Raw genomic sequence first — 910558 nt, 5'->3', positions numbered from 1 at the left:
GAAGCCATCCTGAAATTGGCTCGGGAACATGAAGTCCCGATTTATGAAAATGCCGAACTGGTGAAATTACTGGCGCGCATGGAACTGGGCGACAGCATCCCCGAAGAGTTGTACCGCACCATCGCCGAGATTATTGCGTTTGCCTGGACGCTCAAAGGCAAGTTCCCGGCGGGGTATGACCCCAATGCCGAGCCGGTGGAGCGGGATGTGACGGCGCGCGGGGATGATTACTGACGTTTCAGGGATGCACACAGATCAAAAAATGTGGGAGCGGGCTTGCTCGCGAAAGCGGTGGGTTAGTCGGTACATGTATTGGCTGACACCCCGCTATCGCGGGCAAGCCCGCTCCTACATGGGAACTGCGCCAGACGCTGGCAGTGGGGACGACAAAAAACAAGTGTAGGAGCTGGCTTGCCTGCGATAACGGTGGACCAGTCGCTACTGCCTTGGCTGACACACCGCTATCGCGGGCAAGCCCGCTCCCACATGGGAATTGCGGTGGGCGCTGGCAGTGGGGACGACAAAAAACAAGTGTAGGAGCTGGCTTGCCAGCGATGGCGGTGTGTCAGTCGGTATATGTATTGACTGATCCACCGCTTTCGCGAGCAAGCCCGCTCCCACATTTGAATCGGTACAGGCTCAGCTTTTGTGCAATTTGCTCATCAACTGTGCCTCGGCCTGGGTCAGGCCGCAGGATTGGGTCAGTTCGTCCACCGTGGCGCCCATGCCCACCAGCTTGGCCGCCTGGGCAAAGGATAGGTTGGCCGGGTCGCGCTGTTCCAGCGCCGACAGCTTGTCGGGCAACGGTGCAACGATCGAGCGCAGTTCGTGCACGTCCTCCCCTACCCGCACCGCGCTTTGCTGGTAGTTGTCCACGCGCTTGGCCATCTCGCGCAGGCGCTGGTCGCGCACGGCGTCGCGCTCGGCCTGTTGCAGGGCCGATTCGCGTTGCTGGCGCATATGGCGCAACAACACCACCACGGTCCCGACCCACAGCAGGGCCAGGACGATTACCGCTACCTCAAGCATCAATCAGATGTTCTCCAGGTCCGACCACTCTTCTTCACTCATCATCTTGTCCAGCTCAACCAGAATCAGCAGCTCGCCGTTCTTGTTGCACACGCCCTGGATAAACTTGGCCGACTCCTCGTTGCCGACATTCGGCGCCGTCTCGACTTCCGACTGGCGCAGGTAAACCACCTCGGCCACGCTGTCGACCATGATCCCGACCACTTGCTTGTCGGCCTCGATGATGACGATCCGCGTGTTGTCGTTGACTTCAGTCGGCATCAGGCCAAAGCGCTGGCGGGTGTCGATCACGGTCACGACGTTGCCGCGCAGGTTGATGATGCCCAGCACGTAGCTCGGCGCACCCGGCACTGGCGCGATTTCGGTGTAGCGCAGCACTTCCTGCACGCGCATCACGTTGATGCCGTAGGACTCGTTGTCCAGTTTGAAGGTCACCCATTGCAGAATCGGATCATCCAAACCCTGTGCGGACGCTGACGACTTGTTCATACCCCTGACCCCTTCAAATACCGTTGATAACGGCGTGTGTTCTTCTTTGGCAGCACCGTGGCGCTGCGCCTCTTATCAAGTACGTTTGTTACCTGGCAGATCTTTTACCGCACCGCTGGCAATCAGCTCCGCCAATTCGGCGACATCCAGCAGCGCGCACATGTGTTCGATCACGGTGCCCGCCAGCCATGGCCGCTGGCCACGGTGGCTGCGCCATTTGATTTCGTTGGGGTCCAGGCGCAGCGAACGGCTGACTTGATGCACCGCCAGCCCCCATTCGTAGCCCTGCACCGAGATCACGTATTGCAGGCCCTGGCGAAAATCATCGCGATAGCGGTCGGGCATCACCCAGCGCGCGGTATCCAGCACCTTGAGGTTGCCGGCCTGGCTCGGCAGGATCCCGAGGAACCACTCCGGCTGGCCGAACAACGGCGTCAATTCCTGGCCCTCCAGGGAGTAGATCGACCCCAGGCACACCAGCGGCACCGCCAGCGTCAACCCGGCCACATCGAACAGCAGGCATTCGAACGACTCGGCCGCCCACGCTGGCCGGCCATCGGTTTCCACCGGTGGCGGGGTAATGCTCGGCGGTCGATGCACTTCGGCCACCGGCGGCACCAGCGCCAAGGGTGCAGGCGCTTGCACAACCGGGGCAACGACCGGCACCACCAACGCATCACGGGCCTGCTCTTCGAGGACCGCCAGTTGAAACTCGTCCAGGCCAGCCTCAGCCTCGACCACAGGCACCGCCAGCACTTCATCCAGCACCAGGATCGGCTCGGGCAGCAGCTCCTCGGTCGCATCCTGCAGCAGTGCATCCAGGTAGGACTGCAGCGCCAGTTGCGGCCGGGTCTTGATATCGACAGGACGACTCATCTGTATGCCCACGCGCACGCACCGTTGACCGTGTATTCAAAGGTTATCGGCCTGCCCGCACGCGGACTTGAATCAAAAGTCCGTGAGATCAGGCAAAACCCATCGCGGGCAAGCCACGCAACTAGAGAGTTGGTCATTTCATGCCACCTGCGCCACAAGTTGCTGGGCCAGCAGATGCTTGAGCAAGGCGCGGTACGCCAGCACGCCACGGCTCTTGCCATCGAATTGCGAGGGCGCGAGGCCGGCGCGGCTGGCGTCACGCAGGCGCGTGTCCACCGGGATATAGCCTTGCCAGATGGTTTCGGGGTAGGCATCGCGCAGTACGCGCAGGGTGCCGAGGGAGGCCTGGGTGCGACGGTCAAACAGGGTCGGCACGATGCTGAACGGCAACGCCTGTTTGCGCGAACGGTTGATCATGGTCAGGGTGCTGACCATGCGCTCCAGGCCCTTGACCGCCAGGTGCTCGGTTTGCACCGGGATCACCAGTTGCTGGCTGGCCGCCAGGGCATTGACCATCAGCACGCCGAGCAATGGCGGGCTGTCGATGATGGCGTAGTCGAAGTCCTGCCACAGTTGCGCCAGGCTCTTGGCGATCACCAGGCCCAGGCCACTTTGCCCCGGCGACTGGCGCTCGAGGGTGGCCAGGGCGGTGCTGGAGGGCAACAGGGAAATCTTCTCGTTGCTGGTGGGCAACAGCAGTTGCCCGGGCAAGCCTGTGGGGACGCTGCCCTTGTGCAGGAACAGGTCGAAGCAGCTGTGTTCCAGCGCATCCGGGTCGTAGCCGAAATAACTGGTCATCGAGCCGTGGGGATCCAGGTCGACAATGACCACGCGCTTGCCCGCCTCGGCCAGCAGGCCGGCTAAGGCGATGGAGGTGGTGGTCTTGCCGACCCCACCTTTTTGATTGGCAACTGCCCAGACTCTCATTCGGATTGTTCCTCCCGGCAGGCACTGGCTCGACCGAGAAATAGCACGAGGTTATAGAGCCGGTGACGGAGAATTGACGGCACTCCCGCGTTCCGGCGGCTTTACGGGCGTCGGTGCAGTTTGTGTGCCAGCCCGCTTCATTGCTGCATCAGGTTGTGCATTGGCCGCACCGGTGGCGGTCAGGCTGCGCCGCACATCGAGGTTGCGCGACACCACCAACACCACCCGCCGATTGCGCGCGCGGCCTTCGGCCGTCGCATTATTGGCCACCGGCTGGAATTCGCCATAGCCCACCGACGCCAGGCGCCCAGGGTTGACCCCCTGCATGGCCAGCATGCGCACGATGCTCGCCGAGCGCGCCGACGACAACTCCCAATTGGTGGGAAATTGCGCGGTATGGATCGGCTGGTCATCGGTAAAGCCTTCGACGTGGATCGGGTTGTCGAAGGGCTTCAAGATGGCCGCCACCTTGTCGATGATGCTGAAGGCAATATCGCTGGGCAGCGCGTCGGCACTGGCAAACAGCAGGCTGGAGTTGAGCTCGATCTCCACCCACAGCTCGTTGCCGCGAATAGTCATCTGGTTGGAGCTGATCAGGTCGCCAAACGCCGCGCTGATATCGTCGGCGATGCTCTTGAGCGGGTCGCTGCCGCCACTGATGCCGGCGTCGGTCTCGTCGCTGTCCTTGACCAACGGTTTGGCCGGGGTGGTGGTCTTGGGCCGCTCGTCGCCAATGGGGATTGGCTTGAGCGCCCGGTCCGAGTCGGTAAATACCCCTACCAGGGCTTCGGAGATGACCTTGTACTTGCCTTCGTTGATCGAGGAAATGGAGTACATCACCACGAAAAAGGCGAACAGCAAGGTGATGAAGTCGGCGTAGGACACCAGCCAGCGTTCATGGTTGACGTGCTCTTCAGGCTCGCGGCGGCGACGGCTCACAGGCAATACCCCCCATCAATCCATGAAGCCCTGAAGCTTCAATTCGATGGACCGCGGGTTCTCGCCCTCGGCAATCGACAGGATGCCTTCGAGCAGCATTTCCCGGTAACGGGACTGGCGCATGGCAATGGATTTGAGCTTGCTGGCAATCGGTAGCAGCAACAGGTTGGCACTGGCCACGCCATAGATGGTGGCGACGAACGCCACAGCGATGCCGCTGCCCAATTGCGAAGGGTCGGCCAGGTTGCCCATCACGTGGATCAAGCCCATGACCGCACCGATGATGCCGATGGTCGGCGCGTAGCCGCCCATGCTTTCAAAGACTTTGGCCGCGTTGATATCACGGCTTTCCTGGGTGTAGAAGTCCACTTCAAGGATGCTGCGGATGGCTTCCGGCTCCGCGCCGTCGACCAGCAGTTGCAGGCCTTTGCGCGCGTAGCTGTCGGGCTCGGCATCGGCCACGCCTTCAAGGCCCAGCAAGCCTTCCTTGCGCGCGGTAAGGCTCCAGTTGACCACGCGGTCGATGCCGCCGGCCAAATCCACGCGCGGCGGGAAAATGATCCACACCAGGATCTGCATCGCCCGCTTGAACGAGCTCAGGGGCGATTGCAACAGCGCCGCGCCGACGGTGCCGCCGATCACGATCAACGCTGCCGGGCCGTTGGCCAGGGCGCCAAGATGGCCGCCTTCCAGGTAGTTGCCGCCAATAATGGCGACAAACGCCAGAAGAATCCCAACCAGGCTCAACACATCCATCAGTGACAGGCCTCCACCAGATGCTTGCCGATGTCATCCAGGCTGTAGACCGCGTCGGCCAGGTCGGCCTTGACGATGGCCATGGGCATGCCATAGATCACGCAGCTGGCTTCATCCTGGGCCCAGATCGAGCTGCCGCCCTGCTTGAGCAGGCGTGCGCCTTCGCGACCGTCGGCGCCCATGCCGGTGAGGACCACCGCCAGAACTTTGTCGCCGTAGGACTTGGCCGCCGAACCGAAGGTGATATCCACGCACGGCTTGTAGTTCAGACGCTCGTCACCCGGCAGGATTTTCACCGCGCCGCGACCGTCGACCATCATTTGCTTGCCACCTGGGGCCAGCAACGCCAGGCCCGGACGCAGGATGTCGCCGTCTTCGGCTTCCTTGACGCTGATGCGACACAGCTTGTCCAGGCGCTCGGCAAAGGCCTTGGTGAATGCGGCGGGCATGTGCTGGATGAGCACGATGGGCGCGGGGAAGTTGGCCGGCAACTGGGTCAAGACCCGCTGCAAGGCCACCGGGCCGCCGGTGGAGGTCCCGATCGCCACCAGTTTGTAGGCCTTGCGCTTGGGCGCAGGCGACGCCGGACTCGGCGCCGCTGTGCGCGCCGGGGCCACGGCAGGCCGTGCCACCGGGGCTGGGGCCGGGCGCCCGAAACTGCTGCTGGTCGGTGCCGGCGCCGCTACCGGGGCGGGAGCCACCGGCGCGCGGAAGCTGCTGCGGTTGCTGCGCGAGATGCTGTGCACCTTCTCGCAGAGCATCTGCTTGACCTTTTCCGGGTTGCGCGAGATGTCTTCAAAATTCTTCGGCAGGAAGTCCACGGCGCCAGCGTCCAGCGCGTCGAGGGTCACCCGGGCGCCTTCGTGGGTCAGCGACGAGAACATCAAGACCGGGGTCGGGCAACGCTGCATGATGTGGCGCACGGCGGTGATGCCATCCATCATCGGCATCTCGTAGTCCATGGTGATCACGTCCGGCTTCAATGCCAGGGCCTGATCAATCGCCTCTTTGCCGTTGGTGGCCGTTCCGACCACCTGGATGTTGGAATCCGCTGAAAGAATTTCCGAGACGCGGCGGCGGAAGAAACCCGAATCGTCCACCACCAGAACCTTGACTACCATAACCACTCCGTTAGGCCGGGCGAGGGACAACCGCCCTGCCCGGGCCGAATCAAATACGCCGTGCGGCGTAACGCTTGAGCATGCTCGGAACATCGAGAATCAGCGCGATCCGACCGTCACCGGTAATGGTCGCACCCGACATGCCTGGCGTTCCTTGCAGCATCTTGCCCAATGGCTTGATGACCACTTCTTCCTGGCCAACCAGTTGATCGACGACAAAGCCGATACGCTGGGTGCCCACGGACAGGATCACCACGTGGCCTTCGCGCTGCTCTTCATGAGCGGCGGACGCCACCAGCCAACGCTTGAGGTAGAACAGCGGCAGGGCCTTGTCCCGCACAATCACCACTTCCTGACCATCGACCACATTGGTGCGCGACAGGTCGAGGTGGAAGATTTCGTTGACGTTGACCAGCGGGAAGGCGAACGCCTGGTTGCCCAGCATCACCATCAGGGTCGGCATGATCGCCAGGGTCAACGGCACCTTGATGACGATCTTCGAGCCCTGGCCCTTGGTCGAGTAGATATTGATCGAGCCGTTGAGCTGGCTGATCTTGGTCTTCACCACGTCCATGCCCACGCCACGGCCGGACACGTCGGAAATCTCGGTCTTGGTCGAGAAGCCCGGGGCAAAAATCAGGTTGTAGCACTCAGTGTCGGTGAGGCGGTCGGCGGCGTCCTTGTCCATGACGCCGCGCTTGACCGCGATACCGCGCAGGATATTGGAGTCCATGCCTTTGCCGTCATCGGTGATCGACAGCAGGATATGGTCGCCTTCCTGTTCGGCGGCCAGGATCACTTTGCCCAGGCGCGGCTTGCCGCTGGCTTCGCGCTCTTCGGGGGTTTCCACACCGTGGTCGACCGCGTTGCGCACCAAGTGGACCAGCGGGTCGGCCAGGGCCTCGACAAGGTTTTTGTCGAGGTCGGTTTCTTCGCCCACCAGTTCCAGGGCGATCTCTTTCTTCAACTGCCGGGCCAAGTCACGGACCAGGCGCGGGAAGCGCCCGAAAACCTTCTTGATCGGCTGCATGCGCGTCTTCATCACCGCGGTCTGCAGGTCGGCAGTGACCACGTCGAGGTTCGACACGGCCTTTTGCATGGCTTCGTCGCCGCTGTTCAGGCCCAGGCGCACCAGGCGGTTACGCACCAGCACCAGTTCGCCGACCATGTTCATGATGTCGTCCAGGCGCGCGGTATCGACCCGCACGGTGGTTTCGGCTTCACTGGCCGGGGCTTTCTCGGCAGCTGCCGGCGCGCGGGCTGGCGCCGGGGCGGCGGCACGGGCCGGAGCCGGTACAGCAGCCTTGGCGGCAGCGGGTGCCGGCTTGGCCACCGCTGCGGTGGCGGTGGCTGCGGCGCCAGGCGCTACTTCGGAGAACTTGCCCTTGCCGTGCAATTCGTCGAGCAGGGATTCAAATTCATGGTCGGTGATCAGGCCATCCGCCGCCGGTGCCGCAGCAGCAGGCGTGGCAGCGGCAGGTGCAACCGCCGCAGCGACTGCCGGCAGGGCATCGGCGGCAAACGAGCCTTTGCCGTGCAACTGATCCAGCAGTGCTTCAAATTCGTCGTCGGTAATGTCGGTGCTGGCCGCTGGCGCTGCCGGCTCCACAGGCGCCGGTGTGGCTGCCACGGCGTCCGGGGCGAACTGGCCCTTGCCGTGCAACTGGTCGAGCAATGACTCGAACTCGGCGTCGGTGATGTCTTCGCTGGTCGGCACCATGGCCGGCGCAGCCGCTGCCGGTGCTTGTGCCTCGGCCTTGACGGCATTGAGGGAGTCCAGCAGTTGTTCGAATTCGCTGTCGGTAACGTCGGGCTCAGCCACCGGCTCAGGCGCCGCCTCAACCACCGGGGCGGCAGATACAGCGGCAGGCTCTGCCAGGCGCGCCAGGGCGGCCAGCAGTTCAGGGGTGGCAGCCGTAATCGGTGCGCGTTCGCGCACTTCATTGAACATGCCGTTGACCGCGTCCAGGGCTTCGAGGATCACGTCCATCAATTCCGAATCAACGTGACGCTCACCCTTGCGCAGGATGTCGAACACGTTTTCGGCGATGTGGCAGCACTCCACCAGCTCATGGAGCTGGAGGAAGCCGGCGCCCCCTTTTACAGTGTGAAAACCGCGAAAAATTGCATTGAGCAGGTTCGCATCATCCGGTCGGCTTTCCAGCTCGACCAGTTGCTCGGACAACTGCTCTAGAATTTCGCCGGCCTCTACAAGGAAATCCTGAAGGATTTCTTCATCGGCGCCGAAGCTCATATTGCGTGCTCCTTAGAAGCCTAAACTGGACAGCAAATCGTCTACGTCATCTTGACCTGACATAACGTCTTCACGTTTATCGGCATGAATCTGCGGACCTTCACCCTTGGCGAGGTGTTTTTGTGGATCTTTTTCCGAGAGGATCGCTTCGCGGTCGTGTTCGATGCCGGCAAAACGGTCGACCTGACCGGCCATCAGCACCAGTTTGAGCAGGTTGCTTTCCACTTCGGTGACCAGCAGGGTCACGCGCTTGATCACCTGGCCGGTCAGGTCCTGGTAGTCCTGGGCCAGCAGGATGTCATTGAGGTTGCTGGAAACCGTGCGGTTTTCCTGCTCGCTGCGTGACAGGAAACCCTCGACCCGGCGCGCCAGCTCGCGAAATTCTTCAGCACCCACTTCGCGCCGCATGAAGCGACCCCAATCAGCGCTCAACGCCTTGGCCTCATTGGCCATGCCGTTCACCAGGGGTGTGGCGTTTTCCACCAGGTCCATGGTGCGATTGGCTGCCGCCTCAGTCAGCCTGACCACGTAGGACAGGCGTTCGGTGGCATCGGTGATCTGCGAGATTTCCTCGGCCTGGGGCATGTGCGGGTCGATCTGGAAATTGACGATCGCACTGTGCAACTCACGGGTGAGCTTGCCCACTTCCTGATACAGGCCGCGGTCGCGGGTCTGGTTGAGCTCATGGATCAACTGCACTGCGTCGCCGAACTGGCCTTTTTCCAGGCTTTCGACGAGTTGGTGAGCATGTTTTTTCAGGGTCGACTCAAAGTCGGCCTGCGATGATTCTTTATGCTCCATAGCTCCCCCGTGGCAGCATCAATGACCGATGCGTTCGAAGATTTTTTCAATCTTCTCTTTCAAGGCCAGTGCAGTGAATGGCTTGACCACGTAGCCGTTGACCCCGGCCTGGGCGGCTTCGATGATCTGTTCACGCTTGGCTTCAGCGGTCACCATCAGCACAGGCAGGCTGCGCAGCTTTTCATCAGCGCGCACGTGGCGCAGCAGATCGATACCGGTCATGCCAGGCATGTTCCAGTCGGTTACCAGAAAGTCGATGCTCCCGCTGTTGAGGATCGGAATCGCCGTAATGCCGTCATCCGCCTCGACCGTGTTAGTGAACCCAAGGTCACGCAACAGGTTTTTTATGATCCGCCGCATCGTTGAGAAGTCATCAACGATGAGGATTTTCATGTTCTTGTCCAATTCGACCTCCAAGCAGTCTTAAACGCGTCCAGCACCTGGGCGCGCCATATCATTCAACAGGCATTACACAAAAAGGACTGCTGGGGCACATCACGGGCCGCTCCCGCCAGGCTTGCGCCGTGGCGGTTATCGTTCGCACTGTCCCCACACTGCCTGTCAGCGCGCTCGCCACTCTCCCAAACGCCCCCGCAAGCGGGCCGCGCATTGGCTATGTAGCTGGCTGACCCGCGATTCGCTGACCCCCAGGACCTCACCGATTTCCTTGAGGTTCAGCTCTTCGTCGTAGTACAGCGCCAACACCAGCCGCTCACGTTCCGGCAGATTGGCAATCGCCTCTGCCAGGGCGCCCTGGAAGCGTTCATCTTCCAGGTCGCGTGAAGGCTCCTGGTGAGCGCTCGCGCCATCCTCGTGCAGCCCTTCATGTTCGCCGTCCTGCAGCAGGTCGTCGAAACTGAACAGGCGGCTGCCCAAGGTATCGTTCAAAATCCCGTAGTAATCGTCGAGACTCAATTGGAGTTCGGCCGCAACTTCGTGATCTTTAGCGTCGCGACCGGTTTTTGCTTCAATTGAGCGAATTGCGTCACTCACCATCCGGGTATTGCGGTGGACCGAACGCGGCGCCCAATCACCTTTACGCACTTCATCGAGCATCGCGCCACGGATACGGATACCCGCATACGTCTCGAAACTCGCACCCTTGCTCGCGTCGTACTTGGTCGACACTTCGAGCAGGCCGATCATCCCCGCCTGGATCAGGTCTTCGACCTGGACACTGGCGGGCAGGCGTGCCAGCAGGTGGTAGGCAATGCGCTTGACCAGGGGCGCATAGCGCTCGATCAATTCGCCCTGGCTGTCACGCGCTGATTTTTTGTAAAGGTTGTAGCCGCTGGCTGTCATAGCACCGGTCCCGCACTCGTCTGATGCACCAATCGCTCGACGAAAAACTCCAGATGCCCCCGGGGATTGGCGGGCAGTGGCCAGGTATCGACCTTCTGAGCAATTGCCTTGAACGCCAACGCGCATTTCGAACGAGGGAACGCTTCATAGACTGCACGCTGCTTTTGCACAGCCTTGCGCACACACTCGTCATAGGGAACTGCGCCGACGTATTGTAAGGCGACATCGAGGAAGCGATCCGTGACCTTGGTCAACTTGGCGAACAGGTTGCGCCCTTCTTGCGGGCTCTGGGCCATGTTGGCAAGCACGCGGAAGCGGTTCATGCCGTAGTCGCGGTTGAGCAGTTTGATCAGGGCGTAGGCGTCGGTGATCGAGGTGGGTTCGTCGCAGACCACCAGCAATACTTCTTGCGCGGCGCGCACGAAGCTGACCACGGACTCGCCGATCCCGGCGGCAGTGTCGATCACCAGCACGTCGAGGTTGTCGCCGATATCACTGAAGGCCTGGATCAGGCCGGCGTGCTGCGCCGGGCTCAGATGCACCATGCTCTGGGTGCCGGAGGCGGCCGGGACGATGCGAATCCCCCCAGGCCCCTGCAACAGCACGTCGCGCAGCTCACAGCGGCCTTCAATGACATCGGCCAGGGTATGTTTGGGCGTCAGTCCCAGCAGAACGTCAACGTTCGCCAGGCCCAGGTCGGCATCCAGCAGCATGACGCGGCGGCCAAGCTCTGCCAGGGCCAGGGACAAATTCACTGACACGTTAGTTTTCCCGACGCCACCTTTGCCGCCGGTCACCGCGATCACCTGTACGGGATGCATGCTGCCCATGTTCTTTCTTTACCTTGTCTTGCTTAGCCGCAGGCTACATAGGGTGGCCGCGGTAGCAGACCATCGATGTAGGTACATTGCACTGTGTTGCATGTTGCCGTTCAGCCGACCCGCTTGGCTGGGTTGTGATAGAGGTCGGCGAACATATCCGCCATCGCCTCTTCACTGGGTTCGTCCTGCATTTGCACACTGACCGCGCGGCTGACCAACTGATGACGGCGCGGCAGATGCAAGTCATCCGGGATCCGCGGCCCGTCGGTCAGGTAGGCGACCGGTAATTCATGGCTGATGGCAAGGCTCAACACTTCGCCCAGGCTTGCGGTTTCATCCAGCTTAGTCAGGATGCAACCGGCCAGCCCACAACGTTTGTAGCTGTGGTACGCAGCAGTCAGAACCTGTTTCTGGCTGGTTGTTGCAAGTACCAGGTAATTTTTCGACTTGATCCCGCGCCCGGCCAGGCTTTCCAGTTGCATGCGCAATGCCGGGTCGCTGGCTTGCAGGCCGGCGGTATCGATCAGCACCACGCGCTTGCGCAGCAGCGGGTCGAGGGCGTTGGCCAGGGACTGGCCCGGGTCGACGTGGGTCACCGGCACATTGAGGATCCGGCCCAGGGTCTTGAGCTGTTCCTGGGCACCGATGCGGTAGCTGTCCATGCTCACCAGCGCAATGTTATGGGCGCCGTACTTGAGGACATAACGGGCGGCCAGCTTGGCCAGGGTGGTGGTCTTGCCCATGCCGGCAGGGCCGACCATGGCAATCACGCCACCTTCTTCAAGGGGTTCGATTTCCGGGGTCTGGATCATCCGCGCCAGGTGCGCCAGCAACATGCGCCAGGCCTGGCGAGGCTCTTCTATGCCGGTGGTCAATTCCAGCAAGTCGCGCGACAACGGGCCGGACAGGCCAATGCGTTGCAGGCGGCGCCAGAGGTTGGCCTGTTGCGGCTTGCTGCCTTGCAACTGGTTCCAGGCCAGCGAGCCCAACTGCACTTCCAGCAATTCACGCAGGCCATTGAGCTCAAAACGCATCGAGTCGAACACGCGCTGGTCAACCGCAGCGGCCGGTGCTGGCGCGGCGGGACGTGGCGGCTCGACAAAAGTCGGTTCGACGAGTGGCTCGGCCGCCGTCAGCGGCAGGCCGGCAAACAATTGGCGATTGGTGGTCGCATCGCTGTCGCCACGCATGCTCAGCTCGGCCTGGGCCGAGACAATACGCGAGGCGGTCTTGCGCAACTCGTCTTCGAGTTCCATGTTCGGCACGCGCGGCGCCAAGGCCTGGGGTTTGTAATCCAGGGCAGCCGTCAGCTCGACACCGCCGGCAATGCGACGGTTACCGATAATAGCCGCGTCGGCGCCCAGTTCATCACGAACCAGCTTCATGGCCTGACGCATATCGGCGGCGAAAAAACGCTTTACTTGCATAACCCACTACCTCAGCCGTTGGGCCCTACTGTCGCGACGATAGTCACTTGCTTATTGTCAGGAATTTCCTGGTAAGCCAAAACGTGCAAATTCGGTACTGCCAGGCGTCCAAACCGCGACAACATCGCTCGGACGGGGCCTGCCACCAGCAGAATCACCGGTTGGCCCTGCATTTCCTGGCGCTGTGCGGCGTCAATCAACGAACGCTGCAGCTTTTCAGCCATGCTTGGCTCCAGCAGGACGCCCTCTTCCTGGCCCTGCCCTGCCTTCTGGATACTATTGAGCAATATTTGTTCCAACCTTGGTTCCAAGGTGATGACAGGCAGCTCAGAGTCAAGCCCTACAATGCTTTGGACGATGGCGCGCGACAAACCGACGCGCACCGCAGCCACCAGCGCGGCAGTATCTTGACTCTTGGCGGCATTGTTGGCGATAGCCTCGGCAATGCTGCGAATGTCCCGCACCGGCACCTGTTCGGCCAACAGCGCTTGCAGCACCTTGAGCAGTTGCGACAGCGACAACACCCCCGGCACCAGCTCTTCGGCCAGCTTTGGCGAGGCCTTGGCCAGCAATTGCATGAGTTGCTGGACTTCTTCGTGGCCAATCAACTCGTGGGAGTGCTTGTACAGAATCTGGTTGAGGTGGGTCGCCACCACCGTGCTGGCATCGACCACGGTGTAGCCCAGGGACTGCGCCTGGCTGCGCTGGCTGACTTCGATCCACACCGCGTCCAGGCCAAAAGCCGGATCTTTGGCGGTTATGCCGCTGAGGGTGCCGAAGACCTGGCCGGGGTTGATCGCCAGTTCGCGGTCGGGGTAGATCTCGGCTTCGGCCAGGGTCACGCCCATCAGCGTCAGGCGGTAGGCACTGGGGGCCAGGTCGAGGTTGTCGCGGATATGTACGGTGGGCATCAAAAAGCCCAGGTCCTGGGACAGCTTCTTGCGCACGCCCTTGATCCGCGCCAGCAACTGGCCGCCCTGGTTGCGGTCCACCAGGGGGATCAGGCGGTAGCCGACTTCCAGGCCGATCATGTCGATGGGGGTCACGTCATCCCAGCCCAACTCCTTGGTTTCCTGGGCGCGGGCCGGCGACGGCAGCAGGTCTTGCTGGCGCTCCACCTCTTTCAAGGCCTGGACCTTGATGGTGTTCTGCTTTTTCCAGAACAGGTACGCCCCGCCGGCGGCCAGCGCGGCCATGGTCAGGAACGAGAAATGCGGCATGCCCGGCACAATGCCCATGATCGCCATGATGCCGGCCGCCACGGCCAGGGCCTTGGGTGAGGCGAACATCTGGCGGTTGATCTGCTTGCCCATGTCTTCGGAGCCGGACGCACGGGTGACCATGATCGCCGCAGCTGTCGATAACAACAGTGATGGCAATTGCGCCACCAAACCGTCACCAATGGTCAACAGGGCGTAAACCTTGCCCGCATCGCCAAAGGTCATGCCGTGCTGGAAGATACCGACCGCCATGCCGCCGATCAGGTTGATAAACAGAATCAGCAGGCCGGCAATGGCGTCGCCGCGCACGAACTTGCTGGCACCGTCCATGGAGCCATAGAACTCGGCTTCCTGGGCCACTTCCGAGCGGCGGGCCTTGGCCTGGTTCTGGTCGATCAGGCCGGCGTTGAGGTCGGCGTCGATCGCCATTTGCTTGCCGGGCATGGCGTCGAGGGTAAAACGCGCGCTGACCTCGGAAATCCGCCCGGCGCCCTTGGTCACCACCACGAAGTTGATGATCATCAGGATCGCAAACACCACGATACCGACCACGTAGTTACCGCCGATCACCACCTCGCCGAAGGCCTGGATCACCTTGCCGGCGGCGGCGTGGCCGTCCTGGCCGTGCAGCATCACCACCCGCGTGGAGGCCACGTTAAGGGCCAGGCGCAGCAGCGTGGCAACCAGCAAAATGGTGGGGAAGACCGCAAAGTCCAAAGGCCGCAGCGCGTACACGCAAACCAGCAGCACGACGATAGACAGGGCAATGTTGAAGGTGAAGAACACGTCCAGCAGGAACGGCGGCATCGGCAACATCATCATTGCCAGCATGACCAACAGCAACAACGGCACACCCAGATTGCCTCGCGAGAGGTCCGTCAGAGTGCCACGGGCTGTGTTGAACATATTAGAGCGATCCACCGGTATTCCTCGTCACCTTGAAGCAAACTTTTGACGCCGAGAGGCGTCCTGAAGGCGGTATTGCAAGAAGCCTTCCAACTTTTGCTTCAGGGACGAGATCGTTCCCACGCAGGCGCGTGGGAACGATCATCAGAGTGGACGCACGTTTGATGCCTGCTTGCCTTTCGGACCCTCTACAACCTCATATTCCACCTTCTGGCCCTCCGCCAGCGACTTGAAGCCGTTGCTTTGAATGCTCGAGAAGTGCACAAACAGGTCCTCTCCTCCGGCGTCTTGCGTGATGAATCCAAAGCCCTTTGAATCGTTAAACCACTTCACCGTACCCGTTGCCATTGCCCTTCTCCCACATCAGTGCCTGTTCCCGGTCTATCAAAGCGCCCTGCACGGGGGCTGGCTACTGTCAAAGTTGACAGGTCGGAAGGGAGTTGGACGAACGGTAAACACCTGTTCCGACGCCATCGCGGGCCAGCCTGGCTCCCACATTGGAATGCGATCAAATGTGGGAGCCGGGCTTGCCCGCGATGACGTCGAAAGAGGCAGCAGAAGACTCAAGAATCGCGCCGCAAATCCGGCGGAATCGGCAAGTCCTTGAGCGGATCCGGGCGTTTGCCCTTGCCCGCGCGGTATTGGCGAATCTGGTAGACATAGGCCAGCACCTGGGCCACCGCCAGGTACAACCCGGCCGGGATCTCGTGATCGAGATCGGTGGAATAGAAGATCGAACGCGCCAGCGCCGGCGATTCCAACAGCAGGATGTCGTTGGCCTGGGCGATTTCGCGGATTTTCAAGGCAGTGAAGTCGCTACCCTTGGCCAGCAACAGCGGCGCGCCGCCCTTCTCGGCGTCGTATTTGAGCGCCACGGCGTAGTGGGTCGGGTTGGTGATGACCACATCGGCATCCGGCACCGAAGCCATCATCTTGCGCTGGGACATGTCGCGTTGCAGTTGCCGGATACGCTGCTTCACTTCCGGCCGACCTTCCTGGTCCTTGTGCTCGTCGCGCACTTCCTGCTTGGTCATCAGCAGTTTCTTGTGGCTTTCCCACAGCTGGATCGGCGCATCCACTGCGGCAATCAGGATCAGGCCGCAGGCCATCCACAATGCGCTCCAGCCCACCAACTGCACGCTGTGGATGATCGCCAGCTCCAGCGGTTCATGGGCGATGCGCAGCAAGTCGTCGATATCTGACTTCAACACCACCAGCGCCACGAACAGGATGATAAAAAATTTCGCCAGGGCCTTGAGCAGCTCTACCACAGCCTTGGCGGAGAACATGCGCTTGATCCCCGCACCGGGGTTCATCCGACTGAATTTAGGCGCCAGGCTGCCAGCCGCAAACAGCCAGCCACCCAGGGAAATCGGCCCGATGATCGCCGCCAGGAGCAAGGTGATCAGCACCGGCTGCGCGGCCAGGATCGCGATCTTCCCCGAGTGCAGCAGGTAGATGCCCATGGCGCGCGGGTCCAGCAGCACATCCCGGGGCAGGGAGAAGTTGTGCTTCATGATCTCCATCAAGTCCTGGGCCAGGCCGCCGCCGTAGATCAGCAGGCCACCGGCACCGGCGAGCATCACCGCCAGGGTGTTGAGCTCTTTGGAGCGGGCAATCTCGCCCTTTTCCCGGGAGTCCTTTTTACGTTTCTCCGTGGGGTCTTCTGTCTTGTCCTGACCACTCTCGCTTTCGGCCATGGCTTAGCGCGCCCGTGCCAGATCACGTAAGAACTGCAAGGCGTCACTGGCCAGCGGTTGATACTGATTGAGAATGTCGGCCAGGCCGATCCAGAAAATCCCCAGGCCCAACACCAGGGTCAGCGGGAAACCAATGGCGAAGATATTCAACTGCGGCGCGGCGCGGGTCATCACACCGAAGGCAATGTTGACCACCAGCAACGCGGTGATCGCCGGCAGTACCAGCAGCAACGCCGCGCCCAGCACCCAACTGAGGCGGCCGACCACTTCCCAGAAGTGATTGACGATCAGCCCCTCGCCCACCGGCAAGGTGGTGAAGCTCTCGGTGAGGATCTCAAACGCCACCAGATGGCCGTTCATGGCCAAAAACAGCAAGGTCACCAGCATGGTCAGGAACTGCCCGATCACCGCCACCGACACGCCGTTGGTGGGGTCGACCATGGACGCGAAGCCCATGCCCATCTGGATCGAGACGATTTGCCCGGCAATCACGAAGGCCTGGAAGAACAGGGTCAGGGAGAAGCCCATCAAGGCACCGATCAGGATCTGTTCGGCAATCAGCAGCAGCGCACTGAGGTCCAGGGCGTTGACCGGCGGCATCGCCGGCAGCGTCGGCACGATGACCACGGTAATCGCCACCGTGAAAAACAGGCGTACGCGCTTGGGCACCAGGGTCGTGCCGATCACCGGCATGGTCATCAGCAACGCGCCCACACGAAACAGCGGCAGGATGAACGCGGCCACCCAGGTGCTGATCTGGGTGTCGGTCAATGCCAGCAAGGACTGCATCAGGTCAGCCGATCAACTGCGGAATACTGCCGTACAGCTGCAGGATGTATTCCATGAAGGTCTGCACCAGCCAGGGGCCGGCCACGATCAGCGTGACCAGCATCACCAGCAAGCGCGGGAGGAAGCTCAGGGTCTGTTCGTTGATCTGCGTGGCAGCCTGGAACATCGCCACCAGCAAACCCACCAACAGGCTGGGCACCACCAGCACGGCGACCATCAGGGTGGTCAGCCACAATGCTTCACGAAACAGGTCGACGGCGACTTCCGGGGTCATGGCGCTATACCCCTCCGAAACTGCCGGCCAGGGTGCCGATAATCAACGCCCAACCGTCCACCAGGACAAACAGCATGATCTTGAACGGCAACGAAATGATCAGCGGCGACAGCATCATCATACCCATGGCCATCAGCACACTGGCCACCACCAGGTCGATGATCAGGAACGGGATAAAGATCATGAACCCGATCTGGAACGCGGTCTTGAGCTCCGAGGTGACGAACGCCGGCACCAGGATCGTCAGCGGCGCCTGGTCCGGGCTGGCGATATCGGTGCGCTTGGACAGGCGTACAAACAGTTCCAGGTCACTGGAACGGGTCTGCGACAGCATAAAATCCTTGATCGGGCCCTGGGCCTTTTCCACCGCATCCTGGGCGCTCATTTTCTCCGCCAGGTAGGGTTGCAGGGCTTGCTGGTTCACCTTGTCGAACACCGGCGCCATGATAAACAGCGTCAGAAACAGCGCCATGCCGGTAAGGATCTGGTTCGACGGGGTCTGCTGCAGGCCCAGGGCCTGGCGCAGAATCGAGAACACGATAATGATCCGGGTGAAGCTGGTCATCAGCATGACGAACGCCGGGATAAAGCTCAGCGCGGTCATGATCAGCAGGATCTGCAGACTGACCGAATACTCCTGGGCCCCGGCCGCGTTAGTGCCCAGGGTGATCGCCGGGATCGACAACGGGTCGGCGCCGAACGCCAGGGGCGCGGCCAGCAACAGCATGAGCGCCAATAGAACGCGCATTACTTCTTATCCTTCTGGTCCTTGCCCATCAGCTCCATCAGGCGCTGGGCGAACTCCGGTGTGGCGGCCTCGGTCTGGGCCACGCTCACCGGATGCTTGAGCACGTGCAACGGGGTAATCCGGCCAGGGGTGAGGCCTAGCAGGATCTGTTCCTCGCCCACCTGCACCAGCACCAGGCGATCACGCGGCCCCAGGGCCCGCGACCCCACCAGCTCGATGACCTGGGCATGGCCCGGGCCAATGCGCTGTACCCGGCGCAACAACCAGGCGAGGGCAAAGATCAACCCCACCACCAGCAACAGGCCGAGCACCAACTGAGTCAGTTGCCCAGTTACGCTGCCGCCGCCGGCCGGCGCGGCGACCTGGGCCACCGGTTCAGCCGCGAAGACGCCCAGCGGCAGCGCCCACAACAGTCCCAGCAAGCGGCGACTCATCTCAGCGCAGCTTCTTGATACGTTCGCTGGGGCTGATCACGTCAGTCAGGCGGATGCCGAACTTCTCGTTGACCACCACCACTTCGCCATGGGCGATCAGCGTGCCGTTGACCAGCACATCCAGCGGCTCGCCAGCCAGGCGATCAAGCTCGATCACCGAACCCTGGTTGAGTTGCAACAGGTTGCGGATGTTGATTTCGGTGCTGCCCACTTCCATGGAAATCGACACCGGGATATCGAGGATCACGTCCAGGTTGGGCCCATCGAGCGATACGGGCTCATGGTTCTTCGGCACGCTGCCAAACTCTTCCATGGGCAGGCGGTTACCCACCGGCGCAGTGGCGGCGTCGGCCGCCAGCAAGGCGTCGATATCGTCCTGGCCTGCATCGCCAGTCTCTTCCAGGGCAGCCGCCCATTCGTCAGCCAGGGCCTGGTCTTCGGCGGAAGTGTTTTCGTGTTCGGTAGCCATTACATGTCCTCGGCGCAGCAAAAATCATCAATTAGGGGATGCATCAGCGACGGTTGATCGGCTCAACCACTTGCAACGCCAGGTTCCCTTTGTGGGAGCCGAGCTTGACCTTGAACGACGGCACGCCATTGGCGCGCATGATCAATTCGTCCGGCAGTTCGACGGGAATCACATCCCCCGGCTGCATGTGCAAAATATCGCGCAGGCGCAACTGGCGGCGCGCCACGGTGGCACTCAGCGGCACATCGACATCCAGCAAGTCTTCGCGCAGGGCCTTGACCCAGCGTTCGTCCTGGTCGTCGAGGTCGGACTGGAAGCCGGCGTCGAGCATCTCGCGCACCGGCTCGATCATCGAGTACGGCATGGTCACGTGCAGGTCGCCGCCGCCGCCATCGAGTTCGATATGGAAGGTGGAGACCACAATGGCTTCGCTGGGCCCGACGATGTTGGCCATGGCCGGGTTCACTTCCGAGTTGATGTACTCGAAATTGACTTCCATGATCGCCTGCCAGGCTTCCTTCAAGTCGATAAAGGCCTGCTCCAGCACCATGCGCACGACGCGCAACTCGGTGGGGGTGAACTCGCGGCCTTCGATCTTGGCGTGACGGCCGTCGCCGCCGAAGAAGTTGTCCACCAGCTTGAACACCAACTTGGCGTCGAGGATGAACAAGGCGGTGCCGCGCAACGGCTTGATCTTGACCAGGTTCAGGCTGGTGGGCACGTACAGCGAATGCACGTACTCGCCAAACTTCATCACCTGCACGCCGCCCACCGCCACGTCCGCCGAGCGGCGCAGCATGTTGAACATGCTGATCCGGGTGTAGCGGGCAAAACGCTCGTTGATCATCTCCAGGGTCGGCATGCGTCCACGGACGATGCGATCCTGGCTGGTCAGGTCATAACTTTTGACGCTGCCGGGCTCGGCAGCCATTTCGGTCTGTACCAGACCATCGTCGACACCATGCAACAGGGCGTCGATTTCATCCTGGGACAGCAGGTCTTGCACGGCCATGTCGTGATCCTACTGCAATACGAAATTAGTGAAGAGCGCCTGCTCGACCACGACTTTGCCCAGTTCTTTCTGGGCCACTTCCTGCACGCTGGCCGTGACCTTCTGGCGCAGCATTTCCTGGCCCACGGGGGTGGCCAGGCTATCGAAACTCTGCCCGGAGAACAGCATCACCAGGTTGTTGCGGATCACCGGCATATGCACCTTGAGCGCATCGAGGTCCGCCTGGTTGCGCGCCAGCAGGGAAATACTCACCTGCAGGTAGCGCTGGCGACCGTTCTGGTTGTAGTTGGCGACAAAGGCCGGGAGCATCTGCTCGAAAATTGCCGGTTGCTTGACGTTGCTGGCAGTCTCGGCCGCAGGTACCGGCTTGCTCTGGGCACTGTGCATAAAGTACCAGGTAGCCCCCACCGACACGCCGATGGCCAGTAACAAGGCCACGACAATCAGCAGGATCATCTTGAGCTTGCCCTTGCCTGCTGCAGGTGCTGTTGCTGCGTCGTCACTCTTCGCCATGCCAATAATCCGTCACTATTCGGGGTTTCATAGATCCACGGGAAGGCAAGAGCAAGTGTTATGCCAGAGTTGTCTGCGGTGAGGGGGAACGCGTCAATGTAGGAGCTGGCTTGCCTGCGATAGCGGTGTATCAGGCGCGAACTATGTCGCTGACACACCGCTATCGCAGGCAAGCCAGCTCCCACATTTTGATCGGCGCCAGTTTCAGGTCAGGCGTAGTAGTCCACGGCGCTGGAGCCGATGACGGACTGGGCTATCGGTGCCGCCACTTCGGTGACTTCGCCAGCCAGGCCCGTATCATGCCCGTCGCTGTGTCCGCCACTGCCGCTGACACCCCGCGCCTGGTTCTGCTGTTGTTCCTGGCCCTGGCCCTGCCAGCCACGGGACTGGTCGGACACGTTCACGTCGACCTGGCCCATGCCCTGCTGGGCGAACATCTCCCGCAGGCGCCCGGACTGGCTTTCCAGGGCCTCGCGCACGGCGGCATGGCCGCTCATGAAGTTCACCTGGGCCTGCTGATCGGCCGTCATGTTCACGCGGATATCCAGGCGCCCCAGCTCGGCAGGCTGCAATTGGATATCGGCAGACTTGAGGTTGGCGCTGGACAGGTACATGACCCGGTTCACCACTTCCTCGGTCCAGCCGCCCTGGTGCATGGCCAGTGGCTGGTTATTCAGTGGCAAGGCGTTGGCGGTCTTGGGCGTGGCAGCCTGGGTCAGGGCGGCCAGGCGATTGGCGAAGTCATCGACGCGGGTGTCGCTGCTCGCGCCCTTCAAGTCCTTGAGGCCGTCTTCGAGCAGGCCGCTAAAGGCCTTTTCGCCACCCTGGTCGGTGCTGTCCTTGGCCGCCTGCTGGTCGACCATGGCCGCCAGGCCGTTGCTGAAGTTCTGCGCGGCGGTAGGTTCGGCCTGGGTTGGCAGGTTCTTTTGCGTAGCCTGGCTGCTGGCGGACACATGACCGCCCTGCTCCATCGCCAGGCGCACAGCCGGCAATGAGTCCAGCGGGTCGGCTTCCGGGTCGAAGGCAGGTGCAACTTCTTCAGTGACCGGCGGCGTGGTCAGCAGCGGCGTGGCGACTTCCTCCACCACGGCGGTCTGAACCGCTACCGGTGCGGGTGTCACGGCCGCGATCAAGGCCGGATCGACCACCCCATCGACCGCTAGCGGCTGGGCTTGCGCCAGGTCCTTGTCGGTATTTTTATCGTCATCGCTGCTGGCTGGCGCGTCCGCCTTGGCGGGCGGCGTGGCAGGCAAAGTCTTGCCGCTATCGGCAACGGCTGGAGTGCCAGCGGCAGGCTTGTCGTTGCCGACATCCTTCTTCGCGCTGGTGTCGGTCGGCTTGTCGCGGCTGGGCTTGGGCGCCATATCCACAGCCTTGGCGGGTGGCGCCTTGGACTCCTTGGCGAACACCTGTGCAAAGCCTGGCGCTTTGGCCCGCGCGTCCGCGGCCGTTGCCTGCGCATTGGCGGGGGAAGCCTGCGGCTTGACCGCGGGAGCGGCCTGCTGGAGCGAGTTGGGGGCTAGAGGCATAAGTCAGGTCTCCGCTGCGCAGGGTCGAGGGCGCAGGCAGAAGATAGAGAGCAAAAGTCGGGCCAGCTTTTCCAACCAGCCCCGCCAACCCTAGAAGCGCTGGCGCTCCGACTCGTACAGCGGCTTGACCAACGCGAACTCGTGATCAATCTGGTCGACCAGATTGCCCAGGTCGCTAATCTCATTCTTGGCCGACTCGACCTCCAGGCGCTGGCACAGGCGCGCCAGGCGCACCGCACCGAGGTTGCCGCTGCTGCCTTTGAAGCTGTGGGCTATGCGCCCCAGCGCCTTGGCGTCATCGCGGGCCTTGCGCAAGGCTTCGACACGTTTTTGCGAGTCATCGAGGAAGGTGTCGAGCAAATGGGGATAGTCGCCCTCCATCACTTCCTGCAAACCCACCAACACTTCACGGTCCATATGTTTGTGCGTCACTTGTTCGCTCCTTGATCAAGAATCGGCGGATTATGCCAGAGCCACCCAGCAAAACTCCACGCACACACTGCGCCCGCCATCCGCCCAGCGTACATTGCTGCTCAGTTGCCGTACCAGGCTCAGCCCGCGCCCGGACAGGCGGTCGACATCCAGCGGTCGCGCCAGGACTTTTTCCACATCAAAGCCCGGGCCGCTGTCTTCGATACGCAGGCTCAGGCTCCCGCCCGCCTCGGTCGGCACCACGTCCAGGTGCACACGCACGTAGCCACTGCTCAACTGGTCGAGCCGCTCGTTGCGCTGGCGATAATAGCGGGCAAAGCCTTGCACATCGCGCTTGAGCTGGGAGTCCAGGCCCAGCACACCATGTTCCAGGGCATTGGAGTACAGCTCGGCCATCACGCTGTACAGCGCCCCGCTCTGGCCGCGCAGGCCGTGGATTTCCAGGAGTAACTGCAACAGGTACGGCAACGGGTTGTAACGCTTGAGGGTCTCGGCCCGAAACTCGAAACTCACCGACCAGTCCAGCGGGCACGACTGCCCGCTGTCGGTGTACAGCAGGGTCGCCGGGTACAGGGGCTGCTCGGCCAGCAAACGGATCTCGACCATGCTGATATCGTCCCGCACCTGGCCACGGAACGCGGCCAGCGCCTGCTCGATCTCGACAAACAGGCGCTCGGGCTCGCGGTTGGCAGAAAACACCTGCTGCAAGCGCTCCACCCCAAACAATTGCTCGTTGGCATCAGCAGTATCGATCACGCCATCAGACAGCAGGAACACCCGGTCGCCCAAGGCCATCGGCCAGACCTCGGTGCGGTCATCAAAGGCCTCGGGGGCCAGCACGCCCAGCGGCAAATGCCGCGACACCAGCGGCGTTCGGCGCCCCGTGGCCACGTCATGCACATAGCCATCGGGCATGCCGCCGTTCCACACCTCCACCACCCGCCGCTGCACACTGAGGCACAGCAGCGTGGCGCAGCAGAACATGTCCACCGGCAGGATGCGCTTAAGCTTGGCGTTCATCTCCCGCAGGGTCTGCGCCAGGCCGTAGCCCTTGGCGGTCATGCCATAGAACACCTCGGCCAGGGGCATCGCGCCGACGGCGGCCGGCAAGCCATGGCCGGTGAAATCGCCCAGCAACACATGCATATCGCCCGACGGCGTGTAGGCCGCCAGCAGCAGGTCGCCATTGAACAGCGCATAGGGCGATTGCAGGTAACGGATGTTGCGCGCGGCATTCAGGCAGCCGGAGTGGGCGACCTTGTCGAACACCGCCTTGGCCACCCGCTGCTCATGCAGCAGGTAGTCATGGTGCCGGGCGATCTGGTCGCGCTGCTCAAGTACGGTGGCCTGCAACCGGCGCAGGCGGTCCATGGCATTGATCTTCGCCGCCAGGATGATCCGGTTGTAGGGTTTGGCCAGGAAGTCATCGCCGCCGGCATCCAGGCAGCGTGCCAGGGCTTCACTCTCACGCAGGGACGTGAGGAAGATGATCGGCACCAGCGCCTCGCCGGCCAACTGCTTGATCTGCCGGGCCGCCTCGAAGCCATCCATCACCGGCATCAAGGCATCCATCAACACCAACTGCGGGCGCTCGCGGGCAAATACCTGCACCGCTTGCGCGCCGTCACTGGCGGTGAGCACTTGATGGCCCTGGCCGCGCACGATGGTCGAGAGCAACAAAAGATCGGTAGCGCTGTCTTCAGCGATCAGCACGGTCAGGGTTTCGGGAGCCTGGGCGCTCAACTGATAGCAAACAGTTTGTCGAAGTTGGAGATCGCGAGGATCTTGCGCACGTCAGAGTTGCTGTTGATCACACGCACATCTGCCGCGTTACCCGCATGATCGCGCAGCAACAGGAGCATGCCCAGGGCCGAACTGTCGAGATAGGTGGCCTCTTTCAAGTCCACGATGTAGGTCTGGGGGACCTTGTAGAACCGCTCATAGGCATCACGAAAGGCCTGGTGACTGCCGAAATCGAACCGGCCCTTGATTGCGATCGTCAACTCCTTCCCATCCAGGGACACTTCTGACGCGACTGACATACGACTGCTTCCTTGTCGTGGGTAGGTGCAACAAGGTTTAGCAGGTGATCGCAGAGTGGGCAACAAACGCAATCAAATGGGCGGCGCGCTTGGGTGGTGCGGGCTTGGCCTGATGCTGATCAGTCAAGCGAACGCAATGCTCAACGCAGTGAAGATCAAATGTGTGTGGCTTGCCTGCGGTGGCGGTGGATCAGGTGCCAGAAGTAGTGACTGGACTGCCGCTATCGCGGGCAAGCCCGCTCCCACAGGGGATCTCACTGGGGAAGAGAATGTTGGCACCACCACAGATCAAGTGTGGGAGCGGGCTTGACTGACGGGCATCAGGGCAAGCCCTGGATAGCGGTTTATCAGAAACAAATGAGCGACTGACCCACCGCTAGCGCAGCATGAGCCTCTACACAACTCTTCGATGGTTCTTGGGTTGTATAGATACTCATAGCTATCGCAATTTTTGCCTGCCGGCGTGGCTAGTATTGATCCTGGCGTGGCAGGCGCTGGGACAGTTCATCGAGCAGCTTTTGCTCGCGCTTGTCCTCCAGCGCCCGTGCTTCGTCGATGTAGCGCTGCACCAGCTTGCGCAGGCCTTCGACCCGGGCGTAGGCCTGTTGCCAGCCTTCGCGGGCCTTGTCCAGGTTGTTCTGGTGCCAGGCCAGGCTCTGGCGCTGCTGGCCGACGGCGCTTTCCAGCTGGTTGAGAAAGTGCTGGTAGTTCATCAGCCACTGCCCGGAAACCCCCTTGCTGCCGCGATCGATCCACTGCTGCTGGTATTCGCCCCGAAAGCGCTCCAGGTCGCCCAGCTTGCTCTCGGCCAGGCGTACCTGGCCCTGGAAATGCCCCAGGCGCTGGGCGGCGGTGCGTTCGGCGCTTTCGGCCATCTCCACCACGGGAGCAAGGCGCGCGGCGCGACTGGTTGCCATGGCCGATTAACCGCCAGGCGCAGGCGCGAACACCGAGGCCAGGTGCGCTTCGCTTTCGGCCATGCTGATGTTGTCGTTCAGGCCCTGGCGCAGGTAGGTCACCAGTTGCGGCTGCAGGGCAATCGCCAGGTCGGTCTCGCGGTCGCCGCCGGCCACATAGGCGCCGACGCTGATCAGGTCGCGACTCTGCTGGTAGCGCGACCACAACTGCTTGAACTGCTGGGCGCGGGTCATATGCTCGGCGCTGACCACCGACGGCATGACCCGGCTGATGGAGGCCTCGATATCGATGGCCGGGTAATGCCCTTCCTCGGCCAGGCGCCGCGACAGCACGATGTGCCCGTCGAGCACGCCCCGCGCCGAGTCGGCAATCGGGTCCTGCTGGTCATCGCCTTCGGACAACACGGTGTAGAACGCCGTGATCGAGCCGCCACCGGCCTCGGCATTCCCCGCCCGCTCCACCAGCTTGGGCAGCTTGGCGAACACGGACGGCGGATAACCCTTGGTCGCCGGCGGCTCGCCAATGGCCAGGGCGATTTCCCGCTGGGCCTGGGCGAAACGCGTGAGCGAGTCCATCAGCAACAGGACATTCTTGCCCTTGTCGCGAAAATATTCGGCAATCCGCGTGCAGTACATGGCCGCGCGCAGACGCATCAGCGGCGCGTCGTCCGCCGGGGACGCCACCACCACCGAGCGCTTGAGGCCTTCTTCACCGAGGATATGCTCGATGAACTCCTTCACCTCACGGCCCCGCTCGCCGATCAACCCGACCACGATGATGTCGGCCTCGGTAAAGCGCGTCATCATGCCCAGCAGCACACTCTTGCCCACGCCGGTACCGGCGAACAGGCCCAGGCGCTGGCCGCGACCGACCGTCAATAAACCGTTGATACAGCGAATGCCCACGTCCAGCGGCTGGCTGATGGGGTTGCGCTTGAGCGGGTTGATGGTCGGGCCGTCCATCGGCACCCAGTCTTCGGCCTTCATCCCGCCCTTGCCGTCCAGCGCACGGCCGGCGCCGTCGAGTACCCGCCCGAGCATGCTCATGCCCATCGGCAGGCGCCCGGTATCGGCCAGCGGCACGACCCGCGCGCCCGGCGCGATGCCGGCGAGGCTGCCGACGGGCATCAGGAAAATCTTGTTGCCGGAAAAGCCCATGACTTCCGCTTCCACCTGTACCGGGTGGTAACTGTCATCGTTGATCACCAGGCAGCGGCTGCCCATGGCGGCGCGCAGGCCTTCGGCTTCGAGGGTCAGGCCGACCATGCGCAGCAGGCGGCCTTCAAGGATCGGCTGGCCGGGCAACTCGGTGGCTTCGATATAACCGCCCAGGCGCTTGGCGAAGCTGGTGCGGTCAAGGCGCATCAGGCGCGTCCAGGTCGGTGCTCAGGTCGGGCGCCGCTGGGTGCAGGGCCTGTTCATGCAACTGATCGAACAGCTTGGCCATGATCTGCGTGATGCGCGTCTCGACCGTAGCGTCGATCCGGCTGTGCTCGGTCTCGACCCGGCAACCACCGGGCTGCAACGCGGCATCCTCGACAATCCGCCAAGTTTCCTCATGGCGCTCGCGCAGGGCTTTGACCTGCTCGAAATCCTGCGGATTGATGTACAGCCGCACGTTGCCGACGCCCAGGGGCAGCAGCTTGAGGGCTTCGCGCATCACGCTTTCAATCTGGCTGGAGTCCAGCGCCAGTTCACGCTGGATAACCTGGCGAGTGATGTGTTCCACCAGGCCCACCATGGCTTTTTCCAACTGCGAGTCCTGCTCGGCAATCGGCGCAAACAGGCTGCCCATCAGGCGCTCCAGGCTGGCCAGTTTCACACTGAGGGCCGCGTCAGCTTCCTGGCGGACCTTGAGGGTGGTGCTGTGGAAACCTTCTTTCTCGCCAGTGGCAAAGCCTTCGTTGTAAGCCTCCTGGCGTATGCTTTCGAGCTCTTCGAGGGTCAGTGGCTGGACTTCGTCCAGGGGCACTTCTTCCATTTCCACCGGCACTTCTTCCACCGGCTCAGGCTCGGGCTCAGGCTTGTGCGGGTCGAAGCTGGGCAGCGACCAGACGTCGAACCCGCCGACGTCCCGGGCGCGAATCAGATCGCTGGGCGTCTCATCATTGTTCGACATGCGCTGGGCCTTAGATCATTTCTTCGCCGCCCTTCCCGCCGAGAACGATTTCTCCGGCTTCGGCCATACGGCGGGCAATGGTGAGGATTTCTTTCTGCGCGGTTTCCACGTCGCTGACGCGCACCGGGCCCTTGGCTTCGAGGTCGTCGCGCAACAGTTCGGAGGCACGCTTGGACATGTTCTTGAAGATCTTTTCCTTGACGCCCTCGTCCGAGCCCTTGAGGGCCAGCACCAGCACATCGGAGGACACTTCACGCAGCAACGCCTGGATGCCACGGTCGTCGACATCGGACAGGTTGTTGAACACAAACATCAGGTCTTCGATCTGCACCGACAGGGTGTCGTCGATCTCGCGGATCGAGTCCATCAACTGGCCTTCCACCGAGCTGTCGAGGAAGTTCATGATGTCGGCCGCGCGCTTGATACCACCCAGGGTGGTACGGGCCGCGTTGGAGTTGCCGGAGAACTGCTTCTCCAGGATCGTGTTCAGTTCTTTCAAGGCCGCCGGTTGCACGGTGTTCAACGACGAGACGCGCAGGATGATGTCCAGGCGCACCTTGTGGTCGAAATGGCCGAGTACTTCGCCGGCCTGGTCCGGGTCCAGGTAGGCCACGACAATCGCCTGGATCTGCGGGTGCTCGTAACGGATCACGTCCGCCACCGCCCGTGGCTCCATCCACTTGAGGCTGTCCAGGCCACTGGTGTTGCCGCCCAGCAGGATGCGGTCGATCAGGCCGTTGGCCTTGTCTTCGCCCAGGGCCGAGGTGAGCATCTTGCGGATATAGCTGTCGGAGCCGACGCCCAGGCTGGTCTGGTCGCCGACGATCTCGACGAACTCGCTCATCACCTGCTCGACTTGCTCACGGTGCACATTGCGCATCTGCGCCATGGCTACGCCGACCCGTTGCACTTCCTTGGGGCCCATATGGCGCAGCACTTGGGCCGCGTCGGTCTCACCCAGGGACAGCAACAGCACGGCGGCTTTGTCGACCCGGGTCAGCTTGGCAACAGAGGCTCGATTATCACTCATCTGCGTTGATCCACTCTTTCACGACCTGGGCCACACGACCCGGATCTTCTGCCACCAGACTTTTGATTGCATTCAACTGCGCGTCATACCCTTCGCTCGGGCTTGGCAGCAGAATGCTCTGCGGCCCGCCGAGGCTGACGCGGTCGTTGGCCAGTTCGCCATCCAGGCCGCCCATGCCACCCAACTCGACATCGCCGAACGGCGCCAACTGCTTCTTGCCGTGGCCGGTGATGTTGTTGAGCACAGGGCGCAGCACGCCAAACACCAGCACCAGGATGAACAACACCCCCAGCACTTGCTTGACGATGTCCCAGAACCAGGGTTGAGAGTAGAACGGAATATCGGCGATCACCTCGCCGCGCTCCAGGGAGAACGGCATGTTGATCACGCTGACGCTGTCGCCACGGCTGGCATCGAAGCCCACGGCGTCCTGCACCAGGCGGGTGAAGCGCGCCAATTCATCGGCGGTCCACGGCGCGCGGGTAGTTTCGCCGTTGGCGGCGTTGATCTTGACCTGGTCGTCCACCACCACCGACACCGACAGGCGGTTCAAGCGCCCTTGCTGTTGCTTGGTGTGGCTGATAGAGCGGTCCAGCTCGAAGTTCTTGGTGGACTGCTGACGCTTGTCGGCCGGGTATGGCGCGAGCATCGGCTGGCCGGTGGCCGGGTCCATGATTTGCTGGCCGTTGGCGTCCAGCAGTGGCTGGCCCGGCTGCACGGCACTGGCGGTCGCGGCGGCGCCACCGGTGGTTTGCGGGGCACTGGCCGGGGCTGGCGGCTGATTGCTCAGGGCGCCGGGTACACCTTGCGGCGGACCATTGGCGGCGGTGCGCTGCTCGCTGGTCGATTGCTCGCTGCGCAGGGCCGGCTGGTCAGGGTTGAACTGCTCGGAAGTCGACTCGACGGCGCTGAAGTCCACGTCGGCAGACACTTCAGCCTTGTAGCGGTCGTTGCCCAGCACCGGTTGCAGGATGTTGTGCACACGCTGGGTGAGCATGCTTTCCATGCGGCGGCTGTAGTCGAACTGCTTGCCGGCCATGGTCAGCGCGGAGTTTTCCGCCTGGTCGGAGAGCAGGTTGCCCTTCTGGTCAACCACGGTGATCTGCGACTTGCTCAACTCGGGCACGCTGGTCGCCACCAGATTGACGATGGCCAGGACCTGGCCCGGCTCCAGGGAGCGCCCGGCAAACAGCTCGACCAATACCGAGGCGCTGGGCTTGCGCTCGTCGCGCACGAATACCGAGCTTTTCGGGATGGCCAGGTGCACACGGGCACCCTTGACGTTATTCAGGCTGGCGATGGTGCGCGCCAGTTCGCCTTCCAGGCCGCGACGGTAGCGGGTGGCTTCCATGAACTGGCTGGTACCCAGGCCCTGGTCTTTATCGAGAATCTCAAAGCCGATGTTGCCATCGGTCGGCGCCACACCCGCGCCGGCCAGCTTCAGGCGGGCACGGGCGACGTCGTCGGCCTTGACCAGCAAGGCGCCGGAGTTGGGTTCGATGGTGTAGGCGATATCGGAGGCGGCCAGGGTTTCCATGACCTGCTTGGCATCCATCCCCGCCAGGCTGCCATAAAGCGGCCGGTAATCGGGCTGCTGGGACCACAACACCACGGCAAAACCAATCGCCACGCTGGCAGCCAGGCCGACCATCAGGCCCACCTGACGCAACATGGTCATTTCGGAGAGGTTTTCCAGGAACGACAGGCCAAACAGCGGCGGCTTGCCGTCTGTCTTGGCGGGTACGTTATCCACGACTGCTTCTGCCATGACTTAAATCTCGTCCTTAAACCGGCATCTGCATGATGTCTTGATAAGCCTGAACCAGCTTGTTACGCACCTGGGTCAGAGCCTGGAAGGAAACGCTGGCTTTTTGCGAAGCGATCATCACGTCGGTGAGATCCACGCCGCTCTTGCCGATTTCAAAGGCCGTCGACAATTGAGTGGACGCCTGCTGGGTGTCGCTGACTTTGTTGATGGCTTGGCCGAGCATGTCGGCAAAGCTGCTTTGGCCCAATTCCGGCACTTGCGCGACGGATTTCGGCTGGGACATGGCGTCCATTTGCATGGAACGCATATCCAACATCAACCGATTGAACTCAACACCTTGGCTCATGAACTTCTCTCTCCGACGACCCGCAATTTTTTGACACTACGCAGCGGTTAGTACGGGTAGTAGCAACAAGGGTGCCAGCTCCCTGGCAACTCGTAAGAAAAGCCAACAAACCTTGTCAGCCAATGTGTATCTCAGCTGGCGAAAAGGAACGCTTCCACATCCATCCCGGCATCGCGCATTTGCGCCAGCTTGTAGCGCAGGGTGCGCGGACTGATGCCCAGGCGCTCGGCCGCCTCTTTGCGCCGGCCACGCTCGGCGCGCAGGGTGTCGATGATCATCTGGAATTCACGGCGCCGCAGGTCGTCGCCAAGGCCACCGGCAGCCTCGGCCGGGGCGCTTTCCTGCGGGGCCGAGGCCAGGCTCGGCATCGGCGCAGAACCGGCGCCGACGGCCAGGCAGAAGTCCTGGGGCCGGATCAGGCCGCCCTGCTGCAAAATCAGCGCGCGCTGGATCGCGTTGTCCAGTTCGCGCACGTTGCCAGGCCATGGGTAACTGATCAGGCAGGCCTGGGCCTCGGCCGACAGGCGCGCCTGGGCGTGCTTCATTTTATTGACGTGCTTGCTCAGCAGGCGCTCGGCCAGTGGCACGATGTCGGCCGGGCGCTCACGCAGCGGGCGCCAGGCCAGCGGGAACACCGAAAGCCGGTAGAACAGATCTTCACGAAAGCGCCCCGCCGCCACTTCGCCGGCGAGGTCGCGGTTGGTGGTGGCGACCACGCGGATATCCAGCTGGATCGGCTTGCGCGCCCCCACCCGCTCCACTTCGCGCTCTTGCAGCACGCGCAGCAGCTTGGCTTGCAGGCCCAGGGGCATTTCGGAGATTTCGTCGAGCAGGATGGTGCCGCCATCGGCCTGCTCGAACTTGCCGGCCTGGGCGGCAATGGCGCCGGTGAACGAGCCTTTTTCATGGCCGAACAAGGTGGCTTCGAGCATGTTGTCGGGGATCGCCGCGCAGTTGATCGCGATAAACGGCTGGCTGGCCCGGTGGGATTGCTGGTGGATGTAGCGCGCCAACACTTCCTTGCCGGTACCCGACTCACCAGAGATCAGCACCGTGGAGTCACTGCGGGCGACCTTGGCCGCCAGCTCGAGCAATTGCGCACTGGCCGGCTCGAAGGCGATCGGGCCCTCGCCGTCTGCCGCGCCCACCACGCCAAGCGCATGGCGCGCCACCAGCTCGATCAGCGCCTTGGGCTCGAATGGCTTGACCAGGTAGTCCGCCGCGCCCTGGCGCATGGCATCGACCGCGCGCTCTACCGCGCCGTGGGCGGTCATCAACAGCACCGGCAGTTGCGGTTGGCGTGCGCGCAGCAGGCCGAGCAACTGGTGACCGTCCATGCCGGGCATGTTGACGTCGCTGACCACCAGGCTGAAGGACTCTTGCTCCACCGCCGCCAAGGCTTCCTCGGCCGAACCGACCGCCCGATAGTCATGGCCCGCCAACAGCAGCGTGTCAGCCAGTGCTTCACGCAGGGCGCGATCGTCTTCAACCAGTAAAACCTTGATAGCCATTTATCCTTACTCCGCGCTTGCCGCGCCTGAAAACAGCGGCAGCGTTATCAATGCACAGGTGCCGCGCCCCACACGGGAGCGCAACTGCAATTCTCCCTGATGAGCACGGGCCACTGCCTTGACCACGGTCAGCCCCAGGCCGGTCCCGTTGGTCTTGGTGGTAAAGAAAGGTTCGCCCAGGCGCTGCAGCACCGCCGGATCAATCCCGCTGCCGCTGTCGCTGATGCACAGGCGCAGGGTTTGCCCGCGGCTGTACAGGTGCACTTTGAGCCGCGCCCCCGGGCCGCTGGCCTGGCTGGCGTTCTCGATCAGATTGAGCAGCGCGCCTACCAGGGTGTCGCGGTTGCACAGCAACTCGCCCCAATGGCTGTCGCACTGCCAGCGCACCGACGCTTCCTGGACATGGGTGGCGGCGGCGGCTTGCAGCGCCTGCAGCAAGGCGGCGGGCGTGACGCGGTCGGTCAGCGGCAACTCGCCCCGGGCGAAGACCAGCATGTCGCGCACCTGGTGCTCCAACTCATGCAGGCGCTCCTTGAGCCGCCCGGCAAACCGCTGATGGGTGGCGGCTGGCAATTGCTCATCAGTCAAATGACTGGCGTAGATCAACGCGGCAGACAACGGCGTGCGAATCTGATGCGCCAGAGAAGCGACCATCCGCCCCAGGGACGACAGGCGTTCATGGCGCGCCAATTGGTCCTGCAGGTGCCGGGTTTCTGTCAGGTCGTTGAGCAGCACCAGTTGGCCGGGCTCGGCATCCAGGGAACGGGTGGCGATGGACAGGCGGCGCCCGTCCTTGAGGGAAATTTCGTGACCGTCGTCTTCACGGGGGGCAAAGCAGCGGGTGATGACATGGCGCCACAGCTCGCCTTCCAGCGGCAGGCCCAGCAGGTCGCAGGCTGCCGGGTTGGCTTCGCGCACGCGGCCCTGGTCGTCGATCACGATCACGCCACCGGGCAACAGGTCGAGGAGGTTTTGCAGGCGATTGGCCAGGCGCTCTTTCTCGGCCAGCTCTTGCATGCGCTGGGCGCTGACCACCGCCAACTCGCCCTTGAGCTCCGAAACCCGGGCTTCCAGCAGGCTGTAGGAGTCCGTCAACTGGCTGGACATCTGGCTGAACAGCGAAAACGCCTGCTCAAGCCCTTGCCGGCTGATCTGCTCTACGGACGGGACAAGTCCCTGGGTGTCAGGGACTGAAGAAAGGTGGGCGGCGTGGGGCATCGTGCTCTCTCGCTTGGCTGACCGTCAGTTAAACGGAACGTTGCGAGTGCTATAGCAATACCCGTGCCTAAAAAAATATCCTTATTTTTCAACAGGTTGAAAAACAGGCGTCAATCATCCGCCTGTTCATCACCTTCACGCCGACTCATACCGTACTTGCGCATCTTCTCCACCAGGGTGGTGCGGCGGATGCGCAGGCGCTCGGCGGCACGGGCAACGATGCCATTGGCGTCGTCCAGGGCCTGCTGGATCAACCCTTGTTCGAGGCTGCCGAGGTAGTCCTTCAGGTCCAGGCCTTCGGGCGGCAACATGGCGGTGGCGCCGAAGTCCGGGGTGTGGCCGTTGATCGCGACGCGTTCTTCGAGGTCGCTGCGCAGGCTGTCCACCAGCTGCTCGTCTTCATCGTCGACGTAGCGGAATTTCTTCGGCAACTCGACCACACCGATCACCCCGTACGGATGCATGATCGCCATGCGCTCCACCAGGTTGGCCAGCTCGCGCACGTTGCCCGGCCAGCCGTGGCGGCACAGGGACATGATCGCGGCAGAGTTGAAACGGATCGAGCCGCGCTTTTCGTGTTCCATGCGCGAGATCAGTTCGTTCATCAGCAACGGGATGTCTTCCACGCGCTCGCGCAGCGGGGCCATCTCGATGGGGAATACGTTGAGGCGGTAGTACAGGTCTTCGCGGAAGCTGCCGACCTCGATCATGCTTTCGAGGTTCTTGTGGGTGGCCGCGATGATGCGCACATCGACGCTCTGGGTCTTGTTGCTGCCCACACGCTCGAAAGTGCGCTCCTGCAATACGCGCAGCAGCTTGACCTGCATCGGCAGCGGCATATCGCCGATTTCGTCGAGGAACAGGGTGCCGCCGTTGGCCAGCTCAAAACGCCCGGCACGGCTGGTGATCGCCCCGGTGAAGGCGCCCTTCTCGTGGCCGAACAGTTCGCTTTCGAGCAGCTCCGCAGGGATCGCCCCACAGTTGACCGGCACGAAAGGTCCGTCGCGGCGCTTGGAGTGGTAATGCAGGTTACGCGCGACCACTTCCTTGCCGGTGCCGGACTCGCCGAGGATCAGCACGCTGGCATCGGTATCGGCCACTTGCTGCATCATCTGGCGCACGTGCTGGATCGCACGGCTGGTGCCGACGAGGCTGCGGAACAGGTTGGGTTCGCGGTGACGTCCACGCTCGCGGGCCTGGTCGTACATCTCGCGATAGACCTGGGCACGGTGCAGGGAGTCGAGCAATTTGCTGTAGCTGGGGGGCATTTCCAGGGTGGAAAGCACACGGCGGCGCTGGTCTTCCGGCAAATCCACGGAAGAAATATCGCCCATCAGCAACACCGGAAGGAACTCATCCCAGGTTGAGAGTGTCTTTAACAGGCCAGGAACTGCGCCAGGAGCGTTTACCGTCCCGATCAGCACACAGATGACTTCACGGCTCGACGACAAAGAGCTGACCGCCTGCTGCCAATCGTGGCTACCGCAGGGCAAATTTTCTTCGCCAAGAAAATTCAAAATCACCGCCAAGTCGCGGCGACGGACGCTATCGTCATCAATCAGCAGAATTTTCGTTTCACGCCACATGCAATAGCAACTTCCCTAGTAAAACTCTAATGCCCTCGAATCGGGGCAATCTAGATAGCTGTAGGCGTTTTCTGCGCTACGGATACCTGACGTCTGAAAATAGCACTAGTTAAGTCAAAATTATGCGAGCAGTCAAATTTATGACGCACTATGTTCGGATTAACTGAGCCAGATCAGCCGAACAGATGGTAAACCTTTGACGCATTTTTCGCTTGGTTGATCTGCGACATCTCTTCAAATATCGCCTGGCGCTCGCCGGTCGTCACTTCCAGCAACTGCTGGTAGACCGCTAACAGGCTTTCCAGCTTCTCCCGCAGCGCGTCCTCGTCCACCGGCGCTTCGCTGAGCACCTCGTCGATCCAGACACGGCAGCCCATGTCCAATTCGCTGATCGCATCCCAATTGCGCTCTGCCAGTGCGCCAACCAAAGCGTCGCGGGTTTCGTCAATCCGTTGCAGTGCGTGGCTCATGCTGTGTTCCTCAAGGCCGACGGCCTTATTGTGGCGCGATGGCATCCCAGCCTTGTTTCACGGTGATCATCAGGCGGGCAACTTCGTCGATAATTTCGGGATCGTTGCTGGAATTGGCTTGAACCAGACGTGTATTCATATATTCGTACAGACTGTCCAACTGCTGGATCGCGGCAGGATCGTCAGCCTTCTCTTCATCGAGCCCTTGACGCAACCCAGTGATGATGTCGATAGCCTTGGCAATCAGTACGCATTTTTGAGCCACGTCGCCACGGGCCATTGCCCCTTTGGCCTGAGCCATACGATCAAGGCCGCCCTCAAGCAGCATCTGGATCAGGCGGTGAGGGCTGGCCTCGGACACCTGAGCGTGGGAGTTAACCTTCTGATATTGGCGAAGGGCTTTCATCGGGTTCATGTTGCTACCTCGTTACACGCCATGGGCGAATAGGTTTGCTCTAACCAGTTTTTCGACCAGGACGTAAAAAACTTTAATCCAGCACTCGCCCCCCGAAGGAGCTGACGTACCCTTCTTGAGCACGTCAGCCAGCCCGGGATCAGCTTGATGATTTGGGATTATTCAGCGAGTTGAGAGTGGTCATGATGCTGGAGCTGCTGGCATTGATCTTGGCGATCATCGTGTCCATCGCCGTGTATTTGGACATGAGGCTCGTCTGCAAGCTCTCCATGCGCCGATCAAGGTCTGCCTGCTGGGTTGTCAGAGCCGTGAACTTGTTATTGAGATCCGTGACACGAGAGGCCAGCGTCCCAGTGGTACCGACGTAGGAATCGGTGACCTTGGTCATACGCGAAATCAAGCCATTGGTACCCGTGAAGAGCTTGGCAATATCAGCCGCCCCCTTAACCACTGCCTTATCCCACGACTTATCGTCCAGGCTTAACAAGCCGGTTTTCTGATCCGTGGTGATACCCATCTGGGAAAGACTGCTAATAGATCCCCCGCCCGAACCGTTGACCAATTCACTGCGCACGCTGGAAACAAGGTCGCGCATCGACGCATCACCGGTCAAGGCGCCAGCCGTGGTAGTCGCAGCATCGCCGGTGGCGGTAACCTTGGTCTGGGCATTGATACTCGTCATCAGGGCGTTGTACGCCGTGACAAAGGACTGCACCGAGGTCTTCAGCGTAGCCGTGTTGCTTTCAACGTTGATGGTGATTGGCTTGGTTTTGTCAGCCGCTACTAAGTCCAACGTCACACCACTGATAGCAGAAGTCACCTTGTTGCTCGTGGACTCCATGGCAATACCATCGATGGTGTACTTCGCGTTCTGCGCGACTGGCCCCTTGTCGTAACCAACTGCCAGGTCTGCGTTGCCACTCAATGTGATGTCGGTTCCAACGCCGGTATTGCTTGAGCCAATCACCAGGCGTGCGCCGTTGGAGTCACTCAACACGTTGGCACTGATACCTTGGGCAGACAGCTGGGTGTTGATCGACTCACGCACTTGTTGCAGGGTCGCGCCGCCTGGTATCAATACGTCGTAATTCTTGCCCGACTGAGTGATAGTCAGCGTCTGGTTTTCTTCAGTTGGGTTGGCTACTGCTGCCGCACCAGTGAATACCTTAGTGGTTGCCTTGGACGAAGTCGCCAAGTCATTTACCACAACCACGTATTTGCCACTGGAGGCTGCATCACCCAGTGTAACCTTGATGTTTTTATCTTCGGACGAGGTAGCCGCCAGCCCATTGAAGGCTGACACGTTGTTCAACTTGGCGATCGCCGCCCGATAGGCTTCCAGCGCACTCTTTACAGTGCCAACTGCCGACAACTGAGTTGTGGTAATTTTTTGCTGGTTGGTGATTTGGGATTGCTTTGGCGCTTTTTCCGCCCCCACCAACGCCTTGACGATAGCCTGCGTGTCGTAGCCCGAACCCGGGCCGGAAATCGTTGAACTAGCCATTTGCTTTTCTCCTTGTCCTGCGGCTGCCGCTTTATTGGCGGATGAACGCCCAGACAGCAATCAGAAACATGTTTCGTGCCAACTCAAGCCCGTGTATCAAACAACAGACTGCTGGCATCGCTCAGGTTCTGCGCCAGCTTCAGCGCGGTCTCCGATGGAATCTGGCGGATCACTTCGCCACTGTCGGTGGCGATCACCTTGACGACCACTTTACCGGTGGTGTCATCGATGGAAAAGTCCAGGTTACGCTGGGTAGCCTGCACAAACTCGCGAATATCGGTTACAGCTTTTTCTAATGCCACACGCTGCGGGGCCTCGGTGGAAGCCGAGTCATTCTCCGGCGCGGGCTTGACCGGCGTGACGGAAGCGCTAGGGGCCTGGGTTGTCCCAGCCGGGTAAGACGCGTTCAGCTTGATGCTCATGTCCATGTCATCACCTCAAAACTGAAAAAAACGAAAGGGCACGTAGACGCGCCCTTCCGTTAATCAACCGATACCGACTATTACTGAAGCAGCTTCAGAACAGCGGATGGCAGTTGGTTGGCCTGGGACAGGATCGCAGTCGAAGCCTGTTGCAGGGTTTGCTGCTTGGTCAGTTCAGCGGCTTCAGAAGCGAAGTCGGCGTCCTGTACACGGCTACGGGCAGCAGTGGAGTTTTCAGAGATGCTTTGCAGGTTGGCCACGGTGCTGTCGAAACGGTTTTGTACAGCACCCAGTTGCGAACGCTGGCTATCCACTTGCTGAATCGCGCCTTCCAGAGCCTGGATGGTTTGTTGAGCAGAGGTTGCGCTCAGAATGCTCAGGTCAGCAACAGTCGTGTCCATGGTGGTAGCTGCGGTCGGAGTTGCAGACGCTGCGGTCAGACCCAAGGTAGCCAAGCCAGTACCGGCGCTACCGTCAGCAACAGTGATGTCTTTGGTGGAGAACAGGTTCAGGGTGTTGTCAGCGTTTTTACTGGCAGTCACACCGGTACTGGCGCTGTTGATGGACGACACGATGTCAGCCATGGTCGAACCAGCAGTGAACTTCACTTCAGTACCGTTCAAGCTTACCGAAGTAGCGGTGCCCAGCTTGGCTTCAGTAGTACCGGCCGACAGACCCAACTTGGCCAGTGCGCCAGCACCACCATTTGTAGCTACGCCAGTACCGTTGCCCAGCTTGATAGCTTTGCCATCAGCGGAGCTCAGCAGCAAGCGGCCTTCCGAAGAAACAGTGGCGGTAACGCCAGTGCCAGGAACAATCGGCGGGCCAGCTACATCAGCGGCCGCAGTGTTGATCTTGCCAGCGATTGCAGCTAGGTCGTCACCAACAGCAAAGGCAACGTTTTTGCCATTGATATTAATCTCAGCTTTAGCGTCCAGCTTGCCAGGCACAGCCGGGGTAGTGGTAGTAGTACCTGCAACCGCAACTGGAGTAGTCATACCGCTGTTGGCAGTACCACCAGCTACAGTGATTGCCGCAGCAGAGGTCAGTTTCAGCTTGCCGGCATCGTCGCTTGCAACAACACCAATATCTGCGGTGTTGTTGATTGCAGTAATGGCTGCAGTCAACGTCATGCCAGCTGTCAGCGTTACCGCTTTAGAGTTGATGGTCAGTGTTTCACCACCAGCTGGGATGGTGCCCCACGCAGCGTTACCGGTAGAGGTGAACGGAGTAGTGGTAGTGACTGCTGGAGTACCACCTGGCAGCGTTACAGCATTAGCAGTAACGGAAGCCGATAGGGAGGTGGTTGCACCTTTTACATTTGCTTCGCTGTAAGTACCCTTCAGGCCCGCAGCGCTCAGGTCGCTCATACCAAACGAAATAGTCTGGTTGGCATCAGCACCGATCTGGAAGCCAACGTTCTGGAAGGAGCCATCCAGCAGTTTACGACCACCGAAAGTAGTGGTCTGAGCAATACGAGTCAGCTCACCGGATTTAGCCGTAAACTCTTGCTGCAAGGAAGCACGGTCAGCGTCGCTTTTATCACCGTTCGCGGACTGCAGAGCCAGTTCACGCAGACGTTGCAGAATGTTGGTGGATTCTTGCATCGCGCCTTCAGCGGTCTGGGCGATGGAAGTACCGTTGTTGGCGTTGGCGATGGCAACGGTCATGCCTTTGACTTGGGAAGTCAGACGGTTAGCGATCTGCATGCCAGCGGCGTCGTCTTTGGCGCTGTTGATTTTCAGGCCGGAAGACAGACGGGTCATCGAGGTGCCCAGGGCATCGCCGGCTTTGTTCAGGTTCCGCTGAACGGTCAACGATGTAATGTTGGTGTTTACTGATAAAGCCATGACGAAATCCTCGTGGGTTGGATACTGCGGCTTCCGGCCCTGGCAACCGCCGGGTGTGGCCTAGAGAACCTTCGTAATAGTTATCGTCGTGAATGCAGGTTGCTTGAGGATTTTTTTGAATTTTTTTACTAGCCCTGTGCCACCCCTTGTATTTCAAGGCCTTATAGATGGTCAAAATGCCAGCGATCACGGGTTACTGGCGCCAGAACACCGCCTCAATACGCGCATAAAAAAACGCCCATGATCTTTCGACCCTGGGCGTTTTTTATGCAGCCTATCAAAGCATCACGGCCGATAGATAATCGCCGAGCCCCACGACAGGCCAACGCCAAACCCACTCAGGGCCACGCGCTTCCACTCGGCGTCCATCACGTGCTTTTCCAGCAGCAGCGGAATGCTCGATGACACGGTGTTACCGGTCTCGACCATATCCTTGATGAATTTCTCCACCGGTGCATCTTCAAAACGGCGGGCCACGGCGTCGACAATCGCCGCACTGCCCTGGTGGATGCAGAACGCGTCGATGTCATCGGCCACAAGGTCCGACTCTTTGAGCAGCTCGTGCAAATGCGCCGGCACTTTGAGCAATGCGAAGTTGAAGACCTGGCGGCCATTCATGAAGAACACCCCATCGCTGACCTTCAAGTGCGGTGCGCCGGAGCCGTCGGTGCCGAACTTGGCCTTGCCCAGCTGCCAGGGAGCGTCTTCGCCCATCCAGGTAGCGGTGGCGGCGTCGCCAAACAGCATGGTGGTGTTGCGATCTTCCGGGTCGACGATCTTCGAGTACGGGTCGGCGGTCACCAGCAGGCCGTTTTTCAGGCCGGCGGCTTCCATGAAGCCTTTCATCGCGTAGATGCCGTAGACGTAGCCGGAGCAGCCCAGGGAAATATCGAAGGCCGCGACGTGGGTTGGCAGGCCCAGCTTGTCCTGGACGATGGCGGCGGTGTGCGGCAGCCCTTCTTCGTCGCCGTTCTGGGTCACGACGATCAGCGCGTCAATCGACTCACGCTTGAGCCCGGGGTTGTTGGCAAACAAGGCATTGACTGCCTCGACGCACAAATCCGAGGTTTCCTGTGCAGCATCCTTGCGCGGCAGGAACGCCGAGCCGATCTTGCCAATGATGAACTCTTCATCCTTGGCGAATTTTGCACCCTGGGCGTAGTTGTCCAGCCCTTCTGCCGGCACGTAGCTGGCGATGCTTTTTATGCCAATCATTGTGGCTTCCCAATACAAAATAGCTGGAGAACACCCCTGAAAACCCTTCAGGAGCGCTGACAATAAAGGGGATAACCCCGCAAAAACCCGCCGAAACTACCGAAGCCAAAGCCTGCAAAGCGGTCTGGCCTTTTCACACGATACAGTGAAGATGCGCTTTATGACTCATAGGTCACTCATTTTTGTGCGCTTTGTTCAAAAGCCTGCGCTAGAAACGACGACGGCCCACCGTGTTTCCACGGTGGGCCGTCGGGGATTGCTCAAGCGTTTACATCTTGCTGAACAGGCTCAGCTGAGAGATTTTCACAAAGGCCAACTGCGAGGCCTCCAACATTGCCTTCTGAAAAGCCAGATCAATCGAGGCTCCAGCCATATCGGTGTCACCAATGACTGCGATGGTCGACTTGTTGGCCAGAACCATGCTGGTGTTCTCCGTTTCCTGAATTGCCAGCGAGTTCATCCGCGCGCCAATGGAGCCGCGCACACTATCGATCTGAACCTGCGAAGCCTTGATATTGGTAATGGCCGCGTTGACCACATCGGTCACCATGGCCTGGGCCAGCGGGTTGCCGTCGGACGGGGTTTCCAGGGCCTGGCGCAACTGGCTGAGGGTATCCAGCGCGTTTTGCGTCTTGTGGGTATTGGAACCCACGGCGAACTGGTCACCGATGTCTGGCGCGCCGGTGAGGTCGAACTTCACGCCCGCAGCGGTGATGCTGTCTGGTGTCGCGGGCACCGGCGGTGGCCCCGGCTGCGCTGGCGTGCCAGGTACCACAGTGCCGTTGGAGACCGGCTTGCTGTCGGCGGTGATCGGCTGGGCGTACACCTCGTAAGCAGTGGCCGAGGTGAATTTGATCACCGCGCCCTTGTTCGGGAACGTGCTGCTGTAGTCAGCCTGGCTGGTGACCGTGCCACCCGCCAACTGCGCCGAGGACTGGTTGCTCGGCGTGCGCGAGACACTGAAGCTGTCCGGCTTGCTTTGCAGGGTGAATTCGCGGTCCTTGTAGATCGCGTCCGCTTCGGCGCCGGGCTTGGCGTCGCCCAGGTTCTGGCCGATATCAAACGTCACGCCGCGCACGGTGACCGACGCACTGCCTTCCTTGGTCGCATCGAACTTGCCGTTGCCCGGGGTTTGCGACGTGATGTCGTTACCCGCCGCATCCGACACGGTGTATTCGGTGCTACTGATAAAGGTCAGCTTGTACGGCTGGCCGCCAGTGAAGCTGCTGTCGTAGGTCGACGGCGAGGTCACGATGCCGCCCGAGACCAGCACCTTGCCATCGTTGACACTACCGATGGCCTGGGTGCGACCAGCATTCACCGTGCCTTCGAGGATCGACTTGCCGGTGTCGTTGACCACCATCGACAAAGTGTCCGAGACCTTCAGGCTCAGGGGCGTTTCGTCACCCTGGTAGCTGTAGGTGCCGTCGCTGTTACGGGCGTAGGGCGGCGTATCGCTCTTGCCGCCGGCAAACAGGTAATGACCGGACGAGTCCTTGCTGTTGAGCAGGCTCAGCACCTGCTTCTCGATTTCACCGATTTCGGCGGCCACGGTCTTGCGCTCGGCATCGCTGATACCGCCACCGCCCTTACCCGCCACTTTCAGCGACAGTTCACTGGCACGCTGCAGCGCAGTGTCGAGAGCGTCAAGCACGCTTTCCTCGCTGTTGAGCGAGTTCTTCATGCTGCCGATATTGCCGGCGTACTGCCCCAACATGTCCTGCTGCTGTTGCAGCAGTAGCAAACGCGCCGCTCCTACAGGATCATCCGCCGCAGTTTGAATACGCACGCCGGAGTCGATCTGCTGCTGCGTCTTGATGACGTTGGAGAAGTTGTTGGTGTAACGCGCAGTCGTGGTATTGAAATACTGTTCGGTCGAGATACGCATCGTCTCAAACTCCCTTAAAGACTGTTGATCAGCGTGCTGAAGGTTTCTTGCGCAGCTTTAATGATCTGCGACGACGCGGTGTAGTACTGCTGGAAACGGATCATGTCGCCGGCCTCCTCGTCCAGGTTGACCTGGGACACAGAGCTGCGATTAGAGGTGGCGGCCGCAAGCATGGCGCTGGTCGCGCTGTTGTCGACGTTGGCCTGGCTGGCCTTGCCGCCCACGGACGAGACCAACTGGCTGTACGCGGTACTCATGCTCACGCCGGCGTTGCCATCGGTGGCGCCCACGGTCTTGCGGGTTTGCAGGTCGAGCAATTGCAGGGCGTTGCGGTTGTCGAGCTTGCCGCTGCTGTTGAACGACACGGTGTAGCTATCATCCGGCTTGGGTTCGCCACGGATCACTGTGTTGACCCCGAACGTCTTCGCATTACCGGCGCCGTCGACGTAGGGCACATTGATCGTCAGCTTGTTGTCCTGGCCGGGCACGATGGTACCGGTGCCAATGGGCTGGCCCTGGGCATTATTGATCACATAGCTCTGGGTACCATCGGCGGCACGCTCGCCAAAGGTCATCTTGACCGGCATCGAGCTCTTGATTGCCGCTTCCAACTGCGCCGTGTCGGCACCGCCATGGATATCCAGGGGCAGCGTCAGGGTCGGCGGATCAAACACGCCAGTGCCGCTGTTGTTCTTGTTGCCCTCGGCCAGCAGCGGCGCAGAAAACGCCAGCTTGTTGGGGTCGGTCATCACCACCTTGAGGTCCATCGCGCCACCGGCGGTCGGGCTGACCTTGAACGTATCGCCAGCAGCCACCGGGCCCTTGCCATCCAGGGCCAGGGTGAAGCCGTCGATTTCCGGTGGCGTCTGGGTGATGTCGAAGGTGCCCATGGACTTACCGTCCGAACGCAGCACGGTGTAGTTCTTGTCGTCACTGAAGGTCACTTTGTAGTCAAAGGTGCTCAGTTTGCTGGTGTCTTTGATCGTGACGTTCAGGTTGCCGGAGTTCGCACTGTTGCTGGAGCCGCCCACACTGCGCTGGCCGATGGCAAACACACTGTTGATGTCATTGAACAGCGCGGCGCCGAACTGCCCGTTGGCGTCCAGGCCCTGCCCCAACTGGGTATTGACCGCTTCACCGACAACCATGGCGGTACGCCCCAGGTCGTTGATGGCCGGCATCAGCACGTCCTGGCGATACCGCAGCAAGCCGCCAATGGAGCCACCGCTGACCACCGAACTGACGTCCATCGGTTGCCCACCGGTGGTCAACACCACCGAGTACTGACTCTTGTCATCCTTGCTCGGCACTGCCGACAGCTTGTTCGACACGCCGTCCGCGACCAGGGTTTGCCCGGTGCCCAGGGAGACATTGAAGTGGCCGTCCGCCTCAGTGACCTTGACCCCCACCAGTTCGTTGAGCGAGCGCACCGCTTCGTTGCGCGCATCCAGCAGGTTCGCCGGCTCGCCGTTGCCCTGGCCCTTGGCCTGGGAAATCTGCTGGTTGAGGGCGGCAATCGAGGAGGTCAACTGGTTGACCTGGCCGGTGATGGTTTCCAGTTGGCTGTTGATGCCTTCTTTCTGTTTATTCAGTTCGGTCGCAATCGAGTTGAAGCGGTTGCCCAGGGTCTGGGCAATGGTCAAGACCAACTGGCGCGCGGAGTTGTCGCTAGGGTTTGCCGAGGACGTCTGCAACGCGGCGAAGAAACTGTTCAAGGCCGCACCGACCCCGGTGGACTTGTCGGACAGCAGCTTGTCCACCGAACCGATCTGGTCCAGGTAGGCCTTGGCGTCGAAGTTCAGCGATGTGGTGGTCTGCAACTGGGTGTCGAGGAACTGGTTATACACCCGGCGCACATCCGACAGCGTCGTGCCAGTGCCGACAAAGACCCCGCCGACCCCGGACATGCCATTGGCCGTCTGCATGGTCTGCTGACGCGAGTATCCAGGGGTCTTGGCGTTGGCAATGTTGTTACTCAAGGTCGCAAGCGATCCCTGAGCCGCATTGAGTCCTGACATCCCGATATTGAGCAAACCCATGGTTCAAACCTTATAAATGAGTGGATGCGCCAGCGGCAGCGTAGTTTTGGTAGCTGTTCATGGTTTTGGCGATCTGCGAAATCTTGCTGGCGTAGTCCGGATCCGTTGCATAACCGGCTTTTTGCAACTCGCGTACAAACTGTTCCGGGTTATCGGCCGACTTCAGAACTTCTTGATATCTATCATTGCTTTGCAACAGGGTCACGAGGTCGTGGAAGCTGTCCTGGTACGAGTCGTAGGAACGGAACTGCGCCGTTTCCTTGACCATCTCGCCATTGCGAAACTCGCTGGTGATCGCCCGCGCCTGGGCGCCCTGCCAGCTCTGCCCGGCCTTAATGCCAAACAGGTTGTGGCTGCTGCTGCCGTCTTGCTGGCGCATCACCGATTTGCCCCAACCGGTTTCCAGGGCGGCCTGGGCCACAAGGTAGCGTGGGTCGATGCCAATGCGCTCGGCTGCCTGCTTGGCCATGGGCAGCATGGTGGCGACAAATTCGTCTTGGGAAGTGAAGGCTTTTTTCGCCGGGGCCAGCGGTGGCTGGGCCACGGCGCGGCCGTAGACCTGCATGCGCGAATCGCGGGCGGCAAAGGTGCGCGCGGCACCGTTGATCACACCATCTTCGGCCGCGCTGTTGCGCAGTGGCGCCGCCTTGGCAGCAGCCGGCGCCTCGACACCCGGCACGATACCGGCCAGCAGGCGATCAGTGAGCTTGCTCGGCAAGGCGATGCGCCGCTGATTCATCAGGGCCATGTCATTGCGCAGCGTGCCTTCATCGGCCCGTGGCGCCACTTCGACCCGCGCCGCCCACAGCGCGCGCTGGCCATTGGAACGGCCCAGCGGGCCATCCGCCAGGGTGCCGGCGGCAATCGGCGTGGGGACGTCGACTTTCTTCTCGATCGCGTCCGGGCCCTGCAAGGTCGAGGCCTGCCCTTCCACCGGTTTGTTCTTTTGCATCTGGCGCAGCAAAACGTCCGCAAGGCCGATACCGCCGCCCTCGCGGGACAGCGAGACCGCCAGTTGCTGATCGTACATTTCCTGATACTGCTTGGCCGCCGGCGTGTTCAGCGGGTTGTCCTTGCCCAGGGCGTCGGTGGCCGAGCGCATGGATTTGAGCATCTCGTTGAGAAACAGCGACTCGAATTCCTGCGCCACTTTGCGCATGTTGCCGTCGCTGTTCTTGTCGCCAAACTTGAGCTGGTTAAGCCGGTTCAGGTCGGAGTAAGACCCCGAGTCTGCCGTGCTGGCGATACCGCTCTTGCGCATGTCCATGGCCATGACCTCAAATCACGATCAGGTCGGCTTGCAAGGCGCCGGCCTGTTTCAGGGCTTCGAGGATCGCCATCAAGTCGCCGGGCGCCGCACCCACCTGGTTCACCGCACGTACGATTTCATCCAGGGTGGTACCGGGGCCGAACTTGAACATCGGCTTGGCTTCTTGCTGGGCATTGACCCGCGAACGCGGGACCACAGCAGTCTGGCCACCGGACAGCGGCCCAGGCTGGCTGACAATCGGGTCTTCGGTGATGGTCACGGTCAGGCTGCCGTGGGTTACGGCTGCCGGCGACACCTTGACGTTCTGGCCGATCACGATAGTACCGGTGCGCGAGTTGATGATGACCTTGGCCACCGCCTGGCCCGGATCGACCTCAAGGTTTTCCAGGATCGACAGGTAGTCCACACGCTGGCTTGGGTCCAGCGGCGCAGTCACGCGGATCGAGCCGCCGTCGATGGCCTGGGCCACGCCAGGGCCGAGCATGTCGTTGATCTTGTCCACCACGCGCTTGGCGGTGGTGAAGTCTGAACGGTTGAGGTTCAGGGTCAGGCTGTTACCCTGGTTGAAACCACTGGGCACGGTGCGCTCCACCGTGGCACCGCCAGGAATCCGCCCGGCCGACGGCACGTTGACGGTGATCTTCGAGCCGTCGCGGCCTTCTGCATCAAACCCGCCCACCACCAGGTTGCCCTGGGCGATGGCATAGACGTTGCCGTCGATACCTTTGAGCGGCGTCATCAGCAAGGTGCCGCCGCGCAGGCTTTTGGAGTTACCGATGGACGATACGGTGATGTCCACCACCTGCCCCGGCTTGGAGAACGCCGGCAGATCGGCACTGATCGACACCGCCGCGACGTTTTTCAACTGCACGTTGCCCGACCCTGGCGGCACCTTGATCCCGAACTGCGAGAGCATGTTGTTGAAGGTCTGCAGGGTGAACGGGGTCTGGGTGGTCTGGTCACCCGTGCCGTTGAGCCCCACCACCAGGCCATAGCCGATCAACTGGTTGGTGCGCACCCCGGAAATACTGGCGATGTCCTTCAGGCGTTCGGCCTGGGCAGCAACGCTCAGGGAGAGCAACAACACCGCTGCCATCAGCTGTTTGAAATTCAAAGTGATCACCTAGAAAGGGAACAGCGGGCTAAGGAAGAAACGGTCGAACCAACCCGGCTGACTGGCGTCGGCAAACGAACCCGTACCCGAATAGGTAATGCGTGCATCGGCAATCCGTGTGGACGGCACGGTGTTGTCGGTGGCGATATCGTCCGCGCGCACCATGCCGGCGATGCGCACCAGTTCGTCACCGGTGTTGAGGGTCATCCACTTCTCGCCGCGCACGGCAATGATGCCGTTGGGCAGCACATCGGCCACGGTCACGGTGATCGAGCCCACCAGGCTGTTGCCCTGCCCGGCCTTGCTGCTGCCGTTGGTGGCACGGTCGCCGCTGTAGCCCACGTCCAGGCTCAAGTCACCGCTGCCCAGGGGGTTGTTGGTGTTCAAGCCACCGCCAAACAGCGAGGTCAGGCCGATGCCGGTCTTGCTGTTCTTGGCCACCTGGGAGTTGGCGTTCTTGCTCGCCGTGGTGCGCTCGTTCAGGGTGATGGTGATGATGTCGCCCACACGGAACGCCTTGCGGTCGCTGTACAGGTTCTGTTCGAAACCGGCCTGGTAGATCGAGCCATTGTTGGCGGCAGCTGGCAGCGGCGTGCGCGGCAACACCGGCGCGTAGTACGGGTCATTGGGTTTTGGCGTCGGGGCGACACAGCCCGCGAGCACGGCAATCCCACTCAATGCCAGAACAGAAACAAAGCGACTCATGACCCTTCCCTCACGGTGTTGCAGGCGCCTTATGAGCGCCCCATAGACTGGATTACAGATTCTGCGTAACGAACGAAAGCATCTGGTCGGCGGTGGAGATCACCTTGGAGTTCATCTCGTAGGCACGCTGGGTGGTGATCATGTTGACCATCTCTTCCACGGTGCTGACGTTGGAGGTTTCCAGGGTGCTTTGCAGGGTGGTGCCAAACCCGTTGAGGCCCGGGGTGCCGACTTGCGGCGCACCGCTGGCGGCGGTTTCCAGGAACAGGTTGTTACCGGTGGCTTGCAGGCCGGCCGGGTTAATGAAGTCGGCGGTTTGCAGGTTGCCGATCACTTGCGATGCCGGGTTGCCGGCAATGGTGACGGACACGGTGCCGTCGGCGCCGACCGTGAAGGTCTGGGCATCGTTGGGCACGACAATTGCCGGCTCCAGGGCAAAACCGTTGGCGGTCACGACCTGGCCGTTGGAGTCCAGGTGGAAAGTACCGTCACGGGTGTAGGACGTAGTGCCATCCGGTTGCAGGATCTGGAAGAAGCCACGGCCATTGATCGCCATGTCCAGCGGCTGCCCGGTCTGTTGCAGGTTGCCGGCGGTGAAGTTCTTCTGGGTGCCGACGATGGACACACCGGTACCCACTTGCAGGCCCGACGGCAATTCGCTGTCCTGGGTCGACTGTGCACCCGGCTGGCGCTTGATTTGATAGAGCAGGTCCTGGAACTCGGCGCGATCACGTTTAAAGCCCGTGGTCGAAACGTTCGCCAGGTTGTTGGAAATAACGGTCAGGTTGGTGTCCTGGGCGGACAGACCGGTTTTGGCAACCCATAGAGCCGGAAGCATGCTGTTCTCCTTCGTGCGCCTGTTTGTTGGCGCCGCGTTACAAAATTAGTAGTCAGTGGCGCTGCAATCAGCTCATCTGCATGACGCGAGTCATGGCCTGGTCGTCTTCTTTGGCGCTGTTCATCATTTTCACGTGCAATTCGAACTGCTTGGACAGGGCCAGCACCGCCGTCATTTCTTCGACGGCATTGACGTTGCTCGACTGCAGGAAGCCCGAGTTCACCTTGACGCTGGCATCGGCCACCGCCGGCTGGCCGTCCTTGGTGTGGATCGCGCCATCCAGGCCCTTGGTCATGTTGGCCAGGTCCGGCTTGACCAGCTTGATGCGGTCCACTTCAGCCATCACCCGCGGGCCTTCGCCCATGGCGCGGATGCTGATGGTGCCGTCTTCGCCGACTTCGACCTTCTGCTCGGGCGGCACCGAAATCGGCCCGCCATTGCCCATGATCGGCATACCGTTGCCGGCCCGCAGCACGCCCAGTGCGTCGATATTCATGCTGGCGGTACGCACGTAGGCTTCGCCGCCATCGGGGGTTTGCACGGCGATCCAGCCGTCACCGCCGACGGCAACGTCCAGGTCACGGCCGGTCTCGACCATCGAGCCAGGGGAAAAATCGGTGCCGGGGCGCTCGGTCAGGGCAAACGCCCGCGCCGGAAAGCTGTCACCAAACACCGGCATCGAGCGGGCCTGTTCCAGGTCACGCTGAAAACCGTTGGTGGAAATGTTCGCCAGGTTGTTGGCATGGGCCTTTTGCGCCAGTGCATTCTGGCTGGCGCCGGTCATTGCCACATAAAGGTACTTGTCCACGCTCATTCCTCTTACTGACGGACGTTTGCCGCCCACCGATGTACTGAGGAGTCTTTAGCAATTTGCGCACCAACTTTTTAAAAGTCAGGGAAAGGCAGGTGGGGCAAGGGGTTGGGGCGTATCAAGGATTATTGCAGGGGCAGGACGAGTCGGAAAAACGGCGGAGTTCTGCCGGTTGCGGCAAACACCGGTCTTGGCAGTGACACAGGTCCATTGTGGGGGCGGCGGTGCGACGATTCGACTTGCTCGCGAAGGCGGTGGATCAGTCGGTACCTGTATTGACTGATCCACCGCCTTCGCGAGCAAGCCCGCTCCCACATTTTTAATCCCGTTGCGTCAGGGGTTTATTTGTCGGCCTTGAGCACTGCGTAATCGCGCAATTTGTTGGCGATGGTGGTGTGGGACACGCCCAGGCGCTTACCCAGCAAGCGACTGCTGGGGTGCTCTGTATACAGGCTTTCCAACACCGCCTTTTCAAACCGCCCGACAATCTCTTCCAGGCCGCCCTCCAGGGAGAAATCGCCAAGCGGCTGGCGCACGCCGTAGTCCGGCAAGCGAATATGCTCAGCCTTGATCGTGCCGCCCTCGCACAACGACACCGCCTGGAACAGCACGTTTTCCAACTGCCGCACATTGCCCGGCCAATGGTAGTGACTGAGCCGCTCCATGGCCGCCGGAGCCAGCCTGGGCAGCGGGCAGCCGATCAGGCGGCTGGCCTGGTCGATAAAGTGCTCGACCAGCGGCGGCAGCCCGTCGAGGCATTCGCGCAGCGGCGGGATATGCAGCGACAACACATTGAGCCGGTGATACAGGTCCTGGCGAAACTCCCCTCGGGCACACAATTCCGACAAATCCACCTGGGTCGCGCAGATCACCCGCACATCCAGATAAACCTCTTCGTCACTGCCTACGCGCCGGAAGCAACCGTCCTGCAGAAAGCGCAGTAACTTCACCTGCAACCGCGCGCTCATTTCGCCCACGCCATCCAGAAACAACGTACCGCCCGCCGTCAACTCCAGCAGCCCCAGCTTGCCCTCCGCCCGCGCCCCTTCAAACGCACCAGGGCCGTAGCCGAACAGCTCGGTCTCGGCCATCGACTCCGGCAACCCCGCGCAATTGAGCGCCATCAACGGCGACTGCCCGCGCGGGCTGGCCAGATGACAGGCGCGCGCCAGCAGTTCCTTGCCGGTGCCGGTTTCGCCTTCTATTAATAGAGGGGCATCGAGGGGCGCCATGCGCCGGGCTTCACGCACCACCGCGGCCATGACTTTGGAGCTCTGGAAAATACTGTCAAAGCCCCGCAGCTCCTGCTTGCGCACATTGTAGATACGCTCGCCGACGCGGTCGGCGCGGTGCAAGGTCAGCACGGCACCGGCCATGGCTTCGCTGTCGTCATGCTCGGACGATTGCAGCGGGGCGATGTCTGCAAGAAACACGTCCCCCTTGACCTTGACCCGCAGGCCATTGATCCGCGACTTGCTCGCACGCACCAGCTCCGGCAGGTCGAAGTCCTCGGCGTAGCGCGACAAGGGAATGCCCGGTACTTCGTCCACGCGCACCCCGAGCAGCTGCGCCGCCGCGCGGTTGGCCGCGACAATCGAGCCGCCCATGTCGATGGACAGCACCGGGAATTCCAACGCCCCCAGCAAGGCGTTGAGTTCCATGTGCCGGCGCTCGCTGGGCATCAGCCCTACCCGTTTGACGCCAAACACCCCGGCAATCGCCTCGAACTGCGGGCGCAGGGCCTGGAATTGCATATTCACCAGATTCGGGCAGTACAGGTAGATGGCATTGCCATGTTCGCCGCCGACCTCGCCCTTGGCCACGTTGACGCCGTACTCCACCAGCAGGTTGAGGATGTCCCGCAGGATGCCAATGCGGTTCTGGCAATGCACTTTGATACGCATGTAAAGGCCCGGTTTGTTGTAGGAGGGCTGATCGGGCTGCGTCTTTTTGTCGCCGGACGCAGATAGTCGTCAAGATTATGTGACAGACAGTGACCTTTTCAAACCCGAAAATCCCAATGCCGGGTGCATAACCACCCAACCGTAACGAATACTTTACGAAAACCGGTGAATTTTCCTACAGCCTTAACCTAGTGGCAGGTGGAATCCACCGCCAGGCGGAGTATCAATAAGCCCATAGCAGGACATAACAAGAACGAATGCCTAGCAGGAGAGCCGTATGAAGCAGACGCACTACGTGGCCCGCGAGCCCGATGCGCAAGGTTTTATCCACTACCCGCCCGAAGAACATGCGGTGTGGAACACCCTGATCACTCGCCAATTGAAAGTGATCGAGGGTCGCGCCTGCCAGGAATACCTGGACGGCATCGACAAGCTCGGCCTGCCCCATGACCGTATTCCGCAACTCGCCGAAATCAACAAAGTGCTGGCCGAAACCACGGGCTGGCAAGTGGCGCGGGTCCCGGCGCTGATCCCCTTCCAGACCTTCTTTGAATTGCTCGCCAACAAGCAGTTTCCGGTGGCGACCTTTATTCGTACCCGCGAAGAGCTGGATTACCTGCAAGAGCCGGATATTTTCCACGAGATTTTCGGACACTGCCCGCTGCTGACCAACCCCTGGTTCGCCGAATTCACCCACACCTACGGCAAGCTCGGCCTCGCAGCCACCAAGGAGCAACGGGTGTACCTGGCGCGCCTGTACTGGATGACCATCGAGTTCGGCCTGGTGGACACCCCCGAAGGCCGGCGCATCTATGGTGGCGGCATCCTGTCGTCGCCCAAGGAGACGGTGTACTGCCTCTCGGATGAGCCCAAGCACCAAGCCTTCGACCCTCTGGAAGCCATGCGCACGCCCTATCGCATCGATATCCTGCAGCCGCTGTATTTCGCCCTGCCCAACCTCAAGCGCCTGTTCGAAGTGGCGCAGGAAGACATCATGGGCATGGTCGAGCGCGGCATGCAGCTGGGTCTGCACGCGCCGCTGTTCCCACCCAAGCCCAAGGCGGCTTGAACTGATGCTTTAAAGGCCAGGTGAGCCTGTTCCCTGGCCGCGCGTTGCTTTAGGGTGACGCGACTGGCAACCGAATTCCACATACTCGATTTCAGGAACACCTTTATGACCACCTTGAACCAAGCCCATTGCGAAGCCTGCCGCGCCGACGCCCCGCAAGTCAGCGACGAAGAACTGCCGGTGCTGATCAAGCAGATCCCAGACTGGAACATCGAAGTGCGCGACGGCGTGATGCAGCTGGAAAAAGTATTCCTGTTCAAGAACTTCAAATTCGCCCTGGCCTTTACCAACGCCATGGGCGAAATCTCCGAGGCTGAAGGCCATCACCCAGGCCTGCTGACCGAATGGGGCAAAGTCACCGTGACCTGGTGGAGCCACTCGATCAAGGGCCTGCACCGCAACGACTTCATCATGGCCGCGCGCACCGACGAAGTGGCCAAGGACGCCGAGGGCCGCAAGTGATGCATTTCGCCGCGATTGGCCGGGTGCCTGGTGATCCGATCCTGGGGCTGATGGAGTCCTATGCCAAGGACGCCAACCCGCAAAAATTCGACCTGGGCGTGGGCGTGTATAAGGATGCCCAGGGCCTGACCCCGATCCTGCAGGCGGTAAAACGCGCCGAGCAGCGCCTGGTCGAGCAGCAAACCACCAAGACTTACATCGGCGGGCATGGCGACCCGGCTTTCGGCCGCCTGATCAGCGAATTAGTGCTGGGCGCAGGCTCCGCGCTGCTCAAGGCACAACGCGCCGGCGCCACGCAAACCCCGGGTGGCACCGGCGCCCTGCGCCTGAGCGCCGACTTCATCGCCCACAGCCTGCCAGGCCGTGGCGTGTGGTTGAGCAACCCGACGTGGCCGATCCACGAAACCATCTTCGCCAAGGCCGGGCTCAAGGTCAGCCACTACCCCTATGTGGGCAGTGACAACCGCCTGGACGTGCCGGCCATGCTCGCCACCCTGGCCACCGTGCCCGAGGGCGACGTGGTGCTGCTGCACGCCTGCTGCCACAACCCCACCGGTTTCGACCTGTCCCAGGACGACTGGCGCCAGGTGCTGCAGATCGTGCGCGAGCGCCAGTTGCTGCCGCTGATCGACTTCGCCTACCAGGGCTTTGGCGATGGTCTGGAGCAGGACGCATGGGCGGTACGCCTGTTTGCCGATGAACTGCCTGAGGTGCTGATCACCAGCTCCTGCTCGAAGAATTTCGGCTTGTACAGCGACCGCGTCGGCGCGCTGATCGTGTGTGCCAACGATGCCGAGAAACTGTTGGATGTGCGCAGCCAACTGGCGTTTATCGCGCGCAACCTGTGGTCGACACCACCGGATCACGGGGCCGCCGTGGTCGCGACTATCCTCGGTGACAGTGCGCTCAAGCAGCTGTGGAGCAGCGAAGTCGAAGGCATGCGTTCGCGTATCGCGCAACTGCGTTCGGGCCTGGTCGAAGCGCTGGCGCCCCACGGGCTGTCTGAGCGCTTTGCCCATGTCGGCGTGCAGCGCGGGATGTTTTCCTACACCGGCCTGAGTGCCGAGCAGGTGAAACAGCTGCGGGAAAAACACAGCGTGTACATGGTCAGTTCCGGGCGCGCCAACGTGGCCGGGATTGATGAAACGCGGCTGGGGTTGCTGGCCGAGGCCATTGCAGACGTGTGCCGCAACTGACGAAACCGAATCAAATGTGGGAGCGGGCTTGCTCGCGAATGCGGTGGGTCAGTGATGGATATGTTGACTGATACACCGCATTCGCGAGCAAGCCCGCTCCCACATTTTTGACCGAGGCGATCTTCAGCCCGCAACCATCTCGGCCTTGACCTGCGCCTCCCTGGCCTGGGCATCCGCCAACCGATACAACTCGATATGCCCATCCCAGTGCTCGATCAATGCCGTGCACGACTCCACCCAATCCCCGCAATTGAGGTAGTCCACCTCGCCCACCTTGCGAATCTCCGCATGGTGGATATGCCCGCACACTACGCCGTGCAACTCGCGCTTGGTCACTTCGTGGGCGATGGCTTCCTCGAAATCGCTGATAAAGCTCACCGCTGTCTTCACCTTATGCTTGAGGTACGCCGACAGCGACCAGTAGCCATATCCATAACGCGCCCGCCAGTGGTTCAACCAGCGGTTGAGGGTCAGGGTGAATTCGTAGGCCGAATCGCCAAGAAACGCCAGCCAGCGGTGGTAGCGGGTGATCACGTCGAACTGGTCGCCGTGGATCACCAGCAAATGCCGGCCATCGGCGGTCACATGCACCGCTTCGTCCACCAGTTGGATATTGCCCAGGATCAGCTTTGAATAGCGGCGCAGGAACTCGTCGTGGTTGCCAGTGACGTAGATCACCTCGGTGCCGCGCTTGCTCATGGTCAGCAGGCGGCGGATCACGTTCGTATGGGCCTGGGGCCAATACATGCCGCCGCGCATTTTCCAGCCGTCGATGATATCGCCCACCAGGTACACCTTGTCGGCATGGTAGCCCTTGAGGAACTGCGACAGATGTTCCGCCTGGCAGTCCCGGGTGCCCAGGTGCACGTCGGAGATCCACAGGGTACGAACCCGTTGCTTGCGGCTGGGTTTGGCGATCTCGGCGCTGGTCATGGCATACCTCGAGGGTGTTTTCGCCAGCTTGCTCCCGGGCAATTAATAGCCCATGACAGTCTTGCGTCAGTCAGATGACAGCGCCCGCCGCCCGTCGGGCGGTGTAAACTGCCGGCCTGCCCGGGAGATTGCGATGAGACCGACCCTCACGCTGCGCCATTACACCCATGACCTGATTGCCCATAGCCATGACCACGCGCAACTGGTGTTCGGCCTGGCCGGCCGCCTGGATTTCGAGGTCGAAGGCATGGGCGGCGAGATTTGCCCACAAGGGGTGATGGTCCTGCCCTTCTCCACCCACCACAGCTGTGGCAGCCCCCGGGGCAGCCAATGCCTGGTGCTGGATGTGCCCGACGAACAGTGGATGGTGCAATCTTTGGGCGAGCACGCGGATGCCAGTCGCCGCCTGCTCGACCAACCGGCCCGGGTGACCCTGGATGCCCGCCAGGGCCAATTGGTCAACTGGCTGGCGAGCGGCGCCCTGGATGACCCACTGATCGCCCAGCAAGGCGCGGTGCTGTTATTGGCTACGCTCAATGGCCAGCCGCAGGCTCAAACCGGCGCGCGACGCCTGCCCTATGGCGCATTCAACGCCCATATCGACCAGCATGCGGCCTACCCGCTGCAGGTCGCGGATCTGGCGCGGCTGGCGGATATGTCCGTCGCCCGCCTGCACGCACGCTTTATCGCCGAATGCGGGCTGACCCCCATGGACTACATCCGCAACCGCCGCCTGCACATGGCCCGTGGCTTGCTGCGCGACAGCCACCTGCCGATTGGCGAGATCGCCGCGCGGGTTGGCTACGGTTCGCAAAGTGCGTTTGCCGCAGCGATGTTGCGCGCGTTCGGCAGCTCGCCCGGAGCCCTGCGCCGGCTCGACAACGGGCGCTAGTCCTGCGATAAAACCGGCGATTCCCACGACAGACACCCAGGCGCCAGGCGCTCTAGACTGGATGCCTGCCTGCCCACTGCTTTAAGGATTGTCATGACCCCGCGCACTGCCCTCGGCGCCCTGCACATCGGTGCACTGATGTTTGGCCTTACTGGCGTCTTCGGCAAACTCGCCGCCGCCTCGCCGAGCATTATTGTGTTTGGCCGTGCCGCTTTCGCGGTGCTGGCCCTGGTGCTGTTCGCGCGTTTTGCCAGCAGCACACCGTGGCAAAAACTCTACAGCGCTGACCTACGGCGCCTGCTGCTCAGCGGCCTGCTGCTGGCCGGGCACTGGGTGAGTTTCTTCATCGCGGTAAAAGTGGCGGGGGTGGCGATTGCGACGCTGGGGTTCGCCACGTTCCCGGCGTTCACGGTGGTCCTTGAAGGCCTGATCTTCCGCGAGCGGATCCGCGCCAATGAAATGGTACTGGTGGTGCTGGTCAGCGTCGGCCTGGTGCTGGTCACCCCGGACTTCGACCTGGCCAGCCAAGCCACCAGCGGCCTGGTCTGGGCCGTGGTCTCGGGCCTGCTGTTCTCGCTGCTCTCGTTGAACAACCGCGCCAGCGCCAGCATTCCCCCGGTGCAGGCAGCCCTGTGCCAAAACGTAGTGGTCGCCGTGTGCCTGCTGCCCGTCGCCGCTCCAGGCCTTGGCGAGGTACGTGCCCTGGACTGGTTGTGGATCGGTCTGCTGGGGGTGTTTTGTACCGGGCTGGCCCACAGTTTGTTTGTCGCCAGCCTCAAGGTGCTCAAGGCGCGCACCGCCGCGGTGGTGTTCGCCATGGAGCCGGTGTATGGCATCACCGTAGCCTGGCTGCTGTTCAGCGAAACCCCGACCCTGCGCATGTTGCTGGGCGGCGCGCTGATCATTGCCGCCATCGTCGTCTCGGGCTTGATGAGCCGCCCGGCCAAGGCCAAACAGCCGCCGGCCATGGCCTGATCTATACTTTTCCTATCCGCAACAGTCAGCTGTCGTTCAACGGATACAGACTCCTCGACGACAGCCGTGGTCCTTGAAGTTGCTGCATGCGAGTGGTCGCTCCCTTAATGCTATGCAGGAGTTTCACCATGGACATGTTCATCCCCCTGATCATTCAGATCATCAGTGGCGCAGTCGGCGGCAACATTGCCGGTCTGAGCAAGCAAGGCCTGGGCTCCGGGCTCAATACGGTGGTCGGTGGCGTCGGCGGCCTGGTGCTGGGGCAGATCGTCGCGGCGATCACTGGCATGCCAGCGGGTGGCGCGCTGGATGTTGCCGCCGTGGGCAGCAATATCGTCGGCGGCGGTGTCGGCGGCCTGGTGCTGACGTTTGTCGTCGGCTGGATCAAGAATAAAATGGCCGCCAAATAAACCACCCCACACTGCCGGCCATGCGCCGGCAGTGTCGCCTACGAAGTCCGGTCGTTGTGCCCCAGGTCCCGATCTGGGGCGATCTGGTCGCGCACCCGCTGCTTGAGCACCTTGGCCTCGGGGAAACCGCCATCGGCCTTGCGCTCCCAGATCTGTACGCCGTCGCAGGTGATGCGAAACGCCCCGCCGGTCGCCGGCTCCAGGGCGACTTTGCCGAGGTCGTCGGCAAAGGTGCTCAGCAGTTCCTGGGCCAGCCACGCGGCGCGCAGCAGCCACTGACATTGGGTGCAATAGGTGATGACAATCTCGGGCTTGGATGCGGACATAAAATGAAGAACTCCTGAGATGACGAGACAGGTGGATCGGATGGCTATAATACCGGCCTTTGCCGCCCAGCCCCGAGATTGATGATGCGCCGCCTGTTGTCCTGCCTGCTGCTGTGCCTGCTCCCTGTCCTTGCCCAAGCCGTTGAAACCCCACGCCCGAAAATCGGCCTGGTGCTTTCCGGCGGCGCCGCCCGTGGCCTGGCGCACATCGGCGTGCTCAAGGCCCTCGAAGAGCAAGGCATCCACATCGATGCGATTGCCGGCACCAGCATGGGCGCGGTGATTGGCGGGTTGTACGCGTCGGGCTACAAGATCGACGAACTGGAAAAACTGGCACTGAGCATCGACTGGCAATTAGCGCTGTCCGACGCCCCGCCCAGGGAAGACGTGCCGTTCCGGCGCAAGCAGGATGACCGGGACTTCCTGATCAAGCAGAAACTGAGCTTTCGCGACGACGGCAGCCTGGGCCTGCCCCTGGGCGTGATCCAAGGCCAGAACCTGGCGCTGCTGCTGGAGAGCATGTTCGCCCACAGCAGCAATACCCGCGACTTCGACAAGCTGCCGATTCCCTTTCGCGCGGTGGCCACCGACATCACCAGCGGCGAGAAAGTGGTGTTTCGCAAGGGCCATCTGCCTCAAGTGATTCGCGCCAGCATGTCGATCCCCGCAGTGTTCGCCCCGGTGGAACTGGACGGCCGGCTGCTGGTGGATGGCGGCATGACCGATAACATCCCCCTGGATGTGGCGCGGGAGATGGGAGTCGATATCGCCATCGTGGTGGATATCGGCACGCCGTTGCGCAACCGCAAGCAACTGGCGACGGTGGTGGATGTGCTCAACCAGTCCATCACCCTGATGACCCGCCGCAACTCCGAGGAACAACTCAAGGCCCTGCACCCAGGCGACGTGCTGATCCAGCCACCCTTGGCCGCATATGGCGTGACCGATTTTGGCCGCGCCAAGGACATGATCGACGCTGGCTACCGCGCCACCAGGGCCCTGGATACCCGCCTGGCACGCCTGCGCCCAACCGGGTCGGTGGACGCCGAACTGACCGCCGCCCGCACCCCAGGCCAGCGCAACCCGACGATTACCGCGATCAAGGTGGAGAACGACTCGAAAGTCGGCGACGACGTGATCCGCTACTACATCCGCCAACCCATTGGCGAGCCGCTGAACCTGGCCCGCCTGCAATCGGACATGGGCACCCTGTACGGCCTGGATTACTTCGAGCAGGTGCAATACCGCGTGGTGAAAAAAGGCCCGGACAACACCCTGGTCATCAGCGCGCGCGGCAAACGCAGCGGCACCGACTACCTGCGCCTGGGGCTCAACCTGTCCGATGACATGCGCGGCGACAGCGCGTTCAACCTCGGCGCCAGCTACCGTGTCAACGGCATCAACCGCCTTGGCGCCGAATGGCTCACCAGGGTGCAGATCGGCGATCGACAGGAGCTGTACAGTGAGTTCTACCAGCCGATGGATACCGGCTCACGTTACTTCGTCGCACCCTATATCAGCGCGCAGGCGCAGAACGTCGAACTGATCCTGGATAACGACCCGATCTCCGAATACCGTCTGGAGCGCTATGGGTTTGGCCTGAACGTTGGCCGGCAGATCGGCAACAGCGGCGAAATCCGCTTCGGCGTCGGCGAAGCCTGGGGCAAGGCCGATGTGCGCATCGGCGACCGCGACTTGCCCAGCGTGAGCTTCAACGAGGGTTTCTATGAACTGAAGTACTCCTTCGACTCCCTGGACAACGTGTACTTCCCCCATACCGGTGAAGATATTGGCCTGGCCTACCGCGAATTCGAACCGGGCCTGGGCTCCGACCAGCGCTACCGGCAATGGGAGTTCAAGCTGGACAAGGCCATGAGCCACGGCCCGGACACCCTGGTACTGGGCGGGCGCTACGGGCGCACCCTGGATGATTCCGACGTGGTGATTTCCAGCTTCCTGCTGGGCGGTGCGCGGCAGCTGTCAGGGTTCCGCCAGGATGCGATTTCCGGGCAGAACGTCAGCCTGATGCGCGCGGTCTACTACCGCCGCCTCACCCCACGCTCCTACTTGCCGTTGGACTTCCCGCTGTACCTGGGCGCCTCCCTGGAACGCGGGCGGGCGTGGAACAACGACAATGAGTTCGACAGTGGCTATATCAATGCCGCGAGCATCTTCCTCGGGTTTGATACACCGCTGGGGCCGTTGAACTTCAGCTATGGGTTTAATGATGACAATCAGAAGGCGGTGTATCTGAATCTTGGGCAGACGTTCTAACAACGACGCTTATCCGAGGTGGAGCAGGCTTGTGTGGGAGCGGGCTTGCTCGCGAAAGCAGTGGTTCAGTCACCGGATACATTGACTGACACACCTCTTTCGCGAGCAAGCCCGCTCCCACATTTTGATCAGCGGCGTAATCGGATCAGGTCTTTTCCAGGTTCGCCAGAATATGCCCATGCACACGCATGCACACACGCATCTCTTCTTCATCGACCCCCACAAACAGCTCCTGGCGCAAAGCCGTGGCAATGGTCTCGATTTGATCGATCAACGGCCTTGCTGGATCACACAACACAATGCGCTTGGCACGCCGGTCTTCCAGCACAGCCTGGCGTTGCACCAGGCCCTGGCTCTCCAGGCTGTCGAGCAGGCGCGCCAATGTAGGCCCTTCCACCCCGACACTCTGGGCCAGCTCACGCTGGGTCGGTGCTTCTTCAAAGCGGGCCAGATGCAGCAGCACCAGCCAGCGCGCCTGGGACAACCCCAGCCCAGCCAGGCGGCGATCCAGTTCGGCGCGCCAGCCACGGGACATTTGCGCCAACTGCATGCCAAAACGGTGTTGATCGGTTAACGGCATAAAAAACTCATGGATTAGACTGAAAATAAAGTGTGGCTAATTATTAGTCAGCTAAGCATGCCCCATGGCCGTAGGCAAGGCTTGCAATGTACTGATTCGTTACATTGTCGTAATTGACGCATCAAATCTCGAATTCCGACTGCAACGCGGCCCGTACACAGTACAAAACACCCTCCGGCACCCGCCCGGTGAACAGCGGCGCGATGTCGGACACCGGTGGCAACTCGCCCTCGCCGTCGAGAAACGCATCCTGGATTTCACCCAGCAAATCTTCCGGCAGATCCAGGGCCTGCTCCAGGGACAATTGCTGTTTGCCAATGGACTCGGCCAGCAAGGTGTAGACGTTTTTTTCCGAGCACTGCAACTGCCCGGCGATCTGGATCGGGGTCATGCCGGCGCGGGCCAGGCTGATCAATTCGTGGCGGATATCGGCGATTTCCTTGGGTGCCTCGGCCTGGCCACCAAGGACTTCCAGGAAGGCCTGGCCATAACGCTCAAGCTTGCGCGCGCCGACGCCACTGACCCGGGCCATTTCGGCCATGGTGGTCGGTTGCTCGCGCAACATTTCCAGCAACGTGGAGTCGGGGAAGATGACGTAGGGCGGCACGCTGTGCTCTTGCGCCAGCTTGCGGCGCAAGGCACGCAGGGCTTCCCACTGTTCGCGCTCTTCGCCCCGCACCAATTGGCTGGCCTGGCTGGTACTGCTGGATTTGGCAGTGGTCTGCGGCTTGAGGTCGCGGCGCAGCTCCAGGCTGACCTCGCCCTTGAGCAGTGGCCGGCAGCTATCGTTCAGGCGCAGGCCGCCGTAGCCTTCCAGGTCGATATCCACCAGGCCGCGTGCCACCATCTGGCGGAACAGCGAGCGCCATTCGCCTTCAGCCCGCGCCTTGCCTACGCCGTACACCGATAGGTGCTGATGGCCAAAGCTGCGGATTTTTTCGTTGTCCTTGCCCAGCAGTACATCCACCAGATGGCCGACGCCATAACGCTGGCCGGTCCGGAAGATCGCCGACAAGCCTTGGCGCGCCGGCTCGGTAGCATCCCAGGTCTGCACGCCGTCCACACAGTTGTCGCAATGCCCACAAGGCTGGGGCATGTCTTCGTCGAAATAGGCGAGCAAGGTCTGACGACGGCAGCGGGTTTCTTCGCACAGCGACAGCATGGCGTCGAGCTTGTGCTGCTCCAGGCGCTTGTGGCGCTCATCGCCTTCGGAGTTTTGCAGCATCTGCTTGAGCATCACCACATCCTGCAGGCCGTAGACCATCCAGGCATCCGCCGGCAGGCCATCGCGACCGGCACGCCCGGTTTCCTGGTAGTACGCCTCAAGGGACTTGGGCAGGTCCATATGGGCCACGAAGCGCACGTTGGATTTGTCGATGCCCATGCCAAACGCAATGGTCGCCACCATGATCAGGCCTTCCTCGTTAAGGAAGCGCTTCTGGTGATAGGCCCGCAACTCGTTGGGCAGGCCGGCATGGTAAGGCAGCGCGGGATAGCCCTGCTCACACAGGAACGCCGCCACTTCATCGACCTTCTTGCGCGACAGGCAGTAGACGATCCCGGCATCGCTGCGCCGCTCGGAGAGGAACGCCAGCAACTGCTTGCGTGGCTGTTCCTTGGGCACGATGCGGTAAAAGATGTTGGGACGGTCGAAGCTGGAGAGAAAACGCTCGGCGTTCTGCAGGTGCAGGCGCTCGACGATTTCCTCGCGGGTGCGCTTGTCGGCCGTGGCGGTCAGGGCGATGCGCGGCACATTGGGGAACAGTTCGGCCAGTTGCCCCAATTGCAGGTATTCACGGCGGAAATCGTGGCCCCACTGGGATACACAGTGGGCCTCGTCGATAGCGAACAGGGAGATTTCCAGGCTCTGCAGGAATGCCAGCATCCGCGGCTGGACCAGACGCTCGGGCGCCAGGTAGAGCATCTTCACTTCGCCACGGCGGATCCGCGCCGCCAGGTCGCGTTGCTGTTCGGCACTCAGGGTAGAGTTCAACGCGGCGGCGGCGACGCCCAACTCTTCCAGGGTGGCCACTTGATCGTCCATCAGCGCGATCAACGGCGAGACCACTACCGCCAGCCCTTCACGCAACAATGCCGGCACCTGGAAGCACAACGACTTGCCGCCACCGGTAGGCATCAGGACCAGCGCATCACCGCCGCTGGCCACGCGCTCAATGATCGCACCCTGGCGGCCACGAAAGCTGTCGTAGCCGAAGATGTCCTTGAGGACGCGTTGAGCCTGTTCAAGCATGAAAAACTCCAAATTCCACCGAAATCCCTCTGTACAGGCTGGCTGAAAAAGCGCGCCTGGCCGGGAAATAATCCGTAAGCGAACTTTTCCCGCAACCGCATCCGGCCTGCAGGGGCATCACAAAACGCGGCAGTATACCCGAGCGCTCCCCGGCAAAGGGCGCCACTGACGAATAGCGGCCCATCTGAAAACCCTGCAAATATGCCGTGCGACTGGCCTGCACGCTCAAGAAGGCCTAGAATTCAGCATCGTTTATTCCCAAGGTAGTCTTTCAATGTCCTTCGCTGAGCAACTAAACCGCCTGCAAGCCTTCCTCGATGCCGATGAGCTGCATGACGAGGCGCTGGACTACGTGGCCGCCCACGGCTACCTGACTGCGCTGTCGATCTGCTCCGAACCGGTGCCTGATCGTGAATGGATCGATGCCCTGTTCGCCGAAGAGCCGCACTACAAGGATGAGGCCCAGCGCACCGAGATCGAAGAAACCCTGCTCCAGCTCAAGGCCCACATCTCACGCCAATTGGCGTCCGATGAGGAGTTCGAGCTGCCCTGCGACCTCGACCTCGGCGAAGAGCCCGACGACTCCGACCTGCGCGGCTGGTGCATTGGCTTCATGGAAGGTGTGTTCCTGCGTGAAGCGGCCTGGTTCGAAACCGCCGAGGAAGAAGTCAGCGAAATGCTGCTGCCGATCATGGTCGGTTCCGGCCTGTTCGACGACCAGCCTGAGTTCGCCGATATCGCCAGCGACGCCAACCTGATGGACGACATGATCGTACAGATCCCGGAAGCACTGACTGCCCTGTACCTGCTGTGCAACGCCCCCGACGAAAAACCGGCGATCCTCAAGCCTCGCCACCACTGAGTACCCCGCCCGTGGCGCCCATGGGCAACCGCTCCCCGATTGTGCGCTACGTGCTGCTGGCCATTGGCTGGTTGAGCGTCGCACTCGGGGTGATAGGGATCTTCCTGCCGGTCTTGCCGACCACCCCCTTCCTGCTCCTGGCTGCCGGCTGCTTTGCCCGCAGCTCCCCGCGTTTCTATGACTGGCTGGTGAATCACCCGCGCCTTGGTCCGTGGATTCGCGACTACCTGGACGGCAACGGCATTCCATTAAAAGGCAAGGTGTACGCCATCGGCCTGATGTGGCTGAGCATCGGCCTGTCCTGCTACCTGGTGCCATTGCCCTGGGCACGCGGGTTCATGTTGACCAGTGCGGTGCTGGTGACGATCTACATCCTGCGTCAGAAGACCCTACCTCCACGTTCGTAGGAACCGTCCCTACACGACCTTCGTCGACACTGACTAACCCCGGCCATCATGCGAGACTGTCGCCCCGGGCCTGGAATGCCCGGGTGTTCTTATGTCCGGAGTACTCATGACGCTGTCCAGCGGGCTGATCGCCGCCGTTGCCCTGGCCTACATGGCCATTATGTTTGCCATCGCCTTCTACGGTGACCGCCGCCGCGCGCCGCTGCCGCCACGGGTGCGCGCGTGGGTGTATAGCCTGTCGCTGGCGGTGTACTGCACCAGTTGGACCTTCTTCGGCGCTGTGGGCCAGGCTGCTGAACAGCTGTGGGCATTTTTACCGATCTACCTGGGACCCGTCCTGCTCCTGGTGCTGGCGCCCTGGGTCCTGCAAAAGATGATTCTGATCAGCAAGCAGGAAAACATTACCTCCATCGCTGACTTTATCGCTGCGCGCTATGGCAAATCCCAGTCCCTGGCGGTGGTCGTGGCGCTGATCTGCCTGGTCGGCGTGCTGCCTTATATTGCCCTGCAACTCAAAGGCATCGTGCTGGGGGTCAACCTGCTGATTGGCGCCGGTGCCGATGCCACCGGCACGCGAGCCCAGGACACCGCCCTGATCGTGTCCCTGGTGCTGGCACTGTTCACCATCGTATTCGGTACCCGCAACCTCGACGCCACGGAGCACCACCGTGGCATGGTGCTGGCGATTGCCTTCGAATCCCTGGTCAAGCTGTTCGCGTTTCTCGCCGTCGGTGCGTTTGTTACCTACGGCCTGTACGACGGTTTCAACGATCTGTTCAGCCAGGCCATGCTCGCGCCGAGGCTGGAGGAGTACTGGAAAGAGACCGTCAACTGGCCGTCGATGGTGGTGCAGACCGGCGTGGCGATGATGGCGATCATCTGCCTGCCCCGCCAGTTCCACGTCACCGTGGTGGAGAACATCGAGCCCCAGGACCTGCGTCTGGCCAAGTGGGTGTTCCCCGCGTACCTGGTGCTGGCTGCGCTGTTTGTGGTGCCAATTGCCCTGGGCGGCAAAATGCTGCTGCCCGGCTCGGTGCTGCCGGACTCCTACGTGATCAGCCTGCCCCTGGCCGAAGCCCATCCGGCCCTGGCGCTGCTGGCGTTTATTGGCGGCGCTTCGGCGGCGACCGGCATGGTCATCGTCGCGAGTGTGGCGCTGTCGACCATGGTTTCCAACGATATGTTGCTGCCCTGGCTGCTGCGCCGCACCAACGCCGAGCGCCCGTTCGAAGTCTTCCGCCACTGGATGCTCTCGGTACGCCGGGTCAGCATCGTGATTATCCTGCTGCTGGCCTATGTCAGTTATCGCCTGCTCGGTTCCACCGCCAGCCTGGCGACCATCGGCCAGATCGCCTTTGCTGCGGTGACCCAACTGGCACCGGCGATGCTCGGCGCACTGTACTGGAAGCAAGCCAACCGACGCGGCGTGTTTGCCGGCCTGGCGGCAGGCACCTTCCTGTGGTTCTACACCCTGGTGTTGCCGATTGCCGCCCATAGCCTGGGCTGGTCGCTGAATATCTTCCCGGGCCTGGCCTGGCTGCACGGCAACCCGCTGGGGCTGCCTATCACGCCACTGACCCAGGGTGTGGTGCTGTCTTTGGCCGGTAACTTCACCCTGTTTGCCTGGGTCTCGGTGCTGTCGCGTACACGGGTGTCGGAGCATTGGCAGGCCGGGCGCTTTATCGGCCAGGAAACCAGCCAGCGCGCCAGCGCCCGCTCCATGCTGTCGGTGCAAATCAATGACCTGTTGAGCCTGGCCGCGCGGTTTGTTGGCGAGGAACGCGCGCAGCAGAGCTTCATCCGCTTCGCCTATCGCCAAGGCAAAGGCTTTAACCCCAACCAGAACGCCGACAACGACTGGATTGCCCACACCGAACGACTGCTGGCTGGCGTGCTCGGCGCCTCATCGACACGGGCGGTGGTGAAAGCGGCCATTGAAGGCCGCGAAATGCAGCTAGAGGACGTAGTTCGTATCGCAGACGAAGCGTCCGAAGTGCTGCAGTTCAACCGGGCGCTGTTGCAAGGCGCCATCGAGAACATCACCCAGGGCATCAGTGTGGTGGATCAGTCCCTCAAGCTGGTGGCCTGGAACCGTCGCTACCTGGAACTGTTCAACTATCCTGACGGCCTGATCAGCGTCGGCCGGCCGATTGCCGACATTATTCGCTACAACGCCGAGCGCGGGCTGTGCGGCCCGGGTGAGGCCGAAGTCCACGTGGCGCGGCGCCTGCACTGGATGCGCCAGGGCCGGGCACATACGTCGGAACGGCTGTTTCCCAACGGCCGGGTGATCGAGTTGATCGGCAACCCGATGCCGGGCGGTGGGTTTGTCATGAGTTTTACTGACATTACTGCGTTCCGCGAGGCCGAGCAGGCTCTGACCGAGGCCAATGAAGGCCTGGAACAGCGGGTCACCGAGCGCACTCATGAGCTGTCGCAACTGAATGTGGCCCTGACCGATGCCAAGGGTGTGGCCGAGTCGGCCAACCAGTCGAAAACCCGCTTCCTCGCCGCCGTCAGTCACGACCTGATGCAACCGTTGAACGCGGCGCGACTGTTCTCGGCCGCCCTCTCCCACCAGAGCGAAGGCTTATCCGGTGAGGCCCGGCAACTGGTGCAGCACTTGGACAGTTCGCTGCGCTCGGCCGAAGACCTGATCAGCGACTTGCTGGATATCTCCCGCCTGGAAAACGGCAAGATCAACCCTCAGCGCCAGCCGTTTGCCTTGAGTGAACTGTTCGACGCCCTGGGCGCGGAGTTCAAGGTGCTGGCCCAGGAGCAAGGCTTGAGTTTCCGCCTGCGCGGCAGCCGCTTGCGCATCGACAGTGATATCAAGCTGCTGCGGCGAATCCTGCAGAATTTCCTGACCAACGCTTTTCGCTATGCCCACGGCCCGGTACTGCTGGGTGTACGACGGCGTCGCGGCGAACTGCGCTTGGAGGTGTGGGATCGTGGCCCAGGCATCCCGCTGGATAAACAGAAAGTCATCTTCGAAGAGTTCAAGCGCCTGGACAGCCACCAGACCCGTGCCGAAAAGGGCCTGGGGCTTGGCCTGGCCATTGCCGACGGGCTGTGCCGCGTGCTCGGTCACCGCTTGCGCGTGCGCTCATGGCCAGGCAAAGGCAGCGTGTTCAGCGTCAGTGTGCCGCTGGCCAAGGCACAGACCAGCTTGCAGGTGCAGGCCACACCGGACAAGGGCCTGCCACTGAGCGGCGCCCAGGTGCTGTGCGTGGACAACGAAGACAGCATCCTGATTGGCATGCGCAGCCTGTTGAGTCGTTGGGGCTGCCAGGTCTGGACCGCACGCGACCAGGCGCAATGCGCGGCCTTGCTGGCCGAGGGCATGCGCCCGCAATTGGCATTGGTGGATTACCACCTGGACCACGGCGAGACCGGCACGGAGTTGATGGGCTGGCTGCGCGCGCAACTGGCGGAGCCGATTCCTGGGGTGGTGATCAGCGCCGATGGCCGTCCGGAGATGGTGGCCGAGGTACATGCAGCGGGGTTGGATTACCTGGCCAAGCCGGTAAAACCGGCGGCGTTGCGCGCACTGCTGAATCGGCATTTGCCGTTGTAACGTGCGGGTGCTGGCTTGCCGTAATGCCGTTCAGTTAAGTGAACGCAATGCTCACGACAGCGAAGATCCCCTGTGGCAGCGGGCTTGTCGGATCGCCGCGAAGACGTCGGCCCAGCAAACATTGATGTTGACTGGCCCACTGCTTTCGCGAGCAAGCCCGCTCCCACATAGAGTTCTGTGTTTAGTCAGGTAGCTGGGCGACGCCATCTTCGTCAGTCATCGCTTTTTCCAGCAGATCGGCAGGCAGGCCTTTACTGGCCCGCGCACCCAGCAGCTTGAGTTGCTCCACCCGGCTGACCAGATTGCCGCGACCATCTGTGAGCTTGTTGCGCGCAGCACTGTAAGCCTTATCCAACTGCTGTAATCGATTGCCGACTTCATCCAGGTCCTGGATAAACAGCACGAACTTGTCGTACAGCCAGCCGGCGCGTTCGGCGATTTCCCGGGCGTTCTGGCTTTGCCGCTCCTGCTTCCACAGGCTGTCGATCACCCGCAGGGTCGCCAGCAAGGTGGTCGGGCTGACGATCACGATATGGCGGTCGAAGGCCTCCTGGAACAGGTTCGGCTCGGCCTGCAAGGCGGCCGAAAACGCCGCCTCGATGGGTACGAACAACAACACAAAATCCAGGCTGTGCAGGCCTTCCAGGCGCTTATAGTCCTTGCCGGCCAAGCCTTTGACATGATTGCGCAACGACAGCACATGCTGCTTGAGGGCGGCCTGGCCGATCACCTCGTCATCGGCCGCCACGTACTGCTGATAGGCGGTCAGGCTGACCTTGGAGTCCACCACCACCTGCTTGTCGCCCGGCAACATGATTAGCACGTCCGGCTGGAAACGCTCGCCATCCGGGCCCTTGAGGCTGACCTGGGTCTGGTACTCACGGCCTTTCTCCAGGCCGGCATGTTCCAGCACGCGCTCCAGAATCAGTTCGCCCCAGTTGCCCTGGGTCTTCTGTCCCTTGAGGGCGCGGGTCAGGTTGGTGGCTTCGTCCGACAGGCGCAGGTTCAATTGCTGCAGGCGCTCCAGCTCCTTGCCCAGGGAAAAACGCTCGCGCGCTTCATTCTGATAGCTTTCTTCCACGCGCTTTTCGAACGACTGGATGCGTTCCTTCAACGGGTCAAGCAATTGCCCCAGACGCTGCTGGCTGGTTTCGGCAAACCGCTGCTCACGCTCATCGAAGATTTTCCCGGCCAGCTCGGCGAACTGCGCACGCAGTTCATCCCGCGAGCCTTGCAGGTCGTTGAGGCGTTGTTGATGGCTGTCCTGCTGCTCACGCAGTTCGGCGCGCAGGGAGGCCGACAAGGCATCCAGGCGGCGTAGCTCACCTTCCTTGGCGGAGCGCTCGATGTTCCAGGCGTGGGCCGCATCCCGCGCGTTATCGCGATCGATTTGCAGCAACTCGACTTCCCGGCGTACCGCTGCCAGATCCGCCTGCTTGGCCGCATTGGCCTGGCTCAGGTCGCTGATCTCGTCGCGGCTGGCGTCCAGTTGCGCGGCCAGGCCTTCCTGGGCCAGTTGCCCAGTGGCCAGGCGCTCTTCCAGCAGTTCCCAACCGGTGCGGCGTGCGTTCAGGCGGCGCTGGATCTGCCAGCACAGGACCGATAGAGGCAACGCCGCAGCGGCGAGGCCCAGTGCCACACTGGTCCAGTCAAAAGCCATAGCCATTCCTGCCATTACGGTAAAAGAGGAAGGTTAACCAAGCAGGCGCTTCGTGGACAGCTCAGTCTTTGAGCTGACCCAATTCACGCTGGGCGCCCACGTCGCCGGCACGGGCGGCCTGGCGCAGGAGGTCATGGCCGATGCGGCGGTCCCGGGCATTGCCGCACTCGCGACACATCAACAGGCCCAGGCGGCTCTGTGCCACGACCACACCTTCACGAGCCGGCTGCTTGAGCAAACGTCCGGCGAAATGCTTGATATTGGGGTTATCGCCGATGCGCGGGCTATCCAGCAGCCACAAGGCGACCTTCAAGGAGAAACGCTTGGGCGGGGTAACACTAGCAGGGTTGTCGGTAACAGAAGGTGATACTGAGCGAAACTTCATAAAGCACTGTAGGGCAGAACGGAAGGCGCGCCACTCTACTCCTTTTTTCGTACGGGTAAAGCTGAAAAAACCCTGCACGCCCGTTCTAGAGCAAGCGCTCGGGACAATCCACAGAAGCTGTGGATAACTCAGTGGACAACCGTGCTTTAACTCGCGCAAAGGCCCATGGAATGGGGGCCGCGCTTAAACTGACGATTTTTTCACCAATAAAAAAAAGCCAGGTTTTTCATTGACTTAAATTTTCGATGCAGGCATTCGTGGGCCAATCCGGCCGCGCACCATCCTGGTGACACACTGCGCAACCAATGTGCGCAACTACCTGCCTGGCGGTTATATCCCCACCCTCACACGGCGCAAAACGTTACGCCGGTGACACACTAGCCCGGACCGAGGCCTGGCCCCCAGTAAAGTATTTTGGCTAACACACTTGCTTTACCTGTTTCAAGCCATTACTATCTGCGGCGTTAGTACCAAGCTGAAAGTCAATTCTGGTCGAACAAATCCCCGCGATGTAGCTTCCCTAAAGAGAAGTTCTGTCAATCTTGATGGGATCGACCACCTCGATGGTTTCCAGGTATCACTTGCGACGACACTGCCTTTGAACAATGCAAAGGGTGTCGCGAAGTTTCCATACTCTGACCGAACCAACCTGCAAATTGATCAGGATCTTCACCCTGGGCCCAGAACCTTTGCCCCTGTTGTGTTGCCTGCCCTCCTAAGTACCTACCTGCCAGCCCAAGCGCGCCAAACTATTTAGCGCTTCAAACTGGCTGCTTTGTTCCAGTCGGGTTCTTCGCATGATCAATGGTGATCAGCGTCACTGGAACGTTTTAACGTTGCACGGATCTTATCCGTGTCATTTGTAGGAACACCAATAATATGTCCACTCAAATCCATACTCAGGATGCCATTCGCACCCTCACCAATGCTTTTGCCCCAATGAACTGCCTGATCATGGCCGCTCGCAAAGGCTGCTTCAGCTTCACCCTGGTCAACGAACACGGTATCGCTCGTCACAGCGAACGCCTGTACCCCGATCAATACTCCAGCGCAGAACCGCTGCAGGCCGTGATCGAGCGTACCCGTCAGGCTCTGGTTGCCTGATTGACCCGACGCTGAACATCGAAAACCCTGCCCGCAAGGCAGGGTTTTTTATTGCCCTCGATTCGGTTTTTCAGCAGTTCCTTTTAGGCCAAACAGATATAACGCTTATAACCACCGGCCGGAAATATTTTAAAAACAGTCCTTTACGTCGTGAATCTGACACTACACTTCAACTCAGGCGGCATGATCCGCCTCCGGCGAGCCTGAGATCCGATTCACCGCTGCCAAGCCCCCCTTCTCAGGCCTCGTCGACCACTTTCAAGGTTTCGAGGGTTTTATGGGCATTGCCGCCGGCGAATTGTGTCGTTATGTGATCCGACCCACGCTGATTTACCTCGGTCGCCACAGCCAGACAGCAGAAACCCTGCTGCTGGGAGTTGCCGCCAGCCAATCGGAACTGGGTTCTGCCTTGCACGACCGGCGCGGCCACGGCCTGTATCGCATCACCGAACCGCGTCACAGAGCCCTGTGGGACAACTACCTGGCCCTGGACCCCGAGCGTGCAAGCCTGGTGCGCGGCCTCGCCAGCCAGCATGCCTTCCTCAGCGGGCCGCAGCTGGAGCTGGCGGTCAACCTGCGTTACGCCACCGCCATCGCCTGGTCGCTGGTGGAACAACATCGCCCCGAGCTGCCCCAACCCGACGACCTGCTGGCCATGGCGCGTATCTGGAAAGAAATATTTCACCCCCAGGGTCGGCTGCGCGATTACACCCAGGCCTGGCAAACCTGTGTAAACCCAATGAATCAGGTCGCCTGCTGATCGGGCACTTTGCAAGATTCGGCAAAAAGCGGCAATTTTGGTCGGATTGTCCTACAAAACCGCTCTATCTCCTATATTACAGCCTATAGCGCTAAGTTAATTTTATTGATACTTTCCGCAGCGGTGATCACCACGGAGTTCTAATAATGAAAAAAGTAATGCTCAAGACCACACTTAGCCTCGCCGTTGCCATGGCCTCTTCCCAACTGTTCGCAAGCGGCTTTGCCCTCAACGAACAGAGTGTTAGCGGGATGGGTACCGGTTTCGCAGGCCGTTCTTCTTCTGCCGATGATGCAAGCACTGTTTATGGCAACCCTGCCGGTATGGCTCGCCTTGAAGGCCAGCAAGTCACAGGCGGTGTTGCAGCGATTGATGCCACGACCAATATCAGCCAGGTCAGCGGCAACACCAACACTTCCGGTAGCAACAAAGGCGATATGGTGCCTTTCACTGCCGTGCCGTTCGGCTTTTACACCAACAAACTCAACGAGCAGTGGGCAGTCGGTTTCGGCGTCTATGCACCGTTCGGCCTGGTCACTGACTACGAACGTGGCTTCCAGGGTCGCGGCTTTGGCAGCAAGAGCGAAGTGAAGGTCATTACCTTCCAGCCAACTGTCAGCTATGCCTTCAACGACCGGGTGTCCGTAGGTTTCGGTCCGACCTTCAACCGCATCGCCGGTACGCTGGAGTCGGATGTTTCGCTGCCGCAAGTGCCTAACGCCGTCAACAACATCAAGATCAAGGGTGACGATACCGCCCTGGGCTTTAACGTTGGCGTGCTGGTACAAGCCACCGACACCACTCGCGTGGGCCTGACCTACCACTCGAAAGTGAAGTACAAGCTCGAAGGCCACACCGAAGTGTCCCCAGGCACCGGCGTTCCAGGCCAGTTGCTGCGCGGCAACCGCTACGACGCTTCGCTGAAGATCGACACCCCTGAATCCTGGGACCTGTCGGTGACCCAGGACATGAGTGATGCCTGGAAGCTGTATGCCGGTGCGACCTGGACACGCTGGAGCCGCCTGAAAGACATCACCGTCAACAACGAAGGTGTCACTGCGGGCAACGGCGGCGGTGCAGCACCACAGCTGGTGGGCACCATCACGGAAGAACAGAACTGGCACGACACCTGGGCTTACGCAGTCGGTACCTCGTACCAGCTGACCAAGCAAGTGGTCCTGCGGACCGGCCTGACCTTCGACCAGTCGCCTACCAACAACACTAATCGTTCGCCACGTATCCCTACCGGCGACCGGACAATCTTCAGTGTTGGCCTGGGCTACGCGGTCATGGATAACATGACCATCGACCTGGCTTACTCGTACCTCCAGGAAGAAGACATCAAGGTCAACAGCCACAACAAGCTGGGCCAGACGTACAACGCCAAATATGAAAACAGCGCCAACGGTTTTGGCCTGGGCATGACGTACAAGTTCTGATCCAACGCTGCATAAAAAAGCCCCGCTCTCCTGCACAGGAGGCGGGGCTTTTTAGTGGCCGATAATCAGGGCTTGGATGCCAGCGCCTGCTCCACAGCCTCGATCAGCTCCGGGCTGTCCGGCTTGGTCAGGCTGGAGAAGCTGGCGATCACCTTGCCCCGGCGATCTACCACGTACTTGTAGAAATTCCATTTCGGCGCGTTGCTTTGTTCGGCCAGGACCTTGAACAGGTGTACCGCATCAGGGCCCCTGACCTTCTGTGGCTCGGTCATGGTGAAGGTCACGCCGTAATTCACGTAGCAGACCTTGGCCGTCTCCTCGCCCGTCTTGGCTTCCTGCTTGAAGTCATCGGAAGGCACGCCAATCACTTCCAGGCCATCGCCCTTGTAGCGCTGATACAACGCCTCCAGGCCCTTGAACTGCGGGGCGAACCCACAAAAGCTGGCGGTATTGACGATCACCAGGGGCTTGCCGGCAAAGCGCTGGCACAGATCGATGGATTCCTTGGCGCGCAACTTCGGCAATTGGCCTTCAAGCAACGTCGGGCAATCGGCGGCCATGGCGACACCACCAAAGGCCATCGTCAGGGCGGGTACTGCAAGCCAACGCATTAACATGTGGGGTGTCCTTGGACAAAGTCAGGCAAGCAACTTAACAGATCGACATACCCAGTTGCATCAACGCCAGCCCGCTGCGCTGCCAGCCCCACCAGGCCAGCAGCAACAACGTCAGCAGGCCGGCTGCGCCAACCCAGTACCCGATCGAGTTCATGCAACCCCCATCTGCGCTTGCAACCTGGCCACAGGTCGCTCACGCACAGGCCAGTTAAGGGCGGCCGCGACCAGGCTCAAGACGATCGCCACCTGCCAGATCAAATCGTAGCTACCGGTTCGATCATAGACCACGCCCCCCAGCCAGCCGCCGAGGAACGAGCCCAACTGATGGAACAGGAACACGATCCCACCCAGCATCGACAGGTTTCTTACGCCAAACAAGGTCGCCACGGTGCCGTTGGTCAGCGGCACGGTCGACAGCCACAAAAAGCCCATGGCCATGCCGAACAGGTAGGCACTCATTTGCGTCACCGGCGCCCACAGGAACAACACGACCACCACCGCCCGCAGCAGGTACAACGCGGTAAGCAAACGTGGCTTGGACATCCGCCCGCCGAGCCAGCCTGCGGTGTAGGTGCCGAAGATGTTGAACAGGCCGATCAGCGCCAGCACCGTGGTGCCGACGGTCGCCGGCAGATGCTGGTCCACCAGGTAGGCCGGCAAGTGCACACCGATAAACACCACCTGGAATCCGCAGACAAAAAAGCCAAAGGCCAGCAACCAGAACCCGGAATGGGAACAGGCTTCGTGCAGGGCCTCGCGCAGGGTTTGCTGGCCTGCCACCACCGGCAGCGGGCGGTCCTTGATCATCGTCACCAGCGGCACGATCAGCGCCACCAGCAGGCCCAGCACCAGCAAGGCGGCGGACCAGCCCAGCCAGCCAATCAGGCCCAGGGTGCCCGGCAACATGGCGAACTGGCCAAAAGACCCGGCGGCGCTGGCAATGCCCATGGCCATGCTGCGTTTTTCCGGGGCCACGGCACGCCCGACCACGCCGAGGATCACCGAGAACGAGGTACCGGACAGGCCGATCCCGATCAACAAGCCGGCACTCAACGACAGCGACCACGCCGAATCGGACAAGCCCATGAACACCAGGCCCAAGGCATACAGCACGCCACCGATCATCACCACTTTGGCCGCGCCAAAGCGGTCGGCCAGGGCCCCGGTAAACGGCTGCGCCAGGCCCCAGATCAGGTTCTGCAGGGCGATGGCAAAGGCAAAGGTTTCACGGCCCCAGCCGAACTCGGCGCTCATGGGCGCCAGGAACAGGCCAAAGCCATGTCGCACGCCCAGGGAAAGGGCCAGGATCAGCGCACTCCCGACAAGAATCCAGCCACTGGTACGCCACATCGAGGTCATTATTATTCTCCGCTACGGGTATATACCCGCTTGTATTCGAACAAGCCCGCTTTTAAGCGAGTTCATCCAGCAAGGCCAACAGGGTTTCGCGTTTTTGCACGCCTAACTTATCAATCAGTTTCTGCTGCGCCGCTTCCCAGGCCGGCAACGCGGCCGCCAGGCGCTGTTTGCCTTCCTCCGTGAGCACGACCAAACGGTTGCGCAGGTCATCGCCCTCCACCAACCGCACCAGGCCTTCACCCTCCAACACCCGCAGGTTACGCCCCAGGGTGCTGCGATCCAGGCCCATGGCATCGGCCAGGGTAGAAATACTCGGCTGGTTCAGGCGCTGCAGGTTACACAGCAAGGAATACTGGGCGACGTTGATCCCGAAGCCATCGAGGGCGCCGTCATAGTGCCTGCTGACGCCACGGGCGGCACGACGCAGGTTGGTGCATAAACATTGGGAGGCAAGCATGGAACGTGTATATACCCGCGATTAAGGAAATGCAAGAAAGTGTTACAGAGCCAGACCGATCAACACCGCTACCTCAAGCAGCTCCAGCAAGGCGCCGGCCGTATCACCGGTGGTGCCGCCCAGCCGATTGATCATCAGTTGCCGCAAGCCCACAAAGCAGATGGCCGCCAGCAACACCGCAATCCCGCCGCTGAAACCGCCGATCAACACACACGCCAGGCCACTGAGGATCAATACCTGCTGCCCGACAATCCGTGGCAAGTGGTCAGCCAGCGCCTGGCCCAGGCCCCCGGCGCGCACATAGCGGGTGGTGAGAAACAGTGCCAGCAGCGAGCTGCGACCGATCAACGGCGCGAGGATCAACGCAGCGCCATTGTGTTGCTCGATCAGCGCCACCAGCGCGGTGAATTTGAGCAGCAGCACCAAGCCCAGGGTCACCACCGCAATCGGGCCGCTGCGCGGGTCTTTCATGATGCTCAAGGTGCGTTCGCGGTCGCCAAAACCGCCCAGCCAGGCGTCAGCGCTGTCCGCCAGGCCATCCAGGTGCAGGCCACCACTGAGCAACACCCAGGCCGTCAGCAGCAGCGCCGCGTGCAACAGCAAAGGCGCGCCCATCAACAGCGTGTTCAAGCCCCACAGCAGCAGCCCGAACAACAGCCCCACCAGCGGATAAAACAGCAGCGAGCGCCCCAGCTCCTGGGGTTGCGGCATGCCCGGCAGGCGGATCGGCAAGCTGCTGAGAAACTGCAAGGCAATCCAGAACGGCAACATTCAGGCGCCCTCGCTCAACATGCCATCGGCTTCGACCCGCAGGCTGAACAGGCCGCCGTGGCCGACCTCGACATTCAGCAACTGTTCACGGGGCAAGCCACGGGCCTGGGCCAGCAGTAAACGCATGACACCACCATGGCTGACCAACAGCACCCGTTGTCCGGCATACAGCTGATGCAGACGTAGGAGGGCGCCGCGCACGCGCTGGGAAAACGCCTCGACAGGCTCGCCATCCGGCGGCGTAAAGCTATAGGGATCCGCCCAGAACAGGCCCAGCGCCTCGGCGTCGGTCTCCATCAACTGCGCCGCGCTCTGCCCTTCCCAAGCGCCGAAATGCAGCTCCTGTAGATCCTGTTCCAGGCTCACCGGCAGGTTCAGGCGTGCGCCCAACTCTTCAGCGAAACGCGCACAACGCTGCAGCGGCGAGCTGACCAGTCGATCCCACGGCCCGCGCGCCAGCACCGCCTCGCGCATCTGCGCCCAACCCTTGGCGGTCAGCGCATCATCCAGGCTGCCGCGCAAACCGCCGCCCAGTTCGGTTTCACCATGGCGCAGCAGGTCCAGGTGCAAGGTCATGCCGGGCGATCCGCCACGGCGGCTTCTGCGAACGTCGCCATCTGCCCGTGCAACGCACAGGCCAGGCGCAACAGGGGCACCGCCAGCGCCGCACCGCTGCCCTCGCCCAGGCGCAGGCCCAGTTCCAGCAGCGGCTGGGCTTCAAGGCTTTGCAACACATGGCGATGGCCCGGCTCGGCGCCCCGATGGCCGAACAACAGCCATGGCCGGCAAGACGGGTTCAGGCGCGTGGCGACCAGCGCCGCGACGGTGCAGATAAACCCGTCGACCAGCACCACCACCCCCGCCTGGGCGCAGGCCAGATAGGCCCCCACCAACCCCGCGATCTCCAGGCCACCGAGGTTGAACAGGGTCTGCAACGGGTCGCCCCGCTGCCCGGCATGCAACGCCAGGGCGCGCTCGATCACCGCCACTTTATGGCTTACGCCCTGGGCATTCAGGCCGGTGCCGGGGCCGGTCAGGTCGCTGACCTGGCAATCGAGCAAGGCGCAGGCCAGTGCACTGGCGGCAGTGGTGTTGCCGATGCCCATCTCGCCGCCAATAAACAGCTGCGCACCCGCGTTGATCGCCCGCTGCACGCTGTCACGCCCCGCCGCCAGGGCCAACTGACCCTGGGCCTCGGTCATGGCCGCGCCCAGCACAAAATTGGCCGTGCCCGGGGCGATATTCAGGTGGCGCACGCCCGGCAGGTCGAGCGCTGGCGTCACGGTGCCCAGGTCCACCACTTCCAGCTGTGCATCCAGTTGCCGTGCCAGCACGCTGATCGCCGCACCGCCGCTGACAAAGTTGTGCAGCATCTGCCCGGTGACTTCCTGGGGATAGGCCGAGACGCCTTCGGCGACCACACCGTGATCGCCAGCAAAGATCGCGATCCATACCTGCTCGACCGTTGGCTTGACCCGGCCTTGCAACCCGGCCAGTTGCACTGCCAGCGCCTCCAGTTGCCCCAGGGACCCGGCGGGCTTGGTCAGTTGCTGCTGGCGGGCCAGGGCTTGTTCATAAGCCGTGGCGTCCAGCGCCTTGCAGGGTTGCAGCCACCAGGATTGGCTCATAACGCAGTACCTTTCAAAGTCAGGGGCAGGCCCGCAACGGTCAGCACTACACGCTGACACCGCTCGGCCAAGGCTTGATGCAGCCAACCGGCTTCATCCACATAGCGGCGAGTCAATTCGCCCAGCGGCACGACACCCAGACCGGTCTCGTTGCTGACAAAAATGATTTCCCCCGGCAGTGACGCCAGGCAGTCCAGCAGGGATTCACGCTCGACGCCCAGGCGCTGTGGGTCGTCCAGCAGCAACAGGTTGGTGAGCCACAGGGTCAGGCAATCGACCAGCAGGCAACGGCCCGGGGCCGCGTTTTCACGCAGCACCCGCGCCAATTCCAGCGGTTCCTCGATCAGCCCCCAATGGCTGGGACGACGCTGGCGATGCAGGGCCACGCGCGCGTTCATTTCACCGTCCAGGGGCTGGCTGGTAGCGATATAGGTGACGGGCATGGCGCTGTCGCTGGCGAGTTGTTCGGCCAGGCGGCTTTTACCGGAGCGGGCGCCGCCGAGGATCAGTTGCAACATGGTCAAGCCCTCAAATGCCACATAACTGGCGCAGCAACCGAGTGTCCAGATGCTGCTCCACCAAATCCGCCAGGCGCTCGATATCGCGCTCGCGCAGGCCGTGGTAATCGACTTCCTGCACATCCTGCAAACCGGCCCAGCGCAGCAAGGCGCTGCATGCGGCGGGCGTCTCGAACAGGCCGTGCAGATAAGTGCCAAGGATCTGCCCATCATCGCTACAAGCACCGTCGCTGCGGCCATCATCCAGGCGTACCGCCGCCTGCTCCAGGGCAGGCCCTCGGGTCACGCCCGCATGGATCTCATAACCACTGACCGGCGCCTCTTCCAGCACCAGCCGGCCGCGCACATTGCGCAATTGTTTCTCGGCTTCCAGGGTGGTGCTGAACGCCAGCAGGCCCAGACCAGCGCTGGAACCCGCCGCGCCTTCCAGGCCCAGCGGATCGTGGACCTGCTCACCCAGCATTTGCAGGCCACCGCAGATGCCCAGGACTTTGCCGCCATAGCGCAAGTGCCGGGCAATCGCGCGGTCCCAGCCATTGGCGCGCAGATAGGCCAGGTCGCTGCGCACGCTTTTCGAGCCGGGCAGGATGATCAGGTCGGCGGCGGGGATTGCCTGGCCCGGCCCGACAAACTGCAGATCCACCTGGGGATGCAGGCGCAACGGGTCGAAGTCGGTGTGGTTGCTGATGCGCGGCAATACCGGCACCACCACCTTGAGCACCTGCGCCGCCTTGTCGATCTGGCGCTGGTCGATGCCATCCTCGGCTTCCAGGTGCAGGTCCATCACGTACGGCAGCACGCCCACCACCGGTTTGCCGGTGCGCGCCTCAAGCCAGTCGAGGCCCGGTTGCAGCAGGGCGATATCGCCACGGAAGCGGTTGATGATAAAGCCCTTGACCCGCGCCTGCTCCGACGGCGACAGCAACTCCAGCGTGCCCACCAGATGAGCAAACACCCCGCCGCGATTGATGTCGGCGATCAGCAGCACCGGGCAATCCACCGCTTCAGCAAACCCCATATTGGCAATGTCGTTGGCCCGCAGGTTGATCTCGGCCGGCGAGCCTGCGCCTTCGACCATCACCACCGGGTAGGCCGCGCTCAGGCGCGCATGGGAGGCCAGCACCGCCTGCATGGCGATGGCTTTGTAATCGTGATAGGCCACTGCATTCATGCTGGTCACGGCATGGCCATGGATGATCACCTGGGAGCCGGTGTCGCTATTGGGCTTGAGCAGCACCGGGTTCATGTCGGTGTGCGGCGCCAGGTTGGCGGCCTGGGCCTGCACGGCCTGGGCGCGGCCGATCTCGCCCCCTTCTGCCGTGACCGCACTGTTGAGCGCCATGTTCTGCGGCTTGAAGGGCACCACCGGCACGCCCTGGCGCACGACCCAGCGGCACAGCGCGGTCACCAGGGTGCTTTTGCCCGCGTCGGAGGTGGTGCCTTGCACCATCAGCGTGGTCATGAAGTTTGCTTCCAGGCAGTCAGGGCGTGTTCGAGGCGCAGCCAATCGGCGTCAGTCCCGGGCAGGCCAAAACGCAGGCTGCTGTCGTGGACAAACAGGCGCAGCAGGATGCCGCGCTGGGCCATGAACTCATGTAGCAGCTCGGCGCGGTCGGTGATCAGCCACTGGAACAGCGCGCAGCCGCCTTGTGGGCGCAGGCCATACTGCTCCAACAGGCGAAACAGGCGCTGGCTGGCGTCTTCGCAGCGCTGGCGCTGGTAGGTGTGGCCGGCACTGTCGCGCAGGCACACCTGGCCCAACTCCCGCGTCGGCCCGCTCACCGCCCACGGGCCGACCTGCTCGGCCAGCAGCTTGAGCAGCTTGCGCTCGGCCAATACAAAGCCCAGGCGCACCCCGGCCAGGCCGAAAAACTTGCCGAACGAGCGCAACACAATCAACCCCACTTGATTGGCCTGGCTCGCCAGGCTCAAGTGCGGGGTGTTGTCCATAAAGGCTTCATCCACCACCAACCAACCACCGCGCTGGGCCAGGCGTGCATGCCAATCCAGCAGGCGCTGGGGCGTAAGGCTCAGGCCAGTGGGGTTGTTGGGATTGACCACCACCAGCACGTCGAGGCTATCGAGGAAGAAGTCGACTTCCTGCTCCAGCACCTCGCGCACGATGTAACCGGCGCGGCGCCAGGCTTCGGCATGCTCGGCGTAGCACGGCGACAACACGCCGACCTTGCCCGCCCGGCGCAGGCGCGGCAGCAGCTGGATCGCCGCCTGGGAACCCGCCACCGGCAGCACCTGGGCTGCGCCGTAGTAGTCGCAGGCGGCCTGCTCCAGGCCGTCATCGGTCTCTGGCAGGCGGGCCCAGGCCCGCAACGGGATGGGCGGGATTGGCCAGGGCCACGGCGCGAGGCCACTGGACAGGTCCAGCCAGTCTTCCTGGGCGATGCCGTACTGCAACGCCGCCTTGCGCAGCCGTCCACCGTGTTCAAGCATAGAATTGCGCCCCCGCACACAGGATCAACACCCACAGCCACACGCCGCGCTGCACCAGTTGCCAGCCACGCTCGATGGAATCGGCATCGGCCGGCGGCCCTTCGCCAAGGGTCGGACGCTGGTGCAACTCGCCGTGATAAATCGCCGCCCCGCCCAACTCGACACCCAGGGCGCCCGCGCCCGCAGCCATCACCGGCCCGGCATTCGGGCTGTCCCAGGTCGGGCCCTGGCGGCGCCAGCATGTGAGCGCCAGGCGGGTCTTGCCGAGCACGGCGTAGGTCAACGCGACCAAGCGTGCCGGAATGTAATTGAGCACATCGTCAATCTTCGCCGCCGCCCAGCCAAAGCGCTCAAAGCGTTCGTTGCGATAGCCCCACATGGCATCCAGGGTATTGCTCAGGCGGTACAGCACCACGCCCGGCACCCCGGCCACGACAAACCAGAACAGTGCGGCGAACACCGCATCGCTGCCGTTTTCCAGCACCGACTCGGTGGCCGCGCGCGCCACTTCGGTGCTGTCCAATTCGCTGGTCTGACGGCTGACCAGGTAACTGACACGCGTGCGCGCCTCGTCCAGGTCCCCGCTGCGCAGGGCCTGGGCCACCGGTAGCACGTGCTCACCCAGGCTGCGCATGCCCAGGGCCAGGTACAACGCGAGGATCTCGATCACCCAGCCGAAGTAAGGCGCCCAGGACAAGGCAGTGGCCAGCAAGGTCAGCGGTATCACGGTGATAAACCACGCGGTCACGCCATGGCTGCGCCAGCCGCGCCCTGCGGAGTTGAAACGTTGCTCGATGCGCCCGGCAAAATTGCCGAACGCCACCAGCGGATGCCAGCGCCTGGGCTCACCCAGCAGCGCATCCAGCGCCACTGCGGCGACGCTCAGCAAGGCCACACTCATTGACTCACTCCCCAATAATTCTCATACAGCATGTCACTCAGCGGACGCGGTTCGGTCCAGCCCTCAAGTTGCAACATCGGTGCCGGGTAGAACTCCGTCACCGGGCCCAGGCACAGCACGGCCAGCGGCTTGGCGCCGGGCGGCAGGCCGAGCAGGTCGGCCAGGTCCTGGGGTTCGAACAGCGACACCCAGCCCATGCCCAGGCCTTCGGCGCGGGAGGCCAGCCATAGATTCTGGATCGCGCAGGACAGCGACGCCAGGTCCATTTCCGGCAAGGTCCGGCGCCCGAAAATATGCCGCTCGCGATCATCCATCAACGCCGCCACCAGCACCTCGGCGCAGTCGTGGATGCCTTCGACCTTGAGCTTCATGAAATCGTCCGAACGCTCGCCCAGGGCTTGCGCGGTGCGGATGCGTTCGACTTCCACCAACTGCTGGATCTGCCCGCGCAGGTTGCGGTCGCTGATGCGGATAAAGCGCCAGGGCTGCATCAGGCCGACGCTGGGGGCCTGGTGCGCGGCCTGCAGCAGGCGCTGCAGCAGCTCCGGGGCGACGGCGCCGCCGCTGAAGTGGCGCATGTCGCGACGTTCGGCGATGGCGCGGTAGATCGCGTCGCGCTCGGCCTGGGGGTAGGCGTGGTCGGTCATGGCCCTATCGCGGGCAAGCCCGCTCCCACATTTGAACCGTGGTCGCCTGCCATGCCGGCTTGCCGGTCTGGCGCAAACAACGCGGCCACCGCAGCCGGGTTCGACGGGAAGTAAAAGTGCACATAGGAGGCCGTCATCCGCCCCTGGCGATACACCGCCTCGGCGCCGCGCCCGCCGTTGGGGCTCAGGCCACGGGCAATCGGCTGCCACGGCGTGCTGGTCAGGGAATGATGATAGGTATGCCCGCGCAGCACGCCTTCCGGCAGCTCGACCGTTTGCAGGGCCAGGGCCGCCAGGCGTTTTTGCATGACCGCATCGCCTTGCAGCAGGCCCAGCAGTTCGGCGCGCGTGCCCTCGACATCGGTCAAGGAATCGAGCAGGTAGAGCATGCCCCCGCATTCAGCCAGCAACGGTTTGCCGGCAGCGTGATGGGCACGGATCGCCTGCAGCATCGCGCTATTTTGCGACAGCGCCTGATGATGCAGTTCCGGGTAGCCACCGGGCAGATAGAGGCTGTCGGCGTCGGGCAGCACGCGGTCATGGATCGGCGAGAAGAAGTGCAACTGCGCGCCCATCGCTCGCAGCAAATCCAGGCTGGCGCCGTAGGTGAAGGCAAAGGCTTCGTCACGGGCCACGGCAATCCGCACCCCGGCCAGCAGCGGCTGGGCTTCGATCAGCTCGGGCGCGGCGAATTCCACCGGCGGTGGCAGCGCTACCTCGCAACTGCTGGCCAGGGCGGCGGCGGCGGCATCCAGGCGCAGGTCCAGGTCATTCAGCTCGCTGGCCTGCACCAGGCCCAGGTGACGGCTGGGCAGCTCAATGCCGGTTTCCCGGGACAGTGCGCCGTACCAGCGCAGGCCTTCGGTCAAGCTGCCTTCGAGCAGTTGGGCGTGGCGCACGGTGCCGACACGGTTGGCCAGGACCCCGGCGAACGGCAGGTCTGCCTGGTAACGCGCCAGCCCCAGCGCCAGGGCGCCAAAGGTCTGGGCCATGGCGGTGCCATCGATCACTGCCAGTACCGGCACGCCAAAATGGCGCGCCAGGTCGGCGCTGGAAGGCGTGCCGTCGAACAGGCCCATCACGCCCTCGATCAGGATCAGGTCCGCCTCCCCCGCTGCTTCCCACAGCAGGCGGCGACTTTCCTGCTCGCCGACCATCCACATGTCCAATTGATAGACCGGCGCACCACTGGCGCGCTCATGGATCATCGGGTCGAGAAAGTCCGGGCCGCACTTGAACACCCGAACCTTGCGCCCCAGGTTGCGGTGCAAACGGGCCAGGGCGGCGGTGACGGTGGTCTTGCCCTGGCCTGACGCCGGCGCGGCGATCAGCACGGCAGGGCAATGGCGCGGCTGGTTCAAAGTTCGATGCCCTTCTGTGCCTTGATACCGGCCTGGAACGCATGCTTGAGCATGCCCATTTCGGTGACGGTGTCGGCCATTTCAATCAGTTCTGGCTTGGCGCCACGCCCGGTGACCAGCACATGCTGCATGGGTGGGCGAGCTTGCAGATCGCCAAGCACCTGGTCGAGGTCGAGATAGCCGTGCTTGAGCGCGATATTCAGCTCATCCAGCACCACCAGGCCGATGGACGGGTCCTGCAACATTTCCCGGGAGACTTTCCAGGCCGCTTCGGCAGCGGCGATATCACGCTGGCGGTCCTGGGTCTCCCAGGTAAAGCCCTCGCCCATCACATGGAAACGCACCTGCTCGGGGAAGCGGCGGAAGAACAGCTCTTCCCCGGTGCTGTTGCGGCCCTTGATGAACTGCACCACGCCGCATTGCAGATCGTGGCCCATGGCCCGGGCGAGCATGCCAAAGGCCGAGCTGCTCTTGCCTTTGCCGTTGCCGGTCAATACCAGCAGCAAACCGCATTCATTCGGTGAGTTGGCAATGCGCTCGTCAATCACCGCTTTTTTGCGCAGCATGCGCGCCAGGTGGCGTTCGTCACGATCAGGGGAATCAGTCATGGCAGCTCTCCGTTGGGGCTGGACAAAAACGGCGGGCAGGAAAAGACCACTTAAATGAAGCCAAGCATCGCCCACCGTGATGCTGTTGGATGGATCAGGCCGGTCTCCGGGCTCATGAGTGACGCCCTGTTGAGCAGGGCGAGCCGACGATGCGCCTTCCCATATCGCAGGCGATACAGTGGCAAAAGCAGCGTCTTGACTCATTTACCGTTGCGGGGGCAGCGCCGGGATCGTGGCCGCACTGTAGAAAAGTGCGCGCACTCACCGGCTTCCCTGTTTCACTCGGTCGACGGGTACGTCACAGAGCACCTGAAACAAGCGGCGAAGGTTAGTGGGTTGGGGGTACAGCGTCAATTAAAGCCGGCCATGCACTTGAACCATCGCCGCGCACCGTACCTCTATGACTACAGGCATTGAGGAGAAAAACATGCACAAGACCCGACTCGCCGTACTGATCATGGCCGCAGGCGCACTCGCCGCCTGCGGCGAAAGCTCAACCTTGCAAGTCTCCGATGGCACCGGGCCGTCGCCCAAGCTGCCGGAACCGAACAAAACCCTGATCCCCACCGTCAACATCGCCCCGGCCATTGGCTGGCCCGATGGCGCCAAGCCGACTGCGGCTGCGGGCACCCAGGTCGGCGCCTTCGCCGAAGGCCTGGACCACCCGCGCTGGTTGTATGTATTGCCCAACGGCGACGTGCTGGTGGCCGAGACCAACGCGCCGCCCAAACCGGATGACTCCAAGGGCATTCGCGGCTGGGTCATGGAAAAGGTCATGGGCCGTGCCGGGGCCGGCGTACCCAGCCCGAACCGCATCACCCTGCTGCGCGATGCCGACCATGATGGCGTGGCAGAAACCCGCACGGTGTTCCTGGAAAACCTCAACTCGCCGTTTGGCATGACCCTGGTGGGCAACGACCTGTACGTGGCCGACTCGGACAAGCTGCTGCGCTTTCCCTATCAACCGGGGGAAACCGCGATCAAGGCCCAGGGCACCAAGGTCATCGACCTGCCGGGCGGCCCGCTCAACCACCACTGGACGAAAAACGTGGTGGCCAGCAAGGACGGCAGCAAGTTGTATGTGAGCGTGGGTTCCAACAGCAACGTCGGTGAAAACGGCCTGGAAGCCGAACAGGGCCGCGCGGCGATCTGGGAAGTCGACCGGGCCAGCGCCAAGCAGCGGATTTTTGCTTCCGGGCTGCGCAACCCCAATGGCATGGCGTGGGAGCCACAAAGCGGCAAGCTATGGACGGCGGTCAACGAGCGCGATGAAATCGGCAGCGACCTGGTGCCGGACTACATCACCTCGGTCCAGGACGGTGGCTTTTACGGCTGGCCGTTCAGCTACTACGGCCAACATGTGGATGTACGGGTCACGCCGCAGGATCCGGACCTGGTGGCCAAGGCCATTGCCCCGGACTATGCCGTCGGGCCACACACCGCATCGTTGGGCCTGACCTTTGCTGAAGGCAACACGCTGCCGGCACAATTTGCCCATGGCGCGTTTATTGGCCAGCACGGCTCGTGGAATCGCAAGCCGCACAGTGGTTACAAGGTAATCTTTGTGCCATTTGCGGGGGGCAAGCCCAACGGCGCACCGGTGGATGTGCTGACCGGGTTCCTCAACAGTGATGAGAAAGCCATGGGCCGGCCGGTGGGCGTGGTGATCGACCAGCAAGGCGGCTTGTTGGTAGCCGATGATGTGGGGAATAAGGTGTGGCGGGTGTCAGCCGCTAAATAGCACCTGATGCCGGTTTGCCGACGATGAGGATCATTCTGGGCTCATCGCCGGCAAGGGGGTGCGGGGTTATTGCTGCTGCACCAGGATTACCGGGCTCGGCGCCACAAATACCCTGGCATGCATCTGCTCGTGCCCGCCGCCACGGCGCATGCCGCGAACCGGGCAGGCGTCGAGGTAATCCAGGCCCACCGCCAGTTTCAGATGCCGCTCCGGGCGAGCCAGTTGGTTGGTCACATCGAAGCTGTACCAGGCGTCATCCATCCAGGCTTCGGCCCAGGCATGGCTGGCCAGGTGCTCGCTGTCCTCGCTATACAAATACCCCGACACATACCGCGTGGCGATCCCCAGGCTGCGCGCGCAGGCCAGGAATGCATGGGCGTGATCCTGGCAAACCCCGGCACGCCCGGCGAACGCCTCGGCCGCACAGGTTTCCACTTGCGTGGCCCCCGGCACGTAGGCGATATGCTGGTTGAGGGCGTGCATCAGATCGATCAAGGCATTGCGATCCCGGCGTTTACCGCAGTGCTGCTGGGCAAAGGCGCGCAGGGCCTCGTCCGGCTCAGTCAGGCGCGTGCAACGCTGGAAAGGAAATGGCGACTGGCTGTCGTGCTCGGCCTCGCGCCACTCGTCAATGTCCACTTGGCCTCGGGCGCCGATGACGATCGATTCGTGGGGCTCATCCAGGGTCAGCACATGCAGGATATTGCCGAATGGGTCCAACTGGGCCCGCACCGGACGCGGCAGATCCAGCTGCCAACTGAGCACATGCTGACGCTCGCTGTCGTGAGGGGTCAGGCGCAGGTATTGGATGCTGGCACGCACCTGGTCTTCATAGCGGTAGGTAGTTTCGTGGCTGATGGAAAGTCTCATGCCGCCTCCAGGTAGGAATGATGAATAGCGTTACCCAACTGGCGTACCAGCGGGATGAAGTCGGTCAGCCAGGCGTGCAGGCCTTCTTCAAGGATTTCGTCAATGGCGGTAAAGCGCAGGCGCGCGTCCATTTCGGCGGCCAGGCGCTGGGCCGGGCGGCCGTTGATGCCAGGCAGACTGGCGAGGATCTGGTCGATTTCTTCGCTGCACGCGCGCAGGGAACGCGGCACATCGGCACGCAGCAGCAACAGTTCGGCCACCTGCCGGGCGCCGGGGGCATCACGATAGATCTCGGTGTAGGCCTCGAAGGACGACAAGGCCCGCAATAGCGCACTCCATTGGTAATAGGCGTGGGCGGTGCCATCAATCACCACGTCGGCCTGGTCGCCGGCCATCTCGTAGCGGGCGTCCAACAGGCGCAGGGTGTTGTCGGCCCTTTCGATAAAGGTACCCAGGCGAATAAAGCGAAAAGCGTCGTTGCGCATGATGGTGCCGTAGGTGGCGCCACGAAACAGGTGGGAACGTTCCTTGACCCATTCGCAGAAACGGCTCATGCCATAGCGGCTCAGGCCCTCCTGGGCGATGACGCGAATATCCAGCCAGGTGGCGTTGATGTTTTCCCACATGTCCGCAGTAATTCGCCCACGCACGGCATGGGCACTGGCGCGGGCGGCGCCCAGGCAACTGTAGATGCTCGCCGGGTTGGCGGCATCCAGGGCAAAGAAGTGCAACAAACGCTCGGCATGCAACTCGCCGTGACGCGCGTGATAGTCGTCCAGGGTGCCGGTGATCAGCAGGGGCATGGCCAGTTCGTGCAGGCCATCGCCGCGCCCATCCTGGGGCATCAGCGACAGCGAATAACTGACATCCAGCATGCGCGCGAGGTTTTCCGCGCGCTCCAGGTAGCGCGACATCCAATATAAATCCGAGGCAGTTCTGCTCAGCATGGTTTCATTCCTCGACCACCCAGGTGTCTTTAGTGCCGCCACCCTGGGATGAGTTGACCACCAACGAACCCTCCCGCAGCGCCACACGGGTCAGCCCGCCGGGCACCACACGGGTTTCCTTGCCGGACAGGACGAACGGCCGCAGGTCGATATGCCGAGGCGCTATACCGTTTTCGACAAAGGTCGGGCACGTCGACAGACACAGGGTCGGCTGGGCGATGTAGGCATGGGGCTTGGCCTTGATCCGCGCACGAAAGGCTTCGATCTCAGCAGCCGTGGCAGCCGGGCCGACCAACATGCCGTAGCCACCGGAGCCTTGGGTCTCCTTGACCACCAGCTGCGGTAGATTCGTCAGCACGTGAGACAGTTCGTCAGGCTTACGGCACTGGAACGTCGGAACATTCTTCAGGATCGGCTCTTCATCCAAGTAAAAACGGATCATGTCGGTGACGAAGGGATACACCGACTTGTCATCCGCCACCCCGGTGCCAATGGCATTGGCCAGCACCACATTGCCCGAGCGGTAGGCGGCCAGCAGGCCGGGCACACCAAGCATCGATTCCGGGTTGAAGGCCAGCGGGTCGAGGTAGGCATCGTCGAGGCGCCGGTAGATCACGTCCACAGCCTTGGGCCCGTCGGTGGTGCGCATGAATACGCGGTCGTCGCGCACAAACAGGTCAGCGCCTTCCACCAACTCCACACCCATTTCCCGGGCGAGGAACGCGTGCTCGAAGAACGCGCTGTTGAAGCGCCCCGGCGTCAGCACCACCACGCTGGGGTTATCCAGTGGGCTGGAGCTTTTCAGGGTATCGAGCAGCAGGTTGGGGTAATGATCGATCGGCGCGATGCGCTGGGCGGCGAACAGTTCGGGGAACAGGCGCATCATCATCTTGCGGTCTTCGAGCATATAGCTCACGCCGCTGGGGGTGCGCAGGTTGTCTTCCAGCACGTAGTACGTGCCGTCGCCATCCCGTACGAGGTCGACACCCGAGACGTGGGAATAAACATCGCGGTGCAGGTCCAAGCCCTGCATCGCCAACTGGTATTGCTCATTGGCCAGCACTTGCTCGGCAGGAATGATCCCGGCCTTGATAATTCGCTGGTCGTGATAAAGGTCGGCAAGGAACAGGTTCAATGCCTTGACCCGTTGAATGCAGCCTCGTTCGACAATTCGCCATTCGCTGGCGGGAATGCTGCGCGGGATGGTATCGAAGGGGATCAGGCGCTCGGTGCCCTGCTCGTCGCCGTACAGGGTGAAGGTGATACCCGCGCGGTGGAACAGCAAATCGGCTTCACGCCGACGCTGGGCCAGCAGCTCGGCAGGGGTTTGATCCAGCCAGCGGGCAAACTCGCGATAGTGAGGGCGGACCTGGCCAGCCTCATCGTACATTTCATCGTAATAAGTGCGGATCATGCCGAACTCCTTGTCACCCGGACGCAACGGACTGTCGCAAGGCCCGTGCCAGCGGCATAAACACTTAAGTATCAATTAGTTGGATATAGCCAAAGGCAGCACCGCACCGTCCTGGTGCAACAACCGCCCGGGCCTTGCCACTCGCGCTTCAAAGCGACGCAGGCATTGCCTATCACCAGCATAGCCAGAGTTGATTTCACTGCCCGGGAAAGCTTGCGGATAATCACGCTCATCCGCTGAACAGGATTCGTCCTACAGCATCACCTCGTCACCGCCGGTAACTTGCTTGTGCAAGTACCGACCGGTTCCCCTTCTTTCCGGTCTTCCCTTTTAGCCACCCTGCTCGGGTGGCTTTTTTTTGTGGAGGAATTTTCGCAATAAGTTCCAAGTACTTTGCCGCGCCACAAACAAAATCGGCCGACCCGAGGGTCAGCCGATACGCTGCTTTATTGATCATGTGTCTACATGGGTAACCCACGAACCTCGTGCTTCACGCCCCATCCCTCGATAATCCCGCCCAAGGGCTCGACTACCGCCTCAAAGTCCTGCTCGAAATCACCAATACCGTCGTAGGTGGCGAACATGACTTTGCTCAATTCCAAGAACCAGGCACCGTCATCCCGTGCACTGACCTGGGCATTGATCGACTCCCCACGAAACCGACCCGCAGCCCGGCGCGCACGTTCCTCATCCGGGAAAATGGCGTAGAACTCAATGGGGTGGAAGCGCGAGAAGTCAAAGCCGCCCTCTTTCATGCGGCGTAACACGTGGGTGCTGATGTCTTCTTGATAGGCTGTGCTCATGAAACGTCCTCCTAAACCGATGGATAGACTTTCCGTGCTTCCCAGAGCCTGCGCGCGAACGGCGCAGGTTGACGGCAATGACATCGCCGCAGGAAAACAAGCATGTAGCTGACAAGACCAGACCTTAGCGATTCATTCGCTGATCTCCCTTGCAGAGTAGCGCGAAGCTATCACCTCCACCAGCAGCGCTTTAAAGACGTACAGGGAATATTCAGGCGGCGGGAGAAATGTCGAGGATCTGGATACTGTTCTGGTCCTTCAAGCTCTTGACCGTCGGTTCGGCGATCCGGCCATCCAGGTCATTGAGGTCCAGCTTGGCGGGGATGGGCAGCAATTTGGCGCGAATCATCTGCGCCGCATCTTCGAGGCTGGGCTTTTGCGCACAGGCGAACAGCTCTACCGATTGCACGCCGTGATCGTCAACGAAGGTAACTTGCCAGTTTTGCATCAGTGCCTCCTCGATAAAGCCCATGGATGGGCTTACACATATCTGGACCTTGAGGGCACGGTGATCGTTCCACTCAAGGCAGGAGGCATATGATCGGTTGGGCTTACGGCTTCTCGGCCGCTGCCTTGAGGGCTTTCAAGGTGTTGAAAGGCGCTTCAACCACAAACTTGTTGGCCAGCCAGGAAGGCACGCTGCCACCTGGCTCGGTGTGAACCTGGTAGGTCACTTCGGTCTGGTCGGCGCCTTTGGGCACCAATTTCCAGAAGCCTTCGACCTGGGCCACGCGCACATAGCCTTTCTCTTCCGGCAGATAGGTCGGCACTTCCAGCAGTTTGCGGGTCACGCTGCCATCGGCGGCCTGGGTGGTGGTGATCTCCAGGATCGAGTCACGATCGGTCACCGGGAACGGGGCCTTGAACTGGGTGTAGGTCCAGCTCTTGTCGCCGTCCTTCTTGAGCAGCTTCTGCGACTTGCATTCGTGAATCCACTTACAGGCGCCGACGACATCGTCCTGTAGGGCCTGGATCTTGGCCAATGGCGCCTTGATCACGGTAACGCCGCGATACGCCTTGTATTTGGAGCCGGCCACTTCACTCAAGGCAACCTTGATACCTTCCTCATCCTTGGCAACCTGCCACTCTTCGGCCTGTGCAGTAGCTGCAAACAACACCGTAAAACCGCACAACACAGCCATTCGTTTCAGCGAACCCATTGTTGTATTCCTTATTGTTGAAGTTCTGACATTAAAGCCCACTAAGCCGCCGTCATCTGCTCCCACCAGCCGATCAACCTGATCGCTTCTTCCTGGCTACTACCACAGACCTCAAGATCCGCCGCAAAGGCACCGCACACCGCGGGCCGCTCAGGCTGGCCAAACAGTTGGCACAGCTGTTCGACCGACAGATGCAGGCAGCGTTCGCCCGCGGGTTTGCCATTGGGCATACCGGGCAGCGGCGAACTGATGGAAGGGGCGATACAACAGGCGCCACAGCCTTCACGGCATTTCATGACCAGCAGGTCCTCGACGACAAAGTGTTGATGGCCGGGCTAGAGTACGCCCTAAAACATTCGTTTTAAAATGGTCTAACAGAGGTTTTTCAAAGAAAACAAAAGTGACCGACCAGTCTGCGACAGAAGGTCAGTGGCTCAGGTCACTTTGGCGGGAAAGATTAATTCTTGAATTCAAAATCCAGGGCTGCGCCTTCTACATCGCGCCGCTCCTCATTGCGCATTTGCAACTGCATTTCGTTGCTCAGCAGGCGTCCGTTAATCTGGAATGCGCTGTTATCGACCGGTTTCTCGCCAAACATCGGCGGCAACAACGGCACGTTCTTGGGCTGCGGCATAGTGCCAAGGGGCTGCAGATGTCGGACCATTTCCTGGGGCAGGCTGAGGTCCAGTTTCGCCGGTGGTAGCTTGGTCTGGGCCACTTCACGGGCTGACTTGGACTTGCTGGCGATAGGTGCGCGCTTTTTTTCCTTGGCGGCCTTTTTAACTGGCGCGGCTTTTTTCGCCTGGACTGTTTTTTTCGCCGGCGCCGGCTTTTGTTCGGCAGCTGCCAGCACAACTGGCGCACTGGCAGGCGCTGCCACTACAGAAGTGGCGTTGCACAGGCTCGCCAGACAGATCAACAGCGCGGCAGGAAAAATAGAGGTCATATCGCCAACAGCATTAACGGCAGAAGGCCATATGCTCGCTTGTTGAGCGCGGCATGACAAGCGCGGTGATTAGCCAGCTACCGTTCAGGCCCCGTTTTGGCGCTTCAAAAACCGCCCGCTGCCTCCTGGCACAACTGGTTGGCCAGCATCCCCAGGGTCATCAAGGCGCGCTCGGCTTCACGATTCCAGGGTGTGCCGCAATTGAGCCGAATACAGTGGTTGAACTGTTCCGTATTGCTGAAGATCAGCCCCGGCGCAATGCTGATGCCCTGTTGCAGGGCGCGCACGTGCAGCTCCTGGGTATTGACCCGACCCGGCAGGCTGACCCACAGGATAAAACCGCCGGTCGGTCGGCTCATCTGCGTGCCCTCCGGGAAATACTGTTGCACCGCCAATTGGAAGGCGCTGAGGTTCTTGCGGTACTCCTGGCGAATGTAACGCAGGTGCCGGTCGTAGCCGCCATTCTCCAGGTACGCCGCCACGCCCATTTGCGTCACGCTGCACGCTGAGTGCGTGCTGAACATCTGCAGGCGCTGGAGCTCTTGCTGGTACTTGCCGGCAATCATCCAGCCGATACGCACGCCGGGGGACAGGGTCTTGGAGAAGCTGGAGCAGTAGATCACCCGGTCCAGGCGGTCATAGGCCTTGAGGGCCTTGGTGCGGCCCAGCTCGAACATCAATTCGCCGTAGATATCGTCTTCGACGATCTGGATATCGAAATCCGAGGCCAGGCGCAGCAACTGTTTCTGCCGTTCTTCCGGCATGGTGCCGCCCAGGGGATTGCTCAGGCGCGTGGTCAGCACCAGGGCCTTGATCGACCATTGGTTGGCCGCCAGTTGCAGGGCTTCCAGGCTCATACCGGTGGCGGGGTCGCTGGGGATTTCAATGACCTTGAGGCCGAGCAGATCCGCCAGTTGCAACAGGCCGTAATAGGTGGGGGACTCAGCGGCGATCAGGTCGCCGGGACGGGTCAGCACCCGCAGGGACATCTGCAATGCGTCAACACACCCGTGGGTGATCACCACCTCGGACGGGTCGACCACCACGCCGGCATCGCGCATGCGGATCGCGACCTGGCGTCGCAGCGGCTCAAAGCCTGGGCTGAACATATAGCTGAACGCCCGCGGGCTCTGGAAGCGCGTGACCTTGGCCAGTTGCTGGTGCAGTGCGCGCACCGGCAGGTAGTCGACACTGGGCACGGCGGCGCCGAGCGGGAACACCCCTTCGCGCCGGGACTCGACCAATACCTGTTGAATGATACTGCTGCGGGTGACCAGCCCCGGGCGCTCGACCCGCGCGATATCCGGCGTTGGTGCGGTCAGGGCCGGGGTCTGGTGCACGTAATACCCGGACTGCGGGCGCGCGCGGATCAACCCCTGGTCCTCGAGATTGGCGTAGGCCTGCAACACCGTGGCATGACTGACATTGAGCTGGGAGCTCATCTTGCGCACCGAAGGCACGCGCTCACCCGGCTGATAGACACCGCGCCGGATATCCTCAGCCAATTGCTGGGCGATACGTTGGTAAAGCAAGAGATTGGTCATGACGCAGCACTCGATTTCACGGGTATTTTATTTTTGTGTGAAACATACCGGCACAGTTTAGAAGTGTACGGGGACAGTTGCCACAATAGTCGAGGATGGGCGCCAGTGATAGAAAAAACTGTATGGGTTGAGAACGCAATTGCAGGCATGAAAAACCCGATCGAGGATCGGGTTGCGGGGCGAGACACACGGCATATTCCCTGGGGGAGCTGGCTTGCCAGCTCCCACAAGAACTGAGATTCAGCGCGCAGCGCCGAGCTGGCCCTTGTCGTCGGAAAAGACGATTTCCACACGCCGGTTCTGCGCACGCCCCCGTTCGGAAGCATTCACTTCCACCGGATACTGATCGCCATAACCTTCTACCTGGATGCGTTTGTCATCAATGCCCAGGTCAACCAGTACATCCGCCACGGCCTGCGCCCGGTCGCGGGACAGTTTGAGGTTTTCCTGCTCGCCGCCGGTACTGTCGGTGTAGCCCTCGATCCGCACTACCCGCTTGGGGTTCAGTTGCAGGAATTGCACGATCTTCAACACTGTACGGTTAGCCGAGTTTTTCAGTTCTGCCTGGCCGGTGTCGAACAGCACGTCGCCCAGGGTCATCACCAGGCCGCGATCGGTCTGGGTGGTGGTCAGGCTGGCGATTTGCTCTTCGAGCCACTTGCCCTGTTGCTGCACGCTCAACAACTTGGCCTCGCGCAGCGCCAATTGCAGGCGTTGGCGCTCCAGTTCGAGCTTGGCCGCACGCTCTTCGTTGAGCACCAACTCGGTATGCTCGCGGGCAATCGCGCTGTAGCGCTGGCTCAAGTAGGCGTAATGCACCACGTCGCCACCGCTGCCCCAGTAGCTGGACAGGCGGTCGGCGCGGGCCAGGGATTCACCGGCGCGGATCACGTCCTTGGGCGCGATGCGCAGCACGTTGGAGTCTTCCTTGACCTTCTGGAAGTCGCTGCCAGCCTGCTGCAACGCGATATCGCTATTGGGGTGGCTGGCACAGCCGGCGAGCACCACGCTGCTCAACAGCAGCCCACATGTCAGACGGATCATTGGGCATCTCCCAGCTGTTTGCGCAGGCGGGTGATACGGGTCTCGAGGACATTCAACTGTTCCTGACTCTTTTGCGTCAGCACCCGCGCCTCCGCCAGGCGGGCATCCAGTTCGGCCTGTTCAGCCTGCATGCGGGCATCCTTGTAGGATTGGTCAGCCATGTCGGCCTTGGCCTGGGCCAGCTTCGTCTCGGCGAGTTTCAACTCGGGCACGTCGTCAGCCACGGCCCCCACGGCGGCGGCTTGCTCCAAGGCTTGCTGGGTCAGGCGCATTTGCTCATTCGGCGCAGGATCTGCGGCACAGCCCGCCAGCGTTACTACGGCGAGGGCGGCGAAAAGAGGTCGAATAGTCACTAAAAATCCCTACTTTGTTGGGGTGCCGACGGGTTGCTGCAACTGCGTCTTCCAGCGTTCGATATTGCGCTGCAACGCGGCTTCCGTCAGACCGGACGCGGCCAATTCTGTCATCTTTTTGGCGAGCTGTCCGCGCAACCACGGATCATTGCAGGCCGAGTTGTGGGAAATCGCCAGGAACAGCCCCGGCTGGTCAATCGGCAGTTCCCGGGCCAGCAGGTCTTTGCTCATACCCAGGGTCTGGGCCATGGCCATACCGGAGTAACGTCCGGCCAGCACGTAGTCCACTTCGCCCAGCAGCAGTTTCTGCAAGGCCGGGGTCACGGTTGGCAGGCGTTCTAGGGTCAGGTGTTCGCTGGCAAAGGCTTCAAATTCAGGGGACAGGCGCGCCCGCTCCGAGACTGCGCCCTTGTGGCCATGCAGGTCGGCCGCGCTGGTATAGACCAGAGGCGAGTCAACGCGGGTCCACACCCGATAATCGGCCTGCATCAGCGCCGGGTGGATGTAGTCCAGGGTCTCCAGTTCGCTGACACTCAACGGCGCATCGACCAACATGTCCATGCGCCCACTGCGCACTTCTTCAAGGGCCAGGGAACGCTTGCCGCCGTATAGCAGGTCGATTTTCAGTCCCAGGTCCTTGGCCACTTGCTGCAACACATCGGCGTTGGCGCCGATCAGGTGGGTGGGGGCTTGCGGGTCGCGCCACAGATAGGGCGGCGCATCCGGGCTGCCGGTCACGACCAGGCGCTCGCATTTGCCGGCCGCGATAGACACGGTCGGCAGCAGTGACAGGCCCAGCAGTACAGTCCAGCGGCGCAGTTCCATGGCGTGGTTTCCCGATCAAATAGTTGCGTGCAAAAAAAAGCCCGGTCATAAGACCGGGCTCTTTATAAGTGAAGCGGCTGGTTTAGACCAGCTTCTCCAACTCAGGTACAGCTTCGAACAAGTCCGCAACCAGGCCGTAATCAGCCACCTGGAAGATCGGTGCTTCTTCGTCCTTGTTGATCGCAACGATCACTTTGGAGTCTTTCATACCGGCCAAGTGCTGGATCGCGCCGGAGATACCGACCGCGATGTACAGCTGTGGCGCAACAATTTTGCCGGTCTGGCCGACCTGCATGTCGTTGGGTACAAAACCTGCATCGACGGCCGCGCGGGAGGCGCCGACCGCAGCGCCCAGCTTGTCGGCCAGGGCATACAGGTGCTTGAAGTTGTCACCGTTCTGCATGCCACGCCCGCCGGAAACGACGATCTTGGCAGCGGTCAGCTCAGGACGATCCGACTTGGCCAGCTCTTCGCCAACAAAGCTGGAAGTGCCAGCGTTGTGGACAGCAGCCACCGCTTCAACGGCAGCCGAACCACCTTCAGCTGCAACCGGGTCGAAACCGGTGGCGCGCACGGTGATCACTTTGATGGCGGCGGTCGATTGCACGGTGGCAATGGCGTTACCGGCGTAGATCGGGCGCTTGAAGGTGTCGGCGCTTTCGACCGAAACGATCTCGGAGATCTGGTCAACGTCCAACTGCGCAGCAACGCGCGGCAGGATGTTTTTGCCGTTAGAGGTAGCGGCAGCCAGGATGTGGCTGTAGCCAGCGCCCAGTTCTGCAACCAGTGGCGCAACGTTTTCCGGCAACTGATGCTCGTAGGCAGCGTTGTCGGCGGCCAGTACTTTGCTCACGCCAGCAATTTTCGCGGCGGCTTCAGCCACGGCACCCACGTTCTGGCCGGCGACCAGGACGTGGATATCACCACCGATTTTCGCAGCAGCGGCAACGGTGTTCAGGGTGGCCGGGGCCAGCACCTTGTTATCGTGTTCGGCGATTACGAGGATAGTCATGATCAGATCACCTTCGCTTCGTTTTTCAGTTTCTCGACCAGTTCAGCCACCGACTTGACCTTGATACCCGCGCTGCGTGCAGCTGGCGCTTCGACTTTGACGGTCTTGTTGGTGGAGGCGGTGGAAACGCCCAAAGCATCCGGAGTCAGCACTTCAAGCGGCTTCTTCTTGGCTTTCATGATGTTTGGCAGGGACGCATAACGCGGCTCGTTCAAACGCAGGTCGGTGGTGACGATGGCCGGCAGTTTCAGCGAAACGGTCTGCGCGCCGCCATCGATCTCACGGGTCACGGCAACGCTGTCGCCAGACACTTCGACTTTCGAGGCGAAGGTGCCCTGGCCGTAACCGGTCAGTGCAGCCAGCATCTGGCCAGTCTGGTTGTTGTCGCTGTCGATGGCTTGTTTGCCGAGGATCACCAGCTGCGGCTGTTCCTTGTCGACAACGGCCTTGAGCAGCTTGGCAACGGCCAGCGAGGTCAGGTCTTCAGCGGATTCGACGAGAACGGCGCGATCGGCACCCAGCGCCAGGGCGGTACGCAGCTGCTCTTGAGCAGTGGTCGGACCGATGGAAACGACGACGATTTCAGTCGCAACACCTTTTTCTTTCAGGCGTACGGCTTCTTCCACGGCGATTTCGCAGAAGGGGTTCATCGACATTTTGACGTTAGCCAGATCGACGCCGGAATTGTCCGCCTTGACGCGAACTTTCACGTTGTAATCGACAACGCGTTTGACAGCTACAAGAACCTTCATGGATTCCTCGTTACTCTCCGGTGAAAAGGAAGCCGCCCGGATAAACCTGGCGGTAGATGCTCAACGGCGCACAAGGGCACCTCTAAAAACGCAGGCCGTCATGACAGGTGACGTTGCACGTACTCAATAATAAAGACCGTTCGTCAGCGGTGACTGACAAGTCATTCATCGTCGCAACGTGTAAACTGCGCGCCAGCATTACGTGCGCGTCAACCTGTAAGAGCATTGCCTTGTCTTTGGACGTGGCCTTGAAACCGGCAGTCCGCCTACGAGAAGCGCAAAACCGACCGTATATTGACCGGAACACCTTTTCCGGTCAATACAGCAAAATGGTCAGATATAAGCCGCGTTGCTTTGATTTACCTAGCTCGCGGGCAATTCAAACAAACGTTTGTATTGGACGCTGAGAGTGGTGTAGATATAATGCGCCACCTAGAGAGAAAGGTGGGTCGTCCCCTGCCCCTTTGTAAGAAATTGGCGCAGAAGACGACAGATAAAACACCGAACCTCCACCCATTAGAAAAAAAACTGTTGAGCCTTGAGTAGGAGATAGCCTGTGGAACGCGAATACATGGAATTCGACGTGGTCATCGTCGGCGCAGGGCCGTCGGGCCTGTCTGCCGCCTGCCGACTGAAGCAGAAGGCCGCCGAAGCCGGTAAGGAAATCAGCGTCTGCGTGGTCGAAAAAGGCTCCGAAGTCGGTGCACATATCCTGTCCGGTGCCGTGTTTGAACCACGCGCCCTGAATGAATTGTTCCCGGACTGGAAAGAACTGGGCGCCCCGCTCAACACCCCGGTGGTGCGCGACGACATCTATGTACTGCGCAGCAGCGACAGCTCCACCAAGGTTCCAGACTTCTTTGTGCCCAAGACCATGCACAACGAAGGCAACTACATCATCTCCCTGGGCAACTTGTGCCGCTGGCTGGCCCAGCAGGCAGAGAACCTGGGCGTGGAAATCTACCCGGGCTTCGCGGCCCAGGAAGTACTGTTCGACGAAAACGGCGTAGTGCGCGGGATCATCACCGGCGACCTCGGCGTCGACCGTGAAGGCCACCCAAAGGAAGGCCTGTACACCCCCGGCATGGAACTGCGCGGCAAGTACACACTGTTCGCCGAAGGCTGCCGTGGGCACTTGGGCAAGCAACTGATCCAGCGCTTCAACCTGGACAGCGACGCCGACGTGCAGCACTACGGCATCGGTCTCAAGGAAATCTGGGAAATCGACCCGGCCAAGCATCAACCAGGCCTGGTGGTCCACACCGCCGGCTGGCCGCTGGACATCATGAGCAACGAGAACACCGGTGGCTCGTTCCTCTATCACCTGGAAAACAACCAGGTGGTGGTAGGCCTGATCGTCGACCTGTCCTACAGCAACACCTTCCTGTCGCCGTTCGATGAGTTCCAGCGCCTCAAGCATCACCCGGTGCTGGCCCAGTACCTGGAAGGCGGCAAGCGCATCAGCTACGGCGCGCGCGCCCTGGCCAAGGGCGGCATCAACTCGCTGCCGAAGATGGTATTCAAGGGCGGCGCCCTGATCGGCTGCGACCTGGGCACCATGAACGTGGCCAAGATCAAGGGCAGCCACACCGCGATGAAGTCCGGCATGCTCGCTGCAGATGCGGTGGCTGATCGCCTGTTCGCCGAGTCCGAAGGCGGCGATGAACTGACCGCCTACGTCGACAGTTTCAAAGCCAGCTGGCTCTACGAAGAACTGTTTGCCACCCGTAACTTCGGCCCGGCGATGCACAAGTTCGGCCCGATCATCGGTGCCGGCTTCAACTGGTTCGACCAGAACATCCTCGGCGGCAAAATGCCGTTCACCCTGCACGACACCAAGCCGGACTACGCCTGCCTCAAGCTGGCCAAGGACAGCCAGAAGATCGATTACCCCAAGCCCGACGGCAAGCTGAGCTTCGACAAGCTGAGCTCGGTGTTCCTCTCCAGCACCAACCATGAAGAAGAGCAGCCGTGCCACCTGAAGCTCAAGGACCCGAGCATCCCCATCGGCACCAACCTGCCGCTCTACGATGAGCCCGCGCAACGCTACTGCCCGGCTGGCGTGTACGAAGTGATCACCCAGGAAGACGGTGAGAAACGCTTCCAGATCAACGCCCAGAACTGCGTGCACTGCAAGACCTGCGACATCAAGGACCCTTCGCAGAACATCACGTGGGTTACGCCGGAAGGCGCGGGTGGGCCGACTTACCCGAATATGTAAGCCATCTGCTTGAACATGAGGCTCTCCACTGGAGAGCCTTTTTTATGGCCGACACAAATCTAATGTGGGAGCGGGCTTGCTCGCGAAGGCGGTGTGTCAGTTAAGAATTATTAACCTGACACACCGCCTTCGCGAGCAAGCCCGCTCCCACGTTTGGATAGAGGTATCTCCGGGATTTATGCCGCTCGTTCTTCACCAGGGTTGCGCAGGAAGTAGCGCTTATATTCCCGACTGAACTGCGACGTACTCTGATACCCCACGTTATGCGCCGCCTGCGCTACCCCCATGCCTTGTGCCAGCAACAACTGCTGGGCCTTGAGCAGGCGCAAGCGCTTGAGGTACTGCACCGGCGACAACAAGGTGCAGCGCTTGAAGTGTTCATGGAATGTCGACGCACTCATATGCGCATAACCGGCCAGGGTCTCGATGTTCAAGGGTTCGGCGTAATGGGCATGCAGGTGATTCAATGAGGTGGCAATCCGCGAGAACTGCCCCTGCTGTTCCACCAGCGCCCGCAGTACATCGGCCTGTGGCCCACGCAAGGCGCTGAACAATAATTCCCGCACCCGTGCCGGCCCCATGATCCGGGCTTCAAGCGGATCGTGCAGACACTGCAACAGTCGCTCGACGCAACCACGCATCGCATCATCGAGCACCACCGAGCTCATCGACTCCAGGGTCTGCGCCGCCGGCGGCGGGCCGGCCTGCATGCCCATGGCCATCACCAATTCACCCAGCACCACCCGATCAATACCTACGGTAACGCCATACAGCGGGGCATCGGCGGCCATGGCAAACGTCTCGCACTCGAACGGCACCGGCATCGCCTGGATCAGGTAATGCCCGGCGCCGTATTCCAGGGTACGCGGCCCCAGGTAGGCGAGCTTGCTGCCCTGGGCCACGAACATCAGGCTCGGCTCATAGATCTGCGGCCCGCGCGCCACGTCGCAACTGGCGCGGAGCACCTTCACGCCCGCCAGATGGGTCGGGGAGAAACCGTCGCAGGGCGTAAGCCCCTCAATCAAGGAAACCAGCGCAGCGTTGGCATCGAGATGGCGGGTCAACAACATGGCAAAAAACTTCGCGAAAAAGGGATAGGAACATCATCGCAGGTCTGGCGGCCAATGAATCCAATCCACGGGCACTCCCGGACGAATAGGCATGAGACTCGGAGCATTTGCCATGTTCGCCCACAGGGTCCACGCGCAGAATTCGCCACCTCTCCCGCCCAAGCTTTTGCGAGGTTTTCACCATGTACACCGCCATCGGCTACGCCGCCCAGTCGGCCACCACTCCCCTCGCCCCCATGTCCTTCGAGCGTCGCAGCCCGCGCGCCGATGACGTGGCAATCGAAATCCTGTACTGCGGCGTCTGCCACTCCGACATCCACCAGGCGCGCAACGAATGGGGTATCGCCGTGTACCCATTGATGCCGGGCCACGAGATTGTCGGCAAGGTCACTGCTGTCGGCGCCAGCGTCACCGCCCATAAGGTTGGCGACCTGGTCGGCGTGGGCTGCATGGTGGATTCGTGCCGCCACTGCCAAGCGTGCAAATCAGACCTGGAGCAATACTGCCTCGAAGGCCCGACCATGACCTACGCCACCCCGGATCGCGTGGACGGCAGCAACACCATGGGCGGCTACTCCGACAGCATCGTGGTCAGCGAACACTTCGTGGTGAAGATTCCGGCCAAGCTCGACCTGGCCAGCGCCGCACCGCTCCTCTGCGCGGGCATCACCACCTACTCGCCGCTCAAGCACTACGGGGTCAAGGCCGGCGACAAAGTCGGGATTCTCGGCATGGGTGGCCTGGGCCATATGGGCATCAAGTTTGCCAAGGCCATGGGCGCCGAAGTCACGCTGTTCACCCGCTCGGCGAGCAAGGCCGAGGAAGGCCGTCGCCAAGGCGCTGATCATGTGATCGTGTCCACCGATGCCGAGCAGATGAAGGCCGCAGCCGGCAGTTTCGACTTCCTGCTGGACACCATCCCGGTGCAGCACGATCTGAACCCGTACCTCGATGTCCTGCGTTTTGATGGCGTGCATATCCTGGTGGGCCTGATCGAACCGGTCGATCCGCCGGTCAATGCCGCCAAGCTGGTCTTGGGTCGTAAAGTCCTGGCCGGCTCGCTGATCGGCGGCATTGCCGAAACCCAGGAAGTCCTGGATTTCTGCGCCGAGCACGGCATTACCTGCGACATCGAAATGCTCGATATCCGTCAGATCAACGAAGCCTTTGCGCGCATGATTGCCGGCGACGTGAAATACCGTTTCGTGATCGACATGGCCACCTTGAAGGCCTGATCAGGCCTTGGCCCCCAACTCCGCTGACAGCCGGGCCGCAACCTGTTTGACCACAGGAATCAGCTCGGCCATTTTTTCCAGCGGCATGTAGGGCACCGTACTGGCGATGCTGATGCCGGCGATAATCCGTCGGCTGGCATCGCGCACGGGTGCGGCCACGCAGCGGATCGACGGCTCGTTGTCTTCCAGGTCGAAGGCATAGCCGCCCGCCACATACTCTTTCATGCGCTGCTCGAACTGCTCCCAGGATTGCTCCGGGTGCTGCGGCCAGTGCAGGTTTTTCCCGCCTATCGGCAAGCTGGCCTGATACAGGCGCTGCCATTCTTCTGGCGTGTCATCGAGCAGCAAGGCCTTGCCGATCCCGGTGCGCGCCAGGGGCATGCGGTGACCGACGCGGGAACGCATTTCCGGGCCATTGCGCCCAGGATTCTTGTGCAGGTACAGCACCTCGTCGTACTCACGGATTGCCAGGTGGATGGTGTCGCCGGTCAGCGCCGACAGTTCATCCAGATAGGGTATCGCCAGCGTCACCAGCGGCAGTTCTTCCCGCGCCTGGAACCCCAACTCGATCAGCTTGGGCCCCAACAGGTAACCGACCTGCGGCACCACTCGCAGGTAACGCTCGTCCACCAGGCAACTGGCCAGGCGATGCGTGGTGCTGCGGGTGGTCCCGATGCGCCGGGCAATCTCCTTGAGATCCCGCGCACCCGCCGCCACCGCCTGCACCACGCCCAGGCCGCGCAGCAAGGTCTGGGTGCCGGTGGGCGCGGGGTCTTTGGCGGGGATCGCTGGGTTTTCCTGCATGTTTGGGCCTATCTAGAAATGCGAAAGCGGCGGCCATTATGGCAAATGCCGGGCCGCAAGACAGGGCCGATCTCAGCCTTGGGCAAACTCACGCAACGCTTCGCCTTCCATGCGGTAGCGCACCCATTCTTCCTGGGGTTGGGCGCCGATGGATTTGTAGAAGGCAATGGCCGGCTCGTTCCAGTCCAGAACGCTCCATTCGAAGCGCCCACAGCCATTGTCGTAGGCGATCTTTGCCAGGTGGCGCAGCAACTTCTTGCCCGCCCCGCCGCCGCGCTGTTCCGGGTTGATGTACAGGTCTTCCAGGTACAGGCAGTTGCTGCCCAGCCAGGTGGAATAGCTGAAGAAGAACACCGCGAACCCGATCGGCAAGCCGTCACGCAGGCAGATCAGGCCATGGGCGGTAGCGCCTTCGCTGAACAGGCTGCGCTCGATGTCCACCACGCCGGCGATCACTTCGTGGCGAGCTTTTTCGTATTCGGCCAGCTCGGTGATGAAGGTCAGGATCTGCGCAGCATCGCTGGGCACGGCGGGACGAATCTCGATGGTCATGAACAGGCCTGCGGCTAAAAATAAAGGACACATACTAAGGCCCTTTGATAACCGTTTGCAGGGTTTTATGCACGCAGTTACTCCATAACTGCAGCAATGTTGGCACCAGTAACTGCAGAACAAATGGTGCAATCGCGCGTGGTAAAAAGTCCGCCACAAATCCCACAGACGCCCAGGTTTTCCCATGCCCCCACCGCTCCCGTTGGCGGAAAACTCTGCATCGCCTTGCGCAATTGGCTGATTACGCTGGCGCGCCTGATCTGGCGCCGGGCTTCGAAACACAAAATCTTACAGGTGAGCTGACACCGTTCGTCGTGATCCAGGCACCAACAATATGAGCGGGCGGACCAACCTAAGGTAAGGACTTTATTCCTATGGAGGCTCCACCATGAATACTTCCAAAGTGACTGCCCTCGCCCTCGCCGGTTTGCTGTCTGCGGTTTCCCTGGGCAGCGTCGCCGCGTCCGACCCTTCTACCGGCAAGACCGACCCGATTGGCAGCCCGCCCAACCCTGCCACCCAAGAGAGCAAAGACTCCATGGGCACCGGCCTGGATACCAATGGCGGAGCCATCATCCAGAACGGTGCCGACCCCCGCACCCAAGGCAATGACGGCAACCGCCAGGGCCTGGGTACCGATGTGGAGAACGGCAAGATCGGCCCCGGCAAGAATGCCGCCCCAAGCGGCAACGATGACAACCTGCCCGGCGCGCCGAAACAACCTTGACCCCTTGGCCGACAGACGAACATTACCCCACCACTGACCCTGAAGAGGTATGCATGAACGTCGATAAAAACCTGGAGAAAGAAGTCCTCACCCGCCTGCTGCACGCGCACCCGAACGGTTTGGGTAAGGAGGTGCTGGATAACTACCGGGGCGAAAAAGTCGTGGCCAGCACCCTGGCCACCCTTCAGGACCGTGGACTCATCAAGGAAGGCCATGTGACCTGCAACGAGGCTGGCGAACATGCGCTGCACCTGCCGATCAAACTGACGGCCTCTGGCGTGGACGCCGCCCGCAAGCTGGAAAGCCAACCGTAGCGGCTGTCGAGCCCTGGCGAGGCTGCGTCGCCCCTCGCCAGGCATTACCTACAGCGTTGGGCGTTGCGCGGCCACCAGCAACATCATCGGCCGCTCCAGCTCCTCCGCCAACTCAGGCCGGGCCACAAGGCCCGCGGCACTCGGACCCCATTCTTCAATATGGCTCAGGCTCAAGCCTGCCTTGATCAACAGGTTGAGCAGAGTGCCCAGGGTACGGTGCTGCTTGATCACGCCCTTGGCCAGCCAGTCGGTGACCCGCGGTCCTTCCAATTGATAACTGTCCAGCAGCCAGCTTCTGCGGCCTTGCTCATCGACCTGCCAGCCCGGCTGGCGGGGTGCCATGAAGATCGGGTGCTCGATGGAAAAAACCAGCCGCCCTCCCGGTTTCAAGGCCCTATGAATGCGGGCAAACAGCCCGGGCAGGTCGGCGATGTAGTGAAAGGCCAACGAGCTGTAGGCCAAGTCGTAAGCAGCATCGGGTAGATCAAGTTGTTCGAGGTCGGCAATGGCATAAGTAATGGCCGAGGATGACGTCATTTCCTTCGCCCGCGCCAGCATCTTCTGTGAGACGTCCAGCCCCAGCACCTGTTCGGCGCCCTGCTCCTGGGCCCAGCGGCTGAACCAGCCATAACCACAGCCCAGGTCCACCACCTGCAAGCCCCGCATCGGCGGTAACAACGCCTGCAACGCGGGCCATTCCGGCGCGCCTGCCAACCCTTGCAGGGAGCGGCCCATTTGACTGTAGCCAGCGAAAAAAGCCGGGGTATCGTAGATATTCTGCGTCATGCCAGTATCAATCCCTGGGCTCCAGGCCTATCGGAAAGAACACCCCGCCACTCCAGATGCCCAGCCAACTCTCGCCTTCGATCTGGCGCGTCACCGCCAAGTCCACCAATTGGTAGAACACGTTGCGATGGACCAGTGCCTCAAGGTTATTGCGCACCAGCACGTAGGGCGAAGGTTCCTGGGTGTGGGGAGCGATCACCACCCGTAGCGGGTGCGCCGGGCCGGCTTCGATCAGGTCTTCGACATTGGAGGTAAACCGCAGGAGCTGGCTTTCGCCCTGCCCCTCGACCTCCAGCGACACCGCCACAAAAGGCGCGTCATCCACCTTGATCCCAACCTTTTCCACCGGTGTGATCAGAAAGTAATCATCGCCATCGCGGCGGATGATATTGGAGAACAGCTTGACCATCGGTTTGCGCCCGATGGGCGTGCCCAGGTAATACCAGGTGCCATCACGGGCGATACGCATGTCGATATCGCCACAGAAATCCGGGTTCCACAGGTGAACCGGTGCAGGTCCCTTGCCCTTGGGCAACTGTGCCAACAAATCATTGGCCTTGGCCGAACCCGTCATGCTGTTCTCCTTTGAATTACTGGTCGCTCATGCCCAGCAGGCTGCGGGCGTACTGGCGCAGCGGTGGGCCAAGCAAATCTTCGGGTTTGTTGTCGTGGAACGTCAGTAAACCGCCACGACTGCGGATCCGTGCAGTATCGATCAAATACTGGGTGCTGGTCTCGATCAACATGATCTGGATCACACCGCTGTCGACACCCAGCCGGTCGAGGGCTTCCTGGTCGGCCCACTCATCCGCGTTGCCGATGCGATCATCGGCCTTGGCGAACCGCGTATACAACAGGTAATGGGCGCCTACCTCGCGGGCTTCGGCCATGGCCTGCTCCAGGCCTTCCGGGGCGCGGGCGCGGCGGACCATGGGGAAGTATTCGATGAAACCGTTGAAGGCTTCTTCGGCCACCACATTGGGCCGCGGATAGGCACTGCCCGGCGGCGTGAACGCGCCCTGGGCGATAAACACAAAGGAATCGGGCTGAATGCGAACCGAGTTGGAACGGCGAGTATCGCTGTGGTCCAGCAAGCCGGCATCGCTCATCTGATAGCGAGTGCCTTCGGCCATATCGCTGACTGTCATGCAGCCACCCAGCGCGAACGACGCCAGCAACAAAACCAGACTACGCATCCTATCCTCCAGAGGCCGGTGACGGAAAACCGGCGAATGGGCACAAGATGCAGATTTTGCGCCAGCTTGCCTGGCTAGCCGCCAATGATCTTCATCACCGTCGCCCCGCCCGAAAACGCCACTTCCTGCTTATCGCCCAAGGCCTTGACCAGCAAGCCCTGTAACGCCGGCAGGGCCTGGTGGCGCGGCTTGTCCAACAGGTCGCCGACATAGTGCCGGTTGCTCGACGAAAGGCAGCCGTGCAGCCACCCCGTGGAAGACAGCCGCAGGCGCGAACAGGTTCGGCAAAACGGCACGCTTTCATTGGCGATCACGCCGAAGAAGCCCTGGCCGGGAATTTCATAACGCACGGCGGTAGCGTCCACGGGGGCGTCGGCCTGCAGATATTCGTGATGCTCGCCAATCAGGCTCAGCAGTTGTTGCAGGCTGACGAATTGCTGCAGGAAGGCGTTGGAGTCGCTGGCCAGATGGCCCATGCGCATCAACTCGATAAAACGCAGTTCATAACCGCGCGCCAGGCAATATTCCAGCAGCGGCATGACCTGGTCGAGGTTCTGCCCGCGCAGCGGCACCATATTGACCTTGATCTTGATCCCCGCTGCACGAGCCTGGTCCATGCCATCAAGGACGGTGGCCAGGTCGCCACCCCGGGCGATCCCGCGAAAGGCATCGGCATCCAGGGTGTCAAGGGACACATTGATACGGCGAATGCCGGCATCGACCAGCAATGGCAACTTGCGCGCCAGTAACTGGCCATTGGTGGTCAGGCTGATATCGCTCAAGCCCATCTGCCCGACGGCCCGCATGAACGTTTCGAGCTTGGGGCTGACCAGTGGCTCGCCGCCGGTAATGCGCAGGCGATCGATGCCCGCCGCCTCGATCAGGTAGGCCACGCCACGCGCCATGGCTTCGGCCGAGAGTTCGTCCTGCGCAGCCACCAGCCGCTTGCCGTTGGGCACGCAGTAGGTACAGGCGTAATTGCAGGCTGAGGTCAGGCTGATCCGCAAATTGCGAAAACGCCTGCCTTGACGATCAACGATCATGGATCACTCCGGCAGCGGATAATTCGGGCGCGCTAAAACCTGACTCATAAATCAGATTTTAGCAAGGTCCTTGCCTGAGTATATTCCTGGGTTACTACATAGGGCAGTAAATCAGCCGGCCATTGTCCGGGTGAATGCCTTATGTGGCAGGCGTCTCGGGGTTCGGCAGCTCGGTGCTGTGCTTGCGCTTGTTGCCCATGCGCACGCCGATGTCCATCAAGAACTGGAAGAAGCCTTCCTGATCTTCCAGCACGTTGCTCCAGAATGGCGAGTGGTACAGCGCCACCGCGCCATGCACCAGGGCCCAGGCGGCGCAGTAGTGAAAATAAGGCGGCACATCTTCCAGCTTGCCTTCGCTGATGCGGCCCTTGATCAGCAGGGTCAGGCGCTCGAAGTTCGAGGCACGGATCTTGTGCAACTCCTCGACCATTTCCGGCACCTGGTGGCCCTTGACCACTTTTTCTTCCAGGCGGTCGAACAGGCGGTAGCGCTGCGGGTCGCGCATGCGGAACTCAAAGTACGCCCGGGACAGCGCTTCCTTATCCTTGTCGACGTCGGCCGAGTGCAGCAACTCGTTCAAATCGCGCTCGTAGTCGAGCATCAGGCGCAAGTAGATCTCGGCCTTGGACTTGAAGTGTTTATAGATGGTGCCTTTGCCGATACCCACGGCATCCGCAATCATCTCGACGGTGACGCTGTCTTCACCCTGTTCGAGGAACAATTTGAGCGCGGTGTCGAGAATTTCCTGCTCACGGCGGCGAAACTCACGGACCTTACGGGGTTCTTTGTGCATAGAAAGAGGTCTGCAGAGGTCAGTATTGGAAGGGTTCGATGCCCCGATGACGGAACGTTTTACCCGGTGCGAGGGATTATCCCGACTGAACGGTCGTTGGGCAACGTCTATATGAACAACCCATACACTAAACTTACAGCGCGCCAACGAATCAGGCGATGCGGGTCAGAAATTAAACGTCGATTCGCGCAATGTATTGCCGCTCAATGAGAACTCAAGCGAAGCGCACGTATTCCAAATCTGTTTAAAAAACGATCAGATGCGGCTGGACTGCACGGGATACTGATCAATACTTCATCTGTCGGTGTGACATCTCCCCCAAGTGAAACACCGATATGGGTACCAACGGACCGCGTACCCTTGTTTACTCCTAATGGTCTTAACCCGGATTCACCCCCCAGAACCCGGGTTTTTTTTGCCTGCAATTCAGCGAACGTGCGCCAGGGGGAACAGACGCTTGAAGTTCTCGGTGGTCTGCTCGGCAAAACGCTCCACCGACTCGCCGCGTAACATCGCCAGGTAATCCGCCACATCCCGCACATATTCCGGCAGGTTCGGCTTGCCGCGATGAGGGATCGGCGCCAGGTATGGCGAGTCGGTCTCCACCAGCAGACGGTCGGCGGGCACCTGGCGCGCCACATCACGCAGGGCCTCGGCGTTGCGGAAGGTGACGATGCCCGACAGGGAAATATAGAACCCCAGGTCCAGGGCCGCCTTGGCCATCTCCCAGTCTTCGGTAAAACAGTGCAACACACCCGCCTGGGGTAGCGCCGCTTCGCGCAGCAGGGCCAGGGTGTCGGCGCGGGCGCCACGGGTATGCACGATCACAGGCTTGCCGGTCTGCTGCGCCGCTTGCAGGTGCAGGCGGAACGAAGCCTGCTGCAGGTCGGCGGCCTCCGGCTCGTAGTGGTAATCCAGGCCTGTCTCGCCGATGGCCACCACTCGCGGGTGATTGAGTTCGTCCAGCAGCCACTCCAGGGCCGGGGCTTCGCCAGGCTTGAGATCCAGAGGATGGATGCCCACCGAGCAATCTACATCGGCATAGCGCTCGGCCAGGGCCTTGACGTCGGCGGCGTTCTCGGCGCTGACACCGATACACAGGAAGTGCCCGACCCCACGCTGGCGCGCAGCCTCGAGGGCAGCATCCAGGGAGCCGTTGTGGGCGGCGAGGTCGAGGCGATCAAGGTGGCAATGGGAATCTACGAGCATAAGAAGTTACAACTTGCGTCACAGGAAGTGTCTGGCCGACGAAACATCCGTCGACCCCGAGAATATCAACGTCGGCCGAGCAACCCGACCCACTGCACCAGCAGGGCCTCAAGCAACAGCACGCGGTTCAGGTTGGCCTTGCCCAGGACTTTCTGGCGCTGGGCGAGGATCCAGTCCTGAATGTTCAACACCTTGTCCTGGGCACTCTTCTGCGCCAGGTATTGCACGACCTTGCGCATGTCCATCAAGCCCAGGCCGTTTTCGTCCTGGGTCAGTTGATAGCGCAGGATCAGACTGGACCAGTCGCAAAACCAGTCAAACAACAACAACAGCGGCACATCTTTCCAGCCTTCGGCCAGTTGCGTGGCGGACTGCTCTTGCTTGAGCAGCTTCTTCACCCCGTCGACCACCAGCGCGCGCTGCTCGCGCACGCCCTGGGCCTGCAAGCTGACCGCAGCCAGGGGCGAGCCGGCCGCCAGGGTCAGCAACTCGACCCGCTCCTGCTCGCTGCACTCGGGCAAGGCCTGGCCCAGCCACTGCAAGCTCATGGCCTCGCTCGGCAACGGGCAGGCCTGCTGCACGCAACGACTGCGGATAGTCGGCAGCAGGCGGCTGGATTGGTGGCTGACCAGCAGCAGCACCGTATCGCCGGAAGGTTCCTCAAGGCTCTTGAGCAAGGCGTTGGCGGCGTTGATGTTCATCGACTCCACCGGTTCGATCAGCACCACCTTGCGCCCGCCCATCTGCGCGGTCTGTACCACGAAGCTCACCAAGTCGCGCACCTGGTCGACCTTGATCGCCTTGTCGGCCTCCTCCGGTTCCAGCACGTAGTTGTCCGGATGGCTGCCGGCCTTGAGCAGCAGGCACGACTTGCAGTGCCCGCACGCCTCCAGCCCAGCCGGATTCTGGCACAGCAAGCGTGCCATCAAGCGCTCGGCCAGGGCGCGCTTGCCGATGCCTGCCGGCCCATGGAGCAAATAGGCATGGGCGTGCTGGGCACGCCCGGCCAATTGCTGCCACAGGCTGTCCTGCCACGGATAGGCTTCAGCCACGGTAAAGCTCCAACAGTTTGGGTAGCAGCGCATCGATGGCCTGCTGCACCTGCTCCAGCGGCTGCGCGGCATCCAGCAGGCAGTAGCGCGACGGCGCAGCTTGGGCACGCTGCAGGTAAGCCGCGCGTACCGCCTCGAAAAACCCCCGGCCTTCCAGCTCGAAACGGTCCAGGCGCCCACGGGCACTGGCCCGGGCCAGGCCGACGTCTACCGGCAGATCGAAAACCAGGGTCAAGTGCGGGCGCAGGTCACCCTGGACGAAGGTCTCCAGGGTCGCAATGCGTTCCAGGGACAGGCCGCGGCCAGCGCCCTGATAGGCGTAGGTGGAGTCGGTGAAGCGGTCGCAGATCACCACCGCGCCACGGGCCAGGGCCGGGCGGATCACCTCGGCCAGGTGCTGGGCACGTGCGGCAAACACCAGCAACAGCTCGGTGTCGGGGTTCATGACCTCGTCGCCAGTGGCCAGCAGCACCTCGCGGATTTTCTCCGCCAGGGGCGTGCCGCCAGGCTCGCGGGTCAGCAGCACCTCGATCCCTTCAGCCCGCAAGCTTTCGGCCAGGTATTCACGGTTGGTACTCTTGCCGGCGCCTTCCGGGCCTTCCAGGGTAATAAACAAGCCAGTCACAGGCAGTCCTTAGTCAGAGTCATTGCGGGCTTTGCGTGGGCGCAGCGTCGGGCGCGGCAGGCTCAACGGTCGCGGGTGCAGCCGGCGCAGGGCTGGAGCGATAATCGGCGCGACGCTTGAGTTGGTACTCGCGCACGGCGGCATTATGGGCATCCAGGCTGTCGGAAAAAACATGGCTGCCATCGCCTCGGGCCACGAAATACAGGCTGCTGCCCGGCACCGGATTCAACGCGGCATGGATCGCCTCGCGGCCGACCATGGCAATTGGCGTCGGCGGCAGGCCGCTGATCATGTAGGTGTTATAGGGCGTGGCTTCCTTGAGGTGCGCGCGCGTCAATTTGCCGTTATAGCGCTCGCCCATGCCGTAGATCACGGTGGGGTCGGTTTGCAGCAGCATGCCGATCTTCAGGCGCCGCACAAACACCCCGGCAATCTGCCCACGCTCCTCGGGCACACCGGTTTCCTTCTCGACCAGCGACGCCATGATCAGCGCCTGGTAGGGATCGGTATAGGGCGCGTCCGGGGCGCGTCGCTGCCATTCCTGGGCCAGCACCTCGTCCAGGCGGTTGTAGGCTTTCTTCAGGAACTCGACATCGGTCATGCCGCGCACAAAACGGTAGGTGTCGGGGAAGAACCGCCCTTCGGGGAACACCTCGGGATGGCCGATTTTTTCCATTACCTCGGAATCACTCAACCCCGCCAGGGTCTGCTCGATTTTTTCATGCTTGGCCAAGGCGCTGCGCACCTGGCGGAAGTTCCAGCCTTCCACCAGGGTCAGGCTGTATTGCACCACTTCGCCGCGCTGCCACAGGCCGATCAAGCCCTGGGCCGTCAGGCCTGGCGTCATGCGGTACTCGCCACTGTGCAGGGGCTGGCCATCAAGATTGAAGCGCCAGTAGAGACGCAGCCAGAAGGCATCCTCGAGCACACCGTCGTTTTCCAGGCGATTGAAAGTACCCGTAGGGGTCGCGCCAGCGGCTACATCCAGCAATTGCTCCTGGGACAGATTCAGCGGTTGCTTCAAGGCCGAGTCCAGCTTCCAGGCCGAAAAGCCCAGGAGCAAACCCGCCAGGACCAGGCCGATCTCCAGCAGCAATACAATTTTACGTCTCAAATCAAATACCCAATAGCGCGCGAACAATGCCTTGCAGTTTACGGGTGAGCGGCCCGGCCGACCAGCTCATTGGCCCACATCCAAGCACCGGCCAAATGCCATACACGCTGTTGCAGACGAACACTTCATCAGCCTGTTGCAGCTGCGCAAGGCTGATATCGGCAACCGTGGTGACAATGCCCAGCGCCTCGGCACTGGCCAGCAACTCGGCACGCATGACGCCGGCCACGCCACAGCGGCTCAGGTCGGCCGTCAGCAGTTGGCCGGCATGCACCAGGAACAGGTTGCTGAACACACCTTCGATGACGCGCCCGGACATATCCAGCATCAATCCTTCCGCGTGATCGACATCTTGCCACTCGGCGCGGGCCAGGACCTGTTCGAGACGATTGAGGTGCTTGAGACCTGCGAGCAAGGGTTGCTCGGACAAACGGGTGGCACAGGGAAACAGGCGTATGCCGGATGAACCATGAGCCTGGGGATAGGCGGCAGGCGGGCTGCCTTGCAGGATACGCCGCGCTGGGGCGCCTGCATTGATGCCATAACCGCGCAGGCTATCGCCACGGGTGAGGATCAACTTGAGAACGCCGTCACCGAGGGCTGCCGCGTAAGCCAGCACCTCGCTGCGGATCAGATCCGGGGTCACCGCAAGCGCCAGGCGCCTGCAGCCCTCGTCGAGGCGTTGCAGGTGACGATCCAGCAGCACGGGCTGCCCGGCCTTGACCGCGATGGTTTCAAACAAACCATCGCCGTAGGCCAGGCCGCGATCTTTCAGCGACACTGCGTCCGCTGGCTGACCGTCGACCCAGCAGTGCATCACTCGGCGAACCGGCGGAACACCAGGGAACCGTTGGTACCACCAAAACCGAACGAGTTGGACAGCACCACGTCGATCGGCATTTTCTGCGGCTCGTGAGGCACGAAGTTCAGGTCGCAGCCTTCATCCGGCTCATCAAGGTTGATGGTCGGCGGCGCGACCTGGTCCTTGATCGCCAGCACACTGAAAATCGCTTCAACCGCGCCAGCCGCACCCAGCAGGTGACCGGTCATGGACTTGGTGGAGCTGACCGCCAGCTTGTAGGCGTGCTCGCCGAACACCGACCTGATGGCCTGGGCTTCCGCCAGGTCGCCAGTTGGCGTCGAGGTGCCGTGGGCGTTGATGTACTGTACCTGGTCGACGTTGATCTTCGCATCGCGCAGGGCATTGCTGATGCAACGCGCAGCGCCCGCGCCATCGGCGGGTGGCGAGGTCATGTGGTACGCATCGCCACTCATGCCAAAACCGATCAGCTCGGCGTAGATCGTCGCGCCACGGGCCTTGGCATGCTCCAACTCTTCGAGGACCAGGGCACCGGCACCGTCGGACAGTACAAAGCCATCACGGCCCTTGTCCCACGGACGGCTGGCACGGGTCGGCTCGTCATTGCGCGTCGACAGCGCACGGGACGCGCCGAAGCCGCCCATGCCCAGGCCGCAGGCGGCCATTTCGGCACCACCTGCGATCATCACGTCAGCCTCGTCATAGGCGATATTGCGCGCCGCCATGCCGATGCAGTGAGTGCCCGTGGTGCACGCTGTGGAAATGGCGTAGTTAGGCCCCTGGGCACCCAGATGGATGGACAGGAAGCCGGAAATCATATTGATGATCGAGCCCGGGACGAAGAACGGTGAGATTCGACGAGGGCCGGAGTCGTGCAGCGTGCGGCTGGTTTCTTCGATATTGGTCAGACCGCCAATACCCGAACCCATGGCCACGCCGATGCGTTCACGGTTGGCATCGGTGACTTCCAGGCCAGCATTACGCACTGCCTGAAAACCGGCTGCCAGGCCGTATTGAATGAACAGGTCGAGTTTGCGGGATTCCTTGATCGAGAGATATTCCTCGACATTGAAGCCCTTTACCGAGCCGCCAAAACGGGTGGAATAGGCAGAAAGGTCCGTATGCTCAATCAGACCGATACCACTGTGGCCAGCCAGAATGCCCTGCCAACTGCTCGGCACATCCGTACCCAGTGGCGACAACATACCCATACCGGTGACTACGACGCGTCTACGCGACACAGCACTCTCCTTTTTCTAATGACGACACTTTGTTTCAAAGCTCATTTTTCATCAGAGCTAAAGAAAAAACCGCACGCCGTTATAGCAGTGCGGTTTTTCCATGACAGCAAGCGACGATTACAAACTATTACGCCTGGTGGCTAGTAACGTAGTCGATAGCAGCTTGAACAGTAGTGATTTTTTCAGCTTCTTCGTCCGGGATTTCGGTCTCGAATTCCTCTTCCAGAGCCATCACCAGCTCAACGGTGTCAAGGGAGTCGGCACCCAGGTCTTCAACGAAGGAAGAAGTGTTTTTCACTTCGTCTTCTTTAACGCCCAGTTGCTCGGCAACGATTTTCTTGACGCGCTCTTCGATGGTGCTCATACCTTGTTTTCACTCCTAATGGACAAATTCAGGCAGCTGGCCAGTGGGTAAGTGTATAGAAAGGCTTTTCAGCTTTTCAACTGAAAGCTTCACCCTCGTACCCTACCGACCACCTGTCTATAAATAGATTGCAGCTTTATAACGGATTTTAGACAGCTCGTATGACATTTTTTTGAAGCGATCCGTCACAATTTAACTCATGTACATCCCGCCGTTCACCGGGATTGTAGCCCCAGTCACGTATGCCGCACCGTCAGATGCCAGGAAAGAGACCACATTGGCGATCTCTTGGGCCTGGCCCAGACGGCCCAGCGGAATTTGCGTCAGCAACGCATCACGTTGCGCTTCAGGCAATTCGCGGGTCATATCGGTATCGATAAACCCTGGAGCCACCGAGTTGACCGTAATCGACCGCGAGCCGACTTCACGCGCCAGGGCACGGCTGAAACCTTCCAGGCCGGCCTTGGCAGAGGCGTAGTTTACTTGGCCTGCGTTGCCCATGGCACCCACTACGGAGCCAATATTGATAATTCGGCCCCAGCGCGCCTTGGTCATACCGCGCAAAACACCCTTGGACAGGCGAAACAGACTGTTCAGGTTGGTATCGACCACGTCGTACCACTCGTCGTCTTTCATGCGCATCATCAGGTTGTCGCGGGTAATTCCGGCGTTGTTCACCAGAATGGCCGGTGTTCCGAACTGTGCAGTGATCTGGGCCAAAACAGCAGCCACGGACTCATCACTGGTCACGTTGAGCTCCAGGCCGGTACCCTTCACGCCGTTTTCCTTGAGGGTCGCGGCGATACGCTCGGCGCCCGAGGCGGACGTGGCAGTTCCGATCACTACCGCGCCCTGACGGCCCAGTTCCAGGGCAATCGCCTGGCCAATGCCACGGCTTGCGCCGGTAACCAGTGCAACTTTACCTTGCAGACTCATGCAGGCTTCTCCTTAGTTCAGGCCAATGCGGCGCGGGCGGCGGCGAAGCCATCCGGGGTATTGAGGTTGGACGTCGACACGCCCTCGGCGCAGCGCTTGTTGAGGCCGGCCAGGACTTTACCCGGACCACACTCAACTAGTTGGGTAGCGCCCTTGGCGGCCAGGGTCTGGACTGATTCAACCCAGCGTACCGGCTTGTACAGTTGCTCCAGCAGGTCGCGCTTGAGGGTTTCCAGGTCCGGCGCCACGTCGGCGCTGACGTTTTGCACCAACGGGATCTGCGGTGCCTGCCAGTTGATGGCTGCGATGGACTCGGCAAAACGCTCGGCCGCCGGGCGCATCAACTCGCAATGGGACGGCACGCTGACCGGCAGTGGCAACGCACGCTTGGCGCCGCGGGCCTTGCAGCCTTCGATGGCACGCTCAACCGCAGCCTTGGCACCGGCGATCACCACCTGACCTGGGGAATTGAAATTCACCGCGCTGACCACTTCGCCCTGGGCCGCTTCGGCGCAGGCTTCGATCACCACGGCGTCGTCCAGGCCCAGGATCGCGGCCATGCCGCCCTGCCCGGCTGGAACCGCTTCTTGCATCAGTTGGCCACGGCGCTCTACCAGCTTGACCGCCTCAGCGAGGGTCAGGCTGCCTGCCGCGACCAGGGCGCTGTATTCGCCCAGGCTATGACCGGCAACAAAAGCCGGACGTGCGCCGCCTTCGGCCAGCCAAACGCGCCACAGCGCGACGGAAGCCGTCAGGATGGCCGGCTGGGTTTTATCGGTTTGATTGAGCAGTTCTTCCGGCCCGTCCTGGGTCAATGCCCAAAGGTCGTAGCCCAAGGCAGCAGACGCTTCCTTGAATGTCTCCAGGACTAGCGGGTATTGCGCGCCCAGCTCGGCCAACATGCCGAGGGACTGCGAACCCTGCCCTGGAAAGACGAATGCGAGGGATGTAGACATGTAACAAGCCCCTAATGATCTGGTCGTCGGTGAATTGACGCCCCACAGCTGGGAGCGCAAGAAACTGACAGATTGGATGGTCAATTGAACTGGCCGGTCACATTTAAGCATTCCCGGCCCGATTCGCCTAAGGCAACAGATCCTCAAGACGGCCATGCAAGCGCTGCGGAAGGTTCTCCTGGATCTCGATCAGCGCACGCGCAATGGCACTCTGAAAACCCTGGACCCCCGCCGAACCGTGGCTTTTTACCACAATCCCCTGTAACCCGAGGAAGCTTGCGCCATTATGCCGCGCCGGGGCCAGGTCCGCCTGCAGGCGCCGCATCAACGGCAGCGCCAGGGCGCCCACCAGGCGGGAAGCCAGGTTGCGCTTGAACAACGCCTCGATCCGCGCAGCAATCATCGTAGCCAGGCCTTCGCTGGACTTAAGCAGGATATTTCCGACAAACCCGTCACAAACCACCACATCGGCCTCGCCACGATATAACCCATCGCCTTCGACGAACCCGATGTAGTTCAAGCCCCGCGCCTGTTGCAACAGGCTGGCGGCCAACTTGACCTGCTGGTTACCCTTGATGTCCTCGGTGCCGATATTCAGCAACGCCACGCGCGGGCGCACCACGCCCAACGCTTCGGCCGCGACCGAGCCCATCAGGGCAAAGTGCAGCAGGTGCTCGGCGCTGCAATCGACATTCGCCCCCAGGTCCAGCAACTGGCAATAGCCACGCTGCGTCGGGATCGCCGCAACCATCGCCGGTCGATCAATGCCCGGCAGGGTTTTCAGCACATGCCGCGACAACGCCATCAAGGCCCCGGTATTGCCAGCGCTGACACAGGCCTGGACCTTGCCATCGCGCAGCAGCTCAAGGGCCACGCGCATGGAGGAGTCAGGCTTGCCACGCAGGGCCTGGGCCGGCTTTTCATCCATGCCGATGGTTTCGCTGGCCGGCGTTATCGTCAGGCGCGCGCGATCCACAGCCGCATGGCTGGCAATCAGTTCTTCAAGTAGGGAGGGTTGACCGACGAGGGTCAGGTGCAGCGAGGGCGTAGCAGACAGGCTGGCAATGCATGCCTGGACAATGCTGCGGGGACCGAAGTCCCCGCCCATTGCGTCAATCGCGATGACTTGAGCAGACAAGTGATTACTCGTCAGCGCCCTTGTCGATCACTTTACGGCCACGGTATACGCCTTCTGGCGATACGTGGTGACGCAGGTGAATTTCACCGGTGGTTTTTTCTACAGACAGAGTGCTTGCCGTCAGGGCATCGTGCGAACGACGCATGTCACGGGCAGAGCGGGATTTTTTGTTCTGCTGAACAGCCATAATTGATTAACTCCTAAACGTTTGGGTCACGCTTTAACTGCGCCAATACACTGAACGGGTTGGACCGCGTTACCTCGTCCTCGCTCGGTTCGGACTCGTCATCGAGCCCCGCCGGCTGCTGGCATTCTTCCGGATGATGAGCAGGCACAATGGGCAAGGCGAGCAGAAGCTCCTCCTCGATCAGTGCATGCAGATCCAAAGGATCTTCGCCCAGTTCCAGCACGTCATAACCTTTCGGCAACGACTGGGTATTCGCACCCTCTTTCACCACAGCATAACTGCATTCGCTGTGGATCGGCAGGGTGACCAGCTCAAGACAACGCTGGCAAACCATTTTGACCTCGGTGTCGATAAAGCTGTGGATTACCACAGATTTACGTTCATCTCGCTCAAAAACGAATTTAGCCTGCACCGTACCGACATTGTCGGAAAGCGGGTCGCAGAGTCTCTCCAAATCGGCCAGCAACACTTCACCTTGGAGGGTGGTGCCACGATCAGCCAATTTGCGCGGGTCAACGTGAGGTGGAATCGGGTCATTCAACATAGGCGCAGCATTATAGGGATGCACCCGCCCATGTCAAAGGAAATTCAGCCCTGTGCGCCAGACTGTCCGCTCGCTAGAATCCGCGACTGCCTTGAGGAGAGCCACATGTTGCCTTTATTACTCGCTTCCAGCTCGGTTTATCGCCGGGAACTGCTGAACCGCCTGCATCTGCCGTTCATCTGCAGCTCGCCGGATATCGACGAAAGCCATCACGCCAACGAGCCAGCAGCCGACCTGGTCAAGCGCCTGGCCGAGCAGAAAGCCCGCGCCCTCGCCGGCAGCCACCCTGGGCATCTGATCATCGGCTCGGACCAGGTCGCAGCGCTGGATGGCCAGATCATCGGCAAGCCCCACACCTTTGAAAAGGCCCGCGAGCAATTACTGGCGGCCAGCGGCCGGCAGGTCAGCTTCCTGACCGGCCTGGCGCTGCTCAATAGCGACACCGGGCATTGCCAGGTGGACTGCATCCCCTTCACCGTCACGATGCGCCAGTTGGACCCGGCACAGATCGAACGCTACCTGCGGATCGAGCAGCCCTACGACTGCGCCGGCAGCTTCAAGGCCGAAGGTTTAGGGGTGAGCCTGTTTCAAAGCACCGAAGGGCCGGATGCGACAAGCCTCGTCGGCCTGCCGCTGATTCGCCTGGTGGACATGCTGCTGGCCGAAGGCGTGCAGATCCCCTGAAAGCACCACAAAACCCAATGTGGGAGCGGGCTTGCCCGCGATTACGGCGGATCAGCCAAATATGTACCGACTGATCCACTGCCATCGCGAGCAAGCCCGCTCCCACATTTTGGGCTACGCCAATCGCGAGCTCAGCGTAAGGTCGGCCCCTGGAAGCCCATATACAGCGCCAATTTCTCCGCCACACTGGCACCCAGTCGCTTGGAGAAGCGATCGAACGGCGACTCCTGGACGGTAAAGTCCACCAGCTCCTTCTCGCCAATCACATCCCGCGCCACCGAACTGGCACTGCCCAGGCCATCGATCAAGCCCAGCGGCAACGCCTGCTCACCGGACCAGATCAGGCCGGAGAACAACTCCGGATGCTCTTTATCCTTGAGCCGCTCACCGCGCCCCTGCTTAACGCTGGCAATGAACTGGCGATGAGTGGTATCGAGCACGCTCTGCCAGAACTGGGTTTCATCAGCCTTCTGCGGCTGGAACGGATCAAGGAAAGACTTGTGCTCGCCCGAGGTGTAGGTACGCCGCTCAACCCCCAGCTTCTCCATGGCCCCGACAAACCCGTAGCCGGCCGCCGTCACGCCAATGGAGCCCACCAGGCTGGCCTTGTCGGCGTAGATCTGGTCGGCGGCGCTGGCAATGTAATAGGCACCCGAGGCACCCAGGTCAGAGATGACCGCGTACAGTTTGGTCTCTGGATGCAGCGCGCGCAGGCGACGGATCTCGTCATAGACATAGCCCGACTGCACCGGACTGCCACCCGGACTGTTGATGCGGAGCACCACACCCTTGACCTTGGGGTCCTCGAAGGCCGTGCGCAGGCTGCTGACGATATTGTCGGCACTGGCGGACTCCTTGTCGGCAATCACCCCACGCACCTCGATCAGCGCGGTGTAGCTACCACTGCGGGCGGCGCTTTTTTCCATATCCACCAAAGGGCTGAACAACACCAGCATGCCAATCAGGTAGGTAAAGGTCAGGAGCTTGAAGAAGATCCCCCAGCGCCGAGCGCGACGCTGCTCCTGGACGCCCGCCAGCAGGGTTTTTTCCAGCAGTTTCCAGCTTTTATCATCGCCATTGTCGGCACCGGCCTTGGTCGGTGCTTTCCACTCATCGGTCATGCCATCTACCCCAGCAAAAACTTAACGGGCCTGGTTGAGCCAGGCGTGCAATTGCGAAAACCGGTCAATCGTCAGTCGCGGCTCGTAAGCCTGCAAGGCTTCGGGGGACTGTGCGCCATAGCTGACAGCAACGCTGTCCATGCCGGCATTGCGCGCCATCAGCAGGTCGAACGAAGCATCGCCCACCATCAAAGACTCACGGGCAGACACGCCGCAATGGGCCATGATCTGCTCCAACATCAATGGGTGAGGCTTGCTTGCGGTTTCATCGGCGGCGCGGGTGATATCAAAATAATCTTCCCAGCCATTGGCCTTGAGCACCCGATCCAGGCCGCGCCGGGCCTTGCCGGTAGCCACCGCCAGGTGATAGCCCTGCTCACGGAATGCCGCCAGGGACTGCACTACCCCTTCAAACAAGGGTGACGGCTCGGCTTCCAGGGCAATGTAGTGATCGGCGTAATGCTCGCGAAACGCCACCAGCTCACTGTCAGCGATCTGCGGATACAAGGTGCGAATGGCTTCGGGCAAGCCCAGGCCGATGATGCCCTTGACCGCCAGGTCACTGCACAGCTCGAAGCCGGAACGGGTCGAGGCCATGTGCATGGACTCGACAATCCGACCAATGGAATCGCACAGGGTGCCATCCCAGTCAAAGATCAGCAGCTTGTAGTCAGGGCGCGACACTCAGGCGCTCCACAGTCTTGGCCCACATCTCGTCCACAGGCGCCTGCAACTTCAATTCGCCACCATCGGGCAACGGCACCGTCAGCATGTAGGCATGCAGGAACAGGCGCTTGCCGCCAAGGTCACGAATCTCCTTGGAGAACCCTTCGTCGCCGTACTTGGTATCGCCAGCAATGCAGTGGCCCGCATGCAAGGTATGCACGCGGATCTGGTGGGTGCGCCCGGTCACCGGCTTGGCCTCGACCATGGTCGCGAAATCACCGAAGCGCCGCAGCACCTTGAACAGGGTCAGCGCCTCCTTGCCCTCCTCGTCCACCTCGACCATGCGCTCGCCGGAGCGCAGGTTGCTCTTCTGCAACGGCGCCCGCACGCTCTTGATCGAGGACGCCCAATTGCCGCGTACCAGCGCCATATAACGCTTGTCCACGCCATCGCCGCGCAGGGCGGTATGCAGGTGGCGCAACATGCTGCGCTTCTTGGCGATCATCAACAGGCCGGAGGTGTCGCGATCCAGGCGATGGACCAGCTCCAGCTCCTTGGCATCCGGACGCAACTGACGAAAGGCTTCGATCACCCCGAAATTCAGGCCGCTGCCGCCGTGCACCGCAATGCCGCACGGCTTGTTGATCACGATCAGCTTGTTGTCTTCGAAGACAATCGACGCCTCAAGGCGCTGCAACAGGCCCTGGGCCAGCGGCACGGGCTCGTCGCGCTCAGGCACGCGAACAGGCGGCACGCGGACGATATCGCCCGCCTGCAGCTTGTACTCAGGCTTGATCCGGCCCTTGTTCACCCGCACTTCGCCTTTGCGCAAGATGCGATAAATCAAGGTCTTGGGCACGCCCTTGAGCCTGGCCAGAAGAAAATTGTCGATGCGTTGGCCGGCATATTCCGGCGAGACCTCAAGCAGCTGGACGCTGGGGGTCGGGGGGGTGGTAGTCGTCATGTCGGGAATGATAACAATTTTTTATGGAATTGAAGCACTTAATCATTGCTGCTATAGTCGCGAACGCCGCCAAAAGCGGCCTGGACAGAGGACTCGCGGCAAACTGCCGCCCCTGACCATCGCAATTCATCAGGACGCGAGGCCGTCCTACGGGGCTCTTGCCATACTGGAAGGCTCAAGATTGTAACAAGCGCAGGTGACATGAGGCCTGAAGCGAGTGCAGGAAGCAGAGTGATTACTCGCCTCTTGCGCCGATATTTACGGCCAGTTCACAAAGTGCAGTCAGTCTTGTACCAGACCACGGCGAATGCTTCGGAAACAACGCCTGTTATTAGCCATGAGCGTGAACTCCCCATTGGAGAACACGGTAAATGCCAACCCGCTGCGGATTCTGCGCGCGGCAGCACCCGAATTATCAGGGATACGTGTAGGGTGGAGATGCACAACCGTCGGACTGTGTAGCACTAGGCTTATATTTAGACGCTTCATCTCGTCCACAGTCGCCGGTTGATTCCTCCTCCTGACTGAGTGCTTATTAAGTCACCACAGCAAGCAGGACGCGTAAGTCGCGATACCAGCCCAATTGGCCAGTATTGCTGGACACTGGAGTGGCCAACCACTCTTGACGCACCTGACACCGACCGTGAGAAGTCGTGTGTGCCGAACGCCGTTTCCGGCAGCCCGGAAACCGACGGTACAACATGAAAAGAATGCTGATTAACGCAACTCAACCCGAAGAGTTGCGTGTTGCACTGGTAGATGGCCAACGCCTCTACGACCTGGACATCGAGTCCGGTGCACGCGAGCAGAAGAAGGCCAACATCTATAAAGGCCGGATTACTCGTATCGAGCCAAGCCTTGAGGCTGCCTTTGTCGATTTTGGCTCTGAGCGCCATGGCTTCCTGCCCCTCAAAGAAATCTCCCGCGAGTACTTCAAGAAAGCCCCTGAAGGCCGCGTGAACATCAAGGACGTCCTGAGCGAAGGCCAGGAAGTCATCGTCCAGGTCGAAAAAGAAGAACGTGGCAACAAGGGCGCAGCCCTGACCACCTTTATCAGCCTGGCTGGCCGTTACCTGGTCCTGATGCCGAACAACCCGCGTGCTGGCGGCATCTCCCGTCGCATCGAAGGCGAAGAGCGCAACGAACTGCGTGAAGCGCTGAACGGCCTGATCGCCCCGGCCGACATGGGCCTGATCGTGCGCACTGCCGGCCTTGGCCGCAGCAGCGAAGAAATGCAGTGGGACCTCGATTACCTGCTGCAACTGTGGACCGCTATTAAAGAAGCGTCCCTGGACCGCTCCGCGCCATTCCTGATCTATCAGGAAAGCAACGTGATCATCCGCGCCATCCGCGACTACCTGCGCCAGGACATCGGCGAAGTACTGATCGACAGCGTTGAAGCCCAGGACGAAGCCCTGACCTTCATCCGCCAGGTGATGCCGCAGTACGCCAGCAAGATCAAGCTGTACGAAGACAGCGTGCCGCTGTTCAACCGTTTCCAGATCGAAAGCCAGATCGAAACTGCCTTCCAGCGCGTTGTCGAACTGCCTTCCGGCGGCTCCATCGTGATCGATCCGACCGAAGCCCTGGTGTCCATCGACATCAACTCGGCGCGCGCCACCAAAGGCAGCGACATCGAAGAAACCGCCCTGCAGACCAACCTGGAAGCAGCCGAAGAAATCGCTCGCCAACTGCGCCTGCGTGATATCGGCGGCCTGATCGTGATCGACTTCATCGACATGACCCCAGCCAAGAACCAGCGCGCCGTGGAAGAAAAAGTCCGCGAATGCCTGGAAGCCGACCGTGCCCGCGTACAAGTTGGCCGCATCTCGCGCTTCGGCCTGCTGGAAATGTCCCGTCAGCGCCTGCGTCCATCCCTGGGCGAAAGCAGCGGCATCGTCTGCCCGCGTTGCAACGGCACCGGCATCATCCGTGACGTTGAATCGCTGTCCCTGGCGATCCTGCGCCTGATCGAAGAAGAAGCCCTGAAAGACCGCACCGCCGAAGTCCGCGCGCAAGTGCCGATCCCGGTTGCAGCCTTCCTGCTCAACGAAAAACGCAACTCGATCACCAAGATCGAACTGCGCACCCGTGCCCGTATCGTCATCCTGCCGAACGATCACCTCGAGACGCCGCACTTCGAAGTCCAGCGCCTGCGTGACGACAGCCCGGAAGCCCACAGCGGCCAGTCCAGCTACGAAATCGCCGCTGCCGCTGCCGAAGTCGAAGAAGTCCAGCCAGCCGCCGCGACCCGCACCCTGGTTCGCCAGGAAGCCGCCGTCAAGACCGCGCCGGCCCGTGCCAACGCACCGGTGCCGACTGAAGCCGCTGCCCCGGTGGCCGCGCCTGCCGTCCTGCCGGAGCCAAGCCTGTTCAAGGGCCTGGTGAAGTCGCTGGTCAGCCTGTTCGCCACCAAGGAAGAGCCGGTAGCTCCTGCCGTGGTCGAGAAGCCAGCCGCTGAACGCCCTGCACGCAACGAAGAGCGTCGCAACGGTCGCCAGCAGAGCCGTAACCGCAACGGTCGCCGCGACGAAGAGCGCAAGCCTCGCGAAGAACGTGCACCGCGTGAAGAGCGCGCACCCCGTGAAGAGCGCCAGCCGCGCGAAGCCCGTGAAGAAACCCCAGCCGTAGCCCGTGAAGAACGTGCTCCGCGCGAAGAGCGTGCGCCACGTGAAGAACGCGCACCGCGTGCCCCTCGCGCCCCACGTGAAGATCGCAAGCCACGTGGCGAGCGTGAAGAACGTGTACGTGAACTGCGTGAACCGTTGGACGCTGCCCCAGCTGTTGCCGCCGTAGCAACTGATGTCGCGACTGAAGAACGCCCGGCCCGCCAACCCCGTGAAGAGCGCGCCCCACGCCCTCCGCGTGAAGAGCGTCAACCACGTGCCGAGCAGGCTGCCGCAGCCAGCGAAGAAGAACTGCTGAACAATGACGAACAGCCACAGGAAGATGGCCAGGACAACGCCGAAGGCGATCGTCCACGCCGCCGCTCCCGTGGCCAGCGTCGCCGCAGCAACCGTCGTGAGCGTCAACGTGACGCCAACGGCAATGTGATCGAAGGCTCGGAAGAGACCGGCGAAGCCAGCGAAGACAACGCCAACAACGAACCCACCAGCACCGAACTGGCTGCTGGCCTGGCCGTTACCGCTGCGGTTGCCAGCTCGGTCATCAGCGCACCTGCCGAAGCCGAAGCCAACCAGCAGGCCGAACGTGCCACCGCTGCCGTGCAGGAAACTGCCGCAGTTGAAGCACCGGTTGTCGAAGCCACCACCGTGGTTGAAGCACCAGCGGCTGTAGAAGTGGAAGTTGCACCGGTTCGTGAAGCCCAGCCTGAAGCCGAAGTCGTGGCTGCACCCGCAATCGTGGTTGAGCCACAGCCTGTGGTTGAAGCAGTTGTTGAAGCGCCAGCCGCTGAAGCAACCCCGCAAGTGCGTGAAGTTCGCGAAGAACAGACCGCCTTCCAGTGGACTGCCGAGCCAGCCGTCGTCACCGAAGCCCCTGCCCCGGCACCGGTAGAAGAAGCTCCAGCACCGGCTGCTGAAGTGGTTATCGCCGAACCTGCGGTGGTTGCAGAACCGGTTGTGATTGCCGAGCCTGCTCCGGTGGTCGTGGAAACCCCAGTGGTTGCCGAAGTGGCCGCCCCAATGGTTGAAGCCCCTGCCAGCGCCCTCACCGAAAACGGCCGTGCGCCTAACGACCCACGTGAAGTGCGTCGTCGCAAGCGTGAAGCCGAGCGTCTGCAGAAAGAAGCCGAAGAAGCAGCGGCAGCGGCCCCGGCCGTAGTCGAAGCGGTTGCGCAAGCACCGGCCATCGAAGCAGAAGTTGAGCACACTGCCCCAACCATCGACGAGAACCTGCGTTCCGTTGAAGAAGTGGTAGAGCACAACCCCAAAGCCCTGGAAGAAGAGCACGAGCCTAAACCCCTCGCCTGATTCCAACGGCAACTAAAAAGCCCCGCCTGATCACTCAGGCGGGGCTTTTTTATGCGACACGTGGGAGCTGGCTTGCCTGCGATGGTCGTTAACGATGACGGATAAATACCTGACACCCCGAGCAGCTCTTCCAGCCCCTACCTGAATTCCAGTGATTGCGGCACATCCACATCCCATAACACCCCAGGATCATCCACCCGCACTTCCCGCACCTCAGCCTGGGCAAACAGCGCCTTGGCCCCACAATCCCCGGTCAACCCCATCAACACCGGCCCCAGTGCCTGGCCAAACGCAACAGGATGGCCTTGCCGGCCAGCATGCACCGGCACACTGACCCCCTCCACCCGCTCTATCACCCGCTCAATACTCGCCGCCTGGATAAACGGCATATCCCCCAACACCACCAGCCAACCCGTCGCGGGGCCACTGGCGGCCACCGCTGCCGCAATACTGTCGCCCATGCCCGCCGAATCCAGGAGCAGCACTTCGCACCCATAATGGCGCGCCAGGCGTACAACCTCGCTGCGCTCCGGCGATGTGACCACCCAACGCCGGGTGACACTGGCGGGCAAATTGACCAGCACCTGCTCCAAGACCGGCCGCGTCACCCCATCACGCCCCACACAAGGCGCCAGCAGTTTGTCCTGACCGCTTAACGCGCGGAACCGACTGCCCTGCCCCGCCGCCAGGACAATGGCGGTGATGGCGCTCGTCAACTGACCGCCTCCCGCACGGGTTTCGCTTGCAACAGCTCTACGCCGTTCTTGATCGCGACGATGTGCGCCATCAACGACAAGGCAATCTCTGCCGGCGTATGACTGCCAATATCAAGACCGATCGGACCATGCAGCCGCGCAATCGCCTCGGCTCCCAGCCCCAGCACGGCCAGGTTCTCGCGACGCTTACGGCTATTGGCCCGTGACCCCAGGGCACCGATGTAGAACGCCCGGGAATTGAGCGCGGTCAACAGCGCCATATCATCCAGGCGCGGATCGTGGGTCAGGGCCACAATGGCCGTGCGCTCGTCCGTCTGGATATTGAGCACCGCCTCATCGGGCATTCCCGGCACAAAGCGCCCGTGTTGTTCTTCCCAGCCATGCACGAACTCCGTGCGTGGGTCGCAGATCAGTACTTCAAAATCCAACAGCCGCGCGATTTCCGCCACATAGCGCGACAACTGGCCTGCACCGATCAACAACAGGCGCCAGCGCGGGCCATAGATAGCCCGCAAGCGTCCACCGTCAAAACTGACAATGTCGTACTTGCTCGCCGCGCTCAAACGCACGGTGCCCGTCGCCAAGTCCAACTCCCGGGCCACTATTTCATGAGCCTCACAACGCGCCAGCAACTCGGCGACCCACGCAGGATCACCCACCCGCTCCTCCGTCAGGCGCAAGGTGCCGCCGCATGGCAGGCCAAAGCGCGCCGCTTCATCGCGGGTGACGCCATAGGTCACCAGTTGCACCGGCGGCCCGTCATCAGGCAAGCGGCCATCATGCAGCCGGGCGATCAGATCATCCTCGATGCAGCCACCGGACACCGAGCCAATCACCACCCCGTCGCCGCGCAGGGCCAGCATCGCCCCCGGCGGCCGTGGCGCGCTGCCCCAGGTCTGGACCACGCTGTACAGCACCACCCGCTGCCCGGCGCGGCGCCATTCGAGCACGCTGCGCAGGACATTCAGATCCACGCTGTCCATCAGGCCTTCGCCTCCTGCTGCCAGCCCTGTAGCTGATAACGCACGGGCAAGTTGCGGATACGCTTGCCGGTGGCGGCAAATATCGCATTGCACAGCGCCGGCGCAATCGGCGGCACACCCGGTTCACCGACGCCGCCCAAGGGCACCTCACCTGTTGGGGTGACCAAATGTATGGCGATTTCCCGGGGCGCCAGGGACATGCGCGCCACTTCATACATATGGAAGTTGTCCTGCTGGACCTTGCCATCCTTAAAGCTGATTTCCCCCAGGACCGCATTGCCCAAGCCCATGACGCACGCGCCCTCGAACTGCGAGCGGATGCGCTCCGGGTTGATCTGCGGGCCGCAATCCACGGCGATGTCGGCCTTGCGCACAATCAGTGTGCCATCATCCTTGACCTCGACCTCGATCACCGCCGCCACATAGGTCACGAAGCTGTAGTGCACCGCCAGCCCCAGGCCACGCCCCTTGGGCAGCGCACGGCCCCAGCCGGCAGCCTTGGCCGCGGTTTCCAGCACGCCACGCATGCGCGCGGTATCAATCGGATAACGCTCGGGGGACTCGCCGTAGTTCCATTCTTCGCTCAAGGTTCGCGGATCGATCTGACGATCCGGGCCCAGCAGCTTGAGTTGATATTTCAGCGGATCCTGGCCAGCCTTGTGCGCCAGTTCATCGACAAAACTCTGAATGGCAAACCCGTGGGGGATGTTCGACACCGAACGGTACCAGCCCACGCGGGTGTGGGCAGCAGCCTCGGGGTTTTCCAGGCGCACATTGGGAATGGCATAGGCCATGTTGGTAAAACCCATGCCCAGCTCGAACGCCGCCTCGTGGTTCATGCCTGGCGCAAACAACGCGGTGATGCTGGGTGCCACGGTGCGGTGCAGCCAGGCGGCAGGCATGCCGTCCTTGTTCAGGCCGGCCTTGAGGTACTCGGCGGAGACGGTATGGAAGTAGGAGTTATGGATATCGTCTTCACGGGTCCACTGCACGCGCACAGCCTTGCCGGGAAACTCCTTGGCCAGCACCGCAGCTTCGATGATGAAGTCCGGTTTCGACTTGCGCCCGAAACCGCCGCCCAACAGGGTGACGTGGATCGTGACGTTATCGAACGGCAGGCCAAGGCGCTCGGCCACCCGTTCGCGGGTGACCTGTGGCGCCTGGCTCGGGGCCCAGGCCTCGCATTGCCCGTCTTGATAGCGGGCCACGGCAACCATCGGTTCCATCGGCGACTGCGCCAGGTGTGGCAAGTAATACGCGGCTTCGAGGGTGCTGTCGGCATCGCTCAGGGCCTGGTCGATGCTGCCGGTATTGCGCACCACTTTGCCGGGCTTGAGGGCCGCCGCTTCCAGGGTCTTGCGATAATCGATGGAGTTGTAGCCGGCATTGGTGCCGTCCTCCCAGACAATCTGCAACGCTTCGCGCCCCTTGATCGCCGCCCAGGTGTTGCTGGCCACCACCGCCACGCCGCCCAATGGCTGGAACTCGGAGGGCAAGGGCCGGCTTTCGATTTGCAGGACCTTGATCACCCCCGGGACTTTCAACGCCGCGCTGGCATCGAACGACTTGACCTTGCCGCCATACACCTTGGGCCGCGCAATGGTCGCGAACAGCATGCCGTCAAAATGCACATCGGCGCCGTACACCGCCCGGCCGTTGACGATATCGGCACCGTCGATGGCCTTGGTGGCTTCCTTGCCGATATAGCGAAATTCCGAGGGTTGCTTGAGCCGCAGGCTGTCGCGCGCCGGCACCGCCAGCGCACCGGCGGCTGCGGCCAGGGCGCCATAGCCCAGTTCGCGGCCGCTGGGCTGGTGAATCACTTTATGCAACTGCGCCCGGCATTCGCCCAGCGGGACTTGCCACTGCTCGGCAGCGGCCTGTTCCAGCATGGTTCGCACGGCGGCGCCGCACCGGCGCATCGGCTCGAACCAATGGCGCATGCTGCGCGAACCGTCGGTATCCTGGTTGCCAAAACGCGCTTCATCGCCCGGTGCCTGCGCAACCTTCACCAGCGCCCAATCGGCCTCCAGTTCATCGGCCACCACCATGGTCAGGCTGGTGCGCACGCCCTGGCCCATTTCCGAGCGGTTGCAAATCACGGTGACGGTGCCGTCGGTGGCGATGCTGACATAGACCTTGGGATCATCCACCACCCCATGGGGCATCGCGGCCCCGCCGTATTGCTTGGCCTCGGCGGCAAAGGCCTGGGGCAAGCCCCAACTGGCAGCCACCACCAGCGCACCGGTGGCGCCGACCCCCTTGAGGAACCCACGGCGACTGAGGTTGTTCAGGGCGAAATTGCTCGGCAACTGGCTCATGCCTTGGCCTCCTGCAAGTGGGTCGCGGCCTGGCGGATCGCCGTCTTGATGCGGTTATAGGTGCCGCAACGGCAGATATTGCCGACCATCGCCTCTTCAATCTGCGCATCGCTGGGGTTGGGGTTGGTTTTGAGCAAGGCCGTGGCCGACATGATCTGCCCGCCCTGGCAGTAACCGCATTGCGCCACTGCGGTGTCCAGCCACGCCTGCTGCACCACCTGGCCAATCGGGTCGTTATGCAGGTTGTCGATAGTGCTGACGTTCTGCCCTTTGACCGAGCCGATGGGCGTGATGCAACTGCGCGCCGGCGAGCCGTCGATATGAATGGTGCAGGCACCGCACAGGCCCATGCCGCAACCGAACTTGGTGCCGTTGTAACCCGCCACGTCGCGGATCGCCCACAGCAGGGGCATGTCCTCGGTGACATCCAGCGGATGATCTTGACCGTTGAGTTTGAGAGTAATCATGGGCACGCCCGCATAGTGATTGGATTATGGGGTCGAGCTATCTGCCGCTTTCAAAGGAGCGGAGTCGGTTCACACAGATGGCTCAGGCTAATCGGGCTCTCTTGTGAAGACAGGTCTTCACCGGGCCTTTGATAAACAGCGTCTATCGAACAATAAACAGGCATCGTTAGCCTGCTAAGTTAACCCAGCATTAACAAAAAAGCCCTGCAATGCAGGGCTTGGTTCAACAGGCTAGAAGCGTAGCTCAATAACGATTGGGCTCCATTTCCAACTCGACCTTGAAGCGCTCGGCGATATCGCTCTGGATGCGCTGGGCCAAGCTGGCAATATCCAGCCCGGTGGCCGCGCCATAATTGACCAGCACCAGCGCCTGCAAGCGATGCACGCCGGCATCACCGTCGCGAAAGCCTTTCCAGCCGGCCTTTTCAATCAACCAGCCAGCCGCCAGTTTCACTTGGCCATCAGCCTGGGGATAAGCCACCAGATCGGGATATTGCAGCTTTAATTGCGCCGCCAGCACCTGGGGCACCAAGGGGTTCTTGAAGAAACTGCCAGCGTTGCCCAGGACCGCAGGGTCGGGCAGTTTTTCACTGCGAATGCTGCAAATGGCCCGACTGACATCGCTGGGGGTCGCCTGGGTAATGCCCTGCTCGGCCAGGCGCTGCTGCACCGGGCCATAGCCGAGCTTCAGGTGCGCGACGCGGCTCAAGGCAAAGCGCACCCGCAGGATCAACCAGCGCCCCACTTCGTGTTTGAACAGGCTGTCGCGATAGGCGAAGTTGCACTCTGCCAGGCTGAAATCGCGCAACTCGCCGCTCTGGCGGTCGAGGGCGGTCAGGCCGGCGAACACATCCTTGATCTCGACACCGTAGGCGCCGATGTTCTGCATCGGCGCGGCGCCGACAGTGCCGGGGATCAGGCTGAGGTTTTCCAGGCCAGAGAACCCTTGCTCAAGGGTCCACAGCACAAAAGGATGCCAGGCCTCACCCGCCTCGGCTTCCACCACAACCTGCTGGGCGTCCTCGTGCAGGACGCGGATACCCTGGGTCGCCATGCGCAATACCAGCGCCGGGATATCCTGGGTCAGCAGCAGGTTGCTGCCGCCACCGATCACCAGCAATGGCAACTGTTGCGCGGCCGCATAGGCCAGGGCCTCGCGCACATCGGCGTCGCTATGGGCCTCGGCGAACAACTGCGCACGCACATCGATGCCAAAACTGTTGAAGGCCTTCAGGGAAACCTGGGGCTGCACATCCAGACTCATAACCGCCCCTTCAACTCGATCACCAGCAAGTCGCACGCGGCCTCGATCAGGTCCAGGACCTGCTCGAAACCCTGTTCGCCGTCGTAATACGGATCCGGCACTTCATCCACCGCCGAGTCGTAGCGGCGCAGGAACAGATCCAGCTCCGCCTTGCCTTGGGCCGGCTGCATAGCCTTGAGATTGCGCAGGTTACTCTGGTCCATGGCCAGGATCAGGTCGTAGCGCGCAAAGTCGGCACGCGACACTTGCTGCGCACGCTGGGCCGACAAGTCGTAGCCACGGCGCAGCGCTGCTTGCTGGCTGCGCTTGTCCGGCGCCTTGCCGATATGCCATTCACCGGTACCGGCAGAGGCCACCTCGACCCGGTCCGCCAGCCCGGCGGCCCGCAGTTTGTGGCGCAGCACGCCTTCGGCGGTGGGCGAGCGGCAGATATTGCCCAGGCAGACAAACAGGACTTCCATCACGCCCCCAGCAACCGACGCACGCGCTCAAGGTCTTCCTGCGTATCGACGCCGGCTGGCGGGGCTTGCAGCGCATCATCGACATGAATGCGCACGCCGTGCCACAGGGCTCGCAGTTGTTCCAGTGCCTCGGTGTTTTCCAGCCAGCACGGGCCCCAGCTGACGAAGTCATGCAGGAAGCCCGCGCGGTAGGCGTAAATGCCGATATGGCGACGATAAGGTACGCCAGCCGGTAATACGTCACGCTGCTTGGCGAACTCATCGCGCGCCCAGGGCAGGGTCGAACGGCTGAAGGTCAGGGCCAGGCCATTGATGTCGCTGACCACCTTGACCACGTTCGGGTTGAGCAGGGTCTGGATGTCTTCGATAGGTTCGGCCAGGGTCGCCATGCGCGCTTCGGCATGGGCGGCCAGGTTGGCGGCGACCTGGTCGATGACACACGGCGGGATCAGCGGTTCGTCACCCTGCACGTTGACCACGATGGCGTCCGGCGCCAGGCCCAGGTGCGTGGCGACTTCGGCCAGGCGGTCGGTGCCGGAGTTGTGGTCTTCACGGGTCAGCACTGCTTCGGCGCCAAACCCCTTGCAGGCCTCGATGATCCGCAGGTCGTCAGTGGCCACCACCACGCGCTGGGCGCTGCTTTTGCAGGCCTGCTCCCAGACCAGCTGGATCATCGGCTTGGCGCCGATCATCTGCAGCGGCTTGCCGGGCAGGCGGGTAGAGGCATAGCGCGCGGGGATGACAACAGTGAAGGCAGTGGTCATTTATCCAGGCGCTCGTCGGTGGTCAAGGTGCGGGCTTCGCTTTCCAGCATCACCGGGATGCCATCGCGGATCGGGTATGCCAGGCCAGCGCCTTTGCTGATCAGCTCGGTCTTGTCGGCGCTGAGCTTGAGCGGGCCTTTGCAGATCGGGCAAGCGAGGATATCGAGCAGTTTGGTGTCCATGGGGGTTTCCTGGATAAAAGCGTTTTAAGGCAAAAGTCGAGCGGGCAGCAGACGCATCAGTTGCGTGTCAAACCAGGCGATAAACGCCGGTGACGGTGCCGCATCAACTGCAAGGTACCACCAGTGTGCCTGGGCAAAGGCGCGGCACTTCACCGCGTCCTTTTCAGTCATGACCAGCGGCAGTGACGGCGTAAAATTCAGGACCTCGGCGCTGTAGGGCGCATGGTCGGCAAACGCATGGGGTATCGGCCGCCAGTGTAGCGTTTCAAGGGTATTGAAGAAACGTTGCGGGTTGCCGATACCGGCGACCGCATGCACCTGCTGCCCCACGGGAAAATGGTCCAGCGGCCGGCGCTCGCCGGTCAGCAGGTTGACCAGCGTGGTCGGCAGCAGACGGAAAGCAAAGCCGTCCTCGCGATCAGCCCCGGCGCCGTTATAGAGCAGGGCATCGACGCTGTGCAGGCGCTCGACCGGCTCGCGCAACGGCCCGGCAGGCAGGCAGCGGCGATTGCCCAGGCCACGGGCGTTGTCGATCAGCACCAGTTCCAGGTCACGGGCCAGACGGTAATGCTGCAGGCCATCGTCGGAGAGGATCAGGTCCAGGGGCTGGCTGGCCAGCAGGGCTTGCACCGCACGGCTGCGATCGGGGTCGATCATCAGCGGGACGCCGCTGCGCTGCACGATCAACAACGGCTCGTCGCCGGCCACTTGAGCGCTGTCGCTAGCCTGCACCCGCCATGGCAACTGCGCAGGCTTGGCCCCGTAGCCACGGCTGACCACGCCGACCCGCAGGCCACTGCGCTGGCAATGCTCGATCAACCACAGGATCAACGGCGTCTTGCCCGTGCCGCCTACGGTGATATTGCCAACCACCACGATGGGCACCGGCGATTGATAGATCGTGCCCTCGCCCGCCAGGAACCGTTCGCGCTTGCGCTTGACCACAAGGCGATAGAGCGCCTCCAGAGGTTGCAGGAGCTTGAGCGCCGGATGGCCGTCGTACCAGGCCTTGAGCAAACGATCGGACAAGGCCATCAGGGCTGCCCCGCCGCCTCGACGGTGGTCATGCGCAAATGGCTGAAACCGAGCTTGCCGGCAGCATCCATCGCGGTGATCACGGCCTGGTGTGGGGTCTTGCCATCGGCGCTAATGGACAGCGGCATTTGTGTATCACCGCCGGACTCCTTCTGCAGCGCATCCATCACGCTGGCCACGTCGTTTTTCTCAAGCAACTGGTTGTTCACCGAAAACACCCCTTCGGCGCTGATGGTGATCTCCAGTTGCTTGAGCTGCTGGTCTTCAGCCGGCGAGCCGCTGACGGCTTCCGGTAGCTCGACCCGCAGTTGGGTTTCCCGGGTAAAGGTGGTGGTGACGACAAAAAACAGCAGCAGGATAAACACCACATCGATCAACGAGGCCAGGTTGATATCGACGGTTTCCCGGGGCTTGCGGCGAAATTTCACGCTTTGCCCTCGACCAGGTCGACATCGCGGTCGCCCTGGACCACTTCCACCAGCTTGATCGCTTCCTGCTCCATGCCCACCACCAGTTCATCAATGCGCCGTTGCAGGAAACGGTGGAAAAACACCGCCGGGATACCCACCATCAGGCCCGCCGCCGTGGTGATCAAGGCCTTGGAAATGCCCCCGGCCAATACCGAGGCGTTGGTGGTCATGCCCGAACCGGTAAAGGCACTGAAGATATCGATCATGCCCAGCACCGTGCCGAGCAGGCCGAGCAACGGCGCCATTGCGGCGATGGTGCCCAGGGCATTGATATAGCGCTCCAGCTCGTGGATCACCCGGGCGGCGGCTTCTTCAATGCACTCCTTCATGATCTCGCGACCGTGCTTGGAGTTGGCCAGGCCAGCGGCGAGGATCTCGCCCAGGGGGGAATTGGCCCGCAGTTCCTTGAGCTTTTCCTTGTCCAGTTGCTTGTCCTTGATCCAGCGCCAGACCTGCCCCAGCAGATGATCAGGGGTTACACGGCTGGCGCGCAGGGTCCACAGGCGTTCGGCAACAATGCCGAGTGCGGCGATGGAGCTCAGAATGATCGGCAACATCATCCAGCCGCCGGATTTGACCAATTCCCACACAGTGAATGTCCCCTCGAAAAAGTGCGCCACTTTAGCATACAGGCTGGCGAGGAAGGACCTGCCTGCCGACAGCCATCATGTCGCAGGTACCGGCCTTTGGTAACTGTCAATGACAGGCGCACGCCAGAAACGACGCTGGCTGCGCGCCATGACCGGCGCCTCGAAAGCCCCCAGGCGCAGGCGCACGGCGCCCTGCTCGGCGCTGTCATAAATGGCGCTGTGAAAATGCTGGTAGCGTGCCAGCACTTGCGGGTGCGGATGGCCAAAGCTATTGCCGCGCCCCCGAGAGATCAGCACCGCCTTGGGGGCCAATTGCTGGACAAACGGCCATGACGAAGAACTGCGGCTGCCATGATGGGGCACTTGCAACCAATCCGTGGCGACCGCCAGGGGTGTGGCCAACAAGGCGCGCTCGGCCTCGCGGTCGATATCGCCGGTCAGCAGCAACCGTTCGCCATTGGCCTGGACCTGCAGCACGCACGACTTCGCGTTGCCATTGCTGGCATCCGCCCATTGCCACAGCTCAAACGCCACGCCGTCCCACTCCCATTGCTCACCGCTGACACAGGCCTGGGTATCGAGAAATGCCGGCAGGCCCTGGGTTTCCCCGCCCACCACGCGCTTGACCGGCAACCCGCGCGCGATCGCCGCAGCGCCTCCGGCATGATCGGCGTCGGCATGGCTGAGCAGCATCAAGTCCAGCTGGCCAACCCCCAGCTTGCGCAGAGCCGGCAGAACCACGCGCTCACCGAGATCGAAGTCCCCCACCCGTGGCCCGGCGTCATACAACAGCACGTGGTTGCGGGTGCGCAACACGATCGACAAGCCCTGGCCGACATCCAGTTGCTCCACCGCCACCTGGCCCAACGGGATCGACTCACGGGGCGGGAACACCGCCAGCAGCAACAAAGGCCACCCCAGCAGGCGAAAGGGAATGCCCTTGGGCATCAATAACAGCACGGCGCCCAGCACACTGAGCAACCAGTAGCCCACGGGCACCTCGGCCGGCAGCCACGCCGGTATGTGCCCGGCCAGCAAGGTCAGGGCGCTGAACAGCCAATCCAGCGCGCCACCCGCCAACCACAGCAGGCCACTGCCCAGCCACGGCACTGCCAGCAACAACGTGCCCGCCAGCGCCAACGGCAGCACCAGCAGGCTGATCCACGGCACGGCAAACAGATTGGCCAGCGGCGCACTCAAGCTGATCGGCAAGCCGAGTATCAATAGCAGCGGAAACAGCCCGATAGCGATCAGCCACTGGGCACGGCTCCAGGCCTGCCACGCCCGCCAGGGCCCCAGGCGGCCGCTGAAGGCCAGCAGCAACACGGCCACGGCGGCAAATGACAACCAGAAACCCGGTTGCAGGCTGGCCAGGGGTTCAAGGATCAATACTGCATTGAGTGCCAGCAGCAGGGGCCACCAGATCCCCAGATGGCGAAACCGCAGGCGCCACAGCAACACCAGCCCCACCATCACACAGGCCCGCTGCACCGGCACGGCAAAACCGGCGAGCACGCCATAGGCCAGCGCCGCGGCGAATGCCAGGCCACAGGCCCAGGGCAGCCAGGGCAAGCGCCTGGGCCAGCAACCGTAACGGGCCAGGCCGGCCACCAGCGCATAGATCAGCCCCGACAACAGGCCGATATGCTGGCCAGAGATGACCAACAGATGCACGGTGCCGGTGTCCTGCAAGATGCGCCAATCCTCGGAGGCCAAACCGGAGCCGTCGCCCAGTACCAAGGCGGCCAGCCCGGCTGCGCGTCCCTGGGCATCCACCGCTAATAACTGCTGGCGGATCCCATCGCGCCAGGCATGTCGGGCAGGCGCCAGGCGCTGGCCATCCTTGACCGACCCGGTCGCCCCCACACGCTGGGCCAATAGCCAGGCCTCCTGGTCGAAACCATGGAAATTCAGCAGGCCGGACGGGCGTTTGAGAGTGACAGCCAAACGCCAGCGCTCCCCGCTGCGCACTGGCGGGCCGCCCTGCCAACTCAGCCGGATGCGCTGGGGCAGCCGGCCCTGGCGTGACCGGCTGTCTCTCAGCTCGAAGCGCACCAGCCCATTGGCCTGCTGCGGTAGCCCACTGACGCGCCCCTCGAGCCAACGGGTCTGGCCGTCCAGCGCGGGGATGAGCCGGTCGTCGAGAGCCCGTTGCGCGCTGAAACAGGCCCACGCCAGGCCCAACAGGAAAAGCGCCAGCGGATAAGTACGAAACGGCAGCAGCATCAACGCCACCACCAACATGACCAGCAACCAACCGACCGGCGGCAAGGCAGGCAGCAGGCGCAACGCCAGCAGCCCCAACGCCAGCGCAAACATCCCTGTGCGCATGGATCATTCCTTTAAAGTGACCCATCGAGTGTTAGCCGAGTGGTTCAAGGCGAACTATGATTTTTTGTCACAAAGTCTGAATTTCCCGTTCGTAGAATACGGGCATACTTGCCCCTCGAACTGACCTGGACCCCTTATGCCACGGCGCTTATTCAAACGGTACATGCCCGATCCGACCAGCATTCGGGAACACAAGTCCTTACGCTTTCTCGGCACGCTGCTCCATGACCCCAACCTGTGGCACCTCAATCGGCACTCGGTTGCCCGGGCCATGGCTGTCGGCCTGTTTGCCGCATTCATTCCCATTCCCTTGCAGATGCTGTTGGCCGCCGTCCTCGCCATCTCCGTGCGCGGCAATATGCCCATCGCCGTGAGCCTGGTGTGGCTGACCAACCCGATTACCATGCCCGTGGTGTTTTTCTGCACCTATATGACCGGCACCTGGCTGATGAACATCCCGCCGCGCACCCTGCCCGATGAACTGACCTGGGAATGGATCAGCGGGCAACTGTCGACCATGTGGCAGCCGTTCCTGCTGGGCTCGGTGGTGATGGGCCTGGTATTGGGCGCGCTGGCGTACTGCCTGACCATGGTGTACTGGCGGTGGTGGGTGGGTCATCAGTGGAAAAAACGCCAGCAGCGTAATCGGTAGTAGCCAAGGGGCCTTGCTGGCGCCAGCGCCGCGATGCAGCAACCCGACATGCCAGCGCCTTGCCCCCTCAAGCATCTTTTGCAAGATTCCAAGCCCCTCATATGGCTACACTGCGCAGGTGGCGCAGGCCGGATGCCTGCGTAGAATCTCGACATCAGTGTGGTAGCAGGAGAGTGGCGTGCTAAGAAGAATGGGGATAAAAGGCCGCGTACTGTTGCTGACCTTGTTGCCTACCAGCCTGATGGCATTGCTGTTGGGCGGTTATTTCACCTGGATGCAGCTCTCGGACCTGCAAACCCAATTGCTCAATCGCGGCGAGATGATCGCCGAACAGCTGGCGCCGCTGGTGGCACCGGCATTGGGCAACAAGAACACCGATCTGCTGGAACGCATCGCCACCCAGTCCCTGGAACAAGTCGATGTACGGGCCGTGTCCTTCCTGGCGCCCGACCGCACGCCCCTGGCCCATGCCGGCCCGACCATGCTCAACCAACCGCCCATCGGCAACAGCTCGCATCTGTTGCAACGCACCGGCAATGACGCCACCCGCTACCTGCTGCCCGTGTTCGGCCGTCATCGCAACCTCGCTGGCGAGCTGATCCCCGACGAAGCCGATCGCCTGCTGGGCTGGGTCGAGCTGGAACTGTCCCATAACGGCATGCTGCTGCGCGGCTATCGCAGCCTGTTCGCCAGCCTGATGTTGATCGCCATCGGCCTGATCTGCACCGCCGCCCTGGCCTTGCGCATCAGCCGCACGATCAACTCGCCCATCGGCCAGATCAAACAAGCGGTGGCGCAGCTCAAGGATGGCAACCTGGAAACCCGCTTGCCGCCCCTGGGCAGCCAGGAGCTGGATCAGTTGGCGTCCGGCATCAACCGCATGGCCGAAACCCTGCAAAATGCCCAGGAAGAACTGCAACACAGCATCGACCAGGCCACCGAAGACGTGCGCCAGAACCTGGAAACCATCGAGATCCAGAACATCGAGCTGGACCTGGCCCGCAAGGAAGCCCTGGAGGCCAGCCGCATCAAGTCGGAGTTCCTGGCCAACATGAGCCATGAAATCCGCACGCCGCTCAATGGCATCCTCGGTTTCACCCATCTGTTGCAGAAAAGCGAGCTGTCGCCCCGCCAGCTGGATTACCTGGGCACCATCGAAAAGTCCGCCGACAACCTGCTGGGCATCATCAACGAAATTCTCGACTTCTCGAAAATCGAAGCCGGCAAGCTGGTGCTCGACAATATCCCGTTCAACCTGCGCGACCTGCTGCAAGACACCCTGACCATCCTCGCCCCGGCCGCCCACGCCAAACAGCTGGAGCTGGTGAGCCTGGTCTACCGCGATACGCCGCTATCGCTGGTGGGCGACCCGCTGCGTCTCAAGCAGATCCTCACCAACCTGGTCAGCAACGCCATCAAGTTCACCCGCGAAGGCACCATCGTCGCCCGGGCCATGCTCGAAGACGAACAGGAAGACAGCGTGCAACTGCGCATCAGCGTGCAGGACACCGGCATCGGCCTGTCGAACCAGGATGTGCGCGCCCTGTTCCAGGCCTTCAGCCAGGCCGATAACTCGCTGTCGCGCCAGCCCGGTGGCACTGGGTTGGGCCTGGTGATCTCCAAGCGCCTGATCGAGCAGATGGGCGGTGAAATCGGCGTCGACAGCACGCCGGGCCAGGGTTCGGAGTTCTGGATCAGCCTTAACCTGCCCAAGACCCGCGACGATATCGAAGACCTGCCCGCCCCGCCGCTGCTGGGCCGGCGCGTGGCGGTGCTGGAGAATCACGAACTGGCGCGCCAGGCCCTGCAACACCAGTTGGAAGACTGCGGCCTGGAGGTCACGCCGTTCAACAGCCTGGAGAACCTGACCAACGGCATTACCAGCGCACACCAGACCGAACAGGCGATCGACCTGGCCGTACTGGGCATCACCGCCAACGACATTCCGCCGGAGCGCCTCAACCAACACCTGTGGGACCTCGAACACCTGGGCTGCAAAGTGCTGGTGTTGTGCCCGACCACCGAGCAAATGCTCTTCAACCTGTCGGTGCCCAACCCCAATAGTCAGTTGCAGGCCAAGCCGGCCTGCACCCGCAAATTGCGCCGGGCACTGTCCGACCTGATCAGCCCGCGGCCGTTGCGCAGCGAACCGGGCGAGCCGCTGTCCAGCCGCGCGCCACGGGTACTGTGTGTCGACGACAACCCGGCCAACCTGTTGCTGGTACAAACCCTGCTCGAAGACATGGGCGCCAAGGTGCAGGCCGTGGAAAGCGGCTATACCGCCATCGAGGCGGTGAAAAAAGAAGCCTTCGACCTGGTGCTGATGGACGTGCAGATGCCCGGTATGGACGGGCGCCAGAGTACCGAGGCGATTCGCCAGTGGGAAAGCGAGCGCCACGGCACGCCGCTGCCTATCGTCGCGCTGACAGCCCATGCCATGGCCAATGAAAAGCGCGCCCTGCTGCAAAGCGGCATGGATGACTACCTGACCAAACCCATCAGCGAACGGCAACTGGCCCAGGTGGTGCTCAAATGGACCGGCCTGGCCCTGCGCAACCAGGGCCCGGAACGCGCCGTCGAAGGCCACGGCCCCGCCGCGCAACTGCCGGTACTCGACCATGAGGAAGGCCTGCGCCTGGCGGCCGGCAAGGCTGACTTGGCCGCCGATATGCTGGCCATGCTGCTGGCGTCCCTGGAGGCCGACCGTGAGGCGGTCTGCGTTGCCCGCGAAGCCAACGACAATAACGCGCTGATCGAACGGGTCCACCGCCTGCACGGCGCCACCCGCTACTGCGGCGTGCCGCAATTGCGTGCAGCCTGCCAACGCGCCGAAACCCTGCTCAAGCAGGATGACGCCAAGGCCATGGCCGCGCTCGATGAGCTGGACCTGGCCATCGCCCGCCTGGCCAGCGAGGCCCGCGTCAACGCCTGATGCAGAGCAACACGCCCAACGCCAATCACGGGCAACATCTCCTGTAGGCGCCGGTACGCCGGGGCCTACAGGATTTGTGTCACCACACGCTATTTTGCAGGGAGCCTTTTGATGCGCATCATCCTCTTCAGCAGCCAGACCTACGACCGCGACAGCTTTCTCGCCCAACCCTTGCCCGCAGGCATGGAGCTGCAATTCCAACCGGCGCGCCTGAACCTCGACACCGTGGCCCTGGCCGACAAGCACGAAGTGGTCTGTGCGTTTATCAACGATGACCTCAGCACCCCGGTGCTCGAACACCTGGCCGCCGGCGGCACGCGGCTGATCGCCCTGCGCTCGGCCGGCTACAACCATGTAGACCTGGCCGCCGCCAAGCGCCTGGGCCTGACCATCGTGCGCGTACCGGCGTACTCACCCCACGCGGTGGCCGAACATGCCGTGGCCCTGGTGCTGGCCCTCAACCGCCGCCTGCACCGCGCCTACAACCGCACCCGCGACGGCGACTTCAGCCTGCACGGCCTGACCGGCTTCGACCTCGTGGGCAAGACCGTGGGCGTGGTGGGCACCGGGCAGATCGGTGCGACCTTTGCCAAGATCATGGCTGGCTTTGGCTGCACCTTGCTGGCGTACGACCCCTATCCCAATCCGCAGGTCGAAGCCCTTGGCGCGTGCTATGTCAGCCTGCCCCAACTGCTGGCCGAGGCGCAGATCATCAGCCTGCACTGCCCGCTGACCGCCGACAGCAAGCACCTGATCAATGCGCAATCCCTGGCCCATATGCAGCCGGGGGCGATGTTGATCAATACCGGGCGTGGTGGCCTGGTGGATACCCCGGCGCTGATCGAGGCGCTCAAGGACGGGCAATTGGGCTACCTAGGCCTGGATGTGTACGAAGAAGAAGCCCAGCTGTTTTTTGAGGACCGCTCGGACCTGCCCTTGCAGGACGATGTACTGGCGCGCCTGCTGACTTTCCCCAACGTGATCATCACCGCGCACCAGGCATTCCTCACGCGCGAGGCGCTGGCGGCGATTGCCGGGACCACCCTGGCCAATATCCAGGCCTGGGCCAACCACCAGCCACAAAACCTGGTGCACGGATGATCAACGGTCACATACCGCGCGCATGGTAAACAGACGAGCGTGATAGGATGCCGCGCCTATTTGGAGGATCCATGGCCGAACACGATTTCCGCTTCAGTTTGCTGAGCCCACAACACACCCTGATCGAATGCCGCGCCCTGGTGCCGGGTCGTTACCAAGTCACCGGCAATGGTGGCTCGATCAAGCATGGCGATGTGCTGATCGTCACCTTGCGCGGCAGCAAGACCCTGTCGATGCGCCTGACCGTCGAAGGCGATGCGCGCTACTCCATCCGCCCGGCCGGACAATGGGTGGCCATGGCGCAGGGGCCGAAGTTCGGCGAACTGGAGATTCACACCTGGAAGGTCAATTGCGACAGCTGCGACGCCGTGCTGGAGTTTGAGTTCTCGGTAGAAACCAAACTGACCAAGGAACCGCTGCAACCGGCCGCCACTGCGCGCATTGCCGAGTTGGGCTGGGCCACCGTCGGCGACAAGCACCGTTGCCCGAAATGCCAGCAGGCCGCGCCATGAAGAGCCTGCTGATGGTCGCAGCGCTGGGCGCAGGCCTTGCCGGCTGCGCCAGCGATGAGGTCAAGCTCAAGCAGGATCACAGCTATATCGTCGAATGGATCGGCGAACGGCCCCTGATGGACTACGCCCACCTGACCGTGACCCTCGGAGCCGATGGCCGGGCCTATGGCAATGGCGGCTGCAACCACTGGTTCGCACCCTACAGCCTGGACGGTGACAAACTCAGCTTTGGCAAGATCGGCAGCACCCGCAAACTGTGTGCCGAAGCCCTGATGGAGCAGGAGCAGCGCTTCTTCAAGGCCCTGCAAACCGTGCAACGCTGGGACATCTCGCCCATCGAGCAGACCCGTTTCTGGCCTGCCGAAGGCAAGCCACTGCGCTTGTGGCTGGAAGAAGGCTGACCCGTTGACGATTGCGGTGTGCCGGGCATACCGCAATCGCCAGCGAGCAACCGTTTAGCCGCGCAGCTCCTTGAGTTTGGCCAATACCCCCCCCGCCGTCTGCTCGCCCAACATCTGTGCCCGCACCTTGCCCTTGTCATCAATGATGTAGGTCACCGGCAACGCTTCGCTGCGCGGGATATCAAAAATCGCCTCGGGGTTCTGCGCCAGTACGGTGAACTTGATGCCCAGCTTCTCGCTGGCACTCTTGAGCTCTTCGCCCTGCACATTGTCGAAGTTGACGCCGAACACGCTGACCGGCTGGCCCTTGAGTTGCTCGGCCAGGGCGTTCAGTTCGGGGATCTCGATGCGGCACGGGCCACACCATTCGGCCCAGTAATTGATCACCAACCATTGTTTGTCGACGCGCTCGGACGCGACTTTCTGGCCGTATTGGTCAACGCCATAATCATTGCCGCAGCCGCTGAGCAGGAGTGTGGTGATAACTGCCAGTGCGCCTATCAGTCGCCGTGTCATGGGGTAATCCTTAGCAAAAATGAACGTGGGCTGCGGCCGATCGCCTCTTACGGTTTAAGGACACGCCGCAGCGCGGGTAGAATACCCGCCACCTTACGCAAGATGCGACCCGCACATGACCGATCTGACGCTTTATCACAACCCGCGCTGCTCGAAATCCCGCGGTGCGCTCGAACTGCTGCAAGCCCGTGGCCTCACGCCCAACGTGGTGCGTTACCTGGAAACCCCGCTGGACGCCGCGCAGCTTGAAGCCCTGCTCGGCAAGCTGGGGATCGGCGCCCGGCAATTGCTGCGCAACGGCGAAGACGAATACAAGACCCTCAACCTGGCCGACGCCAGCCTCAGCGAGGCGCAGTTGATTGCCGCCATCGCCGCCCATCCCAAATTGATGGAACGGCCGATCCTGGCCACCGCCGACAAGGCCGTGATTGGCCGTCCGCCGGAAAACATCCTGGAGCTTCTGCCGTGAGCGCGCCCTACATCCTGGTGCTGTATTACAGCCGCAACGGCTCGGTCAGCGAAATGGCCCGGCAAATTGCCCGGGGCATCGAGCAAGGCGGCCTGGAAGCGCGCCTGCGCACTGTGCCGGCGATTTCCAGCGAATGCGAGGCCGTCGCCCCGAGCATCCCCGCCGAAGGCGCACTCTACGCCAGCCTCGACGACCTGAAGAACTGCGCGGGCCTGGCCCTGGGCAGCCCGACGCGTTTTGGCAACATGGCCGCGCCGCTGAAGTACTTTCTCGACGGCACCAGTAACCTGTGGCTGACCGGCGCCCTCGTCGGCAAGCCAGCCGGGGTCTTCACCTCGACCGCCAGCCTGCACGGCGGCCAGGAAACCACCTTGATGTCCATGCTGCTGCCGTTGCTGCACCACGGCATGCTGATCACCGGCCTGCCCTACAGCGAACAGGCCTTGCTCGACACCCAGGGCGGCGGCACGCCCTACGGCGCCAGCCACCATTCCGGCGCTGACGGCAAACGCGCCCTGGACCCCCATGAAATCGCCCTGTGCCGCGCCCTGGGCCTACGCCTGGCGAAAACTGCGGCGAAACTGGAGAGTGGCCGTGGCCAAGAAGCCTAAAGTCCTGCCGGCCCAGGCCTGGCTGGAACCCCGGGTCAAAGTGGCACGGGCCTTGAGCCTGCTGGCGTTCCTGGGCCTGGTGGGGTTGCTCTGCCTGTACTACCTGCTGGTCGCCGACCTGCATGGCGCGCGGCCCTGGGTGATCTTGCTGATCGAACTGGTGCCGTTGCTGATCCTCGCGCCGGGCATGCTCATGGGCAGTGCGCGCGGGCATTCGTGGATGTGCTTTGTGGTGAATCTGTATTTCATCAAGGGCGCCCTGGCGGCCTATGACCCGAACCGCCAGTGGTTTGGCGTGCTGGAGATGCTGGCGAGCCTGGCGGTGTTCTGCACGGCGCTGCTGTATGTGCGCTGGCGGTTCCAGTTGAATCGGCGGTTGGCGGGGGAAGGTCAGCCAGCCTGAGGGGTATGTGGGGCCAGTCAGGCCCCCATCGCAGGCAAGCCAGCTCCCACAGGGGAATGCATTCCAAATGTGGGAGCTACGGTGGTGCGACGATTCGACTTGCCTGCGATGGCAGCACCGCGGTCTCAATGGTTGACGGTAAACGCCAGCATCATCGACAACTGGCACATCGGCCGCCCGCTCTCGGCGTGCCATTGGTTGAACGCCGCCTGCACCGTCGCCAGGTCCCGCAGGCTGGTGGGGGCCTTGTCGACAATCTCCTGCGCATTCAGCGCCGCGACTACGTCGTAGCTCGGCACAAACGTGTCCTTGCCCACCATGCGCAAAAAGCGCGGCGCCGACAGCCCGCCCAACTGGTGGCCGTGCTTGCTCAGGTATTTCCACAAGCCGACGATATCGGTCACCGGCCAGTCGGCGATCAACGCCGCGAAGCTGCCCTTCTCCTGCTCGACATCGAGGATCATCTGCGCATTGCGCGGCACGCTCTTGAGCTTGCCCAGGTGGCGGATGATCCGCGTGTCCTGCATCAGCCGCTCAAGGTGCTCGGCGCCCATCAACACGACTTTCTCGGGATCAAAGCCGAAGAACACTTGCTCGAACGCCGGCCACTTGGCGTCCACTACACTGTGCTTGAGCCCGGCGCGAAACACCCGCAGCGACAGGGTCGACAGGTAGCGGTCATCGCTGATCTGGCGCAATTGCGCCGGCGTCTTGGGCACAGGCAGGTGGGCTTCGAGCTCGGCCGCCGAACCAAAGCGGTTCAGACAGTATTCGTGCAGCCATTTGTAATCGCGCATGCCCTCTCCTACGGGTTGAAATGAAAACGGCGCCTATGAGCGCCGTCTGTCAGAGCCTGGAAAAGACTCAGAGGTTCACAATGTTGACGAAGCGCGAAGCGGCGGTCTCGTCGATGCGCAGGCTGGTGAAGTCGAACAGGTTGCGGTCGGCCAGTTGCGACGGGATCACGTTCTGCAAGCTGCGGAAGATGCTTTCGGTGCGCCCCGGCGTCTTGCGCTCCCACTCCTGGAGCATGTCCTTGACCACCTGGCGCTGCAGGTTCTCCTGGGAGCCACAGAGGTTGCAGGGGATGATCGGGAATTGCTTGAAGTCGGAGTAGGCCTGGATGTCCTTCTCGTTGCAATACGCCAGCGGGCGGATCACCACGTTGCGGCCGTCGTCGGCGCGCAGCTTGGGCGGCATGGCCTTGAGGGAGCCGTTGAAGAACATGTTGAGAAAGAACGTCTCGACGATGTCGTCGCGGTGATGACCCAGGGCCATCTTGGTTGCGCCAATTTCATCGGCAAAGGTGTACAGGGTGCCACGGCGCAGGCGCGAGCACAGCGAGCAGGTGGTCTTGCCTTCCGGGATCAGTTCCTTGACCACCGAATAGGTGTCTTTCTCGACGATGTGGTACTCGATGCCCAGGGTCTTGAGGTAGGCCGGCAGCACGTCCTCGGGGAACCCGGGCTGCTTCTGGTCCATGTTGACGGCAACGATGTCGAACTTGATCGGCGCGACCTTCTGCAGGTGCATCAGCACGTCCAGCATGGTGTAGCTGTCCTTGCCGCCGGACAGGCAGACCATGACCTTGTCGCCCTCCTCGATCATGTTGAAGTCAGCGACAGCCTCACCGGCCAGGCGCCGCAGGCGTTTTTGCAGTTTGTTCTGATTGACGGTAAGGGTGCCCATGGCGCTTGGATCCGCGAAAAAGGTGTGTGACGAAAAGCCGGGCATTTTAGCGGTATGGAGCACCGAGTTCCAATGTGGGACGGGTTTGCTCCCGATAGCGGCAGTCTAGCCACTGTTGCTGGTAACTGACCCACCGCCATCGCAGGCAAGCCAGCTCCTACACTTGATCTGTGGTGGGGCCAAAATTCTCTGCCCCAGTGAGATCCCCTGTGGGAGCGGGCTTGCCCGCGATAGCGGCAGTCCAGCCACTGTTTCTGGCAACTGACCCACCGCCATCGCAGGCAAACCAGCTCCCACAGGGGACTGCATTCCACGTCACAGACCCAGGCGCGATTAAGCCCCGTGTTTACAGCGCAATTTGCTCTAAAGCCCCACACTTTTTCCGGTCATGACTTCCTATACTGCGACATAAGGTCGCACATGTATCCAGACCTTTCAGGCCACTTGGCCGGCGGGCGCTCCGCTTGGGGGGCGATGGTAATAACGACAGGAGTGACTCGCATGATCCATCACGTCGTGGGGCTTTTCACCCATCCCGACCAGGAATGGCGGGAAATTCGTGGCGATAAAGAAGAAAGCATCGGCCACATGTACCTCACTCACACGCTGATTCTTGCGGCGATCCCCGCCGTATCAGCCTTTATCGGCACCACCCAGGTCGGCTGGGTCATCGGCAATCGCTCCCCGGTCATGCTGACCCAGGAAAGTGCATTGTGGATGACTATCATGTCGTACCTGGCGATGCTCGGCGGCGTTGCGGTGATGGGCGCCTTCATTCACTGGATGGCGCGCACCTATGACGCCAATCCGAGCATGGCGCGCTGCGTCGCGTTCGCCACCTATACCGCGACGCCACTGTTTATCGGCGGGCTGGCGGCGCTGTATCCGCATATGTGGCTAGGCATGGTCGTGGGCACGGCCGCCATCTGCTACACGGTGTACCTGCTGTATGTGGGATTGCCGACCTTCATGAGCATCGACCCGGACGAAGGCTTCCTGTTTTCCAGCTCGGTACTGGCCGTAGGCCTGGTGGTACTGGTGGCGATCATGGCGTTTACGGTGATTGTCTGGGGCCTGGGCGTGGGGCCGATCTACACCAACTAGCCGTCTTACCAGCGCAGGAACAGCCACCGCAAGGTGGCTTTGTGCGTTATGCATGACCATTCGGCGCCTGACAGATTCGGAAACACCCGTGGATGCGGCATACTGGGCGTCTCTGGAGATATGTACAGCATGCCCGAGCAACTCAATACCCGCGTCGAAGATTGTTTCCTACAAGCCGAATCCTTTTTCAAACGAAGTTTCAAACGCCCCCAGGTCAGCCTCAAGCTGCGTGGGCAGAAAGCCGGTGTCGCGCATTTGCACGAGAACCTGCTGCGCTTCAACCCCCAGTTGTACCGAGAAAACAGCCAACACTTCCTCAAACAGACGGTGGCCCACGAAGTGGCGCACCTGATCGCCCACCAGTTGTTTGGCGAGCGCATCCAGCCCCATGGCGAGGAATGGCAACTGATCATGCGCGGGGTCTACGAACTGCCGCCTGATCGCTGCCATACCTATGAGATTCAGCGCCGGCGGGTGACTCGTTATATCTACCGGTGCCCGTGTGCCGACAGTGACTTCCCGTTCTCGGCCCAGCGCCATGGGCTGGTGAACCAGGGCCGGCGGTATTTGTGCCGGCGCTGTCGGGAGACGTTGGTGTTTACTGGGGAGACGCGGGTGGAGTGAGGTTTTTGGGGGCCTGTTTGGGCCCCTTCGCGGGCAAGCCCGCTCCCACATTTTGATTTGTGAATACATTCAGAATGTGGGAGCGGGCTTGCCCGCGAAGGGGCCAGAACAGCCACTACCCCACCACCCTGGCACCCCGCAGCTCGGCGATCCGCTGAGTGCTCAAACCCAATTCCCCCAGCACCTCATCACTGTGCGCCCCCACCGCAGCGCCAATATGCCTCGGCTGCGGCACGCCCTCGGAAAACTTCAGCGGGCATGCCATCTGAGCCTGGAACGAGCCATCCCCGCGGGGCACTTGGCTCACCAGCTCGCGGGCCTGCAACTGCGGATGCTGCAGGGCTTCGCCAAGGCTGAGCACCGGCTCCACGCAAGCATCGACCCCGGCAAACAACGCACACAGCTCCTCGAAGCTGTGCCGCTCAAACTCCACTTGCAGCGCCTGCTTGAGGGCCTTTTGCTGTTCGGGCTTGGGCGACAAGCCCTGGGCCGCCAATTCCGGGCGCCCCAGCGCGCCACACAGTTGCTGCATAAACCCCGGCTCCAGGCTACCCACCGACAGCCAGCGCCCGTCCCGCGAGCGGTAGTAATCGTAGAAGCTGCCGCCATTGAGTACCTGGTCTTCGCGCCCAGGCTCCACGCCACAGGCTAGGTAGGCCGCGCCGGCCATGGCGTTGAGGCTGAAGGCGCAGTCGGTCATGCTCACGTCCAGGTACTGGCCCAGCCCGCTGTGCTGGCGCGCAATCACTGCCGCCAGCAGGCCGACCACGGCATGCAACGAGCCGCCGCCCACATCCGCCAATTGCACGCCCAGGGGCACTGGGCCGCTGTCCTGGCGCCCGGTGTAGCTGGCGACGCCAGACAGGGCCAGGTAGTTGATGTCATGGCCGGCGCGGTCCTTGTAGGGGCCTGTCTGGCCATAGCCGGTGATGGACACATAGATCAGCTTCGGGTTGAGCGCCTTCAACGCCTCATACCCCAAGCCCAGACGCTCCATGACTCCGGGGCGAAATTGCTCCAGCACAATGTCGTACTCCGCCACCAATTGCCGCACGATCTCCAGCGCCTCGGGCTGCTTGAGGTCCAGGGCCAGGCTGCGCTTGTTGCGGTTGAGGTAGGCATGACTGGCCGACACGCCACGGTCGTGGGGCGGCAACACCCGCAGCAGGTCCATGCGCGTGGGGGATTCGATGCGCAGCACCTCGGCGCCCATGTCCGCCAACAGCAGCGAGGCAAAAGGCCCCGGCAGCAAGGTCGAGAAATCCAGCACTTTAAGGGACGCCAAGGGGCCTGACATGGGAGCTCCGATTCCAGTTCGATGGGGCACAGAGTAGTCAGCCTTGGGCAACAGCGGCAATTACCGTAAGCATCATCGACAGTGACCGTTGTGCTCGTGCGCCCATAAAAAAACCCATCCGAAGATGGGTTTTTCAGGACTGCGCCAGCGTTTACTTGATCGCTGGTGCCGGGCCTTCGGCCACGCCCAGGTCATCCAGTTCGCGGGTTTCGGAGATACCGGTACCGCCGGAATCCAGCTCGCTTTGCAGCTTGTCGGTGTCCAGTTCCTTGACCCACTTGGCGACGACGATGGTCGCCACGGCGTTACCGACCAGGTTGGTCAGGGCACGGGCCTCGGACATGAAGCGGTCGATACCGAGGATCAGCGCCAGGCCGGCAACCGGCAGGTGGCCAACCGCCGACAGGGTTGCGGCCAGGACGATAAAGCCACTACCGGTCACGCCCGCAGCGCCTTTGGAGGACAGCAACAGCACCAGCAGCAGGGTGATCTGGTGGGTGATGTCCATGTGGGTGTCAGTCGCCTGGGCGATGAACACGGCAGCCATGGTCAGGTAGATCGAAGTACCGTCGAGGTTGAAGGAGTAGCCCGTCGGGATCACCAGGCCTACAACCGACTTCTTGGCACCCAGGCGTTCCATCTTGATCAGCATGCGCGGCAGTGCGGACTCGGAGGAGGAAGTACCGAGGACGATCAGCAGCTCTTCACGGATGTAGCGCACCAGTTTCAGGACGCTGAAGCCGTGGGCGCGGCAGATGCCACCCAGGACCACCAGCACGAACAGCACGCAGGTGATGTAGAAGCAGATCATCAACTGGCCCAGTTGCACCAGCGAGCCGACACCGTAGGCACCGATGGTGAACGCCATGGCGCCCAGGGCACCGATCGGCGCAAGCTTCATGATCATGTTGATGATGTTGAACATCACGTGGGCGAAGCGATCGATGAAGTCCAGCACCGGCTTGCCGTAGGCACCCAGGCGGTGCAGGGCGAAACCGAAGATCACCGAGAACATCAGCACTTGCAGGATATCGCCGTTGGCGAAGGCGCCGACGATGGTGTTGGGGATCACGTTGAGGATAAAGCCGACGATGCTCTGGTCTTTACCGGCAGTGACGTAGGCCGCGACTTTCGAAGCGTCCAGGGTCGCAACGTCGATGTGCATGCCAGCGCCTGGCTGCACCACGTTGACCACGACCAGGCCGATCAGCAGGGCGATGGTGGAGACGATTTCGAAGTACAGCAGCGCGTAGCCGCCGGTCTTGCCCACCGACTTCATGTTCTGCATGCCGGCGATGCCGCTGACCACGGTACAGAAGATGATCGGGGCGATGACCATTTTGATCAGCTTGATAAAGCCGTCACCCAATGGCTTGAGGGCCACACCGGTCTGCGGGTAGAAGTGACCGAGCAGGATACCGATAACGATGGCAACGATTACCTGGAAATACAGGGTTTTGTAGAACGGCTGACGAGTCGTCATTGCAAAGTTTCCTCAAGAGTCCCGTGGGGCAAATATCCGCCATTGCCCACGACACTTGAATTGCGAACCCTCCTGCACTGGAGGGATTTGTTTTGGCGAGCTGCTGGCTGGCAGATCTGTAATCCCTATCGCAAACGGCGTGCCACTTTCCTCAAAAGCCCTGGAGCCCGCAAAACATGGGGGTTGATGGCTATCAGCGGTGGTTTTGCAGATGACGACAGGTGGCGGATATCCGCCCAGCGATCCGATCTCGTCCTACAATTTGGCGGATATCCGCCTTGTCCACCCACAGCACGATGGCTACCATCGGCCATTCAATGGACGAGGCCCCTGCATGCGCGAACGCACCATCGCCAGTCACTACGCCCGCGCCGCCCTGGGCGGCGCGCGCCGGGCCGGCTACGACTGCTCGACGCTGTTGCAGCAACTGGGGATTACCCCGGAACTGCTGGCAGAACCCCGCGCGCGCATCGCGCCGGAGCAGTTCACGCAACTGTTGCAACGGTTGTGGCTGGCCCTGGATGACGAATACCTGGGCTTCGCCGATGGGCCGAGCAAGCGCGGCACCTTTGCCATGATGTGCCACGCACTGATTCACTGCCGCACCCTGGAGAAGGCCCTGGAGCGCGGGCTGCTGTTCTACAGCCTGTTCCCCCAGGGGCCACGCTGGCGCCTGAGCCGTGAAGGCGATATGGCGCGCCTGAGCCTGGATGACTCGCAACTGTGGGACCCGGATTATTTCTTGAGCGAAAGCCTGCTGGTGATCTGGCATCGCCTCGGCAGTTGGCTGATTGGCCAGCGTATCCGCCTGGAGCAGGCAACCTTCAGCTACCCGATGCCGGCCCATGCCAGCGAATACGACCTGCTGTTCCCCTGCCCTCTGGTGTTCAGCGCGTCCAGCAGCAGCCTGCTGTTCCACTGCCGCTACCTGAACCTGCCTCTGCTACAGGATGAGCGCACCCTCAAGCTCTTCCTCGAACGCTCACCCGCCGACCTGCTGTCCCGGCCAGACGAAGGCGACAGCCTGCGCAGCCAGTTACGCCGCCTGCTGAGCCGCGACCGCACGCCCTGGCCAGACCTGGAGGCCGTGGCGCAGCACCTGCACATCAGCCCCCAGACCCTGCGCCGGCATTTGCGTGACGAAGGCACCAGCTTCCAGGCACTCAAGGACGAATTGCGCCGCGATATTGCGATTTTTCATCTGGGGCGGGCGGATCTGTCGTTGCAGGAGATTGCCGAGCAGTTGGGGTTTTCCGAGCCGTCGGCGTTTCATCGGGCGTTCAAGAAGTGGACGGGGGTGACGCCGGGGGCTTATCGGGCGCAGGAGAGTTGAGGTCGGGCCCCATCGCAGGCAAGCCAGCTCCCACATTTAATTGTGTTCACACATCAAAATGTGGGAGCTGGCTTGCCTGCGATAGGGCCGGCGAATCAACAAAGATCACAGCGCCGGAAAATGAATCCTGAACGCCGCGCCTCCTAAAGGCGAATCCCCCAGGGTCAACCGCGCGCCGTAGCTCTCAATAATATCCTTGACCACCGCCAACCCGATCCCCTGCCCCGGATGCTGGCGATCCAGACGCTCGCCGCGCTGCAGGATCCGCGCACGCTGGTCGGGAGGCACGCCGGGGCCGTCGTCTTCGATGCACAAGCGCACGCCATCGGCACCTTCATCCAGGGTCACGCGCACTTCGCTCAGGCACAGGCGGTAGGCGTTTTCCAGCAGGTTGCCGAGCAATTCCAGCAAGGCGCCCTGCTCGATGGGCACGTCGCATTGCTCCGGCAACGCGAAAGACACCCGCACGCGTTTGTCGCGGTAGACCTTGTCCAGGGTGTCACACAGGCTTTGCAGCACCGGCCGCAAGCGCACCTGGTGGCGCACCAGGCCGCTTTTGCGCAGGCTGGCGCGCTGCAACTGGTAGCTGATCTGCTGGCTCATGCGCTCGATCTGCGACTGCAGGACCCTCGCCTGCTCAAGGTCCTGGGGGCGCTGGGCCATGTCTTCACTCACGCCCTGCAACACCGCCAGCGGGGTTTTCAGGCTGTGGGCCAGGTCGTCCAAGGAGTCACGGTAACGGGTGCGCTGCTCGCGCTCGCTGTGCAGCAAGCGGTTGAGGGAGCCGGTCAGGCGCAGCAGCTCCCGTGGGTGTTGCTCACTGAGGCTTTCGCGGGTGCCGCCTTCGATTTCATCCAACTCCTGACTCAGCCGGCGCAAGGCCTGCAAGCCCCAGGTCAGGCCGATCCACAGCAGGCTCAACAGCACCAGCAAGGCGGCGCCGAAGCCCAGGTAGAGGTTTTCCCGCAGGCCTTCCAGGGTCACCTGGTATTCGCGCACCGGTTGCAGGGCGACGATACTGAACGCCGCGCTCTTGCCCCCCAGTAGCTTGACCTCGACGTCATACACGAAGAATTCCTGGCCGTTGGCCTCGCGAATCTTCGCAAACTCATTGCCGCGCCCGTCGTAGCGCGGGCGGTAGTTGATGTTTTCTTCGCGGGTCGCCCGCGAACGCCAGACCAGGTGGCCTTCGCGGTCATAGATGTAGCCCAGCAGGCGGCTGTCGGTCAGGTTGAAGCGCTCGTCCGGCAACTGCGCCGGCATCAGCAAGCGGTTGTTATCAACCCGCGCGGCAGAGATCAGTGTGGTCACATCCGACGCCAGGCGTTGCTCGATGGAATCCTGCAACGCCAGGCTGAACGCGCCCTGCATCGCCGGCAACAGCGCCAGCATGAACAACACGGCCAGGGTGGTGGCCGCCAGCATCAGGCGCACACGGAGCGAACGGATCAACGGCAGCGCTCGTTAAACAGGTAGCCCAGGCCGCGCACGGTATCGATGGGCTTGAACCCGGCCGGGCCTTCGAGCTTGCGACGCAGGCGGCCGACCAGCACCTCGATCACGTTCGGGTCGCGCTCGTCGTCATCGGGATAGAGTTGTTCCATCAACCGGTCCTTGGCCACCACTTGCTGGTGATGACGCATCAGGTATTCGAGGATCCGGTACTCATAGGCCGTCAGCGCCAGGGGCTGTTCGTCGAGGGACGCCTGCTTGCGGTTGAGGTCCAGCAGCAGCGGGCCGGCGACGATGGTCGATTGGGTAAAACCACTGGAGCGGCGCAGCAGTGCGTTCATCCGTGCCTCCAGTTCCTCGAACTGGAAGGGCTTGACCACATAGTCGTCGGCCCCGGCGGCCAAGCCTTCGACCTTGTCCTGCCAGTTGCCACGCGCGGTCAGGATCAGGATCGGGAAGGTCTTGGCCTGGGCCCGCAGTTGGCGGATCAGGTCCAGGCCGCCCATGCCGGGCAGGCCCAGGTCGATGATCGCCAGGTCGTGATTGAATTGCCCGGTCTGGTACAGCGCCTCTTCGGCGTTGGCCACGGCTTCGACCACGTGGCCGCTGTCGCCAAGACGGGTCAACAGGTGATGGCGCAACAACGCCTCATCTTCGACAACCAGCAATTTCATAACGCTCTCCAAGGCCAATCCACTGTCCCGCAGGGAAACATCATAGCGGCCCTGAAGGTATGCTTGTGCAGTTTACGGCCGTTGAACTGAACACAGTCTGAACCGGCGGGCTACCCAGGTGTGTGCCGCCCCGTGCAGAATAGCCGCCATGAACCTGATACCCGCCTGCTGCACCCCACTTGATGATCATTGGCCGCTGCCCGTCGCCTTGCCCGGCACGGTGTTCCTGAGCACCCGTTTCGAACCCAAACTGCTCGAGGCCGGTGACTTCCAGCGCTGCGCCGTGCCGCCACCGGCCAGTATCCAGCGTTCGGTGGCCAAGCGGCAGGCGGAGTTTCTGGCCGGACGGCTGTGCGCCCGCAGTGCCTTGCAACGGCTCGATGGCTTGGACTGCATCCCCGCCATCGGTGAGGACCGCGCGCCGGTCTGGCCCGCTCATATCAGCGGCTCGATCACCCATAGCACGGGGCATGCAGCGGCTATCGTCGGGCACAAGGCGCAATGGCGCGGGCTGGGCATGGACCTGGAAAACCTGCTGCCCCTGGAACGGGCCGAGCGCCTGGCCGGGGAAATCCTGACCGCCGATGAGATGCAACGCATGGCCGCCGGGCCACGGGAGCAGATTGCGCAGTGCGTGACCCTGACGTTTTCGGCCAAGGAGAGCCTGTTCAAGGCGCTCTACCCGATTGTGCACAAGCGCTTCTATTTTGAGCATGCCGAGGTGCTGGAGTGGTCTGATACAGGCTCGCTGCGCCTGCGGTTGCTGACGGAGTTGTCCAGTGAGTGGTGTTATGGCAAGGAGTTGGAGGCGCAGTTTGTGGTGCATGAGGGGCAGTTGTTGAGTGTGGTGGCTATCGGCGCCTGATAGATAGCTATCGCGGGCAAGCCCGCTCCCACATTTGACGGTGTTCACCCATCAAAATGTGGGGCTTGCCTGGGATGTCGGTCTCAAGGTTTGTCCTGATCCCGAGGCCAACTCAGGCTGAAACACGCGCCACCCAGATTGTTGCTCTTGCTGATCAACGCCCGCCCGCCGTGCCAGTAGATAATCCGCCGCACAATCGACAAGCCCAGGCCATGCCCGCCCGAGGCCCGGGTGCGGCTGTCATCCAGGCGCAGGAAGGGGGTAAAGATCCGCTCCCAGGCACTTTCCGGAACCCCTGGGCCATCGTCTTCGACATCGATACGGCAACGCACCTGGCCCACCTGGTAGCTGATCAGCACCCGCGACTGGGCATGGCGCATGGCATTGCTCACCAGGTTTTGCAGGGCGCGGTGCAGATAGCGCGGCTCGGCATCGACCCAGGCCCCGTCCAGGTGCGCCGATGACAGGCACACCCCCCGCGCCACGTCGATCCCCGGCCGCAGGGGCGCCAACTCGCCGATCACCTGGTCGAGCAAGGCACTCAGGTCGACCCGCTGGAAACTCAAGGCCGGCGACCCCTGCTCCAGGCGGGCATAGGTCAGCATCTCGTCCACCAGGCCGTCGAGGTCCTGGATATCGCTGTCCATGCCTTCCATATATTTACGCCGGGCTTCGGGGGTGGCGGCTTCGCCGATCATCTCCAGGCCAAAACGCAGGCGCGCCACCGGCGTGCGCAGTTCGTGGGACACCGCGCGCACCAGTTCGCGCTGGATCGCCAGCAGGCGCTGCAAGTGCTCGGCCATGCCGTTGAAGGCCGATGCCAGGCGCCCTACCGAGTCGGCACCGCGCGCCGGCACCCGGGCTTCCAGGTTGCCTTTGGCGATGCGCGTGGCGGCCGCTTCCAGCCCGCGCAGGCGGCGTTCCAGCTGGCGCACCAGCAAATACACGATCAGGCCGATCAGGGTCAGGCCGATCAAGGCGATCAGCACCAGCCATTGCGCCGGGTAAGGGTTCATCTGGTACAGCGGACCGATTTCCAGGACCCACGGCGTGCCGACCATGCCGGCAAATACGCGGATCGAGTCGCCGCCCTTGCCCAGGGCCATCACCGTGTCGCCTTCAGCCACGCGCCGCCGCTGGTCCTCGTCCATGTCGGCTTCGTTCAGTTTCAGCAGGTGCATTTCAAAGCCGAAACCCTTGGCCTCCTTCAGGTCTGCCAACCGTTGCGGCTGCTCGGCCACCGGAAACCGCACGAGTTCGTCGGCCAGCAAATAAATGGTGGCCCGGGCCAGTTGCTCGCTGATCTGCTGCACTTCGCCGGTGAGCAGCAGTTGCTCTTTTTCACTGACCAGGCGCAACACCCGGGCCGCATGGGGCCCGGTCTGCTCCACCAGGACCTGGCCACGCTGCAGGCGATTGCGCTGGCTCAGGTCCAGGCGGGCATCCGCCACCGCCTGCAATTGCAAGGGAATCCCCAACAAACGCTCCCACACCGCCAGGGCGCGCTGGCGCTCGATGCTGCTCATGGGTTGCAGGTTGTCGCCCATCAGGGCAAACGTGCCGTGGGCCAGGCGCTCGCGGTACTGGCCGCTGCGCACCTCATTGAGCAGATGCAGGGCCAGGACGCCGAGCAGGGCCACCAGGATCAGCGCCGCACACATGCCGCCATAGATGCGCAGGAAGATCGAGTTCACGACAGCATATCGGCGCAAGCTTCGGGGACGAACAGGTAGCCTTTGCTGCGAATGGTCTTGATCAGGCGCGGGTGGATCGGGTCGTCGCCGATTTTCGGACGGATCCGCGAGATGCGTACGTCAATGGAGCGGTCCTGGCCGTCGTAGCCGATCCCGCGCAGGGCGGTGAAGATCTCTTCCCGGGACAGGATGCGCCCGGCATTGGCCACCAATAGCCACAACAGGTCGAATTCGGCGCTGGTCAGCTCGATACCGCCGTCGTGCAGCCAGGCTTCGCGCAAGGCGTTGTCCACCACCAACGGGCCGAATTGCAGGCGCCGCTGTTTCTCCGCGGCGGCGGGCTCGGCGCTTTCGCTGCGCCGCAGCAAGGCCTGGATCCGCGCCAGCAGCAGGCGCGGGCGCACGGGTTTGCATACATAGTCATCGGCGCCCATGTCCAGGCCCAGGACCTGGTCCATGTCGTCGGTACGCGCGGTGAGCATCAGGATCACCCCGTCGTAGCGCTCGCGCACCTTGCGGCAGATGCTCAGGCCGTCTTCGCCGGGCAGCATCAGGTCGAGGATCACCAGGTCCGGCTGCTCGGCAATGATCCGCGCCACCGCCAGGGCGCCGTTGCCCTCTATGGCGACCCGCAGGCCGTTGCTTTCCAGGTAGTCACGGGTCAACTCAGCCAGACGCTGGTCATCCTCGACAATCAGTACCTGCCAGGCTTCTTGCTCCACGGGTGGTCCTCGTTTTTATAAGGGATTTGTCCGGACTGCGCAGGTCCAAATGTGGGAGTGGGCTTGCCCGCGACAACGGTGGATCAGTAGTAGATATGTTGCCTGACACACTGCTATCGCGGGCAAGCCCACTCCCACATTTGGATCTTCGCCAGCCATACCTAATTTGTCATGCACAAAGGGCATAACCGTGTAGGAATAAAAGGCCGATTGTAGCCATGGCCCAACCCTCAAACACAAGCCAGGAAATGCATTCGGTGATCGCGTTTTTTTGTGATAGGGTTCGCGCCCGCAAAAATCCAACCGGGTGTTTTCAGCTTGGAATATTCGGTGACAAACGGTGCGATGCAGCAGTACTGCGGCCTACACGGTGGTTCTACCTTTCATACACATTTTACCCACAGCGTTATCCACAGGTAGTGCGTTGCTAAGCCCCCCAAAACGCATTATCTTGTACCTCGTTGCCAAAAAAACCCTACATGTAGGGTTTCAAGCGAAAAGACCAAACACAAATCAGACAAGAAACTCAAGTGCTTTCTTGCTCCTGTTTGGTGGAACTTAAACCTTTTTCGAAAGCCCAAACCGCGCACGCGGATGGCTGCTGTTTTCAAGCCCGAAGGGGAGAAAGCGGTACGGGTGTTGCAATACGAACCACACCCACTCAGGAATACGGCAAAGAGCCCAAGGCTCGGCGCCGAAGACTTCGGCATGGAAGCGGCGCGAACAGCTCCCTTCCTCCTGTCCCGAGGTTGTTATGCCAGGCCAAGGCCTGTTGTAAGTGCTTCAGGACGGAACGGTGGGCACCGTGATGGTGCCCAAATAAATATAGAATGTGGAGACAACCCCCCATGCAAACCGACACAACTCGCGAGAACCCGCAAGGCTCCGTGCCGCAGGGCGCTGATTCGAATATGGATCTGTCCGCCACCGCGCCCGGCCAATTGCGCGTGATCAAGCGTAACGGCACTGTCGTTCCTTACACCGATGACAAAATCACCGTCGCCATCACCAAAGCGTTTCTTGCAGTTGAAGGCGGCACCGCTGCCGCTTCGTCGCGTATCCACGACACCGTTGCCCGCCTGACCGAACAAGTCACCGCGACCTTCAAGCGTCGCATGCCCTCGGGCGGCACCATTCACATCGAAGAAATCCAGGACCAGGTCGAACTGGCCCTGATGCGTGCCGGCGAGCAGAAAGTGGCCCGCGACTACGTGATCTACCGTGATTCGCGTGCCAAGGAACGTGCCGTACACGCACCGTCCGCCGAAGCCGTGCAAGCTCACCCGTCGATCCGCATCACCCTGGCTGATGGTTCGTTCGCGCCCCTGGACCTGGGCCGCCTGAACACCATCATCACCGAAGCCTGCGAAGGCCTTGAAGAAGTCGACGGCGACCTGATCCAGCGTGAAACCCTGAAGAACCTGTACGACGGCGTGGCCCTGACCGACGTCAACACCGCCCTGGTGATGACCGCCCGTACCCTGGTTGAGCGTGAGCCGAACTACTCGTTCGTCACCGCCCGCCTGTTGATGGACACCCTGCGTGCCGAAGGCCTGGGTTTCCTGAAAGTCGCCGAGAGCGCTACCCACCACGAAATGGCCGACCTGTATGCCAAGGCCCTGCCTGCCTACATCGCCAAGGGTATCGAATTCGAATTGCTGAACCCGATCCTGGCCACCTTCGACCTGGAAAAACTCGGCAAGGCCATCAACCACGAGCGTGACCAACAGTTCACCTACCTGGGCCTGCAAACCCTGTATGACCGTTACTTCATCCACAAGGACGGGATCCGCTTCGAACTGCCGCAGGTGTTCTTCATGCGCGTGGCCATGGGCCTGGCGATCGAAGAGAAGAACAAAGAAGACCGTGCCATCGAGTTCTACAACCTGTTGTCGTCCTTCGACTACATGTCGTCGACCCCGACCCTGTTCAACGCCGGCACCCTGCGTCCACAGCTGTCGAGCTGCTACCTGACTACCGTGCCGGATGACCTGTCGGGCATCTACCACGCGATCCATGACAACGCCATGCTGTCCAAATTCGCCGGCGGCCTGGGCAATGACTGGACTCCGGTTCGTGCACTGGGTTCGTACATCAAGGGCACCAACGGCAAGTCCCAGGGCGTTGTACCGTTCCTCAAAGTAGTGAACGACACCGCTGTAGCCGTAAACCAGGGTGGCAAGCGCAAAGGCGCAGTGTGTGCGTACCTGGAAACCTGGCACATGGACATTGAAGAGTTCATCGAGCTGCGCAAGAACACCGGTGATGATCGTCGTCGTACCCACGACATGAACACCGCCAACTGGATCCCTGACCTGTTCATGAAGCGCGTCTTCGATGACGGCCCGTGGACCCTGTTCTCGCCGTCCGAAGTACCAGACCTGCACGACCTGACCGGCAAGGCCTTCGAAGAGCGCTACGAGTACTACGAAGCCCTGTCCCAGTACCCAGGCAAGATCAAGCTGTTCAAGACCATCCAGGCCAAAGACCTGTGGCGCAAGATGCTGTCGATGCTGTTCGAAACCGGCCACCCATGGTTGACCTTCAAAGACCCGTGCAACCTGCGCAGCCCACAGCAGCACGTGGGCGTGGTCCACAGCTCGAACCTGTGCACCGAGATCACCTTGAACACCAACAAGGACGAGATCGCCGTTTGCAACCTGGGCTCGATCAACCTGCCGAACCACATCGTGGGCGGCAAGCTGGACACCGCCAAGCTGGAACGCACCGTCAACACCGCCGTACGCATGCTCGATAACGTTATCGACATCAACTACTACTCGGTGCCACAGGCGCAGAATTCCAACTTCAAGCACCGTCCGGTCGGCCTGGGGATCATGGGCTTCCAGGATGCTTTGTACCTGCAGCACATTCCCTACGGTTCGGACGCTGCGGTCGAATTCGCCGACAAGTCCATGGAAGCGGTCAGCTACTACGCGATCCAGGCTTCCTGCGACCTGGCCGACGAGCGCGGCGCCTACGAGACGTTCCAGGGTTCGCTGTGGTCCAAGGGCATCCTGCCGCTGGACTCGCAACAGATCCTGATCGAGCAGCGTGGCCAGAAGTACATCGACGTTGACCTCAACGAATCCCTGGACTGGGCGCCGGTACGTGCCCGTGTGCAGAAAGGTATTCGTAACTCCAACATCATGGCCATCGCACCGACCGCGACCATCGCCAACATCACTGGCGTGTCGCAGTCGATCGAACCGACCTACCAGAACCTGTATGTGAAATCGAACCTGTCGGGCGAATTCACCGTGATCAACCCGTACCTGGTCCGCGACCTGAAAGCCCGCGGCCTGTGGGACTCGGTCATGATCAACGACCTGAAGTACTACGACGGTTCGGTGCAGCAGATCGAGCGCATCCCGCAAGAACTCAAGGAGCTCTACGCGACGGCCTTCGAAGTGGACACCAAGTGGATCGTTGACGCCGCCAGCCGTCGTCAGAAGTGGATCGACCAGGCCCAGTCCCTGAACCTGTACATCGCCGGTGCTTCGGGCAAGAAGCTCGACGTGACCTACCGCATGGCTTGGTACCGTGGCCTGAAAACCACCTACTACCTCCGTGCCCTGGCCGCGACCAGCACCGAGAAGTCGACCATCAACACCGGTAAGCTGAACGCTGTATCCAGCGGCAACCACGGTGATGATTCGGTGCTGGCTGCTCCAGCCGGTCCGGCGCCAGTGCCAAAGGCCTGCGCGATTGACGAGCCGGATTGCGAAGCTTGCCAATAAGCTGAGCCCGCCCTGGGGCTAACCCTCCAAGGCTGAAAAGCCCCCGATACACCCAAAGTGTATCGGGGGCTTTCTTTTGCCCGGAAAAACCCTCGTACGAGACTAGATCAACACGGTGGCTATACCCGATGCAGGCACACCGCCTCGCTGCCCCCACAGCTCAATGCGGCCGTTAATCACCGCCATCGAATGGCCGCCGTACTCCACCGTCCCGACCTTGCTGTTCCTCAAGTCGGCATCGGTCGCCTGCCTGTAAAGCCCCTTGAGCCCTATGCGGTCCAAACCCTCTCGCGAATACTCTCCATCGTTAAGGGTCTTGATGGCATCCTTGAAACTGCGCGCAGCCTTACCATCGTTGTTTTCCATCTGGGCCCGCTTGGCGCTCGCGGCAAATATGAAGTTGGCGGACGTTATCATCGAAGGATCATCTCCCTCGAATCGGGCCTCCTTTGCGGCCTCCTTGAATTCTTCCTTGGAAAAATGAACCTTGTATCCATCGCGCATCGTCACGTCATAGCCATCGCCCGCCCCTTTAACCTCCTTGAACACATCCGTAGGCTCCTTGCCATACCGCATCATGGCGGCCTTTATTGCGGAAACCGTCACACAATTGCCGTCAGGCCCTTGCTTGAAACCACTCCAGATATTGCCCGATTCTTTACCGGTTCCCGGCTTTTGCCCGGGGTTGCTGTTATCAGGCTTGTAGTTGAAATAATTCCTCCCGTTGGTATAAGGCTTATCGGACATTTTTTCGGCAGGGCCAAACCCCGCAGGGTTCACTCTACCGCCGCCGCCACCGCCACCTCTTGGCGATGGCGGGCTGGGTGGCGCTACGTCATCACTGGGAAACCATTCGTCCAGCATCCGCTTGAGAAACTCGAGAAACTTGCTATCCGCGCTCTCGCCCAGCTTGTTTAGCGCCTCCTTGAATTTTTCGTCACCCATTTTCTGGCGCAGATCATTCAACTTGTCGCGCAGATCCTGCACCGTCTGAGTCTTGCCGGCTTGCTCGGCATCGAACAGTTGGCTGAGCAACGTCTTGACCGTCGACGCTTCGCCAGCAGGCCCAACGGCAGGCAACACCGTCGGTGCCGCAGCCGGTGTGAACATCACGCGCCCCGTACCTGGTGCAGACCACCCTAGACTCTCCATGCTCCGCCCTCCCAAGATTGGTGAGCCAACAGGGCTCTGGCCCCATCAGTGGCGAAGCAGGAGCGGAGTGTTCCTTCCCATGCATTTCAACGCGTTACCTGATGCTCTGCGCTGGGTTTTCCTACGCCCACAAAAAAGCCCCTCCTAGGAGGGGCTTCTTGTGCAGCACTAGCGCATCAGGTCATCTGAATGATGGTCTGCATGATGGTGCTCTGGGTGGAAATGGTCTTGGCGTTCGCCTGGTAGTTGCTCTGGGCCTTGATCAGGTCCACCAGCTCATTGGTCAGGTTGACGTTGGAGTTCTCCAGGGAGTTGGCCACGATCGAGCCCAGGGTCCCGGCTTCTGGTGCATCGTAGCCAGGCTGGCCAGAGGCGAAGGTTTCTTTCCAGGTGGTGCCACCTGCGGGCTGCAGGCCTTGCTCATTATTGAAGCTGGCCAGGGAGATCTGGCCGATGGCCTTGCTCTGCTGGTTGCTGAAGGTGGCGAACAGCACACCGCTGCCGTCGATTTTCAGCCCGGTGATTTCGCCGGTGGCATAGCCATCAGTGATCGGCGGGTTGCGGTAGCTGGCCGAGTTGTACTGAGTGATATCGGACATGTTGATCGCAATACCGCCCGGGTTGGCAGCAGCCCCGTTGTCAGGGTTCCACACGCCATTATCCATGACGCCCGGCTTCCAGTTGCTGATGGTCAGGGTGGTGTTGGATACGGTGCTTGGCGGAGTGACGATCCCCTTGAGCGTGCCTGATGTATCAAATGTCACCGTGGAGGCCACCGGCGCAACCGCACCTGTGCCCTTGACCGGCGTACCGTCAGGATTGCGTCCGTCGATCAGGGTGTAGGACTTCCAGGTATTGGAGCCGGTTTTCACCATGTACTGCACCATCTCATGGGCATTGCCTTGAGTGTCATACAACGTGGTGCCGTACTGCTCGGTAAACGTGCTCGCTTCAGTCGGATCAAACGGGCTGGTCGTCTGGTCGATCACCGGCTTGGAGGAGTTCAGGTTGCTGCTGGAATCAACCTTGGTCGACGCTTTGGGCGGCAAGTTGGACAGGTTGATCCGCAGGTCGGTCAGGCCGCTCTTGGAGATTTTGCCATCTTCATCGGCAGCGTAGCCCTGCAGGCGCGAGGTGCCGGTGTTGTTGGTGATGTAGCCGTCCTTGTTCGCCTGGAACGAGCCATTACGGGTGTACTCCAGCGAGCCGTCGCTACCCTTCTGCACGAAGAAGCCGCCGCCCTGGATACCCATGTCCAACACGCCACCGCTGCCGTTGACTTCACCCTGGGTGAATTGCTGGGAGACCGCCGCCAGGTTAACGCCCGTGCCGATGGTTTTATTGCCAGTGCCCAAGCGGGACGCCGCGTAAATGTCGCCGAACTCTGCGCGGGACGACTTGAAGCCAGTGGTCGCGACGTTGGCGATGTTGTTGCCGGTCACGTCCAGTTGTTTGTTGGCCGCATAGAGGCCGCTAAGGCCGATATTAAAAGACATGTTTCTCTCCTCTTGCCGTATCTAGCCGGCTCTATGTACCGATAGTCTGAATTTGCGACAGCTTGATGCTGCCCATGCCGCCAGAAAGATTGAGCAGCATTTCGCCGCCAGTCTGGCTCAAGGTCACGCTGGTGACCGTGGCCGGCAGCGAGGTTTTCAGGGCAACCGAATCACCAGCGTCATTCTTGGTGCTGGCCGCGAAGGTGTAGGTGCCGGAATCCAGCTGCTCGCCCGCCTCGTTCTTGCCGTCCCAGATAAAGTCCGACTTGCCGGCGCTCTGGGCGCCCAGATCGATGGTCTTGACCAGCTTGCCGTCCTTGTCGGTGACCTTGACGGTGACGTTGCCCACCGACGAACCCACGGCGACCGAGCCGGTGAAGCTCTTGCTGGTGTCGACCATGGCCTTGTTGGTTTCGATAATTACCGAACGCCCGACCAGCGACGAGGCTTGCAGCGCCTGCGACGACTTGTAGTTGCCGGTGATGGTGTTCACCGAGTCGTTCAGGGTGTTGATGCCTTCCAGGCTGCTGAACTGCGCCAGTTGCGCGACGAACGCGCCGTTGTCCTGGGGCGACAGCGGGTTCTGGTTCTTGAGCTGGGTAACCAGCAGTTGCAGAAACGCATCCTTGCCCAGGGACTGGTTGCCCGAGGCCGCCTTGGCCGTGTCGGCCAGGTTGCCCTGGCTGGACTTGGCATCCTTGACCTTGGAGTCGAACAGACTCTGGATCGTCGACTGATTCGACACATCGTTAGTGACAGACATGCTTTAGCGCCCCTTATCACTGACCGAGGGTCAGGACCTTCTGCATCATGGCTTTGGCGGTGTTCATCATTTCCGCGTTGGTCTGGAACGAGCGACTGGCGGAAATCATGTCAGCCATTTCCTCGACCACGTTGACGTTGGGGTAGTACACGTAGCCCTTTTCGTTCGCGGCAGGATGATTGGGCTCGTAGCGCGCTTCGAGGTTGCTCTGGTCTTCGACCACCCCCAGCACCTGGACGCCCTGGCCGGCAGCATCCTGGCTCTGGAACAACGAATCGCTGCCGCCGTTCTGACCGGCCTGGAACATGGTGGCGAACACCGGGTGCCGGGCGCGGTAGGTCTGGTCGATGCTCGACGACACTGTCTCGGCGTTGGCAATGTTACTGGCGACCGTGTTCAGACGCGTGGTCTGGGCGCTCATGCCACTACCGGCAATATTGAAAACACTGGATAGAGACATGGCTTACTCTCCGCGCAGGGCTGACATCAGCCCTTTGAATTTGCTGTTGAGCAGGGTGAAGCTGGCCTGGAAGTTCACCGAGTTCTCGGCGTAGTTCGATTGCTCCAGCTGCGCATCGACGGTGTTCTGGTCGATCGACGGCTGCATCGGCGTGCGATACATCAGCGACTCATCGCCACTGCTCAGGCCCTGGGCTTCGATATGACGGTTATTGGTCATGTTCAAGGCGAAGGAGCCGTTCTTGGTCTTGTCGCTCTGTGCGGCGAGCACGGCGGCAAAGTCCAGGTCCCGAGCCTTGTAGTTCGGGGTATCGGCGTTGGCGATGTTGTTAGCCAGGACTTCGGCACGCTGGGCGCGGAAGCCCAGGGCTTGTTCGTGGATACCGAGCGCTTTATCGAAGCTGATGCTCATGGCGGAAACCTTTAGGGGCTGACCTGCTTTTCGTAACAGGGTTATAGCAAGCCCCATGCCAGGTTTATCAACCCCAATAAATCAAGGGGTTAGGCAGGCATTGCCGGCGGCAATGGCGCAAAAGCGGCAACGCTTTTCCGCGAAACGTCAGGAAAGCGGCAATGGGCATTGCCGTTTAAAGAAAGCGGCAGGAGCCGGATTGCCGGTTCCTGCGGAGGTGGCCTGGAGGAGTGCCATCAAGTCAGAACCAATACGTTCTCTTTCCATTCGTGCCCCCTGCCATCGGAAATCTTGCCCGCCGTGGCTCTCTGTCCCACTTTGCCCCAGCGCTCCTCCATTCCCCCAATTACCGCCATCGAGTGCGCGGTACCGGCACCGCCCACATCCTTGTCTATCGTACCCACCATGCCACTTTGCAAGTCGCGCAAAGTCCCCTGTCTGACATGATCCTTCAGGCCCAACCGGACAAACACATCCTTGGTGTACTCACCGTTTTTAAGAGAGTCCAAGGCCTTGGCATAGCTGTGCCCTGATCCTTCGTGGTTTTCGTTCTGCGCCCGCTTGGCACTGACGGCGTATATAAAGCTGGCGTCCTTGATCATCGCGGGATCACTTCCTTTGAGCCCGGCGTGCTGGGTGGCCTGTTGCAGTTCCTGCCGGGTCAAATCCACGGTTTTCCCATCCCGCATGGTGACATGGTAGCCATTGGCGGTTTTCTTCACGTCCTTGAAGATATCGGTCGGTTTCTGGCCAAAACGCTGCATTGAGGCCTTGATGGCTGAAATAGTGGCGCAGTTGCCGTTTTCACTCTGGAAAAAACCGCCAAAAATATCCGCGGTTTTTCTCCCCGGCGTCGCGCTATTGGAAGGAAAAAAATTGTTGTGAGCCAGGGCAGAATTACCGCCGGATGGATAAGCGCCATAATTGAAAGGCTGGCTCGAAGCCCTGGGATTACCCGAGACAAAATTCATACCCGGCGGCCTGGGGCCATGGGCGCCAAATACAGGCCTTGAACCTGCCTGCCCTCTTCCCGCCAAGGGATCATCGATACGCCGCTGTTCAACTGAAGAATCGAATGCAAACCGTGCACCTTGCGGACCGTACCCTGATGAAACGTTTCCCATACACCCTCCTCCTGGTGAGCGCGACGAAGAGCCAATCCCACCGTCGCAAACACGACTTTTCGTATTGGGCGGGCTGAATTTGCCCACCCAATGCTGGGTGGTGAGGAAGGAAACATCAGTTCCAGCAGGGTACGCCCCAGGATCGCCGGACAAAAAAAAGGAGCCCCTGGGGGCTCCCTTATGCGTCGACTCAGCTCAAGCCATCACTTGGCCTGGTAGATAATGCCTGGGCTGCACTGCACCATCTGGTAATGATCCGGCAAACCGTTCAGCGCCTCGGACGCGCCGAGGAACAAATAGCCGCCGCGCTTGAGCGTACCGTGGATGCGCAGCAGGATGTCCTTCTTCACTTCAGCCGAGAAGTAGATCAAGACGTTGCGGCAAAACACGATGTCGAACTTGCCAAGGCTGGCGTAGCTGTCCAGCAGGTTGAACGAGCGGAACTCCACCCGGCTCTTGATCGGCGCCTTGACCGCCCAGCGCCCGGCGCCCTTGGGGTCGAAGTAACGCTGCAGGCGCTCCGGGGACAGGCCGCGGCCCAGGGCCAGGCTGTCGTATTCGCCGGTCTTGCAGTTGGTCAGCATGGTGCCGGACAGGTCAGTGGCAACAATTTGCACCCCGGCCTTCAACTGGCCCATGTTGGTCCGTTCGAACTCATCGATGGACATCGACAGCGAATAGGGTTCCTGCCCAGACGAACACGCCGCCGACCAGATGCGCAAGCGCTGGCCAGGGCTAGCCTTGATGGCCTCGGGCAATACCTTGTTCTTGAGCACCTCGAAGGGGTAGGTGTCACGAAACCACAGGGTTTCGTTGGTAGTCATGGCATCGACCACCATCTCCTTGAGCCCGCTGCGCGGTTGGCCCTGGATGCGCTGTACCAACTCGCCCAGGGACTTGATGCCCTGCTGCTCCATCAATTTGTTGAGACGGCTTGATACCAGGTATTGCTTGTTTTCACCGAGCAATATGCCACAGGCTTTTTCCAGGAAGACCCGGAACTGTTCGAAATCCAAATTACCCGTAGACAATGAAACCGCCTCTTAACTCGTGTGACCGCCAGGGAGAAAGCCCCTAGCCGTGATCTGCAGATTTGATCCGTTCAACGACCCGGGATGCCAGGTCATCAGGACGGAATTTGGCCAGGAAGTCATCGGCACCGACCTTCTTGACCATTGCCTGGTTGAATACACCGGACAATGAAGTATGCAGGATGATATGCAATTTTTGCATGCGTGGGTCGTTGCGTATCTCGGCCGTGAGGGTGTAGCCGTCCATTTCCGGCATCTCGATGTCGGAAATCATCATCAGGAATTCTTCTTCCGGCTTCTTGCCTTCATCCACCAGCTTGCGCAGGTAGTCCAGCGCCTGGCGGCCGTCATTGAGCGCCACCACTTCGACACCGACGGTCTGCAGACACCGGGACACCTGCTTGCGCGCCACCGACGAGTCATCCACCGTCAACACCCGCAGGGACACGGCCTTCTGCTGGGTCTGCTCATCCACCACCCCCACCGAAATATGCTCCGACGTCGGCGCCACTTCCGCGAGGATCTTCTCCACGTCGATGATTTCCACCAACTGGTTATCGACCCGCGTCACTGCCGTGAGGTAGTGGTCGCGCCCGGTGCCCTTGGGTGGTGGATGGATCTCTTCCCAGTTCATGTTGACGATACGTTCCACCGAGCGCACCAGGAAACCCTGGGTCTTGGTGTTGTACTCGGTGATGATCACAAACGGGTTCTCGCGATCCTGCAAACCGGCAGAACCGGTGGCCATCGCCAGGTCAAGAATCGGAATCGTCGAGCCACGGATGTTGGCCACGCCACACACCACCGGGTTGGACTTGGGCATTATGGTGAGCTTGGGGCATTGCAGCACCTCCCGCACCTTGAAGACGTTGATGCCATATAGCTGCTTGCCATCGAGTCGAAACAGCAACAACTCCAGGCGATTCTGCCCTACCAGCTGTGTGCGCTGGTTCACTGAATCCATTACACCCGCCATGCCCAGACTCCTACGCTACAAAACTTACGGGTACGACGCGCCCCCAACACGAAACGGCACGCGCTTTGCTTTTTATTGGCCATGGACATCAAAACGACAGTTTCCCGACGCCTTCGCTCGCCACAGTACCGCAGATTACTCTGCGCCTGGATGGCGTTGCTTGCCTTGGGCGCAGGCCACCAGGCCCACGCCGACAACGTCACCTTGCCTGATCTGCTTATCGGCGTCACTCAAGGCTTTCTTGAGTTCACTGTAGAAGATTATCTGGCGAGCACCCAGACACCGGGCCGTTATGAAATCCAGGTCAACCAACTGGACCCGCGTTTGCGCATGCCCATGTGCGACAAGGAATTGACAGGCTCCCTGGAAAGCCCCGCCCAGCCCATTGGTCGCGTGACCGTGCGCGTGCGCTGCGACGGCAGTTCGCCCTGGACCGTGTTCGTGCCGGCCCAGGTCCGGTTGTTTCGTGACGTAGTGACCGTTACTCGCCCGCTCAAGCGTACCGGCATCATCGGCTATGAAGACGTGGCCCTGCGCGAGCGGGACATCAGCCAGATCAGCCAGGGCTACCTCACCTCCGTGGACCAGGCGGTCGGGCAGAAACTGACCCGACCAATGGTAACCGACCAGGTCATCACCCTGGTTCACCTGGAACAGGCAGAAGTGGTGCGCAAAGGTGACCAGGTGGTGATATCCGCCAGCAGTGGCGGCCTGAACGTGAAAATGCCGGGGGAAGCCCTGGCCAATGGCGGGATGAGCGAACAGATTCGCGTGAAGAACCTGAACTCCAAGCGCGTGATCAAGGCTCGGGTAACAGCGCCTGGCCAGGTGGAGGTCGCGCTATAGATCACTGGCGTGGGACGCTGGCTTTTCCTACACTGTGCCCGAGATCACGCTGTGCACAGGTTTATTGTCGATCGAGCCTAAAGTTTGTCCGGGTATGGCCGAAAACATGGCAAGCGTCCAAATACCCAGAGGTTTTTTAACATGGTCATTGATTTCAGCCGATTGAACAGCGCCCAGGCAACGCCCGGCGGCACGCGTACCAACGCGGCCAAGGACAGCGTTGAAGCCAAGGCCCCGGCACTGCCCGCCAAGGCAGAACAAACCGCTTCGACCCAAAGTGGCGAATCGGTGCATTTGAGCAACGAGGCTCAACAGTTGCAGAAGATCACGGACTCGCTGCGCGATCAGCCAGTTGTCAATAAAGCCCGCGTGGCCGAGTTGAAACAGGCGATTGCCGATGGCAGCTATCAGATCGACAACGACCGTTTAGCCGGCAAAATTATCAAAGCCGAGCGCTAGGCCAAGGCCTGCGCCAGGCTTTTGGACGCTTAAAACCCAAGGCCAGCCATGCACGACGAAAATCTGCTGCACCTGATCACTGAAGACCTGGCTCCCGCGCAACACCTACTGGAGCTGCTTCAAGACGAATTCGTAGCCCTGTGCGGCCGCGATATGCGCCTGCTGGAAGATATCCTGGCACGCAAGCAATCGTTGATCATCCTGCTTGAACAACACGGCCAGAAACGCAGCCAGATCCTGCTCAGCCTGGGCCTGCCCGCTGATCACAGCGGCCTGGAGCAGTTGGCCAGCCACTCGTCGGTCGGCGACCAGTTGCTGGCCCAGAGCGCAGCGCTCAATGAGTTGTTGATCAACTGCCAGCAAGCCAATGTGCTCAATGGCCAGTCGATCCAACTGCAGCAAGCCACCACCGCCAACCAGCTGCGCATCCTCCATGGCGGCGAACCTCCAGCACTGTATAACGCCCAGGGCTCCACCTCACAGCTGGTCAAGCCCAGCACCCTCAGCCAAGCCTGACGCCGGTTTATTGCGCGCCCTATCAAGGCGTGCCACATGCTGGCAAAATGCCGGTTCTTGCGTGTAGTCGTATTTTGTCTGGAGATGGAAGAACCGTGTTCAACACCCTTAGCGCGGAAGATGCTCCGCAGCCCCCCAAGGTCCTCACCACCCCTCTGGAAATTGCCAGCACCCTGCGGCTGCTGCAAGAGAGCCACGACCCGCTGATCATCACCTTCCACGAACGCAACCAGCGCTTCCAAAGCTACCTGGTGGATGTCGACAAGGACAGCAAGACCCTGAGCCTGGACGAAATGATCCCGCCCGAAGGTGAACGCTATCTGGAGAATGGCGAAGCATTTCGTATCGAAGGCTTTCACGAAGGCGTGCGCGTGGCCTGGGACAGCAATGGCCCGCTGACCATCGGCGCAAAGGACGGCCACCGCATCTATAAAGGCAGCCTGCCGGAAGAAGTGGTCTACCATCAGCGCCGCAATGCCTTTCGCGCGGCATTGAAACTGGCGCAACTGGTGAATATCGAACTGGGTGGCGAGAAACTCAAGGCGCCTATCAGTGGCAAGCTGCTGGATATCTCCGCCACCGGCTGCAAGCTGCGTTTTGAAGGTGATATCTCCGAGCGCCTGCAACTGGGCCAGGTGTACGACCGCTTTATCGCCGCCCTGCCCTTCGGCAGCATGACCACGGCGGTGGAGCTGCGCTACCTGCACTTCGAAGAAAGGATCAACACCACCTTTGCCGGTGTGCGCTTTCACAACATGAGCGGCCTGGTGCAGCGCCAGGTTGAGCGGTTTGTCTACCAACTGCAGCGCGAGGCGCGACGGTTCGATAAAGACGACGACATGTAAGCGCCAAACCACAGGCACAAAAAAACGGGCAGCTCCTTTGGGAACTGCCCGTTTTTTGTTTCAGGGACGGGCCCGGCTCAGGTCATGCGGGTGTTCATCCGGGTCAGGATGCTCCGGCGGCTCGGGCTCGGGCTGCGGCTCCATCTCCGGCTCTGCGTCGGGCGCAGGCTCTGGCGCGGCGGTTTGCATCTGGTCCTGGACCACCTGCTCATCCACCCGCGGGTCGAGGGCTGCCACCAATGGCGAACTGGACATGCTGTCGGGCATGGCCACGTGGTGCAACGGCGCGTCGTCCACCTGATGCAGGTTGGTCACAGCCTTGGGGCGAATACGCCAGACCAGGATCAATGCGCACAGGCTGAAGAAGGCATAGAGCATCTGGTTGCCAAACAGCTTCATCACCACGCCGGCCAGCAACGGCCCGATACTCGCGCCCACCCCGTAGGTCACCAGCAACATCGCGGTGAGCGACACTCGGCGATCACCTTCGACATGGTCATTGGAAAATGCCACGGCCAGCGGATAGAGGCAGAACTGCACCAACGAACACAGGAACCCGGCGATAAACAGCACTTCCAGCGGCACCTGGGTCATGATCGCCAGCGGCAATGCCGCCACCGCCAGGCACAGGGCGAAACAGCGAATCAACAAGGCGCGGTCATAGCGATCGGACAGCCAGCCCAGCGGCCACTGCACCAACAGGCCGGCAAAAATGCAGCTACCCATGAACAGGCCGACCTGTTCGGTGCTCAAGCCCTGTTGGGCCGCGTACAGCGGCGCCAGGCCGTAGAAGGACCCGACGATCAGGCCCGCCCCCAGCACCGTACTCAAAGACTGCGGCACACGCTTGATAAAAAAGCGCGGCTCCATCGGCGCCGGATGCAAGGGCGCGGGGTGAATACGCCGGGTCATGGCGACCGGCACCAGGCACAGGGCAAAACACAGCGCCACCAGCATCAGCAACTCAAGCCCCAATTGGGGGTGCATGACCAGAATCAGTTGGCCCAGCACCAGGCCCAGGTACGACGCGATCATATAGCCGCTGAACACCACGCCACGCTGCTTGGCATCCGCCTGCTCGTTGAGCCAGCTCTCGATCACCATGTACTGGCACATCATGCCGAGGCCGACGATTATCCGTAGCACGATCCAGGCCGGCAGCCAGTCCACCAGGCCATGGCCCAGCACCGCCGCACCGACAATCCCGGCACAGGTGGCATAGGCCCGAATATGACCAACGCGGGCGATCAGGCGATGCCCGATCTTGCCACCCAGCACCAGGCCAAAATAGTTGGCCGCCATCAGCGCACCGACCCATAGGCTGTCGACGTTATCCGCCGCCAGGCGCAAGGCCAGGTAAGTACTGAGCAGGCCGGAGCCGATCAGCATCATCAAGGAGGCGAAATAAAGGGCTCGAAAAGATTTCCAGATCTGGCGCATCGGCGTTCCGAGCGGCTCCTTGCAGTGGGTGTCAGGCAATTCGCACTAGCCTGAGGGCGAAGCGTCGTTAAGCCCAGGCACCCAACTACACAGGCACCCAGGGGCATTTTGATCCAGCAAGCGGCACAACCTCGGGATCACCGAAGCATGCAGCCTTCGATGAACTTGGCACCCAACAGTTCCTTCGCTGTTCAGCTACGTGTCAGACGCATCCAGACCGGGGGCGAGGTACAAGGTTTTAACAATATATCTCGCCAGCCAGCCCAAAGGCACTGGCCAAGCGGCCAAGAAAACAGCCGCCCATAAAAAAACCCCGCCAGAGCATTCTGATCGGGGTTTTTCAGCGTCTCGGCCAGGGTAGAGGTGAGACTGCAAATGGTGTCCCAGGGCCGGTTCGAACGGCCAACCTTCCCCTTAGGAGGGGGATGCTCTATCCAATTGAGCTACTGGGACTTATGACAGGCGCAAGGCCAAATGGCGTCGCGACAGACGGCGTGCATGTTAACGGCCAAGGTGAGTTTTGTCATGTCGTCCGCAAGCTTTTTAGGCGTAAGCCGTTAACGCGCCCACCTCCTGCCTACAGGGCTGCCAAGACCCATCGTGCAAAATGCACTAGCACGAAAGGCCATCATTGCATCTTGCAACGAGCCATACTTTTGAGATCAATCTAACATACTGTTTTTTAAGGATTTTTATCAAAATAGCAGCTGGCACGATGACTGCACTCTTTACCCTTAACAATCTGTCCTGCACATGAACACGGGGAAACACCCATGAACAGCACCCTCCTGCTTCTGAATGCCCTGGCCCTGGCGGTACTGGTGATGTTCCAGTTCCAGACCAGTGGCGATAGCGATGCAGCGCAGATCAGCCACACAGGCAGCCACCAGACCCAGCAACGCGCGCAACTGGCAGTGATGACAGCCAATGGGCAACCCTCTGTTCAGTTGGCACAAGGCGCGCAGGCCGCCGGCACTTCTGAGCACTGGATTTTCTAAGCGAGCCGATCATGACCAAGACCACCTGGCTGTTTTTCATTCTGACCCTCATCACCGGCGTCATGGGGCTCAGCGCCACGTCGAATGATTGGCACACCCTTTCCCTAGGCGCCTGCGCCGTATTCGCCAGCGCGTGGGTGATTGCCGCAATTGTCGGGCGTCGCTTCAAGTTCGACCCGGTTCTGCGCTGAACAACCGATTCACCCCCCGCCCTCCTCACCTCACCTGTCGCCCGACCTTATGTCGCCTGGGCGCGCAAATCGGCCATTTGCCACTAGTCTTAAAAATAAGGGCAAAAGGCCACATTGCTATAGGATGTGCGCCGCAAGACCCTCGGGCATCGAGAGCCTGCGCTGCGAATACTGCGCAGAAAAGTTTTCTAACCAGTCCGCAAATTTGATAATGAGTACTGGCATAAAGCCTGTAGTCAGTTCAATATTTGTCACAGAATTGACGCCAAGGAACCGGCAAATCTGAGGCATGATGCGGCCTCTTTGCAATTCAGGTTGAACATTTGTCCGCAAACCTTGTCCTAACACACATGTTGCGGCCAATTCCAAAAACCGCTCCCCTGAACTAACCGGTTAAATATATGCGCCCATTGAAACAGGCAATTTATTCCAGCCGTACGGCTGACAAGTTCGTCGTACGTCTGCCAGACGGAATGCGGGAACGCATTGCCGAGGTGGCTCGCAATCATCACCGCAGCATGAACTCTGAAATCATCGCGCGCATGGAGCAAAGCCTTATTCAGGAAGGCGCTCTGGGTGATGAGCTGAGCATGCGTATGGACAGCCCGGAGCTGTCACTGCACGAACGCGAGCTGCTACAGCGGTTTCGCCAACTGTCCCACCGTCAGCAAAATGCGCTTGTGTCGCTGATTGCCCATGACGTTGAGGCAGCCGCAGAAGCCGAATAACCGGCAACTGAAAGCTGAAGCCAGCCTTGCGCTGGCTTTTTTTTGCGTGTTTTTTTACTTTGGATGCAGGAGCCGGCTTGCCGGCCCCTATTGGGTTCAAAGCAGGAAGATCGTCGCCAAGCCCAGGAAGATGAAGAAGCCACCACTGTCAGTCATGGCCGTGATCATCACACTGGCGCCCATCGCCGGATCGCGCCCAAGGCGCGCAAGGGTCATGGGGATCAACACCCCCATCAAGGCCGCCAGTAGCAGGTTGAGGGTCATGGCCGCAGTCATGACCACGCCCAGGGACCAGCTGCCATACAGCAGATAGGCCACCACCCCAATAACGCCCCCCCACACCAAGCCATTGATCAGGCCCACCGCCAATTCCTTGCGCATCAGGCGCGAGGTATTACCCGTGCTCACCTGGTCCAGGGCCATCGCCCGCACGATCATGGTGATGGTCTGGTTACCCGAGTTACCACCAATACCGGCCACGATCGGCATCAGCGCCGCCAACGCCACCAGCTTCTCGATAGAGCCTTCGAACAGGCCGATCACCCGCGAGGCAATGAACGCAGTAATCAGGTTGACCGCCAGCCACGCCCAACGGTTGCTCAGGGATCGCCAGACTGACGCAAAAATATCTTCCTCTTCACGCAGACCCGCCATGTTGAGGACTTCGTTTTCGCTTTCCTCACGGATCAGGTCGACCATCTCATCGATGGTCAAACGGCCGATCAGCTTGCCGTTCTTGTCGACCACCGGGGCCGAAATCAAGTCATAACGCTCGAATGCCTGGGCGGCATCGTAGGCGTCTTCATCGGGATGAAAGCTCACCGGATCGCTGGCCATGACCTCGGCCACTTGTTTGTCCGGGTCGTTGACCAGCAGGCGCTTGATCGGCAGCACGCCCTTGAGGATGCCCTCGTAGTCGACCACAAACAGCTTGTCGGTGTGCCCAGGCAGTTCTTTGAGGCGCCGCAGGTAGCGCAAGACCACTTCCAGGCTGACATCCTCACGGATAGTCACCATCTCGAAGTCCATCAATGCGCCGACTTGCTCCTCGTCATAGGACAACGCGGAGCGCACGCGCTCACGCTGCTGACCGTCGAGGGTCTCCATCAGCTCATGGACAACATCACGGGGCAGCTCAGGGGCGAGGTCGGCCAGTTCGTCGGCGTCCATCTCCTTGGCCGCAGCCAGGAGCTCGTGATCGTCCATGTCGGCGATCAGGGTTTCACGCACCGAGTCGGATACTTCGAGGAGGATGTCGCCATCGCGATCAGCCTTGACCAACTGCCAAAGCGTCAGACGATCGTCCAGCGGCAGGGCTTCAAGGATGTAGGCGACGTCGGCAGAGTGCAGGTCATCGAGCTTGCGCTGCAATTCGACGAGATTCTGCCGATGGACCAGGTTCTCGACCCGGTCTTGATGAGGACCTTCCTGGCGATGGGTCAGATCTTCGACCACACGCTGGCGCTGCAGCAGCTCGACGACTTGAGCCAGACGATCCTGCAGGCTTTCTTGTGTTTTCTTTACTTCTACTTCGGTCATAGGCGAACTCCACTCCCAGCAGCGGGGCACGCCGGAAGGATCAATCAGTCAATTCATGATTGGTAAAACGGGGTACTGAGTAACTACTGGGTAAGTCCATGGAGGTATTCCACAAGCCCCGGCGGGGCTGACGGGCGCAATGATACACCGTGCGCCCGCTTTAAACGTTAAAAAACTGGAAAGAACAAGCGCTTGCACAACAAAGCTGAGTGTTGGCCACACGTATGAAACTGCGACGACAGCCATAGAAAAGAAAACACATGGGCGAGAGAAAAACCTGCGTGGCCGAGACTATTCCTACGCAGGCCGCCAGGAAAGTAAAAACCCCAGACGGCAAAAAGCCCGCACTAGGCGGGCTTTTTGTTTGTATGGTGCACTCGACAGGATTCGAACCTGTGACCGCTCGGTTCGTAGCCGAGTACTCTATCCAGCTGAGCTACGAGTGCAGATTGTGGTTTTATACCAGATCACAACTGGTTGGAGCCAAGTTACCTGCATTTCTGCAACTAACTCTTAAATGGTGCACTCGACAGGATTCGAACCTGTGACCGCTCGGTTCGTAGCCGAGTACTCTATCCAGCTGAGCTACGAGTGCATTTGTTGCCGCGCATTATAGGCCGTTCAATCTCTATGTAAAGCTATTTTTTCGTTTAATTTCAACAACTTAGCGAAAAAACCAGATTGCAACGTACTAAGCAAATAATGGCGGAGAACGGGGGATTCGAACCCCCGACACCCTTTTGAGGTGTACTCCCTTAGCAGGGGAGCGCCTTCGGCCACTCGGCCAGCTCTCCGCAACACGGGGCGTATATTAACCAGCTTCATCCCCGTTTGCAAACATAAAAAACGATAAAAATTAATGGCTTGGTTCGTCGTCCTTCTCTTTCTTGATCCGCAGGTAGATTTCCTCACGGTGGACGGCCACCTCTTTGGGGGCATTGACCCCAATCCGCACTTGATTGCCTTTGACGCCGAGCACGGTCACGGTGATTTCGCCATCACCAATAATCAGGCTTTCTGCGCATCGACGAGTCAGAATCAGCATACCTTTCTCCTCACGCATTTCATTTCGGGAACAACAGTCTGCAAAAAAAGGCCTTGGGCCTATAACCCATCGGCCATGGCCCTGCATGCCTAAGTATTGTCGAGCACGGGCAAAAGAACAGGCCTGGGCCATCACCCGGCAAAAAAGAAAGGCGCGGATCAACCGCGCCTTCCTGGCAACGCGTTACTCGCCCTGTCGGGCCGGCGCGTCCAGTTCGAAAGCGGTGTGCAGTGCACGCACAGCCAGCTCCAGGTACTTCTCTTCAATCACCACCGACACCTTGATCTCCGATGTGGAGATCATCTGGATATTGATGGTTTCCTTGGCCAGGGACTCGAACATGCGGCTGGCAACGCCCGCATGGGAGCGCATACCCACACCAACGATCGACACCTTGGCGATCTTGGTGTCGCCGACCACTTCACGCGCCCCGATTTCCTGGGCAGTGTTCTGCAGGATACGCTCGGCCGCATCGTACTCGTTGCGGTGCACGGTGAAGGTGAAGTCGGTGGTGTTATCGTGCGCAACGTTCTGCACGATCATGTCGACTTCAATGTTCGCCGCACTGATCGGCCCAAGGATCTTGAAGGCCACGCCCGGGGTGTCTGGCACGCCACGGATGGTCAGCTTGGCTTCATCGCGGTTAAAGGCGATGCCGGAAATGATCGGCTGTTCCATGGATTCCTCTTCATCAATAGTAATGAGGGTGCCCGGACCCTCTTTAAAGCTGTGCAATACGCGCAGCGGTACGTTGTACTTGCCGGCAAACTCCACCGCACGGATCTGCAACACCTTGGACCCGAGGCTGGCCATTTCCAGCATCTCTTCGAAGGTGATCTTGTCCAGGCGCTGGGCCACGGACACTACGCGCGGGTCAGTGGTGTAGACGCCGTCCACATCGGTGTAGATCTGGCATTCGTCAGCCTTCAGGGCTGCCGCCAGTGCCACGCCGGTGGTGTCGGAACCGCCACGGCCCAGGGTCGTGATATTGCCGTGCTCGTCAACGCCCTGGAAACCGGCGACAACCACCACGCGACCGGCCTTCAAGTCACCACGAATCTTCTGATCGTCGATCTGCAGGATGCGCGCCTTGGTATGCGCGCTGTCCGTGAGGATCCGTACCTGGGTGCCAGTGTAGGACACCGCCGGCACGCCACGCTTGTTCAGCGCCATGGCCAACAAAGCAATGGTCACCTGCTCACCGGTGGACACGATCACATCCAGCTCACGCGCCAGCGGAGCCTGATCACCACTGATTTGCTTGGCCAGGTCGATCAGGCGATTGGTCTCGCCGCTCATGGCCGACAGCACCACCACCAGGTCGTCGCCGGCATCGCGGAATTTCTTAACCTTGTCGGCGACCTGCTCGATTCGTTCGACAGAGCCGACCGAGGTGCCTCCAAATTTCTGTACGATCAAAGCCATTTCTAAGCCGCCTCAGCCCGTAAAGGGGCGCCCAATAAACAAATCTTCCAGCAGCTAAGCGAGCCCATGACTAGACCATGGACTCATTAACAGCGCCTTAAATACCCGCCTCGACAAATGGCACGGTCAGGGCCAGGGCCGCGTCCAGGGCACCAGCGTCTACACCACCGCCTTGCGCCATGTCCGGACGACCACCGCCCTTCCCGCCCACTGCCGCAGCGGCTTGTTTCATCAAATCACCAGCCTTGAGTTGGCCAGTCAGGTCCTTGGTTACACCGGCAACCAGTACGACCTTTTCCTCATGGACACTGCCGAGCAGGATCACTGCGCGGCCGAGCTTGTTCTTCAACTGATCGACCAAGGCCAACAGCGCCTTGCCGTCCTGACCGTCCAGGCGCGCGGCCAGAACCTTCACGCCCTTGATGTCCAGTGCCGAGGCTGACAGGTCGTCACCCGCTGCGCTGGCCGCCTTGGCTTGCAACTGCTCCAGCTGTTTTTCCAGCTGGCGGTTGCGCTCCAGTACGGCAGAGAGCTTGTCGATCAGGTTGTCACGGCTGCCCTTGACCAGGGTCGCCGCTTCCTTGAGTTGTTCTTCGGCCGCATTGAGGTAGGCCAGGGCCGCAGCGCCGGTCACCGCCTCGATACGCCGTACACCGGAAGCCACGCCGCCTTCGCTGATGATTTTCAGCAGGCCGATGTCACCGGTGCGCTTGGCATGGATACCGCCGCACAGTTCCACGGAGAAGCTGCCGCCCATGCTCAGCACGCGTACGTTGTCGCCGTATTTCTCGCCGAACAGCGCCATGGCGCCTTTTTTCTTGGCGGTTTCAATATCGGTCTCTTCAGTTTCTACCGCAGTGTTCTTGCGAATCTCGGCGTTGACGATGTCTTCCAATGCCTTCAATTGCTCAGGCTTGATCGCTTCAAAATGGCTGAAGTCAAAGCGCAGGCGCTGACTGTCGACCAACGACCCCTTCTGCTGGACGTGCTCGCCCAATACCTGGCGCAGCGCCGCGTGCAGCAAGTGGGTAGCCGAGTGGTTCAAGGCGGTTGCATGCCGTACATCAGCATCAACCTGAGTCTCTACCGGAGCGCCGACCGTCAGGTTACCCAGCACCAACACACCGTGATGCAGGAAAGCACCGCCGGTCTTGGTGGTGTCGCGCACGTCGAAACGACCGGATGTCGAGCGCAAGAAACCACAGTCACCGACCTGGCCGCCAGATTCGGCGTAGAACGGCGTCTGATCGAGCACCACGACCGCCTCTTCGCCTTCGCTCAAGACATCGACCGACTGGCCATCTTTATAAATAGCCACGATCTTGGCCGAGCCGACGGTGGCCTGATAACCCGTGAACTCGGTCGCCACGTCAACCTTGACCAAGGTGTTGTAATCCAGACCAAAAGAGCTCGCGGAACGCGCGCGTACACGCTGGGCTTCCATCTCACGCTCGAAACCAACCTCATCGACCGTCAGTTCACGCTCGCGGGCGATGTCGGCCGTCAGGTCCATCGGGAAGCCATAGGTGTCATACAGCTTGAACACCACATCACCGGGCACCACGGTACCTTTGAGCTCAGCCAGGTCCTGTTCCAGGATCTTCAGGCCGTGCTCCAGGGTCTTGGAGAACTGCTCTTCTTCAGCCTTGAGCACGCGCTCGATATTGGCTTGCTGCTGCTTGAGTTCCGGAAAAGCTTCGCCCATCTCGGCCACCAGCGCGGCAACGATTTTGTAGAAGAAGCTACCCGTGGCGCCCAACTTGTTACCGTGGCGGCAGGCGCGACGGATGATGCGGCGCAGCACGTAGCCACGGCCTTCGTTGGAGGGCAGCACGCCGTCGGCAATCAGAAAACCACAGGAACGGATATGGTCCGATACCACTTTGAGCGAAGACTGGTTGTCGTTGGCGCAGCCAATGGCCGCGGCCGACGCGCTCAGCAGGTTCTTGAACAGGTCGATTTCGTAGTTGGAGTGAACGTGCTGCATCACCGCGCTGATCCGCTCCAGGCCCATACCGGTATCTACCGACGGCGCAGGCAGCGGATGCAACACGCCATCGGCGGTGCGGTTGAACTGCATGAACACGTTGTTCCAGATCTCGATGTAACGGTCACCGTCTTCTTCCGGCGAGCCCGGCGGGCCACCCCAGATGTCGGCGCCATGATCGTAGAAAATCTCGGTGCACGGGCCGCACGGGCCGGTATCGCCCATGGTCCAGAAGTTGTCGGAGGCGTAAGGCGCGCCCTTGTTGTCGCCGATGCGGATCATGCGCTCGACCGGCACACCAATCTGCTGGGTCCAGATGTCGTAGGCTTCGTCGTCGGTGGCGTAGACGGTGACCCAGAGTTTTTCCTTCGGCAGCTTCAGCACGCCAGTGAGGAAGGTCCAGGCGAAGTTGATCGCGTCTTGCTTGAAATAATCGCCAAAGCTGAAGTTGCCGAGCATTTCGAAAAAGGTGTGGTGACGGGCGGTGTAGCCGACGTTCTCCAGGTCGCTGTTCTTGCCGCCGGCGCGCACGCACTTCTGGCTGCTGGTGGCGCGGGTGTAGGCGCGTTTTTCCTGGCCCAGGAAGCAGTCCTTGAACTGGTTCATCCCCGCGTTAGTGAACAGCAGGGTTGGGTCATTGCCTGGGATCAAAGAGCTGGAGGAGACACGGGTGTGACCTTGCTCTTCGAAGAAGCGAAGGAAGGCTTCACGGATTTCTGCGCTTTTCATTAGGTTCTTCCACGGAGGCTGCGGCCAAAGGCCAGTGCTAAACGTCATCAGACGGAGCGACGGCAAAGGGCCGCATTATATCGGCCCTTTGCCCGTGGTACAGCGTGTTTATACGATAGAAACAGTCAATTAGACGGCCTGCACTGTCATTTCCGGGAAAACTCGACAAATGTCGCCAGCACTTGCTCCATCTGTGCCCGGCTGACGTCCAGGTGCGTGACCATGCGCAAGCGCGGGGCGGCACTCAACGTGATCCCACGCGCTTCGGCAAAGGCCTTCAGGGCCTGGGCCTGCTCGCCGATCTGCACGTAGACCATATTGGTCTGCACCGGCTCCACGCTGTAGCCGGCCTTGCGCAGCTCATCGCCGAGCCACTGGGCATTGGCGTGGTCTTCGGCCAGGCGCGCCACCTGATGGTCCAGGGCGTACAGCCCCGCCGCCGCCAAAGAACCCGCCTGGCGCATACCGCCACCGACCATCTTGCGCAAACGACGGGCCTTGGCGATCAACACACTGGAGCCGCACAGCACCGAGCCAACCGGCGCGCCAAGGCCCTTGGACAGGCACACCGAGACCGAATCGAAATGCCCGGCAATCTCCCGCGCATCCACCCCCAGCTTGACCGCCGCGTTGTACAGGCGCGCGCCGTCCAGGTGCAGGGCCAGGCCATGTTCGCGGGTAAATGCGCGTGCAGCGGCCAGGTAGTTCATGGGCAACACTTTGCCTTGCATGGTGTTTTCCAACGCCAACAGCCGGGTGCGGGCGAAGTGGAAGTCATCCGGCTTGATCGCTTCTGCGACCTGGGCCAGGTCCAGCGAACCGTCCGCCTGGACTTCCAGGGGCTGCGGCTGGATCGAACCCAGCACCGCCGCGCCGCCGCCCTCATATTTGTAGGTGTGGGCCTGTTGCCCGACGATGTATTCCTCGCCCCGCTCGCAGTGGGCCATCAGTGCCAACAGGTTGCTCATGGTGCCGGTCGGCACGAACAGCGCGGCGGCAAAGCCCAGGCGCTTGGCCAGTTCGGCTTCCAGCAGGTTGACGCTGGGGTCTTCACCGTAGACATCATCGCCGCTCGGTGCGCTGGCCATGGCATCGCGCATGCCCGGCGTGGGTTGGGTCACGGTGTCACTACGAAGATCAATAACGGACATCAAGCGGGCCTCTGCGAGTGGAGAATGACCTGTTGTAACCGATTACTGCGGGTATCGCCCACAGATATCAACCGCCTACAAGGCTGATCGGCAAACCTGTCGATAGTCGATATTAACAAGCACCCTATGCAGTTTTTCGAAATGTATGGTAAAAACTCTCCGCCGCCAGGGTTCTGGCGGCAACGTTCTCAGGGCGGGGTGCAATTCCCCACCGGCGGTAATTGCGCGCAATGCGCATAGCCCGCGAGCGCTTGGCGCCTCGAACTGCTCACGCAGGACGGCGGCAAGGTCAGCAGACCCGGTGTGATCCCGGGGCCGACGGTCATAGTCCGGATGAAGAGAGAACGGGATTGGCGCCTAAGGGCCGTGTGCTGATTTCATGCCTGCATGACACAGCTGCTCGTACCCTTAAATCCCATTCGATTCATAACGCCCTGTTTTTTTCATAAACAGGAGTCAGAACATGCAACCCACCGCAATCGACAGCAAGAGCAAAAACCACCACGGTGAGCGCGTCGCGTTTATCCAGGCTTGCTGGCACAAAGATATTGTTGATCAGAGCCGTAAAGGCTTCCTCGCCGAAATGCTCGTCCAGGGCTACCAAGAGTCGGACATCGATTTCTTTGAAGTCGGCGGCGCCTTTGAAATGCCCCTGCACGCCAAGCTTCTGGCCAAGTCCGGCCGCTACGCCGGCATCGTCGCCGCCGCCCTGGTGGTGGACGGTGGGATCTATCGCCACGAGTTCGTCGCACAATCGGTAGTCAGCGGCCTGATGCAGGTGCAGTTGGAAACCGAAGTGCCAGTGTTCTCGGTGTCCCTGACGCCGCATCACTTCCACGCGGGCAGCGAGCACCACAACTTCTTCTTTGAGCACTTTGTGCACAAGGGCAAGGAAGCTGCGCAGACCTGCGCCGATACCCTGCACAAGATCCGCGCGATTCGCCGCAATGAGCCGCGTGCCTTAGCAGTCTAAGCAACCCTACCCAAACCAGTGTAAAAACTGGGTCTGGGTGGGAGCTGGCTTGCCTGCGATAGCATCTCCTCGAGGTAACTGACAGACCGAGCTGATGCTATCGCAGGCAAGCCAGCTCCTACAGTTGACCGCGCTGAACCCAAGGCTCAGGCCAGGCCAACATCTGTGGTCGGCACAATCAGGATGCCCGCCCGCAAGCCATTCTTGACCTTCGGGTTGGGGAAGATGATGCGCGCGCCCTCCTCCTCGATCACCCAGCGGGTCTTGGCGATGTCCTCGGCCAGCAGGTAGCCCTTCTCCAGTTCCGAAAAGTTCTCCACATCCGCCGGCAAATGCAGGGTGAAGGCGTCACTGTGCTTGATGATTTCCCGGGCCACGCTGAACAACTTCAGGCCGTCCAGGCCCTCGGCGGCCGGCTCGTTGCCTTCAATGATCTGCTTGAGGCGGGTTTCCAGGCGCGATACATCCACCCCCTGGTTCTGCCCGAATGGACGGGCCTTGCCCAGTTCCAGGGTGAACGACTCGGCGCCCAGTTGCTCGTAGGTAAACGCGGTGAAAGTGATGGAGGTCTTGTTCTGCAACAGCACCGCTTCCATGCCGGCCGCGCGCAAGCGGGCCAGTTCGGTGCGGGAGTGTTGGCGCCCTTCCTTGAAGGGGTACAGGGCAAACTGCTCGATCTTCGAACCGCGAATCGCCGTGTGCAGGTCGTAGTGCAGGCGCGAACGGCCGGGCACGCTGAAGAAGGTGCGGGCCAACTGCTCAAGCTCGGCGGCGCGCATGGCTTCGGGGCCGATGCTTTGTTCGTGGCGGCCGTTGAACAGCCGGTTGACGTCCTGCTCGAGGTAACGCTCGCCGCGACGCATGGCCTCGGGGTTGCCGAACAGGAACAGAATACGGGTACGGGGCTTGATCTCCCCGCGGGCGATGCCATGCAACAGGCGGTCGGCCAATTCGATCGGCGCGGTTTCGTTGCCATGGATGCCGGATGACAGCAGCACATCGGCGCCGTTGTCCCGTGCCTCAGGAGGCCGCACCTCGAGTGCGCCCTCACTGAGCCAGCGCATTTGCACGCCGTCGACAGTCAGTTGAATTTTTTGCGCCGGTTCACGACCGGCGAGGGTCAGTTCAAGCAGTTTGCCGAGGGCGAGCATAGAGCAGCTTCCTTAGTGGTTGCAGCCTGGGCCGTGGACGTGATCGTCGTCATCACCTTCAACGTCGGCCGGTTCCATTTCCAGTTGCAGGCTCATCAGGTTGGTGGCCAGCGGGCGCATCAGCAGGTTGGCGTACTCGGCGTCGCCTTCTTCCACGTCCACGCCGATCAGCAGTTGGCCACGGCCATCGTGCTGGATCCAGATTTCCTTGCCCTGCCACACCACGGCCAGGCGGGTGCAGGAGGTTTCCAGCTGGGTGCCGTCGGTGTCTTCAAGGATCAGCTTCAGGGTATCGGTGGTCATAAATAAGTCTCAGCCGTGTGGCTTTAATTGATCTGGAAAGGATAAACCGAGCCCAGTTTAAGGATTTGCGTCAGTTCATCCAATGCCGTGCGACATTCGAGCAGCAACTGCGGGTCAGCCAGATCGGTTTCACGCAGGCTGTCGCGGTAGTGCTTGCCGACCCATTGGGTCAACGTTTCGTACAGCGGTGCAGTCATGATAACCCCTGGATTGACCGCCGCCAGTTCAGCCTCCTTCAACGCCACGCGCAAACGCAGGCAGGCCGGGCCGCCGCCATTCTGCATGCTTTGCTTGAGGTCGAAGACTTTCACTTCGCCGACCGGCCCACCGGCACTGGTCAGGCTTTGCAGGTAGTGCCAGACACGCTCGTTGTTGCGGCACTCCTCGGGCACGATCAGCAGCATCGAACCGTCGGCGCGGCTCAGCAACTGGCTGTTGAACAGGTAGGAGCGCACGGCGTCTTCGACGCTGACCAGGGCGCGGGGTACGCAGATTGCCTGGAAATTGCCGCCGAGCTTGCCCAGCTTGGCCTGCAGTTCAGCGAGCATCTGCTCGGTATTGAGGAACGCATCCTCGTGATAGAACAACACTTCGCCGTTACCCACTGCGATCACGTCGTTGTGGAACACCCCGGCATCGATCACGGCCGGGTTCTGCTGGCCGTAGACCACACCGTCATCCTGCAGGCCATGCAAACGCGCAACCGCCTGGGACGCTTCGAGGGTCTGGCGCGCCGGGTACTTTTGCGGCGCCGGGTAGCGGGTGTCGAACGCACTGCGGCCGAACACGAAAAACTCCACGCCCGCCTCGCCATATTCGCGGCAGAAGCGGGTGTGGTTGGCGGCGCCTTCGTCACCGAACTGCGCCACGGCCGGCAACGCGGCGTGGTGGGCGAAGTGCTGCTGATCGGCAAACATCGCCCCCAGCACGCGGCTGGTGGTCGGGTGTTCGATGCTGCGGTGGTATTTGCAGTTGAGGTTGGCGGCGGTGAAATGCACGCGGCCGTCAAACGTGTCGGCGCTCGGGCTGACTGTGGCGGCGTTGGCCACCCACATGCTCGAGGCCGAACAACTGGCCACCAGCAACGGCATGGCGTGCTTGGCCGCCTGCTGGATCACCTGGGCGTCTGTGCCGGCAAAGCCAAGGCTGCGCAGCGCGGCGACATCCGGACGTTCCTGGGGAGCAAGCACACCTTGCACAAAGCCCATGTCCATCAGGGCTTTCATTTTCGCCAGGCCCTGCAACGCCGCTTCCCTGGGGTTGGAAGATTGCTGGCTGTTGCTCTGGGACGCGACGTTGCCGTAGGACAAACCGCCGTAGTTATGGGTCGGCCCCACGAGACCGTCAAAATTGACTTCACAGGATTTCATCGGCGAGGCTCCACGAACATCTGTTTTTATAGGCATCAAAGGTCTTCAACACACCACAAACCTGTCTTTGCAAACCCGATCAACTGCAGGTGCTGGCTTGTGTAGGAGCTGGCTTGCCTGCGATGGCATCCCCTCGGTCTGGCTGAAAGACCGAGGTGCCCGCATCGCAGGCAAGCCAGCTCCCACACAAGCCCGCTCCCACATTTAGTTCAGCGTTACACCCGGCGTCAGCGCGGCTGGCAAGACCAGGCTCGGTGTCTCCAGGGATGCCACCGGGTACGCGCAGTAATCTGCCGCGTAATAGGCACTGGCGCGATGATTGCCCGACGCCCCTACCCCACCAAATGGCGCGGTGCTCGCCGCGCCGGTCAGCTGTTTGTTCCAGTTGACGATACCCGCACGGCTTTGCAGCCAGAACTGCTGGTAGCGCGCCTCGGAGTCCGACAGCAACCCTGCGGCCAAACCGTATTGAGTGTTGTTGGCTTCACTGATCGCCGCTTCGAAATCCGTGTAGCGAACCACTTGCAGCAACGGGCCGAACAGCTCTTCGTCCTCGCGCTCGGTCACGGCGGTCACGTCGATGATGCCAGGTGTCAGCAAGGCTGCCTGCGCCTGGGGCTGGGTCATTTCCAGCAGCGCCACGGCGCCGTTGGCCAGCATCAGTTCCTGGGCTTCCATCAAGGCCTTGGCCGCGCCCAGGGAAATCACCGAGCCCATGAATGGCGGAGGTTGCTGGTCAAAGGCCCCCACGGCAATGGTCGCACTGACGGCAACCAGGCGCGCCAGCAGTGCGTCGCCCCAGGCGCCTTCCGGCACCAGCAGGCGCCGGGCACAGGTGCAGCGCTGGCCGGCAGAAATAAAGGCCGACTGGATGATGGTGTAGACCGCTGCATCCACATCGGCCACCTGGTCCACCACCAGCGGGTTGTTGCCGCCCATTTCCAGCGCGAGGATCTTGTCCGGGCGCCCGGCGAACTGCTGGTGCAGGTGATTGCCGGTGCGGCTGGAACCGGTGAAGAACAGGCCGTCGATACCTGGATTGGCGGCCAGGGCGATCCCGGTCTCCCGCGCGCCTTGCAGCAGGTTCAACACGCCCGCCGGCAGGCCGGCTTCGATCCAGCACTGTACCGTCAGCTCGGCCACTTTAGGGGTCAGCTCGCTCGGCTTGAACAACACGGTATTGCCCGCGAGCAAGGCCGGGACGATATGCCCGTTGGGCAAGTGGCCGGGGAAGTTGTAAGGACCGAACACTGCGACCACGCCGTGAGGCTTGTGGCGCAACACCGCCGTGGCGTCGCCCAGGGGGCCGCTCTTCTCGCCGGTACGTTCGCGGTAGCTCTGCACCGAGATCGCGATTTTATTGGCCATGCTGGTAACTTCGGTGGCCGACTCCCACAGCGGCTTGCCGGTTTCTTCGCCAATGCAGCGGGCGATTTCATCGGCGCGGCTCTTCAAGGTGGCGGCAAAGGTTTCCAGCACGCTGATGCGCTCTTCCAGGGGGCGCTTGGCCCAGGCCGGGAATGCCTGGCGCGCAGCCTGCACGGCGGACTCGACCTGCTCGACACTGGCGCCATTGCCGGCCCAGATCACCTGCTGGGTCACCGGGTTCAGCGACTCAAAGCGTTCACCCTGGCCAGCCAGCCAGCTCCCTGCGATATACAACGAATTCATTATTTCGACTCCCGGGCAGCAGACAACGGTACGGCACGCACTTGATCACCGGCCACCAGTTGCAGGCGCTTGGCGGTCAGCGGATCGACCACCAGAGTGCCCGCAGCCAGGCGCGCCGGTGCGGCGGTGATGCGGCACTCTTCACGTTTACGGTTATGCATCAGGAACGGCGTGGCGTCGTCCCCCGGCGTGCCGATGGCCAGCACCAGCGCCTGGCTGTCACGCACCGCGCGGATCTTGCTGGTCTCACACTCCACTGCAGGGCCCGCGTCGAAGATATCGACGTAGCCCTGGTAGCTGAAGCCTTCGCTCTTGAGCATGCTCAAGGCCGGCTCGGTGTCGGGATGGACCTTGCCGATCACGTTGCGCGCGTCCTCGGACAAAAAGCAGGTGTACAGCGGGAACTTGGGCATCAGTTCGGCAATAAACGCCTTGTTGCCCACGCCGGTGAGGTAGTCGGCCTGGCTGAACTCCATCTTGAAGAAGTGCCGGCCCAGGCTTTCCCAAAACGGCGAACGCCCGGCGTCGTTGGACACCCCGCGCATCTCGGCAATGATCTTGTTGCCAAACAGCTGCGGGAATTCAGCAATGAACAGCATCCGTGCCTTGGCCAGCATGCGGCCGTTGAGGCCGTTGCGGTAATCGGCATGCAGGAACAACGAGCACAGCTCGGAGTTGCCCGTCAGGTCGTTGGCCAGGAACAGCGTAGGAATCTCGCGATAGATGTTCAGTTCCTGGGAGGCGCTGACCGTCAGGCCGACCCGGAAGTTGTACCACGGCTCACGCAGGCCGACGGCGCCAGCGATGGCGGAAATCCCCACCACCCGGCCTTCGTCGTTTTCCAGCACGAACAGGTAGTCGGCATCACCACGCCCGGCTTCGCCGCGAAAGGTCTTTTCAGCCCAGCCAACCCGGTGGGTCAGGCGCTCTTCATTGGCCGGCAAAGTGGTAAGGCCGGTGCCGGTGCTGCGCGCCAGATCAATCAGGGCCGGTAAATCGCTGCTGCGTACGGGACGAACGATCATGCTATCTCCTCAGACGGGCCGCTTTGCAGCCACCCGCGAAACTCTGCTTTTTAAACCGCTACCAGGCGCACGCTGGCGCCTTCGCCGACGCCCAGGGCTTCGGCCGCTTCCAGGTCCAGGGTCACCGGCTTGCCCGGCGCGTAGTCCAGTTCCAGCATCACTGCGCGGTAATCCTGCAACTGCGCGTTGCTCACCAGGTACTGGCGGCCGACGCCCTTGACCATCTCGCCGATCTTCACCGGCACCACGCGGCTCTGGGCGATCGAACGGATGCCCGAGACCCGCGCATGCAGGGTCGGGCCACCGTCGAAGATGTCGATGTAATGATCGGTTTCAAAACCTTCGCGCATCAGGATGTCGAAGGTGATCTGCGCACGCGGGTGCACCTGGCCCATGGCTTCCTGGGCTTCGTCGGGCAACAGCGGCACGTAGATCGGGTAGTGGGGCATCAGCTCGGCGAGGAAGGTGCGGCTCTTCAACCCGCACAGGCGCTCGGCGGCGGCGTAGTTGAGGTCGAAGAAGTTGCGGCCGATGGCATCCCAGAACGGCGAATCACCGTTCTCGTCGCTGTAGCCGACAATCTCGGTCACCACCGAGTCGGCAAAGCGCTCGGGGTGGCTTGCGACAAACAGCAGGCGGCCACGGGAGTTGAGCTCCGACCAGGCCGAACCCACCAGTTCCGGCACCACGTAGAAGCTGGTCAGCAAGCTGTTGCCGGTCAGGTCGTGGCACTGGGACAGGACGTGAATCTTGTTGTGGATCTTCAGTTCGCGGGACGCGTGGACGAAGGTCTCGTTGCGAAAGCTGTAGAACGGCTCGGAATAACCGGCCGAGGCAACGATGGCCGAACAGCCCACCAGCTTGCCGGCGACGGTGTCTTCGAGGACAAAGAAATAGCTTTCTTCACCGTTGAAACTCACTTCGGCGGCGAAGGACGCTTCGCTGGCGGCGATTTTGTCGCTCAGGCGTTCAACGTCATCCGGCAGGGAGGTGACACCAATCGGGCTGTCCGCAGCCAGACGCTGTACCTCGCCCAGATCAGCCATTTGCGCGGGGCGCATCACCAGCATGGTGTCACTCCTTAACTCGAAAACTTCATAAAAAAATGCCGGACACTGAACCTGGAATCACCCAGGTTCCAATGTGGGAGCGGGCTTGCCCACGATTGCGGTGGGCCAGTCACAACAACGTCGACTGACAGATCGCTATCGCGGGCAAGCCCGCTCGCACATTTGATCCGGTTCGTTAGATAAATGTGTATCTATCAAGCTTGCGTCAGCGTTTTTACAGCACGTTCAAAGCGGTCCAGACCTTCATTGATGTCCGCCTCTTCCACCACCAGGCTTGGCGCAAAACGCACCACGTCCGGGCCGGCCTGCAGGATCATCAGGTTTTCTTTCTCGGCCGCGTTGAACACGTCCTTGGCCTTGCCCTTGAACGCGTCGCTCAATACGCAACCGAGCAGCAGGCCCATGCCACGTACTTGGGTGAAGATCCCGTATTGCTGGCCGATCTGCTCCAGGCGGGCCTTGAACAGCTCGTGCTTGGCATTGACGCCGGCCAGCACCTGGGGGGTGTTGATCACGTCGATCACCGCTTCGGCCACCGCGCATGCCAGCGGGTTGCCGCCGTAGGTGGTGCCGTGGGTGCCGACCACCAGGTGCTTGGCCAGGTCTTCGCGCGTCAGCATCGCGGCAATCGGGAAGCCGCCGCCCAGGCTCTTGGCGCTGGTGAGGATGTCGGGCACCACGCCGTAGTGCTGGTAGGCAAACAGATGGCCACTGCGGCCCATGCCAGTCTGCACTTCGTCGAACACCAGCAGCGCGTTGTTGGCGTCACACAGGTCGCGGGCACCTTGCAGGTACGCAAGCTCAGCCGGCAACACGCCGCCTTCGCCCTGGATCGGTTCCAGCACCACGGCGCAGGTCTTGTCCGACACCGCGGCTTTCAGCGCGTCCAGGTCGTTATAAGGAACGTGGGTGATGCCGGTGATTTTAGGACCGAAACCATCGGAGTACTTCGACTGGCCACCGACGTTGACCGTAAACAGAGTGCGGCCGTGGAAGCTGTTCAGGGCGGCGATGATCTCGTATTTCTCGCTGCCGAAACGGTCGAACGCCACGCGACGGGCCAGCTTGAAGGCGGCCTCGTTGGCTTCGGCGCCCGAGTTGCAGAAGAACACACGCTCGGCAAAGGTGGCGTCGATCAGCTTATGGGCCAGGCGCAGGGCCGGCTCGTTGGTGAAGACGTTGGAGACGTGCCACAGCTTGTTGGCCTGGGCGGTCAATGCGCCGACCAGCGCCGGGTGGGCATGGCCCAGCACGTTCACTGCGATGCCGCCGGCAAAATCGATCAGCTCGCGACCCGACTGGTCCCACACGCGGGAACCTTCGCCACGCACAGGGATAAAGGCGGCAGGGGCATAGTTGGGCACCATGACCTGGTCGAAATCGGCACGTTGCACCGGGGCTTGCTCAACGGACATCGGAGTCTCCTGAAGAGGAACGCCTGCCTGGAACTGGCGGGCGATGCAGGGATTGTAAGGACAGTTTTCAGCGCGGCCTTGCCGCCAAGCGACAACTTCTTATAGCGCCAACCCCCGTTTTACGCGGGTTTACGCCAATGCGACAAATAGCTTCGCAATGGCGCAGTTTAAACAGAAGACAGGCGGTTGCGGCAGTGCCGTGGGAATTTTGCTCAGCTGCATCCGCAGGGCAAGGCCCTGCTCAGCCGCGCTCGGATGGCACCGACGACAACTCGAACGGGCTGCTGCTGCGCCGCTGGTTGCGATCTTCACGGGGGGTGGCGCCGAAGAAGTTGCGGTAGGCGCTGGAAAAGTGCGGCCCCGAGGAGAAGCCGCAGGACAGGCCGATCTGGATGATCGATTTGCTGGTTTGCATCAGCATCTGGCGCGCCTTGTTCAGGCGCAGCTCCAGGTAGTACTGGCTGGGAACGCGGTTGAGGTACTGCTTGAAGATGCGCTCCAGTTGTCGTCGCGACACGCACACATGCTGGGCGATTTCGTCGGTGGTCAGCGGCTCTTCGATATTGGCTTCCATCAGCAACACTGCCTGGGTCAGCTTCGGATGGCTGGACCCCAGGCGGTTCTGCAATGGAATGCGCTGGCGTTCGCCACCTTCGCGGATGCGCTCTACCACCAATTCTTCGGAGACCGCACCGGCCAGTTCGGCACCGTGATCACGGGCCAACACCGCCAGCAGCAGGTCGAGCACCGACATGCCACCGCAGGCGGTCAGGCGATCACGGTCCCAGTCGAACAAATGGCTGGTGGCGATGACCTTGGGGAAACGCTCGGCAAAGTCATCCTGCCAGCGCCAGTGCACGGCGGCGCGATAGCCGTCGAGCAAACCCAGTTGCGCCAACGGATACACGCCCGCCGACAAGCCGCCGATCACGCAGCCGGCACGCACCAGTTGCTTGAGTGCGGTGCCCAACTGGGACGCGATCACGGTGGGCGGCTCGTCGGCCAGCAGGAACAGCTTCTGGAAGCCTTCCAGCTTACCGGCCCAGGGTTCGCCGGGCAGCTTCCAGTCACCCTCGACCGGCGGCTCGGCCTGCAGGAATGACACCTCGTAGACCACGTCTGGATGCACCCGCTGGGCCACACGCAAGGCCTCCTCAGCCAGCGCAAGCGTCAGGGCTTTAGTGCTGGGCCAAATCAGGAAACCAATGCGATGGGCTGTCATGGAGGGCTATCCGAAACGAAAACGGTAATGAAGACAAGGGCCAATGCTAGCCCGTAAACCAACACAAATCTCAAAACAAACAGAGATCTAATGTGGGAGCTGGCTTGCCGGCGATAGCGGTGGGACTGGCTTACCGCTATCGCCGGCAAGCCAGCTCCTACAAGGAATCGAGGCCAACCTCAAGGCTGCGAAGCATGCACTATTTCAGTGCATAAACGCAGCCTTGTTTACTTCAAGCTACCGGACAAGAACTGCTGCAACCGCTCGGACTGCGGGTTGACCAGCACTTCACGCGGGTTGCCGCGCTCTTCGACAATGCCTTTGTGCAGGAACACCAACTGGTTGGACACTTCACGGGCAAAGCCCATTTCGTGGGTCACTACCACCATCGTCCGGCCTTCCAGGGCCAGGTCCTGCATGACCTTCAACACTTCGCCGACCAGCTCCGGGTCCAGCGCCGAGGTCGGCTCGTCAAACAGCATCACCTCAGGCTCCATCGCCAGCGCCCGGGCAATCGCCACGCGCTGCTGCTCGCCACCGGACATATGGCCGGGGAAGGCATCCTTGCGATGAGCCACGCCGACTTTGGCCAGGTAGTGCTCGGCCTTTTCACGGGCGTCTTTTTTCGACATGCCCAGCACATGCACCGGGGCTTCCATGACGTTTTCCAGCGCGGTCATGTGCGACCACAGGTTGAAATGCTGGAACACCATCGACAGACGCGAACGCATACGCTGCAACTGCTTGGGGTCGGCGGCTTTCATCGCGCCGTCTTTGTTGGCCACCAGCTTCAGCTCTTCGTTATTGAGCAGGATCTTGCCGGCGTGAGGCTGCTCCAGCAGGTTGATGCAGCGCAAAAAGGTGCTTTTGCCCGAGCCACTGGAACCGATGATGCTGATCACATCACCGGCCGCGGCGGCCAGGGACACGCCTTTGAGCACTTCATGACTGCCATAGCGTTTATGCAGGTCTTGGACTTCAAGTTTGTACATGCGGTCGGTTCTCACAAAAACAGTTGGTCAGTCGTTGAGCAAGCGCCCGTGACGCAGCGCTTCGCGCCCCGCCACCTTGGCCAGCCAGAAACCCGCTTGGGCATAACGCAGCCGTTCAACGGCAAACAACACCCCTGACGTGCCCGCGCAAACAATGCTGACGCGGTCGGCCAAAGGATCAATCACTTCAAAAATCGGCTCGCCGGTTTCCACCCAGTCACCGGCTTTACGCAAGTAACTGATCACCCCGGCGTGGGGCGCGAACAGCAATTCAGTGCCTTCGAAGGGCACGCCTTCGCACGGCTCGTGTTGCGGCGCCGGCCACTCTCCCTTGATCAGGCCCTGTTCGGCGAGGAACGCGAGGATACCTTCGGCGTGGAAGATCGCCTCATCCCGACCGGTATCGGCCTGACCGCCCAGCTCCAGGGTCGTCGCCAGGCATGCCAGGGGGATCTGCGCCTCGGGGAACGCCCGTGACAAACGCAGCCACGGCAACGAGCAGGCCTCATCGAACGAGCTGCCGCCGGAATCTTCCGCCAACAGGCCGACCGTCACATTCAAATGCGCCGACAACGAACGCCACTGCGGCCAGTGCTGGGGCAGCGCGTACATGTGCAGCGCGGCTTCAGCGTCGCAGTGCAGGTCGAGGACCACATCGGCAGTACAGGCATGGCTCAGCAAAACCCGCTGCATACCTTGCAACTGGCTGCTCGGCTCGGGCAGTGCATTGAGCGCATCGCTCATTGCCTGGCGGATCATGCGCACATTGGCGTGGGGATCATCCCCCAGCCTGCCGCCCAGCAAGGCAGCAACCGGCTCGCTCAACTCGACGAAATCACGGTTGAAGTTCTTCCCGGTGCCGACCTCGAAACGCCCCTGGTGGCTGCCTTGCAGCAGTTGACCCAGGCCCATCGGGTTGGCCACCGGCACCAGCTCGATCACACCGTTGAGGGCGCCCTGCGCTTCGAGTTCGGCCAGGCGCTTTTTCAGCTCCCAGGCCGCGCGCATCCCCGGCAACTCATCGGCGTGCAGGCTGGCCTGGATATACGCCTTGCGCTCGCCATGGCCGAAACGGAACACCGTCAACTGGCGCTCGCAACCCAGGTGCCCCCAGGGCAGTACGTGCTCGATGCGTTCCATATCAGTGCTTCCGGGGAGCCAGGTAGCTCAACCAGCGGCGCTCGGCCAGCTTGAACAGGCGCACCAGGATGAACGTCAGGCACAGATAGAACAGGCCAGCGGTGATGTAGGCTTCGAACGGCAGGTAGTACTGGGCGTTCACCGTGCGCGCGGCACCGGTGATGTCGATCAGGGTGACGATGGAGGCCAGGCTGGTGGTCTGCAACATCATGATCACTTCGTTGCTGTACTGCGGCAGCGCCCGGCGCAGGGCCGAGGGCAGCAGGATGCGGCGGTAGAGCTTGTAGCGCGACATGCCCATGGCCTTGGCCGCTTCGATCTCGCCATGGGGCGTGGCCTTGAGGCTACCGGCGATGATCTCGGCGGTGTAGGCGCTGGTATTGATGGCAAAGGCCAGGCACGCACAGAAGGTCGCGCTGGACAGCCACGGCCAGAGGAAACTCTCGCGCACCGCTTCGAACTGGGCCAGGCCGTAGTAGATCAAAAACAGCTGCACCAGCATCGGCGTACCGCGGATCACATAGGTGTAGAGCCAGGCCGAGCCATTGACCAGCGGTTGTTTGGACACTCGCATCAGGCCCAGGGGCACGGCGGCAAGCAGGCCGAAGAACAGCGAAATCAACAGCAATTTCAGGGTGGTCAGCAAGCCGCCAAGGTACAGCGGCATGGCCTCCCAGATGACGTTGTAGTCGAAGATCATAGATCAGCCGCCTTTACGCCTACCGAGTAGCGCTTCTCAAGATAACGCAGGGCCAGCAACGAGACGCTGGTGATCACCAGGTACATCGCCGCCACCGCGAGGAAGAAGGTAAAAGGTTCGCGGGTGGCATCTGCCGCCTGCTTGGCCTTGAACATCATGTCTTGCAGGCCCACCACCGAAATCAGCGCGGTGGCCTTGGTCAGTACCAGCCAGTTGTTGGTAAAGCCGGGGATTGCCAGCCGGATCATCTGCGGCACCATCACCCGGAAAAACACCTGGAACGGGCTCATGCCATAGGCCATGCCCGCTTCGGCCTGGCCCTTGGGGATGGCCATGAACGCACCGCGGAAAGTTTCCGACAGGTAGGCGCCAAAGATGAAACCCAGGGTACCGATACCGGCGGCCAAGGGGTTCAAGTCAATATAGTCGTCGTAGCCCAGTAGCGGCGCGACGCGGTTGAGCAGGTCCTGGCCGCCGTAGAAAATCAGCAGGATCAGCACCAGGTCGGGGATCCCGCGGATCACCGTGGAGTACAGGTCACCCAGCCAAGCCAGCCAGCGTACCGGCGACAGGCGCAATGCGACCCCAATCAGACCCAGAACAATGGCCAAGGCCATGGACGACAAGGCGAGCTGAAGCGTCAACCATGCGCCATCGAGGATAACGGCCCCGTAGCCTTTCAACATGATTCAGGTCCTCGAAAAGGCGGATGAAAAAATGGCGCAAACTTCAGAGACCCTGGTGCTTGCGCCATTCTGGACAGACAACTGCGAAGGTTTACTTGGCGTCAGCGCCGTAAATATCGAAGTTGAAATACTTTTTCTCGATTTCTTTGTACTTGCCATTGGCGCGGATCGCGGCGATGGCTGCGTTGATGCGGTCCAGGTTGGCCTTGTCGCCTTTACGTACCGCGATACCAATGCCATCGCCGAAGTATTTGGCGTCGGTGAACGCAGGGCCTACGAACGCGTAGCCTTTGCCTGAGTCGGTCTTCAGGAAACCGTCTTCAAGCAGGGTCGCATCAGCCACGGTGCCATCAAGGCGACCGGCCGCCACGTCCAGGTAGATCTCGTTCTGGGTGCTGTAGGGAACGATGGTCGCACCTTTAGGCGCCAGGACTTCCTTGGCGAAACGGTCATGGATCGAACCGCGCTGTACGCCGATCTTCTTGTCCTTGAGCTCAACCAGGCTGTCGCTGACGGTAACGCTGTCCTTCATCACCAGGCGTGCCGGGGTCAGGTAGTAGCGGTTGGTGAAATCCACGGACTTCTTGCGGTCGTCTGTGATGGACATGGACGACAGGATTGCGTCGATCTTGCGCACTTTGAGCGCCGGGATCAGGCCATCGAATTCTTGCTCGACCCAGGTGCACTTGACCTTCATCTCTTCGCACAGGGCGTTGCCGATGTCGTAGTCAAAACCGACGATGCTGCCGTCCGGCGCCTTCGAGGCAAACGGAGGGTAGGCTGCTTCGATACCAATTTTCAGCGGTTTCTCTTCAGCGAAGGCCTGCATGGACAGCACGGACAGCGCCAGGGCGCCCAACAGCACGAGTTTCTTCATCTTGGGACTCCATCGGTATAGGACAAAAACAGCAGTATGAGCCATGGCCCACGATGCGACTGAGTGAAACCGAATAGCGGTGCTGCGTCCTACACCAGTTCAACACGGCGACGACGAGCGAGTGATCGGCATTCTAACGACAGGCCGGAAGCCGATATTTCCTCAATGCGACAACAATTTACAGAAGCACCGAGAAAGCGACTCCAACCCATTGACAACCCCTGATTTTTATGCAGAGGCAAAAGATATTAAACCTATTAACGCTGCAAATTGCGGGCCTATTATTCGCAAACCCTTCTATTCCGGCAAGTGTAGCGTTTGATCTAATTTTTCAGGGTGTCTAAAACGGGCGTTTTCGGGGCGCGGATGTAGCACTTTGCCTCATGTTTGGGCGCAAGGTTACACATTTGCACCACTGGGTAACATTCAGAAACGTCCTACTAGATAAACCGATATTTATTGGCTTGGTGCTGAGGACGATCTGTCATCCCCCACCATCCAATGTAGAAGCCGGCTTGCCAGCGATAGCGGCGGGCCTGTATCAAATGGGCTGACTGACCCACCGTTATCGCCGGCAAGCCGGCTCCTACATTGATGGTATTTCATAGTGAGGCCCCACAAAAAAGCCCCATCCGGCCTACACCGGATGGGGCTTGGTCCCATAAACCCGCTTACGCGACGTTCATGGTCTTGTGGGTATCGATCAGATGCTGCACCACACTTGGATCAGCCAGGGTGGAGATATCCCCCAGCCCGTCATACTCGGCCGTGGCAATTTTGCGCAGGATACGGCGCATGATTTTCCCCGACCGGGTCTTAGGCAAGCCTGGTGCCCACTGGATCACGTCCGGCGATGCAATCGGGCCGATCTCCTTGCGCACCCAGTTCTTCAGTTCCAGACGCAGCGCTTCGGTCGGCTCCTCGCCGTTTTTCAAGGTGACATACACATAGATGCCCTGGCCCTTGATGTCGTGAGGCACGCCGACCACGGCCGCCTCGGTGACTTTGGGGTGGGCGACCATGGCGCTTTCGATCTCGGCGGTGCCCATGCGGTGCCCGGAAACGTTGAGCACGTCATCCACGCGACCGGTGATCCACCAGTAGCCGTCTTCATCGCGACGCGCGCCGTCGCCGGTGAAGTACATGCCACGGAAGGTCTTGAAGTAAGTGTCGACAAAACGGTCATGGTCGCCGTACAGGGTACGCGCCTGGCCCGGCCACGAATCGAGGATCACCAGGTTGCCTTCGGCAGCGCCCTCGATGATGTTGCCCAGGTTGTCCACCAACGCTGGCACCACGCCAAAGAACGGACGTGCCGCCGACCCCGGCTTGAGCGCGTGAGCGCCCGGCAACGGGCTCATCAGGGTCGCGCCAGTTTCGGTCTGCCACCAGGTGTCGACAATCGGGCAACGGGATTGGCCGACATTCTTGTAGTACCAGTCCCACGCTTCCGGGTTAATCGGCTCACCCACCGAACCCAACAGGCGCAAGCTGCTGCCATCGATACCTTCGCAGGCGGCGGTGCCGGAAGCCATCATCGCGCGGATCGCGGTCGGCGCGGTGTAGAGGATATTGACCTTGTGCTTGTCGACGATTTTCCCGACCCGCGTGATATCCGGGTAGTTCGGCACGCCTTCGAACAGCAGCGTGGTCGCGCCATTGGCCAGCGGACCATAGACGATGTAGGTGTGGCCAGTGACCCAGCCGACGTCGGCGGTGCACCAGTAGACTTCGCCCGGGCGGTAGTCGAACACGCGCTCGTGGGTCAGGGCGGCGTACAACAGGTAGCCGCCGGTGGTGTGCTGCACGCCCTTGGGCTTGCCGGTGGAACCGGAGGTGTAAAGGATGAACAGCGCTTCTTCGGCGCCCATCTCTTTTGGCGCGCAGACCGTGCCCGCCACTTTCATCAGGTCTTCGTACCAGATGTCGCGATGCTGGTTCCACTTGATCTGGCCATTGGTGCGCTTGCACACGATGACTTTCTGGATGCTGCTGGTTTCCGGGTTGGTCAGCGCGTCGTCGACGTTGGCCTTGAGCGGTACCTTCTTGCCGGCACGAATGCCTTCGTCGGCGGTGATCACCACCTTGGATTTGCAGTCGATGATGCGACCGGCCAAAGCTTCAGGGGAGAAACCGCCGAACACCACCGAGTGGATCGCGCCGATGCGGGTACAGGCCAGCATGGCGACCACAGCTTCAGGGATCATCGGCATATAGATGGTCACCACGTCGCCACGGTGCACATCCTGGCCGCGCAGGGCGTTGGCGAACTTGCAGACTTGTTCGTGCAGCTCGCGGTAGGTGATGGTGCGGCTTTCGGAAGGATCGTCGCCCTCCCAGATGATCGCCGCCTGGTCGCCGCGCTCGGCGAGGTGACGGTCCAGGCAGTTGTAGGAGACGTTGAGGGTGCCGTCAGCAAACCACTTGATATCGACATGGTGGTCGTCAAACGAGGTCTGCTTGACCGTGGTGAAAGGCTTGATCCAGTCAAGACGCTTGGCTTGCTCGCGCCAGAAGCCGTCGGGGTTGACCACCGACTGCTGGTACATGGCCTTGTAGGTCGCCTCGTCAGTCAGCGTGTTGGCTGCTACTTCGGGGCGAACGGGGTACAGGGAAGCCGCACTCATCTTTCTTACCTCGGTGACTATAGTTGTTGTTGTATGGCCCTGTTGTAGCCGGGGCAGGCCTATAGAACCATTCGACGATGGTAGTAACAAGCCCCTACAAATTGCCCTGATATGTGCGTGCGCCGCTCTGGTCCGGGGCCTGTAGCGCGTTTTGCGCTACCGGAAAAAACCTCTGTCGTGGATTGTTACGAAAACCACCAAAAGTGTTTATCAAAAGTACGGGTATATGAATGCAACCCAGGCGCCTAAAATCAACCTCGCCAACAAGGCACTGTGATTAACCAAGTTGCAGCCCCCACGAAGGCACGTTAATCCGAACTCTCTACTTAAGTTATACACGTGGCCTCACAAGGGCCCCGTGACCCCCTTCGACTGTAAAAAGGTAAATTGGAAATGAAAGCTTTATTAGTTATGGCCCTTGCCAGCTTGTGCGCCACCGCCGCCCTGGCCGACGAGATCCCGACTGACGTAGCCAGCCAGCACACCGCTATTGTTGAGGAATACACCTACGCCACTGATCTGGATATTGCCAAGGTGGTGTCCATGAGTTCCATTCCGAATGTCTGCGAAGTTGTTCCAGCACGCATGGAATATGAAGATCACCAAGGCCAGCTTCATATCCTTAATTACAAAGTCATGGGTAACGGTTGCTCTAACGGTTAATAACTTAGTTAGTTAGAACCTAACCTGGCAATGTTCGCCGCAAGGAATCGTTCTTGCGGCAAAGAGACTTGTTCACGGCACCTTCCCCTTCTCGCTTGAACCGAATGCTACGATTGTGGCGTTACTACTCCCTCTGCACAGCAGGATGGGTTCATGAGAGCCAGTTTCGAGAAAATCCCCACCGAGGCCAACACCTCCTGGACCCTGCTCAACAGGCGCCTGCCACAGGCGATCCCGTTTGAGTGGCATCACCACCCTGAGTACGAGCTGACCCTCACCCTCAACAGTCGTGGCCACCGTTACATCAGCAACGATGTGGCACGCTACGATGATGGCGACCTGGTGCTGGTGGGCCCGAATGTTCCCCATAGCTGGTCGTCGGCCGAGACTATCGACCCGACCCAACCGCACATCGCCCTGGTCATCTGGTTTTCTGAAGCCTGGGCCGATTCGCTGGTCAAATTGTTTCCGGAAATGGCCTCGACCCGCGCCCTGCTGGCGGCCGCGCGGCATGCACTGAGTTTCAGCGACGCCACCTCGCGCGCCCTGCGCCCGGTGATCGAGGCGATGGTCGAGCAAGACGCCTCCCAGCGCCTGATTTCCCTGCTGACGGTACTCAATACCCTGTCACGGGATGTCGCGGCGCAGCGCATCGCTGTGCAACAAACCCCTCACATCATTGAAGATGCGCGCATCCGCCGGGTCCTGGACTACCTGCACGGCCACTATGCGCAACCCCTGAGCATCCCTGAGCTGGCACAAATGGCCTGCGTCAGCGTTTCCGCCTTCCACCGCATGTTCCGCAAACACACACGCTGCACAGCATTGGACTACATCGTGCGGCTGCGCATCGGACACGCATGCGCCCTGTTGATGCAAGGCAACTTGGCCGTCAGCACCATCGCCGAACAGGTCGGGTACGCGTCCCAGGCCCTGTTCAACCGACAGTTCAAGGCGCAAAAGGGCATGACGCCTTCGGACTTCCGTGGTCAGCATGGGCATCACTTCCAGCCAGGCACGGCTAAGCCGATTCTTCTGTAGGCGCCTGATCAAACGCCACAATCGTATTGCTCAACGCGCCAAATGAGGCTGCCGTCCAGGCCTTCCGGAGTGATTCCATACCTGCATGAATAATAAAAATGCAGGCCACCCCATGAACAATTCCCCATCCTTCGCAAGTGCCGAGCTACCTGACGACTACAAACGCAGCATCGTCGCCATGAAAAAGGCACTGCGCGCACAGATCGGCAACGTGCCCGCGCTGTTTGCCGAAGTCAGCGCCTTTATCGCCACGGAAATCGCCGCGATCAAGGCCCAGCAAGCCCTGACCGGCTCGGCCTGGCCCGAACTGGACTTTGCCACCCTCGCCAACGGCCAGGTCACAGAACAACAACGCGCGCTGATCAAGCGCCGAGGCTGCCTGGTGATCCGCAACCACTTTCCCAGGCAGCAGGTGCTGGAGTGGGACAAGAGCCTGCTGGACTACCTGGACCACAACCAGTTCGACGCGGTTTACCGGGGCCCTGCCGACAACTTCTTCGGCAACCTGGAAGCCTCGCGCCCGGAAATCTTCCCGATCTACTGGTCCAAGGCCCAGATGCAACTGCGCCAGCATGAGCGCATGGGCTGCGCCCAATCGTTCTTGAACCGCCTGTGGACCATCGACTCCCACGGCCAGCAGTGGTTCGACCCCGACACCAACGCCCTGTACCCGGACCGCGTACGGCGGCGCCCGCCCGGCACCACGTCCAAAGGCCTCGGCCCGCACACCGACTCCGGGGCGCTGGAGCGCTGGCTGCACCCGGCCTACCTGAAGGTGTTCGAGAAGATTTACTGCAATGACTTCAAATCCTACGACCCGTGGGACGCCGCCCATCGTACCGAAGTCGATGAATATGCCTACCCAGGTACCAAATGCTCGGCCTTTCGCACCTTCCAGGGTTGGACCGCGCTGTGCGACATGAATGCCGACCAGGGCGTGCTGCATACCTTGCCGATCCCCAAGGCCATGGCCTACCTGCTGCTGCGCCCGCTGCTCGATGACGTGCCCGAGGATGAGCTGTGTGGCGTTGCGCCAGGCAAGGTGCTGCCGATCCTGGAGAAGTGGCACCCGCTGCTGGTCCAGGGCATGTCACCGATTCCGGACGTGCAGGCTGGCGATTCGGTGTGGTGGCACTGCGATGTAGTCCATAGCGTCGCCCCCGTCGAAAACCAGCAGGGCTGGGGCAATGTGATGTACGTACCAGCCGCCCCCATGTGTCCGAAAAATCTGCGGTATGCCAGGGATGTGTTGCGGGCCTTCGAACAAGGTGCCTCGCCGGATGACTTCCCCCGCGAAGACTACGAAAAGCACTGGAGCGACCGCTTTCTGACCTCGCAACTGAACGCCCTCGGCCGCAAAGGGCTGGGGCTGGAATAAGTACCCTCCTCTCACCACAAAAACAAAAAAGGGCCACTCCCTATGAAAATCGTCAATCGCCTTGCCGTTGCCATCTCCCTCGCCAGCCTTTGCACAGTCAGCGCCCATGGGGCCCAGAGCAAGGGCAGCGTGGAAGTCGTGCATTACTGGACCTCGGGCGGGGAAGCCAAGTCTGCGGACGTGCTCAAGCAACTGATCGAAAAAGACGGCTATACCTGGCAAAACAGCGCCGTAGCCGGTGGCGGGGGCGCAGCGGCCATGACGGTGCTCAAGACTCGCGCCGTGTCCGGCAACCCGCCCTCCGCCGCTCAGATCAAGGGCCCGGATATCCAGGAATGGGGCAATCTGGGCTTGCTGACCAGTATCGACGACGTGGCCAAGGCCAATCACTGGGACAAGCTGTTGCCCCAGAGCATTGCCCAACTGATGAAATATGATGGCCACTATGTCGCCGTGCCGCTGAATATCCACCGTATCAACTGGCTCTGGACCAACCCCACGGTACTCAAGCAGGCCGGCGTGTCCCAGGCGCCGAAAACCCTCGAAGAACTGTATGCCGCCGGTGACAAACTCAAGGCCGCCGGTTTTATTGCGCTCGCCCACGGCGGCCAACCCTGGCAGGACACCACGGTATTTGAAGGTCTGGTGCTGAGCATCCTCGGCGCGGATGGCTTCAAGAAAGCCTTTATCGATCACGACGAAGCCACCTTCACCGGCCCGAAAATGACCGAAGTGTTTGTAGCACTGCGCAAACTCAAGACCTACATGGACCCCGACGGCACGGGCCAGGACTGGAACATGGAGACCGCCAAGGTCATCAAGGGCCAGGCCGGCATGCAGATCATGGGCGACTGGGCCAAGAGCGAATGGAGCGCCGCCGGCAAGAAGGCCGGTCTCGATTATGAATGCGCGCCCTTCCCGGGCTCCCAAGGCATCTATAGCTACACCATCGACTCCCTGGCGATGTTCAAGCTCTCCAGCAAAAATGACACACCGGGCAACAATGCCGCGCGCGACGACCTCGCCAAGATCGCTCTGGAGCCGCAATTTCAAACGGTATTCAATCAGAACAAAGGCTCCATCCCGGTGATCACGGGCCTGGACATGAGCCAGTTCGACAGTTGCGCCCAGGCCTCCGCCAAGGATTTCGCCGAAGCCGAAAAAGCCGGCACCCTGGCCCCGAGCATGGCGTTCAACATGTCGACTTCCCAGGCAGTGCAGGGGGCGGTGTTTGATGTGGTCAGCCACTTTATGAGCGATAAAAACGCGGATCCGGCCAAGGCCGGGAAACAGATGTTTGCGAGCATTCAGGCGGCGGCACAGTAAGGCCCTGCGGCCAGTTCTTGCGCCAAGGGGCGCAAGAACTGCGATGCCAAATCTACCTGCGGCTGGCGCATTAAAAGCAGCGCCTACCGCCCGTCAAAAAAATCCGCAGCTGGCAAACCCTTGCAAACCCGCACTCTGGCCGCAAACACCGTCAATTTGGCGGCCCACCGAGACCATCCGCCGCAACACAAAGGCAAATTTTTCCCTATAATGCGCGGGTAAATCGGGCCTGTAATATCCCTTTACATGGGGTAACGAGCCAGACCTGAGGCCCCGCAGGAGTAAGACACAGTCGCTCCGCCCCTCAGACCTCATGCAGAGCACCCGTAGCCCTATTCCGTTTAATGCCTGCGCTAGCTGTTGCAACAAACGATTCCTTAAAGATCCACCGCGGCCCCTGGGCCGTGTGAACACCCAACCATCCGGTTTCACACGGGCACCATTGGCCCTCACGCAGGAGACGACACGTCATGCTGAGCTGGGACGAATTCGACAAAGAAGAAGAAGGCGAAGTAGCCGCTAAAGGCGCCAACGCCGGCCACGCCACCGAAGCCAACATGGACCGCCTCGACGGTGCCGGTGCCGCCGCCGCCATCGAGGCCCGCGCCGTCACCGCCAATGACTCCGCCGCCATCGTGCGTGCCAAGGCCGCCCTGGACAAACTCGACGTCGCCGAAGGCCTCGCCGAGCTGGAAGGCGCCTCCGCCCGTGTCGCCGTTGACGAAAAACGCATGATCAACTGCCGCGCCGACCTCAACCAACTCGTGCCCTTCAAGTACGACTGGGCCTGGCAGAAGTACCTCGACGGCTGCGCCAACCACTGGATGCCGCAAGAGGTCAACATGACCGCCGACATCGCCCTGTGGAAAAACCCCGAAGGCCTGACCGACGACGAACGTCGCATCGTCATGCGTAACCTGGGTTTCTTCTCCACCGCCGATTCCCTGGTCGCCAACAACCTGGTGCTGGCCGTGTACCGCCTGATCACCAACCCGGAGTGCCGCCAGTACATCCTGCGCCAGGCCTTCGAAGAGGCGATCCACACCCACGCCTACCAGTACTGCATCGAATCGCTGGCCATGGATGAAGGCGAGATCTTCAACATGTACCACGAGATCCCGTCGGTCGCTAAAAAAGCCGCCTGGGGCCTGAAATACACGCGTTCGATCTCCGATCCGAAATTCGAGACCGGCACCGTCGACACCGATAAAGAACTGCTGCGCAACCTGGTCGCCTACTACTGCGTGCTGGAAGGCATCTTCTTCTATTGCGGCTTCACCCAGATCCTGTCCATGGGCCGACGCAACAAAATGACCGGCGTGGCCGAGCAGTTCCAGTACATCCTGCGCGATGAGTCGATGCACCTGAACTTCGGCATCGACGTGATCAACCAGATCAAAATCGAAAACCCACACCTGTGGGATGCCGAGATGAAGGAAGAAGCGACCCAGATGATCCTGCAAGGGACGCAGCTGGAGATCGAATACGCGCGCGACACCATGCCGCGCGGCGTGTTGGGCATGAACGCGGCGATGATGGAGGACTACCTCAAGTTCATCGCCAACCGTCGTCTGTCGCAGATCGGCTTGAAGGAAGAATACCCAGGCACCACCAACCCGTTCCCGTGGATGAGCGAGATCATGGACTTGAAGAAAGAGAAGAACTTCTTTGAGACCCGGGTGATCGAGTATCAGACCGGTGGGGCGTTGAGCTGGGATTGATCGGCTCATAGTTGCGACGTGAAAAAAGCCCTGGGGTCGTACCCAGGGCTTTTTTTATGGGAGCCGGCTTGCCATTTCTTGAAGTACATCACCTCAAGCACCTGGCCCGTAAGGGTTCGGATCGCATCTCCAATGCTGTAGCCTTATGCCCCAATTGCCATCAGCGTTGTCACCGGTCGAGTGACCGGGATGATTTCACTGCGGGGTTTTACTCGAGAATCAGCAGATTGATACCGGAGTAGACTCCTGCGGTCACAGCTTATGCATTCCAAAAAAATAGTAGATAGGACCGAGGCCACCCCGTGAACCCAGACATGCTAGAAGCCGGCCCAGTGGGCGCCAAGGTACTTTCAGTGTTCGACTTCGACGGCACCCTGACCCGCCACGACAGTTTTGTACCGTTTCTCAAGTTTGCTTTCGGCAAGCAGGAATTCAATCGCCGGATGCTCAAGCTGGCGCTGCCGGGCTTGCGCTTTCTGCTGCGCCGAATGAGCCGGGATGAGCTCAAGGCGCAGTTGATTCGCACCTTTATGACCGGCGTTGAGAAAGCCTGGGTGCAACAGAAAGCCGAGGAATACTGCAAGACCTACTGGAACAAGCTAATGCGCCCTGCCGGTTTGCAGTCGGTGGCCGATGAGATCGGCTCCGGCGCCGAAGTGACATTGTGTTCGGCTTCGCCGGCAATCGTGTTGCAACCTTTTGCCGATCGCCTGGGGATCAAGCTGATCGGGACCGAGCTTGAGGTGGTCGATGGGGTGTTGAGTGGGCGCCTCACGGGTAACAACTGCCGTTGTGAGAACAAGGTGCTGCGGCTTGAAGCTGTGTATGGCGACCTGGGTGAGTATCGGCTCAGGGCCTGGGGCGACACGCGCGGGGATCGCGAGTTGTTGGCGGCGGCGCAGGATGCGCATTGGCGGCATTTTCATTCGGCCAAGCGTCGAGGCAAGTCGAAGCCGTAAGCCGCTTGGAACCCGCCCTTTCAGACTCATTGAAAGGGTTGCGTCTTGATAGCGGGCATTTGTGCTACCCGCACAACCCCGCTATTAATAGCGAATCTTCCCACGGACCCGCCCCGATGAAATTCGACACAGCCTATTGCCTGAGCCTGGACGAAAAGCTGTCGATCTATGACGTGCGCGACCTGAATTTCGACGAAACCGCCGCCTTCGATTCCGACAAGGACAGTTTCCTGTGCCCCAACGATGATTGCCGTGCGGCGTTTGCAACGGGCAATGTGCTGGGTACGTTCAATGCAAAGAACGTCAATTACCTGCGCACCCCGCATTTCAAGAACCTGCCCAGCACCCGGCATATCGACGGCTGCCGCTATGCCAGTCACAAAGCCGTGCCAGGAGAAGCCGAGGATGGGCGCGAGGAGAACTTTCCGTCGGAATTTGTGCTGACTCGGCGTCAGTATGAACGCAAGGCAGCTATCCGCGGCGCCACAGACACTCTCCCACAGGATCTGGCGAAAGCACCTTCGGAAATCTCCAATACTTCCCACAGTGCCAGCGAAACCACACCAGACAAGACCAGCGTCTTTGCCCACCCGGTCGAATGCTACGTGTCCAACATCGACGACAAGGACAAGCTCAAGGGCATGCCGCTGAAGATCGGCGAGCAGACCGCGAGCTATTGGGCGTTTTTCAAGAAAATCGAATACCTGCAAGACAACAAGGGCTTGATCTATTGGGGCCGGATCAAGGCGATCAAGGACTACACCAGCAGCTTTCGCATCGACTTCGAAAAAAAGGTGTGGCTCGACAAGAAGCCCTACTCCGTCAACGTGTACCTGAACAAAAAGCTGATCGAGAACTACCGCAAGCGCAAGGCGTTCCTGGAGCAGATCAAGGCCGCTGTAGACAGTGAACGCCCGCTGTATTGCTTCTTCTATGGGGTGACGCCGGAGTTGAAACAGGTACCGAGCAAGAAAACCCCCGAGCAGACATTCGGGGTGTTCAGCGCCGATATCCAGAACCTTGACCACCTGCTGATCCGCGAGGCGCCGGGGCTGGTGGAGAAATGAATTGAGGCGTCCACCAATCGCGGGCCAGCTATCCAGGAAATGATCGAGTTGATGAACGGTCAAAACAACTGTACAAAAACACAGTATAGTTTGTTCTCCCCCGTTGGATTCCTGGAGAACCCCCATGTCCTCTCTGGCAGTGAGCACCACCGTAGATCAGCAAATCGTCCTTCATCAGTTCACCCCACGGCACAGTGTGCAGGCCCGCGCGCTGCTGGGCTGGAGCCGGGAAGACCTGGCCCGGCACGCCGGGGTTGGGGTGGACGCTGTCCAGCGCTTTGAAAGCCATCAAGAGGTGGATGACGCCATCCGCATCGCCCTGGCATTTCGCCTTGAGCACGAAGGCCTGGTGTTTTTCCCGGGGTTTGCGCCGGGGTGGGGCATGAGCGGGCGTCGCTCCCCAACACCACAGGCTGATGCCGAACCTGGTCGCCGTAGCCTTATCGCACGGCTGCTGGGCTCGACATCGTCGAATACGCCTCATCCCAACGGCGCATAGGCCCGCTGACCGCGCAGCGGGTTCACCTCGCGTACATGCCGGCGCGTGCCTGCATCGCCTGTTGATAGATCCGTACCAAGGCCGACAGCGAGTCCCGCGCCCAGCGGGCACCATAGAACCAGAGCACGACCTTGGTGCCGTTGAGATCGTCGTTGAATAGTTGGCATACGCCTGGGTATCCGGTTTTGCAGAAGCCGTGAAAAGCTGGGCTTTGGCCATCGGACACCAGCGCGTCGAGGCGATGTTCGCTCACCCGCTCATCGATTTGGTTGCTGGACGCCAGGGTGAAATACGCAGCGGCATCCGGTAACTGCGCCTGCACTGGCACCACTTCGGCACCGGCATCCTTTAACACCTCCAAGGCTTGGAGAAATCCGCTGGAGTGCTCCACCGTTTCACGCACACCGTTGCGCAGGTATTGGTCGGCAAAACCGATACGCCAATCGGCCAGGACAGGAGCAGATTTCGCTGCATTGTTTTCCATGACTGGCGGGACTGCCACCATGACCGGGCCCGCAGGGTCGACGCCGCTCAGGGCTATGAGCGATAACGACGGATCACGCACAGTCTTCATCATCGGCCCCGGGACATCGAACCTGGGGCCCTGGACAACAGGTGCTGCGGCAGGCTGGAACTCAATGCCCCCCCGAGGTGTTGCCCCATTGTCCGTCGACCCAGCGGGGGCTATCGGCGCACAAGGCACTGCGTTAAGGATGTTGAGCAGCAAAGGTAGCCCCCCTGAACAGGCAGCACCTGGCGCCAGGATTTTCCTACATTTGTCCTCCATCAAGGCCCACTCCCAGGAAATGAATTCCCCGAGATCATCCCATCCTTTTCCGGTCGGTTCTCATGGCAGAAATACGTTGAAAAGCCCTTTTACAGACAGAACGTTGCAAACACCTTCAACTCGCCAGCGGTTGTGTCACCTGGGCCTCGACGTCCAGCCACCAGGCATGCCCGCGCTCAGGTGCCGCCAGCGTGAAAGCCTGACCCATGGCGGGCGTGGTAATCGACACATTGCGCTCCCAGGCCAGGGCCATGATGCGGTCGAACGGCTCATGCCAGGCATGGAATGCCAGATCAAAAGTGCCATTGTGGATCGGCAGCAACCAGCGCCCCTTCAGGTCGATATGGGCCTGCAAGGTTTGTTCGGGCTGCATGTGCACATGGGGCCAATCGACGTTGTAAGCTCCCGTTTCCATCAGCGTCAGGTCAAATGGCCCGTATTGCTCGCCAATGCGCTTGAAGCCATCGAAGTAGCCGGTGTCGCCACTGAAAAAGATACGCCGGGCGCCATCAATCATCACCCACGAGGCCCACAGCGTCTGGTTGCCATCAAACAGCCCACGCCCGGAAAAGTGCTGGGCCGGGGTTGCGACAAAACGGATACCGTCCACCTCGGTGCCCTGCCACCAATCCAGTTGCCGCACCTTGTCGGGCGCTACACCCCATTTGATCAAGGTGTCGCCGACGCCCAGCGGCGCTAGAAAATAGCGGGTCTTGGCCGCCAACTGCACCACCGCCTGGCGGTCCAGGTGGTCGTAATGGTTGTGCGACAGGATCACCGCCTCAATCGGCGGCAGTTCTTCAAGGCTGATGGGTGGCTGATGAAAGCGCTTGGGGCCGGCCCAACTGAAAGGCGAAGCACGCTGGGCGAACACCGGATCGGTCAGCCAGAACTTGCCACGCATTTTCAGCAGGACGGTGGAATGTCCCAGGCGGTAGACACTGTGGTCCGGGGCACTCTGCAATTGTTCACGCGTCAGGCGCTGCACCGGAATCTCCCCCACGGGCCGCGTACTGCGGGGCTTGTGGAAGAGCATCTTCCAGAAAATCTGCAGGGTTTTGCCAAAGCCCGCACGATTGACCGGCGCATGATTGTTGAAGTGGCCTTGCTGCTGCTCGGATGGCTTGAGCGCGGCAGAGGGGGTGTCGAGACGGTTAGAGATCGTGGCCATTACAAAGTGACTCCGGTACGTTCTGCTGATGCAGATCAACAACTACACTGCACAGTGTAGTTTCAAGATTGCAACAAAACCCGGACCAAGTAAACTACCGAGTGTAATTTTCTTCCCAGAGCCGAATAGCCCCATGACTGCACCCCAACGCCTCACCGACCGTAAACGCGAAGCCATTGTGGCGGCAGCCATTGCCGAGTTTCGCGACAACGGTTTCGAGGTCACCAGCATGGACAAGATTGCGGCCACGGCCCGCGTCTCCAAGCGCACGGTGTACAACCACTTCCCCAGCAAGGAGGAGTTGTTTACCGAAATCCTGCACAAACTGTGGGCCAGCAGCGTCGCGCAACTGGATGTCAGCTACAGCAGCCAACAACCCCTGCGCGACCAGTTGCGAGTGTTGTTGGAAGCGAAGATGAAAATGATGTCGGACGCCAACTTCCTCGACCTGGCCCGGGTAGCGATTGCTGCGACCATCCACTCTCCTGAACGCGCCCAGGACATCGTCAATCGCCTGAGCGAGCGCGAAGAAGGGTTTACTTTGTGGGTGCGTGCCGCCCAGGAAGACGGGCGTCTCAAACCCGTTGACCCATGCTTTGCCGCCCATCAGGTGCAAAGCCTGCTCAAGGCGTTCGCCTTTTGGCCGCAAATCACCCTCGGCCAGCCCACCCTGGACTTGGCCACCCAGGCCAACGTGATCGAGTCGGCAATGGACCTGTTCCTGGCCGGCTACGAGATTGCTCCCCTTCCCCGATAAGCCCTTGTGTCGCCAATACGACGCTCAGAAGTCGTTTTTACCGTAATCCCTCTGGATCTCCACGCAAATGGCCCGGAAGGACACTGATTATTCCCACGTAAATAACTGACAATAATCGCCTGTCATCTGGCGTAAATGGCCTTTGAATAACCTACGCCTTCGCCACTTAAAAAAAGAAAAATCTGACGCAGGGATCTATGGAAAACCTTCGAGGCAAAGGGCTGTCGTTTGCCCGGCGCATTTATCGGCCGCGCATTATCGGGCTGGGCGTTGGCAGCATTTGCGTGCTGGCCGCCCTGTACCCGCTGGCCATGCCCGGATGGATCTGGGCGCTGTGGCTGTTCAACGCATTTATCTGGCCGCACCTGGCGTACCAACTGTCGAGTCATTCGGCATTTCCCTACCAGGCTGAGCGCCGCAACCTGCTCTACGACTCACTGTCCGGTGGGTTCTGGGCCGCAGCCACGCAATTCACACCGCTGACCGCAGTGACCATCCTCGCGATGATGACCATGCATAACGTCGCGGCGGGCGGCAAACAGCTGATGATCCAGGGCATGCTCGCGCAACTGGTGGGCGTCGCGCTGGCCTGGCTGGTATTCGGCCCCTCGTTCAACCCCAATGTCGGCCTGATCCAGGTGTATTCGTGCCTACCGATGTTGATCCTTTACCCCGTCGCCATCGGCATGGCCAGCTATCGCCTGGCCATCAAGCTCTCGGAACACAAACGTGCCCTGAGCGCCCTGAGTCGTACCGACAGCCTCACCGGCCTGCTCAATCACGGTTCCTGGAAAGACCTGCTGCAACTGAAGTTCCACAAGTGCCAGCAGCAACAGTCCCAGGCCACCATCGCGTTGATCGATATCGACCACTTCAAGCAGATCAATGACGCCTATGGCCATATCGTCGGTGACCGCGTGCTGCGACAACTGAGTAAGGAATTGCAGCGCAACGTGCGGGAAAATGACCTGGCGGGCCGCTACGGTGGCGACGAGTTCTGCGTGATTCTCCCGGACGTGCCGCTGGAGCAGGCCAGTTATGTGATGGAGCGCCTGCGGGAAATGTTCAGCCGCTACCGCGACCCGCAGGTTCCGGAACTGCGGGTCAGCCTGAGCATTGGCCTGGCGGCCTACCAGGTGCAATTCACCCAGGCGCATATGTGGCTCAATGCCGCAGACCAGGCGCTGTACGCCGCCAAAGGCACCGGGCGCAACCGGGTGACGGTTGCCGAATCACTGGTCGCCCGCTCTGCCTGAATAGAACTTCCTTTGGTGCCCATGACTCAGAGCTCCCAGCTGTACTGTCTGCCGGTATAACGGAAGCCGGCAATAAGCACGTCTGCCGTGGGCCTGGGGCTACACGGCGCGAAAGCGCACCCATGGATACATCCACGCACGTTGCATCACTGAGCACGCAACCATGCTATTTACCGCCCACAAAAAAACCATCACCACCCTACAAGAAACTGTCAGCCAACAAGCTGGCCTGCTCGATGCCATCGAACGCTCCATGGCCGTGATCGAGTTCGATCTACAAGGCAGTGTGTTGCGCGCCAATGACAACTTCCTCAAGACCATGGGCTACCGCGAGGATCAAGTCGTCGGCCAGTCCCATCGCCTGTTCTGCACCCCGGCGTTTGCCCGCAGCGCCGACTACAGCCAGTTGTGGACGCAACTGCGCAATGGCCAGTTCCAATCGGGCACCTTCGAGCGCGTCGCCGCCGACGGTCATTCGGTGTGGCTGGAGGCCAGCTACAACCCGGTACGCGACCAGGCCGGCCGAGTGGTGAAAATCATCAAATATGCCTTGGACGTAAGCGCCAGGATGCAGGCCGAAAGCGAAGCCAATGCCAAGCTCGAGGCGATTGACCGGGCCATGGCCGTGATCGAGTTCAACCTCGACGGCACCATCATCACCGCCAACCAGAACTTCCTCCAGCGCCTGGGCTACAACCTGGCAGAAATCCAGGGCAAGCATCATCGCCTGTTCTGCAAGCCGGAGCTGGCCAACAGCCAGGAATACACGGACTTCTGGCGCCGGCTGAACCAGGGTGAGTTGTTCAGCGGCCAGTTCGAGCGCATCACCCGCTCCGGCCAGACGCTGTGGCTGGAAGCCAACTACAACCCGGTGTACGACGCCAGCGGGCGCCTGTGCAAGATTGTGAAGTTCGCCTCCGACGTCACCGCGATGGTGGAAAAACACGCCGCAGATGCCCAGAGCGCAACCCAGGCCTATCACATCTCCCTACAGACCCGGGACATCGCCGAAAAAGGCGCCGAGGTGATTCAGCAGACCGCCAGCGGCATCCATGACATTGCCGCCGACATTGAAAGCTCATCCAGACTGATCGCCAAGTTGGGCGAGCGCTCGCAGCAGATCACCGCCATCGTCAACACCATTCGCGCGATTGCCGACCAGACCAACTTACTGGCCTTGAATGCAGCCATTGAGGCCGCCCGCGCGGGTGACCAGGGCCGCGGATTTGCGGTGGTCGCCGATGAAGTCCGGCAACTGGCCGCACGCACCAGCGGCTCCACGGCGGAGATCTCGAGCATGATCGAGATGATCCAGAGCGAGACCCGCCAGGCCATCGACAGCATGGACAACACCCGCGACCGCGCAGCCCAGGGCGTGGGCCTGGCCAACCAGGCCGGCACGGTGATCCTGCAGATTCGCGAAGGCGCCAGCGATGCCGTGCGGGCGGTGAGTATGTTTGCCAATGAGCGGGTGGGGTTGTAGGCGCTTACCAGGGGTGGCTCAGGTGCCGGCCCAGCTCGTCGAACAACGTCACCACTGAACGCAGCGCCCGACAGTCCGGGCGCGTCAGCAACCACAAGGCGGTGTCGTAACCCGTGAGCGCCGGCCCCAACGCCTACGGGATTTGCGTGATGGTGATCAACCCACCAGGCTGCGCACCGCGCTGATCTGCGGGATCTCGACCCGGCGCATATACACGCGCAACGGCTCAGTGATGTTGATGCGATCATCGATGTTCTGGTCCAGCAGCAGTTGGATGTGCTCGCGGGACAGGGTCATGGCCTGGTCGGCCGCGGGCTGCCAGACGAACTCGCTGGTGGGGATGATGCCGTCGTCGGCGACGTCCATGCCGAACGAGTCTTCGCTGAAACGTACGATGTACTGGCCGGTCTTGCGGTTCAGGCCGACAAAGCCGTTGAGTTGGTCGGCGGCCTGGCAGATGAGTTCCGATGTGATGCGCATGCTAAACCTCACTGAAAAATCCCACAGGGGAAGTGAACGATGGTTTACACGCGAGGCGGCGAAATAAGGCAATGGGGTTCCCTCTGGCGGGGAAACTCGAGCCAAGAATACTGCATAGCACGGCACAAAAGCGCAGAAAAATAGCGCATGCGCACGTTAATGTCGGTTTGGTGATAGCGCGATTTGCATGCAATTGTTAAAAAGGAACCCTTCTTGAAGCTACCTCCACGAAAGGACCTCGCACATGCCTGCTACGTTTACCAAGAGTGCCCTGCTGCTCGCTCTGATGATGGGCCTTGGCCACGCACAGGCTGCAAGCCCCATCAGCCCGGTTGAACTGGCGACCAAGGACGGCATCCCCCACCCAGCCGTGATCGCCCACCGGGGCGCGTCCTTCGATGCGCCGGAGTCTACCGCTGCCGCCTACAAGGTCGCGCGCGACCTGGGTGCCGACTACCTGGAACTGGATCTGCAACGCAGCAAGGATGGCGTGCTGTTTGCCCTGCACGACAACAACCTGCAACGCACCACCGACGTGGCCACCAAGTTCCCGGAGCGCAAGGACAGCCCGGCCAACGAATTCACCTGGAAAGAGCTGCAAACCCTGGATGCCGGCAGTTGGTTCAACGCCGCCTACCCGGAGCGTGCGCGCCCGGGCTTCGTCGGGTTGAAAATCCTCAGCCTGGACGAAATCATCAAGATCGCCGAAGGCAACCCCCAGCACAAACCCGGCCTGTACATCGAAACCAAGGAGCCCAAGCAGTTTCCGGGGATCGAAGCCGATCTGAAGGACAAACTGCTGGATAAGGGCTGGCTGAGTTCCGTGGGTTCCAAGCTGGGCAAGAGCAACACCGGCGTCGGCCAGGGCAAGGGCCGCGTAGTGCTGCAAACCTTCGAGACGGCCAGCCTCAAGGAACTGCAGAAAGAAATGCCCAACACCCCGAAAATCCTGCTGTTGTGGGTGGGTGAAGGCAGCATCGAGCCCAAGTCCAAGGTGACCTTCGCCGAGTCCGGCGAGCCAACCAAGGCGGCCTACTATGCCAAGCAGGAACCCAAGGACGCTGCCGAGTTCGAGAAGTGGGTCGATGAAGCCAAGAGCCTCGGTGCGATTGGCACTGGCCCGTCTGCACAACTGACGGCCCTGGGCGACCAGAGCTATTCGGACCTGGTCAAGCCCGAGATGAACCAACTGACCCACGACAAGGGCCTGCTGGTGCACGTCTATACCGTCGACGAGCCGGTGGATTTCGAGAAGGTCATGAGCGCCGGGGTCGATGGCATCTTCACCAACCGCGCCGCCGAACTGCTGAAGTTCTACAAGCGCTGGCCGTCGTCCAGCGTGCAGGACCTGCTGCAGGACAACGGTTACTGAGTGAGCGAGTGGTCAGGCCAACTGTGGCTGGGGCCGGATTACGGCCTGATCCTCGGTGAGACGGGGCGCACGGCGCCCCACGCCCATTATGCCCATCAATTTATCCTGTGCGCGCATAGCCCCATCACGGTCAGCCTTGATGGGCAGCTGCAAACGGCGTATCGCCTGTTCATCCCCTCTCGCCAGCCCCATGCCATCGTCCATGCCCCTGGCACGGTGTTGATGGCCTATGTGGAGCCCGGTGCATTTGATCGCGAGTCGTTGCAACACGCTCTGGATACCGCCGATTTTTCCCATGAGCGCCTTGCGCAGACATTGCGCCAGCTGCCACGTCGCCAGGCAGACGATGAGCGCGTGCAACGCGCCCTGCACACCCTCGATCAACAGTTGAGCGGCAAGGTCTCGGCGCAATCATTGGCACAGGCGGCGCATCTGTCGTTGAGCCAGTTGGAGCGCCTGTTCGTCAGCCAGCTCGGCGTGCCGGTACGGCGCCTGGTGATGTGGCGCCGCCTGCGCCTGGCACTGGACCTGGCCCTGAACGGCGACACCCTGACCCAAGCGGCCCACGGCGCTGGGTTTGCCGACTCGGCGCACTTCTCGCGGACCATGAAGCAGCTGTTTGGCGTGACCGCCGGGGCCTCATTGCGCCATCTTCAAGTACACCTCCTACCGTAGTGCGGTGGGTACCGGGGGTTCCTTGCTCAATCGCGCGGGGCTGAAGGGCTCACGCAACTGCTCGACGTAATCCAGCGGATAGTCCGGCCGGCTGCCAATCCCCAGGTCGCCCTCGCCCATTCGATAATCCTCGGTGTAAAACGCAGTCCCCAGCAGCCAGTCCCACAGGTTGAAAAACAAACCGAAATTCACATCCCCCGCGCGCCCGTATTTCATATGGTGAAAGCGATGCACCGGTGCCCAGGCAAACACCCAGCGCAGCGGCCCCAGGCGCATATCGACATTGGAATGCTGTAGCAGCAACTGGATCGCAATGGCCAACGCCAGCAGCATCGCCACCTCCACTGGAATGCCCAGCAGGATCAGCGGCAGCAAACCCGCCGTGGCCTCGAGCATCTGGTGCAAGGGATGCTTCATCAAGCCATTGAACCCATAGAGCCGCTGCACGCTGTGGTGCACCGCATGCAAACGCCAGAATGCGGCGATGCGGTGGCTGGCGTAATGCATCAGGGTGATGCCCGCGTCGGCAATGATGATCGCCAACAGCAATTGCGCCCACAGCGGCCAGGCGCGCGGCCAGGCGCCCTCGATGGCCAGCCATGCCGTGAGCAGCGGCAATGCCAGCAAGCCCAGGGCGTTCAGGCTTTCATTGACCAGCGCGTGGAGGACATCCCGGCGTCGGTCGCCCAGGCTGCGGTTCCACTGGGGCTCGTAGGGCAAGCACAGCTCGGCGATAAACGACACGCCGATGGCCAGCGCAAACACCGCCAGCAGCCACTGCGAGGCGCCTAGGGTGACTAACCAGAGCCCCGCGCCAATAAACCCTGCCCAGAACAAGGGGGCGTATAGCCAAGCCAATATCTGTTTCATAAGTGTCTCCCGTGGGTGAGACACCAGCATGAAATCTCCCGGCACGGGGCGATTGAACAAACAACGCAAACGTCCTACACAATTAAGGGTGAATTAAGTTGCGCGAGGTAATCTGATCCCACTTAAACAGCTCACCCCAAAGGACTCCATCATGAAAAACCTGACCGCTCTGTTCGCCGCTGCCGCCCTGACCCTGACCGCCGGCCTGGCCCAGGCCGATGTTCGCCCGGACCAGATTCCAAGCCTGCTGCAATCGGGCGCCGTGAAGCCATTTGAACAGCTGAACGCCGCCGCCCTGGCCAAACATGCCGGCGCCACCATCAACGACACTGAGCTGGATAACGAAGCCGGGCGCCTGGTCTACGAAGTTGACCTGACCGACACCACTGGCAAGAAGTGGGATGTGAAGCTCGACGCCAAGACCGGCGAAGTGCTGGAAAACAAACAAGACACTTAAGTTGCCCCAGCCACACAACGCGCCGCCTTAGGGCGGCGCAGTTGTGTCTGGTCAGGCACTCAGGCGCGCGGTCACTTCATTGAGCTCGGCCGACAAGCCCCGCAGGTTATGACTGGCGGCTTCGGTGCGCTGCACGTTGTCCAGGTTGGCGGTGGCCACCGTGGTGATTTGCGTGATGTTGCGCGAGATATCCTCGGCCACCGAGGTTTGCTCCTCGGCCGCCGTGGCGATCTGCCGGTTCATGTCGCGGATCGCCTCCACCGCCTGGGTGATATGACTGAGCATCGCACCGGCCTGGGTGACCTTTTCGACACTCTCGTCACTGCATGACTGGCCGCTGATGATCGCCTCGGCGGCGTCCACCGCCCCCGTCTGCACCGCCTGGATAATCTGGTTGATCTCGATGATCGACGCCGCCGTGCGTTGCGCCAGGCTGCGCACTTCATCGGCCACCACCGCAAAGCCACGCCCGGCCTCGCCCGCTCGTGCCGCCTCGATTGCCGCATTGAGGGCCAGCAGGTTGGTTTGTTCGGCGATGCCGCGAATCACTTCCAGCACCGTGCCGATGCGCACGCTGTCGGCTTCCAGGCGGCGGATGATGCCACCGGTGTTGAGGATCTCGTTGCGCATCTGGCCGATGGTGGCAATGGTCACTTGCATCACCTGGCCGCCTTCACGGGCCGAGTGATCGGCCTCGTCCGCCGCTCGCGAGGCACTGGCCGCGTGGCGCGCGACTTCCTGGGCGGTGGCGGACATTTCGGTCATCGCCGTCGCCACCTGGTCGGTCCGGCTGAACTGGTCCTGGGTGCCCGTCGCCATCTGCCCGGCAATCGAATTCAGCTCGCCACTGGCGCTCACCAGGTCCTTGGCACTGCGCTGCAGGCGGCCGAAGGTTTCGGCGAGAAAATCACGCAACGTGTTGGCGGCCTGGGCCAAATGGCCCAGCTCATCCTGGCGCTGGCTGGCAACGCGCTCGGCAAACCGGCCATGGCTCAATTGGGCCACATAGTCGATCAGGCCCCGGATCGGCAAAATCAGGTTGCGGTTGATCAACCACAGGCTGAACAGACCGATCAGCACCCCAGACAGCACCATCACCGCCAAGCCCAGCATCACGGTACGTTCGGCATAGGCGCTGATTGCCAGCGACTGCAACTTGCCCTGCTCATGCAGTTGCGTGACCAGAGCGCTCATCTGTTCGCTCACCGCGCGGTCCACGCCCTTGACCGCGTTATCGCCGGCCGCCGCATCGGCACCGGCGGCCACGTACGCATCACGCCCCTTCTGGTAGGCCACGCCCAGCAACTGGTGCTCCTGGCGCAAGGTGTCCAGGCGACGGCTCAAGCCTGGATCGCCCTCGGTGTTGGCCACCAGGCGCGCGAGGATGCCCTGCACTTCCCGTTGCCGATCCTGGAATTGCCCCCAGTACTTGTCCATGTCCTGGGGCTGTTTGCCACGCAGCAGGACGTTTTTCCATTCCTGGACCTGGACCTTGAATTGCACGTTGGCCTCATCGATCAGCTGTGAGGTCTGCAACGGCCCCTCCAGCAAACTGCGATAACTCTGCACACCGCTGGAGAGAAAATGAAAACACGCCAAGGCAATCAACAGCATTGCCAACAAGCTGCCACCGAGCAACGACAGGATCTGTGCTCTCAAGGACTTTCGCAAAAAACTCATCGGGGAAAAGCCTCGAAACAGGGAAATGGGGACCTGCACCGCAACATCCCTGTCAACCAACGCACAGCCAATCCAATGGCATGCTTGCGCCTTGAATCGGCCGGGCCAGACGCTTCTTGAGCGCAGTGGATGAGCGGTCGGGCGGGAGTGCCCCGTAGCTGACACAAAACTGTCAAATCCCCTTGCAATGATTGCGCAACGCGCGCCCATCGCCTGCCTCTGCGAGCCCCCATGAACCACAGCATCGACCACGGCCACCAGGACTCCGACCTGTTTGGCCTGCTTTACGGTTTCCGCTTTCGGCCCGGCGAGAAAGCCGAGCAGATCGACTCGGCAACCGTGCTCAAGGCCTTGCACGCCCCGGCCGACCCCGATGAATTCCTGTGGCTGCACCTGAACCTGGCCCACGCCGCCTGCCAGCGCTGGATGCAGGCGCACCTGGAGTTGCCGCCGGAGTTCTTCGAGGCCTTGCACGAGGGCTCGCGCTCCACCCGTATCGAACATGTGGACTCGGCCTTGCTGGCGGTGGTCAACGACGTGGTGTTCAACTTCAGCAGCATGATGTCATCGGACATTTCCACCTTGTGGGTCTGCGCTCGCAGCCGCCTGCTGATCAGTGCGCGCCTGCAACCGCTGCACTCGGTGGACAAGCTGCGCTCATCGGTAAAGGCCGGTGAACACTTCCGCTCGCCCCTGGAGTTGCTGGTGCATCTGCTGCGTGACCAAGGCGAGGTGCTGACGCAGATCGTGCGCAAGACCAGCCTCAGCGTCGACCAGATCGAAGACCAGTTGCTGTCCTCGCGCCTGTCCACCAACCGCGCCGAACTGGGGGCCATGCGCCGGGTGCTGGTGCGCCTGCAACGCCTGCTGGCCCTGGAGCCGGGCTCGCTGCTGCGCCTGCTCAACCGCCCGCCGCAGTGGCTGCAAAAGGAGGACGTGAAGGAGCTGCGCAAATCCACCGAAGAGTTCGCCCTGATCATCAACGACCTCACGGCCCTGGGCGAACGGATCAAGTTGTTGCAAGAAGAAATCGCCGCCAACCTCAACGAACAAAGCAACCGCACGCTGTTCACCTTGACGGTGGTGACGGTACTGGCGCTGCCGATCAATATCATTGCCGGTTTTTTTGGCATGAACGTCGGAGGTGTGCCGCTATCCCAGGACCCCGAGGGGTTCTGGATCCTGGTGGCGTTGGTGGCGACGTTCACCTTGATTGCCGGCAGATGGGCATTTCGCAAGCGCCAGGATTACTGAACCGGCGCCTACCCAGAATTTGTGGACCGGCGGTTATCTCAATCCACCAAACACTGACTTGACGCAGCATCTCTGTAACATTCTGCAACGATCATGGGAAACATCCTCCCCACACTGGATGCTCCGGCATGGCCACCCCTTCCCTGACTGCCTCGCCCCAGGCTGGCGCCACTGACGCAAAACCGCAATTGGACAAGAAACCCGGCCTGTTCACGGTGATCATGTTCTTCGCAGTGCTCGCCATGGGCCTGTTGTTCACCGCCTACAGCCTGATGCACGACATGCACGAACTGGGAACGGTGGTCACCACCTGGACCCCATTCCTGCTGCTGGGCGTGGCCTTGTTGATTGCCCTGGGGTTCGAATTCGTCAACGGTTTCCATGACACCGCCAACGCCGTGGCGACCGTGATCTACACCAACTCGCTGCCGCCGCAATTCGCCGTGGTCTGGTCGGGGTTCTTCAATTTCCTCGGGGTGCTGCTGTCCAGTGGCGCGGTGGCCTTTGCCATCATTGCCCTGCTGCCGGTGGAGTTGATTTTGCAGGTCGGTTCTTCCGCCGGTTTTGCGATGATCTTTGCCCTGCTGATCGCCGCGATCCTGTGGAACCTCGGCACCTGGTGGCTGGGCCTGCCGGCGTCGTCTTCCCATACGCTGATCGGGTCGATCATCGGCGTGGGCGTGGCCAATGCCCTGATGCATGGCCGTGACGGCACCAGCGGCGTGGATTGGGCCCAGGCGATCAAGATCGGCTATGCGCTGCTGCTGTCACCGCTGATCGGCTTCGGCTTTGCCGCCCTGCTGTTGCTGGCACTGCGGGCCTTTGTGAAAAACCGCGCGCTGTACAAGGCGCCCAAGGGCAACACCCCGCCGCCGTGGTGGATTCGCGGCATGCTCATCGTGACCTGCACCGGCGTGTCCTTCGCCCACGGCTCCAACGATGGCCAGAAAGGTATGGGCCTGATCATGCTGATCCTGGTGGGCACGTTGCCCATGGCCTACGCCTTGAACCGCACCATGCCGGCCGATCAATCCCTGCAATTTGCCGCTGTGGCAGAAGTCACCCAGCAAGCGCTGGTCAAGAGCGCACCACAAGCGGCGCCAGCCGATCCACGGCCGATTCTGTCGACCTATGTGCGCACCAAGGACGTCACGCCCGAGCTGATCCCCGCCCTCGCCGCCCTGACCGGGCATATCGGTGAGCAAGTCAAAGGCTACGGTTCCCTGGCCAAGGTACCGGCCGAGGCGATGGGCAACGTGCGTAACGACATGTACCTGACCAGCGAAACCATTCGCCTGATGGACAAGGGCAAGGTTGGTCATTTCGATGCCGACACCCAGGGCAAGCTGCAACTGTTCAAGCAACAGATCGACAACGCCACACGCTTTATCCCGCTGTGGGTGAAGATCGCCGTGGCCATCGCCCTGGGCCTGGGCACCATGGTCGGCTGGAAGCGCATCGTGGTGACCGTCGGCGAGAAAATCGGCAAGACCCACCTGACTTACGCCCAGGGCGCCTCGGCCGAAACCGTGGCCATGCTGACGATTGGCGCTGCCGATATGTTTGGCTTGCCGGTATCCACCACCCATGTGCTGTCCTCGGGTGTGGCCGGGACCATGGTGGCCAATGGCGGCGGCTTGCAGATGAAGACCATCCGCAATTTGCTGATGGCCTGGGTGCTGACGTTGCCGGCGGCGATTGTACTGTCGGGCAGTCTGTATTGGCTGTTTACCCAAATCTTCTGAATCACCACACAGCAAAATGCGCGAGCGGGCTTGCCCGCGATGGCAGTGGATCAGGTTAGAAATACTTGACTGACACACCGCTATCGCGGGCAAGCCCGCTCCCACATTTTTTTGTGTGATGGCTTAGCCTGCGAATAAGCCAGCCATCGCCTTGAGCCGCTTCTTGTACACCCGCCGCGCCTACAGCGCCTCCTCCAGCGTCACCGCGACAAACCCCGCTCGCTGGTTGGGCTGCATCTGCCCGATCAGGTCCAGGTCGGCGCTGATCACCGTGCCTTCTGAATCACCACACAGCAAAATGTGGGAGCGGGCTTGCCCGCGATGGCAGTGGATCAGGTTAGAAATACTTGACTGACACACCGCTATCGCGGGCAAGCCCGCTCGCACATTTTTTTGTGTGATGGCTTAGCCTGCGAATAAGCCGGCCATCGCTTTGAGCCGCTTCTTGTACACCCGCCGCGCCTACAGCGCCTCCTCCAGCGTCACCGCGACAAACCCCGCTCGCTGGTTGGGCTGCATCTGCCCGATCAGGTCCAGGTCGGCGCTGATCACCGTGCCTTCTGAATCACCACACAGCAAAATGTGGGAGAGGGCTTGCCCGCGATGACAGTGGATCAGGTTAGAAATACTTGACTGACACACCGCTATCGCGGGCAAGCCCGCTCCCACTTTTTTTGTGTGATGGCTTAGCCCGCGAATAAGCCGGCCATCGCTTTGAGCCGCTTCTTGTACACCCGCCGCGCCTCCAGCGCCTCCTCCAGCGTCACCGCGACAAACCCCGCTCGCTGGTTGGGCTGCATCTGCCCGATCAGGTCCAGGTCGGCGCTGATCACCGTGCCGATCATCGCGTAGCCGCCGCCTGATACCGCGTCGCGGTGCAGCACGATCGGCTCCAGGCCAGCCGGGACCTGGATCGAGCCGATGGGGTAGCAACTGTCGACGATGTTCGATGGATCGGAGCCCGCGCCAAATGGCTGCTCCCGTGGCTGGAAGCTCAAGGCACTGCCGCCCTTGAAGCGGTAGCCGATCCGGTCGGCCTCGGAACCCACGGTCCAGGGCTCGGCGAAAAAGCTGCTTTTGGCTGCGGGCGTCAGGCGCTCGTAGTACAAGCCCGGCACCACGCGTAATGTTACATCGCCGCCCACCGAGCGGCGCAAGGCCATCGGCAAGCTATTGCCGGCACGGCCTTGGCCGCAGGTCTGGCCGATAGGCAACAGATCGCCCTCCTGCAAGCGCCGCCCGTGGAAACCGCCCAGCCCACCGAGGGTGTAAGTGGAGCGGCTGCCCAGCACCAGCGGCACGTCGATCCCCCCGGCCACCGCCAGGTAGGTGCGCGCCCCGGCCACGGGAAACTCAAAACGCAGCACCTGACCGGCACGCACCTGGAACGCCGTGTCCTGGTGCACCACTTCACCGTCCAGGCGCGCAGACATCAGCGCGCCACTGAGTGCCACCAGGGCGTCCTGTTGGAACTCCAGCTGCGGGCCAATCAGTGTGCATTCCAACCCCGCCGCCCCCGCCGGATTGCCCACCAGATGGTTGGCCGCACTCAAGGCGTACTGATCCAGGGCGCCGGACGGCGGGATCCCCAAGTGGTAATACCCTTCACGCCCCAGGTCCTGCACGGAGGTGGCCAGGCCGGGCTTGAGCACCTTGATCATACGAGCGCCTCCTGCAGGGTTTTCGGGTAGCCGACCGGGTCGGCAAAAAAAGCGTCCAGGGAAAATTCCACCGGGCGAATGCGCAAATCGAAACGCCCGGCCTCCACCTCGGCCACCGCCAAGTCGTAGGCATCCCGGTCGATGGGCTTGAACTGCACGATATCGCCGGGGCGGAAGAACACCATATGTTCCTTGAGGTAGGCCAACTGCTGGGCCGGGTCGTAGATCGGCGCCGGGGTCACGCCAAACATCTGGTAACCCCCCGCGCCGCGCACTGAGTAGATACAGCCGAAACAGCCGCCATGGCCGAGGGTCAGCTTTGGCGTGTCGGTGCGTGGGCGCAGGTATTTGGGCACCTGCAACTGGCGTTCGCGCTCGACCATCTGGAACATGAACGGCAGACCCGCCACAAAGCCGACCATCGACACAAACCACGGCGCGCCACTGTGGGCTGCGATAAACGCCTCGACATCCGCCAGGCCATTGATCCGCGCCGCGTACTCAAGGTCAGTGCCCGTCGGGTCCTGGTGTCGGTCGCGAAAACGCATCAGGGTTTCATGGGTCCAGGGGTCGTTGTACAGCACCGGAATCTCGATGATCCGCGTGTGCAAGGTGCGCTCGGCCACGGCCTGGGCCTCGGCGCTTTGCACCGCGTCGAGCAGCACCTGGGGGGCGATCAGGTCCGGGTCGAAGCGGATCTGGAACGAGGCGTTGGCCAGGCAGATATCCAGCACGCCGGGCAGCTCCAGGCGCTGCACCGCACGGGTGACGGCCATGCCCTTGAAGAACGCCTCCAGGGACATGCTTTCGCTGACCTCGGCGAACAAATGCTCATCGGCGCCAAAGCTGTAGCGAATCGGGGATGTTTCAGCCATGTCTGTTCCTCTTGGAATCATTGTAGAAAGGCAGGCAAAAATCATGCAGGGGCTGCGGTTCAGACGGGTGTGCGCACCACGATCCCCGCCTGGTCCAGGGCCCTGCGGGTCGCCTCCACCAGGTCCAGGGCGCCCGGCGTATCGCTGTGCAGGCAGATGGAATCGAATTCGATAAACAGGTCTTCGCCCTCGACGGTGCGCACCAGCCCCGTCTGGCAGGCCCGCAGCACACGGGCCGCCACTGTCGCCGGGTCCAGGGCGCGCACGTTGCGGGTAAACACGATGGAGCCGGACAGATCGTACTCACGGTCGGCATAAAACTCGCGTACTACCGGCTGCCCCAGTTCCTTGGCAATGCGCCAGATCACCGAGCCGGGCATGCAATACAGCAGCAGTTCAGGCTCCAGGCGTTGCAGGTTTTCCACCAGCAGGCGGGCCGCTTCTTCGTCCCGGGCCAGGTGCATGTACAGCGCGCCATGGGGCTTGATGTGCTGCAAGGTCACGCCCTGCACCCGCGCCAATTCGCGCAGGGCGCCCAGTTGGTAGAGCATGTCGTCCACCAGTTCCTGGGCCGGGACGTTGATGTGGCGGCGGCCGAACCCCACCAGGTCGCGAAAGCCCGGGTGCGCGCCGATGGCCACGCCCAACTGCTTGGCGCGCTCGATGGTGCGGCGCATGGTGCCGGGGTCGCCGGCATGAAAGCCGGTGGCGACGTTGGCGGAGCTGATAAACGCCATCAGCTCATTGTCCACACCGTCGCCGATGGTCCAGGGGCCGAAGCTTTCGCCCATGTCCGAGTTGAAATCCACTGTCTGCATCGGGGCTGCTCCGCAAGGGTTCGTGCCAAGGAAAATAGGCTGGCCCTTGACCCCTTGGGAAGATCTATTATCAGATAGGGTATCTTCGGAAAATCAGATACCCCCAAGAGAAATCCCCATGTCGCTTACGCTGCGCCAGGTTCGCTACTTTGTCGCCACCGCCGAAATCGGCCAGATTTCCCAGGCGGCGATTCACCTGAATATCTCCCAGTCGGCAGTGACCACCGCGATCAAGGAGCTGGAAGCCATGCTCGGCGCCCAGCTGTTTGTACGCTCGGCCCAGGGCATGAACCTGACCGACGCCGGCCGGCATTTTCTCAACCGCGCCTACGTGATTGTGCGCAGTGTCGACGATGCCCTCAGCAGCCCGCTGCCGGACTTGCGCGCCAGCGGCGTGCTGCGGGTCGCGGCCAGTTACACGGTGTTGGGTTACTTCCTGCCGCACCACTTGCAACGCCTGGAGCATTGGCACCCGGACGTGAGCATCGAAGTCTTCGAGCAGGAGCGCCAGGCCATCGAACAAGGGCTGCTGGATGGCCAGTTCGAGATGGCCGTGGTGCTCACCGCCAACCTCACCCACCCGGATATCGTCTCGCAAATCCTGTTCAATTCCGAACGCCGCCTGTGGCTGCCCAGCCACCACCCGCTGTGTGAACGGCGTGCGGTGAGCCTGGCGGATGTGGCGCAGGAACCCTATATCCTGCTGACTGTGGACGAGGCCGAGCAAAGTGCCATGCGTTATTGGGAGCAGGCCGGGCAGACGCCCAAGGTGCGGCTGCGCACCAGTTCGGTAGAGGCGGTGCGCAGTATGGTGGCCAATGGCAGTGGCGTGGCGATTCTGTCCGACCTGGTCCATCGCCCCTGGTCCCTGGAAGGCAAGCGCATCGAGACCTTGAGCGTGACTGACAAGGTCGCGCCCATGAGCGTTGGCCTGGCCTGGCACCGCGAGCGCACCTTTACCCCGGCGATGCAGGCGTTTCGCGACTACTTCCACGATGCCTTCCTCGCCCCCCAGCAACTATCGACACGCCGTTAAAGCTGGGCCTTCAAGGTGGCCGACAACCAGTCCATCAGCACCCGTACCCGTAGCGGCAAGTGGCGCTGGCCGGCATACAGCATCGATACATCCAGCGCAGGCGCGGGATAGTCGGGGAGCACCGCCACCAATTCGCCCTTTTCGAGCAATTCGCGGATACCCAGCCCCGGTACCTGAATGATCCCGAAACCGGCGAGGCATGCCGACTGGTACGCATCCGTGCTGCTGACCGTGACCCGCCCGGCCATGGCAATACGTTGCACCTTGTTGCCCTGCACATATTCAAAACCCGCGGAGCGCGCACCCAGCGGCCGCACGTAATGCACCAGTTGATGGGCGGCCAGATCGGCCAGGGTCTTGGGTTCGCCATAGCGTTGCAGGTAACCGGGGCTTACGCAGTTGATCATCGGCATGCTGCACAACAGGCGCGCCACCACGGACTGGTCTGGTTGTACGCCCACGCGCAACACACAATCAAAACCTTCGGCCAGCAGGTCGACCTGGCGGTCGGAGCTGCTGATTTGCAGCTCGATCAAGGGGTGCCGGTCCATAAACTCCGGCAGGTGCGGCAGGATCACCTTACGTGCCATCACATTGGGCATGTCGATACGGATCCGCCCGGTCAATTGCGCCTCGTCCTGGCGAAACAACCCCTCCAGCTCTTCCATATGGGCCAGCAGGTCCTTGCTGCGCTCATACAGCACGCGCCCGTCCTGGGTCGCCTGCACCTTGCGCGTGGTGCGCTGCAACAGGCGCGTGCCCAACAGGTCTTCGAGGGCGCGCACCTGCTCGGACACCGTCGAGCGCGGCAGCCCCAGGCTGTCGCCGGCCTGGGTGAAACTCGACAGTTCGGTGACCCGCACAAAGGTGCGCAACAGGTCCAGCTTGTTCATGGTGGCGCCCCGTGATTGTTCGACTGATCCGACCAGTGATTCCGGATTCACTCTGTTTATCACGCAATACCCGGACAAATACACTCATTCCACCATTACCCACCCGCTCCGAGGACTGCACCATGACCCGTAAAATCGCATTGATCACCGGCGCCAGCCGTGGCTTGGGCAAAAGCACCGCCCTGCATCTGGCCGCGCAAGGCATCGATATTGTCGGCACCTACTACAGCAAGGCCGCTGAGGCCCAGGCGGTGGTGGCAGAGATTGAACAGCTCGGCGGCCGCGCCGCCATGCTGCAACTGGATGTAAGCCAGAGCGCCACGTTCGACGGGTTTGTCAGCCAGCTCGGCGAGGTCCTGCAAGCGCATTTCGCCCAGGCGCATTTCGATTTCCTGATCAACAACGCCGGGATCGGCACCCATGCCAGCTTTGTCGAGACCACCGAAGCGCAGTTCGATCAAATGGTCGCGATCCACCTCAAGGGCCCGTTCTTCCTGACCCAGAAGCTCCTGGCGCTGATCGTCGATGGTGGGCGCATCATCAATATCTCCAGCGGCCTGGCCCGCTTCAGCCTGCCCGGTTATGCCGCCTACGCCTCAATGAAAGGCGCGGTGGAAGTGCTGACCCGTTACCAGGCCAAGGAGTTGGGCGCACGGGGGATCAGCGTCAACACCCTCGCCCCCGGTGCCATCGAGACCGACTTCGGTGGCGGCGCGGTACGCGACAACGCCGGCATCAATGCCTTTGTCGCCAGCAACACGGCCCTGGGTCGGGTCGGCTTGCCGGACGACATTGGCGGGGCGATCTCCACCTTGCTGGCCGATGGCAGCAAATGGATCAATGGGCAGCGTATCGAGGCGTCGGGCGGAATGTTCGTCTGACCCTCACACTTGCTCTGGCGCACGTTGCTGCAGGAACTTTTCCCGCAGCACGTCGTAGCCCCAGTGGTACACATAGGTGTACGGCAGGAAGAACAGCAACACGCCGATATCCAGGATAAACGCCTGCATCAGGCTGATATTGAGCCACGCGGCAATCAGCGGTACGGCAAACAGAATCAGCCCACCCTCGAACAGCAGGGCGTGCATGATCCGGGTCTTGACGCTATTGGCCAGTTGCAGGCGTACCTTGAGGCGATCGAACACGCTGTTGAAGATCATGTTCCACGTCAACGCCAACAGGCTGATGGCCAGGGTCACCGCGCCCATTTCCAGGGCTGGGCGACCGGTGATCCAGACCAGCAACGGGGTACAGATCAGCAAGGCCAGGCCTTCGAAGCCAAGGGCCTGGAAAACACGTTCGGTGATGGACTTGGTGGTGTTCATAGGTGTTGCTCTGTGAATGTCTTGGGTTGCCATCATCGCGCCCTGAAACGATACTTCATAATCAATAACCATCGATCAAGGCGATAGATCATGGCTTCTCATGAAGTGTTGCAAGCGTTTGTGCAGGCGGCGACCCAAGGCTCGTTTTCGGCGGCGGCGCGCAAGCTGGGCAAGAGCCAGTCGACAGTCAGCGCCGCAGTGGCCAGCCTGGAGATTGATCTGGACGTGGTGCTGTTCGACCGCAGCAGCCGCAAGCCCAGCCTGACCCCGGCCGGGCACGTTCTGCTGCAACGGGCCGAGCAGGTGCTGGAGGCCAGCAGTCGCCTGGAGCTTGCCGCCAGCCAGTTATCCCAGGGGCTGGAGCCCAAGCTCAGTATTGCCATGTCTGATACCTATCAGTCGGGGCGCTTTGAAACGCTGCTCGGTGCCCTGGAGCAGCGCTATCCGGACCTGGAGCTGGAGTGGTTGATTGCCGAATGCGAAGACCTCATCGCCCTGGTGCAAAGCGGGCGCGCGCAGTTGGCGTTTATCGAGGCGCAGGAGGTCTACCCGCCAGACCTGACCCATGCCACCATCGAGGAGCGCGCACAACTTGCGCTGTTTGTGTCCCCGCGGCACGCACTGGCCAGCCTCGATGGTATCGACCAGCAAACCCTGCAACAGCACCGGGAGCTGCGCCTGGCAAGCATCATCAACCCCAATGAAAACCGGCTGACCGGCCGAGTCTGGTCCGCCCCCAGCTTTTTGATGCTGATGGAAATGGCCATCCTCGGTTTTGGCTGGGCCCCCTTGCCGAGCTGGCTGGTGGAGCGCTTTGCCAATGGCCAACTGGTGGAGCTCAAGGCTCGCGGCTGGCCGCGCTCGGTGGCGGTGGATGCGTTGTGGTCGCGGCAACACCCGCCGGGCCCGGCGGGGAGTTGGTTGCTGGAAAAGATGCTCGAATAACCTCCGCCGGCGCCTACACAGGCCTATCGGTGCAGGTTGCCAGGCGTCGTTCGATGAAGCGCTTTTCCGGCATTTGCTGGGTCAGGCACAGGGCTTTTTCATACGCCTGGCGCGCCTCTTTCATCCGCCCCAATTGCCGGCAGAACTCGCCACGCGCTGAATGCGCCAGGTGGTAATCCAGCAACTCGCCGCGCGCCAGGATCCCCTCGACCTGTTGCAACCCCGCCAATGGCCCATCGCGCATGGCCACGGCGGCGGCGCGGTTGAGCTCGATCACCGGGGACGGCAGCATCCTCAGCAGCACGTCATACAGGCCAATAATCTGTGGCCAATCGGTCTGCGCCGCACTCGGCGCCTCGGCGTGCACCGCGGCAATTGCTGCTTGCAGGCCGTAAGGGCCAAAACGCCGGGTGGCCAGGGCCTGCTCCACCAACGCGCAGCCTTGGGCAATCAACGCGGCATCCCACAACGTCCGGTCCTGTTCATCCAGCAGCACCAACTCAGCAGCGGGCGATAACCGGGCCGGGCGCCGGGACTCATGGAGCAGCATCAACGCCAGCAGGCCCATGACTTCCGGCTCCGGGAGCAACTCCAGGAGCAGGTGGCCCAGGCGTATGGCCTCGCGGGTCAAGTCGTCACGGGTCAGGTCGGCGCCCATGGACGCCGAATAACCCTCGTTGAATACCAGGTAAATCACGCGCAGTACGCTGTCCAGGCGCTCAGGCAACTCCGCCAGCCCTGGAACTTGGTAGGGGATTTTCGCCTCGCGGATCTTACCCTTGGCGCGCACGATGCGTTGGGCAATGGTGGCCGGCGTGACCAGGAAGGCTCGGGCAATTTCCTCGGTGCTGAGGTCACAAATCTCACGCAGGGTAAGCGGCACCTGCGCATCGGCCGCCAGCGCCGGATGACAGCAGGTGAAGATCAGGCGCAGGCGGTCGTCTTCCACGTCTTCGGTACTCCAGTCAGCCGCTTCCAGCGCATCGGCCTGCTCCTGCAGCAACGGGGTGAAACGGGCCTGGCGGCGCAGGCGGTCGATGGCCTTGAAGCGCCCGGTCGACACCAGCCACGCCCCAGGGTTGTCGGGCACGCCATCCTGCTGCCAGCGCTCGACCGCGACGAAGAACGCCTCGTGCAAGGCTTCTTCGGCGAGATCGAAATCCCCCAGCAGGCGAATCAAGGTCGCCAGGACGCGCCGCGAGTCACTGCGGTAGACCGCCTCGACCCGGGCCTTGACGGTCAATCGGGCATGCCCTGGGTCACCAGCGCCACCAGCCGGTCCAGGCTCTCGCCCCACCCCTGGTGAAAGCCCATGGCTTCGTGGGCCTGTTTGTCGGCTTCAGTCCAATGCATGGCGCGCGCGGTGTAGCGGGTCTTGCCGGCAACGTCCTCGAAGGTCACTTCGGCGCTCATGAACGGCTTGCCCGATGGGATCCAGCCGGGCAGGAACGCATCGGTAAACACCAGGCGGCGCGGCGCGTCGATCTCCAGGAACACGCCCTGGGTCGGATACTCGCTGCCGTCCGGCGCGCGCATCAGGGTGCGAAACAGACCACCGACCCACAGGTTCATTTCGCACTCCGGCGTGGTCATGCCGTGTGGGCCCCACCATTGCTGCAACAGCGCAGGCTCGGTCCAGGCACGGAACACCCGGCTCGGCGGGGCGTCGATCATGCGGCTGATGGACAGTTCGAATGCAGCGGGTTGAGTGTTCATGGATAAACCTCCTGAGTCTTGTGATTGTTGGGTTCAGAGATTCAAATCACGCACGGGACGTACTTCCACACTGCCGACCCGTGCCGCCGGGATGCCGCCGGCCACCTGCAGCGCCTCATTCAAGTCCCGGGCTTCAATCAGATAGAAGCCGGCAAGCTGCTCCTTGGTTTCGGCAAACGGCCCATCGGTGATCGATAACTTGCCGTTGCGCATGCGCACGGTGGTGGCCGTGCTCACCGGCTCCAGAGCCTCGGCCGCGAGCATGCGGCCACTACCGTGGACTGCCTCGGCATAGGCGTGGCATTCCGGGTCCTTGGGGCTGTCGGGCAGGCTGTGCAGCAAGGCTTCGGCGCTGTAGACCAGGCACAGGTATTTCATGGCGTTCTCCGTTTTCGGACTACTGACTATAGTTGGCAGCGCTCAAGGTTTCAGGTCGAACAGCCCGGCGCCGGTTTCCATATCGAAAGGCGCGGACCAGTGCTCATGCACCACCTTCCATTGGCCGTCGATACGTTGATAACCGGCGGTGACGCGCATCCAGCAGGTTTTCAGCACGCCATCTGGCCCAGAGCCACCACAGTGCGCAAGCCAGTGGGCAAAGGCGCTGTTATCGGCGGCGACGATATGCAACTCATGGAAGTCAAAAACCCCTGGGCCTGGGCAAAACTCCATGCAGGCCTGCCAATGGGCGCGGTAGGCCGCCTTGCCTTTGAACTGCAGGGCATTGACGGCGTCGAACGCGACGATATCGTCGGCGTAAAAGCTGACAATCTGCTCGACATCCTTGGCGACCACCGCGTGTTTCCATTGCTCGATCAGGGTGTTGATTGGGTTGCTCATGGCGATACTCCTCGGGGTGGAAAATCACGGAAGACACCCTTAGTCGAATGACCCGCCTTTGAATCGACAAGCCTACAAAAAATAATTTCGCCAAGGATAAAGCCGCTAGAATTTGCGACTTCCCTGTAGGACTTCGGATATCTGCTCGATGGAAACCCGCCTCGCGCCCTATGAGACGCTGACTGCTACCCAGCAACAGCAACTCGCCAGCCTCGAAGTCCACCCCGAGCAACTGGCCTATAGCGGTGATATCTACTGCGCGCTGAACAGCCTGCTGGTCAACCCAAGCCCCGGCATCAAGGGCTTCGCCCTGCTGGCCGACGACGTTCCCGTGGCCTTCCTGCTGCTCAAGCGCCCGCCCTGCCTGCCCCATTGGGCCGACGCACACAGCGCCACACTGCATGCCTTGCAAGTCGATCGCCACCATCAGGGCCGAGGCTTCGGCAAGGCCTGCCTACAAGCCCTACCCGCCGCCGCCCGCCTGGCCTGGCCGCAGATCAGCGCCTTGGAGTTGTCGGTGGACAGCGACAATGTGGCGGCACTGGGCTTGTATTTGCAGCAGGGCTGGGTAGACCGGGGCGAGGCGTATAAAGGGCGGGTGGGTTATGAGCGGCGGTTGGCGCTACTGTTTTGATTACCGGCAAGGAGACTCCCATGCTAACCACCCTGGACCAACTCGAAACCCTCTACGGCCTGCCCCACGAGCGTGCCCTGCGCAAGGAAATCGCGTTTCTCAATGAGGATTACCAGGCGATGGTCAACGCCTCGCCGCTGGTGATTGTCAGTTCGGCGGGCGCCGATGGCCTCGACGGCTCGCCTCGGGGCGATGTGCCGGGGTTTGTGCGGATCATCGATGAACGCACGCTGGCGATCCCGGATCGGCCGGGCAACAACCGCCTCGATACCCTGCGTAACCTGATTGTGGATCCACGGATTGCCCTGCTGTTTATCATTCCGGGGATCGGCGAGACCCTGCGGGTCAACGGGCGGGCGCAGATCTCCATCGAGCCTGAGTTGCTGCAAAGCTTTGCGGTCAATGGCAAACCGGCACGCTCGGTGATTGTGGTGCAGGTAGAGGCGGCGTATTTCCACTGCTCGAAAGCCTTTGTGCGCTCCGATTGCTGGAACCCGGACAAGCATGTAGAGCGTTCAACGCTGCCGTCAGCGGGGGCCATCCACAAGCGTTTGAATGATGGGCAGTTTGATGCCGAGGCCTATGATCGGGAGATGCCGGAGCGGGTCAAGGCCACGTTGTATTGAGGCCCTGGCCGGCTCGGGCGCCCCTGAGATCGCCATCGCGGGCAAGCCCGCTCCCACAGGTAATTGCGCGGTACCAGGTTTTGAGTACACCCCGATACAAATGTGGGAGCTGGCTTGCCTGCGATGGCGGTGGATCAGGCGATGTACAGGTTATGCGGACTTTTCGACAGGCAGCCAGATTTCCACAGTACCGGTGCCCTTAACCACATCGAAATCGGCGCTGTAACGCTCATAATCCGGCCCGGCGACCTTGTAGCCCGACGTCGGCAACCACTCGAACATGATCCGCTCATAGGTCTGCGACAGCGCATACACCGGCCCGTAGTGCGCGAAGACGGCATAACGATTGGCCGGCACTTCAATGGATACAAAGTTGCCTGGCACATCATGCTTGGCCGGTACTTCGACGCCGGCGATGTAATCGAATTCTTCTTGCGTGGCGTTGTAGCAAACGCCGTAGGTCACGCCGCCAATGCGCTTCTTGATGTCCTTGATGCACGTGTCGAACAGCTCCCACAACTTCGGAATGTCCCCCAGGGTAGCCTTGCCGTAATGGCCGCCGACCCCGGCGATCACCATGGCCTTGCCCTCTTCCATGCGGGGTTCCAGGGGTAGCGTTGCCTGTTGGTTCATCTGCACAATCTCCATGGGTGAGTGACCAAAACCATACCGAGTATAGGGGCATACTCGCTTCATACTCCAGACCGAAAAATTTCCTACGCCATCTGGACAAACGGCTGTCATCGCCCGTATTGTCTGCCCCGCAGGCCACCGCAGTGGCCGACGTCGCTCGGACGGTTCCGGGCGCTTACGTATTCCGAGGCAACAATGGCAGACCAAGGTTCGCCGCGCCGCTTTGCGCGCATAGATCGACTCCCCCCTTATGTTTTCAATATCACTGCCGAGCTGAAGATGGCTGCGCGTCGGCGCGGCGAAGACATCATCGACTTGAGCATGGGTAACCCCGACGGCCCGACCCCACCACATATCGTGGAGAAACTGGTGACCGTCGCCCAGCGTGAAGACACCCACGGCTACTCCACCTCCAAAGGCATCCCGCGCCTGCGCCGCGCTATTTCGCGCTGGTACAAGGACCGCTATGAGGTGGATATCGACCCGGAAACCGAGGCTATCGTGACCATCGGCTCCAAGGAAGGCCTGGCGCACCTGATGCTGGCCACCCTGGACCAGGGCGATACCGTGCTGGTGCCCAACCCCAGCTACCCGATTCATATCTACGGTGCGGTGATCGCCGGCGCCCAGGTGCGTTCGGTGCCGCTGATTCCCGGCGTGGACTTCTTTGCCGAGCTGGAACGGGCGATTCGCGGTTCGATCCCCAAGCCGAAAATGATGATCCTGGGTTTTCCGTCCAACCCGACCGCGCAGTGCGTGGAGCTGGATTTCTTCGAGCGGGTGATCGCCCTGGCCAAGCAGTACGACGTGCTGGTGATCCACGACCTGGCCTACGCCGATATCGTCTACGACGGCTGGAAAGCCCCGTCGATCATGCAGGTGCCGGGCGCCAAGGACATTGCGGTGGAGTTTTTCACCCTGTCCAAGAGCTACAACATGGCCGGCTGGCGCATTGGCTTTATGGTGGGCAACGCAGAACTGGTCAACGCCCTGGCGCGCATCAAGAGTTACCACGACTACGGCACCTTCACCCCGCTGCAAGTGGCGGCGATTGCCGCGCTGGAAGGCGACCAGCAATGTGTGAAGGACATTGCCGAGCAGTACCGCCAGCGCCGCAACGTGCTGGTCAAGGGCCTGCATGAGCTGGGCTGGATGGTGGAGAACCCGAAGGCGTCGATGTACGTCTGGGCGAAAATCCCCGAGGCGTATGCCGCCATGGGTTCGCTGGAATTTGCCAAGAAGTTGCTGCTCGAAGCCAAGGTGTGTGTGTCGCCGGGGATCGGCTTTGGCGAGTATGGCGATGACCATGTGCGCTTTGCGCTGATCGAGAACCAGGACCGCATTCGCCAGGCGGTGCGCGGGATCCGCGCCATGTTCCGGGCCGACGGCCTGGTCACCAAGGCCTGATGCCTAACCCGATCCAACGGTCAATGTAGGAGCTGGCTTGCCGGCGATGCACACACCTCGGGGTGCCAGGCATACCGAGGTGATGCTATCGCCGGCAAGCCGGCTCCTACAGTGATGTCAGTGAAGGTTTAAACCACCAACGACAGCAACATGATGAAGCCCAGCGCCACGATGGACAGGATGGTCTCCATGGCCGTCCAGGTCTTGAACGTCTCGGCCACGGTCATGTTGAAGTACTGCTTGACCAGCCAGAACCCTGCATCGTTGACGTGCGACAGAATCAACGACCCCGCCCCCGTCGCCAGCACCAGCAACTCCAGGTTGACCCCCGGCACCATCCCCACCACCGGCACCACAATGCCTGCGCCAGTAATGGTGGCAACGGTCGCCGAGCCCGTAGCAATCCGAATCACCGCCGCCACCAGCCAGGCCAGCAGGATCGGGTTGATCTGCGCTGTCACCGCCATATGGCCGATCACATCACCTACGCCGCTGGTCACCAGCATCTGCTTGAAACCGCCACCGGCACCGATGATCAGGATGATCGCGGCGGTCGGCGCAAGGCTGGCATCCAGCAACTTGAGGATCTGTTTGGAATGGATGCCCTGGCGATGGCCAAAGGTGTACAGCGACAGCAGCAACGCCAGGAGCAAGGCGCTGATCGGGTGGCCGATCATGTCCATCCAGTTACGCACGATGTGCCCGTCTGGCAGGGCGATGTCGGCGAAGGTTTTGAGCAGCATCAGGAATACCGGCAGCAGCACGGTGATCAGGGTGATGCTGAAGCTCGGCAGGTTTTTCCCGTCGGACTCACGGGCCAGTTGGTCCACCAGTTCCTGGGACGGGTTGCCGGGGATGTACTTGGCAATGAACGTACCGAAGATCGGCCCGGCAATGATGGCGGTGGGCAAGGAGACGATCAGGCCGTAAAGGATGGTCTTGCCGATATCCGCGCCAAACACGCCGATGGCCAGCAACGGCCCCGGGTGCGGCGGCACCAGGCCATGCACCGCCGAGAGGCCGGCGAGCAACGGGATGCCGATCTTGATCAGCGACACACCGGTGCGCCGCGCAACGATAAACACCAGCGGGATCAGCAACACAAAGCCGATCTCGAAGAACAGCGGGATGCCCACCAGGAAGGCGGCGAACATCATTGCCCACTGCACCTTGTCCTTGCCGAAGGCGCGGATCAGGGTTTGGGCGATCTGATCGGCACCGCCGGATTCGGCCATCATCTTGCCGAGCATCGTACCCAGCGCCAGGATTATCCCGACAAACCCGAGCACGCCGCCGAAACCGTCCTGGAAGGCCTTGATGATCTTGTCCACGGGCATGCCCGAGGTCAGGCCCAGAAAACCTGAGGCGATGATCAGGGCGATAAAGGGGTGAACCTTGAACCGGGTGATCAACACGATCAACCCGATGATGGTGACCACTGCATCGAGCAGCAGGTAAGACTCGTGGGACATGCCAAACATGGGGGTCGTCTCCTGTTTGTTGTTGTTATTAAAGCGGGTGTTGAGTTTCGTGCCGTCGGATAGCGCTATCTTTCAGCCAAAAAATCATCGGGAAGGTTCAAAGCCGTGGGTCAGCCACCACGCGTGGGTCTGCGCGGCCAATGCCTCGATGCTGTCTTCACTGGCATTGAGGGCCAGGGTCAGCGGCTCGCCAATGGGCGATTCGAGGGTGGCGAACTGGCTGTCGATCAGGCTGGCCGGCATGAAATGGCCGGGGCGATGGGACACACGGTCGGCGGCCACCTCGCGGGTCAGTTCGAGGAAGACAAAGCCCAGGCCCGGCGCGGCTTCGCGCAGGTGATCGCGGTATTTTTTCTTCAGCGCCGAACAGGTCAGCACCGGATGCTCGCCGGCCTTGAGCGCACGGCGCAGCTCATCGCAGAGGATATCGAGCCAGCCGGCACGGTCGTCGTCGTTGAGAGGATGGCCTGCGCTCATCTTTTCGATGTTGGCAGCCGGGTGAAAGCTGTCGCCTTCAATGGCGGTGGCGCCGTTCAACAGGCACAGGGCCTCGCTGACACTGGACTTGCCACAGCCGGAAACACCCATGATGACCAGGGCGGTAACAGGTTGACTCATGAAACACCTCAGGACGCAGATAGCGCTACCTTTGCACGCCCTAAGGCTAGTGCAAAAACAGGCTTTTCCCGCGCCTAATTGTCATTTTTATGGAGTGACGCGTGCATCCTCTCCAACTGTTTGCGCAAGGATCAGGCAACCCTTTGCGCAAGTATTTGCAGGCCTTTGGAGACAGCGCTACCTTAGTGCCTCGATTTTTGTTTGGCAAGCCGCCTGATGACCTCCAAGAACGATAAAAATACCCGCACGACGGGTCGCCCTACCCTTAACGAAGTTGCCCGCCTGGCGGGGGTCAGCCCGATTACCGCCTCCCGGGCCCTGCGCGGGATCAGTACCGTGGCCACCGAACTGGTGGAAAAAGTACAGAAAGCCGCCGCCGAGCTGAACTACGTGGTCAACCCCGCCGCCCGCGCACTGGCGTCGGCCCGCAGCCAGTCGGTGGTGGTGCTGGTGCCCTCGCTGTCCAACCTGCTGTTTATCGAAACCCTGGAAGCCATCCACCAGGTGCTGCGGCCCAAGGGCTTCGAAGTGCTGATCGGCAACACCCACTATTCCCGGGACGAAGAAGAAAACCTGTTGCGCAACTACATGGCCTACCAGCCTCGGGGCCTGCTGCTGACCGGCTTTGACCGCACCGAAAGCGCCCGGCGCATGGTGGAGTCGAGCAATGTGCCCTGCGTGTACATGATGGACCTGGACCCGACGGCCGGCCTCAACTGCGTCGGTTTCTCGCAGATCAGTGCCGGTGAAACCGCTGCGGCGCACCTGATCTCCCGGGGCCGCAAACGCCTGGCCTATGTCGGCGCGCAACTGGACCAGCGCACACTGCTGCGCGGTGAGGGTTTCCGTCGTGGCCTGCAACAGGCCGGCCTGTATGACCCGGCCCTCGAACTGCTGACCCCGCGCCCCTCGTCGGTGGGCCTGGGTGGCGAGTTGTTCCTGCAACTGTTGGCCAGCCACCCGGACGTGGACGCGATCTTCTTCGGCAACGACGACCTGGCCCAGGGCGCCCTGCTCGAAGCCCTGCGCCACGGGATCAAAGTGCCACAGCAGGTGGCGGTGCTGGGCTTCAACGACCTGCCCGCCTCCAGCTTCATGGTGCCGCGCCTGAGCAGCATCAGCACCCCACGCGAAGCCATTGGCCGACGCGCGGCAGAGCATTTGCTGACGGTGATGGCCGGCAACAAGATCGCCCGGCCGGTGGTGGATATGGGGTTTGAGTTGAAGGTGCGCGAGAGCACCTAGGCGCCAGCTGTAGGAATAGACTGACTCTTTGGCAGCGCCTTGCTCCGTTACCTACGGTTGCGTCAGAATCCGCCGGCTTGTGCGCCTGGGTGGGGCTCTCTAAGGTGGCCCGGTCGCTGAACTTCTCGGTGATCGGGTTTAGTAGCCTGAGCAGTCATACAAATGAGCATGAGCTTCATCTATCAGGCTTACCGCCTGTGCTTGATGGTGGCTGTGCGCAGGGCGCCCTCGTGGCGCGCCGGTTTTTTGTATGACTTTACCGGTCTACTAACCTGCGTACAGCCGCCACCCTTTCGTTTAGTAGCGACCCGGTGGTGGCCCAGCCAAAGGTCATAACCATGTTCAAAGTTACTCCCAACCCCCCGCTTCACGACGCAAAACTCAACCAGGCCGCCCACCGCGCTATTGATCACTACCTCAATCCCCCGACCGCCCCGGCGCCCGAACCTTCCACCCTGTTCACCGTCACTTCCGGCGCCAGCAGCGAAAGCCTGATTGCCAACAGCTATGAAACCTTTTCCTCCGTTACCACGTTGCTGCTGGACCTGTCCGAAGACCTGACCGGCAAAGACCGTGACAGGACCCTGGCGATTCATCAGTTGAGCGAGTTGGGCGTGTTGCTGATGAGCACACTGATGGACCAGCAAACACCGCACAACTAAAAGCCCAGACGCGATCAAAAAGGTGGGAGCGGGCTTGCCTGCGATGGCGGTGTGTCAGCCACCCAAGATAATGACTGGCACACCGCCATCGCAGGCAAGCCAGCTCCCACATTTTTTTACCGTGCCCACTTGGCCCCTGCTAAATTGGCCAACGCCAACTCACACCTGCCAGGGAAGCACCATGGGACATGCGCTGAAAATCTTGGGTCGCACTTCGTCCATCAACGTACGAAAAGTCCTGTGGACCTGCCAGGAACTGAACATCCCCTACGAGCGCGAAGACTGGGGCATCGGCTTCACCCCCACCCAATCACCCGCCTTCCTCGCCCTGAACCCCAACGCCCAGATCCCGGTGATCATCGACGACAACGGCGTGCTGTGGGAGTCCAATACCATCTGCCGCTACCTGGTGGGCCTGCACCAGCGTCAAGACCTGCTGCCCGCCGCCCCCGCGCCTCGCGCCAGGGTCGAGCAATGGATGGACTGGCAAGCCACCGAACTCAACCCCTCCTGGGGCTATGCCTTCCACGCCCTGGTGCGCCAGAACCCGGACTTCCAGGAGCCGCAGCGCATTGCTGGCGGTGTGCGCGGTTGGCACGACAAGATGGGGTTGCTGGAGCAGCAACTGAGCAAAACCGGCGCCTATGTGGCTGGCGACACCTTCAGCCTCGCCGATATCCTGATCGGCCTGTCGGTGCACCGCTGGCGGATGACGCCCATGGAGCACCCGTCCTACCCGGCTGTCGATGCGTACTACGCCCTGCTCAGCCAGCGCCCAGGTTTCCAGGCCTTTGCCCTCGACGGTCACAACTAAGGATTACACGATGAAAGGACTCAACGTACTGCTCACCGGCGCCTGCGGCAGGATCGGCAAGACATTTTTCGAAGCGTCGAAAGATCGCTACCGCTTTACCCTCACCGACCGCGTCGCACCGGGCTTCGCCCTCGACGGCCATCGCTTCGTGCAGGCCGACTTGAGTGACAAAACGGCCCTCACCGCGCTGCTCGACGGCGTCGACGTGATTGTGCACCTGTCGGGCATTCCCCACGCCAGCGCCACCTTCGACGAACTGCTCCCCAACAATATCCTCGCCACCACCTATCTGTTCGAAGCGGCTGTGGCCGCCAACGTCAAGCGCCTGGTCTTCGCCAGTAGCGCGCAGACCATCGAAGGCTACCCGGTGGATCGGCAAATCACCCCAGGCATGCCGGTGCTGCCCGCCAACCTGTATGGCGTGAGCAAATGCTACGGCGAAGCGCTGTGCGGCTATTACGCTGCCAAAACCCCACTCTCCACCATCGCGTTACGCATTGGCGCGTTTGAATTTGCCGAAACCCACGACCTGAACAACGCCCGCGACCTCAGCGCCTGGCTCAGCCCTCGGGATGCCGTGCAGTTGTTGCAACGCTCGGTGGAGGCCGAGGGGGTCAAGCACCTGATCGCCCATGGCATTTCCAATAACCGCTTCAAGCGCCTGGACTTGAGCGAGACCACACGGGTTCTTGGGTATCAGCCGCAGGACGATGCCTTCCAGGTCTTCGAGATTCCCATCACCTACTGAAGGCAATGGCCGCCGACGGCAAACATTGGCCGTCGGCAACCCGCTTGCTGCCTAAAGACTGCCCTCACAGCCAATGAACACAGGGGTTTAGGTCCCGGCACGCTAATTGCTAAACCCTATGGACCGTTCAAAACCACAGGTGCCCGATCATGTTGGTCAATACCCAAGTCTCGTCCGTGATCCAACAGTCCAAACGCCCCGACCTGGACCCGGCCAACGCCGCCGCCAGCGCGCTGTACAGCGGCGTGATGCAGAACGTGCAGAACGCCGTTGCCGCAACCCAGGTGCAAGCCACGCAAAAGGCTACCGACACCACGGCCAGCAATGTGGATGCCGCGTTTGCCAAGACCCGCCTGCAACTGCAAGCAACGCCGCCGACCAGCGCCACGCCGGCCACCTCAGCCAATACCCAGGCCCGCACCGAATTCAATGAGTACATGACCAAGACGCCGGCCGAGCGCATTCGCGATCAGATCCTCAAGGAAAAGGGCCTGACCGAAGAAGAAGTGAAAGCGATGCCTATCGAACAGCAGAATGCCATTGCCCTGGAAGTGACTGAGCGCCTGAAAATGCAGGCGGCGCAGCAGTTTGCCGAGAAGACTGCCGACCCGCAGATCAAGGCCGTGAAAGACACCCTGGCGGCGATCTGACCCGTGTAGGAGCCGGCAAGCCGGCTCCGTTGGGGGCCTATTGCAGTTGCAGGGTGGAGTTGAACTGACCGATGGCATCCACCACATGCCGCGAGCCTTCCTGGATCTCCAGGATCACCTGCCCCGCTTCATTGGCCAACTCCACCCCCAGCCCGGTACGGCTCAGGCTCGACTGCATGCTCGATACCGCGCTCAGGGACAAGTCGTGGTTTTTGCGCACCACATCGACAATCTCGATCGTCGCCTGGCTGGTACGCGCCGCCAGGCTGCGCACCTCGTCCGCCACCACTGCAAAACCACGGCCGTGCTCACCCGCGCGGGCGGCTTCAATCGCCGCGTTGAGTGCCAACAGGTTGGTTTGATCGGCAATCCCGCGAATGGTCTGCACGATGGTGCCGATAATGTCCGACTGCTTGCTCACCGCATCGATGCTCAACGCCGCTTCATTCAGGTCACGGGAGATTTCTTCGATGATCTGCACCGTCTGCTGCACCACTTGCGAGCCCTTGCGGGCGCAGGCGTCGTTCTGTACCGAAGTGGCGTGGGCCGAGTCGGCAGCGTTACGCAAGGTGGTGACCTGTTCGGTGATGTCACTGGCGAACTTCACTACTTTGTACAGGCGGCCGTTGGTATCGAAGATTGGGTTGTAGGAGGCTTCCAGAAAAAGTGTCTGACCCTGCTTGTTGCGCCGTTCAAAACGGTGGGAGTGGAATTCGCCGCGGTTGAGGGAGGCCCAGAATGCTTTGTAAGCCGGCGACTCCACCTCGGCGCGGTGGCAAAACATGCTGTGGTGCTGGCCAACGATTTCGCCGAGGGAATACTGCACCGTCTTCAGGAAATTCTGGTTGGCATTGAGGATCTGCCCCTGGGGCGTGAACTCAATGACGGCCATGGAACGGCCGATGGCGTCGATCAGGCTTTGGTTTTCATGTTCACGGTGGATCCGCTCGGAAATATCCGACGCCACCTTGATCACGCTCTGCACCTGTTTATCCGGGCCGAACACTGGCATGTAGCTGGCCTCCAGCCACACTTCCTGACCGCTCTTGGTCAAGCGCATGAACGTGCCGCTGATGGGCTCGCCCTGGGCCAGGTCGCGCCACAACTTGGCGTAGGCGTCGCTGCGGTAGTAGGACTCTTCACAGAAGATTCGATGGTGTTTGCCGCGTACTTCCTCGGCGCTGTAGCCCATGGTCCTACAGAAGTTTTCGTTGGCATCCAGTACCACGCCGTCGCGATCGAACTCGATCATCGCCATCGAACGACTGATGGCCGCGAGCTTGGCTTGGGCCTGGGTCAGCGCACAGGAAAAACGCTCGATTTCCAGCAGGTCGGATTTGTGGTGGAGGTTAAACATGATCGGATCACCTTCAGCGCTGTCTTTGAATGACGGTTAGTTCTTGGATTTGACCCAGTACAACTTTCCACAAAACAGGCAAACGCATCCGTCCAGAGACAGGACAAGTGTCAGGCGATAGATAAATGATGGCCAATCGGAGAGTCCATGGGGCAACGCTCGTTTCAAGGCATCCTTTTCTTGATGACCCCCCCAGGGGTCCGCTTTAACCGACACACGTAAATCCATTTAACCTGATGCTCCTTTTTTCCCGGCGCTTTGACATACGCACTCATCTATTCACGGTTTGTATAGTGCTCATCAATCACTATGCAATCGGCCACCCAAAACGCTTCATATGGCAAGCGACATAAGTGGTTATGGGTGAGCATAGACAGGGCTTGGCGCTATGCAAGGCCAGTAATCAGCCAGTATTGATGAACAGGTATTGGAGGGGGACGTGCGGGGGGATGTCAGTGTGTATCGATACCGTATAGGAGCGAGCAAGCTCGCTCCTATAGTCAGGCACTCAGTGACCGAACAGGCCTGTCTCGGTTTTCTTGGCTTTTTTGTCCGCGCGTTTTTCATCGGCGGTCTTTGCCGGTTTCTTCTTCGCGGCTTTCTTTGAATCCATACCTTTGGCCATGATGCATGCTCCACTAACAGAGGAAGTAACAAGGGGTATAACACCTATTGCCCAACAGAAGGCGCTTTGCCCGACTTATAATCCCCGGCTCTTGATCACGCCTGTCGAACTACCATGCCCGAGTTGCACATTGATCTACTGGCAGAGCCCCTGTGGCCGCTGCTGAACAAGTTCTACCGCAGCCACAATTCCTCGATGAAAGCCCTCAAGGGCGGCCAGTTGTGGGTGGCGCGCAATAGCGAGATTGTCGCCGGGCTGTGCCTGAGCCCTGTGGTCGGCGGCCAGTGGCTAACCGGGTTGTTTGTCGATCCGACATTGCGCGGGCAAGGGCTGGCAGCGCGGCTGATCGCCAAAGCCATCGCGCCTGTTGAAGGCACCGTGTGGTTACTGTGCCACCCCGACCTGGAAGAATTTTATGCCGCCCAGGGCTTCAGCCAGCAGACCGTGTTGCCACAGTCGTTGGCCGAGCGCCTGGTGCGCTATAAACGCAACAAGCCGATGATTGCCATGGGCCTGTGCCGCCAGGGTTAAGCGTCGGCGGCGGGATCCAGCTCCGGGAACATCACCTCGATAAACCCGAACTTGCTGAAGTCTGTAATCCGCGAGGGGTACAGGCGGCCGATCAGGTGGTCGCACTCATGCTGCACCACCCGCGCGTGGAAACCGTCGGCAATCCGCACAATCGGCTCGCCCTTGGGATCAAACCCCTCGTAGCGAATCTGCTGGTAGCGATCCACCGCACCGCGCAACCCAGGTACTGACAGGCAGCCTTCATAGCCCTCCTCCAGCACCGGGCTCAGCGGGGTAATCAGCGGGTTGATCAGGATGGTCTGGGGCACCGCCGGCGCATCCGGGTAGCGCTCGCTGCTCTCGAAGCCGAAAATCACCAGTTGCAGGTCGACACCGATCTGCGGCGCGGCCAGGCCGACGCCGCCCACGTGTTCCATGGTCTGGAACATGTCATCGATCAACTGCCACAGCTCGGGGCTGTCGAACATTTCCGGTGGCACCGGTGGCGCGATACGCAGCAGGCGCTCATCGCCCATTTTCAGGATTTCACGAATCATCGGTCAGGTTTCATCAGTGGTGGGCTTGGGAATCGAATGGTCCCGGCCAAGGCCCGAGACATGCTGTTTTTCATCGGGGTGATGCTCGCCAAAATCCTTCTCACCGGGGTCCTTGCCTTCGGCAGACATATGCTCGATCACTGCGTTCATCTCCGCGCCCAGCAGCAACACGGCGGCGGAAATATAGAAGTACAGCAGTAGGACGATGATCGCGCCGATGCTGCCGTACATGGCGTTGTAGTCGGCGAAGGTCTTGACGTAATAGCCAAAGCCCAGTGAAGCCACGATCCAGACCACCACCGCCAGCACCGAGCCTGGCGTGATAAAGCGAAATTTCTGCTTCACGTCCGGCATCACGTAGTACATCAAGGCCACGGCGAACATCAGCAGGATCACGATCAACGGCCAGCGCAAGATGGTCCACAGGGTCACGACGAATTCCTGCATGCCGATCTGCCCGGCCAGCCATTCCATCACTTGCGGCCCCAGGACCATCAACGCGGCGGCCGCCAGCAACATGCCAGCGATGCCCACGGTGTAGAGAATCGACAGCGGGAAACGTTTCCAGATCGGCCGGCCTTCCACCACGTCGTAGGCGGCGTTCATCGCACTCATCATCAGGCGCACGCCCGCCGAGGCGGTCCACAGCGCAATGACGATACCCACCGACAGCAGCCCACCCTTGGATTGCTGCAACTGGTCGATCACCGGGTTGACCTGCTCCAGGGCCTGGGGCGGCAACACCAGTTCCGACTGCAGGCGCAACCAGCTGAAGAAGTCCGGCAGGTGCAGGAAACCGATCAGGGCAATCAGGAACAACAGGAAGGGGAACAGCGAAAACAGCATCTGGTAGGCCAGTGCCGAGGCGTAGGTAGGCATCTCGTCGTCGATGAACTCTGTGACGGTGCGCATCAATACGCGGTGCAGCGGCAGATCTTTTAATACCGGAAAAATCATAGCGTCTCCTTTCGCCGCAAAAGGTTGAGTTCGTGGGCGACTCAGGGGCCGTTTTCTACATCAAGGTAGCCTATTTGGCGACCTTGAAACAATTTCGAAACTTTAAACATCGGGTGTGACACAAAAACGGCCATCCGTGGATGGCCGTTATGCTGCATGGTGCAAACGCTGGAATCAGGCTTTGTCGACGGTATTCTTTACCGCGTCCTTGACCTTGCCGACCGCTTGCTGGGCTTCGCCCTTCTTCTCTTGGATCTTGCCTTCGGTCTCAAGCTTGGTGTTGTCAGTGGCTTTGCCGACACCTTGCTTGATGTTGCCGATGGCTTCGTTTGCTAAACCTTTTGCCTTATCCGCTGTGCTGCCCATGGTATTTCTCCGTAAGAACAATCAAGGGTTTTGGTCATTACGTAAGGGTTGACCCTGGGCCTCTGCGCAGAGTTTCAATTATTTGCGTAAGGCATTTCATCACCCAGCACAGGTTTGGCTTTATGTTTTGCGGCCAACCCCCGAGAATGCCCGGCAGATTCAGGCTCAACCGCTGAATAACAGATCCCGTAGGAAGGTTATGAAACTCAATAAATCACAGGCCATCGCCCGCAGAAACCTGGAACTGGGCGGTGCCGTGCTCGGCGTCAACAACTGCCACTTCACCGACCTGGACCGCAAGCGCAACATCTGGTGGTTCGACCTGCCAGTGGCACGCATCGCCATCGGCCAGTACGAGTGGATTCATTTGTTGATGCACAACGCCGAGACCGACCAGTTGCTGCACCTGAAAGTACCGACCGTGTACCTGCGTGAAAAGCTTGAAGGGTTGGTGGTGCGCAACGCGGGCAAGCGCAAGCCGGAGATTACCCTGGAGCTGAGCGCGGACAAGGATTCGTTCCTGAAAGATGTACGCCCGGCAGGCGCTGGCGTGAGCTTCGCGCAGTTCGCCCTGTAAATACCCGATCACAAATGTGCGGGCTGACATGACGCCATCGCGGGCAAGCCCGCTCCCACAGGGGGTTGTGCTGTACAGGAGTTTTGAGTGTGGCCCAGGAAAAATGGCTTGTCGGGTCGCCGCATCGCGGCGATAGCGGTGGGTCAGTCGACACTCAGCGCCCAATAAAAAGCCCCGCATTCGCGGGGCTTTTTGTTTACTTCTTCAGGCCAAGCTTCTTGAGCTCTTCATCACGCAACTCGCGACGCAGGATCTTGCCCACGTTGGTGGTCGGCAGTGCCTCGCGGAACTCGACAGCCTTGGGTACTTTGTAGCCGGTGACGTTGGCGCGCATGTGCTCCATCACCTGCTCCTTGGTCAGGGTCGCGCCCGGTTTGACCACGATGAACAGCTTGATGTGCTCGCCCGACTTTTCGTCCGGTACACCAATGGCCGCGCATTGCAGTACGCCTGGCAGGCTTGCCAGCACGTCCTCCAGCTCGTTGGGGTAGACGTTGAAGCCGGAGACCAGAATCATGTCTTTCTTGCGGTCGACGATGCGCATGTAGCCGTCTGGCTGGATGATCGCGATATCACCGGTCTTCAACCAGCCTTCGCTGTCGAGCACTTCGGCGGTGGCGTCTTCACGCTGCCAATAGCCCTTCATCACTTGCGGGCCCTTGACGCACAGTTCGCCGATTTCACCCAGGGGCAACTCGACGCCCTCATCCGAGATGACTTTGCACAGGGTCGAAGGCACCGGGATGCCGATGGTGCCGATCTGGATATTCTGGATTGGGTTGACCGTGGCCACCGGGCTGGTTTCGGTCATGCCGTAGCCTTCGCAGATATTGCAGCCGGTCACGGCTTTCCAACGCTCGGCGGCCGCCAGTTGCAGGGCCATGCCGCCCGACAGGGTGACCTTGAGCGCAGAGAAATCCAGCTTGCGAAAGCCTTCGTTGTTGCACAGGGCCACGAACAAGGTGTTCAGGCCGACAAAACCGCTGAACTTCCACTTCGACAACTCCTTGACCATCGCCGGCAGGTCGCGCGGGTTGCTGATCAGGATGTTGTGGTTGCCGATCAGCATCATCGCCATGCAATGAAAGGTGAAGGCATAGATATGGTAAAGCGGCAGCGGCGTGATCAGGATTTCGCAACCTTCATTGAGGTTGGAGCCCATCAGCGCCTTGCATTGCAGCATGTTGGCTACCAGGTTGCGATGGGTCAGCATCGCGCCCTTGGCTACGCCGGTGGTGCCACCGGTGTATTGCAGCACGGCCACGTCTTCGCTGGCAGGGCTGGCGTCGGTGACAGGTTGACCATAGCCCTTGGCCAGGACGTCGTTGAACTTGATCGCCTGGGGCAAGTGATAGGCCGGGACCATTTTCTTCACGTACTTGATGACGCTGTTGATCAGTAGCCGCTTGAGCGGCGGCAACAGGTCAGCCACTTCGGTGACGATCACGTGCTTGACGCCAGTCTTGGGCACGACCTTTTCTGCCAGGTGCGCCATGTTGGCCAGGCAGATCAGGGCCTTGGCCCCGGAGTCGTTGAACTGGTGTTCCATTTCCCGCGCGGTGTACAGCGGGTTGGTGTTGACCACGATCAGGCCGGCACGGATGGCACCGAACACGGCGACCGGGTATTGCAAGAGGTTGGGCAGTTGCACGGCGATTCGATCACCGGGCTGCAAGTCGGTATGCTGTTGCAGGTACGCGGCAAAGGCACCGGACAATTCGTACAGCTCACCGTAGGTGATTGTCTTGCCCAGGTTGCTGAAAGCCGGTTTGTTGGCGAAGCGCTGGCAGGACTGTTTCAGTACCGCCTGAATATTTTGATACTCGTCTGGATTGATGTCTGCAGCAATCCCGGCGGGGTACTTATCCTTCCAAAAGTCTTCGATCATGGAAGCCCACTCCTCAGCGACGCGAATTCATTCACCGCATTTGATGCGATTATTATTTGTGTGTGTTTTTTAGGTGATTCTGGCTGTTTCAAGCAGGCCGAGAGGTCACAAAGCGCGCCGAGAGTAGCAGCTTTGCAAAGGGCCGCCTAGAGCCAAAAGAAGGTCCTACAGTCATAAACATGACTCAAGAATATCCAGTAGTCACTTTTAGAGCAAAAATTCTATAAGCCACGGAACAGCTCTACTTTAAGGGCGTACGCAGTAAATGTGGGAGCTGGCTTGCCTGCGATGGCGGCGGGCCAGTCGACGCATCCTTCGACTGATACACCGCCATCGCAGGCAAGCCAGCTCCCACATTTGAATCGTATTTCAATTGAGATCAGGCGATGTCGCGAAGCTCGCGCCGTAGGATTTTTCCCACCGGTGTCATCGGCAGCGAGTCCCGCAACACAATGTGCTTGGGCACTTTGTAGCCGGTGAAGTTGGCCTTGCAGTAAGTCTTCAGCTCCTCAAGGCTGACGCCCTGGGCCCGCGCCACCACGAACAGTTTCACCGCCTCGCCGGTACGCTCGTCCGGCACGCCGATCACTGCGCAGTTGGCGACGTTGGGGTGGGCCATCACCACATCCTCGATCTCGTTGGGGTACACATTGAAGCCCGAGACGATGATCAGGTCCTTCTTGCGATCGACAATGCGCACAAACCCGTCCGGGTCGATCACCGCAATATCGCCAGTCTTGAGCCAGCCTTCGGCGTCCAGGGTCTCGGCGGTGGCCGCCGGTTGCTGCCAGTATCCCTTCATGACCTGCGGGCCCTTGATGCACAGCTCGCCCCGCTCACCCAGCGGCAACTCCTCGCCGGCGTCATCGATGACCTTCATCGCCGTGCCCGGCACCGGAATACCCACGGTGCCCAGGCGCGATTGATCACCGTAGGGGTTGGTGCTGGCCACCGGCGATGTCTCGGTCAGGCCGTAGCCTTCGCCGATGGAACAACCGGTGATCTGCTTCCAGCGCTCGGCCGTGGCCTTGACCAGGGCGGTGCCGCCGGAGTTGGTGATCTTCAGGTGGGAGAAGTCCAGGGTCTTGAAGTCCGGGTGTTCCATCAGCGCGACAAACAGCGTGTTGAGCCCCAGCAGCCCGGTGAACCGCCACTTCTTCAGTTCCTTGATAAAGCCGCCGATGTCCCGTGGATTGGTGATCAGCACGTTGTGGTTGCCGGTGACCATCATGCACATGCAGTTCGCGGTGAAGGCATAGATGTGGTACAGCGGCAGCGGCGCAATCATCACCTCCTGCCCTTCCTTGACCAGCGGATGCCCGTCTTCACGCAACTGGGACATGCAGGCCCGCACCTGCTGCATATTCGCCACCAGGTTGCCGTGGGTGAGCATCGCGCCCTTGGCCAGGCCGGTGGTGCCGCCGGTGTATTGCAGCACGGCGATGTCATCGAGAGTCATCGGATGACGGGTCACGGCCAGGCCCGCGCCCATGCGCAAGGCGCGCTTGAACGACACCGCCCGAGGCAGGCTGTAGGCCGGGACCATTTTCTTCACCTTGTCGACCACGGTGTTGATCAGCCAACCCTTGGCGGCAGGCATGAAGTCGCCCATTTTTGCTTCGATCAGGTATTCGATCTCGGTGTCGGCCGCCACTTCCTGGACCCTGGAGCCGAACAGGTTGAGGTAGACCAGCCCACGAATGCCCGCGTCCTTGAACTGATGGCGCATTTCCCGCGGGGTGTACAGCGGGTTGGTGTTGACCACCACCAGCCCGGCGCGCAAGGCGCCGAACACGGCAATCGGATAATGCAGGACGTTGGGCATCTGCACCGCGATGCGGTCGCCCGGCTTGAGATCGGTGTGGTGCTGCAGGTAGCCGGCGAACGCCGCGCTCTGGCGCTCCAGGTCGGCGTAGGTCAGGGTGATCCCCATGTTGCTGAATGCCGGACGGTCGGCAAAGGCCTTGCAGGAACGCTCGAAGACTTCGATTACTGACTTGTACGCCGACAGGTCAAGCTCGTTGGGCACACCGGCCGCGCGTTTGTCATTCCAGAAATCAGGTTGCATTATTCTTGTCCTCTTACCCGAGTGTGCCCGACCGCTTCCGGCTGTTTATGGGAAGCGGAGCTTCGGGGACGTTAGCAGCTATGGCCAAACAGGCAAATACACTAAAACGTGTCATTGATTGTATGAATCTTGCCCCTGAGGCCAAGGGTGATCAGACGCCCGCCCCCGGATGAGCTATACACTGCAACGACCCTGAGCAAAGGAAGCGCCATGAACCACACCACTTTCTGGCTGACCGCGAACGACCGCAGCCGCCTGTACGTCAACCAATGGCTACCGGACGGGCCGCCCACGGCGCTGGTGATGTTGGCCCATGGCATGGCCGAGCACAGCGGCCGCTATGGGCGCCTGGCCCAGGCCCTGTGTGACGCAGGCTACGGTGTGTATGCCCCAGACCAGCGCGGCCACGGCCGTACGGCCGATGAAGGCACCCTGGGCCTGTTCGCCGAACGCGATGGCTGGAACAAAGTGGTAGGTGACCTGGCCGCGCTCAACCAGCACATCGGCCAGCAGGCCCCCGGTGTGCCGATCATCCTGCTGGGCCACAGCATGGGCAGCTACATCGCCCAGGCCTATTTGCTGCATCACAGCGCCAGCCTGCATGGGGCGATTCTCAGTGGCTCGAATTTCCAGCCGGTGGCCCTGTACCGCGCCGCCCAACTGATCGCCCGCGCCGAACGCCTGCGCCAGGGCCTGCGGGGCCGTAGCGCGTTGATCGAGTTTCTATCGTTTGGCTCATTCAACAAGGCCTTCAAGCCTAACCGCACGGCATTCGACTGGCTGAGCCGCGACCCGGACGAGGTGGACAAGTACGTCAACGACCCCCTGTGCGGCTTTCGCTGCACCAACCAGCTGTGGATCGACCTGCTCGGCGGCTTGCAGCAAATCAGCAAAGCGTCCAATCTCAAACAGATTGATCCGGGCCTGCCGATTCTGGTGATGGGCGGCGAATGTGATCCGGTCAGTGAGGGCAAGCGTCTCACCCGTCTGGCTAACGCGCTGCGGCAGGCAGGCTGCCAGAACCTGCAAGTGAACATTTACCCGCAAGCACGCCACGAACTCTTCAATGAAACCAACCGTGATGCGGTCACCGCCGATGTGCTGGCATGGATGGCACAGGCCGTGGACCATCGAAGGCCTGCGCGCTGCGAGTGAAGGCACAAATATTTTCGTTTAAAATCAACGAATTAAGATTATCGATTAGCCACAGGATGCACGATTAGATGACCCAGGTTACCAACACTCCGTACGACGCCCTCGAAGTTGGCCAGAAAGCCACCTACAGCAAAACCGTGGAAGAGCGCGATATCCAGCTGTTCGCGGCAATGTCCGGCGACCATAACCCGGTACACCTGGATGCCGAATTCGCCAAGGCGACCATGTTCAAGGAGCGTATCGCCCACGGCATGTTCAGCGGCGCCTTGATCAGCGCGGCAGTCGCCTGTGAGTTGCCTGGGCCGGGCACTATCTATATCGGCCAGCAGATGAGCTTCCAGAAGCCGGTGAAAATCGGCGACACCCTGACCGTACGTCTGGAAATCCTCGAGAAGCTGCCCAAGTTCCGCGTGCGGATTGCCACTCAGGTGTTCAACCAGCGTGATGAGTTGGTGGTGGATGGCGAAGCCGAGATCCTCGCGCCACGCAAACAGCAGGTTGTGACCTTGACCGAGTTGCCGGCGATCAGCATCGGCTGATCAGGCATGTGAAATAAAAAATGTGGGAGCTGGCTTGCCCGCAATGGCGTCATTTCAGTCGATACATACATCGACTGATCAACCGCTATCGCAGGCAAACCAGCTCCCACATTTGTATCGGGGTGTGATCAAAAAACCGGTACGACGCAATTACCTGTGAGAGCAGGCTTGCCCGCTCCCACATTTGTTACTGCACCGCGGTTCAGGACTGGGCGCGAGCCTGGTTACGCAGGGCTTTGACCTGGTCGTGATTGCGCTGTGCACCGTGGTACTGACGCTCAACCAGGTCACGAATACCCACCAGGTTGTGCTTGTTGATTTTCTCGATGGCTTCTTTATAAGCCTTCAATGCGTGGTCTTCACCGCGCTCGGCTTCGTTGAGCACGGCCTCTTCGTCCTTGCCTGTCACCAGCGACTTCACGTCCACCCAACCGCGGTGCAGTGCACCGGCAACGCTGCCGGAATCTTCCGGGTCACCACCCAAGGCCCGCACGGCCGTTTGCAGTTCGGCAGCCGCCGTCGCGCAGTCTGCGGAACGCTTGGTGAACAGCGCCTTGAGCTCTGGATGCTTGATGTCTTCTGCGCAGGTCTTGAAGCCTTCCTGGCCGTCTTTACTGGTTTCGATCAGGTCATTGAGTACGGAGATCGATTCTTTGTTGATGTCAGTCATTTTTCAATTCCTTCGCGGGTTTAGAAACGTATTGGGGTAGTTGCAGCGCCCGTGCCAGGTCTTGAATTAATATTTAATCTTTTGTTTTCAATGACTTATAAATACAAGGCAAATCTGTATCCGCTTTATTTGCATGATCTGTCATTTGGCCTTCATGCAGAATGCCTGTATTTTCCAAGGCACCCTCCTGATTGCCTGAAGCCCGTATGAACCCCGAAAAACTCGAACTGCTGATCACCCGCCAAATGCCATTTGGCAAGTACAAAGGCACGATCATTGCTGACCTGCCCGGCCCTTACCTGAACTGGTTTGCCCGCGAAGGATTCCCCCACGGCGAGTTGGGCGGCCTGCTGGCGTTGATGCAGGAAATCGACCACAACGGCCTGGCCGAACTGCTGGAACCGTTGCGCGCCAAACATGGCAAACCCGCCCCCCGCCACTAATCGAGCCTGACCATGCCCCACACCCGCGACGAGGCCTATTGGCAGGCCATTGCCCAGCGCTATGAGCTGGAGCCCGGCCCCATCAATCTGGAAAACGGCTACTTCGCCCGCATGAGCCGCGCGGTGATGGCCCAGTATCAGGAGCACGTGGCGTTTATCAATCGCAGCAACTCGGTGCATGTGCGCCAGCGCTTCGAGCAAGGGCAAGATGTCGAGATTCGCCGGCAGTTGGCCGAGTTGATCAACGTCGATCCAGAAGCCGTCGCCTTCACCCGCAATGCCACCGAAGCCCTGCAGTCGCTGATCCGCAACTACAACCGCCTGCAACCGGGTGACCAGGTGCTGATCAGCGACCTGGAATACGACACGGTCAAGGGCGCCATGCGCTGGCTCGCCGGCTACCGTGGGGTGGAGGTGATCGAAGTGTCCCACGCCCACCCGGCCAGTTTCGACAGCCTGGTGCAGACCTATCGCGACACTTTCAGCCGTTACCCACGCCTGAAACTGATGGCCCTGACCTATGTCACCCACCGTACCGGCCTGGTGATGCCGGTCGAGGCCATCGCCCACGCGGCACGGGAGTATGGCGTCGAGATCATCCTCGATGGCGCCCACGCGTTGGGCCTGATCGACTTCGACCTGGACCGGCTGGGCATCTCGTTCGCCGGCTTCAACCTGCACAAGTGGATCGGTGCGCCGCTGACCCTGGGCTTTGTGTATATAGCCCCTGGGCGTCTGGCGGAAATTGATCCGGACATGGGCGAGTTCCATTACCCGGCAACCGATGTGCGCGCCCGTACGCCCTACAGCACACCGAACTTTCCGGCGCTGATGACCTTGCCGCTGGTGTTCGAAGAACATCGGGCCCTGGGCGGTGCGCAGGCCAAGGGCGCGCGGTTGAGTTACCTGCGTGACCTGTGGGTGAGCCAGGTGCGGCCATTGCCGGGGATCGAGGTAGTGACCCCGGATGATCCACGGTTGTATTGCGCGATTACCGCGTTCAAATTCAGCGGGCGCGATCAGCAAGTGATGGCGGATCGATTGCTAGCTGAGCACAACCTGTTTACCACCCTGCGCAGTGGCGCGGCGTTTGGTACCTGCATACGGGTGACGCCGGGGTTGGTGACGTCGGCGGCGGACATCGGCGTGCTGGTCAATGCGATTACCGAGCTGAACACCGATTAAAATGTAGGAGCTGGCTTGCCTGCGATGGTCGTTAACGATGACGAATGAATACCAGATACTCTGATGTGTTCTTTCGGGCGTCATCGCAGGCAAGCCAGCTCCTACAGGGGAATGCAGCTTCGCGCTCTGGTTCTGCTGTTGCTCTGTTTTTGATCTTAGGCGCCCCGTCAAACCACGATGGCCGCAGGCAGGTATTGCGCAGTGGGCACCCCGGCAGGATGCCGGGGTAGCCGCGACACGGCCATGGATGGCCGATCGCGGCGGGCCCACGGAGCAATACCTGCCTGCGGGCATGCCGAGCCTAGGCGAGGCACCGAGTGGTGGGGCAAGAGCGTTTTGCTTACTTTGGCGCTTCTCCAAAGTGAGCCGCCGTAAGGGCGGAACCCTAAGTGGCCGTTACCGCAGCAATGGATATGTACACAAACCGAGAAGAGAGTTGTGTAGATACCTATGGCCATCGCAGGCAAGCCAGTTCCCACACAAGCCACCCTCATTTGAATTGCGGTGATATTTCGCTTTTCTATAGGCAAAAAAAAGCGGCGCACCGACCAAGTGCGCCGCAAACATGCCGTGAAGCACAGCAACAACGATTCAGTAAATCAGATCAATCCAGCAGCGCCAGCGCCTGGGCGGTGACTTCCTGGATGCGCGCCCAGTCGCCGTTCTTGATCCACTCCGGATCAAGCATCCAGCTACCGCCCACGCACATCACGTTTTTCAACGCCATGTAGTGTTTGATGTTGGCCGGGCCAACGCCGCCAGTGGGGCAGAATTTCACTTCGCCAAACGGGCCGCCCAGGGCCTTGATGGCCGCTACGCCGCCGCTGACTTCCGCCGGGAACAGCTTGAAGCGGCGATAACCCAGGCCATAGCCTTCCATGATGCCGGAGGCATTGCTGATGCCGGGCAGCAGCGGGATCGGGCTGTCGACACTAGCTTCAAGCAGGTCGCGGGTAATGCCGGGGGTGACGATAAACTGCGAGCCCGCCGCCTCGGCCGCCGCCAGCATGGTGCGATCGAGCACCGTGCCCGCGCCCGTCACCAACTCCGGACGCTGCTCGCGCAGGACCTGGATGGCCTTGAGCCCGAACTGCGAACGCAGGGTCACTTCCAGCGCGGTCAAGCCACCCGCCGCCAGGGCATCGGCCAGGGGCAGAATGTCCTGTTCGCGGGCAATGGTGATCACCGGCAGGATCCGCGCCTTGGCGCAGAGGCTGTCGATCAGGGCAACTTTATCCGCCATGGACACGGTCGGGTGAGGGCTTTTCATAGCGGCTGATCCTTGGCTCATGGGCACCAGTAAATCTCTAGAGTAGGTTGCAAAAACGCGCGAATCGGCATGCCGGCAACATCGTCGCCGGCCAGCGCTTCGCTCAGGGTGTGGAGTTTCGAGTCGCCGGCAATCGACAACACTGTGTAGCGGGCACTGGCCAACAGCGCACGACTCATGGTCAGGCGCTGATGGGGCACGCTCGGCGCCAGCATCGGCCAGCACCGGCGCGTGCCATCGGGCTGCAGCGCTTGGGCCAGGTTCGGGCTGTTGGGGAACAACGACGCGGTGTGCCCGTCATCGCCCATGCCCAGCACCAGCACATCGATCGCCGGCAGTTCGGCCAGCAGGCGATCGGCTTGTTCGGCGGCGCCGTCCAGGTTCGCCGCGGCACTGTAGAGGCTCAAAAATCTGGCCTTGGCCGCCGGCCCTTGCAGCAGATGTTTCTTCAGCAGGCCGGCGTTGCTGTCGGCATGTTCCACCGGCACCCAGCGCTCGTCGGCCAGGGTGATAGTCACCTTGGACCAGTCCAGGCCCTGCTTGGCCAGATTCTGGAAAAACGCCACCGGGCTGCGGCCACCGGACACCACCAGGGTGGCTGCGCCACGGGCGCTGATGGCCGCGCGCAGTTGTTCGGCCACGTCATTGGCCAAGCCTTCGGCCAGCAGTACCGGCGTGCGGTACTCATGGGGTGTTACGCCCTGAGGCAGTTGCAAATCAGATATCGCCATACCACGACCTCCCATCCCGCGTGATCAGTGCAATGGAGCTCATCGGCCCCCAGGAACCCGCCGCGTACGGCTTGGGTGCATCACCGGACTTTTTCCACCCGGCGATCAACTGGTCACACCACTTCCACGCGGCTTCGATTTCATCTTTACGCACAAACAGGTTCTGATTGCCGCGCATCACTTCCAGCAACAACCGCTCGTAGGCATCGGGAATCCGCGTGCTACGGTAGGTGTCGGAAAAATTCAGTTGCAGTGGCCCGCTGCGCAGTTGCATGCCCTTGTCCAGGCCCTGCTCCTTGGTCATCACGCGCAAGGAAATCCCTTCGTCCGGTTGCAGGCGGATGATCAGCTTGTTGCTGATCTGCAGGCGCTGCTCGGGGGCGAAGATATAGTGGGACGGTTCCTTGAAGTGGATGACGATCTGCGACAGTTTTTGCGGCATGCGCTTGCCGGTACGCAGGTAGAACGGCACCCCGGCCCAACGCCAGTTGCGGATATCGGCACGCAGGGCAACGAAGGTCTCGGTGTCGCTCTGGGTGTTGGAGTTCTCTTCTTCCAGGTAACCCGGCACCGGCTTGCCGGCGCTGTAGCCAGCGATGTACTGGCCGCGTACCACCTGGGTGGTCAGGCCTTCCGGGCTGATCGGCGCCAGGGCCTTGAGCACCTTGACCTTCTCGTCACGGATGCTGTCGGCGGACAAGTCGGCCGGCGGGTCCATGGCGATCAGGCAGAGCAGTTGCAACAAATGATTCTGGATCATGTCCCGCAGTTGCCCGGCCTTGTCGAAATAACCCCAGCGGCCTTCGATCCCCACTTGCTCGGCCACAGTGATTTCCACGTGGGAGATGTAGTGCTGGTTCCACTGGGTTTCAAACAGGCTGTTGGCAAAACGCAGGGCGATCAGGTTTTGAACCGTCTCTTTGCCCAGGTAGTGGTCGATGCGGTAGGTGCGGTTTTCCGGGAAAAACTGCGCCACGGCGTCGTTGACCTTGCGCGAGGATTCCAGGTCCGAGCCGATGGGTTTCTCCAGGACCACGCGGGTGTTTTCCGCCAGGCCGACCTTGGACAGGTTCTCGCAGATCGCGCCATACACCGCCGCCGGGGTGGCGAAGTAGGCGATCAGGCGTTGTTCGGTGCCGGCCTTGGCGGCCAGGGCCACGTAGTCATCGGCATTCATGAAATCGACGTGCACATACGCCAGGCGCGCCAGGAAGCGCGTGGCCACCGCTTCATCCAGCTCTTGGCCGACGTATTTGCGCAGTTCGTGCTCGATGTGGTCCAGGTGCTGCTGCTCGGAACCGGCTTCGCGGGCCAGGGCCAGGATGCGGGTGTCGGCGTGCAAGAGGCCGGCGCCATCGAGTTGGTAGAGGGCAGGAAATAACTTGCGCAGCGCCAGATCACCCAAGGCGCCAAACAGGGCAAAGGTGCAGGGTTCCACGGTTATCGAAGGCATGATGTTTGTTCTTTTATCAAGTTAAGCTACAAATACCTTTTTTCAAGGCATCACTCAAGGAAAAATGTAGTAATAACCACAACATTTTCCCAAAATACGCATTGCGAGTGGTGGTGTTCAACTACCCTCAGTAGGATAGGCCACCGCCAAGGGCCGCTCGTCGACCTTTTACTGGCCCTTACTTGCATCGTCGCCCGAAGGAAAGACTGAATGGACCGCGTGCGAAATCTTCTGGAACAGATCCGGAACCGCCTCGAAGAATTGAACAAGGCCGAGAAAAAAGTCGCCGAGGTCATCCTGCTCAACCCACAGCAGGCGACCCGCTTCTCGATCGCCGCCCTCGCCCAAGCCGCCTCGGTCAGTGAACCGACGGTCAACCGTTTCTGCCGTTCGTTCGGCGTCAGCGGCTACCCTGAACTGAAACTGCAGCTGGCGCAAAGCCTGGCCAGTGGCGCCGCCTATGTCAGCCGTGCAGTGGAGGCTGATGATAACCCCGAGGCCTACACGCAGAAGATTTTTGGCAGCGCCATTGCCTCATTGGACAGCGCCTGCCAGGCCCTGGACCCGAACCTGATCAGCAAGGCCGTGGACCTGCTGATCCAGGCGCGGCAGATCCACTTCTTCGGCCTCGGCGCCTCGGCACCGGTGGCCATGGATGCCCTGCACAAGTTCTTCCGTTTCAACCTGTCGGTGACGGCCCATGCGGACGTGCTGATGCAACGGATGATTGCCTCGGTGGCGCATACCGGCGAACTGTTCGTGATCATTTCCTACACCGGCCGCACCCGCGAGCTGGTGGAAGTGGCGCGCATCGCCCGGGAAAACGGCGCCTCGGTGCTCGGCGTGACTGCCGAGAACTCGCCACTGGCCAAGGCCAGTACGGTGAGCCTGAACATCCCGTTGCCGGAAGACACCGACATCTATATGCCGATGACCTCGCGGATCATTCAGTTGACGGTGCTGGATGTGCTGGCCACCGGCATGACCTTGCGCCGTGGCGTGGATTTCCAGCCCCATCTGCGCAAGATCAAGGAAAGCTTGAATGACAGCCGGTATCCGGTTGGCGATGAATTCAACTAGGTAGGAATTTCTTCCAGCCATACCGGCCCTATCGCGAGCAAGCCCGCTCTCACAGGTTGACCGTATTCCAAGGGTGGACTCGGTCAACCTGTGGGAGCGGGCTTGCTCGCGAAGACGGCATCAGTAACGCCGCTAAACCCCCGCCCGGGCCTGCAAACTCAAATGCGCCCTCTCCCCCGGCGCCAGGCTGGCCCCGGCCATGGCCGACTCGACACACACAAACCCCGCCGCCTCGTTAAAGCTCACCCCCAGCAACGGCCGGCTGCCCGGATGCCAGACCACCGTGTCGGCACTGTCGCCAGTGTCGATGCACAGTTCGCGCTGCCAGGCGTGGTCCTTGAGCTGCAATTCGCCCTCATGCTGGAACACCCGCTGGCAGCCGCCATCGACGCGCAACTCACCTTCCTGCTGGCAAACCTGGCGACTCAACTGGTCGTAACCCTGTGCCCCGTCGAGCCCAGACAGCGCTACCTCGCCAACGTTGCCGATCCGCCAATAAGCATGCAACGCATGGCTCAATTGGCACGGTAGCTCGTCCTGGTGCTCGGTGCTCAGGCGCAGCTCCAGGCTTTCGCCCAGGTGCGCATGCAGGTCCACCTGCCAATCGCACAGTTGCAATTGCCAGTGCAGGCGCACGCCGTCGTCGTCGGTGCTGCTGTCCAGCAGTTTCCAGTCAATCAAGCGTGCCCAACCATGGGACGGCCAGGCGTTTTCGCTGGGATGGCGGCCATACCAAGGCCAGCACACCGGCACACCGCCACGGATCGCCCCGACTTGCGGCCACTTTGCCGCGCACCACAGCCATGGCTTCTGGCCTGCGGGTTGGAAGTGCAGCAACTGCGCACCCTGACGGCTGAACACCGCCTGGCACCGCGGATGATCGATCACCAGCACGTCGCGCATCTGGAAGCGCTCCCAGGCGAATACCGGCTGCTCGCGCAGGGATTTGAAAAAGCGTTGCAGCGGATGCTCATGCATGTGCCACGGTCCTGTAGATCACTATCGCTCACCTCTTGGGTGAACCTGTGGAAGCTGGCTGGCCGGCTCCCACATGAGTTATGCGCACCAACCCAAAAAAAAGCGGATAGCCATGGCTACCCGCAAATGCGCACAGAGAGAAGGAGCTTATCGCAACCGTGTTAGAACACCGACTGAATTTTCAGACCGGCGACCAAGGCATTGTCGACTTTATCCACGCCACCTGGGTGGGTGACGTATTGCAGGTTGGGACGCACGGTCAACCAGTTGGTCACGTGGAAGCCGTAGTTGATTTCGTAGTTGTACTCGGTGCTGCGCAGTGGCGCATAACCTACCTGACTGTAATCGGTGAACCCGCCAGCTTCGTTCAACAGCTCGGCGTTCTTGCGCACGTCATCGTTGACGTGCAGGCGCGCAGCGCCAATGCCCACGTCATCTTTTGGACGCGCATCGAATGGGCCCTTGTACACCAGCATGATCGACTGATAGTTGTCGACCGTGTTGGTTTCCTTGTCGTGGAAGGTGGCATTGGCCGCAATGTTCAGGCCGCGGGATGCGTCGCCGTTATGGGTGGTGAGTTGCTGTTGCGCAACGAACCAGTAGCCCTTTTTGCTGCTGCGGGTACGGTAGTCTGCGCCAGTGGTGGCCGCGTTATCGCCGTTGACGTCTTCACGTACATCGGGAGCATCGGCGGCGCTCTTGTAGTAACCCACACGGTATTCGCCCGGCAGGTTATTGACCTTCGGCGACCAGACCAACTCCACCGGGATCACTGTACCTTTGGTGCCACTGCCGCTGAGCTTGAAGCCGTTGCCGTGTTCCAGCTGCGAGGGGTTCTGGTTGTACGCACCGATCTGCGCATACAGCTCTGGCGTGATGTTGTACTTCACGCGGATCGCGGCCTGGCTGACCGGCCAGTTGTACCAGGTGTTGACGTAGTTACCCACTTGGGAACCACAGAACGACAGGTTCTGGAAGTCGCACGGGAAGGTATTGAAGTCTTCGCCCTCACCGAAATAACCGAGTTTCACATCCAGCTTGTTGTCGAACATCTGGTGCTGAATCCAGAACTGGGTCAGGCGCACCATATGGCCACGGCCGTACACTTCTTGAGACGAACTCAGGGTGCCGGCACGTGGGTCGCCAATACGGTCATTGGAGATGTTGCGGCCGTTACGGCTGGTCATCTGGATCTTGGCCTGGGTGTTGTCCCAGCCCCAGAGTTTTTGCAGGTCCAGCGCTACGCCGAGGCCGAACTGGTCAGCATAACGACCGGTTTTATCATCGTTGTAGCCGCCGTGGGCGTTGTAGCCCGCTTCCCCAACGTAGTCGGCCTTGATGTCGATACCCTGCTCGATCAGTTTGGTCCGCTCGCCGCCCCAATCGCCGGTCATCCACTTGGAATCGGCACTGAACGCTTCGTCTGCCATCGCATTGGCAGACAAAACCAGCGCTGCCACTGCTGACAACTGGCAGATCAAGCGAGTGTTGTTATGTTGCTTTTTCATCCCTACATCCTCGTCTTTATTGTTATTAACTGTTTTTATCTAACGCGGTTTACAGCTATTTCCGAAACATCCACATCGAATGTGTGGGAGCGGGCTTGCTCGCGATGGCATCACTGCGGTGTGCCTGGTAGACCGAGCGGCCTGTATCGCGGGCAAGCCCGCTCCCACATTTTGATTTTCAGCGGCCTTTAAATTGGGTGACGTTGTCGGCGTGTTGCACTGGCACTGACGCGGCGGTGCCCAGGCGTTCGCCGGTCTTGGCGTCGAACAGCAGCACCTTGGCCGGATCGAACTGCAAGGTCAGGCTCTCGCCCACTTGCGGCGCTACGTCCGGCGCCAGGCGGCAGCAGACCTTGGTGTCATTGAGCTGCACGAACACCAGGGTGTCCGGGCCGGTCGGCTCGGTCACCTGGACTTCAGCGCGAATGCTCGGCAGGCCATTGCCCTCGCCGCTGGCCAGGACAATTTGCTCCGGGCGCAGGCCAAGGATCACGTCGCGGTCTTCAAGACCCGCATCGTTCATGCCCAATGGCAACTCGCAACGCGCCTGGCCGCTGTCGAGCAGGGCCAGCAGGCGGCCTTCCTTGCGTTGCAGGCGCAGGGGGATGAAGTTCATCGGCGGCGAGCCGATAAAGCTCGCCACAAACAGGTTGGCCGGATCGTTGTAGATGTCTTTGGGCGTGCCGAACTGCTGGATGATGCCGTCCTTCATCACCGCCACTTTGTCGCCCAGGGTCATGGCTTCGATCTGGTCGTGGGTCACATAGACCGTGGTGGTTTTCAGGCGTTGGTGCATCAGTTTCATTTCGGTGCGCATCTCGACCCGCAGCTTGGCGTCGAGGTTGGACAGGGGCTCGTCGAACAGGTAGATCTTCGGCCGCCGCGCCAGCGCCCGGCCCATGGCCACGCGCTGTTGCTGGCCACCGGAGAGCTGGCCCGGCTTGCGATTGAGCAGGTGTTCGATCTGCAGCAACTTGGCCACCCGCGCCACTTCCTCGTCGATGGCCGCCTGGCTCATCTTGCGGATCTTCAGGCCGAATTCGATGTTCTCGCGCACGCTCATGGTCGGGTACAGCGCGTAGGACTGGAACACCATGGCGATGTCCCGGTCCTTGGGGCTCATGCCGCTGACGTCCTGGTCACCGATCATGATCGCGCCGCCGCTGATGTTTTCCAGGCCGGCGATGCAGTTCATCAAGGTGGACTTGCCGCAGCCCGAAGGCCCGACGAGGATCAGGAACTCACCGTCCTTGATCGACAGTTCGATGTTCTTCAGGGTGTCCGGCAGGCCGGCACCATAGGTCTTGTTTACGTTGCGAAGTTCGAGCGTAGCCATGATTACCCCTTGACCGCGCCAGCCGTGAGGCCGCGCACGAAATACTTGCCTGCGACCACATAGACCAGCAGGGTCGGCAGCCCGGCGATCATCGCCGCCGCCATATCAACGTTATATTCCTTGGCCCCGGTGCTGGTATTGACCAGGTTGTTCAGCGCCACCGTGATGGGCTGCGAATCACCGCTTGAGAACACCACGCCAAACAGGAAGTCGTTCCAGATCTGGGTGAACTGCCAGATCAGGCAGACCATGATGATCGGCGTCGACATCGGCAGAATGATCCGACGGAAGATGGTGAAAAATCCCGCGCCATCCAGGCGCGCAGCCTTGACCAGCGCATCCGGAATGCTCACGTAGTAGTTACGGAAGAACAGCGTGGTAAACGCCAGGCCGTAGACCACGTGCACAAACACCAGGCCAGTGGTGGTGCTGGCCAGGCCCATCTTGCCGAGGGTGAACGAGGCCGGCAGCAAGACGGTCTGGAACGGCAGGAAGCAGCCGAACAACAACAGCCCGAAGAACAACTGCGAACCGCGAAAACGCCACATCGACAGCACGTAGCCGTTCAATGCGCCGATGGTGGTGGAGATCAGCACCGCGGGGATGGTGATCATGAACGAGTTCCAGAAATACCCGTTCACCGTGGCCCAGGCCTTGACCCAGCCAATCCCGGTAATCACCGTCGGCCAGCTCAGCAGGTTGCCGGTGCTGATGTCTTCCGGGGTCTTGAAGCTGGTCAGCAGCATGACCACCAGCGGCACCAGGTACAGCACCACGGCCAGGATCAGCACCCCATGGATCGCCAAGCGGCTGAAGCTGATGGAAGGTTTGGCGAGACTAGTCATGGCGCTTGGTCCTCAGCTCGGAGTACAGGTAAGGCACGATGATCGCAAGGATCGCGCCGAGCATCAGGATCGCACTGGCCGAGCCCATGCCCATCTGGCCGCGGCTGAAGGTGAAGGAGTACATGAACATCGCCGGCAGGTCGGACGAGTAGCCAGGGCCACCGGCCGTCATCGCGGCCACCAGGTCGAAGCTCTTGATGGCAATGTGCGCGAGGATCATTACCGCACTGAAAAACACCGGGCGCAGGCTGGGCAGCACCACGCTCCAGTAGATGCGCGGCAGGCTGGCGCCGTCGATCTGCGCGGCACGGATGATCGATTGATCAACCCCACGCAGGCCGGCGAGGAACATCGCCATGATAAAACCCGAGGCTTGCCATACCGCCGCAATCACCAGGCAATACACCACACGATCCGGATCGATCAGCCAGTCCAGGCGAAAGCCTTCCCAGCCCCAGTCGCGCAGCAGTTTGTCCAGGCCCATGCCGGGGTTGAGCAGCCATTTCCAGGCGGTACCGGTGACGATCATCGAGAGCGCCATCGGGTACAGGTAGATGGTGCGGATAAAACCTTCGCGACGGATGCGCTGGTCGAGAAATACCGCCAGCAACACGCCGATCACCAGGGTGATGCCGATAAACATGCCGCCGAACAGCGCCAGGTTTTTGCTCGCCACCCACCAGCGGTCGTTGTCGAACAACCGCGCGTATTGCGCAAGGCCCACCCATTTATAGGTGGGCAGGAAGGTGGAGTTGGTGAACGACAGTACGAACGTCCACAGGATGTAGCCATAGAAGCCCACCAGGACGATGAACATGCTCGGGGCCAGCACCAGTTTGGGGAGCCAGCGCTGCAATGCATCGAACGGCGAGGCCTTGCTGAACACAGCAACAGAACTCATGGGGAAATCCAGGGCAGGGAGTAAGGGGCTAACGGATAACCTTGTGGGGGCCGGCTTCATGTGGGCGCTGGCTTGCCTGCGATGGCATCACCTGGGTGTCACTGCTACACCGAGGCGCCTGCATCGCGGGCAAGCCCGCTCCCACACTAAAGCCCATTCCCCCCAGGGGTTACTTGGCAGACTTGACCGCTGCGCCAAGTTTCTTGGCGGTGTCGGCCGGGTCGGCTTTCGGGTCGTTGATGAAGTTGGTCACCACATCAAAGAACGCACCCTGTACCGCCAGCGTGGTCGCCATGTTGTGCGCCATGCTCGGCTGCAAGCCACCGGACTTGGCATCCACCAGGAAGTCCTTGGCCGCCGTCTGGGCGCAGCTGTCGAAGCCGTACTTGGCCATATCGCCGAGCATGTCGTTGCGCACCGGGATCGAGCCTTTGTTGATGCTGAAGACCTTCTGGAAATTCTCGCCCAGCACCACCTTGGCGATGTCCTGCTGACCGGCCGAGGTGCCGGCATCTTTCTGCTTGAACACCGCCAGGGAGTCGATGTTGTAGGTGAAGGCCTTGTCGGTGCCCGGGAAGGCTACGCACTCGTAGTCCTTGCCGGCGACTTTCTTGGCAGCGGTCCATTCGCTCTTGGCCCAGTCACCCATGATCTGCATGCCGGCCTTGCCGTTGATGACTTTGGCGGCTTCCAGGTTCCAGTCCTGGCCCTTGCCGTCGGCATCCATATAGGTGGCGACTTTTTTCAGCTCGGTCAGCGCCTTGACCATGTCGGGGCCGGTCAGGGTCGCGTTGTCGAGGTCGACCAGGGCTTTCTTGTAGCCGTCCACGCCCATGACCGAGAGCACCACGGCTTCAAACACCGTGCTGTCCTGCCAAGGCTGGCCACCGTGGGCGAGCGGGATGAAGCCTGCGGCCTTGAGCTTGTCACCGGCGGCGTAGAATTCTTCGAGGGTCGTAGGATTTTTGCTGATGCCGGCTTTCTTGAAGACTTCCGGGTTGATCCACAGCCAGTTGACGCGGTGGATATTCACCGGCACGGCGACGTAATCACCTTCGTACTTCACCGTGTCGGAGACTTTCTTGTCGAGCAGATCGTCCCACTTCTCGGCCTTGGCCACGTCCTTCAGGACGTCGGTGTCGAGCAGCCCGGTGGACGCCCATTCCTGGATGTCGGGGCCCTTGATCTGGGCCACGCCTGGCGGGTTGCCGGCGACCGCGCGGCTTTTCAGCACGGTCATGGCAGTGGCGCCACCGCCACCTGCAACGGCCCCGTCTTTCCAGGTAAAACCGTCTTTCTCAACTTGGGCCTTCAGGACATCCACCGCCGCCTTCTCACCGCCCGAGGTCCACCAATGCACAACTTCAACCGTCCCTTTCGAGTCGGCGGCAAATGCACTGAGGGGAAACAACGAGGCAATGGAAATAGCAACGGCGAGGCGATTAATCGCGTTCATCTGAGTACCTTTTTCTTGTTGTTATGCATGCAAGTCTGGAGCTTGCGCTGCATAGGATTCTAAACAGGGATTTTTGCCAGGCACGTAACAAAGGGACGGGCAAATGTCACCACTTGGTGACATAGCAACCGGCCCCCAGCGCACTGGCCATGCTTGGCGATAACGCCAGGCCCGGCAGCAATACGGCCTGCCAGGCATGGTACAGGTCCGGCTTGCCGCCCCAGATCTTGCTGGCGGGCAGGTTTTGCGGGTCGAGTTCGTGGTGCCAACTGCCCTGGACCCGGTCGATCAGGTGGGTTTCACAGAACTCCCAGAACCGCCGGTACCAGACCTCGTAATGCCACTCGCCGGTGCGCTTGAGCAGGGCCTGGGCCGCCGCGCTGGCTTCGGCGTGGGTCCAATGCAGGCGCTCACGCACCACCGGGCGGTAGTGCCAGTCCAGGGTGTAGACCAGGCCCGGGGCCCCATCCACCGCCCAGCCGTATTCACAGGCGCTGGCGAACAAGCCCCTGGCGGCTTCCAGCAACCACTCGGGCGTGACCAGCCCCGCCTGCTGGCGGGCGGCCTCCAGGTGCAGCACCAGGCGCGCCCATTCAAAGCCATGGCCGGGGGTGATGCCGTAGGGGCGAAAGCCATCGGCCGGGTTGTCTTGGTTGTAGCTGTGCAGAGGTTGCCAATGGCGGTCGAAGTGCTCGATCACCATAAACTCATTGGCGCCGGCGTGCTGACGGATCACTCGTTCGACGATGCGCAGCGCCCGCCCCAGCCAGCACGTATCGCCGGTGACATCGGCCAGGGCAAGAAAGGCTTCGGTGGCGTGCATATTACTGTTGGCGCCACGATAGGCTTCTTCGCCGCTCCAGTCCTGGGCGAAGGACTCGAGCATTGCGCCCTCCTCGTCACTCCAGAAATGCTGGTCGATGATCTGGATCGCATCCGTCAGCAGGGCTTGCGCCCCTGGGGCACCCGCGACCACTGCGGAACTGGCGGCCAGGGCGACAAAGGCATGCAGGTAGGCGGCCTTGCCCCTATTGCCGTCACGCGCGCCGGCAACAGCAAACCAGCCGCCATGCTCGGCATCCCGCAACGCGCCGCCGAGGCTGGCCACACCGTGCGCCACCAGCTCGGCATAGCCCGGCAGCCCTTGGGCGTGGGCCATGGCGAAGCTGTGGGTCATGCGGGCGGTGTTCATGGTTTCGGCGCAGGCATCGGCGGGCAGGTGACCGTGGTCGTCGAGGTTGCCGAAGCCTTCAGGCAGCCGCGAGGCCTTGGCAAAGCCCAGCAGACGCTGGCCTTCGGCGGCAAGCCAGGCGTGATGGGCAGGTGCGTTCAGCCAACTGCTGGCAGGCAGTGGTTGCATGGTCATGGGTGGCCCTTTTTGTTTTTGTGGGATAACCGCAGTCTAAACAAGGGTCAGGAAGGGGCAGGTAACGAAAGGGCGAGAAAATGTCACCGAATGGTGACATTGGCAGGAGCCGGCAAGCCGGCTCCAACAATAACAATGATGTCACTGGCCCAGGGGCGTGACCTTGGCCGGCGCGCTCACTTCACGCTGCAGGTTCTGCATCTGGGTCTGCAAGGTCGTGATGTTGCGGGTGGTCTGGATACGGAACACGTCGAACTCTTTGTTCGACGGCCCTTCGGTGGCGGCGCGGTTGTCCAGTTCGCTCTTGATCACCAGCAGGTCCTGCTCCAGGCGCGCAATGGCCGTGGCCGGATTACCCTGCTTCTTCAAGGCTGCCACCTCCGTGCCCAGTTCCTTGACTTCGGCATTCAACTTGGCGGTTTCGGCCTGGGCGGCCTTGAGGGTGGTCAACTCAGTGACCAGACCCAGGACCTGGGCCTGCAACTGGGTATTGGCGGTGGTCAGTTCGGTGGTGCTGGCACTCATCTGCGCCAGGCGCTTGTCCAGGTCGGTGGCCTGGCCCGCCACGCCCAACTGTTGCTTGCCCTGTTCCAGCAATTGGCTTTCCAACTGCTTGATCTGCAGCTTGAGTGCTTCACTGCCGGTATTGACGTTGGCCTCGCTGGCCACCACCTTGCCGGAAATGTCCTGCAAGCGGCCGGCAGCTTCTTCACTGATGCGCGCGAAGCTTTCCTGGGTCGCTACCAGTTGCTGCCCCATCAGGGAAATCTGCTGGAAACTCCACCAGGCCAGGCCGGCAAAGGCGAACAGCAGCGCGCCGACCAGGGCCCACAACGGCCCGGTGCTGGCGCTCTTGACCTTGACCACCGGCGCCGGGCGCGAGCGGATGGCGGTGGCCGCTGTGGGCACAAAATCATCGTCGTCGCCAACGTCGGCCCGCAGGCTCGGCACGTTGTCAAAGTCGTCTTTAGTATCGTTACGCATGAATCAACCTTGAAATAACTACATAAAAACGGCGGGAGTATAAACCCCAGGCCCATCGCCTTGGTCGAACGGCCAGCGAAAAAACGCTTCGCGGTGTTGCCCAGGCTACTTGGTGCCCGGATCCTGGACCTTCCACCAATGGCAAAACTCATCGAGGGCCGTCCACAGGCTGACCTTGGGCTGATAGTCGAGATAGTGCTGTGCGCGGCTGATATCGAGGGTGAAATCCTTGTTCATCACCTGCATCCCCAGGCGTGACAGCGACGGTTCCGGGCGCCCCGGCCACATCGCGCAGCAGGCTTCATTGAGCGCCGCAATGCTGTAGGACAAACCGTAGGAACGGTAACGCGTGACCTGGGGCATTTCCATCTGGCGCATCACGTAGTTGACCACGTCCCACACCGGCACCGGCGTGCCATTGCTGATGTTATAGGCTTTGCCCAGCGCCGATCCGGTGGCCAGCAGGCTGCTGAGCAGCGCCTCGTTGAGGTTGTGCACGCTGGTGAAGTCGACCTTGTTCAGGCCGTCGCCGACGATGGCCAGGCGGTTCTTGCGCTGCATTTTCAACAGGCGCGGGAAGATGCTCATATCACCAGCACCGGTCACAAAGCGCGGGCGCAGGGCCAACACTTCCAGGCCGAACTCCTGGGCGCCGAAGACTTTCTGCTCGGCCAGGTACTTGGTAGCCGCATACGGGTGCTTGAAGCGCTTGGGCACTTGCTCCTCGGTCAGGCCCAGGTGATCGCGGCCATCGAAATAGATCGACGGCGACGACAGGTGCACCAGGCGCCCGACCCGTTGCTTGAGGCAGGCCTCGACCACGTTTTCGGTGACCTGCACATTGCCCTGATGGAAATCCTGGTAACGCCCCCACAACCCCACGGCGCCGGCGCAATGCACCACGGCCTCGACGTCGCGGCACAGGTTGCGTACCAGGTCCGGATCATTCAGATCACCCTGGATAAACTCGGCGCCGCGCCGTACCAGGTGCTCGACACCCTCGGCCCGCCGCCCGTTGACCCGCACGTCCAGGCCCTGCTCCAGGGCAAAACGCGCAAAGCGCCCGCCAATGAAGCCGCTTGCGCCGGTGACCAGAATTTTCATGTGTTACCCCGTGTTCTTTCATTTTTCATCGCAGTTGCGTTGACGCCGACAGTCACTCCAACGGCACCAGCAATTGGCCAGTTGCCCGCGCCAGATGCTCGGTCAACAAGCCGAGCAATTGCCCACCACTGCGCCAATGATGCCAGTACAACGGCACATCGATGGGTTTATCTGGCAATAACTCCACCAGTACGCCCCTTTGCAATTGCTCGCGCACCTGCAATTCCGGCACCAGCCCCCAGCCCAGGCCGGCTTCGGTCAGGCGGATAAAACCTTCGGACGACGGGCATAAATGGTGTTCGAAACCTCCATCCACACCTAGGGATGCGAGGTAGCGATGTTGTAGGAAATCATCCGGGCCAAACACCAGCGCCGGCGTACGCGCCAACTGATCGGCGCGCACGCTGCCTGGAAAGTGCCGGGAGATAAACGCCGGACTGGCCAACGCCCGATAGCGCATGGCCCCCAGCAACAGGCTGCGGGCCCCGGCCACCGGACGCTCGCTGGCGCAGACGCAGGCCGCCACTTCGCCGGCGCGCATGCGCTTGAGGCCGACGGTCTGGTCTTCAACCACCAGGTCCAGCAACAAATGTTGCTCGGCGCAAAAGTCGCCCACCGCCTGCGCCCACCACGTCGCCAGGCTGTCGGCGTTGATGGCAATCCGCAGGCGTTCAGGCATGCCCTCTTCATCCAGGGCTGGCACCTGGCTTTGCAGGTCGCGCTCCAGCAGGCGCACCTGCTGCACATGGTTGAGCAGGCGCCGGCCGATTTCCGTGGGGGTTGGCGGCGTCGCGCGCACCAGTACCGGCTGGCCGATGCGCGCTTCGAGCAATTTGATGCGCTGGGAGATGGCCGATTGCGACACCCCGAGTACCTGGGCACCGCGCTCGAAACCGGCCTGTTCCACCACCGCCGCGAGGGCCGACAGCAATTTGTAGTCGAACATCAGTTTTCCTAATGAGCGATGAGCAATATTGGTTTTTCTTATACAGCGCCACACCTGAGAATGACCAGCATCGCGTGTTTACTTTCTTTCAAGGATCTCCCAATGGCTGGCGAAACCGCCCTGGCAACCCTGCTGCGCAGCATGAGTCCACAGCTCAATGCCGGCGACTACGTGTTCTGCACCCTGGCCGATAACCGCCTGCCCGCCTGCGAAGTGATCGGCAGCTTTCGCGAACAGGAAGGCTTGACGGTGATTGTCGAGCGCCAACAAGCCGAACAGGCCGGCCTGGCCTTTGAGTATGTGGCGGCGTGGATCACCTTGAACGTGCATTCGGCCCTGGAAGCCGTGGGCCTGACCGCCGCCTTCGCCAGCGCCCTGGGACGTGCCGGGATCAGTTGCAATGTGGTCGCCGGCTATTACCACGATCACCTGTTTGTCGGGCGCAGCGATGCGCAGCAGGCAATGGATGTGTTGCAACAACTGGCGGCGGGCGCGGAGTAAATCCTATGTGGCAGAGTTATGTTAACGGCCTGCTGGTAGCCCTCGGGCTGATCATGGCGATCGGTACGCAAAACGCATTTGTGCTGGCCCAGAGCCTGCGTCGCGAACACCACCTGCCGGTTGCGGCCTTGTGCGTGGTGTGTGATGCGCTGCTGGTGGCCGCCGGGGTATTTGGCCTGGCGACGGTGCTGGCACATAACCCTGTGCTGCTGGCGATTGCCCGTTGGGGCGGGGCGGCGTTCCTGCTGTGGTACGGCGCCCTGGCCTTGCGCCGCGCCTGTTCGCGGCAGAGCCTGGGCCAAGGCCAAGGGCAGAAGGTGCGCTCATTGCGCGCAGTGATGCTCAGCGCCCTGGCGGTGACCCTGCTCAACCCCCATGTGTACCTGGACACCGTCTTGCTGATCGGCTCCCTCGGCGCCCAGCAAACCGAGCCGGGCGCTTATGTCGCAGGCGCCGCCAGCGCTTCGTTGCTGTGGTTTTCCGCCCTGGCCCTCGGCGCCGCATGGCTGGCCCCGTGGCTGGCGCGCCCGGCGACCTGGCGCCTGCTGGACCTGTTGGTGGCGGTGATGATGTTCAGCGTGGCCTATCAATTGATCAGTACCTGAGGAATATTCCAAAACGCTCTGGAACCTCTATCCCACACAGTTGTTGCGTGGTTTTGCCGCACCCCCAGTGCTATGATCCAGCCCCTGCGCCGCAAAGAGTACAAACTCCCCGGCGCTTGTTTGGCCGCCCGTGATCGGCCTTGCGCTCACCGCAACTGACCTGATTAGGAGAATTATCATGGCTTTCGAATTGCCGCCGCTGCCGTACGCACACGATGCCCTGCAGCCGCACATCTCCAAGGAAACCCTGGAGTTCCACCACGACAAGCACCACAACACCTATGTCGTGAACCTGAACAACCTGGTGCCTGGCACCGAGTTCGAAGGCAAGACCCTGGAAGAGATCGTCAAGTCCTCTTCGGGTGGCATCTTCAACAACGCAGCCCAAGTCTGGAACCACACCTTCTACTGGAACTGCCTGGCGCCAAACGCCGGCGGTCAACCGACTGGCGCATTGGCTGAAGCGATCAACGCTGCTTTCGGTTCGTTCGACAAGTTCAAGGAAGAGTTCACCAAGACTTCCGTCGGCACCTTCGGTTCCGGTTGGGGCTGGCTGGTGAAAAAGGCTGACGGTTCCCTGGCCCTGGCCAGCACCATCGGCGCCGGCAACCCGCTGACCAGCGGCGATACCCCGCTGCTGACCTGCGACGTCTGGGAACACGCCTACTACATCGACTACCGCAACGTGCGTCCAAAGTATGTGGAAGCGTTCTGGAACCTGGTCAACTGGAAGTTCGTGGCTGAGCAGTTCGAAGGCAAGACCTTCACTGCCTAAGCAATCCTTGCAGTAAAAAAGAGCCCGGCGATTGCCGGGCTTTTTTGTGCCCGGTTGAAAATCATGGCACTCCAGCAGCGGAACCCAACGACAGGAATCGACCACAGAGCCCGTGGGAGAAATAACTTCCTCATCTATCTAAGGAGTGTCAGCTATGGGTGGATTAATAAGCGGGATGATGGGCGCAGCCTCGGCAGCCTTGCCGGGGATTGGGCAACTCGTGGGAGCGATGGCGGAAACAGCGGCGAAAATGTTGAAGGGCGGATCAGGTGAAAACGAGGAGAAGGATTCCGGAAAAGTCGCCGAAGATGTCCATGTAAAAACCAATGTGAGCATTACTTACTAAACGGTAAAGCTACCGAGCAGCTCTCGGTGCAGGTAAAAAAGCACACGCCTGCGCTCCCACCAGCAGTGCAAAAGGGCGGCGGACAAGATCCGCCCGCCGCCTTCCCGCCCTTCATCGACTAGGCTCCAGACGCTACCCAGCGCATTGTCCCTTTGACTGCCATCTCGGGATTGCCAATACTCATGGCATATTGAGGCTACCCGCATGGAACAAGGAATGACCCTTTGAAGCTGGAACTCAAAAACAGCTTGTCGGTGAAGTTGCTCCGGGTGGTGCTCTTGTCGGCACTGATTGTGGGCGTAGCACTGAGCGTGGCGCAGATCGTCTTTGATGCCTACAAGACGCGCCAGGCCGTGGCCGGCGATGCCCAGCGCATCCTCGACATGTTTCGCGACCCCTCGACCCAGGCCGTCTACAGCCTGGATCGTGAGATGGGCATGCAGGTCATCGAAGGCCTGTTTCAGGATGATGCAGTGCGCATGGCCTCCATTGGCCATCCCAACGAGCCCATGCTCGCCGAAAAGAGCCGGGATTTGCAGCACTCCCCCAGCCGCTGGCTGACGGATGTGATTCTTGGCCAGGAGCGCACCTTCACCACCCCATTGGTGGGGCGCGGGCCCTATAGCGAATATTACGGCGACCTGAGCATCACCCTCGACACGGCCACCTATGGCCAGGGCTTCATCGTCAATTCGGTGATCATTTTTATCTCCGGGGTGCTGCGCGCCCTGGCCATGGGCCTGGTGTTGTATCTGGTCTATCACTGGCTGCTGACCAAGCCCCTGTCGCGGATCATCAGCCACCTCAGTTCGATCAACCCCGACCGCCCCAGCGAGCACAAGATCCCCCAGCTCAAGGGCCACGAAAAAAACGAACTGGGGCTGTGGATCAATACCGCCAACCAGTTGCTGGCGTCCATCGAACGCAACACCCACCTGCGCCACGAAGCAGAAAACAGCCTGCTGCGCATGGCCCAGTACGACTTCCTCACGGGCTTGCCCAACCGCCAGAAGCTGCAGGAGCAACTGGACAAGATCCTGATCGACGCCGGACGCCGGCAACGCCGGGTCGCGGTATTGTGCGTGGGGCTGGATGACTTCAAAAGTGTCAATGAGCAGTACACCTACCAGGCCGGCGACCAATTGCTGCTGGCCCTGGCCGACCGCCTGCGCGCCCACAGTGGTCGCCTCGGCGCCCTCGCCCGCCTGGGTGGCGACCAGTTCGCCCTGGTCCAGGCCGATATCGAGCAACCCTACGAAGCCGCCGAGCTGGCACAAAGCATTCTCGATGACCTGGAAGCCGAGTTCGCCCTCGACCACGAACAGATCCGCCTGCGCGCCACCATCGGTATCACCTTGTTTCCCGAAGACGGCGACAGCACCGAGAAGCTGCTGCAAAAAGCCGAGCAGACCATGACCCTGGCCAAGAGCCGCTCGCGCAACCGCTACCAGTTCTATATCGCCAGTGTCGACAGCGAGATGCGCCGCCGCCGCGAACTGGAAAAAGACCTGCGTGAAGCCCTGGGCCGCGACCAGTTTCACCTGGTGTACCAACCGCAGATCAGCTATGTCGACCATCGTGTGGTCGGGGTCGAGGCGCTGATTCGTTGGCAACACCCGGAACACGGGCTGGTGCCACCGGACCTGTTTATCCCGCTGGCGGAACAGAACGGCACCATCATCCCCATTGGCGAATGGGTGCTGGACCAGGCCTGCCGGCAATTGCGCGAGTGGCATGACCTGGGCTTCAGCGAGCTGCGCATGGCGGTCAACCTGTCCACGGTGCAACTGCACCACGCCGAACTGCCACGGGTGGTCAACAACCTGTTGCAGATCTACCGCCTGCCGCCGCGCAGCCTGGAGCTGGAAGTGACCGAGACCGGCCTGATGGAAGACATCAGCACCGCTGCCCAGCACTTGCTGAGCCTGCGCCGCTCCGGCGCGTTGATTGCCATCGACGACTTCGGCACCGGCTACTCGTCACTGAGCTACCTGAAAAGCCTGCCGCTGGACAAAATCAAAATCGACAAGAGCTTTGTCCAGGACCTGCTGGATGACGACGACGATGCCACCATCGTGCGGGCAATCATCCAACTGGGCAAAAGCCTGGGCATGCAAGTCATCGCCGAAGGCGTGGAGACGCCCGAGCAGGAAGCCTACATCATCAGCGAAGGCTGCCACGAAGGTCAGGGCTATCACTACAGCAAGCCCCTGCCGGCCCGTGAGTTGGCGGCCTATCTCAAACAGGCCGAGCGCAATAACGCTGCCATCCTGTAAAGCCATGATGGCCACCCAAGGCACGGCCTTGGGCGGCTGGCGCTGGAATGTTAAATTTTTACTGCGTTAACTCTTTACAGAAAATGCAAATCTTTCGCATTATGTCGCAGTTTTGCGCGCCGCACTGCGCCCCGATCAACTACCGAAGCAGGATGTTCGCCATGATTCGTATGCCCCTGGCCACCGCCAGTCTGCTGGCCATCGCCATTTCTCTCGCCGGCTGCGGCGAGGGTAAAGACAAGGCCGCCGCTCCCCAGGCGCCAACGCCAGCTGCCAGCACTCCCGCTCCAACGGCTGCCGCTACCGCCGGCCAGGTTGACGAGGCTGCCGCCAAGGCGGTCGTCGCGCACTACGCAGACATCGTATTCGCGGTATACAGCGACTCCGAGTCCACTGCTAAAACCCTGCAGACCGCCATCGACACCTTCCTCGCCAACCCCAACGACGAAACCCTGAAGGCCGCCCGTACCGCCTGGATCGCCGCGCGCGTACCGTACCTGCAGAGCGAAGTGTTCCGCTTCGGCAACACCATCATTGACGATTGGGAAGGCCAGGTGAACGCCTGGCCTCTGGACGAAGGCCTGATCGACTATGTCGACAAATCCTACGAACACGCTCTCGGCAACCCAGGCGCCACCGCCAACATCATCGCCAACACCGAGATCCAGGTCGGCGAAGACAAGATCGACGTCAAGGAAATCACTGCGGAGAAACTTGCCAGCCTCAATGAGCTGGGCGGTTCCGAAGCCAACGTCGCCACTGGCTACCACGCCATCGAATTCCTGCTCTGGGGCCAGGACCTGAACGGCACCGGCCCTGGCGCCGGCAACCGTCCAGCGTCGGACTACCTGCAAGGCGACGGCGCCACCGGTGGGCATAACGAGCGTCGCCGCACTTACCTGCGCGCCGTGACTCAACTGCTGGTCAGCGACCTTGAAGAAATGGTCGGCAACTGGAAACCCAACGTCGAAGACAACTACCGCGCCACCCTGGAAGCAGAGCCTGGCACCGACGGCCTGCGCAAGATGCTGTTCGGCATGGGCAGCCTGTCTCTGGGTGAACTGGCGGGCGAGCGCATGAAAGTGTCCCTGGAAGCCAACTCGCCGGAAGACGAGCACGACTGCTTCAGCGACAACACGCACTACTCGCACTTCTACGACGCCAAGGGCATCCGCAACGTCTACCTGGGCGAGTACACCCGCACCGACGGCACCAAGCTGACCGGCGCCAGCCTGTCGTCCCTGGTGGCCAAGGTCGACCCGGCTGCCGATGAAGCCCTCAAGGCTGACCTGGCGGCTACCGAAGCGAAGATCCAGGTCATTGTCGACCACGCCAACAAGGGTGAGCACTACGACCAGTTGATCGCCGCCGGCAACACCGCGGGCAACCAGATCGTGCGCGACGCCATCGCGGCCCTGGTCAAGCAGACCGGCTCTATCGAGCAAGCTGCTGGCAAACTGGGCATCGGCGACCTGAACCCGGACAACGCTGATCACGAGTTCTGATCCGCGCGGTTTGAATGAGGCGGCCTTCGGGTCGCCTTTTTTGTATTCATCGTTTGCAGTCGCCCTCTCCCCTGTAGGAGCTGGCTTGCCTGCGATGGCGGTGACTGACCCACCGCTATCGCAGGCAAGCCAGCTCCCACACAAGCCAGCTCCCCATTAAGCCAAGTCCTACATCAGATCCGCGCCCCCCTTTGCAGCCCCCGGTTTACAAGCCCTGCACCGCAGGTAGAATGGCGCCTCCAACCGTCACCCGAGCGCAATTCATGGCAATGCCGACCCTGCGGATCATTGGTTTCATCATCGGCATCTTCCTGATTACCCTCGCGGTCGCCATGGTCGTGCCCATGGCGACCCTGGTGTTTTTCGACCGCACCAGCGACCTGCCGTCCTTTCTCTGGGCAAGCATGATCACCTTTATCGCCGGCCTGGCGCTGGTGATCCCCGGGCGCCCGGAACAGGTGCAACTGCGCCCCCGGGACATGTACCTGCTGACCGTCAGCAGTTGGGTGGTGGTGTGTATCTTTGCCGCGCTGCCGTTTTTGCTGACCCAGCACATCAGCTACACCGACTCGTTCTTTGAAAGCATGTCCGGCATCACCGCCACTGGCGCCACCGTGCTCAGTGGCCTGGACACCATGTCGCCGGGCATTCTGATGTGGCGCTCGATGCTGCACTGGCTTGGCGGCATCGGCTTTATCGGCATGGCGGTGGCGATCCTGCCGCTGCTGCGCATCGGTGGCATGCGCCTGTTCCAGACTGAATCCTCGGACCGCTCCGAGAAGGTCATGCCGCGCTCGCATATGGTGGCGCGGCTGATCGTGGCGGCCTATGTCGGTATCACCATCCTCGGCAGCCTCGGCTTCTGGTGGGCCGGCATGGGCCTGTTCGACGCGATCAACCATGCGATGTCAGCCATTTCCACGGGCGGTTTCTCGACGTCCGACGAGTCATTGGCGCACTGGAAACAACCTGCCGTGCATTGGGTGGCGGTCGTCGTGATGATCATGGGAAGCCTGCCGTTTGCCTTGTATGTCGCCACCTTGCGCGGCAACCGCAAGGCGCTGATCAAGGACCAGCAGGTACAGGGCCTGCTCGGGATGCTGCTGGTGACCTGGGTCGTGCTCGGCACCTGGTACTGGTGGACCACCGACCTGCACTGGCTGGATGCGCTGCGCCATGTGGCGCTGAACGTCACCTCCGTGGTGACCACCACCGGCTTTGCCCTCGGCGACTACAGCCTGTGGGGCAATTTCTCACTGATGCTGTTCTTCTATCTGGGCTTTGTCGGCGGTTGCTCGGGCTCCACCGCCGGCGGGATCAAGATTTTCCGCTTCCAGGTCGCCTATATCCTGCTCAAGGCCAACTTGAACCAACTGATTCACCCAAGGGCGGTGATCAAGCAGAAATACAACGGCCACCGCCTGGACGAAGAAATCGTGCGGTCGATCCTGACCTTCTCGTTCTTCTTTGCCATCACCATCTGCATGATCGCCCTGGCCCTGTCGCTGCTGGGCGTGGACTGGATGACTGCCTTGACCGGCGCCGCCAGTACCGTCTCCGGCGTGGGCCCGGGGCTGGGCGAGACCATCGGCCCGGCCGGCAACTTCGCGACCCTGCCGGACGCCGCCAAGTGGATCCTGTCCCTGGGCATGCTGCTCGGCCGGCTGGAAATCATTACGGTGTTTGTGCTGTGTATGCCAGCGTTCTGGCGGCACTGACATTCGCTGAAGTTTCCAGTAGCCGCGCCCGGTATTCGCCGGGCGTGGCATCGAACCAGCGGCGAAACGCGCGGAAGAAGTTACTCGGGTCGGCAAACCCCAGCAGGTAGGCGATTTCCAGCAGGGTCATGCTCGGCTGCGCCAGGTACTGCTCGGCCAACTCGCGGCGGGTATCGTCGAGCAGGGTCTGGAAGCTGGTGCCCTCCTCCTGCAAACGCCGCTGCAAGGTGCGCTGGGACAGGTGCAAGGTCTGCGCCACCACCTCACGCTTGGGTTCGCCCTGGGGCAGCAGCCGGCATAGCACCTGGCGGGCCTTGTGGGTCACGCGGCTCTCGGAAAACCTGGCCAGGTATTCCCCGGCAAACCGATCGTGCAACAGCGCCATCGCTTCATTGGCAGTGGGCAGCGGCGCTTCCATGTCCTCCCGCTCGAAGATCAGCGCGTCATACGGTGCGTTGAACACCAGCGGTGCATGAAAGGCCTGTCTATAGGGTTCCAGGTCGGCAGGCTGAGCGCCTTGCACCAGCACTTTGCGCGGCTGCAACGTGCGCCCGGTCAGCCAGCCACATAACGCCAGCGCGCAGGCCAGCGAGGCCTCGGCGCTTTGCCGGGTGGGCGGCAGGTGGTCGCCGTGCACCGTGAGGATCAAGGCATAGCCTTCGGGCAACAGACGGAAACTCAGGTCGGCGCTTTCGGCAATGATCCGCTGGTAGCGCACCAGCCGGGTAAAGCCTTCGGCCAGGGTGCTGCTGGACATCAAGGCGTAGCCGGCCACATGGAACGACGCCGGGCGCACCACCTTGCCCATGTTCAGGCCGATGGCCGGATTGCCCGACACCTCCACCGCCCGCTGCCAGAGCCGGGTCATGGAGTCCTGGGGGAACCGCGCGTCGGGGTCGTCCAGGGCGCGGTAATCCAGGCCCAGCTGTTTGAACAGGGCGCGGCAATCCAGGCCCTCGAGCTCCAGCGCCTTGACAATCCCCATCGCCCAACTTGCAGAAGTCGTTCGTTCGTTCATGGCGTTTTCTTGCACGCTTTCTATGAAGGGACGGCTGAAACCGCAGCCAGGAACCCAAGGATACTAAAGTGGCGTCTATTGTCACTGGCCCTTGCCTGTGATGACTCTAGACTCAAATAAGCTCCCCGCCGAACATCCGTCGGGCACAACAAAAACCAGAGGGCCGGCCAACGTGGAAAATGTCAGACAATTCAATAGCTTCGCCGAGTTCTATCCGTATTACCTGAGCGAACACGGCAACAGCACCTGCCGGCGCCTGCATTTTATCGGCACCAGCCTGGTGATTTTTATTCTCGCGCTCGCCATCGGCAAAGGCGCCTGGTGGCTGCTGTGGGTACTGCCGGTGGCCGGCTACAGCTTTGCCTGGGTCGGGCACTTCTTCTTTGAAAAGAACCGCCCGGCCACTTTCCAGCATCCGTTCTACAGCCTGCTGGGAGATTTCGTGATGTATCGCGACATGATCCTGGGCAAGGTGCCGTTCTAACCTACCCAAACAATAAGAGACCCGCCGATGAGCCAGCAGGCCCGCTTTACCCATATGCAGGACGGCACCCAGGAAGACTGGGCGATCATCGCCGCCGACTTCAGTGCCTACGCCCGCCAATTGCCGGGGCGCATCCTCGCGCACCTGCGGCTGCTGGAAGGTGACTTCGGTGGCTTCCCGGTGGACCGCCTGACCCATTCCCTGCAAACCGCCAGCCGCGCCTGGGCCGATGGCCGCGACGAAGAATATGTGGTCTGCGCGCTGCTCCACGACATCGGCGATACCCTGGGCTCCTACAATCACCCGGACATTGCCGCCGCTATCCTCAAACCGTTCGTCAGCCCACAGAACCTGTGGATGGTGGAAAAGCACGGGATTTTCCAGGGCTACTACTTTTTTCATCACCTGGGCATGGATCGCCACCTGCGCGAGCAATTTGGCGAACACCCGCAGTACGAGCAAACCATTGAGTTCTGTGCCCGCTATGACGCGGCCGCGTTCGACCCGGCCTATGCCACCCTGCCCCTGAGCTTTTTCGAACCAATGCTGGCGCGGGTCTTCGCCCAGCCCAAGACTTCGATCTACAAGGCCGCCATGGAGCGCCAGGCCAGCGTGTGACCTCTTGTCACTTGCGTGTTGGCGCAAATGGTTCGTGGATTTGCCGAGATAAAAGTCTTTTTGTCATTTGCAGTGCTGTATCCTGCCCAGGCTTTGTGAAAAGCGCGGCACATCTGCAATTCCACAACAGACCTTGCGAGGAGCGACGACGATGCACGAGATTCCCAATCTCCCCTTCCCAAGCCTGCACGAGACCGAGCAGCCAACCCCGCAACAGGCCGGCAGCGACAAGCCAGTACCGGCACAGGCAACACCGGTCGACAGCGATAGCGACGACTGACCGCAGTACCCAGACCGTGTGGAAAGCGTGACACTGCGCGCTTTCCACACCGCCTGAATCAAGAGACACGCCACATGCCCGACACTCCCAAGCATTCCCCCGATGAAGCGATACTCGGCGCCGCCCTGCAAATGGTCGATGTGTGGAGCCGCCTCAGCCCGGAAAAGCAGGCGCTGCTGCTCAAGCGCTTCGGCACCCAGGAAAACGCCCTGGCCGCGCTGGTCACCACGCGCATGCTCAACCCCGCCCCCCTGTAGGAGCCACTTGCCGGCGATCGCAGTCATGCAGCCGCCAAAGGTTTTATGCCCTGTACAGCGCAAAGCATCGGTATCATAAGCAGCCTATCTTTTCCTGCCGCGACAGTGGACCCTTCCCATGCCAGATACCCAGCGCCCCATGGCGGTCACGCTGCAAGTCGTTTCCATCGTGCTGTTCACCTTTATCGGCTACCTGAACATCGGCATTCCCCTGGCCGTATTGCCGGGCTATGTCCATAGCGACCTGGGCTTTGGCGCCGTGATCGCGGGCCTGGTGATCAGTGTGCAGTACCTGGCCACCCTGCTGAGCCGGCCCTACGCCGGGCGTATCATCGACAATCGCGGCAGCAAGCGCGCGGTGATGTACGGCCTGGCCGGCTGCGGCTTGAGTGGGGTGTTCATGCTGGCATCCGCCGCCCTGACCCATCTGCCGGCCCTGAGCCTGGCCAGCCTGCTGATTGGCCGGCTGGTGCTGGGCAGTGCCGAAAGCCTGGTGGGATCGGGCTCCATTGGCTGGGGCATCGGCCGGGTTGGCGCGACGAATACCGCCAAGGTCATCTCCTGGAACGGTATCGCCAGCTACGGCGCCCTGGCGATTGGCGCACCTTTGGGGGTGCTGCTGGTCCGCCAGTTCGGGCTGTGGAGCATGGGCGCAAGCATCATTGCCCTGGCAGTACTGGGCCTGTTGCTGGCCTGGCCCAAAGTCGCGGCGCCCATCGTGGTGGGCGAACGCCTGCCGTTCATGCATGTGCTCGGCCGCGTGCTGCCCCACGGCTGCGGGCTGGCCCTGGGCTCCATCGGCTTTGGCACCATCGCCACGTTTATCACCCTGTATTACGCGACCCAGAACTGGGATAACGCGGTGCTGTGCCTGAGCCTGTTCGGCGCCAGTTTTATCGGCGCGCGCTTGCTGTTCGGTAACTTGATCAACCGGATCGGCGGGTTTCGCGTGGCGATTGCCTGCCTGTCGGTGGAAACCCTTGGCCTGTTGCTGTTGTGGCTGGCGCCGAATGCCGAACTGGCCCTGGCGGGCGCGGCCTTGAGCGGCTTCGGGTTTTCCCTGGTGTTTCCGGCGCTGGGGGTTGAAGCGGTCAACCTGGTACCCGCCTCCAGCCGTGGTGCGGCGGTGGGTGCCTATTCGTTGTTTATCGACTTGTCACTGGGGATCACCGGGCCACTGGCCGGGGCAATTGCGGCGGGTTTCGGCTTTGCCTCGATCTTCTTGTTTGCCGCGCTGGCGGCCTGCGCCGGGCTGCTGCTGAGCCTGTACCTGTATCGCCAGGCCCCCAAATACCGCGACGAACGTAACGCCGGCTAGAAATCTACCTTGCCGCGCCCGGCCTTGATGCTGCCGCGCTTGGTCTTGGATTCCAGGCGCCGTTTTTTCGAGCCCAGGGTGGGTTTGGTCGGGCGGCGTTTTTTCTCGACCTTGGTCGCGCTGAGGATCAACTCCACCAGGCGCTCCAGGGCATCGGCGCGGTTCTGTTCCTGGGTCCGGTACTGCTGGGCCTTGAGGATCAGCACGCCGTCGCTGGTAATACGGCCGTCGCGCAGCGCCAGCAAGCGTTCCTTGTAGAACGGCGGCAACGAGGACGCGCCGATATCAAAGCGCAAGTGCACGGCGCTGGAGACCTTATTGACGTTCTGCCCGCCTGCGCCCTGGGCGCGGATGGCCGTCAACTCGATTTCGGCATCGGGCAGGTGCACGTTACTGGAGATCACCAACATGGAAAGCGGGTCCGTTGACACCTGTAGGAGCCGGCTTGCCGGCTCCTACAGGGTGGGCTAGTTGTTCAGCGAGGATACAGCACTCAAGTCGGCCAGCGCCTTGCGCTTGTTCTTGAGCACGTAGCACACCCACATAAAGGCCACCCAGACCGGAATCGCGTACACCGAGACCTGGATCCCCGGAATCAGCAGCATGACTCCCAGGATAAACACCACGAACGCCAGGCACACATAGTTACCGTAGGGGTACCACAGCGCCTTGAACAAAGGCACCTGAGCGGTGCGGTCCATGTGCTGGCGGAACTTGAAGTGCGAGAAGCTGATCATCGCCCAGTTGATCACCAACGTGGCCACCACCAGGGACATCAGCAGTTCCAGGGCGTGCTGCGGGATCCAGTAGTTCATCAACACCGCCACCAGGGTGACAGCCGCCGAGGCCAGGATCGAACGCACCGGCACGCCGCGCTTGTCGATCTTCGCCAGCGCCGCCGGGGCGTCGCCCTGCTCGGCCATGCCCAGCAGCATGCGGCTGTTGCAGTAAGTGCCGCTGTTGTACACCGACAGCGCCGCCGTCAGTACCACAAAGTTGAGGATATGCGCGGCAGTGTTGCTGCCCAGCATCGAGAACACCTGCACGAACGGGCTGCCGCTGTAGGCATCGCCGGAAGCGTTCAAGGTCACCAGCAGGCTGTCCCACGGCGTCAGCGACAACAGCACCACCAGGGCGCCGATGTAGAAGATCAGGATGCGGTAGATCACCTGATTGATCGCCTTGGGGATCACGGTGCGTGGCTGGTCCGCTTCCGCGGCGGTAAAGCCGAGCATTTCCAGGCCGCCAAACGAGAACATGATGATCGCCATGGCCATCACCAGGCCGCCAACGCCATGGGGGAAGAACCCGCCGTGCTCCCACAGGTTGCTCACCGACGCCTGGGGCCCGCCGGTACCGCTGACCAGCAGGTAGCTGCCCAGGGCGATCATGCCGACAATCGCCACTACCTTGATAATCGCAAACCAGAACTCGGCCTCGCCAAACACCTTGACGTTGGCCAGGTTGATCACATTGATCAGCACGAAAAACGCCGCCGCCGAGACCCAGGTCGGAATCTCCGGCCACCAGTAGTGCACGTACTTGCCGACGGCGGTCAACTCGGACATGCCCACCAGAATGTAGAGGATCCAGCAGTTCCAGCCCGACAGAAAGCCTGCGAAACCGCCCCAATACTTGTGGGCAAAATGGCTGAAGGAGCCGGCCACTGGCTCTTCGACGATCATTTCGCCCAGCTGGCGCATGATCATAAAGGCAATGAAACCGCAGATGGCATAACCAAGGATCATCGACGGACCGGCTGACTTCAGCACCCCCGCCGAGCCCAGGAACAGGCCGGTACCGATCGCGCCACCGAGGGCGATCAATTGAATATGACGATTTTTCAGGCCGCGCTTCAGTTCGCCTGAATGCGAGTTGGGTCCACTCATGAAAAGGGTCTCACGCAAGGTTTGATGATGTTCAATACACGATGCTGCTTTGAAACCGACTCAAGCAGCGCCGATCAAACCCCAGCGCAGGCACCAGGAGTTCAGCGTCTTTCTAACGGTCATGCGTCACCTGTTTGTTTTTATCTGTGACGAAATCGAACCCGTCCGGCTTATGGCCAGGCGGAGTTAACAAGGCAGCTAGCCTTGAAGGCCTTTTGCGTGGATACGCAAGGGGGGTCACAGTAAAACGCGGCGCATTGTACACCGCTCGATCCGTTAGGGAGGGTTGTGGGGGAGATTGTTGGCCATCCGTAAGATTTTCTTTACAGAAAAAGCCCATCGAGGGCGCGCCCCGCCTAGGCCCATCCCGCCCGTAAAACAATCGTTACAGACTGGAAGCTATTTCTGACGCTCCACCGACTCCCACGTGGCGAGCGGGCTTGTCGGATCGCCGCATCGCCGCGAAGACGTCGGCCCAGCAAACACTGATGTTGACTGACCCACTGCTTTCGCGGGCAAGCCCGCTCCTACAGGGGATCTCACTGGGGCAGAGAATGTTGGCACCACCACAGATCACGTGTGGGAGCGGGCTTGTCGGATCGCCGCATCGCCGCGAAGACGTCGACCCAGCAAACATTGATGTTGACTGACCCACTGCTTTCGCGGGCAAGCCCGCTCCTACAGGGGGGCTGCGCTTAACTGACTGGCATTAGGGCAAGCCCGCTCGCCACACCGCGTGCAAAAAAAAACGCCAACCCGCAGGTTGGCGCTTTTTCTTACAGCTTGAAGCTTAAAACTTGCTGCTGCACTTAAGGCTTCTTACGCCCAAAACCCGGGCGCTGGCCGGAGCCTGCCGGCGCACCGCGGCGCTTGCCCGACGGCTCATCAGCTACCAGTTTGAGCCCTGGGCGCTTTTTCGGCGCGGGCTTGGCTGGGCGCTTGGCACCTTCGGCTGGACGATCGGTCTGCGGAGCACCACGGCCGGTATCGCCACGGTTGCTGCGACCGCCCGTTGGCGCCTCGCCACGACCGGCCGGACGCGGAGTACGCGGTGCACGCTCGCCATCCTGACGGGCCGGAGCCGACGGACGACGATCGCCCTCGATCTGCGGCTGACGGGAAATACGACCGCCAGTGGCCGGTGCATCCAGCGCCGGGCGCAAAGTACGGGCAACGCGCTCGGTACGTGCCACAGGGCGCGACGATTTACGCTGCATGCGCTCCAGCTTGTCTTTGCTCTTGGCGTTCATCTGCGGCATGGCCACAGGGGTCAGGCCGACTTCAGCACTGAGGATGTCGACTTCGTACTGGCTCATTTCGCGCCAACGCCCCATCGGCAGGTCCGAATTGAGGAACACCGGGCCGAAACGCACGCGCTTCAGGCGGCTGACCACCAGGCCCTGGGATTCCCACAGGCGCCGTACTTCACGGTTACGCCCTTCCATCACCACGCAGTGGTACCAGTGGTTGAAACCTTCGCCACCTGGCGCCTGCTTGATGTCGGTGAACTTGGCCGGGCCGTCTTCCAGCACCACGCCAGCCTTGAGGCGTTCGATCATCTCGTCATCGACTTCACCCCGTACACGCACCGCGTATTCGCGGTCCATCTCGTAGGACGGGTGCATCAGGCGGTTGGCCAACTCACCGTCGGTGGTGAACATCAGCAGGCCAGTGGTGTTGATGTCCAGGCGACCGATGTTGATCCAACGGCCTTCTTTGGGCTTGGGCATCTTGTCGAACACGGTTGGACGGCCTTCCGGGTCGTCACGGGTGCAGATCTCGCCGTCGGGCTTGTTGTACATGATCACGCGGCGCACCGATTCGGCGGCCTCTTCACGCTTGATGACCTTGCCATCAATGGTGATTGCGTCATGCAGGTCGACACGCTGGCCCAGGGTGGCTTCAACGCCATTGACCTTGATGCGCTTCTGGGTGATCCAGGCTTCTACGTCGCGGCGCGAGCCAACGCCGATACGGGCGAGGACTTTTTGCAGTTTCTCGCCGGCTGGGCCGATTTCCTGGCTGTCGTTCTGGTCTTGGTCTTTCATCTTAAGCACCTCCCGGTGTGTCGATTCAGGCGTGGCCTGAAGGTATTGAAACTGGGGTCTTGGGCGAACGCATCGCCAAAGGGTCGCGAATCATACGCTCATGGCGCGCATTGCGCATCAGAGACTAGTCGATATGGGCCGGCTCATTTGCTTTTCCGCCGACCGGTGGCGCCCAGGGCGATCAGCCGTAGCTCGGCTTCGGCCAGCACCGCGCGCTTGTCGACCTTGTCGAGCTTCTTCCAGGCCCGGATCTCACGCTTGCTGCGCCCGCAGCCGACGCAGATGTCGTCGCTGAATTTGCAGAGGCTGATGCAGGGGTCTTTGGTGGAGCTCATCACTACCTCACGGCACAGGGCTTTTCTGTAGGAGCTGGCTTGCCTGCGATGGCGGTGTGTCAGCCAGCCTATCCGGTGCTGACCCAGCGCCATCGCAGGCAAGCCAGCTCCTACAGGGGATCTCGTTTGCAGCACGAGTTTGGCTACACAACACATCAATGTGGGGGGGCAGACCGGGTCAGTCTTCGAATTCGCGGCGTTCGTTTTCGATGGCTTCGGCCAGTGCCCGGGCTTCGGCTTCTTCTTCGCTCAACTCGGGTTGTTCCAGGGCGGCAACGGCAGCCAGCAGTTTTTCGCGGGCGGCCGCCACACCCAGGATGTCTTCCTCAGGCTCAGGTTCGACCGCAGGCGCCGTTTCAACGTTCATCGGCGTTGCGCCCGCCCCATCACGCAGCAAGTCATCAAAGTCGGTCTTGATCCCCTGCTCCATATCGTCCAGCTCCAGCAGCAAGGTATGGAAACTGGTCTCGTGCTTCGGCTCCTCCGGTTCGGCGCTGGCATCGGCCAGTTCCTGCAAGCCGGGCGGCACCGGGGCATCGTCGAAGTCGAGCACCGGTTCGGCCTCGATCTCGCGCAGCTCGGCCAGTGGCGGCAGGTCGTCGAGGTTTTTCAGGTTGAAGTGGTCGAGAAACACCTTGGTGGTAGCAAACATCGCCGGTTTGCCGGGTACGTCGCGGTAGCCGACGATGCGGATCCACTCGCGCTCCAGCAGCGTCTTGACGATGTGGCTGTTGACCGCCACACCGCGCACATCCTCGATCTCGCCACGGGTGATGGGCTGGCGATAGGCAATCAGCGCCATGGTCTCCAGCATCGCCCGGGAATAACGTTGCGGGCGCTCTTCCCACAGGCGCCCCACCCACGGCGAAAATTTCTCACGGATCTGCAAGCGATAGCCCGAGGCCACTTCCCGCAGCTCAAAAGCGCGGCCGTCACAGGATTTACGCAGGATTTCCAGGGCCTTCTTGAACACCGGCGGTTCCGGGCGCTCGGCTTCTTCAAACAGTTCAAACAGGCGCTCCAGCGATTGGGGCTTGCCCGAGGCCAGGAGGAAGGCTTCCAACAGCGGTGCCAGTTCGCGAGGTTCAGTCAGATTCATCAATTCAGCTCGTTATTCGGCTCGCGCCCGCACGTGGATAGCCGCAAAAGGCTCATTCTGCACCAGCTCGACCAAGGACTCCTTGACCAGTTCGAGGACCGCCATAAAGGTCACGACCACGCCCAGGCGCCCCTCTTCGGCGGTAAACAGCTCGACAAACGGCACAAACCCGCCGCCCTTCAGGCGCTCCAGCACATCGCTCATGCGCTCGCGGGTGGACAAGGCTTCGCGGCTGACCTGGTGGCTTTCAAACATATCGCCACGGCGCAGCACCTCGGCCATGGACATCAGCAGTTCCTCCAGGCTCACATCTGGCAACAATTTACGCGCCCGGGCCTCCGGCGCATCGAGCTTGGGCACCACCACGTCACGGCCCACGCGGCTCAAGCCGTCGATGCCTTCGGCGGCAGCCTTGAAGCGCTCGTACTCCTGCAGGCGGCGGATCAGTTCGGCGCGGGGGTCGTCCTCTTCCGCTTCGATCGTCTCGGAACGCGGCAGCAGCATGCGCGACTTGATCTCCGCCAGCATCGCAGCCATCACCAGGTACTCGGCGGCCAACTCCAGGCGCACCGATTGCATCAACTCGACATAACCCATGTACTGGCGGGTGATTTCCGCCACCGGGATGTCGAGGATATTGATGTTCTGTTTGCGGATCAGGTACAGCAGCAAGTCCAACGGGCCTTCGAAGGCCTCAAGGAAGACTTCCAGGGCATCCGGCGGGATGTACAGGTCCAGGGGCATTTCCATGACGGCCTGGCCGTAGACCATGGCAAATGGCAGTTCCTGCTGGGCACCGGCCTGGCTGTCGACGGTTTCCACGGCCGACATTCAGGCCTCGACCATGAACGGTGCAGGATCGCCACAGCCTACCCGGATCACCTCTGGCTCGCCGTCGGCCAGGTTGATCACGGTGGACGCCTTGCCACCGCCGAAGCCGCCGTCGATGATCAGGTCCACCTGTTTTTCCAGGAGTTGTCGCATTTCGTAGGGGTCTTCCAACGGTTCAGTCTCGCCGGGCATGATCAGCGACACGCTCATCAGCGGCTCACCCAGCTCGGCCAGCAGCGCCAGGGCGATGGGGTGCTCCGGCACCCGCAGGCCGATGGTGCGTTTCTTCGGGTGCAGCAGCAGGCGCGGCACCTCGCGGGTGGCATTGAGAATAAAGGTATAGGGCCCTGGCGTATGGGCCTTGAGCAGGCGGAAGGTGCCGGTATCGACCTTGGCGAACAGACCCAGCTGCGACAGGTCGCTGCAGATCAGCGCGAAGTTGTGGTTTTTATCCAGGTCGCGCAGGCGTCTTACGCGCTCCACCGCATTCTTGTCGCCGATTTGGCAACCAATGGCGTAGGAGGAGTCCGTGGGGTAGATCACCACGCCACCGGCGCGAATGATCTCCACGGCCTGTTTGATCAGCCGCGCTTGCGGATTTTCCGGATGAATCTGGAAAAATTGACTCACGTTCTCTACCTGTTCAGACAGTGGCGGTAATGGGGTCATGCTTGAATCGCCCCCACAGGAGCGGCAAGTCTTCCGGGACCGGGCGGTATTCGCCGATCTCCGACCAGCCGCCTGGGCCATGGAAATCACTGCCGGCACTGACCAGCAGACCAAATTCACGGGCAAGAATCGCCAGGCTGCCAACCTGTTCGGCGGGTTGATGCCCATTGACCACTTCGATGGCGTGGCCACCCGCTTGAATATAGTCGCCTATCAGCTTGCGACGCTTGCTGCGGGTAAAATCGTAATGCCAGGGGTGCGCCAGGCTGACCCAGGCCCCGGAGGCGCGCAGGGTCGCCACAGTGTCTTCGAGGGTCGGCCAATGCAGCTTGACGTCCCCCAGCTTGCCGGCGCCCAGCCATTTGCGGAACGCTTCGGCGCGATCCTTGACGTAACCCTCGCGCACCATCCAGTCGGCAAAATGCGGGCGGGCCGGCGCGTTGCCGCTGTCACCCAGCGCCTGCTGGATGGCACGGGCGCCCTCAAGGGCATTGGGCATTCCCTTGAGCGCCAGTTTGCGGCTTATTTCTTCGGACCGCAGCCAGCGGCCATCGTGCAACCGGGCGATGGCCTCCACCAGCGGCGGGGCCGTGACATCAAAACCGTAGCCCAACACATGAATGGTTGCGCCGCCCCAGGTGCAGGACAGTTCGACGCCATTGACCAGTTGCATGCCCAGCGCCGTAGCGGCAATACGCGCCTCGTCCAGGCCTTCGAGGGTGTCGTGGTCGGTCAACGACAGGACTCGCACGCCTTTTTCAAACGCACGCGCAACCAGTACCGCGGGCGCCAGGGCGCCGTCGGAGGCCGTGCTGTGGCAGTGCAAATCAACATTCACGGGAGTCTGTAACCTCAAGTCAGCTGGCGCTTACGCTACCAAGGATGTTTGTTATTATGCCGCCACATCCAGCTTCTGGCTCTTACTGTGAAACAATTCATCGACTTCATCCCGCTGTTGCTGTTCTTCATCGTTACCAAACTCGACCCCAGGGTCATCGATATCGCCGGTCATGAGCTGTCGTTCGGGGGGATCTACAGCGCCACTGCCGTCCTGATCATCAGCTCTGTGGTGGTCTACGGCGCCATCTTCATCTCCCAGCGCAAACTCGAAAAAAGCCAATGGCTGACCCTCATCGCCTGCCTGGTATTTGGCGGCCTGACCCTGGCCTTCCACAGCGAAACCTTCCTTAAATGGAAAGCCCCGGTGGTCAACTGGCTGTTCGCCCTGGTCTTTATCGGCAGCCACTTCATCGGTGATCGCCTGCTGATCAAGCGAATCATGGGCCATGCGCTGACCCTGCCGGAGCCGGTCTGGACACGCTTGAACGTGGCCTGGATCGTGTTTTTCCTGTTCTGCGGCGCCGCCAACCTGTTCGTGGCCTTCACCTTCCAGAACTATTGGGTCGACTTCAAGGTGTTCGGCAGCCTGGGCATGACCGTCCTGTTCCTGATCGGCCAGGGTATCTACCTGTCGCGCCACCTGCATGACACCGCCCCTACCACGCCAAAAACCGAGGACTGACATGCTCTACGCCATCATTGCCACCGACGTCGCCAACTCCCTGGAAAAACGCCTGTCCGTGCGCCCGGCCCACGTGGAACGCCTCAAGGCGCTACAAGCCGAAGGGCGCTTGGTGCTCGCCGGCCCGCACCCGGCCGTCGACAGCAATGATCCGGGAGATGCCGGCTTCACCGGCAGCCTGATCATCGCCGAGTTCGCCTCCCTGGCCGATGCCCAGGCCTGGGCCAAGGCCGACCCGTATGTTGCAGCCGGCGCCTATGCCGATGTCGTGATCAAACCCTTCAAGCAAGTCCTGCCTTGATTCAGGTGACGCCGAACCTATTGGGTTCGGCAAACGTCTAATCGCTCATTATTCTCGGTAACCTGCCGACAACGTTCTGAATATTCGTGTGGAATCAGGAGTTCCGATGCGCTTACGTCAGTTGTGTCTGTTGGCAGTGTTAACGATCGGGGCTACGGCCCAGGCTGAAGAAACCTCGAACACCGGCAGTTCCACGCCCCTGTCCTTGAGTGCCGGCAGCCAGATCACCGAGTTGCAGCAACGCCTGAAAGAAAGCGAACGCCTGCGCGAAGAACTGAGCAAACAATTGCAAACTGCCGATGCCGCCCGCGAAAGTGCGCAACTGAGCCGGCTGCGCCAGGACAATCAGCGCCTGGCCCAGCAACTCAAGGACGCGCAAGGTGGCGCCCTGCCACGTTGGCTCACCGACCAGCAGCAATGGTTCGTGATTGGCGCAGGAGTTGCGCTGGTTGCCCTGCTGTGCGGTATCTTCGCCAGTGGCGGGCATCGGCGCCGTCGACAATGGCTAAATTGAGTGAGTCATGAGCGAGCTGTTACTGATAGATGATGACCAGGAGCTCTGTGAGCTGCTGACCAGTTGGTTGAGCCAGGAAGGTTTCCAGGTGCGTGCTTGCCATGACGGCGTGAGTGCGCGCAAAGCCCTGGCCGACGCCGCGCCGGCGGCCGTGGTGCTGGACGTGATGCTGCCCGATGGCAGCGGCCTGGAGTTGCTCAAGCAATTGCGCGCCGACCACCCTGAATTGCCGGTACTGATGCTTTCGGCCCGGGGCGAGCCCCTGGACCGGATCATCGGCCTGGAACTGGGCGCCGATGACTACCTGGCCAAACCCTGCGACCCCCGCGAACTGACCGCCCGCCTGCGGGCCGTATTGCGCCGCAGCCACCCGACGGCGGTGTCGACCCAACTGGAACTGGGTGACCTGTGCTTCAGCCCGGTGCGTGGCGTGGTGATCATCGACAGTCAGGAACTGACCCTCACCCTGTCCGAAAGCCGCCTGCTGGAAGCCTTGCTGCGCCAGCCGGGCGAGCCCCTGGACAAGCAGGAACTGGCGCAGATCGCCCTGGGCCGCAAGCTGACCCTGTATGACCGCAGCCTGGACATGCACGTGAGCAACCTGCGCAAGAAAATCGGCCCGCATGCCGACGGCCGCCCGCGGATCGTCGCACTGCGCAGCCGTGGCTACTACTACACCCCCTGAAATCCCCTGTAGGAGCCGGCTTGCCGGCGATGAGGCCCTTGAGTCATACGCTGATCCAACGGACGCCATCGCCGGCAAGCCGGCTCCTACCTGTTTTGTAAGTGCCCGCCCAATCTGTCTTTACCCAAGCTTTACCCTCCCCTGACCGCCGCTGACCTTGATCTTCGTAATCTACTCACATCCGGAATCACCGGAACCGAGACAAGGAGAAACACCATGCGCAAGACCCTTATCGCTCTGATGTTCGCCGCAGCCCTGCCTACCGTCGCCATGGCCATGCCAGAAGGCCAAGGCCCGATGGGCGGCCCTGCTGGCCACATGATGGGTGGCCCGGGCCACGGCGGTGAACACGGCATGCGCGGCAAAGGCGGCCCTTTCAGCCAGCTCGACCTGACCCGCGAACAGCGCCAGCAGATCGGCAAGCTGATGGGCGAACAACGCGAAGGTCGCCAGCAACTGGTCAAGAAGTACCTGGACAAACTCCCGGCTGCTGAGCAGAAAGCCATGAACGACGAAATGGCCGCCGCCAAGCAGAAAACCCAGGCGGATATCCGCGCCCTGCTCAAGCCTGACCAGCAGAAGAAGTTCGACGAAATGGCGAAGAAACGCGCCGAACGCCAAGCCGAGTGGCAGCAATTCCAGGCCTGGAAAGCGCAACAACCGCAAAAAGCGCAATAATGCGTTAGCAACCTCCCAGCCCAGTGGCCCGTGCCGCTGGGCTTTTCCTGTTTGAGGGTTTCCTGTGCGTTCACTCTTCTGGCGCATCCTTGCCAGTTTCTGGCTGGCCATCGCCCTGGTTGCCGGGCTGTCGATCCTGCTTGGGCATATGCTCAACCAGGACGCCTGGATTCTCAGCCGCCATCCCGGCCTCAATAACCTGGCCGAAGAATGGACCCAGCGTTACGAAACCCAAGGCGAGGACGCCGCCCAGGACTTGTTGCAACAGCGCAAGCGCCAGTACCACGTCGATGTACAAGTGCTCAACGAGAGCGGCGACCCGGTGGTGCGTGGCACCTTCCCGCGCCGTGCCGCCGCCTTCGAAGCGCGACAGCATGAGAGCCACGAAGGCCGGCTGCCCTGGCGCCGCCTGACAGCCGAGTACACCAGCGAAAAAACCGGCGACACCTACCTGCTGATCTACCGCATTGCCCTGCCGGAGCTGGATGCCTGGCACCGCAGCAGCCTGCTCTGGCCCTTGAGTGCCCTGGCGATTGCATTGGTGGTGCTGACCCTGTTCAGCCTGCTGGTGACCCTGTCGATCACCCGCCCCCTCAGCCGCCTGCGCGGAGCGGTACATGATCTGGGCCAGGCCACATACCAGCAAAACAGCCTGGCGCGCCTGGCCGACCGGCGCGATGAATTTGGCGTGCTGGCCACCGACTTCAACCGCATGGGCGCACGCCTGCAAAGCCTGATCGGCAGCCAGCGGCAATTGCTGCGCGATGTGTCCCACGAACTGCGCTCGCCACTGGCCCGCCTGCGGATCGCCCTGGCCCTGGCCGAACGGGCCACCCCCGAGGCGCGGGAAAAACTCTGGCCACGCCTGACCCTGGAATGTGATCGCCTGGAAGCGTTGATCAGCGAAATCCTGGTCCTGGCGCGGGTGGATGCCGACAACGCCAGCGCCGAAGACATCGACCTCAACACCCTGCTCAAGACCCTGCAAAAGGACGCCCAACTCGGCGCCCCGGACCAGGAAGTACAGCTTCACGCCGACCCGGCGCTGACACTCAAGGGCTGGCCACATATGATCGAGCGGGCACTGGACAACCTATTGCGCAATGCCCTGCGCTTCACCCCGCCCAGCCAGCCAATTGAAATGCGCGCCCAGCGTGAAGGCGAACGCATTGTGATCAGTGTGCGCGACCATGGCCCGGGCGTGGATGCCGAGCACCTGCAAAAGCTGGGCGAGCCGTTTTACCGCGCCCCCGGGCAAACCGCCCAGGGGCATGGCCTGGGCCTGGCCATCGCCCGCCGGGCCGCCGAGCGTCATGGCGGCAGCCTGACCCTGGCCAATCATCCCGTCGGCGGTTTTATCGCCACCCTGGACTTGCCCTTGCAACCGGGGATTGCAGCCCACCCCTGAAGATCTTCTATGATGGCCCTTCTCTTATGGAGGGCCTTTGATGACTGATCTGCTCACCTCGATCCAGCGTGCACTCGATCTGCCGCCCACACCGCTGGCGACCGCCGAGGCCGGCGCCTTGCCCTCAGCTTTCGCCGTCACCGAGTTGGCTTGCGCCAGCATGGGTGCCGCCGCCCAGGCCCTAGCCCGGTTGCTGGAACAACAGACCGGGCGCCTGCCCCTGGTCAGCGTGGACCGGCGCCTGGCCTCATTCTGGTTCTCCAGTTCCCTGCGCCCACAGGGCTGGAGCGTGCCGCCGTTGTGGGACCCGATTGCCGGCGACTACGCCTGCGCCGACGGCTGGATTCGCCTGCACACCAACGCCCCTCACCACCGCGCGGCTGCCGAGCGTGTGTTGGGACAGGTCGCGGACCGGGCGGCGATGACGCTCAAGGTCGCCCCATGGAGCGCTGCCGAGCTTGAGCAGGCGATTGTCGACGAGGCCGGCTGCGCCGCACAGATGCGCACCTGGCAGGAGTGGCAAGCCCATCCCCAGGGGTTGGCGGTCAATCAGGAACCGTTGCTGGTGCGAAAACGCTTCGACACGGCCGGCAAAACCCGCTGGCTCGGCAACGTGGCGCGCCCGCTGGCGGGGGTCAAGGTACTGGACCTGACCCGCGTGTTGGCCGGCCCCGTGGCCAGCCGTTTTCTCGCCGGCCTTGGCGCCAATGTCTTGCGCATCGACGCCCCCGACTGGAACGAACCCGGGGTCGTGCCGGAAATGACCCTGGGCAAGCGCTGCGCGCGCCTTGACCTTAAACACCCCAGCGACCGGCAATTGTTCGAAAGCTTACTCAAGGATGCCGACATTCTGTTCCACGGTTATCGGGCAGATGCGCTGGAGCAACTGGGTTACAACGCGAGCGCCTTGCAGCAGATTGCCCCCGGCCTGATCGACGTCAGCCTCAACGCCTACGGCTGGAGCGGCCCGTGGCGCAATCGCCGGGGCTTCGACAGCCTGGTGCAGATGAGCAGCGGCATCGCCCACGCCGGCATGCTGTACAAACAGGCAGATAAACCGGTGCCGCTGCCGGTGCAGGCACTGGACCATGCCACCGGCTACCTGATGGCGGCCAGTGCGATACAGGCCTTGGCCGAGCGCTTGAGCAGTGGGCATGGGGGTTCGGCACGGCTGTCGCTGGCGCGTACGGCGAAGCTGTTGATCGAGGCGGGACAAGACAAACAGCCAGCGTTGCGTGAAGAAGAACCGGGTGATCAGGGGCTGCTGGTAGAGCAGACGGCCTGGGGGCCGGCCCATCGTTTGCTGGCGCCGGTCAGTCTTACCGGGACTCCGCTGCAATGGGATTTGCCGGCTGGGGAATTGGGCGCGCATCGGGCACAGTGGTGACCTTGGAAGGGTCATCGCGGCGATGCGGCGACCCGACAAGCCCGCTCCCACAGTTGATCGTGTGCAGATCAAACAACTCGGTCAAATGTAGGAGCGGGCTTGCCCGCGATGAGGCCCACCAGGCACAACAATTTCACAAGGTCAGCACCCCGCTGTACAACCCATACGCCGCCAGGCTCGCCCCGGCGATCACGCAACTGAAAATTCCTTTTTCCAGCAACGTAAACAACGGCTGGCCCTGCTCGCGCTTGGCCTGGGCGAACAGGATCACCCCTGGGGCATACAACAGCGCCGACAGCAGTAGGTATTTCAAGCCGCCGGCATACAGCAGCCACACCGCATACCCCAGCGCAATCACCCCCACCAGCAGGTCCTTGAGCCGCTGGCCATGGGCTCCCTCGTAGGTTTCCCCGCGCCCGCACAGCAGCACGGCATAGGCCGCCGACCATAAATACGGCACGAGGATCATCGACGACGCCAGGTAGATCAGCGTGGTGTAGGTACTGGCCGAAAACAACGTGATCACCAGGAACAGCTGGATCATCACATTGGTCAGCCACAACGCATTGACCGGCACCCGGTTGGCGTTTTCCTTTTTCAGGAAGGCCGGCATGGTCTTGTCATGGGCAGTGGCGTAGAGAATCTCGGCGCACAGCAAGGCCCATGACAGCAACGCGCCGAGCAGCGACACCGCCAGGCCGATGCTGATCAACATCGCGCCCCAGGGCCCGACGATATGTTCCAGCACGCCCGCCAAGGACGGGTTCTGCAGGTTGGCCAACTCCGGTTGGCTCATGATCCCCAAAGACAGCACGTTGACCAGCACCAGCAGGGCCAAGACCCCGACAAACCCGATCACCGTGGCGCGGCCCACGTCCGAGCGTTTTTCCGCGCGCGCCGAGTACACGCTGGCGCCTTCGATGCCGATAAACACAAACACGGTGACCAGCATCATGTTGCGCACCTGGTCCATCACCCCACCAAATTGCGGGTTGCCCAGGCCCCAGATATCCCGGGTGAAAATATCCGCCTTGAACGCCACGGCGGCGATCACGATAAACATCAGCAGCGGCACGATCTTGGCCACGGTGGTGACCTGGTTGATAAACGCGGCCTCCTTGATCCCGCGCATCACCAGAAAATGCACGGCCCACAGCAGCAGCGACGCACAGCCGATCGCCACCGGCGTATTACCCTGGCCAAACACCGGGAAAAAATAGCCCAGGGTGCTGAACAGCAGCACGAAGTAGCCGACGTTGCCCATCCAGGCACTGATCCAATAGCCCCAGGCCGACGAGAACCCCATGTAGTCGCCAAAACCGGCCTTGGCGTAGGCGTACACACCCGAATCCAGGTTGGGCTTGCGGTTGGCCAGGGTCTGGAACACAAAGGCCAGGGTCAGCATGCCAATGGCGGTGATGCCCCAACCGATCAGGATCGCTCCCACCTCGGCCCGCGCGGCCATGTTCTGCGGTAACGAGAAGATCCCGCCGCCAATCATTGAGCCCACTACCAACGCCACCAGGGCGCTGAGGCGCAGCTTTTGTGCCGGTTGCGACATAGAAACTCCTGCAGATGAAACCGTCATCGAGCTAACAACTGTGCACTCGGCTAATTTATCGAAAACATGCAACGTTTATTAGCTATAGCGAATAAAACTGCTCGCCTCATAACTTAATGACATTTCAGTTAGTCGAGTTTAGGCAAATTTAGAATTTAAATACCACTTGTCTTTTATCCATGAGGGGTATCTGACAAAGCCTCTTGAAAAAGTTTGCACATTTGCGAAAACGGGCTAGCTTCAAACATCCACGCCTTAGGCATATAGCATTAACCCGAACGGATAAAAGCTCTGGGACGCGCTTATCCGAGCAATTATACGCCCGCTACATTTATTCATAAGTCTTTAATTCACAATGGAATGTGCCAATGAAGTGATCTGAGTCAGCTGTTTGAATAGCGCACAGTTTTATTCTGTGGTCTCTCTTCTCCTGCATTGGAGTCACGCAATGTCTGAATCCCCCGGAAAACTTCGATTAGGCGCCCTTGTTGCTCTAGTTGTGGGCTCAATGATTGGCGGCGGGATCTTCTCGTTGCCGCAAAACATGGCCGCCAGCGCCGATGTCGGTGCGGTATTGATTGGTTGGGTTATCACTGCCGTAGGTATGTTGACCCTGGCCTTTGTATTCCAGACCCTGGCCAACCGTAAACCTGACCTGGACGGCGGCGTGTACGCCTACGCCAAGGCCGGTTTTGGCGACTACATGGGTTTCTCCTCCGCCTGGGGCTACTGGATCAGTGCCTGGCTGGGCAACGTCGGCTACTTCGTGCTGTTGTTCAGCACCCTCGGTTACTTCTTCCCCATCTTCGGCGAAGGCAACACCCCGGCAGCGGTGATTGGCGCGTCGGTGTTGTTGTGGGCTGTGCATTTTTTGGTACTGCGCGGGATCAAGGAAGCCGCATTCATCAACCTGGTGACCACGGTCGCCAAGGTCGTGCCGCTGGTGCTGTTTGTGTTGATCGCCCTGTTCGCGTTCAAGCTGGACATCTTCACCGCTGATATCTGGGGCGTGAAAAACCCCGACCTGGGCAGTGTGATGAACCAGGTGCGCAACATGATGCTGGTCACCGTCTGGGTATTTATCGGTATCGAAGGCGCGAGCATCTTCTCGTCCCGTGCCGAAAAACGTTCGGACGTGGGCAAGGCTACCGTCATCGGCTTTATCACCGTGCTGCTGTTCCTGATGCTGGTGAACGTGCTGTCCCTGGGGATCATGACCCAACCGGAACTGGCCAAGCTGCAGAACCCGTCGATGGCGGCCGTGCTGGAGCATGTGGTCGGCCATTGGGGCGCGGTGTTGATCAGCGTCGGCTTGATCATCTCGTTGCTGGGCGCGCTGCTGTCGTGGGTGCTGCTGTGTGCAGAGATCATGTTCGCCGCCGCCAAAGACCACACCATGCCGGAGTTCCTGCGTAAGGAAAACGCCAACCATGTGCCGGTCAACGCCCTGTGGCTGACCAACGCCATGGTCCAGATCTTCCTGGTGATCACGCTGTTTTCCGCCAGTACCTACCTGTCGCTGATCTACCTCGCCACCTCGATGATCCTGGTGCCCTACCTGTGGTCGGCAGCCTACGCGCTGTTGCTGGCGGTACGCGGCGAGACCTACGAGGCGGCCCTGGCCGAGCGCAAGAAAGACCTGTTCATCGGCTCCATTGCCCTGATCTACGCGGTCTGGCTGCTGTATGCCGGTGGCACCAAATACCTGCTGCTCTCCGCCCTGCTCTACGCCCCCGGCGCGATCCTGTTCGCCAAGGCCAAGCGTGAACTGGGCAAACCGATTTTCACCAACGTCGAGAAGCTGATTTTCGCCGCAGTGGTCATTGGCGCCCTGGTGGCGGCCTATGGGCTCTACGACGGCTTCCTGACCCTGTAACACCTGAATCTTTTTGTTCACTGGAGGATCTGTAATGACCACGGAAAAAGTTAAGTACGGCGTACATTCCGAAGCCGGCAAACTGCGCAAAGTCATGGTGTGTTCCCCAGGTCTGGCCCATCAGCGGCTGACCCCCAACAATTGCGACGAACTGCTCTTCGATGACGTGCTCTGGGTGGCCCAGGCCAAGCGCGACCATTTCGACTTCGTTACCAAGATGCGCGAGCGCGATATCGATGTGCTGGAAATGCACAACCTGTTGACCGAGATTGTCGCCATCCCCGAAGCGCTGGACTGGATCCTGGAGCGCAAGATCACCGCCAACACGGTTGGCCTGGGCCTGGTCGATGAAGTCGGCTCGTGGCTCAAAAGCCTGGAGCCGCGCAAGATCGCCGAGTTCCTGATCGGTGGTGTATCCGCCGATGACCTGCCAAGCAGCTTCGGTGGCAAGACCATCGAGATGTTCCGCGACTTCCTCGGCCACTCAAGCTTTATCCTGCCACCGCTGCCCAACACCCAGTTCACCCGCGACACCACCTGCTGGATCTACGGTGGCGTGACGCTCAACCCGATGTACTGGCCGGCGCGACGCCAGGAAACCCTGCTGACCACCGCCATCTACAAGTTCCACCCAGAGTTCACCAACGCCGACTTCCAGATCTGGTACGGCGACCCTGACCAGGAGCACGGTGCAGCCACCCTGGAAGGCGGCGACGTGATGCCAATTGGCAACGGCGTGGTGTTGATCGGCATGGGCGAGCGCTCCTCCCACCAGGCCATCGGCCAACTGGCGCGCAACCTGTTCAAGAACAAGGCCGTGGAAAAAGTCATCGTTGCCGGCCTGCCCAAGTCCCGCGCCGCGATGCACCTGGACACCGTGTTCAGCTTCTGCGACCGCGACCTGGTAACCATCTTCCCCGAAGTAGTGAACCAGATCGTCGCCTTCACCCTGCGCCCTGACGAGAGCAAGCCCCACGGCATCGATATCCACCGCGAGAAAACCAACTTCCTCGACACCGTGGCCGCAGCCCTTGGCCTCAAGGCCCTGCGTGTGGTGGAAACCGGCGGCAACAGCTTCGCCGCCGAACGCGAACAGTGGGACGACGGCAACAACGTGGTGGCCGTGGAACCTGGCGTGGTGATCGGTTACGACCGCAACACCTACACCAACACCCTGCTGCGCAAGGCCGGTGTGGAAGTCATCACCATCAGCGCCGGCGAACTGGGCCGGGGCCGTGGCGGCGGCCACTGCATGACCTGCCCGATCATTCGCGACCCTATCGACTACTAAACGACCATCTCCCCGGCGGCATCCACCCGATGCCGCACGGGCCGATTACCGAATCCAAGGAGAATCATCATGGCGTTCAACATCCACAACCGTAACCTGCTGAGCCTGGAACACCACACCCCGCGCGAACTGCGCTACCTGCTGGACCTGTCCCGCGACCTCAAGCGCGCCAAGTACACCGGCACCGAGCAGCAGCACCTCAAGGGCAACAACATCGCGCTGATCTTCGAGAAAACCTCGACCCGCACCCGATGTGCCTTCGAAGTCGCGGCCTATGACCAGGGCGCCAACGTTACCTACATCGACCCGAACTCGTCGCAGATCGGCCACAAAGAAAGCATGAAAGACACCGCCCGCGTACTCGGGCGCATGTACGACGCCATTGAATACCGTGGCTTCAAGCAGGAAATCGTCGAAGAACTGGCGAAGTTCGCCGGGGTCCCGGTGTTCAACGGCCTGACCGATGAGTACCACCCAACCCAGATGATCGCCGACGTGTTGACCATGCGTGAACACGCTGACAAGCCGATCCACGACATCAGCTACGCCTACCTGGGCGACGCCCGCAACAACATGGGCAACTCGCTGCTGCTGGTCGGCGCCAAGCTGGGCATGGACGTACGCATCTGCGCACCAAAGGCCCTGTGGCCCCACGATGACCTGGTGGGTCGCTGCAAAAAATACGCAGAAGAAAGCGGTGCACGCATCACCCTCACCGAAGACCCGAAAGCCGCGGTCAAGGGCGTGGACTTTATCCACACCGACGTCTGGGTCTCCATGGGCGAGCCTGTGGAAGCCTGGGCCGAGCGTATCGAGCAACTGCTGCCGTACCAGGTCAATGCCCAATTGATGAAAGCCACCGGCAACCCACGCACCAAGTTCATGCACTGCCTGCCGGCGTTCCATAACAGCGATACCAAGGTCGGCAAACAGATTGCCGAACAGTATCCGCACCTGGCCAACGGCATCGAAGTGACCGACGACGTGTTCGAGTCCCCGGCCTGCATCGCCTTCGAGCAAGCGGAAAACCGCATGCACACCATCAAGGCGATCCTGGTTTCGACGCTGGCGGACCTGTAACCCAACACCGCTCCCACTGATGTAGCACGGGCAATGTGGGAGCGGGTTTTATGTGGGAGCCGGGCTTGCCCGCGATGCAGTCACCTCGGTCTGCCAGACATAGCGAGGTGAGGCCATCGCAGGCAAGCCAGCTCCCACATAAAGCCCGCTCCCACACTTGCTCCGGTGTTCACAAGGCCGAATTCTAGAAGGATTGCATTATGCGTATCGTCGTTGCACTGGGCGGTAACGCCCTGCTCCGCCGTGGTGAACCCATGACAGCGGACAACCAACGCGCCAATATCCGGATCGCCACCGAGCAGATTGCCAAGATCCATCCGGGCAATGAGCTGGTGATCGCCCACGGCAATGGGCCACAAGTCGGCCTGCTGTCGCTGCAAGCCGCCGCCTACACCCAGGTTTCGCCCTACCCGCTGGACGTGCTGGGTGCCGAAACCGAAGGCATGATCGGCTACATCATCGAACAGGAACTGGGCAACCTGCTGGACTTCGAAGTGCCTTTCGCCACCCTGCTGACCCAGGTTGAAGTGGACGCCAACGACCCGGCTTTCCAGAACCCGACCAAGCCGATCGGCCCGGTCTACTCCAAGGCCGAAGCGGAAAAACTGGCCGCCGAAAAAGGCTGGGCGATTGCCCCCGATGGCGATAAATATCGCCGGGTGGTGGCCAGCCCACGGCCCAAACGCATCTTTGAAATCCGCCCGATCAAGTGGCTGCTGGAAAAGAGCAGCATCGTGATCTGTGCTGGCGGCGGCGGCATCCCGACCATGTATGACGAGAATGGCAAGCTCAAGGGCATCGAGGCGGTGATCGACAAAGACCTGTGCTCCTCGCTGCTGGCCCAGCAACTGGAAGCCGACCTGCTGGTGATCGCCACCGACGTCAACGCGGCGTTTATCGACTTCGGCAAGCCGACGCAAAAGGCCATCGGCCAGGCGCACCCCGACGACATGGAAAAACTTGGCTTCGCCGCCGGCTCCATGGGGCCCAAGGTCCAGGCCGCCTGCGAGTTCGCCCGCAACACTGGCAAAACCGCAGTGATCGGTTCACTCTCGGACATCGAAGCCATCGTCCAGGGCACCGCCGGCACCCGTATCAGCACGGCAAAACCTGGCATCACCTACCTATAACTACACCAGGGCGGTTGTTGCAGCCGCCCTTCTCCAATGCCTTGTTAAGGAGAGACGCCTATGGCCATCTTTGAACCCGGTCACTTGCATATCGAACGCCACGCGTTGAATGCCCAGGATCACAGCTACGACCTGTGCATCGACTATGAAGTCAGCCAGGACCCGAAGGAAGGCAAGGGAATGCTCTTCAAAATGCACGGCTCCGTGCAGGGCAAGGACCTCAAGGAAGAATTCTTCCTGCCCAAGGACCAGGCCTACGACTTTGCCCGCCATGCCATGAACATCGCGCAGAAATACGGCATGCCGAAAACCGCGGTGCTCAACGGTGGCATGCATAAACAGTACGACCTGATGTTCGAGGATGTGCGCCACCAACTGGATGTAAAACCGGGCGACCCGATCAAGCCTGAACACCTGGAATAACCAAAACAGCTCAAATGTGGGAGCTGGCTTGTGTGGGAGCTGGCTTGCCTGCGATGCAGGCACCTCGGTGTGTCAGTCACCCCTCGATGATGCTATCGCAGGCAAGCCAGCTCCCACATTTTTGATCTCCACCCCCGCTCAGGCATACTGGCCACCCTCCGCATTGCAGAATCAACATCCACCCCATGCGTATCCACGTCAGCTTCATCGACCGCGTCGGCATCACCCAGGAAGTCCTGGCCTTGCTCGGTGGGCGCAATCTCAACCTGGATGCGGTGGAGATGATCCCGCCCAACGTCTACATCGACGCGCCGACCCTGAGCGTGGAGGTGCTGGAAGAGTTGCGCGATGCGCTGTTCAGCGTGCAGGGCGTACAGGCGGTGACGGTGGTGGATATCCTTCCCGGCCAGCGCCGTCACCTGCAACTCGACGCCCTGCTGGCGGCCATGACCGACCCGGTCCTGGCCCTGGACAGTGCCGGCAAGGTGCTGCTGGCCAACCCGGCGCTGATCGCCCTGTATGGTCGCGAGCCGGCTGGCGAAAGCATCGCCGAGCTGTTTGAGGATCCGGCGCTGCTGGAAGCCTTGCTCGAACATGGCTTTCGCCTGCCCCTGCGCGAGATCAGCGTCAACGGCCAGACCTTGCTGCTGGACGCCACACCGATCACCGATGCCGGCGCGCTGCTGACGTTGTACCAACCCAACCGTATCGGCGAGCGACTTTCGGCGCTGCACCATGACCATGCCGAAGGTTTCGACGCACTTTTGGGCGAGTCGCCGGCGATCCGCACCCTCAAGACCCGTGCGCAACGAGTGGCGGCCCTCGACGCCCCGCTGTTGATCCAGGGCGAGACCGGCACCGGCAAAGAGCTGGTGGCCCGCGCCTGCCATGCCATCAGTGCGCGCCACAGCTCGCCGTTCCTGGCGCTGAACTGCGCGGCACTCCCGGAAAACCTCGCCGAGAGCGAGCTGTTCGGCTACGCCCCCGGCGCCTTTACCGGCGCCCAGCGCGGCGGCAAGCCGGGGCTGATGGAGCTGGCCAACCAGGGCACGGTATTTCTCGACGAGATTGGCGAAATGTCGCCGTACTTGCAGGCCAAGCTCCTGCGTTTTCTCAATGACGGCAGCTTTCGCCGGGTCGGCGGCGACCGCGAGGTCAAGGTCAATGTGCGCATCCTCAGCGCCACCCACCGCGACCTGGAGAAAATGGTCAGCGAAGGCACCTTCCGCGAAGACCTGTTCTACCGCCTCAATGTGCTGAATGTGGAAGTGCCGCCCCTGCGCGAACGCGGCCAGGACATCCTGCTGCTGGCCCGCTACTTCATGCAGCAGGCCTGCGCGCAGATCCAGCGCCCGGTCTGCCGCCTGGCGCCGGGCACTTACCCGGCGCTGCTGGGCAACCGCTGGCCGGGTAACGTGCGCCAGTTGCAGAACGTGATCTTCCGCGCCGCCGCCATTTGCGAAAGCAACCTGGTGGACATTGGCGACCTGGATATCGCCGGCACCTCGGTCGCCCGCCAGAGCGACGGCGAAGTGGACAGCCTGGAACAGGCAGTGGAGGACTTTGAGCGCAGCCTCCTGGAAAAGCTCTATACCACCTATCCCTCGACACGCCAGTTGGCCAACCGCCTACAGACGTCTCACACCGCTATCGCCCATCGATTGCGCAAGTACGGCATCCCCGGCAAGCCATGATCACCAAAAAACCCGGCGCCCACGCTGGATCACCGCCCCGGTCGCGCTGAAAAACAGCTGCTGGGCCATGGCCGCGCTCAGGCGTGAATAGTAGATGGCGATCACGTCGCTGTCGGTCTTGTCGGCCAAGCCTCTAAAACTCATAAAGCGTTGTTCCGGGCGCTTGAGATGGCCGGCAGTGAAATCCGCATTGGCCGCCCCGGGAGTGCGGTAGTGAAAATGGGCGTAAGCCAACACCCTGCCCGCCTTGTCCTTGACCACATACTCCTGCAAAAAGTCATGCTCGCGCTTGAGCGCAATGCGCCCCTCTATCGGTAGGATCTGCACCTCATTCTGACTCTTGAGGTAGGCAATCCCCTCTTCATCCGGCGCCAGGCGCTTGACCATTTCGATCCGGATCAACCGGCCATGCTCCACCAGGCGGCTGGCGGCCTGCCCCAGTTCCTTGAGCAGAGGCTGTGCGACAGCAGCGGTTTTCTCTTGCTCCAGGGCTTTGCGGATCTTGTCGGCCACCGTGCTGATTTTGCCGGCATGCCGCAACAGCCGGGCCTCGACGCTGGCGGGCAGGCTGGAAATACGCGCCTCGTTGCGGGCCTGCTCCAGCACGCTCGCCTGCCTGTCCAGCAGTTTGCGCCCATCGTCCTTGAGCCGCTCCAGGGAGCGCACCGCGCGCGCAGGCGGGGCGCTGGCCTCGGTGATCGACTCAAACTCATCCAGGCCAGGGGTCTGGCGAAAGCTCGCCACCACGCTTTGGTCAACCGGGTTGATAACATCGACAATGTCCTCGTTCAACTCCGGCGTACGCGCACGCACCTGGCCCACCAGGTACCGGCTCTTGCGGTCACGGATCAGGCGCTTGCCGCTACCCACCGCAGGCCTGGGCCTGGACGCGGGGGCCTGTTCGCGCTCGCGCAGCAACGTCGCCAGGGAGCCGCGGGCCTCGTGCTCCATGGCGTTGAGCATTTTGTGCAAGCGTTCGACGCTGCCCTCATACAGCAGGTCAGAAGCCATATCACCAAAGTCGCGTAGGGAGGCCTGGGTGGTGTCGTACTCGAACAGAATCGCCTCATACCCGTCGATGCGTTGCTGCACACTCAGTGAGCTGGCGTCTTGCAAGGTTTTTTGCGACTGCACCGATTGGATCGTCTCGTCGATCAGGGTCCCGATGCGGATGAAATCGTCATACTCCTCCGGCAGCGGCGGCCGGCGCAGGATCACCCCACCCAATGCCTTCAGTTGTACGGACTTCCAGTCCAGCGGCGTGCCCAGCGTCGAGGGCTGCAACGCATCAGCGCGTGATTCATACCCGGGCACCTCGGTCAGCCGGGCATAGTTGTTGCGTTCCAGGATGCTCAAATCGATCAGCTTTTCGTTGTAGCCAATGATCGTCTGCGTAGCCTGAACGAGCGAGTGGTGGGCTGCCTGAACCACGGCCACATCTTCATGGTCCAGTTGCTCATGCAACTGGCTACGGCGCTCGGCAGGCAGCACCTCGGTGGCGCGGTTGGTGACCAGCACTGCCATGCGCACCCGCAGGTTTTCGACCAGATCTTCCAGTTGCAGGATCCTCTCCGGTTCGAAGCGCTCCACGGGTTTGTTGGCGTTTTTTGCAAGTAACGCGTCCAGCTTGTCGAACTGCGCCCGGCTGAGTTTCTCCAGGTCGCCCAGGTAATGGTTGCGCAGGTCCTGCAGGGACTGATCAAAGAGTTTTTCCGGGCTGCCCTCGTGTGCCTCTTTAAAGTGCTCTTCGCTGGCTGCCACGGCACTTTCAGCCTCAAGCAGGCGCGCCGTGGTCTCCTGATAATGGTGCTCAAACATCTGGTTCTGGCGCTGGATATTGGCGCGTCGGGCGGCCGCCGAAAGCTTTGGATGGCCGCCGAGCAATTGCAGGCCCAGGTCGACGTTCCACACCCCGTGTGCATCCTTGCGCAGCCAGGGGCCGACGCGCTGGGGGGCTCGTAGGTCGATGATGCGCCAGCGCCCCTCAACCTGCCTGACCCCATACAGCTTGCTGTCCAGCAGCATGTAATCTTCATGGCTGACGGTTGCGTCGGCGCGCAGCACCGCAACTCGGCCCCGTACGGGACTGTCCGGCGAGTTGATCGCAGGGGTCGCCGGCCACTGCTCGCGGCGCCCGGGCGACCAGCGAAAGGTTGCCAGTTGTGCCTGCTGCGCCGCGTCGAGACGCAGCCGCGAGTTGGCCCAGGACAAATCCATACCCGTCACATCCGCCCGCGAACGCTGCCAGGCAGAGGCCGACAGCGTTTGCTGAACATGGGCCGTGGAGGTCTGGATGGGCGCCGACCGGAACTCGCTCAGCCGTAAGCGTTGATCAAGGCTGACGACCGGGCTCAGTAGCAAACCTGCGAGGCTGCCGAGCAATTCGGCCAGGGTAGTGGCCGATTCTTCCTGGCTGGCCCCGGCCGGCAACGCCAACACCGCACGAAAACTGCCATACACCTGGGCCAACCACCCCGCCACCGCCACCGACCCTCTGAGCATTGGCAGCAGGGCATTGAATATCTGCCATAGGTTGTTCTTGAACAGCGTCCAGCGCAGCGCCTCGACCGAGGTTGCGCGCTGTTCGGCGGCCTGCCACAGGCTCTTGGCGTTGTCATCGAAAACCGCCTCCAGGAACACCCCCGGCACGCACTCGTCACTGAGCAACGCCGGGCTGGAGGGGGCCGGCACGGCGTATTCGTCCCCCTGTAGAAAACGCTGCACATGAGGGCTGAGAAATCCACCATTGCCGAACAACGCCCGGCTCTTGTCAGGCAGGCGCTCAAGCACTAGCGCCTGCAAATCACTGCCGGGTCGCGCGATCTCGTCGAGCAGCGCCTGGCGGCTGGCAAACTGTTGCAGGGCCGCCTCGGCCTGATCGGGCCGATACAGGATATGGGGCAATTCACCGTTATCCCGCGCACCGAGCACAAACAGGTTGCGGGCCTTGTGCACGGCGCCACCGGCATGGGTCAGGAACGCCAGGGGCCGGGCGACGATCACTTGGTTGCCGACTGTGCGCTGCAGGGGATCGTCCTGCAGCAGTGCGAGTACCACCGCTGCGCCTGACGGGGTAAACCCGTTGCGCCGGCGCAGGCTGTTTTCAAGGGCCCGCAGGGGCAACTGGAGCGCCATCTGCTCGACAAACAGGCGCCGGCGCCGTGCCGACTCTAGCGGGTCCACCAGCAACGCCTGCTTGAGCAGCGCCGGGTAGTGCAGGCCCACATCGACCGTTTCGATGAGTTTTTTCAGGTACGCCGGCTGCATCCACCTGGCGGGCACAACGCCTGGCCCGGCCTGGTGGCTGATCTGCACACTGGCGTAGGGGGTGGCGAAGGGGTTTTCCAGGGCCCAGGAGGTCAAGGTCCTGGTGCTGCGTTGCGTCCAGCCCACCGTTGCACCCTGGGTGCGTTCAAACGTCAGCAGGTAATCATCCGGGTTGATTGCCGCATGTTGCGGGTAATCCAGGCGCATCTGGCGTTGCAGCGCTTTGCGCGCAAACACGTCAATCGGGTCCAGGCCATCGAGGAACGACGCGCCACCCGTACGCTTGTGCAGGTGCGCCAGGCGCTCCAGCCATTGGCCGTAAGTGTGCCGATCAGCGCTGCTGGCCGCCTGCAACCACACTGGCAACTGCTCTTCGTGGGGCGGCTGGACATAATCGGCCTCGAACCAGACCTCGGGCGCAGTGAGCTTGTGCAGCAGGCGCTTGTAGCTGTCGACATCGGGCAATGCCGACCAGTCGACCCGCTTCAGCGCCCTGAACTGGCGCTCCAGCAAGGCCTGGGCCTGCGCATCGAAGACATCGCCCTGGGGCTCCCGGAGCCCCCATCTGACAAGCAGGCCGGGGCTGTAGTGGCTCATGTAGCGTGGCAGCAGGTTGCCCAACTCATCCAACGTACTGAGCTTGAGCACGCTCATCGCCGGCACATAGACCAGGTTGACCTGGTGCTGCGCCACCTCGCGCTGCAAGACCAACAGCGGCAGCCATTCGCCCGGCAGCCCATCCTGCCCCGCATACACTTGATAAATCCGCAGCACGTGGACCCCGCCCAGCGCCTGGCGATCCGCCTGGTACCCCCAGAGTTCTTGCGGCCCGTCGCCCAGGCCCAGGAGCTTTTGGCCTTGCTCCTTCGTCAGCGGCGGGTTCTGCCGGGCGCTGAGCAGGCACTCGCGCAGCTGCTTGGCGACCGCCCCCCAGCGACTCAAAGCTGTGTCGCCTGGAACATGGGCGTTCCAATAGGCCAACAGCCTCGCGTTAAAACCATCGGGCAATTCGGGCGCCAGGGTGTTGAGCATGATCGCGACATCATTGACCGAAACAGCGCCAATGAACGGGACAAGGCCCTGGGTTACCGAGCTGACCAGCACGCAATGCTGACCTGGCACATAACTTGGCACGTCGCGGCTCATGCAGCGCCGGATCAGGGCGTCGCTCAAGGTGCTGAGCTGGGCATAGCTGACGCCACTGGCCTGGGACGGCTGCCTTAAACCGATCCAGGTGCTGCCGGCCTGCAAACCGCTGTCACTGAATTGGTCGTTGATCCATTCCTGGATCATCGACTCGGCCACTTGCGCCAATGTCGGGCGCTGGGCGAACAGGTGCGCGAGAAAGTCGCGGGAAGCCTGTAGTTGTGAAATGCCCTGATTGGCCTCAATTGAATTGCTCATGCTGCGCGTCCTGATCGTCGGGAAGGGCAAAAAATACGCCGCTCTCTACTGCACTGTGCGCTGCATAAGTCTCCTGGCGTTAGCCACGGGGGAACTTATCGTAGCGAAAACGCTACACCGGAACGTTTTCAATACACCACTGATCGGCCTTCGCTATGCAAGGCTTTGATCCAGATAGGCTTTTTTTCCGCCGTCGATCTGTAGCGAATTCGCTACATGACGGTTGAGCAAATGTTTTTAGATTCATCACAACCATTTGATTTATAACAATAAAATTATATTGGCCGCGTTTTTGCTAAGGACTTTCCCATTCTAATCCCGTCCACCAGACGATTCTGGCCCTGAGGAGTTTCCATGAGCGAATTGCGTTTTACTGAAGATCACGAATGGCTGCGCGCCGAAGCCGACGGCAGCGTCACCGTGGGTATTACCGCGTTCGCGCAAAACGCCCTGGGCGATGTGGTGTACGTGCAATTGCCTGAGCTGAAGGCCTACGACCAGGGTGCCGAAGCCTCCACCGTGGAGTCGGTCAAGGCTGCCAGCGGCGTGTACATGCCCCTGACCGGCGAAGTGCTGGAAGTGAACGACAAGCTCAGCGACAGCCCGGAGTTGGTCAACGAAGACCCGATGGGCGAAGGCTGGTTCTTCCGCTTTAAACCGGCTGATGCCACTGCGGTAGCTAAGCTGTTGGATCAGGACGCATACGACCGCCTGATCAAAGCCAACGCCCAAGCTTGAGGAGCGCGCCATGACCGTTAATTTGAGCACCGCCAACGAGTTTATCGCCCGCCATATCGGCCCGCGCCAGGATGACGAGCAGCAGATGCTCGCGACCCTGGGCTTTGATTCCCTCGAAGCCCTGAGCGCCAGCGTGATCCCGGAAAGCATCAAGGGCACCGCCGTGCTCGGCCTTAGCGATGGCCTGAGCGAAGCCGATGCCCTGGCCTCGATCAAGGCCATCGCCGCCAAGAACCAACTGTTCAAGACTTACATCGGCCAGGGCTACTACAACTGCCACACACCGTCGCCGATCCTGCGCAACCTTCTGGAAAACCCGGCCTGGTACACCGCCTACACGCCGTACCAGCCGGAGATTTCCCAGGGTCGCCTGGAAGCGCTGCTGAACTTCCAGACCCTGATCAGCGACCTCACCGGCCTGCCGATCGCCAACGCCTCGCTGCTCGACGAAGCCACCGCTGCCGCCGAAGCCATGACCTTCTGCAAGCGCCTGAGCAAGAACAAGGGCAGCAACGCGTTCTTCGCTTCGGTGCACAGCCACCCACAGACCCTCGACGTGCTGCGCACCCGTGCCGAGCCGCTGGGCATCGACGTGGTGGTGGGCGATGAGCGTGAACTGACCGACGTCAGCCCGTTCTTCGGCGCGCTGCTGCAATACCCGGCCAGCAACGGTGACGTGTTCGACTACCGCGAACTGACCGAACGCTTCCACGCCGCCAACGCCCTGGTGGCCGTGGCCGCCGACCTGCTGGCCCTGACCCTGCTGACCCCACCGGGTGAGTTCGGTGCCGACGTGGCCATCGGCAGTGCGCAACGCTTCGGCGTGCCGCTGGGCTTTGGTGGCCCGCACGCCGCTTACTTCTCCACCAAGGACGCATTCAAGCGCGATATGCCGGGGCGTCTGGTTGGCGTGTCCGTAGACCGTTTCGGCAAGCCGGCCCTGCGCCTGGCCATGCAGACCCGCGAGCAACATATCCGGCGCGAGAAGGCCACCAGCAACATCTGCACCGCCCAGGTACTGCTGGCCAACATCGCCAGCATGTACGCGGTGTACCACGGCCCCAAAGGCCTGGTGCAGATCGCCACGCGCATTCATCACCTGGCCGCGATCTTGGCCAATGGCTTGACCGCGCTGGGCCTCAAGGTTGAACAAGAGACCTTCTTCGACACCCTGACCCTGGCCACCGGCGCCAACACTGCAGCCCTGCACGACCAGGCCCGTGCCCAGCGCATCAACCTGCGCGTCGTGGACGCGGCACGCCTGGGCCTGTCGGTGGACGAAACCACCACCCAGGCCGACATCGAAACCCTGTGGAGCGTGTTCGCAGCCGGCAAAGCCCTACCGGACTTCGCAGCCCTCGCCGCCAGCGTCGACAGCACCCTGCCTGCCGCACTGCTGCGCCAGTCGCCGATCCTCAGCCATCCGGTGTTCAACCGTTATCACTCGGAAACCGAGCTGATGCGCTACCTGCGCAAGCTGGCCGACAAGGACCTGGCGCTGGATCGCACCATGATCCCGCTGGGCTCGTGCACCATGAAGCTCAACGCCGCCAGTGAAATGATCCCGGTGACCTGGGCCGAGTTCGGCGCCCTGCACCCGTTCGCCCTGCCTGCGCAAAGCGCCGGCTACCTGCAACTGACCAGCGAACTGGAAGCCATGCTTTGCGCGGCCACCGGTTACGACGCGATCTCCTTGCAACCGAACGCCGGCTCCCAAGGCGAGTACGCAGGCCTCTTGGCCATCCGTGCCTATCACCAGAGCCGTGGCGATGAACGTCGCGATATCTGCCTGATTCCTTCGTCGGCCCACGGCACCAACCCGGCCACCGCCAACATGGCCGGCATGCGTGTGGTCGTCACCGCCTGCGACGCCCGGGGCAACGTGGACATCGAAGACCTGCGCGCCAAGGCCATCGAGCACCGCGAACACCTCGCCGCACTGATGATCACCTACCCGTCGACCCACGGCGTGTTCGAGGAAGGCATCCGCGAAATCTGCGGGATCATCCATGACAACGGCGGCCAGGTGTATATCGACGGCGCCAACATGAACGCCATGGTCGGCCTGTGCGCCCCGGGCAAGTTCGGCGGCGACGTGTCGCACCTGAACCTGCACAAGACCTTCTGCATCCCCCATGGCGGTGGCGGCCCGGGTGTTGGCCCGATTGGCGTCAAGTCGCACCTCACGCCATTCCTGCCCGGCCACGCGGCCATGCAGCGCAAGGAAGGTGCGGTGTGTGCAGCACCGTTCGGCAGCGCGAGCATCCTGCCGATCACCTGGATGTACATCAGCATGATGGGCGGCGCGGGCCTCAAGCGCGCTTCGCAGTTGGCGATCCTCAATGCCAACTACATTTCCCGTCGCCTGGAAGAGCACTACCCGGTGCTGTACACCGGCAGCAACGGCCTGGTGGCCCACGAATGCATCCTGGACCTGCGCCCACTCAAGGACAGCAGTGGCATCAGCGTGGATGACGTGGCCAAGCGCCTGATCGACTTTGGGTTCCATGCGCCGACCATGTCGTTCCCGGTGGCTGGCACTTTGATGATCGAGCCGACCGAAAGCGAATCCAAGGAAGAACTGGACCGCTTCTGCGACGCCATGATCGCCATCCGCGAAGAGATCCGCGCCGTGGAAAACGGCACGTTGGACAAGGACGACAACCCGCTGAAAAACGCTCCGCACACGGCAGCTGAAATCGTCGGTGAATGGAGCCATCCGTACAGCCGTGAACAAGCGGTGTATCCGGTAGCGTCGCTGATCGAAGGCAAGTACTGGCCGCCGGTGGGCCGGGTCGACAACGTGTTTGGCGATCGCAACCTGGTGTGTGCGTGCCCCTCGATCGAGAGCTACGCGTAACCTGAGCGGTAGAACGCGGTCAATGTGGGAGCTGGCTTGTCGGGTCGCCGCATCGCCGCGATAGCGGTGTATCAGTAACAGAAATGTTGCCTGACCCACCGCTATCGCGGCGATGCGGCGACCCGACAAGCCCGGCTCCCACAGGGATCGGGTACAACCGAAAATCTGCGCCCAATAATAAGAAACCGGAGAACAACTCATGTCTTTAAGCGTGTTCGACCTGTTCAAGATTGGCATCGGCCCCTCAAGCTCTCACACCGTCGGCCCGATGCGTGCCGCCGCCCGCTTCGTCGAGGGCCTCAAGCGCGATAACCTGCTGGGCGCCACCGCCAGCATCAAGGTGGAGCTCTACGGATCTCTGGGTGCCACCGGCAAAGGCCACGGCAGCGACAAGGCCGTGTTGCTGGGCCTGGAAGGCGAACACCCGGACACCGTGAACACTGAAACCGTGGCCGCACGCCTGGCACAGATGCGCAGCGACGGTCGCTTGAACCTGCTCGGTGAACACAGCATTGCGTTCAACGAGAAAGAACACCTGGCGATGATTCGCAAACCCCTCGCCTATCACCCCAACGGCATGATCTTTCGTGCGTTTGACGCCGCCGGCATCCAGATTCGCAGCCGCGAGTACTACTCGGTGGGCGGCGGTTTTGTGGTGGATGAAGACGCCGCCGGCGCCGACCGGATCGTCGAAGATGCCACGCCCCTGACCTTCCCCTTCAAGCACGCCAAGGATTTGCTCGGCCATTGCACCACGTATGGGCTGTCCATCAGCCAGGTGATGCTGACCAACGAAAGCGCCTGGCGCCCGGAAGCCGAGACCCGCAGCGGCCTGCTGAAGATCTGGCAGGTCATGCAGGACTGCGTGGCCGCCGGCTGTCGCAATGAAGGGATCCTGCCCGGGGGCTTGAAGGTCAAGCGCCGTGCGGCCGCGCTGCATCGCCAACTGTGCAAGAACCCGGAATCGGCGCTGCGCGACCCGCTGTCGGTGCTGGATTGGGTCAACCTGTATGCCCTGGCGGTCAATGAAGAAAACGCCAACGGCGGGCGCGTGGTCACGGCGCCCACCAACGGTGCCGCCGGGATCGTGCCGGCGGTATTGCATTACTACATGCGCTTTATTCCCGGTGCCAATGAAGACGGCGTGGTGCGCTTCCTGCTCACCGCCGCGGCCATCGGCATCCTCTACAAAGAAAACGCCTCGATCTCCGGGGCTGAGGTCGGCTGCCAGGGCGAAGTGGGCGTGGCCTGTTCCATGGCCGCCGGGGCCTTGTGCGAAGTGCTGGGCGGCACGGTTTCCCAGGTGGAAAACGCCGCTGAAATCGGCATGGAGCACAACCTCGGCCTGACCTGCGACCCGATTGGCGGTTTGGTGCAGGTGCCCTGCATCGAGCGCAACGCCATGGGCTCGGTGAAGGCGATCAATGCGGTGCGCATGGCCTTGCGCGGCGACGGGCAGCACTTCGTGTCCCTCGACAAGGTGATCCGCACCATGCGCCAGACCGGCGCCGATATGAAAAGCAAATACAAGGAAACCGCCCGTGGCGGTTTGGCCGTCAACATTATCGAGTGCTGATGCTTATAAATGCGCCAGCACGTTTTTCAGGAGCTGAATATGTCCACCCAAACCCTGTTGAAAACCCCGCTGCACGCCCTGCATCTTGAACTGGGCGCGCGCATGGTGCCGTTCGCCGGCTATGACATGCCGGTGCAATACCCCCTTGGCGTGATGAAAGAACACCAGCACACCCGTGAGCAGGCCGGGCTGTTCGATGTGTCGCACATGGGCCAGATCCGCCTGACCGGCGCCAACGCCGCCAAGGCCCTGGAAACCCTGGTGCCGGTGGATATCATCGATCTGCCCGTGGGCATGCAGCGCTACGCCATGTTCACCAACGATCAGGGCGGCATCCTCGATGACCTGATGGTCGCCAATCTGGGTAACGACGAGCTGTTTCTGGTGGTCAACGCCGCCTGCAAGGATCAGGACCTGGCGCACCTGCGTCAGCATCTGGGCGAGCAATGCCAGATCGAGCCGCTGTTTGAAGAACGCGCCCTGCTGGCCCTGCAAGGCCCGGCGGCAGTCAAGGTGCTGGCGCGCCTGGCACCGGAAGTGACCAAGATGACCTTTATGCAATTTGCTCCCCTGCGCCTGCTGGGGGTGGAGTGCTACGTCAGCCGTTCCGGCTATACCGGCGAAGACGGCTTTGAGATCTCGGTACCTGCGGCCAATGCCGAGAGCCTGGCCCGCAGCCTGCTGGCCGAAGCCGAAGTTGAAGCCATTGGCCTGGGCGCCCGCGACTCCCTGCGCCTGGAAGCCGGCCTGTGCCTGTATGGCCACGATATGAACACCGAGACCACGCCGATTGAGGCCAGCCTGCTGTGGGCAATTTCCAAGGCGCGTCGTGCCGACGGCGCACGTGCCGGCGGTTTCCCGGGCGCAGACCGGATCTTCACTCAGCAGCAGACCGGCGTCAGCCGCAAGCGCGTCGGCCTGCTGCCCCAGGAACGTACGCCGGTGCGTGAAGGTGCAGAAATTGTCGACGAACACGGCACCGTAATCGGCAGCGTGTGCAGCGGCGGCTTTGGCCCCAGCCTCGGCGGCCCGCTCGCCATGGGCTACCTCGACACGGCCTTTACCGCGCTGGATTGCGAAGTCTCAGCGCTGGTGCGTGGGAAAAAGGTGCCACTTCGTGTAAGTAAAATGCCATTCGTGCCACAACGTTACTACCGAGGCTGATTGACTGTTCCTATAAGTAACGCGGTTGTGTTCATTTGCACTAATCTGTAACGCAACCGCCATAAAACAGTGCACTGACGATAGTCAATGTTATGTCGATTAACCTATAACAAGTGATCCACGCTATCGAATAACACAGCCCGACAATAGTTGGCTGAAGTGTCATGAAGGCGAGTAAATACGCGACTTGCAGAGGGCTTGTTTTTTCCGTCTTAGTTGTCGTAGAGTTTGCTCACTGTGTTTGCATGGGTCGCTTGGAACCTGGACCTGGGCAGTAGCCAAAGTTCGCTACAACCCGTTCGACGTCTCTTACTTTCCTGCAACCCAGCCCAGTACTCTTTCAGGTGAAAGGGGCTGTCATTAATTTTTAGCGTCAAGGAAATAAGAAAATGGCTGAACGTCAGAGCGGTACCGTCAAGTGGTTTAACGACGAGAAAGGGTTTGGTTTTATCACTCCAGAAAGCGGTGCGGACCTGTTCGTGCATTTCCGCGCTATCCAAGGCAACGGCTTCAAGAGCCTGAAAGAAGGCCAGAAAGTGACCTTCATCGCTGTGCAGGGCCAAAAAGGCATGCAGGCTGACGAAGTACAAGCAGAAGGCTGATCCTTACTGCGACAAAAAGCCTCTGGTGGTGACATCAGAGGCTTTTTTATGTGCGTTTGTCCGTAAAATGGCTTTTTTCCTCCAGAGAGCCGAGCCATGTCGAAACACCTGCTGAGCCCCCAAGGCGAATTCCCCGCCGTTGGCCTGGGCCGTCGTCTGGCAGCGATGTTCTATGACTTCCTGTTATGTACCGCCCTGCTGATCGTCACTGCCTTCCTCTATAAGCTGGTGTGGATCGCCTTTGTGGGTGAAGCAAAAATGCGCACGCTCTCGGAATCCGGCGCGCTGGACGGTGATCCGCTGCTGTCGACGATTCTGTTTTTTGTACTGTTTGGTTTCTTTGCCAAGTTCTGGACCCATTCCGGGCAGACGTTGGGTATGCAAGTGTGGGGCGTACGCGTGCAGAACGCGGACGGCTCGCGCATCAGCCTGTGGCAGGCGCTGTTGCGTTTTGTGGTGTCGATTGCATCGTGGTTATGCGCAGGGTTGGGGTTTATCTGGTCGCTGGTGGACAAGAAACAGCGGGCTTGGCATGACATCTATTCCGACACGCAGCTGGTGCGGATCCCGAAGAAAAAGAAATAGCCCCAGGCCAATGAGATCCAAATGTGGGAGCGGGCTTGCCCGCGATAACGGTGTGTCAGTCACTACATGTGCAGACTGATCCACCGCTATCGCGGCGATGCGGCGACCCGACAAGCCCGCTCCCACATTTTTTCTGCATCTGCCGTGGATCAGGCGTTGCCCGCCAGCTTCAGGCGTGCCGCCTGGGTAAAGTCCAGCATGCGCTTGAGCGGGCGCACGGCATGGGGGATCAACGAGGGTTCGACAAAGATCTCGTTGCTGCCTTCACGCAGGCATTGCAACGTGCGCTCCAGGGTATTCATCGCCATCCACGGGCAGTGCGCGCAACTGCGGCACGCCGCGCCGTTACCGGCGGTTGGCGCTTCGACAAACACCTTGTCCGGACACAGCTGCTGCATCTTGTAGAAAATGCCACGGTCGGTGGCGACGATAAACGTCTTGTTCGGCAAGCGCTGCGCCGCCGCGATCAACTGGCTGGTGGACCCCACGGCGTCGGCCAACTCGATGACCGAGGTCGGTGACTCCGGGTGCACCAGGATCGCGGCATCCGGGTACAGCGCCTTCATGTCTTCCAACTGCTTGGACTTGAACTCTTCGTGGACGATGCAGGCACCGTCCCACAGCAGCATGTCGGCACCGGTCTGGCGCTGGATATAGGTGCCCAGGTGCTTGTCCGGGCCCCAGATAATGGTCTCGCCGTTATCCATCAGGCTTTCGACGATTTCCAGGGCGCAACTGGAGGTCACCACCCAGTCGGCCCGGGCCTTGACCGCCGCCGACGTGTTGGCATACACCACCACGGTGCGCTCCGGATGCTGGTCGCAGAACGCCGAGAACTCTTCCACCGGGCAGCCAAGATCCAGGGAGCACGTGGCTTCCAGGGTGGGCATCAGGATGCGTTTGTCAGGGGTGAGGATTTTCGCCGTCTCGCCCATGAAGCGCACGCCAGCGACCAGCACGGTCTTGGCTGGGTGGGCAGCGCCGAAGCGGGCCATTTCCAGGGAGTCGGAAACACAACCGCCGGTTTCTTCGGCCAGGGCCTGAATCACCGGGTCGCAGTAAAAGTGCGCCACCAGCACCGCGTCTTGAGCCTTTAGCTCGGCAGCAATGGCAGAACGTAAGCTTGCCTCTTGCTCGGCACTGAGCACCTTGGGTTGCTTGGCATCGAGGTGGGCTTGGACCAGAAGGCGTTCGGAAATTTGCGTCATGTTCGCAAGACCTGCAGGCGCAGTTGCGCGAAAGTCGAGTGTACCACCGGCTCTGGAGCCCTTCGGGCGCCGCCGGACGAAGTGATTGTGTTCATCAAGCACGGGTTAAAGTGAAGCTGCGCAAGGCTACAGAATATCGATTGGATTCAAAAGCCTAATCTGGGATTGGCGGTGCCATGGAAAAGACCCACTTGCGCCAGTTGTGAAGAAACCTCGACAAAGGGTAGCATTGAGAATAATTACCATTAGCTCATCCAGGCGCTGAACCTGATGACGGAGTGCGCTCGCGGCATGCCTCAATCTCCTGATCCTTCCGATGTCGGCTGGCTCTATCAAGAGCACCACGGCTGGGTGCGCGCCTGGCTGCACAAGAAACTGGGCAATACCAGCGACGCCGCCGAGTTGGCCCACGATGTGTTCGTGCGGCTGCTGGTCAAACCCAGAGCCTTCAATAGCGAGGGGCACGCACGGGCGTACCTGAGTGCGATTTCCCGACATGTGTGCGTAGACTTCTGGCGGCGCCAGCGGGTCGAACGGGCCTGGCTGGAGGTATTGGCCAGCCGCCCCGAACACTGCATGCCGTCGGAAGAACACCGGGCCATGGTGCTGGAGGCCCTGCAGCAGGTGCAGGCAATGCTCGAGCGCCTGCCGCGCAACGTCGCCCAGGCCTTTATGCTCGCGCAACTGCAAGGCCTGAGTTACCAGGCCATCGCCGATCAATTGGGCGTCAGCGCCCGCACCGTCACCCATTACATGTCCCAGGCCATGTTCCAGTGCCTGTTGCTGGAAGCGGAACTGGACGAGGCGTTGAGCTGATCGATGCCGGCCCCCATACCTGACCATCAAACCCTGCAGGAAGCCGCCGACTGGTTCGCCCGTCTGAGCAGCGAGCCGCACAACCTGGCGCAGCAGCACGCCTGGCAGCAATGGCTCGACCGCAGTGATAGCCATCGCCAGGCCTGGCGCTATGTGGAACGGGTCAGCCAGCGCTTCGCCCCGTTGCAGGACGACAGGGAGACGGCCAGCCGCACATTGCAGGCCCTGCATCACACCCCCACTTCGCGACGCCAGGTGCTGCGCACCCTGTCGGTCATCAGCGGCGGGCTGTTGCTGGGTGGGCTTGCCTGGCGCCACGCGGCACTGACCGAACAGCTCCTGGCCTGGCAGGCAGGTTATCGCACAAGCACCGGGGAAATCCTCGAACGGACCCTGGCCGACGGCTCGCGTATCTGGCTCAACAGCGCCACCGCGCTGGATGTTGCGCTAAGCACCTCACAACGCAGCCTGCGCTTGTACGAAGGTGAAGTCCTGATCGCGACCGGAAGCGACCCGCGCCCATTTATCGTGCACACCGCCCAAGGCAGCCTGTCACCCCTGGGTACCAGGTTCAGCGTGCGCGAACGGGCTGCGCGCACCCAGCTCAATGTCTATGAGGGGGCGGTGCAGGTTCGTTGCGCCGCAAGCCATCACACCCGCGTGGCCAAGGCCGGCGAAGGGCTGTCATTCGACAGCCACGGCACCACGCCTCCCGAGCCTGTGCAACCCGGGCGCGAGTCATGGAGCAAAGGGATCCTGCTGGCGCAAGACATGCCATTGCCACAGTTTATCGAGGAGCTGGCCGACTACCGTCGCGGGCACCTGGGGCTCGACCCTGGCCTCGCACACCTGCGAGTCATGGGCACGTTCCCGTTGCACGATACCGATCAGGTCCTGGCCATGCTTGAAGGCGTATTGCCGATTCGCATGGAGCAGACGTTTCCTGGCTGGACCACCGTGAAGCCGCGCTAGATATTTTTATACCGGCACTTCCTGATTTTCATTCTCATTCGATTTAGCTAGTGACGATGGCTTGATGCCACCCCCAAAAGGATCCCAAGATGTCACTACGCCCCCATTCCCCGCTGCACGTATTGGCCTATTCGGTGGCTATCACCCTGAGCAGCCTCAGCCCTGCCGCCTGGGCCGAAGACCAGCATTACCAGATTGCCGCCGGGCCACTGGCCAGCCAACTGAACCTGCTCTCGGCCCAGGCCGGGATTTACCTTGCGGGAGATGCCACCCTTACCAACGGCAAAACCAGCCAGGCCATCAACGGTACATTTTCCGTCGACCAGGCATTGCAATTGCTGCTGGCCGACACCGGCCTGATCGCCGTGCCCGTAGGCGAAGGTCGTTATCAGTTACAGGCGGCCCCAACCTCCTCCTCCGCCCTGGAGTTGAGTAGCACCACCATTTCCGGCAAGGCGCCGGGGTCCACCAGTGAAGGTAATGGCTCCTACACCGCCTACTCCTCCAGCAGTTCTACGCGGCTCAACCTGACCCAGAAAGAAACCCCACAGTCGGTCACGGTGATCACCCGCCAACGCCTGGACGATCAGAAACTCAACAGCCTCACCGATGTACTTGAAGCCAGCCCCGGGATCGCCGTGACCCGCGCCGGCCTGGGGACCGAGAATGACAGCTACTGGTCCCGTGGTTTCCAGATCCAGAACTTCGAGATCGACGGCGTCCCCACCTCGACCCGCATGGACAACTACACCCAGAGCACGGCCATGTACGACCGCGTGGAAATCGTGCGCGGCGCCACCGGTCTTATCAGCGGCATGGGCAACCCCTCGGCGACCATCAACCTGATTCGCAAACGCCCCACGGCCCAAGCCCAGGCGAGCATCACCGCCGAAGCCGGTAGCTGGGACCGCTATGGCACCGGTGTCGATGTCTCCGGGCCACTGACCGAGACCGGCAACATCCGCGGGCGCCTGGTGCTGGACTACAAGACCGAGCAGGCCTGGGTCGATCGCTTCAAGCAGGATTCACAACTGATCTACGGCATCACCGAGTTCGACCTCAGCGACGCCACCCTGCTGACTGCCGGCTTCAGCTACCAGAAGACCCAGGTGGATGCGCCCCTGCGCGGCGGCTACCAGACGCTGTTCAGCGATGGCCAGAAAACCCACATGAAGCGCTCCCTCAACAGTGCGCCGAACTGGTCGTATAACGACCATGACCAGACCAACTACTTCACTTCCATCGAACACCAGTTCGATAACGGCTGGAGCGGCAAGATCGAATACGGTCACACCGAGAACAAGTTCGACGAGTTCTTTTCGTTCACCATCGGCAGTCTCGACCAGGCCACCGGCTCCGGCGCCTCGTTGTTGCCGGTGCGCTGGTCAGGCACGCCGCGCCAGGACAGCCTCGACGCCTACTTCACCGGGCCGTTTTCCGCGTTCGGTCGCGAACATGAGCTGATCACCGGCATCACTGCCACCGATTACGAGGAACACACCCCCAACTACAACGACTGGCTGTGGGACTACGGCTTCAAGGTGCCGGACTACCGCACCTGGAACGGTGACTCGCCCAAGCCCGCTACGCCAGTGGTGGGTAAAGGCAGCATCCGCGAGAAACAATACGCCGCCTACCTCACGTCGCGCCTACACCTGACCGACGACTTGAGCCTGATCCTCGGCGGGCGGCTGACCGACTGGAAGCGCGATACCAACACCCTGCTGTATGGCGCCGGAACCAGTTCGGTCAAGGAACGGGAAACCGGCGTGTTCATTCCGTACACCGGGGTGGTCTACGACCTGGACCACAACTGGTCGCTGTATGCCAGCTACACCAAGATCTTCAACCCGCAAGCCTCCTACGTGCGCGACATCAACCGCGGCGCGCTGCCACCCCTGGAGGGCAAGGGTTATGAAGTCGGGATCAAGGGCAGTTTCTACGATGAGCAACTGAACGCCAGCCTGGCGCTATTTCGGCTTGAGCAAGACAACCTGGCGGTGTGGCAGTCCGACACCCAGGCCTATCGCATCGAACAAAGCGCCAAGACCCAAGGCGTCGAACTGGAAATGAACGGCGAGCTGGGCGAAGGCTGGCAGGCGTCGGCCGGCTATGCCTACAGCGTCACCACCGATGCCGATGACAAGCGCATCGTCACCGCGCTGCCGCGCCATATGCTCAAGACCTTCACCTCCTATCGCCTGCCAGGCATGCTCGACAAAGTCACTGTCGGCGGTGGCGTGAACTGGCAGACCAAGACCGGCGAGGACTTGCACTATTACCACCAGGGCAGCTATGCCATCGCCAACCTGATGGCCCGCTACGATATCTCGAAAAACCTCAGTGCCACGGTCAACCTCAACAACGTCTTTGACCGCGAGTACTACGCCCGGGTGTACTCAGAAGGGGTGTATGGCGCGCCGCGCAACTTCATGACCAGCCTCAAGTACAACTTCTGAAGCAGGCTGTGCTAGCGCGCGGGTACGTTACCCATCTCGGTCGCCAGGTCCAGCCAGGCCCGCGCTGCAGGCGGCAAATGAGCATTACGCCGCCAGGTCAGGGCGATATGCCAGTCGGTCTGGGGCTCATCCAGGGATATCAGGGCAATGCCGGCATGCAGGTGCTTGTAGGCCAGCATGCGCGGCAGGAAGGCGACTCCCAGGCCCGCGCCGACCAGGTCGACGATAAAGTCGATCTGGGCACTGCGCACCGAAACCTTCGGCGATACGCCCCGCCGCTCGCAGGCGGAAAGGATGATGCGGTTCAGGGCAAATCCAGCTTCGAACAGTATGAACGGCGAGTCGGACAAGTCGGAAAAATCCACACTGTCGCGCCCGGCCAATGGATGGCTGCTGGGCAGGACCACCATCAATGGCTCGACGCGCACGTCCTGATACTCAAACTCGCCCTCCACCGGCACCAGTAGCGCGGCTACATCCACCTCCCCCGCTTGCAGGCACTCAGCCAGCTTCTTGCTGCCATGCTCGATCAGCTCGATCTCGATCTGCGGATAACGCTGGCGGTACACCGCAAACATCGCCGCAAACAGTTCACCACTGCCCACCGGCGGCAAGCCAATACGCAGCACGCCGCGCTTGAGCCCCAGCAGGTCATTGATCTCGGCCACCAGGTCACTGCGCTCGGCAAGCAACACCAGAGCGCGACGGTAGGCAATTTCACCCGCGGCTGTCAGTTCGTTCTTGTGGCCGATGCGGCTGAACAACGGTGTGCCTAACTCCTCTTCCAGGGTCTTGACCGCTTTGCTGACACTCGATTGCGTGAGCGAAACCATCTCGGCCGCTTGTGAGAAACTGCCTTGGCGCACCACTTCGACAAAGGCTCGCAGCGTTCGCAGATTCATGACTATTCCATTTGCGACTTGAATGAAGTTGGAAAAGTTGTTTTTACCATGAAAGGCCTTTGACTATCCTCCACCCACCGTTTTCTTTATTCCGGGGCCTCACTGTTCATGATCATTTCGTCTGCATCGGATTACCGCGAAGCCGCACGTCGCAAACTGCCGCGTTTCCTGTTCGACTACATTGACGGTGGCGCGTACGCCGAGCACACCCTCAAGGCCAACAGTTCGGACCTGGCAGACATCAGCCTGCGCCAGCGCGTCCTGCGCAACGTCGAGAGCCTGAGCCTGGAAACCACCCTGTTCGACCAACCGCTGGCGATGCCGGTGGTCATGAGCCCGGTGGGCCTGACCGGCATGTTTGCCCGGCGCGGGGAAGTGCAGGTGGCCAACGCGGCGGCCAATAAAGGCATTCCTTTTTGCCTGTCGACCGTGTCGGTGTGCCCCATCGAGGAAGTAGCGTCGCAGACTGCGCAGTCGATCTGGTTTCAACTGTATGTGTTGAAAGACCGTGGCTTCATGAAAAACGCCCTGGAGCGTGCGCAAGCCGCCGGGGTGAAAACCCTGGTGTTCACCGTCGACATGCCCACCCCCGGCGCCCGCTACCGCGATGCCCACTCCGGCATGTCCGGCCCGTACGCCGCCCAGCGACGCATGTTGCAGGCAGTGACCAAACCGGCCTGGGCGTTTGATGTGGGGCTGATGGGGCGCCCGCACGACCTGGGCAACATCTCCAAATACCTCGGCAAGCCGACCCACCTTGAAGACTACATCGGCTGGCTGGCCACCAACTTCGACCCCTCCATCAGTTGGAAAGACCTGGAGTGGATCCGCGAATTCTGGAAAGGCCCGATGATCATCAAGGGCATCCTCGACCCACAGGACGCCAAGGATGCGGTGAGCTTCGGCGCCGACGGCATCGTCGTGTCCAACCACGGCGGTCGCCAACTCGATGGCGTGCTGTCCACCGCCAAGGCCCTGCCCGAGATCGCCCAGGCGGTCGGCAGCGACCTTACGGTGCTGGTGGACTCCGGGGTGCGTTCGGGGCTGGACGTGGTGCGCATGCTCGCCCTCGGCGCCCGGGGCGTATTGCTGGGACGAGCGCCTGCCTACGCTTTGGCCGCTGATGGCCAGCGCGGTGTAGAGAATTTGCTGGAGATCTTTGCCAAGGAAATGCACGTGGCCATGACCCTGACCGGGGTTACGTCGATTGCGCAGATCGATGAGTCAATCCTGGTGCGCGGGCAGATCTGACCCGCCAGCGTCAGGCTTCGCTGATCTTGCTGACACTGGTGATCTGCCCATTCCAGACCATCTCGTAATGGGCGGCCTGGACAATCGACGACACCGGCCTGGGCGTCAGCAACGCCCAGCAGTGATCGCCCTCTGAGCGCACCGACAGGTAACGAAGGCCGGGACAACCGGCCTTCTTCAGCGCGCGCCCCAAGCGCTGGGCGTGGCTGTAGTCGTCAGGGTCATAGATCGGGTCGCGCATCGGCACCGCCGTCGCATCCTTCATGGCGTCGCCAGCAAAGCTGCACGACAGCCCGCGAAAGACAAAGCGCTCATAGTTAAGGCCGTGGACCCCGGACCAATACTGGTTCTGGTGATGACGCACCTCTGCCAGCGCCGTTTCAATGGTGGCCGCCAGGTACAGCACGCCAAAATCCCCAGCGCTGAAACGCGATCCGGCCGGATTGACGTGGGTGAACGGCGCAATCGCGTAGGAACATCCCACAATTCCGAAGGGGATTTCCCTACGGGGTATCAGCTCGATACGACCGAGCTCATTGCCCAGCCGCGGGTTGGTCAGGGCCTGGATCTGATAAAGCGCCTCAAATTCGTCGGCATCCGCCACATCGTCAAACAACGCAATCGGCGGGAATTTGGAATTGACCAGGCGATAGGCCTGCAACGGCCCGCTGGGCAAATCGCCCAACTGGCTCACCGTCACCATTGCGCACCGCGCAGCACATCGATACGGCGGAAGGTTTCATATAGGGAAATCATGTCGCCCTGGGCCATGATCTCCAGGGGTGAGCGCCCGTTGAAGAAGCTGTTGTGGTTGGCCATTGCAGGGAAGCCGTACACATTCTCGGGGTTATCGAACACCATGCGCAGCGTGGCATGGATGTTCAGCACAAAGCTGATGCGCTGCATCTGGTCGGAATCCAGGCTCACGGACCACGCGGCCTCGCGCTGCCGGGCGCGGGTGTAAGTGCTGCGCGAAATACGCAGGATGCGGCAGGCCTGGTCGCTGCTGGCCTGCCATTTTTCCAGGATGCTCACGGCCGCCCGGAGTCCGGCGACACATTGCTCCCGGGTAAACGGCTGTGCTTGCAGGGCTAGGCTCATGGTTGCCACCTCAGAATAAATCTACAGACTCAAATATAGACAAATAGAATCTGTAGATCAAATCCGTGCAACATCAGCCGTTACAACCAAAGGGCACAGTGCCAGAGTCGAATTATTTCGAATCGCACTTTACCGTTTGATGGGTGAGAATAGTTCCCGTCTACCTCTTCCCGTGTCTATTTGTATATGAGCCCCCAAGAAATGGAATTCAACGCGCCTTCTCCCTCCCGCTGGCTACTGGCCTTGTTCGGTGCGAGCCTGCTGTCACTGGCCGGTTGCCAGAGCCAAACGCCAGAGCAGGCGGCGGCCTCGGCGGCGGCACAGGTGCAACAAAAGGACGAAAAATTCATCCATACCTTCACCACGATACTGCGCAGCTACGCCCTGGCCGCCAATGAAAACGAGCTGACGGGGGTGATGAACATGATCATGACCGTCGACGCGCAGAACCACGTCGTGGACTGTTCGGCCAAACGCGGGACCCTGCTGCCCAACGAGGGCCAGAACAACCTGCGCCAGGCCAAGCTGGCCAAACTGGTGACTGAACTGTGCTGGACCACCCTCTTTCCCGAGGTCTCGCCCAAGGTCTTCGCCAACGCCAAGGACACCCAGGTGATTGTCGCGCCCATGGTGTTCACCCCTCTGATGGGGCTTTCGGATGAACAGCAACAACTGCAGAAAACACGAATCGACCTGTATAGGCAGATACGTTTTTTCCGTGAACAGCTGTTTGTCGGGCATGACATCCAGAGTATTGGCGTCGCCAGCTTCCACCTCATCGCCGATGCGCAAGGCAAAGTGAATGAGTGCATGGTCAACCTGAATCAGAGCCCGTACCGCTCACAGGGCTTCAAGGTAGATAGCGCGTTGCAGCAACGCCTTGTCACGCAGTGCAAACTGCTGGACCTGCGAAAGATGCCGGGGTTTGCCAACTACCCCAAGGGCCTGCCCATGGGGTATGTGCAGGTGGACTACAGCCCGTGGATGAATGGGCATGAGCAGCCTTGAGCCTAACGCTGGTGCGGGGCTCTCGGGGTTTCACATCAGCAAGCCCAAACACCTCCCACGAACTTATAACGTCACCCAACATTATTCATAACAATTATAAAAAACATCAAACATCTCATGAAACCTGTCAACTATGACAGTAGACACATCCCAAAAACCCAGAGCATAGTTTCATGTGGGGAAACGCACATCTAGAGGAATCATAAAATGAAAAGCTCAATCATTGGATTTCTTCTAGCATTTGCAGTTCTGCTTCAAATGCAAGCAGCCAATGCTGAAGACAACAACACATGTAAAAATGCCTGGCAGAGTAGCCCTGCCTATCAGTCCTGCAGCAAGGGAGACACTGTGCCGGTGGGAAACGCCGGCGTCATTCAAGTAGTGCGACTCAACGCCGAGGGCGCTTGCTGGATTACCGCAAGCTGTCGTATGGCCAACGGTGGAGATTTCATAACCTCCTTCAATGGCCCCGCAGCGGAGGTAAAAACCATAAATAACTGTAATGGAACTTTAAAGGCGTCGTCGTGCTAGTTGTCTAGTGACGCGGTATTAAAATGCGACATCAATTCTGATCTTGCACACCTGCCAAGTAAGTACAACTGCACAGTTTACTTACTTGGCATAACCTCTACTGTTCTGAAAAAGCGGACCCGGCTGGGTTTACCTGGCGACAGCTACAAATAATGGCTTGGGTGTTGTATCCGCAGTCGAAGACGGTGCTGCTAGTCGATGCGAATGTCGTGTCACCCTTCAGGCGAGCCATCGAGCCCGCGCTTTTGTCCCAGGCAAAAAAAAACCCGGAAATCCTCACTTGCGTGGGCCTTCCGGATTTTCTAAACCGCCAAAAATGGTGGGTCGTGTGGGATTCGAACCTACGACCAATTGGTTAAAAGACACTTGGTTTTTAGGCCTCCGAACCATCGTCGAACGGCTTTAGATCCACTCGATTTTCAATGCAGTCTCTAATGAACCTACATTAGAGGCTACAAACCATGATGATCACTGCGGTCGTATCGACCAAAGGCGGCGTAGGAAAAACCACCATTGAGGCCAATCTTGGCGCTTTTTGCGCGGACGCTGGCCTTCGCACCCTCCTAATCGACCTAGACCCCGCTCAGCCTTCACTCTCCTCGTATTACCAATTGGTCGAGGAAGCCCAAGGCGGCATCTATGACCTGCTCGCCTTCAATATCACCGACTCCGTCAAGATCATATCCAGCACCACGATCCCAAACCTGTCGCTCATTATCTCAAACGACATAAATAACCAATTGAACAGCTTGCTTCTGCAAGCTCCCGACGGACGGTTACGCCTTGCCAACCTGATGCCGGCATTTGAAGAGCATTTTGACTTGGTGCTGATTGACACCCAAGGTGCCAGATCGGCCATGTTGGAGATGGTAGTCCTAGCATCCGACCTGGTCATATCCCCTCTTCTTCCCAACATGCTCGCCGCACGCGAATTTAGCCGTGGAACCATGCAGATGTTGGACGGACTACGCGCCTACGGGCGCTTGGGCATGAAAATCCCTCCCGTCAAGATCGTCACAAACAACCTCGACCAAACGACTGACGCGCAAATGATCGAGCAGTCAGTACGGGAAATATTTCAGGACAATGACGAAATCAGCGTCCTGGACAGCATCATTCCTACTGCTGTGGTGTTTCGTAGCGCCGCATCTCTAGGCGTCCCGGCACACCGCCTGGAATACCGGCAGCCTTCGAACCGCAAATCCCCTGCCGCCCTTGTCGTCATCCGCCAATTGGCCGTTGAACTCTTTCCAGAGTGGAGCGATCGCTTCAAGGCCATGACTGAGGAAAAGGTAGCCAAGTTGGTGAGGGAGGATCGTTGAAATGGCGAAGCCCTCCATCACCGATGCCCGCAGTATTACTGCTGATGTCATTCTCGACGTTGGCAAATATTACAGCGCTCAGCAGTTGCGCAGCTTGCAAGCCAAGCTAAGTGGAACCGCACGAGAAATCCACTCCCTGACAAGCGGTAGCCACTTACCGGGTCGAATTGGCGCTCATTTGAGCTTTGAACAGCGTCAGCTTTTGGAGGACGCTGCGAAGCTTATTGAGTCCGTAAACACGAACATAAAACACGCGAAGGAAAAGCGTAGTCGTGTTGAGGATCAAGCCAAACGCCGTCAACAAGCTCGAAACGCCGAAGCCAAGCGTTTGGTGGCTGAAACATATCTAGAACCTTCTGTCACGGATCTGGAGCCTCTTCTAGATGTTCTTAAAACAGCGCTGACGCTTAATCGCGCTGATGTTTTCAGGAATGGTTACTCCCCTAGAGAATTCAATCTCAGGCTCCGTGATTACCTATCGCCTGCTCGAACTCGAAAGCTAATTGGCTGGACCAGCCCAAATGCTTTTTGGATAAACACGGTTCTCTCTGTGCGCAATGACGTTGTGCAGGCTATTGAGCAGGAGATTGCTTACGACGATGGCTCAAGTGTTCGGGATCGCCTTGATGCATTGAAACAGAAGGTTTCAGACTGTCTGGCCCGGGTTTATCTGTCTGCTGATGAAGAGGAGACCCTACGCCTTTGGTCTCAGGCCCTGTCCCAATTGGGGCCAAAGGAAGGTGACCAATGATGGACAAAGAGAAAGTCCTCAGCAAAGTTACCAAACTCTTGGCACTGGCCAGATCTCAAGGCGCAGCACCCAACGAGGTAGAAACGGCGCTTCGCCAAGCGCGTCACCTGATGAAGCAATACAACCTGGATCACATCGAAGTAGCTGCGCACTCGATTCAAGAAACCAGCATAGCGACCAAAACCCGCCGTGCACCTCAAGATTGGCTGCACTCACTGGCATGGATCTGTGCAGAGGCTTTTGACTGCAGCCACCTTGCCTATTTCAACCCCCTCTTGGGATGGTCATTCAAATTTCTTGGGAAAGGAATTGCTTCAGAGCTCGCCGCTCATACCTATTCAACACTCCACCACCAATTGGTCGCGGCCCGTCGCGCCCATGTTGCCCAGCAAAAGCGCTGTTTACCCAAAATGAAACGTCACCGCGGCAAATTATTTGCTGAGGGTTGGCTGAGTGCGGTCACCTCCAAAGTCACCCAGTTTGCGGGCGGCGTCGACAAAACCACTGAGCTGGAAATTCAAGCTTACCTGGATTGGCATCACCCGGCGATGAAGCTCGTCACCATCAAGCCCGCCGAAGCAAAGGGGCATGACACGCGGTCCCTGCACGCTGGATGGGAACAGGGGCAACACGCCAAACTGCACCGAGGTGTTGCTCAAGGTCCACAAAGAGCACTGGGCATTGGAGGCGGCAAATGATGACTCATTCACTGTCGCCTCTAGCGCTGGCTGCTTTAAAACGTGCACGTACCCAAATGGGGCTTGCTCAGCCTCATAAGCATCACATTTGGGTTGAGGCTGAGGAGCGCATACTCATTGCCCGCTATCCCCACGAGCGAACTCAAAACCTGGCAGACGAGCTAGGGCTCAGCGTTTTTCAGGTTTATGCCAAAGCAAAGCGACTTGGCATGAGCAAAAGCGACGAATTTCTTCGCAGCAATCTTTGTGGCCGACTTGACGGCACGCTCGGCGCTGCATACCGCTTCCCCAAGGGGTCGACTCCATGGAACAAGGGGCTCAAGGGGCTTCCATCCTCCGGTCGCATGGCAGAAACACAGTTCAAGGAAGGCGATAAGCCCGGAAACTGGCTTCCCCTTGGAAGTCTGCGCACAACCCCTGATGGCTATCAGCAGAAAAAGATCACCGATACCGGTTATCCACCCGTTGACTGGAAAGCCGTGCACGTCCTGCTTTGGGAAGAGCATCACGGCCCGGTCCCTATCAACCAGTGCGTCTGCTTCAAGGACGGTAACAAGTCCCACATCGTTCTCGAAAACCTTGAGCTGATTACACGGGCAGAACGTATGCGCCGCAACACCATTCATCGGTATCCGGAAGAGCTGAAATCTGTCATCCGCGCCGTCAGCAAACTTAAACGCACGATCCGGGAGGCCGAACATGAAAAACAAGATTGAAGATCTACGCAATCACCTGTTTGTCACCATCGAAAGCCTGCTCGATACGGAAAAGCCGATGGAAATTGGCCGTGCAAAAGCCATCGCTGAAGTTGCACAGGTGATGATCAACTCGGCCAAGGTCGAAGTGGATATGGTTAAGGCCTTGGGCGCGGGTAATGGCACCGGCTTTCTGCAAATTGAGCAGGGGCCACCGAAATGAACCACCTAGACCTCTCGCCGCCCCACTCCGTCGAAGCGGAACAAGGTGTTCTGGGCGGGCTTCTGCTCGACAACAACACCTGGGACCTGGTTGCTGACCGACTGGACGCCGAAGACTTTTACCGGCGAGACCACCGACTGCTTTTCAAAACCATAGAAACCTTAGCCAGCCAGTCCAAACCATTCGATATCGTCACTGTGCATGATGCATTGGAAGTGCCCGATGAAGCTGGTGGATTGGCTTATCTGGGTGAGTTGGCCAAAAACACACCGTCGGTAGCCAACATAGAGCATTACGCGTTCATCGTGCGTAATCGATCTCAGCTCAGGCAGCTCATGTCCCTGGGCTACCAATGCTCTCGCGAGGCCACGGACCCACTGGCCAATGCAACAGATGTTCAAGAGTCAATTGAACAACAGCTTTTCGCTTTAGGCGAGGGCAAGAAGGCATCCGAATTCGTCAACATCAATCAATGCCTGACGACAGTAGTTGAACAAATCGACGAGCATTTTAATGGCAACGTCACCGTAACCGGTGTGCCGTCGGGTCTGGACGATCTGGACGATATGACATCGGGCTTTCAAGAGGCAGACCTGATCATCCTCGGTGCACGTCCGTCGATGGGTAAAACCTCCCTGGCTTTGAACTTTGTAGATACTGCTCTCCAGGCAAAGCTGGAGCGCACGGTTCAGGTCTTCAGCATGGAGATGCCAGCCAAAGCACTGCTCTATCGGTTGATGGCCATCCTTGGTCATATCGATCTTGGGAAGTTATTGAAGGGCAAGCTCGATGACGATGATTGGCCGAAACTGACCGCTGCTGTTTCGCGCATCAACAGTTACGGTGAGCGGCTGGTCATTGACGACTCATCCAATCTTACGCCCGCTGCGATTAGGGCCAAATCCCGTCGCGCAGCCCGCCGCTTCGGCCATCCGAGCCTGATCCTGATTGATTACTTGCAGCTCATGCGCTGCCCGGGTCAGGAAAACAGGGCCAATGAAATCAGCGCTATTTCTCAGGCCCTTAAAGCCCTGGCCAAGGAAATGAACTGCCCAGTGGTAGCACTTTCCCAGCTCAATCGTGAACTGGAGCGCCGTCCCAACAAACGCCCGATCAACGCTGACTTGCGTGATAGCGGCGCCATTGAACAGGACGCAGACGTGATCATGTTCGTCTACCGGGATGAGGTCTATCACGCGCAGACCGAGCATAAGGGGATCGCTGAAATCATTATCGGCAAGGCTCGCAATGGACCTACCGGCACTGTTCGCACGGCGTTCATCCCGCACCAAACCCGCTTTGCAAACCTCAGTGCCAATAGTGGCTGGCAAGGAGCACACCTATGAGCACCCTCGCTCCGGTTTCCATCACCCATTGGTGCCGCAACTGCAATGCACACCATGCACTGCAGCAAGTCCGGCGCTGCGTACCGGCCCCAACTTCTCTCAATGGTGAAGTGGACGTTCTGATTTGCCCCAGTTGCAACAGCTACGACATCGAAGAGCTGCAGGAGGTGTCAGATGCACAGTAATACCGAGTTCTTTCCAAGTATTCAGGCCCGTGCAGGATTCGAAGCATCTGCCGTGGTTCATGCCCATAAAACTGGGGTCAACCCAGTTGAACTTGACTCGCTCGCCCAAGCCATTGGCCGTCTTGCTCGTGACCACAGCACCGTGGTTTCTGAAAGCATGCGGGGAGACCTACGAGAGTTTGAGAATCTTGGTTACATCGAGCTGGTCAACACCACCAGTGCAACGGTCACCGTTGAACTGCTCTGCGCAAGTGCCTTGCTCTCCAGCTATTTCTGGTCGGTTTGGGTACCTCGGCATCTGCTGAGTTGCTCGCTGAAAGTGGCCGTTATGTCTCACCTGCAGCACCCCGCGCAGGTTCAGCACTGCAGCGTGGTGTTCCGCGTGCCTGGCTCACGCGAGGCAACACGCCAGTTTCTGCATGAGCTCGGCACCAAGTTTCCTGGCGACCAGGCTGAAATCATCGCGATTCAGGCAGGCAACGTTCTGGCAGACAAGGACGCAGCGCTATGACGCCCAACCTCCTACGCGGAAAGCACGAAAGCCTTCGCCAACTGGTGGAGTTCGCCATGGCTAACGGCTGGACTGTCTCACGGACTCAAGGTGGCCACATCAAGTTCACCAAACCTGGCCTTGGATCAATTTACACCTCATCGACCGCCAGCGATCACCGCTCTGGGCTCAACGCTAAGGCTCGTCTTCGTCGTGCCGATCGAACTCAAACCCAACACACTCAGGAGGCAATCTAATGCCTATCCGTCATTGCATTGTTCATCTGATCGACAAAAAGCCAGACGGCACACCCGCTGTTCTCCACACACGCGACTCGGAACTGTCCGAATCAACCGCCATCGAGAACATGCTTGCCGACCTCAACGAGAGCTATAACGCCAAGCAAGGCAAGGCCTGGGGTTTCTTCCATGCCGAGTCTGGCGCGCACCCGTTCAGTGGCTGGTTGAAGGACTATTTTGACGGTCGCCAGGATTTCACAACGTTCAGCCACATCGCGGTAGAACACTTGCAGAAGCTGATGGAGGAATCCAGCCTCTCCACCGGCGGCCACGTGCTGTTTGCCCATTACCAACAAGGCATGACCGATTACCTGGCCATCGCCCTGCTTCACCACAGTGAAGGGGTGGTTGTGACCAACGAGCAGGATGTGACCACGTCGCACCACCTGGACCTTAGCCAATTGCACCTGGCGGCGCGTATTAACGTCTCCGAGTGGCAGAACAACAAACAGTCCAAGCAGTACATCTCCTACATCCAGGGCAAGAGCGGCAAGAAGGTCTCGGAGTACTTTCGCGACTTTATCGGATGCCTGGAAGGCGTCGACGGCCCAGGCGAAACCCGCACCTTGCTCAAGGCCTTCAGCGACTTCGTCGAAAGCGAAGACCTTCCGGACGAATCCGCACGCGAGAAAACCAAGACCTTGGTGGACTACGCAACCAGCCAGGCCAAGCTCGGCGAACCCATGGGGCTGGAAGAGCTGTCGGGTCTGATCGATGAAGATCGACCCAAAGCGTTCTACGACCACATCCGCAACAAGGACTACGGCCTGTCGCCGGAAATCCCGGCGGATAAACGCACCCTCAACCAATTCCGTCGTTTCACCGGCCGTGCCGAAGGCTTGTCCATCAGCTTTGAAGCGCACCTGCTGGGCGACAAGATCGAGTACGACGAGGCGTCAAGCACGTTAACCATCAAAGGCTTGCCTACTCAACTCAGTGACCAACTGAAACGTCGTTAAACACAAATCCAGCCCCCAGACATCGGAGCACGCTATGAGTGATCAACCAAAACGTCAGCTTGAAGAAAAATTTGTTGTCCGCCTCCCCGATGGGATGCGCGAGCGAATCGCGTTGCAAGCACGCGACAACGCCCGATCGATGAACTCAGAAATTATCTATCGATTGGAAACGACAGCCAGGCTTGAAGCTGAACTAGATCGAGCACTAAAAACAATTGATCTGCTGTTGGCTGTAGCGCCGGCTGTTGAACAGCCTGGAGCAAGAGCATGAAACCGTCGTTGGCCCAGACCATGAAAGAAAAACTGCTGCAGCCCGCGTTTGAATCAAAGTCGTCTGTTGCAGAGCGCATGAGCGACCCAATTGTCGATACGCCGATGCTGTTGTCGCTGGATGAAACACTACCCTATGACGAAAACCCACGGACGACTCGTAACCCCAAGTATGACGACATCAAAGAGTCGATCCGGCATCGAGGTCTCGACACTCCGCCTCCCGTCACCCGCAAGCCTGGCGAGGAAAAGTTTCGGATCAGGAACGGCGGCAATACGCGCTTGGCGATTCTTAATGAGCTGTACCGTGAAACCGGTGACGAGAAATTCTTTAAGTTTCACTGCCTATTCCGCCCTTGGGACGCAGTTCGTGGCGAAATTATCTCGCTTACTGGGCACCTTGCCGAAAACGATCTGCAAGGCCAGCTTCTATTTATTGAGCGGGCTATAGGGGTTGATAAAGCCAAGGCCTTGTATGAGGAAGAGGCTGGGGAGTCGATCTCACTGCGCGAGCTTTCCCGGAGACTTTCATCAGATGGATACCCAGTATCTGCATCTCATCTGAGTCGTATGAATGACACCATCCGTTACTTGCTGCCAGCAATTCCCGCAGCACTCTATTCTGGACTTGGGGCAGATCGAATCATAAAGCTGCTGTCTTTGCGCAAGACAGCCCTTCAGTGCTGGGAGCGCAATTACGTTGTACAAGAACAACACCTTGAGTTTGATACCGTCTTCCAAGATGTCCTGTCTCAATTTGAAGGCGACGCAGACGAGTTTTTATTCCAGCGGTTCCAAGACGAACTCATTGACCAACTTAGAAAACCGTTGAATCTCGGTTACGAAAAAATACTGCTGGAGATCACTCAGAACCAAGACCAACTGCGCCGTTCAACACCAATAATGGAGTTACCCCATCCCTCTATCTCGCAACTTGAGGGTCTGCAGCAATCTAACGGTACAAACAACGGTATTGAAACGAATCATAATCTGCCACAACTGCCTACAACTCATGTGGTGAAGGACACGCAAAAAACAACCACGACCTCAACGGCGCCCCCGTCATCACCAGCGGGCCAGCAGCAACTGAACCCTCCTCCGTCAGAACACCTGAGTCCGCAGGAACGACAAGCGCGTATTGATGGGCATATCGCGAGCCCAGTCAAAACGTCTCCAAGGGTCGACAAGATGAAACGGGAGGTAGCAGCGCTGGACGGCGAAGTCCTGCCCGACTTCGCGGCCAATGCCTTGGTGGCCATCCCCGTTCAGGCCGGTGGCCTGAATCCTATTTCAGACCTCTGGTACATCGAGCGCGAGATAGATAACACCATCACGCTGCGTCAGCACATTGCTCAATTGGCACGCGAAGTGGCCAGCTCTGTGAAGGCGCCAGGACAATTCCTGGATATCGACGGCGGTATCGGCTTCAGCTACCGGCACACAGATGATGAAGCTGAAGTCACTGCCACAGCCTTGCATACCTTGACGTTACTCCAGTCCTTGAGCGGCTCTATAGCCATCGCACTGAAAATGATTCAGCAGCAGCCCGATATTCACGCAGACGCCCTAACTGATTTCGAGTTTGCCGCTGGGTTAGGGCAAATCCTATTAGGCCAGCCTCATGCAGAAGATCAGTTACCAGAGAATGAAGGTCGGCTTAGCGACGGCGCACTGGTGAAGCTGTTTCGCATCATTCGGCTTGCAAGGCGCTTGATTGATTTGGAAGTCAAGTTAGTCGCAGACAGTGGTTCGAGTTCAACTACCTGACGCGGAACAACTACAAACGGGAGTCGTCATGTCCAAGACACCAATAAATGAAGCCATCCTATCTCAGGTACTTCATCACATGCGCAACGGCCAACTGAGGCGGTGCATCGAGATGGGCCTGGAGCCAGAGATATTGGCCCAGCTCCAACAACCCTCAGTGCTGAGTTTATTACTCAACACACCCGTGACCTGGTGCAACGTCACGATTGATGGGGAGATGGTAAAAAAACTTCTCACAGGCGCGCAGCGCTCTGACGAAGAGGTGCGCATGATCGAGCGCGCCCTACGACTTGGAGCAACCACTCAGATGTTGCAACAGTTCTTTGGACTATCCCCGCAGGATGTAGCCCTTCAACGCCTAATTATTGGAGTAACGGCACGTCGCGGACGGTGGAGAGAATTCAGTGAGGAGGTGGATGCTCAACTTTGGTATCGATGGACACACCTGATGCAAGAAAATCAGGTTGAGCTCGACGATAGCCTAGCGCTGCTTGACATCGCCATGCTGGTGGCAGAGGAACTCAATACGCCGCAAGATACTAGTGCCGATGAAACTGTAGAAAACCTCAGTCTCGCCATCATTTGGCATCGCGTTCAATCCTGGATAAAGGACGGGCTTTACCCCCCTACCACTAACGGTGTCCCGAGAAGGTTACCGCTAGAAACTTCACAACGTCGATCCCCGCCGACTGTGACATCGGCAGAAGGTGACCCTGTGCGATGAAGTTGTCACAACTTCCATTTTCGACGCTTTTAGACTCGGCTTCCGGTCACCTTGAGGCTCACTTGCGTCAGAAAAAAGAGACTGCGCCCCCTGGGTTTGAAGGGGCTTCGCCGTACTCTGGAATTATTTTCAGCGGAAATCCTCACGAGACGGTGCCTCGCCGACTGTTGCTGGATGATCGGCTGACGCCGCTTGAAAGAAACACCTGGCAAGTATTTCGCCTATTGATTAACGACGACGGCCTGACGGCGTTCCCCACCTATGAACAACTGCGGCCATATTTGGGTATGCAACCCGGAAGACCGGCTTCGCGTGAAACTGTGTCAAAAGCATTGGTCACTCTTCGCCTTACCCGATGGCTTAGCCTAGGACGCCGGGTACGCAATGACCTCAGTGGACAAGTGCAAGGCAACGTCTATTTGCTTCATGACGAACCGGTCACGCCGGCTGAGGCTTTAGAGTTCGACAATGACTATCTGCAGCTCCTCAAGCAGTCTATGGAACACCAGACCAAGGTAATCCGCGAGGTTGCACAAATCGCCTGGAAGGAATTCGCCGCAGATCCAGATGTTGGCCAGCGTTTACCAAGCCGTCTGGATATCATCGAAACGCGCTTGAACAACCAAGCTTGGGTGAAAACACAGACCCTCAGTGCTCTAACTGAGCCTGAGTTCGGCATCCGAACTCAGCAGAACATAGCACTGTCGTCACTGAGTTCGGATGCCGAACTCAGTAAAAAAGGAGACAAGCGCATCGCTTTAGAGCCGAGTTCGGATGCCGAACTCAGCCGTAAATCACTGGGTTCGGACTTAGTTCGGCATCCGAACTCATATAGTACGTATACAGATACAAACAATGATGTTTGTAAAAGCTCTGTACATGTACCGCCCGTGCCCGACGACGCGACTGCCGATTTGCTCAATGCATTGCACCGTCTGCCGATTGAACAAAAACAGAATGCAATCTTGGCACTGCAGAAGGTTCCGATCGAGCTGAAACCAATTCTCATAAAGCAATGGGTACACCGCTGTGACTCGGGAGGGATACGAAATCCACTGGGTTACTTGATGACACTCGTCGGTATGGCTGTCCGTGGTGACTTCAATAGCCAATGGGATCCAGCTGACAAGGCAAGATCGGACTCTGCACCTCAGAACACTTTTAGTCCGCCCCTCGTCGCAGGGCAACCGGAGAAAACGGTAGCTCTTACCCGCAGCCCTGAGTCGATCCAAACCGCGAATCAAACACTCAGCGGGATGTTGCATCTGCTAAAACCTCATCGGGGATCACACCCATGAAGCTCGGTGGTGGCAATCACGCAAGTGGTGTGGGCCGCAACACCCAGCCAGGACCCGCCATCGGTGCCGGCAGCCACGCAAGTGGTGCGGCCCGCACCACCTGGACAGGATCCGGTATAGGTGGCGGCAGCCAGGCAAGTGATGCGGCCCGCACCACCTGGACAAGATCCGGTATAGGTGGTGGCGGCCAGGCAGGTGTTGTGGCCCACAACACTTTGCCAGAGTTCGATATCGGCGGCAGTTGCCACGCAAGTGTTGTGGCCCACAACACTCTGACAGGATCCGGTATCGGAGACGGCAGCCAGGCAGGTGTTGTGGCCCACAACACTTTGCCAGAGTTCGATATCGGCGGCAGTTGCCACGCAAGTGTTGTGGCCCACAACACTCTGACAGGATCCGGTATAGGTGGCGGCAGCCAGGCAAGTGATGTGGCCCACAACACTTTGCCAGAGTTCGATATCGGCGGCAGTTGCCACGCAAGTGTTGTGGCCCACAACACTCTGACAGGATCCGGTATAGGTGGCGGCAGCCAGGCAAGTGATGCGGCCCGCACCACCTGGACAAGATCCGGTATAGGTGGCGGCAGCCAGGCAGGTGATTCGGCCCGAATCACTCTGACAGGATCCGATATCGGTACCGGCAGCCACGCAGGTGGTGTGGCCCACACCACCTGCACAGGACCCCATATCGGTGGCGGCAGCCAGGCTAACTTTCTACCTAGCCTCCCTCTATATATAGAAGCATCAACAAATCCCCTTCCATCGGGCTACGGATTTATTGCTGCGCCTGCTACAGCCAACTTGCAGCATGGGCACGTCAATCCTCTCCCCAAGGAAACACTGCACCATGGCTGACAACTTCCGGCTCAACATCGGCTCACTGCGCAGCGATGTGAAGCTCACCCTTCACACCCACCATGCAGCCCGCATCTGGATGGGACGCCCCAAAAATGACCTTAAAGTCGGCATCATCGGCTTGTCAGGGTTTTGCACTGTCATCAATCGTATGTCTCGTGGTGCCCAACAGGATGATCCGTACTCCGATTGGTGGATGATCCAGATAGAAGAAAAAATCAACGTCTCTAAAGAAGCGCTGAAAACCATCGAAGAACGCCTGGACATGGCCATGGCCTCTCTCCCCCCGGCCATCAGCATCAGCGAGAATCTTTCGATCCAGCCTGTCAGCCTACCGTTGTACATTGCCAACCCCCTCGGCTTTCAGGCCGTGTATCTGCTGACTAACTACGACGAAATTGTCAGACGCATTTTACTGGCCCAGCACGTCGGCCTCGTCGGGCGCCACGATATGGAAGCCTGGATTGATGAGGGTGCCGCAGTACTGAGAAGACTGTTTGGCCTTGCACAGATCTACAAATACTCCGGCGCTGCACGCGATGACTTCGCCGCCAACAATGCCAAGGCTGAAGCAGCCCGAAAAATGTACGAGCGTTACGGGGAGATGCCACAGGACATCCTGGAAGGCACACGCCGTTCGAACTTTGCTCCGCCCATTATTCGCGGCCAACAGCACGCCGCGGTGGATGACCACTTCGATGACGTCGAGGAAGGTTAATGAAGATGGGCCAGATCCCTTCCAATGACGGGTCGCTGCAACAGACCGCCTTCCGACCACTGCAACAGGAAGCCTTCCAGCGACTGCAACAGGCTGCCTCACTAAAAGGCCTTTTAAAGCCTTTTAAAGGTAAGGGAGAGCTGACCCAATTTGCCGATCTATGTCGAGCTCAGGCAGCGGACTTGAAAGCACTTGCCCAGGAAGTGCTGGAGCAAGCTCGATGCTATCCATTCACCCTCGTGCCGGTGCGATTGACTGAGCAGAACACCCAAGCCGGAACCCAGTTTCTGAGATGGCAGAAAGTGACAGACCGCCGGATGGGCGTGGGGGTTTGGACGGAGATGATGGGCTCACCCAGAACACCGGAATCCATGCTGCAGGACCTGTACGCGATGGAGCTGCAGCGCATCACCCTGAACATGCAGATGAGTTTGATGCACTCAATCGCCAAACAGGCCGCCGAGTGCGCTGAAAAAATGGGCCAGGCAGAGGCCGTGTATACCGCTCGACTGCAGCAGCTCACCAACCCAACGCAAGACCAATAACCTCGGAGATTACTTATGGGCACGCCCGTTCAAGGCTGGGAAGGCAATATTGGCTCGACACCGGAGTTCAAAGAATTCCCAAACGGTAACAAGGATCCGCGTCGGCTGATGCGGGCCAACGTCTACTTCGACAATTCGATTCCGGACGGTAAAGGCGGATTCGAAGATCGCGGGGGGTTCTGGGCGAACGTCGAGTGGTGGCACAAGGACGCACAACACTATTCGCAGCTTTTTCAGAAAGGAATGCGCGTCATCGTTTCAGGACGCGCCGTGATGGACCGCTGGGAGAAAGATGGCGAGGAAAATGCAGCGCTGAAAATTCAAGCCTCTCGGGTCGCCATCTTGCCGCACAGGATTGCGAGCGTGACCCTGTCACCGTCGCAGAGCCAAGGCAGCACCTCACGTGATCAATCCAGTTCGCAACCTGCACCTGATTTCGACGACTATCCGGACCCCGACCGCCCGTTCTGAATTCCAGGGGCTTAATTTTGGCGCCCCATTCGTGATGCTGGTGGTGGAGGGAGATGACTTACCGTCGCTCCCTCCTCGTTCGTGAAGTCTGAAGGTGTACAACAATGTGGGACGATGAGGAGGTGAGGTGTCCAGATGGCTGGCTTCTGGTGGCTGCAGACCATCCTAAGTTGGGCCGTCTCTATTGGCGGTACTGTGATGAGCGCGACGTAAACGCAGCAGATTTCTACGGTATCACCGAGAATATCCAACTCGCCTCCTGGATAAAGGCTGGTTGGCGTGATAAAGACGTCTGGGCTGACGACTACAGTGACATGAGCTCAATGGTCGCACGAAGATTCATACAAGAGCTTTTAAATCCAGATCGCTACGACACCAACTACTTCGAACTTTTCAACTGGGATGAAGAGTCCGAGGATCTTGAACTTCACGGCGATTTACACGATCTGCAGGTACGAAGTGGTCAGTCGATTGAGTTATTCGTACATTGGCTGAGGGCAGCCAACTGGTTCGACACCCCGGCATCTGCCTGCAACACTTTCCCTTAAAAAATCGCGCCATGCGCGGATCTGCTGGTAGATGAATTTGAGCATCGAGGAGCAACCGGCATGGGTGATAACGCTTCATTGACTAAAACTGCTGACAGACGACGCTGCAACAATCCTCATTTGACGGTTTTTGCTACTGGTGTGACCGCTGCGCGGAAAGGGCTACGGGTGTATGACTGCCCTTACCAACACCCCGCTATGCGTGCGTCGTGGCTAAAGGGCTTTGCCCAGGCACAGCAGCTATCGCTGGACCTATAGCCGCATAATGCTCTCCCCCGCGTATTGACCATTTCCTATTGAAGCCCTACCCGCCTGACGCAACAGTTCCACTCTGATTATTTTGAGAGGGACACACCGTGAAGCTATTGATCATCGAGGCACCTGGTAAGCTGAAAAAGCTCCAGCCAATGATGAAGAAGCTACGCCCAGGCGAAGACTGGCAGGTGGTTGCCAGTGGTGGGCACATCCGCGACCTGCCGGCCAAAGGTCAGGACGACACCATGATCACCACCGGAGTACGTAAAAACTACACACCGGTGTATGAGATCCTGGATAAGAGCGACAGGGCCGTCAAAACCATCAAAGCCGCAGCGAAACAGGCCAGTGAAATTTACCTCGCAACAGACCCTGATCGTGAAGGTGAAAGCATCAGCTGGCACATCCAGCAGGTTTTGGCGGTCAAAACCTACAAACGCATTACCTTCAACGAAATCACCCTCAAGCGTGTTGAAGAGGCACTGGCCAATCCTCGACAAATCGATCTGAACAGGGTTGCCTCACAGGAATGCCGCCGTGTTCTTGACCGCCTGGTGGGTTATCTCGTGACTCAGGAGCTACGCCGCCTGATGGGCAAACCCACTTCCGCAGGCCGCGTCCAATCACCGGCAGTCTATCTGGTGGTTTTACGCGAACGCGAGATCCGCAATTTTAAGGTGATCAATCATTTTGGTGTGCGCCTGAACTTTATGGATATGAATCAGGGCACCACTTGGTATGCTGAATGGCAACCGGTACCGGATTTTGCGACTAAAGACTTTCCTTACGTTCAGGATGCCAATCTGGCCCAATTAGTCGCCGGCACACGCAATGTCGTCGTCGAGTCATGTGAAAACCGCAAGGCCGAGCGCCACCCACCGGCACCCTTCATCTCTTCGACCCTACAGCAAGCGGCCAGCAACGCCTTGAAATGGGATCCGGACAAGACCATGCAAGTCGCCCAGCGACTGTATGAACAAGGCGTTATCACCTACCACCGAACGGATAACCCTAACGTCCCAGACGAAGCCATGGACGATATTCGAACGGTTGCTAAAGCCCTCGGGATGACGGCCGTCGACGAACGGAGAACGTTTAAGTCCGCGGAAGGCGCTCAGGAAGGCCATCCAGCCATCACCCCGACTTACTGGGCTGATGCCAAAGCAGGTGAAAATGACGATGAGCTCGCTCTGTACAAGTTGATATGGGTGCGGGCTCTGGCAAGCCAGCTCGAAGCGGCAATCTTTGACGTACGCACGGTGAAACTGCTCGCAGTTGGACCTAGCGGTAAGGCGCTTAGATTTGGCGCGACAGGTGAAACTCTTTTTCATCCCGGTTGGAGGAAAATGCTCAAGGGCGACGACACCGACGATGAGGAAGACTCCAAGACTGACAACCCTGTTCCTGCACTCTCCCACAAACAGATTCTTTCAGTACACAGCGGCGAACTGCTGAAGAAGAAAACCCAACCACCATCACGCTACACCAAGGCCAGCCTGATCAAAGAAATGGAACGGCGCGGTATTGGTCGACCCAGCACATTCGCGTCGATCTTGAAGAACATCACCAGCAAGGGCTTGATCGAGGAGAAAAGCCGCAAGCTTGTACCGGCCACGCTGGGGGAGGAAACGATCGCCAAACTCGAAGGGTTCTTCGGTTTCGTGGAGCTGGATTTTACACGGGAGCTCGAACGCGACCTGGACAAAATCGCCCAGGGCAAGGACACCTATGGAGCTGTCGTTGCGCGCCTGCACAGCCGCCTGGAACAGGAACTGTCACAGCAACGTGGAGTGCCTAGTGTACCCATGGCGTCCAATCCCCGGCCAGCCGCCACCGGCCAAACTTACATCTGCCCCAAGTGCAATCAGCCTCTCGCAAGACGACAGAAGAAAGGGGACGGCGCGTATGATTTCTGGGGCTGCACCGGCTTTAGGTCGAATGGCTGCAAAGTCAGTTTCCCCACACTGAATGGCAAGCCAGACTTCAGCAAACCCAAAGGGGTCTAGACGGTTGGAAAAAACACTCTATGTTAGTTTGCTGTCCATTGTGGTAACTGTGCCTGACCCTAACCATTATCAAGCGCACAGGACAGTTGACATACATGGCAACTATGTCATCATTAGCCGACTACTCAGCCCCGTACGCAGCGATTCAGTTCGCTGGCTGTTGGGGTGAAGAAACCGGCCTAGCGCCGGTTTTTTCGTTTCTAAGGACTGAAAATCTTGCGCACAGCGTGCTTTGTAGACGGCTACAACCTGTTTTACGGCCTACTCGCAGGCACACCCTTCAAGTGGCTCGATCTCCCGTCGTTGCTGGAGCACATTCTGCGTGTCGAGCATCCCGACAACACTCTAGCATCGGTTAGATTTTTCACCTCGGGTGTGAAACCTTCACTCGCCAGCCGTGGTATCCAGTCGAAAGAGGCTCAAGACAGTTATCTACGCGCCTTGATTGCACGAGGTGTTGACGTAACTTACGGGCGCCATCAATTAGAGTCAGGCAAAGCTCCTCGTTTTGTTAATAAAAACACCCCTGCGTCAAGACTTGATCAAGTCGATATCTGGAAGCTTGAAGAAAAGGAAACGGACGTTCACATCGCAATCAGCATGTATCGGCTTGCAGCTCGCCAAGCGAGTCTCGTTCAGGAGGAACGTATCCAGCAGGTTGTGTTGGTTTCAGCTGATACCGACATGACTCCAGCCTTGCGAGCGCTTCGAGAGGACTTTCCAGACCTCAAAATTGGGGTGATTTTGCCGCATAGAGAAGGCATCAAACGCACCATACCTGGATCCCTTAAACATCATTCACATTGGATGCGACACATCGTTACAACTGAAGAACTTTCCACGTATCAGTTCCCAAATCGTGTAGCGACTCTAAAAAAGCCAGCAATTAAGCCTGACTACTGGTAAATCCAAACCGGTACTGCGAAAAGCTCTCGCTTTGTGGTACTCGACAAAGTCTAAATCACTGTAACCGGCCAGCAAACACACCTTTCTGACCCCACCGCCAAAGGCGATGGTGTCCACCTATTTAAGTGGACACCACTTCTAGCCTTTTAAGAGGGTCTTTCATGCAGCCACAACGCCGTTCCTATTCCAGGTCGTTCAAGGCCCAAGTCATTCAAGAGTGCGCCCAACCTGGGGCCTCGATTGCCAACGTTGCGCTGAGCCACAGCCTCAACGCGAACCTCGTCCACAAGTGGATTCGGCTGCAAACGCAGAAAAGCATGGCGCTGCATCCCGCTTTTGTTTCACTGCCCATGCCACTCGCCAGCACTGAGTCGCAATCGGCATCATCGACTATCAGCGTTGAGATCCAGCATCCGCGCGGCACCGTTAAAGTGAACTGGCCAACTGAAAGTGCTGCTGCCTGTGCAACCTTTCTTCGAGACCTGTTGCGATGATTCGTATCGACGCCATCTGGCTCGCCACTGAGCCCATGGACATGCGCGCCGGCACTGACACAGCGCTGGCGCGGGTGGTGGCCGTGTTCGGTGCGGCGCAGCCGCACTGTGCTTATCTGTTTGCCAACCGCCGCGCCAATCGCATGAAAGTGCTGGTGCACGATGGGTTGGGCATCTGGCTGGCGGCGCGCCGACTGCATCAAGGCAAATTTTTCTGGCCGGGATCTCGGCACGGCTCGCAGATGGAATTGGGTGCCGAACAACTGCATGCCCTGGTGCTGGGTTTACCTTGGCAAAGAGTTGGGCAAAACAGTGCGATTACCCTGATGTAATCACTGCCATGGCCAGCGTCGCCGTGCAATTGTCCGATGAGCCTATCGTCAGTGTTGGCCTGTTCTGACAAAATCGGCGGCATGACTTTGCTTCCTGATTTCGACCAATTAAACCCTGAACAACTGCGCGCTATCGCCGCGCAGCTGATGCAGCGTGTCGAGACTCTCGATCAAAAAGTCGAGTCCATGGACAAGCAGATCCATCACTACAAAACGGTCAACGACAAGCTGACCCACGAGATCGCACAGCTCAAGCGTTTCAAGTTTGCCAAGCGCAGCGAGCAGCTAAATCCGTATCAAACCAGCCTGCTCGATGACGTGATCGATGCCGATATCGCGGCCATCGAAGCCGAGCTTGAGACGTTGCAACCCGCTCCAGCCCCGACCGTGGCTCGGCAAAAACCTAAACGCACCGCCTTGCCGCCCGAGTTTCCACGCACGCCCATCCATCACGAACCGGACAACACTCACTGCCAATGCGGCTGCGCCCTCAAGCGTATCGGCGAGGATGTCAGCGAGAAACTCGACTACACGCCCGGCGTGTTCACGGTTGAACAACACATCCGTGGCAAGTGGGTCTGTGAGGACTGCGAGACCCTGATCCAGGCACCTGTTCCTGCGCAGGTCATCGATAAAGGCATCCCCACAGCAGGTTTGCTGGCTCAAGTGATGATCGCCAAATACGGTGATCATTTGCCACTGTACCGTCAGGAAAAGATCTTTGGCCGGGCCGGCCTCGCCATCCCGCGCTCGACCTTGGCGCAGTGGGTCGGCACTTGCGGTGTGCAACTGCAACCACTGGTTGATGCTCTGCGCGAAGTGGTGCTTGGACACAACGTGGTGCACGCCGATGAAACGCCGGTACAGGTGCTCATGCCTGGCTCGAAGAAAACCCATCGGGCCTACGTCTGGGCCTATGCAACCACCGCGTCTGCCGATATCCGCGCAGTGGTGTACGACTTCAGCCCCAGCCGCTCGGGCGAACATGCACGCAACTTCCTGCAAGACTGGAAGGGCAAGCTGGTCTGCGATGATTTTGGTGGTTACAAAGCCAGTTTTGCACTCGGTGTCACTGAAATCGGCTGCATGGCCCATGCGCGGCGTAAGTTCTTCGACCTGCACGCCACGAACAAAAGCACGCTCGCCGAGCAAGCTCTGCGCTATATCCAGTTGCTGTACGAAATCGAAAGTGAAATCCGCGATTTGGAGCCCGATGTACGGCGACGAATACGACAAGAAAAAGCCGTCCCCGTGATGAACATGCTGCACACTTGGATGATCGCCCAGCGCGAGCTGGTACACGAGGGTGTGGCCATCGCCAAGGCCCTGGATTACAGCCTGAAACGCTGGACGGCGTTGTCACGTTATCTGGATGACGGCGCGGTGCCTATTGATAACAACCACATCGAGCAGCAAATCCGGCCATGGGCGCTCGGACGCAAGAACTGGCTCTTTGCAGGGTCGTTACGCAGCGGACAACGCGCGGCTGCGCTGATGAGTTTGATCCAATCGGCCAAGCTTAACGGGCATGATCCGTATGCTTATCTCAAGGATGTGCTGATGCGGCTGCCGACGCAGCGCGCCAGTGAGATCGCCGAGTTGTTGCCGCATAACTGGCTGCCGTTACGCAACCTGTAATGCCCGTTCGCTTACAAATCACTCACGTGGGCGTTATGCATTAACGCTGGAACCTCCCCCTCCCGTGACCGACATTCCTCTGCGAATCGCAGAGGAGGTCATAGGTGACTACGCTAAAAAGACAATCGGTATCAGAGCTGACTAAACTTGAACCAAAGTTGAAGAAGTTCTCTGAGCGCCAGATTGAAGTCGCACAAACCTGGGCCTTACATTTTCGGATAACCCCCTCTCAACTGACCTCTTTCATCGAGCGGTATCTGAACTCAACCGCCTACACTCGCTGCTGGTGCGTGGCACTGGGCAGTACAGATGGAAGAGCTCGCCCGGCATTAGCCAGAGTCGGCAACCTGCTTCAATACTTCGATGGCCAACGCCTGATGGCCTGCAGGATTAACGCAAAAGACCGCGTTCATCGAAAAAAACCAACCGCCTCGGTAGCTCAGCAGTTGGTACTCAGGTTTAAGGCGCGCTGGTACGCGGACGTACTGCTGACATCGTTCTGCAAATCTGCAAGAGAGGCCGCAAAAGCGCTTTCAGTGGAAGATTTAGGAGGCTTCGGTCGTAGGGGTTTTGACTCAATGGTCAGCAACAACCGTTACTTCAATCCGCGCACCCAGTTTTACCTGGCCCAGATGGGTAGCACCTTGAAGCAGTTTTGCCAGTGCCTGGACCAAGAGCTTTTGTTCGCCATTCGCTCGGCCCAGTGCCCCTCTCCCAAGCTTTATAACTGGCTGACCCAAGGCGATCGTAAACGTCGCCTTCAAGCGCTGAAAGCCCAACCCGTTCTGATCCCGCTCGTTGTCTTGGGTGAGCATTGGCCATGGCCCTGGGACGATCAGGAACGGGTTTACATGAGCAGCCCGTGGGACGAGCTTCAAGAGTGTCAGCCGAACTGGAGCGACGACGGTTCTATGAACCGAGCGCAGGCCTGCCTGATGGGCCGCATCGCGGACACCGGCCTGCCCCTTAACGATACGCTGGCATGGCTACTACAAACTCCACGCTCATCGATTCGTTACCTGGGCCAACAACGTGTGTTCGATACCGGCAGTGCATTGACTCGAATAAGTCGCGAAGGTCCGGAGACCCCGTGGCATCGATTGCTGCTTGGAGCCTCAATGGGCAACCGCCGCCCGTCCACCAAAGCACAGTGGAAAACATTCTTTGACACGTTGGATAAAGTCCCCTTCCAGCTGCGTGAGCAAACGCAGGATTGGAACAGGCTGTTCTCAGGATGCCCGACTGACTGGTCCAACCCTGAGTGGCCTCAAATTGCAGGAAACCTGCAAGATCTCAATGAGGTTTTTAACAACATCAATGAGTGCCATGGAACTGTTGGCAGGGAAGCTCTTCAACGAGTTAAGCGGTTTGTTAGCTCTGCCACCTACCTCCAGATCGCCAGCCTGGTGACTGATTTTCATCAGGCGCTGGTAGAAATCCGTACAGCTCTGGATGCAACACAATCCCAGACACAGGCAGAGTCCATCAGTTCTTGGACTCCATTACTGGATGAACCCGGAGTGATACTTGCGCCCAATGGCTTGCAAATCATTGAACTCATATGTCCTGCAGATCTTGATGAAGAGTCCAGGTCACTGGGTCATTGCATCCACAGCTATGACTACAGCGCCTTTGGGGGCTATTGTCGATTAGTTTCAATTCGTGAAAACGGGCGCTCATTGGCCTCTGCAGAGATTCAATTGCACACTGAAAAACATTATGAAAACACGCCAACAAAGTGGACCCGGAAACACTTGGTGATGACGCAATTGCGGGGAGAACATAACAAAACACCCAAGAGCGGCTCCAATGTCGATCAAGCCTTCAAGTGGTTTTGGGCCAACCTAAAAACAGGGCAACTCCCCACGAACCTTGAATGGCCAGACCTGACACAATCCATCACGCGCTACACAAATAACAATCGAAAAACACTTCATGCCCAAGCCTGCGCGGAATGGGTCAACCAACGGCTGAGTAGAGCATGAGTCGCCCGCGCCTGATGAATCGGCGGCTGGACTTGGTCGAAAAAGTCATTTTTGATGGCTACGACTTCGGCATACTGCTGCAGTACGTCGAGGGAGCCAACCGCCTTTTTCTTGAGCGTGACGGATTCTACATCCGCCGTGCCGAGCATCCCCTACATCGCTATTGGCGTTTGCCCAAAGGTAAATTGCTCGATGACCTGGACCTGCTCTTCCACCGTCTGATGGAGTTGACAGAGAACCGCTTCAACGAAAGCTGGCAGACCTTCTCTGCAAAGCTGGCAGCAGCGCAGCGAGCCCCGGATCGCCAAGCCTTTATCTGGGGACTGACATTGCGAATTGCACCACTGGCTAAGGGAGGCATTTTGCTGTCGGGTGACTACCACCCTGGAGCAGTCGCCGTCTCTCGGCGTATGCACGGTATTTTCCTCGGACAATCCAAGTCCTGGCGCATCGATGCCAGTACCGAACTAGTGCGCAGTAACCTCATCCTGGAGCTGGGGCTGTCTGAGGATCAGTTCGAGATCCTCGACACCGTGCAGGAACTGCTGACTGACGGATCTATTGTTCCCGCTGATGAAATCACCCGTATCAATCTCGGAGGCCCGCCACAAGAACGTGCTGCTCAGCCTGGTAACGAAGACGTTTCAACCGACGTGTACCTTGCCGCTGTGCCATCCATTGAACGGACCGAGTTCACCACTGAACAAATCGATCAGGCCTTGGCGGGTCATTCTTTACTGGGACATCAACCAGCTGGCATCCGGCACTTGCTGCAACGGACCAGCGCTTTACTCGCGGATGATATGGGCCTCGGCAAAACACGCCAGGCAATTATTGCCGCCGCTGTTCGAGCGGCCGATAGACCTATCTTGGTCATCACACTGTCGACGCTGATCATTAACTGGCAACGCGAAATCCAGATGGTGTATCCCGACGCAAAGATCTGCCAACAGGCCTTTGATCCTGCGTCACAGTGGATTATCACCAACTATGAACGCCTGGGCGATTTTGTACTGCAGGCAGGCCACTTTGAAGTGATGATCATTGACGAGGCTCATCGCCTGAAAGAACCTACCGCTGCATGGACCCGCCACGGATTCGACATCGCGGCCAAGGTGCCCAATCGTTACTTACTGACCGGAACACCGGTCCTTAATCGAGAATCGGAACTTCACACGCTTCTGCGGCTTTCCGGTCACCCCGTTGGGAAGCTGTCTCTCAAGGAGTTCTGCGAACAGTTCGCCGGCAGCCAGGACTTTCGCAAGAACCTACGGGACGCGATTGGTGACTGGATGCTTCGTCGACGTAAAGATGTGCTGCCGGGACTCAAGGGCAAGCAGCGGCAAACACTGCCGGTGGAGCTGTCTCTCGAAGAGCGCCGTGAATATGATCGGATACGTCTCGAAGACAGGCCTAGCCTAGCTAGACTGGGGTCACTGCGCCAGTTACTGGAGCAGGTGAAGGTTCGCGTCGTCATGGAGCTGCTGTGCGAACTGGACGCGGAGGACAAGGTTATCTTGTTCTGTGAGTTCAAAGACACCGTAGGGACGTTGCGCGCTCAATGCGAGCATGCCGACTACGGTTGTGTCACGGTGGCTGGCAGTGACTCTGTGGGCAAGCGGCAGAAAGCGATCGACAAATTTCAAAGCGATCCTGATACCCGCATCTTCGCAGCCACCACCTCCGCTGCCGGTACCGGCAACAACCTGACCGCTGCCAACTACGTTATGTTCCTGGGATTACCCTGGACACCCGGATTACAGGATCAGGCTGAGGACAGAGCCTACAGGAATGGGCAGCTACGGATGGTCGTGGTGAAAATTCCTCTGGTGGAAAACACCATTGATCAAATGCTGTGGCAAATGTTGCTGGATAAACGACAACTAGCGAGCGACCTCATTGAGCCAGATGCAGCCGCCAACGCCAGGGCCGAGTTGTCGGCCAGCTTGTGAAACAGCGCCGATAGAGAAATCCCAACCGCTTGAACAATTCAATTCAGGCTGAATTGAAATTGCACAGAGACCAGCATGGCTGTATCGAATCCATTGCTGTTTTTAGGAGCCCTACATGAAATTCGCCCAACCAGCCCCGACGCTGGGCTACAGGAAAAATCTCATTCTGCATGCGCTCATGGAAATTGAGCTGCTGTGCGAGCTTGCTCAAACAGTCGCACCTTCGCTCAACGAAGAACTCAAGAAGCAAATCGCCGAACAAGAGAGCTTCTGCGAAATGGTCACTTCAATGGCATCACACTGCCTCAACCAAAAACTCATCGTGCCAGCCTATTTTGTAGACTCAGTTATGGATGAGCTGGACCGATTCCCCTTTAGCTACGAAGAAATAACAACAGTTCTAAACTCTCGCCTGAAAGAAGCGCTGTTATCGCAACTTTGACCGCGCCATGTCCACACGACGCTTACGCTTCATGTAAAAGTTGAAAAACTTGGCGCCATCAAGAACAATCTTCTTCTGGTAAAGATGCTCGGCAGCGTCGACATCTGCACCAGGTGGAACTTCCACAATCCGCATAATAATAGCTTCATTACCACCGTCCTTCACGGACTCGGCATGCCCGTAAAACATTAATCTAATTTTGCTGCGACTGCCTTCCTCCCTCTTAATGTAGTAATTACTATGAAACTGCTTAGTTGAAAAACCTTTTGAGTTCTTTCCTATCGCATCGGCAATTTCCTTACTTACCGAGCAACCAAATATATCTTTAGACTCTGTCATGTATGCGAAAGCATAAGGAAGGTTATATAGATTGATAGCTGAGTACTCATACCCCCTATTCTTTGAAAAATCATCCAGCATATCTTCTACTATCGAGTCTTGGAATTTTACTCCCGTATCACTTTCAATAAAGTTCATCACTAAATCGAACGCTTCTATCAGTGCGTTCTTGACCTCATCACTTTGTCCTTGACGAGCTGGGGGACGTCTCTTCTTCTCGTCCATCCTGGCCGGGTTGGCAAGGGGGCAATTTAGATACTTGTGCTCATGATACTGAGCAACACCCGGGACATCCCCTTTATTATGCTTAGCATAGAAACTCCCGCTACGGGTTTCCGTTGCGGTTCTGTTCACCATTAGGACCGGATTCTGGCAAGACGGACAGAGCGCGTACGAATTCATCTTGCCTCCAAAACTTTGAATGTATGGAGGCTTTCGGTTCGTACGGCTGTAGAAAATATCCTCAGTCAGAGGAATCGCTTCGGTAGGATTGGTGATCAGCGCAAACACATTCATTGAGTCTCTCCTAAAGCTTCATTTCTGAGCCCAGCAACCATCGTCATTAACAGCGTCATCGCGATGCTATAATGACATCACCAAATACTACATAAATACCCCACGTCGCGGTTTTCTATTTCCTACTGCGCCGTCAATGACTGGCTGTCACTGTGCCTCCATCATCAAAGGGGGCCTTTCGGCACATGATCAGGCACTTCACCACACTCTCCCTGCTCGCGCTCGTCGCCAGTTGCGCAACCCACACGCCACAGACGCCTAAGCCGGCATTTGATAGCAGCCGTAATCCGGATATGTTGACGCCGGACCTCTACCCCAGCGGCGCCGTGCCTGAAAAGGAACCGGTCGTGCGCTACGGTCGTTACACCCTGGTCAGTACCTTGCCTGACTCGGGTCAGCGTGACCTGATGGCTCAGATCATTGACATCAGTATTCCTGCCAACATGCACCCCAATGTGCGCGATGCCATGCAATACGTCGTCGACCGTTCAGGCTACACGCTGTGCTCGCCCGACACTGGTCACGTCAACATCCTTTACACGCGACCACTCCCAGCGGCCCAGTACAAGCTTGGACCCATGACACTGCGCAACACGCTGCAAGTACTTGCGGGTCCGGCTTGGCAGGTGAAGGTTGATGAAGTGAATCGCCAGGTGTGTTACGTGCTGCGTCCTGGTTACCAGCTCCCGGAATCATCGCGTACTGCGCCAACACAAGTGGCAGCCACCTCCATACCTTCCACTCCATCAGCTGCAGCGGCCCCAAAAATCACTCCTGGCGGCGAAACGCCCAGCCCCGTTGTGGTCGCCGCCGTACCGACACCGGCGCCGATCAAAACCGCTTCTGCGGCACCAGCAGCTGCACCCCAAGCATCTACTACCCCAGTAGTGCCCGCCAAGGACGGCTCTATTACGACGTATTCCGGTAAGCCCACATCGAGCCAGAAACTCACCTCCCCGATCAGCGCTGCATCCACTCAGCCTGCAAGCATTGGGAAATCTGAAAACGTTGCCCCAAGTGCCTCCGTCGCGCCAAAACCTGCTCTCGCAGTGGCAACCGCTCCAAAGCCGCTGGCCCAGATATGGACGGCGACCACTGGCTCAACACTTCGGCAAACCGTGGAAGCCTGGGCAGCAAGGGCTAAGTGGACGCTGATTTGGAAGGTCGACGACTTGGATTATCCAATTGACGCCCCGCTTCGATTCGAGGGCAGCTTTGAGGAGGCTATCAAAGAGATCTTTCCGCTGTACGACTCAGCCCCTCGGTCATTCGTCGTAGACGGCAGCCCAGCACAGTTGGTGCTTTACATCGCAGAGAGGAAAAAATGATGACTGCAGGCCTCTGGATCCGAAGCACAGCCTCATTACTGGTCGTGGCACTGATTAGCTCATGCTCTCTGCAACGGGTGAATGAATCGGCCGGACGCGCTGAAAACGACGCAGCGACCGCCTCCCAATACAGCCGCTTCCTTCGCAATCAGCAACAAGAGCCTGCACGCGAAACCGTGGTGTTCAGCGACAAGCCATGGGTCTCAAAACAACCCATGGTCGCCAAGCGCGGTTTGCCGCTGACCATGGATTGCGACATTACTTATCGCCCTTCTTACAACGTTGGGATCGCAGAGGTCGCGCACTACATCACCAGCGAGTGTGGCGTTCCAGTCATCGTGGCTCCAGATGCGATCGATCCAAGCGTCCTATCCAGCCCAAATCAAGGCAACTCAGGGACAACAGCTCCACCGGTTATGACGTCGCCGGACAACCTCTCCAGCTTCATGCCCGCCGGTGTCATCGGCAACATGCCCAGCAATGTCCGGTCGATGAGTATGGGCGGATTGTCAGCGCCCAGTACGTTCCCCATTAAATACAGCGGCAAGCTTTCTGGTTTGCTGAATCAAGTCACAGCCCAACAGGGCTTGGCGTGGAACTACTCCTCCGAAGATCGCAGCGTACGCATCACCTATTTCGACACCAAGACGTTCGATGTCTGGGCATTTGGTGATGACCAGGTCATCGAGAGTACCGTGAAATCAGGCTTGCTCACCGCCACAGGCAGTGGAAGCGGCTCCGGTGGTGGAGGGGGTGGGTCCTCGTCAACAGGCGCCTCGGGTGAGTCAGGTAGCAACCAAAGCACCACCGTCACCATCAAGACATCGCTGATCGGGGATATCGAAAAAAACGTCAAAGCCATGCTAAGTCAGCAACCTGCTGGTCGTATGTTCCTTTCTCGATCCACCGGTACCCTGACAGTCAATGACCGGCCTGAAGTGCTTTCAAATGTCGCCACATACTTGAACTCGATCAACCGTAGCATCACTCGCCAGGTGCTATTCAATGTGAAAGTTTTCGAGGTATCGCTCACCGACAAAGACCAGACCGGCTTGGACTGGACGGCGGTCTACACGTCCCTGAACAACAAATGGGGCTTCTCCCTGAAAAATGCCACCACGGGAATCAGCACCGGAGCGGTCTCGGGTTCCCTGAGCATTTTGGATACGTCGAAATCCCCCTGGGCTGGCTCGGGTCTCATTATAAAAGCCCTTTCGGAACAAGGCCGAATCTCAAACGTCCGCTCGCCCTCGGTCACCACGCTGAATCTCCAGCCGGCACCGATCCAGATCGGCAATGTGCAAAGTTATATTGCATCAAGCTCGACAACCACAACGGCGTCCGTTGGATCATCCACATCACTCTCTCCTGCGACCATCACCAGCGGTTTCAACATGATGTTGCTACCGCGCATTATCGACCAGGACAATATGCTGCTGATGATCACCCTCAGCATGAGCAGCAAGCCGACCTTTACAACCTTTACCAGTAACGGTTCCAGCGTCCAGACAGCGGACTACGACACCAAGAACCTGTCGCCTAAGGTCAAACTCCGCAGCGGTCAAACTCTGGTGCTGACCGGTTTTGAGGAGAACACCGAAAACGCGACCAAGTCAGGTGTCGGCGATCCGAGTTTCTTCGGGTTAGGCGGTAGCCGTCTTCGCGAAACCGGTCATAACGTACTCGTGGTGCTGATCACACCTGTTGTAGACAGCGACACAGGAAGCCCCAGCACTCTGAATGCGCCTGTCGCCAACGACCCTTGCGGAGTTTGCCCGAGCCCACTTCGCCTTTGCGCCGGGGTTAAGGGGTAGACAATGACCGACAACACCTCAAGAAGCGCACGCTCTGCCCGTGTCCAGGTACTGCAACACCGAGGAAAGTCATTCGTCACCGGCCTGCGCTGGCACCCACTAGGCAGTGTAACCGGCCACATGAAGGAAGCACGGCAGTACGGTCGTGAACACCAATTAGATATTGTCGCCATTCGAAGAACTCCTGCCATCATTCAGGCTGGATTTGTGGCCCGCAGTGACGACGTCACCAAGGGCATGTACTCGCTCGCGGCGACCCTCGCAGGCCAGTTAGGTGACTCGTGGATTGCCGCCTGGAGAACGGAAAGCGACCTCGACCAATACGCCTTAGTCGCTGTATATCAGGGTGGGGTGATCTCTGGGTGCGACATGATTGGTACAGGTGCCGAGGTTCGACGCCGAGTCGCGCAGCAACGCAGTCGTGGCATCAGCTTCACCCACGAGTACCTGCCCTTAGAGTTCGAAATGGGCGGGCAACCTCTGGACATCGAGGAACTGCTTCAACCCTCGAACCTGAAACGTGAATATCGACTCCGACCACTCGTTTTCGGGTTATCCAAAGCTGAACTGATGCAGTTGGTGATTCTTGGAGTGATAGTCGCTGCCGGCGTCATCGGCTGGGCTCAATGGCAGAATCATCAAGCACAAATCGCAAAGGAGGCTGCTTTCCAGGCTGAACAACGACGCCTCGAGGAGTTGGCCAGGCTACAAAAAGAGTCAGGTGTTGAACAAACACCCCAAGCACTGGAACACCCTTGGGCCAAACGTCCCTCTGTTGCAGACTTTATTGAGGACTGCAGCAACGTCATTTATCAACTGCCCTTATCCATCCAGGGATGGCAGTTCACAAGCGCCATCTGCGATGGCTCACAGGTACTGTCCTCCTACAAGCGCTCGGGCAATAGCACGGCCGACAAACTCATACAGGCTACCCAGGGCCACTTTTCTGATCGGCCGGCCTTCTTTGACGAAGGCAACACTGCGACCTTGAAATTCGACCTCTCGATTCCCGCAGCAGGTGATGAACCGCTCAAAGAAGCCATCGTGATGCTGGCGAATCTGTCTTCTTGGCTGCATAGCTTCACACAGAGCCCCGTACTGAAAGAAGTGCCAGTCGTGGTGCCGATCCAACCAGCAATACCTGGTCAGCCTGCTCCACCACCGCCACCACCGCCCCAATGGAAGCTATTCGAGCTGCACTACGCCACTGGAATTACTCCGCTGGACTCTCTATCCGGCGCCCCCGGTCAAGGCCTGCGACTGCGTGAAATCAAAACCGAATATAAGTCCGGCCATCTTATCTGGTCAGTAATAGGTGACCTTTATGCGAAATAAAACGCTGTGCTTTTGGTTTTCAATTATTGCTTTCGGGGCGCCGTTGAGCTGGGCGAATGAAAACACGCCATCTGGGGTCAACGTTGGTGAGCTAGCCATCATTCAAAGCCAGACGATTCTTTTGAATGCCAAGGCTGAAAGGGCCAAGGCCGAAAGATCCATTACTGGCGAAGACCAAAATGTGGCGGCGCAGTCTGCGCCCACAATCTTCCCTCAAGGAAGTTTCCCGCCATCAACAACATCTGCGGCCCGCAGCACTGAAGCGCAGCAAGACCTGCCTGTGGTGAAAGCCGTCTTCGGCTCTGGAAAACGGTTGCGTGCAACCCTGCTCTACAGTGGCGGATTTGAAGTAGACGCCGACGTATCCTCAAAGGAACTGCCCGGAGGTTTCCGCGTTGCCACGCTTACCGTTGAAAACGTGACCCTTGAGCGTGGAGGCAAGCGCTATCCGCTCGGTTTTTCGAATCGACCACCAATTAACGTCACCACAAATAAAGAGCCCACTCCCAGTGTTCCTCAGTTCCCTCCCGCCCTTCCTGGGCTAATTCCAGGACAACCTTGAGGGAGCAATGCAATGACGACCTTGGTTGAAACGCAGGATACAACAGAACCGTGCGCGGATGAGTCTGCAGCAGCGTTGCTAATCTCGCGCCAGACACTGCTAACGGCCACTGGAGGACCGTTTGAACTGAAACCGGAGCTGCGCCAACTGTGCGCGTTGACCAGCGATGGAATTTTGTACGTCTCTGCCCAGCACCAAACGGATGCCTATGTCATGGCATTCGAGGATCAGTTGGACCACGAGAATCATCACTTTGAAGTCAAGGTCTGCTCGATGAGCACGATCAAGGCGCTCTACCAAGCGAATGAAGATGTAAATAGTGGAGCCCTATCGACCACCGAAACGAAGCGCCAGGCCCAGGTGGTCCAACTTCTCGGTGAAGCTCACCGCCGTAATGCGAGCGACGTCCACTTTGTCGTAGGTCACGATATAACTCGAATTTTTTTCCGTATCCACGGGCTTTTGTGGGAAGCCGAACAGCATCAGAGCCAGGTGGGCATGGAGCTCTGTTCGTCGCTCTACAACAGCATGTGCGATGTAGCGAAAGATCACTATCAGCCCCAGGTCAGCCAGGACGCTCGGATAAAGCGTGCCTATGTGGAACAACTCGGTTTGTTCGGCGCCCGGGTCGCCACCCGGCCGCTCGTAGATGGCCCCCTGATGGTTTTACGTCTGCTGTATGACGATAAAACCAAAATGACGTTTGAGGATCTCGGTTTTCTTCCCCAGCAAATTGAGGCATTCAGCCGCATCCGTAGCTTGCCGTATGGAGTAAACCTGATCACAGGCCCAACAGGGTCCGGGAAATCCAAGTCCCAGCAGGTCAATCTGAACCTACTGTATGAAGAGTGTGGTGGCACAAAACACATTTTGACGATGGAGGATCCGCCTGAGTATCCAATCCTGGCCAACCAGTCACCTTTAGGTGCTGGCGAAACGTGGAACGACGGTATCACCAACACCATGCGGCTGGATCCAGACATTCTGATGTACGGGGAAATCCGGGATCTCGCCTCAGCCCAAGCAGCTTTCCGTGGCGGAATGACCGGTCACTTGGTGCTTTCAACACTGCACACCAACAACGCCGTGGCGGGGCTTCAACGGCTGATCGATATGGGTGTAGATCGCTACCTGGTCACTGACCCGGCCCTAATGACCAGCGTTGTGAATCAATCACTGCTGCCTCAACTGTGTTCTCACTGCCGCGTGCCAGCCACAGCGCATCTGGACCAGCTCAACGGTGCATTGATCCAGCGCTTGCGCGACCTGCATGCAATCGACTTTACTTATTTGAAAGGTCCAGGGTGTTCACACTGCAAAGGCTTAGGCGTCATCAGCCGCACCGCAGTTGCGGAAACACTCCTCACCGACCTCAATTTCATGCGTGTTTTTAATGAACAGGGGGCCAGTGCAGCACGTCGATACTGGGTGAAGGAAATGGGCGGTATCACCAAGACCGCTCATACGATCATCAAGCTCAAACAAGGCTTAGTAGATCCGCGTCATGCCGAAATGATGGTAGGTCCATTGGACTTTGACCGACAAATCCTGGAGCTCGCCCATGCAGAGTGACTTGAGAGGGACGTTGAAGCGTTGGGCCGAAACCTTCTACGCCAAGCAGTTCGGTAAGAACGAACGAATCCAGTTTTATGAAAGCCTCATGGGCATTCTTGAGGATGGCGTGTCGCTTGAGGACGCCCTGCTCACCGTGGCCCGTGCATTCAGTGATAACGGCCAGAAACAGCATCCCGTATCACTCGCCTGCCGGGATATCGCGCAATCAGTAAAAGGGGGGAAATCGTTAAGCGTTTCCTGCGAAGGCTGGGTTCCTTATGACGAAAACTCATTGATCGCGTCCGGGGAAGAGACCGGCAACCTGGTACAGGCTTTTCGGGACTGCGTGAGGATCATTGAAATACGCCAACGGATCAGCAAGCTCGTCGCCTCTGCCACTGTTTTCCCGTCGGTGGTGTGGAGCGTGATGGCGGCGCTGCTGTACGTCATCGCCGTGTGGATGGTGCCCTCTATGACAAAGCGCTCCAATCCCGAAGCCTGGACAGGCGTGCCGGCGTTCCTCTACGCCCTATCGAACTTCGTCACCCATTACGGGCTGGTGACATTGATAGGCGTGGTCTTATTCATCCTGGTTTCTATTGTAACCCTACCAGTATTTTGCGGGCTTCAGATCAACGCTGCCAGCCCGTCATGGAAGCTGCAACTGAACAAGATCCTCCAGACCTTGAGGGTACGAGCAGAAAGGTTCCCTCCATGGTCAGTCTACAAGGCTCTGCACGGCTCGATCTTCCTTCTTAACATGGCCGTGATGTTGCGTTCAGGCATCAACCAGCTCGATGCGTTGAAGTCTCTGCAGCGCAATGCCTCACCATGGCTGAAGGAACGGCTGAGCGCCATCCACTACGGTGTCAGCGCCGGCAAAAACTTCGGCACCGCGCTGAAACTCGCAGGTCATGAATTCCCCGACCCTATGGCCATGCACTTTCTTGAAGTACTCGCCACACGCAAAGGGTTTGCCGAATCGATGGAGCGTTTTTCCAACCGCTGGTTGGAACAAACACTTCAACGCGTCGAGGTAATCGCCAAGTCCCTCATCGGAGCATCCTCCATGACCATGGGAATCATGATGATTCTGGTAGTGATCGGGATATTCCAGCTGGCGGGCACCGTAACTGAAACGCTTTAACTCAAACGCAAACAGAAAACGAGGTACGAAAAAATGCCAACAAATACACACCACGCCCAACGGGGATTCCTTTCTTTGGATGGGATGTTCTGGCTGATGCTGATCGCCGTGGCACTGGGTTTCATCGTATTCATGGGTTACAGGACGTTCGGAAGCTCGGACGTCACCATTGAGCAAAGCAACCTCGGCACGTTGCTGAGCAATGCTAAAAGACTGAAAAGCACGACCGGCTACGCCACAGCAGGCACCAACTTGACGCCATCTTTGATCAACCTCGAAGCTACCGGCGGTATGAGCGTAAATGGCACGACCTTGTCCAACCGATGGAACGGTTCTGTCACAGTGGTCAGTAATGGAATGACCTTTACCATCACCGAAACCAATCTCCCCAAAACTGCTTGCATTACCCTTGCCTCTAATATGGCAAAGGACAAACAGACGACGACGGCAATCAACGGTGGTACTGCCATCGCCGGGGAAATCAGCGCCGTAGCGGCTTCGACCAGTTGCTCTTCGGACGCCAATACGATCGCCTGGACTTCTTACTAGAGGAGTACGGCGTGAGCGTGATCTCCGATGCTGAATTCGTCGACCTGTACCTAGGCGACGGGTTTGCCGATGCCAAAGGCCTCCCGGGGCAGGCGCGAAGAGTTGAAGCGCCCGCCGAATGGCGGGCAGACCTTGAGCGCTTACGGGGGCTATGTGAGGAAAAGCATGTCGCGACCCAGGACCCGGAATTCGCTCTGATTGAAGATGGCGTGGTTCTTCGCGTCACCCAGTTGCTGGACTTAAACGGCAAACCAGTGTTTGTCCTGAGCAAGTCCTCGGTTCAAATCCGTCCGTTGGACATGTTGGGCCTGCCCGATTATCTCCAAGATGCATTGATGAGTGACACGGTGCACGGCCTGATCTTTATCTGTGGAGAAATGGGCACAGGGAAAACCTCCAGCGCTGCATCGCTGGTGAAAGCCCGTCTTGAGGCCTGGGGAGGAATTTGTGTAGCCGTCGAGGATCCTCCTGAACCCTATCTGAATGGTCGACACGGTGATGGGCGCTGTATTCAAGTTCCAGTTTCTCGCCGTATGGGAGGCTATGAGGAGGCGTTGATCCTGGCACTGCGCACGAGAGCCGATTTGTTGTTTGTTGGGGAAATTCGCGATAGCTCGACGGCAGCACAGGTCATTCAGGCCTCCATCAATGGCCATCTCATTATTTGCACAGGCCATGCCGGCAGCGTCACTCAAGGTATTGAGCGCGTATCAGCCTTGGCTCAGCCATTACTCAATAACGCCCGGGAACTGCTTTCCAAAGGACTGGTAGCGGTCATTCACCAGTCTTTGTCGAAGGGGGCTGATGGGAGCCGCCGCCTGACATTGCAGAGCCTGCTGTTCACGGGCGATGACGGACCAGGTATCCGGGAAAAAGTCCATGCCGGAAAGGTCAGCTTGCTCGATCAAGACATCGCGCACCAATCATCTAGGAGCCTCTGGAATGACCAGTAAAAACAAACAGCGGGGATTCTTGAGCCTGGACATGGCGATCGGATTGGTCGTGTTTTCCATCGTTGTGACCTTTGCCATCGTATGGCAAATCAAGCAAATGGACGCCCAGGATTATCGCATTGCCGCCGACCAACAAAGAACGATCGCCGAAGCTCAAGCCAAGTACCTGAAGGACAACTTCAGCACTGTATTGGCCAACGCGTCGGCCACTGTGCCGGTTCAGATAACAGTGCCGATGCTGATCAACACCAACTACCTTCCCGCTGGCTTTAGCCCCACCAATGTTTTCGGACAAACCATCTTCGGCCTTGCCCGAAAACCAAACCCCAACCAGTTGGAAGCTATCGTGGTCACCACCGGTGGGCAGGCAATTCCAGAGATGGGCATTCGTGCCATCGCCGAAAACCTCGGCGGGCCTGGTGGTTTTATTTCAAAAACCAACCCGAATATCGTTCAGGGAGTACGGGGCGGCTGGCAGGTCGCGCTAAGTAACTACGCCATGGCCCCCGGCCCAGGACATACCGCGAGCGCACTCTTTCTCATGGATGGTGCCTTAGCCAACGACTATTTGTATCGAAATGCTGTGCCTAATCGCCCCGAGCTCAACGTCATGAACACAGATCTTGGAATGGGGAATCACAACATCAACAACGCGGCGACCATCACAGCCACTGGTAATGTCAATGCCAGTGGCGACGTTACGGCCCGTAATGTCACCGTCACCACTAATATCAACGCAGCAACCGCCAACATCACAGGTGAAACCTACACCGGAGGCTGGTTTAGAACGCGTGGTGACACAGGCTGGTATAGCGAAAAATGGGGAGGAGGCATCTACCAAAATAGCCCAAACTGGGTCCAAATTTATAACGATAAAAACCTATCAACCGGCGGTTTGATGCTCGCAGGCGAAATGCGTTCCACCGGAAAGATAACGGCCTATGATCGAATCCAGACCAATGAATACCTGTCCTTAGGCGGATTAGCCACCGAAGGTACAGCGTGTAGTGATCGAACGCTTATTGCAAAAAGCGCGGTGGGAATAATGCTGTCGTGCCAACAAGGCGTGTGGAAAACCAATGCCTCGAAGATTGTTATCGCTGGCGAGTTTGCGGCTGGATTTGGCGAAGCGGTCAGAATGATTCCGGCGTCAGATGGCGTCTGCTTTCAATCAGGATTCTATACCGGATCTTTGAATAACTATGACAGTTTTAACGGGCGTGTTTATATCGGACCTGACGGCTACTGGTATGTTTCAACGGTCGGTAGCGTGTATCCACGAGGACAAAGTCTGTACGCGACGTGTATCAAAAGTTGAGTTTCTATCGTGACCGTCAGCGCCTTGCCGTGTCGGGGAAATATATTTTGAGGGTGGGCTGAAATCTGACGAGGTACTGGGTAGTTACACCTCGTGATTCAGGGGTTAAGAGAACGACAATCCGTATCATAGATAGCGTACGAAAATCTGATTTTTCACGGCAGAACCGACCCTACGAGGAGCCCGCACCATGACAATGCACTGGGTGATTCTCATGATCCTTATTATAGCCACCGGTGTTTCTGTTGAAACTCAAAATCAAGAGCAGCGAGCATTTGATTACGCAACATTGGACTCACTAAGCCGCAACTTTCTGGTTTACAGATCCGCAGCAACCGAATTTGCTCGGTCCAACCCGACTTTTAGTGGAGTACCTAACGACTCTGCGCTTAGCCTACCAGCCTGGTTTGTCAAACCACTTGGCGTTGAGTCTTATATCGCAGCAGGAACAACCTACACCTATTTCAACGGTGTTGCGCCATCAGGTATGTCTTCAGCGTTAGTTGAGTTGACCCAGTCGGCAGTCGTCGGTGTGAAGCGATCTGGAATGCTAATTTCACCGGTTACCGGAGCTACCGGAATTTCAATTCCTCCAGCCGTACCCGAAGGTGCAATTGTCGCCGTCAATTAACTCCGAGCTGGACGTCTTGGCACGCCAGGTTGCATATCCCCCTGCCTATCAACATAATGCACGCAACAACGTTTCCACCCCGTTGGCTACTGGCGGTCATCAGTAGCGCCCGGTGATGCGGCTTGCCCCATCACCAACCCCAAAGCACGCTTAGCTCCGGGAAGGGCGTGCGGATCTGGTTCAAAGCTCTCCCTGTGTCTCCCTGTTCAAGCCAGACACGCAGCCGTCTAACTCGTGAATTGCGAGTTCATAGGCACACAGGGCTTTGTTGAGGTTCGAAGCACCTTAGTCTAAGGGCCACACTGGTGTTGTGGCCCACGCTTTTTAAAGCTCACTTGAAGGGTAGCCTGATGATCTTGCAAAGGATTATCAGGCTACCCTTTGGTAGCTGCTTTTCCCTGCCGGTGGCCCGCCGGCGAAACGCAGGGCTCCTTTTGTGCGCGGATGCGTGCCTAATGTTTGCTGGCCTCAGCCACGATAATCGGCCAGGTGAAGAAAATGAGACGTTCAGATCACAGCCCAGGGATCGATGACGCCTCAGTCTCTCACAGGTGGTATTTTTTTCTGAGTGATGTGTCTTACTTCTACCGAGGGTAGCTGCTGACGCAGCTACCCTCGGTAGCTTCCCCTGAGTTCAATCTGCATAGCCCCCGCCAGTAATTTCCCTCCCCGCTTGACACATACCCATCCCTCTTCGAATATATGAACGTGCCTTGCTGACGTCGTCAGCATCATGCCCAGGCAGTCAGGATCTTAAAGGCTGCGACACGATAACCGTGTCTGATCCGCCCAAGACCGCTGAGCTTCTGGTAGCGCGGTCGGTCGGCAACCGTCGATAGAAGCACCTAATGCAACTCACCTCGCGGGGAATCACTTCCCCGACAGGGCCTGTGCTTTCTCCGCATCTCAACCTGCAGGAGAATCACCATGTCCAAACTCACTTATGGCCTCGGTTTCGCACTCGGCACTGTCACTCGGGAATTCCTGAGTGCGTTGAAGAAAACCAGCGCTGCGTCTACCGCTGCCCTCTCCCAAGCCCCCAATCAAGGGCTACTTCCACCTCCTTGTGTACCTGACCACGTTGTCCGTGAGATGGATCACTTACCGGCAATGGCTCGCAAAGGGGTCGATTTGAACCTTTGGTACACGGCAAACACGCGAGAGGTTCAAAAGCCCTCTCGTAAACGACGCACGAAGGCAACGGCAGGCTCAATGGCGCCCGCGACTTGCTGAAACAGAAACGCTCCCCCCTGAACGAAGCCTTCCCTCTGGGAAGGCCTTCTCAGTGTTTTTATAGCAGGGGCTTGACAATTGACAATTGTATTTCCATGATCTGCACATGTATCGCTGACGTCGTCAGCAACATGCCCAAGTAGTCTGGATCCGCAAGACTACGATGCGGTTTACCGCATTGATCCACTCCCAAGATCGCCATAGCTTCCGGCAGCGCGATCAGTCGACTTAGTCGATGGAAGCACCTTCCCCCACCCTCGACGGGCCTTACCCGTCAGGGCAGGCCTTTCAATTTTTTGGAGGTCTGATGAAAACTGAACTGGCTCTCTACCAAGCGTTGATTTCGATTAACGTCCCGGAACAGAAAGCTAATGCTGTTATTGATGCTTTGGAGACCGACATGCTGTCACGTTTGGCTACCAAAGCAGATCTCACAGCCGCAACTGCAGAACTCAAAACTGAAATCGCCCATCTTGATACCAGAATCGCGCAACTTGATTCCAGGATCACGATCCGCATGGGTTTTATGTTGTCAGCTGCTGTTGGTGTAGTGATCGCTTCGTTGAAGTTCCTGCACTAAACAAACCTCTAGCTCTACCCACCCTCGCGGGGAATACTTTCCCCCAAGGGTGAAGTGTTTCTCCGCTTTCTGCTTTTTCGAAATTGGAGAATCACCATGAGCACTACTCAAACCAACGAAGCCAAATTCTTCGACCTGCACACCACTGGTATTGGTTATCTCAACCGTATCCGTGAAGTGAAGCCTCGCGGCAAAAGCAAGCCATTCATGGCCGTCGCTGTTGCTGCATTGCGCGGTTCATCTGATGACACCGAATACTCCTACATCGATTGCAACGTCGTCGGCGCTGAAGCTGAAAAGCTGATTCGTCGTAGCCAAGCAGCTGTTGATGCAGGAAAGAAGGTCCTTGTGAGCTTCCGTATCGGTGATATCTGGGCCGATTCTTTTACCTATGAAAAAGGCGACAAACAAGGCCAAGCTGGAGCAAGCCTCAAGGGACGGCTGTTGTTTATCGGCTGGATCAAGGTGGATGGCGCAACTGTCTATGAAGCCAAACCTCGTGAAGTAGCTCCAACTGCTGAACAAGGTGAAGCGACCCCAGAAGCACCGCTCGAAAGCGAAGTACCCTCCGAGCCAGTTGCTGAGGAACAACCTAAGCAAATGCCCGCTGAAACAGCAGCGTAAGGCATCTTGACTCACTCGATTACAAGGCACCCATCGGGTGCCTTTCATTTACAACGTCCGAAGGGAACACCTCCCTTTCGGACACGATGATTCTCTTAACTTGGAGACTCACCATGATACACAACCCCCAACGACTGCCGCTGGTGACCGAGATCGGCCTTTTAGCCGTTCAAGCACGCGTTTACAGTGAGCTGGACAAACAACTCCCGACCAACGTGACAATCGATACTCATGATGACCCGCGTTACGTCCTGACTTCCGACCTTTGGCTCGACGTTCTGGATGGGGTTATCAGGTTGGCCGAGATGGACCATCGTAATAATTTCACGCCAGAGACTAGCCCGATCTTATCGGAGCTTGGACTTCTCAAAGAGTATTTGGAGGCTCGTGATCGTTTAGATCCGGAACCTGAAGATCCCGACGATTACTAACACGCCAAGAACGCTGACTGCTCTTCACGCTGACTCTGATACATCATAAACACACCCAACGGGAAACCACGTCCCGGACGGGCCAGGTGGTTTTTCGCACCTGGAGTTAACCATGCAAAACACCATTAACAGCGTACCGTCTGACCTGCTGAAGCTTCCGGTCGTCTTAACGCCCCAGGCTTGGCAAGAAGCCGTACATATTGAAAACCCTCATGATACAGCAGTGATCAGTGATCGGCTGGGCGATGTCGTCCTGGAGGCCTACCGAGAACTGCATATGCAGCCTGACTGTACTCAAATCCATTTCGGCCTCTATCGATTGCTGCCTGCTGGCAATAATTCAGATCGAGTCTGGCTGGACCTAAAACTTGACCGCATAGAATCGCCACCTGGCGTTTTCTATCTGTACATCTCACTTAAGGAAGAAACCCATACCTCCTGCCCATAGACCTTCTAAATTCACAGCACTACCCCAAGCCCGACATCTGTCGGGCTTTTTTCATTGTGCGAGTAACACCCTCGCAACATTAGCCCAACAGCAGTGTGGAGCTGCCCATGATTAATATCCCAGGCCAACTGGCCATCCGCACTATCAGCGGCCGCAATGGCGAGTTCAACGTCGGACGGCTTTCAACCTCAATCGGCGAGTTCGTCATCAAAGACGCGCTCCTCGATCAGTACGATGAAGGCAAGTACCGCGGTGATTTCCTCATCACGGAAATCCGTCCCTCGTACTACTCAACATCAGGTCGGCTTGTGGTCGAGATTCGTGCGAAGCTTGAAAGCATGAGCCTCGACGATGTAGACAACTTGACGGCGGAAGACGCCGCCAAGCTCTCACCGAGCGAACCAGACCCTATAGATGAAGAACCCTCTTCAACTCAAACAAAACCTCTGCAACAGCGCAAAACGCTGACCGCTGCAGCGGCTGTGAGCAACGCAAACAAACCGTTATCAGCGGAAGATGCTCCCTTTGGGATGGCACCGCCCAGTTCGGCAAACAACGCAGAGCAAGACGCTGCGCTATTTGGCACGATCTGGCCACTGGACGAGATGGTTAAATTGGATACCACTGTTGACCGTCAGCGCTTACGCCTGCAATGCACTCGCCTCGGCGAGCTTGGCTATGTGCTGGACTTTAAATTACAGGTCTGGACGCTCTCCAGCTTCTGATTGTTTCAACACCCACCCTTGAGGGGCTCCCTCATGGGCGCTCCTTCATATTGACGGAGCATTACATGAACCCAATCTTCAACACCCTGACTACCGCCATCCTGGACAACGTCGAGGATCAACTCGCCAATAACGAGGTATCCACGAACGAGGAACTGTGGGATTTCTTCATCGAAGAGCTCGGTCTGACGGCCGAACAGGCTGATGCAGCCATTGCCCTTCGTCCTCGCTATCTAGGGCAGATATTCCTGATAGGACAAAGTCCTTTGTATCAAGACAACCCCGTCTCTTTTGACCCAGAAGCCAAGGTGTTCAAGCCTCACGAACCCGAGCTTAATCTGGGTCACAACGTGTTCAGTACTGATGAACTCACCGACCTAAGTGACGCGATTGCCAACCAGATACAAGACATTTGGGATTACTGCCGAAATGAAGAGGGTACGGGTGAGCGGGTTGAACGCCTTGAGGCGCTCAGCACCAAAATCAACCACCTTCAAATCCAGGCAGTAAATCGCTAAATCACACCACCGCAATGTACCCACGAGGGGCAAAACCGCTCCTCGGGGCGGGTTCCCCTCCGTTAAGGAGGTTCACATGCCTAACTCCACCCAACTCTTTCAGCTTGAAGAGTGCCCTGACCTGTATGTTGATGCCTGCGCCTGCGACGAGCAGCGCAACCTAGTCTTTCTCTCCGCCTGGGGACGTGACACGGCGCTGCAGGAGTTTCTGGCCAGATTAACCCTCGGTTCTTCCGAGAATGGTCTAAGCCAGTTTCACATCATCGTTGATGGTCGAAGCCTTCCGGTCTTTCCCAACATCGACATGCTGGAAAAACGCACTACCCGCCAATTACGCGGGACGTTGTTTGGCAGCCTGGTTCACCTTTGGCTGTTCGACCGGCGTTGCGCTCAGCCCGACCGGGCAAACCACTTCGCTTACGCCTTGCTTGAGAGCGGGCAGTCACCTCATCAAAGGCTGTGGCCGCTGATCATCGACACCTGTCCGTTACCGCTACTGCCTCACTGGCAAGCACCGGTCATGGACGTACTCAATCAAAACGACATGCTGCAATCCCTTCCGGGAACGCTTGGCGCTTGCACGGTCTGGCGTTTGTCGTTGCAACTGGACGTACTTGAACCTGCTCTGGGCGATCTCATTCGCCAGGGGCAGCTCTCAACTCACGCTCATTCTTGAGCGCAACTTATACTCTGGAGCCCACCATGGCCTTGATGTTCCCACGCCTGGCACGCAATTTTGCGCGCAACGGCTACTACCCAACCGACGAAACCACTCTGGAGCGCACGCTACAAGCGTTGGCAGCCCCTCCAACCGGCACAATGAGAATCCTCGATCCTTGTGCCGGCGAAGGGGTTGCTTTGGCTGAAGCCGCTCATGCACTAGGACGTGACCACGTAGAGACTTATGCGGTCGAGTACGATCAGGAGCGTGCCGACCACTGCAAGACGTTGCTGGATCGTGTGCTGCACAGCGACCTGATGGACACCATGATCAGTCGCCAGGCCTTCGGTCTGCTCTGGCTCAACCCACCCTACGGCGACCTGGTCGCTGATCACGCTGGTGCCTCACAGTACCAAGGTAACGGTCGTCGGCGCCTGGAGAAGATGTTCTATCAACGGACTCTTCCTCTGTTGCAGTACGGCGGCGTGCTGGTGTTCATTGTTCCGCACTATGTTCTGGACGACGAACTGTGCGGATGGCTGTGCAATCACTTTACTGAGCTGCGGATCTACAGCGCAGCCGATCCAACCTTTAAACAGGTGGTGATCTTCGGCATCCGTATACGGCGCCAGGACCTGGCTCGATCACAGGATGTCAAATCCATACGTGCACGCCTTCAGGCCATCGGCGCCGGTACGCTGAGTGCCGAAGTGCTACCAAGCAGTTGGCCTTGGGAGCCCTACAGGGTTCTTCCAGTAGCCAACGACTTGGAGCATTTCTACCGTATCAGTCTGGAACCTGAACAGCTCAACGAGGAGGTTAAACGGCTTCGAGGCATGTGGCCAGACTTCGCCCTGCACTTTGGTCAAACCGGGGTTCAGCCACGCCCACCTGTGCGTGAACTCTCCCGTTGGCACCTGGCATTAGCCCTGGCTGCCGGCGCGATATCGGGTGTAGTGACCTCAAAGTCCGGCAGGGTGCTGGTACTCAAGGGCGATACTTACAAAGATAAGGTCCGCAAGACCGAGTTCACCGAAGACCAGGATGGCAATGTGTCCGAGGTAAGGATCCTGACCGATCGTTTCGTACCCATCATCCGGGCATGGGACATGACGCCAGGCTCTGCCAACCAAGGCCGCGTGGTCACCATCAGTTCATCGGCGGATACGCCGCATGAACCTGATGAGGCGGTGGCACAGCCAACATTAACCACCCCGCCACGGGAGACCTTTGAACCTGGCCGCTTGGTGCTGACTCAGTCGGTGCACCACTTAGTGGAGCATGGACACCTCGATCCAAGCACTTACTTGCGGCGGCATTTCTCCGGTGACTGGGGAGAACTGCCCGAAGAAGACTGGAACAGTAACCAACGGGCTCTGACCTCTGGGGAGCGTTTGTTCTCCAGTTACGACATCAGCGCCGGCGATGAAACCCGGCTCTGGATCATCACCGAGGCGGACCGCAGCGTAACGACCTTGTTGTTGCCATCGGACTACTGACTCAACACAACCACATAGGGGATTCCCCTATCCAACCCGCAGGGTATTCACCATACCCATAAGGGTGTCGTGCATGCCCTGTTTCATTCCTACTGGAGAAACAGCCATGAACGACCTCTCACACACCTCGTTTTCACCCATGACCATCGGTTTGACCGAATTCATCGACGAATTTGGTGATGAACTGCTGGACTCACTGAACCGATCTAACCCACCGGTCTATGCCGGTCACATCAACCAAGCCCGACAACGGGTAATGGATGGACTCAAGCGTCAACCCTTCCCCGCGCAGGCCGAGGTGGTGCAAGCCGTTGCGGCGTTATTGCTAGATCGCAACGAGCAAGCAGCCGTCATTAATGCCGAAATGGGTACTGGGAAAACCATGATGGCCATTGCAGTAGCGGCCGTCATGCACAACGCGGGCTATCGCCGTACCTTAGTCGTCTCTCCCCCTCACTTGGTTTACAAGTGGCGACGGGAGATTCTTGAAACCATCCCGGCCGCACGCGTTTGGGTACTCAACGGACCCGATACTCTGGTCAAGCTGCTTAAACTGCGGGATCAACTGGGTGATCCTTATGATGGTCGGCAAGAGTTCTTCATCCTCGGGCGTGTCCGTATGAGAATGGGGTTCCACTGGCGTCCAGTATGTTGGCCACGTCGCTCTGGCAGCGGACACCAATTTGCAAGCTGCCCAGGCTGCGGCCATCTTCTGGAGGATCCAGAAGGCAACCGGATCAGCGTCGAGGAGTTTTACCGAGAGGAACGCCGTCGAAGCTGCCCTCATTGCCAAGGCCCACTCTGGACGCTGATGCGCCCAGGCAAAGCTGAAAACGGAACCCGCCGTGCAACCATACTCAAATCAATGTGCCGCATTCCGACCATTGGCCCTGTGCGTGCAGACCGCTTGTTGAATGACTTCGGGGAAGATTTTCTCGCCTCGATGCTGATCGACAACGTCAGTGAGTTCATCAATCTGATGGATGCTCAGGGCAACTTCATCTTTAGCGACCGCCAGGCCAAGCGCATGGAGCGCGCGATGGCCAACATCGAGTTCGGTTTTGGTGAGGGCGGCTATCAACCTACAGAGTTCATCAAGAGGCAATTACCAGATGGGTATTTTGATCTGCTGGTCGTGGACGAGGGACATGAGTACAAGAACAGTGGTTCGGCCCAGGGCCAGGCCATGGGAGTACTGGCAGCGAAAGCACGTAAAACCGTGCTGCTGACCGGCACCCTCATGGGCGGTTATGCCGACGACCTGTTCTACCTCCTGTTCCGGATTCTTACCCGGCGTATGATCGAGGACGGATATAAACCCAATGCGCGCGGAAGTATGGCTCCGGCCGCGATGTCGTTCATGCGCGATCATGGCGTGTTGAAGGACATCTACACCGAGCGGGACAACGAGTCGCACAAAACCTCTAAGGGTAAAAAACTCTCAGTGCGGACGGTAAAAGCCCCAGGCTTTGGCCCAAAAGGCATTCACCGTTTTGTACTGCCGTTTACCGTGTTCCTGAAGCTCAAGGATATCGGTGGCAACGTGTTGCCGGCGTACCAAGAAGAGTTCATCGACATCGCCATGTCTGCAGAACAGGCTTCGGCCTATCAGCAGCTAGCAGGAAAATTGACACAGGAACTTCGTCAGGCACTGACTCGTCGAGACACCACCCTGCTGGGGGTCGTGCTCAACGTGCTGCTGGCCTGGCCGGACTGCTGCTTTCGGCCCGAGATCGTCAAACATCCACGTAGCAAGGACACGCTGGCCTTCGTGCCGTCGATCTTTGCAGATGAACAACGCATGCCCAAGGAACAGGCGCTACTCGATCTGTGTCTCGCGGAAAAAGCCAAAGGCCGCAAGGTCCTGGTCTACACCGTGTACAGCGGCACTCGTGACACCACTTCACGCCTAAAAAGGCTGCTGGAACAGGCCGGTTTGAAGGTAGCGGTGTTGAGGGCGTCCGTGGATACCGCTAGGCGCGAGGATTGGATCCTCGACCAGGTGGACAGAGGGATCGACGTGCTGATCACCAACCCGGAGTTGGTAAAGACGGGGTTGGATTTGCTCGACTTTCCGACCATTGTGTTCTTACAGACCGGCTACAACGTCTACACGCTACAACAGGCAGCTAGACGGTCATGGCGGATTGGGCAGAAGCATCCAGTGCGTGTGCTTTTCTTTGGCTATGCTGGCAGCTCTCAGATTACGTGTCTGCAGCTGATGGCCAAAAAAATTGCTGTGGCTCAAAGCACGTCTGGAGACGTTCCAGAGTCTGGTCTCGACTCGCTGAACCAGGATGGGGATTCGGTTGAGATGGCACTCGCAAGACAACTCATTGCTTCATAGTTCGGCGGCCACCTTCGGGTGGCCTTTTTTCAACGACTCAATTTACCGTCGACCAGCTCGACGCACCAAAAACCATACGCAGTGGAAAACCTATTTCCTGCTGCACCCAAGTGGTGGGTTTGAGAGGGTATCTTCGCCTTTGCGCGAGGACGCTCATGAACCTACCACGCTCGACTAGAACCACTTTGATACTCAGCCTCTGCCTTGTAGTTCTGGCAGGCATGCTGGGCTATCAGCACCATCAACTCTCTCAGCTCAGCAACAGTATGGCTGCGACCGCTGACAAGGAGTCGCTGAATGCACTGCTGGCACGGCTGGGCAAAGTCGATGAGCGGCTGGACACGGTAGACGGCAAGCACCTGGTGACCAACGAGGACTTCCGCTCCGGCCAGCAGGCGTTGTCGAACCGGATCGATGCCGTACAGGCGTATGCAAAGCAAGCGACCGAAACAGTAAAGGATCTGTCACTAAATGCCGCGTCTACTGGGGAGCTGGTAGTGCTCAAGGCCAGCGTCGAAACGCTTGATAGCCGTATTCACGAACTAAAACTAAGCCAATCCCAGATCAAGCAACCTATCGCTCCTTCCAAGCCCAAAGCCGTTGCCCGCAAACCACCTCCTGCCCGAAAGCCTAGTACAAGCATCGTTACACCTCAGACGCCGCCCTTCACCGTTGTCGGTATCGAGTACCGAGGCGGTGAGCGCTTTTTGTCCGTAGCCCCACCCGGCAGCACACAGTTAAGCCAGATCTACCTAATACGACCTGGTGACGCGGTGGCGGGCACGGCCTGGCGCCTCAACGCTCTGGACGGCAAATCCGCACGCTTTGACGTAGCCGGAACACCGCAAACCGTAACCGTCGCGCAATAGGACCTCTTTTATGCACTCCCCTACAGCCCCTTCGAAAAAAATCAAGCCTACAAACCGCTCTCGAATCATTGCTGGCTTGGCAACCTTTGCGTTTGCCTATGTTTGTCATGCTGCCCCGGGACAAGCAACGTCCGTCTCGAACACACAGAACAGTGAAATCCAGAACGCCTCTCAAGGAGCCAGCCAGACAGAGCTCGCCCGCGAGTGGGGACTCACACCGCAAGAGTGGACCCGCTATCAAACGGTGATGGACGGCCCTCGGGGGATTTATTCGCCAGGCTTGGACCCTCTGACCGCACTGGGTATCGAGGCCAAGTCGGAGGAGGAACGCCGGCGTTACGCAGAACTGCAAGTGCAGGCCGAGCGACAGCGTATAGATAAGGAGCTTGCTTACCAGAAGGCCTATGACCAAGCCTTCGCCCGCCTATACCCCAATGAAAAAGTCATCCAAATATCATCCAATCCGGCACCCTCAGCGGGCACAGGTGCGGTAACTTCCCTCAAAGGCACCGGTCGATTAGCCGTTTTCGTTCAAGACAGCTGCACGACTTGTATCGCCAAGGTGAAAGATCTACAGACCCAAAAACAGTCCTTTGACCTGTATTTCGTCGGTAGCCAGGGTGATGACGAGAAGATTCGCCGTTGGGCCATTCTGGCAGGTGTCGAGCCGACCAGCGTGCGCAACCGCCAGATCACACTGAATCACGATGCCGGCCGCTGGCTTGGCCTTGGACTCGGCGGCGATCTACCAGCCATGGTGCGAGAGGTGAATGGACAATGGCAGCGTCAGTAATTCGCGCAGCATTGGCTGGCGGCCTACTGCTCAGCACGGCACTTGCTAACGGTGCCGAGGTGCCGCCACCTGCTTATCAATTGATTGCCCTACCTGCCGGCGTTCCGTCCGAAGTGCTGTACTCCGTCGCCCTACAGGAGAGCGGAACCCGACTTCGCGGCCAGATCGTGCCCTGGCCCTGGACATTGAATGTTGCCGGCGCCGGTTACCGCTTTGCGACCCGCAACGATGCGTGCAAAGCGTTGTTGACCGCCATTCAGATCGCAGGCCCCCATCGGGTCGACGTTGGTCTGGGGCAAACCAACATCGGTGCCAACGGCCACCGATACACCCATCCCTGCGAAGGGCTAGATCCATACAAAAACCTTTCGGTTACTGCCCAGATCCTCGCAGAGCAAAAAGCCAAAGGCGGCGACTGGATAACAGCTGCTGGCCGCTACCACCGTCCGGCCGGGGGCCAACCCGCAGCTCGCTACCGCCGCGCATTTGCCAAACACCTTAGCCGGGTCACCGGCATCAACCTGATGGCGAATAATCCATGAATAGCTTACTGAATCTCGTGATTTTGCTGTGCTTGGCCTCACCCATGGTGGTGCATGCCCGCTCATTGATTGTGGTTGAGGACCGTGGCGGTGTTTCCGCCCTGCCCTACTACCAAGACTTGGCGCCAGAACCTACCGCGCAATCCGCATCACTGGAAAACGTGGGAGTGCGTGGGCAAGGCTCATTTCCAGTGCACTCTGACCAACTGACACCCGGGCAGGTCCAGGGCCGGGTAATCAATGCACCAGGCCTGCAACCCTTGTTTCTTGTAGGCGACGATGAAAGCTCCAGGGCCTGGCTATCGCAACGCCGCGAACAACTGCAGCAACTGAACGCCGTTGGCCTTGTGGTTAACGTCACCAGCGCCGAACGATTTGCCGAAGTTCAACGTTGGGCAGGGGGGCTTCAGATGGTCCCTGCTCCTTCAAATGATCTGGCACAGCGCCTGGGAATCAAGCACTACCCGCTGCTGATCACTGCCACAACGATCCAGCAGTAACCATGACATGGACGCCCCTACGCATATCACCTTAGTCATCAAGCAACCGGCTGACTCGCGAGCAGGCCAGCTGCTTTTTGAACAGGTCAGCTATGTGGTCAAGCTCTATGGGGGGGCCGTCATTGCCCGCGCACCCGGTGACGAGGTAGCGGTGTGTCAGCGGCTGATAGAGTGCCTGCCCGTGGAAGTTGAGCGAGTGAGACAAGAGTTGGCCCATTCATCATCACGAGTAAAAGGAGGATCCCGGCCCCATGAAGCTGACCAAGAAGCAACGCTCCGAGCTTCACGCTAAATTCGCGGGCCGGTGCGCATACTGCGGTGTGCCGCTGGGTGGTCGGTGGCATGCCGACCACATGGAAGCAGTATGGCGAGAACCTGAGCGGGTGAACGGCCAGTACACCGGCGCCATCGTTTTGGGGCGGCCAGAGAACCACGCCATCGGCAACATGATGCCCGCGTGCGTGCCGTGCAACTTGAGCAAGGCAGCGATGCCGCTGGAAATCTGGCGAGAGCGCCTTGCCGGACACGTCAAGTCACTCAATAGCTACCACCCCATTTACCGCCTGGCCAAGTCCTATGGGCTGATCGTTGAGACAGGCAAGTCTGTCGTTTTCCATTTCGAAACAGTGGGGCTGCTGAGCCCTGTCAATCAAAGGAAGTGAAACATGGCCAGCTCCTACACCATTGAATCGTTACTACGCCCTGCCGTCGAACTTTATACAGTTTGTGTTTGCGTCGCTGCAGCACTGCTTTGTATTTTCGCGCCTTGGGCGTTTGCTCTGACGCCTTTATTCGGAGTGATTGCCGCTATAGGATTTTTGGGTCTTGGGTTTGTTCGTCTGAAACAGGTCCTGGTGGTGTTGCGTTACCGACGTAATATTCGACGCCTGCCCCACTACACGATGACCAGCAAAGATATTCCGGTCAGTAATGAGCGGCTGTTTATCGGTAAAGGCTTTCGCTGGACTCAAAAACATACCCAGCGGTTGATGGACACCTATCTCCCCAAATACGCCGAGTATGTCGAGCCAACCTCGATCTATACCTCAGCGCGGCGTGTTGAGGAGCGATTGGAGTTCGCCCCCTTTCCGATCAAGCTGCTGACCAAGGCCACCTCGTGGAACGTCGCTATTAATCCAGCGAGGCCACTTCCACCCGTCGGAGGCTTACCGCGCTTACACGGTATAGAGCCGAGCGAAGGTGACGTCAGCCTGCCATTGGGTGAACGGGTTGGACACTCCCTGGTACTGGGCACTACGCGGGTGGGCAAGACCCGGCTGGCCGAACTGTTTATCACCCAGGACATCAGGCGTATTCGCAAAAAAGACCGTGAAGTCGTGATTGTCTTCGACCCCAAAGGCGATGCTGACCTGCTCAAGCGCATGTACATCGAATGCAAACGCGCAGGTCGACTGGATGAATTCTACGTGTTCCATCTGGGCTGGCCTGACCACTCCGCCCGCTACAACGCCGTTGGCCGATTTGGTCGGATCTCGGAAGTGGCCACCCGTATTGCCGGTCAACTGTCGGGAGAAGGCAACTCGGCAGCGTTCCGCGAGTTTGCTTGGCGTTTCGTCAACATCATCGCGCGCGCTTTGGTGGCCCTCGGACGTCGACCGGACTACGAGCAGATCCTCAAACATGTGACCAACATTGATGCGCTGTTCATTGAGTACGCACAGAAATACTTTTCTGAGCATGATCCCAAAGCCTGGCAATCCATCGTTGAGGTCGAAGGCAAGATCGATCGTAAGAACCTCAGCTTTGCCATGAAGGATCGCCCACTGCGCGTGATAGCCCTGGACATGTACCTCACTCAGAAACGCATCTCCGACCCTGTGATGGAGGGCCTGCGATCAGCTGTGCGTTATGACAAAACCTATTTCGACAAGATCGTCGCCAGTCTGCTACCACTGCTGGAAAAACTGACCACGGGGCGTATCGCAGAGCTGCTGTCTCCTGACTACATGGACCTTGAGGATCCACGCCCCATCTTCGACTGGATGCAGGTCATCCGTAAACGTGCAGTGGTCTATGTCGGTCTTGACGCCTTGTCCGACACGGAGGTGGCTGCAGCGGTGGGCAACTCGATGTTCAGCGACCTGGTGTCAGTCGCGGGCCACATCTACAAGTTCGGCATCGATGACGGTTTACCCGGGGCCTCCGGCACCAAGGTAGCGATCAACGTGCATGCTGACGAATTCAACGAACTGATGGGCGATGAGTTCATTCCGATGATCAACAAAGGCGGCGGCGCCGGCATGCAGGTCACCGCCTATACCCAGACTATGAGCGATATTGAGGCAAAGATTGGCAACCGCGCGAAGGCTGGCCAGGTTATAGGTAACTTCAACAACCTGTTTATGTTGCGTGTGCGCGAAACCGCCACCGCCGAACTGCTGACCAACCAATTGCCGAAGGTACAGGTGTTTACCAGCACCCCGGCCAGCAGCGCCAATGACGCAATCAACGGCAAGGCCGCTTTCACCTCCAACACTCACGACCAGATCCAAAGCGTCAGCGTACCGATGATCGAGCCGGCGCACGTGGTTGCGCTGCCTAAGGGGCAATGCTTTGCCCTGATCGAGGGCGGCAACCTGTGGAAGATTCGTATGCCGTTGCCGGCAAGCGATCCCGATGAAGTCATGCCCAAGGATCTTCAGGCCTTGGTTGAAGGTATGCGCAAAGGATCCGGTACCAGCAGCGACTGGTGGCAAGTGCCGGGATATGAGGCGTTGAATGAATCGCTTCCTGATGACCTGGTAGATGACTTCCGTCAGATGGCCAACAACGGAAAAGCCGCATAGGCCTGAAGGAGTAAGGCCATGGCCGATATCGCGGAAAAAGCCCAACAGCAGCAGGAAGGGCAAAAAACCTTTCTGGGTATGGTGTTTTCAACGCCCTTTCACTTCCTTGGAGTGATGTTCGGCTCACTGCTGGGCGCCATCCTCGTTGAATGGCTGTGCATGTACGTATTCTGGCCAGAAGCAGGCTGGAAACATGCTCAGCAGATGTTCCAGCATGAATTGAGCTGGCTGTCCCAAGACCTGCTACAAAGCGTTGTGATCAAAGAACCGGGACGCACAGCAACCTGGCTAGCACAAACAGTCTATGACTGGCTAATGGTGAAAACCGGCCTGCAGGACAGCATCAACGCACTGACCCAGTACGCCCGCTCCACATCGCAACAACAAGCGGGCACCTTCAATCTGCGCTACGAGCTCGGCCGGGTGATGATCAAATTCCAGGACTACGGCTTGGCTGCGCTGTACACCGTGCTGACCTTCTGTGTGCGAATGGTCATTCTGACATTGACGATTCCACTGTTCGCACTGGCGGCGTTCACTGGCTTGGTCGATGGCCTGGTGCGGCGTGACCTACGTAAATTCGGTTCCGGCAGGGAGTCCAGCTACCTGTATCACAAAGCGCGGGGGACGATCATTCCCCTGACCATCGCGCCCTGGACGGTCTACCTAGCCATTCCCATCAGCGTTAGCCCACTTTTGATTCTATTGCCTTGTGCGGTGCTATTGGGTGTGTCCGTCTATATCACTGTCTCCAGCTTCAAAAAATATCTTTAAGGAGACACTGAACAAATAGCCCGTTCGCACCGCCCCCATTTTCAAGCCGGCTCTTTCAACCTGCCGGCCTTATTTTGCGTTTCTGGGGCATATTTCTGCCCTCGTTTTGCTGATTAGCGGGCCAGCTCCGCCTTTCAGGCGGATTTATCCCGCCGTCCGTTGCAAATACTGCTTGGCCAGCACCAGATTGGCCAACCCAAACAGACTGAACAACTGCGCCGTATTTTTTTCCAGTCCACGGTAGCTCTGGGACGAAGACCTTGTCGATGATCAGCGTTTTGCTGCCACTGCCGCACATACCGATGGCGTACCAGTCATCGCGGATCTCATAGTCGCTGCGAGGCAGCACTGCAAAACAGTAATCCTGAGTACCTTCAGCGTTTTTGCGACGAAAGCCCACGATCGCCCATTCGGCGTGATCGCAGCCACTGCTCCAACCCATCTCACCACTGAACGTGACACCGCCTTCGACCTCTTCTGTACGACCAAAGGGAGCAATGCTGCTGCTGGCGGTTGCATCCGGATCATCGCCCCAGATCTCATCCTGCAGCTGGGCAGAGAACATCGCGAGTTGGTGGCTGTGGGTGCACAAAAGGCTCATGGCCCAAGCAGTACTTGCGCAAGAGCCCGCGAGCAAAGCAATGCAATCAGCGAACTGCGGCAAGGAGATTTCCATGCCACCAAATTTCTTCGGTTGAAAGGCGCGATGCATGCCGATAGTTTTCAACAGCGCGATATTTTCGGCCGGAACTTGGCGGTCCTCTTCCGCCTGGAAGGCGTTGGCGGCGATAGTCGGCAGAAGGGACTTGAGGTCTTCGAGCAAGGGATTAGGCTTTTTCATGGTTCGACTCTGCTTATTATTGGATGCGTTGCGGTCGTTCATGACAAACACAGGCGTGACGAACTGAGCAAGGTGAGCCCCTAGTCAACTTGGTATTGCAAGACAACCACTAAAAGAATACGAGTCCAGTATGAAAGCCAACGCCGATGAGAAAAATGCACCTTCCAGATGGAAGATTGCACTTTTCATAGTGTATGCCTCCAAAGCTTGCAGCGCTGAGTAACGCCTGTGAACATGCCGATCTCGAGAATGTCACGAAACGGCGCGGTGACGAACGTCACCTCACGCGAGTCATCCCAGTCTGGATAAAGAGGCAACAACCATGTCAGTGCAACTCACTGTGATCGACCAAACACCGATACATGGCGATCGCCCCCCAACCCATGCCCCGCACACTTCGCTGGAGCTAGCGAAAGCCTGTGACACATTGGGCTACCATCGATATTGGCTCGCTGAACATCACAGCAGCATTCAGTTTGCCGGTCCGGCGCCCGAAATTCTTCTGACTCACATCGCCAGCCATACAAAACACATGCGCATAGGCAGTGGCGGAGTAATGCTGACTCATTACAGCCCTTACAAAGTCGCAGAAGTCTTCCGTCTTCTGACATCGCTTTTTCCTGGACGCATTGACCTTGGAGTTGGGCGCGCGCCAGGAGGCAGTCAGTTGAGCAGTGCCGCCCTTGCATTCCCCGCGCATCTAAGTGACGTGGATCACTTTCCAGAGCAAGCAGCACAACTATGCGCTTACTTGAGAAACAGCTTTCCGGCCGCCCACCCTTTTTCGCAATTGCATTTTCCGCCCAATGACGGCGCGTGTCCTTCACTCTGGATGTTGGGATCCGGCGGAGGCAGCGCCGGCCTGGCCGGGCAGTTGGGAATGGGTTTGGCGTTGGCTCGGTTCATTGCCCCACAAACATGCACGCCGGCAATTTTTGATCATCACAATCAAGCGCTGGTCAACGCGGGGCATGATCAGAAGCCCCAGCGGCTACTGGCACTTGCGGTTGTCTGTGCTGAAACGGATGAACAAGCCCGATTCATCGCAGGCACGGCTGTTTATCGTAAACTGATGACTGGCCGCGGCCCGCGAGAACCGCTTTTAAGTCCAGAGGAAGTCGAGCGCCGCAGGCAGCGAATGACAGCAGCTTTGCGTGCTGAATTTGATGAGATGCTGGAGAGTATGATCGTCGGCTCGGCCTCATTTTGCCGTGCGGAAATCCTCCGACTCTGCAAATCATTTGGCACGCATGAAGCAGGAATTGTCACCGTGACCCATGGGTTTGAAGACAGGCTCGCCAGCTATGAACATCTCGCTCAAGCACTCCTTGCGAAATAGCGCTGTCGAGAACTGTGCGGGGCCTAAGCATGAACGAGTTGCTCTGTCAGCACCCCGCCCTTTCTAATTCTTCGCTGCCTTTAAAAACCTGCGCATCTGGCATCGCGAATAGTGATGGTTGAGAATCTGTCACGGGCTCGGAATAATTAATCTCCATGTTCCGTGATCGGTGGAGAAAGTGAGCACCTTTAAGCAACGGCCACCAACTTCAATTGTCTTTGTTAAGAACACCTGCCCCCCCTGCTCGGCGGCACAGGAATGCAACGGTGCGCCTGATTTCACGAGATTGTCACTAGCAGCCAAGCCATGGCATGGATATCCAAGACTTTATCGCGGCGTGTTCATAGCATCGAGTTTTCGAAAGCCTCCATCGTCTTAATCAGGAGACCCCCATGAGTTATCAGATTGACGAAGAACTCAAACTTCAGCGCTACGTGCCTGAAGAGCAATGGCCAACTCTAGCGGAAATGGCCGACGGTTTTGGCGAGCACAAATACCCGGCAACAGCTGCACTGGCGGGGAAAATCGTCAATTTGCAATTCGACAACGGTTGGGTGATTGAACATAATTTTGTTGATGCCACCACTTTGAAGTGGACCATTCTTGAAGGCGAAGGTACTGGTTTCACGTCGACCGACACGTATGAAGCGGTCGAAGTGCGCACCGGAATATTCTTCGTCGAATTCTTGAAACCGGCTTACCAAGAGTCGGCAACGCTCATTTGGAAACTTGAAACCGGCGATGTGCTCGCAGCCGTTTCATCTTTTTATGATCGAGAGGGCGAAAAGCGCACCCGTACTGATTTTGCGACGGCCGTAGTTCAGGGCCTACCTGGAGGCGCTCCGATTCTGCAGTCGTCCAGTTTAGTCGGCAAGCGCGTGCTGTACCGCTACAGCTCGGACGATTGGTACGAACATGTGTATTTCGGTCCCGAAACCATGGCTTGGCACTGTGTGAACGGCGCTGAAAAAGGTCTCGCGGATGTGGAAAAGTGTGCGTATTTCGACGTAGCTGAAGACCTCTACGTTTTGTTCTGGACCGAGACGATTATGCCAGTCGAGTCGGTGATCGCTGTGGACTTGAAACAAATGCGCTCGATCGGCCGTTTCTTTTGCTGGGATCCCAAGCCCGCCAAGCTGATTCACCTGACGTTCGGCTCCAAGGCGACGCCTCTTAATGCAACCCGGTATCCGACCGTTTTTGAAGAATGAAACAGAAGATCACGCGCATTATCCCGCCAGAGCCTTGAGGCGGAAAAACTCCTTCATTCTCTCGACCAAAGAGCGGATGAAGGGGGTGCAGTTTCAAGAATCAGGCCTTCTATCCCGAGTAGTTCGCCACTGTCAGTGAATATACCGGTTCCCTTCTCCAGTACCCACTTCACCTCCCCATTCTCGCAGCGGATTCTGTAGGTCAGAGCGTAAGGCTCTTTTCGCATGAGGGCACTCTGTACACCTTCCCAAATATAATCCGCGTATTCAGGGAGGATAAGCTGACCATAGGTTCCGTTTATGCCGTCGCGAATAGACTGTGCGCTATACCCCGTCAGTGCCTCGCATCCGTTACTTGCGAATTCCATCGTCCACTCACGGTTGATTCTCCCGCGATACACCAGGGCAGGGAGACTATGAAGCAGGTCTGTGGCACTTCGATAGTCGGCCTGCATCTGGATGGCCTGCTGGCGGCTCGCTGTTCGATCAATAAAGGTCAGATAGAGCTGCCCCTCATGACACTGGCAGCTGACCTCGCCCCAAAGCAGCTTGCTCGCTCGGTCAATGAAACGAAGCTCGAGGGTCTGCGGTGCACCAGGCATAAGCCGAGCGCTCACTAGCAAGTCCAGCCACCTCCCCTTGTCTTCGTGGTGAACCGCCGATTCAAAAAAATCGCCAACGGTGCAGTGCATTCGCCCATTCCAATGACGGTTGTGACGCACTATTCGACCGTCCTCTCCCACCACTATCACAGGAACAGGGAGGGCATCCAACCACTCTGGCTCGCGCATAGATTCAGTGAGAGACATTGGGTTTTCCACCTGACGCCGGAGGCGAGTTTTGGATCATCCAAGTTGCGAGCTCCAGACGGGAGCGCATTTTGAGTTTGCGCATCAGGCTTTTTACATAGACCTTCACCGTTGCTTCGCTGATCTGCATATCGCGCGCAATCAGTTTATTGCTCCGGCCATGGGCGATTAGCATCAACGTCTGCCTTTCGCGATTAGTGAGTGACGAGTTCAGTTGCTCGACAGCATTAGTATCAACAGTACCCGTCTCAAAATTATGTTCGGCGACCAAAGCCACCAGACTTTCGCTCAAGGTAGCGTTGCCGGTAGCGCAAGAGCGAACGTATTCAAGCAAAATCTCCGGGTCGGTATCCTTCAATATGAATCCCTCAGCCCCCAGCCGAAGTGCACACAGAAGTTCAGTTCGATTGAGTTCCGCAGTCAGTACGATTATCTGGGCGGTAACCTTCAACCTTTTGAGCTCTTCCAACACGTGCAATCCATTCATGCCGGGCATGTGCAGATCCAGCAGCACAAAATCCGGCTTGAGCCTGAGCACCAGCTCAATGCCTTGTTGCCCATCCCCTGCTTGTCCAATCACATCGAGGTCGCAGGTGTCGGCAAACATTTCGGCCAGCCCTCGACGCAGCAGCGGATGATCATCGATGAGTACAATTGATGTCTGGCTCAATGGCTAGCTTCTTCTGCGTGAGTGGTGATTGGAAAGAACAGACGGATGCGTGTCCCGCCTTCCTCCCTGATGGCGATTGCGAAGTCAGCGCCAATCGAGGCAGCGCGCTCTTCCATGATGGTGATGCCGTAGTGTCCGGAACCTTGCACGCTCGGCGGCAAACCCACGCCGTCATCCTCGACCTTGATGAGCACATAGCCGGGGGAGTTGGCTCGTAACTCAATGCTGACGGTCTTCGCGCGGGAATGGCGAATTGCATTAACAAGCGCCTCCCTAACAATGTGCATTAACTGTAGTTCCACCTCGGCACCCAAGAGGCCATCCGGAAGACGATTGTCCAGATTGAAGACTATGTCACTGCGCGGTGAAAGTTCGTGCACCAGTTCGCTGAGGGACTGTCGCAACGATTTTCCGCTAAGGCTTAATCGAGCATGGCTGATCAACTCTCTGACCCGGCGCTGAAGTCGGCTCAGCCCAGCCCTCAACTCTTCAGCGAGCGGCCTGGCCTTTTCAGGCTGGCGGATTTTGCGTACTAACAAGCCCATTTGCAGAGATAGGTAGGCAAGTTCCTGAGCAACTCCATCATGCAGGTCGCGAGCGATCATCGATGCCGGCGCCGACGTCGACGTTACCACGGCCGATGCTGAGGCAAACCCATGCGCGGTCCCTAACGCCTTGTCTATAAACTGCGCTATTTCGATCAGCCACGGTCGGACATTCGGCAAATTAGCACCCTTGGCTGCCAGGCTCAAAACACCGTTTCCAGAAAGCGGGATACGCACTGCGGTGTCCTCGGACTCTAGCGACTGATCGACGAACTCGAGCTCAAGTTCAATTGGCGGGATCAAGCCTGAAATGGCATCCACGAATGTCTGTACCGCGTCCAACGGGTCGACGCGATTCATCAACGCGAACAGCAACTCGATCTGTAACCGATATTGCGCCTGCTGATCCAGAGGGCAATCGTTCGCCATGCAAGTAGTCAAGCGCCCTCCTAAAAATTATCACGCGATCAAAGTCATGGAAGAACAGAGCAATTTTCGTACCCCATCCGCGCCTCTACCTCTTTAGCGGTACTGCCAAGGAGTAGCTTGCAGGGCGATTCCTGGCAGGAAACTATATATCCCAACAGGAAATTACATCATACGGAGTGATGACTGGTTGGCTCAGCATTTCAAGCAGCACCAATAGAAGGCGGCAAACGCCTCACACGGTCGATCACTGCACACTTTTAAGACTGCCCATGACGAAACCATAGCCGGACCTATTCCGGCAGAGAGTTGATCACGGAGAGCAGCTATGGCTGATTCAAATGTATGTCCTCATGCTCCATTCAAAAGCGTTCCGCTGTATTCCCCTGTGGTTTTTAACAGGTATGCCACACGACACGTATTCGTGAGTGATGGGACGGATAGCGATGTCCGCGACCGGATGATTATGGAAGTCGGCGCTGAAACCGATCTAATTTCGCTAAGCATCGGATCACCCTCCATTGCAGATAAGAACGAACTGCACCAAGCGCTGTTCAATGTGCTACGAGATGCCAGGATCGGAATCCATCTTTACCTGTTCGGCGATGAATCATTCATCTGGACGTTGCACGCGCTGGCGGTTGCCCAAGGGCTTTCAAATGAAGAAATAACCCTTGGCCATTCCGGAAGTAGAACCCATCAACTGATTTATTGCGTTCATTGCGCAGACCTCCAAACGCAGCCGGTACGACACACAGTGACCTGCCAAAACTGTGGAGTCGAACTCGAAGTGCGAGCGCACTTCTCACGCAGGTTAGGTGCTTATCTGGGTGTATGTCTGAACGCCGACGAGCCTTACGGGCGGGATGTTGCATGAACAATTTCATCAATGTCCGGGTCAAGGATGTGCGCGTCATCACGCCGGTCATCCGTGAATTCACTTTCGAACCCACAGAATCGAAACTACCGACTTACTCGGCGGGAAGTCACATCCAGGTGCACATTCCTCTGGAGGAAAGATCGCTTCGAAATGCTTACTCGCTCGTGGGCGATCCTGCCCAATGTGACACTTACCGCATCGCAGTTCGATTGCAGTCCCCCACTCGAGGTGGCTCAGCTTACATGCACAGCGAGGTGAAGGTGGGCGATATGCTTCGACTCACCAAGCCAGCCAACCTGTTTCCTATTCACTCACAAGGTAGACATCACGTCCTGATTGCTGGCGGCATCGGAATAACCCCGTTTCTATCCTACATCGAACATCTGCTAGCCCAGCACGCCTCCTTCGAGCTGCATTACGCCTACCGAAAAGGTCTTACGGATGCTTACCTGGATCATCTCCAAGGGCGCCTGGGTAACAAGCTGAATCTATATGAAAGCCTGGAACGCCCTCTCGATGTAGCGACCATCCTGCGCGACCGCCCACTGGGTTGTCACCTCTACACATGTGGTCCGGAGCGGCTTATCAACAGTGTTCAGGAACAGGCCAGCAACATCGGCTGGCCTTCTGGTCGGATCCATTGGGAGGCGTTCTCCAGCGCAGAAGCTGGCCAGCCCTTCAGTGTGAAGTTGGCCCGTGGGGGACAAATCCTGGAAGTGAAAGGTGACGAAAGTCTCCTCGAAGCGCTTGAAGCCCAAGGGTTTGAGATCCCCAACATGTGCCGCGGCGGCGTTTGCGGGCAATGCGTAACCCGTTTTCTAGACGGCGATGTTGATCATAGAGACAACTTCCTGACCTCCATCGAACGCAGCGGCAGCCTGATGCCCTGTGTCTCGCGCGGCTGTGGCAACTCACTCGTTATCGACCTCTGAACGGCAGTTGGAGCTTTACCATGACTTTGAAAATGAAACCCATCGAGACATTTCGAGGCGATTTCACTTACCGCAACAGTCCAGAGGCAATCGCTCGGTTTCCGTTCCCGTTTCCTGAAGACCAGTACATGTACTCAGTGAACATTGAGCCTGCCACGTCAAAGGATCCAGGCTCCGTTTACGAGCATTGGTTTGATATCGACGAGCACTACAGGTCTGAAATGTCCGAGCGTGCGCTCGTGCTGCAGAATGATCCGCGTCGCTATCTTGTGATGCCTCATATGCAAACCGCGGCGTGGGATGCCCTGCAGATGTACATGGAGCATTTGAGCAGTGACTATCCGCAATTGTTTACCCTCAACCAAACGGGTAATCGTTGGCATTGGCAAAACCATGTACTAGACATTGATCAGCATTTTACCTTCGGCGACGCGACAACTCTGCCCTATGAGCCACTCGAGTTCATTAGTCGCCAAGTGCAAGGCGATGTCGCCCTCTTGGACCAGCGTGACGGTGATCTGTTCATGGACGCAGGAATGATTACCTGCCCGGCCGACTGGTCGCTGGCATTCGACGCGGGCATGAGTTTCAAACAATGGCACACCCCGGTGCCGCTGGCCCACGATCTGGGTATTTTCGATCGAGCGCTCAAGTACCTGCTCAATATTCAAGTCGACAAGCCAGTACGGAGATTGAACTGGACACTGACTATCAACCCACGCATGGACACCTCACCCGAGACTTTCCACGAGTGGGGAAAGGATCGAAGCAGTGTCACGACTGAAAATGCTGGCGAGCTTGTGCATTTGCGCGTCGAACAGCAATTCATTGCAAGGCTGCCTCGTAGCAACGCAATGATGTTCGGGATCCGCACCTATCTGGCCAGTATGAACGAACTGACCACCAATCCGGCTTGGGCCACGCGACTGCATCGCGTTCTACGCGATCTGCCGCAGCCGATTGCCGAGTACAAGGGGATGAACAACTACCGCGAACCGCTCGTTGAGTGGTTGAGCCAGTTCGACGTCCAAGTTTGACCCTTCCCACCACTCTCTGAAGGAAACGATCATGGCAAACTCTTGGCGCATTAGCGCTCTTCGTGAGCGCCATCTGGCGCTCGGTTCAAATCTTGAAGATTGGAACGGCATGGGCACTGCCTGGACCTATGCAACGGATCTGGCTGACCATCACGAGGCCATCCGCACCCGTGCGGGCCTGATGGATGTGTCAGGCCTCAAGAAAGTCCACTACGTGGGGCCGCATGCAGAAAGTCTGCTGAGTTACGCGACCACTCGCGACATCAGCAAAGTCTATCCGGGTAAATCCGTCTACGCCTGCATGCTCAACGATGAAGGCAAGTTTGCCGACGACTGCGTGATCTACCGCACTGGACCCAACTCGTTCATGGTGGTACATGGCGCGGGGAATGGTCACGAAATCCTGGTTCGTCAGGCTCAAGGTCGTCAAGTCGCCGTACTGTTCGACGATGACCTCCACGACCTGTCCCTTCAAGGCCCGCTAGCCGTCGACTTCCTGGCTGAGCACGTGCCAGGTATCCGCGACTTGCCGTACTTTCATCACCTACAGACCAAGCTGTTCGATCGTCCGGTGATGATCTCGCGTACCGGCTATACGGGTGAGCGCGGTTATGAAATTTTCTGCAAGGCTGCCGATGCTCCGTTGATCTGGGACAGCATCCTTGAACAGGGCAAGGATCGAGGCATCATTCCCTGCGCATTTACCGCGTTGGACTGGCTGCGTACCGAAAGCTACTTGCTGTTTTTCCCCTACGACAACTCCGAAATGTATCCGTTTGCCGACCAGAAAGCGGGCGACACGCTGTGGGAATTGGGACTCGATTTCACGGTGTCGCCAGGCAAGCAGGATTTCCGCGGTGCGACGGAACACTATCGCTTGCAAAATCAGGAACGCTTCAAGATTTTTGGCGTATTACTCGACGCGGATGTTGCCGCTGAGCCTGGCGACACGTTATGGCAGGACGGGCAGTACGTCGGCGTGATCACTTGCCCCATGTACTCGCGTCTCACTAAACGCTCCTTGGCAATTGCACGAATGAATAAATCTGTAGCCGTGCATGGGTCACCGCTACGTGTGAAAGGCAGCCTCGAAGTCGGTGCCATCGCACACGACATGCCGTTCGATGATCCCGAAAAGAAAAAGCGTATCGCTAAAGGCTGATGACTCCGGGCGCTTCTCGCAGGCGCCCTGGATACCCTGTTAACCGTTCGTAAAGAAATCCAATCCATGACCCAATACATCTTGAAAATCAGCTGCCCAGCGCGTTCGGGCATCGTAGCCGCCGTTACCACTTACCTTGCTGAAAAACAGTGCTACATCAGCGAACTGTCTCAATTTGATGATGAGTTCACTGGCAACTTTTTCATGCGCGCCGTATTTCGCTTCAATGATGGCTGCGAACCTAACATTGAAGGTGTGCGCGCGGGCTTCGATGAAAATGCCACTCCGTTTAACATGACTTGGGAGCTTTTTTCTTCGGATCAGCCACCCAAGGTGCTGATCATGGTCAGCAAGTTTGATCATTGCCTCGTCGACTTGTTGTATCGCCATCATAAAGGTGAGCTGGATATGCAAATCACGGCCATCGTCTCCAATCATCTGGATCTGCGTCCAATGGCTGAACGCCAAGGTATCCGCTTCGTTTATTTGCCGGTCACCAAAGACACCAAGGCGCAACAAGAAGCCGAACTGATGAAGATCGTCGACGATACGGGTACTGAGCTAGTTGTGCTGGCTCGCTACATGCAGATTCTGTCGGACGATCTGTGCAGGAAACTGTCGGGGCGCGCGATCAATATCCATCACTCCTTCTTGCCAGGATTCAAGGGCGCCAAGCCTTATCACCAAGCTTATGATCGAGGCGTGAAATTGATTGGCGCAACCGCCCACTATGTTACCAGCGACCTGGACGAAGGCCCGATCATCGAGCAGGAAGTACAACGTGTCGACCACGGATACCATCCTGATGCACTTGTTGCAATTGGTCGCGATACCGAAACTATTGCCCTTTCCAAAGCCCTGAAATATCACTTGCAACACCGCGTATTCATCAACCGTGACAAGACTGTCATCTTCTCCTGACTCCACTCGGGAAAAGCGCCCCTGAATTGTTGGTACCAGACAACAATGCCTGATCAGGAGCGGCTTTGCGGGCTGAACTGTCGATGGTTCGGCCCGCTTTTTTATTGGATATCAAATATCCCCACCGGCGCTCAAGACCTGAGCGTTCCGCCAGAGCAGGCCAATTCAGTCTTTGAGTTCAAATTCTGCCCACAGGCTTGCATAGGACAAACCAGTCAGCGGATGCAACTTTTCCGGGACTAGTTGGGACATTGGTTTGAGCACATAAGCACGCGTTATCAGTTCGTCACAAGGAAGCACTCGTCCATCAATGCATCCTTCCCGCTCACCGTAAATCAAAATGTCCACATCTAGCGTAACCACTGCAGGTGATTCCCTATTTCTTCCGTGTTTTAACTCAAGTTCCTTGAGCGCACGGCTGAGCTTCGGAAGCTGCAGGCACGTCGTGCCACGCACTACGAGGTTATGGAAGGCCGGAGCCTCTATACCAATCGCAGCACTTTCATAGACTGGAGAGCAACGGATGTCTCGCAAAATATGCTGTAGGTCGCAAATGGCTATACGCAGGTGACGTTGGCGCTGAGTATTACTCCCTACCCCTAAAAACACTTCCACCGCTGGCCGTGGGTCAGACATGTAAGCATCGCGACTGTTCGTGGATGCGAGCATCTGCATTCCCCAAATAAAAACTCCGCCCGAGAACAGAGTTCTGGGGCGGAGCGTGATTCGATTACTCAGTATTGTTTGCCTGGAATCCAGTTAGTGCCTGCCAGAGGCACCCGGGCCATGGCCGCAGATTCAACTGTTAGTGCGACCAAGTCTTCAGGGTCAAGATTGTGCAAATGTGACTTGCCGCAGGCGCGTGCCATGGTCTGGGCTTCCAGCACCAGCACCCGAAGGTAGTTAGCCAGACGTCGGCCGCCTTCCACCGGATCCAGACGCTTGGAGAGCTCTGGGTCTTGGGTGGTGATCCCTGCCGGATCGCGCCCATTCTGCCAGTCATCGTAGAAACCAGCCGCCGAGCCGATCTTCTTCAGCTCCTCGTCCAGTCGTGGGTGGTTGTCACCCAGAGCGATAAGGGCCGCCGTGCCAATAGCCACAGCGTCCGCGCCCAGCGCCATGGCCTTGGCCACATCAGCACCGTTGCGAATTCCACCGGATACAATCAGTTGCACCTTACGGTGCATACCCATCTCCTGCAGAGCCTGAACCGCCTGCGGGATGGCCGGCAGGATCGGAATCCCCACGTGTTCGATGAACACTTCTTGAGTCGCTGCGGTGCCACCTTGCATACCATCCAGAACGATCACGTCGGCGCCGGCCTTCACCGCCAGTTTGACGTCGTAGTAGGGACGGCTAGCGCCGATTTTCACGTAAATCGGTTTTTCCCAATCGGTGATTTCACGGATCTCTGCAATCTTGATCGCCAAGTCATCCGGACCGGTCCAATCCGGATGACGACAAGCGCTGCGCTGGTCGACTCCGATCGGCAAAGTCCGCATGCCCGCGACCCGCTCGGTGACTTTCATACCCAACAACATACCGCCGCCACCCGGTTTGGCGCCCTGCCCCAAGACGATTTCAATGGCGTCAGCCTTACGCAGGTCGTCCGGGTTCATGCCGTAACGCGATGGCAGATACTGATAGACCAAATGCTGAGACTGTCCGCGTTCTTCCGGGGTCATGCCGCCATCACCAGTGGTCGTGCTGGTGCCGGCGATGGTCGCACCGCGGCCCAGGGCCTCCTTGGCATTGGCTGACAACGCCCCAAAACTCATGCCGGCAATGGTCACCGGAATTTTCAGGTGAATCGGCTTCTTGGCGAAACGGTTGCCGAGGATTACATCAGTGCCGCACTTCTCCCTATAACCTTCGAGCGGGTAACGCGAAACACTTGCGCCGAGCAACAGCAAGTCATCGAAATGCGGCAGTTTGCGTTTGGTACCGCCACCGCGAATGTCGTAGATGCCGGTCTCGGCGGCACGCTGGATTTCCTGAATGGTCAGGCGGTCGAAGGTGGCCGACTCGCGCAGCACCGGAGGGGTCTTGTCACTCATATCTATTCTCCTCGCGCGGATCAGTACGCGGATGCGTTATCGACTTTGAAGTTGTACAACTGACGAGCGGAGCCGTAGCGCTTGAAGTCAGTAGCCTTGTGCTCGAATCCGGCTTTGTTGAGCAGTTCTTGCAACTCTTGGAGGTGTTCGGCGCGCATCTCTTTTTCGATGCAATCCGAACCGAGGGACTCGACGGTACCTTTGACGTAGATGTGGGTTTCATACAGGGAATCGCCCAAAGCGTCGCCGGCGTCACCGCATACCACCAGACGACCGGCCTGCCCCATGAAGCAACTCATGTGGCCGATGCTACCGCCAACCACAATGTCGATGCCCTTCATGGAAATTCCGCACCGTGCGCCCGCGTCACCTTCAATTACCAGCAAACCGCCATGAGCCGTGGCACCGGCCGCCTGCGAAGCACTGCCTTTGACCCGGACGTAGCCGGACATCATGTTCTCGGCGCAACCAACGCCGACGTTGCCATGGACGGTGATGCTCGCCTTCTGGTTCATGCCGGCGCAGTAATAGCCGGCATGGCCCTGAATATCGATGGACACGGTTTCGTTCACGCCGACAGCAAGGTTGTGCTTGCCGTCGGAATGGGTCACGACCCATTCGTGCTCTTGTACATTGCCGACTTGATCGTGCAGCGCTTGATTGAAGTCACGCACGGTAGTGGTGGATAGATCGATAGTTTTCATTTGTGCGTTCCTTAAGCTGACTCGCGTTCCCAGATGTACATAGTCGCCGGTGCCGGCTCCCAGACCCTGGCGTTTTCGATTCCGGGCAGGCTCGACAGCGCCTGATATTCGGAAGCCATTGCGACATAGTCGTCGGTCTCCGCGAGAATCGCGGGCTTGCAGGCGATAGGGTCGCGGATTACCGCAAAACCGTTCCGGGTGCCGATGGCGAAGGTGAAAAACCCGTCCAGATCCTCCAGCGAGTGGTCCAACGCTTCTTTCAGCGAATCGCCCTGTTGCAGGCGCCAGGTCAAGTAACCGGCCGCCACTTCGGTGTCGTTGTCAGTCTCAAAATGGATGCCGGCGCGCTTGAGTTCCTGTCGCAGGCGGAAGTGATTCGACAGTGAACCGTTGTGCACCAGGCACAGGTCGGCACCGGTGGAAAATGGGTGACTGCCTTCCATGGTCACCGCACTTTCGGTGGCCATGCGGGTGTGACCAATGATGTGGCTACCCTTCATGCCGGCTAAGCCGAAACGCTGGGAAATTTCCTGCGGCAGACCCATGCCCTTGAGAATTTCGATACTCTGGCCGGCACTCATAATGCGAACACTCGGCGCCAGATCAGCCAGGGCTAATCGAACGGATGCCTCTTCAATTTGAATTTTCAGTACCGCCGCACTGGCGTTCTGGAACCAGTCAAGTGAACAACCCAAACGCCCTTCCAGTTCGCCCATAAGGGTTTTCCAGTCGAACCCTTCAGTTGTCGCCTGCAGGGTAAGCTTGACCCAGCCGTCGGCAACTTCATCACCATAGATTGCGAAGCCGGCACTGTCTGGACCACGATCCGTCATGGCTTGCAACATGGGTTCAAACAGCTTTCCGAGTTGGGATTCCAGCTTCGGGTTCTTTAGATAAAGACCTACAATTCCACACATATCGAGTCTCCCTGGGAGGCAGTGAGCGCCCGGCCCGATGCCTGGACGCTCTAAACGAAGTTGATTAGAAGAATTCTGTGTATCGCTGGATTTCCCAGTCAGAGACATGGCGGCTGTACTCCACCCACTCCATGCGCTTGAGCTTGATAAACTCGCCAACGATGTCTTTGCCCATCACTTCTGCAAACAAAGGATCGGCTTCAAGTGCATCGCATGCTTCTTTAAGCGACTGAGGCAATGTCTTGATGCCTCGGCCGGCGATTTCTTCAAGACTTAGGCTGTACAGGTTTTCATTGCAGATTTGATCTGGCTCAAGTTGACGGTCGATGCCGTCAAGACCAGCCGCGATGATTGCGGCGCTGACCAGGTAGGGATTGCAACCGGCGTCTGGCAGACGGAACTCCAACCGACCGTAGGGAACGCGAACCATGGCCGATCGGTTGTTGGCACCAAATGCGATAAAAGCGGGCGCCCATGTAGCACCTGAAAGAGAATTACCGACGACCAGACGTTTGTAGGAATTAACCGTCGGCGCGGCAAAGGCACACAACGCTGGCCCATGGGCCAACAGCCCTGCGGCAAAGTGGTAAGCGAGTTTGGATAAACCCATGCCGTTCTTGTCACTGGCATCGAAGAACAGGTTTTTGCTTTCGGCACTGCTGATCGAGAGATGGAAGTGCATCCCGTTACCGGCACGTTTGGGATCTGGCTTGGGCATGAACGAGCAGATCATCCCCATATCGTTCGCAATCTCTCCGGCAGCCATGCGGAAGAACGTGAAGCGGTCTGCCGACTCCATGGCGTCGCTGTACGTATAGTTGATCTCGAATTGGCCGTTGGCGTCTTCGTGATCGATCTGATATATCTCGAAGCCAACGGGCTGCAAGGCTTCAGTCAGGCGCTCCAGGAAAGCTCGTGAACGTGACAGCCCTTTGTAGTCGTAGCAGGGTTTGTCCAGGTTATCGCTGGGATCGATCAATTGAAGCTTTCCGCTTTCATCACGGCGCATCAGATTGAACTCAGGCTCCAGTCCTGTGTTTAACGTCCAGCCCTTTTCTTGCAAACGACTCACCTGTTGCTGCAGAACATAACGACTATCAAAGGGGTGAGGTTTGCCATCCACGTGACCGATACAAACCACTCGGCCGTAACCTGGCTGCCAAGGTACCGGAGTCAGGGTCGAGAGGTCGGCCTTAGCCATGAAGTCCGGACCATTGGGCTGCATACCCATCCCGCTGATAGCAAAACCGGCAAACCCTGCACCGGCTTCAGCTACAGTTTCCAATCCACAAATAGGCACCGACTTAGTCTTGGCGGCACCATGAATGTCCACGAACTGAGCCAGCACATACTTAATGCCGTGCTCTTCAATCAAACGTTGGGTTTCAAGTGGCAACATGGATCTGACTCCTGGTGAAGGCAACATCAGTGGCTGTGGTCTATGCAGCGAGGGCAGTTGCTGCCGATCGGCACATGTGTGATGAGCCTGATGTCGGAGCGTTGTACTGCATCGCTAAAATTCCCACAAGGAAATTTTCTTTCCCAATGGGAATGCAAACCGACTGCCAACTCTTGCCACCTACCCCAAAGGAGGTATAAAAAGAGGACATCTGACTACGACATATGGGAAAATTTATTTCCCTGCACGAATAAATTGACGGATGCAGCGACTCCAATTTTGTATTGATGCGCACTTTTAGTGCGATCAAATGACCAACGCGAGCAAAGGGTGCAAGCATGAACGAAGCAGTCGAACTCCAACCTCGGCTCAAGCTTGAGCAATACTTGGGACTGCAGATAAAGCGTCAACGCCAAGCTCAAGATCTGAAACTGTCAGATGTCGCCCGTATTGCTGGAATTAGCCAAGGGATGGTGAGCAAGATAGAGAATGCTCAGGTCTCAACGAGCCTGGATACGCTCAGTCGGCTCTGCGATGTCTTGGGCATGCCAATGTCCAAACTCTTCAGTCAGTATGACCAACAGGGCAGCAATGCATTGCTGGTAAAACGCGATGAAGGTCTTGAGGTGGTGCGTCGCGGAACCGAGAAAGGCCACACTTATCATTTGCTCAACCACACTCGTGGACCGAACAAGAGCTTTGAGGCCTATATGGTCACAATGGATGACGCAAGTGAGGAGTTTCCAACCTTTGCCCATTCCGGCACTGAGTTTCTGCATTTGCTGGAGGGAGAGCTGCATTACCGCCACGGTAATCAGGTCTATAGAATGGAAGCCGGTGACAGCTTGACCTTCGACGGCGAGATCCCACACGGCCCTGAGTTACTGGTGCAGGTGCCGATCCGACTATTGTCCATCGTGAACTACACAGCGACGGGTGAGTAAAACTCCCGTCCACCTACGTCCCCACCTTGCCAAGAGGCTCGTCTGAGACGAAACCTCTTTCCTGGCAGGAAATTAATTTTCACAAAACGCTAGACACCCCTCCCATCGTTCACCTATAAAAGCACCACAGGAATATATTATTCCCTGTGAGAATTTTTATTTGCCCGTAAAAAACTTTTCCACCCATAAATTTCCCGGTGATGACCTGCCCGTCACCTCCCGAGGATCCACCATGAACGATACAAATACCTACATTCTGAAGGTCAGTTGCCCGGCGACTTCAGGGATTGTGGCTGCCGTGACGTCTTATCTCGCAGACAGTCACTGCTACATAGGTGAAATGTCGCAGTTCGACGACGAGATCAATAACACCTTCTTTATGCGCGCGGTTTTCCGCTTCAACGTGGACCATCCAGGCGCAGACCTAGAACAGATCAGGGCAGGATTCACCGACGTTGCGAGCAAATTCAACATGTCTTGGGACCTGTTCGATAAGAGCAAACCGATGCGGGTGTTGTTAATGGTCAGCAAATTCGATCATTGCTTGAGCGACCTGCTTTATCGCCACAGTAAGGGCGAAATGGACATGAATATTACCGCAGTGGTTTCCAACCACCTCGATCTTCGTCCAATGGCCGAACGTGAAGGCATTCGTTTCATTTACTTGCCGGTTACCAAGGATACCAAGGCCAAACAAGAAGCGGAGCTGATGAAAATCGTCGACGAAACCCAGACAGACCTGGTGGTTCTCGCCCGCTATATGCAAATTCTGTCCAACGATTTGTGCAAACAATTATCGGGTCGGGCAATCAACATTCACCACTCGTTTTTGCCTGGTTTCAAAGGGGCCAAGCCATACCATCAGGCTTATGAACGCGGTGTAAAACTCATCGGGGCGACGGCTCATTATGTGACCAGCGATCTGGACGAAGGCCCGATTATTGAGCAAGAAGTACAACGAGTCGATCATGCCTATTTACCTGATGATCTTGTTGCCATTGGCCGGGATACGGAGACCGTAGCACTGTCCAAGGCCGTGAAGTATCACCTGCAACACCGCGTTTTTCTCAATAACGACCGCACGGTGATCTTCCGATGAATGCGCATAAATTGATTGATGGCAAAGCGGCCGCCGGCCGCGTACTGGCACAGGTAAAAAAAGAAGTCGCAGACTTGGTCATCGACGGTATCAACCCCTGCCTGGCTGTAATTCTTGTAGGTGAAGACCCGGCAAGCCAAGTCTACGTGCGCAATAAAGTGCTTCGCGCCGAAGAGTCCGGAATTTTGTCGATCGAACACAAATTGTCTGCCGACACCAGTGAAGCCAAGGTCTTGAATTTGATTCATGCCCTTAACTCCGACCCTGCTGTACACGGAATTCTGCTCCAATTGCCTCTGCCCAAACACATCGAAGAGACACGAGCACTCCAGGCCATCGACCCACGCAAAGATGTCGATGGTTTTCACAGCGAAAACGTGGGTGGCCTGAGTCAAGGACGTGATGTCTTGACGCCATGCACTCCCACCGGCTGCATGTACCTACTGCATGAAACGTTGGGTGATTTGCGCGGCAAACACGCGGTCGTAGTGGGTCGCTCCAACATCGTAGGCAAACCCATGGCCGCCTTGCTGTTGCAAGCCGATTGCACGGTGACAGTGTTGCACTCGCGCAGTCGCAATCCCCAAGACATCGCACGCCAGGCCGATATTGTGATCGCGGCGGTAGGTCGTCCGCGGATGATCGACGCCAGTTGGCTAAAACCCGGCGCCGTCGTGATCGATGTTGGAATCAATCGTATTCAGGACGGTGATCGCAGTCGACTTGTCGGCGACGTAGACACCGATGATGTTCTGTCCTTGGTGTCGGCTGTAACGCCAGTTCCTGGCGGCGTAGGCCCCATGACCATCGCTTTCCTCATGAAAAACACCGTGATTGCTGCCCGGCAGCAATTCAAGGCTCAACAGCCTTCGGAGGCAGCATGCCTTTCAATCTCCTGAAATATGGGCTGAGCTCGGAATATCCGGTCGAAGTTGATCTTCCCGCCCCTAAAGAGCTCAAGTCCTCCTACGATGTGGTCATTATTGGCGGTGGGGGCCATGGGCTAGCGACGGCTTACTACTTATCCAAATACCACGGCATTACAAATATTGCGGTGTTGGAAAAGTCCTATCTGGGCGGTGGCAATACCGCCCGAAATACGGCAGTGATTCGCTCCAACTACCTCACCAGTGATGGCGTAAAGTTTTACGCGGAGTCAGTGCGGATGTTTGAAGGGCTGTCGAATGAATTCGACTTCAACATCATGTACTCACAACGTGGCCAGCTCACCTTGGCACATACCGATGCTACCGTGCGCTCATTTCGCCAACGGGCGGAAGTGAACAAACATCACGGTGGCCGCTCCGAACTCATCGACCGCCAACAGATTCGCGAACTCGTACCCTCGCTTAATCTGGACCCAGGCCACATTCCTGTATTGGCAGGTCTATGGCACTTGGATGGCGCCACCGCACGCCATGATGCCGTGGCCTGGGGCTACGCCAAACAAGCTGCAAAACGTGGCGTGGAAATCCATCAGCTCACTGAAGTACAAGATCTGGTCATTGAAAACGGCACCATCACGGCCGTCAAAACCAACCGCGGAACGATCAAATGCGGGTGCGTAGTGCAGGCTGTCGCGGGCATGAGTTCACAGCTCATGAAAAAAGCCGGCATACGCTCGCCCATTCAAACCTTCCCGCTGCAAGCGATGGTGACACAACCGTTCAAACCCTTCCTGGATCCGCTGGTGAGCTCATCGGCCTTGCACTGTTATGTGCAGCAGACTAGCCGAGGCGAAGTGGTGTTTGGTGGCGGCTCCGACCCCTACCCTCTCTTCAACACCCGCTCCACTCTAAACCTCAAAGAAAGCCTGCTGGCTCATGCCATCGAGATGTTCCCATTTCTGGCCAACGCCAAACTGATGCGCCAGTGGGCCGGGATCACCGACATGACTCCGGATTACAGTCCAATCATGGGACTGTCACCCGTAAAGAACTACTACCTGGATGCTGGCTGGGGAACCTGGGGCTTCAAGGCCACTCCGATCTGCGGCAAAACCATGGCCGAACTCGTAGCCAGTGGCGGCCAGGTCCCCGACTTGATCAAACCTTTTGGTCTGGAGCGCTTTTCGACCTTCCAGCAAGTTAACGAGATGGGCGCCACGGCAGCCAGCCATTAAGGAGAGCGGAACATGAAAGTGATGATATGCCCGCTCAACGGGCCGCGAAATATCAGCGAATTCACCTACGGCGGCGAGTTCAAAAACATGCCAAACCCGGCGACCTGTACCGACGCCGAGTGGGCCGACTACGTTTTCAACAGCGATGACGCCCTGGGTGTGGTTCGCGAATGGTGGATGCACACACCATCGAGTTACTGGTTCCTCGCCGAACGTCACACCGGCAGCGACGAGATCCTGCGCACCTTTGATCCAAAGGAACTGTTCACCGCTCGCATCGAATTTGCCACACCCACCAAGGAGTTAATAGGATGAGCCGCTTACCTGCTCCCATGGGCCTGCTGATCGATCGCGAGAAACCGCTCAATTTCAACTTCGACGGCGTGGCCTATCAAGGCTTCCAGGGCGACAGTATCGCCAGTGCGCTTATCGCTAACGGTCGCTTCCTGATTTCCCGCTCGTTCAAGTACCACCGCCCACGCGGAGTGCTGACTATGGCTGGCCAGGATGCGAATAGCCTGGTTCAACTCCCCCATGAGCCTAATGTGTTGGCAGATGCCTATGCATTAGAGGAAGGCCTCACCGTCACGGGACAAAACTTCAACGGCTCTTTGAACAATGACAAGGACGCCTATCTGGGCAAATTCTCAAAGTTCATGCCGGTGGGCTTTTACTATCGCTCCTTCTACAAGCCCAAGGGCATGTGGAAAGTGTGGGAGCCGATCATTCGCAAGAAGGCGGGGCTGGGCGTGCTGGATCTTGAGTTCCGGCCCGAGTATTACGACAAGGCTTATCTGTTCACAGATCTGGCAGTGATCGGTGCCGGGCCGGCCGGTCTGCAAGCCGCACTGACCGCCGCAAACGCGGGCGCCAAGGTTCTTTTGATAGAGCAGCAACCGCTATTAGGCGGTTCTCTCACCTATGCCCGTTTCGACATCGAAGGCGTACGTGCCAGCACCCTGCGTCAAGCGCTCGTCAGCGCAGTCGAAAGCCATGCCAATATCCGGATCCTCAAAGAAGCCACTTGCAACGCATGGTTCACCGACAACTACCTGCCTGTTATCCAAGGCAAGCGGATGTTCAAGGTACGTGCAACTCAATGCCTGATCGCCAGCGGTTCGTTCGATCAGCCGGTGATCTTTCGCAACAACGATTTACCAGGAATTATGCTCAGCAGTGCCGCCCTGCGACTGATGAAGCTCTACGCGGTCAAACCCGGCAAACGCGCTGTGGTTCTAACGGGCAATGACGATGGCTATCTCGCGGCGCTCGACCTTCATGACCAAGGGGTTAGCGTCGCTGCCGTCGTTGATATGCGTAACGGGCCAGACAACCGGGACTTGCTGAATGCCTTGACCCGGCGCTCAATCGCGCTGAAGGTCGCCACGACGGTCTACGAGGCGCTGCATGAAAAAGGCATGCGTCACATCAGCGGTGTCGAACTGCGCAAAATAACTGGTCAGGGGCAAGTCGCAACCGCCAGCGAGCAAATAGACTGCGACCTGCTGTGCATGTCGGCAGGCTATATGCCTGTGTACCAACTGCTCTGTCAGGCAGGAGGCAAGTTAAGCTATGACGATCAATTGGCTGAATTCACCCTCAGCGGGCAGCCAAAAAATCTGAGTTTCTGCGGCTCGGTGAACGGTCGCCACGCACTGGACAATGTACTCGCGGACGGCGCCAATTGTGCTGCCGATATCGTAACTTCGCTAGGGCTCGCGACGAGCGAAGACCGATCAGTCTTTCGCCCTGAAGCAAAAGTCAATTTCGCCTGGCCAATCTTCCCTCATCCAAAAGGCAAAGACTTCGTTGATTTTGATGAAGACCTGCAAGTGCGGGACATCGTTAACGCCACGAAGATCGGCTACCGCGATATACAACTGGTGAAGCGATACTCCACGGTCGGTATGGGGCCGTCTCAAGGCCGTCACTCCGCGCTGCCAACGGCTCGTCTGGTAGCGGCGTCGACGAACCGGAACATCAGCGAAACCGGCGTGACCACCGCACGGCCGCCCTTTGTCGCCGAGAAACTCGCTCACGTTGCAGGTCGTGCTTTTGATCCGTACCGTCAGACCCCGATGCATCGCCGCCACTTGGATGCAGGCGCCAAGATGATGCCCGCCGGGATCTGGCAACGGCCGGCGTACTACGGCAAAACAACCGAGCGGGATAAAGTCATGCAGGCCGAAGCGCTGCATGTACGAAACAAGGTCGGAATCATTGACGTATCGACATTAGGAGGCCTGGACATTCGTGGGCCGGATGCGGCGGAACTGCTGAATCGCATGTACACCTTTGCGTTTCTCAAGCAACCGATTGGACGGTCGCGTTATGCATTGATGACCAACGAACATGGCGTCGTGATTGACGATGGCGTATGCGCCCGGTTTGCTGAAAACCACTTCTACGTGACGGCGACCACCAGCGGTGTCGATCGCATTTATCAGCAAATGCTCAAGTGGAATGCGCAGTGGCGATTGGATGTCGACATCGCCAATGTCACCGCTGCGATCAGTGCTGTTAATGTCGCGGGACCCGATTCGCGCAAAGTGGTGGAAAAACTCTGTACCGATCTTGATATGTCGGCAGAGGGTTTCCCTTACCTAGGCGTCCGTACAGGAACGGTGGCGGGAATCAAGGCGCGCCTGCTACGTGTCGGTTTTGTGGGTGAACTGGGTTACGAAATCCACGTCCCCTCACGGCACGCCTTGGCGCTCTGGGATGCTCTGATGCAGGCCGGTGTTGAATACGATATCCGGCCATTCGGGGTCGAAACACAACGTCTGCTGCGCCTTGAAAAAGGTCATGTAATCATCAGTCAGGACACAGACGGCATGACTCATCCAGCAGAGATTGACATGGGCTGGGCAGTCAGTCGCACCAAACCTTTTTTCGTCGGCCGTCGTTCAGTGGACATCCTCGAAGCTCAGCCAATGAAACGCAAATTAGTCGGCTTTAATTTGCCTAAAAACAGCCCACAGCCGCTTGAGGGTCATCTGGTGCTCAATGGGCCTGACATCAGCGGTAGCGTGACGTCCTGCGAATACTCGCAAACGCTGGGAACCATCATCGGCCTGGCCTATGCGGACGCCTCACAAAGCGCGCCAGGGCAACAGATTCCCATACGCGTGGAGGGCGGCTTGGTGGTACACGCCACGGTAGTGAAGTTGCCGTTCTTTGACCCCGATAATAAACGTCAGGAGCTATAGCGATGAACAACTTACGAGCGGAAGATCTTATGGAGAAAAGCCCTCTGGCGGTTTTGCAGCACTGCGGTTTGGTCGATTTTTCTGACCTTGCGCGGGTAGGTTTTCGCGGTATGCAAAGTAGAGAATATCTTCAAAATCGTGGCTTTGAACTACCGGAGCGGCCAAATCAAGCGGTGGTCCAAACAGATGGCAGCTACGTGGCCAGACTTTCCGCGACGGAATATTTAATCCTGGGAAGTTTGCAGGACCGTGGACAACGCATCGCCGATGAGGAAGCGCGGTGGGAGTTGGATCATCAAGCCAACTATCTGCTGCCTCGTCATGACAGTCATGCGTGGCTGCAGCTTAGCGGCGCTCACATCGCCGAGATTATGGCCAAGCTGTGCGGCGTCGACCTGAGAACTCAGGCATTCACAATGGGTGATGTGGTACAGACTTCAGCTGCACGTATCAATGTGATCATCATCAATGTCGGGCTGGATAGCGTTCCCTGTTTCCAAATCCTCTGTGACCGTGCCTCGAAAGAATATTTTGCCGACGCGGTGCTTGACGCAATGGCAGAGTACGGCGGAAAAGCCCTTTCATTCAGTACGATAATGCACTAACACGATTAACTTTACGCTCTGCACGTTCGGCACCTTCGGGTGCCGATGTCATTTCGGAGACATCGATATGGGCATCTTGCTGGAATCAATGGATAAAGAAACCGCAGATTACATGGTACCGGCCCTTCAGCGCGGCTTGAGTATCCTGAGCATGTTCGACGCCAATGTGCGCTCCCTTTCAATTAATGACATTGCCAGGCAACTGGGCATTACCCCCTCGTCGTGCTACAGAATCCTGTTCACCTTGACCGAGATGGGCTACTTGAATAAATCGGGGGCCTACTACGAGTTGGGTGCCAGTGTTATCAGCGCAGGCTTCAGCTATCTGGCCAGCCGCGACCTAGTCGATGTAGCCATGCCCTACCTGAATCGGTTACGCGATCACACTTCGCTTTCCAGCCATCTGAGCATCAGGGAGCAGACGGAGAGTCTTTACATTTACCGGGCATTCGCCGTGCAGCGACTTTCAGTGAACATCCCCATTGGAACTCGCATCGCTTGCCATTGCACAGCGATGGGGCGAGTGCTCCTCTCGGGCCTGAACGAAGCCGAGGTGGACTCGCTGTACCAGAACGTCCGCCTGGACGACTACCCTGCGCCCTCAGCACGCACGCTGACGGAGCTCCAAATCATGCTCGCAGGGGATCGTCATCGTGGCTGGGTGGTCCATCGATCTGACTACTCAACCTCGTTGGCGGCGGGGATCAAGGACCACACCGGTCACATCATCGCGGCAGCGAACCTCTCAGGTCCGGATGCAGTCATGGATACACCGGGCACTCAAGAGCACCTGTTGGAGAAATTGTTAAGCGCTACCCAAGCAATATCAACTGCCTTGGGCGCACCTCAAAAATGAAAGCCGATGGGTACTGTCATGACGAAGACCACCCGATGACGAACAACAAACGTCACGCTGGCCCCAAATACAAAACTGTAGTGGTCAACTCATCCCGGACACGGTTTTGAGTTTTTCTTCCGTTTTCGCTGGGGCCAATCCATCGTTAAATTGATGAGGTTGTTGCCGCTGACCGAAAACTGACCCAGTAGAGGCTGTTCTGCCGATCGAAAACTGACCCAGGTGCTCAACTGCTCCTGCTCAATTTATGAGCAGGAGAACACAGGGTGATCAGTATGGAAATGATGGGCAAAATTCGGCGGATGTATTTCCGCGACAAGCTGTCGTTGCATGAGATAGCCAAGCGCACCGGATTGGCGCGCAACACCATTCGCAAGTGGGTCAGAGCGCCGGAAGCCAAGCAGCCGGTGTACCTGCGCCGGGCCATTTTCAACAAGCTGAGTCCGTTTCACGGCACGCTGGAGCAGGCGCTTAAAGCCGACTCGCTGCGTCCCAAGCAACAACGGCGCAGTGCCAAGGCGCTGCTGGCACAAATCAAAGCCGAGGGTTATGACGGTGGCTACAGCCAGCTCACCGCGTTTGTCCGTGCCTGGCGCGGGGATCAGGGCAAGGCAGCGCACGCCTTTGTGCCGTTGACCTTTGCCCTTGGCGAGGCGTTTCAGTTTGACTGGAGCGAGGAAGGCTTGCTGATCGGCGGCATTTACCGGCGCATGCAGGTGTCGCACCTGAAGCTGTGCGCGAGCCGTGCCTTCTGGCTGGTGGCTTATCCGAGCCAAGGTCACGAGATGCTGTTCGACGCGCATACGCGCTCGTTCAGCGCCTTAGGCGGCGTGCCACGCCGAGGCATTTACGACAACATGAAGACGGCCGTCGACAAGGTCAACAAGGGCAAAGGCCGCACGGTGAATGCGCGCTTCGCGGTGATGTGCGCGCACTACCTGTTCGATCCGGATTTCTGCAACGTTGCCTCAGGTTGGGAAAAGGGCATCGTCGAAAAGAACGTGCAGGACAGTCGCAGGCGTATCTGGCTGGACGCCCAAGACCGTCAATTCCACTCCTTCGAGGAACTCAATGCCTGGCTCGGGCAGCGCTGCCGCGCACTCTGGAGCGAGCTTCCGCACCCGCAATACAGCGGGCTGAGCGTGGCTGAGGTGTTGGAGTTGGAGCGGGCCGAAATGATGCCCATGCCCGCGCCCTTCGACGGTTACGTCGAGCGTGCGGCGCGGGTTTCCAGCACCTGCCTGGTCAGCATGGGACGAAACCGCTACTCGGTACCCTGTGAGTACGCCGGCAAGTGGCTCAGTTGCCGCCTGTATCCGACGCGGATCGAGGTGGTAGCTGATGACGTATTGATTGCCAGCCACGCGCGCTTGCTGGATCGCGACCAGGTCAACTATGACTGGCAGCACTACATCCCGCTGATCGAGCGCAAGCCGGGCGCACTGCGCAATGGCGCTCCTTTTGCGGATCTACCAACACCACTGCGGCAACTCAAACACGGCCTGACACGTCATGCCGGCGGTGACCGGATCATGGCGCAAGTCCTGGCTGCCGTACCCGTCGCCGGACTCGATGCCGTATTGGTGGCCGTTGAACTGGTACTCGAAGCCGGCACCCTGAGCGCCGAACACGTCTTGAATGTCGTGGCGCGGCTGACAGCGACCGAGCCACCGCCCTCCGTCGAGACTCACTTGCAGCTCAAGGAAGCGCCTGTCGCGAACACGGCGCGCTACGACCGTTTACGCGGCAGCGTCGAGGAGATCCGTCATGCGTGATCTCATGGCAGAACTCAAAGAGCTGCGCCTGCACGGCATGGCCAATGCTTGGGCGGACTTGACGGCGCAGGGTGAGTCGGCCCTAGCCTCCTCGAAATGGTTGCTCGAACACCTGCTGCAACAGGAGCATGCGGATCGCGCCATGCGCTCGGTGAGCCATCAAATGAACATGGCCAAGCTGCCCATGCACCGTGACCTGGCTGGCTTCGACTTCAGCGCCTCCAGCGCCGACGCACGGCTGATCAGGGAACTGGCCAGCCTGGCCTTCACCGACACGGCACAGAACGTGGTACTCATCGGCGGGCCGGGCACCGGCAAGACCCACCTGGCCACCGCGCTAGCCGTGTCCGGCATCACTCTGCACGGCAAGCGCGTGCGCTTCTACTCCACGGTTGACCTGGTCAATCTGCTGGAGCGCGAGAAGCATGACGGTAAAGCCGGGCGCATCGCCCAAGCACTGCTGCGCATGGACTTGGTCATCCTCGATGAGCTGGGTTACTTGCCATTCAGTCAGGCTGGCGGTGCTCTGCTTTTTCACCTGCTGTCCAAGCTGTACGAGCACACCAGCGTCGTGATCACGACCAACCTGAGCTTCGCAGAATGGTCGCGCGTGCTCGGCGACGCCAAGATGACCACCGCCCTGCTGGATCGGCTTACGCACCACTGCCACATCGTCGAAACGGGCAACGAGTCCTACCGCCTGCAACACAGCAGCTTGGCGGCTCAGGCAAAGATCAAATCACGGGAGCGAAAACGCAAGGACGATCAGAAGCCGGTGGACGACGAACCGTTTTGATTTTAGGGAAAGGATGGCCTGCTGCATGACGACATGTGGCAGGTCTTCAGTCGCCACTTGGGGCGATCGAAAGGAAGGGATTTTAAAGCAGCTGCGCTGATAGACTTATCCACAGTTGCTGATATAGAAATCAGCAATCCGCCCTGGGTCAAATTTCAATCGGCAGGGTGGGTCAATTTTCCATCAGCACCAACAGATGAGGTCGGATCCAGTTGTAGTGATGCATCAGGTACTGGCTAATATCTCTCTGAGCCTGGTGGCCGGTCATGTAGCCAGTGGTTGGTATCCACTCTGTTTTCAAGCTGCGAAAAACCCGCTCCATCGGCGCATTATCCCAGCAGTTTCCTCGGCGGCTCATACTCTGACGCATGCGATAACGCCACAGCCGCTGGCGAAAGTTGCGGCTGCCATATTGGGATCCCTGGTCTGAGTGAAATAGCAGGCCTTGCGGCTTGCCACGCTGCTCGTAAGCCACATCCAACGCCTTGATCACCAAGTCTGCATCCGGCTTTTCTGATAACGCCCAGCCCACCACTCGGCGAGCGTAAAGATCCATGACAACCGCAAGGTAGTGCCATTTCCCCTGTGCCCAGATGTAGGTGATGTCGCCGCACCAGACCTGGTTGGGCGCTTCGACATCAAATTCTCGGTTCAATATATTTGGGATATCCGGCCGCTCGACTGTCGCCTTTTTATAGGCGTGTGATCCTGGCTGCTTGCTGACCAACTCCAGCTCACGCATCAGCCTGCGTACCTTAAACCGTCCAATTTGCTCACCTTCTTCTTGCATCATCAACGTGATGCTTCGACTGCCGGGAGCACTTCGGCCCTGGGTGAACAACTCGCTCACTCGGCTACGCAGCCTGAGCCGCTCAACATCTGGTGTTCGCCGCCTTAGACGATGCGCGTAGTACCCCGAACGAGCGACCTCAAACGCCTCGCACAAGCAGTCAACAGGCTCATGGACGCTTAGCTGATTGATCAGCGCGTACGCTCGAGATCTTCCGACATCAAGAGCGCGGTAGCCTTTTTTAATATTGATTTCTCGCGCTCGAGGCGAGCAATCCGAGCTTCCAACTCCTGGATTTTTTGCTGCTCTGGTGTCAGGGCCTTGCTCTGGGGCGTGACGCCGGTGCGCTCTTGCTGAAGCTGGTCGACCCAGCGGCGCAGCGCCGACTCACCAACACTCAGTGAACGACTGGCTTCGATGAAGCTGTAGTTTTGCTTGAGCACGAGGTCGGCAGCCTCGCGTTTGAATTCAGCGGAAAAGGTACGGCGTTGTTTGGTCATCTGACACCTCGATCTGGCGAGCATTCTCGCCTAAAAGGGTGTCCGGTTTCATTAGACCACTACAAACGCCCTCTGCGATTGCAGAGGGCGTTTTGTTCAGCTACGACATCGGGACAAAAACCGCGCCTAATTGCCAGCCCCCCCTTTCAACGTTGTTTCAGTTCGAAAGCTTGTAACCCACTTCTCCATGGGACGACAAATCCAGGCCATCAATCTCTTGCTCTTCGTCGACTCTAAGGCCGCTACAGACAAGACTGGCGAGCTTATACGCGATCCAGCTGGTAATAGCGGAAAAGGCGATGCTGAATAACAGGACGCCACCATTGACCAGCATCTGATCGACCAAATTGCGCCCCCCTGTGAACCCTAGCCCGCCCAATGAGGTTAGGGCAAATACAGGCGTTAATACCCCCCCAATGATTCCACCGACCCCGTGTACGCCGAAAACATCGAATGCATCATCCAGTCCTAGGCGAGGCTTTAATTTCTCCACGGCCCACAGGCAAATCGGAGCGACGATAAAGCCCAGCATAATGGCACCCATCGGGCCGACAAAACCGCATGCTGGTGTGACGGCCACTAACCCTGCGATGGCCCCGGAAACTCCGCCTAGCATGCTCGGCTTGCCGCGATGCCGCCACTCGGCAAACAGCCAGCCTAGCGCTCCAGCGGCGCTGGCGAGCATGGTATTGACGATGACCAACACCGCAAAACCGTTCGCCATCAGCGCGCAACCTCCGCAGAAACCCAACCAGCCAACCCATAGCATTGAGCCGCCCGTCATGGTCATAGTCATGTTGTGCGGTGCTAAAGCGGAAGTTCCAAAACCACGGCGTCGGCCGAGCAGGTAGGCCCCCACGAGGGAGGCAATCCCTACGTTGACGTGGACCACATTGCCACCTGCGAAATCCTGAACGCCAAGATCGAAAACCCATCCTCCCCCCCATGCCATATGAGCCATGGGGATGTAATTGATGGTGAGCCAGATGGCCATGAAGACTAATACCGCTGAAAATTTCATTCGCTCTGCGCTTCCTCCGACGATAATCGCCGGCGTGATTGCGGCAAATAGCATCATAAAAAGAAAGTAAAGCAGTTCAGGGATAGTGCCCTGCAGGGATTGCGGGCCAACGCCCCTCAGAAACAGCTTGTCGAATCCACCGATCCAGGCCTGCCATTCCCCACCGGAAGTAAACGTCAGGCTATAGCCATAGATTGCGAACAGCACGGACATTAATGACGCGACAGAAAAGACCTGCATCAACACGGAGAGAACATTCTTACTGCGCGCCAAACCGCCATAAAAAAGCGCTAGGCCTGGCAAGGTCATGAGCAACACCACCAATGAACATGTCACAACGAAAGCCGTATCACCGCTATTAAGCATCGGCGCATCCTCCGCCGCTCCCACTGCGCCGGAGGATGAAGCCAACAAGATCAAGGTCAGTGCTTGAGATCGTCGGAATGCAGGAATATCGAGCATAGGTGGACTCCTTTTATTGATTACTTTCGACCCGACGATGCCTGACAACTCGACACATCGAGACCAATGATATTTCCCGAAAGGAAATATTTTTTCTTATTAGGAAAGCAATCAGTCTGCCATCTATGCCGCCTCTACCTCCAAGGAGGTATCGGTAGCGGCTGAATTTGCTACAGAACGGCGACAACGCAATGTTCGCCTGCGCAAGCTCATTCTGGCTCGTCTGACAAGGTGAAACGGGATGGTGCACTTTCTAGGCCCAACATCACCATTTCGGGCATGCCATGACACGAGGCGGATGTTACGTCTGAGAAAGTCTTGTCAGAATCAATCACCACACGCTCCTTAGTTATGCTACGTCTACCCGCTTGGCGCCCGTCATAAGATGTTCGATCTACAAGCTGTCACCTTATGTCATGACATCGTGCTCAAGGTTGCTTGAGATAGCCTCAGGACTCCTCTTAAGAGAGGAACACAAGAATATGCGGTGGCCCTGAAATCTCGAGAGGCCTATGGCTTTGACTGATAAATGCCGAATCAATTGCCCGTCTCCGGTTCTTCCAAGCGTGACAAATGAGCCGTTATTGCACTCAAGGCCACCGACACTGAAATCGAGTTCTTTTTTCGCCTGCTAATAAAAAACGATTGCCCCTGATTTTGAGTAGGCAATTAACTCATCAGTCGTGATGTGGAGAAATCGGCATTTTTCAAGGTAGTTGTCGCGTCAACCGTCTAACTATGCCGCCATTTTCTCGTTCTGTTGCTCTCGATCCGGGTTCAACAACACGGTGCCGATCGGTTCCCAGTTACGCGTCCGGCCTGACCACCGCTCCGGTTTGTTTTCCTTGGCTCGTTCGTACAACTCATGTCGCCGGGCCAAGACCTGATGGTCCAGCCCTCGATGCCGCTCAGCCGGTGTGACGAACCGGATGCGGCTATGTCGGTGCTCGTTGTTGTACCACCGCATAAAATTCCTCACCCAAGCCCGAGCAGCATCCAGACTGGCAAAACCATCCAGCGGCCATTGCGGGCAGTATTTCAGCGTTCTAAACAGCGACTCCGAGTAGGGATTGTCGTTGCTCACACGCGGTCGGCCCCGCGAAGGCGTGATGCCCAGGTCGTACATCTTGCTCAGCAGCGTCACCGATTTCATCGGCGCTCCGTTGTCCGAGTGCAGCACCAGCGGTTCGTGTAAACACTGCTCACCGATCACGCTGCGTTGCAGCAGCGCGGCGGCTTTTTCACCGCTTTCCGCGTCGTAGACCTCCCAGCCCACGGCCTTGCGGCTGTAAATATCCTCGATCAGATAGAGGTAGTAATACTTTCCGCGTATCGGCGAGGGCAGATACGTGATGTCCCACGACCACACCTGATTGGGCGCTTTGGCCGCATGCGTTGTCGGTGCTGCGTGCCTTCTGGGCCGCTGGCTGCGGCCTCGATGTTGTTGTTGGCCTGCCGCACGTAGAACGCGATAAAACGTCGCCTCCGACGCCACATAACGCCCTTGATCGGCCAGCCGCGGCACGATCTGGCTCGGCGGCAAGTGGGCGTACTCCGGGCTGTTACACAGCGTCACAATGGTCTGACGCTCGACTTCGCTCAGTGCATTTCGCGGTGTTGGCCGTGTGACAATCGTTCGGGCATCGGCCTGGATAACCTCTGTTTCAGTCCAACGTTGCAAAGTCCGCAGCGATAGACCGATTTCCTGGCACGCCCTGATTTTTCTGGCTCCTGCCGCCACCGCGCTACCCAGCCAGGCAACGATTAACTGGCGCTCTGGCAAAGATGTTAGTTGTCCTCGTTGTCGTTCGTCCCCCAGTAGTCGTTGAGCTTTTTTCGCAGCACCAACAACGCGGCTGTTTCAGCGAGCGCCTTGTCTTTGCGGCGCAGTTCGCGCTCAAGTTCCTGGATGCGTTTCTTGTCCTTGCGAGATTGCTCGCGATCTTCTTTTTGCTGAGCCTTTGTCGATTTCTGGCCGGTGATAAAAGCTTGTCGCCAAGCCGTGATTTGTTCGGGGTAAAGACCTTTGCGGCGGCAATACTCGCCGAGGTCGATCTCGGACAAACCGGCGGCTTCAAGCACGACAGCAAACTTGGTTTCGGCTGACCAGTTCTCGGTCAACGGCTTGTTTTCGGACACTGCATTTCCTTCAGAACTGAGCTGCTTGCGCCAGTTGGACAAAGACATTTCGCTGACCCCTTCGCGCCGGGAAACCTCGGCCATCGACAGGTTCAGCGGGGGAAGCAGCATTTTAAGTAATGCGGCTCTGCGTTCAGGTGAATAGTACGGCACGACCAGTCTCTTTCCGCCCCCGATATGCTTTTTTAGGAAAAATCGGAGAGGCGACAACTATCCTGACACCGGGGGAAATAGGCCATGAGCAACAACCGGATTCTCACGACGTCGATGCTTGGCAGCATCGGCGCATTTAACATTGCAATGCTGCCTTGGTGGGCACAGCCTCTGACCATGGATGGTTTCATGCGCGGTGTGTCGCTTGATGAATCGCAATCGGGCTCCCTGATCGCTATCGAACTGTTTCTGGTTTGCATCGCGTCGCTCATCATGTCGTTGAAGGTCAGCAAACTTCCTTTAAGAAGCGTCTCAGTCTTCAGCGCAATAGTGGTCATGATCAGCAATGGACTTTCGATGCAGTACGATGGAACAGCCCTGATCGCCTTAAGAGCAGTTGCGGGTATTTTTGAAGGCGTTCTAATGGCGTGCGCCACTGCTGCCATTGCCTCAAGTCGAGACCCCGACAAAGCCTACGGTGTGCAAAATATCGGTAACATTCTTTTTTGGGTGCATTTCTCGCAGTTGCTCCCTTTTTGGAAAACCTAGTAGGACCGCGTAGTGTTTTCCTCGCGTTTTCTTTAGCCTCGCTGCTTCTGCTACCGATCATTTTCGGACTTCCCACGAAGATCGACGTTGCAGTTGCCAATGTGAAGTTTGAAAACAAAGCGTCGGGCGCGCTTGTACTTCTCGTCATGCTGGTGTGGGGCACCACGGTCGCGATTCCTTGGTTCTTCCTAGTCGACATCGGAAGCCGTACCGCATTGAGCATTCACCAAGTTGGACTGATTGCCGGATGCTCCGGGTTAGGAGGGTTGATTGGCGGTGCACTCGCAACTCGACTAGGCCGTTCGGTCAATCGGCACCTCATTCTTGCTGGCGGTCTTGTGATCCTGAGCGCCACCACCTTCGTCCTGGTCTACTGGGTCAATTCAGTTGCATTTATAATTTCCGTATTCTTGTTCATTGCGTGCCTTTACACGCTATTCCCTTACTTATTCGGCCTGGCTGCCGATCTCGATCCAAAGGGAGGGCTGCCCGCGGCTATGGGTGCAGTCTATGTTTTGACCGGTTCGACCGGCGCGTTCCTGGGCGGGCACGCCGTACATGAATTTGGTCTTGAATCGATGGCTTGGCTGGTAGCAGTGGGGGCAGTCATCTGCTATCCGTTGTTGCTGATTGTCCTACGGCAACGTGAAAAGCAGCTTACTCCGCAGAATGCAGAGTTAGCCACGCACTGACCTGAGGTTTGGTATAAAAAAGGCCGGCCTGCGCGTATCGTCAGGGACGGCCTTTTTGTTGGGTGCAAAAGATGTCTGCCGCCCCCCCCTCATCCAGAAAGCTGTTCGCAAGTTCCTGACATGGCAACTCTATTTAACAACCAAACATTATTTCCGATAAAAAAAACGATCACCCTAGAGTGATCGCCCACAAAAAATCGTCACGTGTTAAACGACTTGAATCAGAACACTTTTGGTTTCCAGATAGCCCTCGAGACCCGCAGGCCCAAGATCGCGACCAAAGCCCGACTGCTTGCAACCTCCCTCGGGGAGTGCCGGATAAGGGAAACCCTCGGTATTGACCGACACCTTGCCACAGCGAATTTTCGGTACTACTCGATGGACTCGACCGATATCTCGACTCCAGACTGTCGCCGCTAGCCCATAAGCACTGTCGTTTGCCAAAGCCACGGCCTCTTCTTCGTCAGTGAATGGCAGCACGGCCAGCACCGGACCAAATATCTCTTCCTGTACTAATGCTCCTCCCTGATTCGCGACAGCAAGCACCACCGGTGGCACGTAAAAACCCCCATCGATTTCTAGTGTTTTTCGTTGAGTTAAACTGACCGCGCCCTGCTTTCGGGCCTGGACCACACTGTTGAGCACTTGATCGCGCTGCCGAGCATTGATCAGTGGCCCCAGTTTGGTATCGGCCTCCATCCCCGCCCCAATGACTAGCGAATCAGCATGCCGAGCGACAGCCTCAACGACTTGATCGTAAACACCACGCTGAACATACAGCCTCGAACCGGCAACACAGATTTGACCAGAGTTGAGAAAAATCGAATTGGCCGCGCCCAGAATTGCCTTGTCCAAATCAGCATCGTCAAAGACTAGCGTCGGTGATTTCCCTCCCAACTCAAGGGTCACTTTTTTCAAACTGTCAGTAGCAATTCTGTTGATACGCTGACCCACACGTGTGGACCCGGTGAAGGTGATCTTGCTGACAAGCGGGTGGCGGACCAACGCTTCGCCTGCCTCTGCACCACGGCCAGTTACTACATTGATTACGCCTGGAGGGATGCCTGCCTCGCTGGCCAGCCGCGCCAAGTAGAGCGCAGTCAACGAAGCATCTTCTGCGGGCTTGAGCACTAAAGTGCAACCGGCGGCAAGCGCTGGTGCGATCTTCCAGATGGCCATCATCAATGGCATGTTCCAGGGAACAATCGCACCGACCACTCCAACGGGCTCGCGCGCTGTATAGCCAAAAAATTGCGCGTTGGGCATTGGTGCTCCGATGTCGACGGTTTGCCCGGCTATTTTCGTTGGCCATCCGGCCATGTACCGCAGAACATTCACGGCACCTGGGATGACCATGTTCCGGGCAAGCCAATACGGCATTCCGTTGTCCAAGGTTTCGATCTCTGCAAGGGTGTCCGCATGCGCCTCGATAAGCTCTGCAAATCGAAGGAGTGTCCGCTCTCGCCCTTGCGGTCCAATCTCTCTCCATGTCTTGGCGTTGAACGCTACATGCGCAGCCATAACCGCAGCATTCACAGCCTCTTCGGCTCCGGCCGCGATTTCACTAAAAGGTTTGCCGCTCGCCGGATCAAGTACGGCTAATGAAGGTCCTTGCGAGGAACATGAGATGCCATTGATAAAATGAGAGTGGCTTTGATCGATAAACGCTCGAGTTGCAAAACCCAAGCCTGCGTAGTCATTCGTAGTGCTTGCCATGATAGATCCCTACTTTGATTTTCGCCCATGCTAGCCCGCATGAGCGCCGCAGCCCGTCACCCGATCAAGTGACTGCAAGGTTCTCGAGTCACTACTTTGTCACCTCCTGCAGTGATAGCCAACGATATGTTCTGCCCCTTAACTGACTCGTCGCAAAAGAACAAAAAAACATAACTAGAGGGGCAGCAAATGCGGAACTACAAAAGTTTGGCGATAGCGGTAAGCGTCGGCTTGGGCGCTATTGTAAACCAGGCTCAGGCTTACAACATTTACACCAGCGATGAAGGGCATCTGGATGCCACTCTGGAGTCCATGATTGGCCTCTTCCACAGTCGAGAAAATTACGCCCAGACAGGGAGTAAGACTGGAGGCTCCTCGAACTGGCAGGAGGGTTATATAAAGTATGGATTTAAGGGGGATCTCGGCGTAAGCGACGGAACTGCCTACGGAGCGCTGAACATGCTGAGCTCCGCGACGTGGGGGGATGGTGACGCGGGGGGGTTCACCAGCGGCGATGAACGAACAACAAAGGTCGAGGATGCTTATGCCGGATGGCGTTCAGGAGGATTGTTTCCCTTCTTAGGCCAAGATGGCGTTGATTTCTCTGTAGGTCGTCAACAGTTCGTTGCCGGCGATGGTTTCATCATCAGCAATGACGGTATCAACTATGGTAAAAGCGTTACGGATGGCAGTTATGACCGCGGGGGAGCTTACTACCTAGCAGCCCGAAAGGCATTTGATCAGACGGCCATATTGCGGTTGGGCGGCAAGTCAGGTTGGCGCAGTGATCTCGCGTGGCTCAAATCAGACAACCCCGCACAAGCCAAGATGGAAATGGCAGTGGGTACACTCGAACATGTTTCTGACAGCGGCACATTCGGGCTTACCTACGTACACGGGCTGGATATCGATCAACGTTTCACTGACTTTATACCGTCGTTTGCCGAGCGTGACGGCATGAAAACCTACAGCGTGCGCTACATTGGCAATGCGGGTCAGGATCCAGACCTCCATGTGGCCGGTGAATACGCGTGGCAAGACAAGGACAGTGGCAGGCAGAACGCCTGGTATCTCGAAAGCGGCTGGACCTTCTCTGAAACCACCTGGACTCCCACCGTAACTTACCGCTACAGCCGGTTCTCGAAAGACTACGACCCTCTTCTCTTTGGCTTCAGTCGAGGGTATGGAACCTGGTTTCAAGGTGAAGTGGCGGCAAACTATGCTGGCCCGTTTAACGCGAATACCAAGGTCCACTATTTGTCTTTAGACGTGATACCGACACCTGGAGTTAAAGCCGGACTTCGCTATTACCACTTCGACAACGTTAGTACTGAGTATTTCGATACTTCGGGCCGAGAAGTTGATGCTTTCGTGGAATGGGTAGCCACCGAGCATGTTGTAGTCACGCCTTTGGTCGGGCTCTACCAGCCCCGAAAATCTGCCAGTGATGGAGGTCTGCAACTCGATGGCAATGCGAGCAGTTTGTATGGTCAACTAACGCTAGCCTTTAACTTCTAGTACGCTCAGTCTGGCCAGCCGGATGGGCTGGCCAGATGTAACCGAAGAAGCAGAAAAAAAGCTTATTACTCAAAAAAAAACCGCATGGAGCTTTAGCTTCCATGCGGTTTGGTAGTGCACTGGCGATCTACCTTCAGGTTTTGTTCTCACCTACACCGTACGCGTAACTGTAGGGCTCATCTTTATGGGACGGAACCTGCTCTGTTTTCTGAGCGGGCCGGTGATAGCCGTCGGCCGAACCAAATATTTTTTCACGTTGCGACCAGTCATGGGTTTCATCCCAAAGGTCGAGCACTTGCATGGCCTCCGCGCGAAAGGCTTTGTCCATTTCCGGAGTAGCGGTGTGTACCCCCAATTCCAGACGATGGCCCGACGGATCGAAAAAATAGATAGAGGTCAAGAAGTCATCGTGATTTACAGGACCCAACACCTTGATACCTTTACTCTCCATATCCTTTTTGGCATTTAGCAGCGTGTCCATATCCTGCACGCGGAAAGCAAAGTGCTGCACCCAGCCAGGCGTTTCCGTATCACGCCCGGAAACCTCGCCTTTGTCTTTCGGTAGCTCGAAGAACGCGATACAACTTCCATCTTCCATTTCAAAGAAAATATGGATGTGTGGGCTATAGGCACCTGTAGATGGCACATGGTCTTCACCCATTGCATGGATAAATTTCAGACCAAGAATATTGGTGTAAAAATTTACGGTTGCTCGCGCGTCTTGGCAGCGGAACGCAGCGTGATGCAGGCTTTTACAAAGCATGATGACCTCCGACTCTTATGATTTTCAATGCGGGATTCAGGGTTGCATCGGGAGAACAACCTGCTCAATACGTCCAAATACTGAGTTGCCCTCGCGATCAAAAGTAACCGTCCGGCCAGCACCCTCTCCTGACAGCCCTCCAAATTGGCCAAGATAGTGGACACCATTTTTTAGTGGACACTATCTTGGATACAGTTGCCCCCGCTCGTCGAACCGGCCGCCGCCCCAACTTCCCGTTGGACTTCAAACGCCAGGTCGTTGAGGCCACGTTTCAGCCTGGCGCCTCCGTGTCGTTGATCGCTCGTGAGCATGACGTCAATGCCAACCTGGTGTTTCGCTGGCGGCACCAGTATCAGGAAGGAGCCTTCGGCCCGGTTAACCAGAGTGCAACATTTTTGCCTGTCCAGGTGATCGAGGCGTCGCCGGATGTCTCGCAAGCCGCCCGGCCTCAATTCGAGTTTCATTCCGAGCTGGTTGTTGAAGTGGGTAAAGCCACGCTACGCATCACTGGCACGCCAGAACCGCAGACCTTGCAACTCATCTTGCAGCAGTTACTGCGATGATTGCTCCTCCTGCTGGAACCCGCATCTGGATCGCCGCCGGCGTCACGGACATGCGCCGTGGCTTCGACGGTTTAGCCGCGCTGGTGCAGACTCAGCTTGAAGCCGATCCTTTCTCGGGTCAGATCTTTGCTTTTCGCGGACGGCGCGGTGACCGGATCAAACTGCTATGGTGGGACGGCGACGGGTTGTGCCTGTTTTGCAAACGGCTGGAACAAGGGCGCTTCGTCTGGCCGCAAGCAACCAGCGGCAGCGTGTCGCTGACGGCTGCGCAGTTGTCGATGCTGTTGGAAGGCATTGATTGGCGCAGGCCAATTCGTACAGCGCCCGTCCTCGCGGTCTGACTTGCCACGCTGAAAAAATCCCAAGTAACATTCGGTCATGACTCTCGCGACCGACTCCCTGCCTAACGATCTTCAAGCCTTGAAGGCTCTGGTCTCTGCCCAGCGGGCAGAGATTGAGCGTTTGAAAATGATGATCGCCAAGCTGCGTCGTATGCAGTTCGGTCGCAGCTCCGAGCAACTGGACGCGATGATCGATCAGCTCCAACTGAGTCTTGAAGAGTTGCAAGTCAGCCAGACTGAACTGACACCGCCAACCGAACCGCCATCTCGCCCTGTCTCTCGGCGCAAGCCATTACCTGAACACTTGCCTCGCGAAATTCACGTCCATCAGCCTGAATCAAAATGTTCTGGCTGCGGTGGGAAACTTCGCCATTTGGGCGAGGATGTGTCGGAGGTGCTGGAGTACGTCCCGGCGCGTTTCAAAGTGATCCGCCATGTTCGCCCGAAGCTGGTTTGCCGCTGCTGCGAGCACATCGCTCAGGTGCCGGCACCGAGTCGCCCGATAGCCCGAGGCCTTGCAGGCCCTGGGCTACTGGCCCACGTGCTGGTCTCCAAGTTTGTTGACCATTTGCCGCTGTATCGGCAATCCGAGATTTACGCCCGTGAGGGCGTGGAGCTGGAGCGCTCAACCCTGGCCGACTGGGTCGGCCAGAGCAGTCAATTACTCAGGCCGCTGATCAGCGCCCTTGAACGCCATGTCATGAGCGGCCATAAAGTCCATGCCGACGACACGCCGATTGGTGTACTTGCGCCGGGCAACGGCAAAACCAAAACGGCTCGCCTGTGGACGTACGTGCGGGACGACCGACCTGCGGGCGACTCAACACCGGCAGCGGTATGGTTTGCCTACTCGCCGGATCGCAAGGGGCAACATCCCCGCGCTCATCTCAAGAGTTTCAGCGGGATCTTGCAGGCTGACGGCTACGCCGGTTTTGCTCAGCTTTATGCTAAAGGCACCATTCAGGAAGCCGCCTGCTGGGCTCACGCCCGCCGCAAGTTTTACGATGTCTACAAAGATCAGGCTTCACCACTTGCCAGCGAGGCGCTGCAACGGATTGCGGCCCTGTATGCCATCGAGAGCGAGATCCGAGGACAGCCGCCAGATCAGAGAAAAGCGGTTCGACAAAGCCGGGCCAGTCCGCTGCTGGAACAACTACACGCATGGCTTAACCAGACGCTGACTCAACTGTCGAAAAAATCGGCATTGGGCGGTGCGATCCTCTATGCCCTCAACCGGTGGCAGGCGCTGACGCGTTACTGCAATGACGGCCGAATCGAAATCGACAACAATGCCGCCGAACGCGCGTTACGCGCCGTCGCATTGGGTCGAAAAAATTACCTGTTTGCCGGTTCCGATGCAGGCGGAGAACGAGCGGCTGCGATTTACAGCCTGGTGGGCACTGCCAAGTTAAACGGGTTAAATCCACAGGCCTATCTGACCTACGTGCTTGAGCGCATTGCCGAACACTCGATCAATCGGGTGAGCGAGTTGCTGCCCTGGAACATTTCTTTGAACCACACTGAACACTGCGAGGCCGCCTGATCCATGGTTAAAACTGTCCGTTTACCCAAACCCGCCTCCGACTTGTTGCTGCTGCACATTGAGCTGAAGTGGATCACTCCGACGATCTGGCGTCGGTTCGCGGTGCCTGAAAATATTACCTTGGGCAAACTGCACCATGTCATCCAGGTCGTGATGGGCTGGAGTGATAGCCATCTGCATGAGTTTGAAATTGCCGGTGAGAATTACGGTATTCCCGATCCTGATGGCTGGGGGCCGACGGTGAACCCGGAAGCCCGTAAAACGCTGATCAAGGCGCTGAACGGAAAGCGGACATTTAATTATCTTTACGACTTTGGTGACAGTTGGCATCACCGTATCAAGGTCGAAAAAATGCTACCTGCTATTGCCTGTCCTCAGGTTCCGTATTGCATCGACGGCGCCAATGCTTGCCCACCGGAAGACGTAGGTGGCGGGCCTGGCTATGAGGAGTTTCTAGAAGCGATGGCCAACCCCGATCATCCAGAGCATGACGCGATGGTTGAATGGTATGGAGATGTTTTTGATCCAGCGGCATTTGAGTGCGAGCGCGTGAACCAGTGGTTTAAACGGATTAAGATTTGAGTTGCAAGACGGTGTAGCTCGGACGCTTACGATCAAAATGCTCCATGGCAACGGTCTCGCCAAATTTAAGCAAGGAGGTTTTCGGTTGACCGTCCTTAAGTGTCTCTAACGCGCGCAATTCCCCGATACAGGCACAACCAGCGCGCTCGTCCTCATTGGAAACAGTCCCCAAACCAACCAAAGTCCCAGGCTCGAATGCGCGAGTCTGGGCTACGTGAGCGATCATGTGCCCATAGTGATAAGGCGTATCGATACCGGTTTGAAGAGCGCCAAACTGTTCACCGCGAACCCAACACTTCATGGTGCCGGCGACCAATTCACCATCCCACAGGTCTCCCAGCTCATCAGGCGTGACAGCAATCGGGCCAAGACTTGACGCTGGCTTGCCAGTCAGAAAACCGAAGGTGCGTTTGAGTTCGGCGGGAATCAACGAGCGTAGGGAAACATCGTTGAGCAGCACGAACAGGCGGATGTAGTCGCACGCCTTATCTGCACTCACACCGAGCGGCACATCGCCAGTCACTGCAGCAATTTCAGCCTCGAAGTCGATACCAAGCTCATCGCTTGGTAGACGGATCGGATCGTTCCAGCTCATGAAACCGTGAGATATCCCTTGATACACCAGCGGTTTTTCAAAAAAATCCTCAGGAACCGTTTCGCCTCGGGCAGCTCGGTTGCGCTGGATATGGCTGGCGTAGCAGGCTCCGTCAAGATACTGGTAACTGCGAGGCAGGGGAGCTGCAAGGGTGTTGAGAACTAGAGCAAACTCCCCGGTAACCTCGCCTGCGTTCAACGCTTTGTACAATTCATTGAGTGATGCTTCGACGTCACTCCAGTTATCCAGTGCGTACTGCATGGTTGGTGCAATTGAAGAAACCTCAACGGCTTTCTTCAAGTTTTTGCTTACCACCAACAAACTTCCATCACGACCCGATTTTTTCGATGCCAGTTTCATATCAATGCCTTTGAAAAATGTCGATTTCAATATCGTCATTGAGCAGCGACGACGCATTACTCAATATAAAGGCGACAACTTGCCGCCTCCGTCACCCAAGGAGGTGACAAGCAGCGCATGAATTCGATTGGGTTTTGTTCGATGGCTACCGATGCGAACACCGGTAGCTCCGCTTCAAGTGAGTGATTTCTTGCCAGCTTGCAGAACTTCTCGAATTCGAGGGCCGTAGATATTGATACTCGATTGGTCGCTGGCTTTTTGGCCTGGCTCTTTCTCGAATGTCGCGATGCACTGCAAGCGGGGGATCTTGCCTTTGACCGGGGCTACGCGATGCAATGAGTAACCGCCGCGGAACAAAGCCAGCATTCCGAATTCAGGCGCTTCCTGCAGGATTCCCTCTCGGTCTCCTTGAAGCACCTTTTGGACAGCACGGTAATTTTCGTCCCAAGGCGTTCGAATATTAGGGACAAACTCAAACTCACCGCCCTGCTCCGGTGGCTGCATCATGAGCGTGATGGTGTATTCGTTTTCATCGAAGTGCCAACCCATGCCCACTTCTTCTTCGTTCTCATTGATCACCATTATATTCAACGCCTGGAAGGGATCGTCGAACGGATACAGCGCAGGCTTATCAAAGGCTTTCGCCAAAAAATCTGCCAACGGCTTCCATTGGTAAACCCGGCGAAGCATAGATTCCACAGAGAACAGATCATACGCAACGACGCCTTCTTTCACGTCATAGAACAACCGACGAGGATGATCTTTCGGGAAACGTGGATCGTCCTGGGTCCGATAACAATTCAGACCGAATTTTTCGTAATAGAATGCCTGCTCAGCCAACTGACGGGCCTCAGCAACTAATTGCTCTTGAACGTCCTTCTTGATGAAACCGCGCAATACACACGAATTCATTCCTTCGAGTTCTTGGCGGCAGCGCTTGATCAGCGCCTGGCCGGCTTCGCTTTGCAGATCGTGAATCGGATACCGGTCAAGATCGATCAGCTGTTCGGGTAAAAAGCTCATCATCGTGCTCACTTTTTTTATTGGCATGGTCAAACTGCACTTCGCAGCTTTCCGTTAGCGTCGACAAGGAAAAAATAGAGGTCTGACTTAATCAATCAATGGCCTGGGTATGTAGTCTCATTGAGCAACATACCTTCAGCACCAATGACCAATTGCCAGCCTTGTTGTTCAGCACGCTCCCAACCAAACAGGCGACCGCAGGAGCTTATGCCCTCCCCTTTGGTGTCCACCAAAACGCTGCCGTTGAACGCAACTGACGCGTCGGACCAGGAAAACAAATACAGGTCATCTCCAACCTTGTAAGTCGAGCATGGTTCTACACCGCCCATGCCTGCCTCTGGGCCGGTAATACCATGCCAGCAGTAACGGTTAGGCTCGATGTAAATGTGTTCAAATTGATGGCTTTCACTGTAACGCCAATAGACACGCTTACCGACTAGGTCAGAACTTTTTTCAAATGGCGTGTAGGAGGCACCATTGATTCCACCTTGGAAGAATCGTGTGCTTTCTCCTACACCCGATGGGCCGGCCAACATCTGAGTTCGAGTGACGAAGGTGCGGGATTCGGAAAAATCGAAAAACACGAGATAACTCGCATGATTTCGGCCGTCGTGAATCGTGGCGGCAAGACAGTCGGCGCGAACGGGAATGACTTCACAAGGGAGAGTGCCCGCAAGGAATAGCCACGATCCATATTTAGAGACATCAATGCTCACAGAATCTGCAGTGAACGTTAGGGAGACCTGTGAACCTTCTTCGAAGCTGACATCAATTTGGCGGCCGATCAGGTCACCCACTGCGAGAGGGCGTAAACCATCGTGATTGGGGAAAAGTTCGGCCATGGTCACTTCGCTTGGGGCACGGTAGCCGTCGGTATGAGTGCTCATCTTTATTCTCTCGTTGTGTTGTCGCTGAAGATGACCACAGCATCGCGCTCACGCGCTAACCACAGTAGTCACTGAATCGGGTGACACGGCACGTTACCGAACAGCCTTTGGATTGGCCGTCCTCAGAGGAACCTGATACCGAAGCAGCAGCAATCCCAGCGTCTCGACACGTTGAACGATCGTTCTACGGATAAACTTCAATGAATCCCAAACCCACTGCAACAACAAGATCCTTGGGCCCCTCAGCAGAAGCACGAACTGTTATCCACGCGCGTGTCGAGATGCACACGAAAAAACGGTGTGATGGTGGAGTAAATAAATGGGGGCGGGGATCGAGTCATAGCAACGTCTGCGCGGGCACCTAGCGAGTCATTGGCCCTGTGTCTTTTTAGTCAGCCTGTAGGGTGTTAGAGGTTCGCTCTTGCGGCGCCCGGTGAGCACCGTGCATAGCCAAGCAGGCCGCTGCAGCGCAAAGAGTGAGGAACATCGCCATTGTCCACGGTTCATGGCTCGACAACAGCCCTAGCAAAACGCCCGCCAAACCACCGACGGCATATTGCATAACGCCGAATAATGCAGAAGCCGCACCGTGACGTCCCTCGCCGTGTTCCATCGCCAGCGCAATCACGTTCCCCCAGACTAAACCTAGGCTCCAAATTGCCCCGCACAATGGAAAAATGATCAAGAAAAGTTTTGCTGACGTAAGACATATAACCAATAGGATCGCTGTCAATACGAAGTGAACCTGGAGCGTGCGATGTAACACCGTAAAGGCGGAGTACCTGCGCAGGAGAAAAATATTAATCATGCCGGTTAGAAGCATCCCTAAGTACGAGGCAGCTGGCAATGCCAAGGCGCTGGCGTTGATCACGCAGATGTCGCCAGCGGCCTGGCGGCACATCCTGCTGAACGGGCATTACACCTTCCAGACTGACGGCAAGTTCATCGACCTGGATGCGCTCGTGGCGGGACTGGAGCTGGGCTGACGGAAATTTCTGGGATTCCGGCGTACAACCCCGTTTACTCGACTACGTTAGTAATAGTTGAACTTTGATTAAGCGTACCAGTTATTTGAACCGTAGCGCAGGTAGGTTAACCAGCCGATTCCTGTCCACTTAAAGTTCGGCAAAACGAAGGTTTTTTTGAACCATTGCATAGCCCTTTGTGATTGGCGTATAAACACACAAACACCTACTAGCGGGGAACGCCATGAATACGATTCGCTGGAATGTCGCCGTCTCGGCCGACACCGACCAGTCGCTTCGGATGTTTCTGGCCAGCCAGGGCGGTGGCCGGAAAGGCGACCTGTCGCGCTTCATTGAAGAGGCGGTGCGGGCCCACATCCTGGAACTGACGGCCGAACAGGCCAAGGCCGCTAATGCCCATCTGAGCGAGGCAGAGCTGACCGAAGCGGTTGACGAAGCGCTCGACTGGGCACGTAAGCGCTGATGCGGGTCGTGTTGGATACCAACATCCTGTTCAGCGCACTGATCTCGCCGCATGGCGCGCCCGATGCGATCTACCGTGCCTGGCGGGCGGCGCGTTTCGAGGTAGTGACCTCGCGGATGCAGCTCGATGAAATCCGCCGAGCCAGCCGCTACCCCAAGCTCCAGGCCATCCTTCAGCCCGCCAAAGTGGGAGCCATGATCAATAACCTGCAACGGGCTGTGGTACTGGAGCGTCTGACCATCGAGGTCGAAGCCGATGATCCGGATGACTCGTTTCTGCTGGCCATGGCCCTGGCAGGCGATGCGGACTACCTGGTGACCGGTGATCGCCGCGCCGGCCTGCTGCAACGCGGGCACATCGAACGCACGCGGATTGTCACGCCCGCCGTGTTCTGCGCCGAGGTGCTGTGATCGATGCCGGTCGGTTTTCTGACCCAGGAGCAACGCGACGGTTTTGGCCGCTATGTCGATGCCCCCAGTCGTGAGGAGCTGGAACGCTACTTCCACCTGAGCGACGACGACCACAAAATCCTCCTACCGCTGCGCGGCGAACACAACCGCCTTGGCTACGCCACCCAACTGACCAGCATCCGCTACCTGGGCACTTTTCCCGACGACTTTTCAGCCGTCCCCCAAGAGGTGCTGCAAGCGCTCAGTCGCCAGTTAGGCATTACCGATCCAACTTGTATCCTGGCCTATGCCGAAACCCGCCAACGTCAACGTCATGCCGCCGAGATTCAGGAGCGTTACGGCTATCGGGTGTTTGCTGATTCCAGCGTCGGCTTTCGACTTGCCCGCTGGCTGTATGCGCTCTGTTGGACAGGGACAGATCGTCCTGGCGAGTTGTTCAATCGGGCGACGACCTGGTTGCTGACGCACAAGGTTTTACTGCCCGGCGTCACCGTTCTGGAACGGTTCATCGCCCAACTGCGCAGCCGGGTCGAAGAACGCCTCTGGCTAACCCTTGGCCGCAGTGTGAGCGAGGCGCAACGGCAGCAGCTACAGGACTTGCTGCTGGTCGCCGAAGGCAACCGCAGTTCCCGGCTGGATCAACTGCGCTCCGGCCCGGTGATGGTCAGTGGCCCCGCACTGATTCGGGCGCTGCGCCGGCTTGATGACGTGCGCGGCATCGGCATCGCCTTGCCAGCGGCGGCGCACATCCCGCCCAGCCGTATCGCGGCCCTGGCTCGCTTCGCCAACACCGCCAAGGTCACGGCGATCAACCGGCTGCCGGCGTCGCGGCGGATGGCGACACTGGTGGCGTTCGCCCTGTGCCTGGAGGCCACCGCGCACGACGACGCCCTGGAGGTCCTGGAAGCGCTGTTACGCGACCTGTTCAGCAACGCGGAGAAGGCCGACAAGAAAGCCCGCATGCGCAGCCTGAAAGACCTGGATCGCTCGGCGGCGACGCTCGCCGCCGCGTGCAAGGTCGTGCTGGACAGCTCAATCAGCGATGACAACGTGCGCGCCCGGCTGTTCAACGACCTGCCGAGGGCCTCGCTGGAGAAAGCCCTGGAAGATGTCAATGCGCTGATCCGCCCGGTTGACGATGTGTATTTTCTCGCCCTGGAGGCGCGCTACCGCAGTGTGCGCCGTTTCCTGCCCGACCTGCTCAAGCACATCCGCTTCGGCTTCAGCCCGGCCGGCAAAGGCGTGGTCGCCGGCCTGGATTGGTTGCAGCTGAACCTGCCCCGCCGGAAACCGGAGGATGACGCGCCGCAGGAGATCGTGGCCAAGGCTTGGCAGAAGCACATTACCCGCGAGGATGGCTCCCTCGACATGGGCGCCTATGTGTTCTGCACGCTCGATGCGCTGCGCACGGCCCTGCGCCGGCGCGACGTGTTCGTCTCGCCCAGTTGGCGCTATGCCGACCCGCGTCTCGGCCTGCTCGACGGTGCCGAATGGCTGGCGGCGCGGCCGATCATCTGCCGCTCGCTGGGCCTGACCATTGACGCCGGCACCACCTTGGATGCGCTGAGCGCCGAGTTGGATGCGACCTGGCAGGCGGTCGCGGCCCGCCTACCCGACAACCCCGCGATCCAGCTGAGCGAGAACGCCGAGGGCAAGACCGAGCTCTCGCTCGGCACACTGGACAAGCTGGAGGAGCCGAACTCGCTGCTGCAACTGCGAGCAGCCGTGGCTGATCTGATGCCGCGTGTCGATCTGCCGGAAATCCTCTTGGAAATCGCCGCTCGCACCGGCTTCGCCGAGGCCTTCACCCATGTGTCCGAGCGCAATGCGCGGGCCGACAACCTGGTCACCAGCCTCTGCGCGGTGCTGCTGGGTGGGGCCTGCAACACCGGCCTGGAGCCGCTGATCCGCACCGACAATCAGGCGCTACGCCGCGACCGGCTGTCCTGGGTCAGCCAGAACTATATCCGTGACGACACGCTGTCAGTGGCAAACGCCATTCTGGTGGGGGCGCAGAGCCAACTGGAGCTGGCCCAGGTCTGGGGCGGCGGCGAGGTCGCCTCCGCCGATGGCATGCGCTTCGTGGTACCGGTGCGCACCGTGCATGCTGGCCCCAACCCGAAGTATTTCGGCACCGGCCGGGGCGTCACCTGGTACAACTTGATTTCCGATCAGTTCTCCGGCCTCAACGCCATCACCGTGCCCGGCACCCTGCGCGACAGCCTGGTGCTGCTGGCCGTGGTGCTGGAACAGCAGACCGAGTTGCAGCCGACGCAGATCATGACCGACACCGGGGCCTACAGCGATGTGGTGTTTGGGCTGTTCCGCCTGCTCGGCTACCACTTCAGCCCGCGCCTGGCCGACGTCGGCGGTACCCGTTTCTGGCGCACGCGCCCGGAGGCGGATTACGGCAAACTCAACGGCCTGGCCCGGCAGTCGGTCAAGCTCGATCTGATCGCCGAGCACTGGGACGACCTGCTACGCCTGGCCGGCTCGCTCAAGCTCGGCCGAGTGCCGGCCACCGGCATCATGCGCACCCTGCAAACAGGGGATCGTCCCACCCGCCTGGCCCAGGCGCTGGCTGAGTTCGGTCGCATCGAGAAGACCTTGCACACCCTGACCTACATCGACGACGAGTCCAAGCGCCGCGCCACCCTGACCCAGCTGAACCGGGGCGAAGGCCGGCACAGCCTGGCCCGCGCCGTGTTCCACGGCAAACGCGGCGAGCTGCGCCAGCGCTACCGCGAAGGCCAGGAGGACCAGCTCGGCGCCCTCGGCCTGGTGGTGAACATCATCGTGCTGTGGAACACCCTCTACATGACGGCGGCCGTAGAACGGCTCAGGCAGCACGGCTACCCGGTGCTGGAGGAGGATGTCGCGCGGCTCTCGCCACTGATCCACGAGCACATCAACATGCTGGGCCGTTACTCCTTCGCGGTGCCGGAAGAGGTTACCCGCGGCGAACTGCGGCCGCTGCGCAATCCGGACGACGACCAGTAGGTGTAACGGCCTGGGTTCGAAATCGGCCGGGCACCGCACTCGATGCCACTTCCAGCTCAGACGGATTGCGACTGACGGAGTCCTCGGGCTCACGCTTTCTGCGACCAGCAAGAGCCACTTTTCCGGTGCAGCGCGAATTAGCCGTCCTGACGGGTACTGACCTTTTGTGTGCAGGGGTGATCAGGCTCGGATGCCGCCCTCTTATCTGCTCGCGACATGAAACGCTGATAGCACTCCAGGCCACAGAAGTGCACGACATACTCGGAACCTTCCGGCGTCAGTGCGGCGTCAAGGGGAATGTCCTTGCAGCATTCGCAGCAGCTGATGGTGGAGGTGTTGTTTGTGTTCATGATGGGGGTTCCTCCATCGTCCAAGAAAACCTAGCAACGCTTTCCCCCCGTGACTGAGCGCCGATCGACCTGCAGCCTCCCTGCCCAACTCGGCAGTGGTGGTCGCGCCGTGCTCCGAGCGGGTCACGGTCGCTTCCGAAAGGCCTGCAATGCCGCTCGCAGGAAGAGGATGAAGAAAACCGCCAGCACGAGCGTCGCGAGGCTCCACTGCTCGCTGACGAACGCGCCGGCCGCTGTCCCCGAAAGCAGCAATGCCAGCACCGGCAGATGGCAAGGGCAGGTGAGCGCGGCGAGCACGCCCCAGGTGTAAGCACGCCAGCGGAAGACCTTGCTTGACTCAACGTGATCGGCGTTACGCATAGGCAGAACCTTCGCCGGCGCAATGAGTCAGCCCGGCCAGCTGGGTTGCCACTGCGGCTAAGGCCGCCTGCCGTGCCGTGACTAGCCGGAGCAGGCACTCGACGCAGCCGATCAAGTCGGCGCCATCGTCCGCATCGAGCGCCCGGCAGAGCCGTGCCAATTCGTCGAGCCCGATACCAGACTCGAAGGCGGCGCGCACGAAGCGCAGACGCGCCAGGGACCGCTCATCGAAAATGCCGTAACCGCTCTCCGTGCGCCGCGCGGGGTGCAGCAAGCCACGCAGCACATAGTCGCGCACCACATGCACGCTGACGCCCGCGTCCTCGGCCAGTCTGGATATGGTGTAGGCATTCATCACCGACACTCCCGGTCTTCCCCGCAAACTAGGGCGCTCAGATATTTCCTTCCGGCTAGGCGTTCAGGTAGCCAGATGAGCAATGGCGTAACCCCTAGTGCCAGGAGCAACCACAGCCGGGAGAGATACTCGCCGTTTGGGGCAAACCCATAAGCCAGCAGCGCACCCAGCGCGAGCATCAGGAAATACGGCCCGTGATGTAGCAGTGCAGGCGGCGACAGCGCGCGGCGTTGACCAGGCAGGCGCCGCCCATCACGACCAGCGCGGCGTTTGCTGCCAGGAACAACGCAGGGCGTCGATCCGCCAGAACAATTGCTATCGTCGCCACGACGGCAGGCAGCCCCCAGAAGCTGACCACCTGCCATGTCTTGCGTAGGCTGTCGCACCTACCGAGTTCGCCTGCCGTGTTGCTCATGCTTCAACCTCGCTCTCTCATTACCCTGCGCAGCAGGACAATTGTTTGACGTCCTTGTTAAAGGTCTGTGCGGCGAGTTTCAGGCCCTCGACCATCGTCAGGTAGGGGAACAACTGGTCAGCCAGTTCCTGCACGGTCATACGGTTGCGAATGGCAAGAGCCGCCGTCTGGATCAGTTCACCCGCTTCCGCAGTCACCGCCTGCACGCCGAGCAATCGGCCGGAACCCGCTTCGGCGACCAGTTTGATAAAACCCTGCGTGTCGAAGTTGGCCAACGCGCGCGGCACGTTGTCCAAGGTCAAGGTGCGGCTGTCGGTTTCGATCCCCGCGTGGTGCGCTTCGGCTTCGCTGTAGCCGACGGTGGCCACTTGCGGATCGGTAAACACCACGGCCGGCATGACGTCGAGATTGAGCGTTGCCTCGCCGCCGGTCATGTTGATTGCCGCGCGGGTGCCAGCAGCAGCCGCCACATAGACGAACTGCGGCTGGTCGGTGCAGTCGCCGGCCGCATAGATATCCGCTGCGCTGGTGCGCATGCCCTGGTCGATCTGGATGCCACCGCGCTTGTCCAGCTTCACGCCGGCGCCGTCCAGATTCATGCCCTGGGTGTTCGGCAAGCGCCCGGTGGCAATGAGCAGTTGGTCGGCACGTAACTCACCATGGTTGGTGGTCAGTACGAACTCCCCGTTGGCGTGGGACACCTGGCTGGCTTGCGTTTGCTCCAGCACTTCGATGCCCTCCATACGGAAGGCCTCTGTCACCGCCGCGCCGATGGCCGGGTCTTCGCGGAAGAACATCGCACTGCGTGCCAGGATCGTGACCTCGCTACCCAACCGGGCGAAGGCCTGCGCCAGTTCCACCGCCACTACGGAGGCGCCGATCACGGCGAGCCGCTTAGGGATTGTGTCGCTCGCCAGCGCCTCGTCTGAGGTCCAGTACGGCGTGTCTTTCAGCCCTGGAATCGGTGGAACGGCCGCGCTTGCGCCGGTGGCAACCAGGCAGCGGTCGAAGGCTACGATGCGCTCGCCACCCTCGGCCAGTTCCACGCGGAGCGTGTGGCCGTCCTGGAAACGGGCGGTGCCACGCAGCACGCTGATGGCCGGGGTGCTCTCCAGAATGCCTTCGTACTTGGCGTGGCGCAGTTCGTCGACACGACCCTGTTGCTGGGCGAGCAACCGCTCGCGCAGGACGGTCAGGCTCGTGGTGGACAGTCCGGCGTCGAACGGGCTCTCGCGGCGCAGATGGGCCACATGCGCGGCGCGAATCATGATCTTGGAGGGCACGCAGCCAACGTTGACGCAGGTGCCGCCGATGATGCCGCGCTCGATCAGGGTGACGCGCGCACCGCCTTCCACCGCCTTGAGCGCGGCCGCCATGGCGGCGCCACCGCTGCCGATGACCGCCACGTGGAGCCTGTCGCCATCTTTCCCGGCGCCAATGCTGCCGCTCAACCAGCCCCGCGCCTTGTCGAGCAGGCCTGAGCGGGTAGGTGCCGTGGCGTCTTCGAACGCCGCTCGATACCCCAGGGCCTCGACGGCGGCCTGCATCTGTTCACGGCTTACGCCCTCGTCGACCTTCAGTTCGGCCTTCCCGCTGGCGTAGGAAACATCCGCCCGATGCACGCCGGGGATCTTCTCCAAGGCCTCTTTCACATGCTCGACACAGGAGGCGCAGGTCATGCCGACGATTTGTAGTTTGGTCATAGTGTTATTCCTTCATTTTGGCGGAGTCGGACAGGACGTCGGGGAGCAACGGCGGTGGGCGGGCGACACGAGATCCCAGATGGACACCCCAAACATGAGGGCCAGGCCGATATAGAGCAGCCAGCCGCTCCGCCAGCCGTGAGCCAGCATCAAATACACCGCTATCAGCACCAGGGCCGGGCCGATCAGGCCAGGCGCAGCGCGTCGCCACTGCCGGTGACTGAACCCGCCGAGGGCATTGACGAGCAGGGCCAGCCCGGCAAATAACGGCAGCAGCGTGGTGATGAACAGGCCTTCCCACTGGCTCAGAAAGCCCAGACCGATCGCGGTCCCCAGACCGGCAAGGGCGGGGAAACACGAGGCACAGCCTATGGCAGAAATCAGCACGCCAACGGACCCGGCTTTGTCACCGATCCGCGTGAACAAATTGAAAGGGTTTGCCATCGGAATGCCCGCCTACTGCTTGACGCTGGACGGGTAGCCGGCGTCCTCGGTCGCCTTGGTCAGCGCCTGGACATTGGTCTTGGCATCATCGAAGGTGACGATGGCCTCGCGGTTCTCATAGCTCACCTCGGCCTTGGTCACGCCCTCGACCTTGGTCAGCGCCTTCTTCACCGTGATCGGGCAAGCGGCGCAGGTCATGCCCGGCACCGACAGGGTGACGGTCTGTGTGGCCGCCCAGGCAGGTGCGGCGACTAGGGTGGCGAGGGCGAAGGATGCAAGCAGTTTTTTCATGGCGGACTCCTGATCAGTAGAACAAGGGAAGGATGTAGGGGAAGCCGAGCGCGACCAGCACCAAGGCCGTTACCAGCCCGAACAGCAGCTTGTAGGTGGTGCGTACCTGGGGCACGGCGCAGACCTCACCCGGTTTGCAGACTTGAGCCGGGCGGAAAATGCGTCGCCAGGCGAAGAACAGCGCGACTAACGCCGCACCGATGAAGAGCGGGCGGTAAGGTTCCAGCACGGTCAGGTTGCCGATCCAGGCCCCGCTGAATCCCAGTGCGATCAGAACCAGCGGCCCAAGACAGCAAGTCGAGGCGAGAATCGCCGCAAGCCCCCCGGCGACAAGAGGGGCGCGCCCGTTTGATGGTTCAGACATGCATTTCTCCTTTCGAGCATGTGAGCGATGGTTTAAGGTTACTTCCGTAGTCAAGTACGGAGTCAAGCAGTATGGAAAACACTGTGGAAAGCCTGACCATCGGCGCCTTCGCCAAGGCGGCCGGGGTCAACGTGGAAACCATCCGGTTCTATCAACGCAAGGGGCTGTTGCCCGAACCGGACAAGCCCTACGGCAGCATTCGCCGCTACGGCGAGGCGGACGTGGCCCGGGTGAAATTCGTCAAATCCGCGCAACGACTGGGCTTCAGCCTCGATGAGGTGGCCGGGCTGTTGCGATTGGATGACGGCGCTCACTGCGACGAAGCGCGCGTGCTCGCCGAGCAGAAGCTCGAGGATGTGCGGGGGAAACTCGCGGATCTGCGGCGGATCGAGTCGGTGTTGGCGCGGCTGGTTCACGATTGTTGTGCGAGCCACGGGACGGTTTCCTGTCCGCTGATCGTTTCGCTGCAGGGGGAAAAGGAACTGCGCTGACTCCGCGCGTTAACCGAGGATTTCCCGATGCGTGAGGCACCTCCGGGGTCGGCTTGCGCTTGGCAAAACAGCGGCGCTCATTGAGCGCCGCTGAATGGCCAAAGGAGCACTTGCATAGGCCACAGGTTAGTACTGCATCAGCAGCTCATGTTCTACTTTGCAGGCGGACAGCCGGGCTGCGCCTCGACCCGGCCAGCCGCCGTGGCCCCCAGTTGCTCAATCTTCTTGGCGGTTTCCGCCACCAAGGCCGCCTCAGCCTTGTCGCGCATAGCGGCGATTCGCTCGATTGAACGGTCGCTCCCGCTCTCGGCCCATACGGTGGATGACAGCAGAGTCGCACCAACTATCAGCAGTAGTCTTAGGTATTTCATAACAGCCTCCTCTCGGGTTTTCTACCCACGAGCCGACTCTATCTCCGTAGTTAAGTACGGAATCAAGGAGAGATGGAGATGAAGGTCCTGGATTATGGCGCTGAGAGGAAATGGCAGGGCTTAAGTGCACTTTCTGTTCCGTTGCTCCCCAAACCCCAAATTCAAGCGACTTTCAGGTCGCACGTGGGCCTTCATCCCGAAGTGCCACTGATTGCCTTCCTAAGAAACACCCTCTGTTGGCTGAAGAGTGAAACCAAATTCGGCAGCACGGCGATGTAGACCCTTTACGACTCGCTCCCGATATCTGGCTCGTACTGGTCTGCTCCGGGGTCCTGATAGTTCATACCGAAACGCATCGCGTTATAGAATAAAATCGCAATTTTTCGGGCGGTCGCGGTGACTGCTTTGGCTTTTCCGATTCGAGCTGCAAGGCGTCTATAGAAGGCCCCAAGCGCAGTACTCGTTCTCCCGACTGTGACAGCGGCCAAGCGCAGGTGGGCGGTCACTCGATTCTTGGTTTTCCGAGTATGAGCGGAAAGCACCTTACCTCCACTGATCCTACATCCCGGCGCGAGCGTCAGCCACGAAGTGAAATGATGACAAGTGCGCCATCGGCTCAGATCTGTACCGCATTCGGCGACCAGCCGAAGTGCCAAAAAGGGGCCAATGCCATGTATTTGCGTGAGGTCTACACCGACCAACTGATAGAGCAAGGTGCGTACATCGAAGTTAAGCGCATTGGGTTGCCGAGTTTTATGGCGCGGTTTAGGTAATGGTTCTGACGGACGCACCTTTTCCTGCGAAAGCTTGATGAGCACTTGTGCAATTTGCTGATCGCAGATGAGGAGCTGCGCTTGGTACGCGTCATACATCGTCAGTGCTTGTGACAGGGCAAAGATATGCTCCGGTTGATAGTTGCCGACTAGCGCAGCCTCAATGACATCGATACCGGCTTTGCAGCGGGTATCGCTCATGGAGGCCAATATTGACGGGCTTCGCTCTCCGGCCACAATAGCCCGAATTATTCGCATGCCGGTCACTCCGGTAACATCTGCCACAACATGGTGCAGTTGCAGATTCATATGCGTGAGGGCTTTTTGCATGTGCTGAATATGCGCGGCCGCGTAGTCAAGGTGGCGCTCTCGCAATCTTAAATAGCTGCGTAAAGCCGAGATTTCGCGATCTGGACGGAAGCTAGCTCGAAGCAATCCGCAGGAATGGAGTCGTTGAATCCACTGCGCATCATTCACGTCGGTTTTACGCCCTGGCACTGCGCGAGCATCTCGGGCATTGGCAAGTACTACATGAAGTCCGTGCGTTTCGAGTATCTCGTAAACCGGAATCCAATATACGCCGGTCGATTCCATGGCAACTGTTGAGATGCCGAGGCTCACCAGCCAGTTAGCCATCCGCTCAAGATCAGCGGTGAAGGCATTAAAGGTTTGAGTCGGATCTTGCGCGAGATCCGCTGGGACGGCGACAACATGAAAGCGTGAGCCAATATCAATGCCGGCCGCTCGAGTATTAATTACCGGTAACCCTCTGGTTTTTGAGTCAGACTTTTTCATACGCACCTCCAGTCAAGGGCAGGACTGGACGGGGACTCGGATCAAATCACATTCCTAAACGGGGTCATAAAAGCGCCACCACTAACGGGTCCGCAGCTTCCCCTGGGTCAAGTTTTTTGACGGGGACTTAGCCTCCAAAAAGCCAGCGACCACTGTCCAGAAATGTAAGTGTAGTACGTAGTGTTTCTAGCCCAATGGGCCGCGGAGCGCCGGGGAGGCGGTTTTTTAGCCTGATGCATTTCAGGATCGCGCTTGCCTTCCCGGTTTTTGACTGAGGGTGGCGCGGCGATCAGGGTGGCATCGACAATGGTTCCTTCCTTGAGCAGCAGACCTTGGCTGGCCAGATGCTGGTTAATCGTTTCAAACAGCACCCGCGTCAGTTGATGGGTTTCCAGCAATCGGCGGAATCGCAGCAATGTGGTGGCATCCGGTGCCGACTCACGGCCTAGGTCTATGCCCATAAAGCTACGAATGGCCTGGCTGTCATAGACGGCATCTTCGGTACCTTCATCGGAGAAACCGAAACACTGCTGCACGACATACATGCGCAGCATGCGGGACAACCCAATCGCAGGGCGCCCTCGCTTGCCTGTAGTGTCGCCGTAGAACGGTGCCACCTGGGTCTCCAGTTGTGCCCAGGACACCAACTGCTCGATATCAGCCAGGAAGCGATCGCGGCGCGTTCGCTTTTTCTTACCGGTGTATTCGAGTTCGGAGAAGGTCTTCTGCATGTGCGTAACAAGGCTCACGGAGAGGGGGGGCTGGTTGAGGGGCTCAGTGTGCCAACGGCTGGGACGGTTGGCTATTTTTGCGGCGTCTCCTTAAGGCAAAATTTTCTTGACCCGATTAGAAGAAAGTTTCCACTTCTGACGGATACTAATTTTCGGAGGTTACCCAGTTATGCATTAAGATGGGGCTTATTTTCAATACGATGGAAAACTCTAGTGCCAGGATCCCACTTACAACAACCCTCAGTACGCCTTCGGACACATAATTTCATCGTCGGCCGCTGGCTAGTCCTCGGTTATCTGGTTTTACTCACTGGTTTGTTCTGGGTCGGTGACGGCAGTCTCTATAAAAAACTCTATTACGTGCTGTTTGCGGCCCCAGCATTGCTGGGACTCATACTGAAGCCAGATCAGATAAAGGCTTTTCTGCACGAGCCAGTAATACTCAGTTTTTTGGCATTAACTGCCTGGGTGCTTATCAGCACGAGCTGGACGCGGGCCAATGACGACGTCACCAGTCTAACCAAACGACCTCTTTATGTATTCATGCTTTTGACGGGCTGCACCCTTATAGCACTCAAGAGCGAAACCTTATTGCTGAAAACACTACGCATCGCTGCCGGTCTGGGCGCCTTGGCAGGGCTCATCAATGTCGTTTTGTTTCTGCAGAATGGTACTTTTGGAGAAAGACTAATTGGCACTGGGGCCTTACGCAATCCACTGCTTACATCTCACGTGTTGGGTTTTTTATGCACCTACTGGATTGCAGCATGGCTATCACGTAACGAGCGCCACGACTGGCTTCCAATAGTCATGGCAATGCCGCTACTTGCAGCACTGCTTGCCACAGGTTCGAGAACACCATTGATGGGCATCGCACTAACAAGCGTCTGGATGCTACTTATGAGCAGAAAACGCGCCACAACTCTGGTCGGCACTTTGCTGATAGCAGCAGGCGCTGTGTATCTGACCCGTCCGGAAATACTGTTGAACCGTGGTACTTCTTATCGGCCTGAATTGTGGAGCGATGCGTTACGCCAGGCAGGCCAACACCTGTGGTTTGGCGCAGGCTATGAGAGCAAGTTCATATTCAACATTCCAGGAATCGACTACCCGCTGCATGACCCTCATAATGTTGAACTTGCCGTCCTTCTTGAGCTGGGGCTGATTGGCCTCTGTTTATGGAGCCTGATGTACACATTTGCGCTTCTTCGCTGCTTGCGCCTACGTGCACAGCCACACTTCCAGATCGCTTCAGCATTGCTGGTTTACGGGCTGTGCGCAGGGCTAACCGAGGGGGGTAGCTTTCTCGCGCGCCCTAATGAAAGCTGGTTCCTGATCTGGATACCGCTGGCTCTGCTATGCGCTCTTTCCATTCGGTATAGGCAGTCACAAGCATGAAGCGTATCGCCCCTACACAACTGGACAGACTGTTCAAGAACGCCAAACCAGGTGCAGATGTCAGGCTGCCCGCGTGAAACAGTAGCGCCAGAGCCCCTTGAGCGTCTTGAGATTACGCGACCGCCAAGGGATCTGAGCCAGCAACTCACTTGCCAACGCTCGATCCTCACCGGCAACTTTGGCAAACATCGCATTCAGATAGCGCAACCGAGTGGTTCCATAGCCCGGGTGATCCTCAAAACGCTTGTAGATTTCGAGCTCGGTTTCAATCATCAACCGGCGATTTTTGTAAGTATTGCTTCCATGCAAGCGATACAGGGCAAGCGGCTCTTCCAGTATGTCGATGAAGTATCCGGCATGAGCAATGCGAAGCTCTACGTAATAATCCTCGATGCGAATGGATGGATCGAAACCACCAACCTTCTCGAGTGCCTCGCGACGAAACAGTAAGGTCGGGGCAGGCGGCCCAGGCTTGCGGTCCATGAACAGATCATCAAAGTCAAGCCGCCGAGCAGGGCGATAGCGCTGCTTCTTGTCAGGTAACGGCTTGCTTTCGCCATCGATCAGTACGATACCACCAGCACAGATGCCGGTTTCAGGATGCTGCTCCATGAATGCAATCTGCAACGACAAACGTTCCGGGAGCATGAGGTCATCCGACCCTAGCGGAGCGATATAGAGGCCTGCGCTGCGGGCGATCATCTCGTTGAGCGTGGTACAGAGCCCCTTGTTCGCCTGAGGCAGGAAATGGAACCCGAGCTCCTCTTGCAGCCGCCGTATCACTGCAACGCTGTCGTCACGCGAGCCATCGTCGACCACCAACAGCTCGATGTTAGGATAATCTTGGGCATAGACGCTTCGGATGCTGGCCTCGATGAAGTCAACATGGTTGTAGGAGGAAATCAGTACCGAAACCAGCGGCAAGCCGCTTTTAACCTCTGTCATTTAGACGCCTCTTCGACCGGCAGATCACCTTCAAGGAGTGCACGGTACTTGTTACGAAAATCCTCGATGTCGTGCTCACGCCGCAGGTATTGATAGGCACGCTCTCCATCTTCGGCACGCCCGGCATCGCTGTCAGCGAGACAGGCACGCAGTTGCTCGGTCAACTCGGGCACATCGCCCGGCGCGAACGAACGTCCTCCCGCCCCCTTCAGCAAGGGACGCATCGCTGGAATGTCAGATCCGAGCACTGGCAAACGACCACACATGCCCTCCAGCAACGCAAGGCCCAGGCCCTCCTGCAGCGAGGGCATAACGAAAACGTCAAATGCCTTCACATAGCGCATGGCATCTGGTCGAGTACCACAGAGATGTACTCGCTCTTGCAAACCAAACTCGGCAATCAGTGCTGCAAGGTTGTCGGCTTCTCGGCCGCCACCAATGATTGACAGGTTTACGTTCGGGTACTCGTCACTCAAGGCAGCGAATGAACGGATGAGGTACACATGCCCCTTGACAGGTACTAGCCGACCTATCGTTCCGATGATCAGCGCGTCAGATGGCAGCTCCAACGCCTGCCGTGCCTGCCCCCGTGGCAGTTGCAGAGATTCAGCCAGATCGATATCCAGGGCATTGGTTATCGAGACCGTATTGGATTTAGTAAAACCACAGCGCAAGGCAATCAGATAATCGGCTACAGCCGATGAAACGCCGACGAAGCCCCAGCACTCGTCGATTGCGCGCATGGCCTGCCAACGCCGGTAGAAGCGGTTGTACTCACCAAAGCCGTGAGACACACCGATGCAGCGCGGGATGTGCAACGTCTTGTTGAGGTGCATGAACAGGTTGACGGTCTTGAAGCGGTGCAGCAGCACCACATCGAAGCCCTCCTCTCGGCAGAACGCCAGCAAGTGCCTGCGCACCTTGAGGCGCAAACCACTCATGTCCTTTTCGGTGAATTCGAAGAACACCTGGCGTCGGCCGCAATGCTGAGTATCTTCCGACGGTCGTCCTTCGAGATACGCGTTGACCACGTCGAAGCGTTCGGCCGACAACCCTTGTAGAATCTGCTCACCCAGATCGGAATTGGTATCCGCCGCGTTATAGCGAGTCTGCAGTTGCAAGATTTTCAGAACCTTAGCCATAATGTCGGCCCCTCCTAAGACAAAGTGCCTTTCGTGCGTAGGATAACTTGTATCGCACGCGCCAATCACTTCTCACGGCCAGGCAGTAGAACTGCTTGACGTCTCTGGCCTGATAGGCACTGCGAAACAATAAAAGGCACAGCTCACGCAGCTCTGGTTAAGCGGCTAAGCGGATGCTGGCCTCATGTATAACCTCAGCCAGAGGAACTCCTAGATAACCCGAATTTCCTTCATGATCGAGTTGCATCGGCACATGCAAAAAGAACACTCTCATACCGTAGCTGAACGTTCTAGAACTGCGCGCAGTAGCGCTGCCATTTTCCCGCGTAGCATCCAGAAAGCCTCAGGACATGAAAATTGCAATGTACTGCCCCCATTTGGCAATGGCGTGCGTGAATCCATTACCGATGATCAGTTGAACGTCGGCGGCCCCACTCTGAGCAGATTGGAAAAGAGCCGCACGAAATAATATCGGCGCTTGATTGTACGCAAAAATCACTATACTCATCAATCTTGGCCCATACTTGTGCCTTCACGGTCGCTCGTAGCATGAGCCCAAGCGTGCGGGTGAATTCACCATAGAGTTTTTAAAAATCGCGCGCAGGCCATATCCAGTTTCTGATTGGCATTGCCTGAATATTTCGAAAGCCTGACGGTTCAGACCATTAGAGGCCGTTTCCATGAACCATCAGGCATTCGAATACCACACAGAGTTCTCCCCGTTTCATTACATCGTCCGAACCAAAAAACTCTTCATGTTCAAGTCCGAAGAGCCCACGACCGATCCTGACACCCAAGGTTTTCTACAAGATCAAGAGCGTCAGCAACGCCTTGCTCAACTGGGCCGCGAAGGCTGGGAGCTGATCAGCGTTCAACCCGTGGTCAGAGGCGAGATCAAAGTCGGAAATCAAAATGCCCAAGGCTGGGCCTACGGCATTGCCTTGCCCACAGGCTATCTGCTGTTCTTTAAACGCCCTTTGCACAATGATTGATGGGTTCGATACCGTCTGAAGAAATCCTTATAGCCCTGAATATGGTTTTCTTGCGGCGACCATAGATTGATCACGGCAAGCTGACGGCAACAGGAATGACTAGAGCCCAGCCGTGATCCAGTATCCGCGCCTCACTGCACTCACTTGCCGACTTGCCTTGCCAGGCCTCATCGTACTTTTGGGGTGCGGCCTGCCTATTTCCTATGCGGCCGCTGCTTCAGCCTCCGAACAGGCCAACCTGGACGTGATGATCCGCCAGTTAAATGCCCTGGAGGACACCGCACGTCGTAGCGCTCAAGTCGCTGACGAACCTGGAAAGCGTTACTTCTTCGACTACCAACGTTTGGCAGGCGATATCGCTCGGATTCGCCATGGCCTGGAGGGCTACCTGACCCCCAGCCGAGCACAGCCCCGCGATCCTGTTGAGCTGTCAGGCCAATACACGACAGAAGGACATAAGCCATGAGCATGAGCGGCGCTCAAGCCTCGGCCTTTCAAGCAGCGGGAGGATTTCCAGCCTCGGCTAGCTACCTGTTTTTCGTCGGCTTTGCTGTGGCCATCATCTTTTTGTGGGGGGCCTGGGCGCTCTGGAGCTGCTACCGAGGGTGGGCCACCGGCAACCTTGACCGCACGATTGCTTCAACCTCGGTTGTTCGCATTCTGCTGCTTTGCATGATCCTCACCACGTTTGTTCTCAGTTGACTTTATCGGAGATTCACCATGTCTTTGCTCCCAAAAACACGACGCTTGCTGATCGGCATACTGACTCTTCCCCAACTGGCCATGGCAGCCCTGCCCCAGTCTCAGCCCCCCACACGCGGCGAAGGCTCGAATCTGATGCAAACCATGCAGAACTACGCCTTTGACGGCTTTTCTCTGCTCGGCCTCATCATCTGTGCTGTCATCTTCAGCGGCGTAGCCTGGCATGCCTTTGGCACCTACCACGAGATCCAGCACGGCAAAAAGAAATGGATGGACCTTGGCGCTACGGCTGCTGTCGGTGTCGCCATCCTGGGTGTCGCCATTTTTCTAGTGACCAAGGCTACCAACATTCTCTAAAGAGCCTTGGCCATGACAGAACTCTCAGACGACGGGACGCTGATTTTCCTTCCAGTGCGACTGAACAACCAGCCAGTCATCATGGGCGGTCTTACCGCTGATGAAATGTGGGCCACACTGGCGATCAGTACCGGTGCTGGGCTAGTTCTCGGAATTGTGACCGCGATACTGACCCAAATATGGGCGTTGATCATCGCCGCAGCCATGCTCTGCGCGGTCCTTGGGCTGACGCTTGCCAGCCGTTTCTTGCGACGCTGGAAACGCGGTCGACCTGATACCTGGCTATACCGCCAGATGCAGTTGAGCATCGCACGATATTTTCCGACCTGGAACAAGGTCCACTTGATCACCCGCACTGGTGCCTGGACCTGCCGTAGAACGGAGGCTCAATGACTTATCGTAAGAAAGTTGATGCACAACTTGCTCATATCAACAGCCTGCGCCTTGTCATTGGTCTGCTGATAATCCTGGGGCTGTACATGGCTTATGGCTGGCAGAGCGCACCCCGAGATTTGACTATCCACGTGCCCCCAGACCTTCGCTCAGGTAGTACTCGCCAATGGTGGGATATTCCACCCGAATCGGTGTACGCCTTTGGACTGTACATTTTTCAGCAGATGAACCGCTGGCCCGCTGACGGTGAAACCGATTACGAGGACAACATCATCCGCTTGAGTGGCTACCTGACACCCAGTTGCAAAGCCTATCTGCAAAAAGACTTCGAACTGCGGCGCAATAGTGGGGAGTTACGCAAGCGCGAACGGGGTGTATTTGAGATCCCAGGCCGGGGCATTGACGATAAGTCAGAGCAACATGTTGACCAGCACAGCATCAACGATTGGACCGTCAACCTGGATATCACCGCTGACGAGCACTACGGCGGAGAACGCGTGAAGCGGGCATTTGCTCGTTATCCGTTACGGATTATTCGATCCGACGTCGATCCCGAAAAGAACCCCTTCGGCCTGGCCTGGGACTGTTATAGCAGCAACCCGCAACGCATCGAAGTGTCTGCAGAACCTACCAGGTCAGGAGGCAAACGATGATGCGTCGGCTGTTGACTATCGCGCTGCTCGTATTCAATTTCGGGGGGATGGCCAATGCAGTTGAAATCCTGCGCTGGGATCGAATTCCATTGGCGCTGCCCTTGATCGTCGGTCAGGAACGCATTGTCTTTGTCGATCAAAATGTTCGAGTAGGTCTGCCTCGTAATCTGGTCGACAAGCTGCGTGTGCAGAGTACAGGCGGCGCCCTCTATCTGCTGGCTAAAGAGCCGATAGAACCTACCCGCTTGCAGCTACAAAACATGAAGTCCGGCGAGATTATGCTGGTGGATATCATCGCAACCGTAGGGAAGCCTAATCAGGCCGCGCCCGAGCCCGCGAAAATAGTTGCCGGGGAAAGCCTCGCGACACGTTACGGGCAAGTCGACTCCAAACCTACAAACCGCCAAGCTGCCACCCCCTCGGTCCAAGCCAGCGCACAAAACGCCGATGATGATCCGCCAACGCCCCGGCGCGAAACGCCACTGCCGGTGGTCATGACACGCTATGCAGCCCAGATGCTCTATGCCCCCTTGCGCACCGTTGAGCCAGTGGACGGGATTGCGCAGGTCAATCTCAAGCGGGGCATGGACCTCGCTACCCTACTGCCGACGTTACCAGTCGCAGCCTCTGTGCTGGGCTCGTGGCGGTTGGACGAGTACTGGGTCACAGCGGTGAAGATACGCAACACGAGCCTCCAACACCTTACGTTGGATCCTCGTGACCTGATGGGTGATTTTATCACCGCGACCTTCCAGCATCCCTACCTGGGAGCCAAGGGCGATGCCAGCGACACCACAACGGTCTACCTGGTGACCCGTGGTCATGGCTTAGCCGAATCATTGTTGCCGGCAGCCGTCAGCCGGATCGATCCGAAGGGAGGCCGCCGTGAAGAATAATCCGCTGATTAAATATCTGGTCATCCCGTTCGCGATCTTGGCGATGTTCGTGGTGGTTAAATTGTTCAGTCGCGGCAGTGCCGAACAGCAGGTTCAGGCACCAGAAACGGTCGTGCTCAGTGCGGACGAGGCCAAAAAGTTGGGTGTTGACGGTGATACGCCCGGTGACACGCTGCGCACCATTGTCGTGGAAAGCCGACAGCTCAAGGACCAGGTTTCCAATGCATTGAAGAACAATGATGAGTTGAAACAACAGAATATTGAGCTGCAAAAGCGCTTGCAGACCATCGACCAAAACGTCGACAGCAAATTGCAGAACGTCCAGCAAACACTGAAGCAAGAGTCGCAGCAACAAAGCCAAACCATCCTGGATACGCTGCAACAGCAATACAACACCCTGAGCAACAAAAGCGGCAGCGGTAGTTCATCTGGAGCGGACTTGCCGATCGGCTTCGGCGTTCAACCAGGTGATGGCCAGGGCTTTCAAGGAGCGCCGGGACTGGACGTCGTATGGATTGAGCCGCAGGACGCAACTCCGGTCGATATCAACGGCAAACCGATTGCGGCCGGATCAAATCAAACCGCCAGTGGTTTCAACTTTCCTACTTCCTTTGGTGAATCCGTAGACCGAGGCCAAAACGCACTGCGCACGGGAGCCCAGAACGTAGCGAATGAAATCTCGCCGCAAGAGGCCCGCAAACAGGTGCGCAAGGTTTACACCCTGCCACAGAACTCGACACTAATGGGCTCAGTCGCGATGTCCGCGCTGATCGGCCGGGTGCCCATTGATGGCACGGTCAACGACCCCTACCCGTTCAAGGTGCTGATCGGCCCGGACAATCTGACGGCCAACGGTATCGACTTGCCCGACGTCGCCGGCGCGGTGGCCAGTGGTACCGCTTCCGGTGACTGGACTCTTTCATGCGTGCGCGGACAGATCAAAAGCCTGACCTTTGTCTTCAACGACGGCACTGTGCGCACACTGCCACAGCCACAAGAAGAAACGAATGGCAGTCAAAACAGTAATAACCAGAACAATGGTAACCAGACCACCATTCAGGGAGGCCTGGGCTGGATCAGCGATGCCTACGGCATTCCCTGCATCAGTGGTGATCGTAAAAGCAACGCCTCGCAATACATCGGCTCTCAGGTGCTTATCACCGCTGCCGGCGCCGGCGCTGCGTCCCTCATCAAATCAGATGGAAACAGCAGTTCATTTATAAATCCGCAGTCCGGAACCATCGGTTCTGTTGGCGGCTCAGGCAGTGACGCCATGGGCAAGATCATCGGCCAAGGCGTCAATGATGTGTCCAGCTGGGTGAACAAACTCTACGGGCAAGCCTTCGCTGCAGTGTACGTGCAACCTGGGGCCAAAGTGGCCGTACACCTGGACCAACAGCTGACCATCGATTACGAACTCCAAGGCCGCAAGGTCAACTATCGCTCAGGAGCCCGTCATGCCTCGACTGCGCTTGACTAACCACGGCTTGAAATTAGGTGCATACCTAACCATCGCGTCTTTGATCATGCTCGCCTCGGGCTGCTCCACCAGCAAGGACGAGATGCTGCCCCATGGCGATAGCACGATGATGGACGTTTGGGATCAAGGTGCCAGTGGTTCAGGCAATAGCACGAGTAGCCGCCAGTTGCTCGATGCGCGCCAAGACCTCCGTCGGCCTCTGGAGGTGGGTGGAACAGACAACGCCAAATTCACCCGTACAGCCCAGAACGAGATTTACAGCCAGTTCAAGCGCCTGCCCAATCCAGACCTGGTGATGTACGTGTTTCCTCATTTGGCGGGCTCTGACCCAGCCCCTATCCCGGGGTACACCACAGTGTTCCCTCTGTACCAGCGCGTGCAATACGCCATGCCCGGTGAACGCACGGAGGCCTATTGATGGTTTTTTTTGAGTGGTTTAAAACACGACGGGGCTCAGACCGCGTTGAGCCTGACCTCGCCTCTAATGCTAACGAGCACGTCGACGTGCAGGCATCAGCGACTGAGTCTTTTGAGGCAGCGACCGAGCGTTACTACGAACGCCTAGCCGCCATAGGTGTTCCTTCACCTAGCGATTGGCGTAACCCCAAGAAAAAGCCAGCGACCACCGCTGACGTCGACCGTCTGTACGACGTGAATCCTTCTTTCGTGGACCTTCTGCCCTGGGTGGACTACCTACCTGGGGAGAAAGCCATGCTGTTGGAAGACGGGGTATCGCGCGCTGCATTCTTCGAGCTGACACCGATTGGTACCGAGGGTCGCGATCCAGAGTGGCTGCGCAAGGCCAGGGACGCACTGGAGAACGCCCTGCAGGACTCCTTTGACGAGCTGGAAAACTCACCTTGGGTGATTCAGCTTTATGCCCAGGACGAAACCAGCTGGGACGGCTACCTGCAGCAGTTGCACGACTACATTCAACCCCGGGCACAAGGCAGTGATTTCACTGAGCTGTACTTGAAACTAATGAAACAGCACTTGGAGGCTATCTCCAAACCAGGCGGGCTGTTTGAAGACACCAAGGTCAGCCAACTGCCCTGGAGGGGCCAGCAGCGTCGCGTCCGCATTGTTGTGTACCGACGTACCCAGGGCGCACAAGCAGACGTGCGTGGTCAGGCACCTGGCCCTTACCTGAAAATCATCTGCGATCGCTTAATGGGAGGGTTGGCGAACGCCGGCATTAAAACGCATCGCATGGATGGCCACGCCATCCGTCACTGGTTAATTCATTGGTTCAACCCACGCCCTGACCATCTCGGCCCTGCCGACGCTGATATTCGTCGCTTCTATGAGCTGGTTTGCAAACAGGTACCAGCAACGGACGAAGGCGAGTTACCACTCGCCAGCGGTACCGATTTCTCACAGAACCTGTGTTACCGCGAACCTTTGTCAGATATTGAGAAAGGTCTGTGGTACTTCGACGGTCTCCCTCACCGGGTGGTGATGCTCGATCGTTTGCGGGAGGCCCCCAAGACCGGACATCTGACCGGCGAAACCCGCAAGGGCGGTGATGCACTCAACGCGCTGTTCGACAAAATGCCAGAGGACACCATTCTCTGCATCACCCTCGTGATCACACCGCAGGACATCCTTGAAGGACATCTGGAACAGCTCTCGCGCAAAGCCGTTGGTGATACCCAGGCGTCGATCCTGACCCGCGAAGACGTTGCTGTCGCACGTCAGTTGCTCGGCCGTAAACATAAGCTGTATCGAGGTAGCGTAGCGTTTTACTTGCGAGGGAAAGACGACACGCAGTTACAGGAACGCAGTTTGCAACTGAGCAGTGCGCTTCTTGGCGCCGGGATGGAACCGGTGGAGCCTCGGGATGAAGTGGCACCGCTCAACTCATACCTCAGATGGCTACCTGGTAACTTCGACCCCAACGGACGTAAGGCACTGGAGTGGTACGCTCAACTGATGTTTGCTCAGCATATTGCGAACCTGGCCCCCGTCTGGGGACGGTCGACCGGAACCGGACATCCTGGTATCACCCTATTTAATCGCGGGGGAGCGCCAGTCACCTTCGATCCACTGAACAAGCTGGATCGCCAGATGAACGCACACCTGTTCATCTTTGGCCCTACCGGCTCAGGTAAATCGGCCAGCGCGACAAACATTCTTAGCCAGATCATTGCCATCTACCGACCGCGCCTGTTCATCGTAGAGGCCGGCAACAGTTTTGGCCTGCTGGGCGAGTTCGCAAAAAAACTGGGGTTATCCGTAAATCGTGTTCGCTTGGCACCAGGCTCGGGCGTCAGCCTCGCGCCCTTCGCTGATGCCATCAAACTGATTGAGCCTGACACAAACGTAAAAGTGCTGAAGGCCGATGATCTTGAGGCCTCAGACGAACACCTGGCCAGCCAGACCGAAGATGAACAACGCGACATCCTGGGGGAGATGGAAATTACGGCCAGGCTGATGATCACTGGCGGTGAAGAGAAAGAAGATGCCCGCCTTACTCGCGCTGATCGCAGCGCCATCCGCCAGTGCATTCTCAATGCGGCACAGAAGTGTGTCGCTGAACAACGCATTGTGCTTCCCGAAGACATCCGTGAGGCACTGCGAGAGATGGGGCATGAACCGGGTATACCGGCTGCTCGAAGCTCACGCTTCCTGGAGATGGCTGAAGCCTTGTCCATGTTTTGCATGGGCACAGAAGGCGACATGTTCAACCGCCCAGGTACGCCATGGCCCGAAGCGGACATCACCATTGTGGACTTGGCCACCTATGCCCGAGAAGGCTACAGCGCACAGATGGCCATCGCCTACATTTCGCTGCTCAACACGGTCAACAACATCGCAGAGCGGGATCAATTCAAAGGCCGTCCCCTGATCTTCTTCACCGACGAAGGCCACATCCAGTTGAAGGTTCCACTGCTGTCCCCCTACTCCGTCAAGATCACCAAAATGTGGCGAAAGCTGGGAGCCTGGTTCTGGATGGCGACTCAAAACGTTGATGACGTGCCGCCAGAGGCATCGGCTCTCCTCAACATGATCGAATGGTGGATCTGCCTGAATATGCCGCCTGATGAGGTGGAGAAGATCGCACGGTTTCGTGAACTAACCCCTGCTCAGAAGTCGATGATGCTGTCCGCACGCAAAGAAAGCGGGAAGTTTACCGAGGGCGTAGTGCTATCCAAAAGCATGGAAATGTTGTTCCGGGTGGTTCCGCCTAGTTTGTATCTGGCCCTGGCCATGACAGAGCCGGAAGAGAAGAAACAACGCTACGACATCATGCAGGCCACTGGCTGCAATGAGCTCGACGCGGCCATTGAAGTTGCGGCAACGCTAGACCGCTATCGCGGTATCGAACCTCACATCATCACCTTTCCCGAGCAAGTTACGGCCTTGGAGCGCCAAGCATGAGAACATTGAATTCCCTGACCCAGAACCTGATTGAAAGTCTGACTCAGTTGCTTGAACAGCCGGGTGAGGATGCTCTGCAGACTTTAGAGGTTTGTGCCCCTGTACTGATAGAGCAACTGCAACAGGTTTTGGTGCGCGCGGTGGATCGTCGTGATATCGAGTCACAGCTTCAGGCGGTGTTAGCCAATTGGCTTCGGCAGCACCCACAACCCGAGAGCGCTGAAACCGCGCTTCTTGAAGCCTTGCGTAAACAAGCGCTTCTCTCATCGAAGTCAGCTGAGGCCCGGGCGTGACGCGCCTTCGCAAACGATGGGTGATTTTTGGGTGTCTTTTGGCAGGCATGTCGGTGGCCTGCTTTGCCCTCATTCGAGGCGAGGTACAAACTCCACAGTACACAGGCCCTTGGCTGTACGGCCCACCCGATGCTCGCTGGACTGTGACTGAATTTGCGGACCTGGAATGCCCTTACTGCAAGACATATACACCGGTATTGAAGGCCTGGGTGCAGCAGCAGAAGGATGTAAACCTGCAGTGGCACCACCTGCCACTGGATTTTCACGGTTTGGCCGCAGTTCACGAAGCCAAGCTCGCCGAATGCGCAGGAAAGCTGGGTGGTGCATCCGCTTTCTGGCAAGTGGTCGACCAGACCTTTGAACGCACCCGCAGCAATGGCTTGGGATTTAAGGGGAGCCTCGACAGCAGTACCATCGATCATCAGACGCTGGAGACCTGCACGGCCACTGACAAGCAAGTCGCTCAGCTTATTGACCGACATATAGAAGAAGCAGCCAAGGCCGGTATAACTGCAACCCCCACCTTGATCATCGAGGATCATCAGACCGGGCGCAGCCTGAAGCTTGAGGGCATGGCGGACGACACCACGCTGCTGTCAGCCATTGACTGGCTATCGACCTCAGAGGCGGGGCAGAAGTAAAAAATGAACCGTAAAAGTAAGCAGATAAACAACATGCAACGGGAGCCCGACTGGGAGACTCAAATGGTGCCACCAACACTGCGCGAAATGTCTCAGGTTAAACAAGGCGTAATGCCATGACGGAGCGAATAAGCAGTTTACTACTGGCTTCCGTGATTGGGGCACTCGCAGGCATTTGCATCAACCTACTGGCGGCTCGCCTACCCCCGTTGCTTCACCGCCATTGGAGAAAAGAAGCACAAGAACTCTTTGGCATAGCGATGGAAGATCATGAACCGCCTGCAAGCACTCATTTCGGCCCCATCAGACTACGCAGTGTACTGGTCTGCGCACTCTGCGCCATTCTATCGATGATCGGCATTCATCACGTTGGTCCAAACCTGCCAGGTGTTGCATTTGTCCTGCTGAGCTGGACACTGTTGACCCTGAGCTTGATTGATTGGGATCACCTGTTACTCCCAGACATCATCGTATATCCGCTACTTTGGGCCGGACTGATCATCAATCAATATGGGCTGTTCGCGACAAGCGCTGACGCCTTATGGGGAGCGGTGGTTGGATACGGCGTCATGTGGCTGATGTCCAAGTTCGCTTTAATGTTAACTGACACAGAAGGCGTCGGAGGTGGAGACCTCAAGCTGGTGGCCGCCTTAGGCGCCTGGGCCGGCCTAGAGACGCTGGCCTACATCATCATGCTGGCCTCAGTGTTGGGTGGCCTAGCCCATGTATTCAGACTATCGTTCAACACGTCTCACTCAATACGAGGAGCCGTCATTCCTTTTGGCCCCTTCCTCGCCATCGCTGGCTGGGTTTGTGTGATGTACAACGCTTAGGTACTTCCGCAAGCCGTTACGAACGGCTTGAGGCTGGACACATACATTGTATGTGCCGCTCAAAGCCGCCAGTTCTACCTATGGGGGTCATTTTTAAAGTGGCGGTGACACCTTGAAAGGTGGCATTTAATTACGGCTGGTCGATTGACTCATCTCATTCGTCACTTGCACTACCGTTGCCAGACGATCAATTACATCTGCGAGGTGCAACGCTGCAGCAGCACGTTCATCCCACAACCTGCCAGACTCATATTCGGTAGTCGCGCATAGCCAAGCAAGACGTGCAGTTTGGCTGCGCAAAAGAGCGGCCTGCGCTTGGACATCCAGCACGAGAGTCAGCGGCGATGCTCCATTCGCCCCTCTGTCAGATTGATCGGCATTATTAGCCAAGCGTGACATGTCATTCATGGAGACGACTCCGTTTCAGTAAAGCTAAGTGAATTTCAATTGAGTGCATCAGACATTTCTTGGGCCATCGCTCTAAAAAATGGCTCCACGTAAGCGAAGCAAGCCATATTACAGCAACGCGGTGGCTAGCTCCCGAGATTGATGCCAGATGGATATCGCTCCATTGTCGCTTAGGGCCACACGATAGACTACGCCTGAAAATGCCATAACCACCAACATCCTATTTCCTGCTGCACCCATCGTCATCATCCGGTTTCCTATACCTGAACTCACTCCAGGTATGGTGCTATGACCGAGATCCATCCCGGCCTTTGCCAAATACGGCGCTGGCTGCTCCCAATGTCTCTGCTGTTCATGCCCCTTATTGCCCAGGCAGAAACCTGGGTGATCACCAATCAAGCACATCCGGTATCAGCACCTGCTGGCGTTCGCACCATTCGTCTGGATGATCAACAACGTCTTGAAGAACAGTTGACTGGTCAGCTTCCAGCAGACCCACGTCAGGCAGAAGCGACCATTCAACGCTACTTGACCAGCCCTGAAGGCAGGCGCCTGCAAAACGACCTGGCTCAGGCCCAGCAGGGCGTCACAGACGCCTGGAGTCTGGGCGTCGAAAAACTTCCGGCCGTTGTCGTTGACCGTCGCTACGTCGTATACGGCGAGCCAGACGTGGCTAAAGCCGTCGCTCTGATTAACCGAGCACGGAGCCAATCACGATGAGACGCTCACGCTTTACGATCCGACCACTGTCACTGGCCATCACTTTCAGTTTGTCCTTCAGCGCGTCAGCCGCGATCAACTCAGCAGCGATCATTGCCTCGACCCTGTCTCCTGACTGCCTGGAGTACAAGGTGGTCGGCATTTGCTATTGGCTGCTCTGTACGCCTTTCGGCTGCAAAGTCAAAACCTCGACCAAGGTACGCCACTACGTGCCGGACGCAGTGGTTTCGGCATACGCGAATACAGGAGCAAATCCATGGATTGAGATGTCGCCTCTCGGCACACCGAATCCAATGGCACAGGCAGGTAACGACGGCACTACCAATCACGTCGCTGAAAACAACATCATCAAGTTCAAGGAAGCCGATGTCATTGGCCATCCTGGTGGCGCAACATTGAGTCAGTTCGCCAGTGCCTCGGGCTACGTCTGCAAGGGTGCAACATTACCGCTTGTACCTTACTTCCTCAGCACCCTTGACCCCATTGCCTGGCGATACGGCGTACCTGAAGCCGTATACCCCGAAGCGCTCATTCCAGGGTTGCGCGAGGTCGGCAGCCTGCTCACCGCAAGCAGCTGGGGGAATGTCTATCCCCGTAGCGGGTTTCTCAACCAGACAGATGACTACAAGACAGGCGCAGTTATTGCGCAGCGTGCCGGCGACGTGGTTACCCGCCCAGGCCAGGTACATGTCTACTTGCCGATGCTCGCCCTTCCATACCCCGGCTACTGGCCCGCCGGGCCGCTACGTGAAGGTGACGCCTCCACTGGTAAGTGGCAAGAGCTCACCCCAGTCCTCAACCCGACTTGCGCAACCTTTCCAACGATCGCACCCAACATTGATGCACAGGACGGCGGATACGCCTGGGCGCTTTGGCGCCCTTACTCATGCTGCCAACGTCGTGGCCAGACCTTCCTCGGCAGTACGGACTTCCAATGAAACAGCGGTCGGAGCACAACATGAAACTCACCCATTTGGCGATCGGACTCACCTGCTGCCTCAGCAGTGCGCTAGCGTTTTCTGCTGATCCAATCAACATCTCATCCTCCGGAAGCGTCATTGGAGATGACGTGCTGTACAACATCGGCGGTGGTAACGCAGTAACCATGGGCAGCGCTGGCAACATGGACAGCATTTCTGTCGGGGGCGGCTGGAACAATAACCTGGTCTGCGGAAACATGAGCCTGAGCAACACCCTGCAAAACCAGTTGAACGGAGCCACTTCTGGATTCCAAAACATCATGAGCTCGGTGGTACAGAACGCCACCAGCGCCGTGGCTTCGCTGCCGGCATTAATTCTCCAACGTGCAAACCCAGCGCTATATAACCTCATTACCAACGGCATCTTGCAGGCTCGATTGGACTTTGACCGCTCCAAAGGCACCTGCCGTGCCATTGGCGAAAAGATGGCGGATATCGCCGGCAATCAAATGGGTTGGGGCAAGCTCGCTGAAGGTCAGGCCATGAGCCAGGCGCTGACCTCCAACACGGACGCAGTATCGGCTGTAGAGCAGGTCGAAAAGAAAGGTGGCAACGATGGCGTCACCTGGGTTGGCGGTGATCGAGCAGGCGGTTCGGGTCAGAAGCCGATCCGTATCGTGGGAGACGTTACCAAAGCAGGCTACAACCTACTGAACAAACGTGCGGCCGGTGACACCGGCTCGATCAGCAAGGACAGCTGCAACAATGGCATGGTCTGCAATGTCTGGTCATCGCCCCAGGAAGCCACCACCTTCGCCAATCGTGTGCTGGGAGAACAGCAACAACAAACCTGTGACAGTTGCCCTAAAACGGTTACGGCTGCGGGGGTCGGCCTCACGCCACTGATCCAGGAAACGTACGACACCAAGCTTAAGGCTCTGCAGGAGCTGCTGAGCGGGAGCAAAACCCTGTCGGTCGAGAACCTAGAAGCTGCAAGCAGCAACTCCCTGCCGATTACCCGAGGCGTTGTAGCAGCCCTCAAGGACGAGCGCGATCAGGACGTACTCGCTCGCAGGCTCGCCTCTGAAGTCGCACTGTCCGATGTCTTGGAGAAAGCTTTGACCCTGCAGCGCACGTTGATGGCGGGCAGTCGGGAGCCGAACGTCGCGGCTAATGACCTCGCGGTCCAAGCGGTCGGCCAGCAAAGCTCATCCCTGCAACAGGAAATTGGCAATCTGAAAATGGAGCTAGATATGCGTCAGCAGCTCGCGAAGAACTCGCCGCTCACCATCATTGAGCGCGGTAAGGCGCGGGCCGAGGATTCGCGTGGTGTGTCTCAGGGAGCCCCTGAAACGGATCGCCTGGACCAATTGCAGTCACCCGCCAAGAACAAACAGTGAGAAATAGCCCATGACAGATATTCAGGATCCTGTCGGCTCCGCCGGCCGCTCGCTGACTCGACGAGTCGGGCGGGGCATTTTACTTGTTCTGAGTGTTTTGCTCGCTACTACTGCCATCGTGGTGTTACTCAGCGCCATCTTGATGAGCGTGTTCGACAGCGCCGAGCAATGGCAAGCGTGGCGTACCGACCACTACTGGCCGCTCTTCACCTGGCGCCTGATCCTTTATGTCTCACTGGTCATTGCTTGGATCAAGCTCAAGGAGCGATGGACTCAATCTAAACAGACTGACGCTCGCAAGCTCAGGAGGTTGGAGATCATGGTTATCTTGCTGTTCGTCATGATCGAACTGAGCAAAGCATTTATCCCCAGTGGTGGCATCCAATGACGCTCTACACCAATGACTACCTGGAGTACTACCTCACGCTGGTGGGCTGGATAATCAACAACGGCATCTGGGACATGATTTCTGACACCGGCCTGTTCGCCCTGCCCTTCTGCATCATCGTTATTCGAGAGTGGCTGAAGGTGCGTGGAGAAGGGGCTGATGAGGGTAACAAAGGTGTGCTCTCACTGGCCCGGATCGAGACCCAGATCTATGTGGGTTACATCGTCGTCGCATTCTTCGCGGTTCCTGCCGTCAATGTGAGCTTTGATACCTTGGCCTTTGATCAAAGCCGAGCTCAGCAATGTCAGTACAACTTACCTAAACCATCCGACACGGGATGGAACACCTCATTCAGTTCACTGGCTGGAAAGAGCGCACAAATGCCCATGTGGTGGGCCTTTATGCATGCGCTATCAAAAGGATTGACCAGCGGCGCTGTCGCGGCAATTCCCTGCGGAACTGATCTGCGGCAAATACGGATGGAGGTCGATAACACCAAGATCAACAACCCATTATTGGCTCAGGAAATCGGTGACTTCACCCATGACTGCTATGGCCCCTCTCGCGCACGACTCTTTATGCGTCAGCCTGACCTGGGCGCGAAAGCCGATGATCCAAAGTTCTTGCAGGATCTTAGTTGGATCGGTTCCCACTTCTTGTTGAACACTTCTGGCTACTACGACACCGACTACTCCAAAACACCAAGAGCCTCTTGGCCGTACAACGCAACCCGCGATGTGGCCTTACCGCAAGTGAGCGGCGGCGGCGGATACCCAACCTGCAAGCAGTGGTGGTCAGATAGCGGAGTGGGACTGCGAGATCGTATCAAGGCTCAAGTGTCACCCGACCTGATGACCCGAATGATCGGCTGGGCAAAGTGGCTGTCGGCAGATGAAGTGACCGATTCGCTCGTGCGCCAGCTGGTGTCTCCATCAAATCAGGTAAAAGGGGACGTTTATACGGACTATGGTGGGCAAATCAACGGAACCGTGTGGAATGGTGCCGCTCGGGTAACCGGCACTCTCGGCGTTGCACTGGGCTCACTGGCCTACTTCCCGGCCATGGACATGGTGCGTCAGGCGTTACCTATGGTCATGGCGTTCTTAAAGATGGCGATGGTGATTTGCATCCCACTGGTACTGATTGTTGGGGCATATCAACTGCAGGTGGCCATGACACTGACGGTCGTGTTTTTTGCACTGATCTTTGTGGACTTCTGGTTCCAGCTAGCCAGATGGATCGATACCACGATCTTGGATGCGCTGTATGGCTCGGGCTCACCACATCTGTCGTTTGACCCCGTCATGGGGCTTAACGCTACGGCTCAGGATGCGATCTTGAACTTTGTGATGGGGGCGATGTTTATTATCCTCCCGGCGTTCTGGGTAGGGGCACTGGGGTGGGCGGGGATTAGTGCAGGCAAAGCGTTGGAGGGGCTGACCAGTGGAACAAAAGATGTAAACAAAGCAGGGCAAGAAGCGGCTGATAAAGTAAAAAGCAAGGTCATATAGTTCAAGTGGTTCGGCTGTCGATGATAATCGAACCACTTAATCATCATCGTCAACACGGCGGCCTGCTTTATAATAACCATAACCTTGAGGACCATAACCACTTCCGTATTCAATCGTTTTTCTTCTTGAAGATACAGGCTCGCTATTTTTTAACGCCCAAAATACTCCACCAAAAATCAGAGTGAATACTGCAACACTAGTAATCCCACTGAGTATCTTTGCGGAAAAACACACCGCCACTGCGATCAGGGCCAGACGTTTGACCCAACGCAGTGTGCGGTTCTGGCTGAACCAAACGGCGCGCACGATCACACCCAAGCCATAACCTAAGCGGCTTGCGACTCCCTGAGAGGTATGTGTGGTCATTAAGCGTCTCCTTTCCTGTTCAATCTAAAGGCGATTTGACATTAGTTATAATCCTGATTCTGCTCTGCCGCAAGACTACTGGACAAACGGCCAGCCTCACTGCACCAGAGGCCTCGCCTCACTGCCTGCAGCAAAAATGGCCCAAAAGGTAAAAGGGTCCGAAAAAGCGAATGGAAAGGTTCACAAGGGTAAAAGCCCTACCCGAAAGGGCCGCCGTCAGCGGGGAAAAGCAAAAGGCTGCACGGCACGAATGCGTCACTCCTGGAGAACATTGATCACCGCACCAGCAAAAGGTGGCAAGTAGCCAAAGAAATACCTGCGACCACTAATGTTACTTTCACCTTGTTCACTGCACCTCGGATAGGCGAAAAGCCCGCCCCATGAATCATTTATGGAGCAGGCGATGTTCTCTATTTTCCGCCGCAATAAAGTGCTACCCGCCCAAGGCCCCTCCCCTAACGGGTTTATGCAGCCGGCCTCCAGCCAAGCACTGCTGGGAACCCCGCGCCGCCAGAAACTACTGGAGAACATCTGGCAGCGCGCCTCGTTATCCCGCTCCCAGTTTGTCGAACTCTACCGGCGTCCACTTGAGCGCTACGCAGAGTTGGTCCAGCAGCTCCCTGCCTCGCAAAACCACCACCATGCACACCCTGGCGGCATGCTGGATCACGGGCTTGAAATCGTCGCCTATGCCTTGAAGATTCGACAGACATACCTGCTCCCTATAGGCGCACCACCAGAGTCTCAGTCGGCACAGGCTGAAGCATGGACTGCCGCGGCTGCTTATGGCGCTCTGATACACGACCTCGGCAAGATCGCCGTCGACGTGCATATCGAACTGGAGGGGGGCAAAACTTGGCACCCCTGGCATGGCCCAATCAATCGTCCCTATCGCTTTCGTTACGTCAAGGGACGCAACTACCAACTGCACGGCGCCGCTGCCGCACTGATCTACGCGCAGATCCTCTCCTCGGAGATTTTGGACTGGCTCAGTGACTTCCCTGAAGTGTGGTCGCAGTTGATCTTTGTCTTGGCCGGTCAATACGAACACGCCGGCATTCTGGGCGAGATCATCGTCAAGGCCGACCAGGCGTCCGTCGCCCAGGAGCTCGGCGGAAACCCAGCCCGCGCACTGTCCGCGCCAAAACAGTCTTTGCAGCGTCAATTGGCAGACGGGCTGCGTTACTTGGTCCGAGATACATTCAAACTGAACCAACCCGATGGACCGTCAGATGGATGGCTGACACAGGATGCTCTTTGGTTGGTCAGCAAGCCTATTTCCGATCAGCTACGCGCTTACTTGCTGACACAGGGTGTTGAGGGCGTTCCCAGTTCGAATGCCCCCTTCTTCAACATGCTGCAAGATCAGGGAGTAATTCAGACAAACGCTCAGGACAAGGCCATCTGGAAGGCCACGATTGATAATGGCCGTGGCTGGCGCAACACACTCACGCTACTGAAGCTCTCACCGGCACTGATCTGGAATAATCCCAATGATCGGCCCGAAACGTACACAGGCATCGTTGAGGTAGAGGTTGGCCAACCGACAGAGGAGCAGACAGAGAACACACTGAACACAGAGCCCAAGGAAGCGACGTTTCAGCCCATTGAGCCCAAGATTGCCCCAACCGAAGCCGTCACGGCAATAAGCTCTGCAACAACGCGCCCCCCTCCTGCAAGCGACCCCGCTGAAATTGACGCGCTGCTCTCTCTTCTTGGTAGTATCAATGAGCCACCAGACAACTCTAATAACAAAAACAGCGTAAACGTCTCGTCGGCGAACACAACCCCTTCGGCACCGGAGAGTTTTCAGCCTTCCCAAGCCCACGAGTCAGGAGGTGTATTTCCAGAAACAGTCCAAGGGGCCGACCCAGTGCCGAATAGTCCTGTCGAGCTAGGTCAGGGATTTGTCGAGTGGCTTAAAAAAAGCGTCGCCTCGCGCACCCTTGTCATCAACGACGCCAAAGCGCTGGTTCACACCGTGGCGGGAACTGCCTTGCTTGTCACGCCCGGCATCTTCAAACGCTATGTCCTGGAACATCCCCAAATAGAACGTCTAGCCAAGACACAGCAGGTCACAGCCTGGCAGTTGGTCCAGCGCAGCTTCGAGAAACAGAAACTTCATCGAAAAACCCAGAACAGTTTGAACATCTGGACGTGCGACGTCGTTGGTCCTCGCAAATCAAAACAGCTTAAGGGCTATTTGCTTCGGGATCCACTCACGATTTTCACGGAAGTCCCTTTCGACAACACCAGTTTGTCGCTCAGATCAGAATCAATGGAGCCCACACAATGACCACACTCTTGAAACTCACGGAGGATTACATCCTTGCACGCGATCTACGCCCAGATACTGAGACAATCTACCGTAGATCAGCCAAAGTTTTACTCGAACACTTTGGGGCTACCCCCATCGAGGAGATCGACCACCTTGCGGTTCTGGCGTGGCGAAAGAAAAAACTAGAAAGCGGTCTGGGCAAGCGCAGTTGGAACACCTATTCAAGCCATTTGCGCACTGTTTGGAGCTTTGCCCTGGAGCAAGAGCTGATCACCCATACTGCGGTCAATCCATTCAAAAAAACCAGTGTGATCCCCCCGAAACGGGGCAGCAAGACGGTGTCCCATGAAGCGATCCGGAAGGCGCGGAACTGGCTTCTGGAGTTGGAGGGTACTGAGCGCTGTACACACGAGAGAAGCCAGGTAACTCCTGCATGGTTTTGGCTAGCTGTGTTCGAGGTTTTTTATTACACCGGTATCCGGCTCAATGCTCTATTGCACATCCGATACAAGGACATTGACTGGAACAACCAGATGATTTTGATCCGTGGTGAAACGGAAAAAACTCATCGAGAGTTTTCGGTGCCCATTATGGAGGGGCTCGCACCACACATCTCAAAGATTCTGAAGGAAGCAAAAACGATAGGCTTTGCGGCAAATGACCAGCTTTTCAACGTCAATAGATTCTCTCGCCATTACCATGGCAAGGAAATGAACATCGACCAAGTGGAAGCGATGTACCGTAAGCTGACCAACAAAATCAGTGTGCGGATGACGCCACATCGTTTCAGGCACACCATTGCCACGGATCTGATGAAGCAGCCAGAGCGAAACATCCATCTCACGAAAAGTCTGCTGAACCATTCAAATATCGCAACGACAATGGGCTACATCGAAACCGACCATGCACATATGCGCACAGTCCTGCATGAGCGCAGTGTGATACAGGGAGCACTTAGGAAAATCAGGCGAGAAGATTTAAGCCACTTACCTCAGCCACAGAATGAAGTGCGAAATCTGGCGGTCGAAACTCCGAGGCGTCTGCCGCCGCCCAAGGCCTTGGAGCAGATATCCAAAGCCATGGGGCTGTCGAATGGCCGTGAGCTGGGACAAATGTTGGATGATGTGGTCAGCTACTATCGTCAACCGTCGCCGTCATCAGCCATCCATTCAAAACCGGCAGCAAAACTGAGCGCTATGAGCTCCCTCTTGAAACAATCCTTCAAAAGCTTAAGTGCAAACACTTTAGGATCAATGACGAATGGGATGCGAGGGTTCAAAGCCTCACCATGACCATTCGTCGGGTAGCAGCACCTGGTGAAAGGCGTTTGTGCAATTGCGCACTGTTAGCTCGACCCTGTGACCAGCACCTAGGTGCAGTTGCAGAGTAAAGCTTGGACGCTTCACTAACAAAGTGATGCTTGAAGATCAAAAATGCGAACATTTATGACGCATGGGTTTCGTGCGCGCAAAAAAAAACGCCCAGTGGGCGTTTTTTCTCTTGCTGGTCGGGGTAAGGGGATTCGAACTCCTGACATCCTGCTCCCAAAGCAGGCGCGCTACCGGACTGCGCTATACCCCGGTATATGCACCGAAAAAACCGGTGCATATTGACATCATACGGCATCGAAACTAATGTCTGCCGCAGACGGCTGCATGTCTATTGAGTAGATACCGCTTAACTCGACTCTTAAAAACACACATCCGCTTTGAAAATGGTGGGTCGTGTGGGATTCGAACCTACGACCAATTGGTTAAAAGCCAACTGCTCTACCAACTGAGCTAACGACCCGCTGTGTGGTGGCGCGTATAATACTGATTTCTAAGGATTATTCAACACCTTATTTTAAATAAATCAGAAATAACGCGTCGGGTCAGTAATTCCGGCCGCTTGGAAGCCTTCGGCGCGCAGGCGGCAGCTGTCACATTTCCTACAAGCACGACCATCATTGTCCGCCTGGTAGCAGGAAACAGTCAGCGAGTAGTCGACACCAAGCCCTACACCCGCCTTGACGATCTGCGCCTTGCTCAGGTTTTGCAGTGGCGCCTGGATACGGAAGCCATGCCCTTCTACGCCAGCCTTGGTCGCCAGGTTGGCCATGCGCTCGAACGACTCGACGAACTCTGGGCGACAGTCCGGGTAGCCGGAGTAATCCACCGCGTTGACGCCGATAAAGATGTCGCGGGCGTTAAGCACCTCTGCCCAGCCCAGGGCCAGCGACAGGAACACGGTGTTACGGGCCGGCACGTAGGTGACCGGGATGCCCTCAGTGGGCGCCTCAGGCACGTCAATGGAGCTGTCAGTCAGGGCCGAGCCGCCAATGCCATTGAGGTTCAAGCCGATCACCTTGTGCTCCACCACGCCGAGGTCGTGGGCGACACGGGCGGCGGCGTGCAACTCGGCATGGGAGCGCTGGCCATAGTCGAAGCTCATGGTGTAGCAGCTATAGCCCTCGGCACGCGCCATCGCCACCACGGTCGCGGAGTCGAGGCCGCCAGATAGCAGGATTACGGCACGTTTTTGATCAGTCGTTTGTTCAGTCATTTCAGCGTCCTGGCTCGTCGTTCCAAAGGTATTTATGCAGCTGCAATTGCAGGCGCACCGGCAGATTGTCCGCGACCACCCAATCTGCGAGGTCGCGAGCGTTCAAGTCATGGTGGCTTGGAGAGAACAGCACCTCGCCGGCGCGTCGGTCCAGGCCGTACTGGATCAGCTTGGAGTTGGCCCAGTCATAGTCGTCCCGCGAGCAAATGACAAACTTGACCTGGTCGTTGGCGGTCAGCAGCTCGATATTCTCATAACGGTTGCGATGCGCTTCTTTGGAGTCCGGGGTCTTCAAGTCAACCACGCGGCTGACGCGCGGATCGACCGCGGAAATATCCAGGGCGCCACTGGTTTCCAGGGACACCTCGTAACCGGCGTCACACAACTGCTTGAGCAAAGGAATGGCATTGGGCTGGGCCAGCGGCTCGCCGCCTGTTACACAGACGTAGCGCGGCCGGAAGCCTGCAACCTGCTCCAGGATGTCGTCGAGGGTACGAATGGTGCCGCCGCTGAAGGCGTAGGCGCTGTCACAGTACTGGCAGCGCAACGGGCAGCCGGTGAGGCGCACAAATACTGTGGGCAGGCCGGCAGTGCGCGTTTCACCCTGTAACGAGTAAAAAACTTCGGTGATGCGTAATGTGTCTTGCATAGTCGCCACGGGCGTAACAGCTAAACAGGCTGTCCGCCTCCGTCAGGCACTTCATGGGATCCCGGCAAAGCGTGAACCCCAGAAAGCGTATTTCATAAAAGGGCGTGGATTCTAACGAAAAAACCCGCGACAGGCGCGGGTTTCTTCCAAGCGGGACAGCAATGCTTACAAGCGTTGCAAATCACGCTGAGCCAACTGGGCGGCAGAGGTACCCGGATATTGGGCCACTACCTGCTGAAGAATGCCTTTGACCTTGTCGGTATGACCCAGGCGGCGCTCTACATCAGCCAGTTTGTACAGCGAATCAGGCACCTTGGCGTGCTTGGGGTAAAGCTGGCTGACCTTGGCAAACGCCTGGCCTGCACCCTGCAAATCACCCTTGGCCAGGTTGACCTCACCCAACCAATACTGGGCATTACCCGCGTACTGGCTGTTTGGATAACGACCCAGGAAAGCGGTGAACGCCTTGCTGGCCTTGTCGAAATCCTTGGCCTTGATCAGGTCGAAGGCTGCGTCGTAATACAGCTTTTCCTTCGCCGGATCAGCCGGTTCGCTGCTGGCGGCAGGGGCCTGAGTGGCGCCTGCGGCTGCACCACCGGCGGCGCTTGCGGCGCCACCGGCAGAAGAATTATCAGGAGTAGCGGCTGGTGTAGCACCGGCTCCTATACGTCGGTCAAGATCCTGGTAACGCTCCAGGCCTTCCTGCTTGAGCTGACGCACTTCATTTTGCAGAACTTCAATGGTGCCTTGTTGCTGCGCCAATTGATCCTGCATGCGTTGCAGTTGGTTGAACAGTTCGCCCTGTGCCGAAGGAGCGGCCGTGGCCGCTCCCCCCGCATAGGCGCCGTTCGTGCCATAACCTGCAGGTGGATAGCTGCTCCCACTATTGTTATAGCCAGAGTTGCTATCTTCCACGGGAACCGCAGCCCACACCGCAAGCGGTGAAAGGCTGAGAGCCAATACGGTTACAACACGACGGCACGTTCGCATGACGAATTACTTACGCAGTTCGACGCGACGGTTTTGAGCCCAGGATTGCTCGTCGTTGCCGGTAGCAACTGGACGCTCTTCACCGTAGGAAACCAGTTCCAGCTGAGCTGGGGAAACACCTTGCAGTACCAGGTAGCGCTGAACGGCTTTCGCACGACGCTCGCCCAGTGCCATGTTGTACTCACGAGTACCACGTTCGTCGGTGTTGCCTTCCAGAACAACGCGAGCGCCGTTACCTTTCAGGTCTTTCGCGTGAACGTCCAGAGCGCGCATGGCTTCTGGCTTCAGGTCCGAACTGTCGTATTCGAAGTAGAAAGTGGTGATCGCGCGCAGAGCAGCTTCTTCGCTCAGGGAGCCGTCAACTGCACCAGTGTTGGCGCCGTAACCAGCGTTTGGATCAACAGCTGCGCCTTCACCGGCATTGTCGCCGCCTTTAGACGAGCAACCAACGGCTACGGACAGAGCCAGAGCCAGAGCAGCAAACTTACCAAACTTCAGCATTTCCATCGTGAAACTCCTAATGAACCCCAGTGTGTTAAGTACTTCTTTTTGTAGCGCCGCGTCAGTTCAGGTAAGGGGACCAGGACGGTTCTCTGACTTCGCCTTGTGCGGTAGGAAGCGGGAGCCTTACGCGTCCATTAATGGACACGAGCATCAAGACTCCCCGGCCCTGCTGGCGGGTGGCGTAGATTACCATGGTGCCGTTGGGCGCAACAGTAGGCGACTCATCAAGAGTGCTATCTGTGAGGATTTTTACGCTTCCGCGCTGCAAATCCTGGGCCGCCACCTTGAAATTAGTGAAACCATCCTGGCGATGGATCATTACTAGGGTCTTTTCATCCGCCGAAAGCTTCGGATTGGCGTTGTAGTTACCAATAAAGGTCACACGCTCCGCACCACCACCGCCAACGCTGCTCTTGTAGATCTGCGGTTTGCCGCCACGGTCTGACGTGAAGTAGATGGTCGAACCATCCTTGCCCCAGAACGGCTCGGTGTTGATACCAGGGCCGGAAGTGACACGGGTGATCTGGCGCGAACCGAGGTTCATCACGTAGATATCCGGGTTACCGTCCTTGGACAGTACGAATGCCAGGCGATTGCCATCCGGCGACCAGGCTGGGGCACCGTTCAGGCCTTCAAAGTTGGTGATCTGCTCACGGCGACCGGTGTCGATGTGCTGGACGAAGATGCGCGGACGCTTCTGCTCGAACGACACGTAGGCAATACGCTTGCCATCTGGCGCAAAACGCGGCGACAGGATCGGCTCGCGCGATTGCAACAGGGTCACTGCACGGGCACCGTCGTAGTCCGAACGTTGCAGGGTGTAGCGGGTGTTGTTCACCGAGAAACGCTCAGCCGTCACGTACAACATGCGGGTAGAGAACGCACCCTTGATACCCACCAGTTTCTCGAACGACTGGTCGGCAATGTAGTGCGCCATGTCCCGCAGTTGGTCAACGCTGCCCGACACGCTACCGGTCAGCACTTGCTGCTCGGTGGCCACGTTGAACAGAGCGTATTGCACCTGCAAGCGACCGCCTGCTGGAACGATGCTACCTACCATCAGGTACTGGGCGCCCAGGGCTTTCCAGTCACGGTAGATCACTTCGCTGCCTTGGGTCGGCTGGCTGATCATGTTCTGTTTCGGAATTGGCGCGTAGTAACCCGAGTTGCGCAGGTCATTACCAATGATTTCCGCCATATCGTCCGGCAGCACGCTGCCGCCCTGCCAGCCAAACGGTACAACCGCAATCGGGGTGGCCCGATCGCTACCGCTGGTTACCAGGATGTTCTTTTCATCCGCCGCCGCTATCCCTGCCATACAGCAAATAACGACAAGCATTCCTCGAAGAAGGTTTCTCACAAGGCTAGATCCTCAGGTGTGAATGTCATCTTGAATGAACGATAGGGAGCGAAGTCGCTTGGTTTCATTCCCTGCATCTCGGTCAACCGGCCAATATTCTTGACCGCTGCAACCGCCGAACTGTCGAACGAACCGTCGCCACTGGACTTGGCCACGCTGACCGAAGTCACCGTACCGTCTGGCAACATGCCGATCTGCAGCACGACTGTCATGCCTTTGCGTGCCGAAGGTGGACGTGTCCAGCCTTCTGCTGCGCGAGCGCGAATCAGATCGTCGAAACTGCCCGCGACTTCGTCACCACGTTCATCGGCCAAGGCCTGCTGACGTTGCGGCGTGTCGGAAAGCAAATCTGCCAAGGCCTGGGCCTTTTTATCTTCGGCGGATTTACGCGCTGCTTCCTGGGCCTTTTTCTTGGAGGCGTCGGCGGCAGCTTTCTTCTTCGCGTCATCGGCGATTTTCTTCTTCGCCTCGTCTGCTTCAGCTTTTTTCTTGGCGTCTTCGGCGGCTTTCTTCTTCGCGTCTTCGACTATCTTTTTCTTGGCTTCTTCAGCGGCCTTTTTCTTGGCCTCTTCTTCAGCCGCTTTCTTGGCTTCTTCTTCAGATTTCTTCTTGGCTATATCAGCCAATTGTTTCTCTTCGGCTTTTTTGGCTTCGGCAGCTTTCTCGGCTTTCTTGGCTTCATCAGCCTTTTTCGCCTCGTCGGCCTTCTTCGCTTCGTCAGCCTTTTTCGATTCTTCGGCCTTTTGAGCCGCCTCGTCTTTCTTTTGTTCCGCAGCAGCCTTCACCGCTTCCTGCTCGACCTTCTTCTGTTCCATCTGTTCGACTTCAGTCTGGCGCGCAGCCGACTTCTGGGCCTCACCGGCAATCTTCTGATTGGTCTGGGTGGTGGCCTGACTTTTCGATTTCAGCTGATACAGGGTCGCCTGCACGATCGGCTTGGCTGGCGGCAGCTCCGGGGTCATGGCAAAGCTGACAAACAGCATGCCAAACACCAGAACGTGCAGGGCAATCGCCCAGACGCTAGGCCAGAAGAAGCTTTCCGAGGCGGACGGCTCTCGCTGTTGCTGCATCAGGGCGCCTCGGTAATCAAGCCAACATTACCGACCCCGGCCTTCTGCAGCCCGCCCATGGCGCCCATGACGGAGCCGTAGTCGACCGACTTGTCACCGCGGATGAACACCTGGGTGTGCTTGCCGCCTTCATTGCCGGCGCGGATGATTTTGGTCACGGCGTCGGTCATCTGCGGCAAGGTCATGGCCTTGTCCTGTTGCTTCTGGGTGTCGACTTCGCTGCCAAGGTTCCAGTAATAGGTCTTGTCAGCCTTGATCGAAATGGTCAGGACCTGGGTGTTGTTGTCCTGCGGCAAGGCTTCGCTGGAAACCTTGGGCAGATCAACCTTCACCCCCTGATTGAGCATCGGCGCGGTCACCATGAAGATCACCAGCAGCACCAGCATCACGTCGATGTAAGGCACTACGTTCATCTCGGCGACCGGCTTGCGCTTTTTGCGAGCTCGAGCGATTAAAGCCATTGGGAATTACCTGCTTATTCTTCGCTGGTGTGCACTTTACGGTGCAGGATCGCCTGGAATTCATCGGCGAAGGTGTAGTAACGGCCAATCAGGGTTTCGCTGGTGGCGGCGAAACGGTTGTAGGCAATTACTGCGGGGATTGCAGCGAACAAGCCGATGGCAGTGGCGATCAGCGCTTCGGCGATACCCGGGGCCACGGTGGCCAGGGTCGCTTGCTGGGCCGTTGCCAGGCCACGGAAGGAGTTCATGATGCCCCATACGGTGCCGAACAGGCCGATATACGGGCTGACCGAACCGACGGTGGCCAGGAACGGCAGGCTCTGCTCGAGCTTTTCTTCCTCACGGGAGATCGCTACGCGCATCGCACGGGCCACGCCTTCCATGACCGCTTCAGGGTCGACGCCGGACTGCTGGCGCAGGCGGGAAAATTCCTTGAAGCCGGCACGAAAGATCTGCTCGACGCCCGAGTCCGGGTCCGGGTTGCTGCCCGCCTGGCGATACAGCTTGGACAGGTCGATACCCGACCAGAAGCGCTCTTCGAAGCTCTCCAGGGCGCGTCGACCGGCGCGCAGCAGGTTGCTGCGCTGGAAAATCATGACCCATGAGGTAACCGATGCGGCTACCAGGGTCAGCATGACCAGTTGAACCACGACACTGGCATTGCTGACCAGGCTCCACATGGAGGAATGGTCGACGACGGTAGGTTCCACGCTAAATCTCCTGCTTTGATTGTTGACCCGCGCCGCTCACGTTGGCAAAGGCCGCACGTAGAGTTTCGGGAATGGCCCTGGGTTTCAAACTGTTGGTGCGCACACACGCCACCAGGAACTGCCCCTCACAGAGCAGCGTTGCATCCGTTGCCCGCCTGACCTGCTGTTTAAAGCGCAGGCTGGCACGGTTCAATTCGATTACTTGCGCGCTGACCAGCAATTCATCGTCCAGTCGCGCCGGCGCGTAGTAACGGGCCTCGCTGGAATGCACGACAAATAACAGGTCCTCCCCTGCCAGCTGGGATTGGGCAAAGCCCAGCTCCCGTAGCCGCTCGGTTCGAGCCCGCTCCATGAACTTTAGATAATTGACGTAATACACGATGCCGCCCGCATCGGTGTCCTCGTAATAAACGCGACAGCGATGTGCGAACGACTGATCCCCGTTTTGCGCGCGCATACTCTAGTGCTTACTCCTCAGGTTGCCAATCCGGCCAGGCAACTGTTTTTCATTCTCTGCAGCATTTCTAACGAAAGAATGACGACGCCAGCCACTAGGACAGCACAAACGCCGAATAAATCGACCCGCCATGCCTTTTTAATCGTCCACTGCATCGAGGAATTCGTCTACCACAGGCATCTCCCCCAATCGTGACGGAATGTTTAACCCAAAGTGCAGATACGCGTGGCGCGTGACCACCCGCCCCCTTGGCGTACGCATGATGTAACCCTGTTGAATCAGGTACGGCTCCAGCACATCCTCAATGGTATGGCGCTCCTCACTGATGGCGGCGGCCAGGCTATCCACGCCCACCGGCCCACCATCGAACTTCTCGATCATGGTCAACAGCAGGCGCCGGTCCTGATGGTCGAAGCCATGTTCATCGACGTCCAGCAGGTTCAACGCCAGGTCGGCCACGGCCTTGGTGATATGGCCCTTGGCCCGCACCTCGGCAAAATCGCGCACCCGGCGCAGCAAACGGTTGGCAATCCGCGGTGTGCCACGGGCCCTGCGGGCAATCTCGAAGGCGCCTTCCGGGTCGAGCGGTAAGCCGAGAATCCCCGCCGAACGGCTGACAATCGTCGCAAGGTCAGCAGTGCTATAGAACTCTAGACGTTGAACAATGCCGAAACGGTCTCGCAACGGGTTGGTCAACATGCCGGCACGGGTGGTGGCGCCGACCAGGGTAAACGGCGGCAGGTCGAGCTTGATCGAGCGCGCGGCCGGCCCTTCGCCAATCATGATATCCAGCTGGAAATCTTCCATGGCCGGGTATAGCACTTCTTCGACGATGGGCGACAACCGGTGGATTTCGTCGATGAACAGCACGTCATGGGGTTCAAGGTTGGTCAGCAACGCAGCCAGGTCGCCCGGGCGCTCCAGCACCGGGCCGGAGGTGCTCTTGATCGACACGCCCATTTCCTGGGCGATGATGTTGGCCAGGGTAGTCTTGCCCAGCCCCGGCGGGCCGAAGATCAGCGTGTGGTCCAGGGACTCGGCACGCCCACGTGCCGCCTGGATGAACAGCTCCATCTGCTCGCGCACGGTGGGCTGGCCAATGTAATCGGCAAGGCTCAGGGGGCGGATGGCCCGGTCCTGGACCTCTTCACGGTCGCGAGGGCCGGTGGCTGCAATCAGACGATCAGCTTCAATCACTTAAATCATTCCCTTCAGGGCTCGGCGGATCATGTCTTCAGCGCTCAGGTTCTTGTCCTTGATGGCCGACACTGCCTTGCTGGCCTCCTGTGGCTTGTAGCCAAGGGAGATCAGCGCATTGACGGCGTCACTTTCGGCGCTGGCGACTTGGGCCGCCGGCATATCCGGCTGGTTTGGCACCAGCGCAAACATGCTTGGCACCACTTCCCAGGCTTTGAAGCGATCCTTGAGCTCCACCAGCAGGCGCTCAGCGGTTTTTTTGCCGACACCCGGCACCTTGGTCAGCGCCGAGGTGTCCTGGGCCGAAACAGCACGTACCAACTCGTCCACTTCCAGGCTCGACATCAAGGCCAGGGCCAGTTTCGGGCCAACGCCATTGAGGCGGATCAGCTCGCGGAAGAAGTCGCGGTCGCGCTTGCCGATGAAACCATAGAGTAGTTGCGCGTCTTCGCGCACCACCAGATGGGTGTGCAACGTTATCGGTTCACCGACCGACGGTAGGCGGTACAGGGTGGTCATGGGCACTTCCAGCTCATACCCCAGCCCGTTTACATCCAGAATCAGGTGCGGCGGCTGTTTCTCAGCCAGGGTGCCGCGCAAGCGTCCAATCACGGTTCAGATCCTTAAAGCTTGAGGTCAGATCGAGGCCCGACCATAACGATTGCGCTGATGCTATCAGAGACGCAGGCGCCCGCCACGACTGCGTGCCGTGCCAAGGCCGTGAGGCAGCAGGCTGGAGCGGGTGTGGGCATGGCAAATGGCGATGGCCAGGGCGTCAGAAGCGTCGATCTGCGGCTTGGAGGTGAGTTTGAGCATGTGCATGACCATCATCTGCACCTGCTCTTTATTCGCCGCGCCGGTGCCAACCACCGCCTGCTTGACCTGGGTCGCGGTGTATTCGGCGATTTCCATGCCCTCCTCCGCTCCGGCGACGATGGCGGCGCCGCGGGCCTGGCCCAGCTTGAGGGCCGAGTCGGCATTTTTGGCCATGAATACCTTTTCGATGCCCATGGTCACCGGCCCGTAGGTCTGGATCACTTCACGTACGCCGCGATAGACGATCTGCAAACGCTCGGCCAGCTCCCCGGCGCCGGTACGGATACATCCCGACGCCACGTAGATACAGCCACGCGGGGTCTGCTGCACCACGCCAAAGCCGGTGATGCGCGAACCGGGGTCGATACCTAGGATTAAAGTCATAACGCCTGCAGGTTGGGTAAACACATTTTTTGATACAGCGAAGATCCAATGTGGGAGCGGGCTTGCTCGCGAAAGCGGTGCTTCAGTCAACGCATGTACTGACTGACAAACCGCTTTCGCGAGCAAGCCCGCTCCCACATTATGGTCTACACCAGCCTTCAGACTAGCTGTGCGGCCACGTCTTCTGGAATGTCGGCGTTGGAGTAGACGTTCTGCACATCATCCAGGTCTTCAAGCATGTCCAGCATCTTGAGCACCTTCTGCGCGCCGTCCAGGTCCAGTTCGGCGCTGGTGGTCGGCAGCATGACGATTTCCGCGTCGGTGCCTTTGAAACCCGCCGCTTCCAGGGCGTTACGCACCGCGTAGAAGCCGGCAAACGAGGTGAATACGTCGATGGAGCCGTCTTCGTTGGTCACCACATCGTCGGCATCCGCCTCCATCGCAGCTTCCATCAGCGCGTCTTCATCGGTGCCTGGCGCGAAGGTAATCTGGCCCTTGCGCTCGAAGAGATAGGCTACCGAACCATCCGTACCCAGGTTGCCGCCACACTTGCTGAACGCATGGCGTACGGCCGCCGCGGTACGGTTGCGGTTGTCGGTCATGCACTCAACCATCACCGCAACGCCGCCCGGGCCGTAGCCTTCATAGGTCAGTTCGACCATATCGTCGGTATCGGCCGCACCGGCCCCACGGGCCACGGCGCGGTCGATGATGTCGCGGCTCATGTTGGCGCCCAGGGCCTTGTCCAGCGCCAGGCGCAGGCGTGGGTTGGAGCCAGGATCACCGCCGCCCTGGCGGGCAGCGACGGTCAGTTCACGAATCCACTTGGTGAAGATCTTGCCTTTCTTGGCATCCTGACGCTCTTTGCGGTGCTTGATGTTCGCCCACTTGGAATGGCCAGCCATAACACAACTCCGAAATTCTCTAGAAACCTTTCAATCCCGCCCAAGGCGAGATTTCCCTCTTTTAAACGCAAAGGCGCATCCGAAGATGCGCCTTTTTGACTGCGTACAACCTTATCGCGCTTTCACGCCGCAGCCTTACTCAGCCTTCGGCGCCTCGCGCAGACGGATGTGCAGCTCGCGCAGTGCCTTGGCATCCACCACACCTGGAGCCTGGGTCATGACGTCCGCAGCACTCTGGGTTTTCGGGAAGGCAATCACTTCACGGATCGACTGGGCACCGGTCATCAGCATCACCAGGCGGTCAAGGCCGAAGGCCAGGCCGCCGTGGGGTGGAGCACCGTATTTCAGGGCGTCGAGCAGGAAGCCGAACTTCTCTTCCTGTTCCGCTTCGTTGATGCCCAACAGGCGGAACACCGACTGCTGCATCTCTTTGCGGTGGATACGGATCGAACCGCCACCCAGCTCGGTGCCGTTGAGCACCATGTCGTAGGCACGGGACAGGGCGCCAGCCGGGTTGGCTTCCAGTTCCTGCGGCGTGCACTTGGGTGCGGTGAACGGGTGATGCAGGGCGCTGAAGCTGCCGTCGTCGTTCTCTTCGAACATCGGGAAGTCGACGACCCACATCGGTGCCCACTTGCACGTCAGCAGGTCGAGGTCGTGGCCCAGCTTGATCCGCAGCGCGCCCAGGGCTTCGCTGACGATCTTGGCCTTGTCGGCGCCGAAGAACACGATATCGCCATCGACTGCGCCAACGCGATCGAGGATCACATTGAGCTTGTCTTCCGGGATGTTCTTGACGATTGGCGACTGCAGGCCTTCAACACCCTTGGCGCGCTCGTTGACCTTGATGTAAGCCAGGCCCTTGGCGCCGTAGATGCCGACGAACTTGGTGTAGTCGTCGATCTGTTTGCGCGGCATGCTCGCCCCGCCTGGCACACGCAGTGCGGCGATGCGGCATTTCGGATCGTTGGCCGGGCCGCTGAATACCTTGAAGTCGACTTCCTTGAGCTGGTCGGCAACGTCGACCAGCTCCAGCGGGTTGCGCAGGTCTGGCTTGTCGGAACCGTAGCGGCGCATGGCTTCTTCGAAGGTCATGTGCGGGAACTCGCCGAATTCCAGGTCCAGCACTTCCTTGAACAGGTTGCGGATCATTTCTTCGGTCAGGCCCATGATCTCTTTTTCATCGAGGAAGCTGGTCTCGATGTCGATCTGGGTGAATTCCGGCTGGCGGTCGGCGCGCAGGTCTTCGTCGCGAAAGCACTTGGCGATCTGGTAGTAGCGGTCGAAGCCAGCGACCATCAGCAGTTGCTTGAACAGCTGCGGCGATTGCGGCAAGGCGAAGAAGCTACCGGCGTGGGTACGACTTGGCACCAGGTAGTCACGTGCGCCTTCTGGCGTAGCACGGGTCAGGATCGGGGTCTCGACGTCCAGGAAGCCGTTCTCGTCGAGGAAGCGACGGATGCTGGTGGTCATGCGCGAGCGCAGGCGCAGCTTCTCGGCCATTTCCGGACGACGCAGGTCGAGGAAGCGATAACGCAGGCGGGTTTCTTCGCCAACGTCGGAGAACTCGTTGAGTGGGAACGGCGGGGTTTCCGACTCGTTAAGCACTTCCAGCTCGTAGCCCAGGACTTCGATCATGCCCGACGCCATGTTGGCGTTGGTGGCACCGGCCGGACGCAGGCGAACCTTGCCGGTGATTTTCACGACGTATTCGCTGCGCACGCGGTCAGCGGCGGCGAAGCTCTCGGCGCGATCCGGGTCGAATACCACCTGGGCCAGACCGTCACGATCACGGATATCGAGGAAAATCACCCCGCCATGGTCGCGGCGACGGTGAACCCATCCGCAAAGGGTGATTTCCTGACCTTCCAGGGTCTCGTTCAGTTGGCCGCAATAGTGGCTGCGCATCATGGTAGTGGTTTCACTTCTCGTAATTCGAAATTCGGTGGAGTTCCTGCTCGGACACCGCACCTATTAAGTCAGGCCACGGATAATGCAGGAGCTCGCGCGTAGAGTTCAACTCAGTCTGCTTTGTCGCCGCCCGCCAGATTCTTCTTGGCGCCGGTCTTGAAGTCCGTCTCGTACCAGCCGCTACCGCTCAGGCGAAAGCCCGGCATCGACAACATTTTTTTCAGCTCGGGCGCCTGGCAAGCAGGGCAATCGACCAACGGCGCGTCGCTGATCTTTTGAATGGCTTCCAACTGATGACCACAGGAAGCGCATTGGTAATCGTACATGGGCATGGAATATCTCGGCGATCACATCACTGCTGCGCCACGCTCCGTACCAGCCGGTATGCGCAGCAAAGGGCGAGATTATATCCGTTAAATCGAGGCTGTGCAGCCGTGGCAACGTGCAGCCCACTTAGACCAACACCTCTGCCCCCCTGATACGGGACAACCGGCCTACATCACGCCAGCCTGATCTGCGGCGCATACCTGCCCTTTCAACGCATGAACCACACAGACCACCCTGACTAGGCCGCTGAAATTCTTGACCCCGCCATAACGCAAGTGCACCTCACGATCCACATAGGACAGCAGCGCACTGACCGAACAGGTATTGATCCTGGCTATTTCACCAAGAATGTTCCAATAGACTTCTTCAAGCCGCAGGCATGTCGAAAAACCATTCAACCGGACAGAACGTGATAATGGCCGGGCCAACGCCATATCGAACCCTTTGACGAAGGGATCGATCTTTGTCTTGTAGACCCCGGAAGTTTCCAGCACACCTTTACTCATACTACGCGACATACACTTGACACTCCCTTGCCAAACGGCTCTTGAATACACGGCTGTTATTGGCCGTTGAGCCTATAAAACATCAAGCAGGCAAGTGCAGCCAGAAGACGGAGAGTCGCGACTCGTAGGACAAGCCAACGCATATATCAGGAAGCAATCAGGTGCAGCCAGCGGCGCCTGCCGGGCACCACTGGCCTGCAGGGCTTACTTGCCTTCGAGCAGCGAGCGCAGCATCCAGGCGGTTTTTTCGTGGATCTGCATGCGCTGGGTCAGCAGGTCCGCGGTCGGCTCGTCGCTGACTTTATCCAGCAACGGGAAGATCCCGCGTGCAGTTCGCGTAACCGCTTCCTGCCCATCGACAAGTTGCTTGATCATGTTTTCAGCGCTGGGTACGCCTTCTTCCTCCTTGATCGAAGACAGACGGGCATAGATAGAGTAAGCACCCGGCGCTGGAAAGCCCAGGGCACGAATACGTTCGGCAATGGAGTCAACTGCCAGCGCCAGTTCGTTATATTGCTCTTCAAACATCAAGTGCAATGTGCGAAATTGCGGCCCGGTAACGTTCCAATGGAAGTTATGGGTTTTCAAATACAGTACATAGGTATCTGAAAGCAGCCGTGAAAGTCCGTCAACAATGGATTTACGATCTTCTTCACTGATACCGATATCGATTGCCATGTCTATTCCCTTCAATTGATGAATATTCATTGATCAGGTGCTTACCCACTCTAGCAAGAGTGCTCGCCTTGCGCAGCCCTGCCGCCGCACTCGGCCTGCGGCAAATCGCCCCTTTGCAACGCGCTCGACCACGAGCGGCAAGGCCTGGCGCGGTGAAAAACACCCGCACCTGTCTAGGACAAGGGTTTGCCGCATAAATGCCATGATCTTCGCAACGCCTTGAAACGCTTGATTTGAGAAGGCACAGGCTTTGCTGTTAAATAGGCAGCGTGTCGCCACCGCTATTTCCTGCGGCAAGCGGCATAGGCTGAATAATCGCGCACGTGTCCAACGCCTCCCATTGTTCAGAAGCGAACCGTGCCAGTCAGCTCTTCCTTCGTGATCCGTCTTAACGTGAGTTAATCAAAATGTTGAAAATCGTCCACCTGCTAACGGGCGCTGCAGCTTTGCTGCTGTCCTTTATCCCGAGCCTGCAACCAGAAAGCCTGCCGTATCTGCAACAACACGACGCGCTGTACCTGGCTCTGTTCGGCCTTCTCAACCTGACGCTGGCGCCAGTGATCCCCTACTGGAACAAAGGCACACGCCATCAACTGCAAAACCTGGTCAGCGCACTGCTGGTGCTGACTGTCGTCGTACAAACCCTCACCCTCCTGGCCCCCATGCCTGAAGTCGGTGGCCATCCAGCCATCCTGCTCAGCCTGGCCATTGCCGTAGTCGCTATCGTTCTTCACCTGGCCATCAGCTTCTACCGTTCGTCTGCCCCGGCCTCCTCGCAAAACTACGATATGACCAACCGGGATACCGGGACCGTCAAGTGGTTCAACACCTCCAAAGGCTTCGGTTTTATTTCCCGGGATTCGGGCGACGATATCTTCGTCCACTTCCGAGCCATTCGCGGCGAAGGCCATCGTGTCCTGGTGGAAGGCCAGCGCGTGGAGTTCTCCGTGATGAACCGTGACAAAGGCCTGCAAGCTGAAGACGTGATCGCCGCCCTGCCGCGTCGCTGATCCCAGAACAGGCCCGAAAAAAAAACCGCGATGCAGTTGATACTGCATCGCGGTTTTTTATCGCCGGGAGTTTACCCGCCCCCTTAATAATGAGGCGGCGGCGCTTCTTCCTCGGAGGATTCGAACTGCCCGCCCATTTCTTCCTGACGCTTGAGTAAGGCCGTCATCTGCAATTGCAGGCGTTCTACCGCTCGTTGCTGGGCAACCAGGATGTCATTCAAGGTCTCGATGGTGTCGTCCTGGAAAGCCAGGCGGCTCTCAAGGTCCATCACGCGGTCTTGCAGGTCCATGGCTCAGTCCTGGGCAAAAGTGAATTCGGGCGGCAACAACTCGCGCAGGCGGGTACGAATCAGCGCGACCTGAGCGTCGGTATAAGGCACCGCCGGGTGCTTGCCCCAGACGGGGGCAGGCCAAGCCGCATCGTCGCGTTTGCGCACAATCACGTGCACATGCAGCTGGTTGACCACGTTACCCAGGGCGCCAATGTTCATTTTATCGGCGCCAAACCCGTCATTGAGCAACCGCGCCAACGTCGTGGTTTCTTGCCACAGGCGGGACTGGTCGTCCGCGTCGAGCTGGAACACTTCGCTGATACCGGCAATGCGCGGCACCAGGATAAGCCAGAGGTAGTTAGAGTCATTGGACAGCAGCAGCCGGCACAGGGGGAATTCCCCGATGGGCAAGGTGTCGTTTTGCAGACGTGGATCCAAGGCGAACACCGCAGGCACTCCGTTCGGCTAGTCAGTTTCAGGCGCCCAGCATACCTGCGAATGGCGGCTGCTTCACGGGGCAATCCGCGCGCGCGCCATGGGCAATCGCGCGACCGGGCACCGACGCACCAAAATGAGTCTTTTATGCCCCGCATCGGGCAGGGCCTATCCGCCGATTACTCACCGTGCAGGGTGAACCGGTAACATTTCTGACAGAAACACATTTTTATCCGTTCGAAATCCCGCACAGCCGAGGCCCTGAATTCCAAAAAAAACCACGCAAAAGCCCCGTGCCCAGGCGGTTTTCACAGACCCAGCACATTTTTCACGAAAAAATGACATCTGCCCGACAGTTTGAGCACGCTTGTTGCATTCACTCCCCTATCGTCGACAACGGCACCTGCCAGGAAGGCAGTGCTTCACGATAAAAACAACAGTGAGTCAATACAAAAACAGGAAGTTTTAAACTTTGAACAGGGTACTTTGCACCTCTGTCCAGGGTATTAAAAACAGTATTGAAGTTGTCAGTCTGGTTACAAGCAGACTGTAGATTTGCGACATGGATCTAGCAATTTACGACAGCCTCGTAAAGAAGCTGAAAGGACAGATGTGCAAGTATCGCCAATTATTGCCAGCGTGCTATAAGTTTGCGCTGTCACAAAAAAGAAAGAGCCGCCCAGACAAAAATATAGGTGGGACGGCAGTACTCTTCCTAAAACCAAAGGAGCAAATCACGATGCGCGTGATGAAGTGGAGCATGATCGCCCTCGCTGTTTCAGCAGGCACCTCACAGTTCGCAATGGCGTCCGCCCAAGACGATGCCAAGGGCTTTGTCGAAGACAGTACCTTCAGCATCAATACCCGCACCCTGTACTTCAGCCGAGACAACCGCAACAACAAGTCGGGCACAAGCTACACCCGGGAAACCGGCCTGGGCTTCAACGGTTTGTACCAGTCGGGCTTCACCCAGGGCACCATCGGTGTGGGTGTTGACGTTATCGGCCTGCTCGGCGTGAAACTGGACAGCGGCAGAGGCCGTAATGGCACTGGCTTGTTCCCGGAAGGTTCGGATGGCCGCTCAGAGGATGAATACTCCAAGGGCGGCGGCGCCATCAAGTTCCGCCTCTCCAATACCGTGCTGAAAGTCGGCGACCAGTACACCACCGCACCGGTATTCGCATCCGACGACAGTCGCTTGCTGCCAGAGCTGCCACAAGGTATCTCGATCGTCAGTAACGAGATCAAGGACCTCAAGCTGGAAGCCGGTCACTTCACTTCCAGCGTGGCCCAGGCGCAGACCTTCAAGGACAGTATTCTCGACTTCCCTGAAACCTCCCGAGGCATCAAGCAAGCCAATTTCGTAGGCGGCACCTACGGTTGGACGCCTGAGTTCACCACCAGCCTCTACTACTCGAAAGTCGAAGACTACTGGCGCAAATACTACGCCAACGTCAACTGGACCCACGCCCTGAGCGATGACCAGTCGGTGGCCGTAGACTTCAACATCTACGACACCAAGAGCGACGGTGCCGGCCTGCAACGCGCCTACAAAGACGACGTTACCAAACTCGACAACCGCGCGTTCAGCTTGCAGGGTGCCTACACCATCGGTGCACACACCTTCACCCTGGCGGCCCAGAAGGTTACTGGTGACGGCGACTACGGCTACGGCATCGACGGCGGCGGCACAGTGTTCCTGGCCAACTCCATTGCACGTTCCGACTTCAACGCCGAAGGCGAGAAATCCTTCAAGGCCCGTTACGACCTCGACATGGCCACCTTCGGTGTACCTGGCCTGAGCTTCCTGGCTGCGTACGTCACCGGTAGCGGCGCCAACACCGCCCTGACCTCGAACGGCAAAGAATGGGAACGCGATCTTGAAGCCAAGTACGTGATCCAGAGCGGCCCGGCCAAAGACCTGAGCCTGCGTATTCGCCAAGCGACTTATCGTTCGTCTGATGGCGTTTACTACGGTTCTTCGTCCATCGATGAACTGCGTCTGATTGCGCAATACCCGTTGAACATCTTGTAATCAAAGATGCCCGAGGGCTTCGGCCCTTAATGAAAAAGCCGCTCACTTTTAACCAGTGAGCGGCTTTTTTATTGCACTTTTATTTCTGCGACCTTGATAACTAGCAAGCTAACTATCAAGTTTATTATCGAGACAAAACCTGACTCTTCAGCCAAGTTAAATCCCTGCACCCGTTCTTATTTGGCAGGCGCTTCTTGCATCACGCGAATAACGCGCTGCGGGAACGGGATATCAATTCCGGCCGCTTTCAAACGGTCCCGCGCCAGTTCATTGAACATGAACATCACGTCCCAATAATCCGCAGTCTTGGTCCATACACGCAGGGAAACGGTGATCGAACTGTCGCCCAGGGTCGAAACCACTGCGACAGGCTCGGGATCCGCCAGAACCCGTGGATCCTTGGCCAATTCCAGCAGCACTTGACGGGCTTTCTGCAAATCGGCTTCGTAGTCGACACCCACGTCAAACACCACCTTGCGGGTTGGCTGGCGATTGGTGTTGGTGATGATGCCGTTGGACAAGATGCCGTTAGGCACAATGACCGTCTTGTTATCGCCGGTACGGATCACCGTGTGGAAGATCTGGATGCTATCGACGGTACCCGCCGTGCCCTGGGCTTCGATCCAGTCACCGATACGGAACGGGCGGAACAGCAGAATCAGCACGCCACCGGCAAAGTTGGCCAGGCTACCTTGCAATGCCAGGCCAATGGCCAGGGTCGCGGCACCGATCGCGGCGACAAACGAGGTGGTTTCGACTCCGATCATCGAGGCTACGCTGACGATCAGCATCACCTTGAGCACGATGTTCGCAAGGCTGGTCACAAAGCCCTGCAACGCCAGGTCCGCATTGCGCAGGGCCAGCAGGCGCCCTACCTTGTGGGTCAGCTTGTTGATCAGCCACCAGCCAATGGCCAGGGTCAATACCGCCAGCAATACGCGGCTGCCGTATTCCATGATCATCGGGACCCAGGCTTGGGAAGCCTTGATCAATTGATCCACTTCAGCGTTCAAATCCATCTAGATTCTCCTGTCTAGCACTGCAAATAAAGGTCGCCACAGCAATTGAGCCCCGAAGGGCTCAATCGTTTCTGCAGGTTCTGGGGCGTGGGACGTCGAAAAGCCCCGCGGGTTCCCCAAAACCGGATCAGTCGCGGAAGTTATTGAACTGCAGCGGCATATCGAAGGTCTTGGCGCGCAGGGCGGCAATCGCCTCCTGCAAGTCGTCGCGCTTCTTGCCAGTGATACGCACCTGCTCGCCCTGGATTGCGGCCTGGACCTTGAGCTTGGCATCCTTGACGTGAGCGACGATCTTCTTCGCCAGCTCCTTGTCGATACCTTCCTTGAGCACGGCCTCCTGCTTCATCAACTTGCCCGACGCATAGGCATCCTTGACTTCAAGGCATTGCACGTCGATTTTGCGCTTGACCAGGGCCAGCTTGAGGATCTCGATCATCGCTTCGAGCTGGAAATCGGCTTCAGCGGTCAGGTTGACCGTCAGTTCCTTTTCCTTGAACTCGAAGCTGCCCTTGCCTTTCAAGTCATAACGACGGTCCAGCTCCTTGACGGCGTTCTCGACGGCGTTGGTGACTTCGTGCTTGTCCAGTTCAGATACCACGTCGAACGACGGCATGTAGTTTCTCCAATAAAAAAGGGGCGCGGCTCAGTAGAGATGGAGCACGCCTGGCTTGCGGGTAAAATGCCGGGGCATTATAACGACTCTTTACCCTGAGCTGCTTGGCTCACCCAGCGGCTTACGGAGCAAAATTGATGTCCACCACCTGGCATGTCCTCGGCGCAGGCAGTCTCGGCACATTATGGGCCACACGCCTGGCCCGCGCAGGCCTGCCCGTTACGCTGATCCTGCGAGACCAGGCGCGCCTGGCCCGCTACCGGGCAGCGCCGGGGCTGACCCTGGTCGAGCAAGGGCATGCCCAGACTTATCCGGTGACGGCACAAACATCCGACAGCCCCGAGCCGATTGATCGCCTACTGGTCGCGTGTAAAGCCTACGACGCACCTGGTGCCGTCGCTCAGTTGGCCCAACGCCTGACACCCAACGCCGAGGTGATCCTGCTGCAGAACGGCCTGGGCAGCCAGGACGCGGTTGCCGCGCAACTGCCCCAGGCGCGTTGCATCTTCGCTTCCAGCACCGAGGGTGCGTTTCGCCAGAACGATGGCAGCGTAGTGTTCGCCGGCCATGGCTTTACCTGGCTGGGTGACGCCACCCATCCCACGGCGCCGCTGTGGCTGGACGACTTGCAAGCCGCCGGCATTCCCCACCAGTGGAGCACCGATATCCTCACGCGCCTGTGGCGAAAACTGGCACTCAACTGTGCGATCAATCCTCTGACTGTGCTCTATCAATGCCGCAATGGCGGACTACAGGCGCACCAATGCGAAGTAGCGACCTTGTGCGCCGAACTCGCCGAGCTGCTGGAGTGCTGCGGCCAGCCGGCGGCAGCCCAGGATTTGCAAACCGAAGTGGAGCGGGTGATCCAGGCGACGGCGGCGAACTTCTCGTCGATGTACCAGGATGTGGCCAACGGGCGGCGTACCGAGATCAGCTATCTGCTCGGCCATGCCTGCCAGGCGGCCTTGCGCCATCGCCTGAGCTTGCCACACCTGCAACAACTGCAGGTGCGCCTGGCCGGTTACCTGGACGCACGCGGATTGCCCCGCGACTGAGGCACGCGCTACCCTGCCGACTTGATCCTTGCCTGCGAACAACCTGATGCCACTGCGCCAGCGTCTCGAAAATCTCCCCGTTGGGCAGAAACTGCTGGCGGCCCTGCTGGTACTGCTGACCACCGTGCTGCTGGTGGCCAACCTGACCTTTATCAGCGCCGCCTACTGGATCTCCCAGGAAAGCATGGCCCCGCAAGCCTTGCAGGCTATTGGCCGGCTGGTCTCCAACCCGGCCCTCGCCGCGCAAGCCCTGGATTCTCCCGCCAAGGCCGACGCCCTGCTCAACGAGCTGACCAGCTATTCGCCACTGCGGGCGGCGGCCCTGTATGACGGTGAAGGCAGTCGCCTGGCGCAGCTGCAACACGGCGACCGCCTGCAACTGCCGGCACACTACCGCGACATCGAAGCCTGGCGGGTCACCGAATTTCGCAGCAATCAAATCATCACCCTGCCCCGCCCCGGCTTGCCCTCGGGGCATTTGCTGCTGGTGGCGAGTAGCGAACTGCCGGTCGCCTTCTACACCGGCACCCTGACCGCCAGCCTCGGCATCCTGATTTTCAGCATCCTGCTGTGGCTGGTGATCGCCCGACAGATCAAGCGCCTGATTACCCGGCCCATCCATGAGCTGGAAGAATTGTCGCGCCAGGTCACCCGCGAGGAGAACTACGCCCTGCGGGCCGGGCGCGGAAACCATGACGAAATCGGCAGCCTGGCCGAAGCGTTCAATACCATGCTGTCACGCATCGAAGCCCGCGAGCAGCAGCTCAAACGTGCGCGCGACGACTCCCAGGCCGCCTATGACCAGGCCCAGGGCCTGGCCGAGGAAACACGGCATACCAACCGCAAGCTGGAGCTGGAAGTCCAGGTTCGCAGCAAAATCGAGAAAAAACTCACCGGTTTCCAGAATTATCTGAACAGCATCATCGACTCCATGCCATCTGCCTTGATCGCCCTGGACGAGCAGCTCTACGTCACCCAATGGAACCAGGAAGCCAGTGCCCTGTCCGGCACACGCCTGGGCGAAGCCCTGAACCAGCCGATCTTCCTTGCCTTCGAGCCGCTCAAGCCCTACCTGCCGCAGCTCAAGGCCGCGGTGGAACAGCACACGGTGGAGCGCATCGAGCGTGTCACCTGGGTCAAGGACGACGAGCCCAAGCACTATGCCCTGACCTTTTACCCGCTGATGGGCGGCGCCGGGCGCGGGGTGGTGATCCGCATCGATGACATCACCCAGCGTCTGTCCCTGGAAGAGATGATGGTGCAGTCAGAAAAAATGCTGTCGGTCGGCGGGCTGGCAGCGGGCATGGCCCACGAGATCAACAACCCCCTGGGGGCGATCCTGCATAACGTGCAAAACATCCGGCGGCGGCTGTCGGCGGACCTCCCGAAAAACCAGGAGCACGCCGAGCAGGTGGGCGTGGAACTGGAGACGGTCAACCGCTACCTGCAAAGCCGCGAAGTACCGCAACTGCTCGACGGCATCCAGCAAGCCGGGGCCCGTGCGGCAAAAATCGTCACCCATATGCTCAGTTTCAGCCGCCGCAGCAATCGCCAGATGGCACCTTGCGACCTGCCAGCGTTGATCGACCAAGCGGTAGAAATTGCCGGTAACGACTTCGACCTGGCCATCGGCTTCGACTTCAAGGGCCAGGCAATCATCCGCCAGTTCGATCCTTTGCTGGGCCCGGTGCCTGGCACCGCCAACGAGCTGGAGCAGGTGCTGCTCAACCTGCTGAAAAACGCCGCCCAGGCCATCCACCTGCGCGAAGACGACAGCGAGCCGGGGCGCATCATCCTGCGCACCCGGCTCAACCCACCATGGGCCGAGATCCAGGTAGAGGACAATGGCATCGGCATGAGTGAGAACGTGCGCAAGCGCACCTTCGAGCCCTTCTTCACCACCAAGGAAATCGGCCAGGGCACAGGGCTGGGCCTGTCGGTCTCGTACTTCATCATCACCAACAATCACAAGGGCCAGATGGAGGTTCACTCCACCCTGGGCCAGGGCACCTGTTTCACCTTGCGCCTGCCGTTGGCCGGCAGCCAGCTTGCCCCCCACGAACTGACTCAACTGGAGCACTGACCATGGGCTTTCGCCTGTCGAAAATTTACACCCGTACCGGCGACAAAGGCGAAACCGGCCTGGGTGACGGCCGCCGCGTGCCCAAGGATCACCCCCGGGTGGAGGCGATCGGAGAGGTGGACAGCCTCAACAGCCAATTGGGCCTGCTGCTGGCCGGGCTTGAGGAGCAAAGCGGCCAGCATCCGGCGTTGAAGGATGTGATCGAGGTACTGACACCCTGCCAGCATCGACTGTTTGACCTGGGTGGCGAATTGGCGATGCCGGTCTATAAGGCGCTCAATGCGGGCGAGGTGGACCGGCTGGAAGCGGCGATTGATCGCTGGAATGAGGAAGTGGGGCCGTTGGAAAACTTCATCCTGCCCGGTGGTTCGGCGCTGATTGCCCAGGCCCATGTGTGCCGTAGCCTGGCCCGCAGCGCCGAGCGGCGCTGCCAGCAATTGAATGCACTGGAGCCGTTGGAGGGGGTAGGTTTGGCGTACATCAACCGGCTATCGGATTTGCTGTTTGTGGCAGCAAGGGTGATTGCCAGGCGGCAAGGGGTTGCAGAGATTTTGTGGCAGGCGGCGGCTAAGCCGCACTGAGGTTATTGCTGGATTTTGTATTGCTTGAGCGGGCCTCATCGCGGGCAAGCCCGCTCCCACATTTTGATTTGTGAATACACTCCAATGTGGGGGATTTTGTGGCAAGCGGCTAGGCCGCACCGAGGTTAATGCTGGATTTTGTATTGCTTGAGCGGGCCTCATCGCGGGCAAGCCCGCTCCCACATTTTGATTTGTGAATACATTCCAATGTGGGAGCTGGCTTGCCTGCGATGGGGCCAGCACTGACGACTCACACCTCAGGCCAGAACGCCCGAATCCCCGCAACACCCTGCGCCCCGCTCTCCCAGGCCTTCTCCCGCTCGTCAGGCCCGACCCCACCCAACAGGAACACGGGCTTGCTGAAGCCTTTGATCAACTGCGCCGCCTGCTCCCAACCCAACGGCTGTGCATCAGGATGAGTCTGGGTCGGCTGCACCGGCGACAGGGTGACGAAGTCCACGTCCATCAATTCGGCCAATGCCAGTTCTTCGGCATTGTGGCAAGACGCCGCCAACCAGCGGTCCTTGGGCAACGGCCGGCCTTTGCTGGCGTATTTGCGCAGTTGCGCCGAAGTCATGTGCCATCCCGCCGCAGGGAAGTCGCCGAGCCATTCGAATGGCCCCTTGAGCATCAACTGCGCCTTGCCGGCACACAATCCCACTGCATCCACCGCCAGGTCGCGGTACTTGGGGTCGTAGCCATTGGGCGCGCGCAACTGAATCAGCTTGGTGCCACCGGCAATGGCTTTCTGGATACCGCGCAACAGCACCGGGGTTTCCAGTTCGCCTGGGGTGATCAGGTAGTCGGCGGGCAGGCGGGCAGCAGCGACGATTGGTGCGTTGGCCGCTGGAAACTCGTAGCTCTGCAAGTCCCGTGGCGCCACCCATTCAAGAGGCTGCCCTTCTGCGCCATGGGGCTCGCCGGTAAACGCCGAAACCTCCCAGACATCCAGCAGCACCTGCTTGTCCGGGTAATCATGCTGAACCTGGATCAACGGTCGTGCGGTAGTGACCTGGATACCCAGTTCCTCCTGCAGCTCTCGGCCCAGTGCGGCAAAAACCGATTCATCGGCCTCCACCTTGCCTCCTGGAAACTCCCATAGGCCGCCCTGGTGCTGGGTGTCTGCACGACGCGCGAGCAAAATCCGGCCATCGGTACCGCGAATGACTGCGGCTGCTACATGAACTCGTTTCACGGTATTACGTCCTCTAAGCCGGCGCCTGCCGGGGCATTGCCAATGCCCCGAACAGGTATCAGGTGCGGTATTCGGCGTTGATCTTCACGTACTCGTGGGACAGGTCGGTGGTCCAGATCGTTTCGCTGCACTCACCGCGCCCCAGTTCGATACGGATGGTGATTTCTTCCTGTTGCATCACCGCCGAGCCCTGGGCTTCGGTGTAGGTTTGGGCACGGGCGCCACGGCTGGCGATGCACACATCGCCGAGGAACACGTCGATCTTGCTCACATCCAGGTTCGGCACGCCGGCACGGCCAACCGCGGCGAGGATCCGGCCCCAGTTCGGGTCGGACGCAAACAGCGCGGTCTTGATCAGCGGCGAGTGGGCCACGGTGTAGCCGACATCCAGGCATTCCTGGTGATTGCCGCCGCCGTTGACTTCAACGGTGACGAACTTGGTCGCGCCTTCGCCGTCACGCACGATGGCCTGGGCCACTTCCATGCACACCTCAAATACTGCCTGCTTCAACGCCGCGAACAGCGGGCCGTTGGACGAGGTGATTTGCGGCAGGTTGGCTTTGCCGGTAGCAATCAACATGCAGCAATCGTTGGTCGAGGTATCGCCGTCGATGGTGATACGGTTGAACGACTTGTTGGCGCCATCGAGCATCAGGTTTTGCAGCACGTCCCGGGAGACGTTGGCGTCGGTGGCGATGTAGCCGAGCATGGTCGCCATGTTCGGGCGGATCATGCCCGCGCCTTTGCTGATGCCGGTCACGGTGACGGTCACGCCTTCATGCACGAACTGGCGGCTGGCGCCCTTGGGCAAGGTGTCGGTGGTCATGATCCCGGTGGCCGCTGCCGCCCAGTTATCCACGGACAGGTCGTCCAGCGCGGCTTGCAATGCGCCTTCGATTTTTTCCACGGGCAACGGCTCGCCGATCACCCCGGTGGAGTACGGCAGTACCTGGCTGGCGTCCACGCCGGTCAACTCCGCCAGCTTGGCGCAGGTGCGCGCAGCCGCAGCCAGGCCAGGCTCGCCGGTGCCGGCGTTGGCATTGCCGGTGTTGGTCAACAGGTAGCGCACCGGGCCTTCGACACGTTGCTTGGCGAGGATCACGGGCGCCGCGCAAAACGCGTTCAGGGTGAACACGCCGGCGATGGTCGAACCTTCGGCACAGCGCATCACTACCACGTCCTTGCGCCCGGGGCGCTTGATACCGGCCGAAGCGATACCGAGTTCAAAACCGGCAACCGGGTGCAACGTGGGCAAAGGACCAAGACCAACAGCCATGAATGCGCTCCTTAACGATGTGATGTCTGCACCGTCGTCGTCGACGGTGATTAAATGGCAAAACGCCGCGACGGCTGATGCCGGTCGCGGCGCGGGGTATTGCAGCTTCAGGCAAAAATCTTAATTGATTTCGCCGTGGCAGTGTTTGAACTTCTTGCCCGAACCGCACCAGCACGGCTCGTTGCGGCCCAGCTTCTGCTCATTGCGTACCGGCGCCTGGGCCAGGGCCACATCGACCTCTTCGCCCAACACTTGCGGCGACTCAAGGCCTGGTGCTTCGTCATGCTGGAACTGCATGCGCGCGGCAAGGGCTTCGGCTTCCTGACGCAGACGGGCTTCTTCCTCGATCGGGTCTTCGCGACGCACCTGAACATGGGACAGCACACGAATCGAATCGCGCTTGATCGAATCCAACAACTCGGAGAACAGCGTGAACGACTCGCGCTTGTACTCCTGCTTCGGGTTCTTCTGGGCGTAGCCACGCAGGTGGATGCCGTGACGCAGGTGGTCCATGGTCGACAAGTGGTCTTTCCACAGGTCGTCCAGCACACGCAGAACGATTTGCTTCTCGAAGGTGCGCAGCGCTTCGGCGCTGGCTTGCTCTTCTTTCTCGTTGTACGCGGCCAGCAGTTCGGCCATCAGTTTTTCGCGCAGGGTTTCTTCGTACAGGTGGTCGTCTTCGTCGAGCCATTGCTGGACCGGCAGATCGACACCGAAGTCGCTCTTCAACGCCGCTTCCAGGCCGGCAACATCCCACTGTTCAGGCAGGGACTGTGGCGGGATATGGGCGCTGACGGTGGCGTTGAGCACGTCCTGACGGAAGTCGGCGATGGTTTCGCCAATGTTGTCGGCGGCCAGCAACGTGTTACGCATGTGATAAATCACTTTACGCTGTTCGTTGTTGACGTCATCGAACTCCAGCAATTGCTTACGAATGTCGAAGTTGCGGCCTTCGACCTTGCGCTGGGCCTTTTCGATGGCGTTGGTCACCATGCGGTGCTCGATCGCTTCACCGGACTGCATGCCCAGGGCCTTCATGAAGTTCTTCACCCGATCCGAGGCGAAGATACGCATCAGGCTGTCTTCCAGGGACAGGTAGAAGCGGCTGGAACCGGCGTCGCCCTGGCGACCGGCACGGCCACGCAGCTGGTTGTCGATACGGCGCGATTCGTGACGCTCGGACGCGATCACCTGCAAACCACCGGATTCCAGCACCGCCTGGTGGCGTTTCTGCCAGTCGGCCTTGATCTGGGCGATCTGCTCAGGGGTCGGGTTGTCCAGGGAAGCCACTTCCACTTCCCAGTTGCCGCCCAACAGAATGTCGGTACCACGACCGGCCATGTTGGTGGCGATGGTCAGCGCGCCAGGGCGACCGGCCTGGGCAATGATCTCGGCTTCTTTTTCGTGGAACTTGGCGTTGAGGACCTTGTGCTCGATACCTTCCTTGTTGAGCAGGTTCGACATGTGCTCGGAGGTTTCGATGGTCGCAGTACCCACCAGGACCGGACGGCCTTGGGTCATGCACTCCTTGATGTCGGCGACGATGGCCGCGTATTTCTCGTCAGCGGTCAGGAACACCAGGTCGTTGTAGTCTTTACGCGCCAGCGGTTTGTTCGGTGGGATGACCATCACCGACAGACCGTAAATCTGGTGGAATTCGAACGCTTCGGTATCAGCGGTACCGGTCATGCCGGACAGCTTGTTGTACAGGCGGAAGTAGTTCTGGAAGGTGGTCGAGGCCAATGTCTGGCTCTCGGCCTGGATATTGAGCACTTCCTTGGCTTCGATGGCCTGGTGCAGGCCTTCGGACAAACGACGACCGGGCATGGTACGGCCGGTGTGTTCGTCGACCAGTACCACCTGGCCGTCCTGGACGATGTATTCAACGTTGCGGTGGAACAGCTTGTGGGCGCGCAGGCCGGCATACACGTGGGTCAGCAGGCCCAGGTTGTGTGCCGAGTACAGGCTTTCGCCTTCCGCCAGCAGGCCGATCTGGGTCAGCATCTCTTCGACGAACTGGTGACCGGCTTCGTTGAGCTCGACCTGGCGGGTCTTCTCGTCGATGGAGTAATGACCTTCTTTGGTCACCACGCCTTCCACTTCCTCGATATGTTGCTCAAGGCGCGGGATCAGCTTGTTGATCTCGGTGTACAGGCGCGAGCTGTCCTCGGCCTGGCCGGAGATGATCAGCGGGGTACGGGCTTCGTCGATGAGGATGGAGTCGACTTCGTCGATCACGGCAAAGTTGAGTTCGCGCTGGAATTTTTCTTCCATGCTGAACGCCATGTTGTCGCGCAGGTAGTCGAAACCGAATTCGTTGTTGGTGCCGTAGGTGATGTCGGCGGCGTAGGCGGCGCGCTTCTCTTCCGGCGGCTGGAACGGCGTTACCACGCCGACGGTCAGGCCGAGGAATTCATACAGCGGGCGCATCCAGTTGGCGTCCCGGCGGGCCAGGTAGTCGTTCACCGTCACAACGTGCACGCCCTTGCCGGACAGTGCGTTGAGGTAAACACCCAGGGTTGCTACCAGGGTCTTGCCTTCACCGGTACGCATTTCGGCGATCATGCCTTCATGCAGGGTCATGCCGCCGATCAACTGGACGTCGAAGTGGCGCATGCCCATCACCCGCTTACCGGCTTCGCGGGCGACCGCAAAGGCTTCGGGCAGCAGTTTGTCGAGGGTTTCACCTTTGGCTATGCGGGCCTTGAACTCTTCGGTCTTGGCGCGCAATTGCTCGTCCGACAAAGCAACCATCTGCTCTTCGAAGGCATTGACCAGCTGCACCGTCTTGAGCATGCGTTTGACTTCGCGCTCATTCTTGCTTCCAAAAAGTTTCTTTAACAAAGGCGCAAACATATCGGCAGGTTCTTCCACACATTAGGGATGAAGGGGCGCCCCGTAAGTCGCCCGAGCAGCCCTCACGGCCGCATGCGAACGAGCATTCTACCCGGAAACGAGGGTGAGGAAAGTGGCGTTGTTCCACGATGCAGACACAGCGTTACGGGAGGGCTTGTTTAAAATAAGGGCTTTTTGCTGAACTTCAACCCATTCGAGCGAGAAGTTACTTATTGATTTAATGGATAAACTGCTGACAAAGCAATGACCAAGGTGCCGCACACGCTTTCTGCTACCATGGCCGCTCTGTTACCTAAGGTGTCTAGATCATGGCATTTCGCCCTCTTACGGCCCGTGCTCCCGCCGTGTTGCTGCGCGAAGCCAAGCCATTAAAAGCCATCTTTGGCCATGCGCAACGCCTGGGCCACCTGCAACGCCTTCTGGAAACCCAACTACAACCTGCGGCCCGCGAGCACTGTCATGTGGCGTCATGGCGTGAAGGCACGCTACTGCTGATCGTCACCGATGGGCATTGGGCGACCCGCCTGCGCTACCAGCAAAAACGCTTGCAGCGCCAGTTACAGGCGTTTGATGTGTTTGCCAGCCTGCTGCGCATTCAGTTCAAGGTCCAGCCACCGACCGTACAGCAAGGTGCGGTGGGGCATACCATGGATTTGTCGGTGAATGCCGCCGAAACCATCCAGGCGACGGCGGACGGGATTAGCGATCCAAAGCTGCGTGCGGCGCTGGAGCGGCTGGCCAGTCATGGCAAGCCCAAGGCCTGAAACTGCACAACCCCAAGTAGGAGCGAGCTTGCTCGCGATTGCGGCGTGCCAGCCGGCACATGTATCGACTGAGACACCGCAATCGCGGGCAAGCCCGCTCCCACAATGGGTTGTATAGACCTTGATGGCTACTTACGCTTGCTACCGCCAAGCAAGGACCCCAGCAGCCCGCGCACCAACTGGCGGCCCATCTGGTTGGCCGCCTGCTGCATCGCAGACTTGAGGGCCTTGCCCGCGGTGGTTCCCAGGAACGCGCCGGCCTTGTCGGTGAAGCTCGGTTCTTCAGCGGCAGGCGCAGCAGTTGCCGCAGGTCCCAGCTCCTTGCGTGCCATCAGCACTTCATAGGCCGACTCACGATCAACCGGCTTGTCGTAGCGCCCCAAAAGCGACGAACTGGCGATCAAGGCCGTACGCTCTGCGGCGGTCAATGGCCCGATCCGTGATTGCGGCGGTGCCACCAGCACCCGTTGGACTACCTCAGGCGTGCCTTTTTCCTGCAGCGTGCCCACCAGCGCCTCACCCGTGCCCAGTTCGGTCAACACCGCCAGCGCATCAAACGCCGGGTTCGGCCGAAAACCATCGGCCACCGCCCGCAGGGATTTTTGTTCCTTGGTGGTGAATGCGCGCAGGCCATGCTGGATCCGCAAGCCCAACTGGGCCAGCACGTTGTCCGGCAAGTCGCCCGGCGATTGGGTGACAAAATATACCCCCACGCCTTTGGAGCGAATCAGCCGCACCACTTGTTCCAGGCGGTCCTGCAAGGCCTTGGGCGTATCGGCAAACAGCAAATGCGCCTCGTCGAAAAACAGCGCCAGCAGCGGCTTGTCGGCATCCCCGCGCTCCGGCAACTGCTCGAACAGCTCCGCCAGCAGCCACAGCAAAAAGGTCGCATAGACCTTGGGCGACTCGTGCACCAGGCGGCTGGCATCCAACAGATGAATGCGCCCTCGCCCATCGCTGGCCGGTTGCAGAATATCTTCCAGTTGCAGCGCCGGCTCGCCGAACAGGGCTTCGGCGCCCTGCTGCTCCAGCACGGCCAGGCGCCGCAGCAAAGCCTGGCTGGAGCCAGTGGTCATCAGGGCAGCGTCATCGCCCAGCAGCTCGGGATGGAACTTGAGGTGGTTGAGCAGGGCCTTGAGGTCCTTGAGATCCAGCAGCAGCAAGCCCTCGCGGTCTGCCACTTTAAACGCTGCATATAGGGTCGACTGCTGGCTGTCGGTCAACTCCAGCAGGCTGCCCAGCAACAGTGGGCCCATTTCGCTCAAGGTTGTACGAAGTGGATGACCAGACTGACCGTGGATATCCCACAGAGTTACCGGATATGCCTTAGGTGCGTAATTCAGGAAAGGCATGCCGGCAATCCGCTCGGCCACCTTGCCCTGGGGGTTGCCCGCGGCGCCGAGGCCACACAGGTCACCCTTGATATCGGCGGCGAACACCGCGACGCCAGCATCACTGAACGCCTCCGCCAGCCGCTGCAACGTCACGGTCTTGCCGGTGCCGGTGGCGCCGGCAATCAGGCCATGGCGATTAGCCAGGCGCATGGCCTGGGCAATGGGCTGGCCTTCAAGGTCTGCGCCAATAAGAAGTTGCGAGGAGTCAGGCATTTTGTCACCCATGGTTAATCTTTAGCGCTGCACGGTCGATACAGACAAAGCGAGAGACCCAAAAAGTCTAAAAAAGTTAGACCGGATAATTCCTGCAGGAGCAGATGGAAATATCACACTTTATTTAACGCTGCCATTTGTGCGTTTCCATAAAAGACGCGCCTCGGACATTAAGACCTTAGCGGACACGACGAGCCATGAATAAAAATCTGCGCTTCAGCCACAAAATCCTGCTTGCAGCCGCCCTTATCGTCATTGCCGCATTTGCGTTGTTCACGTTGTACAACGACTACCTGCAACGAAACGCGATTCGCGACGACCTCGACAGCTACCTGCATGAAATGGGCGGCGTCACCGCCAGCAATACCCAGAGCTGGCTGGCCGGGCGTATTGTCCTGGTGGAAAACGCCGCCCAGAACATCGCCATCAATCCCGAGCCGAGTGTGGTCGCCAACCTGCTCGAGCAGAAAGCCCTGACGTCATCGTTTATGGCAACCTACCTGGGTGACAGCAAAGGCGGCTTCACCATTCGCCCCGACGCGAAGATGCCCGACGGCTTCGACCCGCGTGCACGTCCCTGGTACAAAGGCGCCCAGGCCAGCAATGGCTCGACCCTGACCGAACCCTATATCGACGCGGCCACCGGCCAGTTGATCATTTCCATCGCCACCCCCAGCAGCCAGGCCGGGCGAAGCGTCGGCGTGGTGGGCGGTGACCTGAGCCTGCAAACCCTGGTGGACAACATCGGCGCCCTGAGCTTCGGCGGCATGGGCTATGCGTTCCTGGTCAGTGCCGACGGCAAGATTCTGGTGCACCCGGATAAAAGCCTGGTGATGAAGACCCTGGGCGAGGCGTACCCGAACCAGACCGTCAAGATCAGTGCTGACTTCAGCGAAATAGAGGTCGATGGCAAAACCCGCATCGTCACCTTTGCCCCGATCAAGGGCTTGCCGTCAGTGAACTGGTATATCGGTCTGTCAGTAGATAAAGACAAATCCTTCGCCATGCTCAGCGAATTCCGCACTTCGGCCATCATTGCCACCGCGATTGCCGTGGCGATCATCATTGCGTTGCTGGGTATGCTGATCCGCGTGCTGATGCAACCGCTGCATGTAATGACCCGGGCCATGGAAGACATCGCCGATGGCGAAGGCGACCTCACGCGCCGCCTGACGATCCAGAACCATGACGAATTCGGCATCCTCGGCAAAGCCTTCAACCGCTTTGTGGAACGGATTCACACATCGATTCGCGAAGTGTCCTCCGCCACCGGCCAGGTCAATGAAGTGGCGTTGCGCGTGGTCAGCGCCTCCAACTCGTCGATGGTCAACTCCGACGAACAGGCCAACCGCACCAACAGTGTCGCGGCAGCGATCAACCAGTTGGGCGCCGCCGCCCAGGAAATTGCCCGTAATGCCGCGCAGGCCTCGCACCAGGCCAGCGATGCCCGCCACCTGGCCGAAGATGGCCAGCAAGTGGTGGAGCGCAACATCAAGGCCATGACGCAACTGTCCGAAATGATCAGCGCCTCCAGCAGCAATATCGAGGCGCTCAACAGCAAGACCGTGAATATCGGGCAGATCCTCGAAGTGATCACCAGTATTTCCCAGCAAACCAACCTCCTGGCGCTCAACGCGGCCATCGAGGCGGCGCGCGCCGGGGAAGCCGGACGCGGGTTTGCGGTGGTGGCCGACGAGGTGCGCAACCTGGCCCATCGCACCCAGGAGTCGGCGCAACAGGTGCAAAAGATGATCGAGGAGCTGCAAGTCGGCGCCCGAGACTCAGTCAGCACCATGAGCGAAAGCCAGCGCCACAGCCTCGACAGCGTAGAAATCGCCAACCTGGCAGGCGAACGCCTGAGCAGCGTGACCCAGCGTATCGGGGAAATCGACGGCATGAACCAATCGGTGGCCACCGCCACCGAGGAGCAGACCTCGGTGGTGGAGTCGATCAACATCGATATCACCGAGATCAATACGCTCAACCAGGAAGGCGTGGAAAACCTGCACTCCACCTTGCGCGCCTGCTCTGACCTGGAGCAGCAAGCGGCACGCTTGAAACAACTGGTGGGGAGCTTCCGTATCTAAACCCGAGGACATCGCAAATCAACTGTAGGAGCCGCCTCGCTCAGGCTCGACAGCTCCTACATTCAATCTGCGTTGTGTTTACCAGGGCCGGGCTTGTCGTGCGGCTCTGACTCTTCCTGCAATTGCTCCCACAAACGGGCGGCGTCGGGGAAATCCGTGCCGTCCTCGGCATCCAGGGCATCCGGATCGTAGCGGCTCAAGCAACCCTCGCCCAAGGTGGCGGGTGCCTTGGAGGTGGCTTTATCCAGGGGATCACTCATCGTTCGACCCTCATAGCTGACACAAATAAAAAGGGCCTGGGTGATTTAACGCCCAGGCCCTTTTTGCTTTATCAGAACACTACAGTCTTGTTGCCGTGTACCAGCACGCGGTCCTCCAGGTGATAGCGCAGGCCACGGGCCAGGACCATCTTTTCGACATCGCGGCCGAAGCGCACCATGTCTTCAATGCTGTCGCTATGGCTGACGCGTACCACGTCCTGCTCGATGATGGGACCTGCGTCCAGCTCTTCGGTGACGTAGTGGCAGGTTGCGCCAATCAGCTTCACACCGCGCAGGGACGCCTGGTGGTACGGCTTGGCCCCGACAAACGACGGCAGGAAGCTGTGGTGGATGTTAATCACCTTGCCTGCATATTCGCGGCACAGTTCCGGCGGCAGGATTTGCATGTAGCGCGCCAGCACCACGACGTCCGCTTCATGCTGCTCGACCAGGCGCGAGACTTCGGTGAAGGCTGGCTGTTTGTTCTGCGCGTCGACCGGCACGTGGTAGTACGGAATGCCGTGCCACTCGACCATGCTGCGCAGGTCATCGTGGTTGGAAATCACGCAAGCGATCTCACAGTCCAGTTCATCGCTGTGCCAGCGGTGCAGCAAGTCCGCCAGGCAATGGGACTCGCGGCTGGCCATCAGGACCACACGCTTTTTCTGCTCGGTGTCGGTGATGCGCCATGTCATCGAGAACTCTTCGGCGATCGGTGCAAATGCCTCGCGAAATGCCTCCAGGCCAAAGGGCAGCGTGTCGGCACGGATTTCGTGGCGCATGAAAAACCAACCGCTGAGATTGTCCGAGTGATGACTCGCTTCGGTGATCCAGCCGTTGTGAGAGGCCAGAAAGTTACTGACTTTAGCGACGATACCAACCCGATCCGGGCAGGCAATCACCAGACGAAAAGTGCGCATTAGGGGCAAACTCCAGAACTTCGCAAAGGCCGCCATTCTAGCGATACCGTAGAAAAACTGCAGTATTCCTCAACGCTTATTCGCGCAATTCCTTGTGGTGTCCCTAAACAGAGTACGGTTTTTACCTGGGCGTTATGTGTGTACAAGCATCTGTTACCACAATTACCCAAGATCTAAGGAGAATATCTTTAGCCGCTCGAGCGCACTAAATAATGCACTCCGAGCCTCTGGCTACAAACATTCAAAGTAAATTACATAAAACCGAGCTTAAATGTTTACTTGGGGAAACTGTCTGACTATTATTAGGCCACTATCCCTGTCCCTCAGCGCCCCGCATAAGGTAGTCCACATGTCCCTGATCAACGAATACCGTGCCACCGAAGAAGCTATCAAAGAGCTGCAAGCCCGTTTGAAGAATCTGTCCCAAGACGACAAACTGCAAACCGAGCTGGAATTCGAAGGCAAATTGCGCACCCTGATGGGTGAATACTCCAAGTCCCTGCGTGACATCATTGCGCTGCTGGATCCGGAATCGAAAGTTAAAGCACCACGCGGCGCGGTAAAAGTTACCGGCACCAAGCGCGCGCGTAAGGTCAAGCAGTACAAAAACCCGCACAACGGCGAAGTGATTGAAACCAAAGGTGGCAACCACAAAACTCTGAAAGAGTGGAAAGCCAAGTGGGGCGGTGACGTGGTTGAAGGCTGGGCTACCCTGCTGGGCTAAGGCTCGCCAGGTCGCCACCTGATTCGCGACACAATAAAAAACGCCAGTTCGCTGGCGTTTTTTATTGCCCACTGTTTATCAAAGGTCGATTACAGGCTCAGCCGCCGGCGTAAAGCATCAACATATTCTTGCCATTCATCCAGTACCTGGCGCTGAAACGATGTAGCACTAACGTCCAATTCAAGCCTGGCCTTATTGAAACTCTCGAGGGTATTGGGGGCACCGTAATCCGCGTCTGACAAGCGTTGCTGACAGAACAATTTCCAGCGTTGTTGCTCTTCATCGTCCAAGGTGTACGCAAAGTTACGGGCACGATAGCGAAACAATAATTCCGGCAAACGATGATCATCAAAAGGCCACTGCTGGCGCGCTAGTTGCGCAGGTTCGGCAGTGCGGACTTGTTCACATAACCGCCGATCCCGATCACCAATAAAACCATCGTAGAGCTGTTGCTCCGGGTCAGCGCTGGCGGCGAAATCTTCTTCGGCATAAATCGCCGGCAATTTATCCCGCCAAAGTTCCTGTGCGTCAGTTAGCCGCAGCGCCCGGGCCTGATATTCAGGCATGTCCAGGTTCAAACGCTGCTGATCTTGCGCGCGCAATACACTCAGCGGCGCGACCACCGGGCAACGATTGATATGCACTAATTTGAGCGGCACCGGCAATTCGCCGTCGGCCAACTCATCGCGCCGGGTGTACAGGCGCCGGCGCAGGGTTTCGGCATCCAGGTCCAGCAGGCCCTGTGGGTCGAGCCCCAGGTCACAGACAATCAACGCGTTGCGATTGCGCGGATGCCAAGCCAACGGCAGGACCACTCCCAGGTAATGACGCTCGGCAGAAAAACGCCCGGAAATATGCACCATGGGCTGCAACAGGCGGATCTGATCCATGACCCGCTGTTTACTGCGCAGTTGAAACAACCAGTCGTACAACTTGGGTTGTTTTTCCCGGACCAATCGCGCCAGGGCAATGGTGGCGCGCACGTCGGCCAAGGCCTCGTGGGCCTGGCCATGGTCGATCCCGTTGGCCTGGGTCAAGCGCTCCAGCTTGAGGGTCACGCGCCCGTCCTGCTCGGGCCAGACGATTCCGTCTGGGCGCAGGGCATAGGCCGTGCGCAGCACATCGATCAAGTCCCAGCGACTGTTGCCGCCCTGCCATTCCCGAGCATAGGGGTCGAAAAAATTGCGGTACAAGCTGTAGCGGGTCATTTCGTCGTCGAAACGCAGGGTGTTGTAACCCGCGCCGCAAGTGCCGGGGGCCGCCAGCTCAGCATGCACCCGCGTCATGAAGTCGGCTTCGGCCAGGCCTTTTTCCGCCAGTTGGCCAGGGGTAATGCCGGTGATCATGCATGCCGCCGGGTGCGGCAGGATATCGTCGCTGGGCTGGCAATAGAGGTTGACCGGCGGCCCTACCTCGTTGAGGTCATGGTCGGTGCGAATTCCCGCAACCTGCAGCGGGCGGTCGCTGCGCGGGTTGATGCCGGTGGTTTCATAGTCGTACCAGAAGATCGAGGTCACGGGCTATTCCTGTGCTGAAGACCGACAAAGTCTAGGCGCTGGACGCCGCCCGGGGCCAGCGCCATGTGCACTGGATAAACATTCAGTGAAACCTTGGCGCATTTTCAGGTGTTACTTGCAGCGATGACACTGCTAGCATCGACCTCTCATTTTCGCCGGCCGCCCGATGAGATTGCCCATGCCCAGCCACGCCGTACTGCCAGGGAATGCAATGCCCACCGCCCCATTGGACACTCGCTACCAGATCGAGACCCCGGAAGGCATCGACCTGCCCTTGCGCCCCGCCGGGCTGATGCCCCGGGCGCTGGCATTCGGCTTCGACCTGGGCCTGCGCGGCCTGATCCTCGGCATCCTGTTCATCGCCCTGGCGTTTCTCGGCGACCTGGGCATCGGCCTGGGCTCGATCCTGCTGTTCCTCGTCAGTTGGTGGTACATGGTGCTGTTCGAAGTGCTCAACCAGGGCTGTTCACCGGGCAAGCAGATCATGGGCCTGCGCGTGGTACAGGATGACGGCACGCCCATTGGCTGGTCCGCCTCCTTGATCCGCAACCTGCTGCGTTTTGTCGATATGTTGCCGTTCGGCTATTTCCTCGGCGCCATCAGTTGCCTGCAACATCCCCACTTCAAACGCCTGGGCGACATCGCAGCCGGGACCCTGGTGGTTTACCGCGAACAGCCCGTGGCCCGCCCTCTCTTGCCCCAGGCCCCGGCATTGCGCCTGCCCTTTGCCCTGGCGTTGAACGAGCAGCGCGCGATCCTCGGTTTTGCCGAGCGCCAGGGTGAACTGTCCGCCGAGCGCACCCAAGAGCTAGCGGCGATTCTGGCCACGCCCTTGCAGGTTTCCCCGGCACGCGCCGTGGACCAGCTCAATGGCGTGGCCCGCGGCCTGCTGGGGCCGACATGAAACAGAGCCTGTTCGAAAACCGTCACCAGCCGCACTGGCAAGCCTTTGCCGCGCAACTGGCATTGCTTGAGCAAGGCAAGGCCAAGGCCCAGGAGCTGACGCACTTCCCCCATGATTACCGACGCCTGTGCCAGCACCTGGCGTTGGCGCAGGAGCGTGGCTACAGCAGCTACCTGGTAGACCCGTTGCAACAGCTGGCCCTGCGCGGCCATCAACAGCTGTATCGCCATCGCAGCCAGCTCGGCGCCAAGGTCCTGGGCTTCCTGCTGGCCGACTTTCCCCGCACGGTCCGCGAACAATGGCGCTTCGTGCTGGTGGCCAGCCTGCTGTTCTTTGGCAGCCTGGTCGGCATTGCCCTGCTGGTCTATCTGTTCCCCGACCTGATCTACACCATCGTCAGTACCCAGCAAGTGACCGAGATGCAAACCATGTACGACCCCGACGCCAGTCGCCTGGGGCGCGCGGCCGAGCGGGCCTCGAGTGAGGACTGGATGATGTTCGGCTACTACGTGATGCACAACATCGGCATCGCGTTCCAGACCTTTGCCGGCGGCCTGCTGTTTGGCCTGGGCAGCGTGTTCTTCCTGTTTTTCAATGGCCTGATGATCGGGGCCATCGCCGGGCACCTGACCGAAATCGGCTACGGGCAAACCTTCTGGTCCTTTGTCATCGGCCACGGCGCGTTTGAACTGACGGCCATCGCCCTGGCCGGTGCGGCCGGCCTGCAACTGGGCTGGGCGTTGATCGCACCGGGAGCATTGCCCCGGGGGGAAGCACTGCGCCTGGCAGCCAGTAAAAGCGTGCAAATGATCTGCGGGGTGATTCTGTTCCTGCTGATCGCGGCCTTTATAGAAGCCTATTGGTCCTCCACCACAGCCGTGGAGCCCTGGGGCAAATACTTGGTGGGCGCGGCGCTCTGGGCGATGGTGATCGCCTATCTGCTGTTCGCCGGCAGGAGTCATCATGCGCCTGAGTGACGCCAGCGTGGTGATTCGCCCCCGCTCCTCGTGGGAAGCCATGGACCTCGGAGTGTTGCTCGCCCGTGAGCACCGCGTGCTCTTGATGAGCAGTTGGGCCTTGGTCAGCCTGCCGATTTTTATCCTGATCAGCGTCGTGCTGTGGGACTACCCCTCCGTTGCCGTGCTGTTGTTCTGGTGGTTGAAACCGGCCTTTGAGCGCCTGCCGCTGTATATCCTGTCCAAAGCGCTGTTTGGCGAGACGCCGACGCTCAAACAGGCGCTGCGCCAATGGCCACGGCTGCTCAAGGGGCAACTGCTGGCCAGCCTGACCTGGCGGCGCTTTAGCCTCAGTCGCAGCTTTGCCATGCCCGTGATGCAACTTGAGGGCCTCGGCGGCCTGGCCCGCCAACAACGGCTGGGTGTGCTGCTGCAACGCAATGCCGGCGCGGCGCGCTGGCTGACGCTGATCGGCATGCACCTGGAAACGGCGCTGTGGATCGGCTTGATGGCGCTGTTCTACCTGTTCCTGCCGCAACAGGTAGAGCTGGACTGGGACTGGCAGCAACTGGCATTGGCCAGCAGCCAGGACTGGCTCTGGCTGGAGCACCTGAGCAATGCCTTCTACGCCCTGATCCTGGTGTTCTGGGAACCGATCTACGTGGCATGTGGATTCAGCCTCTACCTGAACCGGCGTACCGTGCTTGAAGCCTGGGACCTGGAATTGGTGTTCCGCCGCCTGCGCCAGCGCCTGGGGTCGGCAGTGGCCGCCCTGTTGCTGGCTGTCGGCCTGCTAGTGATCGCGCCAACTCCCCAGGCCATGGCCAACCCGCCGGTCGACTCAAAACCGTTGAGCACGCCGCAAGCCAGTCAATCGATCAAGCGCCTGCTGGAACAACCCCCGTTCAAGAATCCGCAAACCGTTACCCGCTACCGTTTCGGCGAGGACAAGAGCAGCAGCAACGCCAAGTCCCCGGGAGGTGCCCATCTGCCGGCCTGGCTCAAATCCTTGCTGGACAATCTCAACAGCGACACCTTCAAGCCCCTGGCCCTGGTGATGGAGGTGCTGCTCTGGGGCCTGCTGATCGCCGGCATTGCCCTGGTTGCCTGGCGTTATCGTGATTGGCTGCACGCCTTTGTCAGTCGTCGCCGCGTCCAACGCCCCAAGGCCGTGCAGCCCGTGCCGTCGCAACTGTTCGGCCTGGACATGGGCGTGCAGACCTTGCCCGAGGATATTGCCGGTGCCGCCGAACAACTGTGGGCCACACAGCCCCGTGAGGCCCTTGGCCTGCTGTATCGCGGCCTGCTGAGCCGGCTGCTGCATGACTTCCACCTGCCACTGAAAAACGCCGATACCGAAGGCCAGGTCCTGGAACGGGTGCGCCACTTGCAACAGCCGCAATTGCTGGCCTTTAGCGACGACCTGACCCGGCACTGGCAAAACCTCGCCTACGGCCATCGCATACCGCCTGCCCTGGCCCAGCAACAGCTCTGCGCCGGTTGGCGCAGCTTGTTCGACAGCGAGGCCGCGCGATGAACCGGCCACTGATCTGGATTGGACTGATCCTGGCTTGCCTGCTGACGGCCGGGAGCTTCTATGCCTGGCACAAGGCGATTCCCTACGAAGAAGTGGTTGACCGCGGGCCCTCACCTGAAGCCCAGGCCAACCCCTACCTGGCGGCGGAACACTTCCTACGCCAGCAAGGCTTGGCCATCGAGCATGCCCGCAGCCTGGAACGCCTGGCCACCCTGCCCGCCAAGGGCGGCAGCCTGCTGTTGCTCAGCGAACGCAGCAACATGACCCCGCGCCAGGTTGACCAGTTGTTGGAGTGGACCAAGGCTGGCGGCCATCTGCTGCTGGTGGCCGAAGCCATATGGGATGAAGAAACCCAGGACAGCGGCGACCTGCTGCTCGATCGCCTGCAGTTGCGCCAGGCCTTCAGCGATGACTTTGACCAGCCGCCCCCCGCCCGCAAGAACAAGAAATCGGACCTGACACGGCTGTATGTCGATAACGAAACCGCGCCGGCGTTTTTCAGTTTCGACACTGACTTCACCCTGATCGACCCCAGGCACCTGGCACAGTTTTCGGCCAACAGCGCCAAGTCCAGCCACCTGATGCAACTCGATCTCGGGCTGGGTCGTGTAACAGTGATCACCGACAGCGAGCTGTGGAAGACCCCGGCCATCGGCTTGCACGACAACGCCTGGCTGCTGTGGTACCTGACCCAGGGCAGCGATGTCACCCTGCTATCGAACACGGACGTCGAAAACCTGTTCAGTCTGGTGCTGCGGTATTTCCCCCAGGCCCTGGTAGCACTGGCCGCCTTGACTCTGCTGGGGTTGTGGCGCGCCGGCGTGCGCCAGGGGCCCATCCAGGCGCCAGCCCCGAAAGCCCGCCGTCAATTGCAGGAACACCTGAATGCCAGTGCCGACTTCCTGCTGCGCCGCAGCGGGCAAAACAGCCTGTTGCAAGCCTTGCAGCGCGACATCCTGCGTTCCGCACGTCGCCGCCACCCCGGATTCGAACAGTTAGATACCGCAGGACAATGGCAGGCCCTTGAGCGCCTGACCCGCCAACCCGCTTCAATTATCAGCCAGGCCCTGGGCCCACTCCCGGCAAAACGGCTTTCCAGCGCCGATTTCAGCCGCCAGGTGGCCTGCCTGCAAACCCTCAGGAATGCCCTATGAGCGATTCTCCAGTGGATTTACCCAATACCCTCGACACCGGGCGCGCCACCCAACTCGCCCAGGCGCTGCGCACCGAGTTGCGCAAGGCAGTGATTGGCCAGGATGCGGTGATCGATGACGTACTGACCGCGTTGATCGCCGGCGGCCATGTGCTGCTCGAAGGCGTACCCGGCCTGGGCAAGACCTTGCTGGTACGGGCCCTGGCGCGCTGCTTTGACGGCGACTTCGCACGCATCCAGTTCACCCCGGACCTGATGCCCAGCGATGTCACAGGCCATGCGGTGTACGACCTGCACACCGAGCAATTCAAGCTGCGCAAAGGGCCGTTGTTCACCCATTTGCTACTGGCGGACGAGATCAACCGGGCCCCGGCGAAAACCCAGGCCGCCCTGCTCGAAGCCATGCAGGAACGACAGGTCACTCTCGAGGGTGAAGCCTTGCCCATCGGCCAGCCGTTCATGGTGCTGGCCACCCAGAACCCCATCGAACAGGAAGGCACTTACCCACTACCGGAGGCCGAACTCGACCGGTTCATGCTCAAGGTACGCATGGACTACCCAGAGGCGCAGCAAGAGCTGGATATGGTGCGCGAAGTGACTCGTTCCTCCGGCGCCGATATGCTCGACGTACAGCCATTGCGCACCGTGCTGCAAGCCAATGATGTACTGCTGTTGCAACAGGTCGCCAGTGAGCTGCCGTTGGATGACCAGGTACTCGACTACGCCGTGCGCCTGGCCCGGACCACCCGCACCTGGCCCGGCCTGGCCCTTGGCGCCGGGCCTCGCGCCTCCATCGCCCTGGTACGTGGTGCCCGCGCCCGGGCTCTGCTGCGCGGTGGCGAGTTCGTGACCCCGGACGACATCAAGAGTTGCGCGCTGGCAGTGTTGCGCCATCGCGTACGCTTCGCCCCGGAGCTGGATATCGAAGGCCTCGAGGTGGATCAGGTACTGGCCCAACTGCTCGACCAAGTGCCGGCGCCACGCCAGTGACATGCCCATGAGACCTACTCGCCTGTTGCTGGCCTGGCTCGCGGTGCTGCTGGGCCTGAACATCGCCCTCGGAACGGCCACGGCCCTGCAACTCAAGGTGCCGGCCGCCCTGCACTCCGTGGCCTGGGGCCTGCTCCTGGCGCTGCTTTTGCTGGCATTGCTCGATGCTGCCCGCCTGAAACGCCGTCCCTCGCCACGCCTGCGGCGGCACATGCCAGGCAGCCTGGCGCTAGGACGCTGGAGCGAGGTGCGGATCACCCTGGAGCATGACTACACACAGCCATTGACGCTGAAGGTGTTTGATCACGTTCCGGATGGTTTGAGCGTGCAGAACCTGCCGCAGTTCATCGCCCTGCGCCCCGGTGAACACAGTGACCTGGGCTACCGCCTGCGCCCCTTGAGCCGTGGGCATTTCAGCTTTGAGCGCTGTGAGGTGCATCTGCCCAGCCCCCTGGGATTGTGGACCGCAAAACGCCAGGTATCGGTCAAGGATGCAACCCGGGTTTACCCGGACTTTGCCCGCCTGTACGGTGCGCAGTTACTGGCGGTAGACAACTGGCTCAGCCAACTGGGTGTACGCCAGCGCCAGCGTCGCGGCCTGGGCCTGGAGTTTCATCAGCTGCGCGAATTTCGCGAGGGCGACAGCCTGCGCCAGATCGACTGGAAGGCCACGGCACGGCAACGCACGCCGATTGCCCGGGAATACCAGGATGAGCGCGACCAGCAGATTATGTTCATGCTCGATTGCGGCCGACGGATGCGCAGCAAGGACGGCGAACTGTCACATTTCGACCACGCCCTCAACGCCTGCCTGCTGCTCAGCTATGTGGCCTTGCGCCAGGGCGATGCCGTGGGCCTGTGTACCTTCGCCTGCGACCAGCCGCGCTACCTGGCACCAGTCAAGGGCAGCGGTCAGTTGAACCAGTTGCTCAACGCGGTATACGACCTGGACAGCACCCGGCGCACGGCCGATTACCAGGCTGCCGCCAATCAGCTGCTGGCCCGCCAGAAACGGCGGGCGCTGGTGATCGTAGTGACCAACCTGCGCGATGAGGACGATGAGGAACTACTGACGGCCGTCAAGCGCATCGGCCGCCAGCACCGGGTATTGGTGGCGAGCCTGCGCGAAGGAGTGCTGGATCAATTGCGCCAGGCCCCCGTGCAGACCTTGGCGCAGGCGCTGGCCTACTGTGGCAGCGTCGATTACCTCAATGCACGGGAAGAACTTCATGACCGCCTCAAGGCGCAGGGCCTGATGGTAATGGATGCCCATCCCTCTGAGCTGGGCGCCGACCTGGTAACCCGATATCTGGGCTGGAAAAAAGCCGGCGTGTTGTGAGCGGCGTGTGACGCTAGGCCGAAGCCTGCAAGGGGTCAAAGCTGAAGTACTGCAACAGCGCAACAATCAGCTGACCGTACTCCGCGGGCGCCTCCAACACGCAAAACCCCGAGTCGTAATGCCGGGGGTTGATATCTTCACGACTCCACAGGCAGGTCGCAGTGAAATCAACGGTGTGCATATCACCCTCAGGACCTGGAATCTTCAAGCGCAGATCAAAATCCACGTTGACCATCATGGGTAATTGGCTGACTAGCATCAGCCCTTCACTGGAAATATTACCCAAGTAACCGATGGGCTTACCTGTGAAGCGATTGAACACCTCTAAAAAATAGGGCAACTGGTGCCGCTCAATCCGTCGGTCAGTCAACATGATCAGATCGCCGTCCAATGGCCAAGACTGTGGCCGTTGCTGTGATTCGGGCCGGGAAGCTACATGCCCCCCCGCTCTCCTGGATCCCGGTGCAACAGCGGCCCCTGCCCTGTCACTCTACAACCACCGAATCCTGTTTTTGTGTCTGTTTGAATTGAAAGTTATACAAACGCACTTCAAAAGAATAGCCCAACTCTGGCAAGAGGCCAGCAATTAAATGGCGTATATCATCACAAGGCTGCAGGTCGCGCGCGCGCTGCACTTGCGCCAGGGTAATGCCCCAGTTGTTGCAGCGTATCCAGGCGTGCACGGGCCCGGAACGCGTACTCACTCGATGGGTACTGGCTAATGATGAACTGATAAGTCTGCACCGCATCCACAAACAACTTCTGCCGTTCCAGGCACTGCCCACGCAGCATCGAGACTTCCGGCTGCACGTAGCGACGGGACCGGCTTTCACGGTCGACCTGGGACAATTCCAGGGTGACCCGCTCACAATCGCCCACGTTGTAGGCACGGTAGGCATTGTTCAAATGATGGTCCATCGACCAACGGGTACAGCCGACAACACTGACGGCCAGGGCAGCAATGATCAAAACTCGCATGGGGTGTTCTCCTGTCTTGAGCAGTGTATCGACCCTTGGGCGAAAATCTTCAAGGTTGTTCGTCTGGCGTCATAGAGTGAAAACAAGCGAATCGACAATAAGTAGTGCAAACGAACAATGACTACAGCCAAAGAGCATAGTAGCCTTCCCCAGCGCTAGAACTCAGGAGTCCGTGCATGTCCGTCCGTCGTACCAAAATCGTCGCCACCCTTGGCCCGGCCAGTAACTCGCCGGAAGTCCTCGAACAGCTGATTCTGGCTGGCCTGGACGTTGCCCGTCTGAACTTCTCCCACGGCACCCCGGACGAGCACAAGGCTCGCGCCAAGCTGGTACGTGACCTCGCCGCCAAGCATGGCCGCTTCGTCGCGCTGCTGGGTGACCTGCAAGGTCCGAAGATCCGTATCGCCAAATTCGCCAACAAGCGCATTGAGCTGAAGATCGGTGACAAATTCACCTTCTCCACCAGCCATCCGCTGACCGAAGGCAACCAGCAAGTCGTGGGTATCGACTACCCGGACCTGGTGAAAGACTGCGGCGTCGGCGACGAACTGCTGCTGGACGACGGCCGTGTGGTCATGCGTGTCGACACCGCCACCGTCACCGAGCTCAACTGCACCGTGATCATCGGCGGCCCGCTGTCCGACCACAAAGGCATCAACCGTCGCGGTGGTGGCCTGACTGCACCGGCCCTGACCGAAAAAGACAAGGCTGACATCAAGCTCGCCGCCGAAATGGAAGTGGACTACCTCGCCGTGTCCTTCCCACGCGACGCCGCCGACATGGAGTACGCCCGCCAACTGCGCGACGAAGCCGGCGGTACTGCCTGGCTGGTGGCGAAGATCGAGCGCGCCGAAGCCGTGGCCGACGACGAAACCCTCGACGGCCTGATCAAGGCGTCCGATGCAGTGATGGTTGCCCGTGGCGACCTCGGCGTGGAAATCGGTGACGCGGAGCTGATCGGCATCCAGAAGAAAATCATCCTGCACGCACGCCGCCACAATAAAGCGGTGATCGTTGCGACCCAGATGATGGAGTCGATGATCCAGAACCCGATGCCGACCCGTGCCGAAGTGTCCGACGTGGCCAACGCCGTGCTCGACTACACCGACGCCGTGATGCTCTCGGCAGAAAGTGCTGCCGGCCCGTACCCGCTGGAAGCGGTCCAGGCCATGGCGCGTATCTGCGTCGGCGCTGAAAAGCACCCGACCAGCAAGACCTCCAGCCACCGCATCGGCAAAGTGTTCGAAAGCTGCGACCAGAGCATCGCCCTGGCCGCCATGTACACCGCCAACCACTTCCCGGGCGTAAAGGCGATCATCGCCCTGACCGAAAGTGGCTACACGCCGTTGATCATGTCGCGCATCCGTTCCTCGATCCCGATCTACGCGTTCTCCCCGCACCGCGAAACCCAGGCCCGCGCGGCCATGTTCCGTGGCGTCTACACCGTACCGTTCGACCCGGCGTCGCTGCCGCCTGAGCAAGTCAGCCAGGCTGCCATCGACGAACTGCTCAAGCGTGGCGTAGTCGAGAAAGGCGATTGGGTGATCCTGACCAAGGGCGACAGCTACCACACCATCGGTGGCACCAACGGCATGAAGATCCTGCACGTTGGCGACCCAATGGTCTGAGTGACTGACCTGCTCAAAGCAAAGGCCCTGGCATGTGAATGCCAGGGCCTTTTGCATTCCAAAGGAGAGTGATTGATTGACTGCAAAGGCCCGCTCCCACATTGCAATGCATTTCAAATGCACACGGTGAGTTCTCGCAGATAGCCATCAGCGCTCAACCACGGGGCAGGAACACATCGGCCAGCAGTTGATTACGCGGCAAGCCAGCCAGGAACAGGCGCTTGGAAAACGCCTCGACACTGCTGGGGTGCCCGCAGAGCAAGGCCATGGTTTGCCGGGAAACAAGCCGCAGTTGCGCCAAGGCACCGGCCAACTGCGCCGCCGTCCACAGTTCGATGGTGAGGTTGCCGTGGCTGGCGGCAAGTTGGGCCAGGGGCTCGGCCAGATAATGCCCGTCCGTATCATGGGCCAGGTGAATCACGCGGATAGCGCCCTGGTGATCCTGGCGCAGGGCTTCGCGCAACACGCCCCACAGCGGCCCCAGCCCCGTGCCGGATGCCAGCAGCCACAGCGGCCGCGCTTGCCAGTCCGGATCGTAATGCAACGCCCCGCCGCGCAATTCGCCCAGGCGTAATGGGTCACCGGCCTCAAGCCGGCGGGCACGATCGCTGAACTCGCCGGGCAGGCGGCAATCGAGGTGGAACTCCAAAAACGGATCTTCCTGGGGCAGGCTGGCCAGGGAATAAGGCCGCGCCACCGTCCCCGCCCACAACACCAGGTGCTGCCCGGCCCGGTAACGCAGCCCGTGCTGGGGTTGCAGGCGCAGGCGCAACACCGTCGGGTTCAGCCAATCGGCGCTCAGCACCGTTGCCGCCGCGCCGTCGCGCAAGGGGTCAAAGGCCTCGACCTGTACATCACCTGTGACCTGGCACTGGCAGGCCAGGCGCCAACCGTCCTGGCGCTGGGCCGGGCTCAGGGCGTCGGGTTGCTTGTCCTCGACCTCACCCCGGCAACGCACCAGGCAGGCATGGCAACTGCCCGCGCGGCAACTGTAAGGCACGGCCACACCGGCCTGGTTCAAAGCATCCAGCAGATTGCTGCCGGTGGAGACCGACCACTGGCGTTCGCCGACGTGCAGTTCAGGCATGAAAGGCCTCGAATCAAAATGTGCGATCACTGTAACTGCTTTTTGCAGGAGCCGGCTCCTAGGGTGGTCGGGAGAGTTTGACCATCGTCGGGTGTATCGGCCATCGCGCCGGGTTATACTGCCGCGCCTTTTTAGCGTCGCGCCAGCACTACCCGGCGTGCCTTGGAAAAGGTGGCTTCAGCGACCGATACACCCATCTGAAGCCACCTTTATTGAATGTTCCCTTATAGAGGAGCGCGACTCATGACCGTGATCAAGCAAGACGACCTGATTCAGAGCGTTGCCGACGCCCTGCAATTCATTTCCTACTACCACCCCGTTGACTTCATCCAGGCAATGCACGAAGCCTACCTGCGCGAAGAATCGCCGGCCGCCCGTGACTCCATGGCCCAGATCCTGATCAACTCGCGCATGTGTGCCACCGGCCACCGCCCGATCTGCCAGGACACCGGGATCGTCACCGTGTTCGTGCGCGTGGGCATGGATGTACGCTGGGATGGCGCCACCATGGGCCTGGACGACATGATCAACGAAGGCGTGCGTCGCGCCTACAACCTGCCGGAAAACGTGCTGCGTGCCTCGATCCTCGCCGACCCGGCCGGCGCGCGCAAAAACACCAAGGACAACACCCCGGCCGTGATCCACTACTCCATCGTCCCGGGTAACACCGTGGAAGTGGACGTGGCCGCCAAGGGCGGTGGTTCCGAGAACAAGTCGAAAATGGCCATGCTCAACCCGTCCGACTCCATCGTCGACTGGGTGCTCAAGACCGTTCCGACCATGGGTGCCGGCTGGTGCCCACCGGGCATGCTCGGCATCGGCATCGGCGGTACCGCCGAGAAAGCCGCCGTCATGGCCAAGGAAGTGTTGATGGAATCCATCGACATCCACGAGCTGAAAAAGCGCGGCCCGTCCAACCGTATCGAAGAGATGCGCCTGGAGCTGTTCGAGAAGGTCAACCAACTGGGGATCGGCGCCCAGGGCCTGGGTGGCCTGACCACCGTGCTCGACGTGAAGATCATGGATTACCCGACCCACGCCGCTTCGCTGCCGGTGTGCATGATCCCCAACTGCGCCGCCACCCGTCACGCGCACTTCGTGCTCGACGGTTCCGGTCCGGCCTCGCTCGAAGCGCCGCCGCTGGACGCCTACCCGGAAATTGTCTGGGAAGCCGGCCCGTCGGCCCGCCGCGTCAATCTCGACACCCTGACCCCGGAAGACGTGCAAAGCTGGAAACCGGGAGAAACCGTACTGCTCAACGGCAAGATGCTCACCGGTCGCGACGCGGCGCACAAGCGTATGGTCGAGATGCTGAACAAGGGTGAAACCCTGCCGGTAGACCTCAAGGGTCGTTTCATCTACTACGTCGGCCCGGTAGATCCGGTGCGCGAAGAAGTGGTTGGCCCGGCTGGCCCGACCACCGCCACGCGGATGGACAAGTTCACCCGCCAGATCCTCGAGCAGACTGGCCTGTTGGGCATGATCGGCAAATCCGAGCGCGGCCCGACCGCCATCGAAGCGATCAAGGACCACAAGGCCGTGTACCTGATGGCAGTCGGCGGTGCGGCCTACCTGGTGGCGCAAGCCATCAAGAAGTCGCGCGTGGTGGCCTTCGCCGAACTGGGCATGGAAGCGATCTACGAGTTCGACGTCAAGGACATGCCGGTCACTGTTGCAGTCGACAGCAAGGGCGAGTCAGTCCACATCACAGGTCCCGCCATCTGGCAGCAAAAGATCAGTGAAAGCCTGGCGGTAGAAGTGCAGTAAGCACGTCCCCGCAAGGATAAAAGGCGACTGTGGCTCCATGCCACAGTCGCCTTTTTTATGACCGGCGATTTTGTGGGAGCGGGCTTGCCCGCGATGCAGGCACTGCGGTCTGGCAGCAGAACGCGTCGATGCAATCGCGGGCAAGCCCGCTCCCACAAGTACTGCGCTCGTCCTGCTGCATGTTATGGTGCTCGCCCCCTACTGCAGCTGTTCATTCTCGTATGATCGCGATCCCTCGCCCATTGCGTTTGACCTTCTACTCCCTGCTGATTATTGCCGGTGCCGTCCTGGCCGCCGCAGTCGCCATGCGCCAGGCGGAACGCCAGTCCCTGGTGGACGATGCCGGCCGTGCGAACCAGCAACTGGCGCTGTATGCCAACTCCTTGCACACCTTGATCGAACGCTACCGCGCCCTACCCGCCGTGCTGGCCTTGGATTCGGAAATGATCCGCGCCCTGAAAGGCCCGCTGGATCCGGCGACCCAGGAGGTGCTCAACCACAAACTGGAGCGCATCAACGGTGCGGCGCAGTCATCGACCCTGGAACTGATGGACCGCACCGGCCTGGCGGTGGCCGCCAGCAACTGGCGCCTGCCCAGCAGTTATGTCGGCCATAACTATGCGTTCCGCCCCTATTTCAGCCAGACCCGCAGCCAGGGCACCGGGCGTTTTTATGCGGTGGGGGTGACCACCGGGATTCCGGGGTACTTCCTTTCCAGCGCGGTGGTGGATGAGCAGGAGCAGTTCATCGGCGCCATGGTGGTGAAACTGGAGTTTCCGGAGCTGGAGCGCGGATGGGCCCAGGGCGACGACCTGTTGCTAGTCAGCGATGCCCGGGGCATCGTGTTTATCGCCAATAAACCCGGATGGCGTTACCGCAACCTGCGTCCGCTGTCGGCCAACGATCTGGCCGAACTCAAGGCCACGCGCCAATACGACAAGAAGCAATTGCAGCCCCTGGACACCCAGACCTTGCAGCGTTTTGACGAGAACAGTCATCTGGTGCGCGTGGCCGGGCCCGAAGGCAACGCCAACTACATCTGGGAGTCCCTGCCCCTCAAAGCCGAAGGCTGGACCCTGCACCTGCTGCGCAAACCCCAGGTGGCCTTTGAAGACCAACGCAACGCCGGCCTCGCCGCGGCGGGCCTGTGGTTGACCCTGGTGTTCCTGGTGCTGTTCCTCAGCCAGCGCTGGCGCTTGGCCCGCTTGCGCCAGCGCAGCCGCGAAGAGCTGGAGCGCCTGGTGGAAGAACGCACCCGCGCCTTGCGCACCGCCCAGGATGGCTTGGTGCAATCGGCCAAGCTGGCGGCGCTGGGACAGATGTCTGCGGCCCTGGCCCATGAAATCAACCAGCCGCTGACCACTCAGCGCATGCAACTGGCTACCTTGCGCCTGCTGCTCGATCACGGGCGCATCGATGACGCCTATCAGGCGCTGACGCCATTGGACGACATGCTCACTCGCATGGCCGCCCTTACCGGCCACCTCAAGACCTTCGCCCGCAAAAGCCCCAGCGGCCTGCGCGAACGCCTGGACCTGGCAACCGTGGTCGACCAGTCCCTGCACTTGCTCGACGCGCGCCTGCGCGACGAAGCCATCGGCACCGTGCTCGACCTGACCCGCCCGGCCTGGGTACGCGGCGATGCCATTCGCCTGGAGCAAGTGCTGATCAACTTGTTGCGCAATGCCCTGGATGCCATGGCCGACAAACCGCGCAAGCGCCTGGAAATCCGCCTGCATGCCGATCAACAACTGTGGCACCTGAGCGTCAGCGACAGCGGCGGCGGCATTGCCGAGGAACACCTGAACAACGTGTTCGACCCGTTCTTCACCACCAAGCCGGTGGGTGACGGGCTCGGGCTCGGGTTGGCGGTGTCCTACGCTATCGTGCATGAACTGGGCGGACGCCTGAGTGCGGCCAATCAGGGCGACGGCGCCGTCTTCACCCTGACCCTGCCCATCGCGCTGGAGGCGCCGGACCTATGCTGAACGCGGTGATCGTGGTTGATGACGAGGCCAGCATCCGCACGGCCGTGGAACAGTGGCTGAACCTCTCCGGGTTCGCGGTGCAGTTGTTCAGCCGCGCCGAGGACTGCCTGGCCCACCTGCCCAGGGACTTTCCCGGGGTGATTCTCAGCGATGTGCGCATGCCGGGCCTCAGCGGCCTGGAGCTGCTGGCCGAAGTACAACGGCGCGATGCCGACCTGCCGGTGATCCTCCTGACCGGCCATGGCGATGTGCCGATGGCCGTCGAAGCCATGCGCGACGGTGCCTACGACTTTCTGGAAAAGCCCTTCAGCCCCGACGCCCTGCTCGCCAGCCTGCGCCGGGCCCTGGACAAGCGCGGGCTGATCCTGGAGAACCGCCGCCTGCACCAACAGGCCGATCATCGCGCCCAACTGGAGTCGAGCCTGCTGGGGGTGTCGCGCAGCCTGCAGAACTTGCGCCGCCAGGTGCTGGACCTCGCCGCCTTGCCGGTCAACGTGCTGATCCGTGGCGAGACCGGCAGCGGCAAGGAACTGGTCGCCCGCTGCCTGCATGACTTCGGGCCACGGGCCAAAAAACCTTTTGTCGCGCTCAACTGTGCGGCGATTCCCGAGCAATTGTTTGAAGCCGAACTGTTCGGCCATGAAAGCGGCGCTTTCACCGGCGCCCAGGGCAAGCGCATCGGCAAGCTGGAGTACGCCGACGGCGGTACGCTGTTTCTCGATGAGATCGAAAGCATGCCTTTGGCCCAGCAGGTAAAACTGCTGCGGGTGCTGCAAGAACAGAAGCTGGAGCGCCTGGGCTCGAACCAGAGCATCAAGGTCGACCTGCGCATCATTGCCGCGACCAAGCCCGACCTGCTGGACGAAGCCCGCGCCGGACGTTTTCGCGAAGACCTGGCCTACCGCCTGACCGTGGCGCAACTGCGCCTGCCGCCGCTGCGTGAGCGCCGCGAAGATATCCCGCTGCTGTTCGACCACTTCACCCAGAGCGCCGCCGAACGCCTGGGCCGTGAGGCCGCGCCCCTCAGCGGGCCGCAATTGGGGCGGCTGCTCAGCCATGACTGGCCGGGCAACGTGCGCGAACTGGCCAACGTTGCCGAACGCCAGGTGCTGGGCCTCGGCGAGCCGGAGCCGGAAGGCATCGAGGCCGGGCAATCCCTGGCGGCCCAGCAGGAAGCGTTCGAAGCCCATTGCCTGAAAGCTGCGCTGACCCGGCACAAGGGCGATATCAAGGCGGTGCTGGCCGAGCTGCAACTGCCACGGCGGACCTTCAATGAAAAGCTGCAGCGCCATGGGCTGACCCGGGAAATGTTTCTGTCGCCCGATTGAGAAGGCCCCTTAGGGCCTCATCGCAGGCAAGCCAGCTCCCACACTTGAATGTATTCGCAAATCAAAATGTGGGAGCTGGCTTGCCTGCGATGAGGATAGCCGCCATAAGCGGATTTCCGCTCATCACCAAAAAACCATCAGCGGCTTTCCGCTCAAAAAAATCCCCCAACCCTTCTAGACCGGGCCTCCCCCTGCTTGGCACAGCTCCTGCTATAGCTGCAACCAGGCTGCGCTGACGCGCGCTCCACAAAAACAATGACATGAAGGATCCTTCAATGGATAACTCCAATTCCCTGCCTCTGGGGTCGGCGGCTGCGCCGGCGCAAGAACGCACCACTTCCAGCCGTATCAAGTCGATCTTCAGCGGATCGGTCGGCAACATGGTCGAGTGGTATGACTGGTACGTCTACGCCGCTTTCTCGCTGTACTTCGCCAAAGCCTTCTTCCCTAAAGGCGACACCACCGCCCAACTGCTCAACACCGCCGCGATTTTTGCCGTGGGCTTTTTGATGCGCCCGATTGGCGGCTGGCTGATGGGCCTCTACGCCGACCGCGCAGGCCGTAAAGCCGCGTTGATGGCGTCGGTGCTGCTGATGTGCTTCGGCTCGCTGATCATCGCCCTGAGCCCCGGTTATGAAACCATCGGGGTCGGCGCGCCGATCCTGCTGGTGTTCGCCCGCTTGCTGCAAGGCCTGTCGGTGGGTGGCGAATACGGCACCTCGGCCACCTACCTGAGTGAAATGGCGACCAAGGAACGTCGCGGCTTCTTCTCCAGCTTCCAGTACGTGACCCTGATCTCCGGCCAGCTCATCGCGTTGGCGGTACTGATCGTGCTGCAACAGCTCCTCACCACTGAAGAGTTGTATGCCTGGGGCTGGCGTATCCCGTTCGCCATCGGCGCCCTGTGCGCGGTGGTGGCCCTGTACCTGCGACGTGGCATGGAAGAAACCGAGTCGTTCACCAAGAAGGAAAAAGCCAAGGAAAGCGCGATGCGCACCTTGATGCGCCACCCCAAGGAACTGATGACCGTGGTCGGCCTGACCATGGGCGGCACCCTGGCCTTCTACACCTACACCACCTACATGCAGAAGTACCTGGTGAACACCGTCGGCATGAGCATCTCCGACTCCACCACCATCTCTGCGGCCACGCTGTTCCTGTTCATGTGCCTGCAACCGATTGTCGGCGGCCTGTCCGACAAGGTCGGTCGCCGGCCGATCCTGATCGCCTTCGGCATCCTCGGCACCCTGTTCACCGTGCCGATCCTCACCACCCTGCACACTGTCCAGACCTGGTGGGGCGCGTTCTTCCTGATCATGGCGGCGCTGATCATCGTCAGCGGCTACACCTCGATCAACGCCGTGGTGAAGGCCGAGCTGTTCCCCACCGAAATCCGTGCGCTGGGTGTAGGCCTGCCTTACGCACTGACCGTGTCGATCTTCGGCGGCACCGCCGAATACATCGCCCTGTGGTTCAAGAGCATCGGCATGGAAACCGGCTACTACTGGTACGTCACCGCGTGTATTGCCGTATCGCTGTTGGTCTACATCACCATGAAAGACACCCGCAAGCATTCGCGGATCACCACGGACTAAGCGTTCGCCAGGTGTAGAAAAGGGGCCATGTCATGCAAATGACATGGCCCCTTTTTTATCCCGTCAGGACAGCTCTGCCAGCGGCTGGCGGTTATCCCGGCGCTGTACATACCAGGCACCGGCGATCATCACCAGCAGCACGGCCGCCAGCACCGCCGATGAGCCGACAGTGCCAAAGTCCAGGCCGCCCTTTTCATGGGGTTTGGTCAGGAAGTCCCCGAGGGTCGCGCCAAAGGGCCGGGTCAACACAAACGCTACCCAGAACAACACCACCGACGAAACCGTCGTGCAGTATTTGAGCGCCACCACCAGCAGGATGCTCGCGCCGATCAACATCGCACCGCCAGCAAAGCCCAGGCCAGAGTCGTCGGCCAGGAAGTCCCCCAGGGCCGTGCCCAGGGTGTTGGAGAGCAGGATTGCCACCCAGTAGAACAGCTCGCCGCGCGGGGTCTGCACCTTGTTCACGTTCAGCGAATTGCCGCTCAGGTGCCAGAGGGCGAACACTATCAGTAACAGGACAATCAGGATCATCGAACCGGAGGCGTACCCCAGGCCCAGGGTACGGTCCATAAAATCGGACATGGTGGTGCCCGCCGTGCTCGTCGACAGGATCACGATCCAGTACAGCACCGGGTTGTAGGTTTTCGACCATAACTGCGTCAGCAACGTGATGAGGAACACGCTGAGCAGGATCATCGAACTGATGGCGTAGCCGACATTCAGGGTCATCGACAACAAGTCCCCGGCGGTTTCGCCAAGGGTGGTCGCACAGATCTTCATGACCCAGAACGCCAGGGTAATCTGAGGTAGTTTGTTCATTGTGCAGAAGGCTCCAGAGTTCAGTCTCGAAAGGCCGACTCATGGGGGGGTATCGACCTGGCGTGCAGACTGGCCGTGCAGCTGTGAAAAATAGGTGGGCGATGGATGAAAATTCCATAGGGCAGCGCCAATCCGGTGGAAATCCTGCCCTTGGGCCTGCACTATTGCGCTTTCCCCGCCGCAGGAACCGCCGTCCATGCCTGACGATATCCATTTCTATGAACCCGCCAACGGCCACGGCCTGCCCCATGACCCGTTCAACGCCATCGTCGGCCCGCGCCCGATTGGCTGGATTTCGTCCCAGGACCGCGAAGGCCGCCTTAACCTGGCGCCCTACAGTTTTTTCAATGCCTTCAACTACATCCCGCCGATCATTGGTTTTTCCAGTGTCGGGCGTAAAGACAGCCTGAATAACATCGAACAGACCGGCGAGTTTGTCTGGAACCTGGCCACGCGCCCGCTGGCCGAGCAGATGAACCAGAGCTGCGCCGCCGTGTCGCCAGAGGTCAACGAGTTTGAACTGGCCGGGCTGACGCCAGTGGCGTCCAAGGTGATTGCCGTGCCACGGGTCGGCGAAAGCCCGGTGTCGTTCGAGTGCAAGGTCACGCAGATCATTCAGTTGCAGCGGGCCGACAAGGAGCTGGTGCCCAGTTGGCTGGTACTTGGCGAAGTGGTCGCGGTGCACATCGCCAAATGGCTGCTCAAGGATGGGGTGTACGACACCGCAGCGGCCGAGCCGATTCTGCGGGGCGGCGGCCCGGCGGATTATTTCCAGCTGGGACCGCAAGCTCTGTTCAAGATGTACCGACCAGGTGCTACCAAACCCTGATTGGATGCAATGCAGTCAAAAATGTGGGAGCGGGCTTGTGTGGGAGCGGGCTTACTCGCTCCCACACAAAGCCCGCTCCCACAGTTGGGTCGGTGGTGTTCTTTAGTTTGCTGCAGTTGCCCAGGCCAACTGGCCCTCTTCATCGATAGCGATCAAGCGCTCCAATTGCTGGGCCGCCGCATCGTCGGCGTCGTCGGCAGTCTTGAACAGTTGGCCATCGAGGATCTTGTGAAAGCGCGGTGCGCTCATGCCGTCCAGTGCCTTGACGGCGATGGCGGCGCTATAGCCACCCTGGTCTTCGCGTACAAGGGCGGAAACAGCTTCGTGGTGGGCAAACTCTTTACGTGCCATGTTGCAGGTCCTGGCCAATGGAAAGTCGGCCATTCTAAACCTTAACCTGCCAGTTGCAGGTACTCGCCGTAGGCATTGGCGGCGGATGCGTCGGTGAAGGTCTGGAAGTCCATGCTGCGCACGACCATGTCGTTCAACAGCTCGGTAAACAGCATCAGGGCCGGCGAGCTGAAATAAGCGCTCATCGCCTGTTCGCTGCTCCAGAAACCTGAAACCAGCCATACATCGGGGTCAACCTGGGAGTGCTGCAACGAGAATTGCAGGCAACCCTGAGCCTGGCGGCCCGGTTCGATCAAACTGCTCAAGCGTGCACCCAGTTCGGTGCTGCACCCGCTGCGGGCGCGGATAAAGGCCATATGGCTCGCGGGAATGGGGGTGGACATGTTCGACTCTCCCGTTGAGAAGTGATGCTCGGCAAGCACTGTGGGGGCGTGTTGCCACAGGGTCAAAGATACGGGCGCAGGCCCCAGCGCGGTTAGTCGATTCCTGCCGGCTTATTGCACAATCCTGCCAGAAGCGTAGACCCAGGGTTTGGCGTCAGGCTTTATTGCAGGGGTTAGCGCCTTGTTTCAGGCAGATGACAGGCTGTGTGCTTGCCTGATTCAAGACGCGCCGCAGGATCAGGCAAGGATTGTGCAGAATCGACATAACGCTGCTGCACCGCCACCGCTAAGCTGTGCCCATCAAAGAAGCATGCAGAGGACGCCCCATGTCGTCGCCCGAACAGCAGTCCATTCCCCTCGATGCCGAGATGGAAAAACAGCGCGCCGAACTGGCCAGCATTGTGCACCGGCATACCTGGGAAGACGGTTCCTACGGCACAGCGATCACCTCGCTGTACCTGAACCGCCACAACACGCCACGCGACTTCATGCCGGTGCTGGTGGAACCTGCGCTGTGCATCCTCGCCAACGGCAGTAAGGAAGTGCGCCTGGCCGACGAAATTTTTGCCTACGACCCCCTCAACTACTTGGTGTTCTCGGTCGCGATGCCGGTGGCCGGGCGAGTCATCGACGCCACAGTCGAAGACCCCAACCTGTCGGTGCGCATCAATATCGACCCGGCGCAACTGACCGCCCTGATTGCCGAAGCCGGGCCGATGGGCGTGCCCACGCGCCCGACCGCACGCGGCATGTATGTCGACCGGATCGACAGCCAGTTGCTCGACGCCGTATTGCGCCTGGCACGCCTGCTGGATACGCCCAAAGATATCGCGATGTTGGCGCCGTTGATCAATCGCGAGATTCTCTACCGACTACTGCGTGGGCCACAGGGCTATCGCCTGTACGAAATTGCCGTGGCCAATAGCCAGAGCCATCGGGTCAGCCGGGCGATCACCTGGTTGAACGGCAACTATGAACAACCGCTGCGCATCGATGATCTGGCCAAGGAAGTGAATCTCAGCGTGTCGACCCTGCACCACCGCTTCAAGGCCATCACCGCCATGAGCCCGTTGCAGTACCAGAAGCAGTTGCGCTTGCAGGAGGCCCGGCGCCTGATGATCGCCGAAGGCCTGGAAGCCTCGGCGGCGGGGTATCGGGTGGGGTATGAGAGCCCGTCGCAGTTCAGCCGGGAATACAGCCGGTTGTTTGGCGCGCCGCCGTTGCGCGACTTGGCCAGGCTACGCCAGAGCATCTGACCCAACGCCCGTCTGTAGGAGCTGGCTTGCCAGCGATTGCGGTAGGTCAGGTACTGCAAATGTGACTGATGTATCGCTATCGCTGGCAAGCCAGCTCCTACAGGGTGACGCGGTGTTGTTTAGTCCAGGGTCCGGGGCAGTTGCAAGGTCACCCGTAGGCCACCTTCACGCAAATTTTGCAGGCTGACTTCGCCGCCATGGCTGTGGGCGATATTGCGGGCGATCCCCAGCCCCAGGCCATAACCCTGCTGCTGCCCGGCCAGGCGAAAGTGCGGTTCGAAGACCTGCTCCAGACGCTGCTCCGGCACCCCGGGGCCCTCGTCATCCACATGTAGGATGAACTGCGCGCCATCGTCCTCGATACGCAGATGGGCGTTCTGCCCGTACTTCAGGGCGTTATCGATCAGGTTGCCAATGCAGCGCTTGAGCGCCAGCGGCTTGCCCGGATAGGCCGTCAACGCCCGGCCATGCTGGGTCACCCGGCCATTGCCGTTGGGCGCAAGATACGGTTCCACCAGGCAGTCGAGCACATGGTTGAGGTCCACCGGCTCGATGTTCTCGTGGATATCGGTGTCCTTGACGCACTGCAACGCGCCCTTGACCAGCAGTTCCAACTCATCCAGGTCGCGGCCGAACTTGGCTTGCAGCTTTTCGTCTTCCAGCAGTTCTACCCGCAGCCGCAGGCGTGTGATGGGGGTGCGCAGGTCGTGGGAAATTGCACTGAACAACTGGCTGCGTTCAGTCAGGTAGCGGCTGATCCGCTCGCGCATGGCATTGAACGCACGGCCCACTTCCACCACTTCGCTGCCGCCACCTTCGGCCACCGGTTCCACGTCGGCGCCCAGGGACAGGTCCCGCGCCGCCCGCGCCAGGCGCTTGAGCGGCCGGCTCTGCCAATGCACCAGCAAGCCGATAAACAGCAACAGAAAGCCACTGGTCAGCACGATAAACCACACCTGCTGGGACGGCAGGCCCTGTTCTTCGAGGCTGGTGTAGGGCTCGGGCAGCAACGAGGCGATATACAGCCATTCGCCGGCGCCCAACTCGATCTGCGTCACCAGTACCGGCGGGTTGACCGGCTCCAGGGTCAGGGCGTAATGCGCCCAGGAGCGTGGCAACTCATCGAGCTTCAGCCCGGCATTGAAGATGCGCAGGTCTTCGGCACTGACAAACTCCACCGAAAAATGCACGTCACTGCCCAGGGTCTGGCGCAGCACTTCGTCCACGGCACCAAGCACCGCCTGTTTGCGCGGGGTTTGCGGCAAGATCTGCATATCCAGCGGCTTGTCGTTGAGTGTCACCACAAAACGCGTGCCGCCCATGCTGCGCAACTGGTCGAGCACCAGCGGCCGATAAGCCACCGGCAGCGAACGGAAATAGCTAACGCTGGCGGTCATCGAATGGGCCAGGCTGCGGGCGCTGGTGACCAGGCCTTCAAGCTGGGTGGCGCGCAGTTGCGAGACCCAGATCACGCTGGATAACGCCTGGGCAAACAGCACCGCCAACAGGGTCAGCAGTAGCATGCGCCCCAGCAATGAACGCGGGACCGGAATGCGCCGGCGTTCAGTGGGCATTGCTGGCAACCACACTGGCCGCCAGTTGGTAACCGCTGCCGCGCACGGTGCGGATCAGCCGTGGAGGTTTCTCGGTATCACGCAGGCGTTGTCGCAGGCGGCTGACAGCCATGTCGACAATACGGTCGAGGGGCATCAGGTCACGGCCACGGGTGGCGTTGCCAATGGTGTCGCGATCAAGAATTTGCTGTGGGTGATCGAGGAACAGCTTGAGCAGGGCAAAGTCGGCACCGGACAGGATGACTTCCTCGCCATCAACGTGAAACAGCCGATGGCTGATCATGTCCAACCGCCACTCATCGAACACCAGCACGTCGCCACCCGTGCGCTCCTGGCCAAACTGGCAGCGGCGCAACAGGGCCTTGATGCGTGCCTGCAACTCCCGCGGGCTGAAGGGTTTACCGATGTAATCGTCGGCGCCCAGTTCCAGGCCGATGACCCGGTCGGCTTCGTCGGAGCTGGCAGTGAGCATGATGATCGGCACCTGGGCCTGGCGCGGGTGCTGGCGCACCCAGCGGCAGAGGCTGAAGCCGTCTTCGTCGGGCAGCATCACATCGAGGATCACCAGGTCGCACGGGGCCTCGTCCATGGCCTGGCGAAACCCCGCGCCATTGGGCACGCCCCGCACCTGGAAGCCGGCGCGACTGAGGTAGGTTTGCAGCAACTCGCGGATTTCCTCGTCGTCGTCGACCAGGAGAATGGATTTACTGATTACGCTCACGGGGGCCTCCTTGTTGTTATGGGGTGCTCTCTAGGGCCCCATCGCGGGCAGGCCCGCTCCCAGATTTTGATTTGTGAACACAATCAAATGTGGGAGCGGGCTTGCCCGCGATAAGGCCATCACTGCCTACGCAAATGCCTGCTCCAATGCCACGCCCGCCCCGGTCAACCCGGAATACGGCGCCGTCACCAACCACACCGGGATACCTTTGAAGTAGTCGCTCATGCAGCCTTTGTCTGCAAAGCTCTTGGCAAAACCACTGTTGATAAAGAACTCGGCAAACCGCGGGATCACCCCGCCCACGATATACACGCCACCCCGGGCACCGGTGGTCAGCACGTTATTGCCGGCCACGCGGCCCAGCCAGATGCTGAACTGGTCCAGGACCTCCATCGCCACCGGATCGCCAGCCAGCCCCGCAGCGGTAATCGCCTCCGGGGTTTGCAATACCGCCGGGTGGCCGTCCACCGCGCAGATCGCCCGGTACAAGCGGGGCAAACCGCCGCCGCTCAGGGCCGTCTCGGCGCTGACATGCCCGATTTCGTTATAGATGTGCTGCCACAACTGGGTTTCCCGTGGGCTGCTCAGGGGCAGGTCGACATGCCCGCCCTCCCCCGGCAACGCAGCCCAGCGGCCGGCGCCCAGGTCGAGCAGAGTGCCCACGCCCAACCCCGTGCCCGGGCCGATCACCACCGCCGGGCGCCACGGCTCCGGTGTGCCGGCGCAGACCACGCGGTATTCATCAGGCTGCAGGCGAGTCATGCCCAGGGCCATGGCCGAGAAGTCATTGACCAGCAACAGTTCGTCCACTTGCAGCGCCTTGCAGAACGCGGTCTTGCTCAGGCGCCAGTGGTTGTTGGTGAACTTGAACTCGTCACCACTCACCGGCCCCGCCACCGACAGGCACACCGCGCCGATGGACCCCGGCGCCAAACCTTCCTCGGCGAGGTAGACCTGGATCGCCTCCTCGGGGCTGGCGTGATCCGCCGTGGCCAGCACCCGGATCGAATGCAGTGCCTGGTCCCGCCACAATGCAAACCGGGCGTTGGTACCGCCAATATCACCAACCAGCGCAAGCTTCACTTGAGTGTCTCCAGGGCAGAGGTAAAGGCGCTGGCGCCCTGCTCTGCGGAGCTTGCGGCCAGGCGCATAAATGCAAACAGCTCGCGACCGGCCCCCACGTTATTGCCCAACAGGCCCGTGGCAGGCGCGCGCGCTGCAAATTCTTCGGCGTCCACCTTAAGCTCCAGGGTGCCTTTGACGCCATCGACGCGAATGATATCGCCATCCTTGACCCGCGCCAGCGCGCCACCGCGCTGGGCTTCGGGGCTGACGTGAATCGCGGCGGGGATTTTACCCGAGGCGCCAGACATACGCCCGTCTGTCACCAATGCGACTTTGAAACCTCGGTCCTGGAGCACGCCGAGGAACGGCGTCATCTTGTGCAATTCCGGCATGCCATTAGAGCGCGGGCCCTGGAAGCGCATCACCGCGACAAAATCCTTCTCCAACTGGCCGGCCTTGAACGCATCGGCCAGGTCCTGCTGGTCCTGGAACACCACGGCTGGCGCTTCGACGATTTGATGTTCGAGGGCCACCGCCGAGACTTTCATCACCCCACGGCCGAGGTTGCCTTCCATCACCCGCAAGCCGCCCTCCGGGGAGAAGGCCCGGGCTACCGGGCGCAGGATGCTTTCGTCGAGGCTTTCGATCGGGCCTTCGCGCCAGATCAGTTCGCCGTCCACCAGGAACGGTTCGCGGGTGTAGCGGCTCAAGCCATGGCCGGCGACGGTGTTGACGTCTTCGTGGAGCAGGCCGGCTTCCAGCAGCTCGCGGATCAGGAACGACATGCCGCCCGCCGCCTGGAAGTGGTTGATGTCGGCCTTGCCGTTCGGGTAGACGTGGGACAGGGTTGGCACCACTTCCGAGAGGTCGGCCATGTCCTGCCAGGTGAGGATGATGCCCGCCGCCATGGCGATAGCCGGCATATGCAGGGTGTGGTTGGTCGAGCCGCCGGTGGCGTTGAGGGCGACGATGGAGTTGACCAGGGATTTTTCGTCGACGATCTCGCCAATCGGCGTGAAGTTACCGTTGGCCTTGGTCAGGCGCGTGACCTGGTGCGCGGCCTCACGGGTCAGCGCATCGCGCAACGGTGTGTACGGGTTGACGAACGAGGCGCCCGGCAAGTGCAGGCCCATCACTTCCATCAGCAACTGGTTGGTATTGGCGGTGCCGTAGAAGGTGCAGGTGCCGGGGCTGTGGTAGGACTTCATCTCCGATTCCAGCAGCTCTTCGCGGCTGGCCTTGCCTTCGGCGTAGCGCTGGCGCACATCGGCCTTCTGCTTGTTGGAGATGCCCGACGGCATCGGCCCACCGGGCACGAAGATCATCGGCAGGTGGCCATAGCGCAGAGCGCCCATCATCAGGCCGGGGACGATCTTGTCGCAGATCCCCAGCATCAGCGCGGCGTCGAACATGTTGTGGGACAGCGCTACCGCCGTGGACATGGCAATCACTTCACGGCTCAGCAGGCTCAGCTCCATGCCCGGCTCGCCCTGGGTCACGCCGTCGCACATGGCCGGGGTGCCGCCGGCGAACTGGCCAACCGAGCCGACTTCGCGCAGGGCTTTTTTGATCTGTTCCGGGAAATGTTCGTACGGCTGGTGCGCCGAGAGCATGTCGTTATATGACGAAACAATTGCCACGTTGGCGGCATTCATCATGCGCAGGCTGTTTTTGTCTTCAGTGCCGCAGCCGGCCACGCCGTGGGCAAAGTTGGCGCATTGCAGCTTGCCGCGCATCGGCCCGTCGCTGGCCGCGCCGCGAATCAGCGCAAGGTACGCCTCACGGGTTGCCCGGCTGCGGGCGATAAGGCGTTCGGTGACCTCAAGTACGCGGGGATGCATGTGTAGAACTCCAGGCTAACGGATGTGGCGACCTGAGTGTCTATGCTGGTCAAAAGCCCGCCGCGAAGAGGTTGGCAGGGAGTTACTTGACCAATCGGACCAGTTGATTCAGGTCACTCGTTGTAGATTGAACAAAATATTGCCACTAAAAAGGCTTGTTTTCTATTTTTATGCGAATAATCTTGTAATTCTTACAACAAATCGACGACAGGCGCTTTCAAATGACTCTTCGAATTGCAATCAATGGTTTTGGCCGCATTGGCCGCAACGTCCTGCGCGCACTTTATACCCAAGGCTACCGTCAGGATTTGCAGATCGTCGCCATCAATGACCTGGGCGACAGTTCGATCAATGCCCACCTGCTCAAATACGACACCGTCCATGGCACTTTCGATGCAGAGGTCGCTCACGATCAGGAAAGCCTGACCGTCAATGGCGACCGGATTGCCGTGAGTGCCATTCGCAACCCCGCCGACCTGCCGTGGGCTGCACACAAGATCGACGTGGTGTTCGAATGCACCGGCCTGTTCACCGACCGTGACAAGGCCGCCGCCCATATTAGCGCCGGCGCGCGCAAGGTGATCATCTCGGCCCCGGCCAAGGGCGCGGATGCCACCGTGGTCTACGGGGTCAACCATGACATTTTGCGCCAATCCCACCAGATCATCTCCAACGCCTCCTGCACCACCAACTGCCTGGCGCCGGTGGCCCAGGTGCTGCATCGCGAGCTGGGTATCGAAAGCGGCCTGATGACCACCATCCATGCCTACACCAACGACCAGAACCTGACCGACGTCTACCACACCGACCCGTACCGCGCCCGTTCGGCCACGCAGAACATGATCCCGAGCAAGACCGGCGCTGCCGAAGCGGTGGGCCTGGTGCTGCCGGAACTGGCAGGCAAGCTGACCGGCATGGCGGTGCGGGTGCCGGTGATCAACGTGTCGCTGGTGGACCTGACCGTGCAACTGAAAAAAGAAGCCACGGCCGATGAGGTCAACGCGCTGCTCAAAGAAGCCAGCCAGCACTCGAAAATCCTCGGCTACAACACCCTGCCGCTGGTTTCCAGCGACTTCAACCATAACCCGCTGTCGTCGATCTTCGACGCCAACCACACCAAGTCCAGCGGCAAGCTGCTCAAGGTATTGGCCTGGTACGACAACGAATGGGGCTTCTCCAACCGCATGCTGGATAACTGCCTGGCGCTGTGTAACGCCGAGTAACCCCCCCTGTGGGAGCGGGCTTGCTCGCGAATGCGGTGGGTCAGTAATGAATGTATTGACTGACCCACCGCATTCGCGAGCAAGCCCGCTCCCACATTTGTCTTGCGTGGGTTCAGAGAAATAGCCACTTGCCATTTGCGCTGATGATAAGCATTATCATTAACTGCCAATCGGTCCGGTATCACTGTGAGCCTATCTCGCTTCAATCAAGTCTTCCTCACCCAACGGGTGGTGCTACTGCGCACCTTGCAGCGGATGGTGAATAACCACAGCACCGCCGAGGACCTGTTGCAGGAAACCTACCTGCGCGTCACACGGGCCCTCAGCGAACGACCGATTGATCACCTCGAGCCTTTCGTGTTCCAGACCGCGCGCAACCTGGCCCTGGATCATCTACGCTCGCGTCGGATCCAGTCCCGCACCTTGCAGGAAGATGTCCCGATGGATGTCCTGCAAAGCGTCGCCTCGCCAGTCACCACACCCGAAGACGCCGCCCACGCCGAGCAATTGCTGGAGCACCTGAGCGTCAGCCTCGGGCAGTTGAGCGCTCGCCAGCAGCAGATCTTTATCCTCAGCCGCCTGCACGGTTGCAGCTACCAGGAGATTGCCGACCAGTTGCAGGTGTCCTTGAGCACCGTGCAAAAGGAACTGAAATTGATCATGGCCATCTGCATAGGTGTGGCCGAACGGCTCGATCACCCTTAAGCTTTGTCGGGACAAGCCGACAGCAATGTCACAAAAGCTATTGAATAAAACGTGGCGAAGACCCGAGGAACACCGTGACGGACCCGAACAAACTGCACCCCCATGAGCTGGCTCATGAGGTGTTGCAACATGCGGCCATGGACCAAGCCCTCGACTGGCTGATCGCTTTGCAGTGCCCGCAGCCTGGCCAGCAAGCCGAGTTCCAGGCCTGGCTGGATGCCGACCCGAGTCACGCCCAAGCCTTCGCCAAAGCCCAGGCCGCCTGGGGCGGTGCGCCGGTGCACAGCGCCGCCGTGGCCCTGAATGCGCCGCGCAAGCCCAGCGCCTGGCGGCGCATCAAGCCGCACTGGAAGCCATTGGCCACGGCGGCGGTGTTGCTGCTGGGGCTGTTCAGCTTCAGCAACCTGCCGGTGCGCCTGCAGGCCGATCATTTGACCGTGGTCGGTGAACGCCAGCGCCTGCAACTGGATGACGGCTCCAAGGTGCTGCTCAACACCAACTCGGCGTTTTCCAGCACCATCGACGAGCATCAGCGCATCGCCCGCCTGTATCAGGGCGAGGCGTTTTTCGAAGTCGCGGCCAACCGTGGCCTGCCCCTGCAGATCGACGCCGGCCCGGTGCGCGCCAGCGTCAGCGATACGGCGTTTGCCGTGCGCTATCTCAACGGTGAGGCGCAGGTGCAGGTACAACGCGGGGATGTCGACCTGAGCACCACCTTCGGCAACAACCGGGTGCGCCTGAGTGCCGGCGAGAGCATTCGCGTCGGCCCCAAGGGTTTCGGCCAACCGGCCAAGCTCGATGCCACCAAGGAACTGGCGTGGGTCCAGGGCCGGCTGGTCTTTGAAAACTGCCCGATGAGCGAGGTGCTGGCAGAGCTGCGGCGCTATTACCCGGGCTGGATCGTCAATACCAACGAGCAACTGGCCAGCGTCGCCGTGACCGGTAATTACCGTCTGGACCAACCGCTGGACGTGGTGCGTTCCCTGGCCCACATCACCTCGGCCAAACTCTCGGAGTTCCCTGCGCTAGTGATTCTCAACTGAGAATAATTATTTTTACTCGATAGCCACCGCTGGTACGTCTCGTCTTAGCCAATGCAACTGATTCCTATTTGATTCAGGCTCGCAACTATAAGACTCGTCCCTCGGAGCGCTCTCGATGTCCTCTCGTTTCAACCGCCGGTCCTCTTCGCCTACGCTGTGCCTGCTGACCGCCGCCATCCTGCTGGCGGGCAGCCCGGTCCTCACGGCCACTGCCGCCGAACCCGCGGCGCGCAGCCACGCCAACTACACCTTCAGCATCGAGCAGCAATCCCTGGTCTCGGCACTCAACGCCTTTACCGCCGTCACCGGCTGGCAGATCGGCCTGCCCGCCGAACTGGGCCAAGGGGTTTCCTCCCCTGGCGTGCGCGGCTCGCTGACCCCGGAAAAAGCCCTGGACCGGCTGTTGGTGGGGACCAACCTGAACTACCGCAAACTGGGCAATAACAACATCGTCCTGGAAAAGCGCACGGCGGGTAGCGCTCTCACCCTGCAACAAATGACCATCAGCGCCACCCGTACGGAACAGGCGGTCGATAGCGTGCCCAGCACCGTCAGCGTGCATGAACGCGAGGAACTGGACCGCCAGAACGTCAACACCATCCGCGAACTGGTGCGCTACGAACCGGGCGTCTCGGTCGGTGGCGCCGGCACCCGGTCCGGTAATTCCGGCTACAACATTCGCGGCATCGACGGCGACCGCATCCTCACCCAGGTGGACGGCGTGGAGGTCCCGGACAACTTCTTCAACGGCCCGTACGCCAAGACCCGCCGCAACTATGTCGACCCGGAAATCGTCAAGCGCGTCGAGATTATCCGCGGCCCGGCCTCGGCCCTGTACGGCAGCAGCGCCATCGGCGGCGCCGTCAGTTACTTCACCCTCGACCCGGACGATATCATCAAGCCCGGCCAGGATGTGGGCGCGCGCCTGAAGACCGGCTACAGCTCGGCGGACGAAAGCTGGCTGACCTCCGGCACCGTCGCCGGGCGGGTGCAGGACTTCGACGGCTTGCTGCACCTGAGCCAGCGCAATGGCCACGAGATGGAGTCCTACAACGGCAACAACGCCACCGGCCTGGCCCGCACCGGCGCCAACCCGGAAGACGTGCGCACCACCAACGTGCTGGCCAAGCTGGGCTGGAACTACGGCGAAGACAACCGCCTGGGCCTGACCTACGAGAAGTACAAGGACGACCGCGACATCAACCAGAAAAGCGCGGTAGGCGGGATCTTCCTCGAAGGCCAGGGTATGAATATGTACCGTGACCGTCGCGGTAACGACACCATCACCCGCGAGCGCTTTGGCCTGGAAAACAAGTTTTCCCTCGACTCGCCGATTGCCGATCACATCAAGACCAGCCTCAACTACCAGATCGCCAAGACCGACCAGGCCACCAGCGAAATCTATCAGGCCGGCCGCCGCGTGCTGCGGACCCGCGACACCCTCTACGAAGAAAAGCAGTGGGTGTTCGACGCGCAGTTGGACAAGGCCTTCGTCATCGGCGACACCGATCACTTGCTGACCTACGGCACCACGATCAAGCAGCAGAAAGTCACCGGTTCGCGCGAAGGTGCGGCGACCTGCCTGGCTGTAGGCGCGGGCTGCACGGCCATCGGCGCACCGAGCCCAACCCCTGCCGACAGCGTGAAAAAAGCCAGCGACTTCCCCGATCCGACCATCAACAGCTACGCGCTGTTCGCCCAGGATCAGATCAGTTGGAATGACTGGACCTTCCTGCCGAGCGTGCGCTACGACTACATCCAGCTCAAACCCAAGCTGACCGAAGAGTTCCTCAATACCACCGACCCGGACCGCAAGTTCCCCCACGACGACTCGAACAAAACCTGGCATCGTTTCTCGCCAAAACTGGGCGTGACCTACGCACTGACCGAGCAGTACACCTGGTTTGGCCAGTACGCCGAAGGTTTCCGTACGCCATCAGCCAAAGCGCTGTATGGCCGTTTTGAAAACCTGGGCGAAGGCTACATCGTCGAGCCCAACTCGAACCTCAAGCCGGAAACCAGCAAGAGCTACGAAACCGGGATCCGTGGCAACTTCGACGCAGGCAATTTCGACGTCGCGGTGTTCTATAACAAGTACCGCGACTTCATTGACGAGGACAACGCCGCGCTGGGCCCCACCGGCACCATCTTCCAGCCAGGCAACATCAAGCGTGCCACCATCAAGGGCATGGAGGTCAAAGGGCGCTTGAACCTGGACGCCTTCGGCGCACCGCAAGGCCTGTACACCAAGGGCGCGATTGCCTACGCCCACGGGCGCAACGACGAAACCGGCCAGCCGCTGAACAGCGTCAACCCGCTCAAGGGTGTGTTCGGCCTGGGCTACGACCAGGACACCTACGGTGCGCTGGTCAGCTGGACCCTGGTCAAGAAACAGAACCGGGTCGACAGCGCCACGTTCTTTACCCCGACCGGCATCAAGGCCAATGGCCCGTTCAAGACCCCGGGCTTTGGCATCGTCGACCTGACCGGCTTCTACAAAGTCACCGACGAGCTGACCGTCAACGGCGGCCTGTACAACCTGACCGACAAGAAATACTGGAACTGGGATGACGTGCGCAGCTACGACGGTGTGGGCGAAGCCGGCGTGACGTCGCCAGCCAGCCTGGACCGCCTGACCCAGCCAGGACGCAACTTTGCGATCAACCTGATCTGGGACATCTGACCCATGCAGCCCCACCTCGCCGGTTTTATCGCCGGCGGGGTGAGGATTTTTTACTGTGACGCGTCTTCTTGTTCGTCTAGTAATAACAGCCTGGCAACAAGGCGCTTTTCCTTCTCAAGGACATCCAATGACCGCTTCCACTACCGCAGAACGCGCAAGCCTGCGCTCCCAGCGCCTGAACCAGATCACCAACGAGCCGCACACCAAGCTCGATGCCCTGGTCAAGGCTCACGCCCCGTTTGAAACCCAGGCCAACTTCGCCCGTTTCGTGGTGGCGCAATACCTGTTCCAATCGGAACTGGTGGCGCTGTACAACGATCCCGAGCTGATCAAGCTGGTGCCGGACCTGGCCGAGCGCTGCCGCGCCGAAGCCGCCAAGCTGGACCTGGCCGACCTGGAAACCGAAGTACCCGCCCCCGTGGCCGGTGCCGTGCAGAACCCGAGCAAGGCCCAGGCCCTGGGCTGGCTGTTCGTGTCCGAAGGTTCCAAGCTGGGCGCAGCGTTCCTGATCAAGCGTGCCGTCGGCCTGGGCCTGAGCGAAACCTTCGGTGCCCGCCACCTGGGCGAGCCAGCCGGTGGTCGTGCAGAAGGCTGGAAGAGCTTCACCCGCACCCTCGACAGCCTGGAACTGAGCGCCGAAGAAGAAGCCGCAGCAGAAAAAGGTGCCGTGGATGCGTTTGTACGCTTCACCGTGTTGCTGGAACAGGCGTACGCTAGCGCCCCAGAACTGGCCTGATCGCGCTGCTGGAATGCAATGAATGTGAGAGCGGGATTGTGTGGGAGCTGGCTTGCCTGCGATAGCATCGCTGCGGTCTAACTGATACACCGCAGCGTCTGCATCGCAGGCAAGCCAGCTCCCACATGTTGATCGCGCTCCATTTTCAGATTTTTCGAAACCCTGACAAATCGTACCTATGACAGCCCCCGCCCAATCCTCCTCCAAACTCGCCCGAATCCTGTTCGGCCTGCTGGCCTATGTCAGCCTGGGGATCGGCTTGATCGCGATTGTCGTGCCGGGCCTGCCCACCACCGAATTCATCCTGCTGGCCGCCTGGGCCGCCACCAAGAGCTCGCCGCGCCTGAGCGCCTGGCTGGAAAACCACCGGCTGTTCGGGCCGATCCTGTTCAACTGGCGCAATGGCAAGATCATCGCCCGTCGGGCCAAGGTCAGTGCCACCGTGAGCATGTTGCTGTGTGCCGGCCTGATGCTGGTGATGCTCGATCACGGCTGGCCGATCTACCTGGCCATCACCGGTATGAGCCTGGGCAACCTGTGGATCTGGTCACGTCCCGAACGCCTGGCGCGAACCGCTGCCTGAGCGCCCTACCGCTCATCGCCTATTCCTCATGAATTACCCGTCGGTGCCGATGTTCCGGGCATAGCGCCGAATGGACTTGGCCGTTGCCCTGCTTGCACACCAACAAGTCCAATCGCGAGTAAGCCCATGTTCGACACCCTCTCCATCCGCTTGAAAATCGTGCTGCTGTCCGGTCTCTGCCTGTTGGGGGTGATTGCGCTGATTGTCAGCCTGAATATCTACCAGTCCAACCAGAACGACCAACTGGTCAGCGCGTCCAGCTCGCGCATGCTCACCGCCAGCGTGGAGAACCTGCTTCAGGCCAGGGCCGCCGAGCAGGCCGTGCAGGTGCAGAAAGCCTTCGGCGAGAGCCTGTTGGTGGTCACCGCCCTCGCCGACCAGGTCAAGGACCTGCGTAACATGGCCGCCAAGCGTTCGCTGGAAACGGCCACCGTGCGCGAGGAACTCAACCAGCGGATCAAGACTGCGTTCGAGCGCAATACCAAGGTGCTGGGGATCTGGTTGTCGTTTGAACCCAACGGCCTGGATGGCAAGGACAGCGAATTTATCGACGACAAGCTGCGCGCCTCCAACGAGGCCGGGCGGTTCTCCAGCTACTGGAGCCGTGCCGGTGGCGAAGGGCTGAACACCGTGATGGTGGAAGCGGACCTGACCAAGACCACCCTCAACCTCAGCGGTACGCCCTACAACATCTGGTACACCTGCCCACGGGATACCCGCAACGTCTGCCTGCTGGACCCGTACGCCGATGAAGTCGCCGGCAAGTCGATGCTGATGACCACCATCTCCCTGCCGCTGCTGGCCGACGGCAAGGTCATTGGGGTGATCGGCGTCGACATTGCGCTGGATGCCCTGCAAGCGGCGGCCAATACCGCGCAAAAAGAGCTGTTTGACGGCGCCGGGATCATGGAAATCCTCTCCAGCAGTGGCCTGATTGCCAGCTACAGCGGCGAGCCGGACAAGGTCGGCAAGAGCATCGTCGATGTGCTCGGCGCCGAAGGCAAAGAGATCGTGCAACTGCTGGCCAGTGACACGCGCAAGGTCCGCGAGCAGGACGATACGATTCGCGCGGTGTATCCGGTCAAGCCGATTGCCGATGCCAAGCCTTGGGGCGTGGTGATCAAACTGCCCAAGGACGTGCTGCTGGCCGACTCGGTCAAGCTGCAAGGGGTGCTCGACGAGGCCCAGGCCCGTGGCACGCTGCAAGCGCTGTTGGTCGGCGCCGTGGCCGGCCTGCTGGGCCTGCTGCTGATGTGGCTGACCGCTACCGGCGTGACCCGCCCGATCAACAGCGTGGCGGCGATGCTCAAGGACATTGCCAGCGGCGACGGCGACCTGACCCAACGCCTGGCCTACACGAAAAAAGACGAACTGGGGGAGCTGGTCAGTTGGTTCAACCGCTTCCTCGACAAACTGCAACCGACCATCGCCCAGATCAAGCAGAGCATCACCGAAGCCCGCGGCACCGCCGACCAGTCCTCGGAAATCGCCCGCCAGACCAGCGAAGGCATGCAGGTACAGTTCCGCGAGATCGACCAGGTGGCAACCGCCTCCAACGAGATGAGCGCCACCGCCCATGATGTGGCCAACAGCGCCTCAAACGCGGCCAGTGCAGCGCGCGGCGCCGATCAATCGGCCCGCGAAGGCCTGGCGATTATCGAGCGCAGCACCCGCGATATCACCACCCTCGCCGAAGAAGTCAGCAAGGCGGTGACCGAAGTCGAAGCCCTGGCGGTCAACAGCGAGCAGATCGGCTCGGTGCTGGAGGTGATCCGCAGCATTGCCGAGCAGACCAACCTGCTGGCCCTCAATGCCGCGATTGAAGCCGCGCGCGCCGGGGAAAGCGGGCGGGGGTTTGCGGTAGTGGCGGACGAGGTACGTAACCTGGCGCGGCGCACCCAGGATTCGGTGGAAGAAATCCGCCTGGTGATCGAACGCATCCAGAGCGCGACCCGTGGGGTGGTGACCACCATGCATTCGAGCCAGAGCCAGGCACAGAACAACGCCGGGCAGATCCAGCAGGCGGTCCAGGCCCTGGGCAAGATCAGCGATGCGGTGACGGTGATCAGCGACATGAACCTGCAAATCGCCAGCGCCGCCGAAGAACAGAGCGCCGTGGCCGAAGAGGTCAACCGCAACGTTTCGGCGATCCGTACCGTGACCGAGACGTTGACTGGCCAGGCCACTGAATCAGCGGCGATCAGCAGCCAATTGAATGCATTGGCCAATCAGCAGATGAAACTGATGGATCAGTTCCGGGTGTAAGCCCAGGTCCTGAAAACAATGAAATACCCCATGTGGGAGGGGACTTGCCCTAATACCGATCAGTTAAGCGAACGCAATGCTCAAAGCAGTGAAGATCAAATGTGGGAGCGGGCTTGCCCGCGAATGCGGTGGGTCAGTAATGAATGTATTGACTGACCCACCGCATTCGCGAGCAAGCCCGCTCCCACATAGGTTTGCGGTGGGTCAGAGACCGGTCCAGGCGCTGACAAACGCCGTGATGTCTTCTTTGGCCGCCGTACGCGGCGGGTTCTGCGCGGTCCCCAGATAAAGGAAGCCAATCACTTCCTCACCCGCGCTCAACCCCAGGCCCTTGGCCACATGCGCCGAATACGACAACTCGCCGGTGCGCCACACCGCACCGATCCCCTGGGCATACGCCGCCAGCAAAATACCGTGGGCCGCACAGGCCGCCGCCAGCAACTGCTCGGACTTGGGCACCTTGAAGTGTTCCTGCAGACGGGCAATCACCACCACCACCAGCGGCGCACGCAATGGGCCGTTCTGCGCCTTGTCGATCACCGCTTGCGGGGCCTCGGGGTCTTGCAGGCGGGCCGCTTCGGCCAGCAGGGTGCCCATTTGCTCACGGGCCGCGCCTTCCACGGTGAGGAAGCGCCAAGGCCGCAGTTGGCCGTGATCCGGTGCACGCATGGCTGCCGCGAACAGCACTTCGCGCTGCTCGGCAGTGGGGGCCGGCTCCAGCAGGCGCGGTACGGAAACACGGTTGAGCAAAGCGTCGAGAGCCTGCATTGGCCACCTCCAGGAAAAATGTGCGGCCATTCTAGCGGGAATGCATCAGATTGGAGCAAACGATAATTGCTCTTATTCAATCCGCCCCGCCCTGTTAGACTTTGCCCCCTGAATTTCATCCACCGTCGCCCGTCTTCCAGGATTATCGATGCCCCGCTTGCCTCTTCGCCTGTCTGCACTCTTGATGGCCATGAGCCTGAGTGCCTGCGATGACGCCCCGCCGCCGACGTTTACCCAGGCCGAGCCGGGTGAGGCGCGTTCGGGAGGCAGCACGACGGTAAGGAAGACCGACCAGAATGCCTTTTCGCTGCCCTCGGCCAACCTGGCGCCAACGCGCCGCCTGGACTTCAGCGTCGGCAACAGCTTTTTCCGCAATCCGTGGGTGATCGCCCCGGCCACCACCACCGCCCGTGATGGGCTGGGGCCGCTGTTCAACACCAATGCCTGCCAGAACTGCCATATCAAGGATGGCCGCGGTCATCCGCCCTTGCCTGAGGCCAGCAACGCGGTGTCCATGCTGGTGCGCCTATCGATCCCGGATTCGCCGCCCTACGCCAAGGTCATCGAGCAACTGGGGATCGTCCCCGAGCCGGTGTACGGCGGGCAGTTGCAGGACATGGCCGTGCCCGGTGTGGCCCCGGAAGGCAAGGTGCGAGTCGACTACACCCCGGTCAACGTCACGTTCAAGGACGGCACGGTGGTCGAGTTGCGCAAGCCGAGCCTGCAGATCACCCAGCTCGGCTACGGGCCGATGCACCCGGATACGCGGTTTTCTGCGCGCGTGGCGCCGCCCATGATCGGCCTGGGCTTGCTCGAAGCCATCAGCGACGCGGACATCCTGCAAAACGCCAGCAAACGCCCGGACAAAAACGGCGTGCTCGGCCGCCCAAACTGGGTCTGGGATGATGCCCAGCAAAAAACCGTGCTCGGGCGCTTTGGCTGGAAAGCCGGGCAACCGAACCTCAATCAACAAAATGTTCACGCGTTTTCTGGTGATATGGGCCTGACCACCCGCCTGCGGCCCATGGATGACTGTACCGACGCACAGGTTGCCTGTAGGCAGGCGCCCAACGGCAATGGCGAAAATGGCGAGCAGGAAGTCAGCGATAACATCCTGCGCCTGGTGCTGTTCTACACCCGCAACCTGGCCGTACCGGCGCGCCGTGATGTCAATGCGCAACAGGTGCTGGCCGGCAAAAACTTGTTTTTCCAGGCCGGGTGCCAGGCGTGCCACACGCCCACGTTCACCACGGCCAGCAATGCCGCCGAGCCGGAGCTGGCCAACCAGGTCATCCGCCCGTACAGCGACTTGCTGCTGCACGACATGGGCGCGGGCCTGGCCGATAACCGTACCGAATTCAAGGCCGGTGGCCGCGACTGGCGCACGCCGCCGTTGTGGGGCATTGGCCTGACACAAAACGTCAGTGGCCACACCCAGTTCCTGCATGACGGCCGCGCCCGCAACCTGCTTGAAGCCGTGCTGTGGCACGGCGGTGAAGCCCAGGCGGCGCAGCAACAGGTGTTGTCTTTTAATGCGCAGCAGCGAGCAGCATTGCTCGCGTTCCTGAATTCTCTATAAGCTTTGCCCCAATTATTGAAGGGAGCTCGACATGTTCCGTCCCAAGTTGTTGTTCACCAGCCTCGCCGCCCTGGCCCTTGGCGCCTGCGCGCCGCAGGATCCGCAAGCGGTCACCTCGGCGGCCATTGCCAAGCAAGTGATCCTGCCGACCTACAGCCGCTGGGTCGAAGCTGACCGGCAGTTGGCCGTCAGCGCCCTGGCTTACTGCCAAGGCAAGGAATCCCTGGAGACCGCCCGCGCCGACTTCCTCCACGCGCAAAAAGCCTGGGCCGAGTTGCAACCGCTGCTGATCGGCCCGCTGGCTGAGGGCAATCGCGCCTGGCAGGTGCAGTTCTGGCCAGACAAGAAAAACCTCGTTGGCCGTCAGGTCGAGCAACTGGCCACCGCCCAGCCGCAGATCGATGCCGCTGCCCTGGCCAAGTCCAGCGTTGTGGTGCAAGGCCTGTCGGCCTACGAATACATCCTGTATGACGCCAAGACCGACATTGCCAACGACGCCCAGAAAGCCCGCTACTGCCCGCTGCTGATCGCCATCGGCGAGCGCCAGAAGCAATTGGCCGAAGAAATTCTGGCCAGTTGGAACAGCACCGACGGCATGCTGGCGCAGATGACCAAGTTTCCTAACCAGCGCTACGCCGATTCCCACGAAGCCATCGCCGAACTGCTGCGCGTGCAGGTCACGGCCCTGGACACCCTGAAGAAAAAACTCGGCACACCGATGGGTCGCCTGTCCAAGGGTATCCCCCAGCCGTTCCAGGCCGATGCGTGGCGCAGCCAATCGTCCCTGCAAGGCTTGCGAGCCAGCCTCGCGGCGGCCCAGACCGTTTGGGTCGGGGTCGACAACAAGGGCCTGCGCGGCCTGCTGCCTGCCGACCAGAAGCCTCTGGCCGAGAAGATCGACGCAGCCTACGCAGCCTCCCTGAAACTGTTCGACAGCAACCAGCGTTCGCTCAATGAACTGCTGGCCGACGACGCCGGGCGCGAGCAACTCAACGCTATCTACGACAGCCTCAACGTGGTCCACCGCCTGCACGAAGGCGAACTGGCCAAGGCGCTGGGCATCCAACTGGGCTTCAATGCCAACGATGGTGACTGATGATGCTCAGGCGACAGGCTTTGGCCATTGGTAGCGTGCTGCTCAGTGCAATCACCCTGGGCGGCTGGACGCTGTTCAAGCGCAAGGGCGACAGCCCGCTGCTGCTGTCGGCCCGGGATGATGGCGACGGCAAGCACTACGCCGTGGGCTATCGCCTGGATGGCAGCCAGGTGTTCGCCACCCAGGTTGGCCAGCGTTGCCACGACATCATCAACCACCCGAGCCTGCCCATCGCGCTGTTCGTGGCCCGCCGCCCGGGCACCGAGAGCTACCTGGTGGACCTGCGCGACGGCACGCTGCTGCAAACCGTGACGTCCCAGGCCAACCGGCACTTTTATGGGCATGCGGTGATCCACAAGAGTGGCGACTGGCTGTATGCCACGGAAAACGACACCACCGACCCCGGTCGCGGCCTGTTGGGGGTGTACCGGTTCGAAGGTGAGCGCCTGGTGCACAGTGGGGAGCTTTCCACCCACGGCATCGGCCCGCACCAGGTGTCGTGGATGCCCGATGGCGAGACTCTGATCGTGGCCAATGGCGGGATCCGCACCGAGGCCGAAAGCCGGGTCGAGATGAACCTCAACGCCATGGAACCCAGCCTGGTACTGATGCAGCGCGACGGCACGCTACTGAGCAAGGAAACCCTCGGCCAACCCATGAACAGCGTGCGCCATATGGGGATCGCCAGCGATGGCACGATCCTCACCGGGCAACAGTTCATGGGCCCGTCACAGGAGCGTTCCGAGCTGCTGGCGATCAAGCGTCCGGGCCAGCCGTTCGTGGCGTTCCCGGTGGCGGACGAGCAGTTGCAGGCCATGGGGCACTACACCGCCAGCGTGGCGGTACACAGTGAACTGCGCCTGGTGGCACTGACCGCGCCACGGGGCAATCGCTTCTTTATCTGGGACATGGACAGCGGCGAACTGCGCCTGGACGGACCGTTGCCCGACTGTGCCGGCGTGGGTGCGGTAGCGGACGGGTTTGTCGTGACATCCGGCCAGGGCCGCTGCCGTTTCTACGATTGCCGCCAGCCTCAACTGGTGGCCAAGCCCCTGGATCTGCCAACTGGGTTCTGGGATAACCACCTGCATTTGATCTGACGCCATCGCAGCGCTCCCGGGCTGATACCTGGGAGCCGCCCCACTGAAAAAATCCTACGCGACCTGTGAAAACGCCCCTCGACGAGGGAGCAGACTTCACACACACACTCGCGACTTTGCGTCTTATAGCACCCGCCTTTCTCGTGAAGACTGCGTGGCTCACCGTGCCAGCGGCGCTCCTGCGTGCGCCCCACGCACCACGTCACCCTCACAAGGAAGCAACTATGCCGGGCCGCCGGATGATTACCATGCTCAGCATCGTCCTCTTGGTCGTGCTGATGCTTGCCAGCTACAAGGCATTCTGGATTTACCAGCAACTGCAATTGCTGCATGCGCCCAAGCCCCCCGTCAGCGTGGCCGTGGCCAATGCCGTGGAAAAACCCTGGCAGCGCCAGTTGCCCGCGGCCGGTACGCTCAAGGCGTTGCAAGGTATCAACCTGAGTATCGAGGTACCCGGCGTCGTCACTCAGTTGCACTTCGACTCGGGGCAGGCGGTCAAGGCCGGGCAAACCCTGCTGCAGCTCGAACACCAGGCCGAACAGGCCGAGTTGGACGTGGCCCTGGCCGATCGCAGCCTGGCGCTGCAGAACTTTCAGCGTGGGCACCAACTGGTGGGTATCAATGCCATCTCCCAGGGCGAGTTCGATCGCCTGTCCGCCGAGCTCAACCGCAACAAGGCCCTGGTTGCACAGCGCCGCTGGGCCCTGGCAAAAAAACAGATCGTCGCGCCGTTCGACGGCACTATCGGTATCCGTCAGGTCAACATCGGTGACTACCTGCAAAGCTCCACGGTGATCGCCAGCCTGCAGGACACCCGCAGCCTTTACGTGGACTTTCATGTCCCCGAGCAGGCCGTCCAACTGATCAAGATCGGCCAGCCGGTGCAGGTTGAAGTTTCGGCACGGCCAGGGCTTTTCAGTCGCGCCAGCATCAGTGCCATCGATCCCATCGTCGACGACAACACGCGAAATGTGTTGGTGCGTGCGACCCTGGCCAACCCGGACAAATATCTGCTACCGGGGATGTTCGCCCATTTGCAGGTGCTGTTGGACACCCCCTCCTCCCATGTCGTGATCCAGGAAAGCGCGATCGCCTACAGCCCATACGGCCAGTACGTATACGTCGTGAAACCCCACACCGGCAATGAGGGCCCAGGGGGCCTGATCGCTGAACAACGCCTGGTTGAAACGGGCGAGCGACGCGATGGCGATATCGTGATTGCCAAGGGCCTGGACAAAGGCGAACAGGTCGTCACGGCGGGCCAGATCAAGCTGCAGAACGGCACCCCGGTGCATATCAGTATTGATCGCACACAACCCGATGAACCGCCCTTGGCGCCCCCTCCGGAGCACGCCGAATGACCTTCACCGATCTGTTTATCCGCCGCCCCGTGCTGGCCTTGGTCGTCAGCCTGTTGATCGTGCTGCTGGGCTGGCAGGCCTACGGGAAACTGCCGCTGCGCCAGTTCCCGCAGATGGAAAGTGCACTGATCACGGTGACCACGCTCGCGCCGGGCTCCAGCGCCGAGACCGTGCAGAGCTATATCACGCAACCGTTGCAGAAAAGCCTGGCAAGCGCGCAAGGCATCGACTACATGCGCTCTTCCAGCCGGCAGAATGTGTCGATTATTTCCATCTATGGCCGCGTCGGTGCCGACAGCGACCGCCTGTTCACCGAGCTGCTGGCCAAGACCAATGAGGTGCGCAATCAACTGCCCCGGGATATTGACGACCCGGTCCTGAGCAAAGTCGCCGCAGACAACACCGCGCTGATGTACCTGAGCTTTTCCAGCGACACCATGAACAACGCGCAAATCACCGACTTCCTGCTGCGGGTGGTACAGCCGCGCCTGGTGACGTTACCGGGCATGGCCGAGGCGCAGATCATCGGCAACCAGAGCTTTGCCATGCGCCTGTGGCTCGACCCGCTGAAGCTCGCCGGGTTTGGCTTGAGCGCCAGCGATGTGACCCAGGCCATCAAGCGCTACAACGTGCAGTCCATCGCCGGCGATGCCACCGGCGAGTACGTGGTAACCAGCGTCACGGCCAATACCGAACTGCAATCGGCTGAAGGCTTCCGGGCCATTACCTTGAAAACCAGCGGCGACAGCCAGGTGCGTCTCGGTGATGTAGCGCGAGTGGAGCTGGGCGCCCAGAATTACGACAGCTTCAGCTCTTTCAACGGCCTGCCCGCAACCTATATCAGCATCAAGCCCACCCCCGATGCCAACCCGCTGGAGCTGGGCAAGCGCGTGCGCGACCTGATGCCACTATTGCAGGCGCAACTACCGCCCCAACTGCATGCGGACATTGCCTACGACTCGACGCTGTATATCAACGCCTCAATCGAGCACGTTCTGTCGAGCCTGATGGAAGCCATCCTGATTGTGGTGCTGGTGGTGTTCCTGTTTCTCGGCTCGTTACGCTCGGTGGTGATTCCCGTCATCACCATTCCGCTGTCGCTGATCGGCAGCCTGTTTTTCATGCAACTGATGGGTTATTCGATCAACGTCCTGACGCTGCTGGCCATGGTGCTGGCCATCGGCCTGGTGGTCGATGACGCCATTGTGATGATGGAAAACATCCACCGGCATATCGAAAAAGGCCGATCTCCCCTCGAGGCCGCGATCAAGGGTGCCAGGGAGGTGTGTATGCCGGTGATCTCCATGACCATCACCCTGGCGGCGGTGTATACGCCCATCGGCTTTCTCCAGGGCCTGACCGGTGCACTGTTCAAGGAGTTTGCCCTGACCCTGGCCGGCGCCGTGGTGATTTCCGGCATCGTCGCACTGACCCTGTCACCGATGATGTGCGCCCTGTTGCTGCGCCCGGAACAACAGCCACAGGGCCTGGCGCTGATCCTCGACCGGTTCTTCAATAGCCTGAAACAACGCTATCAGCGCTGCCTGCACCAGATCATGGGGGCACAGTCGGTGGTTATCGTGTTCGCCCTGCTGGTACTCGGCCTGATTCCGGCCATGCTCATCTTCACCCTCTCGGAACTGGCCCCCGATGAGGACCAGGGCCTGATCTTTATCCTCGCCAGTGCGCCGCAGCCGACCAACCTGGCCTACCTCAATACCTACACCCAGGCGTTTATCGAGCAGTTCAAGACCCTGCCCGAATACCAGGCCTCGTTCCAGATCAATGGCCTGGACGGTGTGCATTCAGGGGTTGGTGGTTTCCAGTTGCAGCCCTGGAACCTGCGCAAGCGTACGCAGATGGAGGTCCTGGCGCCCCTGCGCAAAAAGCTCGACAGCATCCCTGGCCTGCAAGTGTTTGCCTTTAACCTGCCGTCCTTGCCGGGCACCGGCGAGGGCCTGCCCTTTGGTTTTGTGATCAGTTCCCAGCAGGACCACACATCGATGCTGGAGGTGGCCGAACGCGTCAAGCAACGGGCAATCGATTCTGGGAAATTTGCCTACGTGGATATCGACCTGGCGTTCGACCGGCCCGAGGTGATGATTGACATCGACCGGGTCAAGGCCGCGCAGATGGGCGTGTCCATGGAAGACCTGAGCCTGACCCTGGCGACCCTGCTGGCAGAGACAGAAATCAATCGTTTCAGGATCGATGGCAATCTCTACAAAGTGATTGCCCAGGTCGAACGCAGCTACCGGGACAATCCGGGCTGGCTGAGCCACTACCACGTAAAAAATGCCAAGGGCCAGTTGATACCGTTGTCGACACTGATCAGCGTGTCCAGCCAACAGGTACGCCCACGGCAGTTGAACCAGTTCCAGCAGCTCAATTCGGTGCTGGTCTCGGCGTATCCGATCGTCGGCATGAGCAACGCGCTGGAGACCGTGCAAACCATCGCCCGGGAGGAGGCGCCGGCGGGCTACACCTTTGACTACAGCAACGCCACGCGCCAGTTCGTGCAGGAGGGCAATGCGCTGTGGGGCACCTTCGGCCTGGCCCTGGCGATCATCGGCCTGGTGCTGGCGGCACAGTTTGAAAGCCTGCGTGACCCACTGGTGATCCTGGTGACCGTGCCGCTGTCGATCTGCGGTGCGCTGATCGCGCTGTTCCTCGGCTGGTCGACCCTGAACATCTACACACAAATAGGCTTGGTCACACTGATCGGCCTGATCAGCAAGCACGGCATCCTCATCGTCGAATTCGCCAACCAGTTGCGCAAGGAGCAAGGTTTGTCTGCGCGGGCCGCCATCGAGGAAGCCGCCGCGACTCGCTTGCGGCCGGTACTGATGACCACGATCGCCACCGTACTGGGGGTGGTCCCGCTGGTGTTTTCCAGCGGTCCGGGGGCGGTCAGCCGTTTTGATATCGGCATGGTGATCGCCACCGGCATGTCCATCGGCACCTTGTTCACGTTGTTCGTCCTGCCTTGCGTGTATACGGTGCTGGCCAAGCGCGATACGCCCGCTCCCTGACCTCCTGCGGGAAAGGCCTGCCCCCCTTTCCCACTCCCCTGCGCCTCAAAACCATTGCCCTTGAGCCTGTGCGCACGCGGCGGCATTTACCAGTTGGAATCGCGCCGAAACTCGGAGTAATGTGCCCAATCGTTCGTCTTCGTCTGCCTCAGTTTTTTCCAAGGAACCGGAATATGCTGCGTCGTCGCATGCTGATCATGTTGGCCGTTGTCCTGTTAATCGTCCTGCTGTTGGCGGGCTATAAAGCCTTTTCCATCTATCAGCAGATCCAGGTCTTTTCCGCGCCCAAGCCGCCGATCAGCGTGGCGGTGGCCACGGCGGTCGAACAACCCTGGCAACAGCGCCTGCCGGCGGTGGGTACGCTCAAGGCCTTGCAGGGGGTGAACCTGGCCCTTGAGATTGCCGGAACGGTCAAGGACGTACAGTTCGAGTCCGGCCAGAAGGTCAGGGCCGGGCAACCGCTGGTGCAACTCGACAGCGCGGTCGAAGACGCCCTGCTGCAAACCGCCCAGGCCGACCTGGGCCTGGCCCAGCTCGATTACGGTCGCGGCAGCCAACTGGTGGGCAGCCAGGCGATCTCCAAAGGCGAGTTCGACCGGCTCTCGGCGCAACTGCAAAAAAACAAGGCCACGGTCAACCAGCTCAAGGCCTCTCTGGCCAAGAAACACATCGTCGCGCCATTCAGCGGCACTATCGGCATCCGTCAGGTCGATGTGGGCGACTACCTGGCCAGTGGCACGGTGATCGCCACCTTGCAGGACCTGAGCAGCCTCTACGTCGACTTTTATGTGCCCGAACAATCGGTGCCCAAGCTGGCCGTCGGCCAGGGGGTGCAGGTGCAAGTCTCGGCCTACCCGAAACTGACCTTCCCCGGCACCCTCAGTGCGATCAACCCGAAAGTCGAGAGCAGCACCCGCAACGTGCTGGTTCGAGCGACCCTGGCCAACCCGGACACTAAACTGCTGCCGGGCATGTTCAGCAGCCTGCAAGTACTGTTGCCCGACCCGCAGGCCCAGGTGGTGATACCGGAAAGTGCAATTACCTACACCCTCTACGGCAATTCAGCCTACGTCGTAGCGCAGAAAAAGACCGAGGACGGCAGCCTCGAAAAAGATGCCAATGGCCAACCGATCCTGATCGCCGAGCGGCGCTTTATCGAGACCGGCGAACGACGCGACGGCCTGGTGCTGGTCACCCAGGGCCTGAGCAGTGGCGAGCAAGTGGTCAGCGCCGGGCAAATCAAGCTCGACAGCGGCGCGCACATCGCCATCACGGCGGATAAAAACTTGCCGGCCAGCCCTGGCCAACCTCCGCGCAACGACGGTTCAAGGAACTGAGCCATGGCGTTTACCGATACGTTTATCCGCCGCCCGGTGCTGGCCATGGTGGTCAGCCTGCTGATCGTGCTCCTGGGTTTCCAGGCCTACAGCAAACTGCCGCTGCGCCAATACCCGTCCATGGAAAATGCCCTGATCACGGTGACTACCGCTTACCCCGGGGCCAATGCCGAGACGATCCAGGGCTACATCACTCAACCGCTGCAGCAAAGCCTGGCGAGCGCCGAAGGCATCGACTACATGACCTCGGTCAGTCGCCAGAACTTCTCGGTGATTTCCATCTATGCGCGGATCGGCGCCAACAGCGACCGCCTGTTCACCGAACTGCTGGCCAAGGCCAACGAGGTCAAGAACAAGCTGCCCCAGGACGCCGAAGACCCGGTGTTGAGCAAGGAGGCCGCGGATGCCTCGGCGCTGATGTACATCAGCTTCTCCAGCCAGCAACTGAGCAACCCGCAGATCACCGATTACCTGTCGCGGGTGATTCAGCCCAAGCTTGCGACCCTGCCCGGCATGGCCGAAGCCGAGATCCTCGGCAACCAGGTATTTGCCATGCGCCTGTGGCTGGACCCGGTCAAGCTCGCCGGCTTTGGCCTGAGCGCCAGCGACGTCACCAATGCCGTGCGCAACTACAACTTCCTCTCCGCCGCCGGCGAAGTGAAGGGTGAGTATGTGGTCACCAGCATCAACGCCAATACCGACCTGAAGACCGCCGAAGCCTTCGCCGCCATCACCGTCAAGACCGATGGCGACAGTCGGGTGCTGCTCGGCGACGTGGCGCGGGTGGAAATGGGCGCGGAAAACTACAACGCCATCAGCTCCTTTGGCGGCACGCCCTCGGTGTACATCGGCATCAAGGCCACGCCCAGCGCCAACCCGCTGGATGTGATCAAGGAAGTGCGCAAACTGATGCCGGAGCTGGAATCCCAGTTGCCGCCCAACCTCAAGGCAGAAATCGCCTACGACGCCACGCTGTTTATCCAGGCCTCCATCAACGAGGTGGTCAAGACCTTGTTTGAAGCGGTGTTGATCGTGATCGTCGTGGTGTTCCTGTTTCTCGGGGCGCTGCGCTCAGTGGTGATCCCGGTGGTGACCATCCCGCTGTCGATGATTGGCGTGCTGTTTTTCATGCAATTGATGGGCTACTCCATCAACCTGCTGACGCTGCTGGCGATGGTGCTGGCTATTGGCCTGGTGGTGGATGATGCGATTGTGGTGGTGGAAAACATCCACCGCCACATAGAAGACGGCAAGACGCCGCTGGACGCCGCGTTGGAAGGCGCGCGGGAGATTGCCGTGCCGGTGGTGTCGATGACTATCACCCTAGCGGCGGTGTACGCGCCCATCGGCTTCCTGGAGGGGCTGACCGGGGCGTTGTTCAAGGAATTCGCCCTGACCCTGGCCGGTGCGGTGGTGATTTCCGGCATCGTCGCCCTGACCCTGTCGCCGATGATGTGCGCCCTGCTGTTGCGCCACGACGAAAACCCCAGCGGCCTGAGCCACCGCCTGGACCGCATCTTCGAGGGCCTCAAGCGCCGCTACCAGACAATGCTGCATGGCACCTTGAACACCCGGCCGGTGGTGATTGTGTTTGCCTTGATCGTGCTGTGCCTGATCCCGGTGTTCCTCAAGTTCACTCAGTCGCAACTGGCCCCCGACGAAGACCAGGGCATCATCTTCATGATGGCCAGCGCGCCGCAGCCGACCAACCTGGACTACCTGAACACCTACACCGACGAGTTCATCGCAATCTTCAAGGACTTCCCGGAGTACTACTCCTCGTTCCAGATCAATGGGTTCAACGGGGTGCAATCGGGTATCGGCGGCTTCCTGCTCAAGCCGTGGAACGAGCGCGACCGCACGCAAATGCAGATCCTGCCTGAGGTGCAGAAACGCCTGGAGCAGATCCCCGGCTTGCAGGTGTTCGGCTTCAATTTGCCTTCGCTGCCGGGCACCGGCGAAGGCCTGCCCTTCGGTTTTGTGATCAACACACCCAATGACTACGAGTCATTGCTGCAAGTGGCCGCCCGTGTGAAAAAGCGCGCCATGGAGTCGGGCAAGTTCGCCTTCGTGGATATCGACCTGGCGTTCGACAAGCCCGAGGTGGTGGTGGACATCGACCGCGCCAAGGCGGCGCAGATGGGGGTGTCGATGCAGGACTTGGGCAGCACCCTGGCGACCTTGCTGGCGGAGGCAGAGATCAACCGGTTCACCATTGATGGGCGCAGCTACAAGGTGATCGCCCAGGTGGAACGGGCCTACCGGGACAACCCCGAGTGGCTGAACAATTACTACGTGAAAAACACCCAGGGCGAACTGCTGCCGCTGTCGACCTTGATCAGCGTCAGCGACCGTGCCCGCCCGCGCCAACTGAACCAGTTCCAGCAACTTAACTCGGCGCTGATCTCGGGCTTCCCGATTGTCAGCATGGGCGAGGCTATCGACACCGTGCGCCAGATTGCCATCGAAGAAACCCCGGCCGGCTATGCCTTCGACTACAGCGGCGCCTCGCGCCAGTTCATCCAGGAAGGCAGCGCGTTGTGGATCACCTTTGGCCTGGCGCTGGCGATCATCTTCCTGGTGCTGGCGGCACAGTTCGAGAGCTTCCGTGACCCGTTGGTGATACTGGTGACGGTGCCGCTGTCGATCTGCGGCGCGTTGATCCCGTTGTTCCTCGGCTGGTCGAGCATGAACATCTACACCCAGGTGGGGTTGGTGACGTTGATCGGGCTGATCAGCAAGCATGGGATCCTGATCGTCGAGTTTGCCAACCAGTTGCGCAAGGACAAGGGCCTGACACCCAGAGAAGCGGTAGAAGAAGCCGCGGCGATTCGCCTGCGCCCGGTGTTGATGACCACGGCGGCGATGGTGTTTGGCATGGTGCCGTTGATCTTTGCCACGGGGGCCGGGGCGGTCAGTCGGTTTGATATCGGAATGGTGATTGCCACGGGGATGTCGGTGGGCACCTTGTTCACTTTGTTTGTGTTGCCGTGTGTTTATACGTTGCTGGCCAAGCGTGATCCCTTGGCTGATTGAGTACCGCGGTAGCGGCACTGACCTGATCGTTGACGCGTGCGCATCCCACTGTAGGAGCCGGCTTGCCGGCGATGGTCGTTAACGATCACGTTGGATACCTGTCATCCCCGAGGTGTTCTTACTGGCGTCATCGCCGGCAAGCCGGCTCCTACAAGGGATGTAGCTGCGCGCTCGGGCTCTGCCGTGGTCCACAAAAAAAGGCCTCGCTATGCGAGGCCTTTTATCGGGGCGTCAATCTCTTCAACTTGCAGGCCTCATGCCTTGGGACATCCCAAACATAAACAGCAAAAGCTGATGATCAGGCTGCGTGACCCCAGCGGTCTTGGCGATCCGTGGCAGCGGGCATTGCCCGCCACTGTGTACCGCGCTGAGGACTTCTGTACGGGGCTGCTCCCAGGCAGCCAGGGCCAGGGATGCGATGCCCAAGGCCCCCAACAGAAACAAACCTCGTGCTATTTCTAGCTTCATTAAGTTAAACCCTTGATAGCGCTGCCAAACGCCGCTTGGTAAAAGTAGCTGAGTTTTTGCCAGTCGGCGGTATTCCACGACGAATGGCGACGCAATTGCTGCATGTCATGGGCGGCGGCCCGGCGGGCGGTCAAGCGTTGGCGGCACTTCTCGAGATCCAGCAGCGCCACTTCGACCGTCGCGCCCTCACCCGCCCCGCTGACCCGCACAAAAATATGCTTGCTGTACAGGCAGCCATGCTGCCAGCGCCCCTTGTGCATGCGCGCCAGGGTCTGCGCCAATTCAGCCAGCAGGCGCTCATGCACCAGCTCCCCGCATTGCTCGCGACCGCCGGCGGCGTACCAGTTGTCGATTTCCACGAATCCGTCCAATGAAGCCGTCACCAGCAAGGCCTTCCACTGGTGGTCCGGATCACGACGGGCACCACAGAACACCAGCTCCGGAACACCTACATCGAGCAAGCGCAGGCCCCTGAGCGCATCACGCTCGCGTAGCACCGTAGGCCGCCCAAAGGGATGCAGCCAGCTGCGGTAGGTATGGCCTGTCTGGCGCTTGCTGTAGAGCAAGCGCCCATTGGTACCGATCACCCGCTGTACGCCGCTTTCGCCACCCCGACGTCGATTGGGTTCCTCGACCCACTCGCCCTGCTGCCGCCAGAAATAATCGAACCGCTCCTCAGGAGCTACGTGACTGCCTGCTACGTACTCAACCACCATCCTGCTACCTCTTGCGCAATACGTACACTCGCCACATGGCATACAGCGGTATGAAGTCCAAACACTCCTGGACGCGGAAACCAGCTTGCTCAAACTCAGCCTCAACAGTAGCAGCCGGTAACACAAATCGATTTCGGTAACTGTCCTGCTCACTTTTGTTGCGGCGCTGCACTTCCAGGCGCTTGCGTTTCCAGGCCTTGAAATTGCCATCCACCCACAACGAAACAATCACACTGTCGCGGGTAACTCGTTGAAATTCCTTCAATATCGCCATGCGATGCGCCGGCTCGCCGATGTGATGCAACAGGCGCATGCAAAAAATGCTGTCCACGGCGTTATCTGGCAAATCGATATCAAACGCAGATGTCTGCAAGGGTCGTACCTGCTTGACCACATCCGCCGGTTGCGCCCCCATGGCGATGTTCAGCATGGACTCGGAATTGTCCGCCCCAATAATGATCCGGTTGGGCTTTTCGGCCAGCAGCGGCCAGAAACGCCCGGCGCCGCACGGCAAGTCCAATACCAGGCCGGGCTCGCCGGCCATCGCCAGCGCACCACGGGCCAATTGTTCGTCGCGTTTGTGGGACAGCCGGCGCGCCAAAGTGTCCTGGTGCTTGTGCAAATATTGCTGAGCGTGCCGGTCATCGTACTTTGCGGAAAATTCAAGCTTGATCGGAGTAGCCATCAACGAGTCTCCTGGACTGATGCCTACAACCTTAAGCAGTCGCACGTCATCCGCAGGTCAACCCTTTGTGAAAAAAACGTCCCGTCTAACCCTAAAGAATTACAAGGTTTTACAGGGAAAAAGCATGGCAGGAAGCCATCTTCGTCGAACAGGAAGGAGTCTGCCCCAGGATAGGGGCAGGAAGAGATCAGGATTTGACGTGGCTCAATTCAACATGGAAACGGCAGCCGCTAGGCTCCATGGTGCTGAGGCTGACCACCCAGCCCTGGCTTTCGCAGATGCGCTGGACCAGCGACAAACCCAGGCCCAGGCCATCACCGCGCTTTTCGTTGCCGCGCACAAACGGCTCAAACATGGCCTCGCGCTTGTCTTCGGGAATCCCCACGCCGCTGTCTTCCACCACAAAGCCGGTGGGTTCCAGGGTCAGGCGGATAAACCCCTGCTCGGTGTAGTGCAGGGCATTACGCAGCAGGTTGCCCATGACCGCATGCAGGAAGGTGGCGTTGTAGCGGGTATCGAGTGGGTTGCCCGGCTGGTAGAACAACTCGATGCCCTTGCGCTCGATGGGTTCGCGCCAGATCCCCAGCAAGCCCTCCGCGACCTCGGCCAGGCTGACCTGGGGCGACATCGTGGTGTCATCGTGCTGGGCACGAGCGAGCATCAGGAAGGTCTGTACCAGTTCGCGCATTTCCTCGCAGGCCCGGGCGATGCGCTCGACCTGTTTGCGTCCCCGTGAATCAATGGCCGGGTTTTCCAGCAGCAGCTCGCAGGAACTGGCCAGCACCATCAAGGGGGTGCGCAACTCATGGCTGACATCGCTGGTGAACAGGCGCTCGCGGGTCAGGGCCTGGCGCAAACGGCCAAGGGTCGCATCGAAAGCCACCGCCAACTCGCCTACTTCGTCGGCCGCGTAGTCCGGGGCCAACGGTGGGGCCAGGCCCAACAACTGGTCACGATGCCGCACTTGGCGCGCCAGGCGTACTACCGGTGCCATCACCTTGCGGGCAAGGACCCAGCCGAGGAATACCGCCAGCGCCAGGCTGAGGACAAACCCCACCAGCACCACCGCAAACAGCACGCGCTCGCGCTCTTCGAAATCGCTTTGGTCTTGCAATAGGACATACCGACGGCCGTCGACGATTTCGACCATCGCATGGTAGGAAAGCGCATCGCGGAACACTTCGTGAAAGCCGGCGTCCAGGTGCCGCAAGTCCTTGGGCAGCTGAAAATCACCACGCCCGCCACTGAAGTAGAACAACTGGTCCGGCTCGGGGCGGTGACGCCAGTCTTCGACACTGTCCATCAACAGCAGACGTTGCAGGTCGCCGCCCAGGCCCGCCGAAATCAGTTTTTCTTCCACCAGGTGCACCGTGGCAACGATGCCCATGGCAAAGGCCCCCGCTACCAGCGCGCTCATCAGCGCAAAGGCGATGATGATCCGCTGGGCAAGGCTTTGCTTAAACTCCATCACGGCCCTCGGCCAAGCGATAACCCACGCCATGCACGGTTTGCAGCAATGGCTTGGCAAATGGCTTGTCGATCACCTGGCGCAGTTGGTGGACGTGGCTGCGCAGGCTGTCGCTGTCCGGGCAGTCATCGCCCCACAGGGCTTCTTCCAGCACTTCGCGGCGCAGGACGTGAGGGCTTTTCTGCATCAGCACCGCGAGCAATTTCAGGCCGACCGGGTTGAGCTTGAGCAGGCGCCCTTCGCGGGTCACTTCCAGGGTGTCGAGGTCGTAGGACAAATCGCCGACTTGCAACTCCCGCCGCCCGCCACCCTGGGCCCGGCGCAGCACCGCTTCGATGCGTGCGGCCAACTCCGACAGGGCAAACGGCTTGAGCAGGTAGTCGTCGGCACCCGATTTGAAGCCTTGCAGGCGGTCGTCCAATTGATCGCGGGCGGTGAGCATGATCACCGGCGTATCGCGGCGCGCGTCTTCACGCAGGCGTTTGCACAGGGTGTAGCCATCAATGCCGGGCAGCATGATATCGAGCACGATCAGGTCGTAATGCTCGGTGGCGGCCAGGTGCAGGCCTGACAAACCGTCCTGCGCACAGTCCACGGTGTAGCCCTTGAGCCCCAGGTAATCCGCCAGGTTGGCCAGAATATCGCGGTTGTCTTCAACCAATAAAATTCGCATGGGCAGTGTCTCCGTACGCGGTAACGGCCGTGTTGGCTCGCGCAGCTTAAGGCCAAGCCGGGCTTACCGCTAGGCCTGAGGGGCTGACCTATTACTCTTTTCAACTGATTGACTGATGCAACGAGTTTTTCACTATCGGTTCACAGCTTGACTACAGTACCAGAGTGAAAATCGCCCCCCATTGATATAAGGAACTTGGATATGGGTTTTATCAAAACTGCGCCAATGCGCTATTTGCTGTTGGTGACCGGCGCTTGGCTGGTCATTTTTCTGTTGACCCGCAGCGTACTGCTCATTACCCACCTGGATGAAGTCGGCGGCAACCTGCTGCCGGTGTTCGGTGTGGGCCTGCTCTACGACCTGGGTTTCCTGGCCTATGCCGCGCTGCCCCTGGGCCTGTACCTGCTGCTGTGCCCACCGGCTTTGTGGCGGCGGCGCGGCCACCGCTGGTTCCTGCAAGGCGTACTGACCGTCAGCCTGTTCGCCATGCTGTTCACCTCGGTGGCCGAATGGTTGTTCTGGGATGAATTCGGGGTGCGCTTCAACTTTATCGCCGTCGATTACCTGGTGTATTCCGATGAGGTGTTGAACAACCTGCTGGAGTCCTACCCCATCGGCAAACTATTGAGCCTGTTGGCGATACTGGCGATTGTCCTGAGCCTGGCCTTGCGCAAGCTGTTCAACGCAGCACTCGACTCGCCGCTGCCGGCCATGCGTGGGCGCTTGCTCAATGCCGTGGGATTGTTGGTGGTTGCCGGCCTGAGCCTGCAGTTGGTCAGCCAGGACAGCCCGCGCACCCAGGGGGGCAACGCCTATAACAATGAGCTGGCCAGCAATGGCCCGTACCAATTCTTCGCCGCGTTCCGCAACAATGAACTGGACTACAGCCAGTTCTACAAAAGCCTGCCGAGCGATATCGTGGCCCGCCAGCTACGGGCGGAACTCAGTGAACCCAATGCCCGGTTCATTGGCAACGATCCACTGGATATCCGCCGCGCCATCGACAACCCCGGCACGTTGCGCAAACCCAATATCGTGCTGGTGACCATCGAAAGCTTCAGCGCCAAATACATGGGCAGCAATGGCGACGACCGCAACCTGACCCCCAACCTTGATCAGTTGCGCAAACACAGCCTGTACTTCAACAATTTCTACGCGACCGGTACCCGCACCGACCGTGGCCTGGAGGCCATTACCCTGGCCATCCCGCCCACTCCGGGGCGCTCCATCGTCAAACGGATTGGTCGCGAAAGCGGCTTCGCCAGCCTGGGCCAGCAGCTCAGTGCAATCGGTTATGACAGCGTGTTTGTGTATGGCGGCCGCGGTTACTTCGACAATATGAATGCGTTTTTCAGCAGCAACGGTTACCGGGTGGTTGACCAGAGCAGTGTCGCCGAATCCGAAATCAGCTTTAAAAACGCCTGGGGCATGGCCGATGAAGACCTCTTCAAGCAAACCTTGAAGCTGGCGGATGCCGGTTATGCCAAGCAGCAACCGTTCCTGCTGCAGTTGATGACCACCTCCAACCATCGCCCCTACACCTACCCGGACGGCAGGATCGACATCAAGTCCGGCAACGGTCGCGACGGTGCGGTGAAATACACTGACTACGCCATCGGCCAATTCCTACAGGCTGCGCGCCAAAAACCGTGGTTCGACAATACGATCTTCGTGTTTGTCGCCGACCACACCGCCGGCAGCGCGGGCAAGGAAGACTTGCCCGTCGCCAACTACCAGATTCCGCTGTTTATCTATGCGCCGAAATTGATCGAGGCCCGGGAAAGCGCGCAACTGGCCAGCCAGATCGACCTCGCCCCGACACTCCTGGGTCTGTTGAACCTGAGCTATGAATCGACGTTTTTCGGACGCAACCTGCTGCAAGACAACCCGCTGCCTCCTCGCGTAGTGATCGGCAACTATCAGCACCTGGGCTTGTTTGACGGCACCAACCTGGCAATCCTCAGCCCCCGCCAAGGCCTGCGGCGCCATGACCAGGCCCTGGGCGCGAGCCAGGAGTCCCGGGTAGACAGCAATGACCCGTTGATCCAACGTGCGATCACTTACTACCAGGCAGCCAGTCATGACTTCAAGCAACACCTGTTAGCCTGGAAAGGCGCGAAAGACGCCGTCCCTCAAATGAGTACGCGCTGACTCGATAAGCGCCCATAAAAAAGCCCCGCCTGATCACTCAGGCGGGGCTTTTATGCATCAGGGGTAAGGCTGGCTTACATCATGCCGCCCATGCCACCCATGCCGCCCATGTCTGGCATACCGCCGCCAGCCGAGCCTTCTTTCTTCGGTGCATCAGCGATCGCAGCTTCGGTGGTCAGGATCAGACCGCCGATGGAGGATGCCGCTTGCAGCGCGGAACGAGTCACCTTGGTAGGGTCCAGGATGCCCATTTCGATCATGTCGCCGTAGACGCCAGTCGCAGCGTTGTAACCGTAGTTACCTTTGCCGTTCTTGACTTCGTTGACCACAACGCTCGGCTCGTCGCCGGAGTTGGCAGCAATCTGGCGCAGCGGTGCTTCAACAGCACGACGCAGTACAGCAATACCCACGTCCTGGTCAGCGTTGTCGCCGGTCAGACCTACCAAGGCTTCCAGGGCACGGATCAGCGCAACGCCACCGCCAGGTACCACGCCTTCTTCGACGGCTGCGCGGGTTGCGTGCAGGGCGTCTTCAACGCGGGCTTTCTTCTCTTTCATTTCAACTTCGGAACCAGCGCCAACCTTGATCACTGCAACACCGCCGGACAGCTTGGCCAGGCGCTCTTGCAGTTTTTCACGGTCGTAGTCCGAGGAGGTTTCAGCAACCTGGGCACGGATCTGGGTGATGCGCGCCTGGATGTCCTGCTCCACGCCAGCACCGTCAACGATGATGGTGTTTTCCTTGGAGATGGTCACGCGCTTGGCGCTACCCAGGTTTTCCAGGGTGGCACTTTCCAGGCTCAGGCCGATCTCTTCGGAGATAACGGTACCGCCAGTCAGGACGGCGATGTCCTGCAGCATGGCCTTGCGACGATCGCCGAAGCCTGGAGCCTTGACGGCTGCGACTTTAACGATACCGCGCATGTTGTTCACAACCAGAGTCGCCAGGGCTTCGCCTTCAACGTCTTCGGAAACGATCAGCAGTGGACGGCCGGCTTTGGCAACGGCTTCCAGTACTGGCAGCATTTCGCGGATGTTCGAGATCTTTTTGTCGACCAGCAGGATCAGCGGGCTGTCCAGCTCGGCAACCATGGTCTCTGGCTTGTTGACGAAGTACGGGGACAGGTAGCCACGGTCGAACTGCATGCCTTCTACAACCGACAGTTCGTTTTCCAGGCCAGTGCCTTCTTCAACGGTGATCACGCCTTCTTTACCGACTTTTTCCATGGCTTCGGCAATGATGTCGCCGATGGAGCTGTCGGAGTTGGCGGAGATGGTGCCTACCTGAGCGATAGCCTTGGTGTCAGCGCATGGCTTGGACAGGCTTTTCAGCTCAGCAACGATGGCGATGGTCGCCTTGTCGATGCCGCGCTTGAGGTCCATCGGGTTCATGCCGGCAGCGACGGCTTTGTAGCCTTCGTTGACGATTGCCTGAGCCAGAACGGTGGCGGTGGTGGTGCCGTCGCCTGCGTCATCGTTGGCACGGGAGGCAACGTCTTTGACCAGCTGCGCGCCCATGTTTTCGAAACGGTCTTCCAGTTCGATTTCTTTGGCGACCGAAACGCCGTCCTTGGTGATGGTCGGAGCGCCGAAGCTCTTCTCGATGATCACGTTACGGCCTTTCGGGCCCAGGGTCGCTTTTACTGCGTCAGCCAGGATGTTGACACCGGTGAGCATTTTCTTACGGGCGGAATCGCCGAATTTAACTTCTTTAGCAGCCATGATCGATATTCCTTAAATACTTTGTAGTAACGGGAAAATGAGCGGGGAAATCAGCCTTCCAGGACAGCGAGAATCTCGTTCTCAGCCATCACCAGCAGGTCTTCGCCGTCGATTTTCACAGTGTTGCTGCCGGAGTAAGGACCGAATACAACCTTGTCACCCACTTTCACAGCCAGCTCACGTACTTGACCGTCTTCCAGCGTCTTGCCTGGGCCAACTGCGAGGATCACACCGTGGTTGGCTTTTTCAGCAGCCGAACCTGGCAGAACGATACCGCCAGCGGTTTTCTTTTCTTCTTCGCTGCGACGGATAACGACGCGGTCGTGCAGAGGACGAAGCTTGCTCATTGTCGATCTCTCCTAATTGTAAGTTTCATCGGCCGGTATCAGTACCGGCTGGTGGTAGTCCGGCGGTGCCGGTCGCGGTTCGCCAAGCGAAACGCGGAAGTCTGTCTGGTGTCGCCACCAGAAACCTTGCGGTGACCGTTACATAAGGGCGTATATGCTTATTACAAGGGCCAGCGGTGAAAATTTTTACTCCGGCAAGGCACCCGCAGGGGCCATGCCAGGGAGGGTATTACTTGGAGTCGCGGTGCTCGAACTCGCCTTCGATCACATCACCTTCACGCCCCAGCGGCTGGCGAGGTGCCGGGCCGCCACGGGGTTGCAGGTCGTCGGCAAAGGCACGCTGGCGGATCGCCGCTTCTTCGGCACGCTGGCGCAGCTTGCCCGCCAGCAACCGACGGGTGAATGGCAACAGCAGGATCAAACCGAGCACATCGCTGACAAAACCCGGCACGATCAGCAGGCCACCGGCCAAGGCCATCATCAGGCCTTCGAGCATGGTCTGGGCCGGCAACTCGCCACGGTTCAGGCTTTCACGGGCACGCAGTGCCGTGGCCAGGCCGGCGATCCGCAGCACGAACACGCCGAGCATCGAGCCGAGAATGATCAGCAGCAGCGCCGGGAAAAACCCGATAGCCCCGCTGACCTTGACGAATACGAACAGCTCCAGCACCGGAAACAGCAGAAAGAGCAATAAAAAAGGGCGCATCAAATGGTTCCTCAACGCAAGAATGCCTTGCTACTAGACCTTAGATGACGTCGCCCTTTCGTGAATTCAAGCGTGTGTGACGGCTTTTTTCGGCCAAGCCTCGGCATGGGCCAGGAAAACCAGGGCCTCGCGCACTTGTGTCGGAGTGTTGCAAGTATCCGCAAAAGGCAACCAGTGCAAGCCCTGGCCGATGCGCAAATGCATGCCCTCGCTGTCGATGCCGGCCAGTTGCGCCGGCTCGAAGGTCGGCAGGCCGGCCAGTTCGACATAGTGGGCGATGGCCTTGGTGTGATCGCTGTTCATGTGCTCGATCATGCTCAACTCGGCCTTGCCGGCGAACGGGTTGGCCAGGGTCAGATGATCCACCCAGTGGATCGCCCCGAAACCGCCGATATAGCGATGCCGCACCGGCTTGAGGACCCAGAAATCAAAATCATGGGCCTTGTGGTAGTTCGCCGAATCCGGGAAGTACCGATAGTAACGCTCGGCGGCGGCAGCAATGGCCGCCTCGTCCTCGAGTTTTTCGGCTTCGGCAAGATAGGTGAGGCGCCCGACGGCCTGCACGTCATCCGCCTCACGCTCACCCACCAGCAACGAACATTTAGGGTCTTTTTGCAGGTTATGGGTGTGCTGGGCAATACGGCTGATCAGGATCAGCGGCCGGCCCTCGGCGTCCAGGCAGTAAGGCACCACCGAACCAAAGGGGAAGCCGGGCATGGCTTTGGAGTGTGTGGCGAGCGCCCCACGGTATTCCTTGAGCAGTAGTTCTCGGGCATTCTTGGCGACGTGGACGCTCAACTTATGACTCCTTCGATAAATTCCGTCAAAAAACGGACTTGGGCAACCGCTTAAATCTGCTCACAGGACATGCGAATGCATCTCAACGACAAAGTAATCATTATCACCGGCGGTTGCCAGGGTTTGGGCCGTTCCATGGCCGAGTATTTTGCAAGTAAAGGTGCCCACCTGGCGCTGGTGGACCTCAATCAGGAAAAGCTCGATGCGGCAGTGGCTGCATGCCAGTCCCATGGCGTCACCGCGCGTAGCTATCTATGCAATGTGGCAGACGAAGAACAGGTGACCTACACCGTGGCACGGATCGCCGATGATTTCGGCGCGATCCACGGTCTGATCAACAACGCCGGGATCCTGCGCGATGGCCTGTTGCTCAAGGTCAAGGACGGCGAGATGACCAAGATGAGCCTGGCCCAGTGGCAGGCGGTGATCGACGTCAATCTGACCGGCGTGTTCCTCTGCACCCGCGAAGTGGCGGCGAAGATGGTGGAGCTGAAAAACCAGGGCGCCATTATCAATATCTCGTCGATCTCCCGCGCGGGTAACGTGGGCCAGACCAACTATTCGGCGGCCAAGGCCGGCGTGGCGTCGGCGACGGTGACCTGGGCCAAGGAACTGGCGCGCTATGGCATTCGCGTGGCGGGCATTGCGCCGGGCTTTATCGAGACCGAGATGACCCTGGGCATGAAGCCCGAGGCGCTGGAGAAGATGACGTCGGGGATCCCGCTCAAGCGCATGGGCCGCCCGGAAGAAATCGCCCATTCGGCGGGATATATCTTCGAGAACGACTATTACACCGGGCGCATCCTGGAGCTGGATGGCGGGTTGCGCCTGTAACAACGCCGAAAAACAACTGTGGGAGCGGGCTTGCTCGCGATAGCAGACTGGTCAGTTAACGAATATGTCGACTGATACATCGCTATCGCGAGCAAGCCCGCTCCCACATTAAAAGTCCGCATTCGTACCGTGGCAGGCTTACCAGGTCACGCCAAAACCTGCGGTGTAACGGGTCTTGCTCAAGTCGCTGTCCGAACCGCCGCTGATGATGTCGCGCTCGGCCTTGAGATTGAGCGAGGCCCATTCAGTGACTTTGTAGCGCAGGCCCATTTCGGCATCGAGGGCGTAGTCGGCAGGACCGGCCAGGGGCTTGCCCACTTCGCCGTTGGTGAAGAACTCCACGGTCTTGCCGATCAGGTAGCGGTTGTAGTCCCACTTCATGGCCAGGGAATAGAAGTTGTCCTTGCCGCCGTCCTGGTATTCATAGTCAGTGCGGTTGAGCAGCGAGCCGAGGGAGAACGCGCCCAGTTCATCATCCCAGAACTGATAACCCGGACCGGTACCGACGGTGCGCTGGCGACGCAGGTCTTCAACCCTGTCGTGCTTGTAGGTCAAGCGCCCCTGCCAGAACCACTGGTCGGTAATAAAGCGGTCCAGCGCGTACTCGGCACTCCAGTTGTCGGTGGTGACCACATCGTTCTGGAATTCGCGGTTGTATTCGCCTTCAGCGATATGCCGCCACTTGCCGTGACGGGCGGTGGTCTTGAAGTCGATGTCATAATCGTCGGTGTCTTTTTCCGCACGCTTGTAGTCCAGCGCCACGTCGACGTTGCCCTTCCACACCAGATCCTCGATCACCGGCTTGGGCTTGATGATCTGCTGGATGCTGGCCAACTCCACCGTCTTGGGCGTCTCGCCGTTGGCCAGGACCACCTTGCCATCCTCCGCCGGGTGCAGGGACTTGGCCTTCTCGCCGGTGTAGGCATCCTGCTTGACCAGCAGTTCCTGGTCGCTTTCCAGGGTTTTCACCTGCTTCCAGTCCACCGGGATTGCACCCGCGTATTCGGTCTGGATCAGTAGTTTGCCGCCGTCGAAAACCTTGATCTTGCCGGTCAGGCGATCACCGTTTTTCAACCAGACCGTATCGGCCAGCACAGGGGTAGAAGCAGTAAAGACAGCGAGGCACAACAGGGTTCTGGACAACATAAGCGGTTACGGGGCTCAAGTTTGGCGAAAAAGGAGGCATTATCGGCGTAGCTGAAGTCTTAGCAAGGACTGACTCAAGGTTTTCTATTGAGTTCAATTCTCAACGGCATTTTTACAGACGTTTCTTACATATCGACGACCAATTTCAACCGAGCTGCCAGAACAGTGAACGAGCCCGCCGACACCCCGCAAAACCCGGCCGAAATGCGCCGTACCGCGCTGTACCTGACCTTGGCCCAAGTGCCCGAAGGCTGCGTGGTGAGCTACGGCGAACTGGCGCACCTGGCCGGCCTGGGGCGCGCCGCACGCTTCGTGGGCCGCACCCTGAGCCAGCTTCCCGAGGGTTCCAAGTTGCCCTGGCACCGGGTAGTCGCCGCCGGCGGTCGGATAAGTCTGCCTGTGGGTAGCGCTTCGGGCGATGAACAACGTGCGCGTTTGCGCAGCGAAGGTGTCAGTATCCTGAACAATCGCGTTGATATTCAGCGTCATGGCTGGCGCCCGGTAGAGCACAGCGGTTAGAGTGCGCGCTTTGTTTCCGTAAATCTGAGGCAGACTCCAGCCCATGCCCCGTAAAACCTGGCGCGCCGCGCTCGCTGCCTATGCCAGCCCCTCGACGTTAGTGCTGTTACTGCTCGGCTTCGCCGCCGGTCTGCCTTACATGTTGGTGTTCTCGACGCTCTCGGTCTGGTTGCGTGAAGCCGGTGTGGCGCGCGAAACCATTGGCTATGCGAGCCTGATCGGCCTGGCCTATGCGTTCAAGTGGGTCTGGTCACCACTACTGGACCAATGGCGCCTGCCGCTATTGGGCAAGCTGGGGCGTCGTCGCTCCTGGCTGGTGCTGTCCCAATCCCTGGTAATTCTCGGCTTGATCGGCATGGGCTTCTGCGACCCGCAGAAACACCTGTCCTGGCTGATCGCCATTGCCGTTATCGTGGCATTTGCCTCCGCCACCCAAGACATCGCGGTAGACGCCTATCGCCTGGAAATCGCCGACGACAGCCGCCAGGCCGCACTGGCCGCCAGCTATATGTCCGGCTACCGTATCGCCGCCCTGCTGGCCACCGCCGGCGCGCTGTTCTTTGCCGAGGGCTTTGGCTCCACCGGCTTTAACTACAAACATTCGGCGTGGACCGGCACCTATGTGCTGTTCGGCGTACTGATGATCCCCGCCCTGCTCACCAGCTTTTTCATGCGCGAACCCGATGTGCCGTTGCGCACCCAGTTGCAGGCCGGGCGCTATACCTTTGCCCACCAACTGATGTCGGTATTCGTGTTGATCGTCCTGCTGGTGTCGGTCCCGGCGATGTTCACCCAGCTGTACAACACTGACTTTGCCAGCGTGCTGTTCGAAGGCGTGAGCCTGTTCGACCTGCTGCTCGAAGACCGCGCGTTCCTGCGCGCCATCCTCTATATCACCCTCACCACCCTGTGCCTCTCGGCCATGGGCCGCCGGGGCCTGGCGCCGGTGCTGACGCCGGTCAACGACTTTATCCTGCGCTACCGCTGGCAGGCCCTGCTGCTGCTGGGGCTGATCGCCACCTACCGGATGTCGGACACGGTGATGGGCGTGATGGCCAACGTGTTCTATATCGACCAGGGGTTCACCAAGGACCAGATCGCCAGCGTCAGCAAGATCTTCGGCCTGATCATGACCCTGGTCGGCGCCGGCATGGGCGGCCTGTTGATCGTGCGGTTCGGCATCCTGCCGATCCTGTTTATCGGTGGTATCACCTCGGCCGGCACCAACCTGCTGTTCCTGATGCTCGCCGACATGGGCGCCGACCTGCAGATGCTGATCTTCACCATCTCCCTGGACAACTTCAGCTCGGGCCTGGCGACTTCGGCGTTCGTCGCCTACCTATCGAGCCTGACCAACCTTAAGTTCTCCGCCACCCAGTACGCCCTGCTCAGCTCGATCATGCTGCTGTTGCCACGGTTGATCGGCGGGTACTCGGGGGTCATGGTGGAAAAGTTCGGCTATCACAACTTCTTCCTGATCACCGCGCTGCTCGGCGTGCCGACACTGCTGCTGATTGCCTTGCATTGGTACCAGGAAAGCCGACGGATCCGTTTGAACCCGCCCGAAGAAGGCTGATACCTGTGGGAGCGGGCTTGCCCGCGATAGCATCACTGCGGTTTGCCTGACACACCGAGGCGCCGGCATCGCGGGCAAGCCCGCTCCCACAGAAATCCCGTCAGCACCTGATGCCTGTACTCTGGCGGCGACCGCCCGTACAATCCCAGGTCACTTCAAGTCCAAGCAACCGACAACGGCCTACCATGCGTACCAGTCAATATTTGCTCGCCACACAGAAAGAAACGCCTTCCGATGCGGTCGTGATCAGCCACCAGCTGATGCTGCGCGCCGGTATGATCCGCAAACTGGCCTCTGGCCTGTACACCTGGCTGCCCATGGGCTTGAAGGTGATGCGCAAGGTCGAAGCGATCGTTCGCGAAGAAATGAACGCCGCCGGCTCTCTGGAAGTATTGATGCCGAGCACTCAGCCGGCTGAACTGTGGCAGGAATCCGGGCGCTGGGAAGAGTACGGCCCTGAGTTGCTGCGCTTCAAGGATCGTCATGGCCGCGACTTCTGCGCAGGCCCGACCCATGAAGAAGTGATCACCGACCTGATGCGCAACGAGTTGAGCAGCTACAAACAGCTGCCCCTCAACCTGTATCAGATCCAGACCAAGTTCCGTGACGAAATCCGCCCACGCTTCGGCTTGATGCGTGGCCGCGAGTTCATCATGAAGGACGCCTATTCGTTCCATGCCGACCAGCCTTCGCTGCAGGTCACCTATGACCGCATGCACCAGGCCTATTGCAACGTGTTCACCCGCCTGGGCCTGAAATTCCGCCCAGTTGAAGCGGACAACGGTTCCATCGGCGGCGCGGGCTCCCATGAGTTCCACGTGCTGGCAGAGTCCGGCGAAGACGATATCGTCTTCAGCGACGGCTCCGACTACGCGGCCAACATCGAGAAAGCCGAAGCGGTGCCACGGGAAACTTCCCGTCCTGCGCCGGCTGAAGAGCTGCGCCTGGTCGACACCCCAGACACCAAGACCATCGCGGCCCTGGTCGAAAAATTCAATCTGCCGATTGAAAAGACCATCAAGACCCTGATCGTGCATGCCGAGGAAGAAGGCAAGCTGATCGCCCTGGTTATCCGTGGCGACCACGAGCTCAACGAAATCAAGGCTGCCCAGCAACCTGGCGTGGCCAGCCCGCTGGTCATGGCTTCGGACGCCGAACTGCGTGACGCCATTGGCGCCGGCGCTGGTTCCCTGGGCCCGCTGAACCTGCCATTGCCGATCATCATCGACCGTTCCGTCGAGCTGATGAGCGACTTCGGCATCGGCGCCAATATCGACGACAAGCACTACTTTGGCGTCAACTGGGAGCGTGACCTGCCGGTTCCAACCGTGGCCGACCTGCGCAACGTGGTGGCCGGTGACCCAAGCCCGGACGGCAAGGGCACCCTGGAAATCAAGCGCGGCATCGAAGTGGGGCACATCTTCCAGCTGGGCAACAAGTACAGCAAGGCGATGAAGTGCGAAGTGCTGGGCGAAAACGGCAAGCCGGTGACCCTGGAAATGGGCTGCTATGGCATTGGCGTTTCCCGCGTGGTGGCGGCTGCCATCGAGCAGAACCACGACGACAAAGGTATTATCTGGAGCGACACCCTGGCGCCGTTCCAGATCGCCCTGGTACCGCTGCGCTACGAAACCGAGCAGGTTCGCGAAGCCACCGACAAACTGTATGCCGAACTGACGGCCGCCGGTTTCGAAGTGCTGCTCGATGATCGCGACAAGAAGACCAGCCCGGGCATCAAGTTTGCCGACATGGAACTGATTGGCATCCCTCACCGGATCGTGGTCAGTGACCGCGGCCTGGCCGATGGCAATCTGGAATACAAGAGCCGGACCGAAGCCCAAGCCCAACCGTTGCCGGTGGCTGACGTGCTGCCCTTCCTTCAGGCGCGTATTCGTCGCTGAAAACCAGATCAAGAGAAGTCATGTTCAAGCGAAACACCAAAGCCCTGGGGGGCGCCGCCTTGTGCGGCGCCCTGCTGGTCAGCGGCTGCGCCAATCAGATGTCGCAGCGTAGCGAGCACGAGGAACGGATCGAGCGCAAGTTGCTCGACCACAGCCTGCAGATCGATGTCGGCGAACCCAAGGTGCTCGAACTGCCGCAACGCCGCGTGCGCATTCATGAACAGCGGACTTTCGAAGTCACTGAATTTGAAGTCACGCGCCATTATGATCGCTACACGCCCTACCAACCCTGGCGCGAACTCTACGAGATCCCGCTGGGTGCGGTGGCAGTGGTGGCGGGCGCCGGGGCCAACGTGGCGAACATCTTTGCCCTGGGCAACCTCCCGGACAGCATGACCCATGACTGGATCAGTTACGGCGTGGCCGGGCTCAACCCGTTCATGAACGTGCAGTCCCACGGCCGGGCGCAACAGAACCTGGCGGGTATCGATGAAATCCAGCGTGACCGCCGCCTGGAGTACACCAGCCTGCCGTGGAGTGAGCGACCGGTGCAGGTCAAGGCCGGCAAGCAGACCCACGAGATGACCACCGATCGCAACGGCGTCCTGCGCCTGAACCTGTTGGACAGCCCGTTTGCCGAACAGGATTTGAGCCAGGTCCGCACCTTGCGGATCAGCATTGAAGATGCCCAGGATGATGTGCATTCGGACTCATCCCTGGCCATCAGCACGACCTTGCGCGGCAAGCTGCTGGAAGCCCACGCCTTAATCTACGACGACCTGGAGGATGACGAAGTCAGCCAATGGGTGCATCGGGTCAAGCGCTTGTCGGAACTGGGCCTGGAAGAAGAAGCCAGCGAACTGGAACAGAGCCTGATTGAACTGACCCGCAATGATCCCGAATTGCAGCAGGAATTTCTCAAGGCGCTGACCAAGGATGGCGGCCGGCTGGTGGCGGATCCGGGTACCCGCTGAGGCAGCACTCAATGTAGGAGCGGACTTGTGTGGGAGCGGGCTTGCCCGCGATAGCGGAGTGTCAGGTTAGATACATTCGACTGACCCACTGCCATCGCGGGCAAGCCCGCTCCCACATAAGGCCCACCTCCAGCCATCTACCAGGACAGCTCCAGCTGTTCATTCCCCACGCTCAAGTCGAGCAAGCGCACGCCAATCCCCAGTAACCGCACCGGCTTGCCCCCACGATTGAACGCCTGGGTCAGCAACTGCTGGTAACTCTCCAGGTCCCGCCCCGCCCCCGCCTGCTCCAGGGTGGTCTGGGTAAAGTCATGGAACTTCACTTTGACAAAGGGTTTGCCCGGTCGATAACTGCTGTCGATGCGCTGTATGCGCCCGGCCAGGGTCGCCATCAGTTCCGGGAGTTTTTCCAGGCAACTGGGCAGGTCCGGCAGGTCGACGTCGTAGGTGTTTTCTACACTGATCGATTGCCGGCGGCTGTCGTTGTGTACCGCACGCTCATCAATCCCACGCGCCAAACTCCACAACCGCTCACCGAAACTGCCGAACTCCCGCACCAGCGCCAGCTTGTTCCACTCGCGCAATTGCAGGCAGTCCTCGATCCCCAGGCGTGCCAGCTTGTCGGCAGTGACCTTGCCGACGCCATGCAGCTTGCTTACCGGCAGTTGCGATACGAAATCTTCCACCTGGTCGGGGGTGATTACAAACAGCCCATTGGGCTTTTTCCAGTCGCTGGCGATCTTGGCCAGGAACTTGTTGGGCGCCACCCCCGCCGAAACCGTGATATGCAACTGGTTGGAGACGCGCCGGCGGATATCCTGGGCAATACGCGTGGCACTGCCGCCGAAATGCGCGCAATCGGAAACATCCAGGTAAGCCTCGTCCAGCGACAGCGGCTCGATCAGATCGGTGTAGTCGCAAAAAATCGTTTGAATTTCCTTCGATGCTTCTTTATAGGCATCCATGCGCGGCTTGACGATGGTCAGGTCGGGGCACAGCTTCAATGCATGGCGCGATGACATCGCCGAACGCACACCGTAGGCTCGCGCCTCGTAGTTGCAGGTGGCGATCACCCCGCGCCGGTCCGCCGAGCCACCCACCGCCAGGGGCTTTTGCGCCAGGCTCGGGTTATCCCGCATTTCGATGGCAGCGTAGAAGCAATCACAGTCGACATGGATGATTTTGCGCTGCGTCATATAAAGAGAGGCGTGGTCAGGACATAAGTAGACGGATCGCCAGTATCGCATTCACACCTGTATATAGCACCAGTACTTTGAATCATCTGACAAAGTGGTAGGAAAAAACCTGGATGAATTCATTTTTTCAATCGAACAACACCCTCCAATAGAGCTGGAAGCCACGGCTAGACTGGCCGCAACCCCATACTGCCCTTGCCTTGGAGAGCTAACCGATTGAAGCACAAGCGCTTTTCTTGGAATCAGCAGTTGACACACTGCCATTCCTCTGTAGAATGCCGACACACAGACGCGGGATGGAGCAGTCTGGTAGCTCGTCGGGCTCATAACCCGAAGGTCGTCGGTTCAAATCCGGCTCCCGCAACCAAACATCAAGAAAGGCTACTCGAAAGAGTGGCCTTTTTTGTGCGTGCAGGTTTTTGCCCTGCTACTCCCGGCGATGCGCCAGGGCAGTGAAAAGTCTTTTTCAATCGAGCACTTAGGCTAATTTGCAGTTATTTTGCGCTTTATGTCATTAACGGTTGACACCTCGTCGTTGCGCTGTAGAATGCCGCCCACAGACGCGGGATGGAGCAGTCTGGTAGCTCGTCGGGCTCATAACCCGAAGGTCGTCGGTTCAAATCCGGCTCCCGCAACCAAACATCAAAAAAGGCTACTCGAAAGAGTGGCCTTTTTTGTATCCGCAGAAAAAGTTCTTTTGAAACAATGGCATGGCATCTTTCATGAAACCGCCCGCGGGTTTCAGAGTCCATCCATTTGCAAGCTATGCTCAAGTGTCGAGCGCGTCCTTGCGCGACCAATGGACGCTGTCGCCGGGACCGGTGATCCGCGTTACTATTTGTAATTATTTTGTACATAGGGATTGGTAACTTGGCTGGATACCCCCATCCTGTCGCGCACAATCCACGAGGTGATTGATGCGCGCCAATTCGTCTGAACCACAAGACACTGTCACAGCCACACAACCGATCGCCCCCACTCGCCTGCGCTGGCTGGATCTGTTGAGCAAGTATCGCCAACCCATTGGGCTGGCGGTCACTCTGCTGCTGTTTGCAATTGCCTTGATCGCCTGCCGCCACCTGCTGCTAGAGCTGGATCTATACGCCCTGCACGACTCGATCCTGGAAGTACCGAAGCCCGCCTTGCTGGGCGCCTTTGCCGCCGCGATCGCAGGTTTCATCATTCTATTGGGCTACGAATTTTCCGGCGCACGCTACGCCGGGGTAAAACTGCCGGCCAAGACCCTGGCCTACGGCGGCTTTACAGCATTCGCCATCGGCAATGCGATTGGCCTGTCGATGCTGTCCGGTGGTTCGGTGCGCTACCGCCTTTATGCACGGCATGGCATCGGGGCTTCGGAAGTGGCCCATATGACCGTGTTTGCCAGCCTGGCACTGGGTTGCGCCTTGCCGCCGCTCGCCGCCCTGGCCACGTTGAGCAACCTGCCCGCCGCCTCCAACGCCCTGCATCTGCCCGCAGCGCTGCTCGGCGGCATCGCAGGCGCGGTGCTGCTGCTGTCAGCCGTATTGTGTATCGGGATTTATCGTCGGCGCCTGCCAGAGCAGCCCTACCCCGACAACCTGCTGGTCAAGGCCGGCCGCCGCACCTTGCGCCTGCCTGGGCGCCGCCTGACGTTCCTGCAACTGATCATCACCGCGTTGGATGTCGCCGCCGCCGCTACCGTTCTTTATATGTTGCTGCCAGAAGCCCCGCCCTTTGGCCCGTTCCTGCTGGTGTACCTGCTGGCGCTCGCGGCCGGTGTGCTCAGCCATGTGCCTGGCGGTGTCGGCGTATTCGAGGCGATCCTGCTCGCCGCGTTTGCCGACAAGCTCGGCGCCGCACCACTGGCCGCCGCGCTGCTGTTGTACCGGATGATCTACGTGGTGCTGCCATTGCTGATCGCGTGCATCTTCCTGCTGATCAACGAAGCCCAGCGCCTGTTCCAGACCCAACAAAGCCTGCGGGTGGCCTCAGGCCTCGCGGCACCGGTGTTGGCCGTGCTGGTTTTTTTGTCCGGGGTGGTGCTGCTGTTCTCCGGCGCCACCCCGGAAATCGACTCACGCCTGGAAAACATCGGCTTCCTGATTCCCCACCGCCTGATTGACGCCTCGCACTTTGGCGCCAGCCTGATCGGCGTGTTGTGCCTGTTGCTGGCCCAGGGCCTGCGTCGACGCCTGTCGGCAGCCTGGATGCTGACCATGGTGCTGTTGCTGGTGGGCGCCCTGCTCTCACTGCTCAAAGGCTTCGACTGGGAAGAAGCCAGCCTGATGACCATCACTGCGGTGCTGCTGGCAATCTTCCGGCGCTCGTTCTACCGCGCCAGCCGCCTGACCGAACTCCCGTTTTCCCCGCTGTATCTGGTGGCCAGCGTGTGCGTGCTGGGGGCGTCGATCTGGCTGCTGCTGTTCGCCTATCAGGACGTACCTTACAGCCATCAACTGTGGTGGCAGTTCACCCTCGACGCCAACGCCCCGCGTGGCCTGCGCTCGCTGCTGGGCGCCGCCATCTTGCTGGTGATTGTGTCGCTGACCTGGTTGTTGCGCACCGCCCGCCCGGTGATCCACCTGCCGACCGCCGATGAGCTGGAGCGTGCCACCAAGATCCTGATGGCCTCCTCGCAACCCGACGGCGGCCTGGCACTGACCGGCGACAAGGCCCTGCTGTTTCACCCCAACGACGAAGCGTTCCTGATGTACGCCCGGCGCGGCCGCAGCCTGGTGGCCCTGTACGACCCGATCGGCCCGACCCAGCCACGGGCCGAGATGATCTGGCAGTTTCGCGACCTGTGCGACATCCACCACGCCCGCCCGGTGTTCTACCAGGTACGTGCGGAGAACCTGCCCTTCTATATGGATATCGGCTTGACCGCGATCAAGCTGGGCGAAGAAGCCCGGGTCGATCTCAAGCGCTTTGACCTGGAAGCCAAGGGCAAGGAGATGAAGGACCTGCGCTACACCTGGAACCGCGGGACCCGGGATGGCCTGTCCCTGGAAATCTTCGAGCCGGGCCAGGCGCCGATGGATGCCTTGAAAGTCATCTCCGATGCCTGGTTGACCGGCAAGAACGTGCGCGAGAAGGGCTTCTCCCTGGGCCGTTTCAGCGACGAGTACCTCAAGCATTTTCGCATTGCGGTGATTCGCTTCGAGGGGCAGCCGGTGGCCTTCGCCAACCTGCTTGAGACCTACAGCCATGACCTGGCCAGCCTGGACCTGATGCGTGCGCACCCGGATGCGCCAAAGCTGACCATGGAGTTCATGATGGTCGGCTTGATCCAGCACTATAAGAGCCACAACTATGCACGCTTCAGCCTCGGCATGGTGCCGCTGTCGGGCCTGCAACCGCGCCGTGGCGCACCGCTGACCCAGCGCCTGGGCTCGATGGTGTTCCGCCGTGGCGAGCAACTGTATAACTTCCAAGGTTTGCGCCGCTTCAAAGACAAGTTCCAGCCTGACTGGGAACCTCGTTACATGGCCGTGCCCGCGGGACTTGATCCGCTGGTGGCACTGGCCGATACCGCCGCCCTGATCGCGGGCGGCTTGACTGGATTGGTGAAACGCTGATGATTCGACGCTCCTGGCGGTATGTATTGGCAAGTCTGGTGGTGCTGGCCCTGATCCTGGGTGGCGGCTACTGGTACTGGAATCGCCCCGCCCCCCAACCGACCCTGGAGCAACTGCCCCAGGCCGACGGCTCGACCCTGACCCGTGTGACCCCTGGCACCACCCCCAAGGCTCGCGTAGCCGTCGCCGTACTGGCCGACGCCAGCCTGAGCGACAGCCAACTGATTGCCCTGAGCCAGGGCGGCAGCGCACAGATCGTGCAAGTGATCCTGCCCAAGGACGACTGCAAGCTGCAGGAGCAGGCCTTGCAAGCAGCCCTGGGCCAGCTCAAGGGCCCGGCCACCCTGGTCAGCGGCATCGGCCCTGGCGCGGCACTCGCCTGGCGCTGGCTGGCGACACAGAACGACGACAAGGCCAATGCCATCTCCGTGGGCTTCGCCCTGGTCCAGGAAGGCTGCAAGGACCCACTGCCCAAGACCGCCGCCCACGGCAACTGGCTGGTCGCCTGGAACGATAACCCTGACGACGAAAGCGCCAGTTTCGTACGCGATACCCCGCGCGCCACCACCAGCATCAGCGACTACGACATCAATTACCCGCAAGTGCTGAACAACGAACTGCGCAAGCAACTGGTGGGTTCGGACAATGGTGGCCTGGCGATCCCGGTGGTGGAAGTGCCGGCCGGCCAGGCCAAGGACACCGTGACCCTGTTCCTTTCCGGTGACGGCGGTTGGCGCGACCTCGACCGCGACGTGGCTGGCGAGATGGCCAAGATCGGCTACCCCGTGGTCGGCATCGATACCCTGCGCTATTACTGGCAGCACAAAAGCCCGGAGCAGAGCGCTAAGGACCTGACCGAGCTGATGCAGCACTATCGGCAGAAATGGGGCACCAAGCGCTTTGTGCTGACGGGTTACTCGTTCGGCGCCGATGTATTGCCGGCCATCTACAACCGCCTGCCGGAAGCCGAACAGCAACGGGTAGACGCGATAATCCTGCTGGCCTTTGCCCGCACGGGCAGCTTTGAGATCGAAGTGGAAGGCTGGCTCGGCAATGCCGGCAAGGAAGCCGCCACCGGCCCGGAAATGGCCAAGCTGCCGGCGACCAAGGTGGTGTGCATCTACGGTGAGGAAGAAGTCGACGAGAGCGGCTGCACCGACAAGAGCGCCGTGGGCGAAGCCATGAAGCTACCGGGCGGCCATCACTTCGACGAGAACTACCCGGCACTGGCCAAGCGCCTGGTGGATATCATCGAGAAGCGCCAGGTCAAGGCCGAGTAATACCCCATAACGGTAGGAGCCGGCTTGCCGGCCCCTCAAGGTGATCAGCCAGTTTCCCAAGGTACAAAAAAGCCCCCGCTACCGCATGGCAACGGGGGCTTTTTGTTGGAGTTACATTTCTACCTGGGTCCCCAACTCAATCACCCGGTTCACCGGCAACTTGAAGAAACGCAGGTTGCCGTTGGCGTTCTTCAGCATGAAAGCAAACAACCCCTCGCGCCAGCGCGCCATGCCTTCGAGCTTGGAGGCGATGACCGTCTCGCGGCTGAGGAAGTAGGTGGTACGCATAGGACTGAAGTCCAGGTCGTCCAAGTGGCACAGTTTCAGGGCTTCGGGCACGTCCGGCTCATCGGTAAAGCCAAAATGCAGAATCACCCGGAAGAAGCCGTCGCCGTAGGCGTCTACCTCGAAGCGGCGCTGGGCCGGGACGCGCGGGATATCCTCATAGACCACCGTCAGCAGCACCACCTGCTCGTGCAGCACCTGGTTGTGCAGCAGGTTATGCAGCAAGGCGTGGGGCACCGCGTCCGGGCGGGCGGTGAGGAACACCGCCGTGCCCTGCACGCGATGGGGCGGCTGGACGCGGATGCTGCTGATAAAGATCGGCAGCGGCAACCCGCCCTCGTCCAGGCGTTCCACCAGCAATTGCTTGCCGCGCTTCCAGGTGGTCATCAGCACAAACAGCACAATCCCCGCCAACACCGGGAACGCACCGCCCTGCACCACTTTCGGCACGTTGGCCGCAAAGAACAGGCCATCCACCAGCAAAAAGCCCAGCAATACGGGCACGGCCAGGACCGGCGGCCATTTCCACAACAGCAGCATCACGGCGGAAACCAGGATGGTGGTCATCAACATGGTCCCGGTCACAGCTACCCCGTAGGCCGAGGCCAGGGCGCCCGAGGACTCGAAGCCCAGCACCAGCAGGATCACGCCGACCATCAGCGACCAGTTCACCGCGCCGATATAGATCTGGCCCTGCTCGGCGCTGGAAGTGTGCTGGATATGCATGCGCGGGATGTAGCCGAGCTGGATCGCCTGGCGCGTCAACGAGAACGCACCGGAAATCACTGCCTGGGAAGCAATCACCGTGGCCAGGGTGGACAAGCCCACCAGCGGCAGCAAGGCCCAGCTTGGCGCCAGCAGGTAGAACGGGTTGCGCGCGGCCTCGGGATCACCGAGCAACATCGCGCCCTGGCCAAAATAGTTGAGCACCAGCGCCGGCAGCACCAGGATGAACCAGGCTCGGGCAATGGGTTTGCGGCCGAAGTGGCCCATGTCGGCATACAGCGCTTCGGCGCCGGTCAAGGCCAGCACCACGGCGCCGAGGATTGCTACGCCGATACCCGGATGGACCATGAAGAAACGCACACCCCACATCGGGTTCATCGCGTTGAGCACTTCGGGGTGCTGGACGATGCCATAGACGCCCAGGCCGCCCAGCACCAAAAACCAGGTGACCATCACCGGCCCGAACAGCTTGCCGATGCGGTCGGTGCCATGTTTCTGGATCAGGAACAGCCCTACCAGCACCACCAACGCCACGGGCACGACCCAATGCTCAAGGCCGTCGAACGCCAGTTCCAGGCCCTCGATGGCCGACAACACCGAAATCGCCGGGGTGATCATGCTGTCGCCATAGAACAGCGCCGCGCCACACAGGCCGCACACCACCAGGAAACTGCGCAGCCGCGGATGATTGCCCGCCGCCCGTCGGGCCAGCGCCGTCAGCGCCATGATGCCGCCCTCGCCCTGGTTGTCGGCGCGCAGCACGAACAACATGTACTTGATGGACACCACCCAGATCAACGACCAGAAGATCAGCGCCAGGATCCCCAGCACCCCATCATGATTGACCTGCACCCCATAACTGCCGGAAAACACCTCTTTAAGGGTGTAGAGCGGGCTGGTGCCGATATCGCCATAAACCACCCCGACCGCCGCCACCAACATGCCGATTGGCTTTGCGCTGGAATGCCCGGCACCCGCCGCCTGACTATTTACCTGACCCATCAACCACTCCTGCCCTTTTGACCTGAGGTCTTTTATAAACAGCCCAGCTATACACTTAAGCCCAAAGCTAAGCTATACACAGCATGTGCCGCTGTACTTCTGGTAACAGATTATTTGTTGACTACCAACCTAGCCCCGGTGCAACGGCGCGCAGCATAGCGCAGCACTCGTCGTATTTCCCTGCATAAAGCTGGTCAAGTGCGTTTCCCGTCGCTAGAATTGCGCACTTTTTGATCAGAGGCACATCAAGTGCCCGTCCGCTGCCCTGTCGTGCCCGACCGGCGGCGTCATTCAATACCGAGGTTAGACATGTCCACCACCATCGCAAAAGCCAACCCCAAGGTTGGCTTTGTTTCCCTGGGTTGCCCGAAGGCGCTCGTCGACTCCGAGCGCATCCTCACGCAACTGCGCATGGAAGGCTACGACGTCGTGTCCACTTATCAGGACGCCGATGTGGTGGTGGTCAACACCTGTGGCTTCATTGACTCAGCCAAGGCAGAGTCCCTGGAAGTGATCGGCGAAGCCATCAAGGAAAACGGCAAGGTCATCGTCACCGGCTGCATGGGTGTGGAAGAAGGCAATATCCGCAACGTGCACCCAAGCGTGCTGGCCGTGACCGGTCCGCAGCAGTACGAGCAGGTGGTCAACGCCGTGCACGAGGTAGTGCCGCCGCGCCAGGACCACAACCCGCTGATCGACCTGGTGCCACCCCAGGGCATCAAGCTGACCCCGCGGCATTATGCGTACCTGAAGATTTCCGAAGGCTGCAACCACAGCTGCAGCTTCTGCATCATCCCGTCGATGCGCGGCAAGCTGGTCAGCCGCCCGGTGGGCGATGTACTGGACGAGGCCCAGCGCCTGGTCAAGTCTGGCGTCAAGGAACTGCTGGTGATCTCCCAGGACACCAGCGCCTACGGCGTCGATGTGAAGTACCGCACCGGTTTCTGGAACGGCGCGCCGGTGAAAACCCGCATGACCGAACTGTGCGAAGCCCTGAGCAGCCTGGGTGTGTGGGTGCGCCTGCACTACGTGTACCCTTACCCGCACGTCGACGAATTGATCCCGTTGATGGCCGCCGGCAAGATCCTGCCGTACCTGGACATCCCGTTCCAGCACGCCAGCCCCAAAGTGCTCAAGGCCATGAAACGCCCGGCCTTCGAAGACAAGACCCTGGCGCGCATCAAGAACTGGCGCCAGATATGCCCCGAGCTGATCATCCGCTCGACCTTTATCGTCGGCTTCCCCGGCGAAACCGAAGAAGACTTCCAGTACCTGCTGGACTGGCTGACTGAAGCCCAGCTGGATCGCGTCGGCTGCTTCCAGTACTCGCCGGTGGAAGGTGCCCCGGCCAACTTGCTGGACCTGGCCGTGGTGCCGGATGACGTCAAGCAAGACCGCTGGGAGCGCTTCATGGCCCATCAACAGACCATCAGCTCGGCCCGCCTGCAACTGCGTATCGGCAAGGAAATCGAAGTGCTGATCGACGAAGTGGACGAGCAAGGCGCGGTCGGCCGTTGCTTCTTCGACGCACCGGAAATCGACGGCAATGTATTTATCGATGTCGCCAGCGGCCTCAAGCCAGGCGACAAGGTCTGGTGCACGGTCACCGACGCCGACGAGTACGACCTCTGGGCGCAAAAACGCGACTAAGCTGTAAAAAATTGAAAAAGCCCTGCTTCTGGACAAGATGCGGGGCTTTTTTAGGTCTATCGTTTGCCCCATCAACGCCAACAAGCAGCAAGGAGCAGCGGGCATGGGCCAGCACTCGGTCATCCACACCCCAAAAACCAGCGACTACCCGGAACTGACCCGGATCTGGGAGGCCTCGGTGCGCGCCACCCATGACTTCCTGCCGCAAAGCTACATCGAACGCCTCAGGCACCTGGTGCTGACGCGCTACCTGGATGCCGTGATGTTGATCTGCACCAAGGACGCGCGCCAACGGATCACCGGGTTTGCCGGCGTTGCGGCGGGCAAGGTGGAAATGCTGTTCATCGACCCGCACTACCGGGGCCAGGGCCTGGGCCGGCAGTTGCTGCACTATGCCATTACCTCGATGAATGCCGATGAGCTGGACGTCAACGAACAAAACCCCCAGGCCCTGGGCTTCTATATCAAGCAGGGTTTTGAAGTGATCGGGCGCACCGAGCATGACGGCATGGGGCAGCCTTATCCGTTGCTGCATATGCGTTTGCGCCAGGCCCAGCAAACACGCAGTGGCTGACACCTCCCACAAAAAGCAACTGCGGCGAAATGGGGCCGGGATTAACCGGCTCCAGGCAGGTACAATAGCTGCCCCCTTTTGTTACGGCCCTTGTCATGACTGACCCCATACGCCTCTCCAAACGCCTTATCGAACTGGTCGGTTGCTCCCGTCGGGAGGCCGAGCTGTTCATCGAAGGCGGCTGGGTCTCGGTGGATGGCGAAGTGATCGATGAACCGCAGTTCAAGGTCACGACACAAAAAGTCGAACTTGATCCCGAGGCCAAGGCCACCGCTCCAGAGCCGGTGACTATCCTGTTTCATGCGCCGGCCGGCGTGGACGTCGACAGCGCGATGCAGTCCCTCAGCGCCGAGACCCTGTCCGAGGAGCACCGCTTCAGCAAGCGCCCGCTCAAGGGCCACTTCCTGCGCCTGACCGCCAGCGCCGACCTGCAAGCCAAGGCCAGCGGCCTGTTGGTGTTTACCCAGGACTGGAAGATCCTGCGCAAGCTGACGGCCGACGCCGCCAAGATCGAGCAGGAGTATGTGGTTGAAGTCTCAGGCGACGTGGCCGCGCACGGCCTGAACCGCCTCGCCCACGGCCTGATGTACAAAGGCAAGGAATTGCCTGCAGTCAAAGCCAGCTGGCAGAACGAGAACCGCCTGCGCTTTGCCCTGAAAAACCCGCAGCCCGGCATCATTGCCCTGTTCTGCGAAGCCATTGGCCTGAAGGTTGTGGCCATTCGCCGCATCCGCATTGGCGGCGTGTCCATCGGCAAGGTGCCGGTCGGCCAGTGGCGCTACATGTCCGGCAAAGAAAAGTTCTAAGCCACCCTATCTCTCGACCTCGCCCGCCCGGGCGAGGTCTACAGTCGAATACCAGGATTGCCCACCATGATTCACAACGACGTACTGCGCAGCGTGCGCTACATGCTCGACATCAGCGACAACAAGATGGTCGAGATCATCAAGATCGGCGGCATGGAAGTGTCCAAGGACGACCTGCTGACCTACCTCAAGAAAGACGAGGAAGAAGGCTTCGTATTCTGTCCGGACGAAGTCATGGCGCACTTCCTCGATGGCCTGGTGATCTTCAAGCGCGGCAAGGACGAAAGCCGTCCGCCGCAGCCGATCGAAACCCCGGTGACCAACAACATCATCCTCAAGAAACTGCGCGTGGCCTTCGAACTCAAGGAAGACGACATGCACGCCATCCTCAAGGCGGCCGAGTTCCCGGTATCCAAGCCGGAATTGAGCGCGCTGTTCCGCAAGTTCGGCCACACCAACTATCGCCCGTGTGGCGACCAGTTGCTGCGTAACTTCCTCAAGGGCCTGACCCTGCGGGTTCGCGCGTAAGCCATGAGTTACAACGTCTCGCCCGTCGGCTTCGTACGCTCCTGCTTCAGGGAGAAGTTCGCCATCCCGCGCCAGCCACAACTGGCGCCCGCCGCCCGCGGCGTGTTGGAGTTGGTCGCGCCGTTCGACCAGGGTGAGGCAGTACAGGGCCTGGAGCAGGTCAGCCATGTGTGGCTGCTGTTCCTGTTTCATCAGGCCCTGGAAGACAAGCCGCGCTTGAAAGTGCGCCCGCCACGCCTGGGCGGCAACACGTCCATGGGCGTATTTGCCACCCGCGCGACCCATCGCCCCAATGGCATTGGCCAGTCAGTGGTCAAGCTGGACAAGGTAGAGCCGGGCCGGCTGTGGATTTCCGGGATCGATCTGCTCGATGGCACGCCAGTCCTGGATATCAAGCCGTATGTGCCCTATGCCGACATCATCGACACCGCCACCAACAGCATCGCCAGCAGCGCACCACCGCTGATTCCTGTGCAGTGGCTCAAGACCGCCCTGCACCAGGCTCACAGCCACGGCCAGCGCCTGGACGAGCCGCTGGTAGAGCTGATTGAGCAGTGTCTGGCGCAGGATCCACGGCCGGCGTATCAGACGCCAGGGCCGGAGCGCGAATATGGAGTACGCTTCTGGGATGTGGATGTGCGTTGGCACTATCCCGAGGCGGGGATGATTTGTGTGCTTGAAGTGGTTGCGGCCGAATAAACGCCAAAAACAAATATAGGAGCTGGCCGGTGTAGGAGCTGGCTTGCCTGCGATGGCATCACTGTGGTGTAACTGATACACCGAGGTGCCTATATCGCAGGCAAGCCAGCTCCTACACCGGGCAGCTCCCACATTTTTTGACCGCGTTTATTTCTCGACGAACGCACGTTCGATCAGGTAGTCACCCGGCTCACGCATGCGTGGCGAAACCTTCAGGCCGAAGCTGTTCAGCACTTCGCTGGTCTCGTCGAGCATGCTCGGGCTACCGCACAGCATGGCGCGGTCGTCTTCAGGATTGATCGGCGGCAGGCCGATATCGCTGAACAGCTTGCCGCTGCGCATCAGGTCGGTGAGGCGGCCTTCGTTTTCGAACGGCTCGCGGGTCACGGTCGGGTAGTAGATCAACTTTTCACGCAGCGCTTCGCCGAAGAACTCGTTCTGTGGCAGGTGCTCGGTGATGAATTCGCGGTAAGCGACTTCGTTGACGTAACGCACGCCGTGGCACAGGATCACTTTTTCAAAGCGCTCGTAGGTTTCCGGGTCCTGGATCACGCTCATGAATGGCGCAAGACCAGTACCGGTGCTGAGCAGATACAGGTGTTTGCCCGGCTTCAGATCGTCGAGCACCAGGGTGCCCGTCGGTTTTTTGCTGATGATGATCTCGTCGCCTTCCTTCAAATGCTGCAATTGGGAAGTCAGCGGGCCATCCGGGACCTTGATGCTGAAGAACTCCAGATGCTCTTCCCAGTTCGGGCTGGCAATGGAGTAAGCACGCATGAGCGGGCGGCCGTTGGGCTGCTGCAGGCCGATCATCACGAACTGACCGTTCTCGAAGCGCAGGCCCGGGTCGCGGGTGCACTTGAAGCTGAACAGAGTGTCGTTCCAGTGATGAACACTGAGGACACGCTCGTGGTTCATGTTGCTCATGTACGGGGAACTCCTGGAAATGGGTCTGCGCCAAAATGATAGGTGCGCAATTGCACAGTATTCTAATGGCGGCGACAATATCTGTTAACTGGATTATTAAGATAAGGGTTATCGGTTATATCGATATGCGATTTACTCTCCGTCAACTGCAAGTCTTCGTCGCCGTCGCCCAGCAGGAAAGTGTGTCACGCGCTGCTGGCCTTCTGGCCTTATCTCAATCCGCCGCCAGCACCTCGATCACCGAGCTGGAGCGCCAATCCAGCTGCCAATTGTTCGACCGCGCCGGTAAACGCCTGAGCCTCAACGCCCTGGGTCATCAGTTGCTGCCCCAGGCGGTGGCGCTGCTGGACCAGGCCAAGGAAATCGAAGACCTGCTCAACGGCAAGTCCGGCTTCGGCTCCCTGGCAGTCGGCGCGACCCTGACCATCGGCAATTACCTGGCCACACTGCTGATCGGCAGTTTCATGCAGCAGCATCCCGAGAGCCAGGTGAAGCTGCATGTACAGAACACTGCGCATATCGTGCATCAGGTTGCGCATTACGAAATTGATCTGGGTCTAATCGAAGGTGACTGCAGCCACCCGGACATTGAGGTGCAAACCTGGGTCGAGGATGAATTGGTGGTGTTCTGTGCGCCCCAGCATCCCCTGGCCCTGCGTGGCCAGGCGAGCATGGAGCAGTTGACCCATGAAGCCTGGATCCTGCGGGAGCAGGGCTCCGGGACGCGCCTGACGTTTGATCAGGCCATGCGCCATCATCGCAGCGCGCTGAATATCCGCCTGGAGCTGGAGCACACCGAAGCAATCAAGCGCGCCGTGGAGTCGGGATTGGGGATTGGCTGCATTTCCCGCCTGGCGCTACGGGATGCGTTCCGGCGCGGCAGCCTGGTGCCCGTCGAGACCCCGGACCTGGACCTGGCCCGGCAGTTCTACTTTATCTGGCATAAACAGAAGTACCAGACCTCGGCCATGCGCGAGTTCCTCGAACTGTGCCGCGCCTTTACCGCCGGGGTGCAGCGCAGCGACGAGATCGTGCTGCCGAATATCGCCTAGATCAGGATCACGGCCCACACCACGGTAATCATGGTCAGCGCGACGAATTGCGCGGCGCTGCCCATGTCCTTGGCGTTTTTCGACAAGGGGTGGCGATCCAGGGAGATCCGGTCGATGGCCGCTTCCACCGCCGAGTTGAGCAACTCGACAATCAACGCAAGCAAGCACACGGCAATCAACAGTGCGCGCTCTACACGGCTGACGCTGAGGAAAAAGCTCAACGGAATCAGGATAACGTTGAGCAACACCAACTGACGAAAAGCCGCCTCGCCGGTGAAAGCGGCACGCAGGCCATCGAGGGAATAGCCCCCGGCGTTGAAGATACGTTTGATACCGGTTTGACCCTTGAAAGGCGACATAGGTAGGCAACTGAGCAAAAAAGATGGAAGGAAGCTAGAGCACGCCAAGTCAAAAAAGCGTGAATCGAGCAGGCCTATGAGTGGGAAATTGACTCAAGTTGTTGCAACAGCAGCGCCGCCTGGGTGCGGGTGCGCACGCCCAGCTTACGGAAGATCGCGGTAACGTGTGCCTTGATGGTCGCTTCAGACACGCTCAGCTCATAGGCGATCTGCTTGTTCAGCAAGCCCTCGCAGACCATGGTCAACACACGAAACTGCTGTGGCGTGAGGCTGGCGAGCCCTTCCTGAGCGGCCTTGGCTTCGGCGGACACGTTGATTTCTTCGAATGCCTGCGGCGGCCATGAGACATCACCGTCCAACACCGTGCGCACCGCTGCTTGAATCTGCTCCATGGAGCTGGACTTGGGGATAAAACCACTGGCCCCGAACTCGCGGGAACGCACTACGACGTCTGCCTCTTCCTGGGCCGACACCATCACCACCGGAATCTGCGGGTATTGCCCGCGCAACAGCACCAGGCCGGAAAACCCGTAGGCACCGGGCATGTTCAGGTCCAGCAGCACCAGATCCCAATCGGTCTTGTCAGTCAGGCGGGCTTCCAGCTCAGCGATGCTGCCCACTTCCACCAGGCGGACGTCCGGGCCCAGGCCCAGTGTGACGGCCTGGTGCAGCGCGCTGCGGAAAAGCGGGTGGTCATCGGCAATCAGGATTTCGTATGTGGCCATTTATTAAATGATCCTGTTTTTTATGGGAGCACCGATGGGTTCGGTGCTCGCCAACGTACAAGGTGCCAGCCAGCGGCTGTCACGAACAGTTACGCTTGATGGCATTTTAGCCGGCTCAGGCGATGCAGTGCCATCATGCAAAGGTCATCTGACCCCGAAGTCCTACAGATAAGGTGCCAGACGCGTGTGGACACTGTCCGTCGGATCCAGCGCCAACTGGAACTTGGCCGCCAGGTAATGGGTACTGAAAACATCCAGGTAGGCGTCCAGCACTTCGCTGGCCTGCTGGTCCTCGGCCAGTTCCAGGCACAACGCGGCCACTTCGGCGGTGCAGAAGTGGTCATCACGCTTGGAGCGGCGCAATTTGTAGCGCGAAAGCTGCTCCGGCTCCAGGCTCAGTACCGGCAGGTGCTCCAGATACGGGCTCTTGCGAAACATCTTGCGCGCTTCGCTCCAGGTGCCGTCCAGCAGGATAAACAACGGGCGCTTGCCCTGCGCCACCTTCACCTCGCTGACCACCCGCTGCGGCGCCACAAACTCGCCGGGAAAGACGATGTAGGGCTGCCATTGCGGGTCGGCCAGCAGCGCCAGCAACTCAGGTTCGACGGCCGTGCGCGTCCAGGGGAAGGCGCTGGTGTCTTCGATCACATCAGCGATCAGCCAACCGGTATTGCTGGGCTTCATCGGCTCCACATCGTGCATCAACAGGCACATGGCCGACCTGGCCTGGACCTTGGGACGCCAGGCGCACAGGCAGTATTGGGGGATCACTCGGCATCTGGGGCAACGTTCGGCACGCGAGCCGCGTGCGACAAAGGGGCTGACGGCACGGGCCAGGCGCTGGGTACGCAGACGGAACACCGCGTGGCTCATAGCGGGTGCCGTTGTGAAGCGATGAAAATCGACACGGACAAAACTCGGGGGCAGGCAAAAGTGCCAGCAGTTTACCAGAGCCGCCCCGCCAATACGCCTGGCCGTCGCGGCGACAGGTCACCTATAATCCTGCGCCACTGAACGCATAGCGCAGTGATGGGTCTATGGACCAGTAACCGAATCAGGAGAGTTTCATGCTGCGTCTTATGTTGCGTCTTGCCGCCCCGACCGTCGCCCTGGCGCTGGTATTGCCCTTGGGCGCCCAGGCAGCCTCCCTGGTGGAGCTGCAAATGAACAAGAAACTGCAAAGCGTCGCGGCAGAAAGCAACAAAGACCTGCCCAGGGAAATTGATGAACAAACCCTGGAAGTGGCCTACACCGTCGAAGGCATGCAACTGATTGATCACTTGAGCGTGCTGCCCGAGCGCGCCGAGCAAATGCGCGCCAACCCCAAAGCCGTGTATTTCCAACTGGGACAAAGCGTTTGCCTGAACAAAGGCTATCGCGAGTTGATGGCCAAGGGCGCCGTGATGCGCTACGAAATCACCGAAAACAAGACCAACCGGCCAGTGGCCTCGGTCAAGTTCGTCGAGACTGATTGCCCGGCCCCGGCCAAGAAGAAAAAGTAAGCCCCCTCTCCCACGCGCCGTTGGCCAACGGCGCGACAGCTCCCGCCCGCAAAACCTCGATCAATGCCCATTAAGTTATTGCCAGACAAGACTTTAGGGGCTCATGATCGAGCGATCCGGTAACATTTCCAGGGCAAAAAAGGTTGCCCTCGCGTGACTTGCAGTGCAAAGGTTTTTAACCACAAGGAACATACAGAGCCTGTTTCGTCGCCGTCAGCAGCCTGCAAGCAAGACGCCGGGGCTCTGTAACGAAGGAGAAGCTGAATGCCTGATCAACCGAATGACCTGCTGTCCCGTCATTTTCCAGAAAACGGGACCGACCTTACACAACAGGTCGAAGCGCAACTCAAGCTGATTGCCCCCAGCAGCCCGAATATTTCCCTGTATCGCGACATGATCCTCACCGTGCTGCGCATGGCCCAGGACGACCGCGACCGCTGGAACGCCAAGATCACATTGAAGGCGATAAATGAACTGGACCATGCGTTTCGCGTGCTCGAACAGTTCAAGGGCCGACGCAAGGTCACCGTCTTCGGCTCGGCCCGCACACCAGTGGAAAGCCCGCTCTATGCCCTGGCCCGGGAAGTGGGCGCAGCCCTGGCGCGCTCGGATCTGATGGTCATCACCGGCGGCGGCGGCGGCATCATGGCCGCGGCCCACGAAGGGGCGGGCCTGGAACACAGCCTGGGGTTCAATATCACCCTGCCCTTTGAGCAGCATGCCAACCCGACCATTGATGGCACGGAAAACCTGCTGTCATTTCACTTCTTCTTTACCCGCAAGCTGTTTTTCGTCAAGGAAGCTGATGGGTTGGTGCTCTGCCCCGGCGGCTTCGGCACCCTGGATGAAGCGCTGGAAGTCCTGACGTTGATCCAGACCGGCAAGAGCCCGTTGGTGCCTGTGGTGCTGCTGGACGAGCCCGGCGGCGGTTTCTGGAAAGGTGCCCTGGAGTTTGTTCGCAACCAACTGGAGGCCAACCGCTACATCTTGCCCACCGACCTCAAGCTGGTACGCCTGGTTCACGGCGCTGAAGAGGCGGTGCATGAAATCAACCAGTTCTATGCCAACTTCCATTCCACTCGCTGGTTGAAGCGCCAGTTCGTGGTGCGCATGAACCATCCGCTCAGCGAGCAGGCAATGGCGCATATACAGACGGCCTTCGCTGATCTGCGGCTCAGTGATGACTTCCAGCAACTGCCCTACGGGGGCCAAGAGCACGATGAAGCACGCTTCAGCCACCTGACGCGCCTGGTGTTCAACTTCACCGGGCGGAACCAGGGGCGATTGCGGGAGTTGGTGGATTACATCAACCTGCCAGAGAACTGGGCTGAGGCTCAGGGTAAAACACAGCAACGGGTAGCGCCGGAACCGGCGTGATGCCGTAAAACACAAAAAAGGCCCGCTATTTTCATAGCGGGCCTTTTTAGTGCTGTTTTATGTGGGAGCTGTCGAGCCCCTGCGAGGCGCGATGGCGGCGTGTCAGGCAATACACTATTCGCTGTGAGGCCACCATCGAAGCCTCGCAGGAGCTCGACAGCTCCCACCTTTGATCGTCGCTTGCCGAAGAATCAGTCGTCCAGATCTCGACCGCTCAACAGCCGGCTGATCATCTCCATCGAAAACCCGCGATAACTCAAAAAACGCCCTTGCTTGGCACGCTCACGGGCATCAATAGGCAGATGGCCAGCAAATTTGCGGCGCCAGGTGTCTTCCAGTTGTGTTTGCCAACTGATGCCACACTCGCGCAGTGCCAGATCGATATCCGCGCGCAGCAAGCCCCGCTGGCTCAGCTCCTCACGAATCCGCGCAGGCCCGTAGCCCGAGCGTGCCCGGTAGGAAACAAAACTTTCGAGATATCGGGCTTCGGAAAGCAGCCCCTCTTCCGTCAGGCGGTCGAGGGCTGTTTCAATCATTTCAGGAGGGGCGCCACGCTGACGCAATTTACGCGTCAGCTCGACACGACCATGCTCGCGTCGTGCGAGCAGGTCCATTGCCGTACGCCGTACGGCAACCAGCGTATCGAGTACAACTGTCATCGTTGGACTCAGATATCAGCGTCGGCTTCTGCCATGTCATCAACAGGTTCACGGTTAGCCGCAGCCTTGACGTCTGGCGCCGGGGTCAGCAGCTTGTCGCGGATTTGCTTCTCAAGGGTCGCCGCGATATCCGGGTTGTCCTGCAGGAACTTGGCCGAGTTGGCCTTGCCCTGACCGATCTTGCTGCCGTTGTAGGCATACCAGGCACCGGACTTCTCGACGAAACCGTGCAGCACGCCCAGGTCGATCATCTCGCCGTTCAGGTAGATACCCTTGCCGTAGAGAATCTGGAACTCAGCCTGACGGAATGGCGGGGCTACCTTGTTCTTCACCACCTTGACGCGGGTTTCGCTACCGACAACCTCGTCACCTTCCTTCACCGCGCCGGTACGGCGGATGTCCAGACGGACAGAAGCGTAGAACTTCAGCGCGTTACCACCGGTGGTGGTTTCCGGGCTGCCGAACATTACGCCGATCTTCATCCGGATCTGGTTGATGAAGATCACCAGGCAGTTGGCGTTCTTGATGTTACCGGTGATTTTACGCAGGGCCTGGGACATCAGACGGGCTTGCAGGCCGACGTGCATGTCGCCCATTTCGCCTTCGATCTCGGCCTTCGGCACCAGGGCCGCCACGGAGTCGACCACGATCACGTCGATGGCGTTGGAGCGCACCAGCATGTCGGTGATTTCCAGGGCTTGTTCGCCAGTGTCCGGCTGCGAAACCAGCAGGTCGTCGACATTGACGCCCAGCTTGCCCGCGTATTCAGGATCCAGGGCGTGCTCGGCATCGACGAACGCGCAGGTGGCGCCCATTTTTTGGGCCTGGGCAATCACCGACAGGGTCAGGGTGGTTTTACCAGAAGACTCTGGACCGTAGATTTCAACGATACGGCCTTTTGGCAGGCCGCCAATGCCGAGCGCGATGTCCAGACCCAGAGAGCCAGTGGAAATAGCCGGGATCGCCTGACGGTCGTGATCGCCCATACGCATTACGGCACCCTTGCCGAATTGACGTTCGATCTGACCCAGGGCCGCAGCCAAGGCTTTCTTCTTGTTGTCGTCCATTAAAGTCCTCACGTAATCAATAAGGCCTGACGGCCAACACCTGTATAAGTAGACAGTATTGTTCCATAAAGATCGGGGATCGCCTACCCCTGATTTTCTATTTCTGCTGCAGCTCGTCGCAACAGCCCCTCTAATGCGGCCTTTACCGTTTGTCGGCGGACCTCGTCGCGGTTGCCGGGGAAGTGCTGGCACTCGGCCGTAACCTCTTCGCCGACGCCCCAGGCCAGCCATACGGTGCCCACCGGTTTGTCCGGCGAGCCGCCATCGGGGCCCGCCACACCACTGACCGCCACGGCAAACCGCGCCAGGCTTTTTTCCTGGGCGCCCCGGGCCATGGCCTCGACCACTTCACGGCTGACCGCGCCGACCTTGGGGAACAAACCCTGCGGCACATTCAGCTGGCGGGTCTTCTGCCGATTGGAATAGGTCACGTACCCGGCCTCGAACCAGGCCGAACTCCCCGGAATACGAGTGATGGCTTCGGCGATACCACCACCGGTGCAGGACTCGGCGGTGGTGACGTGGGCATTGAGCACCTGCAAACGCCGGCCAAGTTCGGCGGCGAGTTGGGTAATTTCCTTCACGGTCGTCTCCAGGAAAATGCGGGGGTTTGCCTACCCTACAGGAGCCCATCGGCCACGCAAGGTGCAGACGGGTTCATCGACTTACCGGGAGATGGCCTGCACATAGGCCTGGCAGGCCCGCAACGCGATCAATCCGTCATCGCCGGCATCGGTGATGCCGATAATTCGTTGAGCATGCGCCGGGTCAAGTCGGCCTCGCGCGGCGCCATGAACCACGCTGCCGGCGGCGGTGGCTGGCATTGCGTGGCTGTTGGCGGGGTCGGCGGGGTCGAGAAGGACTGACAAGCGCACATCAGCAGTGGCCAGCCGGTCGCGCAGATAAACCTGGTGACGCTGTGCATCATTCAACTCCCGGGTGTGTTGTTGATCGCTGGCCTGAAGCTGTTGCTCCAACGCCTGGCGCCTGTGCTGTTCGGCCCGGTATTGGCCCAGCGCCGCCTGGCTTTGTCGGTTGAGCGCCTCTGAATGCCGCGCAGCCTGGCGTTCCAAGGCAAGGCCATGGCGCCAGGCCTGGACCTGCCAGCTGGCCGCCGCCGGGATGACCATCAGCAGGACAACAGCCAGCATGCGCCAGCTCAACTGCATAACACCGCCCTCGCCTTCGCCCACAATTGCTGGCGATGCTCCAACCCATTGAGGCCGCCATTGATCCGGCGGGTGATCGCGGTGAATTGGTCCTGGTCCGCCAGTTCATTCAAGCCATTGCTGTGCCAGAACCAGGCGGCGGATTCCGCCGCCCATTGCGGTTGTTCCAGCAGTTCGGGGAAATGCAGCAGACGTTCATCGCCAAACAGCGCCCGGCTACAGGCCAGGTAATTGCGCCGCCCGGTAATCTGGATCAAGCCGCGGCCCCGGTACTTCTGGCCGTCACCGTCGGCGTCGGGAGTGTTGCCCAGGCGTGCAGCCAAGGTGCCCGTGTCGTATTTGCTCAGGTAGTGCTCGCCGCCCAGTTCACGCACGTAACGCAGTTCGCCGGACTCATGCCCGACCTGGGCGATAAAGGCCGCCATCCGCTTGGACCCGGTGATGTGTCGATGAAGCATGGCGGCGTTCAACGCCAAAATAAAAACACCCGCTTGGGCGCCGGCGTTAGGCAGGATCTGTTGCAACTGCGTCAGCGTGATCATCCTTGATCTCCAACCATTTAAGATGCCAATCCACGGGCCATGATCGAACTGCGATACCCCGTCGTCGTGTCGCCTACATGGGTCACCTTGTCAATCGACCAACGCCCCTGCATATACCCCGGCCAGGTTTCATCCAGCAGCAACAGCCCTTCGGCGGACAGCAACGGGTTACCAGGGCAGTCGATAGTGATGCTCAAACCTTCACGCCCCACCCGGCGCAACTCGCCCTGTGCCACTGAGCGCGCTTCGGTTTCACTCTGGCACCGTTGGCGCAACGTCTTGAACGGTGCGATCCCCACCTCGACCACGCGCTGGCGAGAGGCCGCGGCATCCCACCAACTGACACGGCAACCCTGGTATTTGGCCCGCGCATTTTCATCAACCCGGGCACTGATAAACGCCTGCTCGCCGGGACGGTTGTCATGGGTCACCGACAGCCGCACATCCGGCAGTTGCTGGCCCGAGAGCGACTTGACCTGGCCGCTTTCCGCCAGCACATACAGCTCGTTGACCGGCTTGGTCACCGCGTTGTAGCGCCCGGCCAGGCGGGTGATAAAGCCCATGTCGGTCTCGTTGGACTGGTCGATATGATCAATCGCAATCCCATCCAGCGACGGCGCCACCCTGGGCGAAAACCCATGCCGCGTCGCCAGTTGGCGAAACAGCGCACCGAGGGTCGTGGGCCCATGGCTGGCGGAACGGCGCTGGCGGTAGCCACTCTGGTCCATCACGCTGAACGGCGCCGCCGTGGCCACGAGCGCCAGGCGCATGGGAAACAGGTAGGGGGTGCGCTGGGTAATCACAAACTCGCCTTTTTCCACCAGGCCCGACTCGCGGTAACCCACGCGCAAACCGATCTTGGCGCCCAGGCTAGGCAGGCCTTCCAGGCCCTCGATATTGATGGTCAGTTCCAGGCGGTCGGATTCGATCCCCGCCGCATCGGTGTGCTTCCACTGCATCAGCCGCGGGTTGATCAGAGCTGCGTTGGCGCCATAAATCTCCACGACCGGGGTAAATCCCATTGCCATGCTGCCTCCTTAATCCCAGGCCGAAACGGGCTTTGCAACACCCGGTTGCGCGTCCATCTCGGGCACGATCACCCCTACGCCCGCCGGCAACACCGGGCCATGCTCGGCAAGCCCGGGGTTCAAGCGCCAGAGGGTTTCTTCGGCTGCGTCATCGCAACGTCCAAGCTCGCGGTAGAGCAGCAGGTTGACCGAATCACCGGCAATACTTCGTACTCTACGCATTGACGAATTCCTCCAGCACCAGCGACCAATTGATCAACATGGCAGTGCCGTCGTCGATCACATTGGCCTGGTTTTCCGTGAGCCCGGTAATGCGCCACAGGCCCCAGTTGCGGCCGATGCCATCAACCAACGGCAGCGGTGCCCGTGCATCCTGCAAGGCGCGCAATTGGTCCAGGCGCTGCATGCCAACGGCCGCCATGGCGGTGCCGGCGAAGGTCAGTTTTTCCAGCTTCTGGCCGTTCTGCCGCGACTGGGGCTTGCTGGCAATAATCTCCAGGTCACCCCAGCCGCCATCACTGCTGCGCTGGAGCGTGGAATAGGCGAACCCTCGAGACAGCCCGAAAATAAAGTCGCCCAGCACCATCTGCTGTCGCATTAATCACCTCCATCGGTCAGTGCCGCGTTGCGCCGAACCGCCAGTGAATCGGTGAGCATCGGCACGCATTGGTTTTGCAGGGTTTGCAGGACCCGGTCGACCACCTGCTGGGCGTCGGCGGGGTTGACGCCGGTGATCTGGATGCTCGGTGCCAGGGTGACCTGGACGTTGTCCGAGCGGGCGCTGTTGAGCTCTTTGCTCACTGTATCGGGCGATGGCAGGCGATTGCTGGAAGGGAAGAGTTTCTCCCCCAGCCAGGTGCCCGCTTCGCCGCCCAACAGGCCGCCGATCAGGCCACCGACGGCAGTGCCAACGCCTGGCAAAACCAGGGTACCAAGGGCTGCGCCGGCAGTGGCGCCGGCCCATGCGCCGCCGGCAGTGCCGAGGCTACTGCCAACCGCTTGCAGGTCGCCATTGCGCACACCTTGGACGAGGTTGACGGCGGTGTCGGCGTAGCGCAGCGGCGCAAGGGATCGAGTGCCGACGGACTCCAGTTTGGTCATCGTTGAAACCAGGCTGGAGGGGATAGTCTTGGGCAAAACCAGCGCTGGAGCGCTGAGCAACAGCGGCCCACGAACGGGTGAAACAAGCGCCTTGGATGAACGCTCGCCCAGGCGCGGAGCGGGCCGATCAGCTTGAAACGACGCACCATGAAAACCCACTTTGGGCCCGTCAAACGCCTTGCTGGCCTGTCCAAAAATACGCTGCAGCGTTGCCATTGACCCAGCAATGCTGCTGCCGACGCGGGTGGTTTTCTTCGACGACGACCGCTCCGTGAGTCTCTCGCGCAGCGTTTTTTTCGGCAGAAAACGCGCACGTCCCTTCAAGGTTTCGGTTGCCCCTGGGCAGCAGCAATCCTTGCTATCGTCGCGGAACAGTTTCCCCACGCCGGGCAACTTGCCAAGCGTCACATCGACAGCCTTGCCCGTTAACCGGCTCCTGGCCGTCTCGAGATAGCCCTCCCCCAACCACTTTGCCCCCTTGGTGTACCAGGAGTCCGCTGCCGGCTCCTTGTCTTGGGTGGCCTCTGGAGCCACAGGGACGGAGCTTGCAGCGACACCACCGAGCAGGGAGCCGCCCGTGATAAACAGGGTGCCATTAAGGGTTTCCAGGCTCTCGCGCAGGCGCACCTGTTCTTCGGTCAACGCGTGGATATGCAGGCTGGCATTGGCCAGGGCCAGGCTCAGCTCAGACGGCGGCTCTGTTGCGCCGCCCGCACTGGAGGCGCCAACCAGACTTTCGTCCTGTGCTTCAAGCAGGCCCGGCAGTTGCAAGGCTCCACTTTCGGCCAGTGCGGGAAAGGTCATCCAGCGTTTGTCTTCGTCGGCGAGCTTGAGCGTATATCGAGGGTCTTGCATCTCGCTCTACTCCTATTTGACGCCAAGGCGATTGATCGCGATGTCGTAGCGGCGCAATGCTTTTGCGGCATCCCATTCGAGGATTTCCGCTTCGTTTACCGAGTAAACCAGCGGTACAACGTCGAGGATTACTTCGATGTCGCGCTGCGAAAGAAGTCCGCCGGTTTGTTTAAAAAATCGTCGATGCGCTCCTGCATCTCCGTCCAGTCCGGCACGGTCAGGCCGTCCAGGTCGGGGATCATCAGGCCGGTGCAGTGCGAGGTAATGAACTCGGCGCGCTCTTTGTTGGTGGCGAGCTTTTTCATCACCTTGGTGGCGCGCAGGGCGGGCATTTCCAGGGTGACGCTGGTCAACACGCGGCCGGCCACGTCCAGTGGCAGCAGCAGTTGCACCTGTTCGCCGGGCTCGGTGGAACCTTCCAGGAAGAACGAAGCCGGGCGCGTCGACAGGTCGTGCACGTACTGCACGATGCTCACGTAGTCCGGGCGCTTGAGTTGGTCGAGTTCTTTTTCCGAAAGGCCGGTGGCCAGCTTGGCCAGTTCGAAGAATTGATCGTCCTCGTCATCGCCCGCACGGGCCAGCGCCTGTTTTTGTGGGGCGTAGAACAAGGGTTTGAGTTGGATCTGCTCGATCGTCGCACCGCTGTCGGCGGTGATGGGCGCCAGCAGGATATGCAGGGGTGGCTTCCAGGCCATGGGCGAAATTCCTTGATGAACAATGTTGAACACGTGGACACGGTCAATGTGGGAGCTGGCGTGCCAGCTCCCACACTGGCCGTGCCTATTTCCGATTCGTGGAAAGGTTTACGGCATCAACACCGCACGCCGGGCATCGCCGAGGATGTCGACGCCGTTGAGCACAAACTTCTGGGTGCGCACGTCGATGTCGATCACCGGCACGCCGTTGTCCAGGCGATGGTAGGTGCGGCAGGACAGATCCAGGGTGGTGGTCGCCTTTTCGCCCATCTTCAGCTTGGCTTCCTCCAGGGATTTGAGCTTGCCGCCGACGGTGTGGTAGGTGAAGTAGGTCTTGCCGTCCTGGTCCTGGCCCGCTTCGCGCACGTTGAGCAGGATGTCTTCGCCCAGGCGCACGCCCAGGGCCAGCATGATTTCGGGACCTGCACCTTGCAGCACCAGCTTGGCGCTGAGCACCTTGCCACTCTTGGCCATTTCCTCGGCGATAAAGCGCCCGCCGGACATGGGCTCCATGTCGAACTCGATCTTCGGCGGGGTGAATTCCTCGACGGTCGCCGACAGCGGCAGGCCCTGGAGGGTGGCCGCAATGGCCTGTCTTACTCGGTTGGTAAACATTAGAGAACGTCCTCCAGGAATTGCTCGATGATTTCATCGCGGGCATTGAGTTGATAAACCATGTGTTCGTTCGGCGCGTAGCGGCCGTAGTCGATCACGATGAACCAGGTGCCGTTCTTGTACTTCTCGACACTGTTGAGTTCCGGGTGCAGGTACACGCTGCCACCGGGGATGGTTTCGTCGGCCACCAGGGTTTGCAGCCAGTCGTTGATGCGCTTGACCTCCTGGTCCATGAACGACTTGGTCAGGTTGTGCGCCATGGCTTTCTGCCCGGCCTTGACCAGCTTGCGGCTGATGGCGTCTTCCAGGCCGACATAGCTGATGAACTTGCCGGTGACGGAGCGGTTACCCAGCAGCGAGAAGCCGCCGAGGACGGTGCGCGCGTAGTAGCTCACGCCGTAGCGGTTGAGCAGGTCGCCTTCGGTGGAGGTGTCGAGGATGTTGTACTCGACCACGCGGGAAACGTCTTCGGCGAAGGTCACCTGATTGCCCGGGCTTTCCCACTGCTTGACCTTGGCCAATGCGGCGATGGCCAGGGACGACGGCGCGAGGAACACGTTTTTCTTCGCAGCCTTGGAGTACACCGACGGCATGTTGTGCACCAGCAGGCAGCGGTCGAAACCCAGACCTTCGCCACCCAGCTCGCCGCTGTAGGTCACTTGGTCGGCGACGCTGGCGTCTTTGCCGTCCAGCACCACACGGGCCTTGATGCGCTTGCCGAACGCGGCAAATTGACCGGCCACAGCCTTGGTCCCGGTAAAGCCCGGGGCGCCGATGATGGTCAGGTCTTCGGGGACGCTGCCAAGCGCCGCGAGGCCCAGCTTGCGACCGGTCACCGGCTCATTGCCGCCGATCACGTTGTTGAGGGTATCGGCCGGGGTCGCGCCCTCTTCGACGATCACCACATACACCGGCACCTTGACCACTTTGAGGATCTGGTACACCGCATGAAACAGCGTGCCCGACTCGGCGCCGGTGGGGTCCAGCAGCGCCTGGGCGGTGAAGCTATTGATACGGAACGGGGCGTTTTTCGGGATCGACAGGTGCGCATTGGGCGCGGTGCCGACCAGGCCGATCACGTTGTCACCCAGGCCACCCATGGCCTCGGGGGATTCGCTGGCATTGACGGTGATGCCGTTATGCTCGAAGTTCAAAACCTCAGCCATGATTATTCAGCCTTCTTGGTAGCGGCCTTCTTGGCCGGTGGGGTGTCTTGGGCGGCAGCCAGCACGCTGGTCAGTTCCAGGCGGCCGGCGGTGCGCAGAGCGGTTGCTTCGACGTCCAGCAGCTCCAGTTCCTGGCCGACGGTGGACCAGTGGCCACCTCCGGTGGGGAATGGGATGAGGACGGTGTAGGTTTGGCGGTTGGCCATGGGAGACTCCAGAAACGCGAAAGCCCCAGCGATGGGGCTTTCTTGGATGCGAAAAAAAACCGCTTTCGCGGTGTTTGTGATTGCTGCCGGTTTACTCACCCGGCAGTGGGTAACGAGCCTTGATTTCGGCGACTTTAGCCCGCCATGCTTTCTCCTTGGCCTCGGTCTGATCGTACTGCCACTCCATATAGAGCGGGTCCGCATCTACTCGGTAGGCCTGGCGACGATTGAAAGCCAAATCAGCAGCCTGTTCGATCTGCAAAGCGGTGTCGACTTCGGCTTTAGAAAAACCCATCTCAAGCAACTGCTCTACAGTCACATTGTAGAAAGTCTGATCTTTATTTCTGAATTCTTTAATCATCATCAAACTCCAGCAGCTACGACGTTGCCAACATTACTCAGCAAATTGGACAGACTCCCTCCGGAGTCTTTTACCAAACCAGTCACAAGGTGCGACCAAGTTTTATTTCCTGTAATCGACGAGGCAAATACCGACAACAACATCGTAGCGCCGGCCAACTCAGCAAATTTCGTTGAAAAATCCGCATCCACAACGGAGGACGTAAGCTCCACCTTATAGTTAGCAGAGTACCCTGAGTAAAAAACGTTTACCGCACCCAACGTCAGCTTACTCCCCGAGAAGGTAACCGAGCCCTGCACGGAAGCGGCCGGACCATGTGCGCGATGAAACAGAGATGAAGCGAAGGAATACCAACCAGACGTTCCTGCTTTTAATACAGTCGGCATAACAACATCAACGAATCGAAAGTAGACACTGCCCCCCTCGAGCGACAAGAAGTGAATATTTGAACTACCAGCCATATATTCGCCAACCTTTGGAGAAAAAACCGGATTACTCCCTGAACCATACCTCATGAAAACCAGCTTATTCGCGATTGACCAGTAAGGGGTTTGCTCAGTAGGAGCCGCATACTCATGCGTCTGAGCTGCCTTCAGGTAAATCGTTACATAAGGGGTAATATTAGATCGCCCCATCGCCTCTTTAATAGATTTGAGCGGGGCCTCCACCGATCCCAAGGCCATATCGCTACCACCTACCGCATCGACATAAAATGACCGGGACATTTCAGGAATTGCGCGAACCGCCGCCAAAACAGAAGCATCTATTTCAGCGACCTTCCCATTTATCGCGCTGGTTAACTTATTTGCAGCCGCGACCAAACTAGTGATCGTAGTTTCCATACTCATATTCAACTCCCTATATGACTTATCTTGTTAATCCGCTCGTCACTTGGCTTCCAGAGCCATGACTCGAAATAGCACACCAACATGCCGAGCCATATTGTCAACGCTGGCCGTAGCAAGCTCTGCAATCTCCTCGGTCAACAACACGTTCAAGTTTTCACTCCCCACCACAATCGTCACGCTATCCGCCGGCAGCGGTGAAATATCCAACGTGAACTTCTGCAGCACCCGCGCCGCCGCCGCCTTATACGTCAGCAACTGCCCCGCCACCGAATACACGGCCAACAACGTCCCGCTGGCGAGATAAAACCCGAACTCGCCAATCTCATATTCGCCATCGCCATCAAACAGCGCGGCCATGCGCAGTTGGCGCTGGCCCAGGTCTTCGTAGTCCACAATGGCTACGCGCTGGCGCTCATTGCGCAGGGCGGTTTCGTTGCCGGTGGGGTTGTAGCGGCCGGTGCCGGCGGCGATGTGGGTGATTTCGCCTTTCAAGCCTTGGTTCTTTGCCTGCAGCACTTCATCCAAACCCTTGGAGGTGAAGCGCACCAGGCGCGTGATGTCATCGGTCATGGCTGCGCCCTGAGGTCGTAGTCGTTAATGGTGTAGTGCTGGGCGATGCCCGCACTGTTTAGCCTTGAACTCAATGCGAGTTCCGGCAGCGCGCCCCACAACGACAACTCGCCGTCGCTCAGTGCACGGTGGGCGGCGCCGGTCATCGGCAGCCCACCGAACACTTCGTGCACCAGGGTGATGGTGGCCAGGTCGCGCTCGCTCTTGGCCGCGTTGATGCGGCGGATCAAACGGTTGTGGTCGCCACTGGACCAACTGCGGCCGATGATCGCCTGCACGTCAAAGGTGTAGGGCTGGGCCTGCGGGCGCTGCTGGTACCAGGCCAGAATATTGGGGGTGAATCCCAGGGATTCGACCGCGTGGCTCAACGCCTTGGGTGTGCCGGCCTGGCGCTGGATTTGCCAGGACAGGGCGACCGTGAGGCGTTTTTCGGTTTCGCTGGCAGATGCATTCCATTCGCTGACGCCACGGTCCGCCGCCAGGTAAGGCAGGAACGGCGCGGGCGTTTGCAGCGGGTTCATCAACGCCGGGAATGGCGGGGCGACCCGTTCGAGCAGTCGGCCAAAGCCCAGGTCCAGCGCCTTCTCCAGCGGTGAGCTGTTGGCGGGCAACAGGCTGGGAGATTGTTCAGTCATAAGCTGCGCACCTCCACCTCGACACCCATGCAATACGGGGCCTGGAATGCCGTGGTGATAATCGGCGCCAGCGGTTCGAGAATCTCCAACTGCGCCGCCCCGGCGGTGTGGATGGTGTAGTCGATCCAGCTCGGGTCCACGCGCCCTTCCAGGCAGTGGCAGGATTCGGCATAGGTTTGCAGTAGCTGCTGGGCCGCCACTTGCGTCAGCCCCGAGTCGGGGCCGGCGTTGATCTTGGCCACCACGCGGATCTTGTACGGCACGATCTGCGCGCCCTGCACCGCCACCCAATCGGTTTCCGGACGTACATCGGGCCGGGCGAAATGACGCCGCACCCCTTCAAGCAAATCTGCCGACGGCGTGCCATTGCCGGTACGAGACAGCACGGTGACCATCACTTGCCCAGGTGCGGTGCGCCGGGCGTTGCCGTCCTTGACCTGGGCGGCATAGCCATCCGGGTCGAAGGTATAGCTGACGGTGACCACCCCCGCCGCAGTACCGTGGACTTTCACCACCGGCCGTTCGCCGAGGGTAAAGACCTCGCGCCGATACTGCATGCGCGAACCAGCGGCCGGCGCGTGGGGTGCCAGGTAGTAGCGCAGCCGGGCATCGTCATCGCTTTCGAGGGTCGGCGGCACCGGCGGGAACGCCGCCGGGTCGCCGGGGTCGAGCACCTGGCGCTCCAGGCCCATATCGGCCAGGCGCGCATCCAGGTTGCTGCCGTTGGCCCACCACGCCAGCATCTGCTGGATGCGCGCGTTGTACTTGCGCTCATGGGTTTGCAGGCGCACACAAAACGCCTCCAGGGCCAGGGTCAGCAACTCGCTTTCGTTGTCCAGGCTGACCTTGAGCTTGGCCGCGCTTTGCGGAGCGCGGGCGGCGACATAGTCGACGACAAACGCCTTGAACTGCGCCAGCAACGGCTCGAATTCGTCGACGGCGATCAAGTCGGGCGGCGCCAATTGGTTCTGCCCGGGGATCAACATGCTCATGTCACCACCTCGAAGGATTGCTTGCGGTTTTTCCAGGTCCCGGCAAACCGCAGCAACAGGCCAGCGCCCTGGCGATTGGCGACGATGACTTGCGGATCAAAATCGGCGATGCCGTTCTGTGGGTTGTAAAAAGCCTGGGCGGCGTGGCTTTGGGCGAGGATCAACAGGTCATCGCCCAGGTTCTGCCCCAACAATTGCGGGATCAGCGAACCGTACAGCGGGCGTTTCTGCCGTGTGCCCAAAGGTGTGGTCAGGGCCCGGGTGGCGCGCTGGACAAATTGCGGCCAGTCGTCCACCACGGCCCCGGTGTTTCTCTCTATTCCGATCATGGCAAATCCTTATGCCGTGCTGATAACTCGGCCCTGGTGGTCCACCACCGGGCCACTCAAGTGCACGCCGGACGCATCCAGCAGCAGGCCAACTGCACCGACCTGCACGCTGATGGTTGCGGCGGTCATGACCAAACGGGCGGCGCCCAGACTCATTTCCACCTGCTCGCGGGAGCCACTGAATGCCGTGGGGCCGTTGCTCCAATCCAGTACATGACCGGCGGCGTCGTAGGCGCTTTGCGTGCCGTCCGGGTAACGCCGGCTCGTCAGGCTGGCCACACTGGACAGCGGCGGGAAGCGATCGCTGTTGAGGCCAAACAACGCCACCGACTGCCCGCCGCCCTCGCCGCCACCGTAGTTGAGCAGCAGGCATTGCTCACCCACGGTGGGAATCCGCGTTTCCGTCTGCGCCCCGGCGCTGGGGTTGAAAAAGCGAATCGCCGGGGTCAGCAATTCGCCATGCCTGACCTTGCAGGTATTGCTGGCCGCGTCGACCTCCTGGCACACGCCGATCCGGCAAAAACTCTCGGCGCGCCGATAGAGGTCCTCAAGCTGGGTTTCCATCTGCGCCAGGCGCTCGACGATGGGCGCCAGTTGCAGGCGTAACAGTGCATCGAACATGGGCTACTCCTGCAATGGCCGGTATTGATCGGGGTCGTCGATATTCGACACCTCCCAGGTGCAGGCAAACAGCGGCTTGCCGATAGGGTCATCAAGCAGCGGCGGGCCGAGATAGAGGGTTTGGTTGAAGGACACGGTCCAACTGTCGTAGTGAGTGTCGGCCCCCACCAGGGTCAACGGCAGCGCAACGATATTGACGGGCACATCGCACTGGGCCGCCGGCAACTGCCAACGATTATCCAGCACCAGGTCCATCAGCCGGCTCGCCAGGTCACAGGCATCAAAGGGCTGCGCGCCCTGGGCGGACATGACCTTGAGCGAGATCGACAGCACATGAGCCTTGCGCCCCTCCAGGGAACGGACGCCCGGGCCATTACGCTCGATGGTGATTGCCACGCAGGGTTCATCCGCCGCCAGGATGCCCGGCGGGCTGCCCACCCGTAGCTCGGGAAACGCCGCACGCAGGGCCTGGCCGATGGCTATCGGCAGTTGTGAAGGTTTTTCAATGAGGGTCATGGTGTGGCTTCCTTGCAACGATCACTTTGAGTCCGGGGGCTGGTTGACCCCGATGCGCTTGGCGGCCCAGCGCTCATAAAGGCCGATAGCGACATCGGCGCCGGCCATGGCGGTCAAGCAACCCAGAGCACCGGCCGTCCAGATCGACATGCCGGCGGCGTACAACAGCATCAACGCCGATACCCCGCACACCATGCACGCCCCGGAACGCAGGGCCAGGCGGCGCACCAGTGACCAACCGCGGGCGCCCTCCTTGTCGGCGCGCCACATCTCCCCGGATACACCGCCAATCAGGGCCAGAATAATCACCAGCCAGATAGGCATTTCTGCCAACGCTTGCTGCTCGTTTGTCATGTCACGCCTCCTGGAATGCGTAAAACCGGCAGATGGCCGGTGCTTTGTTAAATAGATGGATGGGGGTGTCGGTAGGCATTCCAAAAAGCCCGGTGGCCCGGGCTTTTCAGTAATGCGGTCCTTGGATCTTTCGGCGCTACTGGCGCGGTACGGATCTTTCCTCGATGTTTTTCCGACCACGATCCCTGTCTGCCGGATAACTGCTTGTGGTGCTTTACGCTGCACACCCGGGTCAGTTGCCAACCCTCTGAACCGTCAAGGCCGGTTCATCGCTGCCTGTTGTAAAACCGTGAAACTAAAGAGCGTCGGCATCCTTGCCGGTGTTGCCTGGCGTCCTTGCCATCACTCGGTGGCGTCCATGCCAGTGTTGCGTGCCTTCCTTGTCTTCCTTGGCAGCATCCCTGCCGCCTCCACCAGGCCTTGTTGGCTGGCTTGAGATGGAGAATATGCATGTATGCATATACAGTCAATGCATAAATGCATTTATATCGCCACCAAAAATGCGTTAACGCATAAAACCCTTATATAGCGGGCACTTGCGGTTTTGCACAGACGAAAAAAAGCCCGCTCGTGGGCGGGCTGTTTCTTACGGAGCGAGGTTAACGGGCGTACATGCCCCACCAGAAAACGTGACCGAGGATGCTGATCTGCTCCTCCTGGATATCCTGGAAGCTATAGTCCTCATCCGGATGCTCGTCACGATTGAAACTGCGCAAGCGAATCCCCGATGGCAGGCGATAGAGCTGTTTGACCCGCAATTGACCGTTGTGATTGATGGCATACAAGTCACCATCCACGATATCGCCGATCCCGCTCTTGCCGGCATTCACCCCCACCGTCGCCCCGTCGCGCAACACCGGCAGCATGCTGTTGCCACGCACCGTCACACACTTGGCCTGGTCGAACTGCACACCGTTATGCCGCAGGCTGCGCTTACCAAAACGCAGGCTGGCCTTCTCGCTTTCCTCGATGACGAATCTTCCTGATCCAGCAGCCAATTCAACCTCGCGCAAAAAGGGGATCGACACCTCGTCATCATTAACGGGCGTGTCGTCGTCCCACAGGCTTATATCCTTGAGCTCCGAATGCATCGGATCGCGTTCATCCTGCCACGCCGACCCCGCGCGCCCGCGCAACTGGTCGGTGCTCACCCGGAAGTAATCGGCGATACGCGAGATGTGCTTGTCCGACGGATCAACGATCTTGCCGCTGAGAATCCGTGACAGAGTGGATTGAGGCACGCCGGTACGCCGGTGAAGCTCCGTGGGGGAGATCCCGTCGCGAGCGAGCAGCTCTCTTAAGACGATAGAAACGTTGCGTTTTTGCATAAATGGGATAGTGACGGGAGTTTTTGGGGTTGGCAAATGCTAATTTGCATATTTTGTGCATGGTGCATGCGGTTGTACCTGGCCGTTTGTGAACTGCGAAGCACTGACCTCACATGTTAACCTTGCCGCCATCGCAAAAAATGCTGGGCCAAGCGCCCCCTTTGCCCCATCACTTTCAACGAATTTGCCTACTACCCAATGAGTAAAAATACGTCCGATCTGTCCTCCCACACCCCAATGATGCAGCAGTACTGGCGCCTGAAAAACCAGCACCCTGATCAGTTGATGTTTTATCGCATGGGCGACTTCTACGAGATCTTCTATGAAGATGCGAAGAAGGCCGCCAAGTTGCTGGATATCACCCTGACCGCGCGCGGGCAGTCGGCTGGGCAGGCGATTCCGATGTGCGGGATTCCCTATCATTCGTTGGAAGGTTACCTGGCCAAGCTGGTCAAGCTGGGTGAGTCGGTGGTGATCTGTGAGCAGATCGGCGACTCGGCGACCAGCAAGGGGCCGGTGGAGCGTCAGGTGGTGCGGATCATTACGCCGGGGACGGTGAGTGATGAGGCGCTGCTGGATGAGCGGCGCGACAATCTGATCGCTGCGGTGCTGGGGGATGAGCGGCTGTTCGGCCTGGCGGTGCTGGATATCACCAGTGGCAATTTCACCGTCCTGGAGATCAAGGGCTGGGAGAACCTGCTGGCGGAGCTGGAGCGCATCAATCCGGTGGAGTTGATGATCCCGGATGATTGGCCCAAGGATCTGCCGGCGGAAAAACGCCGTGGGGCCAAGCGTCGCGCGCCGTGGGATTTTGAGCGCGATTCGGCGCTGAAAAGCCTGTGCCAGCAATTCTCCGTACAGGATCTGAAAGGTTTTGGTTGCGAGACCCTGACCCTGGCCATCGGCGCTGCCGGTTGCCTGCTCAATTATGCGAAGGAAACCCAGCGCACCGCCCTGCCGCATTTACGCAGCCTGCGCCATGAGCGCCTGGACGACACGGTAGTGCTCGATGGTGCCAGCCGGCGCAACCTGGAACTGGACACCAACCTGGCCGGTGGGCGCGACAATACCCTGCAGTCGGTGGTCGACCGTTGCCAGACCGCCATGGGCAGCCGTTTGCTGACCCGTTGGCTGAACCGCCCGCTGCGCGATTTGACCGTGCTGCAGGCTCGCCAGTCTTCTATTACCTGCCTGCTGGACGGCTACCGCTTTGAAAAGCTGCAACCGCAGCTCAAGGAAATTGGCGATATCGAGCGGATTCTCGCGCGGATCGGCCTGCGTAATGCCCGCCCGCGTGACCTGGCGCGCCTGCGTGACGCGCTGGGTGTGCTGCCCGAGCTGCAACAGGCGATGACCGAGCTGGAAGCGCCGCACCTGCAACAACTTGCTGTCACGGCCGGCACTTACCCGGAACTGGCTGCGCTGCTGGAAAAAGCCATTATCGACAACCCGCCCGCGATCATCCGCGACGGCGGCGTGCTGAAGACCGGTTACGACAGTGAGCTGGATGAGCTGCAGGCCTTGAGCGAAAACGCCGGGCAGTTCCTGATCGACCTGGAAGCCCGCGAAAAAGCCCGCACCGGCCTGGCCAACCTGAAGGTCGGCTACAACCGCGTGCACGGCTACTTTATTGAGTTGCCGAGCAAGCAGGCCGAGCAGGCCCCGATTGATTACCAGCGTCGCCAAACCCTTAAAGGTGCCGAGCGCTTTATCACCCCTGAGCTCAAAGAGTTCGAAGACAAGGCCCTGTCGGCCAAGAGCCGCGCCCTGGCCCGGGAAAAAATGCTCTATGAGGCCTTGCTCGAAGACCTGATCGGCCAGCTCGCGCCGTTGCAGGACACCGCTGCGGCCCTGGCCGAGCTGGATGTATTGAGCAACCTTGCCGAGCGCGCGCTGAACCTTGACCTGAACTGCCCGCGTTTTGTCAGCGAGCCGTGCATGCGCATTGTCCAGGGCCGCCATCCGGTGGTGGAGCAAGTGCTGACCACCCCGTTCGTGGCCAACGACCTGTCGCTAGACGACGATACGCGCATGCTGGTGATCACCGGTCCGAACATGGGCGGTAAATCCACCTACATGCGCCAGACCGCATTGATCGTGCTGCTGGCGCATATCGGCAGCTTCGTGCCGGCGGCCAGTTGCGAGTTGTCCCTGGTGGACCGCATCTTCACCCGTATCGGTTCCAGCGATGACCTGGCCGGTGGCCGTTCGACCTTTATGGTGGAAATGAGCGAAACCGCCAATATCCTGCACAACGCCAGCGACCGCAGCCTGGTGCTGATGGATGAAGTGGGGCGCGGCACCAGCACTTTCGACGGCCTGTCGCTGGCCTGGGCGGCCGCCGAGCGCCTGGCACACTTGCGGGCCTATACGCTGTTCGCCACCCACTACTTCGAATTGACCGTGCTGCCGGAAAGCGAGCCATTGGTGGCCAACGTGCATCTCAATGCCACCGAGCACAACGAACGCATCGTGTTCCTGCACCACGTGCTGCCAGGGCCGGCCAGCCAGAGTTACGGCCTGGCCGTGGCCCAGTTGGCCGGTGTGCCGAACGATGTGATCCTGCGCGCCCGCGAGCACCTCAGCCGCCTGGAAACCACCGCCCTGCCCCACGAAACCGTGGTGGCCAGCCCAGCCAAGGCCGCCAGTAAACCGGGTGTGCCGATGCAGAGTGATATGTTCGCCAGCCTGCCTCACCCCGTGCTGGATGAGTTGGCAAAGCTTGACCTGGACGACTTGACTCCACGAAAAGCGTTGGAATTGCTCTATGCACTGAAGACACGGGTCTAACGCAGACGCTTGCAAGCTGATAGAATCTCGCGCGGTTTGGGATGCTGCGGGCTTTTAGCCTGGCCTGCAGACTATCGCTCCCAAACCTCGCGAGCCCTGCCACAAGGGGTTTCGCTGCCGCCGCCTGAGGAGAAAATTAGAAATGACCTTCGTCGTCACCGACAACTGCATCAAGTGCAAGTACACCGACTGCGTAGAAGTGTGTCCGGTGGACTGCTTTTACGAAGGGCCGAACTTCCTGGTAATCCACCCGGATGAGTGCATTGACTGCGCCCTGTGTGAGCCAGAATGCCCGGCCGTTGCGATTTTCTCCGAGGATGAAGTCCCGGCAGAGATGCAGGAATTTATTCAGTTGAACGTCGAGCTGGCGGAAATCTGGCCCAACATCACTGAGCGCAAAGACCCGATGCCGGATGCGGCAGAGTGGGATGGCAAAAAAGGCAAGATCGCAGACCTCGAGCGCTGATCGCGCCGATGTCCTCTAAAAGGCCCCTTGCGGGCCTTTTTGCATTTCTACGGGGTGGATTTCACTTTTCTACGGGCAAAAAAAAGGGGCGGTTTGACCCGCCCACATTTTTCCCTAGTCCCTGTGTTCCTTTTCATCGTCCTGATGAATCGCATCCTGCGAACTTCCCTGAGTCATCGTTCCTTGATGACTGTGTCAATCCGTGGACACAGGGCTGATATTAGAGACTTCCCGAACAAGTTCAACGGGATCCATTCGCAAGCACAACCTGCCACGCTCCTCAAACAGAAATAAATAAACCTTACTTTTCAAATAGTTATAAATATGCACAGGTAATTCGAGACGTCCCGGCGCGGTTAAAAAACCAAACACTTACTCAAAAGTAAGCGAATGCTTACAACGCCCATTAGGAAAATGCACACCCGACCGCCCAAAAGGTTTACGCCAGGCAAGAAAAAGCCCCGACAGGGTCGAGGCTTTTCTGCCTTCAGGCCGATCAGTCGTCGCTGACAGTGATGGTCGGCATTGCCTGGGTGCTGGCTTCCTGCAAGACAATCCGCGCCCCGACGTGACGGGCCAGTTCCTGGTAGATCATGGCGATCTGTCCATCGGGTTCGGCAACTACCGTCGGCCTGCCGCCATCGGCCTGCTCGCGAATGCCCATCGACAGCGGCAACGACGCCAGCAATTCAACATCATATTGGGTGGCGAGCTTTTCGCCGCCGCCTTCACCGAACAAATGCTCGGCGTGACCGCAGTTGGAGCAGATGTGCACCGCCATGTTTTCCACGACGCCCAGCACCGGGATGTTGACCTTGCGGAACATTTCCACGCCTTTGCGCGCATCCAGTAACGCCAGGTCCTGGGGCGTGGTGACGATCACCGAGCCTGCCACCGGTACTTTCTGCGCCAGGGTCAGCTGGATATCGCCAGTGCCTGGTGGCATATCGATCACCAGGTAGTCCAGGTTGCCCCAGTCGGTCTGCATCACCAACTGCATCAAGGCCCCGGATACCATGGGCCCGCGCCACACCATCGGGGTGTTGTCATCGGTGAGGAAGGCCATCGACATCACTTCCACGCCATGGGCCTGGATCGGCACGAACCACTTCTGGTCCTTGATCTTGGGCCGCGAACCTTCGGCGATGCCAAACATCACACCTTGGCTGGGGCCATAGATATCGGCGTCGAGGATGCCCACCCGCGCGCCCTCACGGGCCAGGGCCAGGGCCAGGTTGGCCGCCGTGGTCGACTTGCCCACGCCGCCCTTGCCGGATGCCACGGCCACCACGTTCTTGACGTTGGCCAGGCCCGGGATCTGCGCCTGGGCCTTGTGCGCAGCGATCACGCATTGGATGTCGACCTTGGCCGAGCGCACGCCATCCAGGCCTTCAATGGCCATTTGCAGCATCTGTGCCCAACCACTCTTGAACAGACCTGCGGCGTAGCCCAGTTCAAGCTGGACCGAAACCTGGTCGCCCTGCACATCAATGGCCCGGACACAGCCGGCGCTGACCGGGTCCTGGTTCAGATAGGGGTCGGTGTACTGGCGAAGAACGGCTTCCACCGCTGCGCGATTGACGGCGCTCATGGGCTACTCCCGGAAAAGACAGACTAAAACAGGCGGCTATCCTAACCGTTCCGAGGCGTGAGGGGCATGCTTTCGCGACATTGGAAAACCCTGAAACAGCCTCACGGGGTGAAATAAATTTCCCGGCGCTTTATAGTGGCCGACCTCCGTTTCATCAAGTAGCCGAGCCCCATGTCCGAGCCACGCAAGATCCTCGTCACCAGCGCCCTGCCCTATGCCAATGGTTCCATCCATCTTGGCCATATGCTTGAGTACATCCAGACCGATATGTGGGTGCGCTTCCAGAAGCATCGCGGCAATCAATGCATTTATGTCTGCGCGGACGACGCCCACGGTTCGGCCATCATGTTGCGCGCCGAAAAGGAAGGCATCACCCCGGAACAACTGATCGCCAACGTCCAGGCTGAACACAGCGCCGACTTTGCCGAGTTCCTGGTGGATTTCGACAACTTCCACTCGACCCACGCCGAAGAAAACCGCGAGCTGTCGAGCCAGATCTACCTCAAGCTGCGTGACGCCGGGCACATTGCCACCCGCTCGATCACCCAGTATTTCGACCCGGAAAAGAAAATGTTCCTGGCCGACCGCTTCATCAAGGGCACCTGCCCCAAGTGCGGCACCGAAGACCAGTACGGCGACAACTGCGAAAAATGCGGCGCCACCTACGCGCCAACCGACCTTAAGGATCCGAAGTCGGCGATTTCGGGCGCCACCCCGGTGCTCAAGGACTCCCAGCACTTTTTCTTCAAGCTCCCGGATTTCCAGGAAATGCTGCAAGCCTGGACCCGCAGCGGCACCCTGCAGGACGCCGTAGCCAACAAGATCGCCGAATGGCTGGATGCCGGCCTGCAACAGTGGGACATCTCCCGCGATGCGCCGTATTTCGGCTTCGAGATCCCCGATGAGCCGGGCAAATACTTCTATGTGTGGCTGGACGCGCCGATCGGCTACATGGCCAGCTTCAAGAACCTCTGCGACCGCACGCCAGAGTTGGATTTCGACGCGTTCTGGGGCAAGGACTCCACCGCCGAGCTGTACCACTTCATCGGCAAGGACATTGTCAATTTCCACGCCCTGTTCTGGCCGGCGATGCTCGAAGGTTCGGGCTACCGCAAGCCGACCGGCATCGCCGTACACGGTTACCTGACGGTCAATGGCCAGAAGATGTCCAAGTCCCGTGGCACCTTTATCAAGGCGCGCACCTACCTGGACCACCTGTCGCCGGAGTACCTGCGCTACTACTACGCGTCCAAGCTGGGCCGCGGCGTCGACGACCTGGACCTGAACCTGGAAGACTTCGTGCAGAAGGTCAACTCGGACCTGGTGGGCAAGGTGGTCAACATCGCCAGCCGTTGCGCCGGGTTTATCCACAAGGGCAATGCTGGCGTGATGGTGCCGGTCAACGCCGCACCGGAGCTGACCGATGCCTTCCTGGCCGCCGCGCCAAGCATTGCCGACGCCTATGAAGCCCGCGACTTTGCCCGCGCCATGCGCGAGATCATGGGCCTGGCCGACCGCGCCAACGCCTGGATCGCCGACAAAGCGCCGTGGTCGCTGAACAAGCAGGAAGGCAAGCAGGATGAAGTCCAGGCCATCTGCGCCACCGGCATCAACCTGTTCCGCCAGTTGGTGATCTTCCTCAAGCCGGTGCTGCCGTTGCTGGCCGCTGACGCCGAGGCCTTCCTCAACGTTGCGCCGTTGACCTGGAATGACCACGCCAGCCTGCTCAACAACCATCAGCTCAACGAGTTCAAGCCGCTGATGACCCGTATCGACCCGGTCAAGGTGCAAGCCATGACGGACGCGTCCAAGGAAGACCTGACCGCTAGCCAGACCGACACCGGCGAAGCCGCCCCGGCCGGCAATGGCGAGCTGGCCAAGGATCCGTTGTCGCCGGAAATCGACTTCGACGCCTTCGCCGCTGTGGACCTGCGGGTTGCACTGATCATCAAGGCCGAAGCCGTGGAAGGTGCCGACAAGCTGTTGCGCCTGACCCTGGATATCGGCGACGAGCAACGCAACGTGTTCTCCGGGATCAAGAGTGCCTACCCGGACCCGTCCAAGCTCGATGGTCGACTGACCATGATGATCGCCAACCTCAAGCCACGAAAAATGAAGTTCGGCATCTCCGAGGGCATGGTGATGGCAGCCGGCCCTGGCGGCGAAGAAATCTACCTGCTCAGCCCCGACAGCGGCGCCAAGCCTGGCCAGCGCATCAAGTAACCCGAAGCGCCCTGTCGCGGTGATTGGCCGCGACAGGGCGGTTTGCGCTAGTACCCTCTCCCTGCTTGCCGGATAATCAGGCCCTGTTTGCTTAACCGGCTCGACCATGACCGAACTGCTTGTCGCCCTTCTCTGCGCCGCCCTGATCAGCCATTACCTGCTGCGCCTGGCGCTGCCTGGAGATCCCGGGGTGGAGCGACTGCGGGTACACGCCCTTGGGTTGGCGACCACGCTGTTGATGGTGCTGACGGGTGTTTCGAGCTACCTGCTTGTTCATTTCGTGTTGCAACCCTTGGCGCTGGACGCGTTATGGCTGTTTGCCTATGTGCCCGTGGCAATCCTGTTGAGCCAGCCGTTGCTGAATGGGCTTTCGCGCCACGTGCCCGCCCTGCCCGTCGATGGCTTATGGGTGCCACTGCTGGCTAACGCCGGCGTGCTCAGCGTGGTACTCCTGGGCCCGGGCAACGCCAGCCAACTGATCTACAGCCTGGGCATCGGCCCGGCGTTCTGGCTGACCTTCAGCCTGTTCAGCGATTTGCGCCAGCGAATAGATGAAAACGATATCCCCCAGCCCTTTAAAGGCCTGCCCGTGGACCTGCTCAGTGCCGGGCTGATGGCCGTGGCATTCCTGGGCTTAAACGCAATGATCAAACCATGAGCCTGATTCAACGTATCGACGCCCTGCTGCCCCAAACCCAATGCGGCAAATGCGGGCACCACGGTTGCAGGCCCTACGCCGAAGGCATCGCCCAGGGCGAGGCCATCAACAAGTGCCCGCCGGGCGGCCCCGAAACCATTGCCGAACTGGCGCAGTTGTTGAACCTGGTACCGCTGGAGCTGGACAGTTCCCGTGGTGAAGCCCCGGCGCAGATCGCCTTTATCCGCGAGGCCGAGTGCATCGGCTGCACCAAGTGCATCCAGGCCTGCCCGGTGGATGCGATTGTCGGCGCGGCCAAGCTGATGCATACCGTGATCGTGGATGAATGCACCGGCTGCGACTTGTGTGTGGCTCCCTGCCCGGTGGACTGCATCGACATGCTGCCGCTGCCCCTGGCCGCGGTGCTGCCGATTGTCGCGGGCTACGCGATTACTGCCGAGGAGCGCCAGGCGCGCGGGACCAAGCGTGATCGCGCCCGCCGTCGCTTCGAGCAACGCAACGCAAGGCTGCAACGCGAGGAAGAACACAAGCTGGCGGAGCGCCTGGCCCGCAGCAAACGCCCGGCCCCCATCGTGCAGGCCAATAGCGACCCATTGCAGGCCGCCATCGAACGCATGCGCGCACAAAAAGCCGCAGAGATCGACACAGCGTTAAAAAAAGCCAAGGTCAACCTGGCAATGAGCCGGGCGCAACTGCACAAATCCCTGAAAGCCTTTGGCCATCCGCCGACCTTTGAGCAGCAGTCGCAGTTGATCATCCTGCAGCAGCAGTTTGAGTCCGCCGAACAGGCATTGACCGCCCTCGAAGCGAACGCCCCCACACTGGCGTCCCCCCAGGCCAGTAAAGACCCTGAGCTCAAGCGCGCAAAAATCCAGCTGGCCATGCGTCGCGCCGAGCTGAAAAAGGCCCAGGACGCACTGGCCGATGCAGAGCAACTGACCACACTCGGCGCAGCCCTGGCCGCCGCCGAACGGGTGTTGCACGCAGCCGAAGAAAAATCCGAGCAGCCCCGGCCGGACCTGCAACGTATCGAGAAACGGCCCATCGACCGTCACCTGCGCCAGTTGAAGACCGCCCTGGCCTATGCCCGCGCCGACCTGAGCAAACTTGAGCGCCAGCCCACCAGCAGTGCCGCCGAGCTGACGGATGCCAGGCTGCGCGTGGATGAAGCCCAACGGCAAGTAGATAGTCATGTCAGCGCCTGAGGTGGTTGATCGCCAGCAACACGCCATGCAGCGATTATTGCTGGCCACAACGCCCGGCGTGCTGGTGCTGTTCTGGCTGTATGGCTGGGGCGTGCTGATCAATCTGTTGCTGGCCGGCAGCTGTGCATGGGCCGTCGAAGCCGGTGTGCGCCAAGTGCGCGGCCATGATTCCCGCGACTTGGGCGGCCTGGTCAGCGCGGTGTTGCTGGCCTTGGCGCTACCACCTTATTGCCCGTGGTGGTTATGCCTGGGCGCTGTCAGCGGTGGCTTGCTGTTGGGCAAACACCTGTATGGCGGCAAGCAAAACCCCTTCAACCCGGCCATGCTCGGTTATGCGTTGATGCTGCTGGCCTTTCCCCAGCCAATGACCCATTGGCCGGCGTCCCACGGGCTGGACCTGTTGGCCGGTCTGCAACAAGTGTTCGGCCTGCACGGCGAGACCGCCGATGCCTGGGCCCGGGCCACGGCGTTGGATGCCTTGCGCATCAATAACAGCCTGACTGTCGACGAGCTGTTTGCCCGCCACCCGGCTTTCGGCCAGCTCGCAGGTAAAGGCACTGAGTGGGTGAACCTGGCATTTCTCGCTGGCGGCCTCTATTTACTGCAGCAACGGGTCTTCAGCTGGCATGCGCCGGTGGGTATGCTCGCCAGCCTGTTTGTCATCAGCCTGCTGTGCTGGAACGGATCGGGTTCGGACTCCCATGGCTCGCCGCTGTTTCACCTGCTGACCGGAGCCACTATGCTCGGGGCCTTCTTTATCGTCACCGAGCCGGTGTCGGGTGCAAAAAGTGCGCGGGCACGCTTGTTGTTTGGGGTGGGCGTGGGATTGCTGACCTATCTGGTCCGCACCTGGGGCAGCTACCCCGATGGCGTGGCGTTCGCGGTGCTGATGATGAACCTGGCAGTGCCGGCACTGGAGCGCTGGGCGCGGCCGCAGGCGGTGGAAGCATGAAGCGCACCTCGCAAGCCTTGAGCGTGCTTTTGATCGCCGCCGGCGCGGTAGGCCTGACCCTTGGCCTGCAACAGCTGACCGCCAAGCCCATTGCCGCGCAGCAGCGTGAAATGCAAAGCCGGGCGTTGCTGGATGTACTGCCTGCTGGCAGTTATGACAATCAACCGCTGGAACGCCCCTTGGACGCTACTTCGGCAATGCTGGACAACAGCCAACTGCTGGGAGCTTACCTCGCGACCTTGGCCGGCAAACCCAGCTCCGTGGTGCTGCGCTCCCAGGTCGAGGGTTATGGTGGCCGCATCCAATTGCTAATTGCCATCGACCGCAACGCCAAGCTGCTCGGGGTCAAGACCCTGGCACACACGGAAACGCCCACGCTGGGCGGGCATATCGGCGAACCCGGCAATCCCTGGCTTGCCTCATTCAAGGGGCTGTCGCAGGAAAATCCACAGGCTTGGGCGCTGAAGAAAGACAGTGGCCAGTTCGACCAAATGGCCGGTGCGACCATCACGTCCCGCGCCGTGATCAACGCGATCCACGATGCCCTGCGGTATTTTGACGAGCACCGCCAGGCCCTGCTGGAGCGCACCGACCATGACTAAGCCATTGGTCCTCGGCAACCTGTTGCTGCTGCCGGCGCTGCTGGGTGTCAGTGACACGCCGGCGAGCGCTGCAACGTTCTGGGTTATGTGGGCGCTGATCATGATGCTCCATGGCTGGAGCTGCGGCTGGGTGCGCAATCGCCTCAGTGGCCAGTGGCGGCTGATGGCCAATGTATTACTGGCCACCACCTTGGTCAGTTGCGCCAACCTAGTGGCGCAGGCAGTGGCCTTTGCCCCGTCTACGGGCCTGGGGGCATACCTGGCCTTGATCGGCCTGCAATGCGTGCTGCTTGAGCACGAAGGCCTGTTCGCCGCCCACCAGCGCAGGGCACAACTTAAACTGTTCGCGCTAGTAACCGGGCTACTGGCTGCAATCACCCTCTCGCGCTTGTTACTCGGCAGTAGCATCGCCACCCTCGCCCCCACAGGGTTTATCCTGCTCGGGTTGCTGCTCGCCGGGTGGCAGGCCTGGACCCAACGCCACACACCAAATTGAAGGAACCGCTCGCCCAATGAACGCCGCAAAACGCCTGGAGATCTTTCGTCGGTTTCACGAGGACAACCCCGAGCCCAAGACCGAACTGGCCTACTCATCGCCGTTCGAGTTGCTGATTGCCGTGATCCTGTCTGCGCAATCGACGGATGTAGGCGTCAACAAGGCCACGGCCAAGCTGTTTCCCGTGGCCAACACCCCGGCTGCGATCCATGCCCTGGGGGTCGAAGGGTTGTCGCAGTACATCAAGACCATTGGCCTGTACAACAGCAAGGCGAAAAACGTCATTGAAACCTGCCGACTACTGGTCGAGTTGCATGACGGTGAAGTGCCAGAGACCCGCGAAGCACTTGAAGCCCTGCCCGGCGTTGGCCGCAAGACGGCCAATGTGGTGCTCAATACGGCGTTTCGCCAATTGACCATGGCGGTGGACACCCATATTTTCCGTGTCAGCAACCGCACGGGAATTGCGCCGGGCAAGAATGTGGTGGAGGTCGAAAAGCAATTGATGAAGTTTGTGCCGAAGCCTTACCTGCTCGACTCCCACCACTGGCTGATCCTGCACGGTCGGTATGTGTGCCAGGCCCGCAAGCCGCGCTGTGGCAGCTGCCGCATCGAAGACTTGTGCGAATACAAGGAAAAGACGTCGGACGATTGAGCAATCATTGGTTTTATTGATCAGTCGATTGAAAAAATCTTTTTTACCCGGTGCACGATTGTCGATATAAGGAGCGCCAACGGCAGTCTTAGCCTGGAGTTAACCTTATGAGCACTGGCAAAGAACAACTGGATGTAGAAGAAGACTTTGTGGCCGCAGACACGGACGAGGCAGCCGAGGCGCCTGTAGAAGTTGCCAAGACCAATTTGAGCAAACGCCGCACCATCGACAACCTTCTGGAAGAGCGACGCTTGCAAAAACAGTTGGCCGATTACGATTTCGATCTCTAGCCAAACGATCACACAGAAGCCTCCGCCATGGAGGCTTTTTTCTGCCTGTTGCTCCCTGCTTCTTAAACCAGGCCGTTACGCTGGGCAAGCTCGATCAGGTCCACCAGGGACCGGGCGTTGAGCTTGAGCAGCAAGCGCGTCTTGTACGTGCTCACAGTCTTGTTGCTGAGGAACATGCCATCAGCGATCTCTTTGTTGGTCTTCCCCTGGGCCAGTTGCTGCAGCACCATCATCTCCCGGCCTGAAAGCCGCTCGACCATGTCGGCTTCGCAGGTATTACCCTGGCTGGAACGCACCGAGTTGAGTGCCTGGTTGGGGAAGTAGCTGTAGCCGGACAGCACCGCCTTGATCGCGCTCAGCAACTCGGTCAGATCCTGTTGCTTGCACACGTAGCCAGCCGCGCCCGCGTGCATGCAGCGCATGGAGAAGTGGCCCGGCGCCTGCGACGTCAACACCAATACCTTGAAGGGTTGCGCCTGCTTGGTGGAAGACAGGCGACAAATAACTTCCAAACCGTCAAGTTTGGGGATTCCAATATCCAGGATGACAATATCCGGCATATGCTCCCGCGCTAGTTGCAACGCGTCGACTCCGTTATCGGTCTCTGCAACGACCTCATAACCATGACGTTCCATTAGCATGCGTACAGCAAGGCGAATGACGGGATGATCATCCACGATCAGCACTTTATTCATGGGCAAGTCCAATTTCGCTGTTCGAATTATTCAGAACCAGCACAATAGCCTAGTCGTTTCCTCCTTGGCATAGCACTCCCCCCCAAGTAACGACAAGCAGAGACCCAACCCACAAAGTTATGAGAATAGGCCTACAAAAAAACGCCTATATGGATGTGTGGGTTATTGTTTGGCCTTTCAGAACTTTCCGTGAGCAAACATATTTTGAGCAAAAAAACGCCTGCCAAACCAGCAAAAGTAAACACGACGCACGCCACTTTCAGGAAATGCCCCTTGCCAGGGTTGTACCGGGAGGGACCAATACAGAAAAACACCTCTCGGAAAAGTTCCATGGAAAAATTCACTACTAACCATGTACCGAACCATCTGACAGATAATTCTTAAGATAAAACCAGATACCTGATCCGTCCTACTAATTAACCGAATGAATTTAAACATAAATACTCATATACGGTTAACCTACCAACTTCCAGATACAAAAATCACAAGCAACCCATAATAAACAGCAACACCCTCAACACCAGAAAAAACATTAAACATGATTAAACAACGACGCCCAAAATTACAGTCAAAAAAAATGGCCCCTCATTCGAGGGACCACTTTTTATCCAGCCTGGACGACATCAGAACAACTTGCGGCCCTTGTTGGCCGCAATGCGCATGCGCAGAGCGTTGAGCTTGATGAAGCCAGCGGCGTCGGCCTGGTTGTAGGCGCCGCCATCTTCTTCAAAGGTCGCGATGTTGGCGTCGAACAGCGACTCATCGGACTTGCGACCGGTGACAATCACGTTGCCCTTGTACAGCTTCAGGCGCACAACGCCGTTCACATGGACCTGGGACGCGTCGATCATCTGTTGCAGCATCAGGCGCTCAGGGCTCCACCAGTAGCCGGTGTAGATCAGGCTGGCGTACTTGGGCATCAGCTCGTCCTTGAGATGAGCTACTTCACGGTCCAAGGTGATGGACTCGATGGCGCGGTGAGCGCGCAGCATGATGGTGCCACCCGGGGTTTCGTAGCAGCCACGGGACTTCATGCCCACGTAGCGGTTTTCGACGATATCCAGACGACCGATACCGTGCTCGCCACCGATACGGTTCAGGGTCGCCAGTACGGTGGCCGGAGTCATTTCGACACCGTCCAGCGCAACGATGTCGCCGTTGCGGTAGGTCAGTTCCAGGTATTGCGGCTTGTCAGGAGCGTTCTCCGGGGAGACGGTCCATTTCCACATGTCTTCTTCGTGCTCGGTCCAGGTGTCTTCCAGTACGCCGCCTTCATAGGAGATGTGCAGGAGGTTGGCATCCATCGAGTACGGGGACTTTTTCTTACCGTGGCGCTCGATCGGGATGGCGTGCTTTTCAGCGTAATCCATCAGCTTTTCACGGGACAGCAGGTCCCACTCACGCCAAGGAGCAATCACTTTCACGCCTGGCTTCAAGGCATAGGCGCCCAGTTCGAAACGCACCTGGTCGTTGCCCTTGCCGGTGGCACCATGGGAAATGGCGTCTGCGCCGGTTTCATTGGCAATTTCGATCAGGCGCTTGGCGATCAGAGGACGTGCGATGGAAGTACCCAGCAGGTACTCGCCTTCGTAGACGGTGTTGGCGCGAAACATCGGGAAAACGAAATCGCGGACGAATTCTTCGCGCAGGTCGTCAATGTAGATCTCTTTGACGCCCATGGCTTGCGCCTTGGCTCGTGCAGGTTCGACCTCTTCGCCCTGACCCAGGTCAGCGGTAAAGGTCACCACTTCACAGTTATAAGTATCCTGCAGCCACTTGAGGATCACCGAAGTGTCCAGGCCGCCGGAATACGCGAGAACGACCTTGTTTACGTCGGCCATGCCATCACTCCACGGGGTTTTACGGAAAGGCGTCGATTCTACCGATCAAAACCGTGAAATTACAGGGGCGCGACAGCAAATGAAGATAAAGCGACAGATTATGTCGGGCGAGCGACGAATGGCCGCACCTAAGAGGTCGCTGCTGCGTTCGCCGGACCCGCAGCCTGAGGCGCCGGCTTTTCTGGGGCGGGCACGCGGTCGAGGTGGATATTCACCCGTCGGTTCTTCGCCCGGTTGGCAGGATTGGTATTGGGTACCAGTGGATAACGTTCACCGTGGAAACGCAGCACGATCTGCGACTCGGGGATGCCGTTGGCCTTGAAGAAGTCCATCACGGCCAAGCCTCGGCGTCGGGACAGGTCACGATTGGTCAGGCGGTTGCCGCTGTTGTCCGAGTGGCCGTCCAGCTCGATATGGTTGACCGTAGGGTCGGCCTTGATGAACTCAAGCATCACCATCAACTTGGCCTTGGCGGCTGGGTCCAGGTCGATGCCGCCGCCCGGAAAGCCGACTTCAGCCTGCTTGACCTGCTCGAAGTTCATCGGCAGCAACTTCGCGGTACACAACTGGTAGTCGCTGTAGGCCTTGTTAAAGCGTACCGGCAGCAGGCGGATCTCCGAATAACCGCCATCCCGCGAATAGTGGCGCACGGTCGGGCTGCGGCCATCGAGCAAGCCATTGAACAGGCGCCCGGCCTGGGGCTGGGAACTGTTGAACAGCACATCACCACTGCCGGCCCGCACGGCGCCGAGGTTGATATCACCGCGCCCAGGCTGCCACGGCGCGGCCGCCGCCAATAGTGTTGCAGAGCCGACGCCCAACGCACCGTTGTAGGCTTTCAAACGAAATGTCGCCTGCTCGCCGGCCCGGCGCACGAACTCACCCGAACCAAAATCGGCAATCGGCTGGCTCAAGCGGCACTCGAACTTGTCGCCTTCCACCTTCCACTCAATATTTTCCAGGCGCGTCTGGAACGTCAGGGCCATCGCGGGCAGGCTGGCGAACACGCTGAGCAGGGCTAGATATTGCTGGCGCACGGGCGGCTCCACTGGTTTCTACAACACAACAAGGCGTCATACATCGTTAAGGCATACCCAGGGATATCGGTCGCGTCCTGCAAAACTTGATAGCGAGTGCCTGCAAGAGTCTTTTCCGGTAGCATTCCCACCAGATTGACCCGCCTGGAATCCCCAATGTCCGACCGCCTGACCCTGCTGCGTCCCGACGACTGGCATATTCATCTTCGCGATGGTGCTGCGTTGCCCCAAACCGTGGCCGATGTTGCGCGCACGTTTGGCCGCGCCATCATCATGCCTAACCTGGTACCTCCGGTGCGCAATGCCGCAGAAGCCGACGCCTATCGCCAGCGCATCCTCGCTGCGCGGCCGGCCGGCAGCCGCTTCGAACCGTTGATGGTGCTCTACCTGACCGACCGCACCCAGCCCGCCGAAATCCGCGAGGCCAAGGCCAGCGGTTTCGTACACGCCGCCAAGCTGTATCCGGCCGGCGCCACGACCAACTCCGACTCAGGCGTGACCAGTATCGACAAGATCCTGCCCGCCATCGAAGCCATGGCCGAAGTGGGCATGCCGCTGCTGATCCACGGTGAAGTCACCCGTGGCGATGTCGATGTGTTCGACCGCGAGAAGATCTTCATCGACGAACACATGCGCCGTGTGGTCGAACTGTTCCCGACCCTCAAGGTGGTGTTCGAGCACATCACCACCGCAGACGCCGTGCAGTTCGTCACCGAGGCGTCGGCCAACGTCGGCGCGACCATCACCGCGCATCACCTGCTGTACAACCGCAACCACATGCTGGTGGGCGGGATCCGGCCGCACTTCTATTGCCTGCCGATCCTCAAGCGCAACACCCACCAGGTGGCGTTGCTCGATGCGGCTACCAGTGGCAATGCGAAGTTCTTCCTCGGCACCGACTCGGCGCCCCACGCCCAGCACGCCAAGGAAGCGGCCTGCGGCTGTGCCGGCTGCTACACCGCTTATGCGGCGATCGAGCTGTACGCCGAGGCCTTCGAGGCGCGTAACGCCCTGGACAAACTCGAGGCTTTCGCCAGCCTCAATGGCCCGCGTTTCTACGGCCTGCCGGCGAATACCGACCGTATTACCCTGGTCCGTGAAGACTGGACCGCCCCCACCAGCCTGCCATTTGGCGAGCTGACCGTTATCCCGCTGCGCGCCGGTGAAACACTGCGCTGGCGCCTGCTGGAGGAACACAAGTGAGTGAAGACCATTACGACGACGAACAGGAACACGGTGGCGGCGGTTCGCGCCATCCGATGGCCGAGCGTTTTCGCGGCTATCTGCCTGTCGTTATCGACGTAGAAACCGGCGGCTTCAATTGCGCTACCGATGCGCTGCTGGAAATTGCAGCAACCACCATCGGCATGGACGAACAGGGCTTTGTGTATCCAGAACACACCCATTTCTTCCGCGTCGAGCCGTTTGAAGGCGCCAACATCGAAGCCGCAGCCCTGGAATTCACTGGGATCAAGCTCGACCATCCGTTGCGCATGGCCGTTAGCGAAGAAGCGGCATTGACCGATATCTTCCGTGGCGTACGCAAGGCCTTGAAGGCCAACGGCTGCAAACGCGCGATCCTGGTCGGCCACAACAGCAGCTTCGACCTGGGCTTCCTCAACGCCGCCGTGGCGCGCCTGGACATGAAGCGCAACCCGTTTCACCCGTTCTCCAGCTTTGACACCGCCACCCTGGCTGGCCTGGCTTATGGCCAGACCGTACTGGCCAAGGCGTGCCAGGCAGCCGGTATCGACTTCGACGGTCGCGAGGCCCACTCAGCTCGCTACGACACCGAGAAGACTGCCGATCTGTTCTGCGGCATCGTCAACCGCTGGAAGCAGATGGGCGGCTGGGAAGATTTCAGCGACTGATTGAATCGCCAAATCCCACGCATAAAAAAACCGGCCCTCTCAGGCCGGTTTTTTTTCACCGCGAACCTGGCTTACAGCTTGCCAGCGTTCTCGGTCAGGTAAGCCGCAACGCCTGCTGGCGAAGCGTTCATGCCTTTGTCGCCTTTTTTCCAGTTGGCTGGGCAGACTTCGCCGTGCTCTTCGTGGAATTGCAGAGCGTCGACCAGGCGGATCAGCTCTTCCATGTTACGGCCCAGCGGCAGGTCGTTGATGATCTGCGAGCGCACAACGCCCTTGTCGTCGATCAGGAACGCGCCACGGAAAGCCACGCCGCCTTCGGACTCAACGTCGTAGGCCTTGGCGATGTCGTGCTTCATGTCGGCAGCCATGGTGTATTTGACTTTGCCGATGCCGCCATCATTGATAGCGGTGTTGCGCCAGGCGTTGTGGGTGAAATGGGAGTCGATGGAAACGGCGACCACTTCAACGTTACGCGCCTTGAAATCGTCCATGCGGTGATCCAGGGCGATCAGCTCGGACGGGCAGACGAAGGTGAAGTCCAGCGGATAGAAGAACACCAGGCCGTATTTGCCTTTGATGGCTTCAGACAGCTTGAAGCTATCAACGATTTCGCCATTGCCGAGGACGGCTGGGACGTCGAAATCCGGGGCTTGTTTGCCGACGAGTACGCTCATTGGTTATCTCCTGATGGTAATTGAAGTAAATGGACCGCCCTTGAGTCTGCCGCGAATTGACGACAGGCCTGTGACGCGATCACGCTTCGTAAAGACCGACCATCATACCTGAAAAAAGCCGTTCGTCAGTGTGGGGGCCAGGGCGGGCAACGGTTTGAGAAAGCACTTTGACAATCATTCTCGTTAACATTAAGATCCATCGCACTTAAGCCTTAAACCGCGATGGTTCTCCCTTATGTATGTCTGCCTCTGCACTGGCGTCACCGACGGACAAATCCGCGAAGCGATCTATGAAGGTTGCTGCAGCTACAAGGAAGTGCGTGAAACCACCGGCGTTGCCAGCCAATGTGGCAAATGTGCCTGCCTTGCCAAGCAAGTGGTACGGGAAACCCTGACAAAACTGCAGGTAGCCCAGGCGGCGATCCCCTACTCGGCAGAATTTACACACGCCTGAAACAGCCTATTTTAAAGAACCGGACTTAGTGTCCGGTTTTTTTATGCCTGTAATTCAAATAGTTAGGGCCAAGACGCGGAACACAAACATTCTTATTCCGATTAATTTTCATTTATTATTCAATAACTTAGGTTTGACACCAGTAATTGCGCAGCTCAAACTCCGCCCTATATACAACGAACACAGGGCAGGACCCCAATCATGAAAGGCGACATCTCAGTCATCCAGCAACTCAACAAAATCCTTGCCAATGAACTGGTCGCGATCAATCAGTACTTCCTGCATGCACGCATGTATGACGATTGGGGTCTGGAAAAGCTCGGCAAGCGTGAGTACAAGGAATCGATCAAGGCCATGAAGGACGCAGACGCGCTGATCAAGCGCATCCTGTTCCTCGAAGGCCTGCCGAACGTCCAGGACCTGGGCAAGCTGAACATCGGCGAGCACACCCTGGAAATGCTCAACAGCGACCTGGGCTTCGAACGCAAGAGCCATGCCGACCTCAAGGCCGCCATCGCCCATTGCGAAACCAAGGGCGACTTCGGCAGCCGCGAACTGCTGGAAGACATCCTCGAAGACCAGGAAGAACATATCGACTGGCTGGAAACCCAAGTTGGCCTGATCGACAAAGTGACCCTGGAGAACTACCTGCAATCGCAAATGGGTGAATAACCCATCGCCTGCCGGTAAACATCAGGCACAAAAAAGCCCCGCTCTCGAATGAGAAGCGGGGCTTTTTATTGCGCGCCGATTACGCTTCGGTCTTGGCCGCCGCTTTTTCAGCAGCATCCTTGATCAGCGTTTGCAACGAACCATCAGCCGCCATTTCGGTGATGATGTCGCTACCGCCGACCAGCTCACCGGCCACCCACAGTTGTGGGAAAGTAGGCCAGTTGGCGTACTTGGGCAGATTGGCGCGGATTTCCGGGTTTTGCAGGATATCGACGTAAGCGAACTTTTCGCCACACTGCATGACAGCCTGGGAGGCCTTCGCGGAGAAGCCGCACTGCGGGGCATTCGGCGCGCCCTTCATGTAAAGCAGAATGGTGTTGTTAGCAATCTGCTCTTTAATCGTTTCGATGATATCCATGGAACACCTCGGCTGGAACTTTGCGACTCACAGGTCGGCACGGTGGCGCATTGTAACGCAAAATCCCAGCGTGGTGCTCGGGCTCCCCGACAGACTCACTGCGTCACGCCGCCGCGACCTGCACCGGCACGCCATTCAATGCCGCGTTGCCCGACAACTCATCCAACTGCCGCTCATCCGTCAGGTCGTTGGCACTGGCCCCCGGCTGCGCGCTGGCAATGTTCATGTGCACGCCCGGCCGGCCATGACCCCAACCGTGGGGCAGGCTGACCACACCGGGCATCATCTCCAGGCTGGCCAGCACTTGCACCTCGATCATGCCGATCCGCGAACTGACCCGCACACGCTGCCCGTCACTGAGCTGGCGATTGGCTAAGTCATCCGGGTGCATCAGCAACTGGTGCCGCGGCTTGCCCTTCACCAGCCGGTGATAGTTATGCATCCATGAATTATTGCTGCGTACGTGCCGGCGGCCGATCAACAGCAACTCATCGACCTTGGGCAACGGCAATGCGGCAAACCGCGCCAGGTCCGCGAGGATCACTGCTGGCGCCGCCTGCACCCGACCATTGGCGGTTTTCAAGCGCGCGGCCAGGTTGGCCTTCAGCGGCCCCAGGTCCAGGCCGTGGGGATGCTCGGCCAACATCGCCACTGACAACTTGTGCGTGGAGGCGTCGCCATAGGCTCCCGCCCGCAGGCCCAGGTCAATCATCTGCGCCGGCGCCAGGGTCGGCTTGAGCGGGTTGCCGGTGCGGGCCGCAAACGCTTGGGCCAGGCCGACGAAAATCTCCCAGTCGTGCAGTGCACCCTCGGGCTTGGGCAGAATCGCCCGGTTGAAGCGCGTGACGTTGCGCACTGCAAACATGTTGAAGGTGGTGTCGTAGTGATCGTTTTCCAGGGCCGAGGTCGATGGCAGGATCAGGTCGGCATAGCGTGTGGTCTCGTTGATATACAGATCGACACTGACCATGAACTCCAGGCCGTCCAGCGCCTGCTCGAGTTGCCGCCCATTGGGCGTGGACAGCACCGGATTGCCAGCCACTGTCACCAGTGCGCGGATTTGTCCTTCGCCCTCGGTGAGCATTTCTTCGGCCAGGGCCGACACCGGCAACTCGCCACTGTACTCGGGACGCCCGGACACCCGGCTCTGCCAACGATTGAAGTGCCCGCCGGACGTGGCCGCCACCAGGTCTACCGCAGGCTCAGTGCACAAGGCACCGCCGACCCGGTCCAGATTGCCGGTAACTAGGTTGATCAACTGCACCAGCCAGTGGCACAAGGTACCGAACGCCTGGGTCGACACCCCCATGCGCCCGTAGCAGACAGCCTTGTCTGCCGCCGCAAAATCCCGCGCCAACTGGCGAATCTGCTCGGCCGGCACCGCGCATTGCGCGCTCATGGCCTCGGCGGTAAAGCCCGCGACAGCGCGGCGCACCTCGTCCAGGCCATCCACCGGCAAGTGGCTGTCGCGGGTCAGGTGCTCGCTGAACAATGTGTTGAGTAACCCAAACAGCAACGCCGCATCGCCACCGGGGCGCACAAACAGATGCTGGTCGGCCATGGCCGCCGTCTCACTGCGCCGGGGGTCGACCACCACCACTTTGCCGCCACGTGCCTGAATGGCCTTCAGGCGTTTCTCCACGTCCGGCACGGTCATGATGCTGCCATTGGAGGCCAGTGGATTGCCGCCAAGGATCAGCATGAAGTCGGTCTGGTCGATATCCGGGATGGGCAGCAACAGGCCATGGCCGTACATCAGGTGGCTGGAAAGGTGATGGGGCAACTGGTCTACCGATGTCGCAGAGAAGCGGTTGCGCGTCTTCAACTGCCCGAGGAAGTAATTGCTGTGGGTCATCAAGCCATAGTTATGCACGCTGGGGTTGCCCTGGTACACCGCCACCGCATTGTGCCCATGCCGCGCCTGGATCCCCGCCAGCCGTTCGGCCACCAGGGCGAAGGCCTCGTCCCAGGGGATCGGCTGCCATTCGCTGCCTACCCGCAACATGGGTTGGTGCAGGCGATCGGGATCGTTCTGAATATCCTGTAGGGCCACGGCCTTGGGGCAGATATGGCCGCGGCTGAAGGTGTCCTGTGCATCACCCTTGATCGAGGTGATGGCAATACTGCCATCATCCGAGGTGGTGGTTTCCAGGGTCAGGCCGCAGATGGCTTCGCACAGGTGGCAGGCACGGTGATGGAGAGTCTTGGTCATGGCCAGTCTCTTTATTAGGGCTTTGGCCCGACTATGAGCCGCGCCCATCGGCGGCGCCAGCAACGTTCGCCCCGTGAATCAACGGGCATCAGGCCAGGCCATGGGTAAGCATGAGCAAATGTTTCAGAAACCTCCCACACCGCCCAGGAAACCGACCCAACCTGGCCCGGGGCCGCCATCACACATTGCAAAAGGTCGCGGCGCCAGTGTACAAATGACCCGCTGCTGTCCGTAAACAGGCCTCAAAAGTGCAATTCCCGCCCCTTTGAACACCCCTAAAAAACCGTAGCCTATTGGTAAGACGCGACATTTAGTGTCAATATCGCGCCTTCCCCTATTTCGTCGCCCCGTGCGGCTTTCGCCGCAGGTCTCGCCCGTTGTCACAATAAACAAGGCTTTGAGTATCTGCGGTCTGTTGCAAAAAGGTAGTTAATGATGAGCGCAAGGCACTTTCTCTCCCTGATGGATTGCACGCCCGAAGAGCTGGTCAGCGTGATCCGTCGAGGCATTGAGCTTAAAGACCTGCGTAATCGCGGCGTACTGTTCGAGCCTTTGAAAAACCGCGTACTCGGGATGATTTTCGAGAAATCGTCCACCCGTACCCGCCTGTCCTTCGAAGCCGGCATGATCCAGCTCGGCGGCCAGGCCATTTTCCTGTCGCCACGGGATACCCAACTGGGCCGTGGCGAGCCGATCAGCGATTGCGCCATCGTCATGTCGCGCATGCTCGATGCGGTGATGATCCGTACCTTCGCCCACAGCACCCTCACCGAATTTGCCGCCAACTCGCGGGTGCCGGTGATCAACGGCCTGTCCGATGACCTGCATCCCTGCCAGTTGCTCGCCGATATGCAGACGTTCCTCGAACATCGCGGCTCGATCCAGGGCAAGACCGTGGCCTGGATCGGCGATGGCAACAACATGTGCAACAGCTATATAGAAGCGGCGATCCAGTTCGACTTCCATCTGCGCATCGCCTGCCCCGAGGGCTATGAGCCGAGCGCCGAATTCCTGGCCAAGGCCGACGCCCGCGTACAAATCGTGCGCGACCCGAAGGACGCGGTGATCGGCGCGCACCTGGTGAGTACCGACGTCTGGACCTCCATGGGCCAGGAAGACGAGACCGCCAAGCGCTTGGCCTTGTTCGCACCCTATCAAGTCACCCGCGAATTGCTCGACCTCGCCGCGCCGGATGTGCTGTTCATGCACTGCCTGCCGGCCCATCGCGGCGAAGAAATCAGCCTCGACCTGTTGGACGACTCGCGCTCCGTCGCCTGGGACCAGGCAGAAAACCGCCTGCACGCCCAGAAGGCCTTGCTGGAGTTCCTGGTCCCACCGGCGTACCACCACGCATGAGCCAGCCACTTCTGCTGAATCTACGCAATCTGGCATGCGGCTATCAGGACCAACGGGTGGTGCAGAACCTCAACCTGCACCTTAACGCCGGCGATATCGGTTGCCTGCTGGGCTCCTCGGGCTGCGGCAAAACCACTACCCTGCGGGCGATTGCCGGGTTCGAACCGGTGCACGAAGGTGAGATCAACCTGGCCGGCGAAGTGATCTCCAGCGCCGGCTTTACCCTGGCACCGGAGAAACGTCGCATTGGCATGGTGTTCCAGGACTACGCGCTGTTTCCGCACCTCTGCGTGGCCGACAACATTGGCTTCGGCATTCGCAAACACCCGCACAAAGAGCGCGTGGTCGCCGAGCTGCTGGAATTGGTCAACCTGAAGAACCTGGGCAAGCGCTTCCCCCACGAACTGTCTGGCGGCCAGCAACAGCGCGTGGCCCTGGCCCGTGCGTTGGCGCCGGAGCCGCAATTGCTGCTGTTGGACGAACCCTTTTCCAACCTTGACGGTGAACTGCGGCGCAAGCTCAGCCATGAAGTGCGCGACATCCTCAAGGCGCGTGGCACCAGTGCGATCCTGGTCACCCATGACCAGGAAGAAGCGTTTGCCGTGAGCGATCACGTCGGCGTGTTCAAGGAAGGCCGGCTGGAGCAGTGGGATACGCCCTACAACCTCTATCACGAACCGCTGACACCCTATGTCGCGAGCTTTATTGGCCAGGGTTATTTCATCCGTGGCCAGTTGAGCACGCCGGAGTCGGTCAGCACCGAGTTGGGCGAGTTGCGCGGTAATCGTGCCTATACCTGGCCGACTGGCTCTGCGGTAGACGTTTTGCTGCGCCCGGATGACATCGTGTATGCACCGGACAGCGCCTTGAAAGCGCAGATTGTCGGCAAGACCTTCCTGGGTGCCTCGACCTTGTACCGCTTACAGTTGCCGACCGGCGCCCAGCTGGAATCGATTTTCCCCAGCCATGCCGATCATCAGGTGGGTGCGCAGGTGGGGATCCGCGTGGCGGCCGAACACCTGGTGCTGTTCCAGGCCTCGGGGAGCACGGCGGCGCAGATTCCGCAGGTGGAGTCCGGCGTGCGGCGCTACAGCACTGCCAGCTGAAGAAACCGAATCCAAAATGTGTGCAGGCTTGTGTGGGAGCCTGACTTGCCCGCGATGCAGGCGCCTCGGGTTGTCAGCTACAGCGAGGTGATGCTATCGCAGGCAAGCCAGCTCCCACAGAGGCTCGCTCCCACATTTGATCCCACCGTTCTTGAAATCAAGCCCGGCCAATCGGCGCAAATTTGCCCTGGGTCTGCTCGGCCAACACCGCCGCCGCCAACTCCACTTCCAAGCCCCTCCTACCCGCACTGACAAAAATTGTCGCAAAAGGCTGTGCGCTCTCATCGATGAAGGTGCGCAAGCGTTTCTTCTGCCCCAGCGGGCTGATCCCGCCCAACAAATAGCCGGTAGAACGCTGCGCCGCAGCGGGGTCGGCCATCTCGACTTTCTTCACCCCTGCCGCATGCGCCAGGGCCTTCAAATCCAGACTTCCGACGACCGGCACCACCGCCACCAATAACTCGCTCTTTTCGCTGCTGGCGAGCAGGGTCTTGAACACCCGCGCCGGGTCGAGACTCAACTTCTCCGCGGCCTCCAGGCCATAAGAAGCGGCCTTGGGGTCATGTTCGTAACTGTGGATACGATGTTCGGCGCGAACTTTTTTCAACAAGTCCAATGCGGGTGTCATAGGGGCTCCAGGCTCGGGGGAAACGTGGAAAAGCAGGCCACCGATTCTAGGACAAACCCAGGCAAAACGCTCTAGTGCAGGGCGCTGTGCGACGAATCCGCGCAGATCCTGGCCACGCTCGCCGCCCATTGCGTCGCCTTGTTGCGGCGATCATTCACCGTGTTAATAGTTTGAAAATGACCGACCGTTCACTTTCGACCTTTGACAGCGGTGTTTCTTGTCTATATTTTTTCGTTTCCGAATACTGTAGGAATCTATCCACAGTGTCCGAGCAGTAAGCCGTGACCAGGATGGGGATCCTCGTCACGGTGAAAATCGCGCACCGCCCGTTGTGGCACCGCGCCAGACAAGAAAAAAAATCGAGGTTTTCAATGACAACTGCTCTTCAACAGCCTTCTCTTTCAAGCCAATGCATGGCCGAGTTCCTCGGCACCGCGCTGCTGATCTTCTTCGGCACCGGCTGTGTCGCTGCGCTCAAGGTCGCGGGTGCCAGCTTTGGCTTGTGGGAAATCAGCATCATCTGGGGGATCGGCGTGAGCATGGCGATCTACCTGAGCGCCGGCATTTCCGGGGCTCATCTCAATCCAGCCGTCAGTATCGCGCTGTGCATCTTTGCCGATTTCGACAAGCGCAAACTGCCCTTCTACATCATTGCCCAGGTTGCCGGCGCCTTTTGCTCGGCCGCGCTGGTCTACACGCTCTACAGCAACCTGTTTTTCGATTACGAACAAACTCACCAGATGGTCCGCGGCTCCGCAGCCAGCCTGGAGCTGGCCTCGGTGTTCTCTACCTACCCCCACGCCTTGCTGAATACAGCCCAGGCGTTCCTGGTGGAAATGGTCATCACCGCCATCCTCATGGGCGTGATCATGGCCTTGACCGACGACAACAATGGCTTGCCCCGTGGCCCGCTGGCCCCGCTGCTGATCGGTTTGCTGATCGCGGTGATCGGCAGCGCCATGGGCCCGCTGACCGGGTTTGCGATGAACCCGGCACGGGATTTCGGCCCTAAACTGATGACGTTTTTCGCCGGTTGGGGTGAAATGGCCTTCACCGGCGGGCGCGATATTCCTTATTTCCTGATTCCGATCTTTGCACCGATTGTCGGTGCCTGCCTCGGCGCTGCGGCCTATCGCGGGTTGATTGCCCGCCATCTGCCCAACGCCACAGCGGCTACAACTGATGCAGCCGAAACCGCCGCCAGCGGTAACACCCGAACTTCCTGAAAGCGGTAGCCTGGGCCCTTCTGCCCCTTTGCGGCCCAGGCTACTTACCCATTCCCTTTTTCCGTCCAAGGCAATCGACATGACCGACACACAGAATAAGAACTACATCATTGCCCTCGATCAGGGCACCACCAGTTCCCGGGCGATCATCTTTGATCGTGACGCCAACGTGGTGTGCACCGCCCAACGCGAATTCGTCCAGCACTACCCGCAAGCCGGCTGGGTCGAGCACGACCCGATGGAAATCTTCGCCACCCAAAGTGCCGTGATGGTCGAGGCCCTGGCACAAGCCGGCCTGCATCACGACCAGGTTGCCGCCATCGGCATCACCAACCAGCGTGAAACCACGGTGGTCTGGGACAAGATCACCGGCCGCCCGATCTACAACGCCATCGTCTGGCAGTGCCGGCGCAGCACCGAGATCTGCCAGCAGCTCAAGCGCGACGGCCATGAGCAATACATCAGCGACACCACCGGCCTGGTCACCGACCCGTACTTCTCCGGCACCAAGCTGAAGTGGATCCTCGATAACGTCGAAGGCAGCCGCGAACGCGCGCGCAACGGCGAACTGCTGTTCGGCACCATCGACAGCTGGCTGATCTGGAAATTTACCGGCGGCAAGACCCACGTCACCGACTACACCAACGCCTCGCGCACCATGCTCTTCAACATCCACACCCTGGAGTGGGATGCGAAGATGCTCGAGGTGCTGGACATCCCGCGGGAAATGCTGCCGCAAGTGAAGTCCTCCTCAGAAATCTATGGCCGCACCAAAAGCGGGATTGCCATCGGCGGCATTGCCGGTGACCAGCAAGCTGCTCTGTTCGGCCAGATGTGCGTCGAGCCGGGCCAGGCGAAAAATACCTACGGCACTGGCTGCTTCCTGCTGATGAACACCGGCGACAAGGCCGTCAAGTCCCAGCACGGCATGCTCACCACCATCGCCTGCGGCCCCCGTGGCGAAGTGGCCTACGCGCTCGAAGGCGCGGTGTTCAACGGCGGCTCCACCGTGCAGTGGCTGCGCGACGAGCTCAAGATCATCAACGACGCCCACGACACCGAATACTTCGCCAACAAGGTCAAGGACAGCAACGGCGTATACCTGGTGCCGGCGTTCACCGGCCTGGGCGCTCCGTACTGGGACCCCTATGCCCGTGGCGCGCTGTTCGGCCTGACCCGTGGCGTACGCGTGGATCACATTATTCGTGCAGCCCTGGAGTCGATTGCCTACCAGACCCGCGACGTGCTCGACGCCATGCAGCAGGACTCCGGCGAACGCCTCAAATCCCTGCGGGTGGACGGCGGTGCGGTGGCCAATAACTTCTTGATGCAGTTCCAGGCCGATATCCTCGGCACCCAGGTCGAGCGCCCGCAAATGCGCGAGACCACGGCGTTGGGCGCGGCCTACCTGGCCGGCCTGGCCTGTGGCTTCTGGGGCAGCCTGGATGAGTTGCGTGGCAAGGCGGTGATCGAGCGCGAATTCGAACCGCAACTGGACGAGGCCGCCAAAGAAAAACTCTACGCCGGCTGGAAAAAAGCGGTCAGCCGCACCCGCGACTGGGAACCCCACGAAGGCGCCGAATAAGCCACGCGCCGGACCCACTTAGGGTTGTAACTGGCAGGGAGCAGATTCCTGCGTCATCATGGGCCACTTTTTTGTACGGCAGCCCAAAGGACGCCCCATGAATCTGCCTCCCCGTCAGCAGCAAATCCTCGAACTGGTCCGCGAACGCGGCTACGTCAGTATCGAGGAAATGGCGCAGCTGTTCGTTGTGACCCCGCAAACCATCCGCCGCGACATCAACCAACTGGCCGAAGCCAACCTGCTGCGTCGCTACCACGGCGGCGCCGCCTATGACTCCAGCGTCGAAAACACCGAGTACGCCATGCGTGCCGACCAGATGCGCGATGAAAAACAGCGTATCGGCGAAGCCATTGCCGCACAGATCCCCGATCATGCCTCGCTGTTCATCAATATCGGCACCACCACCGAATCCATCGCCCGGGCGCTGCTCAACCACAGCCACCTGAAGATCATCACCAACAACCTCAACGTCGCCATGATGCTCAGCGCCAAGGACGACTTCGACGTGCTGCTGACTGGCGGCAATGTGCGCCGTGACGGCGGCGTGGTGGGCCAGGCCAGCGTGGACTTCATCAACCAGTTCAAGGTCGACTTCGCCCTGGTGGGTATCAGCGGCATCGATGAGGACGGCAGCCTGCTCGACTTCGATTACCAGGAAGTGCGGGTTTCCCAGGCGATCATTGCCAATGCACGCAAGGTGATCCTGGCGGCGGACTCGAGCAAATTCGGGCGCAATGCCATGATTCGCCTGGGGCCGATCAGCTTGATTGATTGCCTGGTCACCGATCAGCAGCCGGTGCCGGCGCTGGTGCAGTTGTTGAGCCAGAACAAGATTCGCCTGGAAGTCGTCTGATCTGGCCCTGAGATCTCTGGCGCTTGGACCACCTTCATCGCGGGCAAGCCCGCTCCCACAGTTGGAATGCGATCAACCTGTGGGAGCGGGCTTGCCCGCGATGGCGGCCTAAAGAGCAACAACCCTCTTGAGCCAGCAGCAGGCTCAATGTTCACAATTTTTCCTTTCCCCGCCCTTCGATGAGTTTTTTCAATCGAAGTCGACTGGCTGTGCCCGCGTTTATAGGCTACCATTTTCGCAAATGAACATTAATGTTCGAATTCAAATATAAATAAAGATCGCGAGGCCAGCCGATGACCCCTTCTACCTTGCCTGCTCCACCCCTTGCCGAAGTCTATGATGTTGCCGTTATCGGTGGTGGGATCAATGGCGTGGGCATCGCGGCAGACGCAGCCGGTCGCGGCCTGTCGGTATTCCTTTGTGAAAAGGACGACCTGGCCAGCCACACCTCGTCCGCCAGCAGCAAGCTGATCCACGGCGGCCTGCGCTATCTTGAACATTACGAATTCCGCCTGGTCCGCGAGGCCCTGGCCGAACGCGAAGTGCTGCTGGCCAAGGCTCCGCACATCGTTAAGCAGATGCGCTTTGTGCTGCCCCATCGCCCGCACCTGCGCCCGGCCTGGATGATTCGTGCCGGCCTGTTCCTGTATGACCACCTCGGCAAGCGCGAAAAACTCGCAGGTTCCAAGAGCCTGAAGTTCGGTGCCGACAGCCCGCTGAAAAGCGAGATCACCAAGGGCTTCGAATACTCCGACTGCTGGGTCGACGACGCACGCCTGGTAGTACTCAATGCCATGGCCGCCCGGGAAAAAGGTGCGCATATCCACACCCAGACCCGCTGCGTCAGCGCCCGTCGCAGCAAGGGCCTGTGGCACCTGCACCTGGAACGCGCCGATGGCAGCCTGTTGTCGATCCGCGCCAAGGCCCTGGTGAATGCGGCCGGCCCGTGGGTCGCCAAATTCATCAAGGATGATTTGAAGCTCGATTCGCCCTACGGCATCCGCCTGATCCAGGGTAGCCACCTGATCGTGCCAAAACTGTACGAAGGCGCCCATGCGCACATCCTGCAGAACGAGGACGGGCGTATCGTCTTCACCATTCCGTACCTCAACCACCTGACCATCATCGGCACCACCGACCGTGAGTACACCGGCGACCCGGCGAAAGTGGCGATTACCGAAGGTGAAACGGACTACATGCTCAAGGTGGTCAATGCCCACTTCAAGCAGCAGTTGAGCCGCGACGATATCGTGCACACCTATTCCGGCGTGCGTCCGCTGTGCAACGACGAGTCGGATAACCCGTCGGCCATCACCCGCGACTACACCCTGGCGCTGTCCGGTACTGGTGAGGAAGCGCCGATCCTGTCGGTGTTCGGCGGCAAGCTGACCACCTACCGCAAGCTTGCCGAGTCGGCCCTGGCGCAACTGGCCCCGTACTTCCCGCATATCAAGCCAAGCTGGACGGCCAAGGCCAGCCTGCCCGGCGGCGAAGACATGAGCACGCCAGAAGCCCTGGCCTCGGACATTCGCGGCAAGTTCGAGTGGATTCCCAGCGAAATCGCCCGCCGCTGGTCGACCACCTATGGCAGCCGCACCTGGCGCCTGCTCGAAGGCGTGCAATCGCTGGCCGACCTGGGCGAGCACCTGGGTGGTGGCCTGTACACCCGGGAAGTCGACTACCTGTGCGCCGAGGAATGGGCGACCCAGGCCTACGACATCCTGTGGCGCCGCACCAAACTGGGGCTGTTCACCACCCCCGAGGAGCAGGAGAACCTGCAGCGCTACCTGGTCAAGGTCGAGCAGAACCGCAGCAAGATCGAAGCGGCCTGAATGACAAAGCCCCTGCACCGAAAGGTCCAGGGGCTTTTTTTGGCTCGCACATCGTAAGCAGACTCCTACAAATTCGGTTTTCCGAACGCGATACCTCCCCCTATTCGGTTTGCCGGACTTAAACACCGGATAAACATCGTCACATAAAGTTAATCACCATATAAATCATATAGTTAGATCTTTATTAGCAGTCTGGCACGACTCATGCTCTACACTTGGGACGTGTTTGCCTGAGATGCTTCAGGAGCCGTCACAGGCATTCGCTGTATCGAAAGAGCCGTCCAGGCTTCATAAAAAAAACAAATGTCGAGGAAGTATTGATGCGTATCGTTCCCCATATTTTGGGCGCAGCCATTGCTGCCGCTCTGATTAGCACTCCAGTCTTCGCCGCCGAACTGACCGGCACGCTGAAGAAAATCAAAGAGTCGGGCACCATCACCCTGGGCCACCGCGACGCCTCCATTCCGTTTTCCTACATTGCGGATGGTTCGGGCAAGCCAGTGGGCTACTCCCACGACATTCAACTGGCCATCGTCAAAGCTGTCGAGAAAGACCTCGGCATGAAGGAAGGCGAGCTGAAGGTCAAATACAACCTGGTCACGTCGCAAACTCGTATCCCGCTGGTGCAGAACGGCACCGTGGACGTTGAGTGTGGTTCCACCACCAACAACGTTGAGCGTCAGCAACAAGTCGACTTCTCCGTCGGCATCTTCGAAATCGGTACCCGTCTGCTGTCCAAAAAGGACTCGACCTACAAGGATTTCGCTGACCTCAAGGGCAAGAACGTCGTGACCACCGCCGGCACCACGTCCGAGCGCATTCTCAAGTCCATGAACGCTGATAAGCAGATGGGCATGAACGTGATCTCCGCCAAGGACCACGGTGAGTCCTTCCAGATGCTGGAAAGCGGCCGCGCCGTTGCCTTCATGATGGACGATGCGCTGCTGGCCGGTGAAATGGCCAAGGCCAAGAAGCCAGACGACTGGGCTGTAACGGGGACTGCACAGTCCTACGAAATCTACGGCTGCATGGTTCGCAAAGGCGATGCACCGTTCAAGAAAGCAGTCGACGATGCAATCGTTGCTACCTACAAGTCGGGCGAGATCAACAAGATCTACGACACCTGGTTCCAAAAGCCGATCCCACCAAAAGGCCTGAACCTGATGTTCCCGATGAGCGACGAACTCAAGGCCCTGATCGCCAATCCGACCGACAAAGCAGCCGACGACAAAACGGCTGAAAAAAAGTCCTGATTCCGAACTAACCTTATCCCCTGGGGGAGCCAACCCTCCCTCAGGTGCCTGTTACTACCTGCTGGCATTATTTGGAACACTCGACCTGGCGGTTTGCGAGCCGATCGCGTGTGTCTGACGTTCACCGTCAGGCGGGAATGGATCTTCCCCAAGCGGGTGCTTGTACATCGATCGATTTCGGGGGAGACCCTAATGAATTACAACTGGGACTGGGGCGTATTCTTCAAGTCCACCGGCGTGGGCAGCGAGACTTATCTCGACTGGTTCATCTCCGGTTTGGGCTGGACCATCGCCATCGCCGTCGTGGCATGGATCGTCGCCTTGCTGCTGGGCTCGATGCTGGGTGTGATGCGCACGATGCCTAACCGCCTCGTAGCCGGTATCGCCACCTGCTACGTGGAACTGTTTCGTAACGTGCCGCTGCTGGTTCAGCTGTTCATCTGGTACTTCCTGGTACCTGACCTGCTGCCACAAAACCTGCAGGACTGGTACAAACAAGACTTGAACCCGACCACCTCGGCCTACCTGAGCGTTGTCGTGTGCCTGGGCCTGTTCACTGCCGCCCGCGTATGTGAACAAGTGCGTACCGGTATCCAGGCGCTGCCTCGCGGCCAGGAAGCCGCCGCGCGTGCCATGGGTTTCAGCCTGTCACAGATCTACTGGAACGTGCTGCTGCCCCAGGCCTACCGGATCATCATCCCGCCGCTTACCTCGGAATTCCTCAACGTGTTCAAGAACTCCTCCGTGGCGTCCTTGATCGGCCTGATGGAATTGCTGGCACAAACCAAGCAGACCGCCGAATTCTCGGCCAACCTGTTTGAAGCCTTCACCCTGGCTACGCTGATCTACTTCACCCTGAACATGAGCCTGATGCTGCTGATGCGCCTGGTCGAGAAGAAAGTCGCGGTGCCTGGCCTGATTTCCGTGGGGGGCAAATAATGGACTTCGATTTCAGCGGCATTATCCCAGCCATGCCCGGCCTGTGGAACGGCATGGTCATGACCTTGAAGCTGATGGTCATGGGCGTGGTCGGCGGTATCTTCCTCGGTACCATCCTGGCCTTGATGCGCCTGTCCTCCAGCAAACTGCTGTCGCGCGTGGCCGGCGTCTATGTGAACTACTTCCGCTCGATCCCGCTGCTGTTGGTGATCACCTGGTTCTACCTGGCGGTACCATTCGTATTGCGCTGGATCACTGGCGAAGACACGCCAATCGGTGCATTCACCTCCTGCGTCGTGGCCTTCATGATGTTCGAGGCGGCGTACTTCTGCGAAATCGTGCGGGCCGGCGTGCAGTCGATCCCCAAGGGCCAGATGGCTGCGGCACAAGCGATGGGCATGACCTACAGCCAGACCATGCGCCTGATCATCCTGCCCCAGGCGTTTCGCAAGATGACCCCGCTGCTGCTGCAGCAGAGCATCATCCTGTTCCAGGACACCTCGCTGGTCTACACCGTGGGCCTGGTGGACTTCCTCAACTCCGCCCGCTCCAACGGCGACATTATCGGCCGCTCCAATGAGTTCCTGATCTTTGCCGGTGTCGTCTACTTCATCATCAGCTTTGCCGCCTCGCTGCTGGTCAAGCGTCTGCAAAAAAGGTTTGCCGTATGATCTCTATCAAGAACATCAACAAGTGGTATGGCGACTTCCAGGTGCTGACCGATTGCAGCACTGATGTCAAAAAAGGCGAAGTGATCGTGGTGTGCGGGCCATCCGGCTCGGGCAAGTCCACCCTGATCAAGTGCGTCAACGCCCTGGAACCGTTCCAGAAAGGTGACGTTGTGGTCGACGGCACCTCGATTGCCGACCCGAAGACCAACCTGCCGAAACTGCGCTCGCGCGTGGGCATGGTGTTCCAGCACTTCGAACTGTTCCCGCACATGACCATCATCAAGAACCTGACCGTCGCACAGGTGAAGGTGTTGGGCCGCAGCGAAGAAGAGGCCAAGAAGAAAGCCCTGCAATTGCTCGAACGCGTGGGCCTGTCGGCGCACCAGGACAAGCATCCAGGCCAGCTTTCCGGCGGCCAGCAACAGCGCGTGGCGATTGCCCGTGCCCTGGCCATGGACCCGATCGTCATGCTGTTCGACGAACCGACTTCGGCCCTGGACCCGGAGATGGTCAACGAAGTGCTGGACGTGATGGTGCAACTGGCCCAGGAAGGCATGACCATGATGTGCGTGACCCACGAAATGGGCTTCGCCCGCAGAGTGGCCGACCGTGTGATCTTCATGGATGCCGGCAAGATCATCGAAGACTGCCCTAAAGATGAGTTCTTCGGCGATATCAGCGCCCGTTCCGAACGTGCGCAGCACTTCCTCGAGAAAATCCTGCAGCACTAAGCACAACACAGCGTCCACTGTATAAACCGGGCCCTGTGGGAGCGGGCTTGCCCGCGATTGCGGCGTATCAGTCAACCTGTCTGTGGTTGACCTACCGTCATCGCGGGCAAGCCTGCTCCCACACCGGTCCAGGCAAGCGCTGGTTGACCCAAGGCATCTGTGATGAAATGCGACCCCACCCTCTATCGCGCCGCGCCGCCATCACTTGCCGTGAAGCCTCGTCTGATTCGCCAGTTGTTCCTGCCGCCCCTGATCATCCTGTTGATGATCGGCCTGGGTTTTATCGGCTTCTGGACCAGCGAGCACTACGGCATCCGCACCCTGGGCGAGAACGGCGAGCGTCAGTTGGAGCTGCATGCGCGCACGGTCGAGAGTGAGATCAGCAAATACACCTACCTGCCCAGCCTGCTGGAACTGGAATCCAGCGTCTCCAGGCTGTTGGCCGAGCCAAGCCCGGAACACCGGCAAGCCGTCAACGAATACCTCGAAGGCCTGAACCGGCGTAGCCGCAGTCGGGCGATTTATGTGATGGACACCACCGGCCGTGTGATGGCCACCAGCAACTGGCGCGATGTTGACAGCTACCTGGGTGAAGACCTGTCGTTCCGCGCCTATTTCCAGAATGCCGTGCGTGGCCAGCCCGGCCGTTTCTATGGCATCGGCAGCACCAATGGCGAACCCGGCTACTACCTGGCCCATGGCCTGGAAGAACGCGGCAAGATCATTGGCGTCGCGGTGGTCAAAGTGCGCCTCGAAGCGCTGGAAGAACGCTGGCAGCGCGCGCGCCTGGAAGCTTTTGTCAGCGATGAGAACGGCATCATCATCCTCTCCAGCGACCCGGCGCGCCGGCTCAAGGCCGTGCGCCCGCTGAGCGACGATACCAAGGAGCGCCTGGCTCGCAGCCTGCAATATTACTGGGCGACCCTCAACGAACTGCAACCCCTGGCCCGCGAACAGCTGGATGCTGGTACCGAGAAGCTGACGTTCCCGGCCAACAGTGAAGTGGTGACCGACGACCAGGAAGTCACCTACCTCGCCCAGACCCGACCGCTGAACGACACGCCGTGGAACTTCACCCTGCTCACCCCGCTCAACGACCTGCGCCAGGCGGCGATCAACCAGGGCATCCTCGTCGCCGTGGCCTTTGCCCTGGTGGCGTTCCTGCTGATTGCCTGGAACGAGCGACGCAAGGTGATCGCCACGCGCCTGGCTGCCCGCGAGGCCCTGCAAGAAGCCAACAACCAGCTGGAGCGGCGGATTGCCGAGCGCACCGCCGACCTGCGGGCCAGCAACGAACGGCTCAAGGCGCAGATCCGCGAACGCCGCCAGGCCGAAGAAACCCTGCGCCGGGCCCAGGACGAATTGGTCCAGGCCGGCAAACTGGCGGCCATCGGCCAGATGTCCACCAGCATCGCCCATGAACTGAACCAGCCCCTGGCGGCCCTGCGCACCTTGTCCGGCAACACCGTGCGCTTCCTGGAACGCGGGGCCCTGGATACTGCCAGCACCAATCTCAAGACCATCAACGAACTGATCGACCGCATGGGCCGCATCACCGCCAGCCTGCGCTCGTTTGCCCGACGCGGCGACGACCAGGGCGAAGCCAGCCTGGGCAAGGCCGTGGATGCGGCGTTCCAGGTCCTGGGCAGCCGCCTCGACAGCCTGCCGCTGACCGTCCACCGTGGTTTTAGCCAGGCCCTGTTGCAGATCGACCAGACACGCCTGGAGCAGATCCTGGTCAACCTGATCGGCAACGCCCTGGATGCGATGCACGCCCAACCCGCCCCCGAGTTGTGGCTGGAAAGCGATATCAGCGACGGAAAATATCGCCTGCGGGTGCGGGACAACGGGCATGGCATCGACCCTGAGACCCGCAAGCATCTGTTCGAACCCTTTTTTACCACCAAACCCGGCGAGCAAGGCCTGGGCCTGGGCCTGACCCTGTCGGCCAGCCTTGCAGCGGCCACCGGCGGCAACCTGGCCGTCGAGCACCCGGCCGTTGGTGGTACGGCCTTTGTCCTGAGCCTGCCCCTGGCAGGCCATCAACCCGGCGAATCGATATGAACAGCCAACCCAATACCGAACTGACCGTGCTGATCGTCGAAGACGATCCCCATGTGTTGCTCGGCTGCCAGCAAGCCCTGGCCCTGGAAGATATTCCCAGCGTCGGCGTGGCCAGCGCCGAAGAGGCTCTCAAACGTGTCGGCGAGAACTTTGCCGGCATTGTGATCAGCGATATCCGCCTGCCCGGTATCGACGGCCTGGAGCTGTTGACCCGCCTCAAGGCCCTGGATAAAAGCCTGCCGGTGGTGCTGATCACCGGCCACGGCGATATTTCCATGGCCGTGGGCGCGATGCGCAACGGTGCCTATGACTTCATGGAAAAACCCTTTTCCCCGGAGCGCCTGGTAGACGTGGTGCGCCGCGCCCTCGAACAGCGCGGCCTGGCCCGGGAGGTCTGGGCGCTACGCCGCCAACTGGCCGAGCGTGACTCCCTGGAAGGCCGGATCATCGGGCGCTCGCCGGCGATGCAGAACCTGCGCGAGCTGATCGCCAACGTCGCCGACACCTCGGCCAACGTGCTGATCGAAGGCGAGACCGGCACCGGCAAGGAGCTGGTCGCCCGCTGCCTGCACGACTTCAGCCGCCGCCACGCCCACCAGTTCGTCGCCCTGAACTGCGGTGGCCTGCCGGAAAACCTGTTTGAAAGCGAGATTTTCGGCCACGAAGCCAACGCCTTTACCGGCGCGGGCAAACGGCGGATCGGCAAGATCGAACATGCCCACGAGGGCACGCTGTTCCTCGACGAAGTGGAAAGCATGCCGATGAACCTGCAGATCAAACTGCTGCGGGTCTTGCAGGAGCGCACCCTGGAACGCCTGGGTTCGAACCAGAGCGTGGTCGTGGATTGCCGGGTGATCGCCGCCACCAAGTCCGACCTCGACGAATTGAGTCGCGCCAACCAGTTCCGCAGCGACCTGTACTACCGCCTGAACGTGGTCACCCTGGAACTGCCGCCGCTGCGCGAGCGTCGTGAAGATATCCTGCAACTGTTCGAACACTTCCTGCAGCAGTCCTCCCTGCGCTTTGACCGCATCGCCCCGGAACTGGACAACCAGACCCTGTCCAGCCTGATGAGCCATGACTGGCCTGGCAACGTACGTGAACTGCGCAACGTCGCCGAACGTTTTGCCCTGGGCCTGCCGGCCTTCAAGAAAAGCGGCACCAGCCCCGACAACCATGGCCTGGCCTTTACCGAGGCGGTGGAAGCCTTTGAACGCAACCTGCTCAGCGACGCCCTGCAACGCAGCGGCGGCAACCTGACCCAGGCCAGCCTGGAACTGGGAATGGCCAAGACCACCCTGTTCGACAAGGTCAAGAAATACGGCCTGAGCCATTAAGGAGAACTGCGTGGATTTAGTCTTCAAGGCCGCCCTCGGTGCGGCGGTGGTATTGCTCCTGGCGGTGCTGGCCAAAACCAAGAACTATTACATCGCCGGCCTGGTGCCGCTGTTTCCGACCTTTGCCCTGATCGCCCACTACATCGTCGGCAAAGGCCGGTCGGTAGACGATCTGAAGACCACCATCGTGTTCGGCATGTGGTCGATCATTCCGTACTTTGTGTACCTGGCGACGCTGTACGTGATGGTCGATCGCATGCGCCTGGAGGCCTCGCTGGCGGTGGCCGCAGTGGCGTGGTTGATGGCGGCGACGGTGCTGGTGAGTGTGTGGATTCGAATCCACGCCTGACACTCCACCGCTCCCCTGTGGGAACTGGACCAACTCGATACACCCATAAAACCGAGCTGCCTGCATCGCAGCCTCGCTAAAGCTCGACAGCTCCCACACTTGCTCCGTGTGCATCCCCAATCCCTTGTAGGAGCTGTCGAGCCCCGGCGAGGCGGCGATAGGATCGACTCGGTACACCTGCAAAACCCAGCTGCCCGCATCGCAGCCTCGCTAAAGCTCGACAGCTCCCACACTTGCTCCGTGTGCATCCCCAATCCCTTGTAGGAGCTGTCGAGCCCCGGCGAGGCGGCGATAGGATCAACTCGGTATACCTACAAAACCGAGCTGCCTGCATCGCCACCTCGCTAAAGCTCGACAGCTCCCACATTTGCTCCGTGTGCCTCCCCAATCCCTTGTAGGAGCTGTCGAGCCCCGGCGAGGCTGCGATAGGATCGACTCGGTACACCTGCAAAACCCAGTTGCCTGCATCGCCACCTCGCTAAAGCTCGACAGCTCCTACATTTGCTCCGTGTGCTTCCCCGATCCCTTGTAGGAGCTGTCGAGCCCCGGCGAGGCGGCGATGGGATCGACTCGGTATACCTACAAAACCGAGCTGCCTGCATCGCCGCCTCGCTAAAGCTCGACAGCTCCTACATTTGCTCCGTGTGCCTCCCCAATCCCTTGTAGGAGCTGTCGAGCCCCGGCGAGGCTGCGATGGGATCAACTCGGTATACCTACAAAACCGAGCTGCCTGCATCGCCGCCTCGCTAAAGCTCGACAGCTCCTACATTTGCTCCGTGTGCCTCCCCGATCCCTTGTAGGAGCTGTCGAGCCCCGGCGAGGCGGCGATGGGATCGACTCGGTACACCCATAAAACCCCGTTGCCCGCATCGCAGCCTCGCTAAAGCTCGACAGCTCCTACATTTGCTCAGTGTGCTTCCCCGAACCCTCATGGGAGCTGTGTGACTCCCAGGGCTCAGCGCACGATCTTGTCAATCTGGATGCCGAGCTTTTTCAAGCGGTACCAGAAGCTGCGCTCGGAGATCCCGATCCTTGACGCCGCAGCCGCCTGCACCCCATTGCTCTCCTGCAACGCCGCCAGGATGTACGCCTTCTCCACTTCTGCCAGCGCCGCATCCAGGTCCCGAGGCACGCCCGGGCCTTCGCTGAGAATCGTCGTCACATCACCCGCCGTCGGCTGGGACGCAAACAGATAGGCCGGCAGGTCAATGTCCTCGATCACCGGGCTGGCCGCCACGATGGTCGCGCGCTCCACGCAGTTTTGCAGCTCGCGGATATTGCCCGGCCAGTTGTAGGCGGCCATGGCCTGCAAGGCATCTGCGCTGAAGCCGGTGATGCGTTTGCCGGCTGTGGCGCTCAGGCTGCGGGCAAAGTGCCGGGCCAGGGGGGCGATGTCTTCGACACGCTCGCGCAGGGCGGGCAGCGGGATCGGGAAGACGTTGAGACGGTAGTAGAGATCCTCGCGAAACTCCTTGTTCGCCACCGCATCCAGAAGGTTCTTGTTGGTGGCGGCGATCACCCGCACATCCACCTTGCGTTCACGCGGGTCACCCACCGGCTCGATCACCCGCTCCTGCAAGGCGCGCAGGATCTTGGCCTGCAACGCCAAGGGCATATCGCCTACTTCGTCGAGAAACAGCGTGCCCTTGTCCGCCTGCATGAAGCGCCCTACCCGGTCAGCCACGGCGCCGGTAAACGCGCCTTTGCGATGACCGAACATTTCGCTTTCCAGCAAGCCTTCGGGGATCGCTGCGCAATTGACCGCCACAAAGGGTTTGTCTGCACGGTTGCCATGCTTGTGAATGGCGCGGGCGACCATTTCCTTGCCGGTGCCGCTTTCGCCGGTCAGCAAGATGGTGGCATTGCTCTCGCGCACCGAATCCACCGCCTGTAACACCCGGCGAAACGCCGGGCTGTCACCCACCAGGCTGTCGAACTGGGCGTGCTCATCAAGCTCGGCGCGCAGCCGTGCGTTGTCGCGCATGATGTCGCGAAACTGCAAGGCCTTGGCCACGGTGATGTCCAGCTCGTCGATATCGAAGGGCTTGGCAATGTAGTCGTAGGCACCATTGCGCATCGACTGCACGGCATTTTTCACCGTGCTGTAGGCCGTCATCACGATCACCGGCAACTGCGGGTAGCGCACCTTGATCTCGGCCAGCAGTTGCGGGCCGTCCATGCCGGGCATGCGCCAGTCGCTGATCACCAGGTCGATGTCTTCCTGCTCCAGCACCTTGAGGGCATGCAGGCCGTTGCCGGCGATAAACACCTGGATCTCGTTCTGGCTCAGGGCCGACGCCAGCAAGTCGCAGAGCTTGGGCTCGTCGTCGACCACCAATATGTTATGCGTCATGACTGTCCTCGTCGTCGCCGTCATCTTCACCGTTGGCCGGTATGTACAGGCTGAAGGTAGCACCCGCATCCTTCTCGCTGGTGCACTCGATGCGGCCATCGTGACTTTCCATGATTGAGTAGACTTTCGCCAGGCCCAGGCCGGTACCCGAGGCCTTGGTGGTGACGAAGGGGGTAAAGATCCGCTCGATCATTTCCGGCGCGATGCCCGGGCCGCTGTCGCTGATGCTGATCACCGTGAAGTGATCGACGCGGCTGATGCCCAACGTCAGGCGCCCACCCTCGGGCATCGCATCGACGGCATTGAGGATCAGGTTCAGGCACGCCTGCTTGATTTGCTTGGCGTCCACATACAGGGTCGCGCCGGGCGCCTGGTCGTCGAGGTGCGCGTCGATGGCATGACTGGCCAGCTCCGGCGCGCAGAAACCGAGGATTTCTTGCGCCAGCGGCCGCGCCAGTTGCTGGCTGCGCAGCGGTTCGCTGGGCTTGGCAAAGTCGAGGAAGTCGGTGATCAGGTCATTGATCCGGCTGACTTCGCTGATCACGTATTCCAGGTGGCGCTTGTCGGTCTCCGGTAGATCGGCGCGGCGGTGCAGCAGTTGGGTCGCCGTCTTGATGATGCCCAGGGGGTTGCGGATTTCATGGGCCAGGCCCATCGCCACTTCGCCCAGGGCATGCAGGCGATCGCGGCGCCGCAGTTGCGCTTCGAGGTGATGCAACTCACCCAGGCGTTCGGTCATGTGGTTGAAAGTGCTGCTCAGTTGCGCCAACTCGTCACCGCCGGTGACGGCCACGCGGTGCTGGTAGTTGCCGCTGATCACCGCGCTCACGCCCTGGGACAACTCGCGCAGCGGCCGCGTCAGGTGCCGGGAAACCAGCACCCCGGCGCCCAGGGACAAGGCAGAGCTGAGCAGGAAGATCAGCACGAACAGATTGCTCTGGTTCACCAGCCCCACCAGGCTGGTGTGGCGCAGCAGGCCACTGAAGATCACGCCCTGCAACTCGCCGGTGTCATTGAAGATCGGCCAGTACAGGCCGCTGTAGTTGCTGGTGAACTGTTCGCTGGGCTGCTTGGTGCTGCGCAGCAGGGTTTCCACGGATTTCGGCACGCGGGTCGGGTGGTCTTCAAAACGCTGGGTAGAGAAGATCTCCGAGAAACCATCGGTATTGGCCAGGTACAGGCGCAAGTCCAGGGAATGCACCTCGGCGACACTGGTCAGGAAGCTGCTGTCCAGGTAGGTGCCGACCAGCAGTTCATAGTCGACGCCATCCTGGCTGGTCTCGAACGACGAAATCACGGCCCCGGTGGCCACGCCGCCGACCTGCACGGTTTGCAGTACGGCATTGGGAGCGAGGCTGATTTGTTTCACCACATCATCGCCCACGGTGCTGAACATCACCTTGCTGTCACTGCTGCGAATCAGCGTCACCACGTCAATATCAGTGGCGCTGGCAATGTCCGCGATCAGACGGTCATGACGCATCGCTTCATGGCTGGAGGGCGGACGCACATACCGCAGGAAGATCTGCGCGACACGGGCGTTGTCGTGCAGGATGTCGCTGACTTCATCCTTGACGATGCGGGTCGACTCTTGCAGCCAGATGCGCACGTTACTGTCGAAAATCTGCGACAGGGTGGTGGCTGCCAGCTCCGCGGCGATCATCGTCGGGATCACCGTCACCAGCCAGAACGCCAACACCAGCTTGCGCTGCAGGCTCCAGCGGGAAATGGCAAACGGGCGGGCTTTCTGGCGGGTTTTGGCAATCATCGGGTTTCGCTTATTGCAGCAGCCATGGCAGGGTCGGATCGGTCCGGGCGAATAAACATTCTTACCAGCTTGAGCAGGGTGTCGAGCAGGCGGTTGCGATGCTGGAAGAACAGCGCATTACCCGCGAACTCGCAGCCCAGGCGTAGCTTACTGGCATACCCGGCCTGCCCGCACTCATACAACGCAATATTGTGCGCGATGCAGTAGTCGACGTTGGTCAGCCAACTGCGAAAGTACAGGTTATGTTCGCGGCTGTGGGCCAGGTCGTGGGCAAAGAACTTGTCGATCAGCCGGTGCTGGTCCAGCAGCACCAGGTTGAACGCCACCAGTTGCCCGTCCACCCAGTAAAGTACACAGCGCGCCCGTTGTTCAAGCTGGGCGAGCACCTGGCTGAAATACCCGGCGGGCAGGCGTTCGAATTGCAAGTCAGCGCGGGCCAGCGTGGCCTCGTAGAGGCGCATGATATCCGGCAGCACATCATCGATATTGTCCCTCCACTCCACCTGCGGCCCCGGCGCGCGCATCTTGCGCCGCAAGTCCTTGCGCGTGGATTTGCCTAGGGAGCCCAGGTAGGCATCCACCGAACCGTAGGGCAGCGGCAACAGCCCCGTAGGCAGGCTCGGCATGCTGTGCAGGCCGGCAGCCTTGCAGCTGTCGGCCCAGTCCGGGTCCAGGGTCGGGGCGTCCTTGACGGCCAGCAAGCCGATGCCAAAGGCATCGGCATCTCGGCGCGCGGCGGCCAGCAGGTGTGCCAACAGTGCGCCACGGCGTGAAGCGGGCACGTGGCTGGCGACACCGGCATGGCATTGCTCGGCCACCGGCGAGCCGATCGCATACAGGCCCAGGCGCAAAACCCCGGGCCGCCAGCGCTCCAGGCGTTGGGTAAAGCGTTTGGCGATGCCCGACACGGTGGTGTCGAGGCGGTAATGGGTGATGAACGCCGGGGCAACGGCCAGCAGTTGCCCATCCTCATAAAGGGCCAGGTAGCGCCATTGGAAATCCTCGATGGCGGCGTTTTCCACGGCAACGTAGTAGTCCCAATCTTCCAGGGCCTGGGGAAAGCAGTCGTTCCAGGCGCTGCGGTCGATGGCTTGGATAGTTGAATAGGCTTTAGTGCTGATCACAGCGTTTCCTTCATCTAAAAACACCGCGTAAACCGGGCCATATGCGTCATCGTTCACGACCATCGCGGGCAAGCCCGCTCCCACAGGGGGCGGTGTCAAGCCCGGAGATATTCGTCCACAGGGGTGGTGTGTTGTTCAATAAAGTCCGCACTCAGCTCGATCACCCGCCGGTATTGCAGGTCAACGGTGATCATGTGGTAGCAGTTGTCCAACAGGATCTTGGTCACCGGGCCGCCCAGGTGGCGTTCCACGTAGTCGGCGTTCCAGCGGCTGGTGATGTCGTCCTCGATGGAGTGCAGGACCAGCGCCGGGGTCTTGATCGACGGCATGCGTTTTTTCACCACCGCGTTCATCCAGTGCAGCTCGCGTACGGTGACGCCCTCCATGGTCAACAACCCCGCCTCGCTGCTCTCGCCCTCTTTCATCTGCCGCTCGACGATGGCCCGCAAGCGTTCGTTCTTGATGCCGTAGGGCGGCTTCTCGGTAAAACGGAACAGGCGCACGCCGAACGGAATACGGATCAGCAACGGCGTGATGAAGGCAAATTTGTTGATGCTCCAGCCGTCGTACTTGAGGGTCGTGGAGTACATCAGCAACCCGGCGACCTGGCCCGCAAACTCCGAAGCCAGGTACATCGACATCACCGCGCCCATGGACAAGCCACCGACGAACACCTGCGCATGGCGCTGCTGCACGCCGACAAAGGTCTTGCGCACACCCTCGTACCAGTCGCGCCAGCCGGTGGCCTGCAGGTCTTCGTTGCCCCCGCAGTGCCCGGCCAGGGTGGGCACGTACACCGTGCAGTTGCCCGCCTTGGCCAGGCCCTGGGCGACCCGACGCAACTCGGTCGGGGTGCCGGTCAGGCCGTGGATCAACAGGATCCCGACCGGACCGTTGCCGAGAACGAAGCCGGCGTTGCCTTCGCCGAGATCGATATCGGCCAGGCTCACCGCTTCATCGCTCGGGTCAGCAGTTGCTCCAGCAGCTTCAGGCCCAGGTCGATTTCCGGGTAGCTGATTTCCAGGGACGGCGCCAGGGTGATCACGTTCTTGTAGTAGCCGCCCACATCGAGGATCAACCCGAGTTTCTGGCCGTCGACCAGCATGTCGCCTTTCATGCCCTCGTCAACCATGTAGTCCAGGGTCGCCTTGTCCGGGGTGAAGCCATCGGGGCCGCAGATTTCGCAGCGCAGGGCCAGGCCCAGGCCATCGACGTCGCCGATGATCGGGAAGCGCTTTTGCAACTCTTGCAGGCCTTCCAGGAAGTATTTGCCCTTGGCCATGACCATCGCGCCGTAGTCGACTTCGCTGGTCATCTTGAACATTTCCAGGCCCACCGCCGTACCCAGCGGGTTGGAGGCAAAGGTGGAGTGGGTGGAACCCGGCGGGAAGACTTTCGGGTTGATCAACTCTTCCTTGGCCCAGATGCCGCCCAGGGGGTTGAGGCCATTGGTCAGGGCTTTACCGAACACGATCACGTCCGGCTGCACATCGAAGTGTTCGATCGACCACAACTTGCCGGTGCGCCAGAAGCCCATCTGGATTTCATCGACCACCATCAGGATGCCGTGCTGGTCGAGCACCTGCTTGAGTTCGCTGTAGAAGTTCATCGGCGGGATCACGTAGCCGCCGGTGCCCTGGATCGGCTCGACGTAGAACGCTGCGTACTCGCTCTGGCCGACTTTCGGGTCCCACACACCGTTGTATTCAGTCTCGAACAGGCGCGCGAACTGCTGCACGCAGTGGCTGCCGTATTCTTCCTTGGTCATGCCCTTGGGACCACGGAAGTGGTACGGGAACGGGATGAAGTTGGCGCGTTCGCCAAAGTGGCCGTAGCGACGACGGTAGCGGTAGCTGGAGGTGATGGACGACGCGCCAAGGGTGCGCCCGTGGTAGCCGCCCTCGAAGGCGAACATCAGGCTCTTGCCGTTGGTGGCGTTACGTACGACCTTGAGCGAATCCTCGATGGACTGCGAACCGCCGACGTTGAAATGCACCCGGCCATCGAGGCCGAATTTTTTCTTGGCGTCCACCGCGATCATTTCCGACAGCTCGATCTTGCCCTTGTGCAGGTACTGGCTGGCGATTTGCGGCAGGGTGTCGATCTGCTGTTTCAGCGCATTGTTCAGGCGCGGGTTGGCGTAGCCGAAGTTGACCGCCGAGTACCACATTTGCAGGTCGAGGTAGGCCTGGTCTTCGGTGTCCCACACGTAGGAGCCTTCGCAACGGCTGAAGATACGCGGTGGGTCGATGTAGTGGACGGTGTCGCCGTAGGAGCAGTACTTGGCTTCTTTATCCAGCAGAACCTGGTCTTCGGCGGTAGCGATACGGATATCAGACATGATGAAAGAGTTCCTGATTTTCAAAAGTGAAATGGGTGGCGTTGGCGGCGATGCCCTGGGGCAGCTTGGCCAGCAAGGCCGGCAGTTCGGCAAAGGTGTCGAAGCGCAGATGGGGGATCTCGTGGGCCTGGCAGTACTGCGCCAGGCTGCCCTTGGCGAAGACAAAATCGGCGGTGGTCGAGACGCACATATCGGACTTGCCGTCGCCGATCACCAACACCCGTTTGTTACGCGGGGTGGACTTGCATTTGCAGTTGCCCGAGGCCGCGCGGCAGGCGTCGCTGGCATGGGGGAAGTCGATGCGCCAGCTGTTCTGGTCAACCTGGCGCAGGCGGTTGGCGATGATCGGCAGCAGGGTCACGTAGTTGCGCGAAAGGATCCGCGCGATGCCTTGCTCGATGCCGTCGCTGACCACCTCAAGGGACGCGCCCTGGCCCAGGACATGGTCGACGAAGTCCGGGAAGTCCGGGTCGATCTCGACGGTGTCGAAGTACGCCAGCAGTTCGGCCGGGCTCGCCTTGATCAGCGCCAGTTGGCGGCTCAGGCATTCGCGCGAACCGATATGGCCATCCAGCCATTGCTGCTCGATGGTTTCCCATTCGGGGCCGGCGAAGCGTTGGAGAACATTGTCGATGACATCGGTGGGTGTGATGGTCCCATCGAAGTCACACACGATATGCCAGTCATTCATCTGCGTTTACCTTGGATGCTAGCGCGCTGATGCGCCGTTACCAGGGATAGAGCAGGGACTGTGCCAAGTGGGCAAAACCCAGCAGGGCTGGGGCTCGCGGGCATGGATGGGTGATAAAGGCTGCGGCGAAGCTACAAATTTTGTAGGTCGCTACAAACAACATGAGTGCTTGCACAAGCCCCCGCGCCTGCGCGTTCATGCGCGCATGTTTTGCAAGAGGAGCAAGCAATATGTTCAGGGTGACTTCGCTGGTATTCGCCGGCGTCCTGGGGCTGTGGATGGACTCGGCAGCGGCGGCCGGCATCAGCGGCGAGGTGGGCCTGGGCTTGAGCTATCAGCCACGGGAACCCGCCGCCAGTCGTTATCAGACCGTGCCTGTGCCTTACTTCGACCTGGATTGGGGAGATGTCAGCCTCGATACCGATGACGGCCTGACCTGGCGCGCGCTCAACCGCAATGGCTTGAGTGCCGGGCCGTACCTCAATTACTTGCCGGGACGCACGGCCAACGGGCCGCTACAGGGCTTGCGGGATGTGTCGGACATGGCCGAGGTCGGCGGGTTTATCCAGTACGCGCCTGCCGACTTCTGGCGGGTCTATGCGCAACTGGGCCGGGCCGTGGGCGGTGCCCGCGAGCAGAGCGGCGTGCTCGGCAAGTTGGGTGGGGAGTTGGGCTACCCGCTGGGCGGCGCAGTGATTGGCAGCACGGGCCTGGTCGCGCATTTTGCCGACGGCCGCCAGGCCCAGACATTTTTCGGGGTGGATGAGCATGAGGCGACAGACTCCGGGATCCGTCCGTACAGCGCCAGCGGCGGGTTCCAGAACCTGACCCTGACCCAGAGCTTGCAGATCCCCCTGGCACCGAAGTGGACGTTACTGACCAGTGCCAGTTGGGTGCATCTGCTGGGATCGGCGGCCGACAGCAGCATCGTGCGCCAGACCGGCGAGGTCAACCAGGGACAGGTGCAGACGGCGATCAGCTATACCTTCGATTGATTGTCTCAAGGGCGACACCCATCAAAATGTGGGAACTGGCTTGCCTGCGATAGCCTCACCGCGGTGTAACTGAGACACCGAGGCGCCTGCATCGCAGGCAAGCCAGCTCCCACACAAGCCCGCTCACACATTTAGTCCGTATTTCACAGGGAACTCAGTTTTCTTCGCCCTCGGCCAGCAGTGCAATCCCGCCAATAATCACCACCACGCCCACCCAATGCAGCAAGCTGATGTGCTCGCCCAACCCCAGCCAGGAGCCGAGCAACACCACCACAAACACCAGCGAGCTCAAGGGGAAGGCCAGGGACAGGCTGCTGCGCCGCAGGATCAGCATCCACACAAAGAACGCGCCGATATAGCAGGCAATCGCCGCCAGGATCCCCGGGTTGACCGCCACCGCCGCCAACCACTGCCAACTGAAATCCATCTGCCCTATTTGATCGCCGGCCACCTTGGTAAACAGCTGCCCGGCGCTTTCGGTGAGGATCAACAGCGCCCATAACACGACCGTGCCCAGGCGCCCATGCAGCCAGCCTTCCGGACGGATAGTCATCTCTTGCGCACTCATGATTGTGCTCCTGCTACAGCCACCAACATCACGCCGGCGGTAATCACCATCGTGCCCAACCAGCGCCGGCGGCTGACGGTTTCGCCCAGCACCACTTTGCCCGCCAGCACCACCCCGCAATAGGCCAGCGCGGCGGCCGGGAACAGCAGGCTCAACGGCGCGCGGGACAAGGCTTCGAGCCAGACGAAAAATTCGATGACATAGGCGCCGATGCCCGCCCACAGCAACGGCGCATTGAACACCTGGCCCCAGAAGGCACTCAGGCGAAACCCGCCGGAAAGCTCCGGCAAGCGGTCCAGGCCCAGTTTGAAACACAACTGGCCGATCACATCGAGCACGATGGAAAAGGCCACCAACAACACCACGGTCAGGGTCACGGAAACAGCTCCTCGAACAGGTTGATCAACGCTTCATTGGTGGTCGCGTTACGCAGCAGGTCGTCGTCGCTCCAGCGTTCGGCCGGTGGCTGGTCGGACTTGGCTTCCCAGCGTTTGAACGCGTTGCTGAACGCAGGCCGGGCAAACTCGCCACACACGTCAATGCCAATAATCCGCTTGCTCGCCGCCAACGCACGCAGGGCTTGCAACAGGTGCGTCAGGCGCATGCCGCCCTGGTCCCAATTGGTGGCCGCGTCTTCGCTGGCTAGCACGTCCTTGTCGAGGGTGATCCATACCGCCTCGGTGGGCAGGCTGGCGATCATTTGCTCAAGGAATGCAGGCCAGTCGAGCTCAGCGAGGTTGCGCCAGTGCAGGTGGTTTTCCTGCTGTGCATGGCCGGCGCCATCCCCAACCCGGCCCCAGACTTTCGACGGCGCGTGCTGCCAGGGAAACAACTGCAGGTGCCCGCGCTTCAGGGCGCCAAGATTGCCGCCGCGCAGTTGCGGGTTGTGCAGGTCATCGCTGCACGGGCCGAGGGTGACGATGCGCTTGATCGCCGGCATCTTCAGGGCCTGGTTGACCCACGAGCCGCAGTGCCGGCGCGGGGCCAGGCGTACCCAGTCGGGGTGGTTGTCGAAGTGGATCAGGCTGATCGGCTCTTGCACTTCGGCGAGAAAGGCCGGGGTCAGGTGGTGGTAGTCGCCGGAGCCGACAAAGAAGATTTCCGGCCGCGCCGTGCTTGGCCGTGGCCGTTGGGCCAGGCGCTGGGCAAAGCGTTTCCAGGTTTTTTCGGTGGACCACAGGCGCAGTTTCGGACCCAGGTCGAGCAAATCCAGGCGCGTGGCCTGACCACTGGCCAGACGCCGGGCAATGGGTGCCTGGGCTGTGAGGCTGTGGTCGAGATCGAGAATATTCAAGGTAATGTTTCACCCCTTGGCAGTGCCCAACCGCATGCCGGCTGGGCTTTAGGGGGGTAATGCAAGGGATGGGCCAGGAGCCAATGTGGGAGCGGGCTTGCCCGCGAAGGCGGTGGGTCAGTTAAGAGATACTTAGCTGATATACCGCTTTCGCGGGCAAGCCCGCTCCCACCTTTGGCCGGTGGTGTTTGTTAGCTTTTGGCTTCGTTGATGATCTGGCGGATCGCCCCCACAAACGCTTCAGCCGGCTGTCCGCCGCTGACCGCGTACTGGTCGTTGAACACGATGGTCGGCACCGAACTCACCCCGCGCGATACCCACAGTTGCTCCTGCTCGCGCACCTTTGCGGCGTACTCGTCCGAAGCCAGAATCTCGGCTGCGCGCTTGAGGTCCAGGCCAACGCTCTGGGCAATGATTGCCAGCGTGGCGTGGTCGGACGGGTCCTGGCCATCGCTGAAGTAAGCCTTGAACAACGCGTGCTTGAGGTTGTACTGCAAGCCCTCAAGCCCAGCCCAATGCAGCAGGCGATGGGCGTCGAAGGTGTTGTAGATACGACTTTGGCCATCGGTACGGAACGCAAAGCCCAACGCGGTGCCCAGGTCGCGGATGCGCGCGCGGTTGGCCTGGGACTCTTCGGCAGTGAAGCCGTATTTCTCGCTGATGTGCTCCACGATATTCTGCCCTTCGGCAGGCATGTTCGGGTTCAGTTCGAACGGCTGGAAGTGGATCTCGGCCTGCACTTCGGCGCCCAGCTGGTCCAGGGCCTCGGTCAGGCCGCGCAGGCCGATGACGCACCAGGGGCAGGACACGTCGCTGACGAAATCGATTTTCAGGGAAGTACTCATTCAGGCAACCTCGCAGGCATTACACGCCATAAATGTCGCACCATACACCCCTACGCGCCGCTCATAAAACCTTGGAAGGCGGCGCGGGATCAACCTGCGCCCAATGCGCCGCCTCTTCGCGGTGGGCTTGCAGGTACGGCAACACCGCCGCCAGCAACGGCGCCTTGAACGCTTCCTGGAACCGATGGGCCAGACCCGGGATCAGCCGCAACTGGCTGCCCTGGATATGCGCCGCCAGGTGCACCCCATGCATCACCGGCAGCAATGGATCGGCCGTGCCATGCACCACCAGGGTCGGCACCCGCAGTTGGTTGAGCAGCGGCACGCGGCTCGGTTCGGCAAGGATCGCCATGATCTGGCGCTTCACACCCTCGGGATTGAACGCCCGGTCATAGGACTGCGCAGCCTGCTGCAACAACGCCTGGCGATCATCCTTGACCTCGGGGCTGCCCAGGGCCGCCAGCAAGTCGGCCTGCTGCTCCAGGGCCACTTCGCGGTTGGGCGCACTGCGCCGTGACAACAGTTGTACCAGCGCGGCATTCGGCGCAGGCAGGCCTTCGGCACCGGAGCTGGTCATGATCAGGGTCAGGCTTTCCACGCGCTGCGGGGCCATGGCCGCCAGGTGCTGGGCGATCATCCCACCCATGCTCGCGCCCAGCACATGGAACTGGCGCACCTGCAACGCATCCATCAATCCCAGGGCGTCGTCGGCCATGTCGGTCAGGGTGTAGGGCGCGGCCACCGGCAGGCCGAGTTTGTAGCGCAACACTTCAAAGGTCAGGTTGGCGCTGGCCGGGGCCTGACGCCAGGTGGACAGGCCGACGTCGCGGTTGTCGTAGCGAATCACCCGAAAACCTTGTTGGCACAAGGCAACCACCACCTCGTCCGGCCAATGGATCAACTGCCCGCCCAAGCCCATCACCAGCAGCAACGCTGGGTCAGAAGCACGGCCAATGCTCTGGTACGCCAGGCTCACCTGGTCCAGGTCGACCCGCTCAGTCGGGACATTGACATCACATCGAGACGCCGCAAAAGACGGCAGGCCGACCAGTAAGGCAGCCAGTAAAAGCAACACGCGCATGAAAAACACCGAAACGCAGAACCCCAGTAGAGCGCGAGTCTGATGAAGTTTGTTCAAGCGCGCTGCCACAGTTACGTGACAGTTTGATGAAGAGCGCCCAGCGGTCATGGTCGACAGATTTGCCAACATGAGACAAACTCACGCTATCCGAACTTGTCACAAATTGTCTTCATGGAGAGCCCGTGCTCGAAATCCGTCATCTCAAGACCCTGCACGCCTTGCGCGAAGCCGACAGCCTGGTGGAAGCCGCCGAGCGCCTGCACCTGACCCAGTCGGCGTTGTCCCACCAGTTCAAGGAGCTGGAAGAGCGCATGGGCATGCCGCTGTTTGTGCGCAAGACCAAGCCGGTGCGCTTCACCAGCGCCGGCCTGCGCCTGCTGCAACTGGCGGATGCCACCCTGCCGCTGCTGCGCGGTGCCGAACGGGATATTGCGCGCCTGGCCGGCGGTACTGCCGGGCGCCTGCATATGGCGATCGAATGCCACAGCTGCTTCCAGTGGCTGATGCCGACCATCGACCAGTTCCGCGATGCCTGGCCGGAAGTCGAGCTGGACCTGGCCTCCGGCTTTGCCTTCGCCCCGCTGCCAGCCCTGGCCCGTGGCGACCTGGACCTGGTGGTGACCTCCGACCCGCTGGAGCTGGCGGGCATCACCTATGTGCCGTTGTTCACCTATGAAGCGATGCTCGCCGTGGCCAACCAGCACGCCCTGGCGAACAAGCCATACATCGTGCCCGAGGATTTGCTCAGCGAAACCCTGATTACCTACCCGGTGGAGCGCGACCGCCTGGACATTTTCACCCGTTTCCTGGAACCGGCCGACGTCGAACCCGCCCAGGTGCGCACCTCGGAGCTGACGGTGATGATGATGCAACTGGTGGCCAGCGGACGCGGCGTGTGTGGCATGCCCCACTGGGCGCTGCACGAGTACAGCTCGCGGGGTTATGTGAAGGCCAAGCGGCTGGGGGAGAAGGGTCTGTTCGCCACGCTGTACGCCGGGATCCGCGCAGATATGCTGGATGCGCCGTACATGCGCGACTTCTTGCTGACGGCCAAGGACACGTCGTTTTCGACCCTGGATGGGGTCAGCGCGGTGCGGTGACGGCTCACGCGCTGCGCCGTTGCTCCAGCATCAGGCGCACCGCCAGGGCGGCCAGCACAAACCCCATGAAGTAACGCTGCACCGCCAGCCACGTGGGGTTGTGGATAAACCAGGCGGCGATGCTGGCGGCGCACAGCGAGATCAGCAGGTTGACCACAAAGCTGACGCTGATCTGGGTAAAACCCAGCATCAGGCTCTGGGTGAAGACCGAGCCGTGCTCCGGGGTGATGAACTGCGGGAATACCGACAGGTAGAACACCGCGATTTTCGGGTTCAGCGCACTGGTCAAAAAGCCCATGGTCACCAGCTTGCGCGGTGAGTCGGCGGGCAGTTGCTGGGCCTCGAACGGCGAACGCGCGCCCGGTTTCACCGCCTGCCAGGCCAGCCACAGCAGGTACAGCGCGCCGGCCCACTTCAGCACTTCATAGGCCACCGGCACCGTAAGAAACACAGCGGTCAAACCGGCAGCGGCGGCAAACAGGTGTACAAAAAAACCCGCGACCACCCCCAGCAACGACGTCACCCCGGCCTTGCGGCCCTGGCAGATCGAACGGGAGATCAAATAGATCATGTTCGGGCCGGGTGTCAGCACCAGTAGCAGCGAGGCGGCGGCAAAAATCAGCAGGTCATTGAGGGGGATCACGGCTCAGTCCTTTGCGCCTGACAGTTCAGGCTGTGGTAGTCAGCGATGCGCGATAGAACGGCAGGATCAGGTCACGTGTCAAGGGCGCCAACTGCAGGCCGCCATCGCCGGCCGGGTCGATCCAGCGCACTTCTTCGATCTCGGCGGCGGGTGTCACCGGCACATCGATCCGTACTTCAAACAACTCGGCCTCCACGGTAAACCCCGGCTCATTGGCCGCTGGCGCCGAGAAGTGGCCAAGGTACTGCGCCGCTGCCGGGTCGATCCGCAGACCAAGTTCTTCGTGCAGCTCACGCGCCAGGGCCTGCGCCGGTTGCTCGCCCGCGTCGATCTTGCCGCCCGGCTGCATGAAGGCCTGGGTGCCGCGCTTGCGCACCAGCAGAGTCTGGCCGTCGCTGCCGATCAACAGGGCGGCGGCGATACGGATGGTCTTGGACATGAAAAAAACGCCTTGGAGTAAAGGGCGCAAAGGATCACACGGCTGCCCTGTTCCTCGCAATGAATGTAGGAACCGGCTTGCCGGTTCCTACAGGGTTTCGGGTTACTCGGCTTCCTTGATGAACACGCTGTACTTGGCGCCCTCCATGGCTTCAAAGGCGATCAACTTGTCCACCAGCGGCAGGTTCAGCACCTTGCCGGCGTTGAGCAGCAGCATGCCGTTGTCGGCATTGAGGTTGCGCGCCAAGACCATGCCTTCGGCCAGTTCGCGAGTGCCAAGCACCTTGACCATCGGGTCGCCCAGGGTCACGTCGCTGAGGAAGGCCGCGCAGGCCTGGACGAAGTCTTCGACCATGTCCGGGTCATACAGGCGCCCGGCGTATTTGCGGATGTACAGCAGCGCCTCGTCGCTGTTCATCTGCCGCTCAAGGATCAGGCCGCGCTGCAGTTCGATAAAGTCCACCGCCAGCTTTAGCAGGCGCGAGCCAAAGGGAATTGCCTCGCCCTTGAGATGGTCGGGGAAACCACTGCCGTCCCAGCGTTCCTGGTGATGGCGGATCAGCCGCGCGGCGTCCTTCATCGGCTCCAGGGTCATCAACAGCGACTCGCTCTGTGTGGAGTACTCGCGAAAGCGCTCGCGGTCGGTGCTGTGCAGCAAGTCCGAGGGCGCGACCATCATGCTGTCGCTCCAGCTCAACTTGCCGATGTTGTACAGCGCCGCAGCCATGGTCAGGTCGCGGCTGCTGGCATCGTCCAGGCCATGGAGCACGCACCAGGTGCGGACCAGCTCGATGATCTGCCGATTGGTCTGCTTGCTGCGCGGCAGGCGCAGGTTGGCCAGCAGCGAGAACACCTCGGTGCCGGTGGCGTAGCTGTGCTTGAGTTCTTCGTAGGCCAGGTCGAGCATGTCGGCGGTCTGCTGCAATTCACTGGTGCGCGAAACCACGCGTTTTTCCAAGGATGCATTGAGTTGCTTGAGCTCCTCGTTCTGCTGGCGGATCAGTTGCTCAAGACGCAGGCGCTCCCGTTCGGAATGCTGGTGGGCCAGGGACTGACGCAGGGCCAGCAGCAGTTCTTCATCCTTCCAGGGTTTGCTCAGGTAGCGGTAGATCTGCCCTTCGTTGATCGCCTTGATGATCAGGGTCAGGTCAGTCTCGCCGGTCAACAACAGGCGCACCGTTTGGGGATAGGCGTGATGGATCTGCGCCAGCAGCGTGGCCCCGTCCATATCCGGCAGGCGTGCGGCACTCATCACCAGGTCCACGGGCTGGCGCGCCAGAATGGCCAGGGCCTCGGCCGCCGTGGTGGCGCTGCACAGTTCAAAGGGCTCCAGGCGCAGCAGCTGCGCGAGGCGGTCATGCACGTCCGGGTGGGTGTCGATCAACAGCACCACGGGACGATCGGTTTCAGAAAAGGTAACTGACTCTCCCACGGGACACCTCGGATCTAGTCGCGTCGGTGTGCGCTTCCTACGGTCAAGGTAACAGCCTCCTGGCTATTACCTAGTAGTTTAGTCAGTTTTCAGTCGGTAGTGGCTAAATGATGCCATTTGCCACCAGTGTGCCTTAAGCCCCTTAGGCCTCAGCTGCTTTGCCGGACGAACTAAACGAGGCGAAGCGCTTGTTGAAGCCAGCGATCCGTCCTTCGACCTGGGTCTTGCGCTGCTGGCCGGTGTAGATCGGGTGGGATGCGCTGGACACGTCTAGGGCCATATAGGGGTAAGTGTTGCCATCGCTGTGTTGGTAGGTGCGGTCCGTGTCGACTGTGGAGCCGATCAGGAAAAACACATCGGCGGCAGTATCGTGGAACAGCACGGTGCGGTAGTCGGGATGGATACCAGCTTTCATAGGGCCTCCAGGGCGTTTGGGCAGAATCAATACGTTATACAGTAACACAAATAATGCACCCAAACGAGAACGTATTGCAATACCGATAGAAGCCCGGGTTCTATGTGGTTGCCCCGGCAAGGACCTCGCCCGTAAGCTGGGACTCCGTGAGAGCACAGGCATCCATAGCCTGGAGATCCTTGCAGGAGCTGGCTTGCCAGCGATAGCGCGATCGAAAACGCCATTGCCGGCCAGCCGGCTCCCGCAGGTTAGAAAGAGTCCGAACCCAAGGAAACCGTATGAGCCTGTCGTTGCTTAGCCGTTATGCATTCTTTGCCGTGTGTGTGATTTTCACCCTCGCCAGCCTCCCCTTTATCCAACACGAATGGCTGTGGCCCTTTACCCTGGTGACCGGCGTGCTCAGCTTGATCGGCGTGTTCGACCTGCTGCAAAGCCCCCACGCGGTGCGCCGCAATTACCCGATCCTGGGCAATATCCGCTACCTGGTGGAAGGCATCCGCCCGGAAATCCGCCAGTACCTGCTGGAGTCCGACAGCGATGCCCTGCCCTTCTCCCGGGCCCAGCGTTCGCTGGTGTATTCGCGGGCCAAGAATGAAAGCGCCGACAAACCCTTCGGCACCCTGATCGACGTGTATCAGTCCGGCTTCGAATTTATCGGCCACTCCATGCGTCCGGCCCCGTTGAGCGACCCCAGCGCCTTTCGCGTGATGGTCGGCGGCCCGCAGTGCACGCAGCCGTATTCGGCGTCGGTGTTCAATATCTCGGCGATGAGTTTCGGCTCGTTGAGCGCCAATGCCATCCGCGCCCTCAACCAGGGGGCCAAGCTCGGCAACTTCGCCCATGACACCGGCGAAGGCAGCATCAGCGCCTACCACCGGGAAAACGGCGGCGACCTGACTTGGGAGCTGGGCAGCGGCTACTTCGGCTGCCGCACCAGCGACGGCCGTTTCGACCCGCAACGCTTTGCCGTGCAGGCGCAAAACCCGCAAGTGCGGATGATCGAAATCAAGATGAGCCAGGGCGCCAAGCCCGGTCACGGGGGGATCCTGCCCAAGCACAAGGTGACCAAGGAAATCGCCGAGACCCGCGGCATTTTGATGGGCGAAGATTGCATCTCGCCATCCCGCCACAGCGCGTTTTCCACGCCGATTGAACTGATGCACTTTATCGCCCAGTTGCGTGAGCTGTCGGGCGGCAAGCCGGTGGGCTTCAAGTTCTGCCTGGGCCACCCGTGGGAGTTCATGGGCATTGCCAAGGCCATGCTGGAAACCGGGATCCTGCCGGACTTTATCGTGGTCGACGGCAAGGAAGGCGGCACTGGCGCTGCGCCCGTGGAATTCACCGACCACATCGGCGTGCCCCTGCGCGAAGGCTTGCTGTTTGTGCACAACACCCTGGTGGGCCTGAACCTGCGCGACAAGATCAAATTGGGCGCCAGCGGCAAGATCGTCAGCGCCTTCGATATCGCCAGCGTGCTGGCCATCGGCGCCGACTGGGCCAACTCGGCCCGGGGCTTTATGTTCGCCATCGGCTGTATCCAGTCGCAGTCTTGCCACACCAACAAATGCCCGACCGGCGTGGCCACCCAGGACCCTTTGCGCCAACGCGCACTGGTGGTGCCGGACAAGGCCCAGCGGGTGTTCAACTTCCACCGCAACACCCTCAAGGCCCTGGCGGAAATGCTCGCGGCGGCCGGCCTTGATCATCCGTCGCAATTGTCGGCCAAGCACCTGGTACGGCGCATGTCGGCCACCGAGATCAAACTGTTTTCGCAGTTGCATGTGTTCTTAAAGCCTGGGGAACTGCTGACCGGCGAAGTGAACGGCGAGTTTTATTCGCGTATGTGGCAGATGGCGCGAGCCGACAGTTTCGAGCCCCATGAAGTAGAAGCTGCCTAAGGACCGATCTGATGTTGAAAGTTATTGCTGAAGACTTTATCCAACCCGAACACCTGGACACAGTGCGCCCCTGGTACGCCGAACTGGTGGAAAAAACCCGCCAGGAACCGCTGTGCATTGCCTACGACTTGTTCATCGACCAGAAAGACCCGGGGCACTTTATCTTTATCGAGCAATGGCCCGACCAGGCCGCGCTGGATGCGCACTGCCAGACCGAACACTTCACCCGCCTGGTGCCGCAGATCAATGCGTATCAGGCCAGGCCGTGCCGGGTGTTGTTGATGGATGGGTTTTAAATAATCTCCCGCTGCCGATCATCGATTCGGCAGCGGCTCTAGGGGATGTCATTGTAGTTTTCGGAATCGCGTATTTCTTTCATGACAATGTATCCCCCTTCAGAGGTCACATAAATCGAATAGAACTTACTGTCCACCACAGGCGAACCCACGCCATTTAAAGCAACCAACTTGTTAAAAACATCACGCTTACCGCCAACAACATTATTGATTCCCAACCGAGGAAAAAAGTGAGGATGCAGCAAGACGTTAGCATTACTCAAAATATACCTCAGTGCTGGCATATAGGTCATGGCATCGTGCCCCCGAGGTAGCCAGTTACCCCCCGTTTGTGGACCTACAAAATAAAATACCGGTACCAATCCCAGCTGTTTTTCCGAAACAATGTCTTTTGCAATGTATTGAGCCATCGCCATCTCAAGCTCTTTTTTCGCGATAATTACCTGACCATAGGCATAACAAAAGGCAAACATGAACAACACTGGAACTACCAACACCCATCGAGCGGCTAGCCAAGCTCGCCCCAGCACCTCATAGTTCAAATACAAGACAAGAACCAAGACAGCGGAAAATCCGATATAATTTCTTGCATCCAGATTTGGCTCCACGAGAAACAGCATGACGCCAGGGATACTTAACAGCAATATTGGAAAACCAAGCAAATACACAGCCAGCACTATAACTCTGCTGAGTACTCCTCCTGGCATATCAACGATATTTTTCATAAATAAAACAAACGCAAACGTCGCGACAACCAGCAACAAAACAGTAAAATAAATTGCCCCAGGGTTAACCAATAGACCAACCTGTTCCATAGCGAAGATCAGTTTTTGACCCGCTACCTCAAGCCATCTAGCGTCAAAAACACTCAAGTTTCCTCGTCCATCCACAGTCAACTGGTAGGCAGTCAGAGCATAGATCAGGCTTCCTACAGTCAGTTGCACAAACCTCTGCGTAGCTAATGACAAAGCTTTAACGGTAGAAATCCTATTTTTTACTCCACAGACGAATTCAACAATGCTCAAGCCAACAAACAGCGACAGGGTGGGCTGGTACAAGCTCAATGAAATAGCTATCAATAATGCGGATGCAAAACCCCGATAAACCACATGCTCAATAGTGCAGGTAATTGCATAAATGATCGCAACAACCGCCAACACCATGCCTGGACCATCAAACTGATAAGTCAGATTGCCCAAGAAAAAGGGGTTACATAAAATTGGCAACACCACCAGGCAACTTAAAATACAGGGGCGAGTAAAATACCACAGGGTCAACTGCGTCATGGCCAATGCAAGTGCGAATACAGATATCAACAGCGGCAGAGGAAATATATTGGTTGTACCACCGGTAAACGTCAAGACCCTATGCAACACTTCAAGCAAGATCCGGCCTTGATTTTTCCACGCATCTTGCGCCTGATGCAAAGCTCGCCAATTATCATCGACATAGGCATAGTCCGCATGAACAAGTGGATAAATATAAGCGAAGGAAAGCACTACAAACACTATCATTATTTCTTTTCGGCTCAACTCCCTTTGATTCCACATCGCACCTACCTCCGAGCCATGTTCCGAACTACTTCTTTCACTACATACCTCGGCCGATGCTTAGCCTCCATATAGATCCGCCCCACATACTCCCCCAATATGCCTATTCCGATCAGTTGCACACCGCCCAGAAAGAGGATCGCCGTCATCAACGACGGATACCCCGGCACCTCATTGCCAAACAGCAACTTGTCGACAATCAGGTACCCCGCATACCCCAGTGCCAATAACGAAATACCGGCACCGATATAACTCCATAACCGCAACGGCAAGGTACTGAACGAAGTGATGCCCTCCAGCGCCAGGTTCCACAACTTCCAGGCATTGAATTTGCTCTGGCCAGCCACCCGTGAGGCCCGGTCATATTCGACAATCGCCACGGTGAACCCTGCCCAGGACAACACGCCCTTCATGAACAGTTGCTGCTCTGGCAGCGCCTTGATCACGTCCACCACCTTGCGATCCATCAGGCGGAAGTCGCCGACGTTTTCTTCGATATGGGTGTAAGCGATGCGATTGAGCAGGTGGTAGAACAGCGAGGCGCTGTGGCGTTTTAGGTAGCCATCGCTGGAGCGGTCGCGGCGTTTGGCCAGGACCACATCGGCGCCCTGCTGCCATTTCTCGATCAGGCAAGCAACCACCTCCACCGGGTCTTGCAGGTCGGCGTCCATCGGCACCACCGCCTCGCCACTGGCGTACTCAAGGCCGGCAAACAACGCCGGCTCCTTGCCGAAGTTGCGCGAAAAGTTGATCAGCACCACGTTGCGATCAAGCAGCGCGATATCCCTGGCGATCTCCAGCGTGCGGTCGGTGCTGCCATCGTTGATAAAGACGATCTCGACCTCATGCTCCAGCAGCGATGGTTCGCGGCGTATGGCCTGGTAGAACGGCTCGATCGCCAGTTCTTCATTGAACAACGGCACGATCAGCGAAAGCCTCATGATTCAGGCCTGCGAAACACCAGGTACTTGGACAGCAGGAAGCCACACAACAGGCTACTGAGGGAAAACACCGCCACCGTGACCAGGCCGGGCAATCGCCAATAGTCACCCATCCAGCCGACCACCAGACTCAAACTGCCCAGGCACAGCATGAATAACAGGTAGCGGCCAAGCGAAGCGGATACCCCAAAGGTGAACGTGGCATTCACAAAAAACGAGAAGCTCGCCGCCACGCAAAACGCCAGGAAATTGCTCACGGCCTGGCTCAGGTCAAGCGCTGCCCGGAGCACGAAAAAAAGCTGCCAGTGGATCACTGTGTTGGCGATGCCAATCACCGTATAGCTGGAGAACCCTATCCATAGTCTGCTCATGCCACCATCACGCCTCGTTGCCTATCGCAGCCGATAGGCAAGCAAGCCATGCTCACAAAAGCCCGTCTACTGTCAGAAATAACAGGTAGCAGCGCTTATACGACCAACGGCATGACCCTTTCGGGCAATTGAGACATTCAGTAATACCCAACCTTTGCAATTGCTTACAAATACCGCCAACCTGCGCCGGCCCGACGTACGGCGCGTACCATTGCCGACCATCCCGGGTCATTACTTAACGACTTGTTCAAGAGCCCGCAGCCATGCTTAACGGACGCGACCCGCGCATCGATTTTTTTCGGGGCCTGGCGTTGATCTTCATTTTTTGGGATCACGTGCCCCACAACCCGCTCGGTCAGATCACCCTGCGCAATTTCGGTTTCAGCGACGCCGCCGAGGTCTTTGTGTTCCTCGCCGGCTACGCCTCGGTGCTGGCCTACAGCAAGGTGTTGCAGCGCGAAGGCTACCCGATGGCCTGCCTGAAAATCCTGCGCCGCGCCTGGGTGTTGTATGTGGTGCATATCTTTTTGCTGGCGATGCTGATGGGCATCGTGTTCTTCGCCAACAGCAAGGTAGAAACCCGCGACCTGGTGCAGGAAATGGGCCTGACCCACTTCATCACCAACCCACAACAAGCCCTGACCGATGAATTGCTGCTGCGCTTCAAGCCCAACCTGATGGACCCGTTGCCGCTGTATATCGTGTTGCTGCTGGGCTTGCCGCTGGTGCTGCCGGTGCTGGTACGCAAGCCCCTGGCGGTGGTAGTGGTGTCGATGGTGGTGTACCTGCTGGCGCCACGGCTGGGCTGGAACCTGGCGGCGATTGCCGATGGCGTGTGGTACTTCAATCCGGTGACCTGGCAGTTCCTGTTCGTCCTCGGCGGTGCGGCGGCGATCCGCGCAGGTATGCCCCGCACACCGCAAACCCGGCCATTGCACAGGCAGCCGCTGTTTCTTGGCGCGGCGGCCTATACGCTGCTGGCTGGGGTGATCACCCTGTCCTGGCGCTGGCCCGAAATCCACGATGCCGTGATGCCGGCCGTGTTGAGCGAGCTGCTGTACCCCATCAGCAAGACCGACCTGTCGCCGGTACGCCTGCTGCACTTCCTGGCCCTGGCCTATGTCACCGCCAAGCTGCTGCCCGGCCGGGGCTGGACGCAAAACTGGCTGGCGCAACAAAGCTGCCGCATGGGGCGCTACTCCCTGGAGGTGTTCTGCCTGGGAGTGCTGCTGGCGCCGCTGGCTGACATGCTCAACGCCCAGGTCGACGACGCCTGGCCGATGCAGATATTCAGTGCGCTGCTGGGCCTGGTGTTGATGGCCGGGCTGGCGGCGTGGCTGGAGTTCAACAAGCAGTTGAACCAGGCCCAACGCAGTGAGGGCCGCCCGTTAAATAGTTAGGCCCCGGGCGCGCATGCGCAGTGCTTCCATCTGCCTTCCACTTATCGTGAAAGGTAGAGCGCATGCCGACTCATCATTTACTCAACGGCCTGTCTGGCAATCTGCAATCGAGCACCTCCTGGGCCCAGCAACAGGCGCTGGAGCTGATCCAGCGCAATGTGACCCAAGCCCTACAGGGCCTGGACACCGAAGAACAACAGCGTTTCGTGCAACTGCAACGCCAGGCCCACGCGGCACTGGCGGCCGTTGAAAGCGAAAAAGAACGGGTGGTGCGTTCCTTCAAGGCCGATGGCCTGGCGCAGTTGCGCAGCCGGATCGGCGGGCGCGATCCCGAGCAGTACCGCTTCGACACCACCTACATTGAAAAAATCGAGCAACCCTTACCCTGGGATCGCCAGCCCGGCAGCCACATCCGCACGCCGCGCCGCTCCGATATCGATTACCGCGAAATCGAACACGTCAAGAGCATGTCCCTGTGGGAAGCAGCCTGTGTGAACTTCGGCTTCACCTCAGGCCTGCGCCAGGACTCCGGCTACAGCCTCGTCGACGCCAGCAAAGTGGTGGGCCCCGACGGCGATCGCAGTCTCAAGGCTCGGGAGTTTATCGCCATCGCCCGCGAGCTGGACCTGGGCCACCAACTGCAAGTGAAGATCAAGGCCACCCTCGATCAGCAGGGTACGCTGCGCCGCTTGATGGGGGTGGCAGCGCAGGCCCTGTTGCAGTTCGATGCCCTGGACGCCTGGCGCAACCGCGCCCATAACGGCCTGACGCAAACGGTGTACGCAAGCCTCACCGCCTCGCTCGATGGCAGCGGGCCGCCACTGGCGGTCGAGAGCCTGAGCCTGACCTCGGGCGTCACCCCGATTGCCGCCGTGCCCTTCGTGCCCTGGGAGAGCGCCATTCCCGTGCCGCTCCTGCTGATCCGCGTGGCCAGCCTCGGGGTGCTGTCGTATTTCCCTTTCCGCCCCGGCGGTGCGTTTCGCTACCACCCCGACGCGCGCGCGGCAGAAGCCGACTTTCGCCGGCAACTGCGCGACAGCCATCGCCAGGACGACCTCGGCTGGTTTGCCCGGCAACTGCCGCTGGTGGGGCTGTCGGTGTTCAAGCCGTTGCTGACCCTGGAGAAGCGCCCCGAAGGCCTGAACTGGCTGGCCGGCAAGCTGTACGACGGGTTTCACGCAGCCTTCCCCGAACGCACCCTCGACGACATCCGCTTCACCGTCGACCCACCCAGAGGCCCCGCCGAAACCCTGCTGCAAACCCTGACTTATCGGCAGGTCCAGCGCTGCCAGGCCGATATGGACACCCTGGCCAACACCCGCTCCGAAGCCGATTGGCAAGCACTCAAGGACGCCGCTGCGGCCATCGCCGCCGAAGTCCTGCAACTGCTGCTCACGCCCCTGCCCGGCGGAGTCACGGGAATGAACCGGGTGATGCAACTGGCGGTGCTGGGCAGCATGACCTACAGCGTCAGCGTGGGCCTGAATGAAGCAGCCAAAGGCGATGCCAGCAGCTTTGCCACGACCCTCAGCGATGTCGCCGACCTGGCCATCAGCGGGCGCCTGATCAGCATCGCCGGCAGGGTCCATCACCAGCGCATGCTCGAACACCTGCAGCGCCTGGGCAACCCGCGCAAGGTGACGCGGCCCGACGGGGTCGATGAACTGTGGAAGCCTGACGCGCACCCCTACGCCCATGACGAGCCTTACCTGCTGGAGGGCAAGACTGCCGATGCCCTGTGCGTATTCGCCGTGCAGGGCAAACAGTACGTCAAGCTGCACCATGAACAGCAGACCCAGGTCGCCGAAGTCACCCACGACCAGCAAACCCAGCGCTACGTGCTCAAGAACGGGCGCAGCAGCTACAAGCCACCCATCGTGTTCGACCCGGCGCTGCAAGCCTGGACCTTCGACCTGCATAACGCCCAGGCCCTGTCGGATACCCAGTTGCTGCAACAGATGCTGCCCGGCGACTCCTCGAACATCACCCAGCTCGACCTCGAGCAAATGTTGCTCTGCACCGCCACCTCCCGTGCAACCCTCGACAAGGTATGGCACGGCGAGCCGGCGCCGTTGAACCTGATCGAAGGTGTGCGGCGCCTGCAAGCCGACCAACTGATCCAGCACATCATCGGGCGCTTTCATCAAGCCGGTTATTTGCCGCCCTACGGCGACAGCGTAGTGCTGTGCCTGCTGACCCAGTTGCCCGAATGGCCGGCCACCGCCCTGCTGAGCATCCGCGATCCGCAGCGCAGCGTGATCGAGACCTTCGGCAAAAGCACCCAGCCACTGCTCGAGCCGACGACCATTACGATCATCCGCAACGAAGACGGCAGCTACCAAAGTGAAGAGGATAGCGGCCAGGTGCCTTACCGCGCCGAACCGCTGTTGGGCCTGGTGATCAGCCTGCAACCCGGCACCTCGCAACTGGGCCTGAGCAACCAACCCGATGCCACGCCGGCCCAGCGGATCATGGCGGTGCGCCAGGCCGTGGTCACCCTGGCACGCCAGGAGCGCCTGACGCTGTTTGCCGCGCTGGTCAGTTACGCCGGCTATGAAAAACCCGAGCAACTGCCGCCCGCCGCTGTGCGCCGCTTCCTGCCCGTCAAGGCCTCCGCGCCGCTGGTGGCCGTCACACCGCTGCTGAAAAAACTGCGCGACCTAAACCGCCCCTTGTCTGCAGCCCTGCTGGAACGGCTGCTGGAACAACAGCCGCTGACACCCCGCCAACAACGGGCCTACCTGCAAGGTGGGGAACTGCCCGGCGCCTTTCGTGAATTGCTGGACAACCACCGCACTTGCCTGCGCATCGACGCGGCCATCGATGGCCTGTACCACCCACGGTTATTCAACAACGACGCCGACCAATGGGCCAGGGAGTTCGCCTCGGCCCTGGTACGCCAGCGGCTCCAGCGCGGCTTCGTGATTACCGAGGTGCGCGACGGCGGGATCGCCAAACCCTATCGCTCCAGCGGTCCTGACGATCTCACCGTGGAGCTGCGCCACAGCGGCGAGGGCCACTATGAAGCCTATGACATGCGCAACGCGGGCACGATCGCCGTAACACCGGCCGTCGACAGTTTCTACCTGGCCATCGGTTCGGTGTTGCAACCCCATGAGCGGGAACTGCTGGGCATGGCCAGCGTGACCGACGCCCCAGGCCTGCGAAACACCCTGGGCAAGTACATGAGCGACCAGCGCAACCCGCAAGGCTATGTGCGCCTGGCCGACGGTTCGCTGAAGCAATACGAGCACACCCTGTCTCTGCCGGCCAAACTGTTGCCCGATACCCAGGGGCTGTATTCCCATGAGGGCGAGCATTACCTGCCGTTGTTTGGCTCGTTGTACCGCGTCATCTATGACCAGCGGGTTTTCCGGTGGCGGCTCAAGCACCCGGACAAGATTGGCGTCGATACGCCCACCCTGGAACACAACCGTGAAGGGGCCTGGCGTCTGTCCAGCGAGAACCCCATGGAATGGGACGAGCATCGACTGCTGTACCGCTTGGGGGGTGACCACCAACTGGTCGACGAGGGCGAAGCGGCGAAAATCATCGCCCTGACCGACACCCCGGCCCACGTGCTGCGCCAGGTCCACCGCAGCGGCCGGCCGGCCCCGCCGATGCTTGCCGATACCTGTAAGCGCTTCAGGATGGACCAGCAGATCACCCAGTTCATCGTCTCGCTCTATCAGGTGCCCAGCACCTCGGTCGCCAACCCGGACCTGCGCCTGCTGATCCTCACCAGCCTGCCAGGCTGGCCCGCCAGCCACGTGCTGGAGATTATCGGCAGCGCCAGCCCCCTGCGCTACCCAACAAACCAAGCACCCGGGGCCAAGGTGGTACAAGTCACCGACCAGGACATCAGGAGCCCCGGGCTCCTGGAAAAACTCGTCACCGACGACGACCTTGCCCTGGCCCTGCTCGGCGAGCTGCCGCAAACCCTGGAACAGCGCCTGGTCCAACTGATCAACCGGATGGTCGAATACACTGAGCGCGAGCGTGGGCAAATCCTCGAATCCATGTACCAGCGCAGCGAGGCCGCAGCCACCGCCCAGGAACGCTCCGTCAAGACCCAGTACCCGGCGCTGCCGAACAACGCGGTCAAGGCGATTCTCGGCCATGCCTCGCCGCGGGAACTCAAGCAACTGCATGAAAAAAACCAACTGAGCCTGCGCCTGTCAGAACAGGCGCGCCTGACAACCCATGACTTGCGCCTCAACCGTGCCTTCGAAGGCTTGTATGTGGACGCCTGCGCCAATGCCGACAGCGACCGGATCACGCTGTACCTGCTGCGCCGGCTGCCGACCTGGCCGAAGAACCTGCGCGTCGATATCCGCGAATGGGACGACCAGGGACGCCTGCTGGAAACAGCGGGCCACCTGGCGGGTTCGTCACGCAAGACCGTGGCCAGGACCAACCGTGGATATCAGGCCTATGACGAACACGGCAAGACACTCGGCCAACCGTCGACCCGATTGCTGATGGTCATTCTCAGCACCTTGTCCGCTGCCGAGCAGGTGTTGCTGGAGGCTGACACCGACAGCGCGATTGCCGAGTTGCGCCGCCAGATCGCCGAGCAGGCCCTGGCTCGCCGCGTGGAGATCAAGGGCCTGCTGGATATCCCGCACTTGCAGCCCTGGATGCAACCGCCCATGGGCCTGGATCGTTCGTTCCTGGTGTACCCGCTGTGGCAGCGCCTCTGGCCGTTTCACGGGCCACGGCCGCCGAACCTGGTAGCCAAGGTCCAGGAGCTGTACCCGCGCTTGGGCAATGCCGATGCACGCAGCTTCCTGAGCGCGTTGAACATGACCGACCCGGAAAAACTGCTCGAACTGGAACGGCTGAAAGCCGAGTACCAGGCCATGGATACGCAACTGACGCGCTGGAGCGAAACCCCTGTGGCGGCCGACAACCCTCTGATCGACCCGTTGGGCACCGGCCGGGGCAGGCGGCGCTATATCGCCTCCCAACTGTGTGCGGCATGGCGCCGGGAAACCTCCACGGTGTACATGGCCGGCCTGTTCAACGTAGCGTCACTGGAGTTGCAACTGGACGACGAAGGCTTGCCACCGGCCTCGTTCATAACCGGGACCAGCGGTTTCAATCACATTCAATTCCTGCGGATTTCCGGTAACGCGTTCCCCGCTTCGGGGCCGGACTTTTTGACCAAGTTCACCGGGCTCGCAGTGCTGCGCCTGGATTGTTACCTGACGGAACTGCCCAGCGCGGTCACCGATATGACCACGCTCAACCACCTTGACCTGAACGACAACGACCTTCGCCTGACCGAAGACGCCGTGCAACGCCTGGCCGGCATGGTCAATCTGCAACACCTCGACCTCAACGATAATCCGGACCTGGACCTGACCCCGGATGTCAGCCAAATGAGCCGGCTACGCCGCCTGCGCCTGGCCAACACCGGCATCAGCCAATGGCCGATCGGCGCCGGCACCCTGCCGGTTTTGGAGGAGTTGCACCTGCAGACCAACTCGATTAGCACCATTCCCGAAGAAGTGTTCACCAACCCGTGGCTGCAAGCCGCCAATCGCAACACCTTTTTGCATGAGAACCCGCTGACCGCCGAGACCCTGGCACGCATCGACCGCTACTACCTCGAGACCGGTATTCGCCTGGGTGGCCAACTGCGCACCCCCGCCCATGCCCCAGCGACGCCCAATGACTTCGACACCTGGCTGACCGACGTCGCCGAGAAGGACGTAACGCCGCGCCGACAATTGTGGGAACAGCTCAAGGCCAATGAAACGGCGAGTGCCGATGATGTATTCCGCGTGCTGCGTGACCTGAAGAATACGCACGCCTACCGCAACAAAAAGTTGAGGCCTGGCCTGACCAAGCGAGTCTGGACCTTGTTGCAGGCCATGGGCGAGTCGACGCAACTGCGCAACGCGGTGTGCCTCAACACCTACGGCTCCGGCAACTGCGGCGACAGTGTGCTGCTGGCCTTTACCAACATGGAGCTGCACCACCGGATCCATCAGGCCAAGTTGCAACCGCGCAGTTATCTGGCTGACCGGGCGTTGCTGGAATTGGCCGAGAGTTGCTTCTACCTCAACCAACTGGACCACTTTGCCGACCAGTTCATTCTCGAGCGCGAGCGTGCCGGGCTGCCTGTCGATCCGGCCGAGGTCACGGTGTACCTGCGCAGCCAATTGGCCAGTGAATTCAAATTGCCGTTTTATCCGCTGGAGCTGCTGTACACCGTGGATGACTATGTCACCGATGAGGTGGTGGGCCGGGCACGCAGCACCCTGCGCAGACTCGGCCAATCACCGGCCGTGCAGGAGGCGATTTTGATGAGTGAGTTCTGGATTGAGTATTTGGCCAACAGTCATCCGGAGCCTTTTATCACGGTCAAGCAAGCCGTGAGCTACAAGGTCAGCCTGTTGAATCGGGAACTCCAGGACAAACGTTCGCAGGTATTTCTGGAGCGGCGCCAGGCACTGGTTGACCTGGAAACCAGCGAACATAACCGCCTGGTCCGGCAGTTGACGGAGGGCACGCAACGGGCGCTGATGCGCACGTGAACCTGGGCCGGCCTGTCGCAGGTGACAGGCCGGCCAGGGCTCAAGGGTTTACGCCGAACGCTGTGAGCCGACGCCGGCCTGGGTCGGTTGCAGCTTGAACACGTAGAACAGCACGGTCAGGAACAGCAGGAACACCGGCCCGACATACAGCGCGATACGGGTATCGGGGAAGTACGCCATCAGGCCCACCACCAGCACCAGGAACGCCAGGGCCAGGTACGAACTGACCGGGTACAGCCACATGCGGTACTTCAGGGCCTTCTGTTCGGCCGGGCTCAGGCTTTTGCGGAACTTGAGCTGGGCCAGCAGGATCATCACCCAGGTCCAGATTGCGCCGAAGGTGGCGATGGAAGTGACCCAGACGAAGACCTTGTCCGGCACCAGGTAGTTGAGCAGCACGCCCAGCAGCAGGGCGAAGATCGACAGCAGCAGCGCATTGCGGGGTACGCCATTGCGCGAGGTGGTGCCGAAGGTCGCCGGGGCCTGGCCGTTCTGCGCCAGGCTGTAGAGCATGCGCCCGGTGCTGAAGATCCCGCCGTTGCACGACGACAGCGCGGCGGTGATCACCACGAAGTTGATGATGCCGGCGGCAGTCTTGATGCCCAGGCGCTCGAAGGTCATCACAAACGGGCTGCCCTGGGTGCCGATTTCATTCCATGGGTAGATCGACAGGATCACGAACAACGCACCGACGTAGAACAGCAGAATGCGCCAGAACACCGAGCCAATGGCATTGGGGATGGTTTTTTGCGGGTTCTTCGCTTCACCGGCGGTCAGGCCGATCATTTCCACGCCCAGGTAGGCAAACATCACCATCTGCAAGGACATCAACACACCCTGCACGCCATTGGGCATGAAGCCACCGTGGGCCCACAGGTTGGAAATCCCCAGCGCCACGCCGTCGTTGCCGAAACCAAAGGCAATGATACCGACGCCGCCAATCACCATGGCAATGATGGTGACGATCTTGATCAGGGCGAACCAGAACTCGAACTCACCGAAGGCCTTGACCGCGATCAGGTTGATGGTGCCCATGCTGATCAGGGCGGCCAGGGCCCAGATCCAGCGCGGTGTATCGGGGAACCAGACGCCCATGTACACGGCGACGGCGGTGATTTCTGCAACGCAGGTCACCAGCCACAGGAACCAGTAGTTCCAACCGGTCAAAAAGCCCGCCAACGGGCCGAGGTAGTCCTGGGCGTAACGGCTGAAGGAGCCGGCCACCGGGTTGTGTACGGCCATCTCACCGAGGGCGCGCATGATCACCAGGATCGCCAGGCCGCCGATGATGTACGAGAGCATGATTGCCGGGCCGGCCATTTCAATGGCCTTGGCCGAACCAAGGAACAGACCGACACCGATACAGGCGCCGAGCGCCATCAAGCGAATATGCCGTTCGCCGAGTTCGCGTTTGAGCGGGCCGCCGGAAGCGGTCTCGCCGTGGGGCTGATGGTTGCCAACAGGCATAGGGGTACAACCTCATTTTGTTATTGGATTGAACCACCGAGTCTCGGGCGTACCAGCGGGTGGGCTCGTACGCCTGGGTCACCGGGCCTACCTTGTGGGCAGATCCGTCTGACAGGAAAACCGGCCAGATCAGCGGGCGTGCAGTATAAAAAGCTCCCTATAGAGCTTTTCACTCAATAAACGGCAAAATTCAGCGAGAACTCTCGGCAAAAGCCGATATGACGGCGAGGCATCATCTGCCTGGAACGCCGTTCTCCCTGGAAAACGGCGGCGAGTATTGCACAGCATGGGTGCAGCGTCATGCCCCTACCCTGGTCGCATTTACCAATCGCAAAGGCTCTAGAACGGCACTTCGCCCTCAGGCCAGGGCGGCGCGTCAAAGAACAGCTCGCGCGCCATGCGCAAGTGGATTTCGCCGCGATGAATCGCCAGGGCATGCGTCACGCGCCCGCTCTGTCCGGCCTGGATGCTGCGAAAGGCCGCGCCCGCTGCCGTCGGTGGTAGTCGGTCATCGCCGGCGCAGACAAATTCCTTGCGTGGACCAATCAGCGACTACGCTTGAAACAAGTCCGATCAATCTGCGTGAATGGATCAATCGACTATGGGTGTTTTATGGCAAACCGATTCGACCCAGGCTGCGGTGCCAACCGACAGTGCGGATGAACCGCCTTTGCCACAAAAAACCCGCCCACGCCGCTTCGGCTGGCGCATGTTCTGGCTGTTGCTGGTGATGCTGCTGATCGGCCTGGCCTATGCCGCGTCCCGGGAAATGCGCACCTCCAAGTGGCAGGCCCGGGAATTCAGCCGGATCGCCGCCACCCTCAGTTACCAGGTGCAGCCCGGCCCGAGCGCGGCGATTGTCTACCCCGGCGCCGGCCCCTTCGACAAACGCCTGGGCTACAGTGCCCTGAGTGATTTTCTGCCACGCCTGCTCAAGCGCAATTACCTGATCCAGAGCCAGGCGCAGTTCTCCCAGGCCTTGCTCGACTACAGCCGCCAGGGGCTGTTTGTGCCCTATGACGAGAAGATCCAGGCAGGCCTGACGATCAGCGATTGCCGCGCCGAGCCGCTGTACCAGTTCAGCTACCCGCAGCAGTTCTATCCGACCTTTGCCGCGATCCCGCCGGTGGTGGTCAACAGCCTGCTGTTTATCGAGAACCGCGAGCTGCTCGACCCCGCCCAGCCCCAGGCCAACCCCGCCGTGGACTGGCCGCGTTTTGCCAAGGCCGCCTGGTCGCAGGTGGCCCGGCTGCTGCACCTGCCGGGCCAGACTGCAGGCGGCAGCACCCTAGCCACGCAGTTGGAGAAATATCGCCACTCGCCCGACGGGCTGACACTGTCGGGTGGCGAGAAGATCCGCCAGATGATTTCCGCCAGCGTGCGCACCTACCTGGACGGCCCCCAGACGCTGGTAGCGCGCCAGGCGATCGTGCGCGATTACCTCAACAGCGTGCCGCTGTCGGCGGTGCCCGGGCATGGTGAAGTGCATGGCATGGCCGAAGGCTTGCGGGTCTGGTACGGCGCCGACTTCAACCGGACCAACAGCCTGCTGGCCAGTGACGACCCCAAGGATCTTGCGCAAAAAGGCCTGGCCCTGCGTGAAGTGCTGTCGCTGACCATCGCCCAGCGCCGTCCTTCCCACTACCTGTCAAAGGGCCGCGACGAGCTGGCCAGCCTCACCGACAGCCATATCCGCCTGCTGGCGCAGAACGCGGTGATCGATCCGGCCTTGGCCAGCGCCGCCCTGGCCAGCCAGGTCACTTACCGCAACTGGCAGCAGCAACCGACCCTGCAGCCCATAGAAACCAACAAGGGCATCAGTGTCGCGCGCAGCCGCCTGGCCGCCCTGCTCGATCGCCCGCTGTACGACCTCGACCGCCTCGACCTGGCCGCCACCAGCACCCTGCAAAGCGATCTGCAAAGCCAGGCCACCGCGTACCTCAAGCAATTGGCCGACCCGGCCTTCGCCGGCCAGCTCGGCCTGCTCGGGCCGCGTCTGCTGACCCCCGCCAGCACGGCCCAGGTGCGCTATAGCTTCACCCTCTACGAAATGACCGCCGACGGCGCCCGGGTGCGGGTGCAGACCGACAACACCGACCAGCCCTTCGATATCAATGAAAGCAGCAAGCTGGAACTGGGCTCCACCGCCAAGCTGCGGGTGCTGACCACCTACCTGCAAATCATCAGCGAACTGCACCAACGCTATGCCGACCAGAGCCCGGCGGCGCTGAAAAAAGTCGCCATCGACGAGCAGGACCGCCTGACACGCTGGGCCGTGGATTACCTGGTGCAGAACAGTGACCGCAACCTGCCGACGATGCTCGCCGCAGCCCTGGACCGGCACTACTCCGCCAGCCCCGGCGAAAGTTTTTTCACAGGGGGCGGCCTGCATCACTTCCATAACTTTCGCAACGAAGACAACGGCCGCAACCCGACCTTGCGCGAGGCGCTACGCGAGTCGATCAACCTGCCATTTGTCCGCCTGATGCGCGACCTGGTGCGCTACAGCACCTACCAGGGCGCCAACAACAGCGCCGAACTGCTCAAGGACGACAGCGACCCGCGCCGCCAGGAATACCTGGCAAAATTCGCCGACCGCGAGGGCACCACCTTTTTGCTGCGGTTCTGGAAAAAGTACCGTAACAAGGACACCCAGGCGCGCCTCGACACCTTTCTCGACAGCCTGCACCCCACCGCCATCCGCCTGGCCGCCGTACACCGCTACCTGTTGCCGCAGGCCAGCCAGCAAAGTTTCAACAGTTTTGTGCGCGCCCACCTCAATGACCCCACGGCCCGCGCCAAACTCAGCGACGAACGCCTGGCCACCCTCTACCAGAACTACGGCCCCGGTGCCTACGACTTGCCGGACCAGGGCTATATCGCCAAGGTCCATCCCCTGGACCTGTGGTTGCTCGGCTACCTGCTGCAACACCCCGACGCCACCTTCACCCAGGCGGTGGCGGCCAGCACGCACGAGCGCCAGGAGGTCTACAGCTGGCTGTTCAAGAGCCGGCACAAGAGCGCGCGGGACAGCCGCATCCGCACCATGCTGGAGATCGAGGCCTTCCTGGATATCCACCAGCGCTGGCAACAGGTGGGCTACCCGTTCGACCATCTGGTACCGTCCCTCGCCACCGCCATCGGCAGTTCCGGCGATCGCCCGGCCGCGCTCGCCGAACTGGTGGGGATTATTCTCAACGACGGTATCCGCCAGCCGACACTGCGCATCGACAGCCTGCACTTTGCCGCCGGCACGCCTTACGACACACGCCTGGTCAACGACCCCGAGCGCGGCAAGCGGGTGATGCCCAGCGCCGTGGCCACGGCCCTGCGCGAGGCGCTGTCGCAAGTGGTGGATGCCGGTACCGCCAAGCGCGTGGCCGGCAGTTTCAAGCTGGCCGACGGCACACCACTGGCCATGGGTGGCAAGACTGGCACCGGCGACAACCGCATCGAGGCCATCGGGGCCGGCGGGCGCGTGCTCAGCTCCAAGGCCATCAACCGCACGGCGACGTTTGTGTTCTATATCGGCGAGCACCATTTCGGCACCTTGACCGCCTTCGTCCCCGGCGCCACGGCCCAGGGCTTCAGTTTCACCTCGGCCTTGCCGGTGCAGGTGCTCAAGGGCATGGCGCCGATCCTCACGCCTTATCTGCAACCGGGCAGCCACACCTTGTGTGCCCCCGCCTCAATGGCGCTGAACCAGGGCGGTAGCCGGCTGTTTTCAAGGTGATGATTTTTGAACGGTTCGCCTGTGTAAGCGGCCTGTTGGACCCAGTATTCAAACTTATTCTCGGCCCCAGCCCAAAATAGACTGAAGCGCTTTCATGGCTCTTTTCAGGATCTGTTGCATGGCTGACTTACTCCCTTCCCCGCGCCCGGCCACGTTTCAAGGCCGGCACTACCCATTGCTTGAAAGTGCCCTGTCGCCGTGGCTGAAAACCACCGCCCCGCACCGCCTGGATGCCTTGCAGGCCGTCGGGCTCCAGGACCCGGCGCCCTACCCGAACGCCGCGCCGGCGCAGCACGCCAACCTGCGGCAGGCTATCGCCGGCCACTGGCAAGCCCTCAACACCCTGGATAAGCGCCTCCAGCCCCTCAATGATCTGTATGCCTACGCCGAGCGCATCCTGGGCGGCGCGCTAAGCGCCGACTATGGTCCGATTGATGTGCGCAACACCTATGTGCGCCTGTATGTCAAAGCGTCGACAGCCTGGTGGGTACATGACTTCAAGTCAGGCGTCACCAGCCATACGCTGTCGCTGCTGGATGCGGCGCTGCATAACTTTGCCGCCACCGACAGCTTTGTCGACTATGCCTTCCTGTCTGGCGCCGATGCCCGTGGGCAGCAGCGCAGCCTGACCTTCAAGCACAAGACCCGCGGCACGCCCCTGACCGCCGAGGGTTTCAAGCAACTGTGCCGCGCACTGAACATCGGCGGGCACTACCGTGAACATCTGAAGATTGTCATGGGTGTCTACAACCCCACGGTGGCCCGCGACCTGCGCCGCCAGGTGATCGCCCAGCACCAAGCCGCGTTGAAGGCCGCCGCCCACCTGGCCCTGGTCAAGGGCGACCTGGCCCAGGATGCCTGTGACGAAGTGCTCGCGCTGATCGCTGGCAACACCGCCCTGCGCCTGGATGGCCAGGTGCTTGCCGGCCACACCCTGGACCTGATGAACACTCGCCTGACCGGCATCCTGCTGTTCTGCGCCACACCCCACTCGGCGGCGCGGGTGATTGCCTATGTGCCGGACGACCCCGCGCACCCCCTCAAGCAATACCCCACGCCCCTGGCCTTCATTCGCGAACTGACCCGCCAGTTGCGTGACAGCGAACGCTATCAGGTGTTCTTCAGCCGCTTTGTCGACCATGATCAGCGCGGCTTTTTTTTCGCCAACCTCAATACCCGCCTGAGCCGGGTGCAGTGGCGCGCCAAAGCCGCGACCGATAGCCAACCGACCTGGCAAGACACGCCCCTGGACCATCCCCACCTGCAATTCCATGTGCAGCCCATTGCCGACGACTACCAGAACCGCGCGCATTCAAGCGGCAACAATGACCTGTGGCACTACCGTTACCGGGTGCACCTGAACAAAGTGCTCAATGACGCCCAGGACATTGCCGTCTCGACCAGCCGCGTCGACCGCCTGGCCCGCCAGGCCTGGTGGGACAACCTGGGGCGAATCCTCGGCGATATCCTCAACGCCGCCTTGCAAGTGCTCACCCCGTTTGTGCCGGGGCTGGGGGAAGTGATGCTCGCCTACACCGCCTATCAGCTCACCGACCAGGTGTTCGAGGGGGTGCTCGACTGGGCCCAGGGCCGGGGCACAGAGGCGGCGCAGCATTTGATCGGGGTGGCCCAGGACCTGGTGCAGTTCGGCCTGTTCGCCGCCGGCATCCAGGTGGCGGCGCCGCTGCGCCTCAAGCTGTCGGCGTTTGTCGAAGGGCTCACGCCAGTGACGCTCGCCGACGGCCGCCGGCGCCTGTGGAACCCGGACCTGGCGCCCTATGTCGCCGACCCGGGCGCACCCGCAGATCAACCGTTAATGCGCCACGAGGGTGCGCAGTATCAGGTGCAACACGGGCGCATCGTCCACCCGCGCCGCGCGGATGCCTACCGGCCCCACGTGCATCGGCGCGGCAATGGCATCGTGGTGCATGAAGCCGAGCAGCCGCAAACCTGGGACAGCTCCACCCTGATGCGCCGCCTCGGGCCCAGGGCCGAGGCTTTCAGCGCCGCGCAACTGGAGCAGATCCGCCGCACCAGTGGCTGCGATGACGACCAGTTGCGCAGCCTGTACCTGCATGAGCAGCCTCTGCCGCCGTTGCTGGCCGACACCCTGAACCGCTTCGAGGCCTACGCCAGCGCACAACAGGCCAGCGCGCAGATCCGCGCAGGCATGCCCCTGGCCCCAGACTCCGCCTGGTTCGAGCAAACCGTCACCGAACTGGAGGGCTGGCCCCAGGACAAGGCCCTGCAAGTGTTCCTCAGCGCCAGCCTGAGCGGCGATTCGCACCGCTACGGCAACCTCGCTGCGGCGCCTGCCGACACCCTGCGCCTGAGTGTGGCGCAAGTCATGTCCGGCCAGTTGCCGGAACAGGTACTGGCTTTTCTCGATGAGCCGCAAACCCGTGCCCTGCTCGGCGCCCAGGTGCCCAAGGCCCAGCAAGTGCAACACCTGCGCGAGCAACTGGCGGCCTACGTCACCCGCCAGGCGCCAGAGATCGGCCAGTACGCCCATCATCTGCGCGAGCTGTCCGATGAGCCGGGTATCCGCCTGCTGCGCGAGCATTTCGCGCAGATGGATTCGAGCGTGGCGCGGGCCTTGCTCGCCACTGCCGATGAAGCCGAGCGCAACCTGATGGCGACCCAGGGGCGCCTGCCGCTGCGCCTGAAAAACCTCGCCCGCGAATTGCACTTCAGCGCCGGCACCAGCCACGCCTATGAAGGTTTCTACTTCCCCTGGCGCCAGAGTATCGACAGCGAACGCATGCTGCTCGGCACCCTCAAACGCCACAGCGATTGGTTTGCCGACCTGCACCTGCAAATCCGCGAGCACAGCGCAGATGGGCGGCTGCGCTGCGAGGCAGGGCCGGCCAACGCCAGTACCCGGCGCATCCTGGTCAGGAAAGACCACCTGGGCTACGAAGTGCGCGATGCCGAGCACCGCAAGCTGCATGACCTCGACACCCTGTACGAAGCCCTGCTGCACGCCGCCCCCCTCGACAGCCGCCGGGCCCTGGGCCTTGGCCCCGGCCAGGGCGAAGGTTTGCGGCATTGGCTGCTGACCACCCTTGAGCCTCTGGCCGAACGCCGCGCCGCCCTGGCCCAACCGCCGGTCCCACGCCACGCCGACCCGCAAACGCTGAAGCTGCTAGGCAAACCCATACCCGTGCGCACTGCGGTACTCAGAAGTGCAGACGCGTTGATCCTGAACGCCTTGAAGACAGTCTTTGCGCACCAGAGCGAAGCGCGCATCCTGGCCTTTATGGACAAGGTCGGCCACGAGCAGATCGGCCCCCGGGTCAACCAGTTAATCGTTGAACATTACCGTCTGGACGGCGATCTGGCGCACTGGTCGCGCCAGCCGGGGCATCATCCGCCCGCCATGGAACGGGAGTTGCGCAGTTTCATTCAGGGGCAAGTTCTCGAATGCTGGCAGGACCAGATCCGCGCCGCCACCGAGCCCCTCGGCTCGCGCCTGGACCTCAGCGGCGTGACACTGCCCGATACGCTGCCGCCGTTGCGCGCCGACTTCAGCCATGTCACGGAGCTGAACCTGATCCGCAGTCAGTTCGGCCCGGCCCACGGCCAGTTCCTGCAGCACTTCCCGCAACTGTCGGCCCTGTATCTGGCAGAGAACCCGCTGACCCGCCTGCCTGAGGCAATCCGCGAGCTGCGGCACCTGGAAGACCTCGACCTGGCCGGGTGCCCGCTGACTTTGCCGGTCGAAGACATCACCCGCCTGAAAAACCTGCGCTACCTGCGGCGCCTCAAGCTCAACAACACCCGCGCCCAGCAAGCGCCGGACATCGGGCGCATGCGCGACCTGATACACCTGGACCTCAGCCACAGCCCAATCAAACGCTGGCCCGAGGGGCTGTTCGAGGTGCCGCGACCGGCGCCGTTTTTCTTGAACCTGCAAGGCACCGCGATCACCCGCCTGCCCGCGGTGGCCCTGGGCAGTCGCGAAGCCGCGCTGGTGGCCCGCACCTACCTCAACCGCTCGGCGCTGGACGCCCTGCAACGCGAACAGTTCAAAGCCTACCGCGCGTCGGTCGGCCTGGACCCGGAGCGCACCTATGAACCTCGCGGCGATTGCACGCCGTGGCTGAACTACCTGTCACCGGCCGCCCGGGAAGAAGCCCGGCAAGTCTGGGACGCGCTGGAGCGCGAACATGGCTCCCAGGGTTTGTTCGAGGTGCTCAAGGCCCTGGAGCAGCCGGAGGTGTTCCAGACCCCGCAAGATCAACAACGCTACGCCGCCAACCACCGCCAGTTGACGCAGCAGGTGTGGCTCTTGCTGCAAGCGGCGGTGGTCGACACGCCGCTGCGCAAACGGTTGTTCGAGATGGCCAGCTTCCCCAGCAACTGCCCGGATGCGGGGACGCAGATTTTCAATGAACTGGGGGTCGAGGTGCTGCTCTACCAGATCGAGCACCAGGCGCAGACGCCAGAGGCGCATGAACTGCAACTGGCCACCCTGATCAGGGGCCGGGCGCGCCTGCAACAGCTCAACGATGTGATCCGCACCGATGTGCAACAACGCCTGGCGCCGGTCGCCGAGGGCGGCCAGGGCCTGCGGTTTCTCACCGAAGTGGTCGACGGCGTGGCCGGCCAGGTCGATGAGGTAGAAATCTACCTGGCCTACCAGACCGCACTTGCCGTGCGCCTGGACCTGCCGTGGATCGCCGAGCATATGCTGTACCGCAGCACCGCCCGGGTCAGCGCCGCGCAGATTGACGCGGCCTATGCCCGGGTGCAGGAGCTGGGAAACGGTGACGGCCTGGTCAACCGCATGCTGCTGGACCCGCACTGGCGCGCCTGGCTGCAAAAACGCTATGCCGGCCAATACGCCGAACAGCAGCAGTGGCTCAGGACCCAGCATGAGCAGTTGCTTGATCTGCAAGAGATGTGGGAACAGGTGCCGCAGAAAGTACCGTTACCCGCACAGATCGCTGCCCTGGCCAAGGCGCAGGGCATGACCGAGTCGAACCTGGCAGACCCGCTGAAATTCCAAGCTGCCTGCGAAAAACGTGAGGAGGAACTGGGCTACAACGCCGAGGAGTGGATGCGCCAGCGCACCCGCACCGCCTTGATGGCGGCGCGAGAGCTGCGTAATCGCCGGGCTAGCCGCTGATTTCAATCACCCTTTCGGCCGCGCCTTCCACCAGGAAAAACCGATAGATCCGCCCGGCCTGTTTGTCGAAGCTGAACACCCGGCCAGGGAAGATGTGGTTCTTGGTCACGGGCGCGCAGTCCAGGCGATCGGCCACGGCGCAGTCCTTGAACTCGTCTACCACCACCACGGTGTTACCGGCGTTGCGCAAGGTGTAGCGCTGGCCGCCGTTCTCGACACGGGTGTCGAAGCGGCTCTGGCTGGGGCGTACGAAGAACACCGTGCCGTAGCCGGACATCACCCGCACCCCGCCCGCCAGCGAGGCCTCATAGGCGGTGCGGTCTTCGTCGCTGACACCGAACTCGTCGTCCTTCTCCGGCGCCACCGGCAGGTAGCGCACGCGGAAGTAACGCTCGCGGTCGCGCTCGCCCATAAACAGCAGGCGCGTGCTCTGCATGGCGTTGGCCGGCACGATCAGGCGCGCCGGGCTGGCCATCAGGCCATCGCGTACCAGGCCAGTGCCGGCCTGGTCCTTGAGCGGCACTTCGTCATAGCTGCCGTCGGGTTTGTAGAGCATTTCGGTGATGTCGACCTTGACGAACGCGGTGCTGGTGCCGCCATTGAACACGCGCTTGAGGTAAGTGTTCTTGTCGCCGTTCATGTAGTCGTAGAAGTCACCGACATTGATCGCCGGTCCCGCCTGGGCATTCAGCGACCACAGGCACATTCCCAGTGCTGCAAACAGGTATTTCATAAGCACCTCATTGATTACGGGCGCAGCGCGTCGAAGATCAGATGCACACTGCCAAAATAGTCGCCGGCCACATAACCGTCCTCGGGCTCGACGGCGGAAATTTCCAGCTGCACACGTTTGCCGGCCCGCGCTTGCTCGGCAGAGACCACTTGGGTATCGGTCAAATCCAGCAACTGGCCGTTGAACTCGACATTGAGCAGGATCAGGCGCCGGCCATTGGACAGGGTCGGCAACTGACCCAGGCGCGCGACAATGCCGCCGCCGCTGTTCTTCACGTCGAACTGTTCGCGCAGCGGCTTGAGCGTGCGGGTCACCAGGTTCCAGGTCATTTCCTGCTGGCGCTCAAGGAACGCGGGGCGGATCGGCAGCACATAAAAGTCTGCGGTGGGAATGCTCACCGTGACGTCAAACACCTGTTCTTCGCGAATCGCCAGGGCCTGGGTACTGAGCAGGGCCACGGCGAGCAGCAGCAGGGTTGCCGTCAGCACCTTGCACAATTTGCCCGAGCGGCGCGGGGGTTCGGGGGCGCGTTGAATGATCATCAGCCTTTGACCTCGTAGTGTTTTTTCGCGCGGCCCTCGACCAGCGTAAAGCGGTAGGTACGCCCGGCCTCTTTGGCAAAGCTGAAGCTGCGCCCCGGCAGGATGTGGTTCTTGGTCACGGGCAGGCACTCCTGGGTCTGGCCAGTGGGGCAGTCCTTGAACTGATCCACCACCACCACGCTGTTGCCGTCGTTGTGCAGACCATAGGCGTCGTTGCGCTCATCGACACGGGTGGCGAAGCGGCTGTGTTTGGGCCGCACGAAAAACACCGTGCCAAACCCAGCCAGTACCGTGACCCCGGCCGACAGGCTATTTTTGTAGGTCTCGCGCTCTTCACTGGACACCACAAAGCCGTCTTCGGGCTCTGGCATCACCGGCACAAAACGCAGGCGGAAATAACGCTCCTTGTCGCGCTGGCCGAGGTACAGCAGGCGCGTGCCCTGCATGCCATTGGCCGGCACGATCAGCCGCGCCGGGGTCGCCACCAAGCCGTCACGGGCGGTGTTTTCGGGGTTGCTTTTAAGTTCGACTTCTTCGGAAGTGCCGTCGGCGTTGTAGACAATCTCCATCACCGACACCTTGATAAACGCCGTGCTGTCGCCGCTGTTGAACACCCGCTTGAGGTAGGTGCTCTTGTCCTCAGCCAGGTAGTCGTAGAACACGCCGACATTGATGTTCGGCGCGCCCATCGACAGCGGCAGCCAGCAGAGCGTGCACAGCGCCAACAGATATTTCATACCCATACACCTCATTTAAAGCTCCGAATCCCAGACCACCGTGACCTGGCCCGCATAGGTGGTGCCGCCACGCTCCAGCATCTGGTCGGCGTACTCTTTCTTGACCTCGAAGTGCAACGTGCCGGGCCGGCGGTTGACGTAGAAAGTCGGTTGCAACATCTCGGTGCCGACGCCACTGAGCAACAGCGGTTGGCGGATCACCCCGGCGCCATCCTCACGGTTGAGGCCGTGGGGCAGGCTGACGGCGACATCCACCGGCACCTCGTGACCGTCGCTGGTGTTGCGCAAGGCACAGGTGTCGCCGATCACCCGCTCGCAGGTCATCTGCATTTTGAAGCGTGACGAGGCAGAGATATTGAAGGTCTGGTCGCGAAACAGCCGCGCCGGTTTGCGGCCCTGGTTGACCCAGGCTTGCCAGCCGCCCTGGGGCACCAACTCGACGCGGTTGCCGCCCGGCGGGACCTCCACCTGGAGTTGGTGCTGCACTTCTAGGTTGAAGTTGAAGGTCAGTTGGTTGTCGGTGGGGATCAGCACATCACCAAAGTCATAGTCACCCCGTGGCCCCAGGGTGTAGGTCAGGCTGCCGGTGTACTCGCCACTGGACATACCCAAGGGGTTGGGCGTGCGGATCTCATAGGCGTACTCCATTTGGTAGATACGCATGTAGTCAAGGTCCTGGGACGGCTTGCGACTGCACACCCCGGCGCCTTCCGGGACGATCCAGAAGTAGGTCGCCGTTTGCCGACCCGCCGCAAGGTGGCCAGTACTGACGCAAGGGCTTGGGGCCCTGAGCCATTGAGTCGTCCAAAAAAAACCCGGTTGGGCCCAGCCCGACACGCCCGGCGGATAGGAAACCTGCCACAGCCCACCGAAGCCGGCGATGCGCATCTGCACGGTCTCCACTTCCCCGGTGCGGGTGTGGGTGACTTGTGCATCACGCCAACTGGAGGGCACCTGCACCATAAAACCCTGGCGCTCATCTTCGTGGTTGGCCTGGATCGGCGCGTTGCTCAGGGCGTCGAACGCCGGGATCCGCAGGCTGAACAAGTTCAGCGCCTTGCACTGGCTGGGAATGTGCGACTGACAGATAGAACTGACCGGCGTGGTATTGCGAAACGTGTTCACAAAAGGGTTGCCAGGGTCCGGGGTAAATACCGCCGTGATGTCCTGGGTCAGGGCCAGCGCCGTGGAGCTGCACAACAGTGCCGCGCCCGCGACCCCAAGCTGGGTGATCAAGGTGCTGATACGTCTCATGGTGCTAGGCAATCTCGTCATGACCCTCAACCTGCGGTCTGAGTGGTAAAAGTGGAATCGGCCAGGGTGTCCGGCGTGCAGCGCAGGTCGCCGATCATCAGCACGTCGTCGGCCTCCCGCGCGCCGCTGGTGTCGAGGCGGAACTGGCAGAGCAGGCGGTTATCGCGGCGCACTTCGAGGGTGGGCGAGCTGGCGTTCATTTCCAGGGAGAAGAACCCGTCGACCTCGCTCACCCCACGGCTGGCGTGGTTGATGATGTGATGGCCCTTGAGCGGCTTGCCCTCGGGGTCCACCAGGCGCCCGAGCACCGTGACACTGCGCATCACGCTGACCTTGCGGTAGTCCACGCCACCCTTGTTCAGGTGGTAGGCAGCGCGCGGCGGCTGGATACTGGCCGCAGGCGCGTGGTTGCCGTCGAAGTCGAAGCTGACCGAGCTGCCCTTGTAGGCGGTGATCGGAATAAAGTTGCGCCCCGGACGCAGGACCGTGCTGCCACCGCTCAAGTCATCGGCGCGCAGGACGATGTCATCGACATCGGTTTCTACGTCGACAATCATTCCCGAGCCCGCGCCGGAGTATTGGCTGGTCAGCACCATCCGGTTGCCGCCTAAGGCGAAGGTGCTGTCCAGGTTCAGGCCACCGGTGAGGTCGTTGTTAAACGATGAGCGCTGGACAAAACCATCACCATTGACGCTGTCGGTCTGGAAGCTGGCCATGCCCGACAGGCCCACGCCATAGGTGTCGGCCAGTACCGTGCCCGAGACGCTTTGCAGCACGTGGTCTTGCAGGTCGCGGCGGTAGCTCAGTGAGGCATTGTTGTCACGTTCGCCCTCGCGGGAGGTGCGCGTGCCGATACTCGCCGCCCACTGCTCGCCTGGGCCGCCCAGGGCCAGGCTGACGCTCAGGTCGACCCCACGGTTACGCTTGTCGCCAGTGCTGGCACTGGCCGGGCGGTCGAACAGCGACAAGCGCCAGTTGGCGTCGCTGCCAAACAGATGGCTGCGTTCGTTCCAGCCCAGGTCCAGGCCGGTACCTTGCACATTGCCTTCGCTGTAGGACAGCCGCGCGCTGATGGAGCGCAGGTTGCTCAAGCGATGGCTGAGAGAGACCGACGACAGGCTGGTCTGGCCGACAAACACATCGCGCTGGCGAATGCGCGTACCGTCGGGCAGGGTTTCGTAGGTGTTGCGGGTATCCAGCCAACTGCGGGTGTGGCTGAACACCACGCTGCCCAGGCCGTAGTTATAGAGGCTGTTGAGGTCCACGCCGGTGCCGTAGTCATCGGTCTGGTAGACGTTGGCGTAGAGGCTGAAGTTATTGGCCAGGCTCCAGTCGATGGACGTGCCGTACTGCATGCTGTCCTTGACCTGGCGCCCGGACAGCCCAAGCACCACTCGTGGGTGCGCCAGGTAGTTGACCGAGGCTCCGGCGGTCAGGTCGCCGCTGGACTGGTTGTCCCAGTTGCTCAGCAGCTTGCTTTCCTGGCCGGCAAACACGTTATAGCGCCAGCGGTTGTCGAGGTTGCGCCAGTTGTTGGGCTTGTACACCAACTCCTGGGTGGTGTTGGTGACCTGGCCGTCTTCGAGCAGGCGCACTTCCACTTCATAGATCCCGCCGGGCAACGGCCGCGTATCCAGGCTTTGCAGGCCAGTGCCGACCGCCTGGGTGTTGATCAGCAGGCCGTTGCGGTAGATCTCCACCGAACCCTGGCGGTTGGCGGTGACGTAGATGGGGTAGATGCTCGGCTTGGGGTTGCTGATCATCAGGCTGTCGGAGCTGCCATACATCACGCCTACGGCGGTGTCGGGGCTGGCGCCGAAGGTTCGCAGTTGGCGGGTCAGGCCTTCGGCGTTGGGCGTGAAGTAACCCAGGCGCAGGAATTGCCCGTGCAATTCACGCTGGCCGTAGAGCGAGTACACCGCGTGGTTGAGGTCGTCATCATCCGGCCCGCCCAGGCGCGAGAACTGCATGTTCAAGACCTGGTTCCAGTTACCCAGGCTGCCGCTGGCATCCAGGCCCAGGCGTCCGCCGAGGTCCTGGCCCTGGCCGCCGCTGATATTGAGTTGGTTACGCACGATCAAGCCGCTGCTGCCTGCGGTGGGCAGGGTGTAGTACTGGGATTGGAGGCCATCGCGCTCGGCGTTCTCGGTCAGCAAGGTGACCAGGGACTTTTCCAGGTTGTAGTGCACTGCCAGCAATTGCTCCGGGCAATCAATGGCGCAGGTGCCCAGGGACACGCCCTGCTTGAGGTAGTCACCCCAGCGGTCGCGGTCGATGTCCTTGATCACACTGCCTTCGTGGTCAGTGAAATCCAGCAGGGTCAGGCGGTCATCGCGGGTCAGGACGATCATCGCCTCGGACACAAACTCCTGGTCCAGTTCGACCCGTACCGCCAATGGCACATCAAAAAAATGCTCTTCAAAGTCCGCCGGTAAACCCTTGGCCTGGGACAGCAAACTTCTTGGGGTTGTGCCAGTTGCCGCGTCAGCTGCAAACGCCCCCGTACAAAACAACAAGGCAAGCGCTGCCGCGATGAGAATCATCGGGAACATGAACGGATACTCTGATTACGCTCAGGGGAAGACTTGAATACCGATCAACCGACAGCGGCTGCCTGTCGATCGGTAGAGGTCAAGCAACAAGCCAGGACTTATTGATCAACGCGCCGCGCTCAAGGGTTGGAGACGCGTGGCACGTGGTCGAACACCACGGTGAAGTCGGTGGTGAACAGGCCCGCATCGGTGTCGGCTGGCTTGGCAGCGGCGACCACCATGTCGGCCTGGGTGCCTGGGGTCGAGCTGGCGTCATCGACAACTTGCTGCGGGTTAGCGGTCAGAGTCACGCCGTTGAAGGTGGTGGTCAGGGGAATGGAGGAAGTGCCGTTAGTCAGGGAAGCCGGGCCACCCTGGATGTAGGCGTTGATCGAACCGTCGGTGTTTTTTACCGCATAAGTGGCCCGCAGCGAGCTCAACTGACCGGTGACGGTGTTGTAGGTCATGGTTTCGTCCTTACCGAAGTCCGGATCCAGCGGCTGGGCGTGGAACTGCTTGGTAGGAATCGAGGCCTTGATGTTGATCACGCTGGTGGCTTCACCGGCAGCAAACACGCTGGAGGAAGCGACGGCCAGCAAGGCCAGTGGCAGGGCGAGAGCAGTTTTTTTCAGCATCGTTAAATACCTGTTGGTGCTTTTTAAGTAAGTTAAAGATTCGAGTCGATCGAAACTTCACGCCGCGCAAAAAACCTAACTTTCAATGAAGAGGTCGAGTCCTAAGACGCAAGTAAATGATCAACCGAATTCAACTTCAGGTAAGCCAGCAAATTCCGTGTAACACGTAGTTTCCAGCCCTTATACACAGGCAGAAAAAAACCTTATTTCTCAATAAATCACGGACTAACTGTCATACATGGAAGACAACTGAAACCTGTTTAACTTACATACTGCAAACATCATTCCGTCAGAAATGTATTACATGCACCCGCACAACTAATCATCACTCGATTTAGAGCAAAGACTCCACGCCTTATTTAAGCCGAGAACTCGTTAGTTTGTAGTGGATATTGCAATTATTTGACGTGGCAGACCGGGTACCGCAGGCAGGAGTGCCAGCCTACCGTTCGTCAGAACACATTGCTCGATCCATAAGATATATCTTACGTTATGTCTTAGATAACCACAGAGAGCAGCACAATGAGAGACCATCATTCCCACCGTGAACCCGGTGACGGCCGCGACGGCTTCGAGAAACGCCCAGGCCGCGAGCGCGGTGGCCGAGGCCCGCGGGTCTTTGCCCCCGGCGACCTGAAAATTCTCCTGCCAGCGCTGATCGCCCAGCAGCCGTGCCACGGCTACGACCTGATCCGCCAGATCGAAGGGCTGTTCGACGGTGCCTACAGCCCCAGCCCCGGAGTGATCTACCCCACCCTGACCTTTCTCGAAGAGAGCGAATTGATCAGTGGCGACGCCGAGGGCGGGAAAAAACGCTACACAATCACCGACGCCGGACGTCTCTTCTTGAGCGAACAGAAAATTGCCCTGGACGGTGTGCGCATGCGCATCGACGTGAGCAAGCGTTCGCTGCGCGGCCATGACCGGCCACCAGAGATCCACGAGGCGGTGCATAACCTGCGCCATGCCTTGCAACTGCACCACGGGCGCTGGAGCCCGGCAGAAATCACGCGTGTCGCGGAGCTGCTCAACAGCACCGCCCAAGCCATTGTGGATGGCCCCGCCGTCCAACCTGTACAGGGGAAAAGTGAATGAACAAGCCCGTCATCCACCGCGTCACCCACGAGATTAAACGCCGCTGCCTGGACGTACTGCGGGTGGTCGATATCACCCCGCGCATGCGCCGCATCACCCTGGGTGGCGAGCAACTGGCCGGGTTTGTCAGCCTGGGCAGCGATGACCATATCAAGCTGCTGTTCCCGCAGAACGCCGCTGAACTGGCTGCGCTGCAAAGCCCGACCTTCGCCATCAAGGGCGAAGGCCCACAACCGGCGATGCGCGACTACACGCCACGGCGTTTCGACCTGGCCATTGGCGAGCTGGATATCGACTTTGTACTGCATGGCGACGGCCCGGCGTCGACCTGGGCCGAACAGGCTGCCGTCGGCCAACACCTGTACATCGGCGGGCCACGGGGCTCGATGATCGTGCCGGATATCTTCGACAGCTACCTGCTGGTGGGCGACGAAACCGCGATCCCGGCCATTGCCCGACGCCTGGAAGAACTGCCGGCCGGGCGCACGGTGCTGGCGGTGATTGAAATTGCCGATGTGCATGAAAAGCAGGCGCTTGGCAGTGCGGCTAATGTCGAGGTGATCTGGGTGGTGCGCGGGATCGATGACCTGCTGAGCACCGTGGAGAACCTGCAGCTACCGGGTGGATCGCTGTATGCCTGGGTCGCCACCGAGACCAAGCTGTCGCGCCAGGTTCGGCGGGTGCTGCTGGATAAACATCAGCTTAACGACGAGTTCGTCAAGGCGGTAGGCTACTGGCGGGCCGAGGGCAGCAGCGAAGAATAGGACTTACTCGGTCAAAATGTGGGAGCGGGCTTGCCCGCGATTGCGCTGTATCAGTCGGCACATTTGCTACTGATCCACTGCAATCGCGGGCAAGCCCGCTCCCACATTAGTTCTTGGTTGCCCTGGGGAGCTTGTCCAGCCCTACTATCGCCAACGCCACCGCCACAAACCCCAGCAATATCCCCCCTGCATTCATAAACACCTGTGGATAACCCAAGGTGCCTACATCAATAAACGGGTACTGATACTGCCCCAGCACATGCCCGCGCAGCAGCACATAAACGAAATACACCAGCGGGTAAATCACCCAGTAGCCGATGTGCCCGAAGCGCAACGTGCCCTTGGGCACGCACCACCACCAATAGCCGAGGAACAGCAGCGGCATCACGTCGTGGAGCAGTTCGTCGGCGATGAACTGCCAGCCCTCGGGGCTCCACAAATGCCGCAGCAGCACACTATAGGCCAGCCCTACGACCACGATGCTCACGGTTACGCCGCTGCTGACCGCAGGCTGTAGGAAGAAACTGCGCCCGGCCGAAGGCCGACTCACCAGTGCATAACTCAGCACCACCGCCGCCAGGGTGTTGCTCAGCACCGTGAAGAAACTGAAGAAATTCACCAACCCGCCCAACAGGCTGGCATCGACCAGCCAGCGTGAGTAGAGGATCAAGTATTGCTGGATCGCCAGGCCTGCCCAACCGGCCAGCGCCGCTGCCGCCACATACCGCTTCATGGGATCAGTCCAGCGGGCGTTTGGTGCGCATCAGCTTGACGTACAGGCCTTCGACCTTCTCCCGCGCCCACGGGGTCTTGCGCAAGAAGGTGAGGCTGGACTTGATGCTCGGGTCGTTTTTGAAGCAGCGGATATCGATGCGCTCGGCCAGGCCTTCCCATTCGTAATGCGCCACCAGTGCGGTGAGCACCTGTTCCAGGGTAACGCCGTGCAGGGGGTTGTTGTTCGATGCGGTCATGCCGGGCCTTTGCCAAGTAAATAAAGAGGAAGCCGCGCACCTTAGCCGAGAGGCCAGGCAGGTGGAAGCATTGCCATGATTGTAGGCCCACTCCCGAACCAATGTAGGAGCAAGCTTGCTCGCGAAAAACGTAGGAGCACTACGTGTATTCAGGCTGCCCGCGTCATCGTTGACGATCTTCGCGAGCAAGCTCGCTCCTACAGGGGTTTATGAAAAGTTCCGCTTCCCGGAGGAAAAAGAGATGTTATATTGTAACCATTCATATCCAACCTCTCTGCTTTGCCAAGGAACCCCCGATGTCCCTCTCCCCTCTCTGGCGCCTGACCCCGCTGGCCGCTGCCCTGCTGATCAGTACCCAGGCCCACGCCCTGGAACTGCAACCCCAAGTCATCACCGGCAACCCGCTGGGCAGCCAACAACTGGCCTCGCCAAGCACCGTGCTGGAAGGCGATGACCTGACCCTGCAACAAAAAGGCAGCCTGGGCGAAACCCTGAACAAGCAGCCTGGGGTGTCGTCGTCGTACTTCGGCCCCGGTGCCAGCCGCCCGATCATCCGTGGCCAGGATGGCGACCGCATTCGCATCCTGCGCAATGGTGTCGGCGCGCTGGATGCCTCGTCGTTGTCGTATGACCATGCGGTGCCGCTGGACCCGGTCAACGTCGAGCGCATCGAGATCGTCCGTGGCCCGGCCGCCCTGCTCTACGGCGGCAGCGCCATCGGCGGGGTGGTCAATACCTTCGACAACCGCATCCCCACCGAAGCCATCGAAGGCATCCATGGCGCGGGCGAACTGCGCTACGGCGGCGCCGATACCACCCGCAGCAGCGCGGGCAAACTGGAGGCCGGCAACGGCACCTTCGCCCTGCACCTGGATGCCAGCGCACGGCAATTCAACGACCTGAAAATCCCAGGTTACGCCCGCAGCCGCCACGCTGCGGAAAGCGAAAACGGCCCCGGCAAAAACGGCCGCCTGGGCAACAGCGACGGGCGTCAGGACAGTGGTGCAGTGGGCGGTTCCTACACGTGGGACGACGGTTACGCCGGGTTGTCCTACAGCAACTCCGACAGCAACTACGGCTCGCCCGCCGAACAGGACGTGCGCATCCGCATGCAGCAGGAGCACTACGCCTTCGCGTCCGAGATCCGCAACCTGCAAGGCCCGTTTACCTCGGTCAAACTCGACGCCGGCTACACCGACTACGAACACCGGGAAATCGAAGGCGGCGAAACCGGCACCACCTTCAAGAACAAGGGCTATGAAGCGCGCATCGAGGCGCGGCACCAGCCCTTGGGGCCGTTCGATGGCATCGTCGGTGTCCAGGTCAGCCGTAGCGAATTTTCCGCACTGGGCGAGGAAGCTTTCGTACCGCAAACCGATACCAATGCCGGCGCGCTGTTTATCCTTGAAGAAATGCAGGCCACCGAACGCCTGAAACTGAGCCTGGGCGGGCGCCTGGAACACACCACCGTCGACCCGGATGGCAAAGGCAACGAGCGGTTTGCCAATGCCAACAGCTCCAGCAGCTTCACCGCCGGCAGCCTGTCGTCGGGTGCGGTCTACACCCTGACCCCGATCTGGTCGCTGGCCGCGACCCTGGGCTATACCGAACGCGCGCCGACCTTCTACGAGCTGTATGCCAATGGCGCCCACGTCGCCACCGGCACCTATGAAGTGGGCGATGCCAAGCTGTCCAAGGAAAAAGCCGTGGCCAGCGACCTGGCGCTGCGCTTTGACAATGGCACGCACAAGGGCAGTGTTGGCGTGTTCTACAGCCACTTTTCCAACTACATCGGCCTGCTGAACAGCGGTCGCACCTTGAATGACGAGGGCGAAGAGGCTGCCGATGGCATCCCGGAATACACCTACTCAGGTGTGCGCGCACGTTTCGTCGGCTTCGAAGCCCAGGACCACTGGAAACTTGGCGAAAGTGCCTACGGTAAATTTGCCCTGGAACTGTCGGGTGACTACACCCGCGCCACCAACCTGGATACTGGCGAAGCCCTGCCACGGATTGCTCCGCTGCGTCTGAACAGCGGCTTGCTGTGGGAACTGGATCGCTGGCAAGCGCGCATTGATGTTGAGCATGCTGCTGGCCAGGGCCGGGTGCCTAGCAACGAAAGCGGCACCGATGGCTACACCACGTTGGGCGCCAGTGCCGGCTATCGCTTCAACCTGGGCGGCAGCCAGTGGCTGGCGTTCGTCAACGGCGAGAACCTGACCAACCAGACCGTACGCTATGCCAGCTCGATCCTGCGCGATATCGCGCCGGCGCCAGGCCGTAGTGTGCAGGTGGGCTTGCGCACGACCTTCTAACAGACAGTGATGTTCAACCTGTGGGAGCTATGTGTTGTCTAGCCAAACTCGTGCTGCAAACGAGCCCCCCTGTGGGAGCGGGCTTGCCCGCGATGGCGGTGGGCCAGCCAGCTTATCCGGTGCTGACACAACGCTATCGCTGGCAAGCCAGCTCCCACATTAAATTGTGTTGTCTAGCCAAACCCGTGCTGCAAACGAGCCCCCTGTGGGAGCGGGCTTGCCCGCGATGGCGGTGGGTCAGCCAGCTTATCCGGTGCTGACACAACGCTATCGCTGGCAAGCCAGCTCCCACATTAAATTGTGTTGTCTAGCCAAACCCGTGCTGCAAACGTGCCCCCTGTGGGAGCGGGCTTGCCCGCGATGGCGGTGGGTCGGCCAGCTTATCCGGTGCTGACACAACGCTATCGCAGGCAAGCCAGCTCCCACATTAAATTGTGTTGTCTAGCCAAACTCGTGCTGTAAACGAGCCCCCCTGTGGGAGTGGGCTTGCCCGCGATGGCGGTGGGTCAGCCAGCTTATCCGGTGCTGACACAACGCTATCGCTGGCAAGCCAGCTCCCACATTAAATTCTGTTGTCTAGCCAAACTCGTGCTGTAAACGAGATCCCCTGTGGGAGTGGGCTTGCCCGCGATGGCGGTGGGTCAGCCAGCTTATCCGGTGCTGACACAACGCTATCGCTGGCAAGCCAGCTCCCACATTAAATCGTGTTGTCTAGCCAAACTCGTGCTGTAAACGAGCCCCCCTGTGGGAGTGGGCAAGCCTGCTCCCACATCGCTCTGCGGTATCTGCGCCGACTGTTACCAAATCCGAAATAATCCATCTTGCGATTAGCCCTTTCTCTCCCCGAGCCGGCGCTTTATCCTTGCCTGCAACAAACTGAAACGTTTCATCATTCAGCCAGACCTGACGAGCGTCCATCCCCCGGCCGCCGTTTGCGTACTAAAACCAAAAACTATTAAGACCTGCCCTTGCCTATGCCTGCTTTCCCAACACTGCGCCTGTGCGCTGCGCTGCTGCCTTTGTGCCTGATCGACTGCGCCCAGGCCGCCCCTGCCTTTGACCATGAGTCCCCGTGGATGCTGGGTGATCTTGGCGGTTCCCGGACAGCGCTGTCTGAGCAAGGCTATGACTTCAAGATCGACTACACAGGCGAGATGGGCAGCAACCTGCACGGCGGCTCGGACCATGACCGCACCGCTCGCTATAGCGACCAGTGGGCCTTCGGCAGTCACCTGGATCTGCAGAAGATCCTCGGCTGGCACGACGCCGAGTTCCAACTGACGATCACCGAGCGCAGTGGCAATAACATCAGCAACGACCGCATCAACGACCCGCGGGTCGGCGGCTTTACCTCGTCCCAGGAAGTCTGGGGCCGTGGCCAGACCTGGCGCCTGACGCAGATGTGGTACCAGCAGAAATTCTTCGACCAAAAACTGGATATCAAAGCTGGGCGTTTTGGCGAAGGCGAAGACTTCAACAGCTTCCCCTGCGACTTCCAGAACCTGGCGTTCTGCGGCTCCCAGGTGGGCAATTGGGTCGGTGGCATCTGGTACAACTGGCCGGTGAGCCAATGGGCGCTGCGGGTCAAATACCACCTGACGCCCGAGCTGTACGCGCAAATCGGCGCCTTTGAGCAGAACCCGTCCAACCTCGATCGCGGCAATGGCTTCAAGCTCAGCGGCAGCGGCACCCAGGGCGCCCTATTACCGGTGGAGCTGGTGTGGACGCCAACGTTCCACGACCTGCCGGGCGAATACCGCGCCGGCTACTACTACAGCAGCGCCAAGGCCAGCGATGTGTACAAGGACCGCCACGACCAACCCGCCGCCGTCAGTGGCGAGGCCTATCGCAGCGCCTCCAGCAAGCATGGCGTGTGGCTGGGTGTGCAGCAGCAAGTCACCAGCCTGGCCAGTGACCACTCCCGTGGCTTGAGCGTGTTCGCCAACGCGACGATGCACGATAAGAAAACCAACGCTGTGGATAACTATGTGCAGGCAGGTGTGGTCTACAAAGGCCCCTTCGATGCCCGCGCCCGCGACGATATCGGCTTTGCCGTGGCCCGCGTGCACGTCAACCCGGCCTATCGCAAGAACGCCCAGGCCCGCAACCAGGCCCGTGCGCTCTACGATTTTGACGACGGCGCGTACCTGCCGGTGCAAGACACCGAATACAGCGCCGAGCTCTATTACGGCGTGCACGTCAGCAACTGGCTGACCGTGCGCCCGAACCTGCAATACATCCGTCATCCGGGGGCCGTCGCCCAGGTGGATGACGCGCTGGTCGGCGGGATCAAGCTGCAAGCGTCCTTCTGAATCGCAATAAACGCAATTAGCCCTGAACCAAGCCTGTGCGCAAACGTCATCTACAGTGAACAAGCGCGGGACTACCTTAAACGTCACGGAGAATCACACTATGAGCACTGATGGTGCTTCAAGTCCAAGCCGCCTGCTGCCCAGGTTGCTGGGGATCTTGCTGCTGATCATGGGCCTGGCCTTGTTGGCCGGGGGCATCAAGCTGAGCATGCTCGGCGGGTCGCTGTACTACCTGCTGGCCGGTATCGGCATCACCCTGACCGGCCTCCTGCTGCTGGCCACGCGCCGCGCGGCGCTGGGCCTGTACGCGGTGGTGCTGTTCGCCAGTACGGTGTGGGCCCTGTGGGAAGTCGGCCTGGACTGGTGGCAACTGGTGCCGCGCCTGGCCCTGCTGTTCGCCTTGGGCATCGTCATGCTGCTGCCGTGGTTGCGCCGTCCCCTGCTGCGTGGCCAACCCGCCCCGCTGGGCACCGGCGCGCTGAGCGTGGCCGTGGTGCTGGCCGGCGCAACCGCCATCGCCAGCCAGTTCACCAACCCCGGTGAAATCAAAGGCCAACTGGACCGCGACGCGGTACCGGGCATGACCAATGCCGCGCCGGCCCAGGCCGATGGCGACTGGAATTCCTATGGCCGCTCGGCCTTCGGTGACCGTTACTCGCCGCTGGCGCAGATCACCCCGCAAAATGCCCACAAGCTGGTACCGGCCTGGACTTATCGCACCGGCGACCTGCCTGGCCCGGGCGACCCCGGCGAAACCACTGCGGAAAACACCCCGCTGAAAGTCAACGGCATGCTCTACGTGTGCACCCCGCACAGCCAGGTGATTGCCCTTGACCCGGATACCGGCAAGGAAATCTGGCGTTTCGACCCCAAGCTCTCGACGCAAAAAGCCGCGAACTTCAAGGGTTGGGCACACATGACCTGCCGTGGCGTGTCGTATCACGATGACGCAGCCTATGCCGCCACCGAGCAAAGCCCGGCCACCGGCGCCGCTGCGCCAGCCGCCAATGCCTGCCCGCGCCGCATCTTCCTGCCGACTGCCGACACCCGCCTGATCGCCCTGAACGCCGACACCGGCAAGATGTGTGAAGACTTCGGCGACAAAGGCCAGGTCGACCTGGGCGCCAACATCGGCACGTTCGCCCCCGGTGGCTACTACTCCACCTCGCCGCCAGCCGTCACCAAGAACCTGGTGGTGATTGGCGGTCACGTCACCGATAACGTCTCCACCGACGAGCCGAGCGGCGTGATCCGCGCGTTCGACGTGCACACCGGCAAGCTGGTGTGGAACTGGGACAGCGGCAACCCGGACGACACCACGCCGATTGCCGAAGGCAAGACCTACACCCGCAACTCGCCCAACATGTGGTCGATGTTCGCGGTCGATGAAAAACTCGGCATGCTCTACCTGCCGATGGGCAACCAGACCCCGGACCAGTTCGGTGGCTACCGTACCCCGGCTTCCGAGCTGCATGCTGCCGGCCTGACTGCCCTGGATATCGACAGCGGTAAAGTGCGCTGGCATTTCCAGTTCACTCACCATGACCTGTGGGACATGGACGTGGGCGGCCAGCCAAGCCTGATCGACATCAAGACCGCCGCCGGCGTGAAGCAAGCCGTGATGGCCTCGACCAAGCAAGGCAGCATCTACGTGCTCGACCGCGCAACGGGCGAGCCGGTGGTGCCGATCAACGAAATCCCGGTACCGCAAGGTGCGGTCGCGGGCGATCACACCTCGCCAACCCAGCCCAAGTCCGACCTCAACTTCATGCCACCGCCCCTCAAGGAACGTGACATGTGGGGCGTGACCCCGTTCGACCAACTGCTGTGCCGGATCGACTTCAAGTCCCTGCGCTACGACGGCCCGTTCACCCCGCCCTCGCTGCAAGGCTCGATCGTCTACCCAGGCAACTTCGGCGTGTTCGACTGGGGCGGCATCTCGGTTGACCCGGTACGCCAGATCGCGTTCGTCAACCCAAGCTACATGGCGTTCAAGTCGACCATGATCCCGGCGGAAAAAATCGCCGCCATGGGCCCGCGTGTCAGCGAGACCGAAGGCGTGCAGCCGAACAAAGGCACCCCTTATGGCGTGGTCCTGGAAGCGATGCTCTCGCCCATGGGCCTGCCGTGCCAGGCGCCGGCCTGGGGTTATGTGGCCGCTGTGGACTTGACCAACAACAAGACCATCTGGATGCACAAGAACGGCACCGTGCGTGACAGCTCGCCAGTGCCCATCCCCCTGAGCATGGGCGTGCCAAGCCTGGGCGGGACCTTCACCACGGCCGGTGGCGTGTCCTTCCTCAGCGGTACCCTCGACCAGTACCTGCGTGCCTATGATGTGAAAAACGGCAAGCAACTGTGGGAAGGCCGCCTGCCTGCGGGCGCGCAAACCACCCCGATGACCTACACCGGCAAGGACGGCAAGCAATACGTGCTGGTCGTGGCGGGCGGTCATGGTTCCCTGGGGACCAAGCAGGGTGACTATGTGATGGCGTTCAAGCTGGCGGATTAAGCGACAGCTGCAACAAAAAACCCCGGGATTCCGGGGTTTTTTATTTGAAATACCGTTCAAATGTGGGAGCTGGCTTGCCTGCGATAGCGGTGGGTCAGTGCAACATATGCCAACTGATCCACCGCTATCGCAGGCAAGCCAGCTCCCACACAAGCCCTCTCCCACATAAGCCCTCTCCCACATGTTGACCGCGCCGGGCCCGTCACACCGTGCTGCGATCGCGGCGCATCCACATCTCAAAGGCCATGGCATTCAATGGCCGGCTGATCAGGTAGCCCTGGGCGGTGTCGCAATTCCATTGTTTGAGCAGCCTCAGGCTGGGTTCGAACTCCACCCCTTCGGCCACCACCTTGAGCCCCAGGTTGTGGCTCATCTCGATGGTCGAACGCACGATCACCGCGTCGCCGCTGGTGCTGTCGAGGTTGCGCACGAACGACTGGTCGATCTTCAGTTCCTGCACCGGCAAGCGCTGCAATTGGGCCAGGGACGAGTAGCCGGTACCGAAGTCGTCCACCGACAGGCTGATGCCACAGCCGCGCAATTGCTCGAGAATGCGCAACGCCTGTTCCGGGTTGTGCATGATCGCGCTTTCGGTGATCTCGAAAATCAACTGCCCGGCCAGCACCCCGTGCAGTTCCAGCAGCTCGGTGACCCGTGGTGCCAGCCCTTCATCGCCCAGGTCGTCCACCGAAATATTCAGCGACAGCTGCACTTCCAGCCCACGCACGCTCCACTCTGCCAACTGGCGGATCGCCTCTTCGATCACCCAGTGCGTCAGGCTGGCCATGCTGCCGGAGCGTTCGGCCAGGGGGATGAATTCGGCGGGGGATACCAGGCCCAGGGTCGGGTGCTGCCAGCGCAACAGCGCCTCGGCCTGGCGCACATAGCCGTGGCGCAGGTCGAGCTTGGGTTGATAACACAGGAACAGTTCGTCTTCGATGGCGGCGCGGCGCAGGTCGCGGATCAGACTGATCTGGCGTTGATGGGCGAGGTCTCGGTCCTGTTGATAAATCTGTAAATAGCCAGGCAGCGCGGCCGCGTCGTGACGGGCAATGGCGGCGCGGCTGATCAGCTCTTCGACCTGCTGGCCATCCTCGGGGTAGGCGGCAATGCCCATGCTCACTTCGTGGCGCAGTTCGTCGCCACCGACCCGCTGCGGCTCGGTCAACAGGCTGTACAGGCGGTCGGCGCGGGCCACGGCGCTGTCGAGCTTGGTGTTTTCCAGCAATACGAGGAATTCGCTGCCGGTAATGCGCGCCGCCGAATCCCCCGCCGCCAGGCTCGACAGCAGGCAGCGGCTGGCCTCACGCAGCATTTCCTCGACGCCCTGGGGGCCAAAGCCTTCGTTGATCACCCGGTAGTTTTCAATCCCCAGGTACAGCACTACCACCGGCCGCCGTGCACTGATCGCACTGCCCAGGCGTTCCATGGCCAGCGCGCGGTTGGGCAGGCCGGTCAGCGCATCGTGCAGGGCGTTGTGCGCCAACTGCCGCTCACGTACGGCAATGCCGCTTTGCATCGCGTTGAAGGCCCGGGCCAGCAGGCCGAACTCATCTTTGCCGCGCACCGCCACTGGGGTGCGGTAATCCCCGCCGCCAATACGCTCGGCCGCCTGCACCAGGGCATCGAGCGGGCGGGACACGCGGCGCGCCATCAACAGCGCGCCCACCAGCGAGACCAGCAGGGCTGCCAGGGCGATGCCGAGAAACTGCCGGTCCAGCGGCGCAAAGGATTGCAGGGCATGGTCCAGCGGGCTTTGCAGCAAAGCCATGACTTGCCCGCCATCACCGGTGTTGGCCAGGGGCAGGACCTGGCTGAGAAAACGCTGGCCGTGCAATTCGCTCATCTGCGCCAGCTCGGCGGTGCTCGATTCCTGCAGCGCCTGGATGATGGCCGGGCGGTCGGCCGAGGGCTGGGTGCTGAACAGGGTGCCCGGCTGCCCCTGGTCCATGCTCATGAACGACACCTCCAGATTGCTCAGGGAGCGCAATTCGGCGGCAAACACCTCATCCATGGAAAAGCCCATGACCACCCGCGCAATGGGCAGCGGGTCCAGCACCTCTTCCTGCACCAGCAAAAACGGCTGGCCGGCCAGGGCGACGATCAACATTTGCAGGGAGTTGCGCCGGGCATGGCGCAGTGCATCGGCATAGGGGAAGGCTTGCTGCGCCGGCACGCCAGCCAAAGTGCTGACGATGACCTGGCCATCGAGCCCCAGCACAAACACCTCGCTGGAACGGATCCCGCTGCCATGCCGGCGCAGGGCAGCGAGGATCGGTGCCGGCTGGCCCTCGGCGACCGCGCGGCGAAATTGCTCGTCCACCGTCAGCCAGTCCAGGCCGTATTGCAGGCGCCGTCCGCGCAGGTCCAGCAGGCGCTCGAACACCCGGCTGCCGGTCTCCAGTTGCACCTGGGCCTGGTTTTCCACGGCGCGGGTGGTGGCAACCTTCACGGCGAAGTACACCGCGCCCACCACCACTAGCAGCAATAACCCCAACACCCCGACCAGCCGCGTCTGGAAAGCGTGGCGCCACTTCATTCGCTTGCCTCCTGGCAGCGTGCCCGCGCCCCAGCTCAAGCGTCCTTTTGTCATACGCATCCCTCGCGACTGCAGACCCGGTGTCAAATAAATGCCCGTTCTCTCGGGGCATTTGGAAAACCCAGATTAGCCGCAGCCGGGCAGAAGTAAACCTAATAAATGCGGGCGCCTGGCTGACATTATTTTGACGACAGATCACCGTCTAAACCCCGCAGGCAGGCCTCAAATCGCCGTGTTTTTTTGCGCAAGAGAGTGCCGGTGCGCGGTGACTTGCCCGTTCCCGCAGCGGCACCGCGCTGACGTCGAAATATCATGCAATTTGTTGCTAACCACCCGCCGCCATTGAAACCACCGCTCACCTGCCCCATCTAACCTCCATACTTCACTATGCAGGTGCCCCATGAGCGACCAGCAAGAATTCCCCGATATCGACCTCAACGACTACGCCGACCCCGAAAACGCACAAACCCCGTCGTCCAACACCGGCCTGGCCCTGCCTGGGCAAAACCTGCCGGACAAGGTCTATATCATCCCGATCCACAACCGCCCGTTCTTCCCGGCGCAAGTGTTGCCGGTGATCGTCAATGAAGAACCCTGGGCCGAGACCCTGGAGCTGGTGAGCAAATCCGACCATCACTCCCTTGCGCTGTTCTTCATGGACACGCCACCCGAAGACCCACGGCATTTCGATACCTCCGCCCTGCCGCTGTACGGCACCCTGGTCAAGGTGCATCACGCCAGCCGCGAAAACGGCAAGCTGCAGTTCGTTGCCCAGGGCCTGACCCGCGTGCGCATCAAGACCTGGCTCAAGCATCACCGCCCACCGTACCTGGTGGAAGTCGAATACCCGCACCAGCCCAGCGAGCCGACCGATGAGGTCAAGGCCTACGGCATGGCGCTGATCAATGCGATCAAGGAACTGCTGCCGCTCAACCCGCTGTACAGCGAAGAGCTGAAGAACTACCTCAACCGCTTCAGCCCCAACGACCCGTCGCCCCTGACCGACTTCGCCGCCGCACTGACCTCGGCCACCGGCAACGAGTTGCAGGAAGTGCTGGACTGCGTGCCGATGCTCAAGCGCATGGAAAAAGTCTTGCCGATGCTGCGCAAAGAGGTGGAAGTTGCGCGCCTGCAAAAGGAAATCTCCGCCGAGGTGAACCGCAAGATCGGCGAGCACCAGCGCGAGTTCTTCCTCAAGGAACAGCTCAAGGTGATCCAGCAGGAGCTGGGGCTGACCAAGGACGACCGCAGTGCCGACGTCGAGCAGTTCGAGCAACGCCTGGAAGGCAAGGTGCTGCCGGCCCAGGCGCAGAAGCGCATTGATGAAGAGCTGAACAAGCTGTCGATCCTCGAGACCGGATCGCCGGAGTACGCGGTGACGCGCAATTACCTGGACTGGGCCACTTCGGTGCCGTGGGGCGTGTATGGCGAGGACAAGCTCGACCTCAAGCACGCACGCAAAGTCCTGGATAAACACCATGCGGGGCTGGACGACATCAAGAGTCGCATCCTCGAGTTCCTTGCCGTGGGCGCCTATAAAGGCGAGGTCGCCGGCTCCATCGTGCTGCTGGTGGGCCCGCCGGGCGTGGGCAAGACCAGCGTCGGCAAATCGATTGCCGAGTCCCTGGGGCGGCCGTTCTACCGCTTCAGCGTCGGCGGCATGCGCGACGAGGCCGAGATCAAGGGCCATCGCCGCACCTACATCGGCGCCCTGCCGGGCAAGCTGGTGCAGGCGCTCAAAGATGTAGAAGTGATGAACCCGGTGATCATGCTCGACGAGATCGACAAGATGGGCCAGAGCTACCAGGGCGACCCGGCGTCGGCCCTGCTGGAAACCCTCGACCCGGAACAGAACGTCGAATTCCTCGACCACTACCTGGACCTGCGCCTGGACCTGTCCAAAGTGCTGTTCGTGTGTACCGCCAACACCCTGGACTCGATCCCCGGCCCGTTGCTGGACCGCATGGAAGTGATTCGCCTGTCGGGCTACATCACCGAAGAAAAAGTCGCCATCGCCAAGCGCCACCTGTGGCCCAAGCAGCTGGAAAAAGCCGGTGTGGCAAAAACCAGCCTGAGCATCACCGACGGCGCCCTGCGCGCGTTGATCGACGGCTATGCCCGCGAAGCCGGGGTGCGCCAGTTGGAGAAGCAACTGGGCAAGCTGGTACGCAAGGCGGTGGTCAAGCTGCTGGATGAGCCGGACTCGGTGATCAAGATCGGCAACAAGGACCTGGAAAGCTCCCTGGGCATGCCGGTGTTTCGTAACGAGCAGGTACTGTCGGGCACGGGTGTCATCACCGGCCTGGCCTGGACCAGCATGGGTGGCGCCACCTTGCCGATCGAGGCGACGCGCATCCACACGCTCAATCGCGGCTTCAAGCTCACCGGGCAGTTGGGTGAAGTGATGAAGGAATCCGCCGAAATCGCCTACAGCTACATCAGCTCCAACCTGAAGTCGTTTGGCGGTGACCCGAAGTTCTTCGACGAAGCCTTCGTGCACCTGCACGTGCCGGAAGGTGCGACGCCCAAGGACGGCCCGAGTGCCGGGGTGACCATGGCCAGTGCGTTGCTCTCGCTGGCACGCAACCAGCCGCCGAAAAAAGGCGTGGCCATGACCGGCGAACTGACCCTGACCGGGCATGTACTGCCGATTGGCGGCGTGCGCGAGAAGGTAATTGCGGCGCGGCGGCAGAAGATCCATGAACTGATCCTGCCGGAGCCCAACCGCGGCAGCTTTGAAGAGTTGCCGGAGTACCTCAAGGAAGGCATGACGGTGCACTTTGCCAAGCGGTTTGCGGATGTGGCGAAGGTGTTGTTCTGATAGTTCTGTAGCGCCTGCACTGGCCTCATCGCGGGCAAGCCCGCTCCTACAGTTGGAATGCGTACTCTGTAGGAGCGGGCTTGCCCGCGATAGGGCCAGCACGGCCAACATCAAAACCCTGCTGTAACACCTTGTCTCATCTTCGGTTATGCTCGCCCTTCGTCGCCAATAAACGGAGCCTTCATGACCGCTGCCCGCCTGCTTCTTGCGCTAAGCCTCGCCCTGCTCGGGGCTTGCGCCAGTGCACCGAAGCAAAACGTCACCGTCGAAAAACAGAGCGCCTGCCCGCTCAAGCTCAAGGCCGGGCAAAACCTGACCCTGACCTTGCCGAGCAACCCCACCACCGGTTATCGCTGGGCGATCCAGGATTCGGCCGGCGGCGTGCTGCGCAGCCTCGGCCCCGAGGTCTACAGCAACCCCGAGGACGCCGGCGTGGTGGGTGCCGCCGGGCAATCCACCTGGCGCTTCCAGGCCTTTACCCCAGGCAGTGGCCGCCTGCGCCTGACTTCCCAACAACCCTGGGCCCCGGAAGTGAATCCGGTGGACACCTTTGACTGCGCCATTACGGTGAACTGATATGCCATGGATGATTCTTGCGTTGATGGGTGCCGGTACCTTTATCTACGGTCTGAGCACGCATGCCACCTTGCTTTGCCTGTTGGTCAAGCCGCTACCGGTGCTGGCGATGCTGGGCTGGCTGCATGACGCGCCGCCCAGCGACTATCGACGCTGGATCAGCCTGGGGTTGATTTTCTCCGTAGTGGGCGATGTGTTGCTGGCCTGGCCCGGCGACCTGTTTATCTTCGGCCTGGGCGCGTTTTTGTTCGCGCACCTGGCGTACCTCAAGGCCTACTTCAGCGACTGCCGCCGCCCGGCCCTGTTGCCACTGGCCCTGGCGCTGGGGGTTGGGGCAATTTTGTTGAGCATCCTGATTTCCCACGGCCTGGGCGATTTGCTGATTCCGGTGGTGGTGTACGCGTTGGTGATCAGCGCCATGCTCTGGCGTGCGCTGGCTCGCCTGGGTAGCGACGTGCCCAAGCGCTCGGCACAGCTGGCGGCCATCGGCGCGGCGTTGTTTGTGTTTTCCGACACGCTGATCGGCATCAACCGCTTTGTGGTGACCTTAGATGCGGCGCCGTATCTGTTGATCATCACCTACTGGTTGGGGCAATGGGGCATCACCGCATCGGCTTTCCATCAGACAACCCGCGCATCGCCTCGCCAACCTGGCTAAAATGCCGGCCTTTTCCACTTCGTCGCCGGAACAGCCGTGAGCAAAGAACCCGATCGCCTATTCGCCCAGCCCTTGCCCCAGGTGCCGGACTTCGCCTTTAACGAGGACGTGGTGCGGGTGTTCCCGGACATGATCAAGCGTTCGGTGCCCGGTTACCCGACCATTGTCGAGAACCTCGGCGTACTGGCAGCGCAGTTCGCCCAGCCGGGCAGTGTGCTGTATGACCTGGGTTCGTCCCTGGGTGCGGTGACCCAGGCCCTGCGGCGCCATGTGCGCACCGACGGCTGCCGGGTGATCGCTGTGGATAACTCGGCGGCGATGGTCGAGCGCTGCCGCGAATACCTCAACGGCCAGGACTCGATGTTCCAGGAGCTGCTGCCGGTGGAGGTAATCGAAGGCGATATCCTCGCCCTGCAGTTCCAGCCGGCCTCGGTGGTGGCGCTGAATTTCACCCTGCAATTTATCGCCCCCGAGGAGCGCCTGGCGCTGCTTGGGCGGATTCGCCAGGCGCTGCTGCCCGGTGGCGCGCTGATTCTCTCGGAAAAACTGCGCTTCAATGATCCCGAAGAACATGCATTGCTCACCGATCTGCACGTGGCGTTCAAGCGCGCCAACGGCTACAGCGAACTGGAAATCGCCCAGAAGCGCAGCGCCATCGAAAACGTCATGAAGCCCGACAGCCTCGAAGAACACCGTGAACGCCTGCTGGCAGCCGGGTTCTCAAAAGTCGTGCCGTGGTTCCAGTGTCTTAACTTTGCCTCGTTGATTGCCTTGCCATGATTGATCTGTCTCCCCTCGCCCGCCATCTGGTCGGCACTCCCCTGGCCGTATGGGCCCAGGGCCTGCAAGCACAACTCGATGCAAAGATGGAAAAGGGCCATGGCGACCTGGCCCGCTGGCAAAGTGCGCTGGACGCCTTGCCCAAGATCCTGCCAAGCAAAATCGACCTGCTGAACGGCCTGACCCTGGACACCGATTGCGATGACGCAACCCGTGAGCAGATGCATGCCGCGCTGATGGGCCTGAGCCCGTGGCGCAAGGGGCCGTTCAACCTGTTCGGGGTGCATGTGGACACCGAATGGCGCTCGGACTGGAAATGGTCGCGGGTCGCGCCGCACCTGAACCTCAAAGGCAAGCGCATCCTCGATGTGGGCTGTGGCAACGGTTATTACATGTGGCGCATGCTCGGCGCCGGCGCCGACAGTGTGATTGGCGTGGATCCCAACTGGCTGTTCTTCTGCCAGTTCCAGGCGGTGCAGCGCTACCTGTCGGCCCCCAACGCCTGGCACCTGCCGTTCCCGTTCGAGGACCTGCCGCCGAACATGGAAGGTTTCGACACAGTGTTCTCCATGGGCGTGTTCTACCACCGCCGCTCGCCGATCGAGCATTTGCTGGCGCTCAAGGATTGCCTGGTCAAGGGAGGCGAACTGGTGCTTGAGACGTTGGTGATCGAGGGTGATCAACAACAGGTACTGGTGCCAGAAGACCGTTACGCACAGATGCGTAATGTGTGGTTCCTGCCTTCGGTGCCAGCGCTGATGCTCTGGCTGCGGCGTGCCGGGTTCAGCGAAGTGCGTTGCGTGGATGTGAGCGTGACCACGGTCGAGGAACAGCGTGGGACAGAGTGGATGAAGTATCAGTCCTTGAGTGACTTCCTCGACCCTGAAGATCACAGCAAGACGATTGAAGGGCTGCCGGCGCCGATGCGCGCGGTGATTATCGCCAAGAAGTAACCCCCACTCTTCCAGAAAACATGAAGATCAAAAATGTGGGAGCTGGCTTGCCTGCGATAGCGGTGGGTCAGCTACACATTTGGCAACTGGCAGACCGCTATCGCAGGCAAGCCAGCTCCCACATTGATTGGGTTTTCACATTGAGATCAGGTGCTGGGCTTGGCCCTTCTGGCCTTGAAGAACTCACTCAACACCGTCCCACACTCCTCGGCCAACACCCCGCCTTCATACAACACCCGGTGATTGAGAAAGCCCTGGCTGAAGAACTGCCCCTGGCTCTGCACAATCCCGGCCTTGGGCTCCAGCGCGCCGTACACCACCCGGGCGATGCGCGAGTGGACGATCAGCCCGGCGCACATGCTGCACGGCTCAAGGGTCACGTACAGCGTGCTGCCCGGCAGGCGGTAGTTGCTGACGGCCTGGGCCGCCGCGCGGATGGCGACCATCTCGGCATGGGCGCTCGGGTCGCTGCCGCTGATCGGGCAGTTGAAGCCGCGCCCGATGATTTCGCCGTCCTGCACCAGCACCGCGCCTACCGGTACTTCACCCAGGGCCGCGCCCTGGGCGGCAAGAGCCAGGGCTTCACGCATGAAGTCCTGGTCACGGCTGCGGTCGATGATCGCCGTGGGGCGAATCTGGCGCATCACGCCACCTCGATGGCGGCCATCAGGCCGGTTTCCATGTGGTCGATCACATGGCAATGGAACATCCACACCCCGGGGTTATCCGCCACCAACGCCACGCGGGCGCGCTCGTTCTTGCCCAGCAGGTAGGTGTCGGTGAAGTACGGCGTCACTTTATGGCGGTTCGAGGCGATGACCTTGAAGCTCATGCCATGCAGGTGGATCGGGTGCTGGTACTGGGTCATGTTTTTCAATTCAAAGATGTAGCTCTTGCCCAACTCGAGCTTGGCAATCGGCCGGTCGGCGCAGGTCTTGTCGGTGATATCCCAGGCCTGGCCGTTGATCTGCCACAGGCTCGGCGGCCTGTTTTCGACGTTGACCGAGACCGAGCCGACCCATTCGAAATTGAAGTTGAGTTTCTCGGCATTGGCCAGGTCCGGCTCGGCAATCGGGTTGGCCGGCAACGCGGGCGGCCACTCGCCCGGCGCATCAGTATTAGCCACCGAGCGAAAGGTACCCAGGCGCACCGGGCCATTGCGGATCGACAGCTCTTCGCCGGCCGGCGGAGCCTTGATTGCCAGGCAAATGCGCATGCCCGGGCCTAGCCAGTATTCCTTGCCCAAAGGCCGTGGCTCGATGGGGTTGCCGTCCAGCGCATAGATCTGCGCCTGGGCGTTGGGAATGTTCAGGCGATAGGTCAGGGTGTTGTCGAGGTTGAGCAGGCGCACCCGGGTGATTTGCCCGGCAGGCAGGTCGATGACCGCCTGCGGCACACCGTTGATGGTCGACAGGCGCCCGGCCGTACCGCCACGGGCTGCTTCGCGGGGGATGCTGAACTCGACAAATTCACCCTGCTCGTCGATATGCCAGTTTTTCAGGCTCAGGGTGCGTTCGTGCTGGAAGCCGGTGGGCTCGCGCTCCTCGACAATCAATGGGCCGACCAGGCCACGGCCCAGTTCTTCGCTGCTGCTGACATGGGGGTGATACCAGTAGCTGCCGGCGTCGGGCACGCGGAACTGGTAGTCGAAATACTCGCCAGGCAGTACCGGCAATTGCGAGACGTACGGCACGCCGTCCATTTCCAGGGGCAGGCGGATGCCGTGCCAGTGGATGGTGGTGGCAACGGGCAGGTGGTTGATAAAGCGCACCCGCAGCCATTCGCCCTGGCGTACACGCAACTCGGTGCCCGGCGCCGAGGGGCCAAAGGCCCAGGCTTGGGTCTTGTGTCCCGGCACCAGTTCCACGTCCAACGGTGCGGCAATCAACTCGTAATCACGCCCGGCGCTGGCGTCCGCGACTTTCCCCAGCCAGTAGCGATAGGCGCCACCGGCACCGACACCCACCACTGCCAGGCCGGCGAGGCCACCAAGGATTTGTCGACGGGAAAAGGATCGGGACACAACAACCTCACGGATCTGCGCGGGCCCAGGGCCCGCAAAGGGCAAATACGATACACCCCTGCTGGCTAAACAGTAAGGCTTCGCATTGCCGCATGTGGGAAAGGGCCCGCTCCCACACAAGCCCGTCCCACGTTGGATCTTCAGCGTTGGTTAGGGCTTGGCGGCGGCCAGGATCAGCGCTTTCATCTCAGCGACCGCGCCCTTGAAACCGACGAACAGCGCATGGGCGACCAGGGCGTGGCCGATGTTCAGTTCGTTGATGCCCTTGATCGCCGCCACGGCTTCGACGTTGTGGTAGTGCAGGCCATGGCCGGCGTTGACGACCAGGCCCTCACGCAGGCCGCAGGCCACGCCGTCGATGATGCGTTGCAGTTCGTCGGCGACTTCGGTCGGGGTTGTGGCATCGGCGTAGCGCCCGGTGTGCAACTCAATGGCCGGGGCGCCCACACGGCGCGAGGCTTCGATCTGCCGTTCGTCGGCGTCGATAAACAGCGAGACTTCACTGCCGATCTGCGACAGGCGCTCGACGGCGGCTTTGATCCGCGCTTCCTGGCCGGCCACATCCAGGCCGCCTTCGGTGGTCAGTTCCTGGCGGGTTTCCGGGACCAGGCAGATATGTGCCGGGCGGATGCGCTCGGCGAAGGCCATCATTTCTTCGGTGATGCCCATTTCGAAGTTCATGCGGGTTTGCAGCACGTCCTTGAGCACCAGTACGTCGCGCTCCTGGATGTGCCGGCGGTCTTCGCGCAGGTGCACGGTGATACCGTCGGCGCCTGCTTCTTCGGCATCCAGCGCAGCCTTCACCGGATCAGGGTAGCGAGTGCCCCGGGCCTGGCGCAGGGTGGCGACGTGGTCGATGTTGACGCCAAGAAGAATGCGATTGCTGGTGGTCACGGAAGCGCTCCTGAAAAGGGAAAGAATCGGTGCACAGCATACACGGGGATGTCAGGGCTTTCGAAACAACTCGCGACTGACCAATGGCCGACCGCCCAGATGCACGGCCAGGGCCTGGCGCATCAGGCGCTTGGCGGCAGACAGGGCGCCGGGGGCGCTCCAGTCGGCGTCGGCCATGGCCAGCAACTCGGTGCCCTGGAACAGGCCGGGTTGCAGCAGGTAGACGCGCTCCAGGCCGGCGTCCACTTGCAGGCGGTACATGCCGTCGCTGGCGATTGGCTCGCCGTGCAGGTCGTTGCTCAGTTCAAAACCGTAGCCCAGGTCGTCGAGCAGGCGCCATTCGAAGGCACGCAACAGCGGCTCCAGGGGACGGCCTTCGGCCAGGGCCAGCAAGGTGGCGGCGTAGTGATCGAACACCGCTGGGTGCGGGTCTTCCGCGGGCAAAAGACGGATCAGCAGTTCGTTGAGGTACAGGCCACTGAACAGCGCCTCGCCATTGAGCCAGGCCGAGGTGCCGATGCTTTCCAGGCGGCCGACGTTTTTCAGCTCGCCCTTGCCGCGAAACTCCACCTCCAGGGCCACGAATGGCCGCGCCAACGTGCCCGCCTTGCCCCGCGCGCTGCGCAGTACCGCGCGTAGCCGGCCTTGGGGCGTGAGGAAGTCCACCAGGGCGCTGGTCTCGCGGTAGGCGCGGCTGTGCAGGACGTAGGCGGGTTGGCTGGGGGGTGGGGTTGGGGACATGAATGTCTCTTCGCAGAACTTAAGAACAGCGATAAACCAATGTGGGACCTGTCTTGTGTGGGAGCTGGCTTGCCTGCGATGCAGACGCCTCGATGTGTCACGTAGACCGAGGCGATGCTATCGCAGGCAAGCCAGCTCCCACACAAGCCCGCTCCCACATTTTGTCCTGCGGTGTTACTGGTGACTGATTACAGGTCGCCGTAGCCCAGGGAGCGCAGTGCGCGCTCATCATCAGACCAGCCGCCCTTAACCTTCACCCACAGGTTAAGCATGATCTTGGAATCGAACAGCAATTCCATGTCCTTGCGCGCCTCGGTGCCGATGCGCTTGATGCGCTCGCCCTTGTCGCCAATGATGATTTTTTTCTGGCCGTCACGTTCGACGAGGATCAGCGCGTGGATATGCAGGGTCTTGCCCTGCTGCTTGAACTCTTCGATTTCCACGGTGATCTGGTACGGCAGCTCGGCGCCCATCTGGCGCATGATTTTCTCGCGTACCAGTTCGGCGGCAAGGAAACGGCTGCTGCGGTCGGTGATCTGGTCTTCCGGGAAGAAGTGCTCGTTCTCCGGCAGGTAGCCGGCGATCACCCGCTCCAGGGCTTCAAGGTTGTGCCCGTGCTGGGCCGAGATCGGCATGATCTGGGCGTTCGGCAGTTGTTCCTGCAACCAGCTCAGGTGCGGCATCAACTCGGCTTTGTCTTCGATACGGTCGGTCTTGTTCAGCGCGACGATCAACGGGCCGGTGACATACTGCACACGCTCCAGCACCATCTGGTCCTCATCGGTCCACTTGGTGCGGTCAACCACGAAGATCACCACGTCGACGTCTTTCAACGCCGCTGAAGCGGTCTTGTTCATGTAGCGATTCAGGGCTTTCTCGCCGCCTTTGTGCATGCCCGGGGTGTCGACATAGACCGCTTGCACGTTGCCTTCGGTCTTGATGCCCAGCATGTTGTGGCGGGTGGTCTGCGGCTTGCGCGAGGTGATCGCCAGCTTCTGCCCCAGGATATGGTTGAGCAGCGTGGACTTGCCCACGTTGGGACGGCCGACGATGGCAACATAGCCACAGCGTGTTGCGGTTGAATCAGTCATGGCCATTCTCCACGCCCAGGGCAATCAGTGCTGCAGCGGCCGCTACCTGTTCGGCAATACGACGGCTCACACCCTGACCTCGGCTTTTTTCGTTCAATAAGGTGACTTCGCACTCGACGAAGAACACACGGCAATGCGGCTCACCCTGGATATCCACCACTTCGTAGCGTGGCAGTTCGCAGCCGCGCGACTGCAAAAATTCCTGCAGCCGGGTCTTGGGATCCTTGTTGGTATCCACCAGGGTCAGGCTGTCGATTTCCGACGCCAGCCAGGCCATGACCCGCTCCTTGGCCACTTCCATCCCGGCATCGAGATAGATCGCGCCGATCAGGGCTTCCAGGGCATCGGCCAGGATCGACTCACGGCGGAAACCGCCGCTTTTCAACTCGCCGGAACCCAGGCGCAGGTATTCGCCCAAGTCAAAACCACGGGCCAGGACGGCCAGGGTCTCGCCTTTCACCAGGCGCGCGCGCAGGCGCGACAACTGGCCTTCACGGGCCAGGGGGAAGCGGTTGAACAGGGCTTCGCCAGCGGCGAAGTTGAGAATGGCATCACCGAGGAATTCCAGGCGTTCGTTGTTGCGCCCGGCAAAACTGCGGTGTGTGAGGGCAAGGACCATCAATTCCTGGTCCTTGAAGGTGTAACCGAGCTGACGCTCAAGACGACTCAAAGAAACGCTCACGGTTTACCTACTTTCAGTACGTGGCGGCAAAGGCCATCGACGATTAACGCTGTGTTCAAATTCAAATCCTGGCAATGCTGTGTGTTGCTCGAGGCCGGACCAATGTCCAAGCCCCAGAAAAGCATTCGGCGCTGTGTTCACAGCGCCGCATGGATTACTTGATCAGCCCCACCCGCGAGAAGTTCGGCAGGTGGCTGAGCTTGGGTTCGGGCCAGCTCATCCAGACCGCGAAGGCCTTGCCGACGATATTCTGGTCGGGAACCATGCCCAGCAGCTCCTTGGGAATGCTTGGATCATCCCAGTAGCGGCTGTCATTGGAGTTGTCGCGGTTGTCGCCCATCATGAAGTAGTGCCCGGCAGGCACGGTCCACTGGTTGTCGGGCGGCGAACGGTAGCGGCTCATTTCCTTGCGGATCTGGTGCTCTACCGCCCCGAGTTTTTCCTCGTACAGCTCGGCGCTGCCCAGGGTGTTCGGCTCGGAACCGATGAGTTTCTCGGCCACCGATTCGCCATTGACGAACAGGCGCTTGTCGCTGGTGTAGCGGATCACGTCACCCGGCAGGCCGACCACACGCTTGATGTAGTTGACGTTCGGGTCGCTTGGGTAGCGGAACACCATCACATCGCCGCGCTGCGGGTCACCCACCTCGATGATTTTCTTGTCGATCACCGGCAAGCGGATCCCGTAGGAAAATTTGTTCACCAGGATGAAGTCGCCCACATCCAGGGTTGGTTTCATCGAGCCCGAAGGAATCTGGAACGGCTCTACCAGAAACGAGCGCAGCACCAGCACGATGAACAACACCGGGAAGAACGACTTGCCGTATTCAACCAGCAAAGGCTCTTTGTTCAGCTTCTCGATCACTACGCCATCGGGCTGGCTGACGCTGCCCTGATAGGACGCGATGGCCGCCCGACGACGCGGGGCGAAGAACAGCAGATCGAGCAGCGCCAGGAGACCACAGACGGCAACGGCGATGACCAGCAACAGCGGGAAATTTAGTGACATAGGACCTAACTATCCAACCTGAGCACCGCAAGGAAGGCTTCTTGTGGAATTTCCACGTTGCCCACTTGCTTCATGCGTTTTTTACCGGCCTTTTGCTTCTCGAGCAGCTTGCGCTTACGGCTCACGTCGCCGCCATAGCATTTGGCCAGTACGTTCTTTCTGAGTGCCTTGACGGAAGTCCGCGCAATGATCTGCCCGCCAATGGCGGCCTGGATCGCGACGTCGAACATCTGGCGCGGAATCAGTTCTTTCATCTTCTCGGTCAGTTGGCGACCTTTGTAGTGCGCATTGTCCTTGTGGACGATGAGCGCCAGGGCATCAACCTTGTCACCGTTGATCAATACATCGAGCTTCACCAGATTAGCCGATTGATAACGGTCGAAATGGTAATCCAGCGAAGCATAGCCGCGACTGGTGGATTTGAGACGGTCAAAGAAGTCCAGGACCACTTCGTTCATCGGCAAATCGTAGGTCACTTGGACCTGGGTACCGAGGAACAGCATGTCGTGCTGCACGCCACGCTTTTCGATACACAGGGTAATGACGTTGCCCAGGTGTTCCTGCGGCACGAGAATATTGGCGCGCACGATCGGTTCGCGCATATCTTCGATGGACGACAGATCCGGCAACTTGGACGGGTTGTCGACGTAAATCGTTTCACCGGTTTTCAGCGCCAGCTCAAAAATAACGGTTGGCGCGGTGGTGATCAGGTCCAGGTCGTACTCGCGCTCCAGGCGCTCCTGGATGATCTCCATGTGCAGCATGCCCAGGAACCCGCAGCGGAAGCCGAAGCCCAGGGCGTCGGAGCTTTCCGGGGTGTACTGCAACGACGAGTCGTTGAGGGTCAGCTTTTGCAGGGCTTCGCGAAAATCCTCGAAGTCGTCGGAGCTGACCGGGAACAGACCGGCATAAACCTGTGGCTGGATGCGCTTGAAACCTGGCAGCACATCGACATCAGGCGTCGAGCTCAAGGTCAGGGTGTCACCGACCGGCGCACCGTGGATGTCCTTGATACCGGCAATGATGAAGCCTACTTCACCGGCTTTCAGATCAGTGGTAGCGGTGTGCTTGGGGTTGAATACACCGACGCTGTCCACCAGGTGGATCTTGCCGGTGGACTTGACCAGAATCTTGTCGCCCTTCTTCACCCGGCCATGGCGCACGCGTACCAGGGACACAACGCCCAGGTAGTTGTCGAACCAGGAGTCGATGATCAACGCTTGCAGCGGATCTTCGTAGTTGCCGGTTGGCGCGGGAATGGTCTTGACCAGGCGCTCGAGCACTTCGTCGACACCCAGGCCAGTCTTGGCGCTGCACTCGACGGCGTCGGTGGCGTCAATGCCGATGATTTTTTCGATTTCTTCCTTCACGCGGTCCGGATCAGCCTGTGGCAGGTCGATCTTGTTCAGCACCGGCATGACTTCCAGGCCCTGCTCGATGGCGGTGTAGCAGTTGGCCACGGACTGGGCTTCTACGCCCTGGCCCGCATCCACTACCAGCAACGCGCCTTCACAGGCCGCCAGGGAACGGCTGACTTCATAGGTAAAGTCGACGTGGCCCGGGGTGTCAATGAAGTTCAGCTGGTACTTGATACCGTCTTTGGCGGTGTAGTACAGGGTAACGCTGTGGGCCTTGATGGTGATCCCGCGCTCGCGTTCGAGGTCCATGGAGTCCAGGACCTGGGCTTCCATTTCACGCTCGGCAAGGCCGCCGCACATCTGGATGAATCGATCGGCCAGCGTCGACTTACCATGGTCAATGTGGGCGATGATGGAGAAATTGCGGATATGACTCAAATCACTCACGGATCAACACTCAAAAAGGCTGCAGGCAGATTGCCCGCTGAAAAATAGCCGGGAATTGTACCTGATGCTCGGGCCAGACGTCATCTTTGGCGACCAATAACAAAAATGCCCCGTTCTTGCGAATGGGGCATTTTTTGTTCAACAAGCGCGGATCAACCGGCCCGGCGCAGCAGCCAGAACCCGGCCAGGGCACAGATGGCAGTCGGCACCAGCACCGCAAACAGCGGCGAAAAGCCGAATACCAGGCTCGACGGCCCCAGCAGGTCCTGGGCAATGCGGAAGGTGAACCCTACCAAGACCCCGGTAAATACCCGCTGGCCCAGGGTTACCGAGCGCAAAGGGCCGAAAATAAACGAAATCGCCATCAACACCAGCGCAGCGGTCACCACCGGCTGCAACACCTTGACCCAAAATGCCAGCCAGTAGCGGCCGTTGTTCAGGCCCTGGTCCTTGAGGTAGTGGATATAGCTCCACAAACCGGAGATCGGCAGGCTTTCCGGGATCATCACCACGGTATTGAGCAGTTCCGGCTTGAGCGCGATGTCCCAGGCCTGTGTCGGCTCGTTGATCACCTCGGTGCTGGCCTCGGTGCCTTTGCCGGGGTTGCGGAAATGAGTGGTGGTGACATCGCTCAACACCCACTGGTTGTCATTGAACTGTGCCCGTTTGGCAAAGCTCGACGACAGCATGTGGCGCTCTTCATCAAAGCGATAGCGGGTGACACCCACCAACAGGCCACCGGGTTGCACCGCGTTGATGTGGATGAATTCATCACCCTGGCGGTGCCACAGGCCTCGCTTGGAGCTCTGGGCGTCGCCCGAGCCCTGGGCCAGCGCACGGTTGGCCTGGGCGGTGGTTTCCGCCGGTGGCGCCACGTATTCGCCGATCAACACACTGGCGGCCATCAGCAGCAGCATGGGTTTCATCACCGCCCAGACGATACGGGCGATGGACACCCCCGCCGCGCGCATGATGGTCAGCTCGCTGTTGCTGGCCAGGCTGCCCAGGCCGATCAGGCAGCCGATCAGTGCGGCCATCGGCATCATGTCGTAGAGGCGGCGCGGTGCGGTCAGCGCCACGTAGCTCAGTACGTCAGTGACCGTGTAGGTATCGGTGACGTTGCCCACCTCATCAATGAAGGCAAACAACGACGCCAACCCGAGGATGATGCCCAATACCGCCAGGATGGCGACCAGTACGCTGCTACCGATGTAGCGATCCAACTTACCCACGAGCCATCTCCTTCATGCCGCGACGGCTCTGCATTTTCAAGCGAATCGGTTCCCAATACAGCAGGCCCAGGCCAATCACCAGGAAGATGCCGTGGACCCACCACAGCCCCAGGGTCGGCGACAGCTTGCCCTTCTCCAGGGAGCCACGGGCGGAAATCAGGATGGTCAGGTAGGCCATGTACAGCAGGATCGCCGGCAGCAACTTGAGGAAGCGGCCCTGGCGCGGGTTGACCCGGGACAGCGGCACCGCCATCAGCGTGACGATAAACACCAGCAGTGGCAGGGAAATACGCCATTGCAGTTCGGCAATCGAGCGCAACTCCTTGCTGCCGATCAGGGCCGGGGTCGGGATCGCGTCGCGGTCAGTGACCTCGTTGCTCACATCCGGCCGGGCCAGCATCACCCCGTAGGTGTCGTACTTGATGGCGCGGTAGTCGGCCTGGCCGGGGCTGCCGTCGTAGCGATAGCCGTTCTCCAGGATCAGGTAGCGGCTGCCGTCCGGACGCACTTCCTGGCGCCCGCTATCGGCCACCAGTACGGAAATGCCACGGTCTTTCTTGTCCTGGCCCAGGCGCTTCTCGGAGATGAACACGCCGCCGAGGTTGGCCCGATCGTCGGTCATGCGCTCGGTGTAGGTCACGCGGGTGCCGTCGTTGAGCGCCTGGAAGCGGCCCGGTTCGAGGGTGTCGAACTCGGTCATCGCGTCCTGTTTGTTGAGCACCAGCTGGAACTGCATGGCGCCCTGGGGGGCCAGGCTCAGGCTCAACCAGGCCACCACCAGCGCCACGCCAGTGGCCGGGACCATGGTCATGGCCAGCAGGCGCTGCTGGCTCATGCCGGTGGCCGAGAGCACGGTCATCTCGCTTTCGAGGTAGAGCCGGCCATAGGCCAGCAGGATCCCGAGAAACAGGCCCAGGGGCAGGATCAGTTGCAGGAACCCCGGCAGGCGAAAGCCCATGATCAGGAACAGCGAACCCGGATCCAGGGCCCCCGAGGCAGCCTGGGCCAGGTATTTGACGAAACGACCACTCATGATGATGACCAACAACACCGCACTCACGGCACTCAGGGTCAGCAGGACTTCGCGGGACAGATAACGGAAGACAATCAAACCAGACACTCCAGGGTTGTCAGGCTAAGGCGGCCAAACAAGCAAGCATATCAAGTCGCCCCGTTGACACGGGCCGGCGAAAAAGATGGCGCATTATCCTGTGATTGTCGGCGCCTGTCACGGAGCTTGCTCACAGCCGTGCACAAAGCTGGCGTCAAGGGTTGTCAGGCTCGGGCGGCGCGGTACAAACTGCGGGCCTTGTCGGGCTCGCCTACAGGCGGCCCAGCCTACAGGCCGGAGTACAGACTCCAGGCTCTTTGACCTTATATAAGGGACCCGAACATGGAATTGGTTGTAAAAAGCGTTAGCCCCGAAACGTTGAAGACCGCCACCCTCGTGGTCGCCATCGGCGAAGGCCGCAAGCTCGGCGCGGCCGCCAAACAAGTCGATGAACTGAGCGGTGGCGCCATCAGCGCCGTGCTCAAGCGTGGCGACCTGGCCGGCAAGGTCGGCCAAAGCCTGCTGCTGCAAAGCCTGCCCAACCTCAAGGCCGACCGCGTATTGCTGGTGGGCGTGGGCAAGGACGCCGAACTGGGCGACCGCCCGTTCCGCAAGATCATCAGCGCCATCCTCAACACCCTCAAGGGCCTGGGCGGCAGCGATGCGGCACTGGCGCTGGACGAAATCGTGGTCAAGGGCCGCGACAGCTATGGCAAGACCCGCCTGCTGGCCGAAACCCTGCTGGATGGCGGCTACACCTTCGACCAGTTCAAGAGCCAGAAAGCCGAACCCCGCGCCCTGAAGAAAATCACCCTGCTGACCATCAAGGCCGCCCAGGCTGAAGTACAGCGCGCCACCACCCACGCCCAGGCCATCGCCGCCGGCATGGCGTTCACCCGCGACCTGGGCAATATGCCACCCAACATCTGCCACCCGACCTACCTCGGCGAGCAGGCCAAGGCCTTGGGTAAAGAGTTCAAGGGCCTGAAAGTCGAAGTGCTCGACGAGAAGAAGATCAAGGAACTGGGCATGGGCTCGTTCTATGCCGTGGGCCAGGGCAGCGACCAGCCACCCCGCCTGATCGTCATGCAATACAACGGCGGCAAGAAGGCCGACAAGCCGTTCGCCCTGGTCGGTAAAGGCATCACCTTCGACACTGGCGGCATCAGCCTCAAGCCGGGCGCCGGCATGGACGAGATGAAGTACGACATGGGCGGCGCCGCCAGTGTCTTCGGCACCCTGCGTGCCGTGCTCGAACTCAAGCTGCCGATCAACCTGGTGTGCATCCTGGCCTGTGCCGAGAACATGCCGAGCGGCGGGGCGGCGCGTCCAGGTGACATCGTCACCACTATGAGCGGCCAGACCGTGGAAATCCTCAACACCGACGCCGAAGGTCGCCTGGTGCTGTGCGATGCCCTGACCTACGCCGAGCGCTTCAAGCCACAGGCGGTGATCGATATCGCGACCCTGACCGGTGCCTGCATCGTCGCCCTGGGTTCCCATACCTCGGGCCTTTTGGGCAACAGCGACGAGTTGGTCGAGCAACTGCTCAGCGCCGGCAAGGCCGCCGACGACCGTGCGTGGCAACTGCCGTTGTTCGATGAGTACCAGGAGCAACTGGACAGCCCGTTCGCCGACATCGCCAACATCGGCGGACCAAAGGCCGGCACCATCACCGCCGCCTGCTTCCTGTCGCGCTTTGCCAAGAACTTCAACTGGGCCCACCTGGACATCGCCGGCACCGCCTGGACCAGCGGAGGCAAAGACAAGGGCGCTACCGGTCGTCCGGTGCCGCTGCTGACCCAATACCTGCTGGATCGCGCCAAGGCCTAAACATCACGGCCCCTGCTTGACCCTGTAGGAGCGAGCTTGCTCGCGAAAAACCTGAGGACAACGCGTTCATTCAGAATGAACGCGTCATCGTTAACGATTTTCGCGAGCAAGCTCGCTCCTACAGGCAAAGCATGCAGGCCGCTGCAGGACATGTAATGACCCAAGTCGACTTCTATATATTGCCCAGCGCCGATCCGTCGGCGCGCCTGGACTTTGCCTGCAAGCTCACGGAAAAAGCCTGGCGCATGGGCCATCGCATCTACCTGCATTGCAGCGACAGCGCCCAGCGTGACGACCTCGATGCCCGCCTGTGGCGCTTCAAGGGCGAGAGCTTCGTGCCCCACGGCCCCGCAGAATCGGAGCCTGAGAGCCTGGTGGTACTGGGTGTGGGCGACAGTTGTGGTGATCACCATGACCTGTTGGTCAACCTGGACCTGAAAGTGCCGGCGTTCGCCAAGGGTTTCGCCCGCGTGGCGGAAGTGGTGGTGGAAGATCCGGCTATTCGTCAGGCCGCGCGGGAGAGTTTCCGTTTCTACCGCGAACAGGGCTATTCTCTGCAAGATCACCGATTACAGCGACTCTGAGCACATGATGGACACTTCAAACCCGCTAAAACCGTCTGACCACCTGCTGGACGACCTTGAGTCGATCCGCCAGTTGCTGGGTGATGACAACCTGCAACCACCGCTGCTGACCGATACTGTCGCAGAAGAGGTACAGATCCCCCTGCTGTTCGACCAGGTCGGCGCCAAGCCTGGGGCAGCCGAGCCTGTCGAGCCGCCCGTCGTACAAGCGGCGCCCACGCAACCTGCCGCCGAAAAAGCCCCCGACGCCTTGCTGCTGCACCTGGACAACGAACTGCGCGCCGCTGCGCAATTGATCATGCAGGACGTTATCGACGACTTTGCCCCGCACATCGAAACCGAGATCAAGCGCCGGATGGATGCGCGCATGGAGCGGTTGCTCAGCCAGTACCAGTCCTGAGATCCCCTGTAGGAGCGGGCAAGCCCGCTCCCACATTTGACCCGCGCCAGCCGTAGCCCTTCTCTTCGTCTCGCCCTCTCCCCTATCCCTCGTTATACTTGTCGGCTTTCCTGAATAAATGCCAACTAGGGTCCCGCCGCGCATGGATAAGACCTACCAGCCGCACGCTATTGAAACTTCCTGGTACCAGACCTGGGAGTCCGAGAACTATTTCGCTCCGCAAGGTGCGGGCGAGTCCTACACAATCATGATCCCGCCGCCGAACGTCACCGGTAGCCTGCACATGGGTCACGGTTTCAACAACGCGATCATGGACGCCCTGATCCGTTTCCGCCGCATGCAGGGTCGCAACACCCTGTGGCAGCCGGGCACCGACCATGCCGGCATCGCCACCCAGATGCTGGTGGAACGCCAACTGGAAGCCACCGGCCAGAGCCGTCACGACCTGGGCCGCGAGAAATTCCTGGAAAAAATCTGGGAATGGAAGGACCAGTCCGGCGGCAATATCAGCCGTCAGATCCGTCGCCTCGGCTCGTCCGTAGACTGGAGCCGCGAGCGTTTCACCATGGACGACGGCCTGTCGGAAGCGGTCAAGGAAGCTTTCGTGCGCCTGCACGAAGATGGCCTGATTTACCGCGGCAAGCGTCTGGTGAACTGGGACACCAAGCTGCACACGGCGATTTCCGACCTTGAAGTGGAAAACCACGACGAGAAAGGTTTCCTGTGGAACCTCAAGTATCCGCTGGCCGATGGCGCCAAGACGGCCGAAGGCAACGACTACCTGATCGTCGCCACCACCCGTCCGGAAACCATGCTCGGCGACGCCGCCGTGGCCGTTAACCCGCAAGACGAACGCTACCAGGCCCTGATCGGCAAATTTGTCGAGCTGCCATTGGTCGGCCGCCGCATCCCGATCATCGCCGATGATTACTGCGACCCTGAATTCGGCACCGGCTGCGTGAAAATCACCCCGGCCCACGATTTCAACGACTACGAAGTCGGCAAGCGCCATAACCTGCCGCTGCTGAACATCTTCGACAAGAACGCCGCCGTTCTGCCGGCCTGCCAGGTGTTCAACCTCGACGGCACGCTGAACGACAGCATCGACGGCAAGATCCCGGCCGAATACGCCGGCCTCGACCGCTTTGAAGCACGCAAGCAGATCGTTGCCGCGTTCGATGCCGCCGGCCTGTTGGTCAGCGTGGATGACCACGCCCTGAAAGTACCGAAAGGCGACCGCTCCGGCACGGTGATCGAGCCGTGGCTGACCGACCAGTGGTACGTCTCCACCAAGCCGTTGGCAGAACCTGCGATTGCTGCCGTGGAAGACGGCCGTATCCAGTTCGTGCCCAAACAGTACGAAAACATGTACTTCTCGTGGATGCGCGACATCCAGGATTGGTGCATCAGCCGTCAGTTGTGGTGGGGCCACCGCATTCCGGCCTGGTACGACGAGTCGGGCAAGGTCTACGTCGGCCGCGATGAAGCCGAAGTGCGCGCCAAGCACAACCTCGGTGCGGACGTGGCGCTGCAACAGGACAACGACGTGCTGGACACCTGGTTCAGTTCGGGCCTGTGGACCTTCTCGACCCTGGGCTGGCCGCAGCAGACCGAGTTCCTGAAGAAATTCCACTCCACCGACGTGCTGGTCACCGGTTTCGACATCATTTTCTTCTGGGTTGCCCGGATGATCATGCTCACCATGCATTTGGTGAAGAACGAGGACGGCACCCCGCAGGTACCGTTCAAGACCGTGTACGTGCACGGCCTGGTGCGTGATGGCCAGGGCCAGAAGATGTCCAAGTCCAAGGGCAACGTGCTGGACCCGCTGGACATCATCGACGGCATCGACCTGGAGACCCTGGTGCAAAAACGCACCTCGGGCCTGATGCAGCCGAAACTGGCGAAAAAGATCGAGAAGCAGACCCGCGACGAGTTCGCCGACGGCATCGCCAGCTACGGCACCGATGCCCTGCGCTTCACCTTCTGCTCGCTGGCGTCCACCGGTCGCGACATCAAGTTCGACATGGGCCGCGTCGAAGGCTATCGCAACTTCTGCAACAAGATCTGGAACGCGGCGCGCTACGTGCTGGACAAGGGCGAAGACTGCGGCCAGAACGGCGAAGCCTTTGAGCTGTCCCTGGCTGATCGCTGGATCATCTCGCAGTTGCAGCGCACCGAAGCCGAAGTGACCCGCCAACTCGACCAGTTCCGTTTCGACCTGGCCGCACAAGCGCTGTACGAGTTCATCTGGAACCAGTATTGCGACTGGTACCTGGAACTGTCCAAGCCGGTGCTGTGGGACGAGAACGCACCGATCGAGCGCCAGCGCGGCACCCGTCGCACCCTGGTGCGCGTGCTGGAAGTGGCGTTGCGCCTGGCGCATCCGTTCATGCCGTTCATCACCGAAGAAATCTGGCAGCGCCTGGCGCCGCTGGCCGGTATCGAAGGCAAGACCATCATGCTGCAACCTTGGCCGGTGGCCAATGAAGCCCGCATCGACGAGGCTGCCGAAAGCGATATCGAATGGCTCAAGGCCCTGATGCTCGGCACGCGCAACATCCGCGCCGAGATGAACATCGGCCCGGGCAAGCCTTTGGCGGTGTTCGTGAAGAACGCCAGTGCCGAAGACCTGCGCCGTCTCACCGAGAACGACGCCTTGCTCAAGAAGCTGGCGAAGCTGGAGTCGATCACCGTATTGGCTGATGGCGCCGAAGCACCGCTGTCTGCCACCGCACTGGTTGGCGAGATGGAAGTGCTGGTGCCGATGGCCGGCCTGATCGACAAAGGCGCCGAACTGGCACGCCTGGACAAGGAAATCCTGCGTTTGCAGGGCGAAGTGCAGCGCGTCGGCGGCAAGCTGTCCAATGCGGCGTTCGTGGACAAGGCCCCGGCCGAAGTCATCGACAAGGAACGCGCCAAGCTGGCCGAGGCCGAACAGGCGTTGGGCAAGCTGGCGGAGCAACATGCGCGGATTTCCAGCCTGTAAGGGCCGGCCTGCGTAAAAAAGAGACCTTCGGGTCTCTTTTTTTTGGCACTGCAAACCCAATCAATGTAGGAGCCGGCTTGCCAGCGATAGCATCACCTCGGTCTGCCCGATACACCGAGTCACCCGCATCGCCGGCAAGCCGGCTCCTACAGTTGAACGGGTTGGGCTCAGGATGTGTGACAATGGCCGCCACTTTGAGCCAACACCAGAATCATCATGACCGCCCCCAGCACACCCAAACCGCCCCGCAAGAAGCCGAAAACCGCCGCCACGGCCAAGCCCGTCGCGCCGCGCAAGGAAGCGACCCTGCACCCGCGCAACCGCCACCAGGGCCGTTACGACTTCCCCGCGCTGATCAAGACCACGCCAGAACTGGCCCAGTATGTGATCCTCAACCCCTACGGCAAGGAAAGCATCGACTTCGCCAGCCCGGACGCGGTGCGGGTGTTCAACCGGGCGCTGCTCAAGGCGTTCTATGGCGTGCAGCACTGGGATATCCCGGCTGACTACCTGTGCCCACCGGTGCCGGGCCGTGCCGATTACGTGCACTTCCTCGCCGACCTGCTGGCCAGCGTCAACGACGGCAAGATTCCCCGTGGCTCGATCGTCAAGGTGCTGGACATCGGCATGGGCGCCAACTGCGTCTATCCGCTGATCGGCTACATGGACTACCGCTGGAACTTCCTCGGCTCCGAGATCGACCCTACCGCCGTGGCCGCCGCCAAGGCCATTGTGCAGTCCAATGACCTGAGCAAGGTCATCCAACTGCGCCAGCAAACCAATCCCAAGCATATTCTGCTGGGGCTGCTGGAGCCGGGTGAGCGTTTTGACCTGACCATGTGCAACCCGCCCTTCCATGCCTCCATGGATGAAGCGACCAAAGGCAGCGAGCGCAAGTGGCGTGCCCTGGGCAAGGCCGACCCCAAGCGCAAATTGCCGGTATTGAACTTCGGCGGCCAATCGGCAGAGCTGTGGTGCGAGGGCGGTGAGGCGCGGTTTGTCACGCAATTGATCGCCGAAAGCGCGCATTTTGCACATAAGGTGCTGTGGTTCAGCACTCTGGTGTCAAAAGCGTCCAACCTGCCTGCCATCGAGACCGCGCTGAAAAAGGCCGGGGTCCTGGAAAGCCAGGTGGTGGAGATGTCCCAGGGCCAGAAACAGAGCCGTTTTGTGGCATGGACCTTCCAGACCAAGAACGAGCAGCAGATCTGGCGCCAGCGCTGGGTGCGCTAGAGGCAAATCGCAGGCAACAAAAAACCGTGCCCGGATCGCTCCGATGCACGGTTTTTTTTGCTGCGTCTTACTTGTTGATCGAGTCGGTCAGGCCTTTGGCCACAACCAGCTTGATCACTTTCTTCGCAGCGATTTCGATGGCAGCGCCAGTCGAAGGGTTACGGCCGGTACGGGCTGGACGCTCGGCCACTTTCAGCTTGCCAACACCTGGCAGAGTGATTTCGCCGCCGTTGTCCAGCTGGTCACCAACGATCTGAGCCAGTTGCTCCAGTACTGCACGTACTTGAACCTTGGTGGTGTCAGTGGATTCGGCGATATCAGCGATCAGTTGGTCTTTAGTCAAAGCCATTGTGGTGTTCCTTCCCTATCAAATTCATTTGGATTGCAGAGTGCAGTGTCAGCCATCGAGCCCGACCGTCAAGGCCTGGCACCCCTGGCCATAACCGCGAGAGATCGGGGTTATAGATGCTTGAAACGGGGTTTGGTTCGACCTGACAAATGCTGAATGCACGCTTAACGCCGATACATCGCGTAAGACGGGGCAAAACTAGCACAGAGACGGGGAAATATCCGCTTCTACCTACCCATTTGGTCAGCTTTATCGCTCTAAACCGTGAAAAAAAGGCATATGGGCCGTCAGAGGCCTGCCAAAACCGCTGCAAACGACGCCGCGACCAACGGGTGCGGTACACTGGCGACTTTTTCCGGGAGGCCAACCGCTCCCGCCCAACCAGCCGAGAAGCCCATGCCGATCCGTCACTGCATCGTCCACCTGATCGACAAAAAACCCGACGGCACGCCCGCAGTTCTCCACGCCCGTGACTCCGAACTGGCCGAGTCCGCCGCCATCGAGAACATGCTCGCCGACCTCAACGAGAGCTATAACGCCAAGCAAGGCAAGGCCTGGGGTTTGTTCCATGCCGAGTCCGGCGCGCACCCGTTCAGCGGCTGGTTGAAGGAATATTTCGACGGCGCCAAGGATTTCACCGCCTTCAGCCGGATTGCCGTGGAACACCTGCAGAAGCTGATGGAGGAATCCAACCTCTCTGTCGGCGGCCACGTGCTGTTTGCCCACTATCAACAGGGCATGACCGACTACCTGGCCATCGCCCTGCTGCACCACAGCGAAGGCGTGGCGGTGACCGACGAGCTGGACGTGACGCCCTCGCGCCACCTGGACCTGGGCCAGTTGCACCTGGCGGCACGGATCAACGTGTCCGAATGGCAGAACAACAAGCAGTCCAAGCAGTACATCTCGTTTATCAAGGGTAAGAACGGCAAGAAGGTCTCGGAGTACTTCCGCGACTTTATCGGCTGCCAGGAAGGCGTCGACGGCCCGGGCGAGACCCGCACCCTGCTCAAGGCCTTCAGCGACTTCGTCGAGAGCGAAGACCTGCCGGACGAGTCCGCCCGCGAGAAGACCAAGACCCTGGTGGACTACGCCAGCAGCCAGGCCAAGCTCGGCGAGCCGATGGGCCTGGAAGAACTGTCGGGCTTGATCGATGAAGATCGGCCAAAGGCGTTCTACGACCATATCCGCAACAAGGACTACGGCCTGTCACCGGAAATCCCCGCCGATAAGCGCACCCTCAACCAGTTCCGCCGCTTCACCGGGCGCGCCGAAGGCTTGTCCATCAGCTTTGAAGCGCACCTGCTGGGCGACAAGATCGAGTATGACGAAGCCGCCGGCACCCTGATCATCAAGGGCTTGCCGACCCAACTGACCGACCAGCTCAAGCGCCGTAACTGATGCTCGGCGGGGTCCTGAAGAAAGTCCTGCTGGTGCTGCTGGTGGTGGTGGCGATCCAGAACTGGGGCAAGATCGAGCGGTTGTTCAACCCCTCGCAGGTGGTGCCGGAGCAGGTGCGGGCCACCGCCCGGGTGACGCTGTACACCACCGAGTGGTGCGGGTACTGCAAGCAGACCCAGCGGTTCCTCGATCAGAAAGGCATTCCCTACAAGAGCGTGGATATCGAAAAGGATACCCAGGGCCGCAAGGCCTATGAGGCCCTGGGAGGCGGCGGGATTCCATTTGTGGACGTGAATGGCACGCAGATTCGCGACTACAACCCGGATGCCATCCTGTCCGCCCTGAACCTGTAGGCGCGAGCAAGCCCTAATGCCGATCAGTTAAGCGCAGATCAAATGTGGGAGCGGGCTTGCCCGCTCCCACATTTGATCTGCGCATTAACCCACGCCTACAGCGGTTTGATTAACGGATTAAGAAGCCCAGGCGCGGAAAGTGCACATGCACAGTGCCGCCGCGCTCATCCTCGCGACGCAGGATCAGTTCTTCACGGCCGGCAAACATCAACTCCCCCGCCACCGGGTCGACGCCATAGTCGGTCGCGGCGATGGTCACTTGCTGGCCGACCTTGAACCCGTTGGGCTCTGCAAACACTTCATCCGGCAACGCTGCAGGCGCGCTATCGCGGGCGATTTCCAGGGCCTGCCCGGCACTCATCTCGCTGGCAGTGCCATGCCCAAAGCCCAGGACCCGCGCCAGCCAGGCGCTGGCAGCCGGATAGTTATCCACCAGCGGCGAGGTCACCGACGAGCCTTTGAGGAACCACAACGGATGGGCCATGGCAAAGTCGGCAATCGATGGCTCGCCAAACAGGAAATCCCCCGACTGGCGCTGCAATTGCTGCTCAAGGCGCGCAATGATTGCCGGCCACTGGTGCCGCGCCACGTCCAGTGGCACGCGGCTGGCGCTGCCGTCGCCGAACATCTTGCTGCGGTCGGCCACCAGCACCTGCAGCAACTGCGGCGGCACCTTGGCAAATTTCACGGCCAGGGATTCGGGCTGGAACACCAAGGCCACGGCATGGGAAAACACCACCGAATCGGCCCAGGCGGCAAAGCTCTGGCTGACCAGTTCCTGGCCTTCGGGAAACAGCGGCGGCGTGGCCTTTTCCTGTTCCAGGCGGAGTGCGATCAGCGCAGTGTCGCAGTAAATATCTGCACCCACTTGCAGCACCGGGGTTTTACGGTAGCCGCCGGTCAGGGCCGTCAGGTCGGGCTTGGGCATCACCGGGGGAATGGTCACCGAATGCCAGGACAGCCCTTTGTAGCCCAGGAGCAGGCGGGCTTTTTCCGCGAAAGGGGATTGGGGGTAGTGGTGCAGGATCAACTCAGACATGCCGGACTCCGCCAGATGAAGGAGCGACCAGATTATCGTGCAAAAACCCTGCGGCCTAGCCATTGGCCTGATGGGAACTGATCAGTCAGATTGATAAGCCCGGGCCAGACACTCCTTGGCGCTTTTCTTGAGCTTTTTTATCAGGCGTTCCTGGCGCAGCGCCTCGCCCTTGCTCGCGCAGGCCTCGGTATACACCAGCGCGACCGCCGGGCTGGACAGGAAAAACCGCGCGCCCTTGCCGCTCTGATGCATCGCAAAGCGGCGCAGCGGATCGTTGCTGATCCCGCAATAGAGCGAGCCATTGGCCGCCCGCACCAGGTAGACAAACCAGGGCTTGGGCGCGATGGGTTCAGGTGGATTGTTCACAAAAGGTTCTGGCAAACGAAAAGAGCGCCAATCTTATCAACGACTGGCCTGGAACGCCTTCAACCCTTTCAACGCCTGGGCGCGCACCGCGTTGCGCACCAGCGGCGTCCAGCCCAGCAGCAGGCCCTTCGCACCCAGGGCCTGGCGCGACCAACGCCACAGGTCGAAGTGGTCGTGGTGCTCGCAGATCTTGCCGTCGCGAAACACAAAACGGGCCTGGATATCGTTGACCACGGTGTTGCCGGTCTGGCTGAACAGATACGTCGCCACCCAATGGGCGCTGCCGAGGGTGTCGTCGCTGCGCACCTGGTCGAAGGTCAGGGAAAAGTCCTTGGCCCGAGTGGTGAGCATGCGCCACATGTCGCCGGCATCGCGCCCGCGCAGTTCACCGAACGCCGGGTCGCTGAACCGCACATCCTCGGTGTAGCAGGCACTCATGGCCTCGGCATCCAGGCGCTGGAAGGCGCTGTAGAACTCGCTGATCAGGGCGTTGTGGGCGTCGCTCATGGGTTGCATCCGGCAAAGGTGGGAAGTCAGTCACGATAGTGTGCAATGGCCTGCAACGCCATCGGCATCAATCCCGGGAATGCCAGGGGTAAACCCCTAAGGCACCATGCCGCAGCTACGGGCATAGGCGAACAGATCCACGTCGGTGGAAATACACAGGCGGTTCATGGCCGTGCTTTTCTGTTTGCTGATGGTGGAAATACTGCGATTGACCCGAGCAGCGATCTGGCTGACCGTCATGCCGCTGGCGAGCATGCGCACCACTTCCCGTTCCTTGCCGGACAATTGCGGTTGTTGCGACTGATCGCCGGTGCCCGCCTCCACCAGTTGCACCCGCAGGCATTCACTGACAAAGGTCTGGCCGGCGCTCACCGTCTTGATCGCCTGGGGCAACTCCTTGGCCGAAGCACTCTTGGCGACAATGGCCTGGGCGCCATGGGCAAAAGAAGCCCGTAGGGTGGCGACGTTGGCAAACATGGTCACCAGGATCACCGGCAACTGTGGATACTGGCGGTGCAACAGGCTGAGCAAGCCGTAGCCATCGGCCTGCTGCCCGCCGGGCATGGCGAAGTCGGTCACCAGCACATCGCACGCAGTGGTTTGCAGTAACCGCAGCAGCTCATCGGGCCCGTCAGCCTCCCCCACCACTTTGCACCGACCGTTCGCCTCGATCACCACTCTCTGCCCGATACGCACAATGGGATGATCGTCAGCAATAATTACGCGAAGCATAAATCCCCACGGATGATGGCAACTGAGCCCGCAAAATACCCTCGCCAGCGGCCCTCAACAACCGTCCATACCCCAGGCTTTTGCGTGGCGATCAGTGTTTTGTAGTGATTTTTTTAAAGCCTACAAAGTAAACAGAAATTACCTACATACATAACCCGCAGTACAGATTGGCAATGACCTACAAGCCCCCCTGATCACAACGCCCCCAAGTAACGAAGGTACGCCCGCAAGTCCTCCTGGAAGGCGTCCAACTGCTGTTTGCTCAGCACTATGCCCTGGGTGTGGATGCGCTCGATCAGGCTCATCCCGCGCAGCTCCAGTTCGGCGACGCCGAGGAACGCCAGGCTGCCCACCAGGCGGTGCAGGCGCTCGGCGGTCAACGGCGCATCCAGGGCTTGGCGCGCGTGAGCCAGGGCGGCGCTGTCTTCCCGGGCTTCGCACAGCAGGCTGGTGAGCATCTGGTCCACTACGCGGGCATCGCCAAAGGTCTCGATCAGGCCGGCACGGGTCGGCCAGGGCACCGGCGCGATGGCACTCGGGGCGATGGTGGCCGGGCCGGGTAGCCATAGCGCCAGCACGCCATGCAGTTGCTCGAGGCTCAGCGGCTTGAGCAACCAGGCGTCCATGCCGGCATCACGACAGCGTTGGGGATCGTCGTGGACCAGGTTGCCGGTCAAGGCAATGATCGGTACACGCCGCTGTGCGTTGGCGTGTTCGCGCAGGCGGATCGCCCGGCTCATGGTGTAGCCGTCCATCAGTGGCATCTGGCAATCGCTGATCACCAGATCGAAAGGACGTTCGGCCAGGGCAGCCAGGCCGTGTTGCCCGTCGCCAACCAAGTGATGGCCCAGCCCCAGTTTTTTCAGGAACCAGCCCATCAGCGCGCGGTAGGTGGAGTGGTCTTCCACCACCAATACGGTCAGGTGCTGCCAATGCAATGGGGGGGCGCTCGAGGGTGTCAATTCACGGGAAAGCACTGCGCTCAACGATACGTCAGTCTCCATGTTCACCTCATTGTGACGATCCGTCCTGCAGCGCACGACGGCGCTGACGCAACAGCCAAACCCTCATGACTGCTATCGCCGCCTGAAAATAGCCTTATGGATGGCGGCATGACGATGCAACAACTACGAAAAACCCAACTTTCCTACATATCCAGCAACCTATTCCGACACAAACAAAACTGATTTCCGCCTCCCGGTGATTGTCGTAATAGTTGTATTTCCCCCGCTCCCCCCCGTCGCTAAATTGCGCTCCACCCCAATCAGAGGGAACGGGCAGGCCGCACTGCGGCCACCCCGAAACAGATACGCCAAGCCGCCTTGCAACCCGCCCCTTCCAAGGGACAGGCACTGCCGGCTGCACGCATCAATCGCCGAACTTGCACTGGAACAACCTGAAATGAACAAGTCGCTAAACCTGGTGGGCACCGCCCTGTTGCTCGCCAGCGCTACCTCCGCCTTCGCCGCCAGCAGCGTGGACCTGGCCGTCAAAGGCCTGATCACCCCGAATGCTTGTACTCCCGCGCTTTCCGCCGGGGGCGTGGTGGACCACGGAAAAATCGCCGCCAAGGACCTGCTCCAGAACAATCCCACGTCATTGCCCCGGGTGACGCTGCAATTGACCATCGATTGCGATGCAACCATTCCCTTCGCCCTCAACCCCATCGACAACCGCAGTGGCACCTCCACCAGCGGCAGCGACTTCGGCCTGGGCCTGGTCAATGGCAACAAGCGGTTGGGCCGGTTTTACCTGACCCCGCTGAACATGCTCGCCGACGGCGTGAGTGTGCAACCTATCGCCTCCGGTGACGGTGGCCGCACCTGGTACAACGAGCGCAACTGGGAACTGCAGACCCTATGGGGCGCCGGCGCCCTAGACGACGCCACCACCCTGCTGCCGGTCAAGAGCCTGGTGATGGACCTGGAAGTCGGCGCCAGCATCGCCCGTGCCGACCAGTTCGACTTCAGTCAAGAGACGCCCATCGACGGCTCCGCGACCCTGGAAGTGCTGTACCTGTAACTAAAACCCCGTCCACACGGAAGGTTCCAATCATGCATTTTTCCACCGCTATTCCATTGGCCGTGTTGTGGCTTGCCGCCTCACCACTGGCCCTGGCCGCCAGCAGCACCGACCTCGCCGTCAAAGGCACCATTACCCCCAGCGCCTGTGCGCCGCTGATCTCCGGCGGTGGCATGGTCGACTACGGAAAAATGGCCGCCAGGGATCTCCAGGCCGAGCAGTACACCGCACTGCCCAGCCAATCCATGCAGTTGAGCGTGCGCTGCGAGGCGCCGACGTTCTTCACCCTGACCACGGTCGACAACCGCGCCGGTTCCTCGGCCAACCACGCCAGCTGGCATGGCCTGGGCATGACGGCAGAAGGGGAAAAACTCGGCGGTGCCGCGTTCCATCTGTATGCCCCCGTGGCCGATGGTGTGGCGGTGCGCACCATCACTTCCGTGGACGGCGGCGTGACCTGGCTACCCACCAGCCTGCTCACCCACAACATGCTGACGGCCGTCGCCCTGGGCAACCAACTGGTGCCGATTGCGGTACGGGACTTCGACGCACAGATCCGCCTGTACACCCACATCGCCCCCGCCGATGGCCTGACCCTGACCGACGAAGTCCCCGTCGATGGGCACGCCACGGTCCAAGTCACCTATCTATAAACCTAATCGAAAGGAATTCGTCCCCATGAAGCCCCTGTTTACCGCCCTCGCCACCAGCCTGATGCTGCTCGGTTGCGCCAGCACCTACGCCGCATCGACCGTCGACCTCACCGTCAAGGGCTTGATTGTGCCTAGCGCCTGCACCCCCAACCTGTCCGGCGGCGGGGTGATCGACCACGGCAAGATTTCCGCCAAGGACTTGCGCCCCGACAACCCGACGCATATCGGCAGCCACGTCATCACCCTGGCTGTGCTGTGCGATGCGCCGATTCAGTTTGCCCTGCACTCCATCGATAACCGTGCCGGATCCTCCACCGTGGCCTCCGACTACGGCCTGGGCCTGATCAACGGCACCCAGAAGCTGGGCTGGTATCAACTGACCTTGCGCAATCCCGTGGCCGATGGCGTGGCGATGCAACCGATTGCTTCCGGGGACGGCGGCAACACTTGGTACAGCGAGAAGTTCTGGGACGCGGGCTTGTACATGGCAGTCGCCGCCCTGGACGACGCCACCCAGCCCGCCTCCGTCAAGGAAATGGTCACCGAGCTGCTGGTCGTCACCAGCATCGCCCGTACCGACGGCCTGGACCTGAGCAACGAGGTCACCCTCGACGGCTCGGCAACCCTTGAAGTGAAATACCTGTAACGCCATGGGCGCCCATGCCTGGCAACCCCTCTGCGGCATGGGCGTTGTTTTTGTATCGCCCGCATTCACCCCGACCCGTGGCGCCCACTGATGAACACGCTCCCTCGCCTCCTGACAGTATTGCTTTTGTTGACGACCACTGCGGCGACCTTAGCCGCTTCCTTTGTCGACCTTGTAGTGACCGGCCGCCTGACACCGGATGCCTGCCACGTCACGCTGTCTGACGACGGCACGGTCGATCACGGGAAGATTCCTGCCCATACATTGATCTCCAACGAGTTCACCGTGCTGCCCAGCCAATTGCTGGAGCTCAACGTGCAGTGCAACAGGCCGATGCTGTTTGCCCTGGTGGGGCTGGACAACCGCGCCGAGTCCTCACTGGCGCCCGGTTTTTTCTACGGCCTGGGCCGCAACATTCACGTCCCGGCCGAGCGCCTGGGATCGGTGGCGCTGTCTTACCGCAACCCGGTGGGTGACGCGCAACCCATGCAAACCCTGGCCTCCAGCGACAACGGTGAAACCTGGTCGCCGGAACCCAATGCCTACCCCAAATCCTATGTCGGCTTTGCCCCGCCCGGTGACCGCCAACCCGACTTTATCGGCCAGTTGAGCGCCCAGTTACGCATCGACACGTCCATCAACTTCGCCCAGTACCTGACCCTCAATCAGGAAGTGCCGCTCGATGGCTCCATCGTGCTGGACTTGCGCTACCTCTGACCTCTTCACGCAGCCCCCATGGAAAACCCCGTCATGACGACGACATTGTTCAACACCAGGGCCTGCATCGTGGCCCTGACACTGCTGTTTGGCGCCCTTGCGCAGGCCGACGGCATGGTCCCGGATACCTCCGTGGTCATCGTCTACGAAGCCGAAGGTGAGGCCGCTGTTTCGGTCACCAATACCGACAGCCAACTGGCCCTGCTGCACGTCACCTTGCAAGACATTCCCGAAGACAGCGAACCGCTGCTGGTGGTCACGCCGCCGCTGTCGCGGGTGGAGGCGGGCAAATCGCAACTGGTGCGGTTTATCCTGCAAAGCCCGCAACCGCTGCTGACCCAACGGCTGAAGCGGGCGATCTTCGAAGGTATGCCCCAGGGCCGCCCGGCCACCGAAGCGGGGCATGCCCGTGTGGGGGTGACGGTCCGCCAGAACCTGCCGGTGATCATTCATCCAAAAGGCCTGGCGCCCAATCGCACGCCCTGGACCGGCCTCACCTGGTCGCAGCACGGCAACACCCTGCAGGTGCGCAACGACAGCCCGTATGTAGTGCGCCTGGCCCAGGAACTGCGCCTGCTGCCCGGCGATGGCAAGGCCATGCTGCCACGCACCTACGTGTTGCCGGGGGAAACCCTGAGTGTGCCGGCCACCGGCGGCCCTGCCAGCAAAGTGCGGCTGCAACCGGCCACCGTCTATGGCTTTGCCGTGGCCGCCTACGAAGCCCCTATCACCTGACGAAAAAACCAAGAGCCAGGCGTCCTGCCCCCCTGTAGGCGCCGGCTTGCCGGCGAAAAAACCGAGAGCAACGCGAGGCACCAGGCCCCCCGCGCAATCGTCGATGGCTTTCGCTGGTCAGCCGGCGCCCACAGTGGGCCTGCTCGAAGACCGTCGCCAGGGCGCACAGACGCCCATCACTCGAGTGCCTTTCGTGAAAACAGTATTGAGCTGCCGTGCCGGCAACGCCGTGCCCACACGGTTCACCTTCCCCACCCTGCTGCTGGCGGGAGTCCTATTGCCCGCCACGGGCTGGGCCCAGGAGCAGCCGGGCTTCGACGCCACCACCCTGCACCAGCGCGGTATCGACCCGCAGTTGGCCAGCCTGCTACTGGACGCCCCGCGTTTTACCGCAGGCCAGCACGCCGTGACCCTGCGGGTCAATGGCCAGCACCGCGGGCGCCTGGAAGTGCGCTTCGATGCACAGGGCCGCCTGTGCTTTGACCAGGCCTTGCTGGACGCCGCCAACCTGGTGGTACCCGATGACAGCGGCCCCTGTCACGATGTGCTCGCGCAGTATCCGCAAAGCCTGGTAGAACCCGATCCGGCCAACCTCAGCGTATCGCTGGTGGTGCCGACCGAGGCGCTGCGGCCGTTGCAACAGGACGTCTCGGGCTATCGGACCGGGGGGTTTGCCGGCCTGCTCAATTACGATCTCACCGGGTTCTACAACCGCTTCGGTGACGACGACAGCCGGTTCGGCTCGGCCAACACCGAAGTGGGTTTCAACGCCGGTGACTGGATCGTGCGCAGCCGCCAGGTACAGACCTGGCAGGATGGCCTGTCGCGCAGCACCCACCTGGAAGCCTACGCCCAACGCACCTTTGCCAACCATCAGGCAGTGCTGCAGACGGGGCAAATCAACCTCTACAACCCGGTACTGGCCGGCGCGCAGATCACCGGGGTGCAAGTGCTCACCGAACAGGCCCTGCAGGAGCAAGGCCAGGGCGCAACCATCGAAGGCATCGCCAACAGTCCGGCCCAGGTCGAGGTGCGGCAGAACGGCGCGTTGATTCACTCCACAGTGGTGCCAGCCGGGCCGTTTTCCCTAACCGATGTGCGCCGTCTGAACTCACGCTCGGACGTCGAAGTCACGGTCAAGGAAAGCAGCGGTGGCGAACGCCGCTTTACGGTCCCCGCCGCCATGCTCGGCCTTGGGTTGCCCGCGCCGGGGTACTCGGTGGCGGCAGGCCGCGTGCGCAATATCGGCGATGCCCAGGGCGACGATCCGTGGGTGGTCAGCGCGGGCTGGACCGGCGCTGTACATCCGCAGCTGTCCCTGGGCAGTGGCGTGCTGGCGTCCAGCGAATACCGGGCGGCGGGGCTGAGCCTGGGGTGGCTGCCGTGGCTCGACAGCCAGGTGCAATTGGCCACCCAAGTGGCCGACACCCAGGCCCCGGACAAAGTGCGGGGGGTGCAGACCGACCTGTCATGGTCCCAGCGCCTGAATGAACAATGGGCGTTCAGCGTGGCCAACTCCTGGCGCACACCGGGCTACCGGGAACTGGAAGAAGCCACCTATGAACCGCAATCCACCCAGCAGCGCCGCTCCCGTTATCGCGATCAACAGAGCGCCACGGTGGGCTGGTCCCACCCATGGCTGGGGGCGTTCAGTGCCGGGGTGTCGCGCTCCAGCAGCTTTGATGGCGACAGCAGCAGCCGCGGCCTGGCGTCCTGGGGCACCAGCGTCGGTAGCGTGTCGTTGTCGGCCAGTGCCGAGTGGCAGATGGGCGGGCACCAGCAGCAGGACAACGCGGTGTACCTGAATGTCAGCCTGCCGTTGGGTGAGAACCGTCGGGTGCGGGGCTGGGTCCGCAATTCGGGCGGCGAACATCGCACGGGGCTGGGACTGAACGAACAGATCGACGATCAACTGAGTTATCGCGTCAGCGCCGAACACGACACCCGTGACCAACAAGTGGAAACCACCCTCGGCGTCTCCGCCCTGCCCCGCTACAGCCAGCTGGACTTCAGTTACAGCCGCTCCGACGCCGAGCGTTCAAGCTACCAGGGCAGCGCCCGCGGCGGCGTGGTGGTGCACGGCGGCGGCGTGACGTTTTCCCCTTATCCGGTGCGCGACACCTTTGCCGTGGTCGCGGTGGGCGACATGGGCGGGATCAAGCTGAGCACCCCCAGCGGCCCGGTATGGACCGACTGGCAAGGCCAGGCCGTCGTCGCCCAGGTGAGCGCCTATGGCCGCAGCCCGGTGGAAGTGCAGACCCGCTCGCTGCCGCGCAATGCCGATATCAACAATGGCCTGACGATGATCTCGGCCGGGCGCGGGGCGGTGGATCGGGTGGACTTCGCAGTGACGTTGACCCGCCGGGTGTTGCTCACCGCACGCACCGAACAGGGCGTGCTGTTGCCCCGCGGGGCCTCGGTCAGTACCGCCAGCGGCGAGTTCGTGACCCTGGTCCAGGACAGCGGCCAGGTGTTTCTGCCCAACGTGCTGGAGCCATCGGGATTGTGGGTCAGCGCGCCAGGTCTGGCGCGTTGCCGGCTGCAGTTCGAACTGCCGGCCAAGGGCGATCCCCAGGTGTATTTCGAAACCGCGCCCGCGCGCTGCAACCCCTTATGAGGAAGATCACCATGCCCCTTCTGCGCGCCCTGCGGCGACTGACCGCTGCAGTGCTGAGCGTCGGCCTCGCCGGCAACGCCCTGGCCAATGACGAGTGCCAGTTGAATATCAGCGAGTCGCTGCTGGACTTCGGCCAGATGAGCCGTCTTGCACAAAACGACAGTGCCCCCCAGCGTCTGCTCGGCGAACGCCGCTTGAGCCTGAACCTCAATTGCCCGCAACCGTCGGACATGAGCGTGTTTTATAGAGCCCTGGCTGCAAATGCACACCGCCTGCAATTTACCGAGCACGGCACCTATGCCCTGCATGTCAGCGATGGCGTGCTGGATGGCCAGGCCGTGGAGCTGGGGTTGTTGCCTGGCGCCGGCCAGCCACCGGCCAGCGTCGCTAGCGCATTGAGCTGGCGGCCAGGCCATGGCGTCGCACCGGTACAAGGTGCCAGCGTGGTCCAGGGCCGGCAGTTTTCCCTGCAACTGAGCCTCAGCGCCTGGGCCGATGTGGCCGCCACCCACGTGCGTGAGGCAACCACCTGGGAAGTGTCCGGGACATTCGACGCACGCCAGAGCGGGCGCTACCGGGAACTGACCCTGCACGCCCACTTCGCCCCAGCCGCCTGCACCCCATTGCTGTCCAATGGCGGCCTGGTGGACTACGGCACGTTGCTGGCCAAGGACCTGAGCGCCACCCAAGAAAACCCACTGCCCACCCGCACCTTGCAGTTTTCCGTGAGCTGCGATGCGCCCGCACGCTTTGCCTTGCTGATGCATGACAACCGCTTCGGCTCGGCTACCGGCGGCACCGATGAAACCGCCTACGGCCTGGACCTGGACGCCAGCCGGAACAAGATCGGACGCTACTACCTGAACATCGACCCCGCAGACTTCAGCGCCGATAGTTTCGGCACGCTGTATCGCACCGACTCCACCAGCAATGGCCGGGCGTGGAGCAGCTCCAGTGCCCGGCAAATCCCAATCGCCGCCAACAGCCTGATGGGCTTCACCAACAGCGTCGGCAACACCCAGGGCCCGATTGCCATCCAGCACCTGGCCGGCACGGTACGCGTCAAGGCCTACCTGGCTCCGATCCAGTCCCTGGACCTGCGCAACGTGGTGCATATCAACGGCTCCGGCACCCTCGAAATCATCTACCTCTGACCTCTGGAACCTGTCTTATGAACAACTTGAGCCTGGCTGTTTCTTCCCTGCTGCTGTGGGCCGCCCTCCCTGCGACAGCTGCCTCGACCGTCGACCTGAGCGTCACGGGCCGGATCACGCCCACCGCCTGCACCCCACTGCTGTCCAGTGGCGGGCTGATCGACTACGGCAAGATTTCCCAGCAGGACCTGAACCTCGAACGCGGTACGCGCCTGCCAATCAAGCAATTGCAAGTCAGTATCGGCTGCAACGCCCCGAGTCGCTTTGCCTTGCGCATGCGCGACAATCGCGATGGCACAGCCACGGTCAATAGCGAGATTTACTACGGGCTGGGGCTGGACCACAGCGGCAATCGCATCGGCCTCTACTCCATGAGTTTCGACCCGCGCCACACCCTGGTGGACAGCACCGCAACGGTCTTTGGCACGGAGTCCACCACAGGCGGCCTGGCCTGGCGCACGGCCAACCTCAACCCCATCGATATCGGCGCCAACAGCTACTTGGGGTTCACCGACATTCAGGGCAGCACCGCCGGGCCGTCGGCGATCCAGGAGCTGGTCAGCACGGTCAAGGTCGAAGCGGTGATTAATGCCCGGCAGAACCTGGACCTGAGCCGCGACACCCCGCTCGACGGCTCGGCGACTCTGGAAGTGCTGTACCTCTAGAGTTTTTCGCTGCTGACCTGCACATACAGCGCACGCCCGGCGCCGAGCCCGGCGGCGATTGCGCCAAGGCCGATCAGCGCGAAAATCCAGCCGATGGCAGTCCAGCCGCCGGTCCAGTCGTGGACCAGGCCGACCGCGAACGGGCCGAGGGAAGCCAGGGTATAGCCGATGCCCTGGGCCATGCTCGACAGGTTGGCGGCCACGTGGGAGTCGCGCGAGCGCAGCACGATCAGGGTCAGCGCCAGGCTGAACGTGCCACCCTGGCCCAGGCCCAGCAGGATCGCCCAGCCCCACAAACCGTCCAGCGGTGCGTACAGGCACCCGAACAAACCGCCGAGCGTCAGCAGCATGACCACCACGATTGCCAGGCGCTGGTCCTTGCCACGGGTGGCCAACCAGGGTGCCGCCTGGGAACTGGCCAACTGCACGATGATCGAGCCGGACAGGGCCAACCCGGCTTCGGTGGCACTCAGGCCACGGCCGATGAGGATCGACGGCAACCAGCCGAACACGATGTAGGCCAGGGAGGATTGCAGGCCCATATACAAGGTCACCTGCCAGGCCAGCGGATCACGCAACAGCCCCTTGACCCGATAAGCCACCTGGTGCGCACCGTGTTTGTGCCCCACTTGCGGCAACCAGAACAGCGCCGCCACCAGTGCCGGCAGCATCCAGAAGCCCAGGCCGATGTTCCAGCTGTCGGCGAAATAGTGGCTCAACGGCACGCTGGCACCGGCCGCCAACGCCGCGCCCAGGCACAGGGCCATGGTGTAGACACCGGTCATGGCCCCGGCCTGCCTGGCAAAGTCACGCTTGACGATACCCGGCAACAACACCCCGATGATGCCGATACTGGCCCCGGCCAGCAGGCTGCCGGCGAACAGCCCGACCTCACCGAACGAGCTGCGCAGAATGATCCCGGCGGCCAGGGTCAATAAAATCCCCAGCACCACCCGCTCGGCGCCAAAACGGCGGGCCAGGATCGGCGCCATGGGCGCAAACAGGCCCAGGCACAGCACCGGCAAGGTAGTCAGTAGCCCTGCCTGGGCCGCCGACAGCCCCAGGCTGCTGGACACTTCGCTGAGCAACGGCGCCATGCTCGACAGCGCCGGACGCAGGTTCAACGCCACCAGGATCAGGCCCAGCAACAACAGCCACGGGCGATGCACCTGCACCGGGCTGTGCTGGACCACCGCATCATCGGCTTCGGCGTCGATCAGCAATTCTTCAAGGGCGTTATCTGCACGGGGCATGGCGTTCTCGGGTTCAAGGTTCATTGATCAACTGCCGGGACAGCGCCTTGGCACGCTCCGGGTCCTGCTGTTCCACGGCCTCGAGCAGTTCGACATGCAGGTCGAATACCGCCTGGCGGCGCGGCTTGATATTCAGGGTTTGGCGCAACTGGGCGCCGACAATGCTCGAAAAGTACTGGTACAGCTCACTCAGGGCCGGGTTATGGGCCGCATCCACCAGGCGCTTGTGGAACACCAGGTCGCACTGGATGTAGTGCTCCAGGTCGCCGTGGTAGTGCTCGCCACTGGCCTGCAGCGCCTGGCGCAGCTGTAGCAAATCCTCCGGCGTACGGCGCAAGGCCGCCAGGCCAATGGCCTCGACTTCGAGAATCTGCCGCGTCTCCTGGGCCTGGACCAGGGTGCAATGAGACATGGCATTCATCACCCCCAACGGGTCGGTCATCGAGCGTAGGTAGCTGCCGTCCCCTTGGCGGATCTCGATCAACCCGGAAAACGCCAGCACGCGCATCGCCTCGCGCACGGTGTTGCGGCTGATGCCCAGCTCGGCAGACAGCTCCGGCTCGGTGGGCAGGCGTTCACCAATGGCCCACTTGCCCTGGGTGATGCGCTGGCGCAGTTGATCGAGGGCCAGATCGACCAGGGAGCGTTTGATAAGCGGGGCGATGTTTGGCATGGGTCTGGTGCTTTCGTCCAATCATAGGATGAATTTTCGTACAGCCTATTCGGAGTTGCCTACGGAAGCAACGCACTAGGATTTTCAGGCGGGCAAAAGAACGGAATTTTCGATTAGTAAAATTACCCTCTGAGGGTAATTATTGAACGCAGGTGTCTTATGGAAAAGTACACACCTCATTACGATTTGGCGGTGATAAAGGCGGATGTCAGGCGGCTTGGCGACAGGGCATTTACCTCAACGGCAAAGCACACAGGAAGAACACTCGGCTTCGACCTTCAGGAGATGCAAGAGGTCGTTTTTCAATTGCAAACTGGGATGCTGTACAAATCAATGACGACCTATGCAGACCATAGGATCTGGCAGGACGTGTACCGCATCAATTCACACGGCATGGAGATTTACATCAAGGTCACTTACCGTCCTGGCGGTAACCCGCCGGTGATCTCCTTCAAGGAGTGCAACTCATGAAAACTCAGCAGTGCTTTATCTGCGGTGCCGCCGACGCCATGGTCCGGTTCGAGGGTCGCAGCGAAACCATTAGCGTCAAGGGCCTGGAACGCCGCGTCGACGATCTTTGCGGCTGGGAATGCGGTGCTTGCGGCGACGGCATGTATGACCCTGACAGCTCGCAGCGCCACGCGAAGGCGGGTGATGAACTGGTCCTCGCCGCGCGGAAAATGATTGGCCAGGAAATGAGGCGTATCCGCCGCAAACTGCACCTGACGCAAAAAGAAGCGGTGCAACTACTATCCGGTGGCGGGCACAACGCCTTTTCCCGGTATGAGTGCGGTGAGCTTCTGCCGCCCAAGCCCTTAGTATTGTTGATGCGTTTACTGGATCGATACCCGCATATGCTCACCGATGCCAAGGAGTTGGCCGATGGGGCTGACCTGCGGGGGTTTTCCCATACCGTGCTGACAGCGGCAGAGGCACTCCAGGCTGGTTGAACCACACAGAACAAACCCGGCGCCAGGCCGGGTTTGCTTTTGAACATCACATCGCAATCAATGCAAAATCTGACTCAAGAACAACTGGGTCCGCTCATTCTGCGGGTTGTCGAAGAAGTCATTGGGCGCCGCCTGTTCCACGATCTCGCCTTTGTCCATAAAGATCACGCGGTTGGCCACGGTGCGCGCAAAGCCCATTTCGTGGGTTACGCACAACATGGTCATGCCGTCCTCAGCCAAGCCGATCATGGTGTCCAGCACCTCCTTGACCATCTCCGGGTCGAGGGCCGAGGTTGGCTCGTCGAACAGCATGATTTTCGGCTTCATGCACAAGGCACGGGCAATGGCCACGCGCTGTTGCTGGCCGCCGGACAATTGCCCCGGAAACTTGTGGGCCTGCTCCGGGATGCGCACGCGCTCCAGGTAGTGCATGGCAATTTCCTCAGCCTTGCGCTTGGGCATCTTGCGCACCCACATCGGCGCCAGCGTGCAGTTCTGCAGGATGGTCAGGTGCGGGAACAGGTTGAAGTGCTGGAACACCATGCCCACTTCGCGGCGCACGCTTTCGATCTGCTTGAGGTCGTTGGTCAGCTCCACGCCATCGACCACGATGCGCCCCTGCTGGTGTTCTTCCAGGCGGTTGAGGCAGCGGATGGTGGTGGATTTGCCCGAGCCCGACGGGCCGCACAGCACGATACGCTCGCCCTGCTTGACGTTGAGGTTGATGTCTTTCAACACATGGAACTGGCCGTACCACTTGTTGACGCCCTGCATCTGGATAATGCCTTCAGGGCTCACAGGCTGTTTGATTGCTTCGCTCATCAAAAGAACTCCTAACGCTTGTGGCCAGTGTCGAGCTTGTGTTCCAAATGAATGGAATAGCGCGACATACCAAAACAGAAAATCCAGAACACCAGGGCCGCGAACACATAGCCCTCAGTAGCCATGCCCAGCCATTTCGGGTCGGAGGCGGCTTGCTTGACGCTGTTGAGCAGGTCGAACAGACCGATGATGATCACCAGGCTCGTGTCCTTGAACAGCGCGATAAAGGTGTTGACGATGCCGGGGATCACCAGCTTCAACGCTTGCGGCAGGATCACCAGGCCCATGCTGCGCCAGTAGCCCAGGCCCATCGCGGCGGCGGCTTCGTATTGCCCCTTGGGAATCGCCTGTAGGCCACCGCGCACCACTTCCGCCACGTAGGCCGACTGGAACAGGATTACGCCGATCAACGCCCGCAGCAGCTTGTCGAAGTTCATGCCTTCTGGCAGGAACAGCGGCAGCATCACAGACGCCATGAACAGCACCGTGATCAACGGCACGCCGCGCCAGAACTCGATAAAGGTCACACAGATCACGCGAATCGCCGGCATCTTGGAGCGCCGCCCCAACGCCAGCACGATGCCCAGCGGCAAGGCGCCAGCGATACCGACGGTGGCGATCACCAGGGTCAGCATCAGCCCGCCCCATTGGCTGGTCGCGACGTTGGCCAGGCCAAGGATTCCGCCGTGCAGCAGGAAGAAGGCGATGATCGGGTACACCACCAGAAAGCCCAGGCCGTAGATCGCCTTGGGTTTAAAACGCGAGATGAACAACGGCGCCACGCCGACGATGGCCAACCACACGGTCAGGTCCACGCGCCAGCGCAGGTCGCCGGGGTAATAGCCGTACATGAATTGCCCGAAGCGCTGCTGGACAAACACCCAGCAGGCGCCCTCCTTGGTGCAATCGGCCTGGGTAGTGCCGACCCAGTTCGCGTCGAGGATCGCCCACTGCACAATCGGCGGCACCACCAAGTAGACCAGGTAGATCGCCAGCAACGTCAGCAGGGTGTTGAACCCACTGGAGAACAGGTTGGCGCGCATCCATGCCATCGGCCCGAACACTTTGTTCGGTGGCGGCATGTCAGGTTTGAAAGTATGGGAAGTCATGCTGGTTTCCTCACCGCTCGATCAGCGCAATGCGCTTGTTGTACCAGTTCATCAGCAGGGAAATGCTGATGCTGATCGCCAGGTACACGCTCATGGTGATGGCAATGACCTCGATGGCCTGGCCGGTCTGGTTGAGCACCGTGCCGGCAAACAGCGACACCATCTCCGGGTAGCCGATGCCGGCGGCCAGGGATGAGTTTTTCGCCAGGTTCAGGTATTGGCTGGTCAAAGGCGGAATGATCACCCGCAGGGCTTGCGGGATAATGACCTTGCGCAGCGTCGGCCCCGGGCGCAGGCCCAGGGAGCGCGCAGCTTCGGTCTGGCCGTGGCTCACCGACTCAATGCCCGAGCGCACGATTTCGGCGATAAACGCGGCGGTGTAGACGGTCAGCGCCAAGGTCAGCGCCAGCAGCTCGGGGATCAATACCCAGCCGCCGACAAAGTTGAAACCCGCAAGCCTGGGTATTTCCCAGTGCAGCGGCACACCGAAGATCAAGGTGCACAACGTCGGAATCACGATGAACAGCGCCAGGCCCGCCCAGAACTTATGGAACGGTACGCCGGTGGCTTCAAAGCGCTTGTTGGCCCAACGCGCCATCAGCACGATTGCCACGATGGCCACCACCACACTGGCCACAAACGGCCAAAAACCGTCGGCCGCCAGCGCCGCCGGCATGTTCAGGCCCCGGGCGCTCATAAAGAAGGTGTCGCCCAGGTTATGGCTGTTGCGCGGCAACGGCATGGTCAGGAACACCGCGAAATACCAGAACAGGATCTGCAACAACGGCGGAATGTTGCGGAACACTTCCACATACACGGTCGCCAGTTTGTTGATCATCCAGTTCGGTGACAGCCGCGCCACCCCAATGACGAAACCGAGCAGCGTCGCCAGGACCACACCGATCACGGTCACCAGCAAGGTGTTGAGCAGGCCGATCACAAAGACCCGGGCATAACTGTCCGATTCGGTATAGTCGATCAAATGCTGAGCGATGCCAAACCCGGCACTGCGCTCCAGGAAGTCGAAACCGGAGGTAATGCCCCGGTGCTGAAGATTGGTTTGCGTGTTGTTAAACAGGTACCAGCCCAACGAGACCACCGCCACGATGGTGATGATCTGGAACAGCCACCCACGCACTTTTGGATCACTGAAGCTGAGCTTCTGTTTTGGTGCGCCGATTTGAGTTTGCATTAAGTGCCCCAGGAATAATGGAACAGAACATCACCCGGCGGTTGGCCCACCGGGTGATAGAACCATCAGCTATCAGCGCACTGGTGGTGCGTATTGAATGCCACCGTTGTTCCACAGCGCGTTCAGGCCACGGTCGATTTCCAGTGGGGTGCTCTTGCCCAGGTTGCGCTCGAACACTTCGCCGTAGTTGCCGACCTGCTTGACGATCTGTACCACCCAGTCCTTCTTCACTTTCAGGTCTTTGCCGTATTCGCCGTCAGCCCCCAGCAGACGCGCAACGTCCGGGTTCTTGGTGGACTTGGCTTGGTCCTCGACGTTTTTCGAGGTGACGCCGGCTTCTTCAGCATTGAGCATGGCGTAGCCTACCCAACGCACGATGGCCAGCCACTCGTCGTCGCCGTTGCGCACGACCGGGCCCAGGGGCTCCTTGGAAATGGTTTCCGGCAATACCACGTAGTCTTTCGGCGCGGCCAGTTTGCTGCGCTGGGCGAACAGTTGCGACTTGTCGGAGGTCAGCACGTCGCAGCGCCCGGACTCCAGGGACTTGGCGCTTTCGTCGGAGGTATCGAAGGTGATCGGGGTGTACTTGAGGTTATTGCCACGGAAGTAGTCGGAAACGTTCAGCTCAGTGGTAGTACCGGCCTGGATGCAGATGGTTGCACCGTCCAGTTCCTTGGCACTTTTTACCCCCAGCTTGCTGTTGACCAAAAAGCCGATGCCGTCGTAGTAGGTGATGAACCCTGGGAATTTCAGGCCCATGCCCGCATCACGGGAGCTGGTCATGGTGGTGTTGCGCGAGAGGATGTCGACTTCGCCAGACTGCAGCGCGGTGAAACGCTCCTTGGCATTCAACTGGCTGAACTTGACCTTGGTCGCGTCACCGAACACGGCAGCGGCCACGGCGCGGCAGTAGTCAGCGTCGATCCCGAGGATCTTGCCGCTGGCATCCGGCACCGAGAACCCCGGTAAACCATCACTGACGCCACATTGCACAAAACCTTTCTTCTGTACCGCATCCAGGGTGGCACCGGCCTGGGCCAGGCCACTGATGCCCAGGACAGTCGCCGCGGTCACGATGGCCAGGGTAGACTTCAATACCTTCATTCAAACCTCCAGTTGCTCTTGTTGTGTCGGAGCTCCAACCTCTGCGCACCCTTATGAGGCGATATCGACCCGTGTTGGCTTTTTTTTGGGTCAAGCGACAGAGGCTTTCGCTGTAATTGCAGCGGCTATCCCAGAGGCGGCAGTCACTGATAGTGTTACCGTCCTCAGATAGTTCTGACATCGACCTACACATAGCAAGCGGCGTACCAGAGTGTCTGCTGAGCCGCTTCAGCCCAGGATCCATCGCAAAACAGTCAACCATGCGACATCTTGTTAACTGAGCCACCGTCCACGCACCGCCCCGACGCCCCCCATCGGCGCGCACGCACATTTTTGGAGCAAACATGACCGAACCCTTGATTCTTCAGCCCGCCAAGCCCGCAGACGCCTGCGTAATCTGGTTGCATGGCCTGGGTGCCGATCGCTACGACTTCCTGCCAGTGGCCGAAGCGTTGCAGGAAACCTTGCTGTCCACGCGCTTTGTATTGCCCCAGGCGCCGACCCGTGCGGTGACCATCAATGGTGGCTACGAGATGCCAAGCTGGTACGACATATTGGCCATGAGTCCGGCACGGGCCATCAGCCGCGAACAGCTGGATGAGTCGGCAGACATGGTCATCGATTTGATCGAACAACAAAAAGCCAGCGGGATAGACGCCTCGCGAATTTTCCTTGCCGGCTTTTCCCAGGGTGGCGCCGTGGTCCTGCACGCCGCGTTTGTGAAATGGCAGGGTGCCTTGGGTGGCGTGCTTGCCCTCTCCACTTATGCGCCGACTTTCAGCGATGAGCTGGAACTGTCCGCCAGCCAGCAGCGAATTCCAGCCCTGTGCCTGCATGGCCAGTACGATGAGGTGGTGCAGAACGCCATGGGCCGCAGCGCCTACGAGCATTTAAAGCTGCGTGGTGTCACCGTGACATGGCAGGAATACCCAATGGGTCACGAGGTGTTACCCGAAGAAATCCGCGACATCGGCACCTGGTTGTCCGGCCGCCTGGGCTCAAAGCCCGCCATTATGTAGCCGCATGACCAACGCACTACGCCGCGCCCGATTCTTGCATTACACTGGCCGGCGTACATTCCTTAACCAATTGATGAGATGACCGTGCTCAAAGCACTCAAGAAGATGTTCGGTAAAAGCGAGGCTGAACCACTCGCCCCTGTTCCCAGCGCCCCTGTCCAAACGTCCGGCAGCCGCAATGATGGTAAACAGCCTGGCCGAACCGCGCCTGTTGCCTCGCCAAAACCGCCGCCCGCCACGCCTGCTGTCCCGGCCCCTGTCGCCGCCCAGCCCGCAGAAGAACCGCCGCGCGCAGAAAAACCGCGCCGCGAACGCGCGCCAAAACCTGTGGTAAAGCCGTGGAAGCTGGAAGACTTCGTGGTCGAGCCCCAAGAGGGCAAGACTCGCTTTCATGACTTCAAGCTGGCTCCGGAACTGATGCACGCCATCCAGGACCTGGGGTTTCCGTATTGCACACCGATCCAGGCCCAGGTCCTGGGCTTTACCCTGGCCGGCAAAGACGCCATCGGCCGCGCCCAGACCGGCACCGGCAAGACCGCTGCGTTCCTGATCTCGATCATTACCCAGTTGCTGCAGACCCCACCGCCCAAAGAGCGCTACATGGGTGAGCCACGGGCGCTGATCATCGCCCCGACCCGCGAACTGGTGGTGCAGATCGCCAAGGACGCCGCCGACCTGACCAAGTACACCGGCCTCAACGTCATGACGTTCGTCGGTGGCATGGACTTCGACAAACAGCTCAAGCACCTGGAAGCGCGGCACTGCGACATCCTGGTCGCCACACCGGGCCGTTTGCTGGACTTCAACCAGCGCGGCGACGTGCACCTGGACATGGTCGAAGTGATGGTGCTGGACGAAGCCGATCGGATGCTCGACATGGGTTTTATCCCACAAGTGCGTCAGATCATTCGCCAGACCCCACCGAAAAACGAGCGCCAGACCCTGCTGTTCTCCGCGACCTTCACCGAAGACGTGATGAACCTTGCCAAGCAATGGACCACCGACCCGTCCATCGTCGAGATCGAGGCACTGAACGTTGCCAGCGAGAACGTCGAGCAGCATATCTATGCCGTGGCCGGTGCCGACAAATACAAGCTGCTCTACAACCTGGTCAACGACAACGGTTGGGAGCGGGTCATGGTGTTTGCCAACCGCAAGGACGAAGTACGGCGCATCGAAGAACGCCTGGTACGCGATGGCGTCAACGCCGCGCAGTTGTCGGGCGATGTGCCGCAGCACAAGCGCATCAAGACCCTGGAAGGCTTTCGCGAGGGCAAGATCCGCGTGCTGGTGGCCACTGATGTGGCGGGCCGCGGGATTCATATCGATGGCATCAGCCACGTGATCAACTTCACCCTGCCGGAAGTGCCGGACGACTACGTACACCGCATCGGCCGTACCGGCCGGGCGGGCGCTGCGGGTGTATCGATCAGCTTTGCCGGGGAAGACGATTCGTATCAATTGCCGTCGATTGAAACCCTGCTGGGCCGCAAGATCAGCTGCGAGACGCCGCCGACACACTTGCTGCGCCCCGTAGAGCGTAAACGCCCTTAAGCTGGATGCGTTAAACCATGTGGGAGCGGGCTTGCTCGCGAATGCGGTGGATCAGTCAATATATCCAGAGACTGACACCCCGCATTCGCGAGCAAGCCCGCTCCCACATTGGCTTTCAGCGCTTTTATATTCAAGGAGGAACCCATGAACCAGGCCGACTACCTCATCATCGGCGGCGGTATCGCCGGTGCCAGCGCCGGTTACTGGCTGTCCCGACACGCCCGCGTCATCGTGCTGGAGCGTGAGTCCATGCCGGGCTATCACGCAACCGGCCGCTCCGCCGCCCTGTACATCGCGGCCTACGGCACGCCGCAAGTGCGCGCCCTGACCCTGGGCAGCCGCGACTTCTTCGATCACCCGCCCGCAGGTTTCAGCGAACACCCCTTGCTCACGCCCCGTGGCGAACTGCTGGTGGACCTGGTGGGCGACCCTGACGAGTTGCAGCGCCAATACCTGAGCGCCAAGGCGCTGGTGCCCGAGACGCGGCTGCTGAGTGCCGAGCAGGCGCTGCGTATGCTGCCGATCCTGCGCGCGGAAAAAGTCCACGGCGCGATCTACGACCCGACGGTCTGCGATATCGACACCGACGCGCTGTACCAGGGCTACTTGCGTGGCATTCGGCGCAATGGCGGGCAAATCCACACCGACAACGAGGTGCAGAAACTGGCCCGTGACGATCAAGGCCAGTGGCAAGTGCGCACCGCGCAACAGCGCTTCAGTGCCCCAGTGATCATCAACGCCGCCGGGGCCTGGGCCGACCAAGTCGCGGAACTGGCCGGCGCCGAAAAAATCGGCCTGCAACCCAAGCGCCGCAGTGCCTTTATCTTCGCCCCGCCGGCAGACGTGAATATCCATGCCTGGCCGGAGCTGGCCGCCCTCGACGGCTCGTTCTACATGAAGCCCGACGCCGGCATGTTCCTCGGCTCCCCGGCCAATGCCGACCCGGTCGAGCCCCACGACGTGCAACCCGAAGAACTGGACATCGCCACGGGGATTTATCACATCGAACAGGCCACCACCCTGAGCATCCGCCGCCCCACGCGCACCTGGGCCGGGCTGCGCAGTTTTGTCAGCGATGGCGACCTGGTGTGTGGCTTTGATCCGCGGGTAGAGGGCTTGTTCTGGGTCGCGGCCCAGGGTGGCTATGGCATCCAGACCTCACCGGCGATGGGCCAGGCCAGCGCGGCGCTGGTGCGTGGGCTGGCGTTACCCGAAGCGTTGGTGGGAGCGGGGTTGACCGAGGCGATGTTGTCGCCCCGGCGTCTGGGTTAATGCGGCGTTTGCCAAGACTACCCTCGATACAATTCCCCCAGGATGGGCTGGCGAATGCGCGAGGCTTCCTCTCTGAATGACTGGTAGAAGCCGGCGCTGCTGCCGGGCATATCGACCACTCGACTGGCAGTGGGTTGTGACTGGGGTTGGGCTGGAGCAGGGCCGCCGCCTTCCGGTCGAGGTGTGGCCGGTGAGCCGACTCTCGCTTGAATCGAGCGCCCCAGATTGGTAAATCTCAATACAGCCCGTGTAGCCCCAAAAAGCTGGCTGTATGGGGTGATGCCCCATTTATCGGTGAATTTGTAGGATAAGCCCAACATGCGTTTGCCCCCCGCGATTAACCCCAAGGCGGCGGGACTTTCCAGCAGTTTTCCGGTTCCGGCCGCCTTTGAGGCCGCAGAGGTGTAGGTCATGTGCCACGAGGTATAAGCCCCCCCAATACCCACTACCAACGAGGCAATTGAAAACCCGAGGGAGGCCCACCCCAGCCTACGGATGATGTGCGAACGGTCCCACCCCATGGCTTTATCAACCTCGGCAGTAGCCAGCCCCGCGACACTCAGCGTCCCGCCGACAACACCGAGCCCCGCTCCGACGGTGATCGCTGCCTTGGAGGCGATAACCCACCCTGTGGCGGCAGCGGCGGCAGCGGCGGCAGCGGCAATCGTAGCGCCAGCCGCAGTCGCAGTGGCTGCCGCGCCCGCAAAAACCCCCGCAACGACCGGCGCCCCCACAGCGGTCATCGCCACTGTTGCCGCAGCTAACCCCGCAGCAACTGACGTTGCCGAAGCTGCAGCAGCTGATACCGTGGCCGCAAGACCGACAGCCCCAAACCCAAGCGTTACCACCGACAACGCCAGTGCTACCCCGGTCAATACCCACTTCACCCAGCCAGGCCACATCCCACTAGGATCGCGCATGTTGATCGGGTTGCCGGCACAGTAGGCATAGCAATTGATCCCCCCCTCATCAAATGGGCCCAACAGATCAGGCTGCAAGAACATCCTCAGGCTAGGACTGTAGGCCCGCAGACCATTACCGAGGAAATACAGGTTGGTCGGCACATCCAGACGCTCGCCATTGAACGCCGGCAGTTGCAGGTCGGCCATGCTGCGGACCTTGCCATCATCCAGGGGGATATATGCATCACCATAGGGCGTGTAGTGCCGGCGGACATGGGGCTGACCGGGAGTTGACAGGCCGCGCACACTACCGCTGGCATCGTTCATATGCAGTTGTGGGCCGTCCACGCCACCACTGCGCGCCATCACCTCATCCCCACCGTCAGCGAAACGGATCTTTTTACTGCCTTCAACCAGCAGATCCAGACGCCTACCGGCGTATGCCAGCATCACGGGCGGTTCAGCGCCCCGGGATGCATGTACCTGGCGCGCCTCGGCATCGTACTTATAGCTGTAGTTGAGGGAGCCGGCCTTCACCGCCGTGAGTTGTTCAAAGCCATTGTACGTATAGGCGTGGCCCTCCGGGCTCGCCTGCAAATTGCCCGCTGCATCATATGCCAGGGTGACATCCTGCACCGGGCGGGTATGGGTCAGGCGGGTCAACTGCGTGGGGTCGGTACCGGTAAAATAACGTTGGCAGGTGTCTTGTGTGCCATCGGCAAATGCAGTGACGACCCGCGTGATGTTATTGAGGCTGTCGAAGGTGTAATCCTCCCCGACAATGCCCCGGCCCAGGTGATCCTTGGGATGTTCAGGCCCCTCACAGCGATAGGTCTTGAGCCGCAGGTAGGCGTCGTAGGTGAAGGTCTCGCCAATGACCACCTGTGAACTCGCATTGCGAAGAAACCGAGTCGCCAACATACCGTTGACGTAATACGTACTGGCCAACACCTGGAACAATGCACCGTTTTGCTCAAAGCGGCGCTCAGCTTCCCGACCCAGCGAGTCGTAGGTCACGCGTGTGAGAATCTTCGTGCTTTCATAGGTGGTGGTCAGGTTCTGCGGCCGGCCCAGGGTGTCGTAAGTCTGTTCGATCACCAGGGGGCCGGTGGTCATCTTGGAAAATCGCCCGAGGGTATCGTATGCAAGCGCACTGCGCTGGCCATCGGCTGAGGTCTGATGCAGCAGGCGCCCTGCGGGGGAGTAGCCATACTGGGAGGTCAGCGACGTACCGCTGGCGGTTTGAATGTCCTTCTCGGGATGGCCGATGGCATCCTGGAAAAGCTCATGGATCAGGCCATTGGTCTCCGAACGCGTCAATGCTCCGCCCACCGGATCATACCGGTAGGTGCTCACCGGCAGTCCTGTCATCTCAATCCGAGTCGGCACATCGAGTTGCTTGTCATAGGTCATGACCTGGCGCCCACCCCGGGGGGAAACCATGGCAATAGGTTCAAACCAACCGGCCTCGTACTCCCAGGTCGTAGCCTGTCCCGTCCCACGCACCTGGCTGGTCATCCGGCCCAGGCTGTCGTAAGTACGGGCCCCCAACCGCTTGCCGTCGACGGTGATGGCACTGGCCAACTCACTGCTGGTTCCTGGGACGTAGTCAGTTTTACTCAGCCGCTGCGGGGTACCGTCGACCGGTTTCTGCAGGGTCGTCACCAGCCGGTCAAACCCGTCGTAAGTCAACTCAGTGAGCGTTTTATTGATATCCAATACCGTCAGGCATCGCCCCAGGCCATCGTAGGTGTACGACTCCACTTCAACTTTATTGTTGCTGGCATCCAGGCGCTCGACCTTGATCGGCTGGTTGTAGGCATTGAAATAGGTGATACGGCGTTCCCCGCCCACAACGCCCTCTTCCGTGAGATTGAGCAGCGGGTCGTACTCATTGATCACTACGCGGCCATCGGCGTGGGTGACACGGCTCGCGTTGCCCCAGCGGTTGTAGGTGTGGGTGCTTTTCAACAAGCGTTGCCCTTCGGTCACGTAATCCATATCGACCACTTCGACGGTTTGCCCGAGCGCGTCATAACGCCAGGTACAAGTGGGTCGCTCCTGATTCGAGCCGATCACCTGTGCTTCGGCCACCTGGCGGCCAGCACCATCATAGTAAGTAATGGCCTTCATCCCTTGCGCATCCGTGGTGATCAAATGGGCACGCGTCACCCCCTGCGCAAAATGGTAGGCGTATTGCCGCGTGGCTTTTTGCGGTGTGCCGGGAGCAACCGTTTCCACCGTCAACCGGCCACTGACGTCGTAAGCCAGATCCAGAGTGCTTTCGCCGTCTCGCGTCATCGACAACAGGCGTCGATTGACCAGCGAAAGCGTGCGCTTGGCCTCGAGCCATTGCCCCTCGCGCCCCTTCAGCCGCCGGGTTTCGAGCACATTATCGCCTTGAATCACGTAACTGAACTCACTGGTCAGCGCCTGCCCGCCGACCGTACTGGTGGCGCTCTTCAACCGGCCAGCCAGCTCGACAGGGGTTTGGTAATAAGTCTGCTGCATGGCCAGCACACCAGCCTGGTTGATGGATTGCTGCAGCACAAAATAGCTACTGCCCGTCTGCGGGACACGTGTGTGGGTATATTCCGTGAGCCGCGCAGCAGGCGCGCCTCCTACGGGCACGAGTCGCTCTTCTTTGAGGTAGCGCTGGAACAAACCGTGGGGGTCGGCAGGGCACTTGCCGCTTTCTCCCGCAATCGGGTAATAGCTGTATTCGGTACGGATACCGGAGGGCTCAGTGCGACTGAGTTCGTTGCCGTAGTCGTCAGTTTCTATCTGCTGGATCTCTTCCCTCGGGGTACCACCAGCCACTAGCTCATAGCGTTTGGTGATGGTTTTGGCAAGGTGGAGATTGGCTGGCTGGGCGGGAAACAGGCCGGGGACCGTGTTGTACGTGATGTTCATTTGGGTCCGCGTCCCCTCACGCGTAACCCGTTCTTCGGTCAACAGGTGAAACTTGTTATAGGTGGTGCGGCTGACGCTCAGCACCGCATTATTAGCACTGCGGCTGGTCTCTTCGGTCCAGTAGTCATAAGCGCTGCCTACCAAGTACAGGTTGTCTTCGCCTTCGCGAAAACCGCCGGAGAACGGGTAACCGGTAAAATTCTTGCCCTGACTGTAGGCATAGGTCCGGATCATGTCCGGCTGACTGGCCCCTGGTGTCTGCACCCAACGGACGACCCGTGGAATGTATTGGTTGTTGGCATATTGGTGCCCGTTCTCCTCATAACTAATCAGTTCCTCCCCACCCATCGGCGAATAAACTCGCTTAATAGGGACCAGGCCGTTGCGAAACTCCGGCCAGTATTCAAACGCATAAGCCGCAGCGCCGGGCGGTTCACTACGATCATAGGGGGCCGTCACTCTCGTCAAAAGATTATTGATCTGTGTAAACTGAATGCGGGCATAACGCCCCCCTTCGACCCGAGCATCTACGTACGACAAACGCCCGGTGGAGTAGGTCAGAACAAGTAGATCTTCTTGCTTATGGTTGAGGATCCGCTCCAAAAAACCTGTAGTGCCGTACCGGAAAGTCAAGCGCTCGCCATTCTCGAACAATATAGCGTCTATCCGGTACGGCACAGTACTGCTTGTGCGACGTAAAACTTCTACAGATCCATCTTTGTAAATTACATGCAGCGTATTGGTATCCGGCCGTTTGACGACTAGATCTTTTAACTTGTAATCCTTGAATATCATCGTGCCGCCTACCGAAGGCAGACCACTGGTTTGATATCTTCCGCCATTGAGCAAGGTAAAATTCAGGCTGACCAAATCAAATGAAGTATTACTGAGCTGCCATCCGATACCGTAAGGGCTATTAATTGAATTAAGCATAGAAAACGACAGCATAATATCCCGACTCACCTCTTGTGGGCCTTCAGGATACAAAGTGGCCAAGCGAATTTGCCCACCATACTGCCCCGTGCGCGGATCAACTGAACCGTTGAGATACGAACTGAAATTAAAAGCATTAGAATAGACATTCATTTTTAACTCCTCAACTGTACAGACAACCAGCAAAATAGTTAAATCCAAACGCACACTACATACCCGAACTCGCCATCAGAAATCGCACACTCACGCATCTCTCAGTTCTAAACTACGCCCACTGTCCGCCTTCTCTATAAAAAATCTATGCTCACATCCAAAATTATCCCAGACACGCAATGTACTTTTTGTATCACCTTCAACAATTGGATTTTTTGTCCAAATTTTCACTACACGAAAAATAGTAGACACAACATTGTATTCAATATAAGGATTAAGAAAGTTAGCATTTCTCTGAACATCATGAGTCCGAAGCTTCAAGCCTGGCACATCTTTTTGCAAGACAACACCGGCCTTACAATACCGATATCCATCTCTGTTGATTTTTTGCGAAAATGACGTTTGAAAGTAATCACCCTCATCATTGACTTGCAAAGGGTTGTCAAGCCCCATCGTGGAGACAATCCTCAGTCCCGCCGGTGGATTATAATAAAAAACATCTGCGTCACTATTAGCATCATGCTGCGCATCAAAATCATGATAAACTGTCAAATCGCGCACGCTTAGACGGTATGGTCTAATCGGAAGAATATCAATTGAACTACCACCTGGAGTAGATATCGGATTAGTTGTATAAACAACCCCATCTATTATGATTCTGGCCATGAATTTTTGAGTTTCGATCGGAGTGGTCGAGTCGAAACGCATATACCGATCAATTATTTCTGAAAAAGGTACCGAACCATTATCATCCGGGCCTATGTTGCGTTGCTCATCTTCCATGATGCCATCTCTCACCCAGCGTCCCGTGTCAAACATATTTTTTTCAACATCACACGACCATCCAGGCGGCAATACTTCGTGTACATTTGTTGAGTAACGTGTAATCGTCACACTAGCACGCTGCTCTGCAGTCAGTGGAACAGGACCTGTATCCTCGCGCTCCAATATCACCTCGACCTGGACCTTGCACTGATGACGACCGTTGCTATAAAGAGCATCCGTCCAAGTTTGATTATTAGGAAGTTTTATCTTGAAATAGGTCAACTTCAGGTCTGGCCCCTTATCTTTTATACGCAATCCTTCATAGTTAGGACCGGCCGACTCCAATACAAACTGATGTAAGTTTCCAAAATTATCTATTAAACTCCATGTGCTATTCGAGTCGTGCGTAACATCAACTTTCAAAGCAAGAGATCGTGCCGTTATTGCCCTCATGATTGTCGGCCGCATATCAGTCCGCACATAATAATTGTAAACCGGAATACCGTAAGGCTTGAATATATCCGACCGCATAACGGGAGAGTTCCCCTTATTAACAACTACCCCCCCCTTATGGGGAGTGTGATTGCCCTGTTTTGCATAAGCGTAACCAGTCTGAAAATGGTCACCCTCGTAGTCCATATCCAACGGCCGGTCAAGACCTTCTTGCGCAACGAACACCACCCCAGCAGGAGGAGTCCAATAATATACCGTCGCATAGAACGTTGTATCCGAAACTGCTGCATGTTTATACTCAACCAAATCTTTCACAGAGAGTCTAAATGGAACCACTGGCTGGAGGGTAACCGACGAATCAAAACCGCTATCTTCCGCCAACGACTTGGTTTTATAAACCTGACCGTTCAAAACCATACATGCTACAAGTCTGACTGACTCCATAGAGCCTTGCGAACTGAAACGCAAGTAACGAGAAACCCTCTGAACCAGGGGACCCGGATTATAATCAGTTGGTTTCAGTTCTACTTTTTTATCACCTTCCCAAAGCCCTTCACTGTAAATATTTTTTCTCTCATCACAACTCCAACCACTAGGTAAAAATCCTCCATCTTCTGAAAAAAACGAAACAACTCTGATACTTTCAATTTCTTCATCAGTTAATTCAGTACGCTCCCATACCCCAATTCTATTTGGGCACTCTTTTATTACTTCAACAACAACCTCACATTGATGGCGCCCGTTGGCATAAAGATTATCCGTAAAGTTCGAGCCATCCGGGCATGTAACCCTGAAATGGGAAAGCCTGGACAGTTTATTTTCCTCAGTCATTTTTTTCTCCCTGAAACTTTCATCTTCGATGAAGTACAATCGGAGGCATAACTACTTAATACAGCCTGGTTATCTCTAAAGGAAAACCCAATGCCCGTGAGTGTAATTAAGTATTAAAGGAGAATGACGAACAACTGTCAGAATTGACAGTTGTGCAGAACCTTTTGGCCTAAACCAAAGGTTTTATAGGTCAAATAGAGCTAGTAGTGGGTGCTGCTCGCCACTACCAGCGATCCGCCGCCGCATGATCACTGTCGCGCCCCTCCACCCAGCGCGGCCCCTCACTGGTGTTTTCCTTCTTCCAGAACGGCGCGCGGGTCTTGAGGTAGTCCATCACAAACGCACAGGCATCAAACGCCGCCTGGCGATGGGCACTGGCAGCCGCCACGAACACGATGGGCTCGCCAGGCTCCAGGGCGCCGATGCGGTGCAGCACTTCCAGCTTGAGCAGCGGCCAGCGCTGCTCAGCCTCGACAGCGATCTTGGCCAGGGCCTTTTCGGTCATGCCGGGGTAGTGTTCGAGGAACATCCCCGCCACATCGAGGCCGTCGTTGAAATCGCGTACATAGCCGACAAAGCTCACCACTGCGCCCACGCCTACATTGGCGGCGTGCATGGCGTTGACTTCGGCGCCGGGGTCAAAGGGTTGGGCTTGCACACGAATGGCCATGGTCAGCCTCCGGTCACGGGCGGGAAGAAGGCCACTTCATCGCCGGCCTGCAAAGGCTCGTCGAGGGCGCACAGTTCCTGGTTGCGCGCGCACATCAGGCTGGCCTCATTGAGCACCTCGAAGCCAGGATCTGCGGCCAGTGCCTGGCGCACGGCATCGACGGTGGCGAAGTCGCCTTCGACCTCCAGGGACTCCAGGCCTACCGCCTCGTTGTAGCGTGCAAAAAACAGTACGTGGATGCTCATGCCTGGTCCGCCTTGAAATGCCCGCTTTTGCCGCCGAGTTTTTCCAGCAGGCGGATGTTCTCGATGGTCATGCCACGGTCCACCGCCTTGCACATGTCGTAGATGGTCAGCGCGGCGACACTGGCGGCCGTCAGCGCTTCCATTTCCACGCCGGTCTGCCCGGACAGTTTGCAGCGGGCGATGATGTGTACGGTATTTTCCCCTTCGGCGGCCAGTTCAACCTTGACGCCCGTCAACATCAGCGGATGGCACAGGGGGATCAGGTCGCTGGTTTTCTTCGCCGCCTGGATCCCGGCGATGCGGGCCACGGCGAACACATCGCCCTTGGGGTGGGCGCCGTCGACGATCATTTGCAGGGTCTGGGGCAGCATGCGCACCCGCGCTTCGGCCACGGCTTCACGGAACGTCACGGTTTTGTCGGTGACGTCGACCATATGGGCACGGCCCTGGGAATCGAGATGAGTCAGCACGGGGATACTCCTGATCAGAAGCCCCCGATTGTAAACCCAACGCAGATCAAAAGGTGGGAGCTGGCTTACCTGCGATAGGAGCGCGTCAGTCAACTTATCATCGACTGACCCACCGCTATCGCGGGCAACCCCGCTCCCACACTGGGCGGTTACAGGTGGGATTCGGCGTATTCAGCCAGAATCGAGCGAGGGACGCCCTGCAAGGCGATGTGCACGCCGTTCGGGAAATCCTTGAAGCGTTCCGTCAGGTAGGTCAGCCCGGAGCTGGTCGCGGACAGGTAAGGGGTGTCGATCTGCGCCAGGTTGCCCAGGCACACCACTTTGGAACCGGCGCCGGCACGGGTGATGATGGTTTTCATCTGGTGCGGGGTGAGGTTCTGGCATTCATCGATCAAAATCAGGCTCTGCTGGAAGCTGCGACCTCGAATGTAGTTGAGGGATTTGAACTGCAACGGCACTTTGCTGAGGATGTAGTCGACGCTGCCATGGGTGTTTTCGTCATCCATGTGCAAGGCTTCGAGGTTGTCGGTGATCGCTCCCAGCCACGGTTCCATTTTTTCCGCTTCGGTGCCGGGCAAAAAGCCGATCTCCTGGTCCAGGCCCTGCACGCTGCGGGTGGCGATGATGCGGCGATAACGCTTGGTGACCATGGTCTGCTCGATGGCCGCCGCCAGGGCGAGGATGGTCTTGCCCGAACCCGCCGCGCCGGTCAGGTTGACCAGGTGGATGTCCGGGTCGAGCAACGCGTACAGCGCCAGGCTCTGGTAGATATCACGCGGTTTCAGGCCCCAGGCTTCCTGGTGCAACAGGGGTTCCTGATGCAGGTCGAGGATCAGCAGCTTGTCGACCTGGATCTCTTTGATCCAGCCTACAAAACCCTGTTCGTCGATGATGAATTCATTGATATGCACCGCCGGCAAGTTGTCGGTCAGCTGTACCTGATGCCAGGTGCGGCCATGGTCCTGGCGGGTCTCGACCTTGCTGACGCGGTCCCAGAACGAGCCGGTCATGGTGTGATAACCACGGGACAGCATCGATACGTCGTCGACCAGTTGGTCGGTACTGTAGTCCTCGGCGGCGATCCCACACGCTCGTGCCTTGAGGCGCATATTGATGTCTTTGGTCACCAGCACTAGGCGCAGGTCCTTGTCACGTGCGTGCAGGTCGATCAGTTGGTTGATGATCTTGTTGTCGTTGAGGTTTTCCGGCAGCAGGCTGTTGGGTTCGCTGCGCTTGCTCATCAGGATCGACAGCAAGCCCTTGGGCCCGCTCTTGCCACGCTGGATCGGTACGCCGACTTCCACATCCTCGGGCGAGGCTTCGCCCAGGGTCTTGTCGATCAGGCGGATCGCCTGGCGACATTCGGCGGCAACGCTGTGGTGCCCGCTTTTGAGTTTGTCGAGTTCCTCGAGCACGATCATTGGGATGGCGACGTGGTGTTCTTCGAAATTGAGCAACGCGTTTGGATCGTGGATCAATACATTGGTATCAAGCACATAAAGGATTGGCTGGTCGGAAGAAGGGTTACGTCCATGATCATCCATACTCGGTCACCTTTGTGGGAGCCAGTCGACGCAATACCACAACAGTGCTGCGCCTCGATTCGACCGCCGAACACACCGCAAAGGGAGTCTGGGAAGACGCCACCTGTGGTGCAGGTTTCGGCGATCTGCCTTCGTAATACCGCAAAACCCATGACAGGAAAAAGCACTTTGACGCTTTTTTGAAGTTTATTTTTCAGGATGACGAATAGCACTGGCGGGCCGCCACACACACCGCTAAAGTCGGAAGTCCGCCTGCATCGAAATGTCGCAGCAAATCACCCCGAAACGCCATCATCCCCAACAGGGCCGGGCCTTTGCGTTTTTCAGCGAAACGCCTCCCGACAGTCCTGCCAGCCCAGCCCACTTTGCGCCGTTGCCTGGAGCAACAGCGGCAATGCGACCCGCGCCTTGTCCTGGGTGTCGTGGAACACAATCACCCCTTTGCGCCACAACAGCATCAGCGTCAGCACCCGCTGGGCCGACTCGTCGGCCTTGAGCTGGCCGGGCTCGTCCTGGGAGTCGATATCCCATAGCGCCACTTGCAGGCCCTGGCCCTGGAAGAAGCCCTGGCTGTCAGCCCGCCGCTGGCCGTAGGGCGGGCGAAACAGCGGCACGTAGTTTTCCGGCAACAGGTTCTGGGTCAGTGATGCCGTGCGGGTGATCGAACTTTGCCAGTCGACCCAATGGCTATGGGAGCGGTACTGCCAGCCCTGGATGCCCACGCACTGGCCCTGGTACAACGCCTGCATATCGGCGGGCGAGGTCTTTTCCAGGCGGGTTTGCAGGCTATTGCCGAGGGCAAAAAAGGTCGCGGTCATTTTTTGCTTGCGCAGGTAGTCGGCCAGCCAGTCGGTATTACCGCTGATCGGTGACGGGCCGTCATCGAAGGTCAGTAAAAACAGGCGGTCATTGAGTTCATCACCGTTGCGCTCGAAATCGCCAAAACGTGCGACTTCGCTGCTGATCTGTGGAAACAGGGCCGCCTTGCGCAACAGCTCGTCCAGGTAGCGCTGGTGAAACGCGCGGCTGGGGCCGGCCCAGCCTATATAGAAGGACTGCTCGCCCACCGCGAACTTGCCGGCCTGCTCGCGCAGGTCGTCCATGTTGTCCACCAGGTAGCAGAACGAGGCGTCCTGCTCGCAGCTTTGCTGGGCAAATCCGTAGTTTTCCAGCAACCGTTGCCAGAGGTGGCGACGCAGGTCGTCGATGGCCCCCTGATTGATGATCTTCAGCCCCAGGCGCTGCTTGAGGGCCGGCTCATCCAGGGCCTCGCTGGCCAGCAGCGCGTTGGCGAACATGAGGATTTCAGCGCGTGACGCCACATCGAACAGCGCCGGGCTGCTGAGTTTTTCCGGCCAGGTGCCGCGGTCCAGGCTCGCGACAGCCACACTGGCCGCCTGGGCACCCAGGCAGGTCAGCCAGGCGCACAACAAAAGCGCAATTCGCACAACGGGTCTCCCCCTCCAGAGTCGTCGGCCACTATAGCCGATCGCAATCCTCCCACAGGGATAACCGTATGGCAGCTATTGCCGTGATAGGTGGAGTCGAAGGCCCCAACCCCCTAGAATCCCCCGACGATTACAGGAGACGACTTCATGCTGATGGTGATTTCCCCAGCCAAAACCCTCGATTTCGAGAGCCCGCCTGCGACCCAGCGCTTTACCCAGCCGCAATACCTGGACCACTCCCAAGCGTTGATCGAGCAGTTGCGCGAGCTGAGCCCGGCGCAGATCAGTGAACTGATGCATGTTTCCGACAAGATCGGCGGCCTCAACGCCGCGCGTTTCGGCAGTTGGACCCCCGCCTTCACCCCGGCCAATGCCAAGCAGGCGCTGCTGGCCTTCAAGGGCGACGTCTATACCGGCCTCAACGCCCAGACCTTCAACGACGCCGACTTCGCCTACGCCCAGGATCACCTGCGCATGCTCTCGGGCCTGTACGGCCTGCTGCGCCCGCTGGACCTGATGATGCCGTACCGCCTGGAGATGGGCACCAAGCTGGCCAATGCCCGTGGCAAGGACCTGTACGCCTTCTGGGGCACACGCATCAGCGAATGGCTCAACGAAGCCCTGGCCGAGCAAGGCGATGACGTGCTGTTGAACCTGGCCTCCAACGAATATTTCTCGGCGGTCAAGCGCCCGGCCCTCAACGCGCGGATCATCAACACCGAGTTCAAGGACCTGAAGAACGGCCAGTACAAGATCATCAGCTTCTACGCCAAGAAAGCCCGGGGCATGATGAGCCGCTTCGTCATCGAAGAACGCATCAACGACCCGGCGCAGCTCAAGCAGTTCGACGTACAGGGCTATCGCTTCAGTGCCGAACAGTCCAAGCCGGACAACCTGGTGTTTTTGCGCGACCACGCACCGCAATAGGTCACCAATACAGCGCAAATCCAATGTGGGAGCTGGCTTGCCTGCTCCCACATTTTTATCTGCATTTCCCCAATGAAATCGTCATTAATTTGACGTCAAAAATATTTCTTCAGAATTCCTAACGTTTCTTTCACTCGACATTCGTCAGTTTTTTTCGTAGTGGCACCACTTTTTTAAAACAGTAGTGGCATAAAACTATATCCCCACGCCAACTCCCTATAACCACTAGCCCAATCCGCAAGTGCTATCAATATAGTACCAGTGCCATCTTTCCTAATATTTCAAGAAATTTCGAGAAACAGGATGAGCGGCCCGGAACTATGTCTTCCAGGGCCGCTCATACCACCGGTAACGATTATCTCTGTTCTTGTGCGATATGACTTACACAGCGACCAAAAGAAGTAGTGAAGTTGTCACATACAACTATGACTCTTCGGTCTAATTACCAACTGTTTAGTTGAGGGCGGGCGATAAGGTTGCATGACCATCCCCTACAAGGCCAAGGCTAAGCCTACCCGAATGGGTCAGTGAGACAACCCAAGGCATTGATAGATAAGGGCTTCACGTCCATATCAAGGCATTGCGGCACTGACGCCAGACCCTTCTCACCGAAGGCTGGCTGCATTTCAGGGCAAGCCCCAACAACAAGGCCAAGTTGCGCACAACTTGAGTGCATTAGTTAGTCACTCGACTTTTAACATGCCTGTACATGGCAATGCAGTGTCTATTCACGGCATTACCTAGTGCATGAGTGACGCTTGAAAACATGAACTCCGGCCATCTAATGGCGTGATTAAGATAGAGGTAAATGCGATGCGCATCAGCATATTTGGTTTGGGTTACGTGGGTGCAGTATGTGCCGGTTGCCTGTCTGCACGGGGCCACGAAGTGGTCGGCGTGGATATTTCCAAGGATAAGATCGACCTGATCAACGCGGGCAAATCCCCCATCGTTGAACCCGGCCTGGGCGAACTGTTGAGCCAGGGCATTGCCACCGGCCGGTTGCGCGGTACCACCAACTTCGCCGACGCCATCCGCGATACCGACCTGTCGATGATCTGTGTGGGCACGCCGAGCAAGAAAAACGGCGACCTGGAACTCAACTACATCGAAGCGGTATGCCGCGAGATTGGTTTTGTCCTGCGTGACAAGACCACCCGCCACACCATCGTGGTGCGCAGCACCGTGTTGCCCGGCACCGTGGCCAACGTAGTGATCCCGATCCTCGAAGACTGCTCGGGCAAAAAAGCCGGGGTCGACTTCGGTGTCGCGGTCAACCCGGAGTTCCTGCGCGAATCCACCGCCATCGCCGACTACGACCAGCCACCGATGACCGTGATCGGCGAACTGGACAAAGCCTCGGGCGACGTCCTGCAGTCGCTGTACGAAGAACTCGACGCACCGATCATCCGCAAGGACATCGCCGTTGCCGAGATGATCAAGTACACCTGCAACGTGTGGCACGCCACCAAGGTCACCTTCGCCAACGAGATCGGCAACATCGCCAAGGCGGTCGGCGTGGATGGTCGCGAAGTGATGGAAGTGGTCTGCCAGGACAAGACCCTCAACCTGTCCCAGTACTACATGCGCCCAGGCTTTGCGTTCGGCGGCTCGTGCCTGCCAAAAGACGTGCGCGCCCTGACCTACCGCGCCAGCACCCTGGACGTGGAGGCGCCGCTGCTCAACTCGCTGATGCGCAGCAACGAATCCCAGGTGCAGAACGCCTTCGACATCGTCTCCAGCCACGACAAGCGCAAAGTCGCCCTGCTGGGCCTGAGCTTCAAGGCCGGCACCGATGACCTGCGCGAAAGCCCACTGGTGGAACTGGCGGAAATGCTGATCGGCAAGGGCTTTGACCTGAGCATCTACGACAGCAACGTCGAATACGCCCGTGTGCATGGGGCCAACAAGGACTACATCGAAGGCAAGATCCCCCACGTGTCGTCCCTGCTCAACTCGGACTTCGACGATGTGATCAACAGCAGCGACGTGATCATCCTCGGCAACCGCGACGAGAAATTCCGCGCCCTGGCCCAACAAGCCCCGCACGGTAAGCAAGTGATCGACCTGGTGGGCTTCATGTCCCAGGCCACCAGCGTCAATGGGCGTACCGAAGGCATTTGCTGGTAAGCGCGCTGATCGCCGGCAAGCCGGCTCCTACAGGTCGCGCATGTCATGTAGGAGCCGGCTCGCCGGCGATGGCGCCCCACTGCAAGCCTGCCACAACCCCATCGGGCCACCCCACAGGCTCGCCCGAGACTCCAGACGGATGCAGATTATGCACAGGCTAAAGCACGGCCTCCTTCAGGCCGCCGGTTGGCTGTTGTTTTTAAGCGTGTTGATGTGCCTGGCCCTGGCGTTGCCGGCGAGCACATTCGACTCGCAGTCGAAGAATTTCATTTTCCTGATTGGCGCCGTTGGCATCTGGCGCTACTCCATGGGCGCGACGCACTTTGTGCGCGGCATGCTGTTCCTGTACGTGGTCTACCCGCACCTGCGGCGCAAAGTGCGCAAGCTGGGCAAGGCGGCGGACCCCTCCCACGTGTTCCTGATGGTCACCAGCTTTCGCATCGACGCATTGACCACGGCCCAGGTCTACAGTTCGGTGATTCGCGAGGCCATCGAGTGCGGCTTCCCCACCACCGTGGTCTGCTCGCTGGTGGAAATGTCCGATGAGCTGCTGGTCAAGAGCCTCTGGGAAAAGATGAACCCACCGGCTCACGTCAAGCTCGACTTCGTGCGCATCGCCGGCACCGGCAAGCGCGATGGCCTGGCCTTTGGTTTCCGCGCCATCTCCCGCCACCTGCCGGACAACCGCGCCGTGGTGGCGGTGATCGATGGCGACACCGTGCTCGCCGAAGGCGTGGTACGCAAGACCGTGCCGTGGTTCCAGCTGTTCGGCAATGTCGGCGGCCTGACCACCAACGAGTTCTGCGAAGTGCGCGGCGGCTACATCATGAGCGAGTGGCACAAACTGCGCTTCGCCCAGCGCCACATCAACATGTGTTCCATGGCCCTGTCCAAGCGCGTGCTGACCATGACCGGACGCATGTCGGTGTTCCGTGCCAGCGTGGTCACCGACCCCGGCTTTATCGCCGACGTGGAAAGCGACTCGCTGCAACACTGGCGCCTGGGCCGCTTCAAGTTCCTCACCGGCGATGACAAGTCCAGCTGGTTCAGCCTGATGCGCCTGGGCTACGACACTTTCTACGTGCCCGACGCAGCGATCAACACCGTCGAGCATCCACCGGAAAAAAGCTTTATCAAGGCCAGCCGCAAGCTGATGTTCCGCTGGTACGGCAACAACCTGCGCCAGAACTCCCGGGCCCTGGGCCTGGGTATGGGCCGACTGGGCCTGTTCACCAGCGTGGTGCTGTTCGACCAGCGCGTGTCGATGTGGACCTCCCTGCTCGGCCTGACCGTGGCGATCATCGCCACCTTCAAGTACGGCGGTGCGTTCATCCTCGCTTACCTTTTGTGGATTGGTATCACGCGCCTGATCCTGACCCTGTTGCTGTCGTGCTCGGGCCACAAGATCGGCCCCGCCTACCCGGTGATTCTCTATTACAACCAGATCATGGGCGCGCTGGTGAAGATCTACGTGTTCTTCCGCCTCGATCAACAATCCTGGACCCGCCAGGACACCAAACTGACCCGTGATTTGGAAAGCGCACAGCGTTGGTTCAACACCTGGTCGTCTCGGACCATGACCTTCTCCGCCGGCAGCATTTTCGTCGCCGTGTTGCTGATGATGGTCTGACCCTGCCAAGCCTGAATTAACTTAAGGAAATGCCCTGATGAACAGTCAAGTAAACGCCAATGTTGTCCACGAATCCGAAGCCCAGCGCCAACACGCCCGGGTCAAAATCCCGGCCAAGCTGCGCTTCTTCGGCGCCGACCGCACCCCCATGGAAGTACGGGTCATCGACCTGTCCGCCGGCGGCCTGGCCTTCAATGCCGCCCAGCAACCGCTGAAGGTTGGCGATGTGCATAAGGCGCGCCTGCAATTTGTCATCGACAACCTCGGCCTGGCGATGGACGTGGAGCTGTTGATCCGCTCCCACGACCGCCAGACCGGCCGCACCGGCTGCCAGTTCCAGAACCTGGATGCCCAGGATATTTCCACCCTGCGCCACCTGATCACTTCGCACCTGTCCGGCGATATCGTGACCATGGGCGATGTACTGGCAACCCTGCAGCGCGACAACTTCACCAAGGCACGCAAGGTCAAGGACAGCGGCAGCGGCATGACCGCCTTTGGCCGCCTGCGCGCCGTGACCTTCAGCCTGGCGATCTTCCTGGTGGGCCTGGCGGCGTTCGGTTTTGTGTTCAAGTCGGTGTATGGCATGTACTTCGTCAGCCACGCCCAGGCCGGCCTGGTCAGCGTGCCGGGGATGAACGTCACGATGCCCCGCGACGGCACCGTGCAAAGCCTGATCAAGGACAACGGGGTTGCCGCCAAAGGCGCGCCATTGGCGACCTTCAGCACCAGCATGCTGGATGTGCTCAAGGGCCACCTGGACGAAGACCAGCTGCAACCGGCCAAGGTCGAAGAGCTGTTCGGCAAGCAAATGACCGGCACCCTGACCTCGCCCTGCGATTGCATCGTCGCCCAGCAACTGGTGGCCGACGGTCAATACGCGAGCAAGGGTGATGTGATCTTCCAACTGGTGCCGCGCGGCAGCCAGGCGAATGTCGAGGCGCGTTTCTCCTATCGCCAGTTCGGTGATGTGCGCCCAGGCACCCCGGTGAGCTTCCAGGTCGCCGATGAGGAACAGACCCGCACCGGCACCATCGTCAGCAGCACCAGCCTCAACAGCACCGACCTGTCCTCGGATATCCGCGTGCAGATCAAGCCCGATGCCCCGCTGGACAGCGCCTATGCCGGCCGCCCGGTAGAAGTGACGAGCGACCGTGGCCCGTCCCTGAACTGGCTGATTGATAAAGCCATGGCTGCTGGTTTGTAAGCGAGGATTTGCCTGTGAACCCTATTTCAAGAACAACACAACCCTTGTGGGAGCCCACTTCTGTGGGAGCCGGGCTTGCCCGCGATAGCATCGACTCGGTGCAGCAGGCGAACCGAGTCGCGCGCATCGCAGGCAAGCCAGCTCCTACAAAAGCTCGCTCCCCCATGCGACCTGTGGCGCTGCTGGCATTGGCCGTCACACTGGCCGGTTGCGCCGGCCTGCCCGACCAGCGCCTGGCCAATGAAGCCCTCAAGCGTGGCGACACCGCCACCGCCGCACAGAATTACCAGCAACTGGCAGAACTGGGCTACAGCGAAGCCCAGGTCGGCCTGGCCGATATCCAGGTCGGCAGCGGCGACCCGGCGCAGATCAAGCAAGCCGAAGCCACCTACCGCGCGGCCGCCGATATCTCGCCCCGCGCCCAGGCCCGTCTCGGCCGCCTGCTGGTGGCCAAGCCCGGCGCCACCGAAGCCGAGCACCGTGAAGCCGAAGGCCTGTTGAAAAAAGCCTTTGCCAATGGCGAAGGCAACACCCTGATCCCCCTGGCCATGCTGTACCTGCAATACCCCCACGATTTCCCCAGCATCAACGCGCAGCAGCAGATCGATACCTGGCGCACCGCCGGCTATCCGGAAGCCGGCCTGGCGCAGGTGCTGCTGTACCGCACCCAGGGCACCTACGACCAGCACCTGGATGACATCGAAAAAATCTGCAAGGCCGCGCTCAGCAGCACCGATATCTGCTACGTCGAACTGGCCACCGTCTACCAGAAGCGCGAGCAGCCGCAGCCACAGGCCGAACTGCTCAAGCAGATGCAGACCGACTACAGCCGTGGCACCGTCAGCGCCCAGCGGGTCGACAGTGTGGCCCGTGTGCTGGGTGATGCGTCACTCGGCAAGACGGACGAAAAGACCGCCCAGGCCCTGCTGGAAAAAATCGCCCCCGGCTACCCGGCGTCCTGGGTCAGCCTCGCGCAGTTGCTCTACGACTTCCCGGAACTGGGCGACGTCGAGCAAATGATGAAGTACCTCGACAACGGCCGCGCCGCCGACCAGCCCCGCGCCGAACTGCTGCTGGGCAAGCTCTACTACGAAGGCAAGTGGGTGCCGGCCGATGCCAAGGCCGCGCAAGCGCACTTTCAGAAAGCCCAGGGCCGGGAAGTCGCCGCCGATTACTACCTCGGCCAGATCTACCGCCGTGGCTACCTGGGCCAGGTCTACCCGCAAAAAGCCCTGGACCATTTGCTGACCGCCGCGCGCAACGGCCAGAACAGCGCCGACTTTGCTATCGCCCAACTGTTTTCCCAAGGCAAGGGCACCCAGCCCGACCCGCTCAACGCCTATGTGTTCAGCCAACTGGCCAAAGCCCAAAACACGCCGCAAGCCAATGAACTGGCCGCGCAACTCGAACAACAACTGCCGCCTGCCCAGCGCGCCGAGGGCCAGCGCCTGCTGCAACAAGAGCTGGCCGCCCGTGGCGCCTTGAGCCAAAGCGCGCTGCAACTGCACGCCCTGCAAGAAGAAGACGGCGAGGAAACCCTATGAAACTCAATCCATTCGTCAAGGCCGGTATTGGCCTGACCTTCGCCCTGCTGTGGTCGTGCCCGACCCTGGCCGCGCTGACCGAAGACAAGAACTTCGGCCTGGAAGTGAAAGTCACCGGCCAGTCCGAAGATGACCGCGACCTCGGCACCCAGCGCGGCGGCGACGTCAACGGCATCGGTCTGGATGTGCGCCCGTGGATCTATGGTGAGCGCGGCGCGTGGAGCGCCTACGCCATGGGCCAGGCGGTGGCGTCCAGCGACATCATCGAGACCGACACCCTGCAACAGTCCGATGACGACACCACCGAGCAATCGAGCAACAACGACCGCAAGACCAAGAAGAACTACCTGGCCCTGCGCGAGTTCTGGGTCGGCTACAGCGGCTTCACCCCCTACCCTGGCGAGATCCTCAAGCTGGGCCGCCAACGCCTGCGCAATGACGACGGGCAATGGCGCGACACCAATATCGAAGCGCTGAACTGGACCTTCGACACCACCCTGCTCAAGGCCAATGTCGGCGCCGCCGAGCGCTTCAGCGAGTACCGCACCGACCTCAAGGAACTGTCCCCCGAAGACAAGGACCGCCAGCACTTCTACGCCGACGCGGCCTACCAGTGGACCCCGGGCCACTGGGTTGGCGTGCGCGGCCATCACAGCCATGACGACGGCAAGCTCGACTACCCGCAACCGGGCGTGGCCGCCGACTCATTGGACAAGCGCCAGAACGGCGACCTGACCTGGCTCGGCCTGGAGGCCAACAGCGACGCCTATAACTGGCGCAACACCAACAGCGTCAACTACTGGGCCAGCGTCACCGGCATGCAGGGCGAGCGCAGCAACGTCAACGCCCTGAACGCCGACGGCAGCCGCCCGGCCAACGCCAAGCGCAATACTGATGTGGATGGCTGGGCCACCGACCTCGGTGTGCGCCTGCGCCTCGACCCGCAGTGGCAAGTGGGTGCGGCCTATGCCCGCGCCAGCGCCGACTACGAACAGAACGGCCTGCAAAGCAACCGCTCGAACTTCACCGGCACGCAATCGCGGGTGCATCGTTTTGGCGAGGCGTTTCGCGGCGAGATGAACAACATGCAGTCCATGAGCCTGTTCGGTTCCTGGCAGTTGCGCGACGACTACGACGCCAGCCTGGTCTACCACAAGTTCTGGCGTGTCGACGGTAACAAGCCGGTGGGCAGCAATGGCATCGACGCGGTGCAGAACAACTACGACGACGTCACCGGCGCCGTGCTGTCCAGCGCCTCCCTGCCTTTGGAAGACGGCAAGAAAGACCTCGGCCAGGAGATGGACCTGGTGGTCACCAAGTACTTCAAGAAGGGCCTGCTGCCCGCCGCCCTCAGCCAGTCGATCGACGAACCGTCGGCCCTGGTGCGCTTTCGTGGCGGCGTGTTCAAACCGGGCGACGCCTATGGCAAGCAAGTCGACTCGTACATGCACCGCGCCTTTGTCGATGTGATCTGGCGTTTCTGATGGGAGCCTGCGCAATGAATCCTCACGCCCTCAAAGGCTCGGCCCTGCTCGCTGCGGCAATGCTGCTGGCGTGCGCCCCGGCCTTTGCCAATGTCGAGCCGCAGGTCAAGGCGCCCACCATCGCCAAGGAACTGCAACAGGCCAAGACCTACACCATCACCAGCCCGCCCACCGCGCCGCTGGAGCTGGCCAAGCCGACGCTGCCGGACCTCTCGGGCTACACCGCACAAGCCGTGGCGAAGAAAATCGTGCGCAGCAAGGCCGGCAAGGTCAGCGTGCGCCGGATGATGCAGGAAAACGCCCTCAAGGACTTTATCGGCGGCGACAACAAGATGGCCGAATGGGTGGTGCGCCAGCACGGCATTCCCCAGGCGATCTTTATCGACGACGGCTACATGAACCTCAAGGACCTGCTCCAGAAAGTGCCCAAGCAATACCTGAGCGAAACCTCGCCCGGCGTGTTCCTGGCCAAGCTACCGATTGTGGTCGGCGAAAAAGGCATCCTCGAAATCGATCAACAGACCCAGGAACTGCGCCTGTCCCAGGAGGCCGGCGCGTTCCTGGTCAACGACGGCCAGCTGTTTGTGCGCGACACCAAGATCACCGGCTGGCGCGAGAAAACCAACGGCCCGGCGACCTTCCGCTCGCCCAAGGAATTCCGCCCGTTCCTGCTGGCCTGGGGCGGCACCCAGACCTACATCGTCAACAGCAAGATGGCCAGCTTCGGCTATGCCAACAGCAAGTCCTATGGCGTGAGTATTTCCCAGTACACGCCGAACATGGCCAAGGTCCTCAAGCGCCCGGAGCCCACCGGCTGGATCGTCGATTCCGAGTTCTCGGACATGTGGTACGGCTTCTACTGCTACGAAACCACCGGCTTTGTGATCAAGGGCAGCACCTACAAAGACAACATCGTCTACGGCATCGACCCCCACGACCGTTCCCACGGCCTGATCATTGCCGACAACACTGTGTACGGCACCAAGAAGAAGCACGGCATCATTATTTCCCGTGAGGTCAACGATAGCTTCATCTTCAACAACCGCAGCTACGACAACAAGCTTTCGGGCCTGGTGATCGACCGTAACAGCGTGAACAACCTGATCGCCGACAACGAGATCTACCGCAACCACACCGACGGCATCACCCTCTATGAGAGCGGCGACAACCTGCTGTGGGGCAACAAGGTGATCAGCAACCGCCGCCACGGTATTCGTATCCGTAACAGCGTGAACATCCGCCTGTACGAGAACCTCGCCATGGCCAACGGCCTGACCGGCGTCTACGGCCATATCAAAGACCTGACCGACACCGACCGCGACATCGAGCTCGATCCGTTCGACACCAAGGTCTCGCTGATCGTGGTCGGCGGCGAGCTGGCGGCCAATGGCAGCGGGCCGCTGTCCATCGACTCGCCGCTGAGCATCGAGCTGTACCGCGTGTCGATGCTCGCGCCGACCAAATCCAGTGGCATCAGCTTCTCCGGCGTTCTGGGCGAGCGCCAGGAAGAGATTCTCGACTTGCTGGTACGCCAGAAAAAAGCCGTGCTGATCGACCCTGTCGAACGCCAGACCCCATTGCAGGACTGAGGATGACCTTTATGCACCCACACATGATCAAGCTGCTCAGCCTCTCGGGTTTGACCCTCGGCATCCTGGCCGCCAGCAGCGGCGTGCGCGCCGATGAAGCCAAGGCGCCGAGCTTTACCGCCGAGCCGTGCTGCAACCTGTGCCCCGAGGCTCATGACGCAAAGAACTACACCACCCGCTACCAGCAGAATTTCACCACCCTGGTACAGGCCCAGGGCGACTGGCTGTTCCGTACCCAGGAAGACCTGCGCACCGAATTCGACACCACCCCGGCCGGCTACAAACGCATGCAGCAACTGCACGACGCGTTCAAGAGCAAGGGCGTGGAACTGGTGGTGGTCTACCAGCCGACCCGTGGCCTGGTGAACCGCAACAAGCTCAACCCGGCAGAGAAAGCGCGCTTTGACTTCGACAAAGCCCTGGGCAACTACAAGAGCATGCTCGGGCGTTTTGCCAAGATGGGCTATGTGGTGCCGGACCTGTCGCCGCTGACCAACGAGCAATTGCCGGACGAACTGCCGGCCCACGATTTCTACTTCCGTGGCGACCAGCACTGGACCCCCTATGGCGCCCAGCGCACTGCGAAAATCGTCGGCGCCAAAGTGCGCGCCATGCCCGAATTCGCCGGGATCCCCCAGCGCGAATTCGAGACCAAGAAATCCGGGCGCATGGGCAAGACCGGCACCCTGCACAACATGGCCGGGCAACTGTGCGGCACCAGCTACGCGATCCAGTACATGGACCAGTTCAGCACCGAGCCCAAGGGCGAAGCGGCGGACGGCGACCTGTTCGGCGACTCCGGCAACCCGCAGATCACCCTGGTGGGCACCAGCCACAGCGGCAAGAACTACAACTTCGCAGGTTTCCTGGAACAGGAAATCGGTGCCGACATCCTTAACGTCGCCTTCCCCGGCGGCGGCCTGGAAGGCTCGATGATCCAATACCTGGGCAGCGAAGAGTTCCAGAAAAGCCCACCGAAGATTCTGATCTGGGAATTCTCGCCGCTGTATCGCCTGGACCAGGAAACCATCTACCGCCAGATGATGGCCCTGCTCGACAACGGCTGCGAAGGCAAGCCGGCGCAGATGAGCGCCAGCACCACCCTCAAGCCGGGCAAGAACGAGTTGATGGTCAACAGCAAGAACATGGACCTGCGCAACAGCCGTCACCAGGTCGACATTCGCTTCGCCGATCCCTCGGTGAAAACCCTGCAAGCCACCCTCTGGTACATGAACGGGCGCCACGAGGACATCAAGATCGACAAACCCGAGACATCCGAGACAGACGGGCGTTTCGCCTTTGAACTGCGCACCGATGAAGACTGGGCCTCGCAGAACCTGCTGGCCGTGGAAGTGCAGGGCCCCGAAGCGGGTGCTGCGGCGCAGAAAGTCGAAGCGAAAATTTGCACACGCAACGTATTCCCAGCGGGTGGTCAACAGACTGCCTCTGCCGGGCAATGAGGTTACCTATGCAGAATTTATTGATTCCAACGTTGCTCGGCCTGGCGATGTTTGCCGGCCACGTCAACGCCGCCGCACCGCTGCGTCCGCCCCAGGGCTACTTCGCGCCGATTGAAGCGTTCAAGACCGGCGACTTCAAGAACGACTGCGACGCCATGCCCACGCCCTACACCGGCTCGCTGCAGTTTCGCAGCAAATACGAAGGCTCCGACAAAGCCCGCTCGACCCTGAATGTGCAGTCGGAAAAAGCCTTTCGCGACAGCACCGCCGATATCACCAAGCTGGAAAAAGACACCAGCAAGCGGGTGATGCAGTTCATGCGCGACGGTCGCCCGGAGCAATTGCAATGCACGTTGAACTGGCTGGTGAGCTGGGCCAAGGCCGATGCGTTGATGTCCAAGGACTTCAACCACACCGGCAAGTCGATGCGCAAATGGGCGCTGGGCAGCATGGCGTCGGCCTATGTGCGCCTGAAGTTTTCCGAGTCGCAACCGCTGGCCAAGTACCCGCAGCAATCGCAGTTGATCGAAGCCTGGTTCAACAAACTGGCCGAGCAAGTGGTCAGCGACTGGGACAACCTGCCCCTGGAAAAAACCAACAACCACTCGTACTGGGCCGCCTGGTCGGTGATGGCCACGTCCGTCGCCACCAACCGTCGCGACCTGTTCGATTGGGCAGTGAAGGAATACAAGGTCGGCGCCAACCAGGTTGACGCCCAGGGCTACCTGCCCAATGAACTCAAGCGCCAGCAACGGGCCTTGGCCTACCACAACTATGCGCTGCCGCCACTGGCGATGATCGCCAGTTTCGCCTTGGTCAACGGCGTGGACGTACGCCCGGAAAACAACGGCGCGCTCAAGCGCCTGGGCGACAAGGTGCTGGCCGGGGTCAAGGATCCGCAGCTGTTCGAGCAGAAGAACGGCAAGGAACAGGACATGCAGGATCTGGAGCAGGACTCGAAATTCGCCTGGCTCGAGCCCTTCTGCACCCTCTACACCTGCGCCCCGGAGGTACTGGAGCGCAAGCACGAGATGCAGCCGTTCAAGACCTTCCGCCTGGGTGGCGACCTGACCAAGGTCTACGACCCGGCGCATGAAAAAGGCAGTTGATGGAACGGGTTACACATGTGGGAGCGGGCTTGCCCGCGATAGCGGTCTGACATTCAGCATTGATTTCAACTGACACACCGTTATCGCAGGCAAGCCAGCTCCCACAGAGACCCCGTTTCGTCAGTGCAAATGTAGTACCACCCTCCCCGGTTTTTCGTGGGGGGTTTGGGGGGGCCGTTGGCCCTTGACTGTTGGTTAAACATGGAGAGATCGGGATGGTTTTCTCGTCCAATGTGTTCCTGTTTCTGTTCTTGCCGATCTTTCTCGGCTTGTACTATTTGAGCGGGCAACGCTATCGCAATCTGCTGCTGCTGATTGCCAGCTACGTGTTCTACGCCTGGTGGCGAGTGGACTTCCTGGCGCTGTTCGCCGCCGTGACCCTGTGGAACTACTGGATCGGCCTCAAGGTCGGTGCCGCGGGCGTGCGCACCAAACCGGCCCAGCGCTGGCTGCTGCTCGGCGTGGCGGTCGACCTGTGCATCCTCGGCTACTTCAAGTACGCCAACTTCGGTGTCGACAGCATCAACCTGATGATGAAATCGGCGGGCCTGGAGCCGTTTATCCTGACCCATGTGCTGTTGCCGATCGGGATCTCGTTCTACATCTTCGAGTCCATCAGCTACATCATCGACGTGTACCGCGGCGATACCCCGGCCACCCGCAACCTCATCGACTTTGCGGCGTTCGTGGCGATCTTCCCGCACCTGATTGCCGGCCCCGTGCTGCGTTTTCGCGACCTGGCCGACCAGTTCAACAACCGCACCCACACCCTGGATAAGTTCTCCGAGGGCTGCACGCGGTTCATGCAGGGTTTTATCAAGAAGGTGTTTATCGCCGACACCCTGGCGGTGGTGGCCGATCATTGCTTTGCCCTGCAAAACCCCACCACCGGTGACGCCTGGCTCGGCGCGCTGGCGTATACCGCACAGCTGTATTTCGACTTCTCCGGCTACAGCGACATGGCCATCGGCCTGGGCTTGATGATGGGGTTCCGCTTTATGGAGAACTTCAAGCAGCCGTATATCAGCCAGTCGATCACCGAGTTCTGGCGGCGCTGGCATATCAGCCTGTCCACCTGGCTGCGTGATTACCTGTACATCACCCTGGGCGGCAACCGCAAAGGCACGCTGACCACCTATCGCAACCTGTTCCTGACCATGCTGCTGGGTGGCCTGTGGCACGGCGCGAACATCACCTACATCGTCTGGGGCGCCTGGCACGGCATGTGGCTGGCGATTGAAAAAGCCATCGGCCTCAACACCTCGCCACGCAGTTTCAACCCGGTGCGCTGGGCCTTCACCTTCCTGCTGGTGGTGATGGGCTGGGTGATCTTCCGTGCCGAAAACCTGCACGTCGCCGGGCGCATGTACGGCGCGATGTTCAGCTTTGGCGAGTGGTCGCTGTCGGAACTCAACCGCGCCAACCTGACGGGCCTGCAAGTGGCGACCATGGTGGTGGCCTACGCCACGCTGGCGTTCTTCGGCCTGCGCGACTTCTACAGCAATCGCCCGGCCGACAAGGCCAGGCCGGCTGATCCGAGCCTGATCAAGGCAGTGCCTGGGGATAACCCCGGCAGCATCCAGGAGCCCGGTTTCAGCGTCGGCAGCAACGCCGCCGTGCAACCGGCCTACTGGACCGCCGACTGGCCACGCTACGCCATGCGCGCCCTGATCCTGCTGCTGTTCGTGGCGTCGATTCTCAAACTCTCGGCGCAAAGCTTCTCGCCGTTCCTTTACTTCCAATTCTGAGGGAGCCGACCATGACCCGTTCATTCCGCATCCTCTACGCCGCGCTGTTCATGGCCCTGCTCATGGCCCTGGGCGCGTGGTCGGTGCGCAGTTTCTTCGGTTTCAATACCAACGCCGACGCCACCGTGCTCAACGGGCGCTGGGCCAAGGCGGTCGAAACCCATTACGACGATGAGTTCCCGATCAAGCGCCTGGGCACCAACCTCTGGGCGGCGCTGGACTACAAGCTGTTCAACGAAGGCCGCCCCGGCGTGGTGCTGGGTCGCGATCACTGGCTGTACAGCGACGAAGAGTTCAACCCCGCCGTCAACGAAGAGCAGAACCTGCAAGACAACTACGCCCTGGTCGAAGGCGTGCGCCAGACCCTCAAGGCCAAGGGCGTGCAGTTGGTGATGGCGATTGTCCCGGCCAAGGTGCGCCTGTACCCCGAGCACCTGGGTGAAGTGCAGCCGGCGAGCATTCATGCCGGGCTCTACCAGGACTTCCATGCACGGGTGGCCGCCGACAAGATCCTCGCTCCCGACCTGCTGGGCCCGCTGCAACAGGCCAAGCTCCATGGCCAGCAAGTTTTCCTGCGCACCGACACCCACTGGACCCCGGATGGCGCCGAAGTTGCCGCCAAGCAATTGGCCCGTGTGATCAACGCCAAGACCCTGCTCAGCGGCGAACCCCAGCGTTTTGTCACCGACGCCGAGGGCATCGCCCCCCACAGCGGTGACCTGCGCCTGTTCCTGCCCCTGGACCCGTTGTTCGAAAACCTGATGCCGCCCAAGGAGCCCCTGCAAAAACGCGTGACCCACGCGGTGCAGGCCCAGGCCGCAGGCGACGACGCGCTGTTTGCCGACAGCGAAATGCCGGTGGCCCTGGTGGGCACCAGCTACAGCGCCAACCCCAACTGGAACTTCGTCGGCGCCCTGAAGCAAGCCCTGGGCAGCGAAGTGGTGAACTACTCCGAAGACGGCCACGGCCCGATCCTGCCGATGCTCAGCTACCTGAAAAGCGCTGACTTCAAGAACAGCCCGCCGCAAGTGCTGATCTGGGAGTTTCCTGAACGCTATCTACCGGTGAACAACGAAATCGGCGAGGCCGACCCCAAGTGGGTCGCGCAGCTCAAACACGCCGGTACGCGCCAACAGAACATGGCAAGCAACACCCCTGTTAAAACCGAAAAATCCGAGACGCCCGACCGGGCGCAAAACTGAAAGAGAGGTAACTCACATGACTTTCACTACTAATCCGCGTCGTCTCGCCAAGACCCTGGCCCTGGCTGCCGGCATGAGCTTCGTATCCATGTCCGTCTTCGCCGGTGACGCCGCCCTCTACGGCCCCGTTGCGCCAAAGGGCTCCAGCTTCGTGCGCCTGTTCAACGCCAGCAACCAGGAAGTCAGCGCCAGCGTCGGCAACACCGCGCTGAGCGATGTGGCACCGCTGGCCAGCAGCGACTTCAGCTTCCTGCCGGGCGGCGACTACAGCGCCAAGGTCGGTAGCCAGAACGTCACGGTCAAGCTGGCCGCCGATCACTACTACACCCTGGTCAACAGCAGCACTGGCCAGCCGCAACTGATCGAAGAACCGCCGTTCAAGAACAAGCAGAAATCCCTGGTGCGCGTGCAAAACCTCAGCGACAAGGCCCTGACCCTCAAGACCGCCGACGGCAAGACCGACGTGGTCAAGGCCGTGGCCGCCAAGAGCCGTGGCGAGCGCGAGATCAACCCGGTGAAGGTCAGCCTGGCGCTGTACGACGGCGACAAGAAGGTTGGCGACGTGAAGCCGGTGGCCCTGGAACGTGGTGAGGCGGCGGTGCTGTATGTCACCGGCTCCGGCAGCAACCTGTCGCCAGTGTGGGTCAAGCGCCCCGTGTCGACCCGTTGATGATTTCCCTGAGTTGAGACGCCCCCTTGTGGGAGCTGGCTTGCCAGCGATGGCGGTCTTGAAGGCGCTATCGCAGGCAAGCCAGCTCCCACACTGTCCGCGTGTCGACTCAGGACCGAGACAAAAACAAGAGTGAAACGACAAACCTTCGTAGCTCTGACCCAAATCGATTCAAGGAGAAACACATGATCCCAGTAATCCTTTCCGGTGGTAGCGGCTCACGTCTTTGGCCGCTTTCCCGTAAACAGTTCCCTAAACAGTTCCTCGCCCTGACCGGCGAGCACACGCTGTTCCAGCAAACCCTGGAGCGCCTGGTGTTCGAAGGCATGGACGCACCGATCATCGTCTGCAACAAGGACCACCGCTTTATCGTCAATGAGCAACTGAGCACTCGCAAGCTCGACAGCCAGCGCATCCTGATGGAACCGTTCGGGCGCAACACCGCGCCGGCCGTGGCCCTGACCGCGATGATGCTGGTCAACGAAGGCCGTGACGAGCTGATGCTGGTCCTGCCTGCCGACCACGTACTGGACGATCAAAAAGCCCTGCAACGCGCCCTGGCCCTGGCCACCGTGGCCGCCGAGCGTGGCGAGATGGTGCTGTTCGGCGTGCCGGCCACCCGCCCGGAAACCGGCTACGGCTACATCAAGTCCACCAACGATTCACTGCTGCCCGAAGGCGTCAGCCGCGTGCAGCAGTTCGTCGAAAAACCCGATGAAAAACGCGCCGTCGAGTTCGTCAAGAGCGGCGGTTACTTCTGGAACAGCGGCATGTTCCTGTTTCGCGCCAGCCGCTTCCTCGAAGAGCTGAAAAAGCACGACCCGGACATCTACGACACCTGCGTGCTGACCCTGGAGCGCAGCGAACACACCGCCGACACCGTGACCTTCGACGAAGCCACCTTCGCCTGCTGCCCGGACAATTCCATCGACTACGCGGTGATGGAAAAAACCCAGCGCGCCTGCGTGGTGCCGCTGAGCGCCGGCTGGAGCGACGTGGGTTGCTGGGCTTCGCTGTGGGCGGTCAACGACAAGGACGCCAACGGCAACGTGACCAAGGGCGACGTGGTGATCCAGGACAGCAAGAACTGCATGATCCACGGCAACGGCAAGCTGGTATCGGTGATTGGCCTGGAAAACATCGTGGTGGTGGAAACCAAGGACGCGATGATGATTGCCCACAAGGACAAGGTCCAGGGCGTCAAGCAGATGGTCAACACCCTCAACGAACAGGGGCGCAGCGAGACCCAGAACCACTGCGAGGTGTACCGCCCGTGGGGCTCCTACGACTCGGTGGACATGGGCGGGCGTTTCCAGGTCAAGCACATCTCGGTCAAGCCCGGCGCGTGCCTGTCGCTACAGATGCACCACCACCGCGCCGAACACTGGATCGTGGTCAGCGGCACCGCCGAAGTGACCTGCGACGAAAACGTGTTCCTGCTCTGCGAGAACCAGTCCACCTACATCCCGATTGCCTCGGTGCATCGCTTGCGCAACCCGGGCAAGATCCCGTTGGAGATCATCGAAGTGCAATCGGGCAGTTACCTGGGCGAGGACGATATCGAGCGGTTTGAAGATATCTACGGGCGCTCGACCCCGATCGAGCGTGGCGTTTCGGTAAAAACCATCGCGCAGTAATACCGCAGAACAAAAAGCCCTCGCCCGGCCCATTGCGTCCCCTATCCGCAGTGGGTTGAGTGGGGGCTTTTTCTGAGTGCGGCATTGATCACCCTCCCAGGGTGGCAGCCTTCATTGGAAATAGTCCTTGAACGTGTTCGTCCCCAGATACAGGAAGTTCGACGGCGTCAGCTTGATTTCCTTGGGCATTTTAAGCTCAACAAACGGACTGCCTGCGGTGACCGGGCCTAGGTCCGTGGGCGCCTGCTCAGAGCTGAATATCACCATATAGTCGCCACTGCCCACGTAGCGTTCATTGCCTAGGAACAGCAGGTTCTCAACGTTTTCACTGTTGAATTGCTGGCCTGGAGGGTTAACGTACACCCCGCCCTTGGAACCAGCGCGCCGTTCACCACGCGCCAGATCGTTGATACTGTGCTCGCGGGCAATGGCTTCTGAACCTGCCTTGCTGGTGTAGTGAATGTAAACGGGCTTGCCGTTGTAGGTGCCCGAGTCGACGATCGATTGCCAATCCTGATGATTGACCAATGCTTGATTCGCCGCTGAGCTTGATGCCAGCGGGCCGGACCCGGCCGGGCGTTCTCGGGAAGCGTTGACACCCTTGGCTTGTTTGTTCCCCCCAAGCATCCTGCTCGAACGCCATTCGCCATTCGCCCCCGCTTCGACGGTCAGTACGGGTTTACCCGTCAAAGGGTCAACAATCTGGACGTAACCGTCACTGAGTTTGAAATCACTTTTGATCTCATACGTATTGGCAATACCTGACTGATCGGTGTAACGGATAAACCACCGATCGGCTCCCGCCTCGTCCTTGAATTGATAAATCCCTTTGCTATTGAGGGTGCTCCTGGCGAGCAATGCCTCGCCATCCGCGACGACATAGGCGCTCAGATTGCCCGCTTGTGACGGTCGCAACAGATTGGGCACATCGACACCCGCGTTGGCGAGTTCAAGGACTGCCGGCTCTTCAGTGGGCAGTGCAAAGGGGTCTTCGGCTGCCGAGCCGGTACCCACGGAAGAGAACAAGGTGTTGAGCATTGCGTCGAACGTCTTCGACGCCCCATCACGGCGCTCGGCCTGGGTGTCGCCCGACGCCTCCTTTTCGCTGCCCAGTACAATTTCCGTGAGGCCTGCGACCACGGCGGCAGCGGCGACCGGTGCGCCCAACGGCGCCAGTTTGAGCAGCAATTGTGCTCCGACCGAGATGTCGTTGAGCCAGGTGTCACGCGTGACTTGGCTGTTGGATTTGATCGCGGTGTCTGCATCGTTGTTCATGCGCTGCTGGCTCAGGTCCGCCATGTGGCTGAACACATCGCCCTTGATCGCGAAGTTGCCGCGGTCAATGACGCTGCCCTCCTGATCGCTGACACTTGCCGTACCGAGGTACTCCAACGTGGTATCCAGGCCATCTTTGGGACGGATATCAGGCACCAGGGAGCTCAGCGGTACTATTGCGTTGAGCAAGGTGCTGCCAAATCCCCCGGTATCGCTGTTCTGCCGATCAGCCAGGGAAAAGTGCGACTCCAGGGCGGTGCGCGACTGGGGCGTCCTGGCCTGCTCGCTGACCCACTGATCCATTTTTTCCAGCGAGGCGAACTTGAGAAAAGCCGGCTGGGCATCAGGGATATAGAGAATCTGCACGCCATCCAGCCGACCGTTGACATATTTTGGGGAGCCCTCCCCGGGCAGGGTAAAACGCACAATGTCACTGGATTGAAAACCATTGATATCGAAGGTATGGACCTGGACGTCGCCACTTACCGGGGATTTCGCCTGCAGTTTGTCGACGGTCAGGGGCTGGTCTTCAGCCAATGCCTCACCGGTAACAGCCTTCATCAGCCGTAGATAGTCGCTGTGGGTGAACTCATGCTCGGCCGGCTGCAGCGCCCGCTCAGCCGGTAGCCTGGCCTCCTGGGCCTTGAGTTGCTCGCCGGCCTTATAGATGAATATGCCTTTCTGAACGGTGCGGTAGTCGTCGGCGTGGTCTTTCCAGAAGCTGTGGATTTTTTCGGACATGCTCGTCTGGAAATCGGACTTCCACAGGGCCTTCATGAAGTCCGAAGGCTTCAGGGGGATTTGGTTATGAGCACCGTAGCCGGCTTTTTGGCTTTGCCCGGGGCCGTCTTTATACAAACCTGCTTCCGAGTCCAGAGTGCCGGGAATCCCGTCGTGCTCGGAAAAGTTCTTCAATACCGCGTCGGTCAACGTGATGGATGAAGTGGGCTCTTCCTTCAAGTGTTCCCAACCGGTAACGGTGGCCGCAGATTGTGATGCGTCAAACCGATTCAAATAGGTCTTGTCGGCGTCCACATGGGTTCCGGTCAACTGGAACACAATAGCTTGCGCCAGCTTTTTGGCTTCTTGGCGCACATCGGGAAATGCCACCGCGGTATCCAGCGCAATGGACTTGAACTTGGCTTTCTCCAGATTGGCCCTGGCCACCTGCTCGGTAATGACTGCGTAGGCATTGGAGATGGCTGTGGGCTCTAGGGACGATACGGTCTGCCTGAGTTGGGTGAGCTCTTCGCGGTTTTGCGGAACGCTCCAGCCATTGGCGGTGATGTATTGCGCAAGGCTGATGTGTAGGGTCGGGCCTGAGTGTGGCGCATCCGGCGCCAGGTGGATCTTGGCCGTCTGCAAGGCTGGAAAAATCCGCTCATTGGATATACGGCCCGTGGTAATGCCTTGCTCCAGGCCGGCCAGTGTCAGGATCAGCGAATTACGGTGGTCCAGGTCACTGCTGCCAGAGGGTGATTGGGTATTGGATACAGGTTTTGTCGGACTGCTCTCTTGGGCAGCATCGACGAGGTGGTAAGTGGGAAGAGAAAAGTTTCGTATGGGAAAGCTCATGGGGTGTGTGCTCCGCACGTCTATAGAAGACCGCAGATCAACGGTTGTCGCTCTGTGGCTGTATATATTTAAGTGAGGCGAACGCCGCCCATGATTCCAGCGCCAAGGTATCGGGGCGTGTCCGTGTGCGGGCAACCGCAACCCGATAGGCAACCGCCTGCTGTCAACGGTACGATGGTTCACCTATCCGCGAGGCTGCCCCCATGTTCTTCGGTGTTCTACTGATCATCACCTGGCTGATCCTGCTGCTGCGCTACCCGGCCAGGGCGTTGCCGGTATCCCTCGCCGCCGCTGTGGGCCTGGGCTGTGTGGCGATGTGGGTGGTCTGGCTGGACAATCGCGAAGCCGCGCAACTGGCGCGCCTGGAGCTGCGCATCAGCTACGCCCCCGAGCAGTGCCCCGCCGACCGCCCCTTGCAGCTCAAGCTGAACAACGGCAACGACGTCCCCCTGACCGAACTGCGCTGGCGCGTCGGCGCCTATGCGCCGGGTGATACGGTGAACCTGGCCGATAACGTCTATGCTGCCCCGCGCTATCGCGGCCCCGGCGAGCTGCAGGCCGGCGCCACCTGGGAAGATTGCCTGCCGGTGCCGCCACTGCGCCCCGGCTACCGCCCGCAAACCCTGGAGTTTCGCGCCGAACACCTGCAAGGCAGCTTCTCCGACTAACAACCGCACAGGATTGATCCATGCCCAACGTGCTTATCACCGGTTGCTCCAGCGGCATTGGCCGGGCCCTGGCCGATACCTTCAAAACCGCCGGCTACAACGTATGGGCCAGCGCCCGCCGCCCCGAAGACGTCGCCGCACTCACAACTGCCGGCTTGCAGGCCGTGCAACTGGACGTCAACGATGGCGCGGCCCTGGCGCAACTGGCTGGACAGGTAGGCGAGCTGGATGTGTTGATCAACAACGCCGGCTACGGCGCCATGGGCCCGCTGCTCGACGGTGGCACCGAGGCCATGCAGCGCCAGTTCGAGACCAACGTGTTCGCCATCGTCGGCGTGACCCAGGCGCTGTTCCCCGCCCTGCGCGCACGCAAAGGGCTGGTGGTGAATATCGGCAGTGTGTCCGGGGTGCTGGTCACGCCATTTGCCGGCGCCTACTGCGCTTCCAAGGCCGCCGTGCATGCCTTGAGCGACGCGTTGCGCATGGAGCTCGCACCGTTTGGCGTGCGGGTCATGGAAGTGCAGCCGGGGGCGATCAACACCCACTTTGCCAAGAACGCCGGCACCCAGGCCGAATTGCTGATCAATGAACAATCGCCATGGTGGCCACTGCGCGAAAACATCCGCGCCCGCTCCCAGGCCTCCCAGGACAAACCGACCCCGGCCAGCGTGCTTGCAGCGGATGTGCTCAAGGCCGTGCAACAGGGTCAACCACCACGCCTGCTGCGCTCGGGCAATGGCAGCCGGGCGTTGCCCTTGATGGCGGCGCTGCTGCCCAAAGGGTTGTTGGAGAAGGTGTTGAAGAAGCGGTTCGGGCTCAGTGGAGCGCTTTGATCATTGTGGCGAGCGGGCTTGCCCTCTGCACAGGGGCTTCGCTATTTCATGAAATCAATAAACGCCCGCACCTTCAGCGGTAAATGCCGCGTGTCCGGATACAGCGCATACACCCCCTGGGGCGCGAAGCGATGATCCGGCAACAGGCGTACCAGCCGCCCCGCGTCCAGATCCGCCTGCACCAGCCACTGCGGCAGGACCGCCACGCCATGGCCGCGCACGGCAAATGCCTGCAGCACGGCAGCACTGTCAACCACCAGCGCACTGGGGCCCGAGCGATATTGATGCTCGCCACCTGCCGGGTCGGTCACGCTCAACTCGGTCAAGCGGCCATGCCCCAGCTTGGGCAGTTGTTCTAGTTCATCCAGCGTTTGGGCGGTACCCAAACCAGGCGCCGCGACGGCAAATACCTGGTAAGTGGATAACTGCACCGCACGATGATTGGAGTCCACCAGGCGCCCCAGCCGGATCGCCACGTCAAACCTTTCGGAGATCAGGTCGGCATGGGTCGAGGATGTGGATAAGTGGATGTTGAGGTCCGGGTGCAGGCGGCGAAAACCTTCCACTGCGGGCGCGACCACCGCCAGCGCATATTCAACAGTCGTGGTGATGCGCAACGTGCCCTTGAGCTGGGCGTGTTCAGAGCGTGCTTCTTCCACCGCCAGCCGTGCTTCTTCGAGCATGCGTGTACAACGCAGGTAGAAACGCTCACCGGCATCGGTGAGCGCCAGTTGGCGGGTACTGCGGGTGAGCAGGGTGACGCCCAGTTCGGCTTCCAAACGTTTGAGATTGAAGCTGACCACCGCGCGGGTCTGGCCCAGTAGATCGGCGGCGGCCGTCAGCGAGCCGGCCTCGACCACGGCCTTGAAAGTGTCGAATCGGTCCAGGCTAACCATGGCCACCGCGCCCTTTGTCAAAATATTTTTGACAAACTAACAGGCAAACCCGTGTATCCCAAGCTCTGCGACCGGCCTACCCTGCCAGCCTCAAACGCTGGATCACCCCTATGACCTACCGCTCGAAAGTCGCCTGGATCTTTTTACTGGGGTTCGCCCTGGACCTGGTGAACATGTTTGTCGCCACCGTCGCCTACCCGGATATCGCCCACGAACTGCAGGCCTCGGTCACGCAATTGGCGTGGATCAGCAACGCGTACCTGCTCGGCCTGACCCTGATTATCCCGCTGAGCGTCTGGCTCGCCGCAGTGCTGGGCGAGCGGCGGTTGATCGCCGCGAGCCTGGGGCTGTTTGGCATGGCATCGGTGCTGGTGGGCCAGGCCGAATCGATCCAGGCCTTGATCGGCTGGCGGCTGTTGCAAGGCTTGGGGGGCGGATTGCTGATACCGGTGGGCCAGGCCTTGGCGTACCGACACTTTGCCCCTGGGCAGCGTCACCAACTGACGGCCCGAGTGATGTCGGTGGCGCTGCTGGTGCCGGCGCTCTCCCCGGCGCTGGGCGGCTTGCTGGTGGACACGGTGTCGTGGCGCTGGATTTTCTACGCCAACCTGCCATTGGCCCTCCTGACCCTGCTGCTGGCACTGCTGTGGATAAAACCCGATGTGCCCGCCACCACGCGACCAGCCCTGGCATTGGGGAGTCTGTTCAACCAGATCCGCCACCCGATGCTGCGAGTGGCGATGCTGGTGTATCTGTTCATCCCCGGCGTATTTATCGGCACCAGCCTGATCGCCATCCTCTACCTGCGAGACCTTGGATACGACGCGACACGCACCGGGGCCTTGATGCTGCCGTGGGCCCTGGCTTCGGCCCTGGCCATCTACCTGAGCAAGCAGTGGTTCAGCCGGTGCGGGCCCAAGCCATTGCTGCTGGCCGGCATGGCCTTGCAATGCGCCGGCATCCTGCTGCTCAATGCGGCCCAACCCGCCCTGCTGGTGGGCGCCTATGCCCTGATGGGCCTGGGTGGCAGCCTGTGCAGCAGCACCGCGCAGACCCTGGCCTTTCTGGATATTCCTGCCGAACGCATGGGCCACGCCAGCGCGCTGTGGAATATCAATCGGCAAGTGAGCTTTTGCCTGGGTGCAGCGGCACTCAGCGCCGTGCTATCGGCCTCGGATTCCTTCACCATGACCTTCTTGATTGCGGCAGCCCTGACACTGCTGCCGCTCTTGGCAGTGCCAAGCCTGGATACCTCCAGGGTTCACGCACTGCTTCACCCAGCCAGCGAGCCTCAATGATGATTGATTACAGCGACTTTTTTGAAGAAGTGATCCAGACCCACATCGAGATCGAGCAATGGTTTGCCGGCACAGCCCCCGAAGGCACCCTGCAGAACCTGCTGGCGCGCTTCTCCCCCGAGTTCAGCATGATCGCCCCCGCCACCGGCGCACGGGTCAATACCGCGGGGGTCAAGGCCCTGTTCACGCGCCTGGGTGGTATGCGGCCCGACTTGAAAATCACCCTCAGTGAACTGGCGGGCATCGACCGCCATGCACGCGGGGCCACGGTGACCTACCGCGAACACCAGATCGATGCCAGCGGCACGCAAACGGACCGCCGCGCCACCGTGGTGTTCGAGAAACAGGCCAGTGGCGCGCTGCTGTGGCGGCACCTGCACGAGACCTATATCCAGGGCCAATAACCCTCCCCTGTAGGAGCCGGCTTGCCGGCGATAACGGTGTGTCAGTCAACTGGTGGATGGCTGACAGGCCGCTATCGCCGGCAAGCCAACGCCTACAAGTTTAGTGTTGTGCCTGGTTGACGATCACCGTGCAGGTGATCCCCGCCGCCAACAACACACCCTGCGGCACTTCATCAATATGAATGCGCACCGGCACTCGCTGGGCCAGGCGTACCCAGTTGAAGGTCGGGTTCACGTCGGCGATCAGCTCGCGGCTCTCGGGGTTGTCGCGATCGTAGATGCCACGGGAGATGCTCTCTACATGGCCCTTGAGGGTCTCGCCGCTCATCAGTTGCATGTCGGCTTTATCACCGACCTTCACATGGGGCAGCTTGGTTTCTTCGAAGAAGCCGTAGACCCAGAACGAGTTCATATCGACTACGGCCATCTTGGCTTCGCCAATGCGCGCGTAGTCGCCGCGATGCACGTTGAGGTTGGTGACATAGCCATCTACGGCCGCCAGCACTTGCGTGCGTTTCAAATTCAGCTCTGCCGCTTCCAGTTGCGCCAGGGCATGTTGGTAGTCGGCCAGGGCCGAGTCGGCGATGTTGCTGGCGTCGTCGCGGTTCTCTTTGGAGATCACCAGGGCGTCGAGGTCGGCGCGGCGGTGGGCGTTGACCTTGCGCATCTCCCAGGTGGCTTTGCGTGAGGCGACCAAAGATTGCGCCTGCTTGACCGCGATGCGGTAGTGCTCGGGGTCGATCTGCATCAGTAGGTCGCCCTTTTTCACCAACTGGTTGTCACGCACCGGCACGTCCACCACTTCGCCGGTGACATCCGCGGCCACGTTGATGATATCGGCGCGCACCCGGCCATCGCGGGTCCATGGGGTCTGCATGTAATGGACCCATAGGGTACGGCCAATCCAGATCGCCAGGGCCAACACCAGCAGGGTTGCGAGCAAGCTGAAAAACTTTTTCATCGGGGCATTCTCAACGGTAGACGGTCAGCGCCATGGCGCCGAAAAGACAGGTGAACAGGCTCAGGCGCAGCAGCGCCGGGTGCCAGAAAAAACGGTACAGGTCAAAGCCCGCCAGGAACCGATCCAGGGCCCAGGCCAGTCCCGCGGCGATGAAGAACATCAGGGTCATGGTCGGCATGTAGATGCCGTGGAACGCGATTTCACGAGGCATGGGCGACTCCGGAAGGCTTGAAGGCAGCCAGGGGCGATTGCGGGTCCAGCAGGGAGGTGCGGATAAAGTGCAGGTAGCTTTTCACCCGGCGCAGGGCCGAGGTATCGAAGTGGGGGGCGAAGGGTTCGTCGGTGGCCTGCACGCGGCTGATGGCGTGATCGACCGCCACCAGCGCGCGCTCCAGGTTGCTCTGGCTCGGTTGCAAAAACAGCCGCACCAGCGAGCGCCCCATCACCCGGATTGCCTGGCGCCAGGGCTGGGATTGGGCATAGGCCGGGTGCACCGGCAGGATCTCCTGTTCCTTGCGCAATTCGATGATCGCGTGGCCGACCTCCAGCACCACGAACATCCAGCGCAACAGGTTGCGTTGCACCAGGGGCTGGCCGGCGGCCAGGCCGTAGGCCTGGTGCAGCAGGTCGCGGGTGCGGCTTTCAAAACCCGAGGCCAGGCCCTTGAGCTTGCCGCTGATGGCATATACCACTTGCTCGCGCAGGTCGCGCTCCAGGCGGCGCCACAGCCACGGGCTGTTGGGCGGCAGGATGATCGCCCCGGCCGCTGCACACACCAGCATGCCGATGATCATGGCGATGTAGTCGTTGATAAAGGTGTAGGGGTTGTAGATCGTCAGGTTATCCGGCACCGAACCGGTGCTGAAGAAAATCAACAAGCCAAGGCCAACCCCGGCGTATTGCGGGCGCGACGAGAGGAACGCGCCGAGCACAATTACCGGGGCGAGCATCACGCAGAGCAAGGGAAAGCCGTCGATCCAGGGAAACACGAAGAACATTTCGACAAACCCCACCAGCGCGCCGATCAAGGTCCCACAGGCCATCTGGAAGGCCATGCGCTTGGGGTTTGGTGTGGCGGCCGACAGGCCCACGGTGGCCGCGGCAATCAAGGTCATGGTCGCGCCGCTGGGCCAGGCCGTGGCCACCCAGTAACTGCCCAGTACCAGCAGAATGAATGACGCGCGAATCCCCGAGGCAGCGCAGGCCAGCCAGTTGGTTTTCGGGGTGTAGGGCTCGTCCCAATGCTCGCGTTCGTGGCTGTGCTCGGCCAGGGAGGCGTGGGTCTGCGCGTAGTTGTGCAGGTCATCGACAAAGCGGTACAGCAGCTCATAAGCGGTGTGGAAATCCAACTGCTCGGCATCGCTGGGGCTGCTCTCCTGGAACATCGCCCGCAGGCTGCGGACCTTGGCCGGCAGGCTCTCCTTGTAGGCCGTCAGTTGGCTCACCAGGCGCGCAGCATCGGGGCTGGTCAAGGCGCGCCCGCTGAAGCCATCGAGCAACTCGGCCAGGTCCTGCAGGCCGGGCTTGATCGCGGCCACCACATGGTCGGCGGCATCGCTGCGCAGGCGTTCAAGCAACTGGTGCAGGGCGTTGAACCGGGTGGTGATGCCCATGAATTCGCTGTTCAAGCGACTGAGCCGGCCATTGCGCCGACGCATATGCGGGTCTTCGAATACGGTGACGCTACGCAGCCCTTCCAGGCCCACGGCTTCGGCGATAAAGCGCACGTTGCTGCTTTCAAAACCTTCACGCTGGCTGCGCCCGCGCAGGCCATCGGTGACAAACAACGCAAAGGTGCCGAAGCGCTGGTACAAGGCGTTGCGCATCGCCGCGCTGCTGGTTTGCGGCAGGATCGCGGCACTGACCAGGGTCGCACACAAAATCCCCAGGGAGATTTCCAGCACCCGCCAGACCGCCGCCATAAAGGCGCCGTCGGGGTGGGCGAGCGCCGGCAGGCCGACCATCGCCGCCGTATACCCGGCCAGTACAAAACCATAGGCGCGAAAGTTACGGTTGCGGGTCGCGCCAGCCGTACACACGCCAACCCAGATCGCCAGCGCGCCCAGGAACAGCTCGGTGTTTTGCGCAAACAGGGCAATCAGCAACACCATCACCGCCGACCCCGCCAAGGTGCCGAGGAAGCGGTAGAAGCTCTTGGCAAACACCTGGCCGCTTTGCGGTTGCATCACGATAAACACGGTGATCATCGCGGTACGCGGTTGCGGCAGTTCCAGGCGCATGGCCAGCCACAGGGTGAGGAACGCGGCGATCAGTACTTTGAAGATATACACCCAGGTCACGCCGTCACTGCGCGCCCAGTCGAAAAAGCCACGGCGCCATTCCAGGGAATGCAGCCAACGCAGCGGTGCAGGCAAGGGAGTCATGGGCAACCTGATCAGTGATCGAACACGGCCAAGGCCGCCGGGGTCTTGCTCGGGAGTGTCTTATCGGGTGCCGGCCCATCGTTGCCCGCGCCAAGGCCGCCGCCCAGGGCGGTCACCAGTTCGGCATGGGAGCTCAAGCGCGCGGCCTGGACCTGTTGCTCGACCTGTTGCTGGCGAAACAGCAGGGTCTGGGCATTGAGCACATTGAGGTAATCGGTCAGCCCGCGCTGGTAGGCGATCATGGCGATGTCATAGGTTTTCTGCGCCGAGGCCACCGACTCGACGGCGAAGGTTTGCTGCTTGGCCATGGATTCACGGCGGATCAGTTGGTCGCTGATGCCCTTGAGCGCATTGACCAGGGTCTGGTTGTAGCGGGCCACGGCAATATCGTAGCCGGCGCTGGCCGCGCCCAATTGCGCGCGCAGTCGGCCACCGTCGAAGATCGGCAGGGTGATCGCCGGGCCGACGCTGTAGTTGAGCTTCTTGCCGGCGAGAAACTCCAGCATGCCGCCGCCGGTGGCGACGTAGCCGAGGCTGCCCACCAGGTCGACATTGGGATAGAAGCCGGCGTGGGCCACGTCGATGCCCCGGGCCTGGGCCGCGACTTGCCAGCGGCTGGCAACCACGTCCGGGCGCTGGCCGAGCAATTGCGCGGGCAGTGCCGAGGGCAATTTCAATGGTGCGCCGAGAGCCAGGGTTGGCCGCTGCAATCTCGCACCCTCCCCCGGGCCCTTGCCGGCCAGGGCGGCCAGTTGGTTGCGGGTCAGGGCGATTTCTTCGTCGAGGGCGTCCAGTTGCCGATGGGTTTCGGGCAACGGCGTCTGGGCCTGGCTGACTTCAAAGTGCGTGCCGATCCCACCCTCCAGGCGCTTTTGCGCCAGGTCGAGGATCTGCTGTTGCTGGGCCAGGGTCGCGGCGACGATATCGCGCTGGGCGTAATGCAGCGACAGCTGGATATAGGCGCGCACCACGTTGTTCTGCAGCTCCAACTGGGCCTGGCGCGCCTGGGCGACACTCCGATGCGCCAGGTCGAGGGCGCGCTCGCTAGCATTGCGCTCGCGGCCCCACAGGTCGAGGGCGTAGCTCAGGCCCAGGGCAGCGTTGTTGTCCCAGGTGGTGGAATTGTCCAGTTTACCGGGGCCGTAGAACTGATCGCTGGGCCAGTTGTGGCGCTTGAGGGTGGCGTCGCCGTTGATCTGCACGGCCTCGGCCGACTCGGCCAGCCCGGCCATGGCCCGCGCTTCACGCACCCGGGCGGCGGCTTCGGCGATGCTTGGGCTGCCTTGTACGGCAAGATCGATCCAACGGTCGAGTTGCGGGTCGCCATAGGCCTGCCACCACTGGCTGGTCGGCCAGTGGGCATCCCGGGCGGCGCTCTGGATCGCGTCGTCGGTGGCCAGGGTATTGGCGGCGAGGTGCTTGCCTTGGGGGGCAATCCCTCCGGTTCCGATGCAGCCGCTGATTGCTAACGATAAAGCCCAAACACTGAGAGTCTTCAGCTCTCTGCTGATGCGACGCGGCACTGCTGCGAATTCCTGAGGTGGTGGTGCGGGGACGGTGCGGCAATTCTAGGGGGCGCGGGGAATGGCGATAAGGTGGGATTCCTGTGAATCTTTGTTACCGTTCAGGCGATAATCCATTGGTAGGGATCACTGGTAGTCGTAACTTTCTGTCACAATTTGTCATCTCCCTTGAGAGCACCCCATGGACACTTTGCAAAACATGCGCGCCTTCAGTTGTGTCGCCGAGGCCGGCAGCTTCACCGCCGCCGCCGTACAACTGGACACCACCACGGCCAACGTCTCGCGCGCGGTCTCCAATCTGGAGGCCCATCTGCAAACCCGCTTGCTCAACCGCACCACCCGCCGCATCGCCCTGACCGAGGCCGGCAAGCGCTATTTATTACGCTGCGAGCAAATCCTCGCCTATGTCGAGGAAGCCGAGGCCGAGGCCAGCGACGCCCACGCGCGCCCCGCCGGGCAGCTCAAAGTGCATACCATGACCGGCATCGGCCAGCATTTCGTGATCGATGCGATTGCCCGCTATCGCCGCACCCACCCCGACGTGACCTTCGACCTGACCCTGGCCAACCGCGTGCCAGACCTGCTGGACGAGGGTTATGACGTGTCCATCGTGCTCGCCAGCGAGCTGCCGGACTCGGGGTTTGTCTCCCAGCGCCTGGGGATCACCTACAGCATCGTCTGTGCCTCGCCGGCCTACGTTAAAGCCAATGGTTGCGCGCAGCGGCCCAGTGACCTGCTCAACCATGCCTGCCTGCGCCTGGTCAGCCCGGTGATCCAGTTGGACAAATGGGCCTTCAACGGCCCGGACGGCCAGGAAAGCGTGAGCATCAACAGCTCGCCGTTCCTGGTGAACTCCGCCGATGCGATGAAGACCGCGATCATCAGCGGCATGGGCGTCGGCCTGCTGCCGGTGTACGCGGCCATCGAAGGCCTGCGCAACGGCACCCTGGTGCGGATGATGCCGACGTATCGCTCCCAGGAGCTGAACCTGTACGCCATCTACCCGTCGCGCCAGTACCTGGATGCGAAGATCAAGACCTGGGTGGAGTACCTGCGCGGCTCGCTGCCGGAGATCCTCGCGGCGCACCAGGCGGAACTCGCGGCGTATGAGTTGAGCGGCAGTTTGGGTGGGGTGCGGTTGGGTAGCTGATTTAGAAAACGGACTCCCAACTATTGGAGATCCCCTGTGGGAGCGGGCTTGTCGGGTCGCCGCATCGCCGCGATAGCGGTATATCAGTGCCAGATGTAGTGCCTGACACACCGCTATCGCGGCGATGCGGCGACCCGACAAGCCCGCTCCCACATTGGTGATGCGGTGTCCTGACAAGTGTGGGCAGGAATGTTAGCGTGCTTGGCATTCTTCCCCGTCGATGAGCCTCACTTGCGATGAAAAAGACTGTCCTCGCCTTCAGCCGTGTCACCCCCCAGATGATCGAACGCCTGCAACAGGACTTCGAGGTCATCGTCCCCAACCCCAAGCAGGGCGATATCAACGCGCAGTTCAATGAAGCCCTGCCCCACGCCCACGGCCTGATCGGCGTCGGCCGCAAGCTGGGCCGGGCGCAGCTCGAAGGGGCGAACAAGCTGCAAGTGGTGTCCAGCGTCTCTGTGGGTTACGACAACTACGACGTGGACTACTTCAACGAACGCGGGATCATGCTCACCAACACCCCCGATGTGTTGACCGAAAGCACCGCCGACCTGGCCTTTGCCCTGCTGATGAGCAGCGCCCGCCGTGTGGCCGAGCTGGACGCCTGGACCAAGGCCGGGCAGTGGAAAGCCAGCGTCGGCGCGCCGTTGTTTGGCTGTGATGTACACGGCAAGACCCTGGGTATCGTCGGCATGGGCAATATCGGCGCAGCCATCGCCCGCCGTGGGCGCCTGGGCTTCAATATGCCGATTATCTACAGCGGCAACAGTCGCAAGACCGCGCTGGAACAAGAGCTGGGCGCGCAGTTGCGCAGCCTGGACCAGTTGCTGGCCGAGGCAGATTTCGTGTGCCTGGTGGTGCCGTTGAGTGAAAAGACCAAGCACCTGATCAGCCATCGCGAATTGGCCCTGATGAAACCCAGTGCAATCTTGGTGAACATCTCCCGTGGCCCGGTGGTAGACGAACCCGCGCTGATCGAAGCCCTGCAAACCCAGCGCATTCGCGGCGCCGGGCTGGATGTGTATGAGCGCGAGCCCCTGGCCGAGTCGCCGCTGTTCCAACTGAGCAATGCGGTGACCTTGCCGCATATCGGTTCGGCCACCCATGAAACCCGTGAAGCCATGGCCAACCGTGCCCTGGACAACCTGCGCAGCGCACTGCTGGGCCAGCGCCCGCAGGACCTGGTGAACCCGCAGGTGTGGAAAGGCTGATCGGCATTGTAGGAGCCGGCCAGCCAGCCCCTACAGTTTTTGGCGCGAACGTCGATAACCCGCTATAGATTGTTATCGCTGATCCACAGAAGGTTTTTATGTCCACCACCAAAGCCCGCGCAGATTCACTCTCGCTTCTGCTCTTTACCTTGCGCAGCGGCAAGCTGATGGCCATCAACCTGCTGAAAGTCAGCGAAATCATTCCCTGCCCGCCGCTGACCAAGCTGCCGGAGTCCCACCCGCACGTCAAAGGCATCGCCACCCTGCGTGGCGCGGCCTTGTCGGTGATCGACCTCAGCCGCGCGCTGGGCGAGATGCCCCTGCAAGACCCCGACGGCGGTTGCCTGATTGTCACCGATGTCAGCCGTTCCAAGCAGGGCCTGCATGTGCAGGCGGTGAGCCGGATCGTGCATTGCCTGACCACCGATATCCGCCCGCCGCCCTTTGGCTCTGGCGGCACGCGCTCGTTTATCACCGGCGTGACCCAGGTCGACGGGGTGCTGGTGCAGGTGCTGGACATCGAAAAAGTCATCCACGCCATCGCCCCCGCGCAGATCGAAGTGGCGCCGACTGACCTGACCATGGAAGAAGCCGAAGTGCTCGGCCATGCACGCATCCTGGTGGTGGACGACAGCCAGGTGGCCCTGCAGCAATCGGTGCACACCCTGCGCAACCTCGGCCTGACCTGCCACACCGCACGTAGCGCCAAAGAGGCCATCGACGTGCTGCTGGAACTGCAAGGCAGCGCCGGGCAGATCAATGTGGTGGTGTCTGACATCGAAATGTCGGAAATGGACGGCTACGCCCTCACCCGCACCCTGCGCGAAACCCCGGACTTCCAGGACCTCTACGTGCTGTTGCACACCTCCCTGGACAGCGCGATGAACAGCGAAAAAGCCCGCCTGGCGGGTGCCGACTCGGTACTGACGAAGTTTTCGTCGCCCGAGCTGACCAAATGCCTGGTGGTTGCGGCCCAGACCGTGGCGCAAAAAGGCCTGTAAATAGTGACAGCGTATTACCAACTGCTACGCCGCGACCTCACCGGCAGCCTGCCTGCACCGCAGTGGCCAGCCGACACCCGCCTGGATCATTACCGCCCTGCACTGGCCCCGGCGATCCATGCGGTATTGCGCATGACCCAGGAACAGGGCGGCGGCCGCGTGGCCAACCTGGAGGCCTGGCAGCAGCAATTTCTCAGCGACGCAGAGTTCGACCCCACGCTATGCCTGGTCGCAAGTAACGCCGAGGGCATTCTTGGCGTGGCCCAATGCTGGACCAGTGCCTTTATCCATCACCTCAGCGTCCACCCCTGCGCCCAGGGCCAGGGGCTGGGTCGCGCCTTGTTGCTGCACAGCTTCCAGGTGTTCAAGCAGCGCGGCGAACCCTATGTGGACCTCAAGGTGCTGGAGAGCAATCTGCGCGCACGCCAGTTGTATGAAAGTGCCGGCATGGTGTTTGTGCTGCGCGACGTGGTCAGCGACGACTGATCGGCACTGGCGCATAACTTGCTTCCAGAGTCTCTGAACGGCGGATAGAGGTAAAAACCCGTCACCGTTCAAGAGAGCCCTCTGACCTGGCCTGGTAGCAGATCCTCCATGAATACCCATTTTTCCTGCGTTGGTTGCGGTAAATGCTGCACCGACCATCATGTACCCCTGACCCTCGACGAAGCCCGCCAGTGGGCGGCGGACGGCGGCAATGTCATCGTGCTGGTGGAAGGTTTCCTGGGCAATGGCCTGGGCCTGCCTGTGCAACAACGCGAGCATGCCGAACGGCGTTCGGTGGTGGTGCCCAGCGGCAATACCCAAGCGTTCGTGGCGATCACCTTTGCCGCTTACAACGCCGGGCGCTGCCGGAATCTTGACGAAGACAACCGCTGCGGCATCTATGAACGGCGGCCGCTGGTCTGTCGTATCTACCCGATGGAGATCAATCCGCATATCCCGCTGAACCCGGCCGCCAAGGATTGCCCGCCGCAATCCTGGGAACAGGGCCCGGCGCTGATCGTCGGCGGCGAGCTGATGGACCGGGAACTGGCCGAGCTGATCCACCGCTCACGCCAGGCCGACCGTGACGATGTACAGACCAAGGAGGCGGTGTGCGCCCTGCTGGGGATTCGCACCACGGCGCTCAAGGGCGATGGTTTTACCGCGTACCTGCCGGACATGGGCGCCTTTGCCCAGGCCATAGCGCTGGCGGTGGAGCAACCGACCATGGCCAATGAGTGGGTGTTTCATGTGTCCGGGATGGACATTGCCGAACAGTTGCTGGATGCCGGGGCGCAGATCGCCACCGAAGTGCCGGCCAACTATGCGTTTATCTCGCTGCGCGCTGCCTGAACCTTTTGGGAGCCGGCTTGCCGGCGATGGCGTGCGCGAAATCGCCATTGCCGGCAAGCCGGTTGCGAAGATTAGCGGCGTTTGCCCCAGAACTCTTCAGCCAGCCGCCGCAGGTCCTCCGCCAGGGCCGCTACGTCGCCCGAGCTGAGCTGGCTCTGCTGGCCGGCGCTGACGGTGGCCTCGCCGGCATCGCGAATGCCGACAATATTGCGATTGATGTCCTCGCTCACCGCGCTCTGTTCCTCCACCGCCGTGGCAATCTGCACGCTCATAGCGGTGATCTGGTTGACCCGCTGGCTGATGCCATCCAGGGCCGACGCCGCGCGCTGGGCATGCTCGACGCTGACTTCGACGTGCTGGCTGCTTTGCTCCATCGCCATCACCGCATCGCGGGCGCCGCCCTGCAGGGTGCTGATCATGCGCTGGATTTCATTGGTCGATTGCTGGGTGCGCTGGGCCAGGCCGCGGACTTCATCTGCCACCACCGCAAAGCCACGGCCCTGCTCGCCCGCCCGCGCCGCCTCGATGGCCGCGTTGAGGGCCAGCAGGTTGGTCTGCTCGGCAATCGCCCGGATCACCTCCAGTACGCTGGAGATATCCCCGCTGTGGCTTTCCAATTGATGGATCACACTGGTGGCCCTGGCCAGCTCCTGGGACAGGCGCAGCACCGCATCACGGCTTTCGTCCACCCGCTGATGGCCTTCGCGGGTCTCGCTGCCGGCCTGGTCGGCCGCTTTCGAGGCTTGCTGGGCATGGTTGGCGACTTGCGCCACGCTGGCCGCCATCTCCTGGATCGCGGTGGCCACCTGGTCGGTCTGGGTCTGCTGGCCCAGGGTGCTGGCGTGACTGCTGTCCAGTTGCTGGACCAGAGCGGCGGCGTGCCCGGATAAACGCTGCGATGCATCGCCAATCCGGCCGACCACCGCGCCCACCTGGGCTTCGAGCATCTGCATGGCAAATTCGATTTGCCCCAGCTCATCGGCACGCCCGGTGTAGATCGCCTGGCTGACGGGGTTATCGGCAATCTGCCGTGCCCGCTCGCTCAATTGCCTCAAGGGGCGCAACAACAGGTTGATACCCAATACCCCCGCTGCGCCCACCGCAGCCAGGCCCAGCACCTGCAAGGCCCACGAGTAGCTCGCCAACCCGGCCCCCACTCCCCAGGTCAGGGCGCAGGTTGCACCGGTGACCAGCGACAACTTCATGGGCATCTCCAGCACTGGCCGCAAGCGCCGACTACCCGCGCGCAGGCGGGCGTAAGCGCGCTCCGCCGCCATCACCCGCCGCGCATCGGGCTTGGTGCGTACCGACTGGTATTCCACCGCGACACCGTCGCGCGTGACCGGCGAGGCATAGGCGCTGACCCAATAGTGATCGCCGTTCTTGCAGCGATTTTTCACCATGCCCATCCACGAGCGGCCGCTTTTGAGGGTCTGCCACATATGGGCAAAGGCCGCCGACGGCATGTCCGGGTGACGCAGCAGGTTATGTGGCGCGCCCAGCAATTCCTCGCGGTTGTAGCCGCTGACGTCGATAAAGTCCTGGTTGGCGTAGGTAATCGAACTGCCTAAGTCAGTGGTCGAGAGGATGTTGGCGTCTGGGGCAATGTCCACACTTCGACCCGTGACCGGGAGATTGATCTTCATGGAAAGCGCGCTCGGGGGTTATTGAGGGAGTCGGCAGGGGCACCGACTCTAAGCGCACCGGTTGAGCAAATACTGATCCAGCTCATGTTCCACGCATTTAGTTGGGCACCGCTGCATCCGGCTCGCGGTACTCCTCGATCAGGGCCACGCACTCCAGCGCCACCCGCGCGCTGCGCGGTAAGCGGCGCACCGCCAGTACGCTGCGGGCGGGCAACCGGCTACGGTCGAAGTAGCCCAGGTACACCTCGTTGACCAGGGCCAGGTCATCCAGGTCGGCCAGCATCAAGGTGCACTTGACCACCCGGTCCAACGACGAATGATGACGCTCCAACAGGTCGTGCAGGGTCTTCATCACCTGCTTCATCTGCGCGCCAGTGCCACCCTTCACCGGGTTGCCGCGAACATCCAGCCCCGCAATATTGGAAATGTACAGCGTGTTGCCAACCCGTACTGCCTCGGAAAAAGGCAGCGCAATTTCAGTGGGGTAAAAGTGTGGTCCGTCGCCGTCCGGCGCCGCTGCCGTCTCGGGCTCCTCCTGCAGATAGCGCTGGAGAATGCGCTGGTGCTCGCCGCTCTGCTTGAGCTGCTCCAGCGCCCGGTTGAGGTCACCGCGCAATTGCGGGTCGGACTTGCGCACACCGATGGCCACGGCGGTACCCATCTGTTGGCCGGTGACCGGCCGGCCGACAAAATCAAATGGCTGCCCCTGCTCGGTGTCGAGCAGCTCCTGGCGGATTTCGGCGGTGCCTTGCAGCGTCGCGTCGATATCACCGGCCACCAGGCTGCGGATTAACTGGTCGTTGAGCCAGTAGCTCTTGATGATCACGCCCGCCGGCGCCCATTGCGCCAGGGCAAAGGCTTCGCGATTGCTGCCGGTAAGTACTCCCACGCGCTTGCCCTTGAGGGCACGCACCGTGGGCAGCAGGCCGGAATACTTGCGGGCTACCAGGTGTGTGGTGAGGGGGTACAGGTCGTCGGTAAAGTCGATCAACTGCCGGCGCTGGGGGGTTGAAGCCATGCCCATGATTGCATCGAAACGCCGGCTTTCCAGGGCGTCGATGCTAAGGGTGAAAATCTGGTCGACCCAGGTGCAACGGGCGTCGAGCTGGGCGCACAGGGCATTGCCCAACTCGATGTTCAGGCCTACCAACTGGCCTTGGGCATCGCGGCTTTCATAGGGGGGAAACAGTGGGGAGATTGCGAAGCGGATTTCGCTGCGCGCTGCAGCAGCTGTCGCTGCGCCTATAAACAAACCACCCGACAGCAGCGACCCAACGGATAAAACGAAGATCTTTGCCAAAGCCATGAAGAAGTCCCTTTCTTGAAAGACCCGCTCCCTCAACCGGTACTTCTGCCAACCAGACGCGGCGAAGGGGAATCGAGAAAGCTTTCAAGAAAAGGTCATGGGCCGACAAGGCGAAAAGTCAGCAAGAGCTGTAGGCAGTCAGCGTTTGCCCATCGAACGACGGGTGCCCGGCGGCGCCATGCCGGGGGTCTTGGTGTGGCCGTTCTTCGCGCCGTTTTTGTACCACGGCTGATTGCTGTCTTTCGCCCCGGCCAGTTCACCCGGTTTGAAAGGGAACTTGAAGGCCGGGATCACCGGTTTGGCTTCACTGTCGAGGCAGTCTGGATCAGCGAGTTCGGCGCTTTCAACAGGCGGTTGTGTCGGGGAATTCATGGAAGCTCCGGGGCGTGCAAAAAATGACGCGGGCCCGACTTGCGGGCCACACTGGCGCGCAGTATACCTGCGCGCCCTGGATCTTTAACCACCGCCTGTACGAATGGTCGACCTTTGCTGACAGCGCTGTCAGTTAACGGTCACTTTGCTGACCGGGTTTGCAGGCTATAAAGAACCTCCACTCTTCCCATTCTCTGTCCGGACGCCGCGAGCCCATGCACATTCAACGCAAAACCACCTTGATTGTGCTCGCCGTCGTGGCCCTGGCGGTCGTGGCCTGGGTCTCGACCCGGCCGGCCAAGACTAAGCTGTCTGCCTCGACTGCGATCCCGGTGCGGGTGGTCAGCGTCACGCAGCAGGACATCCCGCGATTTGTCAGCGGCATCGGCTCGGTGCTGTCGCTGCACAGTGTGGTAATTCGCCCGCAGGTCGACGGCATCCTCACCAAACTGCTGGTAAAGGAAGGGCAATTGGTAAAAACCGGTGACCTGCTGGCAAGCATCGATGACCGGGCGATCCGCGCCAGCCTCGACCAGGCCAAGGCCCAACTGAGCGAAAGCCAGGCGCAGCTGCAGGTGGCGCAGGTCAATCTCAAGCGCTACAAGGAGTTGAGCATCGACGACGGCGTGTCGAAGCAGACTTACGACCAGCAGCAAGCCCTGGTCAACCAGCTCAAGGCCACCGCCCAGGGCAACCAGGCGGCGATTGATGCAGCTCAGGTCCAGCTTTCCTACACGCAGATTCGCTCCCCCGTCAGCGGTCGGGTGGGGATTCGCAATGTGGATGAAGGCAACTTCCTGCGTACCAGCGATGCCCAAGGCCTGTTCTCGGTGACGCAGATCGACCCGATCGCCGTGGAGTTTTCCCTGCCGCAACAGATGCTGCCGACCCTGCAAGGCCTGATCGCCGCGCAGCACCCGGCCAGTGTCGATGCCTTCCTCGGCGCCGACACCGATAGCCCGGCGGCGGTGCTGCTCGGTGAAGGCCGCCTGAGCCTGATCGATAACCAGATCAGCGCCACCACCGGCACCATCCGCGCCAAGGCCGAGTTCAGCAATGCCACGCAAACGCTGTGGCCGGGGCAACTGGTCACGGTGAAGATTCAGACCGCCCTCGACAAGGCCGCCCTGGTGGTGCCGCCGACCGTGGTCCAGCGCGGCATGGACTCGCATTTCGTGTACCGCCTCAATGGCGACAAGGTGGACGTGGTACCGGTGCACGTGGCCTATCAGAACAGCGCATTGACGATTGTCACCGGCGTGCAGGCCGGTGATGTGCTGGTCAGCGACGGCCAGTCACGCCTCAAGGCCGGCGCCCAGGTGGAGGTGCTCAAGGAGCCGCCGCAAGTGATCCAGACCGCCCAAGCGCAGGCCCAGCCATGAAGGGCCGTGGCTCGGTATCGGCGTGGTGCGTCGACCATCCGGTCGCGACCCTGCTGCTGACCTTTGCCCTGGTGCTGCTGGGCTTGATCGCCTTTCCGCGCCTGCCCGTCGCGCCCTTGCCGGAGGCGGAGTTCCCGACAATCCAGGTCACCGCCCAACTGCCCGGCGCCAGTCCCGATACCATGGCGTCCTCGGTGGCAACGCCCCTGGAAGTGCAATTCAGCGCCATCCCCGGCATGACCCAGATGACCTCAAGCAGCGCCCTGGGCTCCAGCCTCCTGACCCTGCAATTTACTCTCGACAAGAGCATCGATACCGCCGCCCAGGAAGTACAGGCGGCGATCAACACCGCAGCCGGCAAGTTGCCCAGCGACATGCCCAACCTGCCGACGTGGCGCAAGGTCAACCCGGCGGACAGCCCGGTGCTGATCCTCAGTATCAGCTCCAACAATATGCCCGGCACCGAACTGAGCGACTACGTGGAAACCCTGCTGGCCCGGCAGATCAGCCAGATCGACGGGGTCGGCCAGATCAGCATCACCGGCCAGCAACGCCCGGCGATTCGCGTGCAGGCCTCGCCGGACAAACTCGCCGCCATCGGCCTGACCCTGGCCGACATCCGCCTGGTCCTCCAGCAATCGAGCCTGAACCTGGCCAAGGGCGCGCTGTATGGGCGCGACAGCGTGTCGACGCTGTCGACCAACGACCAACTGTTCCACCCCGAGGAATACGGCGACCTGATTGTTTCCTACAAGGACGGCGCGCCGGTGCAGTTGCGCGACGTGGCACGGGTGATCAACGGTTCGGAAAACGCCTACGTGCAGGCCTGGTCCGGTGATACGCCGGGGGTCAACCTGGTAATTTTCCGTCAGCCGGGGGCCAATATCGTCGACACCGTGGACCGCATCCAGGCCGAGCTGCCGCGCTTGCAGGCGATGCTGCCGGCGTCGGTGGACGTCAGCTCGTTGTCGGATCGCACCAAGACCATTCGTGCCTCGCTGCATGAAGTGGAAATCACCCTGTTGATCGCGGTGTTGCTGGTGGTGGCGGTGATGGCGCTGTTCCTGCGCCAGTGGTCGGCGACCCTGATTGTATCCAGCGTGCTCGGGGTCTCGCTGGTCGCCAGTTTTGCCTTGATGTACGTGCTGGGTTTCAGCTTGAACAACCTGACCCTGGTGGCCATCGTGATTGCCGTGGGGTTTGTGGTGGACGACGCGATTGTGGTGGTGGAGAACATCCACCGTCACCTTGAGGCCGGCCTGGACAAGCGTGAAGCAGCGATCAAGGGCGCCGGCGAGATCGGTTTTACCGTGGTGTCCATCAGCTTCTCGCTGGTGGCGGCGTTTATCCCGTTGCTGTTCATGGGCGGCGTGGTCGGGCGCCTGTTCAAGGAATTTGCCTTGACCGCGACCTCGACCATCCTGATTTCGGTGGTGGTGTCCCTGACCCTGGCGCCGATGCTGGCCGGGCAGTTTATGCGCGCCCCGACCCACCACCCCCATGACAAGCCAGGGTTTGGCGAACGCCTGCTGGCCGGGTACGCGAGGAACCTGCGACGGGCGCTGGCCCATCCACGCACGATGCTCGGGATCTTCGTCGTGACCCTGGGCCTGGCCGTGGCCGGCTACGTGTTTATCCCCAAGGGGTTTTTCCCGGTACAAGACACCGGTTTCATTCTTGGCACCAGCGAGGCGGCGGCCGATGTGTCCTACCCGGATATGGTGGCCAAGCACCAGGCCCTGGCCGAGATCATCAAGGCTGACCCGGCGGTGGAAAACTTTTCTCACTCGGTGGGCGTGACTGGCAGCAACCAGACCATCGCCAACGGCCGCTTCTGGATTGCCTTGAAAGATCGCGGTGATCGCGACGTGTCCGCCAGCCAGTTTATCGACCGGATCCGCGCCAAACTGGCCCAGGTCCCGGGGATCGTGCTGTACCTGCGCGCCGGCCAGGACATCAACCTCAGCTCCGGACCCAGCCGCAGCCAGTACCAGTACGTGCTCAAGAGCAACGATGGTGCGACCCTGAACACCTGGACCCAGCGCCTCACCGAAAAACTGCGCGCCAACCCGGCCTTTCGCGACCTGTCCAACGACCTGCAACTGGGCGGCAGCATCACCCACATCAGCATCGACCGCCAAGCCGCCGCGCGTTTCGGCCTGACCGCCACCGATGTCGACCAGGCGCTGTACGATGCGTTCGGCCAACGCCAGGTCAATGAGTTCCAGACCGAGACCAACCAGTACCAGGTGGTGCTGGAACTGGACAGCCAGCAACGGGGCAAGGCCGAGAGCCTGAACTACTTCTACCTGCGCTCGCCCCTGAGCGGCGAGATGGTGCCGCTGTCGGCGCTGGCCAAGGTCGATCCGCCGACGGTCGGGCCGTTGTCCATCAGCCATGACGGCATGTTCCCGGCGGCCAACCTGTCGTTCAACCTGGCGCCGGGCGTGGCCCTGGGTGACGCGGTGATCATGCTCGACCAGGCGAAGAACGAGATCGGCATGCCGAGCACCATCATCGGCAATTTCCAGGGCGCGGCCCAGGCGTTCCAGAGTTCATTGGCCAGCCAGCCGTGGCTGATCCTCGCGGCGCTGGTGGCGGTCTATATCATCCTCGGCGTGCTGTATGAGAGTTTCGTGCACCCGCTGACCATCATCTCGACCCTGCCCTCTGCCGGCCTGGGTGCGTTGATCATGCTGTGGCTGCTGGGCCAGGACTTTTCCATCATGGCCTTGATCGGGCTGGTGCTGTTGATCGGCATCGTCAAGAAAAACGGCATCCTGATGATCGACTTTGCCCTGGAGGCCCAGCGCGTTCGCGGGCTGGCGCCTGGCGATGCGATTTACGAGGCCTGTATCACGCGCTTTCGGCCGATCATCATGACCACCCTCGCCGCCCTGCTGGGCGCGGTGCCGCTGATGCTCGGCGCAGGTCCCGGCGCGGAATTGCGCCAGCCGTTGGGCATCGCGGTGGTCGGCGGGTTGCTGGTGAGCCAGGCGCTGACCCTGTTCACCACGCCGGTCATATACTTGTACCTTGAGAAACTTTTCCATAGACCCACACCGGCCCCTGGGCTGGCGACCACACATTGAGGCGGGGTCATGCGCGTCCTGATTATTGAAGACGAAGAAAAAACCGCCGACTACCTGCATCGCGGGCTGACGGAACAAGGCTACACCGTGGACGTGGCCCGCGACGGCATCGAGGGCCTGCACCTGGCCCTGGAGAGCGACTACGCAGTGATCGTGCTCGATGTGATGCTGCCCGGCCTCGACGGTTTTGGCGTGCTGCGCGCACTGCGGGCACGCAAGCAGACCCCGGTGATCATGCTCACCGCCCGCGAGCGTGTGGAAGACCGCATTCGTGGCCTGCGCGAAGGGGCCGACGATTACCTGGGCAAGCCGTTTTCCTTCCTCGAACTGGTGGCACGCCTGCAAGCCCTGACCCGCCGCAGCGGCGGGCATGAACCGGTGCAGGTGACCATCGCCGACCTGTGGATCGACCTGATCAGCCGCAAGGCCAGCCGCGCCGGCCTGCGCCTGGACCTGACCGCCAAGGAGTTCTCGCTGCTCAGCGTCCTGGCCCGGCGCCAGGGCGAGATCCTGTCCAAGACGGCGATTGCAGAAATGGTCTGGGACATCAATTTCGACAGCGATGCCAATGTGGTCGAAGTGGCGATCAAGCGCCTGCGGGCCAAGCTCGATGGGCCCTTCGAACACAAGCTGCTGCACACTATTCGTGGCATGGGCTATGTGCTGGAGAACCGCAGTGTCGAGTAACTCGATTGCCCTGCGCCTGAGCGGCATGTTCACCCTGGTGGCGCTGGTGATTTTCCTGCTGATCGGCGGCGCGCTGTACCAGCAGGTGGACCGTGGCCTGGGCTTGTTGCCGGGGGCCGAGCTGGATGCGCGCTACAGTGTGCTGGAGTCGTCGATCACGCGTTTCGGCACGCCGGATCACTGGGTGAAGATGACCAGCAAACTCAAGCTGCTGGGGGAAGAGGACACACGAATTCGTTTCTGGGTGGTGAGCAGTGACCCGACCTACGAATACGGCAACCCGGACGCACGCATCCGCGAATTCGCCGCCGGCCCCACGGGCAAGCGTGATTTGTACCTGCCGGGGCATGCGTATCCGTTCAAGGTGCTGGTCAGCCAGTTCCCGGCCAAAGACCAGCGCCCGCCGCTGCGCTTTATGATCGCCATCGACACCGCCAACTTCCGCGCCACCCAGCACCATCTGCTGATGGCGTTGATCAGCCTGGCGTTTGTCGGCGTAGTGCTGGCTTCGCTGCTGGGCTTTTGGGTCGCGCGCATCGGTCTCAAGCCTTTGATCAAACTCTCGGACGAAGCGCAAAAACTGGCACCGCCAAAACTGTCCGGGCGCTTGCAGTTGTCACCGTTGCCGCCGGAGCTCAAGCAGTTCGTCAACTCCTTCAACTCGACCCTGGAGCGCGTGGAAACCGCGTACTCGCGCCTGGAATCCTTTAATGCCGACGTAGCCCACGAACTGCGCTCGCCGCTGACCAACCTGATCGGCCAGACCCAGGTTGCGCTGACCCGCGGCCGCTCGGCCGAGCATTACTTCGAGGTCCTGCAATCGAACCTGGAAGAGTTGGAGCGCCTGCGCTCGATCATCAATGACATGCTGTTCCTGGCCAGTGCCGACCAGGGCAGCAAGGCCACCAAGCTGATCGAAAGCTCCCTGGCCGATGAGGTGGCGACCACCCTCGACTACCTGGATTTCATCCTCGAAGACGCCCAGGTGCAGGTCACGGTGGACGGCGATGCCTTGGTCCGGATCGAAAAAGCCCATTTGCGCCGGGCCCTGATCAACCTGCTGAACAATGCCGTGCAGCACACCTCGCCGGGGCAGGTGATCGAGGTGCGGATTGAAGCGCAGGAGCAACAGGTGCTGATTGGCGTGACCAATCCAGGTGAGCTGATTGCCAGCGAGCATCTGCCCCGCTTGTTCGAGCGCTTCTACCGCGTCGACGCCTCGCGCAGCAACAGCGGGGCCAATCATGGGTTGGGGCTGGCGATCGTCAAGGCGATTGCGTTGATGCATGGCGGGGATGTGTTTGTGCGCAGTGAGCACGGGGGCAATACGTTTGGCATCAGCCTGCCCGTATAAACACCTCGGCCTACTGTAGGAGCCGGCTTGCCGGCGATGGCGGCCAGTCAGTCGACTTATTCATCACTGATCCACTGCTATCGCCGGCAAGCCGGCTCCTACAGTTGATCTTCGCTGTCTTTACTGTTGCGGTTTGGGCAACAGTCATTATCTTGTTACACTCTGTACCGTACCGCTCGCCTGCGCCAATATGTCGCATCGACGAGCGAGACGGCAAAGACAGCCGACCCGCCCTGCCATTTCCCTCGACTTATTTCCAGGGCTCTACACTGGGAATCTGTCTTAAAGCCGCTGACTTCAGCGGCTTTTTTTTGCCGTAAAAAAGGCCAGGAACACCCCACGACATTGGCCGTTCAGACTTACCCAAAGGAGCTCCCCCGGTGAAACCCGCGCTGACATTCACCCCGTTATTCCTCGCGATTGCAGCAACTATCTCCCCGCTCGCCCTTGCAGCAGATGCCCCTCCCGCCGACGGATTCGTCGAAGGCTCAAGCCTCACCATCAACACCCGCAACTACTACATGAATCGCGACCGCCGCGACATTCACATCAACGACAGCAAAGAGTGGGGCCAAGGCTTCCTCGGCATCTTCGAATCCGGCTACACCCAGGGCAGCGTGGGTTTGGGCCTGGATGTGCATGGCATGCTCGGCCTGAAGCTGGACGGCGGTGGCGGTACCGACGGCTCCAGCATCCTGCCGTACGGCAGCGGCAGCGGCAAAGCGCCGGGCTCGTTTTCTACCGGTGGCGGCACCCTGAAAATCCGCGCCTTGGATACCGAGCTGAAGGCCGGCGACCTGTTCCTCAACAACCCGGTGATTGCTGGCGGCATGACGCGCATGCTGCCCGAGACCTTTCGTGGCGTCAGCCTGACCAACCACAGCCTTGACGGCTGGATGTTCGAAGGCGGCCAGGCCAGTTTTGCCAAGCTCTACAACCAGAGTGGCCATGGGCGCATCGGCACCAGCTATGGCGCACTGCCCAAGGGCCAGGACAGCCAGCACATGAACTGGGCCGGCGTGGCGTGGAGCGGTCTGCCAGGGCTGACCAGCAACCTGTACGCCTCCGAACTCAAGGACGTGTGGAACCAGTACTACTACGACCTGGACTACACCTACGCGCTCAATGACCTGGTCAGCCTCAACCCGGGCCTGCACTTCTACCACACCCAAGACACCGGCAATGCCCTGCTGGGGGATATCGACAACAACACCTACAGCCTGCATTTCACCGTGGGCGTGGGCAATCACAGCGTCACGGCCGCGTACCAGCGGGTCAATGGCAACACGCCGTTCGACTACATCGCCCAGGGCGACAGCGTGTACCTGGACAACTCGCAGCAATACTCAGACTTCAACGGCCCCAACGAGCGCTCGTGGAAACTCAAGTACGCCTATGACTTCGCTGGTCTTGGCGTACCCGGCCTGACCTCGGCGGTGTCCTACATCAGCGGCAAGACCGACCTCACCAAAGTCGACCCCAACAGCCGCGGCTACTCGGCCTGGTACAGCGCCGATGGCAAGAACGCCAAGCACTGGGAGCGCGATATCGACCTCAAGTACGTGGTGCAGGGCGGCAAGGCCAAGGACCTGGCGGTGCGCCTGCAATGGGCTACCAACCGAGGCAGCAATGGCTACTCGGCGGTGGACCGCGATGTGGATGAGTATCGGGTGATCATCGACTACCCGATCAATGTGTTCTGACGGCCAATTATCTTTTTCGCCAATGACTTAATTTAATGCGCGCGGAACTAAACTGCCATCATCGTCACCGCCGAAGTCAGTCCGATGAGTCAACGCCGCGCCCTTAACCTGCCTGCACGCCCGGAGCTTTTGCTGATTCTGGGCAGTGGTCTCACAGTTACCCTGATCCTGATCATCGTTGCCGTGCTGCTGATCCGCGAACATGCCAGCACACTGCAGACCGCCCAGCGCTCCACCAGCAATATCACCCAGTTGATCAATGCCGATGTGCTGCGCAACGTCGAGCTCTATGACCTGGCGTTGCAAGGCCTGATTGCGGCAGCCGGCAAGGACATGTCAGGGCTGCCGGGCGATGTGCGGCACCAACTGCAATTCGACCAGTCCACTGCGGCGCCGTACAAAGGCGAAGTCTTGCTGCTGGACGCCCAGGGCGCGGTGCTTGCCGACTCATCCACACTGGCACCCACGCGGCGCAACTTCGCCAACCGCGACTATTTCCAGGTCCATCAACAGAACCCCGACGCCGAGCTGTTTATCAGCCGCCCGTTCAAGATCCGCTGTGATTGCGAGCAGATCTGGCGCATCGCCTTCAGCCGCCGCGTGACCGGGCCCGACGGCGAGTTTGCCGGGGTGGCCGTGGCGACCATGCGCCTGGCATATTTCGACCAATTGTTCAGCAGCCTGACCATCGGCAGCGGTAACACCATCAATCTGCTGAACAACCAGGGCATCCTGCTGGCCCAGCAACCCCTGCTCGAGAGGGACATGATCGACAAGGATCTGAGCTCACGCCCCAACTTCAAGCGCATGCTGCAAGAAGGCAGCGGCAGCTTCCGGGCCATCTCTGCGATCAGTGGCACCCCACGGCTCTACACCTTTACCAATGTGGGCCGGTTGCCATTGATCGTGGTAGTGGCCTTGGCCAGCGACGATGTATTCGCCGCCTGGCAACGCGCCGCGTGGCTGACGGCGGGGGCCACCGGGGTGTTGTGTGTGGGCCTGCTGTGGCTGAGCTGGATGTTGCGCCTGGAACTGCGGCGTCGCTACCGTGCCGAGAAAGTACTGTCAGAACTGGCAGCCACCGACGGCCTGACCAGCCTGGCCAACCGCCGCATCCTCGACCAGCGCCTGGCCCTGGAATGGGAGCGCGCGCGCCGCTCGACCGAGCCCTTGGCCCTGTTGATGATCGACGTCGACCACTTCAAGGCCTTCAACGACCGCCACGGCCACCAGGGCGGCGACGAAGCGTTGCGCAGCGTGGCACAGGTGATCGGCAGCCACATCCGCCGCCCGGCCGACCTCGCGGCGCGCTATGGCGGTGAAGAGTTTGCGGTGATCCTGCCGCATACCGACGCCAGCGGTGCCCGGGCGATTGCTGAGCGTATCCGCCAGGGGATCCAGCACTTGCCGCCGGTTGCGGGTGATAGTGAGCCAGTTACGGTGAGTATCGGCTTGAGCACCTGGGACAAACGCAGCAGCGCGTCATTGGAGCAGTTGCTGCTCAGTGCTGACCGGGCGTTGTATGAGGCGAAAAATAGTGGGCGCAACCGCGTGGTCGATGCGGCCACACTGCTGGCGCCTTGAATGTAGGAGCCGGCTGGCCGGCGATGGCGGCCGGATGGTCGGTGCAAGGTTCAGGGGCCTCATCGCCGGCAAGCCGGCTCCTACAGCGGGATGTTTGCCAATAAAAAAAGGCCACCCGAAGGCAGCCTTTAAAAACTAAAGAAAGAGAGTTGTTACTTACACCGCCGCAACGGGACGCATGTAAGAGATCGGTGCGGTGCTGGCATCTTCGAAGGTCACGACTTCCCAAGCGTCTTTCTGCTCAATCAACTTGCGCAGGAGCTGGTTGTTCAGTGCATGGCCCGACTTGAAGCCTTTGAACTCGCCTATCAGGCTATTGCCCAGCAGGTAGAGGTCACCAATTGCATCGAGGATCTTGTGCTTCACGAATTCGTCTTCATAGCGAAGGCCGTCTTCGTTCAGTACACCATCCGCGTCGACCACGATGGCGTTTTCCACGCTGCCGCCGAGTGCGAGGTTGTGCTTGCGCAGGTACTCGATGTCACTCATGAAACCAAAGGTACGGGCGCGGCTGACTTCTTTTACAAACGAAGTGCTGGAAAAATCCACGCTTGCACTTTGGGTGCGGTCACGGAATACCGGGTGATCGAAATCGATCTCAAAGCTCACTTTAAAGCCTTCGAACGGGACGAAGGTGGCGCGCTTGTCGCCGTCTTCTACTGTCACTTCCCGCAGAATGCGAATGAACTTCTTGGCTGCGTCCTGTTCTTCCAGGCCGGCAGATTGAATCAGGAATACGAAAGGTCCAGCGCTACCATCCATGATCGGGACTTCAGACGCGGAGAGCTCGACGTAGGCGTTATCGATGCCCAGGCCAGCCATGGCCGAGAGCAAGTGCTCCACCGTGTCCACTTTGACGTCACCGTTGACCAATGTGGTCGACATGGTGGTTTCGCCAACGTTTTCCGCGCGAGCAGGAATCTGCACCACAGGGTCCAGGTCGGCACGAACAAACACGATGCCGGTGTCGACAGGTGCGGGCTTGAGAGTCAGATATACCTTCTCCCCGGAGTGCAGACCTACACCTGTGGCACGGATAATATTCTTCAGGGTGCGTTGTTTAATCATGGCTTGGACCGCTTCAGCGCAAATTGCGAACTGGTATCAACAAAGGCTGGCGATAATAGCAGACCAGACCTTTGCTGAACACCAATCACCTTCATAGCCCTGATACATTCCATTAATCGGCCTGACGACGCAGGAAAGCCGGGATGTCCAGGTAGTCCAGATCATCTTGCGGATTCGGGCTACGGGACGCCGCAGCACCGGCCTGGGCCTGGTTGCGCATCACGGTCGGACGATCCAGATCACGGTAGTTCACCGACGGCAGTTCCTGGCGAGCAGGTGCTGGAGCGGCGGCCGAGGCCTGGCTGGTGTGCACGGTATTGTCGATAACCTTCACAGGTTTCTCGATTTTTGCGCCCAGACCTGTGGCAACCACGGTCACATGCAGTTCGTCGCGCATGTCCGGATCGATAACGGTACCGACCTTGACCATCGCGTGCTCGGAAGCGAAGGCTTCGATGATGCTACCCACGTCGGAGTACTCACCCAGGGACAGGTCGGGACCGGCGGTGATGTTCACCAGGATGCCGCGTGCACCTTGCAGGTTCACGTCTTCCAGCAGCGGATTGCGGATGGCCGCTTCGGTCGCTTCACGTGCACGGTTAGGACCGCTGGCGCAGCCAGTGCCCATCATCGCCATGCCCATTTCGCTCATGACCGTACGTACGTCGGCAAAGTCGACGTTGATCATGCCCGGACGCTTGATGATGTCGGAGATACCGCGAACGGCACCGGCCAGTACGTCGTCAGCCTTGGCGAAAGCCGACAGCAGGCTTGCGTCTTTACCGAGGATGGTCAGCAGTTTTTCGTTGGGGATGGTGATCAACGAGTCAACGCTTTCAGACAGCAGACGGATACCTTCGTCGGCGATCTGCATGCGCTTGCGGCCTTCGAACGGGAACGGACGGGTCACGACTGCGACGGTCAGGATCCCCATTTCCTTGGCCACTTCGGCAATGATTGGCGCCGCACCGGTACCGGTACCGCCGCCCATGCCGGTGGTGATGAACACCATGTTGGTGCCTTGCAGCACTTCGGCAATACGCTCGCGGTCTTCCAGGGCGGCTTGACGGCCGACTTCCGGATTGGCGCCAGCGCCCAGGCCCTTGGTCACGGCTGTGCCCAATTGCAGGATGGTCCGCGCGCCGATGCTTTTGAGCGCCTGGGCATCAGTGTTGGCGCAGATGAATTCAACGCCTTCAATGTTGCTCTTGACCATATGGTTGACAGCGTTGCCGCCGCCACCGCCGACACCGATTACTTTAATAACCGGGCTTGCGGGGATGTTGTCTACGAGTTCGAACATTTTCCCTCTCCTTCATTTCTCTAGTTTTTTCGCCTACTACTTGAAACGGTGTTGCGGTAAATCTTTAGAAATTGCCTTTCACCCAAGCCTGCAGGCGCTCCAGCAACGGCGCTTTGGGCTCGTCACTGCTATAGCTTTCGCGGCTGCCAATGCCCGACAGGGAAATGCCGTCGGTCTGCTTTTGCAGGCCATACAACAGCAAGCCCACACCGGTGGAATAAATCGGGTTGCGCACCACGTCGCCCAGGCCCTTGACGCCATGGGGCACGCCCAGGCGGACCGGCATGTGGAAGATTTCCTCGGCCAGTTCGACCGCGCCTTCCATCTTCGAGGTGCCACCGGTCAGCACGATGCCGGCCGGGATCAAATCTTCGTAGCCACTGCGGCGCAGTTCAGCCTGGATCAGGGTGAACAGTTCGTCGTAGCGCGGCTCGACCACTTCGGCCAGGGCCTGGCGCGACAGTTCGCGCGGTGGGCGGTCGCCCACGCTCGGCACCTTGATGGTTTCACCGGCACCGGCCAGCTTGGCCAGGGCGCAGGCGTAGCGGATCTTGATTTCTTCGGCGTACTGGGTCGGTGTGCGCAGCGCCATGGCGATGTCGTTGGTCACCTGGTCGCCGGCAATCGGGATCACCGCGGTGTGACGGATCGCACCTTCGGTGAAGATCGCGATATCGGTGGTGCCGCCGCCGATGTCCACCAGGCACACGCCCAGCTCTTTTTCGTCGTCGGTCAGGACCGAGTAGGCCGAAGCCAGTTGCTCGAGAATGATGTCGTCGATTTCCAGGCCGCAGCGGCGCACGCATTTTTCAATGTTCTGTGCCGCATTCACCGCGCAAGTCACGACGTGGACCTTGGCTTCCAGGCGTACGCCCGACATGCCCAGGGGCTCACGCACGCCTTCCTGGTTATCGATCACGTAGTCCTGCGGCAGGGTGTGCAGCACACGCTGGTCAGCCGGGATCGCCACAGCCTGGGCGGCGTCGAGGACGCGCTCAAGGTCGGCCGAGCTGACTTCACGGTCGCGAATCGCCACGATGCCGTGGGAGTTCAGGCTGCGGATGTGATTGCCCGCCACACCGACGAACGCCGAGTGAATCCGGCAGCCGGCCATCAGTTGCGCCTCTTCGATGGCGCGCTGGATCGATTGCACGGTGGATTCAATGTTGACCACCACGCCCTTCTTCAGGCCCCGGGACGGATGCGTGCCGATTCCGACGATTTCCAGCGTGCCGTCGTCCGCGACCTCGCCTACCAGCGCCACCACCTTGGAGGTGCCGATATCGAGACCGACGATCATTTTGCCGCTTTGCACGTTTGCCATGGGTCCTGCCTCTTCTTAATTCTTCGCGACAGCGGGCTGCGCTGTCGTGGGCGCAGCCGGTTCGCGCCAGCTAACGGCAAGGCCGTTGGCGTAACGCAGGTCGATGCTCGCAATGTTCGTAATCTGTTCTTTCAAGGTTTTGTCGTAGATGGCGATAAAGCGGCGCATCTTCTCCACCAAGTGGTCGCGTCCCAGCAACAACTCGATGCCCGGGCCGGAACTGCCTGCCCCGGTGGTCAAAAACCAGCTGCCCCGTTCGCGCAATTCCAGGCGCGCAATGGAGAAGCCCAGTGGCCGCAGCATCTGGCTCAACGCCTGGTACTGCTGCATCACTTGCTGCTGTGCCCGTTGTGGTCCGAACAACTGCGGCAAATGCTCGTAGTTGGCCAGCTCACGCGGGTTGAACGCCTGGCCCTGGTTGTTCAACAGCGCTTCGTCGCCCCAACGGGCCACGGGCAGTTGTTCTTCCAGGCGGATCGTCACTTGATCCGGCCACACGCGCCGTACTTCGGCGTGGGCAATCCACGGCATCTGTTCCAGTTCGGCACGCATGCCGGCCAGGTCGATGGTGAAGAAGCTCGCCGCAACAAAAGGCGCGATCCGCTGCTGCACCGCTTGCTGGCTGATGTAGCTCAAGTCGCCCTGCACGCTGATCTTGGTGATCGGGCGGTCGGCATACGGCAACAGGCGCTGTGCACCTTCATAGGTGCCAAAGCCCAACGCCACCAACAGCACCGGCCAGAACAGGGCCTTGAGAAAACCAAAGTTGGCTTTCGGCAGGCGCGCCGACATCGGCTCTTTAGCCACCATTCGACTGGCACCACGCGGCACCGGCTTGCGGCCGGGAGCGGGTTGCTGATGACGAAGCGATGCGCCTTGCATGGTCTTAACCTCGTGCCTCTTCATTACTGGCCACATAACTGGCCGCCAGGATCGCCAGCACCAATTGCTGGAAGTCCAAGCCGGCCGCGCGTGCAGCCATGGGCACCAGGCTGTGGTCGGTCATACCCGGCGCGGTGTTGACTTCCAGGAACCAGAAGTTCCCCTGGTCATCCTGCATCACGTCTGCCCGCGCCCAACCCGCGATACCCAACGCCTCACAGGCTTTCGCCGTGAGGTCCATCAATTCCTGCTCTTTGGTTGCATCGAGCCCGCACGGGATCCGGTACTGGGTATCGGAGGCCAGGTACTTGGCGTCGTAGTCGTAAAAGGTGTGGGGCGTGCCCAATGCGATGGGCGGCAATACCTGGCCACGCAGGGTGGCGATGGTGTACTCGGGACCCTGGATCCACTGTTCCACCAACACTTGCGAATCGTAGGTACTTGCCGCTTTCCATGCGTCGATCAATTCGGCGGCCGAGTTCACTTTAGCCATGCCGATACTGGAGCCTTCATGGGCTGGTTTGACGATCAAAGGCAGGCCCAGTTCCTTGGCTGCAGAAATACAATCGTCTTCACTGCACAGAACGCTGTGACGCGGCGTCGGAATGCCCAGGCTGTGCCACACCTGCTTGGTGCGCAACTTGTCCATGGCCAGGGCCGAAGCGAGGATGCCACTGCCTGTGTAGGGAATGCCGGCGCACTCCAGCAGGCCCTGCATGCTGCCGTCTTCACCGCCTCGGCCGTGCAGGATGATGAAGGCGCGGTCGATCTTCTCGGCCTGCAGGCGGGCGAGGAAGTCATCGCCCACGTCGATACCAAAGGCGTTCACACCGGCGCTTTGCAGCGCCTGGAGCACGGCATTGCCGGACTTGAGCGAGACTTCACGCTCAGCACTCTTGCCGCCGAACAACACGGCCACGCGACCGAAGTCGGCAGGTGCGATGGTGGAGAACAGGGAGGCGTAATTCGTAGTCATTTCGACTTCCCCTGTACAGAGGCGGCGGCAAACAGCGGGCTCGCCAGCAATTTAGGGGCAAGGCCGCCGATATCACCGGCACCCTGGCACAGCAGGATGTCGCCGGCGCGCAGCAGCGGCTTGACGATCGGCGCCAGGTCCACGCCTCGCTCGATATAGATCGGGTCCAGTTGCCCACGCTGGCGGATGCTGTTGCACAGCTTGCGGCTATCGGCACCGGGGATCGGTTCTTCACCGGCCGGGTAGACTTCCATCAGCAGCAATACGTTGGCATCGGCCAATACATTTACGAAGTCGTCGTACAGATCGCGGGTACGGCTGTAGCGGTGCGGCTGGTAGACCATCACCAGGCGACGCTCTGGCCAGCCACCACGCACAGCCTTGATCACGGCCGCGACTTCGGTCGGGTGATGACCGTAGTCGTCCACCAGCATCACGTCGCCGCCGTCTACCGGCAACTGGCCGTAGACCTGGAAGCGTCGGCCCACGCCGGCAAAGCCCGACAGGCCTTCGACAATGGCTTCATCGCTGACGCCTTCGTCGGTGGCGATGCAGATGGTCGCCAGGGAATTGAGCACATTGTGGTTGCCCGGCATGTTCACCGACACATCCAAGGGCTCGCGATCCGGACGCAGCACGGTGAAGAACGTCTGCATGCCTTGCTGGCGAACATTGATCGCGCGCACGTCAGCGTCTTCGCTGAAGCCATAGGTCACGGTCGGGCGCTTGACCAGCGGCAGGATTTCGCGCACCACCGGATCGTCCAGGCACACCACGGCCAGACCGTAGAACGGCAGGTTATGCAGGAACTCGACGAAGGTTTTCTTCAGCTTGTTGAAGTCGCCGTCGTAGGTCGCCATATGGTCGGCGTCGATGTTGGTGACCACGGCCACCAGCGGCTGCAGATGCAGGAAGCTGGCATCGCTTTCATCGGCTTCGGCAATCAGATAACGGCTGGTACCCAGTTGTGCATTGGTACCTGCTGCATTCAGCCGGCCACCGATCACGAAGGTCGGGTCCAGGCCGCCGGCGGCGAACACCGAGGCGATCAGGCTGGTGGTGGTGGTCTTGCCGTGGGTACCGGCGACGGCGATGCCGTGGCGATAGCGCATCAGTTCGGCCAGCATCTCGGCGCGGGGCACCACGGGAATGCGCCGCTCAAGGGCGGTGGCCACTTCCGGGTTGGAAGTGTTCACGGCGCTGGAGACCACCAATACATCAGCCTGCGCGGCGTTCTCGGCACGGTGGCCGATAAAGATCTGCGCGCCGAAGGATTCCAGGCGCTCGGTGACCGGCGAAGTCTTGAGGTCGGAGCCGGAGACCTGGTAACCCAGGTTCAGCAACACCTCGGCAATCCCGCACATGCCCACGCCGCCGATACCGACGAAGTGGATGCGACGGATGCGGCGCATTTCCGGTTGCGGCATGGCTTTTTGATTCTCAACCATGGGCCACCTCCAGGCAGATATCGACCACGCTGCGGGTGGCGTCGGGTTTGGCCAGGCGGCTTGCGGTGCTCGCCATGCTGTTCAGTCGTTCGGGTTGCATCAAAACCTCAGTCAGGCGTGCGGCCAGATCGGCGGCGCCAGTCGTTCTTTGCGGCAGCAGGAAGGCAGCGCCCTCCCCGGCCAAATATTCGGCGTTGCGGGTCTGGTGATCGTCGATCGCATGGGGCAAGGGCACCAGCAAGGACGGCAGACCGGCGGCGGCCAGTTCACTGACGGTCAACGCACCTGCGCGACAGACCACCAGGTCGGCCCAGCCATAGGCATGGGCCATGTCTTTGATGAAGGGCTCTACGGTCGCCTCGACACCGGCCTCGCGATAGCGGGCGGCGGTCACTTCATCGTGGTTCTTGCCTGCCTGATGGAAGATCTCGGGACGCAGCTCCACAGGCAACTGCGCCAATGCCTGCGGCAGCAGTTTGTTCAGCGGCTCGGCGCCCAGGCTTCCACCGAGGATCAGCAGATGCGCCTTGCGCCCGGCCAGGGCCTGGCGGGCAATGTCCATGAACAGTTCGGTACGCACCGGGTTGCCGGTGGTGCGGCGCTTGTCCATGGCCGCAAACGTATTCGGGAACGCCTCGCAGACCCGTGCCGCCAACGGCGCCAACAGCCTGTTGGCGGTACCGGCCACAGCGTTTTGCTCGTGAACGATCACCGGCACACCGGCCAAGCGCGCGGCCACACCGCCGGGACCGGTGACATAGCCACCAAAGCCCAGCACGCAGACCGGCTTCAATTCGCGAATGACCTTGCGCGCCTGCCACACAGCCTTGAGCAACACGAACGGCGCCTTGAGCAGGGACAATTTGCTCTTGCCGCGCAGGCCGCTGACGTTGATCAGATGCAGGCGCAAACCGGCCGCCGGGACCAGTTCATTTTCAATGCCACGGGGCGTCCCCAGCCAATGCACGGTGTAGCCACGGGCCTGGAACTCACGGGCACAGGCCAGCGCCGGGAACACGTGGCCGCCGGTGCCGCCGGCCATGATCAGCACGTTAGCGCCCATGGGTCGGCTCCTCGGCAAAATCGCTCTCGCTGAATTCCATCTCTTCGCTGCCCAAATGGGTTCGACTCTCCCACTCGATACGCAGTAACAAGCCGAGACAGGCACAGCAGATCACCAACGAGCTGCCACCGTAGCTGAGGAACGGCAAGGTCAGGCCCTTGGTCGGCAGCAAGCCAACGTTCACGCCAATGTTGATCAAGAACTGGCCGATCCACAGGAAGGCCAGGCCGTACGCCACATAGGCGGCAAAGAATTGTTTGGCTTTCTCGGCCCACAGGCCGATGTACATGGCCCGCACACAGACGAACACGAACAGCCCGACGGTGACCAGGGAGCCAACCACGCCCAGCTCTTCGGCCAGTACCGAGAACACGAAGTCGGTATGGGCTTCCGGCAGGTAGAACTGCTTCTGCACACTGTTGCCCAGGCCCACGCCCAGCCACTCGCCGCGACCGAAGGCAATCAGCGCCTGGGTCAACTGGTAGCCGGAACCGAACTGGTCGGACCAGGGGTCGGTAAAGGTGATCAGACGCGCCATCCGATAGGGTTGCGCCTGCACCAGGATCGTTACGGCCGCCACGGCGAGCCCGACCATCAGGGCAAAGCGGAACAAGCCCACCCCACCGAGGAACAGCATCGCGGCGGCGGCGCCCATCATCACCACGGTGGCGCCGAAGTCCGGTTCCATCAGCAACAGGCCAGCCATGGGCAGCAGCACGATGAAGGGCTTGAAGAAGCCCATCCAGCTTTCCCGCACTTCTTTCTGGCGACGCACCAGGTAACCCGCCAGGTAAATCACCACAAAGACCTTGGCTATTTCCGACGGCTGCACGTTGAACGCGCCGAAGCCGATCCAGCGCATCGAGCCATTCACCTCGCGACCGATGCCGGGGACGATCACCATCACCAGCAGGCCGAAGGCGCCAATCAGCATCAGCCAACCCAGGCGCTGCCAGGTGGCGATGGGAATCATCATGGTGACGATGCACGCACCGAGGCCGATCACCAGGTAAATCAGGTGGCGGATCATGTGGTACAGGGTGTTGCCCGACTGTACGGCGGCCACTTCCGAGGACGCCGAGGTGATCATCACCAGGCCCAGGCCCAGCAGCGCCAGGCAACCGGCGAGCATTGGGAAGTCGAGGTCGATCCCGCGCCCAGTGATGATCGGCGATGGGTACGGCTTGATAATGTTCTTCAGGTCCAGACTCATGCCAAGCCCTCCACGGCGCGGGCGAACAACTGGCCGCGCTCTTCGTAGTTCTTGAACATGTCGAAACTGGCGCACGCCGGCGACAGCAGCACGGCATCGCCGGGCTGGGCCAGGGCGCGGCACTGAGCGATGGCATCGTCCAGGGAAGTGGCGCGCACTTGCGGCACCGCGTCACCCAGGGCGGCGGCGATCAAGTCGCTGTCACGACCCATCAGCACCACGGCACGGCAATGAGCAGCCACCGGGCCCTTGAGGTCCTTGAAGTCGGCACCCTTGCCATCGCCACCGGCGATTAGCAGCAGTTTGCCGTCGATATCGGCCCCCAGGCCTTCGATGGCGGCCAGCGCGGCGCCGACATTGGTGGCCTTGGAATCGTTGTAGTAGCTCACGCCATCCAGGTCGCGCACCCACTGGCAGCGGTGTTCGAGGCCGGCGAAGGTGCGCAGGCTCGACAGCATCGCGTCGAACGGCAAGCCGACCGCATGCCCCAACGCCAACGCCGCGAGGGCATTGGACTGGTTGTGGGCGCCACGGATCTTCAGTTCACGCACCGGCATCAGGTTCTGGAATTCAAAGGCCAGGTATTTCTCGCCATTCTCTTCACGGATACCAAAGGCCTTGAAATCGGGTTTGCTCAGGCCGAAGGTCCAGCATGGCAGGCCCTCGCCCATCAACGGACGGCTCAGGGCATCCTGGCGGTTGACCACTACCTGGCGCGCACCACGGAAGATCCGGTGCTTGGCCAGGTGATAAGCCGGCAGGCCACTGTAGCGGTCCATATGGTCTTCGCTGACGTTCAACACGGTGGCCACTTCGGCGCCGAGTTGATCGGTGGTCTCCAGTTGGAAGCTCGACAACTCCATGACGTACAGCTCGATATCGTCGCTGAGCAAATCCAGCGCCGGCGTACCCAGGTTACCGCCCACGGCCACGCGCTTGCCGGCCGCAGCCGCCATTTCGCCAACCAGGGTGGTGACGGTGCTCTTGGCGTTGGAACCGCTGATCGCCACGATGGGCGCCTTGGCGTTACGCGCAAACAGCTCGATATCGCCGGACAGCTTCACGCCACGCGCCGCTGCCGATTGCAGGGCCGGGGTCGCCAGGGCCAGGCCGGGGCTCACGTAGAGCTCGTCGGCACGGCACAGAAACTCGACATCCAACTCGCCACAACGCACTTCCACGTGCGGGTAGTCACGGCGCAGCGTGACCAGCTCCGGTGGATTTTCCCGCGTATCGGCCACGGCAAACGACGTGCCCCGGTTCGCCAGGAAGCGAACCAGGGACATGCCGCTCTTGCCGAGGCCGACAACGATGCGGAAGTGGTCTGAAGCGATCAGGGACACTCGTTTCTACCTCAGTTTCAGGGTGGCAAGGCCAACCAGCACAAGAATCACGGTGATGATCCAGAAACGGACGATCACCCGTGGCTCCGGCCAGCCCTTGAGTTCAAAGTGGTGATGAATCGGCGCCATGCGAAACACGCGGCGGCCGGTCAACTTGAAGGACGCAACCTGGATCACCACCGACAGGGTCTCCATCACGAACACGCCGCCCATGATGAACAGGACGATTTCCTGGCGCACGATCACGGCAATGGTGCCCAGGGCCGCACCCAGCGCCAGGGCGCCGACGTCGCCCATGAACACCTGGGCCGGATAGGTGTTGAACCACAGGAAGCCCAGCCCGGCACCGATCAGCGCGCCGCAGAACACAATCAATTCACCCGCGCCCGGTACATACGGGATCAGCAGGTATTCAGCGAATTTCACGTTACCCGACAGGTAGCAGAAGATGCCCAGGGCGCCGCCCACCATGACGGTCGGCATGATCGCCAGGCCATCAAGGCCATCGGTCAGGTTGACCGCGTTGCTGGAGCCGACGATCACAAAGTAGGTCAGCACCACGAAGCCAATACCCAGCGGGATACTGGCGTCCTTGAGCATCGGGAAAATCAGGGTAGTTTCCACCGCGCTTGGCGCAGTCATATAAAGGAAGATCGCCGCGCCCAGGCCGAACACCGACTGCCAGAAGTACTTCCAGCGGCTTGGCAGGCCCTTGGAGTTCTTCTCGATCACCTTGCGGTAATCATCGACCCAGCCGATGGCGCCGAACAGCAGGGTCACCAGCAACACCACCCAGACGTAGCGGTTGGCCAGGTCGGCCCAGAGCAAGGTGCTGATGCCGATGGACGACAGGATCAACGCACCGCCCATGGTCGGTGTGCCGGACTTGGACAGGTGCGACTGCGGGCCGTCATTACGCACGGACTGGCCGATCTGCAGGTTTTGCAGGGTACGGATCATCCATGGCCCGAGAAACAGCGACAAACACAGCGCGGTCAGCACACCCAGGATCCCGCGCAGGGTCAGGTACTGAAAGACCGCGAAGCCTTTGTGGAACTGTTGCAGATACTCAGCCAGCAGCAGCAGCATTAATGTTTCTCCGTACTTGAGCCACACAAGGCCGCGACGACGTTTTCCATCACCGCGCTGCGCGATCCCTTGATCAAAATAGTTGTGTGTTTGTCTTGTTCGACCACGCCCAGCGCCTGGATCAACTCGGCCTGGGTCGCGAAGTGCCGCGCGCCCAAACCGAAAGCGGCGACGGCATGGGCCATGTTCGGGCCGACGGCGTAGAGGGCGTCGACTTTGCCACTGGCGTAGGCACCGACTTCACGGTGGGACTGTTCGGCCCATTCGCCCAGCTCGGCGATATCCCCCAGCACCAGTACCTTGCGACCGTCGAAGCCTTTGAGCAGGTCAATGGCCGCGCAGATCGAGGACTGGTTGGCGTTGTAAGTGTCGTCAATCACGCGCATGCCGTTGGTCGCCAATTGCGCCACGGTACGGCCCTTGACCGGTTGCACTGCGCCAAGGCCGGTGGCAATGCCGAACAGCGACACGCCCAGGGCGTAAGCCGCGGCGGCGGCGGCCAGGGCGTTGGCAACGTTATGGTTGCCCAGCAGGTTCAGTTGCACGTGTTCGTCACCTTGCGGGCTGTGCAGGGTGAAGGCCGGGCAGCCACGGGCGTCGAGCGTGATGTTCGATGCATGGAAATCGGCCGCGGCGTTGTGCACGGCGAAGCTCAGGACCTTGCGCCCGGCGGCACGTACACGCCAGGTTTCGAAGGCCTTGTCATCGAGGTTCAATACGGCGATGCCGGAAGCGTCCAGCCCCTCAAGGATTTCACCCTTGGCCTGGACGATCTTCTCGGGGCCGCCAAACTCGCCAACGTGGGCGGTACCGGCGTTGTTGATAATCGCAACGTGTGGCCGGGTCATGGCCACCGTGTAGGCAATTTCGCCAATGCGCGACGCGCCCAGCTCGATCACGGCGGCGGTATGTTCCGGGGCCAGTTCCAGCAGGGTCAGCGGTGCGCCAAAATCATTGTTGAGGTTGCCACGGGTCGCCAGCACCGGCCCGCGCGTGCGCAGGATACCGGCGAGCAGTTCCTTGACCGTGGTCTTGCCGCTGGAACCGGTGATCGCCGCCACCGGGTTGGTGAACGCTGCACGGTTCAGTGCACCCAGCTGGCCAAGGGCCAGGCGGGTGTCGGCCACCAGCAACTGCGGCAGTGTCGAGTCAGTGACTTCACGCTGCACCAGGGCGCCGACCGCGCCTTTGGCGGCCACCTCATTCAAATAGTCATGCCCGTCGAAGCGCGGGCCGGCCAGGGCGACGAACAGTTGCCCCGGCTTGATGTTGCGACTGTCGATACTGACGCCGTCGAAGCTGCAATCACTCGACAACACACGGGCCGACAAAGCCTGGGTCAGTTCGCTGAACTGCATGGCCTTAAGCATGGGCCACCTCCCATGCGGTCAAGGCGCGATCGGCCTCGACCAGATCGGAGAAAGCATGGCGCTCGCCGTTGATTTCCTGGTAGTCCTCATGGCCTTTACCGGCCAGGACCACCACGTCGTCAGCGCTGGCGCTGGCAATCAACTGGGCAATGGCGGCGGCGCGGCCGGCAACAAAAGTCACTTGGGAGGCGTCTTTGAAGCCTGCGCGGATATCGTCGAAAATCTGGCTCGGCGCTTCGCTGCGCGGGTTGTCATCGGTGACCAGCACGCCGTCGGCCAGGCGCTTGACGATCTCGGCCATCAGCGGGCGTTTGCCGCGATCGCGGTCGCCGCCGCAGCCGAACAGGCACAACAACTTGCCCTTGGCATGAGGACGCAGGGCTTCGAGGACTTTTTCCAGGGCATCCGGGGTGTGGGCGTAATCGACCACCACCAGCGGTTGCGTCCCGCCGCCCAGGCGCTGCATGCGCCCGGCCGGGCCTTCGAGCTTGGGCAATACGCGCAGGATTTCATCCAGGGCATAATCCAGACCCAGCAAGGCGCCGATGGCTGCGAGCACGTTGCTCAGGTTGAAGCGACCGAGCAAGGTGCTGCGCAGATGGTGTTCGCCCTGGGGCGTAACCAGCGTTGCGAGTACGCCTTCATCGTTGAACTGGGCTTCGCGGCAATACAGGTAGGCGCTGGAATCTTCCAGGCTGTAGCTGATCAGGCGCGCTTCGCTTTTTTCGGCGGCCAGTTGGCGACCGAATGCGTCATCGAGGTTCACGACGCGGCACTTCAGGTCAGTCCAGCCGAACAGCTTGGCCTTGGCGGCGGCGTACGCCTCCATGCTGCCGTGGTAGTCCAGGTGGTCGCGGGACAGGTTGGTCATCACCGCCACGTCGAACGCCAGCGCAGTCACCCGGCCCTGGTCCAGGCCGTGGGACGACACTTCCATGGCGACGGCCTTGGCCCCGGCCTTTTTCAGGTCGGCCAGGGTCGCCTGCACGGCGATCGGGTTCGGCGTGGTATGCAGGCCGCTTTGCAGCGCGCCGTAGAAACCGGTGCCCAGGGTGCCGACGATGCCGCAGTGCTGGCCTAGCAGGTCCAGCGCCTGGGCCACCAGTTGGGTGACGCTGGTCTTGCCGTTGGTGCCGGTGACGCCGATCAGGTTGAGTTGACGGCTCGGGTCGCCATAAAAACGCCCGGCGATATCCGACAACTGCGCCGCCAGGCCCTTGACCGGAATCAACGGCACATCGGTAATCGGCAATACGGTGGCGCCTTCTACTTCATAGGCCACGGCCGCCGCGCCGCGCTGCAAGGCGTCGGCGATATGCGCACGGCCATCGAACTTGCCGCCCGGCACAGCCAGGAACAGGTCGCCGGCGCGTACGTTACGGCTGTCCAGGCTCAGTTCACGAATCAATAGGTCGCGACCAGCGTGGGCGAAAATCTTGTTCAGGCTAAGAGACATCAGCCGCGCCCTCCATTGGCTTTTACAGCAGCGGCCGGTGGTCCGGCGTTGGCTTGTTGGGTCGGCGGCAGGTTGTCCGGCGTGATGTTCATCAAGCGCAGGGTGCCGGACATGACTTTGCTGAATACGGGAGCCGAGACCAGGCCACCGAAGTAACCGGCCTTGCTCGGTTCGTCGATGACCACCACGATGGCGTAGCGCGGATCGCTCATCGGGCCGAAGCCGGCGAACAGCGAACGGTAGGAGTTTTCGGCATAGCCCTTGGTGCCCACCGAAGTCTTACGCGCCGTACCGGACTTGCCGGCCACGTGATAGGCCGGCACCTGGGCACGGAACACGCCGCGCGGTGCCTCGATCACTTGCTGCAGCATGGTCTGCATGGTCTTGGCGACGTTTTCCGGGATGACCTGTTCGGATTTCGGCGCTTCGTCAACGTGGATCAGGCTCAATGGCGTCATGCGGCCATTGTTGGCCAGCACGGAAAAGGCATGGGCCAGCTGGATCGCGGTCACCGACAGGCCATAGCCGTAGGACAGGGTCGCGGTCTCGGCCTTGCGCCACTCACGGTAGTTGGGCAGGTTGCCGACGCGCTCGCCCGGGAAGTCCAGGCCCGTGGGCTGGCCGAGGCCGATCTTCTGCGCCAGGTGGTAGATGGTCTCGCCGCCGATATCAAAGGCGACTTTACTCATGCCCACGTTACTGGAGTTGATCAGGATGCCGGTCAGGTCCAGCACCGGGCCTTCGCTACGGGATACGTCGCGAATGGTGTATTTGCCCAGTTGCAGGGTGCCGGGATAGACCTCGACCTTGTCGGTCGGCTTCCAGCGCCCGGACTCCAGGGCCGCACTCATGGAGATGGCTTTCATGGTCGAACCCGGCTCGAACACGTCGATCATCGCGCGGTTGCGCATCATCGCCGGTTGCAGGTTGCGACGGTTATTCGGGTTGTAGGTCGGCTGGTTGACCATGGCGAGGATCTCACCGGTCTTAACGTCCATGATCACCAGGCTGCCGGCCTTGGCGCCGTTCTCAATGATGGCATTACGCAGCTCACGGTTGGCCAGGTATTGCAGGCGCAGGTCAATCGACAACGCCAAGGGCTTACCGGCCTTGGCGTTTTTGGTGACCTGGACATCCTTGATCAATCTGCCGCGTCGATCCTTGATGACCTGCCGTTTGCCGGGAACCCCGGCCAGCCATTCGTCGTAGGCAAGTTCCACCCCTTCGCGGCCATGGTCATCAATGTCGGTGAAGCCGACCATATGGGCAGTGGTCTCGCCGGCCGGGTAGAAACGCCGGAATTCCTCGATGCCGTAGACACCGGGGATTTTCAGGTCGAGCACGCCTTGCCCCTGTTCAGGGGTGAGGCCGCGAACCAGATAGATGAATTCTTTATTGGCCTGGGCTTCAAGGCGCTCTTTAAGGGCCCTGGGATCCTGGCCGAGGGCGTGGGCCAGCTCGGTCCACTTGTCCTTGGCCACTTGCAGTTCCTTGGCGTTGGCCCACAGGGTGGTCACCGGGGTACTGACTGCCAGGGGCTCGCCGTTGCGGTCGGTGATCAGGCCGCGGTGCGCAGGAATCGGGATATGACGCAGGCTACGGGCATCGCCCTGGCCGATCAGGAAGTCGCGGTCCACCACCTGCAGGTCGACGATGCGCCAGGCAATCGCGCCCACCATCAGTGCGAGCAAGCCCAGCACGACACGGAAGCGCCATGGGTAGAGTGCGCCTTCGAGTTTCATCATGGCGCCACCATGCGGACTTCAGCCGCGCCAGGAATGTGCATCTTCAGCTGTTCGGCGGCCAGCACTTCGATGCGGCTGTGGGCCGTCCAGGTACTTTGTTCCAGGATCAACCGGCCCCACTCCGCCTGCGCCTTGTCGCGCACGCTCAACTCGCCGTACAGGCTATTGAGCAACTGGCGATTCCAGTGGGCGCTGTAGGACACCGCAATCGCGGACACCAGCACGCCGACAAACAGCAGCAACATAAAGAAGCTGCCGCCCGGCAGAGGCTTGGCGAAAAGCTTGCTCACCGCAGCTTCTCCGCAACGCGCATGACGGCGCTGCGAGCACGTGGGTTGGCCTTGAGTTCGGCTTCGGAGGCGAACTGCGCTTTGCCATGGATTTTGATTTTCGGCACAAAGGCTTCGAAACGTACCGGCAGGTTGCGCGGCAGGTTATCGGTCTCGCCCTTGACCAGGCGACGCATGAACAATTTGACGATGCGGTCTTCCAGGGAGTGGAAGCTGATCACCACCAGGCGACCGCCCACTTCCAGGGATTCCAGGGCAGCCTCGAGGCCGGCCTCCAGGTCACCCAATTCGTTGTTGACGTGAATGCGCAGGCCCTGGAACGCACGGGTTGCCGGGTTCTTGCCCTTTTCCCACGCCGGGTTGGCGACTTTCAGCACTTCGGCTAGGTCGGCAGTGCGTTCGAACGGCTGGATTTCCCGGCGCTCGACCACGGCACGCGCCATGCGGCCGGCGAATCGCTCTTCGCCGTATTCCTTGAACACACGGGTGATTTCTTCGTGAGGTGCGGTGGCGATGAACTGCGCGGCGCTGATGCCACGGCTCGGGTCCATGCGCATGTCCAGCGGGCCATCATTCATGAAACTGAAGCCGCGCTCAGGGTCGTCCAACTGCGGCGACGACACGCCCAGGTCCAGCAAGACCCCGGCCACCTTGCCCGCCATGCCCCGCTCGGCGACTTCAGCGCCCAGCTCGGCAAAGCTGCGCTGCACAACGACAAAGCGGCCGTCTTCGGCCGCTAGCGCTTGCCCGGTGGCAATCGCCTGGGGATCCTTGTCGAACCCGAGGAGCTTGCCCTGCGGGCCGAGCTGGCTGAGGATCAACCGACTGTGCCCGCCGCGCCCGAACGTGCCATCCAGATAGCAGCCATCAGGGCGCACGGCGAGAGCCTCGACGGCTTCGTCAAGCAGCACGGTGATGTGGTTAAAGCCGCTATCAATAGTCACAGGATCAAATCACGCAGTTCATCAGGCATGGCGCCCGGTTGTTGAATAGCAGCCAGGTCAGCTGCAGACACAGCATCCCAGGCATCTTCGTCCCACAATTGGAACTTGTTCAGTTGGCCTACCAGCATCGCGCGCTTATCGAGCTTGGCGTATTCGCGCAGACGCGGTGGAACCAGGAAACGACCACTGCCATCGAGTTCGAGATCGACGGCATTACCAATCAGCAAACGTTGCAGGCGACGGTTCTCTTCACGCAACGAAGGCAGAGCGCGCAACTTGGTTTCAATCAACTCCCACTCATCGAGGGGGTAAACACACAAACAGGGATCAACGGCATCAATCGTGATGATTAATTGCCCGGAACTTCGCGAAATGAGCTCGTCACGATACCGGCTCGGCATGGCGAGACGGCCTTTTGCATCGAGACTTATAGCGTTAGCTCCGCGAAACACAGATGCGTTTCTCCAAATTTTAGCGTTTTACGTTCAAAAAACCCACTTTGTGCCACTTTCCGCCACTTGCGCACACTATAGGAATGCGCCCACCACACCGTCAAGGCGCGGATTAAAGGAAAAGCCTTACAGAACGGAGATTTAGGAGCGCAAAAGGAGGAGAAACGAGAGTTCGGCGATGTTTTTGACTCAACAACCCCAAATAGCTCAAAGAGCTAGAGCTTGAACTTAAAGTAATTTATTAAGAGTAAGATTTTTTCGGTATTACGAAGACGCATCTGCCAATGATTTGGCAGGGAGGGATTCTTGCGTTACTACCTGGTTTCTGCCCGAGACTCGTGCAGAAGGAAAAAAGGTGGAGAGTCGATCTATAAGCCGGGTTCTGTCTTGAACAGTCATTCGTCTACGATGGCCATCACTGGACATCTTTAGCAACCTACCCGGTTCCAGCGCGGGCCACGCCTTGGAACCCTATTTGGTCTTGCTCCAAGTGGGGTTTACCTAGCCACGAACTGTTGCCAGTCGCGCGGTGCGCTCTTACCGCACCTTTTCACCCTTACCGGCACCGAAGTGCTTAGGCGGTTATTTTCTGTGGCACTTTCCGTAGGCTCACGCCCCCCAGGCATTACCTGGCACTTCGCCCTATGGAGCCCGGACTTTCCTCCCCCCCCTAATTTTCATAGAGGGCAGCGACTGTCCAATCGACTCTCCGCCGCGAAGGTTAACGGCACGGACGTCTTAGAACAAGTATTAAAAGACAGCATTGCCATCATGTTCCGACGTCGTGCACGTTAAACCCAGGAACTATTCGCTCTTTTGTTTATCAAGTGCGGCCTGATACAACACGTTCTTGCGCACACCGGTGATTTCTGCGGCCAGGGCTGCGGCACGCTTGAGCGGCATTTCCTTGAGCAACAGGTCCAGCACGCGCATGGCCTCGCTACCCACGGCATCTTCACTTTCCGGCGCCGTCCAGCCCGCAACCAGCACCACGCACTCGCCACGCTGCTGATTGCTGTCGCCCTCGACAAACCCACGCAGCTCTTCCAGCGGCAGGCCCTTGAGGGTTTCAAAGGTCTTGGTCAGCTCCCGCGCCAGCAAGGCCAGGCGTTCGCCACCGAAGACCAGTTCCATGTCTTGCAGGCACTCGAGGATACGGTGCGGCGCTTCATAGAAGATCAGGGTGCGCGGCTCTTCCTTTAACAACTCCAGGCGCGCCCGGCGCCCTACGGCCTTGGCCGGCAGGAAACCTTCGAAGATAAAACGATCCGACGGCAAGCCCGCCGCCGAAAGGGCTGCAATCAACGCGCACGCCCCGGGAACCGGGACTACATTGATACCTGCGGCCCGCGCCTGGCGGACCAGGTGATAACCAGGATCGGAGATCAGCGGGGTACCGGCATCGGAGATCAACGCCACGTCATCGCCCGCGAGCAGGCGGGTAATAAAGCGGCTGCCTTCGTCACGTTCGTTGTGCTCATGGCAGGCCGCCAGGGGCGTGGCGATACCGAAGTGCTGCATCAGGCGCAGCGAGTGCCGGGTGTCTTCGGCCGCAATCAACTTGGCTTCACGCAACACTTTCAGCGCCCGCGCACTGATGTCGTCCAGGTTGCCAATGGGCGTCGCCACCACAAAAAGCGAGCCAGCAGTGGAATTCAAAGGACCTGGAGCAGTCAAAGCGCACACCTCGATGATTGGCAAAAGCCATATTGTAGCGCGTAGACGTCAAGAAAATGCGCCGACGGGGTCGCGTCCAGACGGTCTGTTTGCGGCGGTTACTGACGCCCTGCAACATTTAAACGATCTAAATAGACGGTTTCACGCCAGTAACATCGCGCCCCGGCCAGTGCTTGGGTACAATTCCACGCTAATTTGATCGGTATCAGGAACACTTACATGATCGCTTGCCTGCGGCTGTTCTCTGCCCTTTGCCTGGCTGCCCTGTTGGCGGCTTGCGCAAGCTCGCCCTCGTCAAGCCTTGGCGAACTCCCACGGACCCCGGATGCCACCATCGAGCAACTGCTCGAACAGGCGACCTCGGCCAAGACCCCGGAAAAAGCTGCACTGTTGCGCCTGAGCGCGGCAGACATGGCCTTCCATCAGAACAATCCAGGACGCTCCGCGCAGATCCTCGCGCAAGTGCCACTGGACAGCCTCAAGCCTGCCGCCCAGGTTTTTGCCAGCACCCTGTCGGCAGAACTGGCCATGACCCGCAACCAGCCCAAGGCTGCGTTGACGGCGCTAAGCCATCCGAGCCTGCAAAGCCTCAAGGAGTTGCCGCCCGAGCAGCAGGTCCGCACCGGCACCGTGCATGCCCGCGCCTATGAAGCCGACGGCCAGACCCTGGCCGCCGCCCGCGAACGCGTGGCCATGGCCCCGTTGCTCACGGGCGATGCCGCCACCAGCAACCATGAAGCCATCTGGAGCCTGATTGCCGCCGTGCCTGGCGAGCAGTTGCAGGCCAGCGGCAACCCGGTCCTCGACGGCTGGATCAGCCTGGCCCAGGCCGTGAAGAACGCCGGCACCCTGGAGCAGCAGCAAGCCGCCATCGACACCTGGCGTGCGCAGAACCCTGCGCACCCGGCGGCAGTGCAACTGCCGATGCCGCTGACCCGGCTCAAGGAACTGGCCAGCCAGCCATTGAACAAGATCGCCCTGCTGTTGCCGCAACAAGGCCCGCTGGCCAGCGTGGCCAAGGCCCTGCGTGAAGGCTTCATGGCCGCGCACTACCAGGCGCAACAGGCCGGGCAGAAGCCGCCAGTCATCGAGTTCTATGACAGCTCGCGCGTCAGCTCCATCGATGAGTTCTACAAAAAGGCCCAGGCTGACGGCGTGCAATTGGTCATCGGCCCGTTGGAGAAGCCGCTGGTCAAACAACTCAGCGCCCGCCCGCAACTGCCCATCACCACCCTGGCCCTGAACTACAGCGAAGGCGACCAAGCCCCCGCGCAACTGTTCCAGTTCGGCCTGGCTGCCGAGGACGAAGCCCGCGAAGTGTCGCGTCGCGCCCGCGCCGACGGCCTGCACCGCGCGGCGGCCATGGTGCCGAAAGGCGAATGGGGCGACCGCGTGCTCAAGGCCTTCCGCCAGGACTGGGAAGCCAATGGCGGCACCCTGATTGGGGTCGAACATGTCGACCAGCCTGTGGCCTTGGCCCAGCAAATCGCCGACCTGTTCAAGCTGCGCCAGAGCGAAGGTCGCGCCAAGAGCCTGCAAAGCACGGTTGGCGCGGATGTCGCGGCACAGCCATCGCGTCGCCAGGACATCGAGTTCATCTTCCTCGCCGTGACGCCGCAACAGGCCCAGCAGATCAAGCCAACGCTGAACTTCCAATACGCAGGCGATGTGCCGGTGTATGCCACTTCCCACGTGTTCAGTGCCAGCGGCGACAAGAACCAGTACAACGACATGAACGGCATCATGTTCTGTGAAACGCCGTGGCTGCTCAACACCACCGATCCACTGCGCAACCAGGTCACCGCCCAATGGCCACAAGCCAATGGCAGCCTGGGCCGCCTGTACGCCATGGGCGTGGATGCCTACCGCCTGGCGCCGCGCCTGGGTCAGCTCAAGGCACTGCCTGATACCCGTATCGATGGTCTTTCCGGCAACCTGGGCATGAGCCCGAGCCAGCGGATCGAACGCCAGATGCCTTGGGCCAAGTTTGTCAGTGGCCAGGTCGAACGCCTGCCCGATACCCCGCGCTGATGCCCCCACGCTCCAGCGCACAAAGCGGCAAGGATGCCGAACAACAAGCTCTTGAACACTTGCAGCAACAGGGTCTGCGCCTGCTGGCGCAGAACTGGTTGTGTAAACGCGGCGAGCTTGATCTGGTCATGCTTGACGGCGATACAGTAGTATTTGTCGAAGTCCGCTACAGAAAATACGCACAATGGGGTGGTGCGCTCGCCAGTATCGACGAGCGCAAACGTCAAAAGCTGATACTCGCCGCGCAGTTTTTCCTGCTCAGTGAGGGTCGCTGGGCTGACTCCCCCTGCCGTTTCGATGTGGTTGCCATACAAAGCACCCCCCACGGAACCGCTGATCTGCACTGGCTGCGCAACGCCTTCGACGGCTGAGTGTTACCGGAACCGATCAGACATCTTCACCGCACACTTTTGCTCTTTGCTTTGCGGGCTGCACATTCGTGTGCCATACAGCCGCGCTACTTAAGGTCACACAGATGGACATGCAATCCCGAATTCGCCAGCTTTTCCAGGCCAGTATCGATACCAAGCAACAGGCGATGGACGTACTTGCACCGCACATCGAGCAAGCCAGCCAGGTCATGGTCAACGCCCTGCTCAACGAAGGCAAAATGCTTTCGTGCGGCAACGGTGGTTCGGCCGGCGACGCCCAGCACTTTTCCTCCGAACTGCTCAACCGCTTTGAACGCGAGCGGCCGAGCCTGCCGGCTATCGCCTTGACCACCGATTCGTCGACAATCACCTCGATCGCCAACGACTACAGCTACAACGAAATTTTTTCCAAACAAATCCGCGCCCTCGGCCAACCGGGCGATGTGTTGCTGGCTATTTCCACCAGCGGCAACTCGGCGAACATTATTCAGGCGATCCAGGCCGCACATGATCGCGAAATGATTGTCGTAGCATTGACCGGGCGCGACGGCGGCGGCATGGCCTCGCTGCTGCTACCCGAGGATGTGGAGATCCGCGTCCCGGCCAATGTCACTGCACGTATTCAGGAAGTCCATCTGCTGACGATCCACTGCCTGTGCGATCTGATCGACAGCCAACTGTTCGGGAGTGAAGAATGACCGTTAACCGCCTCAGCCTTATAGCCATCACGCTGTGCCTCGCTATCAGCGGCTGCACCTCGGCCATCACTGCGACCCGCGACACCCCTATCCAGGACGACCGTGGCACACGCACTTTTGGCAGCAAGATCGATGACTCGCTGATCGAGACCAAGGTCGGCGTCAACGTCGCCAAGGCCGCCCCCGACCTGGGCAACGGCGCATCGCGTATCGTCGTGACCAGCTTCAACGGCATCGTGCTGCTCGCCGGGCAAACCCCGCGCGCCGACCTCAAGACCCAAGCCGAACAGGCAGCCTCAACCGTGCAACGGGTGAAAAAGGTCCACAACGAACTGCAGGTCGCGCAGCCCATCACCCTGCTGGCAATCAGCAATGACGCCGTGCTGACCACCAAGATCAAGGCCCAGATGCTCACCGACAGCGCAATTCCCGGCTCGCGGATCAAGGTTGTGACGGACAACGGCATCGTCTACCTCATGGGCCTGCTGACCCAGCAGGAAGCAACCCGCGCCACCAACCTGGTACAGGGTGTGTCCGGGGTACAGAAAATTGTGAAACTGTTCGAATACATCGACTGATGTAATCGCCAGCCACAAAAAAGGGCGCCGTGCATTGACTGCACGGCGCCCTTTTTATTGGCTGACGGTTACTGGTACTGCTGGTACGGATTGCCTTGGAACTGGTTGTTCTGCTGCTGTTGCTGCGCAGGCTGGCCATACTGCTGGCCGGGGATCGGGCCGAGGTTGACCTCCACGCGACGGTTCTGCGCACGACCGTTGACGTCGGCGTTGCTGGCAATCGGGTTATCCGGGCCGGCACCACGGGTGGTCAGGTTGGTCGGGCTGACGCCTTGGGACGTCAGGTAATTGGCCACGCTTTGCGCACGACGCTGGGACAGGTCCATGTTCAGTTGGCGGCTGCCGGTGCTGTCGGTGTAGCCGACGATCTGGATGGTGTTCTGGTTGAACTGCTTGAGTGACCCAGCCAGGTTGTTCAGCGGGGTGTAGAAGCTGCTGGCGATAGCATCGGAGTTGGTCGCAAACGTGATGTTGCCCGGCATGATCAACTTGATCTGGTCACCCTGGCGCTGCACCTCGACGCCGGTGTTGGCCATGCTTTCACGCAGTTTCTTTTCCTGCTGGTCAGCGTAATAGCCATAACCCGCAGCGCCGATACCGGCTACCGCTGCGCCGATCAGCGCGCCTTTGCCACGGTTGTTATGGTCAATGGCTGCACCGGCCAACGCACCCGCCAGCGCGCCGAGGCCGCCGTATTTGGCGGTTTTGCTCATGCCTTGCGAACCGTTGTCCGCCTGTCCCTGGCTGCCATCGTAAGGGTTAGGGGAAGCACAGCCCGACAATAGGGCTACCGCGGTAGCAACAACAAGCAGACGACGCGAAGTGAACATGAAGGAAGCTCCTACTTTTGCATTCTGTGATGCAGAGGACATTGGCAATGGACCTGTGCCGAGTTTGGAACGCGACAAACGGTAAAAATTCCGTACTCCGCCGCGCACCTGTGACAAAAGATAAACGCCGGCACGCTCACCTAAACCCTAGCAGAGCCTCGCGCTGTCAGGCCCTGACAAACGGATTTTCGCGCATTTCATCCCCCAGGCGCGTATCCGGGCCATGCCCGGTCACCACGGTCGCCCCTTCGTCCAGGGTATAAAGCCGCTGCTTGATCGACCGCACGATGGTCGCCTGGTCGCCGCCCCACAAATCCGTGCGCCCTACCCCGCGCCGGAACAAGGTATCGCCGGCGATCAGCAGCTTGGCATCGGCAAACCAGAAACTCATCGAGCCCGGCGTATGCCCAGGCGTGTGCAAGGCGACGCCGCAGCCACAGGCCAGCTCTTCATCATCGGCCAGCCAGCGATCCGGCGACGGCACCGGGGTGTAGGGCACACCGAACATCTGGCACTGCATTTCGAGGTTATCCCACAGGAACTGATCCTCCTTGTGCAGGTGCAGCGTGGCGCCGGTCTTTTCTTTCAACTGGCCGGAGGCCAGGAAATGATCCAGGTGCGCATGGGTGTGGATGATGCTCACCACCTTCAAGCCCAGTGCGTCGAGGCGTGCCAGGATCAGCTCATGGTTGCCGCCCGGATCGACCACGATGGCCTTCTTGCTGATCGGGTCACCGATGATCGTGCAGTTGCACTGCAACGGGCCGACGGGGAAGGTTTCACGGATCAGTCCAGGAGTTGTGATTTGCATAAGGAGTCCCTTCTAGCTGTTGGCGCGTGCCGCGTGCAGTTTTTTGTAGCTGTCGATCAACCGCAGGTGCCGGTCCAGCCCTTCCAGTTTCATACTGGTTGGGGTCAGGCCATAAAAGCGCACGCTGCCATCCACCGAACCAATGGCGGCGTCCATGCGCTCGTTGCCAAACATCCGGCGGAAATTGGCCTCGTAGTCTTGCAGTTCCAAATCCTCGTCTAACTGCATCTCCAGCACTGCATTCACCGCCTGGTAGAACAGGCCGCGTTCGACGGTGTTGTCGTTGTACTGCAGGAACATCTCCACCGCTTCCTTCGCCTCTTCAAACTGCTGCAAGGCGAGATAGATCAGCAGCTTCAGCTCCAGGATCGTCAACTGGCCCCAGGCGGTGTTGTCGTCGAACTCGATGCCGATCAGGGTGGTGATATCGGTGTAGTCATCCAGTTCGCTTTCCACCAGGCGCTCGACCAGCGCTTGCAGGCCCTCTTCATCCAGGCTGTGCAGGTTCAGGATATCGGCGCGGAAGAACAGCGCCTTGTTGGTGTTATCCCAGATCAGGTCGTCCACCGGATAGATTTCCGAATAGTCCGGTACCAGGATCCGGCAAGCCTTGGCGCCGATATGCTCGTACACCGCCATGTAGACCTGCTTGCCCATGCCTTCGAGAATGCCGAACAGGGTGGCAGCCTCCTCGGCGTTGGAGTCTTCGCCCTGGCCGGAGAAATCCCACTCCACGAACGCGTAATCGGACTTGGCACTGAAGAAACGCCACGACACCACGCCGCTGGAGTCGATGAAGTGTTCGACAAAGTTGTTCGGCTCGGTCACCGCATGCCCCTCAAAGGTCGGCTGCGGCAAGTCGTTCAAACCTTCGAAACTACGGCCCTGGAGCAACTCGGTCAGGCTGCGCTCCAGCGCCACTTCCAGGCTTGGGTGGGCGCCAAACGAGGCAAATACGCCGCCGGTGCGCGGGTTCATCAGGGTCACGCACATCACCGGGAACTCGCCGCCCAGGGACGCATCCTTGACCAGCACTGGGAAGCCCTGCTCTTCGAGGGCCTGGATACCGGCGAGGATGCTTGGGTATTTGGCCAGCACGTCGGCCGGTACATCCGGCAGGGCAAATTCACCTTCGATGATTTCGCGCTTTACCGCGCGCTCGAAGATCTCCGACAGGCACTGCACCTGCGCCTCGGCCAGGGTATTACCGGCACTCATGCCGTTGCTCAGGTACAGGTTTTCGATCAGGTTGGAGGGGAAATACACCACCTCGCCGTCAGACTGGCGCACAAACGGCAGTGAGACGATGCCACGCTCTTCATTGCCGGAGTTGGTGTCGATCAGGTGCGAACCGCGCAACTCGCCATCGCGGTTGTAGATCTTCAGGCAGTACTCATCGAGAATTTCAGTCGGCAGCGCGTCTTTGCGGCCCGGCTTGAACCAGCGCTCGTCCGGGTAGTGCACAAACGCCGCGTTGGCGATGTCTTCGCCCCAGAATTGATCGTTGTAGAAGAAGTTGCAGTTCAGGCGCTCGATAAACTCGCCCAACGCCGACGCCAGTGCGCCTTCCTTGGTCGCGCCCTTGCCGTTGGTAAAGCACATCGGCGAATGGGCATCGCGGATATGCAGCGACCAGACATTGGGCACGATATTGCGCCACGAAGCGATTTCAATCTTCATGCCCAGGCCCGCCAGAATGGCCGACATGTTGGCGATGGTCTGCTCCAGCGGCAGGTCCTTGCCCGCAATATAGGTACCCGCGTCTGACGCAGAAGCCGGCATCAGCAACGCCTGGGCGTCGGCGTCGAGGTTTTCCACCTCTTCGATGACAAACTCAGGCCCGGCCTGTACCACTTTCTTTACCGTACAGCGGTCGATGGAGCGCAGGATGCCCTGGCGATCCTTATCGGAAATATCGGCAGGCAACTCGACTTGAATCTTGAAGATCTGGTTGTAGCGGTTTTCCGGGTCGACAATATTGTTCTGCGACAGGCGGATATTGTCCGTGGGGATATTGCGCGTGCTGCAGTACAACTTCACAAAGTAAGCCGCACACAACGCCGACGAAGCCAGGAAGTAGTCGAACGGACCGGGGGCCGAGCCATCGCCCTTGTAGCGAATCGGCTGGTCGGCCACCACGGTGAAGTCGTCGAACTTGGCTTCAAGCCGGAGGTTGTCGAGAAAATTGACCTTGATTTCCATGCGGGATTACCAGAATAGCGGAGCAAACGAATTGGCCGCCATTATCCGGCTTTTGCGGCGCAAGTCTCCCCCTTACCCCAACAACCCCATCTCCTGCGCCCGCGCGACGGCCTGGGTACGGCGTTCCACTCCCAGTTTGCTGTTGATATGGCTGGCGTGGGTCTTGACGGTGTGCAGCGAGATAAACAGCTGGTTGCTGATTTCCTGGTTGGAACACCCTTGGGCGATCAACTGCAGCACCGCCAGCTCACGGGCGCTCAAGGTTTCGCCGGTGTGGGTGATTTCGATCGGCTCGCGCAGGGCAACTACCGGCAGCAAGGCCCACAAGCTTTGCCGCAGCAGGTCATTCGGCGCGTGGCCCAGTTGCTCACGCATCCAGTCCGGATAACGTTCCAGCAAACGTTGGAAGGGTTGCAACGCACCGCCGCTCGCCACTTGCAGGGCGCGGGCAAAAACCGGGCGGGCCGATGCAGCCTGACCGTCATCCAGCAACAACAGCACGTACTGGTTCAGGGCCATCACTGCGATCATCTGCTGGCCTTTGCCTTCAGCTTGCCGGGCGAGTACATCGAGCCGGCGCAGGGCGTTTTCGGCTTGGCCACGAATGGCATCCAGGGCCGCCTGCTGCAATTCGATATGTTGCGGCAGATGTGGATGAAACTCCGGGGCGGCGGCAGCCTGGTCGCCGTTGTAGGTTTGCCCCAGCCGCGCCAGCCAGGCATCGGCCAGGTCCGTACGGCCCTGGGCCAGCCACAACTCGCATTTGATCAATGTGATCATGGCCAGGTAGTAAATCGGCGGCACATCCCAGATATGCATCAGCCGCTCGGCTTCGGCCAGCTCGGCAAAGGCCTTGGGGAAATCGCCACGGCGCCCCTCGAGGTTGGCGATGACACAGTGGCCGATCAACACGCTGATATCCCGGCAGGCGCGAGCCTCGGCTAACCCGGCACGCAGGCGCAACAGCCCGGCTTCGGGCTGGCAACGCATTAGCAGCAGGAACCCTTCGTACAGCGACAGGCGCGCACGCACCGCATACAGGCGCTGGGGCGCCAGGCCCTGCAAGCGTTGCAGGCCCTCGCGTACCTCGTCCAGGGAGCGCAGGATTTCCCCGCGCGCCTGCAGCACCCGTGCCCGATCGTAATGGGCCAGGGCCTCGAACAGCGGGTTGCCGACACGTTGCGCCAGCTCCAGGGAGTCGCGATTCAAGCCGCGTGCGCGCCACAGGTCGGCGTCGACGATGGCCAGGTTCGACAGGGTCGAAAGGCACATCAAGCGCTGGCCGTAACGCTTGAGCGGCAGGCTTTCCAGGGCTTCGCTGCAATACAGCTGGGTCAGCTCGCGGTTGCCGCGCCCACGGGCAATGATGCCACTGAGGGCCAGCCACTGGGCGAGCATCGACTTCTGCGCCGTGGCCGACGGTGCCGGCAGGAAGCGGCTTAGATGGCTGGACAGTTCTTCTGCGGCGTCCAACTGACAGGCCAGCCCCAGCGCCCAGCTGTAGAGCACGATCAAGCGGGGCGTGCTGATCAATAGGCTGTCGGGCAAGTCCATCTTCCAGCGTAGGAGCATGCCGACATTCTGTTCAGCCAGCAGTTGCTCTTCAGACAGGTTCTGCACCAGGTTCGCCGCTACATCCAGATGTCCGGCGCGCAGGGCCTGTTCCACGGCCTCATCGAGCAAGCCCTGGGCATTGAACCAGCGACAGGCGCGCAAGTGCAGGCTGGCGGCCGGTAGCATCGCATTCGGCGAGCGCCGGGTGCGCAGCAAGTCGGAAAACAAGTGGTGATAGCGGTACCAGTGACCCTGTTCGTCCAGCGGCACCAGGAATACCTGATGAGCTTGCAGGTAACGCAGGATTTCCGCGCTGTCATGTGCCTCGCGCACCGCATCGCAAAGCTCGCTGCAAAAACGCTCCTGGGAGGCGGTGTCGTATAAGAACGCCTGGACTTCCGGCGGCAGGCAATCGATCACCTCTTCCAGCAGATAGTCACGGATCAGCCCTTCGCCACCATGCAGGCCTTGGGGCAGGTTGGCCTCGCTGCCGGCTTCGGCGGCCGCCAGCAACCAGAAGCGCAGGCCGGCCACCCACCCTTCGCTGCGGCGGATCAGATTGTCCAGTGCCTCACCGCGCAACGAACTGCTGTGGCGGTCAAGCAAGGCCAGGGATTCGTCGTTGGTCAGGCGCAGGTCTTGCTCATGCAACTCCAGCAAATGCCGGGACAAACGCAACCGCGCCAAATGCCAGTCGGGACGCTGGCGGCTGGTGACCAGCACCAACAAGCCATCAGGCAAATGATTGAGGAAAAATTGCAGGCAGCGATCCAGCACCGGCCCCTGGGCCAGGTGGTAGTCATCCAGCACCAGTAATAACGGCGTGCGTGTGGATAGATGGACGGTCAATTCGTCGAGCAAGCCATCGAGCCATTCTTCAAAGGCAAACGGCTGGTGGCGCTGACGCATTTTCAGCAGGCCCAGCGCCTGGCTGCCTACCTGCGGGAAATACTGTTGCAGACCCTCCAGTAGACGTTCAAGGAAACGCCCCGGATCACTGTCCCGCGCACTGAGGCCCAGCCACAGGCTTTGCCAGTGATCCGGCAGGCTTTGGCAGAACTCCACCGCCAGCGAGCTCTTGCCGAACCCGGCCGGCGCGCTGACCAGCAATAAACGCCCCTCCAGGCCCGCGCTCAGGCGCTCGCAAAGGCGTGGGCGCAGCACATAGCCATCAGGCAGTGGGGGTCGATAGAAGCGCCCTTCCAGCGTGGGGATTACCGCACTGGCAGGCCCTTGGATTGGGGACAGATCAGTCATCGCCGGGCTCTTGTAGTAGGCTGTGGTCGGCATTGCAGATGTCCGCAGACTAGCGTTAAAACCCGTCGCTTTGTAGATCTTTGCAACATTTGTCTGAAAAAGACTACAACAAGAAATAACCGGCGATGTTCAGCCCCCCCAAACAAATGTAGGAGCTGGCTTGCCTGCGATTGCATCGCCTCGGTATGTCAGATAGACCGAGGTGATGCAATCGCTGGCAAGCCAGCTCCTACAGAGGCCAACGTGTTTACTGCACGTTAGCGGACACCGTCCTGGCGCAGGGCCGCCGGGGTGAAGTCTTTGGTGGTGGCGGTGAAGCCGAAGTCATAGGCCTTTTTCTCTTCGTTCTTCATGCCCAGTGCCAGGTAGCGGCCGGACTGCAGGTCGTAGAGGGTTTCCAGGGCGTACCACGGCACTTGCTTGTCGTAGTAGTTCTCGCCATGGGCTTCAGCCACGCGCCACAGCTGGCCACGACCGTCGTAGTGGTCGATCACCGCCGCTTGCCAGGTGTCTTCATCGATGTAGAAGTCACGTTTGGCATAGATATGGCGCTGGCCCTCCTTCAGGGTTGCAACCACGTGCCAGACGCGGCGCAGTTCATAGCGTGCCAGGTCCTGGTTGATGTGCCCGGCCTTGATGATGTCGGAGTACTTGAGCTTCGGATCGTCGAGCTTGTAGCTGTTGGACGCGATGTAGATTTCCTTCTTGCCTTCGAGCTTCCAGTCGTAGCGATCCGGCGCACCGTTGTACATGTCGAGGTTGTCGGAGGTACGCAGGCCATCGGCAGCGGTACCCGGCCCGTCATAGGACACTTGCGGCGCCCGGCGCACACGGCGCTGGCCGGCGTTGTAGACCCACGCCGCGCGCGGTTCCTTCACCTGGTCCAGGGTCTCGTGCACCAGCAATACACCACCGGCCAGGCGCGCCGGGGCGGTCACTTGCTGCTTGAAGTAGAACAGGATGTTGCCCGGGTTTTTCGGGTCGTAGTCCTTCATCTTGTCGCGGAACACGAACTGATCCTGGAAGTACACCAGGCTGTACGAGCCGTTGGCCTGTGGCGTGGCCTGGGTCACCAGGCGCGTGACGCTGCCGCCGCGATAACGGGTGATGTGGTTCCAGATCACCTCGACCCCGCTTTTCGGGATCGGGAACGGAATCGCGGTCTCGAAGTTTTCCAGGCCGTTACCGCCACCTACCAGGTTGGTGCTGGTGGCGTTTTTCTTGATGGCGGCGAACACTTCCGGCGGCACGGTGGCGCCGCGATGGGTGGTGTACACCGGCATCTTGAAGGTTTCGGGGTAGCGCTTGAACATCGCGTACTGCCCAGGGGCCAGCTTGTCTTTGTACTGCTCGACGTTTTGCGCGGTGATGGTGAACTGCGGCTGCTCGCTGGCATACGGGTTGGCCAGGAAGCCCTTGGCATCCACGGCGCCGGCGTTGGTCGGCAGGGCTTTCCAGGCCGGGATGGTGCCGGCAGCGTTGCCGGCCATTTCCGCGCCCATCGGGGTCAATGTGGTGCCCAGCTTGGCGGCTTCATCCGCCGAGACCGCCGCCATGACGCTGCTGGCCATGATCGACAGTCCCAGCACACCCACGTGCAACAGACTTTTGGTTATTTTCATGTTCTGGTCTTCCTGAAAATACTGACTGCTTAAAGAGTGTGCTTAGAAGTTCACGCCGGCGCTCAAGGCGACAAAATCGCGGTCATCCACCGTGCTGAAGTCGCCACCAAAGAAGTTGGTGTAGTTCAGGCTGACGGTGTAGGTGTTCTGGTATTCAGCATCCACACCCAGGCTGACGGCCTTGCGGCCCTCTTCAAAGTTGCCGCCAGGGCCTGGCGAGTAACCTTTGACGTCATGGGACCAGGCCACGCTTGGCTTGAGGTTGACACCGGCGAAGACGTCCGGGTATTCCCAGATCGCACGGGCGCGGTAACCCCAGGAAGTGGCGGTGGTGTAGCCGTCCTGGTTGCAATTGGTGTTCAAGCCGGCAGTACTGCCACCCAGCCCGGCACCAGCGGAGGTCGAAGCATTGAGACGGTTACAGAAACCGCCGGGCAAGCTGCCTGGCCCAAACACCGGGTCACGCCCATAACGCGCGTCAGACTTACTCTCAAGCCCCCCGACATGCGTCACACCAATCTCACCCACGGTCGTCAGGCGGCTTGCCCCCATGACCTGATCGAAGAAGTGCGTAAAGGTAGTTTGGAATTGGCTGACTTCTTTGCGGCGATAGCCATGCAAGTCCTGCCCAGGCTGCCCCTTGAGTACCGAGGCGTTGTTATACCCATTAACCCCAGTAACACCTGCAAACAGGATATCCGTGGTGTTGAGTTGTACAGGCGCATTCGGACGGTAGCTCAACTCACCACTCCACGCCGTGCCCGTAGGCAAGGTGGTGGAGAAACTCAAACCGTAGAGGCGAATGTCTTCCGGGTATTCAACAAAATAGTTGGAATTACCCGCGACAATAACCGGCGCCAGGCCGGCCAACGGGGCTGGAAGGTTATTGGCAAGGTTGAACACGCGCTGGGAGGCGCCCTGGCCACTGAAAATCGGCGCACGGCTGTGATAGTTCATGAAGTACGCACCGAACTCGGTATCCAGCGGTTCAAAGTTGTAGTGAAACGCAAAACCGAACTGCCCACTGTCACGTGCATCGCGGTCAGGTCCACGGGCGACTTTCACACCCTCTTCGTTCATGTCGACCCCTTGGGACGTCAGGAACGGGATCGCTGTTGCCGGGAATTGCGAACGCTTGTTCAGCACCCGCAGGTTGTCGTTGCAACCATCGGAAATAACATCCGGCTGCGAGAAAAAAGTCCCACAGTTGTCGGTAACCGTCTGGTCCCACTCCAACTGATAGAACGCTTCCGCCGACAGGTTATCGGTCAAGGATTGCGACACGTAGAACATGTTGACCGGAATCAGGCCTTCCTTGATCTCGGCACCCGGACGACGGAACGCAGACACGTCGATCGGGTTGATGGAGTTGATACCGCCACCGATGAAGGTACTTTCACCCCAGCTCACGACTTGCTTGCCAAAACGCACCGAACCCGGGGCATCGGCAATGGAGTAGTTGTGGTAGATGAACGCATCGAGGATCTGCCCGCCAGAAGACTTGGCGCCCTCTTTGCGATTGTGGTCGCTGATGTCCTTGAACTCGCGGCTTTCGTCCTTGAGTTCAAAGTCATACCAATACTTGCCACGCACAAACACACCGGTATCGCCGTACTTCAGTTCCAGGTCATGGATACCCTTGAAGATCTTCGAGAACGTCTCCCCACGCTTGAAGTTCAAGTGGCCGTCATCGGAGGTCTGCGACAGCCCCCTGCCGCCGTTGTTGGCACCGATCAGGTCCTTGTTGGGCTTGGACGTGCCCCAACTGGCCCCCACCGACAGGGACGAGTCGAAGCTGCCTTCGACCTCACCAATGTTGAAACTGACGCCGAATGCGGGCCCGGCGAGGGTCGAGGCAAGACTGACCGCCAGGGGCAATCTCGCCCGGCGCCAGAACTGATTTACTGAGGTCATCGACGCTACTCCATGTGCATTTTATTGTTATGGCAGTGAGCCTTTTCAAACACGCTTGTAACGGCCGGAATACAACGATTCCAATGCCAGACTGCCGCCGGACCACCCAGGACCGCAGCGCCGCATCCTTGAAAAACTCTGGGAGGGACTATAGCCAGCAGGGGGTAGCGCTTGATCCCTCTAAAGTGTGATTTGCATCACCAACCCGTCTGCGACAGCCCTTTCGCCATGTCAGCGAGGGCTGACGCGAAAGAGAATGGCTCAAATTACGCAAATAACAAGGCGAAGGCCTGTAATAGAGCATTGCCGTGCCCGGGCGGGCACGGCAGGAGGGGTCAGAGCGTGGAGAGGAAGGTGCTGTTATTGGCCTGCCATTCGATGATGTCGATCCGGATACGCTTCTTGTCCAGCTTGCCGACGCTGGTCTTGGGAATTTCCGTAACAATGGCAATCTGACTTGGAATCGCCCACTTGCTCAGGTGGCCCTGCTCGACATACGGCTTGAGGTGCTCCTTGAGTTCGCGCGCGCCAATCCCGTGGCCTTCGCGCACCACCAGCAGGGCAAACGGGCGCTCGCCCCACTGCGGGTCGGCAATCCCGACCACCGCTACTTCGCGTACCGCCGGGTGACGGCTGACCAGGTCTTCCAGCGCCAGGGACGAGATCCACTCGCCGCCGGTCTTGATCACGTCCTTGATACGGTCGCGAATATCGATCACGCCAAAGGCATCGAGGGTGGCCACGTCGCCGGTGTGCATCCAGCCGCCTTCCCAAAGCTCGGCGCCTTTGTGCGGCTCGTTGAAATAGCCTTCGCTGAGCCATGGCGCGCGCAGCACCAGTTCGCCTTGGGACTCGCCATCGGCCGGCAGGAAGTTACCGTTGCCGTCGATGATCGCGGCTTCCACCAACGGCCCCGGCACACCGGCCTTGATCCGGTAGGTGGTGCGTTCGTCTTCGCTGCCGGCCATCAGTTCTTCATTGAGGTGGGCACAGGACACCAGCGGTCCGGTCTCGGACATGCCGTAGGCCGCCGTCAGCTGGATGCCACGGGTCTTGGCCGCTTCGTACAGCGAACGGTTGAGGGCACTGCCGCCGATGACGATCTTCCAGCCGCCAAAATCCACACCCTGGGCGGCCTTGGCGTTGAGCAGCATCTGCAGGATGGTCGGCACGCAGTGGGAAAACGTGACCTTTTCCTTGCGCCACAACTCCACCAGGTATTCCGGATCGTAGCGGCCTGGATAAACCTGCTTCAGCCCGAGCATGGTCGCCACATACGGCAAGCCCCAGGCGTGCACGTGGAACATCGGCGTGATCGGCATGTACACATCGTTGGTGCCGAGCAGGCGCACACTGTCGACGCTGCCCATGATGGTCGCCACGCCGATGGTGTGCAGCACCAGTTGGCGGTGGGTGAAATACACACCCTTGGGGTTACCGGTGGTGCCAGTGGTATAGAAAGTGGTGGCCACCGAGTGCTCGTCGAAGTCCTCGAAGGTGTACTGGGTACTGGCAGCGGCCAACAGGGTTTCGTACTCGCCTACCAGGTTGGGCAGGTCAGCGGTTTTTTCGTCGCCATCGGTCAGCAACAGGGTCTTGTCGACGGTGGTCAACTGCCCGGCAATGGCCTGGTACAGGCCGACGAACTCGCTGTTGACCAGCACAAAGCGGTCTTCGGCGTGGTTCATCGTGTACAGGATCTGCTCTGGCGACAGGCGCACGTTGATGGTGTGAATCACCGCACCAATCATCGGGATGGCGAACATGCACTCCAGGTAACGGTGGCTGTCCCAGTCCATCACGGCCACGGTATCACCGGCCTTGACTCCCGCTGCGGTCAGCACATTGGCCAGGCGGGCGACACGTTCGGTCAGGGTTGGGTAGGTGTAGCGCAGTTTGTCGCGGTAGACGATTTCCCGGGTTTTCTCGTAGCGGGCGCCCGACATCAACAGGCGTTTGATCAACAGCGGGTATTGGTACGCGCCTTCGGCGGGCGGGATAACACGAGTCTGCAACATACGAATCCCTTTTTATGACTGCACGGTCTTGGCTAAAGGATTTGCACTGTAGAGACCTTGCACGCCGGCCAAATCAGCCGAAGGAATGATTTGCAGAATCGGATGAATGCTAGCTTTGCGCCAGCATTCATTCACGAATGACGCACTCAGCGGTCGGTGAAAGCCACTTTCACACCGATGGCAATCAGCACCACGCCCATGCTCCGATCAAACCAGTGGCCCATGCGCGCAAAGCCTGCGCGCACGCGCTGCTGGCTGAACAACATGGCCACCATGCAGAACCACAGGGCGGTGGCTACCGCCAGGTACAGGCCATAACCGGCCTGGATCGCCAGCGGCGTGTGGGGGTTGATCACCACGGTGAACAGCGACAGGAAAAACAGCGTGGCCTTGGGGTTCAGGCCATTGGTCACAAAGCCCGAGGTAAAGGCGCCGCGAGCGCTGCGCTCGCCCACTTCACGGTGCAGCTCTTCTGCACCGGCAGGCTTGGCCGGCTGCGCCCGCAGGGCTTTGAAGCCGATGTACAACAGGTAGGCCGCCGCCGCCCATTTCAAGGCGTTGAACAGCACGATGGACTGGGACACGATCAAGCCGATACCAAGCAGCGAGTAGCCAACGTGAAGAAAAATCGCCGAGCCGACGCCCAGCGCCGTCCAGGTACCGGCGCGCCGGCCATGGGTCACGCTCTCGCGTACCACCACGGCAAAGTCCGGCCCGGGACTGGCCACGGCCAGCAGGTGAATCAACGCCACGGTCAAAAACTCGGTGAGGTACATGCACACTCCAAGAAGTAACTGATTATTTCATCTGGTAGGCTCGGCAGATTACGCCTTCGAACTCTGTCGCAAAAGGTACAGTTGATGACGAACAATCGCCGCGCCGTCTTCCTTGATCATCCTTCCCTGGACCAGGGAGACCTCGACCTCAGCGAATTGCGCGAGACGTTCAGCGACTTGCAGCTGTGTGAGCAGACCTCGGCCGATCAGGTGGTCGAACGCCTGCAAGGTGCCCAGGTAGCGATCAGTAACAAGATCCTGCTCAACGCCCAGACTCTGGCCGCCTGCCCCGAGCTGAAGCTGATCCTGATCGCTGCTACCGGCACCAACAACGTCGACCTGGCCGCTGCCCGCGCCCGGGGCATTACCGTTAGTAACTGCCAGGGTTACGGCACGCCATCGGTGGCGCAACACACGATCATGCTGCTGCTCAACCTCGCCACACGCCTGAAGGACTATCAAAAAGACGTCGACGCCGGCCTGTGGCAGCAAGCCAAGCAGTTCTGCCTGCTGGATTATCCGATTGTCGAGCTGGAAGGCAAAACCCTGGGCTTGCTGGGCCATGGCGAGCTGGGCGGCGCCGTCGCGCGCCTGGCCCAAGCGTTTGGCATGCGCGTGCTACTGGGCGCTATCCCCGGCCGCCCGGCCCGTGCAGACCGGGTGCCGCTGGACGAACTGCTGCCGCAGATCGATGCGCTGACCCTGCATTGCCCACTCAACGAACACACGCGCCACGTTATCGGGGCCCGTGAGTTGGCGCTGCTCAAGCCGGGCGCGTTCGTGGTCAACACTGCGCGCGGCGGCCTGATCGATGAACAGGCCCTGGCAGACGCCTTGCGCGGCGGTCATCTGGGCGGGGCGGCCAGCGATGTGCTGAGCGTCGAACCGCCGACCACCGGCAACCCGCTGCTGGCCAGCGACATCCCACGGCTGATCATCACGCCACACAGTGCCTGGGGCAGCCGCGAAGCACGGCAACGGATCGTCGGCCAATTGACTGAAAACGCCCGGGGCTTTTTCAGCGGAGCACCGCAGCGCGTCGTCAGTTGATAAACTGCGCTCCTTTTTCAGGGAGCAGACCATGGATCCGCGCAGTGAAGTACTGCTTCGTCAGGCCGAACTTTTTCAAGGCAACGTGTTGCTGGCCGGCCTGCCCGCCGATGACCTGCTGGGCCGCCTGCCCAATGCCCATGGCTGGTGCTGGCATGCGGGCGACCAGGCAGCGCTGGATGCGCGGTTTGCCGAGCGCAGCCATTTCGGGGTCGATGTGCCGCAACGCGCATTCGACACGGCGGTGGTGTTCCTGCCCAAGTCCAAGGATCTGGCCGACTACATCCTCAAGGCCGTCGCGGCACGGCTGCCGGGCGCCGAGCTGTACCTGGTGGGTGAAAAACGCGGCGGCATCGAAAGCGCCGCCAAGCAACTGAACGCCTTCGGCAAACCACGCAAGCTCGACAACGCACGGCACTGCCAGCTGTGGCTGGCCACCGTGGCCGATGCTCCGGCGGCGCCGGAACTGGCGAGCCTGGCCCAGGTGTTTGAAGTGCCACTGGCCGACGGACCGCTCAAGGTCGTCAGCCTGCCGGGCGTGTTCAGCCATGGCCGCCTGGATCGCGGTACCGCGCTGTTGCTGGAACACCTGGACAAACTGCCCAGCGGTCATCTGCTGGACTTCGGCTGTGGCGCCGGCGTGTTGGGCGCGGCGGTCAAGCGGCGCTACCCGCACAACACCGTGACCCTGCTTGATGTGGACGCCTTTGCTACCGCCAGCAGTCGCCTGACCCTGGAGGCCAATGGCCTGGAAGGCGAAGTGCTGACCGGTGATGGCATCGACGCCGCGCCCATGGGCCTGGATGCGATTCTGAGTAACCCGCCGTTCCATGTCGGGGTACACACGGATTATTTCGCCACGGAAAACCTGCTGCGAAAAGCCCGCCAACATCTGAAAAACGGCGGCGAACTTCGGCTAGTCGCCAATAGCTTCCTGAAGTATCAACCGCTGATCGAAGAGCACCTGGGCGTGTGCGCAGTCAAGGCCGAGGGCCAGGGTTTTCGCATCTATCGGGCCAAGCGCGGCTGACGGGCGTTTGAAAAAGAAGGCTTGCCGAATGGATTTTGCCAAGGCAGAATCCGCTCCGTCCTAGGGGAGTAGTCTCCCACGAGCAACATGCTCGTCCGGCATACGTCAACATACTTGGTCAGCAGACCATGGCGTATGCGACCCAGGAGTCCGCACAGACGGACCTGGGTTTGACAAGACCTATGACACGCACACCTTACCCGGGGCGGGAAGGCTGTACGTGTCATAGCCGTGTCGACCCGCCCCTGGAAACCTACCTGATGCTGGATTCACTTCTCGTTCCTACCGCAATCGTTGCCTTGGCCGAAATCGGCGACAAGACGCAATTGCTCGCGCTCATCCTCGCCGCACGCTTTCGCAAACCCTGGCCAATCATCGCCGGCATCATCGCCGCGACCCTGGCCAACCACGCCGCTGCCGGTGCCGTGGGTGCCTGGTTTGGCAGTTTCTTCTCGGATGCGGTGCTGCACTGGATCCTCGCCGCGAGCTTCTGCGCCACGGCCCTGTGGACCCTGGTGCCAGACAAGCTCGACGATGATGAAGCCAGCACCTCGCGCAAGTTCGGGCCGTTCCTGACCACCCTGATTGCGTTCTTTATCGCTGAAATCGGTGACAAGACGCAGATCGCCACGGTGATGCTGGCGGCGCAATACCCCGAGTTGTGGCTGGTAATCATCGGCACCACCCTGGGCATGTTGATTGCCAACGTACCGGTGGTTCTGGCGGGGAATTTCGCGGCGGAGAAACTGCCGTTGACCTTGATTCGGCGCCTGGCGGCTTCGGCGTTCTTCATCCTGGCGTTGGTGGCGGTGTACAAGGCCATGCAAAGCAGCGGCTGGTTGTAACCCTTTACAAATGTGGGAGCTGGCTTGCCTGCGATAGCGCTGTATCAGTCACGTATTAATTAACTGAACCACCGCTATCGCGAGCAAGCCCGCTCCCACTTTTGGACCTTCACAAGGCCTGGATTATCAGGACTTCTTGGCCTGCTGGTACAGCGGCATCACCTTGGGAATCGCCGCCTGCAACGAGGCGATCCGGCTGCTGGAGGCCGGGTGGGTGCTCATGAATTCAGGCGGTGCGCCTTCGGAAGCCTTGGCCATTTTGTTCCACAGCGTGATCGCCGCGTTCGGGTCGTAACCGGCGCGGGCCGAGAGCTCCAGGCCGATCAGGTCGGCTTCGTTCTCATTGCTGCGGCTGTTAGGCAAGGTCATGCCGTAGTTGGCCACGGTGTCGGCCAGCGCCATGCTGTCCTGGCCCAGGCCCAACAATGCGCCAGCGCCCTGCTTGGCCATTTCGATGCCGTAAGCCTTGGACATGGCTTCGCGGCCATGCTCACGCAGGGCGTGGGCAATTTCATGGCCCATGACCGCCGCCAGCTCGTCATCGGTCAACTTGAGCGTGTCGATCAAGCCACTGTAGACAAAGATCTTGCCGCCAGGCCCACAGTTGGCGTTCATCTCGTCGCTCTTGATCAGGTTCACTTCCCACTTCCACTGCGCCGCATCCGGACGGAAGGTGGGGGCCTGGGCGATCAGGCGCTTGGCAATGGCCTGCACACGCTTGGCGTTGGCACTGGTCTTGTCTACCAGGCCCTTGCCACTGGCTTCGCCCAGGGTCTGCTGGTACGACTGCGCGTACATCTGGTCGACTTCCTGGCTCGACAGCATGCTGAACATGTACTGCTTGCGTTCCACACCCACGGCACCGCCGCTGGTGGTGTTGACCGACTGGCAACCGGCGAGCAGCAAGGCTGCGCTCAATGCCGTTACCGCCAATGATTTTTTCATGCACATTCTCCCTGAAAACATGGCGCGTATCGTAGGCCCTCTCATGTATCGGCGCCAGATACACCTGACGCTTAACCGCTAATTTCAGAGACCACCGACGCCCACGACCATTCTATAAACGACATGCCTGGTTCTTTTGCAGGGCAGCGCCTCATGTCTGCGTGGCCTGTGGCCGATACACAAAGGCAGATCATGCCCACCAAGCGCCCGGAGCCTTCATGAAATTCAAGTCGATTCAGTTTTCTGTCGCGGCGTTGGCCGGGGCCATTGTCCTGAGTGTCGTGGCGGCCCTGGTGCTATACGCGCTGTTCGCCGGCGCACGGACCCAAGAGATGGTGCAGGACCGCACCCAGGCGCAATTCGAGCAAATCATCGAGCAACGTCTTACGGCGTTGGCGCAAACCCAGGCCACGCTGATCCAGCGCGAGCTGGAAGCGCCGCTGGTGACCGCCAAAGGCCTGGCCACCACCAATGCGCTGATGGGCATGAAGGACGCAAACGGCGCGGCCCCGCTGCAGGTCAGCCGTGAACAACTGATCAACCTGCTGCACGAAACGGTGGTACGCAACCCGAAAATCCTCGGTTCCTATATCGCCTGGGAACCCAACGCCATCGACCACAATGACGCCAACTACCTGAACACCGCCGTCGTCGGCGTAGAACCTGCCAACGGGCGCTTCATGCCCTGGTGGTTCCGCAATCAGGATGGCAGCCTGGGCCTGGAAAAACTCGCCGACCTGACCGACCAGAAAATCCTCGCCACCGGCATTCGCGCCAGCGAGTACTACCTCTGCTCCAAGGAAACCCAGAAGCCCTGCGCCATCGACCCGGCGCCCTATCGCGTGGGCAACACCACGGTGATGCTGGCCTCGTTTATCGAACCGATCATGATCGACGGCGCGTTTCAGGGCATTGTCGGCGCCGACCTGTCGGTCAATTTCATCCAGGAAATGCTCACCGCCGCCGACCAGAAGCTTTACAACGGCGCTGGCGAAATGGCGCTGATTTCCAGCAACGGCCGCCTGGTGGCCTACACCAAGGACCCCAGCAAACTGGGGGAAAAGGCCAGCGACCTGCTCGACCAGAATGAACTGGAGAACCTCGGCCAGTTGAAGGTCGGTGACGTGCGTTACGACATCGACCAGGCAAACGGGCATATCGAGTTGTTCCTGCCCTTCAATATCGGCCAGACCGATGCGCGCTGGACCCTGATGCTGCAACTGCCCCTGGGCGCGGTAATGGCCGACCTGCACACCCTGCAAGGCGACCTGGATGCCCAGCGCAAGACCGATATCTTCGGCATGACCATGGTCGGCCTGCTGATTGCCGGCATCGGCCTGCTGGTGATCTGGCTGGTGGGCCACGGCATTGCCCGCCCACTCAAGCAAATGGTGGCGATGCTCAATGACATCGCCCAGGGCGAAGGCGACCTGACGCGTCGCCTGACCAGTGACCGCGCCGATGAACTGGGCGCGATTGCCGCCGGCTTCAATACCTTCCTGATCAAGCTGCAGGGCATGATTAGCCAGGTGGTCAGCTCGGTACAGAAGGTCAGCGACTCGTCGGAACACACCGCCGACATTGCCATCCGCACCAACCAGGGCGTGCACAAGCAAATGGTCGAGATCGACCAGGTCGCCACGGCCGTGCACGAAATGACCGCCACCGCCCAGGACGTGGCGCGTAATGCCACCCAGGCCGCCCAGGCCGCCACCCATGCCGACCAGGCTGCAAGCCAGGGCATGCAGATCGTGCGCGACACCTCCACCTCCATCGGTGCCCTGGCCCTGGAGATCGGCAAGGCGGTGACAGTAGTCCAGGCCCTGGCCAAGGACAGCGAGAACATCAACGCGATCCTGATTGCCATTCGCGGCATTGCCGAGCAAACCAACCTGCTGGCCCTCAACGCCGCCATCGAAGCCGCCCGGGCCGGCGAACAGGGCCGAGGTTTTGCGGTGGTGGCCGACGAAGTACGCAACCTGGCGCAGAAAACCCAGAAGGCCACCGAAGAAATCCAGGCCATGATCCAGCAATTGCAGCAAGGCACGCGGGATGTGGTGCAGGTCATGGAAGACAGCCAGCAGCGCACCGATGAAAGCGTGCAACACGCCGCCAAGGCCGCGCAGGCCCTGGAGACCATCACCCAGGCCGTGTCGGTGATCAATGACATGAATACGCAGATTGCCAGTGCGGCGGAGGAACAGAGCGCGGTGGCCGAGGACATCAACCGCAATGTGATCAATATTGGCCAGGTGGCCAATGAGGTGGCGGGCGGGGCGGATGAGTCCAGTGCCGCCAGTGCGGGGCTGACCCAGTTGGCGGAGCAGCAGCGGCGGCTGATCAATCAGTTCAAGGTCTGAAGGTTTCAGTGGCGTTTGGGGCCGTATCGCAGGCAAGCCAGCTCCCACATTTGAAGGTATTCACAAATCAAAATGTGGGGGCTGGCTTGCCTGCGATGGCGCCAGCGAATCCCCCACACAACTCCCAGTCTCAACCCGGGGTCAAACACTCCGGCCCATTGAGCTTCGGATCATTGACCATGTTAGCCAGCACCCGCTCACGCAACGCCGCCGGCTCGCTGGCCAGCAAGCCCTGCAACACATGCAACGGCGTCTCGGGATCCAGCCAGGCCGCTTGCCCCGCCGCGTCCAGAATCAACGGCCGGCGCTGGCTCTGCGCCGCCTGGGTCACCACCGCCGCGCTCAGCCACACTTGCTCCTGCACCGGGTAGGCCTCCCAGATCGCTGCGAAAAACAGGGTCGAGCCCTCCCCCGGCGTGAGCCAGTACGGCCGCTTGCGCTGGGTGCCGCGCCATTCATAAAAGCCATTGGCTGGCAGCAGGCACCGGCGCAGGCGAAAGGCCTCGCGAAACATCGGCTGTTCGGCCAGGGTTTCGGCGCGGGCGTGGGCCGGCGTGCGGGACAGATCGGTCAGCCACGGCGGCGTCAGTCCCCAACGTGCCCGCGCCAGGGTGCGCTGGCCATCGGTGGCGCGCTGGATCAGCACTGAATCATTGGGGGAGATATTCCACTGGGCCTGTTGATCCGCCGGGAACCCCGGCAAGGCAGCAAAGGCGGGATTCCAGCGAAACAGGGCATAACGTCCACACATGGGGCAACACGACTCTTGGGTAAACCGGCCGACAGCCTAACAGACCAGCACGTCGGGGTAGCTGTCGGGTTCATCGCCGGGCAGCGGTTGCGCACCGATATAGGCGGTGATCAACTCGCGGGCGTAGGTGGCCTGGTCGTTCTCCACCTCCAGGCCCAACAGGCCGAAGATCGGCAGTTCACCCGTTCCACCGAGCAGATGGCGCCCCACCAGATGGGCGTCGATGCCTTCGCTGGCGAGCATTTGTTGCAGCAACTCGCCTTCCATCAGGTTTTCCGGCTCGTAGATTCGTTGCATGGCCGCCCCCCCTTTATTCATTCTCGCTGCGCACTTCGAGCATCCATTCATCGCCGTGGACCTGCAGGTCGAAAATGATCGGCCGACAGCACACCTGGCAGTCTTCTATATAGTTCTGGTCGCCACCGGACAAATCCACGCTTGTCTCGATCCGTTCACCACAATAAGGACAATCGTACAGCGCACTTTCGAGCATCGCGGTCTCCCAGGTGACTTGTGCGTATAATCGCCGGTCTATTTGCAGGGCTTTTTCGTTTGATGCCATTTGTTCAGACCTCGCCCTGTCACTTATCGATCCAAACCTTTACTTACCCTAGCCGTTTCTAACAAGAGAGCATGATGGGCGAATTCGATACCATCCGACCTTACAACGACAGCGAAGTCCCGGCAGTGCTGGCCCGGCTGTTCAGTGACAAGGCCTTTCTGGACATCCTGACCCACTTTCGCTTCCCGCGCTTTGCCGGCGCCTTTGGCTGGCTGCTCAAGCCGCTGATCGCCCAGAAGCTGCGCCGTGAGTTCGCCGGTGTCACCACCGTCGCCACCTTGCAGGACAAAGTCGAGTTTTACGTCGACCACACCATTGATCGGGCGACCGACGGCGTCACCTATACCGGGGTCGAGCAGCTCAAGTCCGGCACGGCCTATGTTTTCCTGGCCAACCACCGCGATATCGTGATGGACCCGGCCTTCGTCAACTACGCGGTGTACCACGCCGGCCTGCCAACACCGCGGATAGCCATCGGTGACAACCTGCTGCAAAAGCCGTTTGTCAGCGACCTGATGCGCCTGAACAAAAGTTTTATCGTGCATCGCTCCATCACCGGGCGACGCGAGAAGATGGCGGCGTATCAGCTGCTGTCGGCCTACATCAACCATTCGATCCGCAATGACTGCCAGTCGATCTGGATCGCCCAGGCCGAAGGCCGCGCCAAGGATGGGGATGATCGCACCGAGTCGGCGATCCTCAAGATGTTCCATATGAGCCGCAAGGAAGAGCCGTTCGCCGACGTCATCCTGTCGCTGAACCTGACCCCTGTGTCCATCAGCTACGAATACGACCCGTGCGACGCGGCCAAGGCTCGCGAGCTGTATATCCGCGCCACCACCGGCACCTACACCAAGGCGCCCGGTGAAGATGACGTGAGCATTGCCCTGGGCATCACCGGTTACAAGGGCCGGGTCCATATCAACTTTGCGCCACCGATTACCGAACGTTTTGAAGACACCAAGCTGTTGGCCACCGAGATGGACCGGCAGATTCTCGGCGGGTATCGGTTGTTCCCGGTGCATTACCTGGCATACGCACAGTGGAGCGACGCCGACCCGCAATTGCAGGTGCCGACGGCTGCCGAGGTGTTCCCGGCGGATGAGTTGGCCAAGGCGAAAGCGGAGTGGGAGCGACGACTGAATGCCTGCCCGGCGGAGCACCGACCGTACCTGGTGCTGCAATATGCGACGCCGGTGCGTAATCAGTATCGGGTCAAGGCCGGGATCCCCCTGTAACCCACCAGCTTGAATAACACACAACACAACGTGGGAGCGGGCTTGCCCGCGATAGCGGTGGGTCAGTTGATAACTATTTGACTGACCCACCGCTATCGCGGGCAAGCCCGCTCCCACATTGGTTTTGGGTATTTTTACAATTGAGTGCTGAGCCAAGAGACGACAAGCGCCAGCCCGATACAGGCAAACCCTAGGCGGTAGCCAAGGCGATGACTGCGCTCGGTACGCACATCCAGGAACAACATCGGTTGATCAATCGCTCGATCTTCACTTTGCGCGGTGAGTCGAGCCATCGCCCGCTGCTCGCGCAGGCGGGTCACAAACAACAGCCCGGCGCCTGGGCAGGCGATCAACAAGGCAGCGGTATTTAGCAATAATGCCGGCAGCGACATCAAAAACCTCGGTGTAACAGTGACCAGGTATCCATTCAGATACAAACCTGAACGAATTGCGCCCTCCTGCGCCTCACAGCTCCCTCCCCCATTGACGACTAATGTATCGAGTAATTTACAGCGTCACCTGAACGTCACCTTAACAAGCCACTCTGTTGCCCTTCGCACACCCGGGAGCTTGTCATGTTGCACGCGCAGAACCAGGATCGGCTGTACCTGATCGCCCCTACCGATGAGCAAGAGGCGCTGGTCGGCGGCCTGGCGTTCAATGTCCAGGACCGGCACTGGCTGGTGTATTGCGCCCTCGGCGGGCATCAGCATGCCGACCTGCCGGAGCTGGATCTGCTGACGGGAGTGAGTGTGCTGGACTTTTATGTCGAAACGGCGGCATGACCGCAGCAGACACAAAAAAGCCGGGCCCTTGGCGGGGCCCGGCTTTTTTACAACCGATTACTGCGAGCTGAGGATCTGGCCGATGCTTGGGTCCTTGAACAGACGCGTCAGGGCATCACTCAACACGTCGCTGACCAGCTTGGTGTTGGTTTCCTGGTTCGGCGCCATACCAAAGCGCTGGTCCAGGGACGCAGCGTAACGGCCGTTGTAGCGGCGATTGCCGGCCGACACATCAGAGCGGAAGGTTGCGCCGATGGTGGCTTCGGTCACGTACAGGCCTTCCTTGGGCGACTGATACTTCAGCTCGGCCAGGGTCACCGTCAGTTGCGGTGCGCCTGGCGAGTTACTGGTCGGGGTAAAGCCCAGCAGGCGCACAGCCGCTTCGGCCTGGGCTTGCAGCTTGGGCAGCACGTCGGCACCGGTCACCGTGATGGCGCTGGTTTCCGGGTACAGGCCACCACGGGTGCCCAGGGTCGGCGACGGACGGCCATCAACCACACGCACCGAGACCGGCTGGCCATGGCCCACAGGCGCCAACTGGGTGGTGAGCTTGGGTTGCGGGCTGAGTTGCTGCGGGCTGTGGGCGCAGCCAACCAGGGTCAAGCTGGTCACAGTGATCAAACCGAACAACAGGCGTTGCAACATGCTTTTCTCTCCAGAATTCAGGTACCGACAGTGCGCCAGTATAGCGGCGCGTCACCGCCTGGAACTAGCGCCAGTTACAACCTCAGGTCCAGGCCTGCGTGCAGCGACTCAGTGTCACCCAGATGTCATTCTTGACAGATATGCTTGGCGTCATTCTCAGGAGGCCCGCCATGCTCAATCTTCTCTGGCGCTTTTTCGCGCGCACGCCCGCCCATCGCAACTTTGCCCTGCTCGACTCGCAAGGTCGCTGCCAGGCCTTCAAGCAGTGCAGCCAGCCGCCCGTGGGCGAAGGCTGGGTCGAAGTCCAGGAGATCCGCCTGAGCTGGATGCACCATCCTCTGCCCGCCCGCGCCCGTGTCAGCCCGCGCCGCGCACGGTCATCACACCGCCTGCCGTTGACCGCCTGACCGAAGCGCTAATAAAAGTCATAAAACACGTCCATTTCCCGACAGTTCTTCGCTACAATCTCCCCCCGATTATAAGGACGTCTCCTGATCGGGCCTCGCAGCATCGCTAATGCCCTGGTATTAGCTCCCCCGCACCGCCCACAGAGAGCCGCCCACACAGATCGAGTGAAGCTGGCGAGCTGGCTGTTTTGTCTGCAAACCTGCGCCTTTACCGAATCTGCCAGAGCTGCCATTGCGCTCGGCCACTTGAGTTGTTTGCCCGTTATGCCGCGTGTCGGCAGTGATTTCGGGCCAGGTGCCAGGCTGGGGCAGCCCTTTTTTGAGGTTCACGTCTTCAAAAGAGCGTGAAAAAAACGGGTTTTCACAACTTCACAAGAGTGTGGCGAGCAAATGAATAGTTTTGCGTTTGTACAAGCACCATCAACGTCTGGCACTGCCCAACCACACAGGACCGAGTACTCCTCAAAAACCGGAGCTTGAAGCCTGTCCGCTACGGATTTGGTTGCACGATCGGACGTACTTGACCATAAGTCGAATTGCCACAGGGCCCCTTAAATGCGTTCATATGCAGATAAGGCCTGGTCGGCAGCGTCCGCTGAAGTTGCAAAAAAATTGCGAAGAATCGGACATGGCGATCCTGGCCATGGGTAACCTGGGGCATCACGTGAACCGCCCCGTCACTCCTGGCAGCCATGCCGTCAATTTGGTGCTGCAGATTTTGGAGACGCGTTAAATGGCGCATAACGAAGCAGTCGACGTAGTACTGGTAGGTGCAGGCATCATGAGTGCCACCCTTGCCGTGCTGCTCAAGGAGCTCGACCCCGGCCTCAAGCTGGAAGTCGTTGAGCTGATGGATTCGGGTGCCGCGGAGAGTTCCAACCCGTGGAACAACGCCGGTACCGGCCACGCCGGCCTGTGCGAGCTGAACTACACCCCGCAGGCGGGTGATGGCTCCATCGACATCAAAAAAGCCGTGCACATCAACACCCAGTTCGAGGTGTCGAAGCAGTTCTGGGCGTACCTGACCAAAAAAGGCACCTTTGGCTCGTCCAAGTCCTTTATCAGCCCAGTGCCGCACCTGAGCTTCGTGCAGGGCGAAAAAGGCGTGTCGTTCCTCAAGAAGCGCTTTGAAACCCTCAGCCAGCACCACGCGTTCTCGGATATGCACTACACCGAAGACCGTGCCGAAATGGCCGAGTGGATGCCGCTGATGATGCCGGGTCGCCCGGCTGACGAAAAAATCGCCGCGACCCGCGTGATGAACGGCACCGACGTCAACTTCGGCGCCCTGACCAACCAATTGCTCGCGCACCTGAGCAGTTCGGCCGATGCCCAGGTCAAGTACAGCAAGCGCGTCACCGGCCTCAAGCGCAATGGTGCTGGCTGGACCGTGAGCATCAAGGACGTCAACAGCGGTAGCACGCGCCATGTCGACGCCAAGTTCGTGTTCCTCGGCGCCGGCGGCGCGGCCCTGCCGCTGCTGCAAGCCTCCGGTATCGAAGAGAGCAAGGGCTTTGGCGGTTTCCCGGTCAGCGGCCAGTGGCTGCGTTGCGACAACCCGCAAGTAGTCAAGCAGCACCAGGCCAAGGTCTACAGCCAGGCCGCCGTGGGTTCGCCGCCGATGTCGGTGCCGCACCTGGACACCCGCGTGGTGAATGGCAAGAAATCCCTGCTGTTCGGGCCATATGCCGGCTTCACCACCAAGTTCCTCAAGTTCGGTTCGTTCCTTGACCTGCCGATGTCGATTCGCCTGGGCAACATCGGCCCGATGCTGGCCGTGGCCCGAGACAACATGGACCTGACCAAGTACCTGGTCAGCGAAGTGATGCAGTCCATGGAGCAGCGCCTGGAATCCCTGCGCCGCTTCTACCCCGAAGCCAAAGCCGAGGACTGGCGCCTGGAAGTGGCCGGCCAACGGGTGCAGATCATCAAGAAAGACCCGAAGAAAGGCGGCGTGCTGCAATTCGGCACCGAGCTGGTCGCGGCCAAAGACGGTTCGCTGGCGGCACTGCTGGGCGCCTCTCCAGGGGCTTCGGTGACTGTTTCGATCATGCTGGATCTGATCGAACGCTGCTTCCCGACCCAGGCGGCCGGCGAGTGGGCGGCCAAGCTGCAGGAGATCTTCCCGGCCCGGGAAAAAGTCCTGGAAACCGATGCCGAGCTGTATCGCAAGATCAGCGTGCAGAACAACATCAGCCTGGAGCTGGTTGAGCAAGGTAGCGAGGCCGCAAGCTACGCCTGACGTCTACAAAAAGACAAAAAACGCCCCGCTCTCGTGATGAGAACGGGGCGTTTTTGTATGTCTTGGAAATCAGCCGCGGGCTTGTTCGATCAGCTCGAGGTACTCGTCCGCGTTGCGCTGGTCCTTGATCAGATCGACGAAGGTCTGGCCATGCTCATCCTTGCCGTCGAGGTCCAGCCCGGCCTCTTTGAAAAAGGTCAGGAAACGTCCGAAGTCATCGATGCGCAGGCCGCGATAGGCTTTGATCAGTTTGTGCAGGGACGGTGAAGTGGCGTCGACCGGTTCAAAATCCAGGAACAGCTTGATCTGATCGTCGCCGATCTCGTCACCAATCACTTGTTTCTTATCTTTACGCATTGCCGACTCCAGCCTGCAGACATTTACACGGGAGTGGAAGTCTACCTGCGGGACACAAGGTTCGGAAGCCACGAGGCTCTATGTGGGAGCGGGCTTGTCGGGTCGCCGCATCGCCGCGATGGCGGTGGGTCAGTCGAATATATCTAACCTGACACTCCGCTATCGCGGCGATGCGGCGACCCGACAAGCCCGCTCCCACACAAACCCACCTGTTTTTTTGCTGCCAGGTTCAATCGAACTGGGCCAGCATCCAGCGATGATACTCAGCCATGCCAGCCTCGCCTTCCCGGGGCGCCCAGGTGGCCAGTTCGCCCTCGCCCACCGGGCGATAGGGGCCAGCCTTGCACTCGAACATCATCGTGTCGGGCTCAAGCACCACCAGGCCATGGAAAACGCCGGGCGATAGGTCGACACCCAGGCAATCTCCACCCGCCTGCAAGACGCGCCGCTCCAGGACCTCGCCTGACTCGCTGAAGATCAGAATGCCCAGGCGCCCCTTGAGTACCAGCAGGGTCTCGGCTTTGTCAGCGGTGAGATGACGATGGGGCTGCACATAAGTGTGTGGCTGCAACCCGACAGCCATGCGATGGCAAGGCTCTTCCATCTGGTGGAAGTTGACGTTCTGCCGGCCACGGGGGTTGATGGCGGCTTTCTCGGCCAATTCGGCAAACAGCGACTGATCAAGAAAACGCGCCATGGCTTACATCCCCTTCACGGCAAAGATGCCATTGGCGTTGCGCCAGTAGCCCTTGTAGTCCATGCCATAACCGAAAATGTAACGGTCGATGCACGGCAGGCCAACATAATCAGCCTTCAGGTCTGGCCGGGCCTTGCGGTCGTGGTCTTTGTCGATCAGCACGGCGGTGTGCACTTTGCGCGCGCCGGCGTGTTTGCAGAAGTCGATGATCGCGCCCAGGGTATGACCTTCGTCGAGGATGTCATCGATGATCAGCACGTCACGGTCGATGAACGACACTTCCGGCTTGGCCTTCCAGAACAGGTCGCCGCCGCTGGTTTCGTTGCGATAGCGCGTGGCGTGCAGGTAGGACGCTTCCAGCGGGAATTGCAGATGAGTCAGCAATTTGCCGGCGAAAATCAGACCACCGTTCATCACACAGAACACCACCGGGTTGGTATCGGCCATTTCACGGGTGATGTGCGCGCCGACCTTGGCGATAGCCTCTTCGACTTGCGCTTCGGTGTACAGGCAGTCAGCCTCGTGCATGATTTGACGGATATGCTCGAGATCAGCGGACATGGCGCTCTCCAGGGGTACTGTGGCAAGAAAAGCGGGCGAAGGTACGCCTCTGGGACGCAACGTTCAAGCCTTTATGGACTAACGTACTTGTTGTCTATAGGACAACACCCTCGGATAGATTAATCTAGGCCGGTTTTTTTGCCCGCCGCCGGAGCCTTTCCCCATGCCCATCCGTGAGATCCGCCACCCGCTGATCCGACACAAGCTCGGCCTTATGCGCCGCGCCGACATTAGCACGAAGAACTTCCGTGAGCTTGCTCAGGAAGTCGGAGCGTTGCTCACCTACGAAGCCACCAAAGATTTGCCCCTGGAAAACTACGAGATCCCCGGTTGGTGCGGTCCCGTCCAGGTCGAGAAAATCGCCGGCAAGAAAATTACCGTGGTGCCGATCCTGCGCGCCGGTATCGGCATGCTTGAAGGCGTGCTGAGCCTGATCCCGGGCGCCAAGGTCAGCGCTGTGGGCGTCGCCCGCAACGAAGAGACCCTGCAGGCCCACACCTACCTGGAAAAACTCGTCCCGGAAATCGACGAGCGCCTGGCGATGATCATCGACCCGATGCTGGCCACCGGTAGCTCCATGGTTGCCACCATCGATCTGCTGAAGAAAGCCGGCTGCAAGGACATCCGCGCCATGGTGCTGGTCGCTGCTCCCGAAGGTATTGCCGCCGTCGAAAAAGCGCACCCGGATGTAGTGATCTATACCGCGTCCATCGATGAGCGCCTGAACGAGCACGGCTACATCATTCCGGGCCTGGGCGATGCTGGCGACAAGATCTTCGGCACCAAGCAGAAGGACGCGTGAGCATGCAGGATGAATTCAACGACCCGCTTTGGCGCCAGATCCTGTCTGGCGCACAAATGCTCTTCGTAGCATTTGGCGCGCTGGTGTTGATGCCACTGATCACAGGTCTTGATCCAAACGTTGCGCTGTTTACCGCAGGCCTGGGCACATTGCTGTTCCAGGTCGTCACGGGGCGCCAAGTGCCGGTGTTCCTGGCCTCGAGCTTTGCCTTTATCACCCCGATCATTCTCGCCAAGGGCCAATTCGGCCTTGCGGCGACCATGGGCGGGGTGATGGCGGCGGGTTTCGTCTACACCTTCCTCGGCCTGGCCGTGAAGATCAAAGGCACCGGTTTTATCGACCGGCTGCTGCCGCCCGTGGTGATCGGACCGGTGATCATCTCCATCGGCCTGGCCATGGCGCCGATTGCCGCGAACATGGCAATGGGCAAGTCGGGCGACGGTGCCGAGTTGATCCACTACCAGACGGCAATGCTGATCTCGATGCCGGCGCTGCTGACCACGCTGATCGTGGCCGTATTCGGCAAGGGCATTTTCCGCCTGGTGCCGATCATTGCCGGGGTGCTGGTGGGTTTTGGCATGTCGTTCTACTTTGGCGTGGTCGACACCGCGAAGATCGCCGCCGCCCCGTGGTTCGCCCTGCCCCACTTCACCGCGCCGGAATTCAACTGGCAGGCGATTCTGTTCATCGTCCCGGTAGCCCTGGCACCGGCCATTGAACACATCGGCGGCGTGATTGCCGTGGGTAGCGTGACCGGTCGCGATTACCTGAAAAAGCCCGGCCTGCATCGCACGCTATTGGGCGACGGCATCGCCACCACCACGGCTGGCCTGTTCGGCGGCCCGCCCAACACTACCTACGCCGAAGTGACCGGCGCGGTGATGCTGACCAAGAACTACAACCCGAAAATCATGACCTGGGCGGCGGTATTTGCCATCACCCTGGCCTTTGTCGGCAAGTTCGGCGCGCTGCTGCAGAGCATTCCGGTGCCGGTGATGGGCGGGATTCTGTGCCTGCTGTTCGGTTCGATTGCGGCGGTGGGGATGAACACCTTGATCCGTCACAAGATCGACCTGGGGGAGGCGCGCAATCTGGTGATTGTGTCGGTGACCCTGGTGTTCGGGATAGGTGGTGTGCTGATCGGCACCGGCACTGGCCCGGACGATTTCGGCCTCAAGGGCATCGCCCTGTGCGCGGTGGTAGCGATTGGCCTGAACCTGCTGCTGCCGGGCAATGATGGCTGGAAGCACAAGAAGCCGGACGAGCCGTTGCTCTGAAGGTTAGGGACTGTCGGTGTTGCTGATGGCCTCATCGCGGGCAAGCCCGGCTCCCACATGGGAACGCATTCCAATGTGGGAGCCGGGCTTGCCCGCGATGAGGCCAGTCCAGCCAATATAGATCTAAGGCTTAAAGATCGCCCAAGCCATCGATCAACGCCTGGTTCTGCTCAGGCGTACCGATGCTGATCCGCAGGAACTGGGCAATCCGCTCCTGCTTGAAGTGCCGCACGATCACCCCTTGCTCACGCAGCTTGGCCGCCAGGCTGGCCGCGTCGTGCCGTGGGTGGCGGGCGAAGATGAAGTTGGCAGCCGACGGCAGCACTTCAAAGCTTTTGTCCTGCAACTGCGCAACCACCTTCTCGCGGCTGTCGATCACCAATTGGCAGGTCTTCTCGAAGTATTCACGATCTTCAAAGGCCGCCGCCGCGCCGACAATCGCCAGGCGATCCAGTGGATAGGAGTTGAAGCTGTTCTTGACCCGCTCCAGCGCCTCGATCAGGTCCGGATGCCCCACCGCCAGGCCTACCCGCAAACCGGCCAGTGAGCGCGATTTGGAGAGGGTCTGGGTGACCAGCAGGTTGGGGTAGCGATCCACCAGGCTGATGGCGGTTTCGCCGCCGAAGTCGATATAGGCTTCATCGACCACCACCACCGAATCCGGGCTGGCCTTGAGCAGCTGCTCCACCGCGTCCAGCGCCAGCACGCAGCCGGTCGGCGCGTTCGGGTTGGGGAAGATGATCCCGCCGTTGGGCTTGGCGTAGTCCGCCACGCGGATCTGGAACTGCTCGTCCAGCGGCACCGGGGCCGAGGTGATGCCATACAGGCCGCAGTACACCGGGTAGAAGCTGTAGCTGATATCCGGGAACAACAGTGGCAGGTCGTGCTGGAACAGACCGTGGAAGATATGCGCCAGGACTTCGTCGGAACCGTTACCGAGGAAGACCTTGCTTCCATCCACCCCGTAGTACTTGGCCACGGCCTGCTTGAGCAGGTCGCTGTTGGGGTCCGGGTACAAACGCAGGTTGTCGTTCAACTCGGCCTGCATCGCCGCCAGGGCCTTGGGCGACGGGCCATAGGGGTTTTCGTTGGTGTTGAGCTTGACCAGCTTGGTCAGCTTCGGCTGCTCGCCGGGCACGTAAGGCACGAGGTCCTTGACGAAAGGGCTCCAGAATTTGCTCATGTCTTACTCCCCCTTGACGATGCGGTATTCGGCGCTGCGGGCGTGCGCGCTCAACGATTCACCACGGGCCAGCACCGAGGCGGTCTTGCCTAGCTCGGAAGCACCTTGTGGCGAGCAAAAGATGATCGACGAGCGCTTCTGGAAGTCATACACCCCCAGCGGCGACGAAAATCGCGCAGTGCCCGAGGTCGGCAACACATGGTTGGGGCCGGCGCAGTAGTCACCCAGGGCTTCGCTGGTGTGGCGGCCCATGAAGATCGCACCGGCGTGGCGAATCGATGGCAGCCAGGCCTGTGGGTCGGCCACCGACAGCTCCAAGTGCTCAGGGGCAATGCGGTTGGCCACTTCGATAGCCTGTTCCATGTCCCGCACCTGGATCAGCGCACCCCGGCCATTGATCGACTTCTCGATAATCTCGGCGCGGTCCATGGTCGGCAGCAACTTGTTGATGCTCGCCGCCACCTTGTCGAGGAATTCGGCGTCGGGGCTGACCAGGATCGCCTGGGCGTCTTCGTCGTGCTCGGCCTGGGAGAACAGGTCCATGGCAATCCAGTCCGGATCGGTCTGGCCGTCGCACACCACGAGGATTTCCGAAGGGCCGGCGATCATGTCGATCCCGACTTGGCCAAACACATGGCGCTTGGCGGTGGCGACATAGATGTTGCCGGGGCCGACCACCTTGTCTACTTTCGGCACGCTTTCGGTGCCATAGGCCAACGCGGCGACGGCCTGGGCACCACCGATGGTAAACACGCGGTCAACGCCTGCGATGCAGGCGGCAGCCAGCACCAGTTCGTTGATTTCACCGCGCGGGGTCGGGACCACCATGACCACTTCGGTCACGCCCGCAACTTTGGCGGGAATGGCATTCATCAGCACCGACGACGGGTACGAAGCCTTGCCGCCTGGCACGTACAGGCCGGCGCGGTCCAGGGGCGTGACTTTCTGCCCCAGCACCGTGCCATCAGCCTCGGTGTAGCTCCAGGAATCCTGCTTCTGTTTTTCGTGGTAGCTACGCACCCGCGCGGCCGCGACTTCCAGGGCTTCACGCTGGGGCGCGGTGATGCGCGTCAGGGCCAACTCCAGGCGTTCGCGGGGCAGGATCAGGTCGGCCATGGACTTGACGTCCAGGCCGTCGAACTGGCGGGTAAAGTCCACCAGCGCCGCATCGCCGCGCTCACGCACGGCCTTGATGATGTCGAGCACCCGCTGGTTGACCGAGTCGTCGGACACACTTTCCCAGCTCAGCAGATGATCCAGATGATGGGCGAAATCCGGGTCGGCAGCGTTGAGTCGGGCAATTGCAGTGGACGTGGTCATAGCGAGGGCCTCAATAGTATTGGCAAAAACTCAGGCGCCCTAAACTAGCAGTCGTTTCCGCTTGGGCACCTGAGAATTCTGGCTATGAGGCGGATAGACGGGCGCGACCTAGGGCCGCGCAGGTGAGTCAACCGCGGTGTCGAGACTCCACTGCCTTGCGCAGGGTGTCGATCAACGCCTGGATCCGGGCGTGCTGCATTTTCATCGAAGCTTTGTTGACGATCAGGCGGGAGCTGATGTCAGCGATAAAGTCCTGGGGTTCCAGGCCGTTGGCGCGCAGGGTGTTGCCGGTGTCGACCACGTCGATGATCTTGTCGGCCAGGCCGATCAGCGGTGCCAGTTCCATCGAGCCATAGAGCTTGATGATATCGACCTGGCGGCCTTGCTCGGCGTAATAACGCTTGGCGACGTTGACGAACTTGGTGGCCACCCGCAGGCGGCCTTTTGGCTCGACGTCACCGACACGACCGGCAGTCATCAGCTTGCACAGGGCGATACGCAGGTCCAGCGGCTCGTACAGGCCCTGGCCGCCGTATTCCATCAACACGTCTTTACCGGCGACACCAAGGTCGGCGGCGCCATGTTCCACGTAGGTCGGCACGTCGGTAGCCCGCACGATCAACAGGCGAACGTCGTCCTGGGTCGTGGGGATGATCAGCTTGCGGCTCTTGTCCGGATTCTCGGTCGGCACGATGCCCGCTTCAGCCAGAAGCGGCAAAGTATCGTCAAGGATGCGGCCCTTGGACAGTGCGATGGTCAACATGGGAAACGTCAGTCCTTCATCAGGCTATTGCTGTCCGGTCGCAAACGGCGCCAGACACAGATCGAGGCCATTACAGCCTCGATTTGAAACAAATTCAGCCAAGGCGTGCCTGTGCACACCTCGGGCGGGCGCTTCCCTGCGCCCGAGCAGTGGGGACTAGCCCGGTACGCGGCGAATTTTTGCGCCGAGCATCTGCAGTTTTTCTTCAATGCACTCGTAGCCACGGTCTATGTGGTAGATGCGATCGATCAGGGTGTCGCCGTCAGCGCACAGCGCCGAGATCACCAGGCTGGCCGAAGCCCGCAGGTCGGTGGCCATTACTGGCGCGCCCTTGAGCTGCTCGATACCGGTGACGATGGCTGTGTTGCCTTCGACCTGGATCTTGGCGCCCATGCGGTGCAGTTCGTACACGTGCATGAAGCGGTTCTCGAAGATGGTCTCGATCACAGCACCGGTACCTTCGGCAATCGCGTTCAGGGAGATGAACTGCGCCTGCATGTCGGTCGGGAACGCCGGGTACGGAGCGGTACGCACGTTAACGGCTTTTGGCCGCTTGCCGTGCATGTTGAGCTCGATCCAGTCTTCGCCGGTGGTGATTTCGGCACCCGCTTCGCGCAGTTTTTCCAGGACCGCTTCCAGGATGGTCGGATCGGTATCCTTGACCTTGACGCGACCACCGGTGACGGCAGCAGCAACCAGGTAGGTACCGGTCTCGATACGGTCCGGCATGACCTTATAGGTAGCCGAGTGCAGGCGCTTCACACCGTCGATGGTGATGGTGTCGGTGCCGGCGCCAGTGATGTTGGCACCCATGGCGATCAGGAAGTTGGCCAGGTCGACCACTTCCGGCTCGCGCGCGGCGTTTTGCAGGACGCTGCGGCCGTTGGCCAGGGCAGCGGCCATCATGATGTTCTCGGTACCGGTCACGCTGACGGTATCAAAGAAGAAGTTCGCGCCACGCAGGCCGCCTTCCGGCGCCTTGGCCTTGATGTAGCCGCCTTCGACGTCGATGGTTGCACCCATGGCTTCAAGGCCACGGATGTGCAGGTCCACCGGCCGCGAACCAATGGCGCAACCGCCAGGCAGTGCCACTTCGGCTTCGCCGAAACGGGCAACCATCGGGCCCAGTACCAGGATCGAGGCACGCATGGTTTTCACCAGTTCGTACGGGGCGATCAGGGTCTTGATGGTGCGCGGGTCGATTTCGACCGACAGCTTCTCGTCGATCACCGGCTCAATGCCCATGCGACCGAACAGCTCGATCATGGTGGTGATGTCGTGCAGGTGCGGCAGGTTGGCTACGGTAACCGGGCCATCACACAGCAAGGTAGCAGCCAGGATCGGCAAGGCCGAGTTTTTAGCCCCGGAGATACGGATTTCGCCATCAAGACGGGAACCGCCGGTAATAATCAATTTATCCATAAGAATCTCGACGCCTTGGGGGCTCAGGTGCGCTCGGCCCAGGCCGCGCGGCTGAAAAATTTCATAGTGACCGCATGGATGCTGCCATCGGTGATCCACGGGTTCAAATGGGCATAGATCTGCTGCTGACGCTTGACCGGGCTCAATGCCGCCAGTTCATCGCTAATCACGTTCAGCTGGAAATTGCAGCCTTCGCCTTCAACTGCAACCTCAGTATTCGGCAGCTTTCCTTCAAGGAAGCTTTTAACTTCTAGGGCCTGCATGCTCAACCTCTATCGGCGCCCAGTGCGCGCGGGTCGCACATCATACAAAAAAGCCCCGCGCCTGCGAACCCCGCATAGCAGGACTCTGACGGGGGGCTTCTTCAATAATGTGTATTAAGGATGCGCCAACAGCTCGGCCAGACCGCAAACCTGGGCAATTTCCCGCATATCCTCGGGTAATGCACGAATACTGGCAGGTTTGTTGACCGCCGCGGCGTCGCGTAGGAAACACAGGAGCAATGACAAGCCAACACTGCTGGACTTCACCACCGCCGAGCAGTCGATAACCACTGCCGACGCAGTGCTGGCATTGATCAGCGCCTGGCCCTGCTTGCGCAGGGCCGGCCCGGTGCTGTAGTCGAGCACGCCACTCAAGAGCAGCTCGCCGGCCTGGCCTTGACGAACAGCCGACTCAGTCATGGGGCCTGCTTCTCTGCGGCTTCTTCGGTCACTTCCTTGGCCTTGGCCACTTCGCCGGCCCAACCATCGATGGTCTTGTCCAGGTCGTTGCCATTGCGCTGCATGGCATCGGCGAACTGGTCACGGAACAGCTTGCCGATGTTGATGCCGTTGATGATCACGTTGCGCACTTTCCATTCACCGTTGATTTTCTCGAGGGTGTAGGAAACCGGGTAGATCGAGCCATTGTTGCCCTTGACCTGCATATCCACGCTGGTACGGTTGCCGGACTCATCCTTGGCCGGAGATACGACGATACCCTGGTTGTTGTATTCCAGCAGGGCGTTGCCGTAGAACTGCATCAGGCTGCGCTTGAAGTTTTCCTGGAAGCGCTGCATCTGCGCAGGCGTGGCCTTGCGCGAGTACTTGACGGTCATGATGCTGCGGGAGATGCCATCAGCATCGACCACCGGGCCCACGATACCGTTGAGGGCATCGTAGAACGCGCTTGGGCTCTGCTTGTACTGCTCTTTGTTTGCGGCAAGGTCAGCCAGCAGCTCTTTGGTGGTTCTATCAATTATGTCGTGCGCCGAAGGCGCTGCCACGGCGTTAGCCATCAATGGCAAGGCTGCCAACAGCACCAACAGGCCACGTCGCAAGGTTGAGATCATGAACAAACTCCTCATTTGGCGTCTTTACTAACCGTATTAAGCAGGAATTTACCGATCAGGTCCTCCAGCACCAACGACGACTGTGTGTCATGAATGGTCGAACCATCCTTGAGCAAGGCTTCTTCCCCGCCCACGCTGATACCGATGTACTTCTCGCCCAGCAGACCCGCCGTGAGGATAGACGCCGTGGAGTCAGTCGGCAGGTTATCTACCTTCTTGTCCAGTTGCAGGGTCACTCGGCCGGTGAAGCTGTCGCGGTCCAGATCGATTGCCGTGACCTTGCCGATGGTCACACCGGCCATGGTCACTTTGGATCTGACCGTCAAACCGGCGATATTGTCGAAGTAGGCGTAAAGTTTATAGGTGTCGGCGCTGGAGCTGGCCGACAAGCCGCTGACTCGCAGGGCAAGCAACAGTAAAGCCAGGATGCCAGCCAGCAAGAAAAGGCCGACACCGATTTCCACAGTGCGGTTTTGCATCAGAAATCTCCAAACATCAAGGCGGTCAAAATGAAGTCAAGACCCAGTACCGCCAGCGAGGCGTACACAACGGTCTTGGTGGTGGCACGACTGATCCCTTCTGAAGTGGGCTCACAGTCATAGCCTTGGAATACGGCGATCCAAGTCACGACGAAAGCGAAGACGATGCTCTTGATAATGCCATTGAGCACGTCACCGCTGAACGTCACGCTGTTTTGCATGTTGGCCCAGTAGGAGCCGTCGTAGACCCCCAGCCAGTCCACTGCCACCCATGAGCCGCCCCAGATCCCGACCACGCTGAAAATCATCGCCAGCAGAGGCAGGGAAATGAAGCCGGCCCACAGGCGCGGGGCAACGATGTACTTGAGCGGGTCCACGCCGATCATTTCCAGGCTGGACAACTGCTCGGTGGCCTTCATGTTGCCGATCTCGGCAGTCAACGCAGAACCGGCGCGCCCGGCAAACAGCAACGCGGTGACCACCGGTCCCAGTTCACGCAGCAGCGTTAGCGCAACCATCTGCCCCACCGCCTGCTCGGAACCGTAGCTGGACAGGATATTGAAGCCCTGCAACGCCAGCACCATGCCGATGAAAACCCCGGAGACCACGATGATCACCAGGGACATCACGCCCACCGAGTGCAACTGCTTGAGCAGCAAGCCAAAACCGCCGCCGATACTGCCGCGGCCCAGCAAGGCGTGAAACAGGAAAATCGTCGAACGCCCGAGCACTTCGACAATGTCGATGCCGGAACGACCGAAAAGGCGAACCTTCTCGATTAAAGATGTCTTGCGCATCAGCGCTTCCCCAGGAGATCTGCGCGGTAATCCGCTGCCGGAAAATGAAAAGGCACCGGGCCATCAGGATCGCCGGTCATGAATTGGCGAATGCGCGGGTTATCAGCGTTCATCAGCTCTTCAGGCGTGCCCTGGCCCAATACCTGGCCATCGCCGACCACATAGAGGTAGTCGGCAATGCTCGCGGTTTCGGCCAGGTCGTGGGAAACCACGATACTGGTGATGCCCAGCGCATCGTTGAGCAGGCGGATCAGGCGCACCAGGACGCCCATGGCGATAGGGTCCTGGCCGACGAACGGCTCGTCATACATGAGGATCTGCGGATCGAGCGCAATCGCCCGCGCCAGGGCGACACGCCGCTTCATACCGCCGGAGAGTTCATCTGGCATCAGGTCGATGGCACCGCGAAGGCCGACGGCCTGCAGCTTCAACAAAACAATGTCACGAATCATTTCTTCGGACAGCTGGGTGTGCACCCGCAGCGGAAACGCGACGTTTTCGAAAACATCGAGGTCGGTGAACAGAGCGCCGCTCTGGAACAGCACCCCCATGTGCTTGCGCGCATCGAACAAGTCGCTGCGCGACAGGGTCGGCAGGTTCTGGCCATTGACCCAGACCTCCCCGGCAGTCGGACGCAACTGCATGCCCATCAGGCGCAGCAGGGTCGTCTTGCCGCAACCGGAAGGGCCCATGATACCCGTCACCTTGCCGCGGGGAATGCGAATATCGACATTATTGAAGATGCTGCGCGTACCGCGCTTGAAGGAAAGGCCCTTCAGCTCGACCGCGTAGGCGTTATCGGCACTCATCTAAACTCCTTGGGATGCAGCTTCTCACTCAGACACCATGCTTGGGACAACTGCTTGCGACAGTTAGACACATGTGCGCTGCGCGGACCGAACTGGCGGCGAACTATATCACTGCTGACGTAGAGCGCCCAAGGCCGCAGCAGCGCTTGTTCAGAAACAGGACAGGTAAAAAGCGCATTTGGGACTGATCTCACTCTCTAGAAGAACAACAGCTGACGAACTTGCGTGAGGGAATTGCTCAATCCCGCTATAATCGCCGACTTTTCGTCAGGCTATACGATTTCAGACATGAGCCAATCCAACGACCTTATTCAATCCGCACAACGCACCATCCGCCTCGAGCTTGAAGCCGTAGAAGGCTTGCTGGCCCATATCGACGCAGATTTCGTACGCGCCTGCGAGATGATCCTGGCCAGTAAAGGCCGGGTTGTCGTGGTCGGCATGGGCAAGTCAGGCCATGTCGGCAACAAGATTGCCGCCACCCTGGCGAGCACCGGCACCACGGCTTTTTTCGTGCACCCGGCCGAAGCCAGCCACGGTGACATGGGCATGATTACCCGCGACGACGTGATCGTCGCCCTGTCCAACTCCGGCACCACCAACGAAATCGTGACCCTGCTGCCCCTGATCAAGCGCCTGGGCATCAAGCTGATCAGCATGACCGGTAACCCGGACTCGACGCTGGCCAAGGCCGCCGAAGTGAACCTGAACGTGCATGTGACCCATGAAGCCTGCCCACTGAACCTGGCGCCGACCTCCTCCACCACCGCCGCCCTGGTCATGGGCGACGCGCTAGCCGTAGCCTTGCTGGAAGCCCGTGGTTTTACCGCCGAAGACTTCGCCTTTTCCCACCCGGGTGGCGCCCTTGGCCGTCGCCTGCTGCTGAAAGTGGAAAACGTCATGCATGCTGGCGATGAGCTGCCACAGGTACAGCGCGGCACCCTGCTCAAGGACGCGCTGATGGAAATGACCCGCAAGGGCCTGGGCATGACCGTGATCCTCGAGGCCGACGGGCGCCTGGCCGGGGTGTTCACCGACGGCGACCTGCGTCGCACCCTGGACCGCACCATCGATATCCATACCGCGACTATCGATCAAGTCATGACCCCCCACGGCAAGACCGCCCGCGCCGAAATGCTCGCGGCGGAAGCCCTGAAGATCATGGAAGATCATAAAATCGGCGCCCTGGTGGTGGTCGATGATGCCGATCATCCGATTGGCGCCCTGAACATGCACGATTTGCTGCGCGCTGGAGTGATGTAAATGAGCAACGACCTGTTGCAACGGGGCAAGGCCATCAAACTGGCAATTTTCGATGTGGACGGCGTGCTGACCGATGGCCGCCTGTACTTCCTCGAAGACGGCAGTGAATTCAAGACGTTCAACACGCTGGACGGCCAGGGCATCAAGATGCTGATGGCCTCTGGCGTGCAAACCGCGATTATCAGTGGTCGCAAGACCCCGGTCGTGGAACGCCGCGCACAAAACCTGGGGATTCCTTACCTGTATCAGGGCCGCGAGGATAAACTGGTGGTCCTGGATGAGCTTCTTGGGAAACTCAACCTAAGCTATGAGCAGGTCGCCTATCTGGGTGACGACTTACCTGACTTGCCGGTGATTCGCCGCGTCGGCCTGGGCATGGCGGTGGCCAATGCCGCGTCATTTGTTCGCGAACACGCCCACGGCATTACCCAGGCCCGTGGCGGCGAAGGTGCCGCGCGCGAGTTCTGCGAGTTGATCCTGCGCGCCCAGGGCAGCCTTGAAGCGGCCCACGCCGCCTACCTATAGAGCCTTCTATGCTGAGCAAAAAGATTCGCAACTTCCTGATATTCGGAGCCATCGCCGCGCTGTTCCTCGCGGTGGGCTACTGGAATATCAGCCCGGAGCGCTTCCTCGACCAGCCTGTCGCGCAGGTCGACCAGGGCGCCATCGACTATTACGCCACCAACGCCTACAGCGTGCAGTTCCTGCCAGACGGCAAAGTGCAGTACGAAATGACGTCGGACAAGGTCGAACACCTGAAGGCTTCGGAGGTCACATTGCTGACCAATCCGGACCTGAACCTGTATCGCGGCACCGAATTTCCGTGGCACGTCACCAGTAAGCGTGGCGAGGTCAACCCGGACGGTACCGAAGTGGAGCTGATCGACTCGGTGCGTGTTGCCCGCACCGACGCCCAAAACCGCGACACCATTATTACCAGCAGTCGCATGACCGTATTCCCACAGAAGCAATATGCGCAGACCGAGCAAGACGTTAGAATCGACGGCGCTGGCGGTGTATCGACTGGCAAGGGAATGAAAGCGTATTTGAAAGAAAGCAGGATACACCTGCTATCGAACGTAAGAGGACAGTATGAGGCTCGTTAAAACCCTCCCTATTTTGCTCGGTCTGGGCGCAGCACTGGGAAGCGTGAGCGCCTGGGCTCTGCCGAACGATAGCCAGCAACCGATCCACATTCAGGCTGACGATGCGCAGTTGGATGACAAACAAGGTATCGCGACCTACAAGGGCGACGTAATCATCACTCAAGGCTCGATGAAGATTACCGGCAATACCGTAACCCTGACCCGCACCCCGGCTGGCGACATCGACGTCGTGACCTCGGTGGGCAACCTGGCCTATTTCGAGCAGCAACAGGCGGCGACCGACCCAGCTCCGATCAAGGGCTACGGCGTGACCATCCAGTACCATGCCCCGCAGAATCGCATCGTACTGACCGACCGCGCCAAAGTGATCAGCAGTGACGGCAACTCGACCGAAGGCGAGAAAATCGTCTACGACACCGTCAAGCAGGTCGCCACTGCCGGCCGCGCCAATGGCACCAAGGTCACTGCGCCACGTCCGCGCATCGACATGGTTATCCAGCCGAAGAAGAAGGCCCAGTAATGGCAACCCTGAAAGCCCAGCATCTGGCCAAGGCCTATAAAAGCCGTCAGGTCGTGCGCGACGTCAGCCTGTCGATCGACAGCGGCCAGATCGTCGGCCTGCTTGGCCCCAACGGTGCCGGCAAGACCACCTGCTTCTACATGATTGTCGGCCTGGTCCAAGCGGACCAGGGTCGCGTATTGATCGACGACCTGGACGTCAGCCACCAGCCCATGCACGGTCGTGCACGGGCCGGGATCGGCTATCTCCCCCAGGAGGCGTCGATCTTCCGCAAACTGTCGGTGTCCGACAACATCATGGCGATCCTTGAAACCCGCAAGGAACTGGATCGCGACGGACGCCGCCAGGAGCTGGAAAGCCTGCTGCAGGAGTTCCACATCAACCACATTCGCGACAACCTCGGCATGAGCCTGTCCGGCGGCGAGCGCCGTCGCGTGGAAATCGCCCGCGCCCTGGCCACTGCACCGAAGTTCATCCTGCTGGATGAACCCTTCGCCGGTGTCGACCCGATTTCGGTAGGCGACATCAAGCAGATCATCCATCACCTCAAGGCCAAGGGGATCGGCGTACTGATCACCGACCACAACGTGCGTGAGACCCTAGATATCTGCGAAACCGCCTACATCGTCAACGACGGCCAACTGATTGCCGAAGGCGACTCCGCCACCATCCTGGCCAACGAACTGGTCAAGGAAGTGTACCTGGGGCACGAGTTCCGCCTGTAAGCGCTGGGGTGTCAGGACATTCGCCATCAGGCGCGGGAGTCAATAAAAACCTCATTATTTTTATTGTTACCGCGCTCTAGGCAAAGCCCCCGATATCAGGCATATAATTTGCTTATGTTTGGCGCTCACGCGCCCTGTCGTGGATGGCGCGTTGCGCCGGCGAATAAGGTGTTAAGCCCCTGCCATGAAACCATCGCTAGTCCTGAGAATGGGCCAGCAGCTGACGATGACACCGCAGCTGCAACAGGCCATCCGCCTGCTCCAATTGTCGACCCTGGACCTGCAACAGGAAATCCAGGAGGCCCTGGAGTCCAACCCGATGCTCGAACGCCAGGAAGAAGGCGACGACTTCGATAATGCCGACCCGCTGGCCGACAACATAGAGCAAAAACCCAACACTGACGTCCAGGAACCGTCCTACCAGGAAACCGCACCCACGGTGGATAACCTGGAAGAAGGCGAATGGAACGAACGCATCCCCAATGAACTGCCGGTGGATACGGCATGGGAAGATGTCTACCAGACCAGCGCCAGCAGCCTGCCCAGCAACGACGATGACGAGTGGGACTTCACCACCCGCACCTCCGTCGGCGAAAGCCTGCAGAGCCACTTGCTGTGGCAACTGAACCTTGCCCCGATGTCCGACACCGATCGCCTGATCGCCGTGACCCTGATCGACTGCATCAACAATCAGGGCTACCTGGACGAAACCCTTGAAGAAATCCTCGAGGCCTTCGACCCGGAGCTGGATATCGAGCTGGACGAAATCGAAGCGGTCCTGCACCGCATCCAGCAGTTCGAGCCTGCCGGCATTGGCGCGCGCAACCTCAGCGAGTGCCTGTTGCTGCAATTGCGCCAACTGCCCGCCAAGACACCGTGGCTGACCGAGGCCCAACGCCTGGTCACCGATTACATCGACCTGTTGGGCAGCCGCGACTACAGCCAGCTGATGCGCCGGATGAAGCTCAAGGAAGATGACCTGCGCCAGATCATCGAACTGGTACAGAGCCTCAACCCGCGCCCTGGCTCGCAGATCGAGTCCAGCGAAGCCGAATATGTCGTACCTGACGTAATTGTGCGCAAGGACAACGAGCGCTGGCTGGTGGAACTGAACCAGGAATCGGTGCCACGCCTGCGGGTCAACCCGCAGTACGCAGGCTTCGTGCGCCGGGCCGATACCAGTGCGGACAACACGTTCATGCGCAACCAGTTGCAGGAAGCGCGCTGGTTCATCAAGAGCCTGCAAAGCCGCAACGAGACCCTGATGAAAGTGGCCACCCAGATCGTCGAGCATCAGCGCGGCTTCCTGGAGTACGGCGACGAAGCGATGAAGCCGCTGGTACTGCATGACATTGCCGAGGCAGTCGGCATGCATGAATCGACTATTTCCCGGGTCACTACGCAGAAATTCATGCATACCCCACGGGGTATATATGAGCTGAAATACTTTTTCTCCAGCCACGTCAGCACCTCCGAGGGCGGCGAATGCTCGTCCACGGCGATCCGCGCGATCATCAAAAAACTGGTTGCGGCGGAAAATCAGAAAAAGCCGTTGAGTGACAGCAAGATCGCTGGTTTACTGGAAGCACAAGGCATTCAGGTCGCCCGTCGAACCGTCGCCAAGTACCGCGAGTCCCTTGGGATCGCGCCTTCCAGCGAGCGTAAGCGGTTGATGTGACGGGCAGGCCACAGCGTTCCAGTGGCGGGTATTCCTACCCGCCGCTTTATGCACTGGCAACGAAGGAGAAGCTGTATGCAAGTCAACATCAGTGGACACCAACTGGAAGTGACCGAACCGCTGCGCGCCTACATCAGCGAAAAACTCAAACGAATTGAGGGGCATTTCGACAAGATCACCAATGTGCAAGTCATCATGTCTGTCGAAAAGCTGAAGCAGAAAATCGAAGCCACCTTGCGTATACCCGGCGGGGAAGTAGTCGCCAATGCAGAGCATTCAGACATGTATGCCGCCATTGACGACCTGACCGACAAGCTGGATCGCCAAATCAAAAAGCATAAGGAAAAGCAGCAGAGCCTTCTTCAAGGCACAGGCCGCTAACACTCCCCACCCATGATTCGACTTGAAACCATCCTGACCCCCGGCCGTTCCCTCGTGAACGCGCCGGGCGGCAGTAAAAAGAAAGCACTCGAACAGATTGCCAACCTGATCAGCCGCGAAGTGCCTGAACTGGTGATGCAAGACGTGTATGAGGCCCTGATCGCCCGTGAAAAACTTGGCTCGACCGGTTTTGGCAACGGCATCGCTATTCCTCATTGCCGCCTCAAAGGCTGTGAAACACCGGTAAGCGCCCTGCTGCACCTGGACGCCCCCACTGATTTCGACGCCATCGATGGCGCTCCGGTTGACCTGCTGTTCGTCCTGCTGGTCCCGGAAGCGGCCACCGATGCACACCTGGAGCTGCTCCGGCAGATCGCCAGCATGCTCGACCGTGAAGAAGTACGTAAGAAACTGCGTAGCGCCAGCACCAATGAAGCGCTGTATCAGGTTGTCCTGGATGAGCAAAGCGGGCAGTAATCATGCGTTTGATCATCGTCAGCGGGCGTTCCGGCTCAGGTAAAAGTACGGCCCTCAATGTGCTAGAGGACAACGGCTTCTATTGCATCGACAACTTGCCGGCCGGCCTCCTGCCCGAGCTGGCCGAGCGCGCGCTGATCCATACCGAACTGGCGCAACCGTTGGTGGCCGTTTCGATCGACGCACGCAACCTACCCAGCCACCTCACGCGATTCCCGGAATTGCTTGAAGAGGTACGTGCCAAGCATATTCATTGCGACGTGCTGTACCTGGACGCCGACGAAGAAACGCTGCTCAAGCGCTTCTCGGAGACCCGTCGCCGCCACCCGCTGAGCAGCCCACACCGCTCGCTGGCCGAAGCCATCGAAGACGAGACCAAGCTGTTGGGGCCGATCATCGATTTGGCCGACCTCAAGATCAATACCACTAGCCTGAACCTTTACCAGCTGCGTGACGCCATCAAGCTGCGCCTGCTGAACCAACCGGAACCGGGCACGGCCTTCCTGGTTGAATCCTTTGGTTTCAAGCGGGGCATGCCGGTAGACGCCGACCTGGTATTTGACGTGCGTTGCCTGCCCAACCCTTATTGGAAGCCGGAACTGCGCGATCAGTCCGGGCTGGACCTACCGGTTGCCGAGTACCTGGCGGCGCAACCGGATGTGGAAGAGATGTTCCAGGACATCTCCAGCTACCTGCTCAAGTGGCTACCGCGCTTTGCCGCCAGCAACCGGGCCTACGTCACCATCGCTATCGGCTGTACCGGCGGGCATCACCGCTCCGTCTACCTAACCGAGCGGCTGGGCCAGGTCTTGCAGAAAACCCTCAAGAATGTCCAGGTTCGCCACCGCGACCTCAGCTGAAAGGAACACCTTCGCGATGCCCGCTCTGGAAATTGAAATCATCAACAAACTGGGCCTGCATGCCCGCGCGTCGGCTAAATTTGTCGGGGTAGCGGGCCAGTTTCCTTGCCAGGTGCGTGCCGGGCGTACACCGGAGTCCATGGTCGATGGTAAAAGCATCATGGCCATGATGATGCTCGCCGCAGGCAAGGGCACCAAGATTCATCTGAAGACCGAAGGTGAGCAGGAGCAGGAAGCGCTGGATGCGCTGGTGAAGCTAATCAACAATTACTTCGATGAAGGCGAATAGCCCCTGTACGGGCTTGCGTGGGAGCTGGCTTGCCTGCGATAGCATCACCTCGGTCTAGACGAAAAACCGGGGTGCCTGCATCGCAGGCAAGCCAGCTCCTACATTGGGTTTGCGCTAGGCATCAGCCCAGCGCTGTATCCATTGCCATCATCAGGCAAAACCCAATGCACAACCCCAGGCTGGCGAGCTTGTCATGGCCATTGCGGCGCGACTCGGGGATCACTTCATGAGTCACCACCAATAGCATCGCCCCCGCCGCCAGCGCCAGCCCTAAAGGCAGCAACATCTCGGCCAGGCTGACCAACCAGGCACACAGCACGGCAAACACCGGCTCCACCAGCCCGGATGCCGCGCCGATCAAGAAGGCCTTGACCCGCGACATCCCCGCCCCAGCCAACACCAACGCGATCACCAACCCTTCCGGTACATCCTGCAAGGCGATGCCCATGGCCAGGCTGTCGGCATCGGGCATGCCGCCCCCCGCCGAGACGCCCACCGCCATGCCTTCGGGGATGTTGTGGGCAATGATGGCAAATACAAACAGCCAGATGCGTGGTGGAATTACCGGTTTGTCAGGGGTGCCAACCAGCAGCTCCGGACTGGCACCGGAGACCTTGCGGTCCACCAGGAACAGGCCGAAGGCGCCCAGCATGATGCCGAAGCTGATCAGGCCGCTGGACGCCCAGGGGCTGAGCCCCAGGTTTTCAGCGGCGGCAATCCCCGGCACGACCAGCGAAAACGCGGTCGCCGCTAACATCACGCCAGCGCCAAACCCCAGCAGTGTGTCGCTGACCGCCAACGGCATCCGCCGGATCACCAGTACCGGCACCGCGCCCAATGCAGTGCCCAGGGCACAGATTGCGCCACCTTGCAGGGCACGCAGGATCCGCGGCTCGAGGTTCAGCCAGGCCAGCCCGTGGGCCACCAGCAATGCAGTTCCAGCCAATAGCAGCAGCGAGCCAAACGCATAGCGGAACATTCGTACGCTGCTGATCGCCAGTGTTTCAGTGCCCATAGTCGGCCTTAGGTCTTGTTATGAGAGGGCATTAAGCCAGTGCAGCCTGGTAGCGCTCAGCGACTTCCGGCCAGTTGATAACACTGTAGAAAGCGTTGATGTATTCAGGACGGCGGTTCTGATACAGCAGGTAGTAGGCGTGCTCCCAAACGTCCAGACCGAGGATCGGCGTATTGCCGTTCATCAACGGGCTGTCCTGGTTACCACTGCTCTCGACCACCAGGGTCTTTTGCGGGGTCACGCTCAGCCAAGCCCAACCACTGCCGAAGCGGGTCAGCGCAGCTTTGGTGAAGGCCTCCTTGAAGGCATCAAAGCCACCCAACTGCGCATCAATCGCCTGGCCCAGGGCGCCTTCGGGCTTGCCGCCGCCTTTGGGCGACATGACCGCCCAGAACAACGAGTGGTTGGCATGCCCGCCCCCCTGGTTGATCACCGCTGCGCGCAGTTTTTCCGGCAGTTGCTGGACGCTGGAGACCAGTTTCTCGATGGGCCAGCCGGCGAACTCGGTGCCTTCGACGGCGGCATTGAGGTTGTTGATGTAGGTCTGGTGGTGCTTGGTGTAGTGGATTTCCATGGTTTGCGCATCGATATGCGGTTCCAGGGCGTCGTAGGCGTAAGGCAAGGCAGGCAAGGTGTAGGACATATCAATGTGCTCCATAGAAAGGGCTGTTGCGGGTCGGCGCATCCGTCTGCGCCGTATTGCTGCCCAGCAAGCGATGGGTACGGGGGTACTCGCCGTGATCGCTGATGAAATTCAACAGTTCGACGTAGGTCTTGCTGCTCTGGCGCAAGGCTGCCTCGCGCAATGCTTGAGGCAGCCGGGTGTCCTGCATGGTCTGCAGCAAGCGCTGGTGAATGGCGCAGAGGTATTCGGCGCTTTCTTCAGGCTGGTTCAGGCGCAGATGCAGGTCCGCCAGGTTGTGATGGGAAATGACGCAGGCCGCCACCGCCTCGTCGGCATCACCCCAGCGCTCGAACAACACTTGGGCCAGGGCCAGGGCTTGCAGGTAATGCTCGCGGGCATCCACCAGTTCGCCTTGCACAAAGCAGCGATTGGCCCGTTCGATCGTGCGTTTCCAGTGCTCCATGGTGAGCCTCCAAAGCAGGGTCGGTAATTACACGCCACCCGCCGTGAGCTTTTCCGGGTCCAAGAGGACTTCCAGTTGGCTGCGGGGCAGGTCGGTGTGCTCGAGCGCCACATCAATCACCGGCCGGCCTTGTTGATAGGCTTTCTTGGCGATTTCAGCGGCCTTTTGGTACCCAATGATCGGGTTGAGTGCGGTGACCAGGATCGGGTTGCGCGACAGCGCTTCCTTGAGCTTGGGTTCGTTGACCTTGAAGCTGGCGATGGCCTTGTCTGCCAGCAGACGACTGGAGTTGGCCAACAGCTCCAGGCTGCTGAGCAGGTTCTGGGCGATGATCGGCAGCATCACGTTGAGTTCGAAGTTGCCGGACTGACCGGCGATGGTGATTACGCTGTCATTGCCGATCACCTGTGCCGCAACCATTGCGGTGGCCTCTGGAATCACCGGATTGACCTTGCCCGGCATGATCGACGAGCCTGGTTGCAGGCCTTCGAGCTCGATTTCACCGAGACCGGCGAGTGGGCCGGAGTTCATCCAGCGCAGGTCGTTGGCGATTTTCATCAGCGACACGGCAATGGCCTTCAGTTGGCCGGAGACGGCGACGGCGGTGTCCTGGGAGCCAATCAGAGCAAACAGGTTCGTACCCGGTGTGAACTGCACCTGGGTCAGGCTGCTCAACTGCTGGCTGAAACGCGCCGCAAACTCAGGGTGCGCATTGATCCCGGTACCTACCGCAGTACCGCCCTGGGCCAGGGCCTGCAGGCTTGGCAACAAGCCCTGCAAGTGAGCGATATTGGCCTTGAGTTGCTGCGCCCACCCTTCGAGAACCTGGCTCATGCGTACAGGCATGGCGTCCATCAGGTGAGTGCGCCCGGTCTTGATGAACGGATGAACCTCTACCGCCTTGCGCTCGATCACCTCAACCAGGTGCAGCAATGCCGGCAACGTCTGTTCATGCAACACCAGCGCGGCGCTGACGTGAATGGTGGTCGGGATGATGTCGTTGCTGCTTTGCCCACAATTGACGTGGTCATTAGGGTTGACCGGTTCGCCCAACAGGCGGCTGGCCAGGGTCGCAAGCACTTCGTTGGCATTCATGTTGGAGCTGGTGCCGGAGCCGGTCTGGAAGATATCCACAGGGAAGTGCTGCATGAAGTCACCTTCCAGCAAACCCTGGGCGGCGTCGACGATGGCTTTGCCCTGGCTTGCACTGATCTGCTTGAGATCGACGTTGGCCTTGGCGGCCGCGGCCTTGGCCAGGATCAGGGCACGGATGAACTGGGTCGGCATGCGCTGGTGGCTGATCGGAAAGTTATCCACCGCACGCTGGGTTTGTGCGCCATACAACGCGTCGGCCGGCACTCGCAGTTCGCCCATGCTGTCGCGTTCGATACGGGTATTACTCATCGGAAGATCCTTGCACCAAGTCGGAGTGAGAAATCGAAGGTTGCAGTTCGCAAGTCGCCAATTGCCAGGCAAAGGTCTGCCAGCGCTTGAGGCGACAGGCGCAGTGAGAGAGGTTTTCCAGGTCGCGCAGCGGGCGCCAGGCCTGGTCCAGGCACGTGGAGCGCCAATGCCAGGGCAAGGCGATATCGGTGGCGGTATCGATCAGCAGGCGGAACGAGGTCTCGGCGATGGTCCACGGGTGCGTAGCCGTGCAGCAGGCCAGGTAGCGCCCCTCGTTCAGATAATGCTCGATCAGGCGCGGCTCGTCAGGGTTGAGCCCACAGCGAATCTGGCGACTCATCCAGCGCCAGCTTTCCAGGTAGGGATCCTCGTGCAGGACAGAACTCATGATCCACGCTCACTCGATAATGATATTTATTATTAAATGATATTGAGAATCAAAACAAGCTCTTGAACCTATACCTTTGTCGGCCTTGGGATATTCCAGGCAAAAAAAAGCGCCACCCTTGGGGTGGCGCTGTTGTGTAACCGGTTGGTACTTAGCTGCCGGCGACGGTCATGCGTTCGATCAGCACCGAGCCAGTGCGGATATTGCTGCGCAGTTCCAGATCGTTACCCACGGCGACGATCTGTTTGAACATATCGCGCATGTTGCCGGCGATGGTCACTTCCTGGACTGCGAACTGAATTTCGCCATTCTCCACCCAGAACCCTGCCGCACCTCGGGAATAATCCCCCGTCACCATGTTCAAGCCATGGCCCATCAATTCGGTCACCAACAAGCCACGGCCCATGCGCCGCAGCAGCGCCGCCTGGTCTTCGTCGCCATGGGTCACGAACAGGTTGTGCACGCCACCGGAGTTGGCGGTGCTGGGCAAACCGAGCTTGCGCCCGGCGTAGGTACCGAGCACGTAGGACACCAGCTCACCGTTCTCGACAAACGGCTTGGCGTAGGTTGCCAGGCCATCGCCATCAAAGGCCGAGCTGCCCATGGCGCGCATCAGGTGCGGGCGCTCATCCAGGGTCAGCCACTCGGGAAACAACTTCTGCCCCAGCGCGCCCTCAAGGAACGACGACTTGCGGTACAGGTTGCCCCCGGAAATCGCCCCCAGGAAACTGCCGAACAGGCCACCCGCCAACTCCGCCGAAAACAGCACCGGCACTTCGCACGTCGGCACCGGGCGTGCGCCCAGGCGGCTCGCGGCCCGTTGCGCGGCGCGCTGGCCAATGCTCACCGGGTCCGCCAACAACTCACCCTGGCGACTTACGTCATACCAGTAGTCACGCTGCATCTGGCCATCGGCCTCGGCAATCATCACGCAGCTCAAGCTATGGCGTGTCGACGCGTAGCCGCCGATAAACCCGTGGCTGTTGCCATACACACGGCAACCTTGATGGGTACTCAGGGTAGTGCCATCGGCATTCTTGATCCGGCTGTCGGTGTCGAACGCCGCGGCTTCGCAGGCCAGGGCCTTTTCGATGGCCTGCTCGGGGGTGATATCCCAGGCGTGATACAGATCGAAATCTTTCAGGTCCCGCGCCATCAGGGCCGCATCCGCCAAGCCCGAGGCCTCGTCTTCGGAAGTGTGCTTGGCAATCGCCAGGGCGGCGGCGACGGTTTCGCGAATGGCTTCCGGGCCACTGGCCGAGGTGCTGGCCGAGCCTTTGCGCTGCCCCACATACAAGGTGATGCCAAAACCCTGGTCGCGGTTGAACTCAACGGTTTCCACCTCCCGCTGGCGTACCGAAGTCGATAGGCCCTGCTCCAGGGATACCGCCACTTCACAGGCACTGGCACCCTGGCGCTTGGCCTCCGCGATGATCTGTTCAACTTGTTCCTGCAGTGCCGGTAACGCTTGTGGACCGACGCTTTGGGCTGCACTCATGGTGTTCTCCACTCAAATTCTGCTTTCGGTTAAGGCCATCGAGCGACCGGGCCGGACAAGCGGCCCCCGACTGGTTATCATGGCGGCGTTTCTTTGCGGACTGCCACCATGGTTGATTCTTACGACGACTCCCTCGATGGGGAGAAAAGCAAAACCCAGGTCAAACGCGAGCTGCATGCTCTGGTTGATCTCGGCGAGCGCCTTACAACACTCAAGCCGGACTTGATTGCCAAACTGCCTCTGACCGACGAAATGCGCCGGGCCCTGGCAGATGCACCCAAGCACACCGCGAATATCGCGCGTAAACGGCACATCATGTTTATCGGCAAGCTGATGCGCGACCAGGACACTGACGCCATTCTGACTTTGCTCGACCAACTCGATGCTTCCACACGCCAGTACAACGAACGTTTCCATAACCTGGAGCGTTGGCGCGACCGCCTGATCGGCGGTGACGACGCTGTACTGGAGAAGTTCGTCCTGGACTATCCGGATGCCGACCGCCAGCAACTGCGCTCCCTGATCCGTCAGGCCCAGCACGAACTGGCACAGAACAAGGCGCCGGCCACCAGCCGTAAAATCTTCAAGTACATCCGTGAGCTGGACGAGACTCAACGCGGCCTGCGCTGATCCTCTTCCCCGGGTGGCGGTCTTCGCCACCCGAAGCTCCACGCCTTACGACCCCGTGCCACCCACGGTGATCGCATCAATTTTCAGGGTTGGCTGGCCGACACCGACCGGCACCGACTGCCCATCCTTGCCACACATCCCCACACCGCTGTCCAGCGCCAGGTCGTTACCGACCATCGACACCTTGCTCATGGCTTCCGGGCCGTTGCCAATCAGGGTTGCCCCCTTGACCGGCGCGGTGATCTTGCCGTCCTCGATCAAATAGGCCTCGCTGGTGGAGAACACGAACTTGCCGCTGGTGATGTCCACCTGACCGCCACCAAGGTTGGCGCAATAGATCCCGCGCTTCACCGAGGCAATGATCTCTGCCGGATCGCTTTCGCCTGCGAGCATGTAGGTATTGGTCATGCGGGGCATCGGCAAATGCGCGTAGGACTCGCGACGACCGTTGCCGGTGCGCGCCACACCCATCAGGCGCGCGTTGAGCTTGTCTTGCATGTAGCCCTTGAGCACACCGTTTTCGATCAGCGTGGTGCACTCGGTCGGCGTCCCTTCGTCGTCGACGCTCAGGGAACCACGGCGGCCAGCCAACGTGCCGTCATCGACGATGGTGCAGAGTTTGGAGGCGACCATTTCGCCCATGCGCCCGCTGTAGGCGGAACTGCCCTTGCGGTTGAAGTCGCCTTCCAGGCCATGCCCTACCGCTTCGTGGAGCAATACACCCGACCAGCCCGAGCCCAGCACCACCGGCAACGTACCGGCCGGTGCGGGGATGGCTTCCAGATTGACCAGCGCCTGGCGCAACGCCTCGCGGGCATAGCCCATGGCGCGGTCTTCGGCGAGGAAATAGCGATAATCCGTACGCCCACCGCCGCCATGGCCGCCGCGCTCGCGACGCCCGTTCTGCTCGACGATCACACTGACATTGAAACGCACCAGCGGCCGCACATCCGCCGCCAGGCTACCATCGGTGGATGCCACCAGGATCCGCTCCCAGACCCCGGCCATGCTCACGCTCACCTGCTGGATGCGCGGGTCAAGGGCACGGGTTGCAGCATCCACGCGTTTGAGCAGCTCGACCTTTTCGGCTCGGGTCATGACTTCCAACGGGTTATCCGGGCCGTACAACTGGGTCACGTCCTGGGTGCTGAACGCTTGCACGGTGCCATTCTGCCCAGCGCGGGAAATCGAGCGCGCCGCGCGGGCGGCCAGGCCCAGGGCTTCCAGGGTGATGGCATTGCTGTAGGCGAAGCCGGTCTTTTCACCGGATTGCGCACGCACGCCAACCCCTTGGTCCATGTTGAAGCTGCCATCCTTGACGATCCCGTCTTCCAGGGACCATGACTCGGAGATCTGGCCCTGGAAATACAGGTCTGCGGCATCGATGCCCGGCCCGGCCAGGTCGCCCAGTACGGTTTGCAGATTTTCGATGGTCACGCCACCGGGCGCCAGGAGGTGTTCACTGACTGAGGACAACAACTCGCTCATAGGTTCGGCCTTAAATTCATCGTTCTGAAGCAGGTCGCTGCGCGCCCTGCGAGAAAAAGCGCCGGTGGCCTGCCACCGGCATGCGCGCCCGTATCGACGCTTGTTCGCTGCTATCGCGTTCGGCCAACAACACCGCTTCGCCTTGATTCTGTTGTGCCAGCACTCGCCCCCATGGGTCGACAATCGCCCCATGGCCATAGGTTTCCCGCGGCCCCGGATGTACTCCGCCCTGGGCGGCCGCCAGCAGGTAACACTGGGTTTCGATTGCCCGCGCACGGATCAGCACATCCCAGTGCGCCGCGCCGGTTACCGCCGTAAAGGCCGAAGGCGCGGTAATCAATTCGGCGCCCGCCGCGCGCAATTCGCTGTACAGCTCCGGGAAGCGCAAGTCGTAACAGACCGTGAGCCCCAGACGCCCTACCGGCGTATCGGCCACCACCACTTGGTTGCCGTAAGCATAGTCGTCGGATTCACGATAACGACCGCGCGTGTCAGCCACATCCACGTCAAACAGGTGCAGCTTGTCGTAACGGGCCGCGATCTGCCCCTGCGCGTCGATCAACAGCGAGCAGGCGTTGGACTTGGCGTCGGGCTGCCCGAGGGGAGGCAATGGCAAGGTACCGGCCACTATCCATAAGTTGAGGTCGCGGGCGGCCAGTTTCAACCAGGGCAGGATCGGCCCCTCGCCCACCGCTTCGGCGCGGCCGATAGCCGCCACGTCGCGGCGACCCATGGCGGCGAAGTTTTCCGGCAGGACCGCCAGTTGCGCGCCCCCTGCCGCCGCCCGCTCCAGCAAGCTCCGGGCCTGGGCTAGGTTGGCCAGGACGTCGCTCTGGCTGACCATCTGGATTACCGCAAAGCACATGGGCCGACACTCCAAAAAAAGCATGGGGCCATGCTACTCCACAGGCGCTTACTGTGGTTTTTCAAATGGCTTGTCAAAGGTGATTTTGGGATCTTTCCAGGGCCCTTCCACCTTGTACTGGACGCTGGCGAAACGCGACACCCGATCACCGATCAGCTTGTCGATCAGGAACAACGCGCCACCAATGGCCGGCGCGCCCACAATCAACGCGGCAATCGGCAGGTTGTTGGTCACCGGCAAAGTCACCAGCAACTTGGCATCCACACGATCGGCAACCAGGTCCAGGGTGCCGTTAAGCTCCAGGTTGCTCGACGGCCCGGTGAGGATGATCGGCTCGCGGGTCACAAACACACCATTGCTGGCGGCCAGCAGGCCCTTGACCCGGTCGTAGCTCAGGCCCTTGCCAAGCAAATCCGAGAAGTCCAGGCGCAAACGCCGGCCAATCGAGTTGAAGTTCAGCAGGCCAAATACCCGCAACGCCTGGGCACCGCCCTCGACCTCGACGAACTGGCCCTTGCGGAACGAAGCATCCAGGCTGCCGGAAAAACGCTTGGGCCCAACCCACGCGGGCGAACCCGGCCAGCGCCCGTCAACATCCAGATGGAAGTCCTGGCTGGTGACCGTGGGCGCAAAACCCCAGCCCTTGAGCACATCGGCGATGTTCTTGCCGTCCAGGCGCCCCTTGTACCAACTGCTGCTGGCGGCCGGCGCACCCTCCCAGCCACCGGCCCCCTTGAGCTGCATGCCCTTGAGGCCCAGGTCGAGGTTGTTGAACGCCATGCCCTTGGCTGTCGGACGCACCTTCAACGACCAGGCGCCGATCAAGTCAGGCCCCTGGAACAACTGGGCAATGGCGATATCCAGCGCGGGAATGTCCTTGGGATCGATGCTCGCCAGGGGATCAGGCGCGTTTTCATCGGCCTGCACCGTAGGGTCGACCGCCGGCAACTTCACGTACTGCAGGTTGATGGCAATGGGTGCGCCCTTGGCATCCGGCAGGCCCACAGTGCCCTTGACCTGCTGGCTGTCGAGCTGCAAGCCCCAGGCAGCGGGCTTGCGGTCCAGTTTCAGGGCGACCTGGTCGAGTTGGGTACCAAACCCTGTCAGCTTGCCGATCTTGAAGTCGGCACTGCTCAACAGTTGCTTGGCATTGCCGCCTGGGTCATTGCCGGCGTAACGGTCGACCAACTTCTTCCAGGGATCGATATCCAGCTCCGACAATACCCCGCGAATCCGCAAGCCCTTGCCACCGGGCAGCAAGGCATCACCATCCCCGAGGAACAGCTCGCCACGGCCCTGGGCAAAATTGTTCGCCGGAGCGGCAAAGGTAAAGTTCGCCAACTCGCCGTAATCAAACCAGTAGCGCCGCTCCGCTCCCTGCAATGTCATGCGCAACACACTGTCACGGCCCTGGCTGGCGGGCATGCCAAATGGCGCAGGCAAATCCACCGCCACGCCCTTGAGGTTGGAGCTGACCCGCAACTGGCTGTCGGCACCGTCCAGGTCCAGTTGCAGTTGATAAGGGATATCTCCGGATACGGGCAGCGGCTGGCTGACTTTCAGCCAGTCGGTGAGCCGCTTGACCGTCACCTGGCCCTTGGCCGTGACCCGCGTGCTGAGATTGCCCGGTCTGCCACCGGCCGCAATCTGCGCCGTGATCGGCCGGTCGAAGGCTTGGGCGCTGATGTTCTGCCCACTCAGGCCCTTGGCACTGTCGAAGCGGAACTCACCCTTGAGCTGGTTCAGGTCCAGGGTCGGCTCGGCCAGTTGCAGGCGCGCCTTGTCGGTCTTGAAGTCCACCACGATCTTCGGCTCGGTGCCCTTGGCCAGGGGAATATCCAGGTCCAGGGAACCTCGCAGGTCGCCCTCGCCCTTCCAGCCGGCAAACGTCGATGCCGTACCGATGGGCGCGTCCTGGAGGATCTTCAGGCCGTCCCCCAGCCCACCGGCAAACCCGCCCGTCAGCAGCAGATGGCTGTCATGGCCGGGCAACGCATGGGGAATGTTGACGTAGATCCCCTTGACCTTGGTATCGAGCAATTGCCCCTTGCTGGCCAGGATGCGCACGCCGGTCTCTTCGACAAACACTTCACCGGCCACCTTGCTCACATGAGGCCAGCCCGGCTGGAACGCCAACTCGGCATCATGCACCTTGAAGAACAGGCTGATATTGCGTGCCGCCGTCACCGCATCGTGGTTCAGCGAGCCTTGATACTGGAAGAAGCCTTCATCGACCGCGCCCTTGAGAATTGCCGTACGCAGCCATTCATCCAGGGCCGGGCTCAGGACCGCCGGCAAGTATTTGGGGGTAAAGCGCCCATCGCCATCGACCATGCCGACCCGCAGGTCCATGTAGTCTTCCTGGCTATGATCGAAATGCAGGCGAATCAGGAAATCCGCTGCGATCTTGCCCTCTTCCCCCAGCACCTTGATATACGGCGCGATCAGCGTGAAGCCTTGCTTATCCAGCTTCCACGTCAGGCGCGCGTTGGCCTGGAGGTACTGCCAGGGCTTGGCGAAAATCGGGTCCAGGTGCAGGACGAAATCCTTGCTGTCCATGCGCAGTTCGCCCTGGCCCAGGTCACCGCTGATGCTGCCGGAGACGTTGCGGGCTGCCGGCGCGCCGAAATAGGCGTCAAAGCCCACGCGCTCGAGGTTGGCAGCAAAGCTCACGCGCTGATCGCCCGCGTCCTGGGGACGATAATCCACCAGCACATTGCGCAGCACGCCCGTGGCCTTCAACGCTTCGACGGTCTTGGCAAAACCTTCCGGCAATGGCGCGAGGGCGTTGAGCAGAGGGGTAATCGGTGTCAGGTCCAGGCGGTCGGCCTGCAGCCTCCAGGTTTCCTGCGCCTTATCAGTGGCCAGGGTTTGCTGCAATTGCAGGTGCGACTCCCAACGGGTGTCGCCCAGGTTCATGGCCAACGAATCGAAGATCACCTTCAGGCCGCTGTCGCTGCGCTGCAGGTAAGCCGTCAGGCCCAGGTTCTGGATGCTCGTGGGCTTGCGCTGGGCATAACGGACCTTCACCTGTGGCGCATTGAGCCGGGCGGCGGCGCTTTGCAGCGTGCCATTGGCCCAGGTCAGCCAGAATTCACCGCCGGCTTTCAACTCGCTGAGTTTCCAGTCCCGAGTCAACTTCGCCGGAATCCACTGCGCCCAATTGCTCTGGGGCAGGCTCAGGTAGGCCTGCACTTCACCGTCGCGCCACTGGCTGGCACGGATCCGCGTGCGCAGGCTGAGGGCCAGCGGTTGCCCATCGGGCAAGGTCAGGCGCGCATCCAGGCGCTGGCGGGTGGTACCGGTTTGCAGGCTCAGCCCCACATAGGTCAAGGTCAGCGGCGCTTGCTCGAACGGCTGCAAGGTGACCTGGCTGTCCAGCAGCGAGACCTTGGCCACCGCCTGCATGCGCTTGAGCAGTTGCTCGGGGTCCAGGGGCTGGTCGTCCTGCACCGGCAGGCCTTGCAACGCCCAGCGGCCGTCCTGGTCTTCCTTGACGCTGAGCTGCAAGCCGCTGACTTCCAGATGGGCAATGCGCACATCCCACGCCAGCAGGCTGGCCCACAGGTCGGGCACCACTTGCACCTGGTCCAGGCGCAAGGCACTGCTGCCTTCACCGACCATCACGTCATGGGCCAGCAATACCGGGGCAAAACCGCTCCAGCGCCCCTCCAGGCTGCCAATACTCAGGGGCATAGCAACCGCCGCCTGCGCCTTGGCCTCGACTTCGCCGCGGTACTCCGCCACCAATGGCGTCAATTCACGACCCAGGCTGACGTAGACCGCCGCCAGTACCAACAGCAATGCACACAGGCCAAGGCCCCAACGGGTCAGTGCGGCAAAAAAGCGTTGCAGACGCTCCATGTCAGGCGACCCTCAAGGTAATAGTCGGACGGCAGATCAAGGTCTGGCGGTCTCGTTGAAAAAGACTGATGCGGATCAGAGCAGCACCACGTCGTATTGTTCCTGGGAATACATGGTTTCGACCTGGAAACGGATGGTGCGGCCAATAAAGCCCTCCAATTCCGCAACGTTGCCCGACTCTTCGTCCAGCAACCGGTCCACCACCTTCTGGTTGGCCAGGACTCTATAACCCTCGGCCTGGTAAGCGCGTGCCTCCCGCAGAATTTCCCGGAAAATCTCGTAGCAAACCGTTTCCGGGGTCTTCAACTTGCCGCGCCCCTGGCAACTGCTGCACGGCTCACACAGCACCTGCTCAAGGCTCTCGCGGGTGCGTTTGCGGGTCATCTGCACCAGGCCCAACTCGGTGATCCCGATAATGTTGGTCTTGGCGTGATCGCGCTCTAGTTGCTTTTCAAGGGTGCGCAATACCTGGCGCTGATGCTCTTCATCTTCCATGTCGATGAAGTCGATGATGATGATCCCGCCCAGGTTGCGCAGGCGCAGTTGACGGGCAATGGCGGTGGCGGCCTCGAGGTTGGTCTTGAAGATGGTTTCTTCAAGGTTGCGATGGCCGACGAAAGCACCGGTGTTCACATCAATGGTGCTCATGGCTTCTGCCGGGTCGACCACCAGGTAGCCACCAGACTTGAGTGGCACCTTGCGCTCCAGGGCCTTCTGGATTTCGTCCTCGACGCCATATAGGTCGAAAATCGGCCGTTCACCGGGGTAGTGCTCCAGGCGGTCGGCGATTTCCGGCATCAGTTCGGCAACAAATTGCGTGGTGCGCTGGAAGGTTTCCCGCGAATCGATGCGAATTTTCTCGATCTTGGGGCTGACCAGGTCGCGCAAGGTCCGCAGGGCCAGGCCCAGGTCTTCATAGATGACGCTCGGCGCGCCGACGGTCTTGATCTGGGCACCGATCTGGTCCCACAGCCGCCGCAGGTAGCGGATGTCCATGAGGATTTCATCGGCACCGGCACCTTCGGCGGCGGTACGCAGGATAAAGCCGCCGGCCTCCTTGATGCCTTCGGCCGCCACGCAATCGCTGACGACCTTTTTCAGGCGCTCACGCTCACCTTCGTCTTCGATTTTCAGGGAAATACCGACATGGGCAGTGCGCGGCATGTACACCAGGTAACGCGAAGGAATCGACAACTGTGTGGTCAGGCGCGCGCCCTTGGAGCCGATCGGGTCCTTGGTGACTTGCACCACCAGGCTCTGCCCTTCATGCACCAGGGCGCTGATGCTTTCGACCGCCGGGCCTTCGCGCAGGGAAATTTCCGAGGCATGGATAAACGCCGCGCGGTCCAGGCCGATATCGACAAAGGCCGCCTGCATGCCCGGCAATACCCTTACAACCTTGCCTTTATAGATATTGCCGACAATCCCGCGCTTCTGGGTGCGCTCGACGTGCACTTCTTGCAAAACACCGTTTTCTACCACCGCCACGCGCGATTCCATCGGCGTGATATTGATCAGAATCTCTTCACTCATGGCTGGGTCTCGTTCAGGCGTTTTCACAATAGTGGCCGATCGCTTAAATATGGCGCTGGAGTTAGGCGTTCAGCGCACGGAAAGGTGTTGCCAACAGGGTATGCCGAAATGGCCCAGCAGTTCTGCTGTTTCGCAGACCGGCAAGCCAACGACCGCGGAGTAACTGCCATTTAGCCCGGCGACAAATACCGCCGCCAAGCCTTGGATAGCATAGCCGCCCGCCTTGTCCTGAGGCTCCCCGCTGTGCCAGTAAGTCGTTGCCTCGTGTGTGCAAACCTGGCGAAAGCGCACGCGGCTGCTGACCAGACGCGTTTCGCAGCGCAGGTCACTGAGCACGGCAATGGCGGTGAGGACTTCGTGTTCACGATCAGAAAGGGCCAGCAACATGGCCAGGGCATCGGCCTGGTCCAGGGGCTTGCCCAGGATCCGGCCATCCAGGATGACGGCGGTATCGGCGCCCAGCACGCAGGCATTGGCGGTATCGGCCAGTGTCGCCAGGCCTGCGGCGGCTTTGCCACGGGCCAGGCGTTCGACGTAGGACGCCGGCGACTCGTCGCCCAGGGGTGTTTCATCGATAGCCGCGCTGACCACAGTGAACGGCACGCCGATCTGGGTCAGCAATTCACGCCGCCGAGGAGAGCCGGAGGCCAGATAAAGTGCATGCATTGCAGACTCTCCCTGTGGGTTCGATAACCAGGCAGAGCCTCGCGACCCACTCAATTGATTTTATAGCGGCGACGCAACCCACGCAGGCCGAAGCTGACCCATGGCCACAACAGCGCACTGACCAGGGCCGGCAAGACCAGCGCCAGGGTCGGTTGGCGGTTGCCGGTCAGGGCACTAAGCCACAGCTGCACCAATTGGGCCAGGCCGAAGATCACCAGGATCACCAGGCACTGCTGCCACATCGGGAACATCCGCAGGCGTTGCTGCAACGACAGCACCAGGAAGGTAATCAGCGTAAGAATCAAGGCGTTCTGGCCGAGCAACGTGCCATACATCACATCTTCAGCCAGCCCCAGGCACATGGCCGTGACCATGCCGACCTTGTGCGGCAGGGCCAGCGCCCAGAAGGCCAGGAGCAACGCCAGCCACAGCGGGCGCAGGATTTCCATGAATTGCGGCATCGGCGAAACGCTGAGCAGCATGCCGATGGCAAAGGTCAACCAGACCATCCAGCCATTGCGCGAATGAGTGCCGGCCATTATTGCGCCCCTTGTCGAGTGGTTGCCGGTGCAGGTGCCGCCGCTGGCGCAGTCGCCGCTGGCTTGACCGGCCGAGCCGGTTGGGCCACCGGTTTGGCAGGTGTCGCCACAGCAGGCGCGGCAGGTGCAACCGGTGTCGCCACGGGTGCCGCCGGTTTGGGTACGGTTGCCGGAATAACCGGCGTCGTGGTGCCGTCTTGCTTGTCCTGCGCTTCCTGGGCCTGGGCGGCTTCGTTGGCGCGCTCTTCCGGCGTACGCGTGTCGCTGAACACCAGCAACAGGTAGCGGCTACGGTTCAGCGCGGCCGTCGGCACGGCGCGGACAATCGCAAACGGCTGGCCGGAATCGTGGATCACTTCCTTGACCGTCGCCACCGGATAGCCTGCCGGGAAGCGCTGGCCAAGGCCGGAGCTGACCAGCAGGTCGCCTTCCTTGATGTCGGCGGTGTCCGCCACATGCCGCAACTCCAGGCGTTCCGGGTTACCGGTGCCGCTGGCAATCGCCCGCAGGCCATTGCGGTTGACCTGCACCGGAATGCTGTGGGTGGTGTCGGTCAGCAGCAGCACGCGGGAGGTATAGGGCATCAACTCCACCACCTGGCCCATCAGGCCACGGGCATCGAGCACCGGCTGGCCAAGGACCACACCATCGCGCTCGCCCTTGTTGATGATGATGCGATGGGTGAAGGGGTTGGGGTCCATGCCGATCAACTCGGCCACTTCGACCTTTTCATTGACCAGCGCGGAAGAGTTGAGCAACTCGCGCAGCCGAACGTTCTGCTCGGTCAGGGCCGCCAGCTTTTGCATGCGCCCCTGCAACAGCAGGTTTTCGGTCTTGAGTTTTTCGTTTTCGGCCACAAGCTCGGTACGGCTGCCAAACTGGCTGGCCACGCCTTGCCATAGCCGTTGCGGCAGGTCGGTGATCCAGTAGGACTGCATCAATACCAGCGACATTTGGCTACGCACTGGCTTGAGCAGTGTGAAGCGGGCATCGACCACCATCAGCGCGACCGATAGCACGACCAGCACCAACAAGCGCACGCCCAATGAGGGGCCTTTAGTGAAGAGCGGTTTAATAGGCCGCTCCTCCCGGGCAGATATTCTCTTTATTCATACGGCATCAAACCGGCCTGGATGCAGATTGAAGAAGATAAACGCCAACAGGCAGCACTGCAAAGTGCTGCCTGTTGGCGAAACATGGTGCAACCAACGATCTTATTCGCTGGAGAGCAGGTCCATGGTGTGTTTATCCATCATTTCCAGTGCACGACCACCGCCACGGGCAACGCAGGTCAGCGGGTCTTCGGCGACGATCACCGGCAGACCGGTTTCCTGGGCCAGCAGCTTGTCGAGGTCACGCAGCAAGGCGCCACCACCGGTCAGCACCAGGCCACGCTCGGCGATATCGGAAGCCAGCTCCGGCGGCGATTGCTCCAGCGCGCTTTTTACTGCCTGAACGATGGTGGCCAGGGACTCTTGCAGAGCTTCCAGCACTTCATTGGAGTTCAGGGTAAAGGCACGTGGTACGCCTTCGGCCAGGTTGCGACCGCGAACATCGACTTCGCGCACTTCGCCGCCCGGGTAAGCGGTACCGATTTCCTGCTTGATGCGCTCGGCGGTGGATTCGCCGATCAGGCTGCCGTAGTTACGACGCACATAAGTGATGATCGCTTCGTCGAAGCGGTCGCCGCCAACCCGCACGGATTCGGCATACACCACGCCATTGAGGGAAATCAGGGCGATTTCTGTGGTACCGCCCCCGATATCCACCACCATCGAACCGCGCGCCTCTTCAACCGGCAGGCCGGCACCGATGGCAGCAGCCATTGGCTCTTCGATCAGGAACACTTCGCGGGCACCGGCACCAAGGGCCGATTCACGGATGGCCCGACGCTCCACCTGGGTGGATTTGCACGGTACGCAGATCAGCACACGAGGGCTGGGCTGCAGGAAACTGTTTTCGTGAACCTTGTTGATGAAGTACTGCAGCATCTTCTCGCAGACGCTGAAGTCGGCGATCACGCCGTCTTTCATCGGACGAATGGCGGCAATGTTGCCAGGTGTGCGGCCGAGCATGCGCTTGGCCTCGGTGCCCACGGCAACGACACTTTTCTGATTACCATGGGTCCGAATGGCCACAACCGATGGCTCATTCAGGACGATACCGCGCTCGCGCACGTAAATAAGGGTGTTGGCAGTGCCCAGGTCGATGGAAAGATCGCTGGAAAACATGCCACGCAGTTTCTTGAACATGGGAAAGGGACCCTAGGCAACGCGTGGGTAAAAAAGTGCGGCAAACTCTAACAACGACAGGGATTTTGGGCAAGGCGCCAATGTGCTAAATTGGCCGACTTTCTGTGCACCTAACCCCACAATCGCGGCCTTATGACCGTAGAAATGCGGTAGTGTTCCGACAATCTAACACACGGATAGCTTCCGTTCTGTTTTCCACTGGAGAATCCCATGGCGCTTGAACGCTCCGACGTGGAAAAAATCGCTCATTTGGCCTGCCTGGGCCTCAATGAAGCCGATCTTCCACAGACCACCGCAGCCCTGAACAGCATTCTCGGGCTGGTCGACCAGATGCAGGCGGTAAACACCGACGGCATCGAACCCCTGGCCCACCCACTGGAAGCCAGCCAGCGCCTGCGCGCAGACGTCGTGACCGAACGCAATAATCGCGAGGCCTACCAGTCCATCGCACCAGCGGTCGAAAACGGCCTGTACCTGGTTCCGAAAGTCATCGACTAAAGGGAAAGAGCCTGCAATGCATCAATTGACTCTGGCCGAGATCGCCCGCGGTCTCGCCGACAAAAAGTTTTCTTCCGAAGAGCTGACCAAGACCCTGCTGGCGCGCATCGCCGCGCTGGATCCGAAGGTCAACAGCTTTATCAGCCTCACCGAGGAGCTGGCACTAGGCCAGGCCAAGGCCGCCGACGCCCGTCGCGCCAACGGTGAAAGCGGCGCGCTGCTGGGTGCGCCCATCGGTCACAAGGACCTGTTCTGCACCCAGGGTATCCGCACCAGCTGCGGCTCGAAGATGCTCGACAACTTCAAGGCGCCCTACGACGCGACCGTGGTCGCCAAGCTTGCCGAAGCCGGGGCCGTGACCCTGGGCAAGACCAACATGGACGAATTCGCCATGGGTTCGGCCAACGAATCGAGCTACTACGGCGCAGTGAAAAACCCGTGGAACCTCGAACACGTGCCCGGCGGATCTTCCGGTGGCTCGGCAGCAGCCGTGGCCGCGCGCCTGCTGCCGGCCGCTACAGCCACCGATACCGGCGGTTCGATCCGCCAGCCAGCCGCATTCACCAACCTCACCGGCCTGAAACCGACCTACGGGCGTGTTTCCCGCTGGGGCATGATTGCGTACGCCTCCAGTCTCGACCAGGGCGGCCCCCTGGCCCGCAGCGCCGAAGACTGCGCAATATTGTTACAAGGCATGGCTGGCTTCGATGGGAAGGACTCCACCAGCATCGATGAACCCGTGCCGGACTACAGCGCCAGCCTCAATACCTCGCTCAAAGGCCTGCGTATCGGCGTGCCGAAAGAGTATTTCAGCGCCGGCCTCGACCCACGTATCGCCGAACTGGTGCACAACAGCATCAAGGAGCTGGAAAAGCTCGGCGCGGTGATCAAGGAAATCAGCCTGCCGAACAACCAGCACGCGATTGCGGCGTACTACGTGATCGCCCCGGCAGAGGCCTCGTCGAACCTGTCGCGCTTCGACGGCGTGCGTTTCGGCTACCGCTGTGAAGCCCCGAAAGACCTCACCGACCTGTACAAACGCTCCCGTGGCGAAGGCTTCGGCGTGGAAGTGCAGCGCCGGATCATGGTCGGTGCCTACGCCCTGTCGGCCGGCTACTACGACGCGTACTACCTCAAGGCGCAAAAAATCCGACGCCTGATCAAAAATGACTTCATGGCTGCCTTTAATGAAGTCGACGTGATCATCGGTCCGACTACACCGAACCCGGCCTGGAAGATCGGCGCCAAGACCGGTGACCCGATCGCCGAGTATCTTGAAGACCTCTACACCATCACCGCCAACCTCGCGGGCTTGCCGGGCTTGTCCATGCCTGCAGGTTTCGTCGATGGCCTGCCGGTGGGCGTGCAGTTGCTCGCCCCGTATTTCCAGGAAGGCCGCTTGCTCAATGTGGCGCACCAGTACCAGTTGAACACTGACTGGCACACTCGCACCCCAACCGGCTTCTGAGGAGAACACTATGCAATGGGAAGTTGTGATCGGGCTGGAGATTCATACCCAGCTCGCCACCCAATCGAAGATTTTCTCCGGTAGCGCCACCACGTTCGGTGCAGAACCCAACACCCAGGCCAGCCTGGTAGACCTGGGCATGCCTGGCGTATTGCCGGTACTGAACCAGGAAGCGGTACGCATGGCGGTGATGTTCGGCCTGGCGATTGACGCCCAGATCGGCCAGCACAACGTGTTTGCGCGCAAGAACTACTTCTACCCGGACCTGCCCAAGGGCTACCAGATCAGCCAGATGGAGCTGCCGATCGTCGGCAAGGGCTACCTGGACATCCCCCTGGAAGACGGCACCATCAAACGTGTCGGCGTGACCCGTGCGCACCTGGAAGAAGATGCTGGCAAGAGCCTGCATGAAGAATTCAATGGCGCCACCGGCATCGACCTGAACCGCGCCGGCACGCCACTGCTGGAAATCGTGTCCGAGCCGGACATGCGCAGCGCCAAGGAAGCCGTGGCCTACGTCAAGACCATCCACGCGCTGGTGCGCTATCTGGGCATCTGCGACGGCAACATGGCCGAAGGCTCCCTGCGTTGCGACTGCAACGTGTCGGTGCGGCCAAAAGGCCAGGTCGAGTACGGCACTCGCTGCGAGATCAAGAACGTCAACTCGTTCCGTTTCATCGAGAAGGCGATCAACACCGAAGTCCGTCGCCAGATCGAGCTGATCGAAGACGGCGGCAAGGTGATCCAGCAGACGCGCCTGTACGACCCGAACAAAGACGAAACCCGCGCCATGCGCAGCAAAGAGGAAGCCAACGACTACCGTTACTTCCCCGATCCGGACCTGTTGCCGGTGGTGATCGAGGATTCGTTCCTCAATGACGTGCGCGCGACCCTGCCGGAATTGCCACCGCAAAAACGCGAGCGCTTCCAGGCGCAGTTCGGTCTTTCGGTGTATGACGCCAGCGTCCTGGCGTCGAGCCGCGAGCAAGCCGACTACTTTGAAAAAGTCGTGAGCATTGCCAGTGACGCCAAGCTGGCCGCCAACTGGGTCATGGTTGAACTGGGCAGCCTGTTGAACAAACAGGGCCTGGAAATCGACGAAGCCCCGGTAACGGCCGAACAGTTGGGCGGCATGTTGCTGCGCATCAAGGACAACACCATCTCCGGCAAGATCGCCAAGACCGTGTTTGAAGCCATGGCCAGCGGTGAAGGCAGCGCCGACGAGATCATCGAGAAACGCGGCCTCAAGCAAGTCACCGACAGCGGCGCGATCTCGGCCGTGCTGGATGAAATGCTGGCGGCCAACGCCGAGCAGGTCGAGCAGTACCGTGCAGCGGACGAAGCCAAACGCGGCAAGATGTTCGGCTTCTTCGTAGGCCAGGCGATGAAGGCCTCCAAAGGCAAGGCCAACCCGCAACAGGTGAACGAATTGCTCAAGAGCAAGCTCGAAGGCTGATAACGGTTGCCGCCCTGTGGGAGCCGGCTTGTGAAGGAGCTGGCTTGCCTGCGATAGCATCACCTCGGTGCATCTGAAAAACCGAGGCGCCCGCATCGCAGGCAAGCCAGCTTCTACAAAGGTCGGTTCCCATATCAATTTTGGGGACACCTTGAAAATGAAGCGTCTACTCGGCCTCTGCGCCCTGTTTTCACTGCTTACCGGCTGCGCCAGTGGCCTGATCGATCCCAACGGTTATGACGAAACCGGCACAGCGTCCTACTACGGCGCCAAGCACCACGGCAAAAAAACCGCCAGCGGTGAACCCTTCAACCAACACGCCATGACCGCCGCCCACCGGCGCCTGCCATTCGGCACGCGGGTGCAGGTCACCAACCTGGCCAACGACAAATCCGTGGTGGTGCGCATCAATGATCGCGGCCCACACACCCGTGGCCGGCTGATCGATCTTTCACGCCAGGCCGCCGAGCAGTTGGGTATGCTGCGCAGCGGAACCGCGCGCGTGCGCGTGCAAGCCCTGAACAACTGACTGACGGAGCCCTGGCCATTTTCGGATTAAGCGCCCTCTCGCCCCTGAGCCTGATTGAACTGATCAGCGGCCTATTGCTGCTGATTGCCGGCGCCGAGATGCTGGTACGCGCCGCCGTGCGCCTGGCCGCCAGCCTCAAGGTCAGGCCGCTGATCATTGGCTTGAGCATCGTGGCCTTTGGCAGCAGCGCGCCGCAAATCGCCGTCAGCCTGCAGGCCACCCTGGCCGGCAATACCGATATTGCCGTGGGCAGCGTGATCGGCAGCAGCATCTTCAATATCCTCGTGACCCTGGGCCTTTCAGCGCTGATCATTCCCCTGCGCGTGTCGCGGCAACTGGTGCGCCTGGACATCCCGGTGATGATCGGCGCCAGCCTGCTGCTGTTCATCCTCGCCAGCGATGAGGCCCTGACTCCGCTCGACGGCCTGACCTTACTGGCAGCCCTGCTCGCCTACCTCGCGCTGTTGCTGTACCAGACCCGCCATTCGCGCCGCCCGCGGACCCGCGACACGGTAGTGCAAGCGCCGTGGCTGAGCAGTTTGCTGTGGATGATCGGCGGGCTCGCGCTGTTGGTATTCGCCGGGCATCTGCTGCTGGGGGCGGCCGTGGAAGTGGCCAGCGACCTGGGCCTGTCCGAACGGGTGATCGGCCTGACCATCGTTGCCGTCAGCACCTCTCTGCCGTGCCTCGCCACGTCCCTGATCGCCGCCCTGCGCGGCGAACGGGAGATTGCGGTGGGTAACGTGATCGGCAGTAACCTGTTCAACCTGTTGGGGGTACTGGGCTTTACCGCGCTGGTGGCGCCGTCGCCCTTGTCGGTATCGCCCAATGCCCTGGACTTCGACCTGCCGGTGATGCTCGGCGTGGTGGTGTTGTGCTTGCCAGTGTTTTACACCGGCTACCGCATTACCCGCGCCGAAGGCTTGCTGCTGCTGGGGCTGTACCTGGCGTATGGGCTGCACGTGGTGTCGTTCACCACCGGCATGCCGCTGGCCAATAAACTCGAACAACTGATGCTGTACTACGTCCTGCCAGCGCTGGTGGCTTTCCTGTTGTTCACTTCGCTGCGGGCCTGGCGCCGCCAACACCACAAGAGGGAGTCGCAATGACCGATCAACCGAAATCCGGCGAGCAAATGCGTCGCCAGGTCATGGGCGACGTATTTGTCGACCGCGCCTTGGGCAATGCCACCGAGTTCACCCAGCCGTTGCAGGACTTCGTCAACGAACATGCCTGGGGCGGGGTGTGGAACCGTGAAGGCCTGCCGCTGAAGACCCGCAGCCTGATCACCCTCGCGGCATTGACCGCCTTGAAGTGCCCGCAGGAGCTCAAGGGCCATGTGCGCGGCGCGCTGAACAATGGCTGTACTGTCGAAGAAATTCGCGAGGCGTTGCTGCATTGCGCGGTGTATGCCGGTGTGCCGGCGGCGATTGATGCGTTTCGGGCGGCGCAGGAAGTGATTGAGACGTATCAGCCAGCTCCCACAATTAGTGGTGAACACCCCCAAGTGTAGGAGCGGGCTTGCCCGCGATAGGCCCTAAAAAACACCACTCATTTCAGATCCAGCCACCGGCCTGCAACACAAAGATCCCGATATTGGTGGTCACTGCCGCCATCAGGGTAGTGATCACAATGATCGCCGCCGCCAACTCATGGTTGCCCTGGGCCGCACGGGCCATGACAAAGCTGGCGGCGGCCGTCGGCGCGCCAAAATACAAAAACAGAATCCCCAGCTCCGGTCCCCGGAAGCCATACAGCCAGGCCCCGACGGTGGCCACGAGCGGCAAACCGATCATTTTCACCAGGCTGGCACTCAACGCCATGTTGCCACTTTGGCGCAAGGCCGCCAGGGACAGAGTGCCCCCAATGCAGATCAATGCCAGGGGCAGGGTCATGTCGGCCAGGTACCTCCCGGAGGTTTCCAGCCAACTGGGCAGGCCGATCTGGAAATAGGCGAACGGCGTGGCGGCAATCACACTGAGGATCAGCGGGTTGGCCAGTACGCTCTTGCAGATGCTCCACGGGTCCGACTTGATCACCGGGCTGTACACCGCCAGCACAATGGTCGACAGGGTGTTGTAGAACAGGATCACCAGCCCCGCGAGGATCGCCCCCAGGGAAATCCCGTAGTCGCCGTACATGCTGGCCGCCAGTGCCAGGCCGATCACCCCGTTGTTCCCGCGAAACGCGCCCTGGGCATAAATGCCCCGGTCTTCCCGCGGGCAACGGAAAATCGCCCAGCCCCAGGCCAGGGCGAAGCTGGCGACCGTGGCCACGGCAAAATAGATCAGCAGTTCTGGCTTGAGCGCCGAATGCAGGTCGGCGTGCAATATCCCCAGAAACAGCAACGCTGGCATGGTGACGTTGAACACCAGGGCTGACGCGGTGTGGATAAAATTGTCGTTGATCCAGTTGATGCGCTTGAGCAGCACCCCCAGGAACAGCATGGCAAACACCGGCGCAGTGATGGTGAGCGTCGCAAGGAAAATGGCGAGCATGCTAAGTCCTGTTTTCAGGGAATCGTCATGATAAAGCAGTGGGCTGCACTGTTGATATTGGATTTCGAAACATAAACACGAACTAAAAAAGTCCAGAATTGGGAACTGTGGCTACTTCGTAGGAGGTAATCCCACTATCCCGGCCGGGGTTCACCCGTCCCACAAAGCACTGCACAAGCTCCCACGCACTAACGAGAATCCACACCTCCGCTTCAGTAACGCCGCCCCTGAAAATCCCCCTCCTGTAACAACTGAATAACTCCAGGGGGGCCCCATGCGTAGATCCGTCAACCATTTACACAATGTGCATATCAGAAGCTGGGACGATGAGGACATTGCGGGTTACACCGAACTACTCAGTGACCCCGAGGCGATGAAATTCATTTCCGCCGGCACCACCCGGGACATGACCGCCGCCGCCAACGAAATCGCCACCTTCAAAAAAGAAATTACCGACCAAAACTGGTCACGCTGGGCGGTGAGCATTGGCCTGCAAGGCCCTTTTATCGGTTATGCCGGGTTCGCGCAAAAAGAATACGGCATCAACTTCGGCAACCGTTTCCTCAAGAAATACTGGGGAACGCCCTACCCCTTTATTGCCATCCACCTGGCACTTGAATACGGCTTTGAGCACCTGGGGTTCGAGCAGATCTACACCCTGACCAATATCCGGCACCACCGCGCACTGGAAATGAACCGGGCGTTTTTGCACGCGCCACAACTGGCCGGGCAAGTGATTGAAACCCCTTACGGCCCCCACGTGAAGATTGATCTTACCCGCGAACGGTTCAGGGAAATCAGCCCTGCCAACCTAGCGCGCATCGACCGGTTTTCGCGCCGGATGAAAACCGCCGAACACACCAAGCTGGCCTGACCAAAACCATCACTGAGCAACATCCCCGTGAAAAACATTCTGCCTCCACCCGACCCCCTTCACTCAGTAGCGGGCCTGTGCACCCGGGAAACCTGGGCCTACCGCTGCTTGCGACGCCAGGTCTACCTGCCGTTTGGTTGCGTATTGGCGGGCCTGCGCCTGCTGTCGATGGTCGTGGTGAGCCTGCTCGCCTGGCCGCTTCCGTTGGCTGCCAGGCCCATGATGTATCGAGGGCTCCTGTGGATAATGGGCATTCGCATCCGTTGCAGCCATTCATCGCGGCAAATCGCCCTGATCACCGACGGCTGCGTAGTGGCCGCCAATCACGTCAGCGTGATTGATCCATTCGCCATCCTCGCGATGCCAGGCGCGACACTCGTGGCGGCCAGTGGCTACAACCGCTTTATCACCTTCACCGCCTTCCTGTTGCTCAAATGCTCGGGCGGACAGTTCTGGAACGGTGCCGATAAGAAGGCATTCTCCCGTAACCTGCATAAACTGCGCACCAACCCGCAAGGCACCGCCCTCTACACCACTCCCGAAGCGACCATTAACAACGGCCGGGGTTTGTATCGCTTTCGCGCGGGGCTGCTGAGCCGCGGCTTGCCCGTCGTGCCCCTGGCCGGGCGCCTGATTCTGCCCTTCGGCCTGGTCGCCAGCCCACTGCATGCCTCTGGCCTGGCAAGTTTCCTGCGCTTGCTGACGATGCCCTGGATGATCTGTGAAATGAGCTACCTGGAACGCTGCGAACGCCAGGAGCAGCAAAGCGGCCAGGCCTTTGCAGACCAAATCCAGGCCCGCATCGCCCAACACCTGGGCATTGCGGCCACCCCGTGGACCCGCGAAGACAAACACCGCTATCGCCAGCTCGATGCGCAGGCACGCCCATGACCGCAACCGGCACTACCCATGTGATTTTCGACTTTGACCAGACCCTGGTGAACCACGAAAGCACCCTTGCGATCATCCAGTCGGCGATTGGCGACAGCCCCGCTGGGCAAGCCATGCTGGAGCAACTGCAACTGATCGCGTCCAAGGCGTTGGCCGGTCGCGCCAGTGCCTGGGAACTGCTGTCCTTGATCAAGGTTATCCCGCGCATCCGCCGCCAGCATATCCAGCGCTACGTCGACACGGTCATTGGCAGCCTCGACCCGGCCCTGATGCTGACCCTGCACAACCTACAGCGCGAGGGCGTGCAGGTGCATATCCTGTCTGGCGGCTACACCGAATGGATCGCCCCGATTGCCCGCTCGCTGGATATCGACACCCGCAACGTGCTCGCCAACCGCCTGTTCTGGGCCGGTTCGCGGGCCCTGTGCCCCCGGCCTTCGCCGCTGATCAACCCCGGTACCGGCAAAAGCCGGATCGTGCGACGGTGGCGCGAAAGCGGCAGGCTCAAGAGCCGGGCGCTGATCGTCGGCGATGCCCGCTCAGACCACCAGGTGTATGTCGATGGCTGGGTCGACGGTTTTGTGTGTGCGGACTACTACACCCGCCACCCCATGCCCGAGATGAGCGGGCACATCCTTCGCGCGGCCAGCCCGCAGCAGGTCTACCCCCATCTGCAGGCCTTGATCGGCGCCCTGTCCTGACCTGGGCTAGGTGATCGGCGCCGGATTGAACAAGGTGATGTCATTGTGCAGCTTATGTTGCTCGGCCCAGGTCTGCTTTTTGCCGCTGGCCACATCCAGGTAGAAATGGAACAACTCCCAGCCCAGTTCCTCGATGGTCGCACGCCCGGTGGCGATCCGTCCGGCATCGATATCGATCAGGTCCGGCCAGCGCTGGGCCAATTCCGTACGGGTCGAAACCTTCACCACTGGCGCCATCGCCAACCCGTAGGGCGTGCCGCGGCCGGTGGTGAATACATGCAGGTTCATCCCCGCCGCCAGTTGCAAGGTGCCGCAGACAAAATCACTGGCCGGGGTCGCACAAAAGATCAGGCCTTTGCCCTTGAAGCGCTCGCCCGGCCCCAGCACGCCATTGATCGCGCTGCTGCCGGACTTGACGATAGACCCCAGGGACTTCTCGACAATGTTCGACAGGCCGCCCTTCTTGTTGCCCGGCGTGGTGTTGGCGCTGCGATCGGCCTCGCCCTTGGCCAGGTAGCGGTCGTACCAGTCCATTTCCCGCACCAGTTCCCGCGCGACCTCCTGGGTTTCGGCGCGGGAGGTCAGCAGGTAAATGGCATCGCGCACTTCAGTCACTTCGGAAAACATCACCGTCGCCCCGGCCCGCAGCAACAGGTCCGACGCGTAGCCCAGCGCCGGGTTGGCGGTGATCCCGGAAAACGCGTCGCTGCCGCCGCATTGCATGCCCAGGATCAGCTCCGAGGCCGGTACGGTTTCCCGCCGGCGCAGGTCGAGTTTCTTCAACCGGGTTTCGGCCAGTTCCATGATTTGCTCGATCATTTCGCTGAACCCATGGCTTGCGTCCTGCAAGCGGTACAGCCACGGTTCGCTGAGGTCCACCGAGCTGTCGTTGTCGTGCATCACCTGCCCGGCTTGCAGCTTTTCGCAGCCCAGGCTGATCACCAGGGCTTCGCCCCCCAGGTTCGGGTTGCGCGCCAGGTTGCGCACGGTGCGGATCGGGATATAGGCGTCGGTGGCGGTAATGGCCACGCCGCAACCATAGCTGTGGGTCAGTGCCACCACGTCATCGACATTCGGGTATTTGGGCAGCAACTCGTCCTTGATGCGCTTGACGGCATGGTCCAGCACGCCGGTCACACACTGCACGGTCGTGGTGATGCCGAGGATGTTGCGCGTGCCCACGGTGCCATCGGCATTGCGATAGCCCTCGAAGGTGAAACCTTCCAATGGCGCCTGGGCCTCGGGCACTTCGGTGGACAGCGGCAGGCTGTCCAGCGGCGGTGCGGTGGGCATGCGCAGTTGATCCTCCTGGACCCAACTGCCGCGTGGTATCGGTTGCAAGGCGTAACCGATGGTCTGGCCATAGCGAATGATCTGACCACCTTGTGGGATATCTTCCAGGGTCACCTTATGGCTCTGGGGGATGAACTCCACGGTCACCAGGCCATCCGGGAACTCGGTGCCGGCTGGCACACCCTGGTCATTGACCACGATTACTACGTTGTCGCGCTCGTGCAACCGAATGGAGCGCGGCGAGTCGGCATGTTCAATCAACTGCATCACACGGCCCCTTCAGGATTGCGCTTGGGAAAGGTTAGTCAATTCAGGGCCTTTGCTCGGTGGCTCGTTGAGCACCACGCGCTTGATCGGGCCGACGATCACCAGGTAGCTGAATACTGCCACCAGCGCATTGGCGCCGACGAACACCAGGGCCCACTTGAACGAACCGGTGGTGCTGATGATGTAGCCGATCACGATAGGCGTGGTGATGGAAGCCAGGTTGCCGAAGGTATTGAACAAGCCGCCGCTGAGGCCAGCGATTTGTTTGGGCGAGGTGTCAGACACCACCGCCCAACCCAGTGCGCCAACGCCTTTACCGAAGAAGGCCAGAGCCATGAAGCCCACGATCATCCACTCCACATCCACATAGTTGCAGGCAATGATGCTGCTGGAGACCAGCAAACCGGCAATGATCGGCGCCTTGCGTGCGAAGGTCAGGGAGTGGCCCTTGCGCAGCAGGTAGTCGGAAATCACCCCGCCCAGCACGCCGCCGATAAAACCGCAGATCGCCGGCAGCGAAGCGATGAAGCCGGCCTTGAGGATGGTCATGCCGCGGTCCTGCACCAGGTACACCGGGAACCAGGTAAGGAAGAAGTAGGTAATGCCGTTGATGCAGTACTGGCCCAGGTACACGCCGAGCATCATGCGGTTGGTCAGTAACTGGCGGATGTAATCCCACTTCGGCCCGTCGGTTTTCTTACCCTTGGCCTTGTCCTGGTCCATATCGACCATCGCCCCATTGGCGGCAATGTGCTTGAACTCAGCCTCATTGATCAGCGGGTGCTCGCGCGGGCTGTAGATCACTTTCAGCCAGATCAGCGAGAACACGATGCCAATCACGCCCATCACGATAAATACGTGCTGCCAGCCGAAGCTGTAGACGATCCACCCCATCAACGGGGCAAACAACACAGTGGCGAAGTACTGCGCCGAGTTGAAGATCGCCGAAGCCGTGCCGCGCTCGGCGGTTGGGAACCAGGCCGCGACTATGCGCGCATTGCCGGGAAAGGATGGCGCTTCGGCCAGGCCGACCAGAAAGCGCAGCATAAACAGCGCAACCACGGCGGTGGAGACGCCGAACTCACCGACATAGCCTTGCAGCACGGTGAACAGCGACCAGGTGAAGATGCTCAAGGCATAGACTTTTTTCGAGCCGAAACGATCGAGCAGCCAGCCGCCGGGAATTTGCCCGGCCACGTAGGCCCAACCGAAAGCAGAGAAGATGTAACCGAGGGTGACGGCGTCGATGCCGAGGTCTTTTTGCAGGCTGGAACCTGCGATGGCGATGGTGGCACGGTCGGCGTAGTTGATCGTGGTCACCAGGAACAGCATGAGCAAGATCAAATAACGGACGTGCGTCGGCTTGGTCGCTTGCATGTAGATGTACTCCCACTAATTATTTTTTTTGCGGGTAATTGTCGTGTTGGTGCTGCGCACTGCTTTTTTGTGGGAGCAGGCAAGCCTGCTCTCACATGTATTGCGTTTACGAACCGATGTAGCTGGTTTTCACCACGGTGTAGAACTCCTGCGCATAGCGACCTTGCTCACGCGACCCGTAGGATGAACCCTTGCGACCCCCGAAGGGAACGTGATAATCCACGCCCGCCGTCGGCAGGTTGACCATCACCATCCCGGCCTGGGAGTGGCGCTTGAAGTGGTTGGCGTACTTGAGCGAGGTGGTGGCAATGCCTGCCGACAGCCCGAACTCGGTGTCGTTGGCCATGGCCAGTGCTGCCTCGTAGTCCGCCACGCGCACCACATTGGCCACCGGGCCGAAGATTTCTTCACGGCTGATGCGCATAGCGGCTTCGCTGTCGGCAAACAGAGTCGGCGCGAGGAAGTAGCCTTGGGTGTCACACGTCACCAGGCCACCACCGCTGACCAGCCGCGCGCCTTCGCCCTGGCCGATGTCGATGTACTTCAGGTCCTGGTCCAATTGGGCCTGGGACACCACCGGGCCAATGTCGGTCCCGGCATGCAGGGCATGGCCAACCTTGATCGACTGCATGCGCTCAGCCACTGCGGCGACGAATTGGTCATGAATCCCGGCGGTCACGATAAAGCGACTGGATGCCGTGCAGCGCTGGCCGGTGGAGTAGAACGCGCTCTGTACCGACAACTCGACAGCCTGCTTGAGGTCGGCATCGTCGAGAATGATCTGCGGGTTCTTGCCACCCATTTCCAACTGCACCTTGGCCTGGCGCGAAACGCAACTGACCGCGATCTGCCGGCCCACGCCCACGGAACCGGTGAAGCTGATGCCGTCGACCTTCGGGCTATGGACCAGCGCATCGCCCACTACCCGGCCGCTGCCCATCACCAGGTTGAACACACCACTGGGAAAGCCTGCACGGGAGATGATTTCGGCCAGGGCCCAGGCACAGCCGGGCACCAGGTCTGCCGGCTTGAGCACCACGCAGTTGCCGTAGGCCAGGGCCGGGGCGATTTTCCAGGCGGGGATCGCAATCGGAAAGTTCCACGGGGTGATCAGGCCCACCACGCCCAGGGCTTCGCGCGTGACCTCGACGTTGACCCCCGGGCGTACAGACGGCAGGTAGTCACCGGACAGGCGCAAGCACTCGCCGGCAAAGAATTTAAAGATATTACCGGCACGGGTCACTTCGCCGATGGCTTCCGGCAGGGTCTTGCCCTCTTCGCGGGCCAGCAGCGTACCGAGCTCTTCGCGGCGCGCGAGGATCTCGCTGCCGACTTTATCCAGGGCGTCATGCCGGGCCTGGATACCGGAGGTCGACCATGCCGGGAACGCCGCGCGGGCGGCGTCGATAGCGGCGTGGACCTGAGCCACGTCGGCTTTGGCGAAATCGCCGATGACATCCGACAGATCCGACGGGTTGATATTGCTTGAGTAGTCAGCACCGGCCACCCACTGGCCACCGATGTAGTTGTCAAAACGCTTGGCTTGGGACACGCATCTTCTCCTTACGCAAAAAGCCGCTGATCACTCAGCGGCTTTATTAATGGGTTACTGCGCGCCTTGCTTGTCGATCAGCGCGGCCAGGGCTTCGTATTCTTCTGGCAACAGATCGGTGAGCGGGGTGCGCACCGGGCCTGCGTCATAGCCGGCGATTTTTGCGCCCGCCTTGACGATGCTTACGGCGTAGCCGGCCTTGCGGTTACGGATGTCCAGGTAAGGCAGGAAGAAGTCGTCGATGATCTTGTCGACGGTGGCGTGATCCTCCCGGGCAATCGCGTGGTAGAAGTCCATTGCGGTCTTAGGAATGAAGTTGAAGACCGCCGAGGAGTACACCGGCACGCCGAGGGCCTTGTAGGCAGCGGCGTAAACCTCTGCGGTCGGCAACCCGCCCAGGTAGCTGAAACGATCACCGAGGCGACGGCGGATCGACACCATCAGCTCGATATCGCCCAGGCCATCCTTATAGCCAATCAGGTTCGGGCAACGTTCGGCCAGGCGCTCAAGCAGCGGCGCGGTCAGGCGGCAGACGTTGCGGTTGTAGACCACCACGCCGATTTTTACCGACTTGCACACGGCTTCGACGTGGGCGGCAACCCCGTCCTGGCTGGCTTCGGTCAGGTAGTGCGGTAACAGCAGCAGACCCTTGGCCCCCAAGCGCTCGGCTTCCTGGGCGTACTCGATGGCCTGGCGAGTAGAGCCGCCAACACCGGCGAGGATCGGCACGCTGGTGGCGCAGGTATCCACTGCGGTTTTCACCACTTGGGAATATTCACTGGCCGCCAGGGAGAAAAACTCACCGGTGCCGCCCGCTGCGAACAAGGCTGTGGCGCCGTAAGGGGCCAGCCACTCCAGGCGTTTGATATAGCCTGCCTGGTTGAAATCGCCCTGGGCATTGAAATCGGTCACCGGAAAAGACAGCAGACCGTGGGAGAGGATGGACTTCAGTTCTTGTGGATTCATTATTCGAACACCCTGGGTAAAGACTATCGATGAACAGTTGTTGTTAATGTTGTACGTCATCGTACAACTATAAAATCATCCGTCAATGTTATTTCGTCGGCTTGCCAGGGTTTTGCGGTCGGTTATTGAGAGCGCCTTGACGTAGGAAATTATTCCTCTATGCTTGTGACAGCTGTATATACATACAGCTATCAAGGAAGATTCATACGACATAGCAAGGAGCTAACATGTCAGAACTAAAGTCGATCAACACCGAAAACCCTATCCCCGCCCTACGCTTCGAAGGCGGCGAGCACACCGCCATTGGCGACGAGACCCTGCTGCGTTTTGTCCCGGGCAAGCCAGCAATTGCTGGGGCAAAAGTCCAACTGCACCTGCCCAACGGCCTGGCCCTGACCTATGGCCAGATCATTGCCCTGGGCGGCGATTTCTACGGGATTCCCGGCCAGCCCATCAGTGACGGTGCGTCACCCACCGAGCGTGTGCAGCGTTTCATCGCCGCGTTTAACTCGCTGGCGACTTTGCCGGCGTCACGGGAGGAAGCGGGCAAAATCCTCGCAGTCATGCAAAAAGAGATCAACGCAGTGAAGCAGGCCATACAGGATGGCAAGCAACCCCATGAGGCCTACGACGCACTAGGAGATACGTTGTCCGAAGAGTGGAACCGCATCACTGGCGGTGGCAGCGTGGTTTCAGCCATGGTTCCCCTGGGGCGCTACCTGAAGCTGGCGGCCGATAATGCCGACCATTTCGGCGAATGGGCGCTGTCTGCCTACCTAGCCGGGCATACCGCCGCCCTGCAACAAGCGGTCGTGGCCCACCAAAGCGGCAGTGGCCAGCAATTGGAACTGGCTTACGCCATGAACAGCTTTGCTGATCACTTCTTGACCGACCTGTTTTCCGCAGGGCACCTGCGCGTCCCACGCAAACAACTGGCGGCCGTGGTGACACCGGGTGAACTGGGGTCGTTGATCAGCCGCTTTATGCACGATGAAGACAGCAAGTTCGGGCTCAATGTACGCAATGCCCTGGGCGATGAGTGGCATGCCTATGGCGACAAACGCTATTTCGATAGCAATGACGCCGCCAACCGCACCCAGGTCAAGCGTGCGGTGCAGTCTTCGGCCGATGAGATCTTCGACGCGTACATCAGCGGTATCGCGCCCTCCCCGGCCACGTTCAAGGCACCGCTGCACGTGCCGGACCTGAATGCGGCGAACAACCCGGCGAACAACTTTTCGCCACTGTTCAAGGCTGAGGGCGACAAGGTGTTGCGGCGCAAGGACGTCAACAACCTGAACGACAAGCACTGGACCAATGATTGGTGGGGGTGGAGTACGTATCTGTTGCTTAAGGATTACAAGCCGAACAAGCCGCAGCCTTGAGGTAGCCATAGTTCCCCTGTGGGCGGATGACTCGTACACAGGGGACCGTTCGTCGTCACTGTGAATTCTGACAGTATCGGCGACCGGCTCGCTGCCCCTAGATTGGGTGCGACCGCCGGGTTACCTCAGCACATGCAGCAGGTGCAGTCACCTTGGAGGCCCTTTACTCATCCACAACCAGTGAGGCACACCATGGCTACCGAAAAAAAATGCACATTTAAATCCAAATCCAATAATTCCAAGGCATCGACGCAGAACATCGATCCTGTGGACCTACCCAATATTGGTGACACCATTCAACTTGATGGTGACCCGCCGGCCCTGGTCCTGGGCAAGAACTTCCATATCAACAATGGTGAAGTTACCCAAATCGACTTTTTCTTGGCGTGACATGCCTTCCTGGCAGGCATCGAATTATCCGCGCTGCGCCTGCGCCTCTTCATGAGCCTGGCGCAGCCGCTCTCGACTATTAGTCAAATGCAATCTCATCGCCGCCCGCGCCGCATCCGAATCCTGGCGGGCAATCGCCTCATAAATCTCTTCGTGCTCACGGCTCAGGCGGCTCATGTAGTGCTGCTGGTCGTCATGGGCCAGGCGCGCTGAGTTCAGGCGGGTGCGCGGGATAATGCTGGTGCCCAGGTGGGTCATGATGTCGGTGAAGTAGCGGTTGCCGGTGGACAAGGCAATCTGCAGATGGAACTGGAAGTCCGAGGCCACTGCATCGCTGGCGTGCGCCGCACTTTCATTCAACGCATCGAGGGCTGCGCGCATTGCTGCCAGCTGTTCGTCATTGCGACGCTGGGCCGCGAGGCCGGCGGACTCTACTTCCAGGCTGATGCGCAACTCGAGGATCGCCAGTACATCACGCAGCGTGACCACGGTCGCCGGATCAATGCGAAACCCGCTGGGGCTCGGCGTATCCAGCACAAAGGTGCCGATGCCATGCCGGGTTTCCACCTGCCCAGCTGCCTGCAGCCGCGAGATTGCCTCGCGCACCACCGTGCGGCTGACCCCATGGGCTTCCATGATCGCTGACTCGGTGGGCAGCTTGTCGCCACGCTTGAGCTGACCATCGCGGATCTGCTCGGACAACACCGTGACCAGTTCCTGGGCAAGGCTACGGCGCTTGCGGGGAAGACGCGGGGCTGTGCTGGGGTTTTCCATGGGCAGGCAACTATCTCGATGATTCAAAGGGGCATCATAGCCCAAGCGGGTTGTACGATCACCGCTCTGGATGATTTGCCCAAAGCTTATCGCGCGCAAAAAAATGCCCCAGCCTAAGCCGGGGCACTTTCAACACATACCCGCAGGCGCATGTTTTGTCACTTCACCACTTTCAAGCTCGGCCGGCCGCTAGGGCGCGGTGGCTCGGAATCTGGTGGCGGCAGATCATCTTCAATTTCAATCGCTTCGTCGTCTTCAAGGGACGACTCCAGATCAAACACCATGCCCTGGCCATTTTCCCGGGCATAAATCCCCAGGATCGCGCCGATGGGCACATAGAGCGTATGGGGTACCCCACCAAAACGCCCTTCAAAGCTGACCGCTTCATTGTCCATGTGCAGTTGGCGTACGGCACTGGGCGAAACGTTCAGGACAATCTGTCCGTCACTGGCAAAACCTTGTGGTACCTGCACCGCAGGAAACTCGGAATTGACCAGCATGTGCGGGGTGCAATCGTTGTCCACAATCCACTCGTAGAGCGCGCGGACCAGGTAAGGTCGACTGGAGTTCATCAACGGCTCCTTAAGCCTTAGCGCATATCACGTTCGACGCCAGACAGACTTGCCTGGAAAGCCTCACGCGCAAACTGGCGCTCCATGTAATCAAGCAGCGGCTTGGCAGGCCGCGGCAGTTCAATGCCCAGAATCGGCAAACGCCAGAGTATGGGTAATAGGCAGCAATCCACCAGGCTTTGTTCCTCACTGAGGAAAAAAGGTTTGTCGGCGAACAGCGGCGAAACCCCGGTCAGGCTCTCGCGCAATTCCTTGCGCGCCTGCACACGGGCAGCTTCTTTGCTGCGTGTATCCAGAATCAGATCCACCAGCCCGCACCAGTCACGCTGGATCCGATGGATCAGCAGGCGGCTGTTGGCACGCGCCACCGGATACACCGGCAGCAAAGGTGGATGGGGGTAACGCTCATCCAGATATTCCATCACCACGGTTGACTCCCACAACGCCAGGTCACGATCGACCAGGGTGGGCAAGCTGCCGTAAGGGTTCACTTCGATCAGTTTCGGCGGATGACGACCCACCTCCACACTGATGATCTCGGCGCTGACACCCTTCTCTGCGAGTACGATGCGTACTCGGTGGGAATAGTGGTCGGCGGGGTCGGAGTAACAGGCCAACCGGTTGGTCACGCCCATGGCGGTCCTCCTCGCTTGTTGAAATTATCGAAAGCTCAAAAACGAGCGCGCCCAGAAAGCATCTCTCGTAACACCTGGATCAACCAGAGCGTTACCCGTTCAGAGACGTCGCTGGGCGCGCAAGATTAACAGCAATTGCCTAAGGTTGGATCAATGCACATCCTTCCAGTATTCACGCTTGAGCAAATAAGCGAATACGAAGAAGAAAGCCAGGTACAGCAACACATAGGTACCGATGCGTTGATGCTCCAGTTTGACCGGGTTGGCGGAGTACGCCAGGAAGGTCACCAGGTTCTTGACCTTCTCGTCGAACTGCTCCTCGTTCAGCGCACCGCTCTTGGGCACGATGGTCAGTTGATCACAGGCCTCATGGGTCAACGGCGTGCCGGTCAGCGGGTCATATTGCTTCTTGCCGTTTTCCACGACTTGAACCTGCTTGCATCCTACCACCTGGCGCCCTTGCAGGCCGACCAGCACGTTAGGCATACCGACGTTCGGGAAGACCTTGTTGTTCACGCCCCAGGGACGTGTAGGGTCTTCGTAGAACGATTTCAGGTAGCCGTACAGCCAGTCGGTGCCACGTACGCGCGCTACCAGGGTCAGGTCGGGCGGCGCAGCCCCGAACCAGGCCTTGGCGTCGGCCGGTTGCATGCCGATGTTCATGTGGTCGCCAATCTTGGCACCGGTGAACACCAGGTTCTTGAGCATCAGCTCATGGGGGATACCCAGGTCATCGGCAACCCGCTCGTAACGCTGGAACTTGGCACTGTGGCAGCCCATGCAGTAGTTGGCGAACGTACGGGCGCCGTCTTGCATGGCGGCCTTGTCAGAAACGTCGATGTCGACTTTTTCCAGCTCTGCGCCGTGCTCGGCCGCGAAGGCCAATACCGGCAGGGCAGCAAGAATCAATGCAGCAAATAATTTTTTCATCAGCCAGTCACCCTTTCCGGAACCGGTTTTGTCTTCTCGAGCCGGGTGTAGAACGGCATCAGAATGAAGTAGGCGAAGTACAGGAAGGTGCAGACCTGCGACAGCAACGTGCGCTCTGGGGTCGGCGCCAGTACGCCCAACACACCCAGGATCACGAACGAAATGCAGAACACCCACAGCCAGATCTTGCTCAGCCAACCCTTGTAGCGCATGGACTTGACCGGGCTACGGTCGAGCCATGGCAACACGAACAGCACGGCGATGGCCGCACCCATGGCGATCACGCCCATGAGCTTGTCGGGGATTGCCCGCAAAATGGCGTAGAACGGCGTGAAGTACCAGACCGGGGCAATGTGTTCCGGGGTCTTGAATGCGTTGGCCTGTTCGAAGTTCGGCTTTTCGAGGAAATAGCCGCCCATTTCCGGGAAGAAGAACACAATCGAGCAGAACACGAACAGGAACACCACTACGCCGACGATATCTTTCACGGTGTAGTAAGGGTGGAATGGAATGCCGTCCAGCGGAATGCCGTTCTCGTCCTTGTGCTTCTTGATATCCACGCCGTCCGGGTTGTTCGAACCCACTTCGTGCAGCGCCAGGATGTGCAGCACCACCAGGCCGAGAATCACGATCGGCAAGGCCACCACATGCAGGGCAAAGAAGCGGTTCAGGGTAATCCCGGAGATCAGGTAGTCACCACGGATCCACTGCGTCAGGTCGTTACCGATGACCGGGATCGCACCAAACAGCGAGATGATCACCTGGGCGCCCCAGTAGGACATCTGGCCCCACGGCAGCAGGTAGCCCATGAAGGCCTCTGCCATCAGCGCCAGGTAAATCAGCATGCCGAACACCCATACCAACTCACGCGGCTTCTGGTACGAGCCGTAGAGCAAGCCACGGAACATGTGCAGATAGACCACGATAAAGAACGCCGAAGCGCCGGTGGAGTGCAGCAGGCGCAGGATCGAGCCGTACTCGACGTCGCGCATGATGTATTCGACGGAGGCAAACGCTTCTTCCGCCGACGGGGTGTAGCTCATGGTCAGCCAGACACCGGTAACGATCTGGCTGACCAGTACCAGCAATGCCAGGGAACCAAAGAAGTAGAAGAAGTTGAAGTTCTTCGGCGCGTAATACTTGCTGAGATGGTCTTCCCACATTTTGGTAGCGGGGAAGCGCGCATCCACCCAATCCATGAACTTGCTCATTACGCGCTCTCCTTATCGACACCAATGACAATAACGTCGTCAGATTCGTAGTTGTGCGGCGGAACCGGCAGGTTCAACGGAGCAGGCTGGGACTTGTAGACGCGACCGGCCAGGTCGTAGTGGGAACCGTGGCAAGGGCAGAAATAGCCACCGACCCAGTCCTTGCCCAGGTCCACTGGCGCGACTTCCGGGCGGAAGGTCGGCGAGCAACCCAGGTGTGTGCAAAGACCGACCAGCAACAGAATCTCTGGCTTGATCGAACGCACTTCGTTTTGGGCGTAGGCGGGTTGGTCGGAATTCTTGGACTCGGGGTCAGACAACTGGCCCTCGATCTTCTTCAGATTCCCCAGGATTTCCTCGGTACGACGAACGATGAATACTGGCTGGCCGCGCCATTCAGCAATCATCTGCTGGCCTGGCTCGATCTTGCTGACATTCACCTTCACCGGTGCACCTGCGGCTTTCGCCTTGGCACTGGGAAACCATGACCCCACGAACGGGACCGCAGCCCCCACCGCTCCTGCAGCACCCACCACGGATGTGGCTGCTACCAAGAAGCGACGCCGGCCTGCATTCACGCCGTCATTGCTCATTCAGTCCTCTCCCATCAGCTTTTTGGCCTGTTAAATCAGGCGTCTACTAAGTATTAAATCTGAACTTATAAAAATTTTGCCGAATGGTAATGAAAAGCCCCACCTCTGACAAGGTAATTACCCGCAGCCTAGCTTCCAAGCCTTGTAGTATAGGGGGTCTACGGATGTGGCAAGTTGTCACACAGAAAAAACCCGCATAAAACGCGGGCAATAAAAAACGCCCAGCTCCGTGAGGAGGCTGGGCGTTTTTGTGGAACGTAAAGCGAATTAACGCTTCGAGTACTGCGGACGCTTACGCGCTTTACGCAGACCGACTTTCTTACGTTCAACTTCACGGGCATCGCGAGTCACGAAGCCAGCTTTGCGCAGAGCGCCGCGCAGGGTTTCGTCGTACTGCATCAGAGCGCGAGTGATACCGTGGCGGATTGCGCCAGCTTGACCACTTACACCGCCACCGATAACGGTGACGTAGATGTCGAACTTTTCAACGGTCTCGGTCAGTTCCAGCGGCTGACGAACTACCATGCGGGCAGTTTCGCGGCCGAAGAAGTTGTCCAGAGTGCGGTTGTTGATCGAGATGTTACCAGTGCCCGGACGCAGGAAAACGCGTGCGGTTGCGGTTTTGCGACGGCCAGTGCCGTAATTTTGAGTCGCCGACATAATGAACTATTCCGTTAAAACTTCAGTTCTTGGGGCTGCTGAGCAGCATGAGGGTGAGCAGCGCCCGCATAGACTTTCAGCTTGCGATACATGTCGCGACCCAGTGGGCCCTTCGGCAGCATACCTTTAACCGCGATCTCGATCGGGGCTTCAGGCTTCTTGGCAATCAGGCCTTCGAAGTTCGAAGACTTGATACCGCCTGGGAAACCGGAGTGACGGTAGTACATTTTGTCGCTTGCTTTGTTGCCGGTTACACGAACCTGCTCAGCGTTGATGATCACGATGTAGTCACCGGTATCGACGTGAGGGGTGTACTCAGGCTTGTGCTTGCCACGCAGACGGCTGGCGACTTCAGTGGCCAGACGACCCAGGGTCTGACCAGCGGCGTCGACGACAAACCAGTCGCGCTGAACTGTTTCCGGTTTTGCAGTAAAAGTTGTCATTCTTTAATAGCCTCAGGGGCCGCCCTGTAAATTAGACGGCGGATCTTACTGAATAGTGCGTACTTTGACAAGTCAAAGGCAGCCGGATACAGACGCTATCGGGGGCTCGGGTCAGCGCGTCCGTTCAACGGCAAGATTCTTCGGCAGGCGGCGCATCACTTCCACTGCAGAAAGAGGTGGGCAATTATGCAGATTGCGAAAAAAAATTCAACCTGCTTTTATGATTGTTTTCCCCAAAGGAGTACCCGATGGATTATCGAAAGCTGGGCCGGACCGATCTGAACGTAAGCACGATCTGCCTCGGGACCATGACCTGGGGCGAGCAGAACACCGAGGCAGAGGCCTTCGCCCAGATTGAGCGGGCCAAAGGCGCAGGGATCAACTTCCTCGATACCGCAGAAATGTACCCGGTGCCGCCCAAGGCCGACACCTACGCCACCACCGAGCGCTACATCGGCAATTACTTCAAGAGCCGTGGCGACCGCGCCGACTGGATCCTCGCCAGCAAGATCGCCGGGCCCGGCAACACCATCGACTACATCCGCGACGGCCAGCTCAAGCACAACCGCAAACACATCGTCGACGCCCTGGACGCGAGCCTCAAGCGCCTGCAGACCGACTGGATCGACCTGTACCAGTTGCACTGGCCGGAACGCAGCACCAACTTCTTCGGCCAACTGAGCTACAAGCACCAGGAAGAACCCGACCTGACGCCACTTGAAGAAACCCTCGAAGCCCTCGACGAGCAGGTCAAGGCCGGCAAGATCCGCCATATCGGCCTGTCCAATGAAACGCCGTGGGGCACCATGAAGTTCCTGGCCCTGGCCGAGGCCCGTGGCTGGACCCGCGCGGTGTCGATCCAGAACCCCTACAACCTGCTCAACCGCAGCTTTGAGGTGGGCCTGGCGGAGATTGCCATCCGTGAACAATGCGGCTTGCTGGCGTACTCGCCGTTGGCGTTCGGCATGCTCAGCGGCAAGTACGAAGGCGGCGCACGGCCGGCCAAGGGCCGCTTGAGCCTGTACAGCCGCTTCAGCCGCTACTTCAACCCGCAATCGGAAGCTGCGTGCAGCCGCTATGTGGCCCTGGCCCGCGAGCACGGCCTGGACCCGGCGCAGATGGCCCTGGCGTTTGTGACGCAACAGCCGTTTGTGACCAGCAATATCATTGGGGCGACGACGCTTGCGCAGTTGGACAGCAACATCGCCAGTGCTGACCTGAAGCTGTCGAAAGAGGTGCTGGAGGGGATCGAGGCGATTCAGAAGGATCATCCCAATCCTGCGCCTTGATTGATCTCTAGAACGCCATCGCCGGCAAGCCGGCTCCTACATTTGGAACCCATTCCCCTGTAGGAGCCGGCTTGCCGGCGATAGCAGCACCAACGATTCAAAGCGCCCGCGCAATGATTTCCTTCATGATTTCATTGGTCCCCGCATAAATGCGCTGCACCCGCGCATCCGCCCAGGCCCGGGCAATCGGGTATTCCCACATGTAACCGTAGCCGCCGTGTAACTGCACGCACTCGTCGAGCACCTTGCATTGCAAGTCAGTGGTCCAGTATTTGGCCATCGCCGCCGTCGGCACATCCAGCTTGCCTTGCAGATGCTGTTCCAGGCACTTGTCGACGAATACCCGGCCGATCTGCACCTCGGTGGCGATCTCCGCCAGCTTGAAGCGGGTGTTCTGGAAGTCAGCAATCGCCTTGCCAAACGCCTTGCGCTCGCGGGTGTAGTCCAGGGTCCATTGCAACGCCGCTTCGGCCGAGGCCAGGGCGCCAATCGCCACGGTCAGGCGCTCCTGGGGCAGTTCCTGCATCAGGTAGGCAAAACCCATCCCCGCCTGGCCCAGCAGGTTCTCCTTGGGCACCCGCACGTCCTGGAAGAACAGCTCGGAGGTGTCCTGGGCCTTCATCCCCACCTTCTCCAGACGCTTGCCCTTGTCAAAGCCCGGCGTATCGGCCTCCACCAGAAACAGGCTGGTGCCCTTGGCGCCGGCCTTGGGGTCGGTCTTGGCGACCACGATCACCAGGTCCGCCAGGAAACCATTGGTAATAAAAGTTTTGGAGCCGTTGATCACATACTCATCGCCATCCAGCACGGCGGTGGTCTTGACCCCTTGCAGGTCCGACCCGGCGCCCGGCTCGGTCATGGCAATGGCCGTGACCATCTCCCCGGAAACGAGCTTGGGCAGGTACCTGTGCTTCAGCGCCTCACTGCCGTAATGCAGGATGTACGGCGCAACAATGTCCGAATGCAGGGAGAAGCCAATCCCGGTCAGGCCCAGGCGGCCGATCTCTTCGATCACCACGGTGCTGTAGAGAAAGTCCGCGCCCAGGCCTCCGTATTCTTCCGGCAGGTGGGAGCAGAGCATCCCCGCCTCCCCCGCCTTGCTCCACAGGGCGCGGTCAATATGACCCTGCTTCTCCCATTGCGCATGGAACGGCACCGCGTCTTTTTCGAGGAAGGTGCGCACGCTCTGGCGGAAGAGTTCGTGCTCGGAGCTGAACAAGGTTCTGGGAATCATGAGTCACCTGCGTCGATTGTCAGACAAAAACAAGATCACAGAGCCTAAGCTGCACGGACGTCACGGGACACTGGACACATGCGACAAAAAATAAGACGATCCAGCCGTTAGTTGACCACTTTCCCCTATAAGAATAATCGAAATTATGTCTAGCCTCGTCTCCACGCCCTTGCGGCGCGTCAGCATTTTGGCCATTGATCGGGTGTTTGCCTCTACCCTCATGCAAGCCAAGGATTTCTTCCACCTCGCCAGCCTGCGTTACGGCAAACAACAGGGCCTGGGCCTCACGCCGGCCTTTGAAACCCGCCTGGTAAGCCCCGACGGGCAATCGGTATGCAGCTTCAGCGATGTGATCATGCCGGTGGACGGTGGCCTGGAAAACGCCGACATCATTGTGCTGCCGGCGTTCTGGGACGACTTCGACGCCCTGAGCAAACGCTACCCGCAGATCCTGCCGTGGCTGCGCGAGCAGCATGCCCGGGGGGCGGTGCTATGCGGTGAGGCCACCGGGGTGTTCTGGCTCGCCGAAGCCGGCCTGCTCGATGGCAAGGAGGCGACCACCTACTGGCGCTTCTTCAACGCCTTCAGCGAACGCTTCCCCAAGGTCCAGCTCAATCAGGACAAGCATCTGACCGACGCCGACAACCTGTACTGCGCCGGCGGCACCACGTCGGCCTGCGATCTGTATATCTATCTGATCGAGCGTTTCTGCGGCGCCAACATCGCCCAGGCCGTGGCCCGCGACATTCTCTACGAAGTGCAGCGCAACTACGCGCCGGGGCGCATCGGTTTTGGCGGGCAGAAGCTGCACCAGGACGTGATCATCCTGCAGATCCAGCATTGGCTCGAGGAGCACTTCGCCGACAAATTCCGCTTTGAAGACGTGGCCCGCGAACACGGCATGAGCATCCGCAACTTTATGCGAAGGTTCCAGACGGCTACCGGCGACAAGCCGTTGCATTACCTGCAACGGCTGCGGATCGAGACGGCCAAGGGCTTGCTGTCGGGCAGCCGCAAGAGCATCAAGACCATCAGCTATGAGGTGGGGTATGACGATGCGAGCTTCTTTGCGCGGCTGTTCAG

860 protein-coding genes, 8 tRNA genes, 1 other RNA gene, 14 pseudogenes and 3 riboswitches (2 of these 886 only partly in view) are annotated in these 910558 nt (G+C 60.2%); of the genes and pseudogenes, 406 read left to right on the top strand and 477 right to left on the bottom strand.

Annotation, left to right across the window (positions count from 1 at the left end; translation table 11 throughout):
- A protein-coding gene (locus AC19YY_RS04940; RefSeq protein ID WP_170056962.1) for an EscU/YscU/HrcU family type III secretion system export apparatus switch protein crosses the window boundary here: on the top strand, positions 1-234 show its 3' portion. The gene continues 96 nt to the left of window position 1, outside the view; the window shows 234 of its 330 coding nt (coding positions 97-330); its start codon lies beyond the left edge, outside the window; its stop codon occupies positions 232-234.
- Between the two features lie 405 nt (positions 235-639).
- On the opposite strand, the gene AC19YY_RS04935 is transcribed toward AC19YY_RS04940, so the two are convergent.
- From AC19YY_RS04935 to AC19YY_RS04690, 50 genes are all read right to left on the bottom strand, one after another.
- On the bottom strand, positions 640-1032 hold the full coding sequence (locus tag AC19YY_RS04935) for a DUF2802 domain-containing protein (protein ID WP_169955954.1): 393 nt from the start codon (positions 1030-1032) through the stop codon (positions 640-642).
- Positions 1033-1518, bottom strand: coding sequence for a chemotaxis protein CheW (locus tag AC19YY_RS04930; RefSeq protein ID WP_029292578.1), 486 nt, complete (start codon positions 1516-1518; stop codon positions 1033-1035).
- Positions 1519-1593: 75 nt separating this feature from the next.
- A complete protein-coding gene (locus AC19YY_RS04925; protein ID WP_432754474.1) occupies positions 1594-2394 on the bottom strand; it encodes a CheW domain-containing protein in 801 nt (266 codons plus the stop codon).
- Positions 2395-2532: 138 nt separating this feature from the next.
- Positions 2533-3321, bottom strand: a complete 789-nt coding sequence (locus AC19YY_RS04920) for a ParA family protein (RefSeq protein ID WP_133714231.1) — start codon at positions 3319-3321, stop codon at positions 2533-2535.
- Between the two features lie 51 nt (positions 3322-3372).
- Complete coding sequence (gene motD, locus AC19YY_RS04915; RefSeq protein WP_169955950.1) at positions 3373-4260, bottom strand: flagellar motor protein MotD; 888 nt, start codon at positions 4258-4260, stop codon at positions 3373-3375.
- A 15-nt stretch (positions 4261-4275) separates the two neighbouring features.
- Complete coding sequence (locus tag AC19YY_RS04910) at positions 4276-5016, bottom strand: flagellar motor protein (RefSeq protein ID WP_029292570.1); 741 nt, start codon at positions 5014-5016, stop codon at positions 4276-4278.
- Positions 5016-6137, bottom strand: a complete 1122-nt coding sequence (locus AC19YY_RS04905) for a protein-glutamate methylesterase/protein-glutamine glutaminase (RefSeq protein ID WP_169955948.1) — start codon at positions 6135-6137, stop codon at positions 5016-5018. The genes AC19YY_RS04910 and AC19YY_RS04905 overlap by 1 nt, the downstream gene beginning before the upstream one ends.
- 49 nt (positions 6138-6186) lie before the next feature.
- Complete coding sequence (locus AC19YY_RS04900; RefSeq protein ID WP_500603905.1) at positions 6187-8391, bottom strand: chemotaxis protein CheA; 2205 nt, start codon at positions 8389-8391, stop codon at positions 6187-6189.
- Positions 8392-8403: 12 nt separating this feature from the next.
- Complete coding sequence (locus tag AC19YY_RS04895) at positions 8404-9192, bottom strand: protein phosphatase CheZ (RefSeq protein WP_169955945.1); 789 nt, start codon at positions 9190-9192, stop codon at positions 8404-8406.
- 18 nt (positions 9193-9210) lie between these two features.
- Positions 9211-9585: a chemotaxis response regulator CheY gene (locus tag AC19YY_RS04890; protein ID WP_005790040.1), complete on the bottom strand. Its 375-nt coding sequence runs from the start codon at positions 9583-9585 to the stop codon at positions 9211-9213.
- 168 nt (positions 9586-9753) lie between these two features.
- Positions 9754-10494 (bottom strand): RNA polymerase sigma factor FliA, encoded by a 741-nt coding sequence (fliA, locus tag AC19YY_RS04885; protein ID WP_029292560.1) that lies wholly within the window; start codon positions 10492-10494, stop codon positions 9754-9756.
- The gene (gene fleN, locus AC19YY_RS04880; RefSeq protein ID WP_003192912.1) at positions 10491-11324 is read right to left on the bottom strand and encodes a flagellar synthesis regulator FleN; all 834 of its coding nucleotides are present in this window, start codon (positions 11322-11324) and stop codon (positions 10491-10493) included. Before fleN ends, fliA begins: the two co-directional genes overlap by 4 nt.
- A gap of 101 nt (positions 11325-11425) precedes the next feature.
- Positions 11426-12742, bottom strand: a complete 1317-nt coding sequence (gene flhF, locus AC19YY_RS04875; RefSeq protein ID WP_029292553.1) for a flagellar biosynthesis GTPase FlhF — start codon at positions 12740-12742, stop codon at positions 11426-11428.
- Between the two features lie 11 nt (positions 12743-12753).
- On the bottom strand, positions 12754-14868 hold the full coding sequence (gene flhA / locus AC19YY_RS04870; protein WP_169955943.1) for a flagellar biosynthesis protein FlhA: 2115 nt from the start codon (positions 14866-14868) through the stop codon (positions 12754-12756).
- Between the two features lie 144 nt (positions 14869-15012).
- Positions 15013-15216 carry a cold-shock protein gene (locus AC19YY_RS04865; RefSeq protein ID WP_170042620.1) on the bottom strand — a complete coding sequence of 68 codons (204 nt, stop codon included), beginning with the start codon at positions 15214-15216 and terminating at the stop codon, positions 15013-15015.
- A gap of 215 nt (positions 15217-15431) precedes the next feature.
- Positions 15432-16568, bottom strand: a complete 1137-nt coding sequence (gene flhB / locus AC19YY_RS04860) for a flagellar biosynthesis protein FlhB (RefSeq protein WP_169955940.1) — start codon at positions 16566-16568, stop codon at positions 15432-15434.
- A 3-nt stretch (positions 16569-16571) separates the two neighbouring features.
- Positions 16572-17357 (bottom strand): flagellar biosynthetic protein FliR, encoded by a 786-nt coding sequence (gene fliR, locus AC19YY_RS04855; protein WP_038446990.1) that lies wholly within the window; start codon positions 17355-17357, stop codon positions 16572-16574.
- A gap of 4 nt (positions 17358-17361) precedes the next feature.
- Positions 17362-17631, bottom strand: a complete 270-nt coding sequence (fliQ, locus tag AC19YY_RS04850) for a flagellar biosynthesis protein FliQ (protein ID WP_003192936.1) — start codon at positions 17629-17631, stop codon at positions 17362-17364.
- Between the two features lie 4 nt (positions 17632-17635).
- The gene (gene fliP / locus AC19YY_RS04845; protein WP_170042619.1) at positions 17636-18379 is read right to left on the bottom strand and encodes a flagellar type III secretion system pore protein FliP; all 744 of its coding nucleotides are present in this window, start codon (positions 18377-18379) and stop codon (positions 17636-17638) included.
- A complete protein-coding gene (gene fliO / locus AC19YY_RS04840) occupies positions 18379-18813 on the bottom strand; it encodes a flagellar biosynthetic protein FliO (protein WP_169955938.1) in 435 nt (144 codons plus the stop codon). Before fliO ends, fliP begins: the two co-directional genes overlap by 1 nt.
- Position 18814: 1 nt before the next feature.
- Entirely contained in the window at positions 18815-19282 is a 468-nt protein-coding gene (gene fliN / locus AC19YY_RS04835) for a flagellar motor switch protein FliN (protein WP_029292534.1), read from the bottom strand.
- A gap of 43 nt (positions 19283-19325) precedes the next feature.
- Positions 19326-20294: a flagellar motor switch protein FliM gene (gene fliM, locus AC19YY_RS04830; protein ID WP_029292532.1), complete on the bottom strand. Its 969-nt coding sequence runs from the start codon at positions 20292-20294 to the stop codon at positions 19326-19328.
- 9 nt (positions 20295-20303) lie between these two features.
- Complete coding sequence (fliL, locus tag AC19YY_RS04825; protein WP_169955936.1) at positions 20304-20807, bottom strand: flagellar basal body-associated protein FliL; 504 nt, start codon at positions 20805-20807, stop codon at positions 20304-20306.
- 209 nt (positions 20808-21016) lie between these two features.
- The gene (locus tag AC19YY_RS04820) at positions 21017-22336 is read right to left on the bottom strand and encodes a flagellar hook-length control protein FliK (RefSeq protein WP_500603904.1); all 1320 of its coding nucleotides are present in this window, start codon (positions 22334-22336) and stop codon (positions 21017-21019) included.
- 90 nt (positions 22337-22426) lie between these two features.
- On the bottom strand, positions 22427-22753 hold the full coding sequence (locus tag AC19YY_RS04815) for an Hpt domain-containing protein (RefSeq protein WP_178121103.1): 327 nt from the start codon (positions 22751-22753) through the stop codon (positions 22427-22429).
- Between the two features lie 45 nt (positions 22754-22798).
- Positions 22799-24511: an ATP-binding SpoIIE family protein phosphatase gene (locus AC19YY_RS04810; RefSeq protein WP_170056959.1), complete on the bottom strand. Its 1713-nt coding sequence runs from the start codon at positions 24509-24511 to the stop codon at positions 22799-22801.
- The gene (locus AC19YY_RS04805; protein ID WP_169955928.1) at positions 24508-24810 is read right to left on the bottom strand and encodes an STAS domain-containing protein; all 303 of its coding nucleotides are present in this window, start codon (positions 24808-24810) and stop codon (positions 24508-24510) included. The genes AC19YY_RS04810 and AC19YY_RS04805 overlap by 4 nt, the downstream gene beginning before the upstream one ends.
- A 467-nt stretch (positions 24811-25277) precedes the next feature.
- Positions 25278-25727, bottom strand: coding sequence for a flagellar export protein FliJ (gene fliJ, locus AC19YY_RS04800; protein WP_057444567.1), 450 nt, complete (start codon positions 25725-25727; stop codon positions 25278-25280).
- Positions 25728-25733: 6 nt separating this feature from the next.
- A complete protein-coding gene (gene fliI, locus AC19YY_RS04795; RefSeq protein WP_169955926.1) occupies positions 25734-27092 on the bottom strand; it encodes a flagellar protein export ATPase FliI in 1359 nt (452 codons plus the stop codon).
- On the bottom strand, positions 27082-27846 hold the full coding sequence (fliH, locus tag AC19YY_RS04790) for a flagellar assembly protein FliH (RefSeq protein WP_169955925.1): 765 nt from the start codon (positions 27844-27846) through the stop codon (positions 27082-27084). The genes fliI and fliH overlap by 11 nt, the downstream gene beginning before the upstream one ends.
- A 10-nt stretch (positions 27847-27856) precedes the next feature.
- Positions 27857-28876 (bottom strand): flagellar motor switch protein FliG, encoded by a 1020-nt coding sequence (gene fliG / locus AC19YY_RS04785; RefSeq protein ID WP_029292514.1) that lies wholly within the window; start codon positions 28874-28876, stop codon positions 27857-27859.
- On the bottom strand, positions 28869-30644 hold the full coding sequence (gene fliF, locus AC19YY_RS04780; protein ID WP_170042618.1) for a flagellar basal-body MS-ring/collar protein FliF: 1776 nt from the start codon (positions 30642-30644) through the stop codon (positions 28869-28871). The genes fliG and fliF overlap by 8 nt, the downstream gene beginning before the upstream one ends.
- A gap of 16 nt (positions 30645-30660) precedes the next feature.
- On the bottom strand, positions 30661-30990 hold the full coding sequence (gene fliE / locus AC19YY_RS04775; RefSeq protein WP_169955921.1) for a flagellar hook-basal body complex protein FliE: 330 nt from the start codon (positions 30988-30990) through the stop codon (positions 30661-30663).
- Between the two features lie 131 nt (positions 30991-31121).
- A complete protein-coding gene (locus tag AC19YY_RS04770; protein WP_500603903.1) occupies positions 31122-32501 on the bottom strand; it encodes a sigma-54-dependent transcriptional regulator in 1380 nt (459 codons plus the stop codon).
- A gap of 6 nt (positions 32502-32507) precedes the next feature.
- On the bottom strand, positions 32508-33719 hold the full coding sequence (locus AC19YY_RS04765) for a sensor histidine kinase (RefSeq protein WP_178121051.1): 1212 nt from the start codon (positions 33717-33719) through the stop codon (positions 32508-32510).
- A 110-nt stretch (positions 33720-33829) separates the two neighbouring features.
- Positions 33830-35305, bottom strand: a complete 1476-nt coding sequence (locus AC19YY_RS04760) for a sigma-54 dependent transcriptional regulator (protein ID WP_169955919.1) — start codon at positions 35303-35305, stop codon at positions 33830-33832.
- 173 nt (positions 35306-35478) lie between these two features.
- On the bottom strand, positions 35479-35775 hold the full coding sequence (fliT, locus tag AC19YY_RS04755) for a flagellar protein FliT (protein WP_057438799.1): 297 nt from the start codon (positions 35773-35775) through the stop codon (positions 35479-35481).
- Between the two features lie 25 nt (positions 35776-35800).
- Positions 35801-36190: a flagellar export chaperone FliS gene (gene fliS, locus AC19YY_RS04750; protein ID WP_169955918.1), complete on the bottom strand. Its 390-nt coding sequence runs from the start codon at positions 36188-36190 to the stop codon at positions 35801-35803.
- Between the two features lie 139 nt (positions 36191-36329).
- Positions 36330-37694 (bottom strand): flagellar filament capping protein FliD, encoded by a 1365-nt coding sequence (fliD, locus tag AC19YY_RS04745; RefSeq protein ID WP_169955917.1) that lies wholly within the window; start codon positions 37692-37694, stop codon positions 36330-36332.
- Between the two features lie 83 nt (positions 37695-37777).
- Positions 37778-38122 carry a flagellar protein FlaG gene (locus AC19YY_RS04740; RefSeq protein ID WP_170042616.1) on the bottom strand — a complete coding sequence of 115 codons (345 nt, stop codon included), beginning with the start codon at positions 38120-38122 and terminating at the stop codon, positions 37778-37780.
- Between the two features lie 74 nt (positions 38123-38196).
- Positions 38197-39966, bottom strand: a complete 1770-nt coding sequence (locus AC19YY_RS04735) for a flagellin N-terminal helical domain-containing protein (RefSeq protein WP_170056957.1) — start codon at positions 39964-39966, stop codon at positions 38197-38199.
- 285 nt (positions 39967-40251) lie between these two features.
- The gene (locus tag AC19YY_RS04730) at positions 40252-41181 is read right to left on the bottom strand and encodes a ketoacyl-ACP synthase III (RefSeq protein WP_170042614.1); all 930 of its coding nucleotides are present in this window, start codon (positions 41179-41181) and stop codon (positions 40252-40254) included.
- Between the two features lie 268 nt (positions 41182-41449).
- Positions 41450-43069, bottom strand: coding sequence for a flagellar hook-associated protein 3 (locus tag AC19YY_RS04725; RefSeq protein ID WP_170042613.1), 1620 nt, complete (start codon positions 43067-43069; stop codon positions 41450-41452).
- Positions 43070-43083: 14 nt separating this feature from the next.
- Positions 43084-45108: a flagellar hook-associated protein FlgK gene (gene flgK / locus AC19YY_RS04720; RefSeq protein ID WP_170042612.1), complete on the bottom strand. Its 2025-nt coding sequence runs from the start codon at positions 45106-45108 to the stop codon at positions 43084-43086.
- Positions 45109-45118: 10 nt separating this feature from the next.
- On the bottom strand, positions 45119-46381 hold the full coding sequence (flgJ, locus tag AC19YY_RS04715; RefSeq protein ID WP_169955911.1) for a flagellar assembly peptidoglycan hydrolase FlgJ: 1263 nt from the start codon (positions 46379-46381) through the stop codon (positions 45119-45121).
- Positions 46382-46385: 4 nt separating this feature from the next.
- Positions 46386-47474 (bottom strand): flagellar basal body P-ring protein FlgI, encoded by a 1089-nt coding sequence (locus AC19YY_RS04710; RefSeq protein WP_169955967.1) that lies wholly within the window; start codon positions 47472-47474, stop codon positions 46386-46388.
- 27 nt (positions 47475-47501) lie between these two features.
- A complete protein-coding gene (gene flgH, locus AC19YY_RS04705) occupies positions 47502-48197 on the bottom strand; it encodes a flagellar basal body L-ring protein FlgH (protein ID WP_032859002.1) in 696 nt (231 codons plus the stop codon).
- Positions 48198-48249: 52 nt separating this feature from the next.
- Complete coding sequence (gene flgG, locus AC19YY_RS04700) at positions 48250-49035, bottom strand: flagellar basal-body rod protein FlgG (protein WP_057958870.1); 786 nt, start codon at positions 49033-49035, stop codon at positions 48250-48252.
- Between the two features lie 67 nt (positions 49036-49102).
- A complete protein-coding gene (locus AC19YY_RS04695; protein ID WP_057438904.1) occupies positions 49103-49843 on the bottom strand; it encodes a flagellar basal body rod protein FlgF in 741 nt (246 codons plus the stop codon).
- A gap of 344 nt (positions 49844-50187) precedes the next feature.
- The gene (locus AC19YY_RS04690) at positions 50188-51750 is read right to left on the bottom strand and encodes a sigma-54-dependent transcriptional regulator (protein ID WP_500603902.1); all 1563 of its coding nucleotides are present in this window, start codon (positions 51748-51750) and stop codon (positions 50188-50190) included.
- A gap of 277 nt (positions 51751-52027) precedes the next feature.
- On the opposite strand from AC19YY_RS04690, the gene phhA reads away from it, so the two are divergent.
- From phhA to AC19YY_RS04675, 3 genes are all read left to right on the top strand, one after another.
- Positions 52028-52819 carry a phenylalanine 4-monooxygenase gene (gene phhA / locus AC19YY_RS04685; RefSeq protein ID WP_099168095.1) on the top strand — a complete coding sequence of 264 codons (792 nt, stop codon included), beginning with the start codon at positions 52028-52030 and terminating at the stop codon, positions 52817-52819.
- Positions 52820-52924: 105 nt separating this feature from the next.
- The gene (locus AC19YY_RS04680) at positions 52925-53281 is read left to right on the top strand and encodes a 4a-hydroxytetrahydrobiopterin dehydratase (RefSeq protein WP_017134918.1); all 357 of its coding nucleotides are present in this window, start codon (positions 52925-52927) and stop codon (positions 53279-53281) included.
- Positions 53278-54477, top strand: coding sequence for an amino acid aminotransferase (locus tag AC19YY_RS04675; protein ID WP_500603901.1), 1200 nt, complete (start codon positions 53278-53280; stop codon positions 54475-54477). The genes AC19YY_RS04680 and AC19YY_RS04675 overlap by 4 nt, the downstream gene beginning before the upstream one ends.
- A 123-nt stretch (positions 54478-54600) precedes the next feature.
- Here AC19YY_RS04675 and AC19YY_RS04670 read toward each other — a convergent pair whose 3' ends face one another.
- Entirely contained in the window at positions 54601-55410 is an 810-nt protein-coding gene (locus AC19YY_RS04670) for a UDP-2,3-diacylglucosamine diphosphatase (protein ID WP_169955905.1), read from the bottom strand.
- Positions 55411-55543: 133 nt separating this feature from the next.
- On the opposite strand from AC19YY_RS04670, the gene AC19YY_RS04665 reads away from it, so the two are divergent.
- The 3 genes from AC19YY_RS04665 (at position 55544) to AC19YY_RS04655 (ending at position 57687) form a co-directional block, all read left to right on the top strand.
- Positions 55544-56302 (top strand): helix-turn-helix transcriptional regulator, encoded by a 759-nt coding sequence (locus AC19YY_RS04665; RefSeq protein ID WP_432754484.1) that lies wholly within the window; start codon positions 55544-55546, stop codon positions 56300-56302.
- 93 nt (positions 56303-56395) lie between these two features.
- The gene (locus AC19YY_RS04660; RefSeq protein ID WP_500603900.1) at positions 56396-57277 is read left to right on the top strand and encodes a DMT family transporter; all 882 of its coding nucleotides are present in this window, start codon (positions 56396-56398) and stop codon (positions 57275-57277) included.
- 128 nt (positions 57278-57405) lie between these two features.
- Positions 57406-57687, top strand: a complete 282-nt coding sequence (locus tag AC19YY_RS04655; protein WP_169955899.1) for a hypothetical protein — start codon at positions 57406-57408, stop codon at positions 57685-57687.
- A 38-nt stretch (positions 57688-57725) separates the two neighbouring features.
- Here AC19YY_RS04655 and AC19YY_RS04650 read toward each other — a convergent pair whose 3' ends face one another.
- Positions 57726-58013, bottom strand: coding sequence for an Rdx family protein (locus AC19YY_RS04650; RefSeq protein WP_500603899.1), 288 nt, complete (start codon positions 58011-58013; stop codon positions 57726-57728).
- Between the two features lie 84 nt (positions 58014-58097).
- Between AC19YY_RS04650 and AC19YY_RS04645 the strand changes: the two genes are divergently transcribed.
- The gene (locus AC19YY_RS04645) at positions 58098-60287 is read left to right on the top strand and encodes a patatin-like phospholipase family protein (protein WP_170042604.1); all 2190 of its coding nucleotides are present in this window, start codon (positions 58098-58100) and stop codon (positions 60285-60287) included.
- A 145-nt stretch (positions 60288-60432) separates the two neighbouring features.
- Here the strand turns inward: AC19YY_RS04645 and AC19YY_RS04640 are convergent, their stop codons facing one another.
- Together AC19YY_RS04640 and recQ are read right to left on the bottom strand one after the other, a co-directional pair.
- Entirely contained in the window at positions 60433-60867 is a 435-nt protein-coding gene (locus AC19YY_RS04640; protein WP_169955894.1) for a MarR family transcriptional regulator, read from the bottom strand.
- 121 nt (positions 60868-60988) lie between these two features.
- Complete coding sequence (recQ, locus tag AC19YY_RS04635) at positions 60989-63118, bottom strand: DNA helicase RecQ (RefSeq protein ID WP_029292447.1); 2130 nt, start codon at positions 63116-63118, stop codon at positions 60989-60991.
- A 274-nt stretch (positions 63119-63392) separates the two neighbouring features.
- Between recQ and AC19YY_RS04630 the strand changes: the two genes are divergently transcribed.
- From AC19YY_RS04630 to AC19YY_RS04620, 3 genes are all read left to right on the top strand, one after another.
- Complete coding sequence (locus AC19YY_RS04630; RefSeq protein ID WP_169955890.1) at positions 63393-63980, top strand: UPF0149 family protein; 588 nt, start codon at positions 63393-63395, stop codon at positions 63978-63980.
- Positions 63981-64000: 20 nt separating this feature from the next.
- Positions 64001-64387, top strand: coding sequence for a YbaN family protein (locus AC19YY_RS04625; protein WP_169955888.1), 387 nt, complete (start codon positions 64001-64003; stop codon positions 64385-64387).
- A 106-nt stretch (positions 64388-64493) separates the two neighbouring features.
- Entirely contained in the window at positions 64494-67964 is a 3471-nt protein-coding gene (locus tag AC19YY_RS04620; RefSeq protein ID WP_169955886.1) for a hybrid sensor histidine kinase/response regulator, read from the top strand.
- Between the two features lie 181 nt (positions 67965-68145).
- On the opposite strand, the gene AC19YY_RS04615 is transcribed toward AC19YY_RS04620, so the two are convergent.
- On the bottom strand, positions 68146-69510 hold the full coding sequence (locus tag AC19YY_RS04615; RefSeq protein WP_172312964.1) for a DNA recombination protein RmuC: 1365 nt from the start codon (positions 69508-69510) through the stop codon (positions 68146-68148).
- Positions 69511-69685: 175 nt separating this feature from the next.
- Positions 69686-70009, bottom strand: a complete 324-nt coding sequence (locus tag AC19YY_RS04610) for an SEL1-like repeat protein (RefSeq protein ID WP_169955257.1) — start codon at positions 70007-70009, stop codon at positions 69686-69688.
- 879 nt (positions 70010-70888) lie between these two features.
- Here AC19YY_RS04610 and AC19YY_RS04605 point away from each other — a divergent pair.
- From AC19YY_RS04605 to AC19YY_RS04595, 3 genes are all read left to right on the top strand, one after another.
- Complete coding sequence (locus AC19YY_RS04605) at positions 70889-71113, top strand: hypothetical protein (protein ID WP_007898912.1); 225 nt, start codon at positions 70889-70891, stop codon at positions 71111-71113.
- A 277-nt stretch (positions 71114-71390) separates the two neighbouring features.
- Positions 71391-71873, top strand: coding sequence for a hypothetical protein (locus AC19YY_RS04600; protein ID WP_169955256.1), 483 nt, complete (start codon positions 71391-71393; stop codon positions 71871-71873).
- Positions 71874-72019: 146 nt separating this feature from the next.
- On the top strand, positions 72020-73312 hold the full coding sequence (locus tag AC19YY_RS04595) for an OmpP1/FadL family transporter (RefSeq protein WP_500603898.1): 1293 nt from the start codon (positions 72020-72022) through the stop codon (positions 73310-73312).
- Positions 73313-73377: 65 nt separating this feature from the next.
- Here AC19YY_RS04595 and AC19YY_RS04590 read toward each other — a convergent pair whose 3' ends face one another.
- From AC19YY_RS04590 to cobO, 13 genes are all read right to left on the bottom strand, one after another.
- Positions 73378-73929 carry a glutathione peroxidase gene (locus AC19YY_RS04590; protein ID WP_500603897.1) on the bottom strand — a complete coding sequence of 184 codons (552 nt, stop codon included), beginning with the start codon at positions 73927-73929 and terminating at the stop codon, positions 73378-73380.
- 150 nt (positions 73930-74079) lie between these two features.
- The gene (locus tag AC19YY_RS04585; RefSeq protein WP_500603944.1) at positions 74080-75279 is read right to left on the bottom strand and encodes an MFS transporter; all 1200 of its coding nucleotides are present in this window, start codon (positions 75277-75279) and stop codon (positions 74080-74082) included.
- A 61-nt stretch (positions 75280-75340) separates the two neighbouring features.
- Entirely contained in the window at positions 75341-75745 is a 405-nt protein-coding gene (locus AC19YY_RS04580; protein ID WP_169955253.1) for a MarR family winged helix-turn-helix transcriptional regulator, read from the bottom strand.
- Positions 75746-75787: 42 nt separating this feature from the next.
- Complete coding sequence (locus tag AC19YY_RS04575; RefSeq protein ID WP_169955252.1) at positions 75788-76516, bottom strand: adenosylcobinamide-GDP ribazoletransferase; 729 nt, start codon at positions 76514-76516, stop codon at positions 75788-75790.
- The gene (cobC, locus tag AC19YY_RS04570; RefSeq protein ID WP_170042600.1) at positions 76517-77092 is read right to left on the bottom strand and encodes an alpha-ribazole phosphatase family protein; all 576 of its coding nucleotides are present in this window, start codon (positions 77090-77092) and stop codon (positions 76517-76519) included.
- A complete protein-coding gene (gene cobT / locus AC19YY_RS04565; protein WP_170056949.1) occupies positions 77089-78144 on the bottom strand; it encodes a nicotinate-nucleotide--dimethylbenzimidazole phosphoribosyltransferase in 1056 nt (351 codons plus the stop codon). The genes cobC and cobT overlap by 4 nt, the downstream gene beginning before the upstream one ends.
- The gene (gene cobU, locus AC19YY_RS04560) at positions 78141-78662 is read right to left on the bottom strand and encodes a bifunctional adenosylcobinamide kinase/adenosylcobinamide-phosphate guanylyltransferase (protein ID WP_170056948.1); all 522 of its coding nucleotides are present in this window, start codon (positions 78660-78662) and stop codon (positions 78141-78143) included. The genes cobT and cobU overlap by 4 nt, the downstream gene beginning before the upstream one ends.
- A 10-nt stretch (positions 78663-78672) precedes the next feature.
- The gene (locus tag AC19YY_RS04555) at positions 78673-80124 is read right to left on the bottom strand and encodes a cobyric acid synthase (protein WP_169955248.1); all 1452 of its coding nucleotides are present in this window, start codon (positions 80122-80124) and stop codon (positions 78673-78675) included.
- On the bottom strand, positions 80121-81110 hold the full coding sequence (gene cobD, locus AC19YY_RS04550) for a threonine-phosphate decarboxylase CobD (protein ID WP_500603896.1): 990 nt from the start codon (positions 81108-81110) through the stop codon (positions 80121-80123). Before cobD ends, AC19YY_RS04555 begins: the two co-directional genes overlap by 4 nt.
- Positions 81103-82011, bottom strand: coding sequence for an adenosylcobinamide-phosphate synthase CbiB (gene cbiB, locus AC19YY_RS04545; protein ID WP_170042595.1), 909 nt, complete (start codon positions 82009-82011; stop codon positions 81103-81105). Before cbiB ends, cobD begins: the two co-directional genes overlap by 8 nt.
- A complete protein-coding gene (bluB, locus tag AC19YY_RS04540) occupies positions 82008-82658 on the bottom strand; it encodes a 5,6-dimethylbenzimidazole synthase (RefSeq protein WP_500603895.1) in 651 nt (216 codons plus the stop codon). The genes cbiB and bluB overlap by 4 nt, the downstream gene beginning before the upstream one ends.
- Positions 82655-84019: a cobyrinic acid a,c-diamide synthase CobB gene (locus AC19YY_RS04535; protein ID WP_500603894.1), complete on the bottom strand. Its 1365-nt coding sequence runs from the start codon at positions 84017-84019 to the stop codon at positions 82655-82657. Before AC19YY_RS04535 ends, bluB begins: the two co-directional genes overlap by 4 nt.
- The gene (cobO, locus tag AC19YY_RS04530; protein ID WP_169955243.1) at positions 84016-84627 is read right to left on the bottom strand and encodes a cob(I)yrinic acid a,c-diamide adenosyltransferase; all 612 of its coding nucleotides are present in this window, start codon (positions 84625-84627) and stop codon (positions 84016-84018) included. The genes AC19YY_RS04535 and cobO overlap by 4 nt, the downstream gene beginning before the upstream one ends.
- 80 nt (positions 84628-84707) lie before the next feature.
- A riboswitch (cobalamin riboswitch) is annotated at positions 84708-84955 on the bottom strand.
- Between the two features lie 99 nt (positions 84956-85054).
- Here cobO and AC19YY_RS04525 point away from each other — a divergent pair.
- A complete protein-coding gene (locus AC19YY_RS04525; protein ID WP_169955242.1) occupies positions 85055-86368 on the top strand; it encodes a PQQ-dependent sugar dehydrogenase in 1314 nt (437 codons plus the stop codon).
- Between the two features lie 66 nt (positions 86369-86434).
- On the opposite strand, the gene AC19YY_RS04520 is transcribed toward AC19YY_RS04525, so the two are convergent.
- The 14 genes from AC19YY_RS04520 to AC19YY_RS04455 form a co-directional block, all read right to left on the bottom strand.
- Positions 86435-87238 carry a transglutaminase family protein gene (locus AC19YY_RS04520; protein ID WP_172312887.1) on the bottom strand — a complete coding sequence of 268 codons (804 nt, stop codon included), beginning with the start codon at positions 87236-87238 and terminating at the stop codon, positions 86435-86437.
- Entirely contained in the window at positions 87235-88185 is a 951-nt protein-coding gene (locus AC19YY_RS04515) for an alpha-E domain-containing protein (RefSeq protein WP_169955240.1), read from the bottom strand. The genes AC19YY_RS04520 and AC19YY_RS04515 overlap by 4 nt, the downstream gene beginning before the upstream one ends.
- Positions 88186-88189: 4 nt before the next feature.
- Positions 88190-89599, bottom strand: coding sequence for a circularly permuted type 2 ATP-grasp protein (locus tag AC19YY_RS04510; RefSeq protein WP_172312889.1), 1410 nt, complete (start codon positions 89597-89599; stop codon positions 88190-88192).
- Between the two features lie 461 nt (positions 89600-90060).
- Positions 90061-90402, bottom strand: a complete 342-nt coding sequence (locus AC19YY_RS04505; protein WP_029299641.1) for a ribonuclease E inhibitor RraB — start codon at positions 90400-90402, stop codon at positions 90061-90063.
- 211 nt (positions 90403-90613) lie between these two features.
- Positions 90614-90850, bottom strand: a complete 237-nt coding sequence (locus AC19YY_RS04500) for a hypothetical protein (protein ID WP_262377002.1) — start codon at positions 90848-90850, stop codon at positions 90614-90616.
- Between the two features lie 103 nt (positions 90851-90953).
- Positions 90954-91562 (bottom strand): START domain-containing protein, encoded by a 609-nt coding sequence (locus AC19YY_RS04495; RefSeq protein WP_500603893.1) that lies wholly within the window; start codon positions 91560-91562, stop codon positions 90954-90956.
- Positions 91563-91603: 41 nt separating this feature from the next.
- Positions 91604-91858, bottom strand: a complete 255-nt coding sequence (locus AC19YY_RS04490; protein WP_076961156.1) for a YkgJ family cysteine cluster protein — start codon at positions 91856-91858, stop codon at positions 91604-91606.
- Between the two features lie 161 nt (positions 91859-92019).
- Positions 92020-92508 carry a translation initiation factor 2 gene (locus AC19YY_RS04485; RefSeq protein ID WP_432754490.1) on the bottom strand — a complete coding sequence of 163 codons (489 nt, stop codon included), beginning with the start codon at positions 92506-92508 and terminating at the stop codon, positions 92020-92022.
- A 104-nt stretch (positions 92509-92612) separates the two neighbouring features.
- Positions 92613-94052 carry an aminotransferase-like domain-containing protein gene (locus AC19YY_RS04480; RefSeq protein ID WP_169955234.1) on the bottom strand — a complete coding sequence of 480 codons (1440 nt, stop codon included), beginning with the start codon at positions 94050-94052 and terminating at the stop codon, positions 92613-92615.
- A 240-nt stretch (positions 94053-94292) separates the two neighbouring features.
- On the bottom strand, positions 94293-95096 hold the full coding sequence (locus AC19YY_RS04475; RefSeq protein WP_169955233.1) for an OmpA family protein: 804 nt from the start codon (positions 95094-95096) through the stop codon (positions 94293-94295).
- The gene (locus AC19YY_RS04470) at positions 95093-95449 is read right to left on the bottom strand and encodes a DUF4398 domain-containing protein (RefSeq protein WP_169955232.1); all 357 of its coding nucleotides are present in this window, start codon (positions 95447-95449) and stop codon (positions 95093-95095) included. Before AC19YY_RS04470 ends, AC19YY_RS04475 begins: the two co-directional genes overlap by 4 nt.
- A 9-nt stretch (positions 95450-95458) precedes the next feature.
- Positions 95459-96274 (bottom strand): substrate-binding periplasmic protein, encoded by an 816-nt coding sequence (locus AC19YY_RS04465; RefSeq protein ID WP_170056941.1) that lies wholly within the window; start codon positions 96272-96274, stop codon positions 95459-95461.
- 82 nt (positions 96275-96356) lie between these two features.
- Positions 96357-97286 (bottom strand): electron transfer flavoprotein subunit alpha/FixB family protein, encoded by a 930-nt coding sequence (locus AC19YY_RS04460; RefSeq protein WP_492633592.1) that lies wholly within the window; start codon positions 97284-97286, stop codon positions 96357-96359.
- Between the two features lie 2 nt (positions 97287-97288).
- Positions 97289-98038, bottom strand: a complete 750-nt coding sequence (locus AC19YY_RS04455) for an electron transfer flavoprotein subunit beta/FixA family protein (protein WP_169955229.1) — start codon at positions 98036-98038, stop codon at positions 97289-97291.
- Between the two features lie 556 nt (positions 98039-98594).
- Here AC19YY_RS04455 and AC19YY_RS04450 point away from each other — a divergent pair.
- Positions 98595-100259, top strand: coding sequence for an electron transfer flavoprotein-ubiquinone oxidoreductase (locus tag AC19YY_RS04450; RefSeq protein ID WP_169955228.1), 1665 nt, complete (start codon positions 98595-98597; stop codon positions 100257-100259).
- Between the two features lie 176 nt (positions 100260-100435).
- Here the strand turns inward: AC19YY_RS04450 and AC19YY_RS04445 are convergent, their stop codons facing one another.
- Positions 100436-101329, bottom strand: a complete 894-nt coding sequence (locus tag AC19YY_RS04445) for an AraC family transcriptional regulator (RefSeq protein WP_169955227.1) — start codon at positions 101327-101329, stop codon at positions 100436-100438.
- A gap of 182 nt (positions 101330-101511) precedes the next feature.
- Between AC19YY_RS04445 and AC19YY_RS04440 the strand changes: the two genes are divergently transcribed.
- Positions 101512-102564 carry an NAD(P)-dependent alcohol dehydrogenase gene (locus tag AC19YY_RS04440; protein WP_169955226.1) on the top strand — a complete coding sequence of 351 codons (1053 nt, stop codon included), beginning with the start codon at positions 101512-101514 and terminating at the stop codon, positions 102562-102564.
- Here AC19YY_RS04440 and AC19YY_RS04435 read toward each other — a convergent pair whose 3' ends face one another.
- Entirely contained in the window at positions 102565-103368 is an 804-nt protein-coding gene (locus AC19YY_RS04435) for an IclR family transcriptional regulator (protein ID WP_169955225.1), read from the bottom strand.
- Positions 103369-103440: 72 nt separating this feature from the next.
- On the bottom strand, positions 103441-103920 hold the full coding sequence (locus AC19YY_RS04430) for a GNAT family N-acetyltransferase (RefSeq protein ID WP_170042589.1): 480 nt from the start codon (positions 103918-103920) through the stop codon (positions 103441-103443).
- A gap of 388 nt (positions 103921-104308) precedes the next feature.
- Here AC19YY_RS04430 and AC19YY_RS04425 point away from each other — a divergent pair, with 388 nt between their 5' ends.
- Positions 104309-104647 carry a hypothetical protein gene (locus AC19YY_RS04425; protein ID WP_500603892.1) on the top strand — a complete coding sequence of 113 codons (339 nt, stop codon included), beginning with the start codon at positions 104309-104311 and terminating at the stop codon, positions 104645-104647.
- Positions 104648-104700: 53 nt separating this feature from the next.
- Positions 104701-104961, top strand: a complete 261-nt coding sequence (locus AC19YY_RS04420; protein WP_169955223.1) for a hypothetical protein — start codon at positions 104701-104703, stop codon at positions 104959-104961.
- A 48-nt stretch (positions 104962-105009) separates the two neighbouring features.
- Here AC19YY_RS04420 and AC19YY_RS04415 read toward each other — a convergent pair whose 3' ends face one another.
- The 17 genes from AC19YY_RS04415 to AC19YY_RS04335 form a co-directional block, all read right to left on the bottom strand.
- A complete protein-coding gene (locus tag AC19YY_RS04415; RefSeq protein WP_432754494.1) occupies positions 105010-105747 on the bottom strand; it encodes a class I SAM-dependent methyltransferase in 738 nt (245 codons plus the stop codon).
- A gap of 7 nt (positions 105748-105754) precedes the next feature.
- Complete coding sequence (locus tag AC19YY_RS04410; RefSeq protein WP_432754495.1) at positions 105755-106321, bottom strand: DUF1285 domain-containing protein; 567 nt, start codon at positions 106319-106321, stop codon at positions 105755-105757.
- 16 nt (positions 106322-106337) lie between these two features.
- Positions 106338-106943, bottom strand: a complete 606-nt coding sequence (locus tag AC19YY_RS04405; RefSeq protein WP_038442470.1) for a DUF4823 domain-containing protein — start codon at positions 106941-106943, stop codon at positions 106338-106340.
- 74 nt (positions 106944-107017) lie between these two features.
- Positions 107018-107986, bottom strand: coding sequence for a GTP 3',8-cyclase MoaA (locus AC19YY_RS04400; protein WP_170056938.1), 969 nt, complete (start codon positions 107984-107986; stop codon positions 107018-107020).
- Positions 107987-108125: 139 nt separating this feature from the next.
- Positions 108126-108779 (bottom strand): TetR/AcrR family transcriptional regulator, encoded by a 654-nt coding sequence (locus AC19YY_RS04395; RefSeq protein WP_169955218.1) that lies wholly within the window; start codon positions 108777-108779, stop codon positions 108126-108128.
- Between the two features lie 426 nt (positions 108780-109205).
- Complete coding sequence (locus AC19YY_RS04390; RefSeq protein WP_169955217.1) at positions 109206-109988, bottom strand: TatD family hydrolase; 783 nt, start codon at positions 109986-109988, stop codon at positions 109206-109208.
- A 65-nt stretch (positions 109989-110053) separates the two neighbouring features.
- Complete coding sequence (locus AC19YY_RS04385) at positions 110054-111040, bottom strand: DNA polymerase III subunit delta' (RefSeq protein WP_169955216.1); 987 nt, start codon at positions 111038-111040, stop codon at positions 110054-110056.
- Entirely contained in the window at positions 111033-111665 is a 633-nt protein-coding gene (tmk, locus tag AC19YY_RS04380) for a dTMP kinase (RefSeq protein ID WP_500603891.1), read from the bottom strand. Before tmk ends, AC19YY_RS04385 begins: the two co-directional genes overlap by 8 nt.
- A 19-nt stretch (positions 111666-111684) precedes the next feature.
- Positions 111685-112779 (bottom strand): endolytic transglycosylase MltG, encoded by a 1095-nt coding sequence (gene mltG / locus AC19YY_RS04375; RefSeq protein WP_500603890.1) that lies wholly within the window; start codon positions 112777-112779, stop codon positions 111685-111687.
- 1 nt (position 112780) lies between these two features.
- The gene (pabC, locus tag AC19YY_RS04370; protein ID WP_500603943.1) at positions 112781-113596 is read right to left on the bottom strand and encodes an aminodeoxychorismate lyase; all 816 of its coding nucleotides are present in this window, start codon (positions 113594-113596) and stop codon (positions 112781-112783) included.
- Complete coding sequence (gene fabF, locus AC19YY_RS04365; protein WP_169955213.1) at positions 113596-114840, bottom strand: beta-ketoacyl-ACP synthase II; 1245 nt, start codon at positions 114838-114840, stop codon at positions 113596-113598. The genes pabC and fabF overlap by 1 nt, the downstream gene beginning before the upstream one ends.
- 127 nt (positions 114841-114967) lie before the next feature.
- On the bottom strand, positions 114968-115204 hold the full coding sequence (gene acpP, locus AC19YY_RS04360; RefSeq protein WP_076964148.1) for an acyl carrier protein: 237 nt from the start codon (positions 115202-115204) through the stop codon (positions 114968-114970).
- A 192-nt stretch (positions 115205-115396) separates the two neighbouring features.
- The gene (fabG, locus tag AC19YY_RS04355) at positions 115397-116140 is read right to left on the bottom strand and encodes a 3-oxoacyl-ACP reductase FabG (protein ID WP_500603889.1); all 744 of its coding nucleotides are present in this window, start codon (positions 116138-116140) and stop codon (positions 115397-115399) included.
- Between the two features lie 17 nt (positions 116141-116157).
- Entirely contained in the window at positions 116158-117096 is a 939-nt protein-coding gene (fabD, locus tag AC19YY_RS04350) for an ACP S-malonyltransferase (protein ID WP_170043757.1), read from the bottom strand.
- Between the two features lie 127 nt (positions 117097-117223).
- Entirely contained in the window at positions 117224-118234 is a 1011-nt protein-coding gene (plsX, locus tag AC19YY_RS04345) for a phosphate acyltransferase PlsX (RefSeq protein WP_169955210.1), read from the bottom strand.
- A gap of 4 nt (positions 118235-118238) precedes the next feature.
- Entirely contained in the window at positions 118239-118421 is a 183-nt protein-coding gene (gene rpmF / locus AC19YY_RS04340; protein ID WP_008152339.1) for a 50S ribosomal protein L32, read from the bottom strand.
- A gap of 13 nt (positions 118422-118434) precedes the next feature.
- The gene (locus AC19YY_RS04335) at positions 118435-118965 is read right to left on the bottom strand and encodes a YceD family protein (protein WP_029299696.1); all 531 of its coding nucleotides are present in this window, start codon (positions 118963-118965) and stop codon (positions 118435-118437) included.
- Between the two features lie 105 nt (positions 118966-119070).
- Between AC19YY_RS04335 and AC19YY_RS04330 the strand changes: the two genes are divergently transcribed.
- A complete protein-coding gene (locus AC19YY_RS04330) occupies positions 119071-119649 on the top strand; it encodes a Maf family protein (RefSeq protein ID WP_170043758.1) in 579 nt (192 codons plus the stop codon).
- A gap of 131 nt (positions 119650-119780) precedes the next feature.
- Here the strand turns inward: AC19YY_RS04330 and AC19YY_RS04325 are convergent, their stop codons facing one another.
- From AC19YY_RS04325 to rluC, 3 genes are read right to left on the bottom strand one after another with little or no spacing between them, the layout of a single operon-like run.
- On the bottom strand, positions 119781-120770 hold the full coding sequence (locus tag AC19YY_RS04325) for a S49 family peptidase (RefSeq protein ID WP_169955208.1): 990 nt from the start codon (positions 120768-120770) through the stop codon (positions 119781-119783).
- A 21-nt stretch (positions 120771-120791) separates the two neighbouring features.
- Positions 120792-121454: an HAD-IA family hydrolase gene (locus AC19YY_RS04320; RefSeq protein WP_170043759.1), complete on the bottom strand. Its 663-nt coding sequence runs from the start codon at positions 121452-121454 to the stop codon at positions 120792-120794.
- Positions 121441-122400 (bottom strand): 23S rRNA pseudouridine(955/2504/2580) synthase RluC, encoded by a 960-nt coding sequence (rluC, locus tag AC19YY_RS04315; RefSeq protein ID WP_005790558.1) that lies wholly within the window; start codon positions 122398-122400, stop codon positions 121441-121443. Before rluC ends, AC19YY_RS04320 begins: the two co-directional genes overlap by 14 nt.
- A gap of 701 nt (positions 122401-123101) precedes the next feature.
- Between rluC and rne the strand changes: the two genes are divergently transcribed.
- Positions 123102-126332, top strand: a complete 3231-nt coding sequence (rne, locus tag AC19YY_RS04310) for a ribonuclease E (RefSeq protein WP_432754498.1) — start codon at positions 123102-123104, stop codon at positions 126330-126332.
- 137 nt (positions 126333-126469) lie between these two features.
- Here the strand turns inward: rne and AC19YY_RS04305 are convergent, their stop codons facing one another.
- The 12 genes from AC19YY_RS04305 to AC19YY_RS04250 form a co-directional block, all read right to left on the bottom strand.
- Entirely contained in the window at positions 126470-127048 is a 579-nt protein-coding gene (locus AC19YY_RS04305; RefSeq protein WP_432754499.1) for a nucleotidyltransferase family protein, read from the bottom strand.
- Positions 127045-128031: an XdhC family protein gene (locus AC19YY_RS04300; protein WP_172312905.1), complete on the bottom strand. Its 987-nt coding sequence runs from the start codon at positions 128029-128031 to the stop codon at positions 127045-127047. The genes AC19YY_RS04305 and AC19YY_RS04300 overlap by 4 nt, the downstream gene beginning before the upstream one ends.
- Complete coding sequence (locus AC19YY_RS04295; protein WP_172312907.1) at positions 128031-130352, bottom strand: xanthine dehydrogenase family protein molybdopterin-binding subunit; 2322 nt, start codon at positions 130350-130352, stop codon at positions 128031-128033. The genes AC19YY_RS04300 and AC19YY_RS04295 overlap by 1 nt, the downstream gene beginning before the upstream one ends.
- Complete coding sequence (locus tag AC19YY_RS04290) at positions 130349-130819, bottom strand: (2Fe-2S)-binding protein (protein WP_076964157.1); 471 nt, start codon at positions 130817-130819, stop codon at positions 130349-130351. The genes AC19YY_RS04295 and AC19YY_RS04290 overlap by 4 nt, the downstream gene beginning before the upstream one ends.
- 244 nt (positions 130820-131063) lie before the next feature.
- A complete protein-coding gene (gene murB, locus AC19YY_RS04285; RefSeq protein WP_172312909.1) occupies positions 131064-132083 on the bottom strand; it encodes a UDP-N-acetylmuramate dehydrogenase in 1020 nt (339 codons plus the stop codon).
- Positions 132080-132544: a low molecular weight protein-tyrosine-phosphatase gene (locus AC19YY_RS04280; RefSeq protein WP_154842658.1), complete on the bottom strand. Its 465-nt coding sequence runs from the start codon at positions 132542-132544 to the stop codon at positions 132080-132082. The genes murB and AC19YY_RS04280 overlap by 4 nt, the downstream gene beginning before the upstream one ends.
- On the bottom strand, positions 132544-133308 hold the full coding sequence (gene kdsB / locus AC19YY_RS04275) for a 3-deoxy-manno-octulosonate cytidylyltransferase (RefSeq protein ID WP_169955201.1): 765 nt from the start codon (positions 133306-133308) through the stop codon (positions 132544-132546). Before kdsB ends, AC19YY_RS04280 begins: the two co-directional genes overlap by 1 nt.
- On the bottom strand, positions 133305-133490 hold the full coding sequence (locus AC19YY_RS04270) for a Trm112 family protein (protein ID WP_003174668.1): 186 nt from the start codon (positions 133488-133490) through the stop codon (positions 133305-133307). Before AC19YY_RS04270 ends, kdsB begins: the two co-directional genes overlap by 4 nt.
- Before the next feature lie 24 nt (positions 133491-133514).
- Complete coding sequence (gene lpxK, locus AC19YY_RS04265; RefSeq protein WP_500603888.1) at positions 133515-134525, bottom strand: tetraacyldisaccharide 4'-kinase; 1011 nt, start codon at positions 134523-134525, stop codon at positions 133515-133517.
- Complete coding sequence (pocB, locus tag AC19YY_RS04260; RefSeq protein ID WP_029299722.1) at positions 134525-134953, bottom strand: flagellar polar localization protein PocB; 429 nt, start codon at positions 134951-134953, stop codon at positions 134525-134527. The genes lpxK and pocB overlap by 1 nt, the downstream gene beginning before the upstream one ends.
- Positions 134950-135585: a flagellar polar localization protein PocA gene (gene pocA, locus AC19YY_RS04255; protein WP_029299724.1), complete on the bottom strand. Its 636-nt coding sequence runs from the start codon at positions 135583-135585 to the stop codon at positions 134950-134952. Before pocA ends, pocB begins: the two co-directional genes overlap by 4 nt.
- Positions 135586-135660: 75 nt before the next feature.
- Positions 135661-137916, bottom strand: a complete 2256-nt coding sequence (locus tag AC19YY_RS04250) for a DNA internalization-related competence protein ComEC/Rec2 (protein ID WP_500603887.1) — start codon at positions 137914-137916, stop codon at positions 135661-135663.
- Between the two features lie 136 nt (positions 137917-138052).
- Between AC19YY_RS04250 and AC19YY_RS04245 the strand changes: the two genes are divergently transcribed.
- From AC19YY_RS04245 to AC19YY_RS04225, 5 genes are all read left to right on the top strand, one after another.
- Positions 138053-138568 carry a DUF2062 domain-containing protein gene (locus tag AC19YY_RS04245; RefSeq protein WP_169955198.1) on the top strand — a complete coding sequence of 172 codons (516 nt, stop codon included), beginning with the start codon at positions 138053-138055 and terminating at the stop codon, positions 138566-138568.
- Positions 138569-138746: 178 nt separating this feature from the next.
- Positions 138747-141500: a response regulator gene (locus AC19YY_RS04240; protein WP_169955197.1), complete on the top strand. Its 2754-nt coding sequence runs from the start codon at positions 138747-138749 to the stop codon at positions 141498-141500.
- Positions 141501-141611: 111 nt separating this feature from the next.
- Complete coding sequence (locus tag AC19YY_RS04235; protein ID WP_492633602.1) at positions 141612-142601, top strand: 2-hydroxyacid dehydrogenase; 990 nt, start codon at positions 141612-141614, stop codon at positions 142599-142601.
- A 71-nt stretch (positions 142602-142672) separates the two neighbouring features.
- Entirely contained in the window at positions 142673-143113 is a 441-nt protein-coding gene (locus tag AC19YY_RS04230) for a hypothetical protein (RefSeq protein ID WP_169955195.1), read from the top strand.
- On the top strand, positions 143110-143514 hold the full coding sequence (locus AC19YY_RS04225; protein ID WP_169955194.1) for an META domain-containing protein: 405 nt from the start codon (positions 143110-143112) through the stop codon (positions 143512-143514). Before AC19YY_RS04230 ends, AC19YY_RS04225 begins: the two co-directional genes overlap by 4 nt.
- A 54-nt stretch (positions 143515-143568) precedes the next feature.
- Here AC19YY_RS04225 and AC19YY_RS04220 read toward each other — a convergent pair whose 3' ends face one another.
- Positions 143569-144030: a TlpA disulfide reductase family protein gene (locus AC19YY_RS04220; protein ID WP_500603886.1), complete on the bottom strand. Its 462-nt coding sequence runs from the start codon at positions 144028-144030 to the stop codon at positions 143569-143571.
- Between the two features lie 115 nt (positions 144031-144145).
- On the opposite strand from AC19YY_RS04220, the gene arsC reads away from it, so the two are divergent.
- The 3 genes from arsC to AC19YY_RS04205 are packed head-to-tail and all read left to right on the top strand — an operon-like array spanning position 144146 to position 145513.
- A complete protein-coding gene (arsC, locus tag AC19YY_RS04215; protein ID WP_500603885.1) occupies positions 144146-144499 on the top strand; it encodes an arsenate reductase (glutaredoxin) in 354 nt (117 codons plus the stop codon).
- On the top strand, positions 144496-145110 hold the full coding sequence (gene wrbA, locus AC19YY_RS04210) for an NAD(P)H:quinone oxidoreductase (RefSeq protein ID WP_169955192.1): 615 nt from the start codon (positions 144496-144498) through the stop codon (positions 145108-145110). The genes arsC and wrbA overlap by 4 nt, the downstream gene beginning before the upstream one ends.
- Positions 145094-145513, top strand: coding sequence for a DUF2069 domain-containing protein (locus AC19YY_RS04205; RefSeq protein ID WP_500603884.1), 420 nt, complete (start codon positions 145094-145096; stop codon positions 145511-145513). The genes wrbA and AC19YY_RS04205 overlap by 17 nt, the downstream gene beginning before the upstream one ends.
- A 125-nt stretch (positions 145514-145638) precedes the next feature.
- Here the strand turns inward: AC19YY_RS04205 and AC19YY_RS04200 are convergent, their stop codons facing one another.
- Both AC19YY_RS04200 and ttcA read right to left on the bottom strand, forming a co-directional pair.
- Entirely contained in the window at positions 145639-146310 is a 672-nt protein-coding gene (locus tag AC19YY_RS04200) for a DNA-3-methyladenine glycosylase I (RefSeq protein ID WP_057960415.1), read from the bottom strand.
- 67 nt (positions 146311-146377) lie between these two features.
- Complete coding sequence (gene ttcA, locus AC19YY_RS04195) at positions 146378-147202, bottom strand: tRNA 2-thiocytidine(32) synthetase TtcA (protein WP_029299748.1); 825 nt, start codon at positions 147200-147202, stop codon at positions 146378-146380.
- A gap of 501 nt (positions 147203-147703) precedes the next feature.
- Here ttcA and AC19YY_RS04190 point away from each other — a divergent pair.
- Together AC19YY_RS04190 and AC19YY_RS04185 are read left to right on the top strand one after the other, a co-directional pair.
- Positions 147704-148306, top strand: a complete 603-nt coding sequence (locus tag AC19YY_RS04190) for a Yip1 family protein (protein ID WP_057439628.1) — start codon at positions 147704-147706, stop codon at positions 148304-148306.
- A 129-nt stretch (positions 148307-148435) separates the two neighbouring features.
- Positions 148436-148930, top strand: a complete 495-nt coding sequence (locus AC19YY_RS04185) for a SprT family zinc-dependent metalloprotease (protein WP_169955190.1) — start codon at positions 148436-148438, stop codon at positions 148928-148930.
- 115 nt (positions 148931-149045) lie between these two features.
- Here AC19YY_RS04185 and AC19YY_RS04180 read toward each other — a convergent pair whose 3' ends face one another.
- Both AC19YY_RS04180 and AC19YY_RS04175 read right to left on the bottom strand, forming a co-directional pair.
- Positions 149046-150227, bottom strand: coding sequence for a CaiB/BaiF CoA transferase family protein (locus tag AC19YY_RS04180; RefSeq protein ID WP_500603883.1), 1182 nt, complete (start codon positions 150225-150227; stop codon positions 149046-149048).
- A 151-nt stretch (positions 150228-150378) separates the two neighbouring features.
- Entirely contained in the window at positions 150379-151710 is a 1332-nt protein-coding gene (locus tag AC19YY_RS04175; protein WP_169955188.1) for a dicarboxylate/amino acid:cation symporter, read from the bottom strand.
- 334 nt (positions 151711-152044) lie between these two features.
- Here AC19YY_RS04175 and AC19YY_RS04170 point away from each other — a divergent pair, with 334 nt between their 5' ends.
- The gene (locus AC19YY_RS04170) at positions 152045-153043 is read left to right on the top strand and encodes an AraC family transcriptional regulator (protein WP_500603882.1); all 999 of its coding nucleotides are present in this window, start codon (positions 152045-152047) and stop codon (positions 153041-153043) included.
- Between the two features lie 105 nt (positions 153044-153148).
- Here the strand turns inward: AC19YY_RS04170 and AC19YY_RS04165 are convergent, their stop codons facing one another.
- Positions 153149-154495 (bottom strand): ATP-binding protein, encoded by a 1347-nt coding sequence (locus AC19YY_RS04165; protein ID WP_170043768.1) that lies wholly within the window; start codon positions 154493-154495, stop codon positions 153149-153151.
- Positions 154492-155169 carry a response regulator transcription factor gene (locus AC19YY_RS04160; RefSeq protein ID WP_169955185.1) on the bottom strand — a complete coding sequence of 226 codons (678 nt, stop codon included), beginning with the start codon at positions 155167-155169 and terminating at the stop codon, positions 154492-154494. The genes AC19YY_RS04165 and AC19YY_RS04160 overlap by 4 nt, the downstream gene beginning before the upstream one ends.
- Before the next feature lie 148 nt (positions 155170-155317).
- On the opposite strand from AC19YY_RS04160, the gene AC19YY_RS04155 reads away from it, so the two are divergent.
- Complete coding sequence (locus AC19YY_RS04155; protein WP_432754507.1) at positions 155318-156034, top strand: 4'-phosphopantetheinyl transferase family protein; 717 nt, start codon at positions 155318-155320, stop codon at positions 156032-156034.
- Positions 156035-156117: 83 nt separating this feature from the next.
- On the opposite strand, the gene AC19YY_RS04150 is transcribed toward AC19YY_RS04155, so the two are convergent.
- Together AC19YY_RS04150 and AC19YY_RS04145 are read right to left on the bottom strand one after the other, a co-directional pair.
- Positions 156118-157728, bottom strand: coding sequence for an ATP-binding protein (locus AC19YY_RS04150; protein WP_169955183.1), 1611 nt, complete (start codon positions 157726-157728; stop codon positions 156118-156120).
- Complete coding sequence (locus AC19YY_RS04145) at positions 157725-158450, bottom strand: response regulator (protein WP_169955182.1); 726 nt, start codon at positions 158448-158450, stop codon at positions 157725-157727. Before AC19YY_RS04145 ends, AC19YY_RS04150 begins: the two co-directional genes overlap by 4 nt.
- 848 nt (positions 158451-159298) lie before the next feature.
- Here AC19YY_RS04145 and AC19YY_RS04140 point away from each other — a divergent pair.
- Positions 159299-162190, top strand: a complete 2892-nt coding sequence (locus AC19YY_RS04140) for a ribonucleoside-diphosphate reductase subunit alpha (protein WP_170043770.1) — start codon at positions 159299-159301, stop codon at positions 162188-162190.
- Between the two features lie 102 nt (positions 162191-162292).
- Here AC19YY_RS04140 and AC19YY_RS04135 read toward each other — a convergent pair whose 3' ends face one another.
- The 8 genes from AC19YY_RS04135 to AC19YY_RS04100 form a co-directional block, all read right to left on the bottom strand.
- Positions 162293-163300: a hypothetical protein gene (locus tag AC19YY_RS04135; RefSeq protein ID WP_169955261.1), complete on the bottom strand. Its 1008-nt coding sequence runs from the start codon at positions 163298-163300 to the stop codon at positions 162293-162295.
- Positions 163301-163518: 218 nt separating this feature from the next.
- Positions 163519-164838 (bottom strand): flagellar hook protein FlgE, encoded by a 1320-nt coding sequence (flgE, locus tag AC19YY_RS04130; RefSeq protein WP_169955180.1) that lies wholly within the window; start codon positions 164836-164838, stop codon positions 163519-163521.
- Between the two features lie 31 nt (positions 164839-164869).
- Positions 164870-165601, bottom strand: coding sequence for a flagellar hook assembly protein FlgD (flgD, locus tag AC19YY_RS04125; protein ID WP_170056925.1), 732 nt, complete (start codon positions 165599-165601; stop codon positions 164870-164872).
- A 16-nt stretch (positions 165602-165617) separates the two neighbouring features.
- Positions 165618-166061, bottom strand: coding sequence for a flagellar basal body rod protein FlgC (gene flgC, locus AC19YY_RS04120; protein ID WP_169955178.1), 444 nt, complete (start codon positions 166059-166061; stop codon positions 165618-165620).
- Positions 166062-166064: 3 nt separating this feature from the next.
- Complete coding sequence (gene flgB / locus AC19YY_RS04115) at positions 166065-166472, bottom strand: flagellar basal body rod protein FlgB (protein WP_057439685.1); 408 nt, start codon at positions 166470-166472, stop codon at positions 166065-166067.
- A 236-nt stretch (positions 166473-166708) separates the two neighbouring features.
- Positions 166709-167596: a hypothetical protein gene (locus AC19YY_RS04110; protein ID WP_170056924.1), complete on the bottom strand. Its 888-nt coding sequence runs from the start codon at positions 167594-167596 to the stop codon at positions 166709-166711.
- A gap of 203 nt (positions 167597-167799) precedes the next feature.
- On the bottom strand, positions 167800-168627 hold the full coding sequence (cheR, locus tag AC19YY_RS04105) for a protein-glutamate O-methyltransferase CheR (RefSeq protein WP_057439687.1): 828 nt from the start codon (positions 168625-168627) through the stop codon (positions 167800-167802).
- Between the two features lie 43 nt (positions 168628-168670).
- Positions 168671-169603, bottom strand: coding sequence for a chemotaxis protein CheV (locus tag AC19YY_RS04100; protein WP_169955176.1), 933 nt, complete (start codon positions 169601-169603; stop codon positions 168671-168673).
- 81 nt (positions 169604-169684) lie between these two features.
- On the opposite strand from AC19YY_RS04100, the gene flgA reads away from it, so the two are divergent.
- The 4 genes from flgA (at position 169685) to AC19YY_RS04080 (ending at position 172269) form a co-directional block, all read left to right on the top strand.
- Entirely contained in the window at positions 169685-170449 is a 765-nt protein-coding gene (gene flgA / locus AC19YY_RS04095; RefSeq protein ID WP_170043773.1) for a flagellar basal body P-ring formation chaperone FlgA, read from the top strand.
- Between the two features lie 141 nt (positions 170450-170590).
- On the top strand, positions 170591-170908 hold the full coding sequence (flgM, locus tag AC19YY_RS04090) for a flagellar biosynthesis anti-sigma factor FlgM (protein WP_057960432.1): 318 nt from the start codon (positions 170591-170593) through the stop codon (positions 170906-170908).
- Positions 170909-170956: 48 nt separating this feature from the next.
- Positions 170957-171424: a flagella synthesis protein FlgN gene (locus AC19YY_RS04085; protein ID WP_500603881.1), complete on the top strand. Its 468-nt coding sequence runs from the start codon at positions 170957-170959 to the stop codon at positions 171422-171424.
- 95 nt (positions 171425-171519) lie between these two features.
- On the top strand, positions 171520-172269 hold the full coding sequence (locus tag AC19YY_RS04080) for a flagellar regulator YcgR PilZN domain-containing protein (protein ID WP_169955173.1): 750 nt from the start codon (positions 171520-171522) through the stop codon (positions 172267-172269).
- Between the two features lie 60 nt (positions 172270-172329).
- Here AC19YY_RS04080 and AC19YY_RS04075 read toward each other — a convergent pair whose 3' ends face one another.
- Together AC19YY_RS04075 and AC19YY_RS04070 are read right to left on the bottom strand one after the other, a co-directional pair.
- Positions 172330-173709, bottom strand: a complete 1380-nt coding sequence (locus AC19YY_RS04075) for an MFS transporter (protein ID WP_169955172.1) — start codon at positions 173707-173709, stop codon at positions 172330-172332.
- Between the two features lie 376 nt (positions 173710-174085).
- Positions 174086-174162 (bottom strand) — tRNA-Arg (locus tag AC19YY_RS04070).
- Between the two features lie 320 nt (positions 174163-174482).
- On the opposite strand from AC19YY_RS04070, the gene AC19YY_RS04065 reads away from it, so the two are divergent.
- The 3 genes from AC19YY_RS04065 (at position 174483) to AC19YY_RS04055 (ending at position 175626) form a co-directional block, all read left to right on the top strand.
- A complete protein-coding gene (locus tag AC19YY_RS04065; protein ID WP_169955166.1) occupies positions 174483-174707 on the top strand; it encodes a hypothetical protein in 225 nt (74 codons plus the stop codon).
- Positions 174708-174718: 11 nt separating this feature from the next.
- Positions 174719-174898, top strand: a complete 180-nt coding sequence (locus tag AC19YY_RS04060; RefSeq protein ID WP_169955165.1) for a PA3371 family protein — start codon at positions 174719-174721, stop codon at positions 174896-174898.
- Between the two features lie 401 nt (positions 174899-175299).
- Positions 175300-175626, top strand: coding sequence for an Arc family DNA-binding protein (locus AC19YY_RS04055; RefSeq protein ID WP_029294475.1), 327 nt, complete (start codon positions 175300-175302; stop codon positions 175624-175626).
- A gap of 96 nt (positions 175627-175722) precedes the next feature.
- On the opposite strand, the gene mgtE is transcribed toward AC19YY_RS04055, so the two are convergent.
- The 8 genes from mgtE to ltaE form a co-directional block, all read right to left on the bottom strand.
- Positions 175723-177165 (bottom strand): magnesium transporter, encoded by a 1443-nt coding sequence (gene mgtE / locus AC19YY_RS04050; RefSeq protein WP_169955164.1) that lies wholly within the window; start codon positions 177163-177165, stop codon positions 175723-175725.
- Between the two features lie 369 nt (positions 177166-177534).
- A tRNA-Arg gene (locus AC19YY_RS04045) sits at positions 177535-177611 on the bottom strand.
- A gap of 72 nt (positions 177612-177683) precedes the next feature.
- Positions 177684-177760, bottom strand: a tRNA-Arg gene (locus tag AC19YY_RS04040).
- 108 nt (positions 177761-177868) lie between these two features.
- A tRNA-Ser gene (locus AC19YY_RS04035) sits at positions 177869-177959 on the bottom strand.
- Positions 177960-178021: 62 nt separating this feature from the next.
- Positions 178022-178210, bottom strand: a complete 189-nt coding sequence (gene csrA / locus AC19YY_RS04030) for a carbon storage regulator CsrA (protein ID WP_003178872.1) — start codon at positions 178208-178210, stop codon at positions 178022-178024.
- Positions 178211-178393: 183 nt separating this feature from the next.
- Positions 178394-179635, bottom strand: coding sequence for an aspartate kinase (locus AC19YY_RS04025; RefSeq protein WP_038442619.1), 1242 nt, complete (start codon positions 179633-179635; stop codon positions 178394-178396).
- Positions 179636-179732: 97 nt separating this feature from the next.
- A complete protein-coding gene (gene alaS / locus AC19YY_RS04020; RefSeq protein ID WP_170043788.1) occupies positions 179733-182351 on the bottom strand; it encodes an alanine--tRNA ligase in 2619 nt (872 codons plus the stop codon).
- A 146-nt stretch (positions 182352-182497) separates the two neighbouring features.
- On the bottom strand, positions 182498-183502 hold the full coding sequence (gene ltaE, locus AC19YY_RS04015) for a low-specificity L-threonine aldolase (RefSeq protein ID WP_500603880.1): 1005 nt from the start codon (positions 183500-183502) through the stop codon (positions 182498-182500).
- 180 nt (positions 183503-183682) lie between these two features.
- Positions 183683-183852, top strand: a riboswitch (FMN riboswitch).
- A gap of 113 nt (positions 183853-183965) precedes the next feature.
- Between ltaE and AC19YY_RS04010 the strand changes: the two genes are divergently transcribed.
- Positions 183966-184475, top strand: a complete 510-nt coding sequence (locus tag AC19YY_RS04010) for a 6,7-dimethyl-8-ribityllumazine synthase (RefSeq protein WP_169955161.1) — start codon at positions 183966-183968, stop codon at positions 184473-184475.
- Positions 184476-184621: 146 nt separating this feature from the next.
- Here the strand turns inward: AC19YY_RS04010 and astE are convergent, their stop codons facing one another.
- The 14 genes from astE to acs all read right to left on the bottom strand — a co-directional run bounded on the left by astE (position 184622) and on the right by acs (position 200724).
- Positions 184622-185626 (bottom strand): succinylglutamate desuccinylase, encoded by a 1005-nt coding sequence (astE, locus tag AC19YY_RS04005; protein ID WP_170043789.1) that lies wholly within the window; start codon positions 185624-185626, stop codon positions 184622-184624.
- 12 nt (positions 185627-185638) lie between these two features.
- A complete protein-coding gene (locus AC19YY_RS04000; RefSeq protein WP_029294458.1) occupies positions 185639-185929 on the bottom strand; it encodes a hypothetical protein in 291 nt (96 codons plus the stop codon).
- Between the two features lie 23 nt (positions 185930-185952).
- On the bottom strand, positions 185953-187299 hold the full coding sequence (astB, locus tag AC19YY_RS03995; protein WP_172312950.1) for an N-succinylarginine dihydrolase: 1347 nt from the start codon (positions 187297-187299) through the stop codon (positions 185953-185955).
- Positions 187300-187503: 204 nt separating this feature from the next.
- Positions 187504-188973 (bottom strand): succinylglutamate-semialdehyde dehydrogenase, encoded by a 1470-nt coding sequence (astD, locus tag AC19YY_RS03990; protein ID WP_172312972.1) that lies wholly within the window; start codon positions 188971-188973, stop codon positions 187504-187506.
- A complete protein-coding gene (gene astA, locus AC19YY_RS03985; protein WP_169955158.1) occupies positions 188970-189995 on the bottom strand; it encodes an arginine N-succinyltransferase in 1026 nt (341 codons plus the stop codon). The genes astD and astA overlap by 4 nt, the downstream gene beginning before the upstream one ends.
- A 50-nt stretch (positions 189996-190045) precedes the next feature.
- Entirely contained in the window at positions 190046-191065 is a 1020-nt protein-coding gene (gene aruF, locus AC19YY_RS03980; protein WP_032861580.1) for an arginine/ornithine succinyltransferase subunit alpha, read from the bottom strand.
- Positions 191066-191259: 194 nt separating this feature from the next.
- Positions 191260-192480 (bottom strand): aspartate aminotransferase family protein, encoded by a 1221-nt coding sequence (locus tag AC19YY_RS03975; RefSeq protein ID WP_169955157.1) that lies wholly within the window; start codon positions 192478-192480, stop codon positions 191260-191262.
- Positions 192481-192721: 241 nt separating this feature from the next.
- Positions 192722-193702: a transcriptional regulator ArgR gene (gene argR, locus AC19YY_RS03970; RefSeq protein ID WP_169955156.1), complete on the bottom strand. Its 981-nt coding sequence runs from the start codon at positions 193700-193702 to the stop codon at positions 192722-192724.
- Positions 193703-193929: 227 nt separating this feature from the next.
- Entirely contained in the window at positions 193930-194694 is a 765-nt protein-coding gene (locus AC19YY_RS03965; protein WP_029294441.1) for an ABC transporter ATP-binding protein, read from the bottom strand.
- 27 nt (positions 194695-194721) lie between these two features.
- Complete coding sequence (locus AC19YY_RS03960; RefSeq protein WP_500603879.1) at positions 194722-195834, bottom strand: succinylglutamate desuccinylase/aspartoacylase family protein; 1113 nt, start codon at positions 195832-195834, stop codon at positions 194722-194724.
- A gap of 1 nt (position 195835) precedes the next feature.
- The gene (locus AC19YY_RS03955) at positions 195836-196534 is read right to left on the bottom strand and encodes an ABC transporter permease (protein WP_115128781.1); all 699 of its coding nucleotides are present in this window, start codon (positions 196532-196534) and stop codon (positions 195836-195838) included.
- Complete coding sequence (locus AC19YY_RS03950) at positions 196531-197220, bottom strand: ABC transporter permease (RefSeq protein WP_029294434.1); 690 nt, start codon at positions 197218-197220, stop codon at positions 196531-196533. Before AC19YY_RS03950 ends, AC19YY_RS03955 begins: the two co-directional genes overlap by 4 nt.
- A 91-nt stretch (positions 197221-197311) precedes the next feature.
- Positions 197312-198097: an ABC transporter substrate-binding protein gene (locus AC19YY_RS03945; protein ID WP_070994684.1), complete on the bottom strand. Its 786-nt coding sequence runs from the start codon at positions 198095-198097 to the stop codon at positions 197312-197314.
- A 671-nt stretch (positions 198098-198768) separates the two neighbouring features.
- The gene (gene acs, locus AC19YY_RS03940) at positions 198769-200724 is read right to left on the bottom strand and encodes an acetate--CoA ligase (RefSeq protein ID WP_169955154.1); all 1956 of its coding nucleotides are present in this window, start codon (positions 200722-200724) and stop codon (positions 198769-198771) included.
- Between the two features lie 393 nt (positions 200725-201117).
- Here acs and AC19YY_RS03935 point away from each other — a divergent pair, with 393 nt between their 5' ends.
- The 9 genes and pseudogenes from AC19YY_RS03935 (at position 201118) to AC19YY_RS03895 (ending at position 209378) form a co-directional block, all read left to right on the top strand.
- Positions 201118-201387: a DUF2790 domain-containing protein gene (locus AC19YY_RS03935; RefSeq protein ID WP_169955153.1), complete on the top strand. Its 270-nt coding sequence runs from the start codon at positions 201118-201120 to the stop codon at positions 201385-201387.
- 153 nt (positions 201388-201540) lie between these two features.
- Positions 201541-202428 (top strand): helix-turn-helix domain-containing protein, encoded by an 888-nt coding sequence (locus AC19YY_RS03930; protein WP_169955152.1) that lies wholly within the window; start codon positions 201541-201543, stop codon positions 202426-202428.
- A 112-nt stretch (positions 202429-202540) separates the two neighbouring features.
- Positions 202541-203806, top strand: a complete 1266-nt coding sequence (locus AC19YY_RS03925; RefSeq protein ID WP_500603878.1) for a DUF1479 domain-containing protein — start codon at positions 202541-202543, stop codon at positions 203804-203806.
- A gap of 42 nt (positions 203807-203848) precedes the next feature.
- Complete coding sequence (locus tag AC19YY_RS03920; protein ID WP_500603877.1) at positions 203849-205132, top strand: ABC transporter substrate-binding protein; 1284 nt, start codon at positions 203849-203851, stop codon at positions 205130-205132.
- Between the two features lie 470 nt (positions 205133-205602).
- Positions 205603-206853, top strand: coding sequence for a ribonucleotide-diphosphate reductase subunit beta (locus AC19YY_RS03915; protein WP_170056891.1), 1251 nt, complete (start codon positions 205603-205605; stop codon positions 206851-206853).
- Between the two features lie 65 nt (positions 206854-206918).
- Positions 206919-207095, top strand: a pseudogene (locus AC19YY_RS03910) (HNH endonuclease); the annotation flags it as partial.
- 72 nt (positions 207096-207167) lie between these two features.
- The gene (locus tag AC19YY_RS03905) at positions 207168-207812 is read left to right on the top strand and encodes an HAD-IB family hydrolase (RefSeq protein WP_169955303.1); all 645 of its coding nucleotides are present in this window, start codon (positions 207168-207170) and stop codon (positions 207810-207812) included.
- A gap of 116 nt (positions 207813-207928) precedes the next feature.
- A complete protein-coding gene (locus AC19YY_RS03900; protein ID WP_500603876.1) occupies positions 207929-208879 on the top strand; it encodes a hypothetical protein in 951 nt (316 codons plus the stop codon).
- Between the two features lie 124 nt (positions 208880-209003).
- Complete coding sequence (locus AC19YY_RS03895) at positions 209004-209378, top strand: helix-turn-helix domain-containing protein (protein ID WP_170041945.1); 375 nt, start codon at positions 209004-209006, stop codon at positions 209376-209378.
- 22 nt (positions 209379-209400) lie between these two features.
- Here AC19YY_RS03895 and AC19YY_RS03890 read toward each other — a convergent pair whose 3' ends face one another.
- Positions 209401-209943, bottom strand: a complete 543-nt coding sequence (locus AC19YY_RS03890; RefSeq protein WP_500603875.1) for a hypothetical protein — start codon at positions 209941-209943, stop codon at positions 209401-209403.
- 337 nt (positions 209944-210280) lie between these two features.
- A complete protein-coding gene (locus tag AC19YY_RS03885) occupies positions 210281-211336 on the bottom strand; it encodes an MBL fold metallo-hydrolase (RefSeq protein ID WP_170041944.1) in 1056 nt (351 codons plus the stop codon).
- Between the two features lie 133 nt (positions 211337-211469).
- On the opposite strand from AC19YY_RS03885, the gene AC19YY_RS03880 reads away from it, so the two are divergent.
- The 4 genes and pseudogenes from AC19YY_RS03880 (at position 211470) to AC19YY_RS03865 (ending at position 214832) form a co-directional block, all read left to right on the top strand.
- On the top strand, positions 211470-212093 hold the full coding sequence (locus AC19YY_RS03880; protein WP_169955307.1) for a TetR/AcrR family transcriptional regulator: 624 nt from the start codon (positions 211470-211472) through the stop codon (positions 212091-212093).
- 197 nt (positions 212094-212290) lie between these two features.
- Positions 212291-213349, top strand: coding sequence for a diguanylate cyclase (locus AC19YY_RS03875; RefSeq protein ID WP_169955308.1), 1059 nt, complete (start codon positions 212291-212293; stop codon positions 213347-213349).
- 163 nt (positions 213350-213512) lie between these two features.
- Positions 213513-214277: pseudogene (locus tag AC19YY_RS03870) on the top strand (PAS domain-containing protein); the annotation flags it as partial.
- Between the two features lie 3 nt (positions 214278-214280).
- The gene (locus tag AC19YY_RS03865) at positions 214281-214832 is read left to right on the top strand and encodes a methyl-accepting chemotaxis protein (protein ID WP_262376952.1); all 552 of its coding nucleotides are present in this window, start codon (positions 214281-214283) and stop codon (positions 214830-214832) included.
- Positions 214833-214836: 4 nt separating this feature from the next.
- Here AC19YY_RS03865 and AC19YY_RS03860 read toward each other — a convergent pair.
- Together AC19YY_RS03860 and AC19YY_RS03855 are read right to left on the bottom strand one after the other, a co-directional pair.
- Positions 214837-214950: pseudogene (locus AC19YY_RS03860) on the bottom strand (LysR family transcriptional regulator); the annotation flags it as partial.
- A 38-nt stretch (positions 214951-214988) separates the two neighbouring features.
- Positions 214989-215312: a DUF2025 family protein gene (locus tag AC19YY_RS03855; RefSeq protein ID WP_076962912.1), complete on the bottom strand. Its 324-nt coding sequence runs from the start codon at positions 215310-215312 to the stop codon at positions 214989-214991.
- 244 nt (positions 215313-215556) lie between these two features.
- Here AC19YY_RS03855 and AC19YY_RS03850 point away from each other — a divergent pair, with 244 nt between their 5' ends.
- Both AC19YY_RS03850 and AC19YY_RS03845 read left to right on the top strand, forming a co-directional pair.
- A complete protein-coding gene (locus AC19YY_RS03850; RefSeq protein WP_169955310.1) occupies positions 215557-216684 on the top strand; it encodes a glycerophosphodiester phosphodiesterase in 1128 nt (375 codons plus the stop codon).
- Complete coding sequence (locus AC19YY_RS03845; RefSeq protein ID WP_170041942.1) at positions 216685-217359, top strand: helix-turn-helix domain-containing protein; 675 nt, start codon at positions 216685-216687, stop codon at positions 217357-217359.
- On the opposite strand, the gene AC19YY_RS03840 is transcribed toward AC19YY_RS03845, so the two are convergent.
- Positions 217351-218229 (bottom strand): sterol desaturase family protein, encoded by an 879-nt coding sequence (locus AC19YY_RS03840; RefSeq protein WP_500603874.1) that lies wholly within the window; start codon positions 218227-218229, stop codon positions 217351-217353. The genes AC19YY_RS03845 and AC19YY_RS03840 overlap by 9 nt on opposite strands.
- A 151-nt stretch (positions 218230-218380) precedes the next feature.
- Here AC19YY_RS03840 and AC19YY_RS03835 point away from each other — a divergent pair, with 151 nt between their 5' ends.
- Positions 218381-218686 carry a PepSY domain-containing protein gene (locus tag AC19YY_RS03835; protein WP_038442689.1) on the top strand — a complete coding sequence of 102 codons (306 nt, stop codon included), beginning with the start codon at positions 218381-218383 and terminating at the stop codon, positions 218684-218686.
- Between the two features lie 51 nt (positions 218687-218737).
- On the opposite strand, the gene AC19YY_RS03830 is transcribed toward AC19YY_RS03835, so the two are convergent.
- Together AC19YY_RS03830 and AC19YY_RS03825 are read right to left on the bottom strand one after the other, a co-directional pair.
- The gene (locus tag AC19YY_RS03830; protein ID WP_463671608.1) at positions 218738-219442 is read right to left on the bottom strand and encodes a methyl-accepting chemotaxis protein; all 705 of its coding nucleotides are present in this window, start codon (positions 219440-219442) and stop codon (positions 218738-218740) included.
- Between the two features lie 228 nt (positions 219443-219670).
- Positions 219671-219781: pseudogene (locus AC19YY_RS03825) on the bottom strand (hypothetical protein); the annotation flags it as partial.
- A gap of 816 nt (positions 219782-220597) precedes the next feature.
- On the opposite strand from AC19YY_RS03825, the gene AC19YY_RS03820 reads away from it, so the two are divergent.
- Together AC19YY_RS03820 and AC19YY_RS03815 are read left to right on the top strand one after the other, a co-directional pair.
- The gene (locus tag AC19YY_RS03820) at positions 220598-221620 is read left to right on the top strand and encodes a transporter (protein ID WP_169955314.1); all 1023 of its coding nucleotides are present in this window, start codon (positions 220598-220600) and stop codon (positions 221618-221620) included.
- Between the two features lie 128 nt (positions 221621-221748).
- Positions 221749-223365 carry an inorganic phosphate transporter gene (locus AC19YY_RS03815; RefSeq protein ID WP_170056885.1) on the top strand — a complete coding sequence of 539 codons (1617 nt, stop codon included), beginning with the start codon at positions 221749-221751 and terminating at the stop codon, positions 223363-223365.
- A 180-nt stretch (positions 223366-223545) separates the two neighbouring features.
- On the opposite strand, the pseudogene AC19YY_RS03810 reads toward AC19YY_RS03815, so the two are convergent.
- The 5 genes and pseudogenes from AC19YY_RS03810 to AC19YY_RS03790 form a co-directional block, all read right to left on the bottom strand.
- A pseudogene (locus AC19YY_RS03810) lies at positions 223546-223641 on the bottom strand (hypothetical protein); the annotation flags it as partial.
- A 186-nt stretch (positions 223642-223827) separates the two neighbouring features.
- Positions 223828-224022, bottom strand: a complete 195-nt coding sequence (locus tag AC19YY_RS03805; protein ID WP_500603949.1) for a hypothetical protein — start codon at positions 224020-224022, stop codon at positions 223828-223830.
- 29 nt (positions 224023-224051) lie between these two features.
- Positions 224052-225026: a 5-oxoprolinase subunit C family protein gene (locus tag AC19YY_RS03800; protein WP_500603873.1), complete on the bottom strand. Its 975-nt coding sequence runs from the start codon at positions 225024-225026 to the stop codon at positions 224052-224054.
- A complete protein-coding gene (locus AC19YY_RS03795) occupies positions 225023-225901 on the bottom strand; it encodes a 5-oxoprolinase subunit B family protein (protein WP_169955317.1) in 879 nt (292 codons plus the stop codon). The genes AC19YY_RS03800 and AC19YY_RS03795 overlap by 4 nt, the downstream gene beginning before the upstream one ends.
- 59 nt (positions 225902-225960) lie before the next feature.
- Positions 225961-226719: a 5-oxoprolinase subunit PxpA gene (locus AC19YY_RS03790; protein WP_500603872.1), complete on the bottom strand. Its 759-nt coding sequence runs from the start codon at positions 226717-226719 to the stop codon at positions 225961-225963.
- Between the two features lie 118 nt (positions 226720-226837).
- Here AC19YY_RS03790 and AC19YY_RS03785 point away from each other — a divergent pair, with 118 nt between their 5' ends.
- Positions 226838-227755, top strand: coding sequence for a LysR family transcriptional regulator (locus AC19YY_RS03785; RefSeq protein ID WP_169955319.1), 918 nt, complete (start codon positions 226838-226840; stop codon positions 227753-227755).
- Here the strand turns inward: AC19YY_RS03785 and AC19YY_RS03780 are convergent.
- The gene (locus AC19YY_RS03780) at positions 227752-228648 is read right to left on the bottom strand and encodes a LysR family transcriptional regulator (RefSeq protein ID WP_169955320.1); all 897 of its coding nucleotides are present in this window, start codon (positions 228646-228648) and stop codon (positions 227752-227754) included. The two genes, AC19YY_RS03785 and AC19YY_RS03780, sit on opposite strands and share 4 nt — an antisense overlap.
- 122 nt (positions 228649-228770) lie before the next feature.
- Here AC19YY_RS03780 and AC19YY_RS03775 point away from each other — a divergent pair, with 122 nt between their 5' ends.
- Positions 228771-229529, top strand: a complete 759-nt coding sequence (locus AC19YY_RS03775) for an SDR family NAD(P)-dependent oxidoreductase (RefSeq protein ID WP_500603871.1) — start codon at positions 228771-228773, stop codon at positions 229527-229529.
- A 3-nt stretch (positions 229530-229532) separates the two neighbouring features.
- On the opposite strand, the gene AC19YY_RS03770 is transcribed toward AC19YY_RS03775, so the two are convergent.
- A complete protein-coding gene (locus AC19YY_RS03770; protein ID WP_169955322.1) occupies positions 229533-229973 on the bottom strand; it encodes a multidrug/biocide efflux PACE transporter in 441 nt (146 codons plus the stop codon).
- A gap of 90 nt (positions 229974-230063) precedes the next feature.
- Here AC19YY_RS03770 and AC19YY_RS03765 point away from each other — a divergent pair, with 90 nt between their 5' ends.
- Positions 230064-230918 carry a LysR family transcriptional regulator gene (locus AC19YY_RS03765; RefSeq protein ID WP_492633617.1) on the top strand — a complete coding sequence of 285 codons (855 nt, stop codon included), beginning with the start codon at positions 230064-230066 and terminating at the stop codon, positions 230916-230918.
- Between the two features lie 13 nt (positions 230919-230931).
- Here AC19YY_RS03765 and AC19YY_RS03760 read toward each other — a convergent pair whose 3' ends face one another.
- Genes AC19YY_RS03760 through AC19YY_RS03745 form a run of 4 tightly spaced genes read right to left on the bottom strand, consistent with a single transcriptional unit; the run spans position 230932 to position 233474 of the window.
- Entirely contained in the window at positions 230932-232161 is a 1230-nt protein-coding gene (locus AC19YY_RS03760) for an RNA polymerase sigma factor (protein ID WP_169955324.1), read from the bottom strand.
- A complete protein-coding gene (locus tag AC19YY_RS03755) occupies positions 232158-232634 on the bottom strand; it encodes an SRPBCC family protein (RefSeq protein WP_169955325.1) in 477 nt (158 codons plus the stop codon). Before AC19YY_RS03755 ends, AC19YY_RS03760 begins: the two co-directional genes overlap by 4 nt.
- Positions 232635-232667: 33 nt before the next feature.
- On the bottom strand, positions 232668-233012 hold the full coding sequence (locus tag AC19YY_RS03750) for a YciI family protein (RefSeq protein ID WP_169955326.1): 345 nt from the start codon (positions 233010-233012) through the stop codon (positions 232668-232670).
- Positions 233013-233054: 42 nt separating this feature from the next.
- Positions 233055-233474: a YybH family protein gene (locus AC19YY_RS03745; protein ID WP_170056880.1), complete on the bottom strand. Its 420-nt coding sequence runs from the start codon at positions 233472-233474 to the stop codon at positions 233055-233057.
- Between the two features lie 148 nt (positions 233475-233622).
- Between AC19YY_RS03745 and AC19YY_RS03740 the strand changes: the two genes are divergently transcribed.
- Positions 233623-234108, top strand: a complete 486-nt coding sequence (locus AC19YY_RS03740; RefSeq protein WP_500603870.1) for a GNAT family N-acetyltransferase — start codon at positions 233623-233625, stop codon at positions 234106-234108.
- 20 nt (positions 234109-234128) lie between these two features.
- Positions 234129-234734, top strand: a complete 606-nt coding sequence (locus tag AC19YY_RS03735; RefSeq protein WP_169955329.1) for a pyridoxamine 5'-phosphate oxidase family protein — start codon at positions 234129-234131, stop codon at positions 234732-234734.
- Positions 234735-234884: 150 nt separating this feature from the next.
- Here AC19YY_RS03735 and AC19YY_RS03730 read toward each other — a convergent pair whose 3' ends face one another.
- Positions 234885-235367, bottom strand: a complete 483-nt coding sequence (locus AC19YY_RS03730; protein ID WP_500603869.1) for a GyrI-like domain-containing protein — start codon at positions 235365-235367, stop codon at positions 234885-234887.
- Positions 235368-235562: 195 nt separating this feature from the next.
- Between AC19YY_RS03730 and alaC the strand changes: the two genes are divergently transcribed.
- The gene (alaC, locus tag AC19YY_RS03725) at positions 235563-236774 is read left to right on the top strand and encodes an alanine transaminase (protein ID WP_029296464.1); all 1212 of its coding nucleotides are present in this window, start codon (positions 235563-235565) and stop codon (positions 236772-236774) included.
- 128 nt (positions 236775-236902) lie between these two features.
- On the opposite strand, the gene AC19YY_RS03720 is transcribed toward alaC, so the two are convergent.
- Positions 236903-238255 carry a GntP family permease gene (locus tag AC19YY_RS03720; protein ID WP_500603868.1) on the bottom strand — a complete coding sequence of 451 codons (1353 nt, stop codon included), beginning with the start codon at positions 238253-238255 and terminating at the stop codon, positions 236903-236905.
- A gap of 84 nt (positions 238256-238339) precedes the next feature.
- Positions 238340-238873 (bottom strand): gluconokinase, encoded by a 534-nt coding sequence (locus AC19YY_RS03715; RefSeq protein WP_169955333.1) that lies wholly within the window; start codon positions 238871-238873, stop codon positions 238340-238342.
- 213 nt (positions 238874-239086) lie between these two features.
- On the opposite strand from AC19YY_RS03715, the gene gntR reads away from it, so the two are divergent.
- The 5 genes from gntR (at position 239087) to AC19YY_RS03690 (ending at position 242992) form a co-directional block, all read left to right on the top strand.
- Complete coding sequence (gene gntR / locus AC19YY_RS03710) at positions 239087-240118, top strand: HTH-type transcriptional regulator GntR (protein ID WP_169955372.1); 1032 nt, start codon at positions 239087-239089, stop codon at positions 240116-240118.
- Positions 240119-240456: 338 nt separating this feature from the next.
- Complete coding sequence (locus tag AC19YY_RS03705; RefSeq protein ID WP_170041930.1) at positions 240457-240780, top strand: DUF6124 family protein; 324 nt, start codon at positions 240457-240459, stop codon at positions 240778-240780.
- Positions 240781-240961: 181 nt separating this feature from the next.
- Positions 240962-241594, top strand: a complete 633-nt coding sequence (locus AC19YY_RS03700) for a glutathione S-transferase family protein (RefSeq protein ID WP_500603867.1) — start codon at positions 240962-240964, stop codon at positions 241592-241594.
- A gap of 10 nt (positions 241595-241604) precedes the next feature.
- On the top strand, positions 241605-242342 hold the full coding sequence (locus AC19YY_RS03695; protein ID WP_500603866.1) for an NAD-dependent epimerase/dehydratase family protein: 738 nt from the start codon (positions 241605-241607) through the stop codon (positions 242340-242342).
- A 149-nt stretch (positions 242343-242491) separates the two neighbouring features.
- On the top strand, positions 242492-242992 hold the full coding sequence (locus AC19YY_RS03690) for a hypothetical protein (protein WP_169955337.1): 501 nt from the start codon (positions 242492-242494) through the stop codon (positions 242990-242992).
- A 37-nt stretch (positions 242993-243029) separates the two neighbouring features.
- Here AC19YY_RS03690 and AC19YY_RS03685 read toward each other — a convergent pair.
- Positions 243030-243458 (bottom strand): annotated as a pseudogene (locus AC19YY_RS03685) (methyl-accepting chemotaxis protein); the annotation flags it as partial.
- Between the two features lie 114 nt (positions 243459-243572).
- Positions 243573-244349: pseudogene (locus AC19YY_RS03680) on the bottom strand (PAS domain-containing protein); the annotation flags it as partial.
- A 739-nt stretch (positions 244350-245088) separates the two neighbouring features.
- Here AC19YY_RS03680 and AC19YY_RS03675 point away from each other — a divergent pair.
- Positions 245089-245505 carry a GNAT family N-acetyltransferase gene (locus AC19YY_RS03675; protein WP_169955339.1) on the top strand — a complete coding sequence of 139 codons (417 nt, stop codon included), beginning with the start codon at positions 245089-245091 and terminating at the stop codon, positions 245503-245505.
- On the opposite strand, the gene def is transcribed toward AC19YY_RS03675, so the two are convergent.
- The 3 genes from def to AC19YY_RS03660 form a co-directional block, all read right to left on the bottom strand.
- The gene (def, locus tag AC19YY_RS03670) at positions 245502-246041 is read right to left on the bottom strand and encodes a peptide deformylase (protein WP_029296447.1); all 540 of its coding nucleotides are present in this window, start codon (positions 246039-246041) and stop codon (positions 245502-245504) included. The two genes, AC19YY_RS03675 and def, sit on opposite strands and share 4 nt — an antisense overlap.
- Before the next feature lie 3 nt (positions 246042-246044).
- On the bottom strand, positions 246045-246998 hold the full coding sequence (locus AC19YY_RS03665; protein WP_029296445.1) for a YihY/virulence factor BrkB family protein: 954 nt from the start codon (positions 246996-246998) through the stop codon (positions 246045-246047).
- Positions 246999-247172: 174 nt separating this feature from the next.
- Positions 247173-247364 carry a CsbD family protein gene (locus AC19YY_RS03660; RefSeq protein ID WP_029296443.1) on the bottom strand — a complete coding sequence of 64 codons (192 nt, stop codon included), beginning with the start codon at positions 247362-247364 and terminating at the stop codon, positions 247173-247175.
- 199 nt (positions 247365-247563) lie between these two features.
- Between AC19YY_RS03660 and AC19YY_RS03655 the strand changes: the two genes are divergently transcribed.
- Positions 247564-247941: a hypothetical protein gene (locus AC19YY_RS03655; RefSeq protein WP_057439943.1), complete on the top strand. Its 378-nt coding sequence runs from the start codon at positions 247564-247566 to the stop codon at positions 247939-247941.
- A gap of 196 nt (positions 247942-248137) precedes the next feature.
- Here the strand turns inward: AC19YY_RS03655 and fadD1 are convergent, their stop codons facing one another.
- Both fadD1 and fadD2 read right to left on the bottom strand, forming a co-directional pair.
- A complete protein-coding gene (gene fadD1, locus AC19YY_RS03650; protein ID WP_170056878.1) occupies positions 248138-249829 on the bottom strand; it encodes a long-chain-fatty-acid--CoA ligase FadD1 in 1692 nt (563 codons plus the stop codon).
- A 379-nt stretch (positions 249830-250208) separates the two neighbouring features.
- On the bottom strand, positions 250209-251897 hold the full coding sequence (gene fadD2, locus AC19YY_RS03645) for a long-chain-fatty-acid--CoA ligase FadD2 (RefSeq protein WP_170056877.1): 1689 nt from the start codon (positions 251895-251897) through the stop codon (positions 250209-250211).
- A gap of 210 nt (positions 251898-252107) precedes the next feature.
- Here fadD2 and AC19YY_RS03640 point away from each other — a divergent pair, with 210 nt between their 5' ends.
- Complete coding sequence (locus AC19YY_RS03640; RefSeq protein WP_169955343.1) at positions 252108-253052, top strand: alpha/beta hydrolase; 945 nt, start codon at positions 252108-252110, stop codon at positions 253050-253052.
- A gap of 68 nt (positions 253053-253120) precedes the next feature.
- Positions 253121-253591: a MaoC family dehydratase gene (locus AC19YY_RS03635; protein WP_169955344.1), complete on the top strand. Its 471-nt coding sequence runs from the start codon at positions 253121-253123 to the stop codon at positions 253589-253591.
- A gap of 202 nt (positions 253592-253793) precedes the next feature.
- Here the strand turns inward: AC19YY_RS03635 and AC19YY_RS03630 are convergent, their stop codons facing one another.
- Positions 253794-254261 carry a ferritin-like domain-containing protein gene (locus AC19YY_RS03630; protein WP_029296433.1) on the bottom strand — a complete coding sequence of 156 codons (468 nt, stop codon included), beginning with the start codon at positions 254259-254261 and terminating at the stop codon, positions 253794-253796.
- A 206-nt stretch (positions 254262-254467) separates the two neighbouring features.
- On the opposite strand from AC19YY_RS03630, the gene AC19YY_RS03625 reads away from it, so the two are divergent.
- Positions 254468-254704, top strand: coding sequence for a DUF3820 family protein (locus AC19YY_RS03625; protein WP_170056874.1), 237 nt, complete (start codon positions 254468-254470; stop codon positions 254702-254704).
- 12 nt (positions 254705-254716) lie between these two features.
- On the top strand, positions 254717-255889 hold the full coding sequence (locus AC19YY_RS03620; RefSeq protein ID WP_500603865.1) for an aminotransferase class V-fold PLP-dependent enzyme: 1173 nt from the start codon (positions 254717-254719) through the stop codon (positions 255887-255889).
- A gap of 604 nt (positions 255890-256493) precedes the next feature.
- Here the strand turns inward: AC19YY_RS03620 and AC19YY_RS03615 are convergent.
- The 3 genes from AC19YY_RS03615 to zwf are packed head-to-tail and all read right to left on the bottom strand — an operon-like array spanning position 256494 to position 259343.
- On the bottom strand, positions 256494-257159 hold the full coding sequence (locus AC19YY_RS03615) for a bifunctional 4-hydroxy-2-oxoglutarate aldolase/2-dehydro-3-deoxy-phosphogluconate aldolase (protein WP_169955346.1): 666 nt from the start codon (positions 257157-257159) through the stop codon (positions 256494-256496).
- 17 nt (positions 257160-257176) lie between these two features.
- The gene (gene pgl / locus AC19YY_RS03610; protein ID WP_169955347.1) at positions 257177-257890 is read right to left on the bottom strand and encodes a 6-phosphogluconolactonase; all 714 of its coding nucleotides are present in this window, start codon (positions 257888-257890) and stop codon (positions 257177-257179) included.
- Positions 257877-259343: a glucose-6-phosphate dehydrogenase gene (gene zwf / locus AC19YY_RS03605; protein ID WP_170041920.1), complete on the bottom strand. Its 1467-nt coding sequence runs from the start codon at positions 259341-259343 to the stop codon at positions 257877-257879. Before zwf ends, pgl begins: the two co-directional genes overlap by 14 nt.
- Positions 259344-259562: 219 nt before the next feature.
- On the opposite strand from zwf, the gene AC19YY_RS03600 reads away from it, so the two are divergent.
- Complete coding sequence (locus tag AC19YY_RS03600) at positions 259563-260423, top strand: MurR/RpiR family transcriptional regulator (RefSeq protein ID WP_169851198.1); 861 nt, start codon at positions 259563-259565, stop codon at positions 260421-260423.
- A gap of 132 nt (positions 260424-260555) precedes the next feature.
- On the opposite strand, the gene AC19YY_RS03595 is transcribed toward AC19YY_RS03600, so the two are convergent.
- From AC19YY_RS03595 to AC19YY_RS03550, 10 genes are all read right to left on the bottom strand, one after another.
- Entirely contained in the window at positions 260556-261401 is an 846-nt protein-coding gene (locus AC19YY_RS03595; RefSeq protein ID WP_170041919.1) for a D-hexose-6-phosphate mutarotase, read from the bottom strand.
- Positions 261402-261562: 161 nt separating this feature from the next.
- Positions 261563-262909, bottom strand: coding sequence for a carbohydrate porin (locus AC19YY_RS03590; RefSeq protein WP_169955350.1), 1347 nt, complete (start codon positions 262907-262909; stop codon positions 261563-261565).
- 178 nt (positions 262910-263087) lie between these two features.
- Positions 263088-264245, bottom strand: coding sequence for an ABC transporter ATP-binding protein (locus AC19YY_RS03585; protein ID WP_057444178.1), 1158 nt, complete (start codon positions 264243-264245; stop codon positions 263088-263090).
- Between the two features lie 2 nt (positions 264246-264247).
- Positions 264248-265090, bottom strand: a complete 843-nt coding sequence (locus AC19YY_RS03580) for a carbohydrate ABC transporter permease (protein ID WP_169955352.1) — start codon at positions 265088-265090, stop codon at positions 264248-264250.
- Complete coding sequence (locus AC19YY_RS03575) at positions 265083-265991, bottom strand: carbohydrate ABC transporter permease (RefSeq protein ID WP_029296391.1); 909 nt, start codon at positions 265989-265991, stop codon at positions 265083-265085. Before AC19YY_RS03575 ends, AC19YY_RS03580 begins: the two co-directional genes overlap by 8 nt.
- Before the next feature lie 169 nt (positions 265992-266160).
- Complete coding sequence (locus AC19YY_RS03570; RefSeq protein WP_169955353.1) at positions 266161-267447, bottom strand: ABC transporter substrate-binding protein; 1287 nt, start codon at positions 267445-267447, stop codon at positions 266161-266163.
- Between the two features lie 106 nt (positions 267448-267553).
- Positions 267554-268813: a D-mannose isomerase gene (locus AC19YY_RS03565; protein ID WP_500603864.1), complete on the bottom strand. Its 1260-nt coding sequence runs from the start codon at positions 268811-268813 to the stop codon at positions 267554-267556.
- A gap of 141 nt (positions 268814-268954) precedes the next feature.
- Entirely contained in the window at positions 268955-269797 is an 843-nt protein-coding gene (locus AC19YY_RS03560; RefSeq protein WP_169955355.1) for an ATPase, read from the bottom strand.
- A gap of 105 nt (positions 269798-269902) precedes the next feature.
- Positions 269903-270901 carry an NAD-dependent epimerase/dehydratase family protein gene (locus AC19YY_RS03555; RefSeq protein WP_169955356.1) on the bottom strand — a complete coding sequence of 333 codons (999 nt, stop codon included), beginning with the start codon at positions 270899-270901 and terminating at the stop codon, positions 269903-269905.
- Positions 270902-270953: 52 nt separating this feature from the next.
- Positions 270954-271847 (bottom strand): LysR family transcriptional regulator ArgP, encoded by an 894-nt coding sequence (locus AC19YY_RS03550; protein ID WP_169955357.1) that lies wholly within the window; start codon positions 271845-271847, stop codon positions 270954-270956.
- A gap of 102 nt (positions 271848-271949) precedes the next feature.
- On the opposite strand from AC19YY_RS03550, the gene AC19YY_RS03545 reads away from it, so the two are divergent.
- From AC19YY_RS03545 to AC19YY_RS03515, 7 genes are all read left to right on the top strand, one after another.
- Entirely contained in the window at positions 271950-272348 is a 399-nt protein-coding gene (locus AC19YY_RS03545; RefSeq protein WP_169955358.1) for an ACT domain-containing protein, read from the top strand.
- A gap of 5 nt (positions 272349-272353) precedes the next feature.
- On the top strand, positions 272354-272953 hold the full coding sequence (locus AC19YY_RS03540) for a LysE/ArgO family amino acid transporter (protein ID WP_500603863.1): 600 nt from the start codon (positions 272354-272356) through the stop codon (positions 272951-272953).
- 178 nt (positions 272954-273131) lie between these two features.
- A complete protein-coding gene (locus AC19YY_RS03535) occupies positions 273132-273728 on the top strand; it encodes a superoxide dismutase (protein ID WP_017125974.1) in 597 nt (198 codons plus the stop codon).
- Positions 273729-273882: 154 nt separating this feature from the next.
- The gene (locus AC19YY_RS03530; protein WP_169955360.1) at positions 273883-274074 is read left to right on the top strand and encodes a hypothetical protein; all 192 of its coding nucleotides are present in this window, start codon (positions 273883-273885) and stop codon (positions 274072-274074) included.
- 224 nt (positions 274075-274298) lie between these two features.
- Positions 274299-276350: a putative bifunctional diguanylate cyclase/phosphodiesterase gene (locus tag AC19YY_RS03525; protein ID WP_169955361.1), complete on the top strand. Its 2052-nt coding sequence runs from the start codon at positions 274299-274301 to the stop codon at positions 276348-276350.
- A gap of 161 nt (positions 276351-276511) precedes the next feature.
- Positions 276512-277855 (top strand): imelysin family protein, encoded by a 1344-nt coding sequence (locus AC19YY_RS03520; RefSeq protein ID WP_169955362.1) that lies wholly within the window; start codon positions 276512-276514, stop codon positions 277853-277855.
- Positions 277856-278118: 263 nt separating this feature from the next.
- The gene (locus AC19YY_RS03515) at positions 278119-279573 is read left to right on the top strand and encodes a TrkH family potassium uptake protein (RefSeq protein ID WP_169955363.1); all 1455 of its coding nucleotides are present in this window, start codon (positions 278119-278121) and stop codon (positions 279571-279573) included.
- Here the strand turns inward: AC19YY_RS03515 and AC19YY_RS03510 are convergent.
- Positions 279530-280591, bottom strand: a complete 1062-nt coding sequence (locus AC19YY_RS03510; RefSeq protein ID WP_500603862.1) for an AraC family transcriptional regulator — start codon at positions 280589-280591, stop codon at positions 279530-279532. The two genes, AC19YY_RS03515 and AC19YY_RS03510, sit on opposite strands and share 44 nt — an antisense overlap.
- 172 nt (positions 280592-280763) lie before the next feature.
- Here AC19YY_RS03510 and AC19YY_RS03505 point away from each other — a divergent pair, with 172 nt between their 5' ends.
- From AC19YY_RS03505 to AC19YY_RS03485, 5 genes are all read left to right on the top strand, one after another.
- The gene (locus AC19YY_RS03505) at positions 280764-281075 is read left to right on the top strand and encodes an Mpo1-like protein (RefSeq protein ID WP_170041913.1); all 312 of its coding nucleotides are present in this window, start codon (positions 280764-280766) and stop codon (positions 281073-281075) included.
- Between the two features lie 27 nt (positions 281076-281102).
- Positions 281103-281693 (top strand): HD domain-containing protein, encoded by a 591-nt coding sequence (locus AC19YY_RS03500; protein ID WP_169955366.1) that lies wholly within the window; start codon positions 281103-281105, stop codon positions 281691-281693.
- A 151-nt stretch (positions 281694-281844) separates the two neighbouring features.
- Positions 281845-281973: a hypothetical protein gene (locus tag AC19YY_RS03495; RefSeq protein ID WP_262376940.1), complete on the top strand. Its 129-nt coding sequence runs from the start codon at positions 281845-281847 to the stop codon at positions 281971-281973.
- Positions 281974-282047: 74 nt separating this feature from the next.
- A complete protein-coding gene (locus AC19YY_RS03490) occupies positions 282048-282230 on the top strand; it encodes a hypothetical protein (protein ID WP_169955367.1) in 183 nt (60 codons plus the stop codon).
- 118 nt (positions 282231-282348) lie between these two features.
- Positions 282349-283548, top strand: a complete 1200-nt coding sequence (locus AC19YY_RS03485) for an MFS transporter (protein WP_169955368.1) — start codon at positions 282349-282351, stop codon at positions 283546-283548.
- Here AC19YY_RS03485 and arfB read toward each other — a convergent pair.
- The 8 genes from arfB to AC19YY_RS03445 all read right to left on the bottom strand — a co-directional run bounded on the left by arfB (position 283545) and on the right by AC19YY_RS03445 (position 291257).
- Positions 283545-283958 carry an alternative ribosome rescue aminoacyl-tRNA hydrolase ArfB gene (arfB, locus tag AC19YY_RS03480; RefSeq protein WP_500603861.1) on the bottom strand — a complete coding sequence of 138 codons (414 nt, stop codon included), beginning with the start codon at positions 283956-283958 and terminating at the stop codon, positions 283545-283547. The genes AC19YY_RS03485 and arfB overlap by 4 nt on opposite strands.
- 57 nt (positions 283959-284015) lie before the next feature.
- Complete coding sequence (locus AC19YY_RS03475; RefSeq protein ID WP_170041911.1) at positions 284016-285437, bottom strand: amino acid permease; 1422 nt, start codon at positions 285435-285437, stop codon at positions 284016-284018.
- A gap of 809 nt (positions 285438-286246) precedes the next feature.
- Complete coding sequence (gene rluB, locus AC19YY_RS03470) at positions 286247-287485, bottom strand: 23S rRNA pseudouridine(2605) synthase RluB (protein ID WP_057960500.1); 1239 nt, start codon at positions 287483-287485, stop codon at positions 286247-286249.
- A 143-nt stretch (positions 287486-287628) separates the two neighbouring features.
- Positions 287629-287820, bottom strand: coding sequence for a DUF1289 domain-containing protein (locus tag AC19YY_RS03465; RefSeq protein WP_057439987.1), 192 nt, complete (start codon positions 287818-287820; stop codon positions 287629-287631).
- A 178-nt stretch (positions 287821-287998) separates the two neighbouring features.
- Complete coding sequence (gene scpB / locus AC19YY_RS03460) at positions 287999-288919, bottom strand: SMC-Scp complex subunit ScpB (protein WP_500603860.1); 921 nt, start codon at positions 288917-288919, stop codon at positions 287999-288001.
- A 12-nt stretch (positions 288920-288931) separates the two neighbouring features.
- A complete protein-coding gene (locus AC19YY_RS03455; RefSeq protein ID WP_492633626.1) occupies positions 288932-289750 on the bottom strand; it encodes a segregation and condensation protein A in 819 nt (272 codons plus the stop codon).
- The gene (locus AC19YY_RS03450) at positions 289751-290380 is read right to left on the bottom strand and encodes an L-threonylcarbamoyladenylate synthase (RefSeq protein ID WP_169954698.1); all 630 of its coding nucleotides are present in this window, start codon (positions 290378-290380) and stop codon (positions 289751-289753) included.
- Between the two features lie 13 nt (positions 290381-290393).
- A complete protein-coding gene (locus tag AC19YY_RS03445) occupies positions 290394-291257 on the bottom strand; it encodes a PHP domain-containing protein (RefSeq protein ID WP_169954697.1) in 864 nt (287 codons plus the stop codon).
- An 87-nt stretch (positions 291258-291344) separates the two neighbouring features.
- On the opposite strand from AC19YY_RS03445, the gene AC19YY_RS03440 reads away from it, so the two are divergent.
- The 7 genes from AC19YY_RS03440 (at position 291345) to AC19YY_RS03410 (ending at position 296914) form a co-directional block, all read left to right on the top strand.
- A complete protein-coding gene (locus tag AC19YY_RS03440; RefSeq protein WP_170056866.1) occupies positions 291345-291941 on the top strand; it encodes a septation protein A in 597 nt (198 codons plus the stop codon).
- A 1-nt stretch (position 291942) separates the two neighbouring features.
- Positions 291943-292242: a YciI family protein gene (locus tag AC19YY_RS03435; protein WP_169954695.1), complete on the top strand. Its 300-nt coding sequence runs from the start codon at positions 291943-291945 to the stop codon at positions 292240-292242.
- 106 nt (positions 292243-292348) lie between these two features.
- Entirely contained in the window at positions 292349-292756 is a 408-nt protein-coding gene (locus AC19YY_RS03430) for an SH3 domain-containing protein (RefSeq protein ID WP_169954694.1), read from the top strand.
- Positions 292757-292763: 7 nt separating this feature from the next.
- Positions 292764-293441, top strand: a complete 678-nt coding sequence (locus tag AC19YY_RS03425) for a response regulator transcription factor (RefSeq protein WP_500603859.1) — start codon at positions 292764-292766, stop codon at positions 293439-293441.
- 216 nt (positions 293442-293657) lie between these two features.
- Entirely contained in the window at positions 293658-294119 is a 462-nt protein-coding gene (locus AC19YY_RS03420) for an LTXXQ domain protein (protein ID WP_169954692.1), read from the top strand.
- A gap of 64 nt (positions 294120-294183) precedes the next feature.
- On the top strand, positions 294184-295527 hold the full coding sequence (locus AC19YY_RS03415; RefSeq protein ID WP_500603858.1) for a sensor histidine kinase: 1344 nt from the start codon (positions 294184-294186) through the stop codon (positions 295525-295527).
- A gap of 40 nt (positions 295528-295567) precedes the next feature.
- A complete protein-coding gene (locus tag AC19YY_RS03410) occupies positions 295568-296914 on the top strand; it encodes a CoA transferase (protein WP_500603857.1) in 1347 nt (448 codons plus the stop codon).
- A gap of 133 nt (positions 296915-297047) precedes the next feature.
- Here the strand turns inward: AC19YY_RS03410 and arcD (AC19YY_RS03405) are convergent, their stop codons facing one another.
- Positions 297048-298475, bottom strand: coding sequence for an arginine-ornithine antiporter (gene arcD, locus AC19YY_RS03405; protein ID WP_170056863.1), 1428 nt, complete (start codon positions 298473-298475; stop codon positions 297048-297050).
- A gap of 448 nt (positions 298476-298923) precedes the next feature.
- On the opposite strand from arcD (AC19YY_RS03405), the gene arcD (AC19YY_RS03400) reads away from it, so the two are divergent.
- The 6 genes from arcD (AC19YY_RS03400) (at position 298924) to gcsR (ending at position 305969) form a co-directional block, all read left to right on the top strand.
- Positions 298924-300351 carry an arginine-ornithine antiporter gene (gene arcD, locus AC19YY_RS03400; protein ID WP_169954688.1) on the top strand — a complete coding sequence of 476 codons (1428 nt, stop codon included), beginning with the start codon at positions 298924-298926 and terminating at the stop codon, positions 300349-300351.
- A gap of 34 nt (positions 300352-300385) precedes the next feature.
- The gene (gene arcA, locus AC19YY_RS03395; RefSeq protein WP_169954687.1) at positions 300386-301642 is read left to right on the top strand and encodes an arginine deiminase; all 1257 of its coding nucleotides are present in this window, start codon (positions 300386-300388) and stop codon (positions 301640-301642) included.
- A gap of 69 nt (positions 301643-301711) precedes the next feature.
- Entirely contained in the window at positions 301712-302722 is a 1011-nt protein-coding gene (locus AC19YY_RS03390; protein WP_038442811.1) for an ornithine carbamoyltransferase, read from the top strand.
- A 200-nt stretch (positions 302723-302922) separates the two neighbouring features.
- On the top strand, positions 302923-303852 hold the full coding sequence (gene arcC / locus AC19YY_RS03385) for a carbamate kinase (protein ID WP_170041908.1): 930 nt from the start codon (positions 302923-302925) through the stop codon (positions 303850-303852).
- A 60-nt stretch (positions 303853-303912) separates the two neighbouring features.
- On the top strand, positions 303913-304275 hold the full coding sequence (locus AC19YY_RS03380; RefSeq protein WP_169954685.1) for a DUF5064 family protein: 363 nt from the start codon (positions 303913-303915) through the stop codon (positions 304273-304275).
- Between the two features lie 185 nt (positions 304276-304460).
- Positions 304461-305969 carry a transcriptional regulator GcsR gene (gcsR, locus tag AC19YY_RS03375; protein WP_169954684.1) on the top strand — a complete coding sequence of 503 codons (1509 nt, stop codon included), beginning with the start codon at positions 304461-304463 and terminating at the stop codon, positions 305967-305969.
- Here gcsR and AC19YY_RS03370 read toward each other — a convergent pair whose 3' ends face one another.
- Positions 305970-310640 carry a hypothetical protein gene (locus tag AC19YY_RS03370; RefSeq protein ID WP_500603856.1) on the bottom strand — a complete coding sequence of 1557 codons (4671 nt, stop codon included), beginning with the start codon at positions 310638-310640 and terminating at the stop codon, positions 305970-305972.
- A 354-nt stretch (positions 310641-310994) separates the two neighbouring features.
- Between AC19YY_RS03370 and gcvH the strand changes: the two genes are divergently transcribed.
- The 6 genes from gcvH to AC19YY_RS03340 all read left to right on the top strand — a co-directional run bounded on the left by gcvH (position 310995) and on the right by AC19YY_RS03340 (position 318165).
- Positions 310995-311378, top strand: coding sequence for a glycine cleavage system protein GcvH (gene gcvH / locus AC19YY_RS03365; RefSeq protein WP_169954682.1), 384 nt, complete (start codon positions 310995-310997; stop codon positions 311376-311378).
- A gap of 10 nt (positions 311379-311388) precedes the next feature.
- Positions 311389-314238, top strand: a complete 2850-nt coding sequence (gene gcvP, locus AC19YY_RS03360) for an aminomethyl-transferring glycine dehydrogenase (protein WP_500603855.1) — start codon at positions 311389-311391, stop codon at positions 314236-314238.
- Positions 314239-314437: 199 nt separating this feature from the next.
- On the top strand, positions 314438-315814 hold the full coding sequence (locus tag AC19YY_RS03355) for an L-serine ammonia-lyase (RefSeq protein WP_169954680.1): 1377 nt from the start codon (positions 314438-314440) through the stop codon (positions 315812-315814).
- A 39-nt stretch (positions 315815-315853) separates the two neighbouring features.
- Entirely contained in the window at positions 315854-316978 is a 1125-nt protein-coding gene (gcvT, locus tag AC19YY_RS03350; protein WP_500603854.1) for a glycine cleavage system aminomethyltransferase GcvT, read from the top strand.
- Positions 316979-317367: 389 nt separating this feature from the next.
- Complete coding sequence (locus AC19YY_RS03345; RefSeq protein ID WP_004887993.1) at positions 317368-317580, top strand: cold-shock protein; 213 nt, start codon at positions 317368-317370, stop codon at positions 317578-317580.
- Between the two features lie 96 nt (positions 317581-317676).
- Positions 317677-318165: an RDD family protein gene (locus tag AC19YY_RS03340; RefSeq protein ID WP_029300279.1), complete on the top strand. Its 489-nt coding sequence runs from the start codon at positions 317677-317679 to the stop codon at positions 318163-318165.
- A 149-nt stretch (positions 318166-318314) separates the two neighbouring features.
- Here the strand turns inward: AC19YY_RS03340 and nadA are convergent, their stop codons facing one another.
- Positions 318315-319373: a quinolinate synthase NadA gene (gene nadA / locus AC19YY_RS03335; protein ID WP_500603853.1), complete on the bottom strand. Its 1059-nt coding sequence runs from the start codon at positions 319371-319373 to the stop codon at positions 318315-318317.
- Between the two features lie 291 nt (positions 319374-319664).
- Here nadA and AC19YY_RS03330 point away from each other — a divergent pair, with 291 nt between their 5' ends.
- The 3 genes from AC19YY_RS03330 to AC19YY_RS03320 all read left to right on the top strand — a co-directional run bounded on the left by AC19YY_RS03330 (position 319665) and on the right by AC19YY_RS03320 (position 323620).
- Positions 319665-320189, top strand: coding sequence for a sigma-70 family RNA polymerase sigma factor (locus tag AC19YY_RS03330; RefSeq protein WP_170041902.1), 525 nt, complete (start codon positions 319665-319667; stop codon positions 320187-320189).
- A gap of 3 nt (positions 320190-320192) precedes the next feature.
- The gene (locus AC19YY_RS03325; RefSeq protein ID WP_500603852.1) at positions 320193-321161 is read left to right on the top strand and encodes a FecR domain-containing protein; all 969 of its coding nucleotides are present in this window, start codon (positions 320193-320195) and stop codon (positions 321159-321161) included.
- An 89-nt stretch (positions 321162-321250) separates the two neighbouring features.
- Positions 321251-323620: a TonB-dependent siderophore receptor gene (locus AC19YY_RS03320; protein WP_432754538.1), complete on the top strand. Its 2370-nt coding sequence runs from the start codon at positions 321251-321253 to the stop codon at positions 323618-323620.
- A gap of 11 nt (positions 323621-323631) precedes the next feature.
- Here AC19YY_RS03320 and AC19YY_RS03315 read toward each other — a convergent pair whose 3' ends face one another.
- Positions 323632-324522, bottom strand: a complete 891-nt coding sequence (locus AC19YY_RS03315; RefSeq protein WP_169954675.1) for a LysR family transcriptional regulator — start codon at positions 324520-324522, stop codon at positions 323632-323634.
- A 108-nt stretch (positions 324523-324630) separates the two neighbouring features.
- Between AC19YY_RS03315 and lldD the strand changes: the two genes are divergently transcribed.
- Complete coding sequence (gene lldD, locus AC19YY_RS03310; RefSeq protein ID WP_500603851.1) at positions 324631-325773, top strand: FMN-dependent L-lactate dehydrogenase LldD; 1143 nt, start codon at positions 324631-324633, stop codon at positions 325771-325773.
- A gap of 10 nt (positions 325774-325783) precedes the next feature.
- Here the strand turns inward: lldD and AC19YY_RS03305 are convergent, their stop codons facing one another.
- Both AC19YY_RS03305 and AC19YY_RS03300 read right to left on the bottom strand, forming a co-directional pair.
- Entirely contained in the window at positions 325784-326476 is a 693-nt protein-coding gene (locus tag AC19YY_RS03305) for an RES family NAD+ phosphorylase (RefSeq protein WP_500603850.1), read from the bottom strand.
- The gene (locus AC19YY_RS03300; RefSeq protein ID WP_172311937.1) at positions 326470-326874 is read right to left on the bottom strand and encodes an antitoxin Xre-like helix-turn-helix domain-containing protein; all 405 of its coding nucleotides are present in this window, start codon (positions 326872-326874) and stop codon (positions 326470-326472) included. The genes AC19YY_RS03305 and AC19YY_RS03300 overlap by 7 nt, the downstream gene beginning before the upstream one ends.
- A gap of 201 nt (positions 326875-327075) precedes the next feature.
- Between AC19YY_RS03300 and AC19YY_RS03295 the strand changes: the two genes are divergently transcribed.
- The 30 genes from AC19YY_RS03295 (at position 327076) to AC19YY_RS03150 (ending at position 352586) form a co-directional block, all read left to right on the top strand.
- Positions 327076-327882 (top strand): hypothetical protein, encoded by an 807-nt coding sequence (locus tag AC19YY_RS03295; protein WP_492633633.1) that lies wholly within the window; start codon positions 327076-327078, stop codon positions 327880-327882.
- 207 nt (positions 327883-328089) lie between these two features.
- Positions 328090-328413, top strand: a complete 324-nt coding sequence (locus tag AC19YY_RS03290; protein ID WP_170056854.1) for a hypothetical protein — start codon at positions 328090-328092, stop codon at positions 328411-328413.
- 461 nt (positions 328414-328874) lie between these two features.
- Complete coding sequence (locus AC19YY_RS03285; RefSeq protein ID WP_236362045.1) at positions 328875-329735, top strand: ParA family protein; 861 nt, start codon at positions 328875-328877, stop codon at positions 329733-329735.
- Between the two features lies 1 nt (position 329736).
- Positions 329737-330486 (top strand): hypothetical protein, encoded by a 750-nt coding sequence (locus tag AC19YY_RS03280; protein ID WP_236362042.1) that lies wholly within the window; start codon positions 329737-329739, stop codon positions 330484-330486.
- Positions 330483-331184 carry a DUF2786 domain-containing protein gene (locus tag AC19YY_RS03275; protein ID WP_236362041.1) on the top strand — a complete coding sequence of 234 codons (702 nt, stop codon included), beginning with the start codon at positions 330483-330485 and terminating at the stop codon, positions 331182-331184. Before AC19YY_RS03280 ends, AC19YY_RS03275 begins: the two co-directional genes overlap by 4 nt.
- Entirely contained in the window at positions 331181-331900 is a 720-nt protein-coding gene (locus tag AC19YY_RS03270; RefSeq protein WP_236362039.1) for an HNH endonuclease signature motif containing protein, read from the top strand. The genes AC19YY_RS03275 and AC19YY_RS03270 overlap by 4 nt, the downstream gene beginning before the upstream one ends.
- Positions 331884-332102, top strand: a complete 219-nt coding sequence (locus tag AC19YY_RS03265; protein WP_236362037.1) for a hypothetical protein — start codon at positions 331884-331886, stop codon at positions 332100-332102. Before AC19YY_RS03270 ends, AC19YY_RS03265 begins: the two co-directional genes overlap by 17 nt.
- Complete coding sequence (gene dnaB / locus AC19YY_RS03260) at positions 332099-333448, top strand: replicative DNA helicase (protein ID WP_236362035.1); 1350 nt, start codon at positions 332099-332101, stop codon at positions 333446-333448. Before AC19YY_RS03265 ends, dnaB begins: the two co-directional genes overlap by 4 nt.
- On the top strand, positions 333445-333633 hold the full coding sequence (locus AC19YY_RS03255; RefSeq protein WP_236362033.1) for a hypothetical protein: 189 nt from the start codon (positions 333445-333447) through the stop codon (positions 333631-333633). Before dnaB ends, AC19YY_RS03255 begins: the two co-directional genes overlap by 4 nt.
- On the top strand, positions 333623-334144 hold the full coding sequence (locus tag AC19YY_RS03250) for a hypothetical protein (protein ID WP_236362030.1): 522 nt from the start codon (positions 333623-333625) through the stop codon (positions 334142-334144). The genes AC19YY_RS03255 and AC19YY_RS03250 overlap by 11 nt, the downstream gene beginning before the upstream one ends.
- Entirely contained in the window at positions 334141-334380 is a 240-nt protein-coding gene (locus tag AC19YY_RS03245; RefSeq protein ID WP_016971636.1) for a type II toxin-antitoxin system HicA family toxin, read from the top strand. Before AC19YY_RS03250 ends, AC19YY_RS03245 begins: the two co-directional genes overlap by 4 nt.
- The gene (yejK, locus tag AC19YY_RS03240) at positions 334380-335381 is read left to right on the top strand and encodes a nucleoid-associated protein YejK (RefSeq protein ID WP_236362027.1); all 1002 of its coding nucleotides are present in this window, start codon (positions 334380-334382) and stop codon (positions 335379-335381) included. Before AC19YY_RS03245 ends, yejK (AC19YY_RS03240) begins: the two co-directional genes overlap by 1 nt.
- Positions 335382-335415: 34 nt before the next feature.
- The gene (locus tag AC19YY_RS03235) at positions 335416-335652 is read left to right on the top strand and encodes an Arc family DNA-binding protein (RefSeq protein WP_272889213.1); all 237 of its coding nucleotides are present in this window, start codon (positions 335416-335418) and stop codon (positions 335650-335652) included.
- Positions 335649-337418, top strand: a complete 1770-nt coding sequence (locus AC19YY_RS03230) for a ParB family protein (RefSeq protein WP_236362024.1) — start codon at positions 335649-335651, stop codon at positions 337416-337418. Before AC19YY_RS03235 ends, AC19YY_RS03230 begins: the two co-directional genes overlap by 4 nt.
- Positions 337419-337446: 28 nt before the next feature.
- On the top strand, positions 337447-338142 hold the full coding sequence (locus AC19YY_RS03225) for a DUF2857 domain-containing protein (RefSeq protein WP_236362020.1): 696 nt from the start codon (positions 337447-337449) through the stop codon (positions 338140-338142).
- Positions 338139-339440 (top strand): STY4528 family pathogenicity island replication protein, encoded by a 1302-nt coding sequence (locus AC19YY_RS03220; protein ID WP_236384326.1) that lies wholly within the window; start codon positions 338139-338141, stop codon positions 339438-339440. The genes AC19YY_RS03225 and AC19YY_RS03220 overlap by 4 nt, the downstream gene beginning before the upstream one ends.
- Positions 339441-339640: 200 nt before the next feature.
- Positions 339641-340294: a hypothetical protein gene (locus tag AC19YY_RS03215; protein WP_236408495.1), complete on the top strand. Its 654-nt coding sequence runs from the start codon at positions 339641-339643 to the stop codon at positions 340292-340294.
- The gene (locus AC19YY_RS03210; RefSeq protein WP_093235594.1) at positions 340287-341012 is read left to right on the top strand and encodes a PFL_4669 family integrating conjugative element protein; all 726 of its coding nucleotides are present in this window, start codon (positions 340287-340289) and stop codon (positions 341010-341012) included. The genes AC19YY_RS03215 and AC19YY_RS03210 overlap by 8 nt, the downstream gene beginning before the upstream one ends.
- Positions 341013-341017: 5 nt before the next feature.
- Positions 341018-341557, top strand: a complete 540-nt coding sequence (locus tag AC19YY_RS03205; RefSeq protein WP_236362212.1) for a DUF3158 family protein — start codon at positions 341018-341020, stop codon at positions 341555-341557.
- A 15-nt stretch (positions 341558-341572) separates the two neighbouring features.
- Positions 341573-342028 (top strand): single-stranded DNA-binding protein, encoded by a 456-nt coding sequence (locus AC19YY_RS03200; protein ID WP_236362210.1) that lies wholly within the window; start codon positions 341573-341575, stop codon positions 342026-342028.
- Positions 342029-342132: 104 nt separating this feature from the next.
- Positions 342133-342576, top strand: coding sequence for a hypothetical protein (locus AC19YY_RS03195; protein ID WP_236362209.1), 444 nt, complete (start codon positions 342133-342135; stop codon positions 342574-342576).
- Between the two features lie 60 nt (positions 342577-342636).
- A complete protein-coding gene (locus AC19YY_RS03190) occupies positions 342637-342834 on the top strand; it encodes a CrpP family ICE-associated protein (protein ID WP_236362207.1) in 198 nt (65 codons plus the stop codon).
- 98 nt (positions 342835-342932) lie between these two features.
- Positions 342933-344837, top strand: coding sequence for a type I DNA topoisomerase (gene topA / locus AC19YY_RS03185; RefSeq protein ID WP_236362205.1), 1905 nt, complete (start codon positions 342933-342935; stop codon positions 344835-344837).
- Positions 344838-345053: 216 nt separating this feature from the next.
- Positions 345054-345743 carry an NYN domain-containing protein gene (locus AC19YY_RS03180; protein WP_236362203.1) on the top strand — a complete coding sequence of 230 codons (690 nt, stop codon included), beginning with the start codon at positions 345054-345056 and terminating at the stop codon, positions 345741-345743.
- 161 nt (positions 345744-345904) lie between these two features.
- Positions 345905-346237, top strand: a complete 333-nt coding sequence (tnpA, locus tag AC19YY_RS03175) for an IS66-like element accessory protein TnpA (protein WP_019818068.1) — start codon at positions 345905-345907, stop codon at positions 346235-346237.
- On the top strand, positions 346234-346569 hold the full coding sequence (gene tnpB, locus AC19YY_RS03170; RefSeq protein ID WP_019719038.1) for an IS66 family insertion sequence element accessory protein TnpB: 336 nt from the start codon (positions 346234-346236) through the stop codon (positions 346567-346569). The genes tnpA (AC19YY_RS03175) and tnpB (AC19YY_RS03170) overlap by 4 nt, the downstream gene beginning before the upstream one ends.
- Positions 346570-346650: 81 nt before the next feature.
- Positions 346651-348207 carry an IS66 family transposase gene (gene tnpC / locus AC19YY_RS03165; RefSeq protein ID WP_019818069.1) on the top strand — a complete coding sequence of 519 codons (1557 nt, stop codon included), beginning with the start codon at positions 346651-346653 and terminating at the stop codon, positions 348205-348207.
- Positions 348208-348311: 104 nt separating this feature from the next.
- Entirely contained in the window at positions 348312-350192 is a 1881-nt protein-coding gene (locus AC19YY_RS03160) for a hypothetical protein (protein ID WP_236362422.1), read from the top strand.
- Positions 350189-352144, top strand: a complete 1956-nt coding sequence (locus tag AC19YY_RS03155; protein WP_236384477.1) for a DEAD/DEAH box helicase — start codon at positions 350189-350191, stop codon at positions 352142-352144. Before AC19YY_RS03160 ends, AC19YY_RS03155 begins: the two co-directional genes overlap by 4 nt.
- A gap of 115 nt (positions 352145-352259) precedes the next feature.
- On the top strand, positions 352260-352586 hold the full coding sequence (locus AC19YY_RS03150) for a hypothetical protein (protein WP_236384476.1): 327 nt from the start codon (positions 352260-352262) through the stop codon (positions 352584-352586).
- On the opposite strand, the gene AC19YY_RS03145 is transcribed toward AC19YY_RS03150, so the two are convergent.
- Positions 352572-353441: a hypothetical protein gene (locus tag AC19YY_RS03145; protein WP_236384475.1), complete on the bottom strand. Its 870-nt coding sequence runs from the start codon at positions 353439-353441 to the stop codon at positions 352572-352574. The genes AC19YY_RS03150 and AC19YY_RS03145 overlap by 15 nt on opposite strands.
- 185 nt (positions 353442-353626) lie before the next feature.
- Here AC19YY_RS03145 and pilL2 point away from each other — a divergent pair, with 185 nt between their 5' ends.
- From pilL2 to AC19YY_RS03015, 26 genes are all read left to right on the top strand, one after another.
- Positions 353627-354769 (top strand): PFGI-1 class ICE element type IV pilus protein PilL2, encoded by a 1143-nt coding sequence (pilL2, locus tag AC19YY_RS03140; protein ID WP_236361955.1) that lies wholly within the window; start codon positions 353627-353629, stop codon positions 354767-354769.
- Complete coding sequence (gene pilN / locus AC19YY_RS03135; RefSeq protein WP_236361957.1) at positions 354769-356583, top strand: PilN family type IVB pilus formation outer membrane protein; 1815 nt, start codon at positions 354769-354771, stop codon at positions 356581-356583. Before pilL2 ends, pilN begins: the two co-directional genes overlap by 1 nt.
- Positions 356584-356586: 3 nt before the next feature.
- The gene (pilO2, locus tag AC19YY_RS03130) at positions 356587-357918 is read left to right on the top strand and encodes a type 4b pilus protein PilO2 (RefSeq protein WP_236361959.1); all 1332 of its coding nucleotides are present in this window, start codon (positions 356587-356589) and stop codon (positions 357916-357918) included.
- Complete coding sequence (gene pilP, locus AC19YY_RS03125; RefSeq protein WP_236361961.1) at positions 357908-358480, top strand: type IV pilus biogenesis protein PilP; 573 nt, start codon at positions 357908-357910, stop codon at positions 358478-358480. Before pilO2 ends, pilP begins: the two co-directional genes overlap by 11 nt.
- A 12-nt stretch (positions 358481-358492) precedes the next feature.
- Positions 358493-360052, top strand: a complete 1560-nt coding sequence (locus AC19YY_RS03120) for a GspE/PulE family protein (RefSeq protein WP_236361963.1) — start codon at positions 358493-358495, stop codon at positions 360050-360052.
- Positions 360042-361181, top strand: coding sequence for a type II secretion system F family protein (locus tag AC19YY_RS03115; RefSeq protein ID WP_236361965.1), 1140 nt, complete (start codon positions 360042-360044; stop codon positions 361179-361181). Before AC19YY_RS03120 ends, AC19YY_RS03115 begins: the two co-directional genes overlap by 11 nt.
- Before the next feature lie 33 nt (positions 361182-361214).
- Positions 361215-361730 (top strand): type 4 pilus major pilin, encoded by a 516-nt coding sequence (locus tag AC19YY_RS03110; RefSeq protein ID WP_236361967.1) that lies wholly within the window; start codon positions 361215-361217, stop codon positions 361728-361730.
- Between the two features lie 11 nt (positions 361731-361741).
- Entirely contained in the window at positions 361742-362683 is a 942-nt protein-coding gene (locus AC19YY_RS03105) for an ATPase, T2SS/T4P/T4SS family (RefSeq protein ID WP_236361969.1), read from the top strand.
- Positions 362673-364001 (top strand): shufflon system plasmid conjugative transfer pilus tip adhesin PilV, encoded by a 1329-nt coding sequence (gene pilV, locus AC19YY_RS03100; RefSeq protein WP_236361971.1) that lies wholly within the window; start codon positions 362673-362675, stop codon positions 363999-364001. Before AC19YY_RS03105 ends, pilV begins: the two co-directional genes overlap by 11 nt.
- Positions 364002-364191: 190 nt before the next feature.
- Complete coding sequence (gene pilM / locus AC19YY_RS03095; protein WP_236384474.1) at positions 364192-364632, top strand: type IV pilus biogenesis protein PilM; 441 nt, start codon at positions 364192-364194, stop codon at positions 364630-364632.
- A gap of 1540 nt (positions 364633-366172) precedes the next feature.
- Positions 366173-366445, top strand: coding sequence for a hypothetical protein (locus AC19YY_RS03090; protein WP_236362502.1), 273 nt, complete (start codon positions 366173-366175; stop codon positions 366443-366445).
- A gap of 96 nt (positions 366446-366541) precedes the next feature.
- A complete protein-coding gene (locus AC19YY_RS03085) occupies positions 366542-367069 on the top strand; it encodes an STY4534 family ICE replication protein (RefSeq protein ID WP_236384471.1) in 528 nt (175 codons plus the stop codon).
- A 113-nt stretch (positions 367070-367182) separates the two neighbouring features.
- A complete protein-coding gene (locus AC19YY_RS03080) occupies positions 367183-367500 on the top strand; it encodes a hypothetical protein (protein WP_236361794.1) in 318 nt (105 codons plus the stop codon).
- Positions 367501-367612: 112 nt separating this feature from the next.
- Positions 367613-367948, top strand: a complete 336-nt coding sequence (locus tag AC19YY_RS03075) for a hypothetical protein (protein WP_236361792.1) — start codon at positions 367613-367615, stop codon at positions 367946-367948.
- A 107-nt stretch (positions 367949-368055) separates the two neighbouring features.
- Positions 368056-368673: a DUF3275 family protein gene (locus AC19YY_RS03070; RefSeq protein WP_236361790.1), complete on the top strand. Its 618-nt coding sequence runs from the start codon at positions 368056-368058 to the stop codon at positions 368671-368673.
- Between the two features lie 65 nt (positions 368674-368738).
- Positions 368739-369191, top strand: a complete 453-nt coding sequence (locus AC19YY_RS03065) for a hypothetical protein (RefSeq protein ID WP_236361787.1) — start codon at positions 368739-368741, stop codon at positions 369189-369191.
- Positions 369192-369267: 76 nt separating this feature from the next.
- Complete coding sequence (locus AC19YY_RS03060; protein WP_236361785.1) at positions 369268-369867, top strand: hypothetical protein; 600 nt, start codon at positions 369268-369270, stop codon at positions 369865-369867.
- Between the two features lie 26 nt (positions 369868-369893).
- Positions 369894-371351 (top strand): DUF6094 domain-containing protein, encoded by a 1458-nt coding sequence (locus AC19YY_RS03055; protein ID WP_236361782.1) that lies wholly within the window; start codon positions 369894-369896, stop codon positions 371349-371351.
- Positions 371352-371457: 106 nt separating this feature from the next.
- The gene (locus AC19YY_RS03050) at positions 371458-373698 is read left to right on the top strand and encodes an SNF2-related protein (RefSeq protein WP_236361779.1); all 2241 of its coding nucleotides are present in this window, start codon (positions 371458-371460) and stop codon (positions 373696-373698) included.
- A 155-nt stretch (positions 373699-373853) separates the two neighbouring features.
- Positions 373854-374567 (top strand): methyl-accepting chemotaxis protein, encoded by a 714-nt coding sequence (locus tag AC19YY_RS03045; RefSeq protein ID WP_236361775.1) that lies wholly within the window; start codon positions 373854-373856, stop codon positions 374565-374567.
- 10 nt (positions 374568-374577) lie between these two features.
- A complete protein-coding gene (locus AC19YY_RS03040; RefSeq protein WP_236361772.1) occupies positions 374578-375360 on the top strand; it encodes a TIGR03759 family integrating conjugative element protein in 783 nt (260 codons plus the stop codon).
- Positions 375345-375902: a lysozyme family protein gene (locus AC19YY_RS03035; RefSeq protein ID WP_236361770.1), complete on the top strand. Its 558-nt coding sequence runs from the start codon at positions 375345-375347 to the stop codon at positions 375900-375902. The genes AC19YY_RS03040 and AC19YY_RS03035 overlap by 16 nt, the downstream gene beginning before the upstream one ends.
- Positions 375899-376402, top strand: coding sequence for an integrating conjugative element protein (locus AC19YY_RS03030; protein WP_236361768.1), 504 nt, complete (start codon positions 375899-375901; stop codon positions 376400-376402). The genes AC19YY_RS03035 and AC19YY_RS03030 overlap by 4 nt, the downstream gene beginning before the upstream one ends.
- Before the next feature lie 251 nt (positions 376403-376653).
- Positions 376654-377064: an HNH endonuclease gene (locus tag AC19YY_RS03025; RefSeq protein WP_236361766.1), complete on the top strand. Its 411-nt coding sequence runs from the start codon at positions 376654-376656 to the stop codon at positions 377062-377064.
- Between the two features lie 3 nt (positions 377065-377067).
- Positions 377068-379209 carry a type IV conjugative transfer system coupling protein TraD gene (traD, locus tag AC19YY_RS03020; RefSeq protein ID WP_236361764.1) on the top strand — a complete coding sequence of 714 codons (2142 nt, stop codon included), beginning with the start codon at positions 377068-377070 and terminating at the stop codon, positions 379207-379209.
- 18 nt (positions 379210-379227) lie between these two features.
- A complete protein-coding gene (locus AC19YY_RS03015; protein WP_236361762.1) occupies positions 379228-379983 on the top strand; it encodes a TIGR03747 family integrating conjugative element membrane protein in 756 nt (251 codons plus the stop codon).
- Between the two features lie 244 nt (positions 379984-380227).
- On the opposite strand, the pseudogene AC19YY_RS03010 reads toward AC19YY_RS03015, so the two are convergent.
- Positions 380228-380824, bottom strand: a pseudogene (locus tag AC19YY_RS03010) (acyl-CoA dehydrogenase family protein); the annotation flags it as partial.
- A 322-nt stretch (positions 380825-381146) separates the two neighbouring features.
- On the opposite strand from AC19YY_RS03010, the gene AC19YY_RS03005 reads away from it, so the two are divergent.
- Positions 381147-382163 carry an MsnO8 family LLM class oxidoreductase gene (locus AC19YY_RS03005; protein WP_068578985.1) on the top strand — a complete coding sequence of 339 codons (1017 nt, stop codon included), beginning with the start codon at positions 381147-381149 and terminating at the stop codon, positions 382161-382163.
- 392 nt (positions 382164-382555) lie between these two features.
- Entirely contained in the window at positions 382556-383374 is an 819-nt protein-coding gene (locus AC19YY_RS03000) for a molybdenum cofactor biosynthesis F family protein (protein ID WP_500603849.1), read from the top strand.
- A 53-nt stretch (positions 383375-383427) separates the two neighbouring features.
- Here the strand turns inward: AC19YY_RS03000 and AC19YY_RS02995 are convergent, their stop codons facing one another.
- The 3 genes from AC19YY_RS02995 to AC19YY_RS02985 form a co-directional block, all read right to left on the bottom strand.
- Entirely contained in the window at positions 383428-384066 is a 639-nt protein-coding gene (locus AC19YY_RS02995; RefSeq protein WP_164823657.1) for a PAS domain-containing protein, read from the bottom strand.
- A gap of 103 nt (positions 384067-384169) precedes the next feature.
- A complete protein-coding gene (locus AC19YY_RS02990; protein ID WP_068578979.1) occupies positions 384170-384853 on the bottom strand; it encodes a response regulator in 684 nt (227 codons plus the stop codon).
- Complete coding sequence (locus tag AC19YY_RS02985; RefSeq protein ID WP_265535113.1) at positions 384850-385827, bottom strand: sensor histidine kinase; 978 nt, start codon at positions 385825-385827, stop codon at positions 384850-384852. Before AC19YY_RS02985 ends, AC19YY_RS02990 begins: the two co-directional genes overlap by 4 nt.
- Positions 385828-386152: 325 nt before the next feature.
- Here AC19YY_RS02985 and AC19YY_RS02980 point away from each other — a divergent pair, with 325 nt between their 5' ends.
- The 5 genes from AC19YY_RS02980 to purU (AC19YY_RS02960) all read left to right on the top strand — a co-directional run bounded on the left by AC19YY_RS02980 (position 386153) and on the right by purU (AC19YY_RS02960) (position 390756).
- Positions 386153-386701 carry a dimethylamine monooxygenase subunit DmmA family protein gene (locus AC19YY_RS02980; RefSeq protein ID WP_141698208.1) on the top strand — a complete coding sequence of 183 codons (549 nt, stop codon included), beginning with the start codon at positions 386153-386155 and terminating at the stop codon, positions 386699-386701.
- Positions 386698-387636, top strand: coding sequence for a PDR/VanB family oxidoreductase (locus AC19YY_RS02975; RefSeq protein ID WP_068578975.1), 939 nt, complete (start codon positions 386698-386700; stop codon positions 387634-387636). Before AC19YY_RS02980 ends, AC19YY_RS02975 begins: the two co-directional genes overlap by 4 nt.
- A gap of 20 nt (positions 387637-387656) precedes the next feature.
- Entirely contained in the window at positions 387657-388673 is a 1017-nt protein-coding gene (locus AC19YY_RS02970; protein WP_068578973.1) for a heme-dependent oxidative N-demethylase family protein, read from the top strand.
- Between the two features lie 31 nt (positions 388674-388704).
- A complete protein-coding gene (locus AC19YY_RS02965; RefSeq protein ID WP_265535112.1) occupies positions 388705-389835 on the top strand; it encodes an aminomethyl transferase family protein in 1131 nt (376 codons plus the stop codon).
- A gap of 66 nt (positions 389836-389901) precedes the next feature.
- On the top strand, positions 389902-390756 hold the full coding sequence (gene purU, locus AC19YY_RS02960; protein ID WP_068578968.1) for a formyltetrahydrofolate deformylase: 855 nt from the start codon (positions 389902-389904) through the stop codon (positions 390754-390756).
- Between the two features lie 165 nt (positions 390757-390921).
- On the opposite strand, the gene folK is transcribed toward purU (AC19YY_RS02960), so the two are convergent.
- The 5 genes from folK to glnT form a co-directional block, all read right to left on the bottom strand.
- Positions 390922-391425 carry a 2-amino-4-hydroxy-6-hydroxymethyldihydropteridine diphosphokinase gene (folK, locus tag AC19YY_RS02955; RefSeq protein WP_164823656.1) on the bottom strand — a complete coding sequence of 168 codons (504 nt, stop codon included), beginning with the start codon at positions 391423-391425 and terminating at the stop codon, positions 390922-390924.
- A 65-nt stretch (positions 391426-391490) separates the two neighbouring features.
- Complete coding sequence (locus tag AC19YY_RS02950; protein WP_068578966.1) at positions 391491-392813, bottom strand: FMN-binding glutamate synthase family protein; 1323 nt, start codon at positions 392811-392813, stop codon at positions 391491-391493.
- A 20-nt stretch (positions 392814-392833) separates the two neighbouring features.
- Positions 392834-393517 (bottom strand): GltB/FmdC/FwdC-like GXGXG domain-containing protein, encoded by a 684-nt coding sequence (locus tag AC19YY_RS02945; protein ID WP_068578964.1) that lies wholly within the window; start codon positions 393515-393517, stop codon positions 392834-392836.
- Between the two features lie 11 nt (positions 393518-393528).
- Positions 393529-394434: a class II glutamine amidotransferase gene (locus AC19YY_RS02940; protein ID WP_183701935.1), complete on the bottom strand. Its 906-nt coding sequence runs from the start codon at positions 394432-394434 to the stop codon at positions 393529-393531.
- 64 nt (positions 394435-394498) lie between these two features.
- Positions 394499-395833 carry a type III glutamate--ammonia ligase gene (gene glnT / locus AC19YY_RS02935; RefSeq protein ID WP_500603848.1) on the bottom strand — a complete coding sequence of 445 codons (1335 nt, stop codon included), beginning with the start codon at positions 395831-395833 and terminating at the stop codon, positions 394499-394501.
- 338 nt (positions 395834-396171) lie between these two features.
- Here glnT and AC19YY_RS02930 point away from each other — a divergent pair, with 338 nt between their 5' ends.
- The 10 genes from AC19YY_RS02930 to istB all read left to right on the top strand — a co-directional run bounded on the left by AC19YY_RS02930 (position 396172) and on the right by istB (position 407239).
- Positions 396172-396777 carry a helix-turn-helix domain-containing protein gene (locus AC19YY_RS02930; protein WP_500603847.1) on the top strand — a complete coding sequence of 202 codons (606 nt, stop codon included), beginning with the start codon at positions 396172-396174 and terminating at the stop codon, positions 396775-396777.
- Positions 396778-397009: 232 nt separating this feature from the next.
- Complete coding sequence (gene purU / locus AC19YY_RS02925; RefSeq protein ID WP_183701942.1) at positions 397010-397876, top strand: formyltetrahydrofolate deformylase; 867 nt, start codon at positions 397010-397012, stop codon at positions 397874-397876.
- A complete protein-coding gene (gene folD, locus AC19YY_RS02920; RefSeq protein ID WP_442116716.1) occupies positions 397873-398775 on the top strand; it encodes a bifunctional methylenetetrahydrofolate dehydrogenase/methenyltetrahydrofolate cyclohydrolase FolD in 903 nt (300 codons plus the stop codon). The genes purU (AC19YY_RS02925) and folD overlap by 4 nt, the downstream gene beginning before the upstream one ends.
- Positions 398757-399998: an FAD-dependent oxidoreductase gene (locus tag AC19YY_RS02915; RefSeq protein ID WP_500603846.1), complete on the top strand. Its 1242-nt coding sequence runs from the start codon at positions 398757-398759 to the stop codon at positions 399996-399998. Before folD ends, AC19YY_RS02915 begins: the two co-directional genes overlap by 19 nt.
- 12 nt (positions 399999-400010) lie before the next feature.
- The gene (locus tag AC19YY_RS02910) at positions 400011-400313 is read left to right on the top strand and encodes a sarcosine oxidase subunit delta (RefSeq protein WP_183701953.1); all 303 of its coding nucleotides are present in this window, start codon (positions 400011-400013) and stop codon (positions 400311-400313) included.
- Complete coding sequence (locus AC19YY_RS02905) at positions 400310-403207, top strand: 2Fe-2S iron-sulfur cluster-binding protein (protein WP_500603845.1); 2898 nt, start codon at positions 400310-400312, stop codon at positions 403205-403207. Before AC19YY_RS02910 ends, AC19YY_RS02905 begins: the two co-directional genes overlap by 4 nt.
- Before the next feature lie 2 nt (positions 403208-403209).
- The gene (locus AC19YY_RS02900) at positions 403210-403812 is read left to right on the top strand and encodes a sarcosine oxidase subunit gamma (protein WP_500603844.1); all 603 of its coding nucleotides are present in this window, start codon (positions 403210-403212) and stop codon (positions 403810-403812) included.
- A 67-nt stretch (positions 403813-403879) separates the two neighbouring features.
- Positions 403880-404668, top strand: coding sequence for an IclR family transcriptional regulator (locus AC19YY_RS02895; protein WP_183701959.1), 789 nt, complete (start codon positions 403880-403882; stop codon positions 404666-404668).
- Positions 404669-404943: 275 nt separating this feature from the next.
- Positions 404944-406443 carry an IS21 family transposase gene (gene istA, locus AC19YY_RS02890; protein ID WP_126543471.1) on the top strand — a complete coding sequence of 500 codons (1500 nt, stop codon included), beginning with the start codon at positions 404944-404946 and terminating at the stop codon, positions 406441-406443.
- Positions 406436-407239 (top strand): IS21-like element ISPst3 family helper ATPase IstB, encoded by an 804-nt coding sequence (gene istB, locus AC19YY_RS02885; protein ID WP_003117254.1) that lies wholly within the window; start codon positions 406436-406438, stop codon positions 407237-407239. The genes istA and istB overlap by 8 nt, the downstream gene beginning before the upstream one ends.
- A gap of 172 nt (positions 407240-407411) precedes the next feature.
- Here istB and AC19YY_RS02880 read toward each other — a convergent pair.
- The 3 genes from AC19YY_RS02880 to AC19YY_RS02870 form a co-directional block, all read right to left on the bottom strand.
- A protein-coding gene (locus tag AC19YY_RS02880; RefSeq protein ID WP_500603843.1) for an IS3 family transposase occupies positions 407412-408529 on the bottom strand; the annotation gives its coding sequence in 2 pieces (ribosomal slippage) (positions 407412-408274 and positions 408274-408529; 1119 coding nt in all).
- Between the two features lie 157 nt (positions 408530-408686).
- Complete coding sequence (locus AC19YY_RS02875; RefSeq protein WP_500603842.1) at positions 408687-410012, bottom strand: ammonium transporter; 1326 nt, start codon at positions 410010-410012, stop codon at positions 408687-408689.
- A gap of 736 nt (positions 410013-410748) precedes the next feature.
- Positions 410749-412304 (bottom strand): IS3 family transposase gene (locus AC19YY_RS02870; protein ID WP_087149576.1). Its coding sequence is split into 2 segments (ribosomal slippage): positions 410749-411842 and positions 411842-412304, totalling 1557 coding nucleotides; the frame shifts between segments, so codons are not numbered across the junction.
- A gap of 84 nt (positions 412305-412388) precedes the next feature.
- Between AC19YY_RS02870 and AC19YY_RS02865 the strand changes: the two genes are divergently transcribed.
- Together AC19YY_RS02865 and AC19YY_RS02860 are read left to right on the top strand one after the other, a co-directional pair.
- Complete coding sequence (locus AC19YY_RS02865) at positions 412389-412853, top strand: hypothetical protein (RefSeq protein ID WP_500603841.1); 465 nt, start codon at positions 412389-412391, stop codon at positions 412851-412853.
- Positions 412841-413545, top strand: coding sequence for an MFS transporter (locus tag AC19YY_RS02860; protein ID WP_500603840.1), 705 nt, complete (start codon positions 412841-412843; stop codon positions 413543-413545). Before AC19YY_RS02865 ends, AC19YY_RS02860 begins: the two co-directional genes overlap by 13 nt.
- Positions 413546-413752: 207 nt before the next feature.
- Here the strand turns inward: AC19YY_RS02860 and AC19YY_RS02855 are convergent, their stop codons facing one another.
- On the bottom strand, positions 413753-415261 hold the full coding sequence (locus AC19YY_RS02855) for an aldehyde dehydrogenase family protein (protein WP_500603839.1): 1509 nt from the start codon (positions 415259-415261) through the stop codon (positions 413753-413755).
- 189 nt (positions 415262-415450) lie between these two features.
- Between AC19YY_RS02855 and AC19YY_RS02850 the strand changes: the two genes are divergently transcribed.
- Complete coding sequence (locus AC19YY_RS02850) at positions 415451-416779, top strand: alginate export family protein (RefSeq protein WP_500603838.1); 1329 nt, start codon at positions 415451-415453, stop codon at positions 416777-416779.
- 133 nt (positions 416780-416912) lie between these two features.
- Here AC19YY_RS02850 and AC19YY_RS02845 read toward each other — a convergent pair whose 3' ends face one another.
- Positions 416913-417542, bottom strand: a complete 630-nt coding sequence (locus AC19YY_RS02845) for a VOC family protein (protein ID WP_223461914.1) — start codon at positions 417540-417542, stop codon at positions 416913-416915.
- Between the two features lie 185 nt (positions 417543-417727).
- Here AC19YY_RS02845 and tnpA (AC19YY_RS02840) point away from each other — a divergent pair, with 185 nt between their 5' ends.
- From tnpA (AC19YY_RS02840) to AC19YY_RS02825, 4 genes are read left to right on the top strand one after another with little or no spacing between them, the layout of a single operon-like run.
- A complete protein-coding gene (gene tnpA / locus AC19YY_RS02840) occupies positions 417728-418105 on the top strand; it encodes an IS66-like element accessory protein TnpA (RefSeq protein WP_158243614.1) in 378 nt (125 codons plus the stop codon).
- A complete protein-coding gene (gene tnpB, locus AC19YY_RS02835; protein ID WP_020723502.1) occupies positions 418102-418446 on the top strand; it encodes an IS66 family insertion sequence element accessory protein TnpB in 345 nt (114 codons plus the stop codon). The genes tnpA (AC19YY_RS02840) and tnpB (AC19YY_RS02835) overlap by 4 nt, the downstream gene beginning before the upstream one ends.
- A 37-nt stretch (positions 418447-418483) precedes the next feature.
- Positions 418484-419989 (top strand): IS66 family transposase, encoded by a 1506-nt coding sequence (tnpC, locus tag AC19YY_RS02830; protein ID WP_034112254.1) that lies wholly within the window; start codon positions 418484-418486, stop codon positions 419987-419989.
- 3 nt (positions 419990-419992) lie between these two features.
- The gene (locus AC19YY_RS02825; protein ID WP_034112255.1) at positions 419993-420571 is read left to right on the top strand and encodes a plasmid pRiA4b ORF-3 family protein; all 579 of its coding nucleotides are present in this window, start codon (positions 419993-419995) and stop codon (positions 420569-420571) included.
- Here AC19YY_RS02825 and AC19YY_RS02820 read toward each other — a convergent pair.
- From AC19YY_RS02820 to AC19YY_RS02810, 3 genes are all read right to left on the bottom strand, one after another.
- On the bottom strand, positions 420561-421565 hold the full coding sequence (locus tag AC19YY_RS02820) for a fumarylacetoacetate hydrolase family protein (protein WP_500603837.1): 1005 nt from the start codon (positions 421563-421565) through the stop codon (positions 420561-420563). The genes AC19YY_RS02825 and AC19YY_RS02820 overlap by 11 nt on opposite strands.
- Positions 421566-421700: 135 nt before the next feature.
- The gene (locus tag AC19YY_RS02815) at positions 421701-422549 is read right to left on the bottom strand and encodes a HalD/BesD family halogenase (protein WP_500603836.1); all 849 of its coding nucleotides are present in this window, start codon (positions 422547-422549) and stop codon (positions 421701-421703) included.
- A gap of 95 nt (positions 422550-422644) precedes the next feature.
- Positions 422645-423436 (bottom strand): MoaF C-terminal domain-containing protein, encoded by a 792-nt coding sequence (locus AC19YY_RS02810; RefSeq protein ID WP_223461920.1) that lies wholly within the window; start codon positions 423434-423436, stop codon positions 422645-422647.
- Between the two features lie 806 nt (positions 423437-424242).
- Here AC19YY_RS02810 and AC19YY_RS02805 point away from each other — a divergent pair.
- The 4 genes from AC19YY_RS02805 (at position 424243) to AC19YY_RS02790 (ending at position 428295) form a co-directional block, all read left to right on the top strand.
- Positions 424243-424422 carry a hypothetical protein gene (locus AC19YY_RS02805; protein WP_500603948.1) on the top strand — a complete coding sequence of 60 codons (180 nt, stop codon included), beginning with the start codon at positions 424243-424245 and terminating at the stop codon, positions 424420-424422.
- Between the two features lie 223 nt (positions 424423-424645).
- Complete coding sequence (locus AC19YY_RS02800; protein ID WP_004574517.1) at positions 424646-424885, top strand: ribbon-helix-helix domain-containing protein; 240 nt, start codon at positions 424646-424648, stop codon at positions 424883-424885.
- Complete coding sequence (locus AC19YY_RS02795; RefSeq protein WP_004574518.1) at positions 424885-425295, top strand: putative toxin-antitoxin system toxin component, PIN family; 411 nt, start codon at positions 424885-424887, stop codon at positions 425293-425295. The genes AC19YY_RS02800 and AC19YY_RS02795 overlap by 1 nt, the downstream gene beginning before the upstream one ends.
- 3 nt (positions 425296-425298) lie before the next feature.
- On the top strand, positions 425299-428295 hold the full coding sequence (locus tag AC19YY_RS02790; protein WP_004574519.1) for a Tn3 family transposase: 2997 nt from the start codon (positions 425299-425301) through the stop codon (positions 428293-428295).
- Between the two features lie 137 nt (positions 428296-428432).
- Here AC19YY_RS02790 and AC19YY_RS02785 read toward each other — a convergent pair whose 3' ends face one another.
- The 8 genes from AC19YY_RS02785 to merT form a co-directional block, all read right to left on the bottom strand.
- On the bottom strand, positions 428433-428645 hold the full coding sequence (locus AC19YY_RS02785; protein ID WP_004574520.1) for a DUF3330 domain-containing protein: 213 nt from the start codon (positions 428643-428645) through the stop codon (positions 428433-428435).
- Between the two features lie 123 nt (positions 428646-428768).
- The gene (gene merE, locus AC19YY_RS02780; RefSeq protein ID WP_004574521.1) at positions 428769-429005 is read right to left on the bottom strand and encodes a broad-spectrum mercury transporter MerE; all 237 of its coding nucleotides are present in this window, start codon (positions 429003-429005) and stop codon (positions 428769-428771) included.
- Positions 428998-429360 (bottom strand): mercuric resistance transcriptional repressor MerD, encoded by a 363-nt coding sequence (gene merD / locus AC19YY_RS02775; RefSeq protein ID WP_004574522.1) that lies wholly within the window; start codon positions 429358-429360, stop codon positions 428998-429000. Before merD ends, merE begins: the two co-directional genes overlap by 8 nt.
- A 178-nt stretch (positions 429361-429538) precedes the next feature.
- On the bottom strand, positions 429539-429775 hold the full coding sequence (locus AC19YY_RS02770; RefSeq protein WP_230959949.1) for a hypothetical protein: 237 nt from the start codon (positions 429773-429775) through the stop codon (positions 429539-429541).
- Between the two features lie 20 nt (positions 429776-429795).
- Entirely contained in the window at positions 429796-431478 is a 1683-nt protein-coding gene (gene merA, locus AC19YY_RS02765; protein WP_060763510.1) for a mercury(II) reductase, read from the bottom strand.
- 12 nt (positions 431479-431490) lie between these two features.
- Complete coding sequence (gene merC, locus AC19YY_RS02760) at positions 431491-431922, bottom strand: organomercurial transporter MerC (RefSeq protein ID WP_060763511.1); 432 nt, start codon at positions 431920-431922, stop codon at positions 431491-431493.
- Between the two features lie 12 nt (positions 431923-431934).
- A complete protein-coding gene (merP, locus tag AC19YY_RS02755; RefSeq protein ID WP_060763512.1) occupies positions 431935-432213 on the bottom strand; it encodes a mercury resistance system periplasmic binding protein MerP in 279 nt (92 codons plus the stop codon).
- Between the two features lie 13 nt (positions 432214-432226).
- Complete coding sequence (merT, locus tag AC19YY_RS02750; RefSeq protein ID WP_004574527.1) at positions 432227-432577, bottom strand: mercuric ion transporter MerT; 351 nt, start codon at positions 432575-432577, stop codon at positions 432227-432229.
- Positions 432578-432648: 71 nt separating this feature from the next.
- On the opposite strand from merT, the gene merR reads away from it, so the two are divergent.
- Positions 432649-433068: a mercury resistance transcriptional regulator MerR gene (gene merR, locus AC19YY_RS02745; RefSeq protein WP_004574528.1), complete on the top strand. Its 420-nt coding sequence runs from the start codon at positions 432649-432651 to the stop codon at positions 433066-433068.
- A gap of 152 nt (positions 433069-433220) precedes the next feature.
- On the opposite strand, the gene AC19YY_RS02740 is transcribed toward merR, so the two are convergent.
- Positions 433221-433439 (bottom strand): co-regulatory protein PtrA N-terminal domain-containing protein, encoded by a 219-nt coding sequence (locus tag AC19YY_RS02740; RefSeq protein WP_004574529.1) that lies wholly within the window; start codon positions 433437-433439, stop codon positions 433221-433223.
- Positions 433440-433517: 78 nt separating this feature from the next.
- Between AC19YY_RS02740 and AC19YY_RS02735 the strand changes: the two genes are divergently transcribed.
- Positions 433518-433718, top strand: coding sequence for a hypothetical protein (locus AC19YY_RS02735; protein WP_500603947.1), 201 nt, complete (start codon positions 433518-433520; stop codon positions 433716-433718).
- On the opposite strand, the pseudogene AC19YY_RS02730 reads toward AC19YY_RS02735, so the two are convergent.
- A pseudogene (locus tag AC19YY_RS02730) lies at positions 433659-435007 on the bottom strand (IS110 family RNA-guided transposase). The gene AC19YY_RS02735 and the pseudogene AC19YY_RS02730 overlap by 60 nt on opposite strands.
- A gap of 221 nt (positions 435008-435228) precedes the next feature.
- Positions 435229-435738: pseudogene (locus AC19YY_RS02725) on the bottom strand (IS5 family transposase); the annotation flags it as partial.
- A 213-nt stretch (positions 435739-435951) separates the two neighbouring features.
- On the opposite strand from AC19YY_RS02725, the gene AC19YY_RS02720 reads away from it, so the two are divergent.
- Positions 435952-437136 (top strand): O-antigen ligase family protein, encoded by a 1185-nt coding sequence (locus AC19YY_RS02720; protein WP_236361815.1) that lies wholly within the window; start codon positions 435952-435954, stop codon positions 437134-437136.
- A 60-nt stretch (positions 437137-437196) separates the two neighbouring features.
- Here the strand turns inward: AC19YY_RS02720 and AC19YY_RS02715 are convergent, their stop codons facing one another.
- On the bottom strand, positions 437197-438081 hold the full coding sequence (locus AC19YY_RS02715) for a glycosyltransferase (protein ID WP_236361814.1): 885 nt from the start codon (positions 438079-438081) through the stop codon (positions 437197-437199).
- A complete protein-coding gene (locus tag AC19YY_RS02710; protein WP_236384480.1) occupies positions 438078-439223 on the bottom strand; it encodes a glycosyltransferase in 1146 nt (381 codons plus the stop codon). Before AC19YY_RS02710 ends, AC19YY_RS02715 begins: the two co-directional genes overlap by 4 nt.
- Positions 439224-439903: 680 nt before the next feature.
- On the opposite strand from AC19YY_RS02710, the gene AC19YY_RS02705 reads away from it, so the two are divergent.
- From AC19YY_RS02705 to AC19YY_RS02645, 13 genes are all read left to right on the top strand, one after another.
- Positions 439904-440215 (top strand): hypothetical protein, encoded by a 312-nt coding sequence (locus AC19YY_RS02705; protein WP_236361738.1) that lies wholly within the window; start codon positions 439904-439906, stop codon positions 440213-440215.
- 157 nt (positions 440216-440372) lie between these two features.
- A complete protein-coding gene (locus AC19YY_RS02700; RefSeq protein ID WP_236361743.1) occupies positions 440373-440681 on the top strand; it encodes an integrative conjugative element protein, RAQPRD family in 309 nt (102 codons plus the stop codon).
- Positions 440678-440917, top strand: a complete 240-nt coding sequence (locus AC19YY_RS02695; RefSeq protein WP_179447726.1) for a TIGR03758 family integrating conjugative element protein — start codon at positions 440678-440680, stop codon at positions 440915-440917. Before AC19YY_RS02700 ends, AC19YY_RS02695 begins: the two co-directional genes overlap by 4 nt.
- Before the next feature lie 18 nt (positions 440918-440935).
- On the top strand, positions 440936-441274 hold the full coding sequence (locus tag AC19YY_RS02690; protein ID WP_179447727.1) for a TIGR03745 family integrating conjugative element membrane protein: 339 nt from the start codon (positions 440936-440938) through the stop codon (positions 441272-441274).
- Positions 441275-441286: 12 nt separating this feature from the next.
- The gene (locus tag AC19YY_RS02685; protein WP_236361735.1) at positions 441287-441667 is read left to right on the top strand and encodes a TIGR03750 family conjugal transfer protein; all 381 of its coding nucleotides are present in this window, start codon (positions 441287-441289) and stop codon (positions 441665-441667) included.
- Complete coding sequence (locus tag AC19YY_RS02680; RefSeq protein WP_179447729.1) at positions 441664-442320, top strand: PFL_4703 family integrating conjugative element protein; 657 nt, start codon at positions 441664-441666, stop codon at positions 442318-442320. The genes AC19YY_RS02685 and AC19YY_RS02680 overlap by 4 nt, the downstream gene beginning before the upstream one ends.
- Complete coding sequence (locus tag AC19YY_RS02675; RefSeq protein WP_236361733.1) at positions 442317-443216, top strand: TIGR03749 family integrating conjugative element protein; 900 nt, start codon at positions 442317-442319, stop codon at positions 443214-443216. Before AC19YY_RS02680 ends, AC19YY_RS02675 begins: the two co-directional genes overlap by 4 nt.
- Complete coding sequence (locus AC19YY_RS02670; protein ID WP_236361730.1) at positions 443206-444696, top strand: TIGR03752 family integrating conjugative element protein; 1491 nt, start codon at positions 443206-443208, stop codon at positions 444694-444696. The genes AC19YY_RS02675 and AC19YY_RS02670 overlap by 11 nt, the downstream gene beginning before the upstream one ends.
- Complete coding sequence (locus tag AC19YY_RS02665; protein WP_016971164.1) at positions 444674-445114, top strand: TIGR03751 family conjugal transfer lipoprotein; 441 nt, start codon at positions 444674-444676, stop codon at positions 445112-445114. Before AC19YY_RS02670 ends, AC19YY_RS02665 begins: the two co-directional genes overlap by 23 nt.
- On the top strand, positions 445114-448077 hold the full coding sequence (locus AC19YY_RS02660; protein WP_236361728.1) for a conjugative transfer ATPase: 2964 nt from the start codon (positions 445114-445116) through the stop codon (positions 448075-448077). The genes AC19YY_RS02665 and AC19YY_RS02660 overlap by 1 nt, the downstream gene beginning before the upstream one ends.
- Positions 448074-448370, top strand: a complete 297-nt coding sequence (locus tag AC19YY_RS02655; RefSeq protein ID WP_016971166.1) for a hypothetical protein — start codon at positions 448074-448076, stop codon at positions 448368-448370. Before AC19YY_RS02660 ends, AC19YY_RS02655 begins: the two co-directional genes overlap by 4 nt.
- Positions 448367-449011: a DsbA family protein gene (locus AC19YY_RS02650; RefSeq protein WP_236361726.1), complete on the top strand. Its 645-nt coding sequence runs from the start codon at positions 448367-448369 to the stop codon at positions 449009-449011. Before AC19YY_RS02655 ends, AC19YY_RS02650 begins: the two co-directional genes overlap by 4 nt.
- 116 nt (positions 449012-449127) lie before the next feature.
- Positions 449128-449844 carry a prepilin peptidase gene (locus tag AC19YY_RS02645; protein ID WP_236361723.1) on the top strand — a complete coding sequence of 239 codons (717 nt, stop codon included), beginning with the start codon at positions 449128-449130 and terminating at the stop codon, positions 449842-449844.
- A 126-nt stretch (positions 449845-449970) separates the two neighbouring features.
- Here AC19YY_RS02645 and AC19YY_RS02640 read toward each other — a convergent pair whose 3' ends face one another.
- A complete protein-coding gene (locus AC19YY_RS02640; RefSeq protein WP_236361722.1) occupies positions 449971-450252 on the bottom strand; it encodes a hypothetical protein in 282 nt (93 codons plus the stop codon).
- A gap of 288 nt (positions 450253-450540) precedes the next feature.
- On the opposite strand from AC19YY_RS02640, the gene AC19YY_RS02635 reads away from it, so the two are divergent.
- The 5 genes from AC19YY_RS02635 to AC19YY_RS02615 are packed head-to-tail and all read left to right on the top strand — an operon-like array spanning position 450541 to position 455191.
- Positions 450541-450972, top strand: a complete 432-nt coding sequence (locus AC19YY_RS02635; protein WP_413469187.1) for a TIGR03757 family integrating conjugative element protein — start codon at positions 450541-450543, stop codon at positions 450970-450972.
- Positions 450969-451910 (top strand): TIGR03756 family integrating conjugative element protein, encoded by a 942-nt coding sequence (locus tag AC19YY_RS02630; RefSeq protein ID WP_236361720.1) that lies wholly within the window; start codon positions 450969-450971, stop codon positions 451908-451910. Before AC19YY_RS02635 ends, AC19YY_RS02630 begins: the two co-directional genes overlap by 4 nt.
- Positions 451911-451930: 20 nt before the next feature.
- Positions 451931-453292, top strand: coding sequence for an integrating conjugative element protein (locus AC19YY_RS02625; RefSeq protein WP_236361717.1), 1362 nt, complete (start codon positions 451931-451933; stop codon positions 453290-453292).
- A 10-nt stretch (positions 453293-453302) separates the two neighbouring features.
- Entirely contained in the window at positions 453303-453680 is a 378-nt protein-coding gene (locus tag AC19YY_RS02620) for a hypothetical protein (RefSeq protein ID WP_236361715.1), read from the top strand.
- Positions 453677-455191 (top strand): conjugal transfer protein TraG N-terminal domain-containing protein, encoded by a 1515-nt coding sequence (locus AC19YY_RS02615; RefSeq protein WP_500603835.1) that lies wholly within the window; start codon positions 453677-453679, stop codon positions 455189-455191. Before AC19YY_RS02620 ends, AC19YY_RS02615 begins: the two co-directional genes overlap by 4 nt.
- 36 nt (positions 455192-455227) lie before the next feature.
- On the opposite strand, the gene AC19YY_RS02610 is transcribed toward AC19YY_RS02615, so the two are convergent.
- Complete coding sequence (locus AC19YY_RS02610) at positions 455228-455557, bottom strand: hypothetical protein (protein ID WP_236362652.1); 330 nt, start codon at positions 455555-455557, stop codon at positions 455228-455230.
- A gap of 391 nt (positions 455558-455948) precedes the next feature.
- Between AC19YY_RS02610 and mobH the strand changes: the two genes are divergently transcribed.
- Both mobH and AC19YY_RS02600 read left to right on the top strand, forming a co-directional pair.
- Positions 455949-457853 carry a MobH family relaxase gene (gene mobH / locus AC19YY_RS02605; RefSeq protein WP_413469178.1) on the top strand — a complete coding sequence of 635 codons (1905 nt, stop codon included), beginning with the start codon at positions 455949-455951 and terminating at the stop codon, positions 457851-457853.
- The gene (locus AC19YY_RS02600) at positions 457850-459127 is read left to right on the top strand and encodes a site-specific integrase (RefSeq protein ID WP_236362356.1); all 1278 of its coding nucleotides are present in this window, start codon (positions 457850-457852) and stop codon (positions 459125-459127) included. The genes mobH and AC19YY_RS02600 overlap by 4 nt, the downstream gene beginning before the upstream one ends.
- 212 nt (positions 459128-459339) lie before the next feature.
- Here the strand turns inward: AC19YY_RS02600 and AC19YY_RS02595 are convergent.
- The 19 genes from AC19YY_RS02595 to AC19YY_RS02505 all read right to left on the bottom strand — a co-directional run bounded on the left by AC19YY_RS02595 (position 459340) and on the right by AC19YY_RS02505 (position 473304).
- A tRNA-Pro gene (locus AC19YY_RS02595) sits at positions 459340-459416 on the bottom strand.
- Positions 459417-459550: 134 nt separating this feature from the next.
- A tRNA-Lys gene (locus AC19YY_RS02590) sits at positions 459551-459626 on the bottom strand.
- A gap of 63 nt (positions 459627-459689) precedes the next feature.
- Positions 459690-460379, bottom strand: coding sequence for a 7-cyano-7-deazaguanine synthase QueC (gene queC, locus AC19YY_RS02585; RefSeq protein WP_170056853.1), 690 nt, complete (start codon positions 460377-460379; stop codon positions 459690-459692).
- Position 460380: 1 nt separating this feature from the next.
- Positions 460381-461028, bottom strand: coding sequence for a 7-carboxy-7-deazaguanine synthase QueE (gene queE / locus AC19YY_RS02580; protein ID WP_057441364.1), 648 nt, complete (start codon positions 461026-461028; stop codon positions 460381-460383).
- A 165-nt stretch (positions 461029-461193) separates the two neighbouring features.
- A complete protein-coding gene (ybgF, locus tag AC19YY_RS02575; RefSeq protein ID WP_500603834.1) occupies positions 461194-462018 on the bottom strand; it encodes a tol-pal system protein YbgF in 825 nt (274 codons plus the stop codon).
- 6 nt (positions 462019-462024) lie between these two features.
- On the bottom strand, positions 462025-462525 hold the full coding sequence (gene pal, locus AC19YY_RS02570; RefSeq protein ID WP_029300299.1) for a peptidoglycan-associated lipoprotein Pal: 501 nt from the start codon (positions 462523-462525) through the stop codon (positions 462025-462027).
- A gap of 55 nt (positions 462526-462580) precedes the next feature.
- Positions 462581-463861, bottom strand: a complete 1281-nt coding sequence (tolB, locus tag AC19YY_RS02565; protein WP_169851059.1) for a Tol-Pal system beta propeller repeat protein TolB — start codon at positions 463859-463861, stop codon at positions 462581-462583.
- Positions 463862-463878: 17 nt separating this feature from the next.
- On the bottom strand, positions 463879-464952 hold the full coding sequence (gene tolA / locus AC19YY_RS02560) for a cell envelope integrity protein TolA (RefSeq protein WP_029300302.1): 1074 nt from the start codon (positions 464950-464952) through the stop codon (positions 463879-463881).
- A complete protein-coding gene (gene tolR / locus AC19YY_RS02555) occupies positions 464952-465404 on the bottom strand; it encodes a protein TolR (RefSeq protein ID WP_162473200.1) in 453 nt (150 codons plus the stop codon). The genes tolA and tolR overlap by 1 nt, the downstream gene beginning before the upstream one ends.
- 23 nt (positions 465405-465427) lie before the next feature.
- Positions 465428-466123: a protein TolQ gene (tolQ, locus tag AC19YY_RS02550; RefSeq protein ID WP_029300305.1), complete on the bottom strand. Its 696-nt coding sequence runs from the start codon at positions 466121-466123 to the stop codon at positions 465428-465430.
- Position 466124: 1 nt separating this feature from the next.
- Complete coding sequence (gene ybgC / locus AC19YY_RS02545) at positions 466125-466580, bottom strand: tol-pal system-associated acyl-CoA thioesterase (RefSeq protein WP_169954666.1); 456 nt, start codon at positions 466578-466580, stop codon at positions 466125-466127.
- Between the two features lie 138 nt (positions 466581-466718).
- Positions 466719-467777 (bottom strand): Holliday junction branch migration DNA helicase RuvB, encoded by a 1059-nt coding sequence (gene ruvB, locus AC19YY_RS02540; RefSeq protein ID WP_029300308.1) that lies wholly within the window; start codon positions 467775-467777, stop codon positions 466719-466721.
- Complete coding sequence (gene ruvA, locus AC19YY_RS02535; protein ID WP_003193868.1) at positions 467778-468389, bottom strand: Holliday junction branch migration protein RuvA; 612 nt, start codon at positions 468387-468389, stop codon at positions 467778-467780.
- Between the two features lie 63 nt (positions 468390-468452).
- A complete protein-coding gene (gene ruvC, locus AC19YY_RS02530; protein ID WP_005790910.1) occupies positions 468453-468977 on the bottom strand; it encodes a crossover junction endodeoxyribonuclease RuvC in 525 nt (174 codons plus the stop codon).
- A 158-nt stretch (positions 468978-469135) separates the two neighbouring features.
- Positions 469136-469882, bottom strand: a complete 747-nt coding sequence (locus tag AC19YY_RS02525) for a YebC/PmpR family DNA-binding transcriptional regulator (protein WP_038442836.1) — start codon at positions 469880-469882, stop codon at positions 469136-469138.
- 135 nt (positions 469883-470017) lie between these two features.
- Entirely contained in the window at positions 470018-471793 is a 1776-nt protein-coding gene (gene aspS, locus AC19YY_RS02520; RefSeq protein ID WP_029300316.1) for an aspartate--tRNA ligase, read from the bottom strand.
- A 110-nt stretch (positions 471794-471903) separates the two neighbouring features.
- Positions 471904-472125, bottom strand: coding sequence for an FmdB family zinc ribbon protein (locus AC19YY_RS02515; RefSeq protein WP_057441377.1), 222 nt, complete (start codon positions 472123-472125; stop codon positions 471904-471906).
- 162 nt (positions 472126-472287) lie between these two features.
- Entirely contained in the window at positions 472288-472638 is a 351-nt protein-coding gene (locus tag AC19YY_RS02510; RefSeq protein ID WP_169954664.1) for a ribbon-helix-helix domain-containing protein, read from the bottom strand.
- 192 nt (positions 472639-472830) lie between these two features.
- Positions 472831-473304 carry a Dps family protein gene (locus AC19YY_RS02505; protein ID WP_029300319.1) on the bottom strand — a complete coding sequence of 158 codons (474 nt, stop codon included), beginning with the start codon at positions 473302-473304 and terminating at the stop codon, positions 472831-472833.
- Between the two features lie 407 nt (positions 473305-473711).
- On the opposite strand from AC19YY_RS02505, the gene AC19YY_RS02500 reads away from it, so the two are divergent.
- Positions 473712-474314, top strand: coding sequence for a cold-shock protein (locus tag AC19YY_RS02500; RefSeq protein WP_169954663.1), 603 nt, complete (start codon positions 473712-473714; stop codon positions 474312-474314).
- 83 nt (positions 474315-474397) lie between these two features.
- Here the strand turns inward: AC19YY_RS02500 and AC19YY_RS02495 are convergent, their stop codons facing one another.
- Both AC19YY_RS02495 and AC19YY_RS02490 read right to left on the bottom strand, forming a co-directional pair.
- Positions 474398-474604 carry a SlyX family protein gene (locus tag AC19YY_RS02495; protein ID WP_057441383.1) on the bottom strand — a complete coding sequence of 69 codons (207 nt, stop codon included), beginning with the start codon at positions 474602-474604 and terminating at the stop codon, positions 474398-474400.
- A gap of 3 nt (positions 474605-474607) precedes the next feature.
- Complete coding sequence (locus AC19YY_RS02490; protein ID WP_492633635.1) at positions 474608-475033, bottom strand: HIT domain-containing protein; 426 nt, start codon at positions 475031-475033, stop codon at positions 474608-474610.
- Between the two features lie 727 nt (positions 475034-475760).
- Between AC19YY_RS02490 and AC19YY_RS02485 the strand changes: the two genes are divergently transcribed.
- Positions 475761-477056: an OprD family porin gene (locus tag AC19YY_RS02485; protein ID WP_169954661.1), complete on the top strand. Its 1296-nt coding sequence runs from the start codon at positions 475761-475763 to the stop codon at positions 477054-477056.
- A 176-nt stretch (positions 477057-477232) separates the two neighbouring features.
- Here the strand turns inward: AC19YY_RS02485 and AC19YY_RS02480 are convergent, their stop codons facing one another.
- A complete protein-coding gene (locus AC19YY_RS02480; protein ID WP_170041896.1) occupies positions 477233-478075 on the bottom strand; it encodes a mechanosensitive ion channel family protein in 843 nt (280 codons plus the stop codon).
- Between the two features lie 127 nt (positions 478076-478202).
- Positions 478203-478688, bottom strand: a complete 486-nt coding sequence (locus tag AC19YY_RS02475; RefSeq protein ID WP_007933288.1) for a YajQ family cyclic di-GMP-binding protein — start codon at positions 478686-478688, stop codon at positions 478203-478205.
- Positions 478689-478825: 137 nt separating this feature from the next.
- Here AC19YY_RS02475 and AC19YY_RS02470 point away from each other — a divergent pair, with 137 nt between their 5' ends.
- Genes AC19YY_RS02470 through AC19YY_RS02460 form a run of 3 tightly spaced genes read left to right on the top strand, consistent with a single transcriptional unit; the run spans position 478826 to position 482407 of the window.
- Positions 478826-479743 (top strand): putative 2-dehydropantoate 2-reductase, encoded by a 918-nt coding sequence (locus AC19YY_RS02470; protein WP_500603833.1) that lies wholly within the window; start codon positions 478826-478828, stop codon positions 479741-479743.
- A 46-nt stretch (positions 479744-479789) separates the two neighbouring features.
- On the top strand, positions 479790-481826 hold the full coding sequence (locus tag AC19YY_RS02465; RefSeq protein ID WP_170057090.1) for a sensor histidine kinase: 2037 nt from the start codon (positions 479790-479792) through the stop codon (positions 481824-481826).
- A gap of 2 nt (positions 481827-481828) precedes the next feature.
- Complete coding sequence (locus tag AC19YY_RS02460) at positions 481829-482407, top strand: cob(I)yrinic acid a,c-diamide adenosyltransferase (protein ID WP_032862480.1); 579 nt, start codon at positions 481829-481831, stop codon at positions 482405-482407.
- 250 nt (positions 482408-482657) lie between these two features.
- Here AC19YY_RS02460 and AC19YY_RS02455 read toward each other — a convergent pair whose 3' ends face one another.
- From AC19YY_RS02455 to secA, 3 genes are all read right to left on the bottom strand, one after another.
- Positions 482658-483602 carry a Nudix family hydrolase gene (locus AC19YY_RS02455; protein WP_170041893.1) on the bottom strand — a complete coding sequence of 315 codons (945 nt, stop codon included), beginning with the start codon at positions 483600-483602 and terminating at the stop codon, positions 482658-482660.
- A gap of 58 nt (positions 483603-483660) precedes the next feature.
- Complete coding sequence (gene argJ / locus AC19YY_RS02450) at positions 483661-484878, bottom strand: bifunctional glutamate N-acetyltransferase/amino-acid acetyltransferase ArgJ (RefSeq protein WP_169954656.1); 1218 nt, start codon at positions 484876-484878, stop codon at positions 483661-483663.
- Positions 484879-484998: 120 nt separating this feature from the next.
- Positions 484999-487734, bottom strand: a complete 2736-nt coding sequence (secA, locus tag AC19YY_RS02445; protein ID WP_169954655.1) for a preprotein translocase subunit SecA — start codon at positions 487732-487734, stop codon at positions 484999-485001.
- 308 nt (positions 487735-488042) lie between these two features.
- On the opposite strand from secA, the gene AC19YY_RS02440 reads away from it, so the two are divergent.
- Positions 488043-488498: a DUF721 domain-containing protein gene (locus tag AC19YY_RS02440; RefSeq protein WP_169954654.1), complete on the top strand. Its 456-nt coding sequence runs from the start codon at positions 488043-488045 to the stop codon at positions 488496-488498.
- A gap of 128 nt (positions 488499-488626) precedes the next feature.
- On the opposite strand, the gene AC19YY_RS02435 is transcribed toward AC19YY_RS02440, so the two are convergent.
- The gene (locus tag AC19YY_RS02435) at positions 488627-490105 is read right to left on the bottom strand and encodes a helicase HerA-like domain-containing protein (protein WP_500603942.1); all 1479 of its coding nucleotides are present in this window, start codon (positions 490103-490105) and stop codon (positions 488627-488629) included.
- 197 nt (positions 490106-490302) lie between these two features.
- Between AC19YY_RS02435 and AC19YY_RS02430 the strand changes: the two are divergent.
- Together AC19YY_RS02430 and AC19YY_RS02425 are read left to right on the top strand one after the other, a co-directional pair.
- Positions 490303-491334: pseudogene (locus AC19YY_RS02430) on the top strand (cache domain-containing protein); the annotation flags it as partial.
- Positions 491335-491427: 93 nt separating this feature from the next.
- The gene (locus tag AC19YY_RS02425; RefSeq protein WP_500603941.1) at positions 491428-492192 is read left to right on the top strand and encodes a methyl-accepting chemotaxis protein; all 765 of its coding nucleotides are present in this window, start codon (positions 491428-491430) and stop codon (positions 492190-492192) included.
- 62 nt (positions 492193-492254) lie between these two features.
- On the opposite strand, the gene AC19YY_RS02420 is transcribed toward AC19YY_RS02425, so the two are convergent.
- The gene (locus AC19YY_RS02420) at positions 492255-492452 is read right to left on the bottom strand and encodes a hypothetical protein (protein ID WP_169954652.1); all 198 of its coding nucleotides are present in this window, start codon (positions 492450-492452) and stop codon (positions 492255-492257) included.
- A 71-nt stretch (positions 492453-492523) separates the two neighbouring features.
- On the bottom strand, positions 492524-493372 hold the full coding sequence (gene purU / locus AC19YY_RS02415) for a formyltetrahydrofolate deformylase (protein ID WP_169954651.1): 849 nt from the start codon (positions 493370-493372) through the stop codon (positions 492524-492526).
- 349 nt (positions 493373-493721) lie between these two features.
- On the opposite strand from purU (AC19YY_RS02415), the gene mvaT reads away from it, so the two are divergent.
- Positions 493722-494096: a histone-like nucleoid-structuring protein MvaT gene (gene mvaT, locus AC19YY_RS02410; protein WP_029295469.1), complete on the top strand. Its 375-nt coding sequence runs from the start codon at positions 493722-493724 to the stop codon at positions 494094-494096.
- An 89-nt stretch (positions 494097-494185) separates the two neighbouring features.
- Here the strand turns inward: mvaT and sbcB are convergent, their stop codons facing one another.
- On the bottom strand, positions 494186-495613 hold the full coding sequence (gene sbcB / locus AC19YY_RS02405) for an exodeoxyribonuclease I (RefSeq protein ID WP_170041890.1): 1428 nt from the start codon (positions 495611-495613) through the stop codon (positions 494186-494188).
- 211 nt (positions 495614-495824) lie between these two features.
- Here sbcB and AC19YY_RS02400 point away from each other — a divergent pair, with 211 nt between their 5' ends.
- The 6 genes from AC19YY_RS02400 to AC19YY_RS02375 are packed head-to-tail and all read left to right on the top strand — an operon-like array spanning position 495825 to position 502492.
- A complete protein-coding gene (locus AC19YY_RS02400; RefSeq protein ID WP_170041889.1) occupies positions 495825-496517 on the top strand; it encodes an RDD family protein in 693 nt (230 codons plus the stop codon).
- On the top strand, positions 496514-497494 hold the full coding sequence (locus tag AC19YY_RS02395) for a stage II sporulation protein M (RefSeq protein WP_500603832.1): 981 nt from the start codon (positions 496514-496516) through the stop codon (positions 497492-497494). Before AC19YY_RS02400 ends, AC19YY_RS02395 begins: the two co-directional genes overlap by 4 nt.
- A complete protein-coding gene (locus AC19YY_RS02390; RefSeq protein WP_500603831.1) occupies positions 497481-499010 on the top strand; it encodes a DUF4129 domain-containing protein in 1530 nt (509 codons plus the stop codon). Before AC19YY_RS02395 ends, AC19YY_RS02390 begins: the two co-directional genes overlap by 14 nt.
- Entirely contained in the window at positions 499007-500164 is a 1158-nt protein-coding gene (locus AC19YY_RS02385; protein ID WP_500603830.1) for a DUF4350 domain-containing protein, read from the top strand. The genes AC19YY_RS02390 and AC19YY_RS02385 overlap by 4 nt, the downstream gene beginning before the upstream one ends.
- On the top strand, positions 500161-501153 hold the full coding sequence (locus AC19YY_RS02380) for an AAA family ATPase (RefSeq protein WP_500603829.1): 993 nt from the start codon (positions 500161-500163) through the stop codon (positions 501151-501153). Before AC19YY_RS02385 ends, AC19YY_RS02380 begins: the two co-directional genes overlap by 4 nt.
- A 7-nt stretch (positions 501154-501160) precedes the next feature.
- Positions 501161-502492, top strand: a complete 1332-nt coding sequence (locus AC19YY_RS02375; protein WP_500603828.1) for a DUF58 domain-containing protein — start codon at positions 501161-501163, stop codon at positions 502490-502492.
- A 13-nt stretch (positions 502493-502505) separates the two neighbouring features.
- Here AC19YY_RS02375 and AC19YY_RS02370 read toward each other — a convergent pair whose 3' ends face one another.
- Together AC19YY_RS02370 and AC19YY_RS02365 are read right to left on the bottom strand one after the other, a co-directional pair.
- The gene (locus AC19YY_RS02370) at positions 502506-502865 is read right to left on the bottom strand and encodes a PilZ domain-containing protein (RefSeq protein ID WP_500603940.1); all 360 of its coding nucleotides are present in this window, start codon (positions 502863-502865) and stop codon (positions 502506-502508) included.
- 230 nt (positions 502866-503095) lie between these two features.
- Positions 503096-503470, bottom strand: a complete 375-nt coding sequence (locus AC19YY_RS02365; RefSeq protein ID WP_170041883.1) for a tol-pal system YbgF family protein — start codon at positions 503468-503470, stop codon at positions 503096-503098.
- A 176-nt stretch (positions 503471-503646) separates the two neighbouring features.
- On the opposite strand from AC19YY_RS02365, the gene pyk reads away from it, so the two are divergent.
- Positions 503647-505098: a pyruvate kinase gene (gene pyk, locus AC19YY_RS02360; protein ID WP_029295454.1), complete on the top strand. Its 1452-nt coding sequence runs from the start codon at positions 503647-503649 to the stop codon at positions 505096-505098.
- A gap of 154 nt (positions 505099-505252) precedes the next feature.
- Here the strand turns inward: pyk and AC19YY_RS02355 are convergent, their stop codons facing one another.
- Positions 505253-506185 (bottom strand): iron-sulfur-binding ferredoxin reductase, encoded by a 933-nt coding sequence (locus AC19YY_RS02355; RefSeq protein ID WP_170041882.1) that lies wholly within the window; start codon positions 506183-506185, stop codon positions 505253-505255.
- Positions 506186-506428: 243 nt separating this feature from the next.
- On the opposite strand from AC19YY_RS02355, the gene AC19YY_RS02350 reads away from it, so the two are divergent.
- From AC19YY_RS02350 to AC19YY_RS02335, 4 genes are all read left to right on the top strand, one after another.
- Entirely contained in the window at positions 506429-507952 is a 1524-nt protein-coding gene (locus tag AC19YY_RS02350) for a fumarate hydratase (protein WP_131062231.1), read from the top strand.
- A 221-nt stretch (positions 507953-508173) separates the two neighbouring features.
- On the top strand, positions 508174-509940 hold the full coding sequence (locus tag AC19YY_RS02345) for a sensor histidine kinase (RefSeq protein WP_169954641.1): 1767 nt from the start codon (positions 508174-508176) through the stop codon (positions 509938-509940).
- Positions 509934-511268 carry a sigma-54-dependent transcriptional regulator gene (locus tag AC19YY_RS02340; protein WP_169954640.1) on the top strand — a complete coding sequence of 445 codons (1335 nt, stop codon included), beginning with the start codon at positions 509934-509936 and terminating at the stop codon, positions 511266-511268. The genes AC19YY_RS02345 and AC19YY_RS02340 overlap by 7 nt, the downstream gene beginning before the upstream one ends.
- 275 nt (positions 511269-511543) lie before the next feature.
- Positions 511544-512863 (top strand): MFS transporter, encoded by a 1320-nt coding sequence (locus AC19YY_RS02335; protein WP_169954639.1) that lies wholly within the window; start codon positions 511544-511546, stop codon positions 512861-512863.
- Positions 512864-512926: 63 nt separating this feature from the next.
- Here the strand turns inward: AC19YY_RS02335 and AC19YY_RS02330 are convergent, their stop codons facing one another.
- Positions 512927-513682 (bottom strand): COG4705 family protein, encoded by a 756-nt coding sequence (locus AC19YY_RS02330; RefSeq protein WP_170056842.1) that lies wholly within the window; start codon positions 513680-513682, stop codon positions 512927-512929.
- Between the two features lie 196 nt (positions 513683-513878).
- Here AC19YY_RS02330 and AC19YY_RS02325 point away from each other — a divergent pair, with 196 nt between their 5' ends.
- A complete protein-coding gene (locus tag AC19YY_RS02325; RefSeq protein ID WP_170041879.1) occupies positions 513879-514511 on the top strand; it encodes a flavin reductase family protein in 633 nt (210 codons plus the stop codon).
- A gap of 102 nt (positions 514512-514613) precedes the next feature.
- Here AC19YY_RS02325 and AC19YY_RS02320 read toward each other — a convergent pair whose 3' ends face one another.
- Entirely contained in the window at positions 514614-514895 is a 282-nt protein-coding gene (locus AC19YY_RS02320; RefSeq protein ID WP_169954636.1) for a hypothetical protein, read from the bottom strand.
- 8 nt (positions 514896-514903) lie between these two features.
- Positions 514904-515245: an antibiotic biosynthesis monooxygenase family protein gene (locus AC19YY_RS02315; RefSeq protein ID WP_024077189.1), complete on the bottom strand. Its 342-nt coding sequence runs from the start codon at positions 515243-515245 to the stop codon at positions 514904-514906.
- Positions 515246-515571: 326 nt separating this feature from the next.
- Here AC19YY_RS02315 and AC19YY_RS02310 point away from each other — a divergent pair, with 326 nt between their 5' ends.
- On the top strand, positions 515572-516501 hold the full coding sequence (locus tag AC19YY_RS02310) for an AraC family transcriptional regulator (RefSeq protein WP_169954634.1): 930 nt from the start codon (positions 515572-515574) through the stop codon (positions 516499-516501).
- A 119-nt stretch (positions 516502-516620) separates the two neighbouring features.
- Here AC19YY_RS02310 and AC19YY_RS02305 read toward each other — a convergent pair whose 3' ends face one another.
- The 4 genes from AC19YY_RS02305 to edd all read right to left on the bottom strand — a co-directional run bounded on the left by AC19YY_RS02305 (position 516621) and on the right by edd (position 521702).
- Positions 516621-518075 (bottom strand): ATP-binding protein, encoded by a 1455-nt coding sequence (locus AC19YY_RS02305; protein WP_169954633.1) that lies wholly within the window; start codon positions 518073-518075, stop codon positions 516621-516623.
- A complete protein-coding gene (locus AC19YY_RS02300) occupies positions 518065-518796 on the bottom strand; it encodes a response regulator (RefSeq protein WP_169954632.1) in 732 nt (243 codons plus the stop codon). Before AC19YY_RS02300 ends, AC19YY_RS02305 begins: the two co-directional genes overlap by 11 nt.
- Before the next feature lie 126 nt (positions 518797-518922).
- A complete protein-coding gene (locus AC19YY_RS02295) occupies positions 518923-519879 on the bottom strand; it encodes a glucokinase (protein ID WP_169954631.1) in 957 nt (318 codons plus the stop codon).
- Positions 519876-521702, bottom strand: a complete 1827-nt coding sequence (gene edd, locus AC19YY_RS02290) for a phosphogluconate dehydratase (protein ID WP_170056839.1) — start codon at positions 521700-521702, stop codon at positions 519876-519878. The genes AC19YY_RS02295 and edd overlap by 4 nt, the downstream gene beginning before the upstream one ends.
- 221 nt (positions 521703-521923) lie before the next feature.
- Here edd and gap point away from each other — a divergent pair, with 221 nt between their 5' ends.
- The 7 genes from gap (at position 521924) to AC19YY_RS02255 (ending at position 530940) form a co-directional block, all read left to right on the top strand.
- The gene (gap, locus tag AC19YY_RS02285) at positions 521924-522925 is read left to right on the top strand and encodes a type I glyceraldehyde-3-phosphate dehydrogenase (RefSeq protein ID WP_029295415.1); all 1002 of its coding nucleotides are present in this window, start codon (positions 521924-521926) and stop codon (positions 522923-522925) included.
- A 186-nt stretch (positions 522926-523111) separates the two neighbouring features.
- Entirely contained in the window at positions 523112-523630 is a 519-nt protein-coding gene (locus tag AC19YY_RS02280) for an RNA polymerase sigma factor (protein WP_169954629.1), read from the top strand.
- A gap of 74 nt (positions 523631-523704) precedes the next feature.
- Positions 523705-524673 (top strand): FecR domain-containing protein, encoded by a 969-nt coding sequence (locus tag AC19YY_RS02275; RefSeq protein ID WP_169954628.1) that lies wholly within the window; start codon positions 523705-523707, stop codon positions 524671-524673.
- 115 nt (positions 524674-524788) lie between these two features.
- On the top strand, positions 524789-527356 hold the full coding sequence (locus AC19YY_RS02270) for a TonB-dependent receptor (protein WP_500603827.1): 2568 nt from the start codon (positions 524789-524791) through the stop codon (positions 527354-527356).
- Positions 527357-527483: 127 nt separating this feature from the next.
- Complete coding sequence (locus AC19YY_RS02265) at positions 527484-528092, top strand: biliverdin-producing heme oxygenase (protein WP_169954626.1); 609 nt, start codon at positions 527484-527486, stop codon at positions 528090-528092.
- Between the two features lie 178 nt (positions 528093-528270).
- Positions 528271-528675 (top strand): YbaN family protein, encoded by a 405-nt coding sequence (locus AC19YY_RS02260; protein ID WP_500603826.1) that lies wholly within the window; start codon positions 528271-528273, stop codon positions 528673-528675.
- Positions 528676-528801: 126 nt separating this feature from the next.
- Complete coding sequence (locus AC19YY_RS02255) at positions 528802-530940, top strand: methyl-accepting chemotaxis protein (protein ID WP_500603825.1); 2139 nt, start codon at positions 528802-528804, stop codon at positions 530938-530940.
- A 204-nt stretch (positions 530941-531144) separates the two neighbouring features.
- On the opposite strand, the gene AC19YY_RS02250 is transcribed toward AC19YY_RS02255, so the two are convergent.
- On the bottom strand, positions 531145-531708 hold the full coding sequence (locus AC19YY_RS02250) for a nitroreductase family protein (protein WP_169954623.1): 564 nt from the start codon (positions 531706-531708) through the stop codon (positions 531145-531147).
- Positions 531709-531856: 148 nt separating this feature from the next.
- On the opposite strand from AC19YY_RS02250, the gene AC19YY_RS02245 reads away from it, so the two are divergent.
- The 7 genes from AC19YY_RS02245 to AC19YY_RS02215 all read left to right on the top strand — a co-directional run bounded on the left by AC19YY_RS02245 (position 531857) and on the right by AC19YY_RS02215 (position 544249).
- A complete protein-coding gene (locus tag AC19YY_RS02245; protein WP_500603824.1) occupies positions 531857-533287 on the top strand; it encodes a di-heme oxidoreductase family protein in 1431 nt (476 codons plus the stop codon).
- A 31-nt stretch (positions 533288-533318) separates the two neighbouring features.
- On the top strand, positions 533319-534383 hold the full coding sequence (locus tag AC19YY_RS02240; RefSeq protein WP_169954621.1) for an imelysin family protein: 1065 nt from the start codon (positions 533319-533321) through the stop codon (positions 534381-534383).
- 2 nt (positions 534384-534385) lie between these two features.
- A complete protein-coding gene (locus AC19YY_RS02235; RefSeq protein WP_169954700.1) occupies positions 534386-535483 on the top strand; it encodes a DUF1513 domain-containing protein in 1098 nt (365 codons plus the stop codon).
- A 224-nt stretch (positions 535484-535707) separates the two neighbouring features.
- On the top strand, positions 535708-536844 hold the full coding sequence (locus tag AC19YY_RS02230) for an efflux RND transporter periplasmic adaptor subunit (protein ID WP_500603823.1): 1137 nt from the start codon (positions 535708-535710) through the stop codon (positions 536842-536844).
- Positions 536841-539876 carry a multidrug efflux RND transporter permease subunit gene (locus AC19YY_RS02225; RefSeq protein ID WP_170056832.1) on the top strand — a complete coding sequence of 1012 codons (3036 nt, stop codon included), beginning with the start codon at positions 536841-536843 and terminating at the stop codon, positions 539874-539876. Before AC19YY_RS02230 ends, AC19YY_RS02225 begins: the two co-directional genes overlap by 4 nt.
- 173 nt (positions 539877-540049) lie before the next feature.
- Positions 540050-541213 carry an efflux RND transporter periplasmic adaptor subunit gene (locus AC19YY_RS02220; protein ID WP_500603822.1) on the top strand — a complete coding sequence of 388 codons (1164 nt, stop codon included), beginning with the start codon at positions 540050-540052 and terminating at the stop codon, positions 541211-541213.
- Between the two features lie 3 nt (positions 541214-541216).
- Positions 541217-544249: a multidrug efflux RND transporter permease subunit gene (locus AC19YY_RS02215; RefSeq protein WP_492633645.1), complete on the top strand. Its 3033-nt coding sequence runs from the start codon at positions 541217-541219 to the stop codon at positions 544247-544249.
- Between the two features lie 240 nt (positions 544250-544489).
- Here AC19YY_RS02215 and AC19YY_RS02210 read toward each other — a convergent pair whose 3' ends face one another.
- The 5 genes from AC19YY_RS02210 to colR all read right to left on the bottom strand — a co-directional run bounded on the left by AC19YY_RS02210 (position 544490) and on the right by colR (position 548259).
- A complete protein-coding gene (locus tag AC19YY_RS02210) occupies positions 544490-544717 on the bottom strand; it encodes a hypothetical protein (protein ID WP_262376938.1) in 228 nt (75 codons plus the stop codon).
- On the bottom strand, positions 544717-545433 hold the full coding sequence (locus AC19YY_RS02205) for a lipopolysaccharide kinase InaA family protein (protein ID WP_169954616.1): 717 nt from the start codon (positions 545431-545433) through the stop codon (positions 544717-544719). Before AC19YY_RS02205 ends, AC19YY_RS02210 begins: the two co-directional genes overlap by 1 nt.
- A gap of 4 nt (positions 545434-545437) precedes the next feature.
- Positions 545438-546118: a class I SAM-dependent methyltransferase gene (locus AC19YY_RS02200; RefSeq protein WP_169954615.1), complete on the bottom strand. Its 681-nt coding sequence runs from the start codon at positions 546116-546118 to the stop codon at positions 545438-545440.
- Positions 546119-546305: 187 nt separating this feature from the next.
- Positions 546306-547586: a sensor histidine kinase gene (locus tag AC19YY_RS02195; protein WP_169954614.1), complete on the bottom strand. Its 1281-nt coding sequence runs from the start codon at positions 547584-547586 to the stop codon at positions 546306-546308.
- Entirely contained in the window at positions 547576-548259 is a 684-nt protein-coding gene (gene colR / locus AC19YY_RS02190; protein ID WP_029295378.1) for a two-component system response regulator ColR, read from the bottom strand. The genes AC19YY_RS02195 and colR overlap by 11 nt, the downstream gene beginning before the upstream one ends.
- Positions 548260-548460: 201 nt before the next feature.
- Here colR and AC19YY_RS02185 point away from each other — a divergent pair, with 201 nt between their 5' ends.
- Positions 548461-550410, top strand: coding sequence for an LTA synthase family protein (locus AC19YY_RS02185; RefSeq protein WP_500603821.1), 1950 nt, complete (start codon positions 548461-548463; stop codon positions 550408-550410).
- Positions 550411-550484: 74 nt separating this feature from the next.
- Here AC19YY_RS02185 and groL read toward each other — a convergent pair whose 3' ends face one another.
- The 4 genes from groL to AC19YY_RS02165 form a co-directional block, all read right to left on the bottom strand.
- The gene (groL, locus tag AC19YY_RS02180; RefSeq protein WP_169954612.1) at positions 550485-552131 is read right to left on the bottom strand and encodes a chaperonin GroEL; all 1647 of its coding nucleotides are present in this window, start codon (positions 552129-552131) and stop codon (positions 550485-550487) included.
- Between the two features lie 50 nt (positions 552132-552181).
- Positions 552182-552478, bottom strand: coding sequence for a co-chaperone GroES (locus tag AC19YY_RS02175; RefSeq protein WP_172311979.1), 297 nt, complete (start codon positions 552476-552478; stop codon positions 552182-552184).
- A 229-nt stretch (positions 552479-552707) separates the two neighbouring features.
- Positions 552708-553184 (bottom strand): FxsA family protein, encoded by a 477-nt coding sequence (locus AC19YY_RS02170; protein ID WP_057439377.1) that lies wholly within the window; start codon positions 553182-553184, stop codon positions 552708-552710.
- A 66-nt stretch (positions 553185-553250) separates the two neighbouring features.
- A complete protein-coding gene (locus AC19YY_RS02165) occupies positions 553251-553982 on the bottom strand; it encodes a HugZ family pyridoxamine 5'-phosphate oxidase (RefSeq protein WP_169954610.1) in 732 nt (243 codons plus the stop codon).
- Between the two features lie 75 nt (positions 553983-554057).
- Here AC19YY_RS02165 and AC19YY_RS02160 point away from each other — a divergent pair, with 75 nt between their 5' ends.
- Complete coding sequence (locus AC19YY_RS02160) at positions 554058-554816, top strand: SDR family oxidoreductase (RefSeq protein ID WP_500603820.1); 759 nt, start codon at positions 554058-554060, stop codon at positions 554814-554816.
- Between the two features lie 138 nt (positions 554817-554954).
- Here the strand turns inward: AC19YY_RS02160 and AC19YY_RS02155 are convergent, their stop codons facing one another.
- Complete coding sequence (locus tag AC19YY_RS02155) at positions 554955-555962, bottom strand: DUF481 domain-containing protein (RefSeq protein ID WP_169954608.1); 1008 nt, start codon at positions 555960-555962, stop codon at positions 554955-554957.
- 165 nt (positions 555963-556127) lie between these two features.
- Between AC19YY_RS02155 and AC19YY_RS02150 the strand changes: the two genes are divergently transcribed.
- The 4 genes from AC19YY_RS02150 (at position 556128) to AC19YY_RS02135 (ending at position 560932) form a co-directional block, all read left to right on the top strand.
- Positions 556128-556481: an MGMT family protein gene (locus AC19YY_RS02150; RefSeq protein WP_169954607.1), complete on the top strand. Its 354-nt coding sequence runs from the start codon at positions 556128-556130 to the stop codon at positions 556479-556481.
- Positions 556482-556524: 43 nt separating this feature from the next.
- The gene (locus tag AC19YY_RS02145) at positions 556525-558057 is read left to right on the top strand and encodes an AmpG family muropeptide MFS transporter (RefSeq protein ID WP_169954606.1); all 1533 of its coding nucleotides are present in this window, start codon (positions 556525-556527) and stop codon (positions 558055-558057) included.
- Positions 558058-558242: 185 nt separating this feature from the next.
- Positions 558243-559958, top strand: a complete 1716-nt coding sequence (locus AC19YY_RS02140; protein ID WP_029295351.1) for a proline--tRNA ligase — start codon at positions 558243-558245, stop codon at positions 559956-559958.
- A gap of 20 nt (positions 559959-559978) precedes the next feature.
- Positions 559979-560932, top strand: a complete 954-nt coding sequence (locus AC19YY_RS02135; RefSeq protein WP_169954604.1) for a hypothetical protein — start codon at positions 559979-559981, stop codon at positions 560930-560932.
- Positions 560933-561069: 137 nt separating this feature from the next.
- Here the strand turns inward: AC19YY_RS02135 and dinB are convergent, their stop codons facing one another.
- Complete coding sequence (dinB, locus tag AC19YY_RS02130; protein WP_500603819.1) at positions 561070-562128, bottom strand: DNA polymerase IV; 1059 nt, start codon at positions 562126-562128, stop codon at positions 561070-561072.
- A 290-nt stretch (positions 562129-562418) separates the two neighbouring features.
- On the opposite strand from dinB, the gene AC19YY_RS02125 reads away from it, so the two are divergent.
- From AC19YY_RS02125 to AC19YY_RS02110, 4 genes are all read left to right on the top strand, one after another.
- Positions 562419-562495, top strand: a tRNA-Met gene (locus AC19YY_RS02125).
- Between the two features lie 194 nt (positions 562496-562689).
- Positions 562690-562766: transfer RNA gene (locus tag AC19YY_RS02120), tRNA-Met, on the top strand.
- 279 nt (positions 562767-563045) lie between these two features.
- A complete protein-coding gene (gene mprF / locus AC19YY_RS02115; RefSeq protein ID WP_170041861.1) occupies positions 563046-565688 on the top strand; it encodes a bifunctional lysylphosphatidylglycerol flippase/synthetase MprF in 2643 nt (880 codons plus the stop codon).
- Entirely contained in the window at positions 565688-566968 is a 1281-nt protein-coding gene (locus tag AC19YY_RS02110) for a virulence factor family protein (RefSeq protein ID WP_500603818.1), read from the top strand. Before mprF ends, AC19YY_RS02110 begins: the two co-directional genes overlap by 1 nt.
- Before the next feature lie 111 nt (positions 566969-567079).
- On the opposite strand, the gene AC19YY_RS02105 is transcribed toward AC19YY_RS02110, so the two are convergent.
- Entirely contained in the window at positions 567080-568981 is a 1902-nt protein-coding gene (locus AC19YY_RS02105) for a potassium transporter Kup (RefSeq protein WP_169954600.1), read from the bottom strand.
- A gap of 309 nt (positions 568982-569290) precedes the next feature.
- Here AC19YY_RS02105 and rimO point away from each other — a divergent pair, with 309 nt between their 5' ends.
- The 5 genes from rimO (at position 569291) to tsaA (ending at position 573238) form a co-directional block, all read left to right on the top strand.
- Positions 569291-570631 carry a 30S ribosomal protein S12 methylthiotransferase RimO gene (gene rimO, locus AC19YY_RS02100; RefSeq protein ID WP_500603817.1) on the top strand — a complete coding sequence of 447 codons (1341 nt, stop codon included), beginning with the start codon at positions 569291-569293 and terminating at the stop codon, positions 570629-570631.
- A 103-nt stretch (positions 570632-570734) separates the two neighbouring features.
- Entirely contained in the window at positions 570735-571205 is a 471-nt protein-coding gene (locus AC19YY_RS02095) for a GNAT family N-acetyltransferase (RefSeq protein WP_169954599.1), read from the top strand.
- Between the two features lie 95 nt (positions 571206-571300).
- A complete protein-coding gene (locus tag AC19YY_RS02090) occupies positions 571301-572011 on the top strand; it encodes an rRNA pseudouridine synthase (RefSeq protein WP_170041858.1) in 711 nt (236 codons plus the stop codon).
- Between the two features lie 66 nt (positions 572012-572077).
- Positions 572078-572539, top strand: a complete 462-nt coding sequence (locus AC19YY_RS02085) for a YehS family protein (RefSeq protein ID WP_057439364.1) — start codon at positions 572078-572080, stop codon at positions 572537-572539.
- A gap of 3 nt (positions 572540-572542) precedes the next feature.
- Complete coding sequence (gene tsaA, locus AC19YY_RS02080) at positions 572543-573238, top strand: tRNA (N6-threonylcarbamoyladenosine(37)-N6)-methyltransferase TrmO (protein ID WP_500603816.1); 696 nt, start codon at positions 572543-572545, stop codon at positions 573236-573238.
- Between the two features lie 147 nt (positions 573239-573385).
- On the opposite strand, the gene fpr is transcribed toward tsaA, so the two are convergent.
- On the bottom strand, positions 573386-574165 hold the full coding sequence (gene fpr / locus AC19YY_RS02075; protein ID WP_003172178.1) for a ferredoxin-NADP reductase: 780 nt from the start codon (positions 574163-574165) through the stop codon (positions 573386-573388).
- A 125-nt stretch (positions 574166-574290) separates the two neighbouring features.
- Here fpr and AC19YY_RS02070 point away from each other — a divergent pair, with 125 nt between their 5' ends.
- Positions 574291-575217: a LysR family transcriptional regulator gene (locus AC19YY_RS02070; protein ID WP_169954596.1), complete on the top strand. Its 927-nt coding sequence runs from the start codon at positions 574291-574293 to the stop codon at positions 575215-575217.
- On the opposite strand, the gene AC19YY_RS02065 is transcribed toward AC19YY_RS02070, so the two are convergent.
- The 3 genes from AC19YY_RS02065 to AC19YY_RS02055 all read right to left on the bottom strand — a co-directional run bounded on the left by AC19YY_RS02065 (position 575214) and on the right by AC19YY_RS02055 (position 577174).
- Complete coding sequence (locus tag AC19YY_RS02065; RefSeq protein ID WP_169954595.1) at positions 575214-575576, bottom strand: diacylglycerol kinase; 363 nt, start codon at positions 575574-575576, stop codon at positions 575214-575216. The two genes, AC19YY_RS02070 and AC19YY_RS02065, sit on opposite strands and share 4 nt — an antisense overlap.
- Positions 575577-575650: 74 nt before the next feature.
- On the bottom strand, positions 575651-576301 hold the full coding sequence (gene erdR, locus AC19YY_RS02060; protein WP_169954594.1) for a response regulator transcription factor ErdR: 651 nt from the start codon (positions 576299-576301) through the stop codon (positions 575651-575653).
- A 162-nt stretch (positions 576302-576463) separates the two neighbouring features.
- Positions 576464-577174: a tRNA-uridine aminocarboxypropyltransferase gene (locus tag AC19YY_RS02055; RefSeq protein ID WP_169954593.1), complete on the bottom strand. Its 711-nt coding sequence runs from the start codon at positions 577172-577174 to the stop codon at positions 576464-576466.
- A 194-nt stretch (positions 577175-577368) separates the two neighbouring features.
- Between AC19YY_RS02055 and AC19YY_RS02050 the strand changes: the two genes are divergently transcribed.
- Complete coding sequence (locus AC19YY_RS02050) at positions 577369-577803, top strand: PA3611 family quorum-sensing-regulated virulence factor (RefSeq protein ID WP_169954592.1); 435 nt, start codon at positions 577369-577371, stop codon at positions 577801-577803.
- 264 nt (positions 577804-578067) lie between these two features.
- Complete coding sequence (locus tag AC19YY_RS02045; protein ID WP_500603815.1) at positions 578068-579180, top strand: LOG family protein; 1113 nt, start codon at positions 578068-578070, stop codon at positions 579178-579180.
- 191 nt (positions 579181-579371) lie between these two features.
- Here AC19YY_RS02045 and recX read toward each other — a convergent pair whose 3' ends face one another.
- The 23 genes from recX to AC19YY_RS01930 all read right to left on the bottom strand — a co-directional run bounded on the left by recX (position 579372) and on the right by AC19YY_RS01930 (position 594837).
- The gene (recX, locus tag AC19YY_RS02040) at positions 579372-579839 is read right to left on the bottom strand and encodes a recombination regulator RecX (protein WP_172311992.1); all 468 of its coding nucleotides are present in this window, start codon (positions 579837-579839) and stop codon (positions 579372-579374) included.
- A gap of 8 nt (positions 579840-579847) precedes the next feature.
- Entirely contained in the window at positions 579848-580906 is a 1059-nt protein-coding gene (gene recA / locus AC19YY_RS02035) for a recombinase RecA (RefSeq protein WP_029295312.1), read from the bottom strand.
- Between the two features lie 83 nt (positions 580907-580989).
- Entirely contained in the window at positions 580990-581490 is a 501-nt protein-coding gene (locus tag AC19YY_RS02030; RefSeq protein ID WP_169954590.1) for a CinA family protein, read from the bottom strand.
- A gap of 81 nt (positions 581491-581571) precedes the next feature.
- Positions 581572-582057, bottom strand: coding sequence for a lysis system i-spanin subunit Rz (locus AC19YY_RS02025; RefSeq protein ID WP_262386224.1), 486 nt, complete (start codon positions 582055-582057; stop codon positions 581572-581574).
- Positions 582058-582065: 8 nt separating this feature from the next.
- Positions 582066-582617: a glycoside hydrolase family 19 protein gene (locus AC19YY_RS02020; protein ID WP_500603814.1), complete on the bottom strand. Its 552-nt coding sequence runs from the start codon at positions 582615-582617 to the stop codon at positions 582066-582068.
- A 17-nt stretch (positions 582618-582634) separates the two neighbouring features.
- On the bottom strand, positions 582635-583645 hold the full coding sequence (locus tag AC19YY_RS02015; RefSeq protein WP_170041851.1) for a contractile injection system protein, VgrG/Pvc8 family: 1011 nt from the start codon (positions 583643-583645) through the stop codon (positions 582635-582637).
- A 9-nt stretch (positions 583646-583654) separates the two neighbouring features.
- Positions 583655-583867: a tail protein X gene (locus AC19YY_RS02010; protein ID WP_169954586.1), complete on the bottom strand. Its 213-nt coding sequence runs from the start codon at positions 583865-583867 to the stop codon at positions 583655-583657.
- Complete coding sequence (locus AC19YY_RS02005) at positions 583860-584243, bottom strand: phage tail protein (protein ID WP_169954585.1); 384 nt, start codon at positions 584241-584243, stop codon at positions 583860-583862. The genes AC19YY_RS02010 and AC19YY_RS02005 overlap by 8 nt, the downstream gene beginning before the upstream one ends.
- Positions 584243-585601: a glycine zipper domain-containing protein gene (locus AC19YY_RS02000; protein ID WP_500603813.1), complete on the bottom strand. Its 1359-nt coding sequence runs from the start codon at positions 585599-585601 to the stop codon at positions 584243-584245. The genes AC19YY_RS02005 and AC19YY_RS02000 overlap by 1 nt, the downstream gene beginning before the upstream one ends.
- Before the next feature lie 128 nt (positions 585602-585729).
- Complete coding sequence (locus AC19YY_RS01995; RefSeq protein ID WP_500603812.1) at positions 585730-586296, bottom strand: phage tail assembly protein; 567 nt, start codon at positions 586294-586296, stop codon at positions 585730-585732.
- A gap of 108 nt (positions 586297-586404) precedes the next feature.
- Positions 586405-586911, bottom strand: a complete 507-nt coding sequence (locus AC19YY_RS01990) for a phage major tail tube protein (RefSeq protein WP_432754560.1) — start codon at positions 586909-586911, stop codon at positions 586405-586407.
- Positions 586911-588077 (bottom strand): phage tail sheath protein, encoded by a 1167-nt coding sequence (locus tag AC19YY_RS01985; RefSeq protein ID WP_500603811.1) that lies wholly within the window; start codon positions 588075-588077, stop codon positions 586911-586913. Before AC19YY_RS01985 ends, AC19YY_RS01990 begins: the two co-directional genes overlap by 1 nt.
- Before the next feature lie 2 nt (positions 588078-588079).
- Positions 588080-588283, bottom strand: a complete 204-nt coding sequence (locus tag AC19YY_RS01980) for a hypothetical protein (RefSeq protein WP_500603810.1) — start codon at positions 588281-588283, stop codon at positions 588080-588082.
- Between the two features lie 91 nt (positions 588284-588374).
- A complete protein-coding gene (locus AC19YY_RS01975) occupies positions 588375-588644 on the bottom strand; it encodes a UBA domain-containing protein (RefSeq protein WP_262376937.1) in 270 nt (89 codons plus the stop codon).
- Between the two features lie 2 nt (positions 588645-588646).
- Complete coding sequence (locus AC19YY_RS01970) at positions 588647-589492, bottom strand: hypothetical protein (RefSeq protein WP_170056815.1); 846 nt, start codon at positions 589490-589492, stop codon at positions 588647-588649.
- 39 nt (positions 589493-589531) lie between these two features.
- Entirely contained in the window at positions 589532-590062 is a 531-nt protein-coding gene (locus tag AC19YY_RS01965) for a phage tail-collar fiber domain-containing protein (protein WP_057958619.1), read from the bottom strand.
- Positions 590059-590697: a phage tail protein I gene (locus AC19YY_RS01960; RefSeq protein WP_169954578.1), complete on the bottom strand. Its 639-nt coding sequence runs from the start codon at positions 590695-590697 to the stop codon at positions 590059-590061. Before AC19YY_RS01960 ends, AC19YY_RS01965 begins: the two co-directional genes overlap by 4 nt.
- On the bottom strand, positions 590694-591689 hold the full coding sequence (locus AC19YY_RS01955; protein WP_169954577.1) for a baseplate J/gp47 family protein: 996 nt from the start codon (positions 591687-591689) through the stop codon (positions 590694-590696). Before AC19YY_RS01955 ends, AC19YY_RS01960 begins: the two co-directional genes overlap by 4 nt.
- Complete coding sequence (locus AC19YY_RS01950) at positions 591686-592018, bottom strand: hypothetical protein (protein WP_057439347.1); 333 nt, start codon at positions 592016-592018, stop codon at positions 591686-591688. The genes AC19YY_RS01955 and AC19YY_RS01950 overlap by 4 nt, the downstream gene beginning before the upstream one ends.
- A 9-nt stretch (positions 592019-592027) precedes the next feature.
- Positions 592028-592639: a phage baseplate assembly protein V gene (locus AC19YY_RS01945; RefSeq protein ID WP_169954576.1), complete on the bottom strand. Its 612-nt coding sequence runs from the start codon at positions 592637-592639 to the stop codon at positions 592028-592030.
- Positions 592640-592642: 3 nt separating this feature from the next.
- Complete coding sequence (locus AC19YY_RS01940; protein ID WP_169954575.1) at positions 592643-593155, bottom strand: hypothetical protein; 513 nt, start codon at positions 593153-593155, stop codon at positions 592643-592645.
- A 21-nt stretch (positions 593156-593176) separates the two neighbouring features.
- Positions 593177-593509, bottom strand: coding sequence for a phage holin family protein (locus AC19YY_RS01935; protein ID WP_032858418.1), 333 nt, complete (start codon positions 593507-593509; stop codon positions 593177-593179).
- Positions 593510-594108: 599 nt separating this feature from the next.
- Entirely contained in the window at positions 594109-594837 is a 729-nt protein-coding gene (locus tag AC19YY_RS01930) for a LexA family transcriptional regulator (protein WP_170056811.1), read from the bottom strand.
- Between the two features lie 198 nt (positions 594838-595035).
- Between AC19YY_RS01930 and mutS the strand changes: the two genes are divergently transcribed.
- Positions 595036-597627 carry a DNA mismatch repair protein MutS gene (gene mutS, locus AC19YY_RS01925; protein WP_500603809.1) on the top strand — a complete coding sequence of 864 codons (2592 nt, stop codon included), beginning with the start codon at positions 595036-595038 and terminating at the stop codon, positions 597625-597627.
- 142 nt (positions 597628-597769) lie between these two features.
- The gene (fdxA, locus tag AC19YY_RS01920) at positions 597770-598093 is read left to right on the top strand and encodes a ferredoxin FdxA (protein WP_003208688.1); all 324 of its coding nucleotides are present in this window, start codon (positions 597770-597772) and stop codon (positions 598091-598093) included.
- A 496-nt stretch (positions 598094-598589) separates the two neighbouring features.
- On the opposite strand, the gene apbC is transcribed toward fdxA, so the two are convergent.
- Positions 598590-599684 carry an iron-sulfur cluster carrier protein ApbC gene (apbC, locus tag AC19YY_RS01915; protein WP_169954435.1) on the bottom strand — a complete coding sequence of 365 codons (1095 nt, stop codon included), beginning with the start codon at positions 599682-599684 and terminating at the stop codon, positions 598590-598592.
- Positions 599685-599855: 171 nt separating this feature from the next.
- Between apbC and metG the strand changes: the two genes are divergently transcribed.
- From metG to AC19YY_RS01875, 8 genes are all read left to right on the top strand, one after another.
- Entirely contained in the window at positions 599856-601907 is a 2052-nt protein-coding gene (gene metG, locus AC19YY_RS01910; protein WP_169954436.1) for a methionine--tRNA ligase, read from the top strand.
- Positions 601908-602013: 106 nt separating this feature from the next.
- A complete protein-coding gene (locus AC19YY_RS01905; RefSeq protein ID WP_170041838.1) occupies positions 602014-602565 on the top strand; it encodes an Rnf-Nqr domain containing protein in 552 nt (183 codons plus the stop codon).
- Positions 602562-603770: an electron transport complex subunit RsxB gene (rsxB, locus tag AC19YY_RS01900; RefSeq protein WP_500603808.1), complete on the top strand. Its 1209-nt coding sequence runs from the start codon at positions 602562-602564 to the stop codon at positions 603768-603770. The genes AC19YY_RS01905 and rsxB overlap by 4 nt, the downstream gene beginning before the upstream one ends.
- Positions 603757-604722 carry an RnfABCDGE type electron transport complex subunit D gene (locus AC19YY_RS01895; RefSeq protein WP_500603807.1) on the top strand — a complete coding sequence of 322 codons (966 nt, stop codon included), beginning with the start codon at positions 603757-603759 and terminating at the stop codon, positions 604720-604722. The genes rsxB and AC19YY_RS01895 overlap by 14 nt, the downstream gene beginning before the upstream one ends.
- Positions 604719-605324, top strand: a complete 606-nt coding sequence (locus tag AC19YY_RS01890; RefSeq protein ID WP_500603806.1) for an RnfABCDGE type electron transport complex subunit G — start codon at positions 604719-604721, stop codon at positions 605322-605324. The genes AC19YY_RS01895 and AC19YY_RS01890 overlap by 4 nt, the downstream gene beginning before the upstream one ends.
- A complete protein-coding gene (locus tag AC19YY_RS01885; RefSeq protein ID WP_500603805.1) occupies positions 605317-605820 on the top strand; it encodes an Rnf-Nqr domain containing protein in 504 nt (167 codons plus the stop codon). Before AC19YY_RS01890 ends, AC19YY_RS01885 begins: the two co-directional genes overlap by 8 nt.
- A gap of 16 nt (positions 605821-605836) precedes the next feature.
- Positions 605837-606475 carry an endonuclease III gene (gene nth / locus AC19YY_RS01880; RefSeq protein WP_170041834.1) on the top strand — a complete coding sequence of 213 codons (639 nt, stop codon included), beginning with the start codon at positions 605837-605839 and terminating at the stop codon, positions 606473-606475.
- Positions 606476-606582: 107 nt separating this feature from the next.
- Positions 606583-606765, top strand: a complete 183-nt coding sequence (locus AC19YY_RS01875) for a PA3496 family putative envelope integrity protein (RefSeq protein ID WP_169954443.1) — start codon at positions 606583-606585, stop codon at positions 606763-606765.
- Between the two features lie 62 nt (positions 606766-606827).
- Here the strand turns inward: AC19YY_RS01875 and AC19YY_RS01870 are convergent, their stop codons facing one another.
- The 3 genes from AC19YY_RS01870 to AC19YY_RS01860 form a co-directional block, all read right to left on the bottom strand.
- Entirely contained in the window at positions 606828-607460 is a 633-nt protein-coding gene (locus AC19YY_RS01870) for a response regulator transcription factor (RefSeq protein WP_169954444.1), read from the bottom strand.
- Positions 607461-608083: 623 nt separating this feature from the next.
- On the bottom strand, positions 608084-609301 hold the full coding sequence (locus tag AC19YY_RS01865; protein ID WP_029295244.1) for an argininosuccinate synthase: 1218 nt from the start codon (positions 609299-609301) through the stop codon (positions 608084-608086).
- A gap of 128 nt (positions 609302-609429) precedes the next feature.
- Entirely contained in the window at positions 609430-610338 is a 909-nt protein-coding gene (locus AC19YY_RS01860; RefSeq protein WP_500603804.1) for a flagellar protein MotY, read from the bottom strand.
- A gap of 156 nt (positions 610339-610494) precedes the next feature.
- Here AC19YY_RS01860 and pyrC point away from each other — a divergent pair, with 156 nt between their 5' ends.
- Complete coding sequence (pyrC, locus tag AC19YY_RS01855; protein ID WP_500603803.1) at positions 610495-611541, top strand: dihydroorotase; 1047 nt, start codon at positions 610495-610497, stop codon at positions 611539-611541.
- On the top strand, positions 611538-612209 hold the full coding sequence (rnt, locus tag AC19YY_RS01850; protein WP_029295237.1) for a ribonuclease T: 672 nt from the start codon (positions 611538-611540) through the stop codon (positions 612207-612209). The genes pyrC and rnt overlap by 4 nt, the downstream gene beginning before the upstream one ends.
- Before the next feature lie 71 nt (positions 612210-612280).
- Here the strand turns inward: rnt and AC19YY_RS01845 are convergent, their stop codons facing one another.
- The gene (locus AC19YY_RS01845; protein ID WP_032858443.1) at positions 612281-612883 is read right to left on the bottom strand and encodes a peroxiredoxin; all 603 of its coding nucleotides are present in this window, start codon (positions 612881-612883) and stop codon (positions 612281-612283) included.
- Between the two features lie 235 nt (positions 612884-613118).
- Between AC19YY_RS01845 and AC19YY_RS01840 the strand changes: the two genes are divergently transcribed.
- Complete coding sequence (locus AC19YY_RS01840; RefSeq protein WP_038442994.1) at positions 613119-613337, top strand: bacterioferritin-associated ferredoxin; 219 nt, start codon at positions 613119-613121, stop codon at positions 613335-613337.
- A gap of 201 nt (positions 613338-613538) precedes the next feature.
- The gene (bfr, locus tag AC19YY_RS01835; RefSeq protein WP_038442996.1) at positions 613539-614009 is read left to right on the top strand and encodes a bacterioferritin; all 471 of its coding nucleotides are present in this window, start codon (positions 613539-613541) and stop codon (positions 614007-614009) included.
- 79 nt (positions 614010-614088) lie between these two features.
- On the opposite strand, the gene grxD is transcribed toward bfr, so the two are convergent.
- Complete coding sequence (grxD, locus tag AC19YY_RS01830; RefSeq protein WP_172312015.1) at positions 614089-614427, bottom strand: Grx4 family monothiol glutaredoxin; 339 nt, start codon at positions 614425-614427, stop codon at positions 614089-614091.
- A gap of 103 nt (positions 614428-614530) precedes the next feature.
- Positions 614531-616639, bottom strand: a complete 2109-nt coding sequence (locus tag AC19YY_RS01825) for a molybdopterin oxidoreductase family protein (RefSeq protein ID WP_500603802.1) — start codon at positions 616637-616639, stop codon at positions 614531-614533.
- 435 nt (positions 616640-617074) lie between these two features.
- Here AC19YY_RS01825 and argF point away from each other — a divergent pair, with 435 nt between their 5' ends.
- Positions 617075-617995, top strand: coding sequence for an ornithine carbamoyltransferase (gene argF, locus AC19YY_RS01820; protein WP_169954448.1), 921 nt, complete (start codon positions 617075-617077; stop codon positions 617993-617995).
- Entirely contained in the window at positions 617992-619101 is a 1110-nt protein-coding gene (locus tag AC19YY_RS01815; RefSeq protein ID WP_169954449.1) for an ABC transporter ATP-binding protein, read from the top strand. Before argF ends, AC19YY_RS01815 begins: the two co-directional genes overlap by 4 nt.
- Before the next feature lie 157 nt (positions 619102-619258).
- Here AC19YY_RS01815 and ybaK read toward each other — a convergent pair whose 3' ends face one another.
- Positions 619259-619729, bottom strand: coding sequence for a Cys-tRNA(Pro) deacylase (gene ybaK / locus AC19YY_RS01810; RefSeq protein ID WP_170041832.1), 471 nt, complete (start codon positions 619727-619729; stop codon positions 619259-619261).
- 371 nt (positions 619730-620100) lie between these two features.
- Here ybaK and AC19YY_RS01805 point away from each other — a divergent pair, with 371 nt between their 5' ends.
- The 11 genes from AC19YY_RS01805 to AC19YY_RS01755 all read left to right on the top strand — a co-directional run bounded on the left by AC19YY_RS01805 (position 620101) and on the right by AC19YY_RS01755 (position 632569).
- Complete coding sequence (locus tag AC19YY_RS01805) at positions 620101-620955, top strand: MIP/aquaporin family protein (protein ID WP_169954451.1); 855 nt, start codon at positions 620101-620103, stop codon at positions 620953-620955.
- 79 nt (positions 620956-621034) lie between these two features.
- Positions 621035-622540, top strand: coding sequence for a glycerol kinase GlpK (glpK, locus tag AC19YY_RS01800; RefSeq protein WP_169954452.1), 1506 nt, complete (start codon positions 621035-621037; stop codon positions 622538-622540).
- A 97-nt stretch (positions 622541-622637) separates the two neighbouring features.
- Entirely contained in the window at positions 622638-623393 is a 756-nt protein-coding gene (locus AC19YY_RS01795; RefSeq protein ID WP_038443004.1) for a DeoR/GlpR family transcriptional regulator, read from the top strand.
- Between the two features lie 293 nt (positions 623394-623686).
- Positions 623687-625225: a glycerol-3-phosphate dehydrogenase gene (glpD, locus tag AC19YY_RS01790; protein ID WP_169954453.1), complete on the top strand. Its 1539-nt coding sequence runs from the start codon at positions 623687-623689 to the stop codon at positions 625223-625225.
- Between the two features lie 320 nt (positions 625226-625545).
- On the top strand, positions 625546-626478 hold the full coding sequence (locus tag AC19YY_RS01785) for a glutamate/aspartate ABC transporter substrate-binding protein (RefSeq protein ID WP_170041830.1): 933 nt from the start codon (positions 625546-625548) through the stop codon (positions 626476-626478).
- A 192-nt stretch (positions 626479-626670) separates the two neighbouring features.
- Positions 626671-627417 carry an amino acid ABC transporter permease gene (locus AC19YY_RS01780; RefSeq protein WP_169954455.1) on the top strand — a complete coding sequence of 249 codons (747 nt, stop codon included), beginning with the start codon at positions 626671-626673 and terminating at the stop codon, positions 627415-627417.
- Entirely contained in the window at positions 627417-628088 is a 672-nt protein-coding gene (locus AC19YY_RS01775; protein ID WP_500603801.1) for an amino acid ABC transporter permease, read from the top strand. Before AC19YY_RS01780 ends, AC19YY_RS01775 begins: the two co-directional genes overlap by 1 nt.
- Positions 628085-628819: an amino acid ABC transporter ATP-binding protein gene (locus tag AC19YY_RS01770; protein WP_170041829.1), complete on the top strand. Its 735-nt coding sequence runs from the start codon at positions 628085-628087 to the stop codon at positions 628817-628819. The genes AC19YY_RS01775 and AC19YY_RS01770 overlap by 4 nt, the downstream gene beginning before the upstream one ends.
- A 162-nt stretch (positions 628820-628981) precedes the next feature.
- On the top strand, positions 628982-630883 hold the full coding sequence (aauS, locus tag AC19YY_RS01765; protein ID WP_169954458.1) for a two-component sensor histidine kinase AauS: 1902 nt from the start codon (positions 628982-628984) through the stop codon (positions 630881-630883).
- Complete coding sequence (gene aauR, locus AC19YY_RS01760; RefSeq protein ID WP_169954459.1) at positions 630880-632220, top strand: two-component response regulator AauR; 1341 nt, start codon at positions 630880-630882, stop codon at positions 632218-632220. The genes aauS and aauR overlap by 4 nt, the downstream gene beginning before the upstream one ends.
- Positions 632221-632230: 10 nt before the next feature.
- Positions 632231-632569: a GlpM family protein gene (locus AC19YY_RS01755; RefSeq protein ID WP_057438356.1), complete on the top strand. Its 339-nt coding sequence runs from the start codon at positions 632231-632233 to the stop codon at positions 632567-632569.
- A 955-nt stretch (positions 632570-633524) separates the two neighbouring features.
- On the opposite strand, the gene AC19YY_RS01750 is transcribed toward AC19YY_RS01755, so the two are convergent.
- The 6 genes from AC19YY_RS01750 to AC19YY_RS01725 form a co-directional block, all read right to left on the bottom strand.
- Positions 633525-634922, bottom strand: coding sequence for a sigma-54-dependent transcriptional regulator (locus tag AC19YY_RS01750; protein ID WP_432754566.1), 1398 nt, complete (start codon positions 634920-634922; stop codon positions 633525-633527).
- A complete protein-coding gene (locus AC19YY_RS01745; RefSeq protein ID WP_500603800.1) occupies positions 634912-636690 on the bottom strand; it encodes a sensor histidine kinase in 1779 nt (592 codons plus the stop codon). Before AC19YY_RS01745 ends, AC19YY_RS01750 begins: the two co-directional genes overlap by 11 nt.
- Positions 636687-637814, bottom strand: a complete 1128-nt coding sequence (locus AC19YY_RS01740; protein WP_170056800.1) for a GNAT family N-acetyltransferase — start codon at positions 637812-637814, stop codon at positions 636687-636689. The genes AC19YY_RS01745 and AC19YY_RS01740 overlap by 4 nt, the downstream gene beginning before the upstream one ends.
- 95 nt (positions 637815-637909) lie before the next feature.
- Positions 637910-638764 (bottom strand): alpha/beta fold hydrolase, encoded by an 855-nt coding sequence (locus tag AC19YY_RS01735; protein WP_170041825.1) that lies wholly within the window; start codon positions 638762-638764, stop codon positions 637910-637912.
- Positions 638761-640155, bottom strand: coding sequence for an aspartate aminotransferase family protein (locus AC19YY_RS01730; protein ID WP_057958587.1), 1395 nt, complete (start codon positions 640153-640155; stop codon positions 638761-638763). Before AC19YY_RS01730 ends, AC19YY_RS01735 begins: the two co-directional genes overlap by 4 nt.
- A complete protein-coding gene (locus AC19YY_RS01725; RefSeq protein ID WP_170041824.1) occupies positions 640148-640846 on the bottom strand; it encodes an MtnX-like HAD-IB family phosphatase in 699 nt (232 codons plus the stop codon). The genes AC19YY_RS01730 and AC19YY_RS01725 overlap by 8 nt, the downstream gene beginning before the upstream one ends.
- A gap of 230 nt (positions 640847-641076) precedes the next feature.
- Between AC19YY_RS01725 and AC19YY_RS01720 the strand changes: the two genes are divergently transcribed.
- Complete coding sequence (locus AC19YY_RS01720) at positions 641077-641841, top strand: MipA/OmpV family protein (RefSeq protein ID WP_170056798.1); 765 nt, start codon at positions 641077-641079, stop codon at positions 641839-641841.
- 154 nt (positions 641842-641995) lie between these two features.
- Here AC19YY_RS01720 and AC19YY_RS01715 read toward each other — a convergent pair whose 3' ends face one another.
- The 5 genes from AC19YY_RS01715 to AC19YY_RS01695 form a co-directional block, all read right to left on the bottom strand.
- On the bottom strand, positions 641996-642394 hold the full coding sequence (locus tag AC19YY_RS01715; protein WP_170041958.1) for an EamA family transporter: 399 nt from the start codon (positions 642392-642394) through the stop codon (positions 641996-641998).
- 11 nt (positions 642395-642405) lie between these two features.
- A complete protein-coding gene (locus AC19YY_RS01710; protein WP_170041822.1) occupies positions 642406-642786 on the bottom strand; it encodes a DMT family transporter in 381 nt (126 codons plus the stop codon).
- Complete coding sequence (locus AC19YY_RS01705; protein ID WP_170041821.1) at positions 642783-643703, bottom strand: arginase family protein; 921 nt, start codon at positions 643701-643703, stop codon at positions 642783-642785. Before AC19YY_RS01705 ends, AC19YY_RS01710 begins: the two co-directional genes overlap by 4 nt.
- 191 nt (positions 643704-643894) lie before the next feature.
- The gene (locus AC19YY_RS01700; protein WP_169954468.1) at positions 643895-644548 is read right to left on the bottom strand and encodes a DsbA family oxidoreductase; all 654 of its coding nucleotides are present in this window, start codon (positions 644546-644548) and stop codon (positions 643895-643897) included.
- 61 nt (positions 644549-644609) lie between these two features.
- The gene (locus AC19YY_RS01695) at positions 644610-645629 is read right to left on the bottom strand and encodes an alpha/beta fold hydrolase (RefSeq protein ID WP_500603799.1); all 1020 of its coding nucleotides are present in this window, start codon (positions 645627-645629) and stop codon (positions 644610-644612) included.
- A gap of 182 nt (positions 645630-645811) precedes the next feature.
- On the opposite strand from AC19YY_RS01695, the gene metR reads away from it, so the two are divergent.
- Complete coding sequence (metR, locus tag AC19YY_RS01690; protein WP_032859924.1) at positions 645812-646729, top strand: transcriptional regulator MetR; 918 nt, start codon at positions 645812-645814, stop codon at positions 646727-646729.
- Between the two features lie 4 nt (positions 646730-646733).
- Here metR and AC19YY_RS01685 read toward each other — a convergent pair whose 3' ends face one another.
- The 4 genes from AC19YY_RS01685 to AC19YY_RS01670 form a co-directional block, all read right to left on the bottom strand.
- Complete coding sequence (locus AC19YY_RS01685; RefSeq protein ID WP_169954470.1) at positions 646734-647372, bottom strand: LysE family transporter; 639 nt, start codon at positions 647370-647372, stop codon at positions 646734-646736.
- A 25-nt stretch (positions 647373-647397) separates the two neighbouring features.
- Positions 647398-647811 carry an NUDIX hydrolase gene (locus AC19YY_RS01680; RefSeq protein WP_169954471.1) on the bottom strand — a complete coding sequence of 138 codons (414 nt, stop codon included), beginning with the start codon at positions 647809-647811 and terminating at the stop codon, positions 647398-647400.
- Positions 647812-647913: 102 nt separating this feature from the next.
- Entirely contained in the window at positions 647914-649242 is a 1329-nt protein-coding gene (nosR, locus tag AC19YY_RS01675; protein ID WP_169954472.1) for a response regulator c-di-GMP phosphodiesterase, NosR family, read from the bottom strand.
- A 142-nt stretch (positions 649243-649384) separates the two neighbouring features.
- Positions 649385-649657, bottom strand: a complete 273-nt coding sequence (locus AC19YY_RS01670) for a type B 50S ribosomal protein L31 (RefSeq protein WP_169954473.1) — start codon at positions 649655-649657, stop codon at positions 649385-649387.
- 278 nt (positions 649658-649935) lie between these two features.
- Between AC19YY_RS01670 and AC19YY_RS01665 the strand changes: the two genes are divergently transcribed.
- Entirely contained in the window at positions 649936-651555 is a 1620-nt protein-coding gene (locus tag AC19YY_RS01665) for an FMN-binding glutamate synthase family protein (protein ID WP_169954474.1), read from the top strand.
- Positions 651556-651566: 11 nt separating this feature from the next.
- Positions 651567-651851, top strand: coding sequence for a putative quinol monooxygenase (locus AC19YY_RS01660; RefSeq protein ID WP_169954475.1), 285 nt, complete (start codon positions 651567-651569; stop codon positions 651849-651851).
- 38 nt (positions 651852-651889) lie between these two features.
- Here the strand turns inward: AC19YY_RS01660 and AC19YY_RS01655 are convergent, their stop codons facing one another.
- The 3 genes from AC19YY_RS01655 to AC19YY_RS01645 are packed head-to-tail and all read right to left on the bottom strand — an operon-like array spanning position 651890 to position 654713.
- Positions 651890-653383 (bottom strand): glucosyltransferase domain-containing protein, encoded by a 1494-nt coding sequence (locus AC19YY_RS01655; protein WP_500603798.1) that lies wholly within the window; start codon positions 653381-653383, stop codon positions 651890-651892.
- Positions 653384-653406: 23 nt separating this feature from the next.
- A complete protein-coding gene (locus AC19YY_RS01650) occupies positions 653407-654342 on the bottom strand; it encodes a glycosyltransferase family 2 protein (RefSeq protein ID WP_170041813.1) in 936 nt (311 codons plus the stop codon).
- Positions 654339-654713: a GtrA family protein gene (locus tag AC19YY_RS01645; RefSeq protein ID WP_170041812.1), complete on the bottom strand. Its 375-nt coding sequence runs from the start codon at positions 654711-654713 to the stop codon at positions 654339-654341. Before AC19YY_RS01645 ends, AC19YY_RS01650 begins: the two co-directional genes overlap by 4 nt.
- 263 nt (positions 654714-654976) lie before the next feature.
- On the opposite strand from AC19YY_RS01645, the gene AC19YY_RS01640 reads away from it, so the two are divergent.
- Together AC19YY_RS01640 and AC19YY_RS01635 are read left to right on the top strand one after the other, a co-directional pair.
- Complete coding sequence (locus tag AC19YY_RS01640) at positions 654977-656113, top strand: OpgC domain-containing protein (protein WP_169954479.1); 1137 nt, start codon at positions 654977-654979, stop codon at positions 656111-656113.
- A gap of 62 nt (positions 656114-656175) precedes the next feature.
- On the top strand, positions 656176-662658 hold the full coding sequence (locus AC19YY_RS01635; RefSeq protein WP_500603797.1) for an NEL-type E3 ubiquitin ligase domain-containing protein: 6483 nt from the start codon (positions 656176-656178) through the stop codon (positions 662656-662658).
- Positions 662659-662706: 48 nt separating this feature from the next.
- On the opposite strand, the gene AC19YY_RS01630 is transcribed toward AC19YY_RS01635, so the two are convergent.
- Complete coding sequence (locus tag AC19YY_RS01630; protein ID WP_170041809.1) at positions 662707-664125, bottom strand: amino acid permease; 1419 nt, start codon at positions 664123-664125, stop codon at positions 662707-662709.
- Positions 664126-664726: 601 nt separating this feature from the next.
- Between AC19YY_RS01630 and AC19YY_RS01625 the strand changes: the two genes are divergently transcribed.
- Positions 664727-667858, top strand: coding sequence for a transglycosylase domain-containing protein (locus AC19YY_RS01625; RefSeq protein ID WP_500603796.1), 3132 nt, complete (start codon positions 664727-664729; stop codon positions 667856-667858).
- Positions 667859-667976: 118 nt separating this feature from the next.
- Entirely contained in the window at positions 667977-672989 is a 5013-nt protein-coding gene (locus AC19YY_RS01620; protein ID WP_500603795.1) for an NEL-type E3 ubiquitin ligase domain-containing protein, read from the top strand.
- On the opposite strand, the gene AC19YY_RS01615 is transcribed toward AC19YY_RS01620, so the two are convergent.
- From AC19YY_RS01615 to AC19YY_RS01590, 6 genes are all read right to left on the bottom strand, one after another.
- Entirely contained in the window at positions 672979-673722 is a 744-nt protein-coding gene (locus tag AC19YY_RS01615) for a molecular chaperone (RefSeq protein WP_170041806.1), read from the bottom strand. The two genes, AC19YY_RS01620 and AC19YY_RS01615, sit on opposite strands and share 11 nt — an antisense overlap.
- A gap of 14 nt (positions 673723-673736) precedes the next feature.
- On the bottom strand, positions 673737-674264 hold the full coding sequence (locus AC19YY_RS01610) for a CS1 type fimbrial major subunit (protein WP_169954485.1): 528 nt from the start codon (positions 674262-674264) through the stop codon (positions 673737-673739).
- The gene (locus AC19YY_RS01605) at positions 674264-675001 is read right to left on the bottom strand and encodes a molecular chaperone (protein WP_169954486.1); all 738 of its coding nucleotides are present in this window, start codon (positions 674999-675001) and stop codon (positions 674264-674266) included. Before AC19YY_RS01605 ends, AC19YY_RS01610 begins: the two co-directional genes overlap by 1 nt.
- A 15-nt stretch (positions 675002-675016) precedes the next feature.
- On the bottom strand, positions 675017-676255 hold the full coding sequence (locus tag AC19YY_RS01600; RefSeq protein ID WP_500603794.1) for a hypothetical protein: 1239 nt from the start codon (positions 676253-676255) through the stop codon (positions 675017-675019).
- Positions 676256-676281: 26 nt separating this feature from the next.
- On the bottom strand, positions 676282-678807 hold the full coding sequence (locus AC19YY_RS01595) for a TcfC E-set like domain-containing protein (protein WP_500603793.1): 2526 nt from the start codon (positions 678805-678807) through the stop codon (positions 676282-676284).
- Between the two features lie 119 nt (positions 678808-678926).
- On the bottom strand, positions 678927-679421 hold the full coding sequence (locus AC19YY_RS01590) for a CS1 type fimbrial major subunit (RefSeq protein ID WP_169954488.1): 495 nt from the start codon (positions 679419-679421) through the stop codon (positions 678927-678929).
- Positions 679422-679943: 522 nt separating this feature from the next.
- Between AC19YY_RS01590 and AC19YY_RS01585 the strand changes: the two genes are divergently transcribed.
- Together AC19YY_RS01585 and AC19YY_RS01580 are read left to right on the top strand one after the other, a co-directional pair.
- Positions 679944-680516: a PadR family transcriptional regulator gene (locus AC19YY_RS01585; protein WP_169954489.1), complete on the top strand. Its 573-nt coding sequence runs from the start codon at positions 679944-679946 to the stop codon at positions 680514-680516.
- Entirely contained in the window at positions 680513-681280 is a 768-nt protein-coding gene (locus AC19YY_RS01580; protein ID WP_492633677.1) for a siderophore-interacting protein, read from the top strand. The genes AC19YY_RS01585 and AC19YY_RS01580 overlap by 4 nt, the downstream gene beginning before the upstream one ends.
- 106 nt (positions 681281-681386) lie before the next feature.
- On the opposite strand, the gene AC19YY_RS01575 is transcribed toward AC19YY_RS01580, so the two are convergent.
- Both AC19YY_RS01575 and AC19YY_RS01570 read right to left on the bottom strand, forming a co-directional pair.
- Positions 681387-682013, bottom strand: a complete 627-nt coding sequence (locus tag AC19YY_RS01575; protein ID WP_170041803.1) for a Pr6Pr family membrane protein — start codon at positions 682011-682013, stop codon at positions 681387-681389.
- Positions 682014-682017: 4 nt separating this feature from the next.
- A complete protein-coding gene (locus AC19YY_RS01570; RefSeq protein ID WP_057438302.1) occupies positions 682018-682251 on the bottom strand; it encodes a VF530 family protein in 234 nt (77 codons plus the stop codon).
- A gap of 296 nt (positions 682252-682547) precedes the next feature.
- On the opposite strand from AC19YY_RS01570, the gene AC19YY_RS01565 reads away from it, so the two are divergent.
- From AC19YY_RS01565 to AC19YY_RS01555, 3 genes are all read left to right on the top strand, one after another.
- Positions 682548-684566 carry a TonB-dependent receptor gene (locus tag AC19YY_RS01565; RefSeq protein ID WP_500603792.1) on the top strand — a complete coding sequence of 673 codons (2019 nt, stop codon included), beginning with the start codon at positions 682548-682550 and terminating at the stop codon, positions 684564-684566.
- 974 nt (positions 684567-685540) lie between these two features.
- The gene (locus tag AC19YY_RS01560; RefSeq protein ID WP_500603939.1) at positions 685541-686878 is read left to right on the top strand and encodes a carbohydrate porin; all 1338 of its coding nucleotides are present in this window, start codon (positions 685541-685543) and stop codon (positions 686876-686878) included.
- Between the two features lie 100 nt (positions 686879-686978).
- A complete protein-coding gene (locus tag AC19YY_RS01555) occupies positions 686979-689390 on the top strand; it encodes a glucose/quinate/shikimate family membrane-bound PQQ-dependent dehydrogenase (protein WP_169954493.1) in 2412 nt (803 codons plus the stop codon).
- A gap of 202 nt (positions 689391-689592) precedes the next feature.
- Here the strand turns inward: AC19YY_RS01555 and AC19YY_RS01550 are convergent, their stop codons facing one another.
- On the bottom strand, positions 689593-691929 hold the full coding sequence (locus AC19YY_RS01550) for a putative bifunctional diguanylate cyclase/phosphodiesterase (RefSeq protein ID WP_170041801.1): 2337 nt from the start codon (positions 691927-691929) through the stop codon (positions 689593-689595).
- Positions 691930-692329: 400 nt separating this feature from the next.
- Between AC19YY_RS01550 and lon the strand changes: the two genes are divergently transcribed.
- From lon to cmoB, 5 genes are all read left to right on the top strand, one after another.
- Positions 692330-694750 (top strand): endopeptidase La, encoded by a 2421-nt coding sequence (gene lon / locus AC19YY_RS01545; RefSeq protein ID WP_262376934.1) that lies wholly within the window; start codon positions 692330-692332, stop codon positions 694748-694750.
- Between the two features lie 183 nt (positions 694751-694933).
- Positions 694934-695326 carry a protease inhibitor I42 family protein gene (locus tag AC19YY_RS01540; RefSeq protein ID WP_169954495.1) on the top strand — a complete coding sequence of 131 codons (393 nt, stop codon included), beginning with the start codon at positions 694934-694936 and terminating at the stop codon, positions 695324-695326.
- A 1-nt stretch (position 695327) separates the two neighbouring features.
- Positions 695328-695984, top strand: a complete 657-nt coding sequence (locus AC19YY_RS01535; RefSeq protein ID WP_500603791.1) for a lysoplasmalogenase — start codon at positions 695328-695330, stop codon at positions 695982-695984.
- A 36-nt stretch (positions 695985-696020) separates the two neighbouring features.
- Entirely contained in the window at positions 696021-696764 is a 744-nt protein-coding gene (gene cmoA, locus AC19YY_RS01530) for a carboxy-S-adenosyl-L-methionine synthase CmoA (RefSeq protein ID WP_169954497.1), read from the top strand.
- Complete coding sequence (gene cmoB / locus AC19YY_RS01525; protein WP_170041800.1) at positions 696761-697717, top strand: tRNA 5-methoxyuridine(34)/uridine 5-oxyacetic acid(34) synthase CmoB; 957 nt, start codon at positions 696761-696763, stop codon at positions 697715-697717. Before cmoA ends, cmoB begins: the two co-directional genes overlap by 4 nt.
- 146 nt (positions 697718-697863) lie before the next feature.
- Here cmoB and tadA read toward each other — a convergent pair whose 3' ends face one another.
- The 10 genes from tadA to lptF form a co-directional block, all read right to left on the bottom strand.
- Positions 697864-698361 carry a tRNA adenosine(34) deaminase TadA gene (gene tadA, locus AC19YY_RS01520; protein ID WP_169954499.1) on the bottom strand — a complete coding sequence of 166 codons (498 nt, stop codon included), beginning with the start codon at positions 698359-698361 and terminating at the stop codon, positions 697864-697866.
- Positions 698361-699740 carry a multicopper oxidase domain-containing protein gene (locus tag AC19YY_RS01515; protein ID WP_169954500.1) on the bottom strand — a complete coding sequence of 460 codons (1380 nt, stop codon included), beginning with the start codon at positions 699738-699740 and terminating at the stop codon, positions 698361-698363. Before AC19YY_RS01515 ends, tadA begins: the two co-directional genes overlap by 1 nt.
- A gap of 150 nt (positions 699741-699890) precedes the next feature.
- The gene (pdxJ, locus tag AC19YY_RS01510) at positions 699891-700634 is read right to left on the bottom strand and encodes a pyridoxine 5'-phosphate synthase (protein ID WP_432754579.1); all 744 of its coding nucleotides are present in this window, start codon (positions 700632-700634) and stop codon (positions 699891-699893) included.
- A 51-nt stretch (positions 700635-700685) separates the two neighbouring features.
- Positions 700686-701375 (bottom strand): DNA repair protein RecO, encoded by a 690-nt coding sequence (gene recO / locus AC19YY_RS01505; protein ID WP_500603790.1) that lies wholly within the window; start codon positions 701373-701375, stop codon positions 700686-700688.
- A 188-nt stretch (positions 701376-701563) separates the two neighbouring features.
- On the bottom strand, positions 701564-702466 hold the full coding sequence (gene era / locus AC19YY_RS01500; protein WP_029297473.1) for a GTPase Era: 903 nt from the start codon (positions 702464-702466) through the stop codon (positions 701564-701566).
- Positions 702459-703148 (bottom strand): ribonuclease III, encoded by a 690-nt coding sequence (gene rnc, locus AC19YY_RS01495; protein WP_029297476.1) that lies wholly within the window; start codon positions 703146-703148, stop codon positions 702459-702461. Before rnc ends, era begins: the two co-directional genes overlap by 8 nt.
- A gap of 154 nt (positions 703149-703302) precedes the next feature.
- Entirely contained in the window at positions 703303-704157 is an 855-nt protein-coding gene (gene lepB / locus AC19YY_RS01490; protein ID WP_032859965.1) for a signal peptidase I, read from the bottom strand.
- 5 nt (positions 704158-704162) lie between these two features.
- Complete coding sequence (gene lepA, locus AC19YY_RS01485; RefSeq protein WP_003210439.1) at positions 704163-705962, bottom strand: translation elongation factor 4; 1800 nt, start codon at positions 705960-705962, stop codon at positions 704163-704165.
- 152 nt (positions 705963-706114) lie between these two features.
- Positions 706115-707194, bottom strand: coding sequence for an LPS export ABC transporter permease LptG (gene lptG / locus AC19YY_RS01480; protein WP_169954503.1), 1080 nt, complete (start codon positions 707192-707194; stop codon positions 706115-706117).
- Positions 707187-708305 carry an LPS export ABC transporter permease LptF gene (lptF, locus tag AC19YY_RS01475; RefSeq protein ID WP_169954504.1) on the bottom strand — a complete coding sequence of 373 codons (1119 nt, stop codon included), beginning with the start codon at positions 708303-708305 and terminating at the stop codon, positions 707187-707189. The genes lptG and lptF overlap by 8 nt, the downstream gene beginning before the upstream one ends.
- Before the next feature lie 282 nt (positions 708306-708587).
- Between lptF and AC19YY_RS01470 the strand changes: the two genes are divergently transcribed.
- The 5 genes from AC19YY_RS01470 to rlmF all read left to right on the top strand — a co-directional run bounded on the left by AC19YY_RS01470 (position 708588) and on the right by rlmF (position 715284).
- Positions 708588-710078 carry a leucyl aminopeptidase gene (locus AC19YY_RS01470; protein ID WP_169954505.1) on the top strand — a complete coding sequence of 497 codons (1491 nt, stop codon included), beginning with the start codon at positions 708588-708590 and terminating at the stop codon, positions 710076-710078.
- Positions 710079-710233: 155 nt separating this feature from the next.
- Positions 710234-710662 (top strand): DNA polymerase III subunit chi, encoded by a 429-nt coding sequence (locus AC19YY_RS01465; RefSeq protein ID WP_169954506.1) that lies wholly within the window; start codon positions 710234-710236, stop codon positions 710660-710662.
- A 7-nt stretch (positions 710663-710669) separates the two neighbouring features.
- The gene (locus AC19YY_RS01460; protein ID WP_500603789.1) at positions 710670-711062 is read left to right on the top strand and encodes a DNA polymerase III subunit chi; all 393 of its coding nucleotides are present in this window, start codon (positions 710670-710672) and stop codon (positions 711060-711062) included.
- Positions 711063-711204: 142 nt separating this feature from the next.
- Positions 711205-714051 (top strand): valine--tRNA ligase, encoded by a 2847-nt coding sequence (locus tag AC19YY_RS01455; RefSeq protein WP_169954508.1) that lies wholly within the window; start codon positions 711205-711207, stop codon positions 714049-714051.
- Between the two features lie 216 nt (positions 714052-714267).
- Positions 714268-715284, top strand: coding sequence for a 23S rRNA (adenine(1618)-N(6))-methyltransferase RlmF (rlmF, locus tag AC19YY_RS01450; RefSeq protein ID WP_169954509.1), 1017 nt, complete (start codon positions 714268-714270; stop codon positions 715282-715284).
- Between the two features lie 67 nt (positions 715285-715351).
- On the opposite strand, the gene AC19YY_RS01445 is transcribed toward rlmF, so the two are convergent.
- Positions 715352-715633, bottom strand: coding sequence for an HU family DNA-binding protein (locus AC19YY_RS01445; RefSeq protein ID WP_169954510.1), 282 nt, complete (start codon positions 715631-715633; stop codon positions 715352-715354).
- A 396-nt stretch (positions 715634-716029) separates the two neighbouring features.
- Between AC19YY_RS01445 and yejK (AC19YY_RS01440) the strand changes: the two genes are divergently transcribed.
- Both yejK (AC19YY_RS01440) and AC19YY_RS01435 read left to right on the top strand, forming a co-directional pair.
- Positions 716030-717034, top strand: coding sequence for a nucleoid-associated protein YejK (gene yejK, locus AC19YY_RS01440; RefSeq protein WP_169954511.1), 1005 nt, complete (start codon positions 716030-716032; stop codon positions 717032-717034).
- Positions 717034-717387, top strand: a complete 354-nt coding sequence (locus AC19YY_RS01435; protein ID WP_169954512.1) for a glutaredoxin family protein — start codon at positions 717034-717036, stop codon at positions 717385-717387. Before yejK (AC19YY_RS01440) ends, AC19YY_RS01435 begins: the two co-directional genes overlap by 1 nt.
- 109 nt (positions 717388-717496) lie before the next feature.
- On the opposite strand, the gene AC19YY_RS01430 is transcribed toward AC19YY_RS01435, so the two are convergent.
- The 5 genes from AC19YY_RS01430 to AC19YY_RS01410 form a co-directional block, all read right to left on the bottom strand.
- Positions 717497-718426 (bottom strand): glutathione S-transferase family protein, encoded by a 930-nt coding sequence (locus AC19YY_RS01430; RefSeq protein WP_500603788.1) that lies wholly within the window; start codon positions 718424-718426, stop codon positions 717497-717499.
- A gap of 81 nt (positions 718427-718507) precedes the next feature.
- Positions 718508-718792, bottom strand: coding sequence for a GIY-YIG nuclease family protein (locus AC19YY_RS01425; RefSeq protein WP_346266476.1), 285 nt, complete (start codon positions 718790-718792; stop codon positions 718508-718510).
- Between the two features lie 36 nt (positions 718793-718828).
- Entirely contained in the window at positions 718829-719299 is a 471-nt protein-coding gene (locus AC19YY_RS01420; RefSeq protein ID WP_169954515.1) for a nuclear transport factor 2 family protein, read from the bottom strand.
- A 96-nt stretch (positions 719300-719395) separates the two neighbouring features.
- Positions 719396-720031, bottom strand: coding sequence for a response regulator (locus AC19YY_RS01415; RefSeq protein WP_169954516.1), 636 nt, complete (start codon positions 720029-720031; stop codon positions 719396-719398).
- 194 nt (positions 720032-720225) lie between these two features.
- On the bottom strand, positions 720226-721035 hold the full coding sequence (locus AC19YY_RS01410) for a response regulator (protein WP_172312053.1): 810 nt from the start codon (positions 721033-721035) through the stop codon (positions 720226-720228).
- Between the two features lie 397 nt (positions 721036-721432).
- On the opposite strand from AC19YY_RS01410, the gene AC19YY_RS01405 reads away from it, so the two are divergent.
- From AC19YY_RS01405 to AC19YY_RS01370, 8 genes are all read left to right on the top strand, one after another.
- On the top strand, positions 721433-722053 hold the full coding sequence (locus AC19YY_RS01405; protein WP_172312055.1) for a DUF1120 domain-containing protein: 621 nt from the start codon (positions 721433-721435) through the stop codon (positions 722051-722053).
- Positions 722054-722085: 32 nt separating this feature from the next.
- On the top strand, positions 722086-722706 hold the full coding sequence (locus tag AC19YY_RS01400) for a DUF1120 domain-containing protein (protein ID WP_169954519.1): 621 nt from the start codon (positions 722086-722088) through the stop codon (positions 722704-722706).
- Between the two features lie 25 nt (positions 722707-722731).
- Positions 722732-723352, top strand: coding sequence for a DUF1120 domain-containing protein (locus AC19YY_RS01395; RefSeq protein ID WP_492633682.1), 621 nt, complete (start codon positions 722732-722734; stop codon positions 723350-723352).
- 90 nt (positions 723353-723442) lie between these two features.
- Entirely contained in the window at positions 723443-724069 is a 627-nt protein-coding gene (locus tag AC19YY_RS01390; RefSeq protein WP_170041794.1) for a DUF1120 domain-containing protein, read from the top strand.
- Positions 724070-724102: 33 nt separating this feature from the next.
- Entirely contained in the window at positions 724103-724804 is a 702-nt protein-coding gene (locus tag AC19YY_RS01385) for a fimbria/pilus chaperone family protein (protein WP_170041793.1), read from the top strand.
- A 193-nt stretch (positions 724805-724997) separates the two neighbouring features.
- Positions 724998-727421: a fimbria/pilus outer membrane usher protein gene (locus tag AC19YY_RS01380; RefSeq protein WP_500603787.1), complete on the top strand. Its 2424-nt coding sequence runs from the start codon at positions 724998-725000 to the stop codon at positions 727419-727421.
- An 11-nt stretch (positions 727422-727432) separates the two neighbouring features.
- Positions 727433-728575 (top strand): DUF1120 domain-containing protein, encoded by a 1143-nt coding sequence (locus AC19YY_RS01375; protein WP_500603786.1) that lies wholly within the window; start codon positions 727433-727435, stop codon positions 728573-728575.
- A 17-nt stretch (positions 728576-728592) separates the two neighbouring features.
- Complete coding sequence (locus tag AC19YY_RS01370) at positions 728593-729240, top strand: DUF1120 domain-containing protein (protein WP_170056777.1); 648 nt, start codon at positions 728593-728595, stop codon at positions 729238-729240.
- Here the strand turns inward: AC19YY_RS01370 and AC19YY_RS01365 are convergent.
- Positions 729237-730517: a CynX/NimT family MFS transporter gene (locus AC19YY_RS01365; protein WP_500603785.1), complete on the bottom strand. Its 1281-nt coding sequence runs from the start codon at positions 730515-730517 to the stop codon at positions 729237-729239. The genes AC19YY_RS01370 and AC19YY_RS01365 overlap by 4 nt on opposite strands.
- Positions 730507-731166: a FadR/GntR family transcriptional regulator gene (locus tag AC19YY_RS01360; protein WP_432754585.1), complete on the bottom strand. Its 660-nt coding sequence runs from the start codon at positions 731164-731166 to the stop codon at positions 730507-730509. Before AC19YY_RS01360 ends, AC19YY_RS01365 begins: the two co-directional genes overlap by 11 nt.
- 159 nt (positions 731167-731325) lie before the next feature.
- Between AC19YY_RS01360 and AC19YY_RS01355 the strand changes: the two genes are divergently transcribed.
- Together AC19YY_RS01355 and AC19YY_RS01350 are read left to right on the top strand one after the other, a co-directional pair.
- Positions 731326-731637: a type II toxin-antitoxin system MqsR family toxin gene (locus AC19YY_RS01355; protein WP_500603784.1), complete on the top strand. Its 312-nt coding sequence runs from the start codon at positions 731326-731328 to the stop codon at positions 731635-731637.
- Entirely contained in the window at positions 731634-732116 is a 483-nt protein-coding gene (locus AC19YY_RS01350) for a type II toxin-antitoxin system MqsA family antitoxin (RefSeq protein ID WP_500603783.1), read from the top strand. The genes AC19YY_RS01355 and AC19YY_RS01350 overlap by 4 nt, the downstream gene beginning before the upstream one ends.
- A 57-nt stretch (positions 732117-732173) precedes the next feature.
- Here the strand turns inward: AC19YY_RS01350 and AC19YY_RS01345 are convergent, their stop codons facing one another.
- The 4 genes from AC19YY_RS01345 to AC19YY_RS01330 all read right to left on the bottom strand — a co-directional run bounded on the left by AC19YY_RS01345 (position 732174) and on the right by AC19YY_RS01330 (position 736343).
- The gene (locus AC19YY_RS01345) at positions 732174-732938 is read right to left on the bottom strand and encodes an amino acid ABC transporter ATP-binding protein (RefSeq protein WP_169954530.1); all 765 of its coding nucleotides are present in this window, start codon (positions 732936-732938) and stop codon (positions 732174-732176) included.
- 11 nt (positions 732939-732949) lie between these two features.
- The gene (locus AC19YY_RS01340; RefSeq protein ID WP_172312063.1) at positions 732950-734047 is read right to left on the bottom strand and encodes an amino acid ABC transporter permease; all 1098 of its coding nucleotides are present in this window, start codon (positions 734045-734047) and stop codon (positions 732950-732952) included.
- Between the two features lie 10 nt (positions 734048-734057).
- A complete protein-coding gene (locus tag AC19YY_RS01335; protein WP_170041785.1) occupies positions 734058-735239 on the bottom strand; it encodes an amino acid ABC transporter permease in 1182 nt (393 codons plus the stop codon).
- Between the two features lie 72 nt (positions 735240-735311).
- Positions 735312-736343, bottom strand: coding sequence for an amino acid ABC transporter substrate-binding protein (locus tag AC19YY_RS01330; RefSeq protein ID WP_169954533.1), 1032 nt, complete (start codon positions 736341-736343; stop codon positions 735312-735314).
- Positions 736344-736687: 344 nt separating this feature from the next.
- On the opposite strand from AC19YY_RS01330, the gene AC19YY_RS01325 reads away from it, so the two are divergent.
- From AC19YY_RS01325 to AC19YY_RS01315, 3 genes are all read left to right on the top strand, one after another.
- Positions 736688-737362: an alpha/beta hydrolase gene (locus tag AC19YY_RS01325; protein WP_169954534.1), complete on the top strand. Its 675-nt coding sequence runs from the start codon at positions 736688-736690 to the stop codon at positions 737360-737362.
- Between the two features lie 78 nt (positions 737363-737440).
- The gene (gene rhlB, locus AC19YY_RS01320; protein WP_169954535.1) at positions 737441-738916 is read left to right on the top strand and encodes an ATP-dependent RNA helicase RhlB; all 1476 of its coding nucleotides are present in this window, start codon (positions 737441-737443) and stop codon (positions 738914-738916) included.
- Between the two features lie 144 nt (positions 738917-739060).
- Complete coding sequence (locus tag AC19YY_RS01315) at positions 739061-740188, top strand: NAD(P)/FAD-dependent oxidoreductase (protein WP_500603782.1); 1128 nt, start codon at positions 739061-739063, stop codon at positions 740186-740188.
- A 17-nt stretch (positions 740189-740205) separates the two neighbouring features.
- Here the strand turns inward: AC19YY_RS01315 and AC19YY_RS01310 are convergent, their stop codons facing one another.
- The 7 genes from AC19YY_RS01310 to AC19YY_RS01280 form a co-directional block, all read right to left on the bottom strand.
- On the bottom strand, positions 740206-745089 hold the full coding sequence (locus tag AC19YY_RS01310; protein ID WP_500603781.1) for an RHS repeat domain-containing protein: 4884 nt from the start codon (positions 745087-745089) through the stop codon (positions 740206-740208).
- A 90-nt stretch (positions 745090-745179) separates the two neighbouring features.
- Positions 745180-747138, bottom strand: coding sequence for a hypothetical protein (locus AC19YY_RS01305; RefSeq protein WP_500603780.1), 1959 nt, complete (start codon positions 747136-747138; stop codon positions 745180-745182).
- Between the two features lie 223 nt (positions 747139-747361).
- Complete coding sequence (moaE, locus tag AC19YY_RS01300; protein ID WP_169954539.1) at positions 747362-747808, bottom strand: molybdopterin synthase catalytic subunit MoaE; 447 nt, start codon at positions 747806-747808, stop codon at positions 747362-747364.
- A gap of 2 nt (positions 747809-747810) precedes the next feature.
- Positions 747811-748053, bottom strand: coding sequence for a molybdopterin converting factor subunit 1 (moaD, locus tag AC19YY_RS01295; protein ID WP_500603779.1), 243 nt, complete (start codon positions 748051-748053; stop codon positions 747811-747813).
- Entirely contained in the window at positions 748050-748523 is a 474-nt protein-coding gene (gene moaC, locus AC19YY_RS01290) for a cyclic pyranopterin monophosphate synthase MoaC (protein ID WP_057438233.1), read from the bottom strand. The genes moaD and moaC overlap by 4 nt, the downstream gene beginning before the upstream one ends.
- Positions 748524-748672: 149 nt before the next feature.
- A complete protein-coding gene (locus AC19YY_RS01285) occupies positions 748673-750067 on the bottom strand; it encodes a PhoH family protein (RefSeq protein WP_169954541.1) in 1395 nt (464 codons plus the stop codon).
- 323 nt (positions 750068-750390) lie between these two features.
- Positions 750391-751515, bottom strand: coding sequence for a polysaccharide deacetylase family protein (locus AC19YY_RS01280; protein ID WP_500603778.1), 1125 nt, complete (start codon positions 751513-751515; stop codon positions 750391-750393).
- Positions 751516-751662: 147 nt separating this feature from the next.
- On the opposite strand from AC19YY_RS01280, the gene yaaA reads away from it, so the two are divergent.
- The 13 genes from yaaA (at position 751663) to AC19YY_RS01215 (ending at position 769852) form a co-directional block, all read left to right on the top strand.
- Positions 751663-752442: a peroxide stress protein YaaA gene (gene yaaA, locus AC19YY_RS01275; protein ID WP_170056770.1), complete on the top strand. Its 780-nt coding sequence runs from the start codon at positions 751663-751665 to the stop codon at positions 752440-752442.
- Between the two features lie 813 nt (positions 752443-753255).
- Positions 753256-754572, top strand: a complete 1317-nt coding sequence (locus AC19YY_RS01270; RefSeq protein ID WP_172312071.1) for a nucleotide sugar dehydrogenase — start codon at positions 753256-753258, stop codon at positions 754570-754572.
- Positions 754573-754720: 148 nt separating this feature from the next.
- The gene (gene alg8, locus AC19YY_RS01265) at positions 754721-756202 is read left to right on the top strand and encodes a mannuronan synthase (RefSeq protein WP_463671603.1); all 1482 of its coding nucleotides are present in this window, start codon (positions 754721-754723) and stop codon (positions 756200-756202) included.
- A 37-nt stretch (positions 756203-756239) separates the two neighbouring features.
- A complete protein-coding gene (locus AC19YY_RS01260; RefSeq protein WP_500603777.1) occupies positions 756240-757409 on the top strand; it encodes a PilZ domain-containing protein in 1170 nt (389 codons plus the stop codon).
- Between the two features lie 164 nt (positions 757410-757573).
- On the top strand, positions 757574-758953 hold the full coding sequence (gene algK / locus AC19YY_RS01255) for an alginate biosynthesis TPR repeat lipoprotein AlgK (protein ID WP_170041777.1): 1380 nt from the start codon (positions 757574-757576) through the stop codon (positions 758951-758953).
- Positions 758950-760437 (top strand): alginate export family protein, encoded by a 1488-nt coding sequence (locus AC19YY_RS01250; RefSeq protein ID WP_170041776.1) that lies wholly within the window; start codon positions 758950-758952, stop codon positions 760435-760437. Before algK ends, AC19YY_RS01250 begins: the two co-directional genes overlap by 4 nt.
- Positions 760437-762026, top strand: coding sequence for a mannuronan 5-epimerase AlgG (algG, locus tag AC19YY_RS01245; protein ID WP_169954548.1), 1590 nt, complete (start codon positions 760437-760439; stop codon positions 762024-762026). The genes AC19YY_RS01250 and algG overlap by 1 nt, the downstream gene beginning before the upstream one ends.
- An 11-nt stretch (positions 762027-762037) precedes the next feature.
- Positions 762038-763486: an alginate O-acetyltransferase gene (locus AC19YY_RS01240; protein WP_169954549.1), complete on the top strand. Its 1449-nt coding sequence runs from the start codon at positions 762038-762040 to the stop codon at positions 763484-763486.
- Positions 763487-763494: 8 nt separating this feature from the next.
- A complete protein-coding gene (locus tag AC19YY_RS01235; protein WP_170041774.1) occupies positions 763495-764595 on the top strand; it encodes a mannuronate-specific alginate lyase in 1101 nt (366 codons plus the stop codon).
- A 215-nt stretch (positions 764596-764810) separates the two neighbouring features.
- Positions 764811-766343: an MBOAT family O-acyltransferase gene (locus tag AC19YY_RS01230; RefSeq protein ID WP_170056767.1), complete on the top strand. Its 1533-nt coding sequence runs from the start codon at positions 764811-764813 to the stop codon at positions 766341-766343.
- Positions 766344-766354: 11 nt separating this feature from the next.
- On the top strand, positions 766355-767545 hold the full coding sequence (locus AC19YY_RS01225) for an alginate O-acetyltransferase (RefSeq protein ID WP_172312079.1): 1191 nt from the start codon (positions 766355-766357) through the stop codon (positions 767543-767545).
- Between the two features lie 16 nt (positions 767546-767561).
- Positions 767562-768215 carry an alginate O-acetyltransferase AlgF gene (locus tag AC19YY_RS01220; RefSeq protein ID WP_172312081.1) on the top strand — a complete coding sequence of 218 codons (654 nt, stop codon included), beginning with the start codon at positions 767562-767564 and terminating at the stop codon, positions 768213-768215.
- A gap of 185 nt (positions 768216-768400) precedes the next feature.
- Positions 768401-769852 carry a mannose-1-phosphate guanylyltransferase/mannose-6-phosphate isomerase gene (locus AC19YY_RS01215; protein ID WP_169954554.1) on the top strand — a complete coding sequence of 484 codons (1452 nt, stop codon included), beginning with the start codon at positions 768401-768403 and terminating at the stop codon, positions 769850-769852.
- A gap of 111 nt (positions 769853-769963) precedes the next feature.
- On the opposite strand, the gene AC19YY_RS01210 is transcribed toward AC19YY_RS01215, so the two are convergent.
- Positions 769964-772702: a dermonecrotic toxin domain-containing protein gene (locus AC19YY_RS01210; RefSeq protein WP_500603776.1), complete on the bottom strand. Its 2739-nt coding sequence runs from the start codon at positions 772700-772702 to the stop codon at positions 769964-769966.
- Positions 772703-772905: 203 nt separating this feature from the next.
- Here AC19YY_RS01210 and AC19YY_RS01205 point away from each other — a divergent pair, with 203 nt between their 5' ends.
- Positions 772906-773370, top strand: coding sequence for a multidrug transporter (locus AC19YY_RS01205; protein WP_169954556.1), 465 nt, complete (start codon positions 772906-772908; stop codon positions 773368-773370).
- 20 nt (positions 773371-773390) lie between these two features.
- On the top strand, positions 773391-774203 hold the full coding sequence (locus AC19YY_RS01200; protein ID WP_172312087.1) for an SDR family oxidoreductase: 813 nt from the start codon (positions 773391-773393) through the stop codon (positions 774201-774203).
- Positions 774204-774244: 41 nt separating this feature from the next.
- On the opposite strand, the gene AC19YY_RS01195 is transcribed toward AC19YY_RS01200, so the two are convergent.
- Positions 774245-775099 carry a LysR family transcriptional regulator gene (locus tag AC19YY_RS01195; protein WP_170056765.1) on the bottom strand — a complete coding sequence of 285 codons (855 nt, stop codon included), beginning with the start codon at positions 775097-775099 and terminating at the stop codon, positions 774245-774247.
- Positions 775100-775209: 110 nt separating this feature from the next.
- Between AC19YY_RS01195 and AC19YY_RS01190 the strand changes: the two genes are divergently transcribed.
- Entirely contained in the window at positions 775210-776397 is a 1188-nt protein-coding gene (locus AC19YY_RS01190; RefSeq protein ID WP_500603775.1) for an MFS transporter, read from the top strand.
- Positions 776397-776801 carry a DUF4440 domain-containing protein gene (locus AC19YY_RS01185; protein WP_500603938.1) on the top strand — a complete coding sequence of 135 codons (405 nt, stop codon included), beginning with the start codon at positions 776397-776399 and terminating at the stop codon, positions 776799-776801. Before AC19YY_RS01190 ends, AC19YY_RS01185 begins: the two co-directional genes overlap by 1 nt.
- Before the next feature lie 100 nt (positions 776802-776901).
- Here AC19YY_RS01185 and AC19YY_RS01180 read toward each other — a convergent pair whose 3' ends face one another.
- Genes AC19YY_RS01180 through AC19YY_RS01165 form a run of 4 tightly spaced genes read right to left on the bottom strand, consistent with a single transcriptional unit; the run spans position 776902 to position 781669 of the window.
- Positions 776902-777762: an efflux RND transporter periplasmic adaptor subunit gene (locus tag AC19YY_RS01180; RefSeq protein ID WP_170041768.1), complete on the bottom strand. Its 861-nt coding sequence runs from the start codon at positions 777760-777762 to the stop codon at positions 776902-776904.
- 10 nt (positions 777763-777772) lie between these two features.
- On the bottom strand, positions 777773-777973 hold the full coding sequence (locus AC19YY_RS01175) for a DUF1656 domain-containing protein (RefSeq protein WP_029297878.1): 201 nt from the start codon (positions 777971-777973) through the stop codon (positions 777773-777775).
- Entirely contained in the window at positions 777963-780146 is a 2184-nt protein-coding gene (locus AC19YY_RS01170; RefSeq protein ID WP_492633695.1) for an FUSC family protein, read from the bottom strand. The genes AC19YY_RS01175 and AC19YY_RS01170 overlap by 11 nt, the downstream gene beginning before the upstream one ends.
- A gap of 11 nt (positions 780147-780157) precedes the next feature.
- Positions 780158-781669 carry an efflux transporter outer membrane subunit gene (locus tag AC19YY_RS01165; protein WP_500603774.1) on the bottom strand — a complete coding sequence of 504 codons (1512 nt, stop codon included), beginning with the start codon at positions 781667-781669 and terminating at the stop codon, positions 780158-780160.
- Between the two features lie 181 nt (positions 781670-781850).
- Between AC19YY_RS01165 and AC19YY_RS01160 the strand changes: the two genes are divergently transcribed.
- The 5 genes from AC19YY_RS01160 (at position 781851) to AC19YY_RS01140 (ending at position 786369) form a co-directional block, all read left to right on the top strand.
- The gene (locus AC19YY_RS01160; RefSeq protein ID WP_169954563.1) at positions 781851-782819 is read left to right on the top strand and encodes a LysR family transcriptional regulator; all 969 of its coding nucleotides are present in this window, start codon (positions 781851-781853) and stop codon (positions 782817-782819) included.
- Between the two features lie 236 nt (positions 782820-783055).
- Positions 783056-784030 carry a 2-hydroxyacid dehydrogenase gene (locus AC19YY_RS01155; protein ID WP_169956325.1) on the top strand — a complete coding sequence of 325 codons (975 nt, stop codon included), beginning with the start codon at positions 783056-783058 and terminating at the stop codon, positions 784028-784030.
- 98 nt (positions 784031-784128) lie between these two features.
- Positions 784129-785031: a chemotaxis protein CheV gene (locus tag AC19YY_RS01150; protein WP_057438202.1), complete on the top strand. Its 903-nt coding sequence runs from the start codon at positions 784129-784131 to the stop codon at positions 785029-785031.
- Positions 785032-785034: 3 nt separating this feature from the next.
- Complete coding sequence (locus tag AC19YY_RS01145; protein ID WP_500603773.1) at positions 785035-785517, top strand: GNAT family N-acetyltransferase; 483 nt, start codon at positions 785035-785037, stop codon at positions 785515-785517.
- 108 nt (positions 785518-785625) lie between these two features.
- Positions 785626-786369, top strand: a complete 744-nt coding sequence (locus AC19YY_RS01140; protein WP_169956329.1) for a YkgJ family cysteine cluster protein — start codon at positions 785626-785628, stop codon at positions 786367-786369.
- Positions 786370-786440: 71 nt separating this feature from the next.
- Here AC19YY_RS01140 and AC19YY_RS01135 read toward each other — a convergent pair.
- The 4 genes and pseudogenes from AC19YY_RS01135 to AC19YY_RS01120 all read right to left on the bottom strand — a co-directional run.
- Positions 786441-787433 (bottom strand): annotated as a pseudogene (locus AC19YY_RS01135) (methyl-accepting chemotaxis protein); the annotation flags it as partial.
- A 300-nt stretch (positions 787434-787733) separates the two neighbouring features.
- Positions 787734-788015, bottom strand: a pseudogene (locus AC19YY_RS01130) (PAS domain-containing protein); the annotation flags it as partial.
- Positions 788016-788112: 97 nt separating this feature from the next.
- A complete protein-coding gene (locus AC19YY_RS01125) occupies positions 788113-789321 on the bottom strand; it encodes a transporter substrate-binding domain-containing protein (RefSeq protein WP_500603772.1) in 1209 nt (402 codons plus the stop codon).
- Between the two features lie 138 nt (positions 789322-789459).
- The gene (locus tag AC19YY_RS01120) at positions 789460-789693 is read right to left on the bottom strand and encodes a hypothetical protein (RefSeq protein WP_432754606.1); all 234 of its coding nucleotides are present in this window, start codon (positions 789691-789693) and stop codon (positions 789460-789462) included.
- Positions 789694-789908: 215 nt separating this feature from the next.
- On the opposite strand from AC19YY_RS01120, the gene AC19YY_RS01115 reads away from it, so the two are divergent.
- The 6 genes from AC19YY_RS01115 to AC19YY_RS01090 all read left to right on the top strand — a co-directional run bounded on the left by AC19YY_RS01115 (position 789909) and on the right by AC19YY_RS01090 (position 799495).
- Positions 789909-791075 (top strand): efflux RND transporter periplasmic adaptor subunit, encoded by a 1167-nt coding sequence (locus tag AC19YY_RS01115; RefSeq protein ID WP_432754607.1) that lies wholly within the window; start codon positions 789909-789911, stop codon positions 791073-791075.
- Positions 791072-794167 (top strand): multidrug efflux RND transporter permease subunit, encoded by a 3096-nt coding sequence (locus AC19YY_RS01110; protein ID WP_500603771.1) that lies wholly within the window; start codon positions 791072-791074, stop codon positions 794165-794167. The genes AC19YY_RS01115 and AC19YY_RS01110 overlap by 4 nt, the downstream gene beginning before the upstream one ends.
- 9 nt (positions 794168-794176) lie before the next feature.
- A complete protein-coding gene (locus AC19YY_RS01105; protein ID WP_169956339.1) occupies positions 794177-794854 on the top strand; it encodes a heavy metal response regulator transcription factor in 678 nt (225 codons plus the stop codon).
- Positions 794844-796208 carry a heavy metal sensor histidine kinase gene (locus AC19YY_RS01100; protein ID WP_500603770.1) on the top strand — a complete coding sequence of 455 codons (1365 nt, stop codon included), beginning with the start codon at positions 794844-794846 and terminating at the stop codon, positions 796206-796208. Before AC19YY_RS01105 ends, AC19YY_RS01100 begins: the two co-directional genes overlap by 11 nt.
- Positions 796209-796588: 380 nt before the next feature.
- Entirely contained in the window at positions 796589-797911 is a 1323-nt protein-coding gene (locus AC19YY_RS01095) for an OprD family porin (RefSeq protein WP_500603769.1), read from the top strand.
- Between the two features lie 84 nt (positions 797912-797995).
- Complete coding sequence (locus AC19YY_RS01090; RefSeq protein ID WP_500603768.1) at positions 797996-799495, top strand: sensor domain-containing diguanylate cyclase; 1500 nt, start codon at positions 797996-797998, stop codon at positions 799493-799495.
- Between the two features lie 156 nt (positions 799496-799651).
- Here the strand turns inward: AC19YY_RS01090 and lpxC are convergent, their stop codons facing one another.
- From lpxC to rsmI, 18 genes are all read right to left on the bottom strand, one after another.
- Entirely contained in the window at positions 799652-800563 is a 912-nt protein-coding gene (gene lpxC, locus AC19YY_RS01085) for a UDP-3-O-acyl-N-acetylglucosamine deacetylase (RefSeq protein WP_029297841.1), read from the bottom strand.
- Positions 800564-800675: 112 nt separating this feature from the next.
- A complete protein-coding gene (gene ftsZ / locus AC19YY_RS01080; protein WP_057444456.1) occupies positions 800676-801866 on the bottom strand; it encodes a cell division protein FtsZ in 1191 nt (396 codons plus the stop codon).
- Between the two features lie 64 nt (positions 801867-801930).
- Positions 801931-803190, bottom strand: a complete 1260-nt coding sequence (gene ftsA / locus AC19YY_RS01075) for a cell division protein FtsA (RefSeq protein ID WP_029297837.1) — start codon at positions 803188-803190, stop codon at positions 801931-801933.
- Between the two features lie 15 nt (positions 803191-803205).
- Positions 803206-804072, bottom strand: a complete 867-nt coding sequence (locus tag AC19YY_RS01070) for a cell division protein FtsQ/DivIB (protein ID WP_169956346.1) — start codon at positions 804070-804072, stop codon at positions 803206-803208.
- A gap of 4 nt (positions 804073-804076) precedes the next feature.
- Positions 804077-805048 (bottom strand): D-alanine--D-alanine ligase, encoded by a 972-nt coding sequence (locus AC19YY_RS01065; protein ID WP_170041758.1) that lies wholly within the window; start codon positions 805046-805048, stop codon positions 804077-804079.
- A complete protein-coding gene (gene murC / locus AC19YY_RS01060) occupies positions 805045-806496 on the bottom strand; it encodes a UDP-N-acetylmuramate--L-alanine ligase (RefSeq protein ID WP_500603767.1) in 1452 nt (483 codons plus the stop codon). The genes AC19YY_RS01065 and murC overlap by 4 nt, the downstream gene beginning before the upstream one ends.
- Entirely contained in the window at positions 806489-807559 is a 1071-nt protein-coding gene (gene murG, locus AC19YY_RS01055; RefSeq protein ID WP_169956351.1) for an undecaprenyldiphospho-muramoylpentapeptide beta-N-acetylglucosaminyltransferase, read from the bottom strand. Before murG ends, murC begins: the two co-directional genes overlap by 8 nt.
- Positions 807549-808772, bottom strand: a complete 1224-nt coding sequence (ftsW, locus tag AC19YY_RS01050) for a putative lipid II flippase FtsW (protein WP_154842205.1) — start codon at positions 808770-808772, stop codon at positions 807549-807551. Before ftsW ends, murG begins: the two co-directional genes overlap by 11 nt.
- Positions 808769-810115 carry a UDP-N-acetylmuramoyl-L-alanine--D-glutamate ligase gene (murD, locus tag AC19YY_RS01045; RefSeq protein WP_500603766.1) on the bottom strand — a complete coding sequence of 449 codons (1347 nt, stop codon included), beginning with the start codon at positions 810113-810115 and terminating at the stop codon, positions 808769-808771. Before murD ends, ftsW begins: the two co-directional genes overlap by 4 nt.
- A gap of 6 nt (positions 810116-810121) precedes the next feature.
- Entirely contained in the window at positions 810122-811204 is a 1083-nt protein-coding gene (mraY, locus tag AC19YY_RS01040) for a phospho-N-acetylmuramoyl-pentapeptide-transferase (protein ID WP_029297824.1), read from the bottom strand.
- Positions 811204-812574 (bottom strand): UDP-N-acetylmuramoyl-tripeptide--D-alanyl-D-alanine ligase, encoded by a 1371-nt coding sequence (locus AC19YY_RS01035; RefSeq protein ID WP_170041755.1) that lies wholly within the window; start codon positions 812572-812574, stop codon positions 811204-811206. Before AC19YY_RS01035 ends, mraY begins: the two co-directional genes overlap by 1 nt.
- A complete protein-coding gene (locus AC19YY_RS01030; RefSeq protein ID WP_500603765.1) occupies positions 812567-814030 on the bottom strand; it encodes a UDP-N-acetylmuramoyl-L-alanyl-D-glutamate--2,6-diaminopimelate ligase in 1464 nt (487 codons plus the stop codon). Before AC19YY_RS01030 ends, AC19YY_RS01035 begins: the two co-directional genes overlap by 8 nt.
- A complete protein-coding gene (locus AC19YY_RS01025; protein WP_170041954.1) occupies positions 814030-815772 on the bottom strand; it encodes a peptidoglycan D,D-transpeptidase FtsI family protein in 1743 nt (580 codons plus the stop codon). Before AC19YY_RS01025 ends, AC19YY_RS01030 begins: the two co-directional genes overlap by 1 nt.
- On the bottom strand, positions 815772-816065 hold the full coding sequence (gene ftsL / locus AC19YY_RS01020; protein ID WP_169956357.1) for a cell division protein FtsL: 294 nt from the start codon (positions 816063-816065) through the stop codon (positions 815772-815774). The genes AC19YY_RS01025 and ftsL overlap by 1 nt, the downstream gene beginning before the upstream one ends.
- Positions 816062-817009, bottom strand: coding sequence for a 16S rRNA (cytosine(1402)-N(4))-methyltransferase RsmH (gene rsmH / locus AC19YY_RS01015; protein WP_463671602.1), 948 nt, complete (start codon positions 817007-817009; stop codon positions 816062-816064). The genes ftsL and rsmH overlap by 4 nt, the downstream gene beginning before the upstream one ends.
- Complete coding sequence (gene mraZ / locus AC19YY_RS01010) at positions 817006-817461, bottom strand: division/cell wall cluster transcriptional repressor MraZ (RefSeq protein WP_003171868.1); 456 nt, start codon at positions 817459-817461, stop codon at positions 817006-817008. Before mraZ ends, rsmH begins: the two co-directional genes overlap by 4 nt.
- Before the next feature lie 355 nt (positions 817462-817816).
- Positions 817817-818170: RNase P RNA component class A (gene rnpB / locus AC19YY_RS01005), an RNA gene on the bottom strand.
- A 95-nt stretch (positions 818171-818265) separates the two neighbouring features.
- Positions 818266-819138 (bottom strand): 16S rRNA (cytidine(1402)-2'-O)-methyltransferase, encoded by an 873-nt coding sequence (gene rsmI / locus AC19YY_RS01000; protein ID WP_169956359.1) that lies wholly within the window; start codon positions 819136-819138, stop codon positions 818266-818268.
- A 219-nt stretch (positions 819139-819357) separates the two neighbouring features.
- On the opposite strand from rsmI, the gene AC19YY_RS00995 reads away from it, so the two are divergent.
- The 4 genes from AC19YY_RS00995 to AC19YY_RS00980 all read left to right on the top strand — a co-directional run bounded on the left by AC19YY_RS00995 (position 819358) and on the right by AC19YY_RS00980 (position 822816).
- Positions 819358-821169 (top strand): penicillin-binding protein activator, encoded by a 1812-nt coding sequence (locus AC19YY_RS00995; RefSeq protein WP_169956361.1) that lies wholly within the window; start codon positions 819358-819360, stop codon positions 821167-821169.
- Positions 821169-821540: a YraN family protein gene (locus tag AC19YY_RS00990; RefSeq protein WP_169956363.1), complete on the top strand. Its 372-nt coding sequence runs from the start codon at positions 821169-821171 to the stop codon at positions 821538-821540. Before AC19YY_RS00995 ends, AC19YY_RS00990 begins: the two co-directional genes overlap by 1 nt.
- A gap of 104 nt (positions 821541-821644) precedes the next feature.
- A complete protein-coding gene (locus AC19YY_RS00985) occupies positions 821645-822238 on the top strand; it encodes a phosphoheptose isomerase (protein ID WP_003171862.1) in 594 nt (197 codons plus the stop codon).
- A complete protein-coding gene (locus AC19YY_RS00980) occupies positions 822235-822816 on the top strand; it encodes a BON domain-containing protein (protein ID WP_169956365.1) in 582 nt (193 codons plus the stop codon). Before AC19YY_RS00985 ends, AC19YY_RS00980 begins: the two co-directional genes overlap by 4 nt.
- A gap of 68 nt (positions 822817-822884) precedes the next feature.
- Here AC19YY_RS00980 and AC19YY_RS00975 read toward each other — a convergent pair whose 3' ends face one another.
- The 8 genes from AC19YY_RS00975 to AC19YY_RS00940 form a co-directional block, all read right to left on the bottom strand.
- Positions 822885-823646 carry a YiaD family glycine zipper/OmpA-like lipoprotein gene (locus AC19YY_RS00975; RefSeq protein WP_029297808.1) on the bottom strand — a complete coding sequence of 254 codons (762 nt, stop codon included), beginning with the start codon at positions 823644-823646 and terminating at the stop codon, positions 822885-822887.
- A 166-nt stretch (positions 823647-823812) separates the two neighbouring features.
- The gene (locus AC19YY_RS00970; protein WP_170056747.1) at positions 823813-824457 is read right to left on the bottom strand and encodes an MBL fold metallo-hydrolase; all 645 of its coding nucleotides are present in this window, start codon (positions 824455-824457) and stop codon (positions 823813-823815) included.
- Between the two features lie 12 nt (positions 824458-824469).
- A complete protein-coding gene (locus AC19YY_RS00965; protein WP_492633702.1) occupies positions 824470-826659 on the bottom strand; it encodes an OsmC domain/YcaO domain-containing protein in 2190 nt (729 codons plus the stop codon).
- A 72-nt stretch (positions 826660-826731) separates the two neighbouring features.
- Complete coding sequence (locus tag AC19YY_RS00960) at positions 826732-829470, bottom strand: winged helix-turn-helix domain-containing protein (protein WP_500603764.1); 2739 nt, start codon at positions 829468-829470, stop codon at positions 826732-826734.
- Between the two features lie 257 nt (positions 829471-829727).
- Positions 829728-831092 (bottom strand): DUF1329 domain-containing protein, encoded by a 1365-nt coding sequence (locus tag AC19YY_RS00955; RefSeq protein ID WP_169956372.1) that lies wholly within the window; start codon positions 831090-831092, stop codon positions 829728-829730.
- A 42-nt stretch (positions 831093-831134) separates the two neighbouring features.
- Positions 831135-833006, bottom strand: coding sequence for a DUF1302 domain-containing protein (locus AC19YY_RS00950; RefSeq protein WP_170041750.1), 1872 nt, complete (start codon positions 833004-833006; stop codon positions 831135-831137).
- Between the two features lie 335 nt (positions 833007-833341).
- Positions 833342-835024 (bottom strand): fatty acid--CoA ligase, encoded by a 1683-nt coding sequence (locus AC19YY_RS00945; protein WP_170056745.1) that lies wholly within the window; start codon positions 835022-835024, stop codon positions 833342-833344.
- A gap of 146 nt (positions 835025-835170) precedes the next feature.
- The gene (locus AC19YY_RS00940) at positions 835171-835800 is read right to left on the bottom strand and encodes a LysE family translocator (protein ID WP_169956378.1); all 630 of its coding nucleotides are present in this window, start codon (positions 835798-835800) and stop codon (positions 835171-835173) included.
- 84 nt (positions 835801-835884) lie between these two features.
- Between AC19YY_RS00940 and AC19YY_RS00935 the strand changes: the two genes are divergently transcribed.
- The 3 genes from AC19YY_RS00935 to AC19YY_RS00925 all read left to right on the top strand — a co-directional run bounded on the left by AC19YY_RS00935 (position 835885) and on the right by AC19YY_RS00925 (position 838725).
- Complete coding sequence (locus AC19YY_RS00935) at positions 835885-836850, top strand: 2-hydroxyacid dehydrogenase (RefSeq protein WP_492633704.1); 966 nt, start codon at positions 835885-835887, stop codon at positions 836848-836850.
- Positions 836851-836881: 31 nt separating this feature from the next.
- Positions 836882-837880, top strand: a complete 999-nt coding sequence (locus AC19YY_RS00930; RefSeq protein WP_169956382.1) for a methyltransferase — start codon at positions 836882-836884, stop codon at positions 837878-837880.
- 50 nt (positions 837881-837930) lie between these two features.
- Positions 837931-838052, top strand: a riboswitch (yybP-ykoY riboswitch).
- 88 nt (positions 838053-838140) lie between these two features.
- The gene (locus AC19YY_RS00925) at positions 838141-838725 is read left to right on the top strand and encodes a TMEM165/GDT1 family protein (protein WP_057438151.1); all 585 of its coding nucleotides are present in this window, start codon (positions 838141-838143) and stop codon (positions 838723-838725) included.
- A 126-nt stretch (positions 838726-838851) separates the two neighbouring features.
- On the opposite strand, the gene AC19YY_RS00920 is transcribed toward AC19YY_RS00925, so the two are convergent.
- Positions 838852-839670 (bottom strand): M48 family metallopeptidase, encoded by an 819-nt coding sequence (locus AC19YY_RS00920; RefSeq protein ID WP_169956384.1) that lies wholly within the window; start codon positions 839668-839670, stop codon positions 838852-838854.
- Between the two features lie 218 nt (positions 839671-839888).
- Here AC19YY_RS00920 and AC19YY_RS00915 point away from each other — a divergent pair.
- Together AC19YY_RS00915 and AC19YY_RS00910 are read left to right on the top strand one after the other, a co-directional pair.
- Positions 839889-841172, top strand: a pseudogene (locus tag AC19YY_RS00915) (methyl-accepting chemotaxis protein); the annotation flags it as partial.
- Positions 841173-841187: 15 nt separating this feature from the next.
- Positions 841188-842030: a methyl-accepting chemotaxis protein gene (locus AC19YY_RS00910; RefSeq protein ID WP_500603937.1), complete on the top strand. Its 843-nt coding sequence runs from the start codon at positions 841188-841190 to the stop codon at positions 842028-842030.
- Positions 842031-842160: 130 nt separating this feature from the next.
- Here AC19YY_RS00910 and AC19YY_RS00905 read toward each other — a convergent pair whose 3' ends face one another.
- Genes AC19YY_RS00905 through AC19YY_RS00895 form a run of 3 tightly spaced genes read right to left on the bottom strand, consistent with a single transcriptional unit; the run spans position 842161 to position 843274 of the window.
- Positions 842161-842781, bottom strand: coding sequence for an SOS response-associated peptidase (locus AC19YY_RS00905; protein WP_169956388.1), 621 nt, complete (start codon positions 842779-842781; stop codon positions 842161-842163).
- A gap of 36 nt (positions 842782-842817) precedes the next feature.
- The gene (locus tag AC19YY_RS00900; RefSeq protein WP_029297781.1) at positions 842818-843078 is read right to left on the bottom strand and encodes a putative signal transducing protein; all 261 of its coding nucleotides are present in this window, start codon (positions 843076-843078) and stop codon (positions 842818-842820) included.
- 13 nt (positions 843079-843091) lie between these two features.
- Entirely contained in the window at positions 843092-843274 is a 183-nt protein-coding gene (locus tag AC19YY_RS00895) for a CPXCG motif-containing cysteine-rich protein (protein ID WP_029297780.1), read from the bottom strand.
- 143 nt (positions 843275-843417) lie between these two features.
- Here AC19YY_RS00895 and AC19YY_RS00890 point away from each other — a divergent pair, with 143 nt between their 5' ends.
- Positions 843418-844581 (top strand): 1-acyl-sn-glycerol-3-phosphate acyltransferase, encoded by a 1164-nt coding sequence (locus tag AC19YY_RS00890; RefSeq protein ID WP_169956393.1) that lies wholly within the window; start codon positions 843418-843420, stop codon positions 844579-844581.
- Positions 844582-844715: 134 nt separating this feature from the next.
- Here the strand turns inward: AC19YY_RS00890 and AC19YY_RS00885 are convergent, their stop codons facing one another.
- Positions 844716-844973 carry a hypothetical protein gene (locus AC19YY_RS00885; RefSeq protein WP_169956395.1) on the bottom strand — a complete coding sequence of 86 codons (258 nt, stop codon included), beginning with the start codon at positions 844971-844973 and terminating at the stop codon, positions 844716-844718.
- 183 nt (positions 844974-845156) lie between these two features.
- On the opposite strand from AC19YY_RS00885, the gene AC19YY_RS00880 reads away from it, so the two are divergent.
- Positions 845157-845366 (top strand): hypothetical protein, encoded by a 210-nt coding sequence (locus AC19YY_RS00880; RefSeq protein WP_032860067.1) that lies wholly within the window; start codon positions 845157-845159, stop codon positions 845364-845366.
- 57 nt (positions 845367-845423) lie between these two features.
- Here AC19YY_RS00880 and AC19YY_RS00875 read toward each other — a convergent pair whose 3' ends face one another.
- Positions 845424-846011, bottom strand: a complete 588-nt coding sequence (locus tag AC19YY_RS00875) for a YajG family lipoprotein (RefSeq protein ID WP_032860068.1) — start codon at positions 846009-846011, stop codon at positions 845424-845426.
- Between the two features lie 170 nt (positions 846012-846181).
- Here AC19YY_RS00875 and AC19YY_RS00870 point away from each other — a divergent pair, with 170 nt between their 5' ends.
- Positions 846182-846418, top strand: a complete 237-nt coding sequence (locus AC19YY_RS00870) for a hypothetical protein (protein ID WP_169956397.1) — start codon at positions 846182-846184, stop codon at positions 846416-846418.
- A 733-nt stretch (positions 846419-847151) separates the two neighbouring features.
- The gene (mqo, locus tag AC19YY_RS00865; RefSeq protein WP_500603763.1) at positions 847152-848660 is read left to right on the top strand and encodes a malate dehydrogenase (quinone); all 1509 of its coding nucleotides are present in this window, start codon (positions 847152-847154) and stop codon (positions 848658-848660) included.
- A 69-nt stretch (positions 848661-848729) separates the two neighbouring features.
- On the opposite strand, the gene AC19YY_RS00860 is transcribed toward mqo, so the two are convergent.
- From AC19YY_RS00860 to AC19YY_RS00850, 3 genes are all read right to left on the bottom strand, one after another.
- A complete protein-coding gene (locus AC19YY_RS00860) occupies positions 848730-849017 on the bottom strand; it encodes a PA4642 family protein (protein ID WP_169956401.1) in 288 nt (95 codons plus the stop codon).
- 229 nt (positions 849018-849246) lie between these two features.
- Positions 849247-849714: a WbuC family cupin fold metalloprotein gene (locus AC19YY_RS00855; protein WP_500603762.1), complete on the bottom strand. Its 468-nt coding sequence runs from the start codon at positions 849712-849714 to the stop codon at positions 849247-849249.
- Between the two features lie 3 nt (positions 849715-849717).
- Entirely contained in the window at positions 849718-850275 is a 558-nt protein-coding gene (locus tag AC19YY_RS00850) for a hypoxanthine-guanine phosphoribosyltransferase (RefSeq protein ID WP_078046900.1), read from the bottom strand.
- Positions 850276-850438: 163 nt separating this feature from the next.
- Between AC19YY_RS00850 and upp the strand changes: the two genes are divergently transcribed.
- Positions 850439-851077, top strand: coding sequence for a uracil phosphoribosyltransferase (upp, locus tag AC19YY_RS00845; protein ID WP_029291751.1), 639 nt, complete (start codon positions 850439-850441; stop codon positions 851075-851077).
- A 2-nt stretch (positions 851078-851079) separates the two neighbouring features.
- Positions 851080-852354 carry a uracil-xanthine permease family protein gene (locus AC19YY_RS00840; RefSeq protein WP_169950858.1) on the top strand — a complete coding sequence of 425 codons (1275 nt, stop codon included), beginning with the start codon at positions 851080-851082 and terminating at the stop codon, positions 852352-852354.
- A gap of 130 nt (positions 852355-852484) precedes the next feature.
- Here AC19YY_RS00840 and hisC read toward each other — a convergent pair whose 3' ends face one another.
- From hisC to AC19YY_RS00790, 10 genes are all read right to left on the bottom strand, one after another.
- Positions 852485-853537: a histidinol-phosphate transaminase gene (gene hisC, locus AC19YY_RS00835; RefSeq protein ID WP_500603761.1), complete on the bottom strand. Its 1053-nt coding sequence runs from the start codon at positions 853535-853537 to the stop codon at positions 852485-852487.
- Between the two features lie 3 nt (positions 853538-853540).
- Complete coding sequence (gene hisD, locus AC19YY_RS00830) at positions 853541-854857, bottom strand: histidinol dehydrogenase (RefSeq protein ID WP_169950862.1); 1317 nt, start codon at positions 854855-854857, stop codon at positions 853541-853543.
- A 127-nt stretch (positions 854858-854984) separates the two neighbouring features.
- Complete coding sequence (gene hisG, locus AC19YY_RS00825; RefSeq protein WP_003188599.1) at positions 854985-855620, bottom strand: ATP phosphoribosyltransferase; 636 nt, start codon at positions 855618-855620, stop codon at positions 854985-854987.
- A 156-nt stretch (positions 855621-855776) separates the two neighbouring features.
- A complete protein-coding gene (gene murA, locus AC19YY_RS00820; protein WP_492633705.1) occupies positions 855777-857042 on the bottom strand; it encodes a UDP-N-acetylglucosamine 1-carboxyvinyltransferase in 1266 nt (421 codons plus the stop codon).
- A gap of 23 nt (positions 857043-857065) precedes the next feature.
- Entirely contained in the window at positions 857066-857305 is a 240-nt protein-coding gene (locus tag AC19YY_RS00815; RefSeq protein WP_010567702.1) for a BolA family protein, read from the bottom strand.
- Positions 857306-857419: 114 nt separating this feature from the next.
- Complete coding sequence (locus AC19YY_RS00810) at positions 857420-857725, bottom strand: STAS domain-containing protein (protein ID WP_169950867.1); 306 nt, start codon at positions 857723-857725, stop codon at positions 857420-857422.
- The gene (locus tag AC19YY_RS00805) at positions 857722-858375 is read right to left on the bottom strand and encodes an MlaC/ttg2D family ABC transporter substrate-binding protein (RefSeq protein ID WP_169950869.1); all 654 of its coding nucleotides are present in this window, start codon (positions 858373-858375) and stop codon (positions 857722-857724) included. The genes AC19YY_RS00810 and AC19YY_RS00805 overlap by 4 nt, the downstream gene beginning before the upstream one ends.
- An 11-nt stretch (positions 858376-858386) precedes the next feature.
- A complete protein-coding gene (gene mlaD, locus AC19YY_RS00800; RefSeq protein ID WP_076963541.1) occupies positions 858387-858854 on the bottom strand; it encodes an outer membrane lipid asymmetry maintenance protein MlaD in 468 nt (155 codons plus the stop codon).
- Entirely contained in the window at positions 858854-859651 is a 798-nt protein-coding gene (mlaE, locus tag AC19YY_RS00795) for a lipid asymmetry maintenance ABC transporter permease subunit MlaE (protein ID WP_170056740.1), read from the bottom strand. Before mlaE ends, mlaD begins: the two co-directional genes overlap by 1 nt.
- On the bottom strand, positions 859651-860460 hold the full coding sequence (locus tag AC19YY_RS00790; protein ID WP_038443322.1) for an ATP-binding cassette domain-containing protein: 810 nt from the start codon (positions 860458-860460) through the stop codon (positions 859651-859653). The genes mlaE and AC19YY_RS00790 overlap by 1 nt, the downstream gene beginning before the upstream one ends.
- Before the next feature lie 288 nt (positions 860461-860748).
- Here AC19YY_RS00790 and AC19YY_RS00785 point away from each other — a divergent pair, with 288 nt between their 5' ends.
- The 10 genes from AC19YY_RS00785 (at position 860749) to AC19YY_RS00740 (ending at position 867759) form a co-directional block, all read left to right on the top strand.
- On the top strand, positions 860749-861723 hold the full coding sequence (locus AC19YY_RS00785; protein WP_169950873.1) for a KpsF/GutQ family sugar-phosphate isomerase: 975 nt from the start codon (positions 860749-860751) through the stop codon (positions 861721-861723).
- The gene (locus tag AC19YY_RS00780; RefSeq protein WP_032860082.1) at positions 861724-862248 is read left to right on the top strand and encodes a KdsC family phosphatase; all 525 of its coding nucleotides are present in this window, start codon (positions 861724-861726) and stop codon (positions 862246-862248) included.
- An 8-nt stretch (positions 862249-862256) separates the two neighbouring features.
- Positions 862257-862829, top strand: a complete 573-nt coding sequence (gene lptC, locus AC19YY_RS00775; protein ID WP_169950875.1) for an LPS export ABC transporter periplasmic protein LptC — start codon at positions 862257-862259, stop codon at positions 862827-862829.
- On the top strand, positions 862816-863349 hold the full coding sequence (lptA, locus tag AC19YY_RS00770) for a lipopolysaccharide transport periplasmic protein LptA (protein ID WP_169950877.1): 534 nt from the start codon (positions 862816-862818) through the stop codon (positions 863347-863349). Before lptC ends, lptA begins: the two co-directional genes overlap by 14 nt.
- Positions 863349-864074 (top strand): LPS export ABC transporter ATP-binding protein, encoded by a 726-nt coding sequence (gene lptB / locus AC19YY_RS00765; RefSeq protein WP_029291791.1) that lies wholly within the window; start codon positions 863349-863351, stop codon positions 864072-864074. Before lptA ends, lptB begins: the two co-directional genes overlap by 1 nt.
- Positions 864075-864258: 184 nt before the next feature.
- Positions 864259-865752, top strand: coding sequence for an RNA polymerase factor sigma-54 (locus AC19YY_RS00760; protein ID WP_169950879.1), 1494 nt, complete (start codon positions 864259-864261; stop codon positions 865750-865752).
- 75 nt (positions 865753-865827) lie between these two features.
- Positions 865828-866133, top strand: a complete 306-nt coding sequence (hpf, locus tag AC19YY_RS00755) for a ribosome hibernation-promoting factor, HPF/YfiA family (protein ID WP_032860085.1) — start codon at positions 865828-865830, stop codon at positions 866131-866133.
- Between the two features lie 12 nt (positions 866134-866145).
- On the top strand, positions 866146-866610 hold the full coding sequence (gene ptsN / locus AC19YY_RS00750; RefSeq protein WP_029291796.1) for a PTS IIA-like nitrogen regulatory protein PtsN: 465 nt from the start codon (positions 866146-866148) through the stop codon (positions 866608-866610).
- Positions 866611-866612: 2 nt separating this feature from the next.
- Positions 866613-867470 carry an RNase adapter RapZ gene (rapZ, locus tag AC19YY_RS00745; protein WP_169950881.1) on the top strand — a complete coding sequence of 286 codons (858 nt, stop codon included), beginning with the start codon at positions 866613-866615 and terminating at the stop codon, positions 867468-867470.
- Between the two features lie 16 nt (positions 867471-867486).
- A complete protein-coding gene (locus AC19YY_RS00740) occupies positions 867487-867759 on the top strand; it encodes an HPr family phosphocarrier protein (RefSeq protein ID WP_170041742.1) in 273 nt (90 codons plus the stop codon).
- Between the two features lie 121 nt (positions 867760-867880).
- Here AC19YY_RS00740 and AC19YY_RS00735 read toward each other — a convergent pair whose 3' ends face one another.
- The 6 genes from AC19YY_RS00735 to pmbA all read right to left on the bottom strand — a co-directional run bounded on the left by AC19YY_RS00735 (position 867881) and on the right by pmbA (position 873152).
- Positions 867881-868774: a ZIP family metal transporter gene (locus AC19YY_RS00735; protein ID WP_169950885.1), complete on the bottom strand. Its 894-nt coding sequence runs from the start codon at positions 868772-868774 to the stop codon at positions 867881-867883.
- 31 nt (positions 868775-868805) lie between these two features.
- The gene (locus tag AC19YY_RS00730) at positions 868806-869417 is read right to left on the bottom strand and encodes a superoxide dismutase (RefSeq protein ID WP_169950887.1); all 612 of its coding nucleotides are present in this window, start codon (positions 869415-869417) and stop codon (positions 868806-868808) included.
- A gap of 1 nt (position 869418) precedes the next feature.
- Positions 869419-869862, bottom strand: coding sequence for a DUF2753 family protein (locus AC19YY_RS00725; protein ID WP_170056738.1), 444 nt, complete (start codon positions 869860-869862; stop codon positions 869419-869421).
- A 27-nt stretch (positions 869863-869889) separates the two neighbouring features.
- Complete coding sequence (locus AC19YY_RS00720) at positions 869890-871266, bottom strand: class II fumarate hydratase (RefSeq protein WP_169950891.1); 1377 nt, start codon at positions 871264-871266, stop codon at positions 869890-869892.
- A complete protein-coding gene (locus AC19YY_RS00715) occupies positions 871259-871654 on the bottom strand; it encodes a FagA protein (protein ID WP_169950894.1) in 396 nt (131 codons plus the stop codon). Before AC19YY_RS00715 ends, AC19YY_RS00720 begins: the two co-directional genes overlap by 8 nt.
- A 151-nt stretch (positions 871655-871805) precedes the next feature.
- Complete coding sequence (gene pmbA / locus AC19YY_RS00710) at positions 871806-873152, bottom strand: metalloprotease PmbA (protein WP_169950896.1); 1347 nt, start codon at positions 873150-873152, stop codon at positions 871806-871808.
- Positions 873153-873260: 108 nt separating this feature from the next.
- Here pmbA and yjgA point away from each other — a divergent pair, with 108 nt between their 5' ends.
- Entirely contained in the window at positions 873261-873782 is a 522-nt protein-coding gene (yjgA, locus tag AC19YY_RS00705; protein ID WP_029291815.1) for a ribosome biogenesis factor YjgA, read from the top strand.
- A gap of 45 nt (positions 873783-873827) precedes the next feature.
- Here yjgA and tldD read toward each other — a convergent pair whose 3' ends face one another.
- From tldD to mreB, 8 genes are all read right to left on the bottom strand, one after another.
- The gene (gene tldD / locus AC19YY_RS00700) at positions 873828-875270 is read right to left on the bottom strand and encodes a metalloprotease TldD (RefSeq protein WP_169950898.1); all 1443 of its coding nucleotides are present in this window, start codon (positions 875268-875270) and stop codon (positions 873828-873830) included.
- Positions 875271-875286: 16 nt separating this feature from the next.
- Positions 875287-876135 (bottom strand): carbon-nitrogen hydrolase family protein, encoded by an 849-nt coding sequence (locus tag AC19YY_RS00695; RefSeq protein WP_169950900.1) that lies wholly within the window; start codon positions 876133-876135, stop codon positions 875287-875289.
- A gap of 48 nt (positions 876136-876183) precedes the next feature.
- On the bottom strand, positions 876184-879999 hold the full coding sequence (locus AC19YY_RS00690; RefSeq protein ID WP_500603760.1) for a YhdP family protein: 3816 nt from the start codon (positions 879997-879999) through the stop codon (positions 876184-876186).
- A 75-nt stretch (positions 880000-880074) separates the two neighbouring features.
- Positions 880075-881532 carry a ribonuclease G gene (rng, locus tag AC19YY_RS00685; RefSeq protein ID WP_169950904.1) on the bottom strand — a complete coding sequence of 486 codons (1458 nt, stop codon included), beginning with the start codon at positions 881530-881532 and terminating at the stop codon, positions 880075-880077.
- Between the two features lie 69 nt (positions 881533-881601).
- A complete protein-coding gene (locus AC19YY_RS00680) occupies positions 881602-882198 on the bottom strand; it encodes a Maf family protein (RefSeq protein ID WP_169950906.1) in 597 nt (198 codons plus the stop codon).
- Positions 882199-882248: 50 nt separating this feature from the next.
- Positions 882249-882737 carry a rod shape-determining protein MreD gene (gene mreD / locus AC19YY_RS00675; protein ID WP_169950909.1) on the bottom strand — a complete coding sequence of 163 codons (489 nt, stop codon included), beginning with the start codon at positions 882735-882737 and terminating at the stop codon, positions 882249-882251.
- The gene (mreC, locus tag AC19YY_RS00670) at positions 882737-883813 is read right to left on the bottom strand and encodes a rod shape-determining protein MreC (RefSeq protein ID WP_170041951.1); all 1077 of its coding nucleotides are present in this window, start codon (positions 883811-883813) and stop codon (positions 882737-882739) included. Before mreC ends, mreD begins: the two co-directional genes overlap by 1 nt.
- A gap of 138 nt (positions 883814-883951) precedes the next feature.
- On the bottom strand, positions 883952-884989 hold the full coding sequence (gene mreB / locus AC19YY_RS00665) for a rod shape-determining protein MreB (RefSeq protein ID WP_002555108.1): 1038 nt from the start codon (positions 884987-884989) through the stop codon (positions 883952-883954).
- 210 nt (positions 884990-885199) lie between these two features.
- Here mreB and gatC point away from each other — a divergent pair, with 210 nt between their 5' ends.
- The 6 genes from gatC (at position 885200) to AC19YY_RS00635 (ending at position 890453) form a co-directional block, all read left to right on the top strand.
- Positions 885200-885487, top strand: coding sequence for an Asp-tRNA(Asn)/Glu-tRNA(Gln) amidotransferase subunit GatC (gatC, locus tag AC19YY_RS00660; RefSeq protein ID WP_003216077.1), 288 nt, complete (start codon positions 885200-885202; stop codon positions 885485-885487).
- A gap of 16 nt (positions 885488-885503) precedes the next feature.
- Positions 885504-886955, top strand: coding sequence for an Asp-tRNA(Asn)/Glu-tRNA(Gln) amidotransferase subunit GatA (gatA, locus tag AC19YY_RS00655; protein ID WP_169950911.1), 1452 nt, complete (start codon positions 885504-885506; stop codon positions 886953-886955).
- 10 nt (positions 886956-886965) lie between these two features.
- A complete protein-coding gene (gene gatB, locus AC19YY_RS00650; RefSeq protein ID WP_500603759.1) occupies positions 886966-888411 on the top strand; it encodes an Asp-tRNA(Asn)/Glu-tRNA(Gln) amidotransferase subunit GatB in 1446 nt (481 codons plus the stop codon).
- Between the two features lie 157 nt (positions 888412-888568).
- Positions 888569-888940 carry a septal ring lytic transglycosylase RlpA family protein gene (locus AC19YY_RS00645; protein ID WP_169950915.1) on the top strand — a complete coding sequence of 124 codons (372 nt, stop codon included), beginning with the start codon at positions 888569-888571 and terminating at the stop codon, positions 888938-888940.
- Between the two features lie 59 nt (positions 888941-888999).
- Positions 889000-890049, top strand: coding sequence for a calcium/sodium antiporter (locus tag AC19YY_RS00640; protein ID WP_492634730.1), 1050 nt, complete (start codon positions 889000-889002; stop codon positions 890047-890049).
- Entirely contained in the window at positions 890046-890453 is a 408-nt protein-coding gene (locus AC19YY_RS00635) for a carboxymuconolactone decarboxylase family protein (protein WP_170041738.1), read from the top strand. Before AC19YY_RS00640 ends, AC19YY_RS00635 begins: the two co-directional genes overlap by 4 nt.
- A 43-nt stretch (positions 890454-890496) precedes the next feature.
- Here the strand turns inward: AC19YY_RS00635 and AC19YY_RS00630 are convergent, their stop codons facing one another.
- Positions 890497-891438: an AEC family transporter gene (locus AC19YY_RS00630; RefSeq protein ID WP_169950919.1), complete on the bottom strand. Its 942-nt coding sequence runs from the start codon at positions 891436-891438 to the stop codon at positions 890497-890499.
- A gap of 274 nt (positions 891439-891712) precedes the next feature.
- Here AC19YY_RS00630 and AC19YY_RS00625 point away from each other — a divergent pair, with 274 nt between their 5' ends.
- From AC19YY_RS00625 to AC19YY_RS00615, 3 genes are read left to right on the top strand one after another with little or no spacing between them, the layout of a single operon-like run.
- A complete protein-coding gene (locus tag AC19YY_RS00625) occupies positions 891713-892312 on the top strand; it encodes a GNAT family N-acetyltransferase (protein WP_500603758.1) in 600 nt (199 codons plus the stop codon).
- Positions 892313-892339: 27 nt separating this feature from the next.
- Positions 892340-893203: a 1-acyl-sn-glycerol-3-phosphate acyltransferase gene (locus AC19YY_RS00620; RefSeq protein ID WP_172312123.1), complete on the top strand. Its 864-nt coding sequence runs from the start codon at positions 892340-892342 to the stop codon at positions 893201-893203.
- On the top strand, positions 893200-893904 hold the full coding sequence (locus AC19YY_RS00615) for an HAD family hydrolase (protein ID WP_500603757.1): 705 nt from the start codon (positions 893200-893202) through the stop codon (positions 893902-893904). Before AC19YY_RS00620 ends, AC19YY_RS00615 begins: the two co-directional genes overlap by 4 nt.
- 6 nt (positions 893905-893910) lie before the next feature.
- Here the strand turns inward: AC19YY_RS00615 and garD are convergent, their stop codons facing one another.
- The 4 genes from garD to kdgD all read right to left on the bottom strand — a co-directional run bounded on the left by garD (position 893911) and on the right by kdgD (position 899359).
- The gene (gene garD / locus AC19YY_RS00610; RefSeq protein ID WP_170041735.1) at positions 893911-895464 is read right to left on the bottom strand and encodes a galactarate dehydratase; all 1554 of its coding nucleotides are present in this window, start codon (positions 895462-895464) and stop codon (positions 893911-893913) included.
- A 12-nt stretch (positions 895465-895476) separates the two neighbouring features.
- Positions 895477-896841, bottom strand: a complete 1365-nt coding sequence (locus AC19YY_RS00605; RefSeq protein ID WP_169950930.1) for an MFS transporter — start codon at positions 896839-896841, stop codon at positions 895477-895479.
- 106 nt (positions 896842-896947) lie between these two features.
- Positions 896948-898393: an aldehyde dehydrogenase family protein gene (locus AC19YY_RS00600; RefSeq protein WP_170056728.1), complete on the bottom strand. Its 1446-nt coding sequence runs from the start codon at positions 898391-898393 to the stop codon at positions 896948-896950.
- Between the two features lie 54 nt (positions 898394-898447).
- On the bottom strand, positions 898448-899359 hold the full coding sequence (gene kdgD, locus AC19YY_RS00595; RefSeq protein ID WP_029291893.1) for a 5-dehydro-4-deoxyglucarate dehydratase: 912 nt from the start codon (positions 899357-899359) through the stop codon (positions 898448-898450).
- 227 nt (positions 899360-899586) lie between these two features.
- Here kdgD and AC19YY_RS00590 point away from each other — a divergent pair, with 227 nt between their 5' ends.
- Together AC19YY_RS00590 and AC19YY_RS00585 are read left to right on the top strand one after the other, a co-directional pair.
- A complete protein-coding gene (locus tag AC19YY_RS00590; RefSeq protein WP_500603756.1) occupies positions 899587-900744 on the top strand; it encodes a phospholipase in 1158 nt (385 codons plus the stop codon).
- 192 nt (positions 900745-900936) lie between these two features.
- Entirely contained in the window at positions 900937-901134 is a 198-nt protein-coding gene (locus tag AC19YY_RS00585; RefSeq protein ID WP_169950937.1) for a hypothetical protein, read from the top strand.
- Between the two features lie 24 nt (positions 901135-901158).
- Here the strand turns inward: AC19YY_RS00585 and AC19YY_RS00580 are convergent, their stop codons facing one another.
- From AC19YY_RS00580 to rplM, 8 genes are all read right to left on the bottom strand, one after another.
- Positions 901159-901908 carry a FadR/GntR family transcriptional regulator gene (locus AC19YY_RS00580; RefSeq protein ID WP_169950939.1) on the bottom strand — a complete coding sequence of 250 codons (750 nt, stop codon included), beginning with the start codon at positions 901906-901908 and terminating at the stop codon, positions 901159-901161.
- Between the two features lie 158 nt (positions 901909-902066).
- Positions 902067-902480 (bottom strand): ClpXP protease specificity-enhancing factor, encoded by a 414-nt coding sequence (locus AC19YY_RS00575; RefSeq protein ID WP_057438071.1) that lies wholly within the window; start codon positions 902478-902480, stop codon positions 902067-902069.
- 17 nt (positions 902481-902497) lie between these two features.
- Entirely contained in the window at positions 902498-903115 is a 618-nt protein-coding gene (locus AC19YY_RS00570; protein WP_027604841.1) for a glutathione S-transferase N-terminal domain-containing protein, read from the bottom strand.
- A 150-nt stretch (positions 903116-903265) separates the two neighbouring features.
- Positions 903266-904045, bottom strand: coding sequence for a cytochrome c1 (locus AC19YY_RS00565; protein ID WP_169950943.1), 780 nt, complete (start codon positions 904043-904045; stop codon positions 903266-903268).
- Positions 904045-905256 carry a cytochrome b gene (locus tag AC19YY_RS00560; protein ID WP_500603755.1) on the bottom strand — a complete coding sequence of 404 codons (1212 nt, stop codon included), beginning with the start codon at positions 905254-905256 and terminating at the stop codon, positions 904045-904047. Before AC19YY_RS00560 ends, AC19YY_RS00565 begins: the two co-directional genes overlap by 1 nt.
- Positions 905256-905849, bottom strand: coding sequence for a ubiquinol-cytochrome c reductase iron-sulfur subunit (petA, locus tag AC19YY_RS00555; RefSeq protein ID WP_038443372.1), 594 nt, complete (start codon positions 905847-905849; stop codon positions 905256-905258). The genes AC19YY_RS00560 and petA overlap by 1 nt, the downstream gene beginning before the upstream one ends.
- Positions 905850-906116: 267 nt before the next feature.
- Complete coding sequence (gene rpsI, locus AC19YY_RS00550; RefSeq protein ID WP_003171743.1) at positions 906117-906509, bottom strand: 30S ribosomal protein S9; 393 nt, start codon at positions 906507-906509, stop codon at positions 906117-906119.
- A 14-nt stretch (positions 906510-906523) separates the two neighbouring features.
- Positions 906524-906952: a 50S ribosomal protein L13 gene (gene rplM / locus AC19YY_RS00545; protein WP_029291908.1), complete on the bottom strand. Its 429-nt coding sequence runs from the start codon at positions 906950-906952 to the stop codon at positions 906524-906526.
- Positions 906953-907200: 248 nt separating this feature from the next.
- Between rplM and AC19YY_RS00540 the strand changes: the two genes are divergently transcribed.
- On the top strand, positions 907201-908241 hold the full coding sequence (locus tag AC19YY_RS00540) for an NADP(H)-dependent aldo-keto reductase (RefSeq protein ID WP_432754626.1): 1041 nt from the start codon (positions 907201-907203) through the stop codon (positions 908239-908241).
- A gap of 97 nt (positions 908242-908338) precedes the next feature.
- Here the strand turns inward: AC19YY_RS00540 and AC19YY_RS00535 are convergent, their stop codons facing one another.
- On the bottom strand, positions 908339-909475 hold the full coding sequence (locus AC19YY_RS00535) for an acyl-CoA dehydrogenase family protein (protein ID WP_169950948.1): 1137 nt from the start codon (positions 909473-909475) through the stop codon (positions 908339-908341).
- Between the two features lie 220 nt (positions 909476-909695).
- On the opposite strand from AC19YY_RS00535, the gene AC19YY_RS00530 reads away from it, so the two are divergent.
- Positions 909696-910558, top strand: partial view of a GlxA family transcriptional regulator gene (locus AC19YY_RS00530; protein ID WP_169900987.1) — the 5' portion only. Its footprint extends 58 nt past the window's final position; only the first 863 of its 921 coding nucleotides appear in the window; its start codon is at positions 909696-909698; the stop codon falls past the right edge of the window.

This window comes from Pseudomonas sp. MF09156 (genome assembly GCF_059862305.1).
This window is presented reverse-complemented; position numbering and strand designations above follow the sequence as displayed.

What these genes read in the sequence shown, in the direction of transcription:
- AC19YY_RS04930 (WP_029292578.1), bottom strand. Translation starts at nt 1,518, where the DNA reads ATGAACAAGTCGTCAGCGTCCGCACAGGGTTTGGATGATCCGATTCTG.
- AC19YY_RS04925 (WP_432754474.1), bottom strand. Translation starts at nt 2,394, where the DNA reads ATGAGTCGTCCTGTCGATATCAAGACCCGGCCGCAACTGGCGCTGCAG.
- AC19YY_RS04920 (WP_133714231.1), bottom strand. Translation starts at nt 3,321, where the DNA reads ATGAGAGTCTGGGCAGTTGCCAATCAAAAAGGTGGGGTCGGCAAGACC.
- AC19YY_RS04910 (WP_029292570.1), bottom strand. Translation starts at nt 5,016, where the DNA reads ATGGATGTGTTGAGCCTGGTTGGGATTCTTCTGGCGTTTGTCGCCATT.
- AC19YY_RS04905 (WP_169955948.1), bottom strand. Translation starts at nt 6,137, where the DNA reads ATGGTAGTCAAGGTTCTGGTGGTGGACGATTCGGGTTTCTTCCGCCGC.
- AC19YY_RS04900 (WP_500603905.1), bottom strand. Translation starts at nt 8,391, where the DNA reads ATGAGCTTCGGCGCCGATGAAGAAATCCTTCAGGATTTCCTTGTAGAG.
- AC19YY_RS04895 (WP_169955945.1), bottom strand. Translation starts at nt 9,192, where the DNA reads ATGGAGCATAAAGAATCATCGCAGGCCGACTTTGAGTCGACCCTGAAA.
- AC19YY_RS04890 (WP_005790040.1), bottom strand. Translation starts at nt 9,585, where the DNA reads ATGAAAATCCTCATCGTTGATGACTTCTCAACGATGCGGCGGATCATA.
- fliA (WP_029292560.1), bottom strand. Translation starts at nt 10,494, where the DNA reads ATGACAGCCAGCGGCTACAACCTTTACAAAAAATCAGCGCGTGACAGC.
- fleN (WP_003192912.1), bottom strand. Translation starts at nt 11,324, where the DNA reads ATGGGCAGCATGCATCCCGTACAGGTGATCGCGGTGACCGGCGGCAAA.
- flhF (WP_029292553.1), bottom strand. Translation starts at nt 12,742, where the DNA reads ATGCAAGTAAAGCGTTTTTTCGCCGCCGATATGCGTCAGGCCATGAAG.
- flhA (WP_169955943.1), bottom strand. Translation starts at nt 14,868, where the DNA reads ATGTTCAACACAGCCCGTGGCACTCTGACGGACCTCTCGCGAGGCAAT.
- AC19YY_RS04865 (WP_170042620.1), bottom strand. Translation starts at nt 15,216, where the DNA reads ATGGCAACGGGTACGGTGAAGTGGTTTAACGATTCAAAGGGCTTTGGA.
- flhB (WP_169955940.1), bottom strand. Translation starts at nt 16,568, where the DNA reads ATGGCCGAAAGCGAGAGTGGTCAGGACAAGACAGAAGACCCCACGGAG.
- fliR (WP_038446990.1), bottom strand. Translation starts at nt 17,357, where the DNA reads ATGCAGTCCTTGCTGGCATTGACCGACACCCAGATCAGCACCTGGGTG.
- fliQ (WP_003192936.1), bottom strand. Translation starts at nt 17,631, where the DNA reads ATGACCCCGGAAGTCGCCGTCGACCTGTTTCGTGAAGCATTGTGGCTG.
- fliP (WP_170042619.1), bottom strand. Translation starts at nt 18,379, where the DNA reads ATGCGCGTTCTATTGGCGCTCATGCTGTTGCTGGCCGCGCCCCTGGCG.
- fliO (WP_169955938.1), bottom strand. Translation starts at nt 18,813, where the DNA reads ATGAGTCGCCGCTTGCTGGGACTGTTGTGGGCGCTGCCGCTGGGCGTC.
- fliN (WP_029292534.1), bottom strand. Translation starts at nt 19,282, where the DNA reads ATGGCTACCGAACACGAAAACACTTCCGCCGAAGACCAGGCCCTGGCT.
- fliM (WP_029292532.1), bottom strand. Translation starts at nt 20,294, where the DNA reads ATGGCCGTGCAAGACCTGCTGTCCCAGGATGAAATCGACGCCCTGTTG.
- fliL (WP_169955936.1), bottom strand. Translation starts at nt 20,807, where the DNA reads ATGGCGAAGAGTGACGACGCAGCAACAGCACCTGCAGCAGGCAAGGGC.
- AC19YY_RS04820 (WP_500603904.1), bottom strand. Translation starts at nt 22,336, where the DNA reads ATGCCTCTAGCCCCCAACTCGCTCCAGCAGGCCGCTCCCGCGGTCAAG.
- AC19YY_RS04815 (WP_178121103.1), bottom strand. Translation starts at nt 22,753, where the DNA reads ATGGACCGTGAAGTGTTGGTGGGTTTGCAGGAAGTGATGGAGGGCGAC.
- AC19YY_RS04805 (WP_169955928.1), bottom strand. Translation starts at nt 24,810, where the DNA reads ATGTCAGTCGCGTCAGAAGTGTCCCTGGATGGGAAGGAGTTGACGATC.
- fliJ (WP_057444567.1), bottom strand. Translation starts at nt 25,727, where the DNA reads ATGGCAACCAGTCGCGCCGCGCGCCTTGCTCCCGTGGTGGAGATGGCC.
- fliI (WP_169955926.1), bottom strand. Translation starts at nt 27,092, where the DNA reads ATGCGCCTTGACCGCACCAGCTTCGCCAAGCGCCTGGGCGGTTATATC.
- fliH (WP_169955925.1), bottom strand. Translation starts at nt 27,846, where the DNA reads ATGTCGAACAATGATGAGACGCCCAGCGATCTGATTCGCGCCCGGGAC.
- fliG (WP_029292514.1), bottom strand. Translation starts at nt 28,876, where the DNA reads ATGAGTGATAATCGAGCCTCTGTTGCCAAGCTGACCCGGGTCGACAAA.
- fliF (WP_170042618.1), bottom strand. Translation starts at nt 30,644, where the DNA reads ATGGCAGAAGCAGTCGTGGATAACGTACCCGCCAAGACAGACGGCAAG.
- fliE (WP_169955921.1), bottom strand. Translation starts at nt 30,990, where the DNA reads ATGAGCCAAGGTGTTGAGTTCAATCGGTTGATGTTGGATATGCGTTCC.
- AC19YY_RS04770 (WP_500603903.1), bottom strand. Translation starts at nt 32,501, where the DNA reads ATGGCTATCAAGGTTTTACTGGTTGAAGACGATCGCGCCCTGCGTGAA.
- AC19YY_RS04765 (WP_178121051.1), bottom strand. Translation starts at nt 33,719, where the DNA reads ATGCCCCACGCCGCCCACCTTTCTTCAGTCCCTGACACCCAGGGACTT.
- AC19YY_RS04760 (WP_169955919.1), bottom strand. Translation starts at nt 35,305, where the DNA reads ATGTGGCGTGAAACGAAAATTCTGCTGATTGATGACGATAGCGTCCGT.
- fliT (WP_057438799.1), bottom strand. Translation starts at nt 35,775, where the DNA reads ATGAGCCACGCACTGCAACGGATTGACGAAACCCGCGACGCTTTGGTT.
- fliS (WP_169955918.1), bottom strand. Translation starts at nt 36,190, where the DNA reads ATGAACCCGATGAAAGCCCTTCGCCAATATCAGAAGGTTAACTCCCAC.
- fliD (WP_169955917.1), bottom strand. Translation starts at nt 37,694, where the DNA reads ATGGCTAGTTCAACGATTTCCGGCCCGGGTTCGGGCTACGACACGCAG.
- AC19YY_RS04740 (WP_170042616.1), bottom strand. Translation starts at nt 38,122, where the DNA reads ATGGACATGAGCATCAAGCTGAACGCGTCTTACCCGGCTGGGACAACC.
- AC19YY_RS04735 (WP_170056957.1), bottom strand. Translation starts at nt 39,966, where the DNA reads ATGGCTTTATCAGTAAACACCAACATTACATCGTTGACCGTTCAGCGG.
- AC19YY_RS04730 (WP_170042614.1), bottom strand. Translation starts at nt 41,181, where the DNA reads ATGATTGGCATAAAAAGCATCGCCAGCTACGTGCCGGCAGAAGGGCTG.
- AC19YY_RS04725 (WP_170042613.1), bottom strand. Translation starts at nt 43,069, where the DNA reads ATGCGTATCTCGACCGAACAGTATTTCAATACCACGACTGCGCGTTAC.
- flgK (WP_170042612.1), bottom strand. Translation starts at nt 45,108, where the DNA reads ATGGGTTTGCTCAATATCGGGATGTCAGGACTCAATGCGGCTCAGGGA.
- flgJ (WP_169955911.1), bottom strand. Translation starts at nt 46,381, where the DNA reads ATGGCCATGGACATGCGCAAGAGCGGTATCGCCAGCACGGCAGACTCG.
- AC19YY_RS04710 (WP_169955967.1), bottom strand. Translation starts at nt 47,474, where the DNA reads ATGGCAGCGGTGTTGTTGCTCTCCCTGAGCGTTGCTGCCCAGGCCGAA.
- flgH (WP_032859002.1), bottom strand. Translation starts at nt 48,197, where the DNA reads ATGAGTCGCTTTGTTTCTGTTCTGGCATTGAGTGGGATTGCCGTGCTC.
- flgG (WP_057958870.1), bottom strand. Translation starts at nt 49,035, where the DNA reads ATGCTTCCGGCTCTATGGGTTGCCAAAACCGGTCTGTCCGCCCAGGAC.
- AC19YY_RS04690 (WP_500603902.1), bottom strand. Translation starts at nt 51,750, where the DNA reads ATGCGTATCAAAGTGCATTGCCAGAACCGCATTGGCATCCTGCGGGAC.
- phhA (WP_099168095.1), top strand. Translation starts at nt 52,028, where the DNA reads ATGAAGCAGACGCACTACGTGGCCCGCGAGCCCGATGCGCAAGGTTTT.
- AC19YY_RS04680 (WP_017134918.1), top strand. Translation starts at nt 52,925, where the DNA reads ATGACCACCTTGAACCAAGCCCATTGCGAAGCCTGCCGCGCCGACGCC.
- AC19YY_RS04670 (WP_169955905.1), bottom strand. Translation starts at nt 55,410, where the DNA reads ATGACCAGCGCCGAGATCGCCAAACCCAGCCGCAAGCAACGGGTTCGT.
- AC19YY_RS04665 (WP_432754484.1), top strand. Translation starts at nt 55,544, where the DNA reads ATGAGACCGACCCTCACGCTGCGCCATTACACCCATGACCTGATTGCC.
- AC19YY_RS04660 (WP_500603900.1), top strand. Translation starts at nt 56,396, where the DNA reads ATGACCCCGCGCACTGCCCTCGGCGCCCTGCACATCGGTGCACTGATG.
- AC19YY_RS04655 (WP_169955899.1), top strand. Translation starts at nt 57,406, where the DNA reads ATGGACATGTTCATCCCCCTGATCATTCAGATCATCAGTGGCGCAGTC.
- AC19YY_RS04650 (WP_500603899.1), bottom strand. Translation starts at nt 58,013, where the DNA reads ATGTCCGCATCCAAGCCCGAGATTGTCATCACCTATTGCACCCAATGT.
- AC19YY_RS04645 (WP_170042604.1), top strand. Translation starts at nt 58,098, where the DNA reads ATGCGCCGCCTGTTGTCCTGCCTGCTGCTGTGCCTGCTCCCTGTCCTT.
- AC19YY_RS04640 (WP_169955894.1), bottom strand. Translation starts at nt 60,867, where the DNA reads ATGCCGTTAACCGATCAACACCGTTTTGGCATGCAGTTGGCGCAAATG.
- recQ (WP_029292447.1), bottom strand. Translation starts at nt 63,118, where the DNA reads ATGCTTGAACAGGCTCAACGCGTCCTCAAGGACATCTTCGGCTACGAC.
- AC19YY_RS04630 (WP_169955890.1), top strand. Translation starts at nt 63,393, where the DNA reads ATGTCCTTCGCTGAGCAACTAAACCGCCTGCAAGCCTTCCTCGATGCC.
- AC19YY_RS04625 (WP_169955888.1), top strand. Translation starts at nt 64,001, where the DNA reads ATGGGCAACCGCTCCCCGATTGTGCGCTACGTGCTGCTGGCCATTGGC.
- AC19YY_RS04620 (WP_169955886.1), top strand. Translation starts at nt 64,494, where the DNA reads ATGACGCTGTCCAGCGGGCTGATCGCCGCCGTTGCCCTGGCCTACATG.
- AC19YY_RS04610 (WP_169955257.1), bottom strand. Translation starts at nt 70,009, where the DNA reads ATGAAGTTTCGCTCAGTATCACCTTCTGTTACCGACAACCCTGCTAGT.
- AC19YY_RS04605 (WP_007898912.1), top strand. Translation starts at nt 70,889, where the DNA reads ATGTCCACTCAAATCCATACTCAGGATGCCATTCGCACCCTCACCAAT.
- AC19YY_RS04600 (WP_169955256.1), top strand. Translation starts at nt 71,391, where the DNA reads ATGGGCATTGCCGCCGGCGAATTGTGTCGTTATGTGATCCGACCCACG.
- AC19YY_RS04595 (WP_500603898.1), top strand. Translation starts at nt 72,020, where the DNA reads ATGAAAAAAGTAATGCTCAAGACCACACTTAGCCTCGCCGTTGCCATG.
- AC19YY_RS04590 (WP_500603897.1), bottom strand. Translation starts at nt 73,929, where the DNA reads ATGTTAATGCGTTGGCTTGCAGTACCCGCCCTGACGATGGCCTTTGGT.
- AC19YY_RS04585 (WP_500603944.1), bottom strand. Translation starts at nt 75,279, where the DNA reads ATGTGGCGTACCAGTGGCTGGATTCTTGTCGGGAGTGCGCTGATCCTG.
- AC19YY_RS04580 (WP_169955253.1), bottom strand. Translation starts at nt 75,745, where the DNA reads ATGCTTGCCTCCCAATGTTTATGCACCAACCTGCGTCGTGCCGCCCGT.
- AC19YY_RS04575 (WP_169955252.1), bottom strand. Translation starts at nt 76,516, where the DNA reads ATGTTGCCGTTCTGGATTGCCTTGCAGTTTCTCAGCAGCTTGCCGATC.
- cobC (WP_170042600.1), bottom strand. Translation starts at nt 77,092, where the DNA reads ATGACCTTGCACCTGGACCTGCTGCGCCATGGTGAAACCGAACTGGGC.
- cobT (WP_170056949.1), bottom strand. Translation starts at nt 78,144, where the DNA reads ATGAGCCAATCCTGGTGGCTGCAACCCTGCAAGGCGCTGGACGCCACG.
- cobU (WP_170056948.1), bottom strand. Translation starts at nt 78,662, where the DNA reads ATGTTGCAACTGATCCTCGGCGGCGCCCGCTCCGGTAAAAGCCGCCTG.
- AC19YY_RS04555 (WP_169955248.1), bottom strand. Translation starts at nt 80,124, where the DNA reads ATGACCACGCTGATGGTGCAAGGCACCACCTCCGACGCGGGCAAAAGC.
- cobD (WP_500603896.1), bottom strand. Translation starts at nt 81,110, where the DNA reads ATGCTTGAACACGGTGGACGGCTGCGCAAGGCGGCGTTGCAGTACGGC.
- cbiB (WP_170042595.1), bottom strand. Translation starts at nt 82,011, where the DNA reads ATGAGTGTGGCCTTGCTGAGCGTCGCCGCAGTGGCGCTGGATGCGCTG.
- bluB (WP_500603895.1), bottom strand. Translation starts at nt 82,658, where the DNA reads ATGACCGACCACGCCTACCCCCAGGCCGAGCGCGACGCGATCTACCGC.
- cobO (WP_169955243.1), bottom strand. Translation starts at nt 84,627, where the DNA reads ATGACTGATTCCCCTGATCGTGACGAACGCCACCTGGCGCGCATGCTG.
- AC19YY_RS04525 (WP_169955242.1), top strand. Translation starts at nt 85,055, where the DNA reads ATGCACAAGACCCGACTCGCCGTACTGATCATGGCCGCAGGCGCACTC.
- AC19YY_RS04520 (WP_172312887.1), bottom strand. Translation starts at nt 87,238, where the DNA reads ATGAGACTTTCCATCAGCCACGAAACTACCTACCGCTATGAAGACCAG.
- AC19YY_RS04515 (WP_169955240.1), bottom strand. Translation starts at nt 88,185, where the DNA reads ATGCTGAGCAGAACTGCCTCGGATTTATATTGGATGTCGCGCTACCTG.
- AC19YY_RS04510 (WP_172312889.1), bottom strand. Translation starts at nt 89,599, where the DNA reads ATGATCCGCACTTATTACGATGAAATGTACGATGAGGCTGGCCAGGTC.
- AC19YY_RS04505 (WP_029299641.1), bottom strand. Translation starts at nt 90,402, where the DNA reads ATGAGCACAGCCTATCAAGAAGACATCAGCACCCACGTGTTACGCCGC.
- AC19YY_RS04500 (WP_262377002.1), bottom strand. Translation starts at nt 90,850, where the DNA reads ATGCAAAACTGGCAAGTTACCTTCGTTGACGATCACGGCGTGCAATCG.
- AC19YY_RS04495 (WP_500603893.1), bottom strand. Translation starts at nt 91,562, where the DNA reads ATGGGTTCGCTGAAACGAATGGCTGTGTTGTGCGGTTTTACGGTGTTG.
- AC19YY_RS04490 (WP_076961156.1), bottom strand. Translation starts at nt 91,858, where the DNA reads ATGAAATGCCGTGAAGGCTGTGGCGCCTGTTGTATCGCCCCTTCCATC.
- AC19YY_RS04485 (WP_432754490.1), bottom strand. Translation starts at nt 92,508, where the DNA reads ATGACCTCTATTTTTCCTGCCGCGCTGTTGATCTGTCTGGCGAGCCTG.
- AC19YY_RS04480 (WP_169955234.1), bottom strand. Translation starts at nt 94,052, where the DNA reads ATGACCAATCTCTTGCTTTACCAACGTATCGCCCAGCAATTGGCTGAG.
- AC19YY_RS04475 (WP_169955233.1), bottom strand. Translation starts at nt 95,096, where the DNA reads ATGATCCGTCTGACATGTGGGCTGCTGTTGAGCAGCGTGGTGCTCGCC.
- AC19YY_RS04465 (WP_170056941.1), bottom strand. Translation starts at nt 96,274, where the DNA reads ATGGAACTGCGCCGCTGGACTGTACTGCTGGGCCTGTCACTGCTGCCG.
- AC19YY_RS04460 (WP_492633592.1), bottom strand. Translation starts at nt 97,286, where the DNA reads ATGACTATCCTCGTAATCGCCGAACACGATAACAAGGTGCTGGCCCCG.
- AC19YY_RS04455 (WP_169955229.1), bottom strand. Translation starts at nt 98,038, where the DNA reads ATGAAGGTTCTTGTAGCTGTCAAACGCGTTGTCGATTACAACGTGAAA.
- AC19YY_RS04445 (WP_169955227.1), bottom strand. Translation starts at nt 101,329, where the DNA reads ATGTTGTTGACCCGCCATCTCGATGCCAACGCTGCGCTGGTTTCCTTG.
- AC19YY_RS04440 (WP_169955226.1), top strand. Translation starts at nt 101,512, where the DNA reads ATGTACACCGCCATCGGCTACGCCGCCCAGTCGGCCACCACTCCCCTC.
- AC19YY_RS04435 (WP_169955225.1), bottom strand. Translation starts at nt 103,368, where the DNA reads ATGCAGGAAAACCCAGCGATCCCCGCCAAAGACCCCGCGCCCACCGGC.
- AC19YY_RS04430 (WP_170042589.1), bottom strand. Translation starts at nt 103,920, where the DNA reads ATGACCATCGAGATTCGTCCCGCCGTGCCCAGCGATGCTGCGCAGATC.
- AC19YY_RS04425 (WP_500603892.1), top strand. Translation starts at nt 104,309, where the DNA reads ATGAATACTTCCAAAGTGACTGCCCTCGCCCTCGCCGGTTTGCTGTCT.
- AC19YY_RS04420 (WP_169955223.1), top strand. Translation starts at nt 104,701, where the DNA reads ATGAACGTCGATAAAAACCTGGAGAAAGAAGTCCTCACCCGCCTGCTG.
- AC19YY_RS04415 (WP_432754494.1), bottom strand. Translation starts at nt 105,747, where the DNA reads ATGACGCAGAATATCTACGATACCCCGGCTTTTTTCGCTGGCTACAGT.
- AC19YY_RS04410 (WP_432754495.1), bottom strand. Translation starts at nt 106,321, where the DNA reads ATGACGGGTTCGGCCAAGGCCAATGATTTGTTGGCACAGTTGCCCAAG.
- AC19YY_RS04405 (WP_038442470.1), bottom strand. Translation starts at nt 106,943, where the DNA reads ATGCGTAGTCTGGTTTTGTTGCTGGCGTCGTTCGCGCTGGGTGGCTGC.
- AC19YY_RS04400 (WP_170056938.1), bottom strand. Translation starts at nt 107,986, where the DNA reads ATGATCGTTGATCGTCAAGGCAGGCGTTTTCGCAATTTGCGGATCAGC.
- AC19YY_RS04395 (WP_169955218.1), bottom strand. Translation starts at nt 108,779, where the DNA reads ATGCACAAAGAACCCCGTAAGGTCCGTGAGTTTCGCCGCCGTGAGCAG.
- AC19YY_RS04390 (WP_169955217.1), bottom strand. Translation starts at nt 109,988, where the DNA reads ATGCTCGTAGATTCCCATTGCCACCTTGATCGCCTCGACCTCGCCGCC.
- pabC (WP_500603943.1), bottom strand. Translation starts at nt 113,596, where the DNA reads ATGCACTGCTGGGTCGACGGTCAGCCAGCGGACGCAGTGTCGCTGAAA.
- acpP (WP_076964148.1), bottom strand. Translation starts at nt 115,204, where the DNA reads ATGAGCACCATCGAAGAGCGCGTCAAGAAAATCGTTGCCGAGCAACTG.
- fabG (WP_500603889.1), bottom strand. Translation starts at nt 116,140, where the DNA reads ATGAGTCTGCAAGGTAAAGTTGCACTGGTTACCGGCGCAAGCCGTGGC.
- fabD (WP_170043757.1), bottom strand. Translation starts at nt 117,096, where the DNA reads ATGTCTACATCCCTCGCATTCGTCTTTCCAGGGCAGGGTTCGCAGTCC.
- rpmF (WP_008152339.1), bottom strand. Translation starts at nt 118,421, where the DNA reads ATGGCTGTTCAGCAGAACAAAAAATCCCGCTCTGCCCGTGACATGCGT.
- AC19YY_RS04335 (WP_029299696.1), bottom strand. Translation starts at nt 118,965, where the DNA reads ATGTTGAATGACCCGATTCCACCTCACGTTGACCCGCGCAAATTGGCT.
- AC19YY_RS04330 (WP_170043758.1), top strand. Translation starts at nt 119,071, where the DNA reads ATGTTGCCTTTATTACTCGCTTCCAGCTCGGTTTATCGCCGGGAACTG.
- AC19YY_RS04325 (WP_169955208.1), bottom strand. Translation starts at nt 120,770, where the DNA reads ATGACCGATGAGTGGAAAGCACCGACCAAGGCCGGTGCCGACAATGGC.
- rluC (WP_005790558.1), bottom strand. Translation starts at nt 122,400, where the DNA reads ATGACGACTACCACCCCCCCGACCCCCAGCGTCCAGCTGCTTGAGGTC.
- rne (WP_432754498.1), top strand. Translation starts at nt 123,102, where the DNA reads ATGAAAAGAATGCTGATTAACGCAACTCAACCCGAAGAGTTGCGTGTT.
- AC19YY_RS04300 (WP_172312905.1), bottom strand. Translation starts at nt 128,031, where the DNA reads ATGGACAGCGTGGATCTGAATGTCCTGCGCAGCGTGCTCGAATGGCGC.
- AC19YY_RS04295 (WP_172312907.1), bottom strand. Translation starts at nt 130,352, where the DNA reads ATGAGCCAGTTGCCGAGCAATTTCGCCCTGAACAACCTCAGTCGCCGT.
- AC19YY_RS04290 (WP_076964157.1), bottom strand. Translation starts at nt 130,819, where the DNA reads ATGATTACTCTCAAACTCAACGGTCAAGATCATCCGCTGGATGTCACC.
- murB (WP_172312909.1), bottom strand. Translation starts at nt 132,083, where the DNA reads ATGAGTCTGGATGTGCAGCCCCAGGTTTCCCTGAAGGCCTTCAACAGT.
- AC19YY_RS04280 (WP_154842658.1), bottom strand. Translation starts at nt 132,544, where the DNA reads ATGGAAGTCCTGTTTGTCTGCCTGGGCAATATCTGCCGCTCGCCCACC.
- kdsB (WP_169955201.1), bottom strand. Translation starts at nt 133,308, where the DNA reads ATGACCACTGCCTTCACTGTTGTCATCCCCGCGCGCTATGCCTCTACC.
- AC19YY_RS04270 (WP_003174668.1), bottom strand. Translation starts at nt 133,490, where the DNA reads ATGGACACCAAACTGCTCGATATCCTCGCTTGCCCGATCTGCAAAGGC.
- lpxK (WP_500603888.1), bottom strand. Translation starts at nt 134,525, where the DNA reads ATGGCCTTGTCCGATCGTTTGCTCAAGGCCTGGTACGACGGCCATCCG.
- AC19YY_RS04250 (WP_500603887.1), bottom strand. Translation starts at nt 137,916, where the DNA reads ATGCGCACAGGGATGTTTGCGCTGGCGTTGGGGCTGCTGGCGTTGCGC.
- AC19YY_RS04245 (WP_169955198.1), top strand. Translation starts at nt 138,053, where the DNA reads ATGCCACGGCGCTTATTCAAACGGTACATGCCCGATCCGACCAGCATT.
- AC19YY_RS04235 (WP_492633602.1), top strand. Translation starts at nt 141,612, where the DNA reads ATGCGCATCATCCTCTTCAGCAGCCAGACCTACGACCGCGACAGCTTT.
- AC19YY_RS04230 (WP_169955195.1), top strand. Translation starts at nt 142,673, where the DNA reads ATGGCCGAACACGATTTCCGCTTCAGTTTGCTGAGCCCACAACACACC.
- AC19YY_RS04225 (WP_169955194.1), top strand. Translation starts at nt 143,110, where the DNA reads ATGAAGAGCCTGCTGATGGTCGCAGCGCTGGGCGCAGGCCTTGCCGGC.
- AC19YY_RS04220 (WP_500603886.1), bottom strand. Translation starts at nt 144,030, where the DNA reads ATGACACGGCGACTGATAGGCGCACTGGCAGTTATCACCACACTCCTG.
- arsC (WP_500603885.1), top strand. Translation starts at nt 144,146, where the DNA reads ATGACCGATCTGACGCTTTATCACAACCCGCGCTGCTCGAAATCCCGC.
- AC19YY_RS04200 (WP_057960415.1), bottom strand. Translation starts at nt 146,310, where the DNA reads ATGCGCGATTACAAATGGCTGCACGAATACTGTCTGAACCGCTTTGGT.
- ttcA (WP_029299748.1), bottom strand. Translation starts at nt 147,202, where the DNA reads ATGGGCACCCTTACCGTCAATCAGAACAAACTGCAAAAACGCCTGCGG.
- AC19YY_RS04190 (WP_057439628.1), top strand. Translation starts at nt 147,704, where the DNA reads ATGATCCATCACGTCGTGGGGCTTTTCACCCATCCCGACCAGGAATGG.
- AC19YY_RS04185 (WP_169955190.1), top strand. Translation starts at nt 148,436, where the DNA reads ATGCCCGAGCAACTCAATACCCGCGTCGAAGATTGTTTCCTACAAGCC.
- AC19YY_RS04180 (WP_500603883.1), bottom strand. Translation starts at nt 150,227, where the DNA reads ATGTCAGGCCCCTTGGCGTCCCTTAAAGTGCTGGATTTCTCGACCTTG.
- AC19YY_RS04175 (WP_169955188.1), bottom strand. Translation starts at nt 151,710, where the DNA reads ATGACGACTCGTCAGCCGTTCTACAAAACCCTGTATTTCCAGGTAATC.
- AC19YY_RS04170 (WP_500603882.1), top strand. Translation starts at nt 152,045, where the DNA reads ATGCGCGAACGCACCATCGCCAGTCACTACGCCCGCGCCGCCCTGGGC.
- AC19YY_RS04160 (WP_169955185.1), bottom strand. Translation starts at nt 155,169, where the DNA reads ATGAAATTGCTGGTTGTCGAAGATGAGGCGTTGTTGCGCCATCACCTG.
- AC19YY_RS04155 (WP_432754507.1), top strand. Translation starts at nt 155,318, where the DNA reads ATGAACCTGATACCCGCCTGCTGCACCCCACTTGATGATCATTGGCCG.
- AC19YY_RS04140 (WP_170043770.1), top strand. Translation starts at nt 159,299, where the DNA reads ATGCAAACCGACACAACTCGCGAGAACCCGCAAGGCTCCGTGCCGCAG.
- AC19YY_RS04135 (WP_169955261.1), bottom strand. Translation starts at nt 163,300, where the DNA reads ATGTTCACACCGGCTGCGGCACCGACGGTGTTGCCTGCCGTTGGGCCT.
- flgE (WP_169955180.1), bottom strand. Translation starts at nt 164,838, where the DNA reads ATGTCTTTTAATATCGGCCTTAGCGGCCTCTATGCGGCCAACAAACAA.
- flgD (WP_170056925.1), bottom strand. Translation starts at nt 165,601, where the DNA reads ATGTCTGTCACTAACGATGTGTCGAATCAGTCGACGATCCAGAGTCTG.
- flgC (WP_169955178.1), bottom strand. Translation starts at nt 166,061, where the DNA reads ATGTCTCTATCCAGTGTTTTCAATATTGCCGGTAGTGGCATGAGCGCC.
- flgB (WP_057439685.1), bottom strand. Translation starts at nt 166,472, where the DNA reads ATGAGCATCAGCTTCGATAAAGCGCTCGGTATCCACGAACAAGCCCTG.
- AC19YY_RS04110 (WP_170056924.1), bottom strand. Translation starts at nt 167,596, where the DNA reads ATGGGAAACGTTTCATCAGGGTACGGTCCGCAAGGTGCACGGTTTGCA.
- AC19YY_RS04100 (WP_169955176.1), bottom strand. Translation starts at nt 169,603, where the DNA reads ATGGCGGGTGTAATGGATTCAGTGAACCAGCGCACACAGCTGGTAGGG.
- flgA (WP_170043773.1), top strand. Translation starts at nt 169,685, where the DNA reads ATGGACATCAAAACGACAGTTTCCCGACGCCTTCGCTCGCCACAGTAC.
- flgM (WP_057960432.1), top strand. Translation starts at nt 170,591, where the DNA reads ATGGTCATTGATTTCAGCCGATTGAACAGCGCCCAGGCAACGCCCGGC.
- AC19YY_RS04085 (WP_500603881.1), top strand. Translation starts at nt 170,957, where the DNA reads ATGCACGACGAAAATCTGCTGCACCTGATCACTGAAGACCTGGCTCCC.
- AC19YY_RS04075 (WP_169955172.1), bottom strand. Translation starts at nt 173,709, where the DNA reads ATGCGCCAGATCTGGAAATCTTTTCGAGCCCTTTATTTCGCCTCCTTG.
- AC19YY_RS04065 (WP_169955166.1), top strand. Translation starts at nt 174,483, where the DNA reads ATGAACAGCACCCTCCTGCTTCTGAATGCCCTGGCCCTGGCGGTACTG.
- AC19YY_RS04060 (WP_169955165.1), top strand. Translation starts at nt 174,719, where the DNA reads ATGACCAAGACCACCTGGCTGTTTTTCATTCTGACCCTCATCACCGGC.
- AC19YY_RS04055 (WP_029294475.1), top strand. Translation starts at nt 175,300, where the DNA reads ATGCGCCCATTGAAACAGGCAATTTATTCCAGCCGTACGGCTGACAAG.
- mgtE (WP_169955164.1), bottom strand. Translation starts at nt 177,165, where the DNA reads ATGACCGAAGTAGAAGTAAAGAAAACACAAGAAAGCCTGCAGGATCGT.
- csrA (WP_003178872.1), bottom strand. Translation starts at nt 178,210, where the DNA reads ATGCTGATTCTGACTCGTCGATGCGCAGAAAGCCTGATTATTGGTGAT.
- AC19YY_RS04025 (WP_038442619.1), bottom strand. Translation starts at nt 179,635, where the DNA reads ATGGCTTTGATCGTACAGAAATTTGGAGGCACCTCGGTCGGCTCTGTC.
- alaS (WP_170043788.1), bottom strand. Translation starts at nt 182,351, where the DNA reads ATGAAAAGCGCAGAAATCCGTGAAGCCTTCCTTCGCTTCTTCGAAGAG.
- ltaE (WP_500603880.1), bottom strand. Translation starts at nt 183,502, where the DNA reads ATGTCCGTTATTGATCTTCGTAGTGACACCGTGACCCAACCCACGCCG.
- AC19YY_RS04010 (WP_169955161.1), top strand. Translation starts at nt 183,966, where the DNA reads ATGCAACCCACCGCAATCGACAGCAAGAGCAAAAACCACCACGGTGAG.
- astE (WP_170043789.1), bottom strand. Translation starts at nt 185,626, where the DNA reads ATGCTCGCCCTCGGCAAACTGCTTGAACTGACCCTCGCCGGTCGTGAA.
- AC19YY_RS04000 (WP_029294458.1), bottom strand. Translation starts at nt 185,929, where the DNA reads ATGACCACCGATACCCTGAAGCTGATCCTTGAAGACACCGACGGCACC.
- astB (WP_172312950.1), bottom strand. Translation starts at nt 187,299, where the DNA reads ATGAAATCCTGTGAAGTCAATTTTGACGGTCTCGTGGGGCCGACCCAT.
- astA (WP_169955158.1), bottom strand. Translation starts at nt 189,995, where the DNA reads ATGATCGTTCGTCCCGTACGCAGCAGCGATTTACCGGCCCTGATTGAT.
- aruF (WP_032861580.1), bottom strand. Translation starts at nt 191,065, where the DNA reads ATGCTGGTGATGCGCCCCGCGCAAATGGCTGATCTGGGCGAGGTACAG.
- AC19YY_RS03975 (WP_169955157.1), bottom strand. Translation starts at nt 192,480, where the DNA reads ATGTCCGTTGAGCAAGCCCCGGTGCAACGTGCCGATTTCGACCAGGTC.
- argR (WP_169955156.1), bottom strand. Translation starts at nt 193,702, where the DNA reads ATGACAGCCCATCGCATTGGTTTCCTGATTTGGCCCAGCACTAAAGCC.
- AC19YY_RS03965 (WP_029294441.1), bottom strand. Translation starts at nt 194,694, where the DNA reads ATGTACAAACTTGAAGTCCAAGACCTGCATAAACGCTATGGCAGTCAT.
- AC19YY_RS03960 (WP_500603879.1), bottom strand. Translation starts at nt 195,834, where the DNA reads ATGGAACGCATCGAGCACGTACTGCCCTGGGGGCACCTGGGTTGCGAG.
- AC19YY_RS03955 (WP_115128781.1), bottom strand. Translation starts at nt 196,534, where the DNA reads ATGATCTTCGACTACAACGTCATCTGGGAGGCCATGCCGCTGTACCTT.
- AC19YY_RS03950 (WP_029294434.1), bottom strand. Translation starts at nt 197,220, where the DNA reads ATGTTGAAAGGCTACGGGGCCGTTATCCTCGATGGCGCATGGTTGACG.
- AC19YY_RS03945 (WP_070994684.1), bottom strand. Translation starts at nt 198,097, where the DNA reads ATGAAGAAACTCGTGCTGTTGGGCGCCCTGGCGCTGTCCGTGCTGTCC.
- acs (WP_169955154.1), bottom strand. Translation starts at nt 200,724, where the DNA reads ATGAGTGCGGCTTCCCTGTACCCCGTTCGCCCCGAAGTAGCAGCCAAC.
- AC19YY_RS03935 (WP_169955153.1), top strand. Translation starts at nt 201,118, where the DNA reads ATGAAAGCTTTATTAGTTATGGCCCTTGCCAGCTTGTGCGCCACCGCC.
- AC19YY_RS03930 (WP_169955152.1), top strand. Translation starts at nt 201,541, where the DNA reads ATGAGAGCCAGTTTCGAGAAAATCCCCACCGAGGCCAACACCTCCTGG.
- AC19YY_RS03925 (WP_500603878.1), top strand. Translation starts at nt 202,541, where the DNA reads ATGAACAATTCCCCATCCTTCGCAAGTGCCGAGCTACCTGACGACTAC.
- AC19YY_RS03920 (WP_500603877.1), top strand. Translation starts at nt 203,849, where the DNA reads ATGAAAATCGTCAATCGCCTTGCCGTTGCCATCTCCCTCGCCAGCCTT.
- AC19YY_RS03915 (WP_170056891.1), top strand. Translation starts at nt 205,603, where the DNA reads ATGCTGAGCTGGGACGAATTCGACAAAGAAGAAGAAGGCGAAGTAGCC.
- AC19YY_RS03905 (WP_169955303.1), top strand. Translation starts at nt 207,168, where the DNA reads ATGCTAGAAGCCGGCCCAGTGGGCGCCAAGGTACTTTCAGTGTTCGAC.
- AC19YY_RS03900 (WP_500603876.1), top strand. Translation starts at nt 207,929, where the DNA reads ATGAAATTCGACACAGCCTATTGCCTGAGCCTGGACGAAAAGCTGTCG.
- AC19YY_RS03895 (WP_170041945.1), top strand. Translation starts at nt 209,004, where the DNA reads ATGTCCTCTCTGGCAGTGAGCACCACCGTAGATCAGCAAATCGTCCTT.
- AC19YY_RS03885 (WP_170041944.1), bottom strand. Translation starts at nt 211,336, where the DNA reads ATGGCCACGATCTCTAACCGTCTCGACACCCCCTCTGCCGCGCTCAAG.
- AC19YY_RS03880 (WP_169955307.1), top strand. Translation starts at nt 211,470, where the DNA reads ATGACTGCACCCCAACGCCTCACCGACCGTAAACGCGAAGCCATTGTG.
- AC19YY_RS03875 (WP_169955308.1), top strand. Translation starts at nt 212,291, where the DNA reads ATGGAAAACCTTCGAGGCAAAGGGCTGTCGTTTGCCCGGCGCATTTAT.
- AC19YY_RS03865 (WP_262376952.1), top strand. Translation starts at nt 214,281, where the DNA reads ATGGTGGAAAAACACGCCGCAGATGCCCAGAGCGCAACCCAGGCCTAT.
- AC19YY_RS03855 (WP_076962912.1), bottom strand. Translation starts at nt 215,312, where the DNA reads ATGCGCATCACATCGGAACTCATCTGCCAGGCCGCCGACCAACTCAAC.
- AC19YY_RS03850 (WP_169955310.1), top strand. Translation starts at nt 215,557, where the DNA reads ATGCCTGCTACGTTTACCAAGAGTGCCCTGCTGCTCGCTCTGATGATG.
- AC19YY_RS03840 (WP_500603874.1), bottom strand. Translation starts at nt 218,229, where the DNA reads ATGAAACAGATATTGGCTTGGCTATACGCCCCCTTGTTCTGGGCAGGG.
- AC19YY_RS03835 (WP_038442689.1), top strand. Translation starts at nt 218,381, where the DNA reads ATGAAAAACCTGACCGCTCTGTTCGCCGCTGCCGCCCTGACCCTGACC.
- AC19YY_RS03830 (WP_463671608.1), bottom strand. Translation starts at nt 219,442, where the DNA reads ATGTCCGCCACCGCCCAGGAAGTCGCGCGCCACGCGGCCAGTGCCTCG.
- AC19YY_RS03820 (WP_169955314.1), top strand. Translation starts at nt 220,598, where the DNA reads ATGAACCACAGCATCGACCACGGCCACCAGGACTCCGACCTGTTTGGC.
- AC19YY_RS03815 (WP_170056885.1), top strand. Translation starts at nt 221,749, where the DNA reads ATGGCCACCCCTTCCCTGACTGCCTCGCCCCAGGCTGGCGCCACTGAC.
- AC19YY_RS03800 (WP_500603873.1), bottom strand. Translation starts at nt 225,026, where the DNA reads ATGATCAAGGTGCTCAAGCCCGGCCTGGCCACCTCCGTGCAGGACCTG.
- AC19YY_RS03795 (WP_169955317.1), bottom strand. Translation starts at nt 225,901, where the DNA reads ATGGCTGAAACATCCCCGATTCGCTACAGCTTTGGCGCCGATGAGCAT.
- AC19YY_RS03790 (WP_500603872.1), bottom strand. Translation starts at nt 226,719, where the DNA reads ATGCAGACAGTGGATTTCAACTCGGACATGGGCGAAAGCTTCGGCCCC.
- AC19YY_RS03785 (WP_169955319.1), top strand. Translation starts at nt 226,838, where the DNA reads ATGTCGCTTACGCTGCGCCAGGTTCGCTACTTTGTCGCCACCGCCGAA.
- AC19YY_RS03780 (WP_169955320.1), bottom strand. Translation starts at nt 228,648, where the DNA reads ATGAACAAGCTGGACCTGTTGCGCACCTTTGTGCGGGTCACCGAACTG.
- AC19YY_RS03775 (WP_500603871.1), top strand. Translation starts at nt 228,771, where the DNA reads ATGACCCGTAAAATCGCATTGATCACCGGCGCCAGCCGTGGCTTGGGC.
- AC19YY_RS03770 (WP_169955322.1), bottom strand. Translation starts at nt 229,973, where the DNA reads ATGAACACCACCAAGTCCATCACCGAACGTGTTTTCCAGGCCCTTGGC.
- AC19YY_RS03765 (WP_492633617.1), top strand. Translation starts at nt 230,064, where the DNA reads ATGGCTTCTCATGAAGTGTTGCAAGCGTTTGTGCAGGCGGCGACCCAA.
- AC19YY_RS03755 (WP_169955325.1), bottom strand. Translation starts at nt 232,634, where the DNA reads ATGAACACTCAACCCGCTGCATTCGAACTGTCCATCAGCCGCATGATC.
- AC19YY_RS03750 (WP_169955326.1), bottom strand. Translation starts at nt 233,012, where the DNA reads ATGAAATACCTGTGCCTGGTCTACAGCGCCGAAGCCTTGCTGCACAGC.
- AC19YY_RS03745 (WP_170056880.1), bottom strand. Translation starts at nt 233,474, where the DNA reads ATGAGCAACCCAATCAACACCCTGATCGAGCAATGGAAACACGCGGTG.
- AC19YY_RS03740 (WP_500603870.1), top strand. Translation starts at nt 233,623, where the DNA reads ATGGAAACCCGCCTCGCGCCCTATGAGACGCTGACTGCTACCCAGCAA.
- AC19YY_RS03735 (WP_169955329.1), top strand. Translation starts at nt 234,129, where the DNA reads ATGCTAACCACCCTGGACCAACTCGAAACCCTCTACGGCCTGCCCCAC.
- AC19YY_RS03730 (WP_500603869.1), bottom strand. Translation starts at nt 235,367, where the DNA reads ATGAACCAACAGGCAACGCTACCCCTGGAACCCCGCATGGAAGAGGGC.
- alaC (WP_029296464.1), top strand. Translation starts at nt 235,563, where the DNA reads ATGGCAGACCAAGGTTCGCCGCGCCGCTTTGCGCGCATAGATCGACTC.
- AC19YY_RS03720 (WP_500603868.1), bottom strand. Translation starts at nt 238,255, where the DNA reads ATGTTTGGCATGTCCCACGAGTCTTACCTGCTGCTCGATGCAGTGGTC.
- AC19YY_RS03715 (WP_169955333.1), bottom strand. Translation starts at nt 238,873, where the DNA reads ATGAGTCAACCTGTTACCGCCCTGGTCATCATGGGTGTTTCCGGCTGT.
- AC19YY_RS03705 (WP_170041930.1), top strand. Translation starts at nt 240,457, where the DNA reads ATGTTCAAAGTTACTCCCAACCCCCCGCTTCACGACGCAAAACTCAAC.
- AC19YY_RS03700 (WP_500603867.1), top strand. Translation starts at nt 240,962, where the DNA reads ATGGGACATGCGCTGAAAATCTTGGGTCGCACTTCGTCCATCAACGTA.
- AC19YY_RS03695 (WP_500603866.1), top strand. Translation starts at nt 241,605, where the DNA reads ATGAAAGGACTCAACGTACTGCTCACCGGCGCCTGCGGCAGGATCGGC.
- AC19YY_RS03690 (WP_169955337.1), top strand. Translation starts at nt 242,492, where the DNA reads ATGTTGGTCAATACCCAAGTCTCGTCCGTGATCCAACAGTCCAAACGC.
- AC19YY_RS03675 (WP_169955339.1), top strand. Translation starts at nt 245,089, where the DNA reads ATGCCCGAGTTGCACATTGATCTACTGGCAGAGCCCCTGTGGCCGCTG.
- def (WP_029296447.1), bottom strand. Translation starts at nt 246,041, where the DNA reads ATGATTCGTGAAATCCTGAAAATGGGCGATGAGCGCCTGCTGCGTATC.
- AC19YY_RS03665 (WP_029296445.1), bottom strand. Translation starts at nt 246,998, where the DNA reads ATGATTTTTCCGGTATTAAAAGATCTGCCGCTGCACCGCGTATTGATG.
- AC19YY_RS03660 (WP_029296443.1), bottom strand. Translation starts at nt 247,364, where the DNA reads ATGGGCAGCACAGCGGATAAGGCAAAAGGTTTAGCAAACGAAGCCATC.
- AC19YY_RS03655 (WP_057439943.1), top strand. Translation starts at nt 247,564, where the DNA reads ATGAAACTCAATAAATCACAGGCCATCGCCCGCAGAAACCTGGAACTG.
- fadD1 (WP_170056878.1), bottom strand. Translation starts at nt 249,829, where the DNA reads ATGATCGAAGACTTTTGGAAGGATAAGTACCCCGCCGGGATTGCTGCA.
- fadD2 (WP_170056877.1), bottom strand. Translation starts at nt 251,897, where the DNA reads ATGCAACCTGATTTCTGGAATGACAAACGCGCGGCCGGTGTGCCCAAC.
- AC19YY_RS03640 (WP_169955343.1), top strand. Translation starts at nt 252,108, where the DNA reads ATGAACCACACCACTTTCTGGCTGACCGCGAACGACCGCAGCCGCCTG.
- AC19YY_RS03635 (WP_169955344.1), top strand. Translation starts at nt 253,121, where the DNA reads ATGACCCAGGTTACCAACACTCCGTACGACGCCCTCGAAGTTGGCCAG.
- AC19YY_RS03630 (WP_029296433.1), bottom strand. Translation starts at nt 254,261, where the DNA reads ATGACTGACATCAACAAAGAATCGATCTCCGTACTCAATGACCTGATC.
- AC19YY_RS03625 (WP_170056874.1), top strand. Translation starts at nt 254,468, where the DNA reads ATGAACCCCGAAAAACTCGAACTGCTGATCACCCGCCAAATGCCATTT.
- AC19YY_RS03620 (WP_500603865.1), top strand. Translation starts at nt 254,717, where the DNA reads ATGCCCCACACCCGCGACGAGGCCTATTGGCAGGCCATTGCCCAGCGC.
- AC19YY_RS03615 (WP_169955346.1), bottom strand. Translation starts at nt 257,159, where the DNA reads ATGAAAAGCCCTCACCCGACCGTGTCCATGGCGGATAAAGTTGCCCTG.
- pgl (WP_169955347.1), bottom strand. Translation starts at nt 257,890, where the DNA reads ATGGCGATATCTGATTTGCAACTGCCTCAGGGCGTAACACCCCATGAG.
- zwf (WP_170041920.1), bottom strand. Translation starts at nt 259,343, where the DNA reads ATGCCTTCGATAACCGTGGAACCCTGCACCTTTGCCCTGTTTGGCGCC.
- AC19YY_RS03595 (WP_170041919.1), bottom strand. Translation starts at nt 261,401, where the DNA reads ATGCATGAGCATCCGCTGCAACGCTTTTTCAAATCCCTGCGCGAGCAG.
- AC19YY_RS03590 (WP_169955350.1), bottom strand. Translation starts at nt 262,909, where the DNA reads ATGAAAAAGCAACATAACAACACTCGCTTGATCTGCCAGTTGTCAGCA.
- AC19YY_RS03585 (WP_057444178.1), bottom strand. Translation starts at nt 264,245, where the DNA reads ATGGCTACGCTCGAACTTCGCAACGTAAACAAGACCTATGGTGCCGGC.
- AC19YY_RS03580 (WP_169955352.1), bottom strand. Translation starts at nt 265,090, where the DNA reads ATGACTAGTCTCGCCAAACCTTCCATCAGCTTCAGCCGCTTGGCGATC.
- AC19YY_RS03575 (WP_029296391.1), bottom strand. Translation starts at nt 265,991, where the DNA reads ATGAGTTCTGTTGCTGTGTTCAGCAAGGCCTCGCCGTTCGATGCATTG.
- AC19YY_RS03570 (WP_169955353.1), bottom strand. Translation starts at nt 267,447, where the DNA reads ATGAACGCGATTAATCGCCTCGCCGTTGCTATTTCCATTGCCTCGTTG.
- AC19YY_RS03565 (WP_500603864.1), bottom strand. Translation starts at nt 268,813, where the DNA reads ATGACCATGCAACCACTGCCTGCCAGCAGTTGGCTGAACGCACCTGCC.
- AC19YY_RS03560 (WP_169955355.1), bottom strand. Translation starts at nt 269,797, where the DNA reads ATGCGTAACGATACTAAAGACGACTTTGACAACGTGCCGAGCCTGCGG.
- AC19YY_RS03555 (WP_169955356.1), bottom strand. Translation starts at nt 270,901, where the DNA reads ATGAAAATTCTGGTCACCGGCGCAAGCGGCTTCATTGGCGGGCGCTTT.
- AC19YY_RS03550 (WP_169955357.1), bottom strand. Translation starts at nt 271,847, where the DNA reads ATGTTCGACTACAAATTGCTGTCGGCCCTCGCGGCGGTGGTGGAACAG.
- AC19YY_RS03545 (WP_169955358.1), top strand. Translation starts at nt 271,950, where the DNA reads ATGGCTGGCGAAACCGCCCTGGCAACCCTGCTGCGCAGCATGAGTCCA.
- AC19YY_RS03540 (WP_500603863.1), top strand. Translation starts at nt 272,354, where the DNA reads ATGTGGCAGAGTTATGTTAACGGCCTGCTGGTAGCCCTCGGGCTGATC.
- AC19YY_RS03535 (WP_017125974.1), top strand. Translation starts at nt 273,132, where the DNA reads ATGGCTTTCGAATTGCCGCCGCTGCCGTACGCACACGATGCCCTGCAG.
- AC19YY_RS03530 (WP_169955360.1), top strand. Translation starts at nt 273,883, where the DNA reads ATGGGTGGATTAATAAGCGGGATGATGGGCGCAGCCTCGGCAGCCTTG.
- AC19YY_RS03520 (WP_169955362.1), top strand. Translation starts at nt 276,512, where the DNA reads ATGATTCGTATGCCCCTGGCCACCGCCAGTCTGCTGGCCATCGCCATT.
- AC19YY_RS03515 (WP_169955363.1), top strand. Translation starts at nt 278,119, where the DNA reads ATGGCAATGCCGACCCTGCGGATCATTGGTTTCATCATCGGCATCTTC.
- AC19YY_RS03510 (WP_500603862.1), bottom strand. Translation starts at nt 280,591, where the DNA reads ATGAACGAACGAACGACTTCTGCAAGTTGGGCGATGGGGATTGTCAAG.
- AC19YY_RS03500 (WP_169955366.1), top strand. Translation starts at nt 281,103, where the DNA reads ATGAGCCAGCAGGCCCGCTTTACCCATATGCAGGACGGCACCCAGGAA.
- AC19YY_RS03495 (WP_262376940.1), top strand. Translation starts at nt 281,845, where the DNA reads ATGCACGAGATTCCCAATCTCCCCTTCCCAAGCCTGCACGAGACCGAG.
- AC19YY_RS03490 (WP_169955367.1), top strand. Translation starts at nt 282,048, where the DNA reads ATGCCCGACACTCCCAAGCATTCCCCCGATGAAGCGATACTCGGCGCC.
- AC19YY_RS03485 (WP_169955368.1), top strand. Translation starts at nt 282,349, where the DNA reads ATGCCAGATACCCAGCGCCCCATGGCGGTCACGCTGCAAGTCGTTTCC.
- arfB (WP_500603861.1), bottom strand. Translation starts at nt 283,958, where the DNA reads ATGTTGGTGATCTCCAGTAACGTGCACCTGCCCGATGCCGAAATCGAG.
- AC19YY_RS03475 (WP_170041911.1), bottom strand. Translation starts at nt 285,437, where the DNA reads ATGAGTGGACCCAACTCGCATTCAGGCGAACTGAAGCGCGGCCTGAAA.
- rluB (WP_057960500.1), bottom strand. Translation starts at nt 287,485, where the DNA reads ATGAAAGACCAAGACCAGAACGACAGCCAGGAAATCGGCCCAGCCGGC.
- AC19YY_RS03465 (WP_057439987.1), bottom strand. Translation starts at nt 287,820, where the DNA reads ATGAGCTCCACCAAAGACCCCTGCATCAGCCTCTGCAAATTCAGCGAC.
- scpB (WP_500603860.1), bottom strand. Translation starts at nt 288,919, where the DNA reads ATGAATCTGACTGAACCTCGCGAACTGGCACCGCTGTTGGAAGCCTTC.
- AC19YY_RS03455 (WP_492633626.1), bottom strand. Translation starts at nt 289,750, where the DNA reads ATGTCGGCCGTGGAAACCGTCGACAGCCAGGCCGGTGCCCAGCAGGAA.
- AC19YY_RS03435 (WP_169954695.1), top strand. Translation starts at nt 291,943, where the DNA reads ATGCTCTACGCCATCATTGCCACCGACGTCGCCAACTCCCTGGAAAAA.
- AC19YY_RS03430 (WP_169954694.1), top strand. Translation starts at nt 292,349, where the DNA reads ATGCGCTTACGTCAGTTGTGTCTGTTGGCAGTGTTAACGATCGGGGCT.
- AC19YY_RS03425 (WP_500603859.1), top strand. Translation starts at nt 292,764, where the DNA reads ATGAGCGAGCTGTTACTGATAGATGATGACCAGGAGCTCTGTGAGCTG.
- AC19YY_RS03420 (WP_169954692.1), top strand. Translation starts at nt 293,658, where the DNA reads ATGCGCAAGACCCTTATCGCTCTGATGTTCGCCGCAGCCCTGCCTACC.
- AC19YY_RS03410 (WP_500603857.1), top strand. Translation starts at nt 295,568, where the DNA reads ATGACTGATCTGCTCACCTCGATCCAGCGTGCACTCGATCTGCCGCCC.
- arcD (WP_170056863.1), bottom strand. Translation starts at nt 298,475, where the DNA reads ATGTCGCAACCGGCACAAAAGCTGCGCCTCAGCGCCCTGGTGGCGTTG.
- arcD (WP_169954688.1), top strand. Translation starts at nt 298,924, where the DNA reads ATGTCTGAATCCCCCGGAAAACTTCGATTAGGCGCCCTTGTTGCTCTA.
- arcA (WP_169954687.1), top strand. Translation starts at nt 300,386, where the DNA reads ATGACCACGGAAAAAGTTAAGTACGGCGTACATTCCGAAGCCGGCAAA.
- AC19YY_RS03390 (WP_038442811.1), top strand. Translation starts at nt 301,712, where the DNA reads ATGGCGTTCAACATCCACAACCGTAACCTGCTGAGCCTGGAACACCAC.
- arcC (WP_170041908.1), top strand. Translation starts at nt 302,923, where the DNA reads ATGCGTATCGTCGTTGCACTGGGCGGTAACGCCCTGCTCCGCCGTGGT.
- AC19YY_RS03380 (WP_169954685.1), top strand. Translation starts at nt 303,913, where the DNA reads ATGGCCATCTTTGAACCCGGTCACTTGCATATCGAACGCCACGCGTTG.
- gcsR (WP_169954684.1), top strand. Translation starts at nt 304,461, where the DNA reads ATGCGTATCCACGTCAGCTTCATCGACCGCGTCGGCATCACCCAGGAA.
- AC19YY_RS03370 (WP_500603856.1), bottom strand. Translation starts at nt 310,640, where the DNA reads ATGAGCAATTCAATTGAGGCCAATCAGGGCATTTCACAACTACAGGCT.
- gcvH (WP_169954682.1), top strand. Translation starts at nt 310,995, where the DNA reads ATGAGCGAATTGCGTTTTACTGAAGATCACGAATGGCTGCGCGCCGAA.
- gcvP (WP_500603855.1), top strand. Translation starts at nt 311,389, where the DNA reads ATGACCGTTAATTTGAGCACCGCCAACGAGTTTATCGCCCGCCATATC.
- AC19YY_RS03355 (WP_169954680.1), top strand. Translation starts at nt 314,438, where the DNA reads ATGTCTTTAAGCGTGTTCGACCTGTTCAAGATTGGCATCGGCCCCTCA.
- gcvT (WP_500603854.1), top strand. Translation starts at nt 315,854, where the DNA reads ATGTCCACCCAAACCCTGTTGAAAACCCCGCTGCACGCCCTGCATCTT.
- AC19YY_RS03345 (WP_004887993.1), top strand. Translation starts at nt 317,368, where the DNA reads ATGGCTGAACGTCAGAGCGGTACCGTCAAGTGGTTTAACGACGAGAAA.
- AC19YY_RS03340 (WP_029300279.1), top strand. Translation starts at nt 317,677, where the DNA reads ATGTCGAAACACCTGCTGAGCCCCCAAGGCGAATTCCCCGCCGTTGGC.
- nadA (WP_500603853.1), bottom strand. Translation starts at nt 319,373, where the DNA reads ATGACGCAAATTTCCGAACGCCTTCTGGTCCAAGCCCACCTCGATGCC.
- AC19YY_RS03330 (WP_170041902.1), top strand. Translation starts at nt 319,665, where the DNA reads ATGCCTCAATCTCCTGATCCTTCCGATGTCGGCTGGCTCTATCAAGAG.
- AC19YY_RS03325 (WP_500603852.1), top strand. Translation starts at nt 320,193, where the DNA reads ATGCCGGCCCCCATACCTGACCATCAAACCCTGCAGGAAGCCGCCGAC.
- AC19YY_RS03320 (WP_432754538.1), top strand. Translation starts at nt 321,251, where the DNA reads ATGTCACTACGCCCCCATTCCCCGCTGCACGTATTGGCCTATTCGGTG.
- AC19YY_RS03315 (WP_169954675.1), bottom strand. Translation starts at nt 324,522, where the DNA reads ATGAATCTGCGAACGCTGCGAGCCTTTGTCGAAGTGGTGCGCCAAGGC.
- lldD (WP_500603851.1), top strand. Translation starts at nt 324,631, where the DNA reads ATGATCATTTCGTCTGCATCGGATTACCGCGAAGCCGCACGTCGCAAA.
- AC19YY_RS03305 (WP_500603850.1), bottom strand. Translation starts at nt 326,476, where the DNA reads ATGGTGACGGTGAGCCAGTTGGGCGATTTGCCCAGCGGGCCGTTGCAG.
- AC19YY_RS03300 (WP_172311937.1), bottom strand. Translation starts at nt 326,874, where the DNA reads ATGAGCCTAGCCCTGCAAGCACAGCCGTTTACCCGGGAGCAATGTGTC.
- AC19YY_RS03295 (WP_492633633.1), top strand. Translation starts at nt 327,076, where the DNA reads ATGGAATTCAACGCGCCTTCTCCCTCCCGCTGGCTACTGGCCTTGTTC.
- AC19YY_RS03290 (WP_170056854.1), top strand. Translation starts at nt 328,090, where the DNA reads ATGAAAAGCTCAATCATTGGATTTCTTCTAGCATTTGCAGTTCTGCTT.
- AC19YY_RS03285 (WP_236362045.1), top strand. Translation starts at nt 328,875, where the DNA reads ATGATGATCACTGCGGTCGTATCGACCAAAGGCGGCGTAGGAAAAACC.
- AC19YY_RS03280 (WP_236362042.1), top strand. Translation starts at nt 329,737, where the DNA reads ATGGCGAAGCCCTCCATCACCGATGCCCGCAGTATTACTGCTGATGTC.
- AC19YY_RS03275 (WP_236362041.1), top strand. Translation starts at nt 330,483, where the DNA reads ATGATGGACAAAGAGAAAGTCCTCAGCAAAGTTACCAAACTCTTGGCA.
- AC19YY_RS03270 (WP_236362039.1), top strand. Translation starts at nt 331,181, where the DNA reads ATGATGACTCATTCACTGTCGCCTCTAGCGCTGGCTGCTTTAAAACGT.
- AC19YY_RS03265 (WP_236362037.1), top strand. Translation starts at nt 331,884, where the DNA reads ATGAAAAACAAGATTGAAGATCTACGCAATCACCTGTTTGTCACCATC.
- dnaB (WP_236362035.1), top strand. Translation starts at nt 332,099, where the DNA reads ATGAACCACCTAGACCTCTCGCCGCCCCACTCCGTCGAAGCGGAACAA.
- AC19YY_RS03255 (WP_236362033.1), top strand. Translation starts at nt 333,445, where the DNA reads ATGAGCACCCTCGCTCCGGTTTCCATCACCCATTGGTGCCGCAACTGC.
- AC19YY_RS03250 (WP_236362030.1), top strand. Translation starts at nt 333,623, where the DNA reads ATGCACAGTAATACCGAGTTCTTTCCAAGTATTCAGGCCCGTGCAGGA.
- AC19YY_RS03245 (WP_016971636.1), top strand. Translation starts at nt 334,141, where the DNA reads ATGACGCCCAACCTCCTACGCGGAAAGCACGAAAGCCTTCGCCAACTG.
- yejK (WP_236362027.1), top strand. Translation starts at nt 334,380, where the DNA reads ATGCCTATCCGTCATTGCATTGTTCATCTGATCGACAAAAAGCCAGAC.
- AC19YY_RS03235 (WP_272889213.1), top strand. Translation starts at nt 335,416, where the DNA reads ATGAGTGATCAACCAAAACGTCAGCTTGAAGAAAAATTTGTTGTCCGC.
- AC19YY_RS03230 (WP_236362024.1), top strand. Translation starts at nt 335,649, where the DNA reads ATGAAACCGTCGTTGGCCCAGACCATGAAAGAAAAACTGCTGCAGCCC.
- AC19YY_RS03225 (WP_236362020.1), top strand. Translation starts at nt 337,447, where the DNA reads ATGTCCAAGACACCAATAAATGAAGCCATCCTATCTCAGGTACTTCAT.
- AC19YY_RS03220 (WP_236384326.1), top strand. Translation starts at nt 338,139, where the DNA reads ATGAAGTTGTCACAACTTCCATTTTCGACGCTTTTAGACTCGGCTTCC.
- AC19YY_RS03210 (WP_093235594.1), top strand. Translation starts at nt 340,287, where the DNA reads ATGGCTGACAACTTCCGGCTCAACATCGGCTCACTGCGCAGCGATGTG.
- AC19YY_RS03205 (WP_236362212.1), top strand. Translation starts at nt 341,018, where the DNA reads ATGGGCCAGATCCCTTCCAATGACGGGTCGCTGCAACAGACCGCCTTC.
- AC19YY_RS03200 (WP_236362210.1), top strand. Translation starts at nt 341,573, where the DNA reads ATGGGCACGCCCGTTCAAGGCTGGGAAGGCAATATTGGCTCGACACCG.
- AC19YY_RS03195 (WP_236362209.1), top strand. Translation starts at nt 342,133, where the DNA reads ATGTGGGACGATGAGGAGGTGAGGTGTCCAGATGGCTGGCTTCTGGTG.
- AC19YY_RS03190 (WP_236362207.1), top strand. Translation starts at nt 342,637, where the DNA reads ATGGGTGATAACGCTTCATTGACTAAAACTGCTGACAGACGACGCTGC.
- tnpA (WP_019818068.1), top strand. Translation starts at nt 345,905, where the DNA reads ATGCAGCCACAACGCCGTTCCTATTCCAGGTCGTTCAAGGCCCAAGTC.
- tnpB (WP_019719038.1), top strand. Translation starts at nt 346,234, where the DNA reads ATGATTCGTATCGACGCCATCTGGCTCGCCACTGAGCCCATGGACATG.
- tnpC (WP_019818069.1), top strand. Translation starts at nt 346,651, where the DNA reads ATGACTTTGCTTCCTGATTTCGACCAATTAAACCCTGAACAACTGCGC.
- AC19YY_RS03155 (WP_236384477.1), top strand. Translation starts at nt 350,189, where the DNA reads ATGAGTCGCCCGCGCCTGATGAATCGGCGGCTGGACTTGGTCGAAAAA.
- AC19YY_RS03150 (WP_236384476.1), top strand. Translation starts at nt 352,260, where the DNA reads ATGAAATTCGCCCAACCAGCCCCGACGCTGGGCTACAGGAAAAATCTC.
- AC19YY_RS03145 (WP_236384475.1), bottom strand. Translation starts at nt 353,441, where the DNA reads ATGAATGTGTTTGCGCTGATCACCAATCCTACCGAAGCGATTCCTCTG.
- pilL2 (WP_236361955.1), top strand. Translation starts at nt 353,627, where the DNA reads ATGATCAGGCACTTCACCACACTCTCCCTGCTCGCGCTCGTCGCCAGT.
- pilN (WP_236361957.1), top strand. Translation starts at nt 354,769, where the DNA reads ATGACTGCAGGCCTCTGGATCCGAAGCACAGCCTCATTACTGGTCGTG.
- pilO2 (WP_236361959.1), top strand. Translation starts at nt 356,587, where the DNA reads ATGACCGACAACACCTCAAGAAGCGCACGCTCTGCCCGTGTCCAGGTA.
- pilP (WP_236361961.1), top strand. Translation starts at nt 357,908, where the DNA reads ATGCGAAATAAAACGCTGTGCTTTTGGTTTTCAATTATTGCTTTCGGG.
- AC19YY_RS03120 (WP_236361963.1), top strand. Translation starts at nt 358,493, where the DNA reads ATGACGACCTTGGTTGAAACGCAGGATACAACAGAACCGTGCGCGGAT.
- AC19YY_RS03115 (WP_236361965.1), top strand. Translation starts at nt 360,042, where the DNA reads ATGCAGAGTGACTTGAGAGGGACGTTGAAGCGTTGGGCCGAAACCTTC.
- AC19YY_RS03110 (WP_236361967.1), top strand. Translation starts at nt 361,215, where the DNA reads ATGCCAACAAATACACACCACGCCCAACGGGGATTCCTTTCTTTGGAT.
- pilV (WP_236361971.1), top strand. Translation starts at nt 362,673, where the DNA reads ATGACCAGTAAAAACAAACAGCGGGGATTCTTGAGCCTGGACATGGCG.
- pilM (WP_236384474.1), top strand. Translation starts at nt 364,192, where the DNA reads ATGACAATGCACTGGGTGATTCTCATGATCCTTATTATAGCCACCGGT.
- AC19YY_RS03090 (WP_236362502.1), top strand. Translation starts at nt 366,173, where the DNA reads ATGAAAACTGAACTGGCTCTCTACCAAGCGTTGATTTCGATTAACGTC.
- AC19YY_RS03085 (WP_236384471.1), top strand. Translation starts at nt 366,542, where the DNA reads ATGAGCACTACTCAAACCAACGAAGCCAAATTCTTCGACCTGCACACC.
- AC19YY_RS03080 (WP_236361794.1), top strand. Translation starts at nt 367,183, where the DNA reads ATGATACACAACCCCCAACGACTGCCGCTGGTGACCGAGATCGGCCTT.
- AC19YY_RS03075 (WP_236361792.1), top strand. Translation starts at nt 367,613, where the DNA reads ATGCAAAACACCATTAACAGCGTACCGTCTGACCTGCTGAAGCTTCCG.
- AC19YY_RS03070 (WP_236361790.1), top strand. Translation starts at nt 368,056, where the DNA reads ATGATTAATATCCCAGGCCAACTGGCCATCCGCACTATCAGCGGCCGC.
- AC19YY_RS03065 (WP_236361787.1), top strand. Translation starts at nt 368,739, where the DNA reads ATGAACCCAATCTTCAACACCCTGACTACCGCCATCCTGGACAACGTC.
- AC19YY_RS03060 (WP_236361785.1), top strand. Translation starts at nt 369,268, where the DNA reads ATGCCTAACTCCACCCAACTCTTTCAGCTTGAAGAGTGCCCTGACCTG.
- AC19YY_RS03055 (WP_236361782.1), top strand. Translation starts at nt 369,894, where the DNA reads ATGGCCTTGATGTTCCCACGCCTGGCACGCAATTTTGCGCGCAACGGC.
- AC19YY_RS03050 (WP_236361779.1), top strand. Translation starts at nt 371,458, where the DNA reads ATGAACGACCTCTCACACACCTCGTTTTCACCCATGACCATCGGTTTG.
- AC19YY_RS03045 (WP_236361775.1), top strand. Translation starts at nt 373,854, where the DNA reads ATGAACCTACCACGCTCGACTAGAACCACTTTGATACTCAGCCTCTGC.
- AC19YY_RS03040 (WP_236361772.1), top strand. Translation starts at nt 374,578, where the DNA reads ATGCACTCCCCTACAGCCCCTTCGAAAAAAATCAAGCCTACAAACCGC.
- AC19YY_RS03035 (WP_236361770.1), top strand. Translation starts at nt 375,345, where the DNA reads ATGGCAGCGTCAGTAATTCGCGCAGCATTGGCTGGCGGCCTACTGCTC.
- AC19YY_RS03030 (WP_236361768.1), top strand. Translation starts at nt 375,899, where the DNA reads ATGAATAGCTTACTGAATCTCGTGATTTTGCTGTGCTTGGCCTCACCC.
- AC19YY_RS03025 (WP_236361766.1), top strand. Translation starts at nt 376,654, where the DNA reads ATGAAGCTGACCAAGAAGCAACGCTCCGAGCTTCACGCTAAATTCGCG.
- traD (WP_236361764.1), top strand. Translation starts at nt 377,068, where the DNA reads ATGGCCAGCTCCTACACCATTGAATCGTTACTACGCCCTGCCGTCGAA.
- AC19YY_RS03015 (WP_236361762.1), top strand. Translation starts at nt 379,228, where the DNA reads ATGGCCGATATCGCGGAAAAAGCCCAACAGCAGCAGGAAGGGCAAAAA.
- AC19YY_RS03005 (WP_068578985.1), top strand. Translation starts at nt 381,147, where the DNA reads ATGTCAGTGCAACTCACTGTGATCGACCAAACACCGATACATGGCGAT.
- AC19YY_RS03000 (WP_500603849.1), top strand. Translation starts at nt 382,556, where the DNA reads ATGAGTTATCAGATTGACGAAGAACTCAAACTTCAGCGCTACGTGCCT.
- AC19YY_RS02995 (WP_164823657.1), bottom strand. Translation starts at nt 384,066, where the DNA reads ATGCACTGCACCGTTGGCGATTTTTTTGAATCGGCGGTTCACCACGAA.
- AC19YY_RS02985 (WP_265535113.1), bottom strand. Translation starts at nt 385,827, where the DNA reads ATGGCGAACGATTGCCCTCTGGATCAGCAGGCGCAATATCGGTTACAG.
- AC19YY_RS02980 (WP_141698208.1), top strand. Translation starts at nt 386,153, where the DNA reads ATGGCTGATTCAAATGTATGTCCTCATGCTCCATTCAAAAGCGTTCCG.
- AC19YY_RS02975 (WP_068578975.1), top strand. Translation starts at nt 386,698, where the DNA reads ATGAACAATTTCATCAATGTCCGGGTCAAGGATGTGCGCGTCATCACG.
- AC19YY_RS02970 (WP_068578973.1), top strand. Translation starts at nt 387,657, where the DNA reads ATGACTTTGAAAATGAAACCCATCGAGACATTTCGAGGCGATTTCACT.
- AC19YY_RS02965 (WP_265535112.1), top strand. Translation starts at nt 388,705, where the DNA reads ATGGCAAACTCTTGGCGCATTAGCGCTCTTCGTGAGCGCCATCTGGCG.
- purU (WP_068578968.1), top strand. Translation starts at nt 389,902, where the DNA reads ATGACCCAATACATCTTGAAAATCAGCTGCCCAGCGCGTTCGGGCATC.
- folK (WP_164823656.1), bottom strand. Translation starts at nt 391,425, where the DNA reads ATGCTCGCATCCACGAACAGTCGCGATGCTTACATGTCTGACCCACGG.
- AC19YY_RS02950 (WP_068578966.1), bottom strand. Translation starts at nt 392,813, where the DNA reads ATGAGTGACAAGACCCCTCCGGTGCTGCGCGAGTCGGCCACCTTCGAC.
- AC19YY_RS02945 (WP_068578964.1), bottom strand. Translation starts at nt 393,517, where the DNA reads ATGAAAACTATCGATCTATCCACCACTACCGTGCGTGACTTCAATCAA.
- AC19YY_RS02940 (WP_183701935.1), bottom strand. Translation starts at nt 394,434, where the DNA reads ATGTGTGGAATTGTAGGTCTTTATCTAAAGAACCCGAAGCTGGAATCC.
- glnT (WP_500603848.1), bottom strand. Translation starts at nt 395,833, where the DNA reads ATGTTGCCACTTGAAACCCAACGTTTGATTGAAGAGCACGGCATTAAG.
- AC19YY_RS02930 (WP_500603847.1), top strand. Translation starts at nt 396,172, where the DNA reads ATGAACGAAGCAGTCGAACTCCAACCTCGGCTCAAGCTTGAGCAATAC.
- purU (WP_183701942.1), top strand. Translation starts at nt 397,010, where the DNA reads ATGAACGATACAAATACCTACATTCTGAAGGTCAGTTGCCCGGCGACT.
- folD (WP_442116716.1), top strand. Translation starts at nt 397,873, where the DNA reads ATGAATGCGCATAAATTGATTGATGGCAAAGCGGCCGCCGGCCGCGTA.
- AC19YY_RS02915 (WP_500603846.1), top strand. Translation starts at nt 398,757, where the DNA reads ATGCCTTTCAATCTCCTGAAATATGGGCTGAGCTCGGAATATCCGGTC.
- AC19YY_RS02910 (WP_183701953.1), top strand. Translation starts at nt 400,011, where the DNA reads ATGAAAGTGATGATATGCCCGCTCAACGGGCCGCGAAATATCAGCGAA.
- AC19YY_RS02905 (WP_500603845.1), top strand. Translation starts at nt 400,310, where the DNA reads ATGAGCCGCTTACCTGCTCCCATGGGCCTGCTGATCGATCGCGAGAAA.
- AC19YY_RS02900 (WP_500603844.1), top strand. Translation starts at nt 403,210, where the DNA reads ATGAACAACTTACGAGCGGAAGATCTTATGGAGAAAAGCCCTCTGGCG.
- AC19YY_RS02895 (WP_183701959.1), top strand. Translation starts at nt 403,880, where the DNA reads ATGGGCATCTTGCTGGAATCAATGGATAAAGAAACCGCAGATTACATG.
- istA (WP_126543471.1), top strand. Translation starts at nt 404,944, where the DNA reads ATGGAAATGATGGGCAAAATTCGGCGGATGTATTTCCGCGACAAGCTG.
- istB (WP_003117254.1), top strand. Translation starts at nt 406,436, where the DNA reads ATGCGTGATCTCATGGCAGAACTCAAAGAGCTGCGCCTGCACGGCATG.
- AC19YY_RS02875 (WP_500603842.1), bottom strand. Translation starts at nt 410,012, where the DNA reads ATGCTCGATATTCCTGCATTCCGACGATCTCAAGCACTGACCTTGATC.
- AC19YY_RS02865 (WP_500603841.1), top strand. Translation starts at nt 412,389, where the DNA reads ATGAGCAACAACCGGATTCTCACGACGTCGATGCTTGGCAGCATCGGC.
- AC19YY_RS02855 (WP_500603839.1), bottom strand. Translation starts at nt 415,261, where the DNA reads ATGGCAAGCACTACGAATGACTACGCAGGCTTGGGTTTTGCAACTCGA.
- AC19YY_RS02850 (WP_500603838.1), top strand. Translation starts at nt 415,451, where the DNA reads ATGCGGAACTACAAAAGTTTGGCGATAGCGGTAAGCGTCGGCTTGGGC.
- AC19YY_RS02845 (WP_223461914.1), bottom strand. Translation starts at nt 417,542, where the DNA reads ATGCTTTGTAAAAGCCTGCATCACGCTGCGTTCCGCTGCCAAGACGCG.
- tnpB (WP_020723502.1), top strand. Translation starts at nt 418,102, where the DNA reads ATGATTGCTCCTCCTGCTGGAACCCGCATCTGGATCGCCGCCGGCGTC.
- tnpC (WP_034112254.1), top strand. Translation starts at nt 418,484, where the DNA reads ATGACTCTCGCGACCGACTCCCTGCCTAACGATCTTCAAGCCTTGAAG.
- AC19YY_RS02825 (WP_034112255.1), top strand. Translation starts at nt 419,993, where the DNA reads ATGGTTAAAACTGTCCGTTTACCCAAACCCGCCTCCGACTTGTTGCTG.
- AC19YY_RS02820 (WP_500603837.1), bottom strand. Translation starts at nt 421,565, where the DNA reads ATGACGATATTGAAATCGACATTTTTCAAAGGCATTGATATGAAACTG.
- AC19YY_RS02815 (WP_500603836.1), bottom strand. Translation starts at nt 422,549, where the DNA reads ATGAGCTTTTTACCCGAACAGCTGATCGATCTTGACCGGTATCCGATT.
- AC19YY_RS02810 (WP_223461920.1), bottom strand. Translation starts at nt 423,436, where the DNA reads ATGAGCACTCATACCGACGGCTACCGTGCCCCAAGCGAAGTGACCATG.
- AC19YY_RS02805 (WP_500603948.1), top strand. Translation starts at nt 424,243, where the DNA reads ATGCCGGTTAGAAGCATCCCTAAGTACGAGGCAGCTGGCAATGCCAAG.
- AC19YY_RS02800 (WP_004574517.1), top strand. Translation starts at nt 424,646, where the DNA reads ATGAATACGATTCGCTGGAATGTCGCCGTCTCGGCCGACACCGACCAG.
- AC19YY_RS02795 (WP_004574518.1), top strand. Translation starts at nt 424,885, where the DNA reads ATGCGGGTCGTGTTGGATACCAACATCCTGTTCAGCGCACTGATCTCG.
- AC19YY_RS02790 (WP_004574519.1), top strand. Translation starts at nt 425,299, where the DNA reads ATGCCGGTCGGTTTTCTGACCCAGGAGCAACGCGACGGTTTTGGCCGC.
- AC19YY_RS02785 (WP_004574520.1), bottom strand. Translation starts at nt 428,645, where the DNA reads ATGAACACAAACAACACCTCCACCATCAGCTGCTGCGAATGCTGCAAG.
- merE (WP_004574521.1), bottom strand. Translation starts at nt 429,005, where the DNA reads ATGCGTAACGCCGATCACGTTGAGTCAAGCAAGGTCTTCCGCTGGCGT.
- merD (WP_004574522.1), bottom strand. Translation starts at nt 429,360, where the DNA reads ATGAATGCCTACACCATATCCAGACTGGCCGAGGACGCGGGCGTCAGC.
- AC19YY_RS02770 (WP_230959949.1), bottom strand. Translation starts at nt 429,775, where the DNA reads ATGAGCAACACGGCAGGCGAACTCGGTAGGTGCGACAGCCTACGCAAG.
- merA (WP_060763510.1), bottom strand. Translation starts at nt 431,478, where the DNA reads ATGACCAAACTACAAATCGTCGGCATGACCTGCGCCTCCTGTGTCGAG.
- merC (WP_060763511.1), bottom strand. Translation starts at nt 431,922, where the DNA reads ATGGCAAACCCTTTCAATTTGTTCACGCGGATCGGTGACAAAGCCGGG.
- merP (WP_060763512.1), bottom strand. Translation starts at nt 432,213, where the DNA reads ATGAAAAAACTGCTTGCATCCTTCGCCCTCGCCACCCTAGTCGCCGCA.
- merT (WP_004574527.1), bottom strand. Translation starts at nt 432,577, where the DNA reads ATGTCTGAACCATCAAACGGGCGCGCCCCTCTTGTCGCCGGGGGGCTT.
- merR (WP_004574528.1), top strand. Translation starts at nt 432,649, where the DNA reads ATGGAAAACACTGTGGAAAGCCTGACCATCGGCGCCTTCGCCAAGGCG.
- AC19YY_RS02740 (WP_004574529.1), bottom strand. Translation starts at nt 433,439, where the DNA reads ATGAAATACCTAAGACTACTGCTGATAGTTGGTGCGACTCTGCTGTCA.
- AC19YY_RS02735 (WP_500603947.1), top strand. Translation starts at nt 433,518, where the DNA reads ATGAAGGTCCTGGATTATGGCGCTGAGAGGAAATGGCAGGGCTTAAGT.
- AC19YY_RS02715 (WP_236361814.1), bottom strand. Translation starts at nt 438,081, where the DNA reads ATGACAGAGGTTAAAAGCGGCTTGCCGCTGGTTTCGGTACTGATTTCC.
- AC19YY_RS02710 (WP_236384480.1), bottom strand. Translation starts at nt 439,223, where the DNA reads ATGGCTAAGGTTCTGAAAATCTTGCAACTGCAGACTCGCTATAACGCG.
- AC19YY_RS02705 (WP_236361738.1), top strand. Translation starts at nt 439,904, where the DNA reads ATGAACCATCAGGCATTCGAATACCACACAGAGTTCTCCCCGTTTCAT.
- AC19YY_RS02695 (WP_179447726.1), top strand. Translation starts at nt 440,678, where the DNA reads ATGAGCATGAGCGGCGCTCAAGCCTCGGCCTTTCAAGCAGCGGGAGGA.
- AC19YY_RS02690 (WP_179447727.1), top strand. Translation starts at nt 440,936, where the DNA reads ATGTCTTTGCTCCCAAAAACACGACGCTTGCTGATCGGCATACTGACT.
- AC19YY_RS02685 (WP_236361735.1), top strand. Translation starts at nt 441,287, where the DNA reads ATGACAGAACTCTCAGACGACGGGACGCTGATTTTCCTTCCAGTGCGA.
- AC19YY_RS02680 (WP_179447729.1), top strand. Translation starts at nt 441,664, where the DNA reads ATGACTTATCGTAAGAAAGTTGATGCACAACTTGCTCATATCAACAGC.
- AC19YY_RS02675 (WP_236361733.1), top strand. Translation starts at nt 442,317, where the DNA reads ATGATGCGTCGGCTGTTGACTATCGCGCTGCTCGTATTCAATTTCGGG.
- AC19YY_RS02665 (WP_016971164.1), top strand. Translation starts at nt 444,674, where the DNA reads ATGCCTCGACTGCGCTTGACTAACCACGGCTTGAAATTAGGTGCATAC.
- AC19YY_RS02660 (WP_236361728.1), top strand. Translation starts at nt 445,114, where the DNA reads ATGGTTTTTTTTGAGTGGTTTAAAACACGACGGGGCTCAGACCGCGTT.
- AC19YY_RS02655 (WP_016971166.1), top strand. Translation starts at nt 448,074, where the DNA reads ATGAGAACATTGAATTCCCTGACCCAGAACCTGATTGAAAGTCTGACT.
- AC19YY_RS02645 (WP_236361723.1), top strand. Translation starts at nt 449,128, where the DNA reads ATGACGGAGCGAATAAGCAGTTTACTACTGGCTTCCGTGATTGGGGCA.
- AC19YY_RS02640 (WP_236361722.1), bottom strand. Translation starts at nt 450,252, where the DNA reads ATGAATGACATGTCACGCTTGGCTAATAATGCCGATCAATCTGACAGA.
- AC19YY_RS02635 (WP_413469187.1), top strand. Translation starts at nt 450,541, where the DNA reads ATGACCGAGATCCATCCCGGCCTTTGCCAAATACGGCGCTGGCTGCTC.
- AC19YY_RS02630 (WP_236361720.1), top strand. Translation starts at nt 450,969, where the DNA reads ATGAGACGCTCACGCTTTACGATCCGACCACTGTCACTGGCCATCACT.
- AC19YY_RS02625 (WP_236361717.1), top strand. Translation starts at nt 451,931, where the DNA reads ATGAAACTCACCCATTTGGCGATCGGACTCACCTGCTGCCTCAGCAGT.
- AC19YY_RS02620 (WP_236361715.1), top strand. Translation starts at nt 453,303, where the DNA reads ATGACAGATATTCAGGATCCTGTCGGCTCCGCCGGCCGCTCGCTGACT.
- AC19YY_RS02615 (WP_500603835.1), top strand. Translation starts at nt 453,677, where the DNA reads ATGACGCTCTACACCAATGACTACCTGGAGTACTACCTCACGCTGGTG.
- AC19YY_RS02610 (WP_236362652.1), bottom strand. Translation starts at nt 455,557, where the DNA reads ATGACCACACATACCTCTCAGGGAGTCGCAAGCCGCTTAGGTTATGGC.
- mobH (WP_413469178.1), top strand. Translation starts at nt 455,949, where the DNA reads ATGGAGCAGGCGATGTTCTCTATTTTCCGCCGCAATAAAGTGCTACCC.
- AC19YY_RS02600 (WP_236362356.1), top strand. Translation starts at nt 457,850, where the DNA reads ATGACCACACTCTTGAAACTCACGGAGGATTACATCCTTGCACGCGAT.
- queC (WP_170056853.1), bottom strand. Translation starts at nt 460,379, where the DNA reads ATGACTGAACAAACGACTGATCAAAAACGTGCCGTAATCCTGCTATCT.
- queE (WP_057441364.1), bottom strand. Translation starts at nt 461,028, where the DNA reads ATGCAAGACACATTACGCATCACCGAAGTTTTTTACTCGTTACAGGGT.
- ybgF (WP_500603834.1), bottom strand. Translation starts at nt 462,018, where the DNA reads ATGCGAACGTGCCGTCGTGTTGTAACCGTATTGGCTCTCAGCCTTTCA.
- pal (WP_029300299.1), bottom strand. Translation starts at nt 462,525, where the DNA reads ATGGAAATGCTGAAGTTTGGTAAGTTTGCTGCTCTGGCTCTGGCTCTG.
- tolB (WP_169851059.1), bottom strand. Translation starts at nt 463,861, where the DNA reads ATGCTTGTCGTTATTTGCTGTATGGCAGGGATAGCGGCGGCGGATGAA.
- tolA (WP_029300302.1), bottom strand. Translation starts at nt 464,952, where the DNA reads ATGCAGCAACAGCGAGAGCCGTCCGCCTCGGAAAGCTTCTTCTGGCCT.
- ybgC (WP_169954666.1), bottom strand. Translation starts at nt 466,580, where the DNA reads ATGCGCGCGCAAAACGGGGATCAGTCGTTCGCACATCGCTGTCGCGTT.
- ruvC (WP_005790910.1), bottom strand. Translation starts at nt 468,977, where the DNA reads ATGACTTTAATCCTAGGTATCGACCCCGGTTCGCGCATCACCGGCTTT.
- AC19YY_RS02525 (WP_038442836.1), bottom strand. Translation starts at nt 469,882, where the DNA reads ATGGCTGGCCATTCCAAGTGGGCGAACATCAAGCACCGCAAAGAGCGT.
- aspS (WP_029300316.1), bottom strand. Translation starts at nt 471,793, where the DNA reads ATGATGCGCAGCCACTATTGCGGCCAACTGAACGAGACCCTGGAAGGT.
- AC19YY_RS02515 (WP_057441377.1), bottom strand. Translation starts at nt 472,125, where the DNA reads ATGCCCATGTACGATTACCAATGCGCTTCCTGTGGTCATCAGTTGGAA.
- AC19YY_RS02510 (WP_169954664.1), bottom strand. Translation starts at nt 472,638, where the DNA reads ATGTCGCGTAGTATGAGTAAAGGTGTGCTGGAAACTTCCGGGGTCTAC.
- AC19YY_RS02505 (WP_029300319.1), bottom strand. Translation starts at nt 473,304, where the DNA reads ATGGCAATCGATATCGGTATCAGTGAAGAAGATCGTAAATCCATTGTT.
- AC19YY_RS02500 (WP_169954663.1), top strand. Translation starts at nt 473,712, where the DNA reads ATGTTGAAAATCGTCCACCTGCTAACGGGCGCTGCAGCTTTGCTGCTG.
- AC19YY_RS02495 (WP_057441383.1), bottom strand. Translation starts at nt 474,604, where the DNA reads ATGGACCTGCAAGACCGCGTGATGGACCTTGAGAGCCGCCTGGCTTTC.
- AC19YY_RS02485 (WP_169954661.1), top strand. Translation starts at nt 475,761, where the DNA reads ATGCGCGTGATGAAGTGGAGCATGATCGCCCTCGCTGTTTCAGCAGGC.
- AC19YY_RS02480 (WP_170041896.1), bottom strand. Translation starts at nt 478,075, where the DNA reads ATGGATTTGAACGCTGAAGTGGATCAATTGATCAAGGCTTCCCAAGCC.
- AC19YY_RS02475 (WP_007933288.1), bottom strand. Translation starts at nt 478,688, where the DNA reads ATGCCGTCGTTCGACGTGGTATCTGAACTGGACAAGCACGAAGTCACC.
- AC19YY_RS02470 (WP_500603833.1), top strand. Translation starts at nt 478,826, where the DNA reads ATGTCCACCACCTGGCATGTCCTCGGCGCAGGCAGTCTCGGCACATTA.
- AC19YY_RS02465 (WP_170057090.1), top strand. Translation starts at nt 479,790, where the DNA reads ATGCCACTGCGCCAGCGTCTCGAAAATCTCCCCGTTGGGCAGAAACTG.
- AC19YY_RS02460 (WP_032862480.1), top strand. Translation starts at nt 481,829, where the DNA reads ATGGGCTTTCGCCTGTCGAAAATTTACACCCGTACCGGCGACAAAGGC.
- argJ (WP_169954656.1), bottom strand. Translation starts at nt 484,878, where the DNA reads ATGGCTGTTGGTCTTGGTCCTTTGCCCACGTTGCACCCGGTTGCCGGT.
- secA (WP_169954655.1), bottom strand. Translation starts at nt 487,734, where the DNA reads ATGTTTGCGCCTTTGTTAAAGAAACTTTTTGGAAGCAAGAATGAGCGC.
- AC19YY_RS02440 (WP_169954654.1), top strand. Translation starts at nt 488,043, where the DNA reads ATGGCATTTCGCCCTCTTACGGCCCGTGCTCCCGCCGTGTTGCTGCGC.
- AC19YY_RS02435 (WP_500603942.1), bottom strand. Translation starts at nt 490,105, where the DNA reads ATGCCTGACTCCTCGCAACTTCTTATTGGCGCAGACCTTGAAGGCCAG.
- AC19YY_RS02425 (WP_500603941.1), top strand. Translation starts at nt 491,428, where the DNA reads ATGGTCAACTCCGACGAACAGGCCAACCGCACCAACAGTGTCGCGGCA.
- AC19YY_RS02420 (WP_169954652.1), bottom strand. Translation starts at nt 492,452, where the DNA reads ATGAGTGATCCCCTGGATAAAGCCACCTCCAAGGCACCCGCCACCTTG.
- purU (WP_169954651.1), bottom strand. Translation starts at nt 493,372, where the DNA reads ATGCGCACTTTTCGTCTGGTGATTGCCTGCCCGGATCGGGTTGGTATC.
- mvaT (WP_029295469.1), top strand. Translation starts at nt 493,722, where the DNA reads ATGTCCCTGATCAACGAATACCGTGCCACCGAAGAAGCTATCAAAGAG.
- AC19YY_RS02400 (WP_170041889.1), top strand. Translation starts at nt 495,825, where the DNA reads ATGCCCACCGCCCCATTGGACACTCGCTACCAGATCGAGACCCCGGAA.
- AC19YY_RS02395 (WP_500603832.1), top strand. Translation starts at nt 496,514, where the DNA reads ATGAAACAGAGCCTGTTCGAAAACCGTCACCAGCCGCACTGGCAAGCC.
- AC19YY_RS02390 (WP_500603831.1), top strand. Translation starts at nt 497,481, where the DNA reads ATGCGCCTGAGTGACGCCAGCGTGGTGATTCGCCCCCGCTCCTCGTGG.
- AC19YY_RS02385 (WP_500603830.1), top strand. Translation starts at nt 499,007, where the DNA reads ATGAACCGGCCACTGATCTGGATTGGACTGATCCTGGCTTGCCTGCTG.
- AC19YY_RS02380 (WP_500603829.1), top strand. Translation starts at nt 500,161, where the DNA reads ATGAGCGATTCTCCAGTGGATTTACCCAATACCCTCGACACCGGGCGC.
- AC19YY_RS02375 (WP_500603828.1), top strand. Translation starts at nt 501,161, where the DNA reads ATGAGACCTACTCGCCTGTTGCTGGCCTGGCTCGCGGTGCTGCTGGGC.
- AC19YY_RS02370 (WP_500603940.1), bottom strand. Translation starts at nt 502,865, where the DNA reads ATGTTGACTGACCGACGGATTGAGCGGCACCAGTTGCCCTATTTTTTA.
- AC19YY_RS02365 (WP_170041883.1), bottom strand. Translation starts at nt 503,470, where the DNA reads ATGCGAGTTTTGATCATTGCTGCCCTGGCCGTCAGTGTTGTCGGCTGT.
- pyk (WP_029295454.1), top strand. Translation starts at nt 503,647, where the DNA reads ATGTCCGTCCGTCGTACCAAAATCGTCGCCACCCTTGGCCCGGCCAGT.
- AC19YY_RS02355 (WP_170041882.1), bottom strand. Translation starts at nt 506,185, where the DNA reads ATGCCTGAACTGCACGTCGGCGAACGCCAGTGGTCGGTCTCCACCGGC.
- AC19YY_RS02350 (WP_131062231.1), top strand. Translation starts at nt 506,429, where the DNA reads ATGACCGTGATCAAGCAAGACGACCTGATTCAGAGCGTTGCCGACGCC.
- AC19YY_RS02345 (WP_169954641.1), top strand. Translation starts at nt 508,174, where the DNA reads ATGATCGCGATCCCTCGCCCATTGCGTTTGACCTTCTACTCCCTGCTG.
- AC19YY_RS02340 (WP_169954640.1), top strand. Translation starts at nt 509,934, where the DNA reads ATGCTGAACGCGGTGATCGTGGTTGATGACGAGGCCAGCATCCGCACG.
- AC19YY_RS02335 (WP_169954639.1), top strand. Translation starts at nt 511,544, where the DNA reads ATGGATAACTCCAATTCCCTGCCTCTGGGGTCGGCGGCTGCGCCGGCG.
- AC19YY_RS02330 (WP_170056842.1), bottom strand. Translation starts at nt 513,682, where the DNA reads ATGAACAAACTACCTCAGATTACCCTGGCGTTCTGGGTCATGAAGATC.
- AC19YY_RS02325 (WP_170041879.1), top strand. Translation starts at nt 513,879, where the DNA reads ATGCCTGACGATATCCATTTCTATGAACCCGCCAACGGCCACGGCCTG.
- AC19YY_RS02320 (WP_169954636.1), bottom strand. Translation starts at nt 514,895, where the DNA reads ATGGCCGACTTTCCATTGGCCAGGACCTGCAACATGGCACGTAAAGAG.
- AC19YY_RS02315 (WP_024077189.1), bottom strand. Translation starts at nt 515,245, where the DNA reads ATGTCCACCCCCATTCCCGCGAGCCATATGGCCTTTATCCGCGCCCGC.
- AC19YY_RS02310 (WP_169954634.1), top strand. Translation starts at nt 515,572, where the DNA reads ATGTCGTCGCCCGAACAGCAGTCCATTCCCCTCGATGCCGAGATGGAA.
- AC19YY_RS02305 (WP_169954633.1), bottom strand. Translation starts at nt 518,075, where the DNA reads ATGCCCACTGAACGCCGGCGCATTCCGGTCCCGCGTTCATTGCTGGGG.
- edd (WP_170056839.1), bottom strand. Translation starts at nt 521,702, where the DNA reads ATGCATCCCCGCGTACTTGAGGTCACCGAACGCCTTATCGCCCGCAGC.
- gap (WP_029295415.1), top strand. Translation starts at nt 521,924, where the DNA reads ATGACTCTTCGAATTGCAATCAATGGTTTTGGCCGCATTGGCCGCAAC.
- AC19YY_RS02270 (WP_500603827.1), top strand. Translation starts at nt 524,789, where the DNA reads ATGTCCTCTCGTTTCAACCGCCGGTCCTCTTCGCCTACGCTGTGCCTG.
- AC19YY_RS02265 (WP_169954626.1), top strand. Translation starts at nt 527,484, where the DNA reads ATGACCGCTTCCACTACCGCAGAACGCGCAAGCCTGCGCTCCCAGCGC.
- AC19YY_RS02260 (WP_500603826.1), top strand. Translation starts at nt 528,271, where the DNA reads ATGACAGCCCCCGCCCAATCCTCCTCCAAACTCGCCCGAATCCTGTTC.
- AC19YY_RS02255 (WP_500603825.1), top strand. Translation starts at nt 528,802, where the DNA reads ATGTTCGACACCCTCTCCATCCGCTTGAAAATCGTGCTGCTGTCCGGT.
- AC19YY_RS02250 (WP_169954623.1), bottom strand. Translation starts at nt 531,708, where the DNA reads ATGCAGGCTCTCGACGCTTTGCTCAACCGTGTTTCCGTACCGCGCCTG.
- AC19YY_RS02245 (WP_500603824.1), top strand. Translation starts at nt 531,857, where the DNA reads ATGCCCCGCTTGCCTCTTCGCCTGTCTGCACTCTTGATGGCCATGAGC.
- AC19YY_RS02240 (WP_169954621.1), top strand. Translation starts at nt 533,319, where the DNA reads ATGTTCCGTCCCAAGTTGTTGTTCACCAGCCTCGCCGCCCTGGCCCTT.
- AC19YY_RS02235 (WP_169954700.1), top strand. Translation starts at nt 534,386, where the DNA reads ATGCTCAGGCGACAGGCTTTGGCCATTGGTAGCGTGCTGCTCAGTGCA.
- AC19YY_RS02230 (WP_500603823.1), top strand. Translation starts at nt 535,708, where the DNA reads ATGCCGGGCCGCCGGATGATTACCATGCTCAGCATCGTCCTCTTGGTC.
- AC19YY_RS02225 (WP_170056832.1), top strand. Translation starts at nt 536,841, where the DNA reads ATGACCTTCACCGATCTGTTTATCCGCCGCCCCGTGCTGGCCTTGGTC.
- AC19YY_RS02220 (WP_500603822.1), top strand. Translation starts at nt 540,050, where the DNA reads ATGCTGCGTCGTCGCATGCTGATCATGTTGGCCGTTGTCCTGTTAATC.
- AC19YY_RS02215 (WP_492633645.1), top strand. Translation starts at nt 541,217, where the DNA reads ATGGCGTTTACCGATACGTTTATCCGCCGCCCGGTGCTGGCCATGGTG.
- AC19YY_RS02210 (WP_262376938.1), bottom strand. Translation starts at nt 544,717, where the DNA reads ATGAAGCTAGAAATAGCACGAGGTTTGTTTCTGTTGGGGGCCTTGGGC.
- AC19YY_RS02205 (WP_169954616.1), bottom strand. Translation starts at nt 545,433, where the DNA reads ATGGTGGTTGAGTACGTAGCAGGCAGTCACGTAGCTCCTGAGGAGCGG.
- AC19YY_RS02200 (WP_169954615.1), bottom strand. Translation starts at nt 546,118, where the DNA reads ATGGCTACTCCGATCAAGCTTGAATTTTCCGCAAAGTACGATGACCGG.
- AC19YY_RS02195 (WP_169954614.1), bottom strand. Translation starts at nt 547,586, where the DNA reads ATGGAGTTTAAGCAAAGCCTTGCCCAGCGGATCATCATCGCCTTTGCG.
- colR (WP_029295378.1), bottom strand. Translation starts at nt 548,259, where the DNA reads ATGCGAATTTTATTGGTTGAAGACAACCGCGATATTCTGGCCAACCTG.
- AC19YY_RS02185 (WP_500603821.1), top strand. Translation starts at nt 548,461, where the DNA reads ATGGGTTTTATCAAAACTGCGCCAATGCGCTATTTGCTGTTGGTGACC.
- groL (WP_169954612.1), bottom strand. Translation starts at nt 552,131, where the DNA reads ATGGCTGCTAAAGAAGTTAAATTCGGCGATTCCGCCCGTAAGAAAATG.
- AC19YY_RS02175 (WP_172311979.1), bottom strand. Translation starts at nt 552,478, where the DNA reads ATGAGCAAGCTTCGTCCTCTGCACGACCGCGTCGTTATCCGTCGCAGC.
- AC19YY_RS02170 (WP_057439377.1), bottom strand. Translation starts at nt 553,184, where the DNA reads ATGCGCCCTTTTTTATTGCTCTTTCTGCTGTTTCCGGTGCTGGAGCTG.
- AC19YY_RS02160 (WP_500603820.1), top strand. Translation starts at nt 554,058, where the DNA reads ATGCATCTCAACGACAAAGTAATCATTATCACCGGCGGTTGCCAGGGT.
- AC19YY_RS02155 (WP_169954608.1), bottom strand. Translation starts at nt 555,962, where the DNA reads ATGTTGTCCAGAACCCTGTTGTGCCTCGCTGTCTTTACTGCTTCTACC.
- AC19YY_RS02145 (WP_169954606.1), top strand. Translation starts at nt 556,525, where the DNA reads ATGCCCCGTAAAACCTGGCGCGCCGCGCTCGCTGCCTATGCCAGCCCC.
- AC19YY_RS02140 (WP_029295351.1), top strand. Translation starts at nt 558,243, where the DNA reads ATGCGTACCAGTCAATATTTGCTCGCCACACAGAAAGAAACGCCTTCC.
- AC19YY_RS02135 (WP_169954604.1), top strand. Translation starts at nt 559,979, where the DNA reads ATGTTCAAGCGAAACACCAAAGCCCTGGGGGGCGCCGCCTTGTGCGGC.
- dinB (WP_500603819.1), bottom strand. Translation starts at nt 562,128, where the DNA reads ATGACGCAGCGCAAAATCATCCATGTCGACTGTGATTGCTTCTACGCT.
- mprF (WP_170041861.1), top strand. Translation starts at nt 563,046, where the DNA reads ATGCGCGCCAATTCGTCTGAACCACAAGACACTGTCACAGCCACACAA.
- AC19YY_RS02110 (WP_500603818.1), top strand. Translation starts at nt 565,688, where the DNA reads ATGATTCGACGCTCCTGGCGGTATGTATTGGCAAGTCTGGTGGTGCTG.
- AC19YY_RS02105 (WP_169954600.1), bottom strand. Translation starts at nt 568,981, where the DNA reads ATGGGTCAGGTAAATAGTCAGGCGGCGGGTGCCGGGCATTCCAGCGCA.
- rimO (WP_500603817.1), top strand. Translation starts at nt 569,291, where the DNA reads ATGTCCACCACCATCGCAAAAGCCAACCCCAAGGTTGGCTTTGTTTCC.
- AC19YY_RS02095 (WP_169954599.1), top strand. Translation starts at nt 570,735, where the DNA reads ATGGGCCAGCACTCGGTCATCCACACCCCAAAAACCAGCGACTACCCG.
- AC19YY_RS02090 (WP_170041858.1), top strand. Translation starts at nt 571,301, where the DNA reads ATGACTGACCCCATACGCCTCTCCAAACGCCTTATCGAACTGGTCGGT.
- AC19YY_RS02085 (WP_057439364.1), top strand. Translation starts at nt 572,078, where the DNA reads ATGATTCACAACGACGTACTGCGCAGCGTGCGCTACATGCTCGACATC.
- tsaA (WP_500603816.1), top strand. Translation starts at nt 572,543, where the DNA reads ATGAGTTACAACGTCTCGCCCGTCGGCTTCGTACGCTCCTGCTTCAGG.
- fpr (WP_003172178.1), bottom strand. Translation starts at nt 574,165, where the DNA reads ATGAGCAACATGAACCACGAGCGTGTCCTCAGTGTTCATCACTGGAAC.
- AC19YY_RS02070 (WP_169954596.1), top strand. Translation starts at nt 574,291, where the DNA reads ATGCGATTTACTCTCCGTCAACTGCAAGTCTTCGTCGCCGTCGCCCAG.
- AC19YY_RS02065 (WP_169954595.1), bottom strand. Translation starts at nt 575,576, where the DNA reads ATGTCGCCTTTCAAGGGTCAAACCGGTATCAAACGTATCTTCAACGCC.
- erdR (WP_169954594.1), bottom strand. Translation starts at nt 576,301, where the DNA reads ATGGCCACATACGAAATCCTGATTGCCGATGACCACCCGCTTTTCCGC.
- AC19YY_RS02055 (WP_169954593.1), bottom strand. Translation starts at nt 577,174, where the DNA reads ATGAGCCACGCGGTGTTCCGTCTGCGTACCCAGCGCCTGGCCCGTGCC.
- AC19YY_RS02050 (WP_169954592.1), top strand. Translation starts at nt 577,369, where the DNA reads ATGCTGCGTCTTATGTTGCGTCTTGCCGCCCCGACCGTCGCCCTGGCG.
- AC19YY_RS02045 (WP_500603815.1), top strand. Translation starts at nt 578,068, where the DNA reads ATGCCTGATCAACCGAATGACCTGCTGTCCCGTCATTTTCCAGAAAAC.
- recX (WP_172311992.1), bottom strand. Translation starts at nt 579,839, where the DNA reads ATGACAGTTGTACTCGATACGCTGGTTGCCGTACGGCGTACGGCAATG.
- recA (WP_029295312.1), bottom strand. Translation starts at nt 580,906, where the DNA reads ATGGACGACAACAAGAAGAAAGCCTTGGCTGCGGCCCTGGGTCAGATC.
- AC19YY_RS02025 (WP_262386224.1), bottom strand. Translation starts at nt 582,057, where the DNA reads ATGCTGGCTGTTGTCCTGCTGATGGTCATCCCGGCGGCGGCCAGCTGG.
- AC19YY_RS02020 (WP_500603814.1), bottom strand. Translation starts at nt 582,617, where the DNA reads ATGATCACGCTGACGCAGTTGCAACAGATCCTGCCTAACGCCGGCGCC.
- AC19YY_RS02015 (WP_170041851.1), bottom strand. Translation starts at nt 583,645, where the DNA reads ATGGCAATGGGATTTACCCCGGTCGTGGAGATTTATGGCGCCAACGCA.
- AC19YY_RS02010 (WP_169954586.1), bottom strand. Translation starts at nt 583,867, where the DNA reads ATGCGTAGAGTACGAAGTATTGCCGGTGATTCGGTCAACCTGCTGCTC.
- AC19YY_RS02005 (WP_169954585.1), bottom strand. Translation starts at nt 584,243, where the DNA reads ATGCGACAGCAGATGGTGCTGGGCGACTTTATTTTCGGGCTGTCTCGA.
- AC19YY_RS02000 (WP_500603813.1), bottom strand. Translation starts at nt 585,601, where the DNA reads ATGCAAGACCCTCGATATACGCTCAAGCTCGCCGACGAAGACAAACGC.
- AC19YY_RS01995 (WP_500603812.1), bottom strand. Translation starts at nt 586,296, where the DNA reads ATGGCCTGGAAGCCACCCCTGCATATCCTGCTGGCGCCCATCACCGCC.
- AC19YY_RS01990 (WP_432754560.1), bottom strand. Translation starts at nt 586,911, where the DNA reads ATGTTTACCAACCGAGTAAGACAGGCCATTGCGGCCACCCTCCAGGGC.
- AC19YY_RS01985 (WP_500603811.1), bottom strand. Translation starts at nt 588,077, where the DNA reads ATGGCTGAGGTTTTGAACTTCGAGCATAACGGCATCACCGTCAATGCC.
- AC19YY_RS01980 (WP_500603810.1), bottom strand. Translation starts at nt 588,283, where the DNA reads ATGGCCAACCGCCAAACCTACACCGTCCTCATCCCATTCCCCACCGGA.
- AC19YY_RS01975 (WP_262376937.1), bottom strand. Translation starts at nt 588,644, where the DNA reads ATGATTAAAGAATTCAGAAATAAAGATCAGACTTTCTACAATGTGACT.
- AC19YY_RS01970 (WP_170056815.1), bottom strand. Translation starts at nt 589,492, where the DNA reads ATGAGTATGGAAACTACGATCACTAGTTTGGTCGCGGCTGCAAATAAG.
- AC19YY_RS01965 (WP_057958619.1), bottom strand. Translation starts at nt 590,062, where the DNA reads ATGACCGATGACATCACGCGCCTGGTGCGCTTCACCTCCAAGGGTTTG.
- AC19YY_RS01960 (WP_169954578.1), bottom strand. Translation starts at nt 590,697, where the DNA reads ATGACTGAACAATCTCCCAGCCTGTTGCCCGCCAACAGCTCACCGCTG.
- AC19YY_RS01955 (WP_169954577.1), bottom strand. Translation starts at nt 591,689, where the DNA reads ATGAGCATGTTGATCCCCGGGCAGAACCAATTGGCGCCGCCCGACTTG.
- AC19YY_RS01950 (WP_057439347.1), bottom strand. Translation starts at nt 592,018, where the DNA reads ATGATCGGAATAGAGAGAAACACCGGGGCCGTGGTGGACGACTGGCCG.
- AC19YY_RS01945 (WP_169954576.1), bottom strand. Translation starts at nt 592,639, where the DNA reads ATGTTCGATGCACTGTTACGCCTGCAACTGGCGCCCATCGTCGAGCGC.
- AC19YY_RS01940 (WP_169954575.1), bottom strand. Translation starts at nt 593,155, where the DNA reads ATGACCCTCATTGAAAAACCTTCACAACTGCCGATAGCCATCGGCCAG.
- AC19YY_RS01935 (WP_032858418.1), bottom strand. Translation starts at nt 593,509, where the DNA reads ATGACAAACGAGCAGCAAGCGTTGGCAGAAATGCCTATCTGGCTGGTG.
- AC19YY_RS01930 (WP_170056811.1), bottom strand. Translation starts at nt 594,837, where the DNA reads ATGCAAAAACGCAACGTTTCTATCGTCTTAAGAGAGCTGCTCGCTCGC.
- mutS (WP_500603809.1), top strand. Translation starts at nt 595,036, where the DNA reads ATGAGTAAAAATACGTCCGATCTGTCCTCCCACACCCCAATGATGCAG.
- fdxA (WP_003208688.1), top strand. Translation starts at nt 597,770, where the DNA reads ATGACCTTCGTCGTCACCGACAACTGCATCAAGTGCAAGTACACCGAC.
- apbC (WP_169954435.1), bottom strand. Translation starts at nt 599,684, where the DNA reads ATGAGCGCCGTCAATCGCGCAGCGGTGGAAGCCGTTCTTCGCCAGTAC.
- metG (WP_169954436.1), top strand. Translation starts at nt 599,856, where the DNA reads ATGTCCGAGCCACGCAAGATCCTCGTCACCAGCGCCCTGCCCTATGCC.
- AC19YY_RS01905 (WP_170041838.1), top strand. Translation starts at nt 602,014, where the DNA reads ATGACCGAACTGCTTGTCGCCCTTCTCTGCGCCGCCCTGATCAGCCAT.
- rsxB (WP_500603808.1), top strand. Translation starts at nt 602,562, where the DNA reads ATGAGCCTGATTCAACGTATCGACGCCCTGCTGCCCCAAACCCAATGC.
- AC19YY_RS01895 (WP_500603807.1), top strand. Translation starts at nt 603,757, where the DNA reads ATGTCAGCGCCTGAGGTGGTTGATCGCCAGCAACACGCCATGCAGCGA.
- AC19YY_RS01890 (WP_500603806.1), top strand. Translation starts at nt 604,719, where the DNA reads ATGAAGCGCACCTCGCAAGCCTTGAGCGTGCTTTTGATCGCCGCCGGC.
- AC19YY_RS01885 (WP_500603805.1), top strand. Translation starts at nt 605,317, where the DNA reads ATGACTAAGCCATTGGTCCTCGGCAACCTGTTGCTGCTGCCGGCGCTG.
- nth (WP_170041834.1), top strand. Translation starts at nt 605,837, where the DNA reads ATGAACGCCGCAAAACGCCTGGAGATCTTTCGTCGGTTTCACGAGGAC.
- AC19YY_RS01875 (WP_169954443.1), top strand. Translation starts at nt 606,583, where the DNA reads ATGAGCACTGGCAAAGAACAACTGGATGTAGAAGAAGACTTTGTGGCC.
- AC19YY_RS01870 (WP_169954444.1), bottom strand. Translation starts at nt 607,460, where the DNA reads ATGAATAAAGTGCTGATCGTGGATGATCATCCCGTCATTCGCCTTGCT.
- AC19YY_RS01865 (WP_029295244.1), bottom strand. Translation starts at nt 609,301, where the DNA reads ATGGCCGACGTAAACAAGGTCGTTCTCGCGTATTCCGGCGGCCTGGAC.
- pyrC (WP_500603803.1), top strand. Translation starts at nt 610,495, where the DNA reads ATGTCCGACCGCCTGACCCTGCTGCGTCCCGACGACTGGCATATTCAT.
- AC19YY_RS01845 (WP_032858443.1), bottom strand. Translation starts at nt 612,883, where the DNA reads ATGAGCGTACTCGTCGGCAAACAAGCCCCGGATTTCGACGTCCCAGCC.
- AC19YY_RS01840 (WP_038442994.1), top strand. Translation starts at nt 613,119, where the DNA reads ATGTATGTCTGCCTCTGCACTGGCGTCACCGACGGACAAATCCGCGAA.
- bfr (WP_038442996.1), top strand. Translation starts at nt 613,539, where the DNA reads ATGAAAGGCGACATCTCAGTCATCCAGCAACTCAACAAAATCCTTGCC.
- grxD (WP_172312015.1), bottom strand. Translation starts at nt 614,427, where the DNA reads ATGGATATCATCGAAACGATTAAAGAGCAGATTGCTAACAACACCATT.
- AC19YY_RS01825 (WP_500603802.1), bottom strand. Translation starts at nt 616,639, where the DNA reads ATGACCAAGACTCTCCATCACCGTGCCTGCCACCTGTGCGAAGCCATC.
- argF (WP_169954448.1), top strand. Translation starts at nt 617,075, where the DNA reads ATGAGCGCAAGGCACTTTCTCTCCCTGATGGATTGCACGCCCGAAGAG.
- AC19YY_RS01815 (WP_169954449.1), top strand. Translation starts at nt 617,992, where the DNA reads ATGAGCCAGCCACTTCTGCTGAATCTACGCAATCTGGCATGCGGCTAT.
- ybaK (WP_170041832.1), bottom strand. Translation starts at nt 619,729, where the DNA reads ATGACACCCGCATTGGACTTGTTGAAAAAAGTTCGCGCCGAACATCGT.
- AC19YY_RS01805 (WP_169954451.1), top strand. Translation starts at nt 620,101, where the DNA reads ATGACAACTGCTCTTCAACAGCCTTCTCTTTCAAGCCAATGCATGGCC.
- glpK (WP_169954452.1), top strand. Translation starts at nt 621,035, where the DNA reads ATGACCGACACACAGAATAAGAACTACATCATTGCCCTCGATCAGGGC.
- AC19YY_RS01795 (WP_038443004.1), top strand. Translation starts at nt 622,638, where the DNA reads ATGAATCTGCCTCCCCGTCAGCAGCAAATCCTCGAACTGGTCCGCGAA.
- glpD (WP_169954453.1), top strand. Translation starts at nt 623,687, where the DNA reads ATGACCCCTTCTACCTTGCCTGCTCCACCCCTTGCCGAAGTCTATGAT.
- AC19YY_RS01785 (WP_170041830.1), top strand. Translation starts at nt 625,546, where the DNA reads ATGCGTATCGTTCCCCATATTTTGGGCGCAGCCATTGCTGCCGCTCTG.
- AC19YY_RS01780 (WP_169954455.1), top strand. Translation starts at nt 626,671, where the DNA reads ATGAATTACAACTGGGACTGGGGCGTATTCTTCAAGTCCACCGGCGTG.
- AC19YY_RS01775 (WP_500603801.1), top strand. Translation starts at nt 627,417, where the DNA reads ATGGACTTCGATTTCAGCGGCATTATCCCAGCCATGCCCGGCCTGTGG.
- AC19YY_RS01770 (WP_170041829.1), top strand. Translation starts at nt 628,085, where the DNA reads ATGATCTCTATCAAGAACATCAACAAGTGGTATGGCGACTTCCAGGTG.
- aauS (WP_169954458.1), top strand. Translation starts at nt 628,982, where the DNA reads ATGAAATGCGACCCCACCCTCTATCGCGCCGCGCCGCCATCACTTGCC.
- aauR (WP_169954459.1), top strand. Translation starts at nt 630,880, where the DNA reads ATGAACAGCCAACCCAATACCGAACTGACCGTGCTGATCGTCGAAGAC.
- AC19YY_RS01750 (WP_432754566.1), bottom strand. Translation starts at nt 634,922, where the DNA reads ATGACGCATAACATATTGGTGGTCGACGACGAGCCCAAGCTCTGCGAC.
- AC19YY_RS01745 (WP_500603800.1), bottom strand. Translation starts at nt 636,690, where the DNA reads ATGATTGCCAAAACCCGCCAGAAAGCCCGCCCGTTTGCCATTTCCCGC.
- AC19YY_RS01730 (WP_057958587.1), bottom strand. Translation starts at nt 640,155, where the DNA reads ATGTCTGATATCCGTATCGCTACCGCCGAAGACCAGGTTCTGCTGGAT.
- AC19YY_RS01725 (WP_170041824.1), bottom strand. Translation starts at nt 640,846, where the DNA reads ATGAATGACTGGCATATCGTGTGTGACTTCGATGGGACCATCACACCC.
- AC19YY_RS01720 (WP_170056798.1), top strand. Translation starts at nt 641,077, where the DNA reads ATGTTCAGGGTGACTTCGCTGGTATTCGCCGGCGTCCTGGGGCTGTGG.
- AC19YY_RS01715 (WP_170041958.1), bottom strand. Translation starts at nt 642,394, where the DNA reads ATGACTATCCGTCCGGAAGGCTGGCTGCATGGGCGCCTGGGCACGGTC.
- AC19YY_RS01700 (WP_169954468.1), bottom strand. Translation starts at nt 644,548, where the DNA reads ATGAGTACTTCCCTGAAAATCGATTTCGTCAGCGACGTGTCCTGCCCC.
- AC19YY_RS01695 (WP_500603799.1), bottom strand. Translation starts at nt 645,629, where the DNA reads ATGCGCGTGTTGCTTTTACTGGCTGCCTTACTGGTCGGCCTGCCGTCT.
- AC19YY_RS01680 (WP_169954471.1), bottom strand. Translation starts at nt 647,811, where the DNA reads ATGTCCAAGACCATCCGTATCGCCGCCGCCCTGTTGATCGGCAGCGAC.
- AC19YY_RS01670 (WP_169954473.1), bottom strand. Translation starts at nt 649,657, where the DNA reads ATGAAAGCTGGTATCCATCCCGACTACCGCACCGTGCTGTTCCACGAT.
- AC19YY_RS01665 (WP_169954474.1), top strand. Translation starts at nt 649,936, where the DNA reads ATGAGCCTGTCGTTGCTTAGCCGTTATGCATTCTTTGCCGTGTGTGTG.
- AC19YY_RS01660 (WP_169954475.1), top strand. Translation starts at nt 651,567, where the DNA reads ATGTTGAAAGTTATTGCTGAAGACTTTATCCAACCCGAACACCTGGAC.
- AC19YY_RS01650 (WP_170041813.1), bottom strand. Translation starts at nt 654,342, where the DNA reads ATGAGGCTTTCGCTGATCGTGCCGTTGTTCAATGAAGAACTGGCGATC.
- AC19YY_RS01645 (WP_170041812.1), bottom strand. Translation starts at nt 654,713, where the DNA reads ATGAGCAGACTATGGATAGGGTTCTCCAGCTATACGGTGATTGGCATC.
- AC19YY_RS01640 (WP_169954479.1), top strand. Translation starts at nt 654,977, where the DNA reads ATGCTTAACGGACGCGACCCGCGCATCGATTTTTTTCGGGGCCTGGCG.
- AC19YY_RS01635 (WP_500603797.1), top strand. Translation starts at nt 656,176, where the DNA reads ATGCCGACTCATCATTTACTCAACGGCCTGTCTGGCAATCTGCAATCG.
- AC19YY_RS01630 (WP_170041809.1), bottom strand. Translation starts at nt 664,125, where the DNA reads ATGCCTGTTGGCAACCATCAGCCCCACGGCGAGACCGCTTCCGGCGGC.
- AC19YY_RS01625 (WP_500603796.1), top strand. Translation starts at nt 664,727, where the DNA reads ATGGGTGTTTTATGGCAAACCGATTCGACCCAGGCTGCGGTGCCAACC.
- AC19YY_RS01620 (WP_500603795.1), top strand. Translation starts at nt 667,977, where the DNA reads ATGGCTGACTTACTCCCTTCCCCGCGCCCGGCCACGTTTCAAGGCCGG.
- AC19YY_RS01615 (WP_170041806.1), bottom strand. Translation starts at nt 673,722, where the DNA reads ATGAAATACCTGTTTGCAGCACTGGGAATGTGCCTGTGGTCGCTGAAT.
- AC19YY_RS01610 (WP_169954485.1), bottom strand. Translation starts at nt 674,264, where the DNA reads ATGATCATTCAACGCGCCCCCGAACCCCCGCGCCGCTCGGGCAAATTG.
- AC19YY_RS01605 (WP_169954486.1), bottom strand. Translation starts at nt 675,001, where the DNA reads ATGAAATATCTGTTGGCGCTGTGCACGCTCTGCTGGCTGCCGCTGTCG.
- AC19YY_RS01600 (WP_500603794.1), bottom strand. Translation starts at nt 676,255, where the DNA reads ATGAGACGTATCAGCACCTTGATCACCCAGCTTGGGGTCGCGGGCGCG.
- AC19YY_RS01595 (WP_500603793.1), bottom strand. Translation starts at nt 678,807, where the DNA reads ATGTTCCCGATGATTCTCATCGCGGCAGCGCTTGCCTTGTTGTTTTGT.
- AC19YY_RS01590 (WP_169954488.1), bottom strand. Translation starts at nt 679,421, where the DNA reads ATGCTGAAAAAAACTGCTCTCGCCCTGCCACTGGCCTTGCTGGCCGTC.
- AC19YY_RS01585 (WP_169954489.1), top strand. Translation starts at nt 679,944, where the DNA reads ATGAGAGACCATCATTCCCACCGTGAACCCGGTGACGGCCGCGACGGC.
- AC19YY_RS01580 (WP_492633677.1), top strand. Translation starts at nt 680,513, where the DNA reads ATGAACAAGCCCGTCATCCACCGCGTCACCCACGAGATTAAACGCCGC.
- AC19YY_RS01575 (WP_170041803.1), bottom strand. Translation starts at nt 682,013, where the DNA reads ATGAAGCGGTATGTGGCGGCAGCGGCGCTGGCCGGTTGGGCAGGCCTG.
- AC19YY_RS01570 (WP_057438302.1), bottom strand. Translation starts at nt 682,251, where the DNA reads ATGACCGCATCGAACAACAACCCCCTGCACGGCGTTACCCTGGAACAG.
- AC19YY_RS01565 (WP_500603792.1), top strand. Translation starts at nt 682,548, where the DNA reads ATGTCCCTCTCCCCTCTCTGGCGCCTGACCCCGCTGGCCGCTGCCCTG.
- AC19YY_RS01560 (WP_500603939.1), top strand. Translation starts at nt 685,541, where the DNA reads ATGCCTGCTTTCCCAACACTGCGCCTGTGCGCTGCGCTGCTGCCTTTG.
- AC19YY_RS01555 (WP_169954493.1), top strand. Translation starts at nt 686,979, where the DNA reads ATGAGCACTGATGGTGCTTCAAGTCCAAGCCGCCTGCTGCCCAGGTTG.
- AC19YY_RS01550 (WP_170041801.1), bottom strand. Translation starts at nt 691,929, where the DNA reads ATGAAGTGGCGCCACGCTTTCCAGACGCGGCTGGTCGGGGTGTTGGGG.
- lon (WP_262376934.1), top strand. Translation starts at nt 692,330, where the DNA reads ATGAGCGACCAGCAAGAATTCCCCGATATCGACCTCAACGACTACGCC.
- AC19YY_RS01540 (WP_169954495.1), top strand. Translation starts at nt 694,934, where the DNA reads ATGACCGCTGCCCGCCTGCTTCTTGCGCTAAGCCTCGCCCTGCTCGGG.
- AC19YY_RS01535 (WP_500603791.1), top strand. Translation starts at nt 695,328, where the DNA reads ATGCCATGGATGATTCTTGCGTTGATGGGTGCCGGTACCTTTATCTAC.
- cmoB (WP_170041800.1), top strand. Translation starts at nt 696,761, where the DNA reads ATGATTGATCTGTCTCCCCTCGCCCGCCATCTGGTCGGCACTCCCCTG.
- tadA (WP_169954499.1), bottom strand. Translation starts at nt 698,361, where the DNA reads ATGCGCCAGATTCGCCCCACGGCGATCATCGACCGCAGCCGTGACCAG.
- recO (WP_500603790.1), bottom strand. Translation starts at nt 701,375, where the DNA reads ATGTCCCCAACCCCACCCCCCAGCCAACCCGCCTACGTCCTGCACAGC.
- era (WP_029297473.1), bottom strand. Translation starts at nt 702,466, where the DNA reads ATGACTGATTCAACCGCAACACGCTGTGGCTATGTTGCCATCGTCGGC.
- lepB (WP_032859965.1), bottom strand. Translation starts at nt 704,157, where the DNA reads ATGTCACTAAATTTCCCGCTGTTGCTGGTCATCGCCGTTGCCGTCTGT.
- AC19YY_RS01470 (WP_169954505.1), top strand. Translation starts at nt 708,588, where the DNA reads ATGGAATTGGTTGTAAAAAGCGTTAGCCCCGAAACGTTGAAGACCGCC.
- AC19YY_RS01465 (WP_169954506.1), top strand. Translation starts at nt 710,234, where the DNA reads ATGACCCAAGTCGACTTCTATATATTGCCCAGCGCCGATCCGTCGGCG.
- AC19YY_RS01460 (WP_500603789.1), top strand. Translation starts at nt 710,670, where the DNA reads ATGGACACTTCAAACCCGCTAAAACCGTCTGACCACCTGCTGGACGAC.
- AC19YY_RS01455 (WP_169954508.1), top strand. Translation starts at nt 711,205, where the DNA reads ATGGATAAGACCTACCAGCCGCACGCTATTGAAACTTCCTGGTACCAG.
- rlmF (WP_169954509.1), top strand. Translation starts at nt 714,268, where the DNA reads ATGACCGCCCCCAGCACACCCAAACCGCCCCGCAAGAAGCCGAAAACC.
- AC19YY_RS01445 (WP_169954510.1), bottom strand. Translation starts at nt 715,633, where the DNA reads ATGGCTTTGACTAAAGACCAACTGATCGCTGATATCGCCGAATCCACT.
- yejK (WP_169954511.1), top strand. Translation starts at nt 716,030, where the DNA reads ATGCCGATCCGTCACTGCATCGTCCACCTGATCGACAAAAAACCCGAC.
- AC19YY_RS01435 (WP_169954512.1), top strand. Translation starts at nt 717,034, where the DNA reads ATGCTCGGCGGGGTCCTGAAGAAAGTCCTGCTGGTGCTGCTGGTGGTG.
- AC19YY_RS01430 (WP_500603788.1), bottom strand. Translation starts at nt 718,426, where the DNA reads ATGTCTGAGTTGATCCTGCACCACTACCCCCAATCCCCTTTCGCGGAA.
- AC19YY_RS01420 (WP_169954515.1), bottom strand. Translation starts at nt 719,299, where the DNA reads ATGAGCGACGCCCACAACGCCCTGATCAGCGAGTTCTACAGCGCCTTC.
- AC19YY_RS01415 (WP_169954516.1), bottom strand. Translation starts at nt 720,031, where the DNA reads ATGCTTCGCGTAATTATTGCTGACGATCATCCCATTGTGCGTATCGGG.
- AC19YY_RS01410 (WP_172312053.1), bottom strand. Translation starts at nt 721,035, where the DNA reads ATGGAGACTGACGTATCGTTGAGCGCAGTGCTTTCCCGTGAATTGACA.
- AC19YY_RS01405 (WP_172312055.1), top strand. Translation starts at nt 721,433, where the DNA reads ATGAACAAGTCGCTAAACCTGGTGGGCACCGCCCTGTTGCTCGCCAGC.
- AC19YY_RS01400 (WP_169954519.1), top strand. Translation starts at nt 722,086, where the DNA reads ATGCATTTTTCCACCGCTATTCCATTGGCCGTGTTGTGGCTTGCCGCC.
- AC19YY_RS01395 (WP_492633682.1), top strand. Translation starts at nt 722,732, where the DNA reads ATGAAGCCCCTGTTTACCGCCCTCGCCACCAGCCTGATGCTGCTCGGT.
- AC19YY_RS01390 (WP_170041794.1), top strand. Translation starts at nt 723,443, where the DNA reads ATGAACACGCTCCCTCGCCTCCTGACAGTATTGCTTTTGTTGACGACC.
- AC19YY_RS01385 (WP_170041793.1), top strand. Translation starts at nt 724,103, where the DNA reads ATGACGACGACATTGTTCAACACCAGGGCCTGCATCGTGGCCCTGACA.
- AC19YY_RS01375 (WP_500603786.1), top strand. Translation starts at nt 727,433, where the DNA reads ATGCCCCTTCTGCGCGCCCTGCGGCGACTGACCGCTGCAGTGCTGAGC.
- AC19YY_RS01370 (WP_170056777.1), top strand. Translation starts at nt 728,593, where the DNA reads ATGAACAACTTGAGCCTGGCTGTTTCTTCCCTGCTGCTGTGGGCCGCC.
- AC19YY_RS01365 (WP_500603785.1), bottom strand. Translation starts at nt 730,517, where the DNA reads ATGAACCTTGAACCCGAGAACGCCATGCCCCGTGCAGATAACGCCCTT.
- AC19YY_RS01360 (WP_432754585.1), bottom strand. Translation starts at nt 731,166, where the DNA reads ATGCCAAACATCGCCCCGCTTATCAAACGCTCCCTGGTCGATCTGGCC.
- AC19YY_RS01355 (WP_500603784.1), top strand. Translation starts at nt 731,326, where the DNA reads ATGGAAAAGTACACACCTCATTACGATTTGGCGGTGATAAAGGCGGAT.
- AC19YY_RS01350 (WP_500603783.1), top strand. Translation starts at nt 731,634, where the DNA reads ATGAAAACTCAGCAGTGCTTTATCTGCGGTGCCGCCGACGCCATGGTC.
- AC19YY_RS01345 (WP_169954530.1), bottom strand. Translation starts at nt 732,938, where the DNA reads ATGAGCGAAGCAATCAAACAGCCTGTGAGCCCTGAAGGCATTATCCAG.
- AC19YY_RS01340 (WP_172312063.1), bottom strand. Translation starts at nt 734,047, where the DNA reads ATGACTTCCCATACTTTCAAACCTGACATGCCGCCACCGAACAAAGTG.
- AC19YY_RS01335 (WP_170041785.1), bottom strand. Translation starts at nt 735,239, where the DNA reads ATGCAAACTCAAATCGGCGCACCAAAACAGAAGCTCAGCTTCAGTGAT.
- AC19YY_RS01330 (WP_169954533.1), bottom strand. Translation starts at nt 736,343, where the DNA reads ATGAAGGTATTGAAGTCTACCCTGGCCATCGTGACCGCGGCGACTGTC.
- AC19YY_RS01325 (WP_169954534.1), top strand. Translation starts at nt 736,688, where the DNA reads ATGACCGAACCCTTGATTCTTCAGCCCGCCAAGCCCGCAGACGCCTGC.
- rhlB (WP_169954535.1), top strand. Translation starts at nt 737,441, where the DNA reads ATGACCGTGCTCAAAGCACTCAAGAAGATGTTCGGTAAAAGCGAGGCT.
- AC19YY_RS01315 (WP_500603782.1), top strand. Translation starts at nt 739,061, where the DNA reads ATGAACCAGGCCGACTACCTCATCATCGGCGGCGGTATCGCCGGTGCC.
- AC19YY_RS01310 (WP_500603781.1), bottom strand. Translation starts at nt 745,089, where the DNA reads ATGAATGTCTATTCTAATGCTTTTAATTTCAGTTCGTATCTCAACGGT.
- AC19YY_RS01305 (WP_500603780.1), bottom strand. Translation starts at nt 747,138, where the DNA reads ATGACTGAGGAAAATAAACTGTCCAGGCTTTCCCATTTCAGGGTTACA.
- moaE (WP_169954539.1), bottom strand. Translation starts at nt 747,808, where the DNA reads ATGGCCATTCGTGTGCAAGCCCAACCCTTTGACCCCGGCGCCGAAGTC.
- moaD (WP_500603779.1), bottom strand. Translation starts at nt 748,053, where the DNA reads ATGAGCATCCACGTACTGTTTTTTGCACGCTACAACGAGGCGGTAGGC.
- AC19YY_RS01285 (WP_169954541.1), bottom strand. Translation starts at nt 750,067, where the DNA reads ATGGATGATCATGGACGTAACCCTTCTTCCGACCAGCCAATCCTTTAT.
- yaaA (WP_170056770.1), top strand. Translation starts at nt 751,663, where the DNA reads ATGCTGATGGTGATTTCCCCAGCCAAAACCCTCGATTTCGAGAGCCCG.
- AC19YY_RS01270 (WP_172312071.1), top strand. Translation starts at nt 753,256, where the DNA reads ATGCGCATCAGCATATTTGGTTTGGGTTACGTGGGTGCAGTATGTGCC.
- alg8 (WP_463671603.1), top strand. Translation starts at nt 754,721, where the DNA reads ATGCACAGGCTAAAGCACGGCCTCCTTCAGGCCGCCGGTTGGCTGTTG.
- AC19YY_RS01260 (WP_500603777.1), top strand. Translation starts at nt 756,240, where the DNA reads ATGAACAGTCAAGTAAACGCCAATGTTGTCCACGAATCCGAAGCCCAG.
- algK (WP_170041777.1), top strand. Translation starts at nt 757,574, where the DNA reads ATGCGACCTGTGGCGCTGCTGGCATTGGCCGTCACACTGGCCGGTTGC.
- AC19YY_RS01250 (WP_170041776.1), top strand. Translation starts at nt 758,950, where the DNA reads ATGAAACTCAATCCATTCGTCAAGGCCGGTATTGGCCTGACCTTCGCC.
- algG (WP_169954548.1), top strand. Translation starts at nt 760,437, where the DNA reads ATGGGAGCCTGCGCAATGAATCCTCACGCCCTCAAAGGCTCGGCCCTG.
- AC19YY_RS01240 (WP_169954549.1), top strand. Translation starts at nt 762,038, where the DNA reads ATGCACCCACACATGATCAAGCTGCTCAGCCTCTCGGGTTTGACCCTC.
- AC19YY_RS01235 (WP_170041774.1), top strand. Translation starts at nt 763,495, where the DNA reads ATGCAGAATTTATTGATTCCAACGTTGCTCGGCCTGGCGATGTTTGCC.
- AC19YY_RS01230 (WP_170056767.1), top strand. Translation starts at nt 764,811, where the DNA reads ATGGTTTTCTCGTCCAATGTGTTCCTGTTTCTGTTCTTGCCGATCTTT.
- AC19YY_RS01225 (WP_172312079.1), top strand. Translation starts at nt 766,355, where the DNA reads ATGACCCGTTCATTCCGCATCCTCTACGCCGCGCTGTTCATGGCCCTG.
- AC19YY_RS01220 (WP_172312081.1), top strand. Translation starts at nt 767,562, where the DNA reads ATGACTTTCACTACTAATCCGCGTCGTCTCGCCAAGACCCTGGCCCTG.
- AC19YY_RS01215 (WP_169954554.1), top strand. Translation starts at nt 768,401, where the DNA reads ATGATCCCAGTAATCCTTTCCGGTGGTAGCGGCTCACGTCTTTGGCCG.
- AC19YY_RS01210 (WP_500603776.1), bottom strand. Translation starts at nt 772,702, where the DNA reads ATGAGCTTTCCCATACGAAACTTTTCTCTTCCCACTTACCACCTCGTC.
- AC19YY_RS01205 (WP_169954556.1), top strand. Translation starts at nt 772,906, where the DNA reads ATGTTCTTCGGTGTTCTACTGATCATCACCTGGCTGATCCTGCTGCTG.
- AC19YY_RS01200 (WP_172312087.1), top strand. Translation starts at nt 773,391, where the DNA reads ATGCCCAACGTGCTTATCACCGGTTGCTCCAGCGGCATTGGCCGGGCC.
- AC19YY_RS01195 (WP_170056765.1), bottom strand. Translation starts at nt 775,099, where the DNA reads ATGGTTAGCCTGGACCGATTCGACACTTTCAAGGCCGTGGTCGAGGCC.
- AC19YY_RS01190 (WP_500603775.1), top strand. Translation starts at nt 775,210, where the DNA reads ATGACCTACCGCTCGAAAGTCGCCTGGATCTTTTTACTGGGGTTCGCC.
- AC19YY_RS01185 (WP_500603938.1), top strand. Translation starts at nt 776,397, where the DNA reads ATGATTGATTACAGCGACTTTTTTGAAGAAGTGATCCAGACCCACATC.
- AC19YY_RS01180 (WP_170041768.1), bottom strand. Translation starts at nt 777,762, where the DNA reads ATGAAAAAGTTTTTCAGCTTGCTCGCAACCCTGCTGGTGTTGGCCCTG.
- AC19YY_RS01175 (WP_029297878.1), bottom strand. Translation starts at nt 777,973, where the DNA reads ATGCCTCGTGAAATCGCGTTCCACGGCATCTACATGCCGACCATGACC.
- AC19YY_RS01170 (WP_492633695.1), bottom strand. Translation starts at nt 780,146, where the DNA reads ATGACTCCCTTGCCTGCACCGCTGCGTTGGCTGCATTCCCTGGAATGG.
- AC19YY_RS01160 (WP_169954563.1), top strand. Translation starts at nt 781,851, where the DNA reads ATGGACACTTTGCAAAACATGCGCGCCTTCAGTTGTGTCGCCGAGGCC.
- AC19YY_RS01155 (WP_169956325.1), top strand. Translation starts at nt 783,056, where the DNA reads ATGAAAAAGACTGTCCTCGCCTTCAGCCGTGTCACCCCCCAGATGATC.
- AC19YY_RS01150 (WP_057438202.1), top strand. Translation starts at nt 784,129, where the DNA reads ATGTCCACCACCAAAGCCCGCGCAGATTCACTCTCGCTTCTGCTCTTT.
- AC19YY_RS01140 (WP_169956329.1), top strand. Translation starts at nt 785,626, where the DNA reads ATGAATACCCATTTTTCCTGCGTTGGTTGCGGTAAATGCTGCACCGAC.
- AC19YY_RS01125 (WP_500603772.1), bottom strand. Translation starts at nt 789,321, where the DNA reads ATGGCTTTGGCAAAGATCTTCGTTTTATCCGTTGGGTCGCTGCTGTCG.
- AC19YY_RS01120 (WP_432754606.1), bottom strand. Translation starts at nt 789,693, where the DNA reads ATGAATTCCCCGACACAACCGCCTGTTGAAAGCGCCGAACTCGCTGAT.
- AC19YY_RS01115 (WP_432754607.1), top strand. Translation starts at nt 789,909, where the DNA reads ATGCACATTCAACGCAAAACCACCTTGATTGTGCTCGCCGTCGTGGCC.
- AC19YY_RS01110 (WP_500603771.1), top strand. Translation starts at nt 791,072, where the DNA reads ATGAAGGGCCGTGGCTCGGTATCGGCGTGGTGCGTCGACCATCCGGTC.
- AC19YY_RS01105 (WP_169956339.1), top strand. Translation starts at nt 794,177, where the DNA reads ATGCGCGTCCTGATTATTGAAGACGAAGAAAAAACCGCCGACTACCTG.
- AC19YY_RS01090 (WP_500603768.1), top strand. Translation starts at nt 797,996, where the DNA reads ATGAGTCAACGCCGCGCCCTTAACCTGCCTGCACGCCCGGAGCTTTTG.
- lpxC (WP_029297841.1), bottom strand. Translation starts at nt 800,563, where the DNA reads ATGATTAAACAACGCACCCTGAAGAATATTATCCGTGCCACAGGTGTA.
- ftsZ (WP_057444456.1), bottom strand. Translation starts at nt 801,866, where the DNA reads ATGTTCGAACTCGTAGACAACATCCCCGCAAGCCCGGTTATTAAAGTA.
- ftsA (WP_029297837.1), bottom strand. Translation starts at nt 803,190, where the DNA reads ATGGCAAACGTGCAAAGCGGCAAAATGATCGTCGGTCTCGATATCGGC.
- AC19YY_RS01070 (WP_169956346.1), bottom strand. Translation starts at nt 804,072, where the DNA reads ATGCAAGGCGCATCGCTTCGTCATCAGCAACCCGCTCCCGGCCGCAAG.
- AC19YY_RS01065 (WP_170041758.1), bottom strand. Translation starts at nt 805,048, where the DNA reads ATGACTACGAATTACGCCTCCCTGTTCTCCACCATCGCACCTGCCGAC.
- murC (WP_500603767.1), bottom strand. Translation starts at nt 806,496, where the DNA reads ATGGTTGAGAATCAAAAAGCCATGCCGCAACCGGAAATGCGCCGCATC.
- murG (WP_169956351.1), bottom strand. Translation starts at nt 807,559, where the DNA reads ATGGGCGCTAACGTGCTGATCATGGCCGGCGGCACCGGCGGCCACGTG.
- ftsW (WP_154842205.1), bottom strand. Translation starts at nt 808,772, where the DNA reads ATGAGTCTGGACCTGAAGAACATTATCAAGCCGTACCCATCGCCGATC.
- mraY (WP_029297824.1), bottom strand. Translation starts at nt 811,204, where the DNA reads ATGCTGCTGCTGCTGGCTGAGTATCTGCAACAGTTCCACAAAGGCTTC.
- AC19YY_RS01035 (WP_170041755.1), bottom strand. Translation starts at nt 812,574, where the DNA reads ATGCTTAAGGCCATGCAGTTCAGCGAACTGACCCAGGCTTTGTCGGCC.
- AC19YY_RS01030 (WP_500603765.1), bottom strand. Translation starts at nt 814,030, where the DNA reads ATGTCTCTTAGCCTGAACAAGATTTTCGCCCACGCTGGTCGCGACCTA.
- AC19YY_RS01025 (WP_170041954.1), bottom strand. Translation starts at nt 815,772, where the DNA reads ATGAAACTCGAAGGCGCACTCTACCCATGGCGCTTCCGTGTCGTGCTG.
- AC19YY_RS00995 (WP_169956361.1), top strand. Translation starts at nt 819,358, where the DNA reads ATGATCGCTTGCCTGCGGCTGTTCTCTGCCCTTTGCCTGGCTGCCCTG.
- AC19YY_RS00990 (WP_169956363.1), top strand. Translation starts at nt 821,169, where the DNA reads ATGCCCCCACGCTCCAGCGCACAAAGCGGCAAGGATGCCGAACAACAA.
- AC19YY_RS00985 (WP_003171862.1), top strand. Translation starts at nt 821,645, where the DNA reads ATGGACATGCAATCCCGAATTCGCCAGCTTTTCCAGGCCAGTATCGAT.
- AC19YY_RS00980 (WP_169956365.1), top strand. Translation starts at nt 822,235, where the DNA reads ATGACCGTTAACCGCCTCAGCCTTATAGCCATCACGCTGTGCCTCGCT.
- AC19YY_RS00975 (WP_029297808.1), bottom strand. Translation starts at nt 823,646, where the DNA reads ATGTTCACTTCGCGTCGTCTGCTTGTTGTTGCTACCGCGGTAGCCCTA.
- AC19YY_RS00970 (WP_170056747.1), bottom strand. Translation starts at nt 824,457, where the DNA reads ATGCAAATCACAACTCCTGGACTGATCCGTGAAACCTTCCCCGTCGGC.
- AC19YY_RS00965 (WP_492633702.1), bottom strand. Translation starts at nt 826,659, where the DNA reads ATGGAAATCAAGGTCAATTTTCTCGACAACCTCCGGCTTGAAGCCAAG.
- AC19YY_RS00960 (WP_500603764.1), bottom strand. Translation starts at nt 829,470, where the DNA reads ATGACTGATCTGTCCCCAATCCAAGGGCCTGCCAGTGCGGTAATCCCC.
- AC19YY_RS00955 (WP_169956372.1), bottom strand. Translation starts at nt 831,092, where the DNA reads ATGAAAATAACCAAAAGTCTGTTGCACGTGGGTGTGCTGGGACTGTCG.
- AC19YY_RS00950 (WP_170041750.1), bottom strand. Translation starts at nt 833,006, where the DNA reads ATGACCTCAGTAAATCAGTTCTGGCGCCGGGCGAGATTGCCCCTGGCG.
- AC19YY_RS00945 (WP_170056745.1), bottom strand. Translation starts at nt 835,024, where the DNA reads ATGTTGCAGACTCGTGTTATCCCGCCCGCCGAAGGCGCGTACCAATAC.
- AC19YY_RS00940 (WP_169956378.1), bottom strand. Translation starts at nt 835,800, where the DNA reads ATGTACCTCACCGAGTTTTTGACCGTGGCGTTGATTCACCTGCTGGCC.
- AC19YY_RS00935 (WP_492633704.1), top strand. Translation starts at nt 835,885, where the DNA reads ATGACGAACAATCGCCGCGCCGTCTTCCTTGATCATCCTTCCCTGGAC.
- AC19YY_RS00930 (WP_169956382.1), top strand. Translation starts at nt 836,882, where the DNA reads ATGGATCCGCGCAGTGAAGTACTGCTTCGTCAGGCCGAACTTTTTCAA.
- AC19YY_RS00925 (WP_057438151.1), top strand. Translation starts at nt 838,141, where the DNA reads ATGCTGGATTCACTTCTCGTTCCTACCGCAATCGTTGCCTTGGCCGAA.
- AC19YY_RS00920 (WP_169956384.1), bottom strand. Translation starts at nt 839,670, where the DNA reads ATGAAAAAATCATTGGCGGTAACGGCATTGAGCGCAGCCTTGCTGCTC.
- AC19YY_RS00910 (WP_500603937.1), top strand. Translation starts at nt 841,188, where the DNA reads ATGATTAGCCAGGTGGTCAGCTCGGTACAGAAGGTCAGCGACTCGTCG.
- AC19YY_RS00905 (WP_169956388.1), bottom strand. Translation starts at nt 842,781, where the DNA reads ATGTGTGGACGTTATGCCCTGTTTCGCTGGAATCCCGCCTTTGCTGCC.
- AC19YY_RS00900 (WP_029297781.1), bottom strand. Translation starts at nt 843,078, where the DNA reads ATGCAACGAATCTACGAGCCGGAAAACCTGATGGAAGGCGAGTTGCTG.
- AC19YY_RS00895 (WP_029297780.1), bottom strand. Translation starts at nt 843,274, where the DNA reads ATGCTCGAAAGTGCGCTGTACGATTGTCCTTATTGTGGTGAACGGATC.
- AC19YY_RS00890 (WP_169956393.1), top strand. Translation starts at nt 843,418, where the DNA reads ATGGGCGAATTCGATACCATCCGACCTTACAACGACAGCGAAGTCCCG.
- AC19YY_RS00885 (WP_169956395.1), bottom strand. Translation starts at nt 844,973, where the DNA reads ATGTCGCTGCCGGCATTATTGCTAAATACCGCTGCCTTGTTGATCGCC.
- AC19YY_RS00880 (WP_032860067.1), top strand. Translation starts at nt 845,157, where the DNA reads ATGTTGCACGCGCAGAACCAGGATCGGCTGTACCTGATCGCCCCTACC.
- AC19YY_RS00875 (WP_032860068.1), bottom strand. Translation starts at nt 846,011, where the DNA reads ATGTTGCAACGCCTGTTGTTCGGTTTGATCACTGTGACCAGCTTGACC.
- AC19YY_RS00870 (WP_169956397.1), top strand. Translation starts at nt 846,182, where the DNA reads ATGCTCAATCTTCTCTGGCGCTTTTTCGCGCGCACGCCCGCCCATCGC.
- mqo (WP_500603763.1), top strand. Translation starts at nt 847,152, where the DNA reads ATGGCGCATAACGAAGCAGTCGACGTAGTACTGGTAGGTGCAGGCATC.
- AC19YY_RS00860 (WP_169956401.1), bottom strand. Translation starts at nt 849,017, where the DNA reads ATGCGTAAAGATAAGAAACAAGTGATTGGTGACGAGATCGGCGACGAT.
- AC19YY_RS00855 (WP_500603762.1), bottom strand. Translation starts at nt 849,714, where the DNA reads ATGGCGCGTTTTCTTGATCAGTCGCTGTTTGCCGAATTGGCCGAGAAA.
- AC19YY_RS00850 (WP_078046900.1), bottom strand. Translation starts at nt 850,275, where the DNA reads ATGTCCGCTGATCTCGAGCATATCCGTCAAATCATGCACGAGGCTGAC.
- upp (WP_029291751.1), top strand. Translation starts at nt 850,439, where the DNA reads ATGCCCATCCGTGAGATCCGCCACCCGCTGATCCGACACAAGCTCGGC.
- AC19YY_RS00840 (WP_169950858.1), top strand. Translation starts at nt 851,080, where the DNA reads ATGCAGGATGAATTCAACGACCCGCTTTGGCGCCAGATCCTGTCTGGC.
- hisC (WP_500603761.1), bottom strand. Translation starts at nt 853,537, where the DNA reads ATGAGCAAATTCTGGAGCCCTTTCGTCAAGGACCTCGTGCCTTACGTG.
- hisD (WP_169950862.1), bottom strand. Translation starts at nt 854,857, where the DNA reads ATGACCACGTCCACTGCAATTGCCCGACTCAACGCTGCCGACCCGGAT.
- hisG (WP_003188599.1), bottom strand. Translation starts at nt 855,620, where the DNA reads ATGTTGACCATCGCACTGTCCAAGGGCCGCATCCTTGACGATACTTTG.
- murA (WP_492633705.1), bottom strand. Translation starts at nt 857,042, where the DNA reads ATGGATAAATTGATTATTACCGGCGGTTCCCGTCTTGATGGCGAAATC.
- AC19YY_RS00815 (WP_010567702.1), bottom strand. Translation starts at nt 857,305, where the DNA reads ATGCAGGCCCTAGAAGTTAAAAGCTTCCTTGAAGGAAAGCTGCCGAAT.
- AC19YY_RS00810 (WP_169950867.1), bottom strand. Translation starts at nt 857,725, where the DNA reads ATGACTGAGTCGGCTGTTCGTCAAGGCCAGGCCGGCGAGCTGCTCTTG.
- AC19YY_RS00805 (WP_169950869.1), bottom strand. Translation starts at nt 858,375, where the DNA reads ATGATCTCAACCTTGCGACGTGGCCTGTTGGTGCTGTTGGCAGCCTTG.
- mlaD (WP_076963541.1), bottom strand. Translation starts at nt 858,854, where the DNA reads ATGCAAAACCGCACTGTGGAAATCGGTGTCGGCCTTTTCTTGCTGGCT.
- mlaE (WP_170056740.1), bottom strand. Translation starts at nt 859,651, where the DNA reads ATGCGCAAGACATCTTTAATCGAGAAGGTTCGCCTTTTCGGTCGTTCC.
- AC19YY_RS00790 (WP_038443322.1), bottom strand. Translation starts at nt 860,460, where the DNA reads ATGAGTGCCGATAACGCCTACGCGGTCGAGCTGAAGGGCCTTTCCTTC.
- AC19YY_RS00785 (WP_169950873.1), top strand. Translation starts at nt 860,749, where the DNA reads ATGAGCCAATCCAACGACCTTATTCAATCCGCACAACGCACCATCCGC.
- AC19YY_RS00780 (WP_032860082.1), top strand. Translation starts at nt 861,724, where the DNA reads ATGAGCAACGACCTGTTGCAACGGGGCAAGGCCATCAAACTGGCAATT.
- lptC (WP_169950875.1), top strand. Translation starts at nt 862,257, where the DNA reads ATGCTGAGCAAAAAGATTCGCAACTTCCTGATATTCGGAGCCATCGCC.
- lptA (WP_169950877.1), top strand. Translation starts at nt 862,816, where the DNA reads ATGAGGCTCGTTAAAACCCTCCCTATTTTGCTCGGTCTGGGCGCAGCA.
- lptB (WP_029291791.1), top strand. Translation starts at nt 863,349, where the DNA reads ATGGCAACCCTGAAAGCCCAGCATCTGGCCAAGGCCTATAAAAGCCGT.
- AC19YY_RS00760 (WP_169950879.1), top strand. Translation starts at nt 864,259, where the DNA reads ATGAAACCATCGCTAGTCCTGAGAATGGGCCAGCAGCTGACGATGACA.
- hpf (WP_032860085.1), top strand. Translation starts at nt 865,828, where the DNA reads ATGCAAGTCAACATCAGTGGACACCAACTGGAAGTGACCGAACCGCTG.
- ptsN (WP_029291796.1), top strand. Translation starts at nt 866,146, where the DNA reads ATGATTCGACTTGAAACCATCCTGACCCCCGGCCGTTCCCTCGTGAAC.
- rapZ (WP_169950881.1), top strand. Translation starts at nt 866,613, where the DNA reads ATGCGTTTGATCATCGTCAGCGGGCGTTCCGGCTCAGGTAAAAGTACG.
- AC19YY_RS00740 (WP_170041742.1), top strand. Translation starts at nt 867,487, where the DNA reads ATGCCCGCTCTGGAAATTGAAATCATCAACAAACTGGGCCTGCATGCC.
- AC19YY_RS00735 (WP_169950885.1), bottom strand. Translation starts at nt 868,774, where the DNA reads ATGGGCACTGAAACACTGGCGATCAGCAGCGTACGAATGTTCCGCTAT.
- AC19YY_RS00730 (WP_169950887.1), bottom strand. Translation starts at nt 869,417, where the DNA reads ATGTCCTACACCTTGCCTGCCTTGCCTTACGCCTACGACGCCCTGGAA.
- AC19YY_RS00725 (WP_170056738.1), bottom strand. Translation starts at nt 869,862, where the DNA reads ATGGAGCACTGGAAACGCACGATCGAACGGGCCAATCGCTGCTTTGTG.
- AC19YY_RS00720 (WP_169950891.1), bottom strand. Translation starts at nt 871,266, where the DNA reads ATGAGTAATACCCGTATCGAACGCGACAGCATGGGCGAACTGCGAGTG.
- AC19YY_RS00715 (WP_169950894.1), bottom strand. Translation starts at nt 871,654, where the DNA reads ATGAGTTCTGTCCTGCACGAGGATCCCTACCTGGAAAGCTGGCGCTGG.
- pmbA (WP_169950896.1), bottom strand. Translation starts at nt 873,152, where the DNA reads ATGAGTGCAGCCCAAAGCGTCGGTCCACAAGCGTTACCGGCACTGCAG.
- yjgA (WP_029291815.1), top strand. Translation starts at nt 873,261, where the DNA reads ATGGTTGATTCTTACGACGACTCCCTCGATGGGGAGAAAAGCAAAACC.
- tldD (WP_169950898.1), bottom strand. Translation starts at nt 875,270, where the DNA reads ATGAGCGAGTTGTTGTCCTCAGTCAGTGAACACCTCCTGGCGCCCGGT.
- AC19YY_RS00695 (WP_169950900.1), bottom strand. Translation starts at nt 876,135, where the DNA reads ATGTGCTTTGCGGTAATCCAGATGGTCAGCCAGAGCGACGTCCTGGCC.
- AC19YY_RS00690 (WP_500603760.1), bottom strand. Translation starts at nt 879,999, where the DNA reads ATGGAGCGTCTGCAACGCTTTTTTGCCGCACTGACCCGTTGGGGCCTT.
- rng (WP_169950904.1), bottom strand. Translation starts at nt 881,532, where the DNA reads ATGAGTGAAGAGATTCTGATCAATATCACGCCGATGGAATCGCGCGTG.
- AC19YY_RS00680 (WP_169950906.1), bottom strand. Translation starts at nt 882,198, where the DNA reads ATGCATGCACTTTATCTGGCCTCCGGCTCTCCTCGGCGGCGTGAATTG.
- mreD (WP_169950909.1), bottom strand. Translation starts at nt 882,737, where the DNA reads ATGGCCGGCACTCATTCGCGCAATGGCTGGATGGTCTGGTTGACCTTT.
- mreB (WP_002555108.1), bottom strand. Translation starts at nt 884,989, where the DNA reads ATGTTCAAGAAACTGCGTGGCATGTTTTCCAGCGATCTTTCCATCGAC.
- gatC (WP_003216077.1), top strand. Translation starts at nt 885,200, where the DNA reads ATGGCGCTTGAACGCTCCGACGTGGAAAAAATCGCTCATTTGGCCTGC.
- gatA (WP_169950911.1), top strand. Translation starts at nt 885,504, where the DNA reads ATGCATCAATTGACTCTGGCCGAGATCGCCCGCGGTCTCGCCGACAAA.
- gatB (WP_500603759.1), top strand. Translation starts at nt 886,966, where the DNA reads ATGCAATGGGAAGTTGTGATCGGGCTGGAGATTCATACCCAGCTCGCC.
- AC19YY_RS00645 (WP_169950915.1), top strand. Translation starts at nt 888,569, where the DNA reads ATGAAGCGTCTACTCGGCCTCTGCGCCCTGTTTTCACTGCTTACCGGC.
- AC19YY_RS00635 (WP_170041738.1), top strand. Translation starts at nt 890,046, where the DNA reads ATGACCGATCAACCGAAATCCGGCGAGCAAATGCGTCGCCAGGTCATG.
- AC19YY_RS00630 (WP_169950919.1), bottom strand. Translation starts at nt 891,438, where the DNA reads ATGCTCGCCATTTTCCTTGCGACGCTCACCATCACTGCGCCGGTGTTT.
- AC19YY_RS00625 (WP_500603758.1), top strand. Translation starts at nt 891,713, where the DNA reads ATGCGTAGATCCGTCAACCATTTACACAATGTGCATATCAGAAGCTGG.
- AC19YY_RS00615 (WP_500603757.1), top strand. Translation starts at nt 893,200, where the DNA reads ATGACCGCAACCGGCACTACCCATGTGATTTTCGACTTTGACCAGACC.
- garD (WP_170041735.1), bottom strand. Translation starts at nt 895,464, where the DNA reads ATGCAGTTGATTGAACATGCCGACTCGCCGCGCTCCATTCGGTTGCAC.
- AC19YY_RS00605 (WP_169950930.1), bottom strand. Translation starts at nt 896,841, where the DNA reads ATGCAAGCGACCAAGCCGACGCACGTCCGTTATTTGATCTTGCTCATG.
- kdgD (WP_029291893.1), bottom strand. Translation starts at nt 899,359, where the DNA reads ATGAATCCACAAGAACTGAAGTCCATCCTCTCCCACGGTCTGCTGTCT.
- AC19YY_RS00590 (WP_500603756.1), top strand. Translation starts at nt 899,587, where the DNA reads ATGTCAGAACTAAAGTCGATCAACACCGAAAACCCTATCCCCGCCCTA.
- AC19YY_RS00585 (WP_169950937.1), top strand. Translation starts at nt 900,937, where the DNA reads ATGGCTACCGAAAAAAAATGCACATTTAAATCCAAATCCAATAATTCC.
- AC19YY_RS00580 (WP_169950939.1), bottom strand. Translation starts at nt 901,908, where the DNA reads ATGGAAAACCCCAGCACAGCCCCGCGTCTTCCCCGCAAGCGCCGTAGC.
- AC19YY_RS00575 (WP_057438071.1), bottom strand. Translation starts at nt 902,480, where the DNA reads ATGAACTCCAGTCGACCTTACCTGGTCCGCGCGCTCTACGAGTGGATT.
- AC19YY_RS00570 (WP_027604841.1), bottom strand. Translation starts at nt 903,115, where the DNA reads ATGGGCGTGACCAACCGGTTGGCCTGTTACTCCGACCCCGCCGACCAC.
- AC19YY_RS00565 (WP_169950943.1), bottom strand. Translation starts at nt 904,045, where the DNA reads ATGAAAAAATTATTTGCTGCATTGATTCTTGCTGCCCTGCCGGTATTG.
- AC19YY_RS00560 (WP_500603755.1), bottom strand. Translation starts at nt 905,256, where the DNA reads ATGAGCAAGTTCATGGATTGGGTGGATGCGCGCTTCCCCGCTACCAAA.
- petA (WP_038443372.1), bottom strand. Translation starts at nt 905,849, where the DNA reads ATGAGCAATGACGGCGTGAATGCAGGCCGGCGTCGCTTCTTGGTAGCA.
- rpsI (WP_003171743.1), bottom strand. Translation starts at nt 906,509, where the DNA reads ATGTCGGCGACTCAAAATTACGGCACTGGCCGTCGCAAAACCGCAACC.
- rplM (WP_029291908.1), bottom strand. Translation starts at nt 906,952, where the DNA reads ATGACAACTTTTACTGCAAAACCGGAAACAGTTCAGCGCGACTGGTTT.
- AC19YY_RS00540 (WP_432754626.1), top strand. Translation starts at nt 907,201, where the DNA reads ATGGATTATCGAAAGCTGGGCCGGACCGATCTGAACGTAAGCACGATC.
- AC19YY_RS00535 (WP_169950948.1), bottom strand. Translation starts at nt 909,475, where the DNA reads ATGATTCCCAGAACCTTGTTCAGCTCCGAGCACGAACTCTTCCGCCAG.